The following is a 922,746-nucleotide window of genomic DNA, read 5'->3' as shown; positions in this document are numbered from 1 at the left end:
AGGAATCCGCCGGCAGCGCGGCCCGCAGTGCAAACAGTCCCGCAGTAAAGATCACCGTAAGCAGCGCAAGCATTTGGACCAGCGCCGCATTCCTCGAAATCCCCGCATTTTTTCTGTTTTTGGTGCCTTGGGCGCCGTTCCCTGCAATGCACAGTATGACTCCCAGCAGCAGGACAATAAGCGGCCAGGATGATTCCTTCACGCCGAACACCATCTGCAGCACCAGAAGCGGAAGCAGCAGCAAAAACATCAGATAATTGTTCCTGCTCTCCGCCACACTGTGACAGATCAGCGCCAGAAACACGGAAAATATCCCGACAAACAGCAGATAACATAATAGATATGACGCTTCCGCTGCCGTGACTTCAAATGCATCCTTCATGACTCCCAGATGATGTCCCAGCTGTCCCAGTGCGTCATTGCAAACCAGCAGCAGCCCCTGGTATACCGGTGTCTGTTTCAGCAGAACCACAGCCAAAAACACCGCAAACAATAAGCCGCATAACACATATCCCACTTTTTTAAGCCGCCCGCCGGCCAGCAGCAGGACCAGCACCGCCAGTCCGGCCACCGCCGCCGCCCATACCTGCTGCGGCACGGCGAACATGGACAGCAGAGACAGTATCACGCCTGCATAAAGCACACCGACACTTCCCGCCTCGTTTATCCCCTGAAGGAGTCTCCCTTTCGCCGAAGATTCCTGCACAATCTCTATTTTTAACCCCGGAATCTTTTTTCTGGATCTTCTTCTCGTCTCACTCATAACAGTCGTTCCCCTAAACTATCAGCTGACACAGTGCTTCCTCCATATGATCCGGTGAAAACACAAGATGCGTACCCTGTGCCCCCTGCTCCTTCTCCGAAAGTTTTTCTTTGCACAGCAGAACACTTACTGTACAAAACTGCATCAGCCGGTCGAGTTCTGCGCCCGGCTGCTGTGCCGTGATATAGATAATATGTGCAAATGGATTCTCAATATAATCCTGCAGATAATAGTGCAGGCTGCTGTACCCGTTCTCACCCGGACGGACCGCCAGCAGTCCTCCCAACATAGCGGCAAGGTCATCCTCCGTCGGTACCTCCTCGCAGGTAAACCGCTCTTTTGCCTGGTCATACCATCCCAGCGCATGAATGTGCCCGTCTTCTATCAAAGACTGCGACACCGAAAGAAATGCCTCCATCATGGCGTCCCGGACACTCGCCTTCTCTGGCTTCTCACCCAGAATCCCCGTCTCATACACCACCAGAATGGAATTCTCCACCGGCAGGCTCAGTTCCTTGACATACAGTTCGTCCAGCTTTCCGGAGAGTTTCCAGTGTATGCTCTTCAGGCTGTCGCCGGGCATATACTCACGGATACCGAATATTTCACTCGGGTCATCTCCCTTTTTCACACTGGAGTATGTCACGCTCTCCCAGTTGGAGGTATTGCTCTCTGTGATCACAACCTCCGTTGGGAAAATATCCGGAAGCACAATTGCCTGCCCTTTGGTACCTGGCAGTTCTCTCACGGAAAACATCCCAAACACATCAAAGCACTGGAGACTTTCCACCGTGATCCTGATATTTCCGCAATAATTGCTCTTCAGCTCCCATTCCACGCGCTCTGTCTTAGCAGCAGGCAGGGAACAGTACAGAAATTGTGTCGTCTCCTCACCTGTCACACGGTTCTCGATGCGCAGCCGGCAGCCGGCTTTCGGAATGGGGATCATCCCCCGGTTGGTCATGCACAGTACGCCCCGTATCGGTCTTTTCTTTCCCGTCATCCTGCGTATCTCAAATGTGCAGTCCACTTTATGCTTCATCAGCAGAACACTGATGCCGCTGAATACGGCCAGCAGGACCGTCACTGCAGCCAGGAAAAGTGCCGTCCAGGAATCAGACCAGAGATACAGCAGGATTGTGAGCAGAAACCAGATCCCATAACAAATTCTGGATTTAGCCATATTCCCTTTCACCCTCTCCTCCTCAGACGACTTCAGCCGCCTTTGTATCCTTCACAATTTCATCCATGATCTCCTCCGCAGTCGTATTCGCCACCTTCGCCCGCGGATGCAGGATCACGCGGTGTGCGCAGACATCCGTGAAAATCCGCACGATATCTTCAGGGATCACATACTCCCTGCCGGAGACATACGCCGCCGCCTTCGCCATGTTGTTGACTGCGAGTGCCCCGCGCGGGCTGACTCCGAGCTGGATCAGCTCGTGCTTCCTCGTATTCTCCACCAGCGTGGTGATGTAACGCAGGATGTTGTCCTTGACCGTCACCTGCGCTACCTCCCGCTGCATGCTCATGATATCTTCTTTTGAAACCATCTGTTTCAGAGAATCCAGCGGCTGTTCATTCTGACGATCCCGCAGGATATTGACCTGACTGTCAAAGTCCGGATAGCCCATGCTCAGTTTTACCATAAACCGGTCCAGCTGAGACTGCGGCAGCATCTGAGTGCCCGCGGAACCAAATGGATTCTGCGTAGAAAGCACGGCAAATGGCTGCGGCACCGGATATGTCTTTCCATCCACTGTCACACTTCCCTCTTCCATCACTTCCAACAGCGCTGCCTGCGTCTTGCTGGAGGTACGGTTGATCTCATCTGCCAGCAGCAGATTACACATCACAGCCCCCGGTTTGTAGATAAAAGAATCCGTCTTCTTGTCGTACACCGTAAATCCCACAACATCCGATGGAATGACATCCGGCGTAAACTGTATCCTCTTATAATCCATCCCCAGTACTTTGGAAAACGCAAGTGCGAGCGTCGTCTTCCCAACTCCCGGAATATCCTCCAGCAGGATGTGCCCCCTTGCCAGAACCGCCATCAATACATTCTGGATGACCTCCTCTTTGCCGACGATTACCTTTTGTATTTCAGTTACCAAGCTTTCTGTCTGATTCATAATTCCCTCCAGCGGCGCTTTGCAGCGCCTGTTTTTTTACTCATCAAAAATTCCGTGTTTTAAGCGGATGCGCTCCAGTTTCGTCCCGATCGGACCGATGCCAAGCATCAGAAACACCACATTAGCCGCCATATACTCTATCGTCACCGGAATAGCTGTAAAGAGAGCTGCCCCGTAACGAATCCAGTTAAATGTACCGTCCATGGAAAGGACGGTCCAGATATCCATAATCGCCGAATACATGAAGCCCATGACCACTCCGTATATCACGAGTACGCTTTTATTCTTCAGTGCTTTTCGTATTCCGGGCAGTCCGGCGATCATTCCGGGCAGTCCCCACGCCAGCATCTGAAACGGTGTCCAGGGTCCCTGCCCGAAAAACATGTTGGAAATAATAGCAGCCAGTGACCCTGTCAGGAACCCTGCCTCCGGTCCCATATACATGCCGGCAATGATCACGACCGCCGTCACCGGCTTAAATCCCGGAAGTACTACAAAGACAAATCTTCCTACGACGGCGATGGCTGTCATAACCGCCAGGATCACCATACGCCGGATATTCCCATCCTTCTTTTCGTAGGCATAATAGAAAGGCACACAGGCAAGCAGTACCAGAATGACAGATATCAGATTATAGCGCCTGTCCTGAAACGCCGTGACTCCGCAGAAGATGAGCCCCGCCGCAGAGGCGACCAGCAGCAGAATCCCCGTTAATCGTCTTATCTTCATGTTCCTCTTCCTTTCTCCCATTGATGCGGCAGAGACTGACGATGTCCTCACATACCACCACATCATCGAACATCTGTCTGGCAATGCGATTCGCCGCTGTTGTGTAGAAGCTGTTTCCGCAGAAGAATTCCGCCGGCGGGTCCACCGACGTCAGCTCCCGGTCAAAAAACATGGCGCAGCGGTTCGATACCTCGGCTGCAAATTCCACATCATGCGTTACCATCAGGATCGTCATGCCGTCCTCCTGCAGTTTTTTCATCAGTCCCACCAGACGATGCTTGGAATAAGCATCGATACCTTTTGTCGGCTCATCCAGCAGCAGGATCTTCGGCTGCAGCAGCAGAACCTTTCCCAGAGCGGCTTTTTGCTGTTCTCCGCCGCTTAAGTCATACGGATGTTTATCCATCAGCGCAGAGATTCCCAGAAGCTTCTCCACCTCTTCCACCTGCCTGTCCATCTCGGAATCAGAATACTCCATGACTTTTTGCATCTCTTTGTAATCCTCCCGCACGCTTTCCTTGATAAACACGGTCTGCGGATTCTGCGGCAGCATCGCAAGCGTATGCTTATACAGTTCATTTCCCCTGTAGGCTTTCAATTTTTTCCCCAGGATGCGGATCCTGCCCCGGTATGCGTGATTCATGTCGGAGATCACACTGAGCAGCGTCGTCTTTCCCGAGCCATTGCCCCCCAGGATACTCACGATCTCTCCGGTCTTAACCTCCAGCGATACTCCCTCGAGCACATCCGGGAGTTCCCGTTTATAGCGGAACCAGACATCCTTGAGCACAACAGCAGGCTTTCCATCCAACTGGCAGTTATCATGTAAAGCCCTGTGCTGCTTCTGATTCGAAAAGTATGTCTCCAGAAATTCCCTTCCGTCCCGCACGGTCACCGGGCACGGCGCCTCCGGCACATCCAGCGCATGATAGATGCGCACAGCGCTGGGAAAACCCACCAGCATCCTGTGATTTCCCCGGATTTCCTTTAACCGTCTTCCGGCTGCCTGCGGGGATTCGCACAGCAATATACGGCCCTGCTCCATCACCAAAACTTTGTCAGCGATGGGAAACACTTCTTCCAGGCGGTGCTCAACCATCAGGATGGTCGTTCCAAGCTCACGGTTCAGCTTCCCGATCGTCACAATAAAATCTGCGGCCGCAATCGGATCCAGCTGCGAGGTCGGTTCGTCCAGTATCAGTATCTTCGGCTGCATCGCCATGATGGAAGCCAGATTCAGCAGCTGCTTCTGCCCTCCTGAGAGCTGTGCCGTTTCTTTTCGAAACCATTCATCAATCCCGAAAAAACATGCCATCTCTCCGACCCGCCGTCGGATCGTCTGCTGGGGAAGTCCCATATTCTCGAGTCCAAACGCAAGTTCATGCCAGACCTTGTCCATCACGATCTGATTTTCCGGATTCTGCATCACATATCCGATCTCGCAGGCCGATATTTTCTCATCCAGCTTTTCCTGTTCACAGCCCCTGTATACAATTTGTCCTTCCTTTTGCCCGTAGGGAGCAAGCTCACGCTTCAGCAGGCGCAGAAGTGTCGTCTTACCGCACCCGGACTCGCCGCAGAGTACGATAAATTCTCCCTCTTTTACAGACAGCGATACGTCTTTGAGCGTCTTCTCACTCTGAGCAGGGTATGTAAAATTCAGATTCTCGACTTTAAGTAATTCCATCGAAGTTTCTCCTTTATCTCAAGCAGGGCGGGCAGAATCATGTAGATCAGCACGACCGCATATACTCCCGCTGCCTGGCGTGTATTCTGAATCTGGTCCACGACCGGATAAAATGTAAAATTAAGAGGCAGCAGAAAGTACCCCGCCCAGATGGCGGCGGTCAGGACAGCGATTGCCCCCAGCAGGACGCCGTCCCGTTTCCGGAATTTGAACAGTGAAAAGTTTGTCCGCCCCGGAAGGCCGTAGCCGCGCGCCTTCATCGCATCCGCTGTCTCCAGGGAATTTTCAATCGCCCATGAAAGGATGCTGTTAAACACCCGCATTCCGCTCATCAGGCGGTCCATCCGGCTGTCCGTGGAGTAGAGTCCCATCACCTTCTGTGTCTGGTTGATCTTATGGATCTGTTCTTTAAACAGCGGAATAAATCGGAGAGCCAGGGACAACACCAGGGACAGCCGCGGAATCGCCTTTCCGAACAGATAGATGAATTTATCTGATGTCATGATCAGATTATAGTTCTTGCACCAGAACATCACGCCCACAATCATGATGGCAAGCGCAGCGCCGTACACGAACGCTTCCAAGGTGATCGGATTGTCATTCATGAAAAACAGTATTGTCTCCCCGTTATGCGCAAACAGCGGATTGGTGACCGCAAGCAGAAGGAAAAAGAAGAAATAGTACAGCAGATTTCTTGCCAGCACCCGCAGAGGATTCAGCGCCCCAAAAAGCAGGATCCCGCCCAGCAGCACAAATGCCAGCACGACAGGATGTACGGTGAACATGGCAAAGACAAGCACCAGCACATAATAGATGAACAGCACCGCGGGGTGATAACCTGCAAACTCACTCATCACTTTCATCCTCCTTTTGTTCTCCGAAATATCCTCCGACATCCCGTCCCAGATCGCAGGTGTATACCAGTTCCAGCCGGTCCTTATCCTTCAGCTTATATCTGCTGATCCCATAAGACGGAAACTCACCGTTGACCCGGTACATCCAACCGCTTAAATTACCACAGGAAAATTCATACAGATAGTTGATCCCCTGTATATAGGCACTGCCATAGGCATTGTCCTTTGCCCCCTGAAACTCCATCTGAATCTGTTCATGACGCACCGCACGATTCAGGACATCAAAGGCGGTATCACCCGGACGCAGCACGTATCTGGTCGGTTCCAGAATCATCCCGTCCGCCGGAACGTACTTTTCATCCTGTAATTTGGGGTCCAGCTGATCGTAATGATCAAGTATCGTATCACATCGAATGGTGACGGTTACCGTCTCCGAATCCTCAGTGATATCATCCACATGGGTCAGATAGTAATCTTCCACGGACTGAATCTTTGTTCCTTTGATGAGCAGCACGATCAGCAGTGCAGCAAATGCAAGTACCAGCAGATCCTTCTTCACGGTCAGTCCTCCCCGTCATCGTCGTCATCGTATTCTTCGTAATCGTCGTCTATATTATCATATCTCTGTTTCTGACGGAGCTTTCCGGCTTTTCGCTTTCTCATCCGGACGATCACGATGATCAGCAGGACGAGTATTAAAACGGATGCAGCAGCCGCGATACAGATCGCCGTCACCTGATTCCTGATCCGTACAGATGCCTGTTCAATGTCTTCATACTGCGCAATCTGCTGCCTGTCATAGTCACTGAGCGCCGCAATCCTGTGCTTAATATCCTCGACTGCTTTTTTATCCCGCAGTGAGATCTGGTCAACCGGATATAAGGTATCCGTCACGGTATCGTTGATGTCATTGATCTCCTGCTGTGTAACAGCGATGGCATCCTTTTTTCGTTCCAGCAGCTTCCGCGTGTCTTCATACTGACCGGCATTTTCTGATTTATCCAGCTTGTCAAGCAGTTTGACAACATCCAGATAATACTCCGTCGAGCCATTATCGGGAAGATTCCCTGCTTTTTGTGCATCCTCATCCGTAAATGTGATATTCGCGGACATGGACACATCCTGTCCGAACAGTGATGTCACCGCACCATTTCCGCCGGTATTCTGCTCCATCGATGCTGCCAGAAATTCCGAATCATTCTCCATGCCGGCATCTTCCATAAGATCTGCCAGCTTAACATAATTGAATATGTAGCTGCGTTCTTCCACCGGGACCTCCCGATAAGCGGAAAATGCGGCCGTCAGATCCTCAGACGGCGAATCAGCGTTCAGATTGTCAATCGCCTGGCGTGCCGCTTCCACCCGGGCTTTCACCTCTTCGTCCATCTCGGGGCGAAAGTCATACAGCGTGCGCATATCACCGTAATACCGGCAGAGCGCGGTCAGTGCATAGAATGCCTGCTGAGTCGCCATACCGTTTGATTTGTCGGGATCCGCATCCGGGTTTTCTTCATCATATTCATGGGAATGAAGAAATCCCCCGTCATCATTTCGATAGTCCATCAGGGCATCCAGCACCGTATTCTCGTCTTTGATAAAACGGCTGTCACCGCACGGGTCGATGCCCAGTGAGCACAGCGCCACGATCACCTGGCAGCAGCTCTCACTGTTGTTCATATTCCAGCTGACAAAGCCGCCGTCATCCCGCTGGCTTTCAGACAAACACGTCAGCGCGGCATCCACCGCCTGACGTACTGTCTTTGTCTCCTGTTTTTTATACCGTGTGATCTCATACGTTTCTTCGCTGTTGTAATAGGGCGCCAGCGCCTGGACAGCCATGGCGGTCAGATCCACATCGGACGCATTTTGGGATGATGAGGTATCCAGCGCAAAACCGCCGTCATCAAGCTGAAGCTTCAGAATTTCACAGATGATATTCTGTCTGGTCTCAGATGCCCCTTTCGGCACCTGATAGCGCAGACTGTCAAGCGTGATCAGGCCGTAAACCCATCCGTTTGTCCCCTGCTCCCCCAGTGATTCCGTCCTGCTCCAGTTATAAACCCCGTCCGCGATCAGATTGACCGCATTGCCGCTATCGTCTTTTCCAAATGCCGTCGGATCGCCGCCCAGACTTAAGACCGCCAGTGTTTTTCTATGCCAGTCCGTTGCCTTATCCCTGACCAGTCTCTTTTTATCTGCATAGCTTCCAGTCACCCGGTCCGCCATGACTGCCAGATACGCGTTGTAATCATCCGGGTATCCGCTTCTTCCCATCGCGAGTGCCGTCCAGTCCGTGTTTGTCGTCCCGGCAATCTGCAGGAAAGCATTGTTAAACAGATCACCAGCAGCCGCAGCCCCCACCTGACGCTTTTCCCAGACAATTATATCCTCCATGGTCTCCAGCAGTTCCTGCGGCGTGTAGTCCGTGTGTCCCTCCGCATATGCAAAATCAGCGGGCAGCAGGCAGAGTGTCAGACACAATGCCATTAACAGGCTGCAGATCCGCCCCGTTTTCGTCACCATTCGCCCCAATCTCCATCACCTTCTCCTTCGTTTGTCCCATTTCCCATGGCACCGCTTCCCCCTATGTCAGAACCATAGTAAGTCGTATAGCGTATGCGTACGACATCTCCGTCCTGCGGAAAGTAGCGGTCCATTCCAACGTTGGGGTATCCCAGCGTGCTCACCCAGTACATCCACCCGCTGCCCTTGCAGAAGTCAAATTCCCCAAGCTGATTCTCACGGTATTTGGTCGGATCGTAGACCACCTCATCCGGATTCGGCTCATTCAGTGTGAGCAGATGTTCTTCCAGATCTGCCGGAATAGCCGGATATACAAATGGCTGAGGATTGTATACCGATTCCAGATAAAAGCTGCTGTCCAGTGTGCCTGTATAGACCGGGACAAATCCCCGGTTTCCAGTCATCTCATCAAAATTCTCGACCAGAAGATAAGAGAACGGTGTATCCTTTTTAATCTCAATCTCATAATTCTCTGCCAGATAACCCATTCCGATCGTAGTCGCCTCAATGGAAACGGTCACAGTGCCAAGGGTCTCTTCCGGCGGGTTGTATATCACCTGATATGTCTGAACCGATCGGAACCCGTCCTCATCCCATGCCTGGACCGTAAAGGTATTGATCCCGGAGTCAAGCTGTGCTGAATAACTGATTTGATTGTTATTACTGAATTCCCAGACGGCAGGAACACCGTTTCTGGTCACATCATAGTTGGATTCCGGTATATAATCGCCGTTATGGTCCGTTGCGTTTACCCAGAAATTGAGGGTACTGTTCGAGACCTCGCCTGTCTCCGCCAGAGAACTGAATATTGTAGGACCGCCTTCATCTGATACCGGTCCGTCACCGTTGTCATCACTCGGTTCTTTTGGCGCATATGCGATTACATAAGGTCCCTCTTCTTTAATGATCTCTCCATTGCCGTTCAATGCCTGCAGGAGGAATTCATTGTTTCCCATTTCCAGACTGATATCATAAGACCCTCCTCCCGGATCCTCCAGTTCCTGACCGTTCCATAACACCTGAACCGGTATCTGGGTTGAATCAATAAATCCGGTCGCATAGAAAGAAAATTTTCTCCTGTTAACCATAGTATTGTTTTGGTCTTTTAAGTCCGAATCAATCCTGACATTTCCCGCCTCCGACTCGGGCTCATAAATGATAACATACGATTTCGTTGTCTTAGCGCTCCCTTTTCCAGCTGAGAGCGTCACCTTGTTGCTCCCTTCTGAAAGTTCTCTCACCGTATGATTGTCTTCCATGGAAACAGAGCTTTCTGTCGTCCCGTCTGCGCGTTCCACGTTAATCGTCAGTTCCGTCTGTTTGCCGCCCAGGGTGGCGACTGCCGAGAAGGAAAACTCATTTTCCGGGGTCTCCTGACTGTTTGCAAGACTCGTCTCTATCCTGGCTTTCTCAACGTTCTCTTTGTTCTTTTCATAATAGATCGTATAGGATTTGACAGCGGAAAACGTCTTTCCGTCTGTCCCGCGATAAGTGGCTTTGACTGTGATCTGATTTTCTCCTTCCGCCAGTACAATCTCACCCGTATAATTTGTGAACTTTCCTTCATTCACTTTATTTTGAACCTGGAGCACCTTGAGTTCTTCATGCTTGTGCATAATCGTGTAGGTGTAATGACTCTCATACACCACCTCGTTATTCTGGATGGATGTCGTAAAATATTCACCCTTTTTGATCCCCTCGTCTCCCAGATTCTTATCATCCTTGTCTTTATCGGAAGAATTGCCGCCATCCCCATCGGACGCCTGGCTGCCGCCGCTTTCCTGCCCGCTCCCGGAGCTCAGACTGTTTGCGGAGGATGCATGATTGCCGGTATTGGCCTTTGACTCGTTCGCCTGCTGATCCTCCGCTGTCGGCTGGTCACTGGCATCCATATCGTTCTCAGCCGTCAGCGCCATGCCTTTCGGGGCCTCAGCCACCACTTCCGTAGTCCCGCTGAGCTGAACAAATGAGCTCTGGTCTGAGATTCCCTGAATCGGATTTTCCATGGCGGCTGATGCCTGTGTACTCAGGGTTCCGCATACGGACACAGAGAACAGAACCACAACAAGCAGCCCGACGGCTGCCGCTGTGATTTCTCTGTGTCTCCTTACCCATAAATTGATTTTCTGTAATATCTGGCCCATTATTTGATACTTCCTTTTGTTTCCGCTGAGTTGGCACCCAGTACTTTACTGCCGTTCACCGTGCGGTATGCACGCACCACATACGTATAGGTAACTCCTTTTTTCAGGCCTTTTTCGGTATAGGATGTCGCGCCCGCCTGGTTCAGCTGTACCACGAGCTGGTACTTTCCTGTCGCCGGATTTCTGCGGTAGATCTGATAGCCGCTTGCTCCGTTTACCTTACCCCAGCCGACTTTTATGCTGTTGGACGATGCCTGTCTTGCCGTCACATTCTTCACCTGTGCCGGTACGGGTTTCCCGCTTACGGTATTGCTGTTCGCTCCAATATATTTTTTATTCTTCACAGTACGGTATGCACGTACCACATAATCATATGTCCTGCCGGAGATCAGGTTGCCATGCAGATAGGATGTAGTGTTCCCGTTTGCAATCTGTGTGACCTGTTTCCAGGGCCCTGTTTTGGAACTTCTCTGATAGATCTGATACCCGCTCGCTCCGCTTACCTTTTCCCAGCTGATTTTCAATGTCTGGGAACCCCAGGACTGAACTTTGGAAAGCACCGTCTTTTCAGGTATCACAAGCGCAACACTTCTGACTGCGGTATAGGCGCCAAATATCGTCTTTCCGGCGGAATCCTTCTTGTAGGCACGCACTTTCACATAATACGTTTTCCCCGGTGTCAGCGATGTGATTGTCTTTCCTCCCCACATGGTTGTGTAAATATTCTTCGCATTCTTCATTCCGCTGTTATCGGCATAAAGGACATGATAGCCGGCTGCCCCTGAGGGTTTGCCTTTCACGGTGACCTTCATGCTGCCCGCCGCCGTATTAGTCAGACTGGAGATCTCCATTTTCCCCGGGGCCGTCACTTTGATCCATTTTGCATAAAGGGTATAGTCTTTATTGCTTCCCTTTTCTATCATGGTAATCCTGTTTTTAAAGTTCTTGTCTGTATACCAGCCGCCGAAGGTATAGCCGGCTCTCGTCGCATTTTTTAAGGTCACATTCCACGGTCCGCTGTACCTGACGGGATTGCTGCTGTTATTTGTTCCGCCGTTCAGCTGATAGGAAATCTTATAATTGTATACCTGGACGCTGCAGGACACTTTAAACTTTCCGACGCTTGCTGTGATCGTCGTCTTCCCGTTTGCGATCCCTGTCACTTTACCGGCAGCTGAGACCTGTGCCACCTTCGGATCGCCGCTTGTCCATGTCACTGTCTTATCATCCGTCGTATCTTCCGGAAGAAATCCAACCTGAAGCAGCGCCACTTCTCCTCTTGTCAGTGCCATGCTCTTCCTGTTGACGGTGATCCCTGTCAGCGGTACCTTGACATGTACCGCACAGGTAGCCATAATCCTTTTATTCGCTTTTGCTCTCGCTATCACTGCGGCATCGCCGGCACCAACTGCTGTGATCACTCCATCCTCGACGGTGATCACTTCCGTATCACTGCTGCTCCACAAAATCTCCTTACTCGTAAGCGTATTCTCAGGTTCATAGCCCACCGTAATCTCTTCTGTACTGCCGATGGCAAGTGTAATCTCTGACTCACTCAGTTCAATGCCTTTCAGCACCAGACCCTCCAGCCTGTCATACTCTGTCCTTGCATCGGCAAGCACTTTCAGCAGTTCCTCACTAATGAGGGACTTCTGAGCATCTGTCAGTTTATCGTACGACTTTTCCGCTTTCAAAATCGCATCCAGGCTGTCCAGTGTTACATTTCCAATCGCTTCAATCTTATCGATCGTCTTCTGTGCCTGCTGCCTGTTGTTGCGCAGTACAGAGAGTGCCTGCTGTGCTGCAACCAGATCGCTGAAATTTCCCACAAGCTGCTTCTGATTTGCCGTCAGAGAGCGGTATGCCGCACCGACTGCGACGATCTCTTCCTCTTTTTCGAGTGTTACCTCGCCGATTGCCGCAATCATTGCCTCGATTTCAGCCGCGACCTCCACATCCAGGTGCAGTGATGCCAGTATCTCCTCCAGTGCCACCAGTGAATAATAATTCTCTACCAGAGCTTTCTGAACATTAGTAAAACCGTCATACTCCGCCCTTATCGCCTGAATGTCTTCCTCGTCCTCAAGTTCCGCCGTTCCTCCATAATTCGAGATCTTCGTAACCAGCTCCTTGCTGACCTCGATATCTTCCCACTGTGCATTCTGCTGTGCCAACTCATTCAGCACTTCCTGTGCGTGTCTTATCACGTCTGCTTCTTCTGCTGTGATCTCCTGACGTTCCTCCCCGGACAATGCAATATACGCAGCCTGAGCATCCGATACGATCTGGAAACTGTCATCCTCTATACTGAGTGTCTCCGGTATTAACGCAATCAGATCACGTACATTCTGTATTCTTTCCGCCTGTTCTCTCAGCTGTTCCAGCGTCAGCTCCGCCGATTCAAGCAGCGCAATAGTACTTTCTTTTATCAGCTGCTGCTGTTCCCCGGTCAGCAGTTCAAAGGCTGCACGAGCTTCAGCGATTACCGTTTCTGATTCCAGCGTCACCTCGCCGATTCCCCGGATCAGAGCCGCTGCCGCATCGGCCGCTTCCTGGTTTTCCTGTAAGATAACCAGGCTCTCTTCCGCTGCGATCAGGTCGGCATAGTTCGTCACATAAGCCTTATCTTCCTCCTGCAGGGCATCATACGATTCACGCGCCTCCCTTATATAAGGTTCACGGTCTAAAGTCACCGGCATGCCGATGTCCGTGATCAGACTGATCACCACTTCCGCCTGGTCCATACTTGCTTCTAATTGTTTCAGCGCCTCTTCAGCAGATACCAGCTTCTCATAATACGCGCGGCAGGTAAGATTCTTTTGTTCCGTCACACTCATACTGTCATAGATCGCACGCGCCTGGCGGATGACAGAGCGGTCAGAAATTCTGATTTCCTTTCCCAGACTTGAGATCAGTACTCCAAACGGATTGATTTTGTCAAATGACACCCTCCAGCCCGCGTAATATTTCTGATCTCCATACGTCCCTTTCGGAACCGATGTCACGGTTGTCCCGGACAATTTATCAGCGGCGGAAGCACTCAGATACCAGCCGTTGAAAATGCAGCCCTCTTTCGTGATCTCATCTGCTGTCGGCAGAACGATCTCGGCATCCATCGGTGTGAACATGTCCGGCACCGTTACACCTTCCGACAATACTCCGCCGTTTAATTCCAGTTCCAGTGAAAAATCAATCTGACCGAACATGGCATACAGGGTCACATCCTGTTCCGGCATGGAAAGCGTTTCCCCCGGCCGGTACGTCGTTCCCGTTCCGTCCGCCTTCGTGTTCCATGCCACAAACGCCTCATCCCCCGTGGACTGCACAACCGGCAGCAGGACTTCCTCATACGGAGCGTAAGGTTCCGTACCTGTCGCTGCAGAGCCATTGCCATCGTAAGTGATATTGTATGTTTTCGCTGTCATCTGCGTATAACTGCCGTCCGTCATATCGGTCATATCATACAGTTTATTCTCTCCGTTCAGAAAACGGTCGTAGGAAATCAGGGCGTAAAGCGCCTGATCCGTCGCCATTGGATTGACCAGATCACCGCTTCCGCCTCCTCCGTCATCTCCCGCCGTGACGTGTTTGAATCCTCCCACCGCTTCGCTGGAACCGCTGTTTTTCTCCCAGTGCATCAGAATTGCGTCGATCATATTATTGCAGCGTGTGCCGTCCCATACGGCGCCTTTTGTGACAAACCCACATTCTTTTCCTATATTGGAGAGCACAACGCTTTCAGATAGCGGATCGATGCCAAGCTCCGTCAGGGCTACGATCACCTGAGTCGTCGACTCGGTATTGATGTCGCTTCCCCAGCCCTTAAAGCCCCCATTAGCCAGCTGCATCTGGTGCAGCGTATAGATACCGCGTTCCACCGCTTTGATAAACTCCGAATACGGTGTCGCTGCGCCGGACTCTTTGTATTTCAGTTCATCCAGATAATAGGGTGCCATTGCCTGCAGCGCCATTCCTGTGATGTCGGCATCAGCGCCGTTCTCAGCCGCATTGGCGTCATTCAGTGCCCAGCCTCCGATCGTCTTGTCCGAATTCAGGATCTCATGGCGCACGATATAATCCAGCATACGGCCTTCGGTGTTGATATCGCCTTCCTGATAATCAGAAGGTGTCTCGTACAGCTGATACCCGCCGGTATTCAGGGCGATCAGGCTGAATATCGGACCGTTGAGCCCCTGCCAGTACGTGTCATTATATGATTTTGACAGCTTATCCAGGAAGTCATAGCCTCCCACATCTGCCGGTGACTTGCCGAGTGCGCTCAGTGCAAGTATCACCCTGCACCACTCTGTAATCTTATATGCATGAAGTTCGCCGTTCTTACTCTGTACTGTTTCAGTCATACGCTGATAATAGTTTTGGAAATAATCATCCGGTATAAAGTTCAGATAATCCATTCCCGTATACATCCCGCGCAGCAGACTCATCACTGTCCATTCGCCGGCATTTGTGCCATAGGCCGGCTTTTCCACTGTCTCAAGTTCATATCGCGCGGCAGCATTGATATAAAAGCGCAGACCGGGCTTTTCATCTTCCCAGAATCTCAGCTGCTGGAAATTGTCATCCGCATCTGCACTTGCATTCCATGAAACCGCACCTGCTTCCATCAGGCATGCTGACATCGACAAGATCAGGACCAGCATGACCGCAGTCAGCCTGTGTATACAATGCCGCACGCTTCCCCTTCTTCTCAGATTATTTTGTTTTTTCCTATCCATAATTCGTCTCCTCCCTGCCGTAAGTCACTGTCCATATACATGTTTTACTGATTTTTGGCAACAAAAAAAGCATATTTTCTTCACCCGAAAATATTACTTGATTCGATCTATGGCAGTTCTCCTGACTTCGCTTCATCCTTGGGAATGCCTTCCCAGGCTCCTGGCCCAGTGGTATATCACTCCTTCGTCCGCGTTACAGTAGTGGTGACTGTTCCGGATTCACACCGGATTCTCTTTTAACGGATTTCTGCTTTCCTCCCTGCCGAAATCCGACCATAAATACTGATCTTATGAAATTGCTTACAGTATAGCACATCCTTTTTTTCAAGTAAACTGCAAAACCTGCACTATTTTCCCAAAACGGCGGGGTATTCCAAATTGGAATCCCCCGCCGCATTCATTAGTTGATACTTCCTTTTGTTTCAGTTGAGTTAGCGCCCAAAATCTTATTGCCGTTCACGGTACGGTATGCGCGCACCACATACGTATAGGTAATCCCCTTCTTCAGGCCTTTTTCCGTATAAGCTGCTGTATTTCCATTGCCGAGTTGTGTGACGAACTGATATTTCCCTGTTTCCGGATTCCTGCGGTAGATCTGATATCCGCTGGCTCCGTTCACCTTGCTCCAGCTGATCTTCAGGCTGGTAGAGGAAGCTTTTCTGACCGTTACATTTTTCACCTGTGCCGGTACTGGTTTTCCGCTCAGTATATCGCTGTTCGCACCAATGTATTTCGTGTTTTTCACCGTACGATATGCACGTACCACATAGTCATACGTATTTCCGCATATCAGATTGTAATGCATATAGGACGTTGTATTTCCATTTGCAATCTGTGTGACGTATTTCCACGGGCCGCTTTTGGAGGTCCTGTGATAGATCTGATATCCGCTGGCTCCGCTCACCTTTTCCCAGGTAAGTTTCAATGTCTGAGACCCCCAGGACTGAACTTTGGAAATCACTGTTTTCTCCGGCATCGCTTTGCCTGTGATTCCTGATTTCACATAATCTCCAAGCTGTTTCTCACCTCCAAGCGTATACACGGCACGCACAGTGTAAGTATAAACCGTTCCCGTAGTCAGTCCGGTGTCTCTGTATGCCGTTGTTTCGCGTCCGCTCACAGCTGCGATCTCTTTGTAACTTCCTCCTGCTGTCTTTCGGTATACCTGATACCCTTCTGCACCGTTTACGGATTTCCAGGTAACATTCACCGTATTATAATTTACTGACTTTACAGAACTTAATGTTACCGGACTTCTCATCACTTCCTGCAGTTCATACAACTTATCCTCTGCATCAAACAGCTTCTGATCATTCTCTACATATGCTTTCTGCATTCTGGTCAGTTTGTTGTAGGCTGTACGGGCTGTTTTAATTACATCCTCACTGTCAAGCGTCACCTCTCCGATCTGATCGATCAGTCCTATGACCTCAATTCCTGCCACCTCATCCCCGGAGAGCGTCACAGTAATTTCACAGGTCGCAAAGGCGTTTCCTGCTGTTCCATAGATGCTTGCGCTTCCAACTCCAACTGCCTTTACGATACCATTTTTGACTGTCAGCACGTCCGTATTGCTTGACGCCCAGCTGAACTTGCTCATATTGCCGTCCGCAGGCGTAAAATCAATAGTATCCAGAGAGATGCTGCTTCCTTTCAGCATACCGATTCTCGATGCACTGATGGTCACGTCCGTAACCGGGTTTGGCACCTCAACTTTACAGGAATACACGTTTTTGTTCTTCAGCTCTGCTGTAATTGTTGTTTCACCAAAGCCTACAGCTTTTACACTTCCGCTGCTCGAGACGGTCGCCACATCCTGATTGCTCGAGTTCCAGGTAATCGATCCCGTATCTCCTGATGCCGGCCATTTTATAATCTCATACAAAAAGTTTTTGTTCGCCCCTTTTGCAATCTCATAGACCGCCTGCGGGAACGCCACTGCTTCGATAAAGTTCTCATCTACGATTACTTCTGTGGAAGCCGTATGGCTGCTTCCGTCCTTCGTTTTGACAGTCAGCGTGATGACTGCTGACCCTGCCCCCCTGGACTTAACGGTTACGCTTGATGTGCTTGCCGACTCTACGGTCACGATGCTGCTGTCACTTGACTCGGCGCTCACCGTCAGCACATCCGTATGATCAGCCGGAGAAGTACTGAAGCTCAGCCAGCCTGATTTTTCAAGTCCCTGTATTGTTGTGCTCTCCTCCTTGAAGTATACACTCTCCACCGGAATCACTGCCGCCGTCACTTCACACACCGCCGTCAGACGCTCGTCATACGTTGCTGTGATTGTTGCCGTCCCTTCGCCGACTGCTTTTACACTGCCATAGCTGCTGACGGTTGCAACCGTTTCATCCGATGAGCTCCATTTCAGTCGTTTTGAGTCATAATCCGACGTGGACGGAGCTGCCTGCACCGACAGCGATGATGATTTTCCAATTCCCAGCTGCAGTTTGTCCTTATTAAGTGCAATACTCTCTACAGCAGGCACCTCGTGGACATTGACAACGCAGGTAGCTGAGAATTCACCCACTTCTGCTGTCAGATTTACCGTGCCCGCCTTCTTTGCAGTAAAGCTCCCATACATTGAAGAGCCCGTCACTTCCAGGATCCCGGTATCACTGCTTGTCCATTTCACAGAGGTTGATGCCGTAGTATTGGACGGAGACACGATCACTCTCACTGAGGAATTATACTTTCCTACATAAGCATCCACGGTTTCTTCTGTCAGCGTGATACCGGTAATCGGAATATCCAGGACCGTCACATCAAAGGAACGGCTGATATCGCCAAGCGCTGCTGTTATCGTCGCTGTTCCGGCGCTATTTCCTGTGATCTTCATCCGGTATCCCTGTGTTCCTTCCAGGCTGACCACTGCCGGGTCACTGGTGCTCCACTGCACCTCATCCCGGTTATCCGGCGCATTTACAGGCTGGAAACTGAGAGAAGCAGTTACACTTTTGTTGATGTTTAATGTCTTCGGCGGATTGCTGAAACTGAAATCCGTAGCATTAATCTTTTCCACCGAAACATGATAGGAGATACTCTCCTTTCCAATCCGCACGATCACATCGGCTTCACCTTCTGAAACGCCTTTGATGGTCTTATTATTTGTAACCTGTACAATGTTCGGATTGGTAGAAATTGCCGTTGCCGTCTTATCCTCTGTTGTATTCTCAGGAAGAACTGAATATGACAATCCCAGTGTCTTTCCAACCTGAACCTTCAGGTCTGTGCTCTGTCCAGGGTCAATGCCAGTAATCGGAACTTCTGCAACTGTCACTTCACAGCTCGCTGTAAATTCTCCAACAGTAACGGTAATTGTCGCTGTCCCCGCGCTGATACCGAGTATGCTTCCGTCACTCTGTACTGCAACAATCGCCGGATCTGAAGAACTCCAGTTCTCATCGCGCGGATCCGTTGTATTCTCAGGAGTATACAATACGGAAAGTGTTCTCTCCTCTGCTCTGGCGATGGTAACATTACTTTCACTGAAGGCAATCCCCGTCATTGTCACTTCCGGGACCGTCACCTCACAGATCGCCTTCATGCCGGCGCCTTCTGCCGTGATGGTCGCTTTTCCAACGCCCGCGGCAGTTACCGTTCCATCCGCTGCTACTTTTGCCACACTGCTGTCTGAAGACGTCCAGGTAAGCATGATCGGTACTTTTATATCCTCCGGCGTATATGTCACGTTCAATTTTTTACTGCTCATATTAGCCAGTGTGATTTCCTTTTCATCCATTTCCATGGAGGTCGGCGCTTCCCCTGACACTGCATTTTTAAGCGCCTCATACGCCGCATTCACCTCTTCCTGAGATGCCGGAAGATTCAGCATTACCGCGTTTGCGTCATCATACGCACTCTTAATCGCACCGTCGCCAAGCAGAGTCTCCCTGTTCTGCGCGCTGTTGACAGCCGCAATCTGTTCCGCCAGGTCATCTTTATTGGCACGCGCTTTTCCACTGTCCCCGCCGCCGGTTGAGTATCCGCCGCCGATATCAGAGCCATATGCAACCGTAAACTGCACGCGCACCACATCCCCGTCCGACAAATAGCTGTCAGCAAATCCGACATTTGGGAACACATTGTTCAGACAATACATCCAGCCTGATCCCTGTGCATAGTCAAACTCGCCCAGCTGGCCTTCTGTCCCTTCTGTCCAGGAAATACCCAGGTCTTTCAGGTCCTCATTCAAAGACGCATCTAAAATCAGATCTTTTGTGGCTGATTTCGGATTTCTGGCATTTGCCCCGATAATTGAGGACAGGTAAAAACCGCTGTCCACCGTCCCTGTATTGCTGTAATCGTAACCATTTGCCAGGATCAGGCGGGTCAGAGCCTGTGCTGCATTGTCGCCTTCATACACCGGTATCTTTACCGGCTCGATGATATATCCGCTGTTGATCGTCGTGGCTTCGATTCCCATCGTCGCATAGCCGATCAGCTCACCCTTTTCAGCCTTCTGGTAATTGATGGTGTATGTCTTTTTCGCTGTCCTTCCGGCGCCGTCCGCCACTGTGATCTCTACCGTGTGGTCACCGTTTTCTTTCCCCGAAAAATTCAGCGTATAACTCGTCTTTACATCGTCATTCCAGTTAAAATCAACGTTCTTGCCGTCAAATTTAACCGTAGCATCGATCTTATTTCCGTCACCATCCCGGGCAATGACATCAAACGTCTTTTTGCTGCCGCGCTGAACCATACCGTCCTCAAGCGTCGTCTCAATGGTAGGCATGACGGCTTTTTCCAGTGCCATCATGTAGCCGGAATCATTTTTATAGTAGATTGTTCCCTCGCTGTCGCAGATCGCACTGGTGATGCAATAGTTTTTCATGCCATCTTCAGGCGTATACAGGACACCGCTTCCCGGATCTGCTTCCGTAAGTCCTGGTTTGTCCTTTACGACATAGATCTCACCGTTTTTGGAATTGACGGTAAAATATGCATACACATAGCCGTCACTCTCGTACGCTGTTGTCAGCAGTGCAGAACTCTGCGGATAAGCAGTCAGCGGTATGGTATACGCTTCCGCTGCTGTACCGTCGGCCGCGAGGTCCAGTACTTTGATACTATGTCCGTCAGGGCTGAAGTTGCTCGCTCCACTGACACCAATATAGACCCTTCCGTTATAGATCAGCGGTGTACTGGTACTCATGCCTCCCAGTGCAAAAGAAGTCACTGAACTTTCATCAATCGTACCGGATTCCGACACTTTTGCCGAATACAGATACCCGCCTTTGGATGCAAAATATACGCGGTCTGTCGCCGCATCGTAAGCAATATCGGTCCGGATATCACCTACGAATCCGCTGACTCTGCTGATAACCTCACCTGTCTCTTTGTCAAAGGAATACAGGGATGCCGTATCGCTGGTGTAATTATTCTGTCCGTCATCCGTGCCCACAAGTACATACTGGTCAGTTGCATAAGCTCCCGCCCAGTATACGCCTCCTGCAATTGTCTGCGTCCATTTAGCAGTCTTGGTCTCAGTCTTCCTGGCGTCCGCCTTGACACATACAAAATTCGCATCCTTCGTCTCACTGTTCCAGAAACCTGTATAGATATATCCATCGGAATACCGGATCGGAGAATTCGGCTGTCCGCCGAGCTCATCTTTGTACACCCAGAGAGACTCCAGTGTACTTGCATTGAATGCCTGGATCCGTCCATTCGAGAGGCCGACAAAGATCATCCCGCCGCCGTATGTCGGAGGGACAATGGAGAAGTTGCTGCTTCCCGCCATCGTTCCCGTGGCGACGACATCCCCGGTCTCTTTGTTGATCTTGAGGAGGCTTCCGTCAAAATAACAGTACATGTATCCGTCGACAAGAATCGGCGAGCTGACTGCCTTCCAGCCAAAATCCGCACCGATTTTCTTTCCCCATTTCAGATGAGTCTCTGTTGAGGCTGTCGGCGTAAGCGCCTGAGTGATCGCCATATTATCCGGGCTGCTCCTGTAATCGTACCACTCTGCATCCAGTTCCGGAAGTGTGACATCGGCGGCCTCCTTCACCGTGACCGTCAGATACGGGGCTACCAGCGGCGTATCATATTCTCCGTCACATTTCGCCGAGACGTAATACGTTCCCGCCGTGTCAAACTGAAAGGTAACGTTGCCCCCGGCATCCGTTACAGCGCCTTCGACAGCCTCTGAGGTCCCCAGATACCCTTTTGGATCTGCCGCATCCGGTGTGATCAGTATCAGCTGGGCATCCTCCACAGCCTTTGTCTGCTGGTCGATCATGCTCTGCGCATAATTTCCAAAATACGCATAGCAGTATCCCTTTAGCTGCAGTGAAATATCTTCCCCCGCCTCTGCCTCAATGCTGCTGACCTTTTCGCCGTCCGCAAAAAACATGCCGTAGTTGTCCAGGTAGTAGTCGTCCTGATAGAAAAAGAACTCCACCTCATCGTCCTGTCTGAGCACGCAGTCATTTGCAGAATAACCGGTGTAGCCGTAGTCCGTCTCCACATCGTCGTGCGGCATGGCGCCGTTGACTGCGAAACTGATACTGCTGGTTGAAACGCCGTTCAGCTTTGTGATAAACCCGGCAGAATTGACCTCCAGATAATCGCCAATGTTTTCTTTTGTCACATCATACAGATCAATATGCATCTGCACAAGGGCATCAAGAGGTGTGATGTCTCCCTCGCTGACATTCGGTCCATATGTAAATCCATAGGATTTTGCCAGATTGGAGGGGATCTCTGAGGTCTTTGGAAGATAGAAGAATGTATCCCCCTGTTTCATCGACATCCTCACATTTGCCTTGCCTGCCCCCACCGTCACTTCCTGCGCAGCAGCAGGTGTCTGATGTTCCAGGCCGTCTGCGGCAGCCTCCGGAACCTCTTCCTCCGTCTTCTGCACAGCATCTTCCTGTTCACCCTCTTCCTGAAGACTCTCCTCCGGTTCGGGCTCGTCCTCCGACGATGGTTCCTCCGCGGAGGCATCGCCGTTCTCTGTCTCTTCCAAATCTCCGGCTATGGGAACCGGAAGGTCTTCCACCGCTCCAAATGCCGCAGTCGGAACAGACGTCAGGATCATCAGTGCCGCCAAAATCATACTGATGACCTGTCTTTTCAACTTCTTCATACAGATTTGCTCCTTTTCTCTTATTTTTTGACCACAGAAAAAAATGAAATTGCACAAAAAAAAGAGCCGTAACAGGCTCTACCTTTAAAAAGGGACCTTTTTGCATACAACAAATAAAGGTCCTGGATTCTCTTCTCAATCCGCCTTGCTTACGAATCTTTTTTCACAAACTGCGTTGTTGTATCCTGACTCGGGTTCATCCTACTAAAAGCGCCTTCCCGGATTTCATCCAGTGGCATCCTGCTTTGTTCGTCCCCCATACAGTAGAGATAGGCTGTCCCGGATTCTCACCGGGTTCCGTTTAAACAGGCACGCCGTGCCTGACCGCAGTTCTTATTCAGTTTATACTATGGTGTTAATCATTAATTTAGATGATTCTAAGTTATTTGTCAAGATATATTACATAAACCGAGTGTTTTTTTCGAATTTAAAAATGGGAGCGTCTTTATCAGACACTCCCATACCTCTCTGACAAATATCAGATTTTAACAACGCCTTTTGTAACCAGTGCTTTCTGTGCCGCTTCACAGATCTGTGTAGCTGCAGTTCCGTCATGTACAACAACGCCAGGTTTCTTTCCGTTCTGTACACAGTCCACGAATTCTTTCATCTCTTCCACGTATGCCTGCTGGAAACGTTCCGGGAAGTTACGTACACATTCCTGAACAACACCGTGTTTGTCATAGATCACTGCAAGATTCTTAGCCGGAACCGGGCTCACACGGATGCTTCCCTCTGTCCCGATGATCTCTGTCTCAATATGATAGCCGTGTACTGCAGCTCTTCCCACATGAAGCTGTCCCATGGCGCCATTCTTAAATGAGAAAGTAGCGCATGCTGTCTCAACATCGCCCTGCTCAGCAAATCTCGGATGTTTCACCGTGCTTCCGATCGCATATACTTCTTCCGGATCATCACCGAGGAACCAGCGCATCAGGTCGATATCATGGCTGGCCATATCCATCATGATGCCGCCGCTCTTCGGAACGTATCCGCTGTCCAGTAAGCTCTCTGCGTCCGCATCCGGGTCCACTCCGGTAGCTTTTACGAGGTAAGGTTTGCCGATTGCGCCTTCATCGATTTTCTTCTTCGCATATGCATAGGAAGGATCATATCTGCGCATGAAGCCGAGCATAAACACGAGATCCGGGTACTGCTCTACTTCTTTTTCTGTTGCGTAGCATTCGTCGAGTGTAACGGCAAGCGGTTTCTCGCAGAAGATATGTTTTCCGGCTTTTAATGCCAGTGAAATCTGCTCCGGATGAAATGTAGACGGGGATACGATCACGACTGCATCGATGTCCGGATCCTGACACATTTCTCCAAAGTCAGCGTATGTCTTAGCCACACCCAGTTCGTTTTTTGCATACTCAAGTTCCGCCGGAACAACGGAGCAGGCTGCAACCAGTTCAGCTGCCGGCACGCCAAATGCCAGATTGTTCGCATGTGCACGTCCAAGTCTTCCTAACCCAACAATACCAATTCTTACTTTCTTCATTCTCCAATTCCTCTCTTCACTGTGATTTCTCTCTTCCAAAGTTCAGATCTATATAAATCGTCCGCCGATTTATACATTAATCATATCATAACAAATCCTATTTCTCAATTCTTTCGTAATATTGCACAGATGTCTTTTTATTTTCACAGAATCTTCAGGTAATTATGATGGGCTGCGGACAGATTTTCACATTCTTGCTTGCCGCCTTATTCCCAGTTTTTGCAGACATCCACCCACTTTGAAAAACCTGAATATTTCTCAAGTTCAGGAATGGTGAGTTCGATTGCGCTACTGCTGCTCCCGCATGCAGGGAATACTGTCTCAAACCTTCTCAGTGATTCATCGAGGCACACCTGGACTTCACTGTTGACTGCAAATGGGCATACGCCTCCGACAGAGTGCCCAACCATATCTTCGACTTCCTCCGATGACAGCATTTTTGCTTTTGTATGGAAGGTGCCCTTATATTTGACGTTGTCTATTTTCGCATCCCCGGCTGTCACGATCAGCACACACCCGTCGTCCACTTTGAAGGAAAGGGTCTTTGCGATTCTTTTCGGTTCACATCCGACCGCCTGCGCCGCCAGCTCAACCGTCGCGGATGACACCTCAAACTCCTGTACTCTCTCCTCCAGTCCATACTGCCTGAAATATTCTCTTACCTTTTCAATCGCCATTTTTGTTCTCTCCCTGCTGTATACTCATTTTTTCACCCATCCCCGGTACGAGCGGTTCATCGGTGCTTCTTTTCCCGGATCCGCAGCCTCAGTCAAACGCTTCAGGCCGTCAGATGCAACCATGACAACGGTCTCCTCATGCATAAAATCTGTTATGTTGGCGTCAAACAACACGTTTGCCTTTGCCGGAAATTCTTCATCTCCGTCCCAGAACAGAAAACGGATCGGCAGGCAGGAAAATGCCATTGCCTGAAATCCCGCATCTGAATAGCGGATTCTCTCGAATCCCAGCTTTTCCCCCGCCTCCAGCAGCTGGTCAAGCCTGCCGCCAAACACACGTGCGAACGGATTCACCGTCTGCTCAAAAAATGCCTTTGTGAACACGCTTGCACGGGGCACATCCTGAAATGCCACCCACTGCCCGGAGAGCACCGGTTTTTCTTTGGAATAATAAAACAGATGGTAGATATCCATCAGTGTAAAAAAATCAGGAACCTGTTCCGGATTCGCTGCATCCGTGATGCTTCCGGTTTCCCGGTCGATCTCATATTTTCTTCCATAATAAATGACGGGCAGTTTTCCATGCTCCGAATAACCCGGAAGCCCCAGAGCACGATACCGCTCCTCATAATTCCAGGTTATTGCCTTCTTTTTCCAGTCCTCACGGACTTTTTCATAATTATCCTGATATTCCGCCATGGCGTTCCTCCCACTAAAAACTTCTTATCTTATCAGAATCTTCATCATTTGTTTTTTCGATCTCCTGTATGATAACGTAATAACCGGCCGTCTCATTTACCTTTACAAAGACCCGTTCTCCCGCTTTATGTCCCAGAATCGCCCTCCCGATAGGAGATTCTGTGCTGATCTTCCCATCCAGCGAGTTCCCACGAATGGACGTGACAAGCTTATACGTCTCGGTCTCATCATCGTCTTCAAAGTACAGCTTCACCGTATTGTTCAGCCCCACCTCATCCTCTTTGGAATCGTCCGTGACAATCTCTGAAGTCTTCAGCAGACGTTCCAGATACCGGATTCGGCTTTCGTTGCGGTTTTTATCCTTCTTTGCGGCATGGTACTCGAAGTTTTCACTCAAGTCCCCGTGTGCACGGGCTTCCTTCACCGCCTCCAGAGCCTCTTTCCGAACGACGAGCTTCCGGTGCTCGATTTCCTCCTGGATCTTTTTTATGTCCTGTTTTGTCAGTTGATTTTTCATTCTTCATCTCCGCCTTTTGTCTGTGTCAATGTCACCTTCACCATAACAGGGTTATGATCTGAATACGTAAAGCCCCGCTCCAGAGTCTTCACCCCTTCCAGTCTTACGTTGGGTGACAGGATAAAACCGTCAATCACATAATACTGTGTGTTTTCAGACTTCGGATCATACGGTTCGTTCAGCAGGCGCGAGGTTGGAACCGACGTATCATTTACAAAGCTCCACCCTTCACCGAGTGCCGACGTATCGATGCGTCCCGGCTGAAAATATTTATCATTAATCAGAGGATATTCCTCTTCGCCGGAACCGTCAAATGTCTGATTAAAGTCTCCTCCGGCGATACAGTAATTTCCTTTTTCATATTCACCCTGCAGAAAATCGAACAGCACTTTTGTCTGCGCCTCTTTGCCGGCTCCGTCATCGTAAGCCTCCAGATGCAGATTCACCAGCACCAGTTCTTGATCTGAGTCCTCCAGCTGAACACGTTCCACCAGCAGGCAGCGCTTCAGCTGTGCCACACGTACCGGCCATTTAAAGGAGGCGGGCAGCGCGATCCTCGTACTCTCCCGGCTGTCATACCGGCTGAGCGTTGTCAGTCCGCCTTCCACTTTCCCGATGGTCGGAATCGGATAAGGTACATAACTGCATCTGAAGTTCGCCGCATATGTCATCGCATATCCGGGATTTGCCTCCATCAGATAGTCTGCCTCATCCAGGTAATAAGACCGTTTGGAATCCCGGTCAACCTCCTGGAGGAATACGACATCCGCTTTTACATCATAGATCGTATCTGCGATTCCCTGCATATTGTCGAGTACAACTTTGCGTGATTCAACATTCACGGTCTTTCCACCGTCCATAAAGAAATCATGCGCTTTATCCAGTGCACCATACCCGATGTTAAAAGTCAGCACCCCCAGGCTGTCCCCTTCTCTGATCGTGTCAGTTCCCGTTCCGTTTCGTTTTACACGCTCCTGATCATCCGGCTGATATTCCTTAACCGTAAGATACGTGACAAGCGCTGCAAAACCCAGCACGAAAACTCCGAGTACCGCCGCTGCGGTTATGCATATCTTTTTCTTCATAAATACCTCTGTCACTCTGTCTGACATTCTTTCGCTGCCTCTCTATTATAACGCATGGAAAGGATTTTTGAAAGTTATTTCCCCTGACAAGCCTGTTATGCTATACTGAATGTATGAAATTTTCAGATTGTCGGAGAAAAACCATTATGAAATCAAACCAGAAGATTTATCCGAAACAGTCCAACTGGCATTATTATCTGTTCCTGCCCGCTGCTGCCGTCTGTTTTGTAATACTCGCCATCGTATATTTTGGTTCCACACTTTCAGTGACCGACTGGGAAAGTTCGGATGTACAGACCTTTAATTCCGGCTGGACCACTGAAAACGGCAGTGAGCTTACGCTTCCTGTCAATGCAGGATCAAATTCTGAAAATGCACTCACCATCGAAAATACCCTGCCTCAGATTTCCGGCACCACCTGGCTGGTCTTTGAAAATTCCTATCAGTCGGTGGAAGTGCTCATCGACGGCATGCGCGTATTTGAATACGGCATCGAACAGAAGCCCATTCTGGGCCAGCTTCTGGGAAATGCCCCGTGCAGAGTTGCCTTAACTTCATCAGACAGCCAGAAAACAATTATGATCCGTTTCACCAACAATTACAGCAAACCCGGCATTTACGTAAGTACCATGCATCTCGGAAGCAAAGAGGCGCTCATCGTCTCCACACTTCGCCAGAACCTTGGGCTGATCGTATGCCTCGGAGTACTCGCAGCCGTGGCAGGCATCCTGTTCCTGAGCAGTGCAATTTCCCGCCTGAAGGAACGAAATCCCTACTATACGCTGTTTCTTTATCTGGGGCTTTTCACTGCCTCCTGCGCGGTCTGGCTCCTGACAGATTCCTCACTTCCGGAACTCTTCACCCACAATGTCGTGTTTGTCTGTATATTGTCATTTTACAGCTTCATGCTGAACCCTGTGTTTATGCTGCTGTTTATTTCTGAACTCTGTCATAGCAGAGAACGCGGCGGAAAGATCCTTTGCTGTCTCATGCTGCTCAACATTATCATTCAGTCCGTCTTATATGTCTGCGGCATCGCCGACTTTCCTCAGATGTTGTTCATCAGCCACCTGTTTTTAGGGATCACGTGTGTCTGGCTATTGTATTTCCTGATTCGGGATTTAAAAATGAATCACTCTTATTACGCAAAAGTCATTCTCGCAGCCATCATGATCCTGACCGCCGCAGTCGTGATCGAGGTGCTGAGTTTTTATCTCGATTATTTTAAGAACAGCCGCAGGTTTTTTCGCTGGGGGCTGCTTATCTTCATCGGAACACTGGTGTTTCTTTCCTGGAAAAAATACATGGAACTGCTGCAGGAAAATATGAAGGTACAGACATATCAAAAACTTGCAATGACGGATTCTCTTACACATATCGGAAATCACGCCGCCTATCTTGAGAAGCTGGAACTGCTGAAACAGAGTTCACCCTCTTCCGGCAATATCCTGCTGGTCATGATGGATGTGAACTTTCTGAAGGAGACGAATGACCAGCACGGACATAATGCGGGCGATGTGCTGCTGAAGGGCGCCGCCAGGTGTATCCGGCAGACATTTTCTGACTTCGGAAACTGTTACCGGATCGGCGGTGATGAATTTATCGTTATCCTGGAAGGCCCTGACTGCAGCCCTGAGACCTACAGCAGAAAACTTGACCTTGCACTCGAAGAACACAATATAAATAGCCCGTTTCCGGTGTCTCTGGCGCGCGGTTACGCGTATGTTGACACGAGTCAGGGGGATATCACACAGAGTATTCAGGATGCCGTCCACAGAGCCGATCTGGACATGTACGAGAATAAACGGAAATTCCGCCAAACCTGATGCAGGGAACATTGCTCCTTTATATGCAAAGCAAACACCGGTCCGAAATATTTTTCGAAACCGGTGTTTTTGTATTTTCATTTATCGAGTCGAATAACCATCCTCTCTGTATGAATAAGATGCATCCTGCAGATTGTACAGGTAATGCACATCTACATTATAATATTTGCCTTTCTTTACATCAGAAACCACGTATCTATACGCCAAAAATGGTGTTTCATTCTTCCACCTCCACATATCTATCATGCGTTTTTCGTTTTCCCGCGTAAGCTTTTCAATGCCTCCCTCATAAGATACAATAGCTATTTTATCTTCACAGATTTCTCTGCCGAATATCCGCCAAATACCTGCTTACCGCTTACTTTCCGGTATGCGCGCATCCGGTAGTATACGGTCTGCCCTTTCTTCAGCCCTTTGTCCGTGTAAGATGTCGTGCTGCCGTTTCCAATATGGGCAGCATACTGCCATGCACCGTTTTTGGATGTCTTATAGTACAGACTGTAGCCGGTGGCTCCCGGTATCTTACCCCAGGTGACCTTTGCCTGTCCGGTTCCGGCTGTCACTTTCGAGATCTTCACGATCCACGGTACCGGCCGCACACTCTTTACCTCAGAATCAGCGCCAAAATGCTTGATACCATTAACCGTCCGGTATGCACGTACCACATAGTAGTAATCCCTTCCGGAAGTCAGTCCGGACTGAGCAAAGGACGTGGTGTTCCCGTTATTGATCTCTGTGACATATTTCCATGATCCGTTTGCCGTTATCTTATAATACAGGCGGTAGCCTGTGGCTCCGCTTACCTTGTCCCAGGTGATCTTTGCCTTGTTGTATCCAATGGACTGTGCATTTGTGATCTTTGCCCTCGCCGGCAGAACTTTCCCTGTCACGTTCGTGACATAATCACTGTAAACCGTACTTCCCCATTTTTTGCTGACCGCCTTAACCGCATAATAATATGTGTTTCCGGTCACCGCCGTCTTATCCGTATAGGTCAGTCCTTTCACCGTGGCTATCTTCTGGAATGTCTTTCCTGAAGCCTTTCGGTAAACCTCATAACTGTCGGCATTTTCATATGAGTTCCAGCTGACTTTGAGGTTGTTGATTCCGAGGGACTGTGTCTTTACGGACGGCTTTCCGGATACAAATGCATTCTGCTCCGCTTTCAAAGACTGAACCGCCGCCTCCGCATCTGTCAGTACCCCGTAATTGTCTACCAGTTCCTTTGCCTGCGGAGATAACCGCTCATAAGCATCGCGTGCTTTTAGCACCGCCGCCTCATCCTTCAGCGTCACCGTGCCGAGGGATGCAATCATATCTTTTACTGCCTTTGCCTCTTGTTCCAGCTTCTCTTTCCGAAGATCCGCCAGCGCTTTTTCCGCGTCTGCCAATGTCCGGCTATTTGTCACCAGCGCCTGCTCCTCTTCCGTGAGTGCATCATACGCCTCACGCGCCTCTTTGATCGCCGCCTCACTCTCAAGAGTCACGGTGCCGATCGCATCGATCTTTTGGATAACCTCAGCTGCCCTGTCATTCTCATCCGGGATGGCATCCATCAGTTCCCAATAGTTCGTAATATAGCTGCGCAGCGTCGGATCCGTAAAACCTGCCACCGCATCGTCATATGTCTGCTTTGCCGCCGCCAGCGCCTCATAGTAGTCATCCTGCCCTTTTTTCGCCAGTGCCGCGTCGATGGTGTCTTTGACAGACTGAATCTGTGCTTTCTGCTCATCGGTAAATTCCGGACGCATGTCGTAGAGGCTGCGCATGCCGTTGAAGTAGCGCCATGCGGCTACCATGCCATAATTCCCCTGGTCTGTCGCCATGTAATTCCAGCCGCCCCCCAGCATGTGCTCGTATCCGCCGCCTGAAAGACTGAAGCTCTGGATACCATCGATGAGTGTATTGCCATTTTTTATGAAGCGTTCGTCGGTCAGAGGATCGATTCCCAGCGACGTGATCGCCACCAGTACCTGTACCGTAGACTCTACATTGCGGTCCCCGTAACAGATGTAATCGCCATACTCCGTCTGGAGTTCTCCCAGGGCATCCAGCGCCTCGTCCACAACCTGACGCACCGTCACCGTCCGGGACTCACCTGTTTTCACATTGTCATAGGTGTATTCGATATCATCCCAGTAATAAGGAGCCAAAGCCTGAATGATCATCCCCGTCATATCAGGGTCTGACGCCGTCGCCGTCGGCCTGACATCCCATCCCACGTATTTTCCATCCACGCGGAGCTGCTTGCTTAAGATGGAGGTAATCAGATATTCATCGGAATACTGTACACTGTCAGGAATCTCATAGTCCAGCGTATTTTTGGCGAGCAGTGCAAATGCCTCTCCATTAACTCCCTGTTTTCCGGGTTCAATCTTACAGTTGTATGTCCCGTCTGCTACCAGATCAATCGGTTCTCCGTTATAGGTGCCAAAATTTGTCGGGTCTCCCCCGAGCGCTGCAATTGCCAGAATTGCCCTCTGCCATTCCGTTGCCTTGTCTTTAGACAGGACGCCGTCATTTTCCGCGTACATCTTTTCCATATACGCTTTCATTGCCTCAAGGAAAGCCTCTCTTCCTTCCTCATCCTTATACAGCATCTGCACACTTCCGTCCGGCTGCACATAACCGTACCGTCCCATGCCGAATGCCACCCAGTCCGTGTTGGTAGAGCTCACCTGGGAGAGATTTTTTCCAAGAATCTTTCCGGACGAATCTTTGTTGGACGCGATTCCCTGTGTAATCTGAGACGGCATCGCCTCCGTGATCGCGTCACGAAGCTTGACAACCGTCACCTTATAGCTTCTTGATACTTTGCCGTTTCTTGAAGTTACGGTATAGATCACCGGATCGGTGAAGTCCTGTGTTTCGCCGCTGCCGGGGACTACGGCTGCTCCATCGGATATTTTAATGTCGGGCGTTACTTTTGTCAGATCTGCTTCATCACCGAGACGCACCAGAATCTCGTTTTCCTCGATGCTGCCCTTTGCATCTCCCACAGAAAACTCATTGATCTGTGCCGTGTTCGTTTTAAACGGCTGTTTCTCGAAATTGCCGAAGAGTTTTACGTCTTCCCGGAATTCCCCATTTAAAAATTCCACATATCCATATGCGTAGCCCTCTTCATTCGGAACGTCGCTGCCAGTGATATGGATCTTCACAGTGCCTGAAAAATAGTCTGTGCTTTCCAATACCGTGTCTTTTGTATAATTGATCCCATTGATGGTGATACCTGCGAATTCATGATAAAATTCCGGCTGATTAAAGTACGTCATTCCCCAGGTAAGGTTTTCTACCGGTTCAACCGGCGCCCGGTTTTCATTCTTCAATTTCCGCAGCACCTGATTGTCCTGTGGCAGCAGGAAAAGCTCAGAACGCGCCCTCCATTTCTCATTAGTCTGATCAACTGTGAATTTGTAATAGCGTTTCCACTGAGCGGTAAAAACCACATCCTCCGGACCTATGGTATAGGTATCGCCCGGCTGGTAGGTATGTTCTCCGTCTGACCAGCCCGCAAAATCATAACCAAGTTCCCCGGAATGTTTGAATGTGTTCTCGGGCAATGCAAACGTATCGCCTTCCGGTCTGGCATCGATCCCCAGTGACTGGGGAGCTGTATCCTCCTCCGCCTTGAACCACACATCCCGCAATGCACTGCTTCTCCACTGTGCTGTGAACACCACACTCTTGTGAGGCATGGTATAGCTGTCCCCCGGCTGATAGATGTTGTCCCCGTCTGACCAGCCTAAGAAATCATGGCCTTCAAATGTATAGGGGTTATCCGGAAGTGAGAAGGTATCTCCTTTCACCTGCTGCAGCGCAGGCGGATTCTCTCCGCTTCCCTCTTCCGTCTGAAAGGTCACGGAAAACGAAGTATCCTGGATCTCTTCAAACTCCGGGACAACCTGAACAACCGGTTTCCTCCAGTTATGCTCCGAACGCAGTAACCGAGGCAGCACGAATCCATTTTCGGCTTCCGTCACCGCCTGATCCAGTTCACTCGCCAGATCCATATTCCACGACCTGCTTCCAATCGATTTCCACTGTACAAACCGATAGCCTTCGTCGGCAACCGCCCGGATAGACACATGCTCTCCTGTAATCGGGTATTCATTGTCAATCTCGATGCTGCCGCCCGTCACCTGACTCCCCAGCTGGATCTCCGAATCGAAATAGGCAACTACCTTGAATTCCACGTCATTTTCCGGCATCTCGAAAGTAAATCTGCCGCCGTGCAGCGCCACATCGAGCAGCTCAGCTTTTTGTTCTTCAGTCACATCCAGCCCATCAGCACGGACTTCAATCACTCTGGCTCGGAGAAGATCTTCTACTCCTTCGTTCAACCGCAACGAATGCATTGCACCCGGAGTCCCCGCGTCTACCCCCTCCTCCATACAAGCCCAAGCGCCTATCGTGCTGGAGCCATAAGATAAGCTGTCGCCTATATCATCCGCCGTGTAACTTACATAAGGCTGACAGTCTATACGATAAGTCTGCTGTTCTTCCTCCGCTGTCATTACTTCCGTCTCCGGAAGTTCCGCTGCCCATGCCGGCACCGCCGTTACCAGCATACAGGCCGCCAGCAGCAGGGCTGTGAATCGTTGCTTTCCTCTTCTTTTCTTCACATTAGCTCTCCTTTTAATGCCCAAAAGGGCTGCCGCACAGCCGGATATCCCGGCTGTGCGCAGCCTTTTATGACTATTTTTCTACAATGCTTAGCCCCAAACGGTACTGTAATCTACAATATATTTCCAGTCGATGATCGCATTGTCATTTAATACATAATTTCCTGCGCCGACCATCGGAAGTTCGCCATTTGCCCAGTACATCCAGCCGCTCATAGAACCACAGGTAAACTCGCCCAACGGATAGAGAATGCTGTCTTTTGTTACCTCCATACGGGAGATGTAATTATTTGCCGCCCCGATCGGATTGATCGCTGCATAATATGCTCCAAATGCATTGTCTGTGTCTTGTGTCACGAACTCCAGTGCATCCATGACTGTAGAGCCTGCAGGCATTGAAAATTCCAGATATCCGGTAGCGTCATTCTGCGGAACGCGGATATTCTGTGCAGCCAGTTTGATCGAAGCATCATTGTTTGCCGTTCCGTATGCTTCCGCCTGATCTGTGCGGACAGCAAATTTTACATTTACGTTGCCTGTGATAACGGCACACACACGGTATGTTCTGGTAACATTGCCAACCGTGACCGTCAGAGTCTTGCCCTGGTTCAGGTCGACGCCTGTGAACATTTCATAATCAGTATTATCTTTTGTTATTCCGTTAAAGGTGATCGTGCCGGCGCTGTTTAATTCCACCTCCACATTCACACTGTCCAGATTGGAGGTCGTCGGCAGGATCGCATCGAAGTAATACTTCGTATCCTCCGGATAGCCCGACCCTTCCTCCGGTGTCACCGTGTTGAACGAATAGCTCGCCGGTGTGTCAGTATCCATGTAAATTGAACTCACCAGGCTGTCCGCCGCGTCCGTAGTGGATGCAAACGCCGTCACCGACGAAAGCATCATGGTCAGTCCCATGACCAGTGTGAGCATCACTGCCCAAAGTTTTTTGTTTCTTCTTTCTCTTTGCATAATTTTGTCCTCCTTTATGCATTGGTTTATTTAGCCTTAACCGCCTTTTCCGCGGAGTATGCTCCATATATTTTGGCGCCGTTCACCGTACGGTATGCCCGCACCTTATAGTAATACGTCTTGCCGCTTGTCAGTCCTTTGTGTGTGTAGGAAGTCGCGGTGCCCTTACCGGTCTGTGCCACGTAATGCCACGGGCCGTTTTTCGAAAACTTGCGGTACACCTGATAGCCGCTGGCACCGTTTACCTGGCTCCAGTTCAGCTTCACCTGCCTGCTTCCACCTGTTCCATTCATGTTCTTCACCGGTGCCGGAACCGGTTTGGCGCTGATCACCTGCTTCGACATTCCGCCAAACACGTTTTTCCCATTCACGGTGCGGTATGCACGCACTTTATAGTAGTATGTCGTACCCGACGTCAGCCGGGTGTCCATATAGGATGTCGTGGATCCGTTTCCGATATGTGCGACATATTTGTAGGCGCCGTTTTGTGACGTGGCGCGGTAGATACAGTATCCGTTTACGTTGTACCCTTTCTCCCAGCTGACCTTCAAAGTCTGGGATCCCCACGGCGTCACCCTGCTCAGCACCGAATAATCCGGCATCGAACCTTTAACCGTCACCTTACAGGTCGCCTTCTTGTTTCCATCCGCAGAAGTGGCCGTTATGGTCGCCGTGCCGTCGTTGACCGCCATCACTTCGCCATCCGCCGCCACCCGTGCAACCTTCGCATTGCTGGTGGTCCATATGACCTGCTGATTATCCGCATCCGCCGGAGCCAGGCTGGCAGTCAGGCGCTTCTTATCCCATTTCGTGTTGAAGCTCAGCGATGTTTTATCCAGCGAGATCCCTTCTACCTTCGTGACTTCTTTCGTCAACGTCACTTCCTGCGGGCTGCCCGCATAGTCCGGAAGCACGCCGTCCTGCTCCTGCTCAGAGAACACCAGCACCCTGTATCCGTTCTCCTCAAAGCCTTCCGGCAGCGCGATGGTTCCGCTTCCGGCTGCATGTTCTGACGTATCCGCCACCTTCTCATAGCTTATAATCTCTGCCCCTTCACTGTCCGTGATAACGGCGGATACCTGCTGGCCTTCACCGACGGTAGCGCCCTCGAAGCTGATGGACGCCGTATTATTTTTGAACGAGGCAGAGAGGATCTCCACCTGTTGACTGTCATCTTCAAATGTCAGCTCCCATGCGCCCTCTTCCTGCGCCGGCTCCGAGAACAGAATCTTCTCTATCTCCAGCTGCACCGCCGGCATAGCGCCTCCGTTTATCCCGCTTCCCATTCCCACACTTCCATCTGTAGAAAGCGACCAATAATGAGCCCTTGTCCCTCGCGAGGACCGCAGGGTTGCCTTTCCAAAACCATCCCGTATGGTCGCTCCCAGATAAGCCGCATAGTCTGTTACCAGCACCCTTCTCGAATCCGAAGGTCTAGTCGATGTCTCAAAGCCGTATGCGGTATTTGTCAGCTCGCTGCCGGAAGGCGCAAATACTTTCACCCCGCCGACATCCGGCACCAGCTCAAAATCCAAACCCGCCTGATATCCCGCGCCTGACGTGTCAGCCAGCATGCTCAACTCCCGTTCTGTGAACGCGGCGGCGGCAAAGGTGGTGTTCAGCCATTCCTTTAAGTAACTCTCCTCCCAGGTTGCGACCTGGGGCTTTTCCAGATAGTAGTCGCACATATCCAGGATCTGATCGGACAGCAGATACATGGCATCGCCCTTTTCCTCCGCGTCCAGATTGGCGGAGCTGCCGGTATCGAGCACCTTCCATTTAATCGGCTCCGTCAGGAACTCCCCCGTGTCTTCATCCAGCGTCTGCTGATACTGCCCCAGGTAAACATAATCACCGTCCCAAGCGGCGGCACCCTCTTCCCCGGGCGTCGGGTTTGCGATCCCGTCCACACCGAACTGCAGGGCACACGCGGATTCCTGTTCATCCGCCAGCACCGGAATCGCCGGGGCTGCAGCCCCGCCCACCATAACGGCGGTCAAAACTCCCGTCATCGTCCGGTAGAAAGCCCTCGGGCTCCTCCGCCCGTATTGTTCTGTCGTCTGCTGTAAGTTCTTTTTCATGTCGTCCTCCTTCTCTTTCATCCTCCGTCTTTCGAGAATGTTTTATATGAATGTTTTATATATCGGAGCAGTGCCCCGCTATAACCGATATCCTTCACAGCCCCGCCATGCCATTTTTCCACTCCAGCGCCTTCTGCTTCTTGCGCATCTGTCCGCTGTCATTCAGATACGGCAGCCCTGCGGCCTCCATCACCCGTTTCCAGGTCCGAAAGCGTTTTTTCAGGCTCCCGGCATTCGGAACCTCCTGTTTTGTCGGAGTATAACCGAGTGTGCGGTACATCTGCAGCACCACATGCAGCATCTCCCTGTCTCTCGATGTCAGTGTTTCTCCCGGCTTCCAGTAGTTTTGTTTCTCCCTGCGGTCATTTCTCTTACCATTTTTCATTTGGACTCCCTTTACCCTGTTGATTTTGTCAGCGCACGGCATGAGTCCGGTTCGTTTTTCAGTCATTTCAGGTAAGTAATCGCTGGATTCTTGCAGAGTATTTTTGATTGACGGGGAATTCCGCCGGTATCTCCTGCCAACTAAAAAAGGAGCCCGGCAAAGGCTCCAGTTAAAAAGTGCAGTTTTAAAACCCGGCATCAACTTATGTAAACCTCTCATCATAGATTGATATTGGCCGTCAGCCGGATATTGTTGCTGCGCGGAGAGTTTAACCTTCCCTCAAGAAACAACAAATCTCCCCTTACGGGGAGATGGCCTGCACTTCTTTATACTCTATTCGCCATGCTTACGAATATCTTTTTCACAGATCACGTTGTTGTATACTGACTCAGGTTCGTCCTACTAAGGCGCCTTCCCAGAATTATCGCTCCAGTGGCATACTGCCCGTTCGTCCCCCACACAGTAGAGATAGGCTGTTCCGGATTCTCACCGGATTCCAGTTAAACAGGTGCAAGCACCTGACCGTGATCCTTATCTAATTTTTATGTTCTTAATCCTTATGTTAGCTTTTATTTAACATACCACTATTTACTGAAAAATTCAATCAAAAACTTTGCATATAACAAACCGGAATACGACAGAGGTATTGCATGATCAGTCTGTACAAAAAATATTTTCAATAACCTGCCCCCCTGTCTATCACACTGCCGTCCACTGCGTTCAATGTAAGGAAAGACTTAAGTGCAGCCGGGTGATCTTCGCTAATATCCGTATCTATGCTTTCTCCATAGTATCCCATAAAATCCCAGACCGGCAGATAATAATACTCATCACCCGCGCCTGCTCTGGCAACCCGCATCATGGAAAGCGTCACTTCGCTTATGGTAACTTCCCTGTGTTCCTCATCAGCAGAGACCTCCGCTTCCGCCTGCAGCGGCAGAATCACACGCGCAGTCCCGATGATCTCCTCATAAGTTTTCACCGCCACGTCATCATTGACCGTCTCAAGCATCCTGGGCGGGCATTCCCATTTGAAACCGACCACGCCCTGATCATTGACCATCACCTGAATGGTTTCCTGTCTCCAGGGTTCCCCGTCATCTCTGCCGTCACCGCCAAACGCCTTTGTTCCCACAAAGTCACTGACAGGCAGCCCCGGTACGCCGCCGATCAGCCTGCTCAGTGTAAAAACATAAGTCTCCCGTCCATCTGCCGATGTCTTCCCCGCCGCCACAATTTCACATTCGGATATGCCGCAGTCCAGGGCAGTCTGCAGAGCCGCACGTTCAGCCTCCTCCCTCGACATGGAAATGTCAAGCTGTTCCATATCCTGCAGCGGCCGGGCAAATGAAAAATCGTGCCCCGACACATCGTATTCCATTCCCGCACCTGTGATCTTGTCAGCATCGCGGTCATTGTAAGCGCAGAATTCCATCGGCGGCGTCTGTCCGTCTCTGATATTGACCGATTCACCGCCGGAACCGTTATCCTTCATCTCAATTTCTGTGACTGGAGATTCGCCTTTTGATACAGTCTCGTAATCTGCCTCCAGCTGGGTGATCATATCCCCGAGCCAGGCAATTTCTTCTTCCAGGTCCTCCACCGGCGCGGGCTGCGGACCTTCCCCGCCGTTTTCTTCGGGATACCCCCCATTTTCTTTCAGGTACTCCAGATTTGCTTTTTGTGTTGAAATTTCAGACTCCAGCCAGTCCTTATCGCTCAATGAATTGTCATAAAGATCGGCATCGCCGAAAAATAAATCAACCGCATGTCTCACCTCATCCAAAGTAAAACCGCGAGGCACACACGACACAACCGATAATTGCTGCTGATCCGGCACATGAATCCCGGCATCCACATGAATGCGGACCGCCCCGTCTTTTGTCTCTAATTCCTCCTGCCATCTGCTGCCGGCAGGCTTTTCCTCCCCGGCGGTATTCACCTTCACCAGTTCCTTCTCCAATGCTTTGATGCCCGTATTAGCAGCGCTTTCTTTCACCGCCGCAGACTGACACGCAGAAAGAGACAGGACAGTGACAAGCGTTAATACAACTGATATGATTCGTTTCATAAAACCGGCTCCTTTCTAACTGTTTTTTTATTGTTATCAGTAACACCAGCCTTATTGTAATATCCTCCGGGTTTTCATGTATTCAGCAGTATATGATCAAAGTGTTATTTTTCAAAAATGATACTGACTGCAGTGCCTGCCCCCTGACGGCTTTCAATATGAAGCCGTGCCTTATGCTTCTTAAGGATCAGTTCACAAAGTGCGAGTCCGAGACCACTCCCTCCAGCCGGCCGGCTGTATGACTGATCAGCTGTGTAAAAGGGCTGTGTAACCTTTCCAATCTCCGCTGCCGGGATACCTCTGCCGTCGTCCTGTACCAGAATCCCTGTCAGACCTGCCTCGACGGAAATATGTCCGGCTCCTGCCTTGCGTGCGTTATCAAAAAGATTAATGAGCACACTTGCCATCATATCGATATCCATGTCAAAGAATATGTTTTCTTCGCCTGTCAGCGTCAGCATGATGCCCTCTTTTTGTGCTGCCGCTGTCAGCGTATCTCTTACAGCATCGTACAGCTTTGACACGGGCTGCCTCTCAATCCTGGGCGGCTCACCGTCCTGCAATGTGATGAGACGCATCATTTTCTGCGATAACCGCTCGATGCGGCGGCACTCGCGGTTAATATAGGCGACAGCGTCCGCCGTTTGTCCTGGGGTCAGACTGACCTTCATCAGGGTTTCAGAATAACCGATGACAGCAGTCATAGGTGTCTTCAATTCATGCGTCAGTGCCGCCAGCAGCAGTTTTTGCTGCTCTGACGTACCCTCCAGAGTTTTTATATGAAGAGAGATCGCATCCGCCATCCTATTGAAGCTGGTACCAAGCTCAGCGATCTCGTCTTTCCCCCGGATCCGAATACGGGTATCATACTGTCCGTCTGCCAGCGCGGCGGCATTCTTTCCGAGTGCGCCAAGCGGGCGCATGGTACGGCGAACCAAAACGGTTATCGTCACTCCGCAGATGAGTATCGCGGCAGCAGCTATTAATGCAAACCAGACAGCCAGCCCTGCAATCCCGCGGTATACACCGGTGATATCCCGCACGAGATAAATTTCATGTTCGTAGTTGAGACTGTCTCCCAGTGTGCGGCTGTAATGCCCTACGGCGAGATACTGACGTCCGTCATAGCTCACGACCGCACTGGGCCAGAGAAGCGCTTCATCCGGAACTGTCCGGTTGTCATCTCCTTCTTCATAACTCTCTTTTAAATGGGGCAGTGAAGACCTGGGATCGATCGGGCAATCGTTGTACATGACCCCTTCTCCATTACTCAAAATATAGTGTGCACCGCTGACCGAGACACTCGTGTATTTCCGGAATACGTAGAGAGCGAGGCTGTTTTTTGCTGTTTCCGACATGCTGTTATCACTTACGGCGACATCCATCTCGGCATGAAACGAGCTGCACAGCATCTTCAGTTCGGCAATCCCGCTGTCTACGGCACCGCTGACATGGTTTCGGGACGTTGTGATCAGCAGGATGGCGCAGCAGAGAATAATCCCCGCCGTGGTTATGGCTACGGAAATCATGGTAACCTTCCTGGATATTTTCATGGGCGGTCTTCCAATCGGTATCCGATCTTCGGAACACTGAGAATATTGAGTCCTGTCTTCCTGCGAAGCTGAGCGATATGCACATCCACAGTACGCGTCTCTCCCATATAATCCATTCCCCACACTTCTGCCAGTATCTTTTCCCTGGACAGCGCCACATTTTTGTTCTTTGCAAGCAGCACCAGAAAGTCAAACTCCCGCGGTTTGAGACTGACCGGCCTGCCATTTCGTTCGACCACGCGCTCCTCTGTCTTAATCTCCAGCTCGCCTGCGGTAATCGTCGTATCTGCATTGCCACGGCGTTTCAGCACTTTTTCGACGCGCACGAGAAGCTCCAGCACTTCAAACGGCTTTACGATATAGTCTTCCGCACCGCCCTTTAATCCTCGGACCTTGGATTCAATATCATTTTTGGCAGTGAGATATATGACGGGGATATTTCTGGCGGCAAGCGGCCCCATGAGCTCGAATCCGTCTATTCCCGGCAGCATGATATCGACCAGGGCAAGATCAAAATGCTCGCCGCTCTCAATCATCCCAAGCGCGGCATGGCCCTCTAAGGCAGGCCTGACCTCATATCCCACCACGGAAAGGTTCATACATATCAGATTTGAAATGGATTCACTGTCTTCTATTACAAGTATCTTCGCCATACCTATATACCTCCGGTGCTTGATCTGCAGTTATCTTTCATTATACAGCATCTGATATTGTCAATGCCACATTGATATGTAAGCAAAATGTAAACGCGCGGTCAATCCATATTCCTGATATAAGTATTGATCGGGTTCAGCAGAAAAGTTGCCGGTTGAAAGTGGTCGCTGGTAACGAACCCAAACGGTCCGTTCAGGGTATCCACGATCCGGCTGACGACAAGGGAACATATCATCTCCTCGTTATGAATATTGGCGTTCGATACTCTGATGTCCGGGTCACCGTGTATCATCCAGTCATTGGTATCCTCCTCACCGGTCTCATAAACCTTTCCGATACTTTCCGTTTCCAGGCGGATGCCTTCTTCTGTCTCGGCGACCGCCTTTGCTGACATTCCAAGAGTCTCACCTTTCCTGATCACCCTGACCATCGTGGAGGAATATACCTCCTTTGCGGCAATGATCGGCAGATTAATCTGTCGATGCGACCTGATCGTCAGCCCCAGTTTTGCACAGAGCCAGCAGTTTGCATTCCACATGGGAATCGCGGTAAACTCACCGCTGTTGATCAGACGCCTCTGTTCCACGTCAGTGATATGATTGCGGGATCCGATTTCCCGATGAAACTCTTCTTCCGTGAGGCCCACGCCGTGATGTCTCGCCAGGGCAATGCCATAATCATCTACATTGTAGGATGCCTGCCCCGTGATTGCAGTGATCCGATGAGCAGCACCGCATGTGGCCGCAATCATACTGCAGTACGCCAGATCCGGAAATCCCGAGCTGGAAACCGTACAGGCGTGTGCCTTTGCCGCCAGGTCGATCTCCTTAGTGATCGCAGGCGAAGAAGTCCACGGATACAATGCCTCATCACAGGTAGTCACAACACTGACACCGTATTCGACACATTTGAGAATGGTATCCCTCACATCCCTCATCAGACTCTTCGTGGCAACAATGGCGCAATCGGGTCGGAGCTGTTTTATACGCTCCTCGATTCCGTCGACCGGCTCGATCTTCAGTTTGTCGTCGCATCCCGGAATAAAACTTCCTGTTTTCAGAGGATCCGCGTCAAAGATACCTATGATATCCGCCCCGGACTCAATCATATAAGAAACAATCCGGCATCCCATTTTTCCATAGCCAATCTGTATGATTCGTACTTTTCGATTCATTGTATTCTCCTTATCCTATATTCAGATGCACAACGTGACAAAGGGCTGCTGCCTGATGCAACAACCCTATGTCTTATAAAAGAAGTGAATTCAAATGTCCCGGCCGGCCTTGAGCAAAGGAGCCGGCCGGGAGGAGGTATTACAGTTCTTCCAGAACCATCTTGCGGATGTTTCCGAGGAAGTCTCCCATTCCGTCGCCGTGGTCAAACAGGCGCTTCTTCGGGGATACCCCGCAGAACCCGTACGTCTTCAGGCGGCTGAATTCCTCACAGGAGTAACCGCCCCCTTCGTTTCCGATTCCCGTACTCTTTGTTCCCCCGAACGGCTGGTCGTTGTGGCGCAGTGCAGATGAACCGTTCACCCATACCGCCGATGCCTCGATCGCCTCCGTGTAATAGAAGCTTTTCTTCATATCACTTGTGATCACAGATGCACTCAGGCCGTATTTCGATGCGTTCGCGATCGCAACCGCCTCTTCGTCCGTATCGAACGTGATGATCGGCACTACCGGGCCGAATACTTCCATGTCGGTCGCGATGTCCATGTCCGCCGTCACGTTGTCCAGGATGGTCACATCCATCGCTGCACCGTCGCGTTTCCCTCCGTACACCAGTGTCGCCCCCTGGTCTACCGTATGCTGGACCTGCTCCACCACTCTCTGTGCTGCTTCCTCTGTCACCAGTCTTGTCAGCTGTGCCTCAGGGTCTGTCGCATGGCCCCTCTTCAGGGAACTCACGAATTTCACCAGCGCTTTTACGAATGCGTCATGCGCACGTCTATGTACCAGGGTACGTTTCGGGGAGGCGCATACCTGTCCGTTGTTCTCGATGATCCGTCCCCATCCGAGGCATTCGATCGCTTTTGCCAGCATCTCCGGATCGTCTGCACATTCCTCCGTCACGATCAGCGGGTCGTTTCCGCCAAGCTCCAGCACAACATCTTTGATGTCCTCTGCCGCATCCTTCATGATCTCTGCACCTGCGGCCGTGCTTCCCGTCAGTGCCAGGCAGTTGACCTTCTTGTTCCTCAGCAGGTTCTTCCTGCAGTCCTCAAGGTCTCCGCAGCAGTAGAACAGCACGTCTTTCGGTACCCCCGCCTCATGTGCCAGGTCTACCAGCTTCTTCACGCACAGCTGTGCCTTGTCGGAAGCCTTCATGATGACCGCATTTCCCATCAGCAGCGCCGGCGCCACTTTCTGGAGGGTCAGCTCTGCAGGGTAGTTGAACGGCAGCATCACGACGACAACGCCGAGCGCCTCCCGGCGGACCATGACCACGTCGTTCTCATATCCCTCGGAGCTGTCCTGCAGGACTTCACCGTAGAGATGCTTTCCGTGTTCGATGTTGGCGCGTCCGATCTCTGCGGCATAAGTGGTCTCCGCCCTGGACTGAAGGATCGGTTTTCCCATCTCCAGCGATGCCAGCCTTGCGATCTCATCCCTGTTCTCATCGATCAGGTCACAGTACCGGTAAAGGATCTGGCCTCTCTCAAAGAGCGGTGCACGCTCCCAGTCCGGCTGTGCGTCGAATGCCACGTCCACCATCTTCGCCAGCTCTTCCCCGTTGTACCACGGTGCCTGTCCGACTACCTCGTTCGTCGAGATGTCAATAATGTCTCTCATTTCCATGTTCATGTCCTCCATTTGTTTTATTTGCTGTTATCGTTTGTTTATCTCCTCAGCTATCTCATATACTTTTTATAACACATATAATAAATATTGTCAATACTTTTTCCGAAACTTTTTATAACAATTATATTAAAAGAGTCATTTCCCAAATACCACGATTCCACGAAGCCGTTTCAATTTCTCCTGCTCACATCTCAGCAGCTCAGAGACCGATGCATCCGCTCTGTGCATATCCTGTACAATGCTGACCGGATATCTGGGCTCCGCCATGACTTCGCATATCCTATGCAGTGTCAGCTTCCTGTGATTCTTTTTATCATAGATATTTTCCAGCACTGTATAAATCTCTTTCGCATTTTCAAGGCAGGTCTGTGATAAATGATACAGTGCACCCGGAGTCGTATCCTCAAAATATGATGGTATCTGATATGGCAGCACCGGATTGACGGAGGCAAGTTCCACCGCATAGAGATTACCGGCTGACGTTGTTCGGATGCTGTCGCCTCCGATAAACGGATACAGATCCGATGCCATGACCCAGGCCCTCATATTGGGAATAAAATATGCCGATCGGATTCTTTCTCCCCTTTCCCAGGCCATATCCTGCCCGCGTCCGGATAAGATTCCCACAATGAAGTCACTGACCTCGACCTGCTCTTCTTTCAGAATCTCATTGATCTTATCCCTGCGATACCCTTTATGAAACAGATCATCTACCAATATGACCGGTCTCCCGAAAGAATGCAGCGTCCGTACCTGTGTCCTCAGCGATGCATGATGCGGAAATTCATGGATTTCAAAATCGCTCAGATCCTCATTGTATCGTTTTTCTGTACAAAGTTCCTTCGTAACGGTATTCGGAATGATTTCACTCTTCAGAATCTTTCCAAACGGCACGCACAGTTTAGGACCGCATACTTCCCCGTTTTCTCTGATATCAGAAACGGAATTCGCCTTTTTGATCAGCTGCACAAGTCTGTGATTCAAAATGTCGGAATCAAAATTTAAAATCAGGTTTCCCGGATATAAATCCCGCATAGCCTCCTGAAGCCGGACCCTGCAATTCCAGAGCGTTTTTTGGAGTACTGCATCATCCGAAAACGGTTCACGGATATATGCATAGTTATCATATATCATCACCATCGGCCTGCGCATATCCACCATGCGGCAATTGGGATATTCCACTGTTTTGACAAACCCGTTTGCGTTCAGCAGACCTGCATTTGGAATATCTTCCAGACATATCGCGTAAGAATAGCCCTCTGCCTGGCAGCTGGCCAGCATTTCCGTCAGTGCTGTCATGCCGTTGTTTTCTATGAGGTTCTCTGTTCCGAATATTTTGGTAATACAGATGATATTGCCGGACAGGCGCTTCCTGATAAAGGATGCGAGATGAATATCCAGACACTCCTGGTACAAGTTCATCGTATCAAGCACATGAAATACTACACCTCCGCAGATTCTGCCTTCTTTTCGTCCGTCCAGCAGCAGAACCGCCTGATCGGTATCCCTCTCCGGATCAAGTTTCACCGTACCCGAAAGTTCCGGCACCAGTTCATGCCCCGGATTCAGTTTTGAGAGAAACACCCTTTTTGTATCAATTAGCTTTGTCCGCGCCGTTTTCTTGGAGACTGCTTCGATGCTGTACAGATTTTCCGCATATTTTTTATCGGCAAATATATCCACCATGCCGTCATAATATGCCGGCAGCTTCATATGGATAATTTCCCTGTCTGTCAGATGTGCTGTCTCCTCCCGGCTCATCTGTACTTTTACATTGCTCTGTTCGAAAATGATATGTGGAAATGAGTGTACCGACGCTGCCGAAGGAATACCGGTATAAGCCTCATGCCGCACCAGGACATCGCTTATCCCCATCAGATAAACTTCCTGTCCGCAAAACACTTTGCGCAGTTTTCCAAGATCATCCGGATTGCTTATATTTACAGGAATTTCTTCCGGAAACAGATATACATTTGGTAAATCTGCGACAGCCATCAGAATCATCTGCCGCCGAATCGCTGACGGCCGGCTCTTTTTCTTCCACGAAAAGGCATGCACATTCAGAAACACATCAAACCCCATCTCCGCAACTGTGCGGATCATTGCCTTGTGGCCCTCTGTAAACGGCTCAAAGGTATCTGTAAAAAACGCAATCTTTTTGTCTTGGCTGCAAGCTGCTCTGCTGCAGGATACATATTCTGCGATATAACTGGTTATCTGCCTCAACGAAGACGCATGATATAAATCATCCTCGCAAAAGGTATCTCTGTTGATATATACCAGCATCCTGTGTCCCATCAGCCTCATATATTCACATTTCTGCGCTGATTCCGTTTCCTTTCCCGCAAACAGATAATCCGCCGCGAGGGTAAATGCCTCCTGTGCGATCTCCGGCTTATAACAGGCCATTTTGCTGCACAGAATACCCGTCAGTTCCTGCACTGCGTACCCGTATTCCACGCCGCTGTCATCTTTAGTCTGAGCCGGACAGCGCTCCAATATTGCACCGACACTTTCCAGAACCGTGTTCACAACATCCGTATGCGTACTTTCTGTGAGTTCTTTCAGACGATGCAGCATCTTTCTCTGCTCATCAGCAGACAGAAGGGGATAAACCCTTCCAAGCACGGCAGGGATATCGTTGGAAGCCGACTCCTCGCGCAGTTCAACTGCTTTTATGAGTTCCTGAATGATATCACTTCTCTGCCATATTTCAAGTTCCGGTATCATATCTGTCAGATCATTTCCCGCCTGCTGACGCACGACTGCATGGTTGCTGGATCGAAGAATGTTCAGCATATGACATGCGTACAGATAGCGCTCTGCCGATGACTGTACCGTTCCATCCATCATCTCCTCTCTCAGGATCATCAGATTGACCAGCTTACACAGCCACGGGTTCTCCAGTCTTTGATTTTCCATGATAATATGCTGCCGGTCTTCTTTTTCATAACAGACTGCTGCACAGCCTAAAAGTTTCCGTACTTTATACAGCATGTAATTTTCGCAGTAATCCGACTTCAACTTTACCGGCAGTTTCTTCATAAAATATCTCATATCTTCCCGCGGCATCCATCCGTCATTCAGCCAGTTTTGTATCAGCCACAGACAGGCGATCCTGATCTCCGATTCACCGGATGAAAGAAATTTTCTCAGGAATCCTTCGATCAGCCCGCACTCGGGATTGCTCCACTCATTATAAGAAATATCAGCCGCTCCATAAATCAGCGCCAGACATGTCAGGGTTTCCCAGCGAAGGGATTTAAAGTATCCGGCATATACGTTCAGCACGGTTCTTCTCTCCAGTTCTCCGGCTTCTTCCAGCAGTGATTCAAAGACAATCTTCATCGCGAAACCAATCCATCGTCTTCTCTTCTCAGAGAATTCCTGTCCTGGAAACATCATCCTGTGAAGGAAATTTTTCCAGGTATCCGCCCCTGCCTTTGCCAGCAGACGCCCCGCACTTCCCGCAGCCATGCGGCGGACCGCTCCGTTTCTGTGCGCCAGCAGAGAAAACAGACAGTCAAGGACGATGCCTGACTCCTCTTTTGTCAGCAGATTGTCATACTCATCAAACAGGTGCAGATATGCGCGTATGCTGCGCCAGTCAGACTCTGTCTGTATATGCTCCAGAATATCTGTCAGACCGTTTTTCTGCTTTAATACCGCCTGAACGATATCTGTCTTTCGCCGTCCTATTTTCAAAAAGCTCTCCAGTACTTCTTCTTCTGTCATCAACACTACCGGTTTATCCTGATTCCACTTCATATTCCGTCTCCGATCTTACATACTGATTCGTTTCTGAGGGTCCATACACAAAACTGTCCTCTCACATGACATATCGTGATATAGCGTACAGTTTGACCTTCCTGTCAGATACAGTCCGACAATGTCTTGGTAACTGCCGATGTCCGGCACGATTTTCTGAATCTGGTTTTTCATTGTGACTAAACGGTCCGGATGGAATACTGCCGTCCTGCCGTCTTCAAATACCGCCGTATACAAGATCTCATTTTCCACCAGATCTTGAAAAATATGGCTTCCGTAGGAAAGCTCCGGCTGATATCCCGCTTTTGACTCTGCCAGTTCAAAAATCGCACAAAACCCGCTGATGTCCGAGAATACAGTTGGCACACCCAGTTCCGGTGAAGAAGTTCCGATTCGCCCGGGCACCATCAGAAGCAGCTTTTTTCCGCTGTCACGGTAATGCCAGTTTACACTGCCAATAATCCTTGCCACTTTCGCTTTCTCATAATACGGCATCCTGTAATACTTTACAGGATCAACGTATACAATGGCATCAACCGCCGTCTGCTGTGAATTCCCCATAGACGTATGGCGGCAGTCCAGCAGGATCTCTTCTTCTGTGAAATCCCGCCCGGCGCCTGCCTGGCCCTGGTCTCCAAAGGCCTGAAGCGGACGGCACTGGAGCAGATTGATGATATATTCACCCTCTTCTGACAGATTAACGGTGAACTCAATATCGACCGCCTGACCGTACCCCTGCTGCAGAACCTCAAGAAGATCCTTCATATCCTTCATAAGCCCTGCATTCTGTACAACCCCTCTGCAGGAAATAAATGTAATATTGCGGTTTATTCCTCTTTCCCTCATCATACGTTCCGCGTCTGTATCATGCTCCAGCAGAATCCGTTTCATATATTCCGGAAGTACATCCTCGATCTGGTCCTGCAGAATCCTTTCCAGCGCTTTCGTACTTTTGTCGATCACTTCCACGCTTCTCTGTGAATGGCTGTGATGTTCAGATGAATCTTTATATGCAAGCGCCGAAGGTTTATCCAGACTGACCAGTCTCGGATAGGAGCCCTCTGTCCGATCCACCGCCGAAGTTCCGAGCCCCATAACGAGCCGAAGCATCCCTGCCCCGGGATTGAGTGTCTCCAGAAAACGGTATGCGCTGTAGGAGTAGCCAACTCCGGCAGCACACGGCATAAAGTAGTCACCGTAATGCGAGCCGAAGACCCGCTGTACCAACAGTGCCATCTGCTCATCCTTTCGATCGAGACCGCGCCTCAGCCGGTAATCCAGTGCAGACCGGCTCATGGTGCTGGCATACACGACCCGGACGGCATTTTCAAATTCCTGCAGCCGTTCCTCCATGCTTCCCGCATTGGCGCAGAAAACAGACTCATATTTACCCGCAAACGCATTGCCAAAACCGTCTTCCAGCAAGCTGCTGGAACGCACAATGACCGGGGACTGCCCATAGTATTCGAGCATTCTGCATATTTCCTCTTCAAAACCCCTGGAAAAACTGCCATGCTTCAACTTCCCGGCAAGCTGCTCTCCCAGTTCGAAATAATGCTCCGGATCCTTTTGACGCATGTGAAGCTCCCACAGATGATTCTCCACAATATAGGAATAGAAGACATCCGCTCCGATGAAGAAAGAATCATGCGGCTCCAGCCTTTCATAAATATCCGGCCGTTTATTTTCAATCAGCTTTCTGGCTGTGAGCATGCCGCAGGCCTTTCCTCCGATTAATCCTGTTCCGATCATATGCTCACTGACAAAAAAATAATCTTCCGGCTCATAATTTTCCCGGACCAGTTTTTGCATATGAGGTTCCCTGCTCATCATAATGCTGCACATACGACTGCACGCTTCTGTAATCTCGTGCCCGCTCTCAAAGTCACGCCGCGCATCTTCAAAGAACCGATCCCAGGAATCAATATCCGTTGTATGTCCTCTCCCGCTTCCAAAATTCAGCGCCCTTTGAAAATGGCTTGCCAGTATTCCGTCTCTGACAGGGTAAAACCTTCTTTTTTCCGCGTCATATATATGGGGCATAAAGATAGTACCTGAGGTATATTCACCTGTTTTCTGCGGACGCAGGTATAAGTGCCGGAAATCTGAATACAGGTCAAGCATAATATCCGTCATTCTTCTGATTTCTGATACAGTACGAGAAGAATGCCTGCCGCGTGTCAGCATATAGAAAGCCATTCCTTTCTTCTGCCGCACAGCAGAAGAAATCACACAGAAAAAGTTCTTCATCATCAAATCCGTATTCCACACAGACTGCAGCTCAGAAAGCGGATCCAGAATATACAGCACGTTTTCTCCCTGCCGGCGGATTGTCCGGTAAACAGCTGCTGTAAAAGCTTCAAACTGGTGCGTCAACGGAATATGTACCGTTGCCACCCGGTCAGATATTTCCGGGAGTTCGGATCTCTCTGAGAAACGCATATACAAAATTTTCTTTCCTTCTTCTGCCGCAGTTTCAATCAGACCGGACAGGGCCTGCCAAAACTCCGCCTGCTCCGTAACCTGCCATACAATATTGGTAAAGCATTCTTCGCAAAGAAGCAGTCTGTTGATATCCTCTGTTGCACAGCTCATATGCCCTCTCCCTTGTTTCCCCATTTATTGTCCGTCATACAGAAAAAAGCCTGCCCAATCACAGTCACTGGGTAAGCTTTGATCTTTTATTATCATGTTTTTCGGATCAAGTATCAGTCAAGCTCTTCCAGAACCATCTTGCGGATGTTTCCGAGGAAGTCTCCCATTCCGTCGCCGTGGTCAAACAGGCGCTTCTTCGGGGATACCCCGCAGAACCCGTACGTCTTCAGGCGGCTGAATTCCTCACAGGAGTAACCGCCTCCTTCGTTTCCGATTCCCGTACTCTTCGTTCCCCCGAACGGCTGGTCGTTGTGGCGCAGTGCAGATGAACCGTTCACCCATACCGCCGATGCCTCGATCGCCTCCGTGTAATAGAAGCTTTTCTTCATATCACTTGTGATCACAGATGCGCTCAGGCCGTATTTCGATGCGTTCGCGATCGCAACCGCCTCTTCGTCCGTATCGAACGTGATGATCGGCACTACCGGGCCGAATACTTCCATGTCGGTCGCGATGTCCATGTCCGCCGTCACGTTGTCCAGGATGGTCACATCCATCGCTGCACCGTCGCGTTTCCCTCCGTACACCAGTGTCGCCCCCTGGTCTACCGTATGCTGGACCTGCTCCACCACTCTCTGTGCTGCTTCCTCTGTCACCAGTCTTGTCAGCTGTGCCTCAGGGTCTGTCGCATGGCCCCTCTTCAGGGAACTCACGAATTTCACCAGCGCTTTTACGAATGCGTCATGCGCACGTCTATGTACCAGGGTACGTTTCGGGGAGGCGCATACCTGTCCGTTGTTCTCGATGATCCGTCCCCATCCGAGGCATTCGATCGCTTTTGCCAGCATCTCCGGATCGTCTGCACATTCCTCCGTCACGATCAGCGGGTCGTTTCCGCCAAGCTCCAGCACAACATCTTTGATGTCCTCTGCCGCATCCTTCATGATCTCTGCACCTGCGGCCGTGCTTCCCGTCAGTGCCAGGCAGTTGACCTTCTTGTTCCTCAGCAGGTTCTTCCTGCAGTCCTCAAGGTCTCCGCAGCAGTAGAACAGCACGTCTTTCGGTACCCCCGCCTCATGTGCCAGGTCTACCAGCTTCTTCACGCACAGCTGTGCCTTGTCGGAAGCCTTCATGATGACCGCATTTCCCATCAGCAGCGCCGGCGCCACTTTCTGGAGGGTCAGCTCTGCAGGGTAGTTGAACGGCAGCATCACGACGACAACGCCGAGCGCCTCCCGGCGGACCATGACCACGTCGTTCTCATATCCCTCGGAGCTGTCCTGCAGGACTTCACCGTAGAGATGTTTTCCGTGTTCGATGTTGGCGCGTCCGATCTCTGCGGCATAAGTGGTCTCCGCCCTGGACTGAAGGATCGGTTTTCCCATCTCCAGCGATGCCAGCCTTGCGATCTCATCCCTGTTCTCATCGATCAGGTCACAGTACCGGTAAAGGATCTGGCCTCTCTCAAAGAGCGGTGCACGCTCCCAGTCCGGCTGCGCGTCGAATGCCACATCCACCATCTTCGCCAGCTCTTCCCCGTTGTACCACGGTGCCTGTCCGACTACCTCGTTTGTCGAGATGTCAATAATGTCTCTCATTTCCATACTTATTTCCTCCATCTGTTTTTATGACTGTTCATTTTCAATTTTCAGATCTATTGTACGCTCCCGAACCTGCACCCACGCCAGGCCCGGAAGTGACATGCTTTATGACGATCCGTCGTCAGACATAGAGTCCGCGTCCGTTCTGTGCCTCTACAACTCTTTTCACTGCGATCAGATAAGCCCCTGTCCTCAGTGTCACATTATTGTCTTTTGCAATACTCCATACGCTCTCAAATGCATCATCCATCATCGACTTCAGCTGATAGATCACCTGATCCTCCGTCCAGCAGAATGCCTGTGTATTCTGTACCCATTCAAAATAGGAAACGACAACTCCGCCGGCATTTGCCAGGATATCCGGCACGACGGTGATTCCCATTTTTTCAAGAATCTCATCTGCCTCTTTGGTTACCGGGCCGTTCGCTGCCTCCACGATAACCGGAGCTTTAATTCTGTCTGCATTATCCTCATTGATCATATTCTCCATGGCCGCCGGTATCAGCACGTCAACCTCTGTCTCCAGCAGTTCTCCGTTGTCGATGATCTTTGCTCCTTCTTCTGTGTAATCCTTCAGCAGATTTTTTCTGTCTTTACTCAGGTACTCAAGGATTGCCGGGATGTTAAGCCCGTCTGCTTTGTAAAGCCCGCACGACACATCGCTGACTGCCACTACCTTCATTCCCTCAGCGGAGAGAAATCTGGCCGTCGCGCTTCCCACATTCCCCATCCCCTGGATTGCAACTTTTGCACCCTGGAGCGGTTTGTTCATTTTATTCAGGATATTTTTCACAGTGATCATAACCCCGCGTCCCGTAGCATCCCCTCTTCCGAGGATTCCCCCGAGACCAATCGGCTTTCCTGTCACGCAGTTCAGTACACTGTGTCCCTGGAGGGAGCTGTATGTATCCATGAACCATGCCATGATCTGCGGCGTTGTTCCCACATCCGGTGCCGGGATATCTTCTTCCGGTCCGATAATCGGAGCAATCGCTGTCGTATATTTCCTTGTCAGCTCATGCAGCTCATGCTCAGACAGTTCGTTCGGCTGAACTACGACTCCTCCCTTGCCGCCGCCATAAGGTACATTAACGACTGCACACTTGAATGACATCCATGCCGCGAGTGCTTTCACCTCATCCTGGTTTACATTCTGGTGGAAACGGATTCCTCCTTTTGCAGGACCTCTGGATGTGGAGTGCTGTACACGGTACGCGTCAAATACACGGACGTTTCCGTCATCCATCACCATGGGGATGGAAACCTTCAGCTCTCTTTCCGGATGCTTTAAAGCCGCGTACTCTTTCTCCTTGTATCCAAGAATCGATGCTGCATTGTCAACTGCTGCCAGGACATTGTCAAACGGATTATATTTCTCTGCCACTTCTCTACTCTCCTTTTACTTGATTGGTTTATTTTTCTTATACTTATATTATATATTATAATAAGTATTTGTCAAGAATTATTTTAAGACTTATAATAACTTTAGGGCTTTAAGATTTCTTTTTTCATGTATTTTGCCGTATACGAGTTTTCGCAGTGCAGCAAATCCGTGACAGTTCCCTCAAATATGATCTCACCGCCCCTTTTTCCGCCTGACGGTCCCATATCAATGATCCAGTCAGCCTGACAGATTACATCGTATTTATGCTCTGCCACAATGACTGTGTTCCCGTTCTCAACCAGACGGTTCAGCAGCCGCATCAGCAGCCGGATATCCGCGCCGTGCAGGCCTGCTGCGGGCTCATCCATGACATAGATGCCATTTTTATTCTTCAGATGTGCCGCCAGCTTGATTCTCTGGCATTCCCCTCCGGACAAAGTCGATGTCGGCTGCCCCAGGGTCAGATAATCAAGCCCTACTTCGCTCAGTGTGCGCAGCTTTGCGGTGATCTTCGGCGTCCTGAAGAATTCCATCGCATCTGCAACCGTCATATCCAGCACCTCGGCAATTGTCTTACCGCAATATCTATGGGATAGCGCTTCATCATTATATCTCTTACCCCCGCATGCCTCGCAGGCAACAGTGACCGGATCCATGAACGCCATCTCCGTCATAACGATTCCCTTTCCCCCGCAGGCCGGGCACGCTCCCCTGGAATTAAAGCTGAACCATCCGGCGCCTTTGCCGCTTGCTTTGGCAAATTCCCTGCGAATATCATCCATAATGCCGATATAACTCGCCGGGTTAGACCGGCTGTTAACCCCGATCGGCGACTGGCTGATATACACTGTGCCCGGATACTGCCCGGGCAGCTCGCCGCATAGCAGTGAACTTTTCCCCGATCCGGCAATGCCTGTGACCGCCGTCAGTGCCTGAGCAGGAATATCTACACTGAGATGCTTCAGATTATTTACCTTACAGTCTCTTAGTTTCAGGAAACTCCGGCTTTTCCTTGGATTTCGGTTTATAGCCATAGGCTCGCGGAACCAGAGTCCGGTCGGCGTGTCTGCTTTCATTAAGGCTTCCAAAGGCCCCTGAAAAATAATGCTGCCCCCGTCGCGTCCGGCCTTCGGCCCCACCTCAACGATTTCATCCGCAATATCGATGACCGCCTTATTGTGCTCCACAACAAGCACCGTATTTCCACGGTCCCGCAGCTGCAAAAGCAGTGCGTTCAGTCTGACGATATCCCTTGGATGCAGACCCGCACTCGGCTCATCGAAAATATAAGTAATGCCCACGAGGCCGCTTCCCAGATGCCTGACGATCTTCAGTCTCTGCGCCTCACCACCCGACAGTGTACTGCCGGCGCGGTTCAGATTCAGATACCCCAGTCCGATATTCTCGATATCCTTCAGCCGGGCAACCAGCTTCTTTGCCGCCCTTTTGGTCCCGGGATCTGCGATATTCTGGAGGACAGCGATCAGTTCTGTAACCTCCATCTGTCCCATATCCCAGATACTGTATCCTTCAATCTTACTCTCCAGCGCCTCTGGTTTTAATCTCCTTCCATGACAGCAGGGACACTCGCACTCATCCGTGAAATCATGGATCAGGTTCATTGTTGCTTTTCCGACTGTCTTTTGGGTTTTTTTCAGATACAGGCGGTCAATGCGGTCCAGCAGACCCTCATAAGTCAGATTATAAGAGCTGTCCCAGACTTTGCCGGTCGTATTTTTGATCTCAACGATCAGGTCCGATCCGTGGAGAAAAAAGTCCATTTCTTCTTCCGTATAGTCCTCTAACGATTTATCAGGGTCAAACCTTCCGCTGTTCGCATACATCTGCCACTGATAGGTGCCGATCTGGAATCCCGGCAGTTGAATTGCCCCTTCGTTCAGCGATTTTTTCATGTCCAGCACTCTGTCCATATTGAACCGGACGGTTCTGCCAAGCCCTGAACACACGGGGCACATGCCAGACGGATCATTGAAGGAATACGCGCTGGATGCTCCCGCGGAATGGTCGGCATATCGTGAAAAGAGGATCCGCAGCATCGGGCTGATATCAGTCATCGTGCCCGCCGTCGACCGCACATCCCCGCTGTATGTCTTCTGATCTATTACGATTGCCGTGGTCAGATTGCGTATCTCATCCGCCTTTGGCGCCTGATAGTATGGCATTTTGTTCCTTACGTACAGCGGAAATGTCTCATAGAGCTGCCTCATGGATTCCGATGCGATGGTATCAAAAACAATCGATGTTTTTCCCGAACCGGACACACCGGCAAAGGCGACAATCTTTCCTTTTGGAATGTCCAGACTGATATTCTTCAGATTATTCTCTCTTGCTCCTCGAATTTTAATAAATTCAGACATAAATACCTCCCTGTGCTCCAGCTTATCATTCAACATTTATTATAAGTATTATATTAATTATGCAAAAGCAATGCAGCTTTTTTCAAAACTGCATTGCTTTTATTCTAAATACTCTGTAATTAAAGCGGCTCGGAAATCGGAAAAGAGATTCTGTTGATGGATGCCCTGACCAGTCCTTTAATGTAATTATCCGCATAGTCGCTGGTAGCAATGATCTTAGGGATATGACTGTCGGATACGATCTTACTGCAGAACTCAACGATTGCCGGTACTTCATCCTGGTGAATCCCGTTGCCTGTCAGCACGATCTCCTCCGGATCCAATGTGGCGATGATGATCAGGACAATCTGCGCTGCGTAGACCAGGAAAATATCCCGGTCCCCCCAGTACTTCGCCTGCTGCTTTCTGGAAATGCCAAATCCCTCCAGAATATAGGAAACTTCTCCTGAAAACTTTGTGTAGCCTCTCAGTACTTTTCCGTTAACCACAAACCCGCAGCCAACCGTACCTTCACTCTCGGACGGAAAAAACACAGCCGCCATATTGGCTGAACCATTGTAAATCGTATGATAGGCTCCATACGCGATAAAATCCATGTCATTGCGCACTTCCACATCGATATGAAACTTTCTGCGAAGCTGACCTTCCAGATCCACTCCGACGATCGTCGAAATATCACACCGTTCCACGACTCCCCCGCTTGTGATTCCGGGTATTCCAATCGAAAGACTCTCGATCAGGGGGTCTGCTGCGAGCATCTCATCCACAATCTTCTCGATCACGCCATACGTGATAGCCTCTGTCTCGATGGATTCATGCACGTTCTCATTTCCAAGTGCATCTGCAACAGCATATTCGATCCGATTGCATCTGTGCTCTCCGCTTAAGTACATGCCCATCACATGAAAATAGTCCTTATTATAACAGAATCTGTCTGCCGGGCGCCCCATGATCAGTTCTTCCTGATCGACCTTGATGATCTCATTGTCTCTCAGCATTTCGTTGATCGCCGTGTTGCATGTACCGATACTCAGTGATGTCAGCTGTGCGATCTGTGATTTCCTGCATGTTTCATTATTCTGAATTTCCTTCCGAATCAGCTCCTTATTGTAAAGTTTAAGATCCGGTGTGCTCCAAGATACCATTTTCTTTTCCTTCACCTACATTTCATCAATTAATAATAACACTATTTATATGTGTTATTATAACTTACTTTCTTCTGATTATCAATCTTAAACTTCAGAAACCGGAAACAGAAGCCTGTTCAGCGCTGATTTGATCAGGCCTTTGCTGTAGGTTTCTTCATATTCACCGTCTATACTGATATTGACCATATGTTTCTCCGGTATGATACCGGCACAATAGTTTTTAATCCATGACAGTTCCCCGTCCTGTACATCACTTCCCATGATAATGATTTCCTCCGGGTTCATACTGGCGACGACCGTCAGTATCATAGCCGCTGCATATTTTAGAAAATTTTCTCTGCACTTCCACGCATTTGCCTGCTGCTGCCGGGAAATTCCAAAAGCTTCCGGAATCACATACAGTTCACCGGCAAAATTAGAAAAACCTTTTAATACTTTTCCGTCAATGACAAATCCGCAGCCAACGATCCCCTTACCGTCACGGGGAAAATAAAGCGCTGCCAGGTTCCCTCTGTTATCAGATCTGGTGTGATAGGCCCCGTATGCCATGTAATCCATATCGTTCTTCACCTGTACCGTAACATGCAGCTCCTCTTCCAGCATGCGGCACAGTTGAAGTCCTGCCAGAGACTGAATATCACACTTTTCGAGCATATCCTCATTGATGACCCCCGGAACACCGATTTCAATGCCTTTAATAAACGGATCCGTCCGCAGTTCCTCTGATAAAAGCTGCAGCAGGTCTGCATATTCAAACTCCTGATAATCACAGCGTCTGCGCCTCAGTGTGCCGCCCAGTGCGTCAGTGATCACGATCTTTGCCGTGTATTTATGGTTTTCTGTAAAAATCGAGACTCCCATCACATGCAGATAATCCCTGTTGTAAGTAAACCGTGCTACCGGACGTCCCATCTGCAGCTCTTCCCGATCTACCTGTATGACTTCATTGTCTTCAAGCATATCATTGATCGTATTGCCGCAGGTCGCCATACTGAGTGATGTTTCTCTGAAGATCATTGATTTCGTAAAGATCCTCTTTTCCTGTATTGCCCGGCGAATTCGCTCTGTATTTAAATTTTTTAGTTCTGATACGCTTTTCAATCTCATGCTCCAGACTCCTTCTAAATCCATTGATCCGTTTCATTTGATTTATTTTAGTACTTTTACTTTATATTTTAATTATATATATTATTTTGTGTTTGTCAATGTTTTTTGCGTACATTTTACAGCGGGATTATCAGTAACAGGCAAAGGTGCCGCCCGATAGCTCAGCTAACAGGCAGCACCCTTCTTAGAAGTATATAAGGAGTATATGTATAAGGAGACTGTTATTACATCAACATTTTACATCTGTCTTTCGCGTAATCCGTTGTTTTGCAATATGTAATAAGTTCTCCGTTGTTGTCGAATTCAAGTCTCGACTCCTCAAAGAATCCAATTCCCACAAACGACTGAAAATATTCCTCGATCAGTTTTTTGTTAAAAAGGCGCTCGCCTTTGTACTCGTTTTCAATGCCCTTCATGATATCATCGACCGTAAAATCTTCTTCTTTCAGAAGTGCATACTGTAAAATCCTTGTCTTTAATGGCAGCTGCATAATCGTTCCTCCTTTTTTGTATCTACTCTACATTTCTCAGATTGACCAGTTCCGACGGTTTGCCGATCACAAGGAACAGTCCTACCACTACGATCACCGCGCCTGCAACAGCAAGAGCCGTTACAGAATAATCCTGTACTCCAAGGATTGCAAACAGATATCCAAAGATAATGCTCCATACAGGCCTTGAACTGTCGATCGCCAGTGTTCTGGACGGACCTGTTCTGTTGAAGGCGAGATAAGCGGAATTATAGTTAATCGCCCCAAGGAGTCCCATCATCGCTACGAAGAGGAGTGTCATCGGGCTTGTGAATACGATTTTAAAGATCAGACCGTACGCCGCGATATTCCCTGTAGCTGCAGCCAATATTGCCATACAGATCAGTCCGATGACACCAGAGCCGAAGCATCGGAAGAATCCGCAGCCCACATTCGGATCAATGATGTCTCCCACAAATGTGGAGAACTGTCCCTCAGCGGCGAATCCAATGGGTGCCATGAATGCCAGGATGATACCGAGTATAAAGTTGCTCCCCGCACCCGATGCCCCCGAATATCCTGCAACGATCGCGCCCGCAATTACGATGATAATGCCAAGATAAATACGTGCATTCAGCTTTTCGTGAAGGAAAAAACGTCCGAATATTGCTGTCAGGATCGGACCCAGGCTGGTCACGATCGCTACCGTCGTCAGTCCGCAGAACGGCGTCGCCGCCATCCAGCAGCCTGTGGCAAGCGGTCCTGCAAACGCTGCTGCCAGAAGCATCATCCATGAAACCTTCATAGATGCTGTTCTCTTATATTCCTTCAGGCCTTTCCCCTTCACCACATTATAAATAAAGGTAAAGATGCCTGCGAAGATATCTCCGATCCCCAGAAGTACGATGGAGATCATAATACTGACAATAACCTTATCAGAGAGCTGACCCGACACGGTATCCGTTACGGATGAGTTGAAAATGTTCTGAATGATCGCTGAGATCGGCAGCAGAAGCGCTATTTTCATTCCGCTGAGTGCCATTTTGATTTTTCTGGCGTTGTACGCCTCCTGCGGCGTCTGGCTTTTTACATTAAAAGATGCCATTTGATTCTCTCCTTTGCTTTTTCCTTATTTTTCTGCAATATAGTTAATCTGTTTTTCAAAATCATTGGTTGCAAAAACTCCGATTTCATTGATCAGATCAGCTACGTCAACCGGCTCCGTGTAACCTGGCAGCATCGCGTTCAGCATACCACCCATCACGACGTTGTATTTTTTATTGCGCTTTTGGGATATCTCAGAGACAAGTTTCGCATAATCAAGGCTCTGCCCGCAGTGTACACTTACAATGATGACATCCGCATCCTCCTCGTCCGCCAGGTCCAGCACAAATGCCGCCTCCATATTGGTCCCTGCATTGACAACATCCGCATTCATTTCCCGCCATACGGTATCGATCAGCTGCAGTCCATAGCTATGTCCGTCGGCGGATGCGCAGATGATTTTCTTTCCTTTGACCGCATTTTCATATCCCTTTTCCTTCAGCTCTGCTACAATTTCTTTTTCCTTCTCTACCGTTTCACGTCCAAGCACCGTCGGAACATACGGCACGAAGTAACCATACCGCTCCATGCTGGGATGAAAAACCCGCTCGAATTTCGCCGGATCAAAATGACGCAGGACCATGACCATCTCCAGTGGATCCTCCACATTGACGCCCGCCTCTTTGAACCCTTCCATTACATTATTATAGAAAATGGTTCCCTGTTCAATCAGAAGATCTCTTAGATCTTCAAATTTCGAGAAGTCGATGATCGACAGCCACTCTTTTGCCTTGCGCTCCGCGCCGATGCCGCATTTTACGATGTTGAACAGCTCATTCAGCGTTGGAACGCGTTGAGCCTCCGTGATGGATACAGGGTTGATGACAACCGGCATATTATATTTCAGGTTGATGACCGCCTGGATCAGCATCTCCGAGGCACCAAGCCCGTAGTTCGCTTCCAGATCGTGGTCCCACTGTTCGTTTGTAGAACCATTATAGTATGTCACAAACGGATGCTCCGGCGTTCCGTACAGCTTCTCCATTGCAAGTGCAAACGACATTCTCGGCAGGATTTCTGAGAGCAGTCCGCCATAAGAAAAAGACATTCTCGCACCGCACAGATCCTCTATGATATAGTGTTCCACCATCTCATAGCCAACGTAAGATACAATATCCATAAAATAGCCCGGCAGACCGTCCTCCGGATAAGTGATGCAGTCCATTCCCTCGTCCTTCTTTGCCGCAAGGATGCCCATTGTGCGCATCATATCAGAAAATCTCTGTTTCTCATCATGATAGCCCGGATAGTCCCATGTAAATGTCGAGAAGCAGCCCAGTCTGGATGTGCCTGCCTTCAGTGCATATTTCGTCTGATTCAGGTTGTTAGGACTTGCCAGGTGCCAGTCCTGCCAGCAGATATCAACCGGAGCGGCGTCCGTATGGGCGGTCCAGTCCTCCTCTTTTTCCATCATGTAACTGGTCGGTTTCGGCGCACCCTCCCAGTATTCGGGCGCAAGGCCCACCAGTGAACTGGGGATTGACTGCATGGAACGCACTTCAAACCCGGTTCTTTTTGCGAACTCGTGAATCTTCTTAATTCCCTCGAGTTCTTCGTCCAGCGTCGAAAGTCCCATCAGCAGCTGGTATGTCTGCTTTCCCTCCGCCAGATTTTTCTTTCTGTACTCCAGATGACTCTCGTATCCGTATTCCTTCAGGAATCTGGACTTGTTCCACGGAATGTCCTTCGCCATCTCCATTCCTTCTTTTACAAGTGCATTTCCATCCGGAAATCCTTCCGGCTTCAGACTGGCAATATACTCTTTTAATGCCTGATCCATATAGATACCTCCTTCTTCGTCAAGCGGCTTTTTCTTTACGCGCCTCCAGGTCTCTCATGATCCCCGGCATTTCCACATCCAGTTTATAAAACAGCATGAATACTGCAATGATTCCAAAGCACAGAATCGGTGTGAACAGATAGATATTGGTTATCATGCCTTCAGCAGCCGGACTCTGCACTGCCAGTGTGCCGTCGTATCCGGCACCGTTCAGAAGTCCGCCGACAATGGCACTGGCAATCCCCTGACCGAATTTTTGTCCCACAGTCGCGGCACAGAAGATGATCCCCTCCGTTCTGAGTGAAGTCTTCCACTGCCCATACTCCACACAATCTGCTATCATTGCAAAAAGAACGGCAAAGCAAAGAGCGATTCCCGAACCCCGCAGCACCGCAGCTGCAACTGCCAGCGTCAGGTTCAGCGGTGCAATAAAGGCCAGTGCATGTCCTGCTGCCACCACACAGGAACCGATCAGCATCATATTTCTCTTGCCAGTCCTCCTCAGCAGTAAGGGAACTGCCACCGCTGTCAGAATAATGGTCGCCAGTTTTTCTGCCGTTGTCAGAATGCTCATATATTCCACATTTCCCATAAGATACTGACAGTAATACGAGAGGTTCGTGCCGGAGATGGTAAGGTAAAAAGTACACATGATCCAGACAATCAGGCAAATGAACCAGTACTTATTCTTCAGCACCGCCTGAAACGCTTTTCCCACCGGAACCGCTTCCCCGGAAACGCCCCGCTCCTCCGGCGCTGTCTCTTTAGACCAGAGGAAACAGAGCAGATAACAAAGCGTAGCAATTACTGAAAAGCAGGTGATAACGATGATCCAGGCCTTCTGATCCCCTCCCAGATAATTGGCTGCCGGAATCGTGATCGCTGAGATTGCAAGTTCCATGATCGGAGCGCCGAACTGGCGGAAGGCATTCAGCTGTCCGCGTTCATTGCTGTCACGGGTCATCAGGGAATTCAGCGAACTGAGCGCCAGTCCTGCCATTGTATTTACGACAGTGTTGGCAAAGTTGTATGCAATAAATATGTATACCAGCTGAAACATCTCCGAGGAAGGCGGAACAGTAAACATGGCGATAAGGCCGACCAGATGAGGGATTGCCATGCGCAGCAGCCACGGACGCGCCTTCCCGTATTTTGACCGGGTCCTGTCTATGATGGCACCTGCAACAACATCGCTGGCACCGTCAAAGAATCGGCTGATCAACATAATAAGGGCTACTTTTGCAATATTGAGTCCCATGACATTGGTGTAGAAATAGGTCAGCACTACATTGATCAGCGTGACAATCGTGGTCTGGGCTGCACCTCCGAACATATATCCGGCCTTGGACTTCAGGGAGAGCCTGGTTTTTATCTTTTCCATAGCCGCCTCCTATGTTCTGTCTTTCTTCGGCACTGTCGTAAACTTTTTCCGGCCCAGCAGGACCTCGATATCGATATCTGCACTCGGATATCCTGCAATCAGCACAGCCTGTGCATGGATCCCCACATCACCAGTCTGCACAACCGCTTTGCACCGGTTCCTCAAATCGTAGTAATCCGGAGCATAATTGATTTCCCTCACCTTTTCTTTTCCAAAAAGTTCAACCAGAACTCCATAATCAGCAGGGTTCTGATCCGGCATATCCTCGGCGATAATCGCTCCCTCAAAGTCTCCCGCCTCCGCAAGTGTTCTTACGATATCCTCAAAACGCGGAGAACCGGTGACCACCTCCACATCCAGATATTCCACATCCGGATCCAGCGGATATAATGCCTTTTGACACGTTCCGCTTCCGGAATCGGCGATAAACAACATTTCTCCGTGGCGAATGCTCGCTACAATGGCTGCTAATCTTTCATTTAAAATTCTTCTCTTCATCATTTCCTCCTTTGACGATCGTCTGATGATTGACAGTTGCAAAAAAAGTGTGAACTGCATTGGCTGTACGCCGCGGCACCTCCGTCGGAATATCGTGGGAGATCCCTTCAAAGACCTCAAACTCTGCTTCTGGCAGATACACAAGCATCTCATCCTGATACTCTTTCGTAAATATGTCATCCCGGCTTCCCCAGCAGATCAGAACCGGCGCTTTGATGAACTGCAGGAAATTCCGGTTGTCCGCAAGGGACATTCCGAACCATGCGGCAGTCAGTCCCCTGCCCCTGATTCCCCGCAGTGTCGACAGATATCCCGGCAGAAAGGATGCATCGGCAAGCTTTGAGGGATCCGGCACAAACATTTTCTGAAGTTCATCATCTGATGTATGCTGGATATCCAGCCCGTCGTAGAATTCCCTGACTTCCCTGACCTGTTCAGGTGTCTCATGCATATGGCAAAACGTTGACAGAAGCGCCAGGCCGCATACCCGTTCAGGATAGAAAGCAGCTACGGTCTGTGCCACGATGGACCCCATGGAATGTCCGATCAGCAGTACCTTGCCAAGCTCCAGCCGTTCCATCCATGCTGCAATGTCAAAAGCATGCTCAGTTATGGTATAGACTCTTTGTTCCGGTTTATCGCTTAATCCGAACCCCCGCAGGTCCACTGCATAAAAATGGTAATTGTCCCCCATCTCCTGCATCACAGAACGCCAGATCCTGCTGGAATCTGAGAACCCGTGAATCATGACCAGCGGTTTCCCCTGCGGATTTCCGCATTCCATATACGCCATACGGATTCCAGTCGGCAGCAGAACTGATTTGGTTTCCTTGTGCCAGTTTTCGTGTGTCGGAATTAAAATACTGTTTGTCATTTGTCGCCTCCCTGTACATGTGATGTATGAATGAATTTGTTTTCAAATCTTATACGCAGTTGTGGAAATTAGCCCTGACCGTCACAACCCGCTCGACAAACGTCCTGCTGCCATTAGTGACATCCTCAATTTCCATGTCTTCTTCCTGAACACTGACATCAAAGTTTCTGCTCTCTGCCAGCCTCTCGATGCATTCGTTTCCGCTTCTCCTGGCATACCCGGCTGCATCATCCAGCGTCTTAAAACAGCGCCTGTTGACCGGTGAATATACGATGTAATCTCCGCTTACGCTGTCCTGACGAATCAGGATTTCAATCTTTTCCACTGATTTTCCGACTGCCGCCCCTACAGCATTTGCTACTTCCGCGTGCTCCGGAATGATAACCTCCGTGTCCATCTTCCCGGACAGGTCCTTCGTCCACGCAGCTGCCGAGGCTCCTATCGCAACAATGGGTTTTTCCAGGTGATAGGAAGCTGTAAGTACTGCTGATCTGTTCTCGAAATGCAGATAATTGATAAAATAATCCGCCGCAGGATCATTCTGTATGTCAAAGCCCTGGCGGTCAAAGTACATTGCCGCCTGAATCGCATCACAGTTCAGCATCTGTGTTATTTTCCCATGAACAGCACGAATGTACTCCTCCAGTGACACTCCCATCTGATCCGCCGCTATCGCCGTAGCCAGTTCAGAAATCCTCGACGGCCATTTTTGATATGCCCCGGAACAATGCAGCACGTCCGTCGGCGTGAGCGAGATACGTCCGATCACACCCTCCTGCAGCAGCTCTGAGATAATCCCTTTAAGATTCTGTACATGAATATGATGTTCCAGGTAATAGAGTGTGTGAGGCGCTGACCGCAAAATTTCTATGATGATCTCTTCATCCTTTGTGTAGGCAAGCTTTCTGTATTTCCTGATCAGTACATATGCCTCCTCATCGTGATGACGAAAATAACGATAGGCATCGCTGACATAGATTTCGCCCAGTTCACACAGCAGTTCCGGATACTTCTCCGATGCCATGCAGTAAGGAATCGACTTTTCCGGCCCGATCTGAATCTTTTTATTTCCGTCCATGCATATCCGGCTGTCCCCGCCCAGTCCCGCCGTAAATACTTCTGCCGCCCTGACGTGCGTATACCATTTGCCTACTTTTGCACCTTCATCCCGGACCGCCAGCTTTCCGCGAACGACATTTGCGATATCTGTAGTTGTCCCTCCGATATCCATCACAAACGCATCCTCCAGGCCCGAGAGGTAAATGCCTCCCATGACACTGGCTGCCGGCCCGGACAGAATCGTTTCGATCGGCTTGCTTCTGGCACATGCATCTGTCATCAGGCTCCCATCGCCTTTTACGATCATAAGCGGCGCGTCTATCGAGAGGCGCTCCATGACATGCCTGACAGCATCCATTAACGCACATACAAGTGGTATCAACCTCGCATTCAGATCTGCAGTGACCGTGCGTTCATAGTAACCGAGTGTAGATGTCAATTCATGTGCACAGACAACCGGAATATTCAATCTTTCCCTTACCATCTCTGCTACATAAACTTCATGTGCAGGATTTCGGATGCTGGCATATCCCGATATGGCAATTGCGTCAACCTTATCACGAAACTTTTCAATGGTCCTGATAATCTCCTCTTTATTAAGCGGACGCCTCATTCTTCCCATAATATCGTAAAGACCTTCAACAATCGCATATCGGTCAGTGGGCATCATCCCTTTCGGTCTTTTTCCGATGAGGATCAACCCTTCCCTGCAGCCATGGTTTTCAACTATCGCATTGGTCGCCAGCGTCGTGGACAGGCAGACCATGGAGATATCCTGCAAAAACTCTGAAGGAATCTGCTCGAAACACGTTTCGATACAGTGTCTGAGGTTATGCTTCGTAGTCAGCGTTTTAGACTTATAGAGCAAATTTTTTGTACCTGCTTCAAGTACTACGGAATCCGTATATGTACCGCCTGTATCAATTCCCAGAATTTTTTTCATAGCTTACAGCGTCCTGAATATCTGATCCATTCTCTCCAGTGTATCGTCCATATCCTGCATGGAATGCGCGGACATCAGCGCACGGTGTGCAGGCGTGATCTTTGTCGATGTGTCATGGAACCACAGACCGCTCTTAACTGCTTCCGTGACAAATCTCCGATCTGTATCACGGTCAAACTCTGCTGCAACCTTACGAAAATCATAGTCGTCATCCGGGTTATCGATGCCAAAGTAAATGGCAAACCGGGCACCGACGCCGCGTACATGGCCTTTCAGACCGTATTTCCTGAACAGGTCATCGATTCCGTTAAACAATCTGTCACCCAACGCTTCGATGTGATCATAGAATCCCGGCTCCATGGCAGTTTTAATACATGCCACAGATGCCATAACGGACATGAGTGCGCCTGTATACGTCCCGGACATAACAACCGGTCCCTTTGGACTGAAATGGTCCATGATCTCAGCTTTTCCGCCTACAATTGCGATAGGGATCCCTCCGCCGATCGCCTTCGCCGTTGTGGTCAGATCAGGGATCACATTGTAGCGCTTCTGAGCCGAACCCGGTCTCATTCTCAGTCCGCAGATAACCTCGTCAAAGATAAGCAGGATTTCCTCCCGTGTGCAGATATCGCGAACACTCTTAAGGAATCCCGGGCGCGTCTCGAGGCATCCGCAGTTGAAGCTGATCGGTTCCATGATCAGGCATGCAATCTGGTCCCTGTATTTTTTAACAGCTGCCTCAAGCGCATCCAGATCATTGAATTTCACAACCACAACACTGTCTTTCGCATTCAGCTGAAATCCCTGGGAATCCGGAACCGTCTCAACAATCCCGTCCCCCAGCTCTGCTCTCACATCGTTATGGTTGAACCAGATATTCTCGTGCATACCATGGAAATGACCTTCGAATTTCAGCACAAGGTTTCTTCCCGTATAGCCTCTTGCCAGGCGGATCGCACCCTGTGTAGCCTCAGAACCAGTGTTTGCAAGTCTGATCTTTTCACAGCCCGGGAAGACTTCACGAACCAGTTTCGCCAGCTCAACCGTCTCCTCCGTATCGTAGTTCATGAAAAATCCTCTCTCAACAGACTTCTCAACCGCCTCTTTGATCTTCGGATGATTATGCCCGAACAGTGCAGCACCTGAACCTCCATGATAATCTATGTATTTGTTCCCATCCACATCATAAAGATAGGCTCCGTCTGCATGATCCATGTAAAGCGGCATGTTAAGTACGCCATTGTACCTCTGTCCTGCGGATGCTCCGCTTACAAGATATTGCTCAGCTTCTTTAAAAATTTCCTCGTTTCTGCTCATAATCTTCTCCTTCTTAATGAAATCTTATGATGTTTCCTGTTGATCCCGGCATCATCACATTGATTATCTAAGTATTATTATATGTGTTATATTATGTTTTGTTGTAATGATAATAACATCTCGCCCCTATTTGTGTCAACACTTATTATAACTATTTCAATATATATTTTTTTGTGCACTTTTACCAAAAATGAGAAGTGACACACGATTTACCTCAATAAATCATCAAGTTTTTACAGATATGTGCGCAATTAAAAAGGACGAATTTTGAAATAAATTCAAATCCGCCCTTGGCCATGTACTACTCCATATTGTGTTTTGATATTGCGTCACCTTATGCTCCAATAGAAAGCCCCAGTTTTTCCGCCTGAACAAGCGCATCATTTCCGTTGATATCCCCCTTCATATTGACGCCAGGGACTGCAATGATATCACGTACCTTCATCCCATTGAAGTCAGCGATCATATTGAAAAACGTCTTGATCATCATAAAATCCTCCGCATCATCCGTCTCCCCGCATGTCAGAAGGATAGCCTCCTTAATATGTAAATGTTTGCCGCCATGAACAGGGTCATACTCATAAAGCCGGTCAAGCGGAGCCTTCACCTGCGCAGGAACCATGGACCAGTAGATCGGCGTCGCGACCACAAGCACATCAGCGCTCTCCAGAAGCGGCTCCAGTTCCTTCATGTCATCGTCTACAACGCAGTTTCCCCTGCTGACCCAACAGCCGTTGCATGCCCTGCATCCGCTGATCTTCTTTTCTGCAAGATTTATCTTTGTTATCTTATTTTTGTTTTTTTCTGCCCCCCTGATAAAAGCATCAGCCAGCGTATCACTGTTGCCGCCCCTCCTGGGACTGCCCGTCAGTACAAGAATGTTTTCACTCATTTTTGACTCCTCCTTATAGATTTTTATTTTATATATTATTTATATTAACTATTATATTAAGTGATGTCAAGACCTGATTGAAAATATTTTTATTTATCTGTTACTATTCACAGCTGATATGGATATATAGACAGACTCGTCATGCTTGCATGTAAGAGGATGACTGTACATCCATATCAAGCCTGCGAAGCAGGAACTCCACCCACATAAGCAGTCTTAGCTCCGTAAGGAGCGAGACTGGAGCCTCAAAGAGGCGACGAATGCGCATGTGGGTGGTGGGCTGTGAATAGTAACATTTATCTTGCCGCTTCTCATCCTCCAGTTTATGTTTTTTAAGATTCTTCCTATCGTCTGTACAATCATCATCAGGGATGTCTCTTCCGACACCCCTGGCGTCTCTTAATAAATTACAGCATGCTGGCAAATTCCTTATACCACGCGGCAATTGTCTCCGGATTTTCCTCTACCAGCAGTGCTGTTTCTTCTGCTGAAAACCCTTTGGTAAACAGATTCTCTGCGGTCTTATATGCTTTCATTTTAGAACCCTCATTTCTGCCCTCTTCAATCATTTCCTGAATCGCCTGACACATATCAATCCCTCCGTTCTCATTCAGATACTCCTTTTTCTGTACTCCAAGTTCGGCAGCATTTGCCAGCTCAGCAATCACATCATACGCATCTTCCCTTAGATCTGCAAATTGGTTTTTATGAATACTTATAAATTCTTTCAGGCTGTCCTTCTTCTTTGCATTTTGTAAGAACCCAAAGACCAGTCCCAGATCCGTCTGAAACAGGTTGATATTCGGATACTTCAGCACTTCCAGTATATGCAGCGGATAATCCGCCACTATCTTTCTAAGATGATCGGCCCATTCTGTAAAATCCAGCAGTTCATGCAGACTTCTCGCCCCATCCCACCGTTCTCCGAAATAAAGCACCAGCGTTATGGTTGGCAGCAGCCGGTCCTTTCGCGAAAAACCAGATAAAAATTCTGACCCGCGCAGATCTTTCTGTTCTCTGTGCAGTTTTTTCTTTTCCCGAACCTGACGCCCGTACTCCGCGGTATCATACTCCATGACCCGCACCGGCATGGCATAATGCACCTCGCTCTGTTCCTCGATTCCCATAACAACAAACTGCGTTCCACACGCAACCTTTCGCAAAACATCACGGAATCCAAAAGTTGTTAATAACTCATCTGCATGCTTCCGGATGACAGTTACCTCGCTGCTCATCTCCTGCACATCCTCCGGCCGGATCACCGGCTGTCCCCCAAAATAAAAGACATTCATCAGATCGGCAAACCGACTGCTGTCACTTAGATATTCTTTTGTCAATACATCTCTCGCCCGCACGCACACTCCCTTTCTTCAAATGCACATTCATGCTTGACATCATTATACCAAAAACTCTTTTACGCTGGCAATCCCTTCATGCATTTGATATTTTATAATTATCATTAATTGGAACATTTGACCGAATGGCCATAGACACCGGCATTTGACGCCGGATATAATTTATATGCATTTATCTTAACATATCTCTGAAAAGTACGCAAGAAAATCACGCCTGAGTTGGAACAGAACCTTCTCCAGACAAAAAATATTGTAATATGATTTATACATGCAGCCTGACCAATGGTATCTGTCTTTGCTGCGCCTGGCAAATCCTCAATCCATTTAAGAAAAAAATAAAGGGAACGCTGTAAATGCAACGTTTCCTCTACTTTTCGCTAATGCCGCAGACCGGAATCGAACCGGTACGAAGTTTAACCCTCGCAGGATTTTAAGTCCTGTGCGTCTGCCAGTTCCGCCACTGCGGCTTGCGTTCGCTAAGTTGCTTTCGGCGTGGATGGAGAAGGATTCGAACCGCTTTGGTTTTGAGCCAAAAAGATTTGTTCCTTTCTCTCAGTGGATGGAGAAGGATTCGAACCTTCGAAGGCGTTGCCAACAGATTTACAGTCTGCCCCCTTTGGCCACTCGGGAATCCATCCATTTCTTTGTCAGAGCGCAGGATACGCTCTGACAAGATATTTTATACCACATTTCTGCACGAAATGCAAGGTCTTCTTTCTGACCATCGTCATTCTTTTCGGTAGAGTACAACAGCTCCGCGCGGAGGCATCGTGATACTCAGAATACCGGCTACCACCGGATAGGATTTCTTTTCCTTGCGGAAACCTTCCGCATCCGTATAAAAGACCTGTTCCATCACTTTATCATGGATACAGTCCATCCCCAGTTCCCAAACCGGTACTTCCACATCCGTCTCCTCTTCACGGTTATTTATGATGACTGCAATCTGCTCATCAGGCGAGAAGCGACCATATGCCATAATATTATATCCATACATCAGCTGACGCAGGGAACCCTTTCGCAGCACCGGATACTGCTTGTGCATTGCGATCGCCTGTCTGTAAAACTCCAGCAATTCTATATCCTCAGATCCCCACGGATATGTCCTGCGGTTATCCGGATCTGTAAAGCCACAGACACCGGCCTCATCGCCATAATACAGTGTCGGAGCCCCCGGCCACGTCATCTGTATGACGACGGCCTCCCTCAGTACCGCTTTATTAACACCTTCTTCTGCCGCGGCTGAACCAAGGTGAGCCACTCTTCCCACTTTTTGATTGGTTCTGGTCAGGAAACGCGAGTGATCATGATTATCCAGCTCATTCATTGCCACGTGCAGCGATGGCCCATAAAACCGGGACATATGATATTTCATCGCCATTGTAAAAGATTCACCGTTTCCGAGCAGATCAGGCCTGAACTGGTCACTGTGTTTTTCCATCCCCGTCAGAAACCAGGATACCGGCTCCATGAACGCATCGTAGTTCATGACAGTATCCCATTCATCGCCCTCCAGCCATTCCTTCGCATCACCGTAGTGCTCAGCCAGGATCAGAGCATCCGGATTGGCATCCTTCACAGCTCTCCGGAATTTCTTCCAGAACTGATGGTTATATTCCGCGCTGTGTCCCAGGTCAGCGGCCACATCAAGTCTCCAGCCATCTGCATTATAAGGCGGTGATACCCATTTTTTAGCGATATACATAATATACGCCTCGAGCATGGGGGATCTCTCATAATTCAGTTTCGGCAGCGTATCGTGTCCCCACCAGCCGTCATAAAACTCATTGTACGGCCATGCATGCTCATTGTTAAATTTAAAGAAGGTCTGATACGGGCTGTTGTAGTCTACATAAGCGCCTTTTTGATAATGCTCATCATTTTCATAGATGCGTTCACGGTCCAGCCATTTGTTAAATGAACCGCAGTGATTGAACACACCGTCCAGAATCAGCTTCATCCCGCGCCTATGTAACTCTTCGACCAGTTTGATAAACAGCTGGTTGCTGGCTTCCAGATTATCAAGCCCCGTCACCCGGTTGATATACCTGGTGGCATGGGTATTCTCCAGGTCTCCGGATTCCAGCAAATCACCAGTGTCTGATACGATTTTTCCATAATGAGGATCTACATAATCATAGTCCTGAATATCATACTTGTGATTCGAAGGCGAGACAAAAATAGGATTCAGATACAAAACCTCAATCCCCAGTTCCTGAAGATAATCCAGCTTGTCGATCACTCCCTGCAGGTCTCCGCCGTAAAACGTTCTGACATCCATGGCCTGTGGCGGCTTTCCCCACTCTGTCTCCTGTAATACCTGTTCTCCGATGTAAGAATATTCTCCGCTCAGAACATCATTGGACTTATCTCCGTTATAAAAACGATCGACAAAGATCTGATACATCACCGCACCTTTTGCCCATTCCGGTGTCTTAAATCCAGGGACAATGCCAAACGAATACAGTTCGTTCAAATCTTTTGTCACACCCAGTTCATTATAATAACAGGTCAGTTTTCCCGCTTGGATTTCAAAATAGTAATGCATGGTTTCCTCTCCCAGCACTACCTGTGTTTCGTAATAGTCGAATCCGTCTTTTGTCATTGCAACGAACATTTCTTTTCGGAGTGAACCGCTGATCAGATACACAGCATCCGCATTGCTCTTTTTCGTGCGAAGGCGTACGGTGACTCTGTCGCCGGCAGAGGCGCCGCTTGGAAACTGATAATACTCAGACTCATCACTGTGCAGTGCCTCCTTGCTCAATAGCGGTTTCATCTTATGAATATAATTCAGGCGGTTCTCCAGCTCACGATAAAATTGTAAATCCATAAAATAACTACCCTTCTATTTTTAGTTTTATTGTAACTGTTACGTTTTATTTCTATTTTATCCTATCCCAGACCGTAATTCAACAAACTTGTGACTTTTGTTCAAATTTGTTCAGTTTTTCATCATCATACTGCCAGATCTCCCATTTTTCTCCTAAAACAAAAAAGACAGCTTTCCGATCGCTGTCTTTTAAGAGAAGGTATTTCTTCTTTTGGGGTGTAGCAAAAACTATATAATGTATTGGGGGGTTGTTACATTTTGTATTATAGCGCATGTCTGCGTAAAAGTGTGCACAAACCTCACAAAATTTTCAGGTATTTTTTATGCATATTATACAGTTTCTGCTCTTTCAAATAAGGACTCAAACTCTTCGCGCCCTATTTTTTCTTTTTCAAGCAACAGATTTGTACAACTGTGAAGCACCTCTTCATGCTCCAGTATGATCTGTTTTGCCTTTTCGTAACAGGTGTCGATGAGCCGTTTTACCTCTCTGTCGATAGTAGAAGCCACGCTCTCGCTGAAACCGCGCGTATGCGCGAGGTCACGTCCGATAAATACCTCGTCCTGGTCATCCCCGTAAGCGACCAGGCCGACCTCGGATGACATCCCGTATTTCGTCACCATCGCTTTTGCAATGGAAGTCGCCTGCTTAATGTCCTGAGAAGCGCCTGTTGTAATATCATCGAATATAATTTCCTCGGCAATCCGTCCGCCCAGGCATACCTGAATATTCTCCATCATCTCCCCCCGGGTATTAAAGAGTTCGTCTTTCTCCGGGAGCCGCATAGTGTATCCGGCTGCACCCATTCCTGTCGGTATGATAGAGATTGTATAGACCGGATCAATGTCCGGCAGCACGTAACAGAGAATCGCATGCCCCGCCTCATGATAGGCTGTAATCCGTTTTTCTTTCTCTGAGATGACTTTACTTTTCTTTTCGGTTCCGATTCCCACCTTGATAAATGCATCTTTGATGTCCTTCTGCATCAGGTATGGCCGGTCTTCTTTCGCCGCCAGGATCGCCGCCTCATTCAGCAGATTCTCAAGCTCTGCCCCTGTGAATCCTGCCGTTGTCTGTGCGATCTGTTTGAAATCCACATCATCACCTAGTGGTTTTCCATTGGCATGCACTTTCAGAATCTCCTCGCGTCCCCTGACATCCGGGGCGCCCACTACGACACGGCGGTCAAAACGACCGGGACGCAGGATTGCCGGGTCCAGAATATCCACGCGGTTGGTCGCCGCCATCACAATGATACCCTCGTTGACACCAAATCCGTCCATCTCTACCAGAAGCTGATTCAGAGTCTGCTCACGCTCATCGTGGCCTCCTCCCATTCCGGTTCCCCTTCTTCTGGCAACGGCATCGATCTCATCAATAAAAATAATGCACGGACTGTGCTTCTTTCCCTCTTCAAACAGGTCCCGAACACGTGATGCGCCGACACCAACGAACATCTCAACGAAATCCGAACCGGAAATGCTGAAAAACGGAACTCCTGCCTCACCCGCAACAGCCTTCGCCATCAGCGTTTTACCGGTCCCCGGAGGTCCGACGAGCAGCACGCCTTTCGGAATCCTCGCTCCGACCTTTACGTATTTCTGAGGCTCCTTCAGAAAATCCACGATTTCCACCAGATCCTCTTTTTCCTCCTCCAGCCCAGCTACCTCTTTAAAGGTTATCTTCTTATCACTCTCGGTGGACATTCTGGCACGGCTCTTTCCAAAATTCATCATCTTGGCATTGCTTCCGCCGCCTCCGTTCATGGATCGCGTCATAAACATCATCAGCACCAACACCAGCCCGACCGACACCAGGATCGGAAGGATCGTTGTCAGGAACGTATTGTCCTTCGGCACATCATATACGTGATATTCAATATTTTTTTCTTTCAGCTCTTCCTGAATCTCATTGACATTACTGACATTCAGCTGCTTCCTGCTCCCGTCTTTCAGAACCACATCCAGTTGTCCTGTCGGGATCTGCTTGTTCTGGACAATGCCTACAGAAGAAATCTGACCGCCATCAAGCGCTGCCTCGTACTCCTTATTAGTATATTCCTCGGATTGCTGCATTCTTCCCGACAGATACATAAAACTGCCGACCAGTATGACCGCTACAATAAAATACAGCAGTAATCCTCTTGATTGTCTGTTCACTGCTTGAATCTCCTTTCAGACGTTATTCCTGCGAGCAACGAGCCAAAGTCAAGCAAGCTTTACCTTGGCGACTGTCGCGAGGGTCAGATACCCCGCTGCTCGCTGTGCTACAAATTTGATGCCCCGTACCTTACTGCGGGGTGTTTGACTTTTCAGGTTCCAGAACACCGATATAGGGAAGATTCCTGTACATCTGTGCAGAATCAAGCCCAAATCCTACTACGAATTCATCCGGAATTTCAAAACATACATAATCCACTGTCACATCCGTCACCCGCCGCTCGGGCTTATCCAATAGCGTACACAGACGCAGACTGCTGGGATTACGGGTTTCCAGCTCTGCCGCCAGACGGCTTAATGTTCTTCCGGAATCAACGATATCTTCAATGATCAGCACATCTCTGCCTTCAATCGATTCATCCAGATCTTTTTTAATAGTTACCACACCGCTTGACTCCGTAGCATCTCCATAGCTCGACACCGTCATAAAATCCATCGTCACTGGAATGGTAAGATGTTTTGCGAGTTCACAGGTAAAAAACACACTGCCTTTCAAAACACAGATTAAGTGAATACTTTTTCCGGCATAATCATGATTAATCTGTTCCGCCGCTTTTAGAATTCCTGTCAGCACCTGCTCCTCACTCAGGAGCACGCTGATCTTATCACTCATGAATATTTCCTCCTTTTATCTGTATCCGTAAAATGCATTCCGTCGTATCACGAACCATGCATGCCTGGCTGATCCGGTGGCCCACCACCCATAAGACCTCCGACCCTGCTGCCAGCAGAAGAATCTTATCCCGTTCTTCCCGCGGAATCTTGAGGTCGATAAAATAATCTTTGATCTTCTTCCTGCCGCCTTCCTCATTGATCCTGATATAATCTCCCGGAAGCCTGGTCCGAATTACCAAAGTATCTTTTATTCTATCATAATCCAACCATTTCGTATATGTTTTTTGTGGAATTCTTTGCATGGAATTTCTCAATATCTCACATTGCACCGTCCATGTTTTAATCTGTGTTTCTCCGGGAATCATCAGCCTGCTGCTGAAAAATACCGGGAGTGTCCCCGACTGTTCCCGGATATCAGCTCCGCGAAATGCCAGTCCCCGATATGTCCTTGTGACGACAAGACTATAGGGAAGGTGCAGGCATTTTCCGGTCTCCCTGGTAAACAATGCGCAGATTTCATCCAGATGTACTCTGGTAAAATCCTTTTTTGTCCCCGCAGACTGTTCCAGGCATTTTTGCAGTACACACTTCTGAAGAAGAAGCGGTTCATGAGCCAGCTGATTATCAGCCAGAAGACTGTCCCCTGACTTCTGTACATACTTCTCCATCAGCATCTCCGTCATTTCGTCGAGATAGTCCTGAACTTCTTCCAGACTCTGTGCAGCTGCGGCCATATGCTCCACCGTACGCGGATTGATCTCTTCCGTCAGATACGGCATTACCCGGTGCCTGATTTTATTTCTCGTATATTCTTCATCCATATTCGTACTGTCTGTACGGTATTCTATCTTCTCTTCTTTTAAATACTGCTCAATTTCGGCGCGGTTCATACACAAAAGTGGGCGGATCACAGAATTTCGGACCGGACGCAGGCTGCAGAGTCCACGGATCCCCGTTCCGCGCGCAAGATGATACAGCATGGTCTCCGCACAATCATTCTGGTGATGTGCCAGAGCCGTTTTATTCGCCCCCCACTCGCTTGAAAATCTTTCGAATGCCTCATAACGCACACGGCGGCCCGCCTCTTCCAGAGACATCTTCTCCCGTCCGGCAATCCCGGCAACGTCTTCCCTGAATACCCTGCACGTGATCTCGTGCCTTTGGCACAGGTCCTGTACAAATCTCTCATCCGCTTCAGCTTCTTCGCCCCGGAGCATGTGGTTGACGTGCACCACCGCAAACGTAAACGGTATCTGTTCCTGCAGTCTGCATAATATATAAAACAGGCAGACGGAATCCGCCCCCCCGGAGACCCCCGCCACGATCCGGTCTCCGTCACTTATCATATGATGCTGCCGTATGAAATCCAGAACCCTCTTTTGCATATTTTTTCTCCTATTTTCTCCAGACACCCGCCACAAGCACTGTCATATCATCCCCTGCGCGGTAACCACAGTATCCCATGACTTTTTCCATGATATTGCGCCCTACTTCTCTGGGCTGCGTGCTATGTACCTGCAGAATGATCTCCTTCATCGTCTCCTCTTCCCTCTCTTTCGGAAGTGCATCCAGCACCCCGTCTGTTACCATAATCAGATAATCCCCGTCATACATCTTTTTCGTAGTCGTCTCAAAATCCATCTGCTGCAGCAGTCCCGCGGCAAGCGTCGTCGATGAGATCGCCTCCACCCACTGGTCACGTTTGATAAATGTCGTGGCAGCTCCCGCTTTTAAAAACTCACATACTCCGGTGTAAAGATTCAATGCACAGATGTCGACGGTCGAGTACATTCCATCCCTGCGCTGCAGCACAAGCGCCGAGTTCAGCATACGCGCGGCCGTCTCCCGCGAAAATCCGGTTGTGAGAAACTGTTCCAGAATCTCCACTACCGCCTCGCTCTCCTGGCACGCCTCCAGCCCTGACCCCATTCCATCCGACAGGCACATGACAAACTGTTCTTCTCCCTGTGTGCAGACATAATTATCACCGGACACTGTTTCATTTTCCTTTGTGACCTTGGCCACACCATATAGCACTTTATAATTCGTGTCTTCCACAAACAATACCGTACGCACATCGCTGTTCACGATGGCCCGGCTGTCCCTTGCCGGGACGAGTCTGCGGTCGTACATCTCCGACAGTATGGAAGCCACTTCACTGACTGCGATGCACTGTCCTCCTCTGACCCGCATTGTCAGAAAGAGTTTCATCTTCTCATCCGGCTTTTCCATCATCCATATCTGCTTTACAAGCACGTGCCGCTTCTGCATGATCTTTTTGACCCGCTGCTCCATATCTCCGGAGACTGCTGCAATATCATACAAATCTGCCGCAACTTTCTGAATCGTATGTGCAACTTCGTTTAACTGCTCTGCAACTGCAACCCTGTTTTCTATCTGTCGGTTATTCCATATCAGATTCTGCCTTGCGTTCTGGAATTCATCCTGCAGGTATTCCACGAATTTGCCTGCATTCAGGCAGTCTGCATACCAGTCTCCCTGTGCCCTTAAAATTTTCTCCGCATTGCCCTCCTCGATCAGGCAGAGCATGTCACACACCTTCTGACACGTCATTATGCTTTGCTGCCTCCAGCAGATTTCCTTTTTCGGACATCTGCTGCAGAGTTTATCCTGCATTTTTGCGAAGATCCCTTCTATCTCGCTGTTGCTCAGGCGCTCCCTCCGGCACGGCATCTGATAAAACGTGTCTGCCAGTTTCTGCAATGACTGTGCATACTGTTCCATCCGTTCCTTCTGCGGATGACAGTCGTAGACGGGATCTTCCTTTTTTCTCCCCCAAAAGACAATTTTTGCCATGTCCCGAAGTATCAGTATCGCACTGATCGCGAGCATGGCAATGATTAAATCCTGCATCTGGCATAAACCCCCTTATCATATATATACTCTCAGAGATTTATTATAGATGCTTTATTATAAGAAACTTGTCAAATACACACTGGCAGTCCAAAGAAATTTTAGACAAAAAATTCTAATCTGCCTCTTTAAAAATAATTTCGTTTTCTTTCACCAGACCGATCTTTTCCTTGGCTATCTTCTCAATATATTCATCACTCTGCATGTATTCCTGCATGTTTTCAATATCTTCTGTACGTTTATTCTCATCTTCTATCTGTTGAGCAAGTTCATCCTGTTTCTGAGTATTTGCTGAAATCCTCTCCTTCACGGACTGACCCTGGACGAACAACACGACTAACAGCATGCATACGACGATACTGATGCCAACCATTGTTATTTTATTATACCTCTGGCTGCGCTTTGCTCTCATTTTTGCTGAACTTTTTTTTGAACTCATATGACCTCACGACTTTCGCAATAATCTACATAATAACCTAGATAAAGAAATTTTACATCGTAATACCAAAAATTTCAACCTTTTTATCAAAAATATTATCTTCTTTGTCAGCATTCGAAAAAATTCTTTTATTTTATTCAAAAAGAGCGCTGTAAAACGCACCAGGCAGCCGCTGAGCGTATAATGATATAACACCATGCCGAGCAGGATCCCTACAAAGAAATATCCGCGCAGAACCCCGTTATTTTCCTGGTATATCCTGGAAAATAAAAAGAATCCGCTGCCAATCCAATAGCAGAGATCCTCTGTAATGACCCAAACCGGCCGGTGATGTATGACGCGACGTATAATACGAAAGAAATCATACCCTAACAGCATAACAGCTCCGTACCAGAGGGATTTTGCAAACAGCAGCAGCTCGCTGCTCATATATGCGCTCATGCTTTATTTGAACAGTCTTTTGACCAGACTGCCCTTCTGCCTGCGCCCATAATTTCCATCATCCGAATAAACCATGCTCTGGAAAAGACCCTCTACGTCTACTTCTCCCTTTTCCAGATACAGGCGGCTCACATGCAGCTCCTGGCCCTTGATCGTCAGCATCCCCTGAGATGTCTCCAGCAGGATCATCTCCGGATCAAAAGATACCACATCTACGACACCGGTAATCTTACCGGCTCTCCGTCCATCCAGCGTAAGCCCGTGTTCCTTGCGCGTTGCCTCCTCCATATCATTCTCCCCATACACGTCTCTTTTTCATTATATGGGGGTTTGCTTTCCGTTATGCCTCCGGCTGAAAACATCACCGGTACGCACGGCGAACCTACAGATAGCGGTAAAGACTTTCCGCCTCTTCTTTTTTAACCGTCTCCTTCACATCCAGCACCTCCACTTTTACTGTCTTAGAGCCAAACTGTATTTCCAGGATATCTCCTGATTTTACCTTGACCGATGCCTTTGCCGGATTGCCGTTCACGAGAACCCTGCCCGCATCACACGCTTCATTTGCCACCGTACGCCGTTTGATCAGGCGTGATACCTTCAGAAACTTATCCAGTCTCATATATTCTTACCTCCGTATTTCATTTCCGTCAAAAAAAGGAGAGACAATTGCTTGTCCCTCCGATGGTTACTTAAATTATTTTTCGTTCACCATATCTTTTAAAGCTTTTCCCGCTTTAAATTTAGGTGCCTTCGAAGCTTCAATCTTCATTGTTTTTCCTGTCTGAGGATTTCTGCCCTCTCTTGCAGCTCTTTCGGCCACTTCAAAAGTGCCGAAACCAACCAGCTGAACTTTTTCACCCTTCTTTAACTCTGCTGCGATCACATCTACGAATGCTTTCAGTGCAGCTTCTGCATCTTTTTTGGATAATTCTGCCTGGTCAGCCATAGCTGCAATTAATTCTGTCTTGTTCATGAGTATTCCTCCTCTGAAATCTTCTATTCTCATTTCTTACGGTTTTATGATCCTTTTGTATCAATCAAACAAAATCGGATAAACCCTACTCAATATTTATATAACGTTTACATGGGTTTGTCAAGGAATTCTGCTTTTTTAATCGTCCCTTCCAGATAATCTGCAAGCGCCTGCTCCGCATGGACTTTACGCTTTCTGGATACGTTGCAGATTTCGCCGAGCAGCCGGCCGATTACCTCTGCATCGTCCTCACCGCCGCCGCTCTCCAGCACGTCCAGACACCTGCGGGCGCTGCGTATGCTGTCACTCTCGCTGGGACAGTCACCGCCAAGGTTCTCTATCTTTTTCAGAACCTTGGATGTGCGGATCAAAGCCGGCAGACTGTGGGGTACTGCACGCAGCTGCGAACCCTCAGCCTGATCCTTCTTTTCCTGTTTTTTGATCTCCTCCCAATTCACCAGAACCTGTTCGGAATCACCTGCCGTCTGATCCCCGAACACATGCGGATGCCTGCGGATCATCTTTTCACTGATTCCCTGAATCACATCATTAAGCCCAAACAGCCCTTCTTCCTCCGCGATCAGGCTGTGCATCAGTACCTGCAGCAGTACATCCCCCAGCTCCTCACAGAGGTTGTCCCACGATCCTGTCTCCGAGAGGATGCGTATCCCGTCAACCACCTCGTAGGCCTCCTCGACCATGCACGTCCTGAGACTCTCATGCGTCTGCTCGCGGTCCCACGGGCATCCTTCGGGACTTCGCAGTCTTGCAATGATCTCTGTCAGTTCTTCAAATGAATATATCTTCTCCATGAAATCCTCCGATTACATCATACGGTCGATCATGGCGAGCACTTCTTTGCCAAGGGCATCTGATTTCGCGTCAGCATCCGTCAGAGATGTTCCTTTGATACCATAATAGAATTTAACCTTCGGCTCTGTCCCCGATGGCCGTACGCAGACCCATGCATCGTCCGTCAGGTCATAGTACAGAACATTGGACTTCGGCAGTCCGGTCGGCTGCACTTCGCCGGTTGCCGTATCCGTAATCGTGTCTTTCTGATAATCCCTCACGGACAGAACATCGTAATCTCCGATTTTAACAGGAGGATTTTCCCGAAGCCCGCTTAAGATTTCCTGGATCTTTTCCAGACCTTCGATCCCCTTCAGAGTGATAGACTTAATATCATCCTTATAATAACCGTAGCGTTCATACATGTCGATCATTGCGTCCCAGAGGGTTTTGCCCTGAGTCTTATAGTAGGCTGCCGCCTCACACAGTGCCATTGTTGCAACGATGGCATCTTTATCTCTCGCATGGGTTCCGATCAGGCATCCGTAGCTCTCCTCAAAACCGAAGAGGTATGTCCCATTCTTATTTTGTTCAAAGCCCAGAATCTGCTGTCCGATAAATTTAAATCCGGTCAGAACCTCGATTAATTTCACACCATAGTATTTGGCAATCGCATCCGCCATATTCGTCGTTACGATAGTTTTAATCAGCGCTCCGTCATCCGGCAGGCCTCTCAGGGCTTTTTTCTGTCCGATCTCATAATCCGCAAGAAGACAGCCGGACATGTTCCCTGTCAATGTGTGATATTCCCCTTCCCGGTCTTTCACATAAACACCAAGACGGTCAGCATCCGGGTCTGTTGCAAGTACCAGATCTGCATCCACTTCCTTCGCAAGCTTTAATCCAAGGGCAAACGCCTCTTCCGCCTCAGGATTCGGGTAGCTGACAGTCGGGAATTCCCCATCCGGAAGCTCCTGCTCTTTTACGACGTACACATGCTCGAAACCAAGCTCCTGAAGGACACGGCGTGCCGGAATATTTCCGGTGCCATGAAGCGGGCTGTACACGATCTTCAGATCCTTTGCAGTCTCGCGGATCGCATCCATATGAAGCACCTGACTTTTCAGTTCCTCCATATAAGCATCGTCAACTTCCCGGCCGATGACAACGTACATACCAGATTTTTGAGCTGCATCTTTGTCCATCGTCTTCACGTCATTGTAATCCGTGACTTTCTGTACTTCATCCATGATTCCGGAATCATGAGGCGGTGTGATCTGGGCACCGTCCTCCCAGTATACTTTATATCCATTATATTCCGGCGGGTTATGGCTGGCTGTGATATTGATACCGGCGATACATCCAAGCTTACGAACTGCATAGGAGAGTTCCGGAGTCGGACGCAGCGATTCAAAAATATAGGCTTTGATTCCGTTCGCTGCCAGACACAGCGCTGCTTCATTTGCAAATTCGGGAGACATCCGCCTGGAATCAAATGCAATGGCCACCCCCTGGTCTTTCGCATTCAGCCCGGCAATATAGTTGGCAAGCCCCTGCGTGGTCTTTCTTACGACGTAACTATTCATACGGTTGGTCCCTGCACCGATCACACCGCGGAGACCGGCCGTACCAAATTCAAGGTCCTTATAAAAACGTTCTTTGATTTCCTGTTCATCATCTGCAATACTTTTCAGCTCTGCCTTGGTTTCTTCGTCAAAGTAAGGTGAATTCACCCACAATTCATATGTTTCCTTATAGTTCATAAAGGTACCTCCTACCAGCTTCTTTTCTCCTATTATAGCGTATCTGACGAAAAAAGGAAATCAGAAAAACAGGTTTTTAGAAATTCTGACCATGCCTTCTGCTGCCGCATCACGAGCTGCAGTTTTTCCGAATTGCGTCCGGATATCCAGGCTTTGTGATTATTTGCATAGTAATTGACCAGTTTCCAGAATTTCCAGGGATAAGAAAGCCTGATCTTCAGATTGAGCACTTCCTCCTCAGAAAGCGGTTTAACGCTGTGATATCCATTGAGCATGCTTTTTCCAAGCCCGGTATCCCAGTTATGTTTCTCCAGTATTTTTCTCATAAACTGATACAGGTCCGCTATCTGGACATCATAGTTCCATTTTTCATAATTGATCAGTGTGGGGCGACCGCCCGTCCATATTATATTGTGCTGATTGCACTCACCGTGGCAGACGCTGCCCCTTTCCATCGCCGTCCGGTACAGCTCCTGATATCCGGAGCGTTCCAGCTGTTCCACTGCCGTCTCCCCCTGTTTCAGAAAGCTGTCCATGCAGCGCAGAAGCTGCATTTCAAAATCTGTTCTTGAATTCTTCTTTCGGATAAAATTGCCTATTTTCCTAATCTCCCGATTATGCCGTGTACATTCATCCAGGAGAGACTCCTTCCGGTAATTCTCCTCCAGCGGCATTTGCATCACACTATGTAACCGGGCCAGCGCCTTCACCCCTTCAAGAATATCACTTGCGGATTTTGTATCGCATTCTCTCCCCGTAAACCATTCTCTTACCACATAAGGAATACCGTCCCTGTCGCTGGATACCAGCTTTCCTTCCTCATTTTCCAGCACACAGTCCACTCTCGTTTCCCCGCTCTCCAGGATGTGCAGCTGAAGTTTTCTCTGAGCCTCCAGTTTCTTTTCCGATCCACGGTACTCTTTCACGATCTTAAGCCCGCGCTGTGTTTCACAGATCAGCGCCCCGCGCCCCCGGTACGATGACTTTACCGTCAGTCCATACTGTTCCATTACACTTAACCCATAATCGTACATAATAAACCCCCTCACCATAAGCTCTTTCTATCTTATGTTGAAGGGGTAAAAAATATACAATTTATGTCGGAGCACTCTGCGCCAGGCGTTCATTCCCGTATTTTTATCTGCCTGCCGTTCTCTTCTCTGCAAATGCCAGCATATACTCTCTCGTGTTTCGTGAAGGATCATCAAGTGCCTGTTCAAGCGCTTCCTGCAAGACAATGCCGATCTCCGGTCCCGGTTTCATGCCAAGCGCTATAAGGTCCCCTCCCGACAGCTTTAACGTCTTCAGGGATATACACTGCTGATCAGATATGATTTTTTCAAACAGCATGCCGACCTCTTCCAGGCGTCTTAACTTCTCCTGCCTGTACCAGCCGCTCTGCGCCATTGTATCGGCATACTGCAGCTTCAGAAGGCGCGGAAACAGGTCCTCGCCGATACGGTACACCGCGCGTCTGACAAGACGCTCTTCCGGCTGCGTTCTTGTATCATGCCAGTATACGAGCCGCTCCACCTGATCGGTCGTCTCATTGTCAAATTTCAGGCGCTTCAGGATGTTTCTTGTCAGTTTTGCCCCAGCCTTATGATGACCGTTAAAGTGGTCAATGCCCTTTTCATCCGTGGTCCTCACTGCAGGTTTTCCGACATCGTGCAGCAGCGCTGCGATTCTCAGTATCCTGTCCTCCTCAGCGTAACGCAGTGTTTCCAATGTGTGTTCCCCCACCGAAAACATATGATGGGGATTATTCTGAGAGGTATGCATCATCGCATCAAACTCCGGCAGTATGACTGCTGTGATATTCGTCTCATATGCCTCACGGATCATGGCGGGCCGCGGCGACATCAGCAGCTTCACGAGCTCTGTCTGAATCCTCTCCGCACTGATTCTTGACAGTGTAGGAGCCAGCTCCTGAATTGCTTTTCTGGTATTATCCTCAATCTTAAATCCCAGCTGGGCCGAGAACCGGACCGCCCTCAGGATGCGCAGGGCATCCTCATTGAAACGCTGTGCGGGTTCACCCACACAGCGAATTCTATGTCTCTGCAGATCCTGCATGCCGCCGAATTTATCGACCAGTCCGGCAGCCGGGCTGTACGCCATCGCATTGATCGTAAAATCCCGGCGTTTCAAGTCCTCCGACAGGTTTGGGGTAAAAGTCACATCCTTCGGATGACGGCCATCCTCATACTTTCCGTCAATACGGTATGTGGTCACCTCAAAGCCTTCCCCTGAGATGAGGACGGTTACGGTACCGTGCGCCAGCCCGGTATCCACGGTATGACAAAACAGTTCTTTTACCTGTTTGGGGGTCGCTGACGTAGTAATATCCCAGTCGTCCGGTGAGCGGTCCAGCACACTGTCCCTCACACACCCTCCGACAGCATATGCCTCATATCCATTCTGTGTGAGTTTGTCAATGATCAGCCAAACCGGCGGCGGCAGCCTCAGTCTCATACGCAATCTCCTTTAGGTTAATATGCTTTTCCCCAGTACACCATCTTTGCCGCCGGTTTTCCGCAGCAGACACAGGTATCAGCGATCTGTTCCTGCTCAAAAGGTATACATCTGGATGTTGCCTGTGTATCTTCTTTGATCTTTTCTTCACATTCCTGACAGCCGCACCACATGGCCTTGACAAATCCCGGCTTCTCTTCGATCGTCTTCCGGAAGGTATCATAGTCCCGTGCCACATAGGTGTGGGAATCACGGTGTGTCCTGGCTCTGTCAAGCATATCTGTCTGAATCGCAGAGAGCAGTTCCTGCGCCTTTGCCGCAGCCTCATCAAGCGCCACCACGGTCTTTTCTCTCGTATCCCGGCGAACCAGCACAGCCTGTCCATTTTCTATATCCTTCGGTCCCAGCTCAATACGCACTGGGATTCCTCTCATTTCCTGCTCTGAGAATTTCCAGCCCGGGCTCTTATCCGAGTCGTCCAGACGCGCACGTATACCCGCTGCCTTCAGGCTGCTGCAGACTTTGTCCGCCATATCAAGTACACCCTCTTTTTTCTGCTGGATCGGAATCACCATCGCCTGCACAGGCGCAATGCGCGGAGGCAGAACCAGTCCGCTGTTGTCCCCATGCACCATAATGATGGCCCCGATCATGCGGGTCGTCATGCCCCATGAGGTCTGATGTACGTATTTCAGCTGATTGTCCTTATCCGCATACTGGATACCGAAAGCTTTGGCAAACCCGTCCCCGAAGTTATGGCTGGTTCCGGACTGCAGTGCCTTTCCATCATGCATCAGGGATTCTATCGTATATGTCGCCTCTGCTCCCGCAAATTTCTCCTTGTCGGTCTTTCTTCCCTTGATGACAGGGATCGCCAGCACCTCCTCGCAGAAGTCTGCATACACGTTCAGCATCATGATCGTACGTTCCTCTGCCTCCTCCGCTGTGGCATGTGCAGTATGGCCCTCCTGCCACAGGAATTCCCTGGAGCGCAGAAACGGTCTCGTCGTCTTTTCCCAGCGCACAACAGAACACCACTGATTGTACAGCTTCGGAAGATCCCTGTGAGAATGGACATCCTTGGCGTACAGATCGCAGAACAGTGTCTCAGAGGTCGGTCTGACGCAGAGACGCTCCTGAAGCGGCTCCAGTCCTCCGTGTGTCACCCACGCAACCTCGGGGGCAAATCCCTCCACATGGTCTTTCTCTTTTTGAAGCAGGCTTTCCGGAATGAACATCGGAAGATAGACATTCTCGACCCCCGTCTCCTTAAAGCGCCGGTCAAGCTCATGCTGAATATTTTCCCAGATCGCATAACCAGCCGGTTTGATCACCATACAGCCTTTTACACTTGTATAATCAATCAGCTCTGCCTTTTTAACAATATCGGTATACCACTGCGCAAAATCTTCCTCCATGGAAGTAATTGCCTCTACCAGTTTCTTTTCCTTAGCCATAATTTCTCCTTTTTACCTGAATCTAAATTAAGATATTAAACACGGAATGTGATTTCCCGGTTTGTTCTGTTGTATTGATAATAACGCACTCCGGCAGCGTCCAGCATCCTCTTGGACGCCACAACGGAATCTGAACCTGCATATTTATCGCAGTCATAGATGACCGTCTTGATACCCGCCTGTATGATAGCCTTCGCACACTCGTTGCACGGAAACAGCGAGACGTAAAGCTTTGACCCCTCCAGGCTGCCGCCGCGGTAATTCAGGATTGCATTCAGTTCGCTGTGCGTGGTGTATAGGTATTTATTGTCAAGCGGTGCGCCCTCTCTTGTCCACGGAAATTCATCATCCGAACATCCGGTGGGAAAACCGTTGTATCCCATCGACAGAATCTTATTATCCGCGCTTACGATACAGGCACCGACCTGTGTGTTGGGATCTTTTGATCTCATCCCGGACAAGATCGCAACGCCCATAAAATATTCATCCCAGGTTATATAGTCTTCTCTTTTTGTCCCCATAATGTGTCCTCTCCTACTGCCCCTGCTGTTCCTCTTCATTCAGCCGGACTACGATTCCTCCGATCAGGGCTTCCAGCGTCTCATAACATTTTCCGTATTCCTTTAATGGCTCCCCGTAAAGGGGAGGGAGTTCACCCCGCAGGCTGATATACTCAGTCAGCGTATATACATGATGTGCATGCTCATAGTTTTCCCAGATTTTTTCCTTCTGTGCATCTTCCATCGTAAGTACCAGGACATCCTCTCCCAGATCTTCCTGCTGCAGCTGTCTTGCCTCATGGGCCGTCACACTGTAGCCGTTGCTGATCAGCACCGCCTCTGCCTTCTGGTTCATCGGTTCCGGAAACAGCACAACGAGACCTCTGGATTCAATATCCAGCGGTCCCAGAAGGAATTTGCTTTTCATAATGATCTTTGCCATCGGCGCTCTGCTGTTATCATCTTCATCTACGAAGATCAGTTTGTTAAAACGCTTCACTGTACTGCTCCTCAAACCTCTATCATCTGGTGTCCTGCCGCCTTCAGCAGACGGTTCATAATAGCCTGTCCCATTTGGGGGGTGCGGAACGACTCCGAATAGATATATGCAACGTCGCTGTCATCAAATTCACGCAGCACCCGGTAAAGATGACGCGCAATCCCTGCCTCATCTTCGCGTGCCCCGATACTCTTGATAAGTCCTGACCGATAAGCTCCAGCCGTCTCATCCGTTCCTATGATCCCGACAGCATACCCCTGGCTGATTTTTTCATCTGCCATTTTCTGAATTGCCGCCGTCACATCTTCCTGCCTGCCCTCCACGATCACGAGCGATCCCCTGGGCGCGTAATGTCTGTATTTCATACCGGGAGCCTTTGGGCGGATATCCATATCTTCGGCGATCAGTCCCTGATCCATCCTGACTTCCCCAAGAATCCCCCTAAGCATCTCTTCATTTATATAGCCCGGACGCAGAATCGTCGGTATCTCCTCCGTAAAATCCACGATCGTGGACTCCAGGCCGATACCCACACTTCCCCCGTCAATAATCATATCTATCTTCCCGTTCAGATCTTCGATCACGTGCTCTGCCAGCGTAGGGCTGGGTCTCCCCGATGTGTTTGCGCTGGGCGCGGCCACATAGCCGCCTGCCTCCCTGATCAGAATCTGCGCAACGCTGTGATTCGGCATTCTGACCGCGACACTGTCAAGTCCTCCTGTCGTCTCATACGGCACACATTCACTCTTGGGAAATATCATCGTCAGGGGACCGGGCCAGTATGCATCCGCAAGACGTTTCGCCTCCGGCGGTATCTCAGTCACTAATACGGGCAGGTCTTCCATATCCGCTATATGAATGATCAGTGGGTTATCCGACGGTCGTCCCTTGGCAGCATAGATCTTATGAGATGCGTTCACGTCAAGTGCATTGCCTCCCAGTCCGTAAACGGTCTCCGTCGGAAATGCCACCAGGCCGCCGTCCTTTAAAATCCGTCCGGCCTCCCTCATGATATCTGCCTGAGGATGTTTCCGGTCCACCTTTACAATTTTAGTTTCCATAATTTTCCTCTTGTAATAAATCTTTACACAATCCATTTTATTATAGCATTGAATTTTGTAAAATGGAACTCTCATTTTAGGAAAACTCAGGAACCGCCCAGATATTCTTTGACGCCCTTCGTTACTGCTGCTGCAACTTTATCCTGGTATTCCTCCGTCTTCAGCTTTTTTGCCTCCTCCGAATTGCTCAGAAAACCGCATTCAACGATCACGATCGGAACCTCCGTCTTTTTTAGCAGGTAATACGTGACGTTACCCTTTTCCTTTCTGTGGTTTTGAGGGTCAAGGCCATCCACAAGCGCGCTCTGGAGTACAGATGCCAGCTTCCTTCCATCTTCGGAATGTTCAAAATAGAAGACCTGCGCGCCCTTCACCGCCTCATCCGAATAACTGTTCTGGTGAATGCTGACTGCACAGTCCGCAGAACTTTCATTTATGATCTGACATCGTTTCTTTAAGTCCTCCGCCTTTTTATTCTGACTTCCCCTGCTGCACAGCATTTCATCTTTCGTGCGAGTCATGATCACCTGGTACCCCGACTGCTGAAGCAGTTTCTCCACTTTTTTGGCGATCTCCAGATTCAGTTCCTTTTCCAGTTCGTTACTGATTCCCACTTTTCCCGGGTCATCGCCGCCGTGACCGGCATCGATCACTACAGTCTGACGTCCCTGCAGTTCCTGCGTGACCAGCCGCGCCCCTTCCCGCGATAAATAGTACACGCCCACCAGCAGCAGACATCCCAACATAATGTCTACAACGGGTTTCCATTTTTTTCTATCCATAGACACCTGCCATCATATCTTCTTCCTAATATATGACTCATCCACATACAATCATTCTACCTGAACCTAAAGTTTCCCAAATGCCAAAAATAACTTGACAAAAGCATTTTTTCTGCAGATGATAGAATTAACGTAACAGTTCAGGACGGCTTTTTCGATCAAGAAGATGCGCCGTCCTGAACAGTTACCGATTAACATTCATTACCATAAGGGGAGGATTAACCATGAACCAGTCAGAGGAGAACCGCTTGTTTTCAGGTATTCTGGCCGCACTGACTTCAGCAGTGTTCTTTACTGCCTGTCTGAAGATACCGGCACTCTCAGCCTTTATTTTGTCTGCAGGCAATATCAATTTAATTGTTTTTGCGGGAACGGTCATTTTATTTTGTCTTTCGTTCCTGCTCTTTTACCGCATATTCCGCTTTCGAACATGCGGCTTTTTACAGTACCGTGCGGTGCGCTGTATATGTTTTACTCTGTTCGCAATCGGAACACTGCTCTTTTTAACAGTTTCTTTTTTAATGGAAGGAAACCTCACCGGAGGTGTGTCATACAAATACGTCTGGCATAACCTGCCTCTGCTGCTCGTCATTGTCCTGACTGTAACCGCATGTCTCGTGTTTTTCAGCATTTGGCGTTTTCGGGAGATATCCGTCCGTACCTGGATTCTTGGTTTGTTTTACAGCGGGCTGACCATGCTGATCACCTATACATTCTACACACCGAATATTTTCGGACGGGGCCAGGCCGCCGATACCGCTCACGGCCACGCATATTTCAATTCCATCTACAATGTATTTCACGGAAGTGCATACACCGAGTACACGACCAGCATTTACGGTCATTACGCCCTTTTTTATAAGCTTCCGCTGAAGGTTCTGGGAGGAAATTTCCTGGATTTCATGCTGATCACAGCATTGATCGGCGGATTATGTTTTCTATGCTCATTTTTAACGCTGCACCTGATGGTCGAAAACACCGTTATCCGTATTCTGGGCTGTATCGCGATGACTCTCCCCATCCTGTCCATGAGAGGAGGCTATTACTGGCAGGTGTGGCCGCACCGAATCCTGTTTCCGGCTGTCCTGCTGTTGTACGGCGCTTTCTGTCTGCGCCTGAACAGGATGAACCGCCTGACCTGCGTTCTCGGATACGTGTTATGCCTGGCCGGGGTCGTCTGGAACACAGAGAGCGGCATGATCTGTGCCGCCGCATGGGCAGCGCTTTGGATACTCCGGTATTTTGTACTGAAAAAACAGGGACCGTTATCATTTATAAAAACCGCTGCATTTCACTGTGCTGCCATCGCCGCTGTTTTCTTCGGGGCTTACGGTCTCGTAAACCTGTATAATATCATGCAGGATTCATCGGTAAATTCCCTCCGGGAGTTTCTGTTTCCGCTGATGTCCGCCTCCTACATGACAGACCTTCTTCACCTGGATCTCCCCCTGTATCCTGCCGCTTACATGGGTGTGCTGCTGCTCTTTTTTATTGCAGCTGCCTGGGGCATCTCCTCCATGAGATGCTTTCACACTTATGCCCCCTCGACCCCCCCGGTACTTCCGGCATTCAGTTTTTTTCTGTCCGTAATCTCACTTGGACAGCTCACGTATTTTATGAACCGCCCTGCCTACCACAACCTGGATGTCTGTCATCTGCAGGCCGTTCTCTTCCTGTGCATACTGGCTGCATGCACGCTGCCGCAGCTGAGGAAATTTTCTTTTTCGAAGCTTTTTGAACATTCTTTTGCACAGCTTGGGAAAATCAGTTTTTGCGCCTTATCCCTGTCTGTCCTGCTCGTGCTGACACTTGGCACAACGGTACAATACGCATACAACAGTGATATTAAGAAAAATTATCATGATATGGCAGAACTCCAGGAGTTCGCCGATACGATTGCCTCTGAGATACCTCCCCACACCTACGGTTTCGGCGTATCCGTCTCAGAGATCTACAGCCTGCTCGGCTGGTCAACAAACTGCTTTACTCTGGATTTTACGGATTTATCAGTCCGCCCTCAGGTTGCGGATTACGTGATACAGGATATTCAGGAAAAAGAGGTCACCGGGGTCTTTACCGGACAGGCTACCATCGAAAAAATGGAGTCGTTTGCCCCCCGGGCTGCCTCCTGGTTTCATGAACATTTCGCACTGGAAAAAGAATATGACTTCGGCGGCTCAACCTTCCGTTATTTCGTGGCAAAAGCTTCATCCGGGAACTAAAATATCAAAGCAGGTCATCGCCCGCCCCCTCAACTTAACGTTAAGGGAAAGGACAATGACCTGCCTTTTTATTCATCCATTTTATCCTTACGGATAATCCCGTGTTTGTATAGAAATTTCTCCAGATCTTCCTCTGTCAGATCGTCTGCATCATCCAGACTGTCCTCGAGATCAAGGTCTTTTCTGATCTTGCGTTCAATCTCACGCATGGATTTTCCTGCCGCCTCCAGCTCCGGATCCTGTTCCCTGATATCAACTTCCAGATCATTCGTTATATCATCCTCAAAATTCCGAAGGGATTCCGGCATCGTGCTGATAATGCTGTGAACCTCTTTATAGGAGGCCATAAACCGCTGCTGTGCCTGGTTAATCAGTTCAACGATCGCATTCATCTCTTCCTGCACCGCTATGTATTTGCTCTGCCCGTCTGCGAGGCGCCTGTCTACTTCCGACTGCACCGTGTCGATTCGCTTCTGTGCTTCTTTCTCTGCCTGACGTACAATATCGTCCGCCTTCTTCTGTGCATCCTTGATGATGTTCTCGGCCCGGATCTGTGATTCCAGTACCAGTCTCGATATGCTTTCATAATGATCGATATACTTTTGATATTTGTTCTTAATATTGCGTTCCAGCTGTTCTTTCTGTTCTTCTTTTGAGACGAGACGCTCTGTCAGTTCTTCGATCCTGCTGTTTTTCTTTTGAATTTCCTTCGCAAGACGGGTAATTTCCCCTGTGTGAGTCTCCTTCATCTTCCTCATCTGTTCCATCACGTCGTCCTTGTCATATCCCCCCATTAATGTTGTCTTAAACAATTCATTTTCACTCATGCGTTTCCCCTTTCTGTCTACTGCAGGTATTTGCTGATCACAGCCCACACACTGTTGTTCTGGTATCCGAGCTGCCATGACGCGACACCTGCCAGGTCATATGACTGAATCAGTTTCATTTTTTCCTCGACTGACTGGTCATCTTCCAGCCAGATCTGATACAATGCATCATCTCCCTGAAGCTCAGCTACATTCTGTCCGGCTTCACCGTCCCAGTATGTCTCCATCTGATGCTCCCTCACATAAGCGGCAGCTGTATCCATTCCCATTGTCTCGCTGGTAATGTTGCTGGATCCATACGGCTGAGTCCACAATCTCGTATAAAATGGTATGGCATTGATCACTTTCTCTTTCGGTACCTCTTTCAGTGTCTGTTCAATTCCATCTTTCACAAAAGGCAGGGAAGCAACGGATCCCGCTTCCTCCGAACCTGAATAATGCTCATCATATCCCATAATAATTACGTAATCCGCCATGATCCCCTGTTCTTTCAGGTTGTAAAATTCATTGTATGGCTGCGGAACGGGGTTGTCCACAGACAGTACAAGCTGTGCTTTTCGGCACGCAACAGAAAGCTCCCTGATAAACTGCACATAGTGCGGCGCACTGTCTTCCGTTATGCTTTCAAAGTCCACGTTGATACCGTCCATTCCCGTCCACTTAGCCGATTTCATCAGCTGCTGTATGATTTTCGTCCGGTTTTCTGTGACAGAGAGAACATCGAGCGTACTGACTTCAGTATTAATATTTTCAATCAGTCCCCAGACCTCGATCCCGGCCTCATGCGCCTGCTTCACATATGCCGGGCTAGCCAGAGACTGTAGTTTTCCTTTATCATCCGCAAAGGTATACCACGTCGGTGAAATTGTATTGAGTCCGGTACAGCCTTCAATCTTAGACGCAAGTTCCTGATTGCCTTCACGGTTCATCATCATGTGCCATCCCAGATTGATCTTGTAATCTTTCCGGATGCTGGTGTATTCCAATCCCTGAGTCTTTACAGCGGACTCTTCTTCCCGCACTCCGGAAATATCTTCATTTCGGATATAGCCGGTATATCCGTCACTCGTAGACACTTTTGTCCAGTTCTCCATCGACTCCAGGTAATACAGGGCATCTCCCTTCTTTCCCTCCGTCAGGATCGGGCTTTTTATGCCGCCCTTCTGCCGTATCTCATAATCGGAAGACGCATCAACCATCTGTACGCTGCCGGCTTCTGTACTGATCACGACCCTTGCCGGATCCTCATATGCCTCGCAGGACATATCACTGTATTTTTTCAGAAACTCAAGAGAAACATAAAAAACATCACCTTCCGATCTGATCATCGGAACCTCTTCCTTTTGTGTTTCCCCGGCAACCAGATATTCCGTAATGTCCGGTGTCAGTGTGATCACTTCTTCAGGAAGCGTATAAAGCATGACCTTGTTATTTGCATCCCAGTAAAACCTCTGGTTTATATATTTACTCACCGTGGCGTCCTGTATATAGATGTTTCCATCGATAAATTTCCCTGCATCCTCCAGCACTTCCCGGTTTACCACAAGTGCCACATCCGTATCCTGTTCCAGTCCAAAATATTCACTGCCGTCCATCTTCTCATTGCTCGGTGTAAACCTCTTGATGACAAATGACAACACACCGGCTGCCGCTACCAAAATTATCAACAGAATGACAACCAGTATCGGAGCTGCCTTTTTTTTCATTCCGTCATACCTCCCGCTGTTTATTTTTATCCCCTCACGCAGGTTTCGTTCCCGTTTCCCTTTCCTGCTCATTCCTTCCGCTTCAGGCACTTCGTCCCTTACGCGTAAGTATCTCAAGAGCTTCGTTCGGCTTCCCTTTCCTGCTCATAAGTTACATTATAACAATATATCTTTTGTTCGTCATTACCTATTTCGACATTTTAAGATTAATTTCATGTAACTGTTCAGGACGGCGGGGGAATTGGTGCAAAAAGCTGCGTCAAGCTTGCTTGTAAGTCGCGCACCCGAAGCGCCAGCCGTGCAGAGCGGGGACTCAGTACTTTGCTTCGGGTGCAGCATCCTATTTCTTCGTAATCAAGTCAAACTGTAAGGTTTCCACTCTCCCTTCTTCGTCCTGTACATAATCGCGCATATACGCCCCATCTTCCGCGATGCCGTGTGCTTTCATAATAGCCTTCGGCGTACTTGGCCTTCCGTCCAGCATCAGCAAAACCCCTTGAGCCTGATATGCTTTCAGCTCATTGAGCAGGGCCTCATCCTTCTTTTTCTTCTTTTTTCCCATTTTCCATGGTATGGCACTTCCTCTTTCTCGTGATATATTATCTTTATCTGAGGCCAGCCACATCTCCTTTCCTGCTAATCTGCAAACCAATCCCTGGTTCTGGAAAAGATGACATCAAAAAATAACGGTGCCTGCTGACGGGGTTTATGTTCATAAAATTATGGTATAATTGGGTAATACGGCGACACGCCTTTGAAATTAATTGATTTAAAATATGAGTTCGTTTAGATTGGGATGTAATGCCATCTTTTCTTAAGTACCATTATACTAAATTCGGAGGACATTGCAAGACTTATTTTTCCCAAATCGACAAACCGTAGCGAATCATGTTATTTTATGTAGTTTAAATATGCTTTCTAAGCAGATGTTGCTGTAAATTTGTATAAATTATTTACAAATTAATGTTTTTAGTCATAAATAACGAATATATTGAATAACTTAAATTCATGACCATAATTTTCTTTTCATACATTTGTACAACCATCTGTTTCCTGATAAGGTATCCTCTGCCTGATTTGGCATTATATAAATTTTCATGTAGAATCTGAAAGTTTTCTTAAGCACTTTACATATTCTAATAGGGTGGTATATAATATAGTAGGAGCAGAATATATCGATGCAGGTTTTTCCTTCCTTGATATAGAATTCATCATGAATGGATAGGATGTGATAGTATGAAGATTGAAAAGATCAACGACAACCAGATACGTTGTACGCTTACCAGTGATGATTTAGCCAACCGTGAAATTAAACTTAGTGAATTGGCTTACGGTACCGATAAAGCCAAGAATCTATTTCGAGATATGATGCTGAAAGCTCAAAATGAGCTTGGATTTGAAGCAGATAATATTCCTCTTATGATTGAGGCAATTCCGGTTACTCCGGACAGCATTGTCCTGATCATAACGAAAGTCGAAGATCCTGAAGAGCTGGATACACGCTTTTCCAAATTCACACCGACATCTGAGATTTCTCTGGATGTTTCTGAGACGCCTCAGGTATCTGGTGCCGATGACATCATTGACATTTTTCAAAAACTTTGTGAGGCGAAGTTAAAAGGACGAGCCGCGAAAAAAGAGACCAAGGAAGAGACAGCTCCGACTTCCGAACCCGCAGTGAATCTGGTTCGCCTGTTCAGTTTTCAGTCACTCGACGATGTAATCGAAGCGGCACACGCCTTAAATGGATTTTTCGAGGGTACAAATTCCCTTTACAAGAACCTCCAGCAAAAAACATTTGCGCTGGTTCTTCACCAGTCAGACCGTACACCGGAAGAATTCAATAAGATCTGCAACATGCTTTCAGAATACGGCATTGGGAAGGCATTTTCTGCAGCTGGTGAGGCATATCTGCTGGAACACGGCGAAACGATCATTAAAAATACAGCATTACAACAACTGGTTCAGCTTTAAGAGAAATGAAAAACGGTATAGCTACGTGCTATGCCGTTTTTTTCTTGAGAAACATTTGAGATTTATATGAGAAAATGAAATATACAGCATTAAAGGAGATGAACATTTTGTGCAAAAAACTCTTACTTGTAGATGATGAAAGAGGTGTCGTCGATATGCTCAGAAGTTATTTTGAAATGTCCTCGTATCTGGTCTATACAGCGTACAGCGGCGCGGAAGCACTGCAGAAGGCTTCCTGTCAGCCCGATTTGATTCTTCTTGACATCACAATGCCCGAACTGGACGGCCTCACAGTCTGCGAACGCCTCCGTACACACATTTCCTGTCCGATTCTTTTTCTGACTGCCCGCGATGATACAGCAGATAAAATCAGAGGATTTCAGGCAGGTGCGGATGATTACATCGTTAAGCCCTTTGATATCGACGAGCTGGGGGCAAGGGTCGCGGCACATATTCGGCGTGAAAACAGAAAACCGGAGCATTCCACTCTCCGTTTTTTTAATGATATGACTATCGATTATACGAAACGGATACTTACGATAAACGGAACCGCCGTCTCGTTATCAAAGAGAGAATTCGAGATCGTAGAATTACTATCCCTGAACGCAGGTCAGATTTTTGACCGTGAACGTATCTATGAACGTATATGGGGAATGGATGGATCCGGCAGCAGCGATACGATCATGGAACATATCCGGAAAATCCGGGCCAAGTTCGCCTCCGTCTCGTTTCACATATATATCGAAACTGTATGGGGGGTTGGATATAAATGGATTGGATAAAGCAGATGAGCCTAAGAAAATCGTTGTTTACCCTGACGTTTATCAGCATTATCGCCGCCTTCATACTATCCGTGGCTGCTTTCTGGGGGTGTATAAGATTACGCGGCATTATCGCGCCTGAGGGAATTATGATCGATCCGCACACGGCAGTCATGACAGAGCTTCCCGCTCCTTCGGAATCCGCCCTTCAGTTCGCCGGTGTACTGGAAGCCCTTCAGTTTATTCTGCCTGTTTTATTCTTTGTCACTGCACTGATTCTCACTTCCTCATTGTTCTATCGCATGAAACTGAGAGAACCCATAGCACTCCTCACAGACAGTGCAGACCGCATCATGGCAAACGATCTGGATTTCACCATCCGCAGCTCCTCATCGGATGAGCTCGGGCAGCTCTGCCGCGCTTTTGAGTCTATGAGGGAGGCTCTCCTGTCAAGTACCCGGGAGCTCTGGCGGCAGAATGAGGAGCGCAGACAGCTGAACGCTGCCTTTTCACATGACCTGAGAAACCCGGTTACGGTATTAAAAGGATCGGTAAAGTTAGCCCGGAAATGCATACTGAAAGACAGTCTGTCTATAGATACCCTCATGGAGACTCTGGCACGCATGGAAGATTACACCGACAGAATCGCACACTATGTGGAGACGATGAGCAGTATCCCGCAGCTGGAGCAGCTGCCTCTGCATACGGAAACGTTCAGCTGGTCCGTTCTTTCCTCCGAACTGAAACATACCGTTCATCTCATCGCTTCCAGCGCAGATATACAAATACAGTTCTGCAGTGATGCATACGATGGTAACATATGTCTTGACAAATCCATCTTGTTTCAGGTCTTCGAAAACATCACCGCGAATGCGCTCCGTTTTGCCTCCTCAAACATATGTATATCTTGTTCCGTCAGCAAAACCCAGCTGATCCTCTCGGTATCCGATGACGGCAGCGGTTTTCCGGATGACATGCTAAAATGTGGTGTTCGCCCCTTTATGAAGACGGGAACAGAACCTGAACATTTCGGAATGGGGCTCTACATTTGCAGTGTATTATGCCGAAAACACGGCGGGACTCTGAGGATGGAAAATACAATGCACGGAGCACTTGTCACTGCAACGTTTCATATCCATAAGGTTTGAGAATTTTTTGAGATTGTTCCTGTATACTCTCCTTATCAAAATAATAAGGAGAGTTTTTATGGATATCAAGGTACAAAATATCACTAAAATTTATGGCAGCGGCGCAAATCAGGTAACTGCCCTCGACCACGCAGATATGAGCATTGCCACCGGAGACTTTATTTCTATCATGGGCCCCTCCGGCAGCGGGAAAAGCACACTGCTCCATATCATCAGCGGGCTGGACCGTCCGACCTCGGGCAGCGTTTTTTATGAGAACACAGATATCCACCGCGGCAGTGACAAGAAACTTTCTGCTTTTCGCCGCCAGAAAATCGGCTTCATCTTTCAGCAGTTTCATCTTCTTCCGGTATTAACGGCGCGTGAAAATATCATAATGCCGCTGCTTCTTGATAAAAAGCAGCCGGATGAATCATATCTGCATCAGATATCGGAACTTCTGGGGATCCAAAACCGGCTTTCTCATCTGCCTCACGAACTGTCCGGCGGTCAGCAGCAGCGCGTCGCTATCGCACGTGCCCTGATCGCACGTCCGGATGTCATTTTCGCCGATGAGCCAACCGGCAATCTTGACAGCAGCAGCGGAGCAGAAGCGCTGGATATGCTGTGCAGACTGCGGCAATTGTTAAATCAGACGCTGGTGATCATTACTCACGACTCCCGTATTGCGTCCATGGCAGAACGCAGATTCACCATGATCGACGGAACACTCTCGGAGGTGACGCCATTATGAAAACATACGTCGGATTTGCACTCAAAGAACTGAAGGCACAGAGGTTAACCTCCATCCTGATTCTAACAGCCGTCTTTCTGTCGACCGTAATGACAACAGCAGTCGGGCAGTCCATCGGCACCTTGCAGGCGATGCGCATCAGTCAGGCCTCCTCCCTGAACGGAGACCGTTATGCCTCATTCCACCAGCTGAGCAGAAGTCAGATGCTGAAATTAACGAATGACAGCCGCATTTATGATGCCGGCAGTCTTATCAACGTGGGGAACGTCCCGCTGAAAAACAGTGGTCTTACACTCTTTCTGCGTGAATATCTGGACGGATCGGCAAATGTATATTCCACTTCCTCCGTGATCAGTGAGGGAAGGCTTCCAACTTCCGCACATGAGATCGCACTGCCGGAAAGCGTGCTTCCGTATTTAGGTGAAAACCTGAGAATTGGAGATCGTATCACGCTCAATCTGAGTGTCTCTCTGCTCAGGGACACAAAACCTTCCTTCGAGTACTCTGCCGACTTCACTGTGTGCGGAATACTTAAGGACAATTATGCCGGATATGCGACGGGAACCGTCGATGCGATCGTTGGCAGGGGAACTTCCAAGTCCCTGCTGCCAAAACGTTATCTTCTGTACTCTACTGACTTCAAAACCCACAGCACTGATAATTTTCAGCCGATCATCCATCAGCTTGCGGACGAACTGGATGTTCCCGATGAAAACATACAATACAACTGGGTGCTGTTGGACGCCCTCGGCGTCCCTTATGAAGCATCCGGAAGCTCTGATACGAACTCCGGATTTACCTTTATGACGGCTGCCTGTATTCTTGTGGGAATACTCGTCCTGCTGGCGGGGGGACTGGTTATCTATAATATTATGAAAATTTCCGTTACCAAACGCATCCGTGAATACGGTATACTTCGTGCCATCGGCAGTGACCGCAAACAGTTGTATGCAATGGTGTTTCTGGAAATCCTCCTGTTATGTGTGATCGGTATTCCCTGTGGCCTTCTCGCAGGCCTGTACTCCGCAAAGGGAATCCTGATCGCCGCAACAGGAATCCTGAATCCGGATCTGTTCCTGGTAACCGGAACACAGGAACTCAGCACCGCAATCGCCACAAACAGTTTTGGAAAACCACTCCCTCTTACCGTAAGCACCGTAATCACTTTCCTGTTCACCGTTTCCGCCGCATTCCCTGCCGCCAGATACGCCTCCCGCGTATCCCCGGCTGCGGCAATGGCTGGCCGGACCGTTAAAATCAGACGGCGCATCCGAAAGCATAAAAGGATCTGGAGCTTTGAGTCATACTGCGCCCGGTTGAATCTCAGACGAAACCCGGGACGCACAAGTATAACTATTCTTTCTCTTATCATGAGCATTACTGTCTTTGTAGCTCTCCAAAGTTTTCGCGGACTGTTGGATACGAGCCGAAAAGTACAGGAAATCCATCTCGGCGATTATGCTGTCACAAGTGAAAGTGTTGGATTTCCTCCCTCGTCTGTAGAGGAAATGAAAAGTCAAAAGCTGCTGAAAAGCCTGTTCACGACAAAGTTAAAGCTCTATGCCCCGGACAAATCTGGGCAGCTTCCCATTCAAACAAGTCTCCGCCTGAATCCAGGTGAAACTCTTCAGGTTGCGGGACTGGATGATGACCGCCTTACAGGCAGCCTGAGTAATCTTACGGAACAGGATGTATCTGATCTGTTATCCGGAACCGCCTGTCTCATAAAAAATCCGATTTCTGTTTCATTTGAGGGACAGACAGCGAAACTCACAGAGCTGCATGCAGGAGATATCTTCACTATCGCCGGAAAAAAACTTCGAGTGATTGGGGTTATCGATCAACCGGTTACTGTCAACAACGAAGGCTTTACCAACGGTATCCAGATCATTGTCCGCAATCATCTGTACAACGAGCTGACAGGTCAGGCCAGTTACACGGAAATTTATCCCGTACTGCGTGATCCTTCAGACGCTGAGGTATTTGAAGCCTGGATGGAAGACTGGTGTGGCCAGAATCCCGGAAGCCACTGGCTCTCCTATCGTCAAACGGATGCCCAGATGGAAAAAAGTTTTGAGCAGATCAATTTACTCTGCTGGGGTCTGATCCTTTTCATCGGTCTTATCGGAATCTTAAATATTATTAATACTGTTTACAGCAATATTCACACCCGAGTGGCGGAGATCGGTATGCAGAGGGCCATCGGAATGAGCGCAGGCAGCCTTTACAAAACTTTTTTGTGGGAAGGTGCCTTTTATGGAATCACTGCTTCTTTTGCCGGATCAATCTTGGGCTATATCTGCACACTGTTCGTGGAAGCTGCCGCATCTGATCACCTGCATCTGTCTGCAATTCCATTTGCCGCCATCCTCACAGCATCTGCAGTCTCCGTACTGTCCTGTATCCTTGCAACTGTGATACCGTTACATTCCATCTCAAAAATGGACATTGTCACTTCTATAGAAACACCGGATTAAACTTCTGTGGTATTAAGCTGAAAGACCAACCTGCATCAGATTGGTCTTTCCGTCTTCCGGCAGACGCTATTCATCCTCCTGCGGAAATTCTTTCAGGAAACCCTCCAGACCGTCAGCCGTCTGGCTGTTGCCGATTCCCATCTCTCTGATATACTGTTTTGCTCTCATAATTTTATCATTTGAAAAACACCATTTTCCCTGCAAAATTTTCCATTCGCCTCCTTCACTCTTTGTATTGGAAAATGCTTCCGTAATCCGGTCCACGTAATCCTGCTGTGTATACCATCGGGAATCCTCGTGAAGGCCCCCCTCATCCTGTCCCATCAGATAATATTTTTCTGAGATAAACCGTACTTCTCCTTCCGCATCCGGCAATGCTTCCGCCTCACCGTCAATCACTGAAATGGTGATGCTGCGAAATGTCTCTTTTCCAAATCTGTCCAGGACATGGTAGGTAACAAGAATCTCTCCCGGAGTTTTAAAGGCCTCGCCATCAAATCCGACAACGCTGAGGTTGTCATTAATATCCACCAGCTTTCCATCAACCATCAGTCCCAGCGCCTTTGCCTCATCGTCCTCCACATCCGCAGCCGAAGCGAAACTCCGGACAAGCTCCTCTGTCAGCATTCCATTACGAACCTCATCCAAAAGATAGGTGCGGTCTGATGCCTCAATTTCCGGAGGATAATTGAAACGAATCAGTATCTTCAATTCTTTATTCGTTTCATTTCCGGCACTGTCTATTGTATGATATGTCACCCACAGCGTCTGATCGCCGTCTTCCTTTACTTTACCCAGCTCCTCAAAGGACACATGAAAATCATCTTTGCCCTGCATCCCTTCAGGATAATTCCTGGTTAATGTACCGTCATCACTGCGGATTTTCCTGATGTCCAGCGGAAGTTCAATACCCCGCCGGTTATCTTCCAGATCCCGGACCTTCACCTCTTTCGTCAGTTTTTCTTTTGTGATTGATTCCCCTTCATAGTATACCGGCACATTTTCTCTGCTGACATCCGGAGCATAATCCCAGATGGCATACAGGTCCGGCTGCCCCAGTACCTTAGCTGTATCCTCCACTTCCATGGGCAGTTTCGCGTCCGGAAATCTGACATTTTCGGCAAACGCCTCCGGTATCTGATCCCACCCGGCAAATACTGCCGTCTCACCTTCCGTGAAATGGATCTTGTCATCATTTCCTCTCACCGTGTAAGGGAAGTTTCGATAAGTCTTTTCCGTCAACTGTTCCTGCGCTTTTGACCGATAATTTGAATGATAGTTGATTGAGATTTCATCTCTGAACCTCGTTTTCACGGTATTGCTTTTTTTAGATGAAGATCCACCTCCTCTGGTCAAAACAGATACCGACTGATTCTCCGTATCATAATAACCCGTCTCGCTGTTCAGCCACACTTCATAATCCATCGGCTGACGAACCCGGACATGAACCTTAAAATGATATGTCACCCCGTAAAATATGGCTGAGGCGGGTGATTTCACCTGAAAGGTCACGTTCTGATCATCATGTGATACCAGAAATCGAAATGTCACATCCTTCCCCGCATCATCCTCAACCTTTGCGCTGACAAATTCCAGGCACTCTGGCAGAATATCTCTAACCGTAAAATCACTGTAATAATAGTCAGGCTCTTCTCTGGGGATATTTTGTGATATCGTATAAAAATATGTTTCACTCAGAGAATCCAGTGTGTTCTCCTGCACCGCCTTCTCATCATGATCTGTAACCGTCATGGCGGGCACGGGAAGTGACGTCTTAGCCATTCTTCTGGCTGAAAACCCCTGATACCCGGGATTCAGGTTATCGACAAAATATGGTTCTCTGCTCTTCCAGTAGGCATTCCATGAGCCCGCCTTTGCATAAGCAGCCGGATCAATATAAGCATTGGCGAGACCGTCTCTGTAAAAGTACCGATCATTATGATATTTGTACTCAAATACATTTGAATCAAACTCCACCTGCAGTGCAAACGGATAGTAATCGGTATTATTGACACCGCTCTTATCAATCAGAACGGGCGAAACCATTGACTGATTCTTATATACTGCAAATGTTGATTCATTGAGCACGTATATATTGTCGTATGAACTCTCCACCTTAACTCCCTGTCCATAATCGACGTCATCCAGAAGCGCGAATCCCTTAACGTTAACCTTTTTCGTCGTACTGCCATGCTCATAAAATTCGATGCGCAGTGTGACATTGCTGATGTTTTTCGCAAAAATTCCAATGCGGTCTTCCGACAGCCCCAGTATTCCAAGCCCCTGTCCGGCACCCTGCTTATATAACGTATAATTTGAAATAACAGCTTTTGCATCGATAATCTTCCCTTTATAGGTACCGACATTCCGGTACCATGCGCCGAATTTTCCTTTCCCGCTGTCGTCAGTAATGCGTGCTGTATGAAGTATTCCGCTGTTTTTGTATGCATTTTGCAGCTGCGCATTACCTGCCGCAATTCGCTTCGCCCAATCGCCCATCTCCTTATTGTCCCACGGTCCAAACGCCGTGACCTTCGTAGTATAATCTTGTTTTTCATATGCTTTTCCAGAGTAGAGAACCCGCGCACAGAATTCATATTCCCCATTCAGTGTAAACTTTTCGGGTCTGATGACGGTAAATCGGCTGTCCGTCTTCGCATATGCCGCAGGCGTCATCGTCGGATAAGCAATCGTGTTGTCCGCCGCAGCTCTTGCTGCAAATCCCATCAGAACATAATACGGATCTACTGCTATATCGGTAATCGCCTTTTCTGTCTCCGCTGTTTCCTCAGTTTCTTCCTCCGTCAGGATCACGACAATCTGAACGTTTGTTTCGGAAAACGCCGCGGCTGCCGCATCTTTATTTTCTTCAAAACAGAACACCGTCAGCAAGCCTTTTTCCCCATACGCTTTTAAGCCGAATATTTCTGTATTAAGTCCGCTGTCCCCCGTGAGCAGAACAGCCTTGAGGCTTTCACATCCGTAAAAGGCTTCATCTCCTATGCTCACGCCATCAAATGGAATTTTTGCAGTGACGGCTTCCCGATCCTTCACCCGTATAAAATCCGAACCTTTTTCAACCACCACAGCATCCTCAAAATTCACCGTATTTTTCAGCGACCTGCATCCATAAAAGGCCCCGGGGCCTATGGAATCAATGCTGCCGGTCAGTTCTATCGTATCCAGCGAGACACACCCTCGAAATGCTCCTTCCGGTATTTCATGAATGGCCTTCGGCAATTCTGCATGCTGAAGTTTCCGACACCCTTCAAACACATAACTGCCTATAGACTCCAGGGATTCCGGCAGACTTACTTCCTCCAGATCCTGCATATCGGCAAACAGGTATGATGCCAGTTCTGTAATGCCCTCTTCCACGAAAACGTTCCTGACCGTTCCTCCCCATCCGCTCCATTCTCCGTCAGGAACAGCTGCTCCATGCCCGGAAATTGTCAGCACACCGTCTTCACAATATGCTGTTACAGAGTCTGACAGTCTCCATTCCGCCGCCGGTTCCCGGATCTCCTCTGCATCTTCCGCCTGGTCTTCTTCTCCGTCTTCCGTCTCCCCTTCAGTCCTGCCCTCTTCCCCGCCGTGCACTTGAGCAGCATCTGTCTTTGCATCCGCGCAGACCGCGTACGGTACAGGCGGCAGAATTGTCAGCACAATCGCCAGAAATAGCGCAGAAATCTTCTTCCTCATAGCCATCCTCCTCGTTCCTTGTGAACCCAATCAGATGAAAACAGCTGTAAGTGTCAAATCCTGGGTTACCGGGCAGTTCTCCAGTTCACCCTCAATTCTGATATCCGGTATCCACCGTTCAAACATCATGTCCTTTTTTTCCGGTATGACTGCCGTCGCCAAAACACTTCCCAGCAGGACGCCGCTGTGAATACTTACACTCCTCACCACGTTTCCATCCACCATAAACCTCACCTTATGGTAGGTTTTATTGATATTTTTCCATTCATCGAACAATACCGTCCTTCTACAGGTAATTTCCTTACGGCTGCCTGATAATCCCCGGTATTCAGTTTCCGTCTCTACATCCAGCAGCCCTCTCACGGGATCCACATTTAATATATTTACTGTAACGTCGGAATCGCTTTCCTGCATCAGCAGAAAATTCTGGACAAAATCGGCACATACTTCCTCCGACCAGGCCTGGCCCCCTTTCCCGTTGTGATATCCGTATGTCCGATTCACTTTCAGGTTATACATCGTCTGCTCCAGTGCAGTATCCGTATTTCGTTCCAGTTCATTTGCCCTCACCGTCTGTCCTCCGATCCCAAGAACCGTAAATCCCGTGAGAAGTAACAGTATCACTGCCGTCACAGCTATTACTACCGTCCGCAATACATCCTCCTTTCATCTGGCATACCCCGTAATCTCATAGTCCTTTGACAGCTGCAGCAGCGGAACTGCGTATGTATATGACAACGTCACCTGGGCTATCCGGTTATTTCCCTCCACTTCATATACATTTACTTCGAGGCAGTCCTTCCTGCCGGCTCCGTATTTTTGTCTGGCGTCTTCTTCCAGCGCCTGAATGACTTTCGGTGCATAATTTGATGCCTCAATTTCACTGATGCAGGAAGCATGAAAATTTCTGGCGCCGGCAATATACAGGCTGCTTCCGATATAGCCGGCAGCCATCACCGCCATTAACGAGAGCAATGCTGTCATAATATAAAACTCAACACTCGTCCGCATCGTTCACCCCGCTCCATGTGCCGTCACCAGCACGATAGCTCTTTCTTTTACTTTCCTGCTGTAACTGTCCCTGTACTCAATGCTGAGAGGGTACAACTGTTCGGCATCAGTGTCCAGAATTCCATCTGTGCTCATCTTTTCACACTCAATGACAACCCTGCTCTCTTCATTTCGATATACACACCGCCCCTGTCTCATCTGATACTCTTCAAAATTCAGGCTCTCAGCTTTTCCCTGTGAATTCACCAGCGTATCCAGAAAAGAAAATGCTGTTTTCCTTTCTCCCACTCTCAGGTGAATGGGACGTGTCAGTATCACCGGCTGGTGCATAGACGTCAGCTCTTCAAGCATCGGCCCGCTGAGATTCGATGCCGTCTCTTTTTCAGGCGCCGCCGCCTTCAGATATGGAAGTACAGTATGATATAACCCAAAGAAACACAACCCCGCAATCATTAAGATAACTGTGAGCATTCCATATTCTTTTACCGTGGTTTTCATGATCAGCCTCCCAGCAAGCCATCCGCAAAAGCGCCCAGCAGGGCTTTCAGCACACCGTCCGCCCCCAGCAGGCTCCCCAGTACGAATACAGTCACACATAAAGCCACCGCCGCTGTCAGAAGCAGCATGCCGTACTCGCCAAATATCTCCTTCATTCTGTTACCTCCTTACGCGATCCACTGCGCGACGCTGTAAAAAAATTCCACAATCACCAATCCGATTATCGCCGCGGATACCATGCTTCCATATTCATCCAATACTTCTCTCACTAATCGTCCTCCTTCGTCTTCCTTTACCAGGTTAAATTTCCAGTCTTCACAGTCAGGACAATAATCAGCAAAATCATATCCACCATCATTTTTACCGTTCCGGTGACCATAGGCAGATATACAAGCATTCCCGTCCCTGCGAGCCTGTCCTCATTCTGTATCCTCTCCGCTTTATCCAAAAGAATATTATTTCTTTTGATCAGTGCGTTCATCTGTATTTCCGCGTTTCCCGTTCCTGTCTCATCCATGGCATAGAGCATACGCATCGCCGTCTTTACATCCGGCAGATCAAAGTCATCCAGGAAATGCAGATACGGATAAACAGAACCCGGTGCAGCCTGCATTTCAGAAAGCAGCTGCCGGACAGGCTCCCGTAAAATGACAGGCGCACGGTCTCTGGTCGCTTCCACTGACATAAATACATTATTGGTTTGCAGCAGAAGAACCAGTTCCATCACCCATCCCGGAAATACCTTTTGTATCTCCCTGACTGTCCGCCGCCTCGCCCCGGCCACTGTTCTCCCGGGGCCTGTCAGCATCAGGATTGCAGCCCCTAAGGATACGGCCGGCACAATGGCATGTTTGGTAATACGCCAGCCAATCATGCCAAGGATCAGCATACAGACAGTCTTCCGGACTGCTCTGCTTTGCATCAGCTTTAAATCCGGGGACAACGCTGTCTGATAATCCGCTCTGACCTTCTCCGGATCGCTTTCTTTCATCTCGGTAAACCATGTCCCGCTCAGTGCACTCTGAGCCGATGCGCCGATCAGGATTCCTGCAATCAAAAAAATACACGTTACTATCTGACTGATCATCATGCCTTTAATATCGAAATCCCTGGGCACAATGAAAGTGATCAGCGAACATATGACTGATGAAAAAATAACGGATATGAAAATCTTGTTTTTCATACGCTTTTTGTCCTGCTGCAGCGCATAGACACGTTCAATCCACATTCTTCTGTCCTCGAGCAGGATCTCAAGCGTCATCTGATAATTTCCGCCATATAGTTCTACTTTTATCAGAAATCTGTGGAGTGTATTCACCCTGCCGCACCCGTATCCCTCCTCAATGATTTCAAACGCCTCTTCATACATTCTGTCAGACTCTCCTTTGTGTATACAGGAAATGGCTCTCTGCAGCCGTTCCCCCATGTCTCCTTCCGGAAAGACCAGTGCTGTCTCTTTTAAACAGAATAAAATATTGGGCCTTTTCTGAAAAGAAAACATCATTTGCTCAAGGTAATTGTTGACATCCGCAAATCTTTTCTGTTCATAAAGACTGTGATATACAGATAGCATTACTTTCGGCATACACATCAGTACACTCAGCAGGACTGCAGCTGTAAGCGCAGGATGAAGTTCAAACCAGAGGCAGACTCCTCCTGTAGCAGCAAATGCCAGGAGGATAAGTCTCCAGAACCTGGAAAGCGAAAACCTGTATCCATATCGGTTGATTTCGGCAACCATTTCTTTTGGCCGCCGCACCTTACGGTGCGGCTCCTTTTCTTTCAAATTTTTCCCTCCTCTCCTCTAACATGCAGAAAACGGGTCCTGAATCTTTGCACGGAAAAATTTTCTGTAGAAGCTTCCAGGAATCGCACGTTTCAGGATGATTCCGTCATCTACCAGCATTTGGATTTCATTGTTTTGGGATTCTCTGTTGAATAAACAGATCTGAGAAATGCAGCGATGGATTGTCCCATCTTCCTTTGTCTTTTTGCTGATCAAAACGCCCACATTAATAAAGTTGTAGATATCATTTTCCATTCGCGCAGCCGCCAGAGCGTCCTGCATCATATTTTCGATGCGATCCGGAATATGCCTGACATCATCCGTATGCATTGTAGTCAGTCCATGATGTCCCGTAGAAAAAGCTTCGAGCAGATGTTTAACCTCCACAGATCGCGCCTCAGATAACAGAATCCACTGCGGAAATTGCCTCAGACACGCCTTGATGGCTTTAGTGTATGAAAACAGTTCCTCATGCACTTTAAGCTCTACACAGTCTTTGCCGGGATTAATTGCACGATAGTGGATTTCCAGATTATCTTCTATCGTGATCACCCGTTCGTGCGCCGGTATCGAGCGTGTCAGCCATTTGAGCAGTTCCGTTTTTCCGGAACCTGTCAGTCCGCACACGACAACGTTGCAGTGTGCTGCAATGCAGTTCTTTAAGAAGTTGATAATCTCCTTAGAACAGTAGCCCTCCTTCGCCATCCGTTCATCTGTCAGTCTCTGAATGGGCGGTGTCTTCCTGATTGAGATTGCGGTTCCCGTATGAGCAACGCTTTCGTGGATGACAGAGACTCTGAGATCTTCCGTCTCCGCTTCCAGAATATTATCCTGCGGATTAAAGTTTGCAGAAACAGCATTCTTTATCCTCATCACAAATTGCTTTTCGAACTCTTTATTAATCGTCAGATCTGCCAAATAGCGCCCCCTGGTAACATCATCCACCCATATGTCTCTGCCATTATAATTAATATCGGTCACATTATCATCCCGGATATATGGCAGCAGCGCTCCGTAAGCCTCATCCGGCAAATGCCAGTTACTGATTCTTGCCATCGCTTAACCCCTTCACAGTTTGTTTTAAGGGACAGTCTGCACCATCCCTTCGATCCCCGTGGATCTGACATTCCGTCCGGCGCTTAGAATCCTGGCGGAACCGTAACACCGGTCACTCCGGATTTCTCAATGAAATTGGTAATCGTAGCTTTTACGGCGCCGAGAATATATTCTCCTACCGGTGTAGCCGCCGCTGCAAACAACAGGATGATGATAGCCGCTACGATAATCAAACCGTATTCTCCTAAAAAATCTTTCATGTACTTCGTCCTCCTTAATTTTATTGAAGCCCTGTTCCTGACTTCTGAATTCAGTATACCGGTTTCGTGTGCCTCCGCCCAGAGGTTGACTGAGGTCTTTTAGGGTACTTCAGGGCCGTCCCAGATGGTACCGGTCTTCTCCCTGTTCCAATGCTTCCCTGATAATGCCCAGTGCTTCCTTTCTTTTCGCCTTCACATATTCGTGGCTGACATGAAGCTCACTCTCCACTGTATACCATGTCTCTTTCCTGACATACAGCCGGTTCATCAGTTCGAACATCGCATGATCCAGCTTATAAAAGGCTTCCCAGACCATCAGAATACGGCATTCCTCCCGTTTTAATTCCCCCAGAGTATCCTGCATTCTGCCGATCTGCTGTTTGATCTCACAGCCATACGTTTCCTGCTCACCCTGTTCATTTGCCGCAGTCATCTGTTTCTCGAGAAACCTGAGATCCTCGTAAATATGACGGCGTTTTTCGGCAATGTTCCGTATCATCTGTTTTTTATTTTTTAAGATGTCCGTTATTGTCCTTTCCTGCATATTGTACACTCCGTTTCTGGCTCTTTCACATTATCATTTTTTTGCGCACGAGTCCCCTCAGGCATATTCATCACCTGCCTTTTTAAACTGTCTGATTATCAATTGGAAATATCCGGCTGAACAGCCGGCCTGAGATTTGTATTAGAAATTATAAGTGCATATCCCCTGTTTGTCAATAACCTGCATAAGGGACCAATTCTCCTGCTGTATGGGAATACCCCTGAAATGATGCCAGAGTCCAGTACCTTGGGAGGGTTTTTATCGTATGGGTAACAAAGTTTCCTATACGATAAAAAACGGGCCGATATCAATCGACCCGCCGTGTTCTATGCATTTGCCAGAAAATCATTGATCTGTCTTTCCAGAAGATCCGCATCCATTCCGTGAACCATAGCTGCTTCTGCCAGGCTTTCTCCCTGTGCAGACGGGCATCCGACGCAATGCATACCTGCTCTCATCAAAATTGCCGCAATATTTGGGTTCATCTGAAGAAGTTCGCCAATCAGCATATCTTTATTAATCTGTGCCATGATAAATTTCCTCCTTATCATTCAACCATATCGGTTATCATCAGTCTGTACAGCTCATTATAATACCTTTTAACCCGAAAAACAACCTAAACCTTCAGAAAAAGCACTGGTAAATTGTTTCGAAATTAATACTTGTATTATTTCAGAAGATATATTAAAATGTGCTTAGACCCAGAGATGGGGAATCGTAAAATAAGAGGAGGATGAATGTTATGGCATATGTAATTACTGACGCATGCGTAAGCTGCGGATCATGTGAGAGTGAATGTCCGGTAGGCGCTATCGCGCAGGGCGATACTCAGTACGAAATCGATCCTAATACATGTGTGGACTGCGGAACATGCGCGGGTGCATGTCCTACAGACGCTATCACAAACGAATAATCACATATAAAAAACTGCTCGGCCGTACAGGTCTGGGCAGTTTTTTATTTGATCAGCTTTTCCCCGGTTTTGAAAACTTCTTTTTTCGCTTCTTTCCCTGCTCTTTCGTCGCAGCGACCATTCGCCTTGAATACTGATGGTGGCGAATTGCCGCATCCAGTCTCTTGTAGCGGTCTTCCTGATGATCCATATCCTTGATCTGCGTCAGAAGACGGTCCAGAATCTGGTAGAATTCCTGTTTTTTATCGGGCTCTTTTTCTTCTTTTCGTTCAGAAACTATTTTCTTCTTCTCAACTACCGGCTCTTTTTTCTGCGAATCTTTCTCAATAACCCCTTTTTTGGCATCTGTTTCAGATTTCCTGGACGCATTTGCATACAATTCGCGCCGAAGTCCCGGTACCAGTTCCTTAATGGTCTTTAACTGAAACCCCTTTTTCTTAAGTTCCTTTATACTCAGAAAAATCTGAATATCTTCTCTGGTGTAGTAACGATGTCCCATTTCATTCCTTGCGATCGGAAGAGCAAGTTCTTCCTCCCAGTAACGAAGCACGTGGGTCTCCACATCCACCATCCTGGCCGCTTCAGAAATCAGAAATCTGGTTTCACTCATATACTTACCCCTTTATGCTTAAGCTTCAATTTTATTATAGCATTCAGGGCTACAATTGCAATGAAAAGACATCGACGGATTCCGACATGCCTGTCCCATGGCAGCCGTGCACATCCGGATTCGAGTGTAAACGATCATCTTACTTCTTCCAGTTAACAAAGCGTGTGTATTCCGGCATCCATACCAGATTTACCGTCCCGATCGGGCCGTTCCTCTGCTTGGCGATAATAATCTCCGCCACATTCGGGTTCTCAGTGTCTTTATTATAGTAGTCGTCCCGATATATAAACATTACGACATCGGCATCCTGTTCAATGGCTCCCGATTCACGAAGGTCTGACAGCATCGGCCGTTTATCATCACGTTTTTCAACCGCACGGCTCAGCTGAGAAAGTGCTACAACCGGAACACTCAGTTCCCGGGCAAGCGATTTGAGTGAACGTGAAATATCCGAAATCTCCTGCTGTCTGGAATCACTCCTCCCGCTGCCGCTCATGAGCTGCAGATAGTCGATGATGATAATCCCCAGATTATGTTCCAGCTTGAACTTTCTGCATTTGGAACGCATCTCAGAGATTGAGATACCGGGAGTATCCTCTATAATCAGGTTGGAATTACCGATGACACCGGCACCTTCTATCAATTTAGCCCAGTCTTCATCCTTCAGATTACCGGTACGGATACTCTGAGAATCCACCCTTGATTCCAAAGAAAACAGACGGTTCACCAACTGTTCTCTGGACATCTCCAGACTGAAAATGGCTACCGTCAGATTTTTTTTAAATGCCATATACTGTGCAATATTCAGCACAAATGCCGTCTTTCCCATCGACGGGCGCGCCGCGACCAGGATGAAATCAGACGGCTGAAACCCGGAAGTCTTATAGTCAAGATCCACAAAACCTGTCGGAAGCCCGGTCACACTTCCCTTAGTCCTGGATGCCTTCTCAATCGTATCAAGCGCATTCAGCACGACCTGACGGATCGGCACAAACTCCCCGCTGTTCCTCTTCTGAAGAAGCTCAAACATACGCTTCTCCGCATCCTCCATAATATCCTCTACCTTATCGTTATTCAGGTAACAGGCATTGGAAATTTCCTCATTGACTTTGATCAGCCTGCGGAGCATTGCCTTATCCTTCACGATCCCCGCATAGTACTTCACGTTTGCAGAAGTCGGAACAGCAGAAATCACATCGCGTACGAATTCCATGCTGCTGATCTCAGGCGGCACGTCTTTTTCCTGCAGCCTGTTCTGGAGTGTCACGGGATCTACCGGTTTGCCCTCGTTGAAGAGTTCCAGCATAGCTTCATATACGACTTTATACTGATGCTGGTAAAAATCATCCCCGGTCAGCATCTCAGACGCTACCAAAATAGCTTCCCGGTCCATCAGCATGGAACCGATGACAGACTGCTCCGCCTCAGTGCTGTGAGGCAGTATTCTTTTGATAAGCGCTTCTTCCACGCAAATTCCTCCTAAGCTTCCTTCACAATGACTTTAAGTTCGGCCGTCACCTTGGGGTGCAGACGCAGCGGAACCATGGTGGTTCCCAGTTCACGGATCGGATTGTTCAGCTGCATTTTCTTCTTGTCCAGCTCATATCCCAGCTGCTCTTTTGCGGCTTCCGCAATCTCCTTCGCGGATACAGAACCGAATGTTTTCCCGCCCTCACCGACTTTGATCGAGACCGTAACCTCCTTCGCCTCCAGTTCAGCCTTAAACTGACGTGCGGCTTCCAGATTTTCTTTTGCAATCTTATCATCGTGTGCCTTCGCAAGCTTCAGGTCATTCATATTCCTGGATGTCGCTTCCAGTCCCAGTTTCTTTGGAAGCAGCATATTTCTTGCATATCCGTCGCTTACGTTAACGACTTCTCCTTTTTTTCCCAAAGCTTTTACATCTTCCAGTAATATTACTTTCATCAGATATCTCCTCCGTCTATCATTTCCTGTAATGTCTGTTTCAGGTAGTCAATGGCTTCCCTGACCGTATATCCCTTCAGCTGGGATCCGGCGATATTCAAATGCCCGCCGCCGCCCATTCGCTCCATGATGATCTGTACATTTACTTCATCAATCGCACGGGCACTGATATAGATCATATCTTTATAGTCTGTCATCACAAAAGACGCCTTAACACCGACGATATTCAGCAGTTCATTTGCCGCCTGTGCACCGACGACCGTCGGGCTTTCCAGTCCCTCCGCCGGACACACTGAAATCGCATAACATTTCCTGAAGAGCTCCGCATTACGTATCGCTTCTCCTCTTGCGCGGTAATCTTCCGCATTCTCCCGGAACAGCTTGCGCACACGCGTCACATCAGCGCCGCACCTCCGCAGAAATGCTGCTGCCTCAAAGGTACGCACACCCGTCTTAGTCATAAAATTATTCGTATCAATCATGATTCCCGCATAAATGCTGTCTGCTTCTATATTGCGGATCCGTATACCGTCTGCAAAATACTGAAGCACCTCCGCAACCATTTCACACGCCGAGGATGCATAAGGCTCAATATATGAGAGGACTGCATTCTTAATGACCTCACTGCTCTGGCGGTGATGGTCAAGTACCACGATCGTCTTTGTCATAGACAGCAGTTCCTCACATTCCGAATAACTCGGGCGGTTGGTGTCAACAACGACAAGCACCGTATTATCGTCCGTGATGTCTTTTGCCTCATGGCTGTTCACGAACATATGCGGATCGTAATCCGGATTATTGATAAATTCGTCCATCAGCGGCCTTATGGAGGAGGTCGCATTGTTAATGACGATATAAGCCTTTTTATTCAGGGTTTTTGCTGCGCGGTAGATACCGATAGCTGCACCGAAGGTATCAACATCCGTGATTTTATGGCCCATCACAACCACATTGTCTTTCTGGCTCATAAACTCTTTGAGTGCATGTGCTTTCACCCGTGCCTTGACACGCGTGGTTTTCTCCACCATCTGTGATTTACCGCCATAATAGGAAATCTGGTCTCCGTCTTTTATGACGACCTGATCCCCGCCCCGGCCAAGCGCCAGTTCGATTGCTACCCGCGCATACTCCGCAGTCTGTGCATACGTGTCCGCATGCGCACCCAGACCCATACTGATCGTGACAGACATTTCATTTCCAATATTGACATTTTTAATATCCTCCAGGATATTAAATTTCTGCTCTTTCAGCTGCTCCATGGATCCTCTGCGCATAACCAGAAAGTACTTGTCTTTCTCAAGGCGTTTGACAACCCCGTCAACCGCTGAAAAATATTTCGTGATCTTACGCTCGATCAGCGCTGTCAGGAGTGATCTGCGAACTTCCTCTACGCTGTCAGTCGCTTCCTCGTAATTATCCAGATACAGGAGACCGGACACCAGCTTTTCCTCTTCATTCTTTCGAATGTATTCGTTTAACTCCGTCACATCGTACATGTAAAGGCCAATCAGACAATTATCCCGCACCTCTTCCACATCTACAAGTTTGGAATTCTGGAGAAGTCCGTCAATATTGATGCGCTGCAGCTTTACCCGGAAATTCTGGCTTCCGTAACTGATTTCCACTTCCTTAATTTCATCTTCTTCACCGGGAAGGATATCCTGTGTAATCTCCGACATGACATTCGTGATGGATTTGTGGTACTTCTTGTCCTTTCCCGTCAGCTTTGAAAATGATTTGTTCAGCCACATGACTTTTCCGTCCGCATCCAGAACAGCAAAGGGAATCGCAAAGTCACGCATCAGGTTTTTCTGAATCTGACCATACTGCGTAGCAAATGTGATCAGCTCATTCAGAATAATCGGGCGGTTATGAAAATACAATATCACCACGATCGCAATATAGGCTGCCACAAAAAAACTCACGAGAGTCCCAGCCCTGACATTGATAAAATACACGGCAATATTCATAATAATCATCAAAACGCTGAGAGTTATCGGCCAGTTCAGATAAGATTTCAGCGGCCCTGAAAGTTTTATTCTTCCATTCATACCTTTTACCTACTGTAATTTTTCCTATAGATTTAGAATTCTGTAGTAGCGTTTCTGTCTCATTATATCATTTTTCTGCCAAATAAAAAAGCCTTTTTTCTCGCCGTCACTGCTCCTGACATAAAGTAAACAAAAACGGCTGTTCCAGAACAAAAAGCCTGTTTGTTTTATACGCCAACATGACCGCAGAAGCTTCTGCGGTCATGCCAAGGTATCTGCTGTGCAGTATACCTATCTCGTATAGATTTTTTCCCCGTCCGGACTGAATACGCTGTATCCTTTTTTGCACGCCTTTTTAGCCTGTGCAAGGTCCACATATGCTCCCTGCTGGCTGTCTTCATCCTCCCAGGTCTTTCTAATCCGGTAGAACTGCACATCCTCGAGCAGCTCATCATTGCTTCTGGTATCCAACATAACATCATACTGCGTCAGATTGAATTTTTCTATGATATTGCAGATCTTAGACACGTATGCGCTGTCGGTTGCATATCCGCCGTCTTTGATGATCTGAATCGCTGTCCTGTAGTCGGTTTCGCCTTTCAAACCCTCGTATCGCAGCCCGTCACCGTCAGTGGCCCCCAGCAGATATGCCGAATGATCTGCGACGGAGTCCTCCACACAGTCATATTTTCGAAAAGCCGCTGTAATCGTAACCCTGCGTCCTCCATACTCCTCACCTGTCTGTTTTGTATAGGACGAGATTCCATCCCAGGAACTGTTCTCCCATGTATTTCCGGATAGTGTTACCTTCATGCCGAAACAGTTATTTGCTTCCTGTGCAAGGTCTGTTCCCATATATCCCGACTCCAGAATACACTGGGCTGCACTGATACTCGCGAGTATCCCGGATTTTGCGTAGTCCTGCTGGCACATCCTGCCGATGATCGCCACCCGGTCTGTCTCTGCCAGATTCGCTACATCAGCCGCATTGGTAATTGTTCCTGTAAGGCCTGCAGTCTCCTGTGTATCCTCACTGCCGCCTGATTCTTCTCTTGCTTTCTGACGCTCTTCCACCCTGTTGTAGTTCTGCTCCTGCGGTTCTGCGAACACAGGGACCGCACTCGTCACCGCCAGCATTCCCGCAAGAAGACACGCCGCCACTCGTTTTTGCTTCATATCCACCTCATCGCTGTTCACGTACATCATATCTTAATAATTAATGTATTCATTATACAGAAGAATGGAAAAAAATACAAGCAGTTATATTTTCATCATATTCGACATCATACAGGCTCCCGACGCCCTGGTCCCCCTGATCAGTTCCACGTTTTTCTCCGTGATTCCTCCGATCGCATAGACTGGAATCTCCACCGCGCTGCACACTTTTTCCAGAAAGCCAAGCCCCCTCGGAGGCAGCCCCGGTTTGCAGTCTGTTGAAAATACGTGACCGGCTGTCACATAGCCGGCATTATGTTCCTGAGCCCATACAGCGTCCTCCACAGAATGTACCGATGTACCGCATACGTTGAACGCTTTCAGCTCCTGCCACTGTTCCTGAAACAACGGGAACGGAAGATGAATGGCAGGCCACGCCAGCCTGCGGGCGACTTCCGTGTATGTGTGAAGCACACACGGAATCCCCAGCCGCATACAGCCGGCAGTTACTCTTTCTGCAAGATCCTGATACTCTTCTTCTGATAAATCCTTCTCTCTTAACATAACCAGATCCGGTCTGTTTACGCTGGCAATGCGTTCCAGCTGTTCCGTCAGCGGACGGCGGCAGAGCCGGCGGTTCGTCACAGCAATTATTTTAAACGTACACATAATCGTTCATAACAGGCTGCAGTCCCTGTGCTAAAATACTTGCATAGACCTCTTCCACGCCCCGCTCGTCAGCGATTTCAAACTGGTCGTCCCCCAGCTCCGCCGCATCAGACTCGTGGCTTCCGACACCTGTACTGACGCCGGCAGAAATTTTAGTCGCCGTCATCCCGATCACATGATCCCGGAACCCGGCACGCTCTCTTGTGGAAATCGTCATCCCCGCATACGGCATGAAAATACGGTATGCACACATAACCTGGAGCAGTTGTTTCTCATGCACATCTTTCGGATTAATCCTGTCATTGTTGATAATCGGACGCAGCCTCGGACAGGAAAAGGAAATCTCTGCCCACGGGTACTTCCGCTGCAGCAGCCACGCATGAAGTCCGGTCGCAAACGCATCCTTTCTGAAATCGGCAAGGCCAAGCAGCGCCGCAAATGCCACGCCGCGCATGCCCCCCATAAGCGCACGCTCCTGTGCATTCACGCGATACGGGAAAATCCGTTTGTGCCCAGCAAGATGGAGGGTCTCGTACTTATCAGAATCATACGTCTCCTGAAAGACCGTGACATAATCCGCACCGCATTGATGCAGATACGCATATTCATCGGAATTCATCGGATAAACTTCCAGTCCCACCATCTTAAAATATTTCCGTGCGATCCTGCACGCCTCTCCGATATAGGCCACATCCGAATTTTTTCTGCTCTCCCCTGTCAGGATCAGAATCTCCTCAAGGCCTGTCCTGGCAATCGCCTGCATTTCTTTTTCAATACCCGCAGCATCCAGTTTTGCGCGTCGTATGTTATTGTGGCAGTTAAAACCGCAGTATATGCAGTAATTTTCACAATAATTTGAAATATACAGAGGTGTAAACATATAGACAGTATTTCCAAAATGCCTGCGTGTCTCCTGCCTGGCACGCTGCGCCATCTGCTCCAGAAAAGGAAGTGCCGCCGGCGAGAGCAGCGCTTTGAAATCCTCCACGGAACAGTTTTCGTGCATCAATGCCGCTCTGACATCCTCCGCCTCATAAGCGTGATAATCATATGCTTCCATGCTGCTCACAACTTCATCCATCACATCGGAGGAAATGACCTCCATTCCCTCCATATACTTCATATGGTCTATTCTCTTTTCCAACATTTCTTCCCCCCTACTCTTCCAGGAATCCGGTCAGCGGTGAAGATGCCGAACCACCCTTTGCAAGCACCCTGCCGAGTCCTGCAAGGTATGCTGCGCGTCCCGCTTCGATCGCCTGTTTAAAGGCTCTCGCCATCGCAGGAATGTCGCCTGCCGTTGCTATCGCCGTATTTGCCATGACAGCGGCAGCTCCCATCTCCATGGCTTCACATGCCTGTGACGGTCTTCCTATCCCCGCATCGACGATGACCGGAAGTTCTATTTCATCCACCAGTATCTGTATAAACTCCCTGGTTGCCAGTCCTTTATTGGAACCGATAGGCGCCGCGAGCGGCATGATGGAGGCAGCTCCGGCATTTACAAGATCCCTGGCTGCATTCAGGTCCGGATACATATATGGCATAACAACGAATCCTTCATTCGCCAGCGTCTCCGTTGCCCTGATCGTCTCGTAATTGTCGGGCAGCAGATATTTTGAATCGCGGATGACTTCAATCTTCACAAAGTCGCCACAGCCCAGCTCTCTTGCCAGCCGTGCGATCCGCACTGCTTCTTCAGCGTTTCTTGCTCCCGATGTATTGGGAAGCAGCGTCACCCCTTCCGGTATATAATCGAGAATATTGTCCTTTCCGTCGGAGTTCGCTCTCCTGAGCGCCAGCGTGATCATCTGGGCACCGGCGTCTGAGACAGCCGCGCGGATCAGACTCAGATCATATTTTCCAGAACCCAGTATAAAACGGGAGGTAAATGCATGTCCCCCGATCATCAGTACATCATTTTCTTCAGCTTCTCTCTTCATGGTATTCTCTTCTCCTTCTTTTTATTATTAAGAATGCCGGAAACGAAGTTTCCAGACTATAAAAACATCACACATCCTTCTGTCCCAAAATCAGCCTTATCACCATATTTGCCTGATGTCCGGCACAGACTGCAACACGCGGCGCCATCAGTCCTATGCCGTCATTTACGTCCGAATGGCCGTCTCCGCAGATATACAGACGGCTCATGGCACGGCGCGTGATAATTGAATTGCTGCTCCCATACCCCGCCATACCGGAACCGGCCACCACTGTCGTACGGGGACAGGTTTCCAGGAGCGTATTGACGAGCATCGCTTTATTCTCCGGCCGGTCAAATGCCTCGCAGACGATCGGATACATTCCAAATAACTCCGCGGCATTTTTTCCGGTCACGTACACAGTTCTTGTTGTGATCCGAAGATACGGGTTGATCTCCCGAAGGATCTGTGCCAGAGCCGCAGTCTTTTTCATCCCCAGGTGACTCGTCATATACGCCTGACGGTTCAGATTTGTCACATCCACAGAGTCGAAGTCCACCAGATGAAGGTGTCCGATTCCGCTTCTGGTCAGCATAACGGCTATATTTGACCCAAGACCACCGAGTCCTGCGACTGCCACCTTTGAATCTTTCAGTTTTTTATGTACCTCCGGCGAAAATCGCTGATCTTTCGCCTGGTCAAGTTCTTCCCTGGACGGGAACGTACAGCTGTATCCCTGCTGCATAGCATCATCCTCCCCCGACAAATCTCACAACTTCCAGATGATCTCCATCATTTACAGTCACCGAACCATAACTGCCTCTGGGAACAATCTCCTGATTTAATTCAGCTGCGACGCGCGTCATGTCATACCCCAGTTCCGTCAAAAGCCTGTCAAGCTGCATGCTCTCACTGAACTGTTTCTCTTCTCCGTTAACAAAAATCAAACCTTTCACCTCCTGATGTTTTTCAAAAGACATATGAAAAAGGCCACACGAAAGAATACACCCGCGGTGGTGTACCCCTTCGTGTGACCTCTCTCACACTCTAAAAATGATTATATAAATTTCTCAGTTTTTGTCAACTGTTTTTATGCTTCTTTTTATAATTCATAAAGAAATCTTTCAGCTGAGTGAGCGATGTGACCAGTATCTCCTTCTCATCCTCAGCAAGTCCCTTTACCACAGCCTCGATCATCTCTCTGTGAAAAGCTTCATGATGGTAATATGCCCGCTTCCCTTTTTCCGTCAGTCGGATAAACACCACACGCCGGTCTTCTTCACTGCGTTCTCTCATCACATATCCCTTTTTCACAAGGCTGTTCATGGAAATCGTCAGTGTGCCCATGGTAACCAGCATCTTTTTTGCAATCGATGACATATTCATCGGCTGATCCACGCCTACCGCTTCGATAATATGCATATCATTGTTTGTAATGTCGCAGAATTCCCCGGTAATGATGGCATCCTGCTCAATATCCATAATGTCGTTAAACAGATTCACCAGAACATCATTCAGGGCGCGATAGCTCTTTTCCATGGGTACCTCCTTCATTCAGACTGCAGCTTTCGTACATATTAATGATACATGGTTTTATGCCGGATTACAAGCAAATCCGAACAAATCTGCAATCACCCGCGGCACTGTCTCCATCCGCTCACTGCGATACGCATTGCTGCCGCAGAAAAGCAGTGCCTGTTCCGTCTTTTCCGTGACTGCATTTACGAGTGCCTGCGTGATACAGTAAGGAATCTGCGCCGGATTACATTTCTCCAGACATTGCAGGCATTCCCCCTGGCGATTCTCCTGCGTATGGTCCGCTGTTAAAAAAGAATTTCTGATCGCACGTCCCGGCATGCCTACCGGGCTTTTCGTAATCACAATGTCTTCTTCTTTTGCATTCAGGTACCGCTCTTTGTAAGACATCGGGGCATCACATTCCTCCGTCGTCACGAATCTGGTCCCCACCTGAACTCCATCTGCTCCGACCTCTTCCAGCATGTGCTGCACATCATCTCCATTGTAAATACCGCCTGCCACAACCACCGGTATCTCTTTGTGGTATTTTTCGCCACACTCTCTGACTGCGCTGATGATCTTCTTTATCTCTTCCTCATAGCTGGCATCCGTATATGTTTTAAGCTCCTCCTCCGAGAAACCCAGATGACCTCCCGCCTTTGGCCCTTCGATCACCACAAGATCGGGCGTCGTCTGATAACGGCGGTCCCAGAGCTTGCAAATCAGTTTTGCCGCTTTCAGAGAAGACACGATCGGCGCAAGCTTCGTCTTAAAACCTTTTGCGTATTTCGGCAGATCCACCGGAAGGCCAGCCCCCGATACGATAATGTCGGCTCCCGCCTTCAGAGCTGCTTTTACGTAATCTTCGTAGCGTTTTGTCGCCACCATGATATTAAATCCCAGAATTCCCTTCGGCGCAATCGCACGGGCTTTGTCCAGTTCTTCCTTCATCACCCGCAGATTTGTCTCAATCGGGTTTTTACGAAATTCCGGGTCCCGAAAGCCGATCTGTGCCGTGGAGATCAGGCCGATACCGCCGCTTTTCGCTACGGCGCCAGCCAGTCCCGAAAGGCTGACTCCGACACCCATCCCTCCCTGAATCAACGGAAGGGGCACCGTCAGATCCCCGATCCTCAAAGGTTTTTGCTCTGTCATTAATTTTTCCCTCTCTATTCCTGCACTCGTTACATGCTGCGGAAACGCTGGTAACGGTGATCCAGAAGCTCACTGTCTGTCTGTCCCTGGAAACGCACCAGAAAACTTCGTATCTCCGCACGCAGCATTCTGCATATCTGCCGCTGGTTCTCCCGGCATGCCGGTTTTTCCTCCGGTATCACTTTCTCAATAATGCCAAGACCCAACAGGTCATCTGCCGTGATTTTCATGACACCGGCAGCTTCGTTTGCTTTTTTGCTGTCCTTCCACAGAATGGACGCAAACCCCTCCGGAGACAGAATCGAGTAGACTGCATTTTCCATCATCCAGACTTCATCTGCTACAGCCATGGCAAGCGCACCGCCGCTTCCGCCCTCACCGATTACCACGGAAAGGATCGGCGTCTTCAGATCCGACATTTCGAACAGGTTATCAGCGATCGCCCTGCCCTGGCCGCGCTCCTCTGCCTCCAGTCCGCAGAACGCTCCCGGCGTATCTACAAAGCAGATCACCGGGCGGTGGAATTTCTCTGCCTGTTTCATCAGTCTGAGCGCCTTACGGTATCCATCCGGAGACGGCATCCCGAAGTTCCGGACCAGATTATCCTTCAGGTTTTTCCCTTTTTGCTGTCCGATGACCGTGACCGGTGTCGCACCCAGCATTGCAATCCCCCCGATGACTGCACCGTCATCCTTGCAGTAACGGTCACCATGGAATTCTATGAAATCCGTAAAAATATTATCAATATAGTCAATCGCCGTCAGACGGTCTGCGCGTCTGGAGGTCTCCACCACACTCCAGGCATCCCGGTCTTCCCTGCGTTTGCGTGATTTTACCAGTTCTGCCTCGGCAGGCGCAGATGCTTTTTCTGAAAGCGTATGCATTCGTATGATATCCGCAAGCGTTTTCCTCATATCGGCACGCTCCACGATCTTATCGACAAACCCATGGTCAAGCAGAAATTCCGAACGTTGGAATCCTTCCGGCAGCTTCTGCCGGATCGTCTGTTCGATGACACGCGGTCCCGCAAATCCGATCAGTGCTTTCGGCTCTGCCAGGATCACATCTCCAAGCATTGCAAAACTCGCCGTCACGCCTCCTGTGGTAGGATCCGTCAGAACAGAGATATACAGCAGCCCCTCATTGCTGTGTCTTTTTAATGCCGCTGAAGTCTTCGCCATCTGCATCAGAGAGACCATTCCCTCCTGCATTCTGGCTCCTCCTGAACAGCAGAACATCACGGCCGGAAGCTTAAGCGCAGTCGCGCGTTCAACCATGCGCGTGATTTTTTCTCCGACGACATAGCCCATGCTTCCCATCAGAAACCGGGCATCAATAACGCCAATGGCACAGGTAAGTCCTTCAATGGCAGCTTTACCTGTCACAACACCCTCCGCGAGTGATGTCTTTTCCTGCGCCGCCTTGATCTTCTCTTCGTATCCTTCGAACTGCAGCGGATTACCGGTCTCAAGGTCCGTATCCCATTCCTCAAAACTGCCGCTGTCCACTGTCATTTTCAACCGGCGTTTGATATTCAGACGGAAATATCCGCCACATTTTGGGCAAATATAATAATTGGCACGCACATCATCCCGGTAAACCAGCTCGCCGCACTTGCTGCATTTTGCCCAGAGAGTCTTCAGCACATCCGGCGTCTCCTCTCCCTTTTTCATATTCATATTGGACGGAGATTTCCGTAATAAATTCTTTAACATCATTACCTCCACGGCTACAGATATTTCTCAATAAATGAGGTGTCCTGTTTTCCCTCCCGGAAAACCGGGTGTTCAATGATCTGCATCTGATATTCCTTATTTGTATCCACACCTTCTATGACCATCTCATCAAGCGCTGAACGCATTTTCTGCAGCGCCTCCCTGCGGCTTTCGCCGTGAACAATCACTTTGGCAATCATGGAATCATAGTTCGGCGGGATCTGATATCCGTTGTACACCGCACTGTCGATCCGAATGCCGTTTCCTCCCGGGAAATGACTGTCCTTTATCGTTCCAGGACACGGCATAAAGTTTTTTTCCGGATTTTCCGCGTTGATTCTGCATTCCATTGCATGCCCTTTCAGGCAAATGTCACCCTGTGAAAACGAAAGCTTCTCACCTGATGCGATCCGGATCTGTTCTTTGATCAGGTCCAGTCCCGTCACGGCCTCCGTCACCGGATGCTCCACCTGAATCCTTGTATTCATCTCTATAAAAAAGAAATCTCTGTTCTTATCCACCAGAAACTCGATCGTTCCGGCATTTTCATAGCCCGCCGCAAGAGCCGCTTTCACGGCAGCTGCGCCCATCTCGGCGCGGAGCTCTTCGGAGATAGCGGGACTCGGTGATTCCTCGATCATCTTCTGATGACGCCGCTGCACGGAACAGTCACGTTCCCCGAGATGTACCACGTTACCATAGCTGTCCGCAAGAATCTGAAATTCGATATGCCGCGGCTCCAGCACGAAGCGCTCGATGTACATCGTAGGATCGGAAAAACCCTGCTCTGCCTCCCGCTGTGCCGTCTGGAACTGTACGTCAAATTCCTCCGGTGTCATGGCTACCCGCATTCCGCGGCCGCCCCCTCCGGATGCTGCCTTGATCATCACGGGATATCCGATATCAGCAGCGGCTTTTTTCCCTTTTTTCACATCCAGAATCGGTTCCGTACTCCCCGGAACGACCGGGACATGCGCCGTAATCATGGTGTTTCTGGCTTCCGCCTTATTTCCCATACGGGCGATCACATCGCTTTTCGGTCCGATAAATGTGATGCCGCACTTTTCACACATCTGCGCAAATTTGCTGTTTTCCGAAAGGAATCCAAATCCGGGATGAATAGCATCCGCCTCCATGGTAATCGTTGCGCTTAAGATACGTTCCATGTTCAGATAGCTTTCCTTGGAGGGAGCCGGCCCGATGCAGATGGCTTCGTCCGCCAGCAGGGTATGCAGGGCATCCCGGTCCGCCTCCGAGTACACGGCAACCGTTGAAATTCCCATCTCCCGGCATGCCCGGATAATGCGCACCGCTATCTCACCGCGGTTTGCAATCAATACTTTTTTAATCATGCAATCACCTATCCCACCACAAATGTCATGTCGGCGGAAACCGCCGTCTTGCCGTCAACCGTCGCCACTGCGCGGCCCACACCGATCGGTCCTTTTTGTTTTATGATCTCACATTCCAGATGGAGCGTGTCTCCCGGCACTACTTTCCTGCGGAATTTTACCTTGTCCATTCCCCCGAAAAACGCAGTCTTTCCTTTGTTCTCTTCCACACTTAAGATCGCGACAGCTCCCACCTGTGCGAGCGCTTCTACGATCAGCACACCCGGCATCACCGGTTCCTCCGGGAAATGGCCTGCAAAAAAGTCTTCCTTAAATGTCACATTCTTGATCCCTTCTGCGCGCACACCCGGTTCCAGTTCATCGATGCGGTCGATCAGCAGAAACGGATGACGGTGCGGGATAATCTCTTCAATCTCTTTGATTCCAAATGCCATGCTGTGCCTCCTTATCCAATCCGAAACAGCGGCTGTCCGTATTCTACCACCTGCTCATTTTCAATCAGGATTTCGGCGATCACGCCGTCCCTGTCACATTCGATCTCATTCATCAGCTTCATGGTCTCGATGATCCCGATCACCTGTCCTTTTTTCACAGTGTCACCCGCCTGCACAAACGCCTGTGCATCCTCCGACGGTGCGCTGTAGAATGTCCCCACAAGCGGGGATTTGATCAGGGTTCCATCATCAACGACCGCTGTTTCCTCGATCGAAGCGGGTACTGCCGCCGGCGCTGCCGCTGCCGGTACCGCCGTGACAACCTGTTTCTCCGCCTTTAAAACGAGTCTTACATCGCCTTCCTGATATTCAAACTCCGAGAGTGAAGAGGCTGAGACAGTCTCAATCAAACGTATAATCTGTTCTGCTTCCATTTATGCATCCTCCTGCCCGCGATATTTTCTGACACAGAGCGTCGCGTTATGTCCGCCGAACCCCAGAGAATTCGTGAGACAGCAGTCAACCGCCTGCTCCACAGGGCCTCCTGTGATGTAATCCAGATCACATTCTTCATCCGGTACCTGATACCCTACGGTCGGATGAAGATAACCGTCCTGTATGGATTTCACGCAGGTGATAAACTCCACGCCGCCCGCTGCACCGAGCAGATGTCCGATCATGGACTTTGTAGAACTGATCTTTACTTTCTCCGCCGCCGCTCCAAGCGCCAGTTTGATCGCCTTCGTCTCGAACAGGTCATTGTGATGTGTGCTCGTTCCGTGCGCATTGATATAATCCACGTCTTCTGCCCCGATTCCGGCATCATTCATCGCCTTCTCCATGGCTTTTGCGGCTCCGCTTCCGTCCTCGATCGGGGACGTGATATGATACGCATCGCTCGTAGCGCCGTATCCGACGATTTCCGCATAAATTCTCGCATTTCTTTTTTTTGCATGCTCCAGTTCTTCCAGCACGACTACCCCGGCGCCCTCTCCGATCACGAAACCGCTTCTCTCCTTATCAAACGGAATCGACGCGCGCATGGGATCAGTTGCTGCCGTAAGCGCCGTCAGCGATGAAAATCCAGACACACCGATCGGCGTGATTGAACTCTCCGCACCGCCCGCCAGCATCACGTCCGCATCCCCATACTGGATCGTCCGAAATGCCTCGCCGATGGAATGAGTGCCTGTCGCGCATGCCGTGACCACATTGATACTCTTACCTTTACAGCCAAGCTGAATGCTGACATTTCCGGCTGCCATGTTGCTGATCATCATCGGCACCATCATCGGACTGACTTTTCTGGGGCCGCCCTTCAGCAGTTTCTGAAATTCCCGTTCTACGGTCTGCAGGCTTCCGATTCCCGATCCGATGCTGATGCCTACCATATATGGGTCTTCCTCTTCCATATGAATGCCTGAATCCTGCACTGCTTCTTTGGACGCCGCAACCGCGTACTGGCAAAATGCCTCCATACGCTTCGCCGCTTTGGCATCCATATATTCTTTCGCGTCAAAGTCTTTGACTTCCGCTGCAATTTTCACTTTGTAATCCGACACATCAAACTTTGTAATCTCTCCGATACCCACGGTCTGGCTCTTCACGCCTTTCCAGAATGCATCGACACTGTTTCCGATCGGGGTGATGGCTCCCATCCCCGTAACAACAACTCTTCTCATGGATTTTCTCCTTTAATTATCTTACATCACCATTCCGCCGTCTACATGCAGCACCTGTCCGGTAATATACCGGCTCTTATCCGATGCCAGAAATACAACCGCATCTGCCACATCCTCCGGTTTGCCAAAGTCCTTCAGCGGAATCTGAGCCTTTGCCCCTTCTTTCACTTTCTCAGAAAGTACCTCTGTCATATCCGTCTCGATAAATCCCGGAGCCACCGCATTCACGGTGATTCCCCTGGAAGCCACTTCCCTGGCAATCGACTTTGTCATTCCGATCAGCCCCGCCTTGGAAGCACTGTAATTGACCTGTCCTGCGTTTCCCGATACGCCGGATACAGAAGAAATATTTATGATTTTCCCGCCCCGCTGGCGGATCATCGTCTTCACCGCCCATTTGCAGCAGTGAAATGCACCTGTCAGGTTTGTATCCAGCACTCTGGTAAAATCCTCTTCGCTCATACGCATGAGCAGTCCGTCCTTCGTGATGCCTGCATTATTTACCAGGATGTCAATCCTTCCCAGACGAGCCATGATATCAGCGAACCATGCTTCTACCGCTGCGCCGTCCGCGACGTTGCAGTGCCCTGCTTCCGCCTGGCCGCCTTTTTCCTGGATTTCTTTCACCACTTCCTGCGCCCTCTGGGAGGAACTCGCGTAATTTACGACGACATACGCACCTTCCGCTGCCAGTGCGAGTGCGATCGCGCGCCCGATTCCCCTGGCACCGCCCGTTACGATAGCTACCTGATTCTCCAACATAGTCATTCTCCTTTATTTACCCGCCTGCCGATAAAATTCCTGTAATCCGTCAAGCTGTTCCCATTTTTCCACATTGTAGACGGCCGCGTCTCTGCAAATCTTCTTCACAAACGATGCGAGTGTCCGTCCCGGACCGATCTCCACAAAATGTGTAACACCGTCTGCAATCATCGCTTCCACGCTCTGCTGCCAGCGCACGGAGCTGCTGACCTGACGAATCAGCAGGTCTTTGATCTCATCTGTTCCGGTCACATAAGACGCGGTCACATTCGTTACATACGGGATCTCATGTCCGCAGACCTCCACAGTCTCCAGCACCTGTCCCAGTCTGCCTCCCGCTTCTCTCAGCATCTCTGAATGAAACGGTCCGCTCACATTCAATGACACCACTCTTTTGGCGCCGGCATCCTTCAGAGCCGCCGACGCGGTATCCACTGCTTTCTTTTCTCCGGATATCACAATCTGACCCGGGCAATTATAATTGGCGATCTGAACACCCGGAATATCGTTCAGCACCTGTTCGATCGTCTCAGCAGTCAGACCCATCACAGCCGCCATCCCGCCGAGTCCTGCCGGAACAGCCTCCTGCATCAGAATTCCCCTCTGACGGACAACCTGTACGGCATCCTCAAAACTCATCGCGCCGCAGCAGACAAGTGCACAGTACTCCCCGAGGCTCAATCCCGCCGTCACGTCCGGAGCGAATCCGCGTTCCTGCAGTTCGCGCAGCATCGCAGCGCTGGCAGTGACCATAGCTGCCTGCGTGTACTCCGTGATGTCCAGACGGTCGTTTTCCTCAAAGCAGAGCTCCTCCATGGAAAATCCCAACAGTTCTCCTGCCTTCTCAAAAACCGCTTTGGAGACCGGGGAATTTTCATAAAAATCTTTTCCCATGCCGGCCTTCTGTGCTCCCTGCCCGGGGAAGATATATGCTATTTTTCCCATTTTTCCGCTCCTTTTAACAGAGCCTCGGTCTCTTTTACGAGCTCTTCGATGATTTCCTTACACGTCTGACGCTGTTTGATCAGTCCCGCAATCTGTCCTGCCATCACACTTCCGTTTTTCGTATCCCCTTCAAGTACCGCTCTGCGCAGTGAACCGAGTGTCAGAAGCTCCAGCTCTTCAAAGGAAGCGCCTTCCTGCTCTTTTTTCAGATACTCCTTCGTGTTCTGGTTTCTCAGAGAACGGACCGGATGTCCCGTAGAGCGGCCTGTCACAACGCTGTCGATATCCTTTGACTTTACAATCCGCTCTTTATAATTCTCGTGCACGATAGACTCATCAGATACGACAAAACGTGTACCGATCTGGACACCCTCTGCACCCAGCAGAAACATAGCCGCCATACCTCTGCCGTCGCCGACTCCGCCTGCTCCGATCACCGGTATCTCAACAGCATCTGCAACCTGCGGTATAAGTGTCATGGTTGTCTGTTCCCCAATATGTCCGCCCGCTTCGCAGCCTTCAGCCACAACGGCATCCGCTCCATAGCGTTCCATACGCTTCGCCAGTGCAACACTTGCCACAACGGGAATTACTTTCATGCCGGATTCTTTCCATACCTTCATGTATTTCTCCGGATTCCCGGCTCCCGTCGTAATGACCGGAACCTCTTCCTCCATCACAAGCTGCGCTACTTCATCCGCGCTCGGACTGATCAGCATGATGTTCACTCCGAATGGTTTGTCCGTCAGCTCCCTGACCTTTCGTATTTCTTCGCGGACTACCTCAGCCGGCGCATTTGCAGCGCCTATCAGTCCCAGTCCGCCCGCATTGGAAACTGCCGCCGCCAGATGGTGTTCTGCCACCCAGGCCATCCCGCCCTGGATGATAGGATATTCTGTACCCAGTATGTCCGTCACTCTTGTTTTCATGGCCTACCTGCCTTTCGCAATTTTATTCTTCTTCGATCCCTTTATTTTTCAGGTAATCAATAACATCCTGAACAGTTATCATAGTCTCCAGGTCTTCCGCCGGAATTTCGATTTCATACGTATCCTCAAGGTTTGTCACCAGTTCAAACAGATCCAGTGAATCCGCATTCAGATCATCTTTCAAGGATTTCTCCGGTGTAATGCTGTCTGCATCGATACCCAGCTGCTCTGCAATTAATTCTTTCATTTTTTCTAACATCTTTTTGTTCTCCTTTTATCTTTCATAAATTATTTATTGTAATGCTGACCTTTCGGTCGCTTACTACCATGTCATGAGCGTACTGCCCCAGCTCAGACCTCCGCCGAACGCGCAGAGGATGACCCTGTCTCCCCTTTTGATCTTTCCTGACCTGCTGTACTCGTCCAGTAAGATTGGAATGCTTGCCGCAGCAATATTGCCGCACCCATCCATATTCATCGGCATCTTCTCATTCGGGATCTTCAGTGTTTTTGCCGCGGAAGCCAGAATTCTCCGATTTGCCTGGTGCATGATAAAATGATCGATCTCTTTTATATCAGTGCCGCTCTTTTCGAGCACCCTGCGAATCGTCTCAGGCACTTTGCGGATCGCAAATTTGAAGACCGCCTGTCCATCCATATGCATTTTCCTGCCATCCGTGGTATGGCTCACGAGCGGATTCTGCAGCGGATTGCCTTCACAGTAAAGCACCATGCCCTTCGAACCGTCGCACCCCATATCCATACATTCGATTCCCGTTTCATCGGCACCCATGACAGCTGCTCCGGCGCCGTCTCCGAAAAGAATGCAGGTACTTCTGTCTTCCCAGTCAACAATTTTTGAAAGCGTCTCCGCTCCCACTACCAGAATCTTCCCGTAAAGTCCGGACTGTATATAGGACGCTGCCGTATTCAGGGCAAATACGAAGCCGGAACACGCCGCATTTATGTCCATGCAGACGGCGTTGGCCGCACCAATCGAATCCTGCAGCTGACAAGCGGCGCTCGGAAACAGATAATCCGGAGTAACAGTTGCAAACAGTATCATATCCAGTTCATCGGCGGTCACCGACGCAGCCTCTAAAGCTTTTTTTACGGCCTCCGCCGCCATGGATACCGTTCCCTGATCGGTAAGATGCCTCTTTTTAATTCCGGTTCTCTCTCTGATCCAGTCGTCACTGGTATCCACCAGCTGTGCGATATCATCGTTTGTCATAATATGCTCCGGCAGATAGCTTCCGGTACCCAAAATTCTCGCTCTCATATTTTTACTCTCTCTTTGTCATGAAATTATACTAACGTGAATATCCTGTCGTTATTTGAACTCATTAATATTTTATATAAAAATATTTTGTAATTCAAACTATTTAGGCATAAAAGTATTATAACAGGTTACAGACGTATGTCAACCCCGAATCATCAAAGATAAAGCGGACCGGTTTTAAACCGGTCCGCCGCTGGGAATACTGTATGCCGTTCAAACTAATTTCTATTTACGGTTTCTTTTTATCCTAACTGCCAGAACCGCAATCACAATACCTGCCGCCGCCAGAAGAGCGATCCACAGCATAAGATTTGTCTCGTCTCCCGTCTTTGCATTCGCCGCGCGTGTACTCTTCGTGTTGAGCGTACGTTTCACAGGACTTGCCTTTGACGTGGATGCCTTCACCGTAATCTTCGCCGCACGGCTGGTAATGGATACCGTCTGATCTCCGTTTACCGATTTGTTGGTATTAGTGACTACACAGTAGTAATACGTCGTTCCGACAGATGCGGTGGACGGTGTGTATGTGCTCTTCGTTGCGTCCTTGATCACACTTCCGTCTTTGGTGCTGTTCTTCGTGTTGGAGTACCACTGGTAGCTCAATGTTCCGCCGTCTTTTACGCTGGCTTTCACTTCCATCGCCTTTGCGGCTTTGCCTTTATAATATGTCGCATTGTTCGGTCCGCTTACAGAAGGCGTCTCCGCATTCTTCCTGGCGCTCACCACGATTTTCGCCGTATCGCTGACAGCGGTCGCAGTCTGATTGCCATTCAGCTCTTTATTCGTGTTTGTCACGACACAGTAGTAATATACCGTTCCGTTTTTCTTAGTGGACGGTGTATAGGTGCTCTCTGTCGCATCCTTGATTGCCGTTCCGTCTTTGGTGCTGTTCTTTGTGTTGGAGTACCACTGATATGACAGTTTCCCTCCGTCCAAAGATTCGGCTTTTACCTGCAGCGCCTTTGCGGCCGCATCCGTAATGTACGATGCTCCTTTCGGATTTCCTGTGATCTTCGGCGCTTTGGCATCCGTCTTCTGCGTATCCATCACAACGATTTCAGCTGCATTGCTCGATGCAGACGCTGTCTTTTGGTCCTTCGTATTCGTTACGATGCAGTAGTAATATACCGTACCCGCCTTATCTGTCTTCGGAGTATATTGCTTCTCGGTTGCACCCTCAATTTTAGTTCCGGTTGTGATATCATTGGAGGTATTCTGATACCACTGGTAGCTTAAAGCTCCGCCGTCCGTCACTTCTGCCGTGACACTGAGAGGTACCGCTGTGTCGCCTTTATTGTAATCTTTTTTCGACTGCGGATGACCCGTGAACTGCGGCGTCTGCGGTGCCGCCGGCTGGTTGTCATTTACTGTAACTCTTGCTCTTGCGCTCGCCACCGTCGCCGTTTTTTCACCCGTAACCGCATCGTTTGTGTTCGTCACCACACAGTAATAATACGTGGTTCCCACCGTTCCTGTTCCCGGTGTGTACTCGCTGTTTGTCGCTCCCTGGATTGCAGTTCCGTCAGAGTCTGCATCCGCACTCTGATACCACTGATAGCTCAGCGTTCCGCCATCAGTTACTGTTGCTGTCACGCTAAGCGGATTTGCTGTTTCATCCTTATCGTATGCGGCGTCCACCGGATCAGCCGTAATGTCTGGAGTCGCAGCGTTTATTATCAGCGGCGTATCATTCACCGTAATGGCGGCTCTTCCACTCTCGGCAGTCGCCGTCTGTGAACCTGCCACATTAGTGTCGGTATTTGTCACCACACAGTAATAATACGTGGTCCCTACCGTCTCTGTTCCCGGTGTATACTCACTGCTTGCCGCTCCCTGGATTGCAGTTCCGTCAGAATCTGCATCCGCACTCTGATACCACTGATAGCTCAGATTCCCTGCGTTTACCGTCGCTGTGACAACAAGGGCTGCTGCAGGTGTGCCTTTATCATATGTGGCATCGGCAGGATTCCCTGTGATTACCGGAGTCTCAGCATCTACCACCGGCGGTGCCGGTTCATTTACCGTAATCGCTGCTCTGGCGCTGACAGCAGCCGCCGTCATTTCGCCTGTCGCCGCATCGTTCGTGTTCGTCACCACACAGTAATAATACGTGGTGGTGCCCGCCGTTCCTGTTCCCGGTGTATACTCACTGCTTACCGCTCCCTGGATTGCATCTCCGGCTGCTGCAGCATCCGTACTCTGATACCACTGATAACTCAGTGTCCCTCCGTCGCTTACCGACGCCGTGACACGGAGGGCTGCTGCAGGTGCGTCCTTATCATATGTAGCAGCTGCAGGATTTCCCGTAATTACCGGTGTCTCGGCATCTACCGCCGCTTTCACAGGAGGAGCCTGCTGTTCCTCCTTCGGTTGTTCCTTTGGTTCCTCTTTCGGCTGTTCCTTCGGTTCTGCCGTCTGTTCCAGCGTGATCACATATGCGCCCTGGCGCATCTTCGCATTGGCCTCATCATAGAACCAGTCCTTATTCTGTGCAGCAGCCGCATTCCAGACCTTACCGGATTCTGCTGCCGGCAAGGTGTAAGAACCCTTTCCATACGACCTGCCGCTTTCTTTTGTCTGCGCCTCATCCTCGTAACCCTTGATCGCTCCTTCAGAAGGATAAACTACCTTTCCATTTTGGACAACCTGAAATACACTGTCGGAACCGGCCGTGATCTTATCGCCGGACTGCAGCTGTTTCGAATCACCCGTCTTAATACCGGAACCCAGTGAATAATCAGCTGCCAGCACTGCTGATATATTGCCGAAGATCATACCCAGTGCCAGGATCAGTGACATGAAGACTTTTCCATACCTTTTCGTTTTTCCTTTCATACTGCACACCTCTTTTCCATTTTTTCAGCTCTTTTATACGTACCTCTTTAAACTCTTTTCTTACTTACAGCATACGGTAACAAAGCCCCAAAATCAATAGTGTACACACATATTTAAGTTATTCTTAAGAATGTTCACGAAAAAGAAATATTCATTTATAATTTTCAGAGTTCTATCGGCGTTTTATTGTGTAACACAGCCATTCACTGAAAAACAGGATGCCAACGCATCCTGTTTATCTCTCTGTCTATCAGGAAAACTCCGGTTCTATCAAGCCGTACGTGTTCCCTTTCCTCTTATATACTACATTTACTTCCTCTGTCTCTGCATTGCAGAACACGAAGAAATTGTGGCCGAGCAATTCCATCTGCACGCAGGCATCTTCCGGATACATCGGTTTAATTCCGAACCGTTTCGTGCGGATGATCTTTACCTCTTCATCATCATCTGCTTCTTTCTCTATAAAGGCTTTCTGGAGATTTCCTCCGTCCTGATGTTTATCAACGATCTTATTCTTATACTTTCTCAGCTGTCTCTCGATAACCTCCTCTACCAGATCGATCGATACGTACATATCGTTGCTGACCTGTTCTGAACGGATGATATTTCCTTTTACCGGGATTGTCACTTCAATTTTCTGGCGCTCTTTCTCCACGCTTAATGTAACAACGATTTCTGTCTCCGGTGTAAAGTACCTCTCCAGCTTACCCAGTTTCTCTGTGATGGCTGATTTCAGTCCTGAAGTAACCTCGATATTCTTTCCACTAATGATAAAATTCATGATGTCAACCCCTTTGGCTCGTATTTTACAGTGCGGACAACGCCGATTGACAGGAACGTCTGCCGTCATCTGTAATTATTCATATTATAATACATGTCTAATTTGTTCGCAATAGAATTTAGAAAACTTCTCTTTATTCTACATTAAAACTGTTAATTATCGCATATCCTCAAAATTTGTTCGTACTCCATGGGACCTCCGAACAGATCGAGTGCGCTTCCCACCGTCACATCGATCCTGTTCTCCCCGGCCTCACGCAGCTGATATAAATCTTCGTAGCAGCCGACGCCTCCCGCATACGTGATCGGGTTCCTGCGATGCCCTGCCAGAATACGCACCAGATCCGTCTCGATACCCGATGCCTTTCCCTCTACATCCACTGCATGGATCAGGAATTCATCACAGTAGCCTGCCAGCTCGTCCATAACTTCCCCCGTCACTGCGACTTCAGTAAATCTCTGCCACCGGTCCGTTACGATGTAATAGCTCCCGCCCCTCATCCTGCAGCTCAGGTCAAGAACCAGATGCTCCCGTCCGGCAGCTTTTGCAATACGGTTCAGATTATCCCAGGAAATTCTTCCGTCCCGGAATACATAGGAGGTCACAATCACATGACTCGCCCCCACCTCCAGAAACTCAGCGGCATTTCCGGCATGGATACCGCCTCCGGCCATCAGTCCGCCCGGATATGCTCTCAGAGCGTCCAGTGCCTGCTGCTTTGTCTGCCCGTAGTACGGGGAGGCTTCCGGGTTCAGCAGAATCACATGGCCTCCGTCGATTCCCCGGCTTTGGTAAAGCCTGGCGTAAAACGCAGCGTCCTGAGCAGAAACAAAGTTTTCCTGCGCCAGGTCTCCCAGATCTTTCAGGCTTCCGCCCACTATCTGTTTTACTTTTCCATTATGTATATCAATGCATGGCCGAAACCGCATACACTATTTCCTCCATCCCCCAACGCTCATGCCGGCGTTAAAATGCTGCCATCGCCATCCGGCAACGGCAGCATGCAACTACCTTACATCGGGTTATGGATTGGTACGTGCATTATCTGACGCATCGTTTCCGAGATCTTCCACACCCTGTCCCAGGTCTTCAATTCCTTCGCCGGCGTCTTCTACCAGGTTATCGCCATTGTTGTTATTGTTATCTGTTGTGCCGTCCGTATTGGTGCCGTCGGAATTCAGTCCGCCGGTTCCCGCTTCATTTCCGGTGTTGTCATTTCCGGTAGTCGCATTGTCCGTGGTATTGTTCGTTGTGCCGTCTGTCGCATCGTTCACGTTACCGGTGTTCTTGTTATTGTCAGCACCGTTGTCTGTCCCGTCGGTATTTTCCTCTGTGGCTGCATTGTTTTTATCAGTATTATCAGCGTTACCACATCCCGCCATGAAACATACCATCGCTGCCAGCATCAATCCCAACATCCACTTCTTCATACACTTCATAATATCGTCTCCTTTTCTTTCTCTTATCAGATTTCGATGTTATTAATATACACGTGTCTGTCAGAATTTATTCATTTTTTTATTTTTTAAGCTTCATTGATCACGTCGCTCATTTCAAAGCGTCCCGGTCCTTTTCCCTTCAGGAATTTTGCAGCCTGAACAGCGCCCTTCCCAAAGATAGCTTTTGAATAGGCTGTATGCCTGAACTCAATCACTTCATCGGCTCCCGCAAAGATCACTTCATGGTCTCCTACGATTGTTCCGCCGCGGACCGCAGAGATACCGATTTCCTTTTTCTCTCTTTTTTTACGTTCCTGGCTTCTGTCATATTTATATTCATAAACATGATCCAGCGCCTCATTGATACTGTCTGCCAGTGCGAGCGCGGTGCCGCTGGGCGCATCAACCTTCAGTTTGTGATGTCTCTCTACGATCTCCATATCAAAGCCGGCGGGTGCAAGAAGCTGTGCCGCCTCTTTCAGAAGTTTCAGCAGCATGTTAATGCCCAGTGACATATTCGCAGATTTGAGAACCGCAACTTTTTTTGCAGTTTCTTCCACCTTCTGAAGCTGTTCTTCTGACAGTCCGGTTGTACACAGCACGATGGGAATCTGTCTTCTGACACTGTAATCCAATATTGCATCTGCTGCTTTCGCGGTAGAAAAATCAATGATTGCGTCGGCTTCAATTTCACATTCATTCATATCAGTAAACACCGGATACCCATTGTCCCGATTGTCCACTACATCAATACCAGCCACGATCTCGGCTCCCTCATCTTCTTTTACAAGACCAGAGATCACCTGTCCCATATGGCCATTGCATCCGTGCATTATAATCTTAACCATGTCGTTCCTTTCGTTCATGATGATATCCGCATCAGCGGACATGTCAGTTTACCACATTCAGTCCAAAGTCTCTCATCGCTGCTGCAAGTCTGGCCTGATTCGCCGGCTCCATCTCTGTCAGCGGAAGGCGGAGTGGTCCTACTTCTTTGCCCATAAGATTCATCGCCGCCTTCACCGGAATCGGGTTCACCTCACAGAACAGCTCATCGATCAGTGAAATTGCCCTGATCTGAAGATCACGGCTGCCTGCAACATCTCCCTCGAGATATTTCATGACAATATCGTGAGTCTCCTTCGGAGCAATGTTTGACAGTACGGAAATAACGCCGATGCCGCCGAGTGATAGAAGCGGAACGATCTGATCATCATTTCCCGAGTAAAGATCGATCTTACCGTCTGTCAGTTCCATGACTTTTGCAACCTGAGATATATTTCCTGTCGCTTCCTTGATCCCGACAATATTCTCTGCATTTTTAAACAGGGACGCTACCGTTGGCGGCAGGATATTGCACCCTGTCCTGCTCGGCACATTATACATGATGATCGGTTTTTTAGCCGCCTCTGCAATCGTGGTATAATGTCTGATTAATCCGTTCTGAGTCCCCTTATTATAGTAAGGCGTAACGATAAGCAGTCCGTCTGCGCCGTATTCCGCGGCATCTTTTGACATGTTGACTGCTGTGTGTGTACTGTTGGAACCCGTCCCTGCAATTACGGGAATCCGTTTCGCCACCTTATCAATCGTAAATTTAATGGCTTCCAGATGTTCCTCTTCACTCAAAGTCGCGGATTCGCCGGTCGTGCCGCAGATGATGATCGCATCTGTGCCCGCAGCAATCTGTTCTTCCAGCAGTTCCTCCAGCTTGTCGTAGTTGATCGATAAATCTTCGTGCATAGGTGTAACAATGGCTACACCCGCTCCCTTAAAAATTGCCATTTTTATTCCTCCTTATTGTGAGTTAAAACAGGTTGCTGCGCGATCCCGCGGAGCGGTTTTAAAATTATAAGAATTTCCATCAAAATTTCATATAATTTCAAAGAAAGAGGCGATCCCTTCGTCAGGCCGCCTCCAAAGAATACATATAGTCCATGAACTTCAGATAGCACTCCATCAGAAATGATGACAGTCATATGGTTATTCACCATATGCCCAAGGATAAAATCCCGGTATCCTATCCTTTCGGCACTCTTCCCTTTTGCTTATCTTCCACTGTCTCCGAAACATCCAACAAGCTACTGATTAAGAATGCGACCTCTATCAAAATTATTTGATTGTTCTAACTATATCATTATTCATTTTTTTTGTCAATCCACGTACTCCAGTTTACTCACAGACACTTCATACGCGATCCTGCGCTCTGTCTCGTCCTCGCTGATCTTCTTCATGTATTCTCTGCTTTGAATCCTTCCCCAGATGAGAACGTGTCCTCCTACCTGAAATGCGGATGCGTATCTGGCGTTTCTCCCCCAGCATATGCAGGGAATGTAATCCGATTTTCCATATGGACGGTTTACCGCGATCAGCAAGTCTGCGATTTCGCGGCCCAGTGGTGTTTTTCGGTAAACCGGCGGTTTACATATGTAACCGTCCAGGAAGATCTGATTCGATTTCATCGATTCATCTTCTTCGTCAACAAAACTGATTTCTCTGGCAAAGACAGAAAGCACCAGCCGGTTCTTTTTCTCCTCGTGCCGGTTGTAGGATCTGAACTGCCCTGCCACCTGGATATACTCTCCCTCATAATCCTGTGTGACATCGATGAGCCGTTCGGAAACCATGACTGGAATCCGGTCCTCCGAATCGCTTAACCGTCTGACCAGCACGTCGACCAGATAAAAGCCCTCGCCGAACACCTGGTGGCTGAACGTAAACTGTGATGCGATCCTCCCCATAATTGCTACCTGATTGTTTTCAATAATCTTATCTGCCATGAATGATAGTACCCCTTCCTCTTCGTTGTATTTTGTCTATATCATATCTATTCCATTTTTTTCCGTATTAGAACCAAAAAATAATTTTTTTCATAATTACTTGTATTCCGAACAAAATGTGGTAGACTTGTATAGTCAGGAAATCCACGTAATTTCGCGGGTTTAGGCCAAAACCCACAGAAAATATATAAATTCAGGAAGGAAATACCATGAAAATCAAGAGAGAAGATGTAAGAAATGTCGCCATTATCGCCCACGTAGACCATGGCAAGACGACACTGGTAGATGAATTGTTAAAGCAAAGCGGCGTATTCCGTGAAAATCAGGAGGTTCAGGAACGTGTCATGGACTCTAACGATATCGAGCGCGAGCGCGGTATCACGATTCTTTCCAAGAATACAGCTGTTTCATATAAAGATGTTAAAATCAATATTATCGACACCCCCGGACATGCGGATTTCGGAGGAGAGGTAGAGCGAGTCCTGAAAATGGTAAACGGCGTTATCCTTGTCGTCGACGCATTCGAAGGTGCAATGCCGCAGACAAAATTTGTACTTCGCAAGGCACTGGAACTGGACCTGGATGTGATCGTATGTGTAAATAAGATCGACCGTCCTGAAGCCCGCCCCCACGAGGTGGTGGATGAGGTGCTGGAACTGCTGATGGACCTTGAAGCTTCCGACAGGCAGCTGGACTGCCCATTCTTGTTTGCCTCTGCCAAATCAGGATATGCGCTGCGGGATCTGAATGACACGCCACAGGATATGCAGCCCCTGTTTGACACCATACTCACACATATCCCCGCGCCGGAGGGCGATCCGGACGCCGGAACTCAGCTTTTGATCAGTACGATCGACTACAATGAATATGTGGGACGTATCGGCGTCGGTAAAGTTGATAACGGAAGTATCTCCGTCAATCAGGATGTCATGCTGGTCAATGACCACGATCTCACCAAAAAGAAGAAAGTAAAGATCAGTAAGCTGTATGAGTTTGACGGACTCAATAAAATAGAGGTAAAAGAAGCCGGCATCGGATCCATCGTCGCCATATCCGGTATTTCAGATATTCACATCGGAGACACCCTGTGTGATCCGGAAAATCCGCAGCCGATCCCGTTCCAGAAGATTTCAGAACCGACGATCGCCATGCAGTTTATGGTCAACGACAGTCCCCTTGCCGGACAGGAAGGAAAATTTATCACTTCCCGGCATATCCGCGAACGTCTGATGCGCGAGCTGAACACCGACGTGAGCCTTCGCGTGGAAGATACGGAATCACCGGACTGTTTCAAAGTCTCCGGCCGCGGTGAGCTGCATCTGTCTGTGCTGATTGAAAACATGCGCCGTGAGGGTTACGAATTTGCCGTCAGCAAAGCTGAAGTACTGTACAAGGAGAATGATCGCGGCCAGCTCCTGGAGCCTATGGAGATCGCCTTTATCGACGTTCCGGAGGAATTTTCCGGTTCAGTCATCCAGAAACTGAGCGAACGAAAAGGCGAGCTTCAGGGTATGAGTCTCGCCAGTGACGGATCTACACGGCTGGAATTCTCAATCCCCGCCCGCGGTCTGATCGGTTACCGCGGGGAATTCATGACGGCTACCAAGGGAAATGGTATCATGAATACCGTCTTCGACGAATACGGTCCGTACAAAGGGGACATCCAGTACCGAAAACAGGGATCTCTGATCGCATTTGAATCGGGTGAATCTGTAACTTACGGACTGTTCTCAGCCCAGGACCGCGGAACACTCTTCATCGGTCCCGGCGAGAAGGTATACGCCGGAATGGTCATCGGCCAGAATGGCAAGGCTGAAGATATCGAACTCAACGTGTGTAAGACAAAACATCTCACCAATACGAGATCCTCTTCTGCCGATGAGGCGCTGAAGCTGACTCCGCCGCGTGTATTGAGTCTCGAGCAGGCACTGGAATTCATCGATAAGGATGAGCTGTTGGAAGTCACCCCGGACAGCCTGCGCATCCGAAAAAAAATACTGGACGCAAGGCTGCGTAAACGTGCTTCCAAGTAAAAACATAGCACAGCAAAAACCCCATGTCTCTGATTCATTCATCAGAAACATGGGGTTATTTTACGCTGCCGGTTCACTCTCGTCTGTGACTTCCTGGTCCTCATCCGAGTCCGCTCCGCCAGCGGTTGCATCTTTACCCGGATAAAAATCATAATATGTAACGCCGTCTTCCATGCTGACGCCTTTTGCAGCGGCCAGCTCACTGACCGTCACGAGCTGATATCCCTGTTCCACCAGCTTCGGTATGATCGTCTTACAGGACTCTACCGTCGTCGGCCAGATATCATGCATCAGCACGATCTCACCGTCCGACACGTTGTCCAGGACTGCCGCGATATTGGAATCCACATTTTTTGTCTCCCAGTCAAGCGTATCCAGACTCCAGTAGATACAGGGCTTACCGATCGCTCCGGTGATCGTCTCATCCTGAGAACCGAACGGCGTTCTTGCCAGTGTCGCCACATCGCCTCCCGCGTACTGTGCGATCGCCTGGTCTGTCCGATCAAACTGATCTTTGATCCCCGCCTCATCGAGGCTCTTCAGATTTGGATGGCTGAAAGAGTGGTTTCCAAGTTCACATCCCAGCTCCTTCATCCTCGGAATCGTATCGGCTCCATATTCATCGATACACTCTCCCAGCATAAAGAACGTTGCCTTCGCCCCATTTGCCTCCAGAATATCGAGAAGTTCACTCGTATATTTCCCCGGCCCGTCATCGAACGTCAGCGCGATCATCTTGGACTCTTTATCCGGCTCATATACGCCGTTTTCATTGAAATAGCAGCCCTTGTTTCCGATAACCGCCCACCCGGTCTGCATATATCCGTCAGCATTAAAATAGTAATTCTGACCGTCGATCTCCAACCAGCCATTCTTATAATATGTACGGTCCTCATTGGCATACCACCAGCCGTTATCATCAACCTGCCAGCCGGGTACAGCATAATTTGTCACTGTATCAGCAGCCATCCCGGTCTTTACTGCCGGAATATCTGCCCCTGTCTGATCTGTGTTCTCCTGAGGTGCCTGGCCGTCGCTGCCGTCGCCGGCAGCTGCATCACCTCCAGTTTCACCGGTTTCCGCCTCTTCTTCGGTCCCCGCCTCAACTTCCATAACAGCCTTGTCCGTTTTTCCCGAGGTATCTGAGTTCTTTACCATCGGCTTGACGACCGCCCACACCGCACTGATGCACAGCAGGACAACCGCAACACAGGCCGCAACAGCCACGCAGCGTTTGATCAGCATTTTCTGACGCCGTCTTCGGCGCAGCTGTCTTTCTTTTTCGCGCCTCATGCGCTCTATTCGCTCTCTTCTTTGTCTTTCATCCATTGTAATAATATCTTCCCGCCTATTAATCTATACTTCCCGTCTATATCTGAACCTCTGTCCCCTCAAGAGGTTTGTTGTGTCTACCCATTATGATTCTTATCATACCCCTCATTGGGTAAAGATACAATTACATTTTTATTAAATTTCCATGATTCGACAAATAGTCCGGCTCCGTGTTCTAAAGCTTACGAATCTTCTGTTCAACCTCAGATTCCCTGCGCGGCCGGAACAACAAAATCCAGGCAATCAGAGGAATCAGAAATGTCAGCACACAGAAAGCTTTGCCGAGAACCCATTCGGGCAGTCCAAAGGAAGAAAACTTTTCCTGGATGACAGGTATAAAGAGGAGCACAATATCCAGCACAAAAGTCAGGGCAAACAACGTTTTGATCACCGGCCTGCCATTCGCGTTCGCGATGCACAGTAAAGCCAGAACCAGCTGCAGCGCACCCAGCCAGTACGGATAAAGTTCAACCATCGAAAAGCTTTTATTAAACCCAGTAATTCCCAAAATGACCACAGCGATGCCTGCGGCGGCCGTCAGCGTCGCACAGACCCTGAGCTTATGATAAGCCATCCGCTCGCTGGATCTGCTCCAAACCCAATAGATGATCCCCGCAAGGACAGGCGCCGTCATGGAAATCAGCCCGGGTACATAGAAGGAAGTCAGCGGAATTCCATATTTGTCCAGAAGGCTTCTTAAAATCAGTGAGTACAGGATAACAAACAGTGAATCCAGGGTTGTCAATATCCACAGAAACTTCAGGATTCCCCGCTTTAGGGCAGGCTGCAGTCCGGGATTGTCCGGGTCTGTACTCGAGCAGAGTGCACAGAGAATGATCTGTACCCCGCAGAATATGTATCCCTTGAGTCCGGTCAGTCCCGATAACACGCCTGCCCGCACCAGTATAAAAAATACGGCTGCCGCAAGCGCTGAAAGTGTTACCCATAACTGCAGAAGACCCGTACGCGGCATCGGCAGGCTAAATCCTCCCTTTGAGGAAGACCGCCTGGATTTTTTCCTGGTTTTCTTCTCCCTTTTGCCGTTATCTTTTTCCTGTATGATCACCTCTTTTTGCTTCCTGTCCGGTTTTTCCGGAGCCTTTGCCGCTGTCTGTACATCTTTTTTGTCCTGCTTTGCAGGCTTTTCTTCCGGCACTGTGCGCTTTGCGCTGTCTTGGACCTCTTCCTTTGGCATACCGGCCGCCGTTGCCGCCGCTTCCAGCGCCAGCTTCAGTTCTCCTGCCGTCAGATAGCGCTCCTCCGGACGGATATGACACGTTTTTCGCAGAACATCCGCGACCGCACTTTTTCCCATGACCGGATCTGGAAACGGGTCTCCTGCCATACAGCGCTGCATGGCATTCTGTTTATCCTGTGCCGTGGCTCTCTGCGGATATTCCGGCATAAAAGGCATTCTGCCTTTATTCAGAAGCCGGTACATCAGAAGCCCCAGCGCATAGAGGTCCGCCGTCTGCTCAGAGTGGCCGCAATCTCCCGGCTGCGCCAGTTTAAATGTTCCGGACTCCGTCACCAGAATATTCGATGTCTTTATATCACAGTGCGGTTCCTGCGTCTGCCTGTACTGTTCCAGCTCCTCACAGAGATCTATACCCATTTTGATGACTGCCTGCACATCCATAGGGTGGCTCTTCCGGTATTCATCCAGATTCCGTAATGTATTCTCCATTATCTTTATCCTCCTTTGCTTTACAATTGTCAATCTGTTTTATTATACCATACTTTTTCCATATTTCCTATTTTTCGTATCCGCCATATAGCAGGAAAGATCATCCAGCTAACACGGACTCCATGAAAAAAGTCCGATTCCCGGGGCTTAAGACCCTGAAGGATATCGGACTCTGCAAATGCAAAACATAACATTCGTTATTCAAATAATATCTGCTCTGCCAGTGAAGCTGCATCCTTGATGCAGTCCGGACAGCTGCAGAGAGCTTTTCCGGTTGCAACACCTTTCAGCTCTTTACACAGAACAGATCCATTTTTCACTTTGAACTTTTCCATCACCGTCTTAGACAGTTTGTAGGAATCCGCCTTACTGTCAGGCGCAGCCAGGTTGGCGGTGCTGTTCTTCAGCCCGGCGAGAACGCATGCGGCAGAAACGGCCCCGCAGGTCCCTTCCATATTTCCCATCCCGGCTCCGAGCGCCTCTGTAATCTTAAACATTGTCTCCTCGTCCAGGCCCACAAGATCACAATACGTACAGGCAACCGCCTGCGCACAGTTATAACCTTTGCTGTGCTTCGCTATTGTTTCTTCCACCCGTGTCTTCATCTTCCATTCCTCCTGTTTTCAAATCATTGAGCGACTCTGCACCCCTGCTTTCCATCTCTTTCAGAGATGCCATATAATAATTGACTTTATTCCGGCCGGCCCCCGCTTTTTTATAAGCGGTATTCAGACGGTTAACAATATCCACGCAGTTGTCTTTTCCTGCAGCCGGGAGTAAAATGAGAAACTGATTGGCACTGTAGCGTGTATAGAGATCTCCTCTCCGAAGAGAGCAGCATACAGCCTCCTTAAACAGCCTGCACATTTCTTCCAGCGTATCCTCTTTTTCCAGAGGCCACCCCTGATAATCCGTGAGGGTGCATAGAATCATATATCCTTCAATGCCAAGTCTTTCGTAACCACGCGCCAAAAACCGGTAGTTATCAATAAACCCCGGAAACGTGCAGTAATACGGTCCTCTGATCCGCTCGGTCTCCCGCACCACCTGGCGGACATCTTCCATAGCGCCCTGAGCAAACTGGACCTGGCTGCTCATAGTGTGAAAACGCTCCAGCATCTGTTCTGAAGGCGGTTTTTTCAAATCTGTAAAATACATCCGGGTCACCGCCTGATACACCTTCATCGCCTCTTTGTACCGATTTGCGGCCAGAAGGCTGTCGATCACCCACAGCTGCCATTCCTCATACGGATACAGGCCGGCAGCACGCTCGGACAGAAACAGCATCCGTTCATAATCCTGACACCGTTTAAAGTACTGCAGGCATTCTCTCAGACATATAAAATACAGATCGCGAAGACGTTTTGCTTCCCGCCTGATCCATTTTGGTGAATCCTCCCCTGCACCGAGAAATTCTCCGGTGTATACCGCGCATGCCTCCAGATACAGCCTGGCTCTTTCGTCTTCATCTTTTTCCGCCTGCGCGCGCTCTGCCAGAGTTTCAAATTCCCGCACATCCACGCACGCAGGAACCTCCATATTCCAGATACACATACCGCGCCGCACTTCAATATACTGGTTCTGCGGAAGCCCCGCTTTAATCAGTTGTTTCCGCAGCCGGAAAATCGTATTGTTCAGCGTAAGATTTGTATTCTCGATCTGTTCATCCCCATACAGGGTTTCAATGATCTGTGCCTTGGCGATCTGTCTCCTCGGATGAATCATCAAAAGCTGAAGAAGCTGAATAAACTTAGAATTCCCGCTTCGCGCAAACGAGATTTCCCGTCCCCCATACCTCATGGAAAATCCGCCCAGCATATTCATATAGAAAATATCCTGTTCCCGTCGTTCATCCATACTGTTGTCCCTTTCCTGTTGTCCCTCTTATTGCTCCGTACTATTATTTTATCAGATAATTCATCATACAACAACCTTTAACGTATTTTTTATTGTCCCTCACTGTGTTATAATAGAAATATCTTGTAACTTTAACAGGAGGATTTCCATTGAACCTTATCAATAAATGTTGGTTTATCCTGTTTCTCCTTTTTGTGTTACTTCTTGCAGGATGCGGTAAGACTTCCTCTGCTGCGCCCAGGACAGATAACAAACAGAGCAAAACAGAAACAGGGACCCGGGACAATACGCCCCGTGTGCTGCTCCCGTCCGCAGACGGCACGGCAGTATACGGAAATGACAGTGTCACCATAGACGCATCACATCCTGAGGACGGCTATATCATGATATCCTGTTCCGGAGGCGACAGCAGAATCAAGGCACAGATCACAGGACCCGATGCCGTCACCTACACGTATGACCTCGAGCCGGACTCGGGCTATGATACATTTCCCCTGAGTGCTGGCAGCGGTTCTTACCGTATTCAGGTGTTCGAAAACATTTCCGGTGACAAGTATGCCGTGCTGTTTTCCCAGGAACTGGACGTGGCATTAAAAGATGAATTCACCCCGTTTTTATATCCCAACCAGTTTGTAAACTATGATACAGATACAAAGGCTGTCGCATTGGGCGCCGAACTTGCAAAGCCCGCCGATACTGATCTCGATGTTGTGACAGGTATCTATCATTTTGCAGTGGATAATATTGCATATGACGATGAAAAAGCCCGGAACGTAAAGTCGGGATATCTGCCGGATATCGATGAAACGCTGGAGACCAGGACCGGTATCTGTTTTGATTATGCCGCACTCATGACCTGTATGCTGCGCACCCAGGGAATACCCACCAAGCTTCAGATCGGCTATGCAGGCGATATCTACCATGCCTGGATCAGCTGCTATCTCGCAGAAACAGGGTGGGTCGATGACATCATTCATTTTGACGGTGAAAAGTGGACAATGATGGATCCCACCTTCGGAGTGGATGCGAAAAAAAATAAAAAAACCAAAAAATTTATAGAAAACGAAAAAAATTATACGGTCAAATATTCCCGCTGACCGGGAAGGTTTGTCCGGAAAGGAGTTCCATGTCCGAAACCACGAGATTAAAGAAACTGAATACCGCAGAGCTGATCACGTTTTTTCGCCAGATATCGTATACGCTGCAGGCCGGCATTTCACCTGCGGAAGGTCTTGCGATCATGGCGGAAGACACCGCCTCGGAACAGTCAGGACAGATTTTCACACTTTTTCAGAAAAACCTGGACGAATCCGGTTCTTTTTGCCAGGCCTTAAAAGACAGTGGGCTGTTCCCCGCGTATGCCGTCCATATGCTTCAGATCGGTGAATATGCCGGCTGCCTGGACGAGACAACTGCTTCTCTTGCTGATTACTATGAACGCGAGGAGGCGACCCGGCAGTCTCTGAAAAACGCCGTCACTTATCCATGCGTGATGATCGTCATTATGCTGGCAGTCAGCGGCATTCTGGTCGCCAAAGTTCTCCCGGTTTTTCAGGAAGTCTATCATCAGCTCGGAAGCGAGCTCACCGGAATTCCGCTCCGGCTGATGCTGCTCGGTAACGGGATCAGACGTTTTGGCTTCCCGCTGATACTGCTGCTGATCATCCTTTGCTGCATTTACGCTGTTTTGATTTCACAGGGCCGCGCCGCTCTTCCGTTTTCGAAAAAACTGTACCGTGACATCCATGCAGCGCGGTTCGCCCACAGTTTTTCCCTGCTTCTTAGAAGCGGTATGGGGACCGACGAGTGTCTGGAAATGGTCGGTGAACTGACCGACCATGAACCGCTGAAGCAAAAGATACAGCAGTGCAGGCAGCTTTCCTCCGACGGCATGGAATTTACCAATGCCCTCAGGGAATCACAGATTTTTTCTTCGATGGAAACCCATATGATCTCCGTGGGGTTCCGGTCGGGCGCTGGGGACACTGTGATGAAACAGCTTGCAGACACGTATCAGCAGCGTGCAGATGAACGTCTCGGACGAATGATCGCAGTCCTGGAACCTTCACTGGTGGGCATGCTGTCCATCATTGTCGGATTCATCCTGCTGTCTGTCATGCTTCCGCTGATCGGTGTCCTCTCGGGCATCAACACTTACTGATTGTGAGGTGTCACCACACTATGAACCGTTTTTTATCCCGTCAGCCGTCAGGAATCAATATCATTAAAACACTGCTGTCACTTTTACTGACCGCCGTTGTGCTGCTGCTGTTCTATGCCGGTATTGATGCCGCAATGGAGAGCACCGTCAGTGAACAGCGCAGGACTCTTGAGGATGCCGTCTACCGGAACATCATCCAATGCTATACAACGGAAGGGACTTATCCGGAGGATCTGGCTTACCTGGAAGCACATTATCCTCTGATGTATGACCGCGACAGATTTTTTATCGACTACAGGCCTGTCGGAGAGAATATCATGCCCGAAGTTACCATTATCACACGCACGCCTTAGGAGGCATTCTCATGGAACGTGAAACTAAATTATACCGCACGATTGATTTCTTTTTTATCCTGTCTCTGCTCGGTATCTTTGTCACTGCCGCTGCTCTGGTCATCGTGATCGGAGCCGACATCTACCAGTCCGCCGTCTCGTCAGCGAGAACGGATGCAAATGTACAGACTGCGCTCTCTTATGTGACAGAAAAGATCCATCAGAACGACAGAAGCCAGGGGATCTCTGTCCGCACTGATGACGGCCGGGATCTGCTTCTTCTGCATGACACCTATCAGGATCTGGACTATACGACGTATATCTATGAATATGAGGGAACTCTTCGCGAACTGACGATTCGTGCATCGGATACACCCGATTACGACTCAGGGCAGATGATCACAGAAATCTCAGATTTTTCAATCCTCCGGGATGAACAGGGGCGTTTTAAGCTCTCTGCTTCCGGAGAAGATGGGAAGGAGTTATCAGCTTATGTCTTTTCCAAAAGCGAATAAATCCGGCATTTTTCTTCTGGAACTGCTTCTATCCATACTTCTGTTTGCCGTAGCCAGCACCATCTGTATCCAGATATTTGCGAAATCGCATGTGCTTTCCGCCGATGCTGTGCGGCTGGATCATTCTGTGAGTCTTGCCCAGAGTATCGCATCCTGCATTCAGTCCGGTATCACAGCGCCGGAAGAACTTCAGAAATTATATCCGGAAGGGACCTGTACCGGGAACAGTCTGCTGATCGGCCTTGACAGTACCGGTGAGATACTGCCGGCCGGCGCTGATCCTTCCTGTCTGCTGACCGTCGCATTCGGAAATCGTAACCCGGTAACGGCAGACATTACCATAGCTCAGACTGAAGATGACCGGGAGATCTTCACACTCAGGGCATCTGTCTATGTACCATACCGGCTCAGCGAAAATATGGAGGTGGCGCCATGAAGAAGAGTCTTCCTTCCGTATTAAATGTCGGGCTTCCTTCCATACTGACTATTTTTCTGATTCTTGCACTTGTGACATTTGCAACGCTGTCGCTTGTCACATCCCGTTCTCAGAATCAGCGTGCCCGGCAAAACGCCCATCGGGCTAAGGCCTACGGCGAAGCGTCTGCGGCAGCAGAGGACAAACTGGCGGAAATTGACCGGATTCTCTATGACAGCTATCACAGCTTATCCGTTCCTGACGAAGAGTCATATTTTCTGAATGCCATGCAGTCACTGGCCGGCGTTTCCGATATCACAGCGGACAGCAGCAGCGAAGGACTGCTCATTACCTATCATATACCAATAACCGATACCCAGGAACTGCGAGCTGAGCTTCTTGCAGTATATCCCGCAGATGCGGAAGAGGCATTTTACCGGATCCTAAAATGGTCTGCCGCCCCTGCCGATACCTGGAATGCAGACGACACACTCCCTGTATATGGAAATAATAAATGAGGAGAATCCATTATGACGACTACAGAACTTTTACATCTCGCCTCCTCGGAAGGCGCGTCCGATATCTTTATCGTGGCGGGTCTTCCGCTGACCCTGAAAACTCATGAGGTATTCAAGACTGTCTCCGAGACAAAACTGTCTCCTGCCGACACCGAAACAATGATCCGTGAAATCTATAAGACCGCCGGCAACAGAGAGCTTGACAAACTGTTTCTGGACGGCGACGACGATTTTTCCTTTTCCGTCGTGGGACTGTCGCGGTTCCGCGTAAACGCTTACCGGCAGCGCGGTTCCTATGCCGCTGTCATCCGCGTCATTGCTTTCTATCTGCCGCGCCCTGAAGATCTGCACATACCAGAAACCATCATCCGTCTGGCAGACGTCTCCAAGGGAATGGTCCTTCTGACAGGACCCGCCGGCTGCGGTAAATCAACGACTCTTTCCTGTATGGTGGATCACATCAACAGGACAAAGGCATACCATATCATAACCCTGGAAGACCCTCTGGAATTCCTGCACAGCCATAAAAAAAGTATCGTGAGCCAGCGTGAAATCAACACAGACACCCAGAGCTATCTTGGCGCACTCAGAGCCGCGCTGCGCCAGAATCCAAATGTGATTCTCCTGGGTGAAATGAGAGATTATGAGACGATCCACACTGCAATGACCGCTGCGGAAACAGGCCATCTTGTATTGTCAAGCCTCCATACCATCGGAGCCTCCAATACCATCGACCGCATCATTGATGTCTTTCCATCCAATCAGCAGCAGCAGATCGCCGTACAGCTTTCCATGGTGCTGCAGGCAGTGGTTTCACAGCAGCTTGTTCCCGCCGTAAACGGGGGCTATGTTCCCGCATTTGAAATCATGACCCTCACCCCAGCCATCCACAACCTGATCCGGAGCGGCAAAGTCCATCAAATAGAAGGAACACTTTACTCTTCTGCAACGGACCAGATGATCTCGATGGACAACAGTCTTTTAAAGCTGTACCACGAAGGTACGATCTCTGCCGAGACAGCGCTGCATTACGCGACAAATCCGGAAATGTTACAAAAAAAATTATAAGAATCTCAGTATGCTTTCTCCCGAACCCGGCATACTAATCCTGTAACTTTTAGGCCATATAATAATCAGGAGGTATGTTATGACAGACATTTCCGTTTTGGATCTTCAGAACCTGCGCCATTTGATTGGCGGATACGAGACAAGTCACTGCAAAATGACAGAATATGCCAACCAGGCTCAGTCACCGGATGTAAAACAGCTGTTTCAGGAAGCCGCTGACTCTGCTCTGAAAAACAAGCAGGAACTCATGAAATTCTTATAGGAGGAGACGTATAATGAACGAAAAAACAATGGTCACAGACACTCTCGTAGGCATCAACGGAGAACTTGCTTCTTTTGAAGGTTATATTACACAGGCAGAAAACCAGCAGCTGAAACAGACTTTAAAACAGCTGAGAAACGAATGTGAGATGGCACAGGAAAAAATGTACCAGGCAGCACGCCAGCACAATTACTATGTCCCGGCACAGAAAGCGACGCAGGAAGAAGTAGAGCATGTAAAATCTATTTTGACACAGCCTGCATCTTTGACAGCTTCACATTTAATGTAAGTTCAGTTTTTATGGGGCTATCAGCTTTCTGATAGCCCCGTAAAACTAGGAAACAAGGCAGCTGCTCAAACAGAGGAGTTTAATTATGAATAAACATGTAAATCTCGAATATTTGAATACATTTGTTATTGCCGCCGAGACCGGAAAACTAAACGTCACGTCTGAACTGGTTTTTCGATCGCCTTCTGCAGTCAGCACTCAGATCAAAGTTCTTGAAGAACAGTTTGAAACCAAACTATTTATAAGAAGTAAGAACTCCCTGATCCTGACCAGTGACGGAGAGACCCTCCTGAAATATGCACTGGATATTCTGGAGCTGAACAATGCCGCCTTTTATTCATTAAAGAATGAATCCTGGACCGGAAATATATCTTTTGGCCTCCCCACGGACTATGCAAAAATGTTTATTACATATATCTACCCTGAATTTTTAAAAGAATTTCCATCCTGTCATTTTAATATCGAATGCTCCCGAAGCAGGGCGCTCCGGCGTTCCATTGAAAGGGGCAGTATCTCTGCCGCAATTGTTGCAATGGAGCCTCAGTTCAGAGATGACCGCCTTCTCTGGGAGGAACCACTGTACTGGGTGTGCGCCAAGGGCTATTCCATGCCGGAGAATAAGGCCTTGCCAGTTGCCCTTTTTTCCGATGACTGTATTATAAATACCTATACTCTCTATTCGCTGAAACATATGGAAGTTGAATATGATATTGTTTTCACAAGCACCATGTCTGAAAATATTGAGGAAGCCGTCCGCAGGGGAATTGCTGTTTCACTCCTTCCGGCCTCCTCCATTACAAATGATATGGACCTGATGTCAGGTCCTTTCCCGGATGTCCCGCTTACCCTGAAGGTTGGATTTGCCCACGGCGATATGCCGGACAGCGATGTCTGTGACTCCATGTTTTCGATCATCAGCACGGGGATTCAAAAAGCCGGATTTATAAAACCTGCTCCTCACTTACCTTAAGCACAATCTTACCGACATGCTTCTTTGCAAGAAATACCTTTTGAGCCTCCACAATGTCTTTCAGCGGATAGATTCCGGCAATAATCGGGCGTATTCTGCCGCGCTCGATCAACTCAATCAGCTGAAGCATGGAATCTCTTGTCTGATAGGTTGTGCCGAAAAAGCTTAGGTCTTTCAGATACATATCTCTGACATCGAATTCAACAATCGGCCCTGCAATCGCCCCGCACATTCCAAGCCTGCCGCCTTTTTTCAACACTTTCAAAAGCTGCTTCCAGTTTTCTCCTGCAACCATATCAAGCACCGCGTCCACTGACATCTCACCAAGCTTCTCAATGTAGTCTTCACCTCTGAGAATGATTTCGTCTGCCCCATATCCCCTGACTGCATCCTCCTTGCCTGTATCACACACTCCAATTACGCAGGCTCCCCTTGCTTTTGCGATCTGTACCAGCGCCGATCCGACTCCACCTGAAGCCCCCGTTACGAGAATCCGATCGTTTTCATTAATATTTACCCGGCATATCAGATTGTTTGCTGTCGCGTACGCGCAGGGGAATACAGCCAGTTCCTCATCTGTGAGAGCACTGTTAATCTGAAATACCTCTTCCGAACGTGCGGTGGTATACTCACAAAACGTGCCGTCGCACTCAGAACCATGCGTAAAACACTCCAGTCCCCGCTCGCTTGCAGGCAATTCCTGCACATTGCGGATCAAAACTCTCTCTCCGATCCGCGCCTCGTCCACGCCTTCCCCCACAGCCGCGATGCAGCCGCAGCCGTCCGCCCCCTGGATCCTTGGAAATTCAAGCGGCAGGCCAAGCCAGGAACCATCTTCCCTTACATCGCTGCCATATCCTTCGGTTCCGCCTACGCTCGTGGCTGTTTTTACATTCTTTGAATACCATCCGATGCGGGTATTGATGTCCGTATTGTTCACCGCAGCCGCCCCGATTTTCACCAGTACTTCTCCGGCTTTTGGTGCCGGAACGGGTATATCCTCTCTATACTCCAGTTTGTCATACCCTCCAAACCCGGTGAGATAAACACCTTTCATTTTTTTCGGAATCACCGTCATGTTTCCTGTCCCCCTTTGACAATTTATGATATTTTCAGCTGTCCTTATCATATCCCTTCGCGAATTAAAAATACATCCAATTAAATTGAATGTAACTTTCAATATCTTTGACCTGTTCATCTGAGGGAAACAGTCAGAAAAAGCATCCCCGCAGGAAGTACAGTGCCTGACACACCGCTCCCTGTGAGGATGCTCTTATCTTATATCCGAATAGTTAAAATCGCGGGTTATATTCCTCTATGACCGGGTATCCAGCTGTACATACGTCTCGTTGGCAGAATCCCCGGAAAATAGCATGTACAGATCGTCAAGTTCATCCTCCGGCACCGCATACCCGAAATGGAGTACCCGTACTTCACCCGGTGCAAAATCGGTGTAGAAATAGTGTTGTGGGTCACCCAGATAAGAACTGCCGTCAAACAGGAACTGTCTGGAGTCATATGTAATTCCGTAAGTGTCTTCCCCGCGGTAGCCCTCCATGTCCGCATATCTGCTCCCCAGGTAACTCTTCTTAAACGTACCGTCCTCCTGTTCGTATAAATGTTTCAGAGTGTTGTACTGTCCGATATCCTCTGCCGCTTCATCACTCAGGTTTTCAGCCTTTACCGTCACCTCCACATATTTAACCGGTACAGTTTCCATCTCCTGTGTGACAAGCTGTTTATCCTGCCAGAGCGTAACAGTTCTGGCAAACGGCTTAAAGGTTCCGTCCTCCTCCAGGAAAGACATGACGCGGTCGTAGTCCTCCTGTGTGCCTCCGGTCGTCTCCGGCGTCACCCGATCGAGAGGTACCGTATCGGAAACTGTAACATTTTCAACTGTATACTGCAGGTCTTTCCCTTCAAAGGCCGCAAATCCGTCCGCAAACGTATCTCCCGGCTGACAGATCTGCCCTGCAGCTACAGGCTCTTCTTCGACTTCAGCAATCATATCATCAGCATCTTCCGAGAAAGCCGCTGCTGGGTTCTGGCCGGAACCTTCCACCTCTGTGATTACAATGTTAGATGCCACTTCTTTCACTTCTTCCAGGGAAAGCTTATCGCATGCCATGATCTCAACGATATGTCCGGTATCCTCATACAGCAGAAATACATCATACGGATATGCCGCCCCCTCCGTGACTGCGATCACTGCTTTTACGCCGCCCAGCGTCGTCTCCTCAAGATTGCTGGTATCTCCCAGTGCAACGTATGTGGCATAATTAGCCTGCGTGATCGTGAGTCCATCCGCCGCGTAGTCCCCTCCTTCCGAGTATTTTCCCTCGTCCCACTCCTGATAGCCTGCCGGCAGGTATTCCGGCGTGATTTCGATCGGCGGAATATCAGAATTGGCAAGTGTCTCAAAGCTTAAAGATGCCTGTCCCTGTTCCTCGTCATATGACACCTTCGTACTGAATACAGAGACCGCTGCATAGACTCCCACTGACAGGGACAATGCTGCCGCCACGCACGCCGCCGCGATCAGGCGCTTTTTCTTAATCACTGTCCTCTTCTTCCCCTGCTGCATATTCTGCAAAAGCTGCAGTTTCTTCCTTTTATAATCCAGCGAAAAGCTGTGACTGTGCGTATCTTTCTCCCACTGTTCCAATATGGCTTCCTCACCCAAATCTTTCAAAACTCTTTCGAGGTTTACATCCTTCATATTCCTCATCTCCCATCTTTTCCTGCACATATTTTCTTGCCCGTTCCAAACGTTTTGCCGCCGCATCCTCACTGATCTCCAGTATCTGTGCAGCCTCTTTGTTGCTGACCTCAAAATAGCAGCGCAGCTTGATGATCTCAAGATAATCCTGAGGTACCTTCTGCAGCAGCCTGCGGATCATCTGGCGGTCTTCTGCCTGCATCATCTCATCGATCGAGATCACTTTTCCCCCCGCGAGCGCATCCTCCGACGTCAGCCGCTCTGCGTCCCTTTGATTCCTCCTGTACTGGTCAATCGCCGTCGTCCGAATAATGCGGATCAGCAGTCTCTTTGTCCTCTCACTCTCCACATCCTTTATCCGTTTCATGTATCTTGTCAGTTTCACAAACGCATCCTGCACGGCATCCTCAGCCTGCTGTTCCTGACCCAGCACGGCAAATGCAACCTGATACATCTTTTGTTCATAACGTGTATACAACTGCTCAAGCAGTTCATTTTCACTGTCCAATCCCGTTCACCTCCCCATCATATTCTCACTTTAAGAGCTCTTATATAATATAACGATATAATCCTGCAATTCATGACGATTCCGTTGATAAAAAAATAATACATGCTATAATGATACTATAATACCCTGCAAAGGACAAAACAAAGGATTAAAAGACATGAACATTATCATCGCAGGCTGCGGCAAAGTGGGCACTGTACTGACCGCACAGCTGAGCAAAGAAGACAACAATATCTGCATTATTGACAAAGACAGTGCCGTCGTAAACAGACTCGCATCTGCGTACGATGTCATGGGAATAACCGGAAACGGCGCCAGCTACAGTATCCTGGCAGAAGCAGGTATCGAAGACGCGGACCTCATGATCGCCGTCACGGAATCTGACGAACTGAATCTCCTGTGCTGCGTCATTGCAAAAAAAGCCGGACAGTGTCAGACCATAGCCAGAGTCCGGAACCCGATCTACAGCCAGGAACGCCAGTTCATCAAAGATGAGCTCGGACTTTCCATGATCATCAATCCCGAATTTACCGCCGCGGTGGAAATCTCACAGCTTCTGTGTTTTCCGAATGCCATGGCGATTGATGTCTTTTCCAAAGGACGTTCCGAGATGCTGCGTTTCCGCATTCCTGAAAACTCGATTCTGGACCAGATGCAGCTGAAAGACATGCCGGCACGGCTTGGCAATGATATACTGGTCTGCGCTGTGGAGCGGAACCATGAGATCATCATACCATCCGGCTCCTTTACCCTGCAGGCATCAGATATTGTCTCTCTGATCGCTTCACGTAAAAATGCGGTTGAGTTTTTCAAGAAGATCCGCATGAAAACGAATCATGTGAAAAACACCATGCTCATCGGCGGCGGAAAGATCGCCGTATATCTGGCAAATATGCTGCTGCGGCTTGGTATCTCCGTTAAGATCATTGAACTTGATCCGAAACGCTGCGAGGAGTTAAGCGATATGCTCCCCGATGCAACGATCATCAACGGCGACGGCAGTGATGAAGACTTACTTTATGAAGAACGTATCGATCTGATGGATTCCTTCGTTGCGATGACCAATTTCGACGAGGAGAATATCCTGCTCTCACTGTTTGCAAAGAAAAAGGTCAGATCCAAGGTCATCACCAAGATCAATCGTCTCCAGTTAAACGAGGTCATCCATAATCTGGATCTGGACAGTGTAGTGTATCCGAAGCACCTGACTGCTGAGAGGATTCTGCAGTACGTACGCGCCACCCAGAATTCCATCGGAAGCAATATCGAAACGTTATACCGTCTCTTCGACGACCGGGTGGAGGCTCTGGAATTTAACATCCAGGAGAATGCAAAGATTACCGGGATTCCGCTTATGAAGCTTAATCTGAAGAAAAACCTGCTGATCGGCTGCATTACGCGCGGCGATCAGATCATTATTCCCGGCGGACAGGATATGATTCTGCCCGGAGATTCTGTCATTGTTGTAACCACCATCCTGGGGCTGCAGGACGCTCAGGACATTTTACAGGAATAGGACGGGTTTTAGAAAAATGAATATTTCTATGATACGCTATATATTGGGTATTGTTCTGAAAGTGGAAGGACTCTTCATGCTGCTCCCCTGTCTGGTGGCAGTCATTTACCGGGAAAAAAGCGGTTTTTCATTTGTCGCAGTCATTCTCATGTGCATGGCAGCCGGGTTTCTATTAAGCCGCAGAAAGCCATCCAATACCGTATTTTACGCCAAAGAAGGTTTTCTCTGTGTCTCTTTAAGCTGGGTCTTTCTGAGTGTGTTCGGAGCACTGCCTTTTATCCTGAGCAGAGAAATCCCTTCAGTGACAGACGCCCTGTTCGAAGCGATTTCCGGTTTTACGACAACAGGAGCCAGCATTCTGCCGGACGTGGAGGCATTATCTCACTGTATACTGTTCTGGAGAAGCTTTACACACTGGATCGGCGGTATGGGAGTACTGGTCTTCATTCTCGCTATCATACCGATGGCGGGCGGGCATCGCATGTATCTGATGAAGGCGGAGAGTCCGGGACCCACCGTAGAAAAACTGGTCCCCCGCGTCAAGAATACGGCGATGATCCTGTACGGGATCTATACCCTGATGACGGTCGCCGAGATCATAATCCTGATCGTCTGCGGCATGCCGGTATTTGACTCGTTTTGCATCTCATTCGGGGCGGCAGGTACCGGAGGTTTCGGAATTCGGAATGACAGCCTTGCCAGCTACGCACCGCACCTGCAGGTTCTCGTGACGCTGTTCATGATCGCATTTGGTGTGAATTTTAATATCTATTATCTGATACTGTGCAAGAAATTCCGCCAGGCATTCCGTTCCGAAGAGCTGAGGGCGTACCTGGGCGTGATCCTTGCAACCATATTGATCATCACTTGGAATATCCACACACGCTTCGGAAATATCTGGGAGGCCCTGCGCCATTCCGCATTCCAGGTTGGATCCATTATCACGACGACCGGATTCTCGACTGATAACTTCGATATCTGGCCTCAGCTGTCCAAGACACTGCTCATCATGCTGATGTTCCTGGGCGCCTGCGCCGGCAGCACCGGCGGCGGAATCAAGGTCTCCCGTTTTCTGATCATGCTCAAGACCGTGCGAAAGGAACTGTTTTCCTTCTGTCATCCGCACGGTATCCGAAAGATTAAGATGGACGGACATCTCGTGGCACACGAGACCGTACGCGCGGTCAATATTTTTTTAATCGCCTACATGCTGATCATGGCGTTTTCCATTTTACTGATCGGCTTTGACAATTATGATTTTACAACTAATTTTACTGCAGTCACAGCAACGCTCAACAATATCGGCCCCGGCCTCGAGCTTGTTGGACCGATGGAAAATTTTAACCTTTTTTCACCTTTTTCCAAGTTTATATTAATGTTTGATATGCTGGCAGGGCGGCTGGAAATCTTTCCAATTCTGATGCTGATGAATCCATCCACATGGAGACGCAGCTAGAATGCCGGGACACACCGACCAGCTTCAAAAAAGATAAAGCACAGGGAGGTGTTGTTATGAGTTCAGGAATTATTGAAATTGATCTCAAAGGAATGCGTACAGAAGAAGCAAAGGAAGCGATCGATCAACAGCTTTCCAGGATGTCGGGCAGTGATTACCGTCTTCGCGTTTTTCACGGTCTTGACAAAGGGATTAATATCCGTGACATGATCTACGACGAATACACCTACGGCCAGCATCCCCGCATCATACGGGTAGAGCACGGCTGGAACGGCGGTATCACAGAACTTGTTCTGAAAGACTATTGATGCTGCAGTGCGGACAAAACGGCACATCCGGTATAACCGGATGTGCCGTAATCTTATTTACAGGGGAAACCGGAATGAAAATGCCGAACCCCTTCCCTCCTGGCTGCTCACCTCTATGCTGCCGTGATGCGCCTCCACAATCCATTTGACCATAGACAGGCCAAGTCCCGAATGACTTTCCTGTGTCCCCTTTCTCGTCTTGTCTTCCCTGTAAAACCGTTTCCAAATGTCTTTGTGGTGTTCCGGCGCGATCCCAATCCCATTATCCCGCACACACCCCTCCACATAATTGCCTGCTTTTTTGAGAGTTATCCACGTGGTCCCCCCCTGTTTTCCATATTGAATGCTGTTCTCGATCAGATTGACCATCATCCTCATCAGCAGGTTCTGATCACCGCTCATTACCAGGTTTCCCTGAAATTCAGTTTCAAGACTGATCTTTCTTTCAGAAGCCGTATCTTTCAGCTCCCTGACCACCAGCTCTGTCAGCACGCCGATATCCACTGTCTCCAGCTGCAGCTTTTCTTTTCCCGCATCCTGCCTGGCAAGCATTAGAAGCTGTGAGATCAAAGACGATATTTTCCTGCTCTGCCCAAGTATGACCCTCACACACTCCTCCAGCTCTTCTCTCGTCGTATCCGGGAGGAGTGCATACTCGCACTGCGACATGATCACAGCAGCCGGTGTGCGCAATTCGTGAGATGCATCTGCGGTAAACCGCTTCTCATTTTCCAGCGCCTCCTCAACCGGCTTTAATGCCTTGCCAGTCACAAAGTATCCGCAGACAATAGCGAGCACCGCCAGAAGCGGGCACATGATAAACAGCAGACGGATCAAAATGGTGTTCATCTGCGAGAGTGTCCGCAGCGAGGTTACCCCCCGTATCCAGCAGACAACGTCTGTTCCCGATGTCAGAGCCAGATCATAAGTCATCCAGTGACTGCCCTCTGAACCGATGTTTTGAATTTTCATGTTTTTCAGTGTTGTATCAAGCGGAAACCCCGCAGGAACATTGCCGCCCGTCAGACGCCCTCCGACATCGTAGATGCTGAAGTAAACTCCGTTATCATAATATTCTTCAATATCATCTCCCTCGTCATCAGCATCCTCTGCAAATTCACGGACGCTTCCGATAAGTTCTGACTCTGCATCAGAACGCAGCAGACTCTCTGAAAGCAATGCCACGACTCCCAGCGCGAAAATTGCGATGGCAGTCACAAAGCAGGCATACCACAGCGTTATCTTCATTTTCACCGACATTTTTTTCATGATTCACTCCTCAGCACATACCCGCTTCCCCGCACCGTATGAATCAGTTTCGGGTCAAATCCGTCATCCAGCTTCTTCCTGAGATACCGGATATAAACATCGATCATATTGGAACCGCCCATATAATCATAATTCCACACATGCTCTTCAATATTTCTCCTGGAAAGAACGGTACCCTGGTTCCTCATCATGTATTCCAGAACGGCATATTCCCTGGATGAGAGCTCAATCAGCCTTCCCGCACGCCGTACCTCGTGGCTCTTAGTATCCACTCTCAGGTCTGCCGCCTCCAGCACATTAACTTCACCGGATACCTCACAGGAGGTCTGGCGCCGTATCATCACGCGTATCCTGGCCAGCAGCTCCTCAAACGCAAATGGTTTCACCAGATAGTCATCCGCACCGGTATCCAGCCCCCTCACCCGGTCCTCGACACTGTCTCTCGCAGTCAGTAAAAGTACCGGTGTCTTGTTGCCTGCCGCGCGCATGCTCTTTAAAATATCCAGTCCCGATATCCCCGGCAGCATGATGTCCAGAACAATCGCGTCATACGCCGTCACTTCTATATAATGCAGGGCTTCCTGTCCGTCTGCACAGGCATCTACGCTGTAATGCTCCTTCTGCAGTCTTCTTCTTATAATATCCATCAGATGAATCTCATCTTCAACGACCAACAGTCTCATGTTTATCCTCCTCTTTCCCGCTGCTCTTATTTTACCACGGTATCTCATACCTTTATATTAGCAGGAAAAAATGAAATGAAAATTAAAATAATACTTTAATGATACTTTAATGTTTATCCTTTATGATAACAGTACAAACTAAAAGATGCAAAAAATAATTGTATTTGAAGGAGGAGTATATTATGAAAGCAAAAAAAATATTCACTGTAACAGCAGTCACTGTTCTGCTGTCCATGACCCTGCTGACAGGCTGCGGGGACAACAGCCGTGAAAAGGCTCTTGAGGACCAGGTTTCACAACTGGAACAGAAGGTAACCGATCTCCAGAACTCACAGAATGCGGAAAAAAATACGGAAAATGAAAAAAATGCCGCTGCAGACAATGATACAGATGATAACGATAACGGGAATGTCAGTGCCGGCAATACTGCCAAAACTTCAGATGACTCAGCAGACAGCATCCCGCAGGATGCACAGACGGTACCGTCGCTGGAAGAGCTCACACAGTCCGTCTCCGCCGTAACTGACAAGGTAAACGGCACGACACCGACCGGGACTTCTGATGAACAGCTGTCGCAGTACCGTACGCTCAAGAGGGAAATCGACGCGATCGACCGCGATCTGGACTACCGGGATGACGACCTGGAAGATCAGTTTGAGCAGGGTACGATCACCCGCGAGGAATATCGTGCGGCAGACCGCCAGATCGATGCCCTTGAAGATCAGCTGGATGATGCTGAGGATTATCTGGAACATCTCTTCGGCATAGACGATTAATTGCAAGTCCTGAAAAAGCTGCAGTGTTGCCTGACACTGCAGCTTTTATCATTTGATGATGAGATTCATCAGTTATGCCGATATGGCGTTTCCTGTATACAGCTGATAATATTTCCCCTTTTCCTCCAACAGCTGCTCATGTGTCCCGCGCTCGATGATCCGTCCCTGCTCAAGCACCATGATGCAATCCGAATTGCGGACTGTGGATAGGCGGTGTGCGATCACAAATGTAGTTCTTCCCCGCATCAGTTTATCCATGCCATCCTGCACGATACGCTCTGTCCGGGTATCAATGGAACTCGTGGCCTCATCCAGGATCAGTACCGGGGGATCTGCGACCGCTGCTCTTGCAATCGCGATCAGCTGACGCTGTCCCTGGCTTAAGTTTGCCCCATCGCCTGTCAGCATGGTCTCATATCCGCCCGGAAGTCTGCGGATAAAGCTGTCCGCATTCGCCAGTTTTGCCGCAGCTATCACCTCTTCTTCTGACGCATTCAGTTTGCCGTACCTTATATTTTCCATTACTGTCCCCGTAAACAGATGCGTATCCTGCAGCACGATCCCGAGTGAACGGCGCAGGTCGGATTTTTTTATTTTGTTGATATTGATGCCGTCATAACGGATCTTTCCGTCCTGAATATCATAAAAACGATTGATCAGATTAGTAATTGTTGTCTTTCCTGCTCCTGTGGATCCCACAAATGCTATCTTCTGTCCCGGCGTGGCAAAGAGATTAACGCCATGCAGCACCGTCTTTCCTTTTTCATAACTGAAATCAACATCATCGAAGACGACATCACCCTTCAGTTCCACATAATCCACGGAGCCATCCGTCTGATGTACATGCTTCCAGGCCCAGATCCCCGTGCGTTCCCCGGATTCCTCCAGTCCTTTCGCTGTCCGCCTTGCATTGACAAGGGTCACGTAGCCGTCATCCGCCTCCGGAGTCTCATCCAGCATCTGAAACACACGGTTTGCCCCCGCCATGGCCATGACAATCGCATTAAGCTGCTGGCTCACCTGGTTGATCGGCATATTAAAGCTCTTGTTAAACGTCAGAAAACTGGCAAGGCCCCCGAGTGTAAAACCACCGATACCTTCGAGTGCCAGGATTCCGCCAACAATCGCACACGCCACATAGCTGATGTTCCCCAGCTGTGCAGTTGCCGGTGCCAGCATATTTGCATACGCATTTGCCTTATCGGCACTGTCAAACAGCTGATTATTCAGTTCCCGGAACCGTGTGATATTCTCTTCCTCATGGCAGAAAACCTTCACGACTTTCTGACCTTCCATCATCTCTTCAATGTATCCGTTCACCGCTCCGAGGTCCTTCTGCTGCCGGGCAAAATACTTTCCGCTGTTGCCGGCAAGTTTCTTCGTCGCAAGCAGCATAATTCCTACCATAATAACAGTGACAGCCGTCAGCGGAATATTCAGGATCACCATGCTGACGAACACACTTACGATCGTGATCGCACTGTTCAGCACCTGCGGCATACTCTGGCTGATCATCTGACGCAGGGTATCGACGTCGTTTGTGTACACCGACATGATGTCCCCGTGAGCGTGCGTGTCAAAATACTGTATGGGAAGACGCTGCATATGTGCAAACAGGTCATCCCTGAAATTCTGCAGCGAAGACTGTGTGACGTAAACCATAATCCGATTATAAATGTACGTAGACATAATTCCGATTCCGTAAAATCCCGCAACCTTTCCGATTGCCAGTGCAAGGGGTCCGAAGTCCGGATGCTCCGCCGTCAGCAGAGGCGCAATATAATCATCGATCAGATTTTTGATAAACATCGTCCCCTGCACATTGGCGAGGACACTGACTACAATCAGCACAAAAACCGCAAGGAATTGGAACAGATATCTATTCATCAAATAGCGGACCAGCCGCCCGAATATCTTTCCGGGGTTTTCCACCTGCGGCTTCATCCCCCTGCCCAGATTTTTATTTCCCATTGCCATTACAACTCACCTGCACTTTCGTCAAAATCACCGCCCCCTCCTGTCTGAGACTCATACACCTCACGGTAGATCTCATTGGACCGAAGCAGTTCTTCATGTGTTCCGTACCCGCTGATCTTTCCATCGTCCATCACAATGATGCGGTCCGCCTTCTCGACACTTGCAATCCGCTGGGCAATGATCAGTTTTGTCGTATCCGGAATCTCCTCCGCGAACGCCCGGCGTATCCTGGCATCCGTCGCGGTATCCACCGCACTGGTGCTGTCATCCAGTATCAGTACCCTGGGTTTTTTCAACAGCGCCCTGGCAATACAAAGTCTCTGTTTCTGGCCGCCGGATACATTCGTACCTCCCTGTTCGATGTACGTCTCGTATTTCTTCGGCATCTTCTGGATAAATTCATCTGCACAGGCGAGGATACAGGCTCTCCTGCACATCTCCTCATCCGCATTCTTGTCTCCCCATCGCAGATTGTCTAAGATTGTTCCGGCAAACAGAACGTTTTTCTGCAGCACCACCGCTACCTCGTTGCGAAGCGTCTCCACATCATAAGTTCTCACATCTTTCCCGCCCACGAGTACCTGCCCTGAAGTCACGTCGTAGAGGCGGCTGATCAGGTTGACCAGACTTGTCTTGGCGCTGCCCGTCCCTCCGATGATGCCGATCGTCTCTCCCGACGTAATGGACAGACTGATATTCTTCAGTACCGCCTCCTCACTGCCCTCGCGGTAGGAAAAATCCACATTTCTGAATTCAATACTGCCGTCCGGCACTACATAGTCAGGTGTATCGGGATTAACCAGACTGCTTTTTTCATTTAATACCTCTGCGATACGTCTCGCACTGGCAAGGCTCATGGATATCATCACAAATACCATAGACAGCATCATCAGGCTCATCAGAATATTCATGCAGTAGGCGAGAAGACTCATGAGCTCTCCTGTCGTGAGCGTCGTCCCCACGATCATCTTCGCCCCGATCCAGCTGATCAGCAGAATGCACCCGTACACGGTAAACTGCATCAGCGGAGGCGTCACCATCAGCCTGTTCTCTGCCTTCATAAACAGATCATAGATGTGCCTGCTCGCCCTTTTAAACTTAACAGTCTCCTCTTCCTCCCTGACATACGCCTTCACCACACGAATGGCGGATACGTTTTCCTGTACAGATGCGTTCATATCATCATATTTCGGAAATGCCTGCTGATAGTATCTGGACGCACTGTTCATGATGAAAAACAGACAGACGCCCAGCAGAATGACTGCCCCGAGATAGATACTCGCCAGCTTTACATTGATCGTAAACGCCATCACCATGGCGCAGATCAGGCTCGCCGGCGCACGCGTGCACATACGCAGGATCATCTGATACGAATTCTGCATATTTGTAACGTCGGTGGTCATCCTTGTCACCAGTCCTGCTGTACTGAATTTATCGATATTGGCAAAGGAAAACGACTGTATATTTGTAAACATGGCATCCCGCAGATTGCGTGCAAAGCCTGCGGATGCCTGTGCCCCGTACCTGCCGCCCAGCACTCCGGCGATCAGTCCTCCCGCTGCCGCAAGAACCATATATCCACCTGTCACGTAAATATGACGGATATTCCCCGCATTTACACCGTCGTCAATAATAGAAGCCATCAAAAGCGGAATCACCGTCTCCATGAAAACTTCCAGAATCATAAATACAGGCGTCAGAATCGATGCCTTTTTAAATTCTTTGATTTGTGCTCCAAGCGTCTTAATCATTATGTAAACTCCTTCCCCGATTCCGGCAGATGGTTTAAGAACCTTATTATTCATCAAATTAATTTAGTTGTCTGTCAATAAAAGACTCAACGTTTCTTTCCCTTATTGTATGCCTATCATTTATTATACCTCCGGAATAAGGGACCATTTTTTATGCATATACCATTTTACCATAATCCATTTTTAATTCCCAGCCCGTATCTTTTTCCACTCCTGCTTACCAGAAAAACGCTGAAAATGGAAACCCATTCTCAGCGGCGAATTCTCTTCAAAAGCACAGCGGCCACAAAACATACAACCCCGATCAGTACGATCGTTCCACCCGGTTTCAGCCCCGTATAATATGACAGCGTCAGGCCGGCAACTGTAGAAAGCAGTGCAAAACCAATGGCCCACAGCAGTACTGACCGGTAACTTCTCCCCACCTGCATCCCGCAGGCCACAGGCACTACCAGCATCGAGGAGACGATCAGCGTCCCAACCGTTCTGGACGCAATGGAGATCGTCAGGGCCGTCAGGACAGTGAAGATAAAGTTCACGGTCTTAACAGGAACCCCGGAGATCCTCGCTGCATTTTCATCAAATCCAATGTAAAACAATTCCTTGTACAAAAGCAGTACAGCGGCCAGCACGACAACGCTGACCAGACAGACCATCGCCATCTCCCCTGTGCTTATAGACACGATGCTCCCGAACAGGAAACTGTTGAAATTAGCAGTGTTTTTCACAAACCCCGACAGCACGCCTGCCAGGCCGATACCTGCGGACATGACAATGGCGATCGCCATCTCCGAATAGCGCGGCAGCTTTTTCCGGATCGCCTCTATACTCAGCGCTGCGATGATACACAGTACGCCCGCCCCAAGCACCGGATTAATGCCGAGCAGAAGCCCTGCTGCGACGCCGGCAAGTGATGAATGTGACAGCGCATCACCGATCATGGACATCCGCTTTAATACGATCGTGATTCCGATACAGGGGGTAATGACAGCGAGAAGAATGCCTACGATAAACGCCCGCTGCATAAATCCATACTCCAGCATACTCATCGTTCCACCACCTGTCCTTCCTCCATATGATAAATCCGGCTGATGCCGGCGCACTCCTTCACGGAGGCATGCGTCACCATCAGAATGGTCACGCCCTCCTCCCGGTTTAATCTCTCAAGCGTTTGATACAATTCTTTCACAGAAGCGGTATCGACACCGGTGGTCGGTTCATCCAGCACCAGAAGTTCCGGATTTCCCACCAGTGCCCTCGCCAGCATGACTCGCTGCTGCTGCCCTCCGGACAATTCTCCGATCCTGCTTTTTCTGTATTCCTCCATGCCTGCCCAGCGCAGCGCCGTTGCCGCCTGCTGTCTCTGCTTTTTCCCGGGCAGCCGGAACCATCCGATCTGAGAATACAGATTGGTGAGTACGATTTCCTCCACGGTTGCCGGGAAAAAGGGGTTCAGGGAAATACTGTTCTGCGGAACGTATCCGATCTTATCCGCATGAAACACCTTTCTCGTATCACCGCCAAACAGACAGATCGTTCCCTGCTGAGGTTTCAGTTCTCCCAGCAGAAGTTTCAAAAATGTACTCTTTCCCGTCCCGTTCTCACCCAGCAGCACCGCGTATTCCCCCTGTGCGACCTGAAGGGAAACCTCACGCAGCACCTTCTCATCCCCGTAAGCAAATGAGAGGTCACGGATATCAATCACATTCATATCGTACCTTCTTTCCTATTTTAATGCATTCTGCAGCACTTCGAGATTATCTCTCATGACGGACATATAATCTTCTCCCGCCTCCAGCTGCTCTTCACTGAGCCCCTCCAGAGGATTCAATACCTGTGTATCGGCCCCTATCTCACGGGCAATCGTCTCTGCCACTTTGGGACTTACCAGTTCTTCAAAAAACACCGTACGCACGTGGTTTTCCTTCGCAAACCGTACGATCTCCTCCATCCTCGCCGGATCCGGCTCCGAATCGGGTGAGAGGCCTTCGATTCCGATCTGATTCAGGCTGTAGGCACTGCAGAGATAGCCGAATGCCTCATGCGCCACAATGACATTCCGGTCTGTCATCTGAGACAACCCTTCTGTGAATTCCCTGTCCAGTTTCTCAAACCCTGCAGCGTACGTATCAAAACGTTTTTTATAGTAATCTGCATGTTCCGGATCGGCTTCCACAAACGCATCCAGAATATTACTCATCTCGGCTCTGGCATTCATGGGGTCCAGCCACACATGCGGATCACACATGTCTTCTTCCCCGTCCGAATGTGAATGATCACTCTCCAAAAGCGTGATTCCGTCTGACGCCTCCACCTGAATAAGTGATTCATTTTCAAGGGCTTTCATAACGTCCTCCACCCAGTGTTCCATTCCCGCACCGTTATAGACAAATACTTCCGCCTGTTCAAGGCTGGCGATATCAGCGGGAGCAGGCTCCCAGTCGTGCGGCTCTGTTCCTGCCGGAACCAGATTAACCACTCTGACCTTCTCTCCTCCCACCTTAACGGCAAAATCATACATCGGATAGAAACTCGTCACAACGGTGAGCTCCCCCTCCTGCTTTGCCTGTCTGATCTCATCCGCACTGTTTTGACATCCTGTCAGACACAGCATGAGACTGACCATCGTCAGTACGGACATTTTTACCTTATTCATTAAGACTTCCTCTCTCCTCACTGCACGTTTTACAATAACCGAAGATTTCTATCTTATGTCCTGTAATACGGAATCCATCCTCATCCAGCCGGATCAGATTCTGTTCAAACGGACACTTGGATATCGGGATACGCCTGTGACAGTTCAGGCAGATAGCATAATGCTCGTGCTCCCCGTGATTCCACTGGTAATAGGCAACGTCTCCGCCTATCAGAAATGTCTTCGTCACAAGGCTGCGTTCCTCCATAGCCGCCATAATCCTGTATACAGTGGAGAGTGCGTGTCCCTCCTCCTGTGAGTACCCCTTCATCTTCTTATATATCTGTACCGCACTCAGCGGCATATCCGCTTCCATCAGGAGCCGGCATACCTCTTCCCGCTGCTTTGTCTTACGAAAACCATTGGACCATATCAGCTGTTCTGTATCTTTATGATTTTTTCCACACATAAGAATTCCTTTCGACAAAATGCACATGCTAATCATTTGCATTTATACTATATAAAATTATACCCCCTCTGTCAATCTTTATACAGACATAGGGGTTTGCAAATCAAGGGAGACCGATTATAATGAAAGATATTTTCAGAATATCCGGAGGAAACTGTAATGAGGAATGATCACCGATTAGAAAATGGAAGGCAAAAAGATATGATTTATATGAAAGCGCACCAGGTTTTCAGCAGAAAAGCATTATATTACAGCCGCCTCATGAGTGTCACTTACAACCGCATCACAGTCAGAGAGCAGAAAACAAGATGGGGAAGCTGCAGCTCCAGACGCAATCTCAATTTCAACTGGCGCCTTTTGCTGGCACCGGATGAGATCGTAGATTACGTTGTGGTCCATGAACTTGCCCATCTCAGGGAAATGAATCATTCGGCGAAATTTTATGCAATTATCGAGTCCATTTTACCGGATTACAAAAACCGGCAGAACTGGCTGAAAGAGAACGGATATCGTCTGTTTTTAATGGGGCCGGACAGCATTCTCTCTCAGGCAGAGCACTCTTTGACACCAGCACAGCTGCCGTCAGGACAGGTAAGAGACAAATCCAGGATGCTCTGACACCCAGACTGACACCTGCCAGATATCCCGCCGCGGCTCCTGCATGAAAGGCGAGCAGCACTGTGCCGTAAAATCTCGTCTTTCCCAGATGTGACCGGTCTTTGTCAAACAGATATTCTACTATGGATTCTGTAAACTGACGCAGATTGTTGGTAGAAAAAATGCAGGAGCTCTGATACCCTTCTGCCCCCTGAAATGCGTTCCATTGAACCGCAGTCATAAAGAACAGCGGATACAATGCCACGAAATGATTGACGCTGTCAGGGAAAAACCCGACACCGAAAACACATACCGCGTCCACTCCCAGGCTAAACCATCTGATATTGATCTTCGTATGTCTGACAGCAGCTGCACAGACCAGTCCCGCCATGTAGACGAGCAGGCCGAGCACCCGCAGCAGCACTTCATAAACATCACGTCCAATCACACCCGTGACAATTCCGATCATGTTGGCAGTCTGTGCTGACCCGAAAAGATCACAGTGGTTCATAAGCGCATAGATTCCCACAAATCCCCCGATGAACGTCATCGTAAACTGTACCCATGTATCCAGTTTCTGTTTCATATCCCTGTTCCTGTCTCCCTTTCATATGATCTCTGTTTATTATAATCACGAAACTAAATATTGTAAATTCGGTATTTTATCCATATAATATAAATAACTTTTATATTACAGGAGGATCGATATGAACTATCAGGATATCCAGACTTTCTTGACAATCACATCCTGCGAATCACTCTCCAAAGCGGCGGAACAGCTCTACACCTCACAGCCCGCACTGAGCCATCGTCTGTCCCGTCTGGAGGAAGAGCTCGGTACAACGCTCATCATCCGGCGCAAGGGAGTCCGCAGCACACTGCTGACAGAATCCGGAAGACGTTTTATCCCTGTCGCCAGAAAATGGATGCAGCTGTGGCAGGAGACACAGAACATCAGCAGCCTGGACCCGGTCACAACATTCCGTCTCTCTAATGTGGACAGTCTCAATGTCTGTTTTATGCCCCAGGTATGCGCAAACTTCCTGAACAGACATGCCTCCTGCAGTCTCGATGTTGTGACTCTGCGCTCCAATGCCGCCTACCGCGCGGTTGAAAACCATGAAGTAGATCTCGCATTCATCGCAAATCCGCACTTTTTCCGCAGAGTGCAGACGATTCCGCTGTTTAAGGAACGCATGACTTTTATCTGTTCAGACTCAGCTGCCTACGATGAATCACTGTCTCCATCGGATCTTGACGCAGAAAATGAGATCTATATACCCTGGAGCAATGCATTTCTCATGTGGCATGATTACTGGTTCGGCTCCAATGCACGGGTAAAGGTATCGCTTGACAACATGTCACTTTTCGCACACTTTCTGCATTTAAAAAACGCATGGGCAATCGTGCCTTCCACGATCGCCCACGCATTGATGGAGAAGAATTGTTTCAAAACATTTCCGATCGAAGATATGCCGGAATCCAGAATGTGCTACGCGGTCATGGAGGATGGTCATCAGACAGATGACCACACGAATGCCTTTATAAAGGAGCTTTTGGACATTGCCAGCGGATTCCCTGACGTTGAAATCACAGCGCCGCATCTAACTGCACCTGCATGCACATGATTTCCTGTCATTTAAGATCGCTCCTGCATATGATAACATGCAGGAAGGTATCAAACCGCACTTGGAAACACTGCCTGCGCAAAATATCAGAAAAGTGAGGAAACGATATGCGAACTCAGGCACCACCATTCCGGCGCAGCGTTTTATCAAATGACGGAACACGCATTGCAGTTTATGACTATAATCCACGCTGTTCCAAAACGATTCTTCTGATACACGGCTGGCCGCTTTCCCATAAGATTTATGAATATCAGACAGAGCGGCTGGTTTATATGGGGTACCGCGTTGTCACACTGGATCTTCGCGGATTTGGAAATTCTGATACGCCGGTCTGCGGCTACTGCTACGATCAAATGGCGCGCGATATCTACCATGTCGTAAATGCCCTCGGACTTCGTCATTTTATCCTGACCGGCTTTTCCATGGGCGGAGCCATCGTCCTCCGGTACATGCGCCTGTTTCGGGGATATGGGGTCAGAAAACTGATTCTGCTGGCGGCTGCAGCACCGAGCTGGACCAGGCGTCCCGGTTTCCCCTATGGATTGACTCGTTCTTATGTTAACCAGTTGATCGAACAGGCAATGACCGACCGGCCTCAGCTGGCCTATGATTTCAGTCACAATCAGCTGTTCGCCTCGGATCATTCTGATCCCGTAAAAAACTGGTTCCAGGATATCTCACTGAGTGCCTCCGGAATCGGCACCGTCCAGTCAGCAATTGCGCTGCGCGACGAAGACGGCCGTGAAGATCTCCGCTTTGTTCAAGTCCCCACCTGGATCATACACGGAGCAAAAGACACCGTAGTCTCCAGTGACCTTGCCCGGATCCAACACGAAAACATCCCCGGTTCCGTGCTGATCACACTGCCGGACAGTGCACACGGCATCATGTATGATGAACTTGAACTGTTCAACCACTACTTTTTCGAAGCTATCCGTTAGAAAGTAAATCTTCGCACAGAAATGGGGGTGTCGGTTAATACCGATCCTCTACGATCTTCTGCTCACAGTACGACCCAAGCGGATGGTACGACCAGCTCGGCGGCGATGACAGCCCTCTTGCCGAAGCCATTCTTGATCGCATCAAACACGATGCCTATAAGATTAACATCGTTCCGACTGATCCTTCTAACTACCGCTCCATGAGAGAAGTATATGGACTGGATCCGGCATTAAGCGAATAATTGTAACCCATTAATCGGCGTTCCCCCTCCCGGAGCTACTCTTCTCTTGGAGGGCGGCTCTGCCGCATATATCACCTCCGGAATACTGATTTCCTATACTTGGACAGCTTGTACCACAGAATCCGGATGATGAGCCTGCTTCTGTTCTGTTGGAGCGTATCCGTGCCGAAAAAGAAGAGCTCATCAAACAGGGCAAAATCAAACGTGATAAGAAGGAATCCATCATCTTCAAAGGTGAGGATAACTCTTATTATGAGAAGATAGGTAGTGAAGTACGTTGTATCGATGAAGAAATCCCCTTTGAAATTCCGTATACATGGGAATGGGTACGCTTGGAGAAGTGTTGCAGCAAAGAAATTCGTCGAGGGAAATCCCCCAAGTATATTAATGAAAGTGGAACTCTTGTTTTTGCACAGAAATGCAATACAAAGTATAATGGCATTGATATTGGTTTGGCGTTATATCTGGATGAGAATACGCTGGGCAGATATCCGACAGACGAATATATGCAGGAGGGGGATGTAGTGGTTAACTCCACGGGAACAGGTACATTGGGGCGTGTAGGTTTTTATCAAACTTCAAATAACCATATTGGGCTTCCGATAGTTCCTGATTCTCATGTAACGGTTATACGTGGCTTTCACAGTATTCAAAGCTTCTATTTATACATTTTTATGAAAGCAAATCAGAGCAAGCTTGAAAAGGAAGGCGAAGGTACAACAAATCAAAAGGAATTAAAACCGCCTACACTGAAAGAAATGCTTGTACCCATGCCGCCATATTCTGAACAGAAACGGATTAAAACTGCTGTTTCCGTAGCATTTTCCCTCATTGCTTCAATAGAAAAGAGCCTCAGCTAAGGCTCTTTTCTACACTCTCAATCAATGTAAATACTGCTTGCAAATTAGTGCATATCATTTTCTGCTCCTCGACCGGCGGCACAGGGTATAACCAGCCTTCTATATTATCTTTGCTTATGGATGGAGAGTTATCGCCTTTCATGTACCGGTTCAGACCGCCTACCACATAACCGGAAATCATCAAATAGAACATAAATTCAGGCAAAAACACTCCGTTTGAATTGCAGACATAAAAGCCGGTAGAAGCTATGCAATGGCTATGTTTTTCTTCAATCAACACAATATTTTCAAGGTAGGGTCTAACCAAAGAAAACAAAACGCTTCCGTTCTTTACCGCTCTGTTGGCTCGGCTCGGCGCATCAGACACTGCAAGGTGCTTGACTTCCTTAATTTCGTGAAGCCGATTATTAATGGCATCAATGTCTATATAATCGAAAAATTTCCCTTGTGGTTTCTTGCTTTCCATGCCTTCAAAACACGAATAGCCTCTGCACCACAACCAACTATCAGGCAAATCAAAAGGTATCTCATCATCGATATTCACAGTCTTGCAACCGATCTTCTCATAATAAGAGTTATCCTCACCTTTGAAAATGATGGATTCCTTCTTATCACGCTTGATTTTCCCCTGTTTGATGAGTTCTTCTTTTTCTGCACGGATACGCTCCAGCAAAACAGAAACAGACTCATCATCCGGATTTTGTGGCACAAGCTGACCACGAATAGCGAGGTCCAGGATTTTAGCTTTTGCACGACTGATTATTTGAGTGATTTCAACTCCAGCGGCACTGATCTTTTGTTCCACATCTAATAGAGGAACTATAGCCTGTACAATTCGTTCTTGCTCGAAAGTAGGAGGAACGGGGAACAGAAGAGGTTCAATATCTTTATTATTAATTTGAGGTACACTTGATCCGCTATTGATTTTACCCAAATCAATAGCGAGAAACCAGCAGTAACAATACATCAGGTTTATTGGTGAGATTGGTGTAAATGCCATCGTATTCAAATCAATTAATATTTCATCTCGCAGTACAAGTTTCTTTTTGTTAGTTGCTATTGCACCGCCTCGTTTTGGAAAAATGACACTGTTAACTGGAACCAAATGTGAAATATTATATTCATTAAGATAGCGTGAGGATGTGCTGATTTCATATTCGTTTCCTGGAAGATTCATATCCCCTACTTTTACATACAAACGACTTCCAGATATAAGTTCTTTTTCAGCAGGGTACGTTGTTCCACTCATTAGAGTAACAACACTACCAAATCTACTCCACGCCCATCCCTCTGGCACTTCAAATGGTATCTCCTCCTCGATACATTTTACGCTGCCATCGGTAAACTTCTCATAATGCAAATTATCCTCACCAACGAAGATAACTGAATCATTCTTAATATCTTTCTTTTTTAGCTTTCCTTCCTTAACCATCTGCTGCTTTTGCTCACGGATTCTTTCAAGCAAAACTGATGCCGGTTCATCGTTCGGATCCTGTGGCACAAGTTTTCCGCGAATAGCAAGATCCAGAATTTTTTGCCTTAATGCCTTGGTGTCCATTATTCTTCCACCTCTCCTATTAAATGTTCCAGTTCCGCAACTGCTTTTGCGATACTATTCGATTTTTCTTTAATCATATCCAGCAAATCTGCTAATGTATAATCATCAACGTCTGATTTTGCTTTCATCCACGTAATATCCAAGCTTGTCTTATCACGAGCCAAAATGTCTTCAATCGTAAACTTGCGCCATCTTCCGTTTGGATTTTCTTCGCTATACGTTTCTTTACGCTTGCTCAAATCACCATCTGCATAACATTCCACAAAATCATCAAAATGCTCTGCCTTTAATGGATTCGTCTTACCGAAGGAAGGCATATCATTTCTCAAATCATAAATCCAAACTTCTTTTGTATTATGCTTGTCCGATTTTCCACGAGTAAAGAATAACACATTGGTTTTAACTCCCTGAGCATAGAAGATGCCTGTCGGCAAACGAAGAATCGTATGTAAATTACATTTATCCATTAAGTCAAGGCGAATTCGTTCTCCATCACCATCTGCAAAGAGAACATTATCCGGAAGAACCACTGCCGCACGTGCTTTACCATTTGTTTTTAAGCTACGGTAAATATGCTGAAGGAAATTCAGCTGTTTGTTACTTGTAGGAAATGTGAAGTCATCACGTGTTGCACGTTCACCACCTTTTTTTGTTCCAAACGGTGGATTCGTTAGTACAACATCATAATCTTTCATGTTCATACCCGCACTGGATAACGTATCTCCAAGGAGAATTTTTCCTTCGATATCATGCAACATTGCATTCATCAATGCCAATCGATGGGTATCATGCACTAATTCACAACCGGTAAAAGCTTCTTCTCTTTCAAATTTAGCTGTATCTGCATCCAAATCAAAGAAATCATCCGTCTTTGAACGAACATACTGGCTTGCCGAAATCATAAACCCAAATGTACCGCAAGCCGGATCATTACACCTCTCTCCCGGCTGAGGTTTTATAAGTTTTGTCATAACATCAATCAATACACGCGGTGTAAAATATTGACCTGCACCAGATTTTTTCTCATTCGCATTCTTCTCCAAGAGTCCTTCATAAAGATTTCCAAGCCCTTCCTCTCTGGCAGAGAACCAGTCTAATCCGTCGATAGTCGTAATAATTTTTTCAAGATTCTTCGGCTCATCAATATTTGTTGCCGCCCCCTGATAAATTTCACTTACACGCCCGGTACATTCTTCCCCCAAATGAGCGAGTAATTCTTTATAGAATTTTTTTAATTCTATACCGCTTTTAGATGTAAGCTTGTCCCACCGATAAGCTTCCGGAATCTGTACCTCGGCCCCTGTTTCCTTTGCCATTTTCAGAAATAAAATATATGTCAATTCGGTTACATACTGATGATATGTAATCCCATCATCTCTGAGTACATTACAGAGATTCCAAAGCTTTGAAACTATTTCTTGTGTTGTCATTATGCAACTCTACCTCCGTCATCGTAAAGATATTCATTTAATTCTAGTATGATACTTTCCAATTTGTTTTGGAAAACTTTGTTTATTTTTGCAAATCCACCATTGCTCTTAAATCGACTGTCTTCATCAAACACCTGAACATTGAGCACAGATTCCTCCATCAGATATTTCTCCATACGACCAATCCAGCTCATCTCCTGTTTTGAAAAATCATGTGCCTTTTTCAATTTGTCTACTGCTCTGCGAATTCTTGCCTCATGACTAATCAATGCAGAACCAATAGCATATCTACGAATAAGACTGATAATATCAGCAGCGATTTCTTCATTGGTCAACTCTGATATTGCGGTATTCAACTGTTGTGTCGTAAATCCTTCTCTATCGAGAGTTAGGCGCAGCGACTTTAATGTTTCTCTTGTCAAATCTTTTGGCCTTGTGCAAACAATATTTAGTGCCGCAATTTCATTCATATGTGTATTTACATATTTCGAAAATGCGTCCAGATAATCTTCCGGCTTATCAGCGCTTCCATATCCTCTCGTGTGTCCGGTTAACACATCTTCTTCCTCAGAAATAACAATTGCTCTATCTCCATTTGCCTTTGTCTCTTGGATATATTCAAACATTTTCCGATATGCAAGCAAACGATTTTTAGCCTCGGCAGGTTTTTGCTTTTCGATCTCAACAATAAATTGTGTTGGATCCATACCTCCTGTCATGCTAATGAACTGTTCCATCGTTCGCTCATCCATCTGTCGTTTTTTACGTTGTAATTTTGCAATAATCTGATTAACTTGAGCTTGCACCACTTCTTCTGTGTCAACTGCTTCCAAACCGTCCAAAAGCTGTGTAAAGCTTGTTGTCGGATTCACTACAACCGGCTTCATAGTGTTTACTGGTTCCAAAGAATCATAAACTCCCACCGGATCATAAATCTCAAAGTGTGTTTTATGAATCTTCGGACATAGTCTGGTTGCTCGCCCCAGCATCTGCTCGAAAAGAATACGAGATTTTACTCTTCGCATAAACACTAACGTAGTAATTTCCGGTACATCGATACCTGTTGTAAGCAAATCAACTGTAACTGCAATACTTGGAAAACGCTCATTTTTAAAGAGTTTAATTGCTTCTGCTACTTTTTTCGGATTTCCTCCTCCAACGCTCCCCGTTATTTTTTTGATTGCATCGTTATCAACACCTGTCTCCGAATAAATCTCTTTCAGAATTGAAACAATCATGTCTGCATGCGAATCATCTACTGCATATATAAGTGACTTCCCCTGCTCTTCTGGATTTTCAGGATCTATATCTCTTGCAATCTCAGCCAATACAGTTCTATTAAAGTTCTCCGTAATGACCTGCCTATTGAAATTTTCGATATCAAAATCAAGCTCATCCTCTAACAATTCACTATTTGTAATTTCTTGGGTGACGGGATCGTAGAGTGTTACTGTATCACCAGATTTATAATGAATGCCTCCTGTGCTAAGTTTTGTTTCCAAATGATGTGGCGCATCATGGTCTACAAGGTATCCTTCTATTACGGCTTCGCGGTACGTATATTGAAATACCGGTTTTCCAAATATCTCTGTAGTTTGTAATGCTGGAGTTGCAGTCAGTGCAATTTTTACTGCATCAAAATATTCAACGACACTTCGATATTTACTTTGATATTCTCTCTGATCTCGATACAGCACTTCTGTATCACCCATTTCTTTGTCAAGGATGTAGCCACGGTGCGCCTCGTCTATAATGATCAAATCAAAGTCTGTTACAGCCGGCATAACGTCTCCTTCGTTATAAAGAATGCGTTTTACCATACTTTGAACAGTCGCAACTTGGATACGAGTTTCCTTATCAACCGTCTTCTCATCTAATCCCTTAATGTTATAAATTTCGTCTAAGGTCATCAATTCCTCAAGTTTTACCTCTTTAAATACATCCGAAGCCTGTTCTCCTAAGGAAGTTCTATCCACAAGGAACAAGATCCGTTTAAAACGATTCGTTTTTAGGAAACGATAAATCATACCCAGCACTGTACGTGTTTTTCCCGTTCCGGTTGCCATAGCTAGCAGAATTTCTCTTTGCCCCGCAATTACCGCTTGCTCCGCTGCCTTAATTGCTTTTACCTGATATTCTCGCAGATTCAAACCATCCTTATCCGTCAACAAGTCATATGACATAGACTGTAATGCAGTATTTCCGCCCTGAATATCCTTTTCCAATTGCTCCATGATACCATCCGGACTAATCCATCCATGTAAAGCCTTCGGCGCATTAGAAGGCTCTCTCAAATCCAAAAACCAAATGCCGGATTTTGTTTTAAACTGTTCAAGGTATGGGCGCCCGTTTGTTGCAAAGGTAAATGGAACTTTATATTCTCCCCAAGTCCCTAATTGATACGCCGCATCTCCTTCACGGATATTTCTCGGATAATCTTTTCCCTGATAGTCAATTACAGACGGAATATCTTTATGCTCTGCTTTTGCTTCAATAATACCAACAAATTTTGTTCCTACGAACAACGCATAATCCGCATATCCTTTCTTGCTTACCGTAGAATCTGTTGGCCATTCAGCAATCGCCATATTACGTCCTTTCGTTGGTCTAGTACCTTTTGAATATCGAATTTCCTGTGTATTCGCTTCCCAACCAACCTGACGTAACTGCTCGTCAATCATATACCGAGTTTCAGCTTCTGATTTCTGGCGCTGACTCGCCATTTTGCCCGCTTGTTTCTGCCGTTCCTTCTTATCTACCTTTTCAGCCTGCTCTGCGCAAGCAATGGCCGCTTTGGTAAGCGCCTCTTCCTGTTCTTCTTCCTTCGCTTTATCCAAAACAACAATTTTCTTGTTCTTCTCTTCATCTTTTACAGGCATAACAAAATCCTGATGCTGATAATTCCAATCACCATAGGTCTGCATAAACCATTCCGATAAACTATGTGCCATCTGTAAAAAGATTGGGCAATCTGACTCTTTTGCATAATTCTCATGAACCGCCTTATTTCTCACTTTACGAAGCGCATGTAAAATATCAATCAAATCTTTTGTCAGAAGACCCTCCGAGGATAAAACATTGATTCGATTCACTGCTGAATTGTCATAAGGCAGAGGAATCTTATCATATGTAAACATAAGATTAACGATTGTTTCTCCAATCATACCTAATTTCATCAAACATGAATTCGGATCGGTATAACAATACTGTTCTGCCAAACCACCAAAATTGGCAAGAATCGGAAAATCCGATTCCAAAAATTTAAAATTGGAAGCCATTCATCGCATCCTCCTTCCATTTCTCTTATGTTCTGATAATAAAAAATTATCGGAACATCTATTGTAAAAAAAATTAAAATCCCATCCGTAAACGGATATCATTCAGCCATTCGCCTTTATATTTAAAAAACCTTGGTCCTGCAATAGAATATTTCTTTCCTGATATCAATTTTGCAGCAGCTGTTAACGACATCTCTTGTCCCTGATATTCTACTTTTCTATCACTAACAACCGTACATTTTATGTTCGGATCATCATAGTATTCTATTTGCTCCCCCACTCCAATCTGGCATTTTTCAAAAGAAAAATTCTCTGCTTTTTCATGGCTTTCGGTATCTATTTCCTGTGCTATTTTTTCCTCTTCAGCCTCTGTTGCATTCGGCATAATCAAACTCAATTTTTCTTTACAATCATGAATTTCCGCCATCGCTTCTAATATTGCATATGCCTCTTCCGGTTTCATAGCATAAAATTCCCGAACCCGCTTCTGCCCATTAAAATCATCTATTGAGCGCAAGTCTGGATTTAACTTATCGATAATCGAATGCAATTTCAGATCCGATAGTCTGGAATTCACTTCATATGTTGCATATACCCTAAATGCAAACGGAATGCATTCACTTCGATTTAATTGTTTCAACCGTTTCTCTATATCGTCTGCATATCCTATTTTCACATAATCCGGAAAAGAAGGGTTTGTCAAAATGTATATTACACCTTTTTTATCACTCATATCTTACTCGCTCCTTAAAACCAACTATTCCTGCAACATTGCAAGATACCCATCCAATCGTTCCTTCAAATATCCTGCAAACAACTTCTCCATCGCCCCTAGATTATGCTTCCCATGATATTCATCAAAGGCATTATAATACGCAATCCGATCCGTAAATTTAATATCAATCAGCGGATACCCTGCTTTCATCAATTCCAAATTCACGAGCAAACGTCCCGTGCGGCCGTTTCCGTCGATGAAAGGATGTATACCCTCAAATTCAATGTGGAATCTCGCCAGTTTCGGAATAATATGCTCCGTACTCTTATGATATTGTTCCAATAATTTTTCCATCTGTGGTTGTATCATATAAGGCTGCACCGGCTCATGCTTCGCCCCCATGATTCTCACCGGAACTCTACGGTATACACCTCTATCTTCCTTTTTATCCGCCAGCACCAAATAGTGGATTTGTTTAATAATGCTCTCGGAAATCGGAACATTATCCTTTACCAAATCTCTCACAAAGTCAAATGCTTCTTTGTGTCCAACCGCTTCCATATGATCTTTTAAAGGTTTCTTATCAATCGTCAGTCCCCGTAAAACCATATCCGTTTCTCTCAAAGTCAGGGTATTTCCTTCAATCGCATTGGAGTTATATGTATACTCAACAACAAATTCCTCTGTAAGCCGTTCTATTTCCCCTTGTGTCAGCGGCCTTTTGGAATCTAATTCTCTTTTCTTATTATCTATAATCGTCAATAGACTTTCTGCCGTCTTGTAACGTCCGTCCTCCGGTTTCTTTGCAGTTTCCGGAATTTTCCAGCTGCGTCCGTCTCGAATTACGCCCGGAATTTTCCCTTCGGAACATAACATACGAACTCGCCGGTCGGATAAATTCCATTTTTCCGCCGCTTCTTTTACACTAATATACATAATTTGACACCTCTTCAAATATCAATTCCCTTCTCTTTGAGTCATATTATATCTTATGAACGGAATAATGGCAACGCTATCGGAATAATATTCTACACTTATCGGAATATTATTTAAAAACAAAGTAAAGGGGCAATCGGGAAATAGATAGTTCCGGAAACAGGGGCACATAACTCATGCGAGTTATGTGCCCCTGTAAATTTTAAAAAGAGAAAAGAGACGGCTAACGATAACCATCTCCCCTCCGTTACATGTTATAATGTAACTACCATGAGATTATATTATAACGAATTTTTCGACTTAGGGCAACAGAAAATTCAGTTCAGCCTGTATCAGTTAGGTTTACCGTCGGGCGATCCCGTCCATACCCTAAAAAAAGTCCTGGAGGAATTAAATTACGAGAGCCTGCTGGCTCAGTATTCGACAAAAGGGAGAAGAGGCTATAACCCTATCATGATATTTGCCGTACTTATCTATGCCAACATGCGCGGTGTGCGGGCAGTTGACCGGATTGTTGAGTTATGCCAGAGAGATCTGGCTTTCATCTGGCTGACAAAGGGAGGGAAACCAGGGCGTGATGTTTTTTATGACTTCATCAAGGACAGGCTGACCGGACAGGTCCTGGAGGATCTGCACTATCAGTTTATCCGCCGCTTACAGAAGGAAGGCCTGATCACACTCGAAGCACTGTTCATCGACGGCACGAAGATCAAAGCGAATGCAAACCGCTATACATTTGTCTGGCGCGGAAGCATCAACTACCATCTGGCCAGGCTTCTGGATACCATCGATGCGCTTTATAATCGGTTCAACCGCTTTCTTTCAGACAGCGGTTACGGGAAGAAGTATAAGATACCAGAAGCCCATATGTTTGTGGTCGAAGGAATGGAGCGAGTCAGAAAAGTAATAGAAGAGAACCGGAAGCGGAAGTTGACAAAACACAGCAAACTGCCAAACAACACAGTGATTGAAATTGACCGGTGTTCGCCGCTGGAGCTGCTGCAGATGCAGACAGCCCTGACAGAGGCTGCCCGGGCAGAAGGAATTACCTTCCAGAGCGGGAAAGGAAAGCATAAATCCGAAATCCAACAGCTGCATGAGGAATTGGAAGCCTGCGGGGAACGGCTCCTAACATATAAAAACAACTACGAGACCATGGGCAGTGACCGGAACAGCTATTCAAAGACGGATGTGGAAGCCACCTTCATGCGCATGAAGGATGACCACATGATGAACGGACAGCTCAAGCCAGCATATAACGTACAGATCGCAGTGGAGAATTATTTCATCATACACACTTACATAAGCAGTGACCGGACCGATTACAATACCTTGGTACCGGTACTGGAAAAACATAAGGCGGCCTTTTGTAAATACCCGGAGGAAGCCACGGCAGACAGTGGCTACTGCAGTGAAAGGAACCTGCTGTATCTCCGGAGGCATGGGATCAGGAGCTATATAAAACTGCAGACACATGAAAAAAGGAAGACGCGTGCCTACAAAGAGGATATCGGGAAGTATTACAACATGATGTATATGGTGGAGGACGACACGCATTACTACCGGTGCCACGACGGAAGACGTCTGGACCATATCCGGACGGAGCAGAGCCGGCAGGAAGGTTATATACGGCAGACGGAAATCTATGGATGTGAGGACTGCGGAGGCTGTGAACACAAAGCCCGGTGCCTGTACAGATATGATGGAAAACGGGATAAAGACAAAAACAAGGTCATGAAGATAAATGAAACGTGGGTGGAGCTGCAGGCAGATTCACACGCGAACATACAGAGTGAAAAGGGAATCCTGAACCGACAGATCCGTTCGATACAGACAGAAGGACATTTCGGAGACATCAAGGAGAACGACGGGTTCCGGAGGTTCAATTACCGCTCGGAAGAAAAGGTCTGCAGGGAGTTCATGCTGTATGCATTCGGCCGGAACATAAATAAATATCACCGGTTCCTTGAGGGGGAGATCGAGAAATACGAGGGGAAAGCGGAGCAGGGCTTGGCGTAGCAGAAGAATGCTTCAGAAACCACAGGACCTTTCTTTTGTGCGCTTTAAAACAGGATATGAAGAACGAACAAAAATACAGAACAGCACCCCGGTGAAAAAAACAGATGCCTGAAGGCATGATTTTCACCGGGGTGCTGCTATTTTGTATCCGAGGGGCTAAAATCCGTCATTTCCCGATAGCCCCCTCATTATTTTTATAATTCTTCTACTTTCCCTATATATCCCCTCTTGGCATTCATATAAACGAACTAACAAGAATTTCTTGTAAGCTACTTCTGTTTGTAAAACTGTGCCATCGTCTCCTTGAGGTCATCACTAAATTCCTCAAGGTCATTTAACGTAATTGCCCCTTCGTTTAACAATGACAGCATATTATAAAATTGATCGGATCTACTCATTTCACACTGTACACCGCAAGCTTTCTTATCCTGACGGATTCGTTTCTCCAATGCCAAAATTTATCCGATGCATTTCCTTCCGCACTTAAAGGTTCTATGTATTCTTTATTCAATTTATCCATATAGGCTTCCTGCCACTCCAGAAGCTTTTTACGGAATAACTTCCAATCCTTTTCTGAAAATCTATTCACCATTCAAAATACCTCATACTTTTTATTTTCGCCCACAACATTTCTTGTATTTCTTACCGGAACCACATGGACACGGATCATTGGGATAAATCTTTTTTTCAACTCTTACCGGTTTATCTTTTCTGCCCTTCGGATAGATTAATGTAGTCGCAACATCTGCATTTTCATCCAAATCAACCGAAAATCCCATTTCATTTAATTGAGGCATCGCATCTCTTAGCATTTCCGCTACATGAGAACTTCCCGGCACAATGGTAGGCATACCACCGGAAAATTCTTTTCTCACCAATTCATTTGGCTTATGCCCTCTATTTTCCTTCATTCGTGTATTGTTATGGGCTTCCATCAGCAATCCTATGAAATCATCCATTTGTTTCTCGCTCTGAAATACGGTACCTGTTTCTGACATTTTCGAGATTACGTCCCCTGGAGATTCCCCCTCATAACTATTTGCCCATACCTGAAAACACCAGGTAACAGCATGTTCATATGACATATTCAATTTTTTTCTAAAAAAGGCTTCCAACTTTTTATAGGCTAATGAACTAGTCTCATACCCATTCATACAGATTTCTTCTATATGCTGCACGGAAGGAATGTAGAATTCTTTATCTCCTTGTTCTCTTAATAAACGCTCAAGCTCTCCTTCCTCTTCAAATATTGGCAAATGGATCAATATCCCTCTAGGTGAATAAATCGGATCGTCCTTTGGCCAATTTGTCAGCCCTAACTTATCCAGAGGAAAAATACAGGACTCTACAATATCTATCGGCATCTCCCACAACATATCAATCATGTCCTCTATCGTATCCTTCACCTGCAATTTATACAGTTCATATATAACCTCTACCGGAGCAACTCCATAATATTCCATGAAGAAATGCACGCATTTCATCATCCAACCTTTTTTATACTGTTCTGCTCGAAACTTCTCATCATCAATCTCTCGAAAGATTTCTTTAATTTCTTCAAAAACACAAAATCTATCGGTATCTTCCTCAAAAGAACCTAACCAGTACCTACATAGTTGCATACTGTCCACTACTTCATTTATGGAAATGTCTTGTGGTGCTTCGCAGGCTTTTCGAAACAGGTTCATTTGCTCCTTTGTCAAACAGACTAACCTGCTTCTAAGCATCTACTCTGTACAAAAGCATTCAATAATCCGTTCAATTAATGCAGCTTTCCGAAGTCCGGAGCATTTTCTCAGTTCAAAACTTCTTGCCTGGTCTAATAATTGTTCTTTCGTATATTCTTCTAAGTGCTCTCTCAACAACATATCATTTTCACCTGCTTTCTGTATTCTATTTTACCCGATTTCCATTCATAACACAATAAAATAACCCAAAGAAAAAGGTCGCATTCCTGCGGCCTTTCCTTACTCTATCCTCTATTTTTATTTCACCACATACAAAACCTTCACACAAACTCCTCTTTTGTTACATCTATATGTTTTGATGGAACGTGTCTGCCGCTTCCGTATCCCTTCTTCGCTTTGGATGTTTGTGTTGGACTCTTCCCGCAGGTCTTCCCACCTCTCATTGATCTTCATGACCTTATTCCGGTCTGGGTTTTTTTCAGCATTGTATCTATAAAGACAATCCGGTTTATGCGCACATCCGCTGCAGTCCGCACAGCCATATACTTCGACGGTCTGCGTGTAGCCTTCCTGTTCTTTGCTTTCCGTCCGAATATGCCGCAGTTCCCTCCCGTCATGGCAGATGTAATAGTGCTCATCTTCAAAAACTGTGTAGGTCATGTTGTAATACTTTCCGATGTCTTCTTTATACGCACGGGTCTTCCACTTTTCATGGTCCTGGAGTTTGATATAGCTTTTGATCCCCTTCTCTTTTAGATACAGCAGGTTCTTCTCACTGCAGTAGCCACTGTCAGCAGTCACTGCTCCCAGTGAATCCCCAAAGGCGCTCTGATGTTTTTCCAGGACAGGGACCAGTGTATTGTAGTCCGGTCATTGCTCACATAACTATGGACGATAAAATAATTCTCTACTGCGATCTGGACATTGTATGCCGGTTTTAGCTGCCCGTTCAGCATATGGTCCTCTTTCATCCGCATGAACGTTGCTTCCAGGTCCGTTTTAGAATAGCTGTTCCGGTCTGTCCCCATGTTCTCAAAGCAATCCTTGTATTTCATAAGGCGTTTGCCGCATGCTTCCAGTTCTTCGTATAGCTTCTGGATCTCCGGCTTATGCTTCCCTTTTCCATAAACGAATGCAACACCTTCTCCTTCTGCGGCCCGCTTCAGGTTCTTCTGCAATTTCAGGACCTCAAGCGGGGAACAGTTATCAATCTCAAGAATGGTATTGTTCGGAAGTTTTTTATGCTTTGTCAGTTTCCGGCGCCTGTTTTCCTCGATCACTTTCCTGACCTTTTCCACTCCCTCGACCACAAACATCCGGGCGTCTCCGATGCCGTATTTCGCCCCATATCCATTCTCAAGCAGGAAGGCATTGTACCTGGCATAAAGAGCATCTATCGTGTCCAGCAGGCCGGCAAGATGATAGTTGATGCTTCCCCGCCAGACGAACGTATATCGGTTAGCATTTGCTTCGATCTTTGTCCGATCAATATAAAGTTCTTTCAACGTGATAAGGCCTTTCTTTTCCAAGCGGCGCATAAACTGGTAATTCAATTCATCCAGGACTTCGCCCGTCAGTTTTTTCCTTTAAAGTCATAAAAAACATCTCTCTGAGGCTTCTGTGCTTTGACCAGCCGATAAAGGCAAGATCCCTCTGGCACAGTTCTACGATTCGGTCAACCGCCCTGACCCCACGCATGTTTGCATAAGTAACAACAGAATACAGCATAATTGGATTAAACCCGGTTCTTCCCTTATCTGAATAACGGGCCAGAAGGCCCGAAAAATCTAATTCCTCCATTACTTTTTTCAGGGTATAGACTGGATCATCATCGGGTAAACTCAATTCGAAGAAACTGAAGTTAATTTTCTGTTGCCCAATCTCAAAAAATTCGTTATAATAATCTTGTTTGTGCATAGTTCCATTATAACATGGAACGGGAGGAAAGATGGATGTCGTTAGCCATCTTTTTTTCTTTTAAGGCAAAAGGTTTCAGGGGAAGGTATTACTCAGCTGAGTCATACCTTCCCCTGTTTAGGACTGCTTATTTCCCGACAGCCCCATCCCTCTATAAAAACTCTATACAATTCTCTGAGACGCAATCTGTGATCAGCGCTATGCTCCGGCTGTTATGCGAAGTATTTTGCAACAAATTCCTTTGTCACTTCAGCCGCTTTCTTAATGTTCTCCTCATGATTCATTGCGTAGTACTCCGGACGGAATTCTTCGATTGTACATACGCCGTCAAATCCGATTTCATTTAAAGCTGCTGCAATTCCTGCGTGATCCACAACACCTTCACCCGGCCACAGACGTTTGTCATCGCCGCAGGATCCGATCGGCAGGTCTTCACAGTCATTTAAGTGGTATACGAAGATCTTCTTCGGGTCAGCTTTTTTCAGCGCTTCCAGGCTGGATCCCATCTCATGGAAATGGAAGGTATCCAGTGTAACACCTACGTTAGGAAGTCCCACTTCCTCAACCACATCGTATGCTGTCTGGAACTGATTCACAGAACATGTCGGCACGCCGCAGAACTCCAGAGATACGCGGATGTCCGGACCCATTTTTTCAGCTATGTAACGCAGTCTTGCTGCTGCTTCTTTCTTGATATCGCTTACGCTTTTGTCAAGTCCCACGTTGAAAGACGGAACGGCGATCAGCATCTTCATCCCGATTGCTTCACACACTTCCTTGATCCAGTCAAGGTGCCAGTCCATGGCCAGAGTCTGGAATGGATCCAGCTGATTAAAGAATTCCAGTGTATTGTAAGCCCATGGTTTGATGTTATGGTTTTTAAACCATTCTCCCAGTTCTTCCAGTGTGTGGCCTTCCTGAATGTATTTTGCGATGCAGTCATAGCGGATTTCAAAATAGTCAAATCCGTATTTCTCACACATCTCCAGGTCTGCCATCAGAGACTGTCCTTCACATTTCAGTGCAGTTGCTTCATTAAATCCAATTTTCATCTTTACATATCCTTTCTAAGAAAAATAGTGCATGTGTTCGGGCACATCTATTTGTTGAGAACATTATAGCATAATGTGTTCGGGCACACAATAGTAAATTGCCTCTAAATTTTAATTATTTTTTTGTGCATTTTTACAGTATATTCCTCTGAGCATTCTTAAATATTATACTTTGTCTTGATCACGATGTCCGTGTAATGGTATTCCTGCTTTGGAGGCTCGCCGTTGAAGAGCAGCCGGTAGAGAATCATGACCGGCTCATACCCCTGCCCTTCCGCTTCCTGTCCGATCAGCAGGTTGATGAAGCCCTTATTCAGCAGTTCATAATTTTTTCCCATCAGATCGCTGGCAACCATGACAATATCCTGCTCTCTGTGCGCTTTCTTCAGACACTGGCAGACGCCCACCTCGCCATAGCACGTCATGTAAACCCCGCCCAGATCAGGATGCCTCCGCAGAATCCCCTCCATCAGCTCTTCCGCCCTCTCATCATTTTCTTCACAGTAAACGGTGTCCAGCAGCTGAATCTTCGGAAACTGTTTTCTCATCACATCACGAAAGCCGCGAACACGGTTGCTGAGTGATGTATTGGACGCAAATCCTGAGATCACTGCAATCTCGCCTCCGTTTTCCCGGAAAAACTCTCCCATCAGGGCTGCCGCCGTTTTCCCGCACATGACTGCATTCTGACCGACAAAGCAAATCCTGTCCGTTCCCTCGATATCCGAATTAAACGTCACGATCGGTATCTTATATTCCCTGGAAAACAGATTAATCTTCTCCCTGATCCTCTCATCTTCCACAGGCATCATCGCGATGGCATTAACCTCCTGCCTGAGCATATCATCCATCGCCTTCAGCGTCTTTTCGGCGCTGATTCCCGTTATCTTCTGCTGTATCACACTTCCGCCGAAGTTTTCCACCTCAAGCGTCGCGGCTTCAACACCCTTCAGTGCCGCCTTTATAAACGGAGTATCCGCTGCCTGCGATATCACTCCGATTTTTATATTATTCTTGCTCATGCCGAGCGCACGTCCCAGAAGATTCGGCCTGTATCCCAGCTCATCCGCAATCTGCCGCACCTTTTCCTCCACCTCTGGCCGCACTTTTCCTCTGTTGTTCAGTACCCGGTCCACTGTTCCTCTGGATACTCCCGCCTTTTCCGCAATCTGCCTGATCGTAATTCTCATCGCTATCGTTCCTTTACCTTTCCTATGAAGGTATTATAGTTTTCTTTGGAGAAAAATGCAACCGGTTCATATTTAACTCAGCCTATGTCTCCTGTATGCCGGATCGCCGCCAGGATTTCGCTGTAACGTCCCGTGATCTTTTCATAATTCTCCCGTAAATGCGGGTACAGACATTTACTGCAGTCCTTATACCCGTTGGGAAGATACGAAAACTTCCCTCCGCAGCGATCCCCCAGCACATAAAGCGGACAATAGCAGAACAGGCAGTTGAAATTATCCCTGTCCGCCCTTTTGTGGCAGGGAAAATACTCGCATTTTTCATGTGAATAATAAGAATATTCTTTTGCCATCTTTCTTTCCTCCTTCTGGCATTAAAAAAGCGCATCCCCCGAAGAGAACACGCATCCAAAAGGATACCGCAAAACAGCCATCCCATGGAAGCGTGCTTCCGGTTCCGGCAGAAGCACCATTTTCTTCCCGCGTGTCTGACTTATCCTGATAAAAGGCTTCACAGTGACCGACTCGCCGGGATTTTCACCCAATTCCGCGTTCCATTTAGATGGATAGAAGAAAATATTTTTTCAATTGTCTTTAGGTTTTTTATTATAGCACAGGGGTGGTTCAGGTGTACATATAAAATTATCCATGATTCCATCTAATTTATCAGTATATTATAAGGAACCTCCTGGTCCCCCAGTGCAAATAACAGCCTGTAAGTTCCCGTTCCCACACCCTGCGGTACCGTAACCGTCAGTTCCTGTGTACGCTCTCCCGTCTGAATCCTATTCCCACTCACGGCCCAGATCCCGGCATCCTCATAAGCTTCTCCAGTCTTCTTCTGCACACGGACATCGATGACGGCCGAATCTGTTCCGGTGTCCGCCGCCGCATATTCCGCGGTAAATGAAAGCGTCTGGCCCGCCTGCGCCACCCGCTCTTTGTCTTTCATGCTGACAAAAAGTGCGTAAACAGGATTGTCTGTCACCTGGAAGCCGGCAGATGATGTCCTGACAGCGCCGGTTGTCTTTCCTGCATTCCAACCGCAGGGAAACAGTTCTGCCTGAATGCTGTATTCACCGGTTTCCAGACCGGCAGAGTGTTCTGTGTTCATTGACACTGTATGCGTGCCGCTGCCCTCAAGGGGAACATAGACCTTGCCTCCGCTCGGATAATATGTCTTTTCCCCGCAGATAAACGCCGCACCGACCGGAAATGCACTGCCGTTTTTGGGCGAGAGCACTGCCACAGCGCCGTCTGCAAAACGCGTATCTGAATCAGGTGAGACCGTCAGTGTAACCGCATGTTCTCCTCTGGAGAACCCGCCGATTCCAGACAGGGCAAGTCTCGCGTCGCTGTTGTTCACGGTAAAATCAGCCCCATTGGAATCTGCCCCGGTGTTGCTGCGAAGCCGCAGACTGTAATCACCGTTCGCCAATGATTCTACGGCGCCAAAATCCATGATTACCGTCAGCTGCGTTTCTCTCGTGATATTGCCTTCCGGATGACTGCTGTTCCACATTCCTGTAAAATCGATCAGCGCGATTTTTGTCTCTGTCCCTGTCGTGATATAACTATAAAAACCGTTAAGTCCAAGCAGCGTCAGCTTCGTTCCGGCAGGGAACACCGTTTTTCCCGGACTCTTTCGAAGCTCCAGCCAGAGGCCTCCGGCTGTCGTTGCGCTTCCCAGCGTAAACACTGCAGTGGCAGCACTCTTTTGAGAAATGCTCACCTCCCCCTGTGAAGTTCCTCCGTTGTATTGTCTGCCCCTCATCGTACATACTTCAGAAACCACCGATTCCTGCCAGTGGATATTAAGAGTAATCCTGGCACTGCCGGTTTCGTCCTCAAATATAAGTGTCACCTGATCAATATCAGTCTTTGCCTGGAAATCCGATACGTTGTTAAGCGTAAATTCCACAGGCGCCTGATACCGGCTGTCCGTATTCCCGATCAGGCTTGCAGAGCTGTAGCCTCCCAGATCAAACGGCTCCGTCATCAGTCCTGATGTTTTCCAGCCCTGAGACTTTACGGGCTGCATAGTCACGGAAAACTGATGGCCGGTAAGTGTACCCCCGGCAGATATAAGCCCGGTTCCGGCTTGTTCTACGCCGGTTAACCTCAGGCTGCGGCTCTCCCCTGAGGGAATGACCAGCCTGCCGGTATAACTTCCGGCCTGCGTTGCATAGAGATCTACAGTCTGGTCCGCGAGTCTGCTGGCCTTCGTAACGATCTCCACATTCAGTGCAATCTTCGCTCCCTTCTCATTTTGCAGAATGACAACGACGGTACCCAGGCTTCTGCTGACGATGATCCCGTCATTTTTATAGGTCAGATAAAACTCTATAACGGGTGTGCTGCCGCTCGTATCAGCCGACAAGGTCTGACCAATGACAGTATTTGCACCCTCCGCGCTGGCAGATGCAGCAGAAATCACCTTGCCGCCTGTCCCCATGGACAATCCAAATGTGGTCTGAGGACTATCTGATATTTTCTGTTGTTCTCCTGCCAGATCAATCTTTTCCCCCCCGGATGGTCCGTTTGTCTCGGAAGTCTTCCACGAGCCTTTCAGATTATCTTTCGCAGCATCCGCGAGGGATAATCCCGTGTCTATAGGAAGGGTGATGCTCTGGATGGTGTAAGCGCCGCTTCCCTCAGCAGGCGGCAGCTCTATGGATCCCACAGCCACGGAATAGCCATCGTCTCCAAATCCGCTTTCGTCCTTCTTAAGCGTCTGGGCGGTCAGCACCGCATAACGGTCGGCGGTGGCCTCATTCCCCTTAATCTGCCAGTATCGGTACTCCTCGTTGACATTGTGGTAGGCCAGTTCCTCATTCCCTCCCGGTGCACAAAAGCCCCCGTCTGATGAGTTTATCGTATCTGTCTTTACGCGGGCATAGGCATACGCGTCTGCCCGGTCCTCTGCTATCATATACGCATAACCCGATACTGCCCCATAATCTGCTTTTTTCGTATTCGGATTTGTGCAGGAGACCCGGAACACGATTCCGGAACCAAAAAGCACGGTATTCGGAACAGTACTAAGCCCCGCCAGGGTTACTTCCTTTCCCTCGTGGTCGACACTCTTCAGGTTCGCCGTCTCTATGGCTGCCGAATCCAGTATCACCGTGCTCCCCCCCTGAAGTACCAGACCGTTTCCAAGGCTTCCCAGTGTCTCAAGAGGTCCATGATCCCCGATACGATTCAGTGAGTAGAGTGCCGTCTGATTAGAGTTTGCCACATCTGACTCACCCGTCAGCTGTATGTGGGCGTTTTTTAACAGTACACGGTCTGCCCGCTGAATAGCGGTCAGAGTACGGGTAGCTCCCCCGATGATTCCGTTTTCATCCTTAACAGGTTTTCCATAATCTTTCAGCGTGACCAGACGGGTAGATCCCGCATCGCAGGAAGCCCCGCTTCCAAACACACCGCCGGAAATCATCATGCTGATCCCGGTTCCGCCTTCTGTGTCATACCCTGTCCCGTCAATATAGACATGAGAAGTCCCGGTTACCGTGATGGCAGAATAATCCACCGTGCTTCCGCCTCCGTAGTCGCCGCCCGCATAGACCGAACCGTCCACTGTAAGCTCAGAAAATGTAAGTTTCGGCTGCTCCCCCTGATGTGCCATGTAATACGCACATTCGCCCAGAGCCCCTCTGCCGATATGCAGATGCGTGGAACCATGAATGACTCCCTGGTAACCGCCGCCAAAGACGTTGCCGCTCACCCAGCCCCCTGTCAGGTTGACAAACACCAGATCATCCTGCCTGTCTTCTTCCGGTCCGTCATTGCTCAGCTCACTGCCGCCGTAGACATTGCCTCTCACCCAGCCTCCCGTCATATTCACCGTGGAGCCGCCGTAGACCAGCCGCTCACCCGGAATTCCAAGCGCGCCTCCATAAACTGAGCCGGTTACGGTTCCGCCGCTTAATGAGACCGAAGTTTTTCCATGTACCAGACCGTTCTCTCCGCCTCCGTAGACATTGCCCTGCACATTTCCGGCAGCCATTACAACCGAGGTGGAGCCTTCGGTCTCCGCCGTCTGACCGCCTCCATACACATTTCCCTGCACCGTACCGCCCGCAACAAGAATTTTCACCTGTGAATTTTCCTTCACGAGTGCACACTTTTCATATCCCGTTTCACTGATGCCTTTTCCTCCGCCATAGACGCTGCCTTTTATCGTGCTGTTTCCTTCCACGGTAACAACAGCCTTTCCCTCCAGATAGGCGTTCGATTTGGAATCATAAGTGACAGGCTTATCTCCTTCCCCGCTGGCATAGATATTTCCGGTGATCAGCGCGTCACCGCCGACCGTGATGTTGGCTTCGCCGGTCAGACTGCCGAACTTTTCCGGAGGCATCTCACGCTTAAATGCCGGATATGTGGCGGTTGGTCCAACACTCGAGTCCCCGCCTTTTCCTGCGGCAAAAATATTTCCCACCTCACCGCCTGTCACTGAAATATTCACGGCTGAGGTAACATCCCCAGTGCTTACGACAAATGCCGCGGATCCGGCACCATAGATATTTCCTACCTTTCCGCCCGTCACGTTAATATCCATCTGTCCGCAATAAGTGGGAATACTCACACTTCTGCCGGTCCCTGCTCCCAGGAGATTTCCTACAGTTCCTCCTGAAATGCTGATCCTTGTTTTTCCTGTGAAAAGTGAATTCCCATCGTTAAATCCCTGATTCCCCCCGGTCAGAGTCGTCACAGTTCCGCCCTGAATATCAATCTCCACATCTGCATTTTCCACAGCACCGCTGGCGCTGCCTGCTATGATAGTGCTCACAGAGGCTGTTCCGCCTATAGTAATGTATGCAGTCATCCCCTTCACATCAATTGATGGTTTACTTCTCACATATCCCACGATTCTTACGATATTGCTGCTGTAAGCGGTTATTTTCCCCACTCCCGCTGCTGCCAGATCATTCTGACCGGAACCGTAAAGATAGAAACCGGAAGCCGCATTAGATACGCTATCGCCTATCGTAATGTCATATCCATTTCCATAGATATGATTCAGGGACTGTACAGAAATCGATTCCAGGCGAAACGCTTCGTGCAGCCATAATGCATAATCACTATTTGTCTGAGCTCCAATCAGCGTACCTCCGGTAATCGTGACTGGAACCGGTCTTGTCTTAAGAAGCTCCGTTTCCCCGTTTCCCAGCTGATACGTACCGATAATAACAATTCTGTTATTATCCACCGTACCGCCCTCGGCCGAAGTCTGCAGCTTCCCTGCCGCCTCATCAAAAGTCCTGACAGGGTTCTCCTGTGTTCCAGCACCACTATCGTTTCCATTGGTCTGATCCACATAAATCTCTCTGTACTCACCGGTGCCCGCTGCGGCCTGCTGACGCACAGCAGCCGGATCCTCTGCCTGAAGCTCCGGTTTTTCACCTGCCTCCTGAGACTCCACATCCGGAAGCGGCAGTTCCCCGCTTACGGATGTCTGATCCTCCGCCTGCACCTCTTGTGATTCCTGTTCTTCCCCCTGCATTCCTGCTGCGTCTTCCGGAATCTGATATCCCGCCGCCATCGCGGCGTCGAGGAACGCCTGGTTGTTCACAGCGCAGGTCACGCTGCCTGACTGACCCGAAAAAAACAGAGATGATGGATCCTGAATCTCCTGAGGACTATCTGATTCTGTCCCGGTTTCAAACAGGTTTTGTACTGCAGTAAAGCTGGGAGCACGTTCTTTGCTGTCCCCGGAAAAAGCATAGTCACCAAAACCGGCAATGCTCTGCGGAAGCACCAGCTCACCGGACAACTCTCCCAGGCCATAGAAAAGGTACGCGCCGATATATGTAATGCCCTCTTCGATGACAAGCCTGTCAATCTCTGCCGTGTACTCCCGGAAGGGCACGGTATCCGGGCTGAAATCATTCGTCTCGCCCTCACCTGATACCGTCAGCACGTTATCCGCCAGCACCGCAGTTACATTTTCACCCACCACAAAAGAAACCGGCTCATAATCTTCCGCATACGCACTCAGAAGTCCTGGATACCCGGAGCCAAATGCAAGACAAAATGTCAGCAGCACTGCCAGTGCACGGCGCCAGCCTCTTCCCTGTATGTATTTTTTTGTCTGAGTCTTTGTCCTCATGGCAACGCCTCCATTCAGTTAGCCAATCATTGATTTCCAGCCGTCAAATCAATCGTGCCGGAAAATGCAGTGTCTCCCCGGGTCAGATCTTCGTCCGAAGCGGACTTTAACAGTACAAGAGAATATACGCCCTTTCCCTGCAGCTCATATGTATAGCCGCTGCCATTTGCCGTTACCCGATCATCAGTGGCATCCGGTATCACACCGTCCGGAAGGATGAGTGTAATCCCCTGGGCTGCATCGGTACCGGTCAGCGTGACTGTGAGCACAGCCGCTGTGTTTCCCTTGCTGTCCGTCACAGTATACCGGTCCCCGGCTGCCGGGTTAAATGCAGCTGTCAATGTCTTTTTATAAGGTTTTGTTGCGATGGCAGTCACCGTGATTCTTTCCGCGTTTTTATCCGGTGTCACGGTGATCTGTGCACTGTCCGCCGCCCCTCCGGTTAAAGTCCCGGACTCAGAGGACGCAGTGCCGCCCGTCACGGATACATGATAGGAAAGAGTTTCTGAAGTAATTCTTTTGATATCAGCAAAATTATATAAGACAACCGTAAACGTTTCTGCCTGCGGGTCGATCTCATAGACTGCGCCTTGTTCCTCCTCTTTGAGCAGATCGCTGGTGAAGTAAAAATCCTGCGGTTCTGCCACTGCGCTCTGTTCCTGCTGGCGAATGTACCGTGCAATCGTGGCACCCACCAGGGTCAGAAGAAGCAACAACGCCAACATCGCCAGCGCCATGAGGCGCCGCTTTTTCCTGTGGGTTTCCACATGTCGTTGATTCATTTATTGTGCCTCCTGTCCATTCAGATACTTTCCGGTTCATGCTGCTTTGCATCCACCGTCAGTGTCACCATGTCAATCTCGCCGGCATAACGTTCATCGGCATCTTCCACGGCCCATGTCACCGTCAGGCGGTATTGATGCACCGTCTCTGCGGCGGGAAGAAACCCGCCGGTCCATACCTGAGAATTCCCCTGACTACCACCCGAAGCTTCTGTAAATCTTCCCGTACCCGCATCCCCCTCAGAAATGAGCTGATATGTCAGCGGAAGATTACCGGTTGTAACAATCGTGATCGTGTAATCCTGTGCCACCTCACTGACCTCTGTGCCTTTTTTATTGCTGACCTTAAATTCAATCTCTTTTGTACTGCCCGGCTTCAGCCCCCGCAGTGCCTCCGACATATCAATCGTCGTATTCATTTCCATGTCGGCCGTCTGCGCCGTGCCCGTTCCTGTGACGGTTGACTGGTATCGGGCGTAGGTGGCGCCGAGCAGAACTGTGCATGCCATGGCAAGATAGAGCAGATAAGCGATGATCCGCCCTTTTGTCAGATGTTTTCTCAATCTCAGCCCACCTCCTCCGCATGAATCGTCAATTGCAGCGTATACGTCCCCCCCTGACCGCCTGCGGAGGTATCCGCTTCATCTCTGCCTTCGAAGGGCCACTCCCAGTCCAGTCTGTAAACTGTGCTGGTATTCCCTGCTATTGCAGTTTCTAACTTCAATTTTTCATTGCTTTCCAGTGTGCCGGAAGCTCCGCCCTTTTTCTGACCTGACGGCCGCAGGATAAACCGAAGCGGCAGGTAAGAACTGCCCGCCCGCCTGGAAATGCCAACCGTAACGTTCAGTTTCTTATCTCTGCTGTTTTCCAGCCGGAACAAATAATAGCCGCTGGAACCAGGGGCTATCGTCTGCTGCCGATCAGTTTCGCGGTTATAAAACAGGTCAATGACCCGCTGCTGTTCCCATGCAGTGAACGTTCCCTTTCGATTCTCCGCAAATATGTGAAGCTCTCCCTGGTCTTCATTCGTATCTTTATTTCCGTTATCATCATCCCCGCTGTCCGCCGCACCGGGAGTTGGCATCACCGTCACTTCCGGTTCGGGGTTCTGCCAGGGGGTGGTGACTGCAGTCTCTTCCCGCTGTGCACCGGGAGTCGGACGGGGAGTCACCGCAGCCGGTGTCACGGAAACATCCGGCTGTTCCCGTTGCCCGTCACCAATGGGGCTGACGGTCTGATTATTGATAATCACACCGGTGTCTCCCGGTGTGCTGACTGTTCCGTCCGGCATCCGAATCTCACCGCCGGGAGCGATGACCGTTCCATCCGCCAACGTCACTGTCCCGTCAGAAGCAACTTCAATTCCTCCGGTGGAAAATGGCTGGTCAACCAGCACGGTATCATCTGTCTGAACGATATAGGTGGGGTCTTTTGCAGAACCTCCCGGAAATACAATGGTTCCGTCAGGCAGATATAAATTGCCGCCCGGAGTCACAACAACCCCATCCCTGATTGAGGCAGAGCCTCCCGGTGTCGTAACAATCCCGTCTCTTGTGGCATAGGAAAACCGCTCGGTATCTATGTACAATTCCCCGCCGTCCAGGTTGATGTCAATCTCAAGAACGCGCAGTTCAGCGTTAACCGCAATCAGGTATTCGCCGTTCTCCAGTCGTTCAATGGATGCACCCTCACCGGCACTGTCACCGACAATCCTGATGCCGCGCTGTGCCGCCACCGTACCGTCTTTGTTCAATACGGAGATCGTATGATCACCTGCGGTCACGTTCGGAAAAAGAAATCCTCCATTAACAGCGGAAACCGTTCTGACAGGATCACTGTGAAGTTCCAGTGTATGCCCTGCTGCCGGCGAGCCATCGGAATACATAACCCTGCCGGACAGGTGGAGAACAGTCTGCGAAAGCTCCTCCTCAGGAGACAACAATACAGTATCCAGGACCTGCCCAAGAGGAGCCTCGGCCGTGTTTCGCCCCAGAATAAATCCTACAATACTGGACGTCATAAACGTCAAAACGAGCAGCAAAAGAATCAGCGGCAGAAAACGCCGCCTGTCCTGTCTTTCATCGTTCTTTCTATATTCACTGCCTGGTCGTTCCATGGCATGTTCCTCCTTTTCGGGAAACTGGTATTTCAGCCTATGGCAAAAGGCGCGGTATCCCGCTCCCCTTTGCCGAGGGCTGAAAGCCCTCAAAGATTCCGCCCCGGCACAGGGGGCGGAATCGGTGATTGGTTTTAGGCTGTCGGTGTTTCCGGCGTTGCCTGTTTTCCGGTTACGGTGATATCTAATGTCCAGTCTTTATCAGCATACGTATTGTCATTGACAGCAGTTGCATCATCCGCATCAAACGCCCATGACCAGTAAACGGTAATGGTCTCTTTCATAGCGTCAGCAGCAGCACTGTATGGGATAGTAGCATCATCGATCTTAAATTCTGATAATTTTTTTCCTGCATTATCAGCTGTAATTTTACCGGTAGAAAATACCATGTCATCAGGAAGTGCTGTTTTGTCAGCAGCTGCAATCGCTACACTGTAATCAATCCCCACCTCACTTCCGGTTCCGTCAATTACAATATCAAATTGTCCAGTGGTTCCCGGAGCAATCACCTTATCTTTAATGTCCTCTGTTTTGTATGCTGTTCGGGAATCCCCTAAATCCAATGTAAAGTTTTGTGTTCCATCTTTCTCGTTCGCCTTAAAACTCCAGGCAGCAACAGCAGCCGTCGCGCTGCCGCTTACCTCCGTGACGTAACGTGCCATCGTTCCGCCCAACAGACATGCGGTCACCAACGTCAGCGTCAGTGCCATGGCGCCGAAACGCGCTGCATAAGATCTTTTTTTCATAACTTATTCCTCTCTTTCTGTGCTTGATAAGAACCCTCCGGCTGAAGTAGCTGAGCCCGCATAGGGTTCCCGTGTGCCTGCGGCACTTGATATCCCAGGCACACTTTCGTACCCAGTTCTGTATGGTCCGCTGTCCCCCGGCTGTGCCCCGGGAGCCTGGACCAATGCATACTTAAGAATGTTTTATGGTTCTTTCGTATCCGCCCTGTGATCATTTTCTTCTCTGCGAGATTTCAGGGCAGCAAGTTCTGCCTCCAGCTCGGCGGTCCGGGCGATCTCCGCCTTATCCATCCGGCGCCTGCGCCAGATATCCCAGAGAAAAAAGAGCAGCAGCGGACAGATGATAAAGAGAATCATGCCGATGGTTGACTGCATAAATAAGATAACATCACCCAGTCCCCCGACCCGCCCGCCTTTCCAGATTCCCTGAATCTGCTGTTCGGTGACCGCCGCCTGGTCTTCTGCATTATTTGCATCTCCCTGTGTGATATATTGACGTTTCCCGTCCTCACCGGCGGTGATCTCCACTATGCGGTGCGTGACCGCCTTGCCCGACAGCAGATAACAGATAACATCATCCTTTTTCAGCTCATCTGCGCGGATATCATGAATAAATATCAGATCACCAGGCTTTATGGCCGGCTCCATGGAACCGGAAAGTACCACCGCGGGCTTGATCCCGAACACTCCGGGAAGCTCTTCTTGATTTATGTAACTGCTGATGATCAGCACGAGATTAATGATGATAATCGGAATGAATATCACGCACAGGACAATGCCTGCCACCGCTGCCGGTGTAACTCTTTTCTTTTTCTTCTCCATTGGACTCGCTCCTGTCTTTTTTCTGCACTCCTTGCCTGATTCGCCTTTCATGAATGTTAAAACCGGCCTTTCCATGCAAAGCCGGTTTTACAAACGCAACTGGCTGGCTTTCCTCCGGACATTCTCGGGAGGGGAAACCCCTGTAGCTTTGCGACACTGCCTCTCAACAGCTGTGCTCCTTATCTGATTGTTATGAAATCCACCTGTCATATTTTGGCAATGACAGTGACAGTTTCTATCTTTCTAACACTTATTTTTTTGAGGACAGACTTTCTTAGAAGATTTTTTATTGCATATGCAATATTTTTCATGTTTTTCAGGACATGAATTATCTCTTTTGTGATATAATATCTCTTATTTCAGGATACTTCATCTCCTGTTTAATATCAATGCACATGAGCGATTTGGCATTGACACTTTCGTGTCATTAGTGATGACATTTGATTGTGTTTTAAAACTTTTGATGTATATTGGACAAAAAAGGTGGTGATTACATGCAGCTATACGAAAAACTGACATTTATGATGGATCTGACACAAACTACAAACCGCATGCTGGCACGGGAACTTCAGGTTGATCCCTCCCTGATCAGCCGTCTCCGCACGGGATCACGAGGGGTTCCGCGCAACCGGGAATATCTGAAAATTATGGCGCATTTCTTTACAAAACGATGTACGACAAAATACCAGCGACAGGCGCTCTCTGAAATATTGGGCATCAACCTGTCCAGTACAGCGAAAAATGACCAGCTCTCCGAAATCCTCTATTACTGGCTCCTGGGCGATTCCGACGGTGTGGGGCGTTTTATGCGCACTTTTGAAAATCTTACATTCGAGAATGGAAATACTGATTCTCTTCCTGAATCCTGCAGCGTCAATACCAGCAACACACTTTACTTCAACAGTGAAGGAAAACGTGTGGCAGCGCGAACACTTATCAGGCATCTGCTCTCACTGGATGAGCCCAGTACCATTTTATTATACGCAGATCAGTCGGATGAATGGATCTCAGAAGATCCAGAGTTTCTTTGCAATCTGCAGAACTGGGGGTTAAAACTTATACAGAAAGGTTTTCAATTTTGCCATATTACACCTCCTGTAAGTTCCGCTGATCACGCCTTTGATTCTCTTCTTCGCTGGATACCTGTCTATCTTACAGAGAATGCAAACGCATATTATTATCCCCGGATCCGTGATCAGGTTCACAGGCGTACACTGGTACTGGTGCCAGGCAAGATTGCCATGACTTCAAACTCCATAGCAGGCAGGCAATCCGGATATGCAACGATGCTGACCACCGACCTGCGGCTGCTTCAAACGTATGAAACAGAATTTCAGGATTACCTTTCCCTCTGCCGTCCGATGATGGAAATCTATACACTGCCCGAGAAGCTGAAAAAATGTTTTACAAAATTCCTCACTTCTACCGGAACGCGTATTCAGAAACTGCCTGCTTTGTCCGCGGAGACTGCTCCTCCCGAACTGATGGCTTACTGTATCGAGAAAACAAAAAATGAAGATTTGAAGAGATTTGGCAGACTGTACATTGATGAGATGGCAATGATCGAAAGAGAGCGGAATAAGTATGAGCTAATTGACATCGTAAATCTGGCTACCGCGGAGGAAGTTCGTGCCGGTGTGGTTCCTATTATACTCTCCTGCGGCATGAATGAAAAACCTCTTCGTTATACACCGGAGACTTATGTGCTGCATCTGAAAAATATCCTGCGTATACTGGAAAGCTGCGATAATTACCATTTCGTTCCTCAGCGGGGACTGTCCGATAAAGAGGGTGGACTTATGGTAAAAGAGGGACAGCAGGCACTGCTGCTCCGCATGACCTCTTACTTTACCGTCTTTGAAATCTCACAGCCGGATATCGTACTGATCTGCCGGGAGCATCTGTACAGAATCGCTGACAGATCCGGTTATCTGGGCATATACCGCAGAAAAATCATATCACAGATCAAGGAATTGATTCGTGAACTGCAGGCTTGACCCGCTTCAAACGCTTAGCTTGACAAGGAGAATATGAATGTACCCCCAAACCGGAAGACAGGCATCAGCTGGTGATCCTGCACTATCTGCACTGCGCAGACGGCGCCCCGGACTCTTCCCCGCTGGTCACCTTCGGCGGACTGCAGGATGGTCTGATCAGGGGCACGAAATTTGATCATGCCTCGGAAAAAGAAATAAGCCGGTTTATCACGGGTAAACATCCCGCACAGATCCAGGAAGTCTGTCTGGCACTTGGCGCCGTTATTCTGGATTCCAGGGCTGATCGTTATCTCACGATAGAAGATGCCGTTACTGTGGGTGAGATCATGCTGAAGAGCCTGGAGAATACATACCGGCAGATGTATGGGGGTTAAAGGTTATCGTCTCTCTGGTCGTGTATGAGAAACGTCCCCATACCCGCCGGAATCACGAAGCATAACTATCTGGGCGCAAGAACGGCAGACGCCATTGCCATGGAGCACATCAGCCCGGCCTGATTCCAAAAATTGAGACTGCCATTCTGGTAAGCGACTGCTCCAGAAGATGGGGGCTGGCAGCCGGAAGATGAAGCAGGAGAGCCGCCCTTTCCCTTCCCGCACGAGTTGATTTTACTGTGTTTTTCATAGCCTTACATTATCTTTACAAAATTTATTGAAATTTCATCTGATATTAATTTTACCGCTCCCCAATTCTCAAATTCATTTTTCGTATCTTGACTTTCCATATAAAATACTGAACAATCCACACAACAACAAAAATCGCGATGAACACACCAAAATATTTGACAAACCCGATCACTGTATGGTCCATCCAGTTTGTAAAATACGCAATCGGCATCATAATCAGCGACGCGCTCAAGAAATAGATCCCTGTCTGTTTAACGATACTCCATTCATCCATTTCCCATATCAAAGAAATCATTCCAAAAGAAGCTCCCAGCAGCCCGCACAGAAATGTCTGCAAAGCCACCGCATTGATCTCATTTCCCATAGCTTCAATAAGCGCGGGAACACAGGGCTGATAATATCCTTCCCCCCACCTGAAAGATATCACGAGCGAGATTATATTTCCTAACGCAATCCCGAGCGGAAACCCTAAAATTCCCCTTAAAAATATTTGTTTTTTCACTCTTCTCACCTCAAATCCCCAATACTTTTTTGATTTTTGCAACGTAGCGCCTTGAAACATAAGCATTTGTTCCGTCTGACATGGCAACACAGATTGTTCCGGCAAAACTCAGATCGAAACTTTTTACCTTTTTGAGATTTACGATTTCAGAGTTTGAAATACGGACAAAGTAATTTTTATCAAGCCACTCTTCCAGTTCGTAAATCCTCCGGCGAAGCTTATATTCCCCTCCGGAGGTTGCCGCAAACACTTTCCCGGCCGCAGCATAGATCCTAATGATGTCTGACTGTTCCAGTATCTCAAGCACATCTTCCCGGAATCCGGCAAGAATCTGTGGTGTCTCATCTGAAAGCCTCCTGACCAGCGCCTGCACCTCATCGGTTATCTTATCTGTCAGTACAATTACTCTCGGTTCCAGACAAGACGTGTCAATTTTTATTTCAATCTGCATGCAGTATCACCCCCCTTATGGTTACAGTATAGGGTATACGGCACGCCATATCCACAGAAAAACCACAGACGGTCTTTTTTTGAACTTAAGTGGTGACAGGCATAGTCAAGCCTCACGTTTTTTGCTACAATGAGATCAAATACATGTCGAAGGAAAAAGGACAAGAAGGGAGCCTTACTATGAATGAAATGATGGAGTTTTCCAGCAGAGAGGATTTTAGAAAATGGCTGACGGAGCATTGTCTGTCAGAAGAGGGAATCTGGCTGCTGCTCGGTAAGGCAGGCGGACCCAAAACGTTAAAAGCCGGTGAGGCGCTCGAAGAGGCCCTTTGTTTTGGATGGATTGACGGGCAAATGCAGCGCATTGACGACAGATCTTATAAAAAATACTTCTCTATGCGCAGAGAGAACAGCAAGTGGTCCGAAAAGAACAAAGCACTGACCGAAAAGCTTGAAAAACAGGGGCTCATGACAGACTATGGCAGACAAAAAATAGAGGAGGCCAGGAAAAATGGGCAGTGGAACGCCTCAAAACCTGCGGCAATCACAGAAGACCAGATTGCTTCTGTGTCCGAGCTGCTGAAAGAGTATGAACCGGCTTATACTAATTTCCTGTCTATGTCACCGTCAGTCAAAAAAACATATACCCGGGCGTATTTCGATGCTAAGACAGATGCGGGACGAAGCAGCCGCTTATCATGGATGGTTGAGAGGCTTAATAAAAACTTGAAACCGATGTAATTGTATTCGGTCCTTCTCCTCCAGAAAACTCATCACCTGGTTATTTCGCAGCCTGGCTACACCGCCGGGCTCCCGCCTGACCGATTTTTTATTTATATGTATTTTGAATCCGCTCTGCATGTCTCCGCTTCGTTTCTTCGGATACCTTTGTGTAAGGAATCAGCCTTTCATACATGTCATTCACTTCCTGTTCCGTATAAACATCTGCCTGACTTCTGCAGCGGTTAAGAAATCTCTTCAGCTGATCTGAAGTGATCACAAATACGTTTTCACTGCCAATGCTGACCTTTCTCAACCGCGAGCGATTAAAAACAATAAGAGATTTCAATTTGGATTTATCCTGTTTGAGTATCTTGTTAAGATTCTTAATATGGCTGTTGTTCTGCTTTACCGGATTATAAAAAAATGATTTCTTCCCGTTCAATGTCTGGCACCAGTTTCTGCTCTGCTCATCTCCAAAAATCCATCCTCCATAATTTTTATTTTCAACCACAAAGATCCCTTTGGTGGTCAACATGATAATATCTATTTCCGTGAGATCATTTCTATAGTTTGGCACATAACAGTTAAAGATCAATTTTTTATAATATTTTGCCTGCTCCAGTATGATTGACACCCGATATTCTCCTCTCATCCCTGTATCAGACACTACTTTCCAAAATGAAAGGCTGCTCTGCCTGCCATATTGCGAACTTTTATATTTTATGTTTTGGTACACATAAGTAACTGCGATAAAAACTGTCGTCCCGATGATAATCATAATACTCAGTTTATTAATTAAATCCACCATTTCCTTATCCTCCGCATATCCTGTTCCTATTTAGTTGCCATATTCACCTCAAGGGCAACTTGTCTAAAGAACAACGAAGAAATTGAAAACATAATTACTATATATTTCAAAACATGCCTTCTTTACACACAAAAAAACACCGTCCCCGGGGCTTCGCGTCCCCAAAAACAGTGCCTTAAGTGCGCGATCAGGGGTTCGAACCCTGGACACCCTGATTAAGAGTCAGGTGCTCTGCCAGCTGAGCTAATCGCGCTTATTTATTAAATTTTTTATTTTTCGACGCAAAAATTATTATAATAGAAAGGGGTTGAAAAATCAACCCCTTTTTTATATTTTTTTAATTTTTTTGTCAGATATATGATCACAGCACAGATTTCAGTTCTGCCTCAATCTCTTCTTTCGCCCGCATCCCTACGATTTTGGCTGCAAGCTCCCCGTTCTTAAACACAATGAGTGTCGGTATGGACATAACCTTGTAGCGCTCTGCAAGCTCCGGTGCCGTATCAATGTTGACTTTTGCCACCTTGAGTCTGCCGCTGTATTCCCCGGCAATCTCCTCTATGACGGGAGCCATCATTTTACAGGGACCGCACCAGTCGGCATACATATCAACCAATACCGGCTCACTGCCCTCTTTCAGCTGTTCATCAAAATTGTCCTGATTCCACTCGTGTACCATAGAAACCTCCTTTGTCGCTGCAGGGAAGCAGCACGGCTATTTCCCTGACTTACCGCTGTTTTTTTGTTTTTTGTTCATTAGCTGACTCAGCTGGTCAACAGACTGCTGAAGATGACACAGCGTATCGTCCAGCTTTTTATTTTTATATGCCCACTGCATCATTGATGCACGCATACCACGGTTACGGGCCATAAACATCATTCCCCCGCGCTCTTTCTATAGTATATGAAAATTTCCCGAAAGCTATCCTGTAACGACCGGTTTTGCCATAATCATTTTATAAATCGGGTTCCCCAGGGACGAAAACTTCTCTTCATACTCTGTCATGATATTTCCGCTGCACATATCAGGCGTGTGGTGCAGGTCATAGGTATGTCCCAGAAGTTCCCATCCCGCCTCCTTCACCTCTTCCAGCGAGAATTCGAAAAGATCCCTGTTGTCAGTTTTAAATTCGATTCTGCCTTCAGGTCTCAGGATCTTCTCATACCGTTCAAGAAACTGGCGCGAAGTCAGCCGGCGCTTTGCGTGCCTGTCCTTCGGCCATGGATCCGAAAAATTCAGATAGATCCTGTCCACCTCACCCGCCGCAAATATCTCCGGCAGTTCTCTCGCGTCCATTCTCAGAAAATAGAGGTTCAATAATTCATCTGCTTTCTCCTCCCGTTTCTGAATGGCTCTCAGCAGCACGCTGTCATACATTTCAATTCCTATATAATTGATATCGGGATGAACACGTGCCATATCCATGATGAAACGCCCTTTTCCCATTCCGACTTCAAGATGCAGCGGCTGCGCTTTGGGAAACAGACCGCTCCATCTGCCTTTTAACTCCTGTGCATTATGCACTACGAAACTGCTGCTTTCAATAATCTCTTTCGCACCCGGTATATTTCTTAATCTCATAATCCGTTCCTTCTGTTTATTTATGTGTCTCAATACTACTACAAAAACGGGTTAAAAAAAAGACATATGTTCTATTTTTGTGCAATTTGTACAGGACCGCCGGTCAGGTGACATTTTTTCTAATTAGGTATAGTAATTTTTCTAAAAAGGTGTATTATAAAGTGAAGAAGAAAATGATTACCTATTTAAGGAGGCACTCATGGAAACAGTAATCAAAAAGTTATCTGAAATTGAAGTTGCCGCTAAAAAAATAATGGATAACGCAAACGCAGAGTTGAAGGTGCTGGATGCCAGGATGCAGGAAAATTCCGACGCTTTTGATGCTCAGGTTGAAGCCGATACCAGGCGGCGTCTCGGAGAACTTCGTGAAAATCTGGAAAAGGAAAATAATGCGGCCTTAAAAAAACTGAAAGACGATACAGAAAAGGGGCTGACCCATTTAAATCAATATTATGAGGAACATCACGAAGCACTTGCTGATGAAATAGTCAAAAGAATAATCGGGGTGTAGTCTTATGAAAAAAATGCTGTCATACAGCGGCCTCGTAACAAAGATACGCGCCATGCAGAGCAACCTGCTGACGGATGACCAGTACCGGGAGCTGGCGGAGATATCTTCCGTCCCCTTAGCTGTCGCCTACCTGAAGCAGCGTCCGGCGTACAGTCAGATCTGGGCGTCTCTCGACGAAAATGACCTGCACCGCGGTCAGATCGAGAAACTGCTGATCAACGCAGTCTATAACGACTTTGCCCGGCTGTACCGCTTTGCCAACATGGAACAGCGTAAGTTTCTGGATCTTTATTTTAAACGTTATGAAGTCTCTCTACTGAAAAACTGCCTGAACAAAATATTTGACCACCGTGAGGTGGATCTGGACCTGTCCATGTTCAAATCATTTTTTGACCGGCACTCCGAGCTGGATATCAGCCTGCTGGCCGCTTCGGGCTCAATCGAGGAATTCATTGCAAACTTAAAGGGTACGGAATATTACGAACCGCTCAACCATCTGCGGGAAATTGAATCCCCGACACTGTTCGATTACGAGACAGCGCTGGACTTATATTATTTCCGCGTCATCTGGAAAATAAAGGACAAAATTTTTTCCGGAACCGATCTGGAACAGGTCAGGGCCGGATACGGGAACAAGTTCGACATGCTGAACCTTCAGTGGATTCACCGTTCCCGCAAGTTTTATAACATGTCATCTGCAGATATCTATGCACTGATCATACCGATCCACTATAAGTTGAAGAAGGAAGAGATCGCCGCCCTGGTGGAAGCCGAGAATGACACTGCCTTTGAAGATATCCTGAGCAAAACATATTATGGAAAGCATTATGAGATGCTTTCTCCAGATACCATTGAAGATATGTATATCTACATCATGAAGCATATCCTCACAAAAGAATCCCGCCGTGATCCTTATTCGGTTGCTTCCATGTATCATTATCTTTACTTTAAGGATCATGAGATCCGACGTCTGACCGTGGCCCTGGAATGCATCCGATACAGCATTTCGCCGGAGACTACGGTACAGCATATATTTAAATTTTAACGAACCCGGAGGTGTACTTCATTGATTGAAAAAATGAAATTCATAAGCATCACCGGTCCAAAAACGGATATTGACCGTGTCGTAAAGGAATATCTGTCAAAGTATGAAATCCATCTTGAAAATGCCCTCACAGAACTGCAGGGTGTACAGAATCTGGATCCCTTCATTCAGATCAATCCCTACAAGGATTCACTGAATAAGGTCAATGAATTCTGCAATCTGTTCGACGCACAGTCCACAGAAGCCGGCAGTCCGCTCTCACTTGAGGATGCCCTTAAGCTGGTAACAGAAACAGACAGAAGCTATACGGAATACAATACCAGCCTTTTGGATCTGGAACAGCAGCGCACGCAGCTGGAAGAATCCATGAAACGGATACAGCCGTTCCGTGATTTGCACTATAACCTGTCGTCACTTTTGAATTTTGAATTTATCCGTTTCCGTTTCGGCCGGATAGAAAAGGAATATTACAGTAAATTCCGGGATTATGTGTATGCGAATTTTGATACATTTTTCCATCCCTGCGGCGAAGACGACACTTACATCTGGGGCGCCTATTTCTGCCCGAGAGCACAGCTTCAGAAAATTGACGCGGTATACGCGTCCATGCATTTTGAGAGAATTTATCTTCCCGATGAGTATTCCGGAACCCCGGATGAGGCATTCAACTCAATCGAAAAGGATCTGGAAGCGGTTAACGCGAGGATCAAAAACTTGAAAAACAAAATGAAAAGCCTGATGCGTGACAACGCTTCCGGTCTCCTGGCTGCACAGATCACGCTTTCCTCCTATTCATCCAATTTTGACGTGCGCAAGCTTGCCGCGTGCACCAAAGACGAATACGAGGTATTTTATATCCTCTGCGGCTGGATGGCAGAAAAGGATTCCGTGGCTTTCCGCCATGATATCAGGAACGATGAAAATATCTACTGCTTCATGGAGGACGAAAACGGCCATGACCTGGGCACTCCCCCTACCAAACTGAAAAATCCAAAGCTGATCCGTCCTTTCGAAATGTTTATAAGAATGTACGGACTCCCGGCGTATAACGAGATCGATCCGACGATTTTTGTCTCCATCACGTATGCGTTTATCTTCGGATGGATGTTCGGTGATGTCGGTCAGGGACTGTGCCTGTTTATCGGCGGACTGATTCTTTACAGACTGAAAAAAATGGATCTGGCGGCAATCATCAGTACGGCCGGAATCTTCTCAACATTCTTTGGATTTATGTTCGGCAGTTTCTTCGGCTTCGAATCGGATCACCCAATATGGCTGAAACCCAAGGAAGCGACGATGACACTGCCATTTATCGGCACACTGAATACCGTGTTCGTCGTTGCGATCGCATTTGGAATGTTCCTTATCATCGTAGCAATGATCTTCCACATCATCAATGCGGTCAAGGCAAAGGATACGGAGAATATCTGGTTCGACCATAATGCCGTCGCAGGCCTTATTTTCTACGGGGCAGTCGTCGCAGTCGTCGTGTTGTTCATGACCGGTCATACGCTTCCGGCAGCCGCCGTTCTGATCACCATGTTTGTCATACCGCTGCTTTTGATCGTGTTAAAAGAACCGCTCACAAACCTGGTGAAGAAAAAATCGGAGATTATACCCGGCTCCAAGGGGATGTTCTTTGTACAGGGCTTTTTCGAACTGTTTGAAGTGCTGCTGAGTTATTTCTCCAATACGCTCTCATTTGTGCGTATCGGTGCGTTTGCAGTCAGCCACGCCGCAATGATGGAAGTGGTGTTAAGCCTGGCGGGTGCCGAATCAGCGGGCGGTACCAACTGGATCGTAATCGTACTCGGAAATATATTTGTCTGCGGACTGGAAGGACTGATCGTTGGCATCCAGGTTCTGCGTCTTGAATACTATGAACTATTCAGCCGTTTCTATAAAGGAAATGGACGTGAATTCTGTCCATTCATTAAACGGCAACATAAATAATAATAAGAACATATCAAAGGAGGTCATCCATTATGACAACATTAGTACAAATTCTGGTAGCTGCTGCATTGGTGTTAAGCATCATCATTCCATTCGGGGTATACCTGATCGGAGAAAAAAACAGAGGCCGGTATAAGACAGCCATAGGCGTCAATTCCTTCTTCTTTTTCGGAACCATGGTCGTTGCCGCCGGAGTTACCCTTGCAGGCAAGGTAAATGTCCTTGCCGCTGCCGGTGACTCTATGTCCGTCGGTACCGGTATGGCATATCTCGCCGCAGCGCTTGTAACCGGATTATCCTGTATCGGCGGCGGTATCGCAGTAGCCAGTGCTGCTTCGGCTGCTCTCGGAGCGATCAGCGAAGACTCCAGCATCCTCGGTAAATCCCTGATTTTCGTAGGTCTTGCCGAAGGTGTTGCACTCTACGGCCTGATCATTTCCTTCATGATCTTAGGTAAGCTTTAATGAAAATGTATTTGATCAGCGATAATGTGGATACCCAGACCGGTATGCGGCTGGCAGGCGTGGAGGGTGTCGTGGTGCATGAACGTGAGGAACTGCGCCAGGCACTGGAAAACGCACTCGCAGACAGGGACATCGGGATCATACTGCTGACAGAAAAATTCGGCCGGGAATTTCCGGAGATCATCGACGAAGTGAAGCTTTCCCATAAGCTTCCGCTTCTCATCGAGATCCCGGACCGCCACGGCACGGGTAGAAAACCGGATTTCATTACCTCTTACATTAATGAATCCATCGGATTGAAACTATAACCATCCAGTAAAGAAGGTGATTAATTTGACTACAGAGGAAAAGCTGCAGCATTTTTATGATCTCTCCATCGAGGGAGCGCAGGCCGATGCGCAGAAGCTCATCGACACACATAAGGCTGCTTTGGATAAAATGTTTGTTGAACATAAAGAAGTTAAAAACCGTCAGGCGGAATCCGAACTGAAGGCAGAGTCTGATAAACTGAAACGCGATTTCAACAAGGAAATCTCCAAGGAACAACTCCTCATCAAGCGTCAGCTCTCTGCCGTGACTTCAGAACTTCGTGAAAGACTATTCACCGAAGTGGAACAGAAACTTCTCGAGTTCAAGAAGACACCTGCCTACCGGGATATGCTCTTTCGTCAGGTAAAAGAAGCGCTGGATTTTGCAGCCGGAGATGAGATGACTGTGTATCTGGATCCTTCGGATACTCATCTCGCAGATGCCATCACAGAGGAAATCAATATCACAGGATTTGCCCCCGTTATCTCAAAAGAAAGCTTTCAGGGGGGAATGCGTGCCGTCATCCGTTCCAAAAACATCCTGATCGACAATTCTTTTACAACATTGATGAATGACGAAAAAGAGAAATTCACCTTGGAGGTATAGCACATGAACAACACAGGAATCATCTACGGAATTAATGGTCCTGTTGTCTACCTGAAAGGAAACACCGGTTTTAAAATGTCGGAGATGGTGCATGTTGGAGAAGATCATCTTGTCGGGGAAGTCATTGCCCTGACCAGGGACACCACCACCGTACAGGTGTTTGAGGAGACGACAGGGCTCAAACCGGGAGCCGAGGTAACTGCAACCGGTGATGCGATCTCCGTAACCCTCGGTCCGGGAATCCTCAGCAATATATTCGACGGCATCCAGCGTCCGTTAAGCGAGATAGCCGCCCAATCCGGTAAATACATCAGCCGCGGCGTCAGCGTCGATTCCCTCAACACGCAGAAAAAATGGAATGTCCACGTGACCGTGAAACCCGGGGACGAGGTAGTCGGCGGCATGATATTTGCCGAAACTCAGGAGACCAGATCTATCCTGCACAAGTCCATGATCCCGCCTCTGCTTGGCGGTACGATCAAAGAGGTGGTGCCGGATGGGTCTTATACCATTCAGGATAAGATTGCCGTGCTGGAACTCCCGGACGGTACCACGCGTGACCTCACGCTGTGCCAGAAATGGCCGATCCGTATCCCGCGGCCAACGTTAAAACGTTACCCGGCTTCCCGCCCCCTGATCACAGGGCAGCGTATTCTTGACACGATGTTCCCCATCGCAAAGGGAGGAACCGCCGCAGTACCGGGCGGATTCGGGACCGGAAAGACCATGACACAGCATCAGATCGCAAAATGGTCTGACGCCGATATCATCATCTATATCGGCTGTGGTGAACGTGGAAATGAAATGACACAGGTACTGGAGGAATTCCAGGAACTCGTCGATCCCAAAAGCGGCAATCCGCTGATGGACAGAACTTCTCTGATCGCCAACACCTCCAACATGCCGGTGGCCGCCCGTGAGGCTTCTATCTACACGGGACTTACTCTGGCTGAATATTACCGCGATATGGGTTACGACGTCGCCATCATGGCGGATTCGACGTCACGCTGGGCGGAAGCGCTCAGGGAACTCTCCGGCCGTCTGGAGGAGATGCCTGCCGAGGAAGGTTTCCCGGCTTATCTGGCATCCCGGCTGTCTGCATTCTATGAGCGCGCGGGCATGATGCAGAATCTGAACGGCACGGAGGGATCGGTCACCATCATCGGCGCCGTCTCCCCCCAGGGCGGTGATTTCTCAGAACCTGTCACGATGAACACCAAACGTTTCGTCCGCTGTTTCTGGGGCCTCGATAAGGCTCTGGCGTATGCCCGTCATTTTCCCGCCATTCACTGGCTGACCAGCTACAGTGAATATCTCACGGATCTGGCGCCGTGGTATAAGGACAATGTTAATAAAAACTTTACGGACCTTCGCAACCAGCTGATGGCCCTTCTGAACCAGGAGAGCTCGCTGATGGAGATCGTAAAACTGATCGGAAGCGACGTGCTTCCCGATGACCAGAAACTTGTGCTCGAGATCGCACGTGTGATCCGTCTCGGCTTTCTCCAGCAGAATGCCTTCCACAAAGAGGATACCAGCGTGCCTCTGTCGAAACAGTACCTGATGATGGAGGTCATCCTGTACCTGTACAAGAAATCAAAGGCCCTCGTGGCGCTGGGCATGCCGATCTCCGTATTGAAAGAAGAGAATATCTTCGAGCGCATTATCGCCATCAAGTACGATGTGCCGAACGACAAACCGGAACTTTTTGACCAGTACATGAAAGACATTGACGCGTTCTACGACCGCGTTCTGGAAAAGAATGGATAAGGAGGGTACCACTCATGGCAATTGAATATTTAGGTCTGAATGAGATCAACGGCCCTCTGGCAGTGTTGGAAGGCGTCAAAAACGCTTCCTATGAGGAAATCGTCGAATTTATCATAGACGGAAGCGAAAAGAAACTGGGACGTATCGTGGAAATTTATGAAGACAAAGCCGTCATTCAGGTTTTTGAGGGCACAGAGAACATGTCCCTGGTGAACACACATACCCGTCTCACCGGGCACCCGATGGAGATCGCACTCTCACCGGATATCCTCGGGCGTACCTTTGACGGCATCGGGAAACCGATCGACGGCCTCGGCCCCATCGTTTCCGATACAAAACTGAATATCAACGGACTGCCGCTCAACCCGGTAACCCGTGAATATCCGCGTAACTATATCCGTACAGGAATCTCTGCGATTGACGGCCTGACCACTCTGATCAGGGGACAGAAACTTCCTATCTTTTCCGGGAACGGCCTGCCTCATGACCAGCTTGCCGCCCAGATCGTACAGCAGGCATCTCTCGGCGATAACTCTGATGAAGAATTCGCCATAGTCTTTGCCGCGATGGGCGTCAAATATGATGTCGCAGAATTCTTCCGCAGGACGTTTGAGGAAAGCGGCGTCTCCGACCACGTTGTCATGTTCCTGAATCTGGCAAATGACCCGGTGGTTGAACGTCTGATCACACCGAAGGTGGCGCTCACGGCGGCGGAATACCTGGCGTTTGAGCAGGGCATGCATATCCTCGTCATCATGACGGATATCACCTCCTTCTGCGAGGCTATGCGCGAGGTCTCCTCATCAAAAGGTGAGATTCCATCCCGTAAAGGCTATCCGGGCTATCTGTACAGTGAGCTTGCGACGCTGTATGAACGCGCAGGCATCGTGCGCGGCGGGTCCGGTTCCGTCACACAGATCCCGATACTGACCATGCCGAACGATGACATCACACACCCCATTCCCGACCTGACCGGCTACATCACGGAAGGCCAGATCGTCCTGGACCGTCAGCTGCACGGTCAGTCGGTCTATCCGCCGATCAACGTGCTGCCCTCGCTGTCACGTCTCATGAAAGACGGAATCGGCGAAGGATATACACGGGGTGACCATCAGGATGTCGCCAACCAGCTGTTCTCCTGCTACGCAAAAGTGGGGGATGCTCGTGCGCTTGCGTCTGTAATCGGCGAAGATGAACTTTCCCCGATCGATAAAAAATATCTGGTCTTCGGCAGGGAATTTGAAGAACAGTTCGTCGGACAGGGACCGTTTGAGAACCGTACGATCGAACAGACACTGGAAAAAGGATGGGAACTGCTGGGCATTCTTCCCCGCGAAGAACTTGACCGTATCGATACAAAAGTTCTGGACCAGTATTATCATCCAATCGAAGTTGACCTTGCTGCCAAGGCAAAGGCTGAAGCCAAACAGATGACAGAATAGAGGTGATTGTTCATGGATCCAAATACCTTCCCCACCAAGGGAAATCTGATTCTGGCAAAAAACTCTCTGGCGCTCGCTAATCAGGGTTTTGACCTGATGGACAAAAAGCGGAACATCCTGATCCGCGAACTGATGGACCTGATCGACGAGGCAAAGGATATTCAGTCACAGATCGATATCACGTTCCGTGAGGCTTACGCTGCGCTTCAGACCGCCAACATGGAGATCGGCATCAATCATGTGCAGACGATCTCCTACTCGATCCCGATCGAGGATTCCATCCGCATTAAGACGCGAAGCATCATGGGGACGGAAATTCCCCTCGTCGAAGCAGATCCGATCGCCGCGCTGCCCACCTACGCCTACTACAGCACACGGGAATCCCTGGATGAAGCCAGGCAGGCATTTGAACGTGTGAAAGAACTGACCATCAAATTGTCCATGGTGGAAAATTCCGCCTACCGGCTGGCTGCCAATATCAAGAAGACACAGAAGCGCGCCAACGCGCTGAAGAACATTACGATTCCTCACTATCAGCAGCTGTCAAAAGACATCTCGAATGCACTGGAGGAGAAGGAGCGTGAGGAATTTACAAGATTGAAAGTCATAAAAAAAATGCATTCCGGAAAATGACCGGGATGCATTTTTTATCTTACAATTTCAGCAGATACTCCTGCACAGCGGTGATCGCATTTGCCCCGTCCGCCGTCGCCGTGATGATCTGGCGGAGCATCTTGGTCCTGACGTCGCCTGCCGCAAAGATCCCTGCATGTGACGTCTTCGTGTCTTCTCCCGCGATCAGGTATCCCGCCTCATCTGCGTCCACCAGCCCCCGGAAAGCTTCCGAATTCGGCTGAATCCCCACTGCTACGAAGACTCCGTCAACTTCACACATTTCTTCCCTGCCGGTCTTCACATGATGCAGCTTCACTGCCTCCACCTGCTCCTCGCCGACGATCTCATCCACAACGCTGTCCCATTTCATCACAACATTGTCAAGTTCCATCAGACGCTTCTGCAGAATACCCGCAGCCCGCAGCTGGTCACGGCGATGCACAACATAAACCTTTTTACAGCCGCGCGCGAGAAAGATTGCGTCCTCGACGGCGACATCTCCGCCGCCGATCACAGCTACCGTCTTATTTCTGAAGAATGCCCCGTCACACGTCGCACAGTAGGATACACCCATGCCTGCAAGTTTCGCCTCTCCCGGCACGCCCAGCATCCGGTGAGTCGCTCCCGGTGCCAGAATGACTGCTTTTGTCCTGTAATTTCCGTCTTTCGTGTGAATGGTCTTGACGCCTTCATCCTCTGTGATTCCTGTCACCTCTGCCCTCACGAACTCTGTGCCCATGTTCTCAGCATGTGCCCGGAATTTCTCAGCCAGTTCCATTCCGCTGACACCAGGCAGGCCCGGATAGTTGTCAACCTCATACGTATTCTGCACCTGACCGCCGCTCACATAGGAAGCTTCCATGACAATCATAGACAGCCCGGCTCTCTGTCCGTATATAGCCGCACTCAAACCCGCAGGGCCGCTCCCTACTACAATCACATCATACACCTGATTCATCTTCATACCCCTTTCTGAATTGCCTCAACATCTTCCATCGCCTGGATGATCTGCACCTGATTTTTTTCACCCTCCTGGTAATGTACCACTTTAATCCCGCTTACCATGGAGAGCGCGTTGTCCACGGTGACCGACGTATAATCCAGCTTCTCATCATCCAGATAGAAAAAGTAAGTACTCGTCTTCGTCAGCTCATCGTCGCTCTTTTCATAAGTCAGATCCTCGACCGCCGACAGAAATGCACTTTCCCGCATTCCCAGCATAATATCATGCGCCACGCGGATCGGAACCTTGGTGGCCGTCAGGTCTCCGTATACGGAAGTCACAAAACAGTTCTGTATCACCGTGGCATCACTTCCATAATTATAAACCACCACATAGAGGTTCTGCCCCTCTTTCACAAGTGTTACATATCCGTATTGACCGCTTTTAACCACTTCATCCGATCTTTCTTCATCGACCTCCCAGCCATTGTCAGTAAATGCCTGTACCGGCGCCGGAAGCTGATAAAGACTGCCCCCGTACTCGACGGTAAAGTCCATGATATTTCCGGACACCATCAGCGGAGCCTGGTAATCTTTCACTTCCTGGGTGGCACCCTTTTTGACCGTCTTATATAATTCCGCATCCTCCGGATTCGTCTGATTACACAGCTCTGCGGTGTTTAATATCTCTGTCTCGGCATCAAACGTGAGGACGGCTTTCCGGTAAACCCCGTATTCATAAGTCAGTGTGATGGATTCCTGATCCTCGTACCGGTCTCTCGGAGCCCCGTATGCATCTGTCACCTGTACGACAGTGGCCTCCTCCATCACGATGTTCCCAGGCAGTGTGATCCTCTCCCCCGCGTCCTGGGTTTTCAGAGTCACCTTACCGATATGACATTCACTGATCGGCATCGGATCAACGGAAAAATTGGTAATGTCCGCACGCAGCGACGCACCTTCCATCTGGAATTCCTGATCTTCCAGATAGGATTCCCCGGAAATCTCTTCCGTATCCTCCCCGGTATACTTCCATCCGTTTTCCGTCAGCTCCTGATATGTCACGGGAAGCTGATAGTTCACGCCTTTGACAGCAAATTCAAAGCTCTGCAGTTCTGATTCAATGCTTACCTCTTCTTCCTCCTGCTCATTCTCCTCCTGAGATGCCAGAGGAACGCTCTTTTCTTCCTGTTTGCTGCAGCCTCCCAGCGCGGACACAGCGATCAACAGACAAAAAAGTACTGCTCTCTTCATATTCGTCCTCCTATCTACTACGCAAATTGTATCACAAAGACTGGTATATTTCCAATGAATTTGTTTGTGTCCTCCGTCATAAACTGTTACCAACGGACGTATGCGGACCACTTATCCGGTCCCGAAAGGAATCCCATGTTTCATTTGAAAATTAAAAAGCCGGCGAAAAGCGTCATTGTACTGTTTCTGGCCGCAGTCTTTGTTCTCGGCCTCGCACTCGGCATCTGGCGGGGCGTCTCCTCCCCAGCCGACCGAAAATTCGAAACGTATACCAATGATCTCTTCGAAGATCAGGTCTCCCAAAACACTCTTAACCTGCATTACACGCTTGCTGATCCCAAAGAATACGGAATTGACGACTACACTGTTACACTCGGTGCCGCAGCCATCGAAGATGCCGGTGAATATTACGCCGCTATTGAAAACAGCAGGGATATCCTGTCAGATTTCCCGTATGACAGTCTGTCCAGTGAGAACCAGCTGACATTCGATATCCTGGATCTTTACTTCGAAACGGAACTGTCGCTCGGTGATAACTACATACTTTCAGAAATGTTAAGTCCTTCCCTGGGTATCCAGGCGCAGCTTCCGCTTCTCCTCGCCGAATACAACTTTCAGACCCGGCAGGACGTCACTGATTATCTGAAATTGCTCATGGATATCCCTTCTTATTTTGAGGATGTTCTCCGTTTCGAGGGAGATAAAGCCAAAAACGGCTGCTTTATGAGCGATACCACCGCCGACCGGATCATCGCACAGTGCAGTTCCTTTATTTCGTCCGGGGATTCCAACTATCTGAATACGGTGTTCCAGCAGAAAATAGAAGAGAACAGCTTTCTGTCCGACGCGGAAAAGGAAGCCTGTCTGACGAAACATGCAGAAATCGTTCAGAAATATGTGCTGCCCGCCTACGATCATCTGATCAGCGGCCTGACTGAGCTGAAGGGAAGCGGAAAGAATGACAACGGCCTGTATTATCTGAACGGCGGCCAGGACTATTATGAATACCTGCTGAAGAGCAACTGCGGCATCTACAGCACCGTGGAAGAACTTCAGACGCGTCTGGGCAACCAGCTGCTCAGTGATTACCGTGAGATCCAGTCCCTGCTTGAAAGCAATCCGTCTCTCACAACATCTGTTTTCAAGCCGGTTATGACCGATATGACACCCCAGCAGATGCTGACTGACCTTCAGACGGAAATCACCCGTGACTTCCCGGAGCCGCCTTCTGTCACTTATGATATCAAATACATACATGAAGATCTGAAAGAATACTTAAGTCCGGCATTCTACCTGACGCCCCCGATCGACACGCATACACCGAATATGATCTATCTGAATCCCGCATCCAGTCTTACGGGAGTTGAGCTCTACACAACATTGGCTCACGAAGGCTTTCCCGGCCACCTCTATCAGACCAACTACTTTGCCCAGAACAGCCATGCGCCCATACGCCATCTGCTGAATATGGGAGGCTATATCGAGGGATGGGCGACCTATACGGAGTCCTATGCCTACAATTACGCAGGCCTGGAGTCAGGTTTGGGGCGCCTCCTGTGGCTGAACCGTTCCATGAATCTCTGCCTGTACTCGCTCCTGGACATCGGCATACACTATTACGGGTGGACTCTGACTGACACCACAGAGTATCTCCAGAGTTTCGGCATCTCCGACACCTCGGTCATCCGGGAGATTTTCCAGTGTATCGTGGAAGACCCCTCGAACTACATCCGTTACTATGGGGGCTGCCTGTCCTTCATGGACCTCCGCGAAGAAGTCACGGCCCTGGATGAGGATATTCAGCCCGTTGACTTCCACCGGGAAGTTCTGGAAATCGGACCCTGTCAGTTCCCCATATTGGAGAAATACGTGCTGAACGCGTTTTAACCGTCAAAGAGAACCCGAATCGGTTTCGTCAGAACTGACTGATCCGATCCGGGTTCTCTTTCTACATTCTGCCGGCAAGAAAAACGCTGACTGTAATTCCCGCAGCCGTCGCTATGAGGGCACCCGCCAGTGTATAACGGCTCTTCTTGACTTTTGCAGCGATAAAATACACACTCATCGTATAGAAAATTGTCTCCGTGCAGCTCATCATGATAGAGGCCGTCCTGCCCAGCATGGAATCTGTTCCGAATTCCTTGTAGATGTCCAGCAGAAGTCCCGATGCAGCACTGGATGAAAACATTTTCACGACGGCCAGCGGTACGAGCTCAGACGGGAAACCCAGGCCTTTCAGCAGATGCCCCATTCCGGACCCCAACAGGTCCAGAAGCCCGCTGGCTCTCAGGACACCGACCGCTGTCATCAGCCCTATGAGCGTCGGCACGATCTGATAGACCGTGATCAGGCCGTCCTTCGCCCCTTTCACGAAGGATTCATACACGTTCTGCTTCATCAGCAGACCGAAGCCGACGATATAAAAAATTACCAGCGGAATTATCATGTCAGAAAAGAACAGAAGAAATTTCATTCAAACCTCTTTATCATATTCACTCTTTCCATTATATGTGCCGGTAAATTTTTATATCCGGCTACCAGTAGACTTTTCCATATTGAAAGTACCACTTCTTAAATCCCCACAGACTCCTGCAGACATGCCTGCAGGTCTTCTCATATATGACAAGCACTGCGTCCGTGTCCTTCCGCGATATACGTTCCGGTCCGAAAGCCTCCCTGAACACGGTCTGTACGGCAGTATACGCCTCAGCCCGGGAGATATCCGGTATCGCCTCTGCGAGTGCATCCGGAAATCCCTTTTCCGTGCCGTCATACTCTTTTAAGAGTCCCCCGAAGTGCAGAACCTCCAGGACACGCGCATACAGCCGGTCCGCCCGGTATCTTCGGTACCGGTGTTTTCTCCGCCTCCTGCGGATCACCAGATACTTCCACATACAGACAGCCGCCGCGCACACAGCGGCCAGCACTCCCAGCATAAATGCAGCCGTTTTCCATCCCGCCCGCCCCTCGTTGTTCTTAAGTCCCGCATCCGGTTTCCCGCCGGGGCGCTCCGGTTCTTTCGTGGCTTCCGGCGTGTTTTGAACCTGCTGCTCCTCCTGCGCCGTATCTCCCTGGGTTCTGACAGACTCCGCGGGCACGACACTTCCCGGAGGCGTCGCCTCCACCACAACCCAGCCCCGCCCAGCCAGATAGACCTCCGCCCATGCATGCGCACTTCCATCGTCCAGCACTGCCCGATAGCTTCCGTCTTCCTGCTGTGTAAAGGCATCCGCCTTCGCCAGATATCCGGTCACATAACGCGCCGGGATATTGTAATACCGGTACATCAACACAGCCGCTGAGGCAAAATGCTGGCAGTATCCGCTGCCCTTTTCCAGCAGAAAATACTCCACCGCATCCTGTCCGTACGGCGCGACTCCCGGTGTAAGGGTGTACGTGGCTGTGGTGTGAAGCGTCCCGAGAATAAACTCCGTGATGCCTTCATAATTTGTCATCGGATGTTCGTCACAGAGTGTTTTCAGCCGCGAAAATCCATCGTCCGGCACCTCCAGATACGTCTCTGCGGCGTATTGCCGGTACCGGTCTTCCAGCATCAGATACTCGGGCCAGGATTCCGCCTGCATCCCCGAAATGGTATCCTCGAATTCCTGTTCTTCATACATCTGTGCTGTATAGCCTGTATCCGAGTGTTCCTGAAGCCTGGAAACGGGCGGAAGATATGTCTTCGTCTCATTTTGATTGACATATTGTACAGACAAGGTCTGTCCCTGTCCTCCTGTCGCGGACTGCATCAGATAATATTTTCTGTTTTCAAATCTGTCCCGTAACTCCCCGGGATCCTGACCGCTCTCCCGCGCCGCCGCTTCCAGAAATTGCGTTTCGTCCGCCGAATTCCAGCTGCCGTTCACATATGCACTGCCCGTGAAGCCTTTCAGATACAGATTTTCCTCCGGTTTTGCCGTGAGCACGAGTTCCATCTGGCCTTTGCCGGACGGATAACTGTTGGAACGGCTGATATCACCGTTACGCTCAGAATCTACAAACATTTCTGATACAGTTTGTCTTACATACCCCTCCGCCTTTGCGGGTATTGCCAGCAGCCTCTCCATCTGTTTTGCTGTAAACAGCTGTGCCGTCAGCAGAAAGACCATAGAAAATACGCCAAGCAAAGCCACACACCTGCCCGCCGCCGCGGTCTGACTGCTCCCCGGGACATTTGGCGATGGCTGTCTTCTGTCACTGGCTATACTCCCCATCACACTTGTTCCCATATGAAAGAAGGCAAACAGACAAATCTCCGTCACATCGAGCACCTGTCCCAGCAGCGGTCCCCCGAAGACAATGGGAATGCTGAAGAAATAAAAGATCCATGCTTTCCTGACGATAAATATCAGCCAGAAGAGCAGAATGCCGCAGAGAATTCCCAGCAGGACCAGGGTCTCTGTCAGATCAATCCGATCCGGCACTGCGGCTTCTCCACGGCTAATCTGAATCAGCAGGCCCAGCTGATGCTGGACATCCCTGACATAATACACCGCCGCACATGCAGCTGCGATGGCGAGCATCCTCGTCAGTATGGGATGCCGGTGTCTCCCAAAATATGATACCCAGATCACGCCGCATACCGCGGTGACGATTAGCGCCCCCTCCGCCTGCCGGCACGTCAAAATCAAAATGAACGTCAGGGCATAGAGAATGCCCAGAACACCGCATACGTAACTGAAAAATGTGAACACGGCCCACAGGAGCCCCGTTTTTTCCTGCGGCGCACGGTATCTGTCCTCCCATATCTCGATTCCCGGATCCGCAGCGCTTTTGTTTTTATGTTTTTTCTCAGCCAGAAAACCACCCCTTTTCGAGCTCCCGTTCATAGTCCTCTTCCGAAAAATGGGAGATCAGCTGCTGATTCAAAAAGAGCTGTAGTTTCATGTTCAGACACAGAAACGTTTCATCCGGCCTCAAAAACTGATATATCTCCGGCATCTCCTTCGGATTTCCTCCGGTCCCCCCGGAATACGAAGCGCACAGAATAAGCTCTTTTAACATTCCCCGGTAATCTTCTTCATTTCGAATTATTTTCTCTTCGCCGCTTTTTTTCTCCATATCATACCAGCACACCCGGTACTCGTGTCCTGCATCCAGAAATCCGTGCAGCACTGAGGCGGCCAGCTCACAGAAAGCATCCAGACGGCGGATGTCCTCATCACCGCTTTTTTGAAAATCCAGATAGACAGTCGCTGTGCACTGCGTTTCTGCCGCAAACTGCCGGCTCATCATCTGGTCCATTTTGGCACTCAGCTTCCAGTGAATGTCTCTCATGGAATCCCCGTCATGATACTGCCGGATCTGATACAGCTCCGGCGGCTGACTTCCGGGCATGTCCGGTCTCGGATCTCCCCCAGAGGGATACATGACCGCGGCATTCCAGTCGGCCTCAATCTTCACAGGCCGTCCCGCAGGGAATACGAGCACCCTGAGCTCCTCCTCTTTTTTCCGGCGTCCCCTAAACAGCATGAGGTAGTCATACACCCTGACACTCCTGATTCCCACGTGCAGAATTCCGCAGTATCCGGACGCCGCCTGAAATTCCATTTTCACCGGCTGTCTCCTGTCTGCCATATACCCGTGCAGTATCTTTCTTCCCCGGACGGTAATTTCCGGATTATAATATTCCAGCTCAACATCAAACCGTGCCGCCGGCAGCCGTGACCTGTTCGAGACCCGGATCCTCCCGGTCACAGTTTCTCCCTTCGACACGGCATCACTCTCCAGCTCCAGCTTTACATCCAGTCTGCCCGAGAGGTACCTGGACAGAAGAAACATACCCGCCAGAAAAAACAGTTCTGCGATAAACAGTATCATCAGTGCATCTGACCGGTATACCCCTGCCAGATAAAAGGTAAGAGCCGAAAAGATTACATATAGATTTCTTCTCATTCGCTATTTCCTCTTGAGCAATGGTTTTGGAACGCTCTCCAGAATATCTTCCATGATGTCTTCCCGGCTCATCCCGTCCATGCGCCCCCGCACGTTCATCTGAATCCTGTGCCGGACTACCGCCGGAAACTGACTGATCACATCGGCCGGGGATACGAATTCATTTCCCTGCAGCCAGGCGATCGCACGCGCCATCTTCACCAGCGCAATCGTTCCCCTGGGGCTCGCGCCCATTTCAAGGTATTTGCTTTCCCTGGTGGCAGTGATCAGTCTTACAATATATTCATAGATTGAGTCATGGATATACACTCTGGAAACTTCGCTCTGCATATCCAGCAGCTGTTCCATCGTGACTCTCGCTCTCAGGCTGTCCGTCCTCGTCCCTTCCTCGACCTCCTTAGCCATGGCGAGTTCACTCTTAAAATCCGGGTATCCCATTGTCATGCATACCATAAAACGGTCCATCTGCGCCGGCGGCAGCATCTGCGTGCCGGCAGACCCATAGGGGTTCTGCGTTGCTATTACAAAAAACGGGAACGGCACGATCCTGGTCACCCCGTCCACCGTCACCTGTTTCTCCTCCATCACTTCCAGAAGCGCAGACTGCGTCTTCGGGGACGTACGATTGATCTCATCCGCGAGCAGCAGATTGCAGAAGACTGCTCCCGGCTGGTAGACGAATTTCTGCACATCCTTTTTATATACGGAAAATCCTGTGAGGTCGGACGGCAGAACGTCCGGTGTGAACTGCACACGTTTCCATTTTAATCCCATCATTTTCGAAAATGCCAGCGCCAGCGTCGTCTTCCCTACTCCCGGAATGTCTTCCAGCAATATGTGTCCGCCGGCGAGCAGCGCCGCCAGTGCCTCCAAGGTAAAGATTTCTTTTCCCAGGATCGCCTGGTTGGCACCCGCCAGTATATCCCAGGCTGTATCTCTGTTCTTGCTCATTTTATATTCCCTCCGAATTATGATCTCCCTCACCTGTCTATTGTATCATACTACCGGGACTTAACTGGAGGTCAAGTGATAATATGTGAAATTTTTGTTAAACCGTTACTATTCACAGCTGATCTGGAGCCTCAAAGAGGCGACGAATGCGCATGTGGGTGGTGGGCTGTGAATAGTAACCTTAAACCAGCCCAATACCCCATTATGCCCTGCCAAGCCGTCTCGTATACCGCACGATCAGCCAGATCACAGGAATTGCTAATAAAAGCTCTGTGAGCGGCATCGCAAACCACATCGCGTCTGCACCTGCAGCCGCGGGCAGGACATAGATCAGGATTCCGCTGATCAGCGTACCCCGGGCAAACGACACCAGAAAGGACGCCGCCGGTTTCATGAGCGCCTGAAAATAGTAGGTGGAAAATATATTCAGCGGAAGCAGCAGAAAAGAGATTCCGTAACACCTGATGATAAAAGGCGCGATTTCCAGGACCGCCTCCGTGGGTGCCATGAATATCCGCACGAATCCATTCGGAAAGCAAATCGCCGCAGCCGTCCAGGCAACACCGAAGAAGGCACATGTCAGCAGCGCATATTTCAGGGTCTCTCTGATCCGCCCCCATTTTTCCGCACCGAAATTCATCGAGATGACCGGCTGTGCCGCCTGTCCCGCGCTGTATGCACAGCACTGCACGATGGTGCTGATATTTACAATGATTCCGTAGACCGCAAGGGCATCGGGACCCGAATATCTCATGATCTGGCGGTTGAACAGCATGGTCAGTATTCCCATTGCGATATCGATAAAGAATGTGGAAAATCCGGTGACAATGACACGCCGCAGTTGCTCCGCCGTCCGTGCCGGCCAAACCAGCCTGAGCGAACATCTCTTTGTGAAAAAATGGGTCCCCATCACCAGAAAAGTGATCAGCGCCCCCAGGGCCGTCGCAAGTCCGGCGCCGAAAATCCCCATATCAAACGCAAATACAAAGATATAGTCACCGGCAATGTTAAAAATCCCTCCGGCGAGAACACCCGCCGTCGCAAGCCCCGGATTCCCGTCATTTCTCAAAAAAGCCGCAAGCATCTGGTTAAAAAGAAACAGCGGTACGGCAAATTTGACCGGGAGCAGGTATCTCCTGGCGAGTGGAAGCAGCGTCTCCTCCGCCCCGAACAGCGTCAGGAGCTGACTGTCAAAAAAGCTGATGCCGATCCAGCTGACAGCTGCAAAGATCACGGTACCGAGCAGTGCGGCTGTAAAATACTCGTTTGCACTGTCCGCTTCCGACCCCCTTCGTCCTTTTTCCGTGGCAAACAGAACCGACCCGCCGATGCCCGTAAGCAGCCCCAGACTGTATATGATATTCCACACCGGAGCAACCACCGCGAGTGCCGCCGTACCGCCCGGCCCCTGATACTGTCCCACCATCGCCATATCCACCAGACCATAGATGGAACTGATCATGGCGCTCCCAAAAGCCGCCGCCAGATATTTAACATAAACCGTCCTGATCTTCCCCTGCAACAGATTCATCATAACCTCCTTCGTATGTTCCGTCCTAACACAAAAGCCGGATAAAATAACAGACATCTCAGCCTGTCACCTTATCCGGCTTACCATTTCCATCGAATGATTCGCCCTCCGAGTGAGCAAGAAAATTATAGTATAAACAAAATAATATGTCAAGATTTGTACGAATATCCTCCGGGCACTTTCCGTTTACTATCTGTCTCTCGGTTTCATCGTCGGAAGATCACAGTTGCCCAGTACTCCCTTAGACAGCAGAAAGCAAACAGCCCCTGCGATCAGCTCCCATGCCGACAGCACAAAGAATCCAGCCGCCATTCCAGGCGTTCCCCCTATCGCAGCCGCCGTTATCACTGCCGCTGCCACCCCCGGCGCAATGATGAGCATAACCGCAAGGCAGTAGATCATGATCAGCAGGCCGCTGCTTATATTCGCTCCGGTAAAACGCATCGACAGATAATTAACGCCGAGCAAAAGCACGGAGAACAGCGTATACACCACGATACTGCCCAGCATCAGAACCGCACCGGTCCCTGTCAGCACACCGCCGATTCCGAAGATCAGTACGCTCTCGAGCAGTGTTTTCGCCACCGTCTCCATATTGCTCCATATGATCTTCTTAAACGAAGATTCCGGTATCATATAGATATAATGTGTATACGTCTCCCGCAGCCCCCGTCCTGTCCCGATCAGGAATATCTGCATCCACATCAGGATCTGCAGGACCATCATCAGTTCCCCCGTCATATACATCACCACGATCGACGAGATCACGATGATCACGGAAGTAAACGTCAGGAATCCCAGCCGGCTCTGCCGAAAGCTTTCCCGCATATGTTTTCCGAACAATGCTGCCGCACCGCTGCCGGAGATGCCTGTCTTCGACACTTTTACATGCTTTCTGGTATTCTGCGCTTCATTGATATTGCCGGATGCGGCTGCTCTTTTTTTCTCGAACACGGTCTCGGTCGCCACCAGCGTATCCTCATAGTAGTCCATTCTGCTCATCAATATGTAGACGATCATGCAAATGCCAAGCACCAGATTCGCACCCAGATACAGCAGTCCCCGCAGAAGCTGTCCCTGAAAGAGATCTGTCACACCCGCAGCCGTCCATCCGGCTATCGGTACAAGCTTCATAAACGGTGAACGGACCGCCAGTTGAAGTGTACCCGGGAAATCCTGCGTCTCAATCATTTTTACCGCCATAAACACGGCCAGCGGCACAAACATGAGGATTGCGGCGATCTTTGCCGTCATCTTTCTGCGCGGCCTGCTGTTAGTCACATTGTAGAGAAGCAGCGATACGATGGAGAGGACGATGACATCCATCATAAAGCAGAGCCAGACGAGAAGAAGTCCCCCAAAATCGATGCCGAACATGGCGAACGTACTCGCCTGAAACAGCAGGAAAAAGCCCGCAAAAAATGCGACCTTTGCCAGACGCAGAATCCCGTACAGCAGGATTTTCCTGGGGCTGACCGGTGACACAAAAAGAAGATTGACATCATTCATCTCAAAGATCTGGTCGCCCCCCGAAACTCCCTTTGCCACGCCGATTCCGACAAAAAATGTAATAAATGCAAACAGGACTCCGGTGAACACAAACATCGGCGCCCGCTCTTCGATACCGGGTTCTGTAAAAAACGACATCACTGCAACGCCTGCGATCAACGCGATGATAAACAGGTACATGATAAATTTTCCCGGTTTTTTCATGAGCTCTTTCAGACTGTTTTTGGTACTTTTCAGGATGATATAGATGAGACTGTTCATTTATCTTTTTCTTCCCCCTCTGTGATTGAAAAGTAGATGTCCTCCAGCGTCTGATCATCTGATAATTCGCCCCTGCGGCACAGCGCGGCGATCTTTCCGTCCTTCATAATGCAGGTCGTATCCCAGTCCTCTTCCACACTGTCGATCATATGAGTACTGACCAGAAGCGCGCAGCCGCCCTTCTTAAGGTCGGCTATCATATGCTTAATCTCACGAATCCCGTGCGGATCCAGTCCCACCAGAGGCTCATCCAGTATCACGACATCGGGACGCGGCAGTACGGCACAGCAGACACTCACTTTCTGCTGCATTCCCTTGGAGAGCTCTTTCCCCAGTTTGTTCTTCTTATCCGTCAGCTCAAACCGTTCAAGCAGTTCCTCGGCGTAGGACTCCCAGTCCTTCAGCCGGTATGCCTTTGCGATAAATTCCAGATGCTCATACACCGTCAGCATAGGATAGAGCGCCGGCACTTCCGGTACATAGCCAAGCCTGCGCTTCGCCTGGGCAGAATGGTTATCGAATCCATCCACGGTGATTTCTCCCTCAAAACGGAGAAGTCCGCAGATCGATTTGATCAGAGTCGACTTTCCGGCGCCGTTCGGCCCGAGCAGTACTGTCAGTTCTCCAGGTTCGATACTGAGCGATACCCTGTCATTGGCCAGAAGTTTTCCATATTTTTTTGATACATTCTCTATCTTGATCACACATATACTCCTTTTACTGTTATGCTATTTCCTCTTCGATTCTTTGATCAGCTGTTTCAGGTCTTCCAGTGCAGACTGGTATCTGCTTGACACCATGGTGGGATTTCCGAGGATACGTCCCCTGTGTTTTCTGCGCGGAGGATTTTTAAGGCTCCGCAGTTTTTCCATCGCATCATTCACTGCTGATTTCAGCTCGTCCAGTTTCTGCATCGGAGCCGGCTGTTCATCCCCGTTCTTCCCTTCGGGCTTCACATCCGCGAATGCCACCAGGGCGTCCAGACGCCGCTGCATGACTGCCAGGTCTTCCTTCGCCCTGTCGATCTTATCCAGCAGGCTGCGCAGATTCAGTGCGCCTATGAACGAAATCGTAAAATCCGTTGCAATATAAGAGCTCAGAGCCAGCACTGCGATCAGCGCCGCAAAAGGCGGAAGCCAGTTCAGAAACGTGTCGATCGGTTTATGCACAAACCGCGTCATGAGTATCGTAAAAACACCCCAGGCAAGCGAAGAACCCAGACAGATATATCCCCTGTAATTAAATTTCTTGGAACTGTAATCCCAGTACCTGACCTTAAACAGAGCCTCCATCAGTATCCCCGTGACCAATTCCAGCAGGGTGGCGCCTATCATACCGGATACGAACGTTAATGCCAGATTGTCCTGGTAAGGCGCCGACGCAACCAGCATCATGACCGCACCGCTGCCGTAAATGGGCAGAAACGGACCGTGCATGAAACCCCGGTTGATCCACTGCTGTTTCTTGACTGAAACGTAGGCGCTCTCCCAGCACCACCCGATAAAACAGTAAATATAAAAGCACAGTAGCCACTGAACGATTGAGTATTGATACATTACCAAATATCCTCCCTTATAACCATACGCCGCACTCTCCCCGCCCTGTCAGGCGCTTTTCCAGATCTTCTTTGTGAAACAGAAAATCTCTGTCCGTATAATACCTGGCCTTCTGCGGACATTTTTTAATGCAGGCCCCGCACTTGATACAGATACCCGTATATTCGCGGACATCTTCACTGGAAATAGAACCCATGGGGCAGACTTTTGCACATATCCCGCAGTTATCACAGTTTTCATTTACAAGAGACCTCACCCGGCGAATATCGATGGGCCTGCCGTCCGGTCCCTTCGGTTTAAAGTACTCCGACTGCGGACTCTCCCCCGGCACCTCAATTCGTTTCCCGGCCGTCCCCCTGCGTATCTTATCTGCAAGTCTCAATGCAAACTGATCAGCAAATGCAAGATCTTCATCATCTGGTCTTCCCTTCGCAAGCACATCCGAAAACGCGTGTTCTCCGACAAATGCGGCCGCCGCCGTACAGACAAACCCGTCCCCCGTTAAGAGATCCCTCAGTTCCGCAAGCGCATCATCAAAATTCCGGTTTCCATACAGGACAACCGGAACCGCCTTGGCACCATTTCCGCGCACTGTCTTCAGAAACGGGAGCAGTACATTTGGAACACGCCCCGCATACACCGGGGTCCCAAACACCACAAGATCCCGCTCAGTAAATGCGTACGCCTCCTCTCTTGCCGCCGGACGAGTAAAATTACACGTTCTCCGCCCGCATGCAAGTTCCTCTGCCAGCTTATCCGCGATGCGGCAGACTGTTGTTTTCGTTGTATCCGTAGCACTGAAATACATTGCCCATACGTTCTCTGTCATACTCAATCCTCCAGAAATCGCCCGGTGTCCTGCACTGACTGCAAAACATGGCTGATTTCCTCCCTTATTCAATATCCCGTTTATTATAACACAAAGGACGGTGTTTTCACACCGTCCTTTGTCCGAAACCGGTTTATGATTAAACCAGTTTCATTGTATTGATTTTTACGCCCGGTCCCATTGTCGGAGCGATCGTTACGCTCTTTAAAAAGGTTCCCTTCAATGCGCTTGGTTTTGCTTTGTTGATAGCATCTATAAGCGTCTGGAAGTTGTCCGCTAACTGCTCCTCTGAGAAAGAAGCTTTTCCAATTGGCACGTGAATGATATTTGTCTTGTCAAGACGATATTCAATCTTACCGGCTTTGATATCCTGAACAGCTTTTGTAACATCCATCGTTACTGTTCCGGCCTTCGGGTTTGGCATCAGGCCTTTCGGTCCAAGGACACGTCCCAGGCGGCCGACAACGCCCATCATATCCGGTGTAGCAACAACTACATCGAAATCAAACCAGTTTTCGTTCTGAATCTTCGGAATCAGTTCCTCTGCTCCTACGAATTCAGCTCCTGCTGCTTTTGCCTCCTCTGCCTTTGCATCTTTTGCAAATACAAGGACACGAACCTGTTTACCGGTTCCGTGAGGAAGAACAACTGCACCACGAATCTGCTGATCTGCATGACGTCCGTCACATCCTGTTCTGATATGCGCTTCGATTGTCTCGTCAAATTTTGCAACAGCTGTCTTTTTAGCTAAAGAGATGGCATCTGCCGGATCATACAGTACTGCACGATCTACTGCTTTTGCAGCTTCTAAATATTTTTTTCCATGTTTCATTTAAAATAACCTCCTGTGGTAATTGCGGGTTTTTCCCTCCCACTTATTGTTTGTCAGTTTCAATGGAAGTTTGCTTAAGACATATGTCTAAGCCTTACTCCTCAACAGTGATTCCCATGCTTCTTGCAGTTCCTTCAATCATGCTCATCGCTGATTCAACAGAACCTGCATTCAGGTCCGGCATCTTCATCTCTGCAATTTCCTGGATCTTTGCTTTGGAAATTGTAGCAACTTTTGTCTTGTTCGGAACACCCGAACCAGATTTGATGTTGCAGGCTTTTTTCAGCAGAACTGCTGCCGGCGGAGTTTTTGTAATGAAGCTGAAACTTCTGTCTGCATATACAGTGATAACAACAGGGATCAGCAGATCGCCTTTATCAGCTGTTCTGGCATTAAACTCTTTTGTGAACTGTACGATGTTGACACCATGCTGTCCAAGTGCAGGACCAACTGGTGGTGCTGGTGTTGCCTTACCAGCCGGAATCTGTAATTTAATATAACCTTCTACTTTCTTTGCCATCTTTGGCACCTCCTATGATGTGGTAATTACGGGGATTTCCCTCCCACGAGCCGAAAATTCCGACTCTTGTTACGTTACAATTTCTTGATTTCTGCGAAACTGATTTCTACCGGCGTTTCGCGGCCGAACAGCTCAACATTGATCGTCACAACCTGTTTCTGCGGATTGATACTCTGGATCATACCCGTCGTATCTTTCCATGCACCGCCTGTGACAACAACACTGTCTCCTTCTTCGAAATCGACCATGACATTCTCAGCCTGAATACCCAGGGGTTTCATCTCTTCCTCTGTCAGCGGTACCGGTTTGGATCCCGGTCCTACAAATCCTGTGACACCGCGGGTGTTTCTCACAACATACCATGTGTCATCGTTCATGACCATATTCAGCAGAACATAGCCGGGAAACATTTTCTTCTGCACCTGCTTTTTGGCACCGTTCTTCATTTCCACAACATCCTGCATGGGAACACGAACTTCCAGAATCTGATCTTCCAGGTGACGGTTTTCAATTGTTTTTTCAATATTGGCCTTCACTTTGTTTTCGTAGCCCGAATACGTATGAACTACATACCAGTTTGCTTCTGACATTTAACCACCCTTGTCCTTATTTAATCACCAGATTCATAAACTGCAGTACGAGACTGTCCAAAATCACGATAATAACTCCAAGGACAACGGTAATGGACACAACTGCTGCCATTTGTTTTCCAAGTGTCGACTTATCGGTCCAGATGATCTTTTTAAATTCAGACTTAAGCCCTTTGAACCAGCTCTTTTTCTGAGCCTTCCCAGATTCTGCCATTCTCTCACCTCTTGCCAATTACTTGGTCTCTTTGTGCATTGTGTGTGCTTTACAGAATTTACAGTACTTCTTGGTCTCCATTCTTTCAGGATGGTTCTTTTTCTCTTTTGTCATGTTGTAATTACGCTGCTTACATTCTGTACATGCCAATGTGATTTTTACGCGCACGACTTCCACCTCCATGTGTTCTTTTGCGTTTTACGACAGTCATTTTTTTAGACATAAAAAAAAGACCTACTTCCACGTCGTTACATAAACATACCATGTAAAGTCCTGTTTTGTCAAGTATTTTCAGGAAAAATACGGCTGTATATTCAGCCATACCAGAATCTCAGCAGGAAACAAGCCTGCCGGGCGGACAGGCTTGTTTCCCAAAACTTTTATTATATATGTGACTGCATGCTTTGAATATAATATGATATGAAATTCAACGTCTGCTCTATACCCAGTCTGCCCGTATCAAGTGTCAGGTGATACTCATCTGCACTCTTCCAGTTTCCTTTCATATAATATTGATAAAATTTCTCTTTTCTTTTGTCTTCTTTGTCAATCAGCTTCTCCGCCCTGGATGCATTGAGATCACACATCTCCATGACCTTTTGTATCCTCTTCTCTTTATCCGAATGAAGAAATACACTGACAAGGTCCGTTCTGTCCCGCAGAATATAGTTTGCACCCATTCCGAGTATGATGCATGGCTGCCGTCCTGCAATCTTTTTCATCTGAGAAAACGGAATCTCTCCTATTTGCGTACAACTGTAGTTTTCCGCGATTGCATACAGCAGGCTGTCATAATACTCCTCAGTCAGAAACATTTTCATGTCCTCATAAAGACCGCTTTTTTCAGCCTCTTCCCTCAGTCCTTCCTTGTCATACAGTCGGATTCCGAGCTTCTTTGCAAGATGTTCGCCGATCTCCGGCGCTCCGCTTGCATATTCCTGCGAGATTGTAAGAATCATAGTCTGTCCTCTCCCCGTTCCTGTTTCATCAGCTGCGGCTGGCTTTTAAATCCTGCGGTTCAACTACGACTGCAATGATTACGCCGATCAGCAGAGCCCAGAAAGCAGAGCCTATCCCCAAAAAAGATAACTGTGACAGCGCCACAATAAACGCGATCACCGCAGAAAGCTGAAATCTTCCCGCCTGAAAGGCGCTCTGAAGAGAGCTTAAGATCACTCCGATCAGAGACAGTCCGCCAATGATGTAAATCAGATTGATCGGTATGGTATCCAAAAACGGTACGACAATGCTGGCAAATATCGCCACAAACGACGTAAAGATCATACAGATGACAGCCGCCGCATAGCGGTCTTCCTTGGGTCCTGATTCCGGTGATGCCGTCATCGCCGTCATAGGTCCTGCAATATTTGCATTATGCCCGCCAAACAGAGAAGCAATCATACCGCCGATACCCGATATCACAGTCATGGCTTTGACGGGAGGTTCATATCCCTGCCCCTGTAATACACCGACCGCCTGCGTGTTTTCTGCACCGATGACCAGCAGGGTCAGCGGTATCGTAATGGAAATAATGACCTTTCCGAAGCTTTCGAATGAATAGCCTACAAACCTCGGACCGCTCCATTTTAATCCTGCCAGCGCACTGGTATCGTAAAGCCCGCATGCCAGCACGCCAACCACCACGATCACCAGCGCTGCCAATACCGGCGGAACTGCCGGAATCTTCAGCCGTGTAAATACAATCCATGCTGCAATCGCCAGAATGCCGATCAGCAGCATCTGAACATTCGTCGCCTGTGAGAGATCTGAAGACCAGTTAAAAAGATACTGCACGATATTTGTTCCAAACTTAAACAGACAACCGGCCGTCATTCCCATGACAATCGGCATGGGAATAAATTTCATCACCCTGCTGACGACTCCGCTCACGCCGAGCAGCAGCACAATGATTCCCGACAGCAGATATCCCGTACACAGCTGCGGCAGCGTCAGACCTGCCGTTACACCGGAGACGGCAATCGCCGCCCCGGAAATAGACCACGCCCCCGGTATCGGCGTCTTATATTTCAGTGAAAGAATCAGGCCGTTCAGGCATCCAAGTCCCCAGCAGGCAAAAATCCAGGAAATAACCGTCTCTCTTGACCATCCGCAGTCATTGCCATAGGCATACAGCAGTAACGCAAAACACCATCCCGCAACACCGGTCACAACACCCTGTGTGACACTCTTGATATGAACATGCTTTGGAAAATCTTTAATGCCATCTATAATCCGATGTTGATTATCCATAACTTAAGCCCCCTTTAAAAAGCCCCTTTTACCTGTTGATCTCCTCAACGCTGCGTCCCTTGGTCTCCGTGCCGAATACCAGAGTGGAAACCGCGCCGATCACAAACACAACAGATGCCAGAATGAAAATATAGATCTGCGGCATATTCGCCTGCATCATGGCACCGAACAGTGTCGGCGCGATCAGCGACGCCATTCGCCCGGCAGATGAGGTTGTTCCCGTACCAATACCGCGGATACGTGTCGGGAACACTTCCGAAGCATAGGTGTAGATCAGCGACCAGATACCAAAGCTGAACATCTGCAGCAGACCGCCGAAGATGATAATCTGTGTCATACTTGTGGCCCCGCCGTACATATAGGAAAAGACGGCAGCCAGAATCAGATAGGAAAAGATCATCTTTTTACGTCCGACAATCTCCACCAAATAAGTAGCGATCAGGTAACCTGGAATCGCCGGCAGATACATCAGAATTACAAAACCATTGGACTTCACCACATCAAAACCCTTTCCAACCAGGAGGTCCGAAATCCATGTGTTGAGCCCATAATGACCAAACAATACACAGAACCATAAGATCCACATGGTCAGAGTTTTCCGCGTCTGATCTTTGGATTCAAACAGCTGAGCAAACTTGGATTTGCCTGAATTGTCGGCAACTTCTGCCACCGGGTCTGGAATCGGGGCCAGTGCCTTGCCTATGCATGCCTTTACCTTATCCTCATAATTGGATACAATGCGCTTTGCCTCCTCTATATTTCCTTTCATTTCATGCCATCTCGCCGATTCAGGAATCAGGAAAATGACGATGAAAATGCACAGTCCGCCAAGTCCCTGGGCCAGGAATACTGCGCGCCACGGGAAGAACATCTGAAGAATCCATCCATACAGCCCGGCAACGATGCATGCAAGCGGATAACCGCCTTCCAGCAGGCAGATACAGCGGCCGCGGCTCTTTGCTGGAAACAGTTCCGCCAGCATTGACTGTGTACACGGAAAATGTGCACCCATGCCGAAGCCAAGGATCAGGCGCAGCGGCCAGAACAGTGTGACGCTGCTCGTTATCGCAATGAGCAGGCTGGAGATGGACCACAGACAGATCGCCGTGATCAGCATTTTCTTACGGCCGATTTTGTCCGCCAGTAAACCGGAGATCGTCGCACCCAGAAACATACCGATATAAACGATCGTTGCCACCAGACCTTTTGTCGTCGAATCAAAACCATATTCCGCGGCAATGTTTGTCATACAGAAGGTTGTCGTGCCCAGTCCGACCGATCCCAGGATCCAGCAGATTTCGTGGCACAGCCACTGTTTCCACTGTACCGAGCACGTAGGAAGTCTCTCAAGCCGTCCGGAAATATTATTAATATTTTTTTCCATGTTGTCCCCCTTATTTAAGCCCCGTTAATATTTGCAGTTATCCTGGAACGTCTCCCACATCGCCATGAAGTTCTCAACAGGAACGTCATCCTGGATATTATGTACCGGTGAGAATACAAAACCACCGCCCGGTGCAAACAGTTCCATGTTCCGCTTGGTCTCCTCGCGCACCTCTTCCGGAGTTCCGTTCGGGAGTGTCGCCTGCGTATTGATGCCGCCGCCCCAGAATACGATGTCATTTCCGAATTCTCTCTTCAGTCTTTCCGGCTCCATATTTGCCGCGGCGATCTGAACAGGATTCAGACAGTCATAGCCTGCCTCTATGATATCCGGTATGACAGAAGTCACGGATCCGCAGGTATGCAGTGTCGTCTTGATTCCCGGCTGACGTTTCTTAATAAACTCATTCAGTTTTTTATGGAATGGGAATACCAGCTCGCGCAGGATCTCCGGTGAGCAGAAGGTCCCCCTCTGTGTGCCGAAATCATCCGCCTCTGCTGTGACATCCAGCAGTCCGTCATACTCATCAAACAGATATCCGTACCACTCAATCTTCTTGTCATACAGCTCCTGAATAAACGGTTCGCATCTCTCCGGCTCCGCCAGCATCATTGCCAGCCAGTCTTCATACCCCCAGACCAGAGGTCCCGTCTGCATAAAACCATTGCCAAACACCTGGCATGTCGTGGTGGCAAATCCTGCCGCACGATAATCCTCAAGTTCCTTTCTGGTGCCCGGCACAAGGCGGTTTGGTTTCGGGAAAATATACTTCGCGTCTTCCTCCGCACTCTCTGATCCCTTAAGCGCGCAGTCATACAGGTCATAATACAGGCCGTTCTTCTTAGGCATCCTGTAAGTTGTGCCGAAATCATTCGTATAATAGGTATAATGTTCATCTTCCCAGTTCTTTACGTAAGGGCTTACATAATCCTTCTGATATTTGACCCTTGCATTTCTGACGTCACATTTCAAAAGATCCATTACCTTGTCGGATGCGTATACTAACTGGTACGGTGTCTGGCAGATCTCGAGCTGTTCCTCTTTTAATCCAAAATAATCCAGCAGTTTCACATAAAAATATTTGGTAAATTTGCAGGCATGCCCTGATCCCAGATCAAGCGGAATGCGGTCAGGTTCTTTGTGGTCCAGTGCCATTTTCAATCTTTCGCGTGAATTCATATACGTATCCTCCTATCTGTAATGTATTCCCGATACAACTAAAACCCGCAAGATGCATTGTTCCTCTTTGCAATACAATAAACAAATCGAAAATAACGATGTGTATTTTGCAAGATTTTAGAATTTTTAATCTACATTCATATAATATCTTACTTTTACGTTTTTGTATATATTATTATGTTTCAAAATTTCACAAGTTAGATTGTATCGGCGTAACATCGTCATTTATGACGATATTCTATTTTTTTGTAGATTTTTTTGTATTCTTGTCACAATGCAGGAGATTTGATTGCATTCCTTGTTTCAATAGACTAAAATATAAGACATACAGAGAAACCTGCATATATTAACGGAGAATTTACGCCATGCTGGAAAAAGAATTTGCACAGCGCTTTATCGAAAAGATCAGCGAATATACGGATTTGAAATTTATGGTATTCAATACTGAGGGGATCATCATCGCGGCAACAGAGAAAGAGCGCGTCGGTGTCTTCCATGAAGCTTCCTATAATATGATCACACAGGGACTTCCTTATATTACGGTGCATCCTGAAGATGTAAAAAAATACCTCGGCGTCAAGAACGGGGTCGATATGATCATTATGAACAACAACCGGATCGTAGGGGGCATCGGTATCACGGGAATTCCGGAGGAAGTGATGGACATTATCACCATGGCAAAGATCACCATAGAAGCCATGCTGGAGCATGAGGTGTATAAAGAAGAGATGGATCAGAAAAATAACGAGAGAGACGAATTCTGCAGTCTGCTTTTAAAATCTGATTCCAAGGATACCGACAAGATCCACCTGATGGCACGGCATCAGATGATTGACCCCGGCATACCGCGATTTGCCATTATTTTCGAGGTGATCGATGAGGACTGCAGCCGCCAGAATGTCCTGGATATTTTATACAGCAGTCCGGGATTTACCCAGCAGGACATCGCCTTTATCAGCAAGAGACAGGAGATTGTTCTCTTCAAAAGCATGGACAAACCGCTGAATCAGCTCTTTACGGAATATAAAAATCATATCCGGGATTTTCTGATCCCGGTCTACGAAAAGCTTCTGAAAAAACAGATTCCGTGTCAGTATTACATCGGCAGCATGCAGAACAAACTGGAGAATTACAAGTTTTCTTACCGGCACTGTACCTGGCTCCGGGACTATGAAAATCCGCGATGCTATTTTTATGATTATATGAATGAATATATACAGTCCCAGATTCCCGCCCTCGAGATGTACGGAGTATTTAATTCTCTGGGTGATCTGATGTCTGATTCACTGAGACAGGATTTTGTCGAGATCATCACGGCGCTGAACAGCTGCAACTATAACCTGGTGGAGAGCAGCAGATCCCTGCACATCCACAAAAACACCCTGATCTTCCACCTCAATAAGATCAAGGAACTGTATAACATCAATCCTCTGCAGGACGGAGAAGATCGGGCGTTTACAGATTATCTGTGCCGGTATCTGAAATCGAAAAAATAGCTGCGGACTGATCAGCCCTGACACTGATTGACTTTCCCGAAATCCAGATGCTATACTTGATTCAGTATGAGAGGGGGAAAATATATTGAAATTAATCATATTGGGATCGGAAATGCTGAATCATGTCATCTGTGACGGTAATAGCTTTTCACCGGGTATCACACCGTGCAGAATCCCCCTTACAGCTCCTGATCCATCCAAACTCCAGTCAAAGTTATGTCCTGGTGAAAAAACCTGGCTCATCCTCGAGCTGGCAGACTTTATCCACGATGCTGTTCTGACAGAAACCGTACCGGAGATCCGTGACCGCCTGTCCGAATACATTACAGTTATTAAATCCTCTCTTGATCCGTCAAGAGTTGTTCTCGTCAGGACTTTTTATCCGCAAAAGGCTGTCGACCGGGGTCGTGTCAGTACAATATACCGCAAAAACAGAGAGCTGATCAACCGTACGCTTGCCGAAACCGAAGAATGGCTGACAGGACAGATCAAACCTGTCGTCATTGATATCGCCAGGTTCTATTACCTGGACCTGCAGAACAAGGATTACGGTCCCATTCTTTCCTACGAACCATATTTCTTTGCACATCTGAAAACAATCTTTCAGAATATTATCCTTCAGAATGTTCAGCAGTCCGTATGGGATACACGTGATTACGGACTTCTGCTTGAGCGATGGCTTGCATACTATACTTATCACAGCTTCGACTACCATGATCCCCTTTATACAGATACCATGATTGACCAGATCGTTCCCGCTTTAAATAGAGAAACAGTCAGAAAATACAGGCATGAAATATCAAAAATGGCCGTCCAAAACGCCGTTTCCCTGCATGATCTGCTGGAGACTTTTGATTTTTCAGCGTGCCGGGAATTAAAAGCACTGCTCACACTGGCAGAGCTTGTTCAGTCTGATAAATTTGCAGAGGAACTGTCGGATCTGTCATTGATCTTCCGGGAGAATCTCGGTATCCGAGATATACTGCTGACGAAACTGAAAAAGCTTTACCGCGAGGAAGGACTTATCACGCCCGAATATATTAACCTGCAGAATCTTGAAGACTTCTGGAATGCATGGGTGCTTTATCAGAAGGGAAGTTACCGCAGTGCCGCAAAGTGCCTCCTTCCTCCGCATCAGTTTTATAACATCGCAGGGTGCCGTTCTGCGTTTTCTCTGAAAAAAGCGCTCGGCAAATACAGCCTTCAGCACTCCATCGCACCCGTCGACGTGTGGGGCAGCTATCTGTCCAGAAATCTGGTGCTCGCCAGTCCGGAAGCCTACCGCGTGCAGGCACATATCAAAATCAAATACACCAATGCGCTGCATACGGACCCTGACCGCACCAGCAGGCTTCTCAGGCGCCATATGGGCTGGATCATCGTGGATATGTTTGCCTTCAGCGAAAATGTCGACATTTTAACTTCCCGGTCTCTGAATCATATAAAACAGCTGGCAGCGTCCTTCTTCCAGACGCTCCGGTCATTTTATGGAGATCATATTATCTTTAACCGGATATCGGCAGGCAGCAGGGATACTATGGCATTCCAGGATCAACTGATTAAAAAATATCATTTAATCACGGTACAGTCGTCTCTGGCTGCATATACTCCCGGAAAAGGGACACGGGACAGCCAGCTTGCAGAGATCATCAGACGCGACCAGATGATCTCTGCAGACGTACTGGTTTACTTCTACGGAAACGGCAATGTGGGCGACGATATCTTTTTTGACATTCTGGTAAACAGATATAAAGACGTGGAATTTACGGTGCTTCTGCAATCTGCCTCCGCCAAAAACTTTTGCGGCCGGTACAATAATGTAAAAATTTACAGCCAGGACAGCGTACGGGGAATTAAACGCTGCAATACATTTATTCTGATCGGCGGTTCCATGTTCATGCAGCCCTTGAACTGGTACCGTAAGATTGCTGAGATGCATCAATACCTGAAGGTTTCCCGAAGGAAATTTATGCTTGGTATCAACTTCGGACCCTACACTGACGAAAATTATCTGCGGGAATATCATAAGATATTCAGGCGCTGCAACGACGTCTGCTTCAGGGAACAGTACTCCCGTCATTTATTCAGGGATTTAAAGAATGTGCGCTGTGAAGCCGACATTGTATTCTCTCAAAGCTACAGGACCTGCGGAAACTTTGGTGCTGCAATCTCCGTCATCTCCCTCTCCCATCGGAAAGAGCTGGAGCAATACCAGGAAACGTATATCCGCAGTATGACTGTGCTTTGCCGGGACATCATCCGGGAGGGTCTGCCAGTCCGGCTCCTGTGCTTCTGCGTCAATGAGAAGGACAATGTTGCCGCAGAGGCCATCTGGGATAACCTGAATGAATCAGAAAGAGCGATGACAGAAAAGGTCTTCTATCATGGCAACCTGAATGAATTCCTGCAAATCATGGGCGGCGTTAAGTATCTGATCGGCACAAGATTTCATGCAAATGTCCTCGGATTTTTAATGCAGAAAACCGTCTATCCGGTCGTCTATTCCCAGAAGACGGTTCACATGCTGGAAGATGCCGGATTCAGCGGCGCCTGTGGTGACATCAGGCATTCTGAGCGGATCTCCTGGGGCGCCGTGAAACAAAATGAAGGATCCGGTTTAAAGAATCTGGATTCATTGAAGACCAGCGCCGGGCGTCAGTTTGCCTCACTGGACGCGCATTTTTCCAAACGGCATTCATGACTGTGCTCCCCCCGTTCCAGCTGTAAGAATGCATGTTTCGAATACATGGAAAGCAGGAAGGCAATGAGCGCAGCTCCGAACATGACGGCCTGCGGTATGTTTTTACATGCGTCAAACAACACCCCGTAGGCCGCCTGCCCCAGCGGAGATGCGCAGTTGACGACTGCCATGATGGAAGCCATGATTTTGCCGAGCAGATGGGAAGGTGACTGACGCTGTACGGCAGCACACATCTGGATCGTAAATAGTGTCGACACCGCCATGGTAAGGAAACTCATGGCACTGATCAGTATATAGCCCCAGAACTTCGGAACGAAGGAACAGAGACCAAGTCCCATAAAAGCGGCTGTGACAGAGCAGATCACAAGGAGCCAGTGGCTCTTGCCGAGTTTCCATCTGCTGCCTAGTATGCCTGTCAGGCAGCCGCCTGCCAGTCCGCCAAGCCCGAGGGCGCCCTGCGTGATTCCCAGCATGACGTCACTCATTCCCAGAATATTCACAACCATCACAGGGATACCTACGATGATAGCCGCAGACAGCACCATATTAAACAGTGCGAGGATGACGACCACCGGAATGAACACCGGTTTTTCATCATGCACGAATCGCCAGCTTTCCCGCAGATCGCCCCGAATGATCGAAAATAACCCTTCCCTGGTCTGCTGTCTCTCAACCGGAATCCGGATAAAAATCTCCATGACTGCAGAACTTATGAAGCATCCAATGCTGACCAGCAGAATGGGCGTCAGGCCCCACGTACCAAATAAGACACCGCCGATGACCGGTCCAAGCAGACTTGACAGTGTACTGACCATGTTGATCACTGCATTGGCCTGCATAAGCTGTTCCCGTTCCACAAGCACCGGAATACTGGCCTGCACAGACGGCTGATAAGTCCCCGAAATTCCATACAGAACCATCAGACAGACGATCATCAGCGGTACGATGGGCATCAGGCCATGAAGCAGATAAAAAATCAGGATCAGCCCTGCGGTTCCGAAGTCCAGACCCACCATGATATTGCGTTTGTTCATCCTGTCTGCCAGTACTCCTCCCACCAGTGAAAATAAAATCATGGGAATAAACGAGCAGGCCGTCACTGCACCGAACAGGGAAGAAGAACCTGTTTCCCTCAGCAGATAAAGAGGCAGCGCAAAACGAAGAATCGCATTGCCAAAAAGCGAAATGATCTGTCCGATTACAACCAGTGTGAAATCCTTTCCGAATAATGTCTGTTTATTAGCTTCCATAATGATCCCCCTTTTAATTAAACCGACCGTCGGTTTGTATTTATGTAAAAGTAAACTGCCTGTATCAGGGCAGTTTATTCTGTGTTTTTAGTTTTTCCTCTTTGACCCAGCAGAATCTGGCTATAGTTTATCATCGCAGCGATCATATCTTCATCCAGCAGTTCAGCCCCGATAAAAGCACCCGTAATCTGATTATATACTTCGCAGCGGGCTCTCATCTCCTCCGGGCTTGTCGGCTTCAGAAGCGGATGCAGCCAGACATCGGCCAGCATCATCAACACCTCCGCGACTTCTTTCGTATGTGTGATGCGGATGGAACCATCCGCGATCCCCTCCTCCAAAATGGGCTGGATAAAATACGGTACCACCTCGTCGTAGATATTCTGAATATTTATCACAAGGAACTTTGGACTGTCCAGCAGATAAGGAACCATACTCAGCATCGTTTCCTGATTGGTGTGAAGCAATGACGTACGAAAAATTTTTTTCAATTTTTCTATCCCGTTCAGTGTGCTGTCGTCTCTGATTCTGCTCAAAATCTTGCCGTTTTCGTCCCCGATTCGGGTACAGATCTTAACAAAGATTTCTTCCTTCGATGCAAAGTGATGGTATATTGCGCCCTTTGATAGTTTCGTCTTCTGTATAATATCCTGGAGTGTAGTTTTATCGTAACCTTTCTCTGCAAAAAGCTTCGCCGATGTATCGAGTATCCGTTTTACCGTCTCCTCCGGGTATTTATTTCTTGCCATATCACCCTCCATACAGACCGTTGGTCTGTAAAAATAGTAGCATGGATTTTATGTTATGTCAATGGCCAGAAAGATTTTATTTACCTTCCCGGCGAACCAACATATCAGCTATCTGGAGGTCTGTTCTTCTTTCATCTTCAGATATCAATGCGATCACTTTCTGTATATATACACAGTCCAGCTCCAGTTCCTCTGCTATCCGGAAAATATCATACCCCCTCCCCGCCTTTTTTCTCACCAGCGATACTACCCATTCTGATCTGCCTTCTTGCCTGCCCTCTTGCCTGCCTTCTTGCCTGCCCTCTTGCCTGCCCTCTTGCCTGCCTTCTTCAATCATCTCCTGAATCGCCTGACACATATCAATCCCTCCATTCTCATTCAGATACTCCTTTTTCTGTACCCCAAGTTCGGCAGCATTTGCCAGCACAGCAATCACATCGTACGCATCTTCCCTTAGATCTGCAAATTGGTCTTTATGAATATCTATAAATTCTTTCAGTCTGTCCCTCTTCTTTGCGTTTTGTAAGAACCCAAAAACCAGTCCCAGATCCGTCTGGAACAGGTCAATGTCCGGATACTTCAGCACTTCCAGTATATGCAGCGGATAATCCGCCACTATCTTTCTCAGATGATCGGTCCATTCTGTAAAATCCAGCAGCTCATGCAGACTTCTTGCCCCGTCCCACTGTTCTCCGAAATAAAGTACCAGTGTTATGGTTGGCAGCAGCCGGTCCTTCCGCGAAAAACCAGATAAAAATTCTGGTCCGCGCAAATCTTTCTGCTCTCTGTGCAGTTTTTTCTTTTCCCGAATCTGACGGCCGTACTCCGCGGTATCATACTCCATAACCCGCACAGGCATTGCATAATGAACTTCGCTCTGCTCCTCCACACCCATAACGATAAACTGCATCCCACAGGCTACCTTTCGCAAAATGTCACGCAGGCCGGAGCTCGTCAGAACTTCATCTGCACCTTTCCGGATGACAGTTACCTCGCTGCTCATATCCTGCACATCCTCCGCCCGAATCATGGGATCCCCTTCAAAATAAAAAACATTCATCAGATCTGCAAAACGATTCCTGTCGCTTAAATATTCCTTTGTCAATACATCCTTTTTCCGCATGCACACTTCCCTTCTTCAAATGCATGCTTTTACTTGGCATTATTATACCAAAAAGTCTTCCCTGCTGACAAGTCATACATCTGATATCTTTTAATTTAACTTGTTGGAACGGTTGGCCGAACGGCCATGAAATAACTGCATTGCTGTCTCTAAACTGTAATAGATAAATTTATATTACCATTTTTATACCATCTGTACAATCTTTTTCTGTAAAAAGAAACGCCCCTAAAGGCAGAGGAGCATAAAGAAGTATTGCAAAAATACTGACCTATGCCAAGTAAACGGGAAACAAGAAAACTCTATGTGAATGGCTGAACCATTTGCATAGAGTTTTTCTTTTGCTTATTTCAAATGTTTTGGCGGGTTAGAAAACCCGCCAAAATCGTAAACATGTACATGTTTGCATTGCTTGCCGATTTGTGAAAATGCGCTAGAACCTCTTTTCCTCTTGACAATATTTTTTTCTCGGACTATAATATAACAGTGATATATAACGGTGTTATGGAGGTAAGAAAGATAGACGGGAATCTGACAACTTTAGAACGCATCCATCGGGCCGCAAGAGCGGAGTTTTTGCAAAAAGGCTACAAAGACGCTTCCCTGCGGAATATCGTAAAATCTGTAGGTATGACAACCGGAGCTTTTTATGGTTACTACAAAAGTAAAGAAGAACTATTTGATGCTTTGGTAGGCGAGCATTATGCGTACTTGCTGGACTGTTTTCAAAAGGCACAGAACGAATTTGCCGATCTTCCACATGAGCAGCAACCGGAGGTTATGGCCGATATTTCCGGCGCTTGTATGTTTGAAATGCTCCATTATGCCTACGAACATCTGGAAGAATGTAAGCTAATTCTCTGCTGTTCGGAGGGGACAAAATTTTTTGGCCTCATTGATGAAATGGTAGAAATTGAAGCAGAAGCAACACATTCCTATCAAAAGGTTCTGGAGGAACTGGGGCGGCCTTCCCCGCAGATCGACCCTACGCTGGAGCATATTCTGATTACCGGCATGTTTCACACCTTTTTTGAATTGGTAATTCACGAAATGCCGCTTCGGGACGCTGAAAATTATGTGAAGGAAATGCGAGCCTTTTATACAGCCGGATGGATGAAAATTATGGGGCAGTAAAGCCCTGTAATTTTTGCCTAATGGTTAGTATAAACTAACTATATCGGATATAAGAAGAACACAATGGTGTTCTCTTTATCATAGCTAAAATAAAGAAAAGGAGGAACTTTTTTTGAAAAAACAATCCAATCTATCACGCCTGCTACAGATTGCAGGCGGCCACAAATATCTGCTCTATGCTTCATGGGCGCTTTCGGCAATCAGCGCCCTCGTTGCATTAGTACTCTTCTATTATATCTGGAAAATCATCCGGCAAGTATTAGAGGCTGCGCCGAATTTCAGCCGCGCGCAAAACCTGACCCATAACGGCTGGATGGCGGTACTGTTTGCCGTTATTGCGGTATTGATCTACATCGGAGGGCTGATGTGTTCCCACAAAGGAGCATTTCGTATCGCTACCAACCTGCGCATGCGAACGATGGAACATATCATCAAGCTGCCCCTTGGTTTTGCAGAACAGTTCGGCAGCGGCAGGCTCCGCAAGATTGTCAACGAATCCAGCGCCGCCACCGAAACCTATCTGGCTCACCAGCTTCCCGATCGCGCCAATGCCATTGCAACGCCTTGCGGCCTTTTCGTCCTGCTGTTGGTGTTCGATTGGCGGCTGGGGCTTTTAAGCCTCGTCCCGGTCGTGTTGGGATTTCTGATCATGACGGCTATGACCGGAAAGCGGATGCAGGAAAGAATGAAGGAATACCAAAACGCCCTTGACGACATGTCCAATGAAGCGGTGGAGTATGTACGAGGGATTCCCGTTGTTAAAACTTTCGGACAGACCATCTTCTCCTTCAAAAAGTTCAAGGATTCCATTGATCGATATAAAGTGTGGGTGATCGCCTATACCAAAGAGCTTCGCCTTCCCATGATGTTCTACACAACAGCCATCAACGGTGTGTTTGCTACGCTGATTGCCGGTGCACTGATTTTTACTGGGGGCGGCGTTACAAATGATTTCCTGCTGGATCTCATGTTCTATATCATCATTACGCCTATTATCTCCGTCACCCTTACCCGCATCATGTTTCAGAGTGAAAACGCCATGATCGTGGACGATGCCCTGCATAGAATTGACAGCGTATTAAACCTGAAACCGCTTACAGAACCAGCGCAGCCGGAACATCCGAGAGATGCTTCGGTACAGCTTGATCACGTTCGTTTCAGTTATGACGGAGAAAACGATGTGATCAAAGATATTTTCCTTTTCATCCCCGCAGGGCAGAGAGTAGCATTCGTGGGACCGTCCGGGGGAGGAAAGACCACTCTTGCCAATCTGATCTGCCGGTTCTTTGACCCGCAGAGCGGCAGTGTAACCATAGGCGGCGTGAATGTGAAGAACATCCCGAAAGAAGAACTTATGAATACCGTTTCTTTTGTGTTCCAAAACAGCCGCCTGATCAAAGCCTCGATTTTGGAAAATGTGCGCATGGGAAAGCCTGACGCGACCCGCGAAGAAATTATGGCCGCACTTCATAACGCACAGTGCGACGATATTCTTGAAAAGCTGCCACAAGGCGCGGACACCGTGATTGGCACAAAGGGCGTGTACCTTTCAGGCGGCGAGCAGCAGCGGATCGCCATTGCCCGCGTCATGCTGAAAGATGCGCCTGTTATAATCTTAGACGAAGCCACGGCTTTTGCCGACCCGGATAATGAAACCCGCGTGCAGGCGGCTTTCTCCAAGCTGTCCCAGGGGAGAACGGTGATCATGATTGCCCACCGGCTCTCCACGGTGGCCGGAGCAGATCAGATCTATGTCATTGAAAACGGACAAATTACGGAAAGCGGCAAGAGCCAGGAACTGCTGGAAAAAGGCGGTATTTTCAGCCGGATGTGGCAGGATTATCAGCTTGCTGTTCAGTGGAAGGTTGCAAAGGAGGTACAATAAAGTGATAAAAAAACTTCAAAAAAGATATGCTCTTTCCGAGCAGGGGGCGAAGGATCTGGTAAAAGGCTGCCTTGCCTGCGTCCTTCAGAATCTTTCCTTTATGTTTCCCGTTGGGCTTTTGTATCTTTTAGTTGCTGACCTGATGAACGGCGGCGTACCCGGTGAAAAAGTGTTCTTTTATATCATCGGATGCGCAGTGTGCCTGGGCCTGATTTTTCTTGCCACTTACATTCAGTATAACGCTACATATTTTGCCACCTATACGGAAAGCGGCGTACGAAGGATTACGCTGGCGGAACGGCTGCGGAAAATTTCTCTGTCCTTCTTTGGGAAAAAGGATCTGGCGGATCTCACCAGCACCATCATGGCCGACTGCACATTTCTGGAACAGAGCTTTTCCCATTTTATACCGGAACTGGCCGGCTCCATTATCTCCACTGTTTTGATTTCCATCAGCCTTTTGGTGTTCGACTGGCGCATGGCGCTGGCGGCGCTTTGGGTCTTGCCGGTAGCTTTTGCTATTGTAGGCTTCTCCGCGAAGGTGCAGGAACGGCTCAATCAGAAAGCGATGGATGTAAAGATGGCCTGCGCCGACGGGATTCAGGAGTGCATTGAGACAGTGCGCGACCTGAAGGCCAACAACGCCGAAGCAGAATACTTAAAAGGGCTGGAAAAGAAAATCCGTGCTGTGGAGCGCCGTTCTATCCTGAACGAATTTGGGCTGGCAGCCTTTGTGGTGTCCGCATCGCTGATATTAAAGCTGGGAATTGCCACGGTTGCGCTGACAGGCTCCGTCCTGCTGATCGATGGAAGCCTCGATGTACTGACCTTCTTTATGTTTCTGCTTGTCGTATCAAGGCTTTACGATCCGCTGCAAGGGGCGCTGCAAAATCTGGCGGCGGTTATCAGCACGCGTACCAATATCGCCCGTATGAATGAGATCCTCGACCATCCGATCCAGCAGGGCGATACCGAACTTTCCAACAAGGGATATGATATTACCTTCGACCATGTAGGCTTTGCCTATAACACGGGGGAAACCGTACTGAAAGATGTTTCCTTTACTGCAAAACAGGGCGAGGTCACGGCGCTGGTAGGACCGTCCGGCGGCGGCAAAACGACGGTTTCCCGGCTGGCAGCAAGGTTCTGGGATGTAAGCCAGGGAAAGATCACCGTGGGCGGTATGGACATTTCTAAAATTGACCCAGAGGCGCTGCTTTCCCTGTTCTCCATTGTGTTTCAGGACGTTACCCTGTTTGACAATACCATTTTGGAGAATATCCGAATTGGGAATAAGGATGCGACCGACGAACAGGTTTTGGCCGCTGCAAAACTTGCCAACGTGGTTGAATTTGCCGAAAAACTGCCGGATGGCTGGAATACCACCATTGGCGAAAACGGCTGCGAACTTTCCGGCGGTGAGCGGCAGCGAATTTCCATCGCGCGGGCTTTTCTGAAAAATGCGCCGATCATTCTTTTGGACGAAGCCACCGCTTCGCTGGATGTGGAAAATGAAACCCTGATTCAGACCGCCCTTTCCCGCCTGATTGCGGATAAGACCGTGTTAGTGATTGCCCACCGGATGCGCACAGTAGCCGGAGCGGATAAAATCGTGGTACTTTCCGAAGGGAGCGTGGCAGAAGAAGGCGCGCCGGAAAAGTTGGTGAAGCAAAGCGGCTTGTATGCTCGTATGGTGAAGCTACAGACGGAGAGCCAGAATTGGAAACTGGCGTAAATTTTTTCTTTGCCTCTGCTTCATTGTAGTTAGGTGGTGACGACATGGGAAGTTAACTGTACTTGATTTGTCGGAATCCGGCAGACAAATAGGTGAGAAATTATTTGTACTGCTTACCGTAGATCAGAAAAAGGAACTGGCGCAGTTTGTTCTTGAAGGTAAAACGGGCGGCGTTGATTCGGCTGACATTCCATGCTGCCCCGTCTTTCATGGTAAATATTTTGTTTCAAAGCGGACAGGCCAACCTCTAACGGATATACGAGAAGGTGAAATATACTTTTGTTTAGAGCAAAGATTTGAAATTTTTTCCCTTCTAATTATGAATCCCAAACGGGTATTTACCTATGAAATGTTTATGGATTTGGTCTGGCATGAAGATTATACTTACTATTCCCGCAAGGCGGTAAATAACCATGTGAGTAACCTGCGAAAAAAGCTTAAGGTTGCTCCTGATCTGCCGGATTATATCAAAAGTGTCTACGGTATCGGCTACAAGTTTGAAATATGAAAGGCAGAAATGCCGTCATGATTTTCATATCATGGCGGCGTTTTTTAATTTCCTGAAATTTTTTCACTTACCCGTGCAACAATCCCCAGAAAAATGTACGGATAGATAGGGAGAGTTTTTTGACAGTCTGAAAGGAGGCGATAAAAATCGAAAGAAAAATACCCATCATGACCTATTCCCAGTACCGCAGGGCAAGAAAGCTGGTACATCAGTGCTGCAACTATGAGAGCGGGAACTGCCTTGCCCTTGACGATGGAGAAGAATGAGTTTGTGTGCAAAGCATTTCCTACTCTCTGCTGTGCAGGTGGTTCCGTGCCGCTGTCCTGTCTTTGGATGAATCGTCAGAGACAGCTTTACTTCATCAAAAGGAACAAAAGCGGTGTACTGTCGGCGGTCAGCCCTTCCTTCCCGGTTCCAACCGGGTGAAATACTGCAAGGCCTGCGGCTCTATCGTCCACCGCAGGCAGAAAGCTTTAAGCGACCGGAAAAAGCGGGGTGTTGCGGACAATTAGAGACGAAAAAAGGTGGTGCGGCGATCTTCAACCTCTGTATTGCCGGGATATTGGAGCGGCGGGAATACACGGGCTTGGGTTTTTGAGGACACCCAGCCCGCCATCATCGAGAAAGGACAGTGGGAACGGGAAAGACTTCAAGCTGTCTGACAGCCGGTACTTAAAACTATCCCGTGTCTGTGTTTTGATTTTATTCTTCGTATCTCAGCTTCTTTTTCTCTTCCTCCGACAGTCCGTCCAGCAGATAGTTTCTGCCCGTGGACTGTCTCTCCAGATACTGTTCCTGGATAACCTCATTTGCCTCCCGGACCGCCTCCTGCAGATCCCTCGCGGAGAGCAGGCTGCAGCCCTGACCCCGGATGATGACCTGCTCGAGTCCATCGGAAGTCGCTACCGTCACATGATACGTTTCCCGGTTCTCATGGGCAAACTTCTCAATATACTGATCCGCCGTCTCTGCCTCTTTCGTATATACCACATGTATATTGTGATACTCCATAATTTCCGTTGTATGGCCCTTGACCCGGTAAGCATCAAACACTACGATCAGCCGGCATCTGCGAATAGCCTGATAATTTGACAGAATATCCAGCAGTTTTCCCCTGGCACCGTCGATGTTGACCTGTGCCAGCTCTTTCAAGTCATCCCAGGCAAAGATGATATTATAACCGTCTACCAGGAGATACTCCTCCAGTTTTCGCCTCACACTGCGTTTTGCAGGGACGGGCGCCTCCACCGTGTGCGCGCTTCGCCGCTGCTTCCAGCCCTGCGCAGTTTTATTGCCCTTCTGGTTCGCAGCATACGTCCTCGACAGTATGGCGTCCACTTCCTCGGTATCAATCCACGCATCCTCAGTCACAGTTCCGGAAGGATACTGTCTGGGTGCCTCCCAGGACTCCCCTGCCTGTTCCTCCCCCTCAGGGATCAGCTGACGTTCCAGGTGCATATACTCCTCCACCTGCTCCCAGTTTACCACGAATCCGGCACCGTGTGCGCAGAATACGGATCCCGTGGGGTTCTCCGGGTCACGCTCCGAATCATAGCCTGTCCGTGAGATGACCTCCTCAGCGTTATGACACGGACCGTATCCCTGCAGACTGCAGAAAAGTCTCCCATGCCCCTTTGTATAAGACGCTACCTCCTGCGGATACCCCCGCATCACAGACACCGGCGCACTTCCGGTCAGCACGGATATCCCACCCTCAACTACCGGCTGCGAGGAGGTGCCGTGCATGCGTTCCAGATCTGCCATCGCACGGCCTGTCATCTGTTCGGGAACTTCCAGACGGTATTCATAAAATGGTTCCAGCAGCACTGATTCCGCCCGTTTCAGCCCGTGCCGCACCGCACGGTACGTCGCCTGCCTGAAGTCTCCGCCCTCTGTATGCTTCTTATGCGCCCGTCCCGCTGCCAGTGTGATCTTCATATCGGTAATGGCCGATCCCGTCAGCACACCCCGATGTTCCTTCTCCTCCAGGTGTGTCAGTATCAGCCGCTGCCAGTTTCGATCCAACATATCCTCACTGCAGCGTGATCCGAAGACAAGACCGCTTCCCGGCTCCCCCGGCTCCAGTATCAGATGGACCTCCGCATAGTGCCTCAGGGGCTCGAAATGACCGACACCCTCTGCCTTATTCGTGACTGTCTCTTTATACACGATATTTCCGGCTCCAAACTCCACCTCCGCGCCAAACCGCTCTTTGATCAGACTCTGAAGCACCTCCGTCTGAACTTCTCCCATCACCTGTGCCTGGATCTCCTGCAGATTTTCATCCCAGACAATGTGAAGCTGCGGCTCCTCATCCTCCAGCTGCCGGAGTTTTGGAAGCATCGTGCTGACACTGTCTTCAGGATCCAGTATGATCTGATATGTCAGAACGGGTTCCAGTATCGGCATGACGGATTCCACCTCAGTCCCAAGTCCCATTCCGGGCCGCGTCCTGGTAAGGCCGGTCACTGCGCACACCGTCCCGGCACCGGCCTCGCTTACAGTCTCATACTTTTCTCCGGAATAGATGCGAATCTGATTGACTTTCTCCTCCCATACAGCATCCCCATCCATACCTTCCCTGCGGTTGGTGAGTGATGCTTTTGTCTTCAGACTCCCTCCGGTAACCTTGAGGTATGTCAGACGGGTGCCCTGATCATCTCTGGCAATCTTAAAGACCCGCGCCCCAAATGTTTCAGGATAACATGGCGCCTTTGTATACTGTACGAGACCCGCAAGAAATTCCTCCACCCCCGTAAGCCTCAGCGCCGAACCAAAAAAGCAGGGAAATACCCTGCGTGCCGAGATCAGCCCCCGAATGTCTTCCGTTTCCAGCGTCTCATGTTCCAGAAAATGCTCCAGTGCCGCCTCATCACACATCGCCAGGCTTTCATAGAAGTCATATCCATGAGGTTCCCCAAAATCAATACAACCATCGTCCAGTCTGTTTTTCAGCTCCGCAAGAAGCTTACCCCTGTCCGTCCCGTCCTGGTCCATCTTGTTAATGAACAGAAACACGGGAACCCGGTACCGCCCCAGCAGCCTCCACAGTGTCTGTGTATGTCCCTGTACACCGTCCGCCCCGCTTATCACCAGGATCGCATAGTCCAGTACCTGCAGCGTACGCTCCATCTCCGCAGAAAAATCCACGTGGCCCGGAGTATCCAGCAGCGTCACCTGCAGATCACCCAGGCTCATCTGCGCCTGTTTGGAAAAAATGGTGATCCCGCGGGCCCTCTCCAGGGCATACGTGTCCAAAAACGCATCCTGGTTGTCGACTCTTCCCATTTTCCGGATACTGCCGCTCTTAAAAAGCATCGCCTCCGATAATGTTGTTTTGCCCGCATCCACGTGGGCCAGAATACCAATTACTGTCCTTCTCATCCGTATACTCTCTTATTCTTTATTTTTCATTCTTCCATTTACGAATCTGTTCAAGCCTGTCTTTCACCTGCTTTTCCTGCCCCTCTTCTGTCGGGCGGTAATATCTTCGGTCTGCAAGCGCATCTGGCAGGCACTGCATACGGCCAAGCTTCTCCTCCGTATCGTGCGCATAGATATAGCCCTGCCCGTACTTCAGATCCTTCATCAGACTGGTCGGCGCATTCCTGATCTGAAGAGGCACCGGCTCGGCAGGCAGCTCCCGCACATCAGTTTTGCATGCTTCGCATGCCATATAAAGCGCATTGGATTTGGGCGCCATTGACAAGCAGACCACAGCATGCGTCAGATGGACATCACATTCCGGCATCCCCAGAAAATGACATGCCTGATATACAGCGACTGCAGTCTGGAGCGCTGACGGGTCCGCCATTCCAACGTCCTCGCTGGCAAACCTCACCAGGCGCCTCGCAATATACAGCGGGTCCTCCCCTCCGTCGAGCATGCGGCACAGCCAGTACACTGCCGCATCCGGATCACTGTTTCTCATGGACTTGTGCAGCGCGGAAATCAGATTATAATGTTCTTCCCCGGTCTTATCATACAGCAGAGACCGCCGGTTCATGCACTGTGCCAGGGTGTCCTCATCCACACAGATCTTTGCATCCTCATCCATCCGGCCGTTTAATACCGCCATCTCGAGCGTATTGAGTGCTGTCCTCGCATCACCATTGGAAAAACGTGCAATCGCGGACAGTTTGTCATCGCCGATCACGATATCCTGATTTCCGAATCCCTTCGGACTCCTCAGTGCATACTGCAGCAGCTCCTTCAAATCCTCCTCCTCAAGGGCTTTTAAAATGAATACCTTACATCTCGACAAAAGAGCTGAATTGATCTCGAAAGAAGGATTCTCCGTCGTCGCACCCACCAGAATGATGCTTCCCTTTTCTACGTATGGCAAAAAGGCATCCTGCTGGGCTTTATTAAACCGATGAATCTCATCGGCAAACAGCAAAGTCCTGACACCAGACCTTCGGTTAAACTCCGCCTGGCTCATCACTTCCTTAATTTCCCTGATCCCGCTGGTCACCGCACTGAACTCCACGAATTCCGCCCTGGTCTGATTCGCAATGATTCTTGCCAGTGTCGTTTTGCCCACACCGGGAGGACCCCAGAAGATCATCGACGACACCTGATCTTTCTCAATGAGCTGCCGCAGGATCTTCCCCTCTCCGATCAGATGCCTCTGTCCCACATATTCATTCAGTGTTTCCGGGCGCAGACGGCTTGCCAGAGGGGCACTCATTCTGCGGTCATCAAACAGGCTTATCTGCTCCATCATTATCTAAACACCTCTTATCCTCACTTTTATGCTCTTTTTTCTCCTGATACATTCGTTGATCTGCAAGTTTCAGCAGTTCCCGATAATCTGTCCCATCCTCCGGATAGTATGCACATCCGGCAGAAAACCGGACCATAACAGCCACATCAGCATTCAGTCTGACCGTGTAGCCTTGCATCGCCTCGCGTATGATCCCTATCCGCTCCGTCAGCTCATCCCTGTCATCCGCGCAGATAATCAGTGCAAATTCATCACCTCCCAGCCTGGCGACGATTCTGTTTTCTGACGGCCCGGTACACAAAATCCGGGCAACCCCGCACAGATAGCGGTCACCGCTTTCATGTCCATACCGGTCATTGACCCGTTTCAGCTGGTCTGAATCGGCGAGCAGGATCACCGCATATTTAAATTCAGGCGCGGGAACAAAAAACTCTTCCAGACGGCGGTAGAACGCCCGGCGGTTATATAACTCCGTTAACAGATCAATATCCCGCTCGCGTTCAATATGCTGACGTTCCATCACATCATTTGTCACATCCATGAGGATGCCCAGTATATTCTTTTCATAAGTGATGGACTCCATACGGATAAAGCGCTTTGTCTCCCCGGGAAGCTGATAAATTCCTTTTCTCCCATCCACCATATGCCCGCGGATTTCTTCCAGCTTTCGTTCAAACAGTACACAGTCCGACAGCATCAGCTTTGTCTCATCCTGTGACAGGTTTAAAATCTCCGCAATCCTCCTGGTCGCCATCACACGCTTCATGTTCTGCCGGTATTCATAGACACCCACCGGTATACTGACCACATCCAGAACCGTCGACAGCTTATTGGTACTGTCCAGCAGGCTCCCTATCATTTCATTGATCTGATCACTCAGCTCCGCGAATTCCGGTGTAGTATCCACATCAACCTTCGTGTCCAGATCCCCTCCTGTGATCACCCGCATCTTCTGATTCACAGCTGCAATGCCGGTTAGAATGTAGCGGTCCAGATACATGGAGATCGCAGCCGTCATGACAACACCGAGAAGCAGCAGGTAACCGCCCAGCATCAGGCTGTTTCTGTTTACATCCTGATACAGCCTGTCATTGGGAACAATACGTCCAAGAATCACCGACCCGTTTCTTTCAAATACGCAATAACTTTTCTCACCGTCCACAACCGCATGGAATCCGCTATCTCCGGCGTTCACTTCATCCGGGTCGATCCCGAGCGTCTCGATATTCTTATCAATATAACTGGGGCTCGTGGCACCCAGTACCTGATATGTCTCAGGATCCAGTGCACAGATGACCGCCCCTTTATCCGCCGTAACGATAGAGAAGATATAAGACAGCTCATTGCGCTTCATTGCCTCCAGGACCCTGTGCGGTTCCATACCGATCTGTACGATCCCTTCACCGTCCTCCCTCCAGACTGCCGCATACTGCATCAGTTTCTGCTCTGCAGTATTCGGAGTAATCTCCTGACATAATTCCAGTGAGCGGTCTTTCAGCATCGGCAGAAAAAACTGCATCTGTTCCCCGGAATTAAAATTCAGGCCAAAGTACTTCGGCTGTGAACCCGCATACAGATTCCCCTGTGTATCAAATATATGAAATTCATCAATCTGGAGTAGCTCTGCAATTTTTTGCAGTTCATCCTGATCGTTAATGATATCCGGTTTATTCTGAACAATATAGGCTGCCGCCTTGGCATTTACCAGACAGTTCTTTGCAAAATCCTCTTTAATCTGTTCTACTTCCTTTTCATTCTGGACTAGGATCTGATTGATCTGCCAGAATAACTCCTGAGAACCTGCACGCATGGCGTCCTCCGCCTGAAAGATCTGAAGCAGATAATTTAACAGAAGGGAAACCAGCATGGCCGCAAAAATTATAATACACAGCCTCTTATTTATCTGTTTTTTCATCACTCTCTCCTCCCGGCCATTTGTGCGTCAGATAATATATTGCACGGCCCACCTCTCAAATTCCGCTGCAGGAAGCGGTTTTGAGAATATGTATCCCTGCACCATATCACAATGTACTGACCTCAGATACTCCAGCTGCTTTGGTGTCTCAATCCCCTCTGCAACAGTCTGTACCTTCAGCTTGCCTGCAAGCGCAATCAGGCATCCGATGATTTCCTGGCCTCTGTCATCAGCGATATTCAGAAAAAACGAACGGTCCAGTTTCAGAGTATCCACATCAAACTCTTTCAGCAGTCCCAGTGAAGAAAAGCCCGAACCAAAGTCATCCAGAGAACACAAGAATCCCATTGCGTGCATTTGGCGGATACTTTCCTGTACCATTTTGATTCTCTGACGATCGAAAAAGATAGACTCTGTCAGTTCAAATTCAATTAACCCGCGCGGGATCTCATACTCACCTGCAATTTCAGCAAACCGATCCAGAAAACCGGCGTTCCAGAAATGCTGCCTGGAGAGATTGACCGATATGGGAACCGGTTTTTTCCCTTCTTTTATCCAGCTGTTCATAAGTTTGCAGACCTCTTGAAACACATAGAGATCCAGCTTGCATATCTTATCACTGCGTTCAAAAAGCGGAATAAAATCTGCTGGAGAGATGATGCCTCTCTGCGGATGATTCCACCGGACTAATGCCTCAGCACCTTCCAGCCGGTTGTCCCTGAGTCCGACTTTCGGCTGAAGGTATATCTGAAAGTCATGATCCTGAATCGAATGATCAAACAGCTCATTTAATTCATGCTCTTTCCTCAGCTTATCCATGAAGCTGTTGTCATAAAAGGAACATTCCTGCTGCAGCCCGGACCCCTGGTTCTGATATGCCGCTCTCGCCCGGTCCTGGAGAAGCGTGATCTCCATTGCAGGGTCTTCGACAAGACAGGCCCCCTGCTTAAATGAGAACTGACAGTTGGGAAGATCAACCCCTCGAAATGAATTGATATCTTCAATTATCCTGTCCAGTCTTGTTCTGATCGTCTCGGGATCGTGTTCTTTCAGGCAAAGAAGAAAATGATCCGACTCACTGCGCGCTGCAAATTCCTGCGCCTCCTCTCTCATGTGGCGTTCCAGCACCCGATGAAAATAGCGCAGAATATCATTTGCCGCATCAATTCCGAACCTTTCATTGATCATCTTAAACCCTTTGACGTCGAGCAAAACAACCGCGTATTCAAAGGGTTTTATAATATGTGACATCTCCCGGAACTTCATCTGAAAAGCCGCGTTGTTCATCCCGCCTGTTACAGGGTCTGTAAACGCAGAACGCTCCAGCTGTTTACGATAATCATTATAAAAACGGAAAACCGCAAATAAAAACAGTGAGAAAAATACAATTGTGACTCCCACAATGATAAATGACTGGAAAATATATCTTTCTGCGCCCCCGGATATGATATCGGCCGGAATAATGGTCAGCAGTATCCAGTCATTAATCCCGAGTCCGTTATACGCCAAATAGAGCTCGTCCTGTGTGACAGCTGTAAATTTCAGCATACCGTCCTTTCCGGTACGCATGTTCTCCTGCATTTCCCGGATCTCGGCAGCCACTTTCTCATCTGATTCAAAAATATCGTCCAACTGCATAAATGGATTCAAATCTTCCGGTGAAATCACAACCTGGCCGTCACTGCCGATGATACAGCTCAGTGCATTTCCATCAAAGCTTTTCGATGCGATCATCCGCTGCATATTTTCCTTACTGCGGCCGCCGATCAATACGCCTGTCACCTTATCATTCTCATAGATCGGAACCGAGTAAACGATGGTTTTCCCACCCAGATAACTGGCACAGACTTCCCCCTCAAAGGAAGACTGTACACTGTCCATCTGTAATAACGCCTTTTGCTCCCGCTTGTCAGCAAATACTTCAGATTCCGAGAAAACAGAATTCCCATTTCTGTCAAACACTGCGAGCGGGTCAAACTCCTGGGTACGTGCTTTGCTGTCCAGATATTCACTCAGGCTGCCTCCGTCCTTCACACTGTCAAACCGCGAGACTGAATCTGACAACAGTTCCAGTTCTGTCATCTTATGCTGTATGGTGTCCTTAATATCACCTGCCGTCTGTGTGGTTACATCATTCAGATATTCCTTCGTACTGGTGCTCAATACTATACGAAGCTGTGCGGCATTCCAGACCGAAGCGGTAAAAACCACAACCAAAATCACGGACAATAGCCCAATCTGTGCGCCGCGAACAATAAAAGTCTTTGACCATTTCATAATCCTGCAATCTCCATTTTATATGAAATCCGGTGTCTTTGCACTACCTTTTATTATGATAACTATATTTTAATTTATTAACATCAAAAAAACAATTATTTATTTGTGTACGTATGCAGATAGTTTACGGGATTTTATGCTGCACACCTGGATTTTAACATTGCAGATAATCAGATTTAATTGAAAAATTACAATATTTTTGTTATTCTATGTCAAAATGAGCAGGGAGGGGAAGCAGTGAAAAACAAAGACACTCGTTTTTCTTATGTATACAACGATCTCAAGGGAAGGATCAAAAACGGACAATTACAGCAGGGAAAGTATCTTCCTTCAAGCAGGCAGCTCTGCAAAGATTACCAGGTCAGCATCCGCACAATCTCACAGGTGTTAAACACTCTGAGGCAGGAGGGGTATATCAGGATCGAGCCCCGCACCGCGCCATTGGTGTGCTATGAACATCCAGATAGAAGTTCCTCTGCCATGATAAAGTCTGTTCTGTCACAGCGGGACGGAATTCTGCAGATTTATCAGACAATGGCATTGCTGATTCCTCCCATGATCGCTTTTTCGGCAGTGGGATGCAGAGTCGAAGAGCAGCCCCATTACAGACAGCTCCTAAAATCAGGACTGCTGCAGCCGACTGTCAGTGAATGGCGTACTGTTTCTGACCTTTTCAAGGATGTTCTCTGCTCCAGCGGCAACACATTGTTTGGCGATGTGTATGCAGCACTTGAGTTATACAGCCAGATAAGCTTCTTCGCAGAGGAGCAGCAGGCATTCACCAGCCTGTCCCTGTCGGTTTTGGCGCCCCGTATGGTCCCGCTGATCAATTTGCTGAGTACAAACGATCCCTTCCAAATCTACGGTCCGTTCAACGAACTGTACCGGGATACGACCGAATTAACTGCCAGATGTCTGAAGCAGCTGGAAACCCGGTTTCCGGATTGTCCTCAGCAGGATACGCCGGTGTTTTCCTGGAGCGCGCTTCGCGGTCAGGATTTTTATTATACGCGCATCGTCCGGGATCTGATAAACAAGATCGGTACCGGGTTCTATCCCGCAAACGACTATATTCCGCACGAGGCAGAACTTGCCCGCCAATACGGCGTATCTGTTTTTACAATTCGCAAAGCTCTTACCGAGACTGCACGTTTAGGTTTTACCAAGACGTTCAACTCAAAAGGAACTGTCGCCCTGATCCCGAATGCTGCCGTTGCGTTCCGCCCTCTTCAAAATCAGACAAGCAAGCGGACAACCCTTATGTATCTGTACGCGCTTCAGTTCCTTGTATTTGCCATACGTCCGGCTGCCACATGCGCAGCACCTCAGATTACATCCGAAGATCTGGAGTTTCTCGCACACAAATTTGAAGACCCCGGTAACATTCCTCTCGCAGATATTTCGCAGCTCCTTCTGGACCGCCTGAACCTGCAGCCTCTGAAAACAATACTGAAAGAACTGAGAAATCTCTCACAGTTCGGATTTTATTTTGCATTTTACCGCAGCAAGCCTGACAGTACCAGCCTGGTAAACGAGAAAAGCCTCCATGCCATTCACCGTCTGAGTACCGGCGATGTGGTAGGCTTTGCAGATGGCCTATCTGAATGTTACAGCCATATACTGCGTGTTGTGCGGCGTTTCGTTATCGAGAAATACGGTCTGTACGAAGCGAAATATCTGACAGTTCCAGATATTTCCTTTTTAACACATTCAAATGATACATTACGATAACATTTTTCACAGAAACTACATATATATTTCTGCTACAGGTGCTATAATATAGAGGTGCATACAGAGAACTTCGACCTAAAGAGCTCGATACTACACCCGTAGAAAGAGTTCTTTTTGTTTTTCGTTACGCACGGTAACATATCACATGATTACAGGAGGTATCAGATATGACTACATTGAAAGCAGAAAAAAGGAACCCCGACATAAAAGCAAAGAAATTAAGACGTGAAGGCTTCGCCCCCGGCGTACTGTTCGGAAAGGGAATGGACGAATCTGTTCCGCTTCAGTTTGCAGAGGCAGACGTCCTGCAATTTATCAGGAAAAACGGTGAGGGTACTCAGGTGACCCTGGATCTCGGCAGTGAAAAGACAAACGCCGTCGTCAAAAGCATTGATTATAATCCCATGAAAAAGCAGGTGATGGCATTTGACCTTCAGGCCCTGGTTCAGGGTGAAGTGATTTCCACTTCGGTACAGGTGAAACTGGAAAATTCAGACTGTGTACAGGGCATCGTGGAACAGGATCTTTCTGAGATCAGCTACAGGGCCGACCCGTCTAATCTTCTGGATACCATCATCATTGATTTCGAAAAACTTGCACCCGAAATAAAAGTTATGCATGTAAAAGACCTGACATTGCCCGGAAACAAAGATGTTCAGTTTGTAACACCGGAAGACGCCATGATCTTCCATATCTCGGATTATGTCAAGAATACGGAATCCGAAGAGAGCGCAGAAGACAAAGCCGAAGACTGACCGGCAATCTTCCTGGTAATTGAAATCTGTCAATTACGGCCAGAGACAGCATTTACCTGTCTCTGGCCACTTATGTTTTCAGATATGAAACCGATCATAGGAATCATAACAATCCAGGCAAAGGATCCGGTCTCCTTCGAGACGCATCATGTTCTCAGAAGCCGTCTCACCGCAGCAGCTGCAGGTAAGAGACCTGAAGATTTTCGCTTTTTCGGGAAGTTTGATCGCGGTCTCTTTCACCTCAAACAGCTCTTCCGGCTCGTGCTCCTGATAATATGTGAAAGATTCTTCCCTGCTCATTCCTTCCGGGCGGGGCTTCAGCACCAGGCGCACAGACTTCCCGGTGTTTCTGTTGTAGAAAGAAAACGCCTGTTTTCCCCTCATATGAAACAGCAGATTACCCTTACCCACACTGCAGCCCAGGATGACCTGGATTGCATCAATGCCGCAGGCATCATTCTCCGCTATACATACCACCTGCTCATCCTCAGAGATACAGCAGGACCTCTCTTTGCAGCCCGGCGCGAGTTCCAGCAGCCTGACGGCATACAGCGCCGCCTGATATCCGATCGTCAGCCCGCCGCATTCATGCCCGTGGAATGCCACGCAGGTTTCCCATATTTTCTTATTCATATTCCCTCTCCTTTCATAACACCCGAAGTTTTGTCCTTCTGTCAGACGTGCCAGTATACTGTCACAATTGTCGTTGTCACCGTTTCCTTGATCTTGCCATCCATGCTGATGTCCCGGAGATATTTCCTTATACGGTCCTCTTCCCCGTGAGAAAGGGATTTCTGCAGTCCTGCCCTGCCGACGCACCAGTCTGTCATATTTTTTAGCGGCTTCTCCATCTCCCATATCTCTTCCCGGTAAGATACTTCCGGATTATACCCCTTCAGCCACAGATAGGCGAAGGCGTTGGGCGTCATATCATCCATCTGTTTCCTATGTCCTGTGATTCCCACCATGCTGAAAGCCGCATCCTGCACCTTATCATGACGCCTGGCGGGCTTGACCAGAAAACAATGCCCCCTTGCACACGCATTCATCTTATCCAGCGTCAGATAATCACAGACTGCCGGTGTCATATGTGCGAACACCACATCAAAATTGGCCCGCAGGTTCAGAGCATCAGGATCCGCATTTGCCCAATCCTGTATCAAAAATTCTGTGTTTGCAGTCCCCAGCCCCTCAGCACGTTTCCTTGCCCCCCGGATCATGTCGGGTGAAACATCCACTCCGAAAGCCTTTTCCACATATTCTGCAAGCGCTATCGTATAGAGCCCCGCACCGCACCCGATATCAAGTGCGTTCATGCTCTTATCCGGTTTCGCCTTCTCCAGCAGGTATTGCAGAAACAGATTTTCACCTGGTCGCGGAATCGGTCTTTCCATGTATTCTTCTGCCCTCTGATCCCACATTCTGGCCTGAACCGGTCCGCTGCACATTTGGGGATTCACCCATTCTCTCTCTAATTGTTCCAGGTTCATGATAATTTCCCCTCTTCATCCTGCTGTTTTGGCGCAGATCTTCTGTTTCTTATAATATAAACCATCTGTATACATTTGTATAGCAGATGCCGTATCAATCAGCGGTTAAACCGAAAAAAGGACTCCGAAGAGTCCTTTTATGTGTTAAAATATGTCGGGGTTTAAGCTTCAAAATACTCAGGGAAATTCTTCTGTATCATCTCATAATCAACTCCCGTATGATCATGATGCACGTCCAAAATTTCAAGCAGTTTCTTCTCATCCCCGGAAGCGATCGAATCCAGGATATCACAATGCTGCTGATACGAGTTTTCCAATTTCCCATCCAGCTGAAGATCCAGGATCACGAAGCGGTTATAATGTGCCCTGGATGTAGAAATGATGTCCCATATCAGTTCGTGTTTCCCATAAGCGAACAGCGCCTTATGAAATTCCTGATCCTTTTTCAGATATTCTATTACATTTTTTTTCTTGACTGCAGCCCGCATAAAATACAATATTTCATCTACCGCATCGTGCAGGTCTACTCTTTCCCGGCACAGGGTCAGACAAATCTCAGTGTCCAGAATGTGTCTCATATAAGCCACTTCATTGGCGAATTCAAAGTCAATCCTCGAGACATATGTGCCCTTCTGAGGATAAATATCAATGAGTGTCTCACTCGACAGGCGGATCAGCGCTTCCCGGATAGGAGTCCTGCTGACCCCCAATTCAGACGCCAGTTCCTGCTCATTGATCGTTGAACCCGGCATTAACGCCAGATACTGTATTGCATTTTTCAATGTTTGATAGACATCAACCTTGTTTCCCGTATATACTTTTTCTAATTCCATTCCATGCGCCTTTCCTCATTCCGATTCATAACTGAAGCTCTCCGCCCCACACCTTGTATACTAATATAATAGATTAATTCATTTCTGTCAACCATATATTCCAGATTACTACATATGCAGTGCAAACTCAATATTAAAGGCCAGCCGTCATATCTGTTCAGGGCCCCGGTTTCGGGCTGAATATGTGCCCTCCAGCAGCGTGCCGACCGAATCTGTCAGAAAAACAGCAAACGCAATCGCCCCCGCTATCAGCAGCGCCTCCAGGAGATGTTCTCTGGCAAGCAGGTCGTTGTCTGTCATCAGATAATAGACAGTCCGGTACATTGCCACCCCGGGGACAATGGGAAGGATGCCTGGAATAAAGAACACTGTGACAGGCGCTCTCCTGAACCGCGCCATGATCCTGGAATAGACGGAGACCACACATGCAGACAAAAAGCTGGAGAATACGGCACTTGCGGTAATATTCCATATAAACAGATATACAGCCCAGCAGATGCTTCCCGCGATACCGGCCGGCATCACCTGCTTTTTCGGCACCTCCAGAAGAACACAGAATGCAGTGACTGCGGCCAATGCGTAAATACTTTGCAGTAACATTTACAAACCTCCGCCATTTAAGGCTCTGTATAGAAAAATCACGATACCAACCCCGAGAGCCGCTGAAAATGCTTTGACAAATGCTTCCAGAATGCGGGCGCATCCTGAGACAAAATCTCCCTGCAGTGTATCCCTGGCAGCATTCGTGACAGCAACCCCCGGTACAAGAGGCATCATGGTACCGATGATGATAAGGTTGGCGTCCCGGACAGCCGGAAGGAAATGGAAAAATCCGACCGCAACTGCAGATGAAACCATCGCCGCACACATTTCCACAATAAACGAGTGCAGCAGCGTACGCCGTCCTGCCTGCAGGCACAACTCGAGAACTGCGCCGCAGAGACCCGCGGCTGCGGCATCAACCGCGGTCCCGCCAAGAAGTGCAGTGAAAGACGACGCAATGATGATCATACACAGAAAATTAAGCTTCCCGGAATAGAGCTTTTCCCGGCGTATTTTCTGCAGCGACAGCCATACCTCCTCCAGAGAGATTTTTCCTTCGCAGTAGTCTCTTGACACCTGGTTGACGCGGCAGATCTTATTCAGATTCGTCCCCTTGCTTTTGATTCTCCTCGCTGCTGTCACCGGATCCATACCGACAGCAGCGGCCGTCGCCACAAAGCTGGTGCTTAAGACGACCGTCTCCGCATGTGATATGGATGCGGCGGTATACAGCATACGGCTGATGGTGTCTTCCACACGGTAGGCCTCTGCACCGTTTTCCAGCATAATCTCTCCTGCCAGGGCGGCTGTCTCCATTAACATCCTGTAATCAATACGTATCACCGACTCATTCGTATCCTGTACCATATTATTTTTCATTTTATTTTACAGGATACCCACACATTCCCCGGGTTCTTCGCAGCCATCCAGGTATGATTTAATCACATTACAAGTATTCATTCCCAGCAGACTGCTGTCCACGCACAGATGATAGTTTTCCGCTTTGCCCCACTCTCGCCCTGTATAGTGCTGGTAATACAGACTTCGGCGTTTATCCATCTCACTGACCATCTGCCACTGCTTGATCTGATCCGTATCTTTTCCCGCCGGTGCATTTTCACGCAGCGCTTTCTTAACTGCCGAGCTGCCGATAAACACATTCACTACATGATCAAAATCACGCAGCACATAGTCCGCACATCTGCCCACGATGACAAACGGACCCTGAAGTGCCAGCTTGCGGATAGTCTGAGACTGAAGCAGAAACAGTTTGTCGTTCTGATTGCCTGGATCAAGCATGGTAAGAGAAAGCTGATAAGCGCTCAGCTCAGCGTTGAGCTGCTCAAAGGTGACCTCATCCAGCCCGCTCTCCTTAGCGGCAAGTGAAAGTAGCTGCTTATCGTAAAACGGAATGCCCAGTTCTTTGGCGAGACGCTTGCCGATGTCATGTCCGCCGCTTCCATATTCCCGGCTGATCGTGATAATGGCGTTTGTCTTTGCCGTATCGGAAACTGCAGCAAAAACCGGTTCTTTCTGACTGATCTTTGAGGCTTTCTGCTTAACCACTGCCTTCTCCGAATACCTGCCGATCTGCAGTTCTCCGATCACCTTTGAGTATTCCTTGTCCAGTTTATAGCGCCACAGCAGAATCGCCAGCATGCCCCACGCTGCAAAGGGAAGGAAAAGGTACAGAGCAGATATTGCACTGTGTGCGGAGGCCGTCTGATATACTGCTGATTTCCCATCAAATCCCGCAGCCTCCAATACAAAGCCTATGCCTGCACTCGTCAGGCCTCCTCCTATCTTATACCCGACAGTCGCCGCACTGAACAGAAGTCCCTCGGTACGCACTCCCGTACGCCAGTGTCCGTACTCGATCGCATCCGCCATCATGGCGTAGACTGTTGCACCAAGCGGTCCTACACCTGCCCCCTTCAGAGCCGCGCCGATCAACACAAAGGTCAGATTCTGCGGACTGATCAGCATGATTGCGGCGCCGCTCAACGAGACAATTGCTCCGGCCAGAGACAGGTTACGTTTGCCAAATTTTTTGATAAAGGGGGCGATCGCAATCGTGACCAGGATGGAAGGCAGTTTTTCCACGATTGAGATGATACTCATCAATTCATTATTTCCCAGCTGATACTGTGAATAGTAGGTCAGCATCGTGCCGTTCAGCGTTGTGTATACCGACCATCCGAAAAACATCAGGGTTACCATCCACCAGTACTTGTTGCTCAGCATGCAGCGGAAGCTCGTTCCCATGGATACCTTTTCATCGTCCGGCACCGCGGGGATATGTACCCGTTCCTTACATCCGAAAAAGCAGACCAGAAGTAGAATCATCGCAATCACGGCGTAAATAACGGTGACCGTGATCCATGCCTTCTGATCCCCGCCCAGGCGGTTGATCAGCGGCAGTGTCAGGGCTGTTACAATCAGATTTCCGGCCGGCGCCATGGACATCCGGAACACATTCAGCAGTGACCGTTCATTCTGGTCACGTGTCATCAGGGCCGCCAGTGTGCCGTAAGGAAGGTTGAGCGCTGTATAGACGATCGTGACCGCAAAGTTATAGGTGATAAATACATAGATCGCCTGTATCACCGTTGTAGCATTAGCCGGAACCATAAACATCAGTACCGCCGACAGCCCATAAGGCACTGTCATCCACAGCACCCATGCCCTCGCTTTTCCAAACCGGGATTTGGTCTTATCCACCAGAAGACCGATGATCACATCCGAAGCTCCGTCAAAGAGCCTTGAAAGCATTAGTATCGTACCCACCAGAGCCGCTGACATCCCGATAACATTTGTATAAAAATAGGTAGCCAGTGACATCGTAAGCGCAAATACAACGTTACATGCAACGTCTCCGGAGCCATAGGCCACTTTCTCGCCAATGCGGATCTTAACCGCATCACCTGACCGGCTTTCCACTACGTTTTTCATGAATTTGTTCCTCCATATCTTTTTATTTTATATATTACATGAGCTGTCCCTGAAGAAATTCTATTGCCGCCGCAATATTCTCCTGCTGACAGACCAGAAAACTGTGATTTTCATTTTGTACCGTCTGTACTGTCACCCCGGGAATTGACAGCGCCTCCATGCGCGGGCCGAATCCCGGATCGATAACCGGATCCGCGCTTCCCAGGCACAGAAGTACCGGTTTACCGCTTTTTCTGACTGCCTGTTCCACGGAAAGATTCTCTGCATCCCGAAGAAAATGGGCCCCCATGTCAAATTCCACACCCGCATATTCATGACGAACACGCTCTCCGCCTCTTAGTTTTCCCCAGTTCTCATCCCCCATGATCTTTCGGAAGACCTCTGCCGGATACAGAACAGGAGCCCAGCCTACCGCAGCCTTTATTCTGCTTTCTTCAAGCGACAGCAGTGCCGCTCCCGCCCCCATACTGATACCCATAGCCGCCATCCGCAGCGCGTCCACCTCCGGCTGCTCTGCGGCAAATGCAAACGCCGTCAGCATATCATCACGCCATCCCCCCAGACACGTATGTTCTGCAAAGTCTCCGCCGCTTTCGCCGGACCCGACACAGTCAATGCGCAAAACATAAAATCCTGCCTCACTGGCCTCTCTCCCAAATGACTCAAACAAACCATGTTCACTGCAGTTTCCGGTAAACCCGTGGCATAAAACAATTGCCGGTGCTTTATCGGACGTCTTTGGTATGTGTGCCCAACCGTTTACTTTATGATGTCTGCTGATAAAAGATATTTGTCTCTCCATAATCAAACCCCTTCCTTCACGTCTTTATTAATATATTAGTATATTATTATATCAGCGTCAAGATAACGATTGAGAATTAAGTATTTTAGGCATTATAGCCAATTTAATTCAGTCTTTTTTAATAATATTGCCAAAGCAAAACAGCGGGCATCAGGACACCATTACGCCTGATACCCGCCGCAATTTCTTATTGCTGCACTATTTCTTTTTATTTGAGGTTGAATCAATAACCACAGCTGCCAGTATGATAAGCCCCTTAAATATAAGCTGCATATTGGATGATACGTTCAGCAGCGACAGCATGTTATTCAGGACACCGATCAGCAGCACGCCGATGATCGTCCCCGTTAATTTGCCGCTGCCGCCGGACATACTGGTTCCCCCGATGACGACTGCAGCGATCGCATCCAGTTCATAGTTCGTTCCGATCAGAGGCGAACCCGTTCCAAGTCTTGCCGCCGTCATAATTCCGCCGAGAGATGCCATCACCGCACAAATTACATAACTGAAGATCACTGTTTTATTTACGTTGATACCGGAGAGTCTTGCCGCCAGAATATTGCCCCCGGATGCATATACATTTTTTCCGAACACGGTAGCTCTCAGTACAAAGATAAACGCCATGAGCAGTACAGCTGTAATCGCCACCAGAATCGAGAGGCCTTCCACCTGGCCCGTGATGTAGGCAGCATATCCCAGGATTGCCAGTGCAAAGACTTTAAGGACAGCGCTCATGCGCTTTTTCTTTTTGATATCCCGAAGGAGCGAGTACACGATATAAATTCCCATCAATGCAAAGATCACGATACATACGGGAAACGGAATATTCCCGCTTCCAAGTTTCGTAACAGCTTTGCTGCTGATAGACACGGCGGTACTGCCTGTTACGGTAAGCGCGATACCACGGCAGATCGTCTGACCGGCCAGTGTTACAATAAATGCCGGGATTCCGAGCTTCGTGATAAACCACCCATACAGGCTGCCGAGAACACACCCGAATAACAGGATAATGACCGCCGCCGGAAAAAAGCCGAGTGTCGGTATCAGATACGCAAACAACACGCCCGTCAGCGCGACAACCGCACCGGGGGACAGATCGATCCCCCCCAGGAGAATCACAAACTGCATGCCGATCGCAAGGACTCCCTGAACGGCTATCTGCTTCGCGACATTCATGATGTTGATAGGATATAAAAATGTGCTGCTCAGCACAGCTGATACGATCAAAAGTATTATGAGCCCGATTGCTGAGGCATAATTCTGCCATTTGAATTTGTTTTCCTTTAACATAACCTTATCCATTATATTTTCCCTCCATCGCATACCTTACCAATATTTCTTCTGTAGCGTCACGTACGAATATTTCACCCGCAATCTGCCCTTCTCTCATGACCATGACCCGGTCACTGATCCCCAAAACCTCAGGGAGTTCCGAGGAGACGACAATGATACCGACTCCCTTATCCGCCAGCTCCTGCAATATGTGATAAATTTCTTTTTTAGCGCCGACGTCTATCCCTCTCGTAGGCTCATCCAGGATCAGGATTCTTGGATTTGTAAGCAGCCACTTGCTGAGGACCACCTTCTGCTGATTCCCTCCCGATAAGCTGCTCACAGCTGTATCCAGGCTGCTGAGTTTGATCCTCAGCTTATGTACCATACTCCGGGCGGCTTCTCTTTCTCTCGCCGAATCCCTTCTGAAAAATTTCCCCACATAGTTCTTGATAGAGGCCAATATAATATTATCCAAAATGCTGTGTATCGTTATCAGGCCGGAATTTCTTCTGTCCTCTGTCAGAAGCGCAATGCCTGTACGAATTGCATCACTTGTCGTATTAATCTTAATCTTTTCTCCGTCGAGGAATATTTCACCCTCACTGGGGACATCATTTCCTTCAAAGATCGAAGTTACCAGCTCCGTCCTTCCCGCTCCCATCAGCCCGTATATTCCCAGAATCTCACCCGGCCTCAATGTAAGATTTGCATGATCCACAACCTTTTTTGCACTGCCTTTTTCTTTATACACAGACCAGTTTTTTATTTCCAGTATCGGCTTTTTTGAGAGGTAATCCTGCTTTGTCTTCGGCGCAAACATATCTTCCAGTTTTCTTCCGATCATCCAGCTTATCAGGGTGTCCTTGGTAACCTCAGAAGTATTGCCTTCATTCACGTATTTTCCATCTTTTAAAATAACAACGCGGTTACAGATCTGATATATTTCATCCATCTTGTGCGTCACATAAATCATCGTTATCTCTTCTTTTTTCAGCCTTCTCATAACCGCAAAAAGAGTTTCCACCTCACTGTTGGTGAGAGAACTTGTTGCTTCATCAAAAATAATCGTATGCGGATTTCTGGAAATTGCTTTCGCTATCTCCACCATCTGCTGCATGCTGATTGATAAATCTCCCAGCTTCTTACCCGGGTCGATCTCCACTCCCAGGCGCTGCATCGCGTTTACCGCCACTTTTTCCATGGTCTCAAAATCAATTTTCCCTACTTTGTGCGGCATATTACCAAGGCTGATATTTTCTGCCACCGTCATCTCATCCACGAGATTCAGTTCCTGATGCACCATTACCACACCGGATTTTTCTGCATCCAGTGTATTGGTGAATTTAACTTCCTTTCCCTCTATTTTTATAACACCATCATATGATCCATAAGGGTAAACACCTACAAACACCTTACCCAGAGTCGATTTACCGGCACCGTTTTCTCCGCACAGGGCCACAATGTCGCCTTTATTGATCGCAAGGCTGACAGAATCCAGAGCAACCGTGCCGGGAAATTTTTTCGTAATGCCTTCAAATTCAATAAACGGCATATCATTATCATCCTCTCTTTTCAACTTTTATGATTGTTGATTGGAGATGTATCTGAACCTGACACATCTCCAATCCGCTGAACTGTTACACTATTTAAATAAATCCGGATAACGGCCGGCACTGAACTCTTTTACATTGTCGGCATTTACCATCGTCGTCGGGGCATACCACACGTTAATCCCGTCTATCTCCTGTGTGTCCGGAATTGTCTCTCCATTTGCCAGCATCTCGGCAGCGTCGATGAGGAATTTCCCCTGCGCCTCTGTGCCTTTATCGACTGTCATAACATTATAACCGTCCAGAATATACTTTACCATTTCCTCTTCGTGGTCTCCGCCGATGAACCACATATTCTCAACTAATCCTGCGTTTTCAGCCGCCTTGAGCGCCCCCATGGTAATCTGGTCGTTGTTCCCGAACACAGCCTGAATGTTACCATTATTTGTTGATATTGCATCCTCCATATAAGCCATACCCTTATCCCGTGCCCAGTCCATACACGACTGTTCATAGACGAGTGTCAGATTATCATATTCTGCAACCTGATCCCTGACTCCTGCTGAGATGGATTCTGCAACTTCATCGCCCTGTGTACCACTTAACAATACGACATTTGCGGGTTCCGTCGTCCCCCATTTTTTGATAAATTCATCGACCTGCTGAACACCTACCTGATAGGAATCAGCCGTCACCCATAAGTCGGGAGTAAAATTATCAATCCGGGCTTCGATGATGATAACCGGTATCCCCTGATTCTGCGCATCTGTCACTGTCTCTGACATGGATTTCTGATCTGCAGCTTCTACGATCAGCACATCCGTTCCAGAAGCGATCATATTCTCAATCTGACTTTTCTGTACACTCACATCGATATTACAGTCCTGCCATGACAGATCGATCCCCAGCTTATCTGCCTCCTCCTGCGCATTATCCCTCATAACAATATATACGGAATCCCGAAGAGTTCTGGTAGCAGCACCCACTTTTAATCCTCCGCCTTCTGACGTTCCTCCCTCTTTTGGTTTCCCGGCGTCTTCCGTAGTGCCTGCATCCGCTGCATCTGCCTTGCCATCCGCAGCTCCGCACCCTGCCGCAGCTGTGATGATCATTGATGCTGCCAGCAAACCTGCTATCAGAGTTCTTTTTTTCATATTGTTTCCTCCTTTGCTCCGCCCAGAACACGCCCGGACTGATATATTAATATTTTACTTGGTGTTTACATTATAGTAACATTAACCAATTACTGCAAGGTGACTGTATTCACTTTAGGGTAGACCGTATTCATGCATCCCCATCCTTCCGGAAGAGAATCTCCCTCCCGCAGATCGCGGTCAGCACAATGGCGCCGCCAGCGACAGTTAACACACCGGGCTTTTCCCCGTAAAAGATCATGACCCATACCGGACTCAGGATGGGTTCAAGCACCGTAATGACCGTGGCCTTAAGCGCCGCAACCCGTGGAATTGCCAATGTATAGAGTACGTAAGCCAGACCCAGCTGAAAAAATCCCAGAAACAGGATCATCCCCGTATTCACCGGTGAAAATTCCAGTTGCCCCATAAACGGCAGCATCAGCAGAAACGTAAGGATATTACCCCAAAACACATTTTCGGCAGGCGCACTGTTTCCTCCTTTGCGCATAAATACATTCATCGCCCCATAGCATACACCGGAAAGAAGAGCCAGCAGGTTACCGGTCATCCGTCCGCCTGTCAGCCCATCATATAAAAAAAGAACAAGGCCCGACAGGACCATGAAAATTGTAATGACATCCTTCCTGCGCACAGGCTCCTTCAATATCAGATAACCCAGGACCGCAGAATAGACCGGTGCTGTATACTGCAGCAGTATCGCATTGGCGGCGGTCGTCAGCTTGGTGGAGGTCACCATCAGGGTGACCAGCCCTGTATAACACAGGACAGCGGCTATCTGATGTGGACTGCGGGGCAGGCGCGGCCGTCTGACAACGGTCAGCATGACTGATGCCGCGAGAAGGCTGCGCAGCCCGGCAATCGCAAATCCATTCCACGACATCAGCTTAATGCCGATGCCGGAAAAACTCCATAATATGGAAGTGATCACCAGCAGCAGCACAGCACTTTTATGGTTCATTGTTCGATTCATCGCTTACTTCCTTTACTTTCAAAGGTGGCTTATCTCATGAGCTGTCCGCCATTGACATCCAGTGTCACGCCCGTCAGATACGAGGCCCTGTCGCAGGCAAGAAAACAGACTGCATGGGCAACTTCCTCCGGAGAGGCGGCACGGCCGAGCGGAATATGATCCGTTGGTATCCCCTCCTCACGTGCCATTGGCGTGTCCACCGTTCCGGGTGAAACTGCATTGACCGTGATACCATACCCGGCTCCGCGCAGCGCAAACGACTTTGTCATGGCCAGCAGTCCGCCTTTTGATGCCGCATAATGAATGCCGGAGTACAGCGCACCGCGCTCCCCGGCAATCGAAGAGATATTGACGATACGGCCGTATGCCCTGCCTTTCATAAGGCGGAATGCATGGCGGCATAATAAAAACGGTCCTTTAAGATTAATATCCATCATCTGATCCCATTCATCCTCTTCAATCTCATCCATGGTATGAGTATTAGAGATCCCGGCATTATTGATCAGTACATCCAGCCGGCCGTAAACCTTTGTGATCTTCTCCATCATGGCGTCTACCTGCCTGATATCTCCGACATCACAGCCGATGAATTCTCCCGTTCCGCCGGCAGATGCAATTAACCTGAGCGTATTCCCGGCACCTCTCTCTGATCTGCAGACCACTATAACATGATCGCCCCCCGCGGCAAGTTCAGCCGCAACAGCCCGTCCGATGCCGCCTCCCGCCCCGGTCACCAGCGCGATTCTCTTGTTTTCTTTCATAAGCCTCTCCTTTCCAAAGGCACCGGACGTTCACATGTCGTCGTAAGTGCCACGGTTCTTTTTTGTGTACTGCTGTCCAGAAACGCATGCATGATCTCCAGTACGTGAACCGCAACTGTGTCCGCAGCGCGATGCGGTCTGTTTTGCACGATACTCTGTATCATCTCAGCCAGGCCAAGCCCGCGGCAGTTTCCGGTATAAGCAAAGTCTATGGGAATTTTCTTAAAGTCGTCCTCCCCTGCCTTCAGTACCTCGATCCCGCCGCCAAACCCATCCGGGTCCGGTGCCCGCAGTGTTCCTTCCGTGCCGTAAATCTCGATAAACGGATGTCCGTGTCCCCATATATCAAAGCTGATCGTCACTGTCACAAGGACCCCGCTCATGAATTCCACCACACCAGTCACATGTGTAGGCGTCCCCACTTCAAAAGACTCATTGATATGCGGCCCCGGACATGTGCAGGTGCGCTTCTCAAACCCCTTGCACGCCATTGCTGTTACTGTCCTTGCCGGACCAAGCAGCGTGATAAGCGCCGTAAAGTAATAGGGACCATAGTCAAAGACCGGTCCTGCTCCATACTGATAGAGAAATTCCGGATTCGGATGCTCGTGTTCCGGGCCATGCCATCCAAAAAACACGTGAGCCGACAGCGGTCTTCCGATGATTCCGCTGTCCAGGAGATGCCTGCTGGTCTGTACGGCGCCTCCCAGTACCGTATCAGGTGCACATCCCAGCCGGACGCCCTGCTTTTCGGCAAGCGACTGCAGTTCCCTGGCCTGCATTGTCTCCAGGCAGATTGGCTTCTCCGAGTAAACGTGCTTGCCGGCGAGCAGCGCCCGCCTGGTAATCTCATAATGTGCATCCGGAGTTGTCAGGTTTAAAACCAGACGGATCTCCGGATTTCTCAGCAGTTCGTCCACAGAACATGCCACAATGCCATACCGCTTCCCAGCCGACAGTGCACGTTTCATATGACGCGACGCACACGCTGCAAGATCAGCCTGCGGAAACATTGTCGTCAGGTTCTTAATGTATATATCACTTACATTTCCGCATCCTATGATACCTACACCGATTCGTTCCATGAAAATTTCCTCCTTTAAAACGTGATGACACCCTTAATATAGCCATCCGCGTGATCATGTGCGATCATCAGCATCTCCTGAATGTTATGGTAATCCATGATATGCGTGACAAGTTTTCGCTGGTCAAAAACACCGGCTTTTACCAGTTTTGCCGTCTTCGCCGCCTGGAGCGGAAAGTGCGGATCTCTCGCATCGGATGTATTGACAATCTCTATCCCTCGCAGATGCCACGGCGTACAGTTGATCGTGCGCTCTCCGCGATGCCATGCAAAATTTGAGATCGTGCCGCACGTTTTAACAAGATCACATGCAAGCTGAAGACCAGGCTGTGAGCCGGAACATTCCACCACGATGTCGATACCGCCTTTTTGTATCATATCTTCAATCGCCGCCCTGCCTTCCGGGGAATTGGAAAGATAACATGCATCCGCCCCGCACTCCCGTGCGATATCCAGTTTCCGCGGATCAATATCAAAACAGATTAGTCTGCCGATCAGGCTGCGCCTGTATGCCTGTACATTCAAAAGCCCCATATAGCCGCACCCGATCACTGCCACATCATCCCCCGGGTGAACGTTAATACAGTTGATCCCGCTGACGACACACGCTGCAGGTTCACAGACATAATATGGGAAATCCTTCTCCGGAATCCCGGGAAGATGCGCTGCTTTTTCTGCAGAAATATTGATCATCTGTGCAAGCTCAGGACCTCCTTCTATGCAAAACACCTGATCCCCAACTTCAAATTCCGTAACACCCTCGCCAACTTCAGCAACAACGCCCACTGCCTCATGTCCAAATTGAAAAGGAAACGGCTCTGTCATATCCCTGCCGAGAAATAAATACGAATCCCATGCACAGATACCGCAGGCCTTAACTTCAATCTGAAGTTCACCATTTCCCGGCGCATCCAGCTCAACTTTTCTGATGTCCGTCTGTTTTTCCGAAACAATATAACACGCATCCACTGTTTTCATTCAATATCCTCCTTCATTGTTTTGCATTTTTAGTATACTAATATATATCAATTATCAACATTGTACTCAGGATTCGCATTTTTTACAAGGAGGCTGTATTCACTTTAGGGCAGGCTGTCTTTTCCTGTTCCTGTAAAGATCGTATCCAAAAGCCATGATCAGCAGAAAACCGCCGGCAATATTCCTGTAATGCACACCGGATGAAGTCATCAGGATCATATATGACAGCCACGACAGAGATAATATGCCAAGAAACACCTGCGAGATCCTTCCCGTCCCTCCTTTCACGCTGATCCCCCCCAGCAGAGCCGCCGTGATTGCCGTAATCTCTATTCCTTTTCCCATCCCGGTCTGGGCGGAACCCATCCTGGATATATGGATCAGCGTGGCACTCCCAATTGAGATTCCATAGAATACAGAAGCCATGGCTTTAATGACCGTGACGTTGATCCCTGACAGTTCAGCTGCGGTGTGATTACTCCCCACGGCATAAATATATCTTCCGGGATATGTTTTATGCAGGAGAAGAAATGCGATGACAAATACCGTGCACGCAAGAACAAACTGCACGGAAACCGGGCCCAGGTATCCCCTGCCGATATAGCGGAAGGCATCATTGTATATCAGTATAGCCCTTGAAGTTCCTGTCAGGTCTACAATCCCCTGATAGAAGGTCATCGTCCCGATACTTACGATAATCAACGGCAGTTTCAAAAAAATTGACAGGGATATGTTGATCAGGTTAAGTAGAATGCCCAGCAGCAATGCAGTCATAACGACCAGTACAACGGGCATTCCTTCCAGGGCCAGCATTCTTGCACACACGATTCCGATCAGGGATATCTGCGCACTGACAGAGATATCGACAGAACCCGAGATCATCAGCACGGCCATCCCCACGGTCACTGTGATGATATATGAATTCTGTGTCAGGATATTCATAATGTTTTTAACCGAAAACGAATATCTGGAATTCAGGGCAAAGATCAAGAATATGGTTAGAAAAATGATCAGATTCATGTTTTTTATCATAAAACGGTATTTTTTACTCGTATCTTTCACCCGGTATCCCCCTCAGACATTTTTTGATGACTCCATCCACGACCATATAAACACAGTCACATAGCGCAAACATCTCTTCCGTATTAGATGAGCTGTAGATAATGGGTATTCCCTCCCGGCGCATCTGTGTCACATAATTCCAAATATGTTTTCTAAGGACCACATCAGCCGGCATGGCGGGTGAATTCAGCAGAAGCAGTTCTGTCTCTGCCATCCTCCAACGGTTCAATGCGATCATGGTACGTTCATTCCGGTCCAGTTTACAGACTGCTGTCATAAGCTTGCTCCTGCTTAAGTACAACCCTGTCTTTCTTTTCATTGCATACTGGCTCAGGCGCTTATTGATCCCAATACCCATGTGCCTGTAAACCTTATACGTCTCCAGCTGCAGATTTTCCTCAACAGACAGATCTAAAAAAACATTGTCCAGTGAACTTTCCCTGTCTATATAACGGATACCCCTCCGTGCAATCTCCAGTCTGCGAAACGGCGCTACTTCTGTATTGTTTAAATACAGCTTTCCCCCTGCCAGACCGTACTCGCCTTTTATTAACAACAGCATTTTTTCATAAGTCGCATATTTTTCGTCTATAAATCCGATCACCTCACCCTTTTTCAGGCTGAAGGTAATATCCGCTGCAATCCCCGGAACATTTAAATGCATGGCCTCCAGTACAACCTCCGGCCGTATGAAGTTTTCCCTGTTATTCTGCTCGAACTTTTCAACTCCGGTCAGTATCTTATGGAGATACTTTGGTTTTACCTGGTCAGAATAAAATATTCCGGCTTTTTCCCCCTTTCTCATCACCATAATACGGTCGCTCAGGGACTGCGCCCGTATAATATCCGTATGTATGATAAAAAAGCTGACCCCCATCTTCTGCATCATACGGATTTTATTTTCATAAGCCTGGTACTCCTTCTCTGAATATGATGCGTCCACCTGGTTTAACACGATAACTTTTGCACCTGAGTACGCGGCAATCGCAAGTTCCAGCATATGTTTCTGATAAAGGATCAGCGTTTCTATCCGGCGTTCAGGTTCCGCCTGAATATCATATTCTATGGAAATTTGGTTTAACTGCTGCAGGACATTCTGACGGTTTAACACAAGTTTTCTATGCTGTTTATGCAGTATTGTAAAGTTCTCTGCAATGTTCTGCCTGGGGATCAGCTTACTCTCATATTGGATCAGATATATCCCGCTTTTTTGTCCCTCACGAATGGAATTGAATACCACCCTCCTGCCGTCCACCCACATTGCGCCGCTGTGTATTCGTTCCAGCCCGACAAGCATGCGGGCCAGTGAGGACCTTCCCGCGCCTCCAAGGCCCAGTACTCCCAGCACCTCTCCTTTAAAGATACTGAAAGAAAGATTATGTATATGGTTTTCCGCAGGCGATTGAATACACAGCCTGTCTGCCCGAAGGATTTCATACATTCAGATTCCCTCCTTAAAGTCATAGATCTTCGGAAGATGTATCTCCACCGTTGTCCCGCATCCTTCTGTGCTGGTAATCTCCAGACCGTATTCTTCGCCATAGTAAAATTTAATCCGCTGATGAACATTCTGCAGTGCGATACCGGCCTTATGAGGTTTCTTCTGTTTCACCGCAATATCCGATATTCCATTTGTGCCATCCAGTTTTTTTCTCATCCCCTTAAGCTGATCCTCCGGTATGCCTACGCCGTCGTCACTGATGATAATGATCAGACGGTCCTGTGTCGTAAACACCCGAATCATAATCTCGCCCTGCCCTACTTTGTTCTCCAGCCCATGATGTATGGCATTTTCCACTATTGGCTGTATCGTCAGGATCGGCATCATATAGGACATCAGATATCCGTCTGTCTCGTCAAATATTTTTACGGCCTTAAACTTATCCCGAAAACGGTACTGCTGGATGATCAGATAGCTCTCCACATTTTCCATTTCATCTGCCAGCGTTGCCATCTCCCCGGGCCTGCTGATGTTGTAACGGAACAGCGTGGCAAGCGCTTCATTCATTTTTGCAATCTCTTCATTTCCCTGAAGAATCGCCTTGCTCCTTATCGTTTCCAGGGTGTTGTAGAGAAAATGTGGATTGATCTGGCTCTGCAGTGCGTGAATTGTCGCTTCTGTGGACAATATCTGTGCTTTTTGCTCCCGGTTAATCAACTCTGTGATCCCGGCAAATAAACGGTCCGGGTATTGCATTTGGGTGGATTTATCGAGTTCATTGATCAGCATCTCGATATCCTCACTTTCTTTTGCGCAGCTTAGAATGCGATTCATCTTAAGTACCGGTATGACCCATTTTCTTATCATATAGACAAAAACACCGATAACTCCCAGACATGATGCAAGATAATAAAATCCCACATTACCCAATACCTGCCTGTACATGCATATCACAGTAACGCAGATCTGTGCGCCCAGCAGCAAAACGGCGATCACAGCTGCCGCTATATCTTTTATTTTTAACAATAACTTGCTTTCAGCTTTCATACACGAGTCCCCATTATCTGTTTTCGTATTTCCGGTACTCAACAGGTTTTACGCCAACATGCTTTGTAAATATTTTGCTGAAATATTTGGTATCTGTATATCCAACCCTGTCAGCAACGGCGCTTACGCTCATGCGTGTTTCTCTTAACAGCTTCTTTGCGGCTTCCATGCGCACCCTGATCAGATAATTCGTAATATTCATACCTGTCTGATTTTTAAACAGCGTGCTCAGGTAAACCGGATTCAGGCAAACCATTTTGCCGATATCATCCAGTGATATTCCCTTATCATAGTTTTTTTCAATATATTCTTTCACTTCCCTGATCGGTCTTGCCTCATGACTTTTCTGCACGTCATTACAGCGTTCCATGATCTTCATCATATAATCAGTCAGATAGCTTTTACAGGCCTTGAGCGAAGTACAGCTGTTGATACGCATTTCCCAGACCTCTTTCGCGGGAAGATCCGGCTGATCCAAAAGTTTATTGTCAAGCACCGCATCTTCCAGCAATTCAATCCATCTCTCCGAAAACTTATAAATCGACTGAACCGCTGTTTCTTTTCCATAATAATAAGTTCGCATGACCTCATCCAGGCAGCCGAAAACTTCATCTTTATTTAATTCGAATAATCCTTTTCTGACGCGCATCTCTATCTGCTGCGGAACCATTACCTGATAATACAGCTGTCCCTGCGTCAGCTTTGAAGCGTCAATGATGCCCCCGCTGCCAAGCTCAATTCTGTTATCAATAGCCGACTGTGCCGTTACAAATGAATTGTGCAGCTCCTCCCGGCTCCTTACCTGCAGCCCGACACCCAATGTTACATGAAAGAACTCATACTTTTCATTGTCCTCCCTTAAGAGCTCTGTCAGGTATCTTTTCTTCTTATCCATCGGCAGATGTAAACCTGGTTTATAGTTAAAAGCAATGTGTCCCTTCGTACCTTCATAAAAATATTCCGCATCAAAACTGTCACTCTTTATTTTTGTCGTGTACTTTTCACACATATTTTCCAGTACGGAGATATACGCCGAAAAGTCCACATTTTCATGCTCAATGTAGTCCAGTTTGATTGTAACGACACTGTAAATGCAGTCTTTCACCGGATGGAGCGGATCATTTTCTCCTGTCAGGATACGGTCATTTTCATCGATTGGTACATCATACAGGATTTTTCTCAGATGATCTCTGCGGATTCTGGAAACCTGCTCAACAAATCTTTGCTGCCTGTCCTGATCAGCCTGCTGCTTTTCGGCGTTGATATGCTTCCTGCGATTCAGACGGTTCAGCAGCATCGCCAGTTCCTCCTTTTTGATCGGCTTTAGCAGATAATCCTGCACGCCATACTGCAGAGCGGTTTTTGCATACTCAAAATCGCGATAACCGCTTATAATGATAAACTCCGTCTCTCTCTCAGACTGTTTCACTTTTTTAATCAGCTCCAGCCCCGTCATGCCGGGCATCCGGATATCCGAGATCACCACATCCGGATTCTCCTCAAGGATGATCTTATATGCCTCCAAACCATCTGAGGCCAGACCTGCAATTTTTACATCCAGATCTTTGATCAGGTAGGCGATTAAATCAACGATATCCTTCTCATCATCTGCAATCAGCACTTTTAACATATATCTACCTCATTTTTGTCAGCAGCAGTTCTATTAATTATATACTAATATATTTTACTATTTATCTCCTGTGACGGCAAGCAGAACCCGTACGTAATAGTTACCAAAATTCAGTTGTAAAATTTATTAAAATACATTTATATATGTCTTGACAAATCCTACTTGTATGTTAATATATTAATATATAAATTGTCAATAAAAAAAATAAGGAGGATAACGATGTATATTTCAAAAGATCCCATTCGTGGTTATAACGAATATATTAACCTGGCGGAGGGCGAAGGAAAAAAGGCCATGATGGACGTGGCGCTTTTATTAATGGAGGCAGGAGATACATACACATTTGCAGAGACAGAAAAGGAAATGGCATGGATCATGTTCGAGGGCAGGGCAAAGGTTGAATTTGACGGCAGGACTGTTGAGATGGAACGTCCGAATCCTTTCGATTATAATCCGTACTGTCTTCACCTCTGCGCAGGGGGTACCTGCACGGTCACGGCATATGACAGTTCTGTTTTCTATGTGCAGAAGACTCTGAACGACCGTAAATTTGATGCCAGAATGTATATGCCAGAGGACACCCACACATGGGCGCGCGGAGCCAAGGGCGAGCTGCAGGGCACCATCAGAAGAAATGTAAGAACATGCTTCGACTATGAAAACGCACCGTACTCGAATATGGTGCTGGGTGAGGTCGTCAATCTTCCGGGACGCTGGTCGAGTTACCCGCCGCACTGGCATCCGCAGCCGGAAGTTTATCTCTTTCGCTTTGACAAGCCACAGGGCTATGGGGCTGGCTGGGTAAACGATGAAGTGGTACAGCTTGGCCATAACGGACTTGCCGTTATTACAGAAAAATCCCATCCGATGGTTGCATGCCCGGGATACGCTATGTGCTATGCATGGGGCATCCGGCACTTCGATGACAACCCGTGGGAGAAGACGCGCATCGATGACAAAGAACACGAGTGGACGCTCGACCCGGATGCAAAGATCTGGGGAGACTCACTATAAATCCTAATTCCCTATGAATAAAGAGAAGCCATCGCGGCATGCTGCGGCGGCTTCTCTTTATTCATAGCAATATTTTTTATTGGAAAGCAGGAGGCAGGGATCTCTTCCCTGCCTCCTGTGAGTATGCTTAAGACCTTTTATCATGGACCCTCAACCAGTTTCTTAAGTTCAGCGTATACATATTTTGTAAACGCATACACATCTTCTTCCGTTTCTCTCTTTGAAAATGTTTCGTATGCCCACCAACCGTCAAATCCAGTGGACTTCACTGCATCAACCCATTCTCTGATCGGGACGGCCCCCTCATAAAATGCTGCATCCCGGAAAATCTCTTCACAGGGCACACGACCATCCGGTTCACGTGAATTGCAGACGTGCACGCCAAGGATCATATCTTTGTCGATCTGTGACAGAAATTCTGCATCCACTCCGGCGATATAGTTATGGTAAAAGTCCACAACAATCTTCAGGTTGTCACGCTCTGCCTGCTCCACCAGCGGAATCCCTTCTTTCAGGGAAGGGAACGGCGTCCAGCATAATGGTTCAAAAAACAGCGTGAGCTTAAACTGCGCAGCCAGATCGGAAAGTGCCTGCAGATTTTTTATCATGAGTTTTTGTTGTTCTTCCACCGGCAGTCCCTGCAGTCCCATATAACCGTTAAACGGTATTCCTCTCCGATAACACTCTGCGGCGTGCCAGTCCACCGGGCCATTGATGATTTCGACGGCATGACTTCCGACGGACGACGCCATCTCAAAAAGTTTTTCCGCTTCCCTCATCATCATCACAAACTCATAACCCTGGCGTTCGAGATCGGACAGCCAGCCGACAGCAGACACTTCTATATTGCCTGACAGATTTCTGATATCATCAGGTGTATGTCCGGCATCCAGAAAGTATGAAAGCTGAACTTTTGTAGGTTCAATACAGTCAAACCCTGCAGCCCGGGCAGCATTGATATATGTACACAGATTAGCCCTGCCGACTGCAGAACTTTGCAGTGAAAGTGCATTTTTTCTCATAGAAACCATCCTTCCGATCAACGTTTATGGCGCAGCCATAAATTTTATCTGAACGCACCCTTCAGCACATAATTCTTCAGCTGGCTGAATTCCTCGAGGCTGGTGCTGATCCCCTCTCTGCCCAGGCCACTCATTTTAACGCCCCCATGACCCTGGTCGATGTGGCGATATGCGCTGTGGCCGTTTACGACAACAGACCCCACTTCGATCTGATTTGCAATATGGAATGCTCTCATGATGTCTTTTGACAGCACCCCTCCATTCAGTCCATAAGAAGAGTTATTCGCGATCTCCACAGCTTCCTCCTCTGTATCAAATGCAATCATCGGGAATACCGGTCCGAATATCTCGTCATCTTTGGCAATCGCCATGTCCTTCGTGACACCGGTCAGCACTGTCGGGGCATAATATGCGCCCTCACGTACACCTCCAAATGCAACGGTGGCACCCTCGGCAACCGCATTCTGAACCTGTTTCTCGACGGTTACGGCAGCGCTCTCTGAGATCAGCGTACTGATCTCTGTTCTGGGATCCAGTACGTCGCCCCTGACAACGGTGCGAAGGCGGGCGATCAGTTTTTCGGTTAATTCTTCGATGATCGGACGCTCCACGATAAACCGTTTCGGTGCACAGCAGGTCTGCCCCGTATTAAAGAGCCGGCCCCCGATCATCTCCTCTACCGCCTCGTCAAGATCCGCATCCGCAAAGATCACAAACGGATCATTGCCTCCCAGTTCCAGAAACATCGGTTTCAGGCAGTCCGCGGCATCCTTCATCATCTGAATGCCTGCCTGCGTACTTCCTGTTAGACCAATCGCATCCACTTTCGGATTCTTAACCATTGCCTCTGTGCATGCTTCCCGGCTGCACACGATAAACGGAGCAAGGTCAGCGGGTACTCCTGCCTCGGTCAGAATCCCTCCCATCCTGAGGATCGCCAGAGGATTGGATGAAGGTGCCTTCACGATGGCTGCATTTCCCATGATCAGAGCCGGAATCACCTTCAGGAGCGTCAGCTCGATCGGATAATTAAATGGAATAATACAGCCTACTACTCCGAGCGGAACTCTCCTGGTAAAAATAAGATCTCCCTTTGTGTCGGAATCATTGTCCGGCATAACCTCACCGTACATATGGTTGGCATATTCGATGGTTCCTCTGATATTCTGAGGAACTTTCGCAACCTCTTCCAGACTCTGGCTGTATGGTTTTCCCATCTCCAGTGACGACAGTCTGGTCAGAGCTTCAATATTTTCTTCAAATAAGTCCGCAAAACGGTATAAAACCTGTGAACGCTCATACAGACTTTTCCTCGCCCACGCTTTCTGAGCTTCTTTTGCTTTATCAGCCAATACGAATAATTCGTCTTTTGAGGTCAGCTGCAGCTCATCCAGCACCTCATTATTCTGCGGATTTGTAACTACTAATTTCATTTTTTACCTCCTGGTTTTATCAGATTTTCATGTCCAGCCAGGGCTCCCGATCCCGGTCGCCTTCATCCTGACTTCTACAAGTTCAGACTGGCATTCTTCTATATTTGTGGTGCAGACCTCTTCTTCATTTATGATGATCTGACTGTCCGATGCACCGGCACTTTCAAGTATCTCCCGCACGAAGTTTTCAAGCAGGGGCCGCACATATTCCTTCGCCTCATCCAGTGTATCTTTCACTGTTCTGTCCCATGGGCTGTGTACAATATACCAGTCGTTTTGACGGTCAAACCTTATCAGAACCTCGGCATCATACATGACCTGACCCACCGCTGCACCTACTGCGTTCGCCACCTCTGAATGTTCCGGAATGATGAGATTTCTTCCGAGTTCATGACAGACATTCGGCATCCACGCGCCAACCGGATTGCCGATCGCCACCACCGGTCTTTCGGTTTCATGGTCCGCACTTGAAGTTCTGCATGCAGACATAAGATTTTTCTTCATGATCTTCAGCACATCCGCTGTCAGTTCCTCACAGGTTCTGCCTGCCCGCCTGCCGAGCAGCATCACACCCAGATGAGAAGCCTTCGTGTTCCATTTACGGAAAGCGCCCGTCACGTGCAGGATATCCGTAGGTGTCACCGCAATACGGGCGAGAACACCTTTTTCTTCCATTTCTTCAACGGTACGGGCATCTTTATCCCGGGTTCGGCTGACCATATAAAGCAGGCTGTGGGGACCATCCCTTAAGACCTCCAGTATTCTGGCCTCTGCAGCAGATAAACTCTTATCCTGCCGGTCTTGTCGGATCATAAAGCATTCCGGAATCTGCTGCCCGGATAAATCTCCTGTCACGCTCCGGGAAGCTTCCATAAGTTCATCCACCAGCCATGGATAAAAACCGGCCGCCACACACAGCGGCATGGCACGCTTCGGACCGATCAATAGTCTCTTCTCCCCGTCAGTCCGGATATAAGAATCCCCGCCGATGCCAAATGTCAGTATCTCGGCTGCCCTCACTCTGGTCTTAAATCCTCCGATCACAGCGCCGTCATCGTTAAGCTTGACTCTGCCGTCCCGGAGAACGGCAATGTCTGTTGTCGTTCCGCCCATATCCAGGATGAGTGCATCTTTTTCCTTTGACAGAAATGCACCGCCTATCACACTGGCCGCGGGACCGGAAAGAATCGTCTCCACTGGTCTCGCCAGTGCAAATTCTTCTCCCATAAGACTCCCGTCACCCTTTACGGTCATCAAAGGTGCCTCGATCTGTCTGCTGCGCAGAACTGTTTTAACCGCCTGAATCAGCTGACGGATGACCGGGATTAACCTTGCGTTAAAAACGGCGGTAGCCGTGCGCTCCTCAAATCCAAGATTTCCACTCAGTTCATGGGCACAGACAACCGGAACCTTAAGCTCCTCTTTTACGATCTGCTTTACCTTCAATTCATGGCGGGGGTTCCTGACACTTGCATAACCCGAAACAGCCACGGCATCCGCCAGTCCCCGCAGTCCTCTGATGGTCCGTCGCGCCCGCATTTCACCAAACGGCACGATTTCTCTCCCTTTAATATCCAGGCGTCCCTCCAGTACACACTGTATTTCCACGGGCAGCTGTAAGCCTGGATCCTTCCCGATCAGCAGCAGCCCAACCTTTCCTCCCTGATCTTCCACGATCGCATTTGTAGCAAGCGTAGTAGACAGGCACACCATGTCGACTGGAATCTTTCCAATGCCGTCCAGCAGATCAATGCTGTTTGCAATACCCGTCGCCAGGTTTTCCCTGGTTGTGAATGCCTTTGATTTACTTAAGACCCTCTGATCTCTCGTGCAGATTATAACACTGTCCGTATAAGTGCCTCCCGTATCGATTCCCAGTATATAAGCCATGTGTTAACCTCTGTTAGTTCAGTGCTCCGATCTGACGAACGGTCTTTCGGATATCATTTTCGGCATGGATTCCCATCTCCATCAGTCTGTCCGCGATCTCTGTGGGTTCCGCATCTCCGGGAAGGATCGCATTTAACTTCCCTCCCATGAATATCCAGTACTCTTTACCGCGCTTCCCGGCCAGTTCCAGCAGCTGACGCGCATAGTCCAGAGCCTGTCCATTATGGCAGCTGACCCCGATAAACGGAGTGTTCTCCTCATCAGCGAGATCCAGCATATCGACCGGCGCCATATCCACCCCGCCGTTTACAACTTCCGCGCCTGCTGCATTCAACACACCCTCCACCAGCACCAAACCGTAGGTATGTGCGTCACCAGATGCGGCGACGATTTTTTTGCCATTTAAAATACCCCGGCAATTATCATTCATCAGCTCATCGATGATCTCCTGCATCATGTCCATCGTCTGTCTTCCCAGCACCGTCGGATAGAACGGCTCAACCTGAGTTTTATCCGTACCGTATGTACTCGAGTGGAACATCTGCTCAAAACGGATGGGGTTCATGTTTTTAAGCACCATCAGCATTTCCAGGGGATCTTCTGTATCGATTCCTGCCTGTTTAAAACCTTCGATCACGTTGTCGAACAGAATCCTGCCTTCTCTGACCATGACATCCCGCATCTCTTCCAACGGCTTAAAGTTAAAGTAAGGCAGCCATTCTTCCGCTTTTTCCTCCGTTCGTTTTGCCGCAGTCAGAATGTTGATCAGCTCGTCCAGTGTCGGAACCTTGATTTTCTCCGTTATAGAAACGGGATTTACACCGAGACTCATATGATATTTCTTTTCTACCAGCATCTCAAACAGGAACTCCGGAACACTGATTCCATAATTGCCGTGAATGTGATGATCCCACTGTAAATTTGTAGAACTGTTCAGATAAGTCAGTACCGGCTGCTCTTCCGTAGACATCAATGCATCCAGCGCCATTGCCACGCCTGCACGCGTATCATTTTCACTTAAGAGACCGCCAAAGCTTATCGTATAGCGGGCGCCGCAGAGTTCTGTACAGATATAGTGCTCCAGCAGTGCATACCCTACGTATGAAGCACAATCCATAAAATACCCCGGATAACCGTCATCCAGGTATGTCTCCGCCGCAAACATCTCGTCCCGCTTGGATGCCATGATGCCCAGCGCCTTTACAACGTCTCCAAGCCGCTTCTCCTCATCATCAAATCCATTATAACTCCAAAAAAACTGGGTCATATCCCCAACTCTCGGAGACCCTGACTGAATCGCAAATATGGTATTTTCCAACGCATTCGGGCTGAACAGATGATAATCATTAAACGTAATATCAATAGGCGCAGCAGATGCCTGTCTTTCGTAATCTTCCATCTCAAACATCTCGAAACTCGTAGTCGCAGGCGCCTTTTCCCGGTACTCCCGGGGCAGCGCGACCAGACCGCTCGGAATGGCCTGTATACAGTTTACTTCCAGACCGGTCTCCACGGTAAAGTCGTATATCTTTTTAATTGCATCTATCTGATCATCCAGCGTAGCCAGACCAAGCAGTATATTATAGTATATCTTTCCCTGCTTCGCGAGGTCTTTCTTATACTCCATATGATTGGAATATTTGCTCTGGGAACGGATAAAACCACTTCTTCCCGCTTTTATGGTCTTTCCCAATTCCACGCCTTCCCGCACGAGCTCTTTACCCGGCCTGTGGCCCTTCGGCTTTAAATGTCTGATATATTCCAGGTTAACTTCATTCATAAGCATTCTCCTCTTAGTGTCCTCTGTAATATAAGAAAGTCTTATAGAACCGGCTGGTATCATCTTATCACACTATGAACGGCGTTTACAAGCATACGGACGTTACCGATTCTATAAGACTTTACGTATGGTTACCTTTTATTTGTAACCAAATTTCTCCTCGATTCTTGTGATCTCAGCATCAAAGATATTGAAAATATCATCTACGTCACTGTCGGAAACATTGATCGGCGGAATGAAGGAAATTCTGTTGTTGTAGTAACCGTTTAGCTGAGCCAGCAGGCCGGATTCCTTCATGTTATCTACAAGTTCTGCTGTTTCTTTGATCGCCGGTTCTTTTGAATCTCTGTCTTTTACGAATTCGACGCCGAAGAAAATGCCGCGGATCGAGTAGGAACCAACCAGCGTATGTTTTTCTTTGATAGCAGCCAGCTTTTCTTCTACATATCTGCCGGCAGCTGCACAGCGTTCAACCAGCTGATCTTCTTCAAAGATATCAAGCACTTTATTGGCGACGGCACATCCCAGGGAGTATCCTGCATATGTACTGCAGATGAATCCAGGGCCGCAGTCTTCGAAGATTTCCGCTCTTCCGACAACTGCGCTCATAGGAACGCCTGCTCCCAGAGCTTTTCCGATCAGCAGTAGATCCGGTGCGACACCTGAATGTTCGCATGCAAACATCTTTCCGGTTCTTCCCATTCCAGTCTGGATTTCATCAAAGATCAGAAGGAATCCGTATTTATCCGCCAGTTTTCTAAGTTCAGCCAAAAACTCTACCGGAGGTACGATATATCCTGCGGAACTCTGGCAAGGTTCAACGATCATAGCTGCCACGTTCTGTACGCCTGACATCGGATTACCCATGCTGGTCTGTCCGGATGCCATCAGGTTGTCAATCGCTTTTACACATTCCATATTGCAGCTGCCTTCTTCCTTGCCGTATGGACAGCGGTAGCAGTATGGATACGGAAAGCGCTCGATGTTGTTGTCAGCAGACGGCATCGGGTTATACCAGCGGTGCATGCTGCCGGCTCCGGTGAGTCCCATGGTAGCCGTGCTCTGTCCGTGGTATCCTCCGTAAAAACATACGATGGTCTGTTTCTTCGTATGATAGCGCGCAAGACGGATCGCATTTTCTACTGCGTCTGATCCGCTCAGAGCAAGGCGCACTTTCTTTCTGTAATCACCGGGGGTAATATCAATCAGTCTCTGTACTAATTTTAATCTCTGCGGTGTCGGAAAATCAAACCAGTTATCGAGACTGTTCAGGTACTGATCCTTCATTGTCTCTGCGATTCTCGGATCACAGTGGCCGATATTCATAGCGGACATGCCTGCGATACAGTCGATATATTCTTTTCCGTCCACATCATAGACTTTATTCCCTTTTGCATTCTCTATAATAGGAGGATTCGTCCATTTCGTAAACAATACATCGCCCGGATGCTCATTTTCCAGGAACTCGATAAGTCCTGCTTTGTTGTTCGGTGTAATGTCGCTTTCTTTTACTCTTTCCATTAATACTTCGTACGGCTTCTTTGTCATAGCAGTCACCCTTCTTTCTTAAATTTTTATCATGTCTGATAAATATCCTTTTTGGTTTCCTTCTTTTAAAACCTGAGTAATATATTAATATATCTTTAAATGCATACTAATATATTAGAATACATTTGTCAATAACCCAGCCAGCAAAATATTTTATTTGTCTATGTTGAATAAAATAAATTTAATTTTTCTGGTCATTTTTTCTATTGATTTATATACTAATATACTAGTATAATGTTAGCAGATGATAAATTGCATAAGCAGCTCCAGTGATTCATAGAGAACAGCTTATGCAGTTTAAAACAAAACCATATTATAATAAAGAAAAAGGAGTGTATCAAAGATGATTGTAGGATTGGTAAAAGAGATTAAAAACAACGAATTTCGTGTCGGACTGACCCCAAACTGCGTAAAGGCTTATGTACAGGATGGAAATCAGGTAATCGTCGAAACAAATGCAGGGACGGGTTCCGGATTCACTGATGAAGAATATATTGCAGCCGGTGCCAACATTTATCCCGATGCTGCATCCGTCTGGAACAGCGCTCAGATGATCGTAAAAGTAAAAGAACCGATCAGCAGTGAATATCAATATCTTCGCAAGGATTTAATTCTTTATACGTATCTGCATCTGGCGGCAGATGCCCCGTTGACAGAAGCGTTATTAAAAAATGAAGTGAAATCCATCGCATATGAAACAATCGTGGGACCAAAAGGCGGATTGCCGTGTCTGCAGCCGATGAGTGAGATTGCAGGCCGCCTTTCTATTCAGGAGGGTGCAAAATATCTGGAAAAAACTTTCGGCGGCTGCGGTGTCCTGTTATCCGGTGTCCCAGGCGTAAAAAAGGGGAAAATCGTAATCCTGGGAGGCGGCAATGTTGGAACAAATGCCTGCAAAATTGCAGTGGGCATGGGCGCAGACGTCTCCATTCTGGATGTCAGCGCTTCCCGTCTCGCCTATCTGGATGACATTTTCGGAAGCAGAGTCCAGACTTTATACAGCACAGGCCCGAATATCCAGGCAGAGCTTGCCGATGCTGATCTTGTCATCGGAGCTGTTCTTCTTCCGGGCCGTGCTGCTCCTAAACTGGTTAAAAAAGAGGATCTGAAAATGATGAAAAAAGGTGCCGTGGTAGTCGATGTGGCTGTAGACCAGGGCGGATGCATTGAAACAACACACGCAACAACCCATGAAGATCCCATCTTTGAAGTAGATGGTATCGTTCACTACTGTGTAGCCAATATGCCGGGAGCTGTACCAAGAACTTCCACACTGGCTCTGACAAGCACGACGCTTGGCCACGGCCTGTCGATCGCCAGAAACGGCTTTGAAAAGGCCGCACTGCTGGATGCGGGTTTATATCAGGGAGTCAATACCTACGCCGGAAGATGTACTTATGCCGGAGTAGCCGAAGCATTGAATCTGGACTTCACGGAAGCCAGGGAGATCATGGATAACGCCTCTTATACTTCTTTAAAAGTTTCCTAATATAGCTTAGACAGGGAGCCCCAAAAGTCAAAATGACCTGAGGGGCTCCCTGCCTGTCTGTTCCGTGATATTCTGCTTTTTTATCTGACACCATCAAAAACATTTCACTCGGGCGATATCGTAATATTCTTTCGCTTCAGACGGGTGTTAATAAATCCGCGGAACAGTGAATACACCACCGACGCCGCAGGGATAAAGATCAGCATGCCGGCAATCCCCATCAGGCTTCCGCCCAGGGATACAGCCACAAGGACCCAGATTGAGGGAAGTCCGACGGAATTCCCGACTACATGAGGATAGATGAAATTCCCTTCAATCTGCTGAAGAATCAGGAACATAATCACAAAGGCCAAAGCCTTGACCGGACTGACCATCAGAATCAAAAATGCCCCGATCACGCAACCGATAAACGCCCCGAAGATCGGTATCAATGCAGTAAATGCGATCAGAATCCCCACCAGCAGTGCATAGGGGAACTGCAGAACACTCATAACGACAAAGAACATGCTCCCAAGGATCACAGCTTCCACGCACTGACCCGTAAGGAAGTTCAAAAATGTCCGGTAGCAGAGGCTTGACACCTGCAGTACCCGCTTAACTGTCTTCTCCTTCAGAAGTGCATAGAGCACCTTTTGCACCTGAACGCTCAGTTTTTCCTTCTGCAGTACGATATAGCATGCAAAGACAAATCCGATAAAGAACGTAGCCAGACCGCTGATGAGTGATTTTGCAATCGAGTACGTAGAGTTCAGCACATCCCCCGCACCGCTCTTCAGGAAATCAACAGCCGTGGAGATGATTTTATTCCAGTCAAATTCCAGTTCCTGCACCCATGAAACCACCGCGGGATTTCCGTTAAACAATTCCTCTACCCAATCCTGCATTTCCGGAATGAAATCAGATATTGTTTTTCCAAGACTCACAAAAGTCTTGCCCAGCTCCGGCGCTACGATAAAAATAACCACCAGTATGACAGCCACTACCAGCAAAAGCGAGGTCAGCAGACTGACCGGGCGTGCCATCTTCCTGGCCCACTTTTTATCTTTCACTCTTTTATTGCCAAAAAGATGGCGTTCAAAAAACTGCATGGGCGCATTGATAATAAATGCCATGCCTCCGCCCAGTATAAACGGAAACAGGATATTAAATCCCAGCCCGATCAGACGGAATGCCGCTTTATAGTTAACCAGCACTACCACCAGAAGTGCCGTAAAAAGTATTAACCCCCTCAGTTTCTTAAGCGTCTCTTTGTTCAGCTCCATACTTTACCTCGTTTTTCTTTTTTAATGATTCAAATCATTATCACAATTATAAAGCAGAACGATATAAAAGACAACATTTAAAAACAGGCATTCATTTCCTCAGATTGAAGCTTGAAACAGTCATGCTGTATTATGGTCAGAAGGACAGCAAAATTCTCAATATGAAGTCCCACATTTCCGCATGAGTGCAGTGCGATGAACATTCCTTCATCATGACAGGCCTTCGTGATCCTCCTGTAATAGGGAAGATATATCTCACGAAACAGTTCTGGTGAAAAGAACGGGGCTCTCTGGGATCCCATATCATCATGCCAGAGAATCATATCCGCATGATAATATTTTTTTGCCACCTTCATAAATTCAATATGCCAGTCTGTCAATGCATCTAAAAATTCAGACAATTCAAAATACAGGCTTAACATCACCGCGTTAAGCCTGTATCCGGGGTCTTCTAGGGTTTTTCGCTCCTGCCGTAACTGGCGAGGGATACCGGTCCCTCCAGAACTTCCCGTTCTACCTTCAGTTTCCTGTCTTCCCCGGCGCGTACCGACCATTTGATCAGAGAAATCTCATTGTTTTCAATTTCTATACAGGTAATACACCGCGGATGTACACAGCTTCCGGAGTTGAAATAAAGCCCTTCCTCCGGCTGTGAGAACACCGGCCTGTGCGTATGCCCCGCAATCAAAATCCTGCCTCGCTCCTTCGTATATGACACGAGTCTCTTTTCCACCCGCTCTTTTGCCTTTCTGGGCCTTCCGGAACCTGTGGGATCTAAAAAACCGATCAGTTCCATCCTCTTCCAGAAATAGCGTACCAAAAACCTGGCAAGCGGCCAGAGCGTATCGTTCAGAAGATCTCCCTGATGTCCGTGTGCCAGAAACAATTCCCCTGTGCCATCCTCGCTGCGCAGGATTAACCCTTCTAAAACATTGATCCCCGGCAGAAGAGGCAGTTCCCTGCGGGAGGATTCACAGTAATAACAATTGCAGTGTTCGTTCATATAACCTTTTCGGCGTTTTACAATATCATGGTTTCCGTAGATCATATAAAGTCTCTTCTGTTCATAGAATTTAGATAACATCCAGAAAATATCACTGTGGACTTCAGCAATTATTTTTAACTGCCTGTTTTCCCACAGTTCATCACCGTCACCCAATTCAATATAGGTGAATCCATTCTGGTAATAGTACTCCAGCGCTCCAAAGCACACCACCTGATTTGCCAGGAAATTGTCCGCCGCATTCCCCTGGCCTCTGTGACAGTCACTCATAATGACAAGTCTTGACTGCGAATCAAACGGTACTGCCTTTGCATGTTCATATACTTTGTCAAGTTTTAGCCTCACCGATCTTGTTGACGCACACTGCAGCGATGTCATTTTTCATTACCATTGCAGCATGAGTTTTCCCGTGTCCGGTCCTCATCCCTCTGCTGTTCCCCTGCCTCATCACAGGCATCTGCTGACATGTGCCGGCAATCATTGTGTTCATGCCTTGGCAGGCATGGATCACAGGGATGGCAAGGCCTGCAGTGATGCGTCGGCCTGCACGGTTCGCATTCAGGTTCTGTCGGGCACGGCGGACATGACGGACACGGTGGTTTAGGTGGATCCGGTGGACATGGCGGTTTCGGCGGGCACGGCGGACATGGTGGGCACGGCGGTTTCGGCGGGCACGGCGGCTTGGGGGGACACGGCGGATCCGGTGGGCACGGCGGCTTGGGATCCGGGCCCGGTTTTTTATGCCCCAGCCAGACTTTTATCCATCCAAATGCTTCATATATTCCTTTCGCATACAGAGAATCCATAAACAGTGTATACAGTTCCGGCACCATGGCCTTTATATATTCTAACTTGTCAAGTGTATGTGTATATTCCCTCGTTGCTGTCTCATACAGATAACAGTTGCTGTGGTTTGTTTTCTGTACGATTGCAGACCTCACCTTATTTCTGGATTCAGTCTGAGGGGAATGTGGTTTCGTATAATGAATCGAAACTGTTTTCATACGTACCGAAAATTCACTTCTGCTGTAACCAATCCTAATTAAACTGTCTGCAAACGCATCTCTCATCTGACGGTCCGGAAATGTTATAGCTGCATCCATGGTAAGCGCGTTCGGCTCCGAGAATTCTCCCAGCTTAAATCCGGTCAGCCACCAGTGCAGATCTTTCCGGCGCAGTATTGCTTTTCCGTTTTTCTTCAAGACAAAAGAAAGACCGAGTCTCTCATCATCGCTGATATTTTCATAAAAGGTTCCCTTGAATTTATCATCCTCAATATCCTCACGTTCTGTATTGTATACGCCAATTTCTCCTCCGGTGGTGATGCCGTACTGCCCCTTCCAAAGTTCGATCAGCCACCGTTTTCCCCCGTAGGAAAATGTCACGGGTTCACAGTCCATGATCATATTAAACAGAGGAGCTGCCTCATCGTAGAGACGGCAGTAACCGACCTCCCTCTGCCAGCAGTTCATCAGCGAATAAAAATAATCACCGTCTATCTCATATGCAAACCCTGCTTCTTCAAGGTCCGCATTCAATTCCATCTGCTTTTTCAGCATGTCAGGGCCAGGGCGGAAGCGCCGGCTTCTAATCTTCCATATCGTAAGAACAAGCACCAATATAATCAAAATAACACAAATTATGATAACAGACGTTATTAACACGATAGATATTCCTTTCTTAGCTATTAATACATTTTATTCCGCCGTTTTCTATTGGTTACATTGTATGGTGTCTGCAGGGCTCACAAATAAATGCCCCCAAAGTGCCTTGAAATAGGACTTTGGGGGCTGATTGTTTTATTATTTATCCAACGATCCTGCACCGGTTGTTTCAATTGCGTTTACCGCAAAACCGTCACTCTTAATCTTTATTCCATTATAGTATGCCCGGCTGCCACCCTTCCCAAGTGTCAGCAAAATAAGTGGTATATGATACTTTTCCTGTAGATACTGAATACCCTCATCATAATATTTATTCATATCTGTTTTTTTCGCCTCCTGCATAAAGCCATCCATTATCCGTTATTATAATTTTGATGCCAGCAGGCCCTCGCTGAAACAGCAGTCAATATTTTCTTTAATACGAATATCCAGATTTGTATACAACTCACTGTTTCCCGGTCTGGTACCCGAGAGTAAATAATCTGATAACACCTTTATTGAATAATAGCCTTGTTCAAACGGCTGCTGCCCTATTGCAAAGTGGATGACATCATTTTTTAGCAACTCCGCAGTTCTTGAAATATAATCGGTGCAAACCACATTCACTTTACCGGACAGTTTATGGTCCACCAAAAATTGTCCCAGACCATCAATACCGCCGCCCGACATAAATATATTTTTTATATCGTTGTTCTGAAACAAGTCTTCACAAATTTCATAAACAATCCTGTCCACTTCGCGTGTCTCAAATGTCCCGAGTAATCTCATCTCCGGCAAGTCTTTTTTGAGATACTCGGAAAAGCCATCTTCTCTCTGCAAATGTGCCCGGATCATTTTATAACCCAGCAAAACAGCCGTATCTCCCTTTCCGCCTGAAAGCATTCCCAATAATTGCCCCCCAACACGCCCGCATGCATTGCCATCCTGACCGATATAGCAGATTCTGTTTACACCTTCAATATCAGTATTATAGAAGGCAATCGGAATCGTATCCTCAATACTTTTAAGTATATTTCGAATGCTCGTATCTTCCATCGGAGCCAAAGCAATTCCATTAACCTGATCTTCAATGGCATTTTGAATTTGCGCAAGTTGAGCGTCAATTTCAAATCCCTTCATCTCATAGATATTAATCGTTACCCCATAGATAGCGCACTCATCTTTAGCATATAATATCCCTTTCAGAATATCTCTGCCAAAAAGATTTTCTTTTGGAGATACAATAATTCCTATCTGGATTTTTTTATTTTTAGATTTTAGTGCTTTTGCTACAACATTGGGACTATATTCCAGCTCTTTTATTACTTCAAGAACCCTTTTCCTGGTCTTATCGCTCACATCCGGCCTGCCATTTAATACGCGGTCTACCGTTCCTCTCGACACATTTGCTTTTTTGGCAATTGTATTTATCGTTATGTTTTCCACCAAGTTCACCTTCTTTTAACAAGCTTTTTATTAAGCATATCATGTACATGGAAGATTAGGCAAATAGAAGTCGAAGAACAATTGCTTTTGCCATATCTATTCATCTGAATTATCAATATCGATCAGGACTTTCATCGCAGATTCTCTGTTGTTGTCAATATATTCATAGGCACTTAAATAATCATGAAAAGCAAAATGTCCGGACATTAACGCTTCCAACTGGATCTTTCCTTCATTGACCAGACTTATTGCCAGTTCATAATCCTCGTGCCGATACATCATGCTTGTATCCAGATCAAGCTCATGGTCATTCAGTACAGCCAGATCAACCGCTGCAATTTTGCCAAATACGGCAACAAGAACAATCTTACTTCCCTTTCGGGCATATTTAATTGCCTGTCCCATCGAAATATCATTTCCTGCACAGTCGTAGATCACATCCGCCTTATCCGGTCCAAAAGCATCCGCCATCGCATTGCCGAAGTCTACATTCATGGTATTTGCAGTATAATCTACGCCGACACTCCCTGCCAGTTCCAGGCGTTTATCTGAAATATCCGTGATCAGGACGCCCTCCGCACCAAGTCCCTTTGCCGCCTGTGCCAGCAGAATACCAATCGGTCCGGCACCGAGCACCGCAACCTTGGCACCTTTGATTTGATCAAATCGTCTGACTGCATGCACGGTCACCGCCAGCGGTTCAATCATGGCACCTTCATTATAGGTGAGGTTTTCCGGCAGCGGAGTTACCTTTGAAGCGTCCACGACAAAATATTCACTGGCAGCCCCTGTAGTCTGGAACCCCATAACTTTCAGATTTTCGCACAGGTTATATTTTCCATGCGTACATGGATAACATGTTCCGCAGAAAACCTGCGGTTCGACCGTGACTTTCTGTCCTAACGTCAACCCGGTCACATTGCTGCCCAATTCCACAACCTTTGCACTGAGTTCATGCCCCTGTGTGACCGGATATGAAGTAAACGGATGTGTACCATGATATACGTGAATGTCACTTCCGCAGATACCAATTTTCATAATTTTTATAAGAACCTGTTCCGGACCCGGTGTTGGAATTGCAACACTTCTGAGCTCTATTTTTTTAGGCGCAGTCATTACCTGCTGTATCATTGTTCCTTCCATTATCATTCTCCTTGTCTGAATTTAATACTTACAATATTTGTAATACGTATCATACATCGTCATAAGGTTGTCGTACGGCACCCCCGGCTGGATGTTGTGAACCTGACAGAATACGTAACCGCCCCCTGGTTTAAAAGTTTTCAGGTTTTCTTCAACCATTCTCCTTACATCATCCGGGGTTCCCATATTTAAAACATGCTGTGTATCGCATCCTCCTCCCCAGAATGTGATCTTGCCACCAAATTCTGCTTTCAATTCTGCTGGAACCATACCCGCAGCAGATACCTGAACCGGATTAATGGCATCGACGCCAATCTCGATCAGATCGCCAAGGATCGGGCGAATTGCACCACATGAATGTAGAATAATCGGTTTGTGCCAGTTGCCTTTGATATATTGATATAGTTCTGCCTGAAACGGTTTGATACGCTCACGGTAGGTCTCCGGTGAGAGAAGCAATGCGTTCTGCGCACCCAGGTCATCTGCGACTTTTACGATATCAATGCGATCACCCAGCGGATCCATAATGTACTTAATCATTTTCTTAAAGTAATCTAAAAGTTTTCCAAGTAATGCATCGCACAAATCGGGATCGGCCACAAGATCGGCATAAAAGTTATCATTTCTTCGAAGCCACGAGGGCATGCCAAACATTGGCTCTTCCAATCCTTCCAGAATACAGCACTTATCTTTGTTTTCATCCAGTCTTTCGCTTAAGCCATCCAGCATATACGGCGTCGGTTCCGGCAGTACATAATCATCCAGATCATCTATTTCTTCGGCATCTTCTAACGGATGGTTAATGCGGTTATAATAATAATTGTCAGGATTCATACTGTAGCCGATCCCCCACATATCTGTAAATGTACCGTCTCCGTTATCTGTCCACGGTTTTGTCTCGTTGATATAAATCGAACAGGTATCCACCCCAAAATAATCCACAATACTCTGATCCGGTACGACAATACCCTGACTTCTTGCTTTGATCATGTATCCGTGATCCTCAAGGTTTAGTTTTTGCTTCACTTCTCGTTCAATTACTTCATGCATGCAGGTATTATTAAATCCACCTATGTCCAGCGGCACCCTGTCCGCCTCCTCATGTCTTAATGCCATTATTACTCTTTCTTTTGAAGTCATCCTGGTCTCCTCTCAAAGATATACAATATTAGGCGTTTGCAAAACGCCATAAGCCTTGATTTTGCAGGCTTTTTTACTGTTTAAAATGGAATAACTCCTCACAGGTATGTTATAATTGAATTGTCGAGAAACAATTAAACAAAACCCTGAAAGGAGTTATCTTATGGCTATTATACCATGTAATCAGCTTTCATTGGCAGATGTTTTTTCAGATTGTCAGGAAATTTATGAATCTGACAAGCCTGAGTTTCTGTCACTTCTTCAATCAAACATCGATCTTGATGAAATTATTCCCGATTCCTTCCGGAATCACTTCTATGCATCAACGGGTAGATCCCGTAAATACCCTTTGCATGCCTTTTTATGGGCACTTATTATTCAGCGGATTTTTTCAATTCCGACTGATTCCTTACTTCTTGTTTTTCTCAAGTATTCCAGACATCTTCGTGAGTTCTGTGGCTTTACCAAAGTTCCTGATGCATCTAAAATCACTCGTTTTAAACAAGTCTTTCTTTCGGACTTACAATTAGTTTTCAATAACCTTGTTGATGTTACCGAACCTATCTGCCAAGCAATTGATTTTGAAAAAGCCAACATGACCATTTTTGATTCTTCTGGAATCGAAGCATGGGTAACTGAAAATAATCCAAAGTTTGCTAACCGAATCATCAAACAGCTAAAAGCCTATGCAAAAGCAAATCACTTTGATTCTAACTTTGACCCTTACAAGGCTGCTTATGGATCTATGCCAGCTCATTGTGCTTCTAATGTTCAAATCAAGCAGCTTTATGTCGATGGTCATTTCTGCTACGCTTATAAGATCGGTATTGTCACAAATGGTCTGGGCATTGTCCGTCATCTTGAGTTTTACAATAAGGACTTTTTATTGGCCCATCCTGAACTTGTTCCAAACAAGAAATCTGATTCTCCTGATGAAGATAAATCCATTCATGATGCAAGGCTCCTCATTCCAATGCTGCAGGACTTCTTCAAGGCGCATCCTCTGATAAATCCAAAAACTTTTCTTGGTGATGCTGCTTTTGATTCTGTAGGATTATATAAATCGCTTCTCACCGGTGATACATTTGGCGGGGACAAACACTTTAAGGCTGCATATATTCCCTTAAATTCAAGATCTCATCTTGAAAATGTTGATTACAAAATCAATGAAGATGGCATCCCTTGCTGTCCAAAAGATGAAACACTCCCAATGAAATATGAATGTATCTCCAAACTCCGCAGCGGGGTTCCAAGATACAAGTTCGTATGTCCTAAAATGATTTGGGATTATAATCCTGAAACGCAAAAATCACATCGTAAATGTACTTGTGATAGTCCTTGCACGAATTCCAAATGCGGCCGCATGATATACATTTATCCCGAAAAAGATCTTCGTGCCTATCCTGGTACACTTCGTGGTACTGCCGAATGGGATTCAATATATAAAATCCGTACAACAGTCGAACGTTCCATAAATCACTTCAAAGACTGCTTTGGACTTGCTGGTCGTAAGACTCAAAACGAAAGGACACTTCATGCAGACCTTATTCTTTCAGGAATAACACAACTTATTTCAGTCGTGCTAGCTGACAAAATACATCAACATCAATTTATACGAAGTATCAAACCGCTCATTGCGTAGGTCTTACCAACTTAATAGTTTCATAGCTTTATTAAGTGCGCCTATTTTATGAAAACTGTAACTTTTATCTTAGAATTGCTGCAATGCAGCAATTCTACCCTGTTTGGAATCAAGATTACGAACTTGTTTCGCAATTACCTAATATACAATATAGTTTTTTATTTAACTTTCTGCTTTTTCCTCTGCTGAATGCAGTCAAATGCTACAGCGAGAAGAAGAATCAGTCCCTTGATTCCCAACTGCATGTATGTATCGATATGGAGCTGGATCATACCATTATTTAAGACACCGATAATCATTGCTCCTACAAACACCTGATACTCTTTGCCTTTACCTCCGCTCATGGACACACCTCCAAGTACGCAGGCAGTAATAACATCAAACTCAAACCCGTCACCACTGTTGGGCGATGCTGTTGCAAGTCTCCCCATCATAACGATACCGGCAAGGCATGCGAACAGGGCACTGATCATATACGTGACGACCTTTACCACATTCGTGTTGATACCGGAGAGTTTTGATGCCTCCTCATTGCTCCCGACAGCATAGAAGAATCGTCCAACGTAAACTTTTCTTGCAAAAATCCCAACTATCACAATAGAAATAAACATCATGATAATGGGAATAGGAATTCCCAGAACAGTCCCCTGGCCAATCTGCCGTACAAATGCCGGAAGATCATAAATGGCCCGGCCGGAAGTTATCAGATACGAGAAACTTTTTAAAATATTCATAAATGCCATCGTAGCAATAAAAGGAGGAACCTTTAAATATGCGATCAGTGAACCCTGGATCAAGCCAATAACCAAAGCAAAAAGCAACGCCAAAAGCAGAGATAATGCTCCATTTAATCCCAGATTTGCCATACAAAAGGCACTCAGCATGCCGACACCGGATGCAAGATACCCCACAGAAAGATCAATACCGCCGGTAATCAGTACGAACATCATACCCAGACTGCAGATACACACACTTGCAACCTGAAGGAGAATCGTTCGTATGTTAGATACCGTCAGAAAATTGCCGCCAGTGATCGAAAAAAACACCACAACAACAAGCAGCACTAAAACTATGCCAAAATCTTTAAAAGAAATCTTTTTTACCTTATTCATAACTATCCTCCATGCCCTGATATTCCGATGCACATTTTAATACAAGTTCTGCATTAAACTCATCTCTCGAAATGATACCACTCAGTCTTCCCTCGCAGAAAACTGCTATACGGTCAGACATACCTAAAAGTTCTTCCATATCAGAAGAAATCATGATAATTGATTTTCCCTGTGCCACCAAGCTGTCCATAATATCATATACTTCTTTTTTTGCGCCCACATCGATTCCTCTCGTAGGCTCATCAATAATGATAATTTCCGGTTCTGTTGCCAGCCCCTTAGACAGCACTACCTTCTGCTGGTTTCCACCGCTTAAATTCTTTACTTTCTGTTCAGGAGTGGGCGTCTTAATGCGAATTGCATCAATATATTTATCTACCATCGCGGATTGTTTTTTCCCGCTGACAAAAATGCCTGTTGAAATATGTCTGAGAACAGATAACACAATATTTTCACGTACACTCATATCCAGGATCAGCCCCTGCTGTTTTCTGTCTTCCGGCATCAGCACAATACTGTGTTTTAACGCATCCTTCGGATGTCTGAACGTTACTTCCCTTCCCCCAACCAGGATTTTTCCGGATTCTGGTCTGACCGCACCGTAGATCATCTCAGCCAGTTCCGTCCTCCCGGCTCCTACAAGGCCGCCTAAACCAAGGATTTCTCCTTTGTGCAGCCGTAAAGAGATATCTCTGTCGCCGTTACCGGTAAGATGCTGTATTTCCAGCACAACTTTTCCAGCGGTTTTGTCTTCTCTTTCTTTAAAAATTTCATCCAGTTTTCTTCCGACCATCAGTCTGACCAGTTCATCCCGGTCGGTATACCTGGTATTTAAAGTCGTGATCATCTGACCATCCCGTAAAACTGTAATCCTGTCGGACATCCGAAATACTTCATCCAGGCGGTGAGAAATAAACGCAATTGTTATCCCCTTTTTTCTTGCCTTTTCCATAAAAGCAAACAGAATATCCGCTTCTTTATTTGAAAGAGAGGCTGTGGGCTCATCCAGAATAAGAACTTTTGCATCCTGTGCAAGCGCCCTGCAGATCTCCACCATCTGCTGATAGCCAACAGTTAGATCCTTCACCTTCATCTCCGGGTCCAGCTTCAGATCCAGTTCCTCGAAAATCTGACACATTTTATCCAGAAGGCCCTTCCTATCTAAAAATATTCCTTTCCTCGGAAGTTCCCCCAGATAAACATTCTCGCCGATTGTCAGATCACCGACCAGGGTCAGTTCCTGATAGATAACGGTGATTCCCATCTCTCGCGCTTTTTTAGGTGTAATATTTTGAAGCTCTTTGCCCTCAAAAAAAATCTGGCCTTTATCAGGAATATTGATTCCCGAAAGAGTTTTAATCAAAGTGGATTTTCCTGCTCCATTTTCGCCCATGATAGCGTGGATTTCACCTTTTTTTAATTCCAGGTTAATATCATTCAACGCCAATACACCCGGAAACGCCTTTGTAACATGCTTAAACTCAATGATTGGTGTCATACTTACTCCTTCTATGCACAGCATTCATGTAAACAAGTGTATGAATACTAACATGTGTATGGGGCCTCTGATCAACTCATCTAATCATCGGCCCCATGTACATGATGTCATTCAATTGTTATTTATCCCACCCAAAATCTTTAAGAGCCTGATCAACATTTTCCTGTGTGATATACAGGAAGTCCAAATCATACTCTTTGCACGCATCACCTGCATGATACTCGTCCGAAAGGACATAGCTTGTTGCCTCAAGCCAAAATTCAACCTGGCCCTGCGGAGTACTCCATGCGCAAATACCTTTGATGCCGGTACCGTTTTTCATAAATTCAAGGGACGATGGTGTAGCATCCATAGTGAAACCTGCTACCGTTTCAAGGTCTACGTTCAGGTTCTGGCACGCCAGCATGAAACCGTACAGGAAGTCGCCATTTGTAGACATACATACATCAATATTATCCGCCTGAAGAGCACTTTCAGCCATGTTTGTCGATTCGACTGTTGTCGTTGGCGATACATTTGCAACCACATTGATGGCAGCATTACAGTGCTCCTTAAGACCATCCATAAATCCGTTGTTCCGCTCGATACAGTTATCAAGGAACTCATAATTAAGATCCATAACATTTAGCTCGGACTTATCAGCCCAATTTTCATTCAGCCACTCGGCCGCGTTTTTCCCCATAAAGTATGCTGAATCATACTCTGGAATATTGACTGATGCGGATGCGCCCTCAAATACGCCTTCGGTGGACACTACAGGAACGCCTGCCGCAACAGCCTTCTCTACTGCCGGAATAATAGCTGCAACCTCTGCTGGAGAAATGATGATCGCATCATACCCGGCCTCAACAGCACTCTCGATCTGTTCAACCTGTTTAGACGCGTTTCCATCGCAGTCCATGTTAGTTATCTCAACTCCATACTGTTCGTCAAGAGTTGTTGCCAGCTGGATACGTGTCTGCCAGCTCTCCGCTCCTGCCATTGCTGTTAACAATGCGACTTGTTTTATTTCCCCGTCTGCTTCACCTGCTTCTGCTTTTTCTTCAGTCCCTTCTGATTCAGCTGCCGACGCCGAAGAAGTTTCATCTCCTGAATTGCTGCCGCCGGCACAGGCTGTCATGCCAAGTACCATGGTCGCTGCTAAAAATAATGCAATTTTTTTCCTCATTTTTCATCCTCCTAGGTTTCCGTGAACGAGCACGGAATTGTTTATTACTTTCTTTTCCTATCACAGCCCATTCTATTAATTTAGAAACACCTCCTTTTTATTTTCGTGAACGAGCACGAAGTTATATACAAAAATCGTTTCACCGTATGTGCATATTATCCTCCACCTTTTTTGAAATGTCAATATGTTATGTGCATTTCCACTTTATTCCTAATATTTTTATACTATTTTTGGTTGTTTTGTATAGCTTGAGTTTTAACATGCCCGATGCACATTCCAACAGTCACTGTCCTAGACCTTTACAGTAAAAAAATTCCACCTGCTCCAAAAAATATTCAGAACAGGCGGACCCTTTGTATCATTAACCCTAACGCTTATATTGACCGCGCAGATGTTCCCATTCAGAGCTTTCAGAAACGAATACATCCACTGCGCTGAAATCCTCATACAAGGAGAATCCTATCTGCCCATACTCTGCCATAAGATCGTTTTCAGGGTCGATTGCCGCCACGCCATCCAAGACATACTCCCCATTTCTCAGATTGGAAATGGCAAAACTGAAGCTTGTTCCATTGAAGTTGGTAATGTCAATGGAAAAGCCGTCACCCGTGAATAATCCCCACCATTCCGGGGTTCCTGTGTCACCGGGGTCACTCCAATGCTCAGCAGTATCGCCGGGATCGCTCCCGTGGTCAGCATATTCATCCTGTCCGCCGCTGTCAAAATCCTCATAGATGAATGCCTTCCATTCACCGTAATCAACAGCCGCGCGGTACACCACCTCATAATTATCTCCCTTGAACCCATCTGCTGCTGTTCCAAAAGCAACGGAGTAAATGTAACATTCATGACCCTTTGCTGCATCGAGAAACTGCAGGTCATCAAACGAGACATAGACGCACTGCGGGGGACTGAGTGTATCAAAAAATCCCATTGGCGCCAGCAGATCCGTTACTACGATGTCAGCCCCCTCCCTGGGAGATGCACCGTCACCGGGGTCGCCCGGGAGTGGATAGAGATCATAGTAATAGATTCCCTGTCCAATTTCATCGGCACCGGCGGGGATCCCCCCGTTATCGCTGCCCTGCGGCGGGTTCGGTGTAATCTCAGGCTCCACGGTTGATTGAGCAGCAGGAGATGGAGTAACTGAGCTGTCCTTGCTGCTTTGAGTAGTTTCGGAACTGTTGCTGCCGGGACTGCTGCCGCCTCCGCCACAAGCAGAAAGAGCTAAGATTAATATAAAAGCAATCGAAAGAAAACGTTTCATAATGAATACCCCCTTGTTTTTTCCTTTTAGAATTTCATCTGCACATCGAAGCGCTTGTCTTCCTTAGCCTCAAAAAATTCACGAAGCATACAATGCATGGATTTTGCAACAATGCTGGAAGGAAATATCGTGATGGACTGATTGTACCCTGACACACTGCTGTTGTAGAGCCGCCGCGCCGCCTGCAGGTGCTCCTCAGCATCGCGTATGCCCCGTTGAAGCTCCCGAAATACGTCGCTGGAACGCAGTTCGGGGTAAGATTCCGCGACCACATTCACTTTTAATTCCATTTCGTCCATTTTTGCGGTTACATCGGTCATTTCATGGATCGTCATCTCCTTGCGTAGATTTAGAACCTCATACAGTACCTCTTTTTCATGAGAAGCAAATCCATTGACAACATCCAGCAGCTTTGTCAGCATATCATAACGCTTGGTAAGCGCCACCTCTATGCCGGACAGCGATTCAGATATTTTAATATCCATCCTTTTAAAGCTGTTGCCTGTGCGGATCCACCATAATACTGAAACAAGTATTATAATCGAGGCGATAATAATTATTATCCATATCATACCTGACCCTCCCCAAATAAATATTTATTCATCAGAAGTTCGTCCAATATACTTGTGATATACTTCAGTTCGCCTCTCATGCGCTGACGTATCTGCTCAATATTTGCTCCTTCAGCTTTTTGCAGTTCAAAGGAGTCTTTCCCATTATAGACAAGGATGTGCACACGGTTATCAATGAAGCTCAGATATGTACGGGTGTTCGCAGCATCGTCCGCTTTGAGGATAAACTCCATAAAATGCGGTGTCAGGATGTAAAATGCACTGTGAGGATCTTCTGTGAGAATCTGAAAACGCCTGTTGAACACCTCATTTTCTGTTATCACGTCACTTTTCATTTCCCTGCGCTCACCGAGGAGCTTCTTTCCTATCTTATTGCCGCGCTCTGCATTTTCACGAAGACGCAGCCTCGCAGGAACTTCCCGGTCCAGTTCGCATACCAGCCACTGTCCCTTGAATCTGGTCACATATTCCGTATTAGTATTGCCGTCGTCGTTCTCTCTTTCCACTGTTTCTGAAAGCTCAATGTCACAAAACTTAATGGTATGTCCCTTATATTTTGCAGATACCAGGTCCGATCCGACTACATTGTCCCAATCCCAAAACACACCCGCCTCGCGGAGCACTTTGTCCGGCATACGCATATCCGCTGTATAGGTACACTCGTCAAACACCTCTGACATAATATTTCCCGTAATGTTATCAGCGAGCAGCGTCTTTGCATCACCGGCCGAGCGAGTATACAGGATCCCGAATACGCAGGCGCCAATAAGTGCTGCAATCCCCGGCACCCATGCTCTGAACATCAACATTACGCTTGCAGCGATGAGGCAGATAACAGCGAATGTCTTCATTGTTCCTGTCTTTGTGTTTAGTGCTTTAAGCTTCGCTGCGAGTTCGCTGTCGCTCAGGCGATGCTCTGTAAGTTTTTTCTCTATTATGCATCACCTCCATCAGATGTATTATCATAGTATACCGCGGCATCTTCTCTTTGTAGTGTTACCAAAGGTCACTACTTTTTTATACTAAAGAGTTTTTCCAATTCCAGACGTTTGTTTTTGCTCTCTTTGCTTATCTCCAATTTATCAAAAATACGGGAAAGCTGATTCTTTACGGTTCCTTCCGCCAAATGCAGTTTAACTGCAATTTCGCGGTTGGTCAGACGCTTCGCCGCAAGCCCGGCGATTTCCAGTTCCCGTCTGCTGAGTCCGTAGTCCTCACCCTCCCCCCAAAGGTCGCGTAAAATCCGCTGCTTACTTTCCCTGTATTGCTCCGCCAGAATAAGGATTCCTTCGATCTGCTCCGGAAAAGCACCGCGCTTTTGCAGCTCTTGCAGCAGGGCAGTGATATAACTGCAGTTTTCCGCAAAAGGCATCACGATGTCATCCGGCAGTGCCAGTTCCAATGCAGTTTTCAGTTCATCCATAGCCTTTCCCCAGCGCCCAAGCCGATCCAGCGCAGCGGCCACCTGGATATGCAAATGAATCCTGCACTGGAGAGAGTGGGTCTTTTCATACAGCGCAGCGGCGGCTTCTTTTCGGGCGATTACTTCCGTGTATCTGCCCTGCGCCAGGAGGTATTGTATATAGATGGTCTGCAGCATGGGCGCAGCCGGATACATCACCATGGAAGCGGGCGCTCCATCGGCAATCCACGCCGGAACCTCCTCCGTATGACCAAGCAGGGAGTAAATCCATGCCTGACACATATCCAGCGTTCCCAGCAGGATATACTGTTTGTTTTCCCGAAGACTGTCCTTCTGCCGTTTTATGATCGTCCAAAGCTTCCCGGCATCGCCCTCCAGAAGCGCCATGCGCATCCCAAGGAATTCAGCCGTCACACGGATGCTGTGCTGACTGCGCCGGGCTGCTGCACCTACGGCCAGATGATAGCTGATCTGTGCGTCAGTCAGGAGGTTTCGCATAAAATACGTTTCCCCCTGCATGACATGCTCCGCGCCGTTTCCGTGTCCGTCCACTACTTGATAATAGTAGGGCATACATTCCCGCATTTCGGCATTTTCGTGATCCAGCCCGCCTGCTGTGCGGTGATACGCCATAAGGATAGACGGTGCACCGAAGGTCCATGTGCCGTTCGGGTCTATACAGCGGGATGCGCGGCTCATCATGGCGCAGGCCCTGCGGTGGTGTGCACTCATGGCGGAAATATCATTGTATTTTAAAAAGCTCATGACCAGCTCGCATTCACCCAGATAGTCCTGCCGCTCCTGTTCGGTCAACGTCGTTCCGGCATTCAGGCTGCTCAGCAAAATCTCTTTCAGACGGAACATTTCCGGAATGCGCTGAAATGCAAACAGCTTTCGCATCAGCACCAGCACCGCATCGGGATGGTTCATCAGCACAGGGACAGGGCACTCCTCACTCCACTGGTACAACATCTCCTGATACTCACCGCCCAATGACTTTCCACAGTCGATGCTCAGTGCAGTCAGCAGCTTGTCCCATGCCTGCGCCCTGTAATAGGAAAGCTCAGCAGTAACATAATTCTGCTGACTCAAATGCCAATCACCCAGTCTGACATATGCAGCAGCCTGCCGGTCAGCGGGCAGTTTGGCAAACTTCTGGCGTGTACACTCGCGCAGCATATGGTGATAGCGGTAAACACCGTTTTCATTTCGTGTAATAAAGGCATTGCTTTGTGACAGGGATTGCAGAAGCGCTTCCGTATCCGGCTGCTGCCAGAGATAGGCGGCTTCTTCCGTTGTGAAATTATCTGTGATGCCGATTAAGATCAAAAACTGCTGCTGGCGCTCCGGCAGAGGCTCCAGCAAGATCTGATCGATCAGGTTAAAAATGTCGGCACTGCCGGAAATCCATACTCCCGTTTGGACATAGGCCCTGAAGTTCAGATAGATCATGGATATCCACCCCTCACTGGCAGCAGCAAGGGCAGCAATCTCCTTCTTATCCGCAGTAAGCCCGCACCGCCTGGCATATTGTGCAGCTTCGCTTTCATTCAGCCGCAGGTCATCCGCCGAAATCTCACCGAGTCCTGCTCCCATCCGCATCCGCTCCTCCTCGCTGAATATCTGGCTGCGGGAGAGCAGAATAATATTTATGCGGTTCTCCAGACGCCGGGAAAGGTACAGCAACAGCGACACCAGTCGTTTATCCTTAAAAATGTACAGATCGTCCAGCACATAGCAGATGTGCCTTCCAGTTTCCGGCAGTGCGTCCTCGATCAGTTCAGCCATGATAGACATGGCCTGGGTATCAGCCGGAAAACCCAGCGACGCCAATTGCTCCGCCAGGACGGGGTACCTCCGCAGCACCCGGCAGAGGCCCGACCAGAAGTCAGTCACACTGGGGGTGTCGATCATCTGACGCAGGATAACCCAGTCGGGATGATACTTACTCTGCTGCTTCATCCACCATGTGATCGCAGTCGTCTTACCAAAGCCCATGGGCGCTATGACTGTTGTGATCCGTGCACTGTCAATGACCGCGAGCCTCTGCCTGAGGCGTTCTGTGATATAGATATCATTTAGATGTGGGTAAAAGTTTATTGTCTGCACCGCCTTTCGCGTAATGTAATTTTCTGTTATTTTTCCTTATATTTTTATTATACACGGTTCCAACAGCCAGGCAATTGTTATATCCCGAACAAAGAAATACTTGAATATTCAGGATACTTTACATACGTTGGGTATGAAAAATATTGACACTATATCCAAAGCGGCTTATAATGGAAACATACGAAGCGAATGTAAGCGGGAGGATAGATCGTATGGCGAGAAACAAATATCCGGAAGTGACGGTTGATAAAATTTTAGAGGTTTCTGAGCGTTTATTTCTTGAAAAAGGATATGACAATACCACGATTCAAAATATAGTCGACGAATTGGGCGGTTTAACGAAAGGAGCTGTTTACCACCATTTTAAGTCAAAGGAAGAAATTATGGACGCACTGGGATCAAAGATGTTTTCCAACAACAATCCCTTTGAAGTGGTAAAAAAGCGCACTGACTTAAATGGACTTCAAAAAATGAGAATGGCTATCATGCTGAATCAATCTGACGAAAAGCAAGTGGAACTATCAAAACAGGCGATTCCACTGTTGAAAAATCCTCATGTTTTAGCAAGAATGCTTGAAACGAACCGTCACATTCTATGTCCGCACTGGCTGGAACTTATCGAGGAAGGCTTGAAAGATGGTTCTATTCATACGGAATATGCGAAAGAATTGTCTGAATTTCTGGTATTAATAGATTTGTGGTTTATACCCTCTGTATTCCCCGGGAATTTTGAGGAGATGCAGCGCAGGTATTTGTTCATTTCAGAAATATTAGATAAAATGGGCTTACCGCTTTATGATAATGAAATCGCCGATATGATAAAGTCGCTGCCTTATTTTTCAAAAGAAGATTAAGTAAAATTGCCTGTTTATAGGGCAATTTTATATTCGCCGCATACATTCATTCGTCCGGTATTAAATCCAGGTAAAGAGAGGAGTAAATGTGACATTGCAAAATATATCAATTTCTGTATCGAAACTAAAAAAAAGCTATCAAAACAATGAAGTTCTGAAAGATGTCAGTTTTTCTGTTCCCCGCGGAACAATCTATGCCCTGTTAGGTTCTAATGGCGCAGGTAAAACAACTATTGTTAAAATTCTGTCCACATTGTTAAAACCAGACGGGGGAAAAGCTTTCATTAACGGCTTTGATGTCGTAGCTCAGGAAAAACTCGTGAGAAAGTGTATTAGTCTGACAGGTCAGTTTACGGCAGTAGACGAGGTTTTGACAGGCAGAGAAAACTTAAAGCTCATCGGTCAGCTCATGCGTCTGCCGGATGTTAAGAGCAAAACAAACGAGTGGTTATCTTTTTTCGATCTGCAAGATGCATCTGACCGGAGAGTCTCAACTTATTCCGGTGGTATGCGGCGCAGACTGGATATCGCCATGAGCCTTATGGTTGATCCCCTGGTGCTCTTCCTCGACGAGCCTACCACGGGACTTGATCCGCAGAATCGTATCGCCATGTGGGATCTGGTGAAGAATCTGGCTCTGAAAGGAACTACGGTGTTCCTTACTACACAATATTTAGAAGAAGCTGAATACCTCGCTGACAATGTTGCTATTCTCCATCAAGGTAAGATACTCGCGGAGGGCACGCCGCAGTACCTTAAACAGATAATGCCGGGGCGTGGGGCACAACTAAATTTCAAAAGCGAGAGAGCGGCTGCAAAAGCTATGGAGCTTTTAGCGGAAAATGGTATTGTTGTTGATAGTATCCAACCAAACCTGCCCTCTTTGGAGAATGTTTTTTTAACTTTAATTGATGAAAAAAAGGAGGATAACAGCCATGCATAAGCTAAAGGCAGGCATCATTTTCGACTCATGGATTATGTTCAAACGCTGTTTGCTGACTTCTCTGCGAAATCCTGAAGCACTGTTGGTTGCCACAATCGTACCATTCTTTTTGATGTTCTTGTTTGGGAACGTGTTTGGAAATATAGCTAATGTAGGAACGTTTAACTACATTGATTTTATTGTGCCGGGGATTATTTTACAAAGCATAGGCCAATCCTCGCAGTATTCGGCAATGAATGTGACAGCAGATATGACAAAGGGTATTATTGATCGTTTTCGCACCATGTCTGTTTCAAAAGCCGCCGTGCTGGCAGGCCATGCCGGCGCCGGGGTAGTAAGAAATACAATTTCAACCATTACAATCATTGCCACAGCATTGATTCTTGGTTTCAGACCACAGGGAAGTCTTCTGGACTGGTTAGTTATCACAGGACTTCTTACGTTGGTAAACATCGCAATTTCACTGCTTGCAGTGATGTGCGGGCTGCTCTCAAAGACAGTGGAGGGTTCGAGCGGACTTATGCTTCCACTCTTCATTTTGCCCTTTATCAGTTCCGGATTTGTTCCTGTCAATTCATTGGACGGAGGCATTAAGTGGTTTGCAGAAATACAGCCCATGACCCCTGTCATTGACAGTTTCAGGGCTTTAACACTAGATCTGCCTTTGGGCAACAGCCTTTGGATTGCTGTCGCCTGGTGTGTGGGAATCATCATTGCAGCATTTACTCTTTCGATTCAGATTTATAAGCGAAGAACTGATTTTCCAGCAAACTGTTAAATTACTATTTTTAATCATATAAAGCAGAAAAACGGCAATGAAAATCTTGCCGTTTTTTCTTGTTTTGTGGCACATGTCAAACTTCAAAAACCTTGTGATGCCATTAATTTTGTAAGCGACGGGCTATACCCATGTGTGATGTAGAAATTTGCATACATATTTGCAAACACAAGTCTTTCACGATCTTCAAGATTCATCACTGCAGCAAAACATGACGCTGCATTGAAATTATCTCCGGCACCTGTGGAGATGACCGGTGTATTTACAAATACCGTCGGGACACAGACCGACCCGCGTTTTGTAGAAAGCAGACTTTCATGAATCGTATGAACAATTACCTCATCGATTCCATATGACTGCCGAACAGCACATGCCGTCCCGGCAATGTCATGCATGTTATGAAAAAAGAGTTCACCAATCGTAAGTGCCTCATTCTCATTCAAACTTAAAATAGCTGTACGCATTTTTGATATCCCGCCAATCATTCGCAGCACATGATCGATCTGCTCTCTGCTCTTTCTGGATACATCGCACAGATCAAAAAATGCAAATTTGCTCTTATCCTGCTGACGGATCGAATTGCATGCATGCTCCCAAAGTTCCCCTGCAAATGACAGCTCGCTCCAGTTGACAAGCGCAAATAAATCCGCATTTGAAAACATCTGCGCTGCCCGTCCATCAGTTGCCGAAAGTACCATTTCCCATGCATCCGCAGGTAACAAACAGTCTGATGAAAGCAATATTTTCCCATCATGAAACTCCAGGCACATGGCCTGCCCGGAAGCCGCAAACGGATATAAGGTGCAGGGCATATCTTTGAACAGTTTCTCTGGTTCATTCTCTCCGAGCATACCAATGCAGCTGACATCCAGTCCAAGATAACCGGCAGCTCTTGACAAAAACGGAAGATTGCCTCCGAGCTGACGTGCCTGCATTTTCAGTTCTACCGAACAGCTCTTGCCTGCTTTTGACATCAGAAATGCGCCAAAATCATGAATCGTTTCAAACGGCTTGGCCTCTGTGCTGTCTGTTGCCGCATATCTGATCGGCCTGGCAACCGAATCGGTAAATCCATCGAATCCGATCACCAGTTTTTTCTTTGGAATTTCGGCCTGCAAATCCCGCAGGTCCTCTATTCTGTTCACAGGTATACCGCAGCCGCTTCATCGACTACGACAAAACAGTTCGGATGATTCTGTAATATTGATGCCGGTACTGCATTAGATACCTCGCCGCATACTGCCTTCCTGATAATATCAGCCTTATGCGCCCCATTTGCTAGCAGAATCACTTTTTTTGCCGCCATGATTTGCCGAATTCCCTGTGTAATTCCATATTCCGGTCTATGCTGATCTCCAAAATATTTGTGCATAACCTCTTTCGTTTTTTCTGCCAGCGGAATAATATGTGCTCCCAGATTAAAGTCTACTCCCTCTTCATTAAAGCCCAAATGACCATTGAGTCCAATTCCCAACACAGAAACATCCAGCGGTCCATATTTTTCAATATACTCATCGAGGGAAGCACGCTCCTCTTCGATATTGCAAGCAGCACCGTCAATGATATGAATATCTGCAAACTCCTTTTCCAAACGGCTGAAAAATTCTGTACGATTAAAACAGCCGCATGATCCCTTATCTGACTGTGACATTCCTACCCATTCGTCAAGGGATACATAATGCGCGCCGGAAATGTCGACCTTTCCGCTGTTTACAAGATCGGTAAAGGCCTGTATCATACCAAGCGGCGTATCTCCTCCCGGAAAGCTTACGAGAGCTGACGGGTTTTCCCTGATACTCTCAGCCGCAAGCTCTGCCGCTTTTTGGCTCATTTCTTCATAGTTCTTACATACGACTACATTCATTTTTAACTCTCCTATTTTACAATCCCAATTTCCTGCAAATATTTAAGATTCCTTTTTGCTGACTCAAACACCTGTTCATTAGAAGCACATGGCATATCAGATTCAACAACAGTGATTCCTGAATAGTTAATCTCATCCATAACACGGCGCACTTCTTCGAAATCTATGATTCCGTCCGGAATATCACACATTACCTGCATGTCAAATGCGGTGTCAGAGTCCAGTTTTTCGGCCATCACTTTTTTGTATATAGTCCCATCCACCTGCTTAAAATGAAGGTAGGCCATTCTGTCAGAATAGCGGCGCATAAAATCAATCGCAGATCGATCTCCGATCATTCCCGTGCCGTTTGAGTACGCATGGTGTCCGGTATCAAAGCACAGACGCAGTCCGGTAAAATCCATAAGACGAATGATTTCTTCTTCATACTCTACCATGGTCTTAATATGTGGATGATAAACCACTTCAATATCAAAGAAGTTTTTTGTATATTCACCCATATCCTTTATTTTTTGAAAAAATGTACGCCACGTTTCCGCATCCATATCTACCTTTTTTTCACTGTATTTACCTACGTCCGATTCATCCATCGTTACGAGATGATGTACATCCAATGCAGACAGGCGCCTGCAAAGAGCCTCAACTCTTGGACGAAATGCGTCAAAGTCTTTTCCTGTGTCAAACTGGTAACATGCCGTTCCTGCACACACCTCCAGACTGCGCTTTGCGAGTTCTTCCCGCAGTCTTCCGTCATCTGTCGGCAGATAACCATCCGGACCTAATTCCAGTGCTTGATATCCTGCCTCAGCGGCCTGATCCAGAAACAATTCCCATGGCGTGCCGGATGGCGTACCGTCTGCATACCAGACTCCCCATGAGCATGGGGCAGTTGCTATTTTTACATTATACATCTGCGTCCTCCCTGTTTTAGTTTTGTGCCATTACATGCATGATTTCCTGGAACAGCTCGAGATCTGCCACAGCATCCTCCAGGTTTGTCTTTGCCTGTATTCCATTTTCAATACATGATGCAAAGGTTTTAAGCTCCGTGTGAAAAGCATCATGAAAATCAGGTCCGTATGTCGTTGTTTTTGTATCACTGTCATCTGACTCAATGACCTCGACAGATGCCGGCTGATACCGCAGATATGGAGTTTCATATTTGATGAGCAGCTTGCGTGTTTTCTGAAACACTTCGATCGCCGCATCAAACTGAACAATATTCTGATTGTTGACAAGTTCATACGTGCCCAGAAAACCGTCTTCAAATTCCATCACTATGACAACATGCTGACCGCCTGCAGCCGTAGTGACTGAATGTATTTTCTTCGGCACCCCAAACAACTCACGCACCGCCGCAAACGAATGACATCCCAGTCCGGTCATCATTTGATATGTCGTACGCATCTCATCTGTTGCATCCGCACCGATGGCCCGGTCAAGGTGTTCCCGGCGGCGTATGCCTCCCTCACGTATTACATCTTCAGGTACATCATTTGGATAAAAAATCGGGCGTGTCTGTCCGATAAAGAACGGAGCTTCCAGAATAATATCACGGAAACGCAAATATTCTGTCTTAAGCGGCTGCTCCTCAAGTATTTCGCGGGCTTTAAGGAATGGTCCCGCATAACGCCTCATATAACCGACCATTACGATCTGAGACGGATACTGCTTATAAAGCTCAATGAGTTCTTTCAGTTCATCAACACACAGTGTTACCGGCTTTTCAACAAATATATGTCTTCCCATGCGTAATGCACGGGCTGCATATTCTCCATGGTACTGATCAGGTGAAAGGATCAGTACCGCATCTATATCTGCCTTGTCAATCAATTCTTCTGCTGATAAATAGCCTTGAGCAATATGATATTTTTTGCAGATAAAGTTAACCAGTGAAGGGGCCACATCTGAAACAGCTGTTATTTGATAGGTTTCACACATATCCTGCAAAATAGGCAAATGCATGCACTGTGAAACTTCTCCTAATCCAATAATACCTAATTTAATCATTCTAATTCTCCTTTATTTTCATTGCGGCGCAACACCAGTCTCTGCATATCAGACCATGCCGCAAAACTTATTATGAAACTGCTGAAACCGAACGTAAAAAATACAATGAATGGCAGTGATAAGGGAAAAAACCATAGACTGATCATATGCAGAATCGTTCCGCAAAGCACTGCCGGCACGCTGTGCTTTAAGCATAGTACAGGCAATGCTGCGGAATTTTTCACAGCTGCGGCAAAGGGAACATCAATCGTCACAAGCATCGGCCAAAAATATCCCCAAAACAGCCTGACCGCAAATATCGCAGACAAGATTACCCCTTGCAGCAGTGAATTTTCATTTACCGCTGTACTCCGGATCAGAATCAAAAGCACACCAATCACAAAGAGCTCTGCCAGTCCGCACATGGTACTGCGAATAAAGTTGTTTTTGAATTCCTGTCCGAAATCTGTCCAAACATTATTCGGTACATCCCTCACCATATTGATTGTACACCGGCTCAGTGCCGCCCTTGCTGCACCAAACGTAACCAGCGGCAGAGCGCTTACCAAAAATAACACATTCAGCTTGCATATCTGCCAAAACTCACGCGCTATGATTTCAAAGAACAACGCAATGCCGGTCTTTTTGGGCGCGTTTTTGTCGATACCCGGTCCATTGCGTGTGTAATCCGGTCTAAACAGTGACATATTGTGTTCTCCTTACATAAACCTAATCTTCATTAATTTAAAATGACCTCGCCGGTTTCCTTGTCAAATAAATGCATTTTATTGATATCCACTGCAACAGCCATCGTATCGCCGCACTGTGCCTGAATCTGCCCCGGCACACGGACAGTCAGCTTTTTGCCGTCACATGTTCCGTACAGGTAATTCTCCGCCCCCATCATTTCCGCAATATCAATCTTCAGATCAATCTTACATTCCGGCAACGCATTAAGGAACCCCTCTTCAGCATGCAGGTTTTCCGGACGAATACCAAGCACCACGATTTTTCCTGCATACGGTAAAAGCTCTGCACATTCAGCTTTATTCTTCTGCACCGGGATTTTATACGAACCAAATGTGATATGATAACCGTCATTTGTCTGATTAAGGGTGACATCCACGAAATTCATTTGCGGAGAACCAATAAATCCCGCAACAAACATATTACAAGGGGAATCATAAAGCTTTCTCGGTGTATCAGCCTGCTGAATCATTCCGTCTTTCATTACTACGATTCGGTCACCCATGGTGATTGCCTCCGTCTGATCATGTGTGACATAGATAAACGTTGTATCCAGCTTCTTATGAAGCTTCGTAATCTCTGTACGCATCTGTGTTCTCAGCTTTGCATCAAGGTTTGACAGAGGTTCATCGAGCAGGAACACCGCCGGGTCCCGCACCATGGCACGCCCCAATGCAACACGCTGTCTCTGACCTCCTGAAAGTGCCTTCGGCTTGCGGTTCAGCAAATGCTCAATGTCCAGTATTTTTGCCGCCTCATGCACTTTTTGATCAATGATTTTTTTATCCATCTTGCGCAGCTTCAGTCCGAAGGCCATATTTTTGTATACCGTCATATGTGGATACAGTGCGTAATTCTGAAACACCATCGCAATATCACGGTCTTTAGGTGCAACATCATTTACCATACGGTCACCTATGAACAGCTCTCCGCCGGTCACTTCCTCAAGTCCGGCAATCATTCTTAAGGTTGTAGATTTACCGCAGCCTGACGGGCCGACCAAAATAATAAATTCCTTGTCTTTTATTTCCAGATTCAGATTTTCTATCACCTTTGTGTTTCCGGGATATGTTTTATCAATATTTTTCAGTGAAATACTTGCCATTATTTCTCTTCCTTTCTCACTCTTTAACTGCGCCAGCTGTCATACTGGACACCACCTGCTCCTGAAAAACTGCAAATACCAGTATGGATGGGATCACTGCAATCGTGATTGCCGCAAACATCGCAGTATAATTAAAGGAGAACTGAGCTGTAAAATAGCTAAGTGACAGGGGCAGTGTCCTGGCACTTTGACTGCTTGTGAGCACCAATGCAAAGGTAAATTCATTCCAGTTATTTAAAAATGAAATGACTCCCGCACTCACCATTCCTCCTTTGGCACATGGCACCATAATTTGAAAAAATGTCTGGCAAAAACCTGCTCCGTCTACATACGCAGCCTCTTCCATGCTCTTTGGTATCGAAGAAAAAGTCGAACGCATGATCATCATCGTCATTGGAAGATTGAGTGCCGTATATACGAGAATCAATCCCGTCTTTGTATCATCAAGTCCCATGCCCGAGATCACAAGGTATACCGAGTTCAGCAGTGCGGTCGTCGGCACAACAAGAGAAATCGATAAAATTGAATACAGCGTATTTTTAAAACGGAAACGAAATCTTGCAAACACATAAGATGCCATTGAGACGAACAAAAGATTTGCCGCTGTGGCGACACTTGCCACGATCACACTGTTCCCAAAATATTTGAGAATCGGGGATATCTCAAAAGCATCTTTATATCCCTGGAAGCTAACACTTTTCGGCAGAGATATGCCGTTCGACAATATTTCCGCGTTGGTTTTAAAGGATGACATAATCACCCAAACAATCGGAAACAGTGCAACCAGTACACAGGAGAGTACAAATACGCTTTTGATTACGCTCATCACTCGTTCTGATGCGGTCTGGGCTTTCCACTTGCTCATAAGTATTGCTCCTTTCAATTGTCTTCGTTGACTTTCAGCGTTTTGTTGATGATGAACATACAGATCATTCCTAATACGATGATCAACACGCCAATTGTGTTCGTATATCCGTAATTATGTTCCGTTTTAAATACATTGTAGAGCATCAGCGGCAGGTTTGTTGTCTGTTTTCCGGGGCCGCCGTTTGTTGTAATGTAAATAAGATCAAACATCTGCAGCATATATGTTGCTCCCATCACCAATATCGTACCGATGATTTTTTTAAGAAGCGGCAGCATGATCCAAAAATCCAGCTGAAAGTCGGATGCACCGTCCACACGAGCGGCCTCTATAATCGAGCTATCCACAGAAAGTGCTTCTGAAAGCACAAGTGTCGTCGTGTATCCCGCAAAAATCACCCATATAATTGACACCGCGGCAAACGCAGTTTCGTTGTCCATCAGCCAGTTTCTGGTAACACTTTCAAGTCCTATTCCACGCAGAACCGAGTTGACAATACCAAATTTCGGATTGAAAACATTAAGAAAGATCATTCCCATTGCCGCGTTGCAGATAATATTTGGAATCATGTATACCGTCCGGACAAATTTCCAGCCAAACGGTTTTTTGTAAAGTATCAGTGCCAGGAGTATACCAATCCCCACATGCACGCTGCACTGAATAAGAATCCATACGACCGTGTTTGACAAAGCCTGCAGTGCCTGCTCATCCTGAAAAAACTGCACATAATTCTGTAAACCTATAAATTTAATATCCGGAGACATCAGCTTGTACTCAAACAATGATGTGCCGAACACAATAACAAGCGGTACAGCAAATATCAGCAAAAACAATATCACTGCAGGGGTTAAAAATACTCCTCTCCAGAGCCTGTTTTTTTTCACTATATGCCTCCTACCTCGCATTAAACTGCTTAACTGCTTCAAAAAATGCGGCAATATTATCTACACTTGCGTTGCCCATAATATTATGAATGGTATTGTATACATATCCTCCGCCTTTGGATAAAATTTCCAGGTTGCGTGTTGCCTCAGAAAAAACTTCCTCCGGAGTACCCAATGCCAAAGTACGCTGCGTATCCACGCCGCCGCCCCAAAACACAAGCTTATCACCATATTTATCCTTAAGCATCTTTGCATCCATACCTTTTGCTGAGAGCTGTACAGGATTTAAAATATCAACACCCATTTCGACGAAATCATCTAAAAATCCAACGATCGAACCGCAGGAATGGAAAAATGTTTTCCAATTCGTATTTTCATGTACCCAGTCACACACACGTTTATAATATGGTTTATAAAGCGTCCTAAACGTCTCTTTGGACATTAACTCTGAATTCTGTGTTCCAAAATCAGTACCGCTCATGGTGATGACCTGAATATGATCGTTTACTGCCTGCTTATAAATCTCAAGATTTCGCAGCGCAAACTCAGTCTGCATCTCGAAAACTTCCTGTACATAATCCGGGTACAGCAGCTGTGCAATACACCATTGGTCAAACGCACGGATACCTCGAGGATTTTTTTCAAATGCCGCCGGAATGGAGCCGGCATCTCCAAAGCCTGCACACCCGAGATTTCCTACCACGGCATATTCCGTTTCTGTAAACAGACGTTTGGATTCTGTTTCATAATACCTGGCAGTCTTTTCATCCATGATGCCAAAATAATCTTTAAAATCCTCCCTTGGCGTAAGATGATCCTCGTCCAGTTCTTCTATAAGCTGACCGCGGTCGATTGTATCAAAGAAGTATCCGCCTGCCGGCATATATGCGCTGGGAGCAACGGTTCTATCCCCCTGCGGATACATATAAATTCCACCTTTTTCATCATATTCAACAACATTCTGTGCATTGATGTATGTAGGTGTCTCGTCAAACATTTTAAACAGTTTCTTTTCATAACCCGGAAAACATTCATTGCCAAGTGAATCTGCCGGTTCATTCAGTCCGATAGCATCCGCGCCGACAATATAGCGCAGGTCCTCATCCACACAGCCGATCATCTGCATTAATTCAAAAAGCTCTATTGTTTTCTGTTCAAGTCCATAATGTGCACGCAGACGATACAACGCACTTGCATTAATTCCGGTTTGATAGGTTGCACCAAAATCTATCGGCACGCGATCAGGTTCTTCATGATTCAGTGCCTTAATAATTCTCTCTCTTGAAGTCATATGATTTCTCCTTTAATTTTTTTGAAGAAGTCCGCTGCATGCAGACTTCTCCAAAATCATCCGATCATATTGAAACATTCTTATACATTTTTCTGTGCAGCATCTGTCAATGCCTGACAGAATTGCTCAGGAGTGATCTCACCTGTGGCCAGTCTTGGCATTTCCTGTGAAACAATATCAGGAATATTCGGGAACATTGTTGCCGAGAAGTTGTCACAGCGAACTGTTGCGGACTCTGCCTTTGGCAGGAAATCAGCCAGGATTGGGAACTTTTCTTTTACTTCATCAGATGCTTCAATGCTTGGAGATGCCGGAGGCATACCCTGCATTTCAAGCACAAGACGCTGTGCATCAGCACTGGTGAAATAGCGGATCATTTCTACAGCTGCTTCTTCAAGCTTAGGATCATCCTGTTTTGTTGCAAAATATCCCTGAAGAGGTGCATCGTAAACAAAGTTGCCCGGATAAACTGCTGTACCAACTTTGTCTCCGAATCCTTCCGGTGCCTTCGTCGTATCATAGAAGTCTCCTGTCATCCATGTACCATTTGCGATCATTGCCGTTTCACCGGACAGGAATGCATTGGCAGCGTTTTCATACTTAGAACCGACTGCATCCGATGTTGTATATTCTTTAAACATCTTCTGAACATTTTCCGCCGCAGCGATCATTTCCGGAGTATTATAGTCAGTTGGATTAGTCGTAGTCATCAGTTCCAGTCCGGCTTCATTTGAGGTTGCAACCATAGCGCCCATCCACAATGTGGAAACCCATGCACCATCAGCGGTATCCATGGACAGCGGAGTAATTCCTGCAGCTTTCAGCGTATCACACTGTTTCCAAAACTCATCCCATGTTTTTGCCGGTTCCTCAATACCAACCGATGCGAACAGATCCTTATTATAATAGTAACCGATCAGGCTGCCGTCGCAGGATGATGCATAAATTTTTCCATCACGGGAGTTCGCTTTCATTGCCGCTTCAGAATAAAGAGCTTTCCATTCTGGATCAGCATTCACATACTCTGTCAGGTCAAGAACCTGATCCTTTGCCAGTACCGGATCAAGGAGATTGAATCCACCGCCGTAAATAACAGGCGGAAGATCTCCGGTGGACAGCTGAACATTGATTTTGTCAACATAGTTCATATCACCGGGAATTTCTTCCTTAACAATGCGGTACACGCCCTTATATTCCTCGTTGAACCCATCAATCAGGGCCTGTACTGGTTTTGCTGAGGTGTTGACTCCTACCATGAAAGTCGGATAATTAATGACAATCTCTTCACCTGACTCTTTTTCGGTGTCTTTCGTGCTCTCAGAATCTGAAGACTTATCGCTGCATCCGACAAGTGCACCCATAACCATCAGTGCCGCCAGCAAACCGGCTATTGTTTTTTTGAACATAATTTTTTCTCCTTCTCTGTTTTTTATTTATTTTACTTTAAATTGTCAGCATCCTAAAAGGAATATTTTGAACAGTTTCTATTAATTTCTTTATCTGCCCGACGTCGTCATCCATTTCGAAAGTATTTCTTTTTTAAATCTGTATTTTTTTGACTTTCCCTTGTATTTTTTTGTCCCCTCAGGTAAGTTCTTTTACTGCCTGATCCGCAATATCGTCAAGAGCTCTCGCTATTTCCGGTGCAACTACAGGGATATCAGTCCTGTTTTTGGCTATCAGTTCACGTGCCTTTTCATCCGCACGCTCCAGTAAATCCTTTCCACCGGAAATCATATTGTCATAGCTGTCACGTTCAAACAGTTCACTGTTCCAGCTACTTTCCCGCATATATTCAATCGTATGTTCCTCGCAAATATAATTTCCTCCGATTCCCACCTCTTCAATCGTATCATATCCAATGCTATCTTCATTTACCTCAATACCCTCAGTCACATAGTTAAAAGCATCAATCCATTCATTATCCAGAACCAGCTGCGCAAAGCTCATACCCTGATCTGCCCCAATCAGCCCTTGTCCGCCTATTGCTTCTGTTCCGGCGAGCATACTGAAAGCTGCCGACAGTGTTTTTTCAAAACCGCACTGGAAATCCGGATAAACAGAATCAGTCAAGCCGGAGTTTGAACCGCTTTTCAGTCCATAAAAATCAGCCATTTGTGCAATTCCGACACCGATCAGTGCCTGATTCGGTGATCCAAAGGAACACATCATATTCCGCCGGATATCATTTGTGTGCCCTGCGGCAACGTACTTTGGAATGCGTCCGGTTATCGCATAGATAAAGAACAGGCTGCCCAAAACCTCGGCATTTTGTAAAGTCAGCAGCCCTGCAATCGAAATCGGACCGGTTGCACCGCCCATAACCATTGGCGTCATTGTCAGTTCCAATTCATGCTCACGGAAAATCAATGCGATGTCCAAACTGTTCTCAGAAAACGAAAGTGGACTTATTGTATCAAATAAATAGCTGACTTTGCGCCCCATTATGCGTGACATCTCTATGATATAACGGGCCGATCCCGGGGTCAGAATATAGGTGCCGCCATCTTTCTGTGAATATTTATAAATATTCCGGTAACAAAGCACATCGCTGACAGCTTCAGGTACATCACTTGGAACAACCACTGCATTTGCATGCGGAATACGATCCAGTGACTGGATCAGCGCTATTCCATCCAGAACATCCTCCATTGTACCGTATCGGCGTGTGCCGCTTTTGTAATCTGCCATGAATATCTGGGTTGATACATTACCCGTCAGCTGTGAAACACTGCCTGTCTGCTGTTTTTCCCTGTCTGCTGTTTTGCGTACAGTATCAAGCAGCTCCTCCATCATTTTTCCGGGCAACCGTACAGTCATTGTGCTTTCGTCCACAATCGCTCCCAGTGCACCAGCAAGCCGGCATACGGTTATATTAGGCACCCGCATTCCCATGCGCTCCAGAATGCGCAGAGAATTTTCATGTATCTGGACTATTTCATTCTCGCTAAGTAATTCTACTCTGGCTTTCATCCGTCTCATTATTGATTCTCCTCCTTCACTTTTTTTATTTTGATAAGTATATCAGTTGGATTTTTATATTTAAATCGACAATATTGCCGCTTATGCGTAAATTTTTATTTTTCTTTTTTCTGTTTTCGAGTCTGACCAATTTATATAATAGAAAACTGTATTTTTTTGACTGAAAACAGGAATATTTTACTCGTTGTATTGAACCCAATAAACACCGTGTTCTATTAAACTGTTAAATATGTTAAAATAATAAAATGATGCCAGGGTCCCAAAATCAAAAGACCTTTTGATCCCAACATCATAGAGTGGAAAGGCGGAAAACGGATGAAAAGAAAAAACACCAAATTATCTCTGACTCTGATAGCAATTATTTTTTGCTGTGCTTTAGCCATACTTCCCACATTTTTCACAATTTTGTATTACAATAAATCAATTTCCAATCAGTTTGAAAACACCGCCCATGAGACTGCTTCATTTTATCTTGATCAGTTTGCAGACAAAAGTACTTCCATATTAAATACCCTCCGCAACAGCATCTATTATCTTATGAGTGATGCAAAAACGCAGTCAATCATGCGCAGCACATCACAGCCGGACCAACTTGACCGTCTGGAGGTGGAAGAAGGCTTATCACAGGCATTTTTTCTTGGTGACAATCTCGATTCAAGTATAGTAAATGGAATCTATTTAGTAAAAGATGGAAGACAATACCTGTCTGTTTTGTACGGGGGATATTATACTGGAAATATAAGCCGCATTCAAAAAGTATATGAAGAGTGTAAAACGCTCAACTCCGCACGTGACCTGTATACCCTTCCAGAATTTCCCGATTACTGCTATTTTGTTGTGAACTATCTTGATTTAAATTCAAAGGCGCTGATAGGAAAGATTATCATAGAACTGGATTCTGCAAATCTCGTAGATACTTCATACATTGACTCTATGTATGATCAGGCTGTTGTTACACTACGCTCGGATGACGGCCGCCTATTGTTCGGCACATCAGATAATGCTGCCTTTTCCGATGTTGATTTTATATCACCCGGCAATTATGTCTCGGTTGACGGCACTGATTATTACCAGGCAAGCCGGGCACTTTCTCCCAGTCGGATTCACATTAATCTGTTTGTACCAAAAAGTGAAATCTTTGAGGTTACTGATCAAATGATTTATTTTTTAGCTATTTTTACTGCTGTCATACTAATTATTACACTGTTGGCAGGAGCATTTGTATTATACCTCATATATCAACCGGTTCGTCAGATGATGAGCAGCATTGACCGTCTTGCTTCCGGTGATTTATCTGCCCGCATGGTGGAAACTCCTTACAGAGAAACAGAACATATGGTTTTAACCTTTAATGACATGGCTCACAGACTGGAAGAATTGTTTGATGAGGTATACCAGAAGGGACTGCTGCTGCGTGAGGCAGAATTTAATCTGCTGGAATCGCAAATCAGGCCTCACTTTATCTTCAATGTTTTGGAGATCATAAACGTCAAATGTCTTGAACGCGGGCAAAATGATATTTGCTGTACGGTTTCCAACCTTGCTGAATTACTGCGTGCAAATATCGTACACAAACATGAACAAATCATTTCCCTTCAGGAGGAATTGAAATATGTCGAATATTATCTTGCTCTGCAAAAAGAGCGATTTGATGAAAAGCTCACATGCTCAATCGATATAGAAATCCCGGAGTTGCTGCAATATGAGCTGCCGAAACTTACCATACAACCGCTAATTGAAAACAGTATTGTACACGGCATAGAGCCAAAGCGCGGCGGTGGAGATGTCGGCCTTCGTATTTGGGAAGAAGACGATGCATTGTATATCCGTGTGACCGATAACGGCGTCGGCTTCGATGCTTCCGTGTTAGATCTTTCCATACCGGATACCGCCGAAACCGGAGCAACGAACAATCATATCGCAATTGCAAATATTGACCGCCGTATCAAACTGCTTTACGGCAGTCAATATGGACTAAGCATCGTTTCTTCACCTGGCAGAGGCTGCTGCATTACCGTAACATTGCCGATTCAGCACACACAGGGCTGATAAAAAAGGAGATACTCACCAATGTTAAAAGTACTGATTGTAGACAACGAAACTGTAATTCGCAAAGGACTCGTACACTGTATCCGCTGGGACTCTCTTGACTGCACGATCGCGGCACAGGCAGAAGATGGCATCGACGCCCTCGAGCAGATCCCCCGCATACAGCCCGACATAGTCATAAGCGATATCCGAATGCCCGGAATGGACGGACTTGAGCTTGCACGCAATATCTATATCCACTACCCATCTATAAAAGTTATTATTCTCACAGGATTTCCGGATTTTGAATACGCAAAGCGGGCAATCGAATACCGGGTTGTCGATTTTGTTCTCAAGCCTACATCTATAGAAAATCTAACAAAGGCTATTGAAAAAGCACGCACATGTATCGCAGAGGAGCGTTCCAGCAAAGATATGCGGCAGCAGTTGATGAGCAAATCAGCCGAAAATTTACAATTGCAGCGCGGCATGTTTTTATACAATCTTCTGCATCATGTAGAACAATCTTACCTGTATGTTGTCAACCGTCTTGCACAGCTAGAACTGGATTTATCCAGCTATTACATTCTCAGGCTTACTATCGTGCCATCAGCTAAGAACCAAAGTGCGGAGCCATTGAAATATTATCTAAATCAGTCACAGGATGTGCTTGCAGACTGTTTTTCACAGTATACAGTGCACATTGTTCCCCATGGTGATCAGATATGTTATGCCATCATCTGTGCATCTTCATCGTTTTCACCTGTTTCTGCGTGTACCGAGGCAATTGATATTCTCGGAAGTTTCTCCCAGTTTACGCTGTTCATCGGTATCAGTGCACACTGCAGCAATCCGCTAAACATGCCCGCTGCCGCCGAACAGGCAGACCAGGCTTCCCAGTTTGCGCAGTATTTGCCTGACAACCATGTAATGAGTTACAATCAGATCCCAAGTATTCCCCAGCCTGTAACAGCGAGAATATTTGATGATCTACGTTTACTTAAGGGTGCTATCGAAAACAGAAACCAAACGGTTTCGCATGACATTTTAATTCGGTTATTTGAGTATATGCGAGAAAACAAGCTGCCCATGGAGACCATGCACAATATTTGCGTGTATATCCATCAGTTCTGCACTGGCTTATTATTTTCACCTCACACTCAAGGATCTGAAAACAATCTGCCAAAATTAAAAACGCTCCTTAAATGCAATACTCCGGATTTGCTGAAAGAAAACATGCTTGAGCTTGTACAGCAAACACTTGCACTGACCACAGGAGAGCACGCAGATGCCGAAGACCTTATACGCAAAGTGAAGCTCTATATAACGCAGCACTATGCCGAAGACCTCTCGCTTGGAATGCTGTCGAACCAGGCGTTCCTAAGCCCCAGCTATTTAAGCAAACTTTTCAAACACCATGAAGGAATAAACCTAAGTACATATTTGCAGAATGTTCGTGTTGAACAGGCAAAAGTGCTTCTACTGACCACAAATTTAAAAACATATGAAATTGCAGAACGTGTTGGAATTCCTGATCCGATCTACTTTTCACGCATTTTTAAAAAGGTTACTGGGATACGACCCAAAGATTTCCGTAAAATGCACCCTTAATTTGCAATTTAATTAATAATAAAATGAAAGACCCTGAAAAGATTTCCATCCTTTCAAGGCCTTATTTGCTCATTATGCAATTTTATTAGTACAGCTTCGCACCTGCCGGGATCCGGTCATCCACCATCAGAAGATTCAGGCCTTCTCTTCCGTCTTCCTCATGTACTGCTGAGATCAGCATACCACAGGAATCACTTCACAGTGCTTCGTATCACATCAAGAAAAAAGAAAATCGTTGTCAAATTGTTGTCTTCATAGCTTCGGCATAGACATCCATCGTAGTTTCGATATTCCGATGGCCCATAATTGTCTGAATTACTTTTTATGTTTGTTTCATGTTCGCAGAGTCTTGTACAAAAGGTATGCCTCAAATGATGACAGGAGAAATCTGGAAGAATAATCGGCTCTCTTCGCTCACGCTTGGCATTGATGACCTCTTCCGCATTGTACCCGCTGAAAACCTCTATCTCATAGTTTTTATCCGGCGTCAATAACAGGGCAATGGGATGTTCATTATGATACTCCTACTTCTTATACTCCGTCAGCCCGGAAAACATGGTGCCATTTTTCATATGATGCCCATAGATGATACTGTGTCGATCTAAGAAATCCAATCTGTTTCTGCTGTCCAGAAATATGCAGCCGGGTCCGTTCCACTCTCCGCTGTATAAATGCTTTAGATAATACTGGTTATCCCTGCCCTGCACAACCGGGTAATTGATTTCTGTTCCTTCAATATAAATCCACCCTACGATATCCGGATTGATTTCCTGGCGGGAAGCAAAATCTACAACCGGCCATTCCCGTCCTCCAGATTCAGTTTCATCTGTGGGAGATGGGGAAGGTTCTTTAGGTTCTTTAGGCTCTTTAGGTTCTTCAGGCTGTTCCACATAATGGTCCAAATCAGTATAGTACAAATATTCCTTTTTATCTTCATGTTCTTACCTCACAGTCGATTGGCTTTGTCTTTCATTTCTTTTGCCGTCGGGTTACTAAAAATGAGTGTGGTTTGCACATTGCTGTGCCCTGCCTGATTGGCGACTTCGTGAATGGAATATCCGTTCTACAGAGCATTGGAGCAGAGATAATGCCGTAGCGTCTTCGGTGTAATGACATCCGAGTATCGGTTAAATATCTGGTTGATACGGGAAGGATTCAGCTTCTCACTCTGGCGGCTGACGAACAGATATGGGCTATCCGAATTACGCACCTTTAGGTACTCCCGAATCGCGTAAACAATTTTGTCATTGATATAGGCCAGGCGGTGCTTGTCTCCCTTGCCGACAATCCGGATCTCCTTTGCTGTCAGATCAACCTGAGCCAGCTTGAAATCGACGCATTCACTCCGTCGCATTAGGCTCTTCAGGGAAGAAAAGCTGTGATACTTCTCCAAAACTGTCCCGGCACCAATGCAGATACATTGTTACATCATGACTGTACATCCAGATTGTGTTTTCAGTATTTCTTTAAATCTTCAAGAATATATTATAGTATTTTTTTTGAAAGTAGGTGTGTATTATGAAGAATGAGAAAAAAATTACAGTCGCATTGCTCATTGTTTATTTATTGATTTTATCATGGATTATTTTATTTAAGCTACAATTTTCATTTTCTGCGTTAGACCACATAAGACAAATAAACTTAATTCCTTTTGGTGGTTCAGTTATTGCAAATGGAAAATGTATTATCTATTGTTCTAAAGGATAAAACACATAAGATATTAAATCGAATAGCAATGGTATGTACTGTATTAGTAGTTGCCTTCTTATTTATGCTTCTTGCTGTAAATAATATGTTTTAATGCCATGTTAATTACATGTTGTTTGGAAAAGACTTTAATCTGTCAAAGTTTGCTCTTGAAATTGAATCCGCAATAAAGGAAATTTTGAAATTCTATGACGCTTATATCTGTAAATTATGCTTGCGTACTTTGCGTACTTTTTACCACTCTGAAAGTGGTAAAATCACTATGCAGGTTGATGAAGAATTAAAAGGTCAAATTTATAAGAAAGCAATCTTGAAATTTGAAATCAGAGTAAAGTAATCATATTACACGAATAAAAAACGGGAGATACACAGATGTTTGTGCTATCTCCCATATTGATTTCAGTGTCATATCAAGGCTCATTCAATCGTGGTAAATACGTGGTAAAATGAGTATTTTCCTATATTTCAAAGTGCTTGAAAGTATAGTGTTTATGCGAATAATTAAAAATAGATATAAAATTTATAATTAAAGACTCTTAAAAGCTCCATATTGTTTCACTTGTATTTGACAAGTTTCATTACATATGGTACAATGCCTTTTCGATGAAACAAATTTGTAGAGTCTTGAAAGGGAGAAAAATATGTTTGATTTTTTGGAAACGATATTTGGGGACAATATAAAAGTTGCAGAATTTGATTGTCCGGCCAAAACGCCTTTTTATATTCGTGACGGATATAAAATTCAAAGCCTGTCCTGGAATAAAAGCAAGTGTATACTGCTGTCTCCTATTGATTCTTCCTGGAGACTTCCAACATTAAAAAAGCAGTTAATTAAATTTCAGGAGATATGCGAATTCCCCTGTGCGCTGTGTCTTGAAAACATAACATCCAAGCAGCGGCGTAACCTGATTGAAAGCAATATACCATTTATTTCACCATCCCAACAGGTTTATCTCCCATTCTGGGGCTGTTCCTTTTGGGAAAAATTTAAAGCGGAAACAACTGTTCCTGACAAAATGGCGCCCGGAACCCAGCTCGTGTTCCTGTATCTGTATTATTTGCAGACTACTGATACCGTCAATTTGACGCAAATATCCAGAGATCTTCTGCTCTCCAAAGCTACCTGCACCAGAGCAATTGATGACCTTACCGTATCCGGCCTTATTACTTACAAGACCGAGGGAACAAACAAATGGATTTCTCCATCCTTTCAAAAGCCTGAATTTTTAAAGAAAGGTTATCCCCGCTTAAAATCACCGGTAGAACGGCTTATATATGTCAGCCCCCCCTTCCATGATTCAGCATTGCCCAAAAGCGGTATCCTTGCTTTGGCGGATATTTCAATGGTTGGGGCAAACGAACAGGATGGGGCAACTGCCATCTCAAAAAAAGCCGGCACACAAATCCCGGCTGCAGAAATTATTTCTGAGCGGGATTTCCGGGATTTTGGAGGGCACATTCTTGAAGTATGGCGCTATGATCCGATTTTGTTGGCAAATAACGGGCGGGTTGATGATATCTCATTGCTGTTAAGTTTAGAAGATAATCCAAATGAACGGATTCAAATGGGTCTGGACGATATAAGAGAAAAACACGAACTTCCAATCAAGCATGAGGAATAATAAGGAGAAATACACATGGTAAACGGAATAGATATTTTCAGAGAACATTTCGACAATTATAAAGACCAGTATACGGTTATTGGAGGATTTGCCTGCGATCTGCTTATGTCAGATGCCGGTCTTGACTTCCGCCAGACCGTTGATATCGACATGGTAATTATCGTGGAGGCACTGACAACAGAATTTGCAAAAGCATTTTGGGATTTCATAGAAGCCGGAGGCTATCATGCCAGACAGCGAAGCACAGGACAGCCTGAATTCTATCGCTTCATTGACCCGGCCAATCCCTCTTACCCTAAGATGATAGAGCTTTTCTCCAGACCGCAGAATCATGTGGAGCTTCAGGCTGATACCCATCTCATGCCCCTGCATATTGATGATGAGGTATCCAGTCTGTCCGCAATTCTTCTTAATGACGACTACTATCATTTTCTTTTAGATGGCCGAACCGTCACGGATGGGATATCCATCTTAGATGCCGAGCACATCATTCCCTTGAAAATGAAAGCTTGGCTTAATCTCAAGGACAAAAAGGCGCAGGGATTCCATGTGAATTCCCGTGACATTCGGAAGCATCGTCTGGATGTATTTCGCCTTTTTCCGTTAATTCGGGAAGACCTGAGGATTTCAGTACCATCCTCCGTTGGGGAGGACATCCAAAACTTTATTGCCCAGATACGTGAAACTGATATTAGGCTAACAGATATCGGTATTTCCCGTTCCAAAGATTCGATTCTCGATATCTACAATAATATGTACATAGTAGACTGACATTCAACAGTATTTTCACGAATCAAAAAGCTGGAGGAGAAAACGTTCGCAGCAAGAAGATTCTGGACTCTTGAATAACAGATGATTGTTAAGATAAAGGTGGTGGGCAAATGCCGAGATATTTTAAGAAAGCAAGGCAAATTAATAATTTGAAAGTAATTAAGGCTGCCGAAAAACTCGGCATCTCCCAACCAACTCTAAGTGCATGGGAGGGAGAACGCAAATCCCCTTCTGTTGAAGGATTTGAGAAAATGTCCGATCTCTACGGCGTAACAACCGATTTTCTTCTTGGACGGTCGGAGCAGGGAATATCAGTTCAATCCGTACCAGTTCCTTCAGAGTCGCTTCCAATTTTTAACGGAAAACCGGTTTGGTCCGCGAAGCATGGTTGGATGCTGGTCAACACCATCAATCATACTCTGATGCTCTCAAACGGGCAAACCATTCCGTTCTCTGATGCCCAAAAGCTGTTTACGCTGCCGCAGCTGTTTTCCGAACCGAGTCTGCCATCCGGAAAGCCTCTTGTCTTATCTGAGATCCGGCAATTTACTCAGATATGGCTGGAACCCATTTCCCCAGACTCAGATTTGCGGACTGAATTACACGGTTGGTATCAGGTAAAAAAATATTACGTTCAAAATGAGTATGGAAACCGGTTTTATTTAGATACTTATGAAGCTAAATGGCTCGCTTTTCATCCTGAACAGCAATAAAATAAAAGCACCGATACTCAATATAAAACCAGGCATCGGTGTATTTGTTGTTTACGCTTTTGAACAGACCGCCAAACAATATTCTATTGTACGACTTATACCGAACCACGGACAACGATGTAAGGAGATTTTCTATCTTCTATATATGCACAGCCCCTCCTCCCTTACAATTTACCTGACTATGCGGCAGATCTCATCCGCTTTTGCTGAGTAAATTGTACCAGGGAGGATTCTGTTTTCTTTCCTGATTTGTCCTGCTATCATTCTATTTTTTGTGAATTTTTTATCAAAAATGTAATACAAGTGTTTAAGAAATTTTTGAATATTCCAGTAAAGATACCTCCATGTTAACCGCAGACCGGCATACTGTGCTTTGTCGGAAAATCCATTCATTCCGTTATTTCTATTTCTTTAACACTCCCCTTATGCAATGCAAAAATTGAAATATGTATTTGGGTACGGTTCATCTGCCAGAACATAATGCCACCACTCGCTGCAATAGGCTTCAAATCCGCTGCTTTCCATGATATACCTTAGTAGATCCCGGTTTCTTGACTCTTCCTCCGTCAGTCCGCTTGCAGCGTGATGGGACCGTTCATCCATAAAGTCAAAATCTCCGCCCATAGGAACAAGCATACCGGTACCTAAATAAAAAATCGTGAGATCAACCACACCTCCCCGGCTATGGCTGGACTGTGAGTCCACATATCCCTTAGTCACCATTTCATTCCGCTTTATATTGGGGTAATACCGGTTTTTCGTCAGATTATTCTCCGGTAGTGATGCCCAATGCAGAAAACAATCCACGGCACGCTGAGGGCGATAACCATCCCATAAGAGCAGCTCATATCCCTGCTTCATGGCAAGTTTTGAGCTCTGCGTAAAGCAGTTCCCAGCTCTTTGGTTCCTGCAATACGGTTTACCTCATATCCGTCCACCGGTTTGCCTGTGAAATTATCCCATGTGGCATATTTGGCATCCCAACGAATGTCGGGCAGCATTTCGTCTAAAAAAATAAAATTCTGTTTCATCATGTTTTCCTCCTGAGTGCCAGTTCAATCAAACGTTCAATGAGCTCCGAAAGGGTAAAGCCGGCAGTCTTCACGGTCAAAGAACACCATGTGGCCGTGTATGCCGGCAGGGACAATCAGACGATCGTCAAAGCGGACCGGCCAAAGGAACTGCTCCGTAACAGTATCCTGACCCCTTCTCTTGCTGCAAGCATTATGAATGCCAAGTACGTAAACGGCCTTCCCTTATACCGGATCAGCCAGGAATTTCTGAGAAATAACATCCACATCTCCCGGCAGGTGATGGCGAACTGGATGATCCAGTGTGCGGACCGGTATCTGGGGCCGCTTTACGATTACCTTCATAACAGGATGTACCGTTTCCATGTGCTTCAGGCAGATGAAACCCCGGTCAGGGTATCGAAGGATGGGCGTCCGGAAAACAGTAAAGTTACATGTGGGTTTACCGGACTGGAAAGGGGTATGGGGATACCCCCATCATCCTGTATGAATACCAGAAGACCCGGAAAGCGGACCATCCGCGGGAATTCCTAAAAGGCTTCAAAGGCATCGTTGTCTGTGACGGTTTTCCGCTTACCGGAAGCTGGACCGGGAAACGGAGTCGATTGTTTTCGCCGGGTGCTGGACCCATGCGAGAAGATATTTGGCCGATGCTCTGAAGGCACTGCTGAAAAAGGAGAATCCAGCAGCCAAAGCCACGGCCGCCTGTGAAGCAGTCAAGCGGATCAGCGCGATCAGCCATCTGGATAACCAGCTGGCTGATCTGAAACCGGATGAGCGCAGAAAACAGCGTCAGATCAACCTCAAACCGCTGGTGGAGGCTTTCTTCGCGTGGGCAAAAGAGATCCAAACTTCTGGCCGCCTTTCCAAAGGGAATAGAATTTTTATTACATTCTTAAAAGCTGCTGGAAAAACGGCTGTTCCATCAGATATAGAATTTTGATTTAATATACAATGCGCTATAAAAATAACTTTTTTGCTTCGACCGTCCTCAAACATAAATTTTCCTCTTTTTAAGCCCGAATTTGTTTTTTGTTAACTAAAACAAGAAGTGGCGTCACTCAGCAAGCTGTGTTAATGTATCACCTGCAATGCGATAGACAGTCCAATCAGACATGGCCTCTGCTCCAAGTGACAGATAAAAGTCAATGCTGGGTTTGTTCCAGTCAAGACACCACCATTCAAGCCGTCCGCAGCCACGTTCCACAGCGATAGATGCCAATTTTTTCAAAAGAGCTTTTCCGTAACCTTTCCCGCGGCATTCCGGTTTGACATACAGATCCTCCAGATAAATACCGGCTCGTCCTAAGAACGTAGAAAAGTTGTGGAAAAACAGCGCAAATCCAACCTCTTTTCCGTCTTAAAGAGCCAAAATGACTTCTGCTTTTTGTTTATCGAAAATCCATGTTTCAAGCGTGGCCTCGTCAGCCACTACTTCGTTCTGCATTTTTTCGTAATCTGCAAGTTCTTTGATAAATTGCAGGATCAACAAAGTATCTTTCCGTTCTGCATTTCTAAAAGTTAAATCCATTTGTGTTATCCTCAATAAAATGAAAGTTGTCAGAGTATCTTGTTTACCCTTTCAGATTATCCAAAGCTTCGGGACAATTTAAGATAATCTCCCCAACAGTCTGACATTTTTCCATGTCTGAACAGTCACCGCATGTCGTCACACCTTTTTTCAATGCGCACTGGCGAATTCCGCAAAGACTATCGCAGAATACAGTTTTAATTCCATCAACCCGACATCCCTCACAGTTGATATGTTCAGGTAAAATGGGAGCATTATTTAACTCGACCCATCGTTTTGCAGTTTTCTCACGCAACGCCTGGTCGTCATTGATTGTTGCAAGATATGCGTCACACTTTTCACAATCCAATCCGCAGTATGCAATCCTATCCTTCATAGATATGTACCTCCTAAAATCATAATTTTTTAATTTATTTTCTTAGATTTGTTGTATACAGTAATGATTGTTATTGAAAAAATAATCATTACAGCATTTGCGGCAATCGTTCCCGTCCACGTCATCATTATGGAGCCAAACAGAGAGGATGCAGCGTTGAACATAGTATGGAAAAGCACATACACAAACACATAGCCTTTTCCTGCTATTTTGTAGATTGCCCCTCTAAAAAAACTTAACGACATGACTTGAACATTGAACATCCAGAAATTAATCAGCCCGTCACAGTGATTCGTTCCGGGAATAAAAAAGAGAGGAATATGCCAAAATGCCCAAATCATTCCAACTAAAAAAGAAGAAAGAACAAAGCCGTATTTTTTGTCCAATCTGGGTTGCAATACATACATCCACCCCGCTTCCTCCATGCCGCCAATGATGAAATTCCCTGGCAAGGACAGAAAAAACATGTAAAAGGGAAGCGCTATTCCATCACAGCCCGATACAATTATCTGTGTCCCAAAATACAAAGCAATCCCTGTTACAATAAACAAATAGACGGAAATTTTATTTTTTGCAAAAAAGACTGTTTTTAACCATTCTGGAAAACCTGTTACATTGTTATTCTTCTTCAGAACAACATAAGAGGCAATCGCGGGAGATAAAATATAGATAGCAAAAGGTATAATCATTGCAAATTGTTGTAAAGAATTAACCAAACTATAAACCTTATATCCGAATTGCCCAAGAGCAATCAAAACACCAGATACACCATATGCAATACAAAAGGTTAAAACTGTAAACTGTAATATGACTTTTCTATCTGACAATGATTGCGTTCCTCCCATTCTGATTTCCTTATTTCATTTTTTCTTGACACTCACTACATTCTCTATCGTGAATAGAAATGATTCCACCACATTTTTGGCGGATGTATTTCTCTTTCTGTTCCTCCATGAATTTTTCCAAACCATGTTGATGGACAGCTCCGCTGTTTTCCATAAGGTTTTACTCGATTTCCCAAATTCATGCTTTTTGCATTTTCATTCAATTTCTCTATAAAGTCAGCGAACATATCCAAGCCAGTAATAGTACCGGGCAGATGCTGCGCTAAATGAATAGTCTGTCCCCCAGTTCCACATCCTAAATCTGCAATTCGTGAAAACTTATTTAGTGGTTTAATAAATCCAAGAGCCTGTTCGATGACTTCGGAACTTCCGGGGCCTTGGCGCTCCAATCCAATATGTGTTTCAAGCAACAAGTCTAACATAGGTGGGTGCTTAGTTTCCATTTCCATCTCTTCCAAAATGCAATTTGTTTATTCGTCCACGAGGTATTAGCTATTTAAAAGTATTACTATATTCTCACCAGTTTCCGAAAGGGGAACACACAACTCACAACTGATTTAACAGTTCCGCATGGACGTATCCGTTTGTTCCCACTACGCTGCCGCCTTTTCGCGGATCAAGCGGCTTTCCCGTAAAATCAGTTACCCGCCCTCCCGCCTCCTGAATTAACAGCATACCTGCAGCATAATCCCAGGGATTCAGATATATCTCGAAATAGCCTCCCTGTCTGCCGCAGGCGGTATAGGCCAGTTCCAGAGCGGCAGACCCAATCCTGCGGACATCCTGGCACTGGCCGAACACCCTGCGAAACCGGGCAAAGTTTTCATCGGCCAGCTCTCTTTTTGCTGTTCCCAACCCAATCATCGTGTCGGATAGCTTTTCTGCGTTTGATACATGTATGGGCTGTCCATTTAGGAAGCTGCCCCCACCTTTAACCGCTGAAAACACTTCTTCATGGAAGGGATCATACACGATCCCCATAACAATTTCCCCTTGGCGGCAAAGGGCTAAAGATACAACACTGTGCTGGTAATCGTGCATAAGGTTTGTAGTTCCGTCAACCGGGTCTAAAATCCAAAAGCTCTCCGCTTTCATTTCCTGCAAACCGGTTTCTTCACCAAGAAACTAAATATCCTGCCATTTCACGGTTCTTAATCAACCCCTGCGTCTTTGTTACTAAGCTGATAATTTTCTGGATATCCATATTCGTTTCCTCCATTGGCTACAATCACTGGTTACAAAACATCGTTAGAAAAAAGGGTTGAAAGAACTCAGCAAACTGGAATTGCATTCGTGCTTTTTCGCTTCGCCAGTTCAAAACGAAACAGGGATACAGCACTAAAATCCTTTCTCAATTTCTCTCGTTTCCCATCCTTACCAACAAGCCATATTTTCTCGTTAGATACAATAAACATATCTATCTGCAATCCACTTTGCGAATATTTCAGATTAGAAAAGGATATTTGGTCAGCGTATACGCCCTGTAACGCACCATTTTCCAGTTTGTAAACCAATTACTTTGTAGCCAGCGTTTTGCCATCCACATTCATTTCAATAAAGTTAATAATTTCTTTCATTTACATTCGGCCTTTCTTCCATCTTGACCTACGCTTTCTCCGCCTAAGGCGGCTCATCGTTCTTTGCCAATAAGGCAACATTAAATTAGTTCTGTAACCAGAATTTACAGCAATGCTTTTATTTTCCTAGCAACATCATCTGTACTCTTCAATCCAATCATTTTATGCAAGTGCAGCTTATACACAAGAAGGTATACTAAAAATAGCTCTACAAACTGGACACTATCTCCTAAACTTCATCGGGGTATATCTCATACCGGCAGTTAATTGTTCACAATCTGTATCCACGAATCCGAACTTATGATAAACAGGAACTGCATATGGAGAAGAATTGACTGTAAATTCTTTATTTTCGCTATGATTCAAAAGGTATTCCCATAGCTTTTTACCGATACCTTGTCTGTGATATTGTGCCTTTACGAAAAAGCAGCAAATGTGTTTTCGATTATCATTTGTAGCTATAATCCCTTTTAGTTCTTCATTTTCATACGCCCCCAAAAATTCTAGTGATTTCAAAATGGCTTTATCTTCAATAAAATTTCTAAACGATTGTATTCCTTCATCAGAATAATCAGGGGCTTCAAACTATAAAAATGTTGTCCATCATGTATTAGCTATTCAGAAGCTTTGTTAATTCCTTAACGGAAGCGTCCATTTTCACAGATACTTCTTCCATGGTCATACCGGTAGCAAGAAAACGCTTTATCACCATTTTCATATCCTCGCCAACCTCAATGATGTGGTCGTCTAAATCGTAGAACCGGATTACCCGCTGGCCCCAGCTATGTTCGATCACTTCTCCTAGGTATTCAATGTCCGGGTATTCTTTCAGCTTGTTTAGAAAACCGTCAAAATCCTGTTCCTCAAAGACGATTTCCGCATTGTTGGATTTTTTTAATATCTGTTCTTTCGACAGATTCACAAGCCAGTCTAAATCCTGCTGCAATGCCAGTCCGCAGGTAAAAGCGACATTCTTTCCGTAATCCTGATAGACCTCTAACCCGAACAAATCCTCATAAAACTTTCTTGCAGCGCTGATATCCGCCACTGATATAACCGTACATACATATTTCAAAGAAATGCTCCTTTCAAGACTTTATAGCTGTTCTATATTTTGACAAACTACTTTCATTCATCTATATTATTTACTCTTTTGCTGCCTCTTCCTCTACAGGGTGCCACGCTTCTCCAAATTTTATATCCTTGAATAACGCGGCAAGTCCCGTAATTTGCTTGAGACGCAAAATTTCATCTCTATCCATTCCCAAATGTTTTGAGATCCAGGCGTCAGACCGCCCAAATTCATGAAGCTCTTTTACGATGTTGCTCATCAAATCCACATCATGGGAGCCGCGTGCCCTGTTATGACGAACGGTACTGGCCATACGCTTATCAATAGGTTTCTCAATCACCGAAACTGGCAGCAATCCCTGTTCCCTTTCATAAATATCCGGATGATCCATCATCACCTGATATCGGTGGAAGCCATCCACAATCAGATAAATATCCTCCGATTTTACATAATAGCATACGACTGGCATCGTATATCCATCCTCTTTTATACTCTCATAGAGCAATTTCATTTCAGGCGGTGCAACCTTATTGGGATTGTAGTTATTGGGCCGTACCTTCTCTATCGGAACAGCCATCACATTATAAACTGGGCTTTTGTACTTCATAATCGAATTCCTCTATGCTTTTGTATTTGCGGCGTATCATGTCCAGCCGGTTCTGCTGCTGCCGTGTCATCCCAAATCCCATGAAGCGGCAGATATGGTCATTTTTTAAAATGCAGTAACACATCCGTTTCCAACTGGGGATATCCTTTGTGGATTTGATATCATCCGTGTGATCCGGTATGGGGCCCACAAATACAATCCGTGATTTTTGGTTCAATGTATAATTGGAGACACCGTTTCGTTTTATTTGATACCCCTTCGCCTGAAGCTCCTGAATCACAGGCTCATCCAATCCTCCGCCTGTCCCATGCCAGAACTGGATAGAGGTATTAAATTTCTTCGCATAGTTATTTCGCAGTCTTTTCGGCAGCGTATCCAATAAAAACTTTGTATAGGATTTCCACGTATGACCTTCTGGCAACGTAATATTCCGGTAGCCCATCGCTTTGGTCTTCCCATAAATGGAGGCAAAGTTTGCTCCCTGTACACGCCCTACCAGCCTGCACCAAATCTCTGGGTCTATGACGCGGTACAGATTCAGGGCGTCCTTCGCATAGTCGTTAAACGGGGAAGCTACACGCATCTGCGAGGGCTTCAGACCAGCCATATAATAGAGATCATACAGGCGGTTATAGTCGTAATCAAATAAATAGGTGGCGTGCCATACATCATCCGTAGACCAGTCATATAAAGGAGAGGCGCACCAGACATCTTTAAATTGCTTGCTGATCCAGCAGGTATCCTTATACCCGTATTTTTTATTCAGGAATCCACTGTAACGCTGCAGGGATTCATCTGCCCGCATTCCAAGCAGGCATACCGTTTTTCCGCCGTCATGTGCGTCCCGGTACCAGCGCCCGAACTGTTTTGCCAAGTCCTCCTGGTGCATCCGGTAACGGTATGTAGTCATTTTGTTATTTTCCAGGTTGATGACGTATTCTTTTTGAGGCATCTCCCGAACCCAAAGTTCCTTCTTCGTATCATCCCATGGATACCAGTACATCTCGTAGCTGCTTAATGCGGTTCTAGTGGCCATAGGCAGGCAAACCCAATAAGGCTCAACCTGATCCTTGATCCGTTCAAAGGTGCGTTCCACATACTCAGTCGTCACGGAATACTGTGCCTCAAAATCCTGATGGAACACGCCAATGGCTTTTTCCGGATAGTGCTGATTCCGGTAATCCAGAACCAGATTGAGCAGCAAACCGCTGTCCTTGCCGCCGGAAAAAGAGACATAGATATGATCAAACTCCTCAAAGAGAAAATGCACTCGTGCTAAAAACGCATCATAAACATTCATATGCAGATACTCTCTTACCAAAAATAAACCTCTTTTCTTGTGTCCTTTCTAAGAACCGGATACATACCGACTTCGGTTCTCTAATTTTCATCCCTTAATGAATGATGGCTATATCCAAATTCTCACTTTTTCTTTCGCAGTTTCAACTCAAATTTTTTTTCGCTGCTGCCACCTTCAGCAACCATGCAGCAAAAGCACTTTTTTCTTCAAGCGTCAGTGTTTCCAAATCAGCTCTGTCCTTAATTTGCCTGAGTACCACCTGTAGGTCTTGCAGATCCAGCAGATTGACTGCCACACAGAACAGCGTCTATTTTCCTCCCGTCGTTGTAGTCGGCAAGTAGAATGTCCAGGATACGTACCTTTTCTTCCTGCTCTGCGTTATAGTCTTCCATTCCGATCTGATGAGCCTTTTTCATATCATCTTTTTGGTTTCCATGTGTTATAAAAGAATCATAGTCGTCAATATGCTCATATTTCAAGCAAGGATATTCGCCGCACTGAAAGCAGTATTCTACTCCATCATGCTCCATGCTGCATCCTGCAATTTTACAAGATTGATTTCCCTCGCTGCCCCGCAGCCGGGGCAGTGTCTACTCAAAAACATGGGACAAAGCCCGCAGTTTAAACCACAAAGGGAAAATAATTGATTTTTTCGGTTAAATCCTTTCATGTCACCTCCTAACTAGCTTGTCCCCAGCCATTCCAGCTAACGTATGCTGTACATGACGCTTGTCCTCACAAGCTGACAAACCGGGATTTGAAATTAAATCAGCCCCATTTTTCTTAAAATCTCCTTCGCCTTTTCATAATTATCTTCAGCAACATAAATGTTTTCTCCATACTTAGAGTTTCCACCATACAAATTCATAAGTCCATACTTGGCATTTTATCAATCATATCCGGTTTCCCTTCTTTTCCATATCTCTTTTACTAATCTGCAAACTTGCACTTAGGATTTTTCCTATAGAATAACAATTAAAAATTTAATCTTATCATGGATTAGACTACAACTCCGTTTCTATTATACACGACCATATACCGGTCGTGCTGCGAATAGGCACTGGGGTGGTATTTTCCCTGGATCACTACCATCTCAGTACGGCATTCAGCAAGACACTTGTTTATTCCCTACGATTTAATCTATCCACTTGGCTTCGATTTGGGAGCACCGCAATCAGTTTTAAGTCCCCGTTTTCTTTCTGCAGCTCCAAAACAACCTCTGCAAAATATTGATCCACACTATCTGCAAAACCAGATATAAAGACAGTGAAGCCATCCTTCACCGCTTTTTTTATTTCCTCATGCAGAGCTTCCTTTACGCTGCTGATCTCTTCACCGGGCATGTCCCTATGCCCAGTAATACAGCACGCCTTTCCTTTCATTGTATCCCCCGTTCGATAGTTATATTTTTTTATTTTACCTAATTATAATAGATTTATTTTTTCAGGTCAATGTAAACACCCCTTTTATTTTTGCGAATAAAGCAAATGTGTGAGGTACAATCTATTAGAGAATGGGAGGTGAAGGCGATGTATGAAGATTTTGTCCCGGAACGGCTGGCAAAATTGCGATCACAAAAGGGTGTATCTGCACGCGACATGTCATTGTCGTTGGGGCAAGCAAACAACTACATCAATAACATTGAAAATAAAAAATCACTTCCGTCCATGCAATCCTTCTTTTACATCTGCGAATATTTGGGCGTAACACCTCAGGAATTCTTCGATGAAGGAAACCCTTATCCGGAGACACTGCAGGAATTTATCGACGAAGCAAAAAAATTGAATCCCAAGTCTATGGCTTATCTCCTCGGCATTATGAAGGAACTGAACAACAAGACGTAAAACGGCCACGCCGGTTGGCTGTTTTATCTTTTTTGTCCATTATTCAATCCTAAATCTTTTCTCGAATTGTCCTTTATTTATCCTTTTATCACCTGCATGGTCAAAACTTCACCGTAGGCGCAACCAAACATCACACTGCGCTATCTGAAAAAAATGGAACAAACACAGTGACCAATACCTGCTTGCTCCATTTTATCGTTTTTCAAATGTAATCACATTTTTGGCATTGCAATAATGTGTTTTCACTATCCTCTTTATGGTATGCGCCGGACCATCTGCCATCAGCACCTTCAATGTAGATGCCAAAACAGTATCCGTTATATTGGTCATTTCCTTTCGTAACGCACTGTATCTTAATGTTTTTTTCTCTGCCAAAACTCAGATCACTCTTAATTTCCATTTGCGGCCAAAGATGTCAAGTCCATATTCTAAGGGGCACCGGATATCTTTTTCTAATTTGGGTTTAAACATTTCGCTTACCTCCCACCTGATAAAAGCATATCAAACATACTTTAAATATACAAATTATAATTTAATTTATTATCAACTAATAAATTTCACTATATCTTGCTGTCCTAAAGCGGTATCCCTATAATAGAGCCAGACCCAGCAGTGAGCCTAAAGTTAGAAATTAGGAGGTTTTTAATTATGAAAGTAAATGCTTACCCTGAAATCACAATGAAAATTGACAATGCTAACCGTTCTGCTGCCGCAAAGGTTTATACCGACTGCCGCCAGCCGTTCCTTGACACAATTGAAGGAGCATTGACAAAAAACTTGTTGATCCGTGATGAGGATGTTCAGGTTCTTCACGGCTTTGACAGCGCAGAACACGCACAGGCTTACCTCTCCAGCGAAATGTTCAAAAACAATGTGTTTGTGGGTCTGAAACCGCTTTGGAGTGCAGATCCGGCCTCGGAGTAATTCCACCTAACACCGGACTATCAATGATTCGTGGACTGATTACTACCGATTTGTCAACATCTAAAATCATCTCCTTAGATAATTCATCCATGATCCACTCGTCTTCATACGTATTTTTAAAATACACCGCAGGATTATAAATCGCTTCCGGCATATCATTGTACCAACCTATCATTTTTCCATAGCAAAATCTTCAAATCTTATTATTTAATTTATCACATTTATCTGCGTCATATTTACCTAAATAAATTATAGTACATTCAATAATGTTTTACAATCAATTCAGTTCAGAATATTTCATCACATTCTTTAAATTCATTCAAAACTCCACAAAAAGAAAAGGCAACCTACCGAAGTAAGTCACCTTTCAAATCTCTTATAAAAGTGTCACCTTTTCCACATGATAAAACCTTTACATAAATCACTGCATCACTTGGCTTAAATGCTTGAATTTTTGCTGTTTTTGATACGATTTTCAATCTCTTAGTACAGCTTCGCTCCCGCCGGGATCCGGTCATCCACCATCAGCAGATTCAGGCCTTCTCTTCCGTCTTCCTCATGTACTGCTGAGATCAGCATACCACAGGAATCAATGCCCATCATCTTTCTCGGAGGCAGATTTACGATTGCAATCGCTGTCTTTCCGATCAGATCTTCCGGTTCATAATACTCACGAATTCCGCTTAAAATCACGCGCTCTGTATCTGTTCCGTCGTCCAGTATGAACTTCAGAAGCTTCTTGCTCTTCGGAACCTCTTCACATGCTTTAATCTTTACAGCGCGGTAATCTGACTTGGCAAACGTATCAAAATCAATCATTTCTTCAAACAATGGTTCAATTTTTACATTCGAAAAATCGATTTTTACAGCCGATTTTTCCTCAGCCTGTACGCTCTTTTCTGCCTTCTTCCCGCTATCAGAGCCACCTAATGACTTCATCGTCGGGAAAAGTTTTCCCACCAACTTACATGCTATCATATCGGTTCAAATCCCTTCATTTCCTTGCTTCCCCATTCTTCACAGTGCTTCGTATTACATCAGGGAAAAAAGAAAATTGTTGTCAAACTGTTGTCTTCGCAGAAAGTTTGTTGTCAGCTTCTCACGCTGAGAACCCTTCCTAAAAGATGTCCAATTTAGATAAGTTTTCAAAAGATTCCTGCTTCTTTTGATCAGTGGCTTCGGCATAGATATCCATCGTCGTTTCAATATTCCGATGGCCCATAATTGCCTGAATCACTTTTAAATTTGTTTCATGCTCACAGAGTCTTGTACAAAAGGTATGCCTCAAGTGATGACAGGAGAAATCTGGAAGAATAATCGGCTCTCGCCGCTCACGCTTAGCATTGATAACCTCTTCCGCATTGTACCCACTGATAATTCGCTTAATAGTACGATTCACAGCCTGCGGATTTAAAACTGAGCCAAAACGATTGACAAATACAAAACCCGTCATTCCATCAATCTCGGTCTCGTTGAATCCTGTTTCTTCCTGCTCCTCGTGCTCCATGTGAAAAGCATCACGTACAATATCAAGCATAGGGATCGTTCTGATACCTGCCTCCGTCTTCGGCTTTGATATCCGCAGAACAGACTTTCTCGATTCTCCAACCGGGTAATAAACCAGACTGTGATTAATACTCAGAATCCGATTATCAAAATCAAGATCATCCCATCGAAGTCCCAGTGCTTCTCCGATTCGGCAGCCAGTTCCAAGCAAAACCGTAAATAACGGCCACCAATGATAATACACTGGGTGATTGGAAATATAATCCATAAATGCTCGTTGCTGCTCTCTCGTTAAAGCATGTCTCACGCCTCTTGTCTTATCTGCTTTCTTGCTGACTTCCTTCATGACTCCGTCTGACGGATTTTTCCGAATGATTTCATCTCGAACCGCCAATTGGAATGTCGGATGAAGCAGGGTATGAACTGAGTCCAGCGTCCCTAACGATAACTTTTCCTTTTTAAGCAAGTAGCAGTAAAACTGGAGTACGTCTGAATACTTAGTGCCTGCGATTTTCTTCTTACCGAAAGTATGTCTGACAAAGCGATTATACATGTAATCGTAATTGCTGCGTGTAGTCGCTCGCAAATCATACTTCGTAGATATATATCGATCATAGGTATCATTTATGGTGGCCTTACCTGCAACATACAGATCCAAACCATCCAATTGATCCTTCATCAGCTGCTTCTCTTTTTCTCGAAGCGTTGCCAAATCCTGTGCGTATATGGACCTACGCCTGCCCAACGGATCAGTATAGGTGTACATATACCGCTTGTCTGATGCCCTCTGTACTTCTCCTTTCCTGAGTGCTCTTCCCCGCTCATCTTTCCGTGTCTTTGCCATGTCTGTTACCTCCTTCAATAATGAAGAAGGGACTCACAGCACTTATTTTTGCTTGGACAAATACTCTTCCAAACCTCGCAGGGCAACCTCTGTCTTTGTCATCTTGTGTTCAGCAGCATACCTGATCAACTCATCATAGGTTTTGTCTGATAACCGAACTGTAATGGATTGACGCTTTGCGTTGTCCAGCTTCGGTCTACCCATTTTCGTCATACCGCTACCTCCACATGTATTTTATTATACTTATTGTAAGACAGAAAGTCAAGCCCTAAAGCGCATAAAGCCCCTTTATGTAAAAAAGCCATGAAGCATCACCCACTTCAAAATTCTCGGAATGACTCCAAAAACTTTTCAAAAATTTCGCAATTAACTAAAGCAATGCCATCAATCTTATAGACAGCTTTTGCTTCTTTTGCGAGTTCCTGAAACTTTGTCAGCCCAAGGCTGTACTTCTCTGCTCCTTCTTTGTAGCGCACAAACTTTTTTGCATACTGCTTCGTCTGCTCTACATCTTTCCTTTTGTAGCCCATAAGCAGCCTCCTTACTATAAAAAATAATTTATTTCAAAATAACCGCCTCCTTCTCCGTCTGTGGCTGCAGATCCATAGATATCTCATCTCCCCGCCTGCATTGTGGCCGGGCCGCGAATTACGGAAGTATCATTATCCCCGGCCGGATCATTGCGTTATACGGGTGCCGCCCGTATATCAGTGCTCATGGTTTTGCTCGCCACACAAACGGATAGCCGCTTCTCGGTTCGGGAACGTAGAGTTGGAGGCTATGAAGTTGTCAAGGTGCCATGGCATGGGGATGCCTTTACCTACAAAAAGCCTCATCATCTCTCAAATCTCGAACAGAATTTATAAAAATATGAAAACGGCCTCAGAAAAACCTGAGGCCGTCTTCACCTAAATGACAAATTTTGAAATATTGAGTGCGATATGTATCAATAGATACTGTCTTAAATCTTCATCTATCCGGCCGTCAATTTTACTATGTTTATCAATTAACGGTGCATACAGCAAAAATAGTTGCTCCAGAGCCTCATGACTGCCGGAAACTGCCGCCTGAAGCATCTTTTCAAATTCTATGTGATTCAAAATTTATCACCGTCCTTTGTCAATGCTATGCGCAGCTTCTTCAATGCCTGATAACGCTGGTCGTAAACATGCTGCGGAGAACAATTTAATAGCCGGGCAATTTCCTCCGGTTTTCGCTCCTCCACAAACAGCATTGTCAGTATCTCCTGTCGTTTTATTGGCAGTTTTGCAAACGCCTCTGCCAACCGTTCCTCTTCAAAATCAAAAGCAGATCCTGATATTTCACAATATGAGGTTTGTTCAAAAACAGATAAAGCGCTCTCTGGTAATTCCTCAATTGAAACTGTATCTACCTTGGGTTTCTCCCGTTCCAAATATTTGAGTCTGGCCCGGTAAACTGTAGTTTCCAGCCAAACTGTAAATCTGGCCCGCAGCTCGTCACGTTCAGACTTCTGCTGGTGGTTCATCTTTGTACCTCCTTACGGGGCACACCACCAGGGCAAAAGTTAAGGCACGCCGTGATGGCGTGCCTTAATTTTCTCGACTTGTTACCTTTTTGCAGCTGTCAATGGTTTAATCCAATGGGACCACCTCCTTGTTTTGAGATAACAAAAAACGACCATACTGCACTTTCGTGTAGCATAGCCGTTCTATAAAGCGTAAACTTTTTTCTGTTTGGTTATATGCGTATCATTCATCTGTTTGACTGAATTTTTCAATGGTATTTAAAAATTCAGCCAGACCTTCGCAAGCGTATACACGCTGCTTTACCGGATACTTCTCAATACGTTCCGCAATCTCTCGCAAATAGACCTTCTCAGGTTCCGAATAATACTCTCTGAGCAATTGATCTACTGTTACTGAAAGAGCATTTGCAATCCGTACAATCATATCCAGACTTGGAATCCCTCTCGCATTTTCTATTTGGCCGATATGGCTATTCCCGCAATCACAGATCTCCGCCAAATCTTCCTGGCGCAATCCGCGCATTTGTCGGTACTTCCGAATATTCTTGCCTAAAATAACATAGTCCATGGTTTTACATTCTCCTTACATTTCTATTTTATATAATCTGACAATGGAATTGAAGAACTTGATATTCCAATATACGCACTATAAGTGGAATATCAACTCATTTACATGGACTTTTTTAATTTTCAAGCGTTAAAAAGCCATCGTTGAACCTATTATATGCACTGTCGGTCTATGAAAACATATCCAGGTTGTCCAACATCTGTGCAATGTCTGCCTCCAGAGTATCTGTCTTACTCTCCTCTGAAAAAGCCATCTGGGGTTCGTCACGGCGAACCGCTGCAAGTCTTTCCTCAACAATGCGCCGTATGATTTCCTCAATTCCATCTCGATTATAGCCAGGTGTTAGTTTGACTTCTATTTTACAATGTGCATCCTGTAAATTCGGGTTAGAATCAAGATAATCATTCAAGGCTGCAACAACAACCGCACTTTTCCTGTTTCCCAGCCTTTCAAGCAACTCTCCAGCCCTTACCTGTTCCTCTGAATCTGCGCTAAATTGAAGCGAGAAGCGGTATTTTCCATCCTTTTTCATTATATTGTCCCTCCGTCCCTTATCCAAGTGGACGAAGAGAAAGCGTTTTCCTGCCCAACATTTCATATCCCAGAGCATTTGCATTCGGAGATTCCACAAAATCCGCCTTTGCTACCAGAGGCGAATTTATCAGGAAAGGCCTTAAAAGAATACTTCCCCCTCCGATAAAAACTGCCGGATTAGAACGCAAATCCACTTGCAATTCTCTAAGCTGGTTCAGAATATCCTGTGCATGTAACTTCGTCGCTTCACGAATTGTCTCCTTGACATCCTCCGGCAGAATGGTATTCTCGCACTGAAGCACTGCACTAATATGCTCATCTTCGATACGCATATCATGAAGCGCACCAACCTTTCGTATGATTTCATTGTTCATAGTAATAATACCAGTTTCCAGGCTCCGGCAAAACTGCAAATCTGGTTTTCCATTCTTCAAGAGCAGCACATCGGTGGTATAACCACCAATATCAACGATAAACATACGAACCGTATGAACCACCAGACTGCTCTGGGGAATAACAGCGGCATATGCCTGCGGGAACACCATAACACGGTCTATCTTAATGCTGTATGGCCTGTCACCATAAACAAATTTGATAATTCCGTCTCTTTTGAAATAATTGGCGAATCTGTCTTTTAAAGCGCCAAAATGCTCAGGTGGTAGTCCAACAGCCAGCTGAATCTGTTCGACCGGCGTATAATTGCCTCTGTTCTCCAGTTCTTTGGCGATTGCAAATAATGTCAAGATGAAATATCGGTCATCCTGGGTTTTATCCCTCATATAACTCAGACGGCGTCCGCTCAAGGTCCAATATTTTCCTCCATACTCCACAATCTCATCTGTCATGGGCGGCTTCACCGTGTGCTCAGAAAGCCCGGAAATAAAGGAATGGTTTGTGGTCTTTACAGCGTAGTTGCCGTGGTCGATTGCGATTAACATATGTATACCTCCTGCAAAAATTATTCTTATATTTATCATTACACGATTCGCCATGCGTATTTACAACTTTTATACGCATTCGATTGAAAAAACGCACGAAAAAGGGTGAAGCATTTTTGCTCCACCCCAGTTTTAATGCTTCTTTTGAAAACAATATTCCCAGATATAATCATCCAGTCCCTTATAGCGTGGATCCCACAGGTACGTACCGAACTGAAATCCCATATTGCCAAGAAGACTGAGAAGATTGTTGTAACCGTTTTGTACATGGTAATTGGTCGCAAAATCCATATCAAAAGCAGTCTTAATCTCTGCAACCCCTTCTGCACGTAAATCGCTAAGGGTTGTTTCAAGCTGTGTCAGAGAATTAACACCAGGAACCGCCAGCACTGTTAGACCAGTCAGTGCATGAATCACGTCAGCTTTCATAGGACCTTCTGTCAGCACCAGCATAGGCCTAACCGGGCCTGCAAGATGTGTCCATCCTTCTGCAGGGCAACCATCCGGCCGCTCTGTACTGGATACCCATCGAAATTTTCTCTTTTTCACCTTATCTCTGCGTATCTGAAGCCCCTGAATTCTTCCTTTCCGATCTCTCATTGGAATTAAGATACCGCGTTCTTCATGAATGAAAGTCCATGTACCGCTTTCATTCCTGTAAAAACCAGGAACCCCAGCTAAGTACATCCCTTCGGACTGAAGTTTGCCGGCAATCGCTGTCATACCGACCACAGGTGTTGTCCTGTATCCAAGCCGAATAATGTCATCCTCCATCAACCCTCTGCCAAGCAGGTTCTCTTTATGGTCTGCCGCCAGCGTCAGCTTATCGAGCAGCGCACTGTATGTGGCATGTCGGGTATCAACATCCGTTATTGGGCATTCAGGCTTTGCCTGCGGCTGTATCCTCTTTTGGGGTTTAGGCCGGTTATCAGGCATTCCCAGTTTCTCCACCAGAGCTTTTCGCACTTTGTCACGCGGAACCCCGGTATATAATGAGTACAGATCAAATATACCACCAGATATTCCGCACCGCGGGCAGCGATACACTTCTTTTTTCAAATTGATGTTCAAATGCTTTTTCCGTGGGTTTTCGTCACAGCAGGGACACTGCACATAATAGGAGCTTCTTCCAGACGGCGGCATCGGGATTCCCAGCAGCGAAACAACGTCGCTCATATGAAATATTTCCATGCTGCCTCCTTTCCTTTTTCAAACTTGCGGGGAACAGCACGCTGTCCCCCGCCTCTTCTCATTGCTGTTTTCCCTATAACCCACAGTTTTCCTTAAACGACGCAACCCCTGAAGGATCGTATTCCGCCAGCTTTTCCAGATCGAAGGCCACCGCCGCATATCTGCCATATCCGGATTTCACGGTGTAAGGCAGCACTTTTCCCAGTTTGTTCTCCCTGATAAACCTTAACAGATCTTTACTGATATCTCCGTTAATGAATGCTTCGTTATCCTCCAGATCATATGCCGGTAGATTGATCGTCATGTCTGCAAAGGGTTCCGGACCATCTTCTCCATAATTAATCATACCGATGTGCAACCGCCCGTCATAAGCATATTGGTTGACATGCAGTGAGACCATTTCATCTCCAAGCTCCCATTTGAAACGAAGTTTTTTCGTTCTTTTACACATTTTTTTGTCCTCCTTTTCGTCTTGTTCACGGCCAGAGGATGACTGCATGAATCCCCTGGTCTTTAGCACCTGTTATGCAATTGTCTGTTGAATAGAAAATTCACAAATCAGTTTCGCAGCAGCTTTAATTTCCTCGCCGCCAGTGAATTTTGTTGCCACCCATTTAATTGCACCGGGATCCAGCGATAATACCTCTCCAAGTGTTTTTCCGCTGAATTTTGAGATTGGGCAAGGCACATTCATTGCCTGTGCCAGCTTTTCTTCTGGAGTCAGTTCCTTTTGTACCGGTTCAATTACGGTATATTCCTCTTGTGCCGGTTCCGATTTTGGTTCTGTCATCTCTTGTTTCTCTGCTGATACTGTTTGAGCCTGATCGGCGGAGATTCCCAGTTCATCCACAGCAGAAGACTCAAAATCTTCACCTGCCATGGAAAACTGAAGTCCAAAGCCTGCATTTCGTAGAGCAATTCCAACAGCAGCCGTCTGTGCCCATTCCCGTGGTGAAACTGAAGGTTTCTCCTCACAATATCCTCTGGATGCCGTCGCTTCTGCCAGATAACAGTCCGCCGCATCCTTATAGTTTGGATACACGCGGGCTGTTGCCACAAAGCAATCCTTTGCAGGATTCACCTGTACAGCAATGCGTCCTTCTGGATATTTCAGACGGAACCACGCCATCTGTATCATGACCGGAAGGCGCTTACGCACCTCTCCGGTTCCCAAGTCCGTATAATCCACAGCAAATGGTGTGGGATCAAATCCATCCACCTGATGAATTGTTTCGATCTTAGCGAGCATTGCCGCCTTCTCATTCGAGTTATTCTGACTCATAATTGTAGCCTCCTTATAAATTGATATATGTGTTCCGATACTGCATCCAAACTGGCAGAATTGTATGGATATATTGACTGATACTTATTTTGTACTGCTCCTGCGTCCCTGCCTTAAAGCTGGAAAACCGCTTTCTGCCGTCCTGTACAACATGCTCAAAAGAGCTCAGTGCTGTTTCACGTCGTTTCTGGCCTTCTGCATCGGCTTTTAATCCAAATCGTCTTTCATTTAAGGTGAAGCGCACATACGCATCTACCATCTGAAAGTGATAGCCCATGACCTTTGTATCCAGTGTAATTGGCGCAGACTTGCAAAAAGATTGAAATGTCTCCAAGACGCAAATGCGATAATTGAGTTCCTGCATAATCAGCAAGTCCTCCGGGGGAAGGCTGTTCTCAGCAATCTGGGATCTGATGGTATTTTGTTTCTCAAGATATTGATCTAATATTGTAGCCATAGCTGCTCCTTTCTTCAAGCAAGCGCCTGCAGCCGCTTAGCAAGGCAGGTGCCGCGTTTTTCTGTGTCAGTTCTTTTAATGGAAATACAAAGCGCCCTTTTTTCCCCGACAATGGTTACACGCTCTTTTCCTCGTGTAATTGCCGTATAGATAAGAGGCCTCGTCAGCATGATGGAATGGGCGCATTGCAGATTGATGATGACGGACTGGTACTCCGCTCCCTGTGATTTATGGATAGTAGAGGCATAACCTAAATCCAACATATCCAATTCACTGGAATCGTACTCTTTCATGCGCCCGTCACCAAAGTCCACATGAACCGTAGTGTCATCGCCAATGCGAATAATTTTTCTGACATACCCGATATCACCGTTATTGACATCATCATGGTTTTTGATCTGCATGACCTTGTCCCCACACCGAAATTTCCGGTTTCCGAAAACAACTTCCGGTTTCTGCGTATCCGGAGGGTTCACCTTCTCACGCAAACACTCATTCAGTGCATTGACTCCGGTTTCCGTCTTCTGCCGGTATGGCGTAAGCAGCGCCACATTATCGACCCCGTATTCTTTCGTTTCCTGCAGATAAAGATCGACAATGAGTTCAGCAGAATCAGAAAGCCTGGGAGAATTGATAAACTGAAAGTCATTCCCATACTCCAGGCCCACATTCCCATGGCGGATCAGCTTCGCATTTGTCGCAATGCGGCTTCCCGCATTCTGGCGAAATACCTTGTCCAACCGTACAACTGGGATACATCCGCTGGCAATCATCTCACTGAGCACTGCGCCAGGTCCCACTGAAGGCAGCTGATCTGCATCGCCAATCAGCACCATCTGGGCGCCATATTTCACTGCATCAAACAGATATTCAGCCAGATAAACATCCAGCATGGAAATCTCATCTACCACAATCAGATCTGCAGTAAGCGCTTCGGGTCCATCATAGTCTCCGTCCTCATCCGCCATCAGCCCAAGGGCTTTATGAACAGTTGAAGCCGAAACACCAGTTGCCTGCTCCATCCTCCTTGCTGCCCTACCCGTAGGGGCACAACAGCAGATTTCACTTTTGGGATTGTTTTTTTGATAAATATCTAAAATGGCACGTTGTATCAAAGTCTTTCCTGTTCCAGGTCCACCAGTGATAATGGAAAGCCCCTGCGTCAGAGCCATCTTTACCGCTTCGCGCTGCTCCAGTGCAAACTTCATTTTCAGCTTCTGCTCCTCTGCATCTATGGCAGCATCCAAATCCCCATAGCTGTGCATCTTCCGGTACTTCATTTGCTGATGAATGGCGGAGGCAAGCTGTTCTTCCACATGTGCGGTCTTTGCCCTATACACATTGCCCTGGTACGACACCAACTGTCCGCCGAAAACCAGCCTGGCGGCACGGTTCGCCACCATTTCTGCTGTTAACGCAGGCGTATCCAGAATTTTTAGGCAGGCTTTCACAAACTCATGTTTCTCCATGCAGAGATGACCTTTGGCTTCCGCATCCTCCAGCGTATACAAGAGTCCTTCATCCACACGCTCTGTCGATAGCCGGTCAAACCCCATGCTCATAGCGATATGGTCTGCCGTCTTGAAACCAATCCCGGCCATGTCGCAGAGCTGATAGGGATGATTTTTTACAATATCCATCGTCTTTTCCCCATACTCCTTATACAGGCGTACCGCTCGGTTCGGCGTAATGCCATGTGGTGACAGAAACGCCACCACATCCCGGGCGCCACGATTGACCAGATAGGAATCATAGATTTTTTTCAGTTTTATCTCACTGATACCCGGTATGGCAAGGAGCCTTTCCGGTTCTTTATCCAGTATCTCCAGTGACTGCTGACCAAAAGCTGCGTAAATTTTCTCCGCTATTTTTGGACCAATCCCTTTAATCTGCCCGGAAGAAAGATAGGCAATAATGCCTTCCTTCGTCGGTATTATCACTTCGTTATAACTCTCCACTTCAAACTGGATGCCAAATTTGGGGTTTTTACTCCAATGCCCAAACATGTCGTAGCGCAGGTTGCTCGATATAGGTAAGCAATATCCCACTGCCTTCACCTGTGTAACCGTGTTCCCTGTGCTATCTTTGATCTTTTCGCATGGGTTGTAGAGCGCAATCATATAACTGCTGGCATCAACAGCCGTAATACTTTGTGGATATATGAGCCTATCAAATTCACATAGCAAAATTTTTACTCCTTTCTCTGAGTCGTGTTATAGATACAAAAAACTCCCGAATCGTATCCAAAGATACAACGGGAGTTTTTTGTGAAGCTGCAGCCAGTTGTCCTTTCATCGGAACATCGCCGCATTTTCAAGATATGACAAAGGAGCAGAGATACCCATCAAGAAATTCTCCCTGTCCAGGCGAACTTTCCGCTTATCGCAGCCACGCTTTGTCAGTTCCTTTTGTACTTGCAGGTATACACCCTCATCAAAAGCAATCATCGGCATCTTCAGGCAGATTGCATGGGCAATTTCCCCACGCATCCCACTGCTGATCCGGTTACCGCATATCAGCAGGATATCGCTGCCTTTCAGCAGTTCCAGACCGAACTGAAGGGCAAGCGCTCTATCAGATGGAATATTGTCGCAAAGGATCATCGGGAGATACGCATGTGGCGCACTTGCGTTCATGCCCATCTTTTTCATGGCATAGAACATATACGCCCTTGTCGCCTGCATGTTCTGTGCAATCCCTTCATTCGTGTCTGCACTGAGCGGCGAGCAGATATACGCCCTCTTTTTGCACCTGTCATATGGCAGGAACTGATAAACCAACTCCTGCTCCCAACCTTCATGATAAATGTTTTCCATTATGGTCTCCTTTCTAAATTGGCTGGACCGACACCTTTACCTTGCGGCTTTCCGATGCTTTTAGAACATCAGTATAAATTGCCGGGTATTTTTTCTTCAAGGCTTTGGAATCGGGCCTGCGGGTTGTTTTTGTCACGAAATCAATCAAAAGCTTATCGCTGGTCGTTTCTAAGACGCCATGCTCATGCTCCTTCATGACTTCGGCAATTCGCACACTATGTGCTTCAATCTCCTTTTCATATGTTTTGATTTCTCTGTTGCATTCAGAGATCTTCCCTTGAAGCATTGCGATTCTGCGCAAGGGCGATTCATACTTGCGGGAAAACTCTATTGTTGGAAGTCCCGCCTGACTTGCACCATAAATCCTTGCCAGTGACTCCAAAGCAAGCTTTGGTGCAACATCCGCCATTGTCGGGGGTTTATCATTCTCAAGGCTCCAGATCCATTCATCCAGGCGTTCAAAAATCATATCCTCCTTCGCCTTATCACGAATAATCTCAGGCATTGCCAGATCATTGTCCGGATTATTTCCCCAAACGGCAGAAAAAGCTCCAATGTTCACATCCGCTACCGCAAGATAAAACCTCAGCTGCAGTTCATAGTAGAGCGGAATCGCTCCATCTGCCCACTCATCCGCTTTGTGATAAGTACAGCTTTTACACTCCAAAATTCCCGGTTCGTTATCGGACGCCCGTGTAAAGCGCCGGTCGAAATTGGCAAGAGCATAAGAATGATCTGCGTGCTGATATAGATTCGTGTCTTCCATAACGGTGTTGCCTGTCTTTGCACCATACCAATAGGCAGCAATCGGTTCCAAAAGATGCCCCATTTGCAATTGATTGGCATTGGCTTTTTTTGCAGGCTTCATTTGCCCTTTTTTGATTTTCCACAGCTCCAGCGGAGTCGTCCATGGTGATACACCAAAAATAGCTGCAACATCGCTACCGCCCACTGTATAAGGAATATCACCTTTAGGGCCGTGCATACGGCATTCCAGCCATCTGTCATTCGTCATACCTGCGGTATCACAAAGAATAATTGGTTTTGCCATCAGTAACTCACCGCCTTTGCAAGGTCATAATCACTCCACCTGAATGAAAGCGCACGAGCCATATTTTCTTCTATGACCAACATCTTACTTTCCGGCGTATTCTCAATCCTCAAAATAAACGGGATCTCCTGCATGGCAAGAAATACGTCATGGGCTGTCGCCGGACCGCCTCCGTATGCCATCTCGTACATGGCGATAGCTTCGACTGCAGCCTTTTTGGGCAGACTCAGTTTTTTACATACCCTGGTCATTGCATTTACCGGATAATCCAAATGGATCTCCAGCAGTTTCTGCAGTTTGGCAATGCTATCCCCAAATTGGGCAAACAGCTGATCCAACGCCGTATCAAAGTCGGAAACCTTGGACTGATGCCTGTGGTCAACTGCGATGCAGCCCCCGATATGGATAGAACATTTTCCACTCATCAGGAGAGCCGAAACCTTTGCCGAAGCCACTCCGGTATCCGAACTCATAAAACGAACTCCCGGCATCAGTTTGGAAGACATCGTCCCCTTCCCCAGTGAGGACAAAAGTTTCGCATATGTTCCAATCAAATCTTCTTTCTGATTCGGCATTGTCCATGACGCGCTTACCATCGCATGGTCACAGTATCCAGACTCAAATACATTTCCGTTGAATTGTGCATCCAACTTTCCCTTCAATGTAGCGAGAAGTTCATCTACTGGCAGCACCGAATAATCAACTGCATCGCCAGAATGAACTGCTGCTACCTTCTCATCACGAATCAGCAAAAGTGCATCTGCTGAATAAAGGCGCAGGCAGGCGTTTAATACCTCCGCCAGCACTTCACGGCTCAGTTTAGGAAGCGCCGTGCCACCAATTTTTGCCCTGTCCAAAAGACTTTTGTAGGCTGTCATGCGCATAGGGAAGAGTTCTCCGTTAACACGCATTGCCAGACCGAGATTGTCCGCTGTGTCATCCACAGCGTCCTGTGTGGTTCCTGCCGCAAAAGCCGACAGATCAGCACTCAGAGCAGAGCCTTTGCCCAACGGCTGAATCTCAAGGTCGCTGACCTTACTTTTGATCCAACGGCTGTTCATAGACTGTTCCTGGTGATAATCAAGCATTTTACGATAGGAACTGAATGTGGTGTAAAAACCATCCTGACATTGTTTTTGCATATTTCATGCTCCTTTCTTTTCTGACGGGATTGCCGCCTTGATATATAACAAAAGCCAGCAATCTCGAAAGACTGCTGGCTTATGCCCAAGATAAATTGGCCGGAAAACAAAAAAAGTGCCATCTGCATAATTGCAAATGACACTTTGATAAACTCTGTTAAACTGTGTTCGACCGTAGCCAAACTTGATACTGATATGGATATTATAACAGATTTGTTCGCCATAGTCAATCCACTGGGAAAAGAGCACATATGCTGTTTTTCAGAATGCCAGCAAGTTCGCTACTTCATCCACTGTGTCAAGGACTTGATGAAATTCAAGCTCCCCAATATACTTATTTTCGACAATATACTTATCCCACAAAAGATACATCTGCGGCTCTTCACGTATATCCTTGATAATCGCTTTCCAATCGCGGATATCCTCCACGGACCCTCTCTTTTGAGCAGTATGTATGACTGCCATGCGTAAAATGTCCACATTGATTTCTTCTTTTCGACTCCGGAAAAGAGTATGTAAATCATAAAAGTCTCTTGCCCGGGTTGTTCCGATATTTCTACGGATAATCGTTTCATATTTTTCAGCAAGAACCGTTTCCAAAGTATATGCCATTATAGAAACTGTTTTTTCATCGAAAATCAACGGGAAATCATATTGTATCGCTGCCGGTGTTATAATGTCTCCGGTTGTGACATCAATTTTCATAGGACTGTCAATTTTTCCGTATTTTGCCCGCAAATGTACACGAAAATTATTATAGGCATCCTCCTCTCGAATCGGTTCGATTTTTTCATATTCAAATGAAATGCCGTCGTTGACATCCGTTGAAATAATTTGCTTTACAGCTGCAACGATTTCATCTTCTTCCATCTGAATACCACGCACCGTTGTGTCCATATCCATTGTAGTGCGTTCACCAATACCGATCATTGATGATATCAAAAGCCCGCCCTTCAAAATAAAATTGTTCCGAAAGGATGAGACTGCCAAACGCTCGATGATTCTTTCAAATAAAAACATCTGCAGTACCTCCTGTGCACGAAGATTTTTCTTCGCTGCCATGCTGCGAATGGCTCCTTTTAGTTGCTCCGGTGTCTTCATTATAAAACCTCCATATATGTTCTAATCCTATCTTCAATTCCAAATATCTTGCCATATTTCAGCAGTTTTCTGTTATTCGGATTTGTCTTGAAATAGTCCTTAATTGCCTGCGTAAAAAGCTGCAGCTCAATTTGATCCTTATCCCGAATCACATCACAAATACAGCGCTCTCGGTCATAAAGCTTTACCATCCCGCCTTGAGGGGATTTTGTTTCTGTTATTCCAAGATCGTAAACTTCTGTCTGCACATAATGACAACGCAAATTCGGATTATCGCGCCTTAATCTACTGATGTTCGTTCCGCGAGGCAGTGTTATATCCAAGATGTTCGGCGTCCTGTCCGACATCCCCCAAAAGAACAGTGCGGTGCCATATGAATATATTATCTTTGCGCTTTGCGCCTGAAGAAGCGCAAACTCGTCAGTAAATTCATCGGTCAAAGTATATAGCCCTTTCCGCACTGGATCTAATTTTCCCATATCAACATACTTCTTCAGCATCGGTCTGCTGATTCCAGCCGCTTCAATATCCGAAGTCTTAACAAACCCATTGCTATTTTCGGCAATCGTTTGAATTTTAGCCCAAATCGTATCCGTGTCAATACACCTCCTTGACTTCTATTTACATTCGTGCTTCATATTATACACAGTTGAAGCGCAAATGTAAATAGAAGTCTTGGAAATTAGTATGTCCTAAATGAAAACAATTATACAAAAAGGGATGCCGCCGAAACGACATCCCTAAGAAAAAATCAGAACCTACTCGTACTTCACTGTCTTAAACCTACCGATTGAGGTAAACAGTTCAATAAAAGTTTCGTTAATTTCCGCCATATAAAGATGCTCATACAAGAACCTTATTACTTCAGGATTTAATATTTCCATGACAGTACGCTCTTGTTTATCAATAAGAAAATATTGTCTGGTCTCGCCATTGATAAAAAATTTTTGCTGGGTGCCACCCCATCGGTCTATCATATAATTGAATGAATTTATATCGGCATTCTTGCCCCAATCATATACCCAACATTCTTCACCATTTCTGATAATTTTTCTGTACGTTTCCGGATTATAATAAGCAGACATATTTCTCCTCCTATCTACAAATATATTTGTATTATAGCAAAAAAACCATCCTTCTTCTACATATAGTTAAAGCAACTGAGGGATGCCTACAAAAGACATCCCCCAGACGCAGATACTATGCTGCGCTTCTGTTCAAAGACCACATTCCCCTGCCATCATGAAAGAAGTATGTAGGATTGATCTGAAGCGTTTGGCGGATTTTTTCTTTCCACCACTTATTTGCCTGTGCTTTTCTGTGCGGCTCTATTTTCTCATAGAGAAACGTGAGCGTCACCGGCTCGCTGCACTGTTCTAAAACGGCAGCAACCACATCACGCCATGTCGCTCCCGGCATATCCCGGATATCGACCTCCGCTTTCTTTGCCATAATAATCGGAACCAGAAGCGGTGAATCCTTTCGGACAATCATCACATATTCATGCAGAATCGGAATGAATTTTCCGCTATACTGGATCTTGTCTGAAAAGCAGTTATGCTGGGCCTTGATAATGATATTCTCCAAGGAACCCGGCTTGATGATTTCAGAAAGCATACTGTAAAGCACACCTTTTTTCTTAATGTCTCCCATCAAAACCGCCATCCTGCCTCCTTTTTCAAGGGCGGAAAACTGCTTCATCATGGCATAATTCATTTTATCAACAAAGCTTTCCCAGTCCGGTATGCGCGACAGATCATACTGTCTCGGGTCATAACCGTAGTTCTTTTGGACATCAGAAGCTTTATACATGACATCCGAAAACGTGACGATATCCCAATATGGAGGATGCCAGAAGATGAACTCCGGACGCTCCGGGATTTCACAGTTCATGATATCAAATCCGCTGTGCAGATCATACAGATGACTGCCAATGCCCAATTTGTCCGCCGCTGCTTTGGTCGTCCCGCTGCCACACATGTAGTCACAGATTTCTCCCGGGCGAAAGAACCCTAAAAGATCCTCAATCAGTCTGGGAGAGCAGTTCCCCCGATAACGGTTATTGCCGCCTTCGCCACGCTCCGGATAGGAGACAATGCTGGTCAACGGCCTTGATTCGCTTTTATAAGGCATAATGCCACCTCCTCTCTAACACTGAAGCATTTCTGCTTCCGCTCGTGCAATTTCTAACTCTACCACAGTTCGATCCGCAGACCAGACTTTCATGTGCTGTCTAATAAAAGATTCTACATCTTCCATCAAGACCCTGTTATAGGCTTTGGTCAACTTTTGATCCAGTTCAGAAGCAGTACATGGATGTCTGTTAAGAGTCTTAATAGCCTTTTGGAATCGTTCCATTTCATTTGTGGCAAACGTATGCTCTGCATGACGGTAATTCCAGTCATAGAGCATATAGCAAGCCAGCCATCTCCGCTTTAAAACTGCAGATATTTTATCTTTCGTGATACTGAGATTTTCCAGGACAATACTCATTTGCCCTGCTTTCGCATTTGTTTGGTTATGCAACACTTTCATCGCCTCCTCACAGCACCTCATCATGCCAGCTATTTTTTGCCTTATGAAACAACTCCAGGAGCTGGCTCACAGTCATGTCAATATTGGAAACATTTTCTGTAACCTCAAACCCATCCGCACTTAATTCAAACCAGCAATGGTCCGCTTCCTCGTCAAACCTGTCAAAACGTTTTTCAGGAAGCCCCACCTGCCGGGGAATAAAATATTCCCCACAGTCCAGACAGGAGATGATTTCTGCAATCTGCGCTTCGGTTATCACGCCCATTATCACGCAGGAATTTTGCATTTTATAGTTGTCAGCATCCCTGTAAAGATAGCTGATTCTTGTATTTATGGTTCCCATGGCTTTGCCTCCATTTCTGCATACAGACAGCATTCTTTACATGCCGCACTTCCATTTCCGACACACAGCGGGTATGGATTGTCCTGTTCCGGCGTATAACAGTCCGGATGCGCATTTTCTTTCAGATACTCATCCACAAACGCATGAGCCACCTCGGAAACCGTTTCCCAGTAAGCCTCCCAATAAGAATCATTTTTCCCCAATGCACTGTGAAGCCTTTCCGGAAAACGTGGATCCTGAACCATGCGGTTGTATTGCTCATCGGTCAGCTGATCCAGTTCATCCCAGTCTGACACCTGTGATACAAAATCCTCAAGCTGGCAGGATGCCTTGTAAATCCATCCCATTTCTCTGACAAACCGGTTGGAGACACAAAGCTGCTGGGATATGATTGCGATATGATAATGGTTTTCGCAGTATTCACCGTCAATGTAACATTCATAGAGGGAGTCTGCGGAATGTTCCACAAACTTCTCCTTATCCGTCCATTGGGGAATACAACCGCTTTCCTGTTCTTCCTTCAGCTTCTGTACCAATAAGCGCTTTGCATCATTAAAATCTGTATAGACTTCTGAAGAGTTCCCCTGTTCGCCATCTACCGCCCAATCTTCCAAAAGAATATAAATTCTTGGATGCTGGCGGCACTCTTCCAGATCGTCAAGCGGCTCCACCATAGATGGAGCCATGATGACAAAATCCAGAATGATGTCGTCAATGGTCTTTTTCTGGCTATACAGTTCAGAAAAAACCTCTTCCAGCTTTTTTACTTCACAGGGCAATACAGGAACCTCAAAGGAGCAGTACAGATCCGGCGTTTCATTTTCCGTTTCCTTATCCTCCCCGACACGGATTTCCGTAATTGTCCCATACAGACCCTCATACTCGCTTTCCGGCGTTCCCACAATGGGAGCGCCGATTACATAGGTTGTGCCTTCGTATTCAAACTCAGCACCGATTCGATTGATAATCATTCTTGATACCTCCTTCATTCTGATACTTTTATGGCAAACAGACAGCGTGGATCATAGCGCATTTCGATGGCTGCCTTTCTACAGGCTTCCTCCTCGTTTTCCGCTTTTATGACTGCGATAAATGGAGTCGGCTCCATATCGTGCCACCTTCTTTCGTTTTCTGTGCCGCACATGTCAACTTCTGCCAGTTCATCATCTGTCAAACCGACAATATCAAACATTTGTGAATCACGGACCCATGATGAATCCATGCAAACGACATACGTGTTCATCTGAATCCTCCTTAAATGTGATAGTCTACGGCAACCAATACTGTATCCTCACCCGTGCCATCAATGTAACCGTCAATGTAGCTGCGCCATTCTACCGGGACATAGCTGCCTGATTCTGAATCAAGCACACTGTCCTCTTTGCTAAGCCACTGGTCTGCATCCACAATATCATGCGTGCCTATCGGGTACTTCCAGTTGCTTGGAATCCCATACTCCTCAAGGTATTCTTCCAATGTAGAGCCTTTTCGGTAGACGTATCTGCCCCAGCGTATAACTCCGTCCGGAACGATTTCTCCATAAAAGTCGGAATCGGTCTTTCCTGCCAGAAACATTTGCTCAAGCTTATAAAAGCGCTCTTTTGCTTTCTGATTTCTCCAGCCCCGCATCTCTTCCCATGCGATATCTTTTTTTCTGGCGGCACAAACCCACACATATCCATCCGGTGTTTCTTCTTTTCTATCTGAATTGCACCAGCTTCTTTCACCAATGGAATACTCCGTGCAGGTATCTTTTACCAGAAACATCTCCGGCCAGCGCCCGCCAATGGAATACCAGTCCCACATGGCGTTTGGATTATAGTAATATCCATAGCCCTGATGCTTTTCATCAAAAGAATAACCGCATCTTTCTTCTGCATATTCCTCAAAACTCCTATAGAGCTTTTTGCGGGGATACTTAGGCAGAGCCATCATTCGTTTTGCTTTCTTAGTACGCTTTTCATGATGAAGCGGTCCTGCATCCCTTTGAAACACCTTTCCGTCACGGACAACAAATCTGCCCCAGATCGGATAGCCGTACTGCTCCACAATTGTGCCTTGGGGAAGCTTTATGCAGTCAACCACGCTCTCGTATTCTTCACGCAGTCTTTCTGTCCGGTTATCAAATTCCAGATATTCCGGATCCTCCAGCCACGCACAATAAGGATACATCAGCTCAGAAACGCCGTCATTCACTGTACGGGAGAATGATGACTGAAGATTTTGGCATCTCACAATCGCAAGGTCCAGCATAAAATTCTTTGTTTCAATTTGCTTCTGAATCTCTAATTCCTTCAGAGCCTCTGCTATTTGGTTGTCCAATTCCTTGTCTTCCTGTATCTGAGAGATTTCTAAAGCTGCTAATGTTAAAAAGTGCATAATTCCCTTCCTTTCTGAATAACAGGCGGGCAGCTGTAGAAATCCAGCTGCCCGTCGTATTTTTATAATTTGATGTTGTTATACCCTCACATGCTGCTTAATAGCAGCGGTCAGTTTTGTGGGCAGTTGGTTCGGGCCTTGCATCCTCATGATGAGGGTATATCAGGCCGTCAAATAATGAATATTGCATTCCGTTGCTCGGACAATGGAGAGATATTCCGGCACCAGTCTTTTCGTTTCTTCCCGTGTCGATGTCCCATAATAATCCGTGTAATTCAGCGTGATACAGTCTGCCGGAAGAATCGTCGCATGACGCTCAGTGTCATAGACACATTCAGAGGGCATAAACTCAGCCATGACCAGGTTTCTACCTTTATCGTCGAACAGACTGACACTCTCATGGCAGTCCCTGTTGAACAGATCTAACTGGCACCTTTTGGCGCTCATGGTGACTCCACCGCTGAAATGCAGAGTGATGTTGTACAGCTCCTCATGCATGTTGATGATATTGATGTCCAGTATTGCCGCTTCAAACGGAATCCCAAGGCTAAGTTCAAACGCTATCGCACGGAGGCAGTCATAATTCAAAGCCACTTTCTTCGAGAACAGGATTACCTTCTCAATCTCGCCGTGGCACCGAGCCTCTAACTTATCGGTCAGATATTCCCTGATATCTTCCGAAGACGGGTAATCAAAGCGGAAATGATAGTGGAAACGACCTGGGCGATTCACCAGATAATCGCTTAGATTGTACAGGCTGTTGCATGTGATAATGAACAGCTTTTTTCCGTCAGATGTTCCGTCAAACAGGCTCAAAAGCCCAGACTGCGGATCTGCTTCATTTTCTCCTGGCCGGATACTGCCAAAGGTCTTGTCGAACTCGTCAAACAAGATGACAGCCTCCTGGTCGATGGACTCAATATAGGAAGCGATACCCGGGATGAACTGGTCAACAATAATGACAGGATACCCGGTCTTAACCGCCTTTGAGGAAAGGACTCTGGCAAAAAGCGACTTGCCAATACCTTTGTCTCCACTTAGGATGACACCAAGATTCCGTTCAAACATTGCAAATGCCGCAATGACTTTGTCTGCCTTTTCCGGATGGACTCCGTAGACCTTCTCCTTCACCACCAAGTCCGTCCGTGCTTCCAGAAAAAAGCCGGACATCTTTGAGAAACGGACCGTGTAAGTCTTTGCAGGGAGCCTGTCGTAGGCCTTGAGTGAATCATCATAAATCTCATATTTCGCACCAATACTTATAGCTTTCATATTATTGTTAACGCTCCTTCTTTATTTTTATTTCTTTCTATTGTTATGAATTACGCAGGGCAAAGCGGATTTCATCCTTTGTCCTGCCTTTTGTTATACCCTCACATACCGCTTAACAACAGCGGTCAGTTTTGTGGGCAGTTGGTTTAAGTCTGAGATATCCAGGAATGAGTCCCCATAGATTCTCTCAATATTCTGCTATAGCGATAGGTAATGTTTTGACTTCTAATCTCTTTCTATCCCTTGTTCAATTATATCGTTAATGTTTCTCTCATTACTCCATGTTGCTTTGCTATCTTCTTGATTGCATTGACACATTCCGTTAGTATTCCGGTTTCACAATTAGGGTTTTTAACTCTGTTGATTATGACCATGCTTATTGCTTCATGGACGAATCGGTTTTTATCCATTTTCCCTAATAACACCATCACCATTTGATATTGACCTTTGGAAATCATTTCCTCCATTAGTTCTATTATATCTTCTAGTGCTAAATACCAACCACTGTCATCACATATCATTTCCCAAATCGTATCACAACTTCGCACCCATTGTACTAATTTTGCAACTGCTTCGTTTTCTTCATTATACATACCAATTCCTCCTTATGGACTATATGGTCCAGACTTTATAGTCCATATATTACCATATTTCTATGGTACAATCAATAGAAAAAGGACTTTTTAGTCTAGTTTAGAAAGGATGATATGTTATGAACAAATTAATATTGGATGTATCCCTTGGCGATAAATTAAAAACTTATAGGAAAATTAAAAATTTTACTCAATCCGATGTTGTTCGCAAAGCTGGATTATTAGGTAGCACAATGTCTGAATCAACTTATTCCAAAATCGAACAAGGTAATCGAAATATATTTATTTCTGACCTAATAATCCTCAAGGTCGTTTTAGGTTTTTCTTATGACGACCTGTTTGGGGATTATGAAAAATCCATTTTGGATCTAAACAAATAGGATAGTGGATTATTATCTCCACATTTTCCCCCGCTCCACACCGTGCGTGCGACTTTCACCGCACACGGCGTTCCATCGGCTTTTCTTTGCTCTGTGTAGTGTAGGCTTACAACTATTTTGTGAAACAGTTTATTGTTCAATTTCGGCCAGTCCAGCCGATTTTCTCAAGGAATTAACCTTGTTGAGTTGCCTTTTTGTTAGATTTAGCATGGCGAGGTATTTAGCGATTGTTTCGGGTGCGGTTGCATGGATTAGCCTGTGAACGTCAACATGGACGATTATCAGATTTTCATAGCGGTCTGTGCCATAAAAGGGTGGTTCTTTTGGTATCTTGTGATGACAATGTATCTCATCTACCATCAGTTCTCGCCCAGTAATAGCACATTTTCCATATTGAGCGCACCATAGGGAAAGTCTGTTATCCATAAATTCCACACTTCCCATAGGGGTGCTTGTCTTCATAAGCTGTAAGAGAATAGACATATTCAATTTCAACCCATCATGAATTTCTGCTCGTCCCTCTGGTGTATAGCTGTTAATTGTCCGCTTCTTCGACATTGGTTTTTTGTGTTGGACAGAACCTATTGGTGCTATTGGACATCCATAGATGAACTGAATATCTTTACTCTGTCCGTACCGTTGTCGAATATATTTTCCTACAACTTGCCCCGTTTTTGTGATTTTGTGCCTTAATCTGTTATGCAAGCATATGTTTATGTTTCGACGGATTGTTTTGCAGTCTAAGTTGACATCCGTGGCAATCTGATAGTAGTTGTGGATACCAATAACCATTGCATTATACTTGGTTACGGCCAAGGCTCCGTTGGCAGCATCTTGAGGATGCTGCATGTCCTTAATTTGCTCTATCAGCACATGCGTTTCTCTTTGAATGGCTTTCTGGCACATATGCGACCTTACCACCCATTTTTTACGCTTCTGAACCACTTTTAGCTCGAATCCTAGAAACTCTGAGTAATGCCGCTTTAGACTTACTACCTTCGACTTTTCCTCGCTGATTTCCAGTTTGAGCCGCTCAGCCAGCCATTGCTTGATAGCAAAGTAGGCTTTATTGGCATCATCCCTTTTTCGGCAAAAGATTTTGAAGTCGTCAGCATACCGCACTATGTACATTTCTTTGAGATTACTGCGTTTCAGTGCCCTGTAGATACTCCCTCTATCCTGGTGCCCTTCTTTGTGCTCAATAATCTTATATGGAGTATGCGTCGGGTGAGTTTCCCATTGCGAACTAATCCACCAATCCAGTTCATTGAGCACTATATTGGCAAGCAGAGGTGAGAGAACACCGCCTTGTGGTGTTCCTTTTTGCGGTAACACCTTACTACCATCCGGCAGAATAATAGGCGCTTTCAGCATTTCTTTTATGATACATAGCAAAGTTTTATCTCGAATACCCAATGACCACATTTGCTTGATGAGTTTACTGTGGTTTACATTATCAAAAAATCCTTTAATGTCCATGTCCACCACATAGTACAGCTTAGTGAAGTGTATCAGGTTCTGAACCTTGGAGATTGCATTTTCTGCCGACCTATTTGGCCTGAAGCCATAGCTATACTCATGAAATTTGGCTTCACAGATTGGCTCTAATACCTGTTTGATGCTTTGCTGTACCAACCTATCAAACATAGTGGGGATACCGAGGGGTCTGATACCGCCATTTGGTTTTGGAATTTCTACTCGCTTTACAGGTTTTGGTTTATACCATGCCAGCTTCTTCTGCACAGTGCGGATATATTTTTCCGCAGGCATTTGTTCAATGTCTCGGATTGTTATTCCATCCACACCTGGGGTTACACTGCCTCCATTTCTCTTGATATTCCTATATGCTAATTGGATGTTTTCCTCGGAGCAGATTATTCCCATAAGGTTCTGGAACACCTGCCCGTTTTGACTTTTTGCATACAGTTCATCAAAAGTGGATTGCATATCATAGTATTCACTGTTTCTGAGTGTCTGTTTCTTTTTGGTTGCCATAGGCATCACCCTCCTTCCGGAGCATGATTTTCTTTGTCATACTCGAAGCTATGGATTGCCTACTACACACATTGCATTGCTAAACCGACTACCGGCTATCCCTCCACCTACTTTCATAAGCTTCACTGGTACTGTGCCGGCACTCTCACTGGAACAAAACAGGATTTAGTTTGCACAATCTCCTGTACCATTTCATAAGTCTGCAATGACCTCCATGTTTCCAGCTTTCCACGTTCCGATAATCCTATCATTGACTGCTTTTAGGTGCTTCCTATGAGCCCGCATGCACATCGCCGCCTATAACGGCGCAAGGTCTTTCATAACGACAATATTTTACTCAACCTCACATGCACCCTTTACAGGGCTATCGCATTTCTACGAAATCGGCTTTCAGACCCGTACATTCGGAAGTTCGTCAGTGATTTTAACACATTCTCACCGTGAGCAATCGACACCCGGCATATCTGCAACACCATCCACCTCTGGGCAGCTTTCGACATAGTATTACTAAATCTATGTTACGGTTGCATTCTGCCGTCTTCACCGAGCTTCTGACCTTTCTGCTATTGCACGCAGTAACGCCAGTCGGAGTATTAGTGAGAGCCTTTCAAGGCGTTACCCCATCATTCGACTCTTCGGATTATCAGTTCTCCAAAAGAGAACTATTACGTTCTATTTCTTTTGTGCCTGCGCTTTTTCCGCAGGAACGTGTCACACTATCATCACCAATAGCGGCTGCAACAAACAAGATACCTTTGCGTTGATACTCCTGCTTGATGCCGCGAAGATCCTCCTCAGCTGCAGAACCACCATAACCGCTGTCAGCAGGCTGTCCGTCTGAAACCAGTATGAGGATTTTTACTGCTTCCGGCCGCTTAGACAGCTGCTCCGCTACAAAACGGAGTGCGGCTCCGTCACGGTTGCTTCCTCTGGCCGCAATATCCATCATGCGGTATTTATCATCATGATCAAAGCCATCAAATTCCGCATAGGAATATAGTGCTACTGTATTTCCGACATCGGTATAATCGGTGGAATGACCATAGACCATTACCGGGATGTCCAGGCTCTGACAGAAATCATACAGAATAATAGCTGAGGCTCTGGCATAAGTACAGCGATCACAGGAACACATAGACCCTGACTCATCCAGAAGCAGGCCGACTGCCAGCTCCGGGATCTCATTGGGCAGGTTGTTCTTATAAAACACCTTACCGTCATTCCTGCACAGTGCGTGCACATCCAAACGGCGGCCCATGATAAGACCGGTCAGCTTGCCGCCTCTTCGATTTTCCTTGAGCTGCTTCTGCAAACTCTTCTGCAGCTGGCGGGAAATATTGATCAAAGGTCCCGCAATAGCATTATACTGTTCTATAAGCTCCTCATCCACAGAGGCAATCCGATTGATTCGGATAGGTACCCCTTCATGGATATTCCCATAAGAAATATTCTGAGCCACATCATTCAACTCCTGAATCCTTTCATTCTCCAATTGCTCGCAGACCGCTTTTTCCGCCATCTTGTCCAGAAGACGTTCGATATCGGATGCAGCACGATCATACTGCTCCCGCTCATAATCGTCGTTTCTTTCTATTGACCCACCAACAGGTTCTGAAAGTGATTCTGACTGGTGGTAGGGGATGCGTCCCTGCTCAGTATCCGCAGTTTCCTGTTTCTCAGCACCGGAACTGCCACCATCTATAGGGGCAGTTTCTTTATCTGAAGAATTATTGCTTCCCCCAGACCCAGATGGCTTTTCTTCCGTTTCAGAGTCAGTCTGGAAGCCCTCTGTTTCTCTTGAGTCATCCTCGCTCTCGGCGTCTGCATGAGTCTGTGCCCGTTTGCCGGCCGTCGCAGATTCTTCTGACCCGTCGGATGCTTCCGGCACCGGCGTGCTGCTTCCTTCACCAATTTCGGAACCGCCGGCAATTGCGCCCAACACTTCCGACAAGGTTTCTGCAAGGCTGGCGGAACCTCCGGAGGTTATAGCCTCTTCCTGACGTTTTTTGCATTCTTCACAAAATGATTCGATATAGTCCCAGCACCTTACCAGTACCATATTGACGACATTCAGCCGGTCTTTTCCGGACCTGCTCATTAAGGCGCTGTCAATATCGGTAATTAAACCGAACACCGCCTGAATTCTTTCATCGCTGAGCGGTTCGTCCCCATACTTGATTTCGCCAAATTTTGCATAAGACAGCATGATCTGAAGAATGCTTTCAAAAATATGACTTTCTTCATCCTCCTGCTCGATCAGCTGCGTCACGGTCAGTATTTGCTCGAAATGCCGCTCCCGCAGCTTTTCAAGCCCGTATCCCAGTGTACCTGGGAAATTGTTCAGCACCCGGTTTTCAATATACCCATCCTCAATTACATTGGAGATATAATGGGCAATCATCTGCACCATCTCCAGATTTTTGGGATCGGTTCTCACATAATTCCAGAATGCTTTCTCGTTCCGTGCATCCGCCGTTGTCTTCAGGTCTGGCGGATAGGGATACCAGCGACCGCTTCCTAAATAATTGGCATGTGTCTGTGCTGCAAGAAAATCTGTATAAAGGACATGTCCCAGCTCATGAGCGAACATACCGCATACGATCTGGTAGCGGTTTTCCCTCCCCTTTACCTTCGTGACCATAGGATGCCCGGCATTGATACGCACAAACATATTGTCCGTTGATGCCACATGCTTTTCTCTCGGTTTCCAGTAAAGATTCACACGGACCCGTCGGTTATAGTGATACCGCCTTGTCTGTGCTGCCGCCAGATCTTCAAAATGTCCCGCCAAAAGACGGGACGAGAAGAATTGTCGGTCTGAAATTTTACTGCGCTGCTCATTGAGCCGCTGTTTTACTAACTTGTGATTCACCCTCGCCATACAGGGTTGACCTCCTTTCTAAATACATTTATGCGGTTGCTCTCTTTCGCTTCTTTGTAAAAATCGGTTCCAAAACTGCACTGATCAGCGCCTCACGGTCTACTTCATCTGTGGTCGCCTTGCTGATGATCGTATACAGCGCCGACTCATATACATCGCCGGTAATTTCACTGCTCACAATCCAGTCAATCAGGCTGCGCATACCATAGGAGCCGTCCGTAATACTGTTCTTTCGGCAATACTCCGACAGGTCGTTGACCACCTGCACCATCTGGGAGATCTGGTACTCATCGGTTGCGCCCGTGACGGCCATGGCGCGCTGCACCATAACTTCAGGCGTCGGAAGTTCCACATCTCGTACCAGACTCATTCTGTCGATAACAGACTATAGCGATAGGTAATCTTTTGATATAATCTCCAGATTTTCCCCCGCTCCACACCGTGCATGCGACTTTCACCGCACACGGCGTTCCATCATAGACTTGCTGTTGAAATAAATGTAACGAACTAACTGCTCGTATTATGATTGATTTATTCGATTGCTTGTGTTCCGTACAGAGTACGAAATTCGTTGAGTTTTGCCATTTGCTTTTTGTTCGGCTTCAATTCTGCCAACATGGATTTTATTAGGATTGGGTTTGTCACCTTAACCAGCAAATGGGCTTCGGGAGACAGAATTGCGATATTTGCATATTCGTCTGTTCCACCCTTGTGCCTCGGGTTTATGTGATGTCCTTCCGCCTCATCCATCATCAGAAAACGCTTGGTAATTGCACATTTTCCTTTTTGAGCTGCATATCGACTGATACAGTTGACTGCAAAGGCGATGTTGTCTGCCCATGCCATCTTGCTGTTCCACATCTTGGAGATTTGCAAGGCTACAAGCTCGTGCCTGTTTTCCTCTGCGTATGGGTGTGCTTCCACCTTATGCTGCACTGCATTTTTGGTTTTGCAGTATCCTATGGGTAGAACCGGGTAATCTCCGATATATCGGATTTGCCTGGTTTCCCTGTATTTAGGCGGTATCTGAATTGCAGGATTGGGGCAGGTTTTTGAGAAACCTTTATACTTCGTCTTGGTGTACAATTTTCTCAGTATTCTGAGACTTATCGTGTCAAGACTTAGGTAGACCCCTGTTGCAATCTGATAATAATTGTGTATTCCCATAACCATCGCATTGTACTTGGCAATTTCCTTGCTCATACTCTCCCTGTCCTTGTGCCTGCCTATTTCTGTAATCTGCCCGGCAAGCGTTCGGTATATCCTTGCCATCGCCTTGTCAGCGATATAAGATACACCGCCCCATTTGTTTCGTTTGAGGTTTGCCTTAATCTTGAATCCCAGAAACTCCGTGTAATCTATAGTTATATCCGTGATTTGGGATTTTTCCGGCGATATATCAAGTTTCAGCTCCTCTTTTAGCCATATTTGGGTCGCAATGAAAATCCTTTCGGCTTCATCACGGTTACTGCAAACGATTTTAAAATCATCTGCATATCGGACATGGTGTATTTCTTTTAGCCTGCTATTTTTCCGCAACGCGCGACACGCTTTTGAGCGAGTGCTTTCACCATTTCTACCGGGTGGCTCTTTGTACTCATGCTTTGTTGGCATTCGCTCCCACTGCGAACTGAGCCAAACGTCTAGCTCATGTAGGTAAATGTTGGCTAACAGTGGAGATAGAATTCCTCCTTGCGGAGTTCCCATATCTGGATAGACCAGAGTGCCGTTTGGCATTTGTATGGGAGCCTTGAGCATTTTCCTTATTACCACCAGCAGTTGCTTGTCGTGTATTCCCATATTCCAGATCAGCCGCATTAACTTTGTATGGTTGACGTTATCAAAGAAACCCTTGATGTCCACGTCCACCACCCACGTCATGTGCCTGCGGTTTATGTTGAACATAAAACTTGCAATCGCATCTTCTGCTGATTTATTAGGGCGAAAACCTTTGCTATTTGGCAAAAACTTCGCTTCGCATATTGGCTCCAACACCTGTAGAATACACTGCTGAATAATCCTATCCCATATAGTCGGGATTCCCAGTGGTCTGGTTTTCCCGTTTGGTTTTGGAATTTCCACTCGGCGTACCGGCTTAGGGTTGTACCAGTTGAATTTGCGTCTGACATTCTCAACGACTTCTTCTGCGGATAATGAATCCACCTCTGCCATTGTAAGTCCATCTGTTCCAGGGGTTTTTGCCCCTTTATTTCCTCTGACATTGCGATATGCCAAAAGGATATTTTGCTTCGAGACGACTAACTTTGACAGATTGTTGAAGTTCATACCGGCTTTACTCTGTTCGTACAGAGCGTGGCGCACCCCATTCATGTTATACATTTGGGTATGTACCTTTTTCCGGTTTTGCTTTGGTTTGTTTGTGCGTCTACGAGTGTTATTCACGGAGTATCACCCCATTTCTCAAGGATGACCTTTTTGTCATACCCGAATCCGCAATCAATCGTTACATATTTCGTTTGCTTGTCCATGACTTGTGGCTGTTCCTCCACCTCCATTACAGAGGCTTCAACGGTCGTGCCACTACTCTCACCATGTATTAAACGGCTTATTGTTCTTCGTCCGTATCGCCCTATTTTCTAAGGACGTACATGGCTTTCCTCGTTCCGATAATCTTATCCATTCTATTAAGGGTTAGGTGCTCACTATAGGGACAAAAGCTGAATAGCGCCTGTAACGCTATAAGGTTGTTCATCTGAATCATAACTACTAAACCCCACTCTTGTGGCTACTGCCTTTTGGCAGTATCAGCTCCCCGTACATTCGCAAGTTCGTCAGGCAATGCGTTGCCATTCTCACCATACCTTTGTTATAGGACACCCGGCCTATCAGTTGCCATATCACCAAAGTGACTTAGGTTTCCTTCAGCCGACTTCAACGAGCTTCAGACCCGTTTCCGAAGAAACACGCCTGTCGTAGTATTAGTGTGGATGCCTCCGGGCGTTACCCCATCATTCCATCCATCAGATTATCAGTTCTCCAAACTGATTTTAGTTTGTGCCGCACCTTTTCAGTACGGAACGAGTCGCACGGTTCATACTGCGGCATCCCTCATATCCGATATTAGTCGTCACTACGACCACCGCATCCGGATGACGCTCTATCACCTCTCCGGTAGGAAGAGTGATTGTCCCGGTCTGCTCCAGCAGAGAATTCAGTCCTGGCAAAACGCCGGGCTGGACAATTGTCGTAGGCTCCTGGATCTCAATGACATACCCATACTTCAGAGCCTTGATAAAATCAGTCTCAATATAAGTATAGGTTTGACCACTGCTCTTGGAATTTTCATCTCGTCTGGACAGGGCACACACCTTCTCCGTTACACGATCCAGCACAATGCTCATACAGTCCTGGGATGTTGCGGCTGCATTTTCTACACCAGTCAGAGCCTGATATACCCCCGCCGGATCATAATCCATATCATCCAAATCGGGCAGATTCATCATTTTGGATACGTTGGCATAGTTGATTCCACCCATACTCGCCAAAATCGCTTTTTCATGATCAAGCTGTGCATCCCCGGTAGAACCCGAATCGGTATCCGGAAAAATCTGACCGATGAAGTCAAATATTTCTGTGCCTGCCGAGCAGGTGTATGCCATATACGGAAGCCCCAGCCCTGCTGCAATCGCTTTTGCGCTTCTGGTCTTTCCGGTTCCCGACGGTCCACGGAGGAGGAAATTCCTCATCTGCGTCGGTTTCCCGGTGGTTGCCTGAGCATGTTTGCAGATATCAACGACCTCCTGTGGAATGATGTACCATTCCGGAAGCACCGGTATCAGCTGTTTTTCCTGACTGCTCATCGTCCTTGGATGCAGTTCATACTTGCCGACAAAATCCGTGTGTTCCACAATGACATCTGCGCTCTTCACAATAACCCTCGCTGTTTTTGCAAAGATCGTAAATTCCCCAGCAATCACATGGGTAGGCTCAAAAGCGCCGGAATCCAGCTGCACCTGAGATACACGCATCAGATTTCCGGCCTTGTCCACACTCACCTTGACGGCTGCTGAACAGGAGGCATCTTTGATGCGTCTGTAGGCGTTATCACATAGCATTGCCATGTACTCCGTAGCCGAGGGTAAATCCGAAAATCCATGACTAAACTGATCGCGGTATAATTCAAAATTATCACTGAATTCCTCATCATTCATAAGTACCGGAAACAGTGCCATCATAACGGCAGCTCCGTCACGCCCTGATGCGTTTAGCACATAGTTTTCAAAAACTTCCGTGTTCTTGTCATACACACTTGCCATTAGCGAACCAGAGTTGCTGTCATATACTACCAGATGATACTCATCAGGTCCCATGGACGATTTGTATTCAGCAACTGTCCTGTGGTCGATGACTCCGACAGCTCCTTCGGCGCTGCCATCCATGCAGCGGCAAACTGCATGTACCGCCTTTATGACTGTTGAACACAAAGTTGCATTTGTCCCATCTCCATATTTCGATGATACTGACACCTTTTTGTTCGTCAACGTATCAAACGGTTCCGGTAAGGGACGGCTGTAATTAAAGATGTTGTTCATGTATGCACTCATACGTTATTTCCTTTCTGCATTTGACTGCGTAAGATTGATTTTGATTCCCTCAGATACACACTGGACATCCGTAAGCCCGGCTCTTATCAGTTCCTGGCAGATATCTGCCCAACTCTCCCGGACCGGAAGTTCTTCCGCGAGCAAAATCAATTCTGAGAGATTTTCCCCAATTGCTTCATTACATCTGGCATTCAGCTCGAAAATATGAGCATCTGCCCACTCAAAGGCCAGCAACTCGTAATTTTGTACCTCTGGTTCTTCTTCAGGTTCCGGGGCATTATCCTCCGGCTCCAAAACCGCATCCTCCTCAGCCGGCGGATTGTACTCAATTCCAACCACCTGCAGGTTTTGGATCACGACTCTGGCACGGCGGTATCCGCCGGCACGGTTCAGCAGGATGAATACCTCCTGGTTTTCCCGGATGAGCCTTTCGGCATTCGGCGCCTCCCAGATCCATCTTGCTTCCGGATACTCAGATAGCACAAGTTCTGTAACCCGTCTGAGTATGACGGAATATGCAAGCACCTGTACATCTTTCTCGGTCGCTTCTTTTACCGGCTCCGGCAAAAGAGGAAGTGGTACAATTACTTCAATCTTTCTGGAGGAAAGAAAAAGCAGTCTTATCACCGCTGCAAAAATACCGAGAATAATCAATAACAGGATGGGCCATAGCCGGCATATAAAAGTGAGCAAAGCCAGCATACCTAACAGCACCAGCGCCTCATAAGCCATGTGCCTTTTTTGATCTTTCTTATTCATCACTCTGTTCCTTTCTGACTTCGTTCCTTTGGAATAAAGATATAGAGGCAGTTTGCATTACTGCAATCAACAGTATTATGCAAAATTACTGCCGCCGCCTGCGATGAGTCAAATTGTTTTCCCGGTATTTCTCCAATACCTGCGGCTACATGACCAAGAATGGTTCTTCTTTGGAACCCGTCCGCCGCTGACAAAACACGGCAAAACTCCTCCCCATCTCGATAGACTGAAATAGCATACTGTCTGTTCAGTGAAATGCTCATCAAGATACTATGAAGTTCTTCTTCATTCAGACATCCTTTTGTCTTGCCCTTCATTGTAGCCTTGAATTTTGTGTGTTTCTCCTCCTCAGAGAGAAGGCAAAAGGTTTCATTTGTCATAAGACACCTCCTTTGAAACGCAAAAAGGCGCACATGAGCATACAGTGTCTGTAACTCATGTGCGCCTTAATACGCCGGATTCAATTGTTGCTCCAATCAATTCTCATCAAAGAATGATCCGCCGCCAAATGCCTCATACCCGGTAAAATTTCCGGATGCTTCAGCGCCTGTCGCAGGAGTTGAAGCAGCATTTTGTGGAGCAGTATTCTGAGGAGCAGTATTCTGGGGAGCCGCATTCTGCTGTCCTGCAGCTGCCTGGTTTTCCTTGGACTTGCCTCCACCGGAAGCATACTCAATGTCATCCAGAATAATAACCATCATTTTTCTGGTTTCTTTGGTATCCTTATCTTCCCAGGAATCTTCGTCCAGCCTGCCAATCAGATTCACAAAGGAACCCTCTTTCAGCTGCATCTTCTTGATGCGCTCGCATACGCCGTTAAACGCTTTGACCGGAAGGTTAATCCAGCGGCTGTCGTTTTCAGCATGAGGGTCATAGACCTTCTTGCCGATTCGGAACCTCACAGAATCACCATTCTCAGAAAAGCGAAGAGCTGGCGTGTTGTCATAACCTTTGGATACGACGACTTGTGTTGCAAAAACTTTTAACATGGAAATCTCCTTTCTCGCAGGGGTTACCTGCTATAAAATTATTTATTTCAAACCTGCTTTGCAGGTAGAAACCAAAAGAAACAAAAAAAGTGCCAACCAGCACAATTGTGCTAATTGACACTTTGAAAACTCGGATACTCGTGATTTCTCTTTGGAAATCTTGAAACTGATATAAATATTATAGCATATGCAGCTTCAATAGTCAATCCATCCGAAAATCACTTGGAAATCGCTTTTTCGATCTCCGTTTTTGCGAAATCCAAAGCAATAACTGCCTTCAGCAAGTCAAATCGGTAGGTGCCGTCTTCATTTTCATTTTCCTTGATCAACTCCTGTATTTCGTTCAAGAGCCGATTCAACATCTCCTTATCTGCTTCCATTTTAATTACCTCTCTTTTTTGTTCCCAGTGCATAGTAGCTGCATATCATATAACTGCCCTCATGCTCATATACTGGGGTTTTGTCTGATAAGTATATAATAACAGTATCGCCAATAGAGAGCACCTTCATTCTTTGCCGAATAGGAATTTTCACTGCGTTTCCCTCCAGTTGAACCCAGATTCCTCTGATTCTTTTTCGGATCCCGACCGTCTCAATTTTTTCGCAGATTCCCTGGATACACATATAGTTGCCAGCAAAGCTATTATAGCATAGTCGAATCCCGTTTATAAGCAGAAACCCGGATAATAATAGACAGGGAAGGCTGAAATAGAAATCCCGGAACCCAAGCAAGATGCTAACAAACAACAGCAGGAAAACAGCACCCCCTGCAATCCTTATGGCAATCTGCTTTTGTAAAGGTGCTGGCAACCCATAAAATTTCTCCTTCATCTGCTTCACCTCACAATACGATTAGTTTCTTTTTCTTCAGCAGCCCGAGCAGTATCTTTACGGTGTCATCCCTGCAATCCGCACATTCCATGATCTGCTCCAGGCAATTATCTGCGATGGTATTCTTTGTGTAGATTGCCTCCACCAACGCCTGCCGGTTTTCAGAATGGAGATATCGTGGTTCAGGTTTGATCTTATGCTCTCTAAGAAAAATAAGTTCTGCTACCGTCAATCGAAGTCCGGCATTCCGAAGCCAGGTTAATGCTTCCTTTTCTGCGTGGCTCAAAAAAATTTCCGGTTTTGCATTGACCGCCGGGCAGCAAACGCACTGTGTGAGGATTCTGTATCTTGCCACATCAGTATTTTCTGCTCCCGTTTCTGCCAGACCCATTCTTGCCAAATGCTTCAGCGTCCGCTTCTCCGATTCTGTTTTAGCCTCTGAAAATCCAAACCTTCCGTTCAGCCACAACGCCGCCTGTTCTCCGGATAAGCTATATTCCTGACCACATCTCGCCACCTGGAGAAGATGTTCCGTGGAGTTTTCTTTTACAATCCCTTTGGACAAATAAATCATGTTCATCACCTCTTTGACCTTTCAATTACATTACACGATTGGATAAGGTGATTTACAACATTTTATTTTGCTGTTTATATCAAGTACATAAGTGCAACACAAGCTCCGGCAATTAAGAGAACGCATGCCACGACCAATATAATCTTTTTAACCAGCGCCTTGTCAATCTCCTCACGCCCTCCCCCTTCATCAAAGGGACGGACATCATCATAATAGCCATCATAATCATCTTCTCTTACCGGCTCAGATGCCTCACCAGCTTTCACAGGAACAGCTGGTCTTTTTGTTTTACCTGAATATCTTCCTTTCTTTACATGTTTCTTGCTGCTCTTTTTCTTCTCTCGGTGCGCTTCGGTAACCGACGCTTCCTCCGGGACCGCAGAGGATAACGATTTTCCGCACTCCGTACAAAAGGATGCTGCCGGGTTTGCAAGTTCTCCGCCGCAATAAGGACAGTATTTCATAGTATTGAACTCCTTTCCTGAAAATAAAAAAAACAAGCAGATTCCTGAGAACCCACTTGTAGACGATATAAGTATAACAGATTTTCTTTTCCATGTCATCGGCATTTCCTATGCCACTTTTGTGCCATTTTATCTGCCATACCACGCCAATGAAGTTCTTCACTACGCAATCTCACTACATGGCCATTATCAAAGCATAAACCGCATTGGTCGCGGACAATCATAAAAAAAGCATATTTCTATCTAAACAAGATAATAAATATCTACCCTATCCAACATTATATCTTGTTTCAGTATAAAATCAATAGACGCGATAAAAAATATCTAAATAAGACAGAGAAAATGGAGATTTATGAATGGGTAGAAGCATGTTTACAATAAAAGGAAATATCTGCTCTGATAAAGTAAGATTGGGCCGCGCACTGCAAAAGCCCCCGATCACACAAGAAGAGCTTGCCCAAAGGATTCAGTTTATGGGTATGGAGGACATGACGCCTCTGATCATCTCACGTATAGAGAAGAACCAACGACATGTCTGTGATGCAGAATTGCTTATGCTGGCAAAAGCCTTGCATGTATCAATGGAATGGCTGGTTAGTGATACAGACGAGATAAAGATAAAATAAAATCTATTTGTGGCAAAAAAACGATGCAGAACAGGCTTTTTTAATAAGATGGCCTTTGTTGTTTTATGTCGAAAAACTTTTCCGTGCATGGCGGCGTCCTCCTGATTGCCGCCATGTCAAATTGCAAGGTGTAGGGTCGTCGTTGGGTTTTCTGCAAAAGGAAACGGCGGCTCAAATTTAGAGCTGCCGTTTCATGGGCGCGTGAATAGGGCTGCTGTACGACGGCTTTTTTCTTTTGCCGTCGTCCGGCAGATGAAATTTCTATTCTACTTATTTTTCTAATGTTAGAGGGATTATTTCCTTCCTCATAGACTGAGAGGCAATAAACGCATACAGGAGATAAATAAGGGTAAAAATCAGTAAAGCACTCAAAACCACAAGTGCTATCAATGCGGTTAGATTATCAAATACAGGCACATCATAAGAAGCTATAAAAAGCGTATGGCTCATTGACTTTAGTAAGCAACTACCAATGACTATTGCAGGAATAAATGGCAATGCGAAGTAAAGAAATATATGATCTCTCAACATTTTTTCAAGAACAATCACCTCGTTTCCAAGTGTTCTCATTACATTGTATTGACGCTTTATTGTTTTCACTTCCGTCAAAAGTTGAACAGCGAGTATTACAATACTAATTATGCCGATAACCAGCGACAAGTAGCACAATGGCAGAATAATTAAGATAGCTTGGCTGGTAGGTGTACTTGCTAATTTGCCCATGTAGTAATAGTTTCCTTTGTCGAGGATTTTTGTTGTGTATCCGTTTTCCCCGGAAGCAACCACATTGGAGTTCAATGGCCTAACTTGCGGAAATTCGTTTTCCAATTCAGACATATCAATCACTGTTTCGGATTGAGCAACATAGAGGCTGTACATCGCTTCCATATTTTCAATATAGTGATCCGGGACAACGATTACAAAATCTTGGCCGTTACCATATCCACCATACTGTGAGAACGCCTCGGTAAAAATATCCTTGCAAACCAGAGTGCCTTTTTCAATCTGAAAATTTGTAAATGTATCTTTCAGATATGGCAGACAATGAATGATGTATTGTTCTTCTGACAATGGTATTTGAGGCAGGCCCAACATTGCTCGCAAATTACAATAATCACTATATTTCATAAAGGCATCGTACTGGTTTTCTGCAATAACATAGTCGTTGATTGATACGGTTTTGCTTGCCCTGTTCCAGTATTTTGTTAAGACACGATTTCTAATGTCAGTAAATTGTGTGCTTTTATCTGTATATAAGCAATAGGAATATTGGTTGTCTACATCAATGCGTTCATTCAAGAATGAGGAATATTGGCTATAATCACCGTTCTCACCTACATGAACAATCGCAAGGTCGAATGGCTGCATAACAACTGCTTTCTCCATGACCTGATAAAAAGCATTTGTCATACCAATACAAACGATGGTGCAGGTGAATAAAATTGAGATAACACCTAATGAGAAACTCATTTTGTTGGATTTTGAAAGGAACATTCGTAAGGTAACTAAACGACTTCCTTTGTATTTCCAGTTCTGAGATTTATTAAGCATTTCGTGTATGATATAAATAAATCCTCGAAAGAAGAACAACAGCCCCAACATTGCCGAAACTGCACCTGCGGTAATGCTTGCCACTGTCTGTTTTGTTCCCGCAAACAAATAGAAACTTACAATGAGCATTACCACGGAAATCAGCAAAAACATGAAGCCAGTTTTAGATTGGTGTTCACGAACACTACTGTTGTTCCGACTGTAATTCAACAGATCTATCAATTTAACCGTTTGTACTTTTCTATTCGTCTTAATCAGTGCGATTATATAGACAATGCAAAATTCGATGCAAGTCAAGCCGACTGCTGATACAGAAAGAAAAGCTAATAATGCTTCTTGAAAGTGGAATAGATTTGAAACAAAACTTTCTAATATTTTAGAAACTAAAATCCCAAAGCCAAAGCCCACAATAACAGCCATAAGGCCCAAAAAAGCATTTTCCTTAAATATCATTTTGCAAATGTCGCCTTTTTCTACACCCAATATCATATAGGTGCTAATTTCCTTGCTGCGACGCTGTAAGATGAAGTCCATCATGTAGCTGATAAACCACCCAAGTGCAAATACAACGACGGCAGAAAAAAGGGCGGCAATCACGCCAATATCACCGTTTCCGCTCTCGGCAAATAAACGAAAAAGCTGTTGCATAGTATGAGAAACAATAAGAGAATTGAACGCATACATAAGGGCAACAACGCCGATAAGGGAAAACCAAAAAATCTTATATTCACTTAACTGCCGTTTCATATTACGTTGTGAAAGACTTGCAAGCATAATTTCAATTCCCTCCCATCATGGTGAGGACATCTAAAATCTTGTTAAAGAAAGTTCTGCGAGAATCGTTGCCTTTGCGGATTTCCGTAAAAATCGTGCCGTCGCGCAAAAAGAGAATACGATTTGCATAACTCGCAGAAAAGGCGTCATGCGTTACCATTAGTATGGTTGCACCCAGCGTTTCGTTGATGCTCTGGATAGTGGATAGCAGCATCTGGGACGAATGGCTGTCCAGTGCGCCGGTGGGTTCGTCCGCCAGAATCAGCTTAGGATTGTTGATGATGGCTCTGGCGCAGGCGCACCGTTGCTTTTGGCCGCCGGATACCTGATAGGGGTATTTTTTCAGAATATCCGTGATGTTTAGTTTACTGGACATTTCTTGTACCCGCCCGTCGATCTCACCTGCGGGAACCTTGTTGATTGTCAATGCTAGAGCAATGTTCTCGGAAATGGTCAGGGTGTCCAGCAGGTTAAAGTCCTGAAATACAAAGCCCAGATTTTCCCGGCGAAACCGGGCAATCTGCTTTTCGTTTATCTCTGTCACATCAGTCCCGTCCAGATGGATATGTCCTGCGCTGACCGTATCAATAGTGGAAATGCAGTTAAGCAGGGTGGTCTTGCCGGAGCCAGACGCGCCCATAATCCCTACAAATTCCCCCTCCTGAACGGAAAAGCTGATGTCTTGAATCGCTTTTGTGATGTTACCGCCATTTCCGTAATACTTCTGGATATGTTCCAGCTTCAAAACTTCTTTCATAGTATTATCACCTCTAATCCTATTGTAAAATAATATGAACGCCATTTGTATCAAGTTTTCTTACAAAGTTCTAACAGAAATGTAAGAAGTGCAGAACCATTTTAGCTCTGCACCTCATGGATCAGACAGTTAATGTGAAAAGCCAGAGAAATAGATGCGCCATGTTCAGATGATGCCGCTGTAATGCTGATACCCAGCTTGTCACAGAGGCGTTTACACAGGTATAGGCCGATCCCTGTGGACTGCTGGATCATGCGCCCGTTCTGCCCAGTAAATCCTTTTTCAAAGACGCGAGGCAGGTCAGCGAGTGAAATTCCGATTCCGTTATCCTCCACCACAAGAACCACTTGATCTCGTTGCCTACGGGCGGAAAAGCGAATAATCGGCTGCTCGGCCCGATATTTGACCGCATTGGCAATTAGTTGGTTTAGAATGAACCGCACCCATTTTTCATCAGAATAAACTGTATCCTGCATTTCCTCCACTTTCAGCCGCACCCCGCTCTGGAGCAGCAGGTATTTGTTGTCCGCAATCGCCTGATGCACCACTTGGGCCAGAGCCATTTCACGAACAGAATAATCTTTCTCAGTATGTTCGCTGCGGGCATAATAAAGCGCCTGTTCAGTAAAGCGGTTGGTCTTTTCGAGTTCCAACAGCAGTTCCTTTGTCCAGTCTGTCCGATGGTTTTCGCACAGTAGTTTCATAGCGGTAATAGGCGTTTTGATCTCGTGAATCCACTGTTCAATATATTCCTTGTATTCCTGACGTTCCTGACAAACCGTTCCAATCTGTTCCAACATAGATTTTCCGGCCATTTTCAAAAGCCGATAGTAAACCTGATCCTCTGCCTGTTCCGGCAACTCCATCACTTCGGAAACGAGATAGCGTTCCGAAAGCTGACCGGTCATGTCTAAAAGCTGTCGCATTTGTCGCTGTCGCTTCCAGTAAGTAAGGAACAGACCTGCCAACAAGATCAGCGCCCATACCGCAGAAATCAGTAGTACCACAGAAATAGGATTGCCACATACCAGCAGGAATACAGTAAGCGCAACCATGCAGATCAGGTTGGTCAGCAGGAATGGGATTCTATTTTTCCAATACTGTCTGCGGTTCATACTGTGTACCCCTGTCGATGCTTTGTTTTGATAAAATCTGTCAGACCGATACCTGTCAATTTTTCACGGATACGGTTGATGTTGACGCTTAGAGCGTTGTCATCCACATAGAGTTGATTATCCCATAAAAACTCTACTATATCTCTACGGGCACAGATTTTTCCTGCATTTTTGAATAGGTAATAAAGAATTTTCAGTTCGTTTTTGGTTAGTTCCACACTCTGTCCATCATAATCCAAGCTACTGGATTCCAAGTGTAGCACCGTAGCACCATAGACCATTTGCTCATTCTGCTGTACCGGGTATGACCGTTTGAGTAGGGATGCGATTTTTGCCAGAAGAATCGCCGTGTGATAGGGTTTTGTAATAAAGGCGTCACCGCCCAGCATGATGCTGTTGAGTTCATCCATATCTGTATTGCAGCTTGTTACAAAAATAATTGGAACATTTGAATTGCTGCGAATTTGAGAACAGATAGAAAAGCCGCTTTCATTGGGCAATTTAATATCTAATAAGACAAGGTGTGGATCTTCTGCTCTAAAAGTATCGTTCACCTTTGAAAAATCCTTTACTGAAACAGCAGTATATCCATTGCCGCGCAAAAGGATTTCCAATTCGCTTTGTATAACAGGATCATCTTCAATAATCAGTATCTTATATGGTTTCATGTTTTAATTCCTTTCCTTGTTTCGTTCGCATATCTAAGGGCTTTTCGGTGTCCTTCGGGATTAACCATACTGTCCCCATTTTTATGGCTCCGGGGATACGGGATGCAGCACAGTAATAATTTATCCATCGGGGAGTCACGCCCCATTTTTCACCTGCTTCTTTCAAAGTCATATAGTCCATAATACACCTCCAATTTATTCATTATAATTCGTTTTCTCGAAGAATACAAGGAACAGAATATGAATTATAGAATGTAGCATCACTGTAAACAGTACGCAGAACACGAGAGCTGAAATGCTCATCCTATCTACGCATTTAGAGGACAAAAAGCTCGCAGAAATCAAGGCTTTTCGGCGGTGGTCGGTGGGGTGGCAGAATGATATATCAAATACCTGCCGGAACGAGCTTTGAAATGCGTAGAATAAACCCATAGGAAAACGATGGGTATAGGGCCAACAGGCTGACATGTCCGGCGCTTTCTTAGGAGCTGTTCAGGAGGGCCCGGATTAGTTTGCTTTGTTTTCATGGTTTTGCGTTCTTATAATCAAAGAAATATGAATTATAAAGTTTAATTAACCCGCATATAACAACATTCCACGGACAAAGTATGAATTATACAATGTAAATGGGTGATGCTATATGGCGAAAGTTGAAGATTGTCCCGGTTTTGAAACTTTCGGCGCGGATGTAAAAGCCGCACGGAAAGCAAAACATCTGGCGCGTAAAACGCTGGCTGAAATGGTGGGTATTGAATGGCGCTATCTTGCCAATATTGAGAATAAAGGCACGATCCCCAGCCTCCCGGTTGTGATCCAGCTTATTAAAATCTGCGGGCTTCCCGTAGAACGGTATTTCAACCCGGAAATCATGCGAGGGGACAGCGAACAGCGGCAACGGGTCAGCCACAAGCTGAAACTTTGCCCGGAACACTATTTGCCGGTCATAGCAAATCACCCTGCCGACTTACGGTTTTTTTTATTCGGCAGAGTGCCACTGCAATATAAAATTTTCTTTTTTACTTCTCTAACAAGACAGCTATCGTTAGACTATCTTCACAATACGGTTTTCCTGCTACATCGCTAAATACTTCACATATTTTAAAACCTTCTGATTTCATTTCATTGATTAGAGTTTCCTTTGTAAAATAGGTATTCCAGATATAGTAAATAGCAGCAGAATCATTTGGAGAAATGATGGATGTTTGCTCCAATGTGACACAATCTGAGTACCGAAAAGACGAGTTAAACTCAAGGTACTTTTCTTTCTTCCAAAAGCCGCCTGTCGGATATATATTCCATGTGTTCTTTTCTTCAAAACAGTTGTACTTACTCATTGAAAATACATCCAGCAAAAATTTCCCTCCGGGCCTTAGATGTGTATATACCACTTTCAATAAGGTTTTCCTATCTTCTGATGATAAAGCACCATAGTCACAGTAAATTAAAGTTGAAAAATCAAAAGTTTTGTTCAAGTTCATGTTCAAGTAGTCCTGATACAGATACTGTATATTAAGGTTTTGTTTAGCGGCAGAACTTGTCGCATAATTTATAGAGCGCTTTGAAAAATCAATCCCTGTAACCGAGTAACCAAATTGAGCAAACCTTTCAGCATATATACCAGGACCACAACCTATATCAAGGAGTTCATTAAATTCTGATGGCCGAACAATTCTTGTTATCCAGTCGGCAGATTTATTTATAAAATCTAATTTTCTACTTGCTCCATTAAACTCTGGATTTAAATGCGCTTTTAACATTTGCAACGATATATGTTCGTCATCCCAAAAGGGGATCTCCATTTTTTTGTAAAGAGATGGCTTTTCAAAAATAGTGAGTAAATTGTCATACATAACTAAGTTCTCCTTTCATGTTTGGTCAAAAGAAAAAGCCGTAGATTTTACTCTACGGCTAATCTTTCCTAAGGATAAGAAAAGTTAAGAGTAAAATAAAATCAAACCTTAGGCATGAAAAATAAACTGTTCAATCAGTTATCTTTTTACCTATTGAATTGATTTTATCTACTCTTTTCCAGTCATATCAACACCACCGATTATGTGGCATCTGATACGCCGGACTTTCATCACCTTTTTCTATTTGTTTTTATTTATTTTATCCTATCCCAAAGCCATTGTCAATAGTATCTACATAAAATTACGAAATAAAATACTCATAAAACTGAAATTCAGTTTCATTCACATAATTAAACCAGAAATGTAGAATGATATAGGGTGAAATGAAAATGAATGAACGCAAAGAAATAACACGGTTTGACTCTCACGCCCTGGGGCTTGCCTTCAAGGACGCCGCTTTTCCGCCATCAGCTCATTGATTTTGTCAAAAGACACCACCACATCCCCCGCCTCGGGCTGGGCAGGCCCGGACTGCTCCGGCTGGGGAGCGGCGGCCTGTTCGGGAGCAGGAGCCTGGGGCTGTTCCTCTGTTACCGGGCCGGGAGCCGGGGGTGTGTTCTGCTCGCCGGGGCCGGTGTTCAATTTTTCATCTGCCATTCACTATCCTCCTTTTCGTGAAAGTTGCACAATTTTGAGGGCTAAATTTCTGTAATTATTTTTTACCTCCTTTCCTCTATCCACGCAAAAAAGCCGCCCGATTTTTCATGCCGGACGGCTTTCTGCGTAATGTGATAGATCAAATATTATTTTTTTCGGTTTGTAGGCTTTGAAAAGCCTTGTATTTACAGTGTTCCTAATAAGATGCAATCATAGGAAGTGTAGCCACACTTCCGAAAACCGGCCTGACCCTGTCCCTGCGGGCCGTGGCCGGTTGCTTGTTGGGGAAAGCCCCAAACCCCTGTTCAGAAAGGATGGTGAAAACATGGCAAACCGAACACGAAACTTTGTGCTGCGTGTCCCTGTGACGCCGGAAGAACGGGCCTTGATCCAGCAGAAAATGGCCCAGCTCCACACAAAGAACTTTTCCGCCTATGCCCGGAAAATGCTTATTGACGGGTATATCGTCCACATGGACACCAGCGACATCCGGGCGCAGACCGCCGAGCTGCAAAAGATCGGCGCCAATGTCAATCAGATTGCCCGGCGTATCAACAGTACCGGGATTGTGTACGCGCAGGACATTGAGGACATCAAAGGAGCGCTGGCGAAGATATGGCAGTTACAAAGATACATCCTATCAAGTCAACGCTGAAAAAGGCGCGGCTTTTGGGGCTATGCCGTTTCTCCGTTATGGATATGTGCCAAATCTGCTTGAAGTGTACAAAACTTCAAGTATAATGATATACAAGAGGTGATAAGATGTTTAGAATAGGTGAATTTTCAAAGCTGACACAAGTATCTATTCGTATGCTTCGATATTATGATGAAGTGGGGCTGTTGAAACCAGCAGAAGTCGATAAATGGACGGGACACCGAATGTACTCTGTAACTCAAATCCCCCGTCTGAACAGAATATTGTATTTGCGTGACAGTGGCTTTCTTGTTTCTGAAATTGCACTTGCGCTTGAAATGAATGATCGTTTACTTCTTGAAACCCTTGAAAAAAAACGATTAGAAATCGAGCAGACTATACAAAACGAGCAGGAGAAAATACGGAAAATTGCGATAGCAAAAAACGAGATACAAGAAAACAAAGGGGAACTTCATTACAATATTTCCATTAAGGCGATACCAGAGTATCAAGTGTTATCTTTGCGTAGAGTTGTTCCGACATATTACTCCGAGGGTGATTTATGGAATGAACTTTCTGCTTTTGCCAAAGAGCAGAAAATAGAAATGTCCAATCATACATTTTCCGTTTATCACGACACAGAGTATAAAGAACAAAATGTAGATATTGAGTTATGCGTTCCTGTAAATAAACCGTGTAAAAATATTGCTCCATTCTGTTTCCGCACGATTGAGCCTGTACCTGTTATGGCCTGCACGATGGTGTATGGTGATTTTTCAAATATCAAAGGAGCATATATTGCTTTTGCTGAATGGCTGCAAAAAAACAGTGAATATCAAATGTCCAATCCTATGCGCCAAATTGTGCATAGAGGGTCGTGGAATGAATGTAATCCGGCGAAGTACCTGACTGAAATACAAATACCTTTGGAATTAAGGTAGTAATGTCCTGCAAAAATGCAGGGCATTTTTATTTTCCCTCTTGTATCTCACATGATGTGAGGTATTATACTGAACTCACAACGAAAAACAGGAGGTACGATATGAACGATTATCAATTAAAACCTATTGGAAAGGTAAAGAATGATCACAACGGAGCATTTATAGAATTAGAGCCGGAATATATTCCCGGACTGCAAGCATTGGAAGGATTTAGTCATATCAATGTAGTGTGGTGGTTCAGTGATTGTGATAATCAATCAGACAGAAAGATACTACAAACCGAACAGCCCTATAAAAATGCACCATCAGTAATGGGCGTTTTCGCCACAAGGTCGCCCGCCCGTCCTAACCCTATTGCTTTAACAACATCAGAAATTATCAGTATTGATCTTAACAGGGGAATTATTCGGCTTACTTTTATTGACGCGAACGACAGCACTCCCGTATTGGATATAAAGCCATATACGCCGAGTTTTGACAGAGTGGAGACCCCCGGCGTTCCCGTATGGTGCAGTGAATGGCCGAGAAGCACAGAAGCGTCCGGCTACTTTAATTGGGAACAAGTATTCAATTTCTAAGAGGGCTTTATGAAACTACAAGATTATATTCAGAACAAACCGATACTTGATACAGAAAGGCTCCTATTACGTCCTTTGCAGTATGATGATATTGATGATTTGAAAGAATGGTTGGGTGACAAATCGTTGTATCAATATTGGGGGAAACGTCCCGGAAAAAGTGACTTAAACCCGGAATTGTTATTTCAAAAAAAGGAACGACCTACAAAGAGCTTTCATTGGGGAATTGTTTATAAAAAGGACAATAAAGTAATTGGTGAGATGTGGGTATATCTCATTGAAAATGATCGTATGGCAAAGGTGGCGTTCCGGCTTTCCCCGATTTATCAAGGAAACGGTTTTATGGCAGAAGCATTAACTGAAGTAGTGATTTTCTGTTTTGAAAAAACAGAATTGCGACGATTATGGACTGATGTCCATGTTCTAAATATCGCGTCATATAAAACACTGGAAAAAGCAGGGTTTAAGCGTGAGGGACATATCCGCGACGGTAAAATGGTGAATACCTATTGCGATTACTATTTATATGGTATGACGAGAACCGATTATTATGAAACAAAGGGTATGGCACAGCTGCAAAACGGGTAATAGAAAAACCGTTGTTGTGGTGACGGGATTTTCATGCGCCCAAACAAAATAAAGGTAGCCTACAGCAGCCCTCTTTTCATGCCACATTTACCGAGTATGTACTATACCATGTAAATCAACTTCATAATACTTCTATATTCGCCCGATTGGCCTACGACCTGCCGGGCGAAATTTGTTGTTTTCTGCGGTCTGCTCTATACCCTGAAAATCATTTCAAAAAATTTCCCCAGAGGAGGCGTTTAGCGGGCAGGCAGACATCGTGTCCTCTCTAATCCTATTACGGATTTTTCTCCCACAAAGAAAGAATATGAGCCATTCCATATTACTTGTTACTCCCATCTGAAAAAGCGAAAAGACACACCGATACAAATGACAGCAAGTACCGCCATGACAATAAGCGGAACAAAAATATTTTCGATTGGAAGTCCTAACGAAGCAGCTTTCAAAATCTTTATCCCCTGTGTCAAAGGCAGAATATCCGCTATCTTTTGCAATGCACTCGGCATTTCCTCATACGGCAGGGTTGCTCCAGAAAAAATAAGCATTGGGAAATAGAGCAGGCTTGCAATTACGCTCGCTGTCTGAGAGTTGGGAGATATTCCCCCAACCATCATTCCGATGCTGAATATGGAGAGCATTACCAATATATATCCGCCAAGGAAAGCAGGCAGAGAACCAAGCAGGTGGAAGCCAAAAAAGAGCGTTGATACTATATAGAGCAATGCAAGCGATGCAACGGAATAAATTATGTAAATCGCCACCTGCACCGTTAAAATCATTACGGGGCTGACAGGAGTGACCTTAAAGCGTTTCAATATCTTTCTGCTTCGGTAATCGGATACCACAAGAGGCAACCCCATAACGCCGCCTGAACAAATCGCAATCGTTGACAACGCTCCAAAGGACTGATCGAGAAATGTGTACTCTGCACCTTCAAAAGCTGGTTTGTCGCCGTAAATAACGCCAAGTATAATCAAAACCACGAGTGGAATACAGATTGCAAATATGACCATGTTCATATCCCTCAGGGACAGTTTCATTTCGTTTTTCAGTATTGTTTTAAATGTTCTCATTTTCGCTTACCCCCTCGTCAGAATACCATAAGTACGCATCTTCAAATTTGTCATAAGGACTGCCTGCAATGGCTTCTTCTACTGTTCCATAAAAGACGGCTTTCCCCCTTTTTAGTATGCAGATTGTGTCGCATAATGCTTCTACCTCATCCATAAAATGCGAGGTCAGAAAAATGGTCAGTCCTTTTTCTTTGAGGTCAGATAAGATTTTCCATACCTCTCGTCTGGCTTTTGCGTCAAGCCCCGTGGTCAGCTCGTCCAGAAAAACAACTTTAGGCTGCGGTATCAAAGCCAAAACAATAAACAGCTTTTGCCGCTGTCCTCCTGAAAGCTCCTTTACCATACTTTTTGCTTTATCAAAGATGCCAAACTGTTTCAGAAGTTCCCCATAATCTGCAGCATTCTTATAGAGTGACTGTGTTACTTCGCACAATTCGGAAACCGTCACTTTATCTTGATAATTCGCTTCCTGGAATTGAACACCGACATTTTCAAAAAGCTGTTTTCTTTGCAGGAGTGGGTCCATCCCTAAAATGGAAACCGTACCTGCATCGGGTTTTCTTGTGCCTAACATACATTCGATTGTGGTGCTTTTTCCTGCACCGTTTGCCCCAAGCAACCCGAAGACCGAACCTTGTGTTACTGACAAATCCAGGCCCTGCACGGCATTCAATCTGCCATAAGATTTTGAAAGTTGTTTTACGCTGATGATTTCTTCCATCAACCTGTCCTCCTTTTTCGTTTTTACTACATTATTTTAGCAGTTCAAAAAAGGTTGGTGTAAAGGTGGAGGGTTAGGAAAATATACTTTTCATATCATTAAGAATGCCTATCATTTTCTTGGCATTTTCCGCTGCCTTTTGCAATGAGATAATCAGTCTGTCGCATACGGATATAATATCCGTATCGTCTTTTGGAGTATTAAGTACCCGTTTTATATTGGTATGAGGGTCGTCTGAGAGCGCATGGAGCATACGCAGGATTGCTTCCAATGAATAATTGGCACACCGAAGTGATCTTATTATTTTTAATCGCTTTATGTCTTCGTCTGTGTAATAGCGATAGCCATTTTGCTTACGCTTTATTCGCATCAGACCGTTTAGTTCCCAATTTCGGAGTGTATCCATGGAAATATTCAGATATTCCGAAACTTCTTTACGTTTCAGGCAACGCGGCGGTGTTTCGGATATTGCTTTCCCCTCTAAAATCTGCATTGTTATAGCAATAGCTTCTTCCGCATTTCTTTCTTCCTTTTGTATCTGACTCAGATATTCATTTGCCAAAACAAGTGCTTGATCAAAGTCTTTCTTTGCTGAAACCTTAACCGTTTCCACAATCTTTTTTCTCAGTCCGTTCTGAAGGACCTCTATTTGAAATGCGGTACGGGCAAGCCGAAACTGTTCAATATGGAAATCGGTAAATATACGATAACCGTTTGCTTTACGCTCTGCATTTGGTATCAGTCCCCATTCTTCATAAAGCCGTACAGTATTCGGATGTATGCCTATCATCTTTGCTACTTCCGAAGTAGTATATGTATTCATTTGTAACCACCTCCGTTCTGTTAAGCATACCATATATAAAAAGTATGGTGTTATAGTGTAGGGTTTATTATAATAAAATTTCTTTGCATTCACAAATGTGCCAACGCCGACAAATGGTTCAACTCACAAGTTTACCGGCTCTGTATCTTTGCAGTCGGTTTGGATTCAGCCCATTGAAATGGGCCCCTCAAGGCGCAAAAAACGGTGCAATCATCAGACTGCACCGCTTTTTCATTCTACTTTAGAACATTGGATCAGAAGCGTATTCTGCTTCTCCCTGCTTCTCCTGATACTGTGGGTTTTCCTGTGCCTGTGCTGTTCGCTGGTTGCCCGGATGATATTGGTTTGCATACCATGCACCCAGCCATGCTGAATAGTGCAGCCTTGTCGTAAGCAACAGTTCACTGAATGTTTCAAATGTCATACTGACTGCCACATGATTTTCCGGCTTACTTCCGAACTTGGGAACGATTAAACCTTTCTGATCTGTTTCACCAGGTCCGCTATCCGCTACAAACAGGAAATCCGATTTGCTTCCTGCCAATAGCTGTGCTGTTCTGGACAGGCTTTTTCCATCTGCCCGAGAACGCCCGTATTTTGCAAGCTTTTCGGCAGAAGTACCACCCAGGCACTGATAAAGCGGTGTTTTATCCCCGCTTGTCTTCTTATTCTTTAGCAGATAACGAAGTTCCCCACCTTCCAGCTTGCGGCATAATTCCAGAAACTCGTCCACCGCAATGTAAATATGGATGTTGTTTGTCTGCCGTTGTCCAATCGGACGGCTCAAATCGTAGGTCGCAAAAGCAAGATGGATCCTCCCAATCTCAAAAGCATCATTTAAGCTCTCCACAAAGCAGTTGCGAGCATCCTTTCGGATAACCTGATGCTGGTTACGATCCTCATTCATTTGCTCTACCGCCTTCCTTTATGGGCGCCATCTGCAGCAGTGCAGTGATTTCCCGGACATTCTTTTCAAACTGCGGCAGAAATTCCTGATCAGTTTCATAATGCAGATATAAGCCGACAAAAGCCGCTGTCCATGACAGCTCCATGATACGCTCACTGGCCGTCTTTTCCGCTTCACGGAAAAACTGCCCGAATTCCATGATTGCCTGCTGCCACTTGACAAAAAACTCATCCTCCAGTGACATTCCAAACTCTCCAAGCCATTCCCGCACCGTATGGGTTTCAGCATTATCACCGCACCCAGGATTGGTAAAAATATACTGTATCTGGCTTGCTGAAATTTTCTCTGAAGGATTTGAATCCTTTTCAAACATCAGGCATCTTCCTATCGGAAACAGAGCGCATACCGCCGGTTTTGCCTTATGGACAGAGCATTTTCTGTCTTTCATCAACGGGCATCTTTTTATGGAGCCACGAGGCTTCAATCTGACTATAGGCACACGGGAGTCGCAGCCAATATAAGTCTCACAATAGGTTTCAAACAGCTCTTTAGTCGTTATCCCAAGCTCCTTTGCCATGTTATAGATATCTCGCGGCGTCAAAAGGATATCCTCCCGATTGATGCAGCATTTGCCGCACATGGTGCAATGAAATGGAAACGGCTCATCCACACCGATTTTCATTGCCTCAAAATTGTCTACGATATTTTTTAATCTTTCATCCATGGTATTTCCTCCTAAAAATAATTAAGGCGCCGAATTTCGACGCCTTGTTGTTGTGTCATACTGACTTGAAAATTTAGTTATCTTTGTCATCCGCCATTTTGCGCAGAACCTCCAGCAGCTTATCGTTATTGCTTTTAAACTGTGGAAGGAAAGACTTATCCAGATCGTAATCCGAGTACTTGTAGAAAAGGAACATCATCACGGCCCTTGTCCGGTTATGCTCAGGAATCTTCTTCAATAATTTTTCTATCTCCTGTGCTGAACCAATATCCGTGTTCAAAAATTCAAAATCCTGTTTACTACAGCGTTTTTGAATCCATTTTTTCACAGACATCTGTGGACCCGAATAGTGATGTGGCTGCTCCATACTGAGATACTGTTCATACCCGCCAAGTTCATATGGTCCGACAGCAATGGGATATGTACGGCACGCCCGCGGATGAACAGAATGAATCGTACACCGATTATCTTTCAGAAAAATGCACGCTTCATCCGCTCCAACCGTTTTCAGCATAAATACCGTATACCCGTTTTCACTAAGTAAGACAGGCTCTGCGTAGGCAGCAAGCACATCTTCCACACAGCTCACATTTTCACCTTTGTCCCTCAGATGTTTGGCAAGCCGAAAAGCATCCAGACTCTCCAGCGGCACACTTTCCCTGACATGCCGGCAGCAAGCGCCGCACATCCTGCATTTGAATGGAAATCGGTCTGACAGATTGACAGGAACCATTTTTGTCATGAATTCTTTCATACGTCCTCCTCGCTTACCAGATATCCCGACACGGAACAAACTCCACAACGGTATCTTCGGCAATCGGCGTATCCGGCTCTCCATCAAACTCATTATTGTACTTCGTACAGATATTCGGTTTCCAGCCTTTGCGTGGATCCACATCCACATACAGTCGGCCTTCCGATTCATAAACCGGTCTGTCCCAGCTGTCGCGCCCTTTATAGTTCAATATCAGTTTCTTCATGATTGTATCCTTTCTGCGCCCTACAGGCGCCCAAAATCAGCTTTTTCCTTTTCAAACGCAATCTCCTCAAATCCGAACCGGTCGCAGAAGAAAAACCTGCTTTCCTTTTCGGAACGGATGACCTCGACTACATCCGACATGGTCATGGACCGTCCACGGAAGCCTTCCGGATGCGATACGTTAAAACGTACATATACCGCTTCCAGTTCGGCAAGTTCTTGATCCATTTTGTTTTTGGCATTCCGGGGCACGGCGATGTCCAGATCCCCGCTGAATACTGCTTCGTAAATCTCAGCCGGAACATGTCCGCCGCTTGCCGCCCGGATGCTTCTCAAATCGCTGAATATCAAGTATCTGTTTTCCGGTTCCGGGATGATTTGATACAACGTGATTTTCATGATGGTATCCCCCTTTCTACGCAGAGCTCATCTGTCTTCAAGAGCTGCAGACAGTATGGGAGCATACAATCTCCTTCCCCTGGGAAGATATTGTTCGCATCCGGTATGATGACCCGCAAGACCTTGCGCCCGGTTTCATCATACTCATCCAAGCGCACATCGCAGTCTTCATAAATTCCGGAAACCATATCTCCAGACCGGAAGCGTTCTCCAGACTGAACTCTTAGCCCCAAAGTATTGAGGATTCGTCCAATCTCCTCCGTCGGCAAAAAAAGTACCATTTGGAAATCCAAGTGCCCATAGCGTTCCAGCCCGTGGGTGTGAGCATTGCACATATAGGGCAAAAAGTCTGTTTCTACCTCACCACATTCATCACAGGCGCCGTTGGCCACCAGATGGATGAGCCAGTCAATTTTCTGATTCATGTTGCTCCTCCTCTCTGCGGTAAAACGCCCTCATGCCCTGCATGGCGGAGCGTAAATCCCGGTCGAAGCTATCCCACTCCGTTATGAGATTCTCCATAGATTCTCTGTCACACATTTTGGCATCATCCAGACAAAGCAGCTCATAGTCCACCTTATCCGCATCGTCATAAGGAAGAGCCAGAACGCCCTCCTTTACGAGAACGAAAAACGTGCCAAGATGCAGCCCATCAGAGATTGGATAGTTCCAGCAGAGTTCGTTGTGATACCGCTCCCTGTAATCCGCGCAGAAATCCATCAGCGTGGAATGTGTTGGACCGTTTTCGTGGAGATAAGCAATCAATTCACTTTTGCTCCTAAGATTATCCAAGCAAATATCATGCGGGCTGATCTCAACAATCCGTTTATAGACTGCCGGCCGTTTTTCCCGGACGTTGACCAGCCAAAGAGCCAATTCCGTGGTACTCTCATGGCACCATGACAGTCTTAAAGCTTTTTCCAACAGAGCACGGGACAAACGCTCTCCGATTGCGGCTGATTTGTCTGAATCCTGAGGAATTGCTTCTTGCTGCATCTCCTCATCCCCATTAACAAACCGGATAAGCTTGTCTATTTCGGCAATGGTAAAACGACCAGTGGTCGCCTGAAAGCCCCAGTAATGATCATCCTCATAACCCGCTGTGCCATGAATCGTTCTGTTTAAAATTTTGCCTGCACATTCTGCGATCAGTCTGGACACTTCTTTCCAGTCCAGTTTGAGTGTGCGGCAGTATATGTAATTACTCATTTGATTCCCTTTCTGCCATATATGGCTTGTAATAAACTGTGTCTTCCTTGTCAGACTGGTAAGCTCCAATGCAGACCTCGTGGCAGGGACCGCGTTCAGGATTGTATTCTGCAAAACAGATTGGCCCATCAATCTCCGGCTTTTCTGTATCCCAGTAAACATTGATTGCAGGAAAATTCTCATCGTCGATTGCAACTGCCCTAAGACTGCTTCCATCCGGCAGAGGCAGTACGATGGTCGGATATTTCGGCAGGGAAGCATACTGTTCGTCCGACAGCGAAAACCTTTTCTTGTAAGACTGGGTATATCGCTTCTGCGCTCTGTCCAATTCATCCCGCAATGTAGCAAAAATCTGCTGTACCTGCTCTTGCGTAAAAGCATATACGGCAAGATTGGAACAATTTCCAAGCAGTCTTACCATTTTGATAATCTTGTTGACCCGGGCTTCTGCCACACGGCGGAAGCGGTCTGGCCTTGACTCCCTCATGCTGTGACACCACCGTTCTGTACGCATTCGATTTCAAATGCGTATCCTGAAAAGAATTTTTGATTGCTGTCCAAATAGTCCTGTGCCGCCTTTTCGGTCTTGAACTTCCGAATCATCTGTGATTTCGGCTTTTGAAACCTTGCAAACCAGATCTTTCGGCTGCTCCGCTTCACAAAATACCCCTGCGCTGCCCGCAGCACATAAAACTCCGGCAGTGTGCCGAAATCAAAGGGCGTTCCCTTGCGCCGCATGGGCGGATGGGTAACATGGCGGTCGTCCCAGAAAGATACTGTAATGCTGTGGCCTGAAAGCTCCTTGATCTTATCCAGCAATTCCTCTGTCGTAGACACACAGTGCCTTTGCCAATAGTCATGGTCATAATCAATCACTGTCACGGTATTCCCGTGTTTTCTGTAGTCCTCCACGGTATGTGCCGATTTCATCCCTGCCAGGATCCAGCGCCCAAACTCGCCTTCTTCAAAAGACCGATTTCGGCTTTTGCGTGTCCCGCCCCGGTTATTCCTATTGGCTTCCTCATGGACGGCTGCTATCTCCTGCATTTCTTCTGCAGTAAACAGCATCCTCCCGGTATGAGGGTAGTTCAGAACCGACCAATGCTTTTCCGGGATCTCACGACCCCGACTATCAAAGTCAAAGCAGTTTGACGAGCCATGATTTACAACGGGGATATATTTCTCCCCGACAAGGATGAATGCCTTGTCATAAAAAATTTCACTGCTCATGCCGTCACCTCCTGCCGGATAAGATGCAGGCGGTAGTTGGTATTACAGGTCTCAAAACGGATCTCATCAGGAGAAATCCTCTCCATCCGAAGAACATTACTTGTCCTGCGTATCCCACCATTTTCTGCGATAAAAGCTGCAGTTCCAACAGACAGTGGACAGATAAGCCTGCCAGTGATTTCAAGATTCTTTTTTTGTTGGTTCATATTCTTTGTCTCCTTTCTGCTCCTCAGACTGATTTCGGAACTCACATCCCGCTGCGCTGAAGCCACAATTGGCACAATCCCAAATGTCATTCTCATCAGGATAATGCGTAACCTCGACGCACTCATTTAGAGATTCCAGAAAGGTTCCGTTACAGTCGATCTTCCAGTCCTGCGTGACATGAGCTGTCACCTCAAAGCTTTCTGCTCCGCAAGCAGGACAGCGATATTTTGGATTCATCCTCTTTTCCTTTCTATGAAAAAGTGAAAAGCGGAGCAGAAAATCTGCCCCGCCACTGTTATTCCGGCGAATTTACGCCAGCATTGCTTCAAATTCTTCCTCCGTCAGTGTTCTGATACCGAGCTGCTGCGCTTTCGTAAGCTTACTGCCGGCCTTTTCACCAACAATCAGATAATCGGTCTTTTTCGTTACCGAACTTGCCGGTTTTGCCCCCAGCTGCATCAGCTTCATCTGGATGCCGTCACGGGTGTAATTCTCCAGTTTGCCGGTTGCCACTACGGTCTTGCCGTAGAAGGGATTTGCTGTATTTGTATTCATATCAAAATTCTCCTTTTCAAATTCAATTTTTTCAAGCAGCGGGCGCCAGAGTTTTTCTTCCTCTGTATCCGCATACCATGTATAAATGTTGTTGTGCATCGTCTCGCCGAAATCCGGTAGCTGCGTAAAGTCGAAGCCGTCCTGAATCGCCTGTTCAAACGCTTCCCACGAGCCGTGGAAATGCCTGTCCAGGTCACGCCCGGCATGTCTGCCGACCATGGGGATCCCCAGACCGGCAATGAACTTCGCCAGCGTGCAGTGGCGGCTCTTTTCGATGGACGCCTGCAGGCGCTCAAAGGATTTCTCCCCGAAGCCTTCCGTCTGCACGATCTCATCACGGTGTTGATCCAGCGCATAAAGATCTGCAAACGTCCGAATCCAGCCATGACTTACAAACTGCTCCAGAGTTTTTTCCGACAGTCCCTCGATATTCATCCTCGTTTTCTCACAAAAGTGGACAAATTTTCGCACCAGTTTGGCAGAACAATGCGGATTTTCACAGAACAGCTGGCGAATACCGCCGCTGCTTTTCCGGAAACTCAGCATCTTGCCACAGCAGGGACAATTGAGCGGAACACAGCAGGTTCCGGTCTTATTGAGGTTCTCTGCAATCTGCGGAATGATCATGTTCGCCTTATACACGCGGATTTTATCACCACGCCCCAATGCAAGGTCCAGATAATTCTCATAGTTATGCAGATACGCCCGGCTTACTTGAGTGCCGTCAATAGACACCGGCTCAAAGATGCCTGTCAGACTGACCATTCCAGTGCGAGTGACTGCCACATCCAAGCCAATGAATGTGGTTTCATACAGTTCATCTTCCCACTTCAATGCAATCAAACGGTTTTCATGATGCCCTGTGGCTCCCAGACCTTTTCCGTAGGCAACATCATCATATTCCATGATAATTCCGTCTACCGGGTAAGGGAACTTCTTCGGATCCATAGCAGAAATTGCATCACGCACCATTGTTTCATCGTGAACCGCATCCAGATAGATGTAGGGCACAACAGAAAAACCGTTATGTGCCAAAAACTGCTGCTGGGCAAGCTTACTCTCCGACTCCAGATAATCGCTCACAAGCTCAAACGCCCAAAACTCAAGCAATCGCTTTTTGGCTTCGCCGGCGTCGAGCTTACGCGTGCTGCCGGATGCCAGGTTCCTGGGATGGGTATAGGGCTCCTCCAGACCGGAATTGATTTTCTCAAAGTTTGCCCATGAGATGACGCCCTCACCTCGGACTTCAAACGAATCTTTCGTAGGAATGGTAAGCGGCACATTAAGAAAAGTGCGCACAGTATGTGTCACATCCTCACCAATGGTCCCTTCACGCCCGCGGGTGATCGCCTGAACCAGCTGGCCGTTCTCATAACGGAGTACCAGCGTCAGACCGTCCATTTTCCAGCTTATCAGCACCGGCTGCTTGGCAGCAAACTTCACCAGATCCTCAACAGATTTTGTTTTATCCGCTGAAAGCATAGGTTTACTGTGGCGTACCTCGGCCAGGCTTTCCAATATTTCTCCAGACACCTTTTGAGTCGGGGAACCGGAAAGAACCAACCCGATTCGGCTCTCAATGTCTTTCAATTCGTCCATCAGGATATCGTAATCCCGGTCTGTCATAATGGGATTATCATCCCGATAATAGGCAATATCTGCCTTTGTGAGTTGCTCGATCAGCTCAAGCATACGCTCATGGTTTGTTTTATATTTCGCACCCATGTGCATTCTCCTTTCAGTCAATTCTGTACATCAATTCCCGAATCGCCTCATACCGGAACTGAAGATCTTTTTCCATCTCTTCCGTCCGTTCCATTGAGTCAAAATCAAGAATTTCCGCATACAACTCAGTTTCTGTTTTTGTGCTGTAGATTTCTTCCACCCTTCCGCCTTTTACAATGATAAACAGCTTATCCATTTCCGCTCACCTCCTTGGGCGTGCAGACCTGAAACGGGGAACACCGGCCGCATATCGGGCATGTAATCCCTAAAGCGTTTCCGGCAGACTGATCCAGCTGCTCCTGTGTAATTTGCCCGGGTATCCCGCAGCATTCTGTTTGAACCCATACCAGTCTGGCAGATTCCAGAACCTCCGGCCGATACTTGCGGTTGAAAGGGATATAGGCCACCCAGAGCGGATCATCAAAAATTCTGGCCATGTGAAGTTCCAGTGCAGTCACCTCCATCTCTTTGAGGGAACTATTGCAATAATTATGCTCCTGCTCCCATTCCAACAGATTTTTCTGCAGCTGTTGCTCTCCGCTTTTTTGAATCAAACCCGTGGCCAGCTGTATCCAATCTTTTTCCTCCAGGTCTCCCAGATCTGTCTTAACGCCTTTTCGGTAGCCGTAAACATTCCTTCTATACTCCTGTCTGATCAGAAAAGCACGTCCGGTTCCGTAATGGACTCGCAGATCAGCAAAGGTCAAATCGTCCAAAGATTTTTCTGTACTATCCACTTGTCGCCGCCCCTTTCTCTGTGCTATTGACAGCGCATTCCCTTTTTATGAAAGGAACAGACGCCAACGGAGTGTACCATCGGGACCATTCTTTCATTGCTAAGGTGTCGCCATGAATGACCACCGCCGGAATTCCATACAGACTGAGCTGGATATATGCCATCCACACACAGCGGATGTCAATATCCTGGGCAACAAAAAAACTCTTGTGCCGAAAATCGAAATCTTTCTGCTTCATGGCCCATACTGCACCAATCACCATCGTACCCGAACCGCAAGTAGGCTCGTTGATCATGATAGGGGCTTCCGTTTCAGAGCGCTCATCCACTGGGTTTACAAGCCGCGCCATCATCCGGCAAATATTATCGGGAGTGAAATACTGTCCGTTCCACTCGTTATTTAAGCGAAGCTCATGATAGATACTGCCAAGAATATCGCAGGGATCCTCCTCATGCTCATGAATAGCAAGAGCCAGCAGAGCGAGCATATGCGCATAGCCGTTGAGGGTTTTAGGATCCATAGCAGATGTCATTTCCTCATACCGCTTCTCGCGTTCTTCTGCGTTTGACGGATCCATCTCTGCAGAGATACAGGTTGCTGAAATCTCCAAAAAAGTAGTGAAGACATGATTCAGCCCTTGTGACTGCCCCAGACCTCTGATTTCATCAACCAGCTCGCCTCTGTACGTTTTTTTCTTACCCATAGACGCCACTTCCTTCCGCACTGCCGCCTTCACTGACCCGTTCAAAATGAAACGGAATCCCGGCTTGATATGGATACAGTGTAAAGTCATGGTCACTCCATATACGCATTGCATGGCCGCCCTTGAATTTTGAAATCAGGACCCGCTTACTCTTGTCGAACAGCATGTCCATCTGTGCCGAACTATACCGGCTTACATACTCAAGCAATTCAAAAATATATGACTTCTCCGTTTCCTTTACTGACATAACAATCCGGTATCGGTCAAATATTCCGTTATCGTGTTCGGCGATATATTTTCCGCTTTTCAACATGCGATCACCTCACCACTTTCGTTCTGATAAACAATGTTTCCATGTAAAATCGGAGCTTCAAACGCCAATAGCCTGCCATCGTCTTCAAATTCCATCGAAGTGATACAGATATTGAGAGGAGTATCGCTTTCAGAATACAAACCGATATCGGTTATTTTCATATCCTGCAGCTGCTCCAGTCTGCCATTGGCATAGACCTCTCCAAAATACACCCCTTTGTATCGGGCACTGAAACCGTCGTCAGCCCGCCCAATATCACTTTCATCCCAATTAAGAGAGGCGGTTTCTCCGTTTGCCAATTCCACCTCAATATAATCAATTATCAGATCCTTGACGGTAGTTCTGGCATCCAAATAAAGAATCATAGGCATTTCCTTTCTGCATTCCTGCGTGGTTTTATCTATATACACGGGTATGCCGAAAGGCTCCCCGGAACAAAGATTAGGGGAGCCGTAAAAGCTCCGATCTATATAAAAAAAGCACCCAAAGAACCGAAATTCTCTGAGTGCCTTTATTGCCCGAGGGCCTGATATGAAATTGTAGCAGATGGGCGGAGGGCTTGTGCCTCCGGACTCCCCATTCTGTGCTTCTTGGAAAAGAAGCAGAAGAAACAAAAAAAGTGCCTGAAAGTATATACTCTCAGACACTGTGCAACCGGAAAAACTCTAATCGCTCGAAAGCAATTACTGATACTGATGTAGGTAGTATAACATATCTATTTCAGATTTTCAAGTGGTGATATATGCTCTAAGTGACTTCTTAATCATGGTTTTTCTCATGGTTACTGAAAACACTTAGAGCATTTTTCATGCAAGGATGACGCGAATATGAGAAACGAGAAAATCACCCCATTGTACGAGCGATTAAGCCATTAAACGAGTTTGTCGAGAAAATCCTTGTGCATGAACGCGCCCGCAAGGGCAGCATTGAAACCACGCAGGAGGTTGAAATCTATTTTAACTTTGTGGGCCGATATGTGCCTCCCCACTTCGGAGAAGTAAACCTCACCCCAGAGGAACAGGAGGCCCTACGGAAGAAAGAGGAACGCAAGAACAGACTGCACCAGAACTATCTACGCCGCAAAGCTAATGGAAAACAACGCGAGTATGAGGACAGGATAAAGACCGAGAAGCGGCGGCAGATGGAGGCCAAGAAAGCAGCTTTACGAGCCGAGGACATGGCCAATGGTGTGTATGCCCTCACTAGCAGCCTGCAGAGGAAAGAACCACAAAAAGGCATTCTATCAGCCCGAAGCGCTGTTATTTGAGTAAAAATATGCCGCAACACGAATGCAACCTATAATTGCGTAATAGTTGGTAGCTGCAACACGACAATTTTGATAAAATAAAGCCATAACAAAGAAGAAAGGAGGCGTACCCATATGAAATCTTCTATAACGTCTATTTTGGTTGGTGTAATCTTTATCGGCGTGTTTGTTACTTTGTTTGTTCTCATTGTTCGTGCTTTCCTGAAATATCTAAAATCGAGTAATGTTCGTAAAGAGAAAGCTGCCGTGAGTCAATCTCTCGGAGAAACATTAAAAGCGTACCGAACCCATTGTCAAATGACACAAGAGTTTGTGGCAGAAACAATAGGGGTCAGCAGACAAGCAGTATCAAAATGGGAAAATGGAACATCAGACCCAAGTACTTCAAACTTGTTTGCATTAGCAAAGCTATATGGTATATCGGTAGAAGAATTAATAAAAGATGTAAAATAACTTCAATAGTTGCCGCACGACGGCAAAGAAAAAAAGCCGTCGTGTAGCAACTATATTTCCACGCACCTTATTAGTTTCGGTGGCTTTGAAATAATCAAGGCCTCTTTTTTATGCGGCCAGTGGAGGGTCGCAATGAGCAAATATCCCTTTTGACGCGCCTCTTACATGGGCGACAAGCCACAATAAAATAGCGAAAACGTCCACCACGGCGCAAGTGAAAAGCCAATCACTTGCGCCCTTTTTTATGCGACAATACATGAGCTATTCCGTTGCGGTTCGTCTGCGATTGCAGACGAGTGCCGGGGATATTTGCAGAAATTCAGAGCCTTTGTTTTTACCGGGCCTCCAGTTTACAAGAAAATAAAAAAATTCGGCGCAGGAGGGCCGGAAACCTCTCTTTTTCAGACGGTAAAATTCGGGTCAAGTTGACCCGATGTTCGGCACTGTTGCCGCTCTCCGCTCCCCCCGTTTCGATTCGCACCAACCCCAATCGAAACGGAGGAAAGGCAGATGGAAGTCATCATCAAAATAAACGGACAAGCCCTGTCCGTGGAAGTCAGCGTTGAGGTCTATGAGTTCCTTGACCGGGCCGACCACAAGGAGGAAAACCTATCCCATGAGCAGCGGCGGCATTGGGACATAAGGGAGTTTGACGAGTACATAGTCGCCGCCGAGGACCGCACCAACCAAGAAACGCCAGAGCAATACGTTTGCCGGAGGGAAACGCTGGACGAACTGCTTTCCATGTTGGAGAGCTGCACCGCCACACAGCGCCGCCGGTTCCTGCTCTACGCGCTGGACGGATTGAGCTATGAGCAGATCGCCCGGCTGGACGGCTGCTCCAAGTACACCGTGAGGGATTCCGTGGAGGCGGCCAGAAAAAAGTTTCAAGATTTTTTCAAAAACAGACCCCACGAAACACGATTTTCAGGCTAACCAAGTGAGGGGAACAATCTCCATCACCGAGAGGGACAGGCAGTAGCAAGCTGCTTGTCCCTCTCGCCATTTTAGGAGGTCAGCCCATGACAGTAATCAATTTGAAACGCTACTACTATCCCCTTGTAAAAACGGACATGTTTGTGGTGGTGACAATTTGATGCTACTGGATATTTTTGCGTTTTTACGCATTTTAGGTCAGCAGAAAGGCTTTGGAAATCGTTTTACCATCGTTCTTTTACAAGTCGTTGAGAATCATCTTTCCACCTGTAAGCCCATCGCTGCTAAATTGCCGCAATTATTCAGATCCACTTCTATAAAAATCGTAAGGTTAGATCACTATGGAAATGAAACGTAATCTGCACTTGATATAGGAGCAGAGAGTTTTCATTACGAATTATCGGGGAAACGCACCTTTTTTCGTAATAGCATCCCCCCAATTCAATCCATTATTCTATTTTCTTCTGAATCCGTTACTCTTCCGGCTTTAATATGCCAAGCAATACAAACCTGGCATTGTTAAACTCGTAGCTGCAGGTAGATAACGTCAGCATCCGGTCTGTGACTGCCGGAGTAATTCCGCTGGTGAAGCACGAGCGTTCTTTTGCCTTATCCAGCCACCCTGTAAAATCCGGGTCTGAGGGGAAAGCCAATTCCCAGGCTTTATCCTGGACACTGGCCACATATCCGGCGAAAATTTCTATCTCATAATTTTTATCCGGTGTCAGCAGCAAAGCCACAGAATGTGAATCATAAAACTCCTGCTTCTTATATTCCGTAAGCCCGGAAAACATGCTGCCATTTTTCATATGATGTCCATAAATGATGCTGTGCCGGTCTGAGAAATCCACTCTGTTTCTGCTGTCCAGAAAGATGCAGCCAGATCCGTTCCACTCACCGCTGAACAAATGCTTCAGGTAATACTGGTTATCGTTACCTTGCACAACCGGATAATTGATTTCTGTCCCTTCAATATAAATCCATCCTACAATATCCGGATTGATTTCCTGCAGGGAAGCAAAATCTACAGCCGGCCACTCCCGTCCCCCAGACTCAGTTTCATCATCCACTGGGGATGCGGAAGGAGCCTCCGGTTCCTCCGGCAGCTTCACATAGTCCTCCAAATCAGTATAGGAGTCCTCGCCTTCAGAATACTCATGGTACTGCTTATATAACTGAATGGCGCCTATCACAATGCCGCTAGTAAATATTAAAATCAGCATGATGCAAATAATCTTTTTTTTCTTCATGTCCATTCGCCTCCTTATTTTCATTACACGATTCGGCAGGACAATCTACAACCTCTTAAATTAAAAAAGCCCACACAAAACATATGATTTGTACGAGCCTTTAAAGCTGTATTGCATTCGATTTTTTGTAAAGATTTATTAAATTGTATTTGATTGTATAGAATGGTACTTAAAGATTTCCATAAAGTTAACCCCCCTTAAAGCACTTTCTAGGATCTAAAACATCATTCTACAACATAACAAATTTCAATAAACCTTAATACATCTTGTCGTCCTCGCTATCTTTTGAACGATTGTTAGAATTTCTCTTTTGGTTATATTTCTTCATAATTACAAGTTTAAGTAAACCAACGACAATTAAAACCACGACAATGATAATCCACCAGTATTGTTCCATAACCTACTTCCCTCCTTTCCCTTTCAATAGTCTTAAATCATCTTCCCTGTCCTATGTAGAATAGAGAAGTTCATTCGCATTAACATGTACCATACAATGTTTACATTGTGGAAAGTTGTTTTCAATCGTTTGATGGACTGCCTCAGCAATTCCATGAGCATCATAAAGAGCTAAATTACCATCAGCTAATATTTCAATATCTACATACATTTTTGCTCCAAACATACGAGTTTTTAATTCATCAATGCCATCAACCCCTTGCTGCTTAAGCACAACTTCCCTAATCTTTGTTTCAGTAACATTGTCACAACTATGGTCTACCATTTTGTTAATGCTTTCTTTGAAAATGTCCAAAGCAGCTTTTAAGATACAACCGCAAATCACAACGCTTGCAATAGAATCGAGAATAGCAAAGCCTAAACGCGCTCCTAAAATGCCAATTAAGGAACCAACCGACGAGAGTGCATCAGAGCGGTGGTGCCATGCGTCAGCCATAAGCGCATCAGAATTTGTATGCTTTGCAGCATTTCTTGTAAACCAGTACATCCACTCTTTTATAACAATGGATAAGACTGCCGCCGTAAGTGCGATTCCACTAGGAATAGAAAGCGTATTGTACTGTCCTGAAAAGATTTTCTTGATCCCTGAATATCCTATTCCAACACCCGTTATAGCCAAGGCAACAGAGAGAATAATGGAAGCCACACATTCCATACGTTCATGCCCATAAGGATGTTCTTTATCAGGCTGTTTTTCTGATATTTTAATTCCAACCATCACAACGATTGTGCTTAATACATCAGAAGCCGAATGTACAGCGTCCGACAGCATGGCACTTGACTTTCCTATATATCCGGCAGCAAATTTAAGTAGCGATAAACCCAGGTTGATGATTAGTGTGATTTTGGAAACCTGAATAGCCTTATTTATATTTTCGTTTTGCAGAAGTCTACCTTTTTCCATAATATGCCTCCTTATCCTGCCAGCTTCCGAAACAGGCGTTTTGTAAGGAAGTAGTACCAGACTAAAGCTACCACAAATCCTATAGAGAAATAAAGAAACGCTTCACTCTGCATGGCTTTCGCTACCCAAAATGATGGAAGAAAGCCAACCGCGAACTGGTAGTAACTATCAATAAAGAAAGGGGCAGGTATTCCGAGCAATGTAAGTGCAGCTAGTTTTGTAACTGCCATACCCTCTAATTTATTGCCTGATAATGTGATAATCATAAGCGAAACAATAATTGCCTGTACTGAGCCGAGAAGCGCCAAGCATACTGTCATTCCAACGGACAACTTTTCTAATGAAAAAAACAACAGTACAATAAAAGCAATGACCGCCGAAATAATTGAGGGTACTCCCAACCTTGTAAAGAGATACCCCGACTTACCAAGAGGGGTAATCGAAAAGTACCGTGACACTTTATCGTCGATTTCCTCTAATGTAATCATTGCAAATGCAAAGCAAAGCAATACAGGCGCCATGATAGAAAGCAATAAATCAAAAATCGGATAATATGCTTGCAAAGAAAACTTCGTTATTCTTTCAAGAAATGGAATACCAAACTTAATTAAAGTTCCCATAATAAAAGGGGAGAAGCAAGCCGCAAACATCATAGGGTCACTTTTGATTTGCTTAAATATCTGTATGGTGCTGGATAATATCTTTTTCATAGCTTTACACCTCCCAAACTTTTCCACATATGCTCTACTGTATGTCGAGCAACCATGTAGAGAATCATCAACGTAGCAATTACAAGTACCGTATCAGGCGATAATAAAACACTTTTTCCAGTTATAAGGTTCATGCAAGCTGTGAATGGAAAAAAGCGGAACAGATATGGTAACTTCACAAACAGACCAACAATAGGTGGTACAAAACAAACAATTTCTATCGGCATAATCACAATGAGAAATTGGTTCAAGTTTGAAATTTTTGTAGCCGCAATAATTCCAATCATAGTAAAGATTGCTGATGTCAATGCCGTACCAACTGTGATACCAAGCAAATGATTGCTGCCGGAAACAAACCCCAATATCAACGCAATGATCGTAGAAATAGCAATCAACGCAACTGTTTTTGAAAGTATGTACTCCGATACTTTTACAGGCGATACTACCATAGCATTTAACACCTTTTGACTTTTTTCCAAGAGGACAATCGCTCCCATAAAAAACAATCCCATTGCTGCCGGGTCAGAGTATATCATGATAGAAGCAATATCCGTTTTCCAATGTCCCGTCAAAGCGGCAATCCCACACACATATAAAACTGTTAATATAAAGTAAATAAAATAAAAACCATATTTCCATTGGAAATGTATATCTCCACGAATTAAGCGTCCTAATCTCATTGAAGTGTCCTCCCCGTAATATCAACGAAAATGTCATTTAACGTAGGTTCACTACTATGGATAGAAAGCAGACGATTTTCAGAAATTAAATTTTTTAACATCTTATCCTCTGTGGTTCTATCAAGCAGACATTCCCCGGTTTTTTCGCCGTTGTCATAATAGGTATATTGTATTTTTGCAGCACCCCTTGACATGATTAAATTATGTGGGCTGTCTAACGCGCTGACTTTTCCCGCAACAATAAAAGCTACCTGATCGCATAGCTCCGTTGCGTCATACATATTGTGAGTGGTGATTATGATAGTTTTTCCGCGCTTCTTCTCTGCAAGGATAATATCTTTCATCAAGCGATTATTTGTAGGGTCAAGGCCGCTTGTTGGTTCATCAAGAAATAATATATCGGGGTCATGGATTAACGCTTTGATAAAATTCAAGCGAGAACGCATACCTTTGGAAAAGTCGGCAACCTTTTTGTCTCCGTCATTTTCCAAGCCTACCATATGCAATAATTCATCAATAGACCGGGGCTGCTTTTCATACAGCGAAGCGAAATAGGCAAGGTTTTGTCGTGCCGTAAATTTCTCATAACAGGTAGAAAATTCAAAGTCCACTCCAATATTCTCATAAAACCGATTTGTACGTTCCCTTATTTCAATACCTGCAACTTTTACGCTGCCTTTATATTTTGTATTAAGCCCAGTCAATACTTTTTGTATGGTTGACTTCCCAGCTCCAGAGGGTCCTAAAAAGCCGAAAATTTCTCCACGTCCAACATGGAAACTCACATCTTCAACAAAGGGCTTTTCAGTATAGCTGAAATACAGTTTTTTTACATCAATCATTATTTTTCCTCCTTTAATCTTATGACGCTTATAGATATATAGTCATATAAAATGTAAAAAATTTGTTTGGCTACCTGCCTGTCAAATAACCAAACAAAATTGTTACTCTGCTACTACTTGCTGAATAATCCCATTCACTAAAAGGTTTTGTATCATATTCAGTTCTTCATCCTCTTTGAATTGTTCCAAACAGGACAAAACAGAATACAGGGATTTTATAATAACCGTATGCGGAACCAAAAATACAACCCCTAGATCTTCCAGTATCTCCAGTATACGAATATCATTGTGCATATGGCTTTCAAAAATATCCGGTGATAATTTTCTTTGCAGATAGTCCATTATAGATAAGTCAATCTGCGAAAGAATAGGTGAAGTAATCAAACCCGTTAAACTTAGCTTAATAGCGTCCTTTGCTAAATCTCTATGGTTCTTATATTTTTTCTTTTTAATTGTTGTTTCTATACTTTCAAATAGCTCTTTTTGTAAGCGAAAATTGATTTCCACATATAGATGTTCTTTACTGGGATAAAAAGCATAGAAAGACCCCTTTGATATGTTTACGGCGGCCACTAAATCATCAACCGTTACTTTTTTCAAACCGTGTAATGCAAACAGCTTTTCTCCCTCTATCAAAAGTTTACCGCTGATGATCTCTTTCTCTTGTTCTGTAAACCGTGGCAATTCTCATAACCTCCTTATGACTAAATTGTTAGTATCGTCACGAAAAGTATAACATTTACTGCTCATATGATCAATATACTATCCGAGATATTTATGCAATGTAGGTTCCAATGCGTTTATCGTCGTGTCTGTATCCTCATTAAAAATCATGTGGCGATTAAGCTCTAAAGTAAGTAATTCCTTTTGCGGCGCATGAATTAAATCAAATACTTTGCTGGTATAATCAAAGCTAAAAAGCGGATCGCCTTTGGCAGTAATTAAAATAACAGGACATTGTATAGACCCATTCTCCAGGCACGATAAGTCAGCATTGAATAAACTGGCGACAAATCTTAAAGGATAATAAGGTAAAAGCATAGGGTCGTTTAAGCAATCTTGTTTTGCCTGTTCACTATAAAATACTCTGTCATAGTCTAAATAAGCATCTCCCGGTACTTTATAGTTAGGTAACAACTTTCCGCCCACGCGAAAGCCCCATTGTATCAGCCCCATAAAACGGTGTGTCCATGCAGGATATTTTGTTAGGCTCATAGTTTCTTTTAGCGTAGTCAGCATGATATTATGTGGAAAAACGGCTTTTAATCTTGTATCTTTACCTGCCGCCATTGCAGCTAAAATCCCGCCTTGACTGGAACCCATAACAGCTATGTTTTCACCGAAATTTTCTATTCCGTAAGTCGTTGCGTCATATACATTATGCAACATATCTTCCATTGTATAATTTTTCTTGATTTTAGGGCTTTTTCCGTGTGAAAGATAATGAACGCCTATTATATTAAATCCTCTTTCACTCAATCCACATAGAAAATTCTCATACATGAGAGGGTGTGACATAGTACCTGGCAAAAAAACAATGGTAGGACTCCTTCTTTCTGTATACCAAATAGAAAGTGTTATCGGAACATTATTTGAAGAAATTCCAACTTCTTCATACATACCTTATGCCTCCTATATGACTAAATTGATTTTATAGTCATATTATAACTTGTTACAAGCGGAAAGTCAATAGCTATAAATATATGATTTATGTATAAAAATGAGGTAAGAAATAAGAAAAGGAAAACGTGTAGCCGGAAATCATTCTGACATTTTTAGCAAAACCCTTGATATTATTCCGCAAACCGAATATAATATATAAAGTTAAGGGGGCGATAAATTATGAAATTTATTTCAACAACGGAAGCCGGCAAAAAGTGGGGACTTTCTTCTCGCCGTGTAGGTATCCTCTGCAGCGAGGGTCGTATCCCCGGAACTCAGAAGACCGGTAACACATGGCTTATTCCTGAAGATGCAGAAAAGCCAGCCGATGCACGCATTAAAAGCGGTAAATATATAAAGAAATGCGAGGAACAAAGCAATGCCTGAGATGCAGATTATAGAATGGAAAGAAATTTGGAAAGATGACTATCTGGCATGGATCTGTGGTTTTGCGAATGCACAGGGCGGCACGCTTTACATCGGCAAAAACGATAATGGCGAAACCGTAGGCCTGTCTAATTCCCATAAGCTGCTTGAGGATCTTCCGAATAAAATCCGTGATGCTATGGGTATTATTGTGCCTGTCAACCTTCATACAGATGGCGAAACCGAGTATATTGAAATTTCTGTACAGCCCTATCCTATTGCTATCTCATACAAAGGCGTTTATTATTACCGCAGTGGCAGTACGAATCAGAAATTAACCGGATTGGAACTGGAGAGCTTTTTGCTCCGTAAACAGGGCGCAACCTGGGACAACCTTCCTTTGCCGTCCTTCACAATCTCTGATATTGATAATGGTGTTGTTAAGCGTTTTATAAAGTGGGCGGCCAAAAAGGGACGTATTGATGAGAGCGCTTTAGATGAGCAAAAAGAGACGCTGATGAAAAAGCTGCACTTAATGAATAATGACTACTTAACAAATGCTGCCATGCTCCTTTTTGCAAACGATCCAGAAGAGTGGCAGCTTGGTGCTTTTACAAAAATCGGTTATTTTGAAAGTGATTCTGAACTTCGGTATCAGGATGAAATACATGGTTCACTGCTTGACCAGATTGATCGGATTATCGAAACTATCCATCTGAAGTATATGAAAGCAAAGATCACATACGAAGGAATGCAGCGGATCGAGCGTTATTTCGTCCCAGATGCGGCACTGCGCGAGGCTCTCTTGAATGCCCTGTGCCATAAGGACTATGCCCGTGGCATACCGATTCAGGTAAGTGTATATAATGACAGATTATATATTGCAAACTGCGGCCGACTGCCTGAAAACTGGTCTGCAGAGAAGCTCATGGAAAAGCACTCGTCTGAGCCCTTTAACCCTAATATTGCCCATGTATATTATCTTGCCGGTTTTATTGAAAGCTGGGGGCGCGGCATAGAAAAGATCTGTGATGCCTGCCGTGAAGATGGTGTACCATTGCCGGAATACGATATTACCGGAAATTCGGTTATGATCAAATTTATTGCACCAGAAGATCGGATTGTATATGGACCAGGGGAAACTGCAAATGGAACTGTAAACGGAACTGTAAACGGAACTGTAAATTTAAGTGACAAAGAAAAAGAGATTCTTGCTCTTCTTTCTGAGGATCCTGCTTACACCTATCAAAATCTTGCTGATAGATTGAATATCGGAAGAAAAGCTGTATTTGGGAGAATCAAAAGCTTAAAGGAAAAAGGTATTATTGAAAGAATCGGCTCGGATAAAAATGGTTATTGGCAAATAAACGAATAAAGGTGGTGAACAGATGCCAAGACAATTCAAACAGGCACGGCTGATCAACAAATTAAAGATGACAGAGGCTGCCGAAAAACTCGGCATCTCTCAGCCAACCCTAAGCGCATGGGAAGGAGAACGTAAGTCTCCTTCCATTGACGGACTTGAGAAAATGTCTGATCTCTATGGTGTAACAACGGATTTTCTCCTCGGACGGTCAGAGCAGGGGATCTCGGTCCAATCTGTACCAATTGCTCCGGAAACCCTTCCAATCTTTCATGGAAAACCAGTCTGGTCTGCGGAGTACGGATGGATGCTGGTTGATGCCGGCAATCATACTCTATTGCTCCCAAATGGACAGACCGTTCCGTTTGCTGACGCCAAAAGGCTGTTTACGCTGCCCCAGTTATTTTCCGAACCAAGCCTGCCATCCGGAAAACCGCTAATCCTATCTGAGATCCAGCAGTTCACCCGGATATGGCTGGAGCCAATCTCTCCAGACTCAGATTTGCGGAATGAATTGCGGGGCTGGTATCAGGTCAAAAAGCATTTTGTCCAAAATGAGTATGGGAATCGGTTTTATTTGGATACCTATGGAGCAAAATGGCTTGCTTTTTATCCTGAACAGCAATAAAGAAAGCACCGATACCCGATATAATATCAGGCATCGGTGCATTTGTTGTTTACGCTTTTGAACAGGCCGCCAAACAATATTCAGTTGTAAGACTTATGTTCAACCACGGACAACAGTGTAAGGAGAATTTTTATTCCCTCTATAAGGATACTGCACCTCCTCCCCTTCAATTCACCTGACTAAGCAGTGGACTTCTTCCATCTGCTTTTGTTGTGTAAATTGTATCAGGGCGGATTCTGCTTTCTTTCCCGATGTATCCTTCTATTGTCCTATTTTTTGTGAATTTTTAGAAGAGTAAACAGTAAAGATTTTATAGTTTCATAGGCAGGTGAATACTGACGATCAATCCATGTGGGATCGCACCAGAAAAGAAAACATCCCCATGATGTGCTTTCACAATCTGCCGCACAATTTTAAGACCCAAACCATGTTCCGCTTCATCTGTCTGTTTTTGTGTACTGGAAATATCCTCGTCACTGTTCAAGGCGTTTAATTGCAGTTCACTCACTCCATAACCATTGTCCATCACGGAAAAAGTACAGCTTGCATCATTACTGCCAACAGAAATCTGTATTTTACACCCATCGGGATTATGGACAATACAATTTCTTATCAAATTATTCAGCATCCGATTAAGCAAAACCTGGTCCCCGAAAATCGAGATGTTTTTACCGGGATTATCTTCTGATAATTCCAACTCGTAAAGTTCTGATAGGCCATCATTCAATACTTCACTGACAACCTGACGTGCTAACTCTATCGGGTCAAGGCTTTGTTTTTGCATAGGCTGCATGGAATATTCTAATTTAGTTGACAAATTCAAATCAGCCACTAAATCTTTTAGCCGTTCACTGTGTCTCCGGATTATCCCAGCCTGGTTTCGGACAGCTTCCGGCAAAGAAGAAGTGTCTTCTATTTCGCTTGCATATCCCAAAATCACAGAAAGCGGTGTGCGTATATCATGGGAAATTCCCCTGATCCAGTCTGCACGGGTATTATCCTTTTTCAGCAAATAGTCACCGGCCTTATTCAAACCAGCATTGATTTCTGCTAACTCGCCGGTTTCTTCCAGATGGACAGGCTTTCCAACTGATAGATGCCGAATGCCTCTCAAAATCGGCGCCATAGCTTTTTCTACCCGGCGGGCATTGCGGATAAACAAATATATCATCAAAAAAATATTGATACAGAATACCGCCGTTAATCCGAATAGCATAGGCCAAATATATTGCGCCTTGAAAGAAAAATAGTAATTCACAACGCTTTCTGGAGGCAAGCCGATCACCAAAAGCCCATCCTGTCGTTTTGCAATATTGGTCGGATAATCATCAAGATACCAGCGACTAAACATGGCAATATCCATTGAGGAATAATGGCGTGGTAATTCTTCCGGCAGATTTTCTTCCCAAACGACAGTGCCATCATCATCTAAGATCATAGCCCACGCTTCAAAATTATTCAGCATTTCTTTCGCTTGTGTATCTGCACTGAATTCCCCATCTGTTGCCATGATATGATTTGAAAAATCCTCGATTGGAAATTTGGATGTTGCCACATTACCTAAATAAGCTATTACAAAATAGGAAGCTACTAACAGTGCATTGACAGCCAGAAAAAGAACTATAATCCTAACTGTGGAAAATATATAACGGCGAAAAAATCGTTCTGATGTGTTCACGTCTGCGCCCCCTTAATATTCAGGCGGTACCCGATCCCCTTAATCGTCACAAGGGCAATCGGCTTTGAGGGATTTTCTTCAATCTTTTCCCTCAAATGCCGGATATGGGTTGCTAACGTACTCTCATATCCCTGCCAGAAGTCGCCGCAAATCGCCTGGCACAGTGCGCCGGTAGTAACGATTCGGCCTGCGTTTTCATACAGCTTTTCAAAAAGTTGGAACTCTTTGGCCGTCAGTGAGATGCTTTCCCCATTTCGTTGAACCATTGCTTTTTCCAAATCAACGGTTGCTGTATCAAAGAACACTTTGCGATCCTTCCCAGGATAGGCCCTCTTCAATATGGCCTGCACCCGGAATAATAATTCCTTCGGCAGAAATGGTTTCAACAGGTAATCGTCCGCTCCATTTTCAAAACCCGCAAATTTGTCCTCCGCTTCACCGCGAGCTGTCAGCATGAGAACCGGGATTTTGCTTATCTTTCGCAATTCTTTTAGTGTGGCAAATCCATCCATGCCTGGCATCATAACATCAAGGATCACCATATCCGGCTGCTTCTCTTTACATACTTTCAGAGCAGCTTCACCAGAGGATACCGTCAACACTTGCGTAAAGCCGGCTCTCATAAAAATGGATCTCACCATTTCCAACAGCTCAGTTTCATCGTCTACCACAAGAATCATTCTATCGTTCATAAGTCACCACCTTTTTTCTGTTTATATTATACCGCAAGATGGACAGATTGACTATTCTGGCCTTGAAATCTCAAAGTAAATTCAAAGTTGGCTCAAAGTTATCTCAAAGTTGATGTGCTATGCTGATAACGAAAACAAAAAGGAGGCGCAAGCTATATGAGTGATTACATTATTGAAACGCATGATCTGACGAAAAAATACGGAAATCAGAACAGCGTTTCCCATCTGAATATTCATGTAAAAAAAGGTCGTATCTATGGACTTCTGGGACGCAATGGTGCAGGCAAGACAACGACCATGCGGATGCTGCTGGGACTGACAGCTCCCACGTCCGGTGAAGTGGAGATTTTCGGTAAGCCAATTCATGGCAATGAAAAGGAAATCCTGCCCCGAATTGGCTGTCTGATCGAGTCACCGGGTTTTTATCCCAATTTGACAGGAACAGAAAACCTGAAAATTTTTGCCGACCTGCGGGGATTGAAAAGCCCGCAATACATCAAAAATGCTTTGGAAGTTGTCAACCTGCCTTACCGGGACAAGAAATTATTTTCGCAATATTCTCTCGGTATGAAGCAGCGTTTAGCTATTGCATTGGCCGTTATGCACAATCCCGAACTGTTGATTTTGGATGAACCGATCAACGGCCTTGACCCCATCGGTATTGCAGAGGTGCGCGATTTTATCCGGGAATTGTGCGACGCCACAGGGAAAACGATCTTAATTTCCAGCCACATCCTTTCGGAAATTTCCCTGTTGGCTGATGATGTTGGAATTATCGACCACGGTAATTTGCTGGAGGAAGAAAGCCTAAAAGCGCTGGAAAGTAAAAACGCGAAGTACATCCATTTTTGCGTATCGGATGCACAAAAGGCTGCACAGATTATTGCCGCAACATTTCAGAGCAAAAACATCCAGCTTATGGATGACAAGAATCTGTATCTTTATGATACAGCCCTGCCTGTAGCGAGAATTAACCGCACATTTATTGAAGCTGGCATTGACGTTTGGGAAGCCCATCTCTGCGAGGATACTTTGGAGGATTACTTCAAGAGAATTACAGGGGGTGAGGGGATTGCTTAAACTGATCCAATGCGAAATGCGGAAGTTAAAGCGGAAACACTTTGTATCATTTGTGATTTTCGCCGCACTTCTGTTCCCAATTCCGTTTACGGCTCTTGTACTGGCTGGAAGCATGGGTAACTTTACCGGCTTTGAAGCAGTTTTTGGCTTGCTGGTTACTATGGGTATGCCCATCATGCTTCCGGCTGTTTTAGGTATCATTGCGGCCATGCTATTTTTCATGGAACGGGATAACGATACTTTGAAAAACCTACGCATTATCCCTAGCTCCCCAGCTAAGATTGCTACCGCAAAAATCGCTGTACTTTATATTTTGGGACTGATCTTTGCCTTTGCCACCATGGTTTCGTCAATGGTTGGCGGCCTGATTGCCGGAAGCGAGTTGACAAATATTGGGGAAAACTTTGGGATTGCAATTATCACAGCATTGCTTTACACAACAAGTATTTTGCCGGTTGTCATTGCGATTGTCGGATTTAACCGCTCCTATATCTTTTCGGTTATTCTAACCTTTTTTTATACAATGTTCGACTTTATGCTTGCGTATGGAGGACTATTTGCCACAACAGACCCAATGATGAAGATGATCACAAACATCATGCCAGCACCTATTATTTACCGTTGGCAGGCGGTGCGGTTTGTTGATCCCGGAACCCCGGCTTATTCTGTAATGGAGCCGTATTTTTTACCTCTGTGGCTTGTTGCATTAACCGTCGTTATTATTGGGGTGCTGTCTTATCTGGCGATTGTCAGAATTTATAGCAAACGCGAAAGTTGAGGTGAGAAAAAATGGTAAGTATTATAAAAACAGAATTTAGCAAAATGAAGCGGTACTCCGTAATCTGGATCGGCGTAGCAACGATGTTTACTGTCGTGCTGCTTGCCCGGTTTATGGCAACAGCCTCTGACGGGGCGACCCATACGCTCATGAACTTTTCTTCCAGCGTAATTTGGAACAATTTAGTTCTGATATATCCTGCAACAATCGCATTGATTGCCGGATATATCATTGACCGGGAGCGTACAGACGACACGCTGAAAAATATTCTCACAATCCCTGTTTCCTTTCGGAAAATGCTGATTGGGAAACTGATTGCTGTTGGATGTATGGCGGCAGCGCTTTCCGTTATCGAATTCCTGTTCACACTCATTGTTTTCTTTGCCAGCGGATTTCCCGGATTTTCTATCGGCGGTATGATACAGGTGCTTTTTCAGATGATCGGTATCAATATGATTTCCTATATTGCGGTCATGCCTGTTATTGCCTTTACTGCTCAAAGAAGCGGCAGCTTTATGGCCGGTGTTGGCTTTGCTTTCTTTTATGGTTTTGTGGGAATGATGGCCTCCGGCCACGGCCTGCGTGATCTATATCCTATTACAGCAGGCCTTACCGTAATTGGTTATCAGGATGGAAGCAGTGATCCAACAGGAAACATCTTGTTGAGCGTAGCATCTATCCTGTTTATACTGGCCGTGACATTCATTATCGTTTTCACAGCGAAAAATCGTGAAGTAACCACCGCAAAGAAAAGGAAGAAAAATTCTGGGAAAACGGTTCAAAAAAGAAATCATAGTGCGAGGTAGCCAGTTATGAAAAGAGCGATGATTGTATTGGGTATTATCTTTTCCTCAATTCTGCTCTTTGTGAAAATGGGCAGCAAAGAAAAAGAAATTTCATAGGAGGATTTTCAAATGAAATCAAAAAAAGTTGTAGTAGGCATTATTGCAGCAATATTAGTTGTCGTCTGCATGGGAGTAGCTTTTCTTGCGACCCAAAATGACGATTACTATACGCAAATTGATAACAGATGGGTACAGGAGATCGCGCCACATGGAGATATGAATTATAAATACACGCTGACGGCCTACGATGAGAACGGAAACGAAAAGGACGTTGTGTTTGAAACAAGCCGTATTTTGACCGATGATGCGTTCCTATGTCTGAAAGTCAATTTTATACGGGGTGTAGTGACCTGGGCGGAAGTGAAATACGAGGAATTGCCTGCTGAGGTTCAGCAGCATTATAACCAGTAGTTCAGAGGCCCTTCCAAACGGAGATAAATCAAATGAAAAAATATTTATCACTTTTCCTGTGTTTGGTATGCCTTATGCTAATGATGGGTTGTTCCAATACATGCAGAGATTTAGCAGATGACACAGACACTTTTATTGAGAATTTAGTGGAGGCAAAAGACAACTTTTTTGATAGTCTTGCAGAAGCAACGGACAATATATTCCGTTCACTTGCGAACTTCTTTCATGGCTCTGATTGATGAGAACCATAAATAGTATCAAATACGTCTTTGCGGTGACTTTGACAAAATCAAAGTCACCGCGTTTTCTACTTTTCAAAAATCAAGTCGATCTTTCTGATGCAGCCGTTTGCCCCTACTTCCGTAGGGACAAAACCGATATATCGAAAGCCTTTCTCCGCGTAACTGTCTATGATTTCCCTATGCTTTTCAACATAAGAAAACACCACGCCTTTTGCCGAATATTCGATATTAACATACTCATATTTTTTCATAGCAATCTCTCCTATCTTACAATTCTTGTTTCAAAAAAATCCGATAACTGATCTGATACATTCCATAACCCCAAACCAACGCGATAAGCGGGGAACAGCATAAAAGGATAAACACCGTCTGATCCGTCAGCTCCACGCCCAGTATTGCAAGCAGTTTATATGCCCCAAAACAAATTGCTGCTGGAATGAGGAACGATACCAGAAGCAAAACGCGCCCTTTTTCAGCTCCAAATTTAAACACCAGCGGGATTGACATACTTCCAAAAATGAGGGAAATTACCGTTGCCGCTAAGGTTAAAAACAGCAGTTCCACAATAGCGGCAGGGCTGAATGTAATTTTGCCTGCTATGCCTCCGCCGACCAAGCCTACAACCAAGCCGAATACACTGCCAATCGCACAAAAGATTGCTAAGACAATAAACTTTCCAATCACTAAATCTCTTTTTGAAATGGGCATTATCATAGCATATCGCGCCCATTTGGAGTTATCGTCAAAAGAAAAAGTGGTTACGATCATCATACTGCATAAGATGCCGCAGATGAAAATATATGCTCCCACACCAGAGGTAGGAATAAAAGCCACAGCAAACACCGCAAGTATAAACAGCATAGATTTTGTATTGTGTCCGATATTATATAAATCTTTCAATATAAGGCTTTTCATTTTGCCCGCTCTCCTTTCACATACAGCAGCAGAATATCGTCAATCGTAGCATCATCAATGACAGCAGCTTTATATTTTTTCCTGGCCTTTTCTTTATCAGCCACCAGCACATTCCACTGGTAATCGTCTTTGCGGTAAGCGAGGATCTCCGATGTATCAATCTGATCAAAAACGGCTGCACCGCAGCGGATGATTCCATATTTGTAGCGCAGTTCATCCTTTGTCTTGCAAAACAGGACCTTTCCCTGATGAATAAAGGTAATATAGTCGGCAACCTTTTCCAAATCCGTGGTGATATGGGAGGACATCAGGATTGAATGGTTTTCATCCTGCACGAAATCCAAAAAGACATCAAGGATATCATCCCGCATAACCGGGTCAAGACCACTGGTGGCTTCGTCCAAAATCAGCAGCTTCGGTTTATGGGAAAGCGCCACAGCGATACACAATTTCATTTTCATGCCTTTAGAAAGTGTTTTGATTTCTTTATCCAAAGGAAGCCCGAAGCGTTTCAAATAATCCTGATACAGGTATTCATCCCATTGCTTATAGGCTGCTCCGGAGATCTTACCCACTTTCGCAGGCGTCAATGTTTCATAGAAATTGATTCCGTCGAACACAACGCCTATGTCCTCTTTCAGTTGTTTTGATGAGGCTAATTCCTGCCCCCAAAAAGTAACCGTACCGTCATCTTTCTTAATCAGATCAAGAATCGCATTGATCGTTGTACTCTTTCCGGCTCCATTCTCGCCAATCAGTCCCATAATCGTTCCTTTCGGAAGGTCAAACGAAACGTGGTCCAGCTGAAAGCCTTCATACTGTTTCGTTAAATTTTCCACCTGTAAGATTGTATCCATAGTCACTCCTCCTCTTGATAAAACATAGTCAAAAGCTCAACTAATTTTCCCAGCGAAATTCCACTGGTTCTGCCAATATCAGCGGCCTCCTGTAAATGCTCTTCCGCTAACCGCTGCTGTTCCTCCTGATAAAAGTCTTTATTCTGTGCCGCTACAAAACTTCCACGCCCGACTGTCGTTTCGATAAACCCATCCCTTTGTAGATCTTCATATGCCTTTTGAACGGTAATAACGCTTACATGGATCGACTTTGCCAATGCCCGCATAGAGGGGATCGGATCGCCCGTCTGCAGTTCGCCGCTCATAATCATAGCTTTTATCTGTGAGGTAATCTGCTCATAAATGGGTTTACTCGTATTACTGCTTATTATAATTTCCACAGGATCCCTCCATCCGTCATATAATGTACTTATTGAACAAGTACATTATAGCAACTTCAAGCACAATTGTCAATAGAGTAATGGCAAATGGCAAAATTCTTATGAGAACAATAACAAATGGGATCTGTTCTCTGGAAAAGGAGCATAAACAAAACAAGACCACAAGGGAAGTAAAATCCTTGTGATCTTTGTTATGGTATTTCAAATTTATAACCTACACCGACAATATTTTTGATATATTTCAGGCTGTCCGGTGTTCTCTTCAATTTCTTCCGCAGATTGCTCACATGGTTGCTTACCGCTTTGCGTGAGTAACAGGCAGCATCCTCATCCCAGACCAGCTCCATGATCAGCTCGTATGTGAACACCCGCTGGGGATGCGTGATCAGCAGGGCAAGAATATCAAATTCTTTCGCCGTCAGATCTACCACTTGTCCATCCACACGTACCAGCCGCTGCTCCAGGCAAAAGTATAAATCATCTATATGAATCTCTGTGAAGATACCTTCATTCTCTGTCAACAGTTCATAAGCTTTGGAGCGGATACACAGGTTATCAGCTAAACCGCCATTCTGGTTTTCTTTGCCAAGAAGATAGTTTACTAGCTCCTGCCGCTGTCTTGCATCCAACAGCATAAGCAGCTTCTCTCCGATTTTATCTCCCGGCTCAGATATTTCCAATACAGCTAATTTCCCAATGGTATCACCTCCGTTTCTTTTACAACCCTCCATCCTTCAGCAATCTATGATAAACCATAAATATGACAACAGTCTGTCATATTTCATATCTTTTTTGTGCAATGACGCCTTACCCGGATTTTATGCCCCTACCCTTTTCGCACCGGCCTTATATACTTAAAATGCTGTCCCGGATCATAAAAAAGCACATGACTCTTCCCGGTGAAGTATCAAGGCAGCATCCGGCTTCTTCATAATCAAACTCGGCCGTCGCTTGATTTTATTGCTATAATCTTTGAAGAACAATAGAAATAAAATTCAAATATTTACCTCCTCCAGCCTCCATAGCTTTACGGTCACTGATTGCATACTCGTTTTCTTGTTTTAGCCAGTCGTTCCATACTTCCTCATTGCTTTCCATCTCATGAATAGAAATTACCCTGGCCCCTTTGCAGTGGCGGATAATATTTTCCCAATACATTATATCGTGCATATAATCAAGCTGATCCGGCGTCCATGAGAGAAGTAGCTCTGGTGGCAGATTATTATGACAATCTTTTTTCATTCCGGGAATGGCAATATAAATATAGCCACCATGTTTAAGATATGGAAGCAATTTATCGTCAAGGAATTTAGGATCGCGTCCAAAATAATTATAGGAATCCGTGCTAATGATTGCATCGAAAAATTCCTCTTCAAAAGGAAGTGCCGTGGCATCTGCCTTAATCGGAATAATCTGCTCATCGGACAGCCCCATTTTGCGAAAGAATTTTCGATTATCTTCCGGATCGCTCCACAAATCCGTGGCATACACAGTAAACCCATACTCTTTTACAAGAAAGAGGGAAGTCAGCCCCTGACCGCTGCCAAGATCACATACTATGGAGTTTTGGGGGATTTTGCAATGAAGTAAAAGTTCCTCCTCCAGTTTGATCGGATTTGGCCCCATAATTTTAGCCTGTAATTCAGGAATGTTATATGTTTGACTACGAATGTATTTCATTTTTGTTTTCCCTTTCCTTTGTGTGAGATTCTATAAAGAAATCAATATGCTTTATTAGCCGTTTTTCAATATCCCCATAAGATTCATTTTCATCCGATATATTGATAAGTAAAAAAATCGGGGAGAAAAATTCTATTGCAAGTTGGTATGGGTCATTCTCCTTTAACACACCACATCTAATCATCTCACGAAAAATATCTTGTAAATAAAGAACAGGCCCACGCACAAGGCTATCCTGATACAACTTGTTTAATTCTGGATTACGATACTGCTCTAATGTGAGCATCTTACGATAATCAGCGGCAAATTCATCTGAAGTCCAAAACCGGTATTGTGAAACGGCAAAATTTTTTAGATTTTCCAATCCGATTTTCTCATATTGTTCCGGTGCACAATCAAACACATTTTCTGGCACACCATATTTTCGTGCTATTTCATGATCCGATTGTGACATACGCGCGACAATACTGTTGAAAATATCCTTCTTGTTTTCATAGTGCTTATACAGTGCCCCTTTCGTAATTCCCAATTTTTCTGCTATTTTACTGACGGAAACTGCCTCATATCCGTCTTTTGCAAATAATTGCAATGCAACGGCCAATATTTTTTCCTTTGTATCAGTCATTCTATGCACCTCCCACAATGTAAACAATCGTTCACCTCATCTCTTTGATATTATAGTAAACGATCGTTTACTTGTCAAGAGGATTTTTATGAGCCAATCTGTGCAAAGGATTTCCTATCGTAAAAGTGAGAATCGCTGGTTCTCATTTATCATATTGTTTTCTGGCCTGCTCTAAAAATGCCTTGATATCATCCCGCAGCGTCTTTGGCTCTATAATTTCCGCTTTATCTCCTAAGCTTGCAAAAGTGCTTACGATCCACTCCGGGTATTCCGTATAGAAGGAAATGTAGAGAGAATTATTTTCTTCCCGGATATTGCTCTGGCCAAAGAAATCAATCGCCAGAAACTCATAGGATTTATCCATTCTGACTGTAACCAATTGCCCCACGCCATTTGAAAAGGCGCTCTGCAATACTGGGATCTCATAATCAGTCCGTTCCGTATATGTCTGCTCACAAAGCGCTAGCTTCGATATTCTGTTGAGCTTAAAAACACGGAAATCCTGTCTTTGTGTGCAGTAGGCGAAAAGATACCAGTATTCTTCCTTAAAAATGAGCTTGTAGGGTTCCACGGTTCTTTTGGAGTAACCATTGCTACTGTAATACTCTATTTCCAGCAGGCGCCGGGAGGCAATCGCAGAACGGATGATTTTGATTTTTTCAATGGTCGTATTCTTATGGTTCCAGGATGTGAAATCAATGATGATATCGTTCTCCAGCAGCAGCTTATCTTCCTGCCCAAGACGCAGCTTCGCAAGCAGTGTCTTTATTTTTGAACTTTCATCAATACTTGCAAACCCTTGTATGCCGGACACAATTAGATCTATGTCCTCTTTATTCAGGACTGATTTGCTGTATTTAAAGTTTGGAAGCAAAGATATACCGCCGCCAATGCCCTGCTGTGTAGTCACTGGGAACCCTGCGCTGGACAAATCCAACAAATCCCTATGGATCGTGCGCACAGAGACCTCAAAATACTCCGCCAGCTCCTGTGCCGTTATTTTTTCCCGCTCCAATAAAATACATAATATACCGAACATCCTGTTGCTTTTCATTCAAGGCACCTCCTCTGTCAATTTTACAGAAATAAGACATTGAGTGTCAAGTTTCCGCATTAGCAAACAGTGCCTCCCTATTTATGGAATACCATGCGTTTTATTAGAAAAGCGGTACGGGGTCATCCCCACGCACCGCTGAACATTAAATTATTTCTCCCATTTTCTTCGATAGATTTTCTTTTTCATCACCAGAAGCACCCCAACCAGGCAGATCAGGGAAACCACCATCACTGAAATCCAGAGAGTTACATTGCTGTTATCTCCCGTCTGTGGACTGCCACCGCTCGGCTTGCTGGGATTGCCCGTCTGCGAACTGCCTCCGTTCGGCTTGCTGGGACTGCCCGTCTGCGAACTGCCTCCGTTCGGCTTGCTGGGATTGTCCGTGTTTCCGCCGAGTGCGGAGATCTCTACAGCCGCTTTCTTGTAATGGCAAACGGTGCATTCCTCATGCTTGCTTCCCTTTTGGGCAACGGTTGCTTCTTTGTCAACAATCCACTTAAATATATGTTCTGCTATATCTGTTCTTTCATCACAGTCATTGCAATCATGCCAATGATTTGTTTCATCAGAGGACCATTCCTCTTTGTAGTCATGTCCTTCGAGTGCGGGGATCTCTACAGCCGCTTTCTTGTAATGGCAAACGGTGCATTCCTCATGCTTGCTTCCCTTTTGGGCAACGGTTGCTTCTTTGTCAACAATCCACTTAAATATATGTTCTGCTATATCTGTTCTTTCATCACAGTCATTGCAATCATGCCAATGATTTGTTTCATCAGAAGACCATTCCTCTTTGTAGTCATGTCCTTTTACAGGGAGCTTATCGGCTTCGGCAGCAATTTCTTGTTCAGCTTTTTCCAATGCTTCTCGTAAAAGGTCTTCAATATTTCCTTCATTTAATAATGTATTAGCAAGTCCTGTTTTCTTTTCTTCAAGAAGTTTATATAATGTATCTATATTTTTATCTGTGTAGTTTTTATCTTGAAGAAGTTGTGCAACAAAATCTTCTAATTTTTTCTGTGTATCTTCATATGCAGTATATGTTGTATCATCAACTAAAAAGACGACATCACTTCCCGTACTGATAGCTTTAGCGTTTGTACTTGTAGTTTCCTGCAATGAAATTGGTATATTTGTTATAGCACCTTTTGCTTGATATACATCAAATGAAGTACCATTGGTTGTATCTTCTGATGGATTTTCAAGAGTAACATTAGCAGCAATCGTTAATTTTCCTTTGTTGACAATCGCATGATATTCTTGTTCACTTTCGTTTTTATTGCTGTTTTCTGCTCTTGCCGCACTGACAATTTTGCCGCCACCAACAGTATCAATAATATTTAGACTTGCTCCTGCTTCTACAGTGATGCCAATACGCTCGGTGACATCTCCCGACATGGCTGCTGGTCCCGGTTCTTTATTTGCAATTATATCTTGAATGTCCATTTGGGGAAATACAGCCGTTCTTCCATTCATCGTTGAAGCAGTGATAGTATGCCCGTTAAGATCAAGAGTGATATTCTTATCCTTTGGTACTGTAAAGTTAGAGGATACTTTATAAGTAACTGTTACTGTACCATTCTTGCATAACTCATTTCCAACATGGCCATTCAATGATACATCGTTATAATCACCGTTGAGTATGATTGTATCGCCATCTTCAGCATACTTAAACGCCTCATCTAAAGTTGCAAATGTTATCCAATCCCAAAATTCAGAAAATCTTTGGCTTTTAATTTTGACGTAGGCACAAGCCTGCATATTGTTCTTTACTGTGTCGTTCTGTGTATTATAGTAATTTGCCTCTGCACCCAGAAAACTATGCTCAACATCAGGAGTTGTCGACCATGAACCATTCTTCCTTTCCCCCGACGGATCAACACCAAAATTGCAAAAATAAGTCGTTCCGTTTAGCGTCATGCTTTTCCCGGGATAATAATTTTTGGCATTTGTCCATTCTGCTTGCAAGTCTGCTAAACTTATTTCAGCGGCAAATGCAACATTGGCGAAAGATAAACCAAGTATAAAACATAAAGCCACTATAAAACACATTGTTTTTCTAAATCTTCTCACCATGTTTCACTCCTATTTTATAAGAATAACCGTATATCCAATGGTACTATCTCCAATGACCATGCAATTATTTACGGTATATCCAACGGCTTCGGGATTAAATTCATATGTTCCACCCGTTATAAAACTCCTCAATGAAGTCACAAATCCGTCAGTTCCTTTATTAAAAAAACCACCCTCAAAAGATACGTTTGGGTCAAATCCCTTTATATCTGTGTAGAAGCCATATTTCGTACCATCAAAATCACCATCTTTCACAGTTACCCTGAAATTTCCTTGAGCGCCGCCATTGGCAGTTGTTTTAATATACAAACCTGTTCTGGTGCCTGCAAAATGTCCGCCATTGATATTTACTTCAATCTTTTGGGCGTTTGCTTCTTCGGAAGTGATTTTTATTCCATCCTTTGTTCCCGTAAAATTACCATTATCAATGTTTACAGTACCATTTTTTACAAATAATGAAGCGGCTTCTGGTGATAGTGAAGTAAATGTACCATTCTTAATGTTCAATGTACCATGACTTGCCCAGTAAATACCTACATAAGACCAGTTACCATTTGCATTAGTACATTTATATGTTCCGCCATCAATCGTAACATTCATGCTTGAGTCACTTTGAGCAGCGCTTGTAGAAATTGGGTTTCCACCAGTCAATACATTCATATTTGCGAGGTTTGCTTGTGCTGAATTTAGCAATCCTATACCATAATCATTAGAGTTTACATTAACACCATTGGCATCTAACTGACCATTGTATGCAACAACAATTGCAATTGACTGACCACTAGTGGAAGTTGCATTAACTGTCAGATTATCTGAAAGTACTGCTTTTCCCGCTGATATTACAATTGTTGCATCATTTGTAGATGATCCGTTATAAGTAACTGTCCCATTTTGAATAGATACATTTGCATCTGCATTACTAATTCTGATCTGGCCGTTTAATGTTTTTCCATTTAAGTCCAATGTAAACTGCTTATTTGATGAGACTTCCACATTACCAGCAATATCGCCCGCAAGTGTAACAGTTCCATCGTTTTCAACATTATTGATAGCTCTAATCAGCTCGTCAGACGTAATGACTCCACTTTCTGATAAAGTTTCCACTTGTTCTTCAACAGCTTCTTCTGTAGCTGTTTCTTCCGTTGTTTCAGAAGGTTCTGATTTGTTTTCTTCCGTTCCCGTTGTATTTTCTGCCTCTGTTGCTTCTGCCGGCTCTGCAATAGGTTCCGTTACCATCTCTGCAATAGGTTCCGTTTCGGGTTCTGCAATGGCGCACTCTCCTTCATGCCCATCCTCCAGCGTGCAGCCTTCGGTGACAGTGCATTGCTCCGCTGGTATACTCTCGGTTTCTTCTGCAAAGGCCACAGTGGGGAGCATACTCAGCAACATAGCGGCCGACAACAAAATGGCCAGCAGTCTGCTCTTTTTTGTTTGTTTCATAATCTTTACCTCTTTTCATGGTTTTCTGCAAATTGATTCAGCATGCACCCAACTAAATATTGCTTCGCTTGTTCTGGTGCTGTGAAGGATTGACTCTGTCCGGTCAAATAGGAAACCGCATCCTCCCATTCCCGCAGGCTAAATTCCTGCGCATTGATTTCATGCAGGTGGTGAGGCATGATCATATTTGTTCCCGTTTTCGCCAGATCAGACAGATACATACATCCGCTTTTGGCCGCCAAAATATCCAGCAGCCCTATCGTGCCAATTTTCATTCCATTCATAACTCACCTCCTTGCCATACAATTTTCCGACTCGCCTTCTTTAAACATGCGGCTCGATACCACAGACTAACTCATCTGTGGTAAATTGGGTATGGCCGCAGTCGGTAGATTTAGGAAGAAAAAGAAAAAGGCGACTTGCTTTGTCCGCAAATCGCCTCACTTGGCCACAACAAGAAAGCCTGCAAATAAAACAGCAGATGCAGGCTTTCTCGTCATGCACAAATATCGTTTTATGTGGGATTTTCCCCTTACTTTTGCTATGTATCACTTGAAAATATGGGGGTTTTACGCTATAATATAAATGTTTGTAACGTGCTTCACGATACAGGCGTGATAATATTTACCACAGATGAGTTAGTCTGTGGTTTTTTTATAAAATGAGCTTCATTTTATTCAAGATCCGCTCGTGAGCTGTAGCGCTGGCCGCCACATAGATTCGCGTAGTTTCAATACGGCTGTGGCCGAGGATGTCCGCCAAATGTGCCAGGTTCTTCTCAATGGCGTAAAAGCTGCGGGCGAACAAATGCCGCAGGTTGTGAGGAAAAACCTTACGGGGATCCACTTTGGCGCTGGCGCAGAGCTTTTTCATATCATGGCAGATGTTTGTCCGATCCAAGGGCTTTCCACTTCTGGTGCGAAAAATGTGGCCCTCGTCTATACCCAGCTCTTTTGCGTATTTCAACAACCTGACACGCAATTCCTTTTGCAGAAGAACAGTGCGGTTTTTTCCTTTCATGCAAATTTCCGCCCGTCCGGTTTGAGCCGCCTCCACCGTAATATGCTGCAGCTCGCTGACCCTAATGCCTGTACCGCAAATGGTCAGCATGACCAGGTACAACCGCTCATTTCCTTTGGCTTGAGCTGCCGCCAAAAGCTGTTTGTATTCCGCTTCAGACAGTTCCCGCGTCTCATCCAGAAACGCTTTCCTCTGTACCTTTAAGAGTTTTATCTTGCAGTCCTGCCACCCGCAGAACTCCAGAAAAGCGTTGATAGACGACAGCGTTCCGTTGACTGTCTGGGCCTTTACCTGATTTTGCAGTATCTCCCGGTATTCCAAAAGACGAGGTTTAGTAAGTTCCTTCCCCTGCAAATACTCCGCCAGTTTACGCACGGTCCGGAGATATTTGCTTACAGTCGCTTTGGATTTTTCATTCAGATAGAGACTTTCTTCAAACGCCTGTATTTTTTCTTCTGTCAATTGTTTCATGATCGTAGACCTCCTGTATATCATTTTTCTATAATTTTACCCACAAACATACAGGAAATTACGATCCTTTATAAAAAGGGAAAGCACCTCATGCCGCTTGTCCTTATAATCTTACATTTTTCATTTCTTCAAGTTCTCACTAGGCAATGCAAAAATCAAAATATGTATCCGGGTATGGCTCGTCCGCCAAGACGTAATGCCACCATTCATAACGATAGGCTTCAAATCCGCTACTCTCCATGATATAACGCAAGCACTGCCGGTTTTTTGATTCTTCTTCGCTCAGACCGCTTGCGGCATGGTGTGACCGTTCATCCATAAAGTCAAAATCTCCACCCATAGGAACAAGCATACCGCTATTCAAATGAAAAATTGTAAGGTCAACCGTACTTCCACGGCTGTGGCTGGATTGTGAGGCCACATACCCCTTCGCAACCATCTCATTCCTTTTGATATTTGGATAGTAACGCTTTTTCGTCAGATTGTCTTCCGGTTGGGAAGCCCAATTCAGAAAACAATCCACTGCGCACTGGGGGCGATAGCCGTCCCATAAGAGCAAACCATATCCCAGTTTCTCCGCCATCTTCTGAGCCTTACGCAAAGCAACTCCCAGCTCCTTCGTTCCCATAACACGGTTTACCATGTATCCGTCTACCGGTTTCCCGGTGAAATTGTCCCATGTGGCATATTTAGCATCCCATCGGATTCCGGGAATCATTTCATCTAAAAAGGCAAAGTTCTTTTTCATAGCAGTTACCTCCTAAGTGAAAGTTCAATCAAGCGATCCAGTATTTCAGTAAGCGTAAAACCGGCTGCTGTCATCATGCGGGGATAGCGGCTGTAGGAAGTAAAACCCGGCATGGTATTCACTTCATTCAGCACAATGCAGCCGTCCTCCCGCAAAAACAGGTCAATGCGGGCCAATCCTCTGCAGCCAAGTATCCGGTAAATCTTCATTGCTGTTTTCTGAATCCGTTCTCTTACCTCATCCGGTAAGGCGGCTGGAACTCGGATGACTGCATTTTCAGATCCCTTCTCCGGCTGTGCTTCCTGATGAATCTTAAAAAAGCCGTGTCTCAGCTCAATCTGATCCACCTCGCCAGCCATGAGATCATTTCCGTTTCCCAGTATGGCGCAGCCTACCTCACTCCCGGTAACGGCCTCTTCAATCAAAATCTTGCTGTCATATTTTCTTGCTTCTTCGATTGCTGCCTGAAGCTCTTCTGCCTTGCATACCTTGTTTACGCCAAAGGAGGAGCCGGAACGGGCAGGCTTTACAAAAACGGGATATACGAAATCCTCCGTTTCCAGGCGATCCCCCTCCTGAAGGATCCGGAACCCAGGCACAGCGATACCCGCATTTTTCACAACGGTATATGCAAGCGCCTTATCCATGCAGGTCACGGAGCTTTGAATATCGCATCCCACATACGGAATGCCTGACAATTCAAGCAAGCCTTGTATGGAGCCATCTTCGCCAAACTTGCCATGAATCATCGGTAATACCACGTCTACAGGCTGGATTTCATACCCTTTGTCTTTTTGTATCAGCAGACCATGCGTACTTCTGTCCGGCGAAAAAACAACCGGATCCCCCGCATATTGTTCCCACTCCAAACAAGGTTTTTCACACATTTTCCAAACGCCGGATTTTGTGATTCCAATATAATAAGGCTGATACTTTTTTGTATCTATGTTTGCGGCAATCTCCATCGCAGATTTTATCGAAACATTATGTTCCTCTGAACAGCCCCCAAACAGAACTGCAACTTTAATCTTAAACATTTCCCAGACTCCTTTCAAAATTCAAACAATTTCTAATGGTATTTCTGACCGTGTCAACCAACACCCGTTCCGTGTGATAGGCTGTGTGCGGCGTAACAATGACATTCGGCATTCCCTGCAGGACCGACAGGAAAGGATGTTCTATCCTTCTTTGGGTGCAGTCATGATAAAAGATACCTTCTTCGCCCTCTAAAACATCCAGTGCAGCGCCGCCGATTTTCTGTCCTTTTAATGCTTCTACCAATGCTGCGGTATCCACTAAAGCGCCCCGCCCTGTATTGATCAGAAGCGCCTCCTGCTTCATCATTTCAAGCTCTTCATAGCCAATCATATGGCGGGTATCCTCCGCCAACGGGATATGCAGTGTAACAATGTCACTTTTTTTCAGCAGCTCATGAAACGAAACATAGTCCGCTCCCGCTTTTTGATTTCGGTCATATGCCAATACCTTACAACCGAATCCCTCCAGGCGCTCCATGACTGCCTGTCCGATTCGCCCAGTTCCTAACACACCCACGGTCATATCCCGCAGTTCTTTTCCGCGCAGGTCATTCAGGCAATAATTCTGCCTCTGGGTTTCACGCAGAATCGACTTTGTGCCGCGCATCAGCATAAGCATCAGCATGACGGTATAATCGGCCACACTTCCCGGCGAGTATTCTACTGTGCCAACAACCATACCCAGTAACCCAGCCGCCTGTATATCAATATGGTTAAAGCCAATGCTCCGGGTACTGATATATTTTACCCCTGCATTTTTTAGTGCAAGAAGAATCGGTTCTGATAGCTCCGCTTTATGGCTTACGCTTACACACCGGCATCCATTAGCTAATCCAGCATTGCTTTCTGATATAGAATCTTTTATAAGTGTGGCCGTAACACCAAGCTCATAAGAAATCTTTTGAAAAACCTCCATTTCGTCTGGCTCGCAGCCAAAAACAGTTATGTCTATTATTTTCTCCATTCATTTCCTCCTTATCTCGTTACTGGGCTTTGATTTTATCTAAAATATCAACACTGTCCTGAAACCTGCTTTCCTTTGTAGAGCCCATAACTACACAGATATAGGTTTCTCCGTCAATCACCGCTGCAGAAACAATACATGCGCCGCCAAGGCTGCTGGTTCCTGTTTTCAAACCGATAACCTCCGGACGGTAATAGGGACTGTTCGGATCGAGAAGCTCATTGGAATTGCTGTAAGTGACCTCTCTTCCGTTTGGCCATTTTTCATAGGATGAATAACTCGCTACAATCTCCGAAATGATAGGATTGTCCAAACATGCTTTTGCAATGATAGCAAGGTCGTAAGCTGTAGTATACTGGCCTTCGGCATCATATCCATCCGGAGCTACAAATTTCGAGTTTGTGGCGCCAAGGTTCACGGCTTTTTCATTTACCTTATCCATGAATACTTCAATCGCTTGCTGATGGGTCAGGCTTTTATCTCCTGCAATCTTCTTTCCAGTATTGACTGCAAGGGTATAGGCCGCATCATTACCGGATGGAAGCATAAGGGCAATCAGGAGCTGTCTGACAGTCAGTGTATCACCCTTCATAAGCCATGCGGTTGACGAATCGCTTTGAATCATTTCAATCTCCGCACCTACTTTCATTTCATCCTCCGGGGAACAATAGTCAAGTGCTGTCAAAGCCATAATCATCTTAGCAGTGCTGGCCGGCGCAATTTTGGCTGTGCTTTTTTTCTGGTACAATACCTCATTTGTGTCTTTATTCATTACAATGGCGTTTGCTGCCGCGATATTTACCGAAATTTTGTTAGCCTGGTCGGATATGGCTGGCTCTGGAACTGAGGGTACTGCCTCATTCTGATCGTCGGTAAGCCACGAATAGTTCTTGTCTGTTTTTGTGTTTTCTTTGGATAAAAGGCCGGGATCTTTACTCTCCCCTAAAAAATGCACAACTCCAAAGATTACAGAAACAATGAGCAAACAAAGTGTGACACATGCAGCCCTGTAAAAAAGCAATTTTCTTTTTTTGGCTTTTCTACGATTCCTTTTGTCATAGTTTCCATTATTGTTTTGATATTCCATCATTACCCTGAACTCCTTTCTGAAAGCAAAAAAATCGCCCCTCCTGATATAAAGCATATCAGAATAGAGCGATTTATGTTTTCGCGTTCTTTTATGGATAACACACGGTTTATCTCGGAATTTCTTACGATTTTCCTACGACGGGCAATGCAACCTCAAAACTGGTGATACCATTTTCGCTGCGGGCAGTGATCTGTCCATGGTGCAGTTCCACAATCTCTTTTGCAATGGCAAGCCCCAGACCGGCCCCGCCGGTACTTGAGCTTCGAGATACATCCAGGCGGTAAAACTGCTCAAAGATTCTTTCCAATCTCTCCCCAGGAATCGTATCCCCTTCGTTTATGATTTGGATGAGTACATGGTCTTCGGTCTGCCTGGCTTTCACCCGAATGGTGGTATTCTCATAGCAGTAACTGACGGCATTTCTCAGCACATTATCGAACACCCGCTGCAGCTTGTTGGCATCACAGGACAGCATCATGTCCGGCTGAACATCAAATTCACATATCAGATTTTTCCCAGCCAGCATCGGCTTAAACTCGTGCCCCAGCTGTTCCAGCATCATCGTCAGATTGATTTTGCTGTACACAAGCGTGATGTTTGAAAGATTAAACCTCGTAATTTCAAAAAACTCATTGATCAGTTCTTCCAGACGCTCAGCCTTATCCAATGATATGGACAAATATTTTTCCCTGAGTTCCTCGGAAATCTGATTCTCATCCCTTAACAGGTTCAAATATCCTATGACCGATGAAAGCGGGGTCTTCAGGTCATGGACCAGATACATGACAAGATCGTTTTTCCTTTGCTCTGCAAGCTCAGCGTCCGTTTTCCGTTTCGTCAGGGTATGCCGTATGGAATTGATTTTTCTTTCGGTCGAAGCCAACTCCGGAGGCAGCCCAATATCGTTGGCATCCTCATTCACCAAAGTATCGATCCCCCGGTTGATCTCCTTAAAATATTTTGAAATACTGTCCAGATAACGGCGGAAGATCATAAAAAACACGCCCATAACCGCTATCAGGAAAAGCCATATCTCATACGCCTTAAAGGTTCTCAGATAAACAGCCACCGCCTCATCCCGATCATGATAGATAAAGCTGTCTAAAATGGCTACCACGACATTTGCAAAATTATCTTTTAAGATAAACAGATAAACACCCGCAATAATTAGAATGGAATATACCATCATAAGCAATATTTTAACGGACAATCTGTTTTTAAAAAGTAAATAGTCATCTTCATGACTGGTTTTATTTCTATTTTTCAATGGTATATCCCACTCCCCACACAGTTTTTATAAATTTCGGATTTCTTGACGGTTCCTTCATTTTCTCCCGGAGCCGCCCGATATGCGCCATCACAGTATTATTGCTGTCAAAAAACCGTTCACCCCATACTGCCTCAAATAATTCCTCTGTAGAAACAACCGTACCCTGACGCTCGCACAGATACCAAAGAATCGAAAACTCCGTTGGCGTCAGCTGAATCTCCTTTCCAAACAGGATACACTTATGGCTGCTCTTGCTGATTGTCATCCCTCTGATATCGTATTCTGTGCATTCAGCCTCCTGCTTTAAGCTGGGCTGCTTGTACCGCATGTACTGCCGCAGCTGCGCCTTTACTCTCGCAACCACTTCCAGCGGGTTAAATGGCTTCGTAATATAATCATCCGCCACGGACAGTCCCATGATTTTATCCCCGTCCTCCACTTTTGCTGTCAGCATGATAACAGGGAAGTAAAACTTTTCCCGGATTTTCTGGCAGATCTGAAACCCGTCTACATCCGGAAGCATGATATCCAATATGGCTAAATCCAGTTCCACGGATTCAATACACTTTAGTGCATCCTTGCCATTATAAAATTTATAAACGGTATATCCATCGTTTTTCAGATATACTTCAACTAAATCGGCCAATTCTTTTTCATCATCAACCACTAAGATTTTTTCATTCATTGCATTACTCCTTACATTGCGATAATCTGTCTTTATTATGTGTCAAAACCGTATATGAAACAACAATAGCAGAATCGCAAATAATCGTCAAGGCGCGGCGAGCTGGCAGGCCAGTTTACCCAGATTCTTGACGATTACCGCTATTCTGCTAACAATGGCAGATTATATGTTTTTTATGGTGCTTCAAATTTATAGCCGACACCAACAATGTTTTTAATATAGTCCAGAGCATCCGGTGTAACTTTGAGTTTCTTCCGCAGGTTACTCATGTGATTGCTTACCGCTTTTTTGGAATAAAAAGTATAATCCTCGTTCCAGACCAACTCCATGATCAGTTCATAAGTAAATACCCTTTTGGGATGTGTGAGCAATAGCGCAAGAATATCAAATTCTTTCGCTGTTAACTCAATCACTTGTCCTCTCACACGTACAAGCCGCTGCTCCAAACAAAAGTATAGCTCTCCTATCTCGATCTCTGTGAATCCTCTATCGGCTTCCGCCTGTGGATCATGGATTTGAAAGCCGTCACATGGGCTATCAGCTGAATCGGTATCCTTCTTTTCTTCACTAAGAAGGTATTTTATTAATGCCTGCCGCTGCTGGACATTTAACAGCATAAGCAGTTTTTCTCCAATTTTATCTCCTGACTCAGAGATTTCTATCACGGCTAATTTCCCATATCATCATCTCCTGTTAGTGTAGGTCCATGCTCTATGAAAAAATTCAATTAAGCATTATAAAGCTTGCTATATTGTTTTGGAGTAACCATGGCGTATTTCTTGAAAAAATTAGTAAAGTGGCTTTGGCTGCTAAAACCAAGCTGATAGGTAATATTTGATAAATCTTCTCCGGCCTTCAGCATTTTTTTTGCTTCTGTCATTTTAGTACATTCAATAAAGCGATAAGGAGATATTCCCTTTTCTCTCGTAAACATCCGTATAAAGTGATACTTGCTAAAACCCGTAAAGGTACTTAAATCGCATAAAGATATGTTTGAGGCGTAATGCCTTTCAATATACTCACAAGCACGTTCTACAATATCCGAAGCTTCTATTTGTTCGCACTCCAATGGTTGAGAATAATCTGCAACCAAATCACCAATGATCATATAAAGCAATTCTTCCTTTTGCAAATCGCAATATGAACCATTCTCAATCAAGTCAATCAACTCTGTGATTTGCGGAATAAGATCACTCTGATAAACAATCTGCGGTTCAAAATACGGACATATGGCAAATCCTAAACATTCCAATGTCAGTTCTTCCATGCGTTCAGTAGTGATGTGAAAACATCTAAAATCCAACATTTCCTTTTTCAACTCTAAACAAGTATGATTATCTTTCGGGTTGAAAAGGAGCAGATCATTTTTTCCTATGGTGTATTCCTTACCTTGACATATTACTCGTCGGCTCCCGCTTTCTATATAGCCTAACTCATAGTAATCATGAAAATGCGGTGGCAAACTTTCAATCATTCCTGTCAGTGTTAATACCTCTATATTCAATTTTTCGTCAAAAACAATTTTACTGTTGGAATGATCCATAAGTCACCTCCGCAAAAATTACTCCAATAATATCATTATAGTTTATACATATGCCTTTTTCTTGCATAATGTTGCTGTTTTCGTTAAGGTCTGTCGAATACCGTTCATTTCCTCCTACAAATCATGTTCCAATTTCACATCAAACTTTTTAGCATAAAAATCTTGTTGCTCTTTATCGGAGATTTGGCAGCAAAATGCAGTCAATAAGTCCTGAACTTTTTTGTAAACATCCTCATCTTTATAATAATCTGGATATTCACTTATAATTACTTTGTGACGCTCCAGCATTTGTTCCTTCTCTTCATGAAGTTCTGGAAAAAGTTCATTGAGCTTCACCTCATAATATACGAGATCCATAAAAGAGATAATGCAGGTAAGCCGCAAGTAGTCTTGAAACGACATGGGAATCTGCTTCATCAATTTCTGCTTATCCCTCTGACTGCACAGCGATAAAAATAGCTGCTCCTCTTTCCTTGCCTCTTTTTCAAAGTTTTCTGATAATTCGTCTCTCGGCATATTTTATACTCCTATCAAACCTCCGATTGTGTCTCCAGTCATCAGAGCCGTCAGGCAATTTTAATTGGATGTATGATTATCGCACCTCTCACGCATCAACAAATCATTTGAATAGCAGAAACGGCCTGCTCATAGTCGGCACAGACTTGAGCTTTTAAAACAGTCAAGTTTTCCGGACGAACCCCCGCCCGCAACGCTTCCGTGAGCATACTGCTGGATTTACAGAGATCTGACAACCCCAGGTTTTCACAGACTCCTTTCAACGTATGGGCAGCGCGAAATGCCTCCAAATAATTCTCCAATAAAAGCTGCTCTATCAAAAGGTCGTAGGTTCCATCGTTTAAAAATTTAATGAGAAACCGCCTTATCATATCTTCACTATACAGACGGGCCAATACTTCGTCATATTCCCCGCCCAGCTTTACATAACATTCTTTCAGGTCCATAAATATCTCCGCTTCTTAAACTATTGTTTCTTTTTTATAAGCTCTGCAATCACTGATTCCAGATTTCTCATGTCAATGGGCTTAGGCACATGAGCGTTCATTCCTGCGTCCAGCGCTTCCTTAACATCTTCTGCAAACGCATTTGCTGTCATCGCCACGATTGGGATTATCTTCCCACAAGGATGGCCACAGCTCCGAATGGCTCTGGCAGCATCATAGCCATTCATGACAGGCATCTGGATATCCGTCAAAATCAAATCATACTGATCCGGTTCGGACTTCTCAAACGCCTCCAGCAGCTCCTGCCCATTGCTGACGAAATCACACGCTACGTTGTTCATATTCAGCAGCTCCCGCAAGATCTCTGCGTTCAGCTCATTATCTTCCGCAGCAAGTATTGTTATGCCTGTCAGTATGTCATCGGGCGCCTCTGTATCCGGCATTTTTTGATCCTTTGCCTGAACCGTTACAATCGCCTGCTTAAAGCTGGTCAGGAAAAACGGTTTTGCCAGGAACCCATCAATGCCTGCCGCAAGAGCCTCCTCCTCAATCTCATCCCATTCGTAAGCGGTAAGAAGGATAATCGGAATATGCTCCGGCAGCATGGCCCGAATTTCTCTGGCCGTTTGAATACCGTCCATACCGGGCATTTTCCAATCCAAAAGCACAAGGTCAAAGAGTACGCCCTCCTGATGTGCCTGCCCAATCTGCCGGATGGCATTGCCGCCGCCCAATGCGTATTGAACCGACACTCCGGTACCTTCCATGGCGCGGATCACATTTGTGCAAATGCTTTCATCATCATCCACAATCAGTACACGGGTTATCCTGTGGTTCTCCCAAAATTCTTCATCTATATTCTGCACCTGAATGCGCAGTTCCAAATCAACCGTAAAAAGGCTGCCCTCACCCTGTCTGCTCTTTACATCAATCGTCCCGCCCATCAGCTCAACCAGATTTTTTACAATCGGCATTCCAAGGCCGGTTCCCTGTATCTGGTTCGTCACACTATTGATTTCACGGGCAAAGGGTTCAAAAATAACAGCTAAAAACTCCTCCGACATGCCAATACCGTTATCCTGAACCTCAAACCGCAGCCGGACAAAATCCTTTGTTTTTTGCGGGAGCTGGGTTACGGTCATTTGAATCCTGCCGCCAGCCGGCGTGTATTTTACTGCATTCGACAGGATATTAGTCAGCACCTGATTGATTCTCATCCTGTCACCGATCAGGTGTTCCGTTGTTACATTTTTCAGAAAAAGTTCAAATTCCTGCTGCTTTGCTTTGGCCTGCGGCCGGATCATGGTCCCCAGCTCGTCGATCAGTTCTGCCAGATTGATTTCGGTGATGTTCAACGTGGTTTTTCCGCTCTCGATCTTACTCATGTCCAGCACATCGTTGATCAGACCCAGAAGGTACTGACTGGAAGCCGTAATCTTACGGGTATATTCCTTTACCCGCTCCTGATCGCCGGAATCATGATTCAGCAGTACGGTAAGACCTACGATTGCATTCATAGGCGTCCGGATATCATGGCTTATATTATTTAAAAACGTACTCTTGGCCCTATTGGCAGCATTTGCTGCATCCAACGCCGTTTCCAACATGATCTTGTTCTGTCTGTCCTTGGTCCTGTCTGACAGCACTACGATAAATTTATCAGATTGGCCGTCACCCACACGATAAACAGATTCGTAAAACCAACGCTTTTCTGCTGTTTTTCTATGAGTACGCTCACTTTCCAGCGTAATCGACTGGCCCGGCTGCATCAGATCCAGCTCTGGGTAAGAAATGATCTTTCCACCTATGTATGCAGCTTTTCCTAGTGTTTTAAGATCTGCCGTGACCTCTTCCTTGGAAATGCCGAGGACGCGATTCACGTTCGGCGTCACATATTCTACTGCATAAGACTTACTGTTGAGCATTAAAAACACATCATCTATATTTTCCGAAAGAATGCTGAATAGCTGTTCACGGTATTGTATATCCTGTTCCTTACTTTCAATACGTTTGCGGCTTTGCCGTTCAAAAAGCAGAAATATAAGTCCTATGATTAACACGATAAAGACCGCAAAAATAAATATTTGGGACGACTGCAGTATATGGTCTGTATTTTCCATAACGACACTGCTTGGAATTACAGAAATGATATACCACCCCTTCACGGCTTTTATGGGAGAGAAGGTAATGATGTTCTCTGAGCCGTTGAAGGAAAATTGGATAACGCCGGAGTGCCCCTTTGACAGGCTTTCCCTGAAGGTCTGAATATCCTCCTCATCATTTTCCTCTGCAATCATATCAAAAATATTTAAAAACGTCCGGTTACTGTTTTTATGGTATGGACGGATCAAAACGTCTCCGTTCTGATTTGTTATATAGGAAAAACCACTTTCATTATAAAAGGATATGGAGAACTCTTTTGAAAGATTAGAAACCTTCTCCCCCTTTTGCATTAACCCTTGTACTCCATCGGCAAACGTGAAACATTCATAGACTCCCATGGTATTATGTCCATCGTAGATGTTCAAATAGTTTTCCCTGATGCCTTTGCCGGAAAAGGTACGATAAAATTCCAGCTCCTCCGCGCTTAAAAAGCGCCGCTCCTCCAGACGGTTTGAGTATAAAATTCCATTGCCCAGATCAACAACGGTATAATTGGATGTCTCTCCGCCCAGTAGATTCAGATTATTCTGTATCTTGCTTTCCTCATAAGACTCTATTTCCGACATCTTATTGACTAAACTCTTTACCCGTTCCTGTTCTATTGTAATATAAGTCTCAAATGCGTGCCCGCCCTGGCTGGTAATTTCCAGGGTCTGTTCTGCATTTTGCATCCACAGGGAGGTCTGAACGCTCTTCGTATAATAATAGCAGCCTAAAAGAATACTGCTAAGAATAATTACGATCAGACCATTTACCAAAAATCGTTTTATTCTCATTTCTATTTCCTCCGGGAGCTACTGTTCCAAAAGTCGGTTTAACAGGGTAGCAGCCTCATCTGCAGACATTCCCATTAACATCTGCTGTGTTATCTCAGAAAGAGAAGTGCCCAATGGCAGATTCAGCCTATAATCAGAGCCTATCACAATCTGCCCTCGTTCTAAACACGCAGAAGCGGGAAGGATCGTTTCATCGGCGGGGATTCTATCATCCTGCAGCGGCGTATAGGAGCTTTGGCTGTCACAGTATTCCCATATGCAATCCGGTTGGGTGATACATTCCACAAGCTGCATGGCCTCATCTAAATGCTCGCTGTCAGCGTTAACGCTGATACAGGTGTTCGCGTTGATCACGAGCACACCGCCATCATCCAGAATGGGAAAAGGATGCACACCATAAGAAAACTTAGGGTTCATAGCCGCCACTCTGGGAGTCGCCCAGCCTCCGGTCACCATAAACGGCCGGTCTCCGCCAACGAATAGCTTGAGGTCATCCGAAGTCTGATCTGTCGTCAAAGTCTCTGCGCAGTCGATCCATTTACAGTGGATCATTTTCTCGACCATTTTGATTCCCGGGCGCAGTGCGTTTGCCAATTCTTCCGGTTCACGATTGAATCTTTCGATTGCCGCCGCAGAATCCTGCTGGTAAACAGAATACAGCGATCTGGCCACAATAAGGTGTTTAAGCGAAGTATAGTTATTTGCAACAATGGGCGTCATTCCTTTTTTTACAAAATAGTTACAGACATCCATAAAATCAGACCAGTTTTCCGGAACTTTCTGTCCATGTGCTTCCAACAGATCGTAATTGATATACAATCCGTAGGCAGATATACATATCGGCAGGAAATATGCAGAACCGTCTTTGTTGATAAACTGCTCTTTCATAATATCCTGATACTTTTCAATCGCAGGCAGCTCGGATAAATCCGCTAATTTACCCTGCCCGGTCAATTCGATCACATGGTCATGATCCACCATAAATACATCGTCAAGCCCATTGGCCTGCGCCCGTCTTTCCAACGCATTCCAGTAATCCGCCCCTTTCACGCCCTCGTAAGTTACGACAATATCCGGGTTCTGTTCCATATGGAGGTTCAATATGTTTTCAATCGCTGTCAGATTGAGTGCGTCTGCTTTATATCCAAAAACAGAAAGGAACAAATGCTCCTGTTCTGCAGGCGGTTCATTCTCAATCAGCACGACTTCACTGGAATACCTGCTGCAGCCTGACAGCAAGGTTAATATTAAAAAAATGGATAAAATAGCTTTATGTCGCTTCATTTCCTTGTCCTTTTCCTTCCATCAGACTGTTGCCCGCCAAGCGTTCCACCCGCAATCCCACTTGCTCTCTCTTTGCCTGATATAATAATTTATCTGCTATATTCATTAAATCCGAAGTCTTCCCCGGTCCGTAAACCCCACCAATACTGATAGAAAAGTGCAGCTGTGGATAATCAGAAAAAACGATGTTTTCAACACAGGCTCTAATGGCTTCCAATTTTTTCTGCAGCACATGAAACGGTATCTCCCGAAAAACAATGAAAAACTCATCTCCGCCTAAACGCACGACATCGTCCGTTTTTCTTACACTGTTTTTTATGGCGATGGCTGCCTGCTTCAATGTCATGTCCCCAACCAGATGGCCATAGGTATCATTGACAGCTTTGAAATGATCCATATCCAGCATGGCTGCCGCTGAAATATGAAACATGTCACGCAGCTGCTCCTCGTAATAGCGGCGATTATAAACCCCGGTTAGGATATCTACATAAAGTCTGTGGTTATGAGCCGTAATATACTTTACCACGTCTTCTTTTCCATGACCGCCCAGCAAGGTTTCTTCTGTAATCTTATCAATCAGCTCCAGCGAATAGGGCAGACCGTCCACCTCCACATAAGTCGCTCGAACATGGTAGATACACTCGTCTACAAACTTCAATTTTGTTAGGCTTCCTTTACTTGACATACATTTCGCTGAGATACAGTTTTCACACCGATCTTCTTTGCTCCACATGTCATAGCAGCGGTATTCTGAGTCTTGATGATTACCCGCCTCATCAATGTTAACTTGACAGTTTTTCGTGGCGTCAACCAATCGGACAACATCAAAGATGAGATACTGCAATAATATCCTGGCCTCCAAGCTGCTTATGGAACAATGGTCTGTTCGCTTTTTTGCATACTTGCAGTCTAACAATGGATCTATGGAGGGCTTTTCCATAGCCTCACTGCAATTTGTGGCCGGCATATACTTTTCATCAATATTTTTAAGCATACCTATCAGATGTTCCGAGTCGTCCAAACCATAGTGCTGTAGTTGTTCCGTTATATGGCTGGTTTCATTTATTGTGTTCTCAAAGTCAAAGGTATCTTTGGCCGTCAGCTCCCGTTGGAGTGTATCTCCAATATCACGCAGACATTCCAGTAACAAGGGCTGGAACACTCCACACTGCCCATCAAAGATCATTTTCATTGCTGTATCATGGGAATACGCTGACTTATAACACCGTTCACTGGTAAGCGCATCATAAACATCCGCCAAGGCGACCACCTGTGCAGAGAGCGGAATGGTATCTCCCTTCAGCCCATCCGGATAGCCGCTTCCATCATACCGCTCATGATGCCATCGGCAGATTTCATATGCCGTTTTGAGCAAAGGCTCATTCCGGTCAATGGGCAGATCCATGAGTATATTCGCTCCTGCCATACAATGTCCCTGCATAATCTGGTATTCCCCTACTGAAAGACGGCCGGGCTTATTGAGGATTTCTTCTGGAATGGCGATCTTGCCAATATCGTGCAGCGCCGAAGCCATACCGATCAGAGAAATATCTTCACTGGTGATTTTATTACTGCCGATTTTTAACATATACTGCCGAAGCAGAAGGTCAGTAATGATATTGATATGTATGACATGAAGCCCACTTTCTCCATTGCGGAATTCCACGATATGGGACAAGATGGAAAGCATGAGCCGATTGTCCTTTTCCTTTTTACTTATCTGTTGGGTAATGATCTCCATCAACTGACGTTGTCTTGCAAAGGATAAAATAACATTGGCTACACGGCGGCGTACAATCATCGTGTTATAAGGCCGGGCAATATAATCTGTTGCTCCAAGATCATACGCACGCTCTATAAATTTGGGCGCAGTTTCACTGGATATCATGATGACCGGAATCACATCAATCCAATGTAACCGGCCCATATGTTTCAGAAGCTCCAGTCCGTCCATCTGCGGCATTTGAACATCCAGCAGAATAAGAGACAGATTTGATACATGTTCCCGCATTATTTCAACAGCTTGCACCCCATTCTCCGCTTCCAGAATCTCATATTCATCCCCAAGCATAGAGCCCAGCATCTCACGATTTAATTCAGAATCGTCCACAATTAAAACCCTTAATTTTGGTCTGACTTTCAACATATCATCACTCCAGTGAATTTCTTATATTACTTTTTCTCATACCATTCTGCCCACCTTAGCAAATAGGTATCAGGAAAAATTTTACGGCCTTTTCAGCCGCACTTCTTAATTTTTATTTGTCAACGTCTCATCTATATTTTACTATTACACCCTATCATACACAAGAAGAAATTGCTGAATAAACTCACCCATACACCGCTTTGCTTCAAGTTTCATTACCACTATTCTGAATTTTGTAGTATACTAAAAGCAATATGTGTTTGAGCTTTAGAAAGGGCATTTATATTATGAAACGACAGGAAACTCGTTTTTCTTATGTATATGAAGATTTAAAAAAACGTATTGTTTCAGGGCAATTCCAGCCCGGCAGCAAACTCCCTTCTTCCAGAAATCTATGTGAAGAATACAATGTGGGGATTGCGACCATTACGCGGGTACTGGATACCTTAAAGGCTGAAAAATTTATTGATATTCAAATCCGGCAGGCCCCCGTAGTCCTTCCGCACAACTTAACAGGTCCCGGAATAACTGCAATTTTAGAGCAGCGGGATTCTATCTTACAGGTATATGAAACTTATGGGCGATTGTTACCCTATCTGCTTGTATTTGCCTCACATAACTGCTCGGTTGAGTCCATGCCTCATTATCGGCAGGCGCAAAGAGCGGCACAGCAGGGAATCTGTTCCGAGAGCTGGAAGGCTCTGATTGCGTTGACAAGGGATATTTTAAGCGCCAGCCATAATCCTCTGTTATGTGATCTGCATACAGCCTTTGAGCTTCAGGGGAATTTTGCGTACTTTTTAGAAAAATGCAGCTTTTCCCAAGATATCATGTACCGGAGGCCAACTTTTGAACCTCGATCAATCATTGAGGTATTATCAGAACGCGATCCGGTGGAACAGTATCATCATTTAAAAGCACTTTATCAGGACATGTCTGCCATCATTACAGAAATTTTCATTCAGCTGTCTGACAGCGTTGCCAAGGTTCCCACCCAGACGCCAGCTGCATTTGAATGGAATCCTCTAAGAGGCAAGGATTACTACTATACCCGTATTGTTCGGGACTTGACTCGAAAAATCGGAACAGGCATCTATCCGGCCGGGACTTATTTGCCCTATGAGGCACAACTGGCAAAGCAGTATGGCGTGTCTGCTTATACGGTCAGAAAGGCATTGGGCCTGCTGGAACAAAGAGGCTATACAAAGACTTTAAATGGCAAGGGTACAATGGTTCTGACTCCCGATCAGCTCAACACCGAACTGTCACTGATGGATTTTACTACAAAGCGAGATGCCCTTACATATCTTTATTCATTGCAGCTCATGGTGCTATTGTCCTATCCGGTTGCAGCCTACGCTGCACCTCATTTTAGCGAAAATGATTTAGTAGTATTGGCTGACCAAATTAAAAAGCCAGGGATTGCGCTCACGAGTTCGTTTCAGATGATTTCTAAACACCTGTCTTTAGAGCCATTACAAGTCATTTGGCATGAAACGAGCCAAATCACAGAATGGGGGTTCTATTTTGCATTTTATCCGCAGGGAGCCGATGCAATCGAACAGCTCAATGAAATCACTCGGAGAGCGTATCATTGTCTGCGTTCCGGAAAAAACGCAGAGTTTGCTGAGAACCTGGCTGACTCTTACCGTATGATTTTAGCCTCTGTTCAGGCATATATGGTTGAGCAGTACAATTTTACCGAGGCTTTATCCGTTCAGGTCCCCGACAGGGATTCCTTAAAATAAGTGTCAATCAGTTGGAATGTGGAAAACAGCTACATTCCAACTGAAGTTTTTCTTGTATGTTGTCCGTTCCCTTTATGCCTATCATGGGAATAGATATGTTTTCTCGCAAAAGCTGGTGAAAAATTTTTTCTATAAATAGTCCCATACCATTGATTTCTGCATCATTGTCCGATGTTGTTTCGACACCACAATTTGGAGAACGATTTGCCCCAATAATACCGATAACTTCAAATCCATATTTCTTATATTCCATGATATGTTGCACTACATAATCAGCCAGTCTTGTTAGTTTCAAATTCGAGCCGGCATTTTGCATTGCTGAACGTATGCGTGTATTCTCTACCACTACCGGGCTATCAGCGCCATGAATATTTCCCCTATCAAGTCCTAAACAGCAAAAATCATTTCCATAACGCTTCATTATTTGCTCCTCCTTCTCAAAGGAAGTTCCGCACATTTCAAATCATCTTATTCTGCAGAGAGCGTCATGCAAATCAACGGCCATGTGTCCTCTTGCGGATGCGTCGATAATTCACGCACTTTGCAATAAATTGATTTATTTTGCATGATTTCATCTGTGGTAAGGCATAGTGTCTTTTTCTTCTCAACGAGCTCTTTCATATTTACGGTGCCAATCCAAGTATCTTTTTGAAACGGTAATGTCAGCATATGCGCTTCCGAAAAGTAATCTACCAGACGTACAAACTGACTTTTTGATTCTTCTTGCCACAGCGCAGCGCATTCTTGATAATCTGCTATGCTGTCAATCTGGGATAGCCCCGGAATGATATACTGCTGCATATCATTTGCAATGATGGCTTGAATCTCCTCATAGGGGGTATCCATCGGCTTGTAGTTTTTATAACCGTCAATGACATAACCCCGTATATTACGGAGCGGGTGTAACCTGCCTTGATGCGGCAAAAAGCAAGCTTCTGTAAAAGATTTGAAAAAAGTAACATCTTGTAGTTGTTCATCTGAAAGGCCAGGCGTATCTACTACGATATTCAGCCAAAAGGAAAACCCGGTAGCATTGCTGTTAAATTGGGAACTTTGAATATTTACGGTGATTGTGCAGGCTTCCTTATGAATGGAAAAAGCCTGTGTTCCCCGAAGGCTGTGAAAACCTGCTTCTTTGAGCGCCGGTTTGATAACTTGTTGAATTACTTTATTTTTCTTTTCTCGTGAAGTCATATTCTTGTACCGCTCTTTCTGTCAGTTCTTTATTGCTATCTTTGCTGTTCCTGTACCTTATGCGCCGTGATGATCGTATAGCTATAAGCGTTGACCGTAATGATACAACCGTCAACCGCTATATACCAGTTCTTTCCTTTTCTCAATATGGATGCTTCAACAGAAGATAGCCTATTTCTGCACCAATCAACAACATGATGGGTATCCAAATCAAGGTTTCTCTTGATTCTTACTACACCCAATTCGGTCGTATGTAGCTTATCCAAATGATTCAGTAATTCGTTGTTCTGCATATTTTTCACCCCACAAACCGGAATTTGAGAAACAACTACATTCCGACAATCTTCCTGACAGTGTTTGCCGTTCTGATTGTCAGTTTGCCGCTGATATCCGCACTTGCCGTCTCCCTCCACCAGTTTGTTTTTTGATAGTCCTTTCGGCTGAAAGACCAGAATACCACTGCCTTATAATTCTTAATCTTTTCTAATCCTTCCCTGGGTTCTCCGATCTCGTCCCGCACTTCAGCAAATGTAGCCGGAGGCATAATAAAAATCAGATTATCATAGATTTCCTTATTTTCATCACCCCACCAGTCAGGCGCGTGTTGCAAAATATCTTCGAGATCCTCTTTTGATGTGACGAAAACCGGAATATCCAGACCAAACCACTTTTTTATCGTTGTTTCAATCCGGTCTGTAAGGCTCCCTATATTCTCCTCATTACTTGAAAAAATCACATTGCCGCTGTTCAGATAGGTCTTAACCGCTCCGAACCCAAGCTCCTCAAAAGCTTTCTTTAGTTCAGCCATCGGAACTTTATTTTTTCCACTTATATTGGCACCGCGCAAAAGCGCAATATATCTCGTTGCTTCCTCCATGCAAATCACCATTTCGCCTTATTCTGATATACTTTCAAGGACAGAAAGATCATGCTTGTCCTTATACCTTAGCTCATAACCCGAGTGAAAAATTTTTTGTCCTTTCAAAGATATACAGGGAATTGTTCTACCCTCAAAAACAGCACTACCAAAATAGTCCTTCTCAAACTCGTACCAGCCGCCTTCCAAATCGGCTTGTTTTGATGTCCCGTCATCATTCAAAACAAATGGATGGATGTCCAAATAACCGTATTCATCGCTATATAACTCTATTCTAACAGGTTTCCAATCCGTCTCTACTTTATAACCATGCTCCGAAAGTATATCTAATAGCCTTTCTGTATATTGAGCGTCAAAGTTGATATCAATATCTCTATGATCCCTTGTCTGTTTACCCGCCAATAGATCAACGCCCCAGCCACCGTCCACCCAATATAGTATTCCCATATTTTCAAACAGGCTAACGACTGCCATCAAGTCTTCTTTTGTTGCCGTTTCTTTTTTATCCATGCAACTCCTCCTTTTCCAATTCTGAAACTATCAATCATATTTTTTGATATTCACGGTAGCAACCGCTGTTTGGTTCGGTTCTCACTCATATTAACTGCTGAAGTTTTTCTTGTATATTGTCCGTTCCCTTTATGCCTATCATGGGAATAGATATGTTTTCTCGCAAAAGCTGGCGAGAAATTTTTTCTACAAATAATCCCATACCATTGATTTCTGCGTCATTGTCCGATGTTGTCTCGACACCACAATTTGGAGAACGATTTGCCCCAATAATACCGATAACTTCAAATCCATATTTTTTATATTCCATGATATGTTGTACTACATAATCAGCCAGTCTTGTTAGTTTCAAATTCGATTCGTCATTTTGCATTGCTGAACGTATGCGTGTATTCTCTACCACTACCGGGCTATCAGCTCCATGAATATTTCCCCTATCAAGTCCTAAACAGCAAAACTCCGGACAGGGCATTTGGACAATACCAATATCTGCATTTAAGGAAAAATCAACAACATCTTTATTTGCTGCCGGATAAATCGCCGTTCCATCTGAAATGGAATTTTGATTTAAAAAGCAATGTGCAACAAAAACAACCTTTTTACTTCTACCATCATTGAACATAGTATATACTCTCACAAATTCACAAATTTTAATTATTATCCCGGAAGTCAGTGTATGATTTGTTCCAATCACTTTTACCAATTTTCACTGTGGAACTGTACCGTCATCGCCCTAATTCTCATCCATTGAAATAATCTTGTCTTTCTTTCCTAGTCATTGGTGTTATCAATTGCTTTCAAATTTTTTGCCTTCTCCTGCGCTGTATTGCCTAATTTTTCATAGGCACAGATGCCATCTTTCCAATTTTTCAGGTTGCAAAGTCTTGCTCCGTGATCACCATGCTCTGGATCATCAAACAGGTCTCTGAGCTTTTGGCAGGGCATATCTGAGCATTCCCCACAATGTTCAAGCCCCTTTTCTATACAGCATATTGCTTTATCGCACTCACCCCAAAACATAATCCCTCTATTGGCCTTACAGCCCTTACACCCGATTTTGTCTTTCCATTCACACACGCCGCAATATGTACCGCAAAAGGCTATCATTTTTTTATTTATCATCGAGAACTCCCCTTTATTCCTTAAATTGCTGCCGTTTGTAAATTTTAATCCAACTTTCCTATTTCAGAAAATTAAGGGATTTCAAATTTACATTTATCAATTTTGCAAATTGGAATTGTTTACACATTTTCCAATCCCATTAAACTTTATTTCTTATCCGCAGACTTGCTTCAATGTGCATAATCCAATGACGCGAAAATGGCATTTGGATTAAACCTTTTAAATTCTTATTGCACCAGTAATCAATGAGCCAGACCGCCTTTTCATCTTCACTGACTACACCCAATGTGCGGATTGTTTCTTTGTCCTGTTCCGTATATTTTTTCTTCAAATCCTCAAATGTGAATTGCTTTAACAATTCAGATGTTGATTGATCCACATCATACACATATTGGTAAAGCTCGCTTAAATCAAGCTCCTTAGAAAAATCGGCTATTTCCTGCTTTACCAATTCATTCCCTGTTGTAATGATCGGGGAGCGCATACGTCTTTGATAATTACCCGCAAAAAATATCTGTTCGTCTTTTACAATAACAGAATGTGCAACAATATCCTCAATCCGAAAAATATGATAAAGTGAGTATGCTATTGTTTTGCTATGGTAGCCCTCCGCATTGATAAATGGAATGGCACACATCTGCTCTTTTGTCAAAGTTTTTTCAAATTCGGCTATCTGCCCTATCAGTTTTTCACGCAGTAACAACAATGTCATAATCCCGTCACAAAAACTGTTCCTGCTATTAATCTGCATTTGCATAGTTTTATTAAGTTCTGACCATTCTTTATTCATAGACATTCTCCATAAATTGCGATTTTCCAGCCAGAAGCTGCTAATTGATTTCATCTGTGGTAATACCGCATAAAAATCTTCTCATTAAAGCCTTTTTGTTTACCGTGTTTTTCCGGAATACGTTTAAATTCTTCAAATCCAATATTCGTATAACACTTAATGGCATTACTATTTATATCCGTAACATCAAGCACAAAATTCTGATAATGTGCAAGCAGCATGCTTTCTTGAAGCATAGTTGTAGCAATGCCTTGTTTGCGGTATTTTTTTCGTACTGCTACAAATTCTATGTATCCTGTCGTGATAGGATACTCAAGCTGCCCTTCAAATTCTTCTTTCAAAACAAAAGCGCCAATCATTCCTTTCAAAAACCCGAAATGCTTTTTCAGGGATGTTTTGTCTACCCTCGCAGCTCTGCCGGTACAATCAGAAATTGCCAACACTCCCACAATATATCCCTTTATATCTGCCACATAAAATTTTTCCATATTCAATCCCGCGGCGATAGCATCTGCCACTTTTTGAGTATCTTTGCATAATACAGAAAAATCCTTTTCAAATCCTTCTGCAATACATAATGCTGCGCTATTACGGTCTGTTTCTTCTGCTTTCCTTATATGCACCATTTTCGTATATCCTCTATAATTATTTTTTGAAATAATTCACCCTACAAATTTGAATTTATCAATCATACTTTTCAATGTTTATAGTTGCAATCGCTGATTGATTAGGTTCTCCTGTTTTCAGATTTTGAGGGGCAGGAATTAACATCATAAAGCCATCTTTTCTGTATCGCTTTTCATATCCCTGTGCATATTCTTCCCCAACAGAAATATGCTGTACCTGTCCGATAAACATGGGAGTAATACCTGCACCGCTTAAATCCCGTACATCTTTCAGCGTACATTCCGTGTTGACAAATGCCTCCTCAATAGCTGGCGAGTGGATTGTTTTTGCCTTGGACACTGATACGTCATTTCTTACTTCTCGATTGAAATGAACGGAGGAAAGGTATCGGAGCTATCGTTACGCCGCATAGTTTTTGAGTCCACATCAAAACACTTGCCGTTGTATTCATAGTGTAGCTTATTAGCTTTAACATAAAAACGATGTTCCGATTGAAATGCAACGGGCTTAAAATGCCCTTCTTGTATCGGCTGATCCCGATACAAGACCTGATCTTCCGATAACTTCAGCACATCATTTTCAAGACGCACATCATAAATTCCACTTACGATAGCCTCTGCTGCCACATTTTTCCCTGAAGCTGAAATGAAACGAAAACAGCCAGTCAAACTATTCGTGCTTTTTCGCTCCGCCAGTTCAAATCGGAACAGGGATACACCACTGAAATCTTTTCGTAATTTTTCCCGTTCTCCATCCTTTCCCATGAGCCATATCTTCTCATTAGATACAATAAACATATCCAACTGAAATCCGCTCTGAGAATATTTTAGATTAGAGAAAGATATTTGATCTGAGTAAACGCCCTGTAACGCACCATTTTCAAGTTCGTAAACTAATTCCTTTGTAAACAGCGTTTTGCCATCCACATTCGCTTCAATGAAGTTGATGATTTCATTCATTAGCACCCGACCATCCTTTCAATTTGAAATACACCTTTTCTACCAAGAACGCATAAAAACAACTTAAAATTTTCAAGCCACACAACTTCTTATTTTCTTTCCCGCTCAGCTACACGGCAGCTTTTCTAAATCCCCGCCAACCTCTATGAGATGCCCCTCCAGACCTCTGTTGTGTTACACTTACCGACAAACCTGAAGTTGTCGTGATGGTTGGGACACAAAGGATGTCAGCCCTTTGTGTGTTTGCTGAAATATTTCTGCAAAATGGAAAGGCTCTCATTGCGCATAATTCCCTCCGTTACCTGCGGCTTCCAGAAAGAGTTGTCAAATACCATCTTAGTGCAATTGCAGCCCTTGTTACCAAGAATATTTTCCAATTCGATATTGCTGACGCTGTACACAAGCCGCCCCAACTTCACCCACACCATTGCACCGCTGCACATGAAGCAAGGTTCGCAGCTAGAATAAAGCGTGTACTCATGTAGATCGGTGATAGCAGTCTGTGCGCAGAACTCTCGAATCAAGCCTGCCTCACTGTGAAAGGTGGGATCATGCTTGGTATAGATCTGGTTTTCGTTACTGAACACGATCTTGTCATCCTTTACCAGCACTGCCCCAAACGGCTCGTTGCCATGCTCCACGGCAAGTTTGGAGAGACGGATAGCTTCGCGCATAAAGGTTTCATCCTCCGGTGTCGTATCGTCTGCCAAAGTGGACACCACATCCGCCGTTGTAATAAGTGCGTCTCGTTGCAAATATTGGATGGCCTGCAGCGCACCTTCCTGCGCTTTTTCACTGGAACCTGCTACTGCGTCTGTGACGACACGGATATGATAGTCGTTCTGGTGGGCATCCACCGCCGTGTAGTGAATACACACATCCGTCAGTCCACCAATCAGGTAGAGCGTGTCAACGCCCAGACCTTTGAGCAGGATTTCCAGATCTGTGGCGAAGAATGCGCTGTACCGGCGTTTTGTGATCCGGTACTCGCCCTCGATGGGATAGGTCAGATTGGCGTAGTCATTTTCCGGACGGTTCTCGATGCAGTGGATACCCTCAGAACCGTCCAATTCCCGGCCAAAGTCCATCATATCGGGGCGATGACACTCTTTAATCTGGATAACTGGCAGTTTCTTTGCCCGGAACACGTCCAGCACACGCTTACCGTTGCGGATACATGTCCATCTCGGATCCTCCATATTACTTTCGTTCATTTCCGTGAAGTCCTCCTGCTGAATGTCAATAACCAACAGGGCGCAGCTTTTATCTAATTTCATTACCGAATACCTCCATGATTTTATAATTGGATGATTTGTAAAACCGCGGAGATCGTTAATACCGATCCATATTCTTTCCAAGGGCTTCTTTCATCATGTGATGTTCCTTTCCACGCTTATTACTGCAAATTCTCCATTTTCTTCTTTGCATTCACCAATAGCCCTACAAGCTGGAATTTATATTTCATACAGACTTAATCAAATGGTGTTCAAAAAAAGTTTCAAAAGTATTTGTAGCACCACCATGTTCCACGATTTTTCCATCTATAATTTTATCAATATCCACCCCTGTAATTTCCAAAACCTTATTTGTGGGTGTTATTCCGAGAAATTCTCCCTTATGAGTGCCTTTCATAATAAATTCTGAAATAACATAATCATCTACTTCATATTGACGGATAATTTTCATAGTGTAATCAGGATAAGTTTTTTTCAATGCTAATAGGTGTTCTTTCATTCCGTCTATTCCTATGAACATTTCTTTTTCTCCAATCCTTTGAATGCAGTCCTCCGATATATATTTAGAAATTTCATCAAGTAAATTATCCGAAATAATAACTTCATAGAAATATTTTGCAATATCCTTATTTTTCATGCGAAACCTCCGTAAATTCCAATTTGTTTATATGCCCGCTACACATTAACTATTCAGAAGTTTTGTCAAATCCTCAATAGATACGTCCATTTTCGCAGATACTTCTTCCATAGTCATTCCAGAAGCAAGAAACCGCTTTACTACCATCTGCATATCCTCTCCAACCTCTATGAGATGTTCGTCCAGATCGTAGAACCGGATTACACGCTGCCCCCAGCTATGTTCGATAACTTCTCCCAGATACTCAATCTCCGGGTATTCTTTCAGCTTATTCAGGAAGCCATCGAAATCCTGCTCCTCAAAAACCACTTCTGCATTATTGGATTTCTTCAATACTTTTTCCTTTGGTATATTTACCAGCCAGTCAAAATCCTGCTGTAATGCCAGACCGCAGGTAAAAGCGATATTCTTTCCGTAATCCTGGTATACCTCTAGCCCGAACAGTTCCTCATAAAACTTTCTTGCGGCGCTGATATCCGCTACCGATATAACTGTACATACATACTTCATATAAATGCTCCTTTCAAGCCTCTTTCGCTGTTCTTTAGTTCTGATAAAGCCTTTTGCATAACACACAACTAAATTAAATTATACTGCTTCCTTCTCTTTATAACCATACTGCCCAATCTCCATAGTCAAATGTACCGCTGCCGTGATGTAATTTACCATCTTCCCGTAACTGCCTGAACGCATTTCTCATTCTGCTTAAAATCTCCGGCTGAATATCCAAACTATGATGCGCAGGAAAAACTTTTTTGACCGGAAGCTCCGAAATCTTTTCAAGAGAAGCAAGGTATGCGTCCGGGTCTGTTGACGGATAATAGGCAAATAAAGTGTCCTTGTAAACCAAGTCTCCGGTAAACAGATAACCTCTGTCTGATTCCCAGAAACACATATGCCCCGGAGCATGGCCCGGGGTATGCAATACCTGTATATTCCGTCCACCTAATTCAATATTCTCTCCACCCCCCAGTACCTTTGTTGGCGTCCCTTGGAAAAACTCATAAGTGCCTGTATCGTAACCGTCTGGTAAATCGCAGCGGTCTGCCACCATCTCTCTGATTGTTTCTATTGTCAGCGGGAACTCACCGTTCAGCCAGCTCAATTCTTCCGCATGGGCATAAAAGTCCGGAAAATACTTATGGCCGCCAATATGATCCCAATGAATATGGGTGGCAACGGCCGTAACAGGCTTATTTGTCAGCTTCATTACTTCATCATAAATATTGCAGATTCCCAGACCCGTATCAATCAATAAGCTGCGGCTGGAGCCATTTAACAGATAGCAATGCGTCTCCTCCCAATGCCGGTATTCGCTGATAATATATGTATCCTCATCAATCTGATCAATCGTGAACCATTTTTCCATTTGCAATCATACCTCCATAATTAATATCTGATTTCCTTTGCAGAACATCACTTATTTTTCTGCCAAAGGGCGTTTATTATTTTCACTCATCTATATTATTTACTCTTTTGCCGTCTCTTCCTCTACAGGGCGCCACGCCTCTCCAAATTTTATATCCTTGAATAACGTGGCAAGACCTGTAATCTGCTTGAGACGCAAAATTTCATCTCTATCCATTCCCAAATGCTTTGAGATCCATGCGTCTGATCGCCCAAACTCATGAAGCTCCTTTACGATGTTGCTCATCAGATCCACATCGTGAGTGCCTCGTGCCCTGTTATGGCGAATGGTGCTGGCCATTCGTTTATCAATCGATTTTTCAATGACGGAAACCGGCAGCAATCCCTGTTCTCTCTCGTAAATATCCGGATGATCCATCATCACCTGATACCGGTGGAAACCGTCCACAATCAAATAAACGTCCTGCGATTTTACATAATAGCATACGACCGGCATCGTATATCCGTCTTCTTTGATGCTCTCATAAAGCAGCCTCATTTCAGGCGGAGCAACCTTATTTGGATTGTAGGTATTGGGCCGTACCTTCTCTATTGGAACAGCTGTCACATTATAAACTGGGCTTTTATACTTCATAATCGAATTCCTCTATGCTTTTGTATTTACGGCGTATCATATCCAACCGTTTCTGTTGCTGCCGTGTCATCCCAAATCCCATGAAGCGGCAGATATGGTCATTTTTCAAAATGCAGTAACACATCCGCTTCCAGCTGGGGATATCCTTTGTGGATTTGATATCGTCCGTGTGATCCGGTATGGGTCCCACAAATACAATCCGTGATTTTTGGTTCAATGTATAATTGGAAACACCGTTTCGTCTGATTTGATACCCTTTCTCCTGAAGCTCCTGAATCACAGACTCATCCAACCCGCCGCCTGTCTCGTGCCAGAACCGGATAGAGGTGTTAAATTTCTTCACATAATTATTCCGCAGCCTTTTCGGCAGCGTATCCAGCAAAAACTTTGTATAGGATTTCCACGTATGCCCCTCCGGCAAAGTAATGTTCCGGTAGCCCATCGCTTTGCTCTTTCCATAAATGGAAGCGAAATTTGCTCCCTGCACACGACCTACTAGCTTGCACCACATCTCCGGGTCTATGACGCGGTATAGATTTAAGGCATCCTTCGCATAGTCATTAAACGGGGAGGCCACACGCATCTGCGAGGGCTTCAAGCCAGCCATATAATAGAGATCATACAGGCGGTTATAGTCGTAATCAAATAAATAAGTGGCGTGCCATACATCATCCGCAGACCAGTCATATAAAGGGGAGGCACACCAGACATCTTTAAATTGCTTGCTGATCCAGCAGGTATCCTTATACCCGTATTTTTTATTCAGAAATCCACTGTAACGATGCAGGGATTCATCTGCCCGCATTCCAAGCAGGCATACCGTTTTTCCACCGTCATGTGCGTCCCGGTACCAGCGCCCGAACTGTTTTGCCAAGTCCTCCTGGTGCATCCGGTAACGGTATGTAGTCATTTTGTTATTTTCCAGGTTGATGACGTATTCTTTTTGAGGCATCTCCCGAACCCAAAGTTCCTTCTTCGTATCATCCCATGGATACCAGTACATCTCGTAGCTGCTTAATGCGGTTCTGGTGGCCATAGGCAGGCAAACCCAATAAGGCTCAACCTGATCCTTGATTCGCTCAAAGGTGCGTTCCACATACTCCGTCGTCACCGTATACTGCGCCTCAAAATCCTGATGAAAAACGCCAATGGTTCTTTCCGGATAATGCTGATTCCGGTAATCCAGAACCAGATTGAGCAGCAGACCGCTGTCCTTTCCCCCGGAGAAGGAAACATAAATATGATCAAACTCCTCAAAGAGAAAATGTGCTCGTGCTAAAAACGCATCATAAACATTCATATGTAGATACTCTCTTACCAAAAATAAACCTCTCTTCTTCTGTCCTTTCTAAGAACCGGATATATTCCGACTTCGGTTCTCTATTTTCATCCCATAATGAATGATGGCTATATCCAAATTCTCACTTTTTCTTTCGCAGTTTCAACTCAATATTGTTCTTCGCTGCTGCCGCCTTCAGCAACCATGCAGCAAACGCACTTTTTTCTTTAAGCGTCAGCGTTTCCAAATCAGCTCTGTCCTCAATTTGCCTGAGTACCGCCTGCAGGTCTTGCAGATCCAGCAGATTGACTGCTACACAGAACAGCGTCTTTTTCCTCCCGTCATTGTAGCCGGCAAGTAGAATGTCCAAGATACGTGCTTTTTCTTCCTGCTCTGCGTTATAGGCTTCCATTCCAATCTGATGAGCCTTTTTCATATCGGCCTTTTGATTTCCATGTGTTATAAAAGAATCATAGTCGTCAATATGCTCATATTTCGAGCAAGGGTATTCGCCGCACTGAAAGCAGTATTCTACTCCATCATGCTCCATGCTGCATCCTGCAATTTTACAAGACTGATTTCCCTCGCCGCCCCCGCAGCCGGGGCAGTGTTTACTCAAATACATGGGGCAAAGCCCACAGTTCAAGCCACAAAGGGAAAATAATTGATTTTGTCGGTTAAATCCTTTCATAATATCTCCTAACTAAGCTTATCCCCAGCCATTCCAGCTAACATATGCTGTACATGATGCTTGTCCTAACAAGCTGACAAACTGTGATTTATACAGATTGAATTAAGTGGTGTTCAAAAAAAGTTTCAAAGGTATTTGTAGCACCGCCATGTTCTACAATTTTTCCATCTATAACTTTATCAATATCCACCCCTGTAATTTCCAAAACCTTATTTGTGGGTGTTATTCCGAGAAATTCTCCCTTATGAGTGCCTTTCATAATAAATTCTGAAATAACATAATCATCTACTTCATATTGACGGATAATTTTCATAGTGTAATCAGGATAAGTTTTTTTCAATGCTAATAGGTGTTCTTTCATTCCGTCTATTCCTATGAACATTTCTTTTTCTCCAATCCTTTGAACGCAATCCCCCGATATATATTTAGAGATTTCATCAAGTAAATTATCCGAAATAATAACTTCATAGAAATATTTTACAATATCCTTATTTTTCATGCGAAACCTCCGTAAATTCGTATTTGTTTATATGCCCGCTACACATTAACTATTCAGAAGTTTTGTTAAGTCATCAACGGAAACGTCCATTCTCACAGAAACTTCCTCCATCGTCATGCCAGAATCCAGAAAACGCTTTATCACCATTTTCATATCCTCTCCAACCTCTATGAGATGTTCGTCCAGATCGTAGAACCGGATTACACGTTGCCCCCAGCTATGTTCGATAACTTCTCCCAGATACTCAATCTCCGGGTATTCTTTCAGCTTATTCAGGAAGCCATCGAAATCCTGCTCCTCAAAAACCACTTCTGCATTATTGGATTTCTTCAATACTTTTTCCTTTGGTATATTTACCAGCCAGTCAAAATCCTGCTGTAATGCCAGACCGCAGGCAAAAGCGATATTCTTTCCGTAATCCTGATAGACCTCTAGCCCGAACAGTTCCTCGTAAAACTTTCTTGCGGCGCTGATATCCGCTACCGATATAACTGTACATACATACTTCATATAAATGCTCCTTTCAAGCCTCTTTCTCTGTTCTTTTTTTTGATAAAGCCTTTTGTATAGCACACAACTAAATGAAATTATACTGCTTCCTTCTCTTTATAACCATACTGCCCAATCTCCATAGTCAAATGTACCGCTGCCGTGATGTAATTTACCATCTTCCCGTAACTGCCTGAACGCATTTCTCATTCTGCTTAAAATCTCCGGCTGAATATCCAAACTATGATGCGCAGGAAAAACCTTTTTGACTGGAAGCTCCGAAATCTTTTCAAGAGAAGCAAGGTATGCGTCCGGGTCTGTTGACGGATAATAGGCAAATAAAGTGTCCTTGTAAACCAAGTCTCCGGTAAACAGATAACCTCTGTCTGATTCCCAGAAACACATATGCCCCGGAGCATGGCCCGGGGTATGCAATACCTGTATATTCCGTCCACCTAATTCTATGTTCTCTCCATCCTCCAGTACCTTTGTTGGCGTCCCCTGGAAAAACTCATAAGTGCCTGTATCGTAACCGTCTGGTAAATCGCAGCGGTCTGCCACCATCTCTCTGATTGTTTCTATTGTCAGCGGAAACTCACCGTTCAGCCAGCTCAATTCTTCCGCATGGGCATAAAAGTCCGGAAAATATTTATGGCCGCCAATATGATCCCAATGAATATGGGTGGCAACGGCCGTAACAGGCTTATTTGTCAGCTTCATTACTTCATCATAAATATTGCAGATTCCCAGACCCGTATCAATCAATAAGCTGCGGCTGGAGCCATTTAACAGATAGCAATGCGTCTCCTCCCAATGCCGGTATTCGCTGATAATATATGTACCTTCATCAATCTGATCAATCGTGAACCATTTATCCATTTACAAGCATACCTCCATATTTAATATCTGATTCCCTTTGCAGAACATCACTTATTTTTCTGCAAAGGGGGCGTTTATTACTTTCATTTATCTATATTCTCTATCCTTTTCAATACTTTATTAAATGATTGCAGTATTGAAGCCCTCACTTTTTCTTTCGCAACTTCAACTCAATTTTGTTCTTTGCCGCCGCTTCCTGAAGCAGTCCTGCGGCAAAAGCGCTTTTTTCCTTGAGCGTCAGTGTATCCAAATCCGCTCTGTTCTCAATTTGCCTGAGTACCGCCTGCAGGTCTTGCAGATCCAGCAGATTGACTGCCACACAGAATAGCGTCTTTTTCCTCCCGTCATTGTAGCCGGCAAGTAGAATGTCCAGGATACGTGCCTTTTCTTCCTGCTCCGCGTTATAGGCTTCCATTCCGATCTGATGGGCCTTTTTCATATCAGCTTTTCGGTTTCCATGCGTTATAAAAGAATCATAGTCGTCAATATGCTCATATTTTGGACAAGGGTATTCATCGCACTGAAAGCAGTATTCCACACCATTATGCTCCATGCTGCATCTTGCAATTTTGCAAGACTGATTTCCCTCGCCGCCCCCGCAGCCTGGGCAATATTTATTCAAAAACATGGGGCAAAGCCCACAATTCAATCCGCAAAGGGAAAATAATTGATTTTGTCGGTTAAATCCTTTCATGGTATTGGCGCCTCCTCCGGTTTCTGGTTTGTATTTTTCATCAAGTGATTTTTTAATTCTCCTACCGTTTCAAAGATATAATCGGCATTGATGCTTTTCAATTCTTCTGCCTTTGCAGTTGTTCCCCACAAAGCAGACAAGCATACGACTCCGGCTTTTCCTGCCTCTGACACATCTGATACCGCATCCCCTATATACACACATTGTGCAGGAAGCAAATCATATTTCTTTAGCAGCATCCTCAATGACTGCGCCTTAACATTTTCACTTTCGCTGCCCGTCAGGATTTCATCAAAATCATGTTCCATCCCAAACTCATTCAAAGTAATCCGGCAGCTTCTTTCGCCCTTTCCCGTTATCAGCGCCAGGATAAGTCCCTTTGCCCGCAGAGCAGCAATCAACTCCCGGATGCCCTCATAAGGCTGGGAGCACTCATAATGCAGTTTCTCATATAGAGAATAGAAATCACGTAACGCCTGCTCCCAATTCTCCGGAACGATGGATTTTATCATTCCGATTTCGTTCAATCCAAAGGTTTCAATAATCTCCCTGTCTGTCAGCAAATGCCCTGCATAAGGGGATACTGCCTGTCTGAACGCCTTTATACACATTGGTATCGTATCTCCGATTGTCCCATCCAAGTCAAATGCCACCAATTTAATCATGCTCTGATTCCTCGTTAATTCTGCGTATCACTCTGCATGGATTTCCGGCCGCCACGCAATTTGGCGGGATATCTCGGGTAACAACGCTTCCTGCTCCAATCACACTGCCAGCCCCGATTTTAATCCCGGGAAGTATGATGACGCCACCGCCGATCCAGCATCCGTCCCCGATTTCAACCGGCAGCGCATATACCTGGCAGAAGTGCTTTCCGCTCTCCGGGGTCCAGTCTGGTGTCAGGCGTTCTGCCAGTTCCACGGGATGCGTTGCCGTATAAATCTGCACGTTGGAAGCAATCATAACGTTATTTCCGATTTTTATCTGATTGCAGTCGATAAAGGAGCAGTTCATATTGATCGACACATTGCTGCCGGTAATAATATTACACCCATAATCACACAGGAATGGCGCCCCTACCGACACGTTTGTTCCAATCCCGCCGAACAGCTTATGTAAAATCCCTTTCTTCTCTTCTTTCTGGTCATAGGTCAGTCTGTTATAGATGTCAAGCAGCTCTTTTGCCTGTTTCTTATATTGCAGAAAAATTTCATCATGGCAATTATATAATTCGCCGGCCATACATTTTTCTAACTCCGTCACAGAAACACCTCCTGTTCAATTCTGCTATCTGCGTTTTTCAGTTCACACAATAATTTCCATGCCATCATAGGCAAAGAAAATATGATCAAGTTTCTTCTCCAGTTCGCTGTAATAGCCATATGATTTTCCCCATATTTCATCAATATGAGTAACGATAATCCTCTTGATCCTGTAATATTTTTTCAGCTCTATCACCTCGCCTAAGGTGAAAATCTCATCTTTAAACGGTGCATCCTTCAGCTCTGTCCCGTCGCCTAATATGCCGTCATCAGATACCAAACTGATAATCAAAACATCTGCGTCAAAATATAAGTCATTATGCGCAAAGGGTTTCGGATTGCAGCAGGCATAGATAACCTTTTTCGCACCCTCTCTTATAACATAAAAGGTGATATTCCTGTCCGGATTATTATTGATCAGGTCTATATCAATGTTGTCTATTTCTATGTGCGATGTCCCATTGACGCAGATACACCGAAGAATATCCCCATAATATTTCAGGCAGTCGCCGTTCATCCGGTTTATATCTTCTATCACTTCCGGCAGGGCGTAAAATCCAATAGGAATACATTTCTCCTGAATGAAATCATAGCCTATTTTCTCAACAATCCTCATCCCTTTGACATGGTCCGGATCACTGTGAGAAATCGAAAGGCGCTTTACCTCGGATATTTTTTGTCTGTTGCAGGCTACCGCGATTTCTTCCGGTGTATCTATAAGCATTTTTATATCATCAATATACAAGCTTGGGCCTAACCGTTCATACCTTCCGCCCTTTTCCCTGGCTTCCTGACATATCTTACATTTGCAGAAGGAACTCGGAATGATTGACATGCCGCTGCTTCCAACGATTTTTAACTTCAATGGTTTTACGCCTCCTCTTGTCTTAACACTCGTTGATTTATCGGTTCATCTTCTTACGAATTATGATTTTAATGAGCACGCAAATTATTAAAACTACAATCAATGCTATGCCAGAAATTTGAATGCCGGTATACCATGGTGCAGATTGCATAACAAACAGCTCAGGATAATTTTTGTAGTCAAGATATCTGAATATGCTTCCTCCGATAAATGCACCAATGAAGCCTCCTATAAGTATGTTTATAAAGCTGTTTATCTTTTTAAGCATTTTCTTCACCTCACCCAATCATCCATCTTTAATTTCCACAGGCATCAGTTATCAGAGAAATCTATGTCATACCTCGTGCCATGAGAGAATAGAATCCCTTCTGTTAATTGAACACATAAGATGATCGTATTTTCATCGTCAAAGTTGTTGTGCCCGTTATCAATCCATTCGCTGAATGCCTTTCTCAGCTTTTGGGCCATTTCATGATTTTCCTTTTTGCAGAACCACCCGAGGTTTATCCCTTTGCCATGCGCAGTGAACCATTCGCCGGCCACCGCTACTATGGGATTATTACCTATCTGCTTCATCTTGTTGGAGGCAGCGTAGGTGATGATATAAAAACATCCATCCTCATAATAAGCATTTACCGTTCTCACATACGGGATGTCTTGATCCGTAGTGGCAAGAGACAGTAAGGTATCGTGCCCAAATCTTTCATCCATTATCTTTTTCGCTTCCTGCGGGAATTTTTCACTCATAAACATATTCCTCCTTAATTCCAATCATTATTTTCTATTCATCTTAGTAAAGTTTACTTTAATATATCGCTTAACTTCTCCACTCAACAATATCTTCTATTCTTTTGTGTGGTCTTTCTTCTGGGAATTCGTCCGGATAACCAAATGCAATAGCGGCAATAAGTTGTCCTTCGCTATTCAGCCATTCACATAATTCCGAATATGCGAAATAGATATCACATATCCAAAGGCTGCCTATTCCTTTTTCCGTAGCGGCAAGAAGCATATTTTGAACAGAGGCGCCTATGGACTGTATATTGCAAATCTCATAAACATGTTCTTCCGGCGTCATTTCCCCCATTTCATTTTTTCCCAATGAATTAACAACGAAAACGATTGTCGGTGCTGCTTCCATTACATCAACAGTATGTTTCGCCGCGGAAATATAGCGTTTACTCTGAGGCAGCAACGCACATTCGTTTTCTTCCCTTGCAATTCCCTGACGGAAAACCCTTAACATTTCTTCTTTCGCATCTCCCTGTACCACAATGTACTTCCAGGGCTGTCTGTTTTTAGACGAAGGCGCTTTCATTCCGCTTTGGATAATATCTGTCATATCACTTTTTGATATGTTCCTTGCTAAAAATTTTCTTGTGCTCCGCCTTTCGTAAATTGCAGATATCATATTAACTACCTCCTGCCTTATCGTTTCCAGTCTGGCTATCGACAAAAAACGAAAGCTTTTTTTGCGTATTTCATGCTCCATCAACTTCCACGTTTGTGATTGCCGATATGCCAATCATCATACTGTCCGTCAAGTCCTTGTTCTCACAGCTGTCAGCAACCTTATCTCAGATTTTTTGCCATCTTCGCCTCCACGACCTTCTATTGCCTGTTCGGTCTTCTCTTAACAGCCAACAGCTGCATGAAATCTCCAAACATAGATGTGTCAACAGGCTCAAACATCAGCCATTTCCCATCGTGATAGGTTTTTGAGTCATCGTAAACCTTCTGGACGCTTTCCGAATACTCACTTCGGCCGGCTTCAAATTTTTCCCGCTCGTCCTTTCCCAGTATTACCATAAAACCAATGCAGTTCTCCCTTGCGTATAGGGCGCAGAGTGTTTTTCCGCCTCTGCGGTATTTGTATTCATAGGTCCATGCCTTGCCGCCGCTGTTCCAAATGCGGTCCATATCGTACTTTTCATCAATCGCAGCGCATAGCTTTTGCCACACGTCATATAAAGACTGCCCAATTAAAGCGGTCATATCATCCATATTTGGCATTTTATCAAGCATATCTGTTTTCCCTTCTTTCCCATATCTCTTTTAATAATCTGCAAACCCGCACTTAGTGATTTGCCTATAGATTAACTCTTAAAAATTTCATCTTATCATGGATTAGACTGCAACTCCGTATCTACTATACACGATCACATCCAAGATTTATCCTTTTTTTGTCCAAATTTAATCCTACGGGAATTTCACGCAGTTCCTTCTGGAGGCGGTGTGCAAAACGGATTGTTTTCACCGTACCGCCTTTCTCCCTCCCATCGTACACAGCAATCACACGGTCTGAATGCTCGACCAAATACCGATTGCGCTGCAAATAGACGTTGGGCTGATATTCCTCTTGAATTACCACCATCTCAGTACAGGCACTTAGCAAAGCTCTTGTTTGTACCCTGCGATTCAAGCCTTCCACACGGCTACGGTATGGAAGCACTGCAATCAGTTTTAAGTTCCCGTTTTCTTTCTGCAGTTCCAAAACAATTTCAGCAAAATATTGATCCACACCATCTGCAAAACCAGACAGAAAGACAGTGAAGCCGTCCTTCACTGCTTTTTTTATTTCCTTATTCAGAGCTTTCTTTATGCTGTTAATCTCTTGATCAGGCACATCCCTATGCCCGGTAATACAACATGTCTTTCCTTTCATTGTATCTCCCTCGTTCAATAGTTATATTTTTTCATTTTACCTAATTATAATAGATTTATTTTTTCAGGTCAACGTAAACACCCCTTTTCTTTTTGTGAATAAATCAAATGTGTGAGGTACAATCTATTATAGAATGGGAGGTGAAGGCGATGTATGAAGATTTTGTCCCGGAACGGCTGGCAAAACTGCGATTACAAAAGGGCGTATCTGCACGCGACATGTCATTGTCGTTGGGGCAAGCAAACAACTACATCAATAACTTTGAAAATAAAAAGTCACTTCCGGCCATGCAATCCTTCTTTTACATCTGCGAATATTTGGGCGTAACACCGCAGGAATTCTTCGATGAAGGAAACCCTTATCCGGAGACTCTGCAGGAATTTATCGAAGAAGCAAAAAAATTGGATCCCAAGTCTATGGCTCATCTCCTCGGCATTATGAAAGAACTAAACAGTAAGAAGTAAAGTGGCCACGCCGGTTGGCTGTTTTATTTTTTATTATCCCTTATTCAATCCTAAATCTTTTCTCGAATTGTCCTTTATTTATCCTTTTATCACCTGCATGACCAAAACTTCACCATAGGCGCAGCCAAACATTACACTGCGCTATCTGAAAAATAAAAAACGGAGCAAGCGTGGTGGCGAATCCCTGCGTGCTCCATTTTCTATTTTTTCATATGTAAATCCTATTTGGGGCATTGCAATAATGCGTTTTCACTAAACCAAATACAAATTTTCAAAAAAGAGAAGAAGGACAGTCAGCCGGGGACGGCTGGCTGTCCTTCTATTCACTATGCTCCAACGCGGCTTTGATCATGGCAAGTACCAACGTCTGTTTACTGGGAGAAATATCTTTCCAAAGTGCTTCTATCTCCCGGATTTTGCTAATCTCATTTTCCGGCAATTCATCCTGCAGAAGATAATCCGGCGAAATCTTCAAGGCCCGGCAAATATCTATGAATACCGACAAGCTCGGCATTTTCACGTTACCCTCAATCTGCCGGAGATAAGTCGCATTGATATTGCACATCTCTGAAAGCCGGTCTGCCGTCAGGCCACGGTCTTTCCTTACCGCATTAATACGTTTTTCTAATCCGTTATTTTCCATAATCCCACCCATCTATTAGCTATCAGTCACTATTATATACACTATCAGACTACATTATGATTGCTGTTAACAATAGATTCTGATAGACTATAATATATTAGCCAATAGTTTTATGGAGGTACGGATATGAAAAATATTTGGAACAAACTGAGAAACAAATGGCTGGACTATTGGGAGGATGATGAATTTAACATGATAAAATGGCATTTAAGCCAGCATGATAAACGCTCTCTGCTTTATGGTGGATTTATCATCAGCATCCTTACATTGACGGTCTGCCTGTTTGCAACCGGGATCAACAATATACGGATCTCACACAAGAACAATGAAGATGTGCTGGAAATTTATAATATGATATACTCCTATCTGGCTACAGCCACAGAAGATGAGTATGACAAAATTGCGCAGAGCATCCGCCATGATTTGGTGATCAGTCAATACAGAGGGGATATGAAGGAGTTCCTTTCATATATTCCCAACACTGCGGATAGCTGCTGTCTGGAACGGTCAGATTATCTGGATCGTATCTGTCTGGTTTTCCTGAATACCGGCGAAACATATGGGCTGGATATCTATAATAAAGCCGACAGCATAGCCGAACAGAAAGAAATCGGCATGATGCTGATCTCCGGTTATGATGAAATCAACGAAGCACAACTCATCATCAGAGCGCAGCCAAGCCAGGGTACCAGTTCCGTTTCTTTGGATCGGGGACGTGGGATTGTCAGCTTTCACAAAATGAAATCCTTATACTGTGATGACTGTATTCAGGATATTTTAAATACGGTAGAAAATGAATTGGTAGATGAAGCTGTGCTTTATGATACGGAAAAAAAGAAATTCTACCCTGTTACAGAAGGAAGTCTGCAAATTGGAGATTATGCTTTTGACCTGTTTTATGAAGCCGGCAGCTTTCGGATAGATATTGATTACATCGGCGAATAAAAAAACACCGCTGCAGGGAACTCACATTCACCGCAGCGGTATTTTTACGAATGGCATTTACGCCCATCTTCAATAGAGAGGAAATGGTATTTAGGCCTGCAGTAAAATACCACCAGAACAGCTTCTTGTCTTACATCTGATGCGTTGCATCTGCTCCATTCTCCTGCCTGCCTTATGCTTAGTATAAGGCTCTAACCGCCTGTCTGCCCGATATATCTCCTACAGAAAATATCAGTGGTGCAATATTTCAATAGAAGATTAATTTCGCTACAATTTCTTCATTCCTTACAAACGGATCTTCCCAGTACCTCGAATCCAGTGAATGCTCCGCATTGTCTCCAAGGACATAATAACTCTTCTCCGGTACTGTCAGACTGGCTCCGTTATGCACTACCTGTTCACCTTCCTCCGCTGCAATACGCTTGACCAGCAGCTTCCCGTCATGATGAAAAATAATGATGTCACCGACTCCGAGTCTGGAGTAAATTCGGGTTCCTACGATATAACTGTCTTTTTTCAATGTCGGCTCCATAGATTCTGTAGGCACATAACCGAACAAAAATACAACCTTGAATAGAATCAGAGTAATGGCTATGCTGAAAAACGGGATTGCCCATTTCCATAAATTCTTTTTTTGTCTATTCATAACTTGCCTCCAAAATAAAAAAAGCGGGATGCCGAAAAAACCACTCAAGGTTCTCAGCATCCCTTATGTCTGGCTGTCTTCATTCCTGGTGATAGGCAGCTGCAATCTGTGCAAACTCCGGCCGGCTCTTCAGATATTTCCGCGCCTTGGATACCCAAGCACAGACCAGCTTTGCCGAAGCGTTCATTCTTTCTCCGATCTCGCGGCTTGTATATCCTTTTGACATCATACAAATGGCTTCTATACCCTTACAGGTGGAAGACGGCGCATCGGCCTTTGCCTGTTCGAGTGCCCGATTGATGTCCATGCGGAAATCCGACAGTTCCTCTGTGACTTCCTGTTCTGCAGCAATGTACGGCGTCACATCACAGGTAGTCTCCTTCGTCTGCCGCCTGGTTGCATAAATCATGGCGTCGCAGATTTGGTGCCAAATCAACCGGTAGGCATAGGTCGAGAACGTCCCGCCTTTGTCTGTTGATGCTGCTTTACAGAGCCCGATGCAGCCAATCTGATAAAGATCCTCATAGGAATACATACCGACCTGATAAGGAGGCTGCAGCTTATCCTGAATGACCTTATGTATCAGACCAATGTTCTTTTCAACCTTTTCCCGTTCTTTCTCTGTCAATGTTATGAAGCTGCCACTCTCCCTTCTAATGCCCGAAATTGGCGCCTGTTCTTTCCGAATTTCCATCGTTCCATCAGTCTGCGGCTCTCCTCAATGACCTGCTTGCAGTAATACTCACCCAAATAGCCAATGTGCGCTTCCGATAAAGGTGCACAGATCAAATCCGCCAGCCACTGATAGGCATCCTGTTTGCTCATCATTCCAGACTGGTGCAGCTGGTCAAAATAATGATGTGCGGTCCGCCTTAGTGTGCGAAGCTCATGATTGGCCAGACTCCCCACCGGGATATTAGTTCCGGCATGGACCCTTACATAAGCATCACATTCCGGATAGTGACTGCACACATAAAGCATTGTTTTCTTACTGTTATCATGATAAATCCCATCAGCGCTTCTATAGATTACCGGGCTGCCGCAATAAGGGCAGCGCATGGAACCTGCCTGAAATCCCTTTCTTTTCTTTTTTTGTTTTTTCATCGTCTTACCTCCGTTTGGATAAAAGAAAAAGCCGGAAGGTCTGCAAAAAAGCATACAGAGCCAAGGCGCTGGAATTTCAATGTCTCATCCAGCATATTGACTCTGTAAGTATTTAAGCAGCCTTCCGGCCATAATATTCAATTGACTTGCGTTGTTGTGGATCCGCTCAATGCGCAGAATCCGTAACGGTTCCCTGATTCCCTTGAATCAGGTCTGACGCTATACCACAAACGTACCGAGAGCCTGAACGCAAGCCCCTGCCACGGTTATAGTATAGCAAACAAAAATCTGCGTGTCAAGCCTTATAGGAATATTTATTTTAATTTTTATATAAAATTATTCCTTTAGGGCTTTTCGTGCATTTTGGACTCAGTCTGGGACTAATCATCCTCATATTCATCCTCATCCTCGTACTCTGCATCGCTTTCCCTGCGTTTTTTCACCACCCGCATTGCGACCAGGCTGCCGACGGCCAAAACCATGCCGCCTGCAAATAGAACCAGATGAAGGACCGGGATACCGGCAACTGTGCCTTTTTCATACTGCTCGCTATTTGAGCCATTGCTGTCCTGGTCCGCATTGCTCTCTTTTTGCGCTTCCTCTGTTGTGGCAGGGGCCTGCGTTGCCTCCAGGGCAGATACGGATGAATTCATACAGGTCAGCACATAGGATTTGCTGCCGCCCAGTTCCATTCTCAGAACACCGTCATCGCCGACTGCTATGGTACCGGGATACATTCCGGAGTCCGTTTTCATCTGAAACTCTACTCCAGCCCAGTCTGCACCAAGCTGAATCTCCAGTTTTTCAGGCTCCATGACCTGCATTTCCGTCCCATCTGTCCCCTGAGACTCCGCATAGATCGGCGTAACCGGAATGCAGAGGATACAGATGAGAGAGAGGACTGTCAGAATCCCTTTTAACAATTTTACTCTCATGGTCATTACCTCCTAAAATCAGAACCGGGCAGAAAATTCCTGCCCGGCTCCTTTATGTTCATTTACATATTCTTACTCTGCTGTCTCTGCCGTTTTCTTTCTGCGCTTTTTTGCCCAGAAGATGCTTGCACCAAGTCCAACGGTGCTGGCTGCAACCAGGCCAACCCAAATCCACGGATTGAAGTTATCGCCTGTCTTTGGCACATCAACCGTCACTTTATCATTATGGACATTGACGGTCAGTGTCTCATCTGCTACCAGTTCAACTACTACAGGTGCAGGACGCTTGTACCCAGCACTGAGGCTGTCTTCCACCTCGGTGATCGTATATTTTCCGATTCGAAGCTCCTCTATATAAATTTCCCCGCTAGAATCCGTCTTGAACGTCTTATCGTAGTCATCACCAACAATATGGAAACTGAAGCCCTCAACCACCCCATCGCTGGATGTTTTGATAATCTTCAGATTGCCTTTTTTGGCCTGGTTCAGGAATCCTTTGCCAGCTTCGTTCTCCACCTCATAGACTTTACCGTCTGTATCTATGCTGACATAGTAGACCCCCTCGTCCAAATAGAAACCTTCCGGGGCCTTCGATTCTTTTACGAGATAGCCATTGAAACGCAAATCAGCCATTTCATATTCACCAGGCTCTGTTTCATCCATTGTACCAAGCAGCTCATCTTCATCATCAAGCTTTTTATTGCCATTGCTGTCAAGGTAAACCTCAAACTCGGCGCCTGATAACTTATGGTCCGGATAATCTGCATCATATTTTGTCAAATGAATACTACCCATGATAAACTTGTTAGTAATTTCCAATTCGACAACCTGTCCATCCTTCTTAATTTCAACAGGGATGGGCTCCTCAGATAGGACAAAACCTGCCGGCTGTTCTATTTCACACACGATCCATGATCCGTATGGCACCTTCTCAAAATTGAAGCTGCCATCTTCAGCAGATGTAGTCACCAGAATTGCATTTTTTTCCACAAACTCTTTTGTTGACTCCGCAAACAGACCAATTTTCGCTCCTGCCAATGCATTGCCGTCTTCATCCAGCTTTTTACCGGAAATGGAGCCATATTTTAAAGTGTTTTCAATGGCTGCTCCATCATTAGCCGGAAGCTGTACCAATGCTGTTTCCTGCCCGGCGTACTCAAATACTACAGGATACTTTTTGTCGGTTGGCAGATAATGTGGATCCGTACCGTCTTCGCGCAGGTAGTAACTACCAAACGGCAGATCCGTCTGTGCTGCGGCGGTTCCATCCTCCTGAACCTCCAGTATTTCGATTAACCCATCAGCCGGAATGACCGTTCCATCTGCCGCAGAAATATCCTCCGCTGCATATAGTCCAAAAATAACGCTGTGAACTTCACCGTTCATACCAATACCGAACTGCTTATCCTGTTCCATCACTTTTTCCAAGCTGATCAGTACCTTCTGACGTTCATTATAAAAGCTGGCTGAGGTTTCTGTCACTTCGACTTCCTGTCCGGCATAGACCAGCTCCACTAACTGGGATTTTGTATTCAGAACCATTCCAAACGGTGACTGGGCTTCCGAAATTTCATATTTTCCCAAATATAAAAGGGTACTGGATGCTTTCCCACTGTCATCCGTTGTAATGGTATCAACCACCGAACCCTTTTCTGCTCGGAGCGTACCATCTGGCGTATAAATGTCTTCTGCTGCGCGGATTTCATAAACTGCACCTTTCAGTCCGCAGGTTTCATAAACCGGAGTATAGCGGTCAGAAAATCCTTTGTTTTCCTCCACCAGAACTGTGGAAAAAATCTCGCCACTCTTGGTGATATGGATTTTGCCCTTCTGCGGCATGTTGTGTTTTTCTACCACTACCACGTTCTGGCTTCCATCCACCTCAAAGGACACGGGTTCGCTGCTCAGCACATAACCGTAACACGTTTCTACCTCTATCAACTCATACCGGCCGTAGGGGAGCTCGCAGGGAAGCATCAGCCAGCCTTCGTCATTGGTAAAAAACGTATCAATTACAACAGGGGTCGGATAATAAATATTCTGCGAAATCTTTTCTCCTGTAGAAAGGTCGCGCACCTGAAACCCAACGCCGGCGGCAGGGATGATTTTCCCGGTTTCTGCATCGTGTTTTTCCACACGGATAAAACTGGACTGGGTCAGGTTGTTCAGAATATAGGAATACGTCTGGTCATTTTCATGGATGTACACAGTGAAATCCGGGACAAATGCCTGACCTTCCATGCCCTCAATCTGATGGACGATGTACCTGCCGTAGGGCATATCCTTGGAAACAGTAAACCCATCTGCGTCTGTTGTCAGGATGTCACGCTCTGCCTCGCGGGCATTGTCAAAGCTGCCTGCACTGGCAAGATAGATCTGGAACTTGGCACCTTCCTCTGGCTGTTCAATGATGCCCTCATGTCCGGGTGCTTCAATTTCCTCTTCTGGAATCGGAGTGGGTTCATATTTATCTTTTTCAGGCTCTGTTTCGGACGGAACTGTCTCTTCGGTTTCTGGCTCCTCTGGAACTGCTTCGGTTTCTGGCTCCTCTGGAACTGCTTCTGTCTCCGGTTCCGTTTGGCTATCACCGTCGCTTACTGCAGCATCTTTTGGTTCTTCTGTTACATTACCGCCGTTTTCTTCAGTTTCTGCAATTTCAGACTCAGTCCGGGCATCGCTGCTACCGGCATCCTTCTGGGCATTGCTGCTACTTTCTGCTGCAAGCATGAGTAGTTCCGCTGCCTGCCCGCCCAAAGCAGATGGATCCTCAGTTTCCTTTGCTATTTTCGCTTCCTGAACATTCTCAATATCATCCTGCTCTTTGTCAATATGCTTGATCAGACGGATGCGGCCCATGATGACCTGCTCAGTAACACTTATGGGAATTTGATTCAGCTCTATCTCAAAATTACCGGGTTCTGCAGGGATAGTGTAAACGGACTCGTCTAAAAGATATCCTTCCGAAGGACTGATTTCTCTCAACGTCCAATCGGAATCACTGATAAAATAATCACTGATAAAGGAACCTTCGGCATCCGTTGTATATGAAGCAACCAATGTATCACCCTGATACAAACCATACACTGCTCCTGCCAGACTTGCATCACCCTGAGCATAGCCTGTTACGCGATCCTTTTTATTCACTTCCACACGGAACTTCTTGAGGATGTTTTCAAAACTGCACTTTGTTACTTTATTCCATTCTATCTGCGCCGTCTGGTTTGCAGGAATCACGTATCGCACTGCCGTGTCAGTTTCTTCCAGTGTATAGGGCTCTGTACCACTGATCAGTACATTTTCAAACCTGGCTACACCAGATGAATCTGTGACTGCATACTCATCTACGGCAAGTCCTGCAAGGGAAGTACCCGATAACCGGAAGGTAACTCCCTCTACGAGGCCGTCTTCAGACGTTTTTGTCACTTCCAGCTTTCCCCGTTTCAGTTTATTGTCGAACGTTACCGTCGTCGTCTTTCCTCCGACAATGGTAATCGTTTGACTCTTTTGAGGCTCATATCGATCATAACCAGCCTCAGTTACCGTATAAGTACCTGGGAACATGCCCTCGACAGTAATGGTACCATCTTCCTGTGTTGTCACGGTCTTATTATAATTATTTCCAGTAATGGTAAACTGGATGCCGCCCACGACTCCGTCTTCCGAGGTCTTTTTCAAGCTCATCGTTCCAACAGGTGTTTCCACATTCAGATAGGCATTTACCGGATTGGCCTTCTCCACACCGGTCACAACATCCTGAAGAGCATCGTCTCCATAAGCAATCAATTTCGCACTTTCGCTTACTGACGGCACATTGTTTCTGGTTGCCGAAATGCGGACGCTGCCCTTAAATGCCTGTGCCGAGGTAATCTCCAGCTGATTCCCGGACTTGGATATTTTTACGGAAGAATTAGACGAAGAAAAGTTGTAATCGCTTAACACACCGTTACTGTCCGTTAATGTTAACGTATATTTCCCGTTAGAATATTTTAATTCCTTCGTCACCCCGTTTGTTGAGCCTGACATAAAACTTGGAATCGTGTTATGTTTTGTCAGTAGGGATACAATTTGGTCATAAGCCGCCCTTGCACCACTGTTGGGATAATTGGATCCAAAATGAAGGTTGTACACCGTGGAGCTGGTCTGTTTGTAGGAACCTGTGGCTTCACGGCATCCCGTAACGAACTCCCATACCAACGTCTGTGTAGCAAGCCATTTCTCATCATCACTACCGGAAAGATTGCCCCTGTTTCCCTGGTACCCATACAGAAGCGCCATTCCGACTGCTTTCTGTTGGGCATTGGAAAGGGCATCCCATGTTTTTGACGATGCCTCTTTCAGGGTGTCCCCTGTATGCAACGGAACACCGGGCTGGATACAAAAGCCAGTATCGCCGTCAACAAACATCCTATATTTATACTTTCCCTGGCCTCCGGCAGTATATCCATTGATGACGGCGCCGGAATTGTAATGCATCGCATTGCCATTAGAATCATAAGTATAAGAAAATGTAATCACCGCCGCATCGCCTGTGGCAGCAAATACATTCTGGATCGGTATCACAGAAAAAGCTGTGACCATGGCAAGCAGCATAGCTGCGGCCTTCCTAAACATTCTTTTAAATTTCATACGTTTCCTCCTGATTTTGATAATTAACCTATGGCAAAAATAAAAACCCCGGAAGCTAAACCGGGGATCCTGCCTCTATACTGGTTATGCTGTTAATTTTCCATATCCACGGTCTGCCTCATCGACGCACCGGTCAAGTATCTCAAAAAAACGTGGTGCACCCAGTTCTGCATCAAGCCACTGGGTGGCACGGTAAGAATAGCACCCGACCTCATCATTGATGGCATGGCTGCCGAGAATGCTGTGCAGATTCAGTTCGTTTGTCATTTGCCTCTGTCTGGCAGTGCTCGGCTTCTCAAGTGCCTTGGCCAGGCAGAACACCAAAAGCGGATGAAGCTCAGAAAATGAAATCTGCAGATAATAATCCCGGTATCCTGCCATCAGGGATATGTCATCCTGACTTTCGATTTTAAGTTCAGACAGGATCATCTTTCGGGTATGCTCGGCAATCTCTCTGCGCTTCTTCTGCTCAGCCTGGCTGAGATCACAATGGTTCATGGAGTTCCTCCCTTCTCTCAGATTGAGTTTCATATATTATCTGGGTGCAGCAATATGCGTGATGGCGCCCCAGATCCTGTTGGAGTCATGGTTGATTCCCAGTATTCTGACGGTTACTCTCGAACCTCTGGGCGGGCGGCCACGCTTGGGATAACTGCACAAACAGTCGATACCTCCGTCCAACGCCACAAATACGCCGTTGGTGTCCACCATGCTAACTGTACCCACATAGCGGTTGCCGACAGAGTATCTGCGCAGTGCTTTCTCATACGGATTCTCACCGGATTGCTTGACCGAAGCTGTCGCCTTGATATGGTTCCGGTCACTGCGGTCCACCTCCAGCACCTTTACCAGGATTCTCTGCCCGGGCTGAAAATGCGCCGCTGCGTCCATCCATCTCTGGTAACTGAGTTCTCTGAGCGGGATATAAATCTCCAGACCGAACAGGTCCACGAAAATGCCCGCACGGATCACCGACACGATTCTGGCTTCTGCGCACACGCCTGAGTAGAGCAGGTTATTCCCATCCCTGTCCGTACCCAGATAATACTGCTTACGTTTTGCCTTCATCGCATCCAGACGGCTCGCCGCTGCAATACCGGATGCTGGGTCAATGCCTTTGACGATATAATCTACTTCAGCACCCAGACGCTTGGTAAGCAAATAATGCAGCACGTCCTCCGGAAGCCTGCCGCGATAATCCGCTGGCGGCTCCACCGCTTCCTCTGCAGGAATGATGACTTTGAACTCACCGTGGTAAATGACTGCGAAAGAACGGGAGGGATTGTCCTCGGGGCGCTCCACACCCTGGATGGTTCCGGTCAGAATGCGGCCGGTTTTCTGGGACTCCAGTAAATCCAACAAATCGTTCTTGGCTTTTTCTGCATCTGTCTCGACACTGAGCTGGTCATCAATGGCCAGCACCGGCGAAACCGGTCTGGCAGACGCACGCTTTCTTTTAGGCTTAGGCGCCTTTTCGACGTCGTCGGATGCATTCTTTTCCCCTGAATCCGCTTCTGTGTCAGACTGGGATGGATTTTCCTGGGTCTTCCTACGCCCGCGGGGTTTTTTCACCTTTTCCGGCTCAGTCTGGGGCGGTTCCTCTTTCGGGGATTCTTCGCCTAACGCGTTTCCTGAAGAGTCATCACCTCCGGCGGAATCCGTGTCGGTCTGGGAAGATATTTTTTCTTCGGGCTCCGAAGGCGGCTTCCCATCATTTGTTTCCATATCAGTCTGGGAGTCAGGCTCTTCTTCAGGTCTTGGATCCGTGAATTCTTCTGAAGGGGCCCCCTCCAGGGAATCCTCCGGGTCAGTCTGGGATGGTTCCGCATCCGGGGAGTCGTTTTCTGGCTGGGGCATCTCCGCAAGCTCCGGATTCACATCAGTCTGGAGAACTGCTTCCTGCAGAATTTCCTCCTCGGGAAGCGTTTCTTGTTTTTTAGTTGCCATAGTTCGTACCTCCTGTAAATTTAAAATTCAGCCGGCGGTTTTGCCGAGCTGTAAAGACTTTTTTTGCGTGCCGGCTTTTTCTCCGGCTCTGTCACTGGGACAGGTTCGCTGAGTATCGGTGCCGTAAATATTGTTGCCGGCTGGTAATCCATGATGGATGTCCTCACAATCTGCTTCGACATGGGATGTTTTGTAAAATCCAGTTTTGTGAGCTTCAAGAGGTTACAGCCTCGTATGACGCAGAGCATTTCTTCGTTTGGAAGCCGCAGGACCTCATCCGGAGTCAGAAGTCTTCTCCGTCCCTGTCCCTCAGTATGACGATACTGGGGAATGACCTGAGCGATTGCAATGGTTTGCCGCACTGTCATAGTAGAATTTACCTGTACGGACATATCCCCTGATCTTGCCGAGATATACTCAGCCGTAACCTCGTCGGTACATCCCAACATCAGTTGGATATCGCAGTTGCCGATAATCTCGGCCCACAGGTTATTGGGATACCGATTCTGCAGCTGGCCCAGGCTCTGCACTGCCAGCATCACACGAATGTCCCTGGAACGCACCACCGAAAGGGAACGGGCAAAATCCGACCCGTCTTCTGCACCGCCGATGCGGCCAACATTGTTAAACTCATCCAGAATTAGATTTACGGGCACATCGCAGCGGCCGTTTGGCCGGCTGTCCGCATACCGGGTGAGTTTGATGAACATGAACGAAAAAAAGAGCGATGACAGGAATGCCATGGTGGCATCCTGATCGCTCAGGACAATATAATATGCGCATTTGTGTCTGGCGGGCGATGTCAGATCAATGTCAGACTGGCTTGTAATCCGCTGCACCGCCTGGTTTTGCAGCACCTGCAGCCGTGTGCCAAGTCCTAAAATAATTCCCGATTTTACGGTGTCGCTGGACTGGGCGAATAAATTAAAAGGCGCCCTTGCCGGATGATCAAGCGGAAGCTTGTCGAACATTGCCGTCAGCTGCCGCTCGCTGTTCTGGGTCAGGAGCTGATAGACTGCAGTAAGGTGCTTCATGTCAGAACTGCGGGTTCTGTCCTGATCTACCAGAAGAATCAAAGACTTTAACAGGTTTCCTTCGCCATTGTCCCAAAAATGGTCGCCTTTACCGGAACTGGTATTGCCGATGATGACGTTCGTGAGCACCTGAGCCATCAGCGTGTCTCCGTTTAAGTCTGACATGCAGTTCCACGAATCCCCATGCTCAGGCGTGACCAGGTTAAAGATCTTTACCTCGTAGCCTGCCTGCCGGTACATTTCTGCCGTATCGGCATACAATTCCGCTTTACTGTCGGTGATAATCACAGACTCACCACGCTTTAATGCCTGGAATAATGAATTCCGGATGATCGCACGTGATTTCATGGTACCCGATGCACCGAATATGGCGATGTGCCGGTTGAGTCTGGTGTCTTTGGGCATACAGACCGCTTTTCCTTTATACTCACCAAGAATCGTTCCTTCGGCTTTATCGACGGAAGACACCTCCAGCACCTCGTGCATTTCTTTTTCTTCCATCCATGAGGCGGTTCCGTAAATCCCGGTCTTGCTTTTGGTGAAACCTCTGGGGTCATAACTTTTTCCGTCAAACTTATCATGAAGCTTGATATAAGCAAAGACTCCTCCGCCAATAGCTAAAAGACCAAGCATTCCTTTCAGCCCGTCTGGGGTAAACGCCATCGGGAAGCACACCACAGGGTTCCAGCTGACTGGTTTCATGGCTGCCTCACCGGCAAGCCCATCCGCCTGCATCCATGCTGCGTAGTTTGAAAACAATTGGCCAAGCATCCCGCCAAGATAGAAAAACGCTGCGCATCCCAGTATGACAGCCATGGTAATACCGACCGCCCTTTTTTTATCTTTCAAACAAATTCCTCCTCTCTGGGCAAAGCTCCGCTTCCACCGAGTCCATTCCGATGGTTTTGATGCCGGCAAGCCCGCCCAAGTATTCCCGGAGGAAGTGCGTCTGGTGGGGGAAGCATAGAACCTCAAATCGTCCGGTTCGGTTTTCAATTGCTTCCCGAAAGCGAATGAGTCTTGCAATGTCCCCATCCAGATGCGATAAGATATTTACGCCGTCCACACAGGCGTCGTATTCAAAAAGCCCTCGGTCATAGGATCTAACCTCGGACTCAAATAAAAGTTCAAGAAGCTGCGCTTTCCAGTCTGGCACAGAAAAAAGGCGCAGCTGCCGGATACCGTCCCCGTTCATGGGGATAAAGTGGATGTGGCGGTAAATGGAATCAAATCGAAACTCCAACCGTCTGGTCTTGTCTGATTCTAACAGAGTTCGCAGGGCTGTCTCTCCAGACTGGCCAAACAGTATCGCTGAATCCACCTGTGAAATGCCGGCATTCAATCGTGCCAGCTCGATCAGACTGTGGAGGGCCTTATATTCCCCCATGCCGCTCCACTTCATCACGGCATCCCTTGTATTATAAACGGCATAACATTTGCCGGAAGAAAATAATGCGCCGGTCATGCGGGTAAACATGGTCTTGTTCATCTCCGCTTCCCCAACTTTCTTCAGATCCTTTGCCAGATAAAAACAGGGCGTACCAGGCACAACCCGCAGAATCTCCCGGTTCTGAAGTCTGGAGAGAAGATACGGCCTTGCCTCCATACCGGCTTTCATGAACATCGCCGCAGCTTCCGCAACCCGGTGGTTCCTGTCCCGGTGTGATGCGTCTCCTGGAAAGCGGTGTCCCCAGAATGCGTCCATGTAATATCCCTGCACCCCCGGATGCAGCCATTCCAGTATGGGAAGCGCACCCTTGTAGAGCCGGATGGTTTTTCCTGCCCCTTTTCCGGATATGGTCAGGAGGCGGCAGGTGATTTCGTCCCTGGAATTGAAATTGCGAATCGTCTGAAGCGTAGTCAGTCTGGAAATAAGAGCCTTATAGACCCGTTCACTCCCAAGCAGAGAGAGGCTTTTGAATGGGAACTCCCCCACAAATGAAAGGAGCGTGATGAGCTGCCAGACCTGACTGCCCGGGCGGAAATGAACCATAAACCCTCACCTCCGCTCATAAGCATTTTCCGACAACATGACTGCTCTCTTTGTCGGAATTCCCGGCATAAATACGCCCCCAAACCGCTACTATACTGGGCTTTTTTGCCCTTTCGGAAGATATGTATTTTTTCTCCGCCCGAAAAGCCTCGTTTTTACATATATTTTTACGGCTAAATTTTCCTTTTTTCATAGAGTGGCACCCCCTCATCCGGCATCCTGGTTTCCTTTACCAGCCAAATGGGGAAGTCCCATTTTGGCACTACATAAACCTCAGTCCGGTCCGCCGGCCCTTCTGCGCTGCAGTAATAATGAGAGCAAACCGATGGGCCATCGTCCGTCATCACATACATGGCTACGATATCCGAAACCATATTGATTTCAATGTTATCATGATCCCGCCTTTTTCTTTCGGGTCTGGCTTTGTCATATACATGTCGGTAAATCAGGATACAGTCCCAATACCGCACAGGCGGTTGCTTTTCAAAAAAAGCACGCATAGCAGGGTATAAAAAAGAGCGGACATAATCCGCTGACCCTCCTGCCTTTTTCGGAAGCAATGCCGGGATACGGAGACAAAACCAATCCTCCGCTGTAAAACCGATTTCTACGGGTATACAATCCTTTATCCGACGTTCTACCTCAAGCTTTGCATTCGGCACACCGGTATAAGCGGGAAGTACCCGCGTCAAAAGCACCAGCCTCTCCGCTGTTTCTTCCAGGTTAAGCGAATGCAGATAAACTTCATAGATGCTCCCATTTTCACAAAACCATTGTGTAGAAGCAAGCTGCTCCTGCAATCGTTTTTCCAACCTCCTGATTTTACCCATCGTGTCCTGAAATTTTGTCATCGCTCACTGCCTCCTCTGAATAGAAAGTAACCCCTGGCTCCTCATCCCCCTGAAAGTCAACAGTCGCGAACAGGCAGGGGGCATGGGGAAGCCACATCCCGTATGCCATAGAGATACGGGGAAGAACAATAATATACTTCAAATCCTCCTGAGGTTGGAGCAGTTTCAAAAGATTCTGCTCGCCTTCATATAACACCACGATTTCGTAACCGATATTCTCCTTTAAGAAAAAAAGCTGAGATGGATAAACCGCCGGATAATGTGCCATCGGGTCAACATAATCAATGTATTTCAGAAGAACCCATACGGCAAGAATGGTTCGCTGATCCGGTTTATCCATCGCATCCAGCCCAATGTAATAGCCGCTCGACACATCCGCAATCCGCATCTGCTTCTTCAAGTTCCGCAAGATTTTATCTGCGGTCTGGGCTGGTTTTTGCAGCATTCGTGTAATCTGGGTTTTCGGCAGGGCTCCGTACTGTGAGAGCCACTTTACAACATACTGCTCATCTTGCAGCAGCATAGGCAACACCTCCTTTTTGTGCGTATTTTTCATAAAATGCGTATTCTACGCAGAATGCGTTTGTTCCTGCTGGCGTTCCTTTAAAAGCGCCTCCAACTCAGCCCGGTCGGTCGTAATCATTTCTTGCTCCTCTTTGGAAGCCTTGATTACAACAGGAACTTTGTTATTGTTGGAGCAGACCAATGCTTCGCCCCTCTCAAACCGGGTAACAGAACGGATCTCTGTTTTGGTCAGTTTCAGCACTTCTTGCACATATTTTGCTTCATCCGGCTCAAGATTCAGTATAATCTTATTCTTGCTGTTATTGATAATCGCACGTCCATACTTGCCATCCTCCAAACCGAAGAAATCGGACAGGTCTTGTGTTGCGGAGACGGCGGCGCCACCAAAGCCCCTGATGGTTTTGAAGATGGTTAAGCAGAACTCTGCCGCCATCCGGTTGGAACTGGCGCCGATCAGCTGCCATATCTCATCAATCATAATGGCTTTCTTTTTGGTACGGTCTGCCTTGACCGTATCCCAGACGTAATCCAATGCTATGAACATTCCGACCGGAAGTAATTTGCCTTTCAATTCCGAAAGGTCAAGTACGATATATTTATTGGACAGGTCCACATTGGTCTGTTGGTTGAAACTCTGAGCAGAACCTGTTACAAAGCGGCTGATGATAATAGCAATGCGCTTCGTCATGGGATTTTTCAGTAATTCCTCATGAAGATCCCCGATAATCGGCATTTTTTTCATCTTCGGCGGGGAGACGCTGCGGCTTACATACAGCGAATCATTGTCATGTGTGATTCCGAACTTTGCATAAGTCTGAATCAAAGCCTCGTCCAACATCTGCTCTTCCTCATTGGACATATCCGGAATCAGCAGGGAGAAGAACGTCATCAGCTGCTGAATCTTACGAGCCAGCATGGAATCCATTTCGCTGTAGTCAATCTCGTCAATCAGCTCCATCTCCGGAGAGATGGTATGCCGGATCTCCATGATGTTGATGCAGTGCGGGGAACCGGGAGCAATCTTGATGAACTCGCCGCCGATCTTCTTGCAGGCTCTGCGGAACTCGTGTCCCTTGATGGGAGCCAGGATAAAACACTGGATCCCTCTCATTCTCATGCGCAGCGCCAAAAGCTGCATGGTAAAGGTCTTGCCTGCACCGCTGGTGCCTAAAAGGTTCAGGTTGGCGTTCTTGTTTTTCTTCGTATTGAACAGATCCACGATACACAGTGAATTATTGTGTCGGTTAATACCAAGCAACACGCCTGTATCGTCCGACATTTCAAAAGAAGTAAACATATAGGCAGAGGCTGCGCCGCTGGTCAGCACGTTCCTCCTTGATTTCTTTTCCAGTGATGACTCAATCTTTAAAAACGGCATCACAGACCGCAGCGCCGCTTCCTGCTGAAAACGGCAATCGCTTACATACATATCCATGGACTTTAACATATCCACGATCTGCTGTTTGCGCCACATCAACTCTTCATAGCCTTTGGCAGAAACCGTGACGAACACGGACATATAGAACAAATCCTCATTGTTATTGGCAATTCCATACTTAATGAAGTATCCGGCCTGTATGGAATTGGTCAATTCCTCATAGTCAGTGCTGGTGTCCTGCATACTTTTCAGTTTTGTGCGGTTTAAGCGGATACGCTGTGCCACCTTGTCAATGGTCTTGCTCCGGTTCTCCCGCCTCAGCTGTATATCTATGTCAATCCCGTCTCCGGCATTGATGAGCGACGACATCCACCCCGCCCGTACCATACCCGGATACCCATTTCCTTTTATGAACAGGAAGGAATAATAAAGCCCGTCCATCACGACATAGTTGTGATGGGTCAGGTCAATGCCGCGTGGGGACAAAAAATGCGCCATGCGGATCGGCGGGATGGGGTCCACACCGATGACCTTGTCTTTTGCTGCCATTGTATCCACGACCACACGGTTCACACGGGATGAGAACGGCTCATCCACGCAGGAGCGGCGGTTAAAGAACATATATAAAATCTCTGCCGTTGCCTCATCTGGGTCTTTCGGCTGGAGAATGGTATTCCCGCACTGCAGAAAATAAGCACGGGCATTTTGCTCTGCTGTCTGCATCATGCCATAAATCTGGGAAAAATCATCCCCATCGCCACGGCGAACCTCTTCATATTGGAAAATTAAAAAGAAGCGCCTTGTAAGCGCTTCCCTGCTTCCCACATCCTTGATCAGGCGGATATAGCCCTCTCCAAGATGTCGGCATTCTTCGCTTTCCTCGGCTTCCAGTTCATCATGAATCATGGCAACATGCTTATCCGAGTCTGCTTTTCTGGTAATACTTTTAAACTGAAGCCGCATAGGAGAGATTTTCAGCCAGCTGGCAAAAGACGATATGATATTAAACTGTTCTTCTCCGGAACGCAGCATAAAGTTTATCGGCTCAATTTCAAGAATCCGAATGTATCTCCCATCGGTCGTCTCAATAATACCGTGCTGGAGGCTCTTAATCGGAATGAAGTCCTGAACGAACTCCAGCTTTTCCGGTTTTTTTGCCCTTTTTCTTTGCCGAGCTGCCTTTTTTCTTTTTTCGGAGCTGCTTTGGGTCATATCTATATCCCACCCTTCTGTAATGTAATTTTCTCCTGCTTGCAAAATACCGTATGATGTGTCCTATATACTGAAACAGCGAATCGCCGTCAATACCCATCATGGAAACAACAGCAAGCGGTAAAAGCGTCAGCGTCATAACGACGATGCGGATCGTTCCGGACATGGGTATCAACATCAATTCCGGATACCCCAAAACGATCAATAATATCCCTGTCTCTACTGCATTCCTTGGCTCCAGCATTCCGCCCAAAATCTTACCGGAATCTGTGTAGTTCGCCGGTATGGCATAAATATTGCTGTACTCCTTCTCATCCAAAATTTCTCACCTGCCTATTCTGTAAATCGTAGCTGTTGTCTTGTATCTGCCCAAACGCAGTGCTTCGTTATGGTCTGGCACAAAAATATCCACACGGTGGATGTCATTCTCAATACCCGAACCACCGCGGTCTTCTACGGTATACATGGTCCCGTTTATCATGATCTGTGTGCCAAACGGATAATGGCTTGACATTGCCACCATGCCGCGGGCCGCCTGTTTACCGCTGGCAGTGATTCCATCTGCATTGCTGCCGCAGCATTTTGCACATGCACAGTAATGAGTAACATCCACTTCTAAAGTAGAAATGGGTGTTCCCAACGTATCCCCTGGCACCGGTGCATTAAAATCCACATTTTTGGGACGCCGCAACGATAGTGATGCTTCATAGCTGGGCGAATTTAAGATTACACCCTGCCCGCCAGAAGAATGCACCCACATTCGTTCTCCGTTTTCGCCATACCCCGCAAAAATCAGCACATGGTTCCATCCGCTTCCATCGGATTCTGCCAAAAAGCCCAAATCACCAGGAAGTAACTCACTTGCTGATACTGCAACGCTATTTGGGTACTGTCCGGAAGTTCCAGCGCCAATATCTACACCCACAGCAGTATTAAATACCCATGTGCTGAAGCCTGAACAGTCAAGCCCGTATGGGCGTATTGTTCCTGTCGTAGAAGATCCTGCAGCTGTTACCAGCTTTGGCGTATTCCATTCATCATTCCAGCCGGGCGCTGATTTACCACCCCAAAAATAGGGAACCTTGCCCACAAGTGACAGGGCAGTGCTCAGAATATGCTTTCTTGTTGCATTACAATTCTGCCGATTCACAAAGGCGATCAGCTCGGCATCCGTCAGGGGAACTGCCTGTCCACTGCCCACAGAGCCATATAGCGTCCGTTTTAACGCATTCGCCATGTTCTGTATTACCTCGCCATAAGTGAGGTTGAACTGGTCATACTTTGCATTCAGATCAATACCAAACGCCTTGGCAATCACTGCATTGTCAAACGGATGAATGGTACACTCCAGATATTTGATGATCTCAGTTCCTGGAGTCAGAGTTTCCTGCCCATTTGCCACATAATAACTTGCCGTCGTTGTTCCCGTAATCTTCCCACCGGAATAAACAGGAATATCCACCGCTACCTCTTTATAGGCATCCACCGTGACAGCAGTATCGCTGCTATGCGCCTCATCCGGAAGATAGTAGGTTTTGGATGCTGTCTCATACCGATATTGGGGCGTACCATTAATCGTCCCGGTCTGCACCTTATTTGTAACTACGGTAAGCGTTATCGGCTTATATGTATAATAGGAAACAGGAATGATAATCTCTTTTTGCTTTTCTTCTGATGTGACGGGAAACATATCCCCAGCACAGCCCCGTAACTTTGATACCATATCGTCTTTGCCCGTATTTTGCTGCTGCATGGAGGCTGAATAGGCTGCCAGTATGTAACAGACATCATACCCGGCAGAACTCTGCGCATAGTTGACTAGTGCATCCATGGAAAGGTCATAGTCATACCCACCGTCTGCAATCAGTTGATCCACATAAGCAAGCGATTGGTTATATCCTTCATCTACCACATCGGAAACAGCGCCTGACATCTCCGTATAAGCAGACATCAGGGTTGCTCCTTCTGCCGGTTTTGTACCATCCAGTCCGAAAATACTATTTGATATAATTGTCGGCAGGGAAACAATCATGGTAATCAGGAATAACAGAAACAGACAGATACATACCAGTATCTTGAAAAGAGTATGGCGCATTGCCCATGCTGCAGACAGGATAGCGCCCCAAGGGCCGCCCGCAGCGGTTCCGGCTGCGATTTCTGCGGCGGCCTTTCCGCCTTCCACACTGGCCTTTACAGTGGCAGCGGCCGCATTAGCCGTAGCCTCCGCACCTTTTGCTGCCGTCTGCTTTGCTGCTTCCTGACCTGCCTGCTTTGCTGCTTTTGCCATTTGCCCGGCTGCCTGTCCATAATTATCAGAGCCATCACCGATTTGCTGTTTTTCCGGCTCAGCCATTGGGTCCACCTCCTTATATCAAACTGCTGTAAAAAAGCAGTGTTATTTCAACATGAAATATGCAAAGTAGCCGAACCAGCATTTTTCCCTGATTCGGCTGCCTGCACTTATTCATGACAATAGATTCCTCGCAGAGCGTGGATTCTATTGTATTACCGTTTCCGCCTCGGCGGCTTAATTTCCCCATGATTGCGGGGTTTTGGCTCTCCAAAGCGTGATGGCGTATTCTTATACCGAACAGTTTCCACAGAGACTGTCCGTACACTGTCACCGTCATAAACCGGCTTGCCATCCTGGTACACCGGCTTGCGTTCCACGGCGGCTTCGCCGCGAATCGCATACCACTGGCCTCCACGGGCATCTTCAAACACCTGATAATCCCCACGGGGAGCCGCATACTGGGATGTATCGTAGAACATGGTTCCGGATCCATTTTCATGGCGGACCTCAAAATGGCCATCCTTACGCCCGGATCCATCCACAGAGGATACCTGCTGTTCATATCCCGGCATAAACTGCTGGAACTGCGCCTGGTTATAGGCAAAAGCTGCCTCGCCCTGCTCAAATGCAGGCGCTTCAGCGTGCTGCTGCATAGCATACCAGTCTACACCGTTTGCCGACTGCATAATCGTATGCGGTGCATCCGGCTCATCATAGTAGGCACTGTTGTACCACATGGTATTGCCAGAATCGGAGCTTGCCTCGATCACGCCATCGCCAACCGTCCTGAGGGTTGTTCCCTCGGAAGCATCGGGAAAAGCCGCTGCAACCTGTGCCGCTTCTGACGGGCTTCCCATAAATGCCGGCGCATCATAAAATGCACCTGCCCCGGCTCCGCTTGCCATCTGGTACCACTGGCTTCCATCGGAAGCTGTAACCACGGAATGTGGTGCATCTGGTTTCTCAAACTGTGATGTGTTATACATTTCAAGCGCTGTGCTCTTTCCATCTGCACCAATTGAAGTTGTACTGATCTGACCACCTGTAATCTGGGTGTCTTTCAACTGCTGGCCCTGCAACTGAGGCATATAGCCCGCAAGGCTGCGGTCTGCTATCTCCCCGGCAATTGTCCCGGAAACACCGGGATTTCTTGAAGCTACAGAAGAAATGGAGTCTCCTGTAAGAGTAGCGCCATTACGTGCCGCTATGCCGCCAAAGGCACGACCGACAAAACCGATGCTGCCACCGGCACCCATACGGCTTCCGCCATCTACAACTGCGTCACGGACAAAGGAATTTGGCTTAAAGCGTGATGCGAACCCGGAAGCAAATCCGCTTGCGGCTGCACCCGTTCCAGTTGCAGTGCTTGCGCTATGGAACACACTGCCAGCGTTTTTCACACCACCTCCAACACCGCTGATCACCCGCGCTGCCATCAAAAGCTCCATACCCATGCTGGAACCGGTCTGGGCCACATTCAGCCCCATGGCCGCCAGGTAACTGTCAAACTTCTGTGCCGTCTTCAAAAATGCCAGCGCACAGAACAGCCAGAGAAAAATACTGCCCTGACCTGTGGAAAGCGCACCGCCATTTCCGATATACTGCCCCATAGAGCTGTTAAAGCCCCTGAGGAACCATACATTCATCACCAGCAGCAAAAGCTGTGATCCCACCATACGGCACCAGCTCTTGAAAACCGGCACTGTTGTCTTGGAAGCACCCATAGAAAAAGCCAGAGGGGAAGTGTAGCAGAGTACGCCAACCACAATATAGCGTTCAACGGTTTCCAGCAACAGCCGAAAATAATTCCATCCAAGGGCAATCTCCAGAATGATGAGGAGAAGCAGCCCTACCACCGATACAATGGCTACAATCGTTGTCAAACCATTGGACAGCGCCTGTTCCACACCCACAAAGGTAAAATCCTCTGCCGACATGGTAATCTCCATCAAAGCCGTATATGGCGCTCGGGCGATATCCAGCACAATCATAAAAATCGGCTTTGCATAGCCAATCAGTAAGGCAAAAATCGAACCTCTTGCCAAAAGCACCCACGGATTTTCTGCCTCCGTGATTGGCCCTCCAAAAACACGAAAAAGCTGCCATACCGTTACAAGGAACAGAATTGCCCATGCCGTGTACTGCATGACCGTAAATGCCTTAGATACAAAAGGGAAATATTCTTCCATTGCTGTCATATCTGTCCCCAGTGCCTGAAGGAACAAACCGGACACCGCATCCATCATCTGCGAGACAATGCTGCTGATCCACGTTACGATTCCTTCAAAAATCCAATCAAGCATCTATTATCACCTCCTCCATCTGCTTTTTCTTTTCTGGTTAACCTGTGTAGTTGCCGCCAGCAATGAGAGGCTGCAGATAGGCAACAACGAACCCCAGAGAATTGAGGACAATCCACGTCACTACAATTCGTTTGAGCCAGCTCGTTGCCTCATCGACTGCGCGCTGGTTTCTGGAAATCATCCTGACAATCAGCGCAATGGCCGCTGCTGTTACCGCCACAATGGTGCTGATACCCACCAGCTGGCCGTATACATCCTTCATGATCGTCGAAAATCGGTTCCAGATTGTGTCCGCCATGACAGGCTGCAGCGAGATCAGCATTGCAGATGCCATGCCAACCAGCGACCAGTAGGCTGTCTTCATGCGCCCTCCGCCTCTTTTGATTTGTTTAACCATGCCGAGTACCTCCTTCTTTGATTTTAGGCAATAAAAAATGCCGCTTCTAAAAGCGCTTTCAGCTTCAGAAACGGCATCTTTGTCTGCCCACTCCCAGTTTGGGATGATACAAGTATAGCACGGCTTTATTCCCCTGTCATCGGCGGAACATATGCCATTTTTATGCCATTTTGTTTACCCCGAAATTGTCATTCCAAATGTTCAAAAAGCGTCAGCAGCTCCAGCCATACATCCACATCCTCGCTGGGCGCTGACCACAGACGAATGGAAAGAATTGAGATTGCCTGCTCACGAAGCCTGTAGTAATGCCTCTGTGATAAATCCAGCCGGAACAGTATCTCCTCCAGCTTCAGCTTTTCCGGCGCCAGATAGGCTGTATAGATCAGCTGATACAGCTTCTCACCCCGTGTCGGTTCCTTACGGAGAACCGCCATTGCCTCGTTAAACCGATCCAGCAGCAATCTCGATCTTGCCGCAGCTTCCAGACGGCTCTCCATCCTTTTGTTCCCAATGGCCATCTCCAGATCCAGCCTGTCCACCATTCGGTCAAAATTCTCAAACGGAGCCTCCAGTTCCTGCAAAATCTCCTCCGGGTAACAGCTGAACACCCAGACCATTTTCCTGTAATTTTTGAGGAGCATCTGGGTATTGTGATAAGCATTCCGCTTTTTCTCCTTCTGGGCAGCACGCACCTTCTCATCATCAATTTTTTGATCACCAAGAATCCCTCGCTTTGTAAGAAGGGAAATAAATGCGTCTGACTGCGCCAATATCCTGTTTTCCTGCTGTTCATACAGCTTTTTTTCATCCTGCTTGCTCATATGTAAAATACTCCTTTGCTATTTTTGTGATATCCACCGGCTCACATGGCCCGCGGATTTTACTCGTTTCAATCACTGCCTGTGTTATATAACCTTTATCTTGGCAGTCATATCCACAATTCTTACAATTCCTACACGGAGAAAGATACGCGCGTATTATAGGGGCCGAAAGTGCAACGCGGTTTTCAGGCTGCATGGCCGTCTCCGGAGTGCTGCTCTGGGCCAGTCTGCGGCTATACCATGTAATGAGCTTGTTCATATGCTCATGGTCTGAACCTGTCTTATGCGTATTTGCACCACACATGCGTATTTCATAAAGAATACGTTGAATCTTCTCCTGGTTTGGAATCGAAACCTCTGATCCTGTCGGATACAGTTTATTAAAAATGAGACAGCCATAAGAACCAGGAAGACGGTATAGAGCAAAGACATCCCCATGCTTTTTCATGAATCTCCATACCTTTGTCTTTTCCCAGCCCCAGCGCTGTCCCAAGGTTTCCAATGTCAGTAAAGCCCCGTATTTCCCATACTGAACGGTCGGAGCCATAAAAGAAAACGCATTGTTCGGATCTTCCCATACGGAATGGCACCAGAGATCCATCCATGCGTCCGATTCCTCAAAGATATATCGCTTCTCCGCAAGATGTTCTGTAATATTACGCGGAAGGCATAGAAAACCATAGCCTTCTGTGGCATAAACAGCACCCTGCATACATTCCTTTCCGGAACATTTCACTACCCAATCTGTAATTTGATATGTCAGCTTTTTCGTTTTAGAGTCAAGCGTATACTGCACATAACCTAAGTCAGCCATCGTCTGAAGCACTTCCAGAGCCTTCTGACGGCTTTTTAGGCCGAGGATGCTCTTTAACCCTACGACACCTCCTGACCACATTCCGGGGCTTACAGCGTTGATATGCCCACAGTAGAGGGCTTGTCCCTTGCGGAATGCCGCACGGGACGCTAAACGCGCCCATGCACCCATGACTCCCTTGCCCTCAGGCAGACGATTTCTGGGCAGCTTTACCCACTGGTATTTCCTCAGACATTTCACTCAGGTACCCTCCTTCCTTAAAAATGGGCATAAAAATAGGGCGGCTCCCTAAAATAAGAAACCGCCCGGCGATAAGTTGCTATTAAATTCTTACAATCAGACCTTCAAGGTTGTCCGTCTTGATTCCAGACAGATACCAGCCATCTCCCATTTCAATTCTGGTTGGTACCCATTCTCCATTGATCAGAATATCCAGCCTCTCCCCACATTGAAGCCCCCCGTAATAATTCTCCAGATCAAATCGGATATCCATTCGCCCAGTCTGGGCATCTAATGTTAATGCTCCTTGTCTCATATCATTATCCTCACTTTTCATGTTTTCATCCATCTCGGATGTATCCTCTTTGCGTCGCAATATTCTGAGATACTCTTCAAAAATATCTCGCCGTATTAAAACCCGCTTTCCAATCTTATACACCGCACCTGCTTCATGGGCCAACCTTGTAAAGACTTTCAGACCCAGTCCGTAATAATCAGCGCCCTCATAATAGGTGACGAATTCATGCTGCATCATCTTCGCATCCTCATCGTCCAGCATATCCGAAAACATCCATAGATTCCCACTCATTCTTTATCCTCCTGTGAAGCCAAGGTACTCGGTTCATGAAACTGTTCCAGATATTCATCGAAAATATCCCGGTTAATCAGAACGGTTCCATCCATTCGATATATAGCTCCTGCTTTACCAGCGAGTTCCAACAGCTTCTTGTGCGTAATACTATAAACGATTTCTGCATCCTTATACCGGAGGAACTGCCTGCGCAGCCTCTTTGCACTTTCTCGCACATCATTTCGTTTTTTCAAATCATAATAGGCTTTCGTCCTGTCATTAATCATAAATTAAATCCTCCATCCGATTTGTTGCTCGACAGAGAGTTGCACCAAACGAAAAAAAGAGAACACCTTTGAAATTTCTTTCAAAAAGTGTTCTCTCAACGATACGTGCTGTATTGCGTTTCAGCCGTCAACTATTCATTCTGCGTCGTAATTCTTCGTATTGATACGAAAAATCGTTGTCAATTTGTTGTCAACTCGGATTTAATGAGCCGGAAACCCTTGATTTTACTGGGTTTATTTGTCGATGGGCTTCATTGTCGGAAACAGCAAAACATCCCTGATCGCTGCTGAGTCCGTCAGCAGCATTACCATACGGTCGATACCGAAGCCGATACCGCCGGTCGGAGGCATTCCGACCATCAGTGCATTCAGGAAGTCTTCATCTGTCGTGTTGGCTTCCTCATCGCCCTGTGCCAGAAGCTCTTCCTGTGCTTTGAAACGTTCCTTCTGGTCGATCGGATCATTAAGCTCGGAATAGGCGTTCGCCATCTCCCAGCCGTTCATAAAGAATTCGAAACGCTCCACGTATTCCGGATTCTCCGGTTTTTTCTTGGTGAGCGGGGAGATCTCGATCGGGTGATCCATGACAAATGTCGGCTGAACCAGGTGTTCTTCTGCAAATTCTTCAAAGAAGAGGCTTAAGATATCACCCTTCTTATGCCTGTCCTCATATTCCACGTGATGCTCTTTCGCCGCTGCTCTCGCCTCTTCAAGGGTGTGAATCTCATTGAAATCAACTCCTGCGTACTTCTTAACGGCATCCACCATTGTGATCCGCTCAAACGGCTTGCCGAGATCCATTTCGATTCCATTATAAGTGATCGTCGTGGTCCCCAGAACCTCCTGTGCCACGTAACGGTACAGATTCTCTGTAAGATCCATCATTCCATTATAGTCTGTATATGCCTGGTACAGTTCCATCAGTGTGAATTCCGGATTATGTCTCGTATCCAGGCCTTCGTTCCTGAACACCCGCCCAATCTCATACACGCGTTCCATTCCGCCCACGATCAGACGCTTCAGATAGAGTTCCAGTGAAATGCGCAGTTTTAAATCTTCATCCAGCGCGTTGAAATGAGTCTCAAACGGACGCGCAGCCGCCCCGCCTGCATTTGCCACGAGCATCGGCGTTTCCACTTCCATGAATCCTTCCCCCGCCAGGTATTTCCGGATGCTGGCGATGATTTTGGAGCGTTTGACAAAGGTATCTTTTACTTCCGGGTTCATGATCAGATCCACGTACCGCTGGCGGTAGCGAAGATCCGTATTGGTCAGCCCATGGAATTTTTCCGGGAGAATCTGAAGGCTCTTGGAGAGCAGCGTCACACTGGAAGCGTGGATGGAAATCTCGCCCGTCTTGGTCTTAAACACTTCGCCCCTGATGCCGACAAGATCGCCGATATCCATCTTTTTAAAATCTTTATAGGAGTCTTCTCCGATGCTGTCTCTCGCCACGTAGGACTGTATGGTACCCTGAAGATCCTGAACGTTGCAGAAAGAAGCTTTCCCCATAACACGCTTCTGCATCACGCGGCCTGCAACGGAAACTTCTTTCCCTTCCAGCGCCTCAAACTGATCTTTAATTTCCATGCTGTGATGTGTCACATCATATTTTGTAATCTCAAACGGATCCTTACCACTTTCCTGAAGTGCCTGTAATTTTTCCCGGCGAACTTTTAATAACTGGTTAATATCCTGCTCCTGTGCCTGCTTTTGCTGTTCAGCCATACCTTTTCCCCTCTTGTTATCTTAGATATTTCTTTCAATATTTAATACTTCATACTGCATAATACCAGCAGGAAGTTCAACGTCTACGATCTGACCCTGTTTTGCGCCGATGAGTGCTTTTCCAACCGGTGATTCATTTGAGATCTTTCCCTGAAGGCTGTTCGCTTCTGTAGAACCTACGATCTGGAACTGCATATCCTCGTCATACTCCATATCATGAACAGTTACTTTACAACCCACACTGATCGTTGTATAGTCCACTTCATCCTCGACGACAACTTCCGCATTCTTGAGAATCTTCTCAATTTCTTCGATGCGGGCTTCGATGTCCCTCTGCTCATCTTTCGCTGCATCGTACTCTGCATTTTCAGACAGGTCTCCCTGCTCTCTCGCCTCCTTGATCTTGCCGGCTACTTCTTTACGCTTTACCACTTTCAGATCATGAAGCTCGTCCTCTAACTTTTTCAACCCCGCATATGTTAATATGTTTTTCTTTTCTTCCATTTTCCTGCACCCTTTCATTACCATCTTAACAATCATAGTATTATATAAGAATACCCTGTAAATGTCAAGAATTTGAAGTTTTATTTTTTAGTATATGAAACTGCACACAGCAGCATACCTGTATATATTTTACAATCCGTTAAAACTTATTCATCAGCATATCTTCCAGCTCGTCATACGCCGATATTTCATTGACCATCCCGCGCAGTCTGGCGGAGTGCGGAAACCCTGCCGTATACCAGGCGACGTGTTTTCTCATCTCCCGCATCCCCGTATACTCGCCCTTCACTTCAATCTGAAGTCTGGCATGCCTAAGGATCATGTCGCGCACTTCCTCTTTCGATGGTCCGGGTATGACACTTCCGTCTCTGAGAAATCCGCCGACCTGCCGGAAGATCCACGGATTTCCCCTCGCAGCCCTGCCGATCATAATGCCGTCGCAGCCGGTCTCACGTACAAGTCTCCCCGCACTCTCGGCGTCTCTCACATCACCGTTGCCGATAACCGGAATGGATACCGCCTCCTTCACCCGGCGTATGATATCCCAGTCAGCATTTCCGGAATAATACTGCTCGCGTGTCCGCCCGTGTACCGCGATAGCCGCCGCCCCGCAGTCCTCTATAATCCTGGCAATGTCGACCGCATTCACATGAGCCTCGTCAAACCCTTTGCGTATTTTGACCGTAACCGGTTTTTTCACCGCTTTAACCACGGCTGAGACAATCTCCCTGACCCTGCCGGGATCCTTCATCAGCGCTGATCCCTCCCCGTTATTTACCACCTTGGGGACCGGACAGCCCATATTGATATCCAGAATATCGAACGGTTGGTCTTCGATCTGCTTCGCGATCAGCCCCATCACTGACGGATCCGAACCAAACAGCTGCAGCGACACCGGCCGCTCTTTCGGATTGATCTCCATCAATGCTTTCGTATTCTTATTTTTATACATGATGGCTTTGGCGCTGATCATTTCTGTACAGAGAAGTCCCGCCCCCTGCTCCTTGCAGAGCAGACGAAATGGCAGGTCCGTCACACCTGCCATCGGGGCCAGGACCAGTGGATTTTCAATGATCAGTTTACCTATCTGCAGTGCCATGGCTGTCGTCCCAATCCTCTCCCAGGAAGAATACCCGGTAGTATGTCTCCAGTGATTCCAGCAGTTCCTGTTTCGTTCTTTGAATCTCTTTGATCTTCAATGCGCTGCCGATCTCATCAAACATGGCATCTCCCTTGGCAGATTCCACTTTAAAGTTCAATGCCCCGTTTTCATCAAACGTCAGCAGCAGTATGCCGCCGATATCCTCCGTATAAAGAACACACAGAATATGAAGCTCATTTTTGATATCTTCCGGCAGAGACTGAAAGTCTTCATTAAAATAATATTTCTGTTCGTAGGCGCTCGCTCCGCAGAGCACCACATCCTCTGAACCCACGCCAATTCCTCCTTCGGTTTTATACGTATCCGTAAATTCCCCTCACCGACACTTCACCGCCTGATACCGCTGTGACACTGCCGTTTGGCCGTTCGACCAGAAGTTCGCCCGCCGGATTAATGCCCTTCGCCACACCTTCAAACACTTCACCCGGTCCCATCACCTTAACCTCACGGTCTACATTGATCATTTTTTCCCGGTAGTCCTCCAGCAGTCCTTTCAGGCTGCAGCTTTCGAGGTAAATCTCATAATTTTTTTCGAAACAGCGTATCACAGCGGCAGCAAGTTCCGCTCTTGATACGATATGTCCAAGCTGAACCGCCGCCGAAGTTGCCACCTCTTTGATCTCATCGGGAAATTCCTGAGTGTTGACATTGATTCCCGTTCCGATCACCAGATATTCCACATAATCTATCTGTGCATTCATCTCTGTTAAAATACCGCAGATCTTTTTCCCGGAAACCACGACGTCATTCGGCCACTTGATCCCGGCCGGCAGTCCCAGAGTCTCCGATAATGCCTGGGCAACAGAGAGCCCCATCACAAGTGTCAGCGGCGCCGCATACTGCGGAAGAATTTCCGGCCGCAGCAGCAGTGTCATATATACCGATGTGCCCTCAGGTGAACTCCACACTTTCCCCCTCCGGCCCTTTCCCTGTGTCTGGCGTTCAGCCACAGCCAGTGTTCCCGAGGGGCTTCCCTCCTCCGCCAGCCGCTTTGCCCAGGTATTGGTAGAGTCGGTCTCTTCCGTATAAAGCACCTTCTGAATCAGGCTGCTCGCCTCCAGCCGGCTTTTGATCTCACTGGCATTAAACACGTCCACAGGAGCCTCTATCATACGATAGCCTTTGTTTCTGACCGCTTCTATCTGATAGCCTTCCTCCTGAAGCTGCCGGATATTCTTCCAGACTGCAGTTCTGGACACTCCCAGCCGCTCACACAATTCCTGGCCGGACACATGCGTATCGCTCTGCCTGAGCACCTTTAAGATCTCTGATTTCATATTATTCTCCGAGTGTTGCCACGATCACCGCCTTGATCGTATGCATGCGGTTCTCCGCCTCATCAAACACGACAGACCGGGGTGATTCAAAGACTTCATCTGTCACTTCCAGTTCTGTGAGACCGTATTTTTCAAAAACCTGTTTTCCGATCGTCGTCTTCAGATCGTGGAACGCCGGCAGGCAGTGCATGAAAATCGCCTCTTTTGCTGCCAGCTCCATCACATGTTTATTGACCTGATATGGTTTCAGTGCATGAATTCTCTCTTCCCACACTTCCTCGGGTTCCCCCATCGATACCCATACGTCGGTGTAGATCACATCGGCATCCCTGACTCCGCTCTCAACATCCTCGGTCAGGCTGATCGTAGCCCCGCTTTCTTTTGCGTATTCTTCACACTGCGCTACCAGCTCGGGATTCGGGAAATATTCTTTCGCCGTACAAGCCGTGAAATGCATGCCCATCTTCGCGCAGGCAATCATCAGAGAATTCCCCATGTTGTAGCGGGCATCTCCCATATAAACCAGTCTCACGCCCTCCAGGCGTCCCAGATGTTCTCTGATGGTCAGAAGATCCGCCAGCATCTGTGTGGGATGATATTCATTGGTCAGTCCGTTCCACACGGGAACGCCCGCATGTCTGCCCAGTTCTTCCACGATATCCTGTCCAAAGCCCCGGTATTCGATTCCTTCATACATACGCCCCAGAACCCGCGCGGTATCCGCGATACTCTCCTTCTTTCCGATCTGTGATCCGGAAGGGTCGAGATAAGTGACTCCCATCCCGAGATCGTGTGCTGCCACCTCAAAGGAACAGCGCGTTCTGGTACTTGTCTTTTCAAAAATCAGCGCAATATTCTTTCCTTCATAAAAACGCACGGACTGCCCCTGCTTTTTATATGTCTTGAGCCTTGCGGCAAGGTCAAGGAAGTATTCAATCTCTTTTTTTGAAAAGTCTTTGAGCGTCAGGAAGTTCCTGCCCACAAGCCCCTTCCCCGTAGAAAACTTTTCTGTCATCTGCTGTCTCTTTTGTTCATTTGCCATTGTAATTCTCCTCCTCTATGTCTCTGTCAAGGAAACGTATGAATGCCGGCATCATCTCTTTATCTTCTTTGCCCAGCATCCGAAGTCTCTGAATGACCTTCTCCTTTAACTCTTCCACCGTATAGATGCAGTATTTCGGAACCTTGCACAGTTTTGCCGTGGCTTCCAGCACTGCCAGATACAGTTCCCGGTATGTCCAGTATTTCCCCAGCTTGAATTCGAGCGCCAGTGCCGGAAAGACCACTTCCGTCAGGGTCCGCAGGGAATCCCTGGGTTTCGGCGACAGATGGTAAGACGCCGTCAGCCCTTCGTAAGAAATATGCGGAATCTCCAGCAGTTGCTCTAAATAATAGCACTCTTCATGATTATCTTCAATATAATATATCTTTCCGGCAAGTCCGTAGATCACCCTTTTCGCATCGTAGTATCCGATTTTCATATTTCTTCGGCTCTTCTCGGCATCAAAGTCCAGCATGTTGCCCAGGTGAACTCTCGGTGCGATCGTGACCACATTGGTGTCTTCCGGGATTTTCACAGGCTTTTCCCTTCCTATACCGAAGATCCGAATCACAATAATATCCTTGTAATCCCGCTCGATCAGCGAACCCAGAGGCACATTGTTGATCGCGCCGCCGTCAATAAAGCGCTTGCCGTCTATCTTTTCATTCTTAAACAGCGGAAAAATGTAGGCGCTGGCCAGCAGATAATCCTGCATCATTCCTTCGCCGACCTCCTTCAGGTTCAGGTCCAGTTCTTTCATATGATCAACATTGAACGTCAGGATGAACAGTTCTATGGGAGATTTTTTAATATCTTCTTCGCGGACGTATGTACGGATCAGTTCTTTCAGCGGCTCCACGTCCACGCCTCCGTCTCCAAATGTCTTGAAAAAAATGGACATCGCCTCGCCCAGCGTTGCCTCATTCTTCATCAGGCGGCGCATTTCCTCATCATCCACCTTCATAACGCTGGAATTTGTAATATGCTTCCAGACATACTCTGCCCTTTCAATGTCATCCATACAGATAAATGCGCCGTTCAGCGCACCGACGCTGGTGCCGGCGACTCCTTTGATCCTGACGCCGGCCTCTTTCAGGGCCTTCCACGCGCCTATCTGATACGCTCCTTTCGCCCCGCCGCCCTCCAGGACAATGCCGTATTCCTTTGTTAAATCAATCACAGGTTCCAAAAAATCCCTCCTTATGAAACCAGAGAGAGGGTGCTGCGGCGGCGATGCACCACCTTTGCAGCATCCTCTCTGTTACGAAATTCGAGATGAATTCCTACTCTTTCATAATCTCTTTCAATGAGGTAGCGAGACTTGCCAGCCCCTGTATGTCAGACGGAACGATAATCTTGGTCGCATTTCCCTCTGCCAGCGTGCCGAGAGCCTCCAGGCTCTTCAGTGTCAGAACAGACTCGTCCGCCCCTGCTTCCTTCAGGAACCGGATACCGTCTGCATTTGCCTGCTGCACCTTCAGAATCGCCTCTGCCTCACCCTCTGCCTCACGGATCATTTTCTCTTTCTGTGCCTCTGCCCTCAGGATGGCAGCCTGTTTTTCAGCTTCGGCATCCAGGATCGCAGATTCTTTCTTACCTTCTGCCACAAGAACGGTCGACTTTTTCTCACCCTCAGCGATCAGGATCGCTTCACGGCGTTCACGTTCCGCCTTCATCTGTTTCTCCATCGCTTCCTGGATGGCAGCCGGAGGCATGATATTCTTCAGCTCCACACGGTTGACCTTAATACCCCATGGGTCGGTCGCGATGTCCAGTGCGGCGCGCATTTTTGTGTTGATGATCTCACGTGAAGTCAGGGTCTCGTCCAGTTCCATATCACCGATGATATTACGCAGAGTTGTAGCCGTCAGGTTTTCGATCGCCATGATCGGGCTTTCCACTCCATACGCAAACAGCTTCGGGTCTGTGATCTGGAAAAATACAACGGTATCGATCTGCATCGTTACATTATCTTTTGTGATGACCGGCTGCGGCGGGAAGTCGACGACCTGTTCTTTCAGATTCACTTTCTTCGCCACCCGTTCGATAAACGGCAGTTTCATATGAAGACCTGTGGACCATGTCGCCTGATATGCACCCAGGCGCTCGAGCACGTACGCCTTGGCCTGCGGCACGATTTTAATACACGATGAAACCACCAGTAAGATCAGTATTAGAAATATAACCAAAATCAGTATTCCGCCCATTTTAATTCTCTCCTTCTCTTTCTACGATTAGTTTAACACCATCTACACGGACGATGCATACAATTTCATCTTTTTCAATTTCTATATCATCATTCAGGCTTCTTGCCGTCCATTCGAGACCGTTTACCTGTACCTGGCCGTGACTATGGATATTTTCAATCCGCTCAGTCACCACCGCCTTTTTGCCAATCAGGCTTTCCACATTCGTTCTGACACGCGTGCGGTTCAGATACCGCATGGCGACCGGACGTGTGGATACGAGCAGCAGAATGGATATCACCAGAAATAAAACAACCTGAATCACCACGTTCACATTCAGAAGAGACGCAACAAATGCCACCAGCGCTCCGCCCGCGAACCAGATGGTAGACAGCCCCATCGTAATGATTTCTATGATGATCAAAACAACCAGTAAAATCAACCAGACTATCGGATCCATATCGCTTTCCCACTCCTTTTTTTATTATTACAAAGTATACGCTATTTCCAAAAAAAAAGCAATGGGAACCGCATGATGAAATGCGAATTCCCATTTGCCGATTTTATGCTCAGTGATTAATAAAAATGCTGATTTCCTATCTGAATACCCCTGCCGCTTCCGCTGTTGAAGTACAGGCTGTTTCCTACCGGATTGACACCGTTCAGCGCCTCCTGCGCAGCGGCGTAACAGTCACTTCTCGCCCCCTCCTGAAGAACGGATGACAACTTTCCGCTTGCAACCGGTGAAAACTGTCCGCTCTGATAAACGACGTCGCTGATGCTGTTCGGGAAATCACTGCTCTGGATACGGTTCATAATAACTGCTCCCACTGCCACTTTTCCCTCGTGACTCTCACCGCCGGCCTCACACTGGATAATAGCTGCAAGCAGATCAAGTTCCCCGCCGGATACCCCGACTTCTGCAGCTTCCTCTGCCTCCTCCTCTTCAGGAGCCGGCTGTTCCTCCGGTACTGGCTGCGCCTCAACTTCCGGCACCGCCTCTTCCTGAGGAGTCTCTGCCTGAGCTGTCTCCTCCGATACTGTCTCTTCAGAAGCTGTTTCGTCCGTCACAGTTTCCTCTGACGTCTCTTCAGAACCAGCCGATGCGTCCTCCATAGTCTGGCTGCCGGCATGATCAGCGCCATCATTTGCAGGAAGCGCAGCCGCAACGGAGCTTCCATAGAGCGCTTCGTAGATCGCCCTTGCCTCCTCACCAAAGGCAAGGAGATCATTTCTTATGTAGCCTTCAATGCCGCCTGAAGAAATCCGTGTCCAGGATTCTCCTTTTTCTACTACGTCGGCCATGGCTCCCGACGGCAGGATTCCCACGCGCGCCGATTCGATTGTTCCCTCGCTTCTGATGTTGGCACATGAGATCACGTTGGCAACTGCACGTGTATCCCATACGCTTTCCTCCGAAGCCTCTGTCTGCTGTATCGCCCCCGTATCCGTACCATCGGCAAATACCGGTACTGCCAGAAGCAATGAGAGCGCTGCGGCTCCTCCGAGTGTCCGTATGATCTGTATCATCCTGTTTTTCATATAATAACCTCCTGAGAATCATTTATTACAAAATTGTTAAGTTTTATTACGAAGTTATTCTAACAAGTTTACATTTCTAAGTCAAGAAAAACCGGTCGCCAATATTTTACAGTAGAAACAAGGTTTGGTTCGCTTTCATCAAAAAAGCGTTTACCCGCCGTCGGATAAACGCTTTTTTCCTCAATATCTCTTGTACTATTCTAAATGAAGTTCCAGCAGGTCTTTGGAAGGAATCTTCCGTTTCGAAGCCGCCTGCAGCTTTTTCAGTTCGCCCGCCGCAGTTTTCACAGAAACGTTCGTGCCCGCTCCCGCCATACATCCGCCGGGACATCCCATTCCTTCAATCAGACATCCGTTCAGCTTCCCGGCTTTTGCCATCACAAGAGCCTTCTTGCAGTCGGCGAGTCCCTCCGCGTGTTCGATATGAACCGGTACATCCGGATAATACTCTTCCAGGCACTGACGGATTGCTTCCGCTACGCCTCCGGCAACAGCATACCCCCGGCCGGCAGCAGTAGCGTCGTTCATGGCAAAATTGCCGCCTGAAGGTTCCATCTCCTCCAGATCGATCCCTTTTGCCTCGAACATGCCAACCAGTTCTTCAAATGTGATGACAAAGTCCACATCACTCCGAACTGTCCGTCTCGAGGCCTCCAGTTTCTTGGACGCACAGGGACCGACAAACACCACGCGGGCATCCGGATGCTTCTGCTTGATGCTGCGGGCGGTTGCCACCATAGGGGTCAGCTCCTGAGACACACTGTCTACCAGATCAGGGAAATGCTTCTTTGCCAAAAGCGACCATGACGGACAGCAGGACGTCAGCAGAAACGGAAGTTCACCAGTGACAACTTTCTGCGCATAGTGATGAGCCTCTGCCACGGCTCCGATATCAGCCCCCAGTGCCACCTCATAGACCTCCCGGAAACCAAGCAGCAACAGAGCCGCCTTCAATTTCTCAGGCGTCACATGTTTTCCGAACTGTCCGATATAGGCCGGCGCAACCTCGGCTACGATAAACTGTTCTTCCCGCAGCGCCTTGCACAGCTGAAAGATCTGAGACTTGTCAGAGATGGCGCCAAACGGACAGCTCACCATGCACATGCCGCAGGACACACACTTTTTATGATTAATGGTGGCACGTCCCTGTTCATCGCTGTCGATGGCATTGACTCCGCAGGCCCTGGCACAGGGGCGTTCCATCTTGGATATTGCGTCATAGGGGCAGACCTGCTTGCATTTCCCGCAGCGGATACACTTTTCCTGGTCTATGATCGACTTTCCCTTTTTTACTATGATCGCCCCTTTGGGACAGACCTCGCGGCAGGGATGTGCCACACAGCCTCTGCACATGTCGCTCACCATGTAACTGTTGGGCTCGCAGGCATCGCAGGCAGACGGGATGACCTGCATCAGAGGCGGCTCATAATATTTTTCATCAATATTACTCTTATCCACGCCCGCAGTAATATGTACCGCACGGTTTTCCGGTCTAAGTGACATACCCATGGCAAGCCGTACACGCTCGCTGGCGACGGCCCGTTCACGGTAGATGCTGTCCCGGTATTTTGCGCGCTCCTCGACAATATGGTACGGTATCGCTTCAATTTCACCTTTAAAGTGTTCCTGATCCGACTCAAATGCTATCCTTGCTATCTCCCTGAAAATCTCTCTGCGAATCTTCTTAATCGGGGTGTCCAAACCTCTCATCGCTTCTTCCTTTTCCTTTCCATAAAATCCATACGTTCTGTGTCAATTTTATGGTTTGATTTTACCATTTTTCCAAGGATTTTACCATCTGTTTTTTATGTGTATGCAAATTAATGCACAGGAAAGGCTGGCCTGACGATCACAGAAACTCCGTCCGGTATCACCGTGATACCCGCATCTTTTTTCCCCAGATATGCGTCTGCCAGAAAAAGCGCTTCTTCAAAATCTGCAGCGTACGTCATATGCATGGCCTCTGTCATTTCCCGGGATGCCTGTGTCACCATGATGACGTGATAGTTCATCAGGATGCGGCATAAGATCTGCGCTTCCCACTGATCCGGGACAGTTGCATCCCGGTCCGTCTCCAGAATTCGTTTCATGATCACCGCCTCGGATTTTTCATTCGCAAAGATATCATAGAAATTCTGTCCTCCATGCCCGTCGCTGCAGGCGGAACACATGATGATCACACCACCCGGCCGGCAGGTGGCCTCCGCGGCAGTCATTCCCTTGACCGTCTGATAGATATTCTGGTCCAGGGGATACCCGCCGTTCGTGACCACCACAATATCGGACATAACGGCATCGGCACCAAAGAGTTTATCCGCAAATGCACAGCCCTCCTGATGTGCCTGCTCATAGTGTCCGGCGAAAGCCCGGATCACTTTTTTATCCGCATCCAGCACGACGTTGACGATAAACGCGAGATTCGCACGCCCGGCTGCCCAGACCATATCTCTGTGAACAGGATTTCCCTCCAGAACGCCGGTCCGTGCGTTTTCATCCGCGATAAATTCAGAACAGTGATTCGCCAGCACGGACATCCTGCTTGAAATCCCCGGCAGAACGCTTTTGCGTCCTCCGGAAAAACCGGCAAAAAAGTGGGGTTCGATGAATCCTTCCGACAGTAAAAGATCGGCTTCGGCAGCAATGCGGTTGATCAGCAGTTCTCCCCCCGACGGCAGCCTTCCAAGCCTTACCATATCCTCTTCCTTTTCACTTTGATGCACCACAAATCGGATCGCCGGATCATTCACAATGCCGGCGCCGAATTTATCAATCAATTCCTGCCGCGTCGTCGGGCGGTGGAATCCCGTGGCAATCAATATGGTAAGAACAGCCTCCGCATTGCCCTTCTTTATCTCCTCCAGTACCGGAGGCAGAATCACCCTGCTGGGCACTGGCCTGGTATGATCACTGGCTATCAGTACAATATTGCGTTTATCCCTTGCCAGTTCAGACAGCGGCCGGGAGCCTGCCGGTGCATTCAGCGCCTCTTTTACAAGATCTTCCTCTGATTTCTGTTCACCGTATGCATGCGCGCCCGAACGCAGGACTCCGTTCAGACGCTCCTTGGGAACGGTGATCTCCATTGTCTTTTTCCCAAATGGCAGCTTGATTTTAACCATCGTCATCTCCTCTTTTATTCCTCACATACTTTATGTGGATTCAGAATGTTCTTCGGATCAAAAACTCGCTTGATACCTCTCATGAGATTCATGACCTCCGGATCCTCAGCCTCAAACAGGTATGGCTTCTTGGCATATCCAATTCCATGTTCCCCTGAAACTTTACCATTAAGCTCCCTGGATTTGCTGTAGATCAGTTCCATCGCCCTTTTCATCCGGCGTTCCCACTCTTCATCTGAGAGCTGGTCTTTCAGAATATAAACGTGCAGATTACCGTCGCCTGCATGACCGAAACTTTTGATCCTAACGCCGGCCTCTTCTTCGATACTGTGAATATATTCCACCAGTGTATTAACCTGGCTCCGCGGAACTACAACATCAACTTCATCCATATAGGTAGTAGAACCCTTGATCGCTTCCAGAAAGGCTCCCCTTGCCTTCCAGATGGAATCATTTCGCTCCTCCGTGTTGGAGATCAGCACATCATACGCTCCCTGTTCCAGACATATCCCGGCTACCCCCTGATAGTCTTTTTCTATCTCCTCCGTTGAAGCCCCGTCAAATTTGAGGAGCAGGTAAGCGTCTGCCTGGTTGTCCGGGAATTTCCTGCCCAGATATTCTTCTGCGTCCATGATGACCTCCCGCTGCATGAATTCAACCGCCGTCGGTACGGATTTCGATTTAATAATAAGGGGAACCGTGCCGATCGCCTGTTTCAGCGAGGGAAACGGTACGAGCAGGCTGATGGATTTTTTGGGAAGCGGCAGCAGCTTCAGCACTGCCTTCGTCACAATACCGAGTGTTCCTTCCGATCCCACGATCAGGTCTTTCAATGCATAGCCGGAACTGTTTTTTACAACCTTTCCGCCAAACTCCACGATCTTTCCATTCGGCAGCACCACCTCCAGTCCTCTGACGTAATCACGTGTCACTCCATACTTCACCGCACGCATGCCGCCAGCATTGGTGCTGATATTTCCGCCAATTGTAGCGGATTTTTCTCCCGGATCCGGAGGATAGAAGAATTCATGGTCTTCTGCAAAGGAGGCAAGCTCCATCAGAAGAACTCCCGGTTCTGCCGTCACCGTCAGGTTATCCTCATCCAGCTCCAGAATGCGGTTCATCAGGGTCGTCTCAATTACAATGCCGCGTTCCACGGGCACACACGATCCCACCAGTCCCGTCCCTGCTCCCCTGGGCGTCACCGGGATTTCATGTTCATATGCATACCGCATCACATCTGAGATTTCCTGCGCTGTCAGTACACGTATGACAATATCCGGAGTGCAGAAAGTGCCGCCCAGTTCATCGTGGCAGTATTCTTCCTTTATGTATTCTCCTACAAGCACTCGCTCTTCATCTCCGATCATACTGCAAAGGTTCTGTATATCATTGCTGTCGATCATCTTAAATGCCATTATGATACCTCCTTCTCTTTCCTGATGCGTGCAATCAGCCTCGGAATCACCTCATAGATATCTCCCACAATACAGTAGTGTGCCGACTTGAAAATGCTGGCTTTTTCATCGGTATTGATCGCGACAATACACTCTGAATTGTTCATTCCGGCAGCAAACTGGACAGATCCCGATACCCCGCAGGTAATGATCAGTTTCGGCCGCACGGTCCGTCCGCTCAGCCCTACCTGTTTCCTGGTATCCATCCAGCCGGCTTCAACAATGGGTCTTGTGCAGGCAAGCTGTCCCTCCAGCAGCTCTGCCAGTTCCCTGAGCATGCCGAGGTCTTCTTCCTTCTTAACCCCTCTTCCTGCTACCACAAGCACACCGGCAGTCTCGATCGTTTTTTCCGGTTCTTTTTCCTTAACACCGAGAACTTCAATCCCGGTGGCCAGCTTTTCCTCCGGAATCATGCAGCTTATGATCTCTCCTGATTCCGATGCCTCCCTGACGGGCGCGTTCATCACTTTATAGCGAACAGTTGCCAGCTGCGGACGGCTGTGGGGCGTACAGATCTCTGCCATGATATTGCCGCCGAATGCCGGCCTGATCTGGACCAGGTCTGTATCGTCACTGATTTCCAGCGCCGTGCAGTCAGCAGTCAGACCCGTCTTAAGTCTCGCCGCAACGCGGGGTGCCAGCTGACGACCGACCGCAGTCGCCCCGACCAGGACCACTGACGGTTTGACCGTTTGAATGTGATCTTCAAATGCATTTGTGTACGTCTCAATATTAAAGTCCTTCAGTTTAGGCTGGTCATAAACATACACGTTATCCACACCGTAACGTAGGAGCTGGCGGCTGCTTTTTTTTACGCGGCTCCCCATCATGACCGCATAAACCGGATGGTGAATGCCGGCTGCCAGTTCTCTGGCTTTTCCGAGCAGTTCATAAGTAACCGGATGGATCTCTCCCTCCACATGATCGACGTATACGCTGATTCCTGTCCACAGACTTTTATCAATCTGCTGTTTCTTTTTGTCATCTATGTAAGTGATGGCACCCTCCGGTCCCTTTTTCACACAAAGTTTACATAATTTACATGCCGCATTAACTTCAAGCTTTCCGTTCTTTTCTTCCAACGCACCAAACGGGCAGATCTGCGTCACCGCCTGAATGTCCCTGATCTTACTTTGATCAATGATTAATCCTGCCATATTCCCCTCCTAGATAAATTTTCGTTCTTTCAACATGCCGAACAGCCGGTCAGTCACTGTATCACTGTCATCGTCCCAGTATTCATGCCGCGCATCTGATGACGGCGGAAATATCCGCCGCACTTGCGTCGGGGATCCATTCAGCCCATAATGCTGCTCATCTGTATCATCCATATCCGCAAGAGACAGCACCGTGATCTCTTTGTCTGCAGATGCCATCTTCTTGAGGTAAGAGGGGAGGCGAGGCTGAAATATATCTTTGTCTACTGCAAGCAGGCACGGAAATTTCACCTTTACAGTCTCCACGTCCCTGGGCATATCCATTTCCACTGTAATACTGTCCTGTTCTGCCATCACAATACTACGTACATTGGATACGCTGGGGATTCCAAGCCATTCACTGATCTCTGCTCCTACCTGCGCCGTATCGCCGTCTGTCGTCTGTTTTCCGCAGAGGATCAGATCGAAATGTCCCGCCTTTTTGATTCCCTGAGAAAGCGTATAGCTGGTAGCAAGTACGTCCGCCCCGCCAAATTTCCGGTCGGACAGCAGAATCCCCGCGTCTGCCCCCATCGCAAATGCTTCTCTGATCACCGCCTCCGCCTGTGGCGGTCCCATGCTTATGACTGTGATTGTTCCTCCTTTTTCCTCCCGCAGCTTTAATGCTGTCTCAAGGGCATACAAGTCGTACGGATTCATCTTGGAATCCACGCCGTCCCGCATGAGAACTCCCGTCACAGGGTCTACATTCACCCTGTTCGTCTCCGGCACTTGCTTAATACACACTAAAGTTTTCATAATTTCCTCCTGAATATTTATTTCACCCCAAATTGGTAGGACCAATTTACTGCCATTATATACCTAATCCGCCGATATGTCCAGTTATTATACGGAGGATTGTGCGAAGAACCTTTAAAAAATAAAGGCGGGATGACCGCAGGGTCGCCCTGATCGTATCCGTTACCTCAGCGCAAGCTGTTCATCCACCGTCTCAAAATGAAACTTTACCGCCTGTTCCGCCCTCTCCCCGTCGCGCTCTTCCAATGCCAGCACAATCTGCTCATGCGCCTCCTGCAGCTGCTTTTTGGCTTCCTCTGAAACCATGATATCTCTGTGCATGTCACTGATAAAGGATTCCGTCACCGAACTTAAAGCCTGCAGAATCTGTATAATGGGCTTATTCTTTGAGGTGGCGGCAAGAACAGAGTGAAATCTGGCATCCAGTCCCGCATTTTTACTTCCATCGTTTTTTCGCATCTCCTTTAAGATGTCGCCCAGTTCTTCCAGTTCTTCTTCCGTTCTGTTTTGCGCCCCGAGCTCCACTGCCTTCTGTTCCAGACCCGCGCGCAGTTTGCTGATCTGCGGATATTCAACCCGCTGCAGCACAAACATCATGGAGAGAAACTCGATCAGATTTTTCTCAAAATTACCGGATATATAGTTTCCTGCACCCTGCTGGCTTTCAACCACTCCCATCATCCCCAGAGTCCGAAACGCTTCTCTGACCGTGTTGCGGCTGACTGAAAGCCTGACTGCCAGTTCACGCTCAGGCGGAAGTTTTTCTCCAAGCTGATAGTCTTCGTTCATAATCCCGTTTTTGATATAGCGGAATACTTTTTCATATGCTTTCTCATTCATCTCTTGTTTATCTGTCATTTCTGCCTCCCTGTGGAATAATAAATGCTGCCCCTGCATGAAGCTAACTGCAGGGTGCAGCATTTGCCATTGTTATATTAAAGTTCCGGTACGTTCGGCCTGCTGGTGTCATAAACCTCTGCGGCATCAAACAGATCAGCAGTCTTGCGCTGCGACGGATCTTCCATGATCTTATCCTGATACAGCCGGTAACCGTCCAGGTTCCTTCTTCCCTGACGCACATAGTTGTCACGGACCTGCACAAAGTATTGTGTGGAATCTACATTGCAGAAGAAATTATATCCTTTAGATTTCAGATAATTAAATTTCTCATTATCCGGGGCATAATCGTGCCAGTCTCCCAGATCCTCACCGTGTGCAAAGATGATCGTGTCCGTCCCGCCGACAAGCGGCGACACATAGGTCTCCCATTTTTCCGTATCCGCTTTCAGATCATCCAGCGAGATCTGCGCGATATGACGATGCCCCCAGGTATGGCTTGCAAACTCCCAGCCATCCTCCTTCATAGCATCTGCGACCTTCTTCGCCTGGGCGCATTCCTCTTCATAGTTAAAGTCAGGATGTGCATCCAACCATGCCTTCTGATCCTGCCCCAGGTGTTCCGGATCACGGCTCTCATAGACGCCGTCTGTGCGGTATCCCAGGATGCCGTTGTAGCCTGTCAGCGCAATGATTCCTTTTGCCCCGCGGTATGAAGCGTCAGGATGCTCTGCGATAAACTGATCCATCAGAGGTACAACGTCATACGCGCCAGTCGTTACGGTCCCGTCATCCTCAATGTACTCGCATGTCGGCTTACCGTTATCGTCGAGTACTACCCTGGATGCGATCCCTCTTCCATCATAGCTGTGATAGTAGGAAAGATCGTCAAGGGAAAGTACAAACGCTTTTTTGCCCGGCGGCAGCATGATCTCAGCCTTTGTAAAGTGAACCGTTCCATCCGCATCCGTCGTCTGATTCACCAGGTCGCGCAGACGGACCATCACATAGCCATTGTCGTACATTGACTGTGTGATCTTGTTGAATTCGCTGACGGTTGTCATCCATTGATTGAATCCGGCTGTCAGCGGATCGTCCGGATTACCGAAGCATTTATCAGGATCGACTACGAGCGAGTGATAGAAGATGTGCGTTACCTGATCGATATTCACCGGCACACAGCTCGCTTTTGTCGCCTCATACTCCTCGGTCTTTGCCGCCACGTCCGAATCATTTGCCGCGTCCGGAACCTCCTGGAGTTTTGCGATGGCAGCATCATAATCATACTGCGCTGCCAGCAGTTCGGCTTCAGCAAGTATGCTCTCCTTATCTCCCTGTCCGGCCTCTGTCGTTGTCTCCTTTGCTTCCTCTGTCGGCTCCGGAGCGTCTCCCTCTGTCACTCCCGGTTCATTGCCGGCCTCCTCCTGACCCGTCTGACTGTTCCCCTTCATCTGTTCAGCCAAAACCCAGATGGCTCCGCCAAGAATAACGAGCAATACAAGCAGAATGATGCTCTTCACCATCAAACGCTTCTTCTGTTTCCGACGTTTTTGTTCCTTCCTGCTTAAATTTTCTCCCATTTAATAACCCCTTTCTCTGCCAAGAACTCTGTATGGCTCCATTGTAAACGAAAATCTGACGAAAGTCGAGCCTTTTTGCAGCACTTTAACTTCTCTGCCGGTGCACCTCATACATCAGCAGAGCCGCTGCCACAGCCGCATTCAGGGACTCCAGCTTTCCCTCCATCGGTATTCTTATCCTGCGCTGGGCCCCCGCTGTCAGTTCACTGCTTAGCCCATTTCCCTCATTCCCGATTAAAAATGCCGTTCCTCCCCGATAATCTTCCCTGTCATACGTATTTTGCCCATCCAGATGTGCCGCATACGTACAGATGCCTTCTTTTTTCAACATTTTCAGAATCTCCGGCAGATCCTCCGCATACAGAAACGGCATCCGGTAGACAGAACCCATCGTGGAACGTATTGTCTTGGGGTTGTAGATATCCACACTGTTATGGCTCAGAATAATGCCGTCCACACCTGCCCCCTCTGCCGTGCGGAAAATAGTCCCCACATTGCCCGGATCCTGAAGGTCCTCCAACAGCAGCAGCAGCGGATTCTCTTTCTTCAGAAGATCCTCCTGCGTGTAATGGAACTGCCGGATCAGACAAAGGATCCCCTGCGGTGTGATGGTATCCGACATCTGTTCAAAGACCCTGTCGTCCACCACTTCACACGGCAAATGCTCCAGTTGTCCGGGGAGTCCCTTCTCACGCGCAAAAGACTCCGACATATAAACCTGCAGAATCCGCTCCCTGGGTGCCTCCAGCGCCATTTTCATGCCTTCTGCGATAAAACAGTCGTCTTCCCTTCGCAGTTTTCCTTTCTTCTGAAGTTGTATCACTCGTTTCACCTGACGGTTCGCTGTACTTGTTATCATATTACTTTAACTTGCCCTTCATTCTTTCTAAATCAATATTATTGCCGATCAGTACCATTGTTGCATTGCTGTCCAGCTGTTCATCCGGATGCAGACTGACTCTTACGTCCTCTCCTTCCTTGATTGCCGCTACATTAATGTGGTAACGGCCTCTCAAGTCCAGCTCGCGAAGCGTTTTTCCCGTCCATTGGGCGGGCATTTTCAGCTCGACCATACTGAACGCATCGGAAAGTGAAAACAGGTCTTCGAATCCTCCCGATACCAGATTTCTTGCCAGCCGGACGCCGGAATCCTGTTCCGGGAATACGACTTCGTCGGCTCCTATCTTTTTCAGTATCGTCGCATGCAGTGCACTTACTGCCTTTGCCAGTACGTACGGAACATTCGCTTCTTTTACCAGTATGGTTCCCATGATGCTCGTCTCCATATCCTCGGCAAGCGCGATTACCGCCACATCGATGCTCTCAAGCCCCAGGCTGTGAACCGCTTTCGGATTCGTCATATCCGCATGCACCGCACAGGTCACTTCATCGGCGATCGCCTCAACAATCTCCCTGTTTTTATCAACTGCGAGAACCTCGCATCCGCTCTGCGCAAGCGTCATTGCGACACTCCAGCCAAACTTTCCAAGTCCCAACACGGCATACTGTTTTTTTCCCATTCGTCTCACCTATCCTATCATAATCTGTTGTTCCGGATACTGAATCTGCTGCTTCTTCCGTTTCTTTCTGACGAGTGCCAGCATCAGGGTAATCGGCCCGATCCTCCCGATATACATGATCACCATGATAATCACCTTGCCTGCCCACGGCAGATGAGGTGTCAGGCCTCTGCTCAGCCCCACGGTGCCAAGTGCCGACACCACTTCGTACGCCGCATCCAGAAACGGAGCGTCGGCTGCCAGCGTGAGCAGCAGAGTCCCCGTAACCGCCACCGTCAGTCCCACCGACACGATAACCACCGCTGTCCGAACGTTGCTCATGGAGATCCTTCGATTAAACAGCACGATACTCTCTTCCCCCTGAATAAACATACAGACCAGCAGCACCACAAGCGCAGCGGTCGTTGTCTTCATCCCCCCAGCGGTTCCAAGCGGTGAGCCGCCGATAAACATCAGCACCATTGACAGCAGCGCTGTGGCATCTGAAAAGCTTGCCTGTGCGATGGTCTCAAACCCTGCGGTCCTTGTTGTCACCGACTGAAACAGGGCAGCCATCAGCTTGTCAGGAACCGACAGGTTACCCAGGGTTCTGGAGTTGCTCCATTCAAACATCAGAATCAGCAGTGCTCCTCCGACGACCAGAATCGCCGTCACAATCAGTACCAGCTTCGTATGCAGCCCCAGCTGGCGGTTGCGTCTTCTGTTGGCGCCCCGTCTGCTATTGATGAAATTCAGAATATCCCACCATACGATAAAACCGATGCCGCCAAGTATGATCAGCAGCATGGTTGTGATATTCATCAGGGGATTGCTGACAAACGGTTTCAGGCTGTCCGGACCGATAATATCCATCCCCGCATTGCAGAAACAGGAAACGGCATTAAACACAGACATGAAAACACCTTTTCGCAGACCGTATTGCGGAACGAGACAGCATGCATACAGCACGGCCCCGGCGCCTTCGACCGTGAGTGTGCCCAGGACAATCTTTTTAACCAGACCCACCACGCCCTCCATCTGTCCGAGGTTATAGCTCTCCTTCAAAAGCTTCTGGCTTCCCAGCGATATTCTCCTTCGCAGCGCCAGGAAGAACACGGTCATGATGCTCATAATTCCAAGACCGCCGATCTGAATCAGGATCAGGATCACAATCTTGCCGAATAAACTCCAGTGCAGCGCTGTCGTCACAGTCACAAGTCCGGTCACGCAGACAGAAGTGACCGCCGTAAACAGAGCGTCTGTATACGGCGTCGCCTGGCCGTCCGCCGCGCTAAGCGGAAGGGCGAGCAGTACACTTCCCAGTAAAATGCTCACAAAGAATCCCACAGCCACCGCCTGTTCCGCCTTTATTCTTTTTTGTTTGATGTGTAATCTGGTATCCATAATCACCTGTAAAAAATGGGGCTGCCTGCGCAGCCCCATTACCTAACTGTTATTTTGCGTAATTTGCTGACAATGATCTCGCAACTTCATACTGGTATTCCGGAATTCCTTTTTCCATAGCCAGCGCTTCGTTGATATCAAAGTCCACATATTCACCATTCTTATAAGCGACAACTCGTTTCGTCTTCCCCGCTACCAGCAGGTCGACAGCATACGCACCCATAATAGATGCATAAACGCGGTCCTTGCATGTAGGACTCCCGCCCCTCTGCATGTGTCCGAGAATTGTTGCACGCGTTCCGATTCCGGTCGCCGCCTCAATACGCTTTGCCATACTGGTAGAGTGTCCGATTCCTTCCGCATTGATGATGATATGATGTTTTTTACCTCTTTTACGGTTTTCGATGATGTTGTTGATGATTTTTTCCTCATCATAATCATATTTTTCAGGAAGAAGAATATCCTCCGCACCATTTGCAATTCCGCACCAAAGGGCTATGTATCCTGCGTTTCTTCCCATAACCTCGATGATGCTGCATCGTTCATGGGAGGTTGAGGTATCGCGGACCTTATCGATCGCTTCCATCGCGGTGTTCACTGCCGTGTCAAAACCAATCGTATAATCCGTACAGGCGATATCAAGGTCAATACTTCCAGGAACTCCAACGACATTCACGCCGAGATTTGCAAGTCTCTGTGCTCCGGCAAAAGAACCGTCTCCTCCGATCACTACCAGGCCGTCAATCCCATGGCGTCTGCAGATCTCCACCGCTTTTTTCTGTCCATCCTCTGTACGCATCTCCGCACAGCGGGCAGTATAGAGAACCGTACCTCCCCGCTCTATCGTATCTGACACGTCTTTGGCTTCCATATCTATGATTTCTTCATTCAGCAGTCCGTCGTATCCTTTTAATATGCCCTTCATATGACATCCCTTGGACAGTCCGCGCCTCACAACCGCACGGATTGCGGCATTCATACCGGGAGCATCCCCCCCGCTGGTTAAAACTCCGATGGTATTTACCTTATTATTCGCCATATTTCTTCCTCCAAAAGGGTTTAACACTTTGGTTTTTTGTATCCAATTCTGGTAATATCTTATATTTTAATGCATTTTTCCATGTTTTTCAATACTCATTTCTTTAACTTTCACATTCTGTTCCCCGTATTTGCGCGAAAGTGTATCGATCAGCCGGTCGTCAATCCCCACGTTTCTGGACGGCGGCAGCTTTTTCATCGTCTTGTCTGCACGGATAAACAGGATAACCTCATCTCTTCCGTCCGACTCCCTCAGAGTCTCATACAACCCGGCCACACTGCTTTCGTACTCTTTCTTGTCCGCAAACTGGATCCACAGCTGACGCGGTATCTCCCCAAACGGCGTGATAGATTCACAGATAAGCTTGCTGGGCTTGTCATCTTCAGCGGAAACCCGTCCTTTTATGAATACTTTCGAGTCTTCATTCATCAGATGGGCGTTTGTCTCATAGTCCCGCGGAAATACGACGACTTCCACTGTCCCCACGAGATCCTCGATCGTCAGGAACGCCATGGTCTTATTATTTTTGGTATATTTAATCGTCTTCTCCGTGATCATGCCGCCGACGATCTGTTTCGAACCGTCGGCAAGCCGGGGATATCCGGTCTCCTCATCCGGATAAAAATCCGACGTCACAGCAGAGATCTGAGCCCGCCACTGCACTTCATATTCCTCCAGCGGATGGCCGCTGATGTAGACACCCAGCACTTCCTTCTCAAACGACAGTAGAAGTTCACGGTCGAACTCACCGACATCCGGAAGCTGAATCTCATATGCATGTTTTTCTTCTTCTCCCATGATATCAAACAGGGACATCTGTCCCGTCATGGAATTTTTCTTCTCCTGGTTGACGCCGTCCAGCACCTGTGCATAAACCATCATATACTGTTTCCTGCTCCCGCCCAGGCCGTCAAACGCACCGGCCTTGATAAAGTTCTCCAGCGTACGTTTATTCACTTCTTTCCCTGTCAGACGCTCGATAAAGTTCTTGAGCGATGTGTAGGGTCCCCGCTTATTTCTCTCCTCAACAATCGCCTCCTGAACAGGCTGCCCGATTCCCTTGATAGCGGCCAGTCCGTAACGGATCGCTCCCTTCTCTACCGAGAACACCCCGACGCTCTGATTGATATCGGGGGGGAGAATGTCGATTTTCATCTGCCGGCACGTTAAAATATATTCAGAGACCTTGGACGGGTTATCCACACAGGAGGTCATCAGCGCCGCCATGAATTCAACCGGAAAATAGTATTTCAGATACGCTGTCTGATAGGAAACCACCGCATACGCAGCTGCATGTGATTTATTAAACGCATACTTTGCAAAGTCCGTCATGTCGTCGAAAATCTTATTTGCGACTTGTTCAGAAATCCCTCTGCTGACACAGCCCGGCACATGTTCCTCCGGGTTCCCATAGACAAAATTCTGGCGCTCCTTAACCATTACAGCGGCTTTTTTCTTCGACATAGCACGGCGCACCAGATCGCTTCTGCCCAGCGTGTAGCCTGCCAGGTCCCGCACGATCTGCATCACCTGCTCCTGATACACGATGCATCCGTATGTCGCCTCCAGAATCGGCGCAAGCTGCGGACAGTCATACGTCGTCGTCTCCGGGTGGTTTTTCCCTTTGATATACTGCGGAATGAAGTCCATCGGTCCCGGACGGTAAAGCGAGATACCCGCTATGATATCCTCAAGACTCCGGGGCTTCAGCTCTTTCATGAAGTTCTTCATCCCCGCGCTTTCAAGCTGAAAGACACCCTCGGTCTTTCCGGCACCGATCATCGCAAGCACTCCCGGATCATTATAATCAACGGCATCGATATTAAGTGGCTTTCCTGTACTGTGCTCTGCCAGCTTCACAGCATTCTGGATCACCGTGAGGGTGCGCAGTCCCAGAAAATCCATTTTCAGCAGTCCCAGCTCCTCCAGTGTGGTCATCGTAAACTGTGTGGTGACGGAACCATCCGACGCCTTCGACAGCGGCACATACTCATCCACCGCTTTCTGACTGATGACGACTCCCGCCGCATGCATGGATGTATGCCGCGGCAGTCCCTCCAGACGTTTGGACATATCGATCAGATACTTCATCTGAGGGTCTTCTTCATAGAGTTTCCTGAGTTCCCTGTTCATATTCAGCGCTTTATCAATTGTAATATTAAGTTCATTTGGGATCATCTTCGCAATGGAATCCACCATCGCATACGGCAGATCGAGCGCCCGCCCGACATCGCGTATCACACCGCGCGCCGCCATCGTACCAAAGGTTACGATCTGAACCACACGGTCCTTACCGTATTTCTCGACCACATAGTCGATCACTTCCTGCCTGCGCTCAAAACAGAAATCAATATCAATATCCGGCATGGATACACGCTCGGGATTCAGAAACCGCTCAAACAGCAGCTGATATTTCATGGGATCCAGCTTTGTGATGCCAAGTGTATACGATACCAGACTGCCCGCCGCAGAGCCCCGACCCGGGCCGACGATAATATCATGATCCCTTGCATATTTGATGAAGTCCCACACGATCAGAAAATAATCCACATACCCCATGGTCCGGATCGTATCCAGTTCATATGTCAGGCGTTCCCTCTGTTCCTCCGTAACCGGCTGATACAGTTCCGAAAGACCGTCGAAGCACAGTTTATTGAGATATTCCCAGGAAGTGTACCCAACCGGCACATCGTATTTCGGCAGCTTTGTGACGCCGAATTCGATCTCCACATTACAGCGCATGGCAATTTTGTGCGTATTTTTTATCGCCTGCGGCGCGTAGGGGAAAAGCTCCTCCATTTCCTCCGGCGACTTCACATAATACTGACCGCCCTCATAGCGCATCCGGTCTTCATCCTGTACCTTTTTATTCGTCTGTATACACAGCAGGATATCGTGGGACGTCTCATCCTCCGCATACGTATAGTGGATATCATTCGTACACACCAGTTCGATCCCTGTTTCCTGGCTCATTCGCACGAGCTGCTGATTGACCATCTTCTGGTTCGGAATTCCGTGGTCCTGAAGTTCCAGAAAGAAAGAATCCTCTCCAAAAACATCCCGGTAACGAAGTGCGCTCTTCTTCGCCTCATCGTACAGCCCTTTCTGAAGATAACGCGCCACTTCACCCGCAAGGCAGGCACTCAAGGCTATGATACCCTCATGATACTCCTCAAGTACTTCCAGATCTACTCTCGGCTTATAATAGAAGCCTTCCACAAATCCCTTCGAAACGATCTTCATCAGATTCTGATATCCCTGATTGTTCTCTGCGAGCAGTACCAGATGATAATATCTGTCATCCCCGCCTCCGGCCTCTCTGTCATATCTGGAATTTGGGGCAACATAGACCTCACAGCCGAGAATCGGGCGTATCCCCGCTTCCCTGGCTGCGCGGTAGAAATCGATCACCCCGTACATTACCCCGTGGTCCGTGATGGCTGCACTGTCCATCCCGAGTTCCTTCACTCTTGCCACGTACTCTTTTATCTTATTGGAACCGTCCAGAAGACTGTATTCCGTATGAACATGCAAATGTGTAAATTCCACGTAATTTCTCCTTCGTTCAATATTTTCCACGGTTATCTCTGCTGATATTATACTATAAGACCAGTTAAAGTTACAAGGTGCCTGCGAACATTTGTACCCCCGCATAATTACACGCAAAAGGCGGCTTGCAGGAGCCTCATGCCCCGCAAACCGCCTTCTGTCCGCTGCTTTTAGCCGCAGTATAATTTATTTCACGATATGAATTCTGCCGTCTCTGATCTCAATCTTCTTTTCCTTCAGGAGATGGCCCACTGCCCGTTTAAACGCCGCCTTACTCAAGCCAAACTCCCTCTTTATGACCTCCGGCGAAGCTTTATCATCAAACGGCAGGACCCCAGCGAATTCTTCGATCACACTGAAGACTGACTCTGCATCCTCGTCCATCTGAAGGTACGCTTTTTTCTGTGCTGTCAGATTCAGCTTTCCGTCTTCTTTCACCGCTGTCACACGCAGTTTCAGAACATCCCCCACGCAGTAACTTCCCTGTGCTTCCTGTTTTGGAATCAGTCCCGAGTACTCGTCAGCCACTGCCACGAACACGCCGAAATTGTCGCTGATCTCATAGACCCGCCCTTCCACTTCATCTCCTATCACATACGGAGAATTTGTCTTCAGATAATGGTAGACCTTCATGGTGGCACACAGCCTGCTGCTTTTATCGAGATAGACAGCAGCCAGCACTTCCTCTCCCGGACGAACCTTCTTCGTCTGCTCACGGAACGGAAGCAGCAGGTCCTTTTCCAGGCCCCAGTCCAGGAATGCGCCGATCTTCCCCACATCTGATACCGTGAGCACCGCTGTTTTACCGAGCTGCGCTGTCGGCTCCTTCACCGTAGCGATCGGACGGTCGCTGGAATCCCGGTAGATAAATACCTCCAGCTCATCCCCTGTTTCCGCACCCTCCGGAACCTGCTTTTTGGGAAGAAGCACGCGCTCCGCCTCTTTCTCATCCCGGCTTTCCGCCAAATAAACGCCAAAGTCTACCTTCTTTACGATTATAAGTTTCTGTTTTTTTCCTATCTGAATCATATATTCTCCTATTGAAATTCCACGACCGCGTAAGGACTTCCGTCCTCCGCGCACAGGGCCACTGTATAACTGTTCTCCTCTTTGTGTACCACAGGTATCACAACACTGTCAAGCACTGCCTGCTTTTTATATTCCGCACGCATCTGATGTATGATAAAATTATCCGGCAGGAATTCTCGCGCCATCTGGATGTACTGTCCGTTATTTACATGATGATAAACGTCAAGATGATAATGTTTTACCGTAAATTCCTGCATTTGATCACCATCCTTCGGAACCGGCACTTTACGCGGCGCATATTCCATCGGGAACTTTTCTTCTGTCACATACCCTTCTGCCTCCTCCGAATCGATCCTGGCAGGACTTCCCGACTCTGTATCGATAAAGATCCACAGGGAATTGGCATAGGATAACAGCTCTCCTTCTTCTGTCCTCAGCAGAAAATTCCGATGCCCGTAAAATCCTTTAAAGTCATACGCCCAGGTACTGACAACCAGCGGTTCCCCCATCACAGGATACCGGTTGACGCAAATTTGCCAGGAGGACAGCATCCACGCCCGTTTTTTCGCCTCCAGATGAGAAAGCCCGAGTCCCACCTCTTCCGAATGGAAATTACTGCAGTCCTGATAATAATTTAAAATACTGTTCAGCGACATCTTCCGGTCTTCACCGATCTCGCTGAACCGCACTCTGCTTTTAAATGAATATACCATCTGTTCCTCCTTATTTCCGGTTTTCAACTGTCTCATTATACACCACTGACGGATGTAAACACAATCACTCTTTCTCCGCCGGTTCTTAAAAGCAAAAAGAGCACCTCTCTCGAGATGCTCCAAGCTGGGCTACAAGGATTCGAACCTTGAAATGACGGAGTCAGAGTCCGTTGCCTTACCATTTGGCGATAGCCCAATTTCGCGACAAAATGAATTATATAGCATCCTCAAAAAAAATGCAAGTACTTTTTATAACTTTTTTAATTTTTTTTGATATCTTTCAGCTGATGCCTGCTCCGGTGCCATAATACATTATCACCGCACCAGAGCGGGGCTTCATGATACTAGATTTCAAATACATTAAGTTCTGTTTCCTTATCAAACAAATGTATCAGCTCTGCATCAAAACTAAAATGTACGGCGTTCCCTGACGAGACAGCCTTCATGTCCATTCTGGTTGTGGGGACGACCGCGATCACATCCTCACTGCCGGTTTTCATATGCAGATGCAGTTCAGAACCCATCATCTCCGACAGATCCACCATCGCCTTGATCCCAGTCTCCCCGACATTCACATGTACCGGACGTATTCCGACAATAACTTCTCTGTCCGTCACACCGTTCTCCTTCAAAAACTTCTGCCGATTTCCGGGCAGCTCAATTCTCTGTCCAAGAACCTTAACGCAGTAACTGTCATTGTCAAGTTCCAGTTTCGCATCATGAAAGAAATTCATCTGCGGAACTCCGATAAACCCGGCCACGAACATATTCGCCGGATGGTTGAAAACCTCCTGCGGCGTGCCGATCTGCTGAATAAAACCATCCTTCATGATGACGATGCGGTCGCCCAGCGTCATGGCTTCCGTCTGGTCATGCGTCACGTAGATAAATGTCGTATTGATCTTTTCCCTTAATTTAATAATCTCAGCCCGCATCTGATTACGCAGTTTCGCATCCAGATTGGACAGGGGTTCATCCATCAGGAACACCTTCGGATCCCGCACAATCGCCCTTCCGATCGCAACCCTCTGGCGCTGTCCCCCCGACAATGCTTTCGGCTTGCGGTTCAGATACTGCGTGATGCCCAGTATCCCGGCAGCCTCACGGACCTTCTTATCAATTTCACTCTTGGGAGTCTTCTTGAGCTTCAGTGAGAATGCCATATTGTCGTACACCGTCATATGTGGATACAGGGCATAATTCTGAAACACCATCGCGATATCCCGCTCTTTTGGTTCCACATCATTTACCAGTTCCCCGTCAATATATAATTCTCCCCCGGAAATCTCCTCCAGCCCCGCAATCATCCGCAGCGTTGTTGATTTTCCGCACCCGGAAGGCCCCACCAGGACAATAAACTCTTTGTCGGCAATATCCAGATTAAACTCCTGAACTGCGACAACACCTTCTCTGGTCACCTGAAGGTTTGCGCTTTTTTCCTGTTCTGTTTCTTTCTTATTTTTTCTGCGTTTCTTTTTTGTTTCTGAATGGGGATAAATCTTTTTTACATTTTTCAGTTTTACTTCCGCCATACCGATTGACTCCTTTAATAATTTAAATTCATGTTTGCGTTTCTAGGACAGAACCTTTTCTACCGCGCTCTTCCAGCCCCCGTACCGCCTGCTCCGTTCTTCGGTGACAATCCGGGGGGTGAATGTCCTGTATTCCAGTGTCTCAAAGACCTCCCTTCCCCACATCCCGAGGGCCAGTCCCGCCGCGTAAGCCGCCCCTATACCCGACAGCTCTTTTGCATCCGGTATTTTGACAACCGTGTCGGCGATATCACTCTGAAACTGCATCAGGTATTCATTGTTCGACGCGCCGCCGTCAACACGCAGTTCCTGTACTTTTACCCCGGAATCCGCACTCATTGCCCTCATGATATCTGTAATCTGATAAGCGATACACTCCAGTCCGGCCCTGACCATCTCCGGCCTTCTGGTCGTCCGTGTCATTCCCACGAATGCCGCCGTTGCATAATTATCCCAGTAAGGAGCCCCAAGCCCGGTAAATGCAGGCACAAGATAGAGGCTGTCGTTATCAGCTGCCGTTCTCGCAAGAAACTCTGTCTCTTCAGGGGATGAAATCAGATGGAGATCATCCTTCATCCACGTGATAACCGCGCCCGTATAATTCAGGTTACCCTCCAGCACATAAGATACCCGTCCACCCATTTTCCAGGCAAGCGAAGTCACCAGACCATGTGTACTCAGAATCGGACGTTCTCCAATGTTCATCATAATGGAAGACCCCGTTCCATAAGTCGCTTTCGTCATCCCGGGACTCAGACACCCCTGTCCCAGCAAAGCTCCGTGCGAGTCCCCCAGAACGCTGTGAACCGGTACGGGATTCGGTAAATAGCCTTCAAAATCCGTATTTCCAAAGTATGCATCCGAGTCACACACTTCCGGCAGGATATCCGGTCTGATACCAAACAGCCCGCAGATCTCTTCATCCCACTTCAGGCTGAACACGTTAAACAACTGTGTGCGTGAGGCATTAGAATAATCCGTCTTATACGATTTTCCTTTTGTGAGACAAAAAAGCAGCCAGCTGTCGATTGTCCCGACGCAAAGGTCTCCCCGGTTCATGGCGTTTCGCGGCGCCTCATTATTTTCCAGGATCCAGGCAATTTTCCCTGCCGGAAAATAGGGAGAAACCGGTATTCCTGTTCTGCTGTGCACGATGCCTTTTCTGTCCTCTTTTTTCACGCGTTCGCACAGTCCGGCTGCCCTGGCGCATTGCCAGACGATGGCGTCTCCATAAGGCTGTCCCGTCCTGGCATTCCACGCCATTGCCGTCTCACGCTGATTGCTGATGCCGACCCCCGCAATCTTATCCCGGTCCACACCGGTTCTGTCGATCAGCTGTTTTACCGCCTCGAGGACGTTATGGTAGATTTCCACCGGATTGTGGGACACCCAGCCGTTTTGGTCAACCAACTGTCTGTGAGGCAGCGTCACACGGCTTCTCAGCCTCCCCTCTTTGCCAAACAGGAGCGCTTTTGTCCCTTGCGTACTCTGATCAATAGAAATGATATACCGTTCACTCATATATTTTCTCCAGCCCTACCGCAGCATTTCTGCCGCCTGCGCAGCGATGCCCGCCGCATTCATCCCATAATAATCAAATACTTCTTTCGATGTGCCGGTGATCACCGGTGCATCAGGAAGTGTCAGGTTTCGTATCGGTCTTGGGCAATTTGCTCCCACGACCTGTGCAACCGCAGCACCAAGTCCTCCGGACGGCGCATGTTCTTCCACCGTGAGAACCGCCCTTGTGTTCTGCGCCGCACGGATCACGGTTCTCGTGTCCAGGGGTTTGATACAGTACATATCGATAACGGTTGCTTCTATCCCTTCCTCTTTTAGCCGCTGCGCCGCCCTGTATGCCGGATATACCATCTCCCCGCAGGCGACCAGCGTAATATCCGTTCCTTCACAGAGCACATTGGCTCTGTCCAGCTCAAACGGGCACTCTGATTCTTCATATATATCCTCTACCGGGTTGCGACCCACCCGTATGTACGCCGGCTTATCATCTTTGAGCAGCGCCTCAAACAGTTTCTTCGTCTGAAAACGGTCGCTTGGCAGGTAAACCCTCATGTTGGGTATCGCCGACATTGCGGCGATATCCTGAGCCGAATGGTGACTCATGCCGAGTGCACCGTAGCTGATCCCGCCGCTGATTCCGATCAGTTTTACATTGGTGTCAGAGTATGCCACGTCAATCTTGCACTGTTCATAGCTTCTGGTGGATAAAAAACAGGCCGGAGAAGCCGCAAACGGTTTTTTGCCGCATTTCGCAAGTCCCGCGGATACACTGACCAGATTCTGCTCCGCAATCCCCAGCTCGACAAACTGCCCGGGAAACGCGTCAGCAAACGGTGTCAGCGATGCAGACCCCCTGGAATCGCTGCACAGCACGACAATGCCTGTATCTTTTTTCGCTTCCTCCATCAGTACATCGCAGATAGCTTTTCTGTTTGGTACTGTATTCATCCCGCATACGCCTCCTTTCGCATTGCAAAATCTTTAAAAATCTGTTCCGCTTCCTGCTCTGTGGGAACTTTGTGGTGCCAGCCCGCCTTATTTTCCATGACGGCCGAACCCTTTCCCTTAACCGTATTGGCGATCAGAATACTCGGTTTCCCTCTGGTCTGTTTTGCTTCCTCAAACGCCTCATGCAGCTGTGCAATATCATTTCCGTCAGCGACATCGATCACATGCCATCCGAAGCTTGCAAATCGGTCATGCAGATTTTCATGTCCCATGACCGCTTCCGTATTTCCGGAAATCTGCAGATGATTCCGGTCCACCACCGCACAGAGATTGTCCAGATGATACTGGCTCGCAGACATAGCGCCTTCCCAGACGGACCCCTCCGCCAGTTCGCCGTCTCCCATCACCGTATAGACCCGGTAACTTCTCCGGTCCATTTTCCCTGCCAGCGCCATGCCTACACATACCGGCAGTCCATGGCCAAGAGATCCGGAGTTCATCTCAATTCCCGGCAGTTTGTTATTCGGATGTCCGATATACGGGGACCCAAATTTACTGAACATCCGGATCAGCTCTTCCTTGTCAAAAAAACCTTTTTCCGCAAGGACTGCATAATATGCCTCGACAGAATGCCCTTTACTCATCACAAACCTGTCCCGTTCAGGATCTTTTATGGTTTCCGGAGATATATTCATCTGATCAAAATACAGTGTCACCAGTATCTCCATCACACTCATGTCCCCGCCGATATGCCCGCCTTTTCCTTCTATTATCATACGGACCACATCACCGCGCAGATCATATGCCAACATACTTAATTTTTTCATGATTCTCCTCCCTGAAGTTACTCTCCGCGTAAATACGCCTTTATCTCTTCCTCAACAGGGTCGTACAGATCCGGTTTTACTCCTATATATTTACAGGCCTCATACAACACAGGCACGACATCTTTATGGATGCCGACACAGTGATGAATGTAAGGGCCCTCTACGATCTTTGCCTCCAGGCGCCTGATATTCTCAACCTCCACCCACAGGTAAGTTCCCATCCCTTTCGGTCCATCAACCCCCCTGGCATTGCCCAGCAGAAGAGAGTACTCTCCATGATCGCCGTCAAAGCGGACCAGCGTGACTTTTCCATGTTTTGCCTCCGCCGTTATGCTTCCCGGATGTTCAAATGCAAGCGGGTACGTCAGCCTGGGCCGCTCCCGTGCAACCGATATCGGCCATGGACCGCAGTGCTGCAGCAGTTCCCCGTTCTCAATATCCGAATGGCGGATCGTCCAGTCAGCAAAAAAGCTGCGCGTCTCGCCCATCCCGGCAGCCTCCACCAGCAGCGATGTGATGGCACCGTGAATATCTGTTTCACAGACCACCGGTATTCCCTCGTCACTCAGGAGTGCATTGGCCGCACACGGCATGATGCCGATCTCATTCTGCAATTGGTTCCAGCACTGTATGGCAATCGCCCCGCATCCGTACTTTTCCGCCAGACGCTTCATCGCCACCTTCAGAGCAGCAACATTTTCCAGCGCATCCTCATCGACGCAGATTTCCATATGCTCCCGGCAGTACCGGACAACTTCTTCCGCCTCCGTCCGCTCTTCTTTTACCTGTCTGATCTCGTCTGTCAGCTCCGGCATTGGAACCGGCGCCAGCTGAATGTTGAACTTTTCCAGCAGTTCTCCTTCATTGCACATGGTTGTCCAAAAATCAAACGGTCTTGTGGAAATCTGCAGAATCCGAATGCTGCGGAAGGTCTTCACAACATTGCAGACAGCAAGAAAATCCTTAATTCCCCGTTCAAACACCGGGTCATTCAGCCGGCAGTTCGTCATGTACGTAAACGGGACGCCGAACCGGCGCAGTACTTTTCCGGTTGCAAACAGTCCGCACTGCGTATCACGCAGACGCACGCCATCCGGCTCTGGACGCTCATCCAGAGGCCCCCAGAGGAGAACCGGCACCTGCAGTTCCTTTGCCAGCCGCCCGCATTCATACTCCGTGCCGAAATTACAGTGCGGCATGAACAGTCCATCGACCTTTTCACGTTTGAATTTTTCCGCTGTTTTTAACATATCCTCGTCATTATAGAGCAGACCTTCCTCATTGATGTCGGTGATATCGACAAAATCGATATCCAGCTCTTTTAAACGTTCAGCCGTAAGCCCTCTGTATCTGACCGCATCCGGGGCACTGAATATACTGCGCCGTGTCGGCGCATATCCTATTTTAATCTGACCCATGATTTCCTATATCCTCATTTCTTTTTTGATTGCTCATACAGGCTGAGCTTTGCGTAAAAGTCTTCCAGAATATATCTGGCGTCAATATCATGATACACACGGATCGGCCGGTTCTTATGGGTCTGCACATAGTGCATCTGTGCAGTAATCTCGGGTGCCTCCACCCAGGTATAACATTCCGGATGGTCCCACATCATCAGTCCCACCACCGGAGAATCCCCCAGGAACCAGACCTCCCCGCTTCTCACCTCATCGTTATACACTCTCGGGATATCCGAATTCTCCACCAGCTGGTCAAACAGATACCGGCCGATCTCGCCGCACGGACGCACCCTGTATTCCAGTTCCGCAAGCGACACCCTCATCTTCATATATGTAGGTCTTGGAACCTGCCACAGCGGAATCGTGGACTTCATCACAACATTAGCCGCATTGATATCATTTCCAAGATTGAATTCGTCTCCGCCGTTCGGGTAGCTTCCCCCGCCGATCCAGATCGCGGTCAGGCGGCCGGCAATCGCCGGTTCCATGAGATATGCAGACGCAAGATCTGTGATCGCACCCTGACACGTGACAAACAGCGGTGTCTTCTCATCCGACATTGCTTCCCGGATGATCAGTTTGGCGCCCTCCGAAGGGACAGGCGTGAATTCATCTCTCAGCGCATGTTCCGCCCCCTGAAAGATCAGTTCCTGCGGCTTCTCCATAATGTCAAAGATACGTTCGATCTCATGGCAGCTGTCCATCATGGAAGTCTTTGAAATTTCATCCCCGAAATGTACTGCGACAAATCCGCGGTTATCGAATTTGGGGGTCAGCAGCGCATGGACAATCGCATACTGGTCATCCGCCTCACATTTTGCATCTGTTGTTGTAATCACCCGTACCGTCTGTTCCGGGTAAACGTGATAGTTAAAATTGTTTTCCTGCATAATTGTCTTCTCCTTTTTAGTCATCAGCCTTTTACCGCTCCTGCCATGCCGGACACAAAGTGTTTCTGGAAGATCAGATACACGATCAGCACCGGGATAATGGAAAGCATCATCCCCGCCGTCATCAGACAATAGTCTGTACTGTACTGTCCCACAAATCCCATCAGACCTGACGGAACCGTGCGCATCGTCTGATCTGTGATCAGGATGCTGTTGATCACGTACTCATTCCATGTCGACAGGAAATCCATAATGATCAGTGTTGCGATTGCCGGTTTCGATATCGGCAGTATGATTCTCGTGAAAATTCTGAAGTTGGATGCTCCGTCAATACGGGCTGCCTCCTCAAGCTCTCTGGGTATACCCCTCATAAATCCTCTCAGCACCAGGATGCCAAACGGAATTCCGAATGCTATATACACGAAAATCAGACTCACATAGCTGTTCATCAGTCCGATTTTATTCAGCATCATGCTGAGAGGAACCAGACATACCTGAATCGGCACCATCATTCCGACCAGGAAAACAATGAACAGCTTATTCCCATGCCGGAGATTCAGCTTTGTGATGGCATACGCTGCCATGGCTTCCACCAGAATGCCGAGCGGCACCTTGATGACACAGATCAGAATGGTGTTTTTGATGTACATCCACATCTTGCCGGACGTAAATGCGTCAATATAGTTTTGTATATACCACGTCTTCGGCAAGTCGAAAATACTGGTCGCAAAAAACTCATTTTTGCTCTTCATGGACGTAAACAGAATAAACAGAACCGGCACGATCACAATGACCGCGATCGCAATCATGGCAAGCCAGAAGAAGAAGTTACCCAGCTTCATTTTTTTATGTATCGCTTTCATCTCTCGTCAATCCTCCTTCGCCATGACGATAACATACGGGATCACGATAATGATCAGCACAGCTACCATCACCCACGCCATCGCACATCCATATCCGTAATTTGTGAAGTCAAACGACTGTTTGATCATCCACGTGGACAGCGTCTGCGTGGAGTTGGCAGGGCCTCCGCCCGTCATGCTGTAGATGATATCGTACACTTTCATCGCATTAATAAATTGTGTCGCAAAAACTATGACCATCGTCTCTTTCAGCTGAGGAATCGTAATGTGGATAAACGTCTGCACCTTATTCGATCCATCAATGCTTGCCGCCTCGTACAGTTCCTGCGGAATCCCCTGCAGTCCCGCCAGCAGCAGTACCATGGCGCCTCCCGTGCTCTGCCAAAGATAGGCGATAAAGATTGCCAGAAGCGCCGTCTCCTGCTGGGACAGCCAGGGACTGGCAAGCTGTGACAGATGCAGCGTATCCAGCAGATTGTATAAAAATCCAAAGTTTGGCTGATACATCCAGACCCAGATCTGTGCGACCACGATCCCCGACAGAATATACGGAAAGTAGAAAATGCCACGGAATACCGTCCGTCCTCTGAATTTTTTATTGATCAGCAGTGCCAGAGCCATCGCTACTGCGATTCCGACGGTCACCGATAGAATTACCCAGACTGCATTATTCTTCATGGCAGTCATTGCCACGGTATCTGTGGTAAACATCTTCTTATAATTGTCAAACCCGACAAAGGTCTTCGTACTGTTTCCGCTCCATTGAAAAAAGCTCAGATACAGCGAATAGAATGTCGGAAATGCGATTGCAATCCCGTAAATCAGCAGAGCCGGTGTCAGAAACACAGCCGCATCTCGTTTATTTGCCGAAAGACAGCTTCTGGACTTTCGTTTTCTTCGCATAATGCCCCTCCCGTTGAACGCGCGGCAGAAATCATATTCTGCCGCGGGTTCTCATTTCACTTGATCAGCTGGCGCTCTGATAGGCTTCTGCCGCCGCCTGCATGGCAGCCGCTGCATCCTCGGGTGTCATAGACCCCATTGCAACCGCGTCCTGACACTCAAAGAGTTTGTCGACTACCTCCTGCGGAAGCGCCTGGTCAGTAATATTAAAGGTGCCGTATTTCATCATATCGTTGATAGCTGCGCCGAGCGGTCTGTTTTCCGGAAATTCATATCCCTTATTGCCAAGCGGAAGCTGATGAAGTTCTGCATATTTATCTACGCCTTCCTCACCAAACATATAATCTGTAAACGTCATACACGCATCGAACTTCTTCTGGTCATCGGCCAGCTTTGCATTGAACTGAATTTCACTCGCCAGCGCTGTCGCCCGCCCTGAGCCGTCATCTGCCAGCGGCAGATGGAAGACCCCGTAATTCGACAGATCCTGTCCGTCCGTCTCAATCGTGCTTTCTGTGCTGACAAAGTCTACCGTCATGGCAGCTTTTCCTGAATAGAACAGCGCCCATACATCCGAATATCCGAGAGAAACAAAACCATCCGGGAAGTATCCCTTATCTGTAAATTCCTTGAATTTTTCAAAGGATTTCACGACTGCATCACAGTCCCAGCTCGTGGACAGGGACTGCAGCTTGTCATGCTCTTCCGGTCCCGCATACATCTCAACCCAAAGCTCCAGCATACGCATGACGTCCCAGGCATCGCTGCCTGCCAGTGCAAGCGGCGTCACGCCATTTTCTTTCAGCTTTGCGCACACTGCTTCAAACTCTTCATAAGTCTGTGGCACTTCAAGTCCCAGCTCCTCGAAAATATCCGTCCGGTAATAAATCGCACCGTTGTTCCATGCCATCGGATACCCTGCAAGATTTCCATCGAGCGTCAGAAGGTCAAGGGCATTCTGTTCAAATTTATCACTCCAGTTATTCTCTTTCGCATAATCCGTAAAATCATAACTGAAGCCGTTCTCTGTATAGTAGGAAGCCAGACTTCCCCCCCAGTTGTACCAGATATCCGGCAGCGAATCCGACGCTGCGGCAACTTTCAGATTGCTCTTCTGATCATCCGTACTGTTGATCGTCACATTGACTTTAATCTCAGGATGGTCCTGCTCAAAATCAGACACGACCTTTTCTGTAAGCGCCTGATAGCTGGAGAGTGTCCAGAAACTGATCTCAACAGGATCATTTGCACCGCCCGAGGTTGTATCAGACGATTCCTCCGTCTTCTTTTTATCAGTTTCATCTGACGGATTGTTTGCTACGCCGCCTCCCGATGAGCATCCCGTCATCAGCGACACCGCCATAGCTGCCGCTGCCAGTAACGCAGTAATTCGTTTTGCTTTCATCCTAAAATACCTCCTGTTTTTTCGTGCTCCCCTTTTCGTTCACACGTAGTTTTGATTTACCTGAAGTATATCCCATCGGTGATTCCCATGTCAATGAATTATATAAATGTTTTATATAAAACGTTTATTTTTGTAATTATTATCCAAGTCAGCTTTTGTGTTTTTAGATATATTGTACATATAAATTCTTGTTTTCTTTATGATTTTATGCTTATTGTCGTTAATTATCCTGGCTATTAATGGATATTAAAACTTGACCCTAAAATGTTTAGATGATACAATGTTTAGTATAGAATACACGTGAGAGAGGTTAGTCCATGAAGGCAAGTATTAGAAAAATCAGTGAAATCACAGGCTTCTCGCCCGCCACGGTTTCCAATGCACTGAATTCCAAAAGAGGCGTTAAAAAGTCAACAGCCGATGCCATATTCAAAACCGCGCAGGAACTTGGATACTATGACAACACCAAAATCGACACCATAACATTCCTGATATACAAAAACACCGGTAAGGTTGTGACAGACACCCCGTTTTTTGAAGACCTGATAAAAGGAATCGAGACCGAAACACAGGCGCAGGGGTATGCTCTGAACATCTGTACCATTGTCGCCTCCATGCCCGAATCTCAGAAAACCCTGACGGCAATACTTAACAATCCTGCAAACGCACTTCTGATTCTGGCGACGGAACTGGCAGAAGAGGATCTGGAATTTTTTAAAACCTTTCGCGGACCGCTTGTGCTGATCGACGGCCGTTTTTCATCTTCAGATTTCAATTCTGTGTCAATTGAGAATACAGACTCTGTTTTCCATGCTGTGGAATACCTGATTAAAAGGGGACATAAAAAAATTGGATATTTAAAGAGTAATCTGAGAATTAATAACTTCAGGGAACGTGAAGAAGGATACCGGAAAGCGCTTGATCATTACAGCCTGAACTATAATCCCAAACACACCTTTCTGATGACCCCGACTTTTGACAGCGCCTTTGACGATCTCGATACACAGCTCAGCGAAACAACAGACATGCCGACTGCCTTCTTTGCCGAAAATGACATTCTGGCGCTGGGGGCGATCCGGGCATTAACTAAACATGGTTACGCTCTCCCCGATGACATCTCGCTGATTGGCTTTGATGATTTTCCATACAGTACGATCTCCACGCCTCCGCTTACGACCATCCATGTCTTCAAGCAGGAAATGGGCCAGGTTGCCATCAAGAAGCTGCTGAATATCATCGACGCGTCCGATGTCGGAGTACCGGTCAAAACGGAAGTATCCACTCAGCTTATTGTAAGAGACAGCGTAAAGGATTTAACCGTTTAAATTCACCCGCAGACCCTGTAAAACGACGTTTTTATTTACATTACATTTTTGCAGTGCTATAATATTTTCAATACTTTCTGACGTTTTTCAGTAAGAATTTACTTAAGGAGAAATCAAATATTATGCGTGCTTTAAACCTTACCCTGCTTACAGATCTCTATGAGCTGACCATGATGCAGGGTTATTTTAAAAACCCCACTGACCAGATCGTTGTTTTCGATGCCTTTTACCGCCGCAATCCATGCGAAGGCGGTTATGCCATTGCCGCGGGGCTTGAGCAGATCATCGAATATGTCCGGGACCTTCATTTCACTCCGGATGACATTGAATATTTAAAAAGCCTGAATATCTTCGAACGGGATTTTCTGGAGTATTTAAGGGGCTTTCATTTTACAGGAGATATCTACGCCATCCCAGAAGGAACGGTTGTCTTCCCAAGAGAACCTCTTCTGAAAGTCATCGCACCGGTGATGGAAGCACAGCTTCTTGAAACCGCGATCCTGAACATCGTCAACCACCAGAGTCTGATCGCCACCAAAGCGGCACGCGTCGTTTACGCAGCCCAGGGCGACGGCGTGATGGAGTTCGGTCTTCGCCGGGCTCAGGGGCCGGATGCAGGCATCTACGGCGCACGTGCCGCGGTGATCGCAGGATGTGTGGGAACTTCCAATGTACTGACCGGACAGATGTTTGACGTTCCGGTAAAGGGTACACACGCCCACAGCTGGATCATGAGCTTCCCGGATGAGTACACTGCATTTAAAACATATGCCAATCTCTATCCGGACGCGTGCATCCTGCTCGTGGATACCTACGATGTGCTGAAGTCCGGCGTCCCGAATGCAATCCGCGTATTCCAGGAGATGAAGGAGCAATATCCTGACTTTAAGGGATACGGAATTCGAATCGACAGCGGGGACCTCGCTTACCTGTCCAAGAAAGCCCATATACTTCTGGAACGCGCCGGATTTGGAGACGCCATCATCTCAGCTTCAAGCGATCTCGACGAACATCTGATTGACAGTTTGAAAGCCCAGGGTGCAAAAATCAACTCCTGGGGCGTGGGAACCAATCTTATCACGTCAAAAGACTGCCCGGCATTCGGCGGCGTATATAAACTGGCCGCGATCAGAGAGTCCGGAGACAAAGACTTCATTCCGAAGATCAAACTCTCCGAGAATTCAGAGAAGGTGACTAATCCGGGGAATAAAACAATCTACAGAATATACGACAAAGAAAACGGAAAAATAAGGGCTGACCTGATCTGCCTTGCAGATGAAGCCTTCGATGACTCCAAAGATATGATTATTTTTGATCCGCTTGAGACCTGGAAAAAGACGAAGATCGAGGGCGGCACCTATATCCTGCGTGAGCTCCTTGTCCCGGTCTTCCTGAAGGGTGAATGTGTCTACCAGTCTCCGAGCGTCATGGAAATACAGGCAATCTGCAGGAAGGAGCAGGACACACTGTGGGACGAGACACGGCGTCTTGTCAATCCGCATGAGGTATACGTCGATCTCTCAGACAAACTTTATAAGATCAAAAGCGAACTGCTGGAAGAGATGGGAACAGAAGCTTTAAAATATCAGTAACATACTTTGCCTCCGGACGTCATACGCTGTAAAAAGCTAAGATACCGGAGGTTTTTTATGAATTCCTATGCCCGTCTCATCAACCGTGAACACCGTTTATCAGAAACCTACGTACCAAAAGACCTGACGGAAGCCATCTTCCCATTCTGCGCCCCCCGGGGGGACAGCAAAAAGCTGATGCGCAAAGAGGCCGCCGACTGGGCCGCCCTTCTCTTTGCTCAGGCGAGGTGGGAAGGGATTCAGCTGTACGGCGTTTCCGGCTACCGATCGTATGCACGCCAGAAAGAAATCTACGACGAGAGAATTGCCGAACTTAAAGATCCGGAAGACAATCTGTTCATCGCACCCCCCGGGGCCAGTGAACATCAGAGCGGACTGGCCCTCGACGTTTCATGCGAAAGCATCAGCTATGATCTGACCGACGAGTTCGCACGCACCAGGGAGGGAAAATGGCTTGCCAAAAACGCCGCCCTTTTTGGTTTTATCCTGCGCTATCCCGCCTGCAAAACGGAAATAACCGGATACGCCTGGGAACCCTGGCATATCCGGTACGTGACACGTTCGCTGGCTCTTTACCTCACGCTGACTGGCCTGACACTCGAAGAGTTTTATCTGATGTAGGCAGGCGCCAGCTCAGCATACGCGATGAATTCAACACTACAAATATAGAAGATGCATTGTGGATCAGCGCACCGACAACCGGATTCAGAAACCCCAGACCCGACAGCAGTACGCCGCATACATTGACAATACAGGCAAATACAATGATGTTCTGCCGGATAATATGCGCGGTCCGTCTTGAAAGCGCAAGCGTAAATGGAAACGCCTCTATATTGTCAGCCATAAAAGCGATATCGGCCGTTTCTACCGCCACGTCTGTTCCGGCAGCTCCCATTGCAATGCCCACATCGGCAAGTGCAAGCGCCGGAGCGTCATTAATTCCGTCTCCGACCATTGCCACTTTCTCTCCCTGTTTTTGAAGTTCCTCCAGGTATTGCAGCTTCTCATCGGGCAAAAGGCCTGCATGATATTCTGTGATGCCAGCCTGACTGCATATTTCTCTGGCAGTGGCTTCGTTATCCCCCGTCAGCATCACGATCCGGCCGATTCCCATCTTCCGCAGCGCCTGGATTGTCTCCGGGACAGATTCTCTCAGTGTATCCGCCACAGAAATTCCGCCCAGTATTCTTCGTCCACAGACGATCAGCATGGCTGTCCTTCCAAGTTTTTCTTCCCGATCCAGAAACTCCTCTGCTTTTCCACCATCCGGATCACAGTCGTCGAGGACTTTCCGATTAGATACCTCATAGACTGCTCCCGGCAGGCTAACCCGGACTCCCCTGCCAAAAAGCAGTTCGAATTCGCCGTCGGCAAGCCCGGACAGATCCGTCTTTTTTACCGTTGTTAAATAGTCTCTGACGGCACCCGCTATCGGATGCTGTGAGTTTTTCTCAGCAATCCCAAGTGCCTGCAGCGTCTCCTGTTCGTACCCCCATGACACAAAGGATACCACTCGCGGCCTGCCCTTTGTCAGCGTGCCCGTCTTGTCAAGACAGACTGCCGTAATTTCAGCACAGCGTTCAATAGCGCTGCCGCCCTTCAGGATAATTCCGCGCTTTGCAGCATTTCCCACACTGGCGATCACTGCCGTAGGCGTCGCAAGAACCAGCGCACACGGACATGCGATCACAAGAATCGTCATCACCCGCATAAGATCCCTGGTGACAATCCCTACTACCGCGCATATTACCAGTATCACCGGCAGAAAATATTTTGCAAATGTGTCGGCAATTCTCTGTGTGTCACCTTTATTCTCCTGTGCTTCCCGCACCGTGCCGATGATCTTACCCAGAACCGTGTCGCTTCCGATCTTAACCGTCTTTATTTCGATGACGCCGTTTTCATTCAGCGCTCCTACATACACCGTGTCGTTCACGGTTTTATCTACCGGCAGGCTCTCTCCGGTTATAGACGCTTCATTGACGGAAGCCTGCCCCTTTATGATGACTCCGTCTACGGGTATCCGTTCTCCCGGAATCACCTTCAGGACATCTCCCGGGCGGACTGTTTTGATCGATACTTCCCGATACTCCTTATCTATGTACTTTCTGCAGACGGGCGGAACCAGTGATATCAGATCTCTGACCGCATTTTTTGTGCGTTCCATCGTCAGCTCTTCCAGTGCCTCCCCAAAGATCATCATGAAAGATACGATCGCACCCGACAGATACTCGCCTACGCATATCGTGCCAATGAGGGCAAGCACAACGAGAACGCCTGCGGTAACCTTCCTCAGTGATATCACAGCGGTCACGGTCGACCAGCAGACATATCCCCCCGCCAGGGTTAGCGCAACGACAGAAAACGGCACCGGAAACGGCACATGCAGTACGAAGTCCAAGAGCGCTGCAGCAAGAATCAAAGACGCCGTCAGCGCCGGAAACCACATGGTCTTCCATAACATTTTACTCATCATCAGGACTCCTTATGGCGATGCCTTCTAAAAATGGAATCTTTCTTTTTTTCTTTATTTTCACTGTTTTCCCCGTGATGATGGTGGTGATGGCGTTCCCCGTCCGGGACGCCAAAGATATCATCCATATCTTCCACACCATCCAGTATTCCGTGTTTTCCTTCATGCAAAATAAGTGTGTCCGGCATCACCGTTTGAGCCACCTTGTTCATCTGCACTAACATAACAGTTCCTCCTTCTCGTATCCCCCCTGGGGGGATATATTTCTTTTATTATAACATTCCTGAAGAGGGTGTCAAGAAGGAGTCCTCACATTTTTAGTTTTCCATCTGCTTACCGAGAAAAACAGCCGCCATCTGTGCCATTTTCTTTTCCGCATCGCCTATCTCCTTTTTTCCGCTTGCAATGATAACGGATCCGATGGCGTCACCGGCACTGATGATCGGCTGAATAACTGCTGACATATGATTTTCATCCTGTGATTCTACAAAACGGATGTGTTTATCACCGTTCCCTTCAATCTGCGCACTTTCTCTGTTTGCGATCATTTTCTCCAGCTCAGGACTGATCGCTTTCTGATTATATTCCTTCTGGTCAGGTCCAGAGGCCGCCACGATCTGGTCATGATCTGAGATACAGGCAAGGCATCCCGTTACAAAAGAAATTGCATCAGCAAATTCTCTGGCATATTTACTCAGCTCCCCAATCGGTGAATACTTTTTCAGGACAATCTCACCTTCCCGTCCGGTAAAGATTTCCATGGGTTCCCCTTCCCGGATGCGAAGTGTCCTTCGGATTTCTTTCGGCACCACCACACGTCCCAAGTCATCAATACGGCGTACAATTCCCGTTGCTTTCATATTCCGATTCCTCCGTTGTCTTTATCTGTTAATCCGTTTATACGATTTGATACTATTATCTGTTATAAATTGGATTAATATACACATAACGACATAGGAAAAGGAAGATTTTCCTTGCTTTTATTTTTTAATCTGATTGTTCAGTTTTCGCATTTCAGGAATAATAAAAAGTGCAACGATAACCGCAGACGCAACATCCGCCACAGGGGCAGAATACAGTATTCCATTCAGCCCCATAAAGAGCGGCAGAATAAGTATCAGCGGTATCAGCAGCAGCAGCTGGCGCAGCATAGAGAGCAGCGATGCCTTTAGCGGCTGCCCTGTCGCCTGAAAATAATTGGTGGATACGATCTGAAAGCCCGCGCAGAAGATACTGAACAGATAAGTTCTGAGGCACCTGACCGCAAAGTCGGTAAACTCCTGGTTCTCTCTGCCGAAGAGACCGATGATTGCCTCCGGTTTCGTCTGGCAGACAATCCACCCCAGAAAGATCAAAACCGTAGCAGCTGCCGCGGCCCATATGTATGTCTCTTTGATCCTGCGGTATTTTCCGGCACCCCGGTTATAACCCAGAATCGGCTGTGCACCGATTCCGACCCCGATTCCAAACGCTCCCATGATCATGGCAATCTTCATTACGATACCCATGGCGCTAAGTGCCACATCTCCGCCGATCGGACTTTTATCACCGTAATATACAAGTGAATTGTTCATTACCACCTGCATGATGCAGGCAACAGACTGCGTGATTCCGGAGGATATTCCGAGTGCCAGAAAACTCCCGATCAGTTTTCCTTTCAGGCGCATCTGCTTCCTGCGAATTCTCATATGGAGAGGATTCCTGGATGAACGTATAAAGTAAACGCTCAGGATGATTGCTGAAATAATCTGCGAGGTGATCGTCGCGACCGCAGCTCCCTTTACCCCCCAGTGGAATACAAAAATATAGATGGGATCAAGAATCGTATTCAGGCCTGCCCCGATGAGCATGCCATACATGGAAAGTCTGGGATGTCCGTCCGTTCTCGCCAGATTCGAAAGCACGATACTGACCATGTTGAACGGCGTCCCCAGCAGTATGATCGATGTATAATCAACTGCATAAGGCATGACCGTCTCGGTTGCACCGAATACCTTTAAGATTGGCCGCAGGAAGATAAGCCCGGCTGCCATCAGGACAATGCTGATCAGTATGGTAAAAATGAACGCGTTGTTTAATGTCTTTTCCGCCTCGTCATCCTTTTTCTCGCCCAGCCGGATCGCCGCATAGGCACTGCTCCCTGAGCCGATCAGCGTCCCAAAGGCAAGCAGAAGCGTCATGATGGGAAATGCCACCGTTGTCGCGGCATTTCCCAGGTATCCAATCCCCTGTCCGATAAATATCTGGTCTACAATATTATAGATGGAATTGATCAGACATGAGATGATGGCCGGCACCGAAAAGGTAATAAGTAATTTCCCCACCGGCTGTGTCCCCAGTGGATTTTCCGTCTTTATTATTTCATGATTGCCTTCCTGTATTTGTTTTGCATGTGTCATATCTTTCGTTCTGCTCCTTTCCCGTAAAGTCATCCAGTGCCATGCAGGATCTCTCTGCCATTTGCTTCAACGCCACATATACCATGCGCTCTTCCTCTTTAGAGAAGCCGTCAAACAGGAGTTCCTGCCACTGTTCTCTGATTTCGTATATTGCGTGTATATGTCTCACCGCACTTTCCCTGACGAACAGGTGCCTGATACGCCGGTCACGGCTGTCCGTTTCTACACGGATGTATCCCAGATCCAATAGCTTCTGCACTGCCCTTGTCACAGTCCCCTTATCAAAATTCCCCAGCCTGGCAAGATCATACATGGTGATCCCCTGGTTTTCATAAATCCTGAGCAAAAAAAAATGCTGACCGCTTCCGATAAGCTCCTCCTCCATTGCCATATCAAAATATCTTCTGGAATTCCGATATAGAACTGAAATAAACTTTGCGATTGTAACTTCTCGTTGACGCATACGCTCCTCCCTCTATTCGCCGTGTCTGTTTGTAAGGCACAAAAAAAGTTGACACCTCAACTTTTATACGAGTATTATATTCCCGTACAGTTGAAGAGTCAACTAATTTTCATTTTCCATTTGAATTTCCCGGATTTCCTCAAAGGTCATTTCTGTCAGTTGAATCCCTCAGGGCAGCCATGCTATAATAAATCCATCACAAAAAAGGAGAAACAAACATGGAAAAATGCCCTCTTCGAAAGCGGATGAACGATATCGTCTTCTCAATCGCACGCTACACAGAATTGATCATTTCCATTATCATCATGGCAGTCATCGCCATCCTGATCCTGGACCTGGTATCTGACCTGATGCAGATTCGCGCCTTCCACGCAGAAACTGAGTATTTTTCAACATTTCTTGCCAAGGCACTGAATCTGGTAGTCGGCATAGAATTTGTCAAAATGCTCTGTAAGCATACCCCGGAAACTCTCGTTGAGGTGCTGATGTTTGCCACTGCCAGGCAAATGGTAGTTGAACACCTTGATACCTGGCAGACGCTGATCGGGGTTGTGTCCATCACCATTTTGTTTGCCACCAGGAAGTATCTGTTCCTGCGCTCCGGAGAAAGCGACAGACTGACGGATAAATTTTAAAAAACATTTACTTACTCCAAAACAAAAAAAGAGAATCTGCTGCGCACTATGCTGCCCTATAGCAGATTCTCTCTGTTTATCAAAGCTCTTTTTTTAATTCTGCAATATACGCCGGTGTCGTCCCGCAGCATCCTCCGATGATCCCGGCTCCTGCCGTAACCAGTTTCTTCATATGCTGCGCGAAGGTTGCTTCATCCATACTGTAGCTGACATTTCCGGCACGATCCGTCCCTGGAAGTCCAGCGTTAGGTTTTGCAATAATTGGAACCGTCGCCTTATCTTTTATCCGGGCGATAACGCCTTCCAGCTGATCCGGTCCCAGCGAACAGTTCACGCCGATGGCTGCTGCCCCATGTTCTTCCAACGCCGGGACTGCCTCCGCCACATCTGTTCCATACAGTGTCATTCCCTTTTCGTTAACAGTAAAAGAACACATCATCGGAAGATCACAGACTTCATTTGCCGCATCGAGTGCTGTCAACGTCTCATCCAGACTCAGCATAGTCTCAATACCCAGCAGATCCACCCCGCCCCTGACCAATGCCCTGATCTGTTCCGAATATACGGCAAACAGTTCTTCACGCGTCATATCGCCCAGCGGTTCCATCAGTTCTCCCGTCATTGTGAGATCACCTGCCACATAAGCTTTTCCCTGCACAGCTTCCTTTGTAAGCCCGGCAAGACGAATATTCAATTCCTCCACCCGATCCACCAGCCCGTGCTTTTTCAGACTGATCCTGTTGGCAGTAAATGTGCACGCATATACGATCCGGCTGCCCGCCTTTGCATATTCTGATTGAAGTTTTTTAACAATTTCCGGATTCTTCAATATCCAAAGTTCCGCCGATTCCCTCTGGGGCATTCCCGCCGCCATCAGGTTGGACCCCGTCGCGCCGTCCATCAGTATCAGTTCCCGGCCTGCCCACCGTGCAAACTCCTGTTTCGTCATGATATCACCCTTTATTCCGCAGCTGCCCCGTCATCTGTTTCCTGGTCAGCCGCATTCCCTGCATCGTTTTCATTCCCTGCATCTGTCTCTCCATCAGCAGCGCCATCATCACCTGACTCTGCCGCTTCATCCGCAGCCGCCCCGTTATCAGATGTGTCCGCCGGCTCAGGAGTCGCCATACTGAACGATTCTTTATCCGTCAGTGTGACTTTTTTCCAGACTTTTTTATTCAGGGTAATGTCCGCCTCATCATACCATCCCTGGACAATCTCATCGAATGCTTCCTGCTGTTTTTCTTTTTTTATCGATTCCTTCTTTGAATCCGTAGCTTCCTGATCCAGTTTCTGATCCATTCTTACCACAAAATAGCTGGACTCGCCCTCGACAATTCCGTCATACAGCTGACCGTCTTCCAGCTCCGCCGCCTTCTCCTTCAGTGCTTCATCGAGAGATGTATCATCCTCTCCATACGAATACGTTGTCACGATGAAAGAATCGTCCAGTTCCTTCGCCATGGCCTCAATATCAGCCGACGCCGGGTCCTCTTCCGCCTTAAGCTCTTCCAGAAGGGTTTCCATCTTGCCGTAGGCTTCCTTTTTAGCGTCTTCCTCGAGATTGCCCATGGTCAGGGCCGCATAAGTCAGCGTAGACTGTGCCGCCTCCTCATCCGTCACCTTGATCTCAACATCTGCGATGACCGGTTCATATGCCTTTTTGTAGTAAGTACTGAGCTCCAGATACTCCCTGACATCACTTTCCGTGACGCCTATTTTTTTCAGCGTCGCCGCATCATTTGCCTCGATAAACGTTTTTGCTGCCTCGTCCATCGCAGTTTTTTCTTCATCTGTTACCGCAATGCCATACTCATCTGCCCTTGTACGGGTCAGATACATTTTTTCCAGGGTGGCAAGACACTCATTCTTCGTCTGTTCACCGTAAGTGATCCCGTCTGCCGTCTCCTGATCCCACATGCCCTGGCTGGAATCCATCCCGTACATCGAGTAAATGGATTTATAATAGTATTCCGTCTGGGCCTGCTGATACCTGAGCGCAAAACTTGCGACCCCAAGCGGCACCTCTTCCTGATTCACCGTCGCCACGGTCTGTGTGCCGTCCAGGTCTTTCGACCCGCATCCCGCCATCATCGTTATTCCCAGTGCGGCTGCCATCACCGTGCACACTGCTTTTATGCTGAACTTCTTCATTTCTTCCTCCTGTGCTTTCATGTACTAATTCATTACAGTCATTTCAGTATTATACCTTATCTCTCCGAAAAACTCAATATTTGACGCAGCAATTGTTCCGTATGTTCCATCATCGGCAGTACCTCTTTTGCCTTTCGTTTTGCAGGCCGGTAGATGAAATACGGATTGTTCTCAATCTTAAAATTGAGTTCTCCGTTAAACTGTTCTAAAAGCTGCGGGATTTCTGCCGGATTCAGCTTCGCACGTTCATGCATGGTGAGCTTCACTTCCTCCCCGCGCTGTTTCACCTCCACCACGTAAGCCTGATGGGCGAGCGCCTTCATATTGGCGATCGCCAGAAGATTCTGCACACATTTGGGCGGATCCCCAAAACGGTCTACAAGCTCCTCCAGAATATCTTCATATTCATCCTGCGACTCAATCCCCGCGATTCTCTTATAGATATCAAGCTTCTGTACTTCATTCGTGATGTATTTGTCCGGAATAAATGCATCAATGTTCATATCAATCGTGGTCTCAAAGTCTTCCTGCTGCGGAATCCCTTTTTCTTCCTTAACTGCCTCATTCAGCATTTTACAGTACAGGTCGTAACCGACTGCTTCCATATGACCGTGCTGTTCCGCACCGAGAAGATTTCCGGCGCCTCTTATTTCCAGGTCCCGCATGGCTATCTTAAATCCGCTTCCGAGCTCTGTGAATTCCCGTATTGCGTGAAGACGTTTTTCCGCAATCTCTTTGAGCACCTTATCACGCTTATACATCAGAAAAGCATACGCTGTACGGCTGGAACGTCCGACCCGTCCCCTCAGCTGGTACAGCTGTGATAATCCGAGCTGGTCTGCGTCATGGATAATCATCGTATTGACATTGGAAATATCAAGTCCCGTCTCAATGATCGTGGTCGAGACAAGCACGTCGATCTCTCCGCTGATAAATCCATACATGATCTTTTCCAGCTCACGTTCATTCATCTGCCCGTGAGCAAACGCCACATTCGCCTCCGGAACAAGCTTTGCTATTCTCCCTGTAATATCGGCAATCGTCCGAACGCGGTTATACACGTAATACACCTGTCCGCCGCGCGCCAGTTCTCTGCTGACGGCTTCTCTCACCATCTCATCATTATATTCCATTACATATGTCTGAATCGGCATCCGGTCCATCGGAGGCTCTTCCAGCACGCTCATATCACGAATTCCGATCAGACTCATATGAAGCGTACGCGGAATCGGCGTCGCTGTCAGTGTCAGTACATCCACATTCTGTTTCAGCTTTTTGATCTTCTCCTTGTGGGTGACGCCAAAACGCTGCTCCTCATCGATGATCAGCAGACCAAGGTCTTTATACTGCACATCGGCAGAAAGCACGCGATGCGTGCCAATCACGATATCCACCCATCCCTTTTTCAGATCTTCCACCGTCTTTTTCTGTTCCGCTGAACTTCGAAATCTGCACAGCAGATCAACACGGACCGGAAAGTCTTTCATTCTCTGCAAAAACGTATTGTAATGCTGCTGCGCCAATATCGTTGTCGGCACCAGATAAACCACCTGTTTGCCTTCCTGTATCGCTTTAAAAGCCGCCCGAATGGCAATCTCCGTCTTGCCGTATCCAACATCCCCGCAGATCAGACGGTCCATGATTTTTCTGCTCTCCATATCATGCTTGGTGGCTTCAATGGCAAGCAGCTGATCTTCCGTCTCCTCAAATGGGAACATCTCCTCGAATTCTCTCTGCCACACGGTATCCTCTCCGTACATGTGTCCGTCTTTTTCCTGCCGGGCTGCATAGAGTGCCACGAGGTCTTTGGCAATATTTTTTACCGCACCCCGCACGCGTGTCTTCGTCTTATTCCATTCCTGACCGCCCAGCTTGTTGAGCTTCGGCTTTTTGGCATCCGCTCCCGCGTATTTCTGCAGCATATCCAGCTGCGTAGCAAGAATATAGAGGTTGCTTTTGCCCGCATATTCGATCTTGATATAGTCTTTCATAACTTTATCAATCTCTACTTTTTCGATTCCCCGGTAGACGCCGAGACCGTGATTCTCATGGACAACGTAATCACCGATTGACAGCTCGGTAAAACTGCTGATCTTTTTCCCGCTGTACTCAGTCTTACGTTTCCGCTTCTTTTTCTCTTTACCAAAAATATCAGTCTCAGCAATAATCACAAATTTGATCATCGGATACAGAAATCCACGGTGCGCATGACCATATGTCACCATGATTTCCCCCGGCTGTACGAGGCGGTTCAGATCTTCCCCGTAAAAGCTGCCCAGACCTTCATTCTGAAGATCCTGCGCCAGACGCTGCGCACGGGTTCTTGACCCGCACAGCAGGATCACACGATAGCCTCCGCGTTTCCATCCCGCCAGGTCCCTGACCAGCAGTTCAAAGCTGTTATTATAGGAGTTCACCGATTTTGCTGTAATCTGATACTTTTCACGGACATCCCACTCGCCTTTTCGCGGTTCAATAGATGAGATCGTGATACACTTGCAGAGATTCAGCATGCCGACAACACTCTGACAGGATTTCAGCAGGTCTGTCTGTCCGGGCAGCACATATCCCTTCTCCAATCGATTTGCCATACTCTGTCGGAATTCTTCTTCAACCGCAGCTGCATTTTCAACAACACGGTTCGGTTCATCAACACAAAACAATGTGTTTTCCCTGTCAAAATAGTCCAAAAAACAAACAGTTTCTTTATAAAAATAGTGCAGAAAATTTTCAGCACCTGACATGTCATATAATTCATTTACCCTCTCACAGACCTCATCGACGGCTCCAGAAAGTCTGGCGGCCTCCTCCGTTTTCATATCCCCCCGGAGCTTTTTGATCAGCTGTGATGCCTCTTTTCGAATCGCCTTAACCCCGGCGGCTGCGCATTCTGCAGTTAATACCATCTCGGAAGCCGGGTAAAGGCGGATCTCTTCGAGATTTTCAATGGATCTCTGACTCTCCGCATCAAAACTGCGGATCGAATCGATTTCATCTCCCCAAAGTTCAATTCGCAGGGGGTTTTCCTCCGTCAGCGGAAATACGTCTATTATGCCGCCGCGAACAGAGAACTGCCCTGATGTCTCCACCTGTGCACTTCTCTCATATCCCATAAAAACGAGCTGTTTTTTCAATTGTTCCACATCTATTGTGCTGTCATTTTTAAAAACCAGAATCTGTTTTCTAATCACCGAAAGCGGCAGCAGATAATCCATACAGCCCGGCATGCTGGTGACAACAGTAACCTCATCCTCTTCAAGAAGCGCCTTGATCACCTGCATACGCTGTTTTGTAAGCAGGTTCCCATGGATATCCGCCTGAAAGAAAATCAAATCCTTCGCTGGGTACAAAAGGGCCTTTGGTTCGTAAAACCTCAGGTCCTCATAGAATTCTTTTGCTTTTACATCATTTTCGGCAATGACCAGCCTGTGGCCAAATACCCGCCCAAGTCCATGTACGATGTGAGCCTTCTGTGACTCAATGCAGCCGGTTATCTGCCGCACACCGGTCCTTCCCTTTTTCAGGCTGTCCGCAATCTCCTGGAACTCCGCTAACTCCTCCAGCGGTTTTTGCAATGCATCCATCTTTATTCCTTTACTGTCTGTTTTATACAGTTATACTCATTCATAGCCTTATCAACTTCATCCCGGAGCATAAGCTCCACCGCTTTCCCCGCACGCACAATCGCTTCGTCAACCATTTTTCTCTCGCCATCCGGAAAATGTCCCAGCACATACTGGGCAAGATCCCAGCCCTTTGGCTTCTCGCCGACCCCGATTTTTACCCGAAGAAAATTCTGTGTTCCCAGATGAGCTATGATGTTTTTAATCCCGTTGTGCCCTCCGGCGCTTCCTTTTTTCCTGATGCGGAGCTGGCCTGGTGCCAGACTGACATCATCGTAAAGGACAATCAGTTCACGCTCCGGATCTATCTTATAATAGTCTGTCAATTCACGTACGGATTCTCCGCTCAAATTCATATATGTCACAGGTTTCGCCACGATCACTTTCTGCGAACCGATCATTCCCTTCCCGTACATCGCCTTATGCCTGACGCCAGAATAAGGAATCCGATAAGTATCGATCAGATAATCAATCGCGTCGAATCCCACGTTGTGGCGGGTGTGTTCGTACTGCCTGGTAGGATTTCCAAGACCTACAATTATATACATGGTAGTTTTCCTCGCCTTATCAATTAAAATAAACCAGTTCTTCTTTCGGCTCTTTTGCCGGTCTTACTTCTTTCGCATAGAGCACAGGCCCCTCATCGTGATAGACCTTCATATATTCCCGGTGAATAGATGCAGTGACCTCAACCCAGCTGCCCATCTCCAGAGACGGAGCCCCCTGATATCTGCACACGTATCCGATAAAACTGGTATCATCGGCGCAGCACGTCATCGCCATCCTTCCGGCGACAAAGAATTCTGCATCCAGGTCTTCACTTTTTAGCACCATCCCTTTGTAACGGACTGTTTTCCCTTCGTAGTCCTCGGGATTATCCATCATATCCACATACCAGATGCCGTAGTCCTCTTCCATAATGTCTATGATATCGGCATCCAGATCAAACGGCATACCGTCTTCGAAGATGTCCTCCACTTCTCCGTCTTCATTCTCGAAAATAATCTCTGCAGCCGGATTGACTACTTTGACGCTGCGCCGAAAGGATGCGAGCGGCTGTTCTTTATTGCAGCGGTTAAACAGGACCAGCTCTGCATCTCTTACCATCTCAACAAAAAGGGATTTCAGATTTTTCATATAGATTTCGAAACAGCTTGCGTCAACAGTCACAATCTGCTGAATGATCCCCCATCCTTCCGGTAATTCCATCTGAAGAAGCTTCGACACAGACCACAGCGGGTTAAACTCCAGCAGCACGCGCTCCGGCCGATGCTTTTTCGCAAGATAACGCAGCGCATCTTCGGTAAAGTCTTCCGCCTCCTCGATCACCTCAATCACCGTCCTCCGGCGTCTCCTGAGTTCTGTTTCATCATATTCTACTTCACCCTCCTCACACAGGATCAAAAGGGTTGTCTCCGGTATATTAAAATAATTCTGATGGATCGTTCCATCCAGAAACGTTGTTTTTCCGCTCTCAAGAAATCCGGTCACAAGATAGACCGGCACCTCTATGTCTTTATACTCCATACCTTTTCACACCACCCGTCCCTATGAAAGTGCAAACAGCTCTTCCAGTTTCGATTCGTTCAGCTTCGAGCCTATCACACAAAGCCTTCCCGTAAATTCAGGGCTTCCCTCCCTGATTTCGTACTCTTCCGGAACCATGTCAAAGTAATGCCAGATCCCCGCCTCATCCGGGACCATCCCCTTGGCGCGCAGTACCGTTCCGTACTCTCCGCCGTCTGAAAGCGCTTTTAAGATTCTGTCAATCTCATCTCTTCCATATGTTCTGGCCGTCTCAGTTCCCCAGCTGGTAAACACTTCATCCGCGTCATGATGATGGTGATGGTCATGTCCGCATCCGCAGGCCTCCCCGTGCTCGTGGTGATGATCGTGGTCATGTCCGCATCCACAGTTCTCCCCGTGCTCATGGTGATGATCGTGGTCATGTCCGCATCCGCAGTTCTCCCCGTGCTCGTGGTGATGATCATGATCGTGCCCACAACAGCAGGCCTCCCCGTGCTCATGGAGATGTACTTCTTCCTCCAGTTTCGTCACCTCATCTTCCATGACTTCCAGGACTTTTTTCCCGCCAAGCTGTGAGATGGGCGTGGTGATAATATGTGCATGGCTGTTAATCTCCCTGATAGAAGCAACCGCCTTCTTTATCTTATCTGCAGCAGCCTTGTCTGTCCTGCTCAGAATGACCGTGCCTGCGTACTCGACCTGGTTTTCATAAAACTCACCGAAATTCCTCAGGTACATGTTACACTTATTCACATCCACTACTGTAATATGACTGTTCAGACGGATATCACACTCTTTTTCCACTTTTTCTACCGCTTTCATAACATCTGAGAGGAGTCCCACTCCAGAAGGCTCGATCACAATCCGGTCCGGATGATACTTTTCAATGACCTCTTTCAGCGACGTCCCAAAATCCCCCACAAGCGAGCAGCAGATGCACCCGGAATTCATCTCCCTGATCTCAATCCCCGCGTCTTTCAAAAATCCTCCGTCAATGCCGATTTCACCGAATTCATTCTCGATCAGCACCACCTGTTCATCCTTCAGCGCATCTGTAAGCAGCTGTTTTATCAGGGTTGTCTTTCCGGCTCCCAGAAATCCGGAGATAATATCTACTTTTGTCATGTCTTTTTCCGTCCTCTCTTACAAATTTCGTTTAATCAAAAGAAAGAGGCTGTTATTCAACAGCCCCCAGCACTTCGCTTAATTAGATCATTAACCATTAATCATAAAGTTAAACAGTTTATCGATATCTTCTTTCTCAGAAGCAATAATTTCCAGTTCCGGAATCTCTCCGCCTGAAAAAATATTCGCCAGGGATACATACTGGCAAAGTTTTGATTTCAGGTTCAGCCTGTCGCCTTCTCCCGTTACCAGTTCTACTTTTCCTTTACAGCTGTCTACTACTTCAAAAAATTTGTCAACATCATTAATATTCTTAATTTTCATGATGATTACTCCTTTCTAAACCCAATCCGTTATTTGTCTTGCTTAGCCATATTATATACCACAATCCCGCCAAATGCAAAGCTTTTTACAGAAAATTAATTGCCGCATTCGATACTGATTTCGTTAAATTTGCCCAAAATCTCATCGATTTTTATGTCATTTCGTGCGGTTCCAGAAACATCGATAATATTTTCACCCTGGTGCATCATGATCAGCCTGTTTCCGTATTCAACGGCATACCGAAGATTGTGTGTCACCATGATTGTCGTGAGTTTTTTCTCTTTTACAATCTGGGCAGTCAGTTCCATGATGATCTCAGCCGTCTTCGGGTCAAGAGCTGCCGTGTGTTCATCCAGGATCAAAAACTCAATCGGAGTCATCGTTGACATAAGAAGAGACAGTGCCTGCCTCTGTCCGCCCGAGAGCGCCCCGACTTTCGTGTCAAGTTTGTTTTCCAGCCCCAGGTTCAGCGGTCGGAGCATCTGGGCATACCGGTCCTTCCTTTTTCTGTTCAATCCGCCTCCCAGTCCATAGCGTTTGCCCTTGTTATCCGCAATCGACATATTTTCCAGAATTGTCATGCTCGGGCACGTCCCCTTCGCCGGATTCTGATAAACTCTTCCTATGCTGCGCAGGCGTGTAAACTCTTTTTGGTTCGTGATATCTTCTCCATTCATGACAACCTGCCCCAGGTCCACATCAATACTGCCGCAGATGATATTCAGCATGGAGGTTTTTCCGGAGCCATTACTGCCTACCACAGAGACAAACTCACCCTCATTTACGGTCAGATCATATCCCCGGAACAGGCACATCTCATTGACAGAACCGGGGTTAAAATATTTGTGTATATTTTTAAGCTGCAGCATCTGTCTTCACCCTCCTTTTGCGCTCCATTCCCAATACCAGAATAATCAGGAACAGTACTGCCGTTATGAGTTTTAAGTCGCTCGCGGCAAACCCTCTGCTGATCGCTACTGCCACACACGCTTTGTACAGGACCGATCCGATGATCACACTCGACGTCACACGCAGCAGTGTGACCTTCCGAAACAGACTCGTTCCGATAATCACACTTGCAAGCCCGATTACTACGGTTCCCGTACCCATGGAAGCATCAAAGTAACGCTGCTGCTGCGCATAGATACAGCCTCCCAGTGATACCAGGGCATTGGATACCGCAAGACCCACGATCTTGACCGTCCCTTTATCGACGCCCAGTGATGTGATGATCGTCGGATTATCGCCCACCGCCCGAAGCAGGAAACCAGACTTTGTGCTCATGTACCAGTCGAGCGCAAATTTCGCAATCAGAGTGAGCACAAAAATAATAATCACCGTTTTAAACGGCGCCAGGCCACCGGTAAAGATGCCGTTTACGATCGGATTATCAAAAATTGTTTCACTGTTATAGATGGGAAGATTTGCTTTTCCCCCCGCAATTCTCAGATTCACAGTATACAGAGCTGTCATCATAATGATACCCGACAGCAGGTCTCTCACCTTCAGTTTTACATGAATCAATCCTGTCAGGACGCCGATCAGCGCCCCCGCCAGCAGCGACACAGGCAGTGTCAGCAGAGGATTCACACCCCTGCTGATTAAAACGGCCGTGACCGCAACCCCCATCGGAAAGCTGCCATCCACCGTAAGATCCGGAAAATCCAGGATTTTATACGTGATATACACGCCGAGAGCCATGATACCGTAAATCATGCCCTGTTCCAATACACTGATCAGTAATGCCACAATACTCCCCCATTTCTGTTTTCACTTACTCTGCACTGATGCTGTCAAATACTTCCGCCGCCTCTTTTACTTTTGTATCATCCAGCCGGAAACCAATCGCCTCTGCGACTGCTGTATTTACATAGAATTCCGCACCGGAGCAGATTTCATACTTCATTTCTTCCGCCTCAGCCTCGCCTTTCAGTACCTTGGCAGCCATCGCTCCGGTCTGTTTTCCAAGCTCGATATAGTCGATCCCCATGGAAGCCAGGCAGCCATTTTTCACCTGCTCAACCTCACTTCCGAAGACCGGAATCTTGGCTTCATTTGCGTAGGAGAGAACCGTCTGCAGTCCCTGTACAACTGTATTATCTGTAAGATTGGTAATACAGTCTGCTTTTTTAACCATGTCAGCGGCCGCCAGGTCTACATCCGCCAGGGCACTGATACCTGTCTCAACGATCTCAAATCCATAATCTCCGGCGAGCTCTTTGTACTCTGCGATCGTGCTCACGGAGTTTGCCTCACTCGTGGTATAAATAATTCCGATTTTTTTTGCCTCAGGCATCAGTTCCCTGATCATCTGCAGCTGTTCGGATACCGGCAGCGCATCCGAGGTTCCCGTAATGTTTCCCACGGAATTTCCTTCCTCGTCTGCAAGTCCCGCTTCCACAGGATCAGACACCGCTGTATAAATCACCGGAATATTAGAATTCATACATGCGTTATACGCACTTCCCGCACTTGGAGTCGCGATTGCGCAGATCATATCTACCTTCTTGGACACGTAGTTGCTGGCAATCGCGCTGGCAGTCCCTGTGTCCGCCTGCGCATTGTCATACAACACCTCCAGATTCTTATCTTCTTCAATACCCGCTTCTTTCAAACCCTCCAGAAAACCTTCCCTGCAGTTGTCAAGAGATCCGTGTTCTGCAAACTGTGAGATTCCGATCGTATAAGCCTCTTCACCGCCAGATGCACTGCCGCCTTTGCTGCTCCCGCATCCTGCCATTGCCAATGTCACCACTGCTGCCATCATTGCTGCCAATACTTTTTTCTTCATAATTCTTCTCCTTTTCTCTCCGCCGGAAAAGTTTTTCGTCCATCTCGGTCGTGGCTCCACTACCCCGCCGGGCTCACCTCGATTCCGCTTCGCTGCATCTCGGTCGCGGCTGTCGCGCCCCACTACCCCGCCGGGCTCACCTCGATTCCGCTTCGCTGCATCTCGGTCGCGGCTGTCGCCGCATACCCGCAAGCATATAGCATGCGTGATATGCAAGCATCTCCCGCATGCTATATGCTTGCGGGTGCCCGGCTCATAGAAAACGCGAAAAAAACCGTCTCAAGCTTTTGCTTGAGACGGTAATAATAGGCATTATTATCGCGGTACCACTCAAATTGACGAAATTGTCCACTTTCTCACGTACTAACATACGCTCCTGATTGATAACGGGTTCGGTTCCCGGCAGCGCCTACTTTTTTCATTTCAGACTGCCCTCAAAAGTCCATTCAGCTAAAAACTCCATATGGCAATCCCACCATCTGCCACTCTCTGAAATTTCGTTTGAAGCCTACTCTTCTTTCTCGACGGTTTTATAATTTATGTATACACTTTAGTACAGAATTTTGTGAATGTCAAGAAATTCTTGCCCTATTCCAAACATTTTTTAAGTGCAAATCTTCTTGTCCGGTATAAGCCGGGCAGGAAGATTTGCCGTTTGAGCGGATACAATTGCAGATTCGTCAGCGCTTTTTGAATATGATTAATTGTAAGATCTCTGATAAAAATACAAGAACACCACTTATCAGGCAGATCTTTGCCGCCGTATGGCTGTCCCTTCCGGCAAATGAGACCGCTCCTGCTATCAGTCCGGCACCGGTTAAGAATGAAACCGTTTTACCTGCAATGCGTACAGGCCGGCGGTTCCATGCGCGATTCACAGACTTATCAAATTTGTCTGCTGCGTTTTCAATGATTTGCTCAAATCTTTCCTCTGTCATATTCGACCTCCTCATAGTAATCAAGCATGATTAGTACCCTCTTTAATACATGGTGTTTGTATGTATTTTGATAAAAAATAAAATTGCCGGGCAATTCTATTTTTTATCAGTATTTTGCATCACTCGCTCTATCGTCTGCTTCGAATACTGCAGAATTTCTTCGTCTATGACCGGAAGACCCAGTGCGTCAAACATATCTCTGGCAAAATATAGTCTTTCAATCAGCTCATCCTTTGAGCAGGAAAATATGGACGGAACAAACCAGATATCTATGACCATGGTAAATATACTGCAAAGCGCCTTCGGGTACTTTACATCTTTGATAGATCCGTCTGCCACCCCTTCCTGAAACAGCTCCTCAAAAAATGGAGCAACGATTCTCTGATTGTTTTCAATATAATCCGCCAAAATTCTGGGGTTGTTTAACAGCGGAACGGACATTAGATTTAATTCCTGCTGTTCCTGATTCTGGTACTGCAGTTTGATGACTTTTTTTATCTTTTCCAAACCGCTTAATCCCTTTTCACCTCGCACTTTTTCAAAAGGATTATTTTCAAAAAACATTTTATCTCCCAAAGCATCCAGGACTTCCTCTTTCGACTTGAAGTGGTGATAAAAAGCTCCCCGTGTCAGTCCGCCCAGATTGTTTACGATGTCTAAAACCGTGGTTTCCTCATACCCTTTTTCGAGAAAAAGCTTTAACGAGACATCCAGTATTTTCTGTACCGTTTCCTCCGGATATTTATTGCGCGGCATTTGTCCTCCCCTTTCCTTAAATACATACACCATGTTTGTATTGATATTAACATACATTGTGTATGTTGTCAATGAACCTCCGCATTTAATTTTTAACGCTCCAATGTCCGGGTGTTTGACATCTGTTACGGTTCCAACTCTCATCATCTTTATGCTATACTGTTTACAACATCAAACAAGGAGGACTGCCGCTGTGAAGTACCGTAACATCATGAACATATCCCTCCAGCAGATTCAGATTTTTTTGAAATGCTGCAGGTATCTGAACTTTTCCCGTGTTGCAGAGGAATATAATTTCACACCTTCCATGATCAGCAAAACTATCAAAAGTCTGGAAGACCTTCTGGGCATCCCGCTTTTTGTCCGAAAATACCACCGTCTGGACCTGACCCCGGCGGGAAGGGAACTGGAAAAAGGATGGGAATCCATCTGCCAGACACTGGTAGAAACCGTCACCAGAGCCTATGATATTCAGGAACAGCTGTCTGCCCGTCTCCGGATCGGAATACTGGAAACCACCAGATTCTGTGCAGATTATATCACCATGAAACTGGAAGGCAATCTGTCCGAAAGTATCATGAAAAATATTCAGTGGGAGCGAAGAGATATGCACCATCTGCCTCAGGCGCTGGAGGATGGGCAGGTAGATCTGATCATTACGTGGTCCGGTGAGATCCCGTATCTGGATGCCCGGATCAGCAGCTGGAAAAAAATTTTTGACTCGCCTGACGCAGTATTTATTCCCCGCGGGCATCCGCTGTTCGATAAGCCGCTGACCTCCCTTGCAGAGTGCCGGCCCTACCCGTTTATCACGCTCTCCCCTGCGAGCTACCCTCACTATTATGAATATCTGGAAACACTCTGTAACGGATATGGGTTCTCACCTCTCCTCTCCACCCTTTGCGGCAGCACAGACTCCGCCCGCTATAACCTTTCCATGGGAAAAGGTATCTACGTAGCACCCAGCCTGCTCTGTGCAGACTGGGAAACCGAGGATATTCACAAGCGGGAGCTTCAGGGTGAGGCCCAGTCCGGGCTGATCGTGGCGTGGAAAAAAGGAACTCTGACTCCGGTCATGGAACAGATCATCAGCCTGATCGCCAGCTGATCCGTCCGCTGTACTCTCACTGTGCCATTTTGGAATCGTGTATTGCTGACCTTTCGTTTTACGATAACTGCTTCCATCGTTACAATAAAAGCAGTTATCAGAAACCATAATATGTTTGGGAGGTAATCAACATGGCAGACGAAAAAAATTTTTTAAGCTACTCCGCAGCAACCTTTGAAAATCTGGCCAACTGGCCCAATGCAGAGGTCCCGCTGATGGCGCTTGTGACTGAGCTGATTCCGGAACTATGTCAGGTTCCGTACGACTATCTTTTGCGGGACGACCCTGAGGCTATGGCGGAGTGTACACTTCTGGTTCAGGAATATCTGAATCTGGACACCATCATTGCCAACCTGGATATCTACAATTTTGAGGCGGAAGCTATGGGTGCCAAACTCCGTTTTTACCCTGACCACTGTTCCGATATTGACCGAAGCGAATACTTCATCCAGACCCCCGCAGATCTTGATAAGATCAAATTCCGCGGATTAGATACCGGGCGTTTTCCTTATCTGCTCCGCTACTGTGAAGCCTATAAGAAACATACCGGTACGGACACCTTCCCCATGTTTTCCGCCCCATGGACTTTGGCAGGAAACCTGTACGGAGTTGACAACCTGATCATGGACACCGTGGAGGATCCCGAATTTGTAACGGAATTCCTGCATCGGATCGTAGATGATTTTCACGTTCCCATGTATCATGCGCTGGCTGAAGTTCTTCCCGGTTTTCATCAGGTATCTCTGGCCGACGCCTTTGCCTCGGTCCCGGTCGTCACCCCGGAAATCGTACGCAAATTCATTAAGCCCTCACTGGAGCGCCTGATGGAAAAGCTGAATATGCCCGGCATTTCCATGCAGGACACCGCCTTTTTCGGAACCGCCCAGCTGTCCGGCGAAGATCGGAAGGAATACGAGGAATTTATTATCTGGTCCAACGATATGTTTTTCTGCATTGACCCGGATCTGACTGAGCTGACGCCGGAATATGCCCGTCAGGTCGCCACAGACCATCTGGTTCCCCTGATGGCGGGGATTTCCGCTAAGCAGGTGGAATTCGGCGCCATCAAGGAGACCGTAGAGATCATCAAAAATTTTGTCCTGAAGGGCAAAAACGGCCCCACACCGCTGTTTTTCTTCTTCAACAACCTTTCACCAAAAACAGCGGTTGATAAATTACTTGCCGCCGCCAGGGCAGTGCGCATCTACGGTGCCCCCGGGGCGAATGAAAACACCCCTTATGAGCTTCCTTCCGTCATCCCGTTTGAGGAATTTCTGAGGGATAAGATCAGACACAATCAGGCTGGTTATGCATTTCACTGGCTCAAAGTCTCTTCCATATCCCTGTAAAGATAATGCAGAGGAAGACCGGTTAACCGGTCTCCCTCTGCATTTACATCATCCCCTGATTGCAGGTTATATTTTCGAATAGATTCGTATGTTTCTGCTCGTCAGCTGATACACATCGCCCCTTACGTTGCCAAGCGACGGTATCTGCTGTCTTGCATTCGCAACCTCATCCGGGGCGATCCGAGCCATAACCAGGGTTTCTTCATCCCCGCCTTCTGCCAGGACCTCACCCATGGGACTAATGATCATAGAATGACCGTGTGACGTAAACGCGGGTTTATCGCCGCACTGACAACACGCCAGCACATAGCAGGTGTTTTCAATCGCACGCGCACACAGCAGCGTTTTCCAGTGTTTTTGTCCGGTCGCCCTCGTAAAATTTGCAGCCACAATCATTGCCGTGGCTCCATTTCCCGCCATGATCCGATACAGTTCCGGAAACCGTACATCATAACAGATCGACAGTCCAAAGCATCCAAGCGCAGTATCCGCCAGCACAATTTCGTTTCCCGGCTCTATACCGTCCGACTCCCGATACGCCGGCCCGTCTGCCACCTCAACATCAAACATATGTAATTTCTTATAATCACAGATACAGGATCCGTCGGGTCCAAACATCAGGCTTGTATTATACGGATTCCCGCTATCATTTCTCTGCGTGATGCTACCTCCGTGAATATAGATACCGTAATCTTTGGATTTCGAGGAAAAGAACTGATCCCACTGTCCGGGAACCGTCTTTGCGTGCTCCCTCATCTCTGTTCCGATATAGTCGACGGTCTCAGGAAATACCACAAGAGAAGCGCCTGCCGTGGCTGCCTTATCCAGCAGCGCTTCAGCACGCCGCATATTCTTCCGTTCATCCGCCCCGGAATCCATCTGGACCAGGGCGGCTTTAAATGAATTCTTTCTCATAAGACACTCTCCTGCCCGCTGCATCCCCCGCATAACAATTAAAACAGAAAAACCGCTACTCCATACGGCGGAAGTTTATACTCAAAAGAATACGGTCTTCTGTCACACGGTTTTGCCTGTGCAGTGTACTCCACTTTACGAATCACAGTTTCGCCTCCGAATTTCGGATCAGCGCTGTTTAAGATCAGACGGTACTTTTTCTTTTTCGGTACGCCCACGCGGTAATCCCTGCGTTCAATCGGCGTAAAATTGCAGACAAACAGCAGATTATTCCTTCCCGTAGGAGAATGCCTGACAAAACTGAAGATACTCCGGTCCCCGTCATCGGCATTGATCCATTCAAAGCCCTCAGGGTTTCTGTCCATCGCATACATTGCAGGGTATTTCTTATACAGGTTTAAGAGCTCCGTTACAAACGCCTGGAGCTTTTTATGCTTATCCTCCCTCAGCAGATACCAGTCGAGCTCCCGTTCCTCACTCCACTCCCGAAGCTGCCCGAATTCCTGGCCCATGAACAGCAGTTTCTTTCCTGGGTGTCCGAACATAAACGAATATCCCACTTTCAGGTTCTCAAACTTACTCTCCATGAGTCCCGGCATCTTATTGATCATGGAACATTTCAGATGTACTACCTCATCATGAGACAACACCAGCACATAATTCTCACTGTAAGCATACGTCATGGAAAAGGTCATCCGCGTATGGTTATATTTCCGAAAATATGGGTCGAGCTTCATGTACTCCAGAAAATCATGCATCCAGCCCATATTCCACTTCAGGCTGAAGTTCAGGCCGTCTTCCTCAACCGGCCCGGTCACCTTCGGCCACGCCGTCGATTCTTCTGCGATCATCACCGATCCCTTATTGCGTCCCAGAATTACTGTGTTGAGATGCTTAAAGAACTCGATGGCCTCAAGGTTTTCATTCCCTCCATATTTATTGGGCACCCACTGCCCGTAGTCTTTCCCATAGTCCAGATACAGCATGGAAGCCACCGCATCCACCCGCAGACCGTCGATATGAAAATGTTCAATCCAGAACAATGCACTGCCGATTAGGAAATTTTTGACCTCATTCTTTCCGTAATCAAAGATTTTTGTCCCCCAGTCAGGATGCTCTCCTTTCCTCGGATCCGCATATTCATAAACCGCTGTGCCGTCAAAGTCGGCAAGACCGTGTGCATCCCTCGGAAAATGTGCCGGCACCCAGTCCAGGATAACCCCGATCTTATTCTTATGAAGATAATTGACCAGATACTGGAATTCCGCCGGAGAACCGTAACGTGAAGTCGGTGCATAATACCCCGTCACCTGATACCCCCAGGAGCCGTCAAACGGATACTCCGCAATCCCCATCAGTTCAACATGTGTATAGCCCATCTGTTTTACATAATCAGTCAGTGCGTGAGCAAATTGTTTATAGTCATAAAACCCGTCTTCATTTTCATCTGTAACCGGGTGTTTCATCCAGCTGCCCGGATGTACCTCGTAGATTGACATTGCCTCATCTCTTGGTTCGATCTCTGCACGCTTTTTCATCCATGCACTGTCTCCCCATTTAAGATTGGAAACGTCTGCAATCCTGGATGCGGTCCCCGGGCGTTTCTCTGCCCAGTTGGCAAACGGGTCCGCTTTGTACAGACCCTTTCCATTCTTCGCAGTGACATAGAATTTGTACAGGTCCCCAACCTTTGCCTCCGGTATAAAACACTCAAACACACCGATATCTCCGACCTTTTCCATCGGGTTTGCCTCTTCCGCCCAGCCGTTGAATTCGCCGATTACGGAAACAGCCCTCGCCTTTGGCGCCCACACGGCAAAATAAACACCTTTCCTGCCATCAAACACCATCGGATGCGCACCCAGCTTTTTATAAATCTCATAATGCGTACCCTGGCCAAATAAATACTGATCCAATTCCCCAAAATACATCTTTTCCATACCTATTCTCCTTCCCTGGCGGATGTGTATAAAATAACGGCTCCGCTTTCTTCCAGCCGAACAGCCAGACGGCCGTTCTCCACCGGACAGATTTCACCGGAAACGGCATTGATATACGCTTTCTCAGGCAGTGGCGCGGGCACCTGTATCTCAGCGGGAACTTCATCATTGTTCACCGCGACAACAACCGCCTCTTCCTCTGTAGTCCTCGCAAATGCAAACTGCCTGTTTGTCAGAAACAGTTCCCTGTATTCTCCATATACGGAAACAGGATGGGTTCCTCTGATTTCCCCGAGTTTCACAATCCATTCCATCAGCTCCGGATGCGGGTTATCATCCAGAACCTCCTGCAGATCAACGGCTGGCCTCAGATAGTCGTCATTCGGTCCTTCCTTGCGTCCGCTGATCCCCCATTCCGAGCCATAATAGACAGAAGGAATGCCGGGCAGCATATAGAGCAGTGTATACACCGGAAAACAATGCGAGAACACCTGCAGTTTGCTGGCAATACGGTCCACATCATGATTGTCCACAAAGGAATACAGCTTCAGCCCTCGGTATATTCCCCCGTTTGCGTCAAACTCACGCCGGATCGTATGCGCGATCTCAAAATAATTGTGATCGTTGTGACCGGAATACAGGCCTTTGTGAAGCTCATAGTTTGTAACGCTGTGCAGCATGTTCTCACCGCCGCCGATGTAGCGCGAGTAATCGCCGTGAATCACCTCACCCATGAGCCAGAAGTCTTCCTTCCACTCGGAAGTCCGCCGTCTCATCTCTTCCATGAAATAGAAGTCCAGGCAGTCCGCACAGTCCAGGCGTATACCGTCGATATCAAATTCCGTGATCCAAAACCGAATCACCTCCAGCAGATACTCGCGCACAGCTTCTTCCTGAAGATTCAGATTCACAAGTTCAAAACAGTTCCTCCATGCCTCATAAGAAAATCCGTCATTATAAGGGTTATTCCCTCCGAACCAGATCCCCTTATACCAGCTGCAGTATGGAGAATTCTCCCGGTTTTTCTGAATATCCTGAAACGCAAAGAATTCTCTTCCCGTGTGGTTGAACACTCCGTCCACAACCACCTTGATCCCGCGTCTGTGAGCATCCCCCACAAATGCCCTGAAGTCCTCATTATCACCGAGCCTTCGGTCAACCAGCTTATAGTCCCTTGTATCATACCCGTGAGACGTCGATTCAAACAGCGGTCCGATATAGATGGCCGTACACCCCAGATGATGCACATGTTCGAGCCACGGATGCAGCTGTTCAAACCGGTGCACCACCCCTTCCTGTGTATTCTCCCTTGGCGCTCCTGTCATACCGATCGGATACATATGATAGAACACCGCTTCTTCATACCATTTTCCCATAATTTACTACCCCTTTTTCCTTCTTTATTTTCTGCTCTAAGAATAAATACCATACATAAACTGATGAACGATGCTTCGGATCTGTTCGTCTGTAATCTCCATCATCTCGTCTTCCCCGAATTCCTGTTGGCGCATCATCAGATAGTGATCCATGATCCCTATGAACCCGACAGCAAACTGCTGCTGTCTCCCGTTCATATTGCCCAGCTGTCCTGACGCTTCATCGAAAATGCAGACAATCCTGTTATAATAATCCTGTATCAGCGGATAGACAGTCTTAAATCCCTCGTTTTCCCTTCCAGAATAAAACAGCGCCAGCATCAGCAGATAACATTTCCGGTATCTCACGGCAAAGTCAAAATATGCCTTCGCCACATGAAACAGAAGATCCGGAATCTTACCCTGGAACTGAACCGCTTCATCCAGATTTTTATTCAGAACATCGCAGTAAACCTTTAATACATTTTCCAGCAGGCCCCTTTTACTTCCAAAATAATAATACAGTGTGGGTTTCGTTATGCCGGCGGTATCCACAATTTCCTGAACCCCCACCGCATCGTATCCCTTCATGTAAAAAAGGGCAAGCGCACACTGTAAAATATTTTCTCTATTATCCATAAGCAACTTCCTTTCGGATTTTCCCTGACATTAATTATACCAATCGGTATAGAAACTGTCAATGTTTCCGAACGGATTCCTGCCTGTTAAAATGATCCATCACGCACAAACCGGGAGGATACGGTGTCAATTTCCCGATATCCTCCCGGTTTCTCATTTTACTCTGGTAAAAAGTGTCTTTGCGTTCTCATTGGTTGCAGCCACCACCTCTTCATAAGATACATTCTTCAGCTCTGCGATCGCCTGCGCGACATAAGTCAGATATAGCGAGTGGTTTCGTTTTCCCCGATACGGAGCAGGCGCCAGATACGGGCAGTCCGTCTCAAGGAGCAGTGACGCAAGCGGGGCATATTCCACCACCTCTTTCAGCTTCCTGGCATTTTTAAATGTAATCACCCCTCCAATACCGAGATAAAGACCCATATCCAGATATTCCCGTGCGGTCTCTTTTGAATAGGAAAAACAGTGGATGACGCCTCCGATGTCCCCGCCGTGCAGAGCTTTGACCATATCCAGCGTATCCGCGGCAGCGTCACGGCTGTGTACAATGAACGGCAGCTTTTCCTCCCTGGCAAGTTCCATCTGAGCTTCAAACCACTTTTTCTGAAGTTCATGCCTCTCCTTATCCCAGTAGTAGTCAAGGCCGATCTCCCCGACTGCAGCCGTCTTTTCATGGCGGCACAGCTCACGGATCTCTTCCATCAGATCAGCCGTCATATCACCGACCTCATCCGGATGCAGACCCACCGCCCCATAGATAAACGGATACTGTTCCATCAGCTTCACGGTTCCATGAAGTCCGCGGACACTGGCCGATGAATTGATGATGTATTCAACCCCATGCGCCCTCATCGCACCAAGCAGTTCTTCTCTGTCCTCATCAAACGCCTCATCATCATAATGCGCATGACTCTCAAATATCATAGCCGGCTCCTTCGTCATTAACTGATCCGTGCCCCCGCCGGCATATCCTTCTCAGGCACCATAAGAGACAGCTTTCCGTCTTCATCTTCCGCACAGAGGATCATCCCTTCTGACATCACGCCTGCCAGTTTTGCCGGTTTCAGGTTCACCAGAACCATGACCTTCTTTCCAACCATATCTTCCGGTTTATAGTCCGCTTTAATACCGGACACGATCTGACGCACCCTGCTGCCGATCCTCACCTGAGAGCACAGAAGTTTTCTCGACTTCGGAACTTCCTCACACGCGATGATCTCACCTACCTGAAACTGCATTTTCATAAAGTCATCATAAGAGATCTCCGCTTTCGGCTCAATATCGATAAACGTGCCCTCCGGCTCCTCACTCTGAGCCTGTGCTGCCTGCTTTGCCTCTACTTTTTCCAGGACTTCTTTTATATCAAGGCGGGCAAACAAAATCTCCGGTTTTTCTGTAACTTTGCCGCCGGAGGGATATAAGCCAAACCGGTTCAGTTCATCATAAGACCTTCTGCCTGCATTCAGCTGTCCAAAGATCTTCTCTGCGGTCTCCGGCATGTAGGATTCCAGCAGTGACGTCCCGATGCAGATGCTCTCTACCAGATTGTAAAGAACCGCAGCAAGACGGTCTTTTTTGCTCTCATCTTTTGCGAGCGCCCACGGCATGGTTTCATCAATATATTTGTTGCAGCGCTTAAACAGGCTGAAAATCTCTGTCATAGAATCTGCGACACGGAGTTCTTCCATCTTATTCGCCACTTTATCTCTTGTTGCCTGTACAACGGCTTTCAGCTCATCATCCACCGGTTCATTTACCCGGGTGTTCGTCACAACGCCTCCAAAATACTTGTTTGACATGGAGATCGTACGGTTTACCAGGTTACCCAGGGTATTGGCAAGTTCAGAATTCATCCGCTCAACCATCAGCTCCCAGGTGATCACGCCATCATTTTCAAACGGCATCTCATGCAGTACGAAATAGCGCACCGCGTCAACACCGAAAAATTCAACCAGCTCATCCGCATACAGCACGTTCCCTTTTGACTTGCTCATCTTCCCGTCTCCCTGCAGCAGCCACGGATGTCCGAAAATCTGTTTCGGCAGCGGGAGGTCCAGTGCCATCAGAAAAATGGGCCAGTAAATCGTATGGAAGCGGATGATATCTTTCCCGATCAGATGCAGGTCTGCCGGCCAGTTACTGTCAAACAGTTCCGAACTGTTTCCATCACAGTCATAGCCGATACCCGTAATATAGTTCGTCAGCGCATCCAGCCACACATAAGTCACATGCTTCGGATCAAAGCTCACCGGGATGCCCCAGCTGAATGAGGTCCTGGAAACACACAGATCCTGCAGCCCCGGAAGCAGGAAATTGTTCATCATCTCATTCTTCCTGGATACCGGCTGTATAAATTCCGGATGTGTATTGATATGTTCGATCAGACGATCCGCGTATTTGCTCATCTTAAAGAAATATGCCTCTTCCTTCGCCGGTGTCACCTCACGCCCGCAGTCCGGGCATTTTCCATCCACCAGCTGGGATTCCGTGAAAAAAGATTCACACGGTGTACAGTACATTCCTTCATAATATCCCTTATAGATATCCCCCTGATCATAAAGCTTCTTAAAGATTTTCTGAACCTGAGCCTCGTGTTCCTTATCCGTCGTTCTGATAAATTTATCATAAGAAGTATTCATCAGATCCCAGATCCTTCGAATCTCTCCCGCCACATTATCTACGAACTCCTTCGGTGTGATACCGGCCTCTTCCGCCTTCAGTTCAATCTTCTGCCCATGTTCATCCGTTCCCGTCTGAAAAAACACGTCATATCCCTGCTGTCTCTTAAACCTTGCAATACTGTCCGCCAATACGATCTCGTAGGTATTTCCGATATGCGGTTTACCTGAGGTATAGGCAATTGCTGTTGTCATATAATATTTTTTGCTGTCCATTTTCTTCCTCCTGACTTTCATTTGAATGAAATAAATGAGATTGCGCTCCCGCGCAATTTCCTGCGTAACAAAAAAGACTCGTCTTCAAAAAAGAAGACGAGCCGTATCACCCGTGTTACCACTTCCGTTCGTCCATACCTCACAGTATGAACCTCTCTGGGTACAACTATACCCGCTCGCTGTAACAGGCGAATCCTGTCGCAGCCTTGCAGTGCAATGCACTGTTCGGTGCGCCTCTCAGAAGCCATCTTCCCAAAGTATCTGTTGATCCCTCTCAGCATCCGGATCTCTCTGTAAAACCGATGTCTATGGTACTCTCTTCGTCACGGTGTTTGTATCAGTATTATTTCTTATCTATACACTAGCACAAGGAAGCGGTTTTGTAAATAACACATTTCCACGAAAAATTTAAAAACCTGTTGACATTCAGGAAAAATATGCTATACTGTAATAGTAATCATTATCATTATTGAAAGGAGGGTGCATGGGAGCTTTAAAATACAGTCGCCAGCGCGAATCCATCAAGGAATTTTTGGCTTCCCGTAAGGATCATCCCAACGCGGATACTGTATACGAGAATATCCGCCAGATTTATCCGAATATCAGTCTCGGCACAGTTTACAGAAATCTGGCTTTGCTCGAGAGTATCGGTGAAATCATGAAAATTACAACGGGAGACGGGGCCGACCGCTATGATGGCAATGTAAAACCGCATCATCATTTCATTTGCACCAGATGTCACAGTGTTATAGATCTGGATATGGAAAATATCGATTACATCAAGGAAGCGGCATCAAAGAATTTTAACGGAAGTATCGATAACTATATCGCACATTTCTATGGCCTCTGTGAAAATTGTTCCGCATCACCAAATGATATGTTATAATCAAGGAAAAAAATCCCAAAAAACACTATTGACATCAACAGAAAGATGTGGTAATCTAAAATAGTAATAATTACTATTATCAATTAAGATAACTAATAACAAATAAATCAAAAAAAGAAAAGGAGAAACAAACAATGAAAAAATTCGTATGCAGTGTATGTGGTTATGTTCATGAGGGAGATGCAGCACCGGAAAAATGTCCGCAGTGTGGTGTACCGGCTGACAAATTTACAGAGCAGTCCGAAGGAATGTCATGGGCAGCTGAACATGTTGTAGGCGTAGCGCAGGGCGTAAGCGAAGATATCATCGAGGATTTAAGGGCAAACTTCAACGGTGAATGTTCAGAGGTAGGTATGTATCTCGCAATGGCAAGAGTTGCTCACAGAGAAGGCTATCCGGAAATCGGCCTCTACTGGGAAAAAGCTGCTTATGAAGAGGCAGAGCATGCGGCAAAATTTGCAGAATTACTCGGCGAAGTCGTAACAGACAGCACAAAGAAGAACCTGGAGATGAGAGTTGCAGCCGAAAACGGCGCTACTGCAGGAAAATTCGATCTTGCAAAACGTGCAAAAGCTGCTAATCTGGATGCAATCCATGATACGGTTCATGAGATGGCAAGAGACGAGGCTCGTCACGGAAAGGCATTTGAAGGCCTGTTAAAAAGATATTTCGGTTAATTAAGATACATAAGATATTAAGGAGGCGGACTTTCCGCCTCCTTTTATTTTCCCTTTCTCCCGGATTGACTTATTTTTCCAGCCGTAATATACTTATAACAACTTACGTTGTGACATAAAATCCAATACCTCAGCCTGAAAAGCAGGAGACTACAGATGAATATTCTTAATTGTTGAAAAAGGGCATTCCGATATGAAATCGAGAAATTCCTCACCAAAACTCAAACTGCGTCTCAGTATCCTATGCACACTGATCTTTATACTTTCAGTCGGCATTCTTTTTGCTGTCTATCAGCAGAGTCTGAACATGCAGTTTGAACATATGGAAACTGAAAACCTGACTGCCTACGCACTCAATCAGAGCCAGTATGTCAGCACCCTGTTGGCCGGCCTGCAGGGGCGTATGAGCGCGGCCGCACAGGTACTGAGTACTTCTTCCGTCAATCCGGAAGGAAAATGGGCTTCCGATTACCTGGAGAATCTCTGTGAGTCTTATGAATACTCCATACAGTACGTTACCGCTGAAGAATGCTATGACATGGTCACGCGCCCCGCGGCCCCTGCTGAAGATATGGAGATTTACGAAAAACTGATGGCCGGCGAGAGCGTCATCTCATCAATACATTACTCTACACGGCTGAATGATTATTTTTTTGCATTTGGACAGCCGGTACAACGCAGCGGACAGACCGTCGGCATGCTGCGCTGCACCGTCAGTGCCGACATGCTGCTGACACCGATACCGACCTCTTCTTTCTATAAAAACTCAGTACAATGTATCGTTGATTCCGACGGTTATATCCTTTTCAGCAACCACGATGAAAACTGGATGGGCACAAATCTTCTGGAAACCCTGAAGAAAAATAATGTGTCTGACAAGTCTGTCGACCTCCTTCGTCCTGCACTTAAAGAGGATCACAATACCACTGTAAAGTTCAAATTAGATCATACGAACTATTTTTGTTCCAGTGTCTCTTTGGGATATAATGACTGGAATCTGGTGCAGATAACCAAAACCAGCGCGGTTGACGCGGTGCTTCACAAAATTCTTAAAAGTACCGTAGCTGTCAGCCTGGCAGTAATCCTATTAACAATCCTTATCGCAGTCTTGGTTTTCCGGGTCATCATCCGGCAGCAGCAGAAAATTCAGCTTGAAGAAGCCCGTTATGCAGCGTTGTCTAACTTTACCGATACAATATTGTTTGAATACGATGTAAAATCCGATCTTATAGAGCTGACGCCCAACGCCACCCAAATGCTGGATCTCGAACAGACCACGTTTGAACACTTTTTGGATCACGAGTTTGAGATACTCCATTTTGAAGACAGTCAGCCCCTTAAGAAAATGATGAGATCCTGCCTGCATAATACCAGCCCGCAGTCACTGGAAATCCGGCTTCTGCAAAAGGATAAACAATGGTTATGGTATGAATGCCAGGTGCAGCCGGTGGCAACTGAGGGTATCGTCGTAAAACTCATGGGCAAGCTGTCAAATATCAGCGGAAGGAAAACCAAAGAGCTGAAACTCCTTAGACAGACAAAAACAGACCCGTTGACGGGTCTGCTGAATCTGGAAGGCATCCGCTCATCCATCGGCAGGGAACTCTCTGAGAAAAAAACCGGCTTTTTGTTTATGATGGATATTGATAATTTTAAATACATCAATGATACCTATGGGCATGATACCGGCGATCAGATTCTAAAAGAAGCCGGCGTTCTCCTTCGCCGCACTTTCAGGGAATATGATCCCGTGGGAAGAGTCGGCGGAGACGAATTCATTGCCTTTATGGGGGATACCGACAATCAGGACATTGCCTGTATGAAAGGGGAACTGATCATCCAGCGTTTTTCTGAGCTTAAACTTAACGGTATCTCGCAGATATCAATCAGCGTCGGCATTGCCGGCTGCCCTGTCTGCGGCTCCTCCTATGAAGCGTTGTACAAAGCGGCGGATACTGCAATGTATAAGGCCAAGAGCTGCGGGAAAAATCAGTTTTATTTTCACGAATATGAATAGAAATGTGGCTGTTTTCCGATACTTTGATTATATCTAAACGCTATCGGAGAAGAACACGCATGGAAAAACTTTTTAAACTGAAGGAACATAATACTACCGTCCGCACTGAAATCACAGCAGGTATCACCACCTTTCTGACCATGGCATATATCCTCGCTGTCAATCCCAACCTTCTGGGCGCTTCCGGGATGGATGCCGGAGCGGTCTTTACGGCAACCGCCCTCGCCTCTGCTCTGGCAACCTGCATTATGGCATTATGGGCCAATTACCCCCTGGTACTGTCTGCCAGCATGGGGCTGAATGCATACTTCACCTATACGGTCTGCTTACAGGACCTTAAGGGAATCGAAGATCCCTGGCGCATCGCCCTTACCGCAGTGTTCATCGAAGGAATTATTTTCATCCTGCTATCCTTCTTTAAGCTGCGTGAAACGATTGCGAACTCTGTTTCAGCCAATCTGAAATACGGTATTACCGCGGGTATTGGGTTGTTTATTGCGCTTATCGGTTTAAAAAGTTCGGGGGTCGTCGTGGCAAATGAAGCAACTCTTGTGAGCCTTGGCGATATTTCCAGTCCCCAGATGGTATTATGTCTGGCAGGTGTTCTGATCATCGCCGTCATGAACCATTTTCATGTAAAGGCTTCCATCCTGTGGGGCATTCTGATCACCTGGGGTCTGGGGATTCTCGCCCAGCTGTCCGGCTGGTATGCGGTCACTGCAGATCAGCCCTCACTGATCCCCTCATTTACAGCTGCTTCTCTGATACCTCCGTCTATCGCCCCTACTTTTTTTAAATTCAACTTCCCCTGGGCTGCCAAGCACCTTTCACAGTTTATTGTCATCTTATTCTCCTTTCTGTTCGTGGATATGTTTGATACCATCGGTACCGCAATCGGCGTAGCCGACAAGGCAAACCTGCTGGATAAAGACGGAAACCTGCCTAAAGCAGGGCGCGTATTGACTTCCGACGCGATCGGAACAGTTGCCGGCTCCATTATGGGCACCTCCACGATCACCAGCTTTGTAGAGTCCAGCTCCGGTGTCGCTGAGGGAGGCAGAACCGGCCTGACGGCCCTGACCTCCGGTATTTTGTTTATCGCCGCCCTGTTCCTGTCCCCTGTTTTTCTGGCGATCCCTTCTTTTGCGACGGCTCCTGCGCTGATCATGGTAGGATTTTTTATGGCATCATCCATTCGGAAGATGGATTTCGACAGCGATGTCGCCGACGCGGTCGGCGGTTATCTGGCATTTTTGCTCATGCCGCTCACCTATTCCGTTGCCACGGGTATTATGTTCGCCATGCTCGCGTGGTTTATCATAAAGCTCTGTACCGGACAAGTAAAAAAGATCCACCCGGTAATGTATATTGTATGCGCACTTTTTATTGTCCGGGTTATGACATTGGTCTTATCGTTTTGATTTCGGTGAGCCAAATACCTGCTGGTATTTTTTGTTATACTCGTTAAAAACCTCATACACCGCTTTCGTACGGTAACTCTTCTTTTCACATAAGTTGGGCATACAGATGGTAATTCTTGTAACGATATCATCAGCGAACAATCTTGAGTAGTCTTTTTCAAGTACGTATTCCTCGTTTTCCTTATCGATAACTTTTTTCAATTCCTCTGCAATTTTGATCATGGATGCAGGTCTCTCTAAATTGATAAACCTTCCGACAATATAATCTTCCTCGTTTAAGAAGCATACATTCACTCTTTCTGCATAAGTATCTACACTAAACCAAAAATACATAAACCTGCGCACCTCCTTACTTTTTTATCACACGCGTTTAAACACCGCATAGGCAGACATTCCCGATTCTGACTCCGCCACCTTCAGCTTATTTCCTTTTAATATGGCGGTTACAGATGCTGTCTGTCCATCATACGTGATCGTGAGCACTGAGTTATCATAACTCCAGCTTCCCGCCGCACTCACCCCATCTGCATTTGTATAGTAGCTGCCGTCCTTGCGAAACTCCATCGTCGTGCTGAAAAGGTCTACACCTTTTTCTTCCCTTATAACGTCTGTGAAATATTCAATGACGTCCCGGCCATCCAGCTCTGCTTCCACGCTTTCCCGCTCATCCTGGCTCATTTGATTCCACTGTTCTTCAATCATTTCCCTGGCTTCTTCGGTAAATTCTATGTCTGTCAGCTGCCATTTTCCCACAATACCACGGCTTCTGGTCGCAAAGAATGCAATTCCCACGATCAATAAGATTGCCGCCAAAATCATGACCGAACGCCTGCCGGGGCTAATCGTCCCCATGCCCAGCTTCTCTTTGATTCCCGTTTCAGCTCCTGCTCTTGTACCGCAATTTGTGCAAAAACAATGATCTCCTGTGATTGGTGTGCCGCATTTTTTACAATACATATCTTTCCCTCCTCTTCGCAGATAAGATATCATCCTCCCGCAACTTAATTGTTGTTTTGATATTCTTATTCTAACTGTTGATTTGGAAAATTTGTATTTTGAGCCATCATAAAATATAAAACTGATATTCTCTCGATGTCCTGCCATCCGGCGCGGTCACTGTCATACAAAAGTCCTGTTTTCCTACGACAGACAGTGAAACTTCTGCCTTTGAATTTACTGCCCTTTTCTCAACATAAAGCTTACTTTTTGTCGAGGATGTGATCGGACAAAACGTGATGCTCTCCCTGACACCTGACAGGGTATATTCTGTGATATAAGGATCAAACGGCGGCTGACACCTCGCATCCGGAAAATGTACGTAACTAAGCAGCGCATTATTTTTTTCATTTAACCCATCCGTAAATAATAGCCCCAGATTCAGGGCAGCATAATGCAGGTCTACACAGAATTCACCCTCTATCGTAATTTTTGTTGAGCCAAAAGAAACTGCTGCGGGCCGCAGCGTCGGTCTGAGGCCCTGTTCCCCTTCATCTACCGCACGCTGAACCGCACGTTCCAGATTATCAAGATAAAGCCCGGCATCCAGCACATGATCGTCATGTCCATTATACAGCCGTCCATTGGGGCAATGGGCAATCTTGCAGCGGAATGCCTGCAGCGCCGACAGATACCGGTCCATCGCACTCTCCGGGTTTTCAAACTGCAGCCATCCGGAGCCCGGTGCCAGTTCGATATTGCATCCAAACGCATCTGATGAAAAAATATCCCCCGTCTCCTCATTAACCAGCAGCAGTGAACCGGGGGTGTGTCCCGGCATGGCATACGTCTTCAGCCGGCGTCCGCCCAGCTCGAACACATCCCCCTCATCAACATCGGCGAACGCTCCCGGATCAAATCCAAACGACCTGACCAGATCATGATCTCTTGCGTTCAGGTATATTTTAACACCCGCTTCTGTCATTTTCCTTCCCTGCTGAACATGGTCCGGGTGTCCATGAAGCACGATGGCATCCCAGGGCAGCCCCCCCGCCAGCAAATCTGCAAATCCCTTTAAATCCCCATCCGGATCATTGCCAAGATCGATCAGCAGTCCCCGTTCCTGTCCCAGCACGAAATACATCTTGTCCCGGTCAAAATCCATGATGCGGATCAGCGTCGGCTGTCCCTCTCTTTGCAGCATCACCCGATAACGGTATTGTGTACGGGGCGGCAGCTCGATGCAGTAGTGAAAACTCACTTTCTCACTGTCCTCCCATCCATCCCGAATGGCAAAGGCACGGATTACCGTTTCCGTTCTTACAGTTTTATCCCGGTCACTTCCACCCGGCAGGGAGATCAATCCCTCCTCCCGTCGATAAACGGGGCTGTTTTTTGTCGGTTCTGAGCCATCCGTCGTATAATGGATGACGGCGTGCGGCGTGGCAGTCCGAAGATCCGCGTGGACACAATTGTAATCATATGTTTTTGGTTCCGGATAACTGGTTGGCATCGCTACTTTCATATTTGAACACTCCTTACATTTGGTTGATAGACAGTGAAAACTGGCTGCTCACCCAGACAGTATTGTAAATTAATGAACAAAACCCCTGAAAAAGGAGGAGACCCGCTGTAGGAAGCGGGTAAATTAAATAAAGGGTTCTTACAACTTGTTTTTAGCGTGTTTCGTCAATCCATCTGCGGACATCTTTCACCCACGCGTTGAATCTCATCGGATCGTGCTGACAGGTATGGGTATCTTTCAGTACAATCTCGGCACAGTTATTCTTTGTATGATTCAGCATATTCTTAATGTAGCCTTCCATAAACTCCGTATCATCCGGTTTATAATTGTTCAGGTAATAGGATGGATTTGGCTTCCATGAATACACAGTCTTTTTCCCGATTCTCTCAGCACACTTTTCAATATCCGCCCACGGAGATACGGAAATCCTCCTGATACAGTCAAATGTGAGCACATATTTCAGCTTGTCCTCCACAGGTTCACAGCACCCGTAGGATGTCAGGCCAAAACGATCCGCGACACTTTTTTCATGTTTCTGTACAAATTCCCAGTGCTGCTCCGGTCCCACCATGGTAAACTCCTGAGACTCGGTAAAACCCCAGAAATCTTTCAGGTCGGTGCAGACTTTGTTTTCATTTGGCAGATCATGTGTATAACTCATACCGCCGGACCCATTATACGCCTGATTCCCATTGGTTGTCAGAAGTCCCATCCCGAGGTACTGATCCAGCAGTTTGTGATAGCCCTCCTCCATGATGGCCATCGCCTCATGCAGCATTTCCGGTTCTTCATAGACATCATACATAACCTGTTCCAGACCGCGGAAATCAGAATATGTCTCCATCATGGCAAAATAGAGAAATTTTTTTCCGACCAGCTGTACATCCAGAATATCTCCCAGCAAATCCTGATGCAGCCTCAGTTTTTCCATAGTTTCTTTCTCATGGTATATGACTTCCGGAGCGCCCAGTCTTGAAAGCTGATCGGGTTCCTCGATCACCGGTTCAAAATGCATCCCTCTTGCTTCGAAATCAAAATCATTTTTCCACGCCAGCGGTACACTTCCCAGACAGTTATCCACATAACTCGCGTTTCCAAACGCTGAGTTTTTATGATTTGGATTCTGTTTATCCCAACCTGTATCCGAGATTAATTTTTGCACTTCCCAGATATTCTCAACCGGAATATCATCCCCGATCACATTTGCGCGGAACAGTCTGGCACGCAGCAGCCATTCGATCTCTCTGGCCTCATCACTTTTGCACTGCAGGGATTCGGGCCGTATGATTTCCCACCAGGACATCTCCGGGAATACCGCAATTACCGGATCTGTCGTCTTCAGATCGTTATGGGCAAACCAGAGTTCCCTCTTTTTTTCCATTTCCGGACGAGAGGCTGCATCGTGTACCTGCCTTGCCAATTCCCGTATAACGTCTCTTTCTTCTGCCGTAATTCGTATGTCTGTCATTAAACATTTCCTCCCAAAATATCGTTTGTTTGCCTGTCGCTGATGACAGTATATCCCATATAATCAATATACTCCATCCTTTTGTTTGCCCTGAATTTAGGCGATATTGCCTTTTCCCTGCCGCTATGCTATTCTAAAAAAAACGATACTTTACAGATCGGAGGAAATTATGAGTATACTGACAAATCCCAGGGAACCCGGCGTGCTCCCAAAATCCTCGAGATTTTTCTTTGCACCGCCTACGCTGGACGGACAGGAGTGCGATATGTTTTATTATATGACATGGTGTGGACATTTTTTCTGTACTCATGAATATCTTTATCAGCGGAAATCCTACCCGTACTGCCTGTTGATCTATGTAGAATCGGGCTTGTTTCATATCAGATTTCGCAACTGTGAGTTCAACGCCCAGGCGGGTGATGTTGTCCTGCTGGACTGCCGGGAAGAACACTGCTATTCGGCGCACGATGAGCTGGAATTCTATTATATTCATTTCGACGGACTGAATTCTCATGAACTGTGTCAATATCTTTTGAATAAATACGGACCTCTGATACGCTCGCAAAATAATATATTGATTCGCAGTCTCATGATCGATACTATTTCTTATTATAAAAATAACGGTTATGAAAACCCTATGGATACTTCCATGCGCGTATACAAATTTATTCAGCTTCTCATGGTGCCAAAAGAAAACAGTTCTGAAGAAAGCAATCCCATCCAAAAGACACTTCAGTACATTCACACACATATTTCAGACCAGCTGACGCTGAAGGAGCTGTCCGGGATCGCCCATTTAAGTACTTATTATTATTCCCGTCTTTTTAAAAAAGAGACGGGCCTGTCTCCCGTCAACTATATCCTGAACCTCAGAATCAGCCAGGCAAAAATATTGCTTGTCACAACTGACAAATCTATTAAGGAAATTGCTTATGCACTGGGCTATGCACACGGTGCCAGCTTTACCAGTGCCTTTACGGAAAAAACTGGCTGTTCACCCAGACAATATCGTAAGTTAATGAATTAAGCCTAAAAAAAGGAGAAGACCCGCTGTAGGAGGCGGGTCAACATCAAAAAAGAGTTTATATAACTTGTTCTAAGTCGTTTCTTATAATATTCCTTTTTATCCAACCTTTCAATATTCGACTTTGTCAAAAAGTTAATGAATATTGCTTTTACGCAGACATGAGGATGGACCGCTGCAAAAGCAGCGGCCCTTTATAATTAGAAGAGTTTCAGTAAGTATTAGCGTGTCTCTTTAATCCATCTGCGTACATCTTTCACCCACGCATTGAATCTCATCGGATCGTTCTGGCAGGTATGTGTATCTTTCAGTACGATCTCTACACAGTTCTTGTCTTTTGTAACGTTGAGCATGTTCTTTACATAGCCTTCCATGAACTCTGTTTTGTCCGGCATATAGTTGTTCAGGTAGTACGATGGGTTTGGTTTCCAGGAGTATACGTAATCCTTGCCCATTCTGTCAGAACACTTCTGAATGTCTGCCCATGGAGATACAGAGATTCTTCTCAGGCATTCAAACTGTTTGATATACTGCAGTTTATCTTCGATCGGCTCGCAGCACCCATAAGCTGTCAGTCCGAATCTGTCTGCGACTTTCTTCTCGTGTTTCTGTACAAACTCCCAGTGCTGCTCCGGTCCAACCATGGTGAATTCCTGAGATTCCGTCATGCCGAAGAAGTTTTTCAGATCTGTACATACACTATCATCGTTTGGAATCTCATGTGTATATGTCTGTCCGCCGGATCCGCTGTATGCCTGGTTTCCGTTACAGGTAAGCAGTCCCTGCTCCAGATACTGATCCAGAAGTCCGTTGTATCCTTCTTCCATGATTGCCATGGCTTCATGCAGCATCTCTGGTTCTTCGTAGATATCGTACATAACCTGCTCAAGACCACGGAAGTCAGAATAAGTTTCCATCATTGCGATGTACAGGAATTTCAGGCCTACGAGACGTACGTCCAGGATATCTCCAAGTACATCCTGATGCAGTTTCAGTTTTTCCATCGTCTCTTTTTCATGATATATGACTTCCGGTGTGCCAAGCCTTGACAGCTGATCCGGCTCGTCAAGGATCGGCTCAAAGTGTTTTGCACCTGCGTCGAAATTAAAGTCGTTTCTCCATGCCAGCGGCACGTCACCGAGGCAGTTGTCACGGAAACTTACGTTGGCAAATGCTGCATTCTTGTGATTTGGATTAAGTTTATCCCAGCCTGTATCTGTGATAATCTTTCTCACTTCCCAGATATCATGAACCGGCACGTCATCGTCGATCACATTGGCACGGAACAGCTTTGCACGCAGGAACCATTCCATCTCTCTCGCTTCGTCACATTCACACTGAAGGGATTCCGGTGTGATGATCTCTCTCCAGGACATTTCCGGGAATACTGCGATAACAGGATCTGTCGTTTTCAGTTCATTGTGGTTATACCACAGTTCTTCTCTTGTTTTCATCTCCGGTCTCTGGGAAGCATCTTTTACCTGTTTTGCCAGCTCGCGGATAATCTCTCTCTCTTTTGATGTAATCATCTTGCTTTTCCTCCTTTAATTTCCTCTCTGCCTTTTATGTAATTCTCATTCTCATTTCAAGGAATTTGCTCTTAGTCCTTCCTTGAATCTGATGTTATTGTACTCCATAATTTACCCCGTTAAAATACTATGTCTTGCCAAATCATGCACGAATCTTGCTTTTCACAATATCTCCTTTAATCTCACGATTATAACTTGTTTTTTGCTAATTATATGTTTTTCGTATTACTCTGATAATAGCTGCTTTTACGGTTTCTTGCTTTGCAGCAAAAAAGCGGTCATAAACCGTTATGCTTCCCTGCAGAAACGGCAAATGATCGCTTTTTATATATTTATATCCAGTGGAAAGTTATGCCTGTTGTGTAGAATCCGTGATAAGAATCGCTCTCATCAGTGTTTCCTCTGTGATCTCATCGCCCACGAGTTCCCCTGTCAGATTACCCTGTGCGATTGTAAGAACACGGTTGCTGATACCCATGACCTCCGGCATTTCCGAGGAAATGATGATTACCGCCAGTCCCTCTTTTTCCGCCAGCTCTGCAATCAGTCTGTAAATCTCTGATTTGGATCCGACATCGATTCCACGCGTCGGCTCATCCAGAATCAACAGTTTCGGTCCGATTGTCATCCATTTTCCAAGGACAACTTTCTGCTGATTACCACCGGAAAGATTTCCAACCGGCTGCTCAGGGCTCGGAGAGCTGATCTGAAGTTTATCATGGTATTCCTTATAAATCTCATACGACGCCTTCATATCCACAAAACCGGCTTTTGAGATCATCGGCAGTTTCGCCAGTGCCATGTTGTCACGGCAGGACTGCTCCAATACAAGACCCTGTTCCTTACGGTTCTCCGTAACGAATCCGATCTTTGCCTTAACCGCATCCACACTGGAACGGATCTTCTGCTCCTTGCCTTCCAGAAAGATCTTTCCTGAATCCGCCTTGCGGATACCGAAGATCGTCTCCATGATCTCTGTACGTCCGGCGCCTACCAGGCCGTAGAATCCCACAACCTCACCCGCATGAACGTTAAATGAGATATCTTTAAAGTATCCCTTCAGGGACAGGTTCTCTACCCGCAGAACTTCTTCCTTCGGGTTCCATTTACATTTATAGTAGTAATTGTCCAGAGAACGGCCGATCATACTGTTTACGATGTCGTCCAGCTCGATGTCTTTGGTCACAAATTCACCGGTCGGTTTACCATCTCTCATGACCAGCACACGGTCGCTGATCTCGAAGATCTCGTCCATTTTGTGGCTGATATATACCATACCAACACCCTGAGTTTTCAGTTTGTTGACAATCTTAAACAGAGAATTCTTTTCTTTTTCTGTAAGTGAAGACGTAGGCTCATCCAGCACGAGGATCTTTGCACCCAGTGCGATACCGCGGGCGATCTCGACCATCTGCTGCTGTGCAATCGGCAGTGCTGAAATCGTATCCGTCGGTTTTGCCGGGCACTCCAGTTCATCCAGAACCTTCTGTGCATCCGCATTCATCTTCTTCCAGTCAATCCTGCCGCCTTTTTTCGGCAGACTGCCCAGATACAGATTCTCTGCTACTGTTAAATCCATTACTAAGGATAATTCCTGGAAAATTAAGACAACTCCATCATTTTTCGCCTCAATAGGACTATTGTAGCGAACGGGTTTCCCCTGGTAAATGATCTCACCCGAACCCTCATCAGCGTGGTAAACTCCGGAAAGCACTTTCATCAGAGTTGACTTTCCCGCACCGTTTTCACCGCACAGTGCCAGTACCTCACCGTATTTCAGATTCAAATGAGCATGATCCAATGCCTTAACACCGGGAAAAGTTTTACTGATATCTTTCATTTCAAGAACATATTCATTGCTCATTTACATTTCCTCCGGTTTTACATTCAAAATGAATATCTCTTTGCCGGAGCCGCATACGCGGCTCCGCAAAGTAATTATTAGCTTTTACTGCAATTTAGAAAGTGGCCAATTCTACCATTCTTCCAGTCCGAGAGAATCTACGTTATCCGGTGTTGCTACCGGTGTTTCAATGTAGTTGTAGAATTCTGCCGGTTCTTCGCCTGCTGCCAGCTTCACAGCCATATCAAGTGCTGCTTTTGCATCAAAATGCGGTGACTGCATAGCAGTAGCCTGGATTTTTCCGTCTTTTACGTACTGTACCGTTTCATAGCTTCCAGCTGCCGCTGCAAAGATCTTAACATCATCCTGACGTCCTGCTGCTTCGATTGCATTCCATGCACCGAATGCCGCATTATCGTCGAATGTGAAGACTGCATCAAGCTCACCCTTGCCATATTTTACAAGGTAGTTTTCCATTACCTGCTGGCATTTTTCACGGTTACCTTCACCTGTCTGGCTGTCAAGTACCTGGATGTTGGTTCCTTCGATACCTTCCTGCAGACCCTGGGAACGTTCCAGAGATGTTGTGTATCCTGCAGGTCCTGCGATCTCAACGATCTTAGCGTCATTTCCAAGAGCCTCAACCATAGCCTGTGCAGACTGCTTGCCTTCTTCTACGTTTGAAGGTCCAACGTAGCATTTAATAAATTCTTCACCGGATTCAGCAACGTTTGTGTTTGCTGTCAGACATGGGATACCTGCTTTGTTGATCGCTCTTACAGAGGCAACAGCTGTCTCACCGTTTACCGGCCATACGATGATAACATCGCATTTCATGTTGATCAGGTCCTGAATCTGGTTAGCCTGTGTTGTGGCATCACCTTTCGGGTCAAGGATCTGAAGGTCAACGCCTTTTTCTTTCGCATAGGAATTCATGGTGTCATAGTAAGAAGTCTGGTATGGATCCTGTCCGGAGTTGTTTACAACCATACCGATTTTTGCATTGCTTGCATCGCCTGAAGCTGCTGCGTCGTCTTTGGATGCATCATCTGCTGCTGCGTCCTCCTTGGATGCGTCATCAGTTGCTGCCGCATCATTTGTTGCTGCTGAATCTTTGCTTCCGCCGCCGCATCCGGTCAGGAGCATAGATGCTACCAACGCTGCGCTGATTACTGCTAATAATTTTTTCTTCATTTCTCTTCCTCCTGTTTCTTGAAATGATATTTTATTAAAATGCTCTCGCATGATAATACTGTTAGGTTACAAAGCTATTCCAGATTTGCTTTTTTAGTTTTCTTATGCATCATGACCTTATCCAGGTACAGTACGCCGATCATGATCAGACCCGTTACCAGCCTGTTCACGTATGTCTGCACGTTCAGAAGGTTCATCATATTGTTGATCACACCCAGCAGCATGATACCGCCTAAGGTATACCAGATGTTTCCCACACCGCCTGTCAGCTTACATCCGCCGAGTACAACGCCTGCGATTACCAGCATGTGCATATCCGGCCATCCCAGTGTCGGGGTAGACGATCCTGCAAATGCCGCATACAGGACACCTCCCAGTGCGCCTGTGAATCCGCAGATTACAAAGTTGATAAAAGTTGTCCGTTTGTAATTGATGCCTGCATTAAATGCAGAGTTCTCGTTTCCGCCTACTGCGTATGTATTACGTCCATGTGTCGTATATTTCAGCACGTAGTGCGCCAGAAGCAGCAGTACGATAAAGATAATGCTGATATAGGATAACGGTCCGATCTTTCCGGCACCGAAATCAATGAATGCCCACCCTGCATCCGTATGGTTCGGGATCAGGGACTGTTCGGCATGGTATATGTATCCGAAACCGCGGCAGCCAAGCATCATCGCCAGTGTAACCACGAATGCATTGATTCTCGCATACGCTACCAGAAAACCGTTGATGCAGCCAACCAGACATCCTACCAGAAGTGCAACTATGATTCCCGGGATCATTCCGATGCTCGCTTCCAGTCCGCAGGCAAGAGATGCTGCCAGAGCAACCAACGTACACGTTGACATATCAAAGTAACTGTTGATGATAACAAATGTCATACCAATCGCCAGGATCCCCTTCATGGCGTTCTGGTTAAAGACGTTGAACAGGTTGTTCACGTTCAGGAAACCAGGTACGAAGATGACTGCAAATACTAAAAATACAATCCAGATTGGTATGATCGTGTTCTTAGACAGAAATTTTTTAATGTTTCCCCAGCTCATTTACACACCCTTCTTTCTTTTTGTCATGATATCCATATATACGGCGATCAGAATTACAACACACTGTGCGACCCACTGCAGATAATAAGGAAGACCCACGATGACAAATCCATTCTTCAAGATACCAAGGATCATGACACCGACAAACGTCTTATAGACACTTCCGCTTCCTCCGCTTAAGGATGCACCTCCAAGGATGACGCCCGAGATAACATCAAATTCATAAGTTTCACCGATCGTAGCCTGTGCCGCCGCTCCGCGTGAACACAGCATGATCGCTCCGACAGCCGTCGCAAGTCCGGACAGTACAAATGATTTCAGGATCACCAGCTTATCATTGATTCCGCTGTAACGGCACGCTTCATCATTTCCCCCGACTGACATCACATGATGGCCGTATACGGTCTTTGTCAGCACGATACCCATGATGATGATAAACAGCGCCATGATGATGGTGGAAATCGGAACCGGACCGATGCTTCCCTTTCCGATCTTGGTAAACCAGGCATTGCTGTCAGCCATCTGAACAAACTGACCGTTCGTATACATCATCGCCAGCGCCTGCAGTACGTTCATCATACCCAGAGTAACGATCATGGAATTCAGCCTGAGATACCCGCACAGATATCCGGTAACAACTCCGGATGCCATTCCGACAACCAGCGTCACCAGGATCGCCGGGATCGGCCCAATCTTGTCATGCAGGTCAATACAGATGACACTGCACAGTGACAGCAGGGAGCCGACGGACAGGTCGAAGTTACCTCCGATGATGACGAATGTCATACCTGCACCCATAACGGCGATGGTGGCCACCTGCCTGAAAATCAGGACAAAGTTGTCAGGCGTACGAAACTGCTTGGATATTACCGCGAATACCACATAGACCAGAATCATCGCAAACACTATACCCTGTTTCTTCAGAGTGGCCAGAAAATTCTTGTTGCTTTGAGACTCCATTACACATAACCTCCCACTTCCTTAAAATTTCTCTATAGTACGCATTCCGCGTTTAGAGCACACCAAAAACGAAAAAGTTGATTTATCCTGTTTTTTCAGGATTTTGTCCTAATTGCAATAACATCTATTTTTAAGTCCATAATAAACAACTTTTTATGAACTCCCTGTAAATTCCTGCCATGTATCGTCATTATTCCTAAACAATCCGTTCATGTTTTGTTCATGTTTGGTATTATAGTCTAAATACATAGGAAAACCAATGTGCGAATTTGCTATGCCATTCATCTATCTTGCTTTTTTGTAAAATTTATGTTACGATTTGCACAACAAATCAACCCAAAACCGTTGTTTTATTATAATATTAACTATTTATTTTAATTTTTTAAACGAAGGAGAATTTTATGAAAAGTGTCGATCCCGGAATTCTGGACCATTCTATTTGTTTTTCTTTTACCCCCTCGGCTCTGGCGGAGCAGCTCTATTTCTACATGACATGGTGCGGACATTACTACTCCACCTCACGTTACATGATGAAACGCGACTATTATCCGCCGCTGCTTGTCATGTATATCCGGGAGGGCATCATGCATGTCGAGCACATGGGGCAAAAATTTGATGCACAAAAAGGCGATGTTGTTTTGATCGACTGTTCCAATCCTCATTACTATCAGGCTGAGAACGGACTGGAATTCACGTTTATACATTTTGACGGCTCCAATTCTCACGAAATCGTGGAACACATTCTCTCCGTGCGCGGGCCGCTGATCCGTTCAAAAAACAATCTGCTCATCGGTAATTTCCTCTATAATACTGTCTATTTTTACGAAAACGGAGGTATCGAGAACATGTTTGCCACTTCCATGCGCATTTACAGGCTTCTGCAGATGCTGAACGATCTCGATGATTACAGTACACCGTCCGAGGAAAGCCCCGTACATATAGCGATCCGTTATATCCGCGATAATGTTGGAAAAAAAATAACGCTGCAGGAGCTTGCAGATCTTTCTAACCTGAGTATCTACTATTTTTCCCATCGTTTTAAAGATGAGACCGGATACTCTCCAATGGATTATGTTATCAATTCGAGGATGGACAAGGCTAAAATTCTTTTGATAAGAACCTCAAAGACAATCACAGAGATCGCATATGAAGTGGGATATGGAAGCAGCGGCAGCTTTATCAATATTTTTTCGGATAAAGTGGGCTGTTCACCCAAGATTTTCCGCAGGCTTATGCGCTGACATTCGTTTTTGTGTCTTATGCCGGTTTTTTCATTGATTTCCTTTCATATATTGTATGTTTTTACTGTATCATAATTTGCAGCCTCATAAGTAGCACATAATAATGTCTGTTTCCGCATTTTTTACTTGTATCTGCTAATCTGAATATTCCTGGTGTATTCTCCGCATAATCATAGTAAAAAGATCTGGAGGACATTATGAATATTGCATTTTATAGTACAAAGCCCTATGACAGGCTCTGGTTTGAGCCCATGTCACATCAATATGATATTAAGATTCATTTTCTGGAAAGTCCACTGAAAGAATCTTCCATTCCGTTGGCATCAGGCTGCGAAGCCATCTGCATTTTTGTCAACGATGCCGTCACTGCCGGAATGATTGATCAGTTGTGCAGACTCGGTGTTAAGGCAATCCTGCTGCGCAGCGCCGGTTATAACCATGTCGACCTCGATGCTGCACGCGGCCGTATTCATGTACTCCGCGTTCCGAGCTATTCCCCGGATGCAGTGGCGGAATACGCAATGGCCATGCTGCTGACGGTAAACCGCTATACGCACAGGGCATACACACGGACACGTGATTTTAACATGAGTATCAATGGTCTGATGGGGCAGACTCTGTTTGGCCGGACGGCAGGCATCATCGGAACCGGGAAGATCGGGCAGTCCATGATACGGATCTGTAAGGGGTTTGGAATGAATGTTCTGGCATACGACCCTTATCCCAATCCCTCTCTGGACGTCACCTATACCGACAGAGACGCTCTTTTTGCCCAGTCGGATATCATCTCCCTTCACTGTCCGCTGACTGACGATACACATTATCTGATCAATCAGCAGGCTATTTCCCAGATGAAGGACGGCGTTTATCTCATCAACACATCAAGGGGGGCATTGATCGATACCGCTGCACTGATCGAGGGACTCGCTGACAAAAAGTTTGCAGGCGTCGGTCTGGATGTATACGAGGAAGAAGACGGGGTATTTTATGAAGACCGTTCCAACGATATCATTAACGATGAGAACCTGATCCGGCTGGCTGCTTTTCCAAATGTCCTGATCACTTCACATATGGGCTTTTTCACGCGCGAGGCGATGGAGGCCATCGCTTCCGTCACGTTGGAAAATGCCGCTGCATTTGCAAACGGCAGAGAACTTGTCAATGAGCTTTAAGCCTGATATACTTTCTTTAAAAGCAGTTGAAATTGTTTTAGAAAGGAATCTATTATGGAAAAGCAGACAGGATGCATCCACATCTACTGCGGGGACGGCAAAGGAAAAACAACCACCGGAATGGGGCTTTCCACACGTGCAGCCGGATGCGGATATAAAGTATTGATCTATCAGTTTATGAAGAATAATTCCACCAGTGAGCGGAATATTCTTGAAAATGTCCCCAACATCACGTTTGTTGACGGACTTGAGGGTGAAAAATTCAGCTTTCAGATGAGTGAAGATGAGAAAAAAGAACGGAAAAACTTCTACGAAAATCAGTTTAAAATGCTCACGGAGATGATAGAAAATGAAAACTTTGATGTGGTGTTCTTTGATGAGCTCATTTACACGATCAAAGCAGGATTATTTGACGAAGAGCTCCTTGCTGATTATCTGAAGCATAAACCGGAGAAGCTGGAAGTCATACTGACCGGGCAGAATCCCAGCCAGAACTTAATGGACCTGGCTGATTATGTTTCAGAAATCCGTAAAGTGAAGCACCCGTACGACCGGGGGCTTTGCTCCAGAAAAGGAATTGAAAAATAGAGTTTATAACCAATTGCAGACTTTAACCGCAATCAAAAAGGGGGGACAACCCCCCCCTGTAAAAAATCCCCCGCTGACCGGGGGAATTTTATTCAAACTTTTAAATGCATACTCTCACGACACAGCTTGATCTTCTGTGCACGAGTCATCTGTTTGATCGCATATTCCCTGCGCATCGCTTCTTCTTTCGTCTCAAACACCTCACAGTGTACAAGTTCCACGGGTCTGCGGCTTTTTGTATAGCGTGCTCCCTGTCCGGCATTATGTGCACTGATGCGTTTCTTTAGATTGTTTGTCCATCCGGTGTAAAGACTGCCGTCCTTACACTTTACAATATACGTATAATTCATGGTTATTCTTCCCCGGGCTATGTACAGTTTTGCAAACAAATGTCTGCAAAACCGTTTATACTAAAGCAATCGACAAAGGGTATATCACTCATGGTGTAAAAAGATATTTCTGTAAAAAATTCGATTGCGAATTTTACACTGCCCTTTCATCTATACTTTATTATACGATATTCCCCTCGTTTTGTGAAAAGATTATTCTTCTTCTGTCGGGAGATACATGAACGGATCAACCGCCGTACCGTCTTTTGTCAGTGCAAAATACAGATTTGTTCCTTCTGACGAATAATACTTTGTCGGCTGGGCAACTGTACCGATCACAGTACCCGCCGTGATCGTCTGCTCAGGAGCAACCGTTACATCCTTCAGCTGTCCGTAAACTGCCTGATAACCATTTCCCATATCCATGGTCACAGTCATACCTGTCTCGGAATCCTCCTCGACGGACAACACCTTGCTGTTGGCAGCTGCAAGCACCTGCTGATCAGCCTGAGCACTCAGGATCACTGCCGGATTATACTTGTATACCTCCAGTGTCGGAAAATATACCGCTCCGTCCATGCTGTAATCGATCAGGACATCGCCGGATACCGGCCATTCCATAACGGTATTGTCATTAAAATCGAGAGATGGCAGAACTTCCTGCACGTCCTGTGCAGCCGTCTCATCTGCAGCTGTCTCATCCTGAGCGCTGGCATCTTCCGCTGTTTCTGCATTTTCAGCAGTTCCCTCATCTTCTGTGCCTTCCATCTGTGCCTCCGCATTGGAAGTGTTAACATCTGTACTTTCTGTTTCCTCATCTTCCGCAGTTTCTTCATCTGATAGAGGCGTCTCCTCTGCCAGTTCCTCGTTCCTAATCTGCGTATCCTGTTTTGTGTTTCCTTTCTGGTCCGCCCGGTACATGCCGATACCAGCAGCAACGACAGCCAGCAGCAGGATTCCGCTGACAGCCAGCCTTAAATTTCTTTCTTTTCTCATCATATTCTTCACCTCTAACAGTTTAAGTATTTCTCTTATAGATTTCCCGAATATGACGTTTCTATTCACTTTTTCGTTACAAGAATTTCCGTTTGCGGAAAATAATGTTCCAGAATTTCACGATATGTACTCCCTTCCCGTGCCATGCATCCGGCTCCATACTGACTCATCCCAAGCCCGTGACCGGCTCCTCTGCACAAAAAACGTACTTTTCCGTCCATCTGCTCAACCACAAAACTGGCGGACGGCAGACGCAGTATCTGACGCAGCTCTTCTCCCGTACACGTCTGGCTCCCAATAGTTACACTGATGACATAATCGGCCTCATCACGCTCTGTCACCTCAATGACATCTCCGGAGGAAGCGGAATATGTAATTCCAAAATCCCGGAATTCCTTCTCCAGAAAAGCAGGTGTAAAATAATGTCCGGTCAGGTAATCATCCGCTTCCTGATCCTTCACGCTCTCAACTCCTGTCAGATATTGATAGGAATCATCCTGCAGCACACCCTTTGCATTCCTGGTCCTTCCGGTGCTGAGGCGGTGAAAGACACCGAAGCAGACCTCTCCATCGTGAGCAAGTACCTCCCCTCTGGTATTGATAACCGCCCGCTGGATTCGTTCGTACTGTTTATCAAAATTTCTGTTCTCCATATCGGTTTTGAGGTTCTGGGCAATCTGCTCCAGCTGTTTTTTCGTCATGGATCCTTCCTTTACCTGACGGACAAAGGTACTTCTGGCAAGCACGACCTGTGCCTTGACAGCTTCCAGCGGATAATCCGCACTCACCTGCCGGTAAACAATCCCCGCCAGATAGTTTTCTGCATCCGGGGCTTTTTCTATTGTGATTGACTGCCTGCCCGAAAGCAGAAGCGTAATAATAACCGGTACCAGTAAAAATATGAGAACCGCCGTGACAACAAAAGAAAAACGCTCTTTCATCTGCAGACCTGATCGCTGTGTGTACTTATTATAGTATATCTCACGACAGAATGTCTCATACCTCCTACTGTTCCGAGCGGCATTCTTTAGAATACCAGCTGCACAAGCAGCATATATAAAATCGTCCCGCCGCCAATGCTCAGCAAAAGATTATGTTTCCATTTATGTATCATGATCACGAACACCCCTGCAATTACTTCCGGAATGCCAAACGGCGCCTGAAAAAATGACACCGATTTGAAACAGTACACAACCAGCATACCGATAATCGCAAACGGAAGCACTTCTCCCAGGTAAAGAATAAACTCCGGTGTCTTCTTATTTCCCGGAAACAATGCAAACGGCAGCACTCTTGTCAGTACGGTTACCGCCGCAATCACAAGAATCGTAATCAGCGCCTGTGTCGATGTCATACTGTCTTCCCCCTTTTTCTCATTCTCCCGTGCAGACCCGCGAGACTCAGGAATATCCCAACCATAGATGCAATGATGAACCAGTCCTGTCCAAACACGATCAGACACAACAACGTCACGAAAAGACCCAGAAGTGCCGGTATATGGTTCTCTGTGCTCTCCCACTGCTCAATAAAAATGACGATAAATAATGCGGTCATGGCAAAATCGATCCCTGTGGAATTAAATTTTATGAGACTGCCCGCCACATTTCCAATCACAGAACCCGTTACCCAGTACAGCTGATTCAATACTGCAATGCAGAACATAAACCATTTGCGGTCAATACCCTTTGGAGTCTCAGCCGCACAGAGCAGAGAATACGTCTCATCAGTCAGTGAAAAGATCATATACGGTTTGAGCTTACCGCAGATTTTAAATTTATCCAGCATAGACAATCCGTAAAAGATATGGCGCGCATTGACCATAAGCGTCACAAGCATGGCGGATAGCGGATTGAACATTCCTGTCAACAGGTCAATTGCCACAAACTGCATGGACCCCGCATAGATAAAAAGACTCATGAGGAGCGCCCAGCCCGCATGGTATCCCTTGCTGCCAAGCAGCACCCCAAATGCGATTCCCAGGAAAATATACCCCATCAGCACGGGTAGTGTATACGGAAATGCCACTTTCAATGTTCTTTTGTTCATAAGATAAATCCCCCGATCAGTAACGACATCCATGTCGACTGTTACATTATATCGGCGGAAATTCTCTTTGTCAATTGCGGTGATTTCCTGTAACAGATGTATTTTCATTGCCTGTTCTGCATTGTTTGTTATATAATAGAAAAAATGGCTGTTACCGATACGTAAGCAGGACAGCCGGAAACGGAGGATTATGCGATGCAGCGTTTGCGCAAAGATCAAAAAGTACGGATTGCGCCCCTGTTTAAAAACTTTCATCAGCCTATGGTTCATTCCTGCCTCGAAAACAGAATGGGCTGTGCATACGCAGATAATACCGACATCCCCGTTTCCGCTCAGATCATCATCGGGGCTTTCAGTTTTTTTGCAGGAAAACCAAATGAAAACCTGGTCCGCAATATTCCGCCGGATTATGACGCAGCCCAACTCCTTATGATCCCGGAAAATGAGACCTGGGATTCTCTGATCGAAGAGGTGTGGGGCAGGCGTGCAGAAAGATTTACCCGATATGCGATTAAAAGAGAACCCGGCGTCTTCAATGACTTCCTGTTAAACGAGTTTATTGACCGGCTTCCCGACGGCTATTCACTGCATATGATTGATGAACATATTTATCAGTTGTCCAGACAGGAAGACTGGTCCTGTGATCTGTGCGCACTGTTCCCCACCTATGAAAACTACCGGGAACATGGTATTGGCGCCGCGGTATTATATAAAAATGACCTGGTATCGGGTGCATCCTCCTACGCGGTCAGTGACAGCAGCATAGAAATAGAAGTGGACACTAAACCGGAACACCGCAAAAAGGGGCTAGCGCTCGCCTGCTGTGCAAAATTAATTCTGGAATGCCGGCAGCGGGGCCTGTATCCCGGATGGGATGCACATGACCTCAGATCGGTATCTCTGGCAGAAAGACTGGGGTACCATCTGGATTACAGCTATACCGCCTATTGCATAACAGTACCCCGGAAGAATCCCGTGGCGGCCATGCTGTTGGATATGCCGATGCAGGAACTCTGGACGTTGTTCCCGATCATTCTGCGGGAACATAATACACAGTATAAAAAATGGTACCGCGCGGAAAAAAGCCGCCTGCTACATCTGATCGGAAAGGATCAGGTCATTCGGATCCATCATATCGGCAGCACTTCTGTGGAGGGGCTGATCGCCAAACCAATTGTTGATATACTGATGGAAGTTACCGATGACTGCAATATAGTGGAGCTCAAATCCACACTGGAATCGAGCGGATGGATCTGCATGTCTGAGAGCTATATGCCTGAGCTGAAACTTGTATTTAATAAAGGGTATACTCCAAACGGTTTTGCCAATCAGGTGTACCACCTTCACATACGCTGTTTCGGAGACTGGGACGAACTTTATTTCAGGGATTATCTGATCCTTCATGATGAAATCTCGCGTGATTATGCCGCGTTAAAGCAAAAACTCGCCAGGGAATATAAAAATGACCGGGATGCCTACACAAAGGCAAAAACTGAATTTATAGAAGAATATACAAAAAAAGCACGTATGGAATTTCATAACCGATACGCGCCGGATAGATGGAGGAGCTTTTCATGATACGATTTGAATGCGATTATGCCGAAGGGGCACATCCGTTAATCTTACAAAAGTTATGTGATACAAACATGGAACAGACTCCGGGCTACGGTGTCGACATCCACTGTGAAACAGCCCGAAAACATATCCGAGATGCCTGTCTTTCACCCGACGCCGACATACACTTTCTGGTGGGCGGTACACAGACAAACGCAACCGTGATCTCATCTATCCTGCGTCCTCATCAGGGTGTCATCTGTGCTTCTACCGGACATATCAATGTCCATGAAAGCGGCGCCATCGAGGCATCCGGGCATAAGGTTCTCTCTCTGCCGGGCGAGGACGGTAAGATTACCGCACAGCAGATCGAGGATCTGATACTGGGGCACTTCCACGATGAAAATTTTGAGCACATGGTTCAGCCGGGTATGGTCTATCTGTCATGGCCCACGGAAAACGGCACTATCTACTCAAAAAATGAACTGCTTGCCATAAACAGTGTGTGCCGCCGCTGCCGTATTCCTCTGTATATCGACGGCGCCAGAATGGGTTATGGACTTATGTCCGACTCCTGTGACCTGACGCTTCCGGACTTTGCCACACTCGCAGACATCTTTTATATCGGCGGTACAAAGGTCGGCGCAATGTTCGGAGAGGCTGTTGTCATCACAGATCCGGACCTGAAGACAGATTTTCGATATCTGATCAAACAAAACGGCGGAATGCTCGCAAAAGGCCGGCTGCTCGGCATTCAGTTTGAGACTCTGTTCGAAGACGGTCTTTACTGCCGGATAGCCAGACATGCGGTTACCCAGGCTATGCGTATCAGGCAGGCATTCCAGCACAAAGGGATTCCTCTCTTATATGATTCATATACCAACCAGCAGTATCCAATTCTTAATCAGATACAGATTGACCAGCTTTCCAGGCGCTATTCTTTCTGTTTCTGGGAACGGGTTGATGAAAAGCGGTCCGCCGTACGGTTCTGTACCAGCTGGGCTACATCGGAAACCGATGTGGATCAGCTGCTCAGCGATATTGGACATCTTTAAGACTAAAGGGAAAGTTTTTGGTGAGACTTATGAAAAAGAAATTAAACAGAGGCAATAAGGGGTTTACTCTGGTTGAACTAATTGTGGTCATCGTTATCATTCTGGTTCTTGCAGCCGTTATGGTACCGTCCATACTACGTTATGTCAACAAAGCAAAGGAAGCTTCCTATATTTCAGAGTGCAGTACCGTCGTAACAATGGCAAATATCCATTCCACTGAGCTTTACTCCCGCCTTGGCAGCGACAGTTTGGAAACTGCCTTAAACCGGTCAGCGGAGCGGAAAGCAATTACTGAGGCCGCCGGTGTGAGCGGCAGTATTAATTACATTAAATGCGACGCTGCCACCGATGCCATTATACAGCTGGAGTATGTTGCAAAAGACGGAACCGTCGTCCTTTATGACGTATCAACCGACCCGCAGTACCGGATTATGGACCGCGAAGACGGCATACTGACCGGCAGTACGGCACAGGATTATCTGGATTCCCTGAATACGCTTCTGAATCTGGTAGGGGGTAAGGTGACCGCTGATACGATCAAGACGCTTTATCCGCAGGAAAAATATCCGGATTTGTATTACAGCAATGGTAATCTGAAAACAAAATATGACTCACAGTACCTGCAGCTGTACATGAAGGCTAAGAATAAGGGGGACTATCCTTCTGTCAATATGAGCACTCTCCCACAGGAAATTCAAAATCTGGATACAAAAAACGTTTTGCAGAATCAAATCTGGATTCCAATGGTTTTCAAAGACAGTGACGGGAATAATATTACCGTCATGACTGCCGGAGAGTTTTCTAACTCAAACAACGATTATGGGGCCGCCAAAGCATCAGTCATTTATAATCCTGCTGACCAAAGCTATTATTATCATACACATGCATCTAACGGCAGCCTGGATACTATATGGCTCAGTGATCAGGCTCCAAACTGGGATGATATCATTAAAACAGGGACCTGGATAAAATCAAAATAACAATATCGAAGCGCCCAATGATGATTGAGCGCTTCGCATACTTTATCTACTCTTTATTCCAGTATTTTCTCAGATAATTACCCGTTTCTTCTTCCGTCAATGAAAATTCTTCCATCAGCCTGCCTGATGTATCTTCTTGGGAAACTCCAAACTCCCTGCAAACCTTGATCAACGCACGGATTCCTTCTGCCAGTCCCTCCGCTCTGGCCTCTCTTCTTTCAATTTCACGTTCTTCCCATGCCTGCATATATTTCACACCCACTTCCTCATCGGATTTGATGCTCTGTACCCGTTCCTGCAGTTTTTTTATCCGTCCGCTCTTACAGTCTCTTCCCGATATCTCTGTTGTATGCTCCATATATCGAAGCAATTCCGTCAGTTCAGGATTCACTTCCTCATAGTTTTCCCCGCGGGTATTCAAAAAAATTCGAACTGCACCATCCTCCAGCCTGAGTTCATTCTCTTCATCACATTTCATACGAAACGTATAGCGATAGCGTTTCAATCCAAATAAATCAAACGGCGATATGATGATAATGTAAATGTCATTCAGCGTGTTAAAATCAACCTCGCCTGGCTGCAGAAGTTTGCTGTCAATCAAACTCTGGTAATGTCTGCTGCGTCTCGGCAGATTCTTGGTGTTAGTTTTTTGAACCTCCGTATCATAGATAGCATCCTGCATATCCTGCGCCCATACATCCAGCTTTATCTGGCGATAGATAGGTGAGCGGCGGATCTCTCGTTCTGTCTGCGGCAAAAATTTCAGCAGGATTTCCCGGCCCAGAATAATCTCTAATACCATCTGCAGCACTTCCGGATCCTCCATCACTTCCGCAAACAGAAAACGATCCAACAGAGTCAAATCTGCTAATGTTTTCTTTTGTTTCATGTGCATCTTCTCCTTTCATTATAGAACGTCCGATGACACATGTAAAGCACAATAAATTTACGCATACGCAAATTGTAATTATGCAAAAGCGTCCCAAAACGCTCTGTATTAAATTCTAATTACAGGAATCACTTTGACCGAACGGTCATGATCAGAAACGACAACCTATGCCGTCGTTTTAAGACATTTTTATCATATCATCCGCGCTTCAAATATACAATAACTGATTTTATTTTCACAAAGCCTCTGATTCGAGACTTAAACCATTAGATGCGTGCGCTGCCGCGCGCACAACAAAAGAAATGCCGCCGGGTATCCTGTAAACAGAACACCTGACAGCATTTCTCCCAGGCAAAAAAACATGGCAAAACCTATCACTTATTCCTCAGTAAAACACCTTCCAAGCGCATCCGCCGCCATGATCGCAGCATAGACATCTTCCGGAGTCACATCAAACGGCATATTGCCCAGAGTATCGCCCTCTGCTGCGGCAAGCCTGGCAACCTCCATGATTTCCTCCGGTTTCACTTCCATGATCCCAAGCTCGGCAAGCGTCGTCGGAAGTCCTACAGCCTGGCAGAATTCCAGTACTTCTTCGATCTCTTCCATGTCTGCGTTCTCAAGAACAAGCTGAACCAGGGTGCCGAACGCCACCTTTTCTCCGTGGTACATCTCATGTGTCTCTTTGATCGCCGTCAGTCCATTATGAATTGCATGCGCTCCCGCCAGTCCGCCGCTCTCAAACCCGATGCCGGACAGATACGTATTGGCTTCGATCACATTCTCAACTGCTTTCGTACACACTTTCTGTTCCGCCGCGATTGCCGCGCTGACTCCATTCTCCATCAGCGTATCATAACAAAGCTCGGCGAGCGCCATCGCTGCAAGTGTACTCTTTCCTCCGACACAGTTGAGAGCATCGGACTGTCTGCAGGCTCTCGCCTCGAAGTATGTGGCAAGCGCGTCACCCATGCCGGAGATCAACAGTCTTGCAGGCGCCTTACTCACGATGTCAGTATCAACGAGAACGATATTCGGGCTGGATGGAAGAAACAGGTATTTTTCAAAAATACCTTCTTCCGAATAGATAACAGAGAGTGCACTGCACGGTGCATCTGTGGATGCGATGGTTGGAACAATGACAACCGGTATTCCCGCATAATATCCCACCGCCTTCGCAGTGTCATGAATCTTACCGCCGCCGACACCTGAGATCATGTCGCATCCAGCAGCTTTTACAGCTTCTATGATACGATTAATCTCCGACATACAGCATTCGCCATTAAAAATTTTAAATATAACAGTAACACCCGTATCCTTCTGACCTTCTGTAATCGCTGTTTCCACACGCTTTTTCCCCGACGCGCTGACAAGAATACAGAGCTTCTTTCCATAATTCTGAGCGTAAGAGCATAAGTTGCGGATCTCACCCTTACCCTGGATGTATCTGCTTGGACTTGCAATAATCTGTGCCATAACCTGTTACCTCCTTGTTTTTACTGTCAAAAAACTTTTTGACCCTGGTATCTTGTTATTATTTTAACATTATGCCACGCAGTACCTGGTTTGTCAATCAGTCCCGTACGAAGATTACCTGTAAACTGTGTAAATCCGATTTCATCGCGCTGTCACTCTAAACTCGCAGCATCCGGTATCCCACCCCGACGTGAGTCTGAATATACTGAGGAACTGCCGGGTCTTTTTCTATTTTTTTGCGCAGCGTTGCCATATGGACGCGGAGAGACGCGACATCATTTTCCCATGCACTTCCCCATATTTCCCGTGTAATGTAAGCATGCGTCAGTACTTTTCCCACGTTTTTACACAGCAGACATAAAAGCCTGTATTCAATAGGGGTCAGATGCAGTTCCCGTTCATCCATATATGCACATCCGGAAGCGTAATCTACCGTCAGATTTCCATTGTGAAATACGGAAGCTTCCTCTGCCGTCTGTCCCTGCACATAATGAAGTCTTCGAAAAGTCACTCTCAGCCTCGCCAGCAGTTCTTCTACGGAAAAAGGTTTTGTCAGATAATCATCTGCTCCGGCGTCCAGCGCATGGATTTTGTCCATATCCTCACTCCTTGCGCTGATTACAATAATCGGCATATTTGACCAGCTTCTGATCTTTTTTATAATCTCCACTCCGTCCATGTCGGGAAGCCCCAGATCCAGCAGTACCACATCCGGCTTATAAGAAACCGCCTCCAGGATCGCGGCCTCGCCTGTTGCCGCCGTATGATATTTATAGTCCTGTGTCCCGAGCGTGGTTGTTATCAGATTCCGAACCGCCGCATCATCTTCTACTACAAGAACCATTGGTTTATTCATGTAACGTTACCTCCTCTGTCGGCAGTGTAAACCGAAACAGCGCACCCTTCGGATTGTTATCGTGTACAGAAATCTCTCCTCCGTGGGCATTTATGATAGACTTGCAGAGCGCAAGTCCGAGCCCCATACTCCGTCTGCTGTCGGCTACCTTTACATTTGCCGTATAAAACATATCAAATATTCTCTGCTTTGACTCATCCGATATTCCATCTCCGTTATCCGATATTTCTACCACCGCCCAGCTTCCCTCTCTGCGCGTTCTTACATCAATCCTGGAACCGGCAGGCGTATATTTTACCGCATTGTCCACGATATTCATGATTACCTGCATAACTAGCCGTGCATCTATTTTTACCATAATGAAGTCTTCTGCCTGTGTCACATTAACCTTATGTTCCACACTGCGCCGATTGATATGATGCATCGCCTCTGTCACCACCTCGTCGAGTAATTCCGTCGTCAGATTCAGATGCATGGTCCCGTCCTCAATCCTGGTAACCGAAAGCAAATTTTCCACCAGATTAATCAGCCACAGAGAATCATCATAGATATCGGAATAGAGCTGTCTGCGCTGTCCCATATCCAGATGTTCCTCACTTGCCAGCAGAATTCCGGCGTTACCGGAAATGGCAGTCAGCGGAGTCCGCAGGTCATGTGAAATGGAACGGAGCAGATTGGCCCTCAGCTGCTCATTTCTGGCAAGCGCTGCAGCTTCCTGACGTTCTTTTATAGCCATATTTCTCTCAAGCGCAAGTGCACACTCCCCCAAAATTGACAATATGACACTGTTCTCAAAAGAATCCAGCGGCCGGTTGTGTACGGCGATCCCTACGACGCCGTATACCTTATCGGTGATGCGTACTGCCAGATACATACAGACTGCACTTCCCAGCGTATTTGTGCCGGCGCCTGCATGTTTATTGTTTTTGAATACCCATGCCGCCACCGCCTGTTCATTGTCTGTCGTGTAAATACCTTTCTCCGTCTGTTCACCGTCGGCTATAAAGACCTGAGGTTTAGACAGTGTTCCATCCTCAGCACGGTAAAACACAAGATTTCGCTTCAAAAGTTTTACCAGCTGCTGTGCTGTCACGGATATAATATCCGATACCTGTTCTGCCTGAGCCAGCATCTGATTCGTATCAAGCAGAATCCTGGTCCTGTAAGCCGACTGTGCAGCATGAAACGCCTGACTTTTGATCTTGACCGCAAGGGAACTTGTGATAAATGCGGCGATAAACATCACCACAAATGTGACCGGATATCCGCTGTCGTACGCCTGAAACGTAAAACGCGGCACGGTAAAGAAAAAATTAAACACAAACACACAGACGGCAGAAAGTATCAGACTGAAAATTCTCCGGGACGTGATAACCGAAGTGACCAGTACGCATAGAATATAAATGGTGATAATGTTCGCTTCACTGAATCCGCACTCATAAAACACAGTGCCGATGACGGTAGCTCCGGCCAGCATACCCAGTGTCTTTAACACATCCGCCAACAGATTGTCCCGCATGTCTCCCCTGAGTCTGCGCGCGGCTTTGTAGGCGGGTGTATTCTTATCCGGTATAACATATACATCGAGATTAGGGGAATATGCGATCAGCTGTTCTGTCAGAGACTGGCGTCCGAAAACACTTCTTCGTCTGGCGCTTGACCTTCCCACAACTACCTTGGAAACGCCGGAAAGCCTTGCAAATTCTGAAATCTGCAAAGCAATATTATCTCCATATGTCGTCTCGATATGAGCTCCCAGCTGCTGCGCCAGCTTCATGTTTTTCCTCAGCCGTTCTTTATTCTCATCCTCCATTCTGGAAAAATCGGGGGTTTCCACAAACAGCGCCGTAAAATTTCCTTTAAAGGCATTTGCCATTCTGGCTGCTGTTCGTATCAGCCTGGCATTCGTAGGCGACGAGGACAGACACACCATAATGTGCTCATCCGTATAGTAATCGCTGCTCTGTGACTGCTTGATTTTATCCGATATCCGGTTAATGCGGTCAGCTGTTCTTCGAAGCGCTATTTCCCTGAGCGCCACCAGATTCTCCGTCGTAAAAAAGTTCCCCAGCGCTCTTCGCGCCTGGTTCTCTTTATAAATTTTACCCTCATTCAGGCGTTCGATCAGTTCTTCCGGTTCGATATCAACCAGAGACACCTGGTCTGCCCTGTCGAACACGTGATCCGGAATTCTCTCCCTGACCAGCACACCGGTTATGGAGGCTACAATATCATTCAGGCTCTCGATATGCTGGACATTGACAGTGGTGTACACATCAATTCCGTTATTCAGCAGCTCTTCCACATCCTGATACCGCTTCAGATGCCGGCAGCCTTCCGCGTTCGTGTGTGCCAGCTCATCCACCAGGATCAGCTGTGGTTTTCTCTCTATTGCGGCGTCCAGGTCAAATTCCTTCAGCCTGATACCCTTATGTTCAATCTCCCTGTTAGGCAGACACTCCAGTCCCTTCAGAAGCTGCATGGTCTGAGGCCTCGTATGCGGTTCTACATACCCTGCAACGACGTCCACGCCGCGGCGTTTTTCTGCATGGGCGGCCTTCAGCATCGCATACGTTTTACCCACACCGGCAGCATAGCCAAAGAAAATGCGTAAGTGTCCCCGGTGCCTGTCCTGCGTTTCCTCTTCGATTTTTTTAAGCAGCAGGTCGGGGTTTGCTCTTATATCATTCATTCGAACCTCCTTTCCCGATGTAAGGACTGGGGAACAGCAGTTTTAAAAACAGACGCTCAGCAGTACTGTCGCTGTCATAGTTATAATACATTCTTTTATTTTCTCCGTCCATCACGGAAAATCCGTTTTCTTCATCGTATAAAATGCGGATTCCAAGCTGATCCAAGGCAAGCCGCAGCGCCATTTCCCAGGAGAACATCGTCAGTCTCTGTTCATCCTCCATCTGCTTCCATACCTCATCAAACTCGATTGGGCTATAGCGTTCCTGCAGAAACAGCATCCACAGTTCCTTCTTCTGCAGAACAGTCAGCGACGCTGTACACGAGGTTCTTTTCCAATCCCCCGCCATAGGGATGTATCGGTAATACGTGTCCGGACTATACTGCGGATAATCCGCAAATACGCGCTCCAGAATATACGTGCGCCGCACCGCCAGCAGCTCATTCCGATAATCCATGTCACATAAAATCTGATATAATTCCTTTTGCATATCTTCTGCAGGTGTTTTAATTTTAACACAAATATTCAGCATTTCATCAAAATTTCTGGAAGATATATCTTTTTTTATCCATTCCATCTTTGTTCCATACTGCGACATCCTGGCAATAAGCTCTCCGCTCTCTGACCCGTTCACAGTACCGTAGACTGAAACCGGATACTTTTCCGACACAAACGCCATGGAAGCACCATACTCTTCAAAAAAAGACTCTGAACTGTAGCAGGTAAATTCATAATATAACCAGAGTGTATGATTTCCCGACAAAAAGACCTGGGGATTCGTACCCATTTCCGAACTGACCGCGTAGATCATATTAAAAAGTTCCGTTTCCGGAACAATGCCCGGGCTAATCCCGGGCATCTTCCGGCTCTGTGTCCATGCCGTATATTTTTTATGCATAAGGTTCCTCCTGGATTATCTTATTTCAGAATTCCGTCCAGCATCAGATTCACTTTCAGCACGTTGACTGTCTTCTCTCCAAATACGCCGAGAACCTTACCCTTTGTGCATTTTTTGATGATTGCCCTGACTTCATCCTCGCTCATATCATTATTATCTGCGATTCTGGGCACCTGATACTCCGCCGCATCCGGTGAGATATGCGGATCCAATCCACTCCCCGAATTCGTCACCAGATCAACCGGTACCGGCTCATCTGCCCTCTCAGGGTTTGCCTCATGGAGTTTTTCTACTCTCTCTGCCACAAGCTGTCTGAATTCGTCTCCCGCCGGACTTAAGTTGGAAGGTGCCGAATACATCAGATGATTTCCATCCTCATCCGTAAATGTGGATACATCAACGCTCATGATACGTCCCCACATATGGCTGTCATCCGTATACTGTTGCCCCAGCAGTTCACTTCCGTATTTTTTTCCGTCAACTTCGATGATACTGCCATTTGCATTATCGTGGAAAAATATCTGCGCGATTCCGGTCACAATTCCTGTGTAAACCACCCCGCAGAGTACTGTAAATATCAGCACACAGACAGCGGCACGCGGCAGACTTGATTTTAACGTCTTCATAAATCCTCTCTCCTTCTTATACCAGTCCAAACATAACAAGAATCATATCGATCAGCTTGATAAAGATGAAAGGTGCGATTAACCCCCCGACACCGTATACCAGCAGATTTCTTCCAAGCAGCCGGCCCGCCGGCACCTCACGGTATTTGACTCCTTTTAATGCCAGCGGAATCAAAGCCACAATGATCAGTGCGTTATAGATAATCGCCGATAAAATTGCACTCTGCGGAGAGTTCAGTCCCATAATGTTGAGCGCTGACAGCCCCGGATATAATCCGATAAACAGTGCCGGTATGATTGCAAAGTATTTAGCCACATCGTTGGCGATAGAGAATGTTGTCAGACTTCCCCTCGTCATCAGCAGCTGTTTGCCTATCCTGACAATATCTATTAGCTTCGTTGGTGATGAATCCAGGTCGACCATGTTTCCGGCCTCTTTTGCTGCCTGCGTTCCTGAATTCATCGCCACGGCCACATCCGCCTGAGCCAACGCAGGAGCATCATTCGTTCCATCTCCCGTCATCGCAACCAGGTGACCTTTTTTCTGAAGATCCCGGATCATTTCCAGCTTCCCCTCTGGCGTAGCTTCCGCCAGAAAATCATCCACCCCTGCTTCCGCTGCAATTGCAGCTGCCGTCAGCGGATTATCACCGGTGATCATGATTGTCTTGATCCCCATCTTCCTGAGGTCCGCAAATTTCTCGGAGACACCCTGTTTGATAATATCTTTCAGATGGATGACACCCATAATCCTGTGGTTTTTGGCAACCACCAGCGGAGTACCTCCCTGATTGGAAATTTTCTTAACAACTTCATCGCACTGAGTGCTGTAGGTTCCTCCAGCAGCTTCAACATAAGCTTTGACGGCATCTGCCGCACCTTTACGGATCTCGTTTCCGTCAAAATCCACACCGCTCATCCTGGTCCTGGCAGTGAACGGAACAAAAACCATGCCCTTATCGTGCAGGCTGCGCCCACGGATACCAAACTGCTCTTTCGCCAGAATCACGACGCTTCTCCCCTCCGGCGTCTCATCCGCCAGGGAAGCGATCTGTGCAGCATCAGCCAGTTCCCTGTCAGAACAGCCGTCCACCGGGATAAACTCATGTGCCTGCCGGTTTCCCAGAGTGATGGTTCCCGTTTTATCCAGCATCAGAATATCAACATCACCTGCTGCCTCAATCGCACGTCCGCTCATTGCCAGCACATTGGCCTGATTCAGCCGGCTCATACCCGCGATTCCGATCGCTGACAGGAGTGCACCGATCGTAGTAGGTGCAAGGCATACCAGCAGTGCCACCAGTGTGGTGACTGATGTCGGATTGGATATCCCCGCCTGGTCAGCAGAGAACATGGAATACGTATACAGAGAAAGTGTAACCAGAATGAAAATAATGGACAATGCCACCAGAAAGATCTGAAGAGCAATCTCATTCGGCGTTTTCTTTCTCGAAGCCCCCTCAACCATGGCAATCATTTTATCCAGAAAGCTCTCTCCTGCCTCGCTTGTCACTTCCACCACGATCCAATCAGACAGGACCGTTGTTCCTCCTGTCACTGCACTCCGGTCACCCCCGCTTTCACGGATGACCGGGGCAGACTCACCGGTAATTGCACTCTCATCAACAGAAGCTGCACCCTCGATGACCTCACCATCTGCAGGAATCTGCTGTCCTGCCTTTACGATTACAACATCTCCCTTTTTCAGAGAGACCGACGGAACCTCCGTGATACGATCCTTTTCTCTCAGGCTAAGTATCTTATACGCTGTCACATCACGTTTTGCCGCACGCAGGGAGTCTGCCTGAGCTTTCCCCCTTCCCTCGGCGATTGCCTCCGCAAAATTGGCAAACAGTACGGTAATCCAGAGAATAATGGCAATTGCCAGTGTGAATCCGGACGAAGCGTCCTGTATGCCGAACAGGGATATGATCCACAGAACGGTTGTAAGTGCTGCTGATATATATACCAGCAGCATGACAGGATTTTGTGCCTGTGTTTTTGGTTTCAATTTGATAAATGCATCCTTTATCGCCCTCACTGTCATCTTTTTATCTGCAAGGGCCGTCTTTGCTTTTTCAGTCATCTTTCATTCCCTCCTAAACTACACTGCTGACGAACTCAGCGACTGGTCCCAGCGCCAGTGCGGGGAAGAAGCTGAGCGCACCTACCAGAAGTACAATGAAGATCAACAGGAACACAAACATTGCATTCGTCGTCGACAGCGTCCCCGCCGTCACGGCAATTTTCTTTTTCCCTGCCAGACTTCCGGCAATCGCCAGTGTGCCAACCAGCGGAATAAATCTTGCAAACAGCATGACAAGACCAAGTGTTACGTTTAAAAATATGGTATTGGCTCCGAATCCCGCAAATGCAGAACCATTGTTTCCACCTGCCGAAGAATAAGCATAAAGCAGTTCAGAAAATCCATGCGCCCCCGGGTTATTCAGACTTTCCGTCACTTCGGGTATCGCGGCTGCCACACCACTTCCTGCCAGGATAGCGATCGGCGTTGCCAGGCAGACTAAAACCGCCCATTTCATTTCATAAGGTTCAATCTTTTTGCCCAGAAATTCCGGTGTACGGCCGACCATCAGTCCCGCGATAAACACCGTCAGGATGGCAAATGCCAGCATACCGTACAGTCCGCATCCCGTTCCTCCGAAGATTACTTCGCCCAGCTGCATCAGCAGCATCGGTATCATCCCTCCGATCGGCGTATAACTGTCGTGCATGGAGTTCACAGACCCATTGGAAGCCGCCGTCGTGAATGTCGCCCAGGTGGATGAGGTTGCAATGCCAAACCGCGTCTCCTTGCCTTCCATATTTCCTCCCGCCTGACCGTCCGTCACATCCGTCAGCACCGCTCCGTCCTGTGTGAGCTGCGGTGTTGCCATCTGTTCATTTACAGCCACGATGCCAAGAGCCAAAACCAGGCAGATAAACATCGATGCAAAAATGGCGATTCCCTGTTTTTTGTTCTTTACATTTCTGCCAAACGTAAAGCACAGTGCAGCCGGTATCAGAAGCAGTGATATCATCTCAAGCAAGTTTGTAAACGCATTTGGATTTTCCAGCGGATGTGCAGAGTTTACACCGTAAAATCCGCCCCCGTTTGTGCCGGTCTGTTTGATGGCAACCTGACTTGCTGCAGGTCCAAGCGGTACGATCTGTTCTGTTATAATGTCAGCATCCGGCACGAGTGCACCGTCCAGCGTGACCGTTCCTTTCTCTCCGTCAATGACCGCACCCTCTATGATCTCACCCTCTGCATCCACTGCGATGGGCTCGACCAGCTGAACAGTCTCCGCCGGTTTTAAATTCTGAACAACGCCTCCGCCGACCAGGCAGACAGCGATGACAAGATTAAGCGGGATCAGGATATGAACAACGGTTCTGGTAAGATCCACCCAGAAACTTCCAAGTCCCTTTTCCTTAACCTTCGTAAATCCCCGTATCATGGCAAACAGTACGGCAATACCGGTTGCCGCAGATACAAAGTTCTGTACCGTCAGGCCCAGCGCCTGTGTCAGGTAGCTCAATGTACTCTCACCGCTGTATGCCTGCCAGTTTGTATTTGTCACAAAACTGACGGCGGTATTAAAAGATAAATCCCAGGAAACCCCTTTAAGCCCCTGCGGATTTCCTGGCAGGAATCCCTGCAGCATCTGCAGCAGAAACAGAAATGCCAGCCCGACACCGGAAAATAAAAGTGCGCAGACTGCATACTTTTTCCAGCTCATCTGTTCATCTGACTTCACCCTCATGAGTCTGTAAATGCCCCGTTCAAAGGGATTCAAAATTTTTGATAAGAAAGTTTTTTCGCCATTCATAACCTTGCCTATGTATCCGCCAAGCGGTATGGCAAGCACAACCAGAATGACAAGATATAAAATATATTGTATTACCGTACCTGTCATTGATTGTCACCTCTCATTAGAATCACTACGTAATAAATTAAAAGTGCCACTGCAATAATTCCTATTGCTGCTACGATGATTTGCATATCGTATCCCTCCTTTATGTGTCGAAGTATACGCCTGAGAGTTTTAAAATGGTGTTAGGAGATTTCGAAGTGGTATTAAGAAAGTATAAAGAAAAATTGCCGGCAGGTAATACCCGCCGGCAGAATAATAGATATGAGCTGATGACAGTCTGGTTAAATTAGAAGACCATACAGCACAGGACACCACAGTGCGCACAGCAGCGCCAGGATGAGCAGGATCGGCGCCGTAGCCTTCGGCATATCCGTCATCTGAAAATATCCGCTGCTGTAAGCAAGAAGCGGAACCGTGTCAATCGGAAGCAGATAACAATTCGTGGCACAGAAACACAGCGTTACAATTAAGATAACCGGGTGGATACCGCAGTTCGTTGCCACCACGATCAGCGGACCCGCCAGAACCTGTATCAACGCCCCGGAGATCGGGATAATAAGCAGCATCACAATCACAAAAACTGCAGTGATAAACACCATAACAAAAGTCGGGAGCGCCAGGTCGGACGGGAATATCGTATCGACAAACCAGGTGCTGAGTCCGTTTTCACTGATGATATTTCCGAGGGAGATCACCGATGCGGTCACGAATACCACATCCCAGTTTGTACTTTTTTTAAAGTCCTCCCAGTCCAGAATCCTGATCCCCGGGAGAAACATGACTGCTACTCCCAGAACGGCTACGGCATAGAGATTGATTGTGCTGATCCATGATGAAAGAATCCACAGAACGATCATGGTACCCATGATCAGTATAACTTTTACCTCCTGACGGCCGGCCTTCTTTGTTACCCTGGTGGATTCTTTAAAATTTTCAAACAGTTTCTGTTCCATCTCCACGGGAGGAAACACCTTTGTGATAATCATCCAGGCGGTGGGGATCAGAATCAGCCCGATGGGCACGCCATAGGAAGCCCACTCCGCAAAGGAGATGCTGTAACCGGTCATGGACTTCAGTGTGGTAATCGCCACCAGGTTGGGCGAGGACCCTACCGGCGTCATGATGCCTCCTATCATGGCAGCCACCGGGATCGCTATCATATAGGTTCGTCCCGTCTGATTTCGCTCTGTTTCATTGGTGTACAGCTGCAGGAATGACAGTCCGATTGTTACAAACATTGCGGTAACCGGTACGTTTGAGATAAATGCCGATACAATGGCGGTGGCAAACATCAGTCCCAGCAGTGTGGTCCTAATGGATTTTCCAAAAATCCTCATCATGAAATACAGGATTCTTCTGGAAATCGGCGAATTTGAAACTGCCGCCGACATGCCAAACGATGCCAGAATAAACATAACCGGTGGTGCAGCCATGCCGCTGATGGCTGACGTCAGGGAAGGAGCGGCACCCAGGACAAAGTACAGCATCATAAAGATCAATGAGGTCAGTCCCAGGGGAAGCGCACCTGTACTCAGGCAGATGAGAAGCGCCAGGGTACAGCCCAGCGTCCGGGTACCGGCGGGTGTCAGACCCGCAGGCGCCGGGACGAAAAACATAACAATCAGAATCAACACTGCAAGGACAAGTCCGTTTTTTCTTTTTGCGGTTAATTCTTCCATGAGTTTTCTCCTACTGAATCTATTTCAGACCTTTTAATGTGAGCATACAGATCATTGGAATAATGGATACTACTGCAAACGTCATGTAGGCTCCCGAATATCCCAGCGTAGTCGCGGCGATAATGCCGAATATGGTGGCGCCGAAAAAGGAACCGATCTTGGTGCCGGTGTTCAGTGCAGAACAGCACATCGCATAATTTTCTTTTTCGATCACATCACTTCCTGCAGTGTAGAACAACCCCATTGTGATGGACGGGACGCCCTGCAGCCAGATACAGATATTAAGCGCCATGCCGGCAGGAAGAACCGCGATCAGAACTCTTGAAACAGCCATCCATGCGAAGCATATCACAAAGAGCCATTTGCGGGTGTGCAGTGCATCGGATAACCAGCCGCCCAACAGAGAGCAGACGGCACCTACCAGCGCACAGACTGAAACCAGAGAGCCCGCTGCGGCTGCATCCATTCCTTTTGTCTGAATCAGATATGCGGGTGTCATGGTGAGAACCGCTACAGCAGATGCCATCATAAACATACCGCCGATAAAAATACGGAGAATCCTGGGGTCCACCAGAGCTTTCAATGTCTGTCCAAGCGACGGACTGTCCTTACCGTCAGTTCTTGCAGGCGGTGCAACATCGTCCGTGATGGTAAGCACCCATACGATCAGCATGATCACACACCAGATGTTAGTAAACCACCATGCCGGAGAGACATTGTCCGGGCTCGCGATACGCGGAACCAGATTGTACATCAGAAGTTGTGAAAGCGTGCCCGCCATAATGTAGGCCCCGTTCGCCTTCCCGCGCATTTCCGGAACAAACAGACATGCGATAACGTAAGGACATGCGATAGAAATGCCCGCCCCGCCTGCACCTACGATCAGCTGTGACATCAGCATCATATAAAAATTTGTAGTGAAAAAAGTACCCAGCACGGATCCGCCGAGAACCAGCGTGATACCGAAAAGTCCCATTTTTCTGGGTCCGAGTTTATTCATTACAACTCCCAGCGGGATCGTAATGAAGATACCCAGCAGGTTGACAGATGAGGTGAGCAGTCCGCCTTTATCCGTGCCTATCCCCATTCCCTCCATCAGGTAGGTAAGTACCGGGCTGATCTTATACTGGCAGTTGCCATAACACATAAAGAACAGAACCATGATTAAAATGTAAACATATGGATTTAATTTTCTTTTTGTTGAAACTGTATCATTTGTCATAGTATTTTCCCCCTTTAAATACTTTTGTGAAATAATCGTACCCAGGCAACGCCGCAAGTCATTTTACCTAAAAACATTATATAATAGCGCTTAAAATTATGAAATATTCACAATGTGACTTGTTTTTTTCGGAATATGTGCAGAGTGTACATTCTGAATACGAAAAATGGAAGAAATATACCTATTATAATGTAATTGTTTTTTATGTGCAGACCGTACATGAAATAAGGTCCATTTTTTGCGCAAAACAAAAGCTTACCGGCAGACGGCGGTTTGACATTTTAAATTCGCCGTGCTTAAATAAAATCATACATACCTCGGGTTTATGCCGCAAGCGTAATGCCTGTCATTTTATCTATTATGACAGAAAGCGAGGAATAACTATGATCAGTAGCAAAAAGAATTTTATCATTGAATCCAGGATGGTACCGCAGCCATGTGCGCTGCAAAAGTTTCCGTATCCCATTTCCCAGAAGGAAAACTATAAACTATGCATGGAGCATAAGCTTCCCTATTGGGTTCCCATGAAGGACATTGATAACGGCATGACCTTCTGTCCGCATGATCTGGATCGCCCGGCCTTCGGCACGGATGGAACTGACTGGTTTGGGGTCAGTTGGACATATGTGGATCAGGTGGGCGGACAGATGGTGACACCTGATACTTTCATACTGGAGAAGCCTTCCCAGTGGAGGGAGAAACTGATATTTCCAGATCTTGATCAGATGGATTTCACTGTTGGAGCACAGGAGGCCAGGGCCAAAATTGATCCCAGTAAAATTACCGGTTATGTGATGCAGGATGGGCTGTTCGAACGGCTGCTCTCCCTGTGTCCTGCTGAGGAGTCCTTAAGCTGGCTTCTGGAAGAACCGGAGGATGCAGCCGAGTTTTTCGAGGCGGTGGCCGATTATAAAATTGCTCTTATAGAAAAACTTTTCAGAGAATGGGCTCCTTTTGACCTGCTGATCAACTCTGACGACTGGGGAACTCAAATCAGCACCTTTATGGCGCCGTCTGTTTTTGAGAAGCTGCTGCTTCCGCCCATGAAGCGGATCGCCGACAAGGTTCATGAACTGGGACTGTACTGGGACTGTCACAGCTGCGGAAAGACAGAGACCCTGGTTCCCTATATGGTAGAACTGGGTTTTAATTTCTGGGAAGCGCAGGGCATGAATGATCTGAAGGCCGTCAAGAAAAAATACGGAAATCAGCTGGCAATACAATGTACTTTGGATCCCTATGTTCTTCAGGATCCGGAAATCACCGAAGAGGAAGTGCGCTCCTATGTGCGCCGGGTAATTGATGATCTCGGAGAAGGCGGGGGACTGATTCTGGCATTTAAGGCACTGACGCCTATGGTGTATACGGCTGTAACCACAGAAATCTTCGAATACAGTTCAAAGAAGTATGCACGGGAGAGAGCCGGCATGAAAAAATAAGTTATAGTCATAATAAACGGGTCAGGAGGGATACAGCGTGCATCTGAGTATGAACATTGTCCGGCACGAGCTGGCAAAGCAGTTTTCGCTTGCAGGACCACAAACCGTATTTGAACGCCATGCAAACTTAAGAAGCGCGGCCATGCTCACCAGCGCGGCGCCGGAACCTCAGATTCTCTATGTTGCAGAGGCAAGGCGGCTTCCTGTGAGATGGAAATTCCAAACCCATGCTTCCCTGATCATCTCCGGTCAGATTCCGGAGGATTATTTTCATAATACGGAAGTTGATTACATCTGTGTGGACGATCACCGCTTTCCGGTCGTGCTGAATGCAGTGCTGCACATCTTCCAAATCTATGATATTTTTGACGAAAACCTGAAAAGCAGCATCATCAGGGATATTGCACCGCACCTTCTCTGTAACATGATCTGCAGCTTTCTAAAACTGCCGCTCGCCGTATTTGACAGTTTCCTGCGTGTTCACTATATTTCCGAAAATGCACAGAATCTGATAGACTGGGAGCTGGATCCGGTTACCGGCATGCGTCTGCTTCCCACAGATTTTATCAATCAGCTGAATCTGGTCTATACGGAAACGGCAGAGGACTTTATAGAGGGGGCAGTGCTGCTCAGGGACGACCGTCTGCCCTACAATCTGATCTGTACGATGGACGGCAGAAAGGATTATATTCTTGTGGTTTTTGAGATGGATACACCGCTTGACAGAAGCATGGTAGAGGTGGTTGGGTATCTGAACCGCTATGTGTTAATGAGTTTTGAGAACTCCACACTGAAATCCTTCGTACCGGACAGTCTGTCCGCCGTGATTCAGTCCATGCTGGAGGGAACGAGGCTCAGCCGTATTGAACTGCAAAATCAGCTGGATGCCGTAGGATGGGATATGGAGGACACCTGCTGCTGTATCGCCATGCACAGCCTGACAGAACAGCGCAATCCCAAGTATATCAGTACCTTTTGCCTGAAGCTGGAAAGCCTGTTCTCCGCCTGCGTAGTGTTTCCTTATAACAAACGGGTCGTAGCGATCGTAAATCTGGACCGGTCAAAATGCCCATATTTTGATATTCAGCGGAGGATCAGTCTGCTGCTGCGCGATGGTCTGATGAAAGCCGGTGTCAGCTTCAAATACTGGAATTTTGAGACAACCCCGATCTATTTTCAACAGGCCTGCTGTGCCTATGATATGGGAAAGCTGTACAATCCTACAATATGGTGCTACAATTTCTCCGAGTATGCACTTCAGTACTTTATGCATTATGGTTCCAGCCGTCTGCCTCCCCGCCATCTCTGTCATCCCGGTCTGGTGGAACTGCACAGGTATGACGTAAAAAATGGCACAGAGCTTTTAAGTACTCTGGAGACTTATGTGAAAAATAACTGCAACGCAGTGACAGCAGCCAATCTGCTCTATATTCATCGTAATACCTTTTATCAGCGCTTATGCCGGATTCAGGAACTGCTGCATCTGAACCTGGATGATCCGGATGAACGGCTGTATTTGATGATTTCCACAAAACTGATCAGTATGTATTACTACGAACTTGAGAATGGTTTCTTTTTTCCCAGCGAATAAAGAAAGCTGCAAAGCGGATGGATTTCTAAAGATCCGCTTTGCAGCAGCCTGAATGAATTTCAGTTATGTCAGTATGCTATTTGTCGGTGTCATAATAAAAGTTTTCTGCGGTCCGGTGATTTTTATTTTTCCACTGGACACAGTATTCCAATACTTTTCTCAGCCGCTCTATCTCAATCGGTTTTGCCATATGCCCATTCATCCCGGCCTGCCTTGTTTTTTTGATATCTTCCGGAAATGCATCTGCCGTCATGGCGATAATCGGAAGTTCACCGATTGCCTCTTTTCCTGAAGACCGGATTTTTTCTGCCGCCTCAAAACCGTTCATCACCGGCATCTGAACATCCATAAATACGAGATCATAGTAGAATGGAGGGTTATGCAGCACCATATTTACAGCGAGGCTGCCGTTTTCCACAACATCGACCCTCGCTCCCAGGAATTCCAGCATTTCCCGTGCAATCTGCTGGTTCAACTCATTATCTTCTGCCAGCAGCACACGAACACCCCTGAAGTTTTCAATCTGCCTTACCATCTCCTCCTTCTGTGTCCGCTGCAGAACATACTTTTTCATCATACTTAAGGTAACCGTGAATCGGGTTCCCTTTCCGTACTCACTCTCTGCCTCTATTTTTCCCTCCATCATGTCCAGAATTGTTTTTACGATCGTAAGTCCCAGACCGGTACCCGGTATTTTATTAATCCTTGTATCGTCCCCTCTGCTGAACGGTTCAAAGATATGTTCCAGATAATCCTTCTTAATACCGATCCCGTTATCCTCTATGATGAACCGATATGTCCCCATATACGCCTCATCCTTCGTCAGCTCTTCCAGACGAATTCTAATTTTCCCCCTGAAACCAGTATATTTTACTGCATTCTCCAGAATATTGATCAGTATCTGGCGAAGTCTCTGCTCATCCCCCAATACCAGAGAATGAAAATCATCCGGTATCTTCACGATAACTTTCTGTGCATTCTGCTGAATAGCGGGCTGCATCATCAGCACAACTTCATGAATAAGTCCGCTAAGATCGAATTCTGTCTCATCCAGCTGCATCTTACCGCTTTCAATCCTGCTCATATCCAGCACTTCATTGATCAACTTCAGCAGATGATTGCTGGAAATCTCGATCTTCTCCAGATACTCGATCAGTTTCTCTTTGTCGTTAATATTTAACTGTGCAAGAGTCGTCATGCCCATGATGGCATTCATCGGTGTGCGGATATCGTGGCTCATCCTTTACAGAAAATTACTTTTCGCACTGTTTGCACTCTCTGCCTTCTGAAGCGCTTCTTCCATCATAAGTTTTGACTTCCGCTCTTTTTCCAGAAACTCCTCCTGCTTCCGGCGCTCCTCATCGATGTTCTTGGACAGTGTAATTTCCAGTACATCGTCCGTATATGGGCTGTCCACCTTCACAACCTGAGTTGAATTCCAGTGGTAGCACCCGTCATCGCCCAGCTGACGCATTTCCATCGTGACACTGTTCTGTCCCTGAGCAAATGCTTTCAGGAGGGATTCCCGGGAAAATTTTCTTTTGAATTCTTTTCTGAAGTCGGGATCCAGTGTTGATGCTCCGACTTCTATCAGTTCATCAAAATTTCCGCTGGGCGCAGCCTTTTTGGTTGAAAACTCGTCATATTCCAGCATATGGTATGTATTTTTTGTCAGATTGGCAGATATCAGCATCTGAAACGCCATTCTTGCAGCTGTTGCAAGCTGACTGATCTCCGTATTTTTTTCCACCTCCTGCTGATACTCTTCATCGATATCCCGGAAAACCAGTACACACCAGCATTCCTTCTCTGCCAGCTGATCAATCCTGACCGCCATAAATTCCGCCATATGGTAAACACCGTTATCCATCAGGCGCCGAAGCCTTCTTACTATCTGTTTCTTTCCCTCACCAAACATTCGAAGCATCGCATCACGGGAAAAATGATCATCAAAATCCCGCCAGTCATCCGGATGTATTGTTTTAACAGAATATTTTTTGTTTTCAATGCCAAACTGTCCCCTCTCCGGTATATCCGTCCACAGCATATCCTTTTGACAGTTTACATAAAAGTCTCTTGTCAGATTTGCAATAATGCACTCTCCGAATACGGTCACGAGACTCTGCGTGTACATTTTTTCTATCTGCTCAAGCCCTTGTTTTTCCTCAGCTCCCCATTTATGGGGAGTCACGGTGACTACATAGGCAGGAGTGGTATCGTCCCACTGAATTTCTCCGGCACTGACGCTCACCATCTGTCCCATGATCTCACTGTATCGAAAAATACGGCGCGGACAGGATGCATCATCTGCGGGCAGAGGACAGTCATTACAGATTCCGCCCCACACCTGCTCACAAGTCATACCCAACACTATATCCGGACGGATGTCCTTCACTGTTTGATTATAATACAAAAGCGTACGCGTCGCTTTCTCAATTACATAAACCCCTGTATCATCCAGAGAATCTAATATCTGTAACAGGTTTTGATTCTGCATTTTCCCCTCCCCTTTCCTGAAGATTCCATATATATATTATAATTATACAGAAAATTGAAGGGTTTTTCCACAATAAAGCGAAAATCTTTTTCTTTTATAAAAACCAGCCCTTTTTTTTAAAATACCAGATCTCCACGATCACAAGGATCACGGAAATGCCGATAACCACCGCATACCCAAACTCCCAGTGCAGTTCCGGCATTCTGTCAAAATTCATCCCATACCAGCCGGTGAGCAGGGTCAGCGGCATGAAGATCGTCGTGACAACAGTCAGCAGCTGCATCACCTTATTCTGACGCATTTGAATCTGTGTCTGATACAGTTCACGTATCTGCAGCGAATACTCCCTAAGGTTCTGGGCATTTGCCAGTATTCGCGACATCCTCCCGGAAAACTGATGAAACAGCCTGCACGAATCTCTGGACAACATCTCGTTATAATTCTCGCTCATAGTCTCACACATGTCGATCATCTGATTATAATAGGAATGCAGGCGAAGGAGCTCTTTTCTGATCTTTAAAATAGCTTTGGAGATATCCTCCCCGTCATACTGCATCAGTTCTTCTTCCAGCTTTGTCATTCCTTCTTCGTATTCCTGAAGAAAACGAGTTTCATCACGGATCAGAAATTCAAGAAACTCATAAAAAAAGTAGCCCAGATGAAGTTTCTCAACAGTCTGTGTCTGCTCCATCTCCTCGATGATTCCAGATACGGTCCGGGTGTTATCCACAAACACCAGACTGTCCTTTTTCATATGCCATGCAAAGCAGATTTCCCTGTGTGCCAGATCCCCTTTATCTGGAATGACCAGCGTACCAATGATACTGTCTTTTAAAAAATCAGCTTTGCTGTGCTGATAATTGTTGATGCTCTGCAAAAACAACCGGTCTTCATGGCCGGCTGTCATCTGCTGTTCATATTCTTCTCTTGTCAATACTTCGATCAGAGCCTCGCCCTCGGCTGTTTTCTCCTCCGGGCGCAGCTTTATAATCTGCCGGTTCAGACGATAACGCATAATGACACCTCACAAACAGCCGGATATAACTGGTCCATGTTAATAAACTTCTTGCCCCGCATAACCCATCCCGTTTTCCAGACCATATACTTCCAGTCTCTCCAGCATTTTTCTATAATATTCTTTCAGAATATCAGGATTGTCCACGGATAGCAATATTTTTTCATGCCAAACTGGTCATTTGCGTCAATACATGCGCAAACTGAGAGGTTATAACCCAATATTTATTGTACTTGGGCACATATCCTAAACTTTTGTATGAATATAACCTTCTCCATATACCTCACTCGTCTCTGTCAGCATCACAAATGCCCCCGGATCAATACGATGAACTACATTTCTAATCAAATACGCCTGCGAGCTGGAACATGCACACAACAGCACATTCTTCTTCTGCTTTGTATAAGTCCCCATCGCCTGTATCGCCGTAGAACCTCTGCCGCTGATCTTTCCGATCTCTTCTGCGGCCTCCTGACTTTTATTCGTGATGATAACCACCAGTTTTCCCGCGCCCATTCCATACATGAAGATGATTAATGATCAGCGCACACCCGGACAATCCACCCGGTGAAAAATCCGTTTTTTGATTTTCATAAGATCGTCTTCTTAATCAAGTCAGACCAGCTCACCAGCGACATTTGAAATTCATCGTAATGTTCTTTTACCAATCCCTCATAAGTGTCCAGTTCCTGACGTATTTTATAAAAGTCCCGATTGTTAAAATAATCGCACACAGACGGCAATGCCGTATCCAGGTACTCCTTCGCCTCCTGCATAATATCTTCATAATCCTGCCTCTGCGTAATGTACGTATAAAGCGGCTTATAGCGAATCCACCCAATACACGCTTTATAAAAACGGTGACTGACATGTACGGAATCATACAGCGATATTCTTTTGAGCGTAATCGGCAGAACGCCTTTCAGAAGCGAACGGTAAAAAGAAAATCCGTCATGAAAGGTATAAACCGGTATTTTCTTTACCGTATGATTTTCCAGACAAGTGCTCAGGATGCTATCCTCACCCCGGGCACCGGGCGGATTGTAAAATGGAAGCACCTTCTCCGGACAGGTCAGATTGATTCCCAAATTTCCGCCGCTGATAAATTTTGCACCCTTTTCCTGTCTGACCAGTTTCGTTTTATGTTCCATCAAAATCTTTTTATCCGCATATTTCACACCGCCGTTTCGGATCATCCGCTGTACGCTCTCCCACTTCAAGACATCACTGCTCAGTGCATCCGTAAACATCCGAAAATGAGTCTCACCCAGCACACCGTCGAATTCGATAAAAGGAATCGGTGTCAGATATCCGCAGTGATACCCGTTGGTGACATCAGAAAACTGCAGGCCCCTTACATGCTCCTCCAATACAGATTGACCGCTCCACAGGGACGAAGTCATCGAATCTGTGACCGCCAGCGGATATTCATCATCATCTAAAAAGATCAGATAATCCACCTTTTGTTTCAGTGCTTCGTAGAGGATAATATTTCTCTGCACAGCGTATCCGTTTCCAAAACACTTCTCTGCGCATTCCTGATCCATGATCTGCTGCTTTACCAGAAACTCCTTTTCCGCCTGAACATCTTCCGGTCCAATGAACATACACGTATGAAAAAAGCCTTTTTCCTCTTCACTCAGATTATCATAGTCCTCTCTTCTGGTATTGTTATAGCCTGGATCAAAGGCAACAAACAAAGAGATACAGCTGTCACTTTTTTCCAGGAACCGGGTTTCTTTTAAATGGTAAATATATGCCTGCAGGACGCTTAAAAAATTAATACGCCCCGCAGCAAAACCAATTCCTATATGTTTTTTATGACCCATCATAATATCCCTCTTATCCTTCTTCCCTACAAATTCCGCGTCGGTATCGCTCCCGCATATCCCGGCCGGTGAATGGTAACTGACCCCGGTCTGACACTGCTTTTCAGCAAACCGTAACGGTAAAGTACCGTAAACATTTTTTCCGCCATCGTGGAATCCATATCGCACAGCGGAAGCCGGCAATGTCCCACATCGTACCCCATTGCCCGCATCGCCTGTTTCACAGGAATCGGATTTACATCCAAAAACAGCGCCTCGATCAACTCCAGATATTTCAGCTGCAGGTTATCACTTTCCTCACTGTTTCCCTGGAAATAAGCTTCACAGATATCATGTGTCTCCTGCGGAAGAATATTGGACAATACAGAGATCACTCCTTTTGCCCCCAGTGCAAGCGCAGATGTAATCTGATCATCATTGCCCGAGTAAAGGAAAAGGTCATTTTTGCACAGCGACGCGATCTTGGCCATCTGTGAAAAATTTCCACTGGCCTCCTTCGCCGCCACGATATTATCAATTTCACTCAGCCTTTTGTATGTAGCCGGAAAGATATTGACTCCGGTCCTTGATGGCACATTATAAAGAATGACCGGAAGCTTTGACGCTTTGGCACATTCTGAAAAATGCAGAAACAACCCCTGCTGTGATGCTTTATTATAATATGGTGTCACATGAAGCAGCGCGTCTGCCCCCACGCGTTCACACTCTTTTGAGAGATATACAGCGTGAGATGTATTGTTGCTTCCGGCACCTGCAATTACCGGAATTCTTTTATTTACACAGCGGACAGCAAATTCTACCAGTTCTATATGTTCTTTATCCGTAAGCGTAGAACCCTCTCCTGTGGTCCCTGCAATAATAACGGCATCCGCATGGCCCCTGATCTGCATTTCAATCAGTTCTTTAAATACCGGATAATTAATTGACCCGCCTTCTCTCATTGGTGTTATAAGCGCTGTCCCCGTACCTTTAAATATCACATTTTTCATTCGAATATCCTCCCTGAGTTTTCAGTTTTAAGCTATTATAGTCGTCATTACATAAATATTGTGATAAGATAGATCATATCGGTATTAATATTTTAAAAACAGGAGAATTGTAAATGAAATTTTATCTGGCACCCATGGAAGGACTTACAACATATATTTACCGCACGGCATATCACAGGTATTTTCACCCTATGGATAAATATTTTACGCCGTTTATCGTACCTCATATCAATAAGGATTTTAACACCAGAGAAAAAAATGAAATCCTGCCTGAACATAACCGCGGGCAGAATCTGATCCCTCAGATACTGACCAACAATGCGGAGGATTTTCTCCGCACGGCGGATTCCCTCAGGAAATTCGGATATGAAGAAGTCAATCTGAACCTGGGATGTCCATCAAAGACCGTTGTTTCCAAAGGAAGAGGTTCCGGTTTTCTGACAAAGACACAGGAGCTTGACCAGTTTCTGGACAGAATATTCTCTGGAACTGATATGAGAATCTCTGTTAAAACGAGAATCGGAAAAGACAGTCCTGAAGAATTTTACGAACTGATAAAAATATATAATAAGTATCCCCTCACAGAATTGATCGTCCATCCCCGAACACAGCAGGATTTTTATAAAAACATGCCAAACCTGGAAATTTTCAGTGATGCCGTAGAACTGTGTGCCTGTCCGCTGTGTTACAATGGAAATATTTTTACAAGGAAAGATTATGAAAATTTTACCGGGCATTTTCCGGCTGTTAAGGCTTTGATGGCTGGCAGAGGCATACTCAGTAACCCGGGATTACTCAATGATATCGTGGATAAGACACCCGTTGATTTTGACACTGTGCGGGCATTTCATGATGAACTTTATGTTAATTATAAGGGCATTTTCAGCGGTGACCGAAATGTTTTATTTAAGATGAAAGAACTGTGGACCTACATGATTCAGTTATTTCCTGAAAGTGAAAAATATGCAAAAAAAATTCGGAAGTCTGAACGTCTGTGGCAGTATGAACAGGCAGTCTCTGATCTTTTCAGCCTGACATAAGGAGACCGGGGCCTTTCGGCCCCGGCAACGTATGAAAAAGAAAAAAACTTATAAAAGGTAATGACCTTTTTACAAGATCTATCATAACGCGAAAATGTGATGATTGTGTGATAACAGATTGAAAGAAATGTGAAGAATTATGTAAATTTAATGTTCCAGGTTAACAATATATGAAACCGGGATACGGTGATTGATATAATCACTTATGATCCTGGCTCCTTTTTCCTGGAATGCACCGCACAGTTCGATTTTATCAACTTCTTTCTTATCAACCAGTTTTTTGGCCTGTTCGCATGCATCTGTCATATCCTTAACACCGATCATAATGGATTTACATGTCGGAGTTTCCATCGCTACATGATGTTTGGACGAATCATGATCCGACGACATTACTAAAAAGACAAACTTAAATTGTTTCATAAAGGAGTCTCCTTTGGTTTTATTTTATATCTCAAAAATTATAACACGCTGAAAATAAGCGGTCAATAAAATTACATCATTACGAGAAGGAGGTATCTATGTTGACCACCGTACAAACCGAATCTTTGTTAAAGGAATACTTCCCTGTATGGGATTCATTAACCAGGGAGGAACAGTTAAATCTTGTTAATCATTCGGCATTAAAAGAATATGGGAAGGGTGAGCTGCTTCATCGGGGAGATATGGACTGTGTGGGTCTTTTCCTCATTAACACAGGAAAGATCCGTACGTATCTGTTGTCTGACGACGGTAAGGAAGTGACTCTGTACCGCCTCGGGCGGGGAGATACCTGCATTCTGTCTGCATCCTGTGCCCTCGCTACTATCACGTTTGATGTTTATATTGAAGCAGAGGAAAAAACACAGGTTCTGCTTATCAGTTCATCTTTCTTCTGTTCTTTGATGGAACAAAATATTTATGTAGAATGCTTTTCCTATAAACTTGCAACAGAACGATTTTCCGACGTGATGTGGGCAATGCAGCAGATACTCTTCATGAATCTTGACCAGCGTCTGGCTATTTTTCTCTGGGATGAACTGTCACGATCAGAGGGAGATGTGATCCATATTACCCATGAACAGATTGCACGGTATATTGGAAGTGCCCGGGAAGTCGTATCCCGAATGCTGAAATATTTTGTTGCTGATGGGATCGTGGAGCTTTCTCGCGGCGGCATCCGCATCATAGACAAAAAAAGACTCCGGAAACTCATATAGACGTCCTGCCTGACAACTCCCGGTATTCCCCGGGAGACATCCCGCACTTCTCCTTAAATAACTTTCCCATATAACTGGGACTGTTAAAACCGCAGGACAGACAAATATCCATAATTGTTTTATCCGTCCCCGTCAGCAGCTGTGCCGCCTGCGAAAGCCGATACTCGCAGAGATATTCTGCGGGTGTCTTTTTAACAATTTCTTTAAAACACCTGAAACATTCCCTTCTGCTGATATTAGCGGATTCAGCAATATGATCAACCGTAATTTCTTCCCAATAATGATCATGGACATAGGACAGCATCAGACGGGCGCGCTGTTCCTGTATCCGATCCCGCTTCGGTACCTCCGGGAATTCTTTGTATTTGGATACCTCTGTCAGTAAAAGACGCCATATACAATAAATAATTTCTATACACTGAAGTTCGTATCCCAGCTCTCCGGGATTCAGTCTGTATAAACGGTTTATCTTATCAGAAATCAATTTGCCTGAAGGATCATCATGGGAAAAATACAGACCCGGCAGCGGAAACCGAATGACAGGCATTATATTTTTCTGATACACCGTATCGGAAGGCTGCATATTAAAAAAGTAAGAGGGAAATAGAAAGCAGAACATCAGGGAATCCGGTTGTGTCTGCCTCCCCATATGCAAAGCCCTTGAATTCACAAATACAACATCTCCCTCCCTCATGATTTTTGATTCTCTCTCATCATATGCCTGGTGTACATAGTATTCTATCTCGCCTCTTAAAACAATTGCAAATTCATATGAATCGTGCCAGTGATAATTAAATTCACCGTTCATGTAATCATTAAAATAATCTTCATCAAAAAAAACCGGCAGCGATCCGGTTGGATATTTCACCTTTTCCAGTAAGTTCTCATCCATCTGTACTGTTTTATGTTCCATAATCCCACCTCTTTTTTGGCGCAATATTGTTATGTTTTGGCATAATACTGGATATTCAAACGGATATTTTGACGCTATTATTATATCAGATAACAAACAAAACCACAACCGGAAAGGAACTGCGTATGAACCGGGTAAAAGATATGACTTCGGGCAATCCAACAAAGCTTTTGCTTTTATTTGCCCTTCCGCTGATCCTGGGGAATCTTGGTCAGCAGCTGTATATGATCGTCGACGCGATCATTGTAGGTCAGGGCGTCGGTGTAAAAGCACTGGCGGCAGTGGGCGCAACCGACTGGACTTACTGGCTAGTTTTATGGACTGTACAGGCTTTGACTCAGGGATTCGGTGCCTGTATTGCCAAACATTTTGGCGAAAAGGATCACGTAAAACTGAGAAAGTCCATTGCCATGTCGATTATCCTGTGTGTTGGGATTGGAATATTGCTAACCCTTACGGCACTTCTGATGGTTTTACCGATGCTTAAGATTCTGCAGACGCCGGCTGATATTTTTGACGGGGCCTCCTCATACCTCTTTACCATGTTCAGCGGAACCCTGATCGTTATGGCTTATAACATGATTTCCGCGATTCTTCGGGCCTTCGGAGATGGAAAAACACCGCTGATCGCGATGGGAATCGCTGCCAGTGCAAATATTGCACTGGACCTGCTTTTTGTCATGGTTTTCCGATGGGGAATCGCAGGAGCAGCGGCCGCCACACTGATCGCACAACTGATCGCATTTTTATACTGCTTCCTGGCACTGAGACACATTGAATTTATCAGACTGCAGCCATCAGACTGGAAGGCAGACAAAATGGTCATCCGGGAATTGTGCAGGATGGGATTTCCACTGGCGCTGCAGCACGTCCTGATCGCTGTAGGAGGCATGATCCTTCAGTCCAGGATCAACATTCAGGGATTCATATTTGTTGCAGGTTTTACGGCAACAAATAAACTGTACGGTCTTCTGGAAAGCGCAGCAATCTCACTTGGCTATGCCACAACCACATATATGGCTCAGAATCACGGTGCGGGACAGAATGACCGTATCCGTAAAGGATTAAAAAGTGTGACGCTCATTGCATTACTGATGTCTGTGTGCAGTGCAGTCCCCGCTATCCTGGGCGGAAAGCATCTCCTGAAGCTTTTTATTTCATCTTCAGACGGCAGCGCATCGGAAGTGCTCGCAGTCGCTTACCAGTACCTCGTCATCATGGGAGGGCTGCTTTTTATACTGTACTTTCTGCACGGATTTCGGAGTATACTTCAGGGACTGGGAGATGCGGTGAGTCCGATGATATCAGGAGTGATTGAGTTTTTCATGCGCATTTCGGCCGCTCTGCTTCTGACCGAATTCTGGGGAAGCATTATGCTGTTTCTCGCAGAACCGCTCGCCTGGATTGGGGCTGCCGCATATGTAATGGGTGCGTGCTGGTTCAGATTCAGAAAAATACCGCCTGAGCAGAAGACCGATGCCGATCAAATCACTGAAAATAAGGGAGCTGCACCGACCAGTTAATCTGGAACGGCAGCTCCCTGTTATTTACTCCTGAATCATATCCAAAATCGCTTCTTTCGGCTGAACACCAACCGATGTCTTTACCACTTTCTGATTTTTGATCACAGCCAGTGTAGGGATACTCATAATCCGAAATTCCTGAGCCAGTTCCGGCTGTTCATCCACATTCACTTTACCAATCTTGGCATTATCCACTTCATCGGCGATTTCATCCACAACAGGTGAGACCATCCGGCATGGTCCGCACCAGGATGCCCAGAAATCCAGCAGCACCGGTTTATCAGAATTTAAAACCTCCTGTTCGAAATTATCCCTTGTTATCGTTAATACTGACATACTTCATCTCTCCTTTTTTGATTTTGCTTTACAGATCAGCTGTGTCATCGTTCCCATTGGGCAGTACACACACCAGGAACGCGGTTTAAAGAAAACCATTGTAATCATCCCCAACACAGTTGAAGTTAACATAACACTATAGAATCCAAATGAAAACTGAGCCACCCACGGCGTCACCGATACCGGATACGCCCAGTGCCATGGAAGTTTTATCGTCCATAACAATTTTACAATCTGCTTCAATTCTCCCGCACCCTGAAATACCAGATACGTGTTCCATAGCATGCTGAAGAACATGATAAAGAAAAATATTAAAAAACCATATCGGAATCCTTTGCTTTTCATCCAGTTTGGGATATCCTTCCGGCGCGACAGCCCCAGCCTTCCTCCCAGAAGTGAAAACAGCTGTCCTCTCCCGCAGTACCGGTTACAGTAAGCTTTACTTCCACCGATGATCGATATCGCAAGAGGAGCAAAAAAACAGATTAAACCGATCCATGCAAACAGGATATTAAAAAATCCGAGAATCAGATAGACCGATGAAAAGATCCAGAGATAATCATACCAGTGTTTCTCTCTCATGCTGTCACCTCCATGATTGTGATAACGCTGGCAGGACATACGGTTTTGCATTTACCGCAGCCTACACACAATGATTCGTCAACTGCTGCGGTTACACCCCTTACCACGGTTACCGCGTGTTTTGGACATTCCTTTATGCAGCACCCGCACGCTACACAATGCTCTGATTCAATGACTGCTTTCTTTAACTTTTTCTTTATACCAGGACTGTTCACTTGTAAAACCTCCATAACTTTCATTTGATATGGTTATTTTAACGCATACAAAAAGGTTTTTCTGTGATGAAGTCACATAACGTCATAATTGATTTCTGACAATTTCCCGATATGCCGTAGGCGAAATCCCACTGAACTTTTTAAAAGCAAGAGAAAAATAATTCTTGTCCTGATATCCCACAAGCAGGGCAATTTCACCTGTTTTCAGGCTGGTTGATTCCAGCAGGGTCTGCGCCTTCTCCATGCGCAGCCGTATGATATAATCGTTGCACCCCTCATGCACAGCTTTTTTAAACAACCTGGAAAAATAGGAAGGCGTTAAAAACAGCATCTGAGCAATGCCGGTGACCGACAATTCCTCAGACAAATGATTCTTAATGTACATCTGAGCCTGACCCACAAGTTCATGGATCGCCGCCTCCTCCTTATCATGCAATCCCTCAATAAACTTTTTTGTTTCACACAGAATTTTCTCTGTTTTAGCCGGCATGATCATTTCCATATATGCACGTACCATCTCACCCCTGATCTCTCCGTGATTGGCAATGTGCGTATAATACACAGACATGGCAAGTTCAAAACAACAACGCCTTATATTATCTGCAGACAGGCTGTAAGATTCCGTCATTCTGCAGAAAGATGAAAATGCATGCATGATCGTTTCAGAATCTCCCTGATTGACCACGATGGCATTTTTAATTTCTCCAAAAACATCCCAGAACATTTGATTTTTGTGCTGCTTCTGAGTATCCTGAATAATATCACGGAAACTCTGATGCTCCTGTTCCAGCAGGAGCAGCGCATCATTATATGAAATGAACATCTGTGCGAATCCAGTGACCACACTTCCCAGTACAATCTTCTGAGAGATTCCAAACTCATCTTTCAGCAGATGAATCAACTCCTCTACACGTGAAGATACATCATCATTTATACCATTCAAAAAACAGGCTATGACGATACGGCCATCACTATCCTGAAAAGTGATGCCAAGTTCCCGCAGGTCTATATTATGATTGCAGAAATCCCTTATCATAAAATCGCGGTACTTTTCCTCTTCCTGCTTTTCATAAGACATGACCTGCGGCATCAGGATTGCCACCTGCATGATCTGGTGAAGATCATACTGATACGTATCACAGATTCTCTGAGCTGTTGCCAAAGCCTGCTCCTGATGACTGACCAGCTCACACATCATCTGATTCAGCTGACCCTGTTCATTGCTGCCAATAATCCTGCGCATGACACCGGCCAGCTTCTGCTGCTTTTGCTGCACATCCAGTCCCTCTGTCTGCTTTCGGATAAGATCAGCCATATCATCCTCATCCACAGGTTTCAGCAGAAAGTCAACCACATTCATCCTCAGACATTTGCGGGCATATTCGAACTCATCATACCCCGTCAGCACAATGATACGGATTTCCGGATATCGTTCATTTACAATATTAATCAGCTCAAGTCCTGACATACTTCCCATCTGAATATCAGTGATCATGATATGAATCTTCTGTTCATTCAATATCTGGAGAGCTTCCTGTCCGCTGCCTGCAGTAAATACCTGGTCAACCCCCGCTCTATCCCACGCAATCACCTTTTTCATGCCCATCCGTATTATCTTTTCATCATCTACGATCAATACCTGATACAACTCTTTTTTACCCCCTTTAATCCTTTGGCAGCCGTATATCAACTGTTATTCCGCCCTCATCATTAATCTGGTAATACAATCCATACTGTTCCCCGAAGAGTAGCTCAATCCTTTTATTTACATTGCGGACACCATATCCAAAGTTCTCATCATATTCTGATATGGAACGGTTCATCTCCTCAACGTCCTCAGGACTCATCCCCTGTCCATTATCCATCAGACTAAGTATTATGGTATCTTTCTCTTCCCTGACAGTTAGTATCACGATACCTTTCTTACCTGATTCTGTCTTCATTCCATGATAAATGGTATTTTCAATCAGGGGCTGAAGTGTCATCTTTGGTATTTTGACACAGTAGTATTTTTTATCAATACAATATCTGGCTTCCAGGATATCTTCATAGCGGATATTTTGAATGATCAGATAACTTTTAATATGTTCCAGCTCTTCGCCCAGGGTTATCACATCCTTCCCTCTGCTCAGACATGCCCTGTAATAATTCGCCAACGCCTTTACAAAAGTAGAAATCTCTTTATTCCCCTCCGCTGCCGCCTGCCAATGGATACAATCCAGTGCATTATAGAGAAAATGCGGTTTAATCTGTGACTGCAGCGCATTAAACCTGATCTGTTCAATCTGATGCTGTTCCAGCTTTACCTGCTCAAGCAGTGTATTGATCTCATCCATCATATGGTTGAATCCCTTGCTGATTGTCACAAAGTCCTGACCAGAATGAGCTTCATTGATACGGACATCAAGGTTACCCTCTGAGACCTGTTCCATCTTAGACACCAGTTTCTCCATCGGTTTATAAAACTGCTTAACAACCTTAGAAACCATAAACACAGTGATCGCAACAATAATGAGAACTGTGGCAAACAGAAAGGTCATGGTGATCACACTGTCTTTCATCAATGCGATATTGCTGATCGTTCCCATCACATAAAGATCACTGTCCGCTACTCTCTGATAGGCATACAGCTTTCCCGATTCTAAAAAATCACCTCTGCTGCTGTCAATCGTATGACTCAGGTCCAAACCTTTTCCCAGCAGTCCCTTATCCTCACAGAACAAAACATGGCCTTTTCGGTCAATCAGGTAAATATCAAATTCCAGATCACCGACCGTCTGATGCTTCAAAAAACTGAATGCATCCTCCCTGACATTAAAACAGAGATTTCCAATTTTTTTCCCGATCTTATTCATATCATAGACAGGCTGATAAAAAGATATGGTGTAATCTTCATCTCCAAAATAAGCATTTCCGTAGGAAAAGGCAAGTTCTCCCTTTCCCCACGGTATGCTCTGTTTTAAATCACCCTCATATTTCTGATTAAAATGACTCTTTGTGATAGGCTGTCCCCGGTAAATATACGATTTTTCAGACTTATACAGCCCGATAAAATTCATATCAGGCTGTTGATACAGTACGCGCATCAGTGTATTCAGGTTATCCTCTTTGGCAGCACCAAAACCGCTTTTGTCACTGTCTTCCTTCAGATACAGCTGAATACTCTCATCCGGTATCAGAGAGAGCGCAATATTATAGTAACTGCTGACGGCAGAATCTAGACTTTTCGAAACGGTCTCTACATTTGTCTTCACCAGTCCCTGAGATTTTCTTCTGATTGATGCTATAGAAGAAACGGTTGAAATCATCAGCACAACACTGGCACTGACGATGATCCCCATGATCAGAAATAATTTGATTTTCTTATCCAGTGTCATGCTCTGAAACCTGGCAATCCATTTTCTCATCACGGGGACCCTCCTGTTGTATCTAGATTTATTTTTCATTATACCAAGGATTCAGCGGTAAAACTACGTGATTCTTATCCCTTCACAGCTCCTGCTGCCATTCCTTCGATCAGTTTGTCCTTTGTAAAGATGAACAGAATAATCATTGGAACCACCGTCAGTGTCAGCACTGCCAGTATCATCGGAGTATTCATCGTGTACTGCCCCTTAAACTCCCAGATGGAAAGAGGCAGAGTCCGATTGATCTTTTCCTGTGTCAGCGTATATGCAAATGAAAATTCATTCCATATGTTGACACCGTTATAGATCGCCAGTGTCGCAAGACCTGGCTTGCACATCGGCAGCATGATGCGGAAAAATATCTGTATTTTACTGCAGCCGTCTATCATTGCGGCCTCCTCCATTTCCCTTGGAATTTCCTTCATAAAACCCGTCAGGATAAATACGGAAATCGGAAGACCGAACGCCACATACGGCCCTATCAGCGCCCATATCGTATCGTACAGACCGATATTTGTCGTCATTTTAAATACCGGAATCAATGTGATATGTATCGGAATAGACATACATGCCACAATGACTGCAAACAGAATTCCGGAAAAACGGAACCGGAATCTGGAGAGCGGATAAGATGCCGCTGCCGACAGCGCCAGCAGGACCACCAGAGAAACCAGCAGTACAATGACACTGTTCAGGAAGTATTTCCAGAAACCGCCGCTCAGAATTTCCATATAATTTGCGGGATACCAGGACTCAGGCAGTGTAAATACACCGCTTGAAAGAATCTCGAACCTGTCCTTAAAAGAGTTGATGACCATGTAGATAAACGGAACAATCGCGATCACCAGCCAGATCACCGCAAGAACACTGGCAATCCCCCATGATGCAATCTTCTTACCCTTTGCTTTCTTATACTGATCCATCGTCAATCCTCCTTTCGTGCAGTCAGTTTCATCGTGATGATCGAAAATACCGTGATCAGCAGAAACATACCCGCTGCAATTGTGGAACCATAGCCCATATTATATTTTACAAAAGAATTCTTATACATATATGTAGCCATCAACTCCGTAGCAGTTCCCGGACCCCCGTTTGTCATAACATAGATCAGATCAAAATACTTCAGTGATCCGACCAGTGCCAGCACGGACGCCTTGCTGATCGAAGGCTTCAGAAGCGGCAGTGCAATTCTCCAGAAATACTGGCCTCTGGTGGCACCGTCAATTCTGGCAGCCTCAAACACCTCTGTGGAAATGCCGGAAAAGGATGCCAGGAAAAACACCATATAAAATGGAACACTCTGCCAGCTGATAACACCCATGACCGCAAACAGCGCTCTTTTCGGATGCCCCAGCAGATCGATGTTTCCCCCTCCCAGAGCCTGAGAGATCGTACTGATCACCCCGCCGTTTGTAGCCAGTATATAGTTAAACAAAAAACCTACCGCCACAGACGACATTAACATCGGGATAAACCATATGATCTTAAATACATTTCCTTTTTTTCCTACAAAATTCAGGAAAGTTGCCAGCGCAAGAGAAATCGGCAGCTGCAGGATAATGGCGAAAACCACCAGGATTACGTTATTGGAGAATGCTTTCCAGAAGCTGGCATCAGTAATCAGCTTCTTCCAGTTGTCAAACTGAATAAACGTTTTTTCAGCAGATATGCCGTTCCATTTATAAAAACTGGTAATAAAAGTATCGATTACAGGGTAAAAGATAAAAATTGTCAGAATCAGAAACACCGGGATCAGGAATATGGCTGCGACCCGCACAGTTTCTCTTTGCCTGCTTTTTGCAAGGCTGCGTTGCTTTTTTTCATTCATAAGATTACCTTCTTTATTCTCTGGTCAGCCGTTCGGCCAGCTTTATCATCTCGTCTGCTTCATCTTTATCTTTTGTATTAACTGTGATAAACAGACCTTTTGACGAAAGATTTTCAAGCATCGGCTTCACTTCTTCAGGTTTCAGCTGCAAGAGCAGACCACATCCAGCCTCCTGGATTCTCCGCAGTACAGTTATATAGTTGAGCGGTGACGGCTGTCCGACAACACTTGTCCACTGAATCATCCGAAGTCTGTCCAGTGAAAGCAGCGTATCCAGATGACGGATCTGTTCTACACCATCAAAGTGGTACAACGCATAATCTACAAAGGAAGATTGTTTTTCCAGCTCTTCACGAATGAATGTCTCATAATATTCATTTGAGAACATCACGGACATATCAGCCTGCATCTGGTTATGAAATCCGGGAGCCCAGGTATTCAGCCATCCGATGCTGCTGCCCCCAAAATTATAGTCTTTCAGATAATCATATATTTTTAATGTACTTTCTTCCCAGATCGTCTGAATGCGCCGCAGACATGCAATGACCTTCTCTTCATCAGAAATCATATCAAGCAGTGTACTGGTTGCTGTACGGAGACTTCCGAGCACATCGATATTTCCGCTGATATCCGGCATGGATACCAGATATTCTCCCTCTGCCTCTTCACATAGATATTTTGCCGCATCAAAGGTCTGCCGGTACAGATAACTGTCCGGATCCAACACAATTTTTTCCGGATCCAGTTCATCTTCCATGATTGGGTGGTACCACATCGTATCTGTATAATCAACCTCCACACCCTTCACAAATGCTGCATGACCGGAGGGTCCCATATTCAGGTTTACCAGAGGAAACGCATCACCGGCAAAATATGTATTGGCAAACTTTTTCATATGACGTTTCCGGATCATCTCAGGATCCGTCAGAAAATATTTTCGGTCCATGCTCTCATCTGACGGTGTATAAAATTCAGCGTTAGTCTCGTCGTCAAAGGCAAATGCGCTGATGCAGCATCTGTCCATGATCTCACCATCCCAGAGTGCCGTAAAACGTTTCTGTATTTTTTCAAACTTTTCAATATCCAACATACTGCTCTCCTCACAGACAGAGGCTGCTAATGTTGCAGCAGCAGCCTCCATTTCTGTTTATTCAGATTTTTCGTTGTTATACTCTTCCATTGCTGCCTGAAGCTGTTTTGCTGCTTCCTCCGGTGTCATCGTCAGACCAAATAATTCCTGACAGGTATCCAGATGCACTGTTGACACTGCCGGCGGCAGGTACTGATCATACCAGAGCTGTGTTGCAGACGCCGCCTCTATCTTCGTCACAATTTCTTTTTCCAGTTCACCTTCAATTAAAGCGTCAACACCTTTAACCGGTGCAATCTTTCCTGCATCTACCATCTTCTGTGTATAATCGTCCTCAAAATAGTAGTTTAACAATTCAAACGCTGCTTCCAGTTTTTCTCCCTCACAGTTAAAGCTGAGGAACTGATCTCCCATAGTTCCGATCTGAATCGATGCATCTGCATCAGAATCATCAACTGCCGGGAATGGGAACCAACCCAGTTTGTTATAGAACTCTTCGCTGTCCGCTTTATAAGTTCCAGACTCCCAGGAACCAATCATTTTCATTGCTGCTTCTTCAGAATAGAACAGCTGTTTTGACTGTCCGTCACCCTCGCTTAAGCTGTTAACACCTTCCGGAAAATATCCGTTTTGTACCCATTCCTGGATTTTTTCTCCAGCATAGATAAAACTCTCATCTTCAAAGCTGCCGCTTCCGTCAACTGCAGCACTGAACGGTTCCAGCCCGCCTTTTCTTGTTGCCAGGTTCATGAAGTACATGGAACCTGTCCATTTAGGAGCATTCGCCAGTGCAAACGGAATCTTTCCGTTTTCTACCAGAGTATCACATACCTTCTCTAATTCAGACACTGTCTTTGGCACTTCCAGATTATACTGTGCAAAGATATCTTTATTATAGTAAATCCCAGACACAGAAACGTTGATCATACCAACTCCATACAATTTGTCATTGTATTTTCCCTGTGCGATCGTGGCATCCAGAATTTTATCTTTCCAGGGAGCTTTTTCATACAGTTCATCCAGCGGCTGTGCAAATCCTGCTTCCACATATTCATTCATCGGGCCGCCGGACCAGTTCGTATAGATGTCCGGGCATTCTCCTGAACTCATGGCAATCAGCAGTTTCTCTTTATATGCATCTGCTTCCATGGCTACATTCTCAATCCTGTAACCTGATTTTGTGTTTTCATTAAATGCCTCTGTAGCATCCTCATACAGAGAGATATCCGGTTCATCCGTTCCGATATGCCAGAAAGTGATGACCTTATCCTCATCGCTGCCCTCCTGCGCCTGTGAAGACTCCTGGCCCTCTGATGTCTTATCCTCTGTTTTGCCGCTGCTCCCGCATCCGGAAAGCATCCCGCCTGCCAGAACAACCGCCATTGTCAATCCAATCCACTTATTAGCTTTTCGCATGTTCTTTCTCCTTCATCATTTTTGTGCAGCACTGCTTGCTATGTGTTTTGATGGGTATAGATTACCACCATCCATTCAGATTTCCAATTAAGATAAATGATATGTCCAATATAATATTTTGTCTTCTTGTGTACAAGGTCAAATATTTCAAGAAAGCTTGACTGATTTTTATATGTTCATGGTGAATGGTATTTTTTATACTATATAAGAAGATATCACTGATCACGGAAACGGAGGAAAAACATATGGCAAGCCTGTCATTAACACACATGAACAAAACATACCCCAATGGATTTGAAGCGGTAAAAGATTTTAATCTGGAAATTAAAGATAAAGAGTTTATTATTTTCGTGGGACCATCCGGATGCGGAAAATCAACTACACTGCGAATGATCGCCGGACTCGAAGATATTTCATCCGGTGAACTGAAAATCGATGAACAACTCGTCAATAATGTAGAACCCAAAGACAGAGACATCGCAATGGTCTTTCAGAACTATGCACTCTATCCGCATATGACCGTATATGATAATATGGCATTTGGTCTAAAGATGCGCAAAGTCCCTAAAGATCAGATTAGAGAAATGGTTCTGGAAGCTGCCCGTATCCTTGATCTTGAAGATCTGCTGAAGCGAAAGCCAAAAGCTCTCTCCGGCGGACAACGCCAGCGCGTTGCGATGGGACGGGCAATTGTCAGAAATCCCAAGGTCTTCCTTATGGATGAACCACTCTCCAATCTGGATGCCAAGCTGAGAGTTCAGATGCGTATTGAGATTTCAAAACTCCATCAGAAACTGGGTTCCACCATCATCTATGTCACACATGACCAGACAGAAGCCATGACTCTTGGTACCAGGATCGTTGTGATGAAAGACGGTGTGATCCAGCAGGTGGATTCTCCAAAAGAGTTGTACGCTCACCCGTGTAATAAATTCGTGGCAGGATTCATAGGGTCTCCACAGATGAATTTTCTGGACGGAGTCATCTCCAAGGAGCATTCGGATATTTATATCACAATTGGCGACCGAAAACTGCTGATCCCCCCATCAAGAGCAAAAGCTCTGACAGACAGCGGGTATATTGGAAAAACAGTTACACTGGGCATTCGTCCGGAAAATATCCATGATTCTCAGATTTTTATGGATACTGCTCCGCAAAATGCGATAGAATCTACCGTTAAGGTATCTGAACTTTTGGGTGCTGAAGTGTACCTCTATTTTGATATTAATGGAATTCAGGTTACAGCACGTGTGAACCCCCGCTCAGATCTTAAAGCAGGGGATTCTGTCACAGTTATATTTGATATGGAAAAAGCACATTTCTTTGATAAGGATACAGAATTAATCATTAACACCTGATCTGAAAGAAGCCTTAAACATCAACCTTCCGATGTTCAAGGCTTCTTTCCGTTATATTATTTATAAAAACGGTAATACTTAACAATACAGAAATTACTGCTGCGCCATGGGAGGTAACTATGTATCATATCATTAGAAAACGTTCTTATTTTGAAGGATGGTACCTGAAGCAACAGACAGAAAGTAAATCCATTGCACTGATCCCGTCCTTTCATGCAGATGCTGACAGACAAATATCCGCCAGGCTTCAGATTATTACAGAAGATCGCTCCCTGGTTGTTACATTTTCTTCCGTAACGGTCGATGTGAAGCGAAATCATTTTTACGTCCGCATGGGCAACTGTATTTTTTCAGACAGAGGCTGCCGTCTATCCATACAGGAGCAGGGTGTAAATATCTCTGGAAAGCTGCGCTATCATTCCGTAATAAAACCCGCCTATAGTATTATGGGACCTTTCTGTTTTCTTCCCGGAATGCAGTGCAGGCACAGCATTTTCAGCCTGAATCACCGGGTTAATGGAAAACTGGTATTAGATGGAGAAGAGTTTTTGTTTCATAATGGAACAGGTTACATTGAAGGAGACAGAGGGCATTCTTTTCCAGACAAATATCTATGGACACAGTATAATGATGCAAATACCTGTATTATGCTGGCTGCTGCCAGCATTCCGATCTTAAAGTTAAACTTCTGCGGTTGTATAGGAATCGTATGGCTGGATGGCAGGGAATACCGGATCGCAACTTACCTGGGAGCAAAAGTAATTTATGCAGACAAAAAGAAAATCATTGTGAGGCAAAAGGACAGTGTCTTATCGGTGCAGCTTATCAAAGGAACCCATCATTCCCTGCAGGCTCCTGTACAGGGAAAAATGAACCGCACCATCCATGAAAGTCTGGCATGTACTGTAAAATATCGCTTTACCAGACACGGAAAAGTCCTGTATGAGGCCGTCTGCCCAAATGCCAGCTTTGAAGCTGATATTTATCATGCATAGAATTAACATATTCATTTATAACAATGTAAGCAAACATCATACCCTGAGAGTATACTAATTACAGCTTACATTGTTATTTTTGTTTAATTTACTGCAGATTCTCTATTATTTATCCCTGCAATTATCTTTAAATGCAAAAAAGCCTGAAAACTAAGCAAATTACAAAGTTTTCCAGACTTTTAAAGATTATGAGACATCGGGGATTCGAACCCCGGACAACTTGATTAAAAGTCAAGTGCTCTACCAACTGAGCTAATATCCCATTTTACCTGTCATAAGTCAGGTAATGCCTGGTTCCGGAATCGAACCAGAGACACGAGGATTTTCAGTCCTCTGCTCTACCAACTGAGCTAACCAGGCATGTACATAATATAAAATTATTTTGTTTGGTGAATCAAACAACAATTGCGGGAGTAGGATTTGAACCTACGACCTTCGGGTTATGAGCCCGACGAGCTTCCAGACTGCTCCATCCCGCGATAATATATAAACTTGTATGTTCACTCAACTAAATTCGCACTAAGTTCATGCGGCGCCTGATGGCTTGCATTCACTAAGTTGCTTTCGATGAGTGGATAGAGAAGGATTCGAACCGTTTTGGTTTTGAACCAAAAAGATTTGTTTCTTTCTCACAGTGGATGGAGAAGGATTCGAACCTTCGAAGGCGTTGCCAACAGATTTACAGTCTGCCCCCTTTGGCCACTCGGGAATCCATCCAAATTATTATTACTCATTGTCTCCAATGAAAGCCGATGATCGGACTCGAACCGATAACCTGCTGATTACAAATCAGCTGCTCTGCCAATTGAGCCACATCGGCACATTCAGTCATCTTAAAAAAAGAATGGGACCTATAGGGCTCGAACCTATGACCCTCTGCTTGTAAGGCAGATGCTCTCCCAGCTGAGCTAAGATCCCATCACAATATTAATATAACTTTACAGTTATAAACGACCCAGAAGGGACTCGAACCCTCGACCTTCGCCGTGACAGGGCGACGCTCTAACCAACTGAGCCACTGGGCCTTTCTTAGAAGGATATACCTTCAAAACCGCATACACTATTACATCCATCCACGCTTCTACCGTCTTCTTTCGGATCATTCGATTTCGCTTTCGCTCGATTTCGCTTCGCTCCGCGTATCTCTACACTTGCATGCGAAGTTCGATCTCGCTTTGCTCTGTCGAACGACCTTCACACTAAGTTTTTGTGGCGCTTGCGCTTACAAAAACAAGTGTTCAGGTCAAACCCTCGACCGATTAGTAGCAGTCAGCTCCATACATTACTGCACTTCCACCTCTGCCCTATCTACCTCGTCGTCTTCAAGGGGTCTTACTACTTACGTATGGGATATCTCATCTTGAGGGGGGCTTCACGCTTAGATGCCTTCAGCGTTTATCCCTTCCCGACTTGGCTACCCGGCCATGCTCCTGGCGGAACAACCGGTACACCAGTGGTCAGTCCAACCCGGTCCTCTCGTACTAAGGTCAGCTCCTCTCAAATATCCTACGCCCACGCCGGATAGGGACCGAACTGTCTCACGACGTTCTGAACCCAGCTCGCGTACCGCTTTAATGGGCGAACAGCCCAACCCTTGGGACCTACTACAGCCCCAGGATGCGATGAGCCGACATCGAGGTGCCAAACCACTCCGTCGATGTGAACTCTTGGGAGTGATAAGCCTGTTATCCCCAGGGTAGCTTTTATCCGTTGAGCGATGGCATTCCCACTTAAAACCACCGGATCACTAAGTCCTACTTTCGTACCTGCTCCACCCGTCGGTGTCGCAGTCAAGCTCCCTTCTGCCTTTGCACTCTGCGAATGGTTTCCAACCATTCTGAGGGAACCTTTGAGCGCCTCCGATACCCTTTCGGAGGCGACCGCCCCAGTCAAACTCCCCACCTGACATTGTCCCACAGCCGGGTCACGGCTGCTGGTTAGAAATCCAATACTGCAAGGGTGGTATCCCAACAGCGACTCCACACCAACTGGCGTTAGTGTTTCCTCGTCTCCCACCTATCCTGTACATGCAATACCGAATCCCAGTATCAAGCTGGAGTAAAGCTCCATGGGGTCTTTCCGTCCTGGCGCAGGTAACCAGCATCTTCACTGGTACTTCAATTTCACCGGATGCATTGTCGAGACAGTGCTCAAATCATTACGCCTTTCGTGCGGGTCGGAACTTACCCGACAAGGAATTTCGCTACCTTAGGACCGTTATAGTTACGGCCGCCGTTTACTGGGGCTTAAATTCAAAGCTTCGCCTTGCGGCTAACCTCTCCTCTTAACCTTCCAGCACCGGGCAGGCGTCAGCCCATATACCTCACCTTTCGGTTTTGCATAGACCTGTGTTTTTGCTAAACAGTTGCTTGAGCCTATTCTCTGCGGCCTCCTTACAGAGGCACCCCTTCTCCCGAAGTTACGGGGTCATTTTGCCGAGTTCCTTAACAATGCTTCTTCCGTCGGCCTTAGGATTCTCTCCTCATCCACCTGTGTCGGTTTACGGTACGGGTACAAGATAAACAATAGCGGCTTTTCTTGATACATGGCTCATGCACTTCCCTACTATACTTCGGTCCGCATCACGCCTTCGGATTGTAAAGCGGATTTGCCTGCCTTACTCCTACCTCGCTTGCCCCTGGATTCCATTCCAGGGATGCACTTTCCACATATGTCCCCACAGTTCTGTTACCTTGCAGTACAGGAATCTCAACCTGTTGTCCATCGACTACGGCTTTCGCCCTCGCCTTAGGCCCCGACTTACCCAGAGCAGATCAGCTTTACTCTGGAAACCTTGGATATTCGGCCGAGAGGATTCTCACCTCTCTCTCGCTACTCATTCCGGCATTCTCTCTTCAAGACGCTCCACGGCTCCTTACGGTACCGCTTCTTCGTGTCTTCAATGCTCCTCTACCGATGGTATTGCTACCATCCCACGGCTTCGGTGTTGTGTTTCAGCCCCGGACATTTTCGGCGCAGGACCTCTCGACTAGTGAGCTATTACGCACTCTTTGAATGTATGGCTGCTTCTGAGCCAACATCCTAGTTGTCTTCGAAATCCCACATCCTTTTCCACTTAACACACACTTTGGGACCTTAGCCGGTGGTCTGGGCTCTTTCCCTTTTGACTATCCAACTTATCTCGTATAGTCTGACTCCCATGAATCATCTTACTGGCATTCGGAGTTTGATATTCTTCGGTAAGCTTTGACGCCCCCTAGGAAATTCAGTGCTCTACCTCCAAAAGACTCTCATGAGGCTAGCCCTAAAGCTATTTCGAGGAGAACCAGCTATCTCCGGGTTCGATTGGAATTTCTCCCCTATCCACACCTCATCGCCACCCTTTTCAACGGATGTGCGTTCGGTCCTCCATTGCCTTTTACGGCAACTTCAACCTGGACATGGATAGATCACCCGGTTTCGGGTCTACTCTGACTGACTACGGCGCCCTATTAAGACTTGGTTTCCCTTCGGCTCCGCACCTTGAGTGCTTAACCTTGCCAGCCAGCGTAACTCGCCGGACCGTTCTACAAAAAGTACGCGGTTCCACATATAAAGTGGTTCCACAGTTTGTAAACACAGGGTTTCAGGTTCTCTTTCACTCCCCTCCCGGGGTCCTTTTCACCTTTCCTTCACAGTACTATGCGCTATCGGTCACTAAGGAGTATTTAGCCTTGGGGGGTGGTCCCCCCGACTTCCCGCAAGGTTTCTCGTGTCTCGCGGTACTTTGGATCCTGCTCGCTCTCGCCTGCTTTCGTATACGGGGCTTTCACCCTCTTTGGCTGGCTTTCCCAAAACCATTCTACTAGCATTGAAGTCACTTTTTGCAGTCCGTAACCCCAGCATGCACGCATGCTGGTTTAGGCTCCTTCCATTTCGCTCGCCGCTACTTTGGAAATCGATGTTTCTTTCTTTTCCTCCGGGTACTTAGATGTTTCAGTTCCCCGGGTTCCCCTCCATACGTTATGAATTGGCGTATGGATACATACCGTTTGGGTATGCAGGTTTCCCCATTCAGAGATCTCCGGATCTAAGGATATTTGCTCCTCCCCGAAGCTTTTCGCAGCTTATCACGTCTTTCATCGGCTCTTAGTGCCAAGGCATCCACCCTGCGCTCTTTCTTGTTTGACCTTCCTGCTCCAATAGCGTTTGGAACAGTCGGTATTACGATGCATTCGCATCGAGCGTTTCGTTTCATTGCGTTTACAATGTTTGATTCACCACAAGCATCTCTGCCCATGGTTCCTCGGATGTCTTTTCCTATCTCTAACGTTAATCGTTATCAATATAGATATTTTCGTATATGCGGTTTTCAAGGTACATACGCGAAACACTTCCCAGATGGGAGCACAGGAAAGAAGGTTTGTGCGGCCAGGCTCGCCTGTCCGTGCAAAGATTATTTCATGTATTGGCATGTAATGCCGCGGCTGAGGGATCTATGATCCCGATGTCCGCTCACATCGTCCGCCTTCGTCTCGCCGGCTGTTTTATCAGCCATCAGAAACAACAAACTTCTTTGTTCTCTCTGATCACTGGTAAAACCAGTTATGTAGAACAGCACTTCCCTGCTGTTGTAGGTTAGCACACTTATTTGGGTGCCTGTTCTATCTCAAAAAGCGTTTCCCACACTTTTTAAAGGGTTCTGGCAGCCACCTACTCTCCCACACCGTCACCAGTGCAGTACCATCGGCCGCTTAAGTCTTAACCATCGTGTTCGGGATGGGTACGGGTGTTTCCCCTAAGCGCATCGCCACCAGAAGCGTTTGTTATCTCTTCGATAACTCAACAGTAAAACACATCTCCCTACTTCTTCTTCCTTAGAAAGGAGGTGATCCAGCCGCACCTTCCGATACGGCTACCTTGTTACGACTTCACCCCAGTTATCGGCTCCACCTTCGACTGCTCCCTCCTTTCGGTTGGGTCACAGGCTTCGGGCATATCCGACTCCCATGGTGTGACGGGCGGTGTGTACAAGACCCGGGAACGTATTCACCGCGACATTCTGATTCGCGATTACTAGCGATTCCAGCTTCATGTAGTCGAGTTGCAGACTACAATCCGAACTGAGACGTTATTTTTGGGATTTGCTTCACCTCACGGCTTCGCCTCCCTTTGTTTACGCCATTGTAGCACGTGTGTAGCCCAAATCATAAGGGGCATGATGATTTGACGTCATCCCCACCTTCCTCCAGGTTATCCCTGGCAGTCTCCCTAGAGTGCCCAACTTCACTTGCTGGCTACTAAGGATAAGGGTTGCGCTCGTTGCGGGACTTAACCCAACATCTCACGACACGAGCTGACGACAACCATGCACCACCTGTCTCTCCTGCCCCGAAGGGAAGGCCCCGTTACGGACCGGTCAGAAGGATGTCAAGACTTGGTAAGGTTCTTCGCGTTGCTTCGAATTAAACCACATGCTCCACCGCTTGTGCGGGTCCCCGTCAATTCCTTTGAGTTTCATTCTTGCGAACGTACTCCCCAGGTGGTATACTTATTGCGTTTGCTGCGGCACCGAAGGGCTTTGCCCCCCGACACCTAGTATACATCGTTTACGGCGTGGACTACCAGGGTATCTAATCCTGTTTGCTCCCCACGCTTTCGAGCCTCAACGTCAGTGATCGTCCAGTAAGCCGCCTTCGCCACTGGTGTTCCTCCTAATATCTACGCATTTCACCGCTACACTAGGAATTCCACTTACCTCTCCGACACTCCAGCTTAATAGTTTCCAATGCAGTCCAGGGGTTGAGCCCCCGCCTTTCACATCAGACTTACTATGCCGTCTACGCTCCCTTTACACCCAGTAAATCCGGATAACGCTTGCCCCCTACGTATTACCGCGGCTGCTGGCACGTAGTTAGCCGGGGCTTCTTAGTCAGGTACCGTCATTTTCTTCCCTGCTGATAGAGCTTTACATACCGAAATACTTCTTCGCTCACGCGGCGTCGCTGCATCAGGGTTTCCCCCATTGTGCAATATTCCCCACTGCTGCCTCCCGTAGGAGTTTGGGCCGTGTCTCAGTCCCAATGTGGCCGGTCACCCTCTCAGGTCGGCTACTGATCGCGGGCTTGGTGGGCCGTTACCCCGCCAACTACCTAATCAGACGCGGGTCCATCGTATACCACCGGAGTTTTTCACACCGAGTCATGCGACTCTGTGCGCTTATGCGGTATTAGCAGTCATTTCTAACTGTTATCCCCCTGTATACGGCAGGTTACCCACGCGTTACTCACCCGTCCGCCACTCAGTCACCATAGTCTTCCATCCGAAGATTTCTGTCTATGGTGCTTCGTTCGACTTGCATGTGTTAAGCACGCCGCCAGCGTTCATCCTGAGCCAGGATCAAACTCTCAAATTAAGTGTTCGTTCCAGTTCAAGATAACTCTTGGCTATCTTATCCCTTTTACTGTTGGTTTTGACTTTTCGTCAATGAAATGAAAATCTTGTTTAGAATTTTCAAGGATGTGTTTTACTGTTCAGTTATCAAAGTTCATTGTTTGCTGTGCTTGTCTGTATCAGCGACAGCTATAATAGAATATCATATGATTGATTGTCTGTCAATACTTATTTTAAAACTTTTTGTTTTTTATTTCCAGGTCTTAAAAAGACGGAGAAGGAGGGATTTGAACCCTCGCGCCGCGTAAACGGCCTATACCCTTAGCAGGGGCACCTCTTCAGCCACTTGAGTACTTCTCCTCAATCTGAATTATCCTATATAATATGATATTTTATGCGGTCACTCATTTGTGACGCATTGATTATTATACAAAAGTAATAAATGTTTGTCAATCATTTTTTAGCAGATTCTTCAATTTTTTCATTTATTTTTTCCTGTATCATTGTTTTTACCGTTTTTGCGATTTCAACTGACTTTAAATCCTTATAATCTTCATAATATAATGGCTTAAGATAATGAACCTGCACTGTCACCGGCTCGATTGAATTGACATCGAATGGTTTATAGGAATCTATGACCGCAACCGGGACGATCGGGCACTTCGCCTTAATTGCTGCTTTAAAGCTTCCTCCCTTAAAATCCTGAAGATTGTTCCCATTCTTAGAACGTGTCCCTTCTGCAAAGATCACATAGTTAATTCCCCTTCTTACATCTTCGGCCATATCCAGGATCACCTTCATGGCCTGACGAACATCTTCTCTGTCAATTGCCCGTGCGCGCATAACCGAAAATACCTGTTTTAAAAATGGTACATTTTGAACTTCTTTTTTCATTACCACAGTAAAAGGATGACTGCAGCTCTCGACAAAAGCAAGCACGTCAAATAACCCCTGATGGTTTGGATAAAGGATAAATCCATCCTCATCAGGAAGATGATAAAGACCCTCTGCCTGGATCGTAACTCTTCCTCCTCTGTTGGCATGTACTGTTATCTTTTTTAGCAGCGCAAACCGTTCTTCCACGGTATGCCTGTCATTCTTTCTTCCATATAACACAAGTTGCAAAAACCAATATGGTGCAAATAAAATATTGTTCAACACCATTAACATAATTCTCTTCACAATCTTTATTCACTTTCTATTTGGCTTTATAATTTTCTATCGCCGACTCATACAGATTATTTCCCTCTGTATCGATAACAACAATAACAGGAAAATTTTCTATTTTCATCCTTCGAACAGCTTCCGTTCCAAGATCATCATAGGCAATAACCTCAGATTCAACGATACATTTTGAAAGTAATGCACCTGCTCCTCCGACTGCTGCAAAATAAATAGAATCATTTCTGATTACAGCCTGACGCACATCCTCAGTTCTTTTTCCTTTTCCTATCATTCCTCCCAGCCCAAGATCTAATAATCTGGGTGTATATTTGTCCATTCTGCTGGCTGTTGTTGGACCCGCTGACCCGATGACCCTTCCTTCTCTCGCAGGAGATGGTCCCATATAATATATAATATTATCCTTTATATCCATGGGAAGTTCTTCTCCATTTTGAATCGCCTCATACATTCTCTTATGAGCGGCATCACGTGCACTGTAGATCGTTCCGGTCAGGTATACGTAATCACCAGATTTTAAGCTTCTTTTTTCTTCTTTTGTCATAGGAACTGTGATATGTCTGTCCATTTATGTATCCTCCTCTACTTAATTAAACGATTCTCACCACATGCCTGTTAACATGACAGCATATATTAATTGCAACCGGCAGACCTGCGATGTGGGTGGGATACGTATTGATATTGACAGCCAGTGCTGTCACTCTTCCGCCCAGACCGCCGGGCCCAATTCCAAGAGCGTTAATTTTCTGAAGCAGTTCCTTTTCCAGTTCTTTTATATAAGGTACAGAGGAATGTTCATTGACATTTCGTGTCAATGCCTGTTTTGCCATAACTGCACATTTTTCAAATGTTCCTCCTATGCCTACACCCACCACCATTGGAGGACAGGCATTTGGTCCGGCATCTCTTACAGCTGTAAGTACAGCTTCTTTTACGCCATCAATCCCGTCTGCAGGCTTCAACATAAAGACACGGCTCATGTTTTCACTTCCAAATCCCTTTGGGGCAACAGTTATTTTAACCTTATCACCAGGTACAATCGCATAATGAATAATTGCCGGCGTATTATCTTTTGTATTTTCCCTGATCAGCGGATCATTCACCACTGATTTTCTTAAAAAACCCTCCACGTAACCCTTTCTGACACCCTCATTTACAGCAGCTTCCACCTCACCCCCAATGAAATGTACATCCTGTCCAACTTCAAGAAAAATCACGGCCATTCCGGTATCCTGACAAATAGGAATCATATCTTCTTCCGCTATTTTCAAGTTATCCTGAAGCTGATTCAGAATCTGTCTGCCCAGTTCAGACTCTTCCATATCAACTGCTTCCCTCATCCGGCAATCCATATCTTCAGAAAGTATATGGTTAGCCTGTATACACATATCTTTGATATTTTCTGTTAATTTATTTACATTTATCTCACGGATCATGTTTTTTCTCTCCTTTTTTGTCAGATGTTGGGTCAAAAAATCATCCAAATGCATGCCGGCATGCATTGTATGACATTTTGACCCTGGCATCTTTATTATCATCTATTAAAATAAAAATTGCAACTGTAAATTAGTCAAGATAAGATGTCTTCCTGCACAAATACTTCCCGTAAATATAATTTTATCCACATTTATATGATGTTTATTATAAAATTCTGTGCATCTTCCGGGCAGCAATCTGGCTCATAATTATATTAAAAAAACAGTACCGGCTGTTGCCGGTACTGTTTTATTCTTTAACATTCTTTAACATAAGTTATTCTATCTTCTCTCTGACTTTTGCGATACTCGCAACAGCTATCTTTTCATCAACATCCATCAGTTTGACTCCTGAGGTAATTCTGCCGAGGATTGAGATGTCTGCACAGGCAATCCTGATAATAATACCCTCTGTTGTTATCAGCATAATTTCATTATCCTCATTGACCGCTTTTACCCCGACGACGTTACCTGTCTTTTCAGTAATCTTATAACATTTAACACCTTTGCCTCCGCGGTTCTGAGGCGTAAATTCTCCGACTGACGTTCTCTTTCCAAGTCCATGCTCTGAGACAATCAGCAGATAATCCCCCTGGGTATTCAACTGCATGCCGATGACTTCATCCTGATCACTCAGGTTCATTCCGCGCACTCCCATGGAAACCCTGCCCGTACTGCGGACATCCGTCTCATGGAATCGGATACACTGCCCAAATTTTGTGATCAGTATAATATCCTTTTTGTTATTCGTAGCCTTGACTTCTATCAGTTCATCCTCATCTCTCAGAGAAATCGCAGCGAGTCCGGTCTTTCTCACATTAGCATAATCCTGGATTGGTGTCTTTTTAACCAGACCCTTTTTTGTCGCCATAAAGAGGTAGTTGCCTTCTTTATATTCCCGAATCGGTATTACTGCTGTTATTTTCTCTCCCGGAGCCAGCTGAAGCAGATTAATGATTGCAACTCCTCTGGCTGTTCTTCCTGACTCAGGAATTTCATATGCCTTAAGACGGTAAACTTTCCCCGTATTTGTAAAGAACATCAGATAATGATGTGTTGTCGTCATCAGAAGATCTTCGATATAATCGTCTTCAATGGTCTGCATTCCCTTGATTCCCTTTCCGCCGCGATTCTGGCTGCGGAAATTATCTACAGATATTCTCTTGATATAACCAAGCTTCGTCATCGTGATAACTGTATTTTCTTTTGGAATCAGATCTTCCATGGAAATATCATACTCATCAAATCCAATACTTGTTCGTCTGTCATCGCCATATTTTTCGGAAATCATCAGAATCTCCTGACGAATAACGCGAAGCAGAAGTTTTCTGTCTGAAAGTATTGCCTTCAACTCACGGATCTTGTCCATCAATTCCGCATATTCTGCTTCCAGCTTTTCTCTTTCCAGACCCGTCAGCGCACGCAGACGCATATCAACGATCGCCTGGGCCTGCACATCACTCAGTTCAAACTCCTCGATCAGGGATTCTTTTGCTATCTGCACATTTTTAGAACCTCTGATGATCTGGATCACGCGGTCTATATTATCCAGGGCTTTTAATAATCCCTCTAAGATATGTGCCCTTTCCTCCGCCTTATTCAGATCATATTTCGTTCTTCTGGTGACAACATCCTCCTGATGCATCAGATAATACTTAAGTATCTCCAGAAGATTCATGACCTTAGGCTGGTTATTCTGGAGTGCCAGCATAATAATACCGAAAGTATCCTGCATCTGGGTATGCTTATATAGCTGATTTAAGATGACATTAGCATTGGCATCACGTCGCAGTTCAATACAGATTCTCATACCTTCTCTGTTGGAATGGTCATTGAGATCTGTAATACCGTCAATCTTTTTATCCCTGACAAGCTCGGCAATCTTTTCAATCAGCCTTGCTTTATTCACCATATACGGAAGTTCAGTCACGATAATCTGACTCTTTCCATTCGGCAGCGTCTCGATATCAGTTACCGCACGTACTCTTACTTTTCCTCTGCCTGTCCTGTATGCCTCCTCAAAGCCGCGTGCTCCCAGAATCGTAGCTCCTGTCGGAAAATCAGGACCCTTGATGATTCCCAATATTTCCTCAATCTCTGTCTCTCTGTCTTCTTCTATCACGTTGTCGATAATTTGTACGACAGCACTGACAACCTCACGCAGATTGTGAGGCGGTATATTCGTAGCCATTCCGACTGCGATTCCGGAAGTACCGTTCACAAGCAGATTGGGATATCTGGCCGGAAGCACAACCGGCTCTTTTTCAGTCTCATCAAAGTTTGGCGCAAAATCAACGGTATTCTTGTTAATGTCCGCCAGCATTTCCATTGATATCTTACTTAAGCGGGCTTCTGTATATCTCATCGCGGCAGCACCGTCACCATCGACAGAACCAAAGTTTCCATGACCGTCAACAAGCGGATATCTCGTTGACCACTCCTGTGCCATGTTTACCAGAGCTCCGTAAATAGAGCTGTCACCATGCGGATGATATTTACCCATCGTATCACCGACAATACGCGCACATTTTCTATGCGGTTTGTCAGGACCGTTATTGAGTTCTATCATAGAATAGAGAACTCTTCTTTGTACCGGTTTCAGACCATCTCTTACATCCGGAAGTGCACGTGCAGCAATAACACTCATGGCATAATCGATATAAGAATTCTCCATTGTTTTTTTCAGATCGACATCATGAATTTTATCGAAAATATTTTCTTCCATTTTCCCTCCAGTACCGCTCTTTTATGCGGCTTAGCTAAGTTGATTTCGGTCAGATATCCAGATTCTTGACATATTTCGCATTAGCCTCAATGAATTCCCGGCGCGGTTCCACTTTGTCGCCCATCAATGTTGTAAAGGTAAGATCAACTTCCGATGAAGATTCTTCATCCATCGTGACACGAAGCAAAATTCTTTTTTCCGGATCCATCGTAGTTTCCCAGAGCTGATCCGCATCCATCTCACCGAGTCCCTTATATCTCTGAATCTTATTATTTCCGTCCCTTCCGATCTCGACCAGGATATTGTTGAGCTCCTCATCAGAGTAGGCATACCATGCTTTCTTATTCTTCTCAATCTTATAAAGAGGAGGCTGTGCCAGATAGACATATCCCTGTTTGATAAGCTCCGGCATAAATCTGTACAGAAAAGTCAGGAGCAGCGTTGCAATATGGGCACCGTCGACATCAGCATCCGTCATGATAATAATCTTGTGGTATCGCAGTTTCGTGATATCGAAATCATCATGGATACCCGTTCCAAATGCTGTGATCATTGCCTTGATCTCGGCGTTGGCATATATTTTGTCCAGGCGCGCTTTCTCAACATTCAGAATCTTTCCGCGGAGCGGAAGTATCGCCTGCGTGGCACGGCTTCTCGCCGTTTTAGCAGAACCGCCCGCAGAATCACCTTCGACAATATAAATTTCACAGTTTGACGGATCTTTGTCAGAACAATCCGCCAGTTTTCCCGGTAAGGACATACTTTCGAGGGCAGATTTTCTTCTCGTCAGATCTCTCGCTTTTCTGGCTGCATCTCTGGCTCTCTGCGCCATCAGAGATTTTTCTACCGTCTGTTTTGCAACGGAAGGATTCTGCTCCAGAAATAACGTCAGCTGATTGCTCACGATATTGTCTACAGCACCTCTTGCCTCGCTGTTACCAAGTTTTTGTTTCGTCTGTCCTTCAAACTGAGGGTCTTCAATCTTGACACTGATGATTGCTGTCAATCCCTCCCGAATATCCTCGCCGCTCAAATTTGATTCATTGTCTTTGAGCAGTTTATTTTTTCTCGCATAATCATTAAATGTCTTCGTCAATGCATTTCTGAACCCAACAATATGCGTTCCGCCCTCCGGCGTCGTAATATTGTTGACAAATCCATACGTATTTTCTGTATAGGAATCATTATGCTGCATGGCAACTTCCACAAGAACTCCGTCTCTTTCACCCTCGCAGTAAATGATGTCCTGATAAAGAGCCGTTTTACTGCGGTTCAGATACGTGACAAACTCCTTAATACCACCCTCATAATGGAATTCTTTTTCGATAAGTTCTTCTTCTCTCTCGTCTCTGATCTTGATAAAAAGACCTCTCGTCAAAAATGCCATCTCACGGAATCTCTGTTTTAAAATGTCAAAATCAAAGACCGTCTCCTCGAAAATTTCCTTGTCAGGAAGGAAAGTGACCATCGTACCGGTCTTATCCGGCTCACATTCTCCGATAACTTTCAGTTTATATATCACATGCCCTCTCTCATAGCGCTGCCTGTATATTTTTCCCTCGTTATAAATCGTTACTTCGAGCCATTCAGAAAGCGCGTTTACGACAGACGCACCTACTCCGTGCAGACCTCCCGATACCTTATATCCCCCGCCTCCGAACTTTCCGCCGGCATGAAGAATCGTAAATACAACCTCTACTGCCGGGATTCCAGCCTTATGATTGATTCCCACAGGGATACCACGTCCGTCATCGACTACAGTAATTGAATTATCTTTATGAATTGTAACTTCGATTCTGTCACAAAATCCTGCCAGGGCTTCATCAACGGCATTATCCACGATCTCGTAGACCAGATGATGCAGACCTCTGCTCGAGGTACTCCCGATATACATACCAGGCCTTTTTCTGACTGCTTCCAAACCTTCCAGAATTTGAATTTGATCTGCTCCGTATTCTGTGCCCATATAATTCCTCCTACTTTTTATATCTTCGGGTTGACACCCGGTGAATATCAATTATTTTTAAATACATTACCGTCTATCACTTTAAAAACTTTATTTATTTTAAACTGGTTGCTGACAAACTCATCTAATCCAGTACACGTAATTAATGTTTGAATATTATGAATATTCTTTAATAAATAGTTTTGCCTGCTGCTGTCCAGTTCAGACAAGACATCGTCCAATAATAAAATGGGTGTATCTCTGATTATTTTTTTAACAAGATATATTTCAGACAATTTTAATGACAAAGCCGCGGTCCTCTGCTGCCCCTGGGAACCGTATCTGCGAATATCAATGTCATTTATTTTTACGCCGAGATCATCCCTGTGGGGACCGACCGACGTCTGGCGAAATTTTAAATCCTTTTCTCTGCTTTTTTTCAATTCATCAGAAAAAATATCCGTCTCCGTATTCGGCTCATAGATCAGATTCAGTACTTCTTTTTCCCCTGTCAGATTCTTATGTATGTCAATAATAATGTCATTTAATTCCTCAATAAATTTTCTGCGGGATGTTATAATTCTCAGTCCGTATTCTATCAGCTGTTCATCCCAGACATCCATCGTATCAGCCAGGTCCGGGCAGAAAGAAATGTCTTTGAGCAGTTTATTTCTCTGATTTAATACTCTGTTATAATTCATCAAATCTGTTAAATAAAGTTTATCCAGTTGACATAATTCTGAATCAACGAATCTTCTTCTTTCTGAAGGCCCGTTTTTTATGATATTCAGATCTTCCGGAGAAAAGAAAACAATGTTTATAATACCAAAAAGCTCTGACGCTTTCTTTATTGGAATACCATTGATCGCGATTCCCTTGGATTTATTCTTTTTAAGATGCATGTCAATTCGATAGGACATGTCATGTTTTCTGACTTGCATCCGTATATGAGACTCATCCCTGTCAAAATGTATGATTTCCCTGTCTTTACTTCCTCTGTGAGATTTTGTCGTTGCACACAGGTAGATTGATTCCAGTATGTTTGTCTTCCCCTGCGCATTGTCCCCATAGAGAATATTCGTGCCCGGGTCCAGATCCATATGAAGGGAATCGTAATTTCTGAAGTTACTCAATTCCAGTGTTTCTATCTGCATCGTCCATCACAACTACTTAACAATTTTAATGTCAGTCCCTTCAAATGTGACAATATCACCCTCATAGAGCTTACGCCCTCTTCTTATGTCAACCTCACCGTTTACCTTAACGAGACCATCCTGGATGGCATACTTTGCCTCAACACCGTCTTCGACCAGATTGGCCGCCTTGATAGCCTGACCGAGTTTTATAAATTCACTTTTTAACTTAATGGTTTCCATTTCTCACCTTTTCCTATCTTGCCGCGTTAAAATTAACAGGCAGAATGAGATAAATATAATTTTCCATATCATCCTTGATAAAACACGGCGCTTTCGCATTTACCAGATAGATCGATATCGTTTCGTCATCGATCACCTTCAGGGCATCCATCAGGAATTTGGGATTAAATCCAATGAGGATGTCTTTTCCCTCTTTTTCGATATCAATGTCCTCATCCATGGATCCGATCTGAGAATTAATTTTCAGCTGCATATTGCCATCCTGAATATCTATGATGATCGGTTTCTTATCACCTTCTTTTACAAGAAGTGTCGCCCTGTCGATACAATTTAAAAATTCTTTTTTATTAATCATAACTTTTGTTTCATAATCGCTGGAAAGCATTTGATCAATTTTGAAATATTCTCCCTCGATCAGCCTTGATACAACGACCGTATCATCGAATTCAAAGACAATGTGATTCTCCGTAAAGAAAATCTGAACCATATCTTCCATCTCACCCGATAAAATCTTACTGATCTCATTCAGTGTTTTACCTGGTACTACCACTTTTTTATCAGAATAACTTTCTCTCAACTCAATTTTTCTTATTGCAATTCGATGTCCGTCGAGGGAAATAATCTTCATGATATTATTTTTTATCTCAAACAGCTCACCAGTCATAAGTTTATTATTTTCATTAGCAGCGATCGAAAAAATTGTCTGACGTATCGTTTCTTTTAATGTGAACTGAGAGATTTCCACACAGTCATTTTTTTCAATAATAGGGAGATAGGCAAAATCTTCTCCGTCTTTTCCCGGAATTGTAAATTTTGCTTTTTCACAGGAAATGGTCGTATTTAATTTATCGTCTGTTTTAATGATAACATCGCTGTCCGGGAGCTTTCTGACAATCTCAGAAAATATACGGGCATCCAGGGCTACGATGCCTTTTTCTTCAATCGTTCCATTGACTTTCGTTTCGATACCAAGTTCCATATCATTTGCTGTGAATTTAATTTCATTTGTGGAAGCATCGATGAGGATACATTCCAGGATAGGCATGGTTGTTTTGGATGGAACTGCTTTGAGTGTGATGTTAACACTTTTAAGCAATTCAGATTTAGAGCAGATTAACTTCATAATGTGTATAACTCCCTTCCTGTCAAAAGTGACTTTAAGAAAAATAAATTAATAACAAATCCGTAGTCTTAGCCGTAAGGGCTGTGGATTTGTGAAAATGTCGGTTAAAGCGCTGAAATACAAGCAAAATACCCGTGGATAAATATGTTAAAGTAATGAAGTTAAAGTGTGTACACATTGTTGATAAAAAAAACAGAAAAATTATCCACAAATTATCAACATACAATAAACACATTATCCACAAATTAATGTGTATAACTTTTTTTAAGAAGGAGGATTAATCTTCTTCTTCAGTACGGAAATGGTAGTTTCAAGATCAGAAGAGTTTTCCATTTCCTTTTCTATTTTTTTTATAGCATTGATCACTGTCGTATGATCGCTTTTTCCAAGGGCCTTTGCAACGCCGGCAAGAGTAAGACCCGTCATTTCACGGCATAAATACATAACGATCTGTCGTGGAAAAGTAACTTTCTGACTCCTCTTACTTCCTTTTATATCGTCGGCAGTGACATCAAAGTGTTCAGCGACAGTTGTGATGATTAACTCGGGTGTGATTACTTTTTTCGCATCCGGGGAAATAATATCTTTCAGTACCTGTTCAGCCAGTTCCAGGGTGACTTCCCGTTTTTCCAGGTTAGCGTAAGCCATAATTTTATTAAGAGAGCCTTCCAGTTCACGGATATTTGACTTTATGTTTGTTGCGATGTATTCAATAACAGAATCATCGACGTTATATCCATCCAGTTCTTCTTTTTTCCGAAGAATTGCCATTCGAGTCTCATAATCAGGAGATGAAATATCGGCGATCAATCCCCATTCAAATCGGGAACGAATTCTGTCTTCCAGTATTTCCATATCTTTCGGCGGCTTATCGGATGATATGATGATCTGTTTTCTGGCGCTGTGAAGCGCATTAAAGGTGTGGAAAAATTCTTCCTGGGTAGATTCCTTACCAATAATGAACTGTACGTCATCCACCAGTAAAACATCAATGTTTCTGTATTTTTCACGAAATTTTGACATAGCCGTGTTATTGCCATTACGGATGGATTCAATAACTTCGTTTGTAAAATCCTCACTCGTTACATAGAGAACCCTTTTCGAGGGGTCTGTCTGAAGAATAAAATGTGCGATCGAGTGCATAAGATGAGTTTTACCCAGTCCCACTCCTCCATATAAAAACAGAGGATTATAAATGTCGCCGGGGGACTCCGCTACTGCGAGAGAGGCTGCGTGAGCAAATTTATTATTGCTTCCTACGACAAATGTATCAAAAGTGTATTTCTCATTCAGGTTGGCATTGATCAGATTTTCATTGATGGCCTGCGGCTGTGTTTCTATTACTTTCGGGATATCTTCCGGTATAATGAATTTTATTTCACAGCTAATTCCAGTAACTTCCGTGATTGCGACTTTAATAGGAAGTGTGTACTTCTTACTGATATAATTAATAAATTCCGTAGAAGGCACAAGAATGGTAACAACGTCATTATCTACGCTATGTACCGTCAAAGGTTTTAACCATGTTGTAAATGATACGTCTGAGAGTTCATGCTCTTTTTTTACCATATCCAGAATATCATTCCACTTTTTTATAATAATGTTCATTTTAATAGTCCCCGTTTCCTATAAGTATAAACACAGCTTTGAACCACAAATTATGTGATATTATATCGTATCGCCCTAAGGGTCCTGCAGAACAGGACCCTGGCAACGACTTATCAATCAATCCATTTTATATAATATCTCTACCTTATATTATAATAAAACGGGATTTTACGCAATGATTAATTCTGGAAGCTGGACAATAATCAGTTACCATAAAATGTAGTTATTGTTCGAAATGTGTATAAAGGTTTTTATTATTCACATTGACGAAACAGTGTATTTCAAACAAAAATTAAGGATGGTGCTCATATAACCACATAAAAATCGCATTTTATCCACAAGTTATCCACAAAATGTGGATAGTATTACGTAAACTATGTGATATTTAAGAAAATACGGCGTAAATCAAAAAAAACCTGAATTTTACTTGACTTAGGAGAGTAATATGAATATAATTGAAATGATGTTTTCGTGCATACATGAAGATTATAAATTACCATATATGATAGATATTTGGTTTTTAAAGGAGGTGCCAGAATTATGAAAATGACATTTCAGCCGAAAAAGAGATCCAGAGCTAAAGTTCACGGATTCAGAGCGAGAATGGCCACAAAAGGCGGAAGAAAAGTTTTAGCTGCAAGAAGATTAAAAGGAAGAAAAAGTTTATCAGCATAAGACCGCAGTTATGTGGTCTTTTCTTCTCTTATATTTTTGCCGTTAATTAAGGGAATCATTCTATGAAAAATTCGGAGAGTTTAAAGAAAAACAGAGATTTTCAGTTGGTTTACAAAAACGGAACGTCGCTTGCAAATAAATATCTGGTAATGTATGTATATAGGAACCAATTGGAAAAAAATCGTCTGGGTATATCTGTCAGTAAGAAGGTTGGAAACAGTATCGTACGTCATAGATTGACCAGACTGATCAGAGAGAGTTATCGGTTAAATGAAGAATTATTCCAAAACGGAATGGATATTGTAGTCATTGCAAGAGTAAATGCAAAAGACAGAGATTACGCGCATATAGAAAGTGCATTGATGCATCTCGGGAAGATGCATCATATTCTAAAAAGTAAAAATGAAAATAATATTGATTAGAATGATTAAGTTTTATCAAAAATATTTATCACCTTTAAAGAGAACATGCTGTCCGTATACACCAACCTGTTCAAATTACGGATTAGAAGCAATTCAAAAATATGGGGCTTTCAAAGGAAGTATATTAGCAATATGGAGAATATTACGATGTAATCCCTTCTCGAAAGGCGGCTATGATCCGGTTCCATAAAGTACAAGGAGGAAAATTGGTTTGGATATCTTTTTGACAAAATCAACAATGCCGATTATCGGATGGATAGCTGATATTCTTGGATATGTTATCAGTGGGATATATTGGTGCCTGGAACAGATAGGGATTCCCAATATTGGTATCGCAATCATCTTATTTACATTTGTAATGTATCTTCTGATGACGCCGCTGCAGATAAAACAACAGAAATTCTCGAAACTCAACAGCATTATGATGCCTGAGATTCAGAAAGTGCAGCAGAAATATAAAGGCAAAAAAGATCAGAAATCCATGGAAAAAATGCAGGAAGAGACACAGGCAATTTATCAGAAATACGGTGTTTCTCCGACTGGAAGCTGTGGTCAGATGCTGATCACACTGCCCGTTATGTTTGCATTGTACCAGGTTATTTATCATATACCGGGATATATTTCCAGCGTAAGGGAAGTATTTACAGGTCTTGTAACAAAAATAACGTCGATACCTAATTTTACTGAGATTCTTCAGACTTTTATTGATGAAAATAAAATAACCACAACAAAGCTGGCTGTGGAAAATGGTGTCGCAAGTACGAATTCTATCATTGATATGCTGTACAATCTGACGACCAATCAATGGGAAGCGATTGCGCATGTAGGTGACTTCAGCGGTTTTACCAATATTATCAATACGACAAAAGAAAGTATCACGAATGTGAATATGTTTCTGGGATTAAATATTTCAGATACACCCTTTATTCTGATCAAAGACGGTTTTTCTTCCGGTCAGTGGCTTCTCGTAATCGGAGCAATATTGATTCCGGTACTTGCATGGCTGACACAGTGGCTCAACTATAAGCTAATGCCGCAGCCGGCGACAGCTGCAAATGGAGATGCACCCAGTGCGATGGATGCATCAATGAAGAGTATGAATACGGTTATGCCGATTATGTCCGCATTTTTCTGTGTTACATTTCCGGTAGGTATCGGTATCTACTGGATTGCGGGTGCAGTATTCAGAAGTATTCAGCAGCTGATCATCAACAGGCATATGACGAAGATCGATATGGATGACCTGATTAAGAAAAACCAGGAGAAGGCGCAGAAGAAACGCGAGAAGAAGGGACTTCCTCCGCAAAAGATTACACAGCAGGCAACACAGAACGTACGCAGGATCAATGAGCCGGTGAACGCTGCTTCTGCAGAAGAGAGAGAAGAAGCAGTCAGAAAGGCTACTGAATATTACAACAGTGGAAATGTGAAACCAAACAGTATTGCTTCAAAGGCAAATATGGTTAAACAGTTTGATGAAAAGAACAGGAAGAAATAGGGGGATTGGTTATGGAGTTTATTGAAATTTCCGCAAAAACCGTTGACGATGCAATTACCAAAGCATGTCTTACTTTGGAAACCTCCAGTGATAATCTTGAAATACAGGTTGTGCGGGAAGGAAGTTCCGGATTTTTAGGATTTGGAAGCAAACCGGCGATTATTAAAGCGCGGAGAAAAGAGATTGTCGAGCCTGTTGAAGAAATAAAACCTGTAAAGCCTGAAGTTAAGAAAGAGCCTAAAAAAGAGTTTAAAAAGGAAAAGAAACAGGAGAAAAAACAGGAAAAGCCTAAACCATCCGAAAAACCGCCGATGACAGAAAAAGTACCGGCTCCTGAGAAAAAAGAATATGTGGTAGTTGAGAGAACGCCGGAAGAAATTAAGGGAATTGAAGACGCGGCACGTGAATTTTTGGACAGTGTATTTAAAGCAATGGAAGTTCCAGTTGAGATTACTATTGTATATCAGAAAAATACGGGAAATCTGGATATCGATTTTTCCGGCGCTGATATGGGAATGCTGATCGGAAAAAGAGGACAGACGCTTGATTCCCTTCAGTATCTGACAAGCCTTGTTGTAAATAAGGGACAGGAACACTATATTCGTGTAAAACTCGATACGGAGAATTACAGAAGCCGCAGAAAAGATACATTGGAAAATCTGGCGAAGAATATTGCTTATAAAGTGAGAAAGACCAGAAAACCGGTTGCACTGGAACCCATGAATCCTTATGAGAGAAGGATCATTCATTCTGTGCTTCAGGGAAACAAATATGTAGAGACGTACAGTGAAGGCAGTGAGCCTTACCGTCATGTTGTTGTAACATTAAAAAAATAGGAGGCCATGAGCCTTTCATAGTACCTCACCTAAATTTTTTGAATTTAAGTGAGGTATTTATGTTTTGAAAGAGCTTTTTGCCTGAAGGGAGTAATGAAGATGACAGTTCCGTCTAACGATACGATAGCCGCTGTCGCAACCGCCATGAGTCCGTCGGGAATCGGAATAGTCCGTATGAGCGGTGAGGATTCCATCGAGGTGATCAGCAGGATTTTCCGCCCTAAAAAAGAGGACAAGGATATCAGCAAGGTTGATACTCATACCATTCATTATGGTCATATCTGTGATAAAGATGAAATGGTGGATGAGGTTCTGGTCATGATCATGAAGGGACCCCACAGTTATACAGGGGAAGATACGGTTGAAATTGACTGTCATGGGGGCGTACTGGCTGTAAAAAAGGTCTTGGAGACTGCAGTCAGATATGGGGCGCGACCTGCACAGCCGGGCGAATTTACCAGGCGTGCTTTTTTGAACGGAAGAATTGACCTGTCAAAGGCAGAAGCGGTAATTGACGTGATTAATGCGAAGAGTGAATATGCGCTGAAGAGTTCACTGAGCCAGCTGAAAGGGTCACTGGAACAGAAAATAAGGGAAATACGTCAGAGTATAATATACCAGATAGCCTTTATAGAATCGGCTCTGGATGATCCGGAACATATCAGCATTGACGGCTATGGGGAAAAATTAAAGCTTATCCTGGCAAACGAAAAAAATAAGGTCCAGGCACTGTTGGATTCGGCGGATGAAGGCAGAATGATTCAGGAAGGAATAAAAACAGTCATTGTCGGCAAGCCAAACGCGGGAAAGTCTTCACTTTTGAATCTTCTCGTGGGTGAGGAAAAAGCGATTGTCACGGATATCGCAGGCACGACAAGAGACGTTCTGGAAGAGACGATTACTCTTCAGGGAATTTCACTGCGTGTTATTGATACGGCGGGGATACGCAGTACCGATGATGTCGTGGAAAAGATAGGTGTAGGCCGCGCGAGGGAACGAGCTAAGGATGCGGATCTGATACTTTATGTGGTTGATTCATCGGTACCGCTGGATGAAAATGATGAGGATATCATAGAGATGATCCGGTCGGAAGAGAAAAAGGCGATCGTACTGCTGAATAAATCGGATCTCAACATTAAGGTGACGGCAGATGATATAAATCAGTATCTACCTGTACCTGTGATATCCATATCAGCGAAGGAGGAGACGGGACTCAAAGAGCTGGAAGATTGTATGAAAGATATGTTTTTTATGGGAGAGTTATGCTTCAATGATGAAATTTATATCACGAATCTCAGGCATAAGACGGCGCTTGACGAGACAAAAAGGAGCCTTGAACTGGTTGAATGCAGTATCGAAGATGGTATGCCGGAGGATTTTTTCTCCATTGATCTTATGAACGCGTATGAGTCTCTTGGGAGTATCACAGGGGAATCGGTAGGGGAAGATCTGGTAAATGAAATTTTCGGAAAGTTTTGTACAGGCAAATAGCAGGAGAAAAGAATGAATACGTTAGTGGAAAGATATGATGTTGCGGTGATAGGAGCGGGTCATGCGGGTTGTGAAGCGGCACTTGCCTGCGCAAGGCTGGGGATGGAAACCATTATTTTTACTGTCAGTGTGGACAGTATCGCACTGATGCCGTGTAACCCCAATATCGGCGGAAGTTCAAAAGGACATCTGGTGAGAGAGATTGACGCTCTCGGCGGGGAAATGGGCAGGAATATTGATAAAACATTTATACAGTCCAAAATGCTGAACAGGTCAAAGGGACCTGCAGTGCATTCGCTCAGGGCACAGGCAGATAAGCATGCGTACAGTGAGCGTATGCGCGGCATACTGGAGAACCAGGAGCGTCTGACGGTGAAACAGGCGGAAGTGACAGAACTGATCGTGGAAGACGGCGTGATAAAAGGGGTAAAGACATTTTCGCAGGCAACATATTTGTGCAGTGCAGTGATATTGTGTACCGGTACGTATCTGAAGGCCAGATGTATCTATGGGGATATCAGCAATGAGACAGGGCCAAACGGGCTTCAGGCTGCCAACTATCTGACAGATTCTCTGAGAAAAAATGGAATTGAAATTCTCCGGTTTAAGACGGGGACACCTGCCAGGATTGACAGGAGAAGTATTGATTTTACGAAGATGGAAGAGCAGTTCGGAGATGAAAGAGTCGTTCCTTTTTCATTTTCCACGGATCCGGAAGATGTACAGATCGATCAGTCGTCGTGCTGGCTCACTTATACCAGTGAAAAAACGCATGAGATCATCCGGAATAATCTGGACCGATCGCCGCTGTATTCAGGTATGATAGAGGGAACAGGTCCCAGGTACTGTCCTTCGATTGAAGATAAGGTAGTGAAGTTTGCGGACAAAAACCGCCATCAGGTGTTTCTGGAACCCGAAGGACTGTACACGAATGAAATGTATGTTGGGGGAATGTCGAGTTCTCTTCCGGAGGATGTGCAGCATGAAATGTATCACTCTGTGCCTGGTCTTGAGAATGCAAAAATCGTCAGAAATGCCTACGCGATCGAATATGACTGCATCAATCCGCGGCAGCTTCGGCCGTCTCTTGAGTTTAAGACGATCAGAGGATTATTCAGCGGAGGACAGTTCAATGGAAGTTCGGGATATGAGGAAGCTGCCGCACAGGGCCTGATCGCAGGAATCAATGCGGCGCTTAAGATCAAGGGGAAACAGCCTCTGGTGCTGGACCGCTCAGAGTCCTATATCGGTGTATTGATTGATGATCTTGTGACGAAGGAAAATAAAGAGCCTTACCGTATGATGACGAGCCGCGCGGAATACCGGCTGCTTCTGAGACAGGACAATGCAGACCTCCGGCTTAGAAAAAAGGGGTATGAGGCGGGACTGATCGGTGAAGAGGATTACCAGAGACTGCTGATAAAGGAACGGCAGATCGAAGAGGAGACCAAAAGGGTAGAAAATACCAGTATCGGTGCTTCCAGGGAAGTACAGAAGCTTCTGGAGGATCACAACAGTACGGTATTAAAGTCAGGAACAACACTGGGAGAACTGATTCGCAGGCCGGAACTGAGTTACGACGATCTGAAAGAGATTGACCCTGCGAGGCCAGATCTTCCGTACGATGTAACGGAACAGGTGAATATCAATATTAAATACAGCGGGTATATCAAACGGCAGTTAAAACAGGTGGAGCAGTTTAAGAAGATGGAATCAAAAAAGATACCGGAGGATATTGATTATAATCAAATCAGGAGTCTCCGTATCGAGGCAGTTCAGAAGCTGAACCTGTACCGGCCGGAAAACATAGGACAGGCCTCCAGGATATCAGGCGTCTCACCCGCGGATATCTCAGTTCTTCTGGTATATCTTCAGGGATACCGCACGCAGACATAAAACAGAGAGGAAAAGGAGACATGTAATGCTGGAAAAAGACCTCACGTCTTTGAAAAAGGGTGTAGAACAGCTGAATATAACGCTGAATGATCATCAGTATCATCAGTTTGCGTTATATTATGATCTGTTGATAGAATGGAACAAGGTAATGAATCTGACGGGTATCACAGAGTGGGAGGAGGTAGTGGTTAAGCACTTCATTGACAGCCTGGCGGTTGTAAAGGCATGTGATATGAACCGGATAAAAAATCTTATTGATATCGGGACGGGCGCCGGATTCCCCGGAATACCATTGAAGATTGCATTTCCGGATATGGAATGTGTGCTCCTTGATTCACTTGCAAAAAGAGTAAAATTTCTGGATGAAGTGATTCTGAATCTGAAACTTACGGGTATCCGCAGCATACACGGAAGGGCGGAGGATTATGCAAGGCAGAAAGATTACAGGGAATCATTTGGTCTGTGTGTGTCGAGGGCGGTTGCAGGCCTTCATGTACTTTCTGAATACTGTCTTCCGTTTGTGGCGGAAGGAGGATTCTTTATTCCGTACAAATCGGGAAAGGTGGATGAAGAAATCAGGGTATCGAAGAGAGCTGTGAAAGTGCTGGGGGGAGAGATTGACTCCCGGATTAAGTTCCAGCTTGCAGATACCGATATGGAACGTTCCTTTGTAGTGATAAAGAAAGTAAAACCAACACCGAAGAAGTATCCCCGCAAAGCGGGAATGCCTTCTAAGGAGCCCATTTTATAAACCTGAACAGTTATGTTTGAAGAAACATGATCAGAACATAGAAGGCTCTACACTGGCATATTTGCAATGCCTTTGTAGGGCCAATTGTCTTTGTTTTACAGGAAAATTGTAGCATGATTTCATAGAAAAAACACAATTTTTTCGGATGTTTAACACAATTAAAACGTAAAATGAATAGGAATATGCGGGGTTTTGTACCCTGATCATTAAAAGGAGGGAAATTGATTTGATAGAAGTAAAAAATCTGGTGAAGCGGTACGGTGACCACCTTGCGGTGGATAATCTGTCGTTCACAGTAGAAAGGGGCCAGATTTACGGTTTTTTAGGTCCGAACGGCGCCGGGAAGTCTACGACTATGAATATCATTACGGGATATATTGCTTCTACGGAAGGAGAAGTGATCATAAACGGGCACAATATCCTGGATGAACCGGGGGAGGCAAAAAGGAGCATTGGATATCTTCCGGAGCAGCCGCCTCTTTATTTTGACATGACAGTGATAGAATATCTGAAGTTTGCTGCCGAACTTAAGAAGATACCGAAAACAGACAGACAGCAGATGATCGATGAGGTCATGGAACTTGTAAAGATCACGGATATGCAGAACCGTCTGATCAAGAATCTGTCCAAAGGTTATAAGCAGCGAGTGGGCCTGGCACAGGCAATCCTCGGCTATCCTGAGATCATCATACTGGATGAACCTACGGTGGGACTTGATCCCAAACAGATCATTGAGATTCGTGATCTGATTAAAAGCCTCAGTGAGAAGCATACCGTGATTTTAAGTTCCCATATTCTGTCAGAGGTAAGCGCAGTCTGTGATTTTGTGATGATCATCGCGCATGGTAAACTGGTAGCGAGCGATACTCCGGAAAATCTGAGCAAACTTATGATCGGATCGAACGAATTGGAATTGACGATTAAAACAGACAGAGAAGATGTGGATGAAATACTTCACACCATACCTGAAATAGAAGAAATGTCGCTTAGTGAATCACAGGAAGAGGGAGCGATTGATATTTTTATCAAGACGGCGGAGGATACAGATATTCGCGAAAAACTCTTCTATTTATTTGCGGAAAAGAAATGTCCGATCATTAAAATGGAATCCAGCAGACTTTCTCTGGAAGACGTATTCCTCGAGCTGACAGAGGATGGTCAGGAAGAGACAGAAGAGTCTGGAGAACAGGAGGTGGAAGAAGATGCGGGCAATTTATAAAAAAGAACTGAAAAGTTATCTCACTTCAATGGTAGGCTATGTGTTTATGTTTTTTATCCTGCTCATGACGGGCATCTATTTTACCGCGTATAATCTTCAGGCTGCTTACCCCATATTTGGCATTACGTTGAGTTCCATTACCTTTATTTTTTTAATTGCAGTACCGATTCTGACGATGCGTGTGCTGGCAGAGGAGAGAAAACAGAAGACAGACCAGATGCTCCTGACTTCTCCGGTATCTGTGAAGGATATTATTATTGGTAAATATCTGGCTCTTGTGACTATTTATATAATTCCTATGGCGGTCATCTGCTGCTATCCGCTCGTTATGAAGAGTTTCGGAACAGTCTCACTGCCTATGGCATATACATCTGTTCTGGGGTTTGTATTGCTCGGATGCGGAAATATTGCAGTCGGAATGTTCCTTTCTTCTGTGACGGAAAGTCAGGTTATTGCTGCGGTGATGTCATTTATCATATTGTTTATCTGTTACATGACAGATGGAATTGCATCTTTCTTTTCGGATACGGCGATGTCCTCCATGATCGCCTTTGTGATTCTGGTGTTAATACTGACAGCAATCATTTATATGATGATCAAAAATGTGTTTATCAGTGTTGTCGTCGGACTTATCGGTGAGATCATCGTTGTCGCATCTTATCTCGTGAGGTCTTCCATGTTTGAAGGTGCATTTCAAAACTTTTTAAATATTTTCAATATCAACAGCCACCTGAGTAATTTTGTTGACGGCATTTTGGACCTGACAGGAGTCGTTTATTTTCTGTCTGTTATTGGAATCTTTCTGTTCCTGTCCATGCAGTCAATCTTAAAGAGACGGTGGAGTTAGGAGGTTAATCATGAGGTTAAACATGAAGTTTCATAAAGAGAAAATATTTAAAAATGATGGAAAGAAGAAGTTAAAAAACGGTTCCTACAGTGTGATTCTGTCGTTGATTGTGATAGCCGTGGTCGTGGTGATCAACCTGATCATTTCGGAAATACCATCACAGTATACACAATTTGATTTGAGTGCAGCAAAATTGTACACAGTGAGCGATGATACAAAAGAATACCTGAATACCCTGGATCAAGATGTGACGATCTACTATATCGCACAGAGCGGACAGGAAGACGATACGATCGATAAACTACTCACGAGATATGACGATTTGTCAAAACACATTAAAGTCGAGAAAAAAGATCCAGTACTTCATCCGAAATTCACCTCACAGTATACGGATCAGGAACTCGCCGATAACAGCGTGATTGTCGTCTGCGGAGAAAAATCGAAGGTTATAGATAATGGGCAGATGTATCAGTCAGAAGTAAATTATCAGACTTACTCCTCAAGTATAACAGGATTTGACGGTGAAGGCCAGGTCACAAGTGCCATAGAATATGTTACTTCAGATGATCTGCCGATACTCTATACACTGGATGGTCATGGTGAACTGGAGTTATCCACAGCGGTTACGGATGCGATCGCAAAACAGAATGTTGAAGTGAAGACATTAAATCTGATGACGGAGGAAAAAGTTCCTGACGATGCAGAGAGTATTATGATAGCTGCACCGACGAGTGATCTGTCTGGGGAAGAAACGGATAAAATCATCGAATATCTGGAGAATGGCGGTCATGCGATTATCTTTTCCGATTACAGCGAGACGGAGATGCCAAACTTTAAGAGAGTACTTGAAAATTATGGTGTGAAGACTGTGGACGGTGTGGTTTTGGAAGGTGACAGCAGAAATTATGGTTACCAGATGCCATATTATCTGCTTCCGAATGTAAATGACAGTGATGTGACAGCAAATGTAATAGACAGCGGCAAATATGTTATGATGCCGATCGCACAGGGAATTGAAAAGATGGATCAGGTCAGAGATACGCTGACAATAAATCCGATTCTCACCACATCCAATAAAGCATACAGCAAGACGGATATTCAGAATATGGAAAATTATGAGAAATCGGATGGAGATGCGGAAGGGCCTTTTGATATTGGCATGTATATCACAGAGAGTATAGATGATGAAAAAGAGACAAAAATTATCTACTATTCTTCTTCCAGTATCTTGAATGATAATGTCAATCAAATGGTATCGGGCGGAAATCTCGAGCTGGTGACCGAATCAGTCTCTGCCGTTTGCAAGAGCGGTGATGAGGCGTCTGTTTCGATACCGAGCAAGAGTCTGCAGACAGACTATCTGACACTTACTAATTATGACGCCAGTTTCTGGATGATTATGTCTATCATTATCCTGCCTGGATTGTGTCTCGTATGCGGACTGGTAATCTGGCTGAAGAGGAGAAAACAGTGATGAAAAAGAGAAAGGTCGTCAATTTGATCATTCTTCTGGCTGTCCTGATTCTTTTGGCGGTCGCTTATTTTCTGTTAAGAAACCACAATCAGGCGGAGGAAGAAGCTGAAAAAAGTGAAGAAACTTCTGAAATTGTATCTGTCGATGTGGATAACATCGAGAGTATTTCCTTCACAATATCAGGAGAAAATGAAGTCTTTACGAAAAATGAAGATGCATGGAAGCTGGAAAGCGATACAAATTTTCCTGTTAAGGCGGATCAGATGACCGTCCTGACAGATGCACTGGCAAGCGTGACATCCAACAGAACGCTTGAACATGTGGACGATTTGAGTGAATATGGACTGGATAACCCGGAAAATATAATTCAGATAAAAATGAAAGATGATAAGAATATAAAAATTGCTGTCGGCAGTTCAAATGAATCCACGGGTGACTGTTACGTATATTTAAATGATGATAAAAATACGGTGTATACCACAGACAGTGATTTGTCAACGGTCTTTGCGGGAAGTCTGATGAACTACGCAGCAGGTGAAGATTACCCGACGGTTGTGGGAAGTGATATTAAAAGAGTTGAGCTTGAGCAGGGAGAACATTCATTCACAGTGCAGAGTTCGGACAGTGCAGATTCAGGATGGTCCTATACAGATGCATCCGGCAGTGTGTCGGATGCAGATAGTTCTGCTATCAGTTCACTTCAGTCAGCAATCGCAGGATTCACATATGCCAATTATTATGAGTATCATTGTGAAAATCCTGCAGAGTATGGACTCGATAATCCGTATGCGACATTGAAAGTCACATATACCGTGAGTGAAGAAGCGGATGAGTCCACAGAAGAGTCTGAAGAAGAGGCAAAGACGGTGGAAAAGAATATGGTTTTGCACATCGGTAATGAAGATGGCAATGGAAACCGCTATACGTCTGTCGAAGGATCCGGTGAGGTACATGCAATTTCAACAGAATCACTCTCGCAGGTATTGGACGGGGCACTCGAACATGTGGAGAACCTGACAGTCAGCAATATTTTTCTGAAGGATCTGGAAAACCTGACTGTGGACTATCTTGGTAATACACATGTCTTTACCCTGGATACTGTGAATTCGGAGGAAGAGGAAGAAGAGAGCAAGACAGTATACTATATGGACGGTGAAGAGATGGATACGCTTGGATTCAGTACCTTCTATAATCATGTGACTGCTGTCACTGCGCAGGAAATGGCGGAGGAGGGAATGATCCCCGAAGGGGAGGCAGAACTGTCATTTGATTTTGTGAAGAAAGACGGATCGACCGTCAATGTTCAATACTATGCATATGATTCAAATTTTTATCTGGCACAGCGCCAGGATGGAAACAAATACCTCGTCAATAAAATGAAGGTGAAAAGTCTGATCAGTGAATATGAGGAACTGATAAGCTAAATAAAACAAATACTGCCGCGATCAGTTTGGTGCTGATACGGCAGTATTTTTTTAAAGCAGGATTCCCAGATGTTCAAATAAAATTTTCAGACCTAACAATATTAAAATAATTCCTCCCGCCAGTTCGGCTTTTGATTTATACTTTGTGCCAAACATACTGCCGATTTTAACACCCAGCATCGATATGCAGAAGGTAATAATTCCGATAAATGAAACCGCAGCTGTAATATTGACACGAAGAAAGGCAAAAGTGATTCCAACAGCCAGGGCATCTATACTTGTCGCTATCGCTAATACCAGCATATCTTTAAATGCAAGAGAAGGGTCGGCACATTCTTCGTTTTTTTCCAATGCCTCTTTGATCATACTGATACCGATCAGAGATAATAAAATAAAAGCTATCCAATGATCGAAAGCCGTTATGTAATCTTTGAATTGGATTCCCAGGAAATAACCGAATAGAGGCATCAATGCCTGAAAACCTCCGAACCATAATCCCACCAGGATACAATTTTTTAATTTTACCTGGCGTAAAGCCAGGCCCTTACAGACTGATACTGCAAATGCATCCATTGAAAGTCCAATTGCTAATGTAAATAGTGTCCAAATGCTCATTTTTTTCTCCTTCTTTGCCCTCAATGTAAAACGAGACTCATATAGACAATAACTTTTTGTGAGCTATTGTCTATGAGTCTCGTTATTTAATGTAATACCGGATTTTCATCAGTATGTCGATATTACCACGGCTACTCTGCCGTTAACTACTCCCTCATAGAGTTTTTCATCAGTAATAATGAATATACTAAAAAAATGACTTCATGTCAAGTTCCGTAGGAAAAGAAAATACCAATCGTTTCCAAAACTTTTTCAGGGTTTTCCATATGAGGCATCTGGCATGTTTTAGGTATCAGTTCTGACTCAATGGAGGAATTCAGGGAGGTATAAAGAGCAATCGTTTCCTGTATTCCCTCCTTTTTTTCTCCCGATAATATGAATATGCTGTTATTAATTTCTTTTAACGCGTGTGCTATATTGCAGTAAACATATCTTCCGGAGATACTTGACTGCAGATATTTTCCGTCACTATTTCCCCTGTGTGCGGCCTCATAGTAGGTGTCAATTGATGAGTGGTCCGCATGGAATGGATTAAATAGATATTTTTCTGTGAAAAGTAATTCAATATTTGGTCTGCAGACTAATATATGATAGACCAGTGTACCGAGTATGGGAATCTCGAGTAAGAATTTAGCAACCTTGGATTGTTTTGTTGGTGCCTGATTTAATACAGCAAGATCTTCGGGACTGACCAGCATTAGTTTTTCAAAGACATTATCATCGTTCAGACATGTCATAATAGTAAATGATGATGAGAGTCCACTGGCGATCACATTGGTTTTTTGATGAATTACATTTTTTACAAAATCTGTAATTAATTGAACATATAAAAAATTCGTATAGGTTATCTTTGGTTTATCTGAACGTCCGCATCCTAACAGATCCAGAGTGTAAACAGTATAATGTTTCTCAAGCGCAGAGACTAATTTCTTCCATTCATAATTGCTGCTGCCTGGGTGAAGGTCGTGAATCAAAAGAAGCGGTTTACCCTCCCCAGATTTAGTATAAAAAACATTTCCAAAGCGCCACTCGTAAAAATCTTCTTCCCGGGAGGGTAAAAGATTCTTTATAACAGCGGATGCAGAGACAACTCTGTTTATGATATGCATTACTATGGTAGACATTGTTATCAAAATACTGGTTGTCAGTAATTTTTTCTTGTATTTCTTCATGTGTTCCCTCCATGTTGAATTTACTGCGAAAGTCACAATTCTTATCTATATTATAAGCCATTAATTAAAAAGATACAATAAATTTTTATCTTAATTCTTTACCAATGAGGATAAATGTTTCACGTGAAACATTTACCAATATTGTAAAAACTGTGTTAAAAGTGTTTCACGTGAAACATTTGTATAGAAAAGCTACTGCATTAATGGTATAATTAGCACAGTGACAATACGTTTATTGTCAATACAGAAAGGAGAAAACATTGAGTAGAGCGATAGCAATTGCGAATCAAAAGGGCGGCGTTGGAAAATCTACTACAGCAATCAACCTTTCTGCATGTCTGGCTGAAATGAATCAAAAAGTGTTGACGATTGATATTGATCCCCAGGGAAATACAACGAGTGGATTAGGGGTAGATAAAAATCAGATTGAAAATACAGTCTACGAACTTTTATTGGGTGAATGTGAATTAGAGGATTGTATGATACCATTGGAGTATGGGAACCTGACATTGATACCATCCAATGTAAATCTTGCCGGTGCGGAAATTGAATTGATTGGAGTAGATGACAAAGAATACATATTAAAGAATGAGATAGAAAAAATCAAGAAAGAATATGATTTTATTATTATTGATTGTCCGCCGTCGTTAAATATGTTAACTATTAATGCTATGACGACTGCAAATACAGTGCTGGTCCCTATACAATGTGAATACTATGCTTTGGAAGGATTATCTCAATTGATACATACCATTGAGTTGGTACAGGAACGCCTGAACCCACAATTGGAAATTGAGGGGGTTGTATTTACTATGTATGATGCGAGAACAAATTTATCGCTGCAGGTAGTTGAAAATGTAAAGAATAATCTTCAGCAGACTATCTATAAAACTATTATACCAAGAAATGTGCGGTTGGCTGAGGCGCCAAGTTATGGCATGCCAATTAACTATTATGACGGAAAATCAGCTGGAGCAGAGAGTTATCGTCTGTTGGCTGAAGAGGTGATACACAGGGAGGATGACGAATGGCCGTGAAGAAAAGTGGACTTGGAAAGGGATTGGATTCGTTAATTCCGTCTTCTTCTAGTAAAAGCAGTTCAAGACCCGTTAATACAAATAAGGGTGACGCAGAAACAAAGATAATTGAAAAAATAGTAGAGAAGCCTATTGAAATAAAATTAAAAATAAACGAAGTCGAGCCAAACAGAGAACAACCAAGAAAAGCTTTTGATGAGGATGCCCTTTTAGAACTTGCTGATTCTATCAGACAGTTCGGAATCCTGCAGCCCTTGCTGGTTCAGAAAAAGGGTAAGTATTTTGAAATTATAGCCGGAGAGAGAAGATGGCGTGCAGCAAAGATGGCCGGACTTAAAGAAATACCAGTCGTGATCAAGGAATTTAATGATCAGGAGATCGTGGAGATATCGTTAATTGAAAATATTCAGCGGGAAAATTTAAATCCAATCGAGGAGGCAATTGCCTATAAACGACTGATGACAGAATTTTCTTTGAAACAGGATGAAATTGCTGACCGTGTATCAAAGAGCCGCACCGCAGTCACAAATTCCATGCGGCTTTTAAAGTTGGACGAACGCGTACAACAGATGGTGATCGATGAGATGCTTTCTACCGGTCATGCCAGGTCACTTTTAAGCTTGGAGGATGCGGAAATGCAGTATTCCGTAGCTATGAAAATATTTGACGAAAAACTGAGCGTCAGAGAAACAGAAAAACTGGTAAAAAGTCTTTTAAATCCAAAAAAACAAAAGAAAAAAGAGGCGGATACGGTATCTGATTTGGTTTATCAGAATCTGGAGGAAAAAATAAAGTCTATTGTTGGAACTAAAGTTCAGATTCAGAGGAAAAGTGATCATAAGGGAAAAATTGAAATTGAGTACTATTCGGAAGAAGAATTGGAACGTCTGATCGAGTTATTTGAATCAATAAAATAAGGGAGTATAATACGTATGAGTAATTTTTTTGAAAACATTGGAATCGATCAGGGAATTATGATTTTAATCTTAATTGTTCTTGTGTTGATTTTGATGCTAATGACATTAAATCTTTCCCTGGGACTGCATCGTTTAAAAAGAAAGTATATGATTTTTATGAAGGGGAAGGATGCCCAGTCTCTGGAGCGGCAGTTCATTAATAAATTTCGTGAAATTGACAGATTATCAACCTTGACTGATGTCCAGATGAATGATTTTAAAGTACTGAAATCTGATTTTGAAAAAACATTGACAAAGTACGGGATTGTAAAATATGATGCGTTCGATGATGTGGGAGGTAAATTGAGTTTTGTATTGTCCATGTTGGATCAAAATAATACGGGGTTTGTACTGAACGCAATTCACAGCAGGGAAAACTGTTTTCTCTATATTAAGGAGATTGTAAAGGGAGAGTCTTATATTATGCTCAGTGAGGAAGAAGTTGAAGCGCTTAGGAGAGCTGTTACATACGGAAGTGACGCTGTGAATTAATTATGTTTATATGTTATGTAAACTAGTATTTGTGATTCATATGATTCGATACTTGAAAAAAGGTTGATACTATTATAAGATAAGGAAAGCATTCAGGAAAATAGGAGGACGTTATGTTAGACATAAGATTTGTAAGAGAAAATCCGGAAATCGTAAAGCAGAATATTAAAAATAAATTCCAGGATCACAAAATGTCTCTGGTCGATGAAGTCATTGCGCTTGATCAGGAAAACAGAAATATTAAACAGGAAGTGGAATCACTTCGGGCTGAGAAGAATAAGATTTCTAAGAAGATTGGTATGCTGATGGCACAGGGAAAAAAGGATGAGGCAGCAGAAGTAAAGGTTTCCGTGGAAGCTTCAGGAGCCAGAATCGAGGCATTGACTGCACAGGAACGGGAAGTGGAAGAAAAAATCAAGAAAATCATGATGATGATTCCGAATATCATAGACCCGACTGTGCCGATTGGAAAAGATGACAGTGAAAACGTCGAGGTTCAGAGATATGGGGAACCGGTTGTACCTGATTTTGAAATTCCATACCATGCAGAAATCATGGAATCATTTGGCGGACTGGATCTGGACAGTGCCCGTAAGGTGGCGGGAAATGGATTCTACTATCTGATGGGTGATATTGCACGGCTGCACTCCGCCGTCATCTCTTATGCCAGAGATTTTATGATTAACAGAGGATTCACGTACTGTGTGCCTCCGTTTATGATCAGAAGTGATGTTGTGACGGGTGTTATGAGCTTTGCCGAGATGGATTCCATGATGTATAAAATTGAAGGCGAGGATTTATATCTGATCGGTACGAGTGAACATTCCATGATCGGTAAATTTATTGATACGATCATTCAGGAAGAGGATCTTCCTCAGACACTGACCAGTTATTCCCCGTGTTTCAGAAAAGAAAAGGGCGCACATGGAATCGAAGAGCGTGGGGTTTACAGGATTCATCAGTTTGAAAAACAGGAGATGATCGTCGTCTGCAAGCCGGAGGAAAGTAAAGATTGGTTTGATAAACTGTGGCAGAATACGGTTGATCTGTTCCGAACCCTGGATATTCCGGTGAGGACATTGGAGTGCTGTTCAGGGGATCTAGCAGATTTAAAGGTTAAATCTGTAGATGTAGAAGCATGGTCACCCAGACAGAAAAAATATTTTGAGGTGGGAAGCTGCTCAAATCTGGGAGACGCTCAGGCAAGGAGACTGAAAATCCGCGTGAACGGAAAAGACGGGAAGTATTTTGCACATACACTGAATAATACGGTGGTTGCACCTCCGCGTATGCTGATTGCATTTCTTGAGAATAATCTGAATGCAGATGGAACGGTCAGAATACCGGAAGCATTGCGTCCATATGTTGGAGGAATGGAAGCTATTGTACCAAAAGACAAATAATAAGAAGAAAAATAATATAGAAAGGGGGTGCCCTTATGCACAGTTATTTAAAAGCAATCGGATTCTCTGAGATTGACAGCAAAAAGGAGCTTAACAATATCCTGGATATGGTCATCTCAAATTACGACGAGAAAATGGTCGTGGAGCATGATGGGAATCATCTCTTTGCTGAAATGTCCAAGTCCTTTGGATACGACTGTGGTATTACGGTTTGCGGAGAGTATGATGAGAATAATGAATTTCAGATGGAGTACTATTATCCATATTTCCATGGAACAGATGTTTCCACGAAGGAAGGTGTTATCATTGAAAAGCATGCCGGTAAAGAGTCATTTGCCGGGGCATGCGATGATGTGCGGATCGGGGTTACCCTGATTTTCTATCTGCTGAATGCGGGTGAGTATCTGAATGAAAAAGAGAAGGGGTTTCTCGCTGGTACGGATACAACGGTGACGCTTTCCGGCCTCGCTTTGGAAGGGAAGATACTTCTGCCGGTAAAAAAAGACAGTCAGCAGGTGGAAGAAGATAAGAAAACAATGACAAACAGGAATCATCTGATTGCCGCTGCGAGAAACGGGGATGAGGAAGCCATGGAGAGCCTGACGATGGAGGACATTGACACGTATACCATGATTTCACGCCGTATTCAGCAGGAAGATGTGTTTACCATTGTAGATTCTTACTTCATGCCGTACGGTGTGGAGTGTGACCAGTATAATGTGATGGGGAATATCGTTGATTTTGTGGAATCCACAAATGTTCTTACAAAGGAGAAAATGTATCAGATCAGCTTGAACTGCAATGATATCAAGTTTGATGTATGCATCAACCAGAAGGATCTGATGGGAGAGCCGGAGATAGGACGCCGGTTTAAGGCGGTTATCTGGCTTCAGGGATTTTTGAATTTCTAAGAGGTTAAATATGAAGATAGAGCGTGTTTTTTTGATTGTACTGGACAGCTTTGGAATCGGTGAGATGCCGGATGCGGCAGATTATAAGGATGAGGGCAGCAATACGTTGAGAACGATTGCCGCTTCCAAAGCGTACTGCACACCGAATATGAGGAGACTGGGTCTTTATAATATTGAGGGAGTATCCTGCTGCGAGAGTGAAAATTCTCCGGCAGGAGCTTTTGCTCGTATGAAAGAAGCTTCCAGGGGAAAAGATACCACGATCGGGCACTGGGAAATCTCCGGAATCATATCGGAACGGGCGATGCCGACGTATCCGGGAGGGTTCCCCAGGGAGGTGCTGGATGCATTTGAGAAAGCCACCGGAAGGGGAATCCTGTGCAACCGTCCGTATTCCGGCACTGAAGTAATCAGGGATTACGGGGAAGAACACATGAAGACCGGTAAGTTGATTGTATATACTTCTGCGGACAGCGTCTTTCAGATTGCTGCTCACGAGGACATCATACCTGTGGAGACGCTTTATGAATACTGCAGGATTGCCAGAAAGATTCTGCAGGGAAAACACGGAGTGGGCAGGGTGATTGCCAGGCCGTTTATCGGAAAGGCACCTCATTTTGAGAGAACAAAAAAACGCCATGACTTTTCTCTGGTACCGCCCTCGGATACCATGCTGGATTATATTAAGAACGCGGGTATGTCAGTGATTGCGGTGGGGAAAATCAACGATATTTTTGCAGGAAAAGGAATCACAAAGACTTCTTCGATTCAAAATAATGACGACGGTATGAGACAGACATCTGAAATAGCAGAAACGGATTTCCAGGGGATTTGTTTTGTCAATCTGGTGGATTTCGATATGCTGTACGGGCACCGCAACGATATCGACGGCTATGCAAAGGCGGTGACTGAGTTTGACGGATGGCTGGGAGGATTCCTGGACCGGATGAAAGAAGGAGATGTCCTGATGATCACCGGTGATCACGGCTGTGATCCCGGAACTCCCAGTACGGACCACTCAAGAGAGTATACGCCCCTGCTTGTGTACGGAAAGTCAGTCCGGACAAACTGTAATCTGGGGACGAGAAGCAGTTTTTCAGATATTGCGGCGACGGTGCTTGAGATGCTTGGAGTTTCCGGCAAAACGGATGGCATTGGGTTTTATAACGAGATAAGAAGATGAAACAGGAGGATGAACATGAAAACGTTGGAATTATTGCATTATGTGGATCATACACAGTTGAAGGCATATGCATTGTGGACAGATATTGAAAAATTATGTGAGGAGGCGATCAAATACCAGACGGCAAGCGTCTGTATTCCGCCGTGTTATATTGCACGAGTTCATGAAAAATACAAAGATAAGATTAACATCTGCACGGTTGTGGGATTTCCGCTGGGTTATTCCGTGATGGAAGCAAAGGTTGCAGAGGCAAAAAAAGCGCTGACGGACGGAGCTGCTGAGATCGATATGGTCGTCAATATCACTGATGTGAAAAATGGTGACTATGATAAGGTGGAAAAAGAAATTGCCGCACTGAAGGAAGCGGTGGGAGATAAGATTCTGAAGGTTATCATAGAGACATGTTACCTGACGGAGGATGAGAAGATCGCCATGTGTAAGGCTGTGACGAATGCGGGCGCCGATTATATCAAGACGTCTACCGGATTTGGAACGGGCGGCGCCACCATGGAAGATGTGGAACTGTTTAAGAAGTATATCGGTCCCGGTGTGAAGATCAAGGCGGCGGGAGGAGTTCGCACCGTCGATGACCTTCAGGCATTTATTGACGCCGGATGCAGCCGCGTGGGAACCAGCTCTGCCGTGAAGCTCGTCACGGAGAGTCTGTAAGATATTGTCCGGCAGGATTTATTTTCCTCTGTGATACATAAGAAATGGTATATGGTCAATAATATGGGTAAATAGTTTTCGGAGGTTTGTCATGAAGAAATATTTATTTATTACCATATTGACCTGTATGATGCTTTTTCTGTTTGGGTGTGAGAAAAAAGATGACAGTAAACTGGAATCCTACCTCACGGAAGAAAAGGGATACATGGATCTGATGATGGAAAATATGGACAATGTGGAAGACACCGGCAACGCATCTCTTGACTTTCTGTACGGGATGATTCCACACCACGAGGCCGCGATTGATATGTCGAGGAGTTACCTGAAGCATGCCGGAGATAAAGCAAGATTCAGTGAGATGGCGAATGATATCATCAGTGCACAGGATCAGGAAATTGATCAGATGAACGATATGATAAAAAGAATCGAAAAATCCGGCCGGACGGATTTTGATCAGGAACAGGATTACCTTGAGAAATACAATAAAATGATGCTGGAGCATCACGAAGGCCATAGCGATACAAATGCGGGGGATCTGGACACTGCTTTTGCCATGGGAATGTCCATGCATCATCAGATGGCAATTGATATGGCTGAGGCGATCGTGTACAACACAGAAGATGAGGAAGTCATAGAGTTTGCCAGGAATATTATCTCACTGCAGAAACAGGAGATGGAAGAGATGCAGAAGTATCTGGACGGTGAGGGACATGCACATTAAAAGATAATTCGAAATCATAAAAAATTCAATTAATTGTTGAAACAGGCAGCGTAAAATAGTATAATGATATAGCAGCTGATTGGTTGCTATATCATTTTTATCTGTCGCTATAGCTCAGCTGGATAGAGCGACCGCCTCCTAAGCGGTAGGCCGGAGGTTCAAATCCTCTTAGCGACGCTTCAGAAAACACCGAAAAACTTGGTAGATCAAGTTTTTCGGTGTTTTTTTATTTACCGGAATAGATTGGAATTTTGAGATTGGGTAAAGTGCACTAAATCTAATAATTAGTGCACTTAATCTTAGCTAAAATATAAATAATGTTTACAAACAAAAAAGTCGATGTTAATATAAATCATACAAAACAAAAGCGATATCGCAAGCGAAAATGTACATAATAACAGTTGAAAACAAACGATGAGAGAGGGTTGGCTATGAAAAAAAGAATAATCGCATTATTGATGGCAGGAGTCATGGTTTTGTCAATGGCGGCATGCGGGGGCGGATCAAAAGAGGAATCTCAGTCTGCGGAAAATGGAAGCACTGCTGAAGGAACATCAGAAGGAGCCGACAAAGCAGCAGGGGAAGAAAGTTCTTCGGGTGATACGATTAAAGTTGGAATGTCTTTCAATGCACTGATGAACGACGTATTTGTTAAAACCGATGAATATACAAAACAGTTTGGATCAGAAAGCACGCCGAAAGTTGAATTTATCGTCACTTCTGCCGATAACGATGTCAGCAAACAGATTTCAGATGTAAAGGATTTGATCAGCCAGAAAGTCGATGTGATGTGCATCTGTCCGGAGGATGTGGCGGCGACGGATACGATGATCAAAGAATGCCAGGATGCCGGAATACCGGTCATGATTCAGAACAGACCTTATAATCCGGACGGGCAGTATAAACCGGATACCTTCGTGGGCGTCGATGCGGAAGACCAGGGGTATGCTTCCGTAAAATCAATTTTTGATCAGATGATTGCAGCAGGAGAAACCGAGCTGAATCTGGTTGTCTGCAGCGGTTCCACTTCTGACCAGAATTCTGTTGACCGTATCAACGGTGTGAAGCGGGCGGTTGATGAATATGCGGATAAAGGTGCCAAAATTGTCACAGACCTTGACACCGACTGGGATCCGGACTGGCTGGAATCCAATCTGCCAAGTACGATGAGAGCGAATCCGGATGTAAACTGCATCTATATCGCGTCTGATTTCCTTCTTCCGGCGGCAAAAGCTGCTCTTCAGTCAACAAATCAGTGGATCAAAAACGGAGAAGAGGGACATATCTGGTTTGCTGCAACAGATGTATACAAGGAAGGACTGGATGCAATCGGCGAAGGATACGTTGATGCAGATTCACTGATGGACATTGTCAATATGTCCCAGACGATCGTGGATCAGTGTATCGCACTGGCAAAAGGTGAAAAAGTGGAAGAAACTTACGTAAAAGGACCAGTATATACGCGTGAAAACTATCAGGACGAAGAGCTGACGAAACTGCTCTGGAGCTGATCATCAGGAACAAAAGGATTGTGAGGAAATAATATGAGTAGTCAGACGGCTAAAACGGCGAAACCGGTTCATAATTGGATGCAGACAGTGTTGTCAGATAGAAAGAAAGCCATTGATCTGGCAACGGCAGCAGCGGCAGTGATCTTTGTGATTATACTTTCTGCAGCAGTACCAAATTTTTTAAGTCTGAATAATATTATTAATGTTTTGGAACAGCTCACGACCGTTGGTATGTTATGTTTGGGAATGACGTTTATCTTAATCATCGGGGGCATTGATTTATCAATGCCCGCCGTACTGATGGCGGCGACAATACCGGGGGCGTTGTTCATGTCAAAGACAGGAAATGTATTTATTGGTATCCTGATCATTTTTGGCGTCGGAGCGGTATTCGGAATGATCAATGGTGTGGCGGTCGCAAAAGCCAGGATGATTCCATTTATCGTTACGCTGTCTACACAGATCATTGCCAATGGTTTCGCTGTTATGATAACAAATTCAAAAAGTGTTTTCGGACTCCCGGATGTATTTCTGTTTCTCGGGATTAAAATAGGGATTGTACCCATCTCGATTCCAATCTTCTTTATCGTGGCGGTGATCAGCCACATGATTCTTAAGAAAACAAAGTATGGAAGAATTTTTTATATGATCGGTCAGAATGAAGAAACAGCCCGGGTTTCCGGTATCAGAACAGATCGGTATATCTTCTGTACATATATTATAGCGGGCATCTATGCATGTATGGCAGGAATTCTGCTTGCTGCACGTACAAATATGGCAGGGGCCACAATGGTCGGAAATACCATGCTGACGGATACGATCAGCGCTGCAGTCATCGGAGGCGCAAGTTTATCAGGTGGAAAAGGAAATATACTGGGATCTGTATTGGGAGCACTGTTTATCACAGTGATCAGTAACTTTATTAATTTGATGGGATATACATATTATGTTGGATTGATCATCAAGGGTGTTCTGATTGTGATTATTATTGCATTAGACCGTTTAAGAAACAGAGATTGAGAGGGACAATTATGCTGGAGATGAATCATATAACAAAGCAGTTTCCTGGCGTTTTAGCCCTTGATGACGTTACTTTAAAGGCTGAACCCGGAAAAGTACTGGCATTGATCGGAATCAACGGTGCAGGAAAGTCAACACTGATGAATATTCTCGGTGGAATTTTAAAGCAGGATAAGGGTGAAATTCTGATCGATGGAAAAAGTATTACGATGAATTCGCCTAAGGATGCAGAAAAAAATGGGATCGCATTTATTCATCAGGAACCATTGTTTTTCGCGTCAATGAGTGTTGCACAGAACGTCTTTATCGGAAACTTGTTTAAAGGTGCCGTGCCTGTTCTGACTGACAATGCAAAGGCGGAAGAAGAGGCAAAAAAATACCTGGGGCTCCTCGGGGCAAATGATATCAACCCCCACTCTGCGATGGAAGACATCACCATCGGCGCAAGACAGATGGTGGAGATTGCCCGTGCCCTGGCTATGGGTGCCAATATCATTATTTTTGATGAACCGACTTCTTCCTTAAGCCTGCATGAGAAAAATAAACTCTTTGAGGTGATTAACAGACTGAAGAATGAAGGAAAGATCATCATCTATATTTCACATTTTCTGGATGAAATCACAGTATTATGCGATGATTACCTGGTGCTTCGCGACGGAAAGATGAGCGGTACCGGTGTGGTAGAGGGACTTCAGAAAGCGGATTTGGTGACCATGATCATTGGACAGAAACCGGCTGCGGCTGAGAAGAAAGAAGCGGCTCACACGACCGATGAGGTTATTTTAAAGGTCAATCAGATCATCAGCGGAAATCTGCTGAGAGGGGTAAGTTTTGAATTAAAAAAAGGTGAAATTCTGGGGATCTGGGGACTGATGGGATCTGGCCGTACGGAACTGGTGCGTGCCATGCTTGGCCTGGATCGTGCCGATGCAGGAGATGTTTTTTTTAAGGAGGAAGGGGGGACTTTGACAAAAATCAGGAAAAATACCCTTCTTAAAAAGATTGGCTATGTAACTGAGAGCAGACATTATGACGGTCTGTTTTTAAATATGGATATTACAAATAACTGTACGGCGGCTAAGCTGGACAGCTACTGTTCCAAACGGTTAAAATTTGTTAATGTAAATAAGGAAGCAGAGGAGACCAGGGATCTGATCAGGAAGCTGAATATTAAAGTGCCGGACGAGAAGACCCGTGCGTCTCAGCTCTCCGGAGGAAATCAGCAGAAAGTAGTTTTCGCAAAATGGCTGAACAAGGGAGCGCCGGTGCTGGTCCTGGACGAGCCGACGAGGGGCGTTGATGTCGGTTCCAAAATGGAAATCTACAAAACAATCAAAAAAATAGCGGCAGAGGGGACTTCTGTCCTGCTCATCTCATCGGAGGTCGATGAGATGGTGGATTTATCGGATCGAGTCATTGTTCTTCAGGGTGGAAAGATCGTTGAGAGTGTGGAAGGATCTGATATTAACAATAATAACCTGATGGAATTAGCACTTGGTGGAGGAGATGCACATGAATGAAGCAGCGATTACAGTGAAAAAGAAGTTTGATGTCTCAAATTTCCTGCTTTCCTATGGGTTTTATATTTTATTTGTTGTCATGTTCATAGTCTGTGGAATCATTTCTCCGTACTTTCTGACCAGAGATAATCTGATGCAGATTATGTGGGGGGCAACGACTTTGCTGGTGGTTGCCGCCGGCGGAACGTTTGTCATCGTCACAGGCAATATGGATATGAGTGTGGGTTCGGTGGCGCTCTGCAGCTCTGCAATTGCGGTTTATGCAATGAATCATGGCGCCGGTTTTGCCCAGATGGTGATCCTGATCTTTGTGGTAGGTGCGGTTATCGGTGCAATCAACGGCGTACTGGTTACCTACTGCAAGCTGAATTCCATGCTGGCGACCCTGGGTATGATGATACTTTTGCGCGGAATCGCGTTGAACATCACAAACGGCGGCGCTCAGACCAGCCTTCCCCCTGAGTTTAAGATGATCGCTGATTCCAGGATTGGAGGTATCTCGATCCTGATCCTTGTGTCGCTGATCATACTGCTGGTATTCCAGTGTGTGCTGCGAAAAACCAGATTTGGAGCGTACTGCTACGCAATCGGATGCAGCGAGGAGTCGGCGAAGCGCATCGGTCTTCCCTTAAAGAGAGTGAAGATGGCGGTTTATATTCTGTCAGGAATATGTGCGGCTTTTGTGGGGTTCGTCGCCTGCTGTAAGGTAGGCACTTACAGCGGAACCATCGGAAACGAGATGGAATTCGACGTCGTCACGGTGTGTGTGATGGGAGGCACCAGTCTTCTTGGGGGACGCGGAAATATTTTTCCCGGGACATTTATCGGAGTCGTGCTGCTGTATCTGATCAATAACATTCTCGCACTCACAGGCGCCTCACCTTATATCTATCCGTTTGCGAAAGGTCTGGTGATCTTCGCGGCGATGTATGTGGACGCACTGAAGAATTTCAGGAAGAAAAGGATTTAAATCACATAGGCTGAAAGAAAGCGTAAGCGATGAGCTGTCAATTCATCGCTTACGCTTTTAAGTTAAGTCTTTTACGGACTCCCTCTCCACAAAGACAGGAGAGATCGTACTCTTCACGATCGGAAGGTCCGGCTGCTCCATTAACCGGAACAGGCGTTGTACGGCTTCAGCCGCCATTCCGCGGAAATCCAGAGAGATCGTGGTCAGATTAGGCTTCAGCAGGGTTGATATGTCAGCATTGTCAAAACCGATGATGGAGAAATCGTCCGGGATGGAGTAGCCTGCCTGCTGCATCCCTGCCATGGCAGAGATGGCCATGTAATCATTGTCTGCAAAAAAAACGGTGGGAAGATCCTTGTTTTCCCTCAGATACTTCTGCAGATCTTCCTGCAAGAACTCAGACTGCATCCTTACCTCCGCCAGATAGTTTTTGGAAAAAGGCATTCCAAAGTAATCCAAAATTTCGTAAAAGCAGCGCCAGCGGTCCGGCAGACATCCATAGGGCATGTTGCTTTTGATGTGTCCGATCCTGCGATGCCCTTTTTTATAAAGGTAATCGACTGCCTGATACAGACCAATATAGTTATCCACATTGACACTGTCGATAGGAGATTCCGGAAAATAGCCATCGAGAAGGACGAAGGGTTTTCGGCACATAAAGCGGTTGAAAATAACCCTTTCGTAGAGCTCAATTCCCAAAAGTATCACACCGTCGATGCCATCCGTGTTTGTCAGTGTATCACCGAGAAAATCACCGGTGACGCTTTTGGTTATGACATTGCAGCTTTGTCTGTTGCAGATTTCTTCAATGGCATTGAGATAGAGTGTTAATACATTGTTGTTTCTGAGAAACAGATAACGCTCGCTGATATAATATAAAAACAAAATAGTCTGTTGTTTCGGCAGATCAGGAACTTTTTTTAGGTCCTGGGCGGCATCCTCTTTAATGGAATAACCGTTTTGTATCAAAATCTTTGTGATCTTTTCCCGGAGTTCTTTACGAACTCCGGGTTTGTTGTTGAGTACATAAGAAACAGCAGTAGGTGATATGTTTAGTTCGGCTGCGATTTCTCTTATCGTCATAATTGCCTCCTCATACGATTTTTTTCACAGAATCCCGTTCGACAAATTCTGTTGTTACGGTAAGCTTTGTTACGGGAAGCCCCGGATCCTCAATAAGATTCATAAGATGTCTGATGGCTGCCCGTGCCATGGCGCCGAAATCTACTCTTGAGGTGGTAAGGTGCGGCTTTAATAAAGTACAAATATCCAGGTCATCAAAGCCAACAATCGATATATCATCCGGAACGGAATATCCTAACCGTGTGATGGCCTGTATGGAGGAAACTGCAAGAAAGTCATTGTCGGCAAAGAAAACGGTGGGCAGATCTTCTGCATTTGAAAAAAAGTGCGTGACCTCATCCTGAATTAACCCGGAGTCAGCGCTTACCTCCAGAATATCTTTTTTGTCAAGCGCTATGTCAAAGCGGGACAATGTTGCATAGAGGCTGTTTGTCCTGTCCCGCAGGCAGCCGAAGGGCATGCGGCTTTTGATATAACCGATCCGTCTGTGTCCCATGTCACAGATATGTTTCATCAGCTGACAGACACCATAAGTATTATCGATATTGACGGTGCTGATGGGATCTTCGGGACATAATCCGTCCAATATGACGATGGGCTTTCCACAGGAATAGAATGCGGAAGACGGTTTATGATAATATTCTGTCCCGAGCATCAGGATGCCGTCTATCTCCGGCAGATTCTGTCTGTCCAGCATGGAGTCAAGGGTATGGTAGGTTGCCTGCTTGAAGATAAAACGATGACCGCCCGCCTGGCAATACTGTTCTATCTGGTGAAGCGTAAGAGGAAGAATATCATTGTTCCTCAGAGACTGATAATTAGCGCTTTGGTAATAGAGAAATAAAAGATTCCGTGGTTTTGCAGAAATAAGCGTTGGATTATGCTTTATGGTATAGCCGTTATGAAGCAAAACAGATTTGATCTCTTCTCTTAATTCGCCGCGCACCCCGTTTTTGTTGTTCAGCACATTGGAAACTGTGGAGGGGGATACCCCAAACTGTGCTGCAATTTCTCGAATGGTAATAGGTCGTCACCTCCTTTTCATTCAACATTATTATATCGTAGGAAACAGGGATAGTCAATCAAATGTTAAGAGTTTAGTAAACAAAAATTAAGCGAAAACATGCGGGTTGTTCGATGATAAACAGGAAAAGGGAAAAAGTGAAAAAACAAAGAAAAAAGCATTGACAAAACTAAATGTTCATCCTATAATAAGCTTAACTTAAGTAATTAGTATAGAAAACAAAAATTAATAAAAGAAAACATCGATGAAAATGGATAACTGGTGATCCGCAAATTAAACGAAACAGGAGGAAAAAAGATGAGTTTTTCGTATTTTGATGTACAAAGAATATTTGAAGAGACCGAGAGAGAGCAGAAAGGGGATTTCACCGAGTGCCTGGAAACATATGAGACGACAGGATTCAGTCACAGATGGATTCAGCCGCCGGTAGCATGTTACTTTGTTACGACGATGGATAAGAAGGGCAATGTAAACTGTACTCCTGTGTCCATGGGAACAGCATTCCAGTCTGCGCCGCCTAACATGAGATGGTGCTATGCCTTTGCGATGAACAATGACCGTGATGGAAGAAAGAACCTGGATGAAACGGGAGAATGCGTCATCAGCTATTATCCATATGAACTGCTTCGTGAGAGTACCATTGTTGGTTTGCCAATGCCGAAAGGAATCAATGAAATCGACGTGGCAGGGCTGACACCGCTCCCGTCTAAGAAAGTAAAACCGTATGGCATCGCAGAATGCGTGTCAAATCTGGAGGCAAAAGTGATCGAAACCGTACGCGTAGACGGTTCCACCCTGTATGTGTTCGAGATCGTGGCAGTCAGCGTTAAGACAGACTATATGGAGCGGGACAAAGTCACACCGCATGAACCGGGTCTTGGAGCAGCTGATCTTCTGTTCGAAGTATCTATCAAGGGGAACCCGCCGCGTCTGAATTATACGCGTATGGATAAACGGGTCTACCCGACGCCGGATGATATCGGCTGTGATGAGCGCTGGATCGGTACATTTGAGGAATGGATGGATTCTGAGGAAAGACGTGGGAAGATCGACGCCGAAACCAAGGAAAAAATCCTGAAGTTAAATGACAAATGGAAACGGGATCCGGATCCGATTTCTAATGCAAAGGTAAAAAAGAAATTAACAAAGCATCTGAAAAAAATCTGCAGTGATACAACAGATCTGAAGAAACAATTAAAAAAAAACATAACAAAAGCGGTAAGTGAGCAGCAGAAGGATCATGAGGCAATTCGGAATAAAGTGGGATATTATGATTTCACACACAAACTGTTGAAAGTGACAGGCAGTGATGCGGCGGCATTTTTGGATAAGATGTTTGTTGCCAATATATCCGGTGCAGGTGCAGGAACCGCAAAATATACGACAATGCTGAACGAAAGCGGAGAGATCATTGATGATGTGATTGTGTTCCATATCGATGCGAATACATACTGGATATCAACACTGTACATTGATGAATTGATCGCATGGTTTGACCGGAACCGCACTTATGAGGCTGTGTCTTACAAAGAAATCACAGACATTACGACCATGTATGCGGTACAGGGACCAAACTCCAGGGAAGTGATGAACCAGATCCTGAAAAATCCGATCGATGAACTGAAACATTTTCACATTGAGGATAATCAGATCGATGACATGAAGGTTAAGATTGCCCGCAGCGGCTATACAGGAGAACTGGGATATGAGATTTACTGTGCGCCGTCGGATGCAGCCCACATTGAACAGGCGCTGGAGAAATATGGACGTGCCTGCGGTATCAGAAAAATCAATACGGATGTTATCGTAACAAGTATCCCGCGTGAGAAGGGATATGTTCTGATGAGTGATCTGGCGGGAACAAATCCCCTGGAGGCAGGGTTTGGATGGACGGTTGACTGGAATAAAGAGTTTGTCGGAAAAGAAGCCCTTCGGCGGGCAAAGAAAAAAGGAGTTAAACGTTCCCTGGTTGGTTTTCTGGTACCGGAAGTTTCTGCGAATGTTCAGGTTGGAGATGACGTAAAAGTCAACGGCAGGAATGTGGGTAAGGTTACGATGTTTACCTATGGATATACGATTGGCCAGAATATAGGATATGCCCTGATCGATACCGATAAGGCTGAGGTAGGAAATGTTGCTGTGATCGGTAATTCCAATACGGGAGCAATTCTGACCGAACGCTGCTTCTATGACGTTTCAAACTCCCGTGTCAGAGGATAGCGTGTAGTTTAAGCTTTATAAAAGTTCATAAGGGGTACAATCAGTGAGGAAGGCTGATTGTACTCCTCCTTCCATTTGCCCGGCGGGACTTTCACAGTAAAATATACCAGTATTGAGTTCGTTGAGTTTACTTGATTAATGTGATAGTATAAAAAAAAGATTGGTAAACAGTGCTTTTGCAGTCTGTTTGTGGTCTGTCTCTGCATGATTTGAGAGGTGAAAATATGCAAAAGCTTTTGATCGTTGAAGATGAAAAAAGTATTTTTTTCTTGTTAAACAGCTGTATTTTATACGATGAACTGGGATTGGAACTGGCGGGTTATGCGGAAAATGGACAGATGGCATACGACATGATCATGGAAAAACGTCCGGACATTGTGATCACGGATATTACCATGCCGATCATAGATGGCCTGGAGCTAATTGAAAGGGTACAAAAGCAGCACGTGAATCCTAAGTTTATCATTGTGTCGGGATATGCACAGTTTGAGTTTGCAAAAAAAGCAGTTAAACTGGGTGTGAGAGATTATCTGTTAAAACCGATCAATTCCAACGAATTGAACAAATCACTGGCGCAGCTGGCCAGAGAAATTTCTGAAGATGGAAGTGAGAGGACACTGCTGCAAAGTTCAGATAACCATAAAGAAAAAATCCGCACCTCATTTATTATGAGCATCTTATACCGGGATGTTGATTTTCATGGTATGACTGTACAACAGATCAACCGGGATTATTTTTATTCTTTTCAGGAGGGGTATTTTTGTTCCGTCGTAATGAAGGTTGATTATTATTCGGACATTGTCATTGGTATTAGAAATCATATTACAGATAGCCTCATGATCGTTATCAGAGAATGTTTTTCTGATATCTGCTGTGAAGTCAGTGTGGCGGAACATCAGGAAAATATCTATGTTATATTAAATCTCGAAGAAAGTAAACAGAAAACAGATGAGATGAGAGCTCTGTGCAAGCGGGTGCTGGTAAGGGGGAAAAAACTGACAGAGGCTTATGCAGACACCGGTATTACCGTATGCCTTGGAAAGACAGTCTCAGATGTTTGTGAGCTGCCGGATTCGTTTGAATCAGCACTCCACCTACTGGATATGAGGATTGTCCGAGGCGCAGACCGGGTGTTGGACATCCATGAGTCTGGTTATCATGGAAGTGCGGAGGGGAGTAAATATGTGCTGCCTGCGCCCCTTCTTCACGGACTGGTTGAAAAAGTGGAATGCAATGAGCTCACAGAAGTCAGGGGAAACATATCGGCTATTTTCCAGGATGTATTGAACTTTTGTAAACGGGAAGACGTTTCCGTGTATAAAACGCTCCGGGGAGTAATGTTAAATGTACTTTCTGTTGTCAAGCAAAAAGGAAATTTTCCAAATGAGTTTATGGATATCTACCAGGAATTATCGACGGAGCTCAATAAATGTTCGAGATATTGTGATATTATCAGTTCTTTACCGGAGAAGATGACTGCAGGCATGCTGAAGTTTCGAAAAGACGAACAGTCGGAGGGTTCGCTGATTATGAAACGGGTTCTGGAGTACATTTCCCAGAATTACGATAAACAGCTGAAGCTTGAGGAGGCTGCAGAACAGGTATTTATTACGCCGGCATATCTTGGAATTATCTTTAAAAAAGAGACCGGGAAAAATTTCACATCATATCTTACGGATCTGCGAATGGAAAAAGCAAAGGAACTTCTGCTTGATGTGAGAATCAATATCAATGAAATCACCTATAAGGTTGGTTATCACAACGTGAGGTATTTCAGCAGAACCTTTAAAGAGTATGTTGGAATAACACCGAAAGAATACAGGAAGATTCATGCGAACAGAAAATATTAGAGGGAATAAATGTGAAAAGTTCTAGGACCAGGTTTCCAATAAAATACCTGTTTATGCTACCGTATCTTTTGCTTCTGGCAGTGGGAATCTATTATCATAACGGTATACTGCTGTCGGGGATTTTTATTGTATGCGTCAGTGGGTTTTGCATATACAGACAGTTGTTTTGCAAAGTTGTAACGAAGATAGACGCGATAAAAGAACATTATACGTTAAGTGTCCCGGAACAGATCGATAAAGACTATATCAAATATCTTTGTTTTATTCTTGATATGGTAGATCACACGCTGGATACGGAGTATTCGAATCAGCTGATGAGAAAGCAGGCGGAATTCGACAGTATGAAAAGTCAGATCAATCCTCATTTTCTCTATAATACGCTGGATTCCATACGGGGGTATGCTCTGCAGGAAAAGGCACCGATTGCAGCGGATATGATAGAAATCCTGTCAAGAATCTTCCGATATACGATCAGCCAGAAAAATGACATCATTATGATAAGAGAAGAACTGGCAATGGCTGGAGATTATCTGGCGATACAGAAATACCGTCTAAACAATCAGGTTGTTTTGAATGTAACCATTCAAAATAATGAGGAGCAATTATTGGATTGCCGGGTCCCTAAACTGATCATTCAGCCGTTTATCGAAAATGCCGTGAAACATGGTATGAAAGATAATGTTCAGGATTTTCACATTGATATCGACGTCAGCACCGTTGGTGACAGAATGATTATTTCTGTTACGGATGATGGGTGCGGAATGACTACGGAACAGCTGGCATTGCTAAATGACAAACTGTACTCCAACGAGTATGGAAAGAGCGGTTCGAGTGTGAAATCTCAAAAGGGGAGCGGCATTGCAATCGTCAATGTGAATGCAAGAATTAAGCTGCTCTACGGCGAAACATATGGAGTCACGGCGTACAGCACTCAGGGGATCGGAAGTTGTTTTGAGATTACAATGCCGTATGACAGGGAGAATCAGATATGCAAGGTGAGATTTTGAGAATCGAACACTTAAGTAAAAGTAATCATTCGCAGAATGTATTGCGGTCGGTATCCTTTCAGGTTTTGCCCGGAAGAAAGGCGGCGCTGCTTTCGAATCCGCTGGAAAAGCAATGTATGATCGATATCCTTTTTGGAGGTGACAATCCGGACACCGGAAAGATATTTGTAAATGAAGTATTATGCGGTAAAAATATTCCTGAAAATCTCGCAAACGGCGGAATCTATTATCTTGCATCCAGGATGGATCTGATTCCGAATATGACGGTGGCAAGGAATCTGTTTCTCAGCATCCCGGGGCTGATCCACGATGTCTGGATCAGGGACAGGGTATTGATCAGGGAAGTATCCAGACTGTTAAAGGAATATGGTATGAAGGACATCTCGCCGAAAGCGCGCGTAAAATCCTTGTCTTATTGTCAAATACTATGCCTTGAGATCATCATAGCAGTTCAGAAAGGGGCAAAGTTAATTGTATTTGATGATGTGTTTAATCAGATCGGTGAAAATGGTTTCAAAGACATTGAGAAAATGATTGAATTTTTGCACGAAAAGAATATCAGCGTTTTGCTTTTTTCTAACCGCTACCACACGCTGTTTGCCTCTTTTGATTCGCTGATCATTCTGCAGAATGGAGTGACAACCGGAATCCTGAAGCGGAACAAAATTACGGTTCATAATTTCACGCGGTATTATTCTCCGGCGGCGGCTCAAAAACCGGCGGGTAAGGGTTTAAAAAAGTCTGTTTTGACCATTAAGACGAAAGAATTAGAATTCTCAATGGACAGAGGAGACATCCTGGGCGTGTGGAGCCTGGACGGGGACTATCTGATGCGGGTTGGAAAACAAAGATGGGAACTGCTGTCTGGAAAAAGTGAAGACGGCACCGATATAGCAGTCTCAATGAATGGATACAGACCGGATAAAATCTATAAGGATATGAGCCTGATCGACAATATTACATACCTGGCGAATGATAAAGTCAGCAATGCACTGGGGATTATCAATAAAAGGCTGCAGCGCCATATGGCGCATTATTCTTTGGCATTAATCCATTCAGAATATCTGATGGAACAATATAAAAACAGAAAGAATTTAAGAGGAATCACACTGATCGATCAGTTAAAGGTGATCACTGCGAAATGGCTTTGTGTCACACCGCAGGTCTTTATTTATATCAATCCCTTTATCATACTGGATGAGTCAACGATCATGGAGTTCCGGGAGATTCTGGAGGATCTGACGCGATTAAAGATTTCGGTTATCATCATGTCTGTCAACCATGCATGGCTCGAACTGACGTGTGATGCGGTGGTTTCGATTGGGGAAAAACAGTAATACGTATTGAAAAAAAGATGGTGATCCATCTTTTTTTGTTTGGTTAATTATAAGTAAAAATAACCAAAAAATAATAATATGCAACGATGCTTTCTAAACGTCTGGTTGTTCTTAAAGATGGCAGTAATATAAAAACGCTAACGAACAGTCAGTTCAATAAAAACCTGATCACCAGAGCGTTGCTGAACGCACCTGAACTTCTTCCGAAGAAAAGAAAGTGGGTTCCCGAAGTTCAAATCCAAGCATCGGGGGACAAAAGCATATACAACAAATGTGGTAAATGGGAACATTAAATTATTCAGGAAACACTTGAAATTCCCAAACTCACATCCATCCGTATCCGAGTACACAGGGATATACCAGATGACTATAAGTCTGCTGTTTCAGGATGAAAACCAAGTAGTGGAACAACAGGAGCATTTGGAAAAGGTAGTGGGGATAGACTTTACCATGCAAGTATTTGGTGTGTTCTCGGATGGAACTTGTGCAGAGTATCCCATGTATTACCGCCAATCGGAAAAAAGACTTGCAAGAGAACAGAGAAAACTTTCCCATTGCCAAGAAGGAAGCAGGAACTATGGGAAACAAAAACGGAAAGTTGGAAAAGTGTATGGGAAGATTCGAAATCAAAGAAAGGATTTCCATCATAAGCTAAGTTACCGTCTGGCAGAGGAAATGGATGCAGTGTGTGTAGAAGATCTGAGCCAGGGACTGCATTTTGGAAAAAGTGTCATGGACAACGGATATGGAAGTTTTGTGGAGATGCTCACCTGTAAATTGGAAAAAAGGGAAAAGCATCTGGTCAAAGTAGACCGATTCTATCCGTCCAGCAAGACCTGTAGCTGTTGTGGAAGCATGTCACTTACGTCTTCCAGCGGAATTATTTAAATTAAGAACCGCTGTTAAAATAATCTTTCATTAATTCAATAAATCTCTTCGTAACCGCCTTATTCTTTACGGATTGGCTGTAAATACCATAAGAGGAGACCGCACCTCCTTTTAACGGAAGGTAGGTCAGTTCTGGGTCTCTTAGCGGTAAGATATCAGGCAGCAGCGTAAAGCCGATTCCCGCCTTGAGCAAAACGAGTGCGTTTTCCAGCCGCTCACAAAAATAGACTTCAGAGGAAGGGCGGGTACCGGGAATGGTACTCTGGAGATCTGTGACTGCACGCGGATTCTGCCGAAGGTCACAGACGATCGCGGGTCCTTCTTTCAGATCGTCAGCAGTGACGTGCGTTCTGGATGCAAGCGAATGGTAGGGTGACATAACACAGACAGCAGGTGTTCTGGTGAGCTCCGTATAAGTTCCCAGCTTACGCCTGCTGTTTTTTTCTTTATAACACAGCAGCACATCGATAGAATGATCCTCAAGGTGATTTTGAAGTACCGGCAGAGGAGCTGACTTGATGATGGGATGCATGGCCGGAAATTCATTGTGCAGAGTACGGATGACGGATGGTAAAATCATCAGCTCCTGAGGGGAGGGGCATCCCACAGCAAACGGAAAGCTGTCGCTTTCAGAATGAATTGTAAGACGAACCCTGGCTGATGTCATCAGGTTTAAAATGTTTCTGGCATCTCCTATGAAATTCCAGCCAGCAGAGGTAAGGGCAACCGTTCTGGTAGTACGATTAAAGAGACGTATATTCAGCTCTGCTTCCAGAGAATTAATCTGATGTGTGACCGCAGGCTGTGTAATATGCAGCTTTTCTGCAGCTCTTGCAAAACTGAGGCTGTCCGCCACAGCTAAAAAACATTCCAGTTGTACAGTATTCATAAAAACGATTCCCTCTTTTTAAAAATTAATATAAAAACAAAAATAATATTAATAAAATAACCTTATTAATAATAACATTTTTGAATTTCACTTACAACCTGAAACAGAATAAAATGGTTAAAGTAATATTGATTTTATAAAAGATATATGGAGGAAATTATGGTAAAGACATTATTAGGGCAGGTGAAGCAATATAAAAAAGATTCCCTGCTGTCCCCCCTTTTCGCGGCCCTCGAGGTTGTGATGGAGGTGCTGATCCCATTTATCACGGCAATGATCATCGACCGTGGGTTAGAGGCAAAGAATATCAGTAATGTGTACAGGTACGGGGGACTGATGCTGGTTCTTGCCATGTTCAGTCTGCTGTTCGGGGTTCTGGCCGGAAAATATGCGGCAAGCGCATCTGCCGGATTTGCCGGTAATCTGCGGGATGGGATGTATGAAAACATACAGACCTTTTCATTTTCTAACATTGACCGTTACAGCACGGCAGGTCTGGTGACGAGAATGACAACGGATGTGACAAATGTACAGAATGCGTATCAGATGATTTTGAGAATTGCAGTGCGGTCTCCTGTGATGCTGGTGAGCAGCCTGGTGATGTGCATGATCATCAACATGAAACTGAGTCTGATCTTTGTCGTGGCAATCATAGTGCTTGGCACTGTTCTTGCCCTGATCATGCTCAGGACAACAAAGCTGTTTGATGAAGTGTTTAAGAAGTATGATGCCCTCAATGTCAGCGTACAGGAGAATGTGTCCGCCATTCGTGTGGTAAAGTCATATGTCAGGGAGGAGTATGAAAATCAAAAGTTTGAAAAAGCGGCTCAGAATCTCTGCCAGCTGTTTATAAAAGCGGAGGGGATTCTGGCATTCAACAATCCCGTGATGATGCTGGTTGTCTACGGCTGTATCATCGGGCTGTCATGGTTTGGAGCAAAGTATATTGTAACAGGGGGATTGACTACCGGTGAACTTACCTCCATGTTCAGCTACATAATGTCGATTCTGATGTCGCTGATGATGCTGTCGATGGTATTTGTTATGATCACGATGAGTATGGCAAGCGGAAGGCGTATATCGGAGGTTTTGAATGAAACGCCTGACATCGTGGACCCGCCTCATCCGGTGAAGGAAATTGCAGATGGAAGCATTGATTTTCATCATGTCAGTTTCTCATACAGACCAGACAGTGAGGAGGAGGCGCTGTCGGATATCGATCTGCACATACAGGCAGCTGAGACGATCGGGATCATCGGGGGTACCGGCTGCGGAAAGTCCAGTATGGTGAATCTTATCAGCCGGCTTTATGATGTGTCAAAAGGCTCCGTATATGTCGGCGGAAAAGATGTAAGAGATTATCATCTGGAGACGCTCAGAGATCAGGTGGCGGTGGTTCTTCAGAAAAATGTGCTGTTCTCCGGCACGATTCTTGAGAATCTGCGCTGGGGGAATGAAAATGCAGCAGAAGAGGAATGTATCGAAGCATGCAGACAGGCGTGTGCAGATGAATTTATAGAGCGGTTTCCGGAAAAGTATAATACTTATATAGAGCAGGGAGGCGCAAATGTATCCGGAGGGCAGAAGCAGCGGCTGTGTATCGCGAGGGCTTTGCTGAAGAAGCCAAAAGTACTGATCCTGGACGATTCCACGAGCGCGGTGGATACCGCCACAGACGCGAAGATCAGAGCGTCATTTGCCGAGAAGATACCGGGGGTCACAAAACTGATTATTGCCCAGCGTATTTCGAGTGTGCAGGATGCTGACCGGATTCTGGTGTTGGATGACGGAAAGATCAGCGGTATGGATACGCATGAAAATCTGTTGAAATCAAATGATGTCTATCGGGAGATCTATCATACACAGATAAAGGGCGGCGGTGACTTTGACCAGATATCAGGAAAGGGTGGTGAACAGTGATGAAAGGCAGAGAGACTATGAAAGCGCTAAAAAAGGTACTCGCCTATATGGTGAAAAGTTATAAGCTTGCATTTACGGCGGTGGTGCTCTGTATCCTGGGCACGGCACTCGCGACATTGAAAGGGACGCTGTTCATGCAGAAGCTGATCGATGATTATATTGTCCCCATGACACAGACAGCCAGCCCTGACTTCGGACCTCTTGCAAAGGCACTGTTGTCGCTGGCTGGAATTTATGCGGCAGGAGTCCTGTGCGCGTACGCGTATAACCGCACCATGGTTAATATATCACAGGGGACGCTGCGAAATCTGCGTATTGAACTGTTTACTCATATGGAGTCTCTTCCGATCAAATATTTTGATACGCATGTGCACGGGGATATCATGTCGGTGTATACAAATGACGTGGATACTTTAAGACAGCTCATGAGTCAGAGTATTCCGCAGGTACTGAATTCAGCCGTGACACTTTGCAGCACGCTGATCAGTATGATTGTCTTAAATGTGCCGCTAACGATCATAACACTCGTTGTGGTGGCGTTCATGCTGTTTGCAACGGTAAAACTGAGCGGCAGGTCAGGAGCGTATTTTGGCAGGCAGCAGCAGAATCTGGGTCAGGTCAACGGATATATTGAGGAAATGATGGAGGGGCAGAAAGTTGTAAAAGTATTCTGTCACGAGGAAAAGGCGCTTCAGAACTTTCGGAAAATCAATGACGAGCTGCGGGAAAGTTCCTATCAGGCAAACAAATTTGCGAATATCCTGATGCCGGTCAATGCTAATCTGGGTCACATCAGTTATGTGCTGTGTGCAGTATTGGGTGCTGTAATCGCACTCAACACACATATTGGACTGACTCTGGGCACTCTGGTGTCATTTCTAACCTTAAACAAAAACTTCACGATGCCAATCGGGCAGATCAGCCAGCAACTGAACAGCATCGTAATGGGCATGGCGGGGGCGGATCGTATCTTTGATCTTCTGAATGAAAAACCGGAAGTGGATGATGGTTACGTGGAACTGGTGAATGTCAGGGAAGAAGCGGACGGGACAATATGCGAGACGGGTAAGAGAACCGGGATTTGGGCATGGAAACATCCTCACCAGGCAGGCGGAACAGTGACGTATGTGAAACTGGAAGGAGATGTGACATTTCATGATGTGGATTTTGGATATGATGAAAATAAAGCGGTCCTTCACAATATCGAATTATATGCGACACCGGGACAAAAAATCGCTTTTGTGGGAAGTACCGGGGCAGGAAAGACCACAATAACAAATCTGATCAACCGGTTTTATGATATTCAGGACGGAAAGATACGATATGATAATATAAACGTCAATAAAATAAAAAAAGCGGACTTGCGCCGCTCGCTGGGCATGGTACTGCAGGATACGCATCTATTCACAGGAACGGTTATGGACAATATCCGTTATGGGAAACTGGATGCCACGGACGAAGAGTGTATTGCCGCTTCTAAACTCGCGAATGCCCACGTGTTTATCAAACACCTTCCACATGGATATCAGACCATGCTGACCGGGGACGGGGGAAACTTAAGCCAGGGCCAGCGTCAGCTGCTCGCGATTGCCAGAGTGGCAGTTGCAGATCCCCCGGTATTGATCCTGGATGAGGCCACTTCCTCAATCGATACCCGTACAGAGACTCTGGTTCAGAAAGGGATGGATGAGCTGATGAAGGGCAGGACAACATTTGTGATCGCGCACCGTCTCTCGACGGTAAGGAATTCAGACTGTATCATGGTGCTGGAGCAGGGACGCATCATCGAAAGAGGCACACATGAACAGCTAATTGAAGAAAAGGGTAAATATTACCAGCTTTATACCGGCAATTTTGCAGAGCATTCAAATTCAATGATATGTATGTAGAAAGAATATGTTATAGTAATAGACAAGAATAAAATAAAATTGAAATACAGGAGACATATGATAAGAACATATTGGGAACAGATCCTGGGGAACCAGGAAGTGAGACAGAACTTAAGCAGACTGAGACAGGAATTAAAAAATGATGGAAACCGGATGCGGATGCTTGATATGATAGCAGGAACTGAGGACAGGCTGGCGGATTTATTAAACGCAGAGGATGCCAAAACACGCAGGAATGCGGCTTTGCTGATGGGGGATCTGGGGAAACAGGAATTTTTGCTGCCGGTTTATCAGGCATATGAGAAAGAGCAGCAGCGATTTGTCAGAAGCTCCTATCTGACGGCTATGAGGAACTTTGACTGCAGTGATTATCTGGATAAGCTGAAAGCACGGCTGGAAGTTCTGTCTGCAGAGAAATCTGAAACCGAAACTGAAAAACACATGAGGGAAGAGATGCGTGAACTGACTTCACTGATCGTCGGTATCGAGGGCATTTCTCGGCACAGTTTTAACGGATGGGATGAATCCTATGATATTATTTTGCTGACGAACAGAAACTTTGCTGAAGTTACCAAAACAGAACTGGAGGAACTGGAACCGGGTGCCAGCACCAGGATATTCGGAGCGGGAGTCAGAGCAAAAGTCGGGAACCTGCGCTGGGTCCGGGACCTTCGGACTTATCAGGAACTTTTATTCGTCATCAGGGGCATGGCCAGCTGCAGGATGGATGCGGCAGTGGCGGCTGATACGATCGTGGCGTCAGATCTTCTGAACTTTTTAAACAGAAGCCACGGGGGAAAGGAACCATATTATTTCCGCGTTGAGTTCAAGAGCAAACGCCCGCTGGATGAAAAAAGCATGTTTGTGAAGAAGCTGTCCGGGCAGATCGAGAAGCTGTCCGGCAGAAAGCTGATCAACAGCACTACGAATTACGAAGTGGAGCTTCGCCTGATTGAAAATAAAGAAGGAAACTGCAACATGCTGGTGAAATTGTTTACGCTGAGAGACGAACGGTTTTCTTATCGCCGGGAAGTGATATCCATGAGCATCAGACCGGTGAATGCTGCGCTGACCGTGGCGCTCGCAAAAGAATACATGAAGAAAGACGCACAGGTTCTGGATCCCTTCTGCGGAGTCGGAACGATGCTGATAGAGCGTCATAAAGCGGTGCCCGCCAATACCTCATATGGCCTGGACATTCTGGAGGAAGCGGTTGACAAAGCAAAGATCAATACAGAAGCAGCGCATCAGGTCATTCATTACATTAACCGGGATTTCTTTCGCTTCACACACGAGCATTTATTTGACGAGGTGATCACTGATATGCCGTTTAAGATGGGGAGAACGACCGAGGAAGAAATCCGGGAACTATATGAGCGCTTTTTTCGTTCCATTAAACAGCATCTGAAGGAAGATGCAACGCTGATCCTCTATTCGCACAATCGCGGTCTGATCAGGCAAATGGCGGGCGGGAATGGATTCAGTGTGGTGAAAGAGTGTGAGATATCCAAAAAAGAAGGAACATACGTATACGTATTAAAGGCATAAAAATAACAAAAGTTGATTCCTTATTCCATCTATGCTACGATATAAGCGTTGATGAACATTGCCATGCAGACACAGATGCTTTTTCGATTATGGCAGTGGATAGAATGGAGACATCGTCATGAATTATATTGTATTCGACCTGGAATGGAATCAGTGCCCATATGGAAAAGACAGGGAAAACCCCCGCCTTCCATTTGAAATCATTGAAATAGGAGCGGTAAAGCTCGATGAGGAAAAAAATGTGCTGGGGGAATTTCACCGGCTGATTCACCCGATGGTCTATAAAAGGATACATTACAGAACAAAAGAAATCCTGGGTATGAGTATGAAGATGCTGGAATCCGGAGACTTTTTTTACGACGCGGTCAAAGATTTTCTGGAGTGGTGCGGTGAAGACTACAGGTTTTGTTCCTGGGGAAGCATGGATCTGACAGAACTTCAGCGAAATATGAAATATTACGGCCTGCTGGATCTGCTCAAAGGCCCCATACGGTACTATGACGTTCAGAAATTATTCAGCATGGAATATGAGGACGGTAAAAGCAGGCGGTCTTTGGAATACGGGATCGATTACCTGAATATTGCAAAGACAAGGGACTTTCATCATGCGCTGACAGATGCATATTATACTGCTGATATCCTGGCACGGATTGATGAGGAGGTCATTCGGATGAATGATTCGATCGACTGTTACCAGAATCCTCAGTCCAGGGAAGAAGAGATTCATGTCATCAGTGAGGGTTACGAAAAATATATCTCACGGGAATTTGAGAGCAAGGAAGATGCGATGAAAGAACGTGAGATCAGTGCCAGCAGGTGTTTCCTGTGCGGTAAAAACGTTCGGAAAAAAATACGATGGTTCTCCATCAATTCCAAAAATTATTACTGTGTGGCATACTGCGGAAAGCACGGTTACCTTAAAGGCAAGATTCGGATGAAGAAGGCAGAGGACGGAAAGTTTTATGTCGTGAAAACCATAAAGCTTGCCGGTGAAGATGAAGCGGTTGAGATCCGGGAAAAGCGAGATATCTTAAAAAGGAAACGGAGACAGAAAAAGAAAGAGGCAAAACAGCGATTAACCATTGACAATCTGTAAATAATATACGTATAATATAGCAAAGTGCGCGGATAAACCGGCTGTCAGCCGTCAGTATCAGCGTAATATTAAAAAACTGAGACGGAGACAGTAGTCTGTTTTGAAGTTTGAAAGCGAGCCGGAGATGGTGAAAGACCGGTATCAGTAGAAACAGAGGAAAATCACTCCTGAGTTGCCAGTCTGAAAAGGATAGTCATTCCCAAGTAAGATATGCCGGAATTCCCCCGTTACAGGGAACGCGTATGATAGTATGTTGTAACAGGTGGCTGCGAAGCTTTTAGCTCTCGTCCTATTACAGGACGGGAGCTTCATTTATTTTACCAGGATAAGGAGGAACAAACAGCATGTACAGGAAAGTGTCAACAAATCTCAATTTTGTAGACAGGGAAAAAGATGTTGAGAAATTTTGGAGTGACCATCAGATTTTTGAAAAAAGTATGGACAACAGAAAAGAATGTCCGGCATATACATTTTACGATGGACCGCCAACGGCTAACGGAAAGCCTCATATCGGACATGTGCTTACGCGCGTGATCAAGGATATGATCCCGCGTTACCGCACGATGAAAGGGTATATGGTTCCGCGTAAAGCCGGATGGGATACTCATGGGCTTCCGGTGGAACTGGAAGTGGAGAAACTGCTTGGGCTGGACGGAAAAGAGCAGATTGAGGAATACGGTCTGGAACCGTTTATCAAACACTGCAAGGAGAGCGTCTGGAAGTATAAAGGAATGTGGGAAGATTTCTCCAACCAGGTAGGGTTCTGGGCAGATATGGATCATCCCTATGTGACCTATGAAAATGATTTTATTGAATCAGAGTGGTGGGCGCTGAAACAGATATGGGAGAAAGACCTCCTCTACAAGGGATATAAGATCGTACCCTACTGTCCGCGATGCGGAACTCCGCTCTCCAGTCACGAGGTGGCGCAGGGATATAAAGATGTGAAAGAACGCTCTGCGATCGTGCGGTTTAAGGTAAAAGAAGAGGATGCCTATATTCTGGCATGGACCACGACACCGTGGACCCTGCCGTCCAACGTCGGGCTCTGTGTGAATCCGGACGAAACATATGTAAAAGTTAAGGCGGCTGACGGATATACGTATTATATGGCGGAGGCGCTGCTTGACACTGTTCTCGGAGGACTGGCTGAAGAAGATAAACCGGCATATGAAGTTCTGGAGACGTATAAGGGGCAGGAACTGGAATATAAGGAATACGTGCCTCTGTACGATTTTGTTACACCCATCTGTGAAAAACAGAAGAAAAAATCACACTTTATAACGTGTGACGGCTATGTAACGCTCACAGACGGTACCGGTGTGGTCCATATCGCCCCTGCATTCGGCGAGGATGATGCTAACGTGGGAAGAAAGTATGACCTTCCGTTCGTGCAGCTGGTCGATGATAAGGGTGAGATGACAAAAGAGACGCCGTGGGCAGGTACCTTCTGTAAAAAGGCAGACCCTGCGATCCTGCAGGATCTGAAAGACAGGGAACTGCTGTTTGCTGCACCGGTGTTTGAACACAGCTATCCGCACTGCTGGAGGTGTGATACACCTCTGATCTACTATGCACGGGAATCATGGTTTATCAGGATGACGGCCGTCAAAGACGACCTGATCCGCAATAACAACACGATCAACTGGATTCCGGAGAGCATCGGAAAAGGACGCTTTGGCGACTGGCTGGAAAACGTTCAGGACTGGGGGATCAGCCGTAACCGCTATTGGGGCACGCCGCTGAATATCTGGGAATGTGAATGCGGTCATATGCATTCGATCGGCAGCATTGAAGAACTGAAGGAAATGTCTGACAACTGCCCGGATGATATCGAACTGCACCGTCCATATATTGATAATGTCACCATCACATGTCCGGAATGCGGCAAAAAGATGCACCGCGTACCGGAGGTGATCGACTGCTGGTTTGATTCCGGATCGATGCCGTTTGCGCAGCACCACTATCCGTTTGAAAACAGGGAATTATTTGATGCACAGTTCCCGGCACAGTTTATCTCGGAGGCTGTTGATCAGACCAGGGGATGGTTCTACTCTCTTCTGGCAATCTCGACGCTGATCTTCAACAAGGCGCCGTATGAAAATGTCATAGTCCTCGGTCATGTACAGGATGAAAACGGGCAGAAAATGAGCAAATCCAAAGGAAATGCGGTTGATCCGTTCGATGCGCTGAATCAGTATGGAGCGGATGCCATCCGCTGGTATTTCTATGTCAACAGTGCCCCGTGGCTTCCGAACCGCTTCCACGGAAAAGCTGTTACCGAAGGGCAGCGCAAATTCCTCGGGACGCTGTGGAACACATACGCTTTCTTTGTACTGTACGCCGAGATCGATCAGTTCGATGCGACGAAGTATGCGCTGGAATATGATAAATTATCGGTCATGGATAAATGGCTGCTCTCGAAACTGAATACACTGATCAAGACGGTAGATGAAAATCTGGAAAATTACAAGATTCCGGAGACTGCAAGAGCGCTGCAGGACTTTGTGGATGACATGAGTAACTGGTACGTCAGAAGAAGCCGCGAACGTTTCTGGGCAAAGGGAATGGAACAGGATAAGGTCAATGCGTATATGACACTGTATACGGCGCTTGTGACAGTATCAAAAGTGGCGGCGCCGATGATTCCGTTCATGACGGAGGACATTTATCAGAACCTTGTATGCAGCATCGATGCGAATGCGCCGGAAAGCGTGCATCTGTGCGATTTCCCGAAAGCAAATGAGGCGTGGATCGATCCGAAACTGGAAGAGGACATGAAGGATCTGCTCAAAATCGTCGTTCTTGGCAGAGCATGCAGGAATACGGCAAATGTGAAGAACCGTCAGCCGATCGGAAATATGTATGTCAAAGCACCGTTTATCCTTTCGGATTTCTATCAGCAGATCATCGAGGAAGAACTGAATGTCAAGAAGATGTCGTTTACAGATGAGCTGGATTCATTTATCACCTATACCTTTAAGCCGCAGCTTAAGACTGTGGGACCGAAATACGGAAAACTGCTTGGAGGCATTAAATCAGCGCTTTCAGAGCTCGACGGCAGTAAAGCGATGGCACAGCTGAAGGAACAAGGTGAGCTTAAACTTGACATTAATGGTGAGGTAATTGTATTATTAGAGCAGGATTTGCTCATTGATACGGCCCGGATGGAGGGGTATGTATCCGAATCTGACAATGAAGTCACCGTTGTTCTGGACACGAATCTGACGCCGGAACTGGTGGAGGAAGGCTTTGTGCGGGAGCTGATCAGCAAGATTCAGACGATGCGCAAAGAAGCCGGATTTGAAGTGACAGATAAGATTAAGGTATATGAAGCAGACAATCAGATCATAGAAGGCATCATGAGGGTACACGAATCTGAGATAAAATCAGAAGTACTTGCCCTTGACATTGTCTATAACAATACAGAGGGATATACAAAAGAATGGAATATCAATTCCGAAAAAGTTACGCTGTCGGTAGAGAAGATAGAGGGATAAGTACGTAACTCCATATTGGTAAAAGAAGGAGGATGTTATGCAAAACAAGCGATTTGACAAAGTTCAATTCAAAAAAGAGGTCAAGGACAACGTAAAGGTTTTGTACAGAAAAACGATTGATGAGGCTACACCTCAGCAGGTATTCCAGGCAGTGGCATATGCTGTGAAAGATGTAATCATTGACAACTGGCTGAACACACAGGAAACATTTAAGAAAGAGGATCCCAAGACGGTTTATTACATGTCCATGGAGTTCCTGATGGGAAGAGCGCTTGGAAATAACCTGATCAATTTAACCGCTTATCAGGAAGTAAAAGAGGCACTGGATGAGATGGGATTTGATCTCAATGTGATCGAGGACCAGGAACCGGATGCAGCTCTTGGAAACGGAGGTCTTGGACGTCTTGCAGCTTGTTTTCTGGATTCTCTTGCGACATTGGGATACAGTGCATATGGCTGTGGGATCCGCTACCGCTATGGCATGTTCAAACAGGAAATTCGCGATGGATATCAGATAGAGGTCCCGGATAACTGGCTGAAAAACGGCAATCCATTCGAACTGCGCAGACCGGAATATGCGAAAGAAGTAAAGTTCGGCGGATACGTCAAAGTAGAGCATGATCCTGCGACAGGAAGGAATAACTTTATTCAGGAAGGATATCAGTCCGTTATGGCGATCCCGTATGATATGCCGATCGTCGGCTACGGAAACGGTGTCGTAAATACACTCCGCATCTGGGATGCCGAGGCGATTGACACCTTCCAGCTGGATTCCTTCGACAAAGGTGATTATAAGAAAGCGGTTGAACAGGAGAACCTGGCGAAGAACATCGTTGAGGTGCTCTATCCGAATGATAATCACTATGCGGGTAAAGAACTGCGCCTGAAACAGCAGTATTTCTTCATCTCGGCAAGCATTCAGGCTGCGGTTGCAAAATATAAAAAAGCACACAGCGATATTCACAAACTGTATGAAAAAGTGACATTCCAGATGAATGACACGCATCCGACGGTCGCGGTGGCAGAGCTTATGCGTATTCTGATGGATGAGGAAGGACTTACCTGGGAAGAAGCCTGGGAAGTGACGACGAAGACATGTGCTTATACGAATCACACCATCATGGCAGAAGCGCTCGAGAAGTGGCCGATCGAGCTGTTCTCAAGGCTGCTGCCGAGAATTTATCAGATCATTGAGGAGATCAACAGGAGATTCCTGATCGAGATCAATGAAAAGTATCCTGGAAATCAGGAGAAAGTAAAGAAGATGGCGATCATCTATGACGGGCAGATCAAGATGGCCCATATGGCAATCGTAGGCGGATATTCCGTCAATGGCGTTGCAAGGCTCCATACGGAGATCCTGGAAAAACAGGAACTGAAAGATTTCTATGAGATGATGCCAGAGAAATTTAATAATAAGACGAACGGTATTACCCAGAGAAGATTCCTGCTCCATGGAAATCCGCTGCTCGCAGACTGGGTAACCGCCCACATCGGGAAAGAGTGGATCACCGATCTTTCTCAGATTAAAAAGCTGGAACTCTATGCGGATGACAAGAAGGCTCAGGCGGAGTTCATGAATATCAAATATCAGAACAAAGTCCGTCTTGCAAAATACATCCTGGAGCACAACAATATCGAAATTGATCCCCGTTCTATCTTTGATGTACAGGTAAAACGGCTGCATGAGTACAAACGTCAGCTGATGAATATCCTGCATGTGATGTATCTGTATAACAAGATCAAAGAGCATCCGGACATGGAATTTTATCCGAGGACATTTATCTTCGGTGCCAAAGCGGCGGCTGGATATAAGAGAGCAAAACTGACGATCAAGCTGATCAACTCCGTGGCTGATGTTATCAACAACGATGCATCCATCGAAGGTAAGCTGAAAGTCGTGTTTATCGAAGATTACCGTGTAAGCAATGCGGAATGGATTTTCGCAGCGGCGGATGTATCAGAACAGATCTCAACAGCCAGCAAGGAAGCGTCCGGTACCGGTAATATGAAATTTATGCTGAACGGAGCTCCGACACTGGGAACCATGGACGGCGCGAATGTAGAGATCGTAGAGGAAGTGGGAGAAGAGAATGCATTTATCTTCGGTCTGTCTGCAGATGAAGTCATCAATTTCGAGAAAAACGGCGGCTATGACCCGAACTACTATTTCAACACAGATCAGGAGATCCGTCAGGTGCTGATGTCCCTGATCAACGGTACATTTTCAAATGATACGGAGATGTTCCGGGATATTTATGATTCTCTGCTGAACACGAACAGCAGTGACCGCGCGGATACGTACTTTATCCTTGCGGACTTCAAGAGCTATGCACAGGCACAGGAGAAGGTGGAAGCTGCATACAGAGACGAGGAAAAATGGGCCCGGATGGCAATGCTGAATGTGGCGAGATCCGGCAAGTTTACATCTGACAGAACGATCCAGCAGTATGTGGATGACATCTGGCATTTGGACCGGGTGAAAGTAAAATAGAGTCTTAAGCATAAAGGGTGCCGACATTTGCCGGCGCTCTTTGTTTATGGAACGCATAGCCCGGTCCGAGGCATGAAACCCAACGTTTTACTTTGACATCGCATATGCGGTATGATAAACTTAAAAGGATTAGGCAGGTATAATAGCGAGTCCTCATGCGCGGACTTGAAAACAGAGGTGAATACGTTGGACAAGACGGAATATCAAATAAAATTGGACCAGATCAATGAACTGGTTGATAAACAGGATTTTGAAGGGGCACTTGAGATTGTAGACACCATCGACTGGCGCAGGGTAAAAAGCGTCAGAACGCTTTGCATGGTGGCGGATATCTATGAGGTGAATGACAGGCTTGACGACAGCAAACGGATTTTGCTCCTGGCATATAAGAGGTCATCTATAGGGAAGATCATCCTGTATCGCCTGGTGGAGGTATGCCTGAAACTGGGAGAGACGGATGAGGCAGTCGATTATTATACGGAATATGAGCAGAATGCACCGGGTGACAGTTCAAAATATATTCTGAAATATAAGATCTATAAAGCCAAACGGGCACCCGTTGAAGATCTCATCGCGATTCTGGAAGAGTATAAGAGTAAAGAATACACGGAACGCTGGGCATACGAGCTGGCGCGTCTTTACCAGAAGGCCGGAATGAAAGAAAAATGCGTGGAAGAGTGTGATGACCTGATTCTCTGGTTCAGCGAGGGAAAATATGTCGTAAAAGCCATGGAACTCAAGATGGCGTATGAGTCACTGACCCCTTCACAGCAGGCGAAATATGATAACAGGGATACGGTAGAAGAGAATGAACCGGAGACACCCAAACCGGTGAGATCGACAAAAAAGAGACCGTCAGAGAATACGGCGAATACTGAGGTACAGCCGGATTTGTCTGGGTCAGAGAGTCTGGCAGAGGCGGAAGCGGCAGTTGCGTCGCAGCCCCAGGAAGAATCTGCAGACGGATCACTGCCTTATGCTCAGCCGGGACCGATAGAGCCGGAAAAGCTGCAGGAAAAGCTGGCTTCCAGTCTGAGAGACGTGTTGTCAGGCATACATAAAACAAAAGAATTGCTGATGCCCAGATATGAAGACGATGAGGAAGAGGAACAGCTTGAGGCACAGTCCGATATCGATTATCAGTCAGTGAAAGAGCTGGAGCCCGAAAGTTTTGGAAATACAACTGTACTGCCGGCGGAGAAGCTTCAGAAAATACGCACCCAGGAACCGGAAAATCCGGAGCCTGCAGCCGTATCGGAGGAGGAACCGGCCGAAAAGGACGATGTACTGCGGCAGCTGCTGGAAGAGACGGCGAGCCAGATGGCACAGCAGATTACTACCGGTGAATTCCAGAAAGAGGAAGAAACGCCGGCGGAGGAAGAGACTGCTGCTCCCGAAGTGGAGATTCAGGACGAATCTGTTCCGGAAAAAGAAGAGGTTTCGGATATTGAGCCTCAGAATCCGGAAGGCAGAGATATGATCCATGATCTGATGGCAGAGGGGTTTGAGGAGGAAGACGAGGAAGAAACTGCTGAGGAAACTGCTGAAACGGAAGACATCAGATTAGAAGAGAGCATTATTGCACAGGTGTTTGCCGAAGATGAAGAACCGAAGGAAGCAGAACAGTCAGGGGATACACAGGAGTTTAGCCTGGAAGATGAGTGTGCAAAGCAGATGATTTTACAGAAAGTATCTGCCGATGAATCCGAACCCGAGAAATCCATCGAGGAACGGATACTGGAAGAGGAGACTCCGGAGGAAAGAAGAACACGCATTCTGAACGATACACGTCCTGAGAAACTATCAGATGAACAGAAGAAGCTGTTTACGTATTTTGCAAAAGTTCCGGGAATGGATGAGCAGATACTGAATGCGATGGCAGGCGTTTATAACAATGCGGGTGATAAAACGTCAAAACGCGGTAATATAGCTGTTATGGGAAGACCGGGAAGCGGAAAAACAAGGCTGACTGACAGTCTGCTGCGTGCAATCTGTAAGGATCTGGGTCTTGAAGCGGTAAAGATGGCACGCATCGACGGGGAAGCGTTTAATGAGAAAGATCCGATTCAGGTAGTGGGCAAGCTGGCCGGAGGATTTCTGTTGATAGAACATGCCGGAGGCATGTCAGATGATACGATCGACCAGTTGTCGCGGGCGCTTTCTTTCAGGACGGACAGCCTGGTGCTGATCATCGAAGATGAAAAAACAAGTATGCGCAGCCTTTTAAACAGGCATCCTGATTTTGCGAGGAAGTTTGATGCGGTTATATCCATACCGGTATTTACGAACGATGAGCTTGTGACATTTGCAAGAACGTACGCCAGAGAGCAGGGATATAAGATCGACGAACTGGGCGTGCTGGCACTGTATACCAGAATCGGCGAAAAGCAGACAGATGAAGAGCCGATGACGGTGGCAAGCGTCAAGGAAATGATTGATTACGCCATCTCTAAGGCGCACAGAGGAAAGATCGGCAGAAAAGTTTCCAGCAGAAGACTGGATCCGGAAGGACGTATTATTCTTTTCGAGAAAGATTTTGATTTTTAACTGGATGGAGTCGGAAGCTGTTGTAAAAGTTTTGCAGCAGCTTCCATTTTTCTTTTAAAGGAGATTTATGAGTGAGCAGAAAACCCCACGTCTGGGAAACCCCAAGGAAACCATTGCAGTGCTGCAGAAATACAATTTTACGTTTCAGAAGAAGTTTGGACAGAACTTTTTAATCGATACTCATGTTCTGGACAAGATCGTTGCTGCAGCAGACATAACAAAGGATGATTTTGTGATAGAAGTAGGACCGGGGATCGGTACGATGACGCAGTACCTGGCATGCGCGGCGAGAGAAGTCTGTGCAGTGGAGATTGACAGGGCATTGATTCCGATTCTCAAGGATACGCTGGATGGTTATGACAATGTAAGTATCATAAACGAAGATATTTTGAAAGTGGACATCAGGCAGCTGGCCAGGGAAAAAAATCAGGGGAGACCCATCAAGGTTGTGGCAAATCTTCCCTATTATATTACGACACCGATTATCATGGGACTGTTTGAGAATCATGTACCGCTGGCCTCTGTCACTGTTATGGTTCAGAAAGAGGTAGCGATGAGAATGCAGGCAGCTCCCGGGACAAAGGACTACGGTGCGCTTTCTCTTGCCGTTCAGTATTACGCAAAACCGTACCTCGTGGCAAATGTTCCTCCGAACTGTTTTATGCCGAGACCGAATGTCGGAAGTGCGGTGATTAATTTAAAAAGATATGATAGTTCACCTGTCTCTGTTCATGATGAAAAGCTGATGTTCAGAATCATCAGGGCTTCTTTTAATCAGCGGAGAAAGACGCTTGTCAATGGTCTGAAGAATTCAGGGGAACTGGAGTATACGAAAGAGGCCATAGAACAGGCTATGTCGAAATGCGGGCTGCCGTTCAATATCCGGGGAGAAGCAATGACGCTGGATCAGTTTGCACAGCTGAGTGATTTCCTTGGAGGAAGTTCCGAATAAAGGAATACAGTATAAAAGCCGTCTCCTGCGGGGAGACGGCTTTTTTTAAAGGAAGGAGAGTCGATTTTCATCGACATATGAAAAAGAAAATCAATAAAATAATATAAGAGTTTGTTTATTATTTTATAATCCAAGTATACCCGTTAAATGTGTTGAAAGCATGTTATAGATGTAAAAAAACCATGAATAAATAAATAAAGATTTATGAATATGTTTATGGTTTTTTTAGACACCTGAATCAGAGTCCGTGTTATAATGAGCGCATGAGAAACGAACGTTCAGGAGGTTTAGTTCGAAGATGAAATTGGCAAACAGCGAGGAGGTTATTACCTTATGAAAATCAGGAGAAAAACCGCCGGTATCATGGCGGTGATAAGTCTGGCATGCGCGGTGCTGGGACCGGTGAACGTCCAGGCTGACAGTAAGGCAGACCTGAACAAACCCTATATAGCACTGGGTGCTGATCTGAATCAGCAGGAGCGGGCGACAGTTCTGGAGCTCCTGGATGTGACAGAGGATGAGCTGAAAGATTATACCGTCGCAACCGTTACAAATGGGATGGAGCATGAATATCTGGATGCGTATCTGTCTGCCAGCGTCATCGGGAGCAGAGCACTTTCCTCTGTTAAGGTCATCGGCAAAAAAGATGGCTACGGAATCAAGGTGCAGACAAAGAATATTTCTTACTGTACAACGGGAATGTATCAGAATGCGCTGGTGACTGCAGGGATGAAGAATGCCGATGTCACAGTAGCCGGTCCCTTTAATATATCGGGAACAGCGGCGCTTGTAGGGGCGATGGAAGCCTACGAGAATATGACGGGAGATGTTATCCAGCCGGATAACGTGGAGGCAGCTACGAATGAACTTGTCGTCACCAGTGAGCTGGGTGAAGTGATCGGGGATCAGGAGAAGGCAGAAGAACTGATCGGTGCGGTGAAGGATATCATTGTGGCGGAAGAGATCCAGGATCCTGAACTGATCGAAGAGAAAGTGTCGGAGACGGCCGATAAACTGGAAGTATCACTGTCTGAGGAAGATAAACAGCAGATCGTGGAACTGATGCAGAAGATTGCCGATCTGGATTTGGATATTGATTCCCTGAAACAGCAGGCAAAGGAACTTTATGATAAACTCGGCAGCCTGGGTGTGGATCTGAACATCAGTAAGTCTGACGTGGATGGATTTTTTGCCAAAATGGGTACGTCGGCTAAAGAGCTCTGGGACAGTATCAGAGATTTTTTCACCGGATTGTTTAATTAAGACAGTATTTTACGGTATGTTACAGCATAATACACAGTATGAGCTCAGGATCCATGGTATTAATACACAAAAACGCGAGAAAAAGAAGAAGAAAATTGTGTAATTTAACAACATATTTACTGTTTGTTCATAATATGTTCATAAATGATTGATATTATAATTATAGTCCAACAGGGACGATGGTTTGTATATTGTAATGATTCATTACACATATAAAATTTTTTCATAATAATTGCCCCGGCACTGGTGTCGGGGCACTCCTCATTTTATGGGGATTTTTTTTGTTGAGCGGGAAGGCAGAATGGCAGTTCAAAGTATCTGCTGATAAGGGGCAAATAAAAAAGTGGTGGGACAAAAGATAAACCCCACAGATGAATGCGGGGTGGCGGGTTAGATATCAAGTTGTGAAAAGTCAATGGACAGGTCTTCATAGATTCCGGCTTTGATGATGCTGAAAAAGAGAACCAGACCCGTAGCGTCAGGTCGGAGGCGATAAAGCCAAAAAACGGGCAGCCCTGTAAGGCTGCTTTTCATTTGGCAGACTCACAGGACTGAAAGATCAGTGCTTTTATACGGTGTATTTCAGACTGGCATAGGTGCTACAAAGAAGTACATGAGAATAAAATGACAGATACTGCCACCCATTACAAACAGATGGAAGATCTCATGTGATCCAAAGTTCTTGTGTTTTGAGTTAAAGAGCGGCACTTTCAGCGCATAGATGATGCCGCCGATGGTGTAGATGATACCGCCCGCCAACAGCCAACCGAAGGCGGGTCTGGAGAGGGCCTGCAGGATCTGTGAAAAAGCGAGGACGCACAGCCACCCCATTCCGATGTAGATGACCGAAGAAAACCATTTCGGACAATTGATCCAGAGGCCCTTGATCAGTATACCGATCAAAGCCACAGCCCATACAAGGGCACAGAGAAGCGTTCCTGTTTTTCCATGGAGTACAATCAGACAGATGGGAGTGTAGCTGCCGGCAATTAATATGAAGATCATCATATGGTCCATTTTTTTCAGACGTTTATTAACCTGTTCGCTGACATTCAGCGTGTGATATATAGTACTTGCAGCGTACAGCATAACCATACTGAGTATGAAGATTGCCAACGCGGTCATGTGAAGTGTATCAGGCTCTCTTGCGGCCTTTATCAGCAGTGGTGCGGCTCCGAGCAGCGCCAGGACCATTCCGATAAAATGTGTGACAGCGCTTCCGGGGTCTTTTGGTTTCCATTTCTCTTTCATAATAAACGCCTCCGAATGATGTAGTAATAAAAACTATGTGTTAATATATTATATACTACAACAAAAGCTTTTGGAAATCAAGGGTGTATTAATAAAAATTTGGTAACAGTTCAGGACGGTGGGGAAATTGGTGCAAGAAGATGCGCCGTCCTGAACAGTTACAAAATTTGATAAAGAGCATAAAAATACTGCCGAACACCCGATTTTTTCCGGGGTACGGCAGTATTTTATGTTTTATATATGATGATACAGCGTTTTCTGGATATAATAAAAGCAATATCAGTCTAACTTAATATTTGAAAACAGCGAACCAAGACTTGTAGTGGCGGCTTCTGTTTCCGGAAGTTCATAAGATTCTTCGACGATTTCAGATGCGGCGGTATCGTTTAACGCCTTCATGCTGAGACTGATCTTCCCGTCCTTGACGGCAGTAATCTTAACTTTTACAACGTCACCGACATTTAAGACTGCATCCGGTGATTTGATTCTCTTTTCACTGATCTGCGATACATGGACGAGTCCGGAAAGTCCATTGCCGAGGTTGACGAAGGCCCCGTAAGGTTTGATGGTCTCTACGGTACCCTCTGTGACAAGACCGATTTCCACGTTTGAGATTTTCTTTCTGCGCTCTTCTCCTGCTTTTTCCCGGAGAAGTTCTTTGGCAGACAGGATCAGCCTCTTGTCATTTTCGTCCACTTCGAAGACCTGTACCTGGAGTGTCTGGTTCAGATACGGAGTGGTATCTTCCACGTATTCCAGAGAGAGCTTGGAGATGGGGATAAATCCGCGGATACCTTCTACGTATGCGATTACACCGCTTTTTACGATTCCTTTTACAGTGACATCCAGTACGGTTTTATCTTCCTTCATCTGTTTAAGCGTCTGCCATGCCAGAATATCATTGGCTTTTACTTTAGAAAGGAGGATACTGCCCTGGCCGTTGTCCGTTTTAATAACAGTTGCTGTGACCGTGTCTCCTGTCTGAACTTCATCTTTCACCATGAAACCCGGTTCGCGGCTGAAATCTTCAGTACGGATAATGCCTTCTGTGTAGGACTGCAGATCCAGAGTGACTTCCTCCTCTGTGACTGCGATGACAGTCCCTGTGAGAATATCGCCTTCTTCAACTTTTTTAAAAGAAGCGTCGAGCTCATTTTCGAAGTCCGCCATAGTGGGGGTGTTATTGTTTTCGATGTCCATAAAAATCCTCCTTTGTTCGTGTCTGCTGTTACCACTGAGCCTGTAACCGGCAGACAAGGCCGCACAGGCAGTATACGTACATTATAACACGATTCGGAGGATTCGCAAGTTTTGGTGAAAAGGAAGGAGAATATTTGTTCCGTGTGTATGGATTTGCCTGTAAAATTATGGTACTATGATGATAAGAATGAAGGGAGTGAGGGATTGCATTGGAGAAGAAACAGGAGATATACGTTTTAGGTCATAAAAATCCGGATACAGATTCAATATGCTCGGCGATAGCGTACGCTGATATGAAAAACCGTACAGAAGACGGGACGTTTATACCTATGAGGGCAGGGGTCGTCAATGAGGAGACGGAATATGTGCTGACGAGATTTCAGGTGCCTGCCCCCGCATATCTGGCAGATGTCGGAACACAGGTGCGGGACATGGATATTCATAAAACTCAGGGGACAAGGAACAATGTATCTGTTAAGACAGCATTTAATCTGATGAAGGACAATGGTGCTGTGACACTTCCGATCACTGATGATGAGGGATATCTGGAAGGACTGATCACAATCGGTGACATTGCCAGATCCTATATGGATGCTTATGACAATACTGTTATCGCCGCAGCTAAGACCCAGTATAGAAACATAGCAGAGACTTTGAATGGAGAGATTCTGGTGGGCGACGCAGACGCTTATTTTGATAAAGGAAAGGCGGTGATCGGTGCATCAAATCCCGATAAGATGGAGGAGTTTATCGATGATGGAGACCTTGTGATCCTTGGAAACCGTTCTGAGGATCATCTCTGTGCAGTGGAGCAGAATGCAAGCTGTATTATCATAGCTCTGGGAGCTAAAGTATCGGCGGTGATTCAGCGGTTTGCACGTGAAAATAACTGTGTAATCATATCTACGCCTTATGATACGCTGACGATAGCGAAACTGATCAACCAGAGTATTCCTGTGCGTCATCTGATGAAGACAAAAAATCTGATCACATTCCGGACAGATGATTTCACAGATGATATACGTGATATTATGGGAAAGAACAGACACAGAGATTTCCCTGTTCTTGACAGGCAGGGGAAATACGTGGGTACAGTCTCCAGGCGTAACCTCCTGAATATCAACAAAAAGCAGGTTATCCTGGTGGACCACAATGAAAAATCGCAGGCCGTGGATAATATTCAGGAGGCTGAAATCATTGAGATCATAGATCACCACCGTATCGGATCACTGCAGACGATACAGCCTGTCGTATTCCGCAATCAACCGGTTGGCTGCACCGCAACGATTATTTACCAGCTGTACGACGAAAAAAATCTGGAGATTCTGCCGGATATTGCAGGACTGCTGTGCGCTGCAATCATTTCAGACACGCTGATGTTCCGCTCGCCGACCTGCACGGCGTTTGATAAGATGGCGGCCAAAGAGCTGGCCAGTATAGCGGGAATCCAGATCGAAGAGTTTGCAGCGGAGATGTTCAAGGCGGGAAGCAATCTGGAGAACAAGTCTCCGGAGGAAATCTTTTATCAGGATTTTAAAAAATTCATCGTGGATGATGCAACATTTGGAGTAGGTCAGATCAACTCTATGTCAGCCGAGGAACTTCAGCACATTAAGGACCGGCTACAGCCGAATATAGAGCGTGAGTGCGGGCGGAATGGACTGCAGATGGTATTTTTTATGCTGACCAACATTATGGATGAATCTACAGAACTGCTGCTGAACGGAGAAGGAGCGGCTCATCTGGTAACCCAGGCGTTTGAGGATGCCGAGATTACGGAAGGGTCCTGCAAATTACCAGGAGTCGTCTCAAGGAAAAAGCAGCTGATACCGTCGTTTATGAGGGCGCTTCAGGAGTCGTAAGCAGAGAGCATCATTTTATCAACGGAGGTTAAAATGGGGAAACAGGAATGGAAGCCCGGAAACATGCTCTATCCGCTTCCGGCCGTCATGGTGAGTGTGACAGACGGAAAGGGCAGAGACAATATTATAACCGTGGCATGGGCGGGTACGGTCTGTACAAATCCGCCGATGGTATCGATATCCGTCAGACCTGAGCGTTTTTCCTATCAAATGATCAGGGAGACGGGAGAGTTTGTGATCAATCTCACAACTGAGGAACTCACATATGCGACGGATTACTGCGGTGTACGGTCAGGAAGAGATGAAGATAAGTTTGAAAAGATGAAACTGCACAAAGAGAAGGCATCTAAGATTCGTGCACCTTTGATACGGGAATCCCCGGTCAATCTGGAATGCAGGGTTAAAAAAGTGGAGGAACTTGGCTCGCATCATATGTTTCTGGCAGAGGTGGTTGCGGTTCATGCGGATGAAGCCTATATCAATGGTAAAAACAAATTTCAGCTGTTCAAAGCGAAGCCTATGGTATATTCTCACGGCTCCTATTACGGGCTTGGAAAGATGCTGGGAACGTTTGGATACAGTGTGAAGAAGAAATGAAAAATATGAAGGTTCAAAGCATGAAAACTTCATTTCGGACAGGAAACCACCTGTTTTTTGATGGAAAATGAAATTTTTTGATGAAACGCCGTCTATTTTTTAAAATTTTTTCTTGTTTTGAAGAGACTGCCATGGTATAATCCCATTGAGCAAAGGGAAACTCACAGGAGTGCGCTTTTGCGCACTTTTTTGTGTGGTACGAAAAATAGAAGGAAGATACAGGAGGTATACACATGTCGTATGTTGATGAAGTCTACGCATCAGTCGTAGCAAAAAACCCAGGTGAGCCGGAATTCCATCAGGCAGTAAAAGAAGTGCTGGATTCACTGCGTCCGGTTATCGATGCAAATGAAGAGCTTTACAGAAGAGAAGCCCTGCTTGAGAGATTGGTCGAGCCGGAGCGTCAGATCAAATTCAGAGTTCCGTGGGTCGATGATAAAGGTCAGGTTCAGGTTAACGTAGGTTACCGCGTGCAGTTCAACAGTGCAATCGGACCGTACAAAGGGGGACTTCGCCTTCATCCGTCTGTTAATATCGGTATCATTAAATTCCTTGGTTTCGAACAGATTTTTAAAAACTCACTGACTTCCCTGCCGATCGGCGGAGGAAAAGGAGGTTCTGATTTTGACCCGAAGGGAAAATCAGACCGTGAAGTTATGGCATTCTGCCAGAGTTTCATGACAGAGCTGTCCAAATATATCGGACCAAACACAGATGTTCCGGCAGGTGATATCGGAACAGGTGCAAGAGAAATCGGCTACATGTACGGACAGTACAAAAAAATCCGTACGGCAAACGACGGTATTCTGACAGGCAAAGGCCTTTCCTACGGAGGGTCCCTGGCGAGGACGGAAGCTACCGGATACGGTCTTCTGTACCTGACAGAAGAGCTGCTGAAGATCAACGGTATCGACATCGCAGGAAAAACATGCGTGGTATCCGGCTCCGGTAACGTTGCAACTTATGCAATCGAGAAGGCACATCAGCTGGGCGCAAAATGTGTGACATGTTCTGATTCCACTGGCTGGGTATACGATCCGGAAGGAATCGATGTGGCAGCGCTCAAAGAGATCAAAGAAGTAAAACGCGCAAGACTGACAGAGTACAAAAAATACCGTCCGAACTCCGAGTATCATGAAGGAAGAGGCGTATGGACTATCAAGGCCGATATTGCACTTCCATGTGCAACACAGAACGAACTGCTGCTGGACGACGCAAAACAGCTCGTCGCAAACGGCTGCCTCGCTGTGTGTGAAGGGGCAAATATGCCGACAACACTGGAAGCGACAGAGTATCTGCAGAACAACAAAGTGATCTTCGCTCCGGGTAAAGCTGCAAATGCAGGCGGTGTTGCAACTTCTGCACTGGAAATGTCCCAGAATAGCGAACGCCTGAGCTGGAGTTTCGAGGAAGTAGATGCAAAACTGAAGCAGATCATGGTGAACATCACACACAACATGGACGATGCTGCGAAACGCTATGGTTTTGAAGGAAACTATGTAGTGGGAGCAAACATTGCAGGCTTTGAGAAGGTTGCAGATGCTATGCTTGCGCAGGGGATTGTTTAATATAAAACAGAGGTCAGCATCTTTTAGGCTTCAGACAATAAAAGGGTCGTGGAAACTCAACTGAGTTTGCACGGCCCTTTTATCTTGAGATGAAGTAAGCTGAAAAAAATCATAAAATTTCCAAACAAATACTGGTGAATTTCCACAAAGAATGAAAGATATTTAAAAATATGTTGACAGTAATGTGCATAAAGTATATGCTTTACTCAAGTTAAACGTTTACACTGGATGGTGATTAGAGTGAAAAAGAGAACAGGTAAGGTTACAATCAAAGATTTGGCTGATGAATGTGGAGTTTCGATTGCCACAGTTTCACGGGTACTTAATAAGGTTCCGAAGTGCTGTAATGCAGATACGGAGCGACGTATTTTAGACGCGGTGGAGAAGTATGGTTATTCACCAAACCTTGCGGCCAGGTCTCTTGTCACAAGTAAAAGTAAGATGGTTGCCGTATTGATACCGGACATACACAATGAATTTTTTCAAAATTTCTATCTGGGCATTGAAAAATACTGTAATGAAAAAGAGTATCGGATCTTGCTGTGCAATACACAGCAAAGTCTGCAAAAAGAAGAAGAGTTTTTGTCGGAACTTAAAAATCAGGTGGATGGATTCGTAATTTCCACGCTGAATACCAGAGAAAATAATGCTAAAATTCTGGAACTGTATCATGAACACTATCCCATGGTGACGCTTGAGCGTTATGGTGATGAACTGCAGGATGTGGTAAAAGTGAAACTTGACAATGAAGAGGCATCCAGGCGGGCGGTTGATTATCTCTATGAAAATGGACACCGCAGAATAGCGTTTATCAAAGGTGCAGAAGACGCCGTCAACAGTTCTCTGCGATACCGCGGGTTTGTTCAGGCGCTGGAAAAACATGGGCTCACAGAGGATAAACGTATTGTGAAAACAGGAAACTATACATTTGAAAGCGGCAGGCACTGTATGGCAGAACTGCTGAAACAGAATGAACACTTTACGGCGGTCATAACTGCCAATGACCTGATGGCAATCGGCGCCTGCAGGGCAATCCGGGATGCGGGGAAAAAGGTGCCTCAGGATCTTTCTGTGCTGGGAATGGACGGAACACTGATGGCGGATATTTATGTCCCGTCAATTACAACTCTGGTTTTTCATGGGGAAGAGATGGGAGTTTGCGTAGCAGAAAAGCTGCTGAACCTCATAGAGGGTAAAGAGTGCAGCAGAGAATACATTTTTATACCCGAATTGAAAGAGGGCAACAGCGTAAAAAATTTAATGAAATAGAGCCGGATACGGTGTATATTTGATTGGTTAAACGTTTACGTAATGCGGCAGCATAAAGAGTTACAGAAAAATCACAGAGAAAACCATTAAGTATGATTGGTTAAACGTTTACGTTAATAATATTTTTAAGAAAAGGAGAGAGTTAATGGGATTAAAATCAAGAGAAAGAATTCTTATGGCGATGAATCATGAGGAAACAGACCGCGTGCCGATCGATCTTGGGTCTTCACGCTCAACTGGAATCAATACGAATGCGTACAACCAGTTGAAGGAGTATCTGGGTGTCAAAACGGATACCGTGTGTTTTGACATCAAACAAAATCTCGCATATCCGGATTTCGATGTATTGCGAAGATTGGGAAGCGATGTGGTGATTCTACCGAGGCTGGTCCCGTCTGTGGGGATACCCATTGATAAAATGAAGCCGGGGAAATTGCCATGCGGGGGCGGCGACTGTCTGCTGGCGGAGAAATTCAATCCTGTCGACCTCGGCGGCGGGGCGCTGGGGATATACGATGAGCAGGGGCATCTGCTGGCGAAACGTCCCAGGGACGGACTGTACTTTGATGAATGTTATAATCCCCTGCAGGATGCGGCGAGCGAAAGCGAAATCGATAAATTACTGGTTCTTCCGCAAATATCAGATTATGAAATGGAGTGGCTGCGCAACCGTGCGAAGGACATCTATGAGAACACAGACTTTGCCATCTCCGGAGCGACCAGTTTCAGCATTTTTGAGAAGGGATGGAAAGACTGGGGACTGACCACATATCTTGAAAATCTGTACTGCGAGCCGGAGTTGATAGAGTATTATCTGGACAAACTGACCGATGCCTATATTGTGATGATGCAAAGATACCTGGATGCTGTCGGTGATTACGTACAGGTGGTTCAGAACAACGATGATTTTGGGACGCAGATGGGTATGATGATCGATCCGGAAATTTATCGGAAATTTTTCAAACCAAGGCATGCGAGAATCAATGAAGCGATCAGGAAAAAGAAAAAGGATATCCATATATCGCTGCATTGCTGCGGCAGCATTTATCCGATTATCGGAGATCTCATCGAATCCGGGTTTGACATTCTAAACCCGATACAGAAGGAGTGCAGCAATATGGACCCCTGGCAGATCAAACGGGAGTTTGGAGATAAGGTGACGATATGGGGCGGCGCCTGCAGCACACAGACGACACTGACGAACGGAACAGTCGATGATATTGTCCGAGAATGTAAGGACATGATTCGGTGTTATGCCCCGGGCGGTGGATTTGTTTTTTCACAGATACATAACATACAGGCTGGGATTTCGCCGGAAAAAATTATGGCAGTTTTTGACACGGCACTTAAATACGGGACGAAGGAATTTTATGGAAAGGAGGAGCAATGAGTAACAGAGTAAAAATTGCAGTGATAGGAAGCTATGCAGTGGGAATGACGATCTGTGCAGACCATTTTCCGATGCCCGGGGAGACCGTGCCGGGACGGGATTTTGAGATATGCCATGGAGGAAAAGGCTCTAACCAGGCTGTCGCAGCCTCAAGGGCGGGAGGACAGGTGGTTTACGGTACGTGCCTGGGCAGGGACAGCTTCGGCGATGAAGCGATGAAGTTATATAAAAAAGAAAATGTGGATGCAAATTTTGTGAAGCGGAGCGAAACAGGCGCTGCTACGGGCGTTGGCCTCATCTATGTAAATGAAGAGGGAGAGAATGAAATCATTATCGACTTTGCAGCCAATAAAGAATTCAGACCCGAAGATGTAGACAGGATGTTGCCGGTCATTAAGGAGTGTAAGCTGCTGCTGATGCAGCTGGAGGGCAGTATGGAGACCATTGTATACGCAGCGAAAAAATGCAAAGAACTCGGTATTCCGTTTTTCCTGAACCCTGCGCCGTATACTCCATTGCCGGAAGAATTGCTGGGCAGCTGCAGCTGTATCACACCAAATCAGACGGAGGCGAGACAACTTGCCGGGTTAAACCCTGATGATCCGATTCCTGATGCGCAGGTTGCGGAAATGTTGTATAAAAAAGGAATCGATACAGTGATTATTACGCTGGGGAGTGGAGGCAGCTATCTCAAAACCAGTACAATAGCGGAAAAAATACCCGGAATTTCTGTACAGGCGGTGGACACAACGGGAGCGGGGGATACATTTACCGGCGCATTCTGCGTAGCATTTGCAGAGGGAAAGAGCATAAGAGAAGCGGTCCGGTTCGGTAATATTGCAGCGGGACTTGCAGTGACCAGATTCGGTGTCGTGGATGGTATTCCATGCCGTGAGGACATTGAAACATATGTGTAAACAGGGAGGATGACATGAAGAAAAGAGGAATTTTGAACAGGGATTTAATGTCTGCGATCGCAGATATGGGACACACAGAGGTGATGGTGATTGGAGACGCGGGAGTACCGATCGGCAAAGATTCTCAGCGTATCGATCTGGCCGTCTGTGAGGATATGCCGACGATTCAGCAGGTTCTCCGGCTGATCATGGATGAAATGATATATGAGAAGGTGGTGGTGGCCGAGGAACAGAAGCTTTATAATCCGGCACACTTTGCAGAGGTGCAGAATCTGTCTGCGCGCTGCCGGATTGAAACGCTGCCCCATGAGAAATTGTTTGCCAGGTATCTGCCAGGGGCGAAATATATTGTCCGTACCGGTGATTTTATGCCCTGGGGGAATGTTGTCATAACAGCCGGGATCGACGCGCCGAAATGGTTTAAAAAAGAAGGCTGTATGATACCTGATTATTATGAAGAGCGTGCAGGTTACGAAGAATGACAGATAGTTAAATATGACATTTAAGTAATCCCCGGGATGACCCGTGGAAATAGAAAATTTTAATTGTGTTTGCATCGGAAAGATGCGGGAAAGGAGACCATATGAAGAAAAAGGGGTTAGCGGCAGTATTGGGGCTTATAATGTTGGCAGGTGCATTAATGGGATGCAGTGGCGGCGGTAAGGAAGCGACGGGAGAGGAAGAAGGCAAAGCGGCTGCAGAAAACACGGAAAAGGGGAATTCTGATATTGATATCTCGGTCGTGTTACATGCCATGAACAGCTCCTTTTACACGAAGATACAGGAGGGTGCGGAACAGGCCGGAAAGGATCTGGGCTGTAATGTAAAGGTGACTGCCTGCAGCACCGCCAGTTCCCTGGATGAACAGGTAGGTCTGCTGGAGACGGCGATTGCTTCCAAGACAGATGCGATCGCTACGGTTACCTGGGACAAGACCGGATTTAATGCTACGATCGAAAAGGCAAAAGCGGCGGGCATCCCTGTCGTTGGTTTCAATCAGGATGCGGAAGGATGCGGAACGGAAGCTTTCATTGGACAGGATTATGTGACGGCAGGCTATAATCTTGGAAAATATATGTTTGGCGAGGTTATGAAAGGCGAAGGTACTTATATTGTTGCAAGCTGCGGACCGACCGATGAAGCGCTGGTTGCCCGGGAAGAGGGCATTGATAAAGCGGCAGCGGAATATGACGGAATCAGCAAAATAACAACCATCGATATTGGTACGGACCTCACCACAGCATACGGAGTGATAGAGAATGCATACCTTGCCAATCCGGAAGTGACCGCAATTTTGGGTGTAGATGTGTTCAGCGAGGCGATCGGAAATGTAATAGGCGATCAAGGTCTGGAAGGCAAAGTCTACGGCGCGGGTTTTGATCTGACGGAGGGAACACTGGAGCATGTGAAAAACAATGAGATGCAGCTGACTGTCGGGCAGAATCCATATTTGCAGGGATATTATTCTGTTGTAGAATGTTTTTTAAACGCTGCGCATGGCACTGATTTTATTGATCTGGACACAGGGGCACAGATGGTAACAGCCGAGAATGTAAACGAAGTAGAGCCGGAATAAAGAAAGGCGGAAGAGTTAACGGATGAATGCAGAAAATACAAAGAAAAGCCATAAGATAATGGCGGCAAGGGAACTGGGAGTCATACTGGTTTTAATAATTTTAATTGTTCTGATGTCTGTGGCGTCTCCGGTGTTTCTGTCAACCACGAATTTGATTAATATTGTGCGGCAGACGGTTGAAATCGGCATCATGGCGGTTGGTATGACTATGCTCATCATTGCAGGGGAACTGGATCTGTCAATCGGATCATTGTTTGCATCCACAGCTATGATCGGAGCCGTGTTGTTTAAAGCACAGTGGAACGCTACGTTAGTATTTATTATCGTCATTTTTGCAGGCATGGTGATAGGCGGATGCAATGGCCTTCTCGTGACAAGGGCCAGAATCCCATCCTTTATTGTGACGCTGGGGACTATGAAGATACTGAGGAGTGTTGCCTATGCGGTATCTAATGGAAAAAGTGTGAGTGTATTTCCTGAATCGGCTACGGAAAGCTGGGTGTGGGTATTGGGGAAATCGATCGGTATTATTCCCGTTCAGGTGATTTTGATGCTTATTTTATTTGCTGTTGGGTATGTGGTGCTTAAAAAGACATCCTATGGATATCAGATTTACGCGACGGGAGGGAATCCTCGGGCAGCGCAGCTGTCAGGAATCAACACAGCCAACGTCAAGCTGGTTGCCTTCATGATTATGGGAGTTTTGTGTGCGGCTGCGGCATTGGTAAGCACCACTTATCTCGGATCCGTCACCACGACCAGCGGAGAAGGCAGAGAGATGGATGCCATCGCTGCAGTTATCCTGGGCGGGGCCGCACTTAGCGGAGGACGTGGAACGATGCTGGGAACGTTCATCGGCGCCATCATCATGAGCGTGGTTAAAAATGGAATGGTTCTTTTAAGCGTGCCTGTATTCTGGCAGGACGGATTCATCGGCGTGGTGGTTATTCTGGCGGTACTGGTGGATACGATCATGCACAAAGCAGACGATAAAAGGTAGGTGGTGTTAAAATTGAAGCCATATATTGAATTTAAAAACATAACAAAAAGATTTGGAGGAACAGTTGCTCTTAACAACGTCTCTTTTGAAATCAGAAAGGGCGAGGTACACTGTCTGTGTGGAGAGAATGGTGCGGGAAAGTCCACATTAATCAATTTATGTGCCGGCGTTATTACACCTACAGAGGGTGTAATCTGTATCAATGGCAAAGAAGAACATATTAATACCATACAGAAGTCTGAAAAGCTGGGGTTTGCCGTTGTGCATCAGGAAATCCCACTGTGCCAGAACATGACCATTGCCCATAATATATTTCTGGGTTCTTCAGAGGCAGTTAAAGGCGTCTTTTTAAATGAAAGGCATATGACGGAAAAGACCAGAGAACTGCTGAACATGTTCCAGTTAAAAGCCGAACCCGATGACATATTAGCCAAACTCAGTATTGCAGAGCAGTCAATCATCCAGATTGCAAAAGCCGTATACTTTCAGCCGGATATCCTGATACTGGATGAACCGACGGCTGCCCTGACGAATGACCAGAGGGCGGTGATGTTTAAGATTGTCCGTAAACTGGTGAAAGAAAAAGCTGCCACGGTGATTTATGTAAGCCATCGGCTGGAAGAGGTCATGGAGTTAGGCGACCGTATGACCGTGTTTAAGGATGGCAGCTATGTGACAACAAGAGATATCGCTGAGGTTTCTGAGGAAGACATCGTAAAACTGATGGTGGGCAGAGAAATTGACAAATCAGAGTGGGGCGTCACACACGCCACAGATGAGGTTCTGATGTCGGTAAAGGGACTGTGCAGCGGTAAAAAATTCCGGGATATCAGTTTTGATTTGAAAAAAGGAGAAATATTAGGCTTGGCGGGATTTGTAGGCGCTGGAAGAACGGAGGTCTTATCCTCGATCTTTGGTATTGATAAACTGGATTCCGGAGAAATATGTCTCCATGGTAAGAAGGTCAGGATAAAAAGTGCAAAAGATGCTATCAGACACAGGATAAGCATGATTCCGGAAAACCGAAGGGATGATGGACTGATTACCACTATGAGCATCAGGGATAATGCCGAAATTGTGATAAGAAGACGCCTTTATAACAGATTTGGCCTGCTTGACAACAAAAGGGCGGACGCCATCATGAAGGATATGATTCAGAAGTATGCCATTAAGGCCGGGAATGCCAATGATTTGATACTTACTTTAAGCGGAGGCAATCAACAAAAAGTTGTGATTGCCAAATGGATAGGAAATGATCCTGAGATACTTCTGTGTGACGAACCTACACGGGGGATAGATGTGGGAGCAAAAGCAGAGGTTTACGCCATTTTGAGAAACATTGCGAGACAGGGGATTGGAATTGTCATGGTATCCTCTGAGCTGCCCGAACTGCTGTCTCTGTGTGACCGCATTATCGTCATGCACGAAGGTGTCATCACTGGGGAGGTGACCAGAGAGGAGGCGACAGAAGAAAAAATCATGAAGTACGCGGCTGCTTTATAGGAGGGAACCCGTCGGAGATAAACGAAAGAATATCTCTTGCGGGTCCCTTTTTGATTTCTAGAGCTGTGCCAGTACCTCATCCAAACTCGGCATAGCCGGGATGGCTCCTCTTTTTTCCACGCACAGACCGGCCACCGCATTGGCGAATTTCAGGAATTCCAGTCCCTGATCCTCTGTTAAATCATCGGGATGTATGCCGGTGAAACAGAACCTGGACAGGATACCTCCCCAGAAGGAATCTCCGGCACCGGTGGTGTCTGTCACTTTTCGGTCAGCTCCTTTTGCGCGTACGACAAAGTCTTTCGTGCGCATCAGCGCACCGTCTTTTCCCAGGGTGACGACGGCGCAGGAAACTCCCTGATCGATCAGACGCCCGGCAGCCTCCTCCGGGTTCTCGGCACCGGTCAGAAGTGTCGTTTCTTCATCGGAAATTTTCATGATGTCCACGGAAGGAATGATGCTTCGCATCTGTTCCATGGCGTCCTGGGGGCTTTTCCACAGAAGTGCGCGGTAATTGGGATCATAGGAAATCAGGACACCGTTTTTTTTCGCCTGATCAACCGCATACAGCGTTGCACTTCTGCTCGGCTCGTCGGTGAGAGACAGAGAGCCGCAGTGAAAGATTCTGGTCTGCTTCAGGAGATTTTCAGACACTTCCTCCTTGCGAAGCCTGGTGTCAGCGCCCGGTTTTCTTGCAAAGGAAAAACTTCGCTCGCCGTTTTCCAAAGCCACAAAAGCCAGCGTGGTGAAATAGTCCGGATCCAAAATCAGGCCGGAGGTATTGATTCCGCATTCCTCCAGGGTATCTTTTAATAAATGGCCGTGCATATCTTCCCCGACTTTTCCGATGAAGGCGGTCTTCTGACCCAGGCGGGACAGAGCCGCCAGTACATTTGCAGGAGCGCCTCCGGGGTTTTGCTCAAATAGGGCGCGTCCGTCCCGGCTGGTACCGTACGGTGTGAAGTCGATCAACAATTCTCCCAAAGCAATTACATCAAACATATCGTTATCCTCCTATTGAAAAACATTTCCGTTATCTAAAAAATCTATGATCTGATACAGAGAAGCTCCGACAACAGCAGCATACTGGTCGCTCGCTCCCATTCGGAGACGCGGCTCGTAAAACGGGAAAGAAGATAGTTCCTTCATATACTGCTTTAAAAGTTCCAGGTCGTCCTGTATGAGATATGGACGCAGCGCGCCGCTGAAAATCAGATCGCAGTCGATCAGCATTAAGGTGTTGTTCAGCGTCATAGCCAGATAATGCAGGTACTGGTGCCAGACGTGAAGACGGCTGCCGTCGCCGCTTCGCAGCCCTGGGAAAAATGTCTCAAGGGGCTCCTCTGCACTTTCTTCCAGCGCGTCCACGGAACAGTAGGCTTCCACACAGCCGGACCTTCCGCAGTAACATTCCCTGCCATTCGGGACCAGCGTCATGTGTTCCAGGGTTCCGCTCAGACTCCCGATCCCCTGGTGGATCTTGCCGTTTATGACCAGGGCAGCGCCGAAATTGTGGTTCAGCCAGAGAAACAGAGAATCATTTAACGCCGAATTGAGCCAGATTTCTGCAAATCCTGCGGCTTCCGAATCATGGATGAAGATACAGGGCCAATTGATAAATCGCGCGAATTCCTCCAGATACAATCCGGTGCAGTCCATCAGTTCACCGAAGAGTATGGTAGTGCGGTCCGGAGAGATCAGTCCCTGGATGGCGATGCCCACTCCCAGGATATTGTCTTTATCATAAGGGAGAGAGGCGATAAAACTGTTAATCCAGTTGCCCAGCGCACAGTAATAGAGCTCATTATTTTGAAAAGGCAGTTTTAAGGTATCCTGTTTCAGGGGAGTACCGTAGAGGTCGACTGCTATGATGTAGGCTCTTTTTTTCAGGACCTCTACACCGACGGAGATGCGGGCTGTTTCATTACAGCGGATAATCTGCGCTTTACGCCCGCCGGAAGCGGAGGATTCATAAAATCCGTCTTTTCGGATTAAATTCAGAGCCTCCAGTTCTTTCAGGTTCTGTGTGATGGTGGGCATGCTCAGCTGGAGGGTTTTTGCCAGCTGCTGCTTTGAAGTCTGACGTGCATGATAGACCGCCGTGAAGACATTGTTTCGATTTGTCCGTTTGATCTCATTGTTGGTTATCTTGTTCATATTAAATTCCTTTGTTTTTAATTTGGATAAAACAATTATACAAAATGGGTTTATGAAATCGGTTGTTTGATACATTTAATGATAAAACAAATCCCAAAAAGAAACCATTGGTAAAAACAAACAAAAAAATGGATTGTTTTTTTATGAAACAGTGCTAATTGACAATAGATTGTATTGGGGGTATGATAGGTTCATAAGTTTAGAAAAGGCGTTTTGCATAACCTATTTTATCAACTGGAAATATTTGGACGGCGCAAAAATTATATTCAGGAAAGGAAATATGAAAAATGACATCAAGAGAACGAGTGAGAAAGGCATTAAATCATGAAGTGTCAGACCGTGTTCCGATCGATCTGGGATCAACACCGGTGACTACCATACATGCACTGGCTCTAAAAAAACTGCGGGAGCAGCTGGGGCTGGAAGACCATATTATTACATTGACAGACCCGCTGTTGCAGTGCGGTGCTGTGGAGCAGGATGTCATTGATGCTCTGCAGATCGACTGTGTAGGAGTCTGGGGAATTACAAATACAGTCGGCGTACCGAATAAGGACTTCAAAAGGTGGACCCTGCCGGATGGAACCGAAGTTCTTGTGAGCGGCCAGTTTGCATACACGGTTGGAGATGACGGTGCACTCTATGCATATGCAGGTGGAGATATGAACTATCCACCAAGTGCAAAGATGCCGGGCGGCGGGTTCTATTTTGATCCCATTGTACGTCAGGAAGATCTGGATGCCAAGACAGAGTGGAATGCCAGAAAAGACTATGAAGGCATGTACCGCCTGTTCACGGATGAGGAACTGAAAGCATGCGAGGATCAGTCAAAAGATCTGTTTAACAATACCCAGTGTTCTCTGGTAGGGCGTTATGACTGGGGCGGTCTGGGTGATGCCTTCCATGTGCCGGGGCCGTGGCAGAAAGAAACTCCGGGTGTGAGAAATATGCCCGACTGGCTGATGACCATGTGTGAAGACCCGGATTATATGAAGGATCTGTTTGATATGCAGTCGGAGATCGCAATTGAGAACCTGAAGCTTTACAGGGAAGCCGTTGGTGACCGCATCGATGTGATAGAACTCTCCGCAACGGATTTTGCACATCAGACCAGCCTGATGGTTTCAAAAGAAATCTTTCAGGATATCTTTAAGCCGTATTATAAACGGATGAATGACTGGATACATGCAAATACCAACTGGAAAATATTTATTCATTCCTGCGGTGCGATCACATCCATTCTGCCGGACTTTATAGAAGCGGGATTTGATATTCTCAATCCGATCCAGGTATCTGCCAAAGGAATGGATGCCGGGATGCTGAAGAGTACATTTGGTAAGGATATTGTATTCTGGGGCGGCGGGTGCAATCCGCAGAGCACAATGCCGACGGCAAAACCGGAGGAAGTGTATGAAGAAACCCGTGCAGCGGCTAAGATCCTGTCAAAAGGAGGAGGATTCATTGGCGGAAATATCCACAATGTACAGCCGGATGTTCCGGCAGAAAATCTGCTGGCGGAGCTGCAGGCACTGAAGGATACCGTGCCGGAAGCGGAATAAAATATCCCGCTGAAATTATGGGATGAAAAGAAAGGAACTGAAATGAGAGCAGCAGTATTTTATGGGAACAAAGAAATTCGTGTGGAAGACCGGGCAGTGCGTCCCCTGAAACCGGATGAGATTTTGATTGATGTAAAAGCCGCGGGTATCTGCGGAACAGATATTCATCTGTACAATGGATTTGGGGGTGCTACCGACTGCGAGCCTCCGATTGTTCTGGGGCATGAACTTGCCGGAGTGGTTTCACAGGTGGGAAGCGCAGTGAAAAACTTTAAAATCGGAGATCGTGTATGCGTGGATCCGAATGTTATGTGCGGCGGCTGCGAAATGTGCCGAAAAGGAGATGTACAGTTCTGCGAGAACATGTACGCGACCGGTGTAAATTATGACGGCGGTTTTGAGGAGCAGTGTATCGTACTGGAGAAACAGGCATTTTTGCTGTCTGACAGTGTTTCCTTTGAAGCCGGTGCGATGTGTGAGCCTCTGGCGTGTGCGCTTCACGGATTTGACATATCAAATGTGAAGCTGGGCAGTCAGGTGCTGATCATAGGAGGCGGTACCATCGGAATGATCATGCTGCAGCTGTGCAAGAACGCAGGAGCAGCCAGGATTGCTGTATCTGAGCCGGATATATCGAAACATGCCCTTGCTCTGGATTTGGGTGCTGACTGCGTGACAGACCCGATCCATCAGGATGTGGAGCAGGCACTAAAAGATGCGGGTGTCACACATCTGGATGTGGTGATTGAGTGTGTAGGAAGACCGGGCACCATGGAGGACGCAGTCCGTCTGGCAGGAAGAGGCGCTACTGTTATGCTGTTTGGACTGGGAACCTCTGAAGATGTGATGAAGCTGGCACCGTTCGAACTGTTCCGGAAGGAGCTGACGATCAAGACTTCCTATGTAAACCCGCTGACTCAGGGACGCTCTGTAGCATTGCTGAATGCAGGTATGATCGAGTTGGACAGACTTGTGGTGGAGATCATTCCGCTGGAGAAGCTGGAAGCGGCTCTTCAGGCACCCAGTCAGGCAGGAAAGGTAATTGTAAGACCATAAACACGGACTTGTGTACCAATCGAATCGTTATTGCGTATTATGTTCCTCTCTGAATAACATAAAATCTTTTATAAAACAATTGATAAAATACATTAACAATGTTATAATTTTATAAACAAATGAATTGGAGGGACATTGAATGACACCACGTGAACGAGTATTAGCGACTGTAAACCACAAGGCTCCTGACAGAATCGTGACGGAACTGGGTTCAACGAACTGTACATCCATTGCGCGAAAAACGTACGATAAAGTCAAGAAACTGTTGGGAGTGCAGGCGGATGACAGATTGATGATGGAGGACTTTCAGATCAGTTTAGTAGATGAGCCTGTTCTTGAATTCCTTGAGACAGATACAAGAGGAGTGCCGGCACATCCGTGTTTTCCAAAACAGGTGATAAACAAAAGAGAGTTTGTTGATCATTTTGGAATTCATTTTAAAATGCCTGATAATGAGCTGTATTACGATATGGTATATCATCCGCTGCAGGATATGACGGAGCTGGCCGAGATCAAAGAGTATGAATGGCCTGACCCGGTGGTTCCGGCTGCAGTGGAAGGCTGCAGAGAGCGGGCAAAAAAGTTAAAAGAAGAAAATCGTTATGCTATTGTGGGTGACATTGTGGATTCCGGTATTTTTGAACCGGCACATTATATTCGTGGATTTCAAAACTTTTTGACCGACCTGATTGCAGATGAGGATATCATACATTATCTGATGGAACACATGCTTCAGTTTCAATGCGCGAGACAGGAACAGTATTTAAATGAAGTTGGCGAATATCTGGACATTATTTTTGTCGGCGATGATCTTGCAGCGGCGAGGTCTCCGCTTATGTCACCTGCCGTGTATCGGGAAATGATAAAACCGTATCAGAAGAGGTACTTTGAATTTATCAAGAGTCGTACCAAGGCAAAACTTATGTATCATTCCTGCGGCAGCGTCGTCCCGCTGATTCCTGATCTGATTGAAATCGGAGTGGACATACTTAATCCGATTCAGGTGAATGCAGCAGATATGGACCCGCGGCAGCTGAAGAAGGAGTTCGGTGATCAGCTCTGTTTCTGCGGGGCGATCGATACAAGTCAGGTTATGCCGAACGGTACCATTGATGATGTACGGGATGAGGTAGCGAGAAGGATCGATGAGCTGGGGCCGGAAGGTTATATTTTAACGGCAGTCCATGATATTCAGGCCGATGTTCCGGCTCAGAATGTACTGGCGATGTATAAAGCAGCAAAGGAAAAATATTTATAAAATCGTAACAGAAATCAGCAAAGAGGGCTGATTTTAGTTAAGGAAGAATTGAAAAGAAGCATTCTTCCTCATAATATATCATATGGAGGAAAAAGGTATGAAAAACACAAGAATCAAAAAACTTTTGGCAATGGTGATAACGTCTTCAATTTGCCTGACTGCATTAGCCGGATGTGGATCATCTTCAGACAGCAAAGCTCCTGCAGAAGAATCAGCGCCTTCCGAGTCGGCTGAGTCAGAGACCCCATCATCGGATGTGAAAGTGAAAATCGGCGTTTCCATGAGTACGACACAGAATCTGTTCTATTCTAAAATGGCTCAGATCATTCAGGATTATTGCAAAGAAAAAGGTGTAGAGTGCATGGTGACAGATGAGAACAACGATGTCAATAAGCAGATTTCTTCTTTCGAAAATTTCATCTCATCCGGATGTACAGCGATTATGGCGGTGGCTTTTGACCCGGACGGTATCTCCGATATGGCAAAGAAGGCAACGGAGAGCGGAATTTATGTCATGACTTATGATGGCATTGTTGACGGCGCCGAGGGATCACTCAACCTGGATAATTATGTATATGGCTATCAGACAGGTAAGATGGCTGCAGACTGGATCAATGCAAACCCGGATTTAAAAGCACAGGAAGTGATAGAAGTCGGCGTGTTTGACTATCCGGATATCCCGCTCATTATCGACAGAGCAAAAGGTATTGTTGATGCGCTCACGGAACTTGCACCGAATGCTAAAGTAGTGGCACAGCAGAAGGCAGGTGTCGGGGATGAAGGAAATATTCAGGCAGAAAACTTCCTTGCAGCACATCCGGATATCCAGGTGATCTGCGGTATCAATGACACAGGAGTTCTCGGAGCTTACGAGGTATTCAAAGCACAGGGAAAAGAAGGCGATAACTATGGATTCTTTGGGGCAGACGGTGACCCGCAGGCACTGCAGCTTATCAGCGATGATACCATGTACAGAGGAACGGTAATGTCAGGTGCTTATGATGCACTGCCCGGAGCGATTGATATTCTGATCGCCGCAAGCCAGGGTGAAGAAGTGGATGGAACAATTATTTATGAAACAACACCGGTTACGATTGATAATGTAGGTGATTATCTGGAAGAAGAGTAATTGATCCGATCAGCTGAATAAAATATGTGATGAACAGTGGCAAAGGGGTGTCTTTGGAGGAAACCGTAAAAGATACCCCTTTTGTAAAAAGCTGCATTATTAATAAGAAGAAAGAGTGATAATATGGAAAAAGAACTTGTATTATCTGTACATAATATAAAGAAACGGTACGGCGGTATTCAGGCGCTGGATAATGTGTCGATAGATTTTGAGAAGGGCGAGACCCATGCACTGATGGGAGAAAATGGTGCGGGAAAATCCACTCTGATCAAAATGATATCCGGCGCAGAGGTACCGGATTCAGGCGAACTTGTCTTCTGGGGAAAAAGCTACGCCAGAATGACGCCGCAGCTTTCCAGGAGTGTGGGCGTGTCTACCATATATCAGGAGTTTAATCTGTTTCCATCGCTGACGGTTGCGGAGAATATTTATATGGGGGATGAACTTCAGTCAGATCAGAAAAGCAAAATTTATGATAAGAAGAAGTATATAGAAAAAGCAAAAGAAGTTCTGGACAGCATGAAAGTGAATATCAGTCCGACGGACATCATCGAACATATGACGACTGCGCAGATGCAGCTGGTGGAAATTGCAAAGGCGGTTGCAAAAGATTCGAAGATACTGATTATGGATGAACCGACGGCTCCGCTGTCCACCAATGAGACTGAGGATCTTTTTGAGTTGATCGGCAGACTGAAGGAAAAGGGAGTCACGATCATATACATATCACATCGGCTGGAAGAAATCTATAGAATTGCAGACCGTCTGACGGTTATGCGGGATGGAAAATACATATTGACGTCTGCGACGCAGGACATTACGCGTCAGGAATTGATTTATCAGATGGCGAACCGAAAAGTGGAGGAGATCGAATTTCATCCGACCTGGGAAAAAGGTGATGTGGTTCTGGAGGCGAAACATATTGGCGGTAACGGCCTGAAGGACATTTCTTTTACCCTGCGGGCAGGTGAGATTCTGGGTCTCGGCGGTTTGCTTGGAGCCGGAAGAACCGAACTGGCACGTCTTTTGTTTGGAGCGGAGAGAATTGAAAGTGGGGATTTAATTCTGAATGGAGAGAAGATCACCGTCAAATCACCGAAACAGGCACTGGAGAAGGGAATCGCCTATGTTCCGGAGGACAGAAAAAACCATGGAGCTATTTTATCGCTGCCGATCAGCTGGAATATCACGATGCCGATCCTGAAACGGATTTCCAAAAATATTTTTATACAAAAAGACAGAGAGAAGGAAATTGTTGAAAAACAAAGAGCTGCTTTCCGCATCAAGGTGGGAAGCGTGAAAGACAATGTTTCAAGCCTTAGCGGAGGCAATCAGCAGAAGGTGGTTTTGGCAAAATGGATCGCCAGCAACCCTAAGGTCTTGATCCTGGATGAGCCAACCAGAGGTGTAGATGTAGGGGCCAAGCAGGAGATTTATAATCTGATCGCAGAATTTGCAGGTCAGGGAATGGCGATACTGCTGATTTCCTCAGACATGGTCGAATTGCTGAATATTTCTGACAGACTTGTGGTTCTTAATGAGAAAAAAGTTGCAGGCCTTCTTGAGAAAAATGAGTTCTCGCAGGATCAGGTTCTGGCAATGGCATCAGGGATATTATAGGAGGGAAATATGAAACGTAAAGTATCCAGTGGTTTTAAACAATATATGATTTTTCTTATTTTCATTGCATTGATTATTGTGTTCTCTATTATATCGCCGGCATTTTTTGCAGTGGGCAACGCGATGAATATTATCCGTCAGATTTCCATGATGGGGATTGTTACGGTAGGCTTTACCTTCGTTCTGATCGGCGGGGGGCTGGATCTGTCAGTCGGATCACAGATAGCGATCATGAATATTATTATCTGTTACCTGATCATCAATATGGGAATCAATCCGATTCTTGCGCTGATCATCGGCATCGCTTTTACTACCTTGATCGGAACTTTTAACGGGTTTGTCATCAGCAGGACGGGCATTCCGCCGCTCATTGCCACATTGGCGATGCAGACGGCACTTCGCGGGGCAGCTTTCGTTATCTCTAACGGGTATCCGATGTACGGTATCCCGGACTATCTGAAAACAATAGGACAGGGAAATCTGTTTGGGTTCTTTCCGATTCCCGGCCTGATCATGATCGCGGTTATCGTATTCGGCATTGTCTTATTGAACAAGACTTATATCGGGCGGCATTTCTACGCACTCGGAAGTAACGAGGAAGCTTTGAGGCTGACTGGCGTCAACACTCATTTTACACGTGTCTTAACGTACGCGCTGCTCGGCTTTCTGACAGGTATCGCGGGAATCGTTATGCTCTGCCGGACCGGTTCCGGACAGCCGAACATCGCAAACAGCTTTGAGATGGACGTCCTTACGGCGGCTGTATTGGGCGGAGTCAGCGTAAATGGCGGTAAAGGCAGTATCGCGGGAGCGATAATCGGTGCTGCAATCATCGGAGTCTTAAACAATGGAATGTCAATTATGGGTGCAAATGACTACTGGCAGCAGATCATCAAGGGTATTGTGCTTCTCGCGGTTGTAGTCTTTGACAGCTTTGGGCGGTCAGGCAAAAAGGCACCGAAAGCAGCGTAAACCATAGAAAATAGCAGAGGTTCTCAGAGAGGAATCATAATATGGCGCTTTTCCAGGGCAATATATTTCCGAAAACATTAGGATTTGAGACACAGGTATATGTCAGCCTGCCTTATGATGGACACCGTTACCAGAAGGATGGTCCGACAAAATCATTGATACTGCTTCATGGCATTTCAGATAATGCATCCGGCTGGATCAGGCACGGACTGGCAGACGAATTTGCAGCACGATATAATATTGCGGTCATTGTGCCGGAGGGACACAAAAGTTTCTGGCTGGATATGAAATATGGAGGACATTACACAGAGTATTTAACCGGTGAACTTCCGGAGATGATGGGCAACATGTTTCATATACCGGCTGACCCGGATCATCTGATGATCGCAGGGCTGTCAATGGGCGGTTTCGGCGCTCTCCATGCTGCACTGTCTGAGCCCGGTGTGTTTGCAGCGGTTGGCTCTTTCAGCGGGGTCACAGACATCCGGGCATTTTTCAGTGAGGCAGAAAGGCTGGGTGAAGTCAGTGACTGCGGTGCAAACTTTATCAACGAGATTGCGGCCATAGTCGGTGAGGGGGGAACAGCCGGGGAAAGAGAGGATCTTGGCTGCCTGGCTAAAAGACTTAGGGCGGCGGAAGTTCCTAAAATTTATCTGGCGTGCGGGACAGAAGACCTGCTGGTGCATCAGCAGAATAAGGCATTCTATCATTTACTGTGCAAATGTCATCTGGATGTCATGTATGAAACATGGGAAGGCATTCATGACTGGATCTTCTGGCGCAGCGCGTTGAACAGGTTTCTGGAGTATGCTGTGGGTAAACCGGAAGAAGACGATGTATTCGGCGGAATCATTCCGTATAAAAAGTAGTATGATTGACGGAAAACCGTGTTTGTGTTAAGCTAAAATAAAATATTTTATAAAACAAGGAATAAAACATGGCAAAACAATTTCGTGAGGATACTACCAAAGCTATAAAAAGTAGGATAATTGAATACATATCAGACAGAGGAGAAGTTACCCGGAATGATATTATTCAGGAATGCGGTTTCAGTCTGCCGACTGTACTGCAAAAAATCAAAGAATTGAAAGAGAGCGGCCTGATTGCCGAAGTGGGGCAGTCAGAGTCGAGCGGAGGGCGTAAAGCGAAGATCATCTCCATCGTCCGAGATTCCCGGCTGGCGATTGGTATTAACATAACGAACCATCATCTGGAAATGGTTCTGGTTGGATTGGATGGAGTTCTTCTGAACAAAGAACGGATAAGGTTTCATTTCGAGCCGACGTATACCTATTATGAACAGTTCGGCAGAAAGGTCGAAGAGTTTGTTTCGGGAAATGTAACGGACAGGGAAAAAATACTTGGGATCGGGATATCGCTGCCCGGAGTGTTGGATAACGGTAATCGGGTCATTCGTAAGTCTCATGCATTCCAGCTGGAAAACTACAGCCTGATGGACCTGGAGAAAGCACTGCCTTATCCGGTAGTCTTTGAAAATGACGGAAATGCAGCAGCTTTGTCTGAAAAACGCTTTCGGACCGGCACGGCATTTTATCTGTCATTGAACGCCACCGTGGGAGGCGCTTTCAGCGTAAACGGCAAGCCATACGGAGGTGTCAACAATAAGAGTTCGGAGATCGGCCATATGATTCTATTCCCGGAGGGGAAGACCTGCTATTGCGGCAAGAAGGGCTGTGTTGACAGTTACTGTTCCGCCAAGGTACTGGGCGATGGAAATCTTCAGGAATTCTTTTCTCTGCTTGAGGACGGGAATGAAGAGAACCGATTAATATGGGATCGTTATCTGGAAAATCTTTCCGTCGTCATTTCCAATATCCGTATGCTGAACGACTGCGAAATCATCGTAGGCGGCCATGTGGGGGGATACATGGAAAAGTACCTTTCCAGTCTGCGGCTGCTGACGATGCAGTATGATTATTTGGACCAGGATGCCCTGTTTATCCATTGTGGCAAGTATCGCTGGGAGGCTTCGGCTTACGGTATGGCGTTTAAACTGATTCACCAGTTTTTTTCCACTGTGGTATAGCTGCGTGTGAGCGCCCTCCTTCTTACAGGAAAATGGAGGATAAAAAATGAACACGATGATTCAGCAGGTAATGACTGCTCCAAAGACAATCGAATACAGAAATGTACCGGTTCCTGAACCGGGAGAAAATCAGGTCCTCGTAAAGGTTATGAAGTTAGGCGTATGCGGGAGTGACATTCATGTGTATCACGGTACGCATCCGTTCACCAGCTATCCTGTGACCCAGGGGCATGAAATGTCCGCGAAAGTCGTGACATGCGGCACGGGGGTTACCGGCTTTACAGAAGGACAGAAGGTGACGATTGAACCTCAGGTGTATTGCGGGGCGTGTTATCCCTGTCTGCACGGAAAGTATAATTTGTGTGAAGAACTGAAGGTCATGGGATTTCAGACAACCGGTGCGGCCAGTGAATACTTTGTCGCGGATGCATCAAAAGTCACACCGCTTCCGGATCATATGACGTTTAATGAGGGTGCTATGATTGAACCGCTGGCAGTGACGGTACACGCGGCAAAGCGGTTTGGCGATCTGCATGGCAAAGATGTGGCGATTCTGGGGGCGGGAACGATCGGAAATCTGCTGGCACAGTCTGTGAAGGCACTCGGTGCATCGCGGGTATTAATCACGGACGTTTCAGATTATCGACTCGGTCTGGCGAAAATGGCAGGTGCTGATTTTGCCGTAAATACGCAGCATAAGGATTTTGGAGAGGCTATGACAGAGAGCTTTGGACCTGATAAGGCAGATGTGATCTATGACTGTGCAGGGAATGATATTACCATGGGACAGGCCATTAAATATGCCAGGAAGGGCAGCATCATTATCCTGGTTGCTGTATTCGGGAAGATGGCAAATGTGGATCTGGCAGTACTCAATGACCATGAATTGGACCTGAATACAACGATGATGTACCGGCACGAGGATTATACAGAAGCGATCCGTCTTGTTGGAGAAGGAAAAATCCAATTGAAGCCACTGATGAGCCAGCATTTTTCTTTTGACCGGTATCTGGAGGCTTATGAGTACATAGACAGGAATCGCGAGACAACGATGAAAGTCCTGATCGATATCGATCCGTCAGAGGAGTGACGAAGTTAAAGATTATCGGAGAAGAATATAGATTGAAAGAAGATCCGTCAGAGACCAGGTTAATAACCTCTCTGGCGGTTTTTTCAGCGTTGTAAAGCAGCTTTGTGAATAATAGACAAAAGAAGGGTGGAAAAAAACAGCAATTCGCTGGAAATTTGTTCACAAGTACGAAAACGCTGATTTTTATTGACATGTTTTTGTAAAATGATTATAATGAAATCAACTTGAAACGGGTTTCAAAAAAGGAAGCGGGTGAGATATTGATTAGTATTAGAGATGTTGCAAAGATGGCGGGAGTTTCTCCTTCTACAGTATCAAGAGTTATGAATGGGACAGCAAATGTTGACGACGAGAAGAAGCAGAGGGTTTTGAAGGTGATAGAAGAAACCGGTTTCAGACCGAACGAGACAGCAAGGACCTTATATAAAAAATCAGCAAGAATCATCGGTGTCATACTCCCGAACATCCAGAATCCATTTTTTAATGAGATGGCACGAGCAATCGAGGAGGAGAGTTACCGCAGGGGGTACCGGCTGATGCTCTGCAATTCTAATAATGACCTCGAAAAAGAGAAAACGAATATGGATCTGCTGAGCAGAATGAATGCGGACGGTATCATATTGCTGACGAATCAGGAGGGCATCAGGGAAAGTGTGGAACAATGCCGGGTTCCGGTTGTGGTACTCGACCGTGAAGTGAAGGCAAAGAACCAGATCGCATATGTCCAGTCGGATCATTACCAGGGCGGACGGCTCGCCATGGAACATCTGGTGAAATGCGGCTGCCGCCATATCGTCAACATGCGAGGCGATCAGGCGCTGTCCAGTGCAAGAAAACGTTTTGAAGGCTATCTGGCGATGTGCAGCAGGTATGATGTTGCTCCGCGTTTCGTGGACTGTAAGTACAGCTTTCAGGAGGGCATCAGGATGACGGAGGAGCTGCTGGAGAGATATCCCGGGGTAGACGGTATTATTGCCGGAAACGATATGGTCGCGGTTTCTGTCTACAAGGTTCTGAGAAAAAAGGGTTACCGGGTGCCGGATGATATCCAGATTATCGGATACGATAATATTAACCTGAGTGAACTTATGACACCGGAGCTGACGACGATCGCACAGCCGATCTCCCTGATGGGAGAAACTTCAGCCAGGGTATTAATCGATCATATTGAAGGAAAAAAGACGGATATCAGATATCATTTTGAAGTGGAATTGATAGAGCGGGAGACGACGCTGAGAAAGAGGGAAGAAGTATGAAAAAAATCGGAGTAGTGGGAAGCATTAACATGGATATGACAGTCAAAGCTGAGAGGATACCGCTGAAAGGTGAGACATTAAAAGGTGAAGATCTGCAGTACATTCCGGGAGGAAAGGGTGCGAATCAGGCAGTAGCCATGGCAAGACTGGGTGCAGATGTTGAAATGTTCGGCTGTGTGGGCGATGATGCCGCGGGGGAAAGCCTTATCAAAAATCTTGCGAACATGGGCGTGAAAACGCAGCATATCAGAATCGTGAAAGGAGTACCTACAGGACTTGCGATCATCACGGTTGGTGAGAATGACAATACGATCATTGTGGTAGCGGGAACGAATGACTGTGTGGATATTGACTATATCAATGGGATAAAAGATTCTCTGCTTGAATGTGAGATTGTTCTGCTTCAGCATGAGATACCGCAGGATACGGTTGAGTATGTTGCCGAACTTTGCGCTGCAAATGGAGTAAAGGTTGTACTGAACCCGGCACCTGCCAGACCGGTAAGTCAGGAGATTCTGGAGAAGGTGACTTATCTGACGCCCAATGAACATGAGGCGGTGATTTTGTTTGGGGAGGAGCGTTCATTTGAAGAGCTTCTAAAGGCGTACCCGGAGAAACTGGTGATCACACAGGGCTCACGCGGAGTCGGGACGTGTCTGAAGAGCGGGGAAACGATCCTGGTGCCTGCCAGAAAATCGAAGGTTGTAGATACAACAGGGGCGGGTGACACTCTGAACGGAGCTTTCACTGTTGCCATGACAGAAGGCAGGAATATGGAAGCGGCACTGCGCTTTGCAAATACTGCGGCCGGCCTTTCCACTGAAAAATTCGGCGCGCAGGGCGGTATGCCGACTTATGAAGAAGTCATTAGTGAACTGGGAGAATAGAGAATGAAGAAAAATGGAATTTTAAACAGTGATATTTCAAGAGTCCTTTCTTACATGGGACATACGGATACACTGGCAGTGGGAGACTGTGGACTCCCGATACCGGACGAGACAGAAAGGATTGACCTGGCTGTAAAATTAGGCGTGCCGGGGTTCATGGATGTATTAACGGAAGTTACCGGTGATATGAAAACAGAAAAAATTATTCTGGCAGAAGAAATAAAGGAACACAGCCCGGCAATGTGGAAGGAGATACTTGATCTGGTTAAAAAAATGGATAACCCATGTGAGATAGAGTATGTCAGCCACCGGGAGCTGAAAGAGCAGACAAAGATGTGCAGGGCGGTGATCCGCACAGGTGAGACTACGCCTTATGCCAACATCATTCTGCAGTCCGGCTGTTTGTTCTGAGAAAGAGAAAGGGAGGCATAGGACATGCAGATTGAGATGAAAGGAATCGATAAATCTTTCGGAAGCAATCAGGTTCTGAAAGATGCAGGTTTTGTCCTGGGCGACGGTGAAGTCCATGCGCTGATGGGCGAGAACGGCGCGGGCAAATCCACGCTTATGAAAATCCTGACGGGTGTCTATACCAGGGATGCAGGCACTGTACTGGTAGATGGACGAGAAGTACACTTCAAAAGCCCTCAGGAAGCTGAGAAGGCCGGCATCGTATTTATCCACCAGGAATTAAATGTATTGTTTGACCTGACGGTGGAAGAAAATCTCTTTATGGGAAAAGAGATCAAGACGAGATTTGGACTCTGTGACCAGAAGGCAATGCGGAAAAAGGCGGCGGAGGCACTGGACAGGCTCGGCGTTCATATATCACCGTCGGAGGTGATGTCCAATCTGTCCGTGGGGCAGCAGCAGATGATCGAAATCTGCAAGGCATTGATGGTAGATGCCAAAGTCATTATCATGGACGAACCGACAGCGGCGCTGACCCAGAGCGAGACGATGATACTGTTTGAAGTGATACAATCCCTCCGGAAGTCGGGAGTATCTATCGTATATATTTCGCACCGTATGGAGGAAATCTTCGAGCTGTGTGACAGGATCAGCGTGCTGAGAGACGGGACTTACGTGGGTACCAAACATATACCGGAGACGAATATGAATGAGATCGTCAAAATGATGATCGGACGTGAGATCGGTGAGCGGTATCCCGTACGGAGCAGTAAAATAGGAGAGACTGTACTGAAGGTAAAGGGTCTGACGAAGCAGGGAGTATTTCAGGATGTGAACTTTGAAGTGCACTCAGGTGAGGTCCTGGGGGTTTCCGGGCTGATGGGCGCCGGAAGGACAGAGATCATGCAGGCCATATTTGGAAATCTTTCCTATGAACATGGAACCGTTGAGATTCAGGGCAGGGAAGTGCGTATTAAGTCTCCGATTCAGGCGATGAAGTGCGGAATCGGATTTATCACGGAGGACCGGAAGGTGGAAGGACTCATGCTGGAAGAGAGTATTGAAAAGAACATTGCCCTTGCAAATCTGTCCAGTGTCTCCAGTCACAGGGTCATGCAGAAAAAGAAGGAGCAGGATCTGGTTGAGAAAGGCATCGGGGAGCTTCATATTAAGTGTTTCGGGCCTGACCATGAATGCAATAACCTTAGCGGCGGAAACCAGCAGAAAGTAGTATTCGCGAAATGGATCTACACGAATCCCAGCATACTGATTCTGGATGAACCCACCAGGGGAGTGGATATCGGCGCCAAGAAAGAAATTTATACAATTATCAATGAGCTGGCTGCGAAAGGCGTAGCGATTATAATGGTATCCTCTGAGCTCCCGGAGGTCCTCGGAATGAGCGACCGGATCATGGTCGTGAGAGAGGGGGAGGTTCGCGGAATCATCAGTAAGGAAGAGGCGAACCAGGAGAATATTATGACGTTGGCGACGGGAGGTACAATATCATGAAATCCAATCAAAAAGGAATTTTAAATCATGCGCAGGATCTGGGTGCATTGATCGCACTGATCATCCTGATCATAGGAATCAGTGTGGTCAGCCCTGAATTCCGCACATGGAGCAACTTTTTATCACTGCTTCGGCAGTCATCCATCAACGGACTGATCGCCTTCGGCATGACATGTGTCATCCTCACGGATGCAATCGATCTGTCCGTGGGATCCGTACTGGCACTTAGTACTGCACTCTGTGCAGGGATGATTGCAGCTGGTGTGCCTGCCGGAGCAGCCATGATCGGAGCGCTGGCGATCGGTACAGGACTCGGTATCGTCAGCGGACTGCTGGTGACGAAGGGAAGACTGCAGCCGTTTATCGCGACGCTGATCACGATGACGGTTTACCGCGGACTGACGATGATCTTCACCAGCGGAAAACCGATCTCAAACCTGGGAGACAGCTTCGTTCTGAAACTGATCGGAAAAGGTAATTTCTACCGCATTCCGATTCCTGTAATTCTGCTGGTACTTATTTTTATCGCATTTTTCTTCCTGTTGAATAAAACAACCTTTGGACGCGCCGTGTATGCTACGGGAAGCAACTGGAAGTGTGCGAAGCTGGCAGGTATCAATATTCATAAGACCAAGATCATCGCGTATGCGATCTCCGGTTTCATGGCGGCTTTGTCCGGACTGATCCTTCTGTCGAGACTGGGATCCGCACAGCCGACACTCGGAGACGGTTATGAGCTGGACGCCATCGCTGCGGTAGCGCTCGGCGGAACAAGCATGAGCGGCGGCCGCGGAAAGATCTACGGTACTTTCATCGGTGTACTGATCATCGCGGTACTGAACAACGGTCTGAACATTCTGGGCGTATCATCCTACTATCAGGATGTCATCAAAGGTCTGGTTATTCTGGTCGCCGTATTGTCCGACCGGAAACGCTGAGAAGAAAAAGGAGAAGAGTCATGAATATAAAGAAAATAGCAGGACTGGTTGCGGGAGTCTGCATGCTGCTCGGTCTGGCAGGATGCAATGCCATCACGATCGACGGGGAGGGGGACGCGGCTCAAGGCGGCGGCGGAAGCGGAGCAATAGGATTTTCAGTATCGACGCTTAACAATCCGTTCTTCGTATCACTGGCAGACGGAGCAAAGGCAAAAGCCGAGGCTGAAGGTGTGAAACTGGTTGTCGTCGATGCGAGTGACGATGCCGCAAAGCAGACGAGTGATATTGAGGACCTGATTTCCAGAAACGTAAGTGTACTGATCGTGAATCCGGTCGATTCCGACGCGGTGGCTCCGGCGGTACAGAATGCCGTATCTAAAGGAATCAAAGTCATCTCTGTGGACCGTGTGGTGAACGGCGTCGAAGTGGACTGCCAGATCGCTTCCGATAATGTGGCGGGCGCGAGGATGGCGACAGAATATCTGATTGAGCAGATCGGAGAAGGTGCGAAAGCGGCGGAGATCGAGGGAGTACCGGGTGCCTCGGCGACCATCGACAGAGGTGCGGGGTTCCATGAGGCGGCGGATGAAGCGCTTGAAGTCGTTACGAGCCAGTCGGCCAACTTTAACCGTGCGGAAGGGCTGACTGTTATGGAGAATATCCTTCAGTCTGATTCCTCCATCAAGGGTGTGTTTGCGCACAATGACGAGATGGCACTCGGTGCAGTGGAGGCGATCGCAGCATCCGGAAAAGATATCAGGGTGGTTGGATTTGATGCCACAGATGACGCAGTGGCAGCTGTCAAAGCCGGAAAAATGACTGCTACCGTGGCACAGAAGCCGGAACTGATGGGTGAGACGGCTGTGGATACGGCGATGAAACTGATCGCCGGAGATACCGTTGAGAAGTCTCTTCCGGTTGAGGTTGAACTGATAACCAAATAAAGGCTTCACGAAAAGCTGACACACAGCGCCGCTTAAACAGAATGTTTTGCGGCGCTGCGTGTCTGTAAATAATGGTTCTATTCCGGAATATACTTGTCCAGCAGCTCGTCACAATTGTCGGCTGTCATGTGGAATAACTCGATATTTGTTCTCTCTTCGATGTCTTTGCCAAGGTAAACTTTCTGTGCAATTTCACCGCAAAGAGTACCGATCATCGGCCAGTAACAAAAAACGCCGTAGCTTTCGTTTCCGGATTTGATCTGGTTGGCATCATCACGGTTACCCACGACACCACAGGTAATGATATCTGTCATTCCCGCTGCTTTCAGGGATTCACATACTCCAAGGATAGAAAAATTATCCGGAGCAACAATACAGTCGATATCATCGCCATATTTCTGAATCCAGTCTTCGGTAACCCGCATGGATTCCTCTGTTGAAAAGTCTCCGCTTTGGCTGGACAGAAGAGTCAGGTCCTCACGCTCTGCAATGGCATCCATAAAGCCCTGCTTACGCATAACGGCAGCTTCACGTCCCGGTGTTCCTTCTACATAACATATATTTGCGTTTTCCGGAAGGTTTTCAACGCACCATTCTCCCTGGAATTTACCAAGTTCCGTCTCATCGAATCCGACAAATTTCCAGTCGCCGCCGGAAGCTTCTGTACCGACCATAAATACAGGAATCCCTTCTTTGTTACATGCCTCAACAGAGGTGGTGTTGCCTTCTGTGTCAACTCCGATGATAAACATCATATCGAGGCCCTTGGTCAAGAGTGTTTCCACGTTAGTGGTCTGTTTTTCGATATTGAGAGCGGAATCTGCTGTTAAAGCTTCCACTTTGTCAGCGCCGACTGCTTTTGCGAACTCGGCGCTTTCAACATATGCTTTGAAATTCATCATGGCGGGATAACAGTTCGTGTCCCCATTGTCAATGTTTACGAAACCGACCCGGAATACTTTCCCGGACGACTGTTCTTCTGCCTTGCTGTCAGAATCAGCATCTGCTGATGCATTTTCTGCGGTGTCGGCTGACGCATCCTTTTTCTGTTCTGGACTTCCGCAGCCAGACATACATCCGGTCGTCATGAGTGCTGCCATTGCAAATGCCAATAATTTAATTGCTGATCTTTTTTTCATTGTAACTGCCCCTTTTCTCATATTCTAAGGTTCTGCCGGCAAATCTTTTTGATAATCCTATTTTAACACCGGTAAATACAGACAGCATTTGCTTATCTTGTCTAAAAATTGTATTATCTTAACTTTTAGGGCAAAAAGTATAAAAATTAACAGCATCCGCATAAATCTGAATAAATCATGCGGATGCTGTTAATTATCTTTTATCTCAATCATGCAATTTGTAGAATCATGCGGCTTCCACATGTTCTGACGCTGCCAGAACCGTCAGCTCTTTCAGCTCTTTTCGCATAAAGTATATGACCAGTACGGCAGCCATAAAATCCGCGATCGGTGCGGAGAACATCACCCCGTCGATGCCCATGACCATCGGCAGGATAATAATCAGCGGCAGCAGAAAGATGATCTGCCGCGTCAGTGACAGAAAGATACCTTTTCCCGCCTTTCCGATCGAGGTAAAGAAATTGGCGGAAACTGGCTGCAGGCCGTTGATAAAGGTGAAAAACAGAAAGATTCGGAAGTATTCTTCCGCAAAGTGGAAATACTCTTCTGTTCCGGAACCAAACAAGCCGATGATCTGCCGGGGAAACAACTGAAAACATAAAAACGCGATACAGGAAGCGATCGTCGCCGCCGCCGCCGCTTTCAGGTAGGCTTTCCGCACACGATGGTATTTTTCTGCACCGTAGTTGAAACTGACAATCGGCTGCAGTCCCTGTGAGATTCCGATGCACAGTGAGAAAAAGATCATATTGACCTTGGTAATGATGCCGGCACAGGCAAGTGGAATTTCACTGCCGTAGTTCGACTGGGCACCGTAGTGCCGCAGAATGTTGTTCATCGCAATCTGTACCACCATCATGGCGAGCTGGTTGAAGCAGGGCGCCATGCCGAGCGCCACAATATCCCTGCAGTATTTGAATGATGGGATCAGTGACTTCAAGGTGAGGTGTACCGTCTTAAAGCGGGTGAAGTACACGATGACCATGATGCTGGAGACGATCTGACCGATAATGGTGGCCAGGGCGGCGCCTGCCATTCCCATGTCAAAGCCGAAGATAAACAGCGGGTCCAGGATGGTATTGATGACAGCGCCGGTCAGAGTGCAGAGCATGGAAAATCTGGGACTGCCGTCTGCACGTATCAGGTTGGAACCGCCGACCGTCAGGATCAGAAACGGAAACCCGAGCGATGTAATGCTGGTATAGGTCACTGAATAATCCATGATATCGGCAGTAGCGCCGAAAAGGATCATCATCGGGTGTAAAAAAATCCGTACCACGATACAGAGGATGAGTCCGAGAGAGAACAGCATACAGATTGCACTGCCGGCATAGCGGCGTGCTTCATCTTTGTCATTCCTGCCGAGGGACAGGTTGAAGTTTGCGGATCCGCCGATGCCGCACATCAGAGACAGGGCAGTGCAGGTGATGGTCAGCGGAAACGCAATATTGGTGGCCGCATTTCCCAGAGTTCCGACACTGTGACCGATAAAAAGCTGGTCGACAATGTTGTACAGTGCACTGACCAGCATGGCGATGATACTGGGTACCGCAAAACGGGTCAGCAGTTTATTGATCGGTTCCACGCCGAGCGGGTTGGAGCCAGTCTGGTTTGTTGGCATTTATTTAACACCTCTTCCTTCGTAATAGTTGTATTAACAGTGTACTACCTTTTAGGCCTGAGAGTCAATGCGCGAAAAAAGCATCACATATAATCTTTGCTGTTCGTATGTACGGCAGTCAAAATACAGCGGTGAAAAGACAAAATATTTAATAAAAGACAGCGAATGAATCAATGGTTTCTGTAACAGCAGGGGGCTACAATGGGGATAAGATAACCAAAAAAGACACTTGGGAGGAATGGCCATGATTTATTATGTATCTGCTGATGCATCCGGAAACGGGTGCGGCTCGAAGGAAACCCCTTTTCAGACTATCGGTGAGGCTGCTGCGGTTGCCCGCGCGGGCGATGAGATCATCGTTGCCCCCGGCATTTACCGGGAGGCGGTAAGTCCGGCAAACGGAGGCACCGATGAACAGCACCGGATTGTCTACCGCTCTGAGCAGCCGCTGGGAGCTGTGATCACGGGTGCCGAGCGCGTTGACAACTGGGTGCACCATGAGGGGAACGTGTGGAAAGCGCGGGTCTCAAACGGCATCTTCGGAAGTTATAATCCATACACGACACGGATCTCCGGGGACTGGTATTATGCGCTGGAACCGGTTCATACAGGGGATGTTTATCTAAATGGAAAATCCATGTATGAAGTTATGAGTCTTGACGGAGTGCTTGCGCCCGTCGTATATGAGTCCTCCTGGGATCCCGCATTCACCGTCTATACCTGGTATACTGAGCAGGACGAAGATTATACGGTGATCTATGCCAATTTTCAGGGTGCGGATCCGAACAGGGAAAACGTTGAGATTAATGTGCGCCGCAATTGTTTCTTCCCCGACAAGACAGGCGTAAACTATATCACCTTATCCGGATTTGCCGTAAAACAGGCGGCAACCACATGGGCGCCGCCGACAGCGTGGCAGGAAGGGATGGTAGGACCCCACTGGTCCAAAGGCTGGATTATCGAAGACTGTGAGATTTCACATTCCCGATGCTCCGGCATTTCACTTGGAAAATATCTGCAGCCGGAGAATGAGAATAAGTGGTCCAGATTCTGCCTGAAGGACGGGGCGCAGACGGAACGCGAGATCATCTGTCAGGCGCAGGCGGAAGGCTGGTCAAAAGAAACCGTCGGTTCGCATATCGTTCGCCGCTGTAATATCCACGACTGCGGACAGACAGGAATCGTTGGGCATCTGGGCGGTGTGTTCTCCATTATAGAAGATAATCATATCCATCATATTAATAACAAGCAGGATCTGGCGGGCGCGGAGATCGGAGGGATCAAAATGCATGCGGCGATCGACGTGATTTTCCGGAGAAATCATATCCACCATTGTACACGCGGAATCTGGCTTGACTGGCAGGTACAGGGTACACGCGTGACGCAGAATCTGTTTCATGACAATGTTCCGCCCAGGGGGACGAAGATTGCGGACGGTCTTGCGCTTGCGGAGGACCTGTTTGTAGAAGTGTCTCACGGACCCACGCTCATCGATCATAACCTGCTGCTGTCCGACTGCGCATGCCGCATCAGCGCGCAGGGCATTGCGCTGGTACATAATCTGATCGGAGGGTCTTTCACATGGGTTGGCGAAGGTACAGATAATGGAAGCCGGACGCTGCCGTCTCCGCGGTATACCCCGTACCATATGCCGCACCGTACAGAGGTGGCTGGTTTTATGACAATACTTCATGGGGACGTCAGAATTTATAACAATATCTTTGTGCAGCAGGATATCCGCGAAGACCTGACGGCATTTGCCGAGGAGAGACATGACAGCGGGATCACGAAATGTCATTTTGTCTGCGGGACGAAGCCGTATGATGGATATCCCACGGGGGAGGAATACTTTGCAGGATTTACTCCTGAGACAACCTGTGACGGTAATAATAAAGATTTATATTACCGGCACCTCCCGGTCTATACAGGCGGAAATGTATACTTCAACGGTGCACAGCCATGTGATACGGAAGAAAATTACCGAACCGATACGGAACACACCGTTACAATGGCGCTGATAGAACATAATGGAAGCTATACGCTTGAGACAAACCTTTATGAGTATCTGCCTCAGATTGAAATACCGTTTATCGGAACGGAAACGCTGGGAGAGGCGTTTGAGCCGGAACAGAAATTCGAGAATCCGGACGGGACTCCGATCGTGTTCCGGCGGGATTACTTCGGAAAACTGCGGGGGATCACGCCGATTCCGGGTCCGTTTGCCGATGGATGTGAAATAAAAGAATTTAATGTCAGCGTGAATTCAGCCGTTTTCTGAGCTGGTGAGGAGTGATCCCGTACTTATGGCGGAATGCCGCGATATAAGAGGAAGCATCCGCAAATCCGACGTAGGAAGCGATCTCGTCCATCGAACAGGTCGTGCTCGTCAGATACTTGCGTGAGGCATGCAGCCGGGTATTCTTGATATATTGATATGGAGAATACCCGGTCTCTTTTTTAAACAGTGTACAGAACCGGGAAACACTTAAGCCCGTTCTCTTTGCCAGCTTTTCCAGGGAAAGGGGTTTGTGGTAATTTCTGTTGATATACAGTGCCAGCTCCCCCATATTATCTGCATTTCCGCTTGTGGAATTCACCAGCATCAGTCCCAGCAGTTCATACAGTTTGGCAGACATGACGATCTCCGGGTTCTGCTTGTTGAACTCGAAGGTGCTTAACATGTCCTGAAGTTTCCAGAGAAACACGGGATTGTTTTTTAAATTAAAAACATGCTGATTGTGGTTTGCCATGATCAGATGCTCGAAAAAAGGATGAAAATTCTTGCCGTTAAAATGAACCCAATAAGATTCCAGAGACCCGAGAGCCCCATAGATATGGGGCTTTTGTGTTTCGATCAGAAAAGCCTCGCCGGGTTCCACTTCATATGTCTGCTTTTCCGTAGACACCACCGCCTTTCCGCTTTGCACGTACATGAGCAGATAGTGGCAGTAATTTGTCCGTATTACCGAATAATCCTGTGAGCAGTACGCATGTCCGATATATTCAATGTATAAAAACAGTTCACGGGCGGTATTGGTGGGATTGTATGAATATTCCAGTGATGTCGGCATGACACCGGGCACATTTCTGATGTTTCGAATCATGGGCGGCATTCCTTTTCGGCATAATGACGGGGCGGGATATAAACTTCTTACTTTTTATCATAGTACAATGACAGTAAGAATTCAATATTTTTGTATAAGTATTCCCGATGCAAAAAACGTGTCGGTCCGCTATAATTTCCGTATAACCAAGTAAAACACCGAAGAAAGTGGGGGAAAACATTTCTATGGAACAAAAGAAAAAAAGTGCGATTTCCAGGTTTTGGAAAATGCAGGAAAGCGGGGTTCTGATTGCAACCATAGTGTTTGTAATTGTAGTCATCTGTATCAATCAGGCTTTTATTTCCAAGAGCAACATCTTCAATGTCCTGCGTTCTTCCGGCTACACACTGATCACGGCGCTTGGAATGACGCTCGTATTTATCAGCGGTGGGCTGGATATCTCCGTCGGTTCCACACTTGCACTCGGGAGTACGGTTGGTGCAATGGCGGCGCAGGCAGGACTTCCTGTTCCGATCGCAGTGCTTCTGGGATGCCTGGCGGGTCTGGCGGTCGGTCTGTTCAACGGTTTTACGATCGTGCAGATGCAGATACCGCCGCTCATCGTGACACTGGGCACCATGTACGCGGGAAGAGGGGTTGTTTACATCCTGACGAAGGGAGTGGCGATCTATCCGCTGCCAAAATCTTTTCAGGCGATTGAGCAGACGACACTGCTGGACATTCCAATGATTGTGATTATCGGATTTGTGCTGGCTGTCATCGCGCATATCGTATTGTCCAAGACGACATTCGGGCGGTCGGTATACGCGGTCGGAGGGAATATCGAGGCGGCAAGGCTCTCGGGAATCCGTATCAGGAGTACCAGTATCGCAACGTACGCGATCACCGGTGTCTGTGCGGCGTTTACCGGTGTTATGATGGCGGCGCGTCTCGGCAGCGGTCAGGCGAGTTCCGGAGAAGGTTTTGAGATGACCGTCATTGCGGCAGTCATCATCGGCGGAACAAGTGCGACCGGAGGAAGCGGTACGATCCTCGGGACCGCGATTGGGGCGATCTTCATGAATGTGCTGGAAAACAGCATGACGCTTATGAAGGTCTCGGTTTACTGGCAGAAGGTGGTCATCGGAATGATCCTGATCGCAGCGGTCATCCTGGATCAGTACAAGCGCCGGCGTGCCATGAGAGCGGACCTGAAGTCGATGGAAACAAAGAGTGAAGCATCATGAGGGACAAAAAGGAGAGCAGATGGGAAGACAGAGGTTATGTGTAAAAGAGGTAACAAAGGTATTTCCCGGTGTCAAGGCGCTCGATCATGTTTCGCTGAGGCTTGAGGAGGGGGAAGTCCTGTCACTGGTCGGGGAAAACGGCGCAGGAAAGTCTACACTGATGAAAGTACTGAGCGGGACATATCCTTCCGGGAGTTATACGGGAACGGTAGAGGTCGACGGAAGACCTGTGGAAATCATGAATGCCCAGGGCGCGGAAAAATGTGGGATCGGTATGATTCCCCAGGAGCTGAACATTCAGCTGGATATGACGGCGGCAGAAAACGTCATGCTCGGCCACTGGCCTAAACGGAAAAACGGTCTGATCGACTGGAAACGGCTTAAGATACAGGCAAAAAAGGCATTACTCAGCCTGAATATTGATCTGGATGTGGATATTCAGATGCGCAGCCTGAATGCCAGCATGCAGCAGCTGGTCTGTATCGCCAGGGCGCTGGTTCAGAACCCCAGTATTTTGATACTGGACGAACCAACTGCGGCGCTGACGCTGGAGGAGACGGATAATCTGATGAAGATCATCCGGAAATTGAAAGCGGACGGTATTTCCTGCATCTATATTTCTCATAAACTGGAGGAAGTATTTGACATTTCAGACCGTGTGGTTGTGATGAGGAACGGATGTGTGGTGTCGGAGTATGAAAAGACTGAAATTGTGCCGAATCAGATCATCGCGGATATGATCGGACGGGAAATGGATTCCTTTTATCCGGAGTCGCACAAGACGTTTGGTGATGAAGTATTCCGTGTAACCGATATGGTGGTACCGCATCCGTTTGCACCGAACAAGAACATGATAGACGGGGTCTCTTTCGGGGTGAAAAGAGGGGAGATCCTGGGACTTGCGGGTCTGGTAGGCTCGGGCAGAAGCGAACTGCTCCGGGCAGTGTACGGTGCGCTGCCGAGGACCAGGGGCAGTATCTGCGTTGAGGGAAAGGAATGTGAAAACAGGGATCCGAGAGAGGCGATCAAAAACGGATTCTTCATGGTCAGCGAGGACAGGAAACATGATGGTTACGTTGGAACGATGACGATCAGAGAGAACATGACATTATCCATCATGGATAAGATCTCAAAACATACGTTCATCCAGAAAAAAGAAGAAAAGGCGGTCGTTCATAAATTTTTCGACTATCTGAAGATCAAGGCCCCCAGTTCAGAGACCAGCATCACAAGTCTGTCCGGCGGAAATCAGCAGAAGGTGATCATCTCCCGGGCGCTGGCTACCGATATGAAGGTGCTCTTTCTGGATGAACCGACAAGAGGGATCGACGTCGGGGCTAAGGCGGAGATCTATAAGATCATCAATGAGCTTGCGGAAGAAGGTTTAAGCATTGTGGTCATTTCCTCGGAAATGCCCGAACTGATCTCTCTGTGTGACCGGTTCGTGGTACTCAGGGATGGCAGGATCGCAGGTGAGTTTATGAAAAATGAGGTGAATGAACAGATTCTTCTGGAGGCGGCAGCCTTATCACTTTAAACAGACCACTTACAAATTTAACAAAGAGGAGGAAATGAAGCATGAAAAAACGTGTATTAGGTATTATGTTGACATTGGCAATGGCAGTTGGATTGCTTGGGGGTTGTGGTAATGCCAGCGACATCGAGTCGGCAGATGAAAAAACAGAGGCAAAGACCGAGGAAGGAAGTACCGAAACAGCCGAAAAGAAAAGTGCGGAGGATCTGCACATAGTCTATATCACACCGCTTCTGGCAAGCGATGTCTGGCTGGTGTCAAAGGAGGGCTTTGATGCTGCCGCAGATGAGTTTGGCTTTACCGGGGACTGGGTCGGACCTGCAAACATTGATGTGGATTCCATGATCAAGCAGATGGAGATTGCCATCGCGGAAGGCGTGGACGGTATCATTACGTGCGGTCTGAATCCGGAGGCCATGGTAAATGTCATGAGCCAGGCAGATGAAGCGGGTATACCGGTGGTGCTGGTAAATGCCGGAAGCGAGATCGAGGCGCCATATTTCGCATACATCGGAACAAATGGAGAGACGCTGGGGGCAATGGCTGCAGAAGAGGTGGCCAAAAAGCTGGGAGATGAGGCACCTCAGGTCATTTACGTGGGAAGTACCATCACAAACTCGTCCGTTATCGATACGACAAACGGGTATAAGAGCGTGTTCGAAGGTGTCAGCGGCTACCAGGAACTGTCGCTGGAAGAAAATAATGATGACCTGGCTACTTCAGTAGATCTGTGGCAGAATCTGTTCACCACGTATCCGGATGTCAATGTGTGTGCGAACGTATCACCGGCGGGGGCAGTTGGAGCGGCACAGGTTGCCACGGAGATGGGGCTTTTGGATAAACTGACCATCATGTCCATCGATGATACACAGGAGGTACTGGATCTGATACGGGAAGGGAAAATCTACGGAACCATGTCCCAAAACTATTACAGAATGGGGTATCAGGCAGCACAGTGGATCGTGGAATACCAGACAGAGGGGAAAGAGCCGGCTGAAAAAATCAATGATTCCGGCACGGTATTTGTAAATAAAGATAACGTTGATACATTCGGCGAATCCTTAAGGGACATGAGCAGCTGGAAATAAAAGGATGATGGAGGAGACTATGATGACACACAGAGAACGGGTACAGGCATCGTTAAACCATAAGCAGCCGGACAAAGTAGCAGTGGATTTCGGAGGAATCAATGATTCGACCATGCATGTGAGCTGCATCGAGGGGCTGAGAGAATATTACGGGCTTGAGAAACGTCCGGTGACGGTCGTTGACGTTTACATTATGGCGGGTATGATCGAGGAAGACCTGGCGGATGTGATGGGGGTAGATACCGCATGCGCTTTTCCAAAGGGAACGATGTTTGGATTCCCGAGAGACAAAGTGAAAGAGTGGGTAAATCCGGACGGTCAGACGATCCTCGTGCCGGAAGGGTTTAACCCTCAGCCTGACGGAAAGGGCGGGTATTTTGTTCATCCCCAGGGAGACCTGAGCATCCCGCCTTCCGGACACATGCCGGCGAAATCGGTCTATTTCGATGCGATTATCCGCCAGGAACCATTTGACGATGATGACCTGGACCCGGAGGATAACCTGGAGGAATGGACGCTGCTGGATGATGATAACCTGCAGTACATTAAGGCTCAGGCTGAGGAGGGATGCCGTCAGAACCGCTCGGTGATCCTGGCTGCGCCGGGCATGGGACTGGGAGATGCGGCGGACATCCCGGGAGTCGGATTAAAGCATCCGAAAGGTATCCGTAACTATACGGACTGGTATATGTCGCCGCTTCTGAGAGAAGATTTTGTGAAGGAGGTTTTTGACAGACAGACGGATATTGCGATTGAAAACCTGCGCCGTATCAACGAAACGTGCGGGGATATGATCGATGTGGCGTTTACGTGTGCGACGGACCTTTCCCATCAGCACAGCCTGTTTGTATCACCCGAGGTATTCCGGGAAGTCTACATGCCGTACTACAAGAGGGCGAACAACTGGATTCATGAGAATACGAACTGGAAGATCTTAAAGCACAACTGCGGAGCGGTACGGCCGCTGATCCCGTTGCTGATCGAATCGGGATTCGATGCTTTAAATCCGGTGCAGACATCTGCCGATGGCATGGATCCTCAGGAACTGAAAAATGAATTCGGCAGGGACCTTACATTCTGGGGAGGCGGTGTCGACACGCAGAAGGTGCTTCCGTTCGGGACACCGGAGGAGGTCCGTGAGCAGGTATTAAGAAGGTGTGAGATCTTTGCAAAAGACGGCGGATTTATCTTCAACGCCGTACATATCATACAGGCAAACACGCCGGTTGAGAATATCGTGGCGATGATTGACGCGGTGAAAGAGTTTAATGGAGATATGTGAGTATGGATATATAGTGGAGGGTGTGACTCTTGCGAGTCGCATTCTCCACTTACTCTTTTTCAAAAAAATGACTGATGAAAGTCCTGTCTTTCATGATTACGGAATCATCCCCGCAGCAAATGATACACAAACGCATACTGAAGAGGTATCACAAAGAAGTTCATCATAAGACATCCCGCGATACATATCAGCCACCCCAGATTTTCCCAGAGGCGTCTGCCATTGCTGCGAAAGCGGGTTAAAAAAGCTGGAAAGACCTTCTGCAGCAGCCGCCAGATCAAATATCCGGCCGCTGCGCCGAGCGTATTCATCAGGAGATCATCGATATCGACAGCGCGGAATGTGAAAAGCTGAAGCAGTTCAATGACCAGTGACATGCCTAATCCTGTAAGAAACACACGCAGAAAAGATTCGAACTTTTTCCATAACAGCGGCAAAAAGAAACCGACAGGAAAAAAAAGGATCACATTCATGCCATACTGGAAAATTTCCTGTGGAAAATCAACAAATGGAATCAGGTTGATTCCGGCATCGCCCCACCGCATATCATAGAAGCTGGGAAGTCCTGTAATGTCGAAAATAAGAATCAGGCTGGCAGAAAATAAAGTGACGGCAGCAATATGAATACCTTTTGCGTTGTATTTAAAAATACGCATGGCGACGTAACATATAATGCCCGTTAAAAAGATAACGGGTGTTGTGCATAATAATTCCATCAGCAGATACGAAAGCATTGCCTGTCCTCCTATGTGGTAAGAATACATTTATTTTACCGTGGATATCTTAATTTTATATTTGTATTTTCTTAAATCTTAATAAAAATCCCTCATTCTTTGGCATGAATGTCCAGAACGTACATTCATGTTGAAAGAACTTTTCAATTATGCTAAACTATAGACGTATTTAGCATGCAAAAAGGCTAGGGGAACATGAAAAAAGAAAAGAGCAATCTTGTATTAATCGGAATGCCGGGTGTTGGAAAAAGCACGATAGGCGTGATTCTGGCAAAGGAAATCGGATATCAGTTTCTGGATGCGGATCTTTTGATCCAGCAGCAGGAAAACCGTCTGCTGAAGGAGATCATCGCAGAAGAAGGGGCAGACGGGTTTATTTCGATTGAAAACAGAGTCAATGCGTCCATTGATGCGAATCGTACCGTAATCGCTACAGGAGGGAGTGTAGTATACGGAAAAGAGGCGATGGAACACCTCCGGGAAATTGGAACGATGATTTATTTACGGCTTTCCTATGCATCTTTGAAGAGGCGTCTGCATAACCTAAGAGGTAGAGGGGTAGTGCAGAAAGAAGGACAAACTCTTCGGGATATTTATGAGGAGCGCACAGTGTTGTATGAGCAATATGCTGATTTGATTGTTGATGAGGAAAATAAAGGGATTGAAGAGACGCTGCGGGCGATTCTCGTCAGATTAACTTTATAAAAATTTTAAGTTTTTTTTACAAAACGATTGAATTATTATAACAATTGCGGTATGCTAATTAATACATTGATTGGTTGTATAGGCGGTTTCAGGGCTGCATATACAAGAAAAATCCGAGGTGGAATATGGAACAATATATAATAAGAGGTGGTAATCCGCTGGTTGGAGAAGTAGAGATCGGCGGAGCAAAAAATGCAGCGCTTGCTATTCTGGCTGCAGCAATTATGACGGATGAAACAGTGCGTATCGATAATCTTCCGGACGTCAGAGATATTAATGTTCTGCTGGAAGCAATTGAAAGAATCGGGGCAACAGTTGAACGTGTTGACCGCCATACGGTGACCATCAACGGAGCGACAATTGGCGATATCAGTGTTGATTACGAATATATTAAGAAGATTCGTGCGTCCTACTACTTGTTAGGCGCATTACTTGGAAAATACAAAAAAGCGGAAGTACCGCTTCCCGGCGGCTGTAACATCGGAAGCCGTCCGATCGACCAGCATCTGAAAGGATTTCGTGCGCTCGGCGCGTCCGTTGATATCCTGCACGGTGCGATTGTGGCGAGAGCCAATGAGTTAACCGGAAATCATATCTTCCTGGATATGGTATCGGTGGGTGCGACGATCAATATCATGATGGCCGCGTCCATGGCAAAAGGAAGAACCATTATTGAAAATGCGGCGAGAGAGCCTCATGTCGTCGACGTTGCCAATTTCCTGAACAGTATGGGAGCGAATATTAAGGGTGCGGGTACGGATGTCATTCGTATCAAAGGCGTGGACAAACTGCACGCAAGCGATTATTCCATTGTGCCCGATATGATCGAAGCGGGTACTTATATGATGGCAGCGGCGGCTACCAAGGGGGATATCCTGCTGAAAAATGTGATTCCGAAACATCTCGAGGCGACGACAGCGAAGCTGGAGGAGATCGGATGTGAAGTGGAAGAATTTGACGATACCATTCGTGTGATCGCATCCCGGCGACTCAGGAGAACACATGTGAAGACGCTTCCGTATCCCGGATTCCCGACGGATATGCAACCGCAGATGGCTGTTGTACTTGCACTCGCTGAGGGGACAAGTATCGTGACAGAGAGCATTTTTGAGAACCGCTTTAAATATGCTGACGAGCTCGCACGTATGGGCGCCGATGTCAAAGTGGAAGGTAATACTGCGATTATAGACGGTGTGGACCGCCTTACGGGTGCCAGAGTAAGTGCGCCGGACCTCCGTGCAGGTGCGGCACTTGTAATAGCCGGACTGGCAGCTGACGGGATCACAACGGTAGATGATATCATGTATATTCAGCGCGGATATGAGGACTTTGAAGGAAAGCTCAGGGGTCTTGGCGCGGATATCGACCGTGTATTCAGCGAAAAAGAAATTCAGAAATTTAAACTTCGGATTGGATAAAAGAGAAGTAAAAGTACCGGATACATAAGGCCTGTAACTGCAGGTTTTATGTATCCGGTTTTTTGCTACATGGAAATCAAGGTTCCTTTACAGTTTAGGAATGTAATACTGCCCGGCGCTGGCGCACACAGAGGATGCAAAGCAGAATCCCTGCAAGGGTGCAAAGCCAGCCCGCATATGTACCGGGCGCCCGGTAGCGGATCTCTATTTGATGTTCGCCCTGAGCTAGCGGAAATCCCAGGAAGGCAGTGTTGACGATCTGCGGCTTAATAGGCTGTCCGTCAACCGTTATTTTAAAGTGGCTGTCATACGGGACAGAACTGATAAACCAGCCGTCCTGATCTGCGCTGATGGTTCCGGCCATCACATCCCCTGCAGTCAGATCTTTATCAAGACGAAACGGCTGACTGTACAAATTGTTGCTGCTCAGGATACTGCCATCTGCCGCGTAGGCATGAATATCGGTAATTCTGCAATCTCCCTTTTTGAACGTGACAGGAAGGGAGGTTTTTCCTTCTTCAATTCCCAGTACATAGGTAAACGTAGTGTTTCCGTTGTAATAATCGTGATTTACACCTGTAAGTTTGTTGCTGACGGTGCCGATTTTGATCGAGATATCCTTTGTCGGGTTCAGGTTTTCTATCTGAAACTGAATAAATAACAGATCCTGCGGCTGGGTTCCTTCCGGGAGAGAAATATCAATTCTGGATTTCTTTGCGGCGTGAATTTCATATCCGTTTTCGACAGCCTGAATATCCAACGCCGATCCCGCCTGATGAATGGTAAATGTTACGTCGTTTACCTTCATGGCTGACCGTGCAGATGCTGTGGATGTTGAAATACTGGATTGCGGGACAACCCCGGCCTGTGAAAATATAAGCTGACTGTAAGGAAAATCAAGAGATTCGTATTCCTGCTCGGAGACCAGGCGGTCCGTGACATAAGCGAGAGGAGCCACGTCTTTGTTTTCCCAAAGTGTGAGGCCGTCTTGCGTGTAAAGTTTTTGATAACCGAACTGCGTGTCTTTGCTGATGATATATTTTACACCCATCAGCCGGCGAAACAGAGGATTCGTGGAGACACCCTGCATGAGACAGTTGCGGTACGGCTGTTCCAGTTCAAAGGTCTGCTCACGAAATGTCCGGTAATACGGATTGCAGGCGGATGAATACATTGAAGAGATTTTTTGTCCGCCTGCGTGGATTCTGTTAAAGTTGGCAGAGTTTTCTGCGTGTGTTCCGATCTGTTCGAGGCGGAAACCAGACAGTTTGTCATCGATAGAAGAGACAAGATCCGAAATCCCGGAACTGGTAAGTTCCTGAAAAAAGTCGCGCGGAACAGCCATATCTGCGGCACTGTGATAGATCATACAGTAACTGAACAGGAATCCGCATGACAGAAGTACCGGAAGGGGGGCTGTCAGTTTTTTCAGGAACAGATACAGGCAGAATACGGCAAATATTACCGCTGCGTCGATCAGGATGAATCTCCAGTAATTCCGGTATTGATCCTGGTGTCTGCACATAAATAATAAAAGAATGACAGCCACATATGGCAGCAGATAAAGTGTTTTTGTTCGGACGGAGTTTTCGCCTTTTATCTGCTGTATTTTTTTTATATAGTATGCGGTCACATAGCACAGCAGAGGGAGAAAAGGAATGAATACCTTATCCTTTTCGTACAGGCCCCCGTTTAAGAGATAACCGGCCGCCGGGATTGTAAAAAGAAAGACCAGACCCCAGATCAGAATGCGTTCGCTTGCCTTTTTCCAGAATAAGCCCGTGATCAGTACGGCAATCACAAGAGAAGTAAGTCCCAGTCCATACGGACTGTAAAGCAGACGCATAACTTTCAGCTCAGGTACCAGCACCTGTGAGGCAGAGATTCCATGAGCCGAAGACCTGCTGCTGCCAAATATCGCGGCTGCAGAGGGAATTAATAAAAAACCGGACATACAGACGGCGGCGATCATGGGGCATAAAAGCCTGAGAATACTCCGGGTCCACAGAAAAACGGTGATTTTGCCATTGTGTTCCTGAAAGCAACGGTGCAGACCATATAAAAACAGAGCTCCCATGCCGCCGATGGAAAAATAAAAGCTTGTCATAATCATGAGAAACACCCCGGCGATCAGTAAGCCGGACCGGCGATGTTCAACCAGCCGGTCCATTCCAAGAAAGCTCATGCACAGAAATGGCATGTAGCTTACGAACATCCATTGATTGTAGGAGTGGTAAATCATAGGCGCCGCCAGCAAAAACAGCAGGGCGCAGCTAAAGGCGGTCCAGACCGAGAACCCCCGTTTTATAAGCCAGGCATAAAACAGATATACAGAGGCCGCAAGCCCGATTATGCTGACTGCCATAATGTAATCTGCCATTTTCACGAACGGCAGGGCATATGAGAGCAGAATCAGCGGGCTGAACAGACCATAATAAGAGAAATTGTAAATGTTCTGTCCACCGCCTATATCCGGGGCGAAATTAGGAAAAAGATTGCCTGTCTCGTAAAACAGCTGCCGGAAATAATCCGGAAGCACACTGTGCTGGCTGATCCAGTCAACTTTGGAGCCAAAGACACCGTTTTTCAGGACACATGCGCAGCCGAGTATCAAAACGGCCGTCAGCAGAGTGCAGCAAATGATATGCCTGCCCCTGCCTGCGGCGTAATTATGCTGCTTCATAAGGATTCCCTCCGGTTTTTTTGCATCCGTCTGCTTTTTCACTGGATTCTTTCAAGATGAAAATTGGCCTGTTTTTTGTCTCCAGATATGTTTTGGAGAGATATTGCCCCACAATTCCTGTACAGAACAGCTGGATGCCGCTGACAAAAAATATCAGACAGGCAAGTGACGGCCATCCACTGACCGGATCTCCAAATAACAGAGTTTTAATAATGATAACAACAATCATCAGGAATGCAAGAAAGCAAAATGCGACACCGGCAATGGATGCGAGCGCCAGAGGAGCCACCGAAAAGCCGGTGATTCCCTCGAGAGAATACAAAAACAGCTTTTTCAAGGACCACTTGGTCTCGCCTGCAGCCCGTTCGATATTCGGGTATTCCAGCCATTTCGTGCGAAAGCCTACCCACTCAAAAATTCCTTTGGAAAAACGGTTATATTCACTCATGGAGAGAACTGCTTTCGCCATGCTGTATTTCATCAGACGGTAATCTCTGGCACCGCTTACGATTTCTGTTTTGGAAATGCGATTGATAAAATGGTAGAATTCTCTGGATAAAAAGGAACGGACTGGGGGTTCTCCGTCGCGGTCAGAGCGTTTCGTGGCAACGCTGTCGTAATCTTCTGTCTTCAGAATCTGGTACATTTTGGGCAGCAGAGCAGGGGGATCCTGAAGATCAGCATCCATAACTGCCACATACTCTCCGGCAGCATTGGAAAGCCCGGCATAGATAGCTGCCTCTTTCCCGAAATTTCTGGAAAATGAAAAATATTTGCAGCGCTCGTCTTTGTGGTTTAATTCTTTTAAAATGGACAGTGTGCGGTCGTTGGAACCGTCATCGATAAACAGCAGCTCAAAGCGGCAGGAGGACATCTGCCTCATTACTTCCTCCATTGTGTCATAGTATGCGGGAAGTACTTCCTCTTCGTTAAAACATGGTATGATAATTGATAGCTTATCCATATACTCACCTCTCTAAACAGCAGTATACAGTTAAAATCTTAAGAAATTCTTTGTATTCCTTAAATAAATGATAAAAAATAAAAGAATGGTCTGCCGGGAATGTCTCCGGATGTGCTATAATTAATCTTACAAACTGTTTGATGGGAGGATTTTTATGCAGGAGGATTTCAAAATACAGGACTCAGCCGGTGAATTACGGAGGGACCGGAAATATTTTTCCAGGATCGGAATGATGTTTTTTTTGGGAACCATGCTGATTATAGTGGTACAGGGAGCTGCCATTTTTCTGGTCAGCTGGTTGAAACCGGAATGGCTGGAGGACAGTACGATATCGCTGCTGGTGACTTCACTTCCACTGTATCTGCTGGCAATGCCTCTGATGATTTTGCTTATCACCCGTGTAAAGCCCCGAAAAGTGATCAGTCAAAAAAGAATGTCTGCCGGACAGATGGCTGTGGCATTTCTTATGTCCTACGCAATTTTATATGTGAGTAATCTGCTCGGAAATTTTATTACGATTTTGATCGGACTTATAAAGGGATCCGGGGTGGGAAATGTTCTGGCGGATGCAGTTTTTGGAACCAACCCCTGGGTGATTTTCTTTCTTATGGTGCTGTGTGCTCCCGTCTTTGAAGAATTTATTTTCCGGAAGCTTTTGATCGACCGGGCGGCGGTGTACGGGGAAGGTGTGGCAGTCGTGCTCTCCGGAGTGATGTTTGGATTATTCCACGGCAATCTGAATCAGTTTGCCTATGCGTTTCTGCTCGGTATTTTCTTTGGTTTTATCTATGTAAAGACCGGGAAGATACGGTATACAGTGATACTGCATATGGTGATTAATTTTATGGGAAGCGTGGTTTCTACCTGGGTGATGAATGCCATGAATGCTGAAAAGACAATAGAGGCGCTGCAACTGTTTCAGAGCAATCCGGAGGAGGGAATGGCTGCACTGCAGTCTGTGCTGCCAGGCCTGCTTTTAGTAGGAATATATGTGCTTCTGATATTTGGCGTTGTGATAGCTGGAATTGTACTGCTGATTGTAAAACGCAGGAAGTTTAGGCTTATGCCGGGAGAGGTGGTGATTCCGAAGGGGAAACGGTTTCAGACGGTCATGGTGAATCTGGGAATGGGGCTGTTTAGTGTTTTCTGGATAGTGCAGATGGTTTGGCAGCTTTTGCAGCCGGCATGAAAACTATAAAAGAGATTTAAAACAGACAAAAGGCGGGCAGCCGGTGACTGTCCGCTTTTTGTCTGTTATTTCTTTTTCACCGGAATCCATATCTCGCTGTAATAGTTTTCATCCTGTACGCCATTTGTATAATCGTCTGGATGGCTGTACATCTCAAAGCTATATCCGGCTGCGATTTCATAGTCTTTGCAGTTTGGCAGCCATTCTGAGAAAATTTTCTTGTTTACATTCTGCAGGGAATCCGGCATTGCCCCTCTGCAGGGGAAAATTGCCCAGGTGTATTCCGGTATGACCTTCGTCACAAACCCATCCGGAATCTCGGCAGCGGGGTTATAGTTATCCGCGATCAGGTATTCAAATTCATTTCCGCTCATACTCTCGTCAATACTCACACCATACATGCCGCAGACATGGCTGCCTTTCCCGGTCTGATAATGAGCGGTCCAAAATTTCGGAATCTCCGATGCGGCACCGTCGTACCTGAATGTTTTCGATACTCCTAAAATGGTAAATGAAGCCTTTTTAACAATTTTGTAATCCATAATATAACCGCCTTCCAATGAAAATTTGATTTTCAGCGGGGCAAACAGTTTGATCATCGCCCCGTCTTTTCTTACAGCAGTTGGGGTAACGCCGTGGAAACGGGTGAAAGCTTTTGTGAAGCTGTCCGGTGAATCATAACCATATTTCAGCGCGATGTCTATGATTTTTGTGTTTGTGGAAACAAGCTCGCTGCCGGCAAGCGTAAGCCTGCGCCGCCTGATATATTCTCCGACCGTAAAACCGCAGAGTATGGCAAACCCTTTTTGAAAATAAAACGGTGATAACAATGTCTGTTCTGCAATCTTGTCAATGGCAAGTTCACCGGTCATATTTTCTTCAATGTAGCTGACCGCTTTGCTGATATCTTCAACCCATCCCATAACGGGTACCTCCCTGTCTGTGATCTTATCTTACTATGTTCAGATTCATTCCTCCCGACTTTTTGTGTTATCTTTTGTCCGGGAGCAGATATGGATGTATGGTAATGCATGGGATCAGATTTGTCAAAGTTTAATTGCAGACCCGGAAGATCAAAAATTTTCGCAATAATAAAAGAAAAAATACGGAAATGGGATATTTTGTATGGGCAGAGTACTTGACGCCCCATAAAAAAAGCGTTATAGTACGAAGGTATAAATAAAATATTTGCTTTTCTCTTATTCAGAGTGATGGAGATACAAAGGATCTGTGAAGTCACGGCAACCCCCTCAGTGGAAGGTGCCAACCTGAGCGAGTAATTTCGAACAATAAGGGGATTTGATGAAAATGATTAAGTCCGCCTGAATTAGGCGGATTTTCTTTATAGCAGAAAAGCAAAACGACAAAGGAGAATGAAGCATGGAAAAATTGTTATTTACATCCGAGTCTGTGACAGAAGGACATCCGGATAAAATGTGTGACCAGATATCAGATGCTATCCTGGATGAGCTGTTAAAACAGGATCCCATGAGCCGTGTGGCATGTGAGACATGTACGACTACAGGTATGGTTATGGTTATGGGCGAGATTACGACATCCGCGTACGTTGATATTCAGAAAATTGTACGTGACACGGTGAGAGAGATTGGGTACACAAGAGGAAAATTTGGTTTTGATGCCGATACCTGTGGTGTGATCACTGCGATTGACGAGCAGTCTACGGATATTGCCATGGGGGTTGATAAAGCGCTCGAAGCAAAAGAAAATACGATGTCTGATGCTGAGATTGAGGCAATCGGAGCAGGAGACCAGGGAATGATGTTTGGTTATGCGACGAATGAGACGGAAGAGTACATGCCGTATCCCATCGCACTTGCCCATAAACTGGCGCTGCAGCTAACCAAAGTGCGCAAAGACGGCACTCTTTCTTATCTGAGACCAGACGGAAAGACACAGGTCAGCGTAGAGTATGATGAAACCGGGAAGCCGGTGCGTCTGGATGCAGTTGTGTGCTCCACGCAGCATGATCCGGATGTGAGTCAGGAGCAGATTCATGAAGATATTAAAAAGTATGTGTTCAATCCCATTATCCCGGCCGATATGGTAGATGAAGATACAAAGTATTTTATCAACCCGACTGGAAGATTTGTAATCGGCGGTCCGCACGGGGACAGCGGACTGACCGGACGTAAGATCATTGTCGATACCTACGGCGGATATGCGCGCCACGGCGGCGGTGCGTTTTCCGGAAAGGACTGTACAAAGGTAGACCGTTCCGCAGCGTACGCAGCGAGATATGTTGCCAAAAACATGGTAGCTGCCGGGCTGGCAGATAAATGTGAGATACAGCTCTCCTATGCCATCGGTGTAGCTCATCCCACATCTGTCATGGTGGATACAGACGGGACAGGTAAACTCTCCGACAGTAAACTCGTGGAGATCATCCGTGAGAACTTCGATCTGAGACCTGCCGGCATCATTAAAATGCTGGATCTGCGCCGTCCAATCTATAAACAGACCGCCGCATACGGACATTTCGGACGCAACGACCTTGACCTTCCGTGGGAAAGACTGGATAAAGTAGACGATCTGAAGAAATATCTTTAAAATATATAATAACCGCTGTCTAAGCCGCCGCTGTCATGCGGCGGCTGTTTTCATAAAATGTTTAGAAAGGTTTTCTTTCGCTAAACAACAACAGTATGCTATAATGAACGCATAGCGACGAACGCGCGGACTGACAGGAGATGATCGGCTGCTCCGCAGGTGTATCATCTCATGGAAGGAAGCATGTGAGTGCAACGAACACCGAGGGAGCGAAAGCTGCCGAGGTTGCGTTCGGAGCGGAATGCCAGCGCGGACTGACAGGAGATGATCGGCTGCTCCGCAGGCGTATCAGCGCAGATTGTTGGAAAGAGAGAAACAAATGAAACTGAAGACAAGAATTATCATAACTTTTTTTGTTATAGTTCTGGTCCCGCTGACGCTGACCGGAATTTCTTTTTATGGTTTCGCACAGTATCAGATAAAGACGATCCAGGAAGAATATGGGATAGACGTTTCCTATGAGAATCTGTCAAACAGTACCATGATGCTCAGTAAGATCACACAGGATACGTTTGCCATGGTTCAGGAAAAAGCACAGAAGGATCCGGGAGTTTTTGAACAGAGCAATTATCTGAATACGCTGAATTCCCGGCTCGGGAATATGTATTCATTTCTCCTGGTGAGGAAAGACGACGCCGTCTATTACTGCGGTACAGATGATGATACAGAGGAGTTGTTTGAACTGCTTCCGGAGTATGGTGATGCCAGGGCGGGATCGGACAGCGGTGTCTATATAGGCGGGGATGTGCAGGCCCTGGTAAAGCAGGCAGACTTTCTATTTGCAGACAGGTCTAAGGGAAGCGCATTTATCGTTACGGAGGCGGACTCCTTTATGCCGCAGATGAAGGTTTTGCTGGTCGAGATGGCGGTCGTTATTATGATCGTACTGATTGCGACGAGCCTGTGCCTGAGTCTCTGGATATACAGGGGAGTCATCGGCCCCCTGAACCAGCTGAAAAAGGCTGCCGTCAATATCAAGGAGGGAAACCTTGAATTTACCGTTGAGGGAAACGGTGTGGATGAGATCAACGCACTGTGCGAAGATTTTGAGGAGATGCGAAAGCGCCTGAAGGATTCGGCTGAGGAAAAGGTTGTATTTGATCAGGAAAACAAAGAACTTATCAGTAACATTTCACATGATCTGAAGACTCCTATCACAGCTATTAAAGGCTATGTGGAGGGCATCATGGATGGTGTGGCAGACACACCGGAGAAAATGGATAAATATATCCGGACCATTTATACAAAGGCGAACGAGATGGACCGCCTGATCAATGAACTGACATTCTACTCAAAAATTGATACGAACAGGATCCCCTATACGTTCAGTAAGATCAATATCAGAGACTACTTCGACGACTGTATTGAAGATATCAGCCTGGAACTGGAATCAGAGAATGTTGAACTGGAATATCAGAATTGTCTGGAACGGGAGGTTGCCGTTATCGCAGATGCCGAACAGATTAAACGCGTGATCAACAATATTATCAGCAATTCACTCAAGTATATGAACAAAGAATACAAAAAAATTTCCTTCCGTCTGAGAGATGTCGGGGACTTTGTACAATTCGAGATTGAAGACAATGGAAGGGGGATTTCAACAAAAGACCTGACGAATATTTTTGACAGGTTTTACCGGACGGATGCATCGCGGAATTCGTCCAAGGGAGGAAGCGGAATCGGCCTTTCTATCGTAAGAAAGATTCTGGAGGATCACGGGGGCAAAGTGTGGGCAACCAGCCAGCTTGGTATAGGAACAACAATGTATTTTGTACTTAGAAAATTTCAGGAGGTACCGGCAGATGAGTAAAATATTGATAGTGGAAGATGAAGAGGCGATTGCAGATCTGGAGAAGGATTATCTGGAGCTCAGCGGATTTGAGGTAGAGATTGAGCATCAGGGAGACATCGGACTGAAACGTGCGCTGGAGGAGGACTTTGATCTGTTCATTCTGGATCTGATGCTTCCGGAGGTAGATGGTTTCGAGATCTGCCGGAGAATCCGGGATAAAAAGAATACACCGATCATCATGGTATCGGCGAAGAAAGACGACATCGATAAGATACGGGGGCTTGGACTTGGAGCTGATGATTATATGACGAAGCCCTTCAGTCCGAGTGAGCTTGTCGCACGTGTCAAGGCGCACCTGGCGCGCTATGAGCGCCTGATTGGAAGCGGGGTGCCGGAAAATGATATCATCGAAATAAGAGGGATCAAGATTGACAAGACGGCCAGAAGGGTCTGGGTGAACGGGGAAGAAAAAAATTTCACCACGAAGGAATTTGACCTGCTGACTTTTCTCGCGCAGAATCCTAACCATGTATTTACGAAGGATGAGCTGTTCAGCAAAATCTGGGATATGGAATCCATCGGAGATATTGCCACGGTTACCGTGCATATTAAAAAAATCAGAGAAAAGATCGAATTCAATACCGCAAAGCCTCAGTATATCGAGACCATCTGGGGTGTGGGGTACCGATTTAAAGTATAAAGACCGATAACGAGGGGGAATATGGGAAAGATATTTTATATCATGGGAAAAAGCGCTTCGGGAAAGGACAGTATCTATGAATACCTGCTTGCCAGGGAAGATCTCGGCCTGAAGCGTATCATCCTGTACACAACGCGGCCCATACGGGATGGCGAAGAGCCGGGCAGGGAATACTACTTTGCAGACGACAGACAGTATCAGCAGCTGAAACGGGAAGGCAGGATCATCGAATCCCGTTCCTATTATACGGTACACGGAATCTGGACATATTTCACTGCCGATGACGGACAGGTTGACTTGTCGAAACATCATTATCTTGGAATCGGAACGCTGGAATCTTATGAAAAAATAAAGCATTATTATGGAACGGAGAATATCTGTCCGATCTATGTGGAAGTCGAGGACGGCGAACGCCTGCAGCGGGCGCTGATACGGGAACGGAAACAGAAAGAACCGAAATATGCGGAGATGTGCAGGCGCTTTGTGGCCGACTGTGAAGATTTCAGTGAGGAAAAAATACTGGCAGCCGGAATTGGCAGCAGGTTTATCAATGATGATCGGCAGACATGTCTTGCAGAGATTGAAAAGTACGTGAAAGATATGTTATACTGTTCGTGATAGGAGGTGGAGAAATGTCTGGATTTGACAGTGTAATTGGTCACAAAGATATTATTGCACATCTGCAGAATGCAATTGAATCCGATAAAGTTTCTCACGCGTATATATTCGAGGGAGAAACGGGATCCGGTAAAAAACTTCTGGCAACGATGTTTGCCATGACACTGCAGTGTGAGGAGAAAGGGGCAGACCCCTGTTTGAAATGCGCCTCCTGCAAAAAAGCGTTGAGTAAGAATCATCCTGATATCATAAACATAACACATGAGAAGCCGAACTCTATTGGAATAGAAGAGATTCGGGAACAGTTGACATCCGATGTGGACATTCGTCCTTACAGCAGCCCGCATAAAATATATATTATCAATGACGCACAGCTTCTGACGCTTCAGGCGCAGAATGCACTGCTGAAGACGATCGAGGAGCCGCCGGCGTACGCGGTGATTCTTCTTCTGACCAATAATATCGAGGCGCTGCTTCCGACAATTTCGTCGAGGTGTGTGACATTGACGCTGAAGGCGGTTGGCGACGATATGGTCAAGGAATACCTTATGGAGAGACTGCATATTCCGGATTATCAGGCGGAAGTCGATGCATCTCTGGCACAGGGGAACATCGGGAAAGCGGAAAAGATAGCCACAAGCGAGGAGTTTTCAGCGCTTGCGGATACTGCACTTAAGATCCTGCGCCATTCCGGGGAGACAGAGCTGTACGAAATGGTGGATGCAATAAAAGAACTCACGCAGGACAGGCAGAATATCAATGATTACCTGGACCTGTTTCTGATGTGGTTCAGGGATGTGCTGCTATTCAAGGCAACCAGGGAGGTAGACAGCCTGGTGTTTAAACATGAAATCAATTATATCAAGGAACGTGCAAGGAAAAGTTCTTATGAGGGATTGGAAACGATTATCGAGGCCATTGAGAAGGCCAAGGTAAGACTGCGTGCCAACGTAAATTTTGATCTCACCATGGAGCTGCTGTTCCTGACGATCAGGGAGAACTAGAATATGACTAAAATAATCGGAGTCCGGTTTCGCAATGTTGGCAAGGTATATTACTTTAATCCGAAAAATCTTGATATAAAAAACGGAGATAACGTAATCGTCGAGACAGCAAGAGGAGTGGAGTACGGCCATGTTGTGCTGGGACCGAAGGAAGTGGATTCATCTCAGGTTGTACAGCCGCTTAAGGATGTGATTCGGATCGCTACTCCAAAGGACAGCGAGAAAGAGGAAAACAACCGAAGAAAAGAAAAGGAAGCCTTTGAGATCTGCCAGAAAAAGATTAAAAAGCATGATCTGGAGATGAAACTGATCGATGCGGAATATACATTTGACAATAATAAAGTACTGTTCTATTTTACCGCGGATGGGAGAATTGACTTCCGGGAACTTGTAAAGGATCTGGCGTCGGTATTTAAGACAAGGATAGAGCTTAGGCAGATCGGTGTAAGAGATGAGACGAAGATTCTGGGCGGAATCGGAATCTGCGGCAGGCCGCTTTGCTGCCATACGTATCTGTCGGAATTTGCACCTGTGTCGATCAAGATGGCGAAGGAGCAGAACCTTTCGCTGAATCCCACGAAAATATCGGGTGTCTGCGGAAGGCTGATGTGCTGCCTGAAGAACGAGCAGGAGACGTATGAATATCTGAATAAAAAGCTTCCGAATAACGGGGACCAGGTGCTCACGCCGGAGGGGCTTCGGGGCGAAGTTCTGAGTGTAAATGTCTTAAGACAGCTTGTCAAGGTGTTGGTGGATGACGGAGAAGAAAAAGAGATCCGTGAATACGGTGTGAAGGAGCTGAAATTCAGGCCGAAACAGAATAAAAAAGACAAGGTAAAGCTGTCTGCTGAAGAACTGAAGGCGCTTGCGGAGCTGGAAAAGTAAAAGGAGACCGTATGAAATGGAAGTTCTAATGTCAGATGAAGAACGTCTGGATGATCTTCAGAATGGATATAAGCTGATACAGGATGTCAATGATTTTTGCTTTGGGATTGATGCGGTGCTTCTTGCGTGGTATGCCAGGATAAAACCCGGAGAGAAAGTGCTTGATATGGGCTGCGGAAATGGGATTGTTCCCATTTTGCTGCGTGCCAGGCATGACAATATCCATATCACAGGGCTGGAAATCCAGGAAAAAAGCGCGTCGCTGGCGAGGCGAAATGCAGCGTACAACCATCTGGAGGATGATATCCGTATCGTAACGGGAGATATAAAAGAGGCCGCTGCCATATTTGGTAAGGCCTCTTTTGATGTCGTTACCGTGAATCCGCCGTATATGACGGGCGGACATGGACTGAAAAACGAACATCTTCCCAAAATGATCGCGCGTCATGAAGTACTCTGTTCTCTGGAGGACATTATCTCCCAGGCATCGGCACTGCTGAAAGAGAGAGGCAGATTTTTTATGGTACACCGCCCGTTTCGGCTGGCGGAGATTATGACCGGGCTGGTGCGTTATGGTCTGGAGCCGAAGCGAATGCAGATGGTCCATCCGTATTTGGATAAGGAGCCCAACATGGTGCTGATAGAGGCCCTGCGCGGAGGGAATTCCAGGATCACCGTAGAAAAACCGCTGATCGTGTACCGCGAGCCAGGAGTTTATACGGATGACATTCTGAGTATATATGACAGGATCTGATGATGGATAATGAGGAGATCGAAATATGGAAGGCAGGCTTTATCTGTGTGCAACACCAATCGGTAATCTGGAAGATATGACGCTGCGTGTTCTGCGGACGTTAAAAGAGGTGGACCTGATTGCCGCGGAGGATACGAGAAACAGTATTAAGCTTTTGAATCATTTTGATATCAAAACGCCGATGACGAGTTATCATGAGTACAATAAGATCGAAAAGGGGAGACAGCTGATTGAGAAAATGCTGTCCGGCTCCCAGATCGCGCTGATTACCGATGCGGGTACGCCGGCGATCTCCGACCCCGGCGAAGAGCTGGTTGCCATGTGTTATGAGAACGGGATTTCTGTGACTTCCCTGCCGGGACCTGCGGCATGCATCACCGCTCTGACGCTCTCCGGGCTTTCCACCAGAAGGTTTGTTTTTGAGGCTTTTCTACCGGCGGATAAAAAAGAACGGCGCACCGTGCTGGAGGAACTGAAAGAAGAAACGCGCACAATCGTTATGTATGAAGCGCCTCACCGTATGGCTAAGACACTTGAGGAACTGGAAGAAATATTGGGAAACAGAAAGATGACCCTTGTGAGAGAGCTGACCAAACGGTACGAAACGGCATTTCGGACAACGATACCGGAAGCTCTGAAACGCTGCAGGGAAGAAGGCGTCAGAGGAGAGTGTGTGCTCGTGATCGAAGGCAAGAGCAGAGCTCTGATCGAGGAGGAGACGAGGGAAACCTGGCTTTTGATGTCCCTTGAGGATCATATGGAGTACTACGAAAGCCGGGGCATGGACAAAAAGAACGCGATGAAACAGGTGGCAAAAGACCGCGGTGTTGGAAAAAGAGAAATTTATCAGCAGCTTTTGAATGAAAAAGAGTAAATGACCGTCTGGGGCCGGGTCAGTACCGGATTTCCAGACGGTTCTTTTTCTGGCTGCGCACAATGTATGAGAGGACAAAATTGATGATGAAGTATACCAGCGCGACGAATCCAAAGATGACAAAGACTCGCAGTGTCTGGTCGACAGAACTGTCTGCCTGAGCTGACATGATCCATTTGCTGTTGTTGAAAAACTCCTGGATAGCCACCTGTGCCAGAAAAGAGGTGTCCTTGATGACGGTGATCACCTGGGACAGCATAGCAGGGATAATGGAGCGGTAGCACTGTGGGAGGATGATCAGCCTGAGGGTCTGGGGGAAATTAAATCCCTGGGAATAAGCCCCCTCGAATTGACCGGAGGGGATAGAATTCAGACCGCCGCGGATGATCTCCGCCATGCCTGCTGTTGTAAACAGTGTAAATGACAGAATTCCGGAATATACAGGAGCGTCAAACGGCTCCGGAATACGTATCAGAAACCGGATCGCAAACACCCAGAGCAGATGAGGGGTATTCCGGAAGATCTCAATGTAGATAGACGACACCGCGCGAAACATGCGGTTTCCGTAGGTTCGGAGCAGAGCGAATACTGTTCCGAAAATTATGCTGAGACATATGGAGATGACGGCGACAAACAGCGTGGTGAAAAGCCCCTGCAGCAGGTACAGAACATTTCCCCGTGTAAAGACAGATTCCATGACATGTATCAGTGCAGACATTTAACGCACCTCCTTAAATCGCTGTTCCATACGGATGGACAGACGGGTGAGCGGAAAACAGATGATGAAATACAGTATCCCCGCGGTTACATATGCGGGGCCATAGCAGAGTGTGGACGCGGCGAACGAATCAGCCTGGTACATCAGATCACCTCCTGCGATCACAGCCAGGATCGAAGTGTTTTTGATCAGGTTGGATGAGACATTTGCCAGAGGAGGCAGCATTACTTTAAGCGCCTGAGGAAGAATGATGAACAGCATCATTTCCAGGTGGCCGAACCCCTGAGAGATGGCAGCCTCTGATTGCCCGGCGGGCACGGCTGTGATTCCGGTCCGGACGACTTCCGCCATGTAGGCGCCGTGATAAAATCCAAGCCCCAGGATTCCGATCAATGTGACCGGCATGACGGTGCCAAGGTATGGAAGTGCGTTGTACAGAAAAAATATCTGTACGAGCAGCGGAGTGTTCTGAAAGAATTCCACATAAACGCGGGCCAAAGCGCGCAGAATTTTCAGACGGCTCACTGAGAGAATTCCAAACAGGATACCGAGTGTCAGCGACAGGAGCAGTCCGAAAAGAACAATAAAAAGAGTCATGCCAAACCCTTCAGCGAATTTTCCCAGATGGTCAACCAGCATCTGCCATTTTTCTGCAGCAAATATACCGCGCATTAAGTGATCCCCCATTTCTCCATCAGTTTTTTGATATCGCCGTTATGTTTCATCTCGGCAATGGCCGCGTCTGCCTTTTTTGCCAGGTCACTGTTATACTTGGCGATTGCAATGCCATATTCCTGAGATTCAAATTCATCGGGAAGAATGAGCGCTGAATCGTCCAGATAGCCGTTCAGAATTGCACCATCCACCGCAAAGCAGTCTACGCGGCCCGAATCAAGCGCGACTTTGATTTCTGGATACCCGCCGTACTCGGCAAATGACAGCGTGATGCCCTGTTCGAGCGCGGCTGATTCCAATGCTTCACGGGAAGTGGACGATTGTGATACACCGATGGTGCAGCCGTCGAGGTCTGTAAAAGAGCGGATGCCGGAGGACTTTTGGACCATCAGTTTAATGTGGTCTGTATAATAGCTCTGCGTAAAATTAAAGAATTTACGGCGCGCATCGGTGATTGTGAAAGTGGCTGCAACCATATCAAGTTCGCCGGTGTCGAGAAGCGGGCCTCTCGTCTTTGCCGTCACGGGCTGCAGTCGTATGTCCACGTCGGCTCCGTATATCATGCGGGCTGCAGCGGATGCGACATCGATCTCGAATCCTGATATTTCTCCCGTTGCGGTATCCAGAAGACCAAATCCGGGGACATCGTTTTTACAGCCAATCGTTACGGATGGGCGGATTTCGGTTTTTTTAATGCTGCAGCCTGTCAGGAACAGTATGCCCAGTAACATCACTGTCCACAGCAGGGCGGCAAGTTTAAGTCTTTTCATATGCAATTCCTCATCTGATAATTTTGCTTAAAAACTCTCTTGTGCGTTCGTTTTCAGGACGGTCAAAAAATCGATCGGGAGCACCCTCCTCGACAATTATCCCGTTCTCAAGAAAAATTACCCGGTCGGCTACCTGGCGTGCAAATCCCATCTCATGGGTGACAATGACCATTGTAAAATTATTTTCCTTCGACAGATTCACCATGACATCCAGAACTTCCTGAACCATCTCGGGATCCAATGCAGAAGTGGGTTCATCAAATAAGATGATTTTATTCTGGGTGGCAAGTGCGCGTGCGATCGCGATCCTCTGCTGCTGACCTCCGGACAGGCTGGGCGGATAGGCCCCGGCTTTTTCGGCGAGACCAACCTTGTCCAGGTAATGCATGGCAGATTCCACGGCTTCTTTCTTTTTGCGGTGTTTTAATTTCATGGGGGCTAATATCAGGTTTTCTAAGACGGTCAGATGCGGATACAGGTTAAACTGCTGGAAAACCATGGAGGAGTGTTCCCGGTTGACGGCAGTCCGGTTCTTTTTGGTCAGAACTTCTCCGTCGATCAGAATGCGGCCGGATGTCGGCTCTTCCAGACAGTTCATACAGCGGATTAAAGTGCTTTTACCTGAACCGGAAGGACCGATGATGACCAGTTTTTCCCCTTCTTTGATGTGAAGGTTGATGCCCTTTAGTATCTGGGCTTTGCCAAAATTCTTATATATATTTTCCAGCTGTATCAATGGTGTTCCCTCCTGAGTCTGCATAAATTCCTTATTCAGATAGGATGGTCATTTGGACCGCCGGTTATACGCATCCGGTACTTTTTCGTGATTATAATATCCGGGGATTGCTCCGCACGATGTGCTCCGGCAATTCTAAACGATTCGAAAACCGCCCTTGTTCGGGCTGCTTTCATAACCTTTTGCCCCCGGTATCATATGATATTAAGAATAGTACTTTGGATGTGTAATATGAACTTTTTTCTTTCTGGCTTTTTGGAGGCGCTGGTTCTTGTCACCGCACTTTCTGTTGATGCCTTTGTGGCCAGCTTTGCATATGGAACCAACCGCGTGAAAATACCGATATCTTCCATGGCGGTCATGGATCTGATCTCCGCAGGTATTCTGCTGATATTTTTGCTGATTGGCAGTCTTCTGGTTCCGATGATCCCATCCGGCTTCGTGAGGATTTTCTGCTTTGCGGTGTTATTTGGGCTCGGCATGATAAAGATATTTGACAGTTATATCAAAACCCTGATTCGAAAAAACGGGGAACATGCCCCCGAGATTTCGTTTTCTTTTTTGGAATTTTGTTTTATTCTGAAGATTTATGCTGATCCGGATAAAGCGGATGCTGATAAAAGCGGTGTTCTCTCGGTAAAGGAGGCGGTATCACTGGGGACGGCATTGTCTCTGGACAGTGCCGCGGCGGGGTTCGGAGCGGGTGTCATGACCACGAACCCAGTTCTGACGTCTGTGATGTCACTTGTAATCGGGGCCGCTGCAATCCTTGGAGGAAGTCTGCTGGGAAACCGCCTGGCGGAAAAACTGTCTTTAAACCTTTCCTGGATCAGTGGATTTCTGCTTATGGCGCTGGCGTTTATGAAGTTTTTGTAATAGTGTTCCCGGATCAAACAGTAAAAATTCGTGTGCTAACATTGGCATGGCGGAGAGAAAGATCAGGCCGATCCACTCGCCCAGGCTTAACTGTACGGTTTCGAACATGGCAGTCAGAACTGGAATCTCCGTTACCGCCACCTGCAGGGATATGCCGAGGACCAGGGCGAGTATCATCAGCGGGTTGGAAAAGGGATTCATTCGGAAAAGAGATTTTTCCACACTGCGCATGCCGATGGCATGAAACAGTTCTGAGATTCCGAGCACCGTAAAGGCGTAAGTCTGAGCCCGCATCAGTATCTGCGGATCACCCAGTATAATCCGCAGGCTTTCAAGTGTGACGGGGGTATTATTTTGGCTCAGACAGCTCAAGGGAACGCTGAAATACGCCGTTAAACTGACGGCGGCGATCAGGCAGCCGTAGAACAGCGTACAAAAAAGTCCCCCGCCGGCAAAAAGACTCTCCCTGGCACTCCGCGGAGGTTTTTCCATCAGAATCCTGCGGTCGTTTTCATCTACGCCGAGTGCAAGAGCCGGCAGTGAGTCGGTAATCAGGTTGACCCACAGAATATGGCTGGCTTTCAGCGGTGAAGCGAGTCCGGCGATCACGGCGAGAAACATGGTGATGATCTCACCAAAGTTGGAGGACAAAAGGAAAAGAACGGATTTTTTGATATTTTCGTAGATTCCCCGCCCTTCCTCGATTGCCCGTTCTATTGTGGCAAAGTTATCGTCGGTAAGAATAATATCGGCCGCATTTTTGGCGACATCCGTTCCGTTTTTGCCCATGGCAATGCCGATATCTGCCGCCCGGAGTGCAGGTGCGTCATTGACGCCGTCTCCTGTCATGGCAGTGATGCAGCCTTTGCTGCGCAGGGCTTTGACGATACGCACTTTGTGTATCGGTGATACTCTGGCAAATACGCGGTAGTTTTCAATATTTTGGGCAAGTTCCGGATCTGTCAGATTCTCAAGTTCCTGACCGGTGATGCATTCTGTCCTGGAGTCTGCGATCGAAAGCTGTTTTGCGATGGAAAAGGCGGTGTCCGCATGATCGCCTGTTATCATCACCGTCCGGACTCCTGCTTCCCGAAAACGCCTGACGGCCTCGGGGACCTCTGGTCTCGGCGGATCCGACATACCAACCAGGCCTACGAACGTCAGATTTTCCTCTCGCGGAGAGGATACATCCTCTGACATTGCGAGAGCCAGGACGCGGAGTGCATCCCTGCTCATTGCCTGGAGTGCTGCACGAATGGCATCTCTGTCGTGTGCCTGTATGGGTTCTGTGCCGGTGGAGGTCAGAATGCGGTCACAGTGTGCCAGCAGTTCTTCGCAGGAACCCTTTGTATATGAAATTTTCCGGCTGCCCTTCCAATGCACCGTGGTCATCATGCGGCGGGTGGAATCAAATGGAATTTCATCGATCCGGCGCCTTTGCTCTTCCAGGTCTTCTTTTCTGAGACCCGCCTTCATGCCAAGATCCAGCAGTGCCGTTTCCGTGGGATCGCCGATGGGTCTGCCGTTGGAGTACATGGCATCGTTACACAGCACAAAGCCCTCAAAAAAAGCATGATGCCGGTCAGGATCCATGCTCTCCGGCACGTACGCGGTGCCGCGGGTATAGCATTGTACCACAGTCATCTGGTTCTGTGTCAGGGTTCCTGTCTTGTCAGAACACACGACGCCCACGGATCCAAGTGTTTCCACAGCCGGAAGCCGGCGGATAATAGTGTTTATTTTGACCATTCTGGAAACACTCAGGGCAAGCACGATGGTGACAACTGCAGGCAGGCCTTCCGGGACGGCGGCGACCGCCAGTGAGATGGCGGTGATCAGCATTTCAAGTATATCCCTTTTCTGGAGAATCGCAATGACAAAAAGAGAGATACACAGGATGACAGCGCAGATGCTTAAGGCCTTCCCAAGGCTCTCCAGACGCTTCTGAAGCGGGGTCATTTCTCTGGCCGGTTCTGCGATCATTTTTGCGATGCTGCCGATTTTGGTCTGCATTCCGGTGGCTGCCGTGACACCCTCACCACGGCCATAGACCACGCTTGTTGACATATAAACCGTATCGGGGACTTCTTTTTCCACCGGCACGGACTCTCCGGTCAGTGCTGATTCCTCAAGCTTAATGCTCGAGGAGGAGATCAGTTCAATATCAGCCGGAACCTGACAGCCTGCTTCCAGGCTGACGATATCTCCGACGACAAGGCTGGCAGCCGGTATTTTCCTGTATATGCCGTCGCGCTTCACGGTGGCTTCCGGGCTGGTCAGCTTTTTCAGGGCTTCCAGAGACTTCTGCGCCTTGCCTTCCTGTATCATGCCTACCAGTCCGTTTAGCAGGATAACTGCCAGTATGATAAGCGTGTCGCCGTACTCAGCCAGCATAACGGAAATGATTGCCGCTGCAAACAGGATAAAAATCAGTGGATCGTTCAGCTGTGCGGCGAATCTGGCTGCGGCCGAAGGAGGCTTGGGATGGTAAAGTACATTTTCTCCCTGCTCCCGTTTCCGCCGCCCGGCTTCTTCTTCTGTGAGCCCGCTTTCTGGATCAGTCTGATATTTTCGGCGGATTTCCTGCAAATGATTCTGATAAGACATGGCCCTTCCTTTCGTTTTCTATCCGTTAAATTGTTTCATTATATGTGGAAAAGCTTCAGGAGATACTGATTTTTGAAAGAAAAGCATATAGTGGTAGAAATAAAACGAAATGGCAGATATGATATGTTGAATGTATTATGGGCGGCCATGATCCTTCTGGGAATTGCCTACGGCGCGGCTACCGGCCGCTTTCCGGAGGTTTCTGAAGCAGCGCTCTCATCGGCAAAGGAAGCGGTGACACTTGCGATTACCATGCTGGGAATCATGGGACTGTGGTCGGGCATCATGGAGATTGCGACAGACGCCGGAATTCTGGAACGCATGACCAGGAAAATGGGTCCGATACTGTCTTTTTTGTTTCCGAAGATACCGAAAGACCATCCGGCGAGGGATCATATTTCTACAAATATGATCGCCAATTTCCTGGGACTGGGGTGGGCTGCCACGCCTGCCGGATTAAAGGCTATGGAGGAGCTGGCAAATCTTGATGAGGACAGAAGAAAGGGAAGAATACCGGGGCCGGTACAGTCAAAGGGGATAGCCAGTAATGAAATGTGTACATTTTTGATCATTAATATTTCTTCTCTGCAGCTGATACCGGTAAACATCATCGCTTACAGGAGTCAGTATGGAAGCGTAAATCCCACGGCGATCGTTGGTCCGGCGATTGCCGCAACACTGATCAGTACGGTGGTAGGGGTTGTGTTTTGCAAGATTATGGATAGGGGACGGAGAACATAGGGTTCTCCGTTTTCCTATTACATAAAAAATTTCGCTAACGTAAAAGTAGATGCTGCGATGCGACGCTGCAGGAGCGGATCTTCAAAAAATCTTAAATCGAATAAAATGGTATTGTAATACCAGAAAATACGTGCTACCATATAAGAACAAATGTTCTCGTTTTTGATTTTCTGATCGGCAATACAGATCGCCATCAAAGCAATTGGGCATTAATAATGGAAAATAAAGTACTTAGGTTAAGCCCATTATATGATAATAGTTCATCTCTTTGTGCATATGTTAAGGATTCAAAAATAGATCAGTATTTAGGAAATGACCAACTTTTATGGAAGTCTCTTGTGAATACAAAGTCAAGGTCTTTAATACGTATTGGGAGTAAGGAGAAGAAACAACCGACTCAGTTAGATGTACTAAAGTTTCTACGAGAAAAATATTACAAAGAAACAATTGATATTGTAGAAAAGATTGAGACGTGTGTGACAGAAGAAGCTATCGGTGCTATATTAGACAAATACAAGGAAATACTCCCAAAGAAAAAAAGAGATCTAATATTAAGATTTTTATTATCAAAAGTACAATTAATGACTGGAGTTTATGGAAAAAGGGAGGGGTAATATGTCAGTTAAAGGCGGAAAAGATTATCTGTACTTGATTTGGAAATCAGAGAAGTCCAGAAAACAGTACATTGTTGGACAGTTAACTAAAAATAGTCAATATGAATTTCGATATTGCGAGGAAGTGGAATCTGCAATCGCTGATGGGTTTATTCCCTTGCTTTGTTTTCCTGATTTAAATAAGGTTTATAAAGATGATAAACTTTTCTCGATTTTTGTAAGTCGGTTGCCCGACAAAAGAAGAAAGAATATTCGTGATATTTTGAATAAATACGGACTCGAAGAATATGATGAGTATTTATTGTTAAAGAGAAGTGGTGCAAGGCTTCCGATTGACAGTCTTGAATTTATTGATCCGATTTTAGACATGGAGAATGATTTGACACGGATTTTTTACATGGCGGGAGTCAGGCATTATCTGGATTGTGATGGGAAGGATTGTTCCGGAGCCGTGGAGGTTACCAGGGGAGATGAAGTTTATCTAAAAAGAGAACCAGATAACCAATATGATCAGAATGCAGTACAGTTGTTAGATGTCACAGGAAAAGTACTGGGGTACGTTCCGAGATATTACAGTGCTGGGGTAGCAGGAAGCAGCCCCAGCAGGAGCGAAAGTTATGGAGGCGTAAAATTTTGTAAATAATCTTGACAATCTGTCTTACGGATGCTATAGTATTTCAAGTATCACGCCGAAGACAGTGGGTGCCGCAGGGCATAAAGAGATATTCACCCGCCGAGGAGAGATCATTCTTACCTTAAGAATCTTTCACCCTCACTGTCGAAGTGAGGGTCTTTTTATATCTCGAAGCGTGTACAACAAAATAATATAAGGAGGTGCACCGTTTTATGGCAAAAGTAGAACTGAAACAACCGATCGTAGAAGAAATTGCAAACAGCATTAAAGACGCTCAGGCAGTCGTACTGGTAAATTACAGCGGACTTACCGTTGAGCAGGATACAATTCTTCGTAAGGAATTAAGGGAAGCGGGCATTCAGTACAAAGTGTACAAGAATACCATGATGAATTTTGCATTCAAGGGAACAGATTGTGAAAGCCTTGCAGAACATCTGCACGGAACAAACGCAATTGCAATTTCCAGGGAAGATGCAACGGCTCCGGCAAGAATTCTGGCTAAATACGCAAAAATGTACCCGGCTCTGGAAATGGTTGCAGGTGTAATTGAAGGCAATTACAATGATCAGGCTGGCATGCAGGCTCTTGCAAGCGTTCCTTCAAGAGAAGAACTGCTTGGAAAACTGCTTGGAAGCATTCAGTCTCCGATCACGAACTTCGCTCGTGTGCTTAATCAGATTGCTGAAGCAGGACAGCCTGCAGCTGCAGAAGAGTAGAAGTGAATTTTCCGGATAACGTTCCGGAGGGATATAATCAAAAAACAAAAATAAAATCATATGGAGGAAAATAAAATGGCAAAATTAACAACAGCTGAATTTATTGAAGCTATTAAAGAGTTAACTGTATTAGAGTTAAACGATCTGGTAAAAGCATGTGAAGAAGAATTTGGTGTGTCTGCAGCAGCAGGTGTAGTAGTGGCAGCAGCAGGTGCAGGTGATGCAGCAGCAGCTGAAGAGAAAGATGAGTTTGATGTAGAACTTGCAGAAGTTGGACCAAACAAAGTTAAAGTTATCAAAGTAGTTCGTGAAGCTACAGGACTTGGTCTGAAAGAAGCCAAAGAGCTTGTTGACGGAGCTCCGAAAGTGATCAAAGAAGCTGCAGCAAAAGCTGAGGCTGAAGAACTCAAAGCAAAACTGGAAGCTGAAGGTGCTAAAGTTAACCTGAAATAATCCGGTCATACAGCGAAAGCAAAAGAGCAGGTAGTCCATAAGGATACCTGCTCTTGTTTGTTCGTTTTTTAGTTAATCCATAACGGGTTTACTAAAGTGCATCAATCACATAACTGGCTTCCAGTGTGGAGTCGCCGATGGGAACCCAGGCAGAGGAAAGCTTCAGGATAAATGATTCGGAGGGTGTCTGTTCGGGATGCTCCAGGAATTGGATGATCAGCTGACAGATTGTCTTTTCGTTGGCGTCATAGAGGCAGGTCAGAATTTTTTTCTGCCGCTTTATCATGTAAGAGGCAGTGACAGCCTTTTCACTGATCATGAATTCCACGATGTCTTTGAATTCATTATAATGTTCCTGGTCCAGTGCGGCCATGAATGCATATTTGCAGACACCTTTGTTAAAAAAAGAGCGGTCTTTCAGCATATGAAAGGCTTCTTCAAAACGGGAGAAGTGCTGCGGTGATAAAAAGACGTGGGCTGCAATCAGTGCAGGGATACATTTTTCTCTCCATGTCATAATAATCCCTCCTCGGAATAAGAATTGGCTCCGAACGCCCCCTCGGAAGCAATCGCTTCCTCGGTGTTTGTTGCACTCACATGCATTCTGCCATGAGCTGATACGTCTGCGGGGCAGCCGATCATCTCTTGTCAGACTGCGCGTTCGTCGCTATGCGTTCATTGTAGCACAGTTGGATGGAAATCACAATTTTTAACGGTTCAGACGGCGAAAAATTGTGCAAAAGCGGGCATTGGGTGTGTTTGAGCACTTTCCACAATTTGAAATGTAATTAATTGTTGACATTGCATGCTAAATATGATACAGTAAAAAATGCACTATTATGGCAAGATATGCCTACTTCTGGGTGAGAGGCATGTGCGGTAATAAATTTTATATACACAAGGGGTGAAACGTCAATGGAGAAAAACAGAATACGTCCAATTACGACCGGGAAAAGTATGCGGATGAGTTACCAGAGACAAAAGGAAGTTCTGGAAATGCCCAACCTGATCGAGGTTCAGAAAGATTCATATAATTGGTTCCTGAAAGAAGGGTTAAAGGAAGTTTTTAATGATATCTCTCCGATTACCGACTACAGCGACAAGTTGAGCCTGGAGTTTGTTGATTTTACATTGTGCGAAGATGATGTCAAATATTCCATCGAAGAATGCAAAGAAAGAGATGCTACTTACGCCGCACCTTTAAAAGTAAAAGTTCGCTTATATAATAAAGAAAATGACGAGATTAATGAACACGAGATATTCATGGGCGATCTGCCTTTGATGACGCAGACAGGTACTTTTGTTATCAATGGTGCTGAACGTGTTATCGTCAGCCAGTTAGTACGTTCCCCTGGTATTTACTATGCCATCGCACATGATAAAGTTGGTAAGACACTGTATTCATCCACCGTTATCCCGAACAGGGGCGCGTGGCTTGAGTATGAGACGGATTCCAACGATATTTTTTATGTACGTGTAGACAGGACCAGAAAGGTTCCGATCACAGTACTGATCCGTGCCCTTGGAGTGAGCACTAATGCCGAGATCATAGAATTATTTGGTGAAGAGCCGAAGATTCTGGCAAGTTTTACAAAGGACACCTCCGAAAACTATCAGGAGGGTCTGCTCGAATTATATAAAAAGATCCGACCGGGTGAACCGCTCGCAGTAGAGAGTGCGGAGAGCCTGATCATGAGTATGTTCTTCGATCCCAGAAGATATGATCTGGCGAAAGTTGGACGTTATAAATTTAATAAAAAACTGATGCTTAAAAACCGTATTGCCGGACATATCCTTGCTGAGGATGTCATCGATACGATGACAGGCGAAATTATCGCGGAAAAAGGCACAGAAGTTACGAGGGAAATGGCGGATTCCATCCAGAATGCAGCCGTTCCTTTTGTGTGGATTCAGACAGAAGAGCGTAATGTCAAAGTACTGTCAAGCATGATGGTAGATATTACGAACTTTGTCGATGTCGATCCCCGGGAAGTAGGGGTTACCGAACTCGTGTATTATCCGGTACTGTCGCGAATTCTGGAGGAGAATGACAGTCTCGACGATATCAAAGAGGCCATTAAGAGAGAGATTCATGATCTTATTCCGAAGCATATAACAAAGGAAGATATTCTTGCTTCTATTAACTATAATATTCATCTGGAATACGGTCTTGGTAATGACGATGACATCGACCATCTTGGAAACAGAAGAATCCGTGCGGTTGGTGAACTGCTCCAAAACCAGTACAGAATCGGTCTGTCCAGACTGGAGAGAGTGGTCCGCGAAAGAATGACTACACAGGACATCGAGGGGATTTCCCCGCAATCCCTGATCAATATCAAACCGGTTACAGCAGCGGTGAAAGAATTTTTCGGATCTTCACAGCTGTCGCAGTTCATGGATCAGAACAACCCTCTGGGAGAGCTGACGCATAAGAGGCGTTTGTCTGCACTGGGTCCCGGCGGTCTGTCGCGAGACAGGGCAGGATTCGAGGTTCGAGACGTTCACTACTCCCATTACGGAAGAATGTGTCCGATCGAGACGCCGGAAGGTCCGAATATCGGTCTGATCAATTCACTGGCATCTTATGCCCGTATTAATGAATACGGTTTTGTTGAGGCGCCATACAGAAAGATCGATAAAACAGATCCCAAAAATCCGCGTGTCACAGATGAAGTTATCTATATGACAGCGGATGAAGAAGATGATTTCCACGTTGCTCAGGCGAATGAGCCGCTCGATGAGAATGGATATTTTGTTCATAAGAATGTATCCGGCCGTTACAGAGATGAGACTCAGGAGTATGAAAAGCAGATGTTTGATTACATGGACGTATCTCCTAAGATGGTATTCTCCGTGGCAACAGCTCTGATTCCGTTTCTGCAGAATGATGATGCCAACCGCGCGCTGATGGGATCCAACATGCAGCGCCAGGCGGTACCGCTGATGATCACGGAAGCCCCTGTGGTTGGAACCGGTATGGAGACCAAGACGGCAGTTGACTCCGGTGTCTGCATGACGGCCAAGAGAGCGGGGACGATCCTGCGCTCAACATCCAAGGAGATTGTGATCCGCTACGACGACGATGCCAGCACAGAGACGTATCATCTGACGAAATTCTTACGAAGTAATCAGAGCAACTGTTATAACCAGAAACCGATCGTGTTTAAAGGAGATCATGTAGAGGCTGGTCAGGTTGTCGCAGACGGCCCGTCCACTTCCCAGGGGGAACTGGCACTCGGCAAGAACCCGCTGATTGGTTTTATGACATGGGAAGGCTATAACTACGAGGACGCTGTACTGCTCAGCGAGAGACTCGTACAGGAAGATGTCTACACATCCATTCATATAGAAGAATACGAAGCAGAATCCAGGGATACCAAGCTGGGACCGGAAGAGATCACGAGGGATGTTCCGGGTGTCGGCGATGATGCGCTGAAAGATCTGGATGAACGCGGGATTATTCGTATTGGTGCGGAAGTCCGTGCCGGTGATATTCTGGTTGGTAAGGTGACTCCCAAGGGAGAGACTGAACTGACAGCAGAGGAGCGTCTGCTGCGTGCGATTTTCGGTGAGAAGGCGCGCGAGGTGCGTGATACCTCCCTGAAGGTTCCCCATGGGGAATACGGTATCGTTGTGGATGCCAAAGTGTTTACAAGAGAAAACGGGGATGAGCTCTCTCCTGGTGTGAATCAGGCTGTTCGCATTTATATCGCGCAGAAGAGAAAGATTTCCGTTGGTGATAAAATGGCCGGACGTCACGGTAACAAGGGTGTTGTTTCCCGTGTACTTCCGGTGGAAGATATGCCGTTTCTGCCAAACGGACGCCCGCTGGATATCGTACTGAATCCGCTGGGTGTACCATCACGTATGAATATCGGGCAGGTGCTGGAGATTCATCTGAGTCTTGCGGCCAAAGCCCTGGGATTCAACATTGCAACTCCGGTATTTGACGGAGCAAACGAAGACGACATCATGGATACGCTGGATCTGGCGAATGATTATGTGAATCTGAGCTGGGAAGAGTTCTCCGAAAAGCACAAAGATGAGCTGCTTCCGGAGGTTTATGAGTATCTGGATGAGAACAGAGAACACAGAGAACTGTGGAAGGGTGTTCCGATTTCCAGAGACGGAAAAGTCAGACTTCGTGATGGAAGGACCGGTGAATATTTTGACAGTCCGGTAACGATCGGACACATGCATTATCTGAAGCTTCATCACCTGGTAGATGACAAGATTCATGCACGTTCCACGGGACCATACTCGCTTGTTACGCAGCAGCCGCTGGGTGGAAAAGCTCAGTTCGGCGGACAGCGTTTCGGTGAGATGGAGGTTTGGGCCCTGGAAGCATACGGTGCATCATATACACTGCAGGAGATTCTGACAGTGAAGTCGGATGATGTCATCGGACGTGTGAAGACGTATGAGGCGATCATTAAAGGTGATAACATTCCTGAACCGGGAATTCCGGAATCATTTAAGGTTCTGCTCAAAGAGCTGCAGTCCCTGGGACTGGATGTCAAAGTGCTCAAGGAAGATCAGACGGAAGTCGAAATCATGGAGACCGTCGATTACGGTGAGACTGACCTGCGTTCTATTATCGAAGGAGACAAAGGATATTCATCCGATGAATCTTACGGGGAATATGGATTTTCCAAACAGGAATTCGCAGGGGAAGAGTTGATCGATGTGGAGGAACCTGAGGAAGAAGAGGAAATGATTGACCTGGAAGAAACTCTTGACGAAGAGTAGGAGGGTAACCAAATGGCAGAAACAACAAATAAAGAATCATACCAACCGATGACTTTTGATGCCATCAAAATCGGGCTGGCATCTCCGGAGAAGATTCGTGAATGGTCCCGCGGTGAAGTGAAAAAGCCGGAGACCATCAACTACAGGACTTTAAAACCGGAAAAAGACGGTTTGTTCTGCGAACGTATCTTCGGACCGAGCAAAGACTGGGAATGTCACTGCGGTAAATATAAAAAAATCCGTTACAAAGGCGTTGTCTGTGACCGCTGCGGCGTCGAGGTGACAAAGGCCAGCGTTCGAAGAGAACGTATGGGACACATTGAACTGGCTGCGCCGGTATCTCATATCTGGTACTTCAAGGGGATCCCGTCCCGTATGGGGCTGATCCTGGACCTGTCTCCGAGAACACTGGAGAAAGTACTGTATTTTGCAAACTATATTGTCCTGGATAAAGGGACATCTGAACTGATGTATAAGCAGGTGCTCACTGAGAAAGAATTTCAGGAAGCCCGTGAAACTTACGGAAATACCTTCCGCGCAGGCATGGGCGCGGAGTCCATCAAAGAACTGCTGCAGTCGATTGACCTTGAAAAGGAATCCAAAGAACTGAAAGCGGGTTTGAAGGAATCCACAGGTCAGAAGCGTGCCCGTATTATCAAAAGGCTGGAAGTAATTGAGGCATTCCGGGAATCCGGAAATCATCCGGAATGGATGATCATGGATGTGGTTCCGGTTATCCCTCCGGATCTGCGCCCGATGGTTCAGCTGGACGGCGGACGTTTTGCGACTTCCGACTTAAATGACCTGTACAGAAGAATCATTAACAGAAATAACCGACTGAAACGTTTGCTGGAGCTTGGAGCTCCGGACATCATCGTCAGAAATGAGAAGAGAATGCTGCAGGAAGCAGTGGATGCGCTGATCGATAACGGCCGCCGCGGCCGCCCTGTGACAGGTCCGGGTAACCGTGCGCTGAAATCTCTTTCTGATATGCTGAAAGGCAAGTCCGGACGTTTCCGTCAGAACCTGCTCGGAAAACGTGTTGACTATTCCGGACGTTCCGTTATCGTCGTAGGACCGGAGCTGAAGATCTTTCAGTGCGGTCTGCCGAAAGAAATGGCGATCGAGCTGTTCAAACCGTTCGTTATGAAGGAACTGGTTGCTAACGGTACGGCTCACAATATTAAAAATGCAAAGAAGATGGTGGAAAAGCTCCAGACTGAAGTCTGGGATGTGCTGGAAGAGGTTATCAAAGAACATCCGGTTATGCTGAACCGTGCTCCTACGCTTCACCGGCTTGGCATTCAGGCATTTGAGCCGATACTGGTCGAGGGTAAAGCGATCAAGCTTCATCCGCTCGTATGTACTGCGTTCAATGCCGACTTCGACGGAGACCAGATGGCGGTGCATCTTCCGCTTTCCGTGGAAGCGCAGGCAGAGTGCCGTTTCCTTCTGCTGTCTCCGAATAACCTTCTGAAACCGTCAGACGGCGGCCCGGTGGCTGTTCCTTCACAGGATATGGTCCTCGGTATCTACTATCTGACGCAGGAGAGACCGGGTGTCAAAGGTGAAGGAAAATCCTTCAAGAATGTCAATGAGGCGATCCTTGCGTATGAAAACGGAGCAATCACGCTGCAGTCTGTTATTAAGGTGCGCTGTGAAAAGACTCTGCCGAACGGCGAGACGATCCATGACAACGTAGAGTCTACACTGGGGCGTTTCCTGTTTAATGAGATTCTTCCGCAGGATCTTGGATTCGTTGACCGGAGCATTCCGGGCAATGAACTTCTTCTGGAAGTAGATTTCCATGTTGGAAAGAAGGGTCTGAAGCAGATTCTGGAAAAGGTTATCAATACACACGGCGCTACGAAAACTGCAGAGGTTCTGGATGATATCAAGGCAATGGGATACAAGTATTCCACGAGAGCTGCCATGACGGTATCTATTTCTGATATGACGGTACCGGCTGAGAAACCTGAACTGATCCAGAACGCACAGGATACTGTTGATAAGATCACAAGAAACTTCAAACGTGGTCTGATCACGGAAGAAGAGCGTTACAAAGAAGTCGTTGAGACATGGAAAGAAACAGATGATACGCTGACCAAAGCCCTGCTTGGCGGTCTGGATAAATACAACAATATTTTCATGATGGCGGACTCAGGTGCCCGTGGTTCTGACAAGCAGATCAAACAGCTTGCCGGCATGCGCGGCCTGATGGCTGATACAACCGGTCATACGATTGAGCTGCCGATCAAATCAAACTTCCGTGAAGGTCTGGACGTACTGGAATATTTCATGTCTGCGCACGGTGCACGTAAAGGTCTGTCCGATACCGCACTGCGTACGGCCGACTCCGGTTACCTGACGAGACGTCTTGTCGATGTCTCCCAGGATCTGATTATCCGTGAGGTCGACTGCTGTGAAGGCAAAGGTGAAATTCCGGGCATGTACGTGAAGGGATTCATGGATGGCAAGGAAGAGATCGAGAGTCTTCAGGAACGTATCACAGGACGTTTCTCGTGTGAGACGATCAAAGATAAAGAGGGCAATGTGATCGTTAAGGCAAACCATATGATTACGCCGAAACGCGCTGCCCGTATTATGAATGATGGCGTCGACGAAAATGGAAAGCCATTTGACAAGATTAAGATCCGTACAATCTTAAGCTGTAAGTCACATATCGGTGTATGTGCAAAATGTTACGGTGCCAACATGGCAACAGGTGAGACCGTTCAGGTAGGTGAGTCCGTAGGTATTATCGCAGCACAGTCTATCGGTGAGCCGGGTACACAGCTGACGATGCGTACGTTCCACACCGGCGGTGTTGCCGGCGGTGATATCACACAGGGTCTTCCGCGTGTCGAGGAGCTTTTTGAGGCAAGAAAGCCGAAGGGTCTTGCGATTATCACAGAGATCAAGGGTTATGCTGCAATTAAAGATACGAAGAAGAAGCGTGAGATCATCGTTACTGATAACGAAGAAGGCGTTTCCAAGACATATCTGATTCCATACGGTTCCAGGATCAAGGTCCAGGACGGCGCATTGCTTGAGGCCGGAGACGAGCTGACAGAAGGTAGTGTCAATCCACATGATATCCTGAAGATCAAAGGGGTACGTGCGGTTCAGGATTACATGATCCGTGAAGTACAGAGAGTTTACCGGCTGCAGGGTGTTGAGATCAATGACAAGCATATAGAAGTTATCGTAAGACAGATGCTGAAAAAGATCCGTGTGGAGAACAATGGAGATACCGAACTCCTTCCCGGTACACTCGCGGATGTTCTGGAATTTGAAGAACTGAACGAACAGATGATTGCCGACGGCAAAGAACCGGCAGAAGGGAAACAGGTGATGCTGGGTATTACGAAAGCATCTCTTGCGACGAACTCCTTCCTGTCCGCAGCCTCTTTCCAGGAGACGACAAAAGTGCTCACGGAGGCGGCAATCAAAGGCAAGGCAGATAATCTGATCGGCCTGAAAGAAAATGTTATCATCGGTAAGCTGATCCCTGCCGGTACAGGCATGAAGAGATACAGTAATATCAAGCTGGATACAGATCTGATAGTCGATGATGAAGTCGATCTGGATGAAGATTTTGCGTTTGATATAGAGGAGCTTCCGGATGATCTGGACGATGGCTCCATGGATATGGAGACGGATGAATCTGATGAAGAATTTATCGAGGTATCAGAGTCAGATGCTGAAGAATAACAGGTAGTTTTGTCTAAACAGATAAAGGAGTCCAAAGGTAGGTGGAAACACCGGGCTGGGCTCCTTTGTCGCTTTTGAAGGGCTGCCGGAGGAGATATATTTCATATGAAAAACAAAAAGTTAATCATTATTTTGATGGTATGTGTGGGGATTCTTGCTGCTGTACTTGCTGTTTTTTCGTTTCTGATTATGAAAAAGTCTGCGCAAAAAGAGCAGAAAGCGAAAGAGGCAGTGGAGGAAGCGCTCCAGGAGAAAAGTGAAGAGGGATCAGACAATACGGAAGAGATCATGACTCCGGAGCCGACAGTGGAAACCGGAGAGGGGGAACTGACCAATCAGGTCGTATTTGAGGAGACGGATGACCAGGTATTTGTGACGGTTCAGACCGCGAATCTGCGCGGGGAACCGTCCACAGACGCGGAGATACTGGCGACCGCCCCTATGAGCCGGCTGTTCGTGCGGACAGGGGTTTCGGCTGAATGGAGCCGGATCAAAGAAGGCGGGAAAATCTACTATGTATCAAATGAGGTGATTTCCACGGAACGCCCGGAAGCAGCGGGGGATGGAACCGTGCTGCCAGAGACAGAGGGGACTGCAGCGTCATCTGCCGGGAAAACGGTCATCATTGATCCGGGTCATCAGGGAAGCGGCGACAGTACACAGGAACCCATCGGACCGGGTGCGTCATCTACGAAAGCACGTGTGACGTCCGGAACCTCCGGCTGTGTTTCGGGCCTGGATGAATACCAGTTGAATCTGACGGTTTCTCTGAAACTGCGGGATGAACTGGTAAATCGTGGGTATACTGTTTATATGACCAGGGAGACCCACGACGTCAATATCAGCAATAAAGAGCGGGCGGAATTTGCAACGGAGCACGGAGGGGACATCCTGGTGAGAATCCACGCGAATGGATCGGAGAACAGCTCTGTCAGCGGGGCGCTGACGATGGCACCTTCGGAAGGGAATCCGTTCCTGTCTTCGGACTTGATTTCAAAAAGTCAGCTGCTGTCACAAAATATTATAGACGCTTATACGGCTTCCACAGGATTTGCGAGTCAGGGGGTCTACATCACGGATGAGATGAGCGGGATTAACTGGAGCACCATGCCTGTGACGATCGTGGAGATGGGCTATATGTCAAACCCTTCAGACGATGCGGCAATGGCAGATCCGGTCATGCAGACGAAGATGGTAAGCGGAATTGCCGACGGAATCGGCGAATATTTCAGTTGACAGTCTAAACGGCTAATTTTTACCCCCGATTTTAGTTACTATTCACAGTCCACCACCCACATGCGCATTCGTCGCTTCTTTGAGGCTCCAGTCTCGCTCCTTACGGAGCTAAGACTGCTTATGTGGGTGGAGTTCCTGCTTCGCAGGCTTGATATTGATGTACAGTCATCCTCTTACATGCAAGCATGACGAGTCTGCCTATATATCCATATCAGCTGTGAATAGTAACCGATTTTACGCAGTTTTTTCCGATTTTCCTTGACATCAGTTGAACTGCGGGATATAATATTCAAGCGTGCATGAAAATGCAGTTGTTTTCGTGCGCCTTATTACGTCAATAAAGCAGCCGCAGAAAACCCGCAGAATGCGGAGGAATCTACAGGAGGTGAAATGGAATGCCAACATTTAATCAGTTAGTAAGAAAAGGTCGTCAGACATCTGTAAAGAAGTCTACTGCACCGGCACTTCAGAAAAGTTTTAACTCTCTGAAGAAAAAGACAAGCGATATGTCCTCGCCGCAGAAGAGAGGTGTGTGTACAGCTGTAAAAACAGCTACACCAAAGAAGCCTAACTCAGCGCTCAGAAAAATCGCCAGAGTACGTCTTTCCAACGGAATTGAAGTAACAAGCTATATCCCTGGAGAAGGTCACAACTTACAGGAGCATAGTGTAGTTCTGATTCGTGGTGGTAGAGTAAAAGACTTACCAGGTACCAGATATCATATCGTCAGAGGTACACTTGATACAGCAGGTGTTGCTAACAGAAGACAGGCTCGTTCCAAATATGGAGCTAAGAGACCTAAGAAGTAAATCGAAGAGATAATCTACAGTATCACAAGGACACTATATTTTGTACGGTCATTCCTAAGCCCTGCCGGCTGCGGGGAAATAGATGGAATTTACCAGTGCGAACACATAGTAGATATCGGAACGTAACTGCAGTCGGATATCATGTGAGTACCTATGATTTAATCGAAGTCAATCAGCCCGCCGCAAATACGGCAGGCCGTAGTGATTAAGGAGGGAAGTAACGTGCCACGTAAAGGACATACTCAAAAAAGAGACGTCTTGGCAGATCCGCTGTACAACAACAAGGTAGTTACCAAACTTATCAACAACATTATGTTAGATGGTAAGAAGGGCGTAGCTCAGAAGATTGTATACGGCGCATTTACAAGAATTGAAGAAAAAGCTGGGAAACCGGCACTGGAAGTATTTGAAGAAGCAATGAATAATATCATGCCTGTACTGGAAGTAAAGGCTAGACGTATCGGTGGTGCTACGTACCAGGTACCGATCGAAGTAAGACCGGACAGACGTCAGGCACTGGCTCTTCGCTGGCTGACATTGTATTCACGCAAGAGAGGCGAGAAGACAATGGAAGAAAGACTGGCAAATGAGCTTATGGATGCAATGAACAATACCGGAGCATCCGTGAAGAAGAAAGAAGACATGCATAAGATGGCAGAAGCTAATAAAGCATTTGCTCATTACAGATTCTAGGAGGAAATCCAATGGCTGGAAGAGAATATCCATTAGAGAGAACCAGAAACATTGGTATTATGGCTCATATTGATGCTGGTAAGACAACAACAACTGAGCGTATTTTATATTATACCGGTGTTAACTATAAAATTGGAGATACCCACGAAGGAACTGCTACCATGGACTGGATGGCTCAGGAGCAGGAGCGTGGTATCACAATTACTTCAGCCGCTACAACCTGTCACTGGACTCTGCAGGAAAACTGCAAGGAAAAGCCGGGTGCTCTGGAACATCGTATCAATATCATTGATACGCCAGGCCACGTAGACTTTACAGTAGAGGTTGAGCGTTCACTCCGTGTACTGGACGGCGCTGTTGGTGTGTTCTGTGCAAAGGGTGGTGTTGAGCCTCAGTCAGAAAACGTATGGCGTCAGGCTGACACATACAACGTACCTAGAATGGCATTTATCAACAAAATGGATATTCTGGGTGCAGACTTCTACAATGCAGTAGAACAGATCAAAACCAGATTGGGCAAGAATGCGATCTGCCTTCAGCTGCCGATCGGTAAAGAAGATGATTTCAAGGGACTCATCGATCTGTTTGAGATGAAAGCCTATATTTACAATGATGATAAAGGTGATGATATCTCCATCGTAGATATTCCGGAAGATATGAAGGATGATGCAGAGCTGTACCATACAGAGCTGGTAGAGAAGATCTGCGAGCTGGATGATGATCTGATGATGGAATATCTGGAAGGTGATGAACCTTCTGTAGACGCGCTGAAAGCAGCACTGAGAAAAGGCACCTGCGAATGTGCAGCAGTTCCTGTGTGCTGCGGTACTGCTTACAGAAATAAAGGCGTTCAGAAACTTCTGGATGCAGTTATCGAATTTATGCCGTCTCCGCTCGATATTCCGGCTATCAAAGGTGTGGATATGGATGGAAATGAGACTGAGAGACATTCTTCTGATGAGGAACCGTTCTCAGCCCTGGCATTCAAAATTATGACAGACCCGTTCGTAGGTAAACTGGCATACTTCAGAGTTTACTCAGGAAGCATCAATTCCGGTTCCTATATATATAACTCAACAAAAGATAAGAAGGAACGTGTTGGACGTATCCTGCAGATGCATGCGAACAAGAGGGAAGAACTTGACAAAGTTTATTCCGGCGACATTGCAGCTGCAATCGGATTTAAAGTGACGACCACAGGTGATACGATCTGTGATGAACAGCACCCGGTTATCCTTGAGTCTATGGAATTCCCGGAACCTGTTATCGAGCTGGCGATTGAGCCTAAGACGAAGGCAGGACAGGGTAAACTCGGCGAATCTCTGGCAAAACTTGCTGAAGAAGACCCGACATTCCGCGCTCATACCAATCAGGAAACGGGGCAGACGATCATCGCAGGTATGGGTGAGCTCCATCTGGAGATCATCGTTGACAGACTTCTGCGTGAATTCAAAGTAGAAGCTAACGTAGGCGCTCCGCAGGTTGCTTACAAAGAGACATTTACAAAAGCTGTAGATGTTGACAGCAAATATGCGAAACAGTCCGGTGGTCGTGGACAGTACGGTCACTGTAAAGTTAAATTTGAGCCGATGGATGCAAACGCAGAAGAGACATTCAAGTTTGAAAGCACCGTTGTCGGCGGCGCTATTCCGAAGGAATATATCCCTGCTGTAGGCGAAGGTATCGAAGAAGCTATGAAGGCCGGTATCCTTGGCGGATTCCCGGTAGTCGGCGTACACGCAAATGTATACGACGGTTCCTACCATGAAGTCGATTCATCCGAGATGGCATTCCACATTGCAGGTTCTCTGGCATTCAAAGATGCGATGTCAAAATCTGCACCGACTCTGCTTGAGCCGATCATGAGAGTGGAAGTAACGACTCCGGAGGATTACATGGGAGATGTTATCGGTGATATCAACTCACGCCGTGGACGTATCGAGGGTATGGATGATATCGGAGGCGGAAAGATGATCCGCGGATTCGTTCCGCTGGCGGAGATGTTCGGATATTCCACAGACCTTCGTTCCAGGACACAGGGGCGCGGTAACTACTCCATGTTCTTTGACAGATACGAGCCGGTACCGAAATCCGTTCAGGAAAAAGTACTTTCTGCGAAAAGTAAATAGTTAAATTTGACTTGCAAATATTCCTGATTTGCAATATAATCAAGAATAGTAGGTCTCGTTTGAAACGAAAAAAAGAAAAGGCCCACAGGGCGCATGTTTTATAAGGAGGACATTCAAAATGGCTAAAGCTAAATTTGAAAGAACAAAACCGCATTGTAACATTGGTACCATCGGACACGTTGACCATGGTAAAACAACTCTGACAGCTGCTATCACAAAGACTCTTGCTGCAAGAGTAGCTGGTAACACAGCAACTGATTTCGAGAATATCGATAAAGCTCCGGAAGAGAGAGAGCGTGGTATCACTATCTCTACAGCTCATGTTGAATATGAGACAGAAAACCGTCATTATGCACACGTTGACTGCCCAGGCCATGCTGACTATGTAAAGAACATGATCACTGGTGCTGCTCAGATGGATGGCGCTATCCTTGTAGTAGCTGCTACAGATGGTGTTATGGCTCAGACAAAAGAGCATATCCTTCTGTCCCGTCAGGTAGGTGTTCCTTATATCGTTGTATTCATGAACAAATGTGACATGGTAGACGACGAAGAACTTCTGGAACTGGTAGACATGGAGATCCGTGAACTGCTCAGCGAGTATGAATTCCCGGGCGATGACACACCGATCATCCAGGGTTCTGCTCTGAAAGCTCTTGAAGATCCGAACGGAGAATGGGGCGACAAGGTAATGGAACTGATGGCTGCAGTTGACAGCTGGATTCCGGATCCTCAGCGTGACACAGACAAACCGTTCATCATGCCTGTAGAGGACGTATTCTCTATCACAGGCCGTGGTACAGTTGCAACTGGTAGAGTTGAAGCTGGTGTTCTTCACGTATCTGAAGAAGTTGAAATCGTTGGTATCAAAGAAGAAACACGTAAAGTTGTTGTAACCGGAATCGAAATGTTCCGTAAACTGCTTGATGAAGCTCAGGCTGGTGACAACATCGGTGCTCTTCTCCGTGGTGTTCAGAGAACTGAAATCGAAAGAGGACAGGTTCTTGCAAAACCAGGTTCAATCAAATGCCATACAAAATTTACAGCACAGGTTTACGTTCTGACAAAAGATGAAGGTGGACGTCATACTCCATTCTTCAACAACTACAGACCTCAGTTCTACTTCCGTACAACTGATGTAACTGGAGTTATCTCTCTGCCGGAAGGCACAGAAATGTGCATGCCTGGTGATAACGTAGAAATGACAATCGAACTGATTCACCCGATCGCTATGGATCAGGGTCTTACATTCGCTATCCGTGAGGGTGGACGTACTGTTGGATCAGGCCGTGTTGCTACAATCATCGAGTAGGCATTGAACACTTAATGAGTGCGAGCGTCAGCGAAGTGCGAATTTAGTGAGAAAGCCGTTCTTTGAGCAAAGCGAAAAGAACTGCCTTAATATTAGATAGTATAGAGTACCGCAAGGTACACTGTGTCCAAACGTAAGATGCCCCGGAACCGTAAGGTTTCCGGGGTTTTTCTGTTGAGTAAAAAAAGATAACCAATCACCGGAAATACCGGTCCAAAGATTTCGATATCCTTTGCCACATCCATATCTCTGGTAACTCCGGTTAAAATTGTCGGGGGGTATACCTGCTGGTAAATATAACGGAAAATATATGGATAGAAAGGCACTTCTTCGGGAAGTGCCTTTTTTCTGTCTATATCTACATGATGATTATTGACGTAATTTCGGGTAAATTTATGGAAAATTGATATCATAAAAAAGCAAAGATCCAAAAACAACAAAATGAATGAAAAAACAGTCAAAAAACAAGAAGAGTGGTGCAAATGATAGTGATATACTCTAAATGTAAAATAAATCAAATAATAAAAAATATATATGGTATTATTTGGAAAATTATAAAAATTTTTTGAAAGCAAACTTTAAGAAATGGAGGAGATATGGAAATGAAAAAAATTGCAGCGGTATTTACTGGATTTGATGCATCGTTATATTCTATCATTGACAATGCATTGCGGGAGAACTTGACGGAGGTTGACTATGAGTTGATTGTTCATGCAAATCCGAGTCTGATATCCGAAACATTAGAAGCTGGATATCCGACAAGGGATGTGGTCCGCGGATTGCTAACGGCCTTTGTGGATTCCGTGACAGAGGGGGCAGATGTTATTCTATCAGTATGTTCCACGATGGGAGATATTGCCAAAGCGGCTCAGCCGATTTTCGAGAAGATGAATGTTCCGATTGTCAGAATCGATGAGCGAATGATGGAATACGCAGTAATGAAGTATAAACGGATTGCACTTGTGGCTGCTTGCCGGACAATCATGGAACCAAATAAACATTTAATGGAAAAGAGCCTGCAGGAGATGGGAAGCGGGGCATCTGTTACCTATATCATCATTGATGAAATGCAGGGAAAACCGGGGCCGGAAGCTTCCGCTATCGCAATAGATGAGTTAAAAAAGTATACAGGGGAATTTGACGCAGTGGTGATGACACAGGCTTCGATGGCTCCTTTGACGGATCATATGTCTGAAAGTCTGGGGATTCCTGTCCTTAGCAGTTCGGATTTTGGAGCAATGGAAGTGGCAGAAATTCTGAAAGAATTAGAAGAAGGCGGTGAAAAATAAGTGAAGGCATTACAATATGAAGGTGCAAAAGAGCTGCGGTTTATTGAGATTCCTATCCCGGAACCAAAAGAAGATGAGGTAAGAATTAAGGTCAAAGCAGTTGCGATCTGCGGTTCGGACTTAAATGGTTATAAAGGAGTCAACAGTCTGAGAGTTGCGCCGCTTATTATGGGGCATGAATTTTCCGGAGAAATTGACTGCTGTGGTGAAAAGGTTAAAAAGCTGAAAAAGGGAGTGCGCGTGACAGTCAATCCGACATTGTATTGTGGGGAATGTGAAAATTGCATAAAAGCTAATTATAACCTGTGTGATAAAAAAACAGTTCCGGGCACAAGTGTAGGCAAAGTTAATGTGCCGGGGGCGATGGCAGAATATATCTGTGTGCGGGAAAAGAATGTGATTCCATTGTTGGACAGTATCACATTTGAAGAAGCGGCAATGCTCGAGCCGATGGGAGTATCGCTCCATGGAGTCAAACGTGCAGGCAATCTGAAAAATCAAAAAGTTGCTGTAATTGGAGCAGGTCCAATCGGCTTGATGGCGATTCAATGCATCTGCAATTTTCAGGCTGAAGAGATTGTTTGTATGGATCTGATCGATCGGCGCTTACAGGCGTCATTAGAATGCGGAGCCGGCCGTGCGATTAATTTAAAGGCGGATGCGCTGCCGGAAGAAAAATTTGATGTTGTATTTGACTGTGTCGGAAATGAAAAGACAATCACACAAGCAGCCCAAATTGTGAGAAACGATGGAAAAATTATTGTCATTGGTATGGCGGCAAGTGAGATTCATTTTCCCATTAAAAAGTTTGTTGCCAATGAATTCAAGATGTATGGAAGCTATCAATATCTGGATGAGATGAAAGAGGCAATGGAATTACTGGCTAACAAAAAAATCGATGTAAAAAAAATGATCACTTCAGTTCTTCCGTTGGAGAAAGCAGAAGATGCATTTGAGTCTCTCTGCTCGCCGGAGACAAAAGAAATTAAGATCGTACTTAAACCGTAGAGAAATGTGAGGGATAACATGAAATTAGGCGTAATAACGGATGGAATTAGTTTGGATTATGGAAAGGCACTGCAGATTATGAGGCAGGACGGACTTCAGTATGCAGAACTTCAAAGCGTGTGGGACAAAGAAATTGGGGATCATACAGAAGAGGAACTGAAATCAATTCTGGAATTGACAAAAAAAAATAATATGAATATTGCCGCCGTTTCCAGACATTTATTTATGGGACTGCCTGTGATGCAGACAGAGGTTGACAGTGAAGCCTATCAGGCTCAATATGCCAGACTGCTGCGGGCCATTAAGACGGCAAAATATCTTGGCGTCGATAAGGTCAGAACTATGAGTTTTAGTAAGATTACAAACATATGGGGCTACCATGGAGCTGATTCCGAGATGGCTGGTGATAATAAAGCCTGGGCACACTTTCTGAAACTGTTTGAACCGATTGTTCAGGCTGCAGAGGATTACAAGGTTACGCTTTTAATGGAGACGGCGGTGAATGCCATGGCGTTTTCCGGATATCTTGCCAGACGTATGATCAGAGATTTGGGAAGCAGTCATCTGAAAGTGCTTTGGGATCCTGGAAATACAATTTGTAATGGAGATGTACCGTTTCCGGATGCATATGAAGAGATTCGTGATGTATTGGGACATGTTCATATCAAAGATATCAGTTTCAGTCCGGAAAAAGCGATGGTCTGGAGCCGGCCGATTGGTCAGGGCGATATGGCTGTGTATTGGGAAGATATCGCGGATGCATTGAGAAAAGATGGATATGAAGGTGTGGTTTCGCTTGAACAGATGTATCGGCCGGATGGTAAAACATTATTTGATGGGTATCGGGAACAGGTGGGAGAATTTAAGAGAATATTTGGACAGGAGTAAAAGATGAAATTAGGAGCTATTACGAACGGAATATCACAGAGTTTTGAAACTGCACTTAAAATTATGAAGAATGATGGTATTTCCTATGCAGAACTCCAGTTTATCTGGGATACTGAGATTTGCCATCATACAGAAGAAGAAAATAAAGAGATGAAAAAGCTGCTTGATCAGTATGATATCAAAGTTGCCTGTATCATGAAGCATGTACTGAACGGAATGTCGGTCATGGATACGGAGATTGAGGATGAAGCCTATCAGGAACAGATACGACTGTTGAAAAAATCGATTGAACTGGCACGGTATTTTGGAACAAATATAACCAGGATTCAACCGTTTGCAAAACATAATGTTGTGTTCGGTGATGGGGGCGCTGATAAATATCTTTCCGGATATAATAAGAGCTGGACGAAATTCTTGAAATTATTAGACCCATGCTGTCAGATTGCAGAGGATGCGGGAATCGATATGGTGATGGAGACCGGAACCGGTTCATACATCCATACAGCTGCACTGGCAAAAAAAGCAATTGAGGCGCTTGGATGTTCAAGATTGAAGATTTTATGGGATCCTGCGAATTGTCTTTACAGTATGGAAGATCCGGTGCAGGCATATGAAAGCGCGGCAGATTACATTGTGGATGTACATATTAAAGACATCAGGATCAATAAACCGTTAGCGGCAATCACGTATTGCCCTCTCGGATATGGGGAAATGGCTCAGTATACAGAAGCAATAGCCGGATTGCTGAAAAAAAATAACTATGAAGGGGTTGTAACTTTTGAAAATCAGGTAATACCGGAAGGAAAAGCTGAACAGGAAGGATGGACACAATCTGTAGATATGTTTAAGAAAATATTTGGATAAGCATGTTCAGGATGGAGGGGTTTACATGGTACGGTATATTATAAAAAGACTTTTAGCGATGATACCGGTTTTGATTGGGGTCAGCTTACTTATCTTTTTTCTGTTGTACATTGCACCGGGGGATCCGGCGACGGTTGCTCTTGGTGACTCCGCAACGAAAGAAGAACTGCTGCAATGGCGTGTGGATCATGGTCTGGAAGAACCGTTTTTTGTTCAATATGCACAGTATATGTGGGGAATTATAACTCGATTTGACTTTGGTAATTCCTATATCACAGGAAAACCCGTTGCAGAAAGTTTGGTTGAAGCATTTCCAATTACAATTTTTTTAGCATTTCCAGTTACTGTGATATCAATGATCATCGGAATGCTTTTGGGAATTCTCTCGGCAAACCATCGAAATTCATGGATTGATGCAGTGGCACGCGTTGGCGGAATGATTGGTGTCTCTATTCCGGGATTTTGGCTTTCTTTGATGTTGATCTTGTTATTAGCTGTGAAATTAAAATTGCTTCCGGTTTCTGGCTGGTATGGTTTGGAATATGCAGTGCTTCCAATTTTATCTATGTCTTTATATGCAATTGCTATGCAGATGAGAATGACCCGCTCCTGCATGCTCGAATGTCAGCGGCAGGATTATGTAACAACAGCAAGAGCAAAAGGGCAAAGTGAACGCAAAATTACTTATCATCATGTGTTAAGAAATGCATTGATTCCGATTGTGACAAGCAGCGGACAGCACTTTGGATTTATGCTAGGCGGTTCTCTGGTTCAGGAACAGATTTTTACAATTCCTGCATTGGGAATTCTGATGGTTACCGCAATTAACTCCCGTGATTACCCACAGATTCGAGGAAGTGTACTTTTGCTTGCGTTCACATACAGTATTGTGAATCTGCTGGTCGATATTCTGTATGCTTATCTGGATCCAAGAATTAAAGCACAGTACATGAACGAGGGCAGAGGAAAAAGACACATGAAGCAGAGAAAAGCGGAGGTATAAATCGATGAACAAAGCGACAGATAGGAAAAAAAGATCTCCGCGCAGAAATAGTAATGCAGCGATTGTGTGGAGAAGACTTTTAAGAAATAAGACGGCTATGATAGGACTGATTATCTTGGTGATTATTACCCTGGTTTGTCTGCTGGCAGATGTCTTCGCACCTTTTGGCTATGATGAGCAGGATGTTATGTCGAAATTTATGGGACCGGGAGCGGAGCATTGGTTTGGAACAGACAATCTTGGCAGAGATATCTTCAGCAGAATTTTATATGGCGGAAGACTCACCCTGGTGGTTGGCTTTGGGGCTACTGGAATTGCAGCGGTGATCGGAACTGTCCTCGGGGCGCTCGCAGGATATTACGGCGGGAAAATCGATAATGTGATCATGCGAATCCTGGATGTTTTTATGGCTGTGCCAAATCTGGTACTGGCAATTGCGCTGGCTGCTGTTATGGGGACGGGGATCAAAAGCTGTATGCTTGCAGTAGGAATATCAGCAATACCGACATTTGCGAGAACAATCAGAGGACCGATTCTGGCGGTGAAATCTGAGGAATATATAGAGGCGGCAAAATCAGTAGACGCCAGCGATCTCAGAATTATCTTTAAACATGTATTTCTGAATGTTTTGTCCCCCGTAATTGTGCAACTGACACTTCAGATTGCAAGCGCGATTACAAATGCGGCTGCGTTAAGTTTCCTGGGATTGGGAATTGTACCGCCGACTCCGGAGTGGGGATCTATGTTATCGTCAGCCAGAACGTACATTTTGAAATATCCGATGCTATGTGTATGGCCTGGCCTTTCCATCGCTTTGGTTGTTCTGTCTTTGAACTTATTTGGTGATGGTCTGCGAGATGCGCTTGATCCGCGGTTGAAGGATTAAAGGAGGTGTCAGAGAAATGGGCGAAATAAAAAAAGAACAGCCATTGCTTCAGGTAAAAGATCTTGAAGTGTTGTATTCATCAAAAGAGATTGGCACATGCTGTGCGATCAATGGGGTGGATTTTAAGATTCATAAAGGCGAAACATTTGGGCTGGTAGGTGAAACGGGGGCTGGTAAAACAACGATTGCCATGAGTATTCTCAATCTGATCCCAAAACCGCCGGGACAGATAAAAAAAGGCGAGATTATTTTTAACGGGAAAAATCTTCTGGAACTGAACAGGAGTAAAATGAGAAAAGTCAGAGGAAAAGAAATCTCCATGATATTCCAGGATCCAATGACTGCGCTTAACCCAATTGATAAAGTAGGGGATCAGATTGCAGAAGTGATCTATCTGCATCAGGGCGTGACGAAAAAAGAATCGCATCAGTTAGCGGGGGAGATGATGGAAAAGGTAGGAATCCCGATGGAACGCTATCATGACTTTCCGCATCAATTTTCCGGCGGTATGAGACAAAGAATTGTAATCGCGATGGCACTTGCGTGTTCTCCGGAACTTTTAATTGCAGATGAGCCTACAACTGCGCTGGATGTAACCATTCAGGCTCAGGTTCTGAAAATGATGAATGAATTAAAGCAGACAACAGGTTCCTCAATGCTTTTGATCACGCACGATCTCGGAGTTGTGGCGGCGATGTGTGACAAGGTGGGCGTAATCTATGCCGGACAAATGCAGGAATATGGAAATGTTGAGCACATTTTTGATGAAACAGGCCATCCGTATACGCAGGGGTTGTTTGACTCGCTGCCCGCAGCAAACGGCACTAATACAAGGCTGAAACCCATTAAAGGACTGATGCCGGATCCGACAAATCTCCCGGAGGGATGTAAATTTCATCCGCGCTGCGAATACTGTACAGAACGTTGTAAAAAAGAAGTACCTGCGTTATACGAGGTTTCAAAAGGTCACTATGTGAGATGTTTCCGCGCAGAGGGGAAGGGGGAAATGTGATGGAGCCGTTGCTTAAAGCAGAAAACCTGAAAAAATATTTTTCAACATCACGCGGACAGCTTCATGCAGTTGATAATGTCAGCTTTTCGATTCAGAAAGGACAGACATTAGGGGTTGTAGGCGAATCCGGATGTGGGAAGTCGACGCTGGGACGTGTTCTGCTGCATTTGCTGGAAAGCACCGAGGGAAAGATTTATTTTGAAGGAAAAGATATCACGGTTGTTGATAAAAAAGGACTGACGGAAGTAAGAAAGCAGATGCAGATGATTTTTCAGGATCCTTTTTCCTCTTTGAATCCAAGAATGACAGTATCGCAGATCATAGCAGAACCACTGCTTATTGCAAAAGAACTGTCGAAAGATAAAATTGATGAAAAGGTCAAACAGCTGATGGAGCTGGTTGGTCTGGCAGAAAGGCTGACAAATTCTTATCCTCATGAATTGGATGGCGGAAGAAGACAGCGAGTTGGTATTGCAAGAGCTCTGGCTTTGAATCCGAAGTTCATTGTCTGTGATGAACCGGTGTCAGCACTTGATGTTTCAATTCAGGCACAGGTATTGAATCTGCTTCTGGATTTGCGCAGTAAGATGGGACTTACTTACGTATTTATCACGCATGATCTTTCGGTGGTCAGATATATTTCAGACAAAATTATGGTGATGTATCTTGGGGAAGTGGTGGAAATGGCGCCGAAAGATGAGCTGTTCGATCAAAGGCTGCATCCGTATACGAAAGCGTTGTTAGCATCAATTTTGGAGGCGAATCTTCATGTGAAACAGGAACCGGAAACATTGAAAGGAGAATTGACGTCACCGATTAATCCGAAACCCGGATGCAGGTTTGCAGCACGCTGTAAATATGCACAGGAGATATGCAGAGAACAAACCCCAAGGCTTACAGAAATTGGAAACGATCATTTCGTCAGATGCCATTTTTGTAATGAAATAAACAATATATAATGTAAAAGCGAAAGAGAAGGAGGTCTTCAAATGAAAAAACGATTGATCGCAGCAACAGCGGGGATTTTGACACTGTCAATGGCACTGTCCGGATGTGGAGGAGTTTTTCAGGGAAAAGAAGGGGGCACCCAAAACAGTGAAACATCGTCAGGGAGTACAGAGGATGGCGGAACCGCAAAAGATAGTATAGTGATACGGCTGATGAGAGATCCCGATCATTGTTTCACGGGGGAATATGCAAACCAGAATACACAGGAACCGGTACAGCGTATGGTGGTGGAAGCGCTGACACAGGAAAACTATACAGATAAAAGTCAGGTTGATCCTTTGCTCGCAGAGAGCTGGCAGGCAGACGAAGACGGTATGGGTGTCACGTTTCACCTGAGGGATGATGTTTATTTCCATAATGGAGAAAAAATGACGGCAGACGATGTAGTATATTCTTATGCGACATTAGCGGCAGACAGCAGCATTGCAACCGTATATCCATGGATTGACTTCGCAGGAACAGAAAAAGTGGATGACCTGACGGTTCATGTTCCGATGAATGATTTCAATATCACATGGGAAGACGATCTTCAGTTTGTAGGCATCTACTGTAAGAGCTATACCGAGGCAAATAAAGATAATCCGGATCTTTATATGAAAGGGTGTGTGGGAACAGGACCATACAGGATTGTATCGTGGACGACAAACGATAGTGTCGTACTGGAAAAAAATGAGGAGTACTGGGGCGAAGAAGCCATTATTGATCATGTAACATTCCGAGTGATTTCAGAAGCATCGGTAGCACTGATGGAACTGCAGACAGGAGGAATTGATGTTATCTTTGATGCAGAATATACGGACGCCATGGATATTGAAAATGACCCGGAAAGTGATTTCAGAGTCTATTCTCAGATGCAGCAGCTGCAGGCATTTTTAGGATTTAATATGCACAGCAGTCATGTTGCAGATATTAAAGTGAGGCAGGCAATTTGCATGGCAATTGACAGAGATGCATTGATTGCCGGCACGTTTGACGGTGCAGGCCATGTTCCCCTTTGTGTTGTTCCGGAAGTTGCGGAAGCCGTGTATTATTGGACAGAAGAAGACTATCCATTAAGCTATGATCCGGAAAAAGCAAAAGAACTTCTGAAAGAGGCCGGAGCAGAAAATCTGGAATTGACAATTCTGGCTGACAGTAATGATCCATTAAGAAAAGGTGCGGCAGAACAGATTGCAAATATGTTGAAAGAAGTAGGTATCACCCTTAACATTAAACTTCTTGACGGTACTGTCATGGGGGATACTTTGGTAAATGAATCCGAACAGTATGATCTATTTGTAAGAAGAAATGGTGGTTCTCCGGCGCCAGGGGGGGTTGCGGCTACTATCATTAATAATATTGGTAATAAGTGTCACCATGATGATAGTCCGATTACTGCTGAAATGATGGATATGCTGAATGAGATTACAACGACAGCAGATGATGAGGCAAGACTTGCACTATGGGAAGAATATCAGACACGATTCCCGGAAGAATGGCTATCTTATTTTCCGTATCAGCAGGGTGATAATTATGTCCTTTGCAGTAAAAGTCTTGAAAATGTGAAATGGAATACTTTTGTTTATAATATTAACGAATGGTATTTTAAGTGATATCATGGTAATATGATTTTGAGGGTGAACAGGTTCGTGATTGGAGGCTGCTATGAGGTATTCATATAAAGTTCCGGCGGAGGATCATTCCGGGTGGTCTGTTAAAACCGAAAAAGGGAATTTTGATGTTACATATATTACCAGAACCGAGATTGCTTCAGAAAAAGATGTAAGAGCATTTCATTGTCACAATGATATAACAGAAATCGCGCTTGTATATTCAGGAAAAGGAACAAGTGTAATTGGCAATAAAGAATATCAGATCGAAACAGGAGATGTTATTGTATACAATAAAGATGTTCTTCACTGTGACAAAAATGAGGAAGGTATGGTATTAAAATTTCACTTATGCGGGGTAAAGAACCTGCATATGAAGGGAAGAACGCCGGGAAAAGTTTTAAATGAATCCACAGGCTATGTTATCAGGAGCGGCAGATATTTTGAGTATCTGCTCCATGGATTTGAGATGTTGGAAGAGAGTATTTCATCCGGCCAGTCAGACGTCGCACAGCTGACCAAAATGTTTGTGGGCACATTTTTGAGGATTATTGATATTTTGTGTGAGGAGGGGAAAGAAGAGATGAATACTTCCGGTACCTATTCTCGGTCACAGTTGGTTTCTGCCATGAGAAAATATATTGATAAGCATTACCATGAAAACTTTTTATTAAATGATCTGACTGAAAAATTCAATGTGAATATGTATCACGCCTCAAGATTATTTACCAAAGAGATGGGTGTATCACCGATTGCTTACAGAACGCGGCAGCGAATCGGCATAGCACAGACTTTACTGACGGATACAGATAACAGTATATCAGAGATTGCCAATATGGTTGGTTACAATTATCTGAGCAGGTTCACGCATCAGTTTGTAAATATTATTGGCATATCACCAAGGGAATACCGTGAAACACGAGTTCAGATGAACAAATCATTACATCAACTTCAAGAAGAGTGAAAGAGGGTATAAACATGATTGCAATCACAGCAAAACAGATGATCAAAGAAGAAATGATCGGCAAATATCACGAATTAGTAAAAGAACTTGTTGAGAAGTCCTGTGCAGAAGAAGGCAATGTAAGTTATTGCAGTGTTCAGGACAGGGAAGATAAGAGAATTCATATGTTCTTGGAGATCTGGAAGGATCAGGAAGCAATTAATATTCATAATGAAACAGAACATTTCAAACGAATCATTCCCCAGTTTGCGGCAATGTTCGCTGGACCGGAAGAGGTGATTCTCTATGACGTAGTGTATTGATGAGGGATGGCAGACTGCCCCGGAACCGTAAGGGTTCCGGGGTTTTTCTGTTGGAAAATCTGATAAAAGACAAAATTGGACTATCCTTTTTGTCCGTGTTACAGTTAGTCATAGTAGAAAACGTTTTCGAAATTAACAAGGGGGAGTGACGGCATGGACAAAGATTTTCTTCTGATCCGGCAGATGAAGAGCGGCGATGAGACAGCGATGGACAAGTTCGTGCGGAAGTATTATCCTGTCATATTCAGGTATTGCCAGTATCATATCTCTGACCGGGCATATGGGTCTCTTTCCTTTGGATTGACACAGACGACAAACAATGATATAATTATAACAGTTATAAATATAACCAAGGGAGCTGATAGCAATGAAGTGGAATATTATCACGTATGCCAATCGTTTTAAACGAATGTATTTCCTGGCTTTTCAGCCGCTGGCATGCAAATATGGTCTGAATCAGCTTGAAATCGATATTCTGCTGTTTCTGCATAACAACCCCGACTGCAATACGGCAAGGGATATCGTAGAGAAGCGGGGATTTGCAAAGTCTAATGTTTCAAATGCGGTGGAGTCCCTGCGGAAAAAGGTATATCTGGTATCGAAGCCGGATTCGGAGAGCCGGAAGGTCCACAGGCTGTATCTGCTGCCCGAAGTTCATGCACAGATCACAGAACTGGCTGCCTGTCAGGAAACTGTATTCGCAGAGATGATGTGTGGGTTTACGGAGGAAGAGTATAATATGCTGTGCTCTTTTATGGGACGTATCGATGAAAATGTCGGGAAACTATTAGAAAAATTTGAACAGAAGAGAGGATAACAGCCGTGTATCAGTTTATAATTTGCTTTATCGCCGGCATCGGTGCAGGTCTCGGAACCGGATTTGCCGGCATGAGTGCTGCGGCGGTCATCAGTCCCATGCTGATCACATTCCTGGGAATGGAGCCGTATCTGGCGGTCGGAGTAGCACTGGCAAGCGATGTCTGTGCCAGCGCTGTATCAGCATACACTTACGGAAAACATAAAAACCTGGATATCAGAAATGGTCTTGTGATGATGGCATCCGTACTTTGCTTTACACTGGTCGGAAGCTACGCCTCAAGCCTTGTGCCGAGTACGGCGATGGGAGGTTTTTCGACGGTTATGACACTTTTGCTGGGAATCAAATTCATCGTACGGCCAGTCATGACTACCAGAAGCAGCATGGAACAGACGGATAAGAAAAAGCGCTTTATCCAGTCCGTGCTATGCGGTGCTGTCGTGGGATTTATCTGCGGTTTTGTAGGGGCAGGAGGCGGAATGATGATGCTTCTGCTTCTGACCAGCGTCCTGGGATACGAGCTGAAGACGGCTGTGGGAACCAGTGTATTTATCATGACATTCACAGCATTTACCGGAGCAGCAAGTCATTTTGCCATCGGCGGAGCGCCGGATATGAAGAGCCTGGTATTCTGTGTGCTGAGCACACTGCTATGGGCGAGAATTGCCGCCAGGTTTGCGAACAAGGCAGCGCCCGCGGTTTTAAACAGGGTAACGGGAGTTGTACTCACTGTGCTGGGAGCCGCTATTCTGGCGGTAAATTACCTGTAGGGGTACCCAATACTTCAGGCATTTTCGGATAAAATTATGAATCCGAAAATGCCTTTTTTATTTTTAAGAGAACGAATGTTATCAAAACGTTATTTTTATATGCTACGATCTTTCCTGTAATAGTATGGAGATAATTACTGGAAAGGAAAATGGATATGAAGAATCTGATTCTGGAAACAAAAAACCTGACTAAGAGATACGGGCAGCAGGCGGCGGTTGCGGGTCTTTCGCTCAAAATTGAACGAAACAGTGTCTACGGACTGCTCGGTCCCAATGGAGCAGGAAAATCGACGACACTGAAGATGCTTGTAGGACTTTGCCGTCCGACGGAGGGACAGATCTTTTTTGACGGAAAGCCCTGGAGGCGGGAAGACCTTGCCCAAATCGGTTCTTTAATCGAAGCGCCTGCGTTATATGGCAATCTGACAGCAGAAGAAAATCTTTTGGTTCATACCAGGCTTTTGGGAATTCCGCGTGAAAAGATCGATGAAGTACTGGAAACAGTTGACTTAAAAGATACCGGAAAAAAGAGAGTCTCGCAGTTTTCCATGGGAATGAAGCAGCGTCTTGGGATTGCCGCAGCCTTGCTGAGTGATCCCAGATTATTGATCCTGGATGAACCGACTAACGGACTTGATCCTTTTGGGATTCTGCAGCTGCGCGAACTGATTGCTTCCTTCCCGGGGCATGGGATTACCGTAATCCTCTCAAGCCATATACTGTCGGAAGTGGCGCAGGTAGTTGATGAGATCGGGATTATCAATGGGGGAAAACTCTTATATCAGGGGATACCGGCATCCGATGAGAATCTGGAAGAGTTTTTTACAGACGTGATCATAAAGGGGGTAAAATAAAATGAACGGTTTAACATCCGAGCTTCTGAAATACAAAAGGACATTCACCAGAAAGCTGATTGTCTTTATTCCCCTGTTTTTTGTATTGTATTCGCTGGTCATCCGATTATTGCTGCCGGCTTTTTTTAACTCGTGGGAGGGTATTCTCGATCTTGTTTTCAACTGGTGGCCATTCATATTCTTACCGCTGGGCATGGGGGTATTTGCCGTGTTAGTGGCAGCGCAGGAAAGAAAGTCCGGAAACTACCATGCGCTGCTCTCTCATCATATACCGCCGGTGAAGATCTGGTTCTGTAAGGTGGCCGGAATGGCGGTTTACAGTCTGCTGTCAACCCTTGTCTTAAGTGCTGCTGTTGTTATCTGCGGACTAATCACCTCTTCAGGGAGGATCCCCATCTTTCAGATACTTGCCGGGAGCATGGTCTGCTGGCTGTCATCACTTGTACTGATTCCCGTTCAGTTATGGGCGGCGACATGGAAAGGGGTATTCTTGAGCATGGGAATAGCGGTTGCAGGTATGTTTGCGGGTGTTCTTGCAGCGCCGAAATCATACTGGGCGGCTGTTCCGTGGAGCTGGGCGACAAGGCTGATGTGCCCGATCATAGGCGTGCATCCGAACGGAATTGTACTGGAACCCGGAAGCCCTCTTCTGGATTCTTCTGTGATTCCGGTGGGAATGATCCTGTCTGTGAGTACGTTTCTTTTGGTCACAGTCATTACGGGTATCTGGTTTAACAGGAGGGAAGTCAAATGATAAGAATATTATCATCAGAATGGTTAAAGACAAAACGGACAGCAGTCCGATGGATTACATTCTTTATGCCGGTGGTCACTGCACTTTGTATCGTCGCTTATATTCCGGGCAGAGCGGGTGTAACGGCTGATTTTATCTATGAAGGATTTTTTACTGTGTGGACGGCGGTCATCATACCGTTAGGGGCAGGGCTGCTTGCCGGTTTTATCATACATGAAGAGGAACTCGCCGGCGACTTTCACGGTTTTCTGAACTCGGAGGTATCACGGGACAGCGTGTATCTGGGAAAATTTTTTCTGTTGATTTTTTGTCTGATGTCCTGTACGTTTATCTCAACGGTCATTCTCTGTGCAGGCATGAATCTTGCGGCACCAGGGAACGGGTATTATGCTGTGTTTATGATGGCAGCACTTTTTGCTGTGATCGGTTCGCTCCCCATTCTGGCCATTCACCTGTGGATCAGTCTTTTGTGGGGGATAGGGGCGTCAATAGGAACCGGCATGGGAGGACTTCTGATGGGTGCGCTGATTGGGGCTACGAGCCTTGGAGATAAGATCTGGATCCTTGTTCCCTGGGCGTGGCCTGTGAAGCTGTCTATGTTTCCCGCCGTTTATTTACTCAGCCGGACGGATCTTGTTTTTGAGGATACAGTCAGGCAGATGATGACCGGGCTTGCGGCAGTGGTTATAGGAACTGCTGTATTTTTGACCGGCGGAATGATATGGTTTCGGAAGTGGGAAGGGAGAGCATAGTATGGGAGGCGGTACAGATTGAGCAGGATATTGATCATCGATGATGAGAGGGATATCGTCGTATTATTGGAGAAAAAACTGAAGGAAAGGGGGCATGAGGTGCTGACAGCGTACGATGGCAAGCAGGGCATGGAACAGGCGAAGAAACAGCCCGATCTGATCATACTTGACATTATGATGCCGGGAGCGGATGGATTTGAGGTCTGCCGTGCGATACGGGACGATGTAGTCTGTCCGATTATTTTTCTGAGTGCGAAACAGTCGGAGGCAGACAAGATCAGGGGGCTCACTCTTGGAGGCGATGATTATATCGTGAAGCCCTTTGGGCTGAGGGAGCTGATCGCCAGGATAGAAGCCAATCTGCGCCGTGAAAAGCGTTCTCAGTACCTCAATACAGAACATAAGCGCCCGAAGCTGTACTTTGGAACACTGGCTCTGGATATGCGGGAGCGCGCGGTCAGAATCGGCGGGCAGGATATTCCCCTGACAAGGAGGGAATATGACATTGCAGAATTGCTCGCACTCCATGCAGGGCAGGTTTTCTCCAGAGAGCAGATCTATGAAAAAGTATGGGGATACGATTCTGAGGGAGACAGTTCAACTGTGATCGAGCGGATTAAAAATATCAGGGCAAAATTTGCAGCTGTGACACCTGATGTTCAGTATATTTCGACTGTCTGGGGGATTGGATACAAATGGAATAAGTGACAGAAAGGGGGAGGAACAGACAATGAAAAACAGGCCGTTGGTATCACAGTTTCGTATCACATTTGTCTTTATTATTGCTGCCAGTATTGCGGCGTCGCTGATCACTTATGCAGTTACGGGAGTACTGTTTCTGCGTGCGCTGAATAGCAGTGAGATCAGGCCGGAAAATTATTATGAGCAGCAGATTCCGGACATTGAAAACTATATACGTGGAACGGGAGCAGCAGTCTTATCCGAAGCGGGTGAAAAAGGACTGAAGAATGTGTTTCCAGATGAGGGTCTTTCTTACCAGGGGGTAGATTCCGATGGAAATATTTTATATGGAACGTATCAGAAGCAATTATTTGAGAATAGGGAACAGCTCTTCAGCTGCCTCAATAAGACCTTCCGTGTTTCGGGAGACTATATTCAAGTGGTGCCTGTTATCAGCAGCAGCGGGAAAATCGAAGGGGCTGTTTCCATTGCCTATAAATTAAGTTTATTCGCCGCAAATAAAGATAAAGTGTGGCTGTTCATGACGCTGCTGATCATAGTGCTGTCCCCATTTATCTATGTCATTGTGTTTACGATCTTATTTTCCCGGGTATTTACAAATCGTATTACCCGCCCATTGAAACTTTTGATGGAGGGTTCACGTCAGATCAGGGAAAAGAATCTTGATTTTCATATCGATTATCACGCGGACAATGAACTGGGGGAACTGTGTGAAGTCTTTTCAGACATGAAAGAGGAACTCAGGGAGTCTCTGTCTGTGCAGTGGAAACTGGAACAGGAACGTGTGGAGATGGTCGAAGCCCTGGCACATGACCTGAAATCGCCTCTGTCTGTCATCAAGGCGTATTCGGAGGCAGTTTTGGATGATACCGAAGTTGATGAGGGACAGCGGCAATATCTTGCGGTCATCGAGGAAAATATAGAAAAAAGTATTTCACTTGTCCAGCAGATGCAGTATACTTCCGACCTCGATAACTCCAGCGTCACCCTGGAGAAAGTATGCGTGAATTTATCTGATTTTTTGGAACAAAAAGTACATCAATATGAACTGCAGGCGAGACAAAAGGAGATCACCGTTACTTTAAGCATTCAAGGCGACTTGCCGGATCACGTGCTGACCGACCGGGATAAACTGGAGCGGATTCTTGATAATATTGTATCGAACAGCCTGCAGTATACTCCTGCGGGAGGAATGGTCACCATATCGGTAAGAGAAGAGGAAAATATCGTTTTTTATCAGATCAGTGATTCTGGTATCGGATTCAGCGCTAAAGACCTGGACAAAGTTTTTGGGAAATTTTATCGTGGCGATGAGGCCAGACAGACAAGGGACGGTCACTCCGGCTTGGGACTGTATATCGTAAAGCAGCTGGCGGAACTTCTCGGGGGATCAGCTGCGATAGAAAATTCAGAAGGGGGAGGGGCATGTGTGAAGTTCTGGCACAGTGTTTAATCCAGATTAATAAATATTTTTTTCAGTCTTTTAACAATTCGGAAAATTATAAATGCCGTTCAACAACTGTAAAAGTTGCTTGAGCGGCATTTTGCACCCTTTCGTTACGCACAATGTCATTTGATAATACAAAACTCACAAATTGAGCATGGTGTTTTTGGGTAATATCATGGTTTTGCACAAAGAAATCATAAAAATTGTTGACAGCGAAATACTTTTGCCCTATATTTTAATTATAATTATTAAAGATAAAATTAAAAGTAAAAATAAAATAACGAAAAGAAGTATGCGATTGCAGACTGGCTCGCAGAGAACAGGATGCATTGTATAAAAAAGGAAGAATCAGGAGACTCAGAGGACGATATACACATCTGTGAAATGAAATTTTGCCGGCAAGCTGTTTTACAGACGCTGTCAAGTCTGAAGAAATGCCTGATACTGCCAAAGCAACCAAAAGGGTGAAGAAAGAAAAGGAGTAATGTATATGAAACAGAGAAAAGTGATCAGTATTCTGTTAACGGCGGCAATGGTTGTAACAATGGCTGCCGGCTGTGTAAAGCAGGAGCCGGCCGGGAAAGAGGCGGCGGCAGCTGTATCGGAGGAGGCAAGCGCAGACGATGGCGCTGATACCGATTTGGTACTGGAGCCGGTAGATATTAAAGAATATGGCGTAGCTCCAAAAATCACAGATTTTGTACCGGAGGATGCCGATACAAGTGGTACAAAAGAAGACGGAACACCATGGAAGATTGCATGGTCCAGTCTTTCAAACGCGGAGGAATCATTGGCACACATGACAGAGCTGATGGAAGGAATGTCAGATGAAATGGGTTTTGAGCTGGTGACTTTTGATGCCCAGGCTGATCCGCAGAAGCAGACCAGTGATATCAACAATGCGATTTCTCAGGGGTGTGATGCACTGATCGTTGCCCCTATAGATGCCAGCTCCCAGAACAGCGTCATGAAAAAGGCGAAGGACGCAGGCATGGTGGTGCTGAATGTCCAGAACACGGTGACAGATGAGGAAAGCTATGATTATTACGTAGGACCTGACGATACGGCGGCGGCACAGCAGGCAGCCTCTCTCCTTATGAACGCACTGCCCGATGGCGGAAAGATCGTAATGGTTGAGGGGAACCCGGGTGAGACTTGCCAGATCAACCGGACAAAGGGTTTTAAAGCTGTTATTTCACAGTATCCGGAATATGAGATTTTAGAAGAACAGGGCTGCCTCAACTGGTCCACAGCCGAGTGTATGAGTGTCATGGAATCCTATCTGTCAAAATATCCGGAGATTGACGGAGTATTCTGCCAGTGGGATATCGGCTGCGGCACCTGCATTCAGGCTGCGGAGGGAACAGGACGTGCAGACGATATCGCCTTTGTATCTGTGGATGGAACGCAGGCTGGACTGGATGCAGTAGCAGAAGGCGGATGCTGGAAGGGACTATCCATGCAGGACTTTGATACGAACTCGCGTATCCAGGTGCTGGCGGCACTGGCAGTGCTGAACGGGGACGGAGATAAAGTCGAGAAGATGCTGTATACACCGAATATTTGTATTACAGAAGAAAATGCAAAGAACTTTACAGCGGGCTGGTAAACAACTCCAGGAAGAAAATGTCCGCCCGGCGGCAAAAGTGATAAAAGAACATATCAAAAATATGTGAACTGACGAGTTATCCGGAGGTGAGAATATGGAACAAAAAGTTATGCTTTCCGTACAGCATATAACGAAAAGATTTGGAACGGTCACGGCGCTCGACGATGTATCTTTCGATATCTATGAGGGGCAGGTACATGGACTGGTAGGAGAAAACGGTGCCGGCAAGTCAACGCTGATGAAGATTTTATCCGGCGTTCACAAAAAAGATGAGGGAAAGGTGTTTTTTGATGGAAAAGAAATGAATATTAAACGGCCGCTGGATTCCCTGGAGCTGGGCCTTTCCATTATCTATCAGGAGTTTAATCTGATCGAGTCCATGTCTGTGGGTGAAAATATTTTTCTGAACCGCTTTCGTGAAGTGGGCGGCATGAAGAAAACGCACAGAGAAGCACGTGCTCTGCTGGACAGTATCGGGAGTACGATTGATACTCATACGCCGGTGGAAGATTTATCCGTATCTGAAAAACAGATGGTGGAGATCTGTAAGGCACTGTCCTTTCACTCAAAACTGATCATTATGGACGAGCCCAGCACCACGCTGACGAATGAGGAGATGAAGCGTCTGATCTCGATCATCAATGATCTTAGGTCCAAGGGAATCACCATCATCTATATCAGTCATAAGCTGGATGAGATCTTTGAATTATGCGACCGTGTCACAATTATGCGTGACGGTCATGTTATCGACACCAGGAATACCTCTGAGATGAACCGCGCGGATATGATCGCTAAAATGGTGGGCCGGACGATTGAAAATGAATATCCCCCCCGAGCTCAGAAGGTGGGAGAGACGATTCTGGAGGTCAGAAATCTGAATACGAAAAAACTGCACGACATCAGCTTCACGGCAAGAAGAGGAGAGATCCTCGGGCTGGTGGGACTGGTTGGAGCGGGAAGAACCGAGACGGTTCGCGCGATCTTCGGAGCAGACAAATTACATAGCGGCGAGGTGTGGCTGGAAGGAAAAAAACTGGATATTAAAAGCCCGTTGGATGCAAAAAATCACGGTTTTGGTTTTGTGCCGGAGGAGCGCAAGGGACAGGGCCTTCTCCTGAACTTTGATATTGCCACCAATATCTCCATGGCAGCCTTTGATCATTTTACGGACAAAGGTGTTCTGAATAAAAAGAAGGAGAAAGAAATCGTTGAGAAACAGATTAAAGCATTGGGAGTTAAGACGCCGGGAGCCGATGAGAGAATAGGAAACCTTTCAGGCGGTAACCAGCAAAAATGTCTGATCGCCAGATGGCTGGAACTCAATCCAAAAGTTTTGATCATGGATGAGCCGACCAGGGGGATCGATGTGGGAGCTAAATATGAGATTTATGTATTGATGAAAGAGATTGCGGAGGCAGGCGGCACGATCATTATGATTTCTTCAGAGCTTCCGGAAGTATTGAACATGAGTAATCGTGTATATGTGCTCTGCGATGGCCATGTGGCCGGTGAGTTTGATGCGGCGGAGGTAACGGATACTCAGGTTATGGCCGTTGCATTGGGAGAGGAGGGGACGAAGTGAAACGGGAAAAGAAACAAATATTAGGAAATTTCATAAATGATTACCTTCTGCTGACAGGAATTATTATATTGACATTGTACACCATCATAGCAGAGCCTGCGTTCCTCAATCCAGGCAATCTTTTAAATCTGATTCGTACGTTTGTACCTCTTGCGTTTGTATCCATTGGTATGACACTGATCATTATCGGCGGATACATCGATCTGTCGGTGGCCGGACTGTTTTCCATGATGTCTATCCTGGCAAGCATGCTCTCCAATCGCTTCGGACCAGTTTCCCTGCTGCTGATCCTGTTGGCAGGACTGATCTGCGGAGCGGTCAGTGCACTGATTCTGATCATATGCGGAGCGAGAAACAGTTCGGATGCATTGTTTATCACATTTGGTATGCAGACGGCATTTAATGCACTGGCGCTGTTGTTAAACGGAGGGCTGGCAGTGACACTTGAGCAGACACCGTTCACACGGTTCCTGGGAGCGGGCAATTTTCTTGGAATCCCGATGGTGCTGATTCTGTTTATCATAGCGGTTGTGGTGCTGCAGTTTTTAATGAAGAAGATGCCGGTGGGAAGGGCTGTCCATCTGGTAGGCGGGAATCCCACAGCAGCAGAGCTGTGCGGCATCAAGCCGAGCAAAGTGATCCTGTTGTCTTTCAGCGTAACGGGCGCCATGACGGCATTGGGAGCATACCTGCTTCTCTGCCGTGTGGGGACGGCGATCCCCACGGTGGGAAAGAACTATGAGACGAATGCAATCCTGGCCGTCTGTATCGGAGGGACCAGTCTCTCAGGAGGCAAGGGAAGTGTCCTGAATACGGTACTTGGTGTTATGCTGGTGACGATCATGTCCAATGCCCTCAATATACTGGGGATCGACGCCAATATGCAGAGTGTGTGGAAGGGTGTGATCCTGATTCTGGCAATCTGGATCGACAGCCGCAGAAAGGTCTGAGGGAGGTGTGATTATGAATTATTCCGTACAATTTAAGAAGTCGCTGAAGACACTTACAAAACAGAAAGCATTTCTTGCAGTCGTTGTGATCTGTGCACTGATGTCTGTGTTTAACCGTTACTTTCTGACTGCGCAGAACCTTTCTTCTCTGCTGTTACAGGTGACTATACTGTGGATCATGGCGTTTGGAGTTACGTTCTGTATTATTTCAGGTGAATGTGACCTGTCACTGGGTGCCAATATGTGTATCTGCGGCATCATTGCGATTAAGCTTCTGCCGTATCTGCAGATCTGGGTGATACTGATCATAGTATTGCTGGTGGGTGCTGCAGTTGGAGCAGTAAATGCATTTATCAGCGTCAATCAGGGGGCGAACTCCTTTATCGTGACGCTTGGAATGATGATGCTGCTCAAAGGGATCTGCCTGGTAATGACAGACGGAGCGCCGATCGCGGGAACCAGCAAGACGTTTGCGGCATTTGGAACAGGCAGCATTCTGGGTGTTTATAATATTACCTGGGTTGCGGTGCTGCTGTTTGTGATTTCCCTGTGGGTGATGAAGCGCACTGAATTTGGCCGAAACTGCTATGCCGTGGGTTACAGCAAGGATGTGGCGGCATATTCCGGTGTCGCTGTAAAACGTCATCTGTGGGTCACTTTCATCATATCGGCGTGCAGCGCTGCACTGGCAGGATTCTGCCTGTCCGCGGAGCTGAATTCCGGTTCGGCAGCTTATGGTGACAATACGGCGCTTCTGATTAACTGTGGTGTTGTAGTCGGCGGTACTCCGTTTAACGGCGGCTACGGCGGTATGGTACAGTCGCTGATCGGTGTGTTCCTGTTTGGGCTGCTGGAAAACGTGATGAACCTTCTGGCTGTTACACCGTATATGCAGATGCTGATCCGCGGCATATTAATTGTCCTGGTTATCGGCATGGACTGCTATGCACGAAAGAAAAAACGGGAAGATGTGTAATTATGAAAAGTATATTATGTTATGGCGATTCCAATACCTGGGGATACATCCCGGGTAAAGGGGGAAGGTATCCAAGAGATATCCGCTGGCCGGGCCGCCTGGAAAGATATCTGGGCGCCGGATATCATGTGATGGAGGAAGGGCTGTGCGGCAGGACGACATCTTATCAGATTCCGCTGGAGCCTTTTAGGAATGGATTCGAGACGTTTCCTATGATCATGGAAAGTGCGGCGGATGCAGATCTTGTGGTTTTCATGCTCGGGACAAATGACCGGAGGACGCAGATTTGTGCATCGCCGCAGGAGAGTGCTCTGGCGATGGAGCGCTATCTGCAGTTTATCAATGTGCCTGTACTGTGGTCTGGCGAACGTGCGCCGGAGGTCTTGCTGGTCGCGCCTCCGGCGATCGATGAGTCCGTTATGGACAAAGAAGCCGGGTTTTACTATGGACAGAAATCAGTGCTGGATTCCCGATGCCTGGCTGAGGAATATCAGATCCTGTCAAAGAGATATAACTGTTCATTTTTAGATGCTGCAGAAGTATGCAGCGCAAGCCAGGAAGATGGTGTTCATTTAGATGAGCAGGGACATCAGAGACTTGCGCAGGCGGTGTCCTGGAAAATCCAGAAAATCATTCCATAAGAGGATGACTCCGGTATTTCACCTATATTATTATTTATTAAATGATATATATAATGATTAATATTGACTTTACTGGCAAAAGAGTGCTACGATACCTGGGAAAATAAAGATAGGGTGAGAAATTATGGTAACGATGAGAAATGATATTACAAAAGTAAAAGAGATCAATATAGAACTGATTAAGACAGCACTTAAAAACCTGGGTACAGCAACAAAAGCTCAAATTGCGGAGGCTACCGATATCAGTGTGGCAACATGCGGCAAAATTCTGAATGAATTATGCCAGTCAGGTGAAGTACTGGAAGCGGCGGTGGCCTCCGGAGGATACGGGCGTCCTGCAAAAAGTTATGTGTACAACGGCAATTATGCATTCATTGCATGCATCTATGCTGAGATGGTAAAGGGCAGAACAAAAATCAGCACGGTTGTGAGTAACCTGCTGGGTGAACTTCAGGGAGAGACCACGCAGGAGGCGGATGATGTGACATATGAAACCCTGGAAGAACAGATCGAAGTCCTGATCAGAGAATATCCAAAGCTGCGGGCTGTGGCGATAGGAATTCCGGGATACATCACAGACGATGTCGTTGACCTCTGCAACTTTGTCAGTCTGATGGGTGTACCCCTGCAAAGCAGGCTGCAGGAGAAATTTCCCGGGCTGCGTGTACTGGTGGAGAATGACATGAACGCGGCTGCGTTTGGATTTTACCGAAGCGGAAGTGTGGAAAAGAATGCAACGCTTGCTTTTATTTATTCGCCTGTCGAGCCGGTAAAGAGGCTGGAGGAAAAGGTAAATGAGCAGGGAAATGAAAAACGTAACAGACTGCTTAATTTTGGCATTAACTTCGGAGCGGGATTTGTATCCGGCGGTAAGATCCTTCGCGGAGCGACGGGATTTGCCGGTGAAGTTGCATTTTTGCCAATGCCGCCTATTTCCAGGAATAAGACAGCAGAGGTGACAGTGGAGACTATGGCATATATCATCGGTTCTATTGTTCCGATTCTGAATCCTGAGATTATAGCACTCACAGGAGTTTTTTTTAATGCAGAGAATATAGAAAAGATCAGGGATAACTGTCTGAAGCTGATCAGTCCGCAGCACATGCCGCAGATTATGATGCGGGATGATATCCGTGATGATTACATAAATGGTCTGCTGAATCTTGCGCTGGAAGAGCTGGCGTGCAGTGTGGCTCTGGTTGAAAGACATATTTAAATAAATACTTAACAACTATTGGAGGAAAGACAATGACAAAATGGGTTTATATGTTCAGGGAGGGAAATGCGGATATGAGGAACCTGCTGGGCGGCAAGGGTGCCAACCTGGCGGAGATGACGAACCTCGGCCTTCCCATCCCGCAGGGGTTCACGGTGACGACGGAAGCGTGCACCAACTACTATGAGAACGGGGAGCAGGTCTCGGACGAGATCCGGCAGCAGATCTTTGCGGCGCTCGGAAAGCTGGAACAGCTCCAGGGGAAGACCTTCGGCGACGTCGGCGACCCGCTGCTGGTGTCGGTGCGCTCCGGCGCGCGCGCATCCATGCCGGGCATGATGGACACGATCCTGAACCTGGGACTGAATGATGAGGCGGTGGAAGGATTCGCCAGGAAGACGGGCAACCCCCGTTTTGCCTACGATTCCTACCGCCGGTTCATCCAGATGTATTCAGACGTGGTGATGGAGGTGCCGAAATCCTTCTTCGAGAAGATCATCGACGAGGTCAAGGAGGAAAAAGGCGTCCATTACGATACGGAACTGACGGTGGAGGACCTGAAGGTGCTGGTCGGCAGGTTCAAGGCGGTCTACAAAGAGGCGATGGGCGGGGAAGAGTTCCCGCAGGAGCCGCGCGAGCAGCTGATGGGCGCGGTGCAGGCGGTGTTCCGCTCCTGGGACAACCCGCGTGCGATCGTGTACCGCCGGATGAACGACATCCCGGGGGACTGGGGGACCGCGGTGAACGTGCAGGCGATGGTGTTCGGAAACATGGGCGACACCTCCGGCACGGGCGTGGCGTTTACGCGGAACCCGTCGACGGGGGAAAAAGGCATCTACGGGGAATACCTGATCAACGCACAGGGAGAGGACGTGGTGGCCGGGGTGCGCACGCCGCAGCCGATCACGAAACTGGAAGAAGACATGCCGGAGTGCTATGCCGAGTTTATGGAGCTTGCGATGAAGCTGGAGGAGCACTACCGTGACATGCAGGATATGGAGTTCACGATCCAGGAAGGGAAGCTGTACTTCCTGCAGACGAGGAACGGGAAGCGGACCGCGCCGGCGGCGCTGCGGATCGCCTGCGAGCTGGTGGACGAAGGGAAGATCACGGAGGAGGAAGCGGTGCTGCGCATCGAGGCGAAGTCCCTCGACCAGCTGCTGCACCCGACATTTGACGCGGGGGCGCTGAAAGCCGGGAAGGTGATCGGAAGCGCGCTGCCGGCATCCCCGGGTGCGGCCGCGGGGAAAGTATATTTCACTGCGGATGAGGCGAAGCTGGCGCATGAGCGCGGCGAGCGCGTGGTCCTGGTGCGCCTGGAGACATCCCCGGAAGACATCGAGGGGATGCACGCGGCGGAAGGCATCCTGACGGCACGCGGCGGCATGACCTCCCACGCGGCGGTGGTTGCAAGGGGCATGGGCACCTGCTGTGTCTCCGGCTGCGGGGAGATCAAGATGAATGAAGACGAGCGGTACTTCGAGCTGGGCGGCGAGACGGTAAAAGAAGGCGATTACATTTCCCTGGACGGGACGACCGGCAGGATCTACCTGGGCGATATCCGGACGAAGGAGGCCGAGATCGGCGGGAACTTCCAGCGGATCATGGACTGGGCGGACAAATACCGCCGGATGCAGGTGCGCACGAACGCGGACACCCCGGCGGATACGAAAAAAGCCGTGGAGCTGGGCGCGGAGGGGATCGGCCTGTGCCGGACGGAGCATATGTTCTTCGAGCCGGAGCGGATCCCGAAGATCCGCAAGATGATCCTGTCCGACACCCCGGAGGCGAGGGAAGCGGCGCTCTCGGAGCTGATCCCGTTCCAGAAAGGCGACTTCAAGGCGATGTACGAGGCGCTGGAGGGCCGCCCGATGACGGTGCGCTACCTGGACCCGCCGCTGCATGAGTTTGTGCCGACATCGCCGGAGGACATCGAGGCCCTGGCGGCAGAAATGGGCCTGAGTGCAGATGAGGTGCGTGAGAAATGCGACGACCTGCACGAGTTCAACCCGATGATGGGGCACCGCGGCTGCCGCCTGCCGGTGACATACCCGGAGATCGCACGGATGCAGACCCGCGCGGTGATGGAGGCTGCCATCGAGGTGAAGGCGGAACAGGGCTATGACATCGTGCCGGAGATCATGATCCCGCTGGTGGGTGAGAAGAAAGAGCTGAAGTTCGTCAAGGACATCGTGGTGGAGACGGCGGAGAAAGTAAAGGAGGAGAAGGGCTCGGACATCGCGTACCATATCGGGACGATGATCGAGATCCCACGTGCGGCGCTGCTGGCGGACGAGATCGCGGAGGAAGCGGAGTTCTTCTCGTTCGGCACGAACGACCTGACGCAGATGACGTTCGGGTTCTCGCGGGATGACGCCGGGAAGTTCCTGGACGCCTACTATAAGGCGAAGATCTACGAGTCTGACCCGTTCGCCCGCCTGGACTTAAACGGGGTGGGCCAGCTGGTGGAGATGGCGGCCGAAAAGGGGCGGAAGATGCGCCCGGGCATCAAGCTTGGCATCTGCGGGGAGCACGGCGGGGACCCGAGCTCGGTGGAATTCTGCCAGAAGGTAGGGCTGGACTACGTGTCCTGCAGCCCGTACCGTGTGCCGATCGCACGGCTTGCGGCGGCGCAGGCTGCGATTAATCATGAAAAAACTGCGTAAAAAAGAACAGGAAGGAATACTCCGTGAAGAAAAACGAAAAGAGTCAAGGATACGTTCCATGTGAAACGATATCAAAAAATCTGACAGGCATGGAACGTGTTCCGGTAAAAGAGAAATTTTCCTATGGACTTGGGGATATGGCATCCTGTATTGTTTTTACGTTGACGACGGCGCTCTCTACATACTTTTATACAAATGTTGTCGGACTATCAGCTGCGGTCATTGGTACGATTCTTTTAATTTCCAAACTTTTTGACGGTGTATCTGATATTATTATTGGCATCCTGGTGGATAAAACAAAGTCCAGACACGGTAAAGCTCGTGCATGGCTGCTTTGGATGACAATACCATATGGTTTAACTGCCGTACTGATGTTTTTGATTCCTTCAAATGCTACGGAACTGGTGCAGGCTGTCTATGTATTTATTACGTATAACCTTGCTGTAACAATTGTTTACACAGCAATAAATTTGCCTTACGGTACACTTGCCGCAATGATGACCCGAGATCAGAATGAAAGATCCAGTATCAATATCTTTCGTATGGTCATGGCCAACATTAGTAACCTTATTGTATCCGCAGCTACGCTTCCGTTGATTAAACTGCTTGGTGATACACAGAAGGCATGGATTAAGGTGACAACCATTTATGCCGTGGCCGGTATGATTATGATACTTTTGTGTTTTCATAATTGCCATGAACGCGTTAAAATCCCAGCTGCTGCAAAAGGAGATAAGGTAACGCAAAAAAATGCTTTTAAAGCAATGTTCAGTAATAAATACTGGTGGATGATTGGAGGAATGTATCTGATCTGGGCGGTATATATGACGCTGAACGGAACTATGATGACCTATTTTGCAGAATATGAACTTGGAAATCGTGATCTTATGTCCATGATGAATATTCTGGAAAAGGGGGCAACCGTGATAACCGTGTTAACAGTGGCGACGTTTATTAAAAAATTTGGTAAGCGTAACTTATCGTTGGCTGGGTGTGTAATTATGTTGATCGGTGCTGGTATGATACTTGTTATGCCAAAAAATATACCGATTGTAATGATCGGTGTATTCCTTAAAGGAGTGGGTATAGGACCATTTACAGCTTGTATTTACTCTATGATGGCAGACACGATTGAATATGGCAACTGGAGGACAGGAATCCGTTCGGAAGGATTGCTATACAGCGCAGCGACGTTGGGTTACAAGATTGGAAGCGGGCTTACCTCTGCTATGGTTGGGTTTGTCATGGATGCCACCGGATATGATGGCCTTACAGCTATACAATCGCAATCTGCACATGTGGGTATACAATTTTTGTTTGTCGGTATGCCTGTTATTATTTGGGCACTGATGACAGGAATTATATGGTTATACAGGCTTGATCATGAGTATCCGGAGATTATGCGCCAGCTGCAAAGGGGCGAGTATTCAGAAAAGGCATATTAGACATGAATACGGAAGAAAAGTGTTTTCTATGTTAGACTTATGCATTTAAAATATGCGGTGATAGCCAATAAAAGCACTAAGTCTGCGCAGCAGATGGCTTTGGCAGGGATATGAAATGTGAATGAAAATAAAAAAGGAGGAAGTATCCGGCTGTTTGAAAGCTGGGGCTTCTTCTTTTTGGTTTCCGGAGATTTTAAATACATCAAAACTGGAAATGATATTCCGCTTTTAAGAAACATATAAGTGATAAGTCACGGTAATAAGAGAAACAGTTGATAATCTGCATTGGGAATCCAATTGACAGGTTATCGTACCAAATGCTATGATAAACGATATAAAATGCCTTGATGAAACGGGGAAAAGTAGAATGCTGACAATGCGAAACGATATAACCAAAGTAAAAGAAATTAATACAGAATTTATTAAATCAGCGCTAAAAAGTCTGGGGATGGCGACGAAGGCACAGATTGCCGATACCACAGGGATCAGTGTGGCAACCTGCGGAAAGATTCTAAACGAACTATGTACAACGGGGGAAGTGCAGGAAGCGGAGATAACATCGGGTGGATATGGACGTCCCGCAAAATCTTATGTCTATAATGGTGATTATGCGATGGTTGCCTGCCTTTATGTGGAGACAGACCGCGGCAAAATAAAGCTTTCCGTGATGGTCAGCAATCTGCTGGGTGAGGTGCAGGAAGAGTATGTCAAAGAGATTGAGGACGTGACCTCCGGGACCATCGAAGACGCACTTGCAGAGCTTGCAGAGAAATATGACAAACTGAGAGCGGCGGCAGTCGGTATACCGGGTTATATTACCGGGGACAGAATCGGTCTGTGTAATTTTGCAAGCCTGATCGGAGTGCCGCTACAGAAGATACTGCAGGAAAAATTTCCGGACATTCGGACTTTGGTGGAAAATGACATGAATGCTGCGGCGTTCGGCTTTTATCAGAATAACAGCAGGAATGAAAATGATACGATCGCGTTCGTATATTCTCCGTTGGAACCGTTGACAGGGGTGGATAGACAGGACACGAAAGTACTCAGTAATGAGCAGAAGAGGTTACTGAATATCGGTGTTGATTTTGGAGCGGGTTTCGTTTCAGGAGGACGGATTTTGCGCGGGGCGACTGGGTTTGCAGGTGAGGTAGCATTTCTTCCGGCACCGCATCTGGAGAATCTTAACACGACAGAAAACAGGCTTAAGATGGCAGCACATATTATAGAATCCATTGTACCGATTTTGAATCCGGGGACCGTGGCACTGGCAGGAGGTTTCTTTGACGCGGAAAACATTGAGAAAATTCAAAAACAGTGTCTGGAGCTGATCGAACCGCAGCATATGCCGCATATTATTCTGAGAAGCGATATTCATGACGATTATGTCAATGGTCTGCTGAATCTTGCACTGGCAGAATTGTCGTGCAGCGTAGCGCTGGTTGAGCGCCAGTTTTAGGAGGATAGAGTATGAAGATGTTATACTTGTAACATATTAGAAAGTGGGGTGGAAACCGTGACTTTAAAGGATATTGTAGAGGGTGAATCAAAAAATATCGAGTTTAAAGTTGAACTTCCGAAAAAGAGTGAAAAATACGTGAAATCAGTGATTGCATTTACTAATACTGGTGGCGGTAAGATTGTAATTGGTGTGGATGATCAGACCAGAAACATTGTTGGAGTAAATGAAAAAGAAGTATTTCAGATTATGGATGCCATAGCGAATGCGGTATCTGATAGTTGTGAGCCACAGATTATACCAAACATTACATTTGAGACTATTGAAAATAAATGCGTGGTTGTTATCGAAATATATCCAGGAGAAAACGAATGACATTAAACATTATATGTCAGAGGCAATTGGAGAAGATGATCCAAAAGCGGTAAAAGAAGTTTCCGTTGAACAATTGTTAAACTGGAAAATATTGAGGAAATCAGAGGGGGAAATCCTTTCCACAAATGCTTTTGTTCTGCTAACCAGCAAATATTTTACATTTTCAAAGATACAGTGCGCCTTGTTTAAAGGGATAGAGAGGGATGTTTTTATTGATAAAAAGGAATATAGTGGTCCCTTATACGAGCAAATAGAGAATGCATATCAGTTTGTATTGCGCCATATTAATCTTGGAGTAGAGATTGAGGGGATTGTAAGAAAAGAAACTTATGAGCTTCCCGTAGGAGCTATTCGAGAAATGATTGTAAATGCCGTGTGCCACAGAAATTATATGGATAACTCCTGTGTACAGGTAGCTGTGTATGATAACAGAGTTGAGGTCACATCCCCAGGGATGCTTTACGGTGGGCTGACGTTAGAAGAAGCTATGAGTGGGCGCTCCAAAATTCGTAACCGGGCAATTGCCGAAGTTTTTAGCAGAATGGAAATTATTGAAGAGTGGGGAACGGGAATCCGGCGTATTTTAAATCGAGCAAAGGAATTTGGGCTACCGGAACCGGAGTTTCTGGAAATTGGGGATATGTTTAGAGTAAATCTATACAGGAAAGCCGATAAAAAGCCGATAAAAGCCGATAAAAAGCCGATAAAAGCCGATAAAAAGCCGATAAAAGCCGAAAGAAAAGAATTGGTACTAGCTTTTGTTGATAATAAAGGAAGTATTTCAAATAAAGAAGCCAGAGAAATTTTAGGATTAGCTGAATCAACAACAAAGCGGTTTCTGAAAGAGATGGTGAAAGAAGGTTTATTAGTTGAAAAAGGTGACAGAAGAGCACGAATATATTTGAGGGCAGATGATAAAAAATAATTCAGCAGATGCCGTACAATGACTATAAATATAAGTTATTGTACGGCATCTGCTATTTAAAAGCATTTGGAAACATGTTCAAAAGATGATAAAGCGGTTTTTGTTACTTTTACACAAAAAATCAGGAATGCTTTCGGCTGATTACACAGAAATACCCGGATTGCAGAAAAACAATTGACAAATCAGGAATTCGGAATTATTATGTAGATAACATATAAAAGATATTTTAAAAAGTAAAATCATAAGTAAATTAAAAATGAACTTATGATTGGCAGGATACGATCGGAGGGAGGAAAATCATAGGTCCTGTGTTCAGGTTAATGTGTTGAGTTGAAAGGTGAAAAAGTGAGGTAGAGCAAGATGGAAAAGTATAATCCGTTTGATAATGTGATTGCGGTTGTGGAGAATGCGGCACAGAAACTGGGATATGAGCCGGCAGACTATGAGGCGCTGAAGTATCCGGAACGTGAACTCCAGGTTTCGATCCCGGTCAGGATGGATGATGGATCAATTCATGTATTTGAGGGTTACCGTGTTCAGCATTCGACAACGCGCGGCCCGGCAAAGGGCGGTATCCGTTTCCATCCGGCAGTCAACAAAGATGAGGTAAAAGCGCTGGCAGCCTGGATGACGTTTAAGTGTGCGGTGGTCAATATTCCGTACGGCGGAGCAAAGGGCGGTGTTGTGGTTGACCCCAGGAAGTTGTCAAAATCAGAACTTCGCCATATGACGCGGCGTTTTACGGCGATGATCGCACCGATCATCGGCCCGGATCAGGATATTCCGGCGCCGGATGTGAATACAAATCCGGAGATCATGGGCTGGATCATGGATACCTATTCCATGTTGAAGGGACACAGCATGCCTGGTGTGGTTACCGGAAAACCTCTGGCGATCAACGGAATTCCGGGTCGTATGTCGGCTACCGGACGCGGCGTGATGTTTACGACAAAAAACATCCTGACAAAGATGGGGATTCCGTTTCAGGATGCCGAAATTGCAATCCAGGGATTCGGTAATGTGGGCGGAACGGCTGCGAGGCTGCTCTACAAAGAAGGATTCAAAGTTGTCGCAGTCAGTGATGTATCAGGAGGGCTGTACTGCAAAGACGGGCTGAACATATACGAACTTCTGGACTTTACTAAGAACAATCCGGATAAGCTGTTTGAGGATTATGAGGCGGAAGGGGTTGTACATATTACAAATGCAGAAGTGCTGGCAACGGAATGTACTGTACTGATACCCGCGGCGATGGAAAACCAGATCAACGAGGAGACGGCGGATTCACTCAGATGCCGGATTGTGATCGAAGCGGCGAATGGGCCTACGAGCCTGGAAGGCGATGAGATACTCTCCAGGAGAGGGATCACAGTTGTGCCAGATATCCTTTGCAATGCCGGAGGTGTCGTCGTATCGTATCTGGAATGGGTGCAGAACCAGCAGGCGATCTACTGGGAGGAGACGGAGACAAACTCCAAACTGAAACACGTTATGGACCGTTCCTTCGAGGAAGTATGTGAAATGGCAGAAGATAAAAATGTAAGTTACCGCGAGGCTGCATATATGATCGCTATTCAGCGGGTAGTTGAAGCAAAGAAGATCCGCGGAGTATGGCCGTAATATTTTGCTTAGTTTTGATAGAATAAATAAAATATATAATTATTAAATGGGATTAAAAGAAAGCTTTAATCCATCGATGATCTAAGCTGCAGCGGACGCGGCGGAGGAGGAAAAAAATGTATGTTCAAATTGGTGGAGAACACCTGGGAAGGGGATATGATATGTTACCAGTTTTTAATCCGATGACGGGAACCATCATCGACCATGTTCCGGCGCTGACGGATCAGGATATCGCACGTGCGGTGGATGCGGCAGTGGAAGGACAGAAGGAGTGGGCGGCAAAGCCTCAGACTGAGAGGAACCGGATCCTCAGAAAATTTGCAGAGATTGTGTTATCACGCAGGGAAGAGATCGGAGCGCTGCTCTGTTCGGAAAATGGAAAACGGATCGCGGAGGCGGAGGAGGAAGTTGATACGGTAGCCGCCCTGATCGAGAGTTACTGCGACAAGGCAAGTCATATCTACGGAAAATCTCTGCCGAACGGGACAGATGCAACGTCCTGCCACAATGATATCATCTTTACAAGATATGAACCGCTCGGCGTGATCGCATGCCTGCTGCCGTTTAACTTTCCGGTAGAGCTGTGCGGACACAAGATCGCACCGGCTCTCGCGGCGGGAAACTCTGTGATCATCAAACCGCCTTCGGACTGTCCGCTGGCAATTATTAAGATGGTAGAGTGTCTGCATGAAGCGGGTGTTCCGAAGAAGGCTGCTCAGGTGGTGACCGGCCGGGGGTCTGTTGTGGGTGATGCTCTGATCACGAACCCGAAGGTTGCCGCGATCACCATGACGGGAGGCACCGAGACGGGGATACATATTGCCGGGATGGCCGCCCGCAACCTGACGAGATGCTATCTGGAGCTTGGCGGAAACGATGCTTTTGTGATTCTGGAGGATGCTGATATTGATCTGACGATCGGCCAGGCGCTGGAGAGCCGTGTCAACAACGCCGGTCAGGTGTGCTGTGCATCCAAACGGTATATCGTACACGAGTCGGTGGCAGAGGAATTTACGAAGAAGCTGGTAGCAGCTCTGGAAAAACTGAAGATCGGTGACCCGACGGACCGTTCAAACGATGTTGGCGGCATGATCTCAGAAGATGCGAGAAATGAAGTAGTTGATCAGATTCGCCACACGGTGAAGCAGGGTGCAAAACTTGTATACGGCGGTGAGGCATGGGGGAAAAACTTTATGTCACCGGCAGTACTGACGGGTGTCACCGGGGATATGGATGTGGCAAAAGATATGGAGATCTTCGGCTCCGTATTTCCGATTATCACATTCAAGACGATCGAAGAGGCAGCCGCACTTGTGAATAACTGTCCGTATGGACTGAACAGCGCCGTGTTTTCGAGAGATATGACAAAGGCGATCTCATTTGCGGAACATATTCAGGCGGGGAGTGCTGTCATCAACGGCGGCGGCAATTACCGCACGGCAGCGATGCCGTTCGGCGGATATAAGAAGAGCGGCATCGGAAGAGAGGGATCTTCGGAGACGCTGAAAGAATTTCTTCAGGAGAAATCCTATGTGTTAAAAGACGCAATGGGTCAATTTTAGGACGGGAGGCAACAGATATGATGAAAATTGGTCTGAATACAAATACATTTCCCGGTGAGACGCTGGATGTGCTGATACCGCTGGCAAAAGACTTCGGGATCCGCCATCTGGAACTTTGGGGCTCGAATCTGGAGCCGAACGGGAAAGAAAGTGTGAACTTCTATGCCTTCTCGGATAAAAACCTGAGAAAGGCAAAAGAACAGGTCGAGGCTGCGGGGATGACCGTGGGTGCTCTCTCCTCCGGGCTCGGGCTGGATACGCAGATGACAAGTGATCCGGAATTATTTTCACAGGAACTGGTGACGACAGTGGAGGCAGCGGCATTTTTTGGGGCAAAGGTCGTGAATCATTATTCCGATAAGATTCAGCCGGGACTCACACCGGAGATCGAACGGCTGCACCAGTACTTCGATGCGGCGGTAAAACGAGCAGAAGAACTCGGTGTCATCCTGGCACTGGAAAATGAAGCCGGAGATGCCAGCCGGACACCGGAAAATATGCTGAAGATCGTCGAATCCTTTGATTCCCCGAACTTTAAGACAAATTTCGATGCGACAAACTACTACCATGCATCCTGCGAGGCATTTCCTTATGCATACGAACTGCTGCAGAAGCATATCGCATACGTACATATCAAGAACGGAAGACTTTACCGGCCGGGCGGTTTCTGCCCGGATACGAAATGGTTCGGCGGGGCGATGACGTGTGAGCCGGGGACGATCTACTACTGTGAAGCCAAGGACGGTGTTGTAAATATTGACGGTCTGGTACACAGGCTCGCACAGGACGGATATCAGGGCATGTGTACCCTGGAGCCGCACACGACGCGGGAAAATGCCATCCGTGCGATTCACGGTGAGGTTCGTTACCTCAGGGCGACTGATTTATTCGAATGATACGAAAAGGGGTGTGAAGGAATGGACGTGGCAACGTTAGAATATATCCGCGGGTTAAAGCCGGCTCCTCACGCGGACGGACGTGAGCTGGTGAAAAAAGGAATCGAGATTGGAAACAGTTTTGAGGCACCGCTCACCTGGTATGAGGGCTATGCGAATCATATGGAATTTAAAAAGGCGTGTCAGCGGGAAGGCAGGATCTACTGGTGTCTGCTGATGGGACTTGCGACGCTTGCGGACGAGGTAGATGCTGTTAAACAGATTTATGAATTCCAGGAGCGGACCGGATTTAAGCTTGGATCCATGCTGCACATCCCAAGCGGAAATGTGGCCCTGCCGAAAGAATACAGGGAAAATGCTCCCAAGACCACAAGTTTTATGCTGGAGAGCCTGGAGGACTGGATGGCACTCAGGAATGCGGCACCGATCGATATCAGCCTGAACGACCACCATCTGGTTTGCCCGAATTCTATCGAGACGACGGTAAATGCACTGAAAGCAGGGGCGGTCCGGGTCGGTTCTTTCGGACAGTTCCTGTGGGACTACCCGGGATTCACCGACGATGTGAAGCGCTATTCGGATATGGTCACTTCCCTCGGGATCATGGCAAGCAAACGGGATGATATGTTTGCGGTGGAGACATATCTGGACGACAGCTTCCCCGGGTATTTCATGGATTGTGCTTCGTACGTGGGCTATGCGCTGCTTGAGCATTATATCTGTACGAAACTGTGCGGTGCGAGATACGTGATCTCTTTCGGCGGACTTCTGAGCGAGGGGAACACAAGAATCGCCGTGGCACTGGCACTGCATGAGCTGATGAGCACGGAGGAACAGCCGGTGCTCACCTATATCAACGGATCCACCAATATGCAGTGGGATCATGACATCCACGGCAACTACGGGTTTGCGGCGCAGGAGATGCTGCTGGAAATCTGTGCTGAGAAAAAGTTCCACATGGCGCTTGCTATTAACCCGGTGTCGATCACGGAAAAGATTGCCGTGCCGACGCTGCAGGAGCTGCTGGATATCTACAGCTGCGGCAAGCGCGTGGAAGAAAAAGCGGATGAGTGGATGCCGCTGATCGACTGGACACCGATCATCGAGATGAAGGATGTGATGGTGAAGGAGGCGAAGACATATTTCCACAATGCCATGTCGGCGTTCAAAGAGGCTGGCATTGATACGGAAGATCCGCTGGAAATGCTGCTGCTGCTGAAAAAATTCGCACCGCAGAAACTGGAAAAGGCATTTCATTCCTCTACGGTAAACGGTCAGAATGAAGAAGTCATTCCTTTTTATCCCACAGTCCTCGGACGTCAGACGAATGAGATGCGTGATGAGATCATACAGGAGCTGAAGGAAGAAGGACTTGCCGGAAGCCTTGCCGGGAAAAAGATTGTAATCGCATCAGGAGACGCGCATGCGTACGGTCTGCAGCTGGTAGACGGAGTGCTGCGTGAGATGGGGGCTGTTACGATCAACATCGGAGTGGATATGGATCCGATTGATCTGCTGGATGCCGCGGATGAAGACGGGACACCATACGTGGGCGTCAGCTGCCATAACGGTCAGGCACTGGATTACGGAAAACAGCTGCTCGAGCTTGCCCGTGAGAGGGGAAGAGAATACATCTTTTTCATGGGCGGAAAATTGAATACCATCTTGCCGGGAGATGCGGAGCCGACAGAAGTCGGGCCGATGCTCTGTGACATGGGAATACAGGGAGACAATGACATAAAAACAACGGTTGTGCTGATCAGCAATCACAGCCGATAGAGAAGGAGTGTGTGGAAAATGTTGGCTTCACCTAAAGTAATGATGGCGGATGCACAGAAAAAAGGATACGCGGTACCGGCATTTAACTATTATAACCTGGATGTGCTGTTTGCCGTACTGGAAGCAGCCGAGGAGGAGGATGCACCTGTGATTGTACAGCCGTACAGTGCATACGTTCCATTCCTGCACCATGAGGTTCTGGCAAAGGCGAGTCTGGAGGCGATTGCACAGAGCAGGACGTGTGCATACCTGCATCTGGACCATGCGACGGACTATGAGCTGATCATGCGCTGCATCGGCAGTGACTATACTTCTGTGATGGTGGACGGATCGGCACTGCCTCTGGATGAAAACATTGCGCTGACAAAATCAGTGGTAAAGGTGGCGAAATCAGCCGGAATCTATACAGAAGCGGAACTGGGAAGAATCTTCCGGGTCGGAGTGGATGATGACCAGATGGATGACGGTGACGAGACCGCCAGAGTAGAAGACTGTGTGCGTATGGTTGAAGAGACGGGAGTATGTTCTCTGGCTCCGGCAGTCGGGACGGCGCACGGGGTCTACACGAAGCCGCCGAAGATCAACTTTGAGCGTATCAGGGAGATCAGGGCAGCTGTGGATGTGCCGCTGGTACTGCACGGCGGTTCCGGAACACCGGATGAGATGATCCGCGAGGCGATCTCCTGCGGAATCAGCAAGATCAATGTGGGAACGGAACTGAAGTATGCGTGGTCCGGCGCTATGAAGGAAATGTTTAATAAAGGTGAAAAAGAACCAAGAGTATGTTCGGCGTATGCCCGTGAACAGGTGAAGGAGGTAGCGAAGAAGAAACTGCGCCTGTTCGGAACAAGCGGACATCACCGTGACATTGTGGAACAGGGAGGGCTGTTATGATGGAAATGATGCGTGGAACGAAATTTAATAAAAACGGAGTCGGACAGGAGAGATGTCCCGTCGTTCAGGTGCCGAAACCTGAGATCACAAGACCGGATGAAGTCCTGATCCGCATTGAGGCGGTGAGCATCTGCGGTACGGATGTGCGGGCACTGGCAAATCCTCCGGCATTTGACTTCGTGGACGGTATCGTAGTAGGCCATGAGGGCTGCGGTATCGTCGAGGCAGTCGGAGACGATGTGACAAATTGTAAGGTTGGGGACAAGGTTGTCGTTCACCCGAATATCTGGTGCGGAAAATGTGAGCCGTGCCGTACCGGACATATTAATCTTTGCGAAAACTTCCGCCATATCGGAGACCGTATAGACGGTGCAATGGCTGAATATCTCTGTATCGAGGAGCGGATGGTTTACGTGATCGACAGCGAGGTGCCTTCTTATATCGGTGCGCTGACAGAGCCGCTGGCGTGCGTGTTAAACGGCACAACAACCGTAAAAGCCAAGCCCGGTGATGAAGTGGTTGTACTGGGCGGGGGACCGATCGGTTTGATCTTTGCGATGCTCTACAAGGCGGCAGGTGCGCACGTGACTGTATCCGAGCCGATGGAATACCGCAGGGATCTGGCCCTGAAGCTGGGATGTGATGTGACCGTTAACCCCAAAGAGAGAGATCTTGAGACAGAACTTCGAGCATACGCACCCGAAGGCGCTGACATCGTGGTGGATGCAGTCGGCGTGATGCTCCCGGTCGCTGTACAGATCGCCCGAAAGGGAGGACAGATCGTGGTGTTCGGCGTCAATCAGACAGCGCAGGTGACAATCCCGCAGTACCCGATCACAGAAAAGGAACTTACGATACGCGGCACGTATATCACGAAGGGAACCTTCCCGCTGGCGATCAGGATAATAGAAAACAAGCTGATTCCGATCGATAAGCTGATCACTCACAGACTGCCGCTTGAGCAGCTGCTGGACGGTATCGATCTGATGGTAAAAGGTATGGCAGGTAAAATAGTGATTGAAATCTAACGTACAGAAAGGCGGATGACATTATGACATACCATCTGACCTATGATTTTGGGTCCGGCAGCGTCAAAGCGGCATTATCCAGTCAGGGATTCAAGTTATGCGGCATTGAAAATGCTCCTTATGCTACCTATTTTCCAAAGTTTGGATGGGCGGAGCAAAAGCCGGAAGAACACTGGAATGCAATGTGTCAGGCTACGAAAAAGCTTTTGAAAAAAACAAAAGTGGATCCCGCGGATATTGCAGGTATCGCGATCGCACAGACGGCGACCACAATTATTTTCACAGATGTGGATGGCAGGCCGCTTACCGACTGTGTGATGTGGATGGATGGAAGAGCCGAAGCACAGGCGGAAAAGATCAATGAACGGCTGAAGGAAAAGCGGTTCAGCGGGAAAAATGTGATCTCAAAGCTTTTGTGGTTTCTGGAAAAAAAGCCGGATACGGTCACGCGCGCACATGCGATGCTGGATGTCTCAGCATTTCTCTTTCACAGGATGACGGGTGAATGGGCGTATGAATTCACCGGTTCCCGGGCGACCTGCCTGGTGGATATCGGGAGACGATGCTGGGATGAGGATATGTTTGAGCTGATTGGCTTTCCGCGCCGGCTGGTGCCGGATAGGATCGCAGGCTCGACGGAACAGATCGGACTGCTGACCCAAAACGCGGCAGCGGATCTGGGACTTGTCCCGGGGATTCCCCTGTTCGGAGGATGTTCGGACCATGCGACGGCAATGCTGGGGACCGGATGCATCCGGCCGGGCGATGCGCATATTTATATGGGAACGAGCGCATGGCTGGCGGCGGCGACATCGGAGGATGATCCCCTGCCGGGACGGATGCCGTCACCGGTACCGGGACTCAGATATCATTTCTATGATACGGATTCCGGGGGAAGCTGCATCGACTATCTGCTGAATACGTTTTATACGGATGAAATGAAACGGGGAGCGGACGTGTATACACTGATGAATCAGGAGGTTTGGACGGCTCTTGAGGAGGAAGATGAGAATGTACTGTTTCTCCCCTTTCTGGCAGGAGCGTCGGCGCCGATCTCCAACACGACAGTGAGAGCTTCACTGCTGAACCTGACCAGAAGTACGAAACGCCGCCATATCGCGCTGGCCGTGATGCAGGGTGTATGCTTTAATCTCCGCTGGATGCGTGATATACACCGGGAAAGAAACGGCTGGAATCCGAATTTCCTGCGGGGGATCGGCGGAGGCATGGCGAGTGAGGTGTTTGCTCAGATGCTCGCAGATGTTCTGGACACGCCGTTTACTCCGCTTGAGAATCCGCGGTTCGCCGGGAATCTGGGACTGCAGTCCTGTATCGAGGTCGGCCTGGGCAAAGCAAGGGATTTTACTGTACTGGATGACGTAGTGACATGCGGTAAAACGTACATGCCGCGCAGCGGTTATCAAAAGAGATATGACCGGATGTACGAATGTTACCGGGAAAGTTACCAAAGTCTGGAAGATATGTACCGAAAACTGAACGAAACCAATAGGTAAAGGAGAACGATTATGAAGATGGAATATTTAGATGCGTTTAATTACGATGCTGTACATGAGAGAGCAAAATACGTACTGGAACATACAAAGAGGCTGAAACCGGAGGCGGAAAAAGAGTGTCTGGAGTGGTTTGATACCCACTGTGCAGCATCCAAAAGAACGATTGAGGAAGCAAAAAGCGCAATTCCGGGGGGCGTACAGCACAATCTTGCCAACAACTATCCGTTTGCACTGAACTGCGTGAAAGGTGAAGGGGCTTACCTCTATGACATCGACGGCAACAAATATATCGACTTTATCGGCGCCGGAGGTCCTTCCATACTTGGAAATAATGATCCGGATGTTCACGATGCTGTGATCAAGACACTGAACACAACGGGTTATCTGACAGGCCTTTACCATGAATATGAATATAAACTGGCACAGAAAGTAAAAGAATTTTTCCCGTCCGTAGATAAATTCCGTATGATGGGCTCCGGATCTGAGGCATGTATGGCGGCAATCCGTGCGGCGCGTGCATTTTCCGGAAAGAAAAATATCGTAAAGCTGAAAGGCTGTTACCATGGTATTTCCGATCAGCTGATCTATGATATCCGTTACTGTGATTCCAAGACATCATTTGCTGCAGGTATTCCGGATGAATGCTTCGGCAATATATCAGCCGTTATGGTGAATGACCTGAACGCGCTGGAAGACCGCTTCAAAGAAAATGAGAAGAACGGCGGAACGGCATGCTTTATCATGGAAGCAATGGGTCAGGATTCCGGTGTTCTCCCAACAACCCGCGAATACCATAAAGGTGTCAGAGAACTGTGTGACAAATATGATGTGATCCTGATCTATGACGAGGTCGTGACAGCATTCCGCCTGGCACTCGGCGGTGCCCAGGAATACTTTGATACCCGTGCGGATATCACGGTGTTTGGTAAAGTCATCGCGGGAGGGTTCGCATCTGCCGGAGGATTCGGCGGCCGTGAGGACATCATGAGCGTGCTGACAGCGGGCGTGGCACATATTGCGGGGAATAAGATTGTTGTCGGCGGTACGCTGACAGCCAACCCGATCTCCTGCTGTGCAGGTTACGTGACACTCTGCAAGCTGCAGAAAGAAGACATTCCGAACAAATTGAATCAGGCAGGTATTGAATTTACAAGAAAACTGACAGATCTGGCAAATAAATATGACATTCCGGCGATTATCTCCAGTACAGGATCTGTGCTTCAGATCGACCTGACAGGCATGAAACACGTTGCCACCTTCCCGGAATATTCCAGAGATGAACAGGCAGCAAAACGTCAGTTTGCGTCCGCGAGAATGACAGATTTCGCGATGGCACTGGCAGCAAACGGTATCCTGACGGCAGGAGGAAACAAAACATTCCTGAACTACTGCTCTCTGGATATACTGGATGACGCATTTGAGATTTACGAAAAAGTTTTCTCTATGTATGCGTGAATAAAGCCCTCTTAAAAACTTCTATATTCCCTTAGCTCGAAAGAAGTCCCGGCTGGCTGCCAACCAGCCGGGGGGAGGGAAACGAAGTGATAATTATATATAACTGTTACGATACAACATCCTATAATCAGACAGGAGAAATAGTATATGAAAAATCAGATAGTATTAGCGGGACAGGCAGCTGTTGTAACCGGCGGAGGTTCCGGTATCGGACGCGCAATCTGTATTCAGCTGGCAGGACACGGTGCATCAGTCCTTGTAGCGGACATGGCAGTGGATAAGGCACAGGAAACAGCAGAGATCATCCGCAAAAATGGAGGAACAGCCAGTGCGATGCAGGTAAATGTCACTGATGCCAAAGATGCACAGGCGATGATTGATAAAGCAGTGGAACTGTACGGAAAAGTAGATCTGCTGTACAATAATGCAGGTATCTGTACAGTCAGCGAAATTGAAAAGATGCCGGAAGCATGGTGGGACGCTATCTTTGCGGTCAACTGTAAAGGTGTGTTCCTGTGCTCACAGGCCGTGATCCCGCAGATGAAAAAACAGGGTTTTGGACGTATTATCAATACGGCTTCCCAGGCGGGAAAAGGTGCGATCCCGAAACAGGTACACTACTGCGCAACAAAGGCAGCCGTGATCGGGTTTACCCGCGCCCTGGCAATGGAATTAAAAGATACGGGGATCCGGGTCAACTGCTTCTGTCCCGGCTCCGTCATGAGTGAGATGACATTGCGCGAAGCACAGGCAGTCTATGAGCTGGACGGCATCGAGCCGGAAGAGTCCCTGAAAGAATGGCAGGCGGCGATACCGCTGGGCCGCTGGGTGACACCGGAGGATGTGGCAGACATTGCGGTATTCCTCGCTTCTGACTATGCAGAGTATATGACTGGTCAGGCGGTCAATATTTCCGGCGGCCAGACAATGCATTAACCACCATAACATGACAGTCAGACAGGAGCGGCTATGCTGATTTTAGGAGTTGATACCGGAGGTACGTATACGGACGGCGTGATCATGGACCGGGATACCGGAACAGTAGTGCATACGGCGAAAGCGCTGACTACACAGTATGATCTGACGGTTGGGATCAGGAACTGTATGGATGCGCTTGGCTTTGAATCCTGGCAGCAGATCGATATGGTAAGCCTCTCCACTACCCTGGCGACCAATGCCATTGTAGAGGGAAAAGGCAGCCGGGTGGGGCTTCTGCTGCTCGGCGGAAGACCGGACGGAGAGGTGCCTGCAGATATATCCGCTGAGCTTCCCGCCAGAGTGGACATCCGCGGCGGGATCAGCAGGCCGCTGGATGAGAGTGAGCTTGATGATAAGCTTGCCGGACTCCGTCATACATGTGATGCGGTGGCTATATCGGGGTATGCAAGCATCCGGAATCCGGAGCATGAAAGACAGGCGGCACGGCGTGTTGCCGAGGTATTAGATCTTCCGGTGGTCTGTGCACATGAGCTTTCCGGTTCGCTGGGATTTTATGAGCGGACGGTTACGGCGGTGCTGAATGCCAGGCTGATCCCGATTATCAGAAATCTGATCACAACCGTTTACGATGTGATGAGGGAGCGGGGAATCCGAGCACCTGTGATGATCGTGCGCGGCGACGGAAGCCTGATGCGGGCGGATTATGCCGTAGAAAGACCGGTGGAGACAGTCCTCTCCGGACCCGCGGCAAGTGTCATCGGGGCCAGGTTCTTAAGCGGCTGCCAGGATTGCCTGGTTGTCGATATGGGCGGCACTACGACGGACATTGCCTGCCTGCAGAATGGACAGTGCAAAGTCTCTGAGGAGGGGACCTGCCTTGCGGGATGGAGAACCAGGGTAAAGGCACTGGAGATCTGTACGTTCGGGCTTGGTGGTGACAGTGAGATCAGGAGAAGACCAAACGGTACGATACAAATCGGACCGCGCCGTGTGGTGCCGCTTTGCAGGGCCGGGATGTGCAGTGGAAAATCCGGATTGACACCGACAGATATACTGCATGTGACCGGCGAATACGTACAGTGGGAATCATCCAGCTCTGTTCGGGGTATCGAGGTATTTGCACAGAAAGCGGCGGCAGGGGCGGGCATTCCCGCATTGCAGGCGGCACAGAAACTGCGCGGGAAAATCGTGGAAAAACTGGCCAAATACTGCCGGGAAAGTGTGGATGTATTTGGAAATGCGAACATCCGGATACTGGTCGGTGCGGGTGCACCGGCACCCGTATGGCTGCGGGATGCGGCCGCCAGACTTGGCATGCGTTGCGATATACCGGAACATGCAGGTGTCGCAAATGCAGTGGGCGCTGCAGTCGGACAGATTATCGAGACATCCGCTGTACTGCTTCGGAGAAATAAATGGAATGAATCTTATTATATATACACAGAAAAAGAACGTCTGCGTGCACTGACCTATGATCGGGCAAAAGAACTTGCTCATCATCTGGCATACCAGTACGCGGAAGAAAAAGCAAAGTTTGCAGGTGCTGCCGATTTTCATATTGACAGAAAAGAGTGGGAGGTCCGGGATCAGGACGGAACATTCGTGGAGTGGCATGTGCAGGCGACAGCGGTCGGATATCCATGAGGTATTGAACCGCAGTGAAATAATGGCATCCTATTTTTACTTCCTAAATATTTTACTCTTGTGGGTCTGTCGGGAAATTTCCTGACAGACCCGCTCTTTGTATTACATGGGAAATGCATTTGGATCTCTTTGTGTAAAACAATATAAGCAATTTTGGAATGGATTTTCGACAATAATTCAAATTGAAATTTTCTGTATAACTACTATAATAGTAAGAAAACACGGGGTTTTACAAATACATATAGTGGTTCATACAGAAAGGGGTTTGAAAATGCAGGAAAAAATGAATGCTGTTGTCCTGAAGGATGAGGGCAAGTTTGCAATTGAAGAAAAACCGGTTCCGAAGATTAAAAAAGACAATGAAATACTAATCAGGATTGATATTTGCAGCATCTGTGGTTCTGATATGATGATCTTAAGGAACCCCCCGGGATACCCGGCAAAGACAGGCATCACGATCGGACACGAGATGGTGGGTACGGTTCTGGAAGTGGGAGCGGGCGTCACCAGCTTCCAGCCCGGAGACCGCGTAGTATGCGACAATAATATGCCCTGCGGGCAGTGCTACTTCTGCAGAACCGGTCATGCGAGCATGTGTGAGCACCTGAAATGCCTGGGATTTGACGATGACGGATTCTTTGCACAGTATGCAGTTGTTCCGGACAGCCTGGCTGTTCAGATCGATAAAGATATTCCGCTGGAAACCGCGATTTTCACGGAACCGCTGAACTGCGTGATGAGCGGGGCCAATAAAGTCCGCCTCATGCCCGGAGAAACAGTGGTTGTGATCGGCGCAGGGGCCATCGGTTTGTATTTCATCCAGCTGATGAAATTAAATGGGGCCGGAAAGGTGATTTCTGTGGAACCGACGGAGTTCCGCAGAGAGTATGCAGGGAACATGGGAGCAGATGTGGTGGTTTCCCCGCAGGAGGCCGACGAGGCTGTAAAAGAGGCGACAAAAGGGCTGGGTGCCGATGTTGTGATCGATGCGGTAGGGTTCTGCATTAAAGACGCGATCCGCTTTGCGAGAAGTTCAGGAAGGATCCTGCTGTTTGGACTGAATATGGCAGCCACTCAGGAGATCTGCCAGAGCCAGATCACCAGAAAAGACCTGACCGTCTACGGCAGCTATATCGGAACCTATACCTGGCATAATACGATTCAGATGCTTGCAAACATTCCGATGAAACTTGAGGATATGATCACTCACAGGCTGACGCTTGAGGAGTTTGGCGTTGGATTTGAGGCGATGAGGGATGGAAGTGCGCTGGAAGTGGTAATGTATCCGAACGGAAGACCATAATTAAGAGACGATGCGGGAGGTCTCTGCCTGTCAGATGGCGACAGGCAGGAACCTCTTTTATCTTGCTGCAGAGGGGGTGTAATCCCTGAACTCTGTCGGGGAATATCCGAATTCCTTTTTAAAAGCCCGGGCGAAATTGGAGCCGCTGGAGAAACCGACGATCTCACCGATCTTCTCGACGCTCAGATTGCTGGTGAGCAGCAGATGTTTTGCACTGTCAAAACGGACACTTGCCAGATACTGGTGAGGAGTGCAGCCGTGGACCTGCTGGAAAGCCCGGATAAAATAATAGACGGACAGGTTGCAGCCCTTGGCAAGATTCTGTACGGTCAGATTTTCGCTGTAGAACTTGTCAATGTAACGGGCGACTTCGATCATGCTCAGATTGGTGTCCTCCTGCGACAGGGGATTGAGCAGCGTCAGTGTCGTCAGGATATCGTGCAGAGAGAGGGAGCCCTGAAATTCATTGATCTGGTTAGCTGCGAACATATTCATGATGAAACTGAATTTTTTGGACATGGCCATGATGTCGTCGATGTAAAATACGGGTCCGTTCTGTTCGTTATTTTCATACAGCATATCAAAGAAATTCTGCACCATAATGCCGCTGAACTGGATCCACTGCATGGAGAGTCGGGCTTTTGCATAATAATGGCAGTCGATCTTACTGTCCAGCACGAACACGGTCCCCTGCGGAGCCATATATGTTCTGCCGTTCATTTCGATGTGCAGTGTCCCTTTCTGGACCAGCATCACATAAAAGCTTTCGGGCATGCCCCCCTTTACGACAGTGTAGGTGTCATCACATTGATAATCACCGCCCGATATAAGATAAAACAGTGTTTTTTTAGCAAATATGCTTGCGACATGAAAATACTCCTGGGAGGTCGCGAGCACGCCAATGTCATAATTTCTCATAAGCACCTGCTCAGTTTTCTGTAGGTATGGGTTTATATTTGCAATGTAATTTTCTGCAGCGAATCAATCCCTGATATTTATTAAAATACCCATTGACTTAAAGCTAACTTTAGGTTGTATATTTAACTTGTAGGTATTATAGTTGATAAAACTTTATAAGTCAATTTCATGACATGGAGGATTTTTATGAGTAAGTCATTAGTAGCGTATTTCAGCGCAAGCGGAACAACAAAAAGATTAGCAGAAAAGCTGGCAAAAGAAATCGAAGCGGATTTATTTGAGATTCAGGCAGAGACACCTTACACCACTGCGGACCTTGACTGGCGGAACAGTAACAGCAGAAGTTCCATCGAAATGAATGACCGGAACTGCCGTCCGGCAATCCGCAGCAAGGCGGCAGATATGGCACAGTATGAGTTGGTATTTATCGGTTTTCCAATCTGGTGGTACAGAGAACCGTCCATTATCGATACGTTCATGGAGTCTTACGATTTCAGCGGTAAGACTCTGATTCCTTTCGCTACATCCGGCGGAAGCGGGATGGGGGATTCGGGCAAAAATATGGCGGCACTTGCACCGGGAGCCAGTGTGACAGACGGCAGACGCTTTGGCGGAAGTGTATCAGGTAAAGAGCTTTCGGACTGGGCGGCACAATGGGACACTAAAAGTCCCTGATTGGATCGGCAGAAAGTGCGGCATGGGAGGAAAACATGGATTTACGAACAGATATTGAACATGAATTGCATGAATTCGTCCGGACGTATGATGCGTCCGGAACATTGAAAAATAAGTGGGGGAAGCCCCTTGTGGGATTTGCCGATGTGGAACATCCTTATATCAGAGAGCTTCCGGACATCGTACATAAGCTCCATCAGATGCCCTGGGAAGTGATGCCGGATGCCACGGTGATCATGGTGTATTTTGTGCCGTTTCAGCCGTGGGTGGCAGGAGGAAACAGGCAGGGGGAGATGGCGTCCGCCGACTGGGCACAGATCTATGAAGAGACGAACGCCATGTTTCCAAAACTCAATGCACACATGATCGGTTTTCTGGAATCCAGAGGGTACCGCGGGGCTGTGTCGCCACAGAGTACAGTCTTTTACCGTGATGAGCTGGTCAGTCACTGGTCGTTCCGCCACTTTGCATATGCCGCAGGTCTCGGGACATTTGGGCTGAATAATATGCTCATCACGGAATCAGGCTGCGCGGGACGGCTGAATGCGCTGGTTACGAATCTGAATGTACCGGCGGGGGAGCCGCAGGCGGAAGAAGCATGCCTTTACAAAAGGAATAAAAGCTGCGGCGTCTGTGTCAGCCGGTGCCCGGCAGGCGCGCTGACCACAGAAGAATATGACAGGCACTTATGCTTTGCACAGTGCCTGAAAAATGCAGCGGTCTATACACAGTTTGGAAACTCCTATGCCTCCGCAGAGGGCGGGGAGGCGGCTGATTCAGGTTCTGAAGTCTGCGGAAAATGCCTGGCTGGCCTTCCCTGTACGCAGAGGAGACCATAAAGGCGTAATTATTCTGAGGTGTCGTCCTCCATAAGCCGTAGTCCTGCTGTGCTGACTACAGGAAGAGAAAATACGATGGCCCCTGCTTTGCTCTTTGAACCGGCCTGCTCCATGATCGCCCTCATGATCCCGTTTTTCTGGGCAGTCTTCACAACAATGAAGATGATTTCCTTTTCATCGGTGAGTGTGATGCCCAGATATTTTTTTGCCTCCTCCATGCCGGTACCCTTGGCATGGATAATGGTCCCGCCGGGTGCGTAGGCACTTCTTGCAGCCTTCATAATGGTATCGGAATAGCCGGTATTTGCGATTGTTACCAGCAGCTCATACGTGGTTTCCTTCAATGTGCTCTCCTCCTCAATAATGACATTTTGATTCAGGGTCAGGTATTCCAGTATCTTTTTGCCGCCGATACTGCTTAACGGGATAATAAAGGCAATTCCTCTCCCTGGGATATCAATATTTATTTTGTTTTGAAGATCTTTTTTCAGGGTCTTCCAGGTTTCTCTGGTGACAAAAGAAAAATATACGGCTTTCTCCGTTGCTTCCATTCCGAGATAATCCAGGACGGAACTGTGTGCAGTGCCAGATCCCAGTGTGGCAAGTGTGACGGTTATGTTATTCTGTTTGTAAAATGAGATGATTTTTTCACGTATACTGCGGTTGGCGATAACCACCATCAGATAGATTTCGTTCATATTATAGTTCCTTTCCTATTCACAGCAGATATCACAGGTCAATGATATCATTATCTTCCCAGGTGTCAAGATAAGATGCCGGTTCATCCGGAACAGAGGAAAGCCGTCTGGTTTGTATCTGATACACCGCACCGAGGCATTGAATCGTGATAAGCGGGGTCATGGCTACCATCGCGACAATTCCAAAGGCATCTGTCACAATATTCCCTCCGATGGTCTGGCAGGCTCCCATTGCAAAGGGAAGCAGGAACGTAGCGGTCATGGGACCGGATGCCACGCCGCCGGAGTCGAACGCGATAGCCGTAAAAATCTTTGGAACAAAAAATGACAGGATAATGGCGATCGCGTAGCCGGGGAGGATAAACCAGAAGATTGATATTCCCGTCAGTACCCGGATCATGGCAAGACCAAGGGAGATGGACACACCGATCGAGAGGCTTATTCCCATCGCTTTACCTGAGATGGCACCTGCGGTGATCTCCTCAACCTGCTCCATCAGTACGTACACTGCAGGTTCTGCTTTTACGATGAAAAAACCGATCACCATACCGATCGGCAGGATGACCCAACGGTATGGCAGTCCTGCGATGATCTGTCCGAGATAGTTGCCGGCAGGCATAAATCCGACATTCACACCGGTCAGGAACAGCACAAGCCCGATATAGGTATAGATGATGCCCACCGCTATCTTCAGGAGGGATCTTCGCTTCAGCTTCAGAAACATTATCTGAAAGACAGCAAAGAAAATGACGATAGGAAGCAGGGAGACTGCGATTTCCCTGATATATTCAGGAAAACCTGTTGCGAAATATCCCCACAACTCCACGGAGTTTTGGATATCCGGAATGGCATCCGGTACATATTCTGTAGTTCCGGGATGGTATAACAACCCCAGAATCAGAACGGCCAGTATTGGTCCGATGGAACACAGGGCGACCAGCCCAAAACTGTCATCTTCTGCATGCTTATCACTTCGGACCGCAGAAAAACCGATACCGAGTGCCATGATAAACGGTACCGTCATCGGTCCTGTCGTAACTCCGCCGGAATCAAACGCGACGGACAGAAAATCCCGTGGGACGAAAAATGCCAGAATGAAAACAATGCAGTAAAATACAATCAGCAGATGGGACAGGGCAATGGAAAAAAGCATACGCAGTACAGCGATGACGAGAAAGACACCGACACCAAATGCCACGGCTAAAATCAGTGTATAATTGGGAATCGAGGGAACCTGTTCCGCGAGTACCTGCAGATCAGGTTCAGATATCGTGATCATGAAACCAAGTAGAAAACAGAGGGCCGTGATGACTGCCAGCTTTCGGGTTTTAGTCATCCTCGTACCCATTTTTTCACCCATCGGGGTCATAGCGATTTCGGCACCAAGGGTAAAGAACATCATGCCGATGATCAGCAGCACAGCGCCCAGAATGAATGAAAGCAGAATGCCGGAGGGTATGGGCGCAATGGTAAAACTCAGCAGCAGCACAATACCGATGATTGGCAGGACTGCGTTCAGGCTTTCTTTCAGTTTCTCTAAAAATCTGGTCTGAGACAGCAGCATCCAAAAACTCCTTTCTTACAGTGATGTATAGGGACCTGAATAAAAATAAGACATTATCGGTGATACAGCATGTATTGGATTACATTTATAATAGGTAGTAAATTATTTATATATTATCATAAAAGTGGTAAAATTAAAACGTATTATGATAATTTCTTATGATCTGTATAGATTTTATGCGATGATAGATTATATTCTAGTCAATCTGCAGCCTTTTTTGAAAAAATGTATCGTAATCATATAATGGGATCAGAAGGGGGAGAGGATCTGGATATGGATCAGGAATAAGAAATAAAATTTCCCGGAACCAAAAGCAGATCCGACGACTCTAATAGTTGTAAGGAAATAACAACCGGCCGGTTGGTGAGGAGGACTTACGATGAAAAAACAGGAGTTTATGGATGCGGTGCGCGATGCCGAGACGACGATGTATCACGTGGCGATGTCCATACTGAAAAACGACGCGGATTGTGCGGATGCGGTACAGGAAGCGCTCATGATTGCATTTGAGAAGCTTCATACTCTGAAAGTGGATGCGTATTTTAAGACATGGATTATCCGTATCCTGATCCGCGAATGTTACCGGATACAGAAAAAACGTAAAAATCTGGTTCCCTATGAGGAATACATGCAGGATCGAAAGCTCTGGGAGGAAGATCGGTATACGGATCTGTATCTTGCGATCATGGAACTGCCGCAGGAGCTGAGAGTGCTTGTGACACTCTATTATCTGGACGGCTTTTCAGTCAGGGAAGTATCTGACATCCTGCAGATGAAGGAGGGAACGGTAAAAAGCCGTCTATCAAGAGCGAGAGAACAGCTCAGAGTGCAGCTTGGAGACAGGGAGGGCGTATTATGCTAGAGAGGGAAAGATGGGAACATGTGGCGCCGGAGGTGCCAGAGGAATTTCATGTAAAATTTGAGCAGACTTTGGGGGAACTGGACAGAAGAAAAGCCGGAAAAGTGAGGGGCATCGGGTTCAGGGTGATGGTCGCAGCAGCGGCTGTGTGCGTGCTGGCCTCGGGGACTGTTCTGGCAGCAGAATGGTTTGGATGGAACCCGACGATCCTTGAGAAGTTCCAGCCAAGCGAGGAACAGCAGGAGACGCTGCCGGAAGAAGGCGTCATACAGGATGTCAGCCAGACGGTCACACATAACGGGGTTGGCGTTACTCTGACACAGGTACTGCATGACGATTACAATCTGTACATGCTCTGCGAGGTGCAGCTGCCGGATGGGGTGCAGGCGACAGACGATCTGGGATTTGCAAATGGTCTGGACGTCCTGATTGACGGAAAACCTGCCGGAGATATCTGCGAAGGAAGCAGCAGCGGCGGGAGCGGTGGATTTATCATACCTGAGAATGCCGAGAGTTCTGACACCGTGACATATGAAATCAGTTACCTGTTCGGCAGTCCGGTTGACTGGAACGGAAGAACGATCACGCTGACGTTTGATGCCTTAAGGGATTATCAGGGAATCAAAGCGCCGGCATCTGATGCGGGAACGCTGATCGCAGAAGGGCCGTGGTCTTTCGAATATACGATCGATGGAAGCAGTGATATGGTACGGACATATGAGATTAATCAGACGTATGATTTCGGCGGTTATGATATTCTGATCAACCGCATTGAGATCTCACCTCTGAGTTACAAGATATACGCTGATTATGAGAGCGCCATGAGAGTTGAAGAAGATGAGAGAAATACATTTACGTATGAGGGGGATGACCCGGGACTTGAAATAGATGCCAGGCTGGCAATCCGCAAAATCGTCTATGACGACGGGACACAGCTGGATTATGAGGCGGAAGAGTACTTTACCGGAGGAGGAATCTACGGACCGGATGAGGATAGGTCAGAGTATCTGGTGATCGAGAACTTTACGAGGATCATTGACGTGGATCACATTGAGAGTATTTATCTGATGCAGGGTGACGTGGAAATACCGCTGCAGCAATCATAAGAAGTAGAAATAAGGAAGATCGCTTTGCAGAGAATACTCTGCCAAAGCGGTCTTTTTTCAGGTGCAGCCGGTGCGGATATGTGTTATATTGGAACAAAGATGTTGGGGTCAAAAGGTTTTTGACCCCATGATACCACGGATTGTTCCGCACAATGTGCTCTCACAATCCTGAAAACATTCGAAATCCACCCTGATCGGGCTACTTTCTCATGTTTTGCGGGTCCCAAAGTCATGCTTTTTCATGCAAGCATGAAAAAGCACGACCTTTTGACCCTGGTATCAAAAATAGATTGATTTCAGGAGAAAATTATGAGAGTGTGTATCAGATGCGGAGCAGAGATGAAGGAAAACTGTACCATAAAAGTAGCAGGCACAGGATACGGGATTGTGATGTCAACAGATGAAAATAAGCTGTTCGGCGGGCGGATAGGGAGCCCCAAAGTAGCAATTTGTCCAAAATGCGGCGAAGTTTCTATTTATGTTGAAGATACCGGGAAAATCGAATAGACATGGGGGAAATGGTGAAAAGACCAGAACTGGATAAAAACCTGAGCAGCGATACGTTTAGAGAATTTTACTATCTGAAAGAAGAGCTGGTTGAATTCTGCAGACAAAACGGATTGCCCGCTTCCGGGGGAAAAGCGGACATCACAGAAAGAATCGCCTGTTTCTTAGACACGGGCAAAGTGCTGAAAAATCACACAGGTAAAAAGGCGACGGCAACGGTAGATGTGATCAGTGAAGATACAGAGATTGAACCTGATTTCAAATGTACTGAAAAGCACCGTGCATTTTTTAAAGAGAAGATTGGAAAAAGTTTTTCTTTTAACGTGGGCTTTCAGAAATGGCTGAAGGAAAATACCGGGAAAACGTATCGGGAAGCAATCGCCGCTTACAGCCGGATTCTGGAGCAAAAGAAGAAAGGCACCACCACCATTGACCGGCAGTTCGAATATAATACTTATGTTCGTGATTTCTTTGCGGATAATAAAGGGAAATCCTTAGAAGATGCCATTAAATGCTGGAAATATAAAAAAGGTCTGCCGGGTCATAACCGGTATGAGAGATCTGACCTGACAGCATTGGAGTAAAAATCGCTGCCGCATTGATGAGGTGAATGATATGGTGATACTGGAAACGGAAAGGTTATATCTGCGCGAAATGGAGCAGACAGATTATACAGCCTTATGCAGGATACTGCAGGACAAACAGGTGATGTACGCCTATGAACATGCATTTGATAATGATGAAGTACAGGAGTGGCTGGACAACCAGATCAGGCGTTATGATCATGATGGATTTGGGTTGTGGGCAGCTGTATTAAGGGAAACAGATGAGATGATCGGACAGTGCGGGCTTACCATGCAGGACTGTAATGGTAAGCAGGTGATGGAGATCGGATATCTTTTTCAAAAGCAGTATTGGCACAAAGGATATGCCCTGGAAGCGGCAATTGCATGCAGAGAATATGCGTTTGACACTTTGGGTGCAGGCGAGGTGTTTTCCATCATACGTGATACCAATACTGCATCACAAAATGTTGCAAAACGTAATGGCATGAGAGTAACAGGACAACTGGTCAAACATTACTATCATATGGACATGCCGCATACTATTTACTCGGTGAAAAAGGATAATTAAATGCTGATGATTGAGAGGGACAGACAGAGATGGGAACGTTTTATGATATTTGCATTGGTCTTACGCTTGGAGTGCTCATAGGATTTGGAGCAGGCGGCCTGAAATGGGCATTTGGCAGCAAATCATATTCCGAAAAACGAGTGATAGCCACTAAAAAACTGGTAGGAAAAGCCGCGAACTTTTTGAAATATGTTACGTTTTTGCTTCTTGCTCTGGGGCTGATCTGGTGTGTGTATTTTCTGGTTTTGGGACTCGTTTCACCGGAAAGGTCAGATTATGCCAATAACATGGCAGAACTGATCGTAGCAGTTTTAAGTGTGATATCTATCATATTTGCGTTTGTCGAATTCCTGAGACGGAAGGATGACAAACAGTAATCAGAGTTTATGGGGGTAAAAGGATGACAATATTTATATGTTTTGTGATTGCTATGACAATCGTATATTTGATGCAATTGCTCGACGGAGGATTTGACTTAAAAGAGCTTCTGGCATTTATCCTGATGGTGGCTCTATTAGGTTCTCACGTGTATCTGTCGGCTGGGAAACGGGCAGTATATGGCCTGGTGGTTCCCGCTGTTATTGTTATCTCGTTTTTCCCTGTTTGTAAGATGACCGCTCCTTCGGGGAGTGAGCTGGCGTTTTTGATTCTTGGTTATTTCATTGCTGTTATAGGATGCGTTTTTATTTGGTACAGGGTACGGAAAGGCAATCGGGAGGACGGTCTATGAATTGTTCAGATATCATAAAAAAGCTTTACGCATGTGCGTCGGAAAAACACAAGACGAATGTTGTAAAAATGGGTATACCAAAAGAAAGCAGTATTGGAGTATCGACTGCAGATATTCGCAGACTTGCCAGGGAAACTGGCCGGTCAGATGAGCTTGCCTTTGAATTATGGGAAACGGGATACCATGAAGCAAGGCTTCTGGCGGTACTTCTTTTTGAAAAGAAGCAGTTAAGCGCCGCAGATATCGAGAGACTCATGGAGGATGTTAAGTCATGGGATTTATGTGACCATATGTGTAAGAATCTGATTATTAAGCGGAATGATTATCATCAGTTTATCATGAAATGGATTCATTCACCGCGGACTTATGAGAAACGTGCAGCATTTACATTGATAGCTTCGGCTGCAATACACGACAAAGGGATATCGGATGAGACACTGGACGATTATCTGAATCTGATACGGGAGAACTCACAGGATGAACAGGAACATATAAAAAAATCAGTTTCGTGGGCATTAAGAGAGATTGGGAAGAGGGATTTTACTTATAACGAGAAAGCTATTATTTTAGCGCATGAACTGAAAGCGGAGGGAAATAAGACACAGATCTGGATTGCTAAGGATGCGCTGAAAGAACTTGAAAATCTGGTAAAGGCAGAAGGGCGGACACGCCTGATATCCGCAGACAGTAAGATGGGAGAGAAAGCAAAATGAATCTTAGAATTATGAAAATCGATGACCCGCTGGCTTGGATCGATGAAGTCGAAAGATAAAACAGTGACTTTCACTGGGGTCTGTGGTGAGGAGGCAGGATATGAACAGAGCAGTATTTTTTCAGTCACTGAAGCAGTTATGGGGGCTTGTCGTGCTGGAACACAGGTATAAGGGAAAATTTCCCGATATTTCGAATTACCGATGCGATATAAAGTATTCCCTTCCCTTTCATGGCAGGTGGGTTGCGGTAAACGGGGGCGCCGTGCAGGAAACTTCGCATTCATGGGAAGTTCCTACGCAGCGATACGCCTATGATTTTATTATACTGGATGAACACGGAAAAAGCTGCCGTGGTGATGAGACATCTCCGTCGGCCTACTACTGTTACGGACAGGATATTCTGGCGCCGGCTGACGGGAAAATTGCTGAGGTGGGAAAAGGGCATCCGGACAGTGTGATTACGCCGGAGAGAAGTGTTTCCTGTGTGGCAAAGGATATCCGGGGAAATTACATATTGATTCAGCATTCGGAAAAAGAGTATTCTGTGCTGGCGCATTTGAAACCGGGCAGCGTCGTGGTCTCCGAGGGAGATCTTATAAGACGCGGGGAGAAGATCGCTGAATGCGGGAATTCCGGCAACAGCACGGAACCGCATCTACACTTTCATCTGCAGGCAGGAAGGAGTTTTTACTCCTCTCCGGGAATTCCGGTTGAGTTCGAACACATTGTTGTCGCGCCATCCCCAAATTATAAGTGTTTCGATGACCGTGAAATATCTGAAGAACACAGAACTGCCTATCCGCCTTATATAACACGGGGACAGGAGGTCTGCAATGATTAGCTATAAGGATACCAGGAATTTTAAAGAGGAACAGATAGAAGGCCTCTTCAGATCAGTCGGCTGGTTTTCGGGAGGCTTTCCGGATAAATTGAAGATTGCATTACGAAATTCGAGCAAAGTCATTTCCGCATGGGACAAAGGACGTTTAGTTGGACTGATCAGAGGCCTTGACGATGGCATATGGCAGGCAACAATCGACTGCCTATTGGTAGATCCGCAGTACCAGGGAAGGGGCATAGCCTCAAAGCTGTTAAGTGACCTGCTGTGTGAGTATGAGGGTTTTCTCTATGTAAGTGTGGTTCCGGATGAAAAAAAGAATGTAACATTTTATCAAAATCATGGGTTTGAGATCATGGAGGAGGGAACACCGCTGCAGATCAAAGGAGATTCGTGGGTTTGAACATACTTATTAGGCGGGCAGGTAAATTTTACCTGCCCGCCTGCATGTTAACATGTTGTGGTTTGTCACAAAACGGAGTCCCTGGTTGTTATGATAAAGACAGTGTTACAGAGGGAGGAAATGCCATGATCTGCTATTTGGCAATGCTGGATTCCGAGGAGGACAAGGATAAATTTACGCTGCTGTATGAGCGGTACAGTCAGCCGATGTTTTATATTGCAAAGCAGATCTTAAAAGACGTACAGGGTGCAGAGGACTGTGTGCACGATGCGTTTCTTAAGATTCTGCACAACATGGACAAGGTAGGGAAGGCGGAAGATGCACGCACCCGGTCATTTGTCTTTATTACAGAGGTGAGTATTATTTTTTCGTTACGAATGCCTGTTCGGAGGAGTTGGTGTTGGAAAATATAGTAATCCGGGAATAAAAATAAGATGATACTTGCAGCTGAACGGATTTTCGATTATAATAAAAACAACGATAAAATAATGATAAAATTATGATAAGGAGTGGTATTATGATACAGATCAAACCGGTTTCTGATTTGCGAAATAAATTTCCTGATATAGAAAAAATAGTTAACGAGGGTGAACCAGTTTATCTTACAAAAAACGGATATGGTGCTATGGTGGTATTAAGTCTGGAGGCATATTCGAAATTGACGGATGGCGTAGAATCGAAATTGGATGAAGCTGATTTTGCTGCAGAAAATTGCAGCAGGCATTATACACATGATGAGGTTTTTAGTGGATTGAGAAGGAAGATCAATGACTGATATAAAATATGATTTAAGATATCTTCCATTGTTTTATGAAGAGCTGGAAGAAAAGATTATTTATATTTCCGAGAAATTGAAAAATCCACAGGCGGCTAATACCTTGTTGGATGCGGTAGAAAAAGCGATATTGGAACGGCTGCCGAATGCAGAATCTTTTGAGTCATACCATTCCTTAAAGGAAAGGAAGTACCCTTATTACCGCATATATGTGAAGAATTTTGTGATTTTTTATGTAGTAATTAAGGATGAAGGTGCAAAAAACATTATGGAAGTCAGACGTATCCTGTATCATAAACAAAATCGAAATCCTCTAATTTGACGCTTAAGTGCTTTTTGCGGTTTTTTAAAGAGACAATGAAAGCAAAAAGAGGACAGCTTAATGTACAGGGACCTGACAAAAGGAAATATAACGAAGACCATCATACTTTTCGTGCTGCCGATGATTGCGGGCAATCTGCTGCAGCAGTTTTATAACATAGCAGATACACTGATCGTAGGCAGATTTCTGGGCCGTGACGCTCTTGCGGCGGTGGGATCTGCCTATACGCTGATGACGTTTCTGACCTCGGTGCTTCTCGGGCTTTCGATGGGGGCCGGGGCATTATTTTCCATCTACCGGGGGAAGGGGGATGTGAAGCGTCTGAGAGCGGCGGTACTGCATGCGTTCGGACTTGTTTTTGCGATATCCGTCGTTCTGAACATCATAGTTTACCTTTGTATTGATCCCATCATGGGGTTTTTAAACGTACCCGGGGAAGTATATGCTCTGATGCGGGAATACCTGTGGATCATATTTGCCGGTATCGGTGCGGTATTCCTCAGTAATTTCTTTTCCTGTCTGCTTCGGGCTATGGGCAATTCGGCGGTGCCGCTGATATTTCTGGGGATATCCGCTGTTTTGAATATTGTGCTTGATCTTCTGTTTGTACTTGGATTTCGATGGGGAGTAGGCGGGGCGGCTGCAGCTACGGTGATCGCACAGTATGTCTCGGGCATCGGTATCACAGGGTACACATTTCTGCGGTGCCGGCAAGTGTGTCCCGGGCGTGCCGATCTTCAGTGGAACAAAGACATGCTGGGAGAAATCTTCAGCCTGTCCATACTGACCTGTGTTCAGCAGTCTGTGATGAATTTTGGTATTCTGATGGTACAGGGACTGGTCAACAGCTTCGGACCGGTCATCATGGCGGCCTTTGCAGCAGCGGTGAAGATCGATTCCTTTGCCTATATGCCGGTACAGGATTTTGGGAATGCATTCTCCACATTTGTTGCACAGAATTACGGAGCAGGAAAAGAGGAGCGCATACGCGCCGGAATTAAAAAATCTGTACAACTGACTATTTTGTTCTGTGTGTTTGTATCGTCAGTCGTAGTGATTTTTGCGAAACCACTGATGCTGATCTTTGTACAGCAACACGAAACGGAGATCCTTGCCGCAGGAGTGCAGTATTTACGCGTGGTCGGTATTTTCTATTTTGGTATCGGATGCCTGTTTTTACTGTATGGGCTGTACCGTGCAGTCAAACGTCCCGGTATGTCTGTCATTCTCACCGTTATTTCACTGGGAACCAGGGTTGTGCTTGCTTATCTGCTGTCAGATTGTATTGGGGTGGTCGGAATCTGGATATCAATTCCAGTCGGTTGGATACTGGCGGATCTGGCAGGACTGTTCTACTACCGGAAGAAAAGGGATGGTTTAATAAAGATATAGATCGAGATCAACATTGACTTTAATAAAATTAAAGAGTATAATTAATATTATTAAAGGAGGGGATGCTATGGCAATCGAGATCGTTCCTGAGTGGATGGTAAATCTGGATGATGAAGATGTCGCCTTTATCAAAAAATTTTTGCTGGCATCCGGTTCACTGAAGGAAATCGCGAAACAATATGAAGTGACATATCCCACGGTCAGGCTGAGACTGGATAAACTGATACAGAAGATCAAAATCAGTGATGATGTGGAGCGCGACCCGTATGTTGCTCTGGTCAAACGCCTTGCCGTCAACGAGAAGCTGGATTTTGAGACTGCAAAAGTATTGATCGGAGAGTATAAGAAGATCAGTAAGGAGGGGAGCCGATGATAACCGGAACCATTACCGTATGGTTTGTATTATTATTGCTGCTTGCCGTCTGCGCCGGCGGTATCATCCTGCAGTTTTATCTCTCAAAAAGGGAGAACAGGATTCTGGGACTGATTCTTCCGTTTATTACTTTTTTATATTCGCTGCTGTGCGTGTTCAGAGTGGTGATAACGGATGCGATGTCTGCATGGGAGATATTTGGTGCGATCGCCGGTACCTTTCTTTCGACAAATATCTCTACCGTCATACTGCTTGCGATCTGCCTTATATGCAGGGAGAAACAAAGGAGGAAGAAGCAGCTGGATAAAATGAGTATTCAGGATCTGGATTGATCTGAACAGGGGGGCATTTTGATGACCATATGGCAATGGGTATCCTAATCAGAAGACAGATTTTCGAAATCAGATTGAGATTACGGTGTGAGGCAGGATAAAGTTTAACTGCAGCGATAAGATTTCACGAAGGAGAAGTTGTACAATGAAAAAGGGAAAAAATTTTATTCAGGAATTCAGGACATTTATCAGCAGAGGAAATGTGATGGATATGGCAGTCGGTGTCATCATCGGTGCTGCATTTCAGGCGATAGTCAGCTCACTGATTGACGATATTATCAATCCTGTTCTGGGCTTTATTCTGGGAGGAATTGATTTTTCCGGATATTCGGTGACACTTGGGGCCGGAGCAGATGCGCCGCTGATCAGGTATGGAAGCTTTATATCCGCGGTGATCAATTTCCTGGTGATGGCGTTCGTCATTTTCTGTCTCGTAAAAGTCATGAACAGGATAGCCGCCAGAACCTCCCAGAAGGAGGAGGCGCCACAAGCCCCGACTACGAAAGTCTGTCCGTTTTGTAAAACAGAGATAGCCGTCGATGCAGTGCGCTGCCCGCATTGTACTTCCGTATTGGAAGGGGAGCTGGCAGAAGCAGCTGCTGTAAGGGAATAGATGATTGGAGAGATCGCATGGCATTGATAACGTATATCGGACACAGCGGCTTCCTTGTAGAGTGGGAACGCAGCGTCTGGCTTTTTGATTACTACCGCGGAGACATTCCTGAGTTTTCGCATGAGAAAAAATTGTTTGTGTTCTGCAGCCATAAACATGCAGACCATTTTAACCCGGAGATATTCAGCAGATTTGAGGAGTATCCGGATGTGAGCTATCTGCTGTCCAGGGATCTTTCCTATCAGGTTAAGAGAGTTTCCTTAAGTGACAGGCAGAACGAACGCATTACGTTTCTTAAGGCGTACCAGTCACACCGGGAGGCGGACGGGGCCGGTGGTGATATCCGTGTCCGTACCCTTCACTCGACGGACTGCGGCGTGGCGTTTCTGGTTACTTATGAGACACAGACATTTCGAAAACAGGTATATCATGCGGGAGATCTCAACTGGTGGATCTGGAAAGGTGAGACGAAACAGGAGATTGGAAACATGACGGCGCGTTATCAGGCGGAAATAGAGCGGCTCAGGGAGTGGACGGACGGGCTGTATACGGCCTTCGTGCCGCTTGACCCGAGGCAGGAGGAATGGTATCGTCTGGGAATGGACTGGTTTATGGAGAGAGTCGGAGCACAGCATGTATTTCCCATGCATTTCTGGGATAACTTTGATCTGATCCGTGAATACAGGGAGTCCGACGAATCGAAGACGTTTGCCGAAAAGATCATGGAGATCAGCCGTGAAGGACAGACGTTCGAGATATAAAACGGGAGGCCGGGGCACGTGTAAAGTGCCGGGCCTCCTTTTCAGAACGGAAGAAATGCCCATATGACTGCCAGTACAATAGTCGGCAGCATATTGGCGACCTTTATTTTTTTGTCCCATATCAGGTTGACGCCGACACAGAAGATCAGCATCGAACCGGTAAGCGACAGGTTGGACAGTGCCTGCTCAGTCATGACGGGTTCGATAAAAGTAGAGAGAAGTGTGATGACTCCCTGAAAAAGGGCGACCGGTATCACTGAGAAGATACATCCCTTTCCCATCGATGCAGTCATTACCAGGACTATGATCAGGTCCAGGACCGCTTTGGCGGCCAGAATGGAATAGTCGCCGGATACGCCATCCTGAATGGAGCCGACGACCGCCATGGCGCCGATGCAGATCGTGAGTGAGGTTGTTACAAAGCCGTCCACAAAAGAGGTATCCCGTTCACTTCTGGTCTTTTTCTTCAGCCATCTGCCAAACTGTTCGATGCGCGATTCGATATTCAGCCATTCTCCGATCAGTGAGCCAAAGGCGAAGCTTCCGATGACCATCATCGTTCCGCTTCCTGTAAGCTTACCCTGACTGACGGTCATCATCTCCTCCAGGGTGCCGCTGATGCCGATGAACAGCACACAGACGCCGGTTGCCGTCATAAGTGTATTCTGATATCTCTCTTTCATTGCCTTCCCGAACAGAAGGCCGATAAAACCTCCGGCTAAGATACCGGAGATGTTGATCAGTGTACCAAGTCCTGCCACGCTATGTCCTCTTTCTGTAATAAATATTAAAATGCCGCTTTATCATTGTAAAAATAAATCAGCCTCCTGTCAAACGGAAATTTGACAGGAGGCTGCAGATTGCCTACAATGAGAAACATAAAATCTGTGGTCAACGCCGACCATGACAGAGGTTGCTTTGATGATCGCATAAGCTTTTTTACTGAAAATATTTGGACAGGAGACATGAAATGACGAGAACTATACTGGTTGTTGAAGATGATGCATCTCTCGGAAAAGGGATCATTATGGCGCTGGGATCTGCCGAATTAGAACTGAGACCGGCGGTCACAGTAAAAGAGGCGAGACAATGTCTCAGAGACGAAGTGTATGACCTGGTGATACTGGATCTGAATCTGCCGGACGGAAACGGCATGGAACTGCTGGAAGAAATCCGGACCTGCAGTCGGATGCCGGTGATCATACTGACTGCAAATGATATGGAGACAGATATTGTGGCGGGTCTGGAATCAGGGGCAGACGATTATATCACGAAGCCGTTCAGTCTCATGGTGCTCAGAGCACGTGTCCATGCACAGCTCCGGAAGCTGTCTTTTGCTGAGGATACGAATGCAGGCATGAGCGGGAGGCGATTGGAGACACACCATTTGCTGCTGGATTTCGAACGTATGGAGTTTAAGAGAGACGGACAGCCTGTCGAGCTTAGCAAGACGGAACAGAAGCTTCTGTATCTGCTGGCTTCGAATCCGGGGGTTACCCTGAGCAGGGAACGCCTGGTAGACTATGTATGGACGGACGGTGCACAGTATGTGGACGAAAATGCACTGTCGGTGGCGGTCAAAAGGCTCCGCGACAAGCTGGAAGACAAAAAGACAGGGAGGACATATATCCGGACGGTCTATGGGATCGGATATGTGTGGGCGGTGAATGAAGTTGAGTAGCGATGTGATGACAGGGCTGCTCTGTGCGGCAGCGGTTGTGACTGCAGCGGCTGTGATCTGGGCTGCAGTCAGCCGCCGGAGGATACAGAGACTTTATGACCGTCTGGATTCTATGCTGAATAAAGCTGTCTCAGGCACTTTTCAGGAATTGTGTTTTGATGAGAGCAGACAGTCTGAGCTGGAAAACAAACTGTACCGCTATATGAAGCTGACCCGTATGTCGGCGAGGCAGCAGAGGGAAGACCAGGAGAGGGTCCGGACACTGATCAGTGATATTTCCCATCAGACGAAGACGCCGATCGCCAACAGTCTCTTATACACGGAGCTTTTACTGGAGCAGCCGCTGACAAAAGAGGGGCGCGAATGTGCGGATGCCCTGCATATGCAGGTGAAAAAACTGGATTTTTTGATTCAGGCGTTGGTCAAAAGCTCGCGCCTGGAGAGCGGAGTCATTGCTGTGCATCCGAAGGAAGAGGCGGTTTCGCCGATGATCGGGCAGGCCGTGACTCAAGCAGCGTTAAAAGCCGAACGAAAAGGGATAACGATCAACTGTGATCAGCTGGCAGGGACTGCGTTCTTTGACAGGAAGTGGACAGCCGAGGCATTGTATAACCTGCTGGATAATGCTGTGAAATACACTCCGCGGGGTAGCATGATTCGGGTTGCAGCTATAGAATATCCGATGTTTTACAGGATTGATATTGCAGACGAGGGAAGAGGAATACCAGAGGAAGAACAGACGCTGATATTCAAAAGGTTTTACCGTGCACAGGATACAGCGCAGGAAGAGGGCATAGGGATCGGACTGTATCTGACCAGGGAGATCCTGAAGAAGCAGGGCGGATACGTAAAGGTCCGTTCTGAGTATGGAAAGGGTTCCGTGTTTTCTGTGTTTTTACTGAGAGAGGAACCGGGGAAATGATTAATTCGGTCCTGCCTCCTCCCAGCAGGCGGCGATCTCGCTGAAAATGTAAGGGATGGTGAGATTAGAGTTTCTGCGCCTTCTGATCAGTGCAATGCAGCTCTGTGATTCCCGGATTGCCACCCGGCGCAGGCTGGTGTTATCACTCTCACGCATGTAGGCATCCGCGATAAATACCTCCTGACCTGTTTCGAAGTTGCAGATAAAAGAATTGGGGGAGGTCACGTATTTGGCGATCTGGGGCTGGAACCCCGCTGAACGGCACATAGATAAAACAAGCTGCTCATAGGCAGGTGTCTCGATCGGAGAAAACATCAGGAACGGGTGAGACTGCAGCTCTGACATGGGTATGGAGCCGCGCTCACTCAGGGTGTTTTCAGGCTTCATATAGGCATAATAAGGTCCTGACGGCAGCGTAATGCATGTCAGTTCCGGATGCTCAAAAGAAACCAGATCAAAGCCGCAGGTCAGTACGATATCGATGACGCCGTTTTGCAGCTGTTTCTCCAGCTGATGAAACGGGAGACATTCAATGTGCAGACTGGTCGAAATATTATGTTTGCGCAGATAATCCTTTGTATTCAGAAAAAAACGTTCCAGGTTGGAAGAATCCGGGAGGCCTATGACAATAGGTTTTTCTTCGCCCTTCTGCAGCACATGTGCCTTCTCAAGTGCATTTTCGGTCATGGTGTAGATCGTGGACATTTCGTCCATCAGCAGACGCCCTGCAGGGGTCAGGCAGAGCGCCTGTTTCTCTCTGCGAAACAGATACAGACCAAGAGTATCTTCCAGGGATTTGATGTTCTTGCTGACTGCTGACTGCGTAATGTTCAGATACTGTGCGGCCTGAGTGATGCTTTCACGCTCTCCGACGGCAAGAAAGATCTGTATTTGATAAAAACTGATGTCCAGCACATGAAAATGTCTCACGCCTTTGCCCTCCCAGCACCATTAATATCTAAACGGACATGACGCCTGGCGGCGTCATCACCATAAATGAAAGTCGATTGCTCCGTCCTCCGGACTCCCACAATCTCCGCCAGTATTCGCAATTCGCGCTGTCGCGCTGCTTGCTCATACCGGCTTACCCGTCCGATGCCCAAGTGAAGCTGCAAGCAGGCTTGCCCATTCATTTGGGCGCCGTCCGGGACTTTCACAGTAAATATTTTAACATATTTCATAATATCCGACAACATTCCAAACGGGAATGACCTCATGCAAATCCGTAAATATGCAGATGATAAAGTACCGCGTATACTTTAGTTCAGGAGCTAATCGTTGACATTGTATCAGGGAGGGTTTATGAACAAATATCCATTTAGAGAAGCAGAAGAACTAAGAGAACTGGAAGTGTATCCGAAATTTCCGATGCCGTACGGTGAGCCGGGGGCGGTCATCCGCAGGTTCAATACTCCGATCACACCGAAGGAGAATTTTGAACGCATGTGCAATGGGGAGGGACCTCTGTGGATTCCGAACTATTATGTGGATTTCAATTTTATCCAGCCGCTTGCGATGAAGGATGCGGTGGCAAGATGGCATGGGGGAGAAGACTGGTTTGGAATCGAATGGCAGTATGAACCTCTGACAAATTCGGCAATGGTCAAACCGGGAACCAGAAGATTAAGTGATATCACAAATTGGGAAGAAGAACTGGAATTTCCGGATCTTAATGCCATTGACTGGCAGAAAAATTATGATGAAGAATATAAAGGGAAGATCAGCCCGGACAGGCCGACCATGTTCGTCATCGTGAACGGACTTTTTGAGCGCACAGCCGATCTGACCAGCTTTGAAGATGCATTCTGCTATCTGCTGGAGGAGCCTGAAGCACTCCATGCATTTTACACGAAACTGACGGAATGGCATATTCAACTGATCAGGATTGCCAGGGAAATATACGGGGCAGATGTGATCACGTTCCACGATGATATGGGAACCCAGAGGAGCCCGTTTTTTGCAACCAAACTGTATCGCGAGATCCTCCTTCCGCATTATAAGAGAATGACGGATGCTGCCCATGAGATGGGACTTCGCGTGATTTCTCATTCCTGCGGATGTATTGAGTCTCATGTGAGTTCGATCATAGATGCTGGATTCGACGGATGGGAAGGTCAGGATAACAGTAATGACAAACAGATGACGATGGACGTCTACGGCGACCGTCTCTTCCAGAGCAGTATCTTCGTACCGGCGCCGGATATGCCGGAAGAAGAGGCTCTGGCTGAGCTGGAGCGCATGGTGAATGCACTCGGGCCGAAAGGGAGATTTATGATATGGCTGAATACATTGAATGAGCCGTATCTGACAAAAGGAAGTGAGCTGATCTATAAGCTGTCCAGAAAAATGTACAGCGGAGATTAAACAGTGATTAATCTGAGGCGGGTGAAATTCATCCGCCTCAGATAGTTTATACTTTTAAAATTTCCTTCCGCACAGGCAGCACCATGTTTGGTGTCACGGACAGCTCATCAATGCCCATCTCGATAAAACGCTCAGTAAGCGTAAGGTCTGCCCCGAGTTCTCCGCAGATGCCGACCCAGGCCCCGTGTTCGTGCCCGTTTTTGACAACCTGTTCGATCAGCCGCAGAAGCGCCGGGTGGTGGGCGTCATAGATCGCGTCAAGCTTCGGATTCTGGCGGTCGATTGCCAGTGTGTACTGGGTCAGGTCATTCGTACCGATGCTGAAGAAATCCACCTCCTGTGCAAGTTCATCGCTCATGATGGCGGCAGCGGGGGTCTCGATCATGATGCCGGTCTCGACGTCCTGACAGGGAATGCCTTCTTCGGAAAGCTCCTGCTTTACTTCGGCGAGTATCTTTTTTGCTTCGATGATTTCCTGACGGGAGATGATCATCGGAAACATGATTGCAAGTGTGCCATACACGGAGGCGCGCAGGATGGCCCGGAGCTGCGTCCTGAAGATATCCCTCCGGTCGAGGCAAATCCGAATCGCCCGGTAGCCCATCGCGGGATTTTCTTCTTTCTCGAGATTGAAGTAATCCACCTGTTTGTCGGCTCCGATGTCCAGGGTCCGGATAATCACTTTTTTCCCTGCCATGGTTTCTGCAACCGTCTGATAAGCCTGAAACTGTTCCTGTTCCGTGGGATAGTGGTCTGACTCAAGATACAAAAATTCTGTCCGGAACAGCCCGATGCCCTCCGCGTCGTTTGCAAGTACATTTGCCAGGTCTCCTGTGCTTCCGATGTTGGCGTACAGATGAATCTTCTTCCCGTTTCTGGTAATGGTTTCCCTGCCCTTGACTTCCTGCAGAAGCGCGCGTGCCTGATCCGCTTCCTCCTGCTTTTTGTGCAGCATCGCGAGGGTCTCCTCGTCCGGATCGATATACAGCATGCCGGTATGACCGTCGACGGCAGCGAGTTTCCCATCCCATTCTTCGGGGACGGAGATGCCGATCAGTGCGGGGATGTTCATAGAGCGTGCAAGAATCGCCGTATGGGAGTTGGCAGAGCCAAGTTCCGTCACAAATGCCAGCAGCAGGTTTTTGTCAAGCTGAATGGTCTCACTTGGTGCAAGGTCCTGTGCGGCAAGTATGACCGGTTCGCGAAGTACCGTTTCTGTCTGGGTGCCGGTCAATCCCGCGATCACGCGCTCGGAAATATCCTTGACATCAGCGCTTCTTGCCTGAAAATATTCGTCATCCATAGCCGCAAACATTTCTGAAAAATTGTCCCCGGTCTTTGCGACAGCGTACTCAGCATTGACGTTCTGTGTCTCGATCATATTGAGCACGGAATCAGTGTAATCATCGTCCTCCAACATCATCGCATGCACTTCAAAAATCTGCGCATGCAGCTCACCGACTTCCTGTACGGCTTTCTCATAGATCTGGTGCAGTTCTTCCACTGCATGGTCCCGCGCCTCAAAGTAACGTTTCTTTTCAGCCTCCGGCGCTTCGATTTTTTCCCGTTTTACCGGTTGTCTTTCCTTTCCGTAGACGGAAAGCTTTCCAATCGCGATTCCGTGAAAGATCGCTTTGCCCTGTCTGCATTCCATATGACCCCTCCCCCGGCGTTTATGCCGTTCTTTTTATCAGAAGTTTTCCTTGAAAAAAGTTTCCATTTCAGCCGATACGGCATCTTCATCTTCGCCCTCAACAGTCACAGTTACTTCACTGCCTTTTTTGGCTCCCAGACCCATGATTGCCATAAGCTTCGTTGCTTCTGCTTTTTTACCGCCGCAGCTGATGGTGATGACCGCCGGAAATGATTTTGCCTTTTTAACGAGCAGACCTGCCGGTCTTGCGTGGATACCTACCTCATCTGTGATCACATACTGAAAATTTCTCATAACATTGTTCCTCCATTTTTTGTTTTATGATGTTGGGGTCAAAAGGTCTTTTGCCCCCAACTGATGCCTACGGCTTGCTCCGCACTTCGTGCTCCCGCAATCCTGTAAACATTCGGAATCCGCTGATTTACTGAGTAAATCGCTTCTTCCTCATGTTTGGCGGGTCCCAAGATCAAATGCCTTATCATGCAAGCATGAACGGTATTTGACCTTTTGACCCTGGCATCATTTTATTTTCTTATTATTATATTGTACATCCATTTTCTTAAGTTCCCAGAGCTGCAGCGTGCATACGGTACCCGTAAGTGACAGCTCTGTCTTCGTTACGTCAGACGGATAGTACTTTGTGGTAAATACAAGTTCTCCATGATTGATATAGATCTCCAGCATGGAAGTGTCTTTTAAGATTCGAAGCTCCTTGATCCCCTTTTGCCCTTTCGGAAGCCTCGCCCTCCGGCAGGTCCGTCCTGCGCCCGTATCATTTAAAAATGTCAGAGTGATCAGCCCGTCTGTACACGCCAGCACCAGGTCATCGCCGAAACGAACGGACTGATCGTTTCCTGCCAGTGTAAGCTGCAGGTCAAAAGCCGCCGCCTGAATCACATTTTCATCCAGGGACAGACCTTCGCCATGGAGAAGGTCAAGCTCCTGTACCGGATACTGTCTGAGCAGCTCTCCGTCAAAGGTCAGTTCCCGGGGGACGGTCAGGGCATGCTGCCATCCCTCAGCGATGGCGGGAGCGTTTCCGTAACGTTCTTCCTCCGGGATCCCCGCCCAACCGATCAGAATGCGCCGTCCCCGGCCGTCCGTAAATGTCTGGGGGGCATAGAAATCAAAGCCATGATCCAGCTCGCAGAATGCTTCTGGATGACATGTGTAATCGGAATTTTCCAGTGTGAAGTCCTCACACAGGAAATACCCGGACTGATAAAGATTCTGATACCGTTCGGTTTCTGCCGGAAGGCCCTGCGGGCAGCACAGCAGGAACCATTTTCCGCTCATTTCAAACAGATCCGGGCATTCCCACATATAGCCGAATGCTTCTTTGGCAGTCATTTCTTTCAGCAGGAACCATACTTTTTTGTCGGGTGAGGTATAGATCATCACCGCACCGTGCTCATCCGTCCTGCGGCCGCCGAGTACCATATAGTACTGCCCGTCCTGTTTCCATACCTTCGGATCACGCACATGGCAGGTGTAGGTCTGAGGATAATCCCGGTTGGTGAGCAGCAGCTGTTTGCCGGCAAAGTTTGTTCCGTCTTTACTTACAGTATATAATATATTTGCCTGTCTGCCATCAGAAATATAGTCAAAATCGCCCGTTTCCTTTACATTTCCCGTATAAAATACTTCCAGGTCCCCGTCGTCCGTAAATGCGCAGCCGGAGTAGACGCCGTCGCGGTCCCAGATGGAGTCCGTCACGAGCGGAGTGCCCTGATATTCCCAGGTTACCATGTCAGCCGATGTGTAATGTCCCCAGAATTTCCGGCCGCTGCCGTCCGGGGCTTCCGGTGAATACTGGAAAAACACATGGAAGGTATCATGGTACACGCATAATCCGTTCGGATCGTTCAGCCAGCCCACGGGCGGCATCAGGTGGAAACGGAGACGATATTTTTCATCGGATATACGGGGATATGCTGCTTCGGCTGCATCTATCTGTCTTAATATATCTGTTTTTTTCATAAATCCTCCGGTTTGTTGAATACAGTAATTATCTGACTTCCAGGATCTGCTCCAGAAGATCTACTTTTCCGGAGGCAGTCATCCGGACTTCCTCGTAATCATCGGAATTGGTGACGATGACTGGGGTCGTCAGATCGTAACCTGCGGATGCGATTCCGGCAAGATCAACGGTGAGCAGAGGCTGACCTGCTTTCACGGTATCGCCTTCGGCTACGTGTGCTGTGAAATACTGTCCGTTCAGCTCCACGGTGTTGATCCCCACGTGGATCAGGAGCTCCATTCCGTCGTCCGTTGTGATGCCGACGGCGTGTCTGGTGTCGAAGATCGTGCTGATCTTGCCGTTTACCGGTGCCGCGACTTCTCCGGATTCCGGGACGATCGCCATTCCTTTTCCGAGTATCTCAGCTGCGAAGGTGTCGTCCGGGACTTCAGCCATCGGGATCACAGTTCCCTGCATCGGGCTGTATACTGCATGTTTCTTAACTTCGAGTGTCTCGGGTGCTTTTGCAGTTTCGGTATGATCTTCCGCCTCTTTATAGAGCAGCCAGGAGATGATAAATGAGACTGCCGATGCCACAAGGATGACCAGAGCATACTGCAAGGTGTAGTTCGTAGTGATCAAAAATCCAAAGATACCGGTGATCCCGTATGCGGTAGCCCCGACACCGAAGAGGCCGGCCACCAGCCCTCCGCAGGCGCCGCCGATGCATCCGGCGATGAAGGGCTTCATATAACGGATGTTGACACCGAAGATTGCCGGCTCTGTGATTCCGAGGAATGCAGACAGGGAAGCGGGGAGTGCGATTGCTTTTGTCTTTCTGTTATGGGTTTTTAATGCGAGTGCCAGTGCTGCGGCGCCCTGTGCCACATTTGCTGCGGTTGCGATCGGCATCCAGGTGTTTATCCCGATACTGCTCAGAAGTCCTGCTTCCAGCGCATTATACATATGATGGACGCCGGCGACGACCGTAGGTGCATAGGCAGCTCCGATCAGCGCGCCACCGATCCCGAAAGGCACCGCGATCAGCGCCTGGGCTCCCGCAAGTACGTAGTTCTCGAGGGTTGAGAAGACAGGGCCGATGACTGTCAGAGTCAGATAACCCGTCACAAGCACTGTGACAAGAGGCGTGACAAACAGGTCGATCATCTCAGGGACGATCTTATGCAGCTTCTTCTCGATCGTGCACATCAGCCAGACAGCTATCACAACGGGGATCACGTGCCCCTGGTAGCCCACAAGATTGATGTCATAGAGACCGAACCAGGCGGCTGCCGACGGAATGTCTGCCGCTTCCATGCCGGCAACACTCCAGGCGTTCAGCAGATCCGGATGAATCATGATCATGCCAATGACTGCTCCGAGGAACAGATTGCCGCCGAATGTCTTAGCGGCGCTGACGGCGATCAGCACCGGCAGGAATACGAACGCCGCATTGCTGAACAGATGGATAATCGTATATGTTCCGGAACCTGTCATAGCCGGCCACACATTGGCAAGTCCCTCTAAGAGGCCCATCAGCAGACCGCTTGCTACGATCGCAGGGATGATCGGTACGAAGATATCACCGAGTGTCTTGACTGCACGTTTGAAAATATTCTGCCTCTGTGCGGCTGCCTTTTTCACATCCTCTTTGCTGGATTCGGTGATTCCGGAAATTTTTATAAATTCATCGTAAACCTTATTGACGACACCTGTTCCGAAAATGATCTGGAGCTGACCGGACGCCTCAAATACTCCCTTGACTCCGTCGATATTCTCCAGTGCCTCTTTGCTGCATTTTTTGTTGTTGCCGATCACGAGGCGCAGCCTCGTTGCACAGTGTGCGGCTGAGACGATATTTTCCCTGCCTCCGATATGTTGATATACCGCATTTGCTACCTTGCCATAATCCATGACTTTCCCTCCTGTTTAAAAAAATCGCTCATTATGTGAAAACGTTCCCATGATGTGAAAAGCACATATTTGCCGTATAACCTATTATGTCAAAAAAAACTGTGAGATTTAATGTGGAATCGATTTCATATTGTGGTTTTATTGTAATCCCTGTAAGTCAAATTGTAAATTGACAGAACACACAAATATTACACCGTGTTTTTGTGCACTTTCTTGGTCTGACGGAAAATGCGCCGGAGGCGGGGCATTTCGTTTGACATTACATTTGCAGAATGCTAATATTTTCAGTATGGAATCGTTCTCTCACAGGCATCATATGGAGTGCAGAACGATGAGTAACGTGCATCTATCAGGAAAGCAGGAAAATTTATGAATATCAATGAAATTGCAAAACTGGCAGGGGTTTCCCGTGCCACCGTCTCCAGGTATTTAAATAACGGTTATGTCAGTGAAGAGAAAAAAGAGCGTATCCGGAAGATCATTGAAGAGACAGGGTATCAGCCCTCCAGTTCCGCTCAGACATTGCGCAGCAAAAAGACAAATTTTATCGGAGTGATCATACCGAAGATCAATTCGGATTCCATCAGCCGTATGGTATCCGGGATCAGCAGCACACTTGCGGGCGCGGGGTATCAGATGCTGCTGGCGTGCACACATAATCATGAAAAGGAAGAACTCAGGTTTCTGAATCTTTTTAAGGAGAACCATGTGGACGGCGTTATCCTGCTGGGAACTATTTTTACAGCGGAGCACAGGAAAGTATTGAAAAGCCTGTCTGTTCCCATTGTTATTCTGAGCCAATATCTGAGCGGTTATTCATGCGTGTATTCGGACGATTACCGCGCCGCATACGATCTGACATCATATCTGGCCGGGACAGGGACACGCATCGGTTATCTCGGCGTGACGGAGAAGGATGAGGCGGTCGGAAAGGAGCGTCTGCGCGGTGTGCGGGAGGCACTGCAGGACAATCACCAGACACTGCCCGATGAATATATTCGGGAGTGCATGTTTGATATGGAGTCGGGGGCTGCGCAGGCGAAGGCGCTGCTTGCGGATGTACCGGACATCGACACGGTGATCTGCGCTACGGATACAATTGCGGCGGGAGCCCTGCAGTTTCTGAAATCTGCCGGAAAACGGGTGCCGGAGGATATCCAGATTGCAGGCATCGGAGACAGCTCACTGTCAAGGGTGACGGAGCCGTCCCTCACGACAGTGCATCTGTATTATGAAGAAGCGGGGACGGAGGCAGCGAGACTTTTGTTTGATCTGATACAGAATGGGGAGGCAGCGATTCAGAAGGAAGTGAAACTTGACTGTAAGCTGATCGTGCAGGGATCGACGCGGGGCGGGGAGCAGCTATGAAAAAGGCAGCAGACAACACTCAAAATCTTTCAAATCTGTTAGATTTCGGAAAGTATATGGAAAGATTCATCTGTTATAATCTGTGTAAAGCTAAACATACGCTTTACACAGATTTTTTTGCACATATGTAACAGTTCGGGAATGGAGGATGGATATGAAGATTCTGGAAACATTAGATCTGAGAAAATATTATGGGAGCGGCGACACGCAGGTGCGTGCACTCGATGGGGTCAGCATTCAGATTGAGGAGGGTTCTTTTACTTCGGTGGTCGGGACGTCCGGCAGCGGTAAATCTACGCTTCTCCATATGCTGGGAGGTCTCGACCGGCCGACTGCAGGGAGTGTGACGGTGGATGGAAAGGATATTTTTTCTTTAAAAGATGAGGAGCTGACGATCTTCAGGAGGAGAAAGATTGGATTTGTCTTTCAGAGTTACAATCTGGTTCCGGTACTGAACGTCTATGAAAATATTGTGCTTCCGATTGAACTGGACGGCGGTGAGATTGACGGCGATTATGTAAAAGATGTCATATCTCTGCTGGGACTGAAAGAGAAGCTTTATAATCTGCCGTCACAGCTCTCAGGGGGACAGCAGCAGCGTGTGGCCATCGCCAGGGCGCTTGCGACGAAGCCCGCCATTGTACTGGCGGATGAGCCAACGGGAAATCTGGATACCGGGACGAGTCAGGATGTTCTGGGTCTGATGAAGGTTACCGCGGACAGGTTCGGTCAGACGATCGTAATGATCACACACAATGAGGAGATCGCACAGCTGGCGGACCGTATCATCCGGATTGAGGATGGAAGGGTGAAAGGCGGTGGCACGTATGCCAAATGTTAAGAATAAGAGTGTGGTGAGAAGGCTGTCCGACCGCAGCCTCAAGGCTAACAGGATGAGGAACAGCATAGCGGTGATCGCAATTATTCTCACTACGGTACTGTTCACCTCACTGTTTACGATCGGCATCGGACTGGGGCAGTCGATGCAGCAGCAGACGATGCGCCAGAGCGGCGGGAATGCACATGGAGCGTTTAAAGGAATCAGCCGGGAAGAATATGAGAAACTGAAAGCGACAGGGATACCGGAGGACATGGCGGATAATATGATATGCGCTGACAGGATACTGAATCCGGAGTTTCTGAAACGGCACGTGGAGTTCTGGTATTATCCGGAAGATAAGCTGGACTGGTATTTTATCGAGATTTCCGGAGGGCACTTCCCCCGGGAGGCAGACGAAATCATGATGGATACCATGTCGCTGGAGCTGCTCGGCATTCCATGCCGGGAGGGTGAGCAGGTCACGCTTCAGATGAGCATGGGGGAGTACAGGGAGCCGTTTGACAGGACGTTTACACTGAGCGGCTGGTATGAACCGGACCCCGCGCTGAATGTCGGGTTCGGACTGGTCTCGAAGGCGTATCTGACGGAGCATGCGCAGGAACTTCGGCAGGCGGCTTCAGAAAATGAATCCGGGAATGTGGGAAAGATATTTGCGTATGTAAAATTCTCAAATTCCCGTAACATCCAGGAAAAGATGGATGAGATGATAGAAGCTGCGGGATATTCCGCAGATCCGGACAGCCCGGATTATATTGAAAATAATGCGAACTGGGCGTATCTGTCTGACGGTACCGGAGAGATTGATGCGATATCCGTGATTGGAATGGGAGCGGTGCTGCTGATCATCCTGACGGCGGGATATCTGATCATCTATAATATTTTTCAGATTTCGGTTGTGAAGGATATCCAGTTCTACGGACTGCTGAAGACGATCGGGACGACGGGGCGCCAGATCAAGAAAATCATCCGCCGCCAGTCCTGGCGCATGTCGGTTGTGGGGATTCCGCTGGGGCTGGTCGTTGGTTTTATCATAGGCAAGCTGCTGCTGCCGGTGATATTTAACGTGTCAACGTCCAGCGGAAAGTATGCGGTGGTGACGCCGAACCCGGCGATTTTCATCGGAGCGGCCGTTTTTACGCTGTTTACCGTGTGGATCAGCACGATGAAACCGGCGCGGACTGCAGCGAGGGTTTCTCCTGTCGAGGCGGTATCCTATACGGGTCTGGCGAGCAAAAAGAGAAGGAAAAAACATAAAAAAACGGCGGGGGGAGCCAAACTCTACCGGATGGCAATGTCCAATCTTGGAAGAAACAGAAAGCAGACGGTCGTGGTGCTGCTGTCGCTGTCTTTGTCGGTCATTCTGCTGAACAGTGTATTTATGATTCTCCACTCGTTTGACACGGACAAATACCTGGAGCGGTTTGTGGATACGGATTATCTGATCGGTCACGCGGATTATTTTAATTATGGCTACAGAGGCGATGATCCGAATCAGGCGGTGAGCGAGAATTTTATCAACAATGTGCAGAGTCAGGAAGGATTCGAAGCGGGTGGGAAACTGTACGGATCCAGCGGTATTTTCGTTGACAGAGAATCCTATCAGGTGCCGCCTGAGGTTGCAAGGGCATCGGACGGAACCGTCCTTTATCCGGATTCGCCCCGTCCGGCGAATGTGGATCAGAATGGTAATTATTCCGGGTTTCTGTACGGGATGGAAGACCTGCCGCTGTCCAGGCTGAAGATCTGGAAGGGTGAGACAGATCCCGATGTCATCCGAGAGAAGTTAAACACAGGCAAATACATTCTGGGAACGGTGACGGTGGATGATGACGGGAGAGTGGAAGAGTATGCAGCCATGCATCAGGTCGGCGATATGATTACACTGAAGGACCGGGAGGGGAAAGTGATCGGTACGTATGAGATCCTTTCCATCGTAAAATCAAACTATTATCCGCAGACATGCAGGATCGGCTTCTCGTTCAGCTACTATACCACGGCGGAACAGTATGGAAACGTGGCCTCGGAAGATCTGGTCATGACGTATGCATTCAATGTGCGGGATGACAGGGAAGAGGCGATGAATCAGTTTCTGAAACAGTACACGGATAACGTGGAGCCGACGATGAATTATGAGTCCAAATTTTCCTGGCTGGGAATCTTCGATGATATGACTTCGATGTTTACGACAGTCGGTATGGCGTTGGCTCTGGTGGTGGGGCTGATCGGAATCCTGAATTTCATCAATTCCATTCTGACGGGGATCATCACACGGCGGAAGGAATTTGCGATGCTTGAGAGCATCGGCATGACGTCGGGACAGCTGAAAAAGCTGATGATGCTGGAGGGCATTTATTATGCGGCATTCACTGCCCTCACATCAACACTGCTCACCCTCATTTTTTCCTTCACGGCTCTGCGGACTGCCGCTAATGCTCTGTGGTTTATGAGTTTCCGTTTTACCATGGTGCCGATGCTGGCAGTGATTCCGATACTGCTGGTGTTGGGAGCAGCGGTCCCGCTCACTGCGCTGAAAGCAGGAGGAAAGCAGCCGGTAGTGGAGCGTTTGAGAGAAAATTAAAGAAGTTATATCAGGCGAGGTCAGGTTGTTGGCAAATTAAAGTTGCCGGCAGCCTGATTTTTTTGTGCTGTGAGTACTTTGTTTATTTCTGGAAAAATTTTTGACTTTTTTGCAATTTCGTGGTCAAGAAGTCAAAAATTCTAAAAAACAGGTCAAAATATTAATAGTTACAAAACATTGAAATCTATATAATGTAACCATAGTCATTCAGGAGACGGAAATACTAAAAAGAAAGGGAGCTGTATATGAAAAGAAAAACATGGAAAAAAATGACAGGGATTGCACTCGCTGCAATCATGGCTGCAGCAGCACTTGCAGGCTGCGGATCAAAAGCTTCGGAAGAGAAGGAAGAGCCAAAGCAGAACACGGAGGAGAGCAGTGATGCCTCAAAAGACGCTGCTGATACCGAAAAGGCGGATCAGGACACGGTGGATTCCGGCGAGCTGAAGGGAAGCGGAGAAACTCTCGTGGTTGGCGTACAGCCGTGCAGTTTCTGCTATCCGGTCATCTACGCAAGTGAAAAAGGTTACTTTAAGGATGCCGGACTGGATGTGGAATACATCGTGTTTGACAACGGTTCATCCATGAACGAGGGCCTGGCAGCACAGCAGCTGGATATCGGAGTCAACGGCCTGGCAACGATCTATACGGTCTGCGGCGGCGTCTGTGATCTGATCGCTGAATCGGAAGCTGCCGGAACAGGTGCAATCTATGCGAGACCTGACAGCGATATTGCAAAAGCGTCTGAGATAGACGGTATGAAGGGAAGCAAAGAGACACTGGAAGGTGTAACCTGTCTTGGAGCTACCAGTACGCTGACACAGCAGCAGGCCTATGCGTATATGAACAAATTCGGGCTGACAGCAGGAAAAGACTATGAATTCCTGAACATGGATTATTCCACAGCAAATCAGGCTTTTATCGCCGGGGAAGGTGATATTATTTCTGTCGACGGACTGAATTACATTGATGAACTCGAGAAAGCCGGCATGGTAAAGATCTGTGACTATGCGGCAGCTACAGGAAGTCCGTACTGCTCCGGTATCGTGTCAAGAAGAGACGTGAGCCAGGAACGTGCAGATGATGTGACCTTGTTCCTGAAAGTCTTCTACGAGACTGCAGATGAGCTGATGAATGATATGGATACCTTCCACAAAGGATACCTGGATTACGTACTTGAGAACGGACGGGAATATACGGAAGAAACTGTTGCGGCTGAAATTGAAGCGCGTCCGCTGTTTACAAAAGAGACCATGGAGAAAGATGATTACGTGCTCGGTACCAGTACTATCTCTGCCGCAAAATTCTTCGCTGAGATCGGAGTAATCGAGGAGGCAAATCTGGACAACCTGAAGAACATCGATCCTAGTTTCCTGAATAAAGCGCTGGATCTGGATGTAAAAGTAGCCACGCTGGATTAGTTCGACTGGCAGGGCACATAAAAGTATAAGAACCGGCTGACAAAAAGCAACAGGGTAACTTCATTAATTACTTGTGAATGGTTGCCCTGTTGTTTTGTCTAAAAAAACAAAAAGAGAGGATATTTGCCGTGAAAAGAAAGAAGAGTAAATATTTATGGATATTGAGTGTGGCGACGATTGCCTTCATTCTGTTTATATGGTGGCTCGTCACAGACGGACTGGGAATTTTTACGCCGAATACGCTGCCGAGTCCGATCAAGATCGTACAGACATTTATCAAAAAACTGACGGACCCGAATCCGGACGGTGCAACGCTGCTTGCACATCTCGTATCCAGTCTGAAAATCGTATTATCAGGATACCTGCTGGGCGTCGTGATCGGAGTACCGCTTGGTATCGTAATGGCGTGGTATGAAAAAGCAGACCTGATGGTCCGCCCGGTATTTGACATGATTCGTACGGTACCCGGTATTGCCTGGGTTCCTGTCATGGTTGTATTCTTAGGCATTGGTTTTACATCAAAAGCCGTCGTTATCTTTATCGGGGCGGTCGTAGCAAATGTTATCAATGCATATTCAGGGATCAAGCAGACGAAACAGGTTCATCTTTGGGTAGGTGCTACCTTTGGCGCATCCAACTGGCAGCTGCTTCGCAGGATTGCCATTCCTTCGGCGTTCCCGATGATCATCAACGGGTTAAAGCTTTCACTGGGAGGTGCATGGACGACGATCGTAGCGGCAGAACTTCTGGCATCCAATAAAGGTGTCGGCTACATGATTCAGCAGGCGCGCGGGATTCTCCGCCCGGATATCATCATCGTCGGTATGTTTGTCATCGGTATCGTTGGTTCGCTGCTGATGCTTCCGATTTCTCTGATCGAGAAAAAGGTAATGAAAGGGGGTAAGTGGTAATGCAGACAAAGACACCCGCTCAGGAGCGAAGAGATAAAATTGTATACGGTACACTTGCCGTATTTATTTTCCTGGTCATCTGGTACCTGGTTACGAAACTTACGGCGTTCGGAGAGATATTCCCCGACCCGATCACAGTGCTGGCAAACATTGGTGATAAATTTGTCAATCCGCTGGGAAAAGTGACACTGGTCGGTCACATTCTGGTTTCGATCCGCCGTGTAATGGTTGCGTTTGTCGTCGCGGCGGCCGGCGGTATTGTCCTTGGCGTTACGATGGGATGGTACCCGGTGGTGGAATCCATCTTTAAACCGGTGATCGAATTCCTTCGTCCGATCCCGCCGATTGCATGGATTCCGATCTCCATCCTGTGGTATGGTTTTTCAGAGATGTCAAAGTACTTTCTGATCTTCCTCGCATCCTTCTTTGTCATCACGATCAGTGTGTATTCCGGTGTAAAATCCGTGGATCCGATGCTGATCCGTGCAGCCAAGATGCTGGGGGCAAAAGACAATCAGCTGTTTACGACGATCATTATTCCTTCCGTCGTTCCCTACATATTTTCCGGTCTTCAGGTGGCGCTTGGAAACAGCTGGGCGAGTATCGTCGCCGCCGAGATGGTACAGTCCAATATGGGTGTGGGCTGGATCATTATCACCGGACAGCAGAGCAGTAATATGGTACAGATCGTGACCGGTATCGTGTGTATCGCAGTTGTCGGTATGTTGCTTGTAATGATTATGAGAGGATTGGAGAGTAAATTATGCGCATGGAACAAACAGGGAAGATGAAAGAAGACTTCATCGTATGTCAGGATGTCATGGAAGAATTTCCGAGAGCCGATGAAGGTATGTTCCGGGTTGCCGAGAATCTTAATTTTACGGTGAAAGAAAACGAATTTCTGGTGCTGTTCGGCCCGGGGCAGTGTGGAAAAACTTCTATATTAAATATGATAGCAGGTTTTGACCTTCCGACAAAAGGAAGCATCATTGTCGACGGCAAAGAGGTTAAGGAACCCGGCGCGGAGCGCGGCATGGTATTTCAGACGACGTGCCTGTTTCCGTGGCTGACAGTGATGGGAAATGTAGAATATGGTCCGAAGGTCCGCGGAGTCGGCAAAAAAGAGCGCAGAGAGAAGGCGCAGCATTATATCGACCTGGTCGGACTGCAGGGTTTTGAGAATCATTTTCCGGTGAAGATCTCAGGCGGCATGAAGCAGCGTGTCGGCATCGCACGCGCCTACTGCAATGAGCCGGTCGTGATGCTGATGGATGAACCGTTCGGCCACCTCGACGCACAGACACGTTATCTGATGCAGGAAGACCTGATGAAGATCTGGGAACAGGAAAAGCGCACGGTCATCTTTGTCACCAATAATATTGAGGAGGCGCTGTATCTGGCGGACCGCATACTGGTGCTGACAAACTGTCCGACGAAAGTGAAAGCGGAATATAAGATTGATCTGCCGAGACCCCGTGATTACACGGATCCTGCGTTTTTGAGTCTCAGAAAAGAGATCAGTGAAATTGTAGATCATACACTGTAGGACTGGAGGGAAATAATGGAAGCTAAAAAAACACAGGAAACAGGAGCCAGGGTGGAGGTTAAAAACCTGACGAAGAAGTTCGGCGACCTCCTCGTGCTGGATGATATTTCTTTTAATGTTGAGAAGGGAGAGTTCCTCTGCATCGTAGGTCCTACCGGCTGCGGAAAGACGACGTTCTTAAACAGTCTGACAAAGCTCTATGATCTGACTGCCGGGGAAATCCTCGTAAACGGGGAATCAGTAGATCCCAAGAAACACAATATCTCCTATATTTTTCAGGAGTATTCGGCGATGCCGTGGCTTTCCGTTGAGGACAATATCCGTTTTGGGCTGGACATCAAAGGCGTGCCGAAGCAGGAGGCGCAGGAGAATGTGGAGGAGATGCTGGACATCGTAGGGCTTACCAAATTCCGGAAGCAGTATCCGCATCAGCTGTCTGCAAGCATGCTGCAGCGTGTCAGTATCGCCCGCGCGTTTGCGACGAAACCGGAGCTGCTTTTGATGGATGAGCCGTACGGCCAGCTGGATATCGAGCTGCGGTTTAAGCTGGAGGATGAACTGATCAGACTGTGGGAGAGGCTTGGAACGACAGTTCTGTTTATCACCCACAATATTGAGGAGGCCGTCTACCTTGGTCAGAACATCATGGTGCTGACAAATAAGCCGACGAAGGTGAAGACGGTCATTCCGGACACGATGCCGCATCCGAGGGATGTCACAGCGCCGGAATTCGTAGAGCTGCGTAACCATGTGACAGATATGATTAAATGGTGGTGATAAAATGCGTGCGATTGTACTGATGCTGGACAGCGTCAACCGAAGATTTTTAAAATGTTATGGCTCAGAAGAACCGGCAATCACTCCAAATATCGACCGTCTGGCAGAGCGCGGGGTAGTATTCGATAATCACTGGGTGGGAAGCTCTCCCTGCATGCCGGCGCGAAGAGATATGTTCACGGGGCGCCTGAGTTTTCTGGAGTGCCCGTGGGGCGGGATACAGCCCTGTGACGATACACTGCCGCGCATTCTGCGGCATCACAACATTTTCAGCCATATGGAGACCGATCACTTCCATTATGCGGAGATGGGCGGGGAGGATTATATGAATCAGTTCACCTCCTGGCACCTGAACCGCGGTACCGAGCATGACGCGATCAACCTGAGACCATGCCGGGCGGGGATACCGGATATCAGCTGCGCAGACAGTCCGAAGGAAGATTGTCTGGGAATTTATTCCCGTTCATATCAGGCGACAAAGACCAGGTACGGAGGAAAAAAAGAAAATTACTCAACGGCGCGCACGTTTGACCGTGCGGCTGCGTGGCTTGAGGAATCCCGGGATGCAGACCAGTTCCTGCTCTGGGCGGAGGGATTTGATCCGCATGAGCCGTTTGATGTACCGGATGAATTTCTGGACAAGTACAGGGAATGCTGTGACTTCGACGAGAACTTTTTCTGGCCGCCGTATGATGTGACGGATGGGTATACGGATGAACAGATCACACAGATCAAATACCGTTATCAGGCGCTGCTGACCATGTCCGATTATTATATCGGAAAGATCCTGGATGTGATGGACAGATATGACATGTGGAAGGACACCGCGGTGATTTTTACGACGGATCACGGTTATCTGCTGGGGGAACACGGGTACTTTGCAAAGAACTATATGCCGGACTATAACGAACTGATGCATATCCCGATGATCGTCTGCCATCCGGATCACACCCCGGGGCGGATTGGAGCGGTTACCCAGAACATTGATCTGCTTCCGACGATGCTGGATATCTTTGGAATCCCGGTCGGGGAAACGGCAAATGAGCTCCACGGAAAGAGCGTGATGCCGCTGATCGATGGCAGCAGGGAAAAGAACAGGGACTATGCACTGTTCGGACAGTTTGGGAAAAACGTCAACATGACAGACGGACATTACGTATACATGCGTGCGCCCGTACATAAGGAAAATCAGCCATTATACATCTATACCACGATGCCGTATATACTCGGAGAATCGATTGGGCTGGATATGATGCAAAAAGAGACCTTCCGGAATATCGAATGTGTGAGACTTCCCTGGACGGACTATCCGATGCTGAAGTTCTCGACAAGGGATGTGAGGTGTGATACGACGCAGGGATTTAACGACCGTTTCCCGTACTGTGGGGAGAGCATGCTGTTTGACATACAGAAGGATTATGCTCAGGAGCATCCGATCTGTGATGCGGGTCTGGAGCGGACGTTCTGCAATATTTTAAAAGATGAGATGAAAAAAATAGATACTCCGCCGGAACAGTTCGAACGGCTGGGAATTTAAGAAGGGATTGTGACAGACATGAAAGAGATGATGACAGCAAAGGATCGCTGGCTGGCAGCTATGACGATGCGGCCGGTGGACAGAATTCCGGTATGGGCAAAGCTTGGCTCGTCTTATCCGAAATATCAGCGGGAACCGTTTAAAAACATGTCGATTTTAAAGCTGCAGCAGTATGTCGGCAGTGACCGACATGAATGGATTCTTCCGTCAGGGAGAATCGAGTTTAAGAACGGCGCGGGCATGGAAAAATCAAATGAAAACGGTGATATCACCATAAAGTACATCACAAAGTACGGGACATGTGTGAACAGAAGGAAGATTGATCCGGAGACGGAGTCCATGCATCCGACGGACATGTGCATCAAGACGCTGGAAGACATTAAGATTATGACGGAATGGTACAACAGCAGTGAGTTTGTCTTTGACAAAGATGCAAACGACATTGCAAAAGCCAGATACGCCGAATGCGGGCAGGATGCCGTGGTTTCGGAGGTTGTTGTGGAGACCCCCTTTATGTACTATCTCGAATATCTGGCGGGGATCGCCGAGGGACATATCCTGCTGGCGGATTATGAGGATGAGATCGAGGCGCTTTTTGAGGCCGAGGATCGTTGGTGTCAGAAACGTGTGCAAAATGAGGTGGAGCACAGCCCGGCGGACATTCTGTACATAGAGGAGAATACGTCGACGACGACGCTGTCGCCGACACAGTTCCGGAAATACTGCGTGCCGTATCTGGAGAAGTACACGAAGATGATGCAGGATGCGGACAAGCTGGTGGCTTACCATATGTGCGGACATCTGAAGCTGCTGCTCTCTGATCTGAATCAGCTGCCGAACCAGGCTCAGGAGGCATTTACGCCGCCGCCGTTCGGGGCTGCGACTCTCATCGAGGGACGCGCCGAATGCCCGGGGAAATGTTTGATCGGAGGATGCGGTGCCGGACAGTGGGTGATGGATGATCCGGATAAGATCATCGCGTACATAGAAGAACAGTTATCCAGGCTTCCACATCACAGGGGCATCGTACTCACATCAGCGGGCGTGATGCCGCCGGGATGCAGTCCGGAGACGATCAGACAGGTATTTGACTGGGTGAAACAATACCCGAACAGGAACTAGCCTATGAAACACGCAGAGAAGAAAAATGTAATCGTGTTTATGACAGACCAGCAGGCAGGGGATACCCTGCTTTCTGACCATCCGGTGAAGACACCGAATATCGACCGTTTCCGCAAGTGGTCTGTCCAGTTTCCGCAGGCATACTGCCCGGCGCCTCACTGCTGTCCGAGCAGGGCCACTTTCTTTACCGGCCTCTATCCCGCTGAACACGGGGTATGGAACAACGTCGAGACCAGCATGGCAATTTCACGGGGACTGTATGACGGAGTGAGAGTATTGCCGGAGGTATTGAGAGAGAATGGATACCGCACCATTTTCTCAGGGAAATGGCATGTCTGTTCGTACGATGGACCCGAGAACCGGGGGTTCGATAAGGTACTGACGGAATATATATCAAACTACGGAAGGGGATCCAGGGACCACGTTCCAAGGTATACGGAGTGGACAGCAGAATATGGAGACCCCGATCAGATTGACGGATGTGACGAGACGTGGGAGCCGGGAAGGATCATTCGGCCGGGGTATCCGACATACCATACGTACGGAGTGGATGAGAATCCTTTTGGAGACACCGACACGGTGGAACTCGCGGTGCAGGAACTGAAAACGTATGAGGGGGATGAGCCGTTCTTTCTGTACATCGGAACGGTGGGGCCCCATGATCCCTACACACCTCCGCAGGAATTTCTGGATCTGTACGATCCGCAGGACATAGAGCTGCCGCCGTCATTTTCTGATGATATGCTGGACAAGCCGGCGATATACCGGCGTTCCAGAGAATTATTTTCACTGACCTCGGATGAACAGAAAGAAAACCTGCGCCGGTATTATGCATTTTGCTCCTATGAGGACTATCTGTTCGGAAAAGTCCTGGATGCCGTGGAGGAAAAGGGACTGCGGGAGAATACGGTGATTCTGTATCTGTCGGATCACGGAGACTATATGGGAGCTCACGGCTTATGGGCGAAGGGCCTTCCCTGTTTTCGGGAAGCTTATAACATCTGCGCCATGATAGGCGGCGCAGGTGTGACGGAGACCGGGATTAAAACCCCGCTGGTATCACTGGCTGATATGATGCCCACGATTCTTCAGCTTTGCGGAGCCGACTGTAATCTTTCATTCACCGGACGGTCGCTTGAACCGTTTCTCACGGGCAGTCAAAATCCGGATGACTGGCGGACAGAGATGTTTACCCAGACGAATGGAAATGAGATGTACGGGGTACAGCGTGCCGTATGGAACGATCGATGGAAATATGTGTTTAACGGCTTTGACTATGATGAACTGTATGATCTCACAGAAGATCCGCTGGAGATGAAAAACGTCATCTCTGAACCGCAAAATGCACGGATTGTCAAAGAGATGTGTACAAAAATGTGGGAGTTTGCAAGTCAGCATCAGGATGTATGCACCTGTCCGTACATTTTTCTCAGATTTGCGCCGTATGGACCCGGAATCATACATAAGAAAGGAAAAGAAAAATGAGCAAAAGGCCGAATATCCTGTTGTTTTTTACGGATCAGCAGCGGTGGGACACCTGCGGCTGCTACAATCCGAATCTGAATCTGACGCCTAATCTGGACAGTCTGGCTGCGGACGGCATGGTGTTTGAGAAGACGTATACCTGCCAGCCTGTCTGCGGTCCGGCAAGGGTTGCCATACAGAGCGGCATGTATCCGACGGCTATGGATTTTCACCATAATTGCTGTCAGGTGAAACCGGAAAAGATGACGAGCCTTGCCCAGTATCTGAACCGCGCAGGGTATCAGACCGGATATATCGGAAAGAATCACTGGTCACTGACTATGGACGGACCGGTGCCAAAGGAGCTGAGGCTGGGGTACAAGGACTGCTGGAAGGCGGTCGACGTGCTGGAGTACGCATCCCTTCCGTATGAAGGGCAGCTGTACGATGAGAATAACGAACGTATCGGATACGAACACAGATACCGCCCGGATTTCCTGACGGATCTCCTGCTCCAGTTTTTAGACGATCAGAAACAGGAGAAACCGTTTTTTATGATGATGTCCCTGATCGAACCGCATCATCAGAACTGTATGCACCGCTATGTGGCGCCGGACGGGTATGCAGACCGCTATCGGGACGCCTGGGTGCCGGGTGACTTAAGCTGCCGCAGGGGACAGGGAGACTGGGAGGAAAACCTTCCGGATTACTACGGAATTATTAAAAGGATCGATGAAAATCTGGGGCGCGTAATGGAAAACCTGAAGGAGAACCGGCTGTACGAGAATACCATTATTATCTTCACATCGGATCATGGAAGCCATTTCCGTACGAGAAACGGAGAATATAAACGTTCCTGCCATGAGGCGTGTACGAGAATACCCTTTGTCATCCACGGACCAGGTGTTCAAAGAGGCGTAAAAGAGTGGGAGCACCTGTTCAGCCTGCTGGACCTGCCCGCCACGATTCTGGATCTTGCGGGAGTGGAGGTTCCAAAGCATTACCATGGAAGATCAATTGTGCCGTTCCTGCGGGGTGAAGAGGTGGAGGAATGGCGTGATGAAGTATTCATCCAGATCAGTGAATCCCAGGTGGGAAGGGCGGTCTGTGACGGAAGGTATAAATATTCCGTGTCAGATCCCAGCCTGAACGGGGTGCGGGACAGCCGTTCGGACCATTATACGGAAGAATTTCTCTATGATCTGTTCAGCGACCCAGATGAGAACTGCAATCTGATCGACGATCCGGACTATGAAGAGGTGCGTAACTGTATGCGCCGCGCAGTGATACGAAACATTGAACGGTTTGAACGATATACACCTGAAATCAACAGGAGGGAATGCCATGAAAGCGATCATGATCTTGTGTGACACCGTAAACCGGCGGACACTTGATTTTTACAGTAAAACAGACCCGGCTTTTACGCCGAACCTGAACCGGCTGGTAAAAAGGGGAGTGGTCTTCGACAGCCACTGGTGCGGAAGCGCTCCCTGCATGCCAGCCAGAAAAGACCTGATGACGGGAAGGCTTAATTTTCTGGAAAAGCCATGGGGAGCAATGGAGCCCTATGACCAGACACTCCAGAAGGTACTGCAGGAAAAGAACGTACACAGCATGATGTTTGCCGATCACGCCCACTACCTGATTCCGGGAGGCGAGAACTACACCAAGGACTTTACCGCCTGGGATGTCTACCGGGGTCAGGAGGCGGATCCCTGGTGCATACAGCCCGATAAGACGGGGATCCGTAAGGAACGCCGTCCCGAGGGATGGAAAGGGGAATATTTTGAGGGGGAAGAGGCGAACAAGAGAAGATTTAAGACAGAGTATGACTACCCCAGTGTGAAGACGCTTTACAACGCGGCCCAGTGGCTCGAGGAAAATCATGATGCCGACAATTTCTTTCTGTGGGCGGAGGCATTTGACCCGCATGATCCGTATGATGCGCCGAAACATTATCTGGACCTGTATGAGACCGGGGATGACTACGACGGACCGGACTATACGCACCCGGACTATCAGCCGAATATCTTTACCGAGGCGGAAACCAGGCATCTGCGCAACCGTTATAAGGCGCTTCTCACCATGACGGACCGGCATATCGGAGAAATTCTGGATGTGATGGACAAATACGATATGTGGAAGGATACCATGGTCATATTTACAACCGATCATGGCTACCATATCGGAGAACACGGATTGATGGCAAAAAATTATATGGCACCGTACAACGAGGTGTTTCATATCCCGCTGATCGTCTGCCACCCGGAGGTGAAGCCGGGCCGGTGCAGCGCAGTGACTCAGAACATTGATGTGATGCCGACGCTGATGGAGTATTTCGGCGTCAGTGAAGAGGTGCTGCAGTATCCGCTCCACGGGCATAGCCTCATCGATCTTCTGAAGGGAAATGCTGACAGGGTGCGGGAGGGCGCCGTCTATGGCTACTTTGGAAAGCAGGTGGCATATACGGACGGCAGATATACTTACTTCCGTGCGGCGGCCGATGCCTCTAACCGTCCGCTGTTTGTGTATACGGCGGTGCCCAGCCTTCTCAGGCAGTACATGGGTGCGAATGATGCGGTGGATGTGTCCGATTATGACAAGATCAGCATGGGACGATATCTTTCCTGGACTGATTATCCGGTGTACCGTTTCCCGGCGGATATCATTCATTTTCATAATCCGTCCCAGGAATTTTCACAGCGGTCCGTATTCAACGAGGAGACGCTGCTGTTTGATCTGGAGAATGACTATGAACAGGAGCATCCGGTCTGCGATGCCGCACTGGAGGCGGACATGGCGGTAAAGCTGAAAGAATGTATGCGGCTGCATGATGCGCCCAAGGAACAGTTTGAACGACTTGGACTTTAAAGGGAGATAACAGGCATGGAATATATCATTATCGTATTGGTCAGCTTTTTTTCATCCGTTGTGGGATCAATCTGCGGAATTGGCGGCGGTGTCATCATCAAACCGGTGCTGGATGCCACAGGCATTATTCCTGTGAATACAATCAGCTTTTTGTCGGGCTGTACGGTGCTGTCTATGTCTGTAATCTCGGTGACAAAGAACCTCAGGGACAGTGCCCGCCCTGCGTTTGATAAGCGCATTGCGACGATGCTGGCCGTCGGAGCCGTAGCCGGAGGACTTCTTGGCAAAAGTCTTTATCAGAGGATCTTAAGCGGGCTTCCGGACAGTCAGAGGGTGGGCGCCGTCCAGGCGGGGGTGCTGCTCGCGGTGACTATCGGGACGCTGATATATACAATTTATAAAAAAAGAATCAACACGCTGCATGTAACCGGAAATGCGGCCTGCGTGATTATCGGCTGCATTCTCGGCATGATGTCGGCATTTTTGGGAATCGGAGGAGGACCCATCAATCTGGTGATACTTTTTTATTTCTTTTCCATGGGGACGAAGCAGGCGGCGGCTTATTCCCTGTATATCATCATGTTCTCGCAGACGGCGAGTCTGATCAGCAGTCTTGTGACCCGCCAGGTTCCAGAATTTACATTTCTGATGATCGCCCTCATGGTAATCTGCGGTGTGCTGGGTGGGCTTGCCGGTTCCAGGGCCAACAAGAAAATTGAAGAGAGATATGTAGACCGATTGTTTTTGGGATTAATGGTTGTAATTATACTGATAAATATATATAATATCATTAAATACATATAAATAAAGATGAGTTGTTGTAAAATACCAATATTTTACAACAACTTTATCGTCTTTCTTTTAACAAAGGAGTAAGCATATGCCGCCAATTAATATTTTAATCAAACCGGCCTCATCAAAATGTAATATGCGATGTAAATATTGTTTTTATTACGCAATTGCCAGCCAGCGCTGTGTTGCCGACATGGGAGTCATGAAGGATGAGACGCTGAGGGAGCTGATCCGAAGCGGAATCGAGTATGCAGACCATGTGGTGAGTTTTGCTTTCCAGGGCGGGGAACCGACGCTTGCCGGTCTTGAATTTTTCGAAAGAGTTATCCGGTATCAGGAACAGTATCTGAAGGAGTCTGGAAAAAAAGACCTGCATATTCATAATGCGATTCAGACGAACGGATTTCTGATCGATGAAAAGTGGGCAGCATTTTTTCACAGACACCATTTCCTCGTGGGGCTTTCACTGGATGGACCGGCAAATGTCCATGACCGCAACCGGGTGGACACCAGGGGAGAGGGCACTTTTGCAAGAGTCATGCAGACGGTGGAACTGTTTAACTGTTTTGAGGTTGAGTACAATGTCCTGAGTGTGGTTACCGGGCAAAACGCGATGTCAATCCGCCGGATGTACCGCTTTTTTTCTAAACAGAACTTCCGCTATCTGCAGTTTATCCCGTGCCTGGAGCCCCTGGAGGAAGAGCGCGGGACGGAGAGCTACCACCTGTCTGTACAGGAATACGGCGACTTTTTGATCAATATCTTTGATCTGTGGTACGCGGACTTTCAGCAGGGGAATTATATCAGTATCCGGCATATCGATAACTGGGTTCACCTCATGATGGGAGAAAAGCCGGAAGCGTGCAATATGAACGGCTGCTGCAGCATCCAGTTCGTCGTGGAGGGCGACGGAGGCATCTATCCGTGTGACTTCTACGTGTATGATGAGTGGAAACTGGGGAACGTGGGTGAGCAGACGTTTCAGGAGATTGTGGACAGCCCGAAAGCACAGAAGTTTATCACGGAGTCGCTTCCGGTACCGGAGGAGTGCAGAACATGCCGTTACGGCAGTCTGTGCAGAAACGGCTGCAGGAGAGACCGGATGCCGACGGAGGTGCCGGGCATACAGAAAAATTATTACTGCAAAGCGATATACCGCTTCTTTTCTGAACGGGAAAAGCAGCTGAGGGATGTTCTGCAGATTGTGCGAAACCGGCGGATGCGGGGATGACGGAAGATACTGACAGAGAAGAGGGGTGACGGACAAAGACGTGAAGAAGAAACGGATGCGAAGCCTGAAGGAGCTGCTGCTTCCCAGGATATTGCTGGGGAATTATCTGGTGATCATCATTGCGCTGCTTGTCACATCCATAGGAGTGTACAACTTTCTTAAGAATGAGATCGGGCGCACGCAGGTGAAAGTCCTGCAGCAGATCAGCGATCTGAATCAGCTGAACATGAATGCGGTAAAAAATACGATGACGGATCTCTATTCCGGTATTCAGTCATTTATCAACCTGAATTCAATCGAAAAGTTTGATGAAGCACAGGCGGCTCTGGTGATGAAGGAGACACAGCGGTGTTTTTCGAATATGGGAGTTGACTCTATGGTGGATATTATTCTGAAGGATGTGGGTACGTATACATCCGACGGGGATATGAGCCGCGTTGATGCCCTGAAGAAGACAGTCCGGTATACGCATCTGATCAGCGGATCGAGAACCGAGAGCTGGTATATGAATTTTTCTAACAGGGAGGACTCGGAGAAAGGGATTCTGCTGTCTTTTGGCAGAACATTATTCGATGAGGATGGCGATGCTGCCGGGATTGTCATTATCAGTACGTCCCAGAAGACTCTGCTGAGAAGTTATAAAAACACGCTGAATGAAAACAACGTGATCTATATTCTGGACGAGAGCGGTATAGTCATCAGTCATTCCAACCCAAGGCTGATTGGATTTTCCTTTTATTATATGCCGACGTTTGAGAAGAAAGTCGGGCCGTACAATTCCTATACGGTGAAGACGAAAAACAACAGGCCGGTGCTGCTCTCCAATTACCATAATGAAGAGAGCGGATGGACATTTGTGGAGGAGCTGGATCTGACCAGCAAGCTGAAAGATTATTCCTGGACGATCATTATCGTCATCGCCGGGGTGATGCTCTGCTCCATTTTCATGGTTGGCCTGGATTTTGTGATGATCAATAAAGTCACGAATTCACTGACAAGGTTTTCAAGACATATCAAGAGTCTTCAGCCGGATATCAACAATGATATTACTGAGATTCCGGTTCAGGAAGATTATGCGGAGATCAACATCATCACGGAGCGCTTCAACAAGATGCTGGCACGTATACAGGAGCTGATTCAGAACATCAAGATCAATGAACGCAAGAAGAGAAAGGTGGAATTTGATTTTCTGCAGGCACAGATCGAGCCTCACTTCCTGAGGAATACGCTGCTCACGCTGAAAAGCCTGATCGCTCTGGGGGAATCCAGGAAAGCCATGTCCATGCTGGATGATTTCAATGCGCTGCTGAGGATTCCGATGATGGTGGAGAAGCAGTTTGTGCCGGTCTATGAAGAGGTTGAACTCGTGATGCACTATATGGCGATCATGGAATACCGGTTCGACAAACGGTTTCTTCTTCAGATCCAAATGCCGGAGGAGATCAAACATGTGCTGGTGCCGAGGATGATCCTGCAGCCTGTTGCGGCAAATGCATTATTTCATGGTTTTGCCGAGAAAGAAGACAATGCAATTATCACAATCACAGCGTATGAACAGGAAGAAGATCTTTATATTGTCATCAATGATAACGGAGAGGGGATGACAGAAGAACAGATACAGATGGTACTCGCCGGAAAGAGGAATGTGAATTCTCATCATGGCGTCGGACTTCAAAATGTGAAAAGCAGGCTGCAGCTGATCTATGGTGAAAGAGCGAGACTGGAGATTAAAAGTACGGTCAATGTCGGAACGGAAGTGACACTTGTTTTCGCGGGTTATCGTTCCGTCTACTTTAACGATGAGGAGAACCAGACATGAAGATACTGATCGTAGATGATGAGGTGCCCATCCGCAAATATATTACACAGATGATAACAGAGTGCGGGAAGGAATATGAAGTAATCGGAAGTGTGAATTCCGCGAAAAAGGCGTTGGAAGTGATGAAAAATCAGGTTCCGGATCTCATATTTGCGGATATCACCATGCCCAAGATGACCGGGCTGGAGCTACTGGAGCAGGTCAAGGCAGAGCATCCTGAGGTTTCCGTCTTCATGCTGACATGTCACAATGATTTTGAATTTGCAAGGACAGCAATCAAGCTTCAGGCGGACAATTATATTCTGAAGGATGAGATCAGTCTTCCTTTTATGGAAAATCTGCTCCGGGCGGTACAGGAAAAAAGAAAGAAGGCTGCGGAAGAATCCCTGCACCATCTGGAGAGCGATTCTTATTTCATACAGCTGATGGAGGGCGAGGAGACACTGCTATTTGATTCCTATGATCTGGAAAAACACAAGATTTTCCTCAAAGACAAAGCGTTTATCGCGCTGTCTTTCAGTAATTCAAATCAGAATCTGCAGAAGATCATATCCTTTCGCCACGCACTGCTGGAGAACCAGGAGATTTTCCCGTATCATGAGTATGAGATCATACTGATCGCAAATCTGTCGGGCGGGTCCGGGAATCAGCTGCATGAGGAAGTACAGAAAATCGTAAACGGATTCAGAAGAGAGGTGAACGGACCGGTAGGAGCAAGCACCATCTATCACCGTATCAATATGCTCAGGAAGGCGGTAATGGAGGCGTGCGAATCCTACAGCATGGAGTTTTATGGAAAATACCTGCCGCCGAGCCGCCAGGCGGCACAGGGGGCTGTGAAGAGCAGGAAGATAGAAATGCAGGCTTTTGCGAACCGGGCATATCATCTGATCGAGGGAAAGAACTATAAAAAATTGTTTGAGCTGATACCGGACATCCTGGCGTATGCGGTGGAGGCGAATGTCAGTATCCATCTTCTCAAACAGACGTTGTATTCCGTACTCAGCGACTATGCGGTACAGAGCGGCAGCAGACAGGATTTCGGCAACATCAAAACGTCCGGGAATATTGAAGAACTGCAAAATGATATATTTCAGGCAATTGAGGCATCCGATCTTCAGGCCGGCGCATATTCTCAGGCCATCAATGATGCACTCTGGTATATGCAGGGGAATTTCAGCCGAAACCTTACCCTTACGGAGGTTGCGGAATCTGTCCACCTGAATCAGGATTATTTCAGCAGACGTTTTAAAAAGGAGACCGGGAAGAAATTTTCGGAATATTTGCTGCAGCTGCGGATGGAAGCGGCGCGGAAGCTCCTCGTGGAGACGGAACAGTCCATCACTGATATTGCCCGCGATGTAGGGTTTAACAACGACAGTTATTTTTCTGCCACATACAAAAAAGTTTATGGGGAGAACCCCAATGAGACGAGGAAGAACAGATAGCGGCATATCTGTTCTTCCTTTAATTTTACTCCTCCTTAACCTCAATTGTAAATCGAAATGCAACCCTTCCGATTCCTAATTGAATTATGTTTGTTCAATAAAATATATGTGCCAGTAGGTTGCATTCTGGCTTATAAAAAAATGGGTATTGCCTCATTGTTTTGATGAAATTACCAGTCTTTTCCGATTCCTTAGTATAATCTATTCCTATATCCTAAAAGGGTTGGCGGCAGAACGGAGGATATAGGATGCCTAAATTTTTTACTTACGAAGACAGGCTCAGCCTGCAAAAATATCTCAAAGATTCTTTGTCATTTAAGGAGATCGCACGCCGCATGGACAAAAATCCAACTACTATCTCCAGAGAAGTACGTAATTACAGCTCGCTTATTGCTACTGGTTATCCTGGTTTCCCTTATAATGCCTGCAAAAATAGATTTGATTGCAGGAAGAAAAAAATCTGTGGAAAAGAGTGTACACGGAAATCAAATATCTACTGTAAGCTCTGTCAATCCTGCAATTCCAACTGTACAGACTTTCTGGAAGAAATCTGCATGGCGAGATTTCGGGTGCCCTATGTCTGTAATGGCTGTGAAAGCATTGATAAGTGTTCACTTCTAAAAAATATTTATGATGCAGAGCATGCCCACCTCTGTGCACATGAAAAGATTTCTTCTTCAAGAAGTGGTCTGTGTGTTTCAGAAGAGGAAGTCAGCAGACTGAATAAAATCATTACGCCTCTTGTGGAACAGGGGCAGTCTGTTAACCAGATCTATATCAATCATCAGGATGAGTTGATGTGCAGTGAAAAGACAATCTACAACTACATTGATGCTTGTCTCTTCGATGTCAGGAACATTGATCTGCCCCGAAAAGTAAAGTTCCGGGGACGATACAAAAAGCCAGAATTCAAGGTCGATAAGGGCTGCCGTATAGACCGCAATTATAAGAATTTCTGTGAGTTCCTTGAAAAGAATCCTGACATAAACATTGTGCAGATGGATTCTGTCATCGGGGAAAAGGGAGGGAAATGCCTTCTTACACTCCATTTTGTGGAATGCAGCTTCATGCTCACTTTTCTACGTGATGCGAATACTTCAAAATCAGTAACTGATATTTATGATGTACTGTACCAAACCCTTGGGCAGGATATATTCAAAAAGCTGTTTCCAGTGATTCTGACCGACAACGGAAGCGAATTTTCAAATCCCAAAGCAATTGAGTATGGAAATGAACGATTCAAAAGCCTTAGGACCAGAGTGTTTTATTGTGATGCAGGAAGTCCATACCAAAAGGGTGCAATCGAAGTAAATCATGAACTGATACGCAGAGTCCTTCCCAAAGGAACAGGCTTTGGAAATCTTACACAGGACGATATCAGCCTGATGATGAATCACATTAATTCTTACAAAAGAAAAAAGCTGAATAATCGTAGTCCCTACGAAACCTTCAGCTTTTATCATGGAGAAGAGGTTTTGCATAAACTTGGATGTGCTCCGGTAGCCGCCGGAGACATCATGCTAAAACCAGCCCTTCTCAAAAAATAATAAATTTGCATGCCGTCAACGTCTAATCTGTCTAAGGAATTAGGGGTGGATTCTCCGATTACAAAAGAATCGAGAGGGAGTCGACCTCCCTTTGGCATACTTTATTTTATCATCATACGACAATAAAAGCAAAAAATCAAATGGCATTTCGGTTGCAAAAGTGGCTTCTGGTCTACAAAACATGCATTTCGAGTACAAAAGTGGCTTTTCGTTTACAAATATTCAATTGTCAATTACAAAGATGGCATTTCAACTTACAAAGTGGCATCTCATCTTACATGTGAGTTTACTCCTCCTTAGTTTTTCGCAATACGAAAAATATTTATCGTTAAACAATAAATAACTATTGAAAAACAGTGTAGTGGGTGGTATAATACAGTTCAGGAACAAGGGGATTCATAGATAATGAATGATTGTCAAAGGAGTAGAAACATGAACTGGAACAAAGATAAGAGTCTCGCATTATCACAGGTATGTGTATGGATTTTTGCTGTATTGCTGGCGGCAGGATCAGTGGGTGCACCCTGGGTATTCCGGATGTTTATAGAAACACGGGGAGAAATTCTTGACGGCACGCTGCCATATTTTCTTACCAGTACCTATACGACGGTCTTCCCGGTGACAGCCGCACTCATTTTGCTGTATCGTCTGCTTTCGAATATCAAAAGAGGAGATGTGTTTCAGCAGGGGAATGTCAGGTGTCTGAGAGGGCTTTCCTGGTGCTGCCTGATTGCAGGCCTGATTTGCCTGATCAGCGCCGTTTATTATCTGCCGTTTCTGGCGCTGGCAGTTATGGCGGTTTTTATGAGTCTGATCCTGCGCGTAATCAAGAATGTATTCGCTGAGGCCCTGGCGTTAAAAGAAGAAAATGACTATACCATATAGAAGGGATGTGCCAGTATGTCCATAATTGTAAATATCGATGTGATGATGGCACGTCGGAAAATCAGCGCCGGTGATCTGGCTAAAGAGGTGGGGATCACTCCGGCAAATCTGTCAATTCTGAAAAACGGCAAGGCAAAAGCTGTCCGTTTTTCTACACTGGAGGCACTGTGCAGTGTTCTTCAGTGTCAGCCGGGAGATATCCTGGAGTATCGGAAAGATTAACACAGGAGGAAAAAATATGGAAAATCTAAATCTGGTGAGCAGCGAAAGCGGCTTACCCTGTGAAAGTACGCTCAAAAATCATTGGATATTCGTGTGGATGTACCTGCTGCTGGGATATGGGTTTGTCTGCGTATTTACGGACTTCGGCTATGACAGTCACTTCCGCCGGAATATTCCGCTGATTACTGCCGCATATGCGGCAGTAGTCATATTCTGGCTGCGAAAGGAGAATAAACGAATGGCAGCGGAGAGCTGGTTCTGGCTGGCGGTGATGGGAGCCATCGCAATCCCATATGCTTTCTGGAGCATTATGCCTGTTCTGCAGGTACTTGTACTGCTGGTTACGACTGCATACTGGACGCTTTCGGCATCAGGGGCACTGATTGAACAACACGAGACGTCACAGTGGATTCTGGTTGATGTCTGGCATGCGGCTGTGGATGTGCCTTTCAGGCATATCTGCTGTTACTGGAGGGAGCTGCGCGGAGGCGTTCGAAGAACGCGTTCCGGGCGGCGGATGGCGGGCATGCTCCTGGGACTTGGCATTGCAATGCCGGTTCTTGCAGTGGCGCTGCCGCTTCTGGGCAGGGCTGACGCCGGATTTCAGATTTTAGTGCGGCAGGGTATGGATTATTTCTGGAGAAACTGTCTGGGGTATTTTCTTCGCTTCCTGCTGTCTGTGCCCGTGGCGGCGTATCTGTTCGGTCTGGCCTACGGAGGAATTATCAGGAAGAGTACCAGCCATTTTCATAAGGACAGTGCCAGCGCCGTGGTTATGAAACTTCACGCGGTTCCGGATGTGGCAGTCAGCACTGCGGTTGTGGCGGTCTGTGCGGCTTATCTGGTGTTTATCGGACTGCAGAGTTCTTATCTGTTCTCGGCATTTGCGGGGCTCAGACCGGAAAATTTTACTTATGCGCAATATGCCAGGCAGGGATTTTTCGAGCTGTGCCAGATCTCATTGCTGAATATCGCGGTATTGCTGGGCGCCAATTCTTTTTCCAAAACGGTGCGCAGGGAAAACAAAGTTCTCCGCTGGCTGAATGTACTGATGTCTGTGCTGACACTTCTGCTGATTCTCACTGCCGCCAGCAAGATGCTGCTGTATATTTCTGCATATGGGTTTACCGTAAAACGGATTTTGACCAGCGTGTTTATGCTGTGGATAGCTATTGTATTTGTACTGAATGTTGTGCAGCAGCGCCGTGAGCTGCCGTTTGTACAATATGCGGTTTTGTCCGGTGCGATACTTTTCTGTGCTCTCTGCGTGGCGCCTGTCGGACATCTGGTAAGTGCAGCCATGCCCTGACAGATTTTCATGATAAGCTGTGGTTTGCACTGCAGAAGTTTTCTGATTAATATAATGAGTTGGGGTCAAAAGGTATTTTACCCCCCAACTGATGCCGCGGATTGCTTCGCACGATGTGCTCCCACATCTCCGCTCCGCTTCGGTCAGTGCTAAACGAGTGCCACTGGCACTCAGCACCCTGCAAACATTCTAAAAAGGGCGGCGGGATAAGTTTTTCTATCCTGCCGCTCAACACGCTTTTGAGATAGCTATGGCCGCCGTTTCTGTCCTCTTATCAGCCATATAACTTGACTTTTGCAAACAATTATGTTACAGTAAAAAACAAAATCAACAGCCAGTATAAACTGGCGTTCAAGGCCGTTCGGCCGTAAATTCCAATTAGTATAAATTGAAAAATTAAATGCAGGGGTGCTTTATTCAATTGCCACGGCAAAATTGATTTGGTATAATAATATAAAGTACAAGTGTGCATTTGATATTATGGAGGATGCATGAGGAAGGATATTGTGGAAAAGATTTATCTAGAAGATAAAAGCAGATTTGCGGACCTGATCAATGCTTTTTATTTTGGCGGACGTGAAGTAATTCGGCCGGAAGATGTTAATGAAATGACCGGAGAGGTCCGGAGCTTGGGCAAACATGATGGGAATATAAAAACCTCATATAAGAGTCGGGATATTTTACAAAAGGTAGCCTGTGGTATGCGGTTTATTGTTGTGGGGGTGGAGGAACAAAGTGAAGTTCATTATGCCATGCCAGTGAGGGTGATGGAGTATGATACCGCTGAATATAGCAGGCAGCTTCGAAAGATAGGAAAAGAGCATCGGGAAAAAAAGACCTGCAGGGTGCGGAGTATTTGTCTCGATTTTCAAAAAATGATCGCCTGATACCGACGATGACTCTGGTGTTATACTTTGGCGAACGATGGGATGGAGCCAGAAGGCTTCATGATTTGCTGGATTTTTCAGGATATCCTCCAGAAGTAAAAACTGCGGTGGCAGATTATCCGTTGCATATTCTGGAGGTTACAAGGTATAAAAATCTGGAGAGGTTTCGGACGGATTTAGGCCTGGTGTTTGGGTTTCTGCAAAATACAAAGGATCCAAAAAGACTGAAATCCTTTGTAGCAGCGCATCAGGAAGGTTTTTCAGATCTTCGTGAGGATGCTTACGATGTACTTCGTGTAAATGCCGATATCAGGGAATTGAGAAATGTTGATAAGGGATTTCGCAATCAGGAAGGAGGGGTCAATATGTGTTATGCTTTAAAAATAATGCAGGAGGAAGCAAGAGAAGAAGGTAGAAAAGAAGAAAGGCAGTTACTCCAGAATTTGTTACAACAGATGCTCAGTGAGAAGCGATATGAAGATTTGGAGAAGGCTTCCAGGGACAGTCACTATTATGATCAGCTGGTCAGCCGGATGAAATGCTGATAAAAACAAAAAAGGCAAATTGTCAACATCGTATGACAGTTTGCCTTTCTTTTTTCGAAGCCCAAATGGAGGGATAGCAAATGCCTCAGAATATCTCTGTCTGTGAACTTACCATATTATTTGGCATTGCGCGAAAAAATACCGGTTAACAAAGCGCCGGCGGCAGACCGGCTCTGCTGTTGGTAAGGACGGCCCTGAAGATACAGGCGTCTGACCTGAATCTCCTGCAGACGCTCTCTGGGAACCTCATAGGGATTTGCGGAAAGCAGCACCATGTCGGCGAGTTTGCCCGCTTCCAGACTTCCGCGCAGCTTCTCATCGAAGGTGGCCCAGGCACCGTTATAAGTACACATGCGAAGCGCCTGGTCAAGAGTAAGCGCCTGACTGGGATTGGAATGATTGCAGGCTTTATGAATCCATGCAATCGGGTTGGGGGCAGTGCAGGGAGCATCGGACCCCGCAGAGAGAATAAGACCCTTGTTCCACATCGTCTGAAGCGGATTCAGCATGGAACTTCTGCTGCCGAGAATGCTTTCCAGATAAGAATCCGGCTCCTGCTTCCAGTCGGTAAATGCCGTCTGCACGGGAAGCTGAATCTGATATTCTCTGCAGACTTCCAGACCTTCAGCTGTCGGCAGGCAGGCGTGGATGATCCCGTGCCGATGATCCGTGCGGGGATAATCATCCAGAGCGGCTTTTATCGAACGGGCAGCCTGTTCGAAAGCGGCGTCACCGATCGCATGGAGTTCGATCTGCAGACCGGCCCGGTTGGCTGCCTTACAGAAGTCAGCGACCTGAGCGTCACTGTAGTACAAAACGCCTTTAGAACTGCTGCCCTCATACGGTTTCAGCAATGCCGCGTCACGCGAACCGAAACAGCCGTCCAGGGCATTGGAAAAACATCCGCCGATCCGGGGCAGCTTTCGTCGAAGAGCCGTGCGGATGTCCATGGACTGGGGGAAAATGCGCAGCTGGAAACCGCTCTGAGCGCTGGCAGCCATCCACTTTTCCAGTGAAATATCGAGATTTAACGGAAAGCCCACACCACTGACAGAATGCACCGTGCCGATTCCGACGGATGCCATATAGTCCATGGCACGCTGCATATTTTGCACGAGTTCAACGATGGACAGAGAATTGGTAATATAGTTGGAGACGGCGAAAAAGGCCTCCTGGTTCATCTCACCGGTATCGGGATGGTAACCGCGCAGCCCTGCAAGCTTCTTCTGAAGTTTTTTCAGTAGCAGAGAATTGATAATGCAGGCATGCCCGTCATATTTCACGACCATCGCCGGCTTATCCGGGCAGACTTTATCCAGTTTGGCTCTGCTGATCAGGCGTCCTTCCCGTACAGAACAGGGGGACGCGCCGAATGCGATCAGCGTCTTATTCTTACAGGTTTTTAAAAAAGAGGCAATCATATCGGCGATCTCCTGATTAGATTCGGCGTCCATGACATTAAGACCTGCATGGAAGGTGGCGAAACTGGCAAAATGCTGATGCGTATCCACGAATGCGGGCAAAAGAGCCTGGTTTCCCAGGGAAATGCGCCTGCAGGCCTGATACTGTGCCGGAAGTGTATCACCTGCATACAGAATTTTTCCGCCGTCCTCCACCAGATAGCCGGCTATGGCATTGTTTTCGTTACAGGTTATAATCGTACCTTCATAACAGATCATGGTATCTCCTCGCTTTCGGAAGTTTTTATTAGGCGTTTGCAAAACGCCATAAGCCTTGATTTTGCAGGCTTTTTTACTGTTTAAAATGGAATAACTCCTCACAGGTATGTTATAATTGAATTGTCGAGAAACAATTAAACAAAACCCTGAAAGGAGTTATCTTATGGCTATTATACCATGTAATCAGCTTTCATTGGCAGATGTTTTTTCAGATTGTCAGGAAATTTATGAATCTGACAAGCCTGAGTTTCTGTCACTTCTTCAATCAAACATCGATCTTGATGAAATTATTCCCGATTCCTTCCGGAATCACTTCTATGCATCAACGGGTAGATCCCGTAAATACCCTTTGCATGCCTTTTTATGGGCACTTATTATTCAGCGGATTTTTTCAATTCCGACTGATTCCTTACTTCTTGTTTTTCTCAAGTATTCCAGACATCTTCGTGAGTTCTGTGGCTTTACCAAAGTTCCTGATGCATCTAAAATCACTCGTTTTAAACAAGTCTTTCTTTCGGACTTACAATTAGTTTTCAATAACCTTGTTGATGTTACCGAACCTATCTGCCAAGCAATTGATTTTGAAAAAGCCAACATGACCATTTTTGATTCTTCTGGAATCGAAGCATGGGTAACTGAAAATAATCCAAAGTTTGCTAACCGAATCATCAAACAGCTAAAAGCCTATGCAAAAGCAAATCACTTTGATTCTAACTTTGACCCTTACAAGGCTGCTTATGGATCTATGCCAGCTCATTGTGCTTCTAATGTTCAAATCAAGCAGCTTTATGTCGATGGTCATTTCTGCTACGCTTATAAGATCGGTATTGTCACAAATGGTCTGGGCATTGTCCGTCATCTTGAGTTTTACAATAAGGACTTTTTATTGGCCCATCCTGAACTTGTTCCAAACAAGAAATCTGATTCTCCTGATGAAGATAAATCCATTCATGATGCAAGGCTCCTCATTCCAATGCTGCAGGACTTCTTCAAGGCGCATCCTCTGATAAATCCAAAAACTTTTCTTGGTGATGCTGCTTTTGATTCTGTAGGATTATATAAATCGCTTCTCACCGGTGATACATTTGGCGGGGACAAACACTTTAAGGCTGCATATATTCCCTTAAATTCAAGATCTCATCTTGAAAATGTTGATTACAAAATCAATGAAGATGGCATCCCTTGCTGTCCAAAAGATGAAACACTCCCAATGAAATATGAATGTATCTCCAAACTCCGCAGCGGGGTTCCAAGATACAAGTTCGTATGTCCTAAAATGATTTGGGATTATAATCCTGAAACGCAAAAATCACATCGTAAATGTACTTGTGATAGTCCTTGCACGAATTCCAAATGCGGCCGCATGATATACATTTATCCCGAAAAAGATCTTCGTGCCTATCCTGGTACACTTCGTGGTACTGCCGAATGGGATTCAATATATAAAATCCGTACAACAGTCGAACGTTCCATAAATCACTTCAAAGACTGCTTTGGACTTGCTGGTCGTAAGACTCAAAACGAAAGGACACTTCATGCAGACCTTATTCTTTCAGGAATAACACAACTTATTTCAGTCGTGCTAGCTGACAAAATACATCAACATCAATTTATACGAAGTATCAAACCGCTCATTGCGTAGGTCTTACCAACTTAATAGTTTCATAGCTTTATTAAGTGCGCCTATTTTATGAAAACTGTAACTTTTATCTTAGAATTGCTGCAATGCAGCAATTCTACCCTGTTTGGAATCAAGATTACGAACTTGTTTCGCAATTACCTAGGAAGTTTTTATCTAAGTTTATTTTACTTTAAAAACAATGCGGGTACAAGAAGAAGACGGCCTGATCCAGTTGTCCTTTCTGCTTTTTGGTGATAGGATAGAAAAAACGATCGGCAGGAGGATAAAGAAGATGGAGTATCTGGATATCGTGACGGAAGACGGGCTTCCTACGGGTGTTACAAAAGAACGAAATGCTGTTCACAGGGACGGAGATCTGCACCGCACGTCACACGTGTGGATTGCAAGAGAGAATCAGGATCATAAAATGGAACTGCTGCTTCAGAAACGAAGTATGAATAAAGATTCACATCCGGGCTGTTACGATATCTCCTCGGCCGGACATATCCCTGCCGGTATGGGATATCTGGAGTCTGCGCTTCGCGAGCTTAAAGAGGAACTGGGAATTTGTGCAGGGGCCGCAGAGCTCATTGACAAAGGACTTCGCCGGGTTCGGTGGCAGGAGACCTTTCACGGTCATATATTCCGGGACAATCAGGTCAGCAGGGTCTATCTGCTGTGGAGAAACGTTGACCTCAGTGATCTGTGCCTGCAGGCGGAAGAGGTGGATTCCGTCTGCTGGATGGAATATGAGAGATGCGTCCGGGCAGTGCGGGAGAACGAAATCCCCAATTGTATTGCCTTGGAGGAGCTTCGGATGCTGAAACAATCATAGAAAACCATTTTCTTGAGGCTCATTTTGTAGTATAGTAACAGTATGATGTTGGGGTCAAAAAGCATTTTGCCCCCCACTGATGCCACGGATTGCTTCGCACAAGGCGCTCCCACATCTCCGCTCTGCTGCGGTCGGTGCTAAACGAGTGCCACTGGCACTCAGCACCCTGCAAACATTCGGAATTCGCTGATTTACTGTGTAAATCGCTGCTTCCTCATGTTTGGCGGGTCCCAAGGTAAAATGCCTTATCATGCAAGCATGAACGACCTTTTACCTTGGGACCCTGGCATTTCAGTATGAATAAAATCACAAAAGTTGGAATGGAGAACGAATGAAAGTTGTAATTCTGGCAGGCGGATTCGGGACGAGAATCAGCGAAGAAAGCCACCTGAAGCCTAAACCGATGATTGAGATCGGTGAAAAACCGATTTTATGGCATATTATGAAGCTGTACTCTTACTACGGCTACAATGAATTTATCATTTGCTGCGGGTATAAGCAGCATGTGATCAAAGAGTGGTTCGCGGATTATTATCTGCACAACAGCGATATCACATTTGATTTTACAAAAGAAAATAAGATGATCGTACATAATAATATATCCGAACCCTGGAAGGTGACACTGATTGATACGGGGCTTATGACGATGACAGGGGGACGTATTAAGAGGATTCGTGAATATCTGGAGGAGGACACATTTCTGCTGACCTACGGGGACGGTGTGTCGGACGTCAACATTGCTGAGCTTGTAAAATTTCATCATACACACAGAAAAATGGCAACGATCACGTCGGCGCAGCCGGACGGCCGTTTTGGCGTGCTGGATATCCTGGAAGACGGGACGATCACGAATTTCAAGGAAAAGAAAAAAGAGGACGGCGGCTGGATCAATGCCGGTTTCATGGTACTGGAGCCTGAGATGATAGACCTGATCGAGGGGGATGAGACGGTATTTGAGCGGTATCCGCTGGAGGAGGCTGCCCGCCGCTCTCAGCTGAATGCGTACCGGCACAGCGGTTTCTGGCAGTGCATGGATACGATGCGCGAGAAAGAAAAACTTGAGGAGATGTGGCTGTCCGGACGGGCGCCCTGGAAGGTGTGGAAGTGATGGTGGATTTGAATTTTTACAGAGGAAAAAAGGTATTGGTTACGGGACATACCGGTTTCAAGGGGAGCTGGCTGTGCCGTATGCTGACCGGTGCGGGTGCACGGGTGACGGGGTATTCCCTGGAACCGCCGACCCAGCCGAATCTTTTTTCTGTTTGCGGTATAGAACAGCAGATGGAGTCGGTGAACGGAGATATCCGGGACTTTCATCATCTGTCGGAGGTAATGAATACGGTGCGGCCGGAGATTGTGCTCCATCTGGCGGCACAGCCGATCGTGCGGGATTCCTATAAGAATCCCGTCTACACGTATGAGACAAACGTAATGGGGACAGTCAATATTCTGGAATGTGTGCGGCAGTGTGGCAGTGTGCGTTCCTTTTTGAATGTTACGACAGATAAAGTGTATCATAACCATGAGTGGGAGTGGGGATACAGGGAGACGGATGCGCTGGACGGCTTTGACCCCTATTCCAACAGCAAATCCTGTTCGGAGCTGGTGACGCACAGTTACCGTAGCTCCTTCTTTGCGGACGGTCAGACGGCCATCTCCACCGCACGTGCCGGAAATGTGATCGGGGGCGGAGACTTCGCGAACGACCGCATTATTCCCGACTGCATCCGTGCAGCGGCCAGAAAAGAGCCGATCAGGGTTCGGAACCCATTCTCCACGAGACCGTTTCAGCATGTGCTGGAGCCTCTGAATGCATATCTTCTGATTGCCAGGAGACAGTATGAGGACAGCCGCTTTGCAGGATACTATAATGTGGGACCGGATGATGAGGACTGCGTGACGACCGGCGAGCTGGTGGATATGTTCTGCGAGGCGTGGGGAGACGGACAGACATGGATCAGCCAGTCGGAGGACGGACCGCACGAGGCGAATTTTCTGAAGCTGGACTGCTCAAGGATGAAGCATGTCTTTGGCTGGAAACCGCGCTGGCACGTGAGGGAAGCTATTGAGAAGACGGTAGAATGGTCCAGGGCCTATCTGGGAGGAAAAGATGTCTGTACCTGCATGGATGCGCAGATTAAAGAATTTATGTAACAGTTCAGACGGCGGAAAAATATAGGAATTTATAGAAACGGAGGATGAAAGAGATGTTTGAACATATGACAGAGCAGGAAGCAAAAGATGCGATTCTGCAGATGGTCGGCGCTTACTGTGATAAATATCACAACCAGAAGAAATGTTTTGAGGAGGGAGACCGTATTCCTTATGCCTCCCGAGTTTATGACCGCACAGAGATGACGAATCTCGTGGACAGTGCGCTGGAGTTCTGGCTGACATCCGGGCGCTATACGGATGAGTTTGAGGAGAATTTTGCCAGATACCTGGGGATCCGGTTCTGCTCCCTGGTAAACTCGGGTTCTTCCGCCAATCTACTGGCATTTATGGCGCTGACCTCCCCGCTTCTCGGCGATCGTCAGGTAAAGCCGGGAGATGAGATCATCACGGTTGCGGCGGGATTCCCGACGACGGTGGCTCCGGTGATTCAGTACGGTGCGGTGCCGGTATTCGTGGATGTGACGATTCCTCAGTACAATATCGATGTGACAAAGCTGGAAGAGGCTGTGTCTGACAGGAGCAAAGCGGTGATGATTGCCCATACACTCGGCAATCCGTTTGACTTAAAAGCGGTGAAATCTTTCTGCGATGCGCATGGACTCTGGCTGATTGAGGACAACTGCGACGCACTCGGCAGCACTTATACGATCGATGGCGAGACAAAACTTACCGGAACGATCGGTGATATCGGAACGTCCAGCTTCTATCCGCCGCATCATATGACGATGGGAGAGGGGGGCGCCGTGTACACAGACAATCCGCTGCTGCACAAGATCGTCCGTTCTTTCCGTGACTGGGGGCGCGACTGTGTCTGCCCGTCAGGCTGTGACAACCTCTGCGGACACCGGTTTGACAAGCAGTACGGAGAACTTCCGCTCGGATATGATCATAAATATGTGTACTCGCATTTTGGATATAATATGAAGGCGACCGACATGCAGGCGGCTGTAGGTTGTGCACAGCTGGAAAAATTCCCGTCCTTTGTGGCACGGAGAAAGGAAAATTTTGCACGCCTGAAGGCGGGGCTTACCGATGTGCAGGAGAAGTTCATTCTTCCGGAGGCGTGTGAGAACTCCGACCCGAGCTGGTTTGGCTTTCTGATCACCTGCAGGGAAGGCGTGGACCGCAATGCGGTCGTACAGTATGCAGAAAAGAAAGGCGTTCAGACGAGAATGCTGTTTTCCGGCAATCTGATCAAGCATCCGTGCTTTGACCAGATGCGTTCCGAGGGCCGGGGCTACCGGGTGCCGCAGGAACTGACGGTGACGGACCGCATTATGACGGACACATTCTGGATCGGCGTCTATCCGGGCATGACGAATGAGATGATTGATTACATGATAAACGTGCTGAAAGAAGCATGATTTGGGAGGATGACGGATGTCATTTGATGAAAAATTAAGATGGTTCGGATTCTGGACGCTCGACAGGCTTCGCGGCGCTCCTGTGCGCAGATACTATGACCAGATACGCCGCGGCTTTTATGGGGGGACCTCCCTGGCGGAGACGGAACAGAAGATTCACAAACTGATCCGTCACGCCGTGCAGACGACGGAATTCTATAAGGACTATGATCCGGACAGCAGACTTTCCGACTTGCCGGTTGTAAATAAAGATACATTCCGCGATCAGTATGACGCGTTTATATCCTCGGTACATAAGGATGCGCCGGATAACCGTATCATGTGTACCAGCGGTTCCACAGGAACCCCGCTTTCCATGATTCAGAACAGGGATAAGATCCATCATAACACGGCGGGCGGCATCTTTCTGGGCGCGGCGGGCGGATACTATATCGGCATGAAGGAAGCATTTATCCGTGTGTGGGTCAGCAATGTTAAGAAAAGCAGGCTGTCACTTCTGATGGAAAATATGATCATGATGGACAGCTCCAACATGGATGACGAGGGTCTGGCAAGGATGCTTGCTGTCATCCGCAGGAAACGAGTGAAGTGCCTGGTTGGCTATTCCTCGGCGCTCGAAGAACTCAGCCGTTATATCACAAATCACGGGGTGGACACCTCGGGATTCAGGGTGAAATCGATCATCCCGATCTCGGAATCCATGGCGCCGGATTTCCGAAAAAAGCTGCAGAAGCAGTTCGGCTGCCCGGTGCGGGCCTGGTACTCCAATGAAGAAAACGGTATCATGGGTATTCAGAACAAAGAAGACGAGGGATATCAGATCGATACCGAGAGTTACTACTATGAGATTCTGAAGATGGACAGCGATGAACCCGCGGCACCCGGAGAGCTTGGGCGGATCGTGATCACGGATCTGTACAATTACGCGTTTCCGATCCTGCGGTACGATAACGGGGATACTGCGGTGGCATCAAGGAAAGTGAAAGATGGAAAATATAAGCTCTATCTGACAAAGCTTTACGGCAGACGCAGCGATCTGATCTATGACTGCGGCGGCAAGGCGCTGACTCCGTATATCATCACGAACAACATGTGGGATGTGCGCGGGGTGAAGCAGTTTCGTTTCATTCAGGAGGATCTGACGAAATATACACTGTGGCTGAACGGCGACAGGGAGCAGATGAATATCGAGGACATCACACATCGGATTTTACCGTATCTGGGGGAACAGGCAGAGCTTTCCATTGAGTTTGTGGATGAGATTCCGGTGCTGCAGTCCGGAAAGAGAAAATATATTGAAAACCGGTGTGAAACATATCAGAACCGGAAGGGAAGCAGGTAACAGGGCGTGGGAGAGACGCAGAAGAAACAGATTTTAGGAAATACGGTATATACGATGGGCGGCATGCTGTTGATGAACGGCGTGCTGCAGCTGCTGATCTATCCGCTGCTGAACCGCCATATGGGAGCGGATCAGATGGGCGGCCTTTTGTATATCATGGGGCTTGTGAGCATTCTCTGTCCGTCCGTCGGACAGTCGCTCAACACGAGCCGGCTCGTGGTCCGCAGGACATTTGCAGTCACAAACGGGGACTACGACCGATCACTGCTGCTGTTCGGGGGGATCGGCAGTGTGATTGCAGTGCTTGCATCCATCCGTTTCATGACGGGGACCGGGACGGTCATCTTAACGCTGCTTTTACTGATGCTGACGACATTTCGGTATTATGGTGACGTGGAGTACCGTCTGAACCTGAATTACCGCAGGTTTTTTGTCTATTATCTGGTGATGAGCATCGGGTATATCATCGGATTTGGACTGTACTGGCTGACGGATATATGGTTTTTCATCTTTCTTGCGGGTGAGGCTGCCAGCCTGGTCTACGTATCGGTTACCGGATCGGTGTTCCGGCAGTTTTTTACGAAGAGCGATTACTTTAAGGTTGCATGCTCGCGCGGATTTTTCCTGATGCTGTCCTATCTGATCACAAATGTGACACTGAATATGGATCGCGTGGCGCTGAAATATATGATTGGAAATGTCGCGGTTACACAGTATTATGTCGTATCCCTGATCGGGAAGACGATGGTGCTGCTGATTGCGCCCATCAACACGATCGTGATTTCTTATCTGACCAGGAGGGAGCATACGCTGCGCAGAAAGGAATTCGGCATGGCGGTGCTGGCCGGCAGCGGTGTCAGTCTCGTGTTCTTTTTATTCTGTCAGATTGCTACGCCGATCTTCGTAAGACTGCTGTATCCGGATCTGTATGAGGCGGTGCGCGGACTGGTGACGGTCGTAAACCTGACCCAGGTGCTGGGCATGTTCTCGGCGTTTTTGTTCATTCTGGTACTGACATTTACCGATGAGAAATGGCAGCTGATTCTTCAGTCGGGGCATCTGATTCTGATGACAGTTCTGGTGCTCTGTCTGACGGGACAGTACGGGATCATGGGATTTTCCTGTGCTGTACTGGCGGCAAATGTTGTGCGTGTAATTGCTGTGACGGCTCTGGGATTTGCAAAATTGTGTAAAAAACAAAAAAGATAAAAGAGGTGTAGGAAATGCAGGCTGGTGAAATTTTGCGGAGAACCGCATTCAATCTGCTCGACGCCGTAAGGGGCAGAAAGCTTGAGAAACTGAAAACAGTCAATAAACGGGAGATCGTGGACGGCATCACAGAAGAGTATGAGAAAAGACGGCTGCATACGCTGCTCGAATACGCGAAAGACAGCTCTGCGTATTACCGGGCACACTGTGCGGATGCCCAAAAACTCAGCGAATTTCCGGTGATGAATAAAGCGGATTACAACGCGCATTTTTCAGAGATTCTCTGTGACTCCTACCAGGGGGAGCAGAAGAAGACGTACCGCCTGTCCACGAGCGGATCGACCGGAGCGCCGTTTACGGTACTCTGTGACGGGGACAAGATGAACCGCATCAACATGAATTTTATTTCCTGTATGGAGCTGAATGGATTTCGGATGGGTATGAAACGCGGGGAGTTTCGTGTCTGGATCGACGGAAAGAACACCATCAGCAAGTGGAAATCCTTCAGAAACAACCTGATCATGATCGACATTTCAAACATGGGGGACGATGCGCTTGCAGATATCTGCAGGACGATCAGGAGACAGAGGATTCAGGTGCTGGTCAGCTATTCGAGTGCACTGACAGCGCTTGCCGCTTATATGAAACGGATGAATATAGATGTTTCGGGCTGGGATGTGGAGATGATCTTCTCGATGGGCGAGGCGCTGCCGGATGCCACATTTGACGCGCTGACCGATATCTTTGGCTTCCGTCCGGTGCGTTCCTATGGAAATAATGAGAATGGATTTATCGCGATCGGGCTTCCGGGACGGAATGATTACACCATAGACCTCTACAACTTTTACATCGAGATCCTGAAGCTTGACAGCGATGAGCCGGCAGAGCCCGGCGAGCTTGGCAGGATCGTGGTGACGGATTATTATAACCGGGCGTTTCCGATGATTCGCTATGATACGGGGGATACCGGGATCATGGAAGTGACGGTTGATGAGAAGGGCAGAAAGCGCGGCATTTTCAGGGAGATTTATGGGCGCCGGGGATCTCTGATGTATAATTGCAAAGGAGAACCGCTGTCGATTCACGTATTTATGAATGTGCTGATCAATCTGGAAGGGGTCGTCCATCAGGCGAAGTGTATCCAGTGGGAGAAAAAGAGGTATGAGCTGCTCCTGAATGCAGACCGGGATAAGATTGATGAAACAGCTGTGGTGGATTCTTACCGCCGCTATCTGGGCGAGGAAGCGGTCATCGATGTGACGTACGTGGATGAGATTCCCATTCAGGCCTCCGGCAAGCGTATGGTCTGTGAGAACAGGTGTCCGGATTATCAGTAAAGGGATGAGGATATTATGAAAAAGAAAGTTTCTGATTATATAGCGGATACGATTGCCGACGGCGGAGTCCGCGACGTGTTTACGGTGACGGGCGGAGGTGCGATGCATCTGAATGATTCGTTCGGGCATCATGGCAGACTTCGCTGTACGTATCATCACCATGAGCAGGCGTCGGCGATGGCCGCGGAGGCGTATGCGCGGATCGATAACCGCATGGCTGCCGTCTGCGTGACCTCCGGGCCGGGGGCCACCAATGCGATCACGGGTGTGCTGTGTGCCTGGACGGATTCGATACCGATGCTGGTGCTTTCGGGTCAGGTGCGGTATGCGACGACGGTGAGAAGCACGGGGCTTGCGCTGCGTACTATGGGTGTGCAGGAATACGACATCGTGCCGTCGGTTGCGCCGATGACGAAATATGCGGTGATGGTCACGGACGCAAAAGACATCCGCTATCATCTGGAGAGGGCGATGTATCTGGCTGTGAATGGACGGCCTGGTCCCGTATGGCTGGACCTGCCGCTGGATGTGCAGGGAGCTGTGGTGGAGACGGATGAACTGCGGGGATATGATCCGTTGGAGGATGCCGGGGAGCCGGGTGAGAAGGTGAGCCGCCGGACGGCGGAAAAGATCCTCGATAAAATCAGGCAGTCGTCCCGGCCGGTACTGTTCGTTGGAAATGGGGTCCGTCTGGCGGGTGCCATGGATGATTTTCATGAACTGGCAGGGCGGCTGGGCGTGCCGGTGGTGACCGGAATGAGCAGTGTGGATGCAATGGAGACTGCCGATCCGCTGTATGTCGGAAGAAACGGCGGGACGGGTGACCGTGCGGGCAACTTTGCCGTGCAGAACAGTGACCTGCTGCTGTCCATCGGCAGCCGGCAGAGCTTTCTGCAAACCGGTTTCCAGTATCAGAGCTGGGCGCGGAAAGCGTATACGATTTTAAATGACATTGACGGGGAAGAGCTGAAGAAACCGAACCTCCATGTGGACCTTCCGGTCGTGGCGGATGCTGCCGATCTGATTCAGATACTCCTTCAATGTTTGAAAGAAGCGGGATATACGCCGGCATCTCCGCTATTTCAGGGGACAGACTGGAAGGCGCAGTGCCGCCTGTGGAAGGAGCGCTATCCGGTGGTGACGGGGGAACACTACCGGACGCTGGAGGACGGACGCACCAATATCTATGCGTTCTACCATGAGATGACGAATCTTTTGAAGGAAGGTGCCAATCTGGTGGTCAGTGTCGGGACATCACGGGTAGCGGGGAGTCAGAGTGCGGTGATCAAGAAGGGACAGCGATTTATCACGAATCCCAATACGGCGTCCATGGGATACTGCCTGCCCGCCGCGATCGGCGTGGCGCGGGCATCCGGCGGTGAGGTGGTCTGCGTGACCGGCGAGGGAAGCCTGCAGATGAACCTGCAGGAGCTGCAGACGATCCGGCATAACAGATTTCCGATCAAATTGTTTGTGATCAACAATGAGGGGTACCACTCGATCCGCCAGACCCAGATGAGCTTCTTCGGTGAGCCGCTGGTCGGTGTGGGCGAGGAGAGCGGGGATTTGAGTTTCCCAGAACTTGCAAAGCTTGCCGCGGCGTATGGATTTCCTTACAGAAGCCTGAAAAGCAGCGGGAGCCTGAGACAGGATCTCACAGAAGTTCTCGGGCAGGAGGGCGCGGCTATCTGTGAGGTGTTTGTCACGAAGAAGCAGTATACACAGCCGAAGACAGCGTCCCGGCGGCTTGCCGACGGCAGTATGTTCTCTGCGCCGCTTGAGGATATGTACCCGTTTCTGGATCGGGAAGAGCTGAAGAAAAATATGTGGATTCCGCTCGTGGATGAAGAGGTGTAACGTATGAAACGAATTGTAGTGACGGGAGCGACCAGCATGATCGGCGTGGCACTGATTGAGACGTGTCTGGCGCATGATATTGAAGTTTATGCAGCCGTGCGCGAAGCAAGCGGCAAGCTTTCGAGGCTGCCGCAGCATGAAAAGCTGCATGTCGTGCCGTGCGAACTTGCAGATATGGGGCAGCTGCCGGGAATGATCAGCGGGGAGTGCGATACGTTTTATCATATCGCCTGGGGTCATACCGGTGCGGCAAGAAATCAAAGCGTGCGGCTGCAGAGTGATAACATCGGATATACGCTGAATGCCGTGAAGGCGGCAAAAGAGCTGGGATGCCGACGCTTTGTCGGCGCGGGTTCCCAGGCGGAGTACGGGGTGCTCGATATGGATGCGATCGGTCCGGACGCCCCGGCAAATCCCCGCACGCCGTACGGCATCAGCAAACTGGCAGCCGGAAAGCTTGCGTTTGCCTATGCCGGGGAGCTGGGAATCGAGTGTATATGGCCGAGGATCTTCAGCGTCTACGGCATTTATGACAAGGAATCGTCGATGATCGCGGGAAGTCTTGCCAAAATGATAAGCGGGGAGCAAACGGAATTTACGAAAGCGGAGCAGCGCTGGGACTACCTGTACAGCAAAGACGCCGGCAATGCATTTTATTTAATCGGGGAAAAGGGGAAAGATAAAGCGGTCTACTGCGTCGGCAGCGGTCGGGCGAGGCGGCTTTTGGAATACATTTATGCGATGCGCGATGCCGTAGATCCGGGGATTGTACCGGGGATCGGCAGGCGCGAATACCCGGCGGGTGCGGTCATGAACCTGTGTGCGGATATCCGCACGCTGACCGAAGATACCGGATTTGTGCCGGAATACTCCTTCGAGGAGGGGGTTTTGGAGACGGCAGAGTGGTTAAGGAGAATATCATCATGCAAAAGAAAATATCAGTAGTAATTCCCACGTATAATGAAGAGGAGAATGTCGGACCGCTGTCAAAGGCGATCATGGATATTCTGGAACAGCAGCTTTCCGAATATGACTACGAAATTATTTTTATCGATAATCATTCCAAAGATACGACGCGGGTAAAGCTCCGTAAGATCTGTGAGGAAAATAAAAGAGTCAAGGCGATATTTAACGCCCGTAATTTCGGTCAGATGCGCTCGCCGGTGCACGGGCTGAAGCAGGCTACCGGAGATTGTGTGATCCGCATGTGTGCGGATTTTCAGGATCCGGTGAGCATGATCGTGGATTTCGTGCGTGCCTGGGAAGAAGGACACAAGATCGTGATCGGAGTGAAGAAGTCGAGCAAGGAAAAGAAGCTGATGTACTGGATCCGTTCCTGCTATTATAAGCTGATCCGGAAAATCACGGATATCGATCACATCGAACATTTCACAGGATTCGGCCTGTATGACAAGGCATTTGTGGATGTGGTCCGGGATCTGCATGACCCGATGCCGTATCTGCGTGGAATCATCGCGGAGCTGGGTTTTGACTACGAGGCGATACCCTATACGCAGCAGAAGCGAAGGGCCGGAAAAAGTAAAAACAACTTCTACAGCCTGTATGATTATGCGATGGTTGGAATTACCTCCTACTCGAAGGTAGTGATGCGGCTGGCGACATTCCTGGGTTTCTTTGTCTCCGGGATCAGCTTTCTGGCGGGTATCTTTTATCTGATCCTTAAGATCATGTACTGGGACCGCTTTTCCGCGGGTGTTGCGCCGATGCTGATCGGTATCTTTTTCCTGGGAGCGCTGCAGCTGTTCTTTATCGGCTTCCTGGGGGAATATGTGCTGAGCATCAATACGCGGGTATTGGATCGTCCGCTTGTGGTAGAGGAAGAGCGGCTGAATTTTGATGATGAGTGTGGGGATGGAAATGAAAGAGAAGATTAAGAAGATCAATTGGATGAAAGAACTGCCGGCAGTCAGTATGCAGAAGCTTAGCAGGCTGGACTGGATCATTTCACTGCTGATTCTTGCGTTTTTGTTTGTCACTTTCTTTGAGGGCGATATCATCGTGACAGGAAACCGTTCCTTTTTGTATTACAAAGGATTTTTCCAGGATTTCTATAAGGCGAGCTATGAGCAGTCGCAGGGATTCTATGCCAATTACCTGCCCAGCACGTTTCTGGCATTTGCCATATGGAATTTCCCTCTGTATCTGCTGGGGCGCGTGCCCGGATTCATCCTTCAGGACGCGCTGCTGAACCTGATGTGGTATAAGCTGCTGCCCGTCATTCTATACTTTGTGACGTCGCATCTGATCTATAAGATCGGAATGCTGATCGGTTTTGGAGAGGAAAAGTCAAAGATCTGTAAGTTTGCATTTCTGATCTGTCCCATCGCGGTGTACAGTCAGTTTATTTTCAGCCAGTATGATATTTTTATGGTATTTTTTATGGTGCTCGGGCTGTATTATTATTTTAAGGGCGGTCTGTTCCGGTTTGCGTTGTTCCTGGGAATTGCGGCAACCTTTAAATACCAGGCGCTGGCATATTTTGCCGTACTGCTGGTGCTGAAGGAAAAGAAATTCCGGAAACTGGCACTGTACGGTCTGGTTGGGATCGCCCCGGTGCTGCTTGAGATCATACCAAATATGAGCTCCCCGTATTTTTACCGCTGTGTGCTGGGATTCCACGCGCTCAGTTTCGTGGACAATGGTTTCGAGTTCGGATATATTTCCGGAATCAGCCTGATACTGGGAATGGGAGCATTTTTAATGGTGTGGGCATATATCAAGAAGCCCGTGCTTCTGGATGAGCTGGTCTCCTGGGCGCTGTATTTTGCGACGGGGGTCAGCTTTACGATTTTTGCGTTTTCCAGGTGGAACCCACAGTGGTTTCTGGTTATGATTCCGTTTCTGGTACTCAGCATCTTCCGAAACAGGAACGGCAAGATGTTCGTGCTGATCACGAATATATTTATCGTGGCCCTCTATATCTTCAGTGTGAATCAGTGGAGCGGCATCGCAGATCAGACGATGATGAAAAGCGGGATTTTCAAATTCCTGATCGGGGAGCGGTCATTTGCCACCTCAATGGCAGACGTGTACGGCTACAGCAATTTGGTGAATCTGGGAACCTGTATCTTTGTGATACTGCTGGTGTTTTTCGTGTTCAATCATCCGAAATATCAGACCGTGCGCAAGACGGAGATCCCGGATTATATGATGAATTATCTGAGGGTCACATTTCTGGCGGGAGCCGCGGCTTTCCTGATCCCCGCGGGAATCTGTCTGGCATCCGCCGTGCGCGGAGAGGTGGTTTTTGCAGACAATACACAGGTGGAGGCGGCTGACTGCGGGACCGTCAATATCACGGACACTGCAGGCGTCCGTCAGGTGTTCACCGCGGACGGAGACGTCATAGAGAGCATCAGGGTTCGATTCGGCATGCACAACCGGATCAATGACGCGGCGATGCATATCCGCATTTTGGATCAGGAGACGCAGGAGGTGGTCTATGAGAGAGAAATGCCGACACTCGGACTCGTGAAGGAAGAGAGCATGTACCAGGTGACAGATGGAGACATCGCGGTGACAAAAGGAAAAGAGTATGTGCTGGAACTTCAGGGGTCAGACGGCCCGGACAACTGTGTGGCAACATATTATTTTGAAACAGAAGATGAAGAAACGGAACTTGCCGTGATTGACGGGGTGAAGAAGCCTGTCCAGATCATCATGGAAATCAGAGGTGTCGATTCACAGGGATAGGCTGGGAGTAATATTTAATTATTATTATAAGAAAGGGGAATTATTATGACATTTCAAAAAACAGAGGTAAAGGATATCACAAAGAATCCATTTCAGATGATCGGAGACGAGTGGATGCTCGTGACTGCCCAGAAAGAAGGGGTGGTCAACACCATGACGGCATCCTGGGGCGGAGTCGGAGTGCTCTGGGGCAAAAGTGTGGCCACAATCTACATTCGTCCGCAGCGGTACACGAAGGAATTCATAGATGCCGGTGAGATGTTTACACTGTCATTCTTCGGAGGCGGGTATAAGAAAGAGATGGGTCATATCGGCAGCGTATCCGGGCGGGATGAGGATAAGATAAAGACGGTCGGTTTCCATGTGGAGACAGTGGAAGGGCAGCCGGCATTTGCGGAGAGCAGTCTGGTGTTGGTGTGCAAAAAGCTGTATGAAGACAGCATCAAACCGGAGCTTTTCAAGGAAGCCTGGATCGATGAGAAGTGGTATCCGGATAAGGATTATCATGTGATGTATATTGCGGAGATCGTGGCGGCTTATAAAAAGTAGTTGAGTAGTTAGTTTACTATTTTATCAGGGAGAGTGGGGGAAAATACGTATGAAGAGAAAAAGTTTATGGAAACGCTGTTTGGCGGGTATTTTAAGTGGAATGCTGGTTTTTGGAAGTGTCGTAAGTGTTTTGGCTGCGGAACCTGTGGAATATATACCGCTGATGGAAGATCCGAAAGAACAGGAAGGGGAAACGACTCCTGAAGATGAGCAGACGGAGATACCGGAAGTGCCGGAGGAGGATCAGGTGACGGAACCGGAAGAGGATGCAGAAGAAGAGGAAATTCCGAAAAACGATCAGTCTGAACCGGAGGAACAGCCGATGGATGAGCCTGAAGATGTGGAAGTACCGGAGGCTGTGGAAGAGATTTTGCCCAGGGCGGCAGAGGAGGATCGAGCAAATGCTGCATCCGCTGATGCGCCTTCTACCGAGAGTTCCGGTCATTGGCAGGGATCCAGGGTATGGAAACCAGGTGTTGGAATTGTTGAAAGTTATGATTATTATATAAAAAATGGTAAAAGGGTTCTGGGTTTCCAGGAAATCGACGGAAAGACTTTTTATTTTAAAGAAACCGGAAATGATAAGACAAAGGGAATGCTGCTGACTGGCTGGCAGACGATCCGCGGAAAAACATATTATTTTCAAAAAGCAGGCGAAGCCGGTAAAAACAAAGGCCGTATGCTGACGGGGTGGCAGGATATTGGCGGCAAAAGGTATTATTTCCAGATGGGAGAAGGACTCGGCGAGCGCGGTAAACTGTATACGGGCTGGCGCACACTTGGGGGTAATACCTATTATTTCCAGATGGGCGGAAATACGGGAGCAAAAGGCCAGATGTACACGGGCTGGCGGGTGATGAACAGCAGAGTATATTATTTTCAGCGGGATAACACGTCTGGAAATATTGGCAGACTTTGTACCGGATGGCAGAACATTGGCGGAAAGGCGTATTACTTCCAGATGGGTGGAAGCGCCGGAGAACGTGGTAAAATGTATACGGGCTGGCGGGCAATGAATGGTAACCGATACTATTTCCAGGTCGGCGGCAATGTTGGGGATAAGGGTCAGTTGTACACCGGCTGGCGTACGCTGGGGGAAAACACCTGCTATTTCCAGACGACGGGTGGTGCAGGAACCAAAGGTCAGTTGTATACCGGCTGGCAGGAAATAAACAACAAAGTATATTATTTTCAAGCCGGAAATTCTGATGGAAATATTGGCAAGCTGTATACTGGATGGAGGATGATCGGCGGGCAAGTGTTTTATTTCCAGAAAACAGGCGCGAAAGGTGTTCTGGGACAGATGTGCATGGGCTGGCAGAAGATCGGAAATAAGCGCTACTACTTTATAAGAACGGGGATGACAGGCCAGAGAGGGCGTATGGCAACCGGCTGGCAGAAAATTGGAAACTACCGGTTTTATTTTGTGCAGGGCGGAAATTATGGTGTCAAAGGTGCAGCCATGACAGGATTGAAGAAGCTTTCTGACGGAACGTATTATTTTAAGACTTCTGGCGGGGATGGAGTATATGGGCGCATGCTGACGGGCTGGCAGGAGGTTAGCGGGCAAACCTATTATTTCGGACAAGATGGAAAAAAGAAACAAACAATCGAATTGAAGGGATATCTTTTTCAGCATCCGGATAAGCTTGCAAATGCATTGGGAAATATAGAAAAAAATTCGACCTCAATGGGAGGATATTATTATAATCCCGATTATTATGGAATCGATGATGGGCATATATATTTTTCTGTAGACAAAGGGTATAATTGCATTAATATGTTGTCGAATCGAGGAAGGATTAATGTTACACTTTACGGAGTATATCTGGGTGAAAGCTACAGTCAGGCGAACACAAAACTCATAAATGCCGGATGGAAACAAAATTATACGTTTGATATGAATGCGAGATTAAAAAGTATCAATTATGAGAAGGGATATGGGAGCATTAGTCTTGCTGTAACGAAGTCCGGAAACAAAGTAGATGAGTTTATCTATTATTACAATTAGGTAGAGCGTGTAAATAAGAAATGATAAAACCGCTGTAAAACAGTCAGAATATATTGCTGTTTTGCAGCGGTTTTAAAATGTTTATTTCCTGTGATAAAGATAACTGGACTATCTACCGTTCCCACCGTCCGGACGCTCCGCACGGCAGTACCAGTCCGCTGTCGGTTACCGGCAGCCCTACTTCCTGTGAGTCAACGGTGCCGCCGAATCGTTTCAATTCCGTAGCGATCATATAAGTAAGCACGGCAGGGGCCAGTCCCGTAGTATAAGAATTCACCAGGAAAAACAACGGTCTGTCGCTTAAAAGGCGTGCGCACAGCTTGATCAGCGGGTGAATTGCCTCCTCGATCTTCCAGATCTCGCCCTTTGGACCACGACCGTAGGAGGGGGGATCCATGATGATGGCATCGTAATGATTTCCGCGCCGGATTTCGCGTTCTACAAATTTAACACAGTCATCGACGATCCAACGGATAGGAGCTTCTCCGAGACCTGATGAAACAGCATTTTCCTTCGCCCAGCTGACCATCCCCTTGGATGCATCGACATGTGTGACGCTTGCTCCCGCAGCGGCAGCGGCAAGTGTGGCTCCGCCGGTATAGGCGAACAGGTTCAGGACCTTGACCGGCCGTCCGGCATTTTTGATCTTATCACTGAACCAGTCCCAGTTTGTGGCCTGTTCCGGAAAAAGGCCGGTATGTTTAAAGCTGAATGGTTTCAGGTTGAATGTCAGATCCTTATATTGAATCGTCCACTGCTTTGGCAGATGGAAAAATTCCCATTCACCGCCGCCCTTTTTGCTGCGGTGATAATGTCCGTTTTTTTTCTTCCAGCCGGGGTTGTTTTTCGGCGTATCCCAGATCACCTGGGGATCAGGCCGCACAAGGATATACTTTCCCCAGCGCTCCAGTTTTTCTCCGTCTGAGGTATCAAGCACCTCATAGTCTTTCCAGCCGTCAGCAATCCACATAGTTTGACCATCCCTTCTTTTTCGTATGGTTCGATTATAGCAGAAGAAAGAAAAATTGTCATTAAGATCCTGTTTATTGAATTCCCTTTAAAAGAAGATTGCAGGATTACCCTGCATACAGGCCTGAATTGAGAAGGAAATCCAGCGGAAATGAAGGGAACAGGGAAATAAATTGCATAATGACTGGCGAAAAGCGGAGATATTTAAGACGTTTTTAATAAAAATGAAGGATGTGCTTGACATTACGTCAATTGCCTCATAAAATAACACTTAATGAATGAAAGAGCAAAGGATAAGCGAGGAGGCGCGTATGAAAGCATATAACCAGATGAGCAGGGAGGAACTGCTCACATTAAAACAGGAACTGGAACGAAAATATGAGGACGTGAAGGGAAAAGGCCTGAAGCTGGACATGTCCAGAGGAAAACCGGCGAAGGCACAGCTTGATATCAGCAACGGCATGATGGACGTTCTGACGAGCGATTCTGATATGGTCTGCGAAGCAGGCGTTGACTGCCGTAATTACGGCGTACTGGAAGGGATTCCGGAGGCAAGGAAACTGCTGGCGGATATGTCTGAAGTGCCGGAAAAAAACATTCTGATTTACGGTAACTCCAGCCTCAGTATCATGTTTGATACGGTTGCCCGTTCCATGACAAAAGGTGTGATGGGATGCACGCCGTGGGCAAAACTGGATAAGGTTAAATTCCTGTGTCCGGTACCGGGATATGACAGACATTTCGCAGTGACAGAATACTTCGGAATTGAAATGGTAAATGTTCCGATGCTGCCGACCGGACCGGATATGGATATTGTGGAAAAGCTGGTAGCCGAGGACGAATCCGTCAAAGGTATCTGGTGTGTACCGAAATACCAGAACCCGATGGGGATCTCCTTCTCCGATGAGACTGTGAAGAGATTTGCGAATCTGAAACCGGCAGCAAAAGACTTCAGAATTTTCTGGGATAATGCATACTCCATCCATCATCTGTATGATGAGCCGGAAAATCAGGATGTGATCCTGGAACTTCTGACAGAATGTGAAAAGGCCGGAAATCCGGATATGGTATACAAATTCATTTCCACATCAAAAGTAAGTTTTCCGGGTTCCGGTATCGCGGCACTCGCTGCATCCGAGGCGAATCTGGAGGAGGCAAAAAATTACATGTTCTATCAGACGATCGGACATGATAAATTAAATCAGCTGCGTCACGTCAGATTCTTCAAAGATATTGACGGAATGCGTCAGCATATGAAGAAACATGCAGCGATCATGCGTCCGAAGTTTGAGGCGGTGATCGAGGTCCTGGAGCGTGAGCTTTCCGGGCTTCAGATCGGTTCATGGATCAGGCCGAAAGGCGGATACTTTATCTCATTCGATGCGCTGGAAGGATGTGCAAAGGCGATCGTGGCAAAAGCAAAAGAGGCCGGTCTCGTGATGACAGGCGCAGGCGCTACCTATCCATACCGCAATGATCCGAAAGACAGCAACATCCGGATCGCACCGTCTTTCCCGACTCCGGAGGAACTTTCTGTTGCTGCAGATATCTTTGTACTGAGTGTAAAACTTGTGAGCATTGATAAAATCCTGAGTGAAAAATAGCACAGAGAATCATAATGATTTAAAAAGTAAGGAGTTTTTGTGAATTCAAAAACTCCTTTTTTTAACCCTTTACCATCAATGAATTCGGTGTTACAATGATAGGGAAATTGTGACAGTTTGTCACCTGACAAGCGCAAAAAAACAGGGAAGTAAGGGAAATCAGATGAAAAATAAAAAGAGAGCCAGGAAAATCATTCTGGGCGTTTTAATCGGATATATAGCGATCATGCTGATTGGCTATCTGGGAATCGCTTTTTATTATTCGAGTCACTTTTTTGAAGGGTCAACGATCAACGGAATTGACTGCAGCAACAAAACGGTTGATGAAGTCAAGGAAAGTATTATTGAAAAGATCAACGAGTACACTTTGAAAATAGAAGAGCGCGGAGGCAAGACCGAGACGATTATGGCACCGCAGGTAAAACTGAGTTATGTGGACGACAACCGCGTAGATGAACTGATGGACGAGCAGGAACAGTATAAATGGCCGCTTTCCTTCTCCAGCAGCAAATCGTATGAGATGGCTGCGAACACGACGTTTGACGAGGCGCTGGTAGACTCCGTGATGGACGACATGAGTTGCTTTCAGGAAGAGAACATTGAAAAACCGAAGAATGCATACATGCAGGAGAATGAGACGGGATATGAAATCGTTCCGGAGGTGATGGGAAACGAGCTTGACCGTGATAAGGTGAAACAGGCGATCATCGATGCCATTAAAGCCGGAAAAACAACGATCTCGCTGGAAGAACTCGGCTGCTATATCGATCCGACGATTTACAGCGATAATGAAGCCCTGAATAGAGAAGTGGACAGCCTGAATAAAATGACGGCTGCCTCCATTACATATACCTTTGGGTCGCGGACGGAAGTTGTGGACCGCACGCTGATCAAAGGCTGGCTGGTGAGGGGAGATGATGGAACGTATTCTCTGGACACGGATCAGGTTGCGGCGTATGTAAAAGAACTCGCAATGAAATATGATACATTCGGACTCTCACATCAGTTTACGAAGCATGACGGTTCCACCATCACGCTGAAGGCAGGCGGAGATTATGGATGGTGCATCAACAAGACGGCTACGTCGGATGCGCTGGTGCAGGCGATCAACGACGGCGTCGTGGAGAGCCGTGAGCCCGTGTATCTGTATACCGCTAAGAGCCGTGAAGAGAATGATATCGGCGGCACTTATGTCGAGATCAGCATACAGGAACAGAGAATGTGGTGTTTCAAAGACGGTTCCCTGATCGTCGATACACCGGTCGTGACAGGAAATGTATCCAAGGGATATGATACTCCCGCGGGCTGTGTCTGGGCGATTGACGCCAAGAAACAGGATGCGATCCTGAAAGGTGAGGGGTATGCGTCGCCGGTTACTTTCTGGCTTCCGTTCAACGGAAATGTCGGGATTCATGATGCCGACAGATGGCGCAGTGAATACGGCGGAGACATTTATCTGACAGGCGGATCACACGGGTGCGTTAATACGCCGTATGAAAATGCAGAAAAAATATTTAATGCGGTGGAAATAGGGACGCCTGTTATCGTATATTAAAGAAAGACATATTCTTATACATAAAGGAGCTTGGTTTGGAAGATATGATGAAAGTAGTTGTATTGGCAGGAGGAATCAGCACCGAACGGGACGTATCCATAGTTTCGGGAACCATGGTCTGCAAAGCATTGCGGGAAAGAGGCCATCGAGCAGTGCTGCTGGATGTATTTATCGGGAGAGAGCCGGAAGAATCTGAGGACGCATTTCCGGCAGACTATGATCTGGAAGCAGATATCGCATATATCAAATCTTATAACGGCCGGATCGAAGATCTGAAAAAAGAAAAAAGAGATTTCTTCGGTCCCAATGTCCTGAAGCTGTGCCGCGAGGCAGATATTGTTTTTCTGGCGCTTCACGGGGAAAACGGGGAAAACGGAAAGGTACAGGGGGCGTTTGACCTGTTTAATATACGCTATACAGGAACCGGGTGTCTGGGCAGTGCACTTTCCATGGATAAAGGCCTCTCCAAAACGATTTTACAGGATGGCGGAGTACCGGTACCCGGCGGAATCGTGCTGAAAAAAGGAGAGTGCAGTACGCTGCTTGCAGATTATGATATGGAGTTCCCGGTTGTGGTGAAACCATGCTGCGGAGGATCCAGTGTCGGGGTCTTTATCGTACATGACCAGACTGCTTATGAAGATGCAGTTGCCAGCGCATTTGCCTATGAAGACGAAATTGTGGTTGAGGATTATATCTGCGGAAGGGAATTTTCTGTTGGCGTGGTAGAAGGCAAGGCGTATCCGGTCATTGAGATAGCACCGGTCGAGGGATTTTATGATTATAAAAACAAGTATTCTGCGGGGGCGGCGGTGGAGACATGTCCGGCCCAACTGACGGAAGAACAGACAAGGCGGATGCAGGCCTACGCAGAGGAGGGAAGCCGCCTGCTGATGAATGAGGGTTATTCGAGACTGGACTTCCTGATGGATGGGGAGGGGAATATCTTCTGCCTGGAGGCGAATACCCTCCCGGGAATGACTCCGACCAGCCTGCTGCCTCAGGAAGCAAAAGCAGCTGGGATTGGCTTCCCTGAGCTGTGCGAGCTTTTGATTCAGTGTTCGCTGAAAAAATATGAAAAGAGTGTGGAATAACATGAAGAATCTCACATTGAAAAATATAGCGGCGGCATGCGGCGGTGTGTATCACGGCGATGCCGCGCTTCTGGAACAATGCGTGGATAGTATTACGACAGACAGCCGGCATGCAAAGCCGGGCTGTCTGTTTGTTCCAATAGTCGGCGTACGGGCAGACGGACACGATTATATCGGGCAGGTCATGGAAAAAGGGGCATTGTGCACTCTTTCTGAGAGAGAACTGCCGGATGCCGGATTCCCGTATATCCGGGTGGGTTCCTCTTTGCAGGCGGTAAAAGACATTGCAGAATTTTATCTCGGAGAGCTCGGAATTCCGGTTGTCGGTATTTCGGGAAGCGTCGGAAAGACGAGCACGAAGGAAATGATATCAGCCGTACTTTCTCAGAGATACCGGGTGCTAAAGACGCAGGGGAATTTCAACAATGAGCTGGGACTTCCGCTGACCGTCTTCCGAATTCGGGAGGAGGATGAAATCGCAGTCCTTGAGATGGGGATCAGCGATTTCGGGGAGATGAGCAGGCTGGCAAAGATCGCCAGGCCGGATACCTGCGTACTTACCAATATTGGCTGGTGCCATCTGGAGAACCTGAAGACGAGAGACGGTATCATGAAGGCAAAGACAGAGATGTTTGAATTTATGCAGCCGGATGGTCACGTTGTCCTGAACGGTGATGATGATAAACTGGCACAGATTCGGGAGGTGAGGGGGAACGTTCCGGTCTTCTTCGGGATGGAAAAAACAGACGGTGTCTATGCGGATGAGATCGAAAACTGTGGACTGAAAGGGATCAGCTGCAGGATTCATGTGGACGAAAATCTCTCATTTATGGTCAGGATTCCCATGCCTGGTATCCATATGGTATATAATGCACTGGCAGCTGCCAGCGTCGGCAGGATCTATGGACTGACGGCAGAGGAGATCAAAAAAGGGATCGAGAGCATGGAAACTTTAAGCGGCCGTTTCCATATCATAGAGTCGGATGACTATACCATCATCGATGACTGTTACAATGCGAACCCGGTATCGATGAGGGCATCCCTTGAAGTGCTGCAGCAGGGACTGGGGAGAAAGGTCGCCGTGCTCGGAGATATGGGAGAACTGGGTGAGGATGAAGCGGCGCTTCATGAACAGGTGGGGGCCTTTGCGGGACAGTGCGATATCCAGCTTCTGATCTGCGCAGGTCCACTCTGTGAGCATCTGGCGAGGGCCGCCAGGGAGCAGAATAAAGAACTTGAAGTAGTACATGTTACAGATCTCGGAATGCTTCAGGAGGCATTGCCGGGACTGATAAAAAAAGGGGATACCCTGTTGATCAAGGCATCCCACTTCATGCAGTTTGAGAAAATTGTAAAACAACTCTCACCATCAGACTGCTGATTCGTTTTTCCTGAGCGTATCCAGAATAATATTACGGGTATATTCCCCGATATGGCGTACATCCTCTTTGGATAGTTCAGACGGAATAATCGGTTTTCCGTATTCGATGATCACATGACACGGCCGGATTTTTGGAAAATGTGCTTCCATGATTTCAGCCGTGTTGTTCATTGCGACCGGAATGACCGGGCAGTTGGTTTTGGTCGCGAGTTTGAAGCTTCCCTCATGAAACGGCAGCATATCCAGACAGCTTTCGCCCCGGCTTCTTGTTCCCTCAGGGAAGATGAAGATGGAGATTCCATTTTTGATCTTCTCAATTCCCTTCAGAATCGTCTTTAATCCTTCTTTCAAATTTTCACGATCCAGAAACAGACAATGCAGATACATCATCCAGAAATTCAGAAGAGGTGCTTTCTTCATCTCTTTTTTCGCAACGAATCCGGTCAGGTTCGGGCAGCGTGAGTACGTCAGCAGGATGTCGAAATAGCTGCGGTGATTACCGATGTAAAGCACCGCCTGATCCGCAGGTACATTTTCTTCTCCGATCACGGTGATTTTCACACCGGCAATAAAAATCATCAGGCGGAAAATGGCCTGAACGATGCGCAGCGAACTGATATCTTTGGCGCGGGTATTGAATTTGCCGATGATCCATTCGATGAGGAGAAGCGGAATGGAGAGAATCAGATAACCGACCAGGATGATGACGATGAGTATAAATCTCAGCATAACAGCCTCTTTCCAGGGACTTCTCTTTGGTAATCCCATGTTATGTGGTTATCCAGGACGGCGTATCTTCTTGCAGCGTTATTCCCGCCGTCTTGAATGGTTACGTAATATTATACAAAAAATAGAATGAACACGCAAGCTGTTTAATAAACTATATGGAACTTAAAAAAGGACAGCCGACAGCATATGAAACGATTGAAACAGGTGCTTTGGGTACTGACTCTGTCTCTCGTCATCGCGGGATGCGGAATTCGGAACATGGATTCTGAAGAAGAGACAGAGCTTTCTTATACCGTAGTAAAAACAGACGAGATACCGGCGGAAGTTCTGGAGATCATTGAAAAGCAGAAGGCACAGGAATTCCAGATGACATACCAGAGTGAGGAGTACCTCTACATCATGAAAGGGTATGGACTGCAGAATTCCGGAGGGTACAGCATCAAGGTGCTGAGTCTGGTGCAGAAAGGGGAGGGGATTGTCTGTGAGACACAGCTGGTCGGTCCGTCTACCCGGGAGGAGATGAGCAAAGAGGTATCTTATCCGTATATTGTTCTGAAGACGGAATACCGTGATCTTCCCGTTCTTTTCCGCTGACGGGCCGTCATAAAACAGTCTTTGCACGCATAGAATAAAAGAAAACTGTGTAAAGTGAGGGAGCGTATTGGAACTGATAAAAAAGAATCTGCACATGCTTCGCCAGAAAAGTGAAGCCGTCAACCAGGTTACGTTTGATGAAGATTACAATGTACCGGATGCCAAGCCGGATGTGGGACGCATGATCCAGAAAAAGGGGGAGATACAGATCGAGGAAGTCGTCGTAAGCGACGGCCAGGCCAATATCCGGGGAAATCTGAAATTTTATCTTCTGTATGTATCGGATTCGGAGAAAAAGAGAATCTACAGTCTGAGCGGAGAGCTGCCCATCGATGAGACACTGCATCTACAGGGAATCGAGAGCGGAGATAAGATATGCCTGAAGTGGGAGATTGAAGATCTGAGTCTTCATGTGATCAACAGCAGAAAGCTGAATGTCAAGGCTCTGGTGATGTTCAAAGCTTCGGTGGATGAACTTGCGCAGATCGGGCTGCCGACAGAACTAAAAGAACCTCAGGATGTATCGGTCAAGGAAAAAGGCATACAGGTGCTTGGGCTTGGTGTACATAAAAAAGATACCATGCGGTTGAAAAAGGAGATAGCGCTGGCCTCAAACAAACCGAATATTCATGAAATTCTGTGGAATGATATAGAAGTAAGAGGACTTGATATCCGTGCGGGCCAGGATCAGGTCTTTGTAAAGGGAGAGCTGTTTGTCTTTGCGCTTTATGGCGGGGATGATGACAATGATCCGCTGCAGTGGGTTGAACAGGCTGTTCCATTTTCCAAGGAAGTGGAATGTTCAGGGTGCCGTGAGGACATGATACCAAATATTGAGATCTCCATGCAGCAGACGGATGCGCAGGTGAAGCCGGATGTGGACGGCGAGGAGCGCATTTTACAGGTAGAAGCAGTGCTCGAGCTGGAGATAAAGATCTATAAAGAAGAGGAGCACACGTTGCTGCAGGATGTGTATACGCCTCATATCGACTGTGTTCCGAAGCGGATCGAGGAGGTACTTGAAAGCCTTCTCGTAAAGAATTATTCAAAATGCAGAGTGTCTGACCGCGTGGCGGCGGCGTCAACACAGGGGAAAATCCTGCAGATCTGCCACAGCGACGGTATCATCCGGCTGGATGAAATGAAAATCGTGGAAGACGGCATTCAGGTAGACGGCGTGATACAGGTCAGGATCCTCTACATCGTGAGTGACGATGACATGCCGTTCTATTCCATGGAATCCGTGCTTCCGTTTTCACATGTGGTGGAAGCGCGTAATATTAATGAAAACTGTATATACTACCTCCGAACGGACCTGGAGCAGCTTTCTACCAGCATGGCAGACAGCAATGAGATTGAGATCAAGGTTGTGCTGAATCTCAACGCACTCGTGCTCAGCTGTCAAAAAGAATCCCTGATTACGGATATTGAGGAGCGGGAGATCGACCGTACAAAGCGGAACAATATGCCGGGCATCACGTGTTACCTGGTTCAGAGCGGAGATACGCTGTGGGATATCGCCAAGAACTTTTTTACGACGATCGATGAGATTAAAAGCCTGAACCAGCTGGAAACCGACGAAATCATGCCTCAGGATACGTTAATACTGGTAAAAAAAGTCGAAGATTAAGATATCGGTTGACGAAAGTCAGGAGTATAGCCTATACTGTATACAAAATACAAGAGAAAAACACAAGATATTGGGAGAAACTATGCGTTTAAGAGCTTTGGCAAAGATTAATCTGGGACTTGATGTAGTCCGTAAGAGGGAGGATGGGTATCATGAAGTGCGGATGATCATGCAGACAATTAAAATGTATGATCAGCTGGACATGCAGAAAATAAAGCAGCCGGGTATACGGCTGCAGACGAACCTGCCTTATCTTCCGGTCAACGAAAATAATCTGGTGTATAAGGCATCAAAGCTTTTGATGGATGAATTTGGTATCCGGGAAGGGCTGACCATTGATCTGAAAAAAGTAATACCGGTTGCTGCGGGAATGGCCGGGGGGAGTTCGGATGCAGCAGCGGCTATGATGGGAGTTAACAAAATATTTGGCCTTGGACTGTCCAGACGGGACCTGATGCAGAGGGCAACGGCAATCGGAGCGGATGTGCCCTACTGTATATTGAGGGGAACGGCGCTTGCGGAGGGGATCGGGGAAAGGCTGACGGAACTTTCGCCCATGCCGCAGGGCTATGTCCTGATCGGAAAGCCCGGGGTCAGTGTGTCTACCAAATTTGTCTATGGAAATCTGAATGCGGCAGGTCTTGCCAGTCATCCGGATATCGACGGGATGATCGCCGCGCTTGAAGCTCGGGATTTTTACGGTGTTGCCAGCCGTCTGGAAAATGTGCTGGAGAACGTGACGATACCGGCATATCCTGTAATAGCAGATATCAAACAGAAGATGAGAGACTGGGGCGCTGTCAATGCTCTCATGAGCGGCAGCGGCCCGACGGTGTTCGGACTGTTTGACGACAGGGAAAAAGCGGAGTATGCACACACACGTCTGAAGAAGAGCAGACTGGTCCGGCAGAGCTTTTTGACGACGTTTTACAACAACGGAGGAAGACACGAATGACGAGTGATTTTCATGTGAGCATGAATGAATATCTGCCCCTTCGCGACGTCGTATTCAATACGCTGCGGGATGCGATACTGCACGGAGAACTGCTGCCGGGTGAACGTCTGATGGAAATCACGCTGGCGAACCGTCTCGGGGTCAGCAGGACGCCGGTCAGAGAGGCGATTCGGAAGCTGGAGCTGGAGGGGCTTGTCATCATGGTGCCGCGCAAAGGGGCACAGGTGGCACAGATTACGGAAAAAGACCTGAATGATGTGCTGGAGGTCCGCCTGGGACTGGAGGAGCTGGCGATGCAGTTTGCCTGTGAGCGTATCGGTGAGCCGCAGCTGGAGCAGATCCGGGAGGCGGCGCTGGAGTTCGAGCAGGTGATGGAAAGTGACGATATCACGGCGCTGGCGCAGGCAGATGTGAAATTCCATGAACTGATCTATGAGGCGACAAAAAATAGGCGTCTGATACAGATCATCAACAACCTCAGGGAACAGATGTACCGTTACCGGATCGAATATCTGAAAGACAGCAATGCCCGCCGCACGCTGGTGAAGGAGCACAGGGAAATCTATGAAGCCCTGAAAGAAAGAGATCATAAGAAGGCCAATGACTGCATGCGGGATCATATTGAGAACCAGCAGAAGGCGATCATAAAAAGTCTGCATGAGAGTGAATAAAATAAGCAGTAACGTATATCCTAAAAGAGGTGCCAAAAGGCACCTCTTTTCTGATTTCAAAGGAGGAGTGTTATGCAGAAGACAGCCACAGAAGCAACAACCCCGGTATCTTTGAACATCAAGGATAATCAGGAGTACGTGCAGGAAAAATGCCGGGGATGTGACGATATTATCCAGAGACCGATGAAACTCGGAGAAGGGAAGAAAATAGACTGCCTGGTTGTTTACATTGAAGTTGCAGTCAGCAATATGGCGCTTGAGGAATCTGTGATCGGTAAACTGATCAACAAACTGTGGACCGTTCCGGACCAGGAGATGTATGATTTTTTAAAGGACAACAGTCTGGGAATCTCAGATGTCAAGCAGCTTGATACTATGGAAGAGGCCATGAAAGCCATGCTGGCCGGAAACGCTGTAATGTTTGTCAACGGCTATGAGAAGGCGATCAAAATCGGAAGCAAAGGCTATCCGGGTATGGGAGTGATGAAGGCGGAGTCTGAAAAGGTTCTGCGAGGCTCCAATGAGGGCTTTTCTGATTCTGTGAAAATTAACACCTCACTGATACGCAAGCGTGTCCGCAGCACCGGATTAAAGGTGAAAGAAATGCAGGTTGGACTGCGTTCCGATACGATGACAGCGCTTGTATACATCGAGGATCTGATCTATCCCCATCTGCTGGAAGAAATCGAGGAGCGGATCCGGCAGTATCAGATCGACGGCATACTGGAGAGCGGCATGCTGGAGCAGCTGACAGAGGAGCGATGGCTGTCACTGTTTCCGCAGTTCCAGACGACGGAACGGCCGGACCGTGCAGCTATGGAGGTACTGGACGGAAGGATCATTCTTATCTGCGATAATTCTCCGGTTGCACTGATTCTGCCGACGACACTGAACAGCTTTATACAGGTCAGCGAGGACCGTTACAATCGTTTTGAGATCGTTTCCTTTCAGCGCCTGATACGGTATGGGGCAGTACTGCTGGCGATGCTGCTGTCCGGCATTTACCTCGCAGTTATCCGGTTCCACACACAGGTGCTGCCGACGAACCTGCTGCTCTCTTTTGCAGAGGCAAGGCACGGGGTTCCCTTCTCCAGCCTGGTGGAGGTTGTATTCATGGAACTGGCGTTTGAACTGATCCGGGAGGCGGGCGTGCGGATGCCCGGTCCCCTGGGCGGTACGATCGGCATCGTGGGAGGCCTTATCATAGGAGATGCGGCTGTCAGCGCTAATCTGGTCAGCCCGATGTCGGTTGTGATCGTCGCGCTGAGTGCTCTCAGCTCTTTTGCAATTCCCAACGAGGAATTTTCGGCGCCGTTTCGTCTGCTGAAGTTCGGTTTCATTGTTCTGGGCGGTTACTTTGGAATCTTTGGAATCGTCATGGGACTGTATATGCTGACAGGCCATCTGGCAGGTCTTGTGAGCTTTGGGATTCCGTATCTGATGCCTTTTGTCGGATCCGATCTGACGGGGTATCATGACGAGCGTGACGCGCTGGTACGCGCGCCGTTCCGCATGCTGAAGCGGCGGCCGATCTTTTCGCGCAGGGACCAGAGAGTGCGGATGAAAAAGGAGGAGTCATAAGTGTTTTCGGATAATCATCGTATTTCAAGGCGTCAGCTGGGACGTCAGCTGGCGCTTGGGCTTTCCGGTACCTTTCTGCTTGTCATTCCGAGGCTGCCGCAGCTGTATGGGGTATCCGGAATCATAAGCTGTGTGATCGGGCTTCTGGCACTCTGGATTTACCTGTTCTTTATGGTGCGCAACACGGCATCGACGAAGAGCCTGAGACAGAGGATGAGCCGGCCGGCATATATGGCTGTGACTGTATTTTTTCTGAGTTATCTGGTGCTTGGAGGGGGTTATCTCGTACGTATGGTTGCAGGGATGATCAAGGCTTCACTGGTCACCGAATACAGCATCTGGGTTATCGCCGGGCTTCTGGTGCTGACGGCTGTGATCGGCACAGGAAGTGATATTCAGAGGCGGGCGAGGATCGGTGAGATCAGTGCGCTCCCGGTCATCGGCGCACTTTTTCTTCTTCTTGTGCTGGCCGCTTTCCAGGGAGGCGGTATCTCTTCCGAAATGCTGCAGCGGACAGACGCCAAAACAGTGCTTTGCGGGGCTTACGATTTCTTCTGTGCCTTTTCGATCACAGGTGTCGTTCCCTTTCTGATGAGCAATGTGGAACGTCCGCAGGGAAGTGTAAAGGCGCTGTATACAGGCAGCGGGACCGCGGCGCTTCTGGCCGTGGGCGGTCTTTGCGTGATGCAGGCGGTGTTCGGCGTCTACGGCATGCAGGAGAAGGAGTTTCCGGTGACGGCTTTAATGTCAGCGGTATCGTTTCCGGGAAATTTTCTGGACCGCTTTGATATCATCTGGATGATATTTCTGTTGTTTGCGCTTTTTTATGCGGTCGGCACCATATTGTTTTACAGCCACCATCTGGTGAATGACAGGGATAACACTGCGGTCCGCCTGATATTTGCGGTACTTGTCTTTGCCGCCGCGTTTGTGGAATGGAACGGCGGAAGCGTCGATGACCTGTATCCGCTGGCAGTCAGGTATTTCTACATGCCTCTGTTTGTGATATTCGGACTTTTTGTTTGCAGGATCAGGAGGAAAACATGAGACGTTTTGGTTGTTTTGCGGTGTTGATGATTTTGCTGTGGTCCATGTGGGGATGCGGCGGTGTTGAACCGGAAAAACGCGCATATCCGCTGGTCGTGAGCGTTGATATTCAGGACGGACAGTGTCAGGTCATCTACGGGATGGCAAACCTTTCATTCTCCACTGGACAGGACAAGAGTGGCGGGGACTCGGGTGAGAACGGCAATACGACACTTTTGTTTACCGGAAAGAATATGCAGGAAATCCTTCAGATGTATAACCGGACGCAGGAAAGCTATCTTGATCTGGGTCATGTGCAGGTGTTTATTCTCGGAAAGAATCTGGCAAGCCGGCCGCGGGATCTGGATCAGGTTCTTCAGTATCTGGAGAACCAGCCCATCCTGGGGGACGGAGCCAATGTTTTCGTGAGTGAAGACCCGAAGAAGATTATGGAACTCAATGGCAGCCGTGTGGAATCTCTTGGCACCTATCTGACGGGTATCTATGAAAATCGTCCGGATGACCGTGAAGATATGATGGTGACACTGCAGGATGTCTACCGGGAATGGCACAGGGGAGGGAGCCTTACCCTGCCGGACCTGGATGTGGAGGAAGACTTTCCCGAGATTGTATAAGTATGAAACCTGGAAAATATGACCATACTCCTGATAAGAGGTGACAGGAGGTATTTTTCATGCGGAATATAACTTGGAAAAAAAGAAATATTATGATATCAGTGCTTGCGGCTGCGCTGCTGTGTGCAGTATGCACCGCCGGCATCTTAAAAATAAACGAGGGAGCCGTCCAGCAGGGGATCGCCCGTTCCGTGATACGGTTTCATGTGCTGGCAAACAGCAATTCGCAGGAGGATCAGGATCTGAAGATGCAGGTGAAGGCCGATGTGGTGGAAGAGATGCAGGGGATGCTTAAAGGTGCCCGGTCGGTTGAGGAGAGCCGGTCAGTGATCGAAGAAAACCTTCCACAGATACAGAGTTATGCAAATGAACGTGTAAAAGAATACGGTTACGACTATCCCGTCAGCGCCGGACTGGTAACGACCTGGTTTCCGGTGAAAGAATACGGAGACTGTACATTTCCGGCGGGGCAATATGAGGCGCTGCAGATCAGAATCGGGGAGGCCGAGGGAAGAAACTGGTGGTGCGTGCTGTATCCCGGACTGTGCTTTACCGATGCCGTCCATGCTGTTGTTCCGGAGGAGAAAAAGGAAGAGCTCTCACATGTACTGACGGATGATGAATACGAAACAATCATGAACGGAGGCCGGGTGAAGGTGCGCTTCCGCTGGTTTTCCTGATGTTTTTCTTGAATTATTCCTGTAATCGGGGTAGAATACTATAATGATACAGGACTAAGTGAAACAATGGAGAACTGATATGAGCATAGACAGACTGGCCCCGATCGGGGTCTTTGATTCGGGCGTGGGCGGTTTGACGGTTGCGCGTGAGATCATGCGGAATCTGCCTGCCGAACGGATCGTGTATTTCGGGGATACCGCACGTGTGCCGTATGGCAGCAAATCTAAAGAGACAGTCATCCGCTACTCCCGGCAGATTATCCGTTTTCTTCGCACACAGGATGTCAAGGCGATTGTCGTTGCCTGCAATACGGCCAGTGCGCTTGCACTGGAAGCGATAGAAAAAGAACTCGATATACCGATCATCGGTGTGGTGAAACCGGGCGCCCGTGTGGCGGCGGCGGTTACAAAGAACCGGAGGATCGGGGTTATCGGGACAGAAAGCACGATACAAAGTCATATGTACCGCAGTTTTATCTGCGAGATCGATCCGGAAATCACGGTGGTAGGGAAAGCGTGCCCGCTTTTTGTCCCGCTTGTCGAGGAGGGGTGGCTGAAAGACCCTGTGACAGACGAGGTCGCCCGGCGTTATCTGAAGGAACTTAAAAACGAGAATATAGATTCTCTGATACTGGGATGCACCCATTATCCGCTGCTTCGAGGCACTGTGAAGAAAATCATGGGGGATGCGGTTGAACTTGTAAATCCGGCGTATGAGACTGCACGGGAACTGGGAAGTCTGCTGAAAAAACTGGATATGGATAATCCGGGGGTGAAAGAAGAAGAGTTTCCTTACCGCTTCTATGTGAGTGACGCAGCGGAAAAATTTAAACAATTTGCAAACTCTATCCTGCCGTATGACGTGCGTGTGACACAGCAGGTAAATATCGAGGAGTATTAGAAAGGTACAGTATGACAAAACAAGTATTGATCAGCATCAAGGGACTTCAGTTTATGAGCGGAGAGGCCTATGATGATGATACGGATCCGGTGGAAGTGATCACAGTAGGAGAGTACTACCAGCGAAACGGTAAGCATTATGTCAGATATGACGAGGCGTTTGAAGGGTTTGCGGAGGATGCCAAAAATATTCTGAAGATCTCAGGGGATGTTCTGGAGGTCAGAAAGAAAGGCGTGATCAATGTACATATGGTGTTTGAGGAAAACAAAAAGAATATCTCCTACTACACCACACCGTTCGGCACGATGCAGATGGGAATTGCTGCAACCCATGTAAAAATCTCAGAGGCGGAGGACAATATTGATGTGAAGGTTGAATATGCGCTGGAGGTGAATGAGGAACACGTTGCAGACTGTTCTCTTGAGATGAATATCAAATCAAAAGAAGCCAAAGATTTCGCGTTAAGCTGAATCTTTGGCTTCTTTTGATTTCCGGTGTTGATTACTTACCTGCCGCCTTGCTGCGCAGACGCTTGAAAAATCCCTTTTTCTTCTCAGGTGCTTCCAGCGGGCCGCGCATACCGCGTACCTCTACGATATAGATGCCGCTTACCATCGCCTTGACCTCTTTCTTGACCGGAATCAGGTCATAGATTTTTTCGTCCGCGACGAGAGTTGTAATCTTTGGACCTACCTTTGCCTTGACGATCGGAAGCTTGGTGCGCCGCATCAGTTTCGGCGTCTGGTCGATGACCATCTGCGGAAGTCCGGACTCTTTTATCGGCAGTCGCTTTTTATCTATAATCAGCATAGACACCTGTTGCTTGGATGCGTCGATTTGTTCCTTCTGTGCTTCCTGCTTTTTCTGTGCTTTTTTTCCAAGGAAATACAGTACGATCAGTACTACAATAAGTATAATTAAAATAATCAGCAAAATATGCCAGACCTTCATGAGTAACCTCCTTCACCCTCTCTTTATCATAGCACATTGTATCATCCTTTGTTTTAAAAGGCAAATATAAATTTTTGCTGAATTGTTGAAAAAATGATAGAAAACAGGTAAGGATGTGCTATAATGAAACAGAATATGTAGGATAGGGGATTCAGCAATGGGAAACGACCAAAGACGAAATCTGGAGCAGTTAGATCCAAAACAGCGCAGAAGAATTGAGGAAAGACGCAGGGAACGCAGAAGACAGCGCAGGAGACGTGCTATGATGCTGCGCGCTGCAACGCTTGGCGTGCTGATTTTGATTCTCATAGGCTGCATTGCGGGAGTTGCTTTTGGTGTCAAAAAAGGAATGTCGAAGAAGCAGGAGGCCAAAGCAGAGAAAGAACGGCAGATTCAGGCTGAAGAAGCGGAAAATGAAAAGCGTCAGCAGCTCATCAGGGATGCCGAGCTGGCAACAGTCGGTTATGATTATGACAAGGCAGTAGAACTGCTGAAGTCGATTGAAAATTATGATAAAGACGCGGATATCATCGCTAAGATAGCCGCCTACGAAGCTGCCAAGTCAACCCTGAAATCGGTGAATATCGATCAGGTCACTCATGTCTTCTATCATTCGCTCGTGGTTGACCCGGAGAAGGCATTTACAGGCAATGACAGCGCAACGGCAGGGTTCTGCCAGTGGATGACGACGGTGGATGAGTTTAATGCCATCACACAGCAGATGTATGACAACGGATACGTCCTTGTCAGACTGCACGATCTGGTGAATCAGACGACTGACGATGACGGGACGGTTCATTTTACGAAAGCCAAGATACTGCTTCCGGAAGGGAAAAAACCATTCGTACTCTCACTGGATGACCTGAGCTATTATCACAGCTATGATGGGAGAGGGATCGCATCAAAGATGGTGATCGGTGAAGACGGCAAACCTACATGTGAATATATTCAGGATGACGGAACGGTTGTAACAGGAGCGTACGACTGCATTCCGCTGATGAATGAATTTCTGGAAGAGCATCCCGACGGCGCTTACCGCGGGGCGCGCGGAACGGTCGCGCTGACCGGTTATAACGGCATCCTGGGATATCGGACAGATATTGCTTATAAGACGAAAGAAAACCTGGCGGAGGATCAGCAGAAATGGATGGCTGAACATCCGGACTTTGACTGGGACAAAGAAGTCGCCGAGGCGACAAAGGTGGCGGATGCCATCAAGGAAACAGGATGGGATTTTGCGAGCCATACCTGGGGACACATCAGAATCGGCGATTCCAGCCTGGAGACGATCAAGGCGGATACGGAAAAATGGCAGTCCTATGTGGCGCCGCTCATAGGGGGATCGGATACCGTAATTTTCGCCCATGGGCAGGACCTTGCCGACTGGCATGATTATACCATGGAGAATGAAAAGTTTTCATATTTCAAAAGCCAGGGATTTAACTTTTACTGTAATGTGGATTCTTCACAGTATTTCCTGCAGATCAGGGACAACTACCTGCGCCAGGGAAGAAGAAATCTGGATGGTTACCGTTTATGGAACGATGTTCATGGTGAGAAGAACCGTACGAGCGATCTGTTTGATGCAGCTACGGTCCTCGACAAGAGAAGGACTGACGTTCCAAGTCTTTAAGCAGAACAGGCAGAAAAATACGTATGGAAAAAGAGAATAAAGCAAAAGCTAAGAAAGAAAACAAAAGCAAAATTGACGGGCTGAAGGACAGATTTCTGAATCAGAAAAAGTCCGGCAAGACGGCTGACGGAAAAAAGAGCGCATCTGCAAAAAAAACGGCGGGACCGTCTGTGAACAGAGCCGCGTCCCAGAAAAAGGATACCTCCAATATGACCGATGAGGAGCGCAGAAGACGTGAGCGGATCCGCCGGGAACGCCAGCGTCAGAGGAAGCGCAAGGCGATGATCATGCGCCTGACGGTTGTCGGCGTGCTCGCGCTTGTGCTGATCCTCTGTATCGGAGGCGTCGTCTGGGGTGTCAAGCGAAGCAGTCAGAAGAAAGAGCAGGAAAAGGTTCAGCAGGAACAGGCGAAGAAAGAAGCCGATGAAAAGCAGAGGAAACTGGAGGACACGGTTGCCCGGGCAGAACGCCTGGCGATGGGGTATGACTATGACGGAGCGATTGAACTGCTGCAGACTGAGGCGAAGGAAGACAGCGCCGCCCAGGCAAAGATCGGGGAGTACGAGGCTGCCAGGTCAAAGCTGGTAGAAGCCGATGTGGAGACCATACCGCACGTATTCTTTCACATTCTGGTCGCCGATCCTTCAATCACCTGGAATCTGTCCGGGGCAGACGAATATAAGATCGGCGATTACAACCAGGTCATGACGACGATTGACGAATTCAAAGGAATTTTGCAGCAGATGTATGACCGTGGTTATGTCCTTGTCAGAATCCATGATATGGTGGAGGAGACAACCGGGGAAAACGGCGAGACCATATTTACAAAAGGGAAAATCATGCTTCCGGAGGGGAAGAAACCGTTTGTGATGTCACAGGATGACGTCTGTTACTATTTTTACATGATAGGTGACGGCTACGCATCCCGGATGGTGGTGGGTGAGGACGGACGCCCGACGACGGAGTATATTCAGCAGGATGGTACGACTGTGACGGGGGCGTATGACCTCGTGCCGGTGCTGAATGAATTTATCGATGAGCATCCTGATTTTTCCTATAAGGGTGCGAAGGCGATTCTGGCATTTACGGGATACAACGGCGTGCTGGGATACCGTACGGATCCGGATCTTGCTAAGACGGCGGAAGAAGGCAATAAAAATGCAGAGGAGTACGGAGTATTCAATTATCAGGAAGAGATTGAAGCTGCAAAGCCGGTTGTTCAGGCACTCATTGATGACGGCTGGGAACTTGCCAGCCACAGCTACGGCCATATCAGCTACGGAAGCAGTTTTGAGAAGGTTAAGGAAGACGCCGATAAATGGCAGGAACGTGTCGCAAATGTGATCGGGCCTACGGATATTATCCTGTATCCGTTCGGAACGGATATCGCAAGCTGGACGGATTATACGGATGATAATCAGACGTATAATTATCTCCGGGATCAGGGATTCCGGTTCTTCTGCAATGTGGACTCCAATGAATACTGGGTACAGATCCGTGAAAATTATGTGCGCCAGGGGAGAAGAAACCTGGATGGTTACCGTATGTATCAGGATCTTTACAACGGTGCGGATAAACTCTCGGATTTATTTGATGTATCAGCGGTGTTTGATACAAACCGCCCGAAGACAGGCCTTGAGGTCTGGGATGGGGCGGAATAATACACGATTTACGTGACAGAAAGGATTATGAGGATTATTATGAAAAAAAGAATATTGAGCGGGCTGCTGTGTGTCTTTATGGCAGCGACGATGATCTCAGGATGTGCCAAGTCTGATAAGGAGAAAGAAAGCGAGCCCAAAACAGAGACAGCCGATGAGGAGGCAAGCGGACCGAAGATGCCTTCCATGGATGATATTGACATGGAAAAGAGTATCACGCTCGGAGAATATAATGGAATTACGGTGGAAAAGAAGGTGACGCAGGTCACCGACGAGAACATTGATTCTGAGATCACATATGCGTTGTCCTCATCGCCGGTCGAACTGACAGACGAAAATGCGAAGGTGGAAGAGGGGGATACCGTCAACATCGACTTTGTTGGTAAAGTGGACGGAAAAGAATTCGACGGCGGAAGTGCAGAGGGATCAGATCTGACAATTGGGTCAGGACAGTTTATCGAGGGGTTTGAGGATGGACTGGTTGGGACAACAAAGGGACAGACTGTGGAACTGAACCTGACATTTCCAGAGGACTACTCAGAGGAAATGGGCGGTAAGGATGTTGTGTTTACAGTTACGATCAATGCGATCAAACGTCCGGCAACAGAGATCAGTGATGAATGGGTTGCGGCTAACTCCGAATTTAAAACAGTAGATGAGTATCGCGAGGGAATACGCAAGGATCTGGAAGATTACTATGAGAGCCAGGCCACAGAGAGTCTCTCGACGACGGCATGGCA

At 46.8% G+C, this 922,746-nt stretch carries 839 protein-coding genes, 13 tRNA genes, 3 rRNA genes, 14 pseudogenes, 6 riboswitches and 3 other annotated features (2 of these 878 running past the window's edge); of the genes and pseudogenes, 323 read left to right on the top strand and 546 right to left on the bottom strand.

The window, feature by feature from the left end:
• From NQ502_RS12190 to NQ502_RS12115, 16 genes are all read right to left on the bottom strand, one after another.
• On the bottom strand, positions 1–763 hold the 5' portion of the coding sequence (locus tag NQ502_RS12190; RefSeq protein ID WP_028529535.1) for a transglutaminase-like domain-containing protein. Its footprint begins 1,661 nt before the window's first position; only the first 763 of its 2,424 coding nucleotides appear in the window; its start codon is at positions 761–763; the stop codon falls past the left edge of the window.
• Between the two features lie 13 nt (positions 764–776).
• On the bottom strand, positions 777–1,958 hold the full coding sequence (locus tag NQ502_RS12185; protein ID WP_028529536.1) for a DUF58 domain-containing protein: 1,182 nt from the start codon (positions 1,956–1,958) through the stop codon (positions 777–779).
• 10 nt (positions 1,959–1,968) lie between these two features.
• The gene (locus NQ502_RS12180; protein ID WP_044983458.1) at positions 1,969–2,898 is read right to left on the bottom strand and encodes an AAA family ATPase; all 930 of its coding nucleotides are present in this window, start codon (positions 2,896–2,898) and stop codon (positions 1,969–1,971) included.
• 36 nt (positions 2,899–2,934) lie between these two features.
• The gene (locus NQ502_RS12175; protein WP_028529538.1) at positions 2,935–3,627 is read right to left on the bottom strand and encodes an ECF transporter S component; all 693 of its coding nucleotides are present in this window, start codon (positions 3,625–3,627) and stop codon (positions 2,935–2,937) included.
• A complete protein-coding gene (locus NQ502_RS12170; protein WP_083963431.1) occupies positions 3,530–5,314 on the bottom strand; it encodes an ABC transporter ATP-binding protein in 1,785 nt (594 codons plus the stop codon). Before NQ502_RS12170 ends, NQ502_RS12175 begins: the two co-directional genes overlap by 98 nt.
• Entirely contained in the window at positions 5,287–6,168 is an 882-nt protein-coding gene (locus NQ502_RS12165; protein WP_049898328.1) for an energy-coupling factor transporter transmembrane component T, read from the bottom strand. Before NQ502_RS12165 ends, NQ502_RS12170 begins: the two co-directional genes overlap by 28 nt.
• Entirely contained in the window at positions 6,161–6,727 is a 567-nt protein-coding gene (locus NQ502_RS12160; protein ID WP_044983459.1) for a DUF4430 domain-containing protein, read from the bottom strand. The genes NQ502_RS12165 and NQ502_RS12160 overlap by 8 nt, the downstream gene beginning before the upstream one ends.
• Positions 6,728–6,729: 2 nt before the next feature.
• The gene (locus NQ502_RS12155) at positions 6,730–8,691 is read right to left on the bottom strand and encodes a prenyltransferase/squalene oxidase repeat-containing protein (protein ID WP_028529541.1); all 1,962 of its coding nucleotides are present in this window, start codon (positions 8,689–8,691) and stop codon (positions 6,730–6,732) included.
• Positions 8,685–10,835: a hypothetical protein gene (locus NQ502_RS12150; RefSeq protein ID WP_028529542.1), complete on the bottom strand. Its 2,151-nt coding sequence runs from the start codon at positions 10,833–10,835 to the stop codon at positions 8,685–8,687. Before NQ502_RS12150 ends, NQ502_RS12155 begins: the two co-directional genes overlap by 7 nt.
• Positions 10,835–15,571 (bottom strand): InlB B-repeat-containing protein, encoded by a 4,737-nt coding sequence (locus NQ502_RS12145; protein ID WP_049898330.1) that lies wholly within the window; start codon positions 15,569–15,571, stop codon positions 10,835–10,837. The genes NQ502_RS12150 and NQ502_RS12145 overlap by 1 nt, the downstream gene beginning before the upstream one ends.
• 94 nt (positions 15,572–15,665) lie before the next feature.
• Positions 15,666–15,864, bottom strand: a riboswitch (cobalamin riboswitch).
• A 107-nt stretch (positions 15,865–15,971) separates the two neighbouring features.
• On the bottom strand, positions 15,972–22,667 hold the full coding sequence (locus tag NQ502_RS12140) for an Ig-like domain-containing protein (protein WP_044983460.1): 6,696 nt from the start codon (positions 22,665–22,667) through the stop codon (positions 15,972–15,974).
• A 157-nt stretch (positions 22,668–22,824) separates the two neighbouring features.
• Positions 22,825–23,011: riboswitch (cobalamin riboswitch) on the bottom strand.
• 134 nt (positions 23,012–23,145) lie between these two features.
• Positions 23,146–24,165, bottom strand: a complete 1,020-nt coding sequence (gene iolG / locus NQ502_RS12135; RefSeq protein ID WP_028529543.1) for an inositol 2-dehydrogenase — start codon at positions 24,163–24,165, stop codon at positions 23,146–23,148.
• 206 nt (positions 24,166–24,371) lie between these two features.
• A complete protein-coding gene (locus tag NQ502_RS12130) occupies positions 24,372–24,842 on the bottom strand; it encodes a YbaK/EbsC family protein (RefSeq protein WP_028529544.1) in 471 nt (156 codons plus the stop codon).
• Between the two features lie 24 nt (positions 24,843–24,866).
• On the bottom strand, positions 24,867–25,541 hold the full coding sequence (locus NQ502_RS12125; RefSeq protein ID WP_044983461.1) for a DUF3786 domain-containing protein: 675 nt from the start codon (positions 25,539–25,541) through the stop codon (positions 24,867–24,869).
• A gap of 13 nt (positions 25,542–25,554) precedes the next feature.
• On the bottom strand, positions 25,555–26,058 hold the full coding sequence (greA, locus tag NQ502_RS12120; protein WP_028529545.1) for a transcription elongation factor GreA: 504 nt from the start codon (positions 26,056–26,058) through the stop codon (positions 25,555–25,557).
• A complete protein-coding gene (locus tag NQ502_RS12115) occupies positions 26,055–27,143 on the bottom strand; it encodes an endonuclease/exonuclease/phosphatase family protein (RefSeq protein ID WP_028529546.1) in 1,089 nt (362 codons plus the stop codon). The genes greA (NQ502_RS12120) and NQ502_RS12115 overlap by 4 nt, the downstream gene beginning before the upstream one ends.
• A gap of 146 nt (positions 27,144–27,289) precedes the next feature.
• Here NQ502_RS12115 and NQ502_RS12110 point away from each other — a divergent pair, with 146 nt between their 5' ends.
• Positions 27,290–28,969 (top strand): sensor domain-containing diguanylate cyclase, encoded by a 1,680-nt coding sequence (locus NQ502_RS12110; protein ID WP_028529547.1) that lies wholly within the window; start codon positions 27,290–27,292, stop codon positions 28,967–28,969.
• Positions 28,970–29,271: 302 nt separating this feature from the next.
• Here NQ502_RS12110 and NQ502_RS12105 read toward each other — a convergent pair whose 3' ends face one another.
• From NQ502_RS12105 to NQ502_RS11880, 47 genes are all read right to left on the bottom strand, one after another.
• The gene (locus NQ502_RS12105; RefSeq protein WP_028529548.1) at positions 29,272–33,594 is read right to left on the bottom strand and encodes an InlB B-repeat-containing protein; all 4,323 of its coding nucleotides are present in this window, start codon (positions 33,592–33,594) and stop codon (positions 29,272–29,274) included.
• 90 nt (positions 33,595–33,684) lie between these two features.
• The gene (locus NQ502_RS12100; protein ID WP_028529549.1) at positions 33,685–34,566 is read right to left on the bottom strand and encodes a DUF4430 domain-containing protein; all 882 of its coding nucleotides are present in this window, start codon (positions 34,564–34,566) and stop codon (positions 33,685–33,687) included.
• Positions 34,567–34,592: 26 nt separating this feature from the next.
• On the bottom strand, positions 34,593–36,647 hold the full coding sequence (locus NQ502_RS12095; RefSeq protein ID WP_049898332.1) for a fibronectin type III domain-containing protein: 2,055 nt from the start codon (positions 36,645–36,647) through the stop codon (positions 34,593–34,595).
• Positions 36,648–36,741: 94 nt separating this feature from the next.
• Entirely contained in the window at positions 36,742–37,032 is a 291-nt protein-coding gene (locus NQ502_RS12090) for a homing endonuclease associated repeat-containing protein (protein ID WP_028529550.1), read from the bottom strand.
• A gap of 354 nt (positions 37,033–37,386) precedes the next feature.
• A riboswitch (cobalamin riboswitch) is annotated at positions 37,387–37,575 on the bottom strand.
• A gap of 133 nt (positions 37,576–37,708) precedes the next feature.
• A complete protein-coding gene (locus NQ502_RS12085) occupies positions 37,709–39,103 on the bottom strand; it encodes a DUF6034 family protein (RefSeq protein WP_028529551.1) in 1,395 nt (464 codons plus the stop codon).
• A 104-nt stretch (positions 39,104–39,207) separates the two neighbouring features.
• Complete coding sequence (locus NQ502_RS12080) at positions 39,208–40,656, bottom strand: sensor histidine kinase (RefSeq protein WP_028529552.1); 1,449 nt, start codon at positions 40,654–40,656, stop codon at positions 39,208–39,210.
• Positions 40,653–41,309: a response regulator transcription factor gene (locus tag NQ502_RS12075; RefSeq protein WP_028529553.1), complete on the bottom strand. Its 657-nt coding sequence runs from the start codon at positions 41,307–41,309 to the stop codon at positions 40,653–40,655. The genes NQ502_RS12080 and NQ502_RS12075 overlap by 4 nt, the downstream gene beginning before the upstream one ends.
• 101 nt (positions 41,310–41,410) lie before the next feature.
• The gene (locus NQ502_RS12070) at positions 41,411–42,484 is read right to left on the bottom strand and encodes a hypothetical protein (protein WP_028529554.1); all 1,074 of its coding nucleotides are present in this window, start codon (positions 42,482–42,484) and stop codon (positions 41,411–41,413) included.
• A gap of 139 nt (positions 42,485–42,623) precedes the next feature.
• Positions 42,624–44,111, bottom strand: coding sequence for an aldehyde dehydrogenase family protein (locus tag NQ502_RS12065; RefSeq protein ID WP_260046525.1), 1,488 nt, complete (start codon positions 44,109–44,111; stop codon positions 42,624–42,626).
• A gap of 138 nt (positions 44,112–44,249) precedes the next feature.
• Complete coding sequence (locus tag NQ502_RS12060; protein ID WP_028530306.1) at positions 44,250–47,882, bottom strand: nucleotidyl transferase family protein; 3,633 nt, start codon at positions 47,880–47,882, stop codon at positions 44,250–44,252.
• 15 nt (positions 47,883–47,897) lie between these two features.
• Positions 47,898–50,477, bottom strand: coding sequence for a PEP/pyruvate-binding domain-containing protein (locus NQ502_RS12055; protein WP_028530305.1), 2,580 nt, complete (start codon positions 50,475–50,477; stop codon positions 47,898–47,900).
• 113 nt (positions 50,478–50,590) lie between these two features.
• On the bottom strand, positions 50,591–52,081 hold the full coding sequence (locus tag NQ502_RS12050) for an aldehyde dehydrogenase family protein (protein WP_260046523.1): 1,491 nt from the start codon (positions 52,079–52,081) through the stop codon (positions 50,591–50,593).
• Between the two features lie 118 nt (positions 52,082–52,199).
• Positions 52,200–53,462, bottom strand: coding sequence for a Glu/Leu/Phe/Val family dehydrogenase (locus tag NQ502_RS12045; RefSeq protein ID WP_028530241.1), 1,263 nt, complete (start codon positions 53,460–53,462; stop codon positions 52,200–52,202).
• A gap of 101 nt (positions 53,463–53,563) precedes the next feature.
• Positions 53,564–55,840, bottom strand: a complete 2,277-nt coding sequence (locus NQ502_RS12040; RefSeq protein WP_044983634.1) for an ATP-binding cassette domain-containing protein — start codon at positions 55,838–55,840, stop codon at positions 53,564–53,566.
• A 119-nt stretch (positions 55,841–55,959) separates the two neighbouring features.
• Complete coding sequence (locus tag NQ502_RS12035; RefSeq protein ID WP_028530243.1) at positions 55,960–56,985, bottom strand: ROK family protein; 1,026 nt, start codon at positions 56,983–56,985, stop codon at positions 55,960–55,962.
• A gap of 87 nt (positions 56,986–57,072) precedes the next feature.
• Positions 57,073–58,095, bottom strand: a complete 1,023-nt coding sequence (locus tag NQ502_RS12030) for an ROK family protein (RefSeq protein WP_028530244.1) — start codon at positions 58,093–58,095, stop codon at positions 57,073–57,075.
• Positions 58,096–58,319: 224 nt separating this feature from the next.
• Complete coding sequence (locus NQ502_RS12025) at positions 58,320–58,586, bottom strand: hypothetical protein (protein ID WP_028530245.1); 267 nt, start codon at positions 58,584–58,586, stop codon at positions 58,320–58,322.
• Positions 58,587–58,608: 22 nt separating this feature from the next.
• Positions 58,609–59,670 (bottom strand): EamA family transporter, encoded by a 1,062-nt coding sequence (locus tag NQ502_RS12020; RefSeq protein ID WP_028530246.1) that lies wholly within the window; start codon positions 59,668–59,670, stop codon positions 58,609–58,611.
• Between the two features lie 24 nt (positions 59,671–59,694).
• A complete protein-coding gene (locus tag NQ502_RS12015) occupies positions 59,695–61,449 on the bottom strand; it encodes a cobalamin-dependent protein (RefSeq protein ID WP_028530247.1) in 1,755 nt (584 codons plus the stop codon).
• Between the two features lie 19 nt (positions 61,450–61,468).
• Positions 61,469–62,830 (bottom strand): MFS transporter, encoded by a 1,362-nt coding sequence (locus NQ502_RS12010; protein WP_028530248.1) that lies wholly within the window; start codon positions 62,828–62,830, stop codon positions 61,469–61,471.
• A gap of 9 nt (positions 62,831–62,839) precedes the next feature.
• Positions 62,840–63,328, bottom strand: coding sequence for an RbsD/FucU domain-containing protein (locus NQ502_RS12005; protein ID WP_207637670.1), 489 nt, complete (start codon positions 63,326–63,328; stop codon positions 62,840–62,842).
• Positions 63,306–64,202: an alpha/beta fold hydrolase gene (locus NQ502_RS12000; protein WP_028530249.1), complete on the bottom strand. Its 897-nt coding sequence runs from the start codon at positions 64,200–64,202 to the stop codon at positions 63,306–63,308. Before NQ502_RS12000 ends, NQ502_RS12005 begins: the two co-directional genes overlap by 23 nt.
• A 49-nt stretch (positions 64,203–64,251) precedes the next feature.
• Entirely contained in the window at positions 64,252–66,204 is a 1,953-nt protein-coding gene (locus NQ502_RS11995; RefSeq protein WP_044983636.1) for a hydantoinase/oxoprolinase N-terminal domain-containing protein, read from the bottom strand.
• A gap of 3 nt (positions 66,205–66,207) precedes the next feature.
• Positions 66,208–67,524: an aspartate aminotransferase family protein gene (locus NQ502_RS11990; RefSeq protein WP_049898498.1), complete on the bottom strand. Its 1,317-nt coding sequence runs from the start codon at positions 67,522–67,524 to the stop codon at positions 66,208–66,210.
• Between the two features lie 334 nt (positions 67,525–67,858).
• Complete coding sequence (locus NQ502_RS11985) at positions 67,859–68,416, bottom strand: flavodoxin family protein (RefSeq protein WP_028530250.1); 558 nt, start codon at positions 68,414–68,416, stop codon at positions 67,859–67,861.
• Positions 68,417–68,823: 407 nt separating this feature from the next.
• Positions 68,824–69,771: an Rpn family recombination-promoting nuclease/putative transposase gene (locus tag NQ502_RS11980; protein WP_044983222.1), complete on the bottom strand. Its 948-nt coding sequence runs from the start codon at positions 69,769–69,771 to the stop codon at positions 68,824–68,826.
• A gap of 381 nt (positions 69,772–70,152) precedes the next feature.
• Positions 70,153–70,238, bottom strand: a tRNA-Leu gene (locus tag NQ502_RS11975).
• An 89-nt stretch (positions 70,239–70,327) separates the two neighbouring features.
• Positions 70,328–70,409: transfer RNA gene (locus tag NQ502_RS11970), tRNA-Tyr, on the bottom strand.
• 89 nt (positions 70,410–70,498) lie between these two features.
• Positions 70,499–72,604, bottom strand: a complete 2,106-nt coding sequence (locus NQ502_RS11965) for an alpha-glycosidase (RefSeq protein WP_028528498.1) — start codon at positions 72,602–72,604, stop codon at positions 70,499–70,501.
• 330 nt (positions 72,605–72,934) lie between these two features.
• Positions 72,935–74,764 carry an ATP-dependent zinc metalloprotease FtsH gene (gene ftsH / locus NQ502_RS11960; RefSeq protein ID WP_044983223.1) on the bottom strand — a complete coding sequence of 610 codons (1,830 nt, stop codon included), beginning with the start codon at positions 74,762–74,764 and terminating at the stop codon, positions 72,935–72,937.
• A gap of 130 nt (positions 74,765–74,894) precedes the next feature.
• Positions 74,895–75,437, bottom strand: a complete 543-nt coding sequence (hpt, locus tag NQ502_RS11955) for a hypoxanthine phosphoribosyltransferase (protein WP_028528501.1) — start codon at positions 75,435–75,437, stop codon at positions 74,895–74,897.
• On the bottom strand, positions 75,430–76,824 hold the full coding sequence (gene tilS / locus NQ502_RS11950; RefSeq protein WP_044983224.1) for a tRNA lysidine(34) synthetase TilS: 1,395 nt from the start codon (positions 76,822–76,824) through the stop codon (positions 75,430–75,432). The genes hpt and tilS overlap by 8 nt, the downstream gene beginning before the upstream one ends.
• A 10-nt stretch (positions 76,825–76,834) precedes the next feature.
• On the bottom strand, positions 76,835–78,313 hold the full coding sequence (locus NQ502_RS11945; RefSeq protein ID WP_028528503.1) for a SpoIIE family protein phosphatase: 1,479 nt from the start codon (positions 78,311–78,313) through the stop codon (positions 76,835–76,837).
• 115 nt (positions 78,314–78,428) lie between these two features.
• Positions 78,429–78,752 carry an FtsB family cell division protein gene (locus NQ502_RS11940; RefSeq protein WP_049898115.1) on the bottom strand — a complete coding sequence of 108 codons (324 nt, stop codon included), beginning with the start codon at positions 78,750–78,752 and terminating at the stop codon, positions 78,429–78,431.
• 6 nt (positions 78,753–78,758) lie between these two features.
• Complete coding sequence (gene yabQ, locus NQ502_RS19520) at positions 78,759–79,181, bottom strand: spore cortex biosynthesis protein YabQ (protein WP_169579920.1); 423 nt, start codon at positions 79,179–79,181, stop codon at positions 78,759–78,761.
• A 15-nt stretch (positions 79,182–79,196) separates the two neighbouring features.
• Positions 79,197–79,481 (bottom strand): sporulation protein YabP, encoded by a 285-nt coding sequence (yabP, locus tag NQ502_RS11935; RefSeq protein WP_028528505.1) that lies wholly within the window; start codon positions 79,479–79,481, stop codon positions 79,197–79,199.
• A gap of 94 nt (positions 79,482–79,575) precedes the next feature.
• A complete protein-coding gene (locus NQ502_RS11930; protein WP_028528506.1) occupies positions 79,576–79,815 on the bottom strand; it encodes an RNA-binding S4 domain-containing protein in 240 nt (79 codons plus the stop codon).
• Positions 79,816–79,890: 75 nt separating this feature from the next.
• The gene (locus NQ502_RS11925) at positions 79,891–80,169 is read right to left on the bottom strand and encodes an HU family DNA-binding protein (protein ID WP_028528507.1); all 279 of its coding nucleotides are present in this window, start codon (positions 80,167–80,169) and stop codon (positions 79,891–79,893) included.
• A gap of 107 nt (positions 80,170–80,276) precedes the next feature.
• Positions 80,277–80,981 (bottom strand): nucleoside triphosphate pyrophosphohydrolase, encoded by a 705-nt coding sequence (mazG, locus tag NQ502_RS11920; RefSeq protein WP_049898116.1) that lies wholly within the window; start codon positions 80,979–80,981, stop codon positions 80,277–80,279.
• A gap of 12 nt (positions 80,982–80,993) precedes the next feature.
• Positions 80,994–82,724, bottom strand: coding sequence for a phospho-sugar mutase (locus tag NQ502_RS11915; RefSeq protein WP_028528508.1), 1,731 nt, complete (start codon positions 82,722–82,724; stop codon positions 80,994–80,996).
• 32 nt (positions 82,725–82,756) lie between these two features.
• The gene (locus NQ502_RS11910) at positions 82,757–83,758 is read right to left on the bottom strand and encodes a CotS family spore coat protein (RefSeq protein WP_028528509.1); all 1,002 of its coding nucleotides are present in this window, start codon (positions 83,756–83,758) and stop codon (positions 82,757–82,759) included.
• A 103-nt stretch (positions 83,759–83,861) separates the two neighbouring features.
• Positions 83,862–85,199, bottom strand: a complete 1,338-nt coding sequence (locus tag NQ502_RS11905) for a CCA tRNA nucleotidyltransferase (RefSeq protein ID WP_028528510.1) — start codon at positions 85,197–85,199, stop codon at positions 83,862–83,864.
• A gap of 17 nt (positions 85,200–85,216) precedes the next feature.
• Positions 85,217–86,656, bottom strand: coding sequence for a proline--tRNA ligase (gene proS / locus NQ502_RS11900; protein WP_028528511.1), 1,440 nt, complete (start codon positions 86,654–86,656; stop codon positions 85,217–85,219).
• Positions 86,657–86,691: 35 nt separating this feature from the next.
• Complete coding sequence (locus NQ502_RS11895; protein ID WP_028528512.1) at positions 86,692–87,177, bottom strand: deoxycytidylate deaminase; 486 nt, start codon at positions 87,175–87,177, stop codon at positions 86,692–86,694.
• A 13-nt stretch (positions 87,178–87,190) separates the two neighbouring features.
• Positions 87,191–87,655, bottom strand: a complete 465-nt coding sequence (locus tag NQ502_RS11890; protein WP_028528513.1) for an arsenate reductase/protein-tyrosine-phosphatase family protein — start codon at positions 87,653–87,655, stop codon at positions 87,191–87,193.
• Between the two features lie 11 nt (positions 87,656–87,666).
• The gene (locus NQ502_RS11885; protein ID WP_028528514.1) at positions 87,667–88,716 is read right to left on the bottom strand and encodes an L-threonylcarbamoyladenylate synthase; all 1,050 of its coding nucleotides are present in this window, start codon (positions 88,714–88,716) and stop codon (positions 87,667–87,669) included.
• An 86-nt stretch (positions 88,717–88,802) separates the two neighbouring features.
• Positions 88,803–89,498: an N-acetylmuramoyl-L-alanine amidase gene (locus tag NQ502_RS11880; protein WP_044983226.1), complete on the bottom strand. Its 696-nt coding sequence runs from the start codon at positions 89,496–89,498 to the stop codon at positions 88,803–88,805.
• A gap of 224 nt (positions 89,499–89,722) precedes the next feature.
• Between NQ502_RS11880 and NQ502_RS11875 the strand changes: the two genes are divergently transcribed.
• On the top strand, positions 89,723–91,720 hold the full coding sequence (locus tag NQ502_RS11875) for a hypothetical protein (protein WP_028528516.1): 1,998 nt from the start codon (positions 89,723–89,725) through the stop codon (positions 91,718–91,720).
• A gap of 68 nt (positions 91,721–91,788) precedes the next feature.
• Here the strand turns inward: NQ502_RS11875 and NQ502_RS11870 are convergent, their stop codons facing one another.
• The 3 genes from NQ502_RS11870 to NQ502_RS11860 all read right to left on the bottom strand — a co-directional run bounded on the left by NQ502_RS11870 (position 91,789) and on the right by NQ502_RS11860 (position 94,878).
• The gene (locus NQ502_RS11870; protein WP_044983227.1) at positions 91,789–92,547 is read right to left on the bottom strand and encodes a hypothetical protein; all 759 of its coding nucleotides are present in this window, start codon (positions 92,545–92,547) and stop codon (positions 91,789–91,791) included.
• 17 nt (positions 92,548–92,564) lie between these two features.
• A complete protein-coding gene (locus NQ502_RS11865) occupies positions 92,565–94,253 on the bottom strand; it encodes a glycosyl hydrolase family 18 protein (protein ID WP_028528517.1) in 1,689 nt (562 codons plus the stop codon).
• Positions 94,254–94,593: 340 nt separating this feature from the next.
• Positions 94,594–94,878 (bottom strand): hypothetical protein, encoded by a 285-nt coding sequence (locus NQ502_RS11860; RefSeq protein WP_242830259.1) that lies wholly within the window; start codon positions 94,876–94,878, stop codon positions 94,594–94,596.
• Between the two features lie 611 nt (positions 94,879–95,489).
• Between NQ502_RS11860 and NQ502_RS11855 the strand changes: the two genes are divergently transcribed.
• The 5 genes from NQ502_RS11855 (at position 95,490) to NQ502_RS11835 (ending at position 101,346) form a co-directional block, all read left to right on the top strand.
• Positions 95,490–96,227 (top strand): adaptor protein MecA, encoded by a 738-nt coding sequence (locus tag NQ502_RS11855; protein ID WP_028528519.1) that lies wholly within the window; start codon positions 95,490–95,492, stop codon positions 96,225–96,227.
• Positions 96,228–96,325: 98 nt separating this feature from the next.
• Complete coding sequence (locus NQ502_RS11850) at positions 96,326–97,009, top strand: response regulator transcription factor (RefSeq protein ID WP_044983236.1); 684 nt, start codon at positions 96,326–96,328, stop codon at positions 97,007–97,009.
• Entirely contained in the window at positions 96,997–98,136 is a 1,140-nt protein-coding gene (locus tag NQ502_RS11845; protein ID WP_028528521.1) for a HAMP domain-containing sensor histidine kinase, read from the top strand. The genes NQ502_RS11850 and NQ502_RS11845 overlap by 13 nt, the downstream gene beginning before the upstream one ends.
• Positions 98,137–98,194: 58 nt before the next feature.
• Positions 98,195–98,869 carry an ABC transporter ATP-binding protein gene (locus tag NQ502_RS11840; RefSeq protein WP_028528522.1) on the top strand — a complete coding sequence of 225 codons (675 nt, stop codon included), beginning with the start codon at positions 98,195–98,197 and terminating at the stop codon, positions 98,867–98,869.
• A complete protein-coding gene (locus NQ502_RS11835; RefSeq protein WP_028528523.1) occupies positions 98,866–101,346 on the top strand; it encodes an ABC transporter permease in 2,481 nt (826 codons plus the stop codon). Before NQ502_RS11840 ends, NQ502_RS11835 begins: the two co-directional genes overlap by 4 nt.
• A 66-nt stretch (positions 101,347–101,412) precedes the next feature.
• Here NQ502_RS11835 and NQ502_RS11830 read toward each other — a convergent pair whose 3' ends face one another.
• From NQ502_RS11830 to NQ502_RS11785, 10 genes are all read right to left on the bottom strand, one after another.
• Complete coding sequence (locus NQ502_RS11830) at positions 101,413–105,048, bottom strand: leucine-rich repeat protein (RefSeq protein ID WP_028528524.1); 3,636 nt, start codon at positions 105,046–105,048, stop codon at positions 101,413–101,415.
• 30 nt (positions 105,049–105,078) lie between these two features.
• Positions 105,079–105,702: a hypothetical protein gene (locus NQ502_RS11825; RefSeq protein WP_028528525.1), complete on the bottom strand. Its 624-nt coding sequence runs from the start codon at positions 105,700–105,702 to the stop codon at positions 105,079–105,081.
• Between the two features lie 12 nt (positions 105,703–105,714).
• Entirely contained in the window at positions 105,715–106,059 is a 345-nt protein-coding gene (locus NQ502_RS11820; RefSeq protein ID WP_028528526.1) for a hypothetical protein, read from the bottom strand.
• Positions 106,060–106,062: 3 nt separating this feature from the next.
• A complete protein-coding gene (locus tag NQ502_RS11815; protein WP_028528527.1) occupies positions 106,063–106,557 on the bottom strand; it encodes a hypothetical protein in 495 nt (164 codons plus the stop codon).
• 2 nt (positions 106,558–106,559) lie between these two features.
• Entirely contained in the window at positions 106,560–106,712 is a 153-nt protein-coding gene (locus tag NQ502_RS11810; RefSeq protein WP_156887905.1) for a hypothetical protein, read from the bottom strand.
• Between the two features lie 137 nt (positions 106,713–106,849).
• Complete coding sequence (locus NQ502_RS11805; RefSeq protein WP_028528528.1) at positions 106,850–108,343, bottom strand: hypothetical protein; 1,494 nt, start codon at positions 108,341–108,343, stop codon at positions 106,850–106,852.
• Positions 108,344–108,361: 18 nt separating this feature from the next.
• Positions 108,362–109,399: a CpaF/VirB11 family protein gene (locus NQ502_RS11800; protein ID WP_028528529.1), complete on the bottom strand. Its 1,038-nt coding sequence runs from the start codon at positions 109,397–109,399 to the stop codon at positions 108,362–108,364.
• A gap of 83 nt (positions 109,400–109,482) precedes the next feature.
• Positions 109,483–109,659 (bottom strand): hypothetical protein, encoded by a 177-nt coding sequence (locus NQ502_RS11795; RefSeq protein WP_156887906.1) that lies wholly within the window; start codon positions 109,657–109,659, stop codon positions 109,483–109,485.
• 109 nt (positions 109,660–109,768) lie between these two features.
• Entirely contained in the window at positions 109,769–110,203 is a 435-nt protein-coding gene (locus NQ502_RS11790; protein WP_028528530.1) for a hypothetical protein, read from the bottom strand.
• Between the two features lie 326 nt (positions 110,204–110,529).
• Positions 110,530–110,733: a DUF1858 domain-containing protein gene (locus NQ502_RS11785; RefSeq protein ID WP_028528531.1), complete on the bottom strand. Its 204-nt coding sequence runs from the start codon at positions 110,731–110,733 to the stop codon at positions 110,530–110,532.
• Between the two features lie 212 nt (positions 110,734–110,945).
• Here NQ502_RS11785 and NQ502_RS11780 point away from each other — a divergent pair, with 212 nt between their 5' ends.
• Complete coding sequence (locus NQ502_RS11780) at positions 110,946–111,116, top strand: DUF362 domain-containing protein (protein ID WP_028528532.1); 171 nt, start codon at positions 110,946–110,948, stop codon at positions 111,114–111,116.
• 52 nt (positions 111,117–111,168) lie between these two features.
• Here NQ502_RS11780 and NQ502_RS11775 read toward each other — a convergent pair whose 3' ends face one another.
• The 29 genes from NQ502_RS11775 to NQ502_RS11635 form a co-directional block, all read right to left on the bottom strand.
• Positions 111,169–111,726, bottom strand: coding sequence for a helix-turn-helix domain-containing protein (locus NQ502_RS11775; protein ID WP_028528533.1), 558 nt, complete (start codon positions 111,724–111,726; stop codon positions 111,169–111,171).
• 139 nt (positions 111,727–111,865) lie between these two features.
• Positions 111,866–113,194 (bottom strand): replicative DNA helicase, encoded by a 1,329-nt coding sequence (gene dnaB, locus NQ502_RS11770; RefSeq protein WP_028528534.1) that lies wholly within the window; start codon positions 113,192–113,194, stop codon positions 111,866–111,868.
• Positions 113,195–113,205: 11 nt separating this feature from the next.
• On the bottom strand, positions 113,206–113,652 hold the full coding sequence (gene rplI, locus NQ502_RS11765; RefSeq protein ID WP_028528535.1) for a 50S ribosomal protein L9: 447 nt from the start codon (positions 113,650–113,652) through the stop codon (positions 113,206–113,208).
• Complete coding sequence (locus NQ502_RS11760; protein WP_028528536.1) at positions 113,652–115,703, bottom strand: DHH family phosphoesterase; 2,052 nt, start codon at positions 115,701–115,703, stop codon at positions 113,652–113,654. Before NQ502_RS11760 ends, rplI begins: the two co-directional genes overlap by 1 nt.
• A gap of 231 nt (positions 115,704–115,934) precedes the next feature.
• A complete protein-coding gene (locus NQ502_RS11755) occupies positions 115,935–116,819 on the bottom strand; it encodes a glycoside hydrolase family 73 protein (protein ID WP_049898117.1) in 885 nt (294 codons plus the stop codon).
• An 84-nt stretch (positions 116,820–116,903) separates the two neighbouring features.
• Positions 116,904–117,467, bottom strand: coding sequence for a thiamine phosphate synthase (locus NQ502_RS11750; RefSeq protein ID WP_028528537.1), 564 nt, complete (start codon positions 117,465–117,467; stop codon positions 116,904–116,906).
• Complete coding sequence (thiH, locus tag NQ502_RS11745) at positions 117,454–118,614, bottom strand: 2-iminoacetate synthase ThiH (RefSeq protein ID WP_028528538.1); 1,161 nt, start codon at positions 118,612–118,614, stop codon at positions 117,454–117,456. Before thiH ends, NQ502_RS11750 begins: the two co-directional genes overlap by 14 nt.
• 10 nt (positions 118,615–118,624) lie before the next feature.
• On the bottom strand, positions 118,625–119,410 hold the full coding sequence (locus tag NQ502_RS11740; RefSeq protein ID WP_028528539.1) for a thiazole synthase: 786 nt from the start codon (positions 119,408–119,410) through the stop codon (positions 118,625–118,627).
• Between the two features lie 67 nt (positions 119,411–119,477).
• On the bottom strand, positions 119,478–120,134 hold the full coding sequence (thiF, locus tag NQ502_RS11735; protein ID WP_028528540.1) for a sulfur carrier protein ThiS adenylyltransferase ThiF: 657 nt from the start codon (positions 120,132–120,134) through the stop codon (positions 119,478–119,480).
• A 4-nt stretch (positions 120,135–120,138) separates the two neighbouring features.
• Entirely contained in the window at positions 120,139–120,336 is a 198-nt protein-coding gene (gene thiS, locus NQ502_RS11730) for a sulfur carrier protein ThiS (protein ID WP_028528541.1), read from the bottom strand.
• Positions 120,337–120,469: 133 nt separating this feature from the next.
• Positions 120,470–120,928: a MarR family winged helix-turn-helix transcriptional regulator gene (locus NQ502_RS11725; protein WP_242830260.1), complete on the bottom strand. Its 459-nt coding sequence runs from the start codon at positions 120,926–120,928 to the stop codon at positions 120,470–120,472.
• A gap of 54 nt (positions 120,929–120,982) precedes the next feature.
• Positions 120,983–122,062 carry an NAD(P)H-dependent flavin oxidoreductase gene (locus NQ502_RS11720; RefSeq protein ID WP_028528543.1) on the bottom strand — a complete coding sequence of 360 codons (1,080 nt, stop codon included), beginning with the start codon at positions 122,060–122,062 and terminating at the stop codon, positions 120,983–120,985.
• Positions 122,063–122,091: 29 nt separating this feature from the next.
• Positions 122,092–123,777: an acetyl-CoA carboxylase carboxyl transferase subunit gene (locus NQ502_RS11715; protein ID WP_028528544.1), complete on the bottom strand. Its 1,686-nt coding sequence runs from the start codon at positions 123,775–123,777 to the stop codon at positions 122,092–122,094.
• Between the two features lie 14 nt (positions 123,778–123,791).
• Positions 123,792–125,129, bottom strand: a complete 1,338-nt coding sequence (locus tag NQ502_RS11710) for an acetyl-CoA carboxylase biotin carboxylase subunit (RefSeq protein ID WP_028528545.1) — start codon at positions 125,127–125,129, stop codon at positions 123,792–123,794.
• Between the two features lie 8 nt (positions 125,130–125,137).
• A complete protein-coding gene (gene fabZ / locus NQ502_RS11705) occupies positions 125,138–125,563 on the bottom strand; it encodes a 3-hydroxyacyl-ACP dehydratase FabZ (protein WP_028528546.1) in 426 nt (141 codons plus the stop codon).
• A gap of 11 nt (positions 125,564–125,574) precedes the next feature.
• A complete protein-coding gene (gene accB, locus NQ502_RS11700; protein ID WP_028528547.1) occupies positions 125,575–125,997 on the bottom strand; it encodes an acetyl-CoA carboxylase biotin carboxyl carrier protein in 423 nt (140 codons plus the stop codon).
• Entirely contained in the window at positions 125,998–127,245 is a 1,248-nt protein-coding gene (fabF, locus tag NQ502_RS11695) for a beta-ketoacyl-ACP synthase II (protein ID WP_028528548.1), read from the bottom strand.
• 21 nt (positions 127,246–127,266) lie between these two features.
• Positions 127,267–128,007: a 3-oxoacyl-[acyl-carrier-protein] reductase gene (gene fabG, locus NQ502_RS11690; protein WP_028528549.1), complete on the bottom strand. Its 741-nt coding sequence runs from the start codon at positions 128,005–128,007 to the stop codon at positions 127,267–127,269.
• Between the two features lie 12 nt (positions 128,008–128,019).
• Positions 128,020–128,952, bottom strand: a complete 933-nt coding sequence (gene fabD, locus NQ502_RS11685) for an ACP S-malonyltransferase (protein WP_028528550.1) — start codon at positions 128,950–128,952, stop codon at positions 128,020–128,022.
• A complete protein-coding gene (gene fabK / locus NQ502_RS11680) occupies positions 128,940–129,881 on the bottom strand; it encodes an enoyl-[acyl-carrier-protein] reductase FabK (RefSeq protein WP_028528551.1) in 942 nt (313 codons plus the stop codon). Before fabK ends, fabD begins: the two co-directional genes overlap by 13 nt.
• Positions 129,882–129,903: 22 nt before the next feature.
• A complete protein-coding gene (acpP, locus tag NQ502_RS11675; RefSeq protein ID WP_028528552.1) occupies positions 129,904–130,140 on the bottom strand; it encodes an acyl carrier protein in 237 nt (78 codons plus the stop codon).
• 63 nt (positions 130,141–130,203) lie between these two features.
• On the bottom strand, positions 130,204–131,163 hold the full coding sequence (locus NQ502_RS11670; protein WP_028528553.1) for a beta-ketoacyl-ACP synthase III: 960 nt from the start codon (positions 131,161–131,163) through the stop codon (positions 130,204–130,206).
• A 225-nt stretch (positions 131,164–131,388) separates the two neighbouring features.
• Positions 131,389–133,998, bottom strand: coding sequence for a hypothetical protein (locus tag NQ502_RS11665; RefSeq protein ID WP_028528554.1), 2,610 nt, complete (start codon positions 133,996–133,998; stop codon positions 131,389–131,391).
• Positions 133,999–134,248: 250 nt separating this feature from the next.
• The gene (gene hpf / locus NQ502_RS11660; RefSeq protein ID WP_028528555.1) at positions 134,249–134,779 is read right to left on the bottom strand and encodes a ribosome hibernation-promoting factor, HPF/YfiA family; all 531 of its coding nucleotides are present in this window, start codon (positions 134,777–134,779) and stop codon (positions 134,249–134,251) included.
• 152 nt (positions 134,780–134,931) lie between these two features.
• Positions 134,932–135,708: a phosphoribosylformimino-5-aminoimidazole carboxamide ribotide isomerase gene (gene hisA / locus NQ502_RS11655; protein ID WP_028528556.1), complete on the bottom strand. Its 777-nt coding sequence runs from the start codon at positions 135,706–135,708 to the stop codon at positions 134,932–134,934.
• Positions 135,709–135,801: 93 nt separating this feature from the next.
• Positions 135,802–136,218: a hypothetical protein gene (locus tag NQ502_RS11650; RefSeq protein WP_028528557.1), complete on the bottom strand. Its 417-nt coding sequence runs from the start codon at positions 136,216–136,218 to the stop codon at positions 135,802–135,804.
• 86 nt (positions 136,219–136,304) lie between these two features.
• Positions 136,305–137,066 carry a 4-hydroxy-tetrahydrodipicolinate reductase gene (dapB, locus tag NQ502_RS11645; RefSeq protein WP_028528558.1) on the bottom strand — a complete coding sequence of 254 codons (762 nt, stop codon included), beginning with the start codon at positions 137,064–137,066 and terminating at the stop codon, positions 136,305–136,307.
• A gap of 43 nt (positions 137,067–137,109) precedes the next feature.
• The gene (gene dapA, locus NQ502_RS11640) at positions 137,110–138,003 is read right to left on the bottom strand and encodes a 4-hydroxy-tetrahydrodipicolinate synthase (protein WP_028528559.1); all 894 of its coding nucleotides are present in this window, start codon (positions 138,001–138,003) and stop codon (positions 137,110–137,112) included.
• Between the two features lie 156 nt (positions 138,004–138,159).
• Positions 138,160–138,332: riboswitch (Lysine riboswitch) on the bottom strand.
• A gap of 39 nt (positions 138,333–138,371) precedes the next feature.
• Positions 138,372–138,998, bottom strand: a complete 627-nt coding sequence (locus NQ502_RS11635) for a single-stranded DNA-binding protein (RefSeq protein ID WP_028528561.1) — start codon at positions 138,996–138,998, stop codon at positions 138,372–138,374.
• A gap of 209 nt (positions 138,999–139,207) precedes the next feature.
• On the opposite strand from NQ502_RS11635, the gene typA reads away from it, so the two are divergent.
• A complete protein-coding gene (gene typA / locus NQ502_RS11630) occupies positions 139,208–141,031 on the top strand; it encodes a translational GTPase TypA (protein ID WP_028528562.1) in 1,824 nt (607 codons plus the stop codon).
• A gap of 60 nt (positions 141,032–141,091) precedes the next feature.
• Here typA and NQ502_RS11625 read toward each other — a convergent pair whose 3' ends face one another.
• From NQ502_RS11625 to NQ502_RS11610, 4 genes are all read right to left on the bottom strand, one after another.
• Positions 141,092–142,360, bottom strand: coding sequence for a polysaccharide deacetylase family protein (locus NQ502_RS11625; RefSeq protein ID WP_083963273.1), 1,269 nt, complete (start codon positions 142,358–142,360; stop codon positions 141,092–141,094).
• Positions 142,361–142,538: 178 nt separating this feature from the next.
• Positions 142,539–144,050 carry a hypothetical protein gene (locus NQ502_RS11620; protein WP_028528563.1) on the bottom strand — a complete coding sequence of 504 codons (1,512 nt, stop codon included), beginning with the start codon at positions 144,048–144,050 and terminating at the stop codon, positions 142,539–142,541.
• A gap of 197 nt (positions 144,051–144,247) precedes the next feature.
• Positions 144,248–144,655: a C-GCAxxG-C-C family protein gene (locus NQ502_RS11615; RefSeq protein ID WP_028528564.1), complete on the bottom strand. Its 408-nt coding sequence runs from the start codon at positions 144,653–144,655 to the stop codon at positions 144,248–144,250.
• Complete coding sequence (locus NQ502_RS11610) at positions 144,606–145,907, bottom strand: AfsR/SARP family transcriptional regulator (protein WP_028528565.1); 1,302 nt, start codon at positions 145,905–145,907, stop codon at positions 144,606–144,608. The genes NQ502_RS11615 and NQ502_RS11610 overlap by 50 nt, the downstream gene beginning before the upstream one ends.
• A gap of 149 nt (positions 145,908–146,056) precedes the next feature.
• On the opposite strand from NQ502_RS11610, the gene NQ502_RS11605 reads away from it, so the two are divergent.
• From NQ502_RS11605 to NQ502_RS11560, 10 genes are all read left to right on the top strand, one after another.
• Positions 146,057–147,004, top strand: coding sequence for a transglutaminase-like domain-containing protein (locus NQ502_RS11605; protein WP_044983229.1), 948 nt, complete (start codon positions 146,057–146,059; stop codon positions 147,002–147,004).
• Positions 147,005–147,033: 29 nt separating this feature from the next.
• On the top strand, positions 147,034–148,068 hold the full coding sequence (locus NQ502_RS11600; protein WP_028528567.1) for a type II secretion system F family protein: 1,035 nt from the start codon (positions 147,034–147,036) through the stop codon (positions 148,066–148,068).
• Positions 148,069–148,088: 20 nt separating this feature from the next.
• Positions 148,089–148,421 (top strand): hypothetical protein, encoded by a 333-nt coding sequence (locus NQ502_RS11595; protein WP_028528568.1) that lies wholly within the window; start codon positions 148,089–148,091, stop codon positions 148,419–148,421.
• A gap of 11 nt (positions 148,422–148,432) precedes the next feature.
• Positions 148,433–148,915, top strand: coding sequence for a DUF4860 domain-containing protein (locus NQ502_RS11590; RefSeq protein WP_028528569.1), 483 nt, complete (start codon positions 148,433–148,435; stop codon positions 148,913–148,915).
• Complete coding sequence (locus NQ502_RS11585) at positions 148,893–149,351, top strand: hypothetical protein (RefSeq protein WP_028528570.1); 459 nt, start codon at positions 148,893–148,895, stop codon at positions 149,349–149,351. Before NQ502_RS11590 ends, NQ502_RS11585 begins: the two co-directional genes overlap by 23 nt.
• Positions 149,348–149,848, top strand: a complete 501-nt coding sequence (locus tag NQ502_RS11580) for a hypothetical protein (RefSeq protein ID WP_049898119.1) — start codon at positions 149,348–149,350, stop codon at positions 149,846–149,848. The genes NQ502_RS11585 and NQ502_RS11580 overlap by 4 nt, the downstream gene beginning before the upstream one ends.
• A 12-nt stretch (positions 149,849–149,860) precedes the next feature.
• Complete coding sequence (locus NQ502_RS11575; protein ID WP_028528571.1) at positions 149,861–150,916, top strand: type IV pilus twitching motility protein PilT; 1,056 nt, start codon at positions 149,861–149,863, stop codon at positions 150,914–150,916.
• 79 nt (positions 150,917–150,995) lie between these two features.
• Positions 150,996–151,178, top strand: coding sequence for a hypothetical protein (locus NQ502_RS11570; protein WP_028528572.1), 183 nt, complete (start codon positions 150,996–150,998; stop codon positions 151,176–151,178).
• A gap of 13 nt (positions 151,179–151,191) precedes the next feature.
• The gene (locus NQ502_RS11565; RefSeq protein ID WP_028528573.1) at positions 151,192–151,467 is read left to right on the top strand and encodes a spore coat protein; all 276 of its coding nucleotides are present in this window, start codon (positions 151,192–151,194) and stop codon (positions 151,465–151,467) included.
• Between the two features lie 85 nt (positions 151,468–151,552).
• Complete coding sequence (locus NQ502_RS11560; protein ID WP_044983230.1) at positions 151,553–152,437, top strand: LysR family transcriptional regulator; 885 nt, start codon at positions 151,553–151,555, stop codon at positions 152,435–152,437.
• Here NQ502_RS11560 and NQ502_RS11555 read toward each other — a convergent pair.
• From NQ502_RS11555 to NQ502_RS11545, 3 genes are all read right to left on the bottom strand, one after another.
• Positions 152,409–153,515, bottom strand: a complete 1,107-nt coding sequence (locus NQ502_RS11555) for an alcohol dehydrogenase family protein (protein WP_028528574.1) — start codon at positions 153,513–153,515, stop codon at positions 152,409–152,411. The two genes, NQ502_RS11560 and NQ502_RS11555, sit on opposite strands and share 29 nt — an antisense overlap.
• A 237-nt stretch (positions 153,516–153,752) precedes the next feature.
• A complete protein-coding gene (locus NQ502_RS11550) occupies positions 153,753–155,156 on the bottom strand; it encodes a DUF4367 domain-containing protein (RefSeq protein ID WP_028528575.1) in 1,404 nt (467 codons plus the stop codon).
• Positions 155,113–155,664 carry an RNA polymerase sigma factor gene (locus NQ502_RS11545; protein ID WP_028528576.1) on the bottom strand — a complete coding sequence of 184 codons (552 nt, stop codon included), beginning with the start codon at positions 155,662–155,664 and terminating at the stop codon, positions 155,113–155,115. The genes NQ502_RS11550 and NQ502_RS11545 overlap by 44 nt, the downstream gene beginning before the upstream one ends.
• 157 nt (positions 155,665–155,821) lie before the next feature.
• Between NQ502_RS11545 and trkA the strand changes: the two genes are divergently transcribed.
• From trkA to NQ502_RS11530, 3 genes are read left to right on the top strand one after another with little or no spacing between them, the layout of a single operon-like run.
• A complete protein-coding gene (gene trkA / locus NQ502_RS11540) occupies positions 155,822–157,180 on the top strand; it encodes a Trk system potassium transporter TrkA (protein ID WP_028528577.1) in 1,359 nt (452 codons plus the stop codon).
• A 16-nt stretch (positions 157,181–157,196) separates the two neighbouring features.
• Positions 157,197–158,636, top strand: a complete 1,440-nt coding sequence (locus NQ502_RS11535) for a TrkH family potassium uptake protein (RefSeq protein ID WP_028528578.1) — start codon at positions 157,197–157,199, stop codon at positions 158,634–158,636.
• Positions 158,637–158,692: 56 nt separating this feature from the next.
• The gene (locus NQ502_RS11530; protein ID WP_028528579.1) at positions 158,693–158,944 is read left to right on the top strand and encodes a Smr/MutS family protein; all 252 of its coding nucleotides are present in this window, start codon (positions 158,693–158,695) and stop codon (positions 158,942–158,944) included.
• A 57-nt stretch (positions 158,945–159,001) separates the two neighbouring features.
• On the opposite strand, the gene NQ502_RS11525 is transcribed toward NQ502_RS11530, so the two are convergent.
• On the bottom strand, positions 159,002–160,213 hold the full coding sequence (locus NQ502_RS11525; protein ID WP_028528580.1) for a sensor histidine kinase: 1,212 nt from the start codon (positions 160,211–160,213) through the stop codon (positions 159,002–159,004).
• Positions 160,210–160,896 carry a response regulator transcription factor gene (locus NQ502_RS11520; protein ID WP_028528581.1) on the bottom strand — a complete coding sequence of 229 codons (687 nt, stop codon included), beginning with the start codon at positions 160,894–160,896 and terminating at the stop codon, positions 160,210–160,212. Before NQ502_RS11520 ends, NQ502_RS11525 begins: the two co-directional genes overlap by 4 nt.
• Before the next feature lie 182 nt (positions 160,897–161,078).
• On the opposite strand from NQ502_RS11520, the gene NQ502_RS11515 reads away from it, so the two are divergent.
• Positions 161,079–161,672, top strand: coding sequence for a hypothetical protein (locus tag NQ502_RS11515; RefSeq protein WP_049898120.1), 594 nt, complete (start codon positions 161,079–161,081; stop codon positions 161,670–161,672).
• Between the two features lie 72 nt (positions 161,673–161,744).
• Here the strand turns inward: NQ502_RS11515 and NQ502_RS11510 are convergent, their stop codons facing one another.
• From NQ502_RS11510 to NQ502_RS11485, 6 genes are all read right to left on the bottom strand, one after another.
• Positions 161,745–163,643 carry an ABC transporter ATP-binding protein gene (locus NQ502_RS11510; RefSeq protein WP_028528582.1) on the bottom strand — a complete coding sequence of 633 codons (1,899 nt, stop codon included), beginning with the start codon at positions 163,641–163,643 and terminating at the stop codon, positions 161,745–161,747.
• A 5-nt stretch (positions 163,644–163,648) separates the two neighbouring features.
• Positions 163,649–165,400, bottom strand: coding sequence for an ABC transporter ATP-binding protein (locus NQ502_RS11505; RefSeq protein ID WP_028528583.1), 1,752 nt, complete (start codon positions 165,398–165,400; stop codon positions 163,649–163,651).
• Between the two features lie 251 nt (positions 165,401–165,651).
• Positions 165,652–166,449 (bottom strand): metal ABC transporter permease, encoded by a 798-nt coding sequence (locus tag NQ502_RS11500; protein ID WP_028528584.1) that lies wholly within the window; start codon positions 166,447–166,449, stop codon positions 165,652–165,654.
• The gene (locus NQ502_RS11495) at positions 166,446–167,111 is read right to left on the bottom strand and encodes a metal ABC transporter ATP-binding protein (RefSeq protein ID WP_028528585.1); all 666 of its coding nucleotides are present in this window, start codon (positions 167,109–167,111) and stop codon (positions 166,446–166,448) included. The genes NQ502_RS11500 and NQ502_RS11495 overlap by 4 nt, the downstream gene beginning before the upstream one ends.
• A 15-nt stretch (positions 167,112–167,126) precedes the next feature.
• A complete protein-coding gene (locus tag NQ502_RS11490) occupies positions 167,127–168,056 on the bottom strand; it encodes a metal ABC transporter substrate-binding protein (RefSeq protein ID WP_028528586.1) in 930 nt (309 codons plus the stop codon).
• Positions 168,049–168,504, bottom strand: a complete 456-nt coding sequence (locus NQ502_RS11485) for a Fur family transcriptional regulator (protein ID WP_044983231.1) — start codon at positions 168,502–168,504, stop codon at positions 168,049–168,051. Before NQ502_RS11485 ends, NQ502_RS11490 begins: the two co-directional genes overlap by 8 nt.
• Before the next feature lie 159 nt (positions 168,505–168,663).
• On the opposite strand from NQ502_RS11485, the pseudogene NQ502_RS11480 reads away from it, so the two are divergent.
• Positions 168,664–168,948, top strand: a pseudogene (locus tag NQ502_RS11480) (M48 metallopeptidase family protein); the annotation flags it as partial.
• A 4-nt stretch (positions 168,949–168,952) separates the two neighbouring features.
• On the opposite strand, the gene NQ502_RS11475 reads toward NQ502_RS11480, so the two are convergent.
• The gene (locus NQ502_RS11475; protein ID WP_049898121.1) at positions 168,953–169,687 is read right to left on the bottom strand and encodes a DUF1275 family protein; all 735 of its coding nucleotides are present in this window, start codon (positions 169,685–169,687) and stop codon (positions 168,953–168,955) included.
• Positions 169,688–169,808: 121 nt separating this feature from the next.
• On the opposite strand from NQ502_RS11475, the gene NQ502_RS11470 reads away from it, so the two are divergent.
• The 3 genes from NQ502_RS11470 (at position 169,809) to NQ502_RS11455 (ending at position 172,772) form a co-directional block, all read left to right on the top strand.
• Positions 169,809–170,729 carry a LysR family transcriptional regulator gene (locus tag NQ502_RS11470; protein WP_044983232.1) on the top strand — a complete coding sequence of 307 codons (921 nt, stop codon included), beginning with the start codon at positions 169,809–169,811 and terminating at the stop codon, positions 170,727–170,729.
• 107 nt (positions 170,730–170,836) lie between these two features.
• Positions 170,837–171,670, top strand: coding sequence for an alpha/beta fold hydrolase (locus tag NQ502_RS11465; RefSeq protein ID WP_044983233.1), 834 nt, complete (start codon positions 170,837–170,839; stop codon positions 171,668–171,670).
• Positions 171,671–172,061: 391 nt separating this feature from the next.
• Positions 172,062–172,772 (top strand): restriction endonuclease subunit S, encoded by a 711-nt coding sequence (locus tag NQ502_RS11455; RefSeq protein ID WP_049898122.1) that lies wholly within the window; start codon positions 172,062–172,064, stop codon positions 172,770–172,772.
• On the opposite strand, the gene NQ502_RS11450 is transcribed toward NQ502_RS11455, so the two are convergent.
• From NQ502_RS11450 to NQ502_RS11430, 5 genes are all read right to left on the bottom strand, one after another.
• Positions 172,765–174,330 carry a restriction endonuclease subunit S gene (locus tag NQ502_RS11450; RefSeq protein ID WP_083963279.1) on the bottom strand — a complete coding sequence of 522 codons (1,566 nt, stop codon included), beginning with the start codon at positions 174,328–174,330 and terminating at the stop codon, positions 172,765–172,767. The two genes, NQ502_RS11455 and NQ502_RS11450, sit on opposite strands and share 8 nt — an antisense overlap.
• The gene (locus NQ502_RS11445) at positions 174,330–175,760 is read right to left on the bottom strand and encodes a class I SAM-dependent DNA methyltransferase (protein ID WP_028528590.1); all 1,431 of its coding nucleotides are present in this window, start codon (positions 175,758–175,760) and stop codon (positions 174,330–174,332) included. Before NQ502_RS11445 ends, NQ502_RS11450 begins: the two co-directional genes overlap by 1 nt.
• Positions 175,760–179,038: a type I restriction-modification system endonuclease gene (gene hsdR, locus NQ502_RS11440; protein ID WP_028528591.1), complete on the bottom strand. Its 3,279-nt coding sequence runs from the start codon at positions 179,036–179,038 to the stop codon at positions 175,760–175,762. Before hsdR ends, NQ502_RS11445 begins: the two co-directional genes overlap by 1 nt.
• 73 nt (positions 179,039–179,111) lie before the next feature.
• Positions 179,112–179,771, bottom strand: a complete 660-nt coding sequence (locus NQ502_RS11435) for a GIY-YIG nuclease family protein (protein ID WP_028528592.1) — start codon at positions 179,769–179,771, stop codon at positions 179,112–179,114.
• A 24-nt stretch (positions 179,772–179,795) separates the two neighbouring features.
• The gene (locus NQ502_RS11430) at positions 179,796–180,689 is read right to left on the bottom strand and encodes a Fic family protein (RefSeq protein WP_028528593.1); all 894 of its coding nucleotides are present in this window, start codon (positions 180,687–180,689) and stop codon (positions 179,796–179,798) included.
• A 270-nt stretch (positions 180,690–180,959) separates the two neighbouring features.
• On the opposite strand from NQ502_RS11430, the gene NQ502_RS11425 reads away from it, so the two are divergent.
• A complete protein-coding gene (locus NQ502_RS11425) occupies positions 180,960–182,708 on the top strand; it encodes an IS1182 family transposase (RefSeq protein ID WP_260046437.1) in 1,749 nt (582 codons plus the stop codon).
• 394 nt (positions 182,709–183,102) lie between these two features.
• Here NQ502_RS11425 and NQ502_RS19420 read toward each other — a convergent pair whose 3' ends face one another.
• The 14 genes from NQ502_RS19420 to NQ502_RS11365 form a co-directional block, all read right to left on the bottom strand.
• The gene (locus NQ502_RS19420) at positions 183,103–183,300 is read right to left on the bottom strand and encodes a hypothetical protein (protein WP_327240938.1); all 198 of its coding nucleotides are present in this window, start codon (positions 183,298–183,300) and stop codon (positions 183,103–183,105) included.
• 19 nt (positions 183,301–183,319) lie between these two features.
• Positions 183,320–184,411 carry an SEC-C metal-binding domain-containing protein gene (locus NQ502_RS11415; RefSeq protein ID WP_028528495.1) on the bottom strand — a complete coding sequence of 364 codons (1,092 nt, stop codon included), beginning with the start codon at positions 184,409–184,411 and terminating at the stop codon, positions 183,320–183,322.
• Positions 184,412–184,693: 282 nt separating this feature from the next.
• The gene (locus tag NQ502_RS19515) at positions 184,694–185,197 is read right to left on the bottom strand and encodes a transposase (RefSeq protein ID WP_341349408.1); all 504 of its coding nucleotides are present in this window, start codon (positions 185,195–185,197) and stop codon (positions 184,694–184,696) included.
• Positions 185,194–185,901 carry a hypothetical protein gene (locus NQ502_RS19510; RefSeq protein ID WP_341349407.1) on the bottom strand — a complete coding sequence of 236 codons (708 nt, stop codon included), beginning with the start codon at positions 185,899–185,901 and terminating at the stop codon, positions 185,194–185,196. The genes NQ502_RS19515 and NQ502_RS19510 overlap by 4 nt, the downstream gene beginning before the upstream one ends.
• A gap of 49 nt (positions 185,902–185,950) precedes the next feature.
• Positions 185,951–186,313 (bottom strand): transposase, encoded by a 363-nt coding sequence (locus NQ502_RS19505; RefSeq protein WP_341349406.1) that lies wholly within the window; start codon positions 186,311–186,313, stop codon positions 185,951–185,953.
• 212 nt (positions 186,314–186,525) lie between these two features.
• Positions 186,526–187,365, bottom strand: coding sequence for a sugar phosphate isomerase/epimerase family protein (locus NQ502_RS11405; protein ID WP_028528494.1), 840 nt, complete (start codon positions 187,363–187,365; stop codon positions 186,526–186,528).
• Positions 187,366–187,523: 158 nt separating this feature from the next.
• Positions 187,524–188,555 (bottom strand): LacI family DNA-binding transcriptional regulator, encoded by a 1,032-nt coding sequence (locus NQ502_RS11400; RefSeq protein ID WP_028528493.1) that lies wholly within the window; start codon positions 188,553–188,555, stop codon positions 187,524–187,526.
• A 77-nt stretch (positions 188,556–188,632) separates the two neighbouring features.
• Positions 188,633–188,905, bottom strand: coding sequence for a cysteine-rich small domain-containing protein (locus tag NQ502_RS11395; protein WP_044983213.1), 273 nt, complete (start codon positions 188,903–188,905; stop codon positions 188,633–188,635).
• Positions 188,906–189,210: 305 nt separating this feature from the next.
• On the bottom strand, positions 189,211–194,670 hold the full coding sequence (locus NQ502_RS11390) for a leucine-rich repeat domain-containing protein (protein ID WP_028528492.1): 5,460 nt from the start codon (positions 194,668–194,670) through the stop codon (positions 189,211–189,213).
• 26 nt (positions 194,671–194,696) lie between these two features.
• The gene (locus tag NQ502_RS11385; protein WP_028528491.1) at positions 194,697–195,452 is read right to left on the bottom strand and encodes a hypothetical protein; all 756 of its coding nucleotides are present in this window, start codon (positions 195,450–195,452) and stop codon (positions 194,697–194,699) included.
• Positions 195,453–195,472: 20 nt separating this feature from the next.
• Entirely contained in the window at positions 195,473–196,015 is a 543-nt protein-coding gene (locus tag NQ502_RS11380) for a M73 family metallopeptidase (protein ID WP_028528490.1), read from the bottom strand.
• 2 nt (positions 196,016–196,017) lie between these two features.
• Positions 196,018–197,568, bottom strand: a complete 1,551-nt coding sequence (locus NQ502_RS11375) for a hypothetical protein (protein WP_028528489.1) — start codon at positions 197,566–197,568, stop codon at positions 196,018–196,020.
• A 134-nt stretch (positions 197,569–197,702) separates the two neighbouring features.
• Entirely contained in the window at positions 197,703–198,314 is a 612-nt protein-coding gene (locus tag NQ502_RS11370; RefSeq protein WP_028528488.1) for a hypothetical protein, read from the bottom strand.
• Positions 198,315–198,497: 183 nt separating this feature from the next.
• Positions 198,498–199,136 carry a signal peptidase I gene (locus NQ502_RS11365; protein WP_028528487.1) on the bottom strand — a complete coding sequence of 213 codons (639 nt, stop codon included), beginning with the start codon at positions 199,134–199,136 and terminating at the stop codon, positions 198,498–198,500.
• Between the two features lie 91 nt (positions 199,137–199,227).
• Positions 199,228–199,323, bottom strand: a riboswitch (cyclic di-GMP riboswitch).
• Positions 199,324–199,630: 307 nt separating this feature from the next.
• Here NQ502_RS11365 and NQ502_RS11360 point away from each other — a divergent pair.
• The gene (locus tag NQ502_RS11360) at positions 199,631–201,133 is read left to right on the top strand and encodes a hypothetical protein (RefSeq protein ID WP_028528486.1); all 1,503 of its coding nucleotides are present in this window, start codon (positions 199,631–199,633) and stop codon (positions 201,131–201,133) included.
• Between the two features lie 65 nt (positions 201,134–201,198).
• Positions 201,199–201,507 (top strand): annotated as a pseudogene (locus tag NQ502_RS11355) (DUF3786 domain-containing protein); the annotation flags it as partial.
• 109 nt (positions 201,508–201,616) lie between these two features.
• Here the strand turns inward: NQ502_RS11355 and NQ502_RS11350 are convergent.
• The 3 genes from NQ502_RS11350 to NQ502_RS11340 are packed head-to-tail and all read right to left on the bottom strand — an operon-like array spanning position 201,617 to position 202,712.
• The gene (locus NQ502_RS11350) at positions 201,617–201,757 is read right to left on the bottom strand and encodes a hypothetical protein (protein WP_156887904.1); all 141 of its coding nucleotides are present in this window, start codon (positions 201,755–201,757) and stop codon (positions 201,617–201,619) included.
• Between the two features lie 51 nt (positions 201,758–201,808).
• A complete protein-coding gene (locus NQ502_RS11345; protein WP_028528484.1) occupies positions 201,809–202,261 on the bottom strand; it encodes a DUF3021 domain-containing protein in 453 nt (150 codons plus the stop codon).
• Between the two features lie 10 nt (positions 202,262–202,271).
• Positions 202,272–202,712: a LytTR family DNA-binding domain-containing protein gene (locus NQ502_RS11340; RefSeq protein WP_028528483.1), complete on the bottom strand. Its 441-nt coding sequence runs from the start codon at positions 202,710–202,712 to the stop codon at positions 202,272–202,274.
• A 179-nt stretch (positions 202,713–202,891) separates the two neighbouring features.
• Here NQ502_RS11340 and NQ502_RS11335 point away from each other — a divergent pair, with 179 nt between their 5' ends.
• Positions 202,892–203,452 (top strand): YdeI/OmpD-associated family protein, encoded by a 561-nt coding sequence (locus NQ502_RS11335; protein WP_028528482.1) that lies wholly within the window; start codon positions 202,892–202,894, stop codon positions 203,450–203,452.
• A gap of 88 nt (positions 203,453–203,540) precedes the next feature.
• Here NQ502_RS11335 and NQ502_RS11330 read toward each other — a convergent pair whose 3' ends face one another.
• The 5 genes and pseudogenes from NQ502_RS11330 to trmB form a co-directional block, all read right to left on the bottom strand.
• Positions 203,541–204,242, bottom strand: coding sequence for a nuclease-related domain-containing protein (locus tag NQ502_RS11330; protein ID WP_049898114.1), 702 nt, complete (start codon positions 204,240–204,242; stop codon positions 203,541–203,543).
• A gap of 180 nt (positions 204,243–204,422) precedes the next feature.
• Positions 204,423–204,495, bottom strand: a tRNA-Lys gene (locus NQ502_RS11325).
• Positions 204,496–204,603: 108 nt separating this feature from the next.
• Positions 204,604–204,933 (bottom strand): annotated as a pseudogene (gene trxA, locus NQ502_RS11320) (thioredoxin); the annotation flags it as partial.
• 24 nt (positions 204,934–204,957) lie between these two features.
• Positions 204,958–205,113, bottom strand: a complete 156-nt coding sequence (locus tag NQ502_RS11315; protein WP_156887903.1) for a hypothetical protein — start codon at positions 205,111–205,113, stop codon at positions 204,958–204,960.
• Between the two features lie 51 nt (positions 205,114–205,164).
• On the bottom strand, positions 205,165–205,824 hold the full coding sequence (gene trmB, locus NQ502_RS11310; RefSeq protein WP_028528480.1) for a tRNA (guanosine(46)-N7)-methyltransferase TrmB: 660 nt from the start codon (positions 205,822–205,824) through the stop codon (positions 205,165–205,167).
• A gap of 199 nt (positions 205,825–206,023) precedes the next feature.
• Here trmB and NQ502_RS11305 point away from each other — a divergent pair, with 199 nt between their 5' ends.
• Genes NQ502_RS11305 through NQ502_RS11265 form a run of 9 tightly spaced genes read left to right on the top strand, consistent with a single transcriptional unit; the run spans position 206,024 to position 214,557 of the window.
• Complete coding sequence (locus NQ502_RS11305; RefSeq protein WP_028528479.1) at positions 206,024–206,335, top strand: hypothetical protein; 312 nt, start codon at positions 206,024–206,026, stop codon at positions 206,333–206,335.
• 4 nt (positions 206,336–206,339) lie between these two features.
• Positions 206,340–207,380, top strand: a complete 1,041-nt coding sequence (locus tag NQ502_RS11300) for a V0D/AC39 family V-type ATPase subunit (protein WP_028528478.1) — start codon at positions 206,340–206,342, stop codon at positions 207,378–207,380.
• 21 nt (positions 207,381–207,401) lie between these two features.
• A complete protein-coding gene (locus NQ502_RS11295) occupies positions 207,402–209,333 on the top strand; it encodes a V-type ATP synthase subunit I (protein WP_028528477.1) in 1,932 nt (643 codons plus the stop codon).
• Between the two features lie 32 nt (positions 209,334–209,365).
• Positions 209,366–209,797, top strand: coding sequence for an ATP synthase subunit C (locus NQ502_RS11290; protein ID WP_028528476.1), 432 nt, complete (start codon positions 209,366–209,368; stop codon positions 209,795–209,797).
• Positions 209,797–210,105, top strand: coding sequence for a V-type ATP synthase subunit F (locus tag NQ502_RS11285; RefSeq protein ID WP_028528475.1), 309 nt, complete (start codon positions 209,797–209,799; stop codon positions 210,103–210,105). The genes NQ502_RS11290 and NQ502_RS11285 overlap by 1 nt, the downstream gene beginning before the upstream one ends.
• 25 nt (positions 210,106–210,130) lie before the next feature.
• The gene (locus NQ502_RS11280; protein WP_028528474.1) at positions 210,131–210,712 is read left to right on the top strand and encodes a V-type ATP synthase subunit E; all 582 of its coding nucleotides are present in this window, start codon (positions 210,131–210,133) and stop codon (positions 210,710–210,712) included.
• A gap of 3 nt (positions 210,713–210,715) precedes the next feature.
• A complete protein-coding gene (locus NQ502_RS11275) occupies positions 210,716–212,482 on the top strand; it encodes a V-type ATP synthase subunit A (protein ID WP_028528473.1) in 1,767 nt (588 codons plus the stop codon).
• Positions 212,483–212,496: 14 nt separating this feature from the next.
• Complete coding sequence (locus NQ502_RS11270; RefSeq protein WP_044983212.1) at positions 212,497–213,924, top strand: V-type ATP synthase subunit B; 1,428 nt, start codon at positions 212,497–212,499, stop codon at positions 213,922–213,924.
• 12 nt (positions 213,925–213,936) lie between these two features.
• Positions 213,937–214,557 carry a V-type ATP synthase subunit D gene (locus NQ502_RS11265; protein ID WP_028528472.1) on the top strand — a complete coding sequence of 207 codons (621 nt, stop codon included), beginning with the start codon at positions 213,937–213,939 and terminating at the stop codon, positions 214,555–214,557.
• 19 nt (positions 214,558–214,576) lie between these two features.
• Here NQ502_RS11265 and trxB read toward each other — a convergent pair whose 3' ends face one another.
• Both trxB and NQ502_RS11255 read right to left on the bottom strand, forming a co-directional pair.
• Entirely contained in the window at positions 214,577–215,497 is a 921-nt protein-coding gene (gene trxB, locus NQ502_RS11260) for a thioredoxin-disulfide reductase (protein ID WP_028528471.1), read from the bottom strand.
• Positions 215,498–215,499: 2 nt separating this feature from the next.
• Entirely contained in the window at positions 215,500–216,735 is a 1,236-nt protein-coding gene (locus tag NQ502_RS11255; RefSeq protein WP_028528470.1) for a hypothetical protein, read from the bottom strand.
• Between the two features lie 135 nt (positions 216,736–216,870).
• On the opposite strand from NQ502_RS11255, the gene NQ502_RS11250 reads away from it, so the two are divergent.
• Positions 216,871–218,622 (top strand): DUF885 domain-containing protein, encoded by a 1,752-nt coding sequence (locus tag NQ502_RS11250; protein ID WP_049898113.1) that lies wholly within the window; start codon positions 216,871–216,873, stop codon positions 218,620–218,622.
• Positions 218,623–218,683: 61 nt separating this feature from the next.
• On the opposite strand, the gene NQ502_RS11245 is transcribed toward NQ502_RS11250, so the two are convergent.
• The 18 genes from NQ502_RS11245 to NQ502_RS11160 all read right to left on the bottom strand — a co-directional run bounded on the left by NQ502_RS11245 (position 218,684) and on the right by NQ502_RS11160 (position 236,239).
• Positions 218,684–219,208, bottom strand: coding sequence for a spore maturation protein (locus NQ502_RS11245; RefSeq protein WP_028528468.1), 525 nt, complete (start codon positions 219,206–219,208; stop codon positions 218,684–218,686).
• Positions 219,209–219,269: 61 nt separating this feature from the next.
• Positions 219,270–221,567, bottom strand: coding sequence for a transglutaminase-like domain-containing protein (locus NQ502_RS11240; RefSeq protein WP_028528467.1), 2,298 nt, complete (start codon positions 221,565–221,567; stop codon positions 219,270–219,272).
• Positions 221,530–222,633, bottom strand: a complete 1,104-nt coding sequence (locus NQ502_RS11235) for a DUF58 domain-containing protein (RefSeq protein ID WP_028528466.1) — start codon at positions 222,631–222,633, stop codon at positions 221,530–221,532. The genes NQ502_RS11240 and NQ502_RS11235 overlap by 38 nt, the downstream gene beginning before the upstream one ends.
• Positions 222,634–222,636: 3 nt before the next feature.
• Positions 222,637–223,584 carry an AAA family ATPase gene (locus NQ502_RS11230; RefSeq protein ID WP_028528465.1) on the bottom strand — a complete coding sequence of 316 codons (948 nt, stop codon included), beginning with the start codon at positions 223,582–223,584 and terminating at the stop codon, positions 222,637–222,639.
• 202 nt (positions 223,585–223,786) lie between these two features.
• On the bottom strand, positions 223,787–225,118 hold the full coding sequence (locus NQ502_RS11225) for an MATE family efflux transporter (protein WP_407691141.1): 1,332 nt from the start codon (positions 225,116–225,118) through the stop codon (positions 223,787–223,789).
• A 186-nt stretch (positions 225,119–225,304) separates the two neighbouring features.
• Positions 225,305–226,885 carry a putative ABC exporter domain-containing protein gene (locus NQ502_RS11220; RefSeq protein ID WP_028528463.1) on the bottom strand — a complete coding sequence of 527 codons (1,581 nt, stop codon included), beginning with the start codon at positions 226,883–226,885 and terminating at the stop codon, positions 225,305–225,307.
• Positions 226,882–227,589: an ABC transporter ATP-binding protein gene (locus tag NQ502_RS11215; protein ID WP_028528462.1), complete on the bottom strand. Its 708-nt coding sequence runs from the start codon at positions 227,587–227,589 to the stop codon at positions 226,882–226,884. The genes NQ502_RS11220 and NQ502_RS11215 overlap by 4 nt, the downstream gene beginning before the upstream one ends.
• A gap of 24 nt (positions 227,590–227,613) precedes the next feature.
• Complete coding sequence (locus NQ502_RS11210) at positions 227,614–228,441, bottom strand: putative ABC transporter permease (RefSeq protein ID WP_028528461.1); 828 nt, start codon at positions 228,439–228,441, stop codon at positions 227,614–227,616.
• A 16-nt stretch (positions 228,442–228,457) separates the two neighbouring features.
• Positions 228,458–229,270 (bottom strand): EFR1 family ferrodoxin, encoded by an 813-nt coding sequence (locus tag NQ502_RS11205; RefSeq protein WP_028528460.1) that lies wholly within the window; start codon positions 229,268–229,270, stop codon positions 228,458–228,460.
• Between the two features lie 139 nt (positions 229,271–229,409).
• Complete coding sequence (gene rplA, locus NQ502_RS11200; protein WP_028528459.1) at positions 229,410–230,102, bottom strand: 50S ribosomal protein L1; 693 nt, start codon at positions 230,100–230,102, stop codon at positions 229,410–229,412.
• A 94-nt stretch (positions 230,103–230,196) separates the two neighbouring features.
• The gene (gene rplK, locus NQ502_RS11195; RefSeq protein ID WP_028528458.1) at positions 230,197–230,622 is read right to left on the bottom strand and encodes a 50S ribosomal protein L11; all 426 of its coding nucleotides are present in this window, start codon (positions 230,620–230,622) and stop codon (positions 230,197–230,199) included.
• Positions 230,623–230,696: 74 nt separating this feature from the next.
• Positions 230,697–231,212, bottom strand: a complete 516-nt coding sequence (nusG, locus tag NQ502_RS11190; protein ID WP_028528457.1) for a transcription termination/antitermination protein NusG — start codon at positions 231,210–231,212, stop codon at positions 230,697–230,699.
• A gap of 16 nt (positions 231,213–231,228) precedes the next feature.
• On the bottom strand, positions 231,229–231,426 hold the full coding sequence (secE, locus tag NQ502_RS11185) for a preprotein translocase subunit SecE (protein WP_028528456.1): 198 nt from the start codon (positions 231,424–231,426) through the stop codon (positions 231,229–231,231).
• Between the two features lie 18 nt (positions 231,427–231,444).
• Entirely contained in the window at positions 231,445–231,609 is a 165-nt protein-coding gene (gene rpmG, locus NQ502_RS11180) for a 50S ribosomal protein L33 (RefSeq protein WP_083963268.1), read from the bottom strand.
• Between the two features lie 200 nt (positions 231,610–231,809).
• Positions 231,810–232,385: a cytidylate kinase-like family protein gene (locus NQ502_RS11175; protein WP_028528455.1), complete on the bottom strand. Its 576-nt coding sequence runs from the start codon at positions 232,383–232,385 to the stop codon at positions 231,810–231,812.
• A 28-nt stretch (positions 232,386–232,413) separates the two neighbouring features.
• Positions 232,414–233,676, bottom strand: a complete 1,263-nt coding sequence (locus NQ502_RS11170) for a benzoate/H(+) symporter BenE family transporter (protein ID WP_044983211.1) — start codon at positions 233,674–233,676, stop codon at positions 232,414–232,416.
• 28 nt (positions 233,677–233,704) lie between these two features.
• Positions 233,705–235,060 carry an MFS transporter gene (locus NQ502_RS11165; protein ID WP_028528454.1) on the bottom strand — a complete coding sequence of 452 codons (1,356 nt, stop codon included), beginning with the start codon at positions 235,058–235,060 and terminating at the stop codon, positions 233,705–233,707.
• 24 nt (positions 235,061–235,084) lie between these two features.
• A complete protein-coding gene (locus NQ502_RS11160) occupies positions 235,085–236,239 on the bottom strand; it encodes a uroporphyrinogen decarboxylase family protein (protein ID WP_028528453.1) in 1,155 nt (384 codons plus the stop codon).
• A 365-nt stretch (positions 236,240–236,604) separates the two neighbouring features.
• Between NQ502_RS11160 and NQ502_RS11155 the strand changes: the two genes are divergently transcribed.
• Both NQ502_RS11155 and NQ502_RS11150 read left to right on the top strand, forming a co-directional pair.
• A complete protein-coding gene (locus tag NQ502_RS11155; protein WP_028528452.1) occupies positions 236,605–237,735 on the top strand; it encodes a sugar diacid recognition domain-containing protein in 1,131 nt (376 codons plus the stop codon).
• A gap of 85 nt (positions 237,736–237,820) precedes the next feature.
• A complete protein-coding gene (locus NQ502_RS11150) occupies positions 237,821–240,436 on the top strand; it encodes a polysaccharide pyruvyl transferase family protein (RefSeq protein WP_028528451.1) in 2,616 nt (871 codons plus the stop codon).
• Here NQ502_RS11150 and NQ502_RS11145 read toward each other — a convergent pair.
• The 3 genes from NQ502_RS11145 to NQ502_RS11135 all read right to left on the bottom strand — a co-directional run bounded on the left by NQ502_RS11145 (position 240,391) and on the right by NQ502_RS11135 (position 243,558).
• Positions 240,391–241,686: an MFS transporter gene (locus NQ502_RS11145; RefSeq protein WP_044983210.1), complete on the bottom strand. Its 1,296-nt coding sequence runs from the start codon at positions 241,684–241,686 to the stop codon at positions 240,391–240,393. The two genes, NQ502_RS11150 and NQ502_RS11145, sit on opposite strands and share 46 nt — an antisense overlap.
• Before the next feature lie 74 nt (positions 241,687–241,760).
• Positions 241,761–242,435: a TetR/AcrR family transcriptional regulator gene (locus tag NQ502_RS11140; protein WP_028528450.1), complete on the bottom strand. Its 675-nt coding sequence runs from the start codon at positions 242,433–242,435 to the stop codon at positions 241,761–241,763.
• A gap of 76 nt (positions 242,436–242,511) precedes the next feature.
• Positions 242,512–243,558: an RpnC/YadD family protein gene (locus NQ502_RS11135; protein WP_049898112.1), complete on the bottom strand. Its 1,047-nt coding sequence runs from the start codon at positions 243,556–243,558 to the stop codon at positions 242,512–242,514.
• Between the two features lie 501 nt (positions 243,559–244,059).
• Here NQ502_RS11135 and NQ502_RS11130 point away from each other — a divergent pair.
• The 5 genes and pseudogenes from NQ502_RS11130 (at position 244,060) to NQ502_RS11110 (ending at position 249,329) form a co-directional block, all read left to right on the top strand.
• On the top strand, positions 244,060–244,689 hold the full coding sequence (locus NQ502_RS11130; RefSeq protein WP_028528449.1) for a TetR/AcrR family transcriptional regulator: 630 nt from the start codon (positions 244,060–244,062) through the stop codon (positions 244,687–244,689).
• Positions 244,690–244,801: 112 nt separating this feature from the next.
• Positions 244,802–246,574, top strand: a complete 1,773-nt coding sequence (locus NQ502_RS11125) for an ABC transporter ATP-binding protein (RefSeq protein WP_028528448.1) — start codon at positions 244,802–244,804, stop codon at positions 246,572–246,574.
• A 1-nt stretch (position 246,575) separates the two neighbouring features.
• The gene (locus NQ502_RS11120; protein ID WP_028528447.1) at positions 246,576–248,309 is read left to right on the top strand and encodes an ABC transporter ATP-binding protein; all 1,734 of its coding nucleotides are present in this window, start codon (positions 246,576–246,578) and stop codon (positions 248,307–248,309) included.
• 67 nt (positions 248,310–248,376) lie between these two features.
• Positions 248,377–248,817: a winged helix-turn-helix domain-containing protein gene (locus tag NQ502_RS11115; RefSeq protein WP_049898111.1), complete on the top strand. Its 441-nt coding sequence runs from the start codon at positions 248,377–248,379 to the stop codon at positions 248,815–248,817.
• Between the two features lie 167 nt (positions 248,818–248,984).
• Positions 248,985–249,329 (top strand): annotated as a pseudogene (locus tag NQ502_RS11110) (cysteine-rich VLP domain-containing protein).
• A 190-nt stretch (positions 249,330–249,519) separates the two neighbouring features.
• Here the strand turns inward: NQ502_RS11110 and NQ502_RS11105 are convergent.
• From NQ502_RS11105 to NQ502_RS11090, 4 genes are read right to left on the bottom strand one after another with little or no spacing between them, the layout of a single operon-like run.
• Positions 249,520–252,201 (bottom strand): translation factor GTPase family protein, encoded by a 2,682-nt coding sequence (locus NQ502_RS11105; protein ID WP_028528445.1) that lies wholly within the window; start codon positions 252,199–252,201, stop codon positions 249,520–249,522.
• A 19-nt stretch (positions 252,202–252,220) separates the two neighbouring features.
• Positions 252,221–253,540: a replication-associated recombination protein A gene (locus NQ502_RS11100; RefSeq protein ID WP_028528444.1), complete on the bottom strand. Its 1,320-nt coding sequence runs from the start codon at positions 253,538–253,540 to the stop codon at positions 252,221–252,223.
• Positions 253,518–255,458: a sensor domain-containing diguanylate cyclase gene (locus NQ502_RS11095; RefSeq protein WP_044983209.1), complete on the bottom strand. Its 1,941-nt coding sequence runs from the start codon at positions 255,456–255,458 to the stop codon at positions 253,518–253,520. The genes NQ502_RS11100 and NQ502_RS11095 overlap by 23 nt, the downstream gene beginning before the upstream one ends.
• Before the next feature lie 27 nt (positions 255,459–255,485).
• Positions 255,486–257,735 carry a bifunctional diguanylate cyclase/phosphodiesterase gene (locus NQ502_RS11090; RefSeq protein WP_044983208.1) on the bottom strand — a complete coding sequence of 750 codons (2,250 nt, stop codon included), beginning with the start codon at positions 257,733–257,735 and terminating at the stop codon, positions 255,486–255,488.
• A gap of 237 nt (positions 257,736–257,972) precedes the next feature.
• On the opposite strand from NQ502_RS11090, the gene NQ502_RS11085 reads away from it, so the two are divergent.
• Together NQ502_RS11085 and NQ502_RS11080 are read left to right on the top strand one after the other, a co-directional pair.
• Complete coding sequence (locus NQ502_RS11085) at positions 257,973–259,466, top strand: GntR family transcriptional regulator (RefSeq protein ID WP_044983207.1); 1,494 nt, start codon at positions 257,973–257,975, stop codon at positions 259,464–259,466.
• A 167-nt stretch (positions 259,467–259,633) separates the two neighbouring features.
• On the top strand, positions 259,634–260,221 hold the full coding sequence (locus NQ502_RS11080; RefSeq protein ID WP_028528442.1) for a 50S ribosomal protein L25: 588 nt from the start codon (positions 259,634–259,636) through the stop codon (positions 260,219–260,221).
• Between the two features lie 78 nt (positions 260,222–260,299).
• On the opposite strand, the gene NQ502_RS11075 is transcribed toward NQ502_RS11080, so the two are convergent.
• The 18 genes from NQ502_RS11075 to NQ502_RS10990 form a co-directional block, all read right to left on the bottom strand.
• Entirely contained in the window at positions 260,300–260,854 is a 555-nt protein-coding gene (locus tag NQ502_RS11075; protein WP_028528441.1) for an FmdE family protein, read from the bottom strand.
• A 41-nt stretch (positions 260,855–260,895) separates the two neighbouring features.
• Positions 260,896–261,711, bottom strand: coding sequence for a class I SAM-dependent methyltransferase (locus NQ502_RS11070; RefSeq protein ID WP_028528440.1), 816 nt, complete (start codon positions 261,709–261,711; stop codon positions 260,896–260,898).
• A 161-nt stretch (positions 261,712–261,872) separates the two neighbouring features.
• A complete protein-coding gene (locus tag NQ502_RS11065) occupies positions 261,873–262,544 on the bottom strand; it encodes a GntR family transcriptional regulator (RefSeq protein ID WP_044983206.1) in 672 nt (223 codons plus the stop codon).
• Between the two features lie 147 nt (positions 262,545–262,691).
• The gene (locus NQ502_RS11060) at positions 262,692–263,144 is read right to left on the bottom strand and encodes a threonine/serine exporter family protein (RefSeq protein ID WP_028528439.1); all 453 of its coding nucleotides are present in this window, start codon (positions 263,142–263,144) and stop codon (positions 262,692–262,694) included.
• The gene (locus tag NQ502_RS11055) at positions 263,145–263,954 is read right to left on the bottom strand and encodes a threonine/serine exporter family protein (RefSeq protein ID WP_169579918.1); all 810 of its coding nucleotides are present in this window, start codon (positions 263,952–263,954) and stop codon (positions 263,145–263,147) included.
• Between the two features lie 18 nt (positions 263,955–263,972).
• Positions 263,973–266,039 (bottom strand): cytidylate kinase family protein, encoded by a 2,067-nt coding sequence (locus NQ502_RS11050; RefSeq protein ID WP_049898109.1) that lies wholly within the window; start codon positions 266,037–266,039, stop codon positions 263,973–263,975.
• Between the two features lie 34 nt (positions 266,040–266,073).
• Positions 266,074–266,841 carry an alpha/beta hydrolase family protein gene (locus tag NQ502_RS11045; RefSeq protein WP_028528437.1) on the bottom strand — a complete coding sequence of 256 codons (768 nt, stop codon included), beginning with the start codon at positions 266,839–266,841 and terminating at the stop codon, positions 266,074–266,076.
• Between the two features lie 198 nt (positions 266,842–267,039).
• A complete protein-coding gene (locus NQ502_RS11040) occupies positions 267,040–268,143 on the bottom strand; it encodes a sugar ABC transporter permease (RefSeq protein ID WP_049898108.1) in 1,104 nt (367 codons plus the stop codon).
• Positions 268,136–269,668 carry a sugar ABC transporter ATP-binding protein gene (locus tag NQ502_RS11035; RefSeq protein WP_028528435.1) on the bottom strand — a complete coding sequence of 511 codons (1,533 nt, stop codon included), beginning with the start codon at positions 269,666–269,668 and terminating at the stop codon, positions 268,136–268,138. Before NQ502_RS11035 ends, NQ502_RS11040 begins: the two co-directional genes overlap by 8 nt.
• A 90-nt stretch (positions 269,669–269,758) precedes the next feature.
• Positions 269,759–270,820: a substrate-binding domain-containing protein gene (locus NQ502_RS11030; protein ID WP_028528434.1), complete on the bottom strand. Its 1,062-nt coding sequence runs from the start codon at positions 270,818–270,820 to the stop codon at positions 269,759–269,761.
• Between the two features lie 130 nt (positions 270,821–270,950).
• Positions 270,951–271,793: a DMT family transporter gene (locus NQ502_RS11025; RefSeq protein WP_028528433.1), complete on the bottom strand. Its 843-nt coding sequence runs from the start codon at positions 271,791–271,793 to the stop codon at positions 270,951–270,953.
• Between the two features lie 29 nt (positions 271,794–271,822).
• A complete protein-coding gene (locus tag NQ502_RS11020; protein WP_028528432.1) occupies positions 271,823–272,554 on the bottom strand; it encodes an SDR family NAD(P)-dependent oxidoreductase in 732 nt (243 codons plus the stop codon).
• Positions 272,551–273,639 carry a Gfo/Idh/MocA family protein gene (locus NQ502_RS11015; RefSeq protein ID WP_028528431.1) on the bottom strand — a complete coding sequence of 363 codons (1,089 nt, stop codon included), beginning with the start codon at positions 273,637–273,639 and terminating at the stop codon, positions 272,551–272,553. Before NQ502_RS11015 ends, NQ502_RS11020 begins: the two co-directional genes overlap by 4 nt.
• Positions 273,640–273,653: 14 nt before the next feature.
• Positions 273,654–274,616, bottom strand: a complete 963-nt coding sequence (locus NQ502_RS11010; protein WP_028528430.1) for a zinc-dependent alcohol dehydrogenase — start codon at positions 274,614–274,616, stop codon at positions 273,654–273,656.
• Between the two features lie 99 nt (positions 274,617–274,715).
• Positions 274,716–275,678, bottom strand: coding sequence for an ABC transporter permease (locus tag NQ502_RS11005; protein WP_028528429.1), 963 nt, complete (start codon positions 275,676–275,678; stop codon positions 274,716–274,718).
• Positions 275,662–277,119, bottom strand: a complete 1,458-nt coding sequence (locus NQ502_RS11000; protein WP_028528428.1) for an ATP-binding cassette domain-containing protein — start codon at positions 277,117–277,119, stop codon at positions 275,662–275,664. The genes NQ502_RS11005 and NQ502_RS11000 overlap by 17 nt, the downstream gene beginning before the upstream one ends.
• Positions 277,120–278,166 carry a sensor histidine kinase gene (locus NQ502_RS10995; protein WP_044983205.1) on the bottom strand — a complete coding sequence of 349 codons (1,047 nt, stop codon included), beginning with the start codon at positions 278,164–278,166 and terminating at the stop codon, positions 277,120–277,122.
• Positions 278,167–278,179: 13 nt separating this feature from the next.
• Positions 278,180–279,796, bottom strand: a complete 1,617-nt coding sequence (locus tag NQ502_RS10990; RefSeq protein WP_028528426.1) for a response regulator — start codon at positions 279,794–279,796, stop codon at positions 278,180–278,182.
• A gap of 219 nt (positions 279,797–280,015) precedes the next feature.
• Here NQ502_RS10990 and NQ502_RS10985 point away from each other — a divergent pair, with 219 nt between their 5' ends.
• A complete protein-coding gene (locus NQ502_RS10985) occupies positions 280,016–280,810 on the top strand; it encodes a 5-deoxy-glucuronate isomerase (protein WP_028528425.1) in 795 nt (264 codons plus the stop codon).
• Positions 280,811–280,950: 140 nt separating this feature from the next.
• Here NQ502_RS10985 and NQ502_RS10980 read toward each other — a convergent pair whose 3' ends face one another.
• The 5 genes from NQ502_RS10980 to NQ502_RS10960 form a co-directional block, all read right to left on the bottom strand.
• Complete coding sequence (locus NQ502_RS10980) at positions 280,951–281,832, bottom strand: sugar phosphate isomerase/epimerase family protein (protein WP_028528424.1); 882 nt, start codon at positions 281,830–281,832, stop codon at positions 280,951–280,953.
• A 44-nt stretch (positions 281,833–281,876) separates the two neighbouring features.
• Positions 281,877–283,265 carry an aldehyde dehydrogenase family protein gene (locus NQ502_RS10975; RefSeq protein ID WP_044983204.1) on the bottom strand — a complete coding sequence of 463 codons (1,389 nt, stop codon included), beginning with the start codon at positions 283,263–283,265 and terminating at the stop codon, positions 281,877–281,879.
• A 27-nt stretch (positions 283,266–283,292) separates the two neighbouring features.
• A complete protein-coding gene (locus tag NQ502_RS10970; protein ID WP_028528423.1) occupies positions 283,293–285,155 on the bottom strand; it encodes a hydantoinase/oxoprolinase family protein in 1,863 nt (620 codons plus the stop codon).
• A gap of 13 nt (positions 285,156–285,168) precedes the next feature.
• Positions 285,169–286,935 (bottom strand): cobalamin B12-binding domain-containing protein, encoded by a 1,767-nt coding sequence (locus NQ502_RS10965; protein ID WP_028528422.1) that lies wholly within the window; start codon positions 286,933–286,935, stop codon positions 285,169–285,171.
• A 138-nt stretch (positions 286,936–287,073) separates the two neighbouring features.
• Positions 287,074–288,483, bottom strand: a complete 1,410-nt coding sequence (locus tag NQ502_RS10960; protein ID WP_028528421.1) for an aspartate aminotransferase family protein — start codon at positions 288,481–288,483, stop codon at positions 287,074–287,076.
• Positions 288,484–288,826: 343 nt separating this feature from the next.
• On the opposite strand from NQ502_RS10960, the gene ald reads away from it, so the two are divergent.
• A complete protein-coding gene (gene ald, locus NQ502_RS10955; protein WP_044983203.1) occupies positions 288,827–289,972 on the top strand; it encodes an alanine dehydrogenase in 1,146 nt (381 codons plus the stop codon).
• Positions 289,973–290,076: 104 nt separating this feature from the next.
• Here ald and NQ502_RS10950 read toward each other — a convergent pair whose 3' ends face one another.
• From NQ502_RS10950 to NQ502_RS10915, 8 genes are all read right to left on the bottom strand, one after another.
• Complete coding sequence (locus tag NQ502_RS10950) at positions 290,077–291,234, bottom strand: AI-2E family transporter (RefSeq protein WP_028528420.1); 1,158 nt, start codon at positions 291,232–291,234, stop codon at positions 290,077–290,079.
• 77 nt (positions 291,235–291,311) lie between these two features.
• Positions 291,312–291,656: a uroporphyrinogen decarboxylase family protein gene (locus tag NQ502_RS10945; protein ID WP_028528419.1), complete on the bottom strand. Its 345-nt coding sequence runs from the start codon at positions 291,654–291,656 to the stop codon at positions 291,312–291,314.
• Between the two features lie 29 nt (positions 291,657–291,685).
• Positions 291,686–292,615, bottom strand: a complete 930-nt coding sequence (locus NQ502_RS10940; RefSeq protein ID WP_044983202.1) for a metallophosphoesterase — start codon at positions 292,613–292,615, stop codon at positions 291,686–291,688.
• Positions 292,612–293,781, bottom strand: coding sequence for a DUF4474 domain-containing protein (locus NQ502_RS10935; protein ID WP_242830258.1), 1,170 nt, complete (start codon positions 293,779–293,781; stop codon positions 292,612–292,614). Before NQ502_RS10935 ends, NQ502_RS10940 begins: the two co-directional genes overlap by 4 nt.
• A 258-nt stretch (positions 293,782–294,039) precedes the next feature.
• Positions 294,040–294,219, bottom strand: coding sequence for a hypothetical protein (locus NQ502_RS10930; RefSeq protein WP_341349404.1), 180 nt, complete (start codon positions 294,217–294,219; stop codon positions 294,040–294,042).
• 45 nt (positions 294,220–294,264) lie between these two features.
• Positions 294,265–295,326: a LacI family DNA-binding transcriptional regulator gene (locus NQ502_RS10925; protein ID WP_028528416.1), complete on the bottom strand. Its 1,062-nt coding sequence runs from the start codon at positions 295,324–295,326 to the stop codon at positions 294,265–294,267.
• Between the two features lie 96 nt (positions 295,327–295,422).
• The gene (locus NQ502_RS10920) at positions 295,423–296,457 is read right to left on the bottom strand and encodes a zinc-dependent alcohol dehydrogenase (RefSeq protein ID WP_028528415.1); all 1,035 of its coding nucleotides are present in this window, start codon (positions 296,455–296,457) and stop codon (positions 295,423–295,425) included.
• A gap of 33 nt (positions 296,458–296,490) precedes the next feature.
• Positions 296,491–297,609 (bottom strand): uroporphyrinogen decarboxylase family protein, encoded by a 1,119-nt coding sequence (locus NQ502_RS10915; RefSeq protein ID WP_028528414.1) that lies wholly within the window; start codon positions 297,607–297,609, stop codon positions 296,491–296,493.
• Between the two features lie 169 nt (positions 297,610–297,778).
• Here NQ502_RS10915 and NQ502_RS10910 point away from each other — a divergent pair.
• Positions 297,779–299,171 (top strand): annotated as a pseudogene (locus tag NQ502_RS10910) (transposase).
• A 238-nt stretch (positions 299,172–299,409) separates the two neighbouring features.
• On the opposite strand, the gene NQ502_RS10905 reads toward NQ502_RS10910, so the two are convergent.
• The 7 genes from NQ502_RS10905 to NQ502_RS10875 all read right to left on the bottom strand — a co-directional run bounded on the left by NQ502_RS10905 (position 299,410) and on the right by NQ502_RS10875 (position 308,400).
• Entirely contained in the window at positions 299,410–300,363 is a 954-nt protein-coding gene (locus tag NQ502_RS10905) for an ABC transporter permease (RefSeq protein WP_044983587.1), read from the bottom strand.
• Positions 300,356–301,861 carry a sugar ABC transporter ATP-binding protein gene (locus tag NQ502_RS10900; RefSeq protein ID WP_028530043.1) on the bottom strand — a complete coding sequence of 502 codons (1,506 nt, stop codon included), beginning with the start codon at positions 301,859–301,861 and terminating at the stop codon, positions 300,356–300,358. The genes NQ502_RS10905 and NQ502_RS10900 overlap by 8 nt, the downstream gene beginning before the upstream one ends.
• Before the next feature lie 118 nt (positions 301,862–301,979).
• Positions 301,980–303,029, bottom strand: coding sequence for a sugar ABC transporter substrate-binding protein (locus NQ502_RS10895; RefSeq protein ID WP_028530042.1), 1,050 nt, complete (start codon positions 303,027–303,029; stop codon positions 301,980–301,982).
• A gap of 367 nt (positions 303,030–303,396) precedes the next feature.
• The gene (locus NQ502_RS10890) at positions 303,397–304,296 is read right to left on the bottom strand and encodes a hypothetical protein (RefSeq protein ID WP_028530041.1); all 900 of its coding nucleotides are present in this window, start codon (positions 304,294–304,296) and stop codon (positions 303,397–303,399) included.
• A 26-nt stretch (positions 304,297–304,322) separates the two neighbouring features.
• Complete coding sequence (locus NQ502_RS10885) at positions 304,323–304,868, bottom strand: LemA family protein (RefSeq protein WP_044983586.1); 546 nt, start codon at positions 304,866–304,868, stop codon at positions 304,323–304,325.
• Positions 304,865–305,719: a DUF3137 domain-containing protein gene (locus NQ502_RS10880; RefSeq protein ID WP_028530039.1), complete on the bottom strand. Its 855-nt coding sequence runs from the start codon at positions 305,717–305,719 to the stop codon at positions 304,865–304,867. Before NQ502_RS10880 ends, NQ502_RS10885 begins: the two co-directional genes overlap by 4 nt.
• 158 nt (positions 305,720–305,877) lie before the next feature.
• Positions 305,878–308,400 carry a LuxR C-terminal-related transcriptional regulator gene (locus NQ502_RS10875; RefSeq protein WP_028530038.1) on the bottom strand — a complete coding sequence of 841 codons (2,523 nt, stop codon included), beginning with the start codon at positions 308,398–308,400 and terminating at the stop codon, positions 305,878–305,880.
• 212 nt (positions 308,401–308,612) lie between these two features.
• Here NQ502_RS10875 and NQ502_RS10870 point away from each other — a divergent pair, with 212 nt between their 5' ends.
• The 3 genes from NQ502_RS10870 (at position 308,613) to NQ502_RS10860 (ending at position 310,975) form a co-directional block, all read left to right on the top strand.
• On the top strand, positions 308,613–309,254 hold the full coding sequence (locus tag NQ502_RS10870) for a TetR/AcrR family transcriptional regulator (RefSeq protein WP_028530037.1): 642 nt from the start codon (positions 308,613–308,615) through the stop codon (positions 309,252–309,254).
• An 88-nt stretch (positions 309,255–309,342) separates the two neighbouring features.
• A complete protein-coding gene (locus tag NQ502_RS10865; RefSeq protein ID WP_407691140.1) occupies positions 309,343–310,197 on the top strand; it encodes an ATP-binding cassette domain-containing protein in 855 nt (284 codons plus the stop codon).
• The gene (locus NQ502_RS10860) at positions 310,190–310,975 is read left to right on the top strand and encodes an ABC transporter permease (protein ID WP_028530035.1); all 786 of its coding nucleotides are present in this window, start codon (positions 310,190–310,192) and stop codon (positions 310,973–310,975) included. Before NQ502_RS10865 ends, NQ502_RS10860 begins: the two co-directional genes overlap by 8 nt.
• A gap of 83 nt (positions 310,976–311,058) precedes the next feature.
• On the opposite strand, the gene NQ502_RS10855 is transcribed toward NQ502_RS10860, so the two are convergent.
• The 11 genes from NQ502_RS10855 to NQ502_RS10805 form a co-directional block, all read right to left on the bottom strand.
• Positions 311,059–312,120: a PfkB family carbohydrate kinase gene (locus NQ502_RS10855; RefSeq protein WP_242830303.1), complete on the bottom strand. Its 1,062-nt coding sequence runs from the start codon at positions 312,118–312,120 to the stop codon at positions 311,059–311,061.
• Entirely contained in the window at positions 312,117–312,839 is a 723-nt protein-coding gene (locus NQ502_RS10850; RefSeq protein WP_028530033.1) for a glucosamine-6-phosphate deaminase, read from the bottom strand. The genes NQ502_RS10855 and NQ502_RS10850 overlap by 4 nt, the downstream gene beginning before the upstream one ends.
• 11 nt (positions 312,840–312,850) lie before the next feature.
• Entirely contained in the window at positions 312,851–313,750 is a 900-nt protein-coding gene (locus tag NQ502_RS10845) for a sugar phosphate isomerase/epimerase family protein (protein ID WP_028530032.1), read from the bottom strand.
• Positions 313,751–313,766: 16 nt separating this feature from the next.
• Positions 313,767–314,849: a Gfo/Idh/MocA family oxidoreductase gene (locus NQ502_RS10840; RefSeq protein ID WP_028530031.1), complete on the bottom strand. Its 1,083-nt coding sequence runs from the start codon at positions 314,847–314,849 to the stop codon at positions 313,767–313,769.
• Positions 314,846–315,535 (bottom strand): DUF624 domain-containing protein, encoded by a 690-nt coding sequence (locus tag NQ502_RS10835; protein WP_028530030.1) that lies wholly within the window; start codon positions 315,533–315,535, stop codon positions 314,846–314,848. The genes NQ502_RS10840 and NQ502_RS10835 overlap by 4 nt, the downstream gene beginning before the upstream one ends.
• Before the next feature lie 32 nt (positions 315,536–315,567).
• Positions 315,568–316,680: an ABC transporter ATP-binding protein gene (locus tag NQ502_RS10830; RefSeq protein ID WP_028530029.1), complete on the bottom strand. Its 1,113-nt coding sequence runs from the start codon at positions 316,678–316,680 to the stop codon at positions 315,568–315,570.
• Between the two features lie 16 nt (positions 316,681–316,696).
• Positions 316,697–317,545, bottom strand: coding sequence for a carbohydrate ABC transporter permease (locus NQ502_RS10825; RefSeq protein ID WP_028530028.1), 849 nt, complete (start codon positions 317,543–317,545; stop codon positions 316,697–316,699).
• Positions 317,546–317,559: 14 nt separating this feature from the next.
• Positions 317,560–318,429 carry a carbohydrate ABC transporter permease gene (locus tag NQ502_RS10820; RefSeq protein ID WP_028530027.1) on the bottom strand — a complete coding sequence of 290 codons (870 nt, stop codon included), beginning with the start codon at positions 318,427–318,429 and terminating at the stop codon, positions 317,560–317,562.
• Between the two features lie 10 nt (positions 318,430–318,439).
• Entirely contained in the window at positions 318,440–319,720 is a 1,281-nt protein-coding gene (locus tag NQ502_RS10815) for a uroporphyrinogen decarboxylase family protein (RefSeq protein ID WP_028530026.1), read from the bottom strand.
• A gap of 80 nt (positions 319,721–319,800) precedes the next feature.
• The gene (locus NQ502_RS10810) at positions 319,801–321,126 is read right to left on the bottom strand and encodes an ABC transporter substrate-binding protein (RefSeq protein ID WP_028530025.1); all 1,326 of its coding nucleotides are present in this window, start codon (positions 321,124–321,126) and stop codon (positions 319,801–319,803) included.
• A 178-nt stretch (positions 321,127–321,304) separates the two neighbouring features.
• On the bottom strand, positions 321,305–322,702 hold the full coding sequence (locus tag NQ502_RS10805; RefSeq protein ID WP_028530024.1) for a trimethylamine methyltransferase family protein: 1,398 nt from the start codon (positions 322,700–322,702) through the stop codon (positions 321,305–321,307).
• A gap of 315 nt (positions 322,703–323,017) precedes the next feature.
• Here NQ502_RS10805 and NQ502_RS10800 point away from each other — a divergent pair, with 315 nt between their 5' ends.
• Positions 323,018–324,751 (top strand): sensor histidine kinase, encoded by a 1,734-nt coding sequence (locus NQ502_RS10800; RefSeq protein WP_028530023.1) that lies wholly within the window; start codon positions 323,018–323,020, stop codon positions 324,749–324,751.
• A 21-nt stretch (positions 324,752–324,772) separates the two neighbouring features.
• Positions 324,773–326,341 (top strand): response regulator, encoded by a 1,569-nt coding sequence (locus tag NQ502_RS10795; protein WP_028530022.1) that lies wholly within the window; start codon positions 324,773–324,775, stop codon positions 326,339–326,341.
• 85 nt (positions 326,342–326,426) lie between these two features.
• Here the strand turns inward: NQ502_RS10795 and NQ502_RS19500 are convergent, their stop codons facing one another.
• From NQ502_RS19500 to NQ502_RS10780, 3 genes are all read right to left on the bottom strand, one after another.
• The gene (locus tag NQ502_RS19500; RefSeq protein WP_341349439.1) at positions 326,427–326,522 is read right to left on the bottom strand and encodes a tRNA-binding protein; all 96 of its coding nucleotides are present in this window, start codon (positions 326,520–326,522) and stop codon (positions 326,427–326,429) included.
• A gap of 343 nt (positions 326,523–326,865) precedes the next feature.
• The gene (locus tag NQ502_RS10785; RefSeq protein ID WP_049898444.1) at positions 326,866–327,258 is read right to left on the bottom strand and encodes a class B sortase; all 393 of its coding nucleotides are present in this window, start codon (positions 327,256–327,258) and stop codon (positions 326,866–326,868) included.
• Between the two features lie 146 nt (positions 327,259–327,404).
• On the bottom strand, positions 327,405–327,695 hold the full coding sequence (locus NQ502_RS10780; RefSeq protein ID WP_028530021.1) for a tyrosine-type recombinase/integrase: 291 nt from the start codon (positions 327,693–327,695) through the stop codon (positions 327,405–327,407).
• A 462-nt stretch (positions 327,696–328,157) separates the two neighbouring features.
• On the opposite strand from NQ502_RS10780, the gene NQ502_RS10775 reads away from it, so the two are divergent.
• From NQ502_RS10775 to NQ502_RS10760, 4 genes are all read left to right on the top strand, one after another.
• Positions 328,158–328,385, top strand: coding sequence for a helix-turn-helix domain-containing protein (locus tag NQ502_RS10775; RefSeq protein ID WP_083963497.1), 228 nt, complete (start codon positions 328,158–328,160; stop codon positions 328,383–328,385).
• Between the two features lie 304 nt (positions 328,386–328,689).
• Positions 328,690–329,670 (top strand): MarR family transcriptional regulator, encoded by a 981-nt coding sequence (locus tag NQ502_RS10770; protein WP_028530020.1) that lies wholly within the window; start codon positions 328,690–328,692, stop codon positions 329,668–329,670.
• Positions 329,671–329,685: 15 nt separating this feature from the next.
• A complete protein-coding gene (locus NQ502_RS10765) occupies positions 329,686–330,441 on the top strand; it encodes a hypothetical protein (protein ID WP_028530019.1) in 756 nt (251 codons plus the stop codon).
• A gap of 110 nt (positions 330,442–330,551) precedes the next feature.
• Positions 330,552–331,154: a helix-turn-helix domain-containing protein gene (locus tag NQ502_RS10760; protein WP_049898441.1), complete on the top strand. Its 603-nt coding sequence runs from the start codon at positions 330,552–330,554 to the stop codon at positions 331,152–331,154.
• Positions 331,155–331,577: 423 nt separating this feature from the next.
• Here the strand turns inward: NQ502_RS10760 and vanX are convergent.
• Positions 331,578–332,185: pseudogene (vanX, locus tag NQ502_RS10755) on the bottom strand (D-Ala-D-Ala dipeptidase VanX).
• Positions 332,186–332,224: 39 nt separating this feature from the next.
• Between vanX and tnpC the strand changes: the two are divergent.
• Positions 332,225–333,128: pseudogene (gene tnpC, locus NQ502_RS19495) on the top strand (IS66 family transposase).
• 114 nt (positions 333,129–333,242) lie between these two features.
• On the opposite strand, the pseudogene NQ502_RS10735 reads toward tnpC, so the two are convergent.
• The 11 genes and pseudogenes from NQ502_RS10735 to NQ502_RS10685 form a co-directional block, all read right to left on the bottom strand.
• A pseudogene (locus tag NQ502_RS10735) lies at positions 333,243–333,716 on the bottom strand (N-acetyltransferase family protein).
• A gap of 43 nt (positions 333,717–333,759) precedes the next feature.
• Positions 333,760–334,092, bottom strand: coding sequence for a DUF3795 domain-containing protein (locus NQ502_RS10730; protein WP_028530317.1), 333 nt, complete (start codon positions 334,090–334,092; stop codon positions 333,760–333,762).
• Between the two features lie 29 nt (positions 334,093–334,121).
• Positions 334,122–334,919 (bottom strand): CPBP family glutamic-type intramembrane protease, encoded by a 798-nt coding sequence (locus NQ502_RS10725; protein ID WP_028530316.1) that lies wholly within the window; start codon positions 334,917–334,919, stop codon positions 334,122–334,124.
• 62 nt (positions 334,920–334,981) lie between these two features.
• Positions 334,982–335,380 carry a methyltransferase domain-containing protein gene (locus NQ502_RS19490; RefSeq protein ID WP_028530315.1) on the bottom strand — a complete coding sequence of 133 codons (399 nt, stop codon included), beginning with the start codon at positions 335,378–335,380 and terminating at the stop codon, positions 334,982–334,984.
• 103 nt (positions 335,381–335,483) lie between these two features.
• Positions 335,484–336,050 (bottom strand): annotated as a pseudogene (locus NQ502_RS10715) (inositol monophosphatase family protein); the annotation flags it as partial.
• Between the two features lie 686 nt (positions 336,051–336,736).
• Positions 336,737–337,084, bottom strand: a pseudogene (locus NQ502_RS10710) (GNAT family N-acetyltransferase); the annotation flags it as partial.
• 40 nt (positions 337,085–337,124) lie between these two features.
• The gene (locus NQ502_RS10705; protein WP_028530314.1) at positions 337,125–337,589 is read right to left on the bottom strand and encodes a VOC family protein; all 465 of its coding nucleotides are present in this window, start codon (positions 337,587–337,589) and stop codon (positions 337,125–337,127) included.
• A gap of 70 nt (positions 337,590–337,659) precedes the next feature.
• A complete protein-coding gene (locus NQ502_RS10700) occupies positions 337,660–338,193 on the bottom strand; it encodes an IbrB-like domain-containing protein (RefSeq protein ID WP_028530313.1) in 534 nt (177 codons plus the stop codon).
• Entirely contained in the window at positions 338,168–339,514 is a 1,347-nt protein-coding gene (locus NQ502_RS10695) for a phosphoadenosine phosphosulfate reductase (protein WP_260046349.1), read from the bottom strand. Before NQ502_RS10695 ends, NQ502_RS10700 begins: the two co-directional genes overlap by 26 nt.
• A gap of 218 nt (positions 339,515–339,732) precedes the next feature.
• Entirely contained in the window at positions 339,733–340,023 is a 291-nt protein-coding gene (locus NQ502_RS19485) for a hypothetical protein (protein WP_341349425.1), read from the bottom strand.
• 591 nt (positions 340,024–340,614) lie between these two features.
• Positions 340,615–340,875 carry an SLOG family protein gene (locus tag NQ502_RS10685; RefSeq protein ID WP_049898268.1) on the bottom strand — a complete coding sequence of 87 codons (261 nt, stop codon included), beginning with the start codon at positions 340,873–340,875 and terminating at the stop codon, positions 340,615–340,617.
• A 147-nt stretch (positions 340,876–341,022) separates the two neighbouring features.
• Here NQ502_RS10685 and NQ502_RS10680 point away from each other — a divergent pair, with 147 nt between their 5' ends.
• Positions 341,023–341,337, top strand: coding sequence for a helix-turn-helix domain-containing protein (locus NQ502_RS10680; protein WP_028529337.1), 315 nt, complete (start codon positions 341,023–341,025; stop codon positions 341,335–341,337).
• Between the two features lie 192 nt (positions 341,338–341,529).
• Here NQ502_RS10680 and NQ502_RS19410 read toward each other — a convergent pair whose 3' ends face one another.
• Positions 341,530–341,667: a hypothetical protein gene (locus NQ502_RS19410; protein ID WP_327240972.1), complete on the bottom strand. Its 138-nt coding sequence runs from the start codon at positions 341,665–341,667 to the stop codon at positions 341,530–341,532.
• Between the two features lie 318 nt (positions 341,668–341,985).
• Here NQ502_RS19410 and NQ502_RS10675 point away from each other — a divergent pair, with 318 nt between their 5' ends.
• Positions 341,986–342,261 carry a hypothetical protein gene (locus NQ502_RS10675; protein WP_028529335.1) on the top strand — a complete coding sequence of 92 codons (276 nt, stop codon included), beginning with the start codon at positions 341,986–341,988 and terminating at the stop codon, positions 342,259–342,261.
• Here NQ502_RS10675 and NQ502_RS19405 read toward each other — a convergent pair.
• From NQ502_RS19405 to NQ502_RS10530, 29 genes and pseudogenes are all read right to left on the bottom strand, one after another.
• Positions 342,200–342,352 (bottom strand): DUF4869 domain-containing protein, encoded by a 153-nt coding sequence (locus tag NQ502_RS19405; RefSeq protein WP_327240970.1) that lies wholly within the window; start codon positions 342,350–342,352, stop codon positions 342,200–342,202. The two genes, NQ502_RS10675 and NQ502_RS19405, sit on opposite strands and share 62 nt — an antisense overlap.
• 392 nt (positions 342,353–342,744) lie before the next feature.
• A pseudogene (locus tag NQ502_RS10665) lies at positions 342,745–343,212 on the bottom strand (hypothetical protein); the annotation flags it as partial.
• Between the two features lie 166 nt (positions 343,213–343,378).
• Positions 343,379–344,611 carry a site-specific integrase gene (locus tag NQ502_RS10660; RefSeq protein ID WP_023043062.1) on the bottom strand — a complete coding sequence of 411 codons (1,233 nt, stop codon included), beginning with the start codon at positions 344,609–344,611 and terminating at the stop codon, positions 343,379–343,381.
• 42 nt (positions 344,612–344,653) lie between these two features.
• On the bottom strand, positions 344,654–344,824 hold the full coding sequence (locus NQ502_RS10655) for a hypothetical protein (RefSeq protein ID WP_023043063.1): 171 nt from the start codon (positions 344,822–344,824) through the stop codon (positions 344,654–344,656).
• A gap of 107 nt (positions 344,825–344,931) precedes the next feature.
• Positions 344,932–345,141, bottom strand: coding sequence for a DUF6462 family protein (locus NQ502_RS10650; RefSeq protein ID WP_016295841.1), 210 nt, complete (start codon positions 345,139–345,141; stop codon positions 344,932–344,934).
• Between the two features lie 378 nt (positions 345,142–345,519).
• Positions 345,520–345,711, bottom strand: a complete 192-nt coding sequence (locus NQ502_RS10645; protein ID WP_033140040.1) for a helix-turn-helix domain-containing protein — start codon at positions 345,709–345,711, stop codon at positions 345,520–345,522.
• The gene (locus NQ502_RS10640) at positions 345,708–346,118 is read right to left on the bottom strand and encodes a sigma-70 family RNA polymerase sigma factor (protein WP_023043064.1); all 411 of its coding nucleotides are present in this window, start codon (positions 346,116–346,118) and stop codon (positions 345,708–345,710) included. Before NQ502_RS10640 ends, NQ502_RS10645 begins: the two co-directional genes overlap by 4 nt.
• Positions 346,119–346,341: 223 nt before the next feature.
• The gene (locus tag NQ502_RS10635; RefSeq protein ID WP_023043065.1) at positions 346,342–346,686 is read right to left on the bottom strand and encodes a helix-turn-helix domain-containing protein; all 345 of its coding nucleotides are present in this window, start codon (positions 346,684–346,686) and stop codon (positions 346,342–346,344) included.
• A 169-nt stretch (positions 346,687–346,855) separates the two neighbouring features.
• Positions 346,856–347,218: a hypothetical protein gene (locus tag NQ502_RS10630; protein WP_016295837.1), complete on the bottom strand. Its 363-nt coding sequence runs from the start codon at positions 347,216–347,218 to the stop codon at positions 346,856–346,858.
• Between the two features lie 19 nt (positions 347,219–347,237).
• Complete coding sequence (locus NQ502_RS10625; RefSeq protein ID WP_023043066.1) at positions 347,238–348,158, bottom strand: ParM/StbA family protein; 921 nt, start codon at positions 348,156–348,158, stop codon at positions 347,238–347,240.
• 132 nt (positions 348,159–348,290) lie between these two features.
• Positions 348,291–349,349 carry a DUF3854 domain-containing protein gene (locus NQ502_RS10620; RefSeq protein ID WP_023043067.1) on the bottom strand — a complete coding sequence of 353 codons (1,059 nt, stop codon included), beginning with the start codon at positions 349,347–349,349 and terminating at the stop codon, positions 348,291–348,293.
• 73 nt (positions 349,350–349,422) lie between these two features.
• Positions 349,423–349,800: a DUF4313 domain-containing protein gene (locus NQ502_RS10615; RefSeq protein ID WP_023043068.1), complete on the bottom strand. Its 378-nt coding sequence runs from the start codon at positions 349,798–349,800 to the stop codon at positions 349,423–349,425.
• Between the two features lie 72 nt (positions 349,801–349,872).
• Complete coding sequence (locus tag NQ502_RS10610) at positions 349,873–350,631, bottom strand: hypothetical protein (protein WP_023043069.1); 759 nt, start codon at positions 350,629–350,631, stop codon at positions 349,873–349,875.
• Between the two features lie 13 nt (positions 350,632–350,644).
• Complete coding sequence (locus NQ502_RS10605; RefSeq protein WP_028529332.1) at positions 350,645–351,106, bottom strand: hypothetical protein; 462 nt, start codon at positions 351,104–351,106, stop codon at positions 350,645–350,647.
• Entirely contained in the window at positions 351,103–353,208 is a 2,106-nt protein-coding gene (recD2, locus tag NQ502_RS10600) for an SF1B family DNA helicase RecD2 (protein ID WP_260046750.1), read from the bottom strand. The genes NQ502_RS10605 and recD2 overlap by 4 nt, the downstream gene beginning before the upstream one ends.
• A 171-nt stretch (positions 353,209–353,379) precedes the next feature.
• Positions 353,380–353,904 carry a DUF7768 domain-containing protein gene (locus NQ502_RS10595; protein WP_023043072.1) on the bottom strand — a complete coding sequence of 175 codons (525 nt, stop codon included), beginning with the start codon at positions 353,902–353,904 and terminating at the stop codon, positions 353,380–353,382.
• Between the two features lie 13 nt (positions 353,905–353,917).
• Positions 353,918–354,955, bottom strand: coding sequence for a YqaJ viral recombinase family nuclease (locus NQ502_RS10590; RefSeq protein ID WP_023043073.1), 1,038 nt, complete (start codon positions 354,953–354,955; stop codon positions 353,918–353,920).
• Positions 354,955–356,097, bottom strand: coding sequence for a hypothetical protein (locus NQ502_RS10585; RefSeq protein ID WP_023043074.1), 1,143 nt, complete (start codon positions 356,095–356,097; stop codon positions 354,955–354,957). Before NQ502_RS10585 ends, NQ502_RS10590 begins: the two co-directional genes overlap by 1 nt.
• A gap of 261 nt (positions 356,098–356,358) precedes the next feature.
• Positions 356,359–357,198: a nucleotidyl transferase AbiEii/AbiGii toxin family protein gene (locus NQ502_RS10580; protein ID WP_023043075.1), complete on the bottom strand. Its 840-nt coding sequence runs from the start codon at positions 357,196–357,198 to the stop codon at positions 356,359–356,361.
• On the bottom strand, positions 357,198–357,764 hold the full coding sequence (locus NQ502_RS10575; RefSeq protein ID WP_242830282.1) for a type IV toxin-antitoxin system AbiEi family antitoxin domain-containing protein: 567 nt from the start codon (positions 357,762–357,764) through the stop codon (positions 357,198–357,200). Before NQ502_RS10575 ends, NQ502_RS10580 begins: the two co-directional genes overlap by 1 nt.
• Before the next feature lie 192 nt (positions 357,765–357,956).
• Complete coding sequence (locus NQ502_RS10570) at positions 357,957–358,283, bottom strand: hypothetical protein (protein WP_023043077.1); 327 nt, start codon at positions 358,281–358,283, stop codon at positions 357,957–357,959.
• 115 nt (positions 358,284–358,398) lie between these two features.
• A complete protein-coding gene (locus tag NQ502_RS10565; protein WP_023043078.1) occupies positions 358,399–359,331 on the bottom strand; it encodes a hypothetical protein in 933 nt (310 codons plus the stop codon).
• A 15-nt stretch (positions 359,332–359,346) separates the two neighbouring features.
• Positions 359,347–359,733 (bottom strand): hypothetical protein, encoded by a 387-nt coding sequence (locus NQ502_RS10560; protein ID WP_023043079.1) that lies wholly within the window; start codon positions 359,731–359,733, stop codon positions 359,347–359,349.
• A gap of 7 nt (positions 359,734–359,740) precedes the next feature.
• The gene (locus NQ502_RS10555; RefSeq protein ID WP_023043080.1) at positions 359,741–360,076 is read right to left on the bottom strand and encodes a hypothetical protein; all 336 of its coding nucleotides are present in this window, start codon (positions 360,074–360,076) and stop codon (positions 359,741–359,743) included.
• Positions 360,064–361,047: a hypothetical protein gene (locus tag NQ502_RS10550; protein ID WP_023043081.1), complete on the bottom strand. Its 984-nt coding sequence runs from the start codon at positions 361,045–361,047 to the stop codon at positions 360,064–360,066. The genes NQ502_RS10555 and NQ502_RS10550 overlap by 13 nt, the downstream gene beginning before the upstream one ends.
• Before the next feature lie 14 nt (positions 361,048–361,061).
• On the bottom strand, positions 361,062–361,319 hold the full coding sequence (locus tag NQ502_RS10545; protein ID WP_023043082.1) for a hypothetical protein: 258 nt from the start codon (positions 361,317–361,319) through the stop codon (positions 361,062–361,064).
• An 11-nt stretch (positions 361,320–361,330) separates the two neighbouring features.
• Positions 361,331–362,455 carry a hypothetical protein gene (locus tag NQ502_RS10540; protein ID WP_023043083.1) on the bottom strand — a complete coding sequence of 375 codons (1,125 nt, stop codon included), beginning with the start codon at positions 362,453–362,455 and terminating at the stop codon, positions 361,331–361,333.
• Between the two features lie 162 nt (positions 362,456–362,617).
• On the bottom strand, positions 362,618–363,727 hold the full coding sequence (locus NQ502_RS10535; RefSeq protein WP_023043084.1) for an AAA family ATPase: 1,110 nt from the start codon (positions 363,725–363,727) through the stop codon (positions 362,618–362,620).
• 251 nt (positions 363,728–363,978) lie between these two features.
• The gene (locus NQ502_RS10530; RefSeq protein ID WP_023043085.1) at positions 363,979–364,320 is read right to left on the bottom strand and encodes a hypothetical protein; all 342 of its coding nucleotides are present in this window, start codon (positions 364,318–364,320) and stop codon (positions 363,979–363,981) included.
• Between the two features lie 119 nt (positions 364,321–364,439).
• On the opposite strand from NQ502_RS10530, the gene NQ502_RS10525 reads away from it, so the two are divergent.
• Positions 364,440–364,700, top strand: coding sequence for a helix-turn-helix domain-containing protein (locus tag NQ502_RS10525; RefSeq protein WP_023043086.1), 261 nt, complete (start codon positions 364,440–364,442; stop codon positions 364,698–364,700).
• A gap of 129 nt (positions 364,701–364,829) precedes the next feature.
• Here NQ502_RS10525 and ltrA (NQ502_RS10520) read toward each other — a convergent pair whose 3' ends face one another.
• The 12 genes from ltrA (NQ502_RS10520) to NQ502_RS10465 all read right to left on the bottom strand — a co-directional run bounded on the left by ltrA (NQ502_RS10520) (position 364,830) and on the right by NQ502_RS10465 (position 377,857).
• Positions 364,830–366,695: a group II intron reverse transcriptase/maturase gene (gene ltrA / locus NQ502_RS10520; protein ID WP_023043087.1), complete on the bottom strand. Its 1,866-nt coding sequence runs from the start codon at positions 366,693–366,695 to the stop codon at positions 364,830–364,832.
• 643 nt (positions 366,696–367,338) lie between these two features.
• Positions 367,339–369,576, bottom strand: coding sequence for a cobaltochelatase CobT-related protein (locus tag NQ502_RS10515; protein WP_023043088.1), 2,238 nt, complete (start codon positions 369,574–369,576; stop codon positions 367,339–367,341).
• A 28-nt stretch (positions 369,577–369,604) separates the two neighbouring features.
• Positions 369,605–369,946 carry a hypothetical protein gene (locus tag NQ502_RS10510; protein WP_023043089.1) on the bottom strand — a complete coding sequence of 114 codons (342 nt, stop codon included), beginning with the start codon at positions 369,944–369,946 and terminating at the stop codon, positions 369,605–369,607.
• Positions 369,947–370,107: 161 nt separating this feature from the next.
• Positions 370,108–371,862 (bottom strand): group II intron reverse transcriptase/maturase, encoded by a 1,755-nt coding sequence (gene ltrA / locus NQ502_RS10505; RefSeq protein ID WP_163323149.1) that lies wholly within the window; start codon positions 371,860–371,862, stop codon positions 370,108–370,110.
• A 722-nt stretch (positions 371,863–372,584) separates the two neighbouring features.
• Positions 372,585–374,141 carry an AAA family ATPase gene (locus tag NQ502_RS10500; protein WP_023043091.1) on the bottom strand — a complete coding sequence of 519 codons (1,557 nt, stop codon included), beginning with the start codon at positions 374,139–374,141 and terminating at the stop codon, positions 372,585–372,587.
• 3 nt (positions 374,142–374,144) lie between these two features.
• On the bottom strand, positions 374,145–374,900 hold the full coding sequence (locus NQ502_RS10495) for a hypothetical protein (RefSeq protein ID WP_023043092.1): 756 nt from the start codon (positions 374,898–374,900) through the stop codon (positions 374,145–374,147).
• The gene (locus NQ502_RS10490) at positions 374,900–375,280 is read right to left on the bottom strand and encodes a hypothetical protein (protein ID WP_023043093.1); all 381 of its coding nucleotides are present in this window, start codon (positions 375,278–375,280) and stop codon (positions 374,900–374,902) included. The genes NQ502_RS10495 and NQ502_RS10490 overlap by 1 nt, the downstream gene beginning before the upstream one ends.
• Before the next feature lie 96 nt (positions 375,281–375,376).
• The gene (locus NQ502_RS10485; protein ID WP_023043094.1) at positions 375,377–375,889 is read right to left on the bottom strand and encodes a single-stranded DNA-binding protein; all 513 of its coding nucleotides are present in this window, start codon (positions 375,887–375,889) and stop codon (positions 375,377–375,379) included.
• A gap of 218 nt (positions 375,890–376,107) precedes the next feature.
• Complete coding sequence (locus tag NQ502_RS10480; protein ID WP_023043095.1) at positions 376,108–376,269, bottom strand: hypothetical protein; 162 nt, start codon at positions 376,267–376,269, stop codon at positions 376,108–376,110.
• Position 376,270: 1 nt separating this feature from the next.
• On the bottom strand, positions 376,271–376,720 hold the full coding sequence (locus tag NQ502_RS10475) for a hypothetical protein (RefSeq protein ID WP_023043096.1): 450 nt from the start codon (positions 376,718–376,720) through the stop codon (positions 376,271–376,273).
• A 10-nt stretch (positions 376,721–376,730) separates the two neighbouring features.
• Entirely contained in the window at positions 376,731–377,294 is a 564-nt protein-coding gene (locus NQ502_RS10470) for a hypothetical protein (protein ID WP_023043097.1), read from the bottom strand.
• A 74-nt stretch (positions 377,295–377,368) separates the two neighbouring features.
• A complete protein-coding gene (locus NQ502_RS10465) occupies positions 377,369–377,857 on the bottom strand; it encodes a hypothetical protein (RefSeq protein WP_146051659.1) in 489 nt (162 codons plus the stop codon).
• A gap of 257 nt (positions 377,858–378,114) precedes the next feature.
• Between NQ502_RS10465 and NQ502_RS10460 the strand changes: the two genes are divergently transcribed.
• Positions 378,115–378,384 (top strand): helix-turn-helix domain-containing protein, encoded by a 270-nt coding sequence (locus NQ502_RS10460; RefSeq protein WP_023042400.1) that lies wholly within the window; start codon positions 378,115–378,117, stop codon positions 378,382–378,384.
• Positions 378,385–378,654: 270 nt separating this feature from the next.
• Here NQ502_RS10460 and NQ502_RS10455 read toward each other — a convergent pair whose 3' ends face one another.
• The 5 genes from NQ502_RS10455 to NQ502_RS10435 all read right to left on the bottom strand — a co-directional run bounded on the left by NQ502_RS10455 (position 378,655) and on the right by NQ502_RS10435 (position 383,430).
• Positions 378,655–380,709 carry an FtsX-like permease family protein gene (locus tag NQ502_RS10455; protein ID WP_023042399.1) on the bottom strand — a complete coding sequence of 685 codons (2,055 nt, stop codon included), beginning with the start codon at positions 380,707–380,709 and terminating at the stop codon, positions 378,655–378,657.
• A gap of 4 nt (positions 380,710–380,713) precedes the next feature.
• Positions 380,714–381,466: an ABC transporter ATP-binding protein gene (locus NQ502_RS10450; RefSeq protein WP_023042398.1), complete on the bottom strand. Its 753-nt coding sequence runs from the start codon at positions 381,464–381,466 to the stop codon at positions 380,714–380,716.
• 101 nt (positions 381,467–381,567) lie between these two features.
• The gene (locus tag NQ502_RS10445) at positions 381,568–382,581 is read right to left on the bottom strand and encodes a sensor histidine kinase (protein ID WP_023042397.1); all 1,014 of its coding nucleotides are present in this window, start codon (positions 382,579–382,581) and stop codon (positions 381,568–381,570) included.
• A complete protein-coding gene (locus NQ502_RS10440; protein WP_023042396.1) occupies positions 382,578–383,249 on the bottom strand; it encodes a response regulator transcription factor in 672 nt (223 codons plus the stop codon). The genes NQ502_RS10445 and NQ502_RS10440 overlap by 4 nt, the downstream gene beginning before the upstream one ends.
• A complete protein-coding gene (locus NQ502_RS10435) occupies positions 383,236–383,430 on the bottom strand; it encodes a DNA-binding protein (RefSeq protein WP_028529329.1) in 195 nt (64 codons plus the stop codon). Before NQ502_RS10435 ends, NQ502_RS10440 begins: the two co-directional genes overlap by 14 nt.
• 459 nt (positions 383,431–383,889) lie before the next feature.
• Between NQ502_RS10435 and NQ502_RS10430 the strand changes: the two are divergent.
• Positions 383,890–384,195: pseudogene (locus NQ502_RS10430) on the top strand (helix-turn-helix transcriptional regulator); the annotation flags it as partial.
• A 70-nt stretch (positions 384,196–384,265) separates the two neighbouring features.
• Here the strand turns inward: NQ502_RS10430 and NQ502_RS10425 are convergent.
• Together NQ502_RS10425 and NQ502_RS10420 are read right to left on the bottom strand one after the other, a co-directional pair.
• Entirely contained in the window at positions 384,266–385,099 is an 834-nt protein-coding gene (locus NQ502_RS10425) for a class I SAM-dependent methyltransferase (protein WP_028529327.1), read from the bottom strand.
• Between the two features lie 444 nt (positions 385,100–385,543).
• Positions 385,544–385,756, bottom strand: a complete 213-nt coding sequence (locus tag NQ502_RS10420) for a hypothetical protein (RefSeq protein WP_023042393.1) — start codon at positions 385,754–385,756, stop codon at positions 385,544–385,546.
• A gap of 325 nt (positions 385,757–386,081) precedes the next feature.
• Between NQ502_RS10420 and NQ502_RS10415 the strand changes: the two genes are divergently transcribed.
• From NQ502_RS10415 to NQ502_RS10400, 4 genes are all read left to right on the top strand, one after another.
• Positions 386,082–386,411, top strand: coding sequence for a MobC family plasmid mobilization relaxosome protein (locus NQ502_RS10415; protein ID WP_023042558.1), 330 nt, complete (start codon positions 386,082–386,084; stop codon positions 386,409–386,411).
• Between the two features lie 107 nt (positions 386,412–386,518).
• Positions 386,519–387,331, top strand: coding sequence for a MerR family transcriptional regulator (locus NQ502_RS10410; protein WP_028529326.1), 813 nt, complete (start codon positions 386,519–386,521; stop codon positions 387,329–387,331).
• A gap of 101 nt (positions 387,332–387,432) precedes the next feature.
• Positions 387,433–387,909, top strand: a complete 477-nt coding sequence (locus NQ502_RS10405) for an SAM-dependent methyltransferase (RefSeq protein ID WP_028529325.1) — start codon at positions 387,433–387,435, stop codon at positions 387,907–387,909.
• Positions 387,910–387,918: 9 nt separating this feature from the next.
• Complete coding sequence (locus tag NQ502_RS10400) at positions 387,919–388,497, top strand: GNAT family N-acetyltransferase (protein WP_028529324.1); 579 nt, start codon at positions 387,919–387,921, stop codon at positions 388,495–388,497.
• Positions 388,498–388,826: 329 nt separating this feature from the next.
• Here NQ502_RS10400 and NQ502_RS10395 read toward each other — a convergent pair whose 3' ends face one another.
• From NQ502_RS10395 to NQ502_RS10300, 20 genes are all read right to left on the bottom strand, one after another.
• Positions 388,827–389,570 (bottom strand): ABC transporter permease, encoded by a 744-nt coding sequence (locus NQ502_RS10395; protein ID WP_028529323.1) that lies wholly within the window; start codon positions 389,568–389,570, stop codon positions 388,827–388,829.
• Positions 389,557–390,291 (bottom strand): ABC transporter ATP-binding protein, encoded by a 735-nt coding sequence (locus NQ502_RS10390; protein ID WP_028529322.1) that lies wholly within the window; start codon positions 390,289–390,291, stop codon positions 389,557–389,559. Before NQ502_RS10390 ends, NQ502_RS10395 begins: the two co-directional genes overlap by 14 nt.
• Before the next feature lie 73 nt (positions 390,292–390,364).
• On the bottom strand, positions 390,365–391,114 hold the full coding sequence (locus NQ502_RS10385) for a MerR family transcriptional regulator (protein ID WP_023042330.1): 750 nt from the start codon (positions 391,112–391,114) through the stop codon (positions 390,365–390,367).
• 241 nt (positions 391,115–391,355) lie between these two features.
• Positions 391,356–392,021, bottom strand: a complete 666-nt coding sequence (locus tag NQ502_RS10380; RefSeq protein WP_023042329.1) for a hypothetical protein — start codon at positions 392,019–392,021, stop codon at positions 391,356–391,358.
• A complete protein-coding gene (locus NQ502_RS10375) occupies positions 392,014–392,745 on the bottom strand; it encodes a YkgJ family cysteine cluster protein (protein ID WP_023042328.1) in 732 nt (243 codons plus the stop codon). Before NQ502_RS10375 ends, NQ502_RS10380 begins: the two co-directional genes overlap by 8 nt.
• A 73-nt stretch (positions 392,746–392,818) precedes the next feature.
• Positions 392,819–393,499: a YkgJ family cysteine cluster protein gene (locus tag NQ502_RS10370; RefSeq protein WP_023042327.1), complete on the bottom strand. Its 681-nt coding sequence runs from the start codon at positions 393,497–393,499 to the stop codon at positions 392,819–392,821.
• A gap of 13 nt (positions 393,500–393,512) precedes the next feature.
• Positions 393,513–393,725 (bottom strand): hypothetical protein, encoded by a 213-nt coding sequence (locus NQ502_RS10365; protein WP_016295797.1) that lies wholly within the window; start codon positions 393,723–393,725, stop codon positions 393,513–393,515.
• 20 nt (positions 393,726–393,745) lie between these two features.
• Positions 393,746–394,123, bottom strand: a complete 378-nt coding sequence (locus tag NQ502_RS10360; RefSeq protein ID WP_023042326.1) for a YodL domain-containing protein — start codon at positions 394,121–394,123, stop codon at positions 393,746–393,748.
• Positions 394,120–394,548: a DUF4262 domain-containing protein gene (locus NQ502_RS10355; protein WP_023042325.1), complete on the bottom strand. Its 429-nt coding sequence runs from the start codon at positions 394,546–394,548 to the stop codon at positions 394,120–394,122. The genes NQ502_RS10360 and NQ502_RS10355 overlap by 4 nt, the downstream gene beginning before the upstream one ends.
• On the bottom strand, positions 394,532–395,332 hold the full coding sequence (locus tag NQ502_RS10350) for a hypothetical protein (protein WP_028529320.1): 801 nt from the start codon (positions 395,330–395,332) through the stop codon (positions 394,532–394,534). The genes NQ502_RS10355 and NQ502_RS10350 overlap by 17 nt, the downstream gene beginning before the upstream one ends.
• Positions 395,325–395,819 carry a hypothetical protein gene (locus tag NQ502_RS10345; protein ID WP_023042323.1) on the bottom strand — a complete coding sequence of 165 codons (495 nt, stop codon included), beginning with the start codon at positions 395,817–395,819 and terminating at the stop codon, positions 395,325–395,327. The genes NQ502_RS10350 and NQ502_RS10345 overlap by 8 nt, the downstream gene beginning before the upstream one ends.
• Positions 395,816–396,562, bottom strand: a complete 747-nt coding sequence (locus NQ502_RS10340; protein WP_023042322.1) for a hypothetical protein — start codon at positions 396,560–396,562, stop codon at positions 395,816–395,818. Before NQ502_RS10340 ends, NQ502_RS10345 begins: the two co-directional genes overlap by 4 nt.
• Entirely contained in the window at positions 396,559–396,768 is a 210-nt protein-coding gene (locus NQ502_RS10335) for a hypothetical protein (protein WP_016295791.1), read from the bottom strand. The genes NQ502_RS10340 and NQ502_RS10335 overlap by 4 nt, the downstream gene beginning before the upstream one ends.
• Positions 396,743–397,006 (bottom strand): DUF2225 domain-containing protein, encoded by a 264-nt coding sequence (locus tag NQ502_RS10330; RefSeq protein WP_016295790.1) that lies wholly within the window; start codon positions 397,004–397,006, stop codon positions 396,743–396,745. The genes NQ502_RS10335 and NQ502_RS10330 overlap by 26 nt, the downstream gene beginning before the upstream one ends.
• Positions 397,007–397,078: 72 nt before the next feature.
• Positions 397,079–399,049 carry an NAD-dependent DNA ligase LigA gene (gene ligA / locus NQ502_RS10325; protein ID WP_023042321.1) on the bottom strand — a complete coding sequence of 657 codons (1,971 nt, stop codon included), beginning with the start codon at positions 399,047–399,049 and terminating at the stop codon, positions 397,079–397,081.
• 13 nt (positions 399,050–399,062) lie between these two features.
• Positions 399,063–399,245, bottom strand: a complete 183-nt coding sequence (locus NQ502_RS10320) for a hypothetical protein (protein ID WP_016295788.1) — start codon at positions 399,243–399,245, stop codon at positions 399,063–399,065.
• On the bottom strand, positions 399,238–399,786 hold the full coding sequence (locus tag NQ502_RS10315; RefSeq protein WP_023042320.1) for a hypothetical protein: 549 nt from the start codon (positions 399,784–399,786) through the stop codon (positions 399,238–399,240). The genes NQ502_RS10320 and NQ502_RS10315 overlap by 8 nt, the downstream gene beginning before the upstream one ends.
• Positions 399,779–400,489 (bottom strand): N-6 DNA methylase, encoded by a 711-nt coding sequence (locus tag NQ502_RS10310; RefSeq protein WP_023042319.1) that lies wholly within the window; start codon positions 400,487–400,489, stop codon positions 399,779–399,781. The genes NQ502_RS10315 and NQ502_RS10310 overlap by 8 nt, the downstream gene beginning before the upstream one ends.
• A complete protein-coding gene (locus NQ502_RS10305; RefSeq protein ID WP_023042318.1) occupies positions 400,482–400,802 on the bottom strand; it encodes a hypothetical protein in 321 nt (106 codons plus the stop codon). The genes NQ502_RS10310 and NQ502_RS10305 overlap by 8 nt, the downstream gene beginning before the upstream one ends.
• On the bottom strand, positions 400,796–401,167 hold the full coding sequence (locus NQ502_RS10300; protein WP_023042317.1) for a hypothetical protein: 372 nt from the start codon (positions 401,165–401,167) through the stop codon (positions 400,796–400,798). Before NQ502_RS10300 ends, NQ502_RS10305 begins: the two co-directional genes overlap by 7 nt.
• Before the next feature lie 506 nt (positions 401,168–401,673).
• Here NQ502_RS10300 and NQ502_RS10295 point away from each other — a divergent pair.
• The 3 genes and pseudogenes from NQ502_RS10295 to NQ502_RS10285 all read left to right on the top strand — a co-directional run.
• A pseudogene (locus NQ502_RS10295) lies at positions 401,674–402,069 on the top strand (DUF4368 domain-containing protein); the annotation flags it as partial.
• A 114-nt stretch (positions 402,070–402,183) separates the two neighbouring features.
• Positions 402,184–402,522 carry a helix-turn-helix transcriptional regulator gene (locus NQ502_RS10290; protein WP_023042316.1) on the top strand — a complete coding sequence of 113 codons (339 nt, stop codon included), beginning with the start codon at positions 402,184–402,186 and terminating at the stop codon, positions 402,520–402,522.
• Positions 402,523–403,032: 510 nt separating this feature from the next.
• On the top strand, positions 403,033–403,458 hold the full coding sequence (locus NQ502_RS10285) for an RNA polymerase sigma factor (RefSeq protein ID WP_023042315.1): 426 nt from the start codon (positions 403,033–403,035) through the stop codon (positions 403,456–403,458).
• 473 nt (positions 403,459–403,931) lie between these two features.
• Here NQ502_RS10285 and srtB read toward each other — a convergent pair whose 3' ends face one another.
• The 7 genes from srtB to NQ502_RS10250 form a co-directional block, all read right to left on the bottom strand.
• The gene (gene srtB, locus NQ502_RS10280) at positions 403,932–404,708 is read right to left on the bottom strand and encodes a class B sortase (RefSeq protein WP_023042314.1); all 777 of its coding nucleotides are present in this window, start codon (positions 404,706–404,708) and stop codon (positions 403,932–403,934) included.
• A 448-nt stretch (positions 404,709–405,156) separates the two neighbouring features.
• Complete coding sequence (locus NQ502_RS10275) at positions 405,157–406,068, bottom strand: cation diffusion facilitator family transporter (RefSeq protein ID WP_023042313.1); 912 nt, start codon at positions 406,066–406,068, stop codon at positions 405,157–405,159.
• An 11-nt stretch (positions 406,069–406,079) separates the two neighbouring features.
• The gene (locus tag NQ502_RS10270; RefSeq protein WP_023042312.1) at positions 406,080–406,778 is read right to left on the bottom strand and encodes a hypothetical protein; all 699 of its coding nucleotides are present in this window, start codon (positions 406,776–406,778) and stop codon (positions 406,080–406,082) included.
• Positions 406,775–407,458 carry an ABC transporter permease gene (locus tag NQ502_RS10265; RefSeq protein ID WP_023042311.1) on the bottom strand — a complete coding sequence of 228 codons (684 nt, stop codon included), beginning with the start codon at positions 407,456–407,458 and terminating at the stop codon, positions 406,775–406,777. The genes NQ502_RS10270 and NQ502_RS10265 overlap by 4 nt, the downstream gene beginning before the upstream one ends.
• Positions 407,455–408,300: an ABC transporter ATP-binding protein gene (locus tag NQ502_RS10260; RefSeq protein WP_016295772.1), complete on the bottom strand. Its 846-nt coding sequence runs from the start codon at positions 408,298–408,300 to the stop codon at positions 407,455–407,457. The genes NQ502_RS10265 and NQ502_RS10260 overlap by 4 nt, the downstream gene beginning before the upstream one ends.
• A 102-nt stretch (positions 408,301–408,402) precedes the next feature.
• A complete protein-coding gene (locus NQ502_RS10255; protein WP_016295771.1) occupies positions 408,403–408,984 on the bottom strand; it encodes a TetR/AcrR family transcriptional regulator in 582 nt (193 codons plus the stop codon).
• A 78-nt stretch (positions 408,985–409,062) separates the two neighbouring features.
• Complete coding sequence (locus tag NQ502_RS10250) at positions 409,063–409,920, bottom strand: alpha/beta fold hydrolase (protein WP_023042310.1); 858 nt, start codon at positions 409,918–409,920, stop codon at positions 409,063–409,065.
• A gap of 222 nt (positions 409,921–410,142) precedes the next feature.
• On the opposite strand from NQ502_RS10250, the gene NQ502_RS10245 reads away from it, so the two are divergent.
• From NQ502_RS10245 to NQ502_RS10235, 3 genes are read left to right on the top strand one after another with little or no spacing between them, the layout of a single operon-like run.
• Positions 410,143–410,349: a MerR family transcriptional regulator gene (locus NQ502_RS10245; RefSeq protein WP_016295769.1), complete on the top strand. Its 207-nt coding sequence runs from the start codon at positions 410,143–410,145 to the stop codon at positions 410,347–410,349.
• The gene (locus tag NQ502_RS10240) at positions 410,342–411,703 is read left to right on the top strand and encodes an ATP-binding protein (RefSeq protein ID WP_028529318.1); all 1,362 of its coding nucleotides are present in this window, start codon (positions 410,342–410,344) and stop codon (positions 411,701–411,703) included. Before NQ502_RS10245 ends, NQ502_RS10240 begins: the two co-directional genes overlap by 8 nt.
• Before the next feature lie 13 nt (positions 411,704–411,716).
• Positions 411,717–412,319 (top strand): helix-turn-helix domain-containing protein, encoded by a 603-nt coding sequence (locus NQ502_RS10235; RefSeq protein ID WP_049898256.1) that lies wholly within the window; start codon positions 411,717–411,719, stop codon positions 412,317–412,319.
• Positions 412,320–412,629: 310 nt separating this feature from the next.
• Here NQ502_RS10235 and NQ502_RS10230 read toward each other — a convergent pair whose 3' ends face one another.
• Together NQ502_RS10230 and NQ502_RS10225 are read right to left on the bottom strand one after the other, a co-directional pair.
• Positions 412,630–413,997, bottom strand: coding sequence for a sensor histidine kinase (locus NQ502_RS10230; RefSeq protein WP_028529317.1), 1,368 nt, complete (start codon positions 413,995–413,997; stop codon positions 412,630–412,632).
• Positions 413,994–414,689: a response regulator transcription factor gene (locus tag NQ502_RS10225; protein WP_023042593.1), complete on the bottom strand. Its 696-nt coding sequence runs from the start codon at positions 414,687–414,689 to the stop codon at positions 413,994–413,996. The genes NQ502_RS10230 and NQ502_RS10225 overlap by 4 nt, the downstream gene beginning before the upstream one ends.
• 156 nt (positions 414,690–414,845) lie before the next feature.
• Between NQ502_RS10225 and NQ502_RS10220 the strand changes: the two genes are divergently transcribed.
• The 5 genes from NQ502_RS10220 (at position 414,846) to NQ502_RS10200 (ending at position 418,042) form a co-directional block, all read left to right on the top strand.
• Complete coding sequence (locus NQ502_RS10220) at positions 414,846–415,769, top strand: ABC transporter ATP-binding protein (RefSeq protein ID WP_023042594.1); 924 nt, start codon at positions 414,846–414,848, stop codon at positions 415,767–415,769.
• A complete protein-coding gene (locus tag NQ502_RS10215) occupies positions 415,762–416,547 on the top strand; it encodes an ABC transporter permease (protein ID WP_028529316.1) in 786 nt (261 codons plus the stop codon). Before NQ502_RS10220 ends, NQ502_RS10215 begins: the two co-directional genes overlap by 8 nt.
• Before the next feature lie 11 nt (positions 416,548–416,558).
• Positions 416,559–417,353, top strand: a complete 795-nt coding sequence (locus NQ502_RS10210) for an ABC transporter permease (protein ID WP_028529315.1) — start codon at positions 416,559–416,561, stop codon at positions 417,351–417,353.
• A gap of 108 nt (positions 417,354–417,461) precedes the next feature.
• Positions 417,462–417,803 (top strand): YxeA family protein, encoded by a 342-nt coding sequence (locus NQ502_RS10205; protein WP_028529314.1) that lies wholly within the window; start codon positions 417,462–417,464, stop codon positions 417,801–417,803.
• Between the two features lie 32 nt (positions 417,804–417,835).
• Positions 417,836–418,042 carry a hypothetical protein gene (locus NQ502_RS10200; RefSeq protein WP_028529313.1) on the top strand — a complete coding sequence of 69 codons (207 nt, stop codon included), beginning with the start codon at positions 417,836–417,838 and terminating at the stop codon, positions 418,040–418,042.
• Between the two features lie 68 nt (positions 418,043–418,110).
• Here the strand turns inward: NQ502_RS10200 and NQ502_RS10195 are convergent, their stop codons facing one another.
• From NQ502_RS10195 to NQ502_RS10075, 25 genes are all read right to left on the bottom strand, one after another.
• Positions 418,111–418,296, bottom strand: coding sequence for a DUF4177 domain-containing protein (locus NQ502_RS10195; RefSeq protein WP_028529312.1), 186 nt, complete (start codon positions 418,294–418,296; stop codon positions 418,111–418,113).
• Positions 418,297–418,312: 16 nt separating this feature from the next.
• Positions 418,313–418,960: an ABC-2 transporter permease gene (locus NQ502_RS10190; protein ID WP_028529311.1), complete on the bottom strand. Its 648-nt coding sequence runs from the start codon at positions 418,958–418,960 to the stop codon at positions 418,313–418,315.
• Positions 418,957–419,817: an ABC transporter ATP-binding protein gene (locus NQ502_RS10185; RefSeq protein ID WP_028529310.1), complete on the bottom strand. Its 861-nt coding sequence runs from the start codon at positions 419,815–419,817 to the stop codon at positions 418,957–418,959. Before NQ502_RS10185 ends, NQ502_RS10190 begins: the two co-directional genes overlap by 4 nt.
• 2 nt (positions 419,818–419,819) lie before the next feature.
• Positions 419,820–420,197 (bottom strand): GntR family transcriptional regulator, encoded by a 378-nt coding sequence (locus NQ502_RS10180; protein ID WP_016295763.1) that lies wholly within the window; start codon positions 420,195–420,197, stop codon positions 419,820–419,822.
• Between the two features lie 191 nt (positions 420,198–420,388).
• Complete coding sequence (locus NQ502_RS10175) at positions 420,389–420,928, bottom strand: winged helix-turn-helix domain-containing protein (protein WP_327240936.1); 540 nt, start codon at positions 420,926–420,928, stop codon at positions 420,389–420,391.
• A gap of 232 nt (positions 420,929–421,160) precedes the next feature.
• Positions 421,161–421,877 (bottom strand): SAM-dependent methyltransferase, encoded by a 717-nt coding sequence (locus NQ502_RS10170; RefSeq protein WP_028529308.1) that lies wholly within the window; start codon positions 421,875–421,877, stop codon positions 421,161–421,163.
• On the bottom strand, positions 421,861–422,502 hold the full coding sequence (locus NQ502_RS10165; RefSeq protein WP_023042866.1) for a TetR/AcrR family transcriptional regulator: 642 nt from the start codon (positions 422,500–422,502) through the stop codon (positions 421,861–421,863). The genes NQ502_RS10170 and NQ502_RS10165 overlap by 17 nt, the downstream gene beginning before the upstream one ends.
• A 142-nt stretch (positions 422,503–422,644) precedes the next feature.
• The gene (locus NQ502_RS10160; RefSeq protein WP_028529307.1) at positions 422,645–423,556 is read right to left on the bottom strand and encodes a helix-turn-helix transcriptional regulator; all 912 of its coding nucleotides are present in this window, start codon (positions 423,554–423,556) and stop codon (positions 422,645–422,647) included.
• 150 nt (positions 423,557–423,706) lie between these two features.
• The gene (locus tag NQ502_RS10155) at positions 423,707–425,632 is read right to left on the bottom strand and encodes a hypothetical protein (RefSeq protein WP_260046260.1); all 1,926 of its coding nucleotides are present in this window, start codon (positions 425,630–425,632) and stop codon (positions 423,707–423,709) included.
• A 9-nt stretch (positions 425,633–425,641) separates the two neighbouring features.
• Positions 425,642–427,072, bottom strand: a complete 1,431-nt coding sequence (locus tag NQ502_RS10150; RefSeq protein ID WP_028530324.1) for an autotransporter outer membrane beta-barrel domain-containing protein — start codon at positions 427,070–427,072, stop codon at positions 425,642–425,644.
• Positions 427,073–427,077: 5 nt separating this feature from the next.
• Positions 427,078–427,356, bottom strand: coding sequence for a hypothetical protein (locus NQ502_RS10145; protein ID WP_044983672.1), 279 nt, complete (start codon positions 427,354–427,356; stop codon positions 427,078–427,080).
• A 370-nt stretch (positions 427,357–427,726) separates the two neighbouring features.
• Complete coding sequence (locus NQ502_RS10140) at positions 427,727–428,563, bottom strand: tyrosine-type recombinase/integrase (RefSeq protein WP_028530137.1); 837 nt, start codon at positions 428,561–428,563, stop codon at positions 427,727–427,729.
• Positions 428,564–428,702: 139 nt separating this feature from the next.
• A complete protein-coding gene (locus tag NQ502_RS10135) occupies positions 428,703–429,311 on the bottom strand; it encodes a D-Ala-D-Ala dipeptidase VanX-D (protein ID WP_028530136.1) in 609 nt (202 codons plus the stop codon).
• A gap of 5 nt (positions 429,312–429,316) precedes the next feature.
• Positions 429,317–430,348, bottom strand: a complete 1,032-nt coding sequence (gene vanD, locus NQ502_RS10130; protein ID WP_028530135.1) for a D-alanine--(R)-lactate ligase VanD — start codon at positions 430,346–430,348, stop codon at positions 429,317–429,319.
• Positions 430,341–431,312 carry a D-lactate dehydrogenase VanH-D gene (gene vanH-D, locus NQ502_RS10125; protein ID WP_028530134.1) on the bottom strand — a complete coding sequence of 324 codons (972 nt, stop codon included), beginning with the start codon at positions 431,310–431,312 and terminating at the stop codon, positions 430,341–430,343. Before vanH-D ends, vanD begins: the two co-directional genes overlap by 8 nt.
• A gap of 19 nt (positions 431,313–431,331) precedes the next feature.
• Positions 431,332–432,402: a transpeptidase-like D-Ala-D-Ala carboxypeptidase VanY-D gene (gene vanY-D, locus NQ502_RS10120; protein WP_049898469.1), complete on the bottom strand. Its 1,071-nt coding sequence runs from the start codon at positions 432,400–432,402 to the stop codon at positions 431,332–431,334.
• 121 nt (positions 432,403–432,523) lie between these two features.
• Positions 432,524–433,669 carry a vancomycin resistance histidine kinase VanS-D gene (locus NQ502_RS10115; protein ID WP_028530133.1) on the bottom strand — a complete coding sequence of 382 codons (1,146 nt, stop codon included), beginning with the start codon at positions 433,667–433,669 and terminating at the stop codon, positions 432,524–432,526.
• A complete protein-coding gene (gene vanR-D / locus NQ502_RS10110) occupies positions 433,659–434,357 on the bottom strand; it encodes a vancomycin resistance response regulator transcription factor VanR-D (protein ID WP_023042613.1) in 699 nt (232 codons plus the stop codon). The genes NQ502_RS10115 and vanR-D overlap by 11 nt, the downstream gene beginning before the upstream one ends.
• 173 nt (positions 434,358–434,530) lie before the next feature.
• The gene (locus tag NQ502_RS10105; RefSeq protein ID WP_023042747.1) at positions 434,531–435,022 is read right to left on the bottom strand and encodes a winged helix-turn-helix domain-containing protein; all 492 of its coding nucleotides are present in this window, start codon (positions 435,020–435,022) and stop codon (positions 434,531–434,533) included.
• Positions 435,023–435,084: 62 nt separating this feature from the next.
• On the bottom strand, positions 435,085–435,900 hold the full coding sequence (locus NQ502_RS10100; protein WP_023042615.1) for an AraC family transcriptional regulator: 816 nt from the start codon (positions 435,898–435,900) through the stop codon (positions 435,085–435,087).
• A gap of 114 nt (positions 435,901–436,014) precedes the next feature.
• On the bottom strand, positions 436,015–436,416 hold the full coding sequence (locus tag NQ502_RS10095) for a hypothetical protein (RefSeq protein ID WP_023042616.1): 402 nt from the start codon (positions 436,414–436,416) through the stop codon (positions 436,015–436,017).
• Positions 436,417–436,511: 95 nt separating this feature from the next.
• On the bottom strand, positions 436,512–436,862 hold the full coding sequence (locus NQ502_RS10090; protein WP_028530132.1) for an Hpt domain-containing protein: 351 nt from the start codon (positions 436,860–436,862) through the stop codon (positions 436,512–436,514).
• Between the two features lie 20 nt (positions 436,863–436,882).
• Positions 436,883–439,801, bottom strand: a complete 2,919-nt coding sequence (locus tag NQ502_RS10085; RefSeq protein WP_028530131.1) for a response regulator — start codon at positions 439,799–439,801, stop codon at positions 436,883–436,885.
• Positions 439,802–439,819: 18 nt separating this feature from the next.
• The gene (locus NQ502_RS10080; protein ID WP_028530130.1) at positions 439,820–441,085 is read right to left on the bottom strand and encodes an ABC transporter substrate-binding protein; all 1,266 of its coding nucleotides are present in this window, start codon (positions 441,083–441,085) and stop codon (positions 439,820–439,822) included.
• Positions 441,072–443,231 (bottom strand): diguanylate cyclase domain-containing protein, encoded by a 2,160-nt coding sequence (locus NQ502_RS10075; RefSeq protein WP_044983604.1) that lies wholly within the window; start codon positions 443,229–443,231, stop codon positions 441,072–441,074. The genes NQ502_RS10080 and NQ502_RS10075 overlap by 14 nt, the downstream gene beginning before the upstream one ends.
• A gap of 287 nt (positions 443,232–443,518) precedes the next feature.
• Here NQ502_RS10075 and NQ502_RS10070 point away from each other — a divergent pair, with 287 nt between their 5' ends.
• A complete protein-coding gene (locus tag NQ502_RS10070; RefSeq protein ID WP_028530129.1) occupies positions 443,519–444,979 on the top strand; it encodes a GntR family transcriptional regulator in 1,461 nt (486 codons plus the stop codon).
• Positions 444,980–444,986: 7 nt separating this feature from the next.
• On the opposite strand, the gene NQ502_RS10065 is transcribed toward NQ502_RS10070, so the two are convergent.
• The 29 genes from NQ502_RS10065 to NQ502_RS09925 all read right to left on the bottom strand — a co-directional run bounded on the left by NQ502_RS10065 (position 444,987) and on the right by NQ502_RS09925 (position 464,255).
• Positions 444,987–445,400, bottom strand: coding sequence for a hypothetical protein (locus tag NQ502_RS10065; protein ID WP_083963512.1), 414 nt, complete (start codon positions 445,398–445,400; stop codon positions 444,987–444,989).
• Positions 445,401–445,447: 47 nt separating this feature from the next.
• The gene (locus tag NQ502_RS10060) at positions 445,448–446,173 is read right to left on the bottom strand and encodes a DUF4304 domain-containing protein (RefSeq protein WP_028530128.1); all 726 of its coding nucleotides are present in this window, start codon (positions 446,171–446,173) and stop codon (positions 445,448–445,450) included.
• Positions 446,174–446,208: 35 nt separating this feature from the next.
• Complete coding sequence (locus NQ502_RS10055) at positions 446,209–446,466, bottom strand: DUF3781 domain-containing protein (RefSeq protein ID WP_028530127.1); 258 nt, start codon at positions 446,464–446,466, stop codon at positions 446,209–446,211.
• Positions 446,467–446,501: 35 nt separating this feature from the next.
• Positions 446,502–447,050 carry a DUF1697 domain-containing protein gene (locus NQ502_RS10050; protein ID WP_242830307.1) on the bottom strand — a complete coding sequence of 183 codons (549 nt, stop codon included), beginning with the start codon at positions 447,048–447,050 and terminating at the stop codon, positions 446,502–446,504.
• An 18-nt stretch (positions 447,051–447,068) separates the two neighbouring features.
• A complete protein-coding gene (locus NQ502_RS10045; protein WP_028530125.1) occupies positions 447,069–447,560 on the bottom strand; it encodes a nucleotidyltransferase domain-containing protein in 492 nt (163 codons plus the stop codon).
• A gap of 85 nt (positions 447,561–447,645) precedes the next feature.
• Complete coding sequence (locus NQ502_RS10040) at positions 447,646–448,182, bottom strand: CD3072 family TudS-related putative desulfidase (protein ID WP_028530124.1); 537 nt, start codon at positions 448,180–448,182, stop codon at positions 447,646–447,648.
• Positions 448,183–448,331: 149 nt separating this feature from the next.
• A complete protein-coding gene (locus tag NQ502_RS10035; protein ID WP_049898466.1) occupies positions 448,332–448,682 on the bottom strand; it encodes a DUF3795 domain-containing protein in 351 nt (116 codons plus the stop codon).
• Between the two features lie 139 nt (positions 448,683–448,821).
• Positions 448,822–449,472 (bottom strand): hypothetical protein, encoded by a 651-nt coding sequence (locus NQ502_RS10030; RefSeq protein WP_028530123.1) that lies wholly within the window; start codon positions 449,470–449,472, stop codon positions 448,822–448,824.
• A gap of 50 nt (positions 449,473–449,522) precedes the next feature.
• On the bottom strand, positions 449,523–450,098 hold the full coding sequence (locus NQ502_RS10025; protein ID WP_028530122.1) for a GNAT family N-acetyltransferase: 576 nt from the start codon (positions 450,096–450,098) through the stop codon (positions 449,523–449,525).
• A 58-nt stretch (positions 450,099–450,156) separates the two neighbouring features.
• Positions 450,157–450,438, bottom strand: coding sequence for a hypothetical protein (locus NQ502_RS10020; protein ID WP_242830306.1), 282 nt, complete (start codon positions 450,436–450,438; stop codon positions 450,157–450,159).
• A 14-nt stretch (positions 450,439–450,452) separates the two neighbouring features.
• Positions 450,453–451,058, bottom strand: coding sequence for a hypothetical protein (locus NQ502_RS10015; RefSeq protein ID WP_028530121.1), 606 nt, complete (start codon positions 451,056–451,058; stop codon positions 450,453–450,455).
• A gap of 227 nt (positions 451,059–451,285) precedes the next feature.
• Complete coding sequence (locus tag NQ502_RS19480) at positions 451,286–452,335, bottom strand: isochorismatase family protein (protein WP_242830305.1); 1,050 nt, start codon at positions 452,333–452,335, stop codon at positions 451,286–451,288.
• A gap of 184 nt (positions 452,336–452,519) precedes the next feature.
• On the bottom strand, positions 452,520–452,930 hold the full coding sequence (locus NQ502_RS10005) for an ester cyclase (protein ID WP_260046228.1): 411 nt from the start codon (positions 452,928–452,930) through the stop codon (positions 452,520–452,522).
• A 45-nt stretch (positions 452,931–452,975) separates the two neighbouring features.
• On the bottom strand, positions 452,976–453,440 hold the full coding sequence (locus NQ502_RS10000; RefSeq protein WP_260046226.1) for a VOC family protein: 465 nt from the start codon (positions 453,438–453,440) through the stop codon (positions 452,976–452,978).
• 97 nt (positions 453,441–453,537) lie between these two features.
• A complete protein-coding gene (locus NQ502_RS09995; protein ID WP_260046224.1) occupies positions 453,538–454,299 on the bottom strand; it encodes an MBL fold metallo-hydrolase in 762 nt (253 codons plus the stop codon).
• Between the two features lie 99 nt (positions 454,300–454,398).
• Positions 454,399–454,932: an IbrB-like domain-containing protein gene (locus NQ502_RS09990; RefSeq protein ID WP_028530326.1), complete on the bottom strand. Its 534-nt coding sequence runs from the start codon at positions 454,930–454,932 to the stop codon at positions 454,399–454,401.
• Positions 454,922–456,232: a phosphoadenosine phosphosulfate reductase gene (locus NQ502_RS09985; protein WP_407691139.1), complete on the bottom strand. Its 1,311-nt coding sequence runs from the start codon at positions 456,230–456,232 to the stop codon at positions 454,922–454,924. Before NQ502_RS09985 ends, NQ502_RS09990 begins: the two co-directional genes overlap by 11 nt.
• Positions 456,233–456,353: 121 nt before the next feature.
• Positions 456,354–456,902: a DUF3795 domain-containing protein gene (locus tag NQ502_RS09980; RefSeq protein ID WP_028530332.1), complete on the bottom strand. Its 549-nt coding sequence runs from the start codon at positions 456,900–456,902 to the stop codon at positions 456,354–456,356.
• Positions 456,903–456,990: 88 nt separating this feature from the next.
• Positions 456,991–457,401: an ester cyclase gene (locus tag NQ502_RS09975; protein WP_054351646.1), complete on the bottom strand. Its 411-nt coding sequence runs from the start codon at positions 457,399–457,401 to the stop codon at positions 456,991–456,993.
• 45 nt (positions 457,402–457,446) lie between these two features.
• Positions 457,447–457,911 carry a VOC family protein gene (locus NQ502_RS09970; RefSeq protein WP_054351657.1) on the bottom strand — a complete coding sequence of 155 codons (465 nt, stop codon included), beginning with the start codon at positions 457,909–457,911 and terminating at the stop codon, positions 457,447–457,449.
• A 96-nt stretch (positions 457,912–458,007) separates the two neighbouring features.
• Positions 458,008–458,769 carry an MBL fold metallo-hydrolase gene (locus tag NQ502_RS09965; RefSeq protein WP_054351645.1) on the bottom strand — a complete coding sequence of 254 codons (762 nt, stop codon included), beginning with the start codon at positions 458,767–458,769 and terminating at the stop codon, positions 458,008–458,010.
• A 145-nt stretch (positions 458,770–458,914) separates the two neighbouring features.
• Positions 458,915–459,463 carry a DUF3795 domain-containing protein gene (locus NQ502_RS09960; protein WP_028527784.1) on the bottom strand — a complete coding sequence of 183 codons (549 nt, stop codon included), beginning with the start codon at positions 459,461–459,463 and terminating at the stop codon, positions 458,915–458,917.
• Positions 459,460–460,128, bottom strand: coding sequence for an HAD family hydrolase (locus tag NQ502_RS09955; RefSeq protein WP_044983024.1), 669 nt, complete (start codon positions 460,126–460,128; stop codon positions 459,460–459,462). Before NQ502_RS09955 ends, NQ502_RS09960 begins: the two co-directional genes overlap by 4 nt.
• Positions 460,121–460,726 carry a sugar O-acetyltransferase gene (locus tag NQ502_RS09950; protein ID WP_028527783.1) on the bottom strand — a complete coding sequence of 202 codons (606 nt, stop codon included), beginning with the start codon at positions 460,724–460,726 and terminating at the stop codon, positions 460,121–460,123. Before NQ502_RS09950 ends, NQ502_RS09955 begins: the two co-directional genes overlap by 8 nt.
• Before the next feature lie 42 nt (positions 460,727–460,768).
• On the bottom strand, positions 460,769–461,590 hold the full coding sequence (locus NQ502_RS09945) for an MBL fold metallo-hydrolase (RefSeq protein WP_028527782.1): 822 nt from the start codon (positions 461,588–461,590) through the stop codon (positions 460,769–460,771).
• Positions 461,591–461,902: 312 nt separating this feature from the next.
• Positions 461,903–462,337 carry a pyridoxamine 5'-phosphate oxidase family protein gene (locus NQ502_RS09940; RefSeq protein ID WP_028527780.1) on the bottom strand — a complete coding sequence of 145 codons (435 nt, stop codon included), beginning with the start codon at positions 462,335–462,337 and terminating at the stop codon, positions 461,903–461,905.
• Between the two features lie 70 nt (positions 462,338–462,407).
• Positions 462,408–463,001: a nitroreductase family protein gene (locus NQ502_RS09935; protein ID WP_028527779.1), complete on the bottom strand. Its 594-nt coding sequence runs from the start codon at positions 462,999–463,001 to the stop codon at positions 462,408–462,410.
• A 200-nt stretch (positions 463,002–463,201) separates the two neighbouring features.
• Positions 463,202–463,615 carry a DUF3788 domain-containing protein gene (locus NQ502_RS09930; protein WP_028527778.1) on the bottom strand — a complete coding sequence of 138 codons (414 nt, stop codon included), beginning with the start codon at positions 463,613–463,615 and terminating at the stop codon, positions 463,202–463,204.
• A gap of 124 nt (positions 463,616–463,739) precedes the next feature.
• Complete coding sequence (locus NQ502_RS09925) at positions 463,740–464,255, bottom strand: SLOG family protein (protein WP_028527777.1); 516 nt, start codon at positions 464,253–464,255, stop codon at positions 463,740–463,742.
• Between the two features lie 149 nt (positions 464,256–464,404).
• Between NQ502_RS09925 and NQ502_RS09920 the strand changes: the two genes are divergently transcribed.
• A complete protein-coding gene (locus NQ502_RS09920; RefSeq protein WP_028527776.1) occupies positions 464,405–464,719 on the top strand; it encodes a helix-turn-helix domain-containing protein in 315 nt (104 codons plus the stop codon).
• Positions 464,720–465,038: 319 nt separating this feature from the next.
• Here NQ502_RS09920 and NQ502_RS09915 read toward each other — a convergent pair whose 3' ends face one another.
• Positions 465,039–465,362, bottom strand: a complete 324-nt coding sequence (locus NQ502_RS09915; RefSeq protein ID WP_028527775.1) for a helix-turn-helix domain-containing protein — start codon at positions 465,360–465,362, stop codon at positions 465,039–465,041.
• Positions 465,363–465,488: 126 nt separating this feature from the next.
• On the opposite strand from NQ502_RS09915, the gene NQ502_RS09910 reads away from it, so the two are divergent.
• Complete coding sequence (locus tag NQ502_RS09910; protein ID WP_028527774.1) at positions 465,489–466,307, top strand: hypothetical protein; 819 nt, start codon at positions 465,489–465,491, stop codon at positions 466,305–466,307.
• A 247-nt stretch (positions 466,308–466,554) separates the two neighbouring features.
• Here the strand turns inward: NQ502_RS09910 and NQ502_RS09905 are convergent, their stop codons facing one another.
• From NQ502_RS09905 to NQ502_RS09630, 55 genes are all read right to left on the bottom strand, one after another.
• Positions 466,555–466,953 carry a S26 family signal peptidase gene (locus NQ502_RS09905; RefSeq protein WP_028527773.1) on the bottom strand — a complete coding sequence of 133 codons (399 nt, stop codon included), beginning with the start codon at positions 466,951–466,953 and terminating at the stop codon, positions 466,555–466,557.
• Positions 466,954–467,032: 79 nt separating this feature from the next.
• Positions 467,033–467,581: a sigma-70 family RNA polymerase sigma factor gene (locus NQ502_RS09900; RefSeq protein ID WP_049898047.1), complete on the bottom strand. Its 549-nt coding sequence runs from the start codon at positions 467,579–467,581 to the stop codon at positions 467,033–467,035.
• 2 nt (positions 467,582–467,583) lie between these two features.
• A complete protein-coding gene (locus NQ502_RS09895) occupies positions 467,584–468,057 on the bottom strand; it encodes a DUF3268 family zinc-finger domain-containing protein (protein WP_049898046.1) in 474 nt (157 codons plus the stop codon).
• A 380-nt stretch (positions 468,058–468,437) separates the two neighbouring features.
• Positions 468,438–468,992, bottom strand: coding sequence for a hypothetical protein (locus NQ502_RS09890; RefSeq protein WP_028527772.1), 555 nt, complete (start codon positions 468,990–468,992; stop codon positions 468,438–468,440).
• Positions 468,993–469,064: 72 nt separating this feature from the next.
• Positions 469,065–473,618 (bottom strand): SpaA isopeptide-forming pilin-related protein, encoded by a 4,554-nt coding sequence (locus NQ502_RS09885; protein WP_044983023.1) that lies wholly within the window; start codon positions 473,616–473,618, stop codon positions 469,065–469,067.
• An 84-nt stretch (positions 473,619–473,702) separates the two neighbouring features.
• Entirely contained in the window at positions 473,703–474,116 is a 414-nt protein-coding gene (locus NQ502_RS09880) for a hypothetical protein (RefSeq protein WP_028527771.1), read from the bottom strand.
• A 36-nt stretch (positions 474,117–474,152) separates the two neighbouring features.
• Positions 474,153–475,565 (bottom strand): S1 RNA-binding domain-containing protein, encoded by a 1,413-nt coding sequence (locus tag NQ502_RS09875; RefSeq protein WP_028527770.1) that lies wholly within the window; start codon positions 475,563–475,565, stop codon positions 474,153–474,155.
• A gap of 20 nt (positions 475,566–475,585) precedes the next feature.
• Positions 475,586–477,448 carry a VirD4-like conjugal transfer protein, CD1115 family gene (locus tag NQ502_RS09870; RefSeq protein ID WP_049898045.1) on the bottom strand — a complete coding sequence of 621 codons (1,863 nt, stop codon included), beginning with the start codon at positions 477,446–477,448 and terminating at the stop codon, positions 475,586–475,588.
• Positions 477,438–478,592 carry a hypothetical protein gene (locus tag NQ502_RS09865; RefSeq protein ID WP_028527769.1) on the bottom strand — a complete coding sequence of 385 codons (1,155 nt, stop codon included), beginning with the start codon at positions 478,590–478,592 and terminating at the stop codon, positions 477,438–477,440. Before NQ502_RS09865 ends, NQ502_RS09870 begins: the two co-directional genes overlap by 11 nt.
• Before the next feature lie 16 nt (positions 478,593–478,608).
• Positions 478,609–478,785 (bottom strand): hypothetical protein, encoded by a 177-nt coding sequence (locus tag NQ502_RS09860; RefSeq protein ID WP_023043234.1) that lies wholly within the window; start codon positions 478,783–478,785, stop codon positions 478,609–478,611.
• A complete protein-coding gene (locus NQ502_RS09855; RefSeq protein ID WP_028527768.1) occupies positions 478,766–479,443 on the bottom strand; it encodes a DUF6100 family protein in 678 nt (225 codons plus the stop codon). The genes NQ502_RS09860 and NQ502_RS09855 overlap by 20 nt, the downstream gene beginning before the upstream one ends.
• Positions 479,415–479,966, bottom strand: coding sequence for a DUF5697 family protein (locus NQ502_RS09850; RefSeq protein ID WP_023043236.1), 552 nt, complete (start codon positions 479,964–479,966; stop codon positions 479,415–479,417). The genes NQ502_RS09855 and NQ502_RS09850 overlap by 29 nt, the downstream gene beginning before the upstream one ends.
• A 45-nt stretch (positions 479,967–480,011) precedes the next feature.
• On the bottom strand, positions 480,012–482,378 hold the full coding sequence (locus NQ502_RS09845) for a VirB4 family type IV secretion system protein (RefSeq protein WP_225305226.1): 2,367 nt from the start codon (positions 482,376–482,378) through the stop codon (positions 480,012–480,014).
• A 76-nt stretch (positions 482,379–482,454) separates the two neighbouring features.
• Complete coding sequence (locus NQ502_RS09840; RefSeq protein ID WP_028527766.1) at positions 482,455–482,877, bottom strand: hypothetical protein; 423 nt, start codon at positions 482,875–482,877, stop codon at positions 482,455–482,457.
• Positions 482,878–482,883: 6 nt separating this feature from the next.
• Positions 482,884–484,911 (bottom strand): C40 family peptidase, encoded by a 2,028-nt coding sequence (locus NQ502_RS09835; RefSeq protein ID WP_023043238.1) that lies wholly within the window; start codon positions 484,909–484,911, stop codon positions 482,884–482,886.
• 152 nt (positions 484,912–485,063) lie between these two features.
• Entirely contained in the window at positions 485,064–487,154 is a 2,091-nt protein-coding gene (locus NQ502_RS09830; RefSeq protein ID WP_028527765.1) for a hypothetical protein, read from the bottom strand.
• Between the two features lie 37 nt (positions 487,155–487,191).
• Positions 487,192–487,551, bottom strand: a complete 360-nt coding sequence (locus NQ502_RS09825) for a hypothetical protein (RefSeq protein WP_016295704.1) — start codon at positions 487,549–487,551, stop codon at positions 487,192–487,194.
• A gap of 188 nt (positions 487,552–487,739) precedes the next feature.
• Positions 487,740–488,372 (bottom strand): hypothetical protein, encoded by a 633-nt coding sequence (locus NQ502_RS09820; RefSeq protein ID WP_016295703.1) that lies wholly within the window; start codon positions 488,370–488,372, stop codon positions 487,740–487,742.
• On the bottom strand, positions 488,356–489,426 hold the full coding sequence (locus NQ502_RS09815; protein ID WP_023043240.1) for a hypothetical protein: 1,071 nt from the start codon (positions 489,424–489,426) through the stop codon (positions 488,356–488,358). Before NQ502_RS09815 ends, NQ502_RS09820 begins: the two co-directional genes overlap by 17 nt.
• 82 nt (positions 489,427–489,508) lie before the next feature.
• On the bottom strand, positions 489,509–489,994 hold the full coding sequence (locus NQ502_RS19560; protein ID WP_023043241.1) for a DUF6462 family protein: 486 nt from the start codon (positions 489,992–489,994) through the stop codon (positions 489,509–489,511).
• On the bottom strand, positions 489,991–490,263 hold the full coding sequence (locus NQ502_RS09800; protein WP_023043242.1) for a DUF6462 family protein: 273 nt from the start codon (positions 490,261–490,263) through the stop codon (positions 489,991–489,993). The genes NQ502_RS19560 and NQ502_RS09800 overlap by 4 nt, the downstream gene beginning before the upstream one ends.
• A gap of 234 nt (positions 490,264–490,497) precedes the next feature.
• The gene (gene lysS, locus NQ502_RS09795; protein WP_044983022.1) at positions 490,498–491,991 is read right to left on the bottom strand and encodes a lysine--tRNA ligase; all 1,494 of its coding nucleotides are present in this window, start codon (positions 491,989–491,991) and stop codon (positions 490,498–490,500) included.
• A 21-nt stretch (positions 491,992–492,012) separates the two neighbouring features.
• Complete coding sequence (gene greA, locus NQ502_RS09790; protein WP_028527764.1) at positions 492,013–492,495, bottom strand: transcription elongation factor GreA; 483 nt, start codon at positions 492,493–492,495, stop codon at positions 492,013–492,015.
• 139 nt (positions 492,496–492,634) lie between these two features.
• Complete coding sequence (dusB, locus tag NQ502_RS09785; protein ID WP_028527763.1) at positions 492,635–493,594, bottom strand: tRNA dihydrouridine synthase DusB; 960 nt, start codon at positions 493,592–493,594, stop codon at positions 492,635–492,637.
• A complete protein-coding gene (locus NQ502_RS09780; RefSeq protein WP_044983021.1) occupies positions 493,575–493,931 on the bottom strand; it encodes a DUF6145 family protein in 357 nt (118 codons plus the stop codon). Before NQ502_RS09780 ends, dusB begins: the two co-directional genes overlap by 20 nt.
• Before the next feature lie 19 nt (positions 493,932–493,950).
• Entirely contained in the window at positions 493,951–494,934 is a 984-nt protein-coding gene (locus NQ502_RS09775) for a biotin--[acetyl-CoA-carboxylase] ligase (protein ID WP_028527761.1), read from the bottom strand.
• Between the two features lies 1 nt (position 494,935).
• Positions 494,936–495,976: an ornithine carbamoyltransferase gene (argF, locus tag NQ502_RS09770; RefSeq protein WP_242830230.1), complete on the bottom strand. Its 1,041-nt coding sequence runs from the start codon at positions 495,974–495,976 to the stop codon at positions 494,936–494,938.
• Positions 495,966–497,156 (bottom strand): patatin-like phospholipase family protein, encoded by a 1,191-nt coding sequence (locus NQ502_RS09765; protein WP_242830232.1) that lies wholly within the window; start codon positions 497,154–497,156, stop codon positions 495,966–495,968. Before NQ502_RS09765 ends, argF begins: the two co-directional genes overlap by 11 nt.
• Before the next feature lie 103 nt (positions 497,157–497,259).
• A complete protein-coding gene (locus tag NQ502_RS09760; protein ID WP_028527758.1) occupies positions 497,260–498,183 on the bottom strand; it encodes an SPFH domain-containing protein in 924 nt (307 codons plus the stop codon).
• Position 498,184: 1 nt separating this feature from the next.
• Positions 498,185–498,622 (bottom strand): NfeD family protein, encoded by a 438-nt coding sequence (locus NQ502_RS09755; RefSeq protein ID WP_028527757.1) that lies wholly within the window; start codon positions 498,620–498,622, stop codon positions 498,185–498,187.
• A 116-nt stretch (positions 498,623–498,738) separates the two neighbouring features.
• Complete coding sequence (locus tag NQ502_RS09750) at positions 498,739–499,704, bottom strand: cell wall hydrolase (RefSeq protein ID WP_028527756.1); 966 nt, start codon at positions 499,702–499,704, stop codon at positions 498,739–498,741.
• A gap of 195 nt (positions 499,705–499,899) precedes the next feature.
• Positions 499,900–501,414 carry a 4Fe-4S dicluster domain-containing protein gene (locus NQ502_RS09745; protein WP_028527755.1) on the bottom strand — a complete coding sequence of 505 codons (1,515 nt, stop codon included), beginning with the start codon at positions 501,412–501,414 and terminating at the stop codon, positions 499,900–499,902.
• Between the two features lie 110 nt (positions 501,415–501,524).
• Positions 501,525–502,823 carry a nickel-dependent lactate racemase gene (gene larA / locus NQ502_RS09740; RefSeq protein ID WP_028527754.1) on the bottom strand — a complete coding sequence of 433 codons (1,299 nt, stop codon included), beginning with the start codon at positions 502,821–502,823 and terminating at the stop codon, positions 501,525–501,527.
• 14 nt (positions 502,824–502,837) lie between these two features.
• Positions 502,838–504,241 carry an FAD-binding oxidoreductase gene (locus NQ502_RS09735; RefSeq protein WP_028527753.1) on the bottom strand — a complete coding sequence of 468 codons (1,404 nt, stop codon included), beginning with the start codon at positions 504,239–504,241 and terminating at the stop codon, positions 502,838–502,840.
• Complete coding sequence (locus NQ502_RS09730; RefSeq protein WP_028527752.1) at positions 504,241–505,437, bottom strand: electron transfer flavoprotein subunit alpha/FixB family protein; 1,197 nt, start codon at positions 505,435–505,437, stop codon at positions 504,241–504,243. Before NQ502_RS09730 ends, NQ502_RS09735 begins: the two co-directional genes overlap by 1 nt.
• Before the next feature lie 9 nt (positions 505,438–505,446).
• Entirely contained in the window at positions 505,447–506,235 is a 789-nt protein-coding gene (locus NQ502_RS09725) for an electron transfer flavoprotein subunit beta/FixA family protein (RefSeq protein ID WP_028527751.1), read from the bottom strand.
• Positions 506,236–506,397: 162 nt separating this feature from the next.
• Entirely contained in the window at positions 506,398–507,093 is a 696-nt protein-coding gene (locus tag NQ502_RS09720; protein WP_028527750.1) for a FadR/GntR family transcriptional regulator, read from the bottom strand.
• Positions 507,094–507,170: 77 nt separating this feature from the next.
• Positions 507,171–508,652 carry a polysaccharide deacetylase family protein gene (locus tag NQ502_RS09715; protein WP_028527749.1) on the bottom strand — a complete coding sequence of 494 codons (1,482 nt, stop codon included), beginning with the start codon at positions 508,650–508,652 and terminating at the stop codon, positions 507,171–507,173.
• Positions 508,653–508,737: 85 nt separating this feature from the next.
• Positions 508,738–509,511: a TrmH family RNA methyltransferase gene (locus tag NQ502_RS09710; RefSeq protein ID WP_028527748.1), complete on the bottom strand. Its 774-nt coding sequence runs from the start codon at positions 509,509–509,511 to the stop codon at positions 508,738–508,740.
• Position 509,512: 1 nt separating this feature from the next.
• Positions 509,513–510,172, bottom strand: coding sequence for a potassium channel family protein (locus NQ502_RS09705; RefSeq protein ID WP_028527747.1), 660 nt, complete (start codon positions 510,170–510,172; stop codon positions 509,513–509,515).
• Positions 510,173–510,181: 9 nt separating this feature from the next.
• Complete coding sequence (locus tag NQ502_RS09700; protein ID WP_044983032.1) at positions 510,182–511,555, bottom strand: TrkH family potassium uptake protein; 1,374 nt, start codon at positions 511,553–511,555, stop codon at positions 510,182–510,184.
• A 49-nt stretch (positions 511,556–511,604) separates the two neighbouring features.
• The gene (pfkA, locus tag NQ502_RS09695; protein WP_028527745.1) at positions 511,605–512,594 is read right to left on the bottom strand and encodes a 6-phosphofructokinase; all 990 of its coding nucleotides are present in this window, start codon (positions 512,592–512,594) and stop codon (positions 511,605–511,607) included.
• A 66-nt stretch (positions 512,595–512,660) separates the two neighbouring features.
• On the bottom strand, positions 512,661–516,143 hold the full coding sequence (locus tag NQ502_RS09690) for a DNA polymerase III subunit alpha (RefSeq protein WP_028527744.1): 3,483 nt from the start codon (positions 516,141–516,143) through the stop codon (positions 512,661–512,663).
• Between the two features lie 186 nt (positions 516,144–516,329).
• Positions 516,330–517,172 carry a CvfB family protein gene (locus tag NQ502_RS09685; protein WP_028527743.1) on the bottom strand — a complete coding sequence of 281 codons (843 nt, stop codon included), beginning with the start codon at positions 517,170–517,172 and terminating at the stop codon, positions 516,330–516,332.
• An 8-nt stretch (positions 517,173–517,180) separates the two neighbouring features.
• On the bottom strand, positions 517,181–517,885 hold the full coding sequence (locus NQ502_RS09680) for an acyl-[acyl-carrier-protein] thioesterase (protein ID WP_028527742.1): 705 nt from the start codon (positions 517,883–517,885) through the stop codon (positions 517,181–517,183).
• Between the two features lie 124 nt (positions 517,886–518,009).
• Positions 518,010–518,081: transfer RNA gene (locus NQ502_RS09675), tRNA-Gln, on the bottom strand.
• Positions 518,082–518,229: 148 nt separating this feature from the next.
• Positions 518,230–519,417: an ABC transporter ATP-binding protein gene (locus tag NQ502_RS09670; RefSeq protein WP_028527741.1), complete on the bottom strand. Its 1,188-nt coding sequence runs from the start codon at positions 519,415–519,417 to the stop codon at positions 518,230–518,232.
• Between the two features lie 42 nt (positions 519,418–519,459).
• Positions 519,460–520,938: an FGGY-family carbohydrate kinase gene (locus tag NQ502_RS09665; RefSeq protein ID WP_028527740.1), complete on the bottom strand. Its 1,479-nt coding sequence runs from the start codon at positions 520,936–520,938 to the stop codon at positions 519,460–519,462.
• A 15-nt stretch (positions 520,939–520,953) separates the two neighbouring features.
• Positions 520,954–521,886, bottom strand: coding sequence for a transketolase family protein (locus NQ502_RS09660; RefSeq protein WP_028527739.1), 933 nt, complete (start codon positions 521,884–521,886; stop codon positions 520,954–520,956).
• A complete protein-coding gene (locus NQ502_RS09655; protein ID WP_028527738.1) occupies positions 521,883–522,713 on the bottom strand; it encodes a transketolase in 831 nt (276 codons plus the stop codon). Before NQ502_RS09655 ends, NQ502_RS09660 begins: the two co-directional genes overlap by 4 nt.
• A 17-nt stretch (positions 522,714–522,730) precedes the next feature.
• Positions 522,731–524,131 (bottom strand): L-fucose/L-arabinose isomerase family protein, encoded by a 1,401-nt coding sequence (locus tag NQ502_RS09650; protein ID WP_028527737.1) that lies wholly within the window; start codon positions 524,129–524,131, stop codon positions 522,731–522,733.
• A gap of 14 nt (positions 524,132–524,145) precedes the next feature.
• Complete coding sequence (locus tag NQ502_RS09645; RefSeq protein ID WP_028527736.1) at positions 524,146–525,063, bottom strand: nucleoside hydrolase; 918 nt, start codon at positions 525,061–525,063, stop codon at positions 524,146–524,148.
• A 23-nt stretch (positions 525,064–525,086) separates the two neighbouring features.
• The gene (locus NQ502_RS09640; protein WP_044983020.1) at positions 525,087–525,926 is read right to left on the bottom strand and encodes a carbohydrate ABC transporter permease; all 840 of its coding nucleotides are present in this window, start codon (positions 525,924–525,926) and stop codon (positions 525,087–525,089) included.
• Between the two features lie 6 nt (positions 525,927–525,932).
• Positions 525,933–526,829, bottom strand: coding sequence for a carbohydrate ABC transporter permease (locus NQ502_RS09635; protein ID WP_044983019.1), 897 nt, complete (start codon positions 526,827–526,829; stop codon positions 525,933–525,935).
• A 64-nt stretch (positions 526,830–526,893) separates the two neighbouring features.
• Positions 526,894–528,234 carry an ABC transporter substrate-binding protein gene (locus tag NQ502_RS09630; protein WP_028527733.1) on the bottom strand — a complete coding sequence of 447 codons (1,341 nt, stop codon included), beginning with the start codon at positions 528,232–528,234 and terminating at the stop codon, positions 526,894–526,896.
• Between the two features lie 317 nt (positions 528,235–528,551).
• On the opposite strand from NQ502_RS09630, the gene NQ502_RS09625 reads away from it, so the two are divergent.
• The 3 genes from NQ502_RS09625 (at position 528,552) to NQ502_RS09615 (ending at position 531,772) form a co-directional block, all read left to right on the top strand.
• Positions 528,552–529,559: a LacI family DNA-binding transcriptional regulator gene (locus NQ502_RS09625; protein WP_028527732.1), complete on the top strand. Its 1,008-nt coding sequence runs from the start codon at positions 528,552–528,554 to the stop codon at positions 529,557–529,559.
• Between the two features lie 122 nt (positions 529,560–529,681).
• Positions 529,682–531,151 carry a nicotinate phosphoribosyltransferase gene (locus NQ502_RS09620; protein ID WP_028527731.1) on the top strand — a complete coding sequence of 490 codons (1,470 nt, stop codon included), beginning with the start codon at positions 529,682–529,684 and terminating at the stop codon, positions 531,149–531,151.
• 57 nt (positions 531,152–531,208) lie between these two features.
• On the top strand, positions 531,209–531,772 hold the full coding sequence (locus NQ502_RS09615; RefSeq protein ID WP_028527730.1) for a M15 family metallopeptidase: 564 nt from the start codon (positions 531,209–531,211) through the stop codon (positions 531,770–531,772).
• On the opposite strand, the gene NQ502_RS09610 is transcribed toward NQ502_RS09615, so the two are convergent.
• The 5 genes from NQ502_RS09610 to NQ502_RS09590 form a co-directional block, all read right to left on the bottom strand.
• A complete protein-coding gene (locus NQ502_RS09610; RefSeq protein WP_028527729.1) occupies positions 531,729–533,624 on the bottom strand; it encodes a heavy metal translocating P-type ATPase in 1,896 nt (631 codons plus the stop codon). The genes NQ502_RS09615 and NQ502_RS09610 overlap by 44 nt on opposite strands.
• A gap of 2 nt (positions 533,625–533,626) precedes the next feature.
• On the bottom strand, positions 533,627–533,848 hold the full coding sequence (locus NQ502_RS09605) for a hypothetical protein (protein ID WP_028527728.1): 222 nt from the start codon (positions 533,846–533,848) through the stop codon (positions 533,627–533,629).
• 93 nt (positions 533,849–533,941) lie between these two features.
• The gene (locus NQ502_RS09600; RefSeq protein ID WP_028527727.1) at positions 533,942–534,484 is read right to left on the bottom strand and encodes a stage V sporulation T C-terminal domain-containing protein; all 543 of its coding nucleotides are present in this window, start codon (positions 534,482–534,484) and stop codon (positions 533,942–533,944) included.
• 120 nt (positions 534,485–534,604) lie between these two features.
• Positions 534,605–536,023 carry an MATE family efflux transporter gene (locus NQ502_RS09595; RefSeq protein ID WP_044983018.1) on the bottom strand — a complete coding sequence of 473 codons (1,419 nt, stop codon included), beginning with the start codon at positions 536,021–536,023 and terminating at the stop codon, positions 534,605–534,607.
• Positions 535,986–536,486, bottom strand: a complete 501-nt coding sequence (locus tag NQ502_RS09590; protein WP_044983017.1) for a MarR family winged helix-turn-helix transcriptional regulator — start codon at positions 536,484–536,486, stop codon at positions 535,986–535,988. The genes NQ502_RS09595 and NQ502_RS09590 overlap by 38 nt, the downstream gene beginning before the upstream one ends.
• A 218-nt stretch (positions 536,487–536,704) precedes the next feature.
• On the opposite strand from NQ502_RS09590, the gene NQ502_RS09585 reads away from it, so the two are divergent.
• Positions 536,705–537,121, top strand: coding sequence for a phosphate-starvation-inducible PsiE family protein (locus NQ502_RS09585; RefSeq protein WP_044983016.1), 417 nt, complete (start codon positions 536,705–536,707; stop codon positions 537,119–537,121).
• A 79-nt stretch (positions 537,122–537,200) separates the two neighbouring features.
• Here the strand turns inward: NQ502_RS09585 and NQ502_RS09580 are convergent, their stop codons facing one another.
• The 12 genes from NQ502_RS09580 to NQ502_RS09525 form a co-directional block, all read right to left on the bottom strand.
• Entirely contained in the window at positions 537,201–538,070 is an 870-nt protein-coding gene (locus tag NQ502_RS09580; protein WP_028527725.1) for a homocysteine S-methyltransferase family protein, read from the bottom strand.
• An 11-nt stretch (positions 538,071–538,081) separates the two neighbouring features.
• Positions 538,082–539,275, bottom strand: coding sequence for a hypothetical protein (locus NQ502_RS09575; protein WP_044983015.1), 1,194 nt, complete (start codon positions 539,273–539,275; stop codon positions 538,082–538,084).
• Between the two features lie 56 nt (positions 539,276–539,331).
• Complete coding sequence (gene mfd / locus NQ502_RS09570; protein WP_028527724.1) at positions 539,332–542,859, bottom strand: transcription-repair coupling factor; 3,528 nt, start codon at positions 542,857–542,859, stop codon at positions 539,332–539,334.
• Between the two features lie 2 nt (positions 542,860–542,861).
• Positions 542,862–543,446, bottom strand: a complete 585-nt coding sequence (pth, locus tag NQ502_RS09565; RefSeq protein ID WP_028527723.1) for an aminoacyl-tRNA hydrolase — start codon at positions 543,444–543,446, stop codon at positions 542,862–542,864.
• Between the two features lie 19 nt (positions 543,447–543,465).
• Positions 543,466–544,425, bottom strand: a complete 960-nt coding sequence (locus tag NQ502_RS09560) for a TIGR03943 family putative permease subunit (RefSeq protein ID WP_028527722.1) — start codon at positions 544,423–544,425, stop codon at positions 543,466–543,468.
• Between the two features lie 21 nt (positions 544,426–544,446).
• Positions 544,447–545,550: a CobW family GTP-binding protein gene (locus NQ502_RS09555; protein ID WP_028527721.1), complete on the bottom strand. Its 1,104-nt coding sequence runs from the start codon at positions 545,548–545,550 to the stop codon at positions 544,447–544,449.
• A 90-nt stretch (positions 545,551–545,640) separates the two neighbouring features.
• Positions 545,641–545,874 carry a hypothetical protein gene (locus tag NQ502_RS09550; RefSeq protein ID WP_028527720.1) on the bottom strand — a complete coding sequence of 78 codons (234 nt, stop codon included), beginning with the start codon at positions 545,872–545,874 and terminating at the stop codon, positions 545,641–545,643.
• Between the two features lie 95 nt (positions 545,875–545,969).
• Positions 545,970–546,743 carry an ABC transporter ATP-binding protein gene (locus NQ502_RS09545; protein WP_028527719.1) on the bottom strand — a complete coding sequence of 258 codons (774 nt, stop codon included), beginning with the start codon at positions 546,741–546,743 and terminating at the stop codon, positions 545,970–545,972.
• Positions 546,730–547,623 (bottom strand): ABC transporter permease, encoded by an 894-nt coding sequence (locus NQ502_RS09540; protein ID WP_028527718.1) that lies wholly within the window; start codon positions 547,621–547,623, stop codon positions 546,730–546,732. Before NQ502_RS09540 ends, NQ502_RS09545 begins: the two co-directional genes overlap by 14 nt.
• 25 nt (positions 547,624–547,648) lie before the next feature.
• Complete coding sequence (locus NQ502_RS09535; RefSeq protein WP_028527717.1) at positions 547,649–548,665, bottom strand: ABC transporter substrate-binding protein; 1,017 nt, start codon at positions 548,663–548,665, stop codon at positions 547,649–547,651.
• A 289-nt stretch (positions 548,666–548,954) separates the two neighbouring features.
• Positions 548,955–549,199 (bottom strand) — a binding site (T-box leader).
• A 146-nt stretch (positions 549,200–549,345) separates the two neighbouring features.
• On the bottom strand, positions 549,346–549,603 hold the full coding sequence (locus NQ502_RS09530; RefSeq protein WP_044983014.1) for a hypothetical protein: 258 nt from the start codon (positions 549,601–549,603) through the stop codon (positions 549,346–549,348).
• Positions 549,604–549,699: 96 nt separating this feature from the next.
• Entirely contained in the window at positions 549,700–550,359 is a 660-nt protein-coding gene (locus tag NQ502_RS09525) for a TetR/AcrR family transcriptional regulator (RefSeq protein WP_028527716.1), read from the bottom strand.
• Between the two features lie 193 nt (positions 550,360–550,552).
• Here NQ502_RS09525 and NQ502_RS09520 point away from each other — a divergent pair, with 193 nt between their 5' ends.
• Both NQ502_RS09520 and NQ502_RS09515 read left to right on the top strand, forming a co-directional pair.
• Positions 550,553–551,467: a LysR family transcriptional regulator gene (locus NQ502_RS09520; protein WP_028527715.1), complete on the top strand. Its 915-nt coding sequence runs from the start codon at positions 550,553–550,555 to the stop codon at positions 551,465–551,467.
• A 131-nt stretch (positions 551,468–551,598) separates the two neighbouring features.
• Positions 551,599–552,816 carry a uroporphyrinogen decarboxylase family protein gene (locus NQ502_RS09515; protein ID WP_028527714.1) on the top strand — a complete coding sequence of 406 codons (1,218 nt, stop codon included), beginning with the start codon at positions 551,599–551,601 and terminating at the stop codon, positions 552,814–552,816.
• Between the two features lie 66 nt (positions 552,817–552,882).
• Here the strand turns inward: NQ502_RS09515 and NQ502_RS09510 are convergent, their stop codons facing one another.
• The 6 genes from NQ502_RS09510 to metG form a co-directional block, all read right to left on the bottom strand.
• The gene (locus NQ502_RS09510) at positions 552,883–553,731 is read right to left on the bottom strand and encodes a carbon-nitrogen hydrolase family protein (protein ID WP_044983013.1); all 849 of its coding nucleotides are present in this window, start codon (positions 553,729–553,731) and stop codon (positions 552,883–552,885) included.
• 38 nt (positions 553,732–553,769) lie between these two features.
• The gene (glgB, locus tag NQ502_RS09505; RefSeq protein ID WP_148511892.1) at positions 553,770–555,671 is read right to left on the bottom strand and encodes a 1,4-alpha-glucan branching protein GlgB; all 1,902 of its coding nucleotides are present in this window, start codon (positions 555,669–555,671) and stop codon (positions 553,770–553,772) included.
• Positions 555,672–555,673: 2 nt separating this feature from the next.
• Positions 555,674–557,047 carry an alpha-amylase family glycosyl hydrolase gene (locus NQ502_RS09500; protein ID WP_028527712.1) on the bottom strand — a complete coding sequence of 458 codons (1,374 nt, stop codon included), beginning with the start codon at positions 557,045–557,047 and terminating at the stop codon, positions 555,674–555,676.
• A gap of 36 nt (positions 557,048–557,083) precedes the next feature.
• Complete coding sequence (locus tag NQ502_RS09495) at positions 557,084–557,665, bottom strand: TetR/AcrR family transcriptional regulator (RefSeq protein ID WP_028527711.1); 582 nt, start codon at positions 557,663–557,665, stop codon at positions 557,084–557,086.
• Positions 557,666–557,818: 153 nt separating this feature from the next.
• Complete coding sequence (locus NQ502_RS09490) at positions 557,819–558,589, bottom strand: TatD family hydrolase (protein WP_028527710.1); 771 nt, start codon at positions 558,587–558,589, stop codon at positions 557,819–557,821.
• Positions 558,590–558,606: 17 nt separating this feature from the next.
• Positions 558,607–560,580: a methionine--tRNA ligase gene (gene metG, locus NQ502_RS09485; protein WP_083963154.1), complete on the bottom strand. Its 1,974-nt coding sequence runs from the start codon at positions 560,578–560,580 to the stop codon at positions 558,607–558,609.
• A 68-nt stretch (positions 560,581–560,648) separates the two neighbouring features.
• Positions 560,649–560,895, bottom strand: a binding site (T-box leader).
• 148 nt (positions 560,896–561,043) lie between these two features.
• On the opposite strand from metG, the gene NQ502_RS09480 reads away from it, so the two are divergent.
• From NQ502_RS09480 to NQ502_RS09465, 4 genes are all read left to right on the top strand, one after another.
• Positions 561,044–561,445, top strand: coding sequence for a Fur family transcriptional regulator (locus tag NQ502_RS09480; RefSeq protein WP_028527708.1), 402 nt, complete (start codon positions 561,044–561,046; stop codon positions 561,443–561,445).
• Positions 561,446–561,579: 134 nt separating this feature from the next.
• Positions 561,580–562,122 (top strand): NADH peroxidase, encoded by a 543-nt coding sequence (locus NQ502_RS09475; RefSeq protein ID WP_028527707.1) that lies wholly within the window; start codon positions 561,580–561,582, stop codon positions 562,120–562,122.
• Positions 562,123–562,315: 193 nt separating this feature from the next.
• Entirely contained in the window at positions 562,316–564,139 is a 1,824-nt protein-coding gene (locus NQ502_RS09470; RefSeq protein WP_028527706.1) for a sensor domain-containing diguanylate cyclase, read from the top strand.
• A 59-nt stretch (positions 564,140–564,198) separates the two neighbouring features.
• Positions 564,199–565,560 carry an NCS2 family permease gene (locus tag NQ502_RS09465; RefSeq protein ID WP_028527705.1) on the top strand — a complete coding sequence of 454 codons (1,362 nt, stop codon included), beginning with the start codon at positions 564,199–564,201 and terminating at the stop codon, positions 565,558–565,560.
• Here NQ502_RS09465 and NQ502_RS09460 read toward each other — a convergent pair.
• From NQ502_RS09460 to NQ502_RS09445, 4 genes are all read right to left on the bottom strand, one after another.
• Positions 565,549–565,893 (bottom strand): hypothetical protein, encoded by a 345-nt coding sequence (locus NQ502_RS09460; protein WP_028527704.1) that lies wholly within the window; start codon positions 565,891–565,893, stop codon positions 565,549–565,551. The two genes, NQ502_RS09465 and NQ502_RS09460, sit on opposite strands and share 12 nt — an antisense overlap.
• 27 nt (positions 565,894–565,920) lie before the next feature.
• On the bottom strand, positions 565,921–566,517 hold the full coding sequence (locus tag NQ502_RS09455) for a lipocalin-like domain-containing protein (RefSeq protein WP_028527703.1): 597 nt from the start codon (positions 566,515–566,517) through the stop codon (positions 565,921–565,923).
• A 106-nt stretch (positions 566,518–566,623) separates the two neighbouring features.
• Positions 566,624–568,021, bottom strand: coding sequence for a chitobiase/beta-hexosaminidase C-terminal domain-containing protein (locus tag NQ502_RS09450; protein ID WP_028527702.1), 1,398 nt, complete (start codon positions 568,019–568,021; stop codon positions 566,624–566,626).
• A 151-nt stretch (positions 568,022–568,172) separates the two neighbouring features.
• Positions 568,173–569,489 carry a hypothetical protein gene (locus NQ502_RS09445; RefSeq protein WP_044983012.1) on the bottom strand — a complete coding sequence of 439 codons (1,317 nt, stop codon included), beginning with the start codon at positions 569,487–569,489 and terminating at the stop codon, positions 568,173–568,175.
• A gap of 169 nt (positions 569,490–569,658) precedes the next feature.
• On the opposite strand from NQ502_RS09445, the gene NQ502_RS09440 reads away from it, so the two are divergent.
• Positions 569,659–570,516: an AraC family transcriptional regulator gene (locus NQ502_RS09440; protein WP_028527701.1), complete on the top strand. Its 858-nt coding sequence runs from the start codon at positions 569,659–569,661 to the stop codon at positions 570,514–570,516.
• A 218-nt stretch (positions 570,517–570,734) separates the two neighbouring features.
• Here the strand turns inward: NQ502_RS09440 and NQ502_RS09435 are convergent, their stop codons facing one another.
• The 5 genes from NQ502_RS09435 to NQ502_RS09415 all read right to left on the bottom strand — a co-directional run bounded on the left by NQ502_RS09435 (position 570,735) and on the right by NQ502_RS09415 (position 577,088).
• Entirely contained in the window at positions 570,735–572,042 is a 1,308-nt protein-coding gene (locus NQ502_RS09435) for a hypothetical protein (RefSeq protein WP_044983011.1), read from the bottom strand.
• A gap of 349 nt (positions 572,043–572,391) precedes the next feature.
• Positions 572,392–573,906 carry a sugar ABC transporter ATP-binding protein gene (locus NQ502_RS09430; protein ID WP_028527700.1) on the bottom strand — a complete coding sequence of 505 codons (1,515 nt, stop codon included), beginning with the start codon at positions 573,904–573,906 and terminating at the stop codon, positions 572,392–572,394.
• Positions 573,907–574,017: 111 nt separating this feature from the next.
• Complete coding sequence (locus NQ502_RS09425; RefSeq protein WP_049898044.1) at positions 574,018–575,079, bottom strand: sugar ABC transporter substrate-binding protein; 1,062 nt, start codon at positions 575,077–575,079, stop codon at positions 574,018–574,020.
• A 74-nt stretch (positions 575,080–575,153) separates the two neighbouring features.
• Positions 575,154–576,128 (bottom strand): ABC transporter permease, encoded by a 975-nt coding sequence (locus NQ502_RS09420; protein WP_044983010.1) that lies wholly within the window; start codon positions 576,126–576,128, stop codon positions 575,154–575,156.
• The gene (locus NQ502_RS09415) at positions 576,129–577,088 is read right to left on the bottom strand and encodes an ABC transporter permease (RefSeq protein ID WP_028527699.1); all 960 of its coding nucleotides are present in this window, start codon (positions 577,086–577,088) and stop codon (positions 576,129–576,131) included.
• Between the two features lie 401 nt (positions 577,089–577,489).
• On the opposite strand from NQ502_RS09415, the gene NQ502_RS09410 reads away from it, so the two are divergent.
• The 3 genes from NQ502_RS09410 (at position 577,490) to NQ502_RS09400 (ending at position 580,089) form a co-directional block, all read left to right on the top strand.
• Positions 577,490–578,329: a helix-turn-helix transcriptional regulator gene (locus tag NQ502_RS09410; protein WP_028527698.1), complete on the top strand. Its 840-nt coding sequence runs from the start codon at positions 577,490–577,492 to the stop codon at positions 578,327–578,329.
• A 197-nt stretch (positions 578,330–578,526) separates the two neighbouring features.
• Positions 578,527–579,501 (top strand): 2-hydroxyacid dehydrogenase, encoded by a 975-nt coding sequence (locus tag NQ502_RS09405; RefSeq protein ID WP_028527697.1) that lies wholly within the window; start codon positions 578,527–578,529, stop codon positions 579,499–579,501.
• Between the two features lie 54 nt (positions 579,502–579,555).
• A complete protein-coding gene (locus NQ502_RS09400) occupies positions 579,556–580,089 on the top strand; it encodes a cob(I)yrinic acid a,c-diamide adenosyltransferase (RefSeq protein ID WP_044983009.1) in 534 nt (177 codons plus the stop codon).
• 92 nt (positions 580,090–580,181) lie between these two features.
• Here NQ502_RS09400 and NQ502_RS09395 read toward each other — a convergent pair whose 3' ends face one another.
• The 5 genes from NQ502_RS09395 to NQ502_RS09375 all read right to left on the bottom strand — a co-directional run bounded on the left by NQ502_RS09395 (position 580,182) and on the right by NQ502_RS09375 (position 583,460).
• Positions 580,182–580,439 carry a GIY-YIG nuclease family protein gene (locus NQ502_RS09395; RefSeq protein WP_028527695.1) on the bottom strand — a complete coding sequence of 86 codons (258 nt, stop codon included), beginning with the start codon at positions 580,437–580,439 and terminating at the stop codon, positions 580,182–580,184.
• Positions 580,440–580,631: 192 nt separating this feature from the next.
• Complete coding sequence (locus NQ502_RS09390; RefSeq protein WP_028527694.1) at positions 580,632–581,417, bottom strand: M23 family metallopeptidase; 786 nt, start codon at positions 581,415–581,417, stop codon at positions 580,632–580,634.
• A gap of 62 nt (positions 581,418–581,479) precedes the next feature.
• Positions 581,480–582,355, bottom strand: a complete 876-nt coding sequence (locus NQ502_RS09385; protein WP_028527693.1) for a SpoIID/LytB domain-containing protein — start codon at positions 582,353–582,355, stop codon at positions 581,480–581,482.
• A gap of 86 nt (positions 582,356–582,441) precedes the next feature.
• Complete coding sequence (locus NQ502_RS09380; protein WP_028527692.1) at positions 582,442–582,768, bottom strand: branched-chain amino acid transporter permease; 327 nt, start codon at positions 582,766–582,768, stop codon at positions 582,442–582,444.
• Positions 582,765–583,460, bottom strand: a complete 696-nt coding sequence (locus tag NQ502_RS09375) for an AzlC family ABC transporter permease (RefSeq protein WP_044983030.1) — start codon at positions 583,458–583,460, stop codon at positions 582,765–582,767. Before NQ502_RS09375 ends, NQ502_RS09380 begins: the two co-directional genes overlap by 4 nt.
• 195 nt (positions 583,461–583,655) lie before the next feature.
• On the opposite strand from NQ502_RS09375, the gene NQ502_RS19390 reads away from it, so the two are divergent.
• Genes NQ502_RS19390 through NQ502_RS09355 form a run of 3 tightly spaced genes read left to right on the top strand, consistent with a single transcriptional unit; the run spans position 583,656 to position 587,049 of the window.
• Positions 583,656–585,038, top strand: a complete 1,383-nt coding sequence (locus tag NQ502_RS19390; protein ID WP_327240965.1) for a GNAT family N-acetyltransferase — start codon at positions 583,656–583,658, stop codon at positions 585,036–585,038.
• Positions 585,035–586,069 (top strand): threonine aldolase family protein, encoded by a 1,035-nt coding sequence (locus tag NQ502_RS09360; protein ID WP_028527691.1) that lies wholly within the window; start codon positions 585,035–585,037, stop codon positions 586,067–586,069. The genes NQ502_RS19390 and NQ502_RS09360 overlap by 4 nt, the downstream gene beginning before the upstream one ends.
• Positions 586,070–586,098: 29 nt before the next feature.
• Positions 586,099–587,049 (top strand): prepilin-type N-terminal cleavage/methylation domain-containing protein, encoded by a 951-nt coding sequence (locus NQ502_RS09355; RefSeq protein ID WP_044983007.1) that lies wholly within the window; start codon positions 586,099–586,101, stop codon positions 587,047–587,049.
• A 46-nt stretch (positions 587,050–587,095) separates the two neighbouring features.
• Here the strand turns inward: NQ502_RS09355 and NQ502_RS09350 are convergent, their stop codons facing one another.
• The 10 genes from NQ502_RS09350 to NQ502_RS09305 all read right to left on the bottom strand — a co-directional run bounded on the left by NQ502_RS09350 (position 587,096) and on the right by NQ502_RS09305 (position 601,265).
• Entirely contained in the window at positions 587,096–587,938 is an 843-nt protein-coding gene (locus NQ502_RS09350; RefSeq protein ID WP_028527690.1) for an Rpn family recombination-promoting nuclease/putative transposase, read from the bottom strand.
• Positions 587,939–588,316: 378 nt separating this feature from the next.
• A complete protein-coding gene (locus tag NQ502_RS09345; RefSeq protein WP_028527689.1) occupies positions 588,317–589,414 on the bottom strand; it encodes a glycerol dehydrogenase in 1,098 nt (365 codons plus the stop codon).
• 157 nt (positions 589,415–589,571) lie between these two features.
• Positions 589,572–590,270: a response regulator gene (locus NQ502_RS09340; protein ID WP_028527688.1), complete on the bottom strand. Its 699-nt coding sequence runs from the start codon at positions 590,268–590,270 to the stop codon at positions 589,572–589,574.
• Complete coding sequence (locus NQ502_RS09335; RefSeq protein ID WP_028527687.1) at positions 590,263–592,962, bottom strand: sensor histidine kinase; 2,700 nt, start codon at positions 592,960–592,962, stop codon at positions 590,263–590,265. Before NQ502_RS09335 ends, NQ502_RS09340 begins: the two co-directional genes overlap by 8 nt.
• Complete coding sequence (locus tag NQ502_RS09330) at positions 592,955–593,860, bottom strand: hypothetical protein (RefSeq protein WP_028527686.1); 906 nt, start codon at positions 593,858–593,860, stop codon at positions 592,955–592,957. Before NQ502_RS09330 ends, NQ502_RS09335 begins: the two co-directional genes overlap by 8 nt.
• 20 nt (positions 593,861–593,880) lie before the next feature.
• Positions 593,881–594,486 (bottom strand): potassium-transporting ATPase subunit KdpC, encoded by a 606-nt coding sequence (kdpC, locus tag NQ502_RS09325; protein WP_028527685.1) that lies wholly within the window; start codon positions 594,484–594,486, stop codon positions 593,881–593,883.
• A gap of 16 nt (positions 594,487–594,502) precedes the next feature.
• Positions 594,503–596,572 carry a potassium-transporting ATPase subunit KdpB gene (kdpB, locus tag NQ502_RS09320; protein ID WP_028527684.1) on the bottom strand — a complete coding sequence of 690 codons (2,070 nt, stop codon included), beginning with the start codon at positions 596,570–596,572 and terminating at the stop codon, positions 594,503–594,505.
• 13 nt (positions 596,573–596,585) lie between these two features.
• Positions 596,586–598,406, bottom strand: coding sequence for a potassium-transporting ATPase subunit KdpA (gene kdpA, locus NQ502_RS09315; RefSeq protein ID WP_028527683.1), 1,821 nt, complete (start codon positions 598,404–598,406; stop codon positions 596,586–596,588).
• A 239-nt stretch (positions 598,407–598,645) separates the two neighbouring features.
• Positions 598,646–600,043, bottom strand: coding sequence for an SLC13 family permease (locus NQ502_RS09310; protein WP_028527682.1), 1,398 nt, complete (start codon positions 600,041–600,043; stop codon positions 598,646–598,648).
• A 19-nt stretch (positions 600,044–600,062) separates the two neighbouring features.
• Complete coding sequence (locus NQ502_RS09305) at positions 600,063–601,265, bottom strand: MFS transporter (RefSeq protein ID WP_028527681.1); 1,203 nt, start codon at positions 601,263–601,265, stop codon at positions 600,063–600,065.
• A gap of 383 nt (positions 601,266–601,648) precedes the next feature.
• On the opposite strand from NQ502_RS09305, the gene NQ502_RS09300 reads away from it, so the two are divergent.
• Entirely contained in the window at positions 601,649–602,704 is a 1,056-nt protein-coding gene (locus NQ502_RS09300; protein WP_169579908.1) for a uroporphyrinogen decarboxylase family protein, read from the top strand.
• A 37-nt stretch (positions 602,705–602,741) separates the two neighbouring features.
• Positions 602,742–604,295, top strand: a complete 1,554-nt coding sequence (locus NQ502_RS09295; protein WP_028527679.1) for a PucR family transcriptional regulator — start codon at positions 602,742–602,744, stop codon at positions 604,293–604,295.
• 76 nt (positions 604,296–604,371) lie between these two features.
• Here the strand turns inward: NQ502_RS09295 and NQ502_RS09290 are convergent, their stop codons facing one another.
• From NQ502_RS09290 to dapA (NQ502_RS09265), 6 genes are all read right to left on the bottom strand, one after another.
• A complete protein-coding gene (locus tag NQ502_RS09290) occupies positions 604,372–605,535 on the bottom strand; it encodes a hybrid sensor histidine kinase/response regulator (RefSeq protein WP_242830229.1) in 1,164 nt (387 codons plus the stop codon).
• 3 nt (positions 605,536–605,538) lie between these two features.
• Positions 605,539–606,792 carry a hypothetical protein gene (locus NQ502_RS09285; RefSeq protein ID WP_242830227.1) on the bottom strand — a complete coding sequence of 418 codons (1,254 nt, stop codon included), beginning with the start codon at positions 606,790–606,792 and terminating at the stop codon, positions 605,539–605,541.
• A gap of 94 nt (positions 606,793–606,886) precedes the next feature.
• On the bottom strand, positions 606,887–607,807 hold the full coding sequence (locus NQ502_RS09280; RefSeq protein ID WP_044983006.1) for a magnesium transporter CorA family protein: 921 nt from the start codon (positions 607,805–607,807) through the stop codon (positions 606,887–606,889).
• Between the two features lie 246 nt (positions 607,808–608,053).
• Positions 608,054–608,323 carry a YitT family protein gene (locus NQ502_RS09275; RefSeq protein WP_260046724.1) on the bottom strand — a complete coding sequence of 90 codons (270 nt, stop codon included), beginning with the start codon at positions 608,321–608,323 and terminating at the stop codon, positions 608,054–608,056.
• Between the two features lie 74 nt (positions 608,324–608,397).
• Positions 608,398–609,639, bottom strand: a complete 1,242-nt coding sequence (locus NQ502_RS09270; protein WP_044983005.1) for a hypothetical protein — start codon at positions 609,637–609,639, stop codon at positions 608,398–608,400.
• Between the two features lie 23 nt (positions 609,640–609,662).
• Complete coding sequence (dapA, locus tag NQ502_RS09265) at positions 609,663–610,625, bottom strand: 4-hydroxy-tetrahydrodipicolinate synthase (RefSeq protein ID WP_044983004.1); 963 nt, start codon at positions 610,623–610,625, stop codon at positions 609,663–609,665.
• 113 nt (positions 610,626–610,738) lie between these two features.
• Here dapA (NQ502_RS09265) and NQ502_RS09260 point away from each other — a divergent pair, with 113 nt between their 5' ends.
• A complete protein-coding gene (locus tag NQ502_RS09260) occupies positions 610,739–611,665 on the top strand; it encodes a tRNA dihydrouridine synthase (protein ID WP_028527675.1) in 927 nt (308 codons plus the stop codon).
• A 147-nt stretch (positions 611,666–611,812) separates the two neighbouring features.
• Here the strand turns inward: NQ502_RS09260 and NQ502_RS09255 are convergent, their stop codons facing one another.
• Positions 611,813–612,085: a DUF6506 family protein gene (locus NQ502_RS09255; RefSeq protein WP_028527674.1), complete on the bottom strand. Its 273-nt coding sequence runs from the start codon at positions 612,083–612,085 to the stop codon at positions 611,813–611,815.
• Between the two features lie 98 nt (positions 612,086–612,183).
• On the opposite strand from NQ502_RS09255, the gene NQ502_RS09250 reads away from it, so the two are divergent.
• The gene (locus tag NQ502_RS09250) at positions 612,184–612,861 is read left to right on the top strand and encodes a Crp/Fnr family transcriptional regulator (protein ID WP_044983003.1); all 678 of its coding nucleotides are present in this window, start codon (positions 612,184–612,186) and stop codon (positions 612,859–612,861) included.
• On the opposite strand, the gene NQ502_RS09245 is transcribed toward NQ502_RS09250, so the two are convergent.
• Positions 612,854–613,774, bottom strand: coding sequence for an AraC family transcriptional regulator (locus NQ502_RS09245; protein ID WP_028527672.1), 921 nt, complete (start codon positions 613,772–613,774; stop codon positions 612,854–612,856). The two genes, NQ502_RS09250 and NQ502_RS09245, sit on opposite strands and share 8 nt — an antisense overlap.
• A 125-nt stretch (positions 613,775–613,899) precedes the next feature.
• Between NQ502_RS09245 and NQ502_RS09240 the strand changes: the two genes are divergently transcribed.
• Positions 613,900–615,297, top strand: a complete 1,398-nt coding sequence (locus NQ502_RS09240) for an MATE family efflux transporter (protein ID WP_028527671.1) — start codon at positions 613,900–613,902, stop codon at positions 615,295–615,297.
• 24 nt (positions 615,298–615,321) lie between these two features.
• On the opposite strand, the gene trxA (NQ502_RS09235) is transcribed toward NQ502_RS09240, so the two are convergent.
• From trxA (NQ502_RS09235) to NQ502_RS09195, 9 genes are all read right to left on the bottom strand, one after another.
• Positions 615,322–615,633, bottom strand: a complete 312-nt coding sequence (gene trxA, locus NQ502_RS09235; protein ID WP_028527670.1) for a thioredoxin — start codon at positions 615,631–615,633, stop codon at positions 615,322–615,324.
• A gap of 3 nt (positions 615,634–615,636) precedes the next feature.
• Positions 615,637–616,215, bottom strand: coding sequence for a 4Fe-4S binding protein (locus NQ502_RS09230; protein ID WP_028527669.1), 579 nt, complete (start codon positions 616,213–616,215; stop codon positions 615,637–615,639).
• Positions 616,212–616,430, bottom strand: a complete 219-nt coding sequence (locus NQ502_RS09225; RefSeq protein ID WP_242830225.1) for an ATP-binding protein — start codon at positions 616,428–616,430, stop codon at positions 616,212–616,214. The genes NQ502_RS09230 and NQ502_RS09225 overlap by 4 nt, the downstream gene beginning before the upstream one ends.
• A gap of 82 nt (positions 616,431–616,512) precedes the next feature.
• Positions 616,513–618,078, bottom strand: coding sequence for a response regulator transcription factor (locus NQ502_RS09220; protein ID WP_028527667.1), 1,566 nt, complete (start codon positions 618,076–618,078; stop codon positions 616,513–616,515).
• Positions 618,079–618,094: 16 nt separating this feature from the next.
• Entirely contained in the window at positions 618,095–619,837 is a 1,743-nt protein-coding gene (locus NQ502_RS09215) for a cache domain-containing sensor histidine kinase (RefSeq protein ID WP_044983002.1), read from the bottom strand.
• A gap of 74 nt (positions 619,838–619,911) precedes the next feature.
• Entirely contained in the window at positions 619,912–620,760 is an 849-nt protein-coding gene (locus NQ502_RS09210; RefSeq protein ID WP_028527666.1) for a carbohydrate ABC transporter permease, read from the bottom strand.
• Between the two features lie 2 nt (positions 620,761–620,762).
• Entirely contained in the window at positions 620,763–621,665 is a 903-nt protein-coding gene (locus tag NQ502_RS09205) for a carbohydrate ABC transporter permease (protein ID WP_028527665.1), read from the bottom strand.
• 13 nt (positions 621,666–621,678) lie between these two features.
• Positions 621,679–622,755 carry a hypothetical protein gene (locus tag NQ502_RS09200; protein ID WP_028527664.1) on the bottom strand — a complete coding sequence of 359 codons (1,077 nt, stop codon included), beginning with the start codon at positions 622,753–622,755 and terminating at the stop codon, positions 621,679–621,681.
• 57 nt (positions 622,756–622,812) lie between these two features.
• On the bottom strand, positions 622,813–624,171 hold the full coding sequence (locus NQ502_RS09195) for an extracellular solute-binding protein (RefSeq protein WP_028527663.1): 1,359 nt from the start codon (positions 624,169–624,171) through the stop codon (positions 622,813–622,815).
• Between the two features lie 245 nt (positions 624,172–624,416).
• On the opposite strand from NQ502_RS09195, the gene NQ502_RS09190 reads away from it, so the two are divergent.
• Both NQ502_RS09190 and NQ502_RS09185 read left to right on the top strand, forming a co-directional pair.
• Complete coding sequence (locus tag NQ502_RS09190; RefSeq protein ID WP_028527662.1) at positions 624,417–625,529, top strand: ABC transporter ATP-binding protein; 1,113 nt, start codon at positions 624,417–624,419, stop codon at positions 625,527–625,529.
• Positions 625,530–625,648: 119 nt separating this feature from the next.
• Positions 625,649–626,524 carry a hypothetical protein gene (locus tag NQ502_RS09185; protein ID WP_028527661.1) on the top strand — a complete coding sequence of 292 codons (876 nt, stop codon included), beginning with the start codon at positions 625,649–625,651 and terminating at the stop codon, positions 626,522–626,524.
• A gap of 189 nt (positions 626,525–626,713) precedes the next feature.
• Here NQ502_RS09185 and NQ502_RS09180 read toward each other — a convergent pair.
• From NQ502_RS09180 to dnaA, 20 genes are all read right to left on the bottom strand, one after another.
• Positions 626,714–626,786 (bottom strand) — tRNA-Lys (locus tag NQ502_RS09180).
• Positions 626,787–626,811: 25 nt separating this feature from the next.
• Positions 626,812–626,884: transfer RNA gene (locus tag NQ502_RS09175), tRNA-Phe, on the bottom strand.
• Between the two features lie 45 nt (positions 626,885–626,929).
• A tRNA-Met gene (locus NQ502_RS09170) sits at positions 626,930–627,003 on the bottom strand.
• Between the two features lie 156 nt (positions 627,004–627,159).
• A tRNA-Tyr gene (locus tag NQ502_RS09165) sits at positions 627,160–627,241 on the bottom strand.
• Between the two features lie 30 nt (positions 627,242–627,271).
• A tRNA-Thr gene (locus tag NQ502_RS09160) sits at positions 627,272–627,344 on the bottom strand.
• Positions 627,345–627,369: 25 nt separating this feature from the next.
• A tRNA-Val gene (locus NQ502_RS09155) sits at positions 627,370–627,442 on the bottom strand.
• 33 nt (positions 627,443–627,475) lie between these two features.
• Positions 627,476–627,549 (bottom strand) — tRNA-Asp (locus NQ502_RS09150).
• A 214-nt stretch (positions 627,550–627,763) separates the two neighbouring features.
• A 23S ribosomal RNA gene (locus NQ502_RS09145) occupies positions 627,764–630,655 on the bottom strand.
• A 509-nt stretch (positions 630,656–631,164) separates the two neighbouring features.
• Positions 631,165–631,282: ribosomal RNA gene (gene rrf / locus NQ502_RS09140) — 5S ribosomal RNA — on the bottom strand.
• A gap of 63 nt (positions 631,283–631,345) precedes the next feature.
• Positions 631,346–632,879: ribosomal RNA gene (locus NQ502_RS09135) — 16S ribosomal RNA — on the bottom strand.
• The 16S, 23S and 5S rRNA genes sit together here with 8 tRNA genes alongside, the layout of an rRNA operon.
• Positions 632,880–633,129: 250 nt before the next feature.
• Positions 633,130–633,217: transfer RNA gene (locus NQ502_RS09130), tRNA-Ser, on the bottom strand.
• 93 nt (positions 633,218–633,310) lie between these two features.
• Complete coding sequence (locus NQ502_RS09125) at positions 633,311–634,021, bottom strand: lysophospholipid acyltransferase family protein (RefSeq protein ID WP_341349399.1); 711 nt, start codon at positions 634,019–634,021, stop codon at positions 633,311–633,313.
• 34 nt (positions 634,022–634,055) lie between these two features.
• Entirely contained in the window at positions 634,056–634,607 is a 552-nt protein-coding gene (locus NQ502_RS09120; RefSeq protein WP_028528235.1) for a Fe-S-containing hydro-lyase, read from the bottom strand.
• Positions 634,608–634,629: 22 nt separating this feature from the next.
• Positions 634,630–635,475, bottom strand: a complete 846-nt coding sequence (locus NQ502_RS09115; RefSeq protein WP_028528236.1) for a fumarate hydratase — start codon at positions 635,473–635,475, stop codon at positions 634,630–634,632.
• 316 nt (positions 635,476–635,791) lie between these two features.
• On the bottom strand, positions 635,792–638,239 hold the full coding sequence (gyrA, locus tag NQ502_RS09110; RefSeq protein ID WP_028528237.1) for a DNA gyrase subunit A: 2,448 nt from the start codon (positions 638,237–638,239) through the stop codon (positions 635,792–635,794).
• A 49-nt stretch (positions 638,240–638,288) separates the two neighbouring features.
• Positions 638,289–640,205: a DNA topoisomerase (ATP-hydrolyzing) subunit B gene (gene gyrB / locus NQ502_RS09105; protein ID WP_028528238.1), complete on the bottom strand. Its 1,917-nt coding sequence runs from the start codon at positions 640,203–640,205 to the stop codon at positions 638,289–638,291.
• A 47-nt stretch (positions 640,206–640,252) separates the two neighbouring features.
• Positions 640,253–641,338 carry a DNA replication/repair protein RecF gene (gene recF, locus NQ502_RS09100; RefSeq protein WP_028528239.1) on the bottom strand — a complete coding sequence of 362 codons (1,086 nt, stop codon included), beginning with the start codon at positions 641,336–641,338 and terminating at the stop codon, positions 640,253–640,255.
• Between the two features lie 12 nt (positions 641,339–641,350).
• Positions 641,351–641,560 carry an RNA-binding S4 domain-containing protein gene (locus tag NQ502_RS09095; RefSeq protein WP_028528240.1) on the bottom strand — a complete coding sequence of 70 codons (210 nt, stop codon included), beginning with the start codon at positions 641,558–641,560 and terminating at the stop codon, positions 641,351–641,353.
• A gap of 13 nt (positions 641,561–641,573) precedes the next feature.
• Positions 641,574–642,683 (bottom strand): DNA polymerase III subunit beta, encoded by a 1,110-nt coding sequence (dnaN, locus tag NQ502_RS09090; protein ID WP_028528241.1) that lies wholly within the window; start codon positions 642,681–642,683, stop codon positions 641,574–641,576.
• 264 nt (positions 642,684–642,947) lie between these two features.
• Complete coding sequence (gene dnaA / locus NQ502_RS09085; RefSeq protein ID WP_028528242.1) at positions 642,948–644,291, bottom strand: chromosomal replication initiator protein DnaA; 1,344 nt, start codon at positions 644,289–644,291, stop codon at positions 642,948–642,950.
• 540 nt (positions 644,292–644,831) lie between these two features.
• Here dnaA and rpmH point away from each other — a divergent pair.
• From rpmH to NQ502_RS09025, 12 genes are all read left to right on the top strand, one after another.
• Positions 644,832–644,966 (top strand): 50S ribosomal protein L34, encoded by a 135-nt coding sequence (rpmH, locus tag NQ502_RS09080; protein ID WP_028528243.1) that lies wholly within the window; start codon positions 644,832–644,834, stop codon positions 644,964–644,966.
• 62 nt (positions 644,967–645,028) lie between these two features.
• The gene (rnpA, locus tag NQ502_RS09075; RefSeq protein ID WP_028528244.1) at positions 645,029–645,388 is read left to right on the top strand and encodes a ribonuclease P protein component; all 360 of its coding nucleotides are present in this window, start codon (positions 645,029–645,031) and stop codon (positions 645,386–645,388) included.
• Positions 645,369–645,578, top strand: a complete 210-nt coding sequence (gene yidD, locus NQ502_RS09070) for a membrane protein insertion efficiency factor YidD (RefSeq protein ID WP_083963227.1) — start codon at positions 645,369–645,371, stop codon at positions 645,576–645,578. Before rnpA ends, yidD begins: the two co-directional genes overlap by 20 nt.
• Positions 645,579–645,599: 21 nt before the next feature.
• A complete protein-coding gene (locus NQ502_RS09065) occupies positions 645,600–646,886 on the top strand; it encodes a YidC/Oxa1 family membrane protein insertase (RefSeq protein ID WP_028528245.1) in 1,287 nt (428 codons plus the stop codon).
• Positions 646,887–646,897: 11 nt separating this feature from the next.
• Entirely contained in the window at positions 646,898–647,722 is an 825-nt protein-coding gene (gene jag, locus NQ502_RS09060) for an RNA-binding cell elongation regulator Jag/EloR (RefSeq protein ID WP_028528246.1), read from the top strand.
• A 93-nt stretch (positions 647,723–647,815) separates the two neighbouring features.
• The gene (gene mnmE, locus NQ502_RS09055; protein WP_028528247.1) at positions 647,816–649,213 is read left to right on the top strand and encodes a tRNA uridine-5-carboxymethylaminomethyl(34) synthesis GTPase MnmE; all 1,398 of its coding nucleotides are present in this window, start codon (positions 647,816–647,818) and stop codon (positions 649,211–649,213) included.
• Positions 649,214–649,225: 12 nt separating this feature from the next.
• Positions 649,226–651,109: a tRNA uridine-5-carboxymethylaminomethyl(34) synthesis enzyme MnmG gene (gene mnmG, locus NQ502_RS09050; RefSeq protein WP_028528248.1), complete on the top strand. Its 1,884-nt coding sequence runs from the start codon at positions 649,226–649,228 to the stop codon at positions 651,107–651,109.
• Positions 651,110–651,134: 25 nt separating this feature from the next.
• Positions 651,135–651,860: a 16S rRNA (guanine(527)-N(7))-methyltransferase RsmG gene (gene rsmG, locus NQ502_RS09045; RefSeq protein ID WP_044983159.1), complete on the top strand. Its 726-nt coding sequence runs from the start codon at positions 651,135–651,137 to the stop codon at positions 651,858–651,860.
• A 226-nt stretch (positions 651,861–652,086) separates the two neighbouring features.
• A complete protein-coding gene (locus tag NQ502_RS09040) occupies positions 652,087–653,079 on the top strand; it encodes an ABC transporter ATP-binding protein (protein ID WP_044983160.1) in 993 nt (330 codons plus the stop codon).
• Entirely contained in the window at positions 653,063–653,926 is an 864-nt protein-coding gene (locus tag NQ502_RS09035) for an ABC transporter permease (RefSeq protein ID WP_028528250.1), read from the top strand. Before NQ502_RS09040 ends, NQ502_RS09035 begins: the two co-directional genes overlap by 17 nt.
• Positions 653,927–653,936: 10 nt before the next feature.
• Positions 653,937–655,400 (top strand): GldG family protein, encoded by a 1,464-nt coding sequence (locus NQ502_RS09030; RefSeq protein WP_242830254.1) that lies wholly within the window; start codon positions 653,937–653,939, stop codon positions 655,398–655,400.
• A complete protein-coding gene (locus NQ502_RS09025; protein ID WP_028528252.1) occupies positions 655,400–656,824 on the top strand; it encodes a DUF4340 domain-containing protein in 1,425 nt (474 codons plus the stop codon). Before NQ502_RS09030 ends, NQ502_RS09025 begins: the two co-directional genes overlap by 1 nt.
• 51 nt (positions 656,825–656,875) lie before the next feature.
• On the opposite strand, the gene NQ502_RS09020 is transcribed toward NQ502_RS09025, so the two are convergent.
• Positions 656,876–657,439: a manganese efflux pump MntP gene (locus NQ502_RS09020; RefSeq protein ID WP_028528253.1), complete on the bottom strand. Its 564-nt coding sequence runs from the start codon at positions 657,437–657,439 to the stop codon at positions 656,876–656,878.
• A gap of 206 nt (positions 657,440–657,645) precedes the next feature.
• A complete protein-coding gene (locus tag NQ502_RS09015; protein WP_028528254.1) occupies positions 657,646–658,611 on the bottom strand; it encodes an alpha/beta fold hydrolase in 966 nt (321 codons plus the stop codon).
• Positions 658,612–658,871: 260 nt separating this feature from the next.
• On the opposite strand from NQ502_RS09015, the gene NQ502_RS09010 reads away from it, so the two are divergent.
• The 13 genes from NQ502_RS09010 to NQ502_RS08950 all read left to right on the top strand — a co-directional run bounded on the left by NQ502_RS09010 (position 658,872) and on the right by NQ502_RS08950 (position 671,004).
• Entirely contained in the window at positions 658,872–659,648 is a 777-nt protein-coding gene (locus tag NQ502_RS09010) for a ParA family protein (protein WP_028528255.1), read from the top strand.
• Positions 659,639–660,565, top strand: a complete 927-nt coding sequence (locus NQ502_RS09005) for a ParB/RepB/Spo0J family partition protein (RefSeq protein WP_028528256.1) — start codon at positions 659,639–659,641, stop codon at positions 660,563–660,565. Before NQ502_RS09010 ends, NQ502_RS09005 begins: the two co-directional genes overlap by 10 nt.
• Before the next feature lie 15 nt (positions 660,566–660,580).
• Positions 660,581–661,096, top strand: a complete 516-nt coding sequence (locus NQ502_RS09000; protein ID WP_028528257.1) for a DUF4446 family protein — start codon at positions 660,581–660,583, stop codon at positions 661,094–661,096.
• 113 nt (positions 661,097–661,209) lie between these two features.
• The gene (gene serS / locus NQ502_RS08995) at positions 661,210–662,499 is read left to right on the top strand and encodes a serine--tRNA ligase (protein WP_028528258.1); all 1,290 of its coding nucleotides are present in this window, start codon (positions 661,210–661,212) and stop codon (positions 662,497–662,499) included.
• A gap of 35 nt (positions 662,500–662,534) precedes the next feature.
• Positions 662,535–663,410 carry a DUF3881 family protein gene (locus tag NQ502_RS08990; protein ID WP_028528259.1) on the top strand — a complete coding sequence of 292 codons (876 nt, stop codon included), beginning with the start codon at positions 662,535–662,537 and terminating at the stop codon, positions 663,408–663,410.
• Positions 663,411–663,420: 10 nt separating this feature from the next.
• Entirely contained in the window at positions 663,421–664,593 is a 1,173-nt protein-coding gene (locus tag NQ502_RS08985; protein ID WP_028528260.1) for a phosphopentomutase, read from the top strand.
• 15 nt (positions 664,594–664,608) lie between these two features.
• A complete protein-coding gene (gene deoC / locus NQ502_RS08980) occupies positions 664,609–665,262 on the top strand; it encodes a deoxyribose-phosphate aldolase (protein ID WP_028528261.1) in 654 nt (217 codons plus the stop codon).
• Between the two features lie 91 nt (positions 665,263–665,353).
• Positions 665,354–665,983, top strand: a complete 630-nt coding sequence (locus NQ502_RS08975) for a DUF305 domain-containing protein (RefSeq protein WP_044983161.1) — start codon at positions 665,354–665,356, stop codon at positions 665,981–665,983.
• A 103-nt stretch (positions 665,984–666,086) separates the two neighbouring features.
• Positions 666,087–666,160, top strand: a tRNA-Arg gene (locus NQ502_RS08970).
• A gap of 254 nt (positions 666,161–666,414) precedes the next feature.
• Positions 666,415–667,494, top strand: coding sequence for a sugar ABC transporter substrate-binding protein (locus tag NQ502_RS08965; RefSeq protein ID WP_028528263.1), 1,080 nt, complete (start codon positions 666,415–666,417; stop codon positions 667,492–667,494).
• Between the two features lie 33 nt (positions 667,495–667,527).
• Positions 667,528–668,514 carry an ABC transporter permease gene (locus NQ502_RS08960; RefSeq protein WP_049898093.1) on the top strand — a complete coding sequence of 329 codons (987 nt, stop codon included), beginning with the start codon at positions 667,528–667,530 and terminating at the stop codon, positions 668,512–668,514.
• 11 nt (positions 668,515–668,525) lie between these two features.
• The gene (locus NQ502_RS08955; protein ID WP_044983162.1) at positions 668,526–670,034 is read left to right on the top strand and encodes a sugar ABC transporter ATP-binding protein; all 1,509 of its coding nucleotides are present in this window, start codon (positions 668,526–668,528) and stop codon (positions 670,032–670,034) included.
• Complete coding sequence (locus tag NQ502_RS08950) at positions 670,027–671,004, top strand: ABC transporter permease (protein WP_028528265.1); 978 nt, start codon at positions 670,027–670,029, stop codon at positions 671,002–671,004. Before NQ502_RS08955 ends, NQ502_RS08950 begins: the two co-directional genes overlap by 8 nt.
• Positions 671,005–671,061: 57 nt before the next feature.
• Here the strand turns inward: NQ502_RS08950 and NQ502_RS08945 are convergent, their stop codons facing one another.
• Together NQ502_RS08945 and NQ502_RS08940 are read right to left on the bottom strand one after the other, a co-directional pair.
• Entirely contained in the window at positions 671,062–672,087 is a 1,026-nt protein-coding gene (locus tag NQ502_RS08945; RefSeq protein WP_028528266.1) for a LacI family DNA-binding transcriptional regulator, read from the bottom strand.
• A 10-nt stretch (positions 672,088–672,097) separates the two neighbouring features.
• Entirely contained in the window at positions 672,098–673,096 is a 999-nt protein-coding gene (locus tag NQ502_RS08940) for a LacI family DNA-binding transcriptional regulator (RefSeq protein ID WP_260046746.1), read from the bottom strand.
• 312 nt (positions 673,097–673,408) lie between these two features.
• On the opposite strand from NQ502_RS08940, the gene NQ502_RS08935 reads away from it, so the two are divergent.
• The 5 genes from NQ502_RS08935 (at position 673,409) to NQ502_RS08915 (ending at position 680,413) form a co-directional block, all read left to right on the top strand.
• Positions 673,409–675,331: a flavin reductase gene (locus tag NQ502_RS08935; RefSeq protein ID WP_083963233.1), complete on the top strand. Its 1,923-nt coding sequence runs from the start codon at positions 673,409–673,411 to the stop codon at positions 675,329–675,331.
• A 224-nt stretch (positions 675,332–675,555) separates the two neighbouring features.
• Complete coding sequence (locus tag NQ502_RS08930) at positions 675,556–677,181, top strand: response regulator transcription factor (protein ID WP_028528269.1); 1,626 nt, start codon at positions 675,556–675,558, stop codon at positions 677,179–677,181.
• Between the two features lie 11 nt (positions 677,182–677,192).
• Positions 677,193–678,188, top strand: coding sequence for a sensor histidine kinase (locus tag NQ502_RS08925; protein ID WP_049898094.1), 996 nt, complete (start codon positions 677,193–677,195; stop codon positions 678,186–678,188).
• The gene (locus NQ502_RS08920) at positions 678,170–679,525 is read left to right on the top strand and encodes an ATP-binding cassette domain-containing protein (protein ID WP_148511914.1); all 1,356 of its coding nucleotides are present in this window, start codon (positions 678,170–678,172) and stop codon (positions 679,523–679,525) included. The genes NQ502_RS08925 and NQ502_RS08920 overlap by 19 nt, the downstream gene beginning before the upstream one ends.
• 192 nt (positions 679,526–679,717) lie before the next feature.
• Complete coding sequence (locus NQ502_RS08915) at positions 679,718–680,413, top strand: RNA-guided endonuclease InsQ/TnpB family protein (RefSeq protein WP_242830255.1); 696 nt, start codon at positions 679,718–679,720, stop codon at positions 680,411–680,413.
• 1 nt (position 680,414) lies between these two features.
• On the opposite strand, the gene NQ502_RS08910 is transcribed toward NQ502_RS08915, so the two are convergent.
• Positions 680,415–681,302: a LysR family transcriptional regulator gene (locus NQ502_RS08910; protein WP_028528271.1), complete on the bottom strand. Its 888-nt coding sequence runs from the start codon at positions 681,300–681,302 to the stop codon at positions 680,415–680,417.
• Positions 681,303–681,461: 159 nt separating this feature from the next.
• On the opposite strand from NQ502_RS08910, the gene NQ502_RS08905 reads away from it, so the two are divergent.
• The 9 genes from NQ502_RS08905 to NQ502_RS08865 all read left to right on the top strand — a co-directional run bounded on the left by NQ502_RS08905 (position 681,462) and on the right by NQ502_RS08865 (position 698,511).
• Entirely contained in the window at positions 681,462–683,222 is a 1,761-nt protein-coding gene (locus NQ502_RS08905) for an ABC transporter ATP-binding protein (RefSeq protein WP_028528272.1), read from the top strand.
• Positions 683,222–685,111 (top strand): ABC transporter ATP-binding protein, encoded by a 1,890-nt coding sequence (locus NQ502_RS08900; RefSeq protein ID WP_044983163.1) that lies wholly within the window; start codon positions 683,222–683,224, stop codon positions 685,109–685,111. The genes NQ502_RS08905 and NQ502_RS08900 overlap by 1 nt, the downstream gene beginning before the upstream one ends.
• A 57-nt stretch (positions 685,112–685,168) precedes the next feature.
• Complete coding sequence (locus NQ502_RS08895; RefSeq protein WP_028528274.1) at positions 685,169–686,659, top strand: TRM11 family SAM-dependent methyltransferase; 1,491 nt, start codon at positions 685,169–685,171, stop codon at positions 686,657–686,659.
• Positions 686,660–686,777: 118 nt separating this feature from the next.
• Positions 686,778–687,755 (top strand): 3'-5' exonuclease, encoded by a 978-nt coding sequence (locus NQ502_RS08890; RefSeq protein WP_028528275.1) that lies wholly within the window; start codon positions 686,778–686,780, stop codon positions 687,753–687,755.
• Positions 687,756–688,099: 344 nt separating this feature from the next.
• The gene (gene ileS, locus NQ502_RS08885; RefSeq protein ID WP_028528276.1) at positions 688,100–691,255 is read left to right on the top strand and encodes an isoleucine--tRNA ligase; all 3,156 of its coding nucleotides are present in this window, start codon (positions 688,100–688,102) and stop codon (positions 691,253–691,255) included.
• A gap of 37 nt (positions 691,256–691,292) precedes the next feature.
• The gene (locus NQ502_RS08880) at positions 691,293–693,749 is read left to right on the top strand and encodes a glycogen/starch/alpha-glucan phosphorylase (RefSeq protein WP_028528277.1); all 2,457 of its coding nucleotides are present in this window, start codon (positions 691,293–691,295) and stop codon (positions 693,747–693,749) included.
• Positions 693,750–693,935: 186 nt separating this feature from the next.
• Entirely contained in the window at positions 693,936–696,296 is a 2,361-nt protein-coding gene (locus tag NQ502_RS08875) for an ATP-binding protein (RefSeq protein WP_049898096.1), read from the top strand.
• 67 nt (positions 696,297–696,363) lie between these two features.
• The gene (rsmA, locus tag NQ502_RS08870) at positions 696,364–697,248 is read left to right on the top strand and encodes a 16S rRNA (adenine(1518)-N(6)/adenine(1519)-N(6))-dimethyltransferase RsmA (RefSeq protein ID WP_028528279.1); all 885 of its coding nucleotides are present in this window, start codon (positions 696,364–696,366) and stop codon (positions 697,246–697,248) included.
• A 333-nt stretch (positions 697,249–697,581) separates the two neighbouring features.
• The gene (locus NQ502_RS08865; RefSeq protein ID WP_083963234.1) at positions 697,582–698,511 is read left to right on the top strand and encodes a DUF1002 domain-containing protein; all 930 of its coding nucleotides are present in this window, start codon (positions 697,582–697,584) and stop codon (positions 698,509–698,511) included.
• 582 nt (positions 698,512–699,093) lie between these two features.
• On the opposite strand, the gene trhA is transcribed toward NQ502_RS08865, so the two are convergent.
• Together trhA and NQ502_RS08855 are read right to left on the bottom strand one after the other, a co-directional pair.
• Positions 699,094–699,762, bottom strand: a complete 669-nt coding sequence (gene trhA / locus NQ502_RS08860; RefSeq protein ID WP_044983164.1) for a PAQR family membrane homeostasis protein TrhA — start codon at positions 699,760–699,762, stop codon at positions 699,094–699,096.
• Positions 699,763–700,041: 279 nt separating this feature from the next.
• Positions 700,042–700,962 carry a S1 RNA-binding domain-containing protein gene (locus NQ502_RS08855; RefSeq protein ID WP_044983165.1) on the bottom strand — a complete coding sequence of 307 codons (921 nt, stop codon included), beginning with the start codon at positions 700,960–700,962 and terminating at the stop codon, positions 700,042–700,044.
• Positions 700,963–701,165: 203 nt separating this feature from the next.
• Here NQ502_RS08855 and NQ502_RS08850 point away from each other — a divergent pair, with 203 nt between their 5' ends.
• The 10 genes from NQ502_RS08850 to NQ502_RS08805 all read left to right on the top strand — a co-directional run bounded on the left by NQ502_RS08850 (position 701,166) and on the right by NQ502_RS08805 (position 712,644).
• Positions 701,166–702,824, top strand: coding sequence for a putative manganese-dependent inorganic diphosphatase (locus tag NQ502_RS08850; protein ID WP_341349401.1), 1,659 nt, complete (start codon positions 701,166–701,168; stop codon positions 702,822–702,824).
• Between the two features lie 33 nt (positions 702,825–702,857).
• On the top strand, positions 702,858–703,421 hold the full coding sequence (locus NQ502_RS08845) for a flavin reductase family protein (RefSeq protein ID WP_028528283.1): 564 nt from the start codon (positions 702,858–702,860) through the stop codon (positions 703,419–703,421).
• Positions 703,422–703,654: 233 nt separating this feature from the next.
• Entirely contained in the window at positions 703,655–704,989 is a 1,335-nt protein-coding gene (gdhA, locus tag NQ502_RS08840) for an NADP-specific glutamate dehydrogenase (RefSeq protein WP_028528284.1), read from the top strand.
• 240 nt (positions 704,990–705,229) lie between these two features.
• A complete protein-coding gene (locus tag NQ502_RS08835; protein WP_028528285.1) occupies positions 705,230–706,258 on the top strand; it encodes a LacI family DNA-binding transcriptional regulator in 1,029 nt (342 codons plus the stop codon).
• Between the two features lie 145 nt (positions 706,259–706,403).
• A complete protein-coding gene (locus tag NQ502_RS08830; RefSeq protein ID WP_044983166.1) occupies positions 706,404–707,648 on the top strand; it encodes a uroporphyrinogen decarboxylase family protein in 1,245 nt (414 codons plus the stop codon).
• On the top strand, positions 707,645–708,565 hold the full coding sequence (gene rbsK, locus NQ502_RS08825; protein ID WP_028528286.1) for a ribokinase: 921 nt from the start codon (positions 707,645–707,647) through the stop codon (positions 708,563–708,565). Before NQ502_RS08830 ends, rbsK (NQ502_RS08825) begins: the two co-directional genes overlap by 4 nt.
• Before the next feature lie 14 nt (positions 708,566–708,579).
• Positions 708,580–709,047, top strand: coding sequence for a D-ribose pyranase (gene rbsD / locus NQ502_RS08820; protein ID WP_028528287.1), 468 nt, complete (start codon positions 708,580–708,582; stop codon positions 709,045–709,047).
• A 101-nt stretch (positions 709,048–709,148) separates the two neighbouring features.
• Positions 709,149–710,141: a substrate-binding domain-containing protein gene (locus NQ502_RS08815; protein ID WP_028528288.1), complete on the top strand. Its 993-nt coding sequence runs from the start codon at positions 709,149–709,151 to the stop codon at positions 710,139–710,141.
• Between the two features lie 22 nt (positions 710,142–710,163).
• On the top strand, positions 710,164–711,141 hold the full coding sequence (locus tag NQ502_RS08810; RefSeq protein WP_028528289.1) for an ABC transporter permease: 978 nt from the start codon (positions 710,164–710,166) through the stop codon (positions 711,139–711,141).
• A gap of 12 nt (positions 711,142–711,153) precedes the next feature.
• The gene (locus NQ502_RS08805) at positions 711,154–712,644 is read left to right on the top strand and encodes a sugar ABC transporter ATP-binding protein (RefSeq protein ID WP_049898097.1); all 1,491 of its coding nucleotides are present in this window, start codon (positions 711,154–711,156) and stop codon (positions 712,642–712,644) included.
• Between the two features lie 57 nt (positions 712,645–712,701).
• Here NQ502_RS08805 and NQ502_RS08800 read toward each other — a convergent pair whose 3' ends face one another.
• Positions 712,702–713,646, bottom strand: coding sequence for a carbohydrate kinase family protein (locus tag NQ502_RS08800; RefSeq protein ID WP_028528291.1), 945 nt, complete (start codon positions 713,644–713,646; stop codon positions 712,702–712,704).
• A 12-nt stretch (positions 713,647–713,658) separates the two neighbouring features.
• On the bottom strand, positions 713,659–714,801 hold the full coding sequence (locus NQ502_RS08795; protein WP_028528292.1) for an ROK family transcriptional regulator: 1,143 nt from the start codon (positions 714,799–714,801) through the stop codon (positions 713,659–713,661).
• A 287-nt stretch (positions 714,802–715,088) separates the two neighbouring features.
• Between NQ502_RS08795 and NQ502_RS08790 the strand changes: the two genes are divergently transcribed.
• The 15 genes from NQ502_RS08790 (at position 715,089) to NQ502_RS08720 (ending at position 731,480) form a co-directional block, all read left to right on the top strand.
• Entirely contained in the window at positions 715,089–716,360 is a 1,272-nt protein-coding gene (locus NQ502_RS08790; protein ID WP_028528293.1) for a uroporphyrinogen decarboxylase family protein, read from the top strand.
• Between the two features lie 42 nt (positions 716,361–716,402).
• Positions 716,403–717,416 carry a zinc-dependent alcohol dehydrogenase family protein gene (locus tag NQ502_RS08785; protein WP_028528294.1) on the top strand — a complete coding sequence of 338 codons (1,014 nt, stop codon included), beginning with the start codon at positions 716,403–716,405 and terminating at the stop codon, positions 717,414–717,416.
• Positions 717,417–717,555: 139 nt separating this feature from the next.
• Positions 717,556–718,674: a uroporphyrinogen decarboxylase family protein gene (locus tag NQ502_RS08780; RefSeq protein WP_028528295.1), complete on the top strand. Its 1,119-nt coding sequence runs from the start codon at positions 717,556–717,558 to the stop codon at positions 718,672–718,674.
• Between the two features lie 97 nt (positions 718,675–718,771).
• Complete coding sequence (locus NQ502_RS08775) at positions 718,772–719,803, top strand: sugar ABC transporter substrate-binding protein (RefSeq protein ID WP_028528296.1); 1,032 nt, start codon at positions 718,772–718,774, stop codon at positions 719,801–719,803.
• 123 nt (positions 719,804–719,926) lie between these two features.
• Positions 719,927–721,423: a sugar ABC transporter ATP-binding protein gene (locus NQ502_RS08770; RefSeq protein WP_028528297.1), complete on the top strand. Its 1,497-nt coding sequence runs from the start codon at positions 719,927–719,929 to the stop codon at positions 721,421–721,423.
• Positions 721,424–721,432: 9 nt separating this feature from the next.
• Positions 721,433–722,395, top strand: coding sequence for an ABC transporter permease (locus NQ502_RS08765; protein ID WP_028528298.1), 963 nt, complete (start codon positions 721,433–721,435; stop codon positions 722,393–722,395).
• Positions 722,396–722,436: 41 nt separating this feature from the next.
• Positions 722,437–723,264, top strand: coding sequence for an alpha/beta hydrolase (locus NQ502_RS08760; RefSeq protein WP_028528299.1), 828 nt, complete (start codon positions 722,437–722,439; stop codon positions 723,262–723,264).
• A 68-nt stretch (positions 723,265–723,332) separates the two neighbouring features.
• Entirely contained in the window at positions 723,333–724,442 is a 1,110-nt protein-coding gene (locus NQ502_RS08755; RefSeq protein WP_028528300.1) for an ROK family transcriptional regulator, read from the top strand.
• 55 nt (positions 724,443–724,497) lie between these two features.
• Positions 724,498–725,532 carry a zinc-dependent alcohol dehydrogenase gene (locus NQ502_RS08750; protein WP_028528301.1) on the top strand — a complete coding sequence of 345 codons (1,035 nt, stop codon included), beginning with the start codon at positions 724,498–724,500 and terminating at the stop codon, positions 725,530–725,532.
• A 260-nt stretch (positions 725,533–725,792) separates the two neighbouring features.
• Positions 725,793–726,788, top strand: coding sequence for a LacI family DNA-binding transcriptional regulator (locus NQ502_RS08745; RefSeq protein WP_028528302.1), 996 nt, complete (start codon positions 725,793–725,795; stop codon positions 726,786–726,788).
• A complete protein-coding gene (gene rbsK, locus NQ502_RS08740; RefSeq protein WP_028528303.1) occupies positions 726,785–727,675 on the top strand; it encodes a ribokinase in 891 nt (296 codons plus the stop codon). Before NQ502_RS08745 ends, rbsK (NQ502_RS08740) begins: the two co-directional genes overlap by 4 nt.
• 3 nt (positions 727,676–727,678) lie before the next feature.
• A complete protein-coding gene (gene rbsD / locus NQ502_RS08735; RefSeq protein ID WP_028528304.1) occupies positions 727,679–728,086 on the top strand; it encodes a D-ribose pyranase in 408 nt (135 codons plus the stop codon).
• Positions 728,087–728,110: 24 nt separating this feature from the next.
• Positions 728,111–729,598 carry a sugar ABC transporter ATP-binding protein gene (locus tag NQ502_RS08730; protein WP_028528305.1) on the top strand — a complete coding sequence of 496 codons (1,488 nt, stop codon included), beginning with the start codon at positions 728,111–728,113 and terminating at the stop codon, positions 729,596–729,598.
• A complete protein-coding gene (locus NQ502_RS08725; RefSeq protein WP_028528306.1) occupies positions 729,595–730,536 on the top strand; it encodes an ABC transporter permease in 942 nt (313 codons plus the stop codon). Before NQ502_RS08730 ends, NQ502_RS08725 begins: the two co-directional genes overlap by 4 nt.
• A 20-nt stretch (positions 730,537–730,556) precedes the next feature.
• On the top strand, positions 730,557–731,480 hold the full coding sequence (locus tag NQ502_RS08720) for a substrate-binding domain-containing protein (RefSeq protein WP_028528307.1): 924 nt from the start codon (positions 730,557–730,559) through the stop codon (positions 731,478–731,480).
• Between the two features lie 77 nt (positions 731,481–731,557).
• Here NQ502_RS08720 and NQ502_RS08715 read toward each other — a convergent pair whose 3' ends face one another.
• The gene (locus NQ502_RS08715; protein ID WP_028528308.1) at positions 731,558–732,619 is read right to left on the bottom strand and encodes a sugar ABC transporter substrate-binding protein; all 1,062 of its coding nucleotides are present in this window, start codon (positions 732,617–732,619) and stop codon (positions 731,558–731,560) included.
• A 226-nt stretch (positions 732,620–732,845) separates the two neighbouring features.
• Complete coding sequence (locus NQ502_RS08710; protein ID WP_028528309.1) at positions 732,846–734,240, bottom strand: MATE family efflux transporter; 1,395 nt, start codon at positions 734,238–734,240, stop codon at positions 732,846–732,848.
• Between the two features lie 244 nt (positions 734,241–734,484).
• Between NQ502_RS08710 and NQ502_RS08705 the strand changes: the two genes are divergently transcribed.
• Positions 734,485–736,518, top strand: coding sequence for a right-handed parallel beta-helix repeat-containing protein (locus tag NQ502_RS08705; protein ID WP_028528310.1), 2,034 nt, complete (start codon positions 734,485–734,487; stop codon positions 736,516–736,518).
• On the opposite strand, the gene NQ502_RS08700 is transcribed toward NQ502_RS08705, so the two are convergent.
• Positions 736,493–737,344: a helix-turn-helix domain-containing protein gene (locus NQ502_RS08700; protein ID WP_028528311.1), complete on the bottom strand. Its 852-nt coding sequence runs from the start codon at positions 737,342–737,344 to the stop codon at positions 736,493–736,495. The two genes, NQ502_RS08705 and NQ502_RS08700, sit on opposite strands and share 26 nt — an antisense overlap.
• A gap of 185 nt (positions 737,345–737,529) precedes the next feature.
• On the opposite strand from NQ502_RS08700, the gene NQ502_RS08695 reads away from it, so the two are divergent.
• Genes NQ502_RS08695 through NQ502_RS08680 form a run of 4 tightly spaced genes read left to right on the top strand, consistent with a single transcriptional unit; the run spans position 737,530 to position 742,435 of the window.
• A complete protein-coding gene (locus tag NQ502_RS08695) occupies positions 737,530–738,531 on the top strand; it encodes an ABC transporter permease (RefSeq protein WP_044983167.1) in 1,002 nt (333 codons plus the stop codon).
• A gap of 19 nt (positions 738,532–738,550) precedes the next feature.
• Positions 738,551–740,068 (top strand): sugar ABC transporter ATP-binding protein, encoded by a 1,518-nt coding sequence (locus NQ502_RS08690; protein WP_028528312.1) that lies wholly within the window; start codon positions 738,551–738,553, stop codon positions 740,066–740,068.
• 41 nt (positions 740,069–740,109) lie between these two features.
• Positions 740,110–741,153 carry a substrate-binding domain-containing protein gene (locus NQ502_RS08685; RefSeq protein WP_028528313.1) on the top strand — a complete coding sequence of 348 codons (1,044 nt, stop codon included), beginning with the start codon at positions 740,110–740,112 and terminating at the stop codon, positions 741,151–741,153.
• A gap of 19 nt (positions 741,154–741,172) precedes the next feature.
• Positions 741,173–742,435: a uroporphyrinogen decarboxylase family protein gene (locus NQ502_RS08680; protein ID WP_028528314.1), complete on the top strand. Its 1,263-nt coding sequence runs from the start codon at positions 741,173–741,175 to the stop codon at positions 742,433–742,435.
• A gap of 104 nt (positions 742,436–742,539) precedes the next feature.
• Here the strand turns inward: NQ502_RS08680 and NQ502_RS08675 are convergent, their stop codons facing one another.
• Positions 742,540–743,169: a VanZ family protein gene (locus tag NQ502_RS08675; protein WP_049898098.1), complete on the bottom strand. Its 630-nt coding sequence runs from the start codon at positions 743,167–743,169 to the stop codon at positions 742,540–742,542.
• Between the two features lie 195 nt (positions 743,170–743,364).
• Here NQ502_RS08675 and NQ502_RS08670 point away from each other — a divergent pair, with 195 nt between their 5' ends.
• Both NQ502_RS08670 and NQ502_RS08665 read left to right on the top strand, forming a co-directional pair.
• Positions 743,365–743,874: a shikimate kinase gene (locus tag NQ502_RS08670; RefSeq protein ID WP_028528315.1), complete on the top strand. Its 510-nt coding sequence runs from the start codon at positions 743,365–743,367 to the stop codon at positions 743,872–743,874.
• A gap of 125 nt (positions 743,875–743,999) precedes the next feature.
• On the top strand, positions 744,000–745,292 hold the full coding sequence (locus NQ502_RS08665) for a UDP-N-acetylglucosamine 1-carboxyvinyltransferase (RefSeq protein WP_028528316.1): 1,293 nt from the start codon (positions 744,000–744,002) through the stop codon (positions 745,290–745,292).
• A gap of 94 nt (positions 745,293–745,386) precedes the next feature.
• Here NQ502_RS08665 and NQ502_RS08660 read toward each other — a convergent pair whose 3' ends face one another.
• Both NQ502_RS08660 and NQ502_RS08655 read right to left on the bottom strand, forming a co-directional pair.
• Complete coding sequence (locus NQ502_RS08660) at positions 745,387–747,975, bottom strand: YfhO family protein (RefSeq protein WP_049898099.1); 2,589 nt, start codon at positions 747,973–747,975, stop codon at positions 745,387–745,389.
• Positions 747,962–748,939: a glycosyltransferase family 2 protein gene (locus NQ502_RS08655; RefSeq protein WP_028528317.1), complete on the bottom strand. Its 978-nt coding sequence runs from the start codon at positions 748,937–748,939 to the stop codon at positions 747,962–747,964. Before NQ502_RS08655 ends, NQ502_RS08660 begins: the two co-directional genes overlap by 14 nt.
• 154 nt (positions 748,940–749,093) lie before the next feature.
• Here NQ502_RS08655 and NQ502_RS08650 point away from each other — a divergent pair, with 154 nt between their 5' ends.
• Positions 749,094–750,128: a CPBP family intramembrane glutamic endopeptidase gene (locus tag NQ502_RS08650; protein WP_044983168.1), complete on the top strand. Its 1,035-nt coding sequence runs from the start codon at positions 749,094–749,096 to the stop codon at positions 750,126–750,128.
• 65 nt (positions 750,129–750,193) lie between these two features.
• On the opposite strand, the gene NQ502_RS08645 is transcribed toward NQ502_RS08650, so the two are convergent.
• Entirely contained in the window at positions 750,194–751,051 is an 858-nt protein-coding gene (locus NQ502_RS08645) for an AraC family transcriptional regulator (RefSeq protein WP_028528319.1), read from the bottom strand.
• A 273-nt stretch (positions 751,052–751,324) separates the two neighbouring features.
• Positions 751,325–751,424: riboswitch (SAM riboswitch) on the top strand.
• A gap of 84 nt (positions 751,425–751,508) precedes the next feature.
• On the opposite strand from NQ502_RS08645, the gene metK reads away from it, so the two are divergent.
• The 9 genes from metK (at position 751,509) to rsmI (ending at position 759,323) form a co-directional block, all read left to right on the top strand.
• Positions 751,509–752,696, top strand: coding sequence for a methionine adenosyltransferase (gene metK / locus NQ502_RS08640; RefSeq protein WP_028528320.1), 1,188 nt, complete (start codon positions 751,509–751,511; stop codon positions 752,694–752,696).
• 185 nt (positions 752,697–752,881) lie between these two features.
• Positions 752,882–753,019, top strand: a complete 138-nt coding sequence (locus NQ502_RS08635; protein WP_260046717.1) for a hypothetical protein — start codon at positions 752,882–752,884, stop codon at positions 753,017–753,019.
• Positions 753,016–754,506 carry a sensor histidine kinase gene (locus tag NQ502_RS08630; protein ID WP_028529605.1) on the top strand — a complete coding sequence of 497 codons (1,491 nt, stop codon included), beginning with the start codon at positions 753,016–753,018 and terminating at the stop codon, positions 754,504–754,506. The genes NQ502_RS08635 and NQ502_RS08630 overlap by 4 nt, the downstream gene beginning before the upstream one ends.
• Positions 754,499–755,188, top strand: coding sequence for a response regulator transcription factor (locus NQ502_RS08625; RefSeq protein ID WP_028529604.1), 690 nt, complete (start codon positions 754,499–754,501; stop codon positions 755,186–755,188). The genes NQ502_RS08630 and NQ502_RS08625 overlap by 8 nt, the downstream gene beginning before the upstream one ends.
• A 21-nt stretch (positions 755,189–755,209) precedes the next feature.
• Positions 755,210–755,806 carry a nucleoside/nucleotide kinase family protein gene (locus NQ502_RS08620; protein ID WP_028529603.1) on the top strand — a complete coding sequence of 199 codons (597 nt, stop codon included), beginning with the start codon at positions 755,210–755,212 and terminating at the stop codon, positions 755,804–755,806.
• Between the two features lie 14 nt (positions 755,807–755,820).
• On the top strand, positions 755,821–756,810 hold the full coding sequence (holB, locus tag NQ502_RS08615; protein WP_028529602.1) for a DNA polymerase III subunit delta': 990 nt from the start codon (positions 755,821–755,823) through the stop codon (positions 756,808–756,810).
• 3 nt (positions 756,811–756,813) lie between these two features.
• Positions 756,814–757,695: a PSP1 domain-containing protein gene (locus tag NQ502_RS08610; RefSeq protein WP_028529601.1), complete on the top strand. Its 882-nt coding sequence runs from the start codon at positions 756,814–756,816 to the stop codon at positions 757,693–757,695.
• 16 nt (positions 757,696–757,711) lie between these two features.
• Positions 757,712–758,449, top strand: a complete 738-nt coding sequence (locus tag NQ502_RS08605; protein WP_028529600.1) for a tRNA1(Val) (adenine(37)-N6)-methyltransferase — start codon at positions 757,712–757,714, stop codon at positions 758,447–758,449.
• 25 nt (positions 758,450–758,474) lie between these two features.
• Positions 758,475–759,323 (top strand): 16S rRNA (cytidine(1402)-2'-O)-methyltransferase, encoded by an 849-nt coding sequence (gene rsmI / locus NQ502_RS08600; RefSeq protein ID WP_028529599.1) that lies wholly within the window; start codon positions 758,475–758,477, stop codon positions 759,321–759,323.
• Positions 759,324–759,342: 19 nt separating this feature from the next.
• Here rsmI and NQ502_RS08595 read toward each other — a convergent pair whose 3' ends face one another.
• From NQ502_RS08595 to NQ502_RS08580, 4 genes are read right to left on the bottom strand one after another with little or no spacing between them, the layout of a single operon-like run.
• Positions 759,343–760,020 carry an amino acid ABC transporter permease gene (locus NQ502_RS08595; RefSeq protein ID WP_028529598.1) on the bottom strand — a complete coding sequence of 226 codons (678 nt, stop codon included), beginning with the start codon at positions 760,018–760,020 and terminating at the stop codon, positions 759,343–759,345.
• Between the two features lie 21 nt (positions 760,021–760,041).
• Entirely contained in the window at positions 760,042–760,713 is a 672-nt protein-coding gene (locus tag NQ502_RS08590; protein ID WP_028529597.1) for an amino acid ABC transporter permease, read from the bottom strand.
• Positions 760,713–761,486 (bottom strand): transporter substrate-binding domain-containing protein, encoded by a 774-nt coding sequence (locus NQ502_RS08585; protein ID WP_028529596.1) that lies wholly within the window; start codon positions 761,484–761,486, stop codon positions 760,713–760,715. The genes NQ502_RS08590 and NQ502_RS08585 overlap by 1 nt, the downstream gene beginning before the upstream one ends.
• Before the next feature lie 10 nt (positions 761,487–761,496).
• Positions 761,497–762,222 carry an amino acid ABC transporter ATP-binding protein gene (locus NQ502_RS08580; protein ID WP_028529595.1) on the bottom strand — a complete coding sequence of 242 codons (726 nt, stop codon included), beginning with the start codon at positions 762,220–762,222 and terminating at the stop codon, positions 761,497–761,499.
• A gap of 231 nt (positions 762,223–762,453) precedes the next feature.
• Here NQ502_RS08580 and ytaF point away from each other — a divergent pair, with 231 nt between their 5' ends.
• Entirely contained in the window at positions 762,454–763,098 is a 645-nt protein-coding gene (gene ytaF / locus NQ502_RS08575; RefSeq protein ID WP_028529594.1) for a sporulation membrane protein YtaF, read from the top strand.
• Here ytaF and NQ502_RS08570 read toward each other — a convergent pair.
• A complete protein-coding gene (locus NQ502_RS08570) occupies positions 763,036–765,705 on the bottom strand; it encodes a cation-translocating P-type ATPase (RefSeq protein ID WP_028529593.1) in 2,670 nt (889 codons plus the stop codon). The genes ytaF and NQ502_RS08570 overlap by 63 nt on opposite strands.
• Before the next feature lie 72 nt (positions 765,706–765,777).
• On the opposite strand from NQ502_RS08570, the gene NQ502_RS08565 reads away from it, so the two are divergent.
• The 5 genes from NQ502_RS08565 (at position 765,778) to rplL (ending at position 768,863) form a co-directional block, all read left to right on the top strand.
• Positions 765,778–766,446 (top strand): nucleoside recognition domain-containing protein, encoded by a 669-nt coding sequence (locus tag NQ502_RS08565; RefSeq protein ID WP_407691154.1) that lies wholly within the window; start codon positions 765,778–765,780, stop codon positions 766,444–766,446.
• A gap of 110 nt (positions 766,447–766,556) precedes the next feature.
• Positions 766,557–767,060 (top strand): HipA domain-containing protein, encoded by a 504-nt coding sequence (locus tag NQ502_RS08560; protein WP_083963441.1) that lies wholly within the window; start codon positions 766,557–766,559, stop codon positions 767,058–767,060.
• Between the two features lies 1 nt (position 767,061).
• Positions 767,062–767,703 carry an HIRAN domain-containing protein gene (locus tag NQ502_RS08555; protein ID WP_044983473.1) on the top strand — a complete coding sequence of 214 codons (642 nt, stop codon included), beginning with the start codon at positions 767,062–767,064 and terminating at the stop codon, positions 767,701–767,703.
• Positions 767,704–767,731: 28 nt separating this feature from the next.
• Positions 767,732–767,865 (top strand) — a sequence feature (ribosomal protein L10 leader region).
• Positions 767,866–767,906: 41 nt separating this feature from the next.
• Positions 767,907–768,410: a 50S ribosomal protein L10 gene (gene rplJ, locus NQ502_RS08550; protein WP_028529590.1), complete on the top strand. Its 504-nt coding sequence runs from the start codon at positions 767,907–767,909 to the stop codon at positions 768,408–768,410.
• Positions 768,411–768,485: 75 nt separating this feature from the next.
• Positions 768,486–768,863, top strand: coding sequence for a 50S ribosomal protein L7/L12 (gene rplL, locus NQ502_RS08545; protein WP_028529589.1), 378 nt, complete (start codon positions 768,486–768,488; stop codon positions 768,861–768,863).
• A 91-nt stretch (positions 768,864–768,954) separates the two neighbouring features.
• On the opposite strand, the gene NQ502_RS08540 is transcribed toward rplL, so the two are convergent.
• Complete coding sequence (locus NQ502_RS08540; protein ID WP_044983472.1) at positions 768,955–769,380, bottom strand: hypothetical protein; 426 nt, start codon at positions 769,378–769,380, stop codon at positions 768,955–768,957.
• A 398-nt stretch (positions 769,381–769,778) separates the two neighbouring features.
• Here NQ502_RS08540 and rpoB point away from each other — a divergent pair, with 398 nt between their 5' ends.
• From rpoB to NQ502_RS08295, 49 genes are all read left to right on the top strand, one after another.
• Complete coding sequence (gene rpoB / locus NQ502_RS08535) at positions 769,779–773,615, top strand: DNA-directed RNA polymerase subunit beta (RefSeq protein WP_028529588.1); 3,837 nt, start codon at positions 769,779–769,781, stop codon at positions 773,613–773,615.
• A gap of 12 nt (positions 773,616–773,627) precedes the next feature.
• The gene (gene rpoC / locus NQ502_RS08530) at positions 773,628–777,329 is read left to right on the top strand and encodes a DNA-directed RNA polymerase subunit beta' (protein ID WP_028529587.1); all 3,702 of its coding nucleotides are present in this window, start codon (positions 773,628–773,630) and stop codon (positions 777,327–777,329) included.
• A gap of 105 nt (positions 777,330–777,434) precedes the next feature.
• Complete coding sequence (locus NQ502_RS08525; protein ID WP_049898340.1) at positions 777,435–778,565, top strand: N-acetylmuramoyl-L-alanine amidase; 1,131 nt, start codon at positions 777,435–777,437, stop codon at positions 778,563–778,565.
• A gap of 395 nt (positions 778,566–778,960) precedes the next feature.
• Positions 778,961–779,374: a 30S ribosomal protein S12 gene (gene rpsL / locus NQ502_RS08520; protein ID WP_028529586.1), complete on the top strand. Its 414-nt coding sequence runs from the start codon at positions 778,961–778,963 to the stop codon at positions 779,372–779,374.
• A 222-nt stretch (positions 779,375–779,596) separates the two neighbouring features.
• Complete coding sequence (gene rpsG / locus NQ502_RS08515) at positions 779,597–780,067, top strand: 30S ribosomal protein S7 (RefSeq protein ID WP_028529585.1); 471 nt, start codon at positions 779,597–779,599, stop codon at positions 780,065–780,067.
• Between the two features lie 11 nt (positions 780,068–780,078).
• The gene (fusA, locus tag NQ502_RS08510) at positions 780,079–782,196 is read left to right on the top strand and encodes an elongation factor G (protein WP_028529584.1); all 2,118 of its coding nucleotides are present in this window, start codon (positions 780,079–780,081) and stop codon (positions 782,194–782,196) included.
• 118 nt (positions 782,197–782,314) lie between these two features.
• On the top strand, positions 782,315–783,508 hold the full coding sequence (tuf, locus tag NQ502_RS08505; protein ID WP_028529583.1) for an elongation factor Tu: 1,194 nt from the start codon (positions 782,315–782,317) through the stop codon (positions 783,506–783,508).
• 602 nt (positions 783,509–784,110) lie between these two features.
• Positions 784,111–784,797, top strand: coding sequence for an aspartate/glutamate racemase family protein (locus tag NQ502_RS08500; RefSeq protein WP_028529581.1), 687 nt, complete (start codon positions 784,111–784,113; stop codon positions 784,795–784,797).
• Entirely contained in the window at positions 784,798–785,805 is a 1,008-nt protein-coding gene (locus tag NQ502_RS08495; RefSeq protein WP_028529580.1) for a zinc-dependent alcohol dehydrogenase, read from the top strand.
• Positions 785,806–785,823: 18 nt separating this feature from the next.
• Complete coding sequence (locus tag NQ502_RS08490; protein ID WP_049898338.1) at positions 785,824–786,693, top strand: sugar phosphate isomerase/epimerase family protein; 870 nt, start codon at positions 785,824–785,826, stop codon at positions 786,691–786,693.
• Positions 786,694–786,696: 3 nt separating this feature from the next.
• Positions 786,697–787,557, top strand: a complete 861-nt coding sequence (locus NQ502_RS08485) for a sugar phosphate isomerase/epimerase family protein (RefSeq protein WP_028529578.1) — start codon at positions 786,697–786,699, stop codon at positions 787,555–787,557.
• 25 nt (positions 787,558–787,582) lie between these two features.
• Positions 787,583–788,560, top strand: coding sequence for an ABC transporter permease (locus NQ502_RS08480; protein ID WP_028529577.1), 978 nt, complete (start codon positions 787,583–787,585; stop codon positions 788,558–788,560).
• Between the two features lie 4 nt (positions 788,561–788,564).
• Complete coding sequence (locus NQ502_RS08475) at positions 788,565–789,446, top strand: ABC transporter permease (protein WP_028529576.1); 882 nt, start codon at positions 788,565–788,567, stop codon at positions 789,444–789,446.
• A gap of 16 nt (positions 789,447–789,462) precedes the next feature.
• Positions 789,463–790,458, top strand: a complete 996-nt coding sequence (locus tag NQ502_RS08470) for an ABC transporter ATP-binding protein (protein WP_028529575.1) — start codon at positions 789,463–789,465, stop codon at positions 790,456–790,458.
• Positions 790,458–791,417, top strand: coding sequence for an ABC transporter ATP-binding protein (locus NQ502_RS08465; protein ID WP_044983471.1), 960 nt, complete (start codon positions 790,458–790,460; stop codon positions 791,415–791,417). Before NQ502_RS08470 ends, NQ502_RS08465 begins: the two co-directional genes overlap by 1 nt.
• A 30-nt stretch (positions 791,418–791,447) precedes the next feature.
• Positions 791,448–793,058, top strand: a complete 1,611-nt coding sequence (locus NQ502_RS08460) for an ABC transporter substrate-binding protein (RefSeq protein ID WP_028529573.1) — start codon at positions 791,448–791,450, stop codon at positions 793,056–793,058.
• Positions 793,059–793,110: 52 nt separating this feature from the next.
• Entirely contained in the window at positions 793,111–794,019 is a 909-nt protein-coding gene (locus tag NQ502_RS08455) for an AraC family transcriptional regulator (protein ID WP_028529572.1), read from the top strand.
• Between the two features lie 14 nt (positions 794,020–794,033).
• Positions 794,034–794,321, top strand: coding sequence for a putative quinol monooxygenase (locus NQ502_RS08450; protein ID WP_028529571.1), 288 nt, complete (start codon positions 794,034–794,036; stop codon positions 794,319–794,321).
• 153 nt (positions 794,322–794,474) lie between these two features.
• Entirely contained in the window at positions 794,475–794,726 is a 252-nt protein-coding gene (locus NQ502_RS08445; RefSeq protein ID WP_028529570.1) for an RNA polymerase sigma factor, read from the top strand.
• Complete coding sequence (locus NQ502_RS08440; protein ID WP_028529569.1) at positions 794,689–795,138, top strand: MarR family winged helix-turn-helix transcriptional regulator; 450 nt, start codon at positions 794,689–794,691, stop codon at positions 795,136–795,138. The genes NQ502_RS08445 and NQ502_RS08440 overlap by 38 nt, the downstream gene beginning before the upstream one ends.
• On the top strand, positions 795,135–795,908 hold the full coding sequence (locus tag NQ502_RS08435; RefSeq protein ID WP_407691160.1) for a sulfite exporter TauE/SafE family protein: 774 nt from the start codon (positions 795,135–795,137) through the stop codon (positions 795,906–795,908). The genes NQ502_RS08440 and NQ502_RS08435 overlap by 4 nt, the downstream gene beginning before the upstream one ends.
• A gap of 155 nt (positions 795,909–796,063) precedes the next feature.
• The gene (locus NQ502_RS08430; protein WP_028529567.1) at positions 796,064–796,762 is read left to right on the top strand and encodes a lantibiotic protection ABC transporter ATP-binding protein; all 699 of its coding nucleotides are present in this window, start codon (positions 796,064–796,066) and stop codon (positions 796,760–796,762) included.
• 1 nt (position 796,763) lies between these two features.
• Entirely contained in the window at positions 796,764–797,516 is a 753-nt protein-coding gene (locus NQ502_RS08425; protein ID WP_028529566.1) for a lantibiotic immunity ABC transporter MutE/EpiE family permease subunit, read from the top strand.
• A complete protein-coding gene (locus NQ502_RS08420) occupies positions 797,513–798,268 on the top strand; it encodes a lantibiotic immunity ABC transporter MutG family permease subunit (RefSeq protein ID WP_028529565.1) in 756 nt (251 codons plus the stop codon). The genes NQ502_RS08425 and NQ502_RS08420 overlap by 4 nt, the downstream gene beginning before the upstream one ends.
• 18 nt (positions 798,269–798,286) lie before the next feature.
• Complete coding sequence (locus NQ502_RS08415; protein WP_028529564.1) at positions 798,287–798,976, top strand: response regulator transcription factor; 690 nt, start codon at positions 798,287–798,289, stop codon at positions 798,974–798,976.
• Between the two features lie 22 nt (positions 798,977–798,998).
• Entirely contained in the window at positions 798,999–800,423 is a 1,425-nt protein-coding gene (locus NQ502_RS08410) for a sensor histidine kinase (protein ID WP_028529563.1), read from the top strand.
• A gap of 484 nt (positions 800,424–800,907) precedes the next feature.
• A complete protein-coding gene (locus NQ502_RS08405; protein WP_028529562.1) occupies positions 800,908–802,026 on the top strand; it encodes a sugar ABC transporter substrate-binding protein in 1,119 nt (372 codons plus the stop codon).
• Between the two features lie 94 nt (positions 802,027–802,120).
• The gene (locus NQ502_RS08400; RefSeq protein WP_028529561.1) at positions 802,121–803,608 is read left to right on the top strand and encodes a sugar ABC transporter ATP-binding protein; all 1,488 of its coding nucleotides are present in this window, start codon (positions 802,121–802,123) and stop codon (positions 803,606–803,608) included.
• The gene (locus tag NQ502_RS08395; RefSeq protein WP_028529560.1) at positions 803,605–804,558 is read left to right on the top strand and encodes an ABC transporter permease; all 954 of its coding nucleotides are present in this window, start codon (positions 803,605–803,607) and stop codon (positions 804,556–804,558) included. The genes NQ502_RS08400 and NQ502_RS08395 overlap by 4 nt, the downstream gene beginning before the upstream one ends.
• Positions 804,559–804,571: 13 nt before the next feature.
• Positions 804,572–805,534, top strand: a complete 963-nt coding sequence (locus NQ502_RS08390; RefSeq protein WP_028529559.1) for an ABC transporter permease — start codon at positions 804,572–804,574, stop codon at positions 805,532–805,534.
• Between the two features lie 2 nt (positions 805,535–805,536).
• Complete coding sequence (locus NQ502_RS08385; protein ID WP_028529558.1) at positions 805,537–806,175, top strand: SGNH/GDSL hydrolase family protein; 639 nt, start codon at positions 805,537–805,539, stop codon at positions 806,173–806,175.
• A gap of 124 nt (positions 806,176–806,299) precedes the next feature.
• Entirely contained in the window at positions 806,300–807,391 is a 1,092-nt protein-coding gene (locus NQ502_RS08380; protein ID WP_028529557.1) for an ROK family protein, read from the top strand.
• A 32-nt stretch (positions 807,392–807,423) separates the two neighbouring features.
• Positions 807,424–810,057, top strand: a complete 2,634-nt coding sequence (gene ppdK / locus NQ502_RS08375; protein WP_260046711.1) for a pyruvate, phosphate dikinase — start codon at positions 807,424–807,426, stop codon at positions 810,055–810,057.
• 23 nt (positions 810,058–810,080) lie between these two features.
• A complete protein-coding gene (locus NQ502_RS08370; protein WP_049898418.1) occupies positions 810,081–811,502 on the top strand; it encodes an MFS transporter in 1,422 nt (473 codons plus the stop codon).
• 117 nt (positions 811,503–811,619) lie between these two features.
• Positions 811,620–811,745 carry a hypothetical protein gene (locus tag NQ502_RS08365; RefSeq protein ID WP_260046709.1) on the top strand — a complete coding sequence of 42 codons (126 nt, stop codon included), beginning with the start codon at positions 811,620–811,622 and terminating at the stop codon, positions 811,743–811,745.
• Positions 811,746–811,869: 124 nt separating this feature from the next.
• On the top strand, positions 811,870–812,961 hold the full coding sequence (locus tag NQ502_RS08360; RefSeq protein ID WP_028529914.1) for an ROK family protein: 1,092 nt from the start codon (positions 811,870–811,872) through the stop codon (positions 812,959–812,961).
• Between the two features lie 57 nt (positions 812,962–813,018).
• Positions 813,019–813,336, top strand: a complete 318-nt coding sequence (locus NQ502_RS08355; protein ID WP_028529913.1) for an AlbA family DNA-binding domain-containing protein — start codon at positions 813,019–813,021, stop codon at positions 813,334–813,336.
• Between the two features lie 13 nt (positions 813,337–813,349).
• On the top strand, positions 813,350–814,261 hold the full coding sequence (locus NQ502_RS08350; RefSeq protein WP_148511970.1) for an ATP-binding protein: 912 nt from the start codon (positions 813,350–813,352) through the stop codon (positions 814,259–814,261).
• Between the two features lie 360 nt (positions 814,262–814,621).
• Positions 814,622–815,881 (top strand): Glu/Leu/Phe/Val family dehydrogenase, encoded by a 1,260-nt coding sequence (locus NQ502_RS08345; RefSeq protein ID WP_028529911.1) that lies wholly within the window; start codon positions 814,622–814,624, stop codon positions 815,879–815,881.
• Between the two features lie 116 nt (positions 815,882–815,997).
• A complete protein-coding gene (locus NQ502_RS08340; protein WP_028529910.1) occupies positions 815,998–817,443 on the top strand; it encodes an aldehyde dehydrogenase family protein in 1,446 nt (481 codons plus the stop codon).
• A 17-nt stretch (positions 817,444–817,460) separates the two neighbouring features.
• Positions 817,461–818,339, top strand: coding sequence for a sugar phosphate isomerase/epimerase family protein (locus NQ502_RS08335; protein WP_049898416.1), 879 nt, complete (start codon positions 817,461–817,463; stop codon positions 818,337–818,339).
• A 27-nt stretch (positions 818,340–818,366) separates the two neighbouring features.
• Complete coding sequence (locus NQ502_RS08330; protein ID WP_169579932.1) at positions 818,367–820,118, top strand: cobalamin-dependent protein; 1,752 nt, start codon at positions 818,367–818,369, stop codon at positions 820,116–820,118.
• An 18-nt stretch (positions 820,119–820,136) separates the two neighbouring features.
• Positions 820,137–821,012, top strand: a complete 876-nt coding sequence (locus NQ502_RS08325; RefSeq protein WP_044983547.1) for a class II fructose-bisphosphate aldolase — start codon at positions 820,137–820,139, stop codon at positions 821,010–821,012.
• Positions 821,009–822,040, top strand: a complete 1,032-nt coding sequence (locus tag NQ502_RS08320; protein WP_049898414.1) for an alcohol dehydrogenase catalytic domain-containing protein — start codon at positions 821,009–821,011, stop codon at positions 822,038–822,040. The genes NQ502_RS08325 and NQ502_RS08320 overlap by 4 nt, the downstream gene beginning before the upstream one ends.
• Before the next feature lie 23 nt (positions 822,041–822,063).
• Positions 822,064–823,554, top strand: coding sequence for a xylulokinase (locus tag NQ502_RS08315; RefSeq protein ID WP_028529906.1), 1,491 nt, complete (start codon positions 822,064–822,066; stop codon positions 823,552–823,554).
• Between the two features lie 12 nt (positions 823,555–823,566).
• Positions 823,567–825,009 carry an aspartate aminotransferase family protein gene (locus NQ502_RS08310; protein ID WP_044983546.1) on the top strand — a complete coding sequence of 481 codons (1,443 nt, stop codon included), beginning with the start codon at positions 823,567–823,569 and terminating at the stop codon, positions 825,007–825,009.
• A 147-nt stretch (positions 825,010–825,156) separates the two neighbouring features.
• Positions 825,157–825,945: an SDR family NAD(P)-dependent oxidoreductase gene (locus tag NQ502_RS08305; RefSeq protein ID WP_028529904.1), complete on the top strand. Its 789-nt coding sequence runs from the start codon at positions 825,157–825,159 to the stop codon at positions 825,943–825,945.
• A 33-nt stretch (positions 825,946–825,978) separates the two neighbouring features.
• Positions 825,979–827,592, top strand: a complete 1,614-nt coding sequence (locus tag NQ502_RS08300) for a hydantoinase/oxoprolinase family protein (RefSeq protein ID WP_049898412.1) — start codon at positions 825,979–825,981, stop codon at positions 827,590–827,592.
• A 271-nt stretch (positions 827,593–827,863) separates the two neighbouring features.
• Positions 827,864–828,895, top strand: coding sequence for an alcohol dehydrogenase catalytic domain-containing protein (locus tag NQ502_RS08295; RefSeq protein ID WP_028529903.1), 1,032 nt, complete (start codon positions 827,864–827,866; stop codon positions 828,893–828,895).
• A gap of 57 nt (positions 828,896–828,952) precedes the next feature.
• On the opposite strand, the gene NQ502_RS08290 is transcribed toward NQ502_RS08295, so the two are convergent.
• Complete coding sequence (locus NQ502_RS08290) at positions 828,953–829,813, bottom strand: helix-turn-helix domain-containing protein (RefSeq protein WP_028529902.1); 861 nt, start codon at positions 829,811–829,813, stop codon at positions 828,953–828,955.
• A 186-nt stretch (positions 829,814–829,999) separates the two neighbouring features.
• Here NQ502_RS08290 and NQ502_RS08285 point away from each other — a divergent pair, with 186 nt between their 5' ends.
• Both NQ502_RS08285 and NQ502_RS08280 read left to right on the top strand, forming a co-directional pair.
• Complete coding sequence (locus NQ502_RS08285) at positions 830,000–830,488, top strand: flavodoxin (protein ID WP_028529901.1); 489 nt, start codon at positions 830,000–830,002, stop codon at positions 830,486–830,488.
• Positions 830,489–830,523: 35 nt separating this feature from the next.
• Positions 830,524–831,327, top strand: a complete 804-nt coding sequence (locus NQ502_RS08280; protein WP_044983545.1) for an epoxyqueuosine reductase — start codon at positions 830,524–830,526, stop codon at positions 831,325–831,327.
• Between the two features lie 8 nt (positions 831,328–831,335).
• Here NQ502_RS08280 and NQ502_RS08275 read toward each other — a convergent pair whose 3' ends face one another.
• Both NQ502_RS08275 and NQ502_RS08270 read right to left on the bottom strand, forming a co-directional pair.
• Positions 831,336–832,025 carry a P-II family nitrogen regulator gene (locus NQ502_RS08275; protein ID WP_028529899.1) on the bottom strand — a complete coding sequence of 230 codons (690 nt, stop codon included), beginning with the start codon at positions 832,023–832,025 and terminating at the stop codon, positions 831,336–831,338.
• A 31-nt stretch (positions 832,026–832,056) separates the two neighbouring features.
• Positions 832,057–833,589, bottom strand: a complete 1,533-nt coding sequence (locus NQ502_RS08270; protein ID WP_028529898.1) for a DUF1538 domain-containing protein — start codon at positions 833,587–833,589, stop codon at positions 832,057–832,059.
• Between the two features lie 379 nt (positions 833,590–833,968).
• On the opposite strand from NQ502_RS08270, the gene NQ502_RS08265 reads away from it, so the two are divergent.
• The 18 genes from NQ502_RS08265 (at position 833,969) to NQ502_RS08180 (ending at position 844,447) form a co-directional block, all read left to right on the top strand.
• The gene (locus NQ502_RS08265) at positions 833,969–834,451 is read left to right on the top strand and encodes an RNA polymerase sigma factor (protein ID WP_028529897.1); all 483 of its coding nucleotides are present in this window, start codon (positions 833,969–833,971) and stop codon (positions 834,449–834,451) included.
• Positions 834,445–835,554 carry a DUF4179 domain-containing protein gene (locus NQ502_RS08260; RefSeq protein WP_028529896.1) on the top strand — a complete coding sequence of 370 codons (1,110 nt, stop codon included), beginning with the start codon at positions 834,445–834,447 and terminating at the stop codon, positions 835,552–835,554. The genes NQ502_RS08265 and NQ502_RS08260 overlap by 7 nt, the downstream gene beginning before the upstream one ends.
• 309 nt (positions 835,555–835,863) lie before the next feature.
• Positions 835,864–836,061, top strand: a complete 198-nt coding sequence (locus tag NQ502_RS08255) for a hypothetical protein (RefSeq protein ID WP_028529895.1) — start codon at positions 835,864–835,866, stop codon at positions 836,059–836,061.
• Between the two features lie 11 nt (positions 836,062–836,072).
• Positions 836,073–836,645 (top strand): DUF6434 domain-containing protein, encoded by a 573-nt coding sequence (locus NQ502_RS08250; RefSeq protein WP_028529894.1) that lies wholly within the window; start codon positions 836,073–836,075, stop codon positions 836,643–836,645.
• Between the two features lie 34 nt (positions 836,646–836,679).
• Positions 836,680–837,195 (top strand): GNAT family N-acetyltransferase, encoded by a 516-nt coding sequence (locus tag NQ502_RS08245; protein ID WP_028529893.1) that lies wholly within the window; start codon positions 836,680–836,682, stop codon positions 837,193–837,195.
• A 29-nt stretch (positions 837,196–837,224) separates the two neighbouring features.
• Positions 837,225–837,572 carry a hypothetical protein gene (locus tag NQ502_RS08240; RefSeq protein ID WP_028529892.1) on the top strand — a complete coding sequence of 116 codons (348 nt, stop codon included), beginning with the start codon at positions 837,225–837,227 and terminating at the stop codon, positions 837,570–837,572.
• Positions 837,573–837,595: 23 nt separating this feature from the next.
• The gene (locus NQ502_RS08235; RefSeq protein WP_028529891.1) at positions 837,596–837,925 is read left to right on the top strand and encodes a hypothetical protein; all 330 of its coding nucleotides are present in this window, start codon (positions 837,596–837,598) and stop codon (positions 837,923–837,925) included.
• On the top strand, positions 837,922–838,638 hold the full coding sequence (locus NQ502_RS08230; RefSeq protein ID WP_028529890.1) for a DNA alkylation repair protein: 717 nt from the start codon (positions 837,922–837,924) through the stop codon (positions 838,636–838,638). Before NQ502_RS08235 ends, NQ502_RS08230 begins: the two co-directional genes overlap by 4 nt.
• 100 nt (positions 838,639–838,738) lie before the next feature.
• Positions 838,739–839,479 (top strand): M23 family metallopeptidase, encoded by a 741-nt coding sequence (locus NQ502_RS08225; protein ID WP_028529889.1) that lies wholly within the window; start codon positions 838,739–838,741, stop codon positions 839,477–839,479.
• A complete protein-coding gene (locus tag NQ502_RS08220) occupies positions 839,472–839,879 on the top strand; it encodes a GNAT family N-acetyltransferase (protein WP_028529888.1) in 408 nt (135 codons plus the stop codon). Before NQ502_RS08225 ends, NQ502_RS08220 begins: the two co-directional genes overlap by 8 nt.
• Positions 839,880–840,004: 125 nt before the next feature.
• Positions 840,005–840,292, top strand: a complete 288-nt coding sequence (locus NQ502_RS08215) for an RNA polymerase sigma factor (RefSeq protein ID WP_049898409.1) — start codon at positions 840,005–840,007, stop codon at positions 840,290–840,292.
• Between the two features lie 104 nt (positions 840,293–840,396).
• Positions 840,397–840,654 carry a type II toxin-antitoxin system Phd/YefM family antitoxin gene (locus tag NQ502_RS08210; RefSeq protein ID WP_028529887.1) on the top strand — a complete coding sequence of 86 codons (258 nt, stop codon included), beginning with the start codon at positions 840,397–840,399 and terminating at the stop codon, positions 840,652–840,654.
• The gene (locus NQ502_RS08205; RefSeq protein WP_028529886.1) at positions 840,647–840,976 is read left to right on the top strand and encodes a type II toxin-antitoxin system RelE/ParE family toxin; all 330 of its coding nucleotides are present in this window, start codon (positions 840,647–840,649) and stop codon (positions 840,974–840,976) included. Before NQ502_RS08210 ends, NQ502_RS08205 begins: the two co-directional genes overlap by 8 nt.
• A 60-nt stretch (positions 840,977–841,036) precedes the next feature.
• The gene (locus NQ502_RS08200; protein WP_028529885.1) at positions 841,037–842,368 is read left to right on the top strand and encodes an MATE family efflux transporter; all 1,332 of its coding nucleotides are present in this window, start codon (positions 841,037–841,039) and stop codon (positions 842,366–842,368) included.
• A gap of 67 nt (positions 842,369–842,435) precedes the next feature.
• Entirely contained in the window at positions 842,436–842,741 is a 306-nt protein-coding gene (locus NQ502_RS08195; protein WP_028529884.1) for a DUF2089 family protein, read from the top strand.
• Complete coding sequence (locus tag NQ502_RS08190; RefSeq protein WP_028529883.1) at positions 842,738–843,073, top strand: hypothetical protein; 336 nt, start codon at positions 842,738–842,740, stop codon at positions 843,071–843,073. Before NQ502_RS08195 ends, NQ502_RS08190 begins: the two co-directional genes overlap by 4 nt.
• Before the next feature lie 145 nt (positions 843,074–843,218).
• Positions 843,219–843,686, top strand: coding sequence for a large conductance mechanosensitive channel protein MscL (gene mscL, locus NQ502_RS08185; RefSeq protein ID WP_028529882.1), 468 nt, complete (start codon positions 843,219–843,221; stop codon positions 843,684–843,686).
• 17 nt (positions 843,687–843,703) lie between these two features.
• Positions 843,704–844,447 (top strand): MBL fold metallo-hydrolase, encoded by a 744-nt coding sequence (locus NQ502_RS08180; protein ID WP_028529881.1) that lies wholly within the window; start codon positions 843,704–843,706, stop codon positions 844,445–844,447.
• A gap of 41 nt (positions 844,448–844,488) precedes the next feature.
• Here NQ502_RS08180 and NQ502_RS08175 read toward each other — a convergent pair whose 3' ends face one another.
• Positions 844,489–845,208 (bottom strand): DUF554 domain-containing protein, encoded by a 720-nt coding sequence (locus tag NQ502_RS08175; protein WP_028529880.1) that lies wholly within the window; start codon positions 845,206–845,208, stop codon positions 844,489–844,491.
• Positions 845,209–845,417: 209 nt separating this feature from the next.
• On the opposite strand from NQ502_RS08175, the gene NQ502_RS08170 reads away from it, so the two are divergent.
• Positions 845,418–846,128, top strand: a complete 711-nt coding sequence (locus NQ502_RS08170; RefSeq protein ID WP_044983544.1) for a response regulator transcription factor — start codon at positions 845,418–845,420, stop codon at positions 846,126–846,128.
• A complete protein-coding gene (locus tag NQ502_RS08165) occupies positions 846,115–847,050 on the top strand; it encodes a sensor histidine kinase (RefSeq protein ID WP_148511969.1) in 936 nt (311 codons plus the stop codon). The genes NQ502_RS08170 and NQ502_RS08165 overlap by 14 nt, the downstream gene beginning before the upstream one ends.
• Here the strand turns inward: NQ502_RS08165 and NQ502_RS08160 are convergent, their stop codons facing one another.
• A complete protein-coding gene (locus tag NQ502_RS08160) occupies positions 847,051–847,980 on the bottom strand; it encodes a LysR family transcriptional regulator (RefSeq protein WP_028529877.1) in 930 nt (309 codons plus the stop codon).
• A gap of 372 nt (positions 847,981–848,352) precedes the next feature.
• Here NQ502_RS08160 and NQ502_RS08155 point away from each other — a divergent pair, with 372 nt between their 5' ends.
• Positions 848,353–849,414 (top strand): uroporphyrinogen decarboxylase family protein, encoded by a 1,062-nt coding sequence (locus NQ502_RS08155; RefSeq protein WP_028529875.1) that lies wholly within the window; start codon positions 848,353–848,355, stop codon positions 849,412–849,414.
• 46 nt (positions 849,415–849,460) lie between these two features.
• On the opposite strand, the gene ptsP is transcribed toward NQ502_RS08155, so the two are convergent.
• From ptsP to NQ502_RS08135, 4 genes are all read right to left on the bottom strand, one after another.
• On the bottom strand, positions 849,461–851,068 hold the full coding sequence (ptsP, locus tag NQ502_RS08150; protein ID WP_028529874.1) for a phosphoenolpyruvate--protein phosphotransferase: 1,608 nt from the start codon (positions 851,066–851,068) through the stop codon (positions 849,461–849,463).
• Positions 851,069–851,104: 36 nt separating this feature from the next.
• The gene (locus tag NQ502_RS08145; RefSeq protein WP_028529873.1) at positions 851,105–851,362 is read right to left on the bottom strand and encodes an HPr family phosphocarrier protein; all 258 of its coding nucleotides are present in this window, start codon (positions 851,360–851,362) and stop codon (positions 851,105–851,107) included.
• Positions 851,363–851,587: 225 nt separating this feature from the next.
• On the bottom strand, positions 851,588–853,048 hold the full coding sequence (locus NQ502_RS08140; protein WP_028530070.1) for a glycoside hydrolase family 32 protein: 1,461 nt from the start codon (positions 853,046–853,048) through the stop codon (positions 851,588–851,590).
• A 28-nt stretch (positions 853,049–853,076) separates the two neighbouring features.
• Positions 853,077–854,942 carry a PTS beta-glucoside transporter subunit IIBCA gene (locus NQ502_RS08135; RefSeq protein ID WP_028530069.1) on the bottom strand — a complete coding sequence of 622 codons (1,866 nt, stop codon included), beginning with the start codon at positions 854,940–854,942 and terminating at the stop codon, positions 853,077–853,079.
• Positions 854,943–855,311: 369 nt separating this feature from the next.
• Between NQ502_RS08135 and NQ502_RS08130 the strand changes: the two genes are divergently transcribed.
• The 23 genes from NQ502_RS08130 (at position 855,312) to NQ502_RS08020 (ending at position 882,063) form a co-directional block, all read left to right on the top strand.
• Entirely contained in the window at positions 855,312–856,310 is a 999-nt protein-coding gene (locus NQ502_RS08130; protein WP_028530068.1) for a LacI family DNA-binding transcriptional regulator, read from the top strand.
• 154 nt (positions 856,311–856,464) lie between these two features.
• The gene (locus tag NQ502_RS08125; RefSeq protein ID WP_028530067.1) at positions 856,465–857,151 is read left to right on the top strand and encodes an ABC transporter ATP-binding protein; all 687 of its coding nucleotides are present in this window, start codon (positions 856,465–856,467) and stop codon (positions 857,149–857,151) included.
• A complete protein-coding gene (locus NQ502_RS08120) occupies positions 857,138–859,729 on the top strand; it encodes an ABC transporter permease (protein WP_028530066.1) in 2,592 nt (863 codons plus the stop codon). The genes NQ502_RS08125 and NQ502_RS08120 overlap by 14 nt, the downstream gene beginning before the upstream one ends.
• A 245-nt stretch (positions 859,730–859,974) precedes the next feature.
• A complete protein-coding gene (locus NQ502_RS08115) occupies positions 859,975–861,150 on the top strand; it encodes an ABC transporter substrate-binding protein (protein WP_028530065.1) in 1,176 nt (391 codons plus the stop codon).
• Positions 861,151–861,278: 128 nt separating this feature from the next.
• Entirely contained in the window at positions 861,279–862,061 is a 783-nt protein-coding gene (locus NQ502_RS08110) for an ABC transporter permease (protein ID WP_028530064.1), read from the top strand.
• Positions 862,061–862,852, top strand: coding sequence for an ABC transporter permease (locus tag NQ502_RS08105; protein WP_028530063.1), 792 nt, complete (start codon positions 862,061–862,063; stop codon positions 862,850–862,852). Before NQ502_RS08110 ends, NQ502_RS08105 begins: the two co-directional genes overlap by 1 nt.
• A complete protein-coding gene (locus NQ502_RS08100) occupies positions 862,825–863,607 on the top strand; it encodes an ABC transporter ATP-binding protein (protein WP_407691153.1) in 783 nt (260 codons plus the stop codon). Before NQ502_RS08105 ends, NQ502_RS08100 begins: the two co-directional genes overlap by 28 nt.
• 15 nt (positions 863,608–863,622) lie before the next feature.
• Positions 863,623–864,384, top strand: coding sequence for an ABC transporter ATP-binding protein (locus NQ502_RS08095; RefSeq protein ID WP_028530061.1), 762 nt, complete (start codon positions 863,623–863,625; stop codon positions 864,382–864,384).
• Positions 864,385–864,388: 4 nt separating this feature from the next.
• The gene (locus NQ502_RS08090; RefSeq protein ID WP_028530060.1) at positions 864,389–865,921 is read left to right on the top strand and encodes a sulfatase; all 1,533 of its coding nucleotides are present in this window, start codon (positions 864,389–864,391) and stop codon (positions 865,919–865,921) included.
• 18 nt (positions 865,922–865,939) lie between these two features.
• Positions 865,940–867,043, top strand: coding sequence for a uroporphyrinogen decarboxylase family protein (locus NQ502_RS08085; RefSeq protein ID WP_028530059.1), 1,104 nt, complete (start codon positions 865,940–865,942; stop codon positions 867,041–867,043).
• A gap of 3 nt (positions 867,044–867,046) precedes the next feature.
• A complete protein-coding gene (locus NQ502_RS08080) occupies positions 867,047–868,528 on the top strand; it encodes a sulfatase-like hydrolase/transferase (RefSeq protein WP_028530058.1) in 1,482 nt (493 codons plus the stop codon).
• Positions 868,525–869,877 (top strand): sulfatase-like hydrolase/transferase, encoded by a 1,353-nt coding sequence (locus NQ502_RS08075; RefSeq protein WP_049898449.1) that lies wholly within the window; start codon positions 868,525–868,527, stop codon positions 869,875–869,877. The genes NQ502_RS08080 and NQ502_RS08075 overlap by 4 nt, the downstream gene beginning before the upstream one ends.
• Positions 869,852–871,378: a sulfatase gene (locus NQ502_RS08070; RefSeq protein ID WP_028530057.1), complete on the top strand. Its 1,527-nt coding sequence runs from the start codon at positions 869,852–869,854 to the stop codon at positions 871,376–871,378. The genes NQ502_RS08075 and NQ502_RS08070 overlap by 26 nt, the downstream gene beginning before the upstream one ends.
• A 15-nt stretch (positions 871,379–871,393) precedes the next feature.
• Positions 871,394–872,182: a sulfite exporter TauE/SafE family protein gene (locus tag NQ502_RS08065; RefSeq protein ID WP_028530056.1), complete on the top strand. Its 789-nt coding sequence runs from the start codon at positions 871,394–871,396 to the stop codon at positions 872,180–872,182.
• A 76-nt stretch (positions 872,183–872,258) separates the two neighbouring features.
• The gene (locus NQ502_RS08060; protein ID WP_028530055.1) at positions 872,259–873,401 is read left to right on the top strand and encodes an anaerobic sulfatase maturase; all 1,143 of its coding nucleotides are present in this window, start codon (positions 872,259–872,261) and stop codon (positions 873,399–873,401) included.
• Positions 873,402–873,426: 25 nt separating this feature from the next.
• Positions 873,427–875,220, top strand: coding sequence for a sensor histidine kinase (locus NQ502_RS08055; RefSeq protein WP_028530054.1), 1,794 nt, complete (start codon positions 873,427–873,429; stop codon positions 875,218–875,220).
• Positions 875,217–876,668 carry a response regulator transcription factor gene (locus NQ502_RS08050; protein WP_028530053.1) on the top strand — a complete coding sequence of 484 codons (1,452 nt, stop codon included), beginning with the start codon at positions 875,217–875,219 and terminating at the stop codon, positions 876,666–876,668. Before NQ502_RS08055 ends, NQ502_RS08050 begins: the two co-directional genes overlap by 4 nt.
• 248 nt (positions 876,669–876,916) lie before the next feature.
• Positions 876,917–878,215 carry an IS30 family transposase gene (locus NQ502_RS08045; RefSeq protein ID WP_028530052.1) on the top strand — a complete coding sequence of 433 codons (1,299 nt, stop codon included), beginning with the start codon at positions 876,917–876,919 and terminating at the stop codon, positions 878,213–878,215.
• 432 nt (positions 878,216–878,647) lie between these two features.
• On the top strand, positions 878,648–879,100 hold the full coding sequence (locus tag NQ502_RS08040; RefSeq protein WP_028530051.1) for a DUF2975 domain-containing protein: 453 nt from the start codon (positions 878,648–878,650) through the stop codon (positions 879,098–879,100).
• 15 nt (positions 879,101–879,115) lie between these two features.
• Complete coding sequence (locus NQ502_RS08035; protein WP_028530050.1) at positions 879,116–879,322, top strand: helix-turn-helix domain-containing protein; 207 nt, start codon at positions 879,116–879,118, stop codon at positions 879,320–879,322.
• Between the two features lie 16 nt (positions 879,323–879,338).
• Positions 879,339–880,631 (top strand): DUF4153 domain-containing protein, encoded by a 1,293-nt coding sequence (locus NQ502_RS08030; protein WP_028530049.1) that lies wholly within the window; start codon positions 879,339–879,341, stop codon positions 880,629–880,631.
• 506 nt (positions 880,632–881,137) lie between these two features.
• The gene (locus NQ502_RS08025) at positions 881,138–881,518 is read left to right on the top strand and encodes a hypothetical protein (RefSeq protein WP_148511977.1); all 381 of its coding nucleotides are present in this window, start codon (positions 881,138–881,140) and stop codon (positions 881,516–881,518) included.
• The gene (locus NQ502_RS08020; protein ID WP_148511976.1) at positions 881,488–882,063 is read left to right on the top strand and encodes a hypothetical protein; all 576 of its coding nucleotides are present in this window, start codon (positions 881,488–881,490) and stop codon (positions 882,061–882,063) included. Before NQ502_RS08025 ends, NQ502_RS08020 begins: the two co-directional genes overlap by 31 nt.
• A 116-nt stretch (positions 882,064–882,179) precedes the next feature.
• Here the strand turns inward: NQ502_RS08020 and NQ502_RS08015 are convergent, their stop codons facing one another.
• Positions 882,180–883,742 carry an amidohydrolase gene (locus NQ502_RS08015; protein ID WP_028530046.1) on the bottom strand — a complete coding sequence of 521 codons (1,563 nt, stop codon included), beginning with the start codon at positions 883,740–883,742 and terminating at the stop codon, positions 882,180–882,182.
• A gap of 169 nt (positions 883,743–883,911) precedes the next feature.
• On the opposite strand from NQ502_RS08015, the pseudogene NQ502_RS08010 reads away from it, so the two are divergent.
• From NQ502_RS08010 to NQ502_RS07945, 14 genes and pseudogenes are all read left to right on the top strand, one after another.
• A pseudogene (locus NQ502_RS08010) lies at positions 883,912–885,304 on the top strand (transposase).
• 351 nt (positions 885,305–885,655) lie between these two features.
• On the top strand, positions 885,656–886,198 hold the full coding sequence (locus tag NQ502_RS08005) for an NUDIX hydrolase (RefSeq protein WP_028527659.1): 543 nt from the start codon (positions 885,656–885,658) through the stop codon (positions 886,196–886,198).
• A gap of 331 nt (positions 886,199–886,529) precedes the next feature.
• Positions 886,530–887,306, top strand: coding sequence for a glucose-1-phosphate cytidylyltransferase (rfbF, locus tag NQ502_RS08000; RefSeq protein WP_028527658.1), 777 nt, complete (start codon positions 886,530–886,532; stop codon positions 887,304–887,306).
• Positions 887,306–888,352 (top strand): CDP-glucose 4,6-dehydratase, encoded by a 1,047-nt coding sequence (rfbG, locus tag NQ502_RS07995; protein ID WP_341349390.1) that lies wholly within the window; start codon positions 887,306–887,308, stop codon positions 888,350–888,352. The genes rfbF and rfbG overlap by 1 nt, the downstream gene beginning before the upstream one ends.
• Before the next feature lie 53 nt (positions 888,353–888,405).
• On the top strand, positions 888,406–889,737 hold the full coding sequence (rfbH, locus tag NQ502_RS07990; protein ID WP_028527656.1) for a lipopolysaccharide biosynthesis protein RfbH: 1,332 nt from the start codon (positions 888,406–888,408) through the stop codon (positions 889,735–889,737).
• A gap of 16 nt (positions 889,738–889,753) precedes the next feature.
• Positions 889,754–891,079, top strand: a complete 1,326-nt coding sequence (locus NQ502_RS07985; RefSeq protein ID WP_028527655.1) for a phenylacetate--CoA ligase family protein — start codon at positions 889,754–889,756, stop codon at positions 891,077–891,079.
• A gap of 6 nt (positions 891,080–891,085) precedes the next feature.
• A complete protein-coding gene (locus NQ502_RS07980) occupies positions 891,086–892,288 on the top strand; it encodes a lipopolysaccharide biosynthesis protein (RefSeq protein WP_028527654.1) in 1,203 nt (400 codons plus the stop codon).
• 14 nt (positions 892,289–892,302) lie between these two features.
• Positions 892,303–893,625, top strand: coding sequence for a phenylacetate--CoA ligase family protein (locus NQ502_RS07975; RefSeq protein WP_028527653.1), 1,323 nt, complete (start codon positions 892,303–892,305; stop codon positions 893,623–893,625).
• A 15-nt stretch (positions 893,626–893,640) separates the two neighbouring features.
• Entirely contained in the window at positions 893,641–895,482 is a 1,842-nt protein-coding gene (locus NQ502_RS07970) for a thiamine pyrophosphate-binding protein (protein ID WP_028527652.1), read from the top strand.
• 3 nt (positions 895,483–895,485) lie between these two features.
• Positions 895,486–896,427, top strand: coding sequence for an NAD-dependent epimerase/dehydratase family protein (locus NQ502_RS07965; RefSeq protein WP_028527651.1), 942 nt, complete (start codon positions 895,486–895,488; stop codon positions 896,425–896,427).
• Entirely contained in the window at positions 896,406–897,377 is a 972-nt protein-coding gene (locus NQ502_RS07960) for a glycosyltransferase family 2 protein (RefSeq protein WP_028527650.1), read from the top strand. Before NQ502_RS07965 ends, NQ502_RS07960 begins: the two co-directional genes overlap by 22 nt.
• On the top strand, positions 897,361–899,196 hold the full coding sequence (locus tag NQ502_RS07955; protein ID WP_169579907.1) for a hypothetical protein: 1,836 nt from the start codon (positions 897,361–897,363) through the stop codon (positions 899,194–899,196). The genes NQ502_RS07960 and NQ502_RS07955 overlap by 17 nt, the downstream gene beginning before the upstream one ends.
• A 45-nt stretch (positions 899,197–899,241) precedes the next feature.
• Complete coding sequence (locus NQ502_RS07950; protein ID WP_028527648.1) at positions 899,242–899,745, top strand: flavin reductase family protein; 504 nt, start codon at positions 899,242–899,244, stop codon at positions 899,743–899,745.
• Between the two features lie 49 nt (positions 899,746–899,794).
• Entirely contained in the window at positions 899,795–901,756 is a 1,962-nt protein-coding gene (locus NQ502_RS07945) for an N-acetylmuramoyl-L-alanine amidase family protein (RefSeq protein ID WP_028527647.1), read from the top strand.
• A gap of 112 nt (positions 901,757–901,868) precedes the next feature.
• Here NQ502_RS07945 and NQ502_RS07940 read toward each other — a convergent pair whose 3' ends face one another.
• Positions 901,869–902,726, bottom strand: coding sequence for a class I SAM-dependent methyltransferase (locus NQ502_RS07940; RefSeq protein ID WP_028527646.1), 858 nt, complete (start codon positions 902,724–902,726; stop codon positions 901,869–901,871).
• Between the two features lie 310 nt (positions 902,727–903,036).
• Here NQ502_RS07940 and NQ502_RS07935 point away from each other — a divergent pair, with 310 nt between their 5' ends.
• The 4 genes from NQ502_RS07935 to NQ502_RS07920 all read left to right on the top strand — a co-directional run bounded on the left by NQ502_RS07935 (position 903,037) and on the right by NQ502_RS07920 (position 908,359).
• Positions 903,037–904,329 (top strand): PLP-dependent aminotransferase family protein, encoded by a 1,293-nt coding sequence (locus NQ502_RS07935; protein WP_028527645.1) that lies wholly within the window; start codon positions 903,037–903,039, stop codon positions 904,327–904,329.
• 163 nt (positions 904,330–904,492) lie between these two features.
• Complete coding sequence (locus NQ502_RS07930) at positions 904,493–905,884, top strand: L,D-transpeptidase family protein (protein ID WP_028527644.1); 1,392 nt, start codon at positions 904,493–904,495, stop codon at positions 905,882–905,884.
• A 44-nt stretch (positions 905,885–905,928) separates the two neighbouring features.
• Positions 905,929–906,978 (top strand): D-alanine--D-alanine ligase, encoded by a 1,050-nt coding sequence (locus NQ502_RS07925; RefSeq protein WP_341349389.1) that lies wholly within the window; start codon positions 905,929–905,931, stop codon positions 906,976–906,978.
• Position 906,979: 1 nt separating this feature from the next.
• Positions 906,980–908,359: a UDP-N-acetylmuramoyl-tripeptide--D-alanyl-D-alanine ligase gene (locus NQ502_RS07920; protein WP_028527642.1), complete on the top strand. Its 1,380-nt coding sequence runs from the start codon at positions 906,980–906,982 to the stop codon at positions 908,357–908,359.
• Here the strand turns inward: NQ502_RS07920 and NQ502_RS07915 are convergent.
• A complete protein-coding gene (locus NQ502_RS07915) occupies positions 908,348–909,088 on the bottom strand; it encodes a lysophospholipid acyltransferase family protein (RefSeq protein ID WP_028527641.1) in 741 nt (246 codons plus the stop codon). The two genes, NQ502_RS07920 and NQ502_RS07915, sit on opposite strands and share 12 nt — an antisense overlap.
• Positions 909,089–909,274: 186 nt before the next feature.
• Here NQ502_RS07915 and NQ502_RS07910 point away from each other — a divergent pair, with 186 nt between their 5' ends.
• From NQ502_RS07910 to NQ502_RS07865, 10 genes are all read left to right on the top strand, one after another.
• A complete protein-coding gene (locus tag NQ502_RS07910; RefSeq protein WP_028527640.1) occupies positions 909,275–909,682 on the top strand; it encodes a protease complex subunit PrcB family protein in 408 nt (135 codons plus the stop codon).
• A 67-nt stretch (positions 909,683–909,749) separates the two neighbouring features.
• Positions 909,750–911,312, top strand: coding sequence for a DUF3794 and LysM peptidoglycan-binding domain-containing protein (locus NQ502_RS07905; RefSeq protein ID WP_028527639.1), 1,563 nt, complete (start codon positions 909,750–909,752; stop codon positions 911,310–911,312).
• Positions 911,313–911,394: 82 nt separating this feature from the next.
• Positions 911,395–912,267 (top strand): 4-(cytidine 5'-diphospho)-2-C-methyl-D-erythritol kinase, encoded by an 873-nt coding sequence (gene ispE, locus NQ502_RS07900; RefSeq protein ID WP_028527638.1) that lies wholly within the window; start codon positions 911,395–911,397, stop codon positions 912,265–912,267.
• On the top strand, positions 912,264–912,938 hold the full coding sequence (locus NQ502_RS07895) for a GntR family transcriptional regulator (RefSeq protein ID WP_028527637.1): 675 nt from the start codon (positions 912,264–912,266) through the stop codon (positions 912,936–912,938). Before ispE ends, NQ502_RS07895 begins: the two co-directional genes overlap by 4 nt.
• A gap of 72 nt (positions 912,939–913,010) precedes the next feature.
• Positions 913,011–914,519: a spore germination protein gene (locus tag NQ502_RS07890; protein WP_028527636.1), complete on the top strand. Its 1,509-nt coding sequence runs from the start codon at positions 913,011–913,013 to the stop codon at positions 914,517–914,519.
• A complete protein-coding gene (locus NQ502_RS07885; RefSeq protein ID WP_028527635.1) occupies positions 914,520–915,566 on the top strand; it encodes a GerAB/ArcD/ProY family transporter in 1,047 nt (348 codons plus the stop codon). It abuts the gene before it with no gap.
• Positions 915,563–916,180 carry a Ger(x)C family spore germination protein gene (locus NQ502_RS07880; protein WP_028527634.1) on the top strand — a complete coding sequence of 206 codons (618 nt, stop codon included), beginning with the start codon at positions 915,563–915,565 and terminating at the stop codon, positions 916,178–916,180. Before NQ502_RS07885 ends, NQ502_RS07880 begins: the two co-directional genes overlap by 4 nt.
• Before the next feature lie 59 nt (positions 916,181–916,239).
• The gene (gene spoIIR / locus NQ502_RS07875; protein WP_028527633.1) at positions 916,240–916,860 is read left to right on the top strand and encodes a stage II sporulation protein R; all 621 of its coding nucleotides are present in this window, start codon (positions 916,240–916,242) and stop codon (positions 916,858–916,860) included.
• Positions 916,861–916,939: 79 nt separating this feature from the next.
• Entirely contained in the window at positions 916,940–917,761 is an 822-nt protein-coding gene (murI, locus tag NQ502_RS07870) for a glutamate racemase (protein WP_028527632.1), read from the top strand.
• Between the two features lie 11 nt (positions 917,762–917,772).
• Positions 917,773–918,231: a DUF1934 domain-containing protein gene (locus NQ502_RS07865; protein WP_028527631.1), complete on the top strand. Its 459-nt coding sequence runs from the start codon at positions 917,773–917,775 to the stop codon at positions 918,229–918,231.
• A 31-nt stretch (positions 918,232–918,262) separates the two neighbouring features.
• Here NQ502_RS07865 and NQ502_RS07860 read toward each other — a convergent pair whose 3' ends face one another.
• Positions 918,263–918,712, bottom strand: coding sequence for a hypothetical protein (locus tag NQ502_RS07860; protein WP_028527630.1), 450 nt, complete (start codon positions 918,710–918,712; stop codon positions 918,263–918,265).
• 157 nt (positions 918,713–918,869) lie between these two features.
• On the opposite strand from NQ502_RS07860, the gene NQ502_RS07855 reads away from it, so the two are divergent.
• The 3 genes in view from NQ502_RS07855 to tig are tightly spaced (at most 39 nt apart) and all read left to right on the top strand, a layout consistent with a single transcriptional unit that may run on beyond the window.
• A complete protein-coding gene (locus NQ502_RS07855) occupies positions 918,870–920,345 on the top strand; it encodes a polysaccharide deacetylase family protein (RefSeq protein WP_049898040.1) in 1,476 nt (491 codons plus the stop codon).
• Between the two features lie 23 nt (positions 920,346–920,368).
• Positions 920,369–922,006 (top strand): polysaccharide deacetylase, encoded by a 1,638-nt coding sequence (locus tag NQ502_RS07850; protein ID WP_242830219.1) that lies wholly within the window; start codon positions 920,369–920,371, stop codon positions 922,004–922,006.
• Positions 922,007–922,045: 39 nt separating this feature from the next.
• Positions 922,046–922,746, top strand: partial view of a trigger factor gene (gene tig / locus NQ502_RS07845; protein ID WP_169579906.1) — the 5' portion only. Its footprint extends 505 nt past the window's final position; 701 of the gene's 1,206 nt are visible here — the first part of the coding sequence; its start codon is at positions 922,046–922,048; its stop codon lies off the right edge, out of view.

Source organism: Ruminococcus gauvreauii (assembly GCF_025151995.1).
Taxonomy (GTDB): domain Bacteria; phylum Bacillota; class Clostridia; order Lachnospirales; family Lachnospiraceae; genus Ruminococcus_G; species Ruminococcus_G gauvreauii.
Note: the sequence above shows the minus strand (reverse complement) of the source record. Positions and strands in the feature narration are given on the sequence as shown.

What these genes read in the sequence shown, in the direction of transcription:
- NQ502_RS11940 (WP_049898115.1), bottom strand. Translation starts at nt 78,752, where the DNA reads ATGAGTTCAAAAAAAAGTTCAGCAAAAATGAGAGCAAAGCGCAGCCAG.
- NQ502_RS09465 (WP_028527705.1), top strand. Translation starts at nt 564,199, where the DNA reads ATGGAAAAACTTTTTAAACTGAAGGAACATAATACTACCGTCCGCACT.
- NQ502_RS08240 (WP_028529892.1), top strand. Translation starts at nt 837,225, where the DNA reads ATGGGAACGTTTTATGATATTTGCATTGGTCTTACGCTTGGAGTGCTC.
- NQ502_RS08890 (WP_028528275.1), top strand. Translation starts at nt 686,778, where the DNA reads ATGAATTATATTGTATTCGACCTGGAATGGAATCAGTGCCCATATGGA.
- NQ502_RS10200 (WP_028529313.1), top strand. Translation starts at nt 417,836, where the DNA reads ATGAAAAAATATTTATCACTTTTCCTGTGTTTGGTATGCCTTATGCTA.
- NQ502_RS09445 (WP_044983012.1), bottom strand. Translation starts at nt 569,489, where the DNA reads ATGACAGACATACGAATTACGGCAGAAGAAAGAGACGTTATACGGGAA.
- NQ502_RS08690 (WP_028528312.1), top strand. Translation starts at nt 738,551, where the DNA reads ATGGGAAGACAGAGGTTATGTGTAAAAGAGGTAACAAAGGTATTTCCC.
- NQ502_RS10465 (WP_146051659.1), bottom strand. Translation starts at nt 377,857, where the DNA reads ATGACATGGAAAAGAAAATCTGTTATACTTATATCGTCTACAAGTGGG.
- NQ502_RS08430 (WP_028529567.1), top strand. Translation starts at nt 796,064, where the DNA reads ATGAAGAATCTGATTCTGGAAACAAAAAACCTGACTAAGAGATACGGG.
- NQ502_RS09645 (WP_028527736.1), bottom strand. Translation starts at nt 525,063, where the DNA reads ATGCAGGAAAACAATTTTAACTATCACGTTTACCCGGAACAGACGGTA.
- NQ502_RS09640 (WP_044983020.1), bottom strand. Translation starts at nt 525,926, where the DNA reads ATGAAAGCGATACATAAAAAAATGAAGCTGGGTAACTTCTTCTTCTGG.
- NQ502_RS09250 (WP_044983003.1), top strand. Translation starts at nt 612,184, where the DNA reads ATGTTGACCACCGTACAAACCGAATCTTTGTTAAAGGAATACTTCCCT.
- NQ502_RS12115 (WP_028529546.1), bottom strand. Translation starts at nt 27,143, where the DNA reads ATGAAGAAAAAGATATGCATAACCGCAGCGGCGGTACTCGGAGTTTTC.
- argF (WP_242830230.1), bottom strand. Translation starts at nt 495,976, where the DNA reads ATGGCAAATGAACAAAAGAGACAGCAGATGACAGAAAAGTTTTCTACG.
- NQ502_RS11580 (WP_049898119.1), top strand. Translation starts at nt 149,348, where the DNA reads ATGAAGAAGAGTCTTCCTTCCGTATTAAATGTCGGGCTTCCTTCCATA.
- fabD (WP_028528550.1), bottom strand. Translation starts at nt 128,952, where the DNA reads ATGGGAAAAATAGCATATATCTTCCCCGGGCAGGGAGCACAGAAGGCC.
- NQ502_RS09025 (WP_028528252.1), top strand. Translation starts at nt 655,400, where the DNA reads ATGAAAAAGAGAAAGGTCGTCAATTTGATCATTCTTCTGGCTGTCCTG.
- NQ502_RS08125 (WP_028530067.1), top strand. Translation starts at nt 856,465, where the DNA reads ATGAAGATTCTGGAAACATTAGATCTGAGAAAATATTATGGGAGCGGC.
- hpf (WP_028528555.1), bottom strand. Translation starts at nt 134,779, where the DNA reads ATGAATTTTATCATTAGTGGAAAGAATATCGAGGTTACTTCAGGACTG.
- NQ502_RS11665 (WP_028528554.1), bottom strand. Translation starts at nt 133,998, where the DNA reads ATGAAAGGAAAAACGAAAAGGTATGGAAAAGTCTTCATGTCACTGATC.
- NQ502_RS11740 (WP_028528539.1), bottom strand. Translation starts at nt 119,410, where the DNA reads ATGAAGAGAGAAGCTGAAGAAAATGATGTACTGATGATCGGGGGACAT.
- NQ502_RS08085 (WP_028530059.1), top strand. Translation starts at nt 865,940, where the DNA reads ATGAAAGAGATGATGACAGCAAAGGATCGCTGGCTGGCAGCTATGACG.
- fabK (WP_028528551.1), bottom strand. Translation starts at nt 129,881, where the DNA reads ATGAAAACAAGAGTGACGGACATACTGGGTACAGAATATCCTATCATC.
- NQ502_RS09905 (WP_028527773.1), bottom strand. Translation starts at nt 466,953, where the DNA reads ATGAATAGACAAAAAAAGAATTTATGGAAATGGGCAATCCCGTTTTTC.
- NQ502_RS09880 (WP_028527771.1), bottom strand. Translation starts at nt 474,116, where the DNA reads ATGAACCATTGTGATCTCAGCCAGGCTGAGCAGAAGAAGCGCAGAGAG.
- NQ502_RS11515 (WP_049898120.1), top strand. Translation starts at nt 161,079, where the DNA reads ATGAAAGCAAAAAAAATATTCACTGTAACAGCAGTCACTGTTCTGCTG.
- NQ502_RS10140 (WP_028530137.1), bottom strand. Translation starts at nt 428,563, where the DNA reads ATGAAACAATTGACAGAAGAAAAAATACAGGCGTTTGAAGAAAGTCTC.
- NQ502_RS09195 (WP_028527663.1), bottom strand. Translation starts at nt 624,171, where the DNA reads ATGCGAAAAGCTAATAAGTGGATTGGATTGACAATGGCGGTTGTTCTG.
- NQ502_RS08585 (WP_028529596.1), bottom strand. Translation starts at nt 761,486, where the DNA reads ATGAAAAGACTTAAACTTGCCGCCCTGCTGTGGACAGTGATGTTACTG.
- dusB (WP_028527763.1), bottom strand. Translation starts at nt 493,594, where the DNA reads ATGGCACTGCAGATAGGTAAACTGATCATTGAAAATCCACTGGTCCTG.
- NQ502_RS09410 (WP_028527698.1), top strand. Translation starts at nt 577,490, where the DNA reads ATGAAAAGTGTCGATCCCGGAATTCTGGACCATTCTATTTGTTTTTCT.
- NQ502_RS11625 (WP_083963273.1), bottom strand. Translation starts at nt 142,360, where the DNA reads ATGGATGAAAGACAAAGAAGAGAGCGAATAGAGCGCATGAGGCGCGAA.
- NQ502_RS12095 (WP_049898332.1), bottom strand. Translation starts at nt 36,647, where the DNA reads ATGAAAAAGAACTTACAGCAGACGACAGAACAATACGGGCGGAGGAGC.
- NQ502_RS09525 (WP_028527716.1), bottom strand. Translation starts at nt 550,359, where the DNA reads ATGCCGCGCAATAAATATCCGGAGGAAACGGTACAGAAAATACTGGAT.
- NQ502_RS08595 (WP_028529598.1), bottom strand. Translation starts at nt 760,020, where the DNA reads ATGGAATCTGTCTTTACACGGGGAAATGTTCTGTACCTGCTGCAGGGG.
- NQ502_RS10585 (WP_023043074.1), bottom strand. Translation starts at nt 356,097, where the DNA reads ATGCAAAAACAATGTCAGGATGGTTTTTACACCACATTCAGTTCCTAT.
- NQ502_RS10400 (WP_028529324.1), top strand. Translation starts at nt 387,919, where the DNA reads ATGAAACTACAAGATTATATTCAGAACAAACCGATACTTGATACAGAA.
- kdpA (WP_028527683.1), bottom strand. Translation starts at nt 598,406, where the DNA reads ATGACAGGTACGGTAATACAATATATTTTATATCTTGTCATTCTGGTT.
- NQ502_RS08310 (WP_044983546.1), top strand. Translation starts at nt 823,567, where the DNA reads ATGAAGATGGAATATTTAGATGCGTTTAATTACGATGCTGTACATGAG.
- NQ502_RS08590 (WP_028529597.1), bottom strand. Translation starts at nt 760,713, where the DNA reads ATGCGCGGTATATTTGCTGCAGAAAAATGGCAGATGCTGGTTGACCAT.
- kdpC (WP_028527685.1), bottom strand. Translation starts at nt 594,486, where the DNA reads ATGAAGACGTTAAAATCAAGTCTGCCGCGTGCCGCTGTCTGTGTGCTG.
- NQ502_RS08765 (WP_028528298.1), top strand. Translation starts at nt 721,433, where the DNA reads ATGAAACGTAAAGTATCCAGTGGTTTTAAACAATATATGATTTTTCTT.
- NQ502_RS07930 (WP_028527644.1), top strand. Translation starts at nt 904,493, where the DNA reads ATGAAAAATAAAAAGAGAGCCAGGAAAATCATTCTGGGCGTTTTAATC.
- NQ502_RS11555 (WP_028528574.1), bottom strand. Translation starts at nt 153,515, where the DNA reads ATGACGGTGATTCCGAAAAAAATGAAAGGTGTTTATCTCACCGGGTTT.
- NQ502_RS11850 (WP_044983236.1), top strand. Translation starts at nt 96,326, where the DNA reads ATGAACATTTTGTGCAAAAAACTCTTACTTGTAGATGATGAAAGAGGT.
- NQ502_RS10300 (WP_023042317.1), bottom strand. Translation starts at nt 401,167, where the DNA reads ATGATTCTTTATTTGGATGCCAGAACTACCGTCAAGGATCTGATAATT.
- acpP (WP_028528552.1), bottom strand. Translation starts at nt 130,140, where the DNA reads ATGTTAGAAAAAATGAAAGAATTAATTGCAGAGCAGCTGGGTATCGAT.
- rpsL (WP_028529586.1), top strand. Translation starts at nt 778,961, where the DNA reads ATGCCAACATTTAATCAGTTAGTAAGAAAAGGTCGTCAGACATCTGTA.
- NQ502_RS11270 (WP_044983212.1), top strand. Translation starts at nt 212,497, where the DNA reads ATGGCAATTGAATATTTAGGTCTGAATGAGATCAACGGCCCTCTGGCA.
- NQ502_RS12140 (WP_044983460.1), bottom strand. Translation starts at nt 22,667, where the DNA reads ATGAAGAAGTTGAAAAGACAGGTCATCAGTATGATTTTGGCGGCACTG.
- NQ502_RS08775 (WP_028528296.1), top strand. Translation starts at nt 718,772, where the DNA reads ATGAAAAACACAAGAATCAAAAAACTTTTGGCAATGGTGATAACGTCT.
- NQ502_RS10225 (WP_023042593.1), bottom strand. Translation starts at nt 414,689, where the DNA reads ATGAACGATAGAATGATTCTTGTGGTAGACGATGAAACTGAGCTGTTG.
- NQ502_RS09405 (WP_028527697.1), top strand. Translation starts at nt 578,527, where the DNA reads ATGAATATTGCATTTTATAGTACAAAGCCCTATGACAGGCTCTGGTTT.
- NQ502_RS11965 (WP_028528498.1), bottom strand. Translation starts at nt 72,604, where the DNA reads ATGGATTTACAATTTTATCGTGAGCTGGAGAACCGCCTGAATTATATT.
- NQ502_RS11015 (WP_028528431.1), bottom strand. Translation starts at nt 273,639, where the DNA reads ATGGAACGAATCGGTGTAGGTATCATAGGATGCGGAAATGTAAGTGAT.
- NQ502_RS08935 (WP_083963233.1), top strand. Translation starts at nt 673,409, where the DNA reads ATGAGTTTTTCGTATTTTGATGTACAAAGAATATTTGAAGAGACCGAG.
- NQ502_RS08865 (WP_083963234.1), top strand. Translation starts at nt 697,582, where the DNA reads ATGAAAATCAGGAGAAAAACCGCCGGTATCATGGCGGTGATAAGTCTG.
- NQ502_RS11530 (WP_028528579.1), top strand. Translation starts at nt 158,693, where the DNA reads ATGAGTTCAGGAATTATTGAAATTGATCTCAAAGGAATGCGTACAGAA.
- NQ502_RS09855 (WP_028527768.1), bottom strand. Translation starts at nt 479,443, where the DNA reads ATGACAAAATTTCAGGACACGATGGGTAAAATCAGGAGGTTGGAAAAA.
- NQ502_RS08130 (WP_028530068.1), top strand. Translation starts at nt 855,312, where the DNA reads ATGAATATCAATGAAATTGCAAAACTGGCAGGGGTTTCCCGTGCCACC.
- NQ502_RS09720 (WP_028527750.1), bottom strand. Translation starts at nt 507,093, where the DNA reads ATGACAGATAAACAAGAGATGAATGAGAAAGCATATGAAAAAGTATTC.
- NQ502_RS08755 (WP_028528300.1), top strand. Translation starts at nt 723,333, where the DNA reads ATGGCAAAACAATTTCGTGAGGATACTACCAAAGCTATAAAAAGTAGG.
- NQ502_RS11785 (WP_028528531.1), bottom strand. Translation starts at nt 110,733, where the DNA reads ATGGCACAGATTAATAAAGATATGCTGATTGGCGAACTTCTTCAGATG.
- NQ502_RS09940 (WP_028527780.1), bottom strand. Translation starts at nt 462,337, where the DNA reads ATGAGTGAAAAATTCCCGCAGGAAGCGAAAAAGATAATGGATGAAAGA.
- NQ502_RS11925 (WP_028528507.1), bottom strand. Translation starts at nt 80,169, where the DNA reads ATGAACAAGACAGAATTAATTGCAGCTATGGCTGACCAGGCAGAATTA.
- NQ502_RS11385 (WP_028528491.1), bottom strand. Translation starts at nt 195,452, where the DNA reads ATGAATCAACGACATGTGGAAACCCACAGGAAAAAGCGGCGCCTCATG.
- NQ502_RS11220 (WP_028528463.1), bottom strand. Translation starts at nt 226,885, where the DNA reads ATGAACAGTCTCATCTATATCATCCTGAAAAGTACCAAAAACAGTCTG.
- NQ502_RS12180 (WP_044983458.1), bottom strand. Translation starts at nt 2,898, where the DNA reads ATGAATCAGACAGAAAGCTTGGTAACTGAAATACAAAAGGTAATCGTC.
- NQ502_RS08035 (WP_028530050.1), top strand. Translation starts at nt 879,116, where the DNA reads ATGTCCATAATTGTAAATATCGATGTGATGATGGCACGTCGGAAAATC.
- NQ502_RS08930 (WP_028528269.1), top strand. Translation starts at nt 675,556, where the DNA reads ATGCAAAAGCTTTTGATCGTTGAAGATGAAAAAAGTATTTTTTTCTTG.
- NQ502_RS09575 (WP_044983015.1), bottom strand. Translation starts at nt 539,275, where the DNA reads ATGAAGAAGTTCAGCATAAAAGCAGTGTGCACGGTGATGGCAGCCGCA.
- accB (WP_028528547.1), bottom strand. Translation starts at nt 125,997, where the DNA reads ATGGAAGCAGAACAGATTATACGTTTGATTGAGACTGTCTCAGCCTCT.
- NQ502_RS10150 (WP_028530324.1), bottom strand. Translation starts at nt 427,072, where the DNA reads ATGAAACAAACAAAAAAGAGCAGACTGCTGGCCATTTTGTTGTCGGCC.
- NQ502_RS10385 (WP_023042330.1), bottom strand. Translation starts at nt 391,114, where the DNA reads ATGAATACATATACTACTTCGGAAGTAGCAAAGATGATAGGCATACAT.
- NQ502_RS11465 (WP_044983233.1), top strand. Translation starts at nt 170,837, where the DNA reads ATGCGAACTCAGGCACCACCATTCCGGCGCAGCGTTTTATCAAATGAC.
- NQ502_RS09775 (WP_028527761.1), bottom strand. Translation starts at nt 494,934, where the DNA reads ATGAAATCAGAGATCTTAAAGGTGCTCAGGCAGAGCGATACGCATGTG.
- NQ502_RS11105 (WP_028528445.1), bottom strand. Translation starts at nt 252,201, where the DNA reads ATGAGAAGGACAGTAATTGGTATTCTGGCCCACGTGGATGCGGGCAAA.
- NQ502_RS11865 (WP_028528517.1), bottom strand. Translation starts at nt 94,253, where the DNA reads ATGAAAAAAAAGGCAGCTCCGATACTGGTTGTCATTCTGTTGATAATT.
- NQ502_RS08455 (WP_028529572.1), top strand. Translation starts at nt 793,111, where the DNA reads ATGAGGTATTCATATAAAGTTCCGGCGGAGGATCATTCCGGGTGGTCT.
- yabQ (WP_169579920.1), bottom strand. Translation starts at nt 79,181, where the DNA reads ATGAGCAGCGAGCTGCTGCTGTTTGCAAAATCCCTCTGGTACGGAGCT.
- NQ502_RS12005 (WP_207637670.1), bottom strand. Translation starts at nt 63,328, where the DNA reads ATGAAGAGAAGAATTTTAAATGAAAGATTAGCAGCCATTGTAGCGAGC.
- NQ502_RS10415 (WP_023042558.1), top strand. Translation starts at nt 386,082, where the DNA reads ATGGCAAACCGAACACGAAACTTTGTGCTGCGTGTCCCTGTGACGCCG.
- NQ502_RS11525 (WP_028528580.1), bottom strand. Translation starts at nt 160,213, where the DNA reads ATGAAAAAAATGTCGGTGAAAATGAAGATAACGCTGTGGTATGCCTGC.
- NQ502_RS08830 (WP_044983166.1), top strand. Translation starts at nt 706,404, where the DNA reads ATGGGATTAAAATCAAGAGAAAGAATTCTTATGGCGATGAATCATGAG.
- NQ502_RS07860 (WP_028527630.1), bottom strand. Translation starts at nt 918,712, where the DNA reads ATGAAGGTCTGGCATATTTTGCTGATTATTTTAATTATACTTATTGTA.
- NQ502_RS12100 (WP_028529549.1), bottom strand. Translation starts at nt 34,566, where the DNA reads ATGCAAAGAGAAAGAAGAAACAAAAAACTTTGGGCAGTGATGCTCACA.
- NQ502_RS10085 (WP_028530131.1), bottom strand. Translation starts at nt 439,801, where the DNA reads ATGAGAATAAAACGATTTTTGGTAAATGGTCTGATCGTAATTATTCTT.
- NQ502_RS12145 (WP_049898330.1), bottom strand. Translation starts at nt 15,571, where the DNA reads ATGGATAGGAAAAAACAAAATAATCTGAGAAGAAGGGGAAGCGTGCGG.
- NQ502_RS08705 (WP_028528310.1), top strand. Translation starts at nt 734,485, where the DNA reads ATGATTTATTATGTATCTGCTGATGCATCCGGAAACGGGTGCGGCTCG.
- vanY-D (WP_049898469.1), bottom strand. Translation starts at nt 432,402, where the DNA reads ATGATGGAATATCAAAACAATAATGGAAACTATGACAAAAGGAATCGT.
- NQ502_RS09985 (WP_407691139.1), bottom strand. Translation starts at nt 456,232, where the DNA reads ATGAATGTTTATGATGCGTTTTTAGCACGAGCACATTTTCTCTTTGAG.
- NQ502_RS11610 (WP_028528565.1), bottom strand. Translation starts at nt 145,907, where the DNA reads ATGGATGAACGACGGGAACAGGATATTTTCTATATGAATATGCTGGGC.
- NQ502_RS12090 (WP_028529550.1), bottom strand. Translation starts at nt 37,032, where the DNA reads ATGAAAAATGGTAAGAGAAATGACCGCAGGGAGAAACAAAACTACTGG.
- NQ502_RS07910 (WP_028527640.1), top strand. Translation starts at nt 909,275, where the DNA reads ATGAAACGATTGAAACAGGTGCTTTGGGTACTGACTCTGTCTCTCGTC.
- NQ502_RS10510 (WP_023043089.1), bottom strand. Translation starts at nt 369,946, where the DNA reads ATGAGTCTGGTACGAGATGTGGAACTTCCGACGCCTGAAGTTATGGTG.
- NQ502_RS09000 (WP_028528257.1), top strand. Translation starts at nt 660,581, where the DNA reads ATGAGTAATTTTTTTGAAAACATTGGAATCGATCAGGGAATTATGATT.
- NQ502_RS08165 (WP_148511969.1), top strand. Translation starts at nt 846,115, where the DNA reads ATGAAGTTGAGTAGCGATGTGATGACAGGGCTGCTCTGTGCGGCAGCG.
- NQ502_RS08290 (WP_028529902.1), bottom strand. Translation starts at nt 829,813, where the DNA reads ATGAGAAATTATGACATTGGCGTGCTCGCGACCTCCCAGGAGTATTTT.
- NQ502_RS07880 (WP_028527634.1), top strand. Translation starts at nt 915,563, where the DNA reads ATGAGACGTTTTGGTTGTTTTGCGGTGTTGATGATTTTGCTGTGGTCC.
- NQ502_RS10515 (WP_023043088.1), bottom strand. Translation starts at nt 369,576, where the DNA reads ATGGCGAGGGTGAATCACAAGTTAGTAAAACAGCGGCTCAATGAGCAG.
- mnmE (WP_028528247.1), top strand. Translation starts at nt 647,816, where the DNA reads ATGAAGATGACAGTTCCGTCTAACGATACGATAGCCGCTGTCGCAACC.
- NQ502_RS10260 (WP_016295772.1), bottom strand. Translation starts at nt 408,300, where the DNA reads ATGATTGATGTAAAAAAACTGTATTTCAGCTATACTGAAAAGCCCTTT.
- NQ502_RS10045 (WP_028530125.1), bottom strand. Translation starts at nt 447,560, where the DNA reads ATGGATAAAAAAGAAACGGCAACAAAAGAAGACTTGATGGCAGTCGTT.
- NQ502_RS10945 (WP_028528419.1), bottom strand. Translation starts at nt 291,656, where the DNA reads ATGTTAAGCCTGTATTTTGAATTGTCTGAATTTTTAGATGCATTGACA.
- NQ502_RS08105 (WP_028530063.1), top strand. Translation starts at nt 862,061, where the DNA reads ATGCAGACAAAGACACCCGCTCAGGAGCGAAGAGATAAAATTGTATAC.
- NQ502_RS10435 (WP_028529329.1), bottom strand. Translation starts at nt 383,430, where the DNA reads ATGGACTATATGACTTTGAAAGAAGCAGGTGAAAAATGGGGCGTGACT.
- NQ502_RS09435 (WP_044983011.1), bottom strand. Translation starts at nt 572,042, where the DNA reads ATGATTACATCAAAAGAGAGAGAGATTATCCGCGAGCTGGCAAAACAG.
- rsmG (WP_044983159.1), top strand. Translation starts at nt 651,135, where the DNA reads ATGCTGGAAAAAGACCTCACGTCTTTGAAAAAGGGTGTAGAACAGCTG.
- NQ502_RS09530 (WP_044983014.1), bottom strand. Translation starts at nt 549,603, where the DNA reads ATGACAGAGGAAAGATTTGAGCAAATCATTGAAAACGCAGCAGACAAA.
- NQ502_RS09420 (WP_044983010.1), bottom strand. Translation starts at nt 576,128, where the DNA reads ATGAGCTGGGGAAACATTAAAAAATTTCTGTCTAAGAACACGATCATA.
- NQ502_RS11145 (WP_044983210.1), bottom strand. Translation starts at nt 241,686, where the DNA reads ATGGAAGCTAATAAACAGACATTATTCGGAAAGGATTTCACACTGGTT.
- NQ502_RS10650 (WP_016295841.1), bottom strand. Translation starts at nt 345,141, where the DNA reads ATGGGCTACAAAAGGAAAGATGTAGAGCAGACGAAGCAGTATGCAAAA.
- NQ502_RS11155 (WP_028528452.1), top strand. Translation starts at nt 236,605, where the DNA reads ATGCTGGAAAAAGAATTTGCACAGCGCTTTATCGAAAAGATCAGCGAA.
- NQ502_RS10795 (WP_028530022.1), top strand. Translation starts at nt 324,773, where the DNA reads ATGTTAAAAGTACTGATTGTAGACAACGAAACTGTAATTCGCAAAGGA.
- NQ502_RS08570 (WP_028529593.1), bottom strand. Translation starts at nt 765,705, where the DNA reads ATGTCTTATCAGAATCATTTGCAGGAAATCCGCCGAAAATATCAGACT.
- NQ502_RS09755 (WP_028527757.1), bottom strand. Translation starts at nt 498,622, where the DNA reads ATGGATCCGATAGTCTGGTTGATTTTACTGGTTGTTTTGATCATCATA.
- NQ502_RS09120 (WP_028528235.1), bottom strand. Translation starts at nt 634,607, where the DNA reads ATGGACAGACATATCACAGTTCCTATGACAAAAGAAGAAAAAAGAAGC.
- NQ502_RS11715 (WP_028528544.1), bottom strand. Translation starts at nt 123,777, where the DNA reads ATGTTAAAGAATTTATTACGGAAATCTCCGTCCAATATGAATATGAAA.
- NQ502_RS11615 (WP_028528564.1), bottom strand. Translation starts at nt 144,655, where the DNA reads ATGAAGACACGGGTGGAAGAAACAATAGCGAAGCACAGCAAAGGTTAT.
- NQ502_RS09245 (WP_028527672.1), bottom strand. Translation starts at nt 613,774, where the DNA reads ATGGAACATAAAACAGTACAGATGGATGAGAACTTACTGGAAAAGGTG.
- NQ502_RS08425 (WP_028529566.1), top strand. Translation starts at nt 796,764, where the DNA reads ATGAACGGTTTAACATCCGAGCTTCTGAAATACAAAAGGACATTCACC.
- NQ502_RS08145 (WP_028529873.1), bottom strand. Translation starts at nt 851,362, where the DNA reads ATGAGAAATTTTCAGTATGTGATCACAGATGAGGTAGGTATCCACGCA.
- NQ502_RS07865 (WP_028527631.1), top strand. Translation starts at nt 917,773, where the DNA reads ATGACAAAACAAGTATTGATCAGCATCAAGGGACTTCAGTTTATGAGC.
- NQ502_RS09595 (WP_044983018.1), bottom strand. Translation starts at nt 536,023, where the DNA reads ATGACACATGCAAAACAAATACAGGAAGGCAATCATGAAATAATAAAG.
- NQ502_RS08075 (WP_049898449.1), top strand. Translation starts at nt 868,525, where the DNA reads ATGAGCAAAAGGCCGAATATCCTGTTGTTTTTTACGGATCAGCAGCGG.
- NQ502_RS11130 (WP_028528449.1), top strand. Translation starts at nt 244,060, where the DNA reads ATGGAGGTAAGAAAGATAGACGGGAATCTGACAACTTTAGAACGCATC.
- NQ502_RS08470 (WP_028529575.1), top strand. Translation starts at nt 789,463, where the DNA reads ATGGGCGAAATAAAAAAAGAACAGCCATTGCTTCAGGTAAAAGATCTT.
- NQ502_RS12025 (WP_028530245.1), bottom strand. Translation starts at nt 58,586, where the DNA reads ATGCAGCTGCCATTAAAGACAAGGATTTTACAGTATGCACTTCTGAAA.
- NQ502_RS08460 (WP_028529573.1), top strand. Translation starts at nt 791,448, where the DNA reads ATGAAAAAACGATTGATCGCAGCAACAGCGGGGATTTTGACACTGTCA.
- NQ502_RS12020 (WP_028530246.1), bottom strand. Translation starts at nt 59,670, where the DNA reads ATGGCATCTTTTAATGTAAAAAGCCAGACGCCGCAGGAGGCGTACAAC.
- NQ502_RS19485 (WP_341349425.1), bottom strand. Translation starts at nt 340,023, where the DNA reads ATGGAGCATGATGGAGTAGAATACTGCTTTCAGTGCGGCGAATATCCT.
- NQ502_RS10070 (WP_028530129.1), top strand. Translation starts at nt 443,519, where the DNA reads ATGAAACGACAGGAAACTCGTTTTTCTTATGTATATGAAGATTTAAAA.
- NQ502_RS07895 (WP_028527637.1), top strand. Translation starts at nt 912,264, where the DNA reads ATGACGAGTGATTTTCATGTGAGCATGAATGAATATCTGCCCCTTCGC.
- NQ502_RS09920 (WP_028527776.1), top strand. Translation starts at nt 464,405, where the DNA reads ATGTATGAAGATTTTGTCCCGGAACGGCTGGCAAAACTGCGATTACAA.
- yabP (WP_028528505.1), bottom strand. Translation starts at nt 79,481, where the DNA reads ATGGAGGAGGCAACGCGCAAGGAACACGGGCTTACGCTGGATGGACGG.
- tuf (WP_028529583.1), top strand. Translation starts at nt 782,315, where the DNA reads ATGGCTAAAGCTAAATTTGAAAGAACAAAACCGCATTGTAACATTGGT.
- NQ502_RS08950 (WP_028528265.1), top strand. Translation starts at nt 670,027, where the DNA reads ATGAATGAAGCAGCGATTACAGTGAAAAAGAAGTTTGATGTCTCAAAT.
- NQ502_RS09240 (WP_028527671.1), top strand. Translation starts at nt 613,900, where the DNA reads ATGAACCGGGTAAAAGATATGACTTCGGGCAATCCAACAAAGCTTTTG.
- rbsK (WP_028528303.1), top strand. Translation starts at nt 726,785, where the DNA reads ATGAAAAAAATCGGAGTAGTGGGAAGCATTAACATGGATATGACAGTC.
- NQ502_RS11995 (WP_044983636.1), bottom strand. Translation starts at nt 66,204, where the DNA reads ATGAAAAAAATTCTGGGAATTGATACAGGCGGTACATATACGGATTCC.
- trxB (WP_028528471.1), bottom strand. Translation starts at nt 215,497, where the DNA reads ATGAATCAGGTGTATGATGTGATTGTAGTAGGGAGCGGCCCTGCGGGT.
- NQ502_RS09800 (WP_023043242.1), bottom strand. Translation starts at nt 490,263, where the DNA reads ATGATTAATGACAGGACGAAAGCCTATTATGATTTGAAAAAACGAAAT.
- NQ502_RS09185 (WP_028527661.1), top strand. Translation starts at nt 625,649, where the DNA reads ATGTATCATATCATTAGAAAACGTTCTTATTTTGAAGGATGGTACCTG.
- NQ502_RS11135 (WP_049898112.1), bottom strand. Translation starts at nt 243,558, where the DNA reads ATGCGGAAAAAGGATGTATTGACAAAGGAATATTTAAGCGACAGGAAT.
- NQ502_RS08490 (WP_049898338.1), top strand. Translation starts at nt 785,824, where the DNA reads ATGAAATTAGGCGTAATAACGGATGGAATTAGTTTGGATTATGGAAAG.
- NQ502_RS09670 (WP_028527741.1), bottom strand. Translation starts at nt 519,417, where the DNA reads ATGGCGGAAGTAAAACTGAAAAATGTAAAAAAGATTTATCCCCATTCA.
- NQ502_RS08300 (WP_049898412.1), top strand. Translation starts at nt 825,979, where the DNA reads ATGCTGATTTTAGGAGTTGATACCGGAGGTACGTATACGGACGGCGTG.
- dnaN (WP_028528241.1), bottom strand. Translation starts at nt 642,683, where the DNA reads ATGAAGTTAATCTGCTCTAAATCTGAATTGCTTAAAAGTGTTAACATC.
- NQ502_RS07920 (WP_028527642.1), top strand. Translation starts at nt 906,980, where the DNA reads ATGAAGAATCTCACATTGAAAAATATAGCGGCGGCATGCGGCGGTGTG.
- NQ502_RS08195 (WP_028529884.1), top strand. Translation starts at nt 842,436, where the DNA reads ATGGCAATCGAGATCGTTCCTGAGTGGATGGTAAATCTGGATGATGAA.
- NQ502_RS11275 (WP_028528473.1), top strand. Translation starts at nt 210,716, where the DNA reads ATGAACAACACAGGAATCATCTACGGAATTAATGGTCCTGTTGTCTAC.
- rplA (WP_028528459.1), bottom strand. Translation starts at nt 230,102, where the DNA reads ATGAAACATGGAAAAAAATATTTAGAAGCTGCAAAAGCAGTAGATCGT.
- NQ502_RS09725 (WP_028527751.1), bottom strand. Translation starts at nt 506,235, where the DNA reads ATGAAAACTTTAGTGTGTATTAAGCAAGTGCCGGAGACGAACAGGGTG.
- NQ502_RS11845 (WP_028528521.1), top strand. Translation starts at nt 96,997, where the DNA reads ATGGATTGGATAAAGCAGATGAGCCTAAGAAAATCGTTGTTTACCCTG.
- NQ502_RS11360 (WP_028528486.1), top strand. Translation starts at nt 199,631, where the DNA reads ATGCAGCTATACGAAAAACTGACATTTATGATGGATCTGACACAAACT.
- NQ502_RS19500 (WP_341349439.1), bottom strand. Translation starts at nt 326,522, where the DNA reads ATGCTGATCTCAGCAGTACATGAGGAAGACGGAAGAGAAGGCCTGAAT.
- NQ502_RS11340 (WP_028528483.1), bottom strand. Translation starts at nt 202,712, where the DNA reads ATGCAGATTGAAATAAAAATTGACACGTCTTGTCTGGAACCGAGAGTA.
- dapB (WP_028528558.1), bottom strand. Translation starts at nt 137,066, where the DNA reads ATGGTTAAGATTATAATGCACGGATGCAATGGCCATATGGGACAGGTG.
- greA (WP_028529545.1), bottom strand. Translation starts at nt 26,058, where the DNA reads ATGAAAAATCAACTGACAAAACAGGACATAAAAAAGATCCAGGAGGAA.
- NQ502_RS07965 (WP_028527651.1), top strand. Translation starts at nt 895,486, where the DNA reads ATGAAACGAATTGTAGTGACGGGAGCGACCAGCATGATCGGCGTGGCA.
- NQ502_RS09335 (WP_028527687.1), bottom strand. Translation starts at nt 592,962, where the DNA reads ATGAATGATATAAGAGCAAACCCCGACCTGCTGCTTAAAAAAATCGAA.
- ytaF (WP_028529594.1), top strand. Translation starts at nt 762,454, where the DNA reads ATGAACTTTTTTCTTTCTGGCTTTTTGGAGGCGCTGGTTCTTGTCACC.
- secE (WP_028528456.1), bottom strand. Translation starts at nt 231,426, where the DNA reads ATGGCAGAATCTGGGAAGGCTCAGAAAAAGAGCTGGTTCAAAGGGCTT.
- NQ502_RS09255 (WP_028527674.1), bottom strand. Translation starts at nt 612,085, where the DNA reads ATGAAACAATTTAAGTTTGTCTTTTTAGTAATGTCGTCGGATCATGAT.
- NQ502_RS08255 (WP_028529895.1), top strand. Translation starts at nt 835,864, where the DNA reads ATGAGAGTGTGTATCAGATGCGGAGCAGAGATGAAGGAAAACTGTACC.
- NQ502_RS07945 (WP_028527647.1), top strand. Translation starts at nt 899,795, where the DNA reads ATGAAGAGAAAAAGTTTATGGAAACGCTGTTTGGCGGGTATTTTAAGT.
- NQ502_RS09680 (WP_028527742.1), bottom strand. Translation starts at nt 517,885, where the DNA reads ATGGTATATTCATTTAAAAGCAGAGTGCGGTTCAGCGAGATCGGTGAA.
- NQ502_RS08180 (WP_028529881.1), top strand. Translation starts at nt 843,704, where the DNA reads ATGGCATTGATAACGTATATCGGACACAGCGGCTTCCTTGTAGAGTGG.
- NQ502_RS10815 (WP_028530026.1), bottom strand. Translation starts at nt 319,720, where the DNA reads ATGACTTCAAGAGAGAGAATTATTAAGGCACTGAATCATGAAGAACCT.
- NQ502_RS19505 (WP_341349406.1), bottom strand. Translation starts at nt 186,313, where the DNA reads ATGCACAAACAAGATTATTATAACGAATTTTTTGAGATTGGGCAACAG.
- NQ502_RS08800 (WP_028528291.1), bottom strand. Translation starts at nt 713,646, where the DNA reads ATGTTTGATGTAATTGCTTTGGGAGAATTGTTGATCGACTTCACACCG.
- NQ502_RS10895 (WP_028530042.1), bottom strand. Translation starts at nt 303,029, where the DNA reads ATGAGGAAAAAAATTGCATTATTTTTAGCAGCGACCATGGTACTTGGC.
- NQ502_RS11235 (WP_028528466.1), bottom strand. Translation starts at nt 222,633, where the DNA reads ATGAGAAGAAATCTATATGTAATCTTTTCGGCTCTTACCTTTTATCTG.
- NQ502_RS10025 (WP_028530122.1), bottom strand. Translation starts at nt 450,098, where the DNA reads ATGGTGCATATAAGGAAAGCAGAAGAAACAGACCGTAATAGCGCAGCA.
- NQ502_RS11060 (WP_028528439.1), bottom strand. Translation starts at nt 263,144, where the DNA reads ATGTTACTGCAAAGTATTTACGCATTGGCCGCAGTCACTGCATTCTGT.
- NQ502_RS08955 (WP_044983162.1), top strand. Translation starts at nt 668,526, where the DNA reads ATGCTGGAGATGAATCATATAACAAAGCAGTTTCCTGGCGTTTTAGCC.
- NQ502_RS09210 (WP_028527666.1), bottom strand. Translation starts at nt 620,760, where the DNA reads ATGGATCAGTATAAGAAAGCAAAGGGTAAGAAGATTGCATCATGGGGG.
- NQ502_RS09015 (WP_028528254.1), bottom strand. Translation starts at nt 658,611, where the DNA reads ATGAAGAAATACAAGAAAAAATTACTGACAACCAGTATTTTGATAACA.
- NQ502_RS12165 (WP_049898328.1), bottom strand. Translation starts at nt 6,168, where the DNA reads ATGAGTGAGTTTGCAGGTTATCACCCCGCGGTGCTGTTCATCTATTAT.
- NQ502_RS10550 (WP_023043081.1), bottom strand. Translation starts at nt 361,047, where the DNA reads ATGATTATCAATCGAATCGGTGCTGAGTTTGAATACGAAGGCACAACC.
- NQ502_RS11010 (WP_028528430.1), bottom strand. Translation starts at nt 274,616, where the DNA reads ATGAAAACAGTGGATGCGTGTTATATTGTTTCGGAAAAACAGACGGAC.
- NQ502_RS08605 (WP_028529600.1), top strand. Translation starts at nt 757,712, where the DNA reads ATGGAAGTTCTAATGTCAGATGAAGAACGTCTGGATGATCTTCAGAAT.
- rfbF (WP_028527658.1), top strand. Translation starts at nt 886,530, where the DNA reads ATGAAAGTTGTAATTCTGGCAGGCGGATTCGGGACGAGAATCAGCGAA.
- NQ502_RS09995 (WP_260046224.1), bottom strand. Translation starts at nt 454,299, where the DNA reads ATGGAAAAATGGTTCACGATTGATCAGATTGATGAGGATACATATATT.
- NQ502_RS08670 (WP_028528315.1), top strand. Translation starts at nt 743,365, where the DNA reads ATGAAAAAAGAAAAGAGCAATCTTGTATTAATCGGAATGCCGGGTGTT.
- NQ502_RS08420 (WP_028529565.1), top strand. Translation starts at nt 797,513, where the DNA reads ATGATAAGAATATTATCATCAGAATGGTTAAAGACAAAACGGACAGCA.
- greA (WP_028527764.1), bottom strand. Translation starts at nt 492,495, where the DNA reads ATGGAAGAAAAGAAAAACATATTAACATATGCGGGGTTGAAAAAGTTA.
- NQ502_RS09835 (WP_023043238.1), bottom strand. Translation starts at nt 484,911, where the DNA reads ATGGCTGAGCCGGAAAAACAGCAAATCGGTGATGGCTCTGATAATTAT.
- NQ502_RS10240 (WP_028529318.1), top strand. Translation starts at nt 410,342, where the DNA reads ATGCCTGAGATGCAGATTATAGAATGGAAAGAAATTTGGAAAGATGAC.
- NQ502_RS08100 (WP_407691153.1), top strand. Translation starts at nt 862,825, where the DNA reads ATGCGCATGGAACAAACAGGGAAGATGAAAGAAGACTTCATCGTATGT.
- NQ502_RS08230 (WP_028529890.1), top strand. Translation starts at nt 837,922, where the DNA reads ATGAATTGTTCAGATATCATAAAAAAGCTTTACGCATGTGCGTCGGAA.
- ptsP (WP_028529874.1), bottom strand. Translation starts at nt 851,068, where the DNA reads ATGGAATGCAGACAGGGCAAAGCGATCTTTCACGGAATCGCGATTGGA.
- NQ502_RS09600 (WP_028527727.1), bottom strand. Translation starts at nt 534,484, where the DNA reads ATGAAAGCAACGGGAATTGTACGCCGTATTGATGACTTGGGACGTGTG.
- NQ502_RS11445 (WP_028528590.1), bottom strand. Translation starts at nt 175,760, where the DNA reads ATGACAACACAAGAAATAGTTTCAAAGCTTTGGAATCTCTGTAATGTA.
- rfbG (WP_341349390.1), top strand. Translation starts at nt 887,306, where the DNA reads ATGGTGGATTTGAATTTTTACAGAGGAAAAAAGGTATTGGTTACGGGA.
- NQ502_RS11650 (WP_028528557.1), bottom strand. Translation starts at nt 136,218, where the DNA reads ATGAAGTGTATGAAGAAGTGGATGTTGGGATTGATGCTGGCAGCGATG.
- NQ502_RS10560 (WP_023043079.1), bottom strand. Translation starts at nt 359,733, where the DNA reads ATGAAAGTGTTGCATAACCAAACAAATGCGAAAGCAGGGCAAATGAGT.
- NQ502_RS11370 (WP_028528488.1), bottom strand. Translation starts at nt 198,314, where the DNA reads ATGAAAAAAAGATCTTATGCAGCGCGTTTCGGCGCCATGGCACTGACG.
- NQ502_RS10245 (WP_016295769.1), top strand. Translation starts at nt 410,143, where the DNA reads ATGAAATTTATTTCAACAACGGAAGCCGGCAAAAAGTGGGGACTTTCT.
- NQ502_RS08655 (WP_028528317.1), bottom strand. Translation starts at nt 748,939, where the DNA reads ATGGATAAGCTATCAATTATCATACCATGTTTTAACGAAGAGGAAGTA.
- NQ502_RS08400 (WP_028529561.1), top strand. Translation starts at nt 802,121, where the DNA reads ATGGAACAAAAAGTTATGCTTTCCGTACAGCATATAACGAAAAGATTT.
- NQ502_RS08095 (WP_028530061.1), top strand. Translation starts at nt 863,623, where the DNA reads ATGGAAGCTAAAAAAACACAGGAAACAGGAGCCAGGGTGGAGGTTAAA.
- ileS (WP_028528276.1), top strand. Translation starts at nt 688,100, where the DNA reads ATGTACAGGAAAGTGTCAACAAATCTCAATTTTGTAGACAGGGAAAAA.
- NQ502_RS10410 (WP_028529326.1), top strand. Translation starts at nt 386,519, where the DNA reads ATGTTTAGAATAGGTGAATTTTCAAAGCTGACACAAGTATCTATTCGT.
- NQ502_RS08325 (WP_044983547.1), top strand. Translation starts at nt 820,137, where the DNA reads ATGTTGGCTTCACCTAAAGTAATGATGGCGGATGCACAGAAAAAAGGA.
- NQ502_RS09340 (WP_028527688.1), bottom strand. Translation starts at nt 590,270, where the DNA reads ATGAATAAACCAATGGTTCTTGTAGTAGAAGATGATGCGGCGGTTCGG.
- NQ502_RS10270 (WP_023042312.1), bottom strand. Translation starts at nt 406,778, where the DNA reads ATGAAAAAGATATTATCCAGCACCATACAGATATTTAAGCAAATCAAA.
- NQ502_RS10800 (WP_028530023.1), top strand. Translation starts at nt 323,018, where the DNA reads ATGAAAAGAAAAAACACCAAATTATCTCTGACTCTGATAGCAATTATT.
- NQ502_RS09555 (WP_028527721.1), bottom strand. Translation starts at nt 545,550, where the DNA reads ATGACAAAAGTAGATATTATCTCCGGATTTCTGGGAGCCGGAAAGACA.
- lysS (WP_044983022.1), bottom strand. Translation starts at nt 491,991, where the DNA reads ATGGCTGAACAGCAAAAGCAGGCACAGGAGCAGGATATTAACCAGTTA.
- NQ502_RS08060 (WP_028530055.1), top strand. Translation starts at nt 872,259, where the DNA reads ATGCCGCCAATTAATATTTTAATCAAACCGGCCTCATCAAAATGTAAT.
- NQ502_RS10155 (WP_260046260.1), bottom strand. Translation starts at nt 425,632, where the DNA reads ATGGTGAGAAGATTTAGAAAAACAATGTGTTTTATAGTGGCTTTATGT.
- ltrA (WP_023043087.1), bottom strand. Translation starts at nt 366,695, where the DNA reads ATGGCAACCAAAAAGAAACAGACACTCAGAAACAGTGAATACTATGAT.
- recD2 (WP_260046750.1), bottom strand. Translation starts at nt 353,208, where the DNA reads ATGATTGCGCTCTACAACCCATGCGAAAAGATCAAAGATAGCACAGGG.
- NQ502_RS11080 (WP_028528442.1), top strand. Translation starts at nt 259,634, where the DNA reads ATGACTACATTGAAAGCAGAAAAAAGGAACCCCGACATAAAAGCAAAG.
- NQ502_RS09350 (WP_028527690.1), bottom strand. Translation starts at nt 587,938, where the DNA reads ATGAAACAAAAGAAAACATTAGCAGATTTGACTCTGTTGGATCGTTTT.
- NQ502_RS09260 (WP_028527675.1), top strand. Translation starts at nt 610,739, where the DNA reads ATGAAATTTTATCTGGCACCCATGGAAGGACTTACAACATATATTTAC.
- NQ502_RS11800 (WP_028528529.1), bottom strand. Translation starts at nt 109,399, where the DNA reads ATGGCAAGAATCAGTAACTGGCATTTGCCGGATGAGGCTTACGGAGCG.
- NQ502_RS10900 (WP_028530043.1), bottom strand. Translation starts at nt 301,861, where the DNA reads ATGACACCAATCATTGAGTTTAAGCATGTTACAAAGGCGTTTCCGGGT.
- NQ502_RS10990 (WP_028528426.1), bottom strand. Translation starts at nt 279,796, where the DNA reads ATGTTAAAAGTGCTGATTGCAGATGATGAGAAGGATATCGTTGATTTA.
- dapA (WP_044983004.1), bottom strand. Translation starts at nt 610,625, where the DNA reads ATGAAAAATGTGATATTTAAAGGTACGGGGACAGCGCTTATAACACCA.
- NQ502_RS08990 (WP_028528259.1), top strand. Translation starts at nt 662,535, where the DNA reads ATGCACAGTTATTTAAAAGCAATCGGATTCTCTGAGATTGACAGCAAA.
- NQ502_RS11230 (WP_028528465.1), bottom strand. Translation starts at nt 223,584, where the DNA reads ATGAGCAAGAACAGAGATACAGCCTGGGATATACTGGCGGGTGCCAAC.
- nusG (WP_028528457.1), bottom strand. Translation starts at nt 231,212, where the DNA reads ATGTCAGAAGCAAACTGGTATGTAGTTCATACGTATTCGGGCTACGAA.
- NQ502_RS10810 (WP_028530025.1), bottom strand. Translation starts at nt 321,126, where the DNA reads ATGTTCAAAAAAACAATAGCCGGTTTGCTGGCGGCACTGATGGTTATG.
- NQ502_RS10100 (WP_023042615.1), bottom strand. Translation starts at nt 435,900, where the DNA reads ATGGATCATTCCAACAGTAAAATTGTTTTTGACGAAAAATTGAATATA.
- NQ502_RS09490 (WP_028527710.1), bottom strand. Translation starts at nt 558,589, where the DNA reads ATGATATTTGAGAGTCATGCGCATTATGATGATGAGGCGTTTGATGAG.
- NQ502_RS10620 (WP_023043067.1), bottom strand. Translation starts at nt 349,349, where the DNA reads ATGGAAATATTTCATATGAGCGACGTTGTTTCGCTGCTGGGAATCCCG.
- NQ502_RS12075 (WP_028529553.1), bottom strand. Translation starts at nt 41,309, where the DNA reads ATGGCGAAGATACTTGTAATAGAAGACAGTGAATCCATTTCAAATCTG.
- NQ502_RS07925 (WP_341349389.1), top strand. Translation starts at nt 905,929, where the DNA reads ATGATGAAAGTAGTTGTATTGGCAGGAGGAATCAGCACCGAACGGGAC.
- NQ502_RS08170 (WP_044983544.1), top strand. Translation starts at nt 845,418, where the DNA reads ATGACGAGAACTATACTGGTTGTTGAAGATGATGCATCTCTCGGAAAA.
- NQ502_RS07940 (WP_028527646.1), bottom strand. Translation starts at nt 902,726, where the DNA reads ATGTGGATTGCTGACGGCTGGAAAGACTATGAGGTGCTTGATACCTCA.
- NQ502_RS07950 (WP_028527648.1), top strand. Translation starts at nt 899,242, where the DNA reads ATGACATTTCAAAAAACAGAGGTAAAGGATATCACAAAGAATCCATTT.
- NQ502_RS08140 (WP_028530070.1), bottom strand. Translation starts at nt 853,048, where the DNA reads ATGAAAAAAACAGATATATTAAGACAGATAGATGCAGCCGAAGCAGCA.
- NQ502_RS11025 (WP_028528433.1), bottom strand. Translation starts at nt 271,793, where the DNA reads ATGAATCGAACAATGAACCATAAAAGTGCTGTGCTGCTGCTGGTGATC.
- NQ502_RS11225 (WP_407691141.1), bottom strand. Translation starts at nt 225,118, where the DNA reads ATGATGAATCTGTTGCAGGGGAAGATCAGGACGGTTTATGTTAAATAT.
- NQ502_RS08620 (WP_028529603.1), top strand. Translation starts at nt 755,210, where the DNA reads ATGGGAAAGATATTTTATATCATGGGAAAAAGCGCTTCGGGAAAGGAC.
- NQ502_RS08190 (WP_028529883.1), top strand. Translation starts at nt 842,738, where the DNA reads ATGATAACCGGAACCATTACCGTATGGTTTGTATTATTATTGCTGCTT.
- NQ502_RS08960 (WP_049898093.1), top strand. Translation starts at nt 667,528, where the DNA reads ATGAGTAGTCAGACGGCTAAAACGGCGAAACCGGTTCATAATTGGATG.
- NQ502_RS08250 (WP_028529894.1), top strand. Translation starts at nt 836,073, where the DNA reads ATGGTGAAAAGACCAGAACTGGATAAAAACCTGAGCAGCGATACGTTT.
- NQ502_RS12070 (WP_028529554.1), bottom strand. Translation starts at nt 42,484, where the DNA reads ATGAATCGAAAAGTACGAATCATACAGATTGGCTATGGAAAAATGGGA.
- NQ502_RS11300 (WP_028528478.1), top strand. Translation starts at nt 206,340, where the DNA reads ATGAAAAAAATGCTGTCATACAGCGGCCTCGTAACAAAGATACGCGCC.
- fabF (WP_028528548.1), bottom strand. Translation starts at nt 127,245, where the DNA reads ATGAGAAGAGTTGTTGTTACGGGGATGGGAGCCATCACCCCGATCGGA.
- rpmH (WP_028528243.1), top strand. Translation starts at nt 644,832, where the DNA reads ATGAAAATGACATTTCAGCCGAAAAAGAGATCCAGAGCTAAAGTTCAC.
- NQ502_RS10950 (WP_028528420.1), bottom strand. Translation starts at nt 291,234, where the DNA reads ATGGAGCTGAACAAAGAGACGCTTAAGAAACTGAGGGGGTTAATACTT.
- NQ502_RS10530 (WP_023043085.1), bottom strand. Translation starts at nt 364,320, where the DNA reads ATGTATAATGAAGAAAACGAAGCAGTTGCAAAATTAGTACAATGGGTG.
- NQ502_RS08810 (WP_028528289.1), top strand. Translation starts at nt 710,164, where the DNA reads ATGAATGCAGAAAATACAAAGAAAAGCCATAAGATAATGGCGGCAAGG.
- NQ502_RS10470 (WP_023043097.1), bottom strand. Translation starts at nt 377,294, where the DNA reads ATGATTTATTTGTCCAAAGGGATTGTAAAAGAAAACTCCACGGAACAT.
- NQ502_RS19480 (WP_242830305.1), bottom strand. Translation starts at nt 452,335, where the DNA reads ATGAAATTAGATAAAAGCTGCGCCCTGTTGGTTATTGACATTCAGCAG.
- NQ502_RS11490 (WP_028528586.1), bottom strand. Translation starts at nt 168,056, where the DNA reads ATGAATAAGGTAAAAATGTCCGTACTGACGATGGTCAGTCTCATGCTG.
- NQ502_RS10220 (WP_023042594.1), top strand. Translation starts at nt 414,846, where the DNA reads ATGAGTGATTACATTATTGAAACGCATGATCTGACGAAAAAATACGGA.
- NQ502_RS12175 (WP_028529538.1), bottom strand. Translation starts at nt 3,627, where the DNA reads ATGAAGATAAGACGATTAACGGGGATTCTGCTGCTGGTCGCCTCTGCG.
- NQ502_RS11065 (WP_044983206.1), bottom strand. Translation starts at nt 262,544, where the DNA reads ATGGAATTAGAAAAAGTATATACGGGAAACAAGGTTGATGTCTATCAA.
- NQ502_RS11070 (WP_028528440.1), bottom strand. Translation starts at nt 261,711, where the DNA reads ATGAACCTGGAACAATTAGAGAGAGAATGGGTGAATCCCCAAATGTGC.
- NQ502_RS10500 (WP_023043091.1), bottom strand. Translation starts at nt 374,141, where the DNA reads ATGAGTGCATACATGAACAACATCTTTAATTACAGCCGTCCCTTACCG.
- NQ502_RS08280 (WP_044983545.1), top strand. Translation starts at nt 830,524, where the DNA reads ATGGATTTACGAACAGATATTGAACATGAATTGCATGAATTCGTCCGG.
- NQ502_RS11505 (WP_028528583.1), bottom strand. Translation starts at nt 165,400, where the DNA reads ATGATTAAGACGCTTGGAGCACAAATCAAAGAATTTAAAAAGGCATCG.
- NQ502_RS09830 (WP_028527765.1), bottom strand. Translation starts at nt 487,154, where the DNA reads ATGCTTGATTGGATTTTTGAAGGAATCGTAACGTGGATCAGCAGCATT.
- NQ502_RS11620 (WP_028528563.1), bottom strand. Translation starts at nt 144,050, where the DNA reads ATGGAGAATACATTACGGAATCTGGATGAATACCGGAAGAGCCACCCT.
- NQ502_RS11790 (WP_028528530.1), bottom strand. Translation starts at nt 110,203, where the DNA reads ATGCAGGAAAGGACAATAACGGACATCTTAAAAAATAAAAAACAGATG.
- NQ502_RS09430 (WP_028527700.1), bottom strand. Translation starts at nt 573,906, where the DNA reads ATGAGCAATGAATATGTTCTTGAAATGAAAGATATCAGTAAAACTTTT.
- NQ502_RS10000 (WP_260046226.1), bottom strand. Translation starts at nt 453,440, where the DNA reads ATGAAGTATGTATGTACAGTTATATCGGTAGCGGATATCAGCGCCGCA.
- NQ502_RS11880 (WP_044983226.1), bottom strand. Translation starts at nt 89,498, where the DNA reads ATGGATAGAAAAAAATGGAAACCCGTTGTAGACATTATGTTGGGATGT.
- NQ502_RS08155 (WP_028529875.1), top strand. Translation starts at nt 848,353, where the DNA reads ATGAACAAATATCCATTTAGAGAAGCAGAAGAACTAAGAGAACTGGAA.
- NQ502_RS11500 (WP_028528584.1), bottom strand. Translation starts at nt 166,449, where the DNA reads ATGAGTATGCTGGAGTATGGATTTATGCAGCGGGCGTTTATCGTAGGC.
- NQ502_RS11040 (WP_049898108.1), bottom strand. Translation starts at nt 268,143, where the DNA reads ATGGATAAGGTTATGTTAAAGGAAAACAAATTCAAATGGCAGAATTAT.
- NQ502_RS08410 (WP_028529563.1), top strand. Translation starts at nt 798,999, where the DNA reads ATGAAAAACAGGCCGTTGGTATCACAGTTTCGTATCACATTTGTCTTT.
- NQ502_RS11575 (WP_028528571.1), top strand. Translation starts at nt 149,861, where the DNA reads ATGACGACTACAGAACTTTTACATCTCGCCTCCTCGGAAGGCGCGTCC.
- rplI (WP_028528535.1), bottom strand. Translation starts at nt 113,652, where the DNA reads ATGAAAGTAATATTACTGGAAGATGTAAAAGCTTTGGGAAAAAAAGGA.
- NQ502_RS08680 (WP_028528314.1), top strand. Translation starts at nt 741,173, where the DNA reads ATGATGACACACAGAGAACGGGTACAGGCATCGTTAAACCATAAGCAG.
- NQ502_RS09850 (WP_023043236.1), bottom strand. Translation starts at nt 479,966, where the DNA reads ATGCTGCTGCAAGATGAGCAGTATGTTGTAAAGTGGCTCTCACAGTAC.
- NQ502_RS10610 (WP_023043069.1), bottom strand. Translation starts at nt 350,631, where the DNA reads ATGAGTCAGAATAACTCGAATGAGAAGGCGGCAATGCTCGCTAAGATC.
- NQ502_RS09455 (WP_028527703.1), bottom strand. Translation starts at nt 566,517, where the DNA reads ATGTATTGTAAAAAATGCGGCACACCAATCACAGGAGATCATTGTTTT.
- NQ502_RS11430 (WP_028528593.1), bottom strand. Translation starts at nt 180,689, where the DNA reads ATGTATATTAGTGTAAAAGAAGCGGCGGAAAAATGGAATTTATCCGAC.
- NQ502_RS09290 (WP_242830229.1), bottom strand. Translation starts at nt 605,535, where the DNA reads ATGAGCCACGATATCCGCACACCGATGAATGCCATCATGGGCATGACG.
- NQ502_RS11175 (WP_028528455.1), bottom strand. Translation starts at nt 232,385, where the DNA reads ATGATTCTTACAATCTCGCAGGAATATGCAAGCGGAGCGCCGGAGATC.
- dapA (WP_028528559.1), bottom strand. Translation starts at nt 138,003, where the DNA reads ATGGCAATTTTTAAGGGAGCGGGTGTAGCCATTGTTACACCTATGCAC.
- NQ502_RS09715 (WP_028527749.1), bottom strand. Translation starts at nt 508,652, where the DNA reads ATGGGAGAAAATTTAAGCAGGAAGGAACAAAAACGTCGGAAACAGAAG.
- NQ502_RS09930 (WP_028527778.1), bottom strand. Translation starts at nt 463,615, where the DNA reads ATGCTTGATAAAATGCCAAATATGGATGATATGACCGCTTTAATTGGG.
- NQ502_RS10425 (WP_028529327.1), bottom strand. Translation starts at nt 385,099, where the DNA reads ATGTATGACAATTTACTCACTATTTTTGAAAAGCCATCTCTTTACAAA.
- NQ502_RS12055 (WP_028530305.1), bottom strand. Translation starts at nt 50,477, where the DNA reads ATGAGCTGTGCAACAGAGGATATCAACAGACTGCTTCTTTGCGAAGAA.
- NQ502_RS08335 (WP_049898416.1), top strand. Translation starts at nt 817,461, where the DNA reads ATGATGAAAATTGGTCTGAATACAAATACATTTCCCGGTGAGACGCTG.
- NQ502_RS08700 (WP_028528311.1), bottom strand. Translation starts at nt 737,344, where the DNA reads ATGATTCGAAACATCAGAAATGTGCCCGGTGTCATGCCGACATCACTG.
- NQ502_RS10640 (WP_023043064.1), bottom strand. Translation starts at nt 346,118, where the DNA reads ATGAACCACCAGCAGAAGTCTGAACGTGACGAGCTGCGGGCCAGATTT.
- NQ502_RS07985 (WP_028527655.1), top strand. Translation starts at nt 889,754, where the DNA reads ATGTCATTTGATGAAAAATTAAGATGGTTCGGATTCTGGACGCTCGAC.
- NQ502_RS10660 (WP_023043062.1), bottom strand. Translation starts at nt 344,611, where the DNA reads ATGGCAAAGACACGGAAAGATGAGCGGGGAAGAGCACTCAGGAAAGGA.
- NQ502_RS11210 (WP_028528461.1), bottom strand. Translation starts at nt 228,441, where the DNA reads ATGTATCAATACTCAATCGTTCAGTGGCTACTGTGCTTTTATATTTAC.
- NQ502_RS11290 (WP_028528476.1), top strand. Translation starts at nt 209,366, where the DNA reads ATGACAACATTAGTACAAATTCTGGTAGCTGCTGCATTGGTGTTAAGC.
- NQ502_RS08695 (WP_044983167.1), top strand. Translation starts at nt 737,530, where the DNA reads ATGGAACAAAAGAAAAAAAGTGCGATTTCCAGGTTTTGGAAAATGCAG.
- NQ502_RS08005 (WP_028527659.1), top strand. Translation starts at nt 885,656, where the DNA reads ATGGAGTATCTGGATATCGTGACGGAAGACGGGCTTCCTACGGGTGTT.
- NQ502_RS09935 (WP_028527779.1), bottom strand. Translation starts at nt 463,001, where the DNA reads ATGATATCTGCAATTTACGAAAGGCGGAGCACAAGAAAATTTTTAGCA.
- NQ502_RS11885 (WP_028528514.1), bottom strand. Translation starts at nt 88,716, where the DNA reads ATGGAAACTAAAATTGTAAAGGTGGACCGGAAACATCCTCAGGCAGAT.
- vanH-D (WP_028530134.1), bottom strand. Translation starts at nt 431,312, where the DNA reads ATGGAGAAAATAATAGACATAACTGTTTTTGGCTGCGAGCCAGACGAA.
- NQ502_RS09300 (WP_169579908.1), top strand. Translation starts at nt 601,649, where the DNA reads ATGATCAGTAGCAAAAAGAATTTTATCATTGAATCCAGGATGGTACCG.
- gyrA (WP_028528237.1), bottom strand. Translation starts at nt 638,239, where the DNA reads ATGGAAGAAAATATTTTCGATAAAATTCATGATGTCGATCTGAAAAAA.
- NQ502_RS11000 (WP_028528428.1), bottom strand. Translation starts at nt 277,119, where the DNA reads ATGTATGAAATCCTTCGGGCAGACAGGCTGTGTATTCAATCGCCTGCG.
- trxA (WP_028527670.1), bottom strand. Translation starts at nt 615,633, where the DNA reads ATGTCAGTATTAACGATAACAAGGGATAATTTCGAACAGGAGGTTTTA.
- rsmA (WP_028528279.1), top strand. Translation starts at nt 696,364, where the DNA reads ATGAGTGAGCAGAAAACCCCACGTCTGGGAAACCCCAAGGAAACCATT.
- NQ502_RS09275 (WP_260046724.1), bottom strand. Translation starts at nt 608,323, where the DNA reads ATGGGCGCGGGAAAACTGGTGGTTATCATCACGAATAAAAGTCAGGAG.
- NQ502_RS10080 (WP_028530130.1), bottom strand. Translation starts at nt 441,085, where the DNA reads ATGAAGCGACATAAAGCTATTTTATCCATTTTTTTAATATTAACCTTG.
- NQ502_RS09285 (WP_242830227.1), bottom strand. Translation starts at nt 606,792, where the DNA reads ATGCAGAATCAAAACCTGTTACAGATATTAGATTCTCTGGATGATACA.
- NQ502_RS10175 (WP_327240936.1), bottom strand. Translation starts at nt 420,928, where the DNA reads ATGGAGGGTTGTAAAAGAAACGGAGGTGATACCATTGGGAAATTAGCT.
- NQ502_RS11520 (WP_028528581.1), bottom strand. Translation starts at nt 160,896, where the DNA reads ATGAGACTGTTGGTCGTTGAAGATGAGATTCATCTGATGGATATTATA.
- NQ502_RS09895 (WP_049898046.1), bottom strand. Translation starts at nt 468,057, where the DNA reads ATGAAAAAACAAAAAAAGAAAAGAAAGGGATTTCAGGCAGGTTCCATG.
- NQ502_RS09655 (WP_028527738.1), bottom strand. Translation starts at nt 522,713, where the DNA reads ATGAAAAAATTAAGTATGTTGGCATATGATCTGCGCGGTGATGTGGTC.
- NQ502_RS10970 (WP_028528423.1), bottom strand. Translation starts at nt 285,155, where the DNA reads ATGGCTTATATACTGGGAATCGATACGGGAGGCACTTATACGGACAGT.
- NQ502_RS10770 (WP_028530020.1), top strand. Translation starts at nt 328,690, where the DNA reads ATGTTTGATTTTTTGGAAACGATATTTGGGGACAATATAAAAGTTGCA.
- NQ502_RS08405 (WP_028529562.1), top strand. Translation starts at nt 800,908, where the DNA reads ATGAAACAGAGAAAAGTGATCAGTATTCTGTTAACGGCGGCAATGGTT.
- NQ502_RS11030 (WP_028528434.1), bottom strand. Translation starts at nt 270,820, where the DNA reads ATGAAAAAAAGAACTCTGATAGCAGGTTTGCTGGCAGCATCAATGATC.
- NQ502_RS11400 (WP_028528493.1), bottom strand. Translation starts at nt 188,555, where the DNA reads ATGAGAATTACGATCAGGCAGATTGCGGAAAAGGCGGGAGTATCCAGA.
- NQ502_RS10360 (WP_023042326.1), bottom strand. Translation starts at nt 394,123, where the DNA reads ATGAAAATCACGTTGTATCAAATCATCCCGGAACCGGAAAACAGATAC.
- rsmI (WP_028529599.1), top strand. Translation starts at nt 758,475, where the DNA reads ATGGAAGGCAGGCTTTATCTGTGTGCAACACCAATCGGTAATCTGGAA.
- NQ502_RS11055 (WP_169579918.1), bottom strand. Translation starts at nt 263,954, where the DNA reads ATGGTACAGGATACGAATGAGTCGGTGATACGTATTGATTACAGGATG.
- NQ502_RS10985 (WP_028528425.1), top strand. Translation starts at nt 280,016, where the DNA reads ATGTATATTTCAAAAGATCCCATTCGTGGTTATAACGAATATATTAAC.
- NQ502_RS09515 (WP_028527714.1), top strand. Translation starts at nt 551,599, where the DNA reads ATGGCAGACGAAAAAAATTTTTTAAGCTACTCCGCAGCAACCTTTGAA.
- NQ502_RS11840 (WP_028528522.1), top strand. Translation starts at nt 98,195, where the DNA reads ATGGATATCAAGGTACAAAATATCACTAAAATTTATGGCAGCGGCGCA.
- NQ502_RS11795 (WP_156887906.1), bottom strand. Translation starts at nt 109,659, where the DNA reads ATGAAAGATTTTTTAGGAGAATACGGTTTGATTATCGTAGCGGCTATC.
- thiH (WP_028528538.1), bottom strand. Translation starts at nt 118,614, where the DNA reads ATGTTGGAAAAGAGAATAGACCATATGAAGTATATGGAGGGAATGGAG.
- NQ502_RS09030 (WP_242830254.1), top strand. Translation starts at nt 653,937, where the DNA reads ATGAGGTTAAACATGAAGTTTCATAAAGAGAAAATATTTAAAAATGAT.
- NQ502_RS11245 (WP_028528468.1), bottom strand. Translation starts at nt 219,208, where the DNA reads ATGAAATTTCTTCTGTTCTTTTCTGACATGATAATTCCGCTGGTAATT.
- NQ502_RS08120 (WP_028530066.1), top strand. Translation starts at nt 857,138, where the DNA reads ATGCCAAATGTTAAGAATAAGAGTGTGGTGAGAAGGCTGTCCGACCGC.
- trmB (WP_028528480.1), bottom strand. Translation starts at nt 205,824, where the DNA reads ATGAGATTAAGAAATATACCGGGTGCGAAAGAGATTATTGAAAGCAGC.
- NQ502_RS09960 (WP_028527784.1), bottom strand. Translation starts at nt 459,463, where the DNA reads ATGAAAGGATTTAACCGACAAAATCAATTATTTTCCCTTTGCGGATTG.
- NQ502_RS12125 (WP_044983461.1), bottom strand. Translation starts at nt 25,541, where the DNA reads ATGGCGGAATATCAGGATAATTATGAAAAAGTCCGTGAGGACTGGAAA.
- NQ502_RS11335 (WP_028528482.1), top strand. Translation starts at nt 202,892, where the DNA reads ATGAATGAAATGATGGAGTTTTCCAGCAGAGAGGATTTTAGAAAATGG.
- ltrA (WP_163323149.1), bottom strand. Translation starts at nt 371,862, where the DNA reads ATGAACTTCAACAATCTGTCAAAGTTAGTCGTCTCGAAGCAAAATATC.
- typA (WP_028528562.1), top strand. Translation starts at nt 139,208, where the DNA reads ATGAAAATCAAGAGAGAAGATGTAAGAAATGTCGCCATTATCGCCCAC.
- NQ502_RS08945 (WP_028528266.1), bottom strand. Translation starts at nt 672,087, where the DNA reads ATGACGATAAGAGAAATCGCAGCCGAACTAAACATATCACCTACTGCT.
- NQ502_RS11495 (WP_028528585.1), bottom strand. Translation starts at nt 167,111, where the DNA reads ATGAATGTGATTGATATCCGTGACCTCTCATTTGCTTACGGGGATGAG.
- NQ502_RS11240 (WP_028528467.1), bottom strand. Translation starts at nt 221,567, where the DNA reads ATGAACGGGAGCTCGAAAAGGGGTGGTTTTCTGGCTGAGAAAAAACAT.
- NQ502_RS09305 (WP_028527681.1), bottom strand. Translation starts at nt 601,265, where the DNA reads ATGACAAATGATACAGTTTCAACAAAAAGAAAATTAAATCCATATGTT.
- NQ502_RS09885 (WP_044983023.1), bottom strand. Translation starts at nt 473,618, where the DNA reads ATGAAATTTAAAAGAATGTTTAGGAAGGCCGCAGCTATGCTGCTTGCC.
- NQ502_RS09925 (WP_028527777.1), bottom strand. Translation starts at nt 464,255, where the DNA reads ATGAAAGGAAAGACATGTTGTATTACCGGGCATAGGGATGTGCCTGAT.
- NQ502_RS10940 (WP_044983202.1), bottom strand. Translation starts at nt 292,615, where the DNA reads ATGACATCGCTGCAGTGTGCGTCAACAAGATCGGTGAGGCTAAAACTT.
- NQ502_RS09345 (WP_028527689.1), bottom strand. Translation starts at nt 589,414, where the DNA reads ATGGCACAGATTATTGCAAGTCCAAGCAGATACATCCAGGGTAAGGGT.
- NQ502_RS11635 (WP_028528561.1), bottom strand. Translation starts at nt 138,998, where the DNA reads ATGGCAGATAAGATTATTGAAAACAATCAGGTAGCAATTATGGGGAGG.
- NQ502_RS11255 (WP_028528470.1), bottom strand. Translation starts at nt 216,735, where the DNA reads ATGAAGAGAGCAGTACTTTTTTGTCTGTTGATCGCTGTGTCCGCGCTG.
- NQ502_RS09910 (WP_028527774.1), top strand. Translation starts at nt 465,489, where the DNA reads ATGAAAAATATTTGGAACAAACTGAGAAACAAATGGCTGGACTATTGG.
- NQ502_RS08665 (WP_028528316.1), top strand. Translation starts at nt 744,000, where the DNA reads ATGGAACAATATATAATAAGAGGTGGTAATCCGCTGGTTGGAGAAGTA.
- NQ502_RS11435 (WP_028528592.1), bottom strand. Translation starts at nt 179,771, where the DNA reads ATGAGTGATAAAAAAGGTGTAATATACATTTTGACAAACCCTTCTTTT.
- NQ502_RS10455 (WP_023042399.1), bottom strand. Translation starts at nt 380,709, where the DNA reads ATGCTTGCAAGTCTTTCACAACGTAATATGAAACGGCAGTTAAGTGAA.
- metG (WP_083963154.1), bottom strand. Translation starts at nt 560,580, where the DNA reads ATGAAAGTCAGGAGGAAGAAAATGGACAGCAAAAAATATTATATGACA.
- NQ502_RS11205 (WP_028528460.1), bottom strand. Translation starts at nt 229,270, where the DNA reads ATGACAGAGAACGTATGGGCAATGTATTTCAGTGCTACGGATACAACG.
- NQ502_RS10090 (WP_028530132.1), bottom strand. Translation starts at nt 436,862, where the DNA reads ATGGACCTGAAAGAATGTTATGTAAAGCTGGGCGGGGAATATGACGAA.
- NQ502_RS08500 (WP_028529581.1), top strand. Translation starts at nt 784,111, where the DNA reads ATGAAAAAAATTGCAGCGGTATTTACTGGATTTGATGCATCGTTATAT.
- NQ502_RS12015 (WP_028530247.1), bottom strand. Translation starts at nt 61,449, where the DNA reads ATGGATCAGGCATTAAAAGAGTATATTGCCAGTCTGAAGCCGGAAGGA.
- NQ502_RS09660 (WP_028527739.1), bottom strand. Translation starts at nt 521,886, where the DNA reads ATGAATACAGTACCAAACAGAAAAGCTATCTGCGATGTACTGATGGAG.
- NQ502_RS08050 (WP_028530053.1), top strand. Translation starts at nt 875,217, where the DNA reads ATGAAGATACTGATCGTAGATGATGAGGTGCCCATCCGCAAATATATT.
- NQ502_RS10235 (WP_049898256.1), top strand. Translation starts at nt 411,717, where the DNA reads ATGCCAAGACAATTCAAACAGGCACGGCTGATCAACAAATTAAAGATG.
- NQ502_RS10365 (WP_016295797.1), bottom strand. Translation starts at nt 393,725, where the DNA reads ATGAAGAAACTGATATTGAACTATAAAGGGCGCGACAGCTGGGACAGA.
- NQ502_RS11855 (WP_028528519.1), top strand. Translation starts at nt 95,490, where the DNA reads ATGAAGATTGAAAAGATCAACGACAACCAGATACGTTGTACGCTTACC.
- ligA (WP_023042321.1), bottom strand. Translation starts at nt 399,049, where the DNA reads ATGGGTGCGAAATATAAAACAAACCATGAGCGTATGCTTGAGCTGATC.
- NQ502_RS11820 (WP_028528526.1), bottom strand. Translation starts at nt 106,059, where the DNA reads ATGCGGACGAGTGTTGAGTTTTATATTATGACAGCATTGCTCTCGTTA.
- NQ502_RS11305 (WP_028528479.1), top strand. Translation starts at nt 206,024, where the DNA reads ATGGAAACAGTAATCAAAAAGTTATCTGAAATTGAAGTTGCCGCTAAA.
- NQ502_RS09395 (WP_028527695.1), bottom strand. Translation starts at nt 580,439, where the DNA reads ATGAATTATACGTATATTGTAAAGTGTAAGGACGGCAGTCTTTACACC.
- NQ502_RS09230 (WP_028527669.1), bottom strand. Translation starts at nt 616,215, where the DNA reads ATGAGAGAGAAACACTGGTATGATTATCTCTGGATCTTTTCATCGGTC.
- hsdR (WP_028528591.1), bottom strand. Translation starts at nt 179,038, where the DNA reads ATGGCTTCCAATTTTAAATTTTTGGAATCGGATTTTCCGATTCTTGCC.
- NQ502_RS09875 (WP_028527770.1), bottom strand. Translation starts at nt 475,565, where the DNA reads ATGGCAACTAAAAAACAAGAAACGCTTCCCGAGGAGGAAATTCTGCAG.
- NQ502_RS08345 (WP_028529911.1), top strand. Translation starts at nt 814,622, where the DNA reads ATGGAAAAGTATAATCCGTTTGATAATGTGATTGCGGTTGTGGAGAAT.
- NQ502_RS10730 (WP_028530317.1), bottom strand. Translation starts at nt 334,092, where the DNA reads ATGAAGGATAGGATTGCATACTGCGGATTGGATTGTGAAAAGTGTGAC.
- NQ502_RS08440 (WP_028529569.1), top strand. Translation starts at nt 794,689, where the DNA reads ATGAAGTGGAATATTATCACGTATGCCAATCGTTTTAAACGAATGTAT.
- NQ502_RS11815 (WP_028528527.1), bottom strand. Translation starts at nt 106,557, where the DNA reads ATGAAAACCACGGTAAAAGAATATGGAATGCTCACAGTTATCTTAATG.
- NQ502_RS10980 (WP_028528424.1), bottom strand. Translation starts at nt 281,832, where the DNA reads ATGAGAAAAAATGCACTTTCACTGCAAAGTTCTGCAGTCGGCAGGGCT.
- NQ502_RS12065 (WP_260046525.1), bottom strand. Translation starts at nt 44,111, where the DNA reads ATGGAAATGAGAGACATTATTGACATCTCGACGAACGAGGTAGTCGGA.
- NQ502_RS11160 (WP_028528453.1), bottom strand. Translation starts at nt 236,239, where the DNA reads ATGAATTCACGCGAAAGATTGAAAATGGCACTGGACCACAAAGAACCT.
- deoC (WP_028528261.1), top strand. Translation starts at nt 664,609, where the DNA reads ATGAAAACGTTGGAATTATTGCATTATGTGGATCATACACAGTTGAAG.
- NQ502_RS09355 (WP_044983007.1), top strand. Translation starts at nt 586,099, where the DNA reads ATGAAAAAGAAATTAAACAGAGGCAATAAGGGGTTTACTCTGGTTGAA.
- NQ502_RS11710 (WP_028528545.1), bottom strand. Translation starts at nt 125,129, where the DNA reads ATGATTAAAAAAGTATTGATTGCAAACCGCGGTGAGATAGCGGTGCGC.
- NQ502_RS08985 (WP_028528260.1), top strand. Translation starts at nt 663,421, where the DNA reads ATGAAGATAGAGCGTGTTTTTTTGATTGTACTGGACAGCTTTGGAATC.
- pfkA (WP_028527745.1), bottom strand. Translation starts at nt 512,594, where the DNA reads ATGGCGAATAATAAGGTAAATACCATCGGAGTTTTAACCAGCGGGGGG.
- NQ502_RS09450 (WP_028527702.1), bottom strand. Translation starts at nt 568,021, where the DNA reads ATGAAAGTAGCGATGCCAACCAGTTATCCGGAACCAAAAACATATGAT.
- NQ502_RS10565 (WP_023043078.1), bottom strand. Translation starts at nt 359,331, where the DNA reads ATGCCTTATAAAAGCGAATCAAGGCCGTTGACCAGCATTGTCTCCTAT.
- NQ502_RS08275 (WP_028529899.1), bottom strand. Translation starts at nt 832,025, where the DNA reads ATGAACGAAATCTATCTGATGGTGGTTATCGCCAACCGCAGTATACGT.
- NQ502_RS09955 (WP_044983024.1), bottom strand. Translation starts at nt 460,128, where the DNA reads ATGATTAAATTGGTGGCATTTGACTTGGATGGGACAATCGGAGATACG.
- NQ502_RS11565 (WP_028528573.1), top strand. Translation starts at nt 151,192, where the DNA reads ATGAACGAAAAAACAATGGTCACAGACACTCTCGTAGGCATCAACGGA.
- NQ502_RS10050 (WP_242830307.1), bottom strand. Translation starts at nt 447,050, where the DNA reads ATGGAGGAAGCAACGAGATATATTGCGCTTTTGCGCGGTGCCAATATA.
- fabZ (WP_028528546.1), bottom strand. Translation starts at nt 125,563, where the DNA reads ATGGCATTTGGAATCAAAGAGATTGAAGAGATTATCCCGCACCGTCAT.
- NQ502_RS11910 (WP_028528509.1), bottom strand. Translation starts at nt 83,758, where the DNA reads ATGTACGATTATGGGTTAAGTGTAATGGAACAGTATGGACTGACGGTA.
- NQ502_RS09005 (WP_028528256.1), top strand. Translation starts at nt 659,639, where the DNA reads ATGGCCGTGAAGAAAAGTGGACTTGGAAAGGGATTGGATTCGTTAATT.
- NQ502_RS11870 (WP_044983227.1), bottom strand. Translation starts at nt 92,547, where the DNA reads ATGAGTGAAAATGAATTGTTTAAGACAACATTAATGGGGGGATATGAC.
- NQ502_RS10630 (WP_016295837.1), bottom strand. Translation starts at nt 347,218, where the DNA reads ATGAAAAAGGATGGAAAATACCGCTTCTCGCTTCAATTTAGCGCAGAT.
- NQ502_RS10685 (WP_049898268.1), bottom strand. Translation starts at nt 340,875, where the DNA reads ATGAAAGGAAAGGCGTGCTGTATTACTGGGCATAGGGACATGCCCGGT.
- NQ502_RS12010 (WP_028530248.1), bottom strand. Translation starts at nt 62,830, where the DNA reads ATGGAAAAGATAAAAACCAGGCTCTCCCTGAAGTCCAAGGCCGGATAT.
- NQ502_RS09205 (WP_028527665.1), bottom strand. Translation starts at nt 621,665, where the DNA reads ATGAATGAAAAAAAGCAACGCAGCCTTGCAAAAAGCAGGCAAAGAGAA.
- NQ502_RS11750 (WP_028528537.1), bottom strand. Translation starts at nt 117,467, where the DNA reads ATGTGTACGTTTAAAATAATTGCTGTGACGAACCGCCGGCTCTGCCGC.
- NQ502_RS11250 (WP_049898113.1), top strand. Translation starts at nt 216,871, where the DNA reads ATGTTTCATTTGAAAATTAAAAAGCCGGCGAAAAGCGTCATTGTACTG.
- ispE (WP_028527638.1), top strand. Translation starts at nt 911,395, where the DNA reads ATGCGTTTAAGAGCTTTGGCAAAGATTAATCTGGGACTTGATGTAGTC.
- NQ502_RS09585 (WP_044983016.1), top strand. Translation starts at nt 536,705, where the DNA reads ATGGAAAAATGCCCTCTTCGAAAGCGGATGAACGATATCGTCTTCTCA.
- NQ502_RS09965 (WP_054351645.1), bottom strand. Translation starts at nt 458,769, where the DNA reads ATGGATAAATGGTTCACGATTGATCAGATTGATGAAGGTACATATATT.
- NQ502_RS08210 (WP_028529887.1), top strand. Translation starts at nt 840,397, where the DNA reads ATGATACAGATCAAACCGGTTTCTGATTTGCGAAATAAATTTCCTGAT.
- hisA (WP_028528556.1), bottom strand. Translation starts at nt 135,708, where the DNA reads ATGCGGTTTCGGCCATGCATTGATATACATAATGGAAAAGTAAAACAG.
- NQ502_RS08725 (WP_028528306.1), top strand. Translation starts at nt 729,595, where the DNA reads ATGAAATCCAATCAAAAAGGAATTTTAAATCATGCGCAGGATCTGGGT.
- NQ502_RS09400 (WP_044983009.1), top strand. Translation starts at nt 579,556, where the DNA reads ATGGAAAAGCAGACAGGATGCATCCACATCTACTGCGGGGACGGCAAA.
- NQ502_RS10160 (WP_028529307.1), bottom strand. Translation starts at nt 423,556, where the DNA reads ATGAAAAGCAACAGGATGTTCGGTATATTATGTATTTTATTGGAGCGG.
- NQ502_RS08650 (WP_044983168.1), top strand. Translation starts at nt 749,094, where the DNA reads ATGCAGGAGGATTTCAAAATACAGGACTCAGCCGGTGAATTACGGAGG.
- NQ502_RS09510 (WP_044983013.1), bottom strand. Translation starts at nt 553,731, where the DNA reads ATGAGAAAGAATTCATTTAAAGCCGCCCTGGTCCAGATGGATTCCGGG.
- NQ502_RS08200 (WP_028529885.1), top strand. Translation starts at nt 841,037, where the DNA reads ATGTACAGGGACCTGACAAAAGGAAATATAACGAAGACCATCATACTT.
- NQ502_RS08750 (WP_028528301.1), top strand. Translation starts at nt 724,498, where the DNA reads ATGATTCAGCAGGTAATGACTGCTCCAAAGACAATCGAATACAGAAAT.
- NQ502_RS11170 (WP_044983211.1), bottom strand. Translation starts at nt 233,676, where the DNA reads ATGGATAATCAACATCGGATTATAGATGGCATTAAAGATTTTCCAAAG.
- NQ502_RS11570 (WP_028528572.1), top strand. Translation starts at nt 150,996, where the DNA reads ATGACAGACATTTCCGTTTTGGATCTTCAGAACCTGCGCCATTTGATT.
- NQ502_RS08730 (WP_028528305.1), top strand. Translation starts at nt 728,111, where the DNA reads ATGCAGATTGAGATGAAAGGAATCGATAAATCTTTCGGAAGCAATCAG.
- NQ502_RS08235 (WP_028529891.1), top strand. Translation starts at nt 837,596, where the DNA reads ATGACAATATTTATATGTTTTGTGATTGCTATGACAATCGTATATTTG.
- recF (WP_028528239.1), bottom strand. Translation starts at nt 641,338, where the DNA reads ATGCAGATAGAAACACTGGAATTGAGTAACTTCAGAAATTACGATTCC.
- NQ502_RS10825 (WP_028530028.1), bottom strand. Translation starts at nt 317,545, where the DNA reads ATGAGCAAGTGGAAAGCCCAGACCGCATCAGAACGAGTGATGAGCGTA.
- NQ502_RS09705 (WP_028527747.1), bottom strand. Translation starts at nt 510,172, where the DNA reads ATGGGAAAAAAACAGTATGCCGTGTTGGGACTTGGAAAGTTTGGCTGG.
- NQ502_RS09700 (WP_044983032.1), bottom strand. Translation starts at nt 511,555, where the DNA reads ATGGATACCAGATTACACATCAAACAAAAAAGAATAAAGGCGGAACAG.
- NQ502_RS12085 (WP_028529551.1), bottom strand. Translation starts at nt 39,103, where the DNA reads ATGAAACGAATCATATCAGTTGTATTAACGCTTGTCACTGTCCTGTCT.
- NQ502_RS12050 (WP_260046523.1), bottom strand. Translation starts at nt 52,081, where the DNA reads ATGGAAATGAGAGACATTATTGACATCTCGACAAACGAGGTAGTCGGA.
- NQ502_RS08895 (WP_028528274.1), top strand. Translation starts at nt 685,169, where the DNA reads ATGATAAGAACATATTGGGAACAGATCCTGGGGAACCAGGAAGTGAGA.
- NQ502_RS10165 (WP_023042866.1), bottom strand. Translation starts at nt 422,502, where the DNA reads ATGACTGATACAAAGGAAAAAATATTGGCCGTTGCATTGCAATTATTT.
- NQ502_RS10475 (WP_023043096.1), bottom strand. Translation starts at nt 376,720, where the DNA reads ATGAAGGAGAAATTTTATGGGTTGCCAGCACCTTTACAAAAGCAGATT.
- rplJ (WP_028529590.1), top strand. Translation starts at nt 767,907, where the DNA reads ATGGCAAAAGTAGAACTGAAACAACCGATCGTAGAAGAAATTGCAAAC.
- NQ502_RS10375 (WP_023042328.1), bottom strand. Translation starts at nt 392,745, where the DNA reads ATGGATGAAAGATTAAAAAATATCGTAGACAATTTTGAGGCAATGAAA.
- NQ502_RS09635 (WP_044983019.1), bottom strand. Translation starts at nt 526,829, where the DNA reads ATGCGAAGAAAACGAAAGTCCAGAAGCTGTCTTTCGGCAAATAAACGA.
- NQ502_RS09215 (WP_044983002.1), bottom strand. Translation starts at nt 619,837, where the DNA reads ATGAGAAAATGGATTGCCAGGTTTCAGAGCATGACACTGGATAAGAAA.
- NQ502_RS08480 (WP_028529577.1), top strand. Translation starts at nt 787,583, where the DNA reads ATGGTACGGTATATTATAAAAAGACTTTTAGCGATGATACCGGTTTTG.
- NQ502_RS08295 (WP_028529903.1), top strand. Translation starts at nt 827,864, where the DNA reads ATGCAGGAAAAAATGAATGCTGTTGTCCTGAAGGATGAGGGCAAGTTT.
- NQ502_RS08065 (WP_028530056.1), top strand. Translation starts at nt 871,394, where the DNA reads ATGGAATATATCATTATCGTATTGGTCAGCTTTTTTTCATCCGTTGTG.
- NQ502_RS11510 (WP_028528582.1), bottom strand. Translation starts at nt 163,643, where the DNA reads ATGGGAAATAAAAATCTGGGCAGGGGGATGAAGCCGCAGGTGGAAAAC.
- NQ502_RS11405 (WP_028528494.1), bottom strand. Translation starts at nt 187,365, where the DNA reads ATGAAAATTGGATTTAATGAAGCAACTGCACTGAAATGTGAAGGACAG.
- NQ502_RS11595 (WP_028528568.1), top strand. Translation starts at nt 148,089, where the DNA reads ATGAACCGTTTTTTATCCCGTCAGCCGTCAGGAATCAATATCATTAAA.
- NQ502_RS10965 (WP_028528422.1), bottom strand. Translation starts at nt 286,935, where the DNA reads ATGAATGAAGTTAACCTGGAATATATCAGACATTTAAAGCCGAAGGGC.
- NQ502_RS10005 (WP_260046228.1), bottom strand. Translation starts at nt 452,930, where the DNA reads ATGAAAAATAAGGATATTGCAAAATATTTCTATGAAGTTATTATTTCG.
- NQ502_RS09750 (WP_028527756.1), bottom strand. Translation starts at nt 499,704, where the DNA reads ATGAAAAACAGGATGATACAGATCATACGGACACTCGGAGGAGCCGCA.
- NQ502_RS07915 (WP_028527641.1), bottom strand. Translation starts at nt 909,088, where the DNA reads ATGCTGAGATTTATACTCATCGTCATCATCCTGGTCGGTTATCTGATT.
- NQ502_RS12030 (WP_028530244.1), bottom strand. Translation starts at nt 58,095, where the DNA reads ATGAGATTGAAAAGCGTATCAGAACTAAAAAATTTAAATACAGAGCGA.
- NQ502_RS08845 (WP_028528283.1), top strand. Translation starts at nt 702,858, where the DNA reads ATGGGGAAACAGGAATGGAAGCCCGGAAACATGCTCTATCCGCTTCCG.
- NQ502_RS07890 (WP_028527636.1), top strand. Translation starts at nt 913,011, where the DNA reads ATGCAGAAGACAGCCACAGAAGCAACAACCCCGGTATCTTTGAACATC.
- NQ502_RS10555 (WP_023043080.1), bottom strand. Translation starts at nt 360,076, where the DNA reads ATGGGAACCATAAATACAAGAATCAGCTATCTTTACAGGGATGCTGAC.
- NQ502_RS09865 (WP_028527769.1), bottom strand. Translation starts at nt 478,592, where the DNA reads ATGGTTCATTTCCGCCCGGGCAGTCAGGTCTGGCAGCTCATCACGCTC.
- NQ502_RS11725 (WP_242830260.1), bottom strand. Translation starts at nt 120,928, where the DNA reads ATGGAAAAGAGCTATCGCGCCCTGAATGATGTTCTGGTGAATCTGTTT.
- NQ502_RS08045 (WP_028530052.1), top strand. Translation starts at nt 876,917, where the DNA reads ATGCCTAAATTTTTTACTTACGAAGACAGGCTCAGCCTGCAAAAATAT.
- NQ502_RS10075 (WP_044983604.1), bottom strand. Translation starts at nt 443,231, where the DNA reads ATGTTGAAAGTCAGACCAAAATTAAGGGTTTTAATTGTGGACGATTCT.
- NQ502_RS11585 (WP_028528570.1), top strand. Translation starts at nt 148,893, where the DNA reads ATGTCTTTTCCAAAAGCGAATAAATCCGGCATTTTTCTTCTGGAACTG.
- NQ502_RS11140 (WP_028528450.1), bottom strand. Translation starts at nt 242,435, where the DNA reads ATGGCAAGAAATAAATACCCGGAGGAGACGGTAAAACGGATACTCGAT.
- NQ502_RS12170 (WP_083963431.1), bottom strand. Translation starts at nt 5,314, where the DNA reads ATGGAATTACTTAAAGTCGAGAATCTGAATTTTACATACCCTGCTCAG.
- NQ502_RS08630 (WP_028529605.1), top strand. Translation starts at nt 753,016, where the DNA reads ATGAAACTGAAGACAAGAATTATCATAACTTTTTTTGTTATAGTTCTG.
- NQ502_RS10835 (WP_028530030.1), bottom strand. Translation starts at nt 315,535, where the DNA reads ATGTCACTGTTTAGACCGGATTACACACGCAATGGACCGGGTATCGAC.
- NQ502_RS11810 (WP_156887905.1), bottom strand. Translation starts at nt 106,712, where the DNA reads ATGAAGGAGATATTTGGCGAGTACGGCATGCTGCTTCTGACAGCGGCG.
- NQ502_RS08285 (WP_028529901.1), top strand. Translation starts at nt 830,000, where the DNA reads ATGAGTAAGTCATTAGTAGCGTATTTCAGCGCAAGCGGAACAACAAAA.
- NQ502_RS10350 (WP_028529320.1), bottom strand. Translation starts at nt 395,332, where the DNA reads ATGAGTAATTACATATACTGCCGCACACTCAAACTGGACTGGAAAGAA.
- NQ502_RS09440 (WP_028527701.1), top strand. Translation starts at nt 569,659, where the DNA reads ATGAGTATACTGACAAATCCCAGGGAACCCGGCGTGCTCCCAAAATCC.
- NQ502_RS10845 (WP_028530032.1), bottom strand. Translation starts at nt 313,750, where the DNA reads ATGTATAATGTAAAAATAGCAACTGCCCCATGCTCATGGGGAGTCTGG.
- NQ502_RS11830 (WP_028528524.1), bottom strand. Translation starts at nt 105,048, where the DNA reads ATGAGGAAGAAGATTTCTGCGCTATTTCTGGCGATTGTGCTGACAATT.
- NQ502_RS08645 (WP_028528319.1), bottom strand. Translation starts at nt 751,051, where the DNA reads ATGGGATGGGTTGAAGATATCAGCAAAGCGGTCAGCTACATTGAAGAA.
- larA (WP_028527754.1), bottom strand. Translation starts at nt 502,823, where the DNA reads ATGGTTAAAATCAAGCTGCCATTTGGGAAAAAGACAATGGAGATCACC.
- NQ502_RS09625 (WP_028527732.1), top strand. Translation starts at nt 528,552, where the DNA reads ATGAAGGCAAGTATTAGAAAAATCAGTGAAATCACAGGCTTCTCGCCC.
- NQ502_RS09630 (WP_028527733.1), bottom strand. Translation starts at nt 528,234, where the DNA reads ATGAAAGCAAAACGAATTACTGCGTTACTGGCAGCGGCAGCTATGGCG.
- NQ502_RS10330 (WP_016295790.1), bottom strand. Translation starts at nt 397,006, where the DNA reads ATGAATCCAAAATATCGCTGTCCTGCTTGCGGAGCAGAAAGCTTTGAG.
- NQ502_RS11045 (WP_028528437.1), bottom strand. Translation starts at nt 266,841, where the DNA reads ATGGAGAGACAAATATCTTTTATCAGCAGACATCATAAAGTAAACGGT.
- NQ502_RS10135 (WP_028530136.1), bottom strand. Translation starts at nt 429,311, where the DNA reads ATGAAAAAGAACTTTGCCTTTTTAGATGAAATGATTCCCGGAATCCGA.
- NQ502_RS10765 (WP_028530019.1), top strand. Translation starts at nt 329,686, where the DNA reads ATGGTAAACGGAATAGATATTTTCAGAGAACATTTCGACAATTATAAA.
- NQ502_RS10495 (WP_023043092.1), bottom strand. Translation starts at nt 374,900, where the DNA reads ATGAATAAGAAAGATCAAAAAAGGCACATGGCTTATGAGGCGCTGGTG.
- NQ502_RS09990 (WP_028530326.1), bottom strand. Translation starts at nt 454,932, where the DNA reads ATGAAGTATAAAAGCCCAGTTTATAATGTGACAGCTGTTCCAATAGAG.
- NQ502_RS10480 (WP_023043095.1), bottom strand. Translation starts at nt 376,269, where the DNA reads ATGGAAGCAGATAAGGAGATGTTGAATCGGCTCTTGAACGAAATACAG.
- NQ502_RS11895 (WP_028528512.1), bottom strand. Translation starts at nt 87,177, where the DNA reads ATGGGGACAAAAAGAGAAGACTATATAACCTGGGATGAATATTTTATG.
- NQ502_RS09500 (WP_028527712.1), bottom strand. Translation starts at nt 557,047, where the DNA reads ATGGGAAAATGGTATGAAGAAGCGGTGTTCTATCATATGTATCCGATC.
- NQ502_RS09825 (WP_016295704.1), bottom strand. Translation starts at nt 487,551, where the DNA reads ATGGTTAAACAAATCAAAAGAGGCGGAGGGCGCATGAAGACAGCCTAC.
- NQ502_RS10675 (WP_028529335.1), top strand. Translation starts at nt 341,986, where the DNA reads ATGAAAGTAAATGCTTACCCTGAAATCACAATGAAAATTGACAATGCT.
- NQ502_RS09615 (WP_028527730.1), top strand. Translation starts at nt 531,209, where the DNA reads ATGAATTCCTATGCCCGTCTCATCAACCGTGAACACCGTTTATCAGAA.
- NQ502_RS08685 (WP_028528313.1), top strand. Translation starts at nt 740,110, where the DNA reads ATGAAAAAACGTGTATTAGGTATTATGTTGACATTGGCAATGGCAGTT.
- ppdK (WP_260046711.1), top strand. Translation starts at nt 807,424, where the DNA reads ATGACAAAATGGGTTTATATGTTCAGGGAGGGAAATGCGGATATGAGG.
- gdhA (WP_028528284.1), top strand. Translation starts at nt 703,655, where the DNA reads ATGTCGTATGTTGATGAAGTCTACGCATCAGTCGTAGCAAAAAACCCA.
- NQ502_RS09820 (WP_016295703.1), bottom strand. Translation starts at nt 488,372, where the DNA reads ATGAGCAAGCAGGATGAAAAAAAGCTGTATGAACAGCAGGAAAACAGG.
- NQ502_RS08040 (WP_028530051.1), top strand. Translation starts at nt 878,648, where the DNA reads ATGAACTGGAACAAAGATAAGAGTCTCGCATTATCACAGGTATGTGTA.
- NQ502_RS10450 (WP_023042398.1), bottom strand. Translation starts at nt 381,466, where the DNA reads ATGAAAGAAGTTTTGAAGCTGGAACATATCCAGAAGTATTACGGAAAT.
- NQ502_RS09590 (WP_044983017.1), bottom strand. Translation starts at nt 536,486, where the DNA reads ATGCGTCAACGAGAAGTTACAATCGCAAAGTTTATTTCAGTTCTATAT.
- NQ502_RS11600 (WP_028528567.1), top strand. Translation starts at nt 147,034, where the DNA reads ATGTCCGAAACCACGAGATTAAAGAAACTGAATACCGCAGAGCTGATC.
- NQ502_RS10170 (WP_028529308.1), bottom strand. Translation starts at nt 421,877, where the DNA reads ATGAAATACATTCGTAGTCAAACATATAACATTCCTGAATTACAGGCT.
- NQ502_RS10275 (WP_023042313.1), bottom strand. Translation starts at nt 406,068, where the DNA reads ATGGAAAAAGGTAGACTTCTGCAAAACGAAAATATAAATAAGGCTATT.
- NQ502_RS11165 (WP_028528454.1), bottom strand. Translation starts at nt 235,060, where the DNA reads ATGGAAAAAAATATTAATAATATTTCCGGACGGCTTGAGAGACTTCCT.
- NQ502_RS10535 (WP_023043084.1), bottom strand. Translation starts at nt 363,727, where the DNA reads ATGAAAGCTATAAGTATTGGTGCGAAATATGAGATTTATGATGATTCA.
- NQ502_RS08855 (WP_044983165.1), bottom strand. Translation starts at nt 700,962, where the DNA reads ATGGACATCGAAAACAATAACACCCCCACTATGGCGGACTTCGAAAAT.
- NQ502_RS08540 (WP_044983472.1), bottom strand. Translation starts at nt 769,380, where the DNA reads ATGACATGGAGAGAAAAATGTATCCCTGCACTGATTGCAGCCCACGTC.
- NQ502_RS09330 (WP_028527686.1), bottom strand. Translation starts at nt 593,860, where the DNA reads ATGCATAAAAAATATACGGCATGGACACAGAGCCGGAAGATGCCCGGG.
- NQ502_RS11095 (WP_044983209.1), bottom strand. Translation starts at nt 255,458, where the DNA reads ATGAAAAAACAGATAAATAAGAGGCTGTGTATTATAATTTTTGCGGCC.
- NQ502_RS10570 (WP_023043077.1), bottom strand. Translation starts at nt 358,283, where the DNA reads ATGTCTGCTTATTATAATCCGGAAACGTACAGAAAAATTATCAGAAAT.
- NQ502_RS11985 (WP_028530250.1), bottom strand. Translation starts at nt 68,416, where the DNA reads ATGAGTGAAAACATTCTTGTACTGACGGGCAGTCCCAGGAGGGGCGGC.
- hpt (WP_028528501.1), bottom strand. Translation starts at nt 75,437, where the DNA reads ATGAGTGATAAGATCAGCGTGCTCCTGAGTGAGGAGCAGGTGCTGACA.
- NQ502_RS10850 (WP_028530033.1), bottom strand. Translation starts at nt 312,839, where the DNA reads ATGAATGTAGTCGTATGTAAGAACTATGAAGAAATGAGCCAAAAAGCG.
- NQ502_RS09280 (WP_044983006.1), bottom strand. Translation starts at nt 607,807, where the DNA reads ATGCGTTATCGTCTGAACCGGCAGATTATAAAGCTGCGCCCGGAGGAG.
- NQ502_RS09460 (WP_028527704.1), bottom strand. Translation starts at nt 565,893, where the DNA reads ATGTATTTTTGGTTTAGTGTAGATACTTATGCAGAAAGAGTGAATGTA.
- NQ502_RS10655 (WP_023043063.1), bottom strand. Translation starts at nt 344,824, where the DNA reads ATGACGAAAATGGGTAGACCGAAGCTGGACAACGCAAAGCGTCAATCC.
- NQ502_RS08115 (WP_028530065.1), top strand. Translation starts at nt 859,975, where the DNA reads ATGAAAAGAAAAACATGGAAAAAAATGACAGGGATTGCACTCGCTGCA.
- NQ502_RS10030 (WP_028530123.1), bottom strand. Translation starts at nt 449,472, where the DNA reads ATGAATAAAGAATGGTCAGAACTTAATAAAACTATGCAAATGCAGATT.
- NQ502_RS08340 (WP_028529910.1), top strand. Translation starts at nt 815,998, where the DNA reads ATGTATGTTCAAATTGGTGGAGAACACCTGGGAAGGGGATATGATATG.
- NQ502_RS09190 (WP_028527662.1), top strand. Translation starts at nt 624,417, where the DNA reads ATGGCAAGCCTGTCATTAACACACATGAACAAAACATACCCCAATGGA.
- NQ502_RS10960 (WP_028528421.1), bottom strand. Translation starts at nt 288,483, where the DNA reads ATGACAAAGAAGCCGTACGAAGTATTAATGGAAAGAGTAAAAGAAAGC.
- NQ502_RS11450 (WP_083963279.1), bottom strand. Translation starts at nt 174,330, where the DNA reads ATGGACACCAAGGCATTAAGGCAAAAAATTCTGGATCTTGCTATTCGC.
- mazG (WP_049898116.1), bottom strand. Translation starts at nt 80,981, where the DNA reads ATGGAGAAGATATATTCATTTGAAGAACTGACAGAGATCATTGCAAGA.
- NQ502_RS10635 (WP_023043065.1), bottom strand. Translation starts at nt 346,686, where the DNA reads ATGGACTATGTTATTTTAGGCAAGAATATTCGGAAGTACCGACAAATG.
- NQ502_RS11990 (WP_049898498.1), bottom strand. Translation starts at nt 67,524, where the DNA reads ATGAGCAGAAACGAGGAAATTTTTAAAGAAGCTGAGCAATATCTTGTA.
- NQ502_RS09980 (WP_028530332.1), bottom strand. Translation starts at nt 456,902, where the DNA reads ATGAAAGGATTTAACCGACAAAATCAATTATTTTCCCTTTGTGGCTTG.
- NQ502_RS10860 (WP_028530035.1), top strand. Translation starts at nt 310,190, where the DNA reads ATGCATAAGCTAAAGGCAGGCATCATTTTCGACTCATGGATTATGTTC.
- NQ502_RS08715 (WP_028528308.1), bottom strand. Translation starts at nt 732,619, where the DNA reads ATGAAAAAAAGATCAGCAATTAAATTATTGGCATTTGCAATGGCAGCA.
- NQ502_RS09890 (WP_028527772.1), bottom strand. Translation starts at nt 468,992, where the DNA reads ATGAGAGTAAAATTGTTAAAAGGGATTCTGACAGTCCTCTCTCTCATC.
- NQ502_RS10380 (WP_023042329.1), bottom strand. Translation starts at nt 392,021, where the DNA reads ATGAATGAGGATCGTAACCAGCATCAGGTTATCCGAAAGGATGCTCGC.
- NQ502_RS08080 (WP_028530058.1), top strand. Translation starts at nt 867,047, where the DNA reads ATGAAACACGCAGAGAAGAAAAATGTAATCGTGTTTATGACAGACCAG.
- NQ502_RS11075 (WP_028528441.1), bottom strand. Translation starts at nt 260,854, where the DNA reads ATGAATAAGAAAATATGGGAAACCTGCGTGGCATTCCACGGGCATGAA.
- NQ502_RS08555 (WP_044983473.1), top strand. Translation starts at nt 767,062, where the DNA reads ATGTCAGTTAAAGGCGGAAAAGATTATCTGTACTTGATTTGGAAATCA.
- NQ502_RS19420 (WP_327240938.1), bottom strand. Translation starts at nt 183,300, where the DNA reads ATGGTGAATAGATTTTCAGAAAAGGATTGGAAGTTATTCCGTAAAAAG.
- glgB (WP_148511892.1), bottom strand. Translation starts at nt 555,671, where the DNA reads ATGGAAAAGATGTATTTTGGGGAATTGGATCAGTATTTATTTGGCCAG.
- NQ502_RS09380 (WP_028527692.1), bottom strand. Translation starts at nt 582,768, where the DNA reads ATGACATCGACACAGGCGCTGATTACGATTCTTGTGATTGCGGCGGTA.
- rpoB (WP_028529588.1), top strand. Translation starts at nt 769,779, where the DNA reads ATGGAGAAAAACAGAATACGTCCAATTACGACCGGGAAAAGTATGCGG.
- NQ502_RS10065 (WP_083963512.1), bottom strand. Translation starts at nt 445,400, where the DNA reads ATGAAGCGTTATGGAAATGATTTTTGCTGTTTAGGACTTGATAGGGGA.
- NQ502_RS11350 (WP_156887904.1), bottom strand. Translation starts at nt 201,757, where the DNA reads ATGAAAAACACAGTAAAATCAACTCGTGCGGGAAGGGAAAGGGCGGCT.
- NQ502_RS09730 (WP_028527752.1), bottom strand. Translation starts at nt 505,437, where the DNA reads ATGGCAGGATTAATCATTGATCAAAGTAAGATCAGGGACATTCAGGCG.
- NQ502_RS09665 (WP_028527740.1), bottom strand. Translation starts at nt 520,938, where the DNA reads ATGAGTGAACGGTATATCATTTCTATTGATCAGAGTACGCAAGGGACA.
- NQ502_RS09390 (WP_028527694.1), bottom strand. Translation starts at nt 581,417, where the DNA reads ATGATGAGAAAAGAAAGAAATTTAAGGCTGGCTGTCAGCGGAATCCTG.
- NQ502_RS10870 (WP_028530037.1), top strand. Translation starts at nt 308,613, where the DNA reads ATGGCGAGAAACAAATATCCGGAAGTGACGGTTGATAAAATTTTAGAG.
- NQ502_RS08525 (WP_049898340.1), top strand. Translation starts at nt 777,435, where the DNA reads ATGAAAAACAAAAAGTTAATCATTATTTTGATGGTATGTGTGGGGATT.
- NQ502_RS11330 (WP_049898114.1), bottom strand. Translation starts at nt 204,242, where the DNA reads ATGGTGGATTTAATTAATAAACTGAGTATTATGATTATCATCGGGACG.
- NQ502_RS10440 (WP_023042396.1), bottom strand. Translation starts at nt 383,249, where the DNA reads ATGAAACCATATAAGATACTGATTATTGAAGATGATCCTGTTATACAA.
- spoIIR (WP_028527633.1), top strand. Translation starts at nt 916,240, where the DNA reads ATGCGGAATATAACTTGGAAAAAAAGAAATATTATGATATCAGTGCTT.
- NQ502_RS12080 (WP_028529552.1), bottom strand. Translation starts at nt 40,656, where the DNA reads ATGAAAATATCCAGGAAGGTTACCATGATTTCCGTAGCCATAACCACG.
- NQ502_RS10545 (WP_023043082.1), bottom strand. Translation starts at nt 361,319, where the DNA reads ATGAACACGTATGTCGTTTGCATGGATTCATCATGGGTCCGTGATTCA.
- metK (WP_028528320.1), top strand. Translation starts at nt 751,509, where the DNA reads ATGGAAAAATTGTTATTTACATCCGAGTCTGTGACAGAAGGACATCCG.
- NQ502_RS10625 (WP_023043066.1), bottom strand. Translation starts at nt 348,158, where the DNA reads ATGTTAATCGCAATCGACCACGGCAACTACGCTGTAAAGACCACAAAC.
- NQ502_RS08225 (WP_028529889.1), top strand. Translation starts at nt 838,739, where the DNA reads ATGAACAGAGCAGTATTTTTTCAGTCACTGAAGCAGTTATGGGGGCTT.
- holB (WP_028529602.1), top strand. Translation starts at nt 755,821, where the DNA reads ATGTCTGGATTTGACAGTGTAATTGGTCACAAAGATATTATTGCACAT.
- NQ502_RS09415 (WP_028527699.1), bottom strand. Translation starts at nt 577,088, where the DNA reads ATGGAGTCTCAAAGCAACAAGAATTTTCTGGCCACTCTGAAGAAACAG.
- NQ502_RS09035 (WP_028528250.1), top strand. Translation starts at nt 653,063, where the DNA reads ATGCGGGCAATTTATAAAAAAGAACTGAAAAGTTATCTCACTTCAATG.
- NQ502_RS11035 (WP_028528435.1), bottom strand. Translation starts at nt 269,668, where the DNA reads ATGCCGTTTATTGAATTTGAAGGCATTACGAAAAAATTTCCCGGCACG.
- NQ502_RS10615 (WP_023043068.1), bottom strand. Translation starts at nt 349,800, where the DNA reads ATGTGTAAAAGAACGAAAAAACTTCGTTTCAAATGGGAGCTTGGAGAT.
- rbsD (WP_028528287.1), top strand. Translation starts at nt 708,580, where the DNA reads ATGAAGAAAAGAGGAATTTTGAACAGGGATTTAATGTCTGCGATCGCA.
- NQ502_RS19405 (WP_327240970.1), bottom strand. Translation starts at nt 342,352, where the DNA reads ATGGATGAATTATCTAAGGAGATGATTTTAGATGTTGACAAATCGGTA.
- NQ502_RS11945 (WP_028528503.1), bottom strand. Translation starts at nt 78,313, where the DNA reads ATGCAGGATTTAATCATTGCCATGCTCGCGATCAGTGCGATACTGATA.
- NQ502_RS08445 (WP_028529570.1), top strand. Translation starts at nt 794,475, where the DNA reads ATGGACAAAGATTTTCTTCTGATCCGGCAGATGAAGAGCGGCGATGAG.
- NQ502_RS11315 (WP_156887903.1), bottom strand. Translation starts at nt 205,113, where the DNA reads ATGGCCCGTAACCGTGGTATGCGTGCATCAATGATGCAGTGGGCATAT.
- NQ502_RS07855 (WP_049898040.1), top strand. Translation starts at nt 918,870, where the DNA reads ATGGGAAACGACCAAAGACGAAATCTGGAGCAGTTAGATCCAAAACAG.
- NQ502_RS08815 (WP_028528288.1), top strand. Translation starts at nt 709,149, where the DNA reads ATGAAGAAAAAGGGGTTAGCGGCAGTATTGGGGCTTATAATGTTGGCA.
- NQ502_RS08770 (WP_028528297.1), top strand. Translation starts at nt 719,927, where the DNA reads ATGGAAAAAGAACTTGTATTATCTGTACATAATATAAAGAAACGGTAC.
- NQ502_RS12110 (WP_028529547.1), top strand. Translation starts at nt 27,290, where the DNA reads ATGAAATCAAACCAGAAGATTTATCCGAAACAGTCCAACTGGCATTAT.
- NQ502_RS11285 (WP_028528475.1), top strand. Translation starts at nt 209,797, where the DNA reads ATGAAAATGTATTTGATCAGCGATAATGTGGATACCCAGACCGGTATG.
- NQ502_RS08485 (WP_028529578.1), top strand. Translation starts at nt 786,697, where the DNA reads ATGAAATTAGGAGCTATTACGAACGGAATATCACAGAGTTTTGAAACT.
- NQ502_RS10060 (WP_028530128.1), bottom strand. Translation starts at nt 446,173, where the DNA reads ATGACTTCACGAGAAAAGAAAAATAAAGTAATTCAACAAGTTATCAAA.
- fusA (WP_028529584.1), top strand. Translation starts at nt 780,079, where the DNA reads ATGGCTGGAAGAGAATATCCATTAGAGAGAACCAGAAACATTGGTATT.
- NQ502_RS10035 (WP_049898466.1), bottom strand. Translation starts at nt 448,682, where the DNA reads ATGATAAATAAAAAAATGATAGCCTTTTGCGGTACATATTGCGGCGTG.
- NQ502_RS11535 (WP_028528578.1), top strand. Translation starts at nt 157,197, where the DNA reads ATGAATATTTCTATGATACGCTATATATTGGGTATTGTTCTGAAAGTG.
- NQ502_RS11835 (WP_028528523.1), top strand. Translation starts at nt 98,866, where the DNA reads ATGAAAACATACGTCGGATTTGCACTCAAAGAACTGAAGGCACAGAGG.
- NQ502_RS08465 (WP_044983471.1), top strand. Translation starts at nt 790,458, where the DNA reads ATGGAGCCGTTGCTTAAAGCAGAAAACCTGAAAAAATATTTTTCAACA.
- NQ502_RS10205 (WP_028529314.1), top strand. Translation starts at nt 417,462, where the DNA reads ATGAAATCAAAAAAAGTTGTAGTAGGCATTATTGCAGCAATATTAGTT.
- NQ502_RS09535 (WP_028527717.1), bottom strand. Translation starts at nt 548,665, where the DNA reads ATGAAGAAAAAAGTATTGGCAGCAATGATGGCAGCAGTGGTGACATTG.
- NQ502_RS11860 (WP_242830259.1), bottom strand. Translation starts at nt 94,878, where the DNA reads ATGTGGCTGGCCTCAGATAAAGATAATATATCACGAGAAAGAGGAAGT.
- NQ502_RS08320 (WP_049898414.1), top strand. Translation starts at nt 821,009, where the DNA reads ATGATGGAAATGATGCGTGGAACGAAATTTAATAAAAACGGAGTCGGA.
- NQ502_RS11905 (WP_028528510.1), bottom strand. Translation starts at nt 85,199, where the DNA reads ATGAGACTGAGGCTGCCGCCGCCGGTTTGGCTGATCATTGACAAACTC.
- NQ502_RS08215 (WP_049898409.1), top strand. Translation starts at nt 840,005, where the DNA reads ATGATCTGCTATTTGGCAATGCTGGATTCCGAGGAGGACAAGGATAAA.
- NQ502_RS10540 (WP_023043083.1), bottom strand. Translation starts at nt 362,455, where the DNA reads ATGCACTTTTTAACATTAGCAGCTTTAGAAATCTCTCAGATACAGGAA.
- NQ502_RS09115 (WP_028528236.1), bottom strand. Translation starts at nt 635,475, where the DNA reads ATGATCCGTGAGATAAATGTAAATAAATTAACAGAAAATATCAAAGAT.
- dnaA (WP_028528242.1), bottom strand. Translation starts at nt 644,291, where the DNA reads ATGAACATTATTATAAAAAAGTGGAATGATATTCTGGATATGGTAAAA.
- NQ502_RS10190 (WP_028529311.1), bottom strand. Translation starts at nt 418,960, where the DNA reads ATGAAAAGCCTTATATTGAAAGATTTATATAATATCGGACACAATACA.
- NQ502_RS10405 (WP_028529325.1), top strand. Translation starts at nt 387,433, where the DNA reads ATGAACGATTATCAATTAAAACCTATTGGAAAGGTAAAGAATGATCAC.
- NQ502_RS11760 (WP_028528536.1), bottom strand. Translation starts at nt 115,703, where the DNA reads ATGAATGGAAGAATAAAACTTTCAGGGCCGCTGAAATCTTATCTGAAC.
- trkA (WP_028528577.1), top strand. Translation starts at nt 155,822, where the DNA reads ATGAACATTATCATCGCAGGCTGCGGCAAAGTGGGCACTGTACTGACC.
- NQ502_RS09560 (WP_028527722.1), bottom strand. Translation starts at nt 544,425, where the DNA reads ATGGAGTATAAAGACATAGAGGTGCCGGTCTATCTTGTGACCGGATTT.
- NQ502_RS11020 (WP_028528432.1), bottom strand. Translation starts at nt 272,554, where the DNA reads ATGAAAGAAAACAAGAGAATCGCGCTGGTGACCGGGGCGGGAGGCGGC.
- serS (WP_028528258.1), top strand. Translation starts at nt 661,210, where the DNA reads ATGTTAGACATAAGATTTGTAAGAGAAAATCCGGAAATCGTAAAGCAG.
- NQ502_RS08905 (WP_028528272.1), top strand. Translation starts at nt 681,462, where the DNA reads ATGGTAAAGACATTATTAGGGCAGGTGAAGCAATATAAAAAAGATTCC.
- NQ502_RS10040 (WP_028530124.1), bottom strand. Translation starts at nt 448,182, where the DNA reads ATGTTCAATGATGGTAGAAGTAAAAAGGTTGTTTTTGTTGCACATTGC.
- NQ502_RS10975 (WP_044983204.1), bottom strand. Translation starts at nt 283,265, where the DNA reads ATGAAATTAGTAGTTACAAATCCGCAGAATAATGAGGTGCTGGATGAG.
- NQ502_RS11930 (WP_028528506.1), bottom strand. Translation starts at nt 79,815, where the DNA reads ATGAGACTGGATAAGTTTCTGAAGGTATCACGCCTGATCAAACGGCGT.
- NQ502_RS12130 (WP_028529544.1), bottom strand. Translation starts at nt 24,842, where the DNA reads ATGGCGATTGAAAAGGTAAGAGAATATTTCAGGCAGTATGGACTGGAG.
- rnpA (WP_028528244.1), top strand. Translation starts at nt 645,029, where the DNA reads ATGAAAAATTCGGAGAGTTTAAAGAAAAACAGAGATTTTCAGTTGGTT.
- mfd (WP_028527724.1), bottom strand. Translation starts at nt 542,859, where the DNA reads ATGGATGCATTGCAAAAACCGCTGGAGGAGTTAGCGGAGTTCCAGGAG.
- srtB (WP_023042314.1), bottom strand. Translation starts at nt 404,708, where the DNA reads ATGAAGAAAAAAAAGATTATTTGCATCATGCTGATTTTAATATTTACT.
- NQ502_RS10485 (WP_023043094.1), bottom strand. Translation starts at nt 375,889, where the DNA reads ATGTTAAAAGTTTTTGCAACACAAGTCGTCGTATCCAAAGGTTATGAC.
- NQ502_RS09310 (WP_028527682.1), bottom strand. Translation starts at nt 600,043, where the DNA reads ATGGAAGAATTAACCGCAAAAAGAAAAAACGGACTTGTCCTTGCAGTG.
- NQ502_RS07955 (WP_169579907.1), top strand. Translation starts at nt 897,361, where the DNA reads ATGAAAGAGAAGATTAAGAAGATCAATTGGATGAAAGAACTGCCGGCA.
- NQ502_RS09970 (WP_054351657.1), bottom strand. Translation starts at nt 457,911, where the DNA reads ATGAAGTATGTATGTACAGTTATATCGGTAGCGGATATCAGCGCCGCA.
- NQ502_RS11265 (WP_028528472.1), top strand. Translation starts at nt 213,937, where the DNA reads ATGGATCCAAATACCTTCCCCACCAAGGGAAATCTGATTCTGGCAAAA.
- NQ502_RS09610 (WP_028527729.1), bottom strand. Translation starts at nt 533,624, where the DNA reads ATGAGTAAAATGTTATGGAAGACCATGTGGTTTCCGGCGCTGACGGCG.
- NQ502_RS10310 (WP_023042319.1), bottom strand. Translation starts at nt 400,489, where the DNA reads ATGGGTAAGAAAAAAACGTACAGAGGCGAGCTGGTTGATGAAATCAGA.
- NQ502_RS09375 (WP_044983030.1), bottom strand. Translation starts at nt 583,460, where the DNA reads ATGAACAAAAGAACATTGAAAGTGGCATTTCCGTATACACTACCCGTG.
- NQ502_RS11395 (WP_044983213.1), bottom strand. Translation starts at nt 188,905, where the DNA reads ATGGCAAAAGAATATTCTTATTATTCACATGAAAAATGCGAGTATTTT.
- NQ502_RS11050 (WP_049898109.1), bottom strand. Translation starts at nt 266,039, where the DNA reads ATGAAAAACGTAGTGGAAAGCCGGTCAGGTGATGCGGTTAAGATCCGC.
- NQ502_RS08660 (WP_049898099.1), bottom strand. Translation starts at nt 747,975, where the DNA reads ATGAAGCAGCATAATTACGCCGCAGGCAGGGGCAGGCATATCATTTGC.
- NQ502_RS12000 (WP_028530249.1), bottom strand. Translation starts at nt 64,202, where the DNA reads ATGACAAACAGTATTTTAATTCCGACACACGAAAACTGGCACAAGGAA.
- rfbH (WP_028527656.1), top strand. Translation starts at nt 888,406, where the DNA reads ATGTTTGAACATATGACAGAGCAGGAAGCAAAAGATGCGATTCTGCAG.
- NQ502_RS08015 (WP_028530046.1), bottom strand. Translation starts at nt 883,742, where the DNA reads ATGATCTGTTATGAAGGTACGATTATAACCTGTAACGAAAACAATGCC.
- NQ502_RS10055 (WP_028530127.1), bottom strand. Translation starts at nt 446,466, where the DNA reads ATGCAGAACAACGAATTACTGAATCATTTGGATAAGCTACATACGACC.
- NQ502_RS08380 (WP_028529557.1), top strand. Translation starts at nt 806,300, where the DNA reads ATGGTAACGATGAGAAATGATATTACAAAAGTAAAAGAGATCAATATA.
- NQ502_RS08030 (WP_028530049.1), top strand. Translation starts at nt 879,339, where the DNA reads ATGGAAAATCTAAATCTGGTGAGCAGCGAAAGCGGCTTACCCTGTGAA.
- NQ502_RS09385 (WP_028527693.1), bottom strand. Translation starts at nt 582,355, where the DNA reads ATGAAAGAGCGTTTTTCTTTTGTTGTCACGGCGGTTCTCATATTTTTA.
- NQ502_RS10890 (WP_028530041.1), bottom strand. Translation starts at nt 304,296, where the DNA reads ATGAAACGTTTTCTTTCGATTGCTTTTATATTAATCTTAGCTCTTTCT.
- NQ502_RS10935 (WP_242830258.1), bottom strand. Translation starts at nt 293,781, where the DNA reads ATGGAATTGAATGCGGACCTTGAAGAAGCAGGGTTTGCATATGAGATA.
- NQ502_RS10335 (WP_016295791.1), bottom strand. Translation starts at nt 396,768, where the DNA reads ATGAACCAACAAAAAAAGAATCTTGAAATCACTGGCAGGCTTATCTGT.
- mscL (WP_028529882.1), top strand. Translation starts at nt 843,219, where the DNA reads ATGAAAAAGGGAAAAAATTTTATTCAGGAATTCAGGACATTTATCAGC.
- NQ502_RS08450 (WP_028529571.1), top strand. Translation starts at nt 794,034, where the DNA reads ATGATTGCAATCACAGCAAAACAGATGATCAAAGAAGAAATGATCGGC.
- NQ502_RS08790 (WP_028528293.1), top strand. Translation starts at nt 715,089, where the DNA reads ATGACATCAAGAGAACGAGTGAGAAAGGCATTAAATCATGAAGTGTCA.
- proS (WP_028528511.1), bottom strand. Translation starts at nt 86,656, where the DNA reads ATGGCTAAGGAAAAGAAACTGGTAGAGGCAATTACTTCCATGGAGGAA.
- NQ502_RS09020 (WP_028528253.1), bottom strand. Translation starts at nt 657,439, where the DNA reads ATGAGCATTTGGACACTATTTACATTAGCAATTGGACTTTCAATGGAT.
- NQ502_RS11425 (WP_260046437.1), top strand. Translation starts at nt 180,960, where the DNA reads ATGAGATTATATTATAACGAATTTTTCGACTTAGGGCAACAGAAAATT.
- NQ502_RS11560 (WP_044983230.1), top strand. Translation starts at nt 151,553, where the DNA reads ATGAATAAACATGTAAATCTCGAATATTTGAATACATTTGTTATTGCC.
- trhA (WP_044983164.1), bottom strand. Translation starts at nt 699,762, where the DNA reads ATGAAAGAGAAATGGAAACCAAAAGACCCCGGAAGCGCTGTCACACAT.
- ald (WP_044983203.1), top strand. Translation starts at nt 288,827, where the DNA reads ATGATTGTAGGATTGGTAAAAGAGATTAAAAACAACGAATTTCGTGTC.
- NQ502_RS11090 (WP_044983208.1), bottom strand. Translation starts at nt 257,735, where the DNA reads ATGAAATGGTCAAAGACTTTTATTGTTCGCGGCGCACAGATTGGGCTA.
- NQ502_RS08260 (WP_028529896.1), top strand. Translation starts at nt 834,445, where the DNA reads ATGCTAGAGAGGGAAAGATGGGAACATGTGGCGCCGGAGGTGCCAGAG.
- NQ502_RS08270 (WP_028529898.1), bottom strand. Translation starts at nt 833,589, where the DNA reads ATGCTGCTGTCTCAGACCAGATTTTTAGAGAAACTGAAAGAAAGCCTG.
- jag (WP_028528246.1), top strand. Translation starts at nt 646,898, where the DNA reads ATGGAGTTTATTGAAATTTCCGCAAAAACCGTTGACGATGCAATTACC.
- NQ502_RS08795 (WP_028528292.1), bottom strand. Translation starts at nt 714,801, where the DNA reads ATGAACAAGATAACCAACAATGAGATCAAACGGACAAATCGAAACAAT.
- NQ502_RS19390 (WP_327240965.1), top strand. Translation starts at nt 583,656, where the DNA reads ATGCAGCGTTTGCGCAAAGATCAAAAAGTACGGATTGCGCCCCTGTTT.
- NQ502_RS10390 (WP_028529322.1), bottom strand. Translation starts at nt 390,291, where the DNA reads ATGGAAGAAATCATCAGCGTAAAACAACTTTCAAAATCTTATGGCAGA.
- thiF (WP_028528540.1), bottom strand. Translation starts at nt 120,134, where the DNA reads ATGCAGCAGGGATACAGCTGTACGTTCCCGTCCAGGGAAGAACTTGAC.
- NQ502_RS08135 (WP_028530069.1), bottom strand. Translation starts at nt 854,942, where the DNA reads ATGGATTATGGCAAGGTAGCAAATGCGGTATATCAACATATCGGAGGC.
- NQ502_RS08710 (WP_028528309.1), bottom strand. Translation starts at nt 734,240, where the DNA reads ATGCCAACAAACCAGACTGGCTCCAACCCGCTCGGCGTGGAACCGATC.
- NQ502_RS19490 (WP_028530315.1), bottom strand. Translation starts at nt 335,380, where the DNA reads ATGGAAACTAAGCACCCACCTATGTTAGACTTGTTGCTTGAAACACAT.
- NQ502_RS09710 (WP_028527748.1), bottom strand. Translation starts at nt 509,511, where the DNA reads ATGATAACAAGTACAGCGAACCGTCAGGTGAAACGAGTGATACAACTT.
- NQ502_RS08720 (WP_028528307.1), top strand. Translation starts at nt 730,557, where the DNA reads ATGAATATAAAGAAAATAGCAGGACTGGTTGCGGGAGTCTGCATGCTG.
- NQ502_RS11915 (WP_028528508.1), bottom strand. Translation starts at nt 82,724, where the DNA reads ATGAACTATAAGGAAACATATGAATTGTGGGTGAATTCACCTTACTTT.
- NQ502_RS10320 (WP_016295788.1), bottom strand. Translation starts at nt 399,245, where the DNA reads ATGGATAAGCTGTTTATCATTGTAAAAGGCGGAAGGGTGGAAGAAATC.
- NQ502_RS10355 (WP_023042325.1), bottom strand. Translation starts at nt 394,548, where the DNA reads ATGAATCAGAAAATTGACTGGCTCATCCATCTGGTGGCCAACGGCGCC.
- NQ502_RS11100 (WP_028528444.1), bottom strand. Translation starts at nt 253,540, where the DNA reads ATGGAGCAGATAAGCCTGTTTGATGACCGCAGAATGAGTGCCCCTCTG.
- NQ502_RS09360 (WP_028527691.1), top strand. Translation starts at nt 585,035, where the DNA reads ATGATACGATTTGAATGCGATTATGCCGAAGGGGCACATCCGTTAATC.
- NQ502_RS07970 (WP_028527652.1), top strand. Translation starts at nt 893,641, where the DNA reads ATGAAAAAGAAAGTTTCTGATTATATAGCGGATACGATTGCCGACGGC.
- NQ502_RS09125 (WP_341349399.1), bottom strand. Translation starts at nt 634,021, where the DNA reads ATGGTGTTGAACAATATTTTATTTGCACCATATTGGTTTTTGCAACTT.
- NQ502_RS10370 (WP_023042327.1), bottom strand. Translation starts at nt 393,499, where the DNA reads ATGAAAGAATTCATGACAAAAATGGTTCCTGTCAATCTGTCAGACCGA.
- NQ502_RS10760 (WP_049898441.1), top strand. Translation starts at nt 330,552, where the DNA reads ATGCCGAGATATTTTAAGAAAGCAAGGCAAATTAATAATTTGAAAGTA.
- NQ502_RS08910 (WP_028528271.1), bottom strand. Translation starts at nt 681,302, where the DNA reads ATGAATACTGTACAACTGGAATGTTTTTTAGCTGTGGCGGACAGCCTC.
- NQ502_RS08920 (WP_148511914.1), top strand. Translation starts at nt 678,170, where the DNA reads ATGCAAGGTGAGATTTTGAGAATCGAACACTTAAGTAAAAGTAATCAT.
- NQ502_RS10095 (WP_023042616.1), bottom strand. Translation starts at nt 436,416, where the DNA reads ATGCCGAGAGACGAATTATCAGAAAACTTTGAAAAAGAGGCAAGGAAA.
- NQ502_RS10195 (WP_028529312.1), bottom strand. Translation starts at nt 418,296, where the DNA reads ATGAAAAAATATGAGTATGTTAATATCGAATATTCGGCAAAAGGCGTG.
- rplL (WP_028529589.1), top strand. Translation starts at nt 768,486, where the DNA reads ATGGCAAAATTAACAACAGCTGAATTTATTGAAGCTATTAAAGAGTTA.
- NQ502_RS10290 (WP_023042316.1), top strand. Translation starts at nt 402,184, where the DNA reads ATGAAATCTTCTATAACGTCTATTTTGGTTGGTGTAATCTTTATCGGC.
- NQ502_RS11550 (WP_028528575.1), bottom strand. Translation starts at nt 155,156, where the DNA reads ATGAAGGATGTAAACCTCGAAAGAGTTTTGAAAGATTTGGGTGAGGAA.
- NQ502_RS09620 (WP_028527731.1), top strand. Translation starts at nt 529,682, where the DNA reads ATGCGTGCTTTAAACCTTACCCTGCTTACAGATCTCTATGAGCTGACC.
- NQ502_RS10460 (WP_023042400.1), top strand. Translation starts at nt 378,115, where the DNA reads ATGGGTAGAAGCATGTTTACAATAAAAGGAAATATCTGCTCTGATAAA.
- NQ502_RS08205 (WP_028529886.1), top strand. Translation starts at nt 840,647, where the DNA reads ATGACTGATATAAAATATGATTTAAGATATCTTCCATTGTTTTATGAA.
- NQ502_RS09860 (WP_023043234.1), bottom strand. Translation starts at nt 478,785, where the DNA reads ATGAAAAAAGGAAAATTTAGCCGTAAAAATATATGTAAAAACGAGGCT.
- NQ502_RS11485 (WP_044983231.1), bottom strand. Translation starts at nt 168,504, where the DNA reads ATGTGTGGAAAAAATCATAAAGATACAGAACAGCTGATATGGTCCAAT.
- NQ502_RS10145 (WP_044983672.1), bottom strand. Translation starts at nt 427,356, where the DNA reads ATGAATGGAATGAAAATTGGCACGATAGGGCTGCTGGATATTTTGGCG.
- NQ502_RS08090 (WP_028530060.1), top strand. Translation starts at nt 864,389, where the DNA reads ATGCGTGCGATTGTACTGATGCTGGACAGCGTCAACCGAAGATTTTTA.
- NQ502_RS08760 (WP_028528299.1), top strand. Translation starts at nt 722,437, where the DNA reads ATGGCGCTTTTCCAGGGCAATATATTTCCGAAAACATTAGGATTTGAG.
- NQ502_RS08305 (WP_028529904.1), top strand. Translation starts at nt 825,157, where the DNA reads ATGAAAAATCAGATAGTATTAGCGGGACAGGCAGCTGTTGTAACCGGC.
- NQ502_RS10840 (WP_028530031.1), bottom strand. Translation starts at nt 314,849, where the DNA reads ATGATTAAATTAGGTATTATTGGATTAGGAGAAGTTTCACAGTGCATG.
- NQ502_RS09495 (WP_028527711.1), bottom strand. Translation starts at nt 557,665, where the DNA reads ATGGATAATAGAGAAAATATTTTACAGTGTGCGCTTGCCCTTTTTTAC.
- NQ502_RS09915 (WP_028527775.1), bottom strand. Translation starts at nt 465,362, where the DNA reads ATGGAAAATAACGGATTAGAAAAACGTATTAATGCGGTAAGGAAAGAC.
- NQ502_RS10930 (WP_341349404.1), bottom strand. Translation starts at nt 294,219, where the DNA reads ATGAATAAATATTATGATGAGGGTATTCAGTATCTACAGGAAAAGTAT.
- NQ502_RS10490 (WP_023043093.1), bottom strand. Translation starts at nt 375,280, where the DNA reads ATGACAAATGAAACCTTTTGCCTTCTCTCTGAGGAGGAGAAACACACA.
- NQ502_RS11875 (WP_028528516.1), top strand. Translation starts at nt 89,723, where the DNA reads ATGAACCAGTCAGAGGAGAACCGCTTGTTTTCAGGTATTCTGGCCGCA.
- NQ502_RS09550 (WP_028527720.1), bottom strand. Translation starts at nt 545,874, where the DNA reads ATGAAAATTAAGAATATTAATGATGTTGACAAATTTTTTGAAGTAGTA.
- NQ502_RS10780 (WP_028530021.1), bottom strand. Translation starts at nt 327,695, where the DNA reads ATGCGACGGAGTGAATGCGTCGATTTCAAGCTGGCTCAGGTTGATCTG.
- NQ502_RS10420 (WP_023042393.1), bottom strand. Translation starts at nt 385,756, where the DNA reads ATGGCAGATGAAAAATTGAACACCGGCCCCGGCGAGCAGAACACACCC.
- NQ502_RS09480 (WP_028527708.1), top strand. Translation starts at nt 561,044, where the DNA reads ATGGGAGCTTTAAAATACAGTCGCCAGCGCGAATCCATCAAGGAATTT.
- murI (WP_028527632.1), top strand. Translation starts at nt 916,940, where the DNA reads ATGAGCATAGACAGACTGGCCCCGATCGGGGTCTTTGATTCGGGCGTG.
- NQ502_RS10775 (WP_083963497.1), top strand. Translation starts at nt 328,158, where the DNA reads ATGTTGTTTGGAAAAGACTTTAATCTGTCAAAGTTTGCTCTTGAAATT.
- NQ502_RS10345 (WP_023042323.1), bottom strand. Translation starts at nt 395,819, where the DNA reads ATGAGGGAGTCAAGGCCAGACCGCTTCCGCCGTGTGGCAGAAGCCCGG.
- NQ502_RS10880 (WP_028530039.1), bottom strand. Translation starts at nt 305,719, where the DNA reads ATGAAGACATTCGCTGTTATCTGCCTCATCGCTGCAAGCGTAATGTTG.
- NQ502_RS10700 (WP_028530313.1), bottom strand. Translation starts at nt 338,193, where the DNA reads ATGAAGTACAAAAGCCCAGTTTATAATGTGATGGCTGTTCCGATAGAG.
- rpmG (WP_083963268.1), bottom strand. Translation starts at nt 231,609, where the DNA reads ATGGAGGTGGAAGTCGTGCGCGTAAAAATCACATTGGCATGTACAGAA.
- yidD (WP_083963227.1), top strand. Translation starts at nt 645,369, where the DNA reads ATGAAAATAATATTGATTAGAATGATTAAGTTTTATCAAAAATATTTA.
- NQ502_RS11470 (WP_044983232.1), top strand. Translation starts at nt 169,809, where the DNA reads ATGAACTATCAGGATATCCAGACTTTCTTGACAATCACATCCTGCGAA.
- NQ502_RS12150 (WP_028529542.1), bottom strand. Translation starts at nt 10,835, where the DNA reads ATGGGCCAGATATTACAGAAAATCAATTTATGGGTAAGGAGACACAGA.
- NQ502_RS09605 (WP_028527728.1), bottom strand. Translation starts at nt 533,848, where the DNA reads ATGTTAGTGCAGATGAACAAGGTGGCTCAAACGGTGATGCCGGACACA.
- NQ502_RS11780 (WP_028528532.1), top strand. Translation starts at nt 110,946, where the DNA reads ATGGCATATGTAATTACTGACGCATGCGTAAGCTGCGGATCATGTGAG.
- NQ502_RS08900 (WP_044983163.1), top strand. Translation starts at nt 683,222, where the DNA reads ATGAAAGGCAGAGAGACTATGAAAGCGCTAAAAAAGGTACTCGCCTAT.
- NQ502_RS07935 (WP_028527645.1), top strand. Translation starts at nt 903,037, where the DNA reads ATGAAAGCATATAACCAGATGAGCAGGGAGGAACTGCTCACATTAAAA.
- NQ502_RS09745 (WP_028527755.1), bottom strand. Translation starts at nt 501,414, where the DNA reads ATGAGAGGTTTGGACACCCCGATTAAGAAGATTCGCAGAGAGATTTTC.
- mnmG (WP_028528248.1), top strand. Translation starts at nt 649,226, where the DNA reads ATGAATACGTTAGTGGAAAGATATGATGTTGCGGTGATAGGAGCGGGT.
- NQ502_RS08220 (WP_028529888.1), top strand. Translation starts at nt 839,472, where the DNA reads ATGATTAGCTATAAGGATACCAGGAATTTTAAAGAGGAACAGATAGAA.
- NQ502_RS10830 (WP_028530029.1), bottom strand. Translation starts at nt 316,680, where the DNA reads ATGGCAAGTATTTCACTGAAAAATATTGATAAAACATATCCCGGAAAC.
- rplK (WP_028528458.1), bottom strand. Translation starts at nt 230,622, where the DNA reads ATGGCAAAGAAAGTAGAAGGTTATATTAAATTACAGATTCCGGCTGGT.
- NQ502_RS08880 (WP_028528277.1), top strand. Translation starts at nt 691,293, where the DNA reads ATGCAAAACAAGCGATTTGACAAAGTTCAATTCAAAAAAGAGGTCAAG.
- NQ502_RS08625 (WP_028529604.1), top strand. Translation starts at nt 754,499, where the DNA reads ATGAGTAAAATATTGATAGTGGAAGATGAAGAGGCGATTGCAGATCTG.
- NQ502_RS10905 (WP_044983587.1), bottom strand. Translation starts at nt 300,363, where the DNA reads ATGAATAAGGTAAAAAAGATTTCTTTTAAAGATTTTGGCATAGTTTTA.
- NQ502_RS11720 (WP_028528543.1), bottom strand. Translation starts at nt 122,062, where the DNA reads ATGACAGAGCAAAAACCTTTGAGGATCGGGGATCTGACGGTGCCCCTT.
- NQ502_RS10305 (WP_023042318.1), bottom strand. Translation starts at nt 400,802, where the DNA reads ATGTTGAAAAGCGGAAAATATATCGCCGAACACGATAACGGAATATTT.
- NQ502_RS11375 (WP_028528489.1), bottom strand. Translation starts at nt 197,568, where the DNA reads ATGGAACGACCAGGCAGTGAATATAGAAAGAACGATGAAAGACAGGAC.
- NQ502_RS07975 (WP_028527653.1), top strand. Translation starts at nt 892,303, where the DNA reads ATGCAGGCTGGTGAAATTTTGCGGAGAACCGCATTCAATCTGCTCGAC.
- NQ502_RS09735 (WP_028527753.1), bottom strand. Translation starts at nt 504,241, where the DNA reads ATGGCATTTAAGATGATCGACAGCAATGATATACAGAACCTTTGCAGT.
- NQ502_RS09470 (WP_028527706.1), top strand. Translation starts at nt 562,316, where the DNA reads ATGAAATCGAGAAATTCCTCACCAAAACTCAAACTGCGTCTCAGTATC.
- NQ502_RS09475 (WP_028527707.1), top strand. Translation starts at nt 561,580, where the DNA reads ATGAAAAAATTCGTATGCAGTGTATGTGGTTATGTTCATGAGGGAGAT.
- rbsD (WP_028528304.1), top strand. Translation starts at nt 727,679, where the DNA reads ATGAAGAAAAATGGAATTTTAAACAGTGATATTTCAAGAGTCCTTTCT.
- fabG (WP_028528549.1), bottom strand. Translation starts at nt 128,007, where the DNA reads ATGTTGGAGAATCAGGTAGCTATCGTAACGGGCGGTGCCAGGGGAATC.
- NQ502_RS10395 (WP_028529323.1), bottom strand. Translation starts at nt 389,570, where the DNA reads ATGAGAACATTTAAAACAATACTGAAAAACGAAATGAAACTGTCCCTG.
- NQ502_RS09545 (WP_028527719.1), bottom strand. Translation starts at nt 546,743, where the DNA reads ATGCTGCAGCTTAAAAATATACACAAATATTTTAACCCCGGTTCTGTC.
- NQ502_RS19560 (WP_023043241.1), bottom strand. Translation starts at nt 489,994, where the DNA reads ATGAGTGGGAATCTATGGATGTTTTCGGATATGCTGGACGATGAGGAT.
- NQ502_RS11475 (WP_049898121.1), bottom strand. Translation starts at nt 169,687, where the DNA reads ATGAAACAGAAACTGGATACATGGGTACAGTTTACGATGACGTTCATC.
- NQ502_RS09650 (WP_028527737.1), bottom strand. Translation starts at nt 524,131, where the DNA reads ATGGGTCAGATTAAAATAGGATATGCGCCGACACGGCGCAGTATATTC.
- NQ502_RS09760 (WP_028527758.1), bottom strand. Translation starts at nt 498,183, where the DNA reads ATGGGCGGAATACTGATTTTGGTTATATTTCTAATACTGATCTTACTG.
- NQ502_RS10185 (WP_028529310.1), bottom strand. Translation starts at nt 419,817, where the DNA reads ATGGATACAATCTTACAGGTGGAAAATTTAACGAAACAGTATGAAGGC.
- NQ502_RS11365 (WP_028528487.1), bottom strand. Translation starts at nt 199,136, where the DNA reads ATGGAGAAGAAAAAGAAAAGAGTTACACCGGCAGCGGTGGCAGGCATT.
- NQ502_RS09845 (WP_225305226.1), bottom strand. Translation starts at nt 482,378, where the DNA reads ATGCTGCGTTCCGGAGAAGAACAGTTTAATATCATATCGTCTTTTGCC.
- NQ502_RS10340 (WP_023042322.1), bottom strand. Translation starts at nt 396,562, where the DNA reads ATGAGCAGTGAAATTTTTTATGACAAGGCATTCATCCTTGTCGGGGAG.
- NQ502_RS11755 (WP_049898117.1), bottom strand. Translation starts at nt 116,819, where the DNA reads ATGAAGCAAAAACGAGTGGCGGCGTGTCTTCTTGCGGGAATGCTGGCG.
- NQ502_RS10210 (WP_028529315.1), top strand. Translation starts at nt 416,559, where the DNA reads ATGGTAAGTATTATAAAAACAGAATTTAGCAAAATGAAGCGGTACTCC.
- vanR-D (WP_023042613.1), bottom strand. Translation starts at nt 434,357, where the DNA reads ATGAATGAAAAAATCTTAGTGGTTGATGATGAAAAAGAATTGGCCGAT.
- NQ502_RS10885 (WP_044983586.1), bottom strand. Translation starts at nt 304,868, where the DNA reads ATGATATGGATAATAATTATTATCGCCTCGATTATAATACTTGTTTCA.
- NQ502_RS09200 (WP_028527664.1), bottom strand. Translation starts at nt 622,755, where the DNA reads ATGTTGGATATTGAAAAGTTTGAAAAAATACAGAAACGTTTTACGGCA.
- NQ502_RS08385 (WP_028529558.1), top strand. Translation starts at nt 805,537, where the DNA reads ATGAAAAGTATATTATGTTATGGCGATTCCAATACCTGGGGATACATC.
- NQ502_RS11590 (WP_028528569.1), top strand. Translation starts at nt 148,433, where the DNA reads ATGGAACGTGAAACTAAATTATACCGCACGATTGATTTCTTTTTTATC.
- kdpB (WP_028527684.1), bottom strand. Translation starts at nt 596,572, where the DNA reads ATGACTGAAAAAGCAAAGACGGCCCTTGCAGATAAAAAGATGACAGTG.
- NQ502_RS08675 (WP_049898098.1), bottom strand. Translation starts at nt 743,169, where the DNA reads ATGCTTTCGTATCTGCTGATGGAATTATTATGCACAACACCCGTTATC.
- NQ502_RS09425 (WP_049898044.1), bottom strand. Translation starts at nt 575,079, where the DNA reads ATGAAGAAAAAATTATTAGCAGTAATCAGCGCAGCGTTGGTAGCATCT.
- NQ502_RS11670 (WP_028528553.1), bottom strand. Translation starts at nt 131,163, where the DNA reads ATGAGAGCGAGAATTTTGGGTACCGGAAGCTATCTGCCGGAGCATATT.
- NQ502_RS09095 (WP_028528240.1), bottom strand. Translation starts at nt 641,560, where the DNA reads ATGGAAACCATTAAGTTAAAAAGTGAATTTATAAAACTCGGTCAGGCT.
- NQ502_RS08390 (WP_028529559.1), top strand. Translation starts at nt 804,572, where the DNA reads ATGAATTATTCCGTACAATTTAAGAAGTCGCTGAAGACACTTACAAAA.
- NQ502_RS10595 (WP_023043072.1), bottom strand. Translation starts at nt 353,904, where the DNA reads ATGGAAAACATTTATCATGAAGGTTGGGAGCAGGAGTTGGTTTATCAG.
- NQ502_RS10445 (WP_023042397.1), bottom strand. Translation starts at nt 382,581, where the DNA reads ATGAACCGCAGACAGTATTGGAAAAATAGAATCCCATTCCTGCTGACC.
- NQ502_RS08610 (WP_028529601.1), top strand. Translation starts at nt 756,814, where the DNA reads ATGACTAAAATAATCGGAGTCCGGTTTCGCAATGTTGGCAAGGTATAT.
- vanD (WP_028530135.1), bottom strand. Translation starts at nt 430,348, where the DNA reads ATGTTTAAGATTAAAGTTGCAGTTCTGTTTGGGGGCTGTTCAGAGGAA.
- rpoC (WP_028529587.1), top strand. Translation starts at nt 773,628, where the DNA reads ATGGCAGAAACAACAAATAAAGAATCATACCAACCGATGACTTTTGAT.
- NQ502_RS10680 (WP_028529337.1), top strand. Translation starts at nt 341,023, where the DNA reads ATGTATGAAGATTTTGTCCCGGAACGGCTGGCAAAATTGCGATCACAA.
- NQ502_RS19410 (WP_327240972.1), bottom strand. Translation starts at nt 341,667, where the DNA reads ATGACCAATATAACGGATACTGTTTTGGCATCTACATTGAAGGTGCTG.
- NQ502_RS08360 (WP_028529914.1), top strand. Translation starts at nt 811,870, where the DNA reads ATGCTGACAATGCGAAACGATATAACCAAAGTAAAAGAAATTAATACA.
- NQ502_RS08785 (WP_028528294.1), top strand. Translation starts at nt 716,403, where the DNA reads ATGAGAGCAGCAGTATTTTATGGGAACAAAGAAATTCGTGTGGAAGAC.
- NQ502_RS10805 (WP_028530024.1), bottom strand. Translation starts at nt 322,702, where the DNA reads ATGAGACGGATGAAAGCCAGAGTAGAATTACTTAGCGAGAATGAAATA.
- NQ502_RS10250 (WP_023042310.1), bottom strand. Translation starts at nt 409,920, where the DNA reads ATGTATGAAGAAGTTGGAATTTCTTCAAATAATGTTCCGATAACACTT.
- NQ502_RS07960 (WP_028527650.1), top strand. Translation starts at nt 896,406, where the DNA reads ATGCAAAAGAAAATATCAGTAGTAATTCCCACGTATAATGAAGAGGAG.
- NQ502_RS09975 (WP_054351646.1), bottom strand. Translation starts at nt 457,401, where the DNA reads ATGAAAAATAAGGATATTGTAAAATATTTCTATGAAGTTATTATTTCG.
- tilS (WP_044983224.1), bottom strand. Translation starts at nt 76,824, where the DNA reads ATGCAAAAGAGGGTTCTGGATTTCATACGGCAGCATCATATGATAAGT.
- rbsK (WP_028528286.1), top strand. Translation starts at nt 707,645, where the DNA reads ATGAGTAACAGAGTAAAAATTGCAGTGATAGGAAGCTATGCAGTGGGA.
- NQ502_RS09270 (WP_044983005.1), bottom strand. Translation starts at nt 609,639, where the DNA reads ATGATGGGTCATAAAAAACATATAGGAATTGGTTTTGCTGCGGGGCGT.
- NQ502_RS10995 (WP_044983205.1), bottom strand. Translation starts at nt 278,166, where the DNA reads ATGAAAGCTGAAAGCAAGTTATTGTTAAAAATAAAAGATATAGCGGCA.
- NQ502_RS08265 (WP_028529897.1), top strand. Translation starts at nt 833,969, where the DNA reads ATGAAAAAACAGGAGTTTATGGATGCGGTGCGCGATGCCGAGACGACG.
- NQ502_RS09685 (WP_028527743.1), bottom strand. Translation starts at nt 517,172, where the DNA reads ATGATTCAGATAGGAAAAAAACAGAAACTTATAATCGTAAAGAAGGTA.
- NQ502_RS08965 (WP_028528263.1), top strand. Translation starts at nt 666,415, where the DNA reads ATGAAAAAAAGAATAATCGCATTATTGATGGCAGGAGTCATGGTTTTG.
- NQ502_RS08780 (WP_028528295.1), top strand. Translation starts at nt 717,556, where the DNA reads ATGACACCACGTGAACGAGTATTAGCGACTGTAAACCACAAGGCTCCT.
- NQ502_RS08315 (WP_028529906.1), top strand. Translation starts at nt 822,064, where the DNA reads ATGACATACCATCTGACCTATGATTTTGGGTCCGGCAGCGTCAAAGCG.
- NQ502_RS10015 (WP_028530121.1), bottom strand. Translation starts at nt 451,058, where the DNA reads ATGAATGAAATCATCAACTTCATTGAAGCGAATGTGGATGGCAAAACG.
- NQ502_RS08070 (WP_028530057.1), top strand. Translation starts at nt 869,852, where the DNA reads ATGAAAGCGATCATGATCTTGTGTGACACCGTAAACCGGCGGACACTT.
- NQ502_RS10590 (WP_023043073.1), bottom strand. Translation starts at nt 354,955, where the DNA reads ATGGCAAAACCAATTATTCTTTGTGATACCGCAGGTATGACGAATGAC.
- NQ502_RS11390 (WP_028528492.1), bottom strand. Translation starts at nt 194,670, where the DNA reads ATGAGGACAAAGACTCAGACAAAAAAATACATACAGGGAAGAGGCTGG.
- NQ502_RS12040 (WP_044983634.1), bottom strand. Translation starts at nt 55,840, where the DNA reads ATGTCTGAATTTATTAAAATTCGAGGAGCAAGAGAGAATAATCTGAAG.
- NQ502_RS08475 (WP_028529576.1), top strand. Translation starts at nt 788,565, where the DNA reads ATGAACAAAGCGACAGATAGGAAAAAAAGATCTCCGCGCAGAAATAGT.
- NQ502_RS10920 (WP_028528415.1), bottom strand. Translation starts at nt 296,457, where the DNA reads ATGATACAGCAGGTAATGACTGCGCCTAAAAAAATAGAGCTCAGAAGT.
- NQ502_RS10915 (WP_028528414.1), bottom strand. Translation starts at nt 297,609, where the DNA reads ATGACTTCAAAAGAAAGAGTAATAATGGCATTAAGACATGAGGAGGCG.
- pth (WP_028527723.1), bottom strand. Translation starts at nt 543,446, where the DNA reads ATGTATATAATTGTAGGTCTTGGAAATCCTACCAGGCAGTACGAACAC.
- gyrB (WP_028528238.1), bottom strand. Translation starts at nt 640,205, where the DNA reads ATGGGCACAGAATACGGAGCAGATCAAATTCAAATTCTGGAAGGTTTG.
- NQ502_RS10525 (WP_023043086.1), top strand. Translation starts at nt 364,440, where the DNA reads ATGAACAAATTAATATTGGATGTATCCCTTGGCGATAAATTAAAAACT.
- NQ502_RS10580 (WP_023043075.1), bottom strand. Translation starts at nt 357,198, where the DNA reads ATGAAGACACCGGAGCAACTAAAAGGAGCCATTCGCAGCATGGCAGCG.
- NQ502_RS12155 (WP_028529541.1), bottom strand. Translation starts at nt 8,691, where the DNA reads ATGGTGACGAAAACGGGGCGGATCTGCAGCCTGTTAATGGCATTGTGT.
- NQ502_RS09580 (WP_028527725.1), bottom strand. Translation starts at nt 538,070, where the DNA reads ATGACGAAACAGGAGTTTGCACGGTGGGCAGGCCGGGAACTGATACTG.
- NQ502_RS08975 (WP_044983161.1), top strand. Translation starts at nt 665,354, where the DNA reads ATGAAGAAATATTTATTTATTACCATATTGACCTGTATGATGCTTTTT.
- NQ502_RS10285 (WP_023042315.1), top strand. Translation starts at nt 403,033, where the DNA reads ATGGAAGTCATCATCAAAATAAACGGACAAGCCCTGTCCGTGGAAGTC.
- NQ502_RS07850 (WP_242830219.1), top strand. Translation starts at nt 920,369, where the DNA reads ATGGAAAAAGAGAATAAAGCAAAAGCTAAGAAAGAAAACAAAAGCAAA.
- NQ502_RS12035 (WP_028530243.1), bottom strand. Translation starts at nt 56,985, where the DNA reads ATGGTATCTTGGAGCACACCGGATCTTAAACTTTACAATAAGGAGCTG.
- NQ502_RS11775 (WP_028528533.1), bottom strand. Translation starts at nt 111,726, where the DNA reads ATGAGTGAAACCAGATTTCTGATTTCTGAAGCGGCCAGGATGGTGGAT.
- NQ502_RS12060 (WP_028530306.1), bottom strand. Translation starts at nt 47,882, where the DNA reads ATGAAGTGGAATCAGGATAAACCGGTAGTGTTGATGACAGAAGAAGAA.
- NQ502_RS10265 (WP_023042311.1), bottom strand. Translation starts at nt 407,458, where the DNA reads ATGAGATTAGGACGCTTAATTCGTGGAGATATACATTTCCAATGGAAA.
- iolG (WP_028529543.1), bottom strand. Translation starts at nt 24,165, where the DNA reads ATGAAGAAAGTAAGAATTGGTATTGTTGGGTTAGGAAGACTTGGACGT.
- NQ502_RS08350 (WP_148511970.1), top strand. Translation starts at nt 813,350, where the DNA reads ATGTCAGAGGCAATTGGAGAAGATGATCCAAAAGCGGTAAAAGAAGTT.